The organism is Myxococcus sp. MISCRS1 (assembly GCF_026626605.1).
GTDB lineage: Bacteria > Myxococcota > Myxococcia > Myxococcales > Myxococcaceae > Myxococcus > Myxococcus fulvus.
Genome location: NZ_JAPNKB010000001.1, coordinates 3,969,507 through 4,889,628 on the forward strand (window position 1 = coordinate 3,969,507; position 920,122 = coordinate 4,889,628).

At 70.7% G+C, this 920,122-nt stretch carries 754 protein-coding genes, 11 tRNA genes, 4 pseudogenes and 1 riboswitch (2 of these 770 only partly in view); of the genes and pseudogenes, 360 read left to right on the top strand and 409 right to left on the bottom strand.

Annotation, left to right across the window (positions count from 1 at the left end; all coding sequences use genetic code 11):
- From hutF to OWM54_RS15400, 5 genes are all read right to left on the bottom strand, one after another.
- Positions 1-453, bottom strand: partial view of a formimidoylglutamate deiminase gene (hutF, locus tag OWM54_RS15380; protein WP_267697970.1) — the 5' portion only. Its footprint begins 930 nt before the window's first position; only the first 453 of its 1,383 coding nucleotides appear in the window; the start codon lies at positions 451-453; its stop codon lies off the left edge, out of view.
- A gap of 66 nt (positions 454-519) precedes the next feature.
- Positions 520-2,028: a hypothetical protein gene (locus OWM54_RS15385; protein ID WP_267697971.1), complete on the bottom strand. Its 1,509-nt coding sequence runs from the start codon at positions 2,026-2,028 to the stop codon at positions 520-522.
- Positions 2,029-2,094: 66 nt separating this feature from the next.
- Positions 2,095-3,564: a hypothetical protein gene (locus tag OWM54_RS15390; RefSeq protein WP_223746471.1), complete on the bottom strand. Its 1,470-nt coding sequence runs from the start codon at positions 3,562-3,564 to the stop codon at positions 2,095-2,097.
- Between the two features lie 98 nt (positions 3,565-3,662).
- Positions 3,663-4,148, bottom strand: coding sequence for a ferritin-like domain-containing protein (locus OWM54_RS15395; protein WP_141323361.1), 486 nt, complete (start codon positions 4,146-4,148; stop codon positions 3,663-3,665).
- A 122-nt stretch (positions 4,149-4,270) separates the two neighbouring features.
- Positions 4,271-4,588: a PQ-loop domain-containing transporter gene (locus OWM54_RS15400; protein ID WP_141323359.1), complete on the bottom strand. Its 318-nt coding sequence runs from the start codon at positions 4,586-4,588 to the stop codon at positions 4,271-4,273.
- A gap of 202 nt (positions 4,589-4,790) precedes the next feature.
- Here OWM54_RS15400 and ligD point away from each other — a divergent pair, with 202 nt between their 5' ends.
- Both ligD and OWM54_RS15410 read left to right on the top strand, forming a co-directional pair.
- Positions 4,791-7,454 (top strand): DNA ligase D, encoded by a 2,664-nt coding sequence (gene ligD / locus OWM54_RS15405; protein WP_267697972.1) that lies wholly within the window; start codon positions 4,791-4,793, stop codon positions 7,452-7,454.
- 78 nt (positions 7,455-7,532) lie between these two features.
- Positions 7,533-8,477, top strand: a complete 945-nt coding sequence (locus OWM54_RS15410) for a DMT family transporter (RefSeq protein ID WP_267697973.1) — start codon at positions 7,533-7,535, stop codon at positions 8,475-8,477.
- A 10-nt stretch (positions 8,478-8,487) separates the two neighbouring features.
- Here OWM54_RS15410 and OWM54_RS15415 read toward each other — a convergent pair whose 3' ends face one another.
- The 6 genes from OWM54_RS15415 to OWM54_RS15440 form a co-directional block, all read right to left on the bottom strand.
- Positions 8,488-8,901 (bottom strand): hypothetical protein, encoded by a 414-nt coding sequence (locus OWM54_RS15415; RefSeq protein WP_046711169.1) that lies wholly within the window; start codon positions 8,899-8,901, stop codon positions 8,488-8,490.
- Positions 8,902-8,967: 66 nt separating this feature from the next.
- Positions 8,968-12,687, bottom strand: coding sequence for a VCBS repeat-containing protein (locus tag OWM54_RS15420; RefSeq protein WP_267697974.1), 3,720 nt, complete (start codon positions 12,685-12,687; stop codon positions 8,968-8,970).
- 30 nt (positions 12,688-12,717) lie between these two features.
- Positions 12,718-14,283, bottom strand: a complete 1,566-nt coding sequence (locus OWM54_RS15425) for a hypothetical protein (protein WP_267697975.1) — start codon at positions 14,281-14,283, stop codon at positions 12,718-12,720.
- Positions 14,284-14,290: 7 nt separating this feature from the next.
- On the bottom strand, positions 14,291-15,688 hold the full coding sequence (locus OWM54_RS15430; protein WP_223746095.1) for a DUF1501 domain-containing protein: 1,398 nt from the start codon (positions 15,686-15,688) through the stop codon (positions 14,291-14,293).
- A 17-nt stretch (positions 15,689-15,705) separates the two neighbouring features.
- Complete coding sequence (locus OWM54_RS15435) at positions 15,706-16,383, bottom strand: hypothetical protein (protein WP_141323349.1); 678 nt, start codon at positions 16,381-16,383, stop codon at positions 15,706-15,708.
- On the bottom strand, positions 16,383-18,422 hold the full coding sequence (locus OWM54_RS15440; protein ID WP_267697976.1) for a DUF1585 domain-containing protein: 2,040 nt from the start codon (positions 18,420-18,422) through the stop codon (positions 16,383-16,385). Before OWM54_RS15440 ends, OWM54_RS15435 begins: the two co-directional genes overlap by 1 nt.
- 171 nt (positions 18,423-18,593) lie before the next feature.
- Between OWM54_RS15440 and OWM54_RS15445 the strand changes: the two genes are divergently transcribed.
- Positions 18,594-19,157 carry a DUF420 domain-containing protein gene (locus OWM54_RS15445; RefSeq protein ID WP_074949357.1) on the top strand — a complete coding sequence of 188 codons (564 nt, stop codon included), beginning with the start codon at positions 18,594-18,596 and terminating at the stop codon, positions 19,155-19,157.
- Positions 19,158-19,164: 7 nt separating this feature from the next.
- On the opposite strand, the gene OWM54_RS15450 is transcribed toward OWM54_RS15445, so the two are convergent.
- Positions 19,165-19,842 (bottom strand): biliverdin-producing heme oxygenase, encoded by a 678-nt coding sequence (locus OWM54_RS15450; RefSeq protein ID WP_267697977.1) that lies wholly within the window; start codon positions 19,840-19,842, stop codon positions 19,165-19,167.
- Between the two features lie 13 nt (positions 19,843-19,855).
- Between OWM54_RS15450 and OWM54_RS15455 the strand changes: the two genes are divergently transcribed.
- Entirely contained in the window at positions 19,856-20,701 is an 846-nt protein-coding gene (locus tag OWM54_RS15455; protein ID WP_267697978.1) for a metallophosphoesterase family protein, read from the top strand.
- A 27-nt stretch (positions 20,702-20,728) separates the two neighbouring features.
- Here the strand turns inward: OWM54_RS15455 and OWM54_RS15460 are convergent, their stop codons facing one another.
- Both OWM54_RS15460 and OWM54_RS15465 read right to left on the bottom strand, forming a co-directional pair.
- The gene (locus OWM54_RS15460; protein WP_267697979.1) at positions 20,729-23,311 is read right to left on the bottom strand and encodes a S8 family peptidase; all 2,583 of its coding nucleotides are present in this window, start codon (positions 23,309-23,311) and stop codon (positions 20,729-20,731) included.
- Between the two features lie 69 nt (positions 23,312-23,380).
- A complete protein-coding gene (locus OWM54_RS15465) occupies positions 23,381-27,724 on the bottom strand; it encodes a DEAD/DEAH box helicase (protein WP_267697980.1) in 4,344 nt (1,447 codons plus the stop codon).
- A 349-nt stretch (positions 27,725-28,073) separates the two neighbouring features.
- Here OWM54_RS15465 and OWM54_RS15470 point away from each other — a divergent pair, with 349 nt between their 5' ends.
- On the top strand, positions 28,074-29,960 hold the full coding sequence (locus tag OWM54_RS15470; protein WP_267697981.1) for a trypsin-like serine peptidase: 1,887 nt from the start codon (positions 28,074-28,076) through the stop codon (positions 29,958-29,960).
- A gap of 3 nt (positions 29,961-29,963) precedes the next feature.
- Here OWM54_RS15470 and OWM54_RS15475 read toward each other — a convergent pair whose 3' ends face one another.
- The 3 genes from OWM54_RS15475 to OWM54_RS15485 all read right to left on the bottom strand — a co-directional run bounded on the left by OWM54_RS15475 (position 29,964) and on the right by OWM54_RS15485 (position 33,921).
- A complete protein-coding gene (locus OWM54_RS15475; protein ID WP_267697982.1) occupies positions 29,964-31,199 on the bottom strand; it encodes a hypothetical protein in 1,236 nt (411 codons plus the stop codon).
- A 592-nt stretch (positions 31,200-31,791) separates the two neighbouring features.
- Positions 31,792-32,388, bottom strand: coding sequence for a DUF2378 family protein (locus tag OWM54_RS15480; protein WP_267697983.1), 597 nt, complete (start codon positions 32,386-32,388; stop codon positions 31,792-31,794).
- 66 nt (positions 32,389-32,454) lie between these two features.
- Positions 32,455-33,921: a sensor histidine kinase gene (locus OWM54_RS15485; RefSeq protein WP_267697984.1), complete on the bottom strand. Its 1,467-nt coding sequence runs from the start codon at positions 33,919-33,921 to the stop codon at positions 32,455-32,457.
- Between the two features lie 169 nt (positions 33,922-34,090).
- Here OWM54_RS15485 and OWM54_RS15490 point away from each other — a divergent pair, with 169 nt between their 5' ends.
- The 9 genes from OWM54_RS15490 (at position 34,091) to OWM54_RS15530 (ending at position 45,860) form a co-directional block, all read left to right on the top strand.
- Complete coding sequence (locus OWM54_RS15490; RefSeq protein ID WP_223746085.1) at positions 34,091-35,056, top strand: PLP-dependent cysteine synthase family protein; 966 nt, start codon at positions 34,091-34,093, stop codon at positions 35,054-35,056.
- A gap of 318 nt (positions 35,057-35,374) precedes the next feature.
- Entirely contained in the window at positions 35,375-35,695 is a 321-nt protein-coding gene (locus tag OWM54_RS15495; RefSeq protein ID WP_223746084.1) for a hypothetical protein, read from the top strand.
- 113 nt (positions 35,696-35,808) lie between these two features.
- Positions 35,809-37,035: a TolC family protein gene (locus OWM54_RS15500; protein WP_267697985.1), complete on the top strand. Its 1,227-nt coding sequence runs from the start codon at positions 35,809-35,811 to the stop codon at positions 37,033-37,035.
- Positions 37,032-38,219, top strand: coding sequence for an efflux RND transporter periplasmic adaptor subunit (locus OWM54_RS15505; RefSeq protein ID WP_267697986.1), 1,188 nt, complete (start codon positions 37,032-37,034; stop codon positions 38,217-38,219). Before OWM54_RS15500 ends, OWM54_RS15505 begins: the two co-directional genes overlap by 4 nt.
- Positions 38,209-41,340: an efflux RND transporter permease subunit gene (locus tag OWM54_RS15510; protein ID WP_267697987.1), complete on the top strand. Its 3,132-nt coding sequence runs from the start codon at positions 38,209-38,211 to the stop codon at positions 41,338-41,340. Before OWM54_RS15505 ends, OWM54_RS15510 begins: the two co-directional genes overlap by 11 nt.
- Before the next feature lie 96 nt (positions 41,341-41,436).
- Positions 41,437-42,261 carry an N-acetylmuramoyl-L-alanine amidase gene (locus OWM54_RS15515; RefSeq protein WP_267697988.1) on the top strand — a complete coding sequence of 275 codons (825 nt, stop codon included), beginning with the start codon at positions 41,437-41,439 and terminating at the stop codon, positions 42,259-42,261.
- Positions 42,262-42,550: 289 nt separating this feature from the next.
- Positions 42,551-42,895: a heavy metal-binding domain-containing protein gene (locus OWM54_RS15520; protein ID WP_267697989.1), complete on the top strand. Its 345-nt coding sequence runs from the start codon at positions 42,551-42,553 to the stop codon at positions 42,893-42,895.
- Positions 42,892-44,355 (top strand): TolC family protein, encoded by a 1,464-nt coding sequence (locus OWM54_RS15525; RefSeq protein ID WP_267697990.1) that lies wholly within the window; start codon positions 42,892-42,894, stop codon positions 44,353-44,355. Before OWM54_RS15520 ends, OWM54_RS15525 begins: the two co-directional genes overlap by 4 nt.
- Positions 44,356-44,510: 155 nt before the next feature.
- On the top strand, positions 44,511-45,860 hold the full coding sequence (locus OWM54_RS15530) for a multicopper oxidase family protein (RefSeq protein ID WP_223783616.1): 1,350 nt from the start codon (positions 44,511-44,513) through the stop codon (positions 45,858-45,860).
- Between the two features lie 13 nt (positions 45,861-45,873).
- Here the strand turns inward: OWM54_RS15530 and OWM54_RS15535 are convergent, their stop codons facing one another.
- The 4 genes from OWM54_RS15535 to OWM54_RS15550 form a co-directional block, all read right to left on the bottom strand.
- Positions 45,874-46,227 carry a hypothetical protein gene (locus OWM54_RS15535; protein WP_223746078.1) on the bottom strand — a complete coding sequence of 118 codons (354 nt, stop codon included), beginning with the start codon at positions 46,225-46,227 and terminating at the stop codon, positions 45,874-45,876.
- A 33-nt stretch (positions 46,228-46,260) separates the two neighbouring features.
- Positions 46,261-50,316 carry an RHS repeat-associated core domain-containing protein gene (locus tag OWM54_RS15540; protein ID WP_267697991.1) on the bottom strand — a complete coding sequence of 1,352 codons (4,056 nt, stop codon included), beginning with the start codon at positions 50,314-50,316 and terminating at the stop codon, positions 46,261-46,263.
- A complete protein-coding gene (locus OWM54_RS15545; protein ID WP_267697992.1) occupies positions 50,313-51,635 on the bottom strand; it encodes a hypothetical protein in 1,323 nt (440 codons plus the stop codon). Before OWM54_RS15545 ends, OWM54_RS15540 begins: the two co-directional genes overlap by 4 nt.
- Before the next feature lie 260 nt (positions 51,636-51,895).
- Positions 51,896-52,381: a helix-turn-helix domain-containing protein gene (locus OWM54_RS15550; RefSeq protein ID WP_267697993.1), complete on the bottom strand. Its 486-nt coding sequence runs from the start codon at positions 52,379-52,381 to the stop codon at positions 51,896-51,898.
- Positions 52,382-52,456: 75 nt separating this feature from the next.
- On the opposite strand from OWM54_RS15550, the gene OWM54_RS15555 reads away from it, so the two are divergent.
- From OWM54_RS15555 to OWM54_RS15565, 3 genes are all read left to right on the top strand, one after another.
- A complete protein-coding gene (locus tag OWM54_RS15555) occupies positions 52,457-53,314 on the top strand; it encodes a class I SAM-dependent methyltransferase (protein ID WP_267697994.1) in 858 nt (285 codons plus the stop codon).
- An 84-nt stretch (positions 53,315-53,398) separates the two neighbouring features.
- Positions 53,399-53,809, top strand: coding sequence for a DUF1761 domain-containing protein (locus tag OWM54_RS15560; RefSeq protein WP_223746073.1), 411 nt, complete (start codon positions 53,399-53,401; stop codon positions 53,807-53,809).
- A gap of 12 nt (positions 53,810-53,821) precedes the next feature.
- The gene (locus OWM54_RS15565; protein WP_267697995.1) at positions 53,822-54,511 is read left to right on the top strand and encodes a helix-turn-helix transcriptional regulator; all 690 of its coding nucleotides are present in this window, start codon (positions 53,822-53,824) and stop codon (positions 54,509-54,511) included.
- Between the two features lie 149 nt (positions 54,512-54,660).
- Here the strand turns inward: OWM54_RS15565 and OWM54_RS15570 are convergent, their stop codons facing one another.
- From OWM54_RS15570 to OWM54_RS15615, 10 genes are all read right to left on the bottom strand, one after another.
- Entirely contained in the window at positions 54,661-55,725 is a 1,065-nt protein-coding gene (locus OWM54_RS15570; RefSeq protein WP_141328262.1) for an aromatic ring-hydroxylating oxygenase subunit alpha, read from the bottom strand.
- A gap of 104 nt (positions 55,726-55,829) precedes the next feature.
- On the bottom strand, positions 55,830-58,322 hold the full coding sequence (locus OWM54_RS15575) for a heavy metal translocating P-type ATPase (RefSeq protein ID WP_267697996.1): 2,493 nt from the start codon (positions 58,320-58,322) through the stop codon (positions 55,830-55,832).
- A gap of 153 nt (positions 58,323-58,475) precedes the next feature.
- Complete coding sequence (locus tag OWM54_RS15580; protein WP_267697997.1) at positions 58,476-59,912, bottom strand: hypothetical protein; 1,437 nt, start codon at positions 59,910-59,912, stop codon at positions 58,476-58,478.
- 378 nt (positions 59,913-60,290) lie between these two features.
- Entirely contained in the window at positions 60,291-61,265 is a 975-nt protein-coding gene (locus tag OWM54_RS15585) for a GIY-YIG nuclease family protein (RefSeq protein ID WP_267697998.1), read from the bottom strand.
- 203 nt (positions 61,266-61,468) lie between these two features.
- Positions 61,469-62,017, bottom strand: a complete 549-nt coding sequence (locus OWM54_RS15590; RefSeq protein WP_420715379.1) for an RNA polymerase sigma factor — start codon at positions 62,015-62,017, stop codon at positions 61,469-61,471.
- Between the two features lie 23 nt (positions 62,018-62,040).
- Entirely contained in the window at positions 62,041-63,351 is a 1,311-nt protein-coding gene (locus OWM54_RS15595) for a cupredoxin domain-containing protein (RefSeq protein ID WP_267698000.1), read from the bottom strand.
- A 36-nt stretch (positions 63,352-63,387) separates the two neighbouring features.
- Positions 63,388-66,561: an efflux RND transporter permease subunit gene (locus OWM54_RS15600; RefSeq protein ID WP_267698001.1), complete on the bottom strand. Its 3,174-nt coding sequence runs from the start codon at positions 66,559-66,561 to the stop codon at positions 63,388-63,390.
- Positions 66,561-67,727 (bottom strand): efflux RND transporter periplasmic adaptor subunit, encoded by a 1,167-nt coding sequence (locus OWM54_RS15605; protein WP_267698002.1) that lies wholly within the window; start codon positions 67,725-67,727, stop codon positions 66,561-66,563. Before OWM54_RS15605 ends, OWM54_RS15600 begins: the two co-directional genes overlap by 1 nt.
- Positions 67,724-68,278 carry a hypothetical protein gene (locus OWM54_RS15610; protein WP_267698003.1) on the bottom strand — a complete coding sequence of 185 codons (555 nt, stop codon included), beginning with the start codon at positions 68,276-68,278 and terminating at the stop codon, positions 67,724-67,726. The genes OWM54_RS15605 and OWM54_RS15610 overlap by 4 nt, the downstream gene beginning before the upstream one ends.
- Positions 68,275-69,519, bottom strand: coding sequence for a TolC family protein (locus OWM54_RS15615; protein ID WP_267698004.1), 1,245 nt, complete (start codon positions 69,517-69,519; stop codon positions 68,275-68,277). Before OWM54_RS15615 ends, OWM54_RS15610 begins: the two co-directional genes overlap by 4 nt.
- Before the next feature lie 304 nt (positions 69,520-69,823).
- Between OWM54_RS15615 and OWM54_RS15620 the strand changes: the two genes are divergently transcribed.
- Positions 69,824-70,630, top strand: coding sequence for a hypothetical protein (locus OWM54_RS15620; protein WP_267698005.1), 807 nt, complete (start codon positions 69,824-69,826; stop codon positions 70,628-70,630).
- 49 nt (positions 70,631-70,679) lie between these two features.
- Here OWM54_RS15620 and OWM54_RS15625 read toward each other — a convergent pair whose 3' ends face one another.
- Both OWM54_RS15625 and OWM54_RS15630 read right to left on the bottom strand, forming a co-directional pair.
- Entirely contained in the window at positions 70,680-71,267 is a 588-nt protein-coding gene (locus OWM54_RS15625; RefSeq protein ID WP_267698006.1) for an imm11 family protein, read from the bottom strand.
- An 8-nt stretch (positions 71,268-71,275) separates the two neighbouring features.
- Positions 71,276-72,568, bottom strand: a complete 1,293-nt coding sequence (locus tag OWM54_RS15630) for an AHH domain-containing protein (protein ID WP_267698007.1) — start codon at positions 72,566-72,568, stop codon at positions 71,276-71,278.
- A gap of 209 nt (positions 72,569-72,777) precedes the next feature.
- A riboswitch (SAM-I-IV-variant riboswitch) is annotated at positions 72,778-72,898 on the top strand.
- Between the two features lie 307 nt (positions 72,899-73,205).
- Here OWM54_RS15630 and thrA point away from each other — a divergent pair.
- The 7 genes from thrA to OWM54_RS15665 all read left to right on the top strand — a co-directional run bounded on the left by thrA (position 73,206) and on the right by OWM54_RS15665 (position 81,749).
- A complete protein-coding gene (thrA, locus tag OWM54_RS15635; protein ID WP_267698008.1) occupies positions 73,206-75,707 on the top strand; it encodes a bifunctional aspartate kinase/homoserine dehydrogenase I in 2,502 nt (833 codons plus the stop codon).
- Positions 75,708-75,738: 31 nt separating this feature from the next.
- Positions 75,739-76,866: a trans-sulfuration enzyme family protein gene (locus tag OWM54_RS15640; protein ID WP_267698009.1), complete on the top strand. Its 1,128-nt coding sequence runs from the start codon at positions 75,739-75,741 to the stop codon at positions 76,864-76,866.
- Positions 76,778-77,935: a trans-sulfuration enzyme family protein gene (locus OWM54_RS15645; RefSeq protein ID WP_267698010.1), complete on the top strand. Its 1,158-nt coding sequence runs from the start codon at positions 76,778-76,780 to the stop codon at positions 77,933-77,935. Before OWM54_RS15640 ends, OWM54_RS15645 begins: the two co-directional genes overlap by 89 nt.
- Before the next feature lie 258 nt (positions 77,936-78,193).
- Positions 78,194-79,162, top strand: coding sequence for a cysteine synthase A (gene cysK, locus OWM54_RS15650; RefSeq protein WP_267698011.1), 969 nt, complete (start codon positions 78,194-78,196; stop codon positions 79,160-79,162).
- Positions 79,159-80,160 (top strand): methionine ABC transporter ATP-binding protein, encoded by a 1,002-nt coding sequence (locus OWM54_RS15655; RefSeq protein WP_267698012.1) that lies wholly within the window; start codon positions 79,159-79,161, stop codon positions 80,158-80,160. Before cysK ends, OWM54_RS15655 begins: the two co-directional genes overlap by 4 nt.
- Positions 80,150-80,833 (top strand): methionine ABC transporter permease, encoded by a 684-nt coding sequence (locus OWM54_RS15660; protein ID WP_267698013.1) that lies wholly within the window; start codon positions 80,150-80,152, stop codon positions 80,831-80,833. Before OWM54_RS15655 ends, OWM54_RS15660 begins: the two co-directional genes overlap by 11 nt.
- A gap of 67 nt (positions 80,834-80,900) precedes the next feature.
- Positions 80,901-81,749 (top strand): MetQ/NlpA family ABC transporter substrate-binding protein, encoded by an 849-nt coding sequence (locus tag OWM54_RS15665; protein ID WP_267698014.1) that lies wholly within the window; start codon positions 80,901-80,903, stop codon positions 81,747-81,749.
- A gap of 13 nt (positions 81,750-81,762) precedes the next feature.
- On the opposite strand, the gene OWM54_RS15670 is transcribed toward OWM54_RS15665, so the two are convergent.
- Both OWM54_RS15670 and OWM54_RS15675 read right to left on the bottom strand, forming a co-directional pair.
- The gene (locus OWM54_RS15670) at positions 81,763-83,181 is read right to left on the bottom strand and encodes a sigma-54-dependent transcriptional regulator (RefSeq protein ID WP_267698015.1); all 1,419 of its coding nucleotides are present in this window, start codon (positions 83,179-83,181) and stop codon (positions 81,763-81,765) included.
- Complete coding sequence (locus tag OWM54_RS15675; RefSeq protein WP_267698016.1) at positions 83,178-84,638, bottom strand: sensor histidine kinase; 1,461 nt, start codon at positions 84,636-84,638, stop codon at positions 83,178-83,180. Before OWM54_RS15675 ends, OWM54_RS15670 begins: the two co-directional genes overlap by 4 nt.
- Before the next feature lie 199 nt (positions 84,639-84,837).
- Here OWM54_RS15675 and OWM54_RS15680 point away from each other — a divergent pair, with 199 nt between their 5' ends.
- The 3 genes from OWM54_RS15680 (at position 84,838) to OWM54_RS15690 (ending at position 87,060) form a co-directional block, all read left to right on the top strand.
- The gene (locus OWM54_RS15680; RefSeq protein WP_223746054.1) at positions 84,838-85,053 is read left to right on the top strand and encodes a hypothetical protein; all 216 of its coding nucleotides are present in this window, start codon (positions 84,838-84,840) and stop codon (positions 85,051-85,053) included.
- Between the two features lie 1,063 nt (positions 85,054-86,116).
- Positions 86,117-86,962 carry a hypothetical protein gene (locus OWM54_RS15685; RefSeq protein ID WP_267698017.1) on the top strand — a complete coding sequence of 282 codons (846 nt, stop codon included), beginning with the start codon at positions 86,117-86,119 and terminating at the stop codon, positions 86,960-86,962.
- Positions 86,926-87,060 carry a hypothetical protein gene (locus OWM54_RS15690; RefSeq protein WP_267698018.1) on the top strand — a complete coding sequence of 45 codons (135 nt, stop codon included), beginning with the start codon at positions 86,926-86,928 and terminating at the stop codon, positions 87,058-87,060. The genes OWM54_RS15685 and OWM54_RS15690 overlap by 37 nt, the downstream gene beginning before the upstream one ends.
- 12 nt (positions 87,061-87,072) lie before the next feature.
- On the opposite strand, the gene OWM54_RS15695 is transcribed toward OWM54_RS15690, so the two are convergent.
- On the bottom strand, positions 87,073-88,023 hold the full coding sequence (locus tag OWM54_RS15695) for an alpha/beta fold hydrolase (RefSeq protein WP_267698019.1): 951 nt from the start codon (positions 88,021-88,023) through the stop codon (positions 87,073-87,075).
- Between the two features lie 193 nt (positions 88,024-88,216).
- Here OWM54_RS15695 and OWM54_RS15700 point away from each other — a divergent pair, with 193 nt between their 5' ends.
- Both OWM54_RS15700 and OWM54_RS15705 read left to right on the top strand, forming a co-directional pair.
- Positions 88,217-89,152, top strand: a complete 936-nt coding sequence (locus OWM54_RS15700) for an MBL fold metallo-hydrolase (RefSeq protein ID WP_267698020.1) — start codon at positions 88,217-88,219, stop codon at positions 89,150-89,152.
- 31 nt (positions 89,153-89,183) lie between these two features.
- On the top strand, positions 89,184-90,938 hold the full coding sequence (locus OWM54_RS15705; RefSeq protein ID WP_267698021.1) for a M14 family zinc carboxypeptidase: 1,755 nt from the start codon (positions 89,184-89,186) through the stop codon (positions 90,936-90,938).
- A 140-nt stretch (positions 90,939-91,078) separates the two neighbouring features.
- On the opposite strand, the gene cglD is transcribed toward OWM54_RS15705, so the two are convergent.
- Positions 91,079-94,459 carry an adventurous gliding motility lipoprotein CglD gene (cglD, locus tag OWM54_RS15710; RefSeq protein WP_267698022.1) on the bottom strand — a complete coding sequence of 1,127 codons (3,381 nt, stop codon included), beginning with the start codon at positions 94,457-94,459 and terminating at the stop codon, positions 91,079-91,081.
- A gap of 219 nt (positions 94,460-94,678) precedes the next feature.
- Here cglD and OWM54_RS15715 point away from each other — a divergent pair, with 219 nt between their 5' ends.
- Positions 94,679-95,476 (top strand): TIGR02266 family protein, encoded by a 798-nt coding sequence (locus OWM54_RS15715; RefSeq protein WP_223783529.1) that lies wholly within the window; start codon positions 94,679-94,681, stop codon positions 95,474-95,476.
- A 3-nt stretch (positions 95,477-95,479) separates the two neighbouring features.
- Positions 95,480-96,412 carry a serine/threonine-protein kinase gene (locus OWM54_RS15720; RefSeq protein WP_267698024.1) on the top strand — a complete coding sequence of 311 codons (933 nt, stop codon included), beginning with the start codon at positions 95,480-95,482 and terminating at the stop codon, positions 96,410-96,412.
- A 9-nt stretch (positions 96,413-96,421) separates the two neighbouring features.
- Here the strand turns inward: OWM54_RS15720 and OWM54_RS15725 are convergent, their stop codons facing one another.
- Entirely contained in the window at positions 96,422-100,252 is a 3,831-nt protein-coding gene (locus tag OWM54_RS15725) for an AAA family ATPase (protein ID WP_267698025.1), read from the bottom strand.
- Positions 100,249-101,493 carry an exonuclease SbcCD subunit D C-terminal domain-containing protein gene (locus tag OWM54_RS15730; RefSeq protein WP_223783532.1) on the bottom strand — a complete coding sequence of 415 codons (1,245 nt, stop codon included), beginning with the start codon at positions 101,491-101,493 and terminating at the stop codon, positions 100,249-100,251. Before OWM54_RS15730 ends, OWM54_RS15725 begins: the two co-directional genes overlap by 4 nt.
- Positions 101,494-101,729: 236 nt before the next feature.
- Between OWM54_RS15730 and OWM54_RS15735 the strand changes: the two genes are divergently transcribed.
- A complete protein-coding gene (locus tag OWM54_RS15735) occupies positions 101,730-102,368 on the top strand; it encodes a hypothetical protein (protein ID WP_267698026.1) in 639 nt (212 codons plus the stop codon).
- Here the strand turns inward: OWM54_RS15735 and OWM54_RS15740 are convergent.
- The 3 genes from OWM54_RS15740 to OWM54_RS15750 form a co-directional block, all read right to left on the bottom strand.
- On the bottom strand, positions 102,359-105,109 hold the full coding sequence (locus OWM54_RS15740) for a PQQ-dependent sugar dehydrogenase (RefSeq protein ID WP_267698027.1): 2,751 nt from the start codon (positions 105,107-105,109) through the stop codon (positions 102,359-102,361). The two genes, OWM54_RS15735 and OWM54_RS15740, sit on opposite strands and share 10 nt — an antisense overlap.
- Positions 105,110-105,238: 129 nt before the next feature.
- Positions 105,239-107,122, bottom strand: coding sequence for a hypothetical protein (locus OWM54_RS15745; RefSeq protein ID WP_267698028.1), 1,884 nt, complete (start codon positions 107,120-107,122; stop codon positions 105,239-105,241).
- A gap of 7 nt (positions 107,123-107,129) precedes the next feature.
- Complete coding sequence (locus OWM54_RS15750) at positions 107,130-107,855, bottom strand: lysophospholipid acyltransferase family protein (RefSeq protein ID WP_223746041.1); 726 nt, start codon at positions 107,853-107,855, stop codon at positions 107,130-107,132.
- 498 nt (positions 107,856-108,353) lie between these two features.
- Between OWM54_RS15750 and zwf the strand changes: the two genes are divergently transcribed.
- Genes zwf through gndA form a run of 3 tightly spaced genes read left to right on the top strand, consistent with a single transcriptional unit; the run spans position 108,354 to position 112,021 of the window.
- Positions 108,354-109,895, top strand: coding sequence for a glucose-6-phosphate dehydrogenase (zwf, locus tag OWM54_RS15755; RefSeq protein WP_267698029.1), 1,542 nt, complete (start codon positions 108,354-108,356; stop codon positions 109,893-109,895).
- Positions 109,892-110,563, top strand: a complete 672-nt coding sequence (gene pgl, locus OWM54_RS15760; protein ID WP_267698030.1) for a 6-phosphogluconolactonase — start codon at positions 109,892-109,894, stop codon at positions 110,561-110,563. Before zwf ends, pgl begins: the two co-directional genes overlap by 4 nt.
- A 21-nt stretch (positions 110,564-110,584) precedes the next feature.
- Positions 110,585-112,021: an NADP-dependent phosphogluconate dehydrogenase gene (gene gndA, locus OWM54_RS15765; protein ID WP_267698031.1), complete on the top strand. Its 1,437-nt coding sequence runs from the start codon at positions 110,585-110,587 to the stop codon at positions 112,019-112,021.
- Here the strand turns inward: gndA and OWM54_RS15770 are convergent.
- Genes OWM54_RS15770 through OWM54_RS15780 form a run of 3 tightly spaced genes read right to left on the bottom strand, consistent with a single transcriptional unit; the run spans position 112,018 to position 115,810 of the window.
- A complete protein-coding gene (locus OWM54_RS15770) occupies positions 112,018-112,626 on the bottom strand; it encodes an HMA2 domain-containing protein (RefSeq protein ID WP_267698032.1) in 609 nt (202 codons plus the stop codon). The two genes, gndA and OWM54_RS15770, sit on opposite strands and share 4 nt — an antisense overlap.
- Positions 112,627-112,637: 11 nt before the next feature.
- Positions 112,638-112,877: a hypothetical protein gene (locus tag OWM54_RS15775; protein WP_141327577.1), complete on the bottom strand. Its 240-nt coding sequence runs from the start codon at positions 112,875-112,877 to the stop codon at positions 112,638-112,640.
- Positions 112,874-115,810 (bottom strand): cation-translocating P-type ATPase, encoded by a 2,937-nt coding sequence (locus OWM54_RS15780; protein WP_267698033.1) that lies wholly within the window; start codon positions 115,808-115,810, stop codon positions 112,874-112,876. The genes OWM54_RS15775 and OWM54_RS15780 overlap by 4 nt, the downstream gene beginning before the upstream one ends.
- Positions 115,811-116,111: 301 nt before the next feature.
- On the opposite strand from OWM54_RS15780, the gene OWM54_RS15785 reads away from it, so the two are divergent.
- Positions 116,112-117,200, top strand: coding sequence for a YcjF family protein (locus OWM54_RS15785; protein ID WP_141327579.1), 1,089 nt, complete (start codon positions 116,112-116,114; stop codon positions 117,198-117,200).
- A gap of 1 nt (position 117,201) precedes the next feature.
- Here the strand turns inward: OWM54_RS15785 and OWM54_RS15790 are convergent, their stop codons facing one another.
- The 4 genes from OWM54_RS15790 to OWM54_RS15805 form a co-directional block, all read right to left on the bottom strand.
- Complete coding sequence (locus tag OWM54_RS15790) at positions 117,202-118,848, bottom strand: acyl-CoA synthetase (RefSeq protein WP_267698034.1); 1,647 nt, start codon at positions 118,846-118,848, stop codon at positions 117,202-117,204.
- Positions 118,849-118,999: 151 nt separating this feature from the next.
- Positions 119,000-120,436, bottom strand: a complete 1,437-nt coding sequence (locus OWM54_RS15795; protein ID WP_267698035.1) for a zf-HC2 domain-containing protein — start codon at positions 120,434-120,436, stop codon at positions 119,000-119,002.
- Positions 120,433-120,990 (bottom strand): RNA polymerase sigma factor, encoded by a 558-nt coding sequence (locus tag OWM54_RS15800; protein ID WP_046711104.1) that lies wholly within the window; start codon positions 120,988-120,990, stop codon positions 120,433-120,435. The genes OWM54_RS15795 and OWM54_RS15800 overlap by 4 nt, the downstream gene beginning before the upstream one ends.
- Positions 120,991-121,156: 166 nt before the next feature.
- Positions 121,157-121,315, bottom strand: coding sequence for a hypothetical protein (locus OWM54_RS15805; protein WP_170300394.1), 159 nt, complete (start codon positions 121,313-121,315; stop codon positions 121,157-121,159).
- Positions 121,316-121,462: 147 nt separating this feature from the next.
- Between OWM54_RS15805 and OWM54_RS15810 the strand changes: the two genes are divergently transcribed.
- Positions 121,463-122,473 (top strand): cupin-like domain-containing protein, encoded by a 1,011-nt coding sequence (locus tag OWM54_RS15810; protein WP_267698036.1) that lies wholly within the window; start codon positions 121,463-121,465, stop codon positions 122,471-122,473.
- Between the two features lie 5 nt (positions 122,474-122,478).
- Here OWM54_RS15810 and OWM54_RS15815 read toward each other — a convergent pair whose 3' ends face one another.
- Positions 122,479-125,226, bottom strand: a complete 2,748-nt coding sequence (locus OWM54_RS15815; RefSeq protein ID WP_267698037.1) for a CHAT domain-containing protein — start codon at positions 125,224-125,226, stop codon at positions 122,479-122,481.
- Positions 125,227-125,686: 460 nt separating this feature from the next.
- On the opposite strand from OWM54_RS15815, the gene OWM54_RS15820 reads away from it, so the two are divergent.
- Complete coding sequence (locus tag OWM54_RS15820) at positions 125,687-126,709, top strand: heparin lyase I family protein (protein ID WP_223746031.1); 1,023 nt, start codon at positions 125,687-125,689, stop codon at positions 126,707-126,709.
- Positions 126,710-126,854: 145 nt separating this feature from the next.
- Here OWM54_RS15820 and OWM54_RS15825 read toward each other — a convergent pair whose 3' ends face one another.
- The 3 genes from OWM54_RS15825 to OWM54_RS15835 all read right to left on the bottom strand — a co-directional run bounded on the left by OWM54_RS15825 (position 126,855) and on the right by OWM54_RS15835 (position 130,280).
- Positions 126,855-128,396, bottom strand: coding sequence for a DHA2 family efflux MFS transporter permease subunit (locus OWM54_RS15825; protein WP_223783540.1), 1,542 nt, complete (start codon positions 128,394-128,396; stop codon positions 126,855-126,857).
- A gap of 2 nt (positions 128,397-128,398) precedes the next feature.
- A complete protein-coding gene (locus OWM54_RS15830; RefSeq protein ID WP_267698038.1) occupies positions 128,399-129,649 on the bottom strand; it encodes an HlyD family secretion protein in 1,251 nt (416 codons plus the stop codon).
- A 109-nt stretch (positions 129,650-129,758) separates the two neighbouring features.
- Entirely contained in the window at positions 129,759-130,280 is a 522-nt protein-coding gene (locus OWM54_RS15835) for a MarR family winged helix-turn-helix transcriptional regulator (protein WP_223783541.1), read from the bottom strand.
- Between the two features lie 113 nt (positions 130,281-130,393).
- Between OWM54_RS15835 and OWM54_RS15840 the strand changes: the two genes are divergently transcribed.
- The 6 genes from OWM54_RS15840 (at position 130,394) to OWM54_RS15865 (ending at position 135,208) form a co-directional block, all read left to right on the top strand.
- Complete coding sequence (locus OWM54_RS15840; RefSeq protein WP_141326798.1) at positions 130,394-130,627, top strand: hypothetical protein; 234 nt, start codon at positions 130,394-130,396, stop codon at positions 130,625-130,627.
- A gap of 34 nt (positions 130,628-130,661) precedes the next feature.
- Positions 130,662-131,207 (top strand): metal-dependent hydrolase, encoded by a 546-nt coding sequence (locus OWM54_RS15845; protein WP_267698039.1) that lies wholly within the window; start codon positions 130,662-130,664, stop codon positions 131,205-131,207.
- A 141-nt stretch (positions 131,208-131,348) separates the two neighbouring features.
- Positions 131,349-132,410, top strand: coding sequence for a nicotinate-nucleotide--dimethylbenzimidazole phosphoribosyltransferase (gene cobT, locus OWM54_RS15850; RefSeq protein WP_141326802.1), 1,062 nt, complete (start codon positions 131,349-131,351; stop codon positions 132,408-132,410).
- Positions 132,411-132,464: 54 nt separating this feature from the next.
- A complete protein-coding gene (gene cobS, locus OWM54_RS15855) occupies positions 132,465-133,205 on the top strand; it encodes an adenosylcobinamide-GDP ribazoletransferase (protein ID WP_267698040.1) in 741 nt (246 codons plus the stop codon).
- Positions 133,206-133,233: 28 nt separating this feature from the next.
- Positions 133,234-133,854: a histidine phosphatase family protein gene (locus OWM54_RS15860; protein WP_223783544.1), complete on the top strand. Its 621-nt coding sequence runs from the start codon at positions 133,234-133,236 to the stop codon at positions 133,852-133,854.
- Positions 133,855-133,954: 100 nt separating this feature from the next.
- Positions 133,955-135,208, top strand: coding sequence for a cytochrome P450 (locus OWM54_RS15865; protein WP_267698041.1), 1,254 nt, complete (start codon positions 133,955-133,957; stop codon positions 135,206-135,208).
- Between the two features lie 253 nt (positions 135,209-135,461).
- Here the strand turns inward: OWM54_RS15865 and OWM54_RS15870 are convergent, their stop codons facing one another.
- Genes OWM54_RS15870 through OWM54_RS15880 form a run of 3 tightly spaced genes read right to left on the bottom strand, consistent with a single transcriptional unit; the run spans position 135,462 to position 138,060 of the window.
- Positions 135,462-136,403 carry a FecCD family ABC transporter permease gene (locus OWM54_RS15870; RefSeq protein WP_141326809.1) on the bottom strand — a complete coding sequence of 314 codons (942 nt, stop codon included), beginning with the start codon at positions 136,401-136,403 and terminating at the stop codon, positions 135,462-135,464.
- Positions 136,400-137,194, bottom strand: a complete 795-nt coding sequence (locus OWM54_RS15875; protein ID WP_267698043.1) for an ABC transporter ATP-binding protein — start codon at positions 137,192-137,194, stop codon at positions 136,400-136,402. The genes OWM54_RS15870 and OWM54_RS15875 overlap by 4 nt, the downstream gene beginning before the upstream one ends.
- On the bottom strand, positions 137,191-138,060 hold the full coding sequence (locus OWM54_RS15880; protein WP_267698044.1) for an ABC transporter substrate-binding protein: 870 nt from the start codon (positions 138,058-138,060) through the stop codon (positions 137,191-137,193). Before OWM54_RS15880 ends, OWM54_RS15875 begins: the two co-directional genes overlap by 4 nt.
- Before the next feature lie 70 nt (positions 138,061-138,130).
- On the opposite strand from OWM54_RS15880, the gene OWM54_RS15885 reads away from it, so the two are divergent.
- From OWM54_RS15885 to OWM54_RS15915, 7 genes are all read left to right on the top strand, one after another.
- Positions 138,131-139,603 carry a cobyric acid synthase gene (locus tag OWM54_RS15885; RefSeq protein WP_267698045.1) on the top strand — a complete coding sequence of 491 codons (1,473 nt, stop codon included), beginning with the start codon at positions 138,131-138,133 and terminating at the stop codon, positions 139,601-139,603.
- A gap of 69 nt (positions 139,604-139,672) precedes the next feature.
- Positions 139,673-140,905, top strand: a complete 1,233-nt coding sequence (locus OWM54_RS15890; protein ID WP_267698046.1) for a hypothetical protein — start codon at positions 139,673-139,675, stop codon at positions 140,903-140,905.
- An 8-nt stretch (positions 140,906-140,913) separates the two neighbouring features.
- The gene (locus OWM54_RS15895; protein ID WP_267698047.1) at positions 140,914-143,007 is read left to right on the top strand and encodes a carbamoyltransferase; all 2,094 of its coding nucleotides are present in this window, start codon (positions 140,914-140,916) and stop codon (positions 143,005-143,007) included.
- On the top strand, positions 143,004-144,983 hold the full coding sequence (locus tag OWM54_RS15900; RefSeq protein WP_267698048.1) for a TonB-dependent receptor plug domain-containing protein: 1,980 nt from the start codon (positions 143,004-143,006) through the stop codon (positions 144,981-144,983). The genes OWM54_RS15895 and OWM54_RS15900 overlap by 4 nt, the downstream gene beginning before the upstream one ends.
- The gene (locus OWM54_RS15905) at positions 144,980-146,563 is read left to right on the top strand and encodes an MXAN_6577-like cysteine-rich protein (RefSeq protein ID WP_267698049.1); all 1,584 of its coding nucleotides are present in this window, start codon (positions 144,980-144,982) and stop codon (positions 146,561-146,563) included. The genes OWM54_RS15900 and OWM54_RS15905 overlap by 4 nt, the downstream gene beginning before the upstream one ends.
- Positions 146,564-146,933: 370 nt before the next feature.
- Positions 146,934-148,415 (top strand): sensor histidine kinase, encoded by a 1,482-nt coding sequence (locus tag OWM54_RS15910; protein WP_223746014.1) that lies wholly within the window; start codon positions 146,934-146,936, stop codon positions 148,413-148,415.
- Complete coding sequence (locus OWM54_RS15915) at positions 148,397-149,767, top strand: sigma-54-dependent transcriptional regulator (protein WP_267698050.1); 1,371 nt, start codon at positions 148,397-148,399, stop codon at positions 149,765-149,767. Before OWM54_RS15910 ends, OWM54_RS15915 begins: the two co-directional genes overlap by 19 nt.
- Here OWM54_RS15915 and OWM54_RS15920 read toward each other — a convergent pair.
- The 6 genes and pseudogenes from OWM54_RS15920 to OWM54_RS15945 form a co-directional block, all read right to left on the bottom strand.
- Positions 149,764-150,540 (bottom strand): glutaminyl-peptide cyclotransferase, encoded by a 777-nt coding sequence (locus OWM54_RS15920; protein ID WP_267698051.1) that lies wholly within the window; start codon positions 150,538-150,540, stop codon positions 149,764-149,766. The genes OWM54_RS15915 and OWM54_RS15920 overlap by 4 nt on opposite strands.
- A gap of 120 nt (positions 150,541-150,660) precedes the next feature.
- Positions 150,661-151,161, bottom strand: a complete 501-nt coding sequence (locus tag OWM54_RS15925) for a peptidylprolyl isomerase (RefSeq protein WP_141326829.1) — start codon at positions 151,159-151,161, stop codon at positions 150,661-150,663.
- A 153-nt stretch (positions 151,162-151,314) separates the two neighbouring features.
- On the bottom strand, positions 151,315-151,800 hold the full coding sequence (locus OWM54_RS15930; RefSeq protein ID WP_420715332.1) for an imm11 family protein: 486 nt from the start codon (positions 151,798-151,800) through the stop codon (positions 151,315-151,317).
- Between the two features lie 100 nt (positions 151,801-151,900).
- Positions 151,901-153,198, bottom strand: a pseudogene (locus OWM54_RS15935) (AHH domain-containing protein).
- Between the two features lie 149 nt (positions 153,199-153,347).
- A complete protein-coding gene (locus OWM54_RS15940) occupies positions 153,348-154,298 on the bottom strand; it encodes a lysylphosphatidylglycerol synthase domain-containing protein (protein WP_267698053.1) in 951 nt (316 codons plus the stop codon).
- A gap of 72 nt (positions 154,299-154,370) precedes the next feature.
- Positions 154,371-154,826, bottom strand: a complete 456-nt coding sequence (locus OWM54_RS15945; protein WP_267698054.1) for a response regulator transcription factor — start codon at positions 154,824-154,826, stop codon at positions 154,371-154,373.
- 440 nt (positions 154,827-155,266) lie between these two features.
- On the opposite strand from OWM54_RS15945, the gene OWM54_RS15950 reads away from it, so the two are divergent.
- Complete coding sequence (locus tag OWM54_RS15950; RefSeq protein ID WP_267698055.1) at positions 155,267-156,760, top strand: Do family serine endopeptidase; 1,494 nt, start codon at positions 155,267-155,269, stop codon at positions 156,758-156,760.
- A gap of 76 nt (positions 156,761-156,836) precedes the next feature.
- Here the strand turns inward: OWM54_RS15950 and OWM54_RS15955 are convergent, their stop codons facing one another.
- Together OWM54_RS15955 and OWM54_RS15960 are read right to left on the bottom strand one after the other, a co-directional pair.
- A complete protein-coding gene (locus OWM54_RS15955) occupies positions 156,837-157,190 on the bottom strand; it encodes a DUF1428 domain-containing protein (protein WP_223746007.1) in 354 nt (117 codons plus the stop codon).
- Positions 157,191-157,240: 50 nt separating this feature from the next.
- On the bottom strand, positions 157,241-157,375 hold the full coding sequence (locus OWM54_RS15960; protein ID WP_255652667.1) for a hypothetical protein: 135 nt from the start codon (positions 157,373-157,375) through the stop codon (positions 157,241-157,243).
- A 132-nt stretch (positions 157,376-157,507) separates the two neighbouring features.
- Between OWM54_RS15960 and OWM54_RS15965 the strand changes: the two genes are divergently transcribed.
- On the top strand, positions 157,508-161,536 hold the full coding sequence (locus OWM54_RS15965) for a protein kinase domain-containing protein (protein ID WP_267698056.1): 4,029 nt from the start codon (positions 157,508-157,510) through the stop codon (positions 161,534-161,536).
- A gap of 105 nt (positions 161,537-161,641) precedes the next feature.
- Here the strand turns inward: OWM54_RS15965 and OWM54_RS15970 are convergent, their stop codons facing one another.
- Together OWM54_RS15970 and OWM54_RS15975 are read right to left on the bottom strand one after the other, a co-directional pair.
- Positions 161,642-163,417 (bottom strand): OPT/YSL family transporter, encoded by a 1,776-nt coding sequence (locus OWM54_RS15970; protein WP_267698057.1) that lies wholly within the window; start codon positions 163,415-163,417, stop codon positions 161,642-161,644.
- Positions 163,418-163,437: 20 nt separating this feature from the next.
- Positions 163,438-165,699 (bottom strand): PAS domain S-box protein, encoded by a 2,262-nt coding sequence (locus tag OWM54_RS15975; RefSeq protein WP_194869594.1) that lies wholly within the window; start codon positions 165,697-165,699, stop codon positions 163,438-163,440.
- A 282-nt stretch (positions 165,700-165,981) separates the two neighbouring features.
- On the opposite strand from OWM54_RS15975, the gene OWM54_RS15980 reads away from it, so the two are divergent.
- The 4 genes from OWM54_RS15980 (at position 165,982) to OWM54_RS15995 (ending at position 171,135) form a co-directional block, all read left to right on the top strand.
- Positions 165,982-167,385 carry a serine/threonine-protein kinase gene (locus OWM54_RS15980; protein ID WP_223746004.1) on the top strand — a complete coding sequence of 468 codons (1,404 nt, stop codon included), beginning with the start codon at positions 165,982-165,984 and terminating at the stop codon, positions 167,383-167,385.
- 244 nt (positions 167,386-167,629) lie between these two features.
- Complete coding sequence (locus tag OWM54_RS15985) at positions 167,630-168,619, top strand: hypothetical protein (protein WP_223783560.1); 990 nt, start codon at positions 167,630-167,632, stop codon at positions 168,617-168,619.
- A gap of 134 nt (positions 168,620-168,753) precedes the next feature.
- Positions 168,754-169,935, top strand: coding sequence for a serine/threonine-protein kinase (locus tag OWM54_RS15990; protein ID WP_267698058.1), 1,182 nt, complete (start codon positions 168,754-168,756; stop codon positions 169,933-169,935).
- A 207-nt stretch (positions 169,936-170,142) separates the two neighbouring features.
- Positions 170,143-171,135 carry a sensor histidine kinase gene (locus OWM54_RS15995; protein WP_046711070.1) on the top strand — a complete coding sequence of 331 codons (993 nt, stop codon included), beginning with the start codon at positions 170,143-170,145 and terminating at the stop codon, positions 171,133-171,135.
- Here OWM54_RS15995 and OWM54_RS16000 read toward each other — a convergent pair.
- The gene (locus OWM54_RS16000) at positions 171,074-171,646 is read right to left on the bottom strand and encodes a cysteine dioxygenase (RefSeq protein WP_267698059.1); all 573 of its coding nucleotides are present in this window, start codon (positions 171,644-171,646) and stop codon (positions 171,074-171,076) included. The genes OWM54_RS15995 and OWM54_RS16000 overlap by 62 nt on opposite strands.
- Positions 171,647-171,797: 151 nt before the next feature.
- Here OWM54_RS16000 and OWM54_RS16005 point away from each other — a divergent pair, with 151 nt between their 5' ends.
- From OWM54_RS16005 to OWM54_RS16015, 3 genes are all read left to right on the top strand, one after another.
- Positions 171,798-173,252 (top strand): FAD/NAD(P)-binding protein, encoded by a 1,455-nt coding sequence (locus OWM54_RS16005; RefSeq protein ID WP_267701135.1) that lies wholly within the window; start codon positions 171,798-171,800, stop codon positions 173,250-173,252.
- A 118-nt stretch (positions 173,253-173,370) separates the two neighbouring features.
- Positions 173,371-174,660: a hypothetical protein gene (locus tag OWM54_RS16010; RefSeq protein ID WP_267698060.1), complete on the top strand. Its 1,290-nt coding sequence runs from the start codon at positions 173,371-173,373 to the stop codon at positions 174,658-174,660.
- 341 nt (positions 174,661-175,001) lie between these two features.
- Positions 175,002-176,456, top strand: coding sequence for a hypothetical protein (locus tag OWM54_RS16015; protein WP_267698061.1), 1,455 nt, complete (start codon positions 175,002-175,004; stop codon positions 176,454-176,456).
- Positions 176,457-176,463: 7 nt separating this feature from the next.
- On the opposite strand, the gene OWM54_RS16020 is transcribed toward OWM54_RS16015, so the two are convergent.
- Complete coding sequence (locus OWM54_RS16020) at positions 176,464-177,249, bottom strand: 2-keto-4-pentenoate hydratase (protein ID WP_223745997.1); 786 nt, start codon at positions 177,247-177,249, stop codon at positions 176,464-176,466.
- A 233-nt stretch (positions 177,250-177,482) separates the two neighbouring features.
- Between OWM54_RS16020 and OWM54_RS16025 the strand changes: the two genes are divergently transcribed.
- Positions 177,483-178,091, top strand: coding sequence for a hypothetical protein (locus tag OWM54_RS16025; RefSeq protein WP_141324897.1), 609 nt, complete (start codon positions 177,483-177,485; stop codon positions 178,089-178,091).
- Between the two features lie 71 nt (positions 178,092-178,162).
- On the opposite strand, the gene OWM54_RS16030 is transcribed toward OWM54_RS16025, so the two are convergent.
- The gene (locus tag OWM54_RS16030; protein WP_267698062.1) at positions 178,163-178,945 is read right to left on the bottom strand and encodes an SDR family NAD(P)-dependent oxidoreductase; all 783 of its coding nucleotides are present in this window, start codon (positions 178,943-178,945) and stop codon (positions 178,163-178,165) included.
- Between the two features lie 48 nt (positions 178,946-178,993).
- On the bottom strand, positions 178,994-180,730 hold the full coding sequence (locus tag OWM54_RS16035; protein ID WP_223745994.1) for a sensor histidine kinase: 1,737 nt from the start codon (positions 180,728-180,730) through the stop codon (positions 178,994-178,996).
- 282 nt (positions 180,731-181,012) lie between these two features.
- On the opposite strand from OWM54_RS16035, the gene OWM54_RS16040 reads away from it, so the two are divergent.
- Genes OWM54_RS16040 through OWM54_RS16070 form a run of 7 tightly spaced genes read left to right on the top strand, consistent with a single transcriptional unit; the run spans position 181,013 to position 187,816 of the window.
- Positions 181,013-182,455, top strand: a complete 1,443-nt coding sequence (locus tag OWM54_RS16040) for an aldehyde dehydrogenase (RefSeq protein ID WP_223745993.1) — start codon at positions 181,013-181,015, stop codon at positions 182,453-182,455.
- 21 nt (positions 182,456-182,476) lie between these two features.
- A complete protein-coding gene (locus tag OWM54_RS16045) occupies positions 182,477-182,905 on the top strand; it encodes a RidA family protein (protein ID WP_141324887.1) in 429 nt (142 codons plus the stop codon).
- Positions 182,906-183,430, top strand: coding sequence for a 3-hydroxyanthranilate 3,4-dioxygenase (gene nbaC, locus OWM54_RS16050; protein ID WP_223745992.1), 525 nt, complete (start codon positions 182,906-182,908; stop codon positions 183,428-183,430).
- On the top strand, positions 183,427-184,443 hold the full coding sequence (locus OWM54_RS16055) for an amidohydrolase family protein (RefSeq protein ID WP_223745991.1): 1,017 nt from the start codon (positions 183,427-183,429) through the stop codon (positions 184,441-184,443). The genes nbaC and OWM54_RS16055 overlap by 4 nt, the downstream gene beginning before the upstream one ends.
- The gene (gene kynU / locus OWM54_RS16060) at positions 184,440-185,717 is read left to right on the top strand and encodes a kynureninase (protein WP_267698063.1); all 1,278 of its coding nucleotides are present in this window, start codon (positions 184,440-184,442) and stop codon (positions 185,715-185,717) included. The genes OWM54_RS16055 and kynU overlap by 4 nt, the downstream gene beginning before the upstream one ends.
- Positions 185,704-187,101: an FAD-dependent oxidoreductase gene (locus tag OWM54_RS16065; protein ID WP_420715333.1), complete on the top strand. Its 1,398-nt coding sequence runs from the start codon at positions 185,704-185,706 to the stop codon at positions 187,099-187,101. Before kynU ends, OWM54_RS16065 begins: the two co-directional genes overlap by 14 nt.
- On the top strand, positions 187,079-187,816 hold the full coding sequence (locus OWM54_RS16070; protein WP_267698065.1) for an SDR family oxidoreductase: 738 nt from the start codon (positions 187,079-187,081) through the stop codon (positions 187,814-187,816). The genes OWM54_RS16065 and OWM54_RS16070 overlap by 23 nt, the downstream gene beginning before the upstream one ends.
- A gap of 55 nt (positions 187,817-187,871) precedes the next feature.
- Here the strand turns inward: OWM54_RS16070 and OWM54_RS16075 are convergent, their stop codons facing one another.
- Together OWM54_RS16075 and OWM54_RS16080 are read right to left on the bottom strand one after the other, a co-directional pair.
- Complete coding sequence (locus OWM54_RS16075; RefSeq protein WP_267698066.1) at positions 187,872-188,351, bottom strand: SRPBCC family protein; 480 nt, start codon at positions 188,349-188,351, stop codon at positions 187,872-187,874.
- Positions 188,348-188,686 carry an ArsR/SmtB family transcription factor gene (locus OWM54_RS16080; RefSeq protein ID WP_267698068.1) on the bottom strand — a complete coding sequence of 113 codons (339 nt, stop codon included), beginning with the start codon at positions 188,684-188,686 and terminating at the stop codon, positions 188,348-188,350. The genes OWM54_RS16075 and OWM54_RS16080 overlap by 4 nt, the downstream gene beginning before the upstream one ends.
- 227 nt (positions 188,687-188,913) lie before the next feature.
- Here OWM54_RS16080 and OWM54_RS16085 point away from each other — a divergent pair, with 227 nt between their 5' ends.
- Complete coding sequence (locus OWM54_RS16085; protein ID WP_267698069.1) at positions 188,914-190,968, top strand: thaumatin family protein; 2,055 nt, start codon at positions 188,914-188,916, stop codon at positions 190,966-190,968.
- A 10-nt stretch (positions 190,969-190,978) separates the two neighbouring features.
- On the opposite strand, the gene OWM54_RS16090 is transcribed toward OWM54_RS16085, so the two are convergent.
- From OWM54_RS16090 to OWM54_RS16100, 3 genes are read right to left on the bottom strand one after another with little or no spacing between them, the layout of a single operon-like run.
- Positions 190,979-191,785 carry an alpha/beta hydrolase family protein gene (locus tag OWM54_RS16090; protein ID WP_267698070.1) on the bottom strand — a complete coding sequence of 269 codons (807 nt, stop codon included), beginning with the start codon at positions 191,783-191,785 and terminating at the stop codon, positions 190,979-190,981.
- A gap of 42 nt (positions 191,786-191,827) precedes the next feature.
- A complete protein-coding gene (locus OWM54_RS16095; RefSeq protein ID WP_267698071.1) occupies positions 191,828-192,952 on the bottom strand; it encodes a hypothetical protein in 1,125 nt (374 codons plus the stop codon).
- The gene (locus tag OWM54_RS16100) at positions 192,949-193,467 is read right to left on the bottom strand and encodes a DUF4365 domain-containing protein (protein ID WP_267698072.1); all 519 of its coding nucleotides are present in this window, start codon (positions 193,465-193,467) and stop codon (positions 192,949-192,951) included. The genes OWM54_RS16095 and OWM54_RS16100 overlap by 4 nt, the downstream gene beginning before the upstream one ends.
- Before the next feature lie 300 nt (positions 193,468-193,767).
- Here OWM54_RS16100 and OWM54_RS16105 point away from each other — a divergent pair, with 300 nt between their 5' ends.
- On the top strand, positions 193,768-195,207 hold the full coding sequence (locus OWM54_RS16105; protein ID WP_223745983.1) for a glutamine synthetase family protein: 1,440 nt from the start codon (positions 193,768-193,770) through the stop codon (positions 195,205-195,207).
- On the opposite strand, the gene OWM54_RS16110 is transcribed toward OWM54_RS16105, so the two are convergent.
- Positions 195,204-196,448, bottom strand: a complete 1,245-nt coding sequence (locus OWM54_RS16110) for an APC family permease (RefSeq protein ID WP_267698073.1) — start codon at positions 196,446-196,448, stop codon at positions 195,204-195,206. The two genes, OWM54_RS16105 and OWM54_RS16110, sit on opposite strands and share 4 nt — an antisense overlap.
- A 349-nt stretch (positions 196,449-196,797) precedes the next feature.
- On the opposite strand from OWM54_RS16110, the gene OWM54_RS16115 reads away from it, so the two are divergent.
- From OWM54_RS16115 to OWM54_RS16145, 7 genes are all read left to right on the top strand, one after another.
- On the top strand, positions 196,798-198,330 hold the full coding sequence (locus OWM54_RS16115) for a hypothetical protein (RefSeq protein WP_223745981.1): 1,533 nt from the start codon (positions 196,798-196,800) through the stop codon (positions 198,328-198,330).
- A gap of 262 nt (positions 198,331-198,592) precedes the next feature.
- A complete protein-coding gene (locus OWM54_RS16120; RefSeq protein WP_267698074.1) occupies positions 198,593-199,084 on the top strand; it encodes a hypothetical protein in 492 nt (163 codons plus the stop codon).
- Positions 199,085-199,089: 5 nt separating this feature from the next.
- Positions 199,090-199,770, top strand: coding sequence for a hypothetical protein (locus OWM54_RS16125; RefSeq protein ID WP_267698076.1), 681 nt, complete (start codon positions 199,090-199,092; stop codon positions 199,768-199,770).
- A gap of 80 nt (positions 199,771-199,850) precedes the next feature.
- Positions 199,851-201,683, top strand: coding sequence for a sigma 54-interacting transcriptional regulator (locus OWM54_RS16130; RefSeq protein ID WP_267698077.1), 1,833 nt, complete (start codon positions 199,851-199,853; stop codon positions 201,681-201,683).
- Entirely contained in the window at positions 201,680-206,116 is a 4,437-nt protein-coding gene (locus OWM54_RS16135; RefSeq protein ID WP_267698078.1) for a protein kinase domain-containing protein, read from the top strand. The genes OWM54_RS16130 and OWM54_RS16135 overlap by 4 nt, the downstream gene beginning before the upstream one ends.
- A 160-nt stretch (positions 206,117-206,276) precedes the next feature.
- Entirely contained in the window at positions 206,277-207,767 is a 1,491-nt protein-coding gene (locus OWM54_RS16140) for an ADYC domain-containing protein (RefSeq protein WP_267698079.1), read from the top strand.
- Positions 207,768-207,802: 35 nt separating this feature from the next.
- Positions 207,803-208,879, top strand: a complete 1,077-nt coding sequence (locus OWM54_RS16145) for a WD40/YVTN/BNR-like repeat-containing protein (protein WP_267698080.1) — start codon at positions 207,803-207,805, stop codon at positions 208,877-208,879.
- On the opposite strand, the gene OWM54_RS16150 is transcribed toward OWM54_RS16145, so the two are convergent.
- From OWM54_RS16150 to OWM54_RS16200, 11 genes are all read right to left on the bottom strand, one after another.
- Positions 208,842-209,741: a MerR family transcriptional regulator gene (locus OWM54_RS16150; protein ID WP_267698081.1), complete on the bottom strand. Its 900-nt coding sequence runs from the start codon at positions 209,739-209,741 to the stop codon at positions 208,842-208,844. The genes OWM54_RS16145 and OWM54_RS16150 overlap by 38 nt on opposite strands.
- Positions 209,742-209,754: 13 nt before the next feature.
- Positions 209,755-210,621, bottom strand: coding sequence for a MerR family transcriptional regulator (locus OWM54_RS16155; protein WP_267698082.1), 867 nt, complete (start codon positions 210,619-210,621; stop codon positions 209,755-209,757).
- Entirely contained in the window at positions 210,618-211,295 is a 678-nt protein-coding gene (locus tag OWM54_RS16160; protein WP_141330941.1) for a lysophospholipid acyltransferase family protein, read from the bottom strand. The genes OWM54_RS16155 and OWM54_RS16160 overlap by 4 nt, the downstream gene beginning before the upstream one ends.
- Positions 211,292-211,648, bottom strand: coding sequence for a lycopene cyclase domain-containing protein (locus tag OWM54_RS16165; protein WP_046711043.1), 357 nt, complete (start codon positions 211,646-211,648; stop codon positions 211,292-211,294). The genes OWM54_RS16160 and OWM54_RS16165 overlap by 4 nt, the downstream gene beginning before the upstream one ends.
- A complete protein-coding gene (locus tag OWM54_RS16170; RefSeq protein WP_267698083.1) occupies positions 211,645-212,025 on the bottom strand; it encodes a lycopene cyclase domain-containing protein in 381 nt (126 codons plus the stop codon). Before OWM54_RS16170 ends, OWM54_RS16165 begins: the two co-directional genes overlap by 4 nt.
- Positions 212,022-213,149, bottom strand: coding sequence for a glycosyltransferase family 2 protein (locus OWM54_RS16175; RefSeq protein ID WP_267698084.1), 1,128 nt, complete (start codon positions 213,147-213,149; stop codon positions 212,022-212,024). The genes OWM54_RS16170 and OWM54_RS16175 overlap by 4 nt, the downstream gene beginning before the upstream one ends.
- An 82-nt stretch (positions 213,150-213,231) precedes the next feature.
- Entirely contained in the window at positions 213,232-214,155 is a 924-nt protein-coding gene (locus OWM54_RS16180; protein WP_141330961.1) for a carotenoid 1,2-hydratase, read from the bottom strand.
- Complete coding sequence (locus OWM54_RS16185) at positions 214,155-215,612, bottom strand: phytoene desaturase family protein (protein WP_223745970.1); 1,458 nt, start codon at positions 215,610-215,612, stop codon at positions 214,155-214,157. Before OWM54_RS16185 ends, OWM54_RS16180 begins: the two co-directional genes overlap by 1 nt.
- A 180-nt stretch (positions 215,613-215,792) precedes the next feature.
- On the bottom strand, positions 215,793-216,809 hold the full coding sequence (locus OWM54_RS16190; protein ID WP_141330951.1) for a phytoene/squalene synthase family protein: 1,017 nt from the start codon (positions 216,807-216,809) through the stop codon (positions 215,793-215,795).
- Positions 216,806-218,362: a phytoene desaturase family protein gene (locus tag OWM54_RS16195; protein ID WP_223745969.1), complete on the bottom strand. Its 1,557-nt coding sequence runs from the start codon at positions 218,360-218,362 to the stop codon at positions 216,806-216,808. The genes OWM54_RS16190 and OWM54_RS16195 overlap by 4 nt, the downstream gene beginning before the upstream one ends.
- A gap of 7 nt (positions 218,363-218,369) precedes the next feature.
- A complete protein-coding gene (locus OWM54_RS16200; RefSeq protein ID WP_141330955.1) occupies positions 218,370-219,455 on the bottom strand; it encodes a polyprenyl synthetase family protein in 1,086 nt (361 codons plus the stop codon).
- A 112-nt stretch (positions 219,456-219,567) separates the two neighbouring features.
- Here OWM54_RS16200 and OWM54_RS16205 point away from each other — a divergent pair, with 112 nt between their 5' ends.
- From OWM54_RS16205 to OWM54_RS16220, 4 genes are all read left to right on the top strand, one after another.
- Positions 219,568-220,143: a peroxiredoxin family protein gene (locus OWM54_RS16205; RefSeq protein ID WP_141330957.1), complete on the top strand. Its 576-nt coding sequence runs from the start codon at positions 219,568-219,570 to the stop codon at positions 220,141-220,143.
- Positions 220,140-221,048 (top strand): TIGR01777 family oxidoreductase, encoded by a 909-nt coding sequence (locus OWM54_RS16210; protein ID WP_267698087.1) that lies wholly within the window; start codon positions 220,140-220,142, stop codon positions 221,046-221,048. The genes OWM54_RS16205 and OWM54_RS16210 overlap by 4 nt, the downstream gene beginning before the upstream one ends.
- Positions 221,049-221,123: 75 nt before the next feature.
- Entirely contained in the window at positions 221,124-222,188 is a 1,065-nt protein-coding gene (locus OWM54_RS16215) for an alpha/beta hydrolase-fold protein (protein WP_267698088.1), read from the top strand.
- A gap of 167 nt (positions 222,189-222,355) precedes the next feature.
- A complete protein-coding gene (locus OWM54_RS16220) occupies positions 222,356-222,976 on the top strand; it encodes a hypothetical protein (protein ID WP_223745966.1) in 621 nt (206 codons plus the stop codon).
- A gap of 138 nt (positions 222,977-223,114) precedes the next feature.
- On the opposite strand, the gene OWM54_RS16225 is transcribed toward OWM54_RS16220, so the two are convergent.
- The gene (locus OWM54_RS16225) at positions 223,115-223,747 is read right to left on the bottom strand and encodes a hypothetical protein (RefSeq protein ID WP_223783586.1); all 633 of its coding nucleotides are present in this window, start codon (positions 223,745-223,747) and stop codon (positions 223,115-223,117) included.
- A gap of 37 nt (positions 223,748-223,784) precedes the next feature.
- On the opposite strand from OWM54_RS16225, the gene OWM54_RS16230 reads away from it, so the two are divergent.
- The 3 genes from OWM54_RS16230 (at position 223,785) to OWM54_RS16240 (ending at position 229,726) form a co-directional block, all read left to right on the top strand.
- On the top strand, positions 223,785-227,132 hold the full coding sequence (locus OWM54_RS16230; RefSeq protein WP_267698089.1) for a HEAT repeat domain-containing protein: 3,348 nt from the start codon (positions 223,785-223,787) through the stop codon (positions 227,130-227,132).
- 210 nt (positions 227,133-227,342) lie between these two features.
- A complete protein-coding gene (locus OWM54_RS16235) occupies positions 227,343-228,755 on the top strand; it encodes a reverse transcriptase family protein (protein ID WP_267698090.1) in 1,413 nt (470 codons plus the stop codon).
- Positions 228,752-229,726 (top strand): TIGR02996 domain-containing protein, encoded by a 975-nt coding sequence (locus tag OWM54_RS16240; RefSeq protein ID WP_267698091.1) that lies wholly within the window; start codon positions 228,752-228,754, stop codon positions 229,724-229,726. Before OWM54_RS16235 ends, OWM54_RS16240 begins: the two co-directional genes overlap by 4 nt.
- Before the next feature lie 61 nt (positions 229,727-229,787).
- On the opposite strand, the gene OWM54_RS16245 is transcribed toward OWM54_RS16240, so the two are convergent.
- Complete coding sequence (locus OWM54_RS16245; protein WP_267698092.1) at positions 229,788-234,137, bottom strand: RCC1-like domain-containing protein; 4,350 nt, start codon at positions 234,135-234,137, stop codon at positions 229,788-229,790.
- A 240-nt stretch (positions 234,138-234,377) separates the two neighbouring features.
- Here OWM54_RS16245 and OWM54_RS16250 point away from each other — a divergent pair, with 240 nt between their 5' ends.
- The 4 genes from OWM54_RS16250 (at position 234,378) to OWM54_RS16265 (ending at position 237,780) form a co-directional block, all read left to right on the top strand.
- Entirely contained in the window at positions 234,378-235,634 is a 1,257-nt protein-coding gene (locus OWM54_RS16250) for a metallophosphoesterase (protein WP_223783590.1), read from the top strand.
- 38 nt (positions 235,635-235,672) lie between these two features.
- Positions 235,673-236,344 carry a TIGR02269 family lipoprotein gene (locus OWM54_RS16255; RefSeq protein ID WP_267698093.1) on the top strand — a complete coding sequence of 224 codons (672 nt, stop codon included), beginning with the start codon at positions 235,673-235,675 and terminating at the stop codon, positions 236,342-236,344.
- 13 nt (positions 236,345-236,357) lie between these two features.
- Positions 236,358-237,071, top strand: coding sequence for a double-CXXCG motif protein (locus tag OWM54_RS16260; RefSeq protein WP_267698094.1), 714 nt, complete (start codon positions 236,358-236,360; stop codon positions 237,069-237,071).
- Between the two features lie 67 nt (positions 237,072-237,138).
- A complete protein-coding gene (locus OWM54_RS16265; RefSeq protein ID WP_141328979.1) occupies positions 237,139-237,780 on the top strand; it encodes a TetR/AcrR family transcriptional regulator in 642 nt (213 codons plus the stop codon).
- A 65-nt stretch (positions 237,781-237,845) separates the two neighbouring features.
- On the opposite strand, the gene OWM54_RS16270 is transcribed toward OWM54_RS16265, so the two are convergent.
- Positions 237,846-242,360 (bottom strand): amidohydrolase family protein, encoded by a 4,515-nt coding sequence (locus tag OWM54_RS16270; RefSeq protein WP_267698095.1) that lies wholly within the window; start codon positions 242,358-242,360, stop codon positions 237,846-237,848.
- A 185-nt stretch (positions 242,361-242,545) separates the two neighbouring features.
- On the opposite strand from OWM54_RS16270, the gene OWM54_RS16275 reads away from it, so the two are divergent.
- Both OWM54_RS16275 and OWM54_RS16280 read left to right on the top strand, forming a co-directional pair.
- The gene (locus OWM54_RS16275) at positions 242,546-244,156 is read left to right on the top strand and encodes a serine/threonine-protein kinase (RefSeq protein ID WP_141328976.1); all 1,611 of its coding nucleotides are present in this window, start codon (positions 242,546-242,548) and stop codon (positions 244,154-244,156) included.
- A 250-nt stretch (positions 244,157-244,406) separates the two neighbouring features.
- Positions 244,407-245,255, top strand: a complete 849-nt coding sequence (locus OWM54_RS16280) for an ATP-grasp domain-containing protein (protein ID WP_267698096.1) — start codon at positions 244,407-244,409, stop codon at positions 245,253-245,255.
- 24 nt (positions 245,256-245,279) lie between these two features.
- On the opposite strand, the gene OWM54_RS16285 is transcribed toward OWM54_RS16280, so the two are convergent.
- Both OWM54_RS16285 and OWM54_RS16290 read right to left on the bottom strand, forming a co-directional pair.
- On the bottom strand, positions 245,280-246,704 hold the full coding sequence (locus OWM54_RS16285; RefSeq protein WP_267698097.1) for an alpha/beta hydrolase-fold protein: 1,425 nt from the start codon (positions 246,702-246,704) through the stop codon (positions 245,280-245,282).
- Positions 246,705-246,743: 39 nt separating this feature from the next.
- Complete coding sequence (locus tag OWM54_RS16290; protein ID WP_223745954.1) at positions 246,744-247,289, bottom strand: hypothetical protein; 546 nt, start codon at positions 247,287-247,289, stop codon at positions 246,744-246,746.
- 149 nt (positions 247,290-247,438) lie between these two features.
- Between OWM54_RS16290 and OWM54_RS16295 the strand changes: the two genes are divergently transcribed.
- On the top strand, positions 247,439-247,975 hold the full coding sequence (locus OWM54_RS16295; protein ID WP_141328968.1) for an FHA domain-containing protein: 537 nt from the start codon (positions 247,439-247,441) through the stop codon (positions 247,973-247,975).
- Positions 247,976-248,026: 51 nt separating this feature from the next.
- On the opposite strand, the gene OWM54_RS16300 is transcribed toward OWM54_RS16295, so the two are convergent.
- The 3 genes from OWM54_RS16300 to OWM54_RS16310 form a co-directional block, all read right to left on the bottom strand.
- A complete protein-coding gene (locus OWM54_RS16300) occupies positions 248,027-249,571 on the bottom strand; it encodes a serine/threonine-protein kinase (RefSeq protein WP_267698098.1) in 1,545 nt (514 codons plus the stop codon).
- A gap of 229 nt (positions 249,572-249,800) precedes the next feature.
- Positions 249,801-251,105 carry a MopE-related protein gene (locus OWM54_RS16305; protein WP_267698099.1) on the bottom strand — a complete coding sequence of 435 codons (1,305 nt, stop codon included), beginning with the start codon at positions 251,103-251,105 and terminating at the stop codon, positions 249,801-249,803.
- Positions 251,106-251,110: 5 nt separating this feature from the next.
- Positions 251,111-252,337: a hypothetical protein gene (locus tag OWM54_RS16310; protein WP_267698100.1), complete on the bottom strand. Its 1,227-nt coding sequence runs from the start codon at positions 252,335-252,337 to the stop codon at positions 251,111-251,113.
- A gap of 192 nt (positions 252,338-252,529) precedes the next feature.
- Here OWM54_RS16310 and OWM54_RS16315 point away from each other — a divergent pair, with 192 nt between their 5' ends.
- Both OWM54_RS16315 and OWM54_RS16320 read left to right on the top strand, forming a co-directional pair.
- A complete protein-coding gene (locus OWM54_RS16315; protein ID WP_046711014.1) occupies positions 252,530-252,970 on the top strand; it encodes a host attachment protein in 441 nt (146 codons plus the stop codon).
- A 56-nt stretch (positions 252,971-253,026) separates the two neighbouring features.
- Complete coding sequence (locus tag OWM54_RS16320; protein WP_141328960.1) at positions 253,027-253,626, top strand: HAD family hydrolase; 600 nt, start codon at positions 253,027-253,029, stop codon at positions 253,624-253,626.
- Between the two features lie 10 nt (positions 253,627-253,636).
- On the opposite strand, the gene OWM54_RS16325 is transcribed toward OWM54_RS16320, so the two are convergent.
- The 4 genes from OWM54_RS16325 to OWM54_RS16340 all read right to left on the bottom strand — a co-directional run bounded on the left by OWM54_RS16325 (position 253,637) and on the right by OWM54_RS16340 (position 259,937).
- Positions 253,637-254,287: a glutathione S-transferase family protein gene (locus OWM54_RS16325; RefSeq protein WP_267698101.1), complete on the bottom strand. Its 651-nt coding sequence runs from the start codon at positions 254,285-254,287 to the stop codon at positions 253,637-253,639.
- Between the two features lie 41 nt (positions 254,288-254,328).
- Positions 254,329-254,928 carry an adenylate/guanylate cyclase domain-containing protein gene (locus OWM54_RS16330; RefSeq protein WP_223745949.1) on the bottom strand — a complete coding sequence of 200 codons (600 nt, stop codon included), beginning with the start codon at positions 254,926-254,928 and terminating at the stop codon, positions 254,329-254,331.
- 296 nt (positions 254,929-255,224) lie between these two features.
- On the bottom strand, positions 255,225-257,570 hold the full coding sequence (locus OWM54_RS16335) for a serine/threonine-protein kinase (protein ID WP_267698102.1): 2,346 nt from the start codon (positions 257,568-257,570) through the stop codon (positions 255,225-255,227).
- Positions 257,571-257,858: 288 nt separating this feature from the next.
- The gene (locus tag OWM54_RS16340; RefSeq protein WP_223745947.1) at positions 257,859-259,937 is read right to left on the bottom strand and encodes a S46 family peptidase; all 2,079 of its coding nucleotides are present in this window, start codon (positions 259,935-259,937) and stop codon (positions 257,859-257,861) included.
- Between the two features lie 107 nt (positions 259,938-260,044).
- On the opposite strand from OWM54_RS16340, the gene OWM54_RS16345 reads away from it, so the two are divergent.
- Positions 260,045-261,187 carry an esterase/lipase family protein gene (locus OWM54_RS16345; protein WP_194869405.1) on the top strand — a complete coding sequence of 381 codons (1,143 nt, stop codon included), beginning with the start codon at positions 260,045-260,047 and terminating at the stop codon, positions 261,185-261,187.
- Here OWM54_RS16345 and OWM54_RS16350 read toward each other — a convergent pair.
- Positions 261,162-262,682, bottom strand: coding sequence for a PLP-dependent aminotransferase family protein (locus OWM54_RS16350; protein ID WP_267698103.1), 1,521 nt, complete (start codon positions 262,680-262,682; stop codon positions 261,162-261,164). The genes OWM54_RS16345 and OWM54_RS16350 overlap by 26 nt on opposite strands.
- Positions 262,683-262,805: 123 nt before the next feature.
- On the opposite strand from OWM54_RS16350, the gene OWM54_RS16355 reads away from it, so the two are divergent.
- Positions 262,806-263,243 carry a rhodanese-like domain-containing protein gene (locus OWM54_RS16355; protein WP_267698104.1) on the top strand — a complete coding sequence of 146 codons (438 nt, stop codon included), beginning with the start codon at positions 262,806-262,808 and terminating at the stop codon, positions 263,241-263,243.
- 7 nt (positions 263,244-263,250) lie between these two features.
- Here OWM54_RS16355 and OWM54_RS16360 read toward each other — a convergent pair whose 3' ends face one another.
- Entirely contained in the window at positions 263,251-264,348 is a 1,098-nt protein-coding gene (locus tag OWM54_RS16360; RefSeq protein WP_267698105.1) for a ferrichrome ABC transporter substrate-binding protein, read from the bottom strand.
- A 256-nt stretch (positions 264,349-264,604) separates the two neighbouring features.
- Between OWM54_RS16360 and dps the strand changes: the two genes are divergently transcribed.
- From dps to OWM54_RS16390, 6 genes are all read left to right on the top strand, one after another.
- Complete coding sequence (gene dps / locus OWM54_RS16365; RefSeq protein WP_255510368.1) at positions 264,605-265,213, top strand: DNA starvation/stationary phase protection protein Dps; 609 nt, start codon at positions 264,605-264,607, stop codon at positions 265,211-265,213.
- A 104-nt stretch (positions 265,214-265,317) separates the two neighbouring features.
- Positions 265,318-266,181 carry an SDR family oxidoreductase gene (locus OWM54_RS16370; protein WP_248542505.1) on the top strand — a complete coding sequence of 288 codons (864 nt, stop codon included), beginning with the start codon at positions 265,318-265,320 and terminating at the stop codon, positions 266,179-266,181.
- Positions 266,178-266,795: a glutathione S-transferase family protein gene (locus OWM54_RS16375; protein WP_267698106.1), complete on the top strand. Its 618-nt coding sequence runs from the start codon at positions 266,178-266,180 to the stop codon at positions 266,793-266,795. Before OWM54_RS16370 ends, OWM54_RS16375 begins: the two co-directional genes overlap by 4 nt.
- A gap of 58 nt (positions 266,796-266,853) precedes the next feature.
- Positions 266,854-268,296 (top strand): protein adenylyltransferase SelO, encoded by a 1,443-nt coding sequence (locus tag OWM54_RS16380; protein WP_267698107.1) that lies wholly within the window; start codon positions 266,854-266,856, stop codon positions 268,294-268,296.
- Positions 268,297-268,342: 46 nt separating this feature from the next.
- Positions 268,343-268,891 carry a hypothetical protein gene (locus tag OWM54_RS16385; RefSeq protein WP_267698108.1) on the top strand — a complete coding sequence of 183 codons (549 nt, stop codon included), beginning with the start codon at positions 268,343-268,345 and terminating at the stop codon, positions 268,889-268,891.
- On the top strand, positions 268,888-269,313 hold the full coding sequence (locus tag OWM54_RS16390) for a B-box zinc finger protein (RefSeq protein WP_267698109.1): 426 nt from the start codon (positions 268,888-268,890) through the stop codon (positions 269,311-269,313). Before OWM54_RS16385 ends, OWM54_RS16390 begins: the two co-directional genes overlap by 4 nt.
- Positions 269,314-269,333: 20 nt before the next feature.
- On the opposite strand, the gene OWM54_RS16395 is transcribed toward OWM54_RS16390, so the two are convergent.
- Positions 269,334-269,903, bottom strand: coding sequence for an imm11 family protein (locus OWM54_RS16395; protein WP_267698110.1), 570 nt, complete (start codon positions 269,901-269,903; stop codon positions 269,334-269,336).
- Positions 269,904-269,906: 3 nt separating this feature from the next.
- Positions 269,907-271,220 carry an AHH domain-containing protein gene (locus OWM54_RS16400; protein ID WP_267698111.1) on the bottom strand — a complete coding sequence of 438 codons (1,314 nt, stop codon included), beginning with the start codon at positions 271,218-271,220 and terminating at the stop codon, positions 269,907-269,909.
- A 182-nt stretch (positions 271,221-271,402) separates the two neighbouring features.
- Here OWM54_RS16400 and OWM54_RS16405 point away from each other — a divergent pair, with 182 nt between their 5' ends.
- The 3 genes from OWM54_RS16405 (at position 271,403) to OWM54_RS16415 (ending at position 273,589) form a co-directional block, all read left to right on the top strand.
- Complete coding sequence (locus OWM54_RS16405) at positions 271,403-272,056, top strand: hypothetical protein (RefSeq protein WP_141327604.1); 654 nt, start codon at positions 271,403-271,405, stop codon at positions 272,054-272,056.
- A gap of 89 nt (positions 272,057-272,145) precedes the next feature.
- Complete coding sequence (locus tag OWM54_RS16410) at positions 272,146-272,685, top strand: inorganic diphosphatase (protein WP_223782487.1); 540 nt, start codon at positions 272,146-272,148, stop codon at positions 272,683-272,685.
- Between the two features lie 4 nt (positions 272,686-272,689).
- Positions 272,690-273,589 carry a CHAD domain-containing protein gene (locus OWM54_RS16415; protein WP_223782486.1) on the top strand — a complete coding sequence of 300 codons (900 nt, stop codon included), beginning with the start codon at positions 272,690-272,692 and terminating at the stop codon, positions 273,587-273,589.
- A 12-nt stretch (positions 273,590-273,601) separates the two neighbouring features.
- Here the strand turns inward: OWM54_RS16415 and OWM54_RS16420 are convergent, their stop codons facing one another.
- The 3 genes from OWM54_RS16420 to OWM54_RS16430 form a co-directional block, all read right to left on the bottom strand.
- Positions 273,602-274,183 carry a DUF4142 domain-containing protein gene (locus OWM54_RS16420; RefSeq protein ID WP_267698112.1) on the bottom strand — a complete coding sequence of 194 codons (582 nt, stop codon included), beginning with the start codon at positions 274,181-274,183 and terminating at the stop codon, positions 273,602-273,604.
- Between the two features lie 118 nt (positions 274,184-274,301).
- Positions 274,302-274,661 carry a hypothetical protein gene (locus OWM54_RS16425; protein ID WP_267698113.1) on the bottom strand — a complete coding sequence of 120 codons (360 nt, stop codon included), beginning with the start codon at positions 274,659-274,661 and terminating at the stop codon, positions 274,302-274,304.
- A gap of 78 nt (positions 274,662-274,739) precedes the next feature.
- Positions 274,740-276,314 (bottom strand): hypothetical protein, encoded by a 1,575-nt coding sequence (locus OWM54_RS16430; protein ID WP_267698114.1) that lies wholly within the window; start codon positions 276,312-276,314, stop codon positions 274,740-274,742.
- A 165-nt stretch (positions 276,315-276,479) separates the two neighbouring features.
- On the opposite strand from OWM54_RS16430, the gene OWM54_RS16435 reads away from it, so the two are divergent.
- The gene (locus OWM54_RS16435; protein ID WP_267698115.1) at positions 276,480-277,733 is read left to right on the top strand and encodes an Hsp70 family protein; all 1,254 of its coding nucleotides are present in this window, start codon (positions 276,480-276,482) and stop codon (positions 277,731-277,733) included.
- Positions 277,734-277,739: 6 nt separating this feature from the next.
- Here the strand turns inward: OWM54_RS16435 and OWM54_RS16440 are convergent, their stop codons facing one another.
- The 9 genes from OWM54_RS16440 to OWM54_RS16480 all read right to left on the bottom strand — a co-directional run bounded on the left by OWM54_RS16440 (position 277,740) and on the right by OWM54_RS16480 (position 289,301).
- Complete coding sequence (locus tag OWM54_RS16440; RefSeq protein ID WP_267698117.1) at positions 277,740-278,696, bottom strand: hypothetical protein; 957 nt, start codon at positions 278,694-278,696, stop codon at positions 277,740-277,742.
- Positions 278,697-278,809: 113 nt separating this feature from the next.
- The gene (locus OWM54_RS16445) at positions 278,810-279,238 is read right to left on the bottom strand and encodes a hypothetical protein (protein WP_223782480.1); all 429 of its coding nucleotides are present in this window, start codon (positions 279,236-279,238) and stop codon (positions 278,810-278,812) included.
- A 168-nt stretch (positions 279,239-279,406) separates the two neighbouring features.
- Entirely contained in the window at positions 279,407-281,674 is a 2,268-nt protein-coding gene (locus OWM54_RS16450) for a pyridoxal phosphate-dependent decarboxylase family protein (protein ID WP_267698118.1), read from the bottom strand.
- Between the two features lie 235 nt (positions 281,675-281,909).
- On the bottom strand, positions 281,910-282,779 hold the full coding sequence (locus OWM54_RS16455; protein WP_267698119.1) for a hypothetical protein: 870 nt from the start codon (positions 282,777-282,779) through the stop codon (positions 281,910-281,912).
- 2 nt (positions 282,780-282,781) lie between these two features.
- Positions 282,782-285,400, bottom strand: coding sequence for a TonB-dependent receptor (locus OWM54_RS16460; RefSeq protein ID WP_267698120.1), 2,619 nt, complete (start codon positions 285,398-285,400; stop codon positions 282,782-282,784).
- 40 nt (positions 285,401-285,440) lie between these two features.
- A complete protein-coding gene (locus OWM54_RS16465; protein ID WP_267698121.1) occupies positions 285,441-286,247 on the bottom strand; it encodes an OmpA/MotB family protein in 807 nt (268 codons plus the stop codon).
- Positions 286,248-286,375: 128 nt separating this feature from the next.
- Positions 286,376-286,927: a chalcone isomerase family protein gene (locus tag OWM54_RS16470; RefSeq protein WP_223745922.1), complete on the bottom strand. Its 552-nt coding sequence runs from the start codon at positions 286,925-286,927 to the stop codon at positions 286,376-286,378.
- A 313-nt stretch (positions 286,928-287,240) separates the two neighbouring features.
- Positions 287,241-288,248: a 3-oxoacyl-ACP synthase III family protein gene (locus OWM54_RS16475; RefSeq protein WP_267698123.1), complete on the bottom strand. Its 1,008-nt coding sequence runs from the start codon at positions 288,246-288,248 to the stop codon at positions 287,241-287,243.
- Positions 288,249-288,389: 141 nt separating this feature from the next.
- Positions 288,390-289,301 carry a hypothetical protein gene (locus OWM54_RS16480; protein ID WP_141327590.1) on the bottom strand — a complete coding sequence of 304 codons (912 nt, stop codon included), beginning with the start codon at positions 289,299-289,301 and terminating at the stop codon, positions 288,390-288,392.
- Between the two features lie 76 nt (positions 289,302-289,377).
- On the opposite strand from OWM54_RS16480, the gene OWM54_RS16485 reads away from it, so the two are divergent.
- Positions 289,378-291,594 carry a molybdopterin oxidoreductase family protein gene (locus tag OWM54_RS16485; protein ID WP_267698125.1) on the top strand — a complete coding sequence of 739 codons (2,217 nt, stop codon included), beginning with the start codon at positions 289,378-289,380 and terminating at the stop codon, positions 291,592-291,594.
- Here OWM54_RS16485 and OWM54_RS16490 read toward each other — a convergent pair.
- On the bottom strand, positions 291,527-292,624 hold the full coding sequence (locus OWM54_RS16490; protein WP_267698127.1) for a lysylphosphatidylglycerol synthase domain-containing protein: 1,098 nt from the start codon (positions 292,622-292,624) through the stop codon (positions 291,527-291,529). The genes OWM54_RS16485 and OWM54_RS16490 overlap by 68 nt on opposite strands.
- Positions 292,625-292,820: 196 nt before the next feature.
- On the opposite strand from OWM54_RS16490, the gene OWM54_RS16495 reads away from it, so the two are divergent.
- Both OWM54_RS16495 and OWM54_RS16500 read left to right on the top strand, forming a co-directional pair.
- Entirely contained in the window at positions 292,821-293,807 is a 987-nt protein-coding gene (locus tag OWM54_RS16495) for a zinc-dependent alcohol dehydrogenase family protein (RefSeq protein ID WP_267698128.1), read from the top strand.
- Between the two features lie 29 nt (positions 293,808-293,836).
- Entirely contained in the window at positions 293,837-294,610 is a 774-nt protein-coding gene (locus OWM54_RS16500) for a glucose 1-dehydrogenase (RefSeq protein WP_267698129.1), read from the top strand.
- A gap of 4 nt (positions 294,611-294,614) precedes the next feature.
- On the opposite strand, the gene OWM54_RS16505 is transcribed toward OWM54_RS16500, so the two are convergent.
- Positions 294,615-297,368: a hypothetical protein gene (locus OWM54_RS16505; protein WP_267698130.1), complete on the bottom strand. Its 2,754-nt coding sequence runs from the start codon at positions 297,366-297,368 to the stop codon at positions 294,615-294,617.
- Positions 297,369-297,412: 44 nt separating this feature from the next.
- Complete coding sequence (locus OWM54_RS16510) at positions 297,413-298,840, bottom strand: ELWxxDGT repeat protein (RefSeq protein WP_267698131.1); 1,428 nt, start codon at positions 298,838-298,840, stop codon at positions 297,413-297,415.
- Between the two features lie 199 nt (positions 298,841-299,039).
- Here OWM54_RS16510 and OWM54_RS16515 point away from each other — a divergent pair, with 199 nt between their 5' ends.
- The 3 genes from OWM54_RS16515 to OWM54_RS16525 all read left to right on the top strand — a co-directional run bounded on the left by OWM54_RS16515 (position 299,040) and on the right by OWM54_RS16525 (position 301,652).
- The gene (locus tag OWM54_RS16515; protein WP_267698132.1) at positions 299,040-300,461 is read left to right on the top strand and encodes a galactose oxidase-like domain-containing protein; all 1,422 of its coding nucleotides are present in this window, start codon (positions 299,040-299,042) and stop codon (positions 300,459-300,461) included.
- A 57-nt stretch (positions 300,462-300,518) separates the two neighbouring features.
- Positions 300,519-301,211, top strand: coding sequence for a zf-TFIIB domain-containing protein (locus tag OWM54_RS16520; RefSeq protein ID WP_267698133.1), 693 nt, complete (start codon positions 300,519-300,521; stop codon positions 301,209-301,211).
- Between the two features lie 84 nt (positions 301,212-301,295).
- Positions 301,296-301,652: a PilZ domain-containing protein gene (locus OWM54_RS16525; protein WP_223745912.1), complete on the top strand. Its 357-nt coding sequence runs from the start codon at positions 301,296-301,298 to the stop codon at positions 301,650-301,652.
- A 10-nt stretch (positions 301,653-301,662) separates the two neighbouring features.
- Here OWM54_RS16525 and OWM54_RS16530 read toward each other — a convergent pair whose 3' ends face one another.
- From OWM54_RS16530 to OWM54_RS16540, 3 genes are all read right to left on the bottom strand, one after another.
- The gene (locus OWM54_RS16530; RefSeq protein WP_223782469.1) at positions 301,663-302,322 is read right to left on the bottom strand and encodes a TetR/AcrR family transcriptional regulator; all 660 of its coding nucleotides are present in this window, start codon (positions 302,320-302,322) and stop codon (positions 301,663-301,665) included.
- Positions 302,319-303,431, bottom strand: coding sequence for a saccharopine dehydrogenase (locus OWM54_RS16535; RefSeq protein ID WP_267698134.1), 1,113 nt, complete (start codon positions 303,429-303,431; stop codon positions 302,319-302,321). Before OWM54_RS16535 ends, OWM54_RS16530 begins: the two co-directional genes overlap by 4 nt.
- Positions 303,432-303,712: 281 nt before the next feature.
- Positions 303,713-304,903, bottom strand: coding sequence for a GTP-binding protein (locus OWM54_RS16540; protein ID WP_267698135.1), 1,191 nt, complete (start codon positions 304,901-304,903; stop codon positions 303,713-303,715).
- Between the two features lie 387 nt (positions 304,904-305,290).
- On the opposite strand from OWM54_RS16540, the gene OWM54_RS16545 reads away from it, so the two are divergent.
- The 6 genes from OWM54_RS16545 to OWM54_RS16570 all read left to right on the top strand — a co-directional run bounded on the left by OWM54_RS16545 (position 305,291) and on the right by OWM54_RS16570 (position 310,920).
- Positions 305,291-306,127 carry an urease accessory protein UreD gene (locus OWM54_RS16545; RefSeq protein WP_324289123.1) on the top strand — a complete coding sequence of 279 codons (837 nt, stop codon included), beginning with the start codon at positions 305,291-305,293 and terminating at the stop codon, positions 306,125-306,127.
- A gap of 84 nt (positions 306,128-306,211) precedes the next feature.
- Positions 306,212-306,982 (top strand): urease subunit gamma, encoded by a 771-nt coding sequence (gene ureA, locus OWM54_RS16550; protein WP_223745908.1) that lies wholly within the window; start codon positions 306,212-306,214, stop codon positions 306,980-306,982.
- Positions 306,979-308,694 carry an urease subunit alpha gene (ureC, locus tag OWM54_RS16555; protein WP_267698136.1) on the top strand — a complete coding sequence of 572 codons (1,716 nt, stop codon included), beginning with the start codon at positions 306,979-306,981 and terminating at the stop codon, positions 308,692-308,694. Before ureA ends, ureC begins: the two co-directional genes overlap by 4 nt.
- A 20-nt stretch (positions 308,695-308,714) precedes the next feature.
- A complete protein-coding gene (locus tag OWM54_RS16560) occupies positions 308,715-309,377 on the top strand; it encodes an urease accessory protein UreF (RefSeq protein ID WP_223782466.1) in 663 nt (220 codons plus the stop codon).
- A 12-nt stretch (positions 309,378-309,389) separates the two neighbouring features.
- A complete protein-coding gene (gene ureG, locus OWM54_RS16565; protein ID WP_267698137.1) occupies positions 309,390-310,124 on the top strand; it encodes an urease accessory protein UreG in 735 nt (244 codons plus the stop codon).
- A gap of 28 nt (positions 310,125-310,152) precedes the next feature.
- A complete protein-coding gene (locus tag OWM54_RS16570) occupies positions 310,153-310,920 on the top strand; it encodes a ceramidase domain-containing protein (RefSeq protein ID WP_267698139.1) in 768 nt (255 codons plus the stop codon).
- Positions 310,921-310,947: 27 nt separating this feature from the next.
- Here OWM54_RS16570 and OWM54_RS16575 read toward each other — a convergent pair whose 3' ends face one another.
- Positions 310,948-312,024, bottom strand: a complete 1,077-nt coding sequence (locus OWM54_RS16575; RefSeq protein ID WP_267698141.1) for a leucine-rich repeat domain-containing protein — start codon at positions 312,022-312,024, stop codon at positions 310,948-310,950.
- 219 nt (positions 312,025-312,243) lie between these two features.
- Here OWM54_RS16575 and OWM54_RS16580 point away from each other — a divergent pair, with 219 nt between their 5' ends.
- Positions 312,244-312,747, top strand: coding sequence for a hypothetical protein (locus OWM54_RS16580; RefSeq protein ID WP_267698142.1), 504 nt, complete (start codon positions 312,244-312,246; stop codon positions 312,745-312,747).
- Positions 312,748-312,968: 221 nt separating this feature from the next.
- The gene (locus OWM54_RS16585) at positions 312,969-315,059 is read left to right on the top strand and encodes a Kelch repeat-containing protein (RefSeq protein ID WP_267698144.1); all 2,091 of its coding nucleotides are present in this window, start codon (positions 312,969-312,971) and stop codon (positions 315,057-315,059) included.
- A gap of 121 nt (positions 315,060-315,180) precedes the next feature.
- Here OWM54_RS16585 and OWM54_RS16590 read toward each other — a convergent pair whose 3' ends face one another.
- Together OWM54_RS16590 and OWM54_RS16595 are read right to left on the bottom strand one after the other, a co-directional pair.
- Complete coding sequence (locus OWM54_RS16590) at positions 315,181-315,600, bottom strand: type II secretion system protein GspG (RefSeq protein WP_267698145.1); 420 nt, start codon at positions 315,598-315,600, stop codon at positions 315,181-315,183.
- 241 nt (positions 315,601-315,841) lie between these two features.
- Entirely contained in the window at positions 315,842-316,342 is a 501-nt protein-coding gene (locus tag OWM54_RS16595; protein ID WP_267698146.1) for a nuclear transport factor 2 family protein, read from the bottom strand.
- A 97-nt stretch (positions 316,343-316,439) separates the two neighbouring features.
- Here OWM54_RS16595 and OWM54_RS16600 point away from each other — a divergent pair, with 97 nt between their 5' ends.
- From OWM54_RS16600 to OWM54_RS16610, 3 genes are all read left to right on the top strand, one after another.
- Positions 316,440-317,219, top strand: coding sequence for an alpha/beta fold hydrolase (locus OWM54_RS16600; protein ID WP_267698147.1), 780 nt, complete (start codon positions 316,440-316,442; stop codon positions 317,217-317,219).
- A 105-nt stretch (positions 317,220-317,324) separates the two neighbouring features.
- Positions 317,325-318,656 (top strand): AHH domain-containing protein, encoded by a 1,332-nt coding sequence (locus tag OWM54_RS16605; RefSeq protein WP_267698148.1) that lies wholly within the window; start codon positions 317,325-317,327, stop codon positions 318,654-318,656.
- 23 nt (positions 318,657-318,679) lie between these two features.
- Positions 318,680-319,255, top strand: coding sequence for an imm11 family protein (locus OWM54_RS16610; RefSeq protein ID WP_267701136.1), 576 nt, complete (start codon positions 318,680-318,682; stop codon positions 319,253-319,255).
- Between the two features lie 6 nt (positions 319,256-319,261).
- Here the strand turns inward: OWM54_RS16610 and OWM54_RS16615 are convergent, their stop codons facing one another.
- The 6 genes from OWM54_RS16615 to OWM54_RS16640 all read right to left on the bottom strand — a co-directional run bounded on the left by OWM54_RS16615 (position 319,262) and on the right by OWM54_RS16640 (position 327,253).
- On the bottom strand, positions 319,262-321,436 hold the full coding sequence (locus OWM54_RS16615; RefSeq protein ID WP_267698149.1) for a caspase family protein: 2,175 nt from the start codon (positions 321,434-321,436) through the stop codon (positions 319,262-319,264).
- A 95-nt stretch (positions 321,437-321,531) separates the two neighbouring features.
- Positions 321,532-322,458: a hypothetical protein gene (locus OWM54_RS16620; protein ID WP_267698150.1), complete on the bottom strand. Its 927-nt coding sequence runs from the start codon at positions 322,456-322,458 to the stop codon at positions 321,532-321,534.
- 2 nt (positions 322,459-322,460) lie between these two features.
- On the bottom strand, positions 322,461-325,181 hold the full coding sequence (locus OWM54_RS16625; protein WP_267698151.1) for a TonB-dependent receptor: 2,721 nt from the start codon (positions 325,179-325,181) through the stop codon (positions 322,461-322,463).
- A 167-nt stretch (positions 325,182-325,348) separates the two neighbouring features.
- A complete protein-coding gene (locus OWM54_RS16630; RefSeq protein WP_223745887.1) occupies positions 325,349-326,140 on the bottom strand; it encodes an energy transducer TonB in 792 nt (263 codons plus the stop codon).
- Positions 326,141-326,150: 10 nt separating this feature from the next.
- Positions 326,151-326,576 carry an ExbD/TolR family protein gene (locus OWM54_RS16635; protein WP_141333083.1) on the bottom strand — a complete coding sequence of 142 codons (426 nt, stop codon included), beginning with the start codon at positions 326,574-326,576 and terminating at the stop codon, positions 326,151-326,153.
- 2 nt (positions 326,577-326,578) lie between these two features.
- Entirely contained in the window at positions 326,579-327,253 is a 675-nt protein-coding gene (locus tag OWM54_RS16640; protein ID WP_046710965.1) for a MotA/TolQ/ExbB proton channel family protein, read from the bottom strand.
- 156 nt (positions 327,254-327,409) lie between these two features.
- On the opposite strand from OWM54_RS16640, the gene OWM54_RS16645 reads away from it, so the two are divergent.
- Positions 327,410-328,222 (top strand): SDR family oxidoreductase, encoded by an 813-nt coding sequence (locus tag OWM54_RS16645; protein WP_223745886.1) that lies wholly within the window; start codon positions 327,410-327,412, stop codon positions 328,220-328,222.
- A 54-nt stretch (positions 328,223-328,276) separates the two neighbouring features.
- Here the strand turns inward: OWM54_RS16645 and OWM54_RS16650 are convergent, their stop codons facing one another.
- Positions 328,277-328,585 (bottom strand): hypothetical protein, encoded by a 309-nt coding sequence (locus OWM54_RS16650; protein ID WP_267698152.1) that lies wholly within the window; start codon positions 328,583-328,585, stop codon positions 328,277-328,279.
- Positions 328,586-328,746: 161 nt separating this feature from the next.
- Between OWM54_RS16650 and OWM54_RS16655 the strand changes: the two genes are divergently transcribed.
- Positions 328,747-329,973: a hypothetical protein gene (locus OWM54_RS16655; protein WP_267698153.1), complete on the top strand. Its 1,227-nt coding sequence runs from the start codon at positions 328,747-328,749 to the stop codon at positions 329,971-329,973.
- 16 nt (positions 329,974-329,989) lie between these two features.
- Here the strand turns inward: OWM54_RS16655 and OWM54_RS16660 are convergent, their stop codons facing one another.
- The 6 genes from OWM54_RS16660 to OWM54_RS16685 form a co-directional block, all read right to left on the bottom strand.
- Positions 329,990-331,588: a DUF4041 domain-containing protein gene (locus OWM54_RS16660; protein ID WP_267698154.1), complete on the bottom strand. Its 1,599-nt coding sequence runs from the start codon at positions 331,586-331,588 to the stop codon at positions 329,990-329,992.
- A 411-nt stretch (positions 331,589-331,999) separates the two neighbouring features.
- Positions 332,000-332,194: a hypothetical protein gene (locus OWM54_RS16665; protein WP_267698155.1), complete on the bottom strand. Its 195-nt coding sequence runs from the start codon at positions 332,192-332,194 to the stop codon at positions 332,000-332,002.
- 305 nt (positions 332,195-332,499) lie between these two features.
- Positions 332,500-335,073: a hypothetical protein gene (locus OWM54_RS16670; protein WP_267698156.1), complete on the bottom strand. Its 2,574-nt coding sequence runs from the start codon at positions 335,071-335,073 to the stop codon at positions 332,500-332,502.
- 48 nt (positions 335,074-335,121) lie between these two features.
- Positions 335,122-336,156 (bottom strand): trypsin-like peptidase domain-containing protein, encoded by a 1,035-nt coding sequence (locus OWM54_RS16675; protein ID WP_223745882.1) that lies wholly within the window; start codon positions 336,154-336,156, stop codon positions 335,122-335,124.
- Positions 336,157-336,366: 210 nt separating this feature from the next.
- Complete coding sequence (locus OWM54_RS16680; RefSeq protein ID WP_267698157.1) at positions 336,367-338,787, bottom strand: alpha-2-macroglobulin family protein; 2,421 nt, start codon at positions 338,785-338,787, stop codon at positions 336,367-336,369.
- Positions 338,784-341,882, bottom strand: a complete 3,099-nt coding sequence (locus tag OWM54_RS16685) for an MG2 domain-containing protein (protein ID WP_267698158.1) — start codon at positions 341,880-341,882, stop codon at positions 338,784-338,786. Before OWM54_RS16685 ends, OWM54_RS16680 begins: the two co-directional genes overlap by 4 nt.
- A gap of 107 nt (positions 341,883-341,989) precedes the next feature.
- Here OWM54_RS16685 and OWM54_RS16690 point away from each other — a divergent pair, with 107 nt between their 5' ends.
- Positions 341,990-343,183, top strand: coding sequence for a hypothetical protein (locus OWM54_RS16690; protein WP_420715380.1), 1,194 nt, complete (start codon positions 341,990-341,992; stop codon positions 343,181-343,183).
- Here OWM54_RS16690 and OWM54_RS16695 read toward each other — a convergent pair whose 3' ends face one another.
- Together OWM54_RS16695 and OWM54_RS16700 are read right to left on the bottom strand one after the other, a co-directional pair.
- Entirely contained in the window at positions 343,184-343,465 is a 282-nt protein-coding gene (locus OWM54_RS16695) for a hypothetical protein (protein ID WP_141332980.1), read from the bottom strand.
- A gap of 83 nt (positions 343,466-343,548) precedes the next feature.
- Positions 343,549-343,743, bottom strand: a complete 195-nt coding sequence (locus OWM54_RS16700; protein ID WP_046710946.1) for a hypothetical protein — start codon at positions 343,741-343,743, stop codon at positions 343,549-343,551.
- Between the two features lie 230 nt (positions 343,744-343,973).
- Here OWM54_RS16700 and OWM54_RS16705 point away from each other — a divergent pair, with 230 nt between their 5' ends.
- A complete protein-coding gene (locus tag OWM54_RS16705; protein WP_141332979.1) occupies positions 343,974-344,183 on the top strand; it encodes a hypothetical protein in 210 nt (69 codons plus the stop codon).
- Positions 344,184-344,240: 57 nt separating this feature from the next.
- Here OWM54_RS16705 and OWM54_RS16710 read toward each other — a convergent pair whose 3' ends face one another.
- From OWM54_RS16710 to OWM54_RS16725, 4 genes are all read right to left on the bottom strand, one after another.
- The gene (locus OWM54_RS16710) at positions 344,241-344,630 is read right to left on the bottom strand and encodes a hypothetical protein (RefSeq protein WP_267698159.1); all 390 of its coding nucleotides are present in this window, start codon (positions 344,628-344,630) and stop codon (positions 344,241-344,243) included.
- Positions 344,631-344,823: 193 nt separating this feature from the next.
- Positions 344,824-345,498 carry a hypothetical protein gene (locus OWM54_RS16715; RefSeq protein ID WP_223745877.1) on the bottom strand — a complete coding sequence of 225 codons (675 nt, stop codon included), beginning with the start codon at positions 345,496-345,498 and terminating at the stop codon, positions 344,824-344,826.
- A gap of 124 nt (positions 345,499-345,622) precedes the next feature.
- Positions 345,623-346,423, bottom strand: coding sequence for a nucleotidyltransferase family protein (locus OWM54_RS16720; RefSeq protein WP_223745876.1), 801 nt, complete (start codon positions 346,421-346,423; stop codon positions 345,623-345,625).
- A gap of 161 nt (positions 346,424-346,584) precedes the next feature.
- Entirely contained in the window at positions 346,585-347,490 is a 906-nt protein-coding gene (locus OWM54_RS16725) for an AEC family transporter (protein ID WP_267698160.1), read from the bottom strand.
- Between the two features lie 764 nt (positions 347,491-348,254).
- On the opposite strand from OWM54_RS16725, the gene OWM54_RS16730 reads away from it, so the two are divergent.
- Positions 348,255-349,526 (top strand): MDR family MFS transporter, encoded by a 1,272-nt coding sequence (locus tag OWM54_RS16730; protein ID WP_267698161.1) that lies wholly within the window; start codon positions 348,255-348,257, stop codon positions 349,524-349,526.
- A 71-nt stretch (positions 349,527-349,597) separates the two neighbouring features.
- On the opposite strand, the gene OWM54_RS16735 is transcribed toward OWM54_RS16730, so the two are convergent.
- A complete protein-coding gene (locus tag OWM54_RS16735) occupies positions 349,598-351,064 on the bottom strand; it encodes a M57 family metalloprotease (protein ID WP_267698162.1) in 1,467 nt (488 codons plus the stop codon).
- A 312-nt stretch (positions 351,065-351,376) separates the two neighbouring features.
- Complete coding sequence (traC, locus tag OWM54_RS16740) at positions 351,377-353,188, bottom strand: outer membrane exchange accessory lipoprotein TraC (protein ID WP_267698163.1); 1,812 nt, start codon at positions 353,186-353,188, stop codon at positions 351,377-351,379.
- 261 nt (positions 353,189-353,449) lie between these two features.
- Between traC and OWM54_RS16745 the strand changes: the two genes are divergently transcribed.
- The 3 genes from OWM54_RS16745 to OWM54_RS16755 all read left to right on the top strand — a co-directional run bounded on the left by OWM54_RS16745 (position 353,450) and on the right by OWM54_RS16755 (position 355,129).
- The gene (locus tag OWM54_RS16745; RefSeq protein ID WP_046710939.1) at positions 353,450-353,686 is read left to right on the top strand and encodes a hypothetical protein; all 237 of its coding nucleotides are present in this window, start codon (positions 353,450-353,452) and stop codon (positions 353,684-353,686) included.
- Between the two features lie 156 nt (positions 353,687-353,842).
- Positions 353,843-354,262 (top strand): response regulator, encoded by a 420-nt coding sequence (locus OWM54_RS16750; protein WP_223749338.1) that lies wholly within the window; start codon positions 353,843-353,845, stop codon positions 354,260-354,262.
- A 78-nt stretch (positions 354,263-354,340) separates the two neighbouring features.
- Complete coding sequence (locus tag OWM54_RS16755) at positions 354,341-355,129, top strand: FRG domain-containing protein (protein ID WP_267698164.1); 789 nt, start codon at positions 354,341-354,343, stop codon at positions 355,127-355,129.
- A 9-nt stretch (positions 355,130-355,138) separates the two neighbouring features.
- Here the strand turns inward: OWM54_RS16755 and OWM54_RS16760 are convergent, their stop codons facing one another.
- The 3 genes from OWM54_RS16760 to OWM54_RS16770 all read right to left on the bottom strand — a co-directional run bounded on the left by OWM54_RS16760 (position 355,139) and on the right by OWM54_RS16770 (position 359,786).
- Positions 355,139-355,354 (bottom strand): hypothetical protein, encoded by a 216-nt coding sequence (locus tag OWM54_RS16760; protein ID WP_223749336.1) that lies wholly within the window; start codon positions 355,352-355,354, stop codon positions 355,139-355,141.
- A gap of 167 nt (positions 355,355-355,521) precedes the next feature.
- Positions 355,522-356,658 carry a sensor histidine kinase gene (locus OWM54_RS16765; RefSeq protein WP_223749335.1) on the bottom strand — a complete coding sequence of 379 codons (1,137 nt, stop codon included), beginning with the start codon at positions 356,656-356,658 and terminating at the stop codon, positions 355,522-355,524.
- Positions 356,655-359,786, bottom strand: coding sequence for a GAF domain-containing protein (locus OWM54_RS16770; protein ID WP_267698165.1), 3,132 nt, complete (start codon positions 359,784-359,786; stop codon positions 356,655-356,657). The genes OWM54_RS16765 and OWM54_RS16770 overlap by 4 nt, the downstream gene beginning before the upstream one ends.
- A gap of 312 nt (positions 359,787-360,098) precedes the next feature.
- Here OWM54_RS16770 and OWM54_RS16775 point away from each other — a divergent pair, with 312 nt between their 5' ends.
- Positions 360,099-360,356, top strand: a complete 258-nt coding sequence (locus OWM54_RS16775) for a hypothetical protein (RefSeq protein ID WP_267698166.1) — start codon at positions 360,099-360,101, stop codon at positions 360,354-360,356.
- Positions 360,357-360,405: 49 nt separating this feature from the next.
- Here the strand turns inward: OWM54_RS16775 and OWM54_RS16780 are convergent, their stop codons facing one another.
- Together OWM54_RS16780 and OWM54_RS16785 are read right to left on the bottom strand one after the other, a co-directional pair.
- Positions 360,406-360,639 (bottom strand): hypothetical protein, encoded by a 234-nt coding sequence (locus OWM54_RS16780; protein ID WP_267698167.1) that lies wholly within the window; start codon positions 360,637-360,639, stop codon positions 360,406-360,408.
- 55 nt (positions 360,640-360,694) lie between these two features.
- Positions 360,695-361,495: an AraC family transcriptional regulator gene (locus OWM54_RS16785; RefSeq protein WP_223782439.1), complete on the bottom strand. Its 801-nt coding sequence runs from the start codon at positions 361,493-361,495 to the stop codon at positions 360,695-360,697.
- A 135-nt stretch (positions 361,496-361,630) separates the two neighbouring features.
- Between OWM54_RS16785 and OWM54_RS16790 the strand changes: the two genes are divergently transcribed.
- Complete coding sequence (locus tag OWM54_RS16790) at positions 361,631-363,868, top strand: M9 family metallopeptidase (RefSeq protein WP_223782438.1); 2,238 nt, start codon at positions 361,631-361,633, stop codon at positions 363,866-363,868.
- A gap of 47 nt (positions 363,869-363,915) precedes the next feature.
- Here OWM54_RS16790 and OWM54_RS16795 read toward each other — a convergent pair whose 3' ends face one another.
- The 7 genes from OWM54_RS16795 to OWM54_RS16825 form a co-directional block, all read right to left on the bottom strand.
- Positions 363,916-365,490, bottom strand: coding sequence for an aldehyde dehydrogenase (NADP(+)) (locus tag OWM54_RS16795; protein WP_267698168.1), 1,575 nt, complete (start codon positions 365,488-365,490; stop codon positions 363,916-363,918).
- 80 nt (positions 365,491-365,570) lie between these two features.
- Entirely contained in the window at positions 365,571-366,461 is an 891-nt protein-coding gene (locus OWM54_RS16800; RefSeq protein WP_267698169.1) for a dihydrodipicolinate synthase family protein, read from the bottom strand.
- Positions 366,458-367,738: an NAD(P)/FAD-dependent oxidoreductase gene (locus tag OWM54_RS16805; RefSeq protein ID WP_267698170.1), complete on the bottom strand. Its 1,281-nt coding sequence runs from the start codon at positions 367,736-367,738 to the stop codon at positions 366,458-366,460. Before OWM54_RS16805 ends, OWM54_RS16800 begins: the two co-directional genes overlap by 4 nt.
- A 110-nt stretch (positions 367,739-367,848) precedes the next feature.
- Entirely contained in the window at positions 367,849-368,118 is a 270-nt protein-coding gene (locus tag OWM54_RS16810; protein ID WP_223749326.1) for a (2Fe-2S)-binding protein, read from the bottom strand.
- Positions 368,111-368,260: a hypothetical protein gene (locus tag OWM54_RS16815; protein WP_223749325.1), complete on the bottom strand. Its 150-nt coding sequence runs from the start codon at positions 368,258-368,260 to the stop codon at positions 368,111-368,113. The genes OWM54_RS16810 and OWM54_RS16815 overlap by 8 nt, the downstream gene beginning before the upstream one ends.
- Positions 368,253-369,389, bottom strand: a complete 1,137-nt coding sequence (locus OWM54_RS16820) for an NAD(P)/FAD-dependent oxidoreductase (protein ID WP_267698171.1) — start codon at positions 369,387-369,389, stop codon at positions 368,253-368,255. Before OWM54_RS16820 ends, OWM54_RS16815 begins: the two co-directional genes overlap by 8 nt.
- Positions 369,386-370,321, bottom strand: a complete 936-nt coding sequence (locus tag OWM54_RS16825) for a 4-hydroxyproline epimerase (protein ID WP_267698172.1) — start codon at positions 370,319-370,321, stop codon at positions 369,386-369,388. The genes OWM54_RS16820 and OWM54_RS16825 overlap by 4 nt, the downstream gene beginning before the upstream one ends.
- Before the next feature lie 255 nt (positions 370,322-370,576).
- Here OWM54_RS16825 and OWM54_RS16830 point away from each other — a divergent pair, with 255 nt between their 5' ends.
- Positions 370,577-370,876: a hypothetical protein gene (locus tag OWM54_RS16830; RefSeq protein WP_267698173.1), complete on the top strand. Its 300-nt coding sequence runs from the start codon at positions 370,577-370,579 to the stop codon at positions 370,874-370,876.
- Between the two features lie 57 nt (positions 370,877-370,933).
- Positions 370,934-371,233 (top strand): hypothetical protein, encoded by a 300-nt coding sequence (locus OWM54_RS16835; protein WP_223749321.1) that lies wholly within the window; start codon positions 370,934-370,936, stop codon positions 371,231-371,233.
- A gap of 55 nt (positions 371,234-371,288) precedes the next feature.
- On the opposite strand, the gene OWM54_RS16840 is transcribed toward OWM54_RS16835, so the two are convergent.
- A complete protein-coding gene (locus OWM54_RS16840) occupies positions 371,289-373,370 on the bottom strand; it encodes a methyl-accepting chemotaxis protein (protein WP_324289127.1) in 2,082 nt (693 codons plus the stop codon).
- A gap of 492 nt (positions 373,371-373,862) precedes the next feature.
- Between OWM54_RS16840 and OWM54_RS16845 the strand changes: the two genes are divergently transcribed.
- A complete protein-coding gene (locus OWM54_RS16845; protein ID WP_223749320.1) occupies positions 373,863-374,411 on the top strand; it encodes an ECF-type sigma factor in 549 nt (182 codons plus the stop codon).
- A 3-nt stretch (positions 374,412-374,414) separates the two neighbouring features.
- Here OWM54_RS16845 and OWM54_RS16850 read toward each other — a convergent pair whose 3' ends face one another.
- Both OWM54_RS16850 and OWM54_RS16855 read right to left on the bottom strand, forming a co-directional pair.
- Entirely contained in the window at positions 374,415-374,678 is a 264-nt protein-coding gene (locus OWM54_RS16850) for a hypothetical protein (protein WP_223782431.1), read from the bottom strand.
- Positions 374,675-375,817, bottom strand: coding sequence for a hypothetical protein (locus tag OWM54_RS16855; RefSeq protein WP_267698174.1), 1,143 nt, complete (start codon positions 375,815-375,817; stop codon positions 374,675-374,677). The genes OWM54_RS16850 and OWM54_RS16855 overlap by 4 nt, the downstream gene beginning before the upstream one ends.
- 319 nt (positions 375,818-376,136) lie before the next feature.
- On the opposite strand from OWM54_RS16855, the gene OWM54_RS16860 reads away from it, so the two are divergent.
- The 5 genes from OWM54_RS16860 to OWM54_RS16880 all read left to right on the top strand — a co-directional run bounded on the left by OWM54_RS16860 (position 376,137) and on the right by OWM54_RS16880 (position 381,929).
- Positions 376,137-376,319: a hypothetical protein gene (locus tag OWM54_RS16860; protein WP_223749317.1), complete on the top strand. Its 183-nt coding sequence runs from the start codon at positions 376,137-376,139 to the stop codon at positions 376,317-376,319.
- 22 nt (positions 376,320-376,341) lie between these two features.
- Positions 376,342-378,147, top strand: coding sequence for an acyl-CoA dehydrogenase (locus OWM54_RS16865; protein ID WP_267698175.1), 1,806 nt, complete (start codon positions 376,342-376,344; stop codon positions 378,145-378,147).
- A 119-nt stretch (positions 378,148-378,266) separates the two neighbouring features.
- Positions 378,267-379,082, top strand: a complete 816-nt coding sequence (locus OWM54_RS16870; protein WP_223749315.1) for a hypothetical protein — start codon at positions 378,267-378,269, stop codon at positions 379,080-379,082.
- A gap of 617 nt (positions 379,083-379,699) precedes the next feature.
- Complete coding sequence (locus tag OWM54_RS16875) at positions 379,700-380,254, top strand: hypothetical protein (RefSeq protein WP_267698176.1); 555 nt, start codon at positions 379,700-379,702, stop codon at positions 380,252-380,254.
- A 424-nt stretch (positions 380,255-380,678) separates the two neighbouring features.
- Positions 380,679-381,929: a DUF1615 family protein gene (locus tag OWM54_RS16880; protein WP_267698177.1), complete on the top strand. Its 1,251-nt coding sequence runs from the start codon at positions 380,679-380,681 to the stop codon at positions 381,927-381,929.
- 57 nt (positions 381,930-381,986) lie between these two features.
- Here OWM54_RS16880 and OWM54_RS16885 read toward each other — a convergent pair whose 3' ends face one another.
- The 4 genes from OWM54_RS16885 to OWM54_RS16900 form a co-directional block, all read right to left on the bottom strand.
- Positions 381,987-383,651, bottom strand: a complete 1,665-nt coding sequence (locus OWM54_RS16885) for a hypothetical protein (RefSeq protein ID WP_267698178.1) — start codon at positions 383,649-383,651, stop codon at positions 381,987-381,989.
- 240 nt (positions 383,652-383,891) lie between these two features.
- Entirely contained in the window at positions 383,892-385,364 is a 1,473-nt protein-coding gene (locus tag OWM54_RS16890) for a M16 family metallopeptidase (RefSeq protein WP_267698179.1), read from the bottom strand.
- A complete protein-coding gene (locus OWM54_RS16895) occupies positions 385,361-386,767 on the bottom strand; it encodes a M16 family metallopeptidase (protein ID WP_267698180.1) in 1,407 nt (468 codons plus the stop codon). Before OWM54_RS16895 ends, OWM54_RS16890 begins: the two co-directional genes overlap by 4 nt.
- Before the next feature lie 99 nt (positions 386,768-386,866).
- The gene (locus OWM54_RS16900; RefSeq protein WP_223749309.1) at positions 386,867-387,412 is read right to left on the bottom strand and encodes a hypothetical protein; all 546 of its coding nucleotides are present in this window, start codon (positions 387,410-387,412) and stop codon (positions 386,867-386,869) included.
- 138 nt (positions 387,413-387,550) lie between these two features.
- Here OWM54_RS16900 and OWM54_RS16905 point away from each other — a divergent pair, with 138 nt between their 5' ends.
- The gene (locus OWM54_RS16905) at positions 387,551-388,072 is read left to right on the top strand and encodes a hypothetical protein (RefSeq protein ID WP_267698181.1); all 522 of its coding nucleotides are present in this window, start codon (positions 387,551-387,553) and stop codon (positions 388,070-388,072) included.
- A gap of 36 nt (positions 388,073-388,108) precedes the next feature.
- On the opposite strand, the gene OWM54_RS16910 is transcribed toward OWM54_RS16905, so the two are convergent.
- Both OWM54_RS16910 and OWM54_RS16915 read right to left on the bottom strand, forming a co-directional pair.
- A tRNA-Phe gene (locus OWM54_RS16910) sits at positions 388,109-388,181 on the bottom strand.
- Positions 388,182-388,268: 87 nt separating this feature from the next.
- On the bottom strand, positions 388,269-389,063 hold the full coding sequence (locus OWM54_RS16915; RefSeq protein ID WP_267698182.1) for a sigma-70 family RNA polymerase sigma factor: 795 nt from the start codon (positions 389,061-389,063) through the stop codon (positions 388,269-388,271).
- Positions 389,064-389,183: 120 nt separating this feature from the next.
- Between OWM54_RS16915 and nhaR the strand changes: the two genes are divergently transcribed.
- On the top strand, positions 389,184-390,083 hold the full coding sequence (nhaR, locus tag OWM54_RS16920; RefSeq protein ID WP_046710904.1) for a transcriptional activator NhaR: 900 nt from the start codon (positions 389,184-389,186) through the stop codon (positions 390,081-390,083).
- 6 nt (positions 390,084-390,089) lie between these two features.
- Here the strand turns inward: nhaR and OWM54_RS16925 are convergent, their stop codons facing one another.
- Positions 390,090-391,679: an amidohydrolase gene (locus OWM54_RS16925; protein WP_267698183.1), complete on the bottom strand. Its 1,590-nt coding sequence runs from the start codon at positions 391,677-391,679 to the stop codon at positions 390,090-390,092.
- A gap of 167 nt (positions 391,680-391,846) precedes the next feature.
- The gene (locus OWM54_RS16930; protein ID WP_267698184.1) at positions 391,847-392,059 is read right to left on the bottom strand and encodes a hypothetical protein; all 213 of its coding nucleotides are present in this window, start codon (positions 392,057-392,059) and stop codon (positions 391,847-391,849) included.
- Positions 392,060-392,735: 676 nt separating this feature from the next.
- Here OWM54_RS16930 and OWM54_RS16935 point away from each other — a divergent pair.
- Both OWM54_RS16935 and OWM54_RS16940 read left to right on the top strand, forming a co-directional pair.
- The gene (locus OWM54_RS16935) at positions 392,736-394,094 is read left to right on the top strand and encodes an NfeD family protein (RefSeq protein ID WP_267698185.1); all 1,359 of its coding nucleotides are present in this window, start codon (positions 392,736-392,738) and stop codon (positions 394,092-394,094) included.
- The gene (locus tag OWM54_RS16940) at positions 394,091-394,930 is read left to right on the top strand and encodes a slipin family protein (protein ID WP_223749303.1); all 840 of its coding nucleotides are present in this window, start codon (positions 394,091-394,093) and stop codon (positions 394,928-394,930) included. Before OWM54_RS16935 ends, OWM54_RS16940 begins: the two co-directional genes overlap by 4 nt.
- On the opposite strand, the gene OWM54_RS16945 is transcribed toward OWM54_RS16940, so the two are convergent.
- The gene (locus tag OWM54_RS16945) at positions 394,927-395,409 is read right to left on the bottom strand and encodes a DUF2721 domain-containing protein (RefSeq protein WP_223749302.1); all 483 of its coding nucleotides are present in this window, start codon (positions 395,407-395,409) and stop codon (positions 394,927-394,929) included. The two genes, OWM54_RS16940 and OWM54_RS16945, sit on opposite strands and share 4 nt — an antisense overlap.
- 165 nt (positions 395,410-395,574) lie before the next feature.
- Here OWM54_RS16945 and OWM54_RS16950 point away from each other — a divergent pair, with 165 nt between their 5' ends.
- The 3 genes from OWM54_RS16950 to OWM54_RS16960 all read left to right on the top strand — a co-directional run bounded on the left by OWM54_RS16950 (position 395,575) and on the right by OWM54_RS16960 (position 399,845).
- Positions 395,575-396,072: a MerR family transcriptional regulator gene (locus OWM54_RS16950; RefSeq protein WP_223782419.1), complete on the top strand. Its 498-nt coding sequence runs from the start codon at positions 395,575-395,577 to the stop codon at positions 396,070-396,072.
- Positions 396,069-398,639, top strand: coding sequence for a VIT domain-containing protein (locus OWM54_RS16955; protein WP_267698186.1), 2,571 nt, complete (start codon positions 396,069-396,071; stop codon positions 398,637-398,639). The genes OWM54_RS16950 and OWM54_RS16955 overlap by 4 nt, the downstream gene beginning before the upstream one ends.
- Before the next feature lie 96 nt (positions 398,640-398,735).
- A complete protein-coding gene (locus tag OWM54_RS16960; RefSeq protein WP_223749299.1) occupies positions 398,736-399,845 on the top strand; it encodes a hypothetical protein in 1,110 nt (369 codons plus the stop codon).
- Between the two features lie 16 nt (positions 399,846-399,861).
- On the opposite strand, the gene OWM54_RS16965 is transcribed toward OWM54_RS16960, so the two are convergent.
- From OWM54_RS16965 to OWM54_RS16990, 6 genes are all read right to left on the bottom strand, one after another.
- Positions 399,862-400,692 carry an SDR family oxidoreductase gene (locus tag OWM54_RS16965; protein WP_267698187.1) on the bottom strand — a complete coding sequence of 277 codons (831 nt, stop codon included), beginning with the start codon at positions 400,690-400,692 and terminating at the stop codon, positions 399,862-399,864.
- 113 nt (positions 400,693-400,805) lie between these two features.
- Positions 400,806-401,111, bottom strand: a complete 306-nt coding sequence (locus tag OWM54_RS16970; RefSeq protein WP_223749297.1) for a YkvA family protein — start codon at positions 401,109-401,111, stop codon at positions 400,806-400,808.
- A gap of 88 nt (positions 401,112-401,199) precedes the next feature.
- Positions 401,200-402,255, bottom strand: a complete 1,056-nt coding sequence (locus OWM54_RS16975) for an ABC transporter ATP-binding protein (RefSeq protein ID WP_267698188.1) — start codon at positions 402,253-402,255, stop codon at positions 401,200-401,202.
- A gap of 35 nt (positions 402,256-402,290) precedes the next feature.
- On the bottom strand, positions 402,291-403,043 hold the full coding sequence (locus tag OWM54_RS16980) for a hypothetical protein (protein WP_267698189.1): 753 nt from the start codon (positions 403,041-403,043) through the stop codon (positions 402,291-402,293).
- Positions 403,044-403,127: 84 nt separating this feature from the next.
- On the bottom strand, positions 403,128-404,693 hold the full coding sequence (locus OWM54_RS16985) for an ABC transporter permease (protein WP_267698190.1): 1,566 nt from the start codon (positions 404,691-404,693) through the stop codon (positions 403,128-403,130).
- Positions 404,694-404,707: 14 nt separating this feature from the next.
- On the bottom strand, positions 404,708-405,691 hold the full coding sequence (locus OWM54_RS16990) for an iron ABC transporter substrate-binding protein (protein WP_223749293.1): 984 nt from the start codon (positions 405,689-405,691) through the stop codon (positions 404,708-404,710).
- A gap of 176 nt (positions 405,692-405,867) precedes the next feature.
- On the opposite strand from OWM54_RS16990, the gene OWM54_RS16995 reads away from it, so the two are divergent.
- The 5 genes from OWM54_RS16995 to OWM54_RS17015 all read left to right on the top strand — a co-directional run bounded on the left by OWM54_RS16995 (position 405,868) and on the right by OWM54_RS17015 (position 409,434).
- A complete protein-coding gene (locus tag OWM54_RS16995) occupies positions 405,868-406,491 on the top strand; it encodes a nuclear transport factor 2 family protein (RefSeq protein ID WP_267698191.1) in 624 nt (207 codons plus the stop codon).
- A gap of 6 nt (positions 406,492-406,497) precedes the next feature.
- The gene (locus tag OWM54_RS17000) at positions 406,498-407,334 is read left to right on the top strand and encodes a PfkB family carbohydrate kinase (RefSeq protein WP_267698192.1); all 837 of its coding nucleotides are present in this window, start codon (positions 406,498-406,500) and stop codon (positions 407,332-407,334) included.
- Positions 407,335-407,455: 121 nt separating this feature from the next.
- Positions 407,456-408,040: a hypothetical protein gene (locus OWM54_RS17005; RefSeq protein ID WP_223749290.1), complete on the top strand. Its 585-nt coding sequence runs from the start codon at positions 407,456-407,458 to the stop codon at positions 408,038-408,040.
- Positions 408,041-408,256: 216 nt separating this feature from the next.
- Positions 408,257-408,832, top strand: a complete 576-nt coding sequence (locus OWM54_RS17010) for a hypothetical protein (protein ID WP_267698193.1) — start codon at positions 408,257-408,259, stop codon at positions 408,830-408,832.
- Positions 408,829-409,434, top strand: coding sequence for a hypothetical protein (locus OWM54_RS17015; RefSeq protein WP_141326768.1), 606 nt, complete (start codon positions 408,829-408,831; stop codon positions 409,432-409,434). Before OWM54_RS17010 ends, OWM54_RS17015 begins: the two co-directional genes overlap by 4 nt.
- Before the next feature lie 78 nt (positions 409,435-409,512).
- Here the strand turns inward: OWM54_RS17015 and gyrA are convergent, their stop codons facing one another.
- A complete protein-coding gene (gene gyrA / locus OWM54_RS17020) occupies positions 409,513-412,302 on the bottom strand; it encodes a DNA gyrase subunit A (RefSeq protein ID WP_267698194.1) in 2,790 nt (929 codons plus the stop codon).
- A gap of 244 nt (positions 412,303-412,546) precedes the next feature.
- Positions 412,547-413,290 carry a tetratricopeptide repeat protein gene (locus OWM54_RS17025; RefSeq protein ID WP_267698195.1) on the bottom strand — a complete coding sequence of 248 codons (744 nt, stop codon included), beginning with the start codon at positions 413,288-413,290 and terminating at the stop codon, positions 412,547-412,549.
- 170 nt (positions 413,291-413,460) lie between these two features.
- Here OWM54_RS17025 and OWM54_RS17030 point away from each other — a divergent pair, with 170 nt between their 5' ends.
- Positions 413,461-414,822: a M24 family metallopeptidase gene (locus OWM54_RS17030; protein WP_267698196.1), complete on the top strand. Its 1,362-nt coding sequence runs from the start codon at positions 413,461-413,463 to the stop codon at positions 414,820-414,822.
- Positions 414,823-414,898: 76 nt separating this feature from the next.
- Entirely contained in the window at positions 414,899-415,267 is a 369-nt protein-coding gene (locus OWM54_RS17035) for a response regulator (protein WP_141326776.1), read from the top strand.
- A gap of 58 nt (positions 415,268-415,325) precedes the next feature.
- On the opposite strand, the gene OWM54_RS17040 is transcribed toward OWM54_RS17035, so the two are convergent.
- The 5 genes from OWM54_RS17040 to ung all read right to left on the bottom strand — a co-directional run bounded on the left by OWM54_RS17040 (position 415,326) and on the right by ung (position 419,627).
- Positions 415,326-416,510 carry a tetratricopeptide repeat protein gene (locus tag OWM54_RS17040; RefSeq protein ID WP_267698197.1) on the bottom strand — a complete coding sequence of 395 codons (1,185 nt, stop codon included), beginning with the start codon at positions 416,508-416,510 and terminating at the stop codon, positions 415,326-415,328.
- Positions 416,510-417,454 carry a hypothetical protein gene (locus OWM54_RS17045; protein ID WP_223749283.1) on the bottom strand — a complete coding sequence of 315 codons (945 nt, stop codon included), beginning with the start codon at positions 417,452-417,454 and terminating at the stop codon, positions 416,510-416,512. The genes OWM54_RS17040 and OWM54_RS17045 overlap by 1 nt, the downstream gene beginning before the upstream one ends.
- Positions 417,455-417,544: 90 nt before the next feature.
- Complete coding sequence (locus OWM54_RS17050) at positions 417,545-418,039, bottom strand: DUF3592 domain-containing protein (protein ID WP_267698198.1); 495 nt, start codon at positions 418,037-418,039, stop codon at positions 417,545-417,547.
- A 28-nt stretch (positions 418,040-418,067) separates the two neighbouring features.
- Positions 418,068-418,886, bottom strand: coding sequence for an acyl-CoA thioesterase (locus tag OWM54_RS17055; RefSeq protein WP_267698199.1), 819 nt, complete (start codon positions 418,884-418,886; stop codon positions 418,068-418,070).
- A 63-nt stretch (positions 418,887-418,949) separates the two neighbouring features.
- Positions 418,950-419,627 (bottom strand): uracil-DNA glycosylase, encoded by a 678-nt coding sequence (gene ung, locus OWM54_RS17060; RefSeq protein WP_267698200.1) that lies wholly within the window; start codon positions 419,625-419,627, stop codon positions 418,950-418,952.
- A gap of 171 nt (positions 419,628-419,798) precedes the next feature.
- Between ung and OWM54_RS17065 the strand changes: the two genes are divergently transcribed.
- The 4 genes from OWM54_RS17065 (at position 419,799) to OWM54_RS43400 (ending at position 426,625) form a co-directional block, all read left to right on the top strand.
- Entirely contained in the window at positions 419,799-421,559 is a 1,761-nt protein-coding gene (locus OWM54_RS17065; protein ID WP_267698201.1) for a CpaF family protein, read from the top strand.
- A gap of 147 nt (positions 421,560-421,706) precedes the next feature.
- Complete coding sequence (locus tag OWM54_RS17070; RefSeq protein ID WP_267698202.1) at positions 421,707-422,651, top strand: hypothetical protein; 945 nt, start codon at positions 421,707-421,709, stop codon at positions 422,649-422,651.
- Positions 422,652-422,665: 14 nt separating this feature from the next.
- Positions 422,666-424,342 (top strand): hypothetical protein, encoded by a 1,677-nt coding sequence (locus OWM54_RS17075; protein WP_267698203.1) that lies wholly within the window; start codon positions 422,666-422,668, stop codon positions 424,340-424,342.
- Between the two features lie 294 nt (positions 424,343-424,636).
- Positions 424,637-426,625: a serine/threonine-protein kinase gene (locus OWM54_RS43400; RefSeq protein WP_267698204.1), complete on the top strand. Its 1,989-nt coding sequence runs from the start codon at positions 424,637-424,639 to the stop codon at positions 426,623-426,625.
- 36 nt (positions 426,626-426,661) lie between these two features.
- On the opposite strand, the gene OWM54_RS17085 is transcribed toward OWM54_RS43400, so the two are convergent.
- Positions 426,662-427,402, bottom strand: coding sequence for a transglycosylase domain-containing protein (locus tag OWM54_RS17085; RefSeq protein ID WP_223749276.1), 741 nt, complete (start codon positions 427,400-427,402; stop codon positions 426,662-426,664).
- Positions 427,403-427,490: 88 nt separating this feature from the next.
- Here OWM54_RS17085 and OWM54_RS17090 point away from each other — a divergent pair, with 88 nt between their 5' ends.
- Entirely contained in the window at positions 427,491-428,183 is a 693-nt protein-coding gene (locus OWM54_RS17090; RefSeq protein ID WP_223749275.1) for an NAD-binding oxidoreductase, read from the top strand.
- Here the strand turns inward: OWM54_RS17090 and OWM54_RS17095 are convergent.
- The 4 genes from OWM54_RS17095 to OWM54_RS17110 all read right to left on the bottom strand — a co-directional run bounded on the left by OWM54_RS17095 (position 428,177) and on the right by OWM54_RS17110 (position 433,962).
- Complete coding sequence (locus OWM54_RS17095) at positions 428,177-429,802, bottom strand: WD40 repeat domain-containing protein (RefSeq protein ID WP_267698205.1); 1,626 nt, start codon at positions 429,800-429,802, stop codon at positions 428,177-428,179. The two genes, OWM54_RS17090 and OWM54_RS17095, sit on opposite strands and share 7 nt — an antisense overlap.
- The gene (locus tag OWM54_RS17100; RefSeq protein ID WP_267698206.1) at positions 429,799-431,967 is read right to left on the bottom strand and encodes an ABC transporter substrate-binding protein; all 2,169 of its coding nucleotides are present in this window, start codon (positions 431,965-431,967) and stop codon (positions 429,799-429,801) included. Before OWM54_RS17100 ends, OWM54_RS17095 begins: the two co-directional genes overlap by 4 nt.
- Before the next feature lie 249 nt (positions 431,968-432,216).
- Complete coding sequence (gene dnaJ / locus OWM54_RS17105; protein WP_223749272.1) at positions 432,217-433,347, bottom strand: molecular chaperone DnaJ; 1,131 nt, start codon at positions 433,345-433,347, stop codon at positions 432,217-432,219.
- 174 nt (positions 433,348-433,521) lie between these two features.
- Positions 433,522-433,962, bottom strand: a complete 441-nt coding sequence (locus OWM54_RS17110; RefSeq protein WP_046710872.1) for a hypothetical protein — start codon at positions 433,960-433,962, stop codon at positions 433,522-433,524.
- Positions 433,963-434,120: 158 nt separating this feature from the next.
- Between OWM54_RS17110 and OWM54_RS17115 the strand changes: the two genes are divergently transcribed.
- From OWM54_RS17115 to OWM54_RS17125, 3 genes are all read left to right on the top strand, one after another.
- On the top strand, positions 434,121-435,884 hold the full coding sequence (locus tag OWM54_RS17115) for an ABC transporter ATP-binding protein (RefSeq protein WP_267698207.1): 1,764 nt from the start codon (positions 434,121-434,123) through the stop codon (positions 435,882-435,884).
- A gap of 73 nt (positions 435,885-435,957) precedes the next feature.
- Positions 435,958-436,335 (top strand): hypothetical protein, encoded by a 378-nt coding sequence (locus OWM54_RS17120; RefSeq protein ID WP_141333117.1) that lies wholly within the window; start codon positions 435,958-435,960, stop codon positions 436,333-436,335.
- Between the two features lie 92 nt (positions 436,336-436,427).
- Complete coding sequence (locus OWM54_RS17125; RefSeq protein ID WP_223749269.1) at positions 436,428-437,423, top strand: hypothetical protein; 996 nt, start codon at positions 436,428-436,430, stop codon at positions 437,421-437,423.
- Here OWM54_RS17125 and OWM54_RS17130 read toward each other — a convergent pair.
- Entirely contained in the window at positions 437,315-437,974 is a 660-nt protein-coding gene (locus tag OWM54_RS17130) for a hypothetical protein (RefSeq protein ID WP_141333115.1), read from the bottom strand. The two genes, OWM54_RS17125 and OWM54_RS17130, sit on opposite strands and share 109 nt — an antisense overlap.
- A gap of 171 nt (positions 437,975-438,145) precedes the next feature.
- On the opposite strand from OWM54_RS17130, the gene OWM54_RS17135 reads away from it, so the two are divergent.
- Genes OWM54_RS17135 through OWM54_RS17145 form a run of 3 tightly spaced genes read left to right on the top strand, consistent with a single transcriptional unit; the run spans position 438,146 to position 439,735 of the window.
- Entirely contained in the window at positions 438,146-438,370 is a 225-nt protein-coding gene (locus OWM54_RS17135; RefSeq protein WP_267698208.1) for a hypothetical protein, read from the top strand.
- A 45-nt stretch (positions 438,371-438,415) separates the two neighbouring features.
- Positions 438,416-439,177, top strand: coding sequence for a hypothetical protein (locus OWM54_RS17140; RefSeq protein WP_267698209.1), 762 nt, complete (start codon positions 438,416-438,418; stop codon positions 439,175-439,177).
- A 3-nt stretch (positions 439,178-439,180) separates the two neighbouring features.
- Positions 439,181-439,735, top strand: coding sequence for a hypothetical protein (locus OWM54_RS17145; protein ID WP_223749267.1), 555 nt, complete (start codon positions 439,181-439,183; stop codon positions 439,733-439,735).
- A 46-nt stretch (positions 439,736-439,781) separates the two neighbouring features.
- Here OWM54_RS17145 and OWM54_RS17150 read toward each other — a convergent pair whose 3' ends face one another.
- The 5 genes from OWM54_RS17150 to OWM54_RS17170 all read right to left on the bottom strand — a co-directional run bounded on the left by OWM54_RS17150 (position 439,782) and on the right by OWM54_RS17170 (position 447,550).
- Positions 439,782-440,366, bottom strand: a complete 585-nt coding sequence (locus OWM54_RS17150) for a hypothetical protein (RefSeq protein WP_223782403.1) — start codon at positions 440,364-440,366, stop codon at positions 439,782-439,784.
- A 698-nt stretch (positions 440,367-441,064) separates the two neighbouring features.
- Complete coding sequence (locus OWM54_RS17155; protein WP_223749265.1) at positions 441,065-442,021, bottom strand: hypothetical protein; 957 nt, start codon at positions 442,019-442,021, stop codon at positions 441,065-441,067.
- A 1-nt stretch (position 442,022) separates the two neighbouring features.
- On the bottom strand, positions 442,023-443,558 hold the full coding sequence (locus OWM54_RS17160; protein ID WP_223749264.1) for a pilus assembly protein: 1,536 nt from the start codon (positions 443,556-443,558) through the stop codon (positions 442,023-442,025).
- Positions 443,537-444,331 carry a TadE family protein gene (locus tag OWM54_RS17165; protein ID WP_223749263.1) on the bottom strand — a complete coding sequence of 265 codons (795 nt, stop codon included), beginning with the start codon at positions 444,329-444,331 and terminating at the stop codon, positions 443,537-443,539. Before OWM54_RS17165 ends, OWM54_RS17160 begins: the two co-directional genes overlap by 22 nt.
- A gap of 162 nt (positions 444,332-444,493) precedes the next feature.
- Positions 444,494-447,550 (bottom strand): helicase-related protein, encoded by a 3,057-nt coding sequence (locus OWM54_RS17170; protein WP_267698210.1) that lies wholly within the window; start codon positions 447,548-447,550, stop codon positions 444,494-444,496.
- A 240-nt stretch (positions 447,551-447,790) separates the two neighbouring features.
- Here OWM54_RS17170 and OWM54_RS17175 point away from each other — a divergent pair, with 240 nt between their 5' ends.
- From OWM54_RS17175 to OWM54_RS17205, 7 genes are all read left to right on the top strand, one after another.
- Positions 447,791-449,641 (top strand): sensor histidine kinase, encoded by a 1,851-nt coding sequence (locus OWM54_RS17175; RefSeq protein WP_267698211.1) that lies wholly within the window; start codon positions 447,791-447,793, stop codon positions 449,639-449,641.
- A 263-nt stretch (positions 449,642-449,904) separates the two neighbouring features.
- On the top strand, positions 449,905-451,758 hold the full coding sequence (locus OWM54_RS17180) for a cytochrome C (protein ID WP_267698212.1): 1,854 nt from the start codon (positions 449,905-449,907) through the stop codon (positions 451,756-451,758).
- Positions 451,759-451,786: 28 nt separating this feature from the next.
- Entirely contained in the window at positions 451,787-452,950 is a 1,164-nt protein-coding gene (locus OWM54_RS17185; RefSeq protein ID WP_223749259.1) for an FIST signal transduction protein, read from the top strand.
- A gap of 3 nt (positions 452,951-452,953) precedes the next feature.
- The gene (locus tag OWM54_RS17190; protein WP_223749258.1) at positions 452,954-455,905 is read left to right on the top strand and encodes a response regulator; all 2,952 of its coding nucleotides are present in this window, start codon (positions 452,954-452,956) and stop codon (positions 455,903-455,905) included.
- Positions 455,898-456,290, top strand: a complete 393-nt coding sequence (locus OWM54_RS17195) for a response regulator (RefSeq protein ID WP_046710855.1) — start codon at positions 455,898-455,900, stop codon at positions 456,288-456,290. The genes OWM54_RS17190 and OWM54_RS17195 overlap by 8 nt, the downstream gene beginning before the upstream one ends.
- Positions 456,291-456,448: 158 nt before the next feature.
- Positions 456,449-457,348 (top strand): tryptophan 2,3-dioxygenase family protein, encoded by a 900-nt coding sequence (locus OWM54_RS17200; RefSeq protein WP_223749257.1) that lies wholly within the window; start codon positions 456,449-456,451, stop codon positions 457,346-457,348.
- 17 nt (positions 457,349-457,365) lie between these two features.
- Entirely contained in the window at positions 457,366-458,388 is a 1,023-nt protein-coding gene (locus OWM54_RS17205; protein ID WP_267698213.1) for a methyltransferase, read from the top strand.
- 188 nt (positions 458,389-458,576) lie between these two features.
- Here the strand turns inward: OWM54_RS17205 and OWM54_RS17210 are convergent, their stop codons facing one another.
- Complete coding sequence (locus OWM54_RS17210; protein WP_267698214.1) at positions 458,577-459,278, bottom strand: LuxR C-terminal-related transcriptional regulator; 702 nt, start codon at positions 459,276-459,278, stop codon at positions 458,577-458,579.
- A gap of 360 nt (positions 459,279-459,638) precedes the next feature.
- Between OWM54_RS17210 and OWM54_RS17215 the strand changes: the two genes are divergently transcribed.
- Together OWM54_RS17215 and OWM54_RS17220 are read left to right on the top strand one after the other, a co-directional pair.
- Complete coding sequence (locus tag OWM54_RS17215) at positions 459,639-460,820, top strand: sensor histidine kinase (protein ID WP_223749255.1); 1,182 nt, start codon at positions 459,639-459,641, stop codon at positions 460,818-460,820.
- Positions 460,821-461,023: 203 nt separating this feature from the next.
- The gene (locus OWM54_RS17220; RefSeq protein WP_267698215.1) at positions 461,024-461,428 is read left to right on the top strand and encodes a response regulator transcription factor; all 405 of its coding nucleotides are present in this window, start codon (positions 461,024-461,026) and stop codon (positions 461,426-461,428) included.
- Between the two features lie 18 nt (positions 461,429-461,446).
- On the opposite strand, the gene OWM54_RS17225 is transcribed toward OWM54_RS17220, so the two are convergent.
- The 3 genes from OWM54_RS17225 to OWM54_RS17235 all read right to left on the bottom strand — a co-directional run bounded on the left by OWM54_RS17225 (position 461,447) and on the right by OWM54_RS17235 (position 465,750).
- Positions 461,447-462,751, bottom strand: coding sequence for an ABC1 kinase family protein (locus OWM54_RS17225; RefSeq protein ID WP_223749254.1), 1,305 nt, complete (start codon positions 462,749-462,751; stop codon positions 461,447-461,449).
- A gap of 78 nt (positions 462,752-462,829) precedes the next feature.
- Positions 462,830-464,635: a serine/threonine-protein kinase gene (locus OWM54_RS17230; protein ID WP_223749253.1), complete on the bottom strand. Its 1,806-nt coding sequence runs from the start codon at positions 464,633-464,635 to the stop codon at positions 462,830-462,832.
- 599 nt (positions 464,636-465,234) lie between these two features.
- A complete protein-coding gene (locus tag OWM54_RS17235) occupies positions 465,235-465,750 on the bottom strand; it encodes a hypothetical protein (RefSeq protein WP_223782396.1) in 516 nt (171 codons plus the stop codon).
- A 314-nt stretch (positions 465,751-466,064) separates the two neighbouring features.
- Between OWM54_RS17235 and OWM54_RS17240 the strand changes: the two genes are divergently transcribed.
- Complete coding sequence (locus OWM54_RS17240) at positions 466,065-468,350, top strand: S41 family peptidase (protein WP_267698216.1); 2,286 nt, start codon at positions 466,065-466,067, stop codon at positions 468,348-468,350.
- Here the strand turns inward: OWM54_RS17240 and OWM54_RS17245 are convergent.
- The 11 genes from OWM54_RS17245 to OWM54_RS17295 all read right to left on the bottom strand — a co-directional run bounded on the left by OWM54_RS17245 (position 468,319) and on the right by OWM54_RS17295 (position 483,564).
- Positions 468,319-470,709: a GAF domain-containing protein gene (locus tag OWM54_RS17245; RefSeq protein WP_223749250.1), complete on the bottom strand. Its 2,391-nt coding sequence runs from the start codon at positions 470,707-470,709 to the stop codon at positions 468,319-468,321. The genes OWM54_RS17240 and OWM54_RS17245 overlap by 32 nt on opposite strands.
- A 177-nt stretch (positions 470,710-470,886) precedes the next feature.
- The gene (locus OWM54_RS17250) at positions 470,887-471,822 is read right to left on the bottom strand and encodes an aldo/keto reductase (RefSeq protein WP_223749249.1); all 936 of its coding nucleotides are present in this window, start codon (positions 471,820-471,822) and stop codon (positions 470,887-470,889) included.
- 51 nt (positions 471,823-471,873) lie between these two features.
- Entirely contained in the window at positions 471,874-473,043 is a 1,170-nt protein-coding gene (locus OWM54_RS17255; protein WP_267698217.1) for an alkaline phosphatase PhoX, read from the bottom strand.
- 85 nt (positions 473,044-473,128) lie between these two features.
- Positions 473,129-473,395: a DUF5985 family protein gene (locus OWM54_RS17260; protein WP_223749247.1), complete on the bottom strand. Its 267-nt coding sequence runs from the start codon at positions 473,393-473,395 to the stop codon at positions 473,129-473,131.
- Between the two features lie 15 nt (positions 473,396-473,410).
- Complete coding sequence (locus OWM54_RS17265) at positions 473,411-473,671, bottom strand: DUF5985 family protein (protein WP_223749246.1); 261 nt, start codon at positions 473,669-473,671, stop codon at positions 473,411-473,413.
- Entirely contained in the window at positions 473,664-474,068 is a 405-nt protein-coding gene (locus OWM54_RS17270; protein WP_223782394.1) for a hypothetical protein, read from the bottom strand. Before OWM54_RS17270 ends, OWM54_RS17265 begins: the two co-directional genes overlap by 8 nt.
- Positions 474,069-474,098: 30 nt before the next feature.
- Positions 474,099-475,154 carry a response regulator gene (locus tag OWM54_RS43240; RefSeq protein ID WP_324289128.1) on the bottom strand — a complete coding sequence of 352 codons (1,056 nt, stop codon included), beginning with the start codon at positions 475,152-475,154 and terminating at the stop codon, positions 474,099-474,101.
- Positions 475,151-475,699, bottom strand: a complete 549-nt coding sequence (locus OWM54_RS17280; RefSeq protein WP_223749244.1) for a chemotaxis protein CheB — start codon at positions 475,697-475,699, stop codon at positions 475,151-475,153. Before OWM54_RS17280 ends, OWM54_RS43240 begins: the two co-directional genes overlap by 4 nt.
- Positions 475,696-476,529 (bottom strand): CheR family methyltransferase, encoded by an 834-nt coding sequence (locus OWM54_RS17285; RefSeq protein WP_267698218.1) that lies wholly within the window; start codon positions 476,527-476,529, stop codon positions 475,696-475,698. The genes OWM54_RS17280 and OWM54_RS17285 overlap by 4 nt, the downstream gene beginning before the upstream one ends.
- Positions 476,526-482,429 carry a HAMP domain-containing protein gene (locus tag OWM54_RS17290; protein WP_223782392.1) on the bottom strand — a complete coding sequence of 1,968 codons (5,904 nt, stop codon included), beginning with the start codon at positions 482,427-482,429 and terminating at the stop codon, positions 476,526-476,528. The genes OWM54_RS17285 and OWM54_RS17290 overlap by 4 nt, the downstream gene beginning before the upstream one ends.
- 331 nt (positions 482,430-482,760) lie before the next feature.
- A complete protein-coding gene (locus OWM54_RS17295) occupies positions 482,761-483,564 on the bottom strand; it encodes a hypothetical protein (RefSeq protein WP_267698220.1) in 804 nt (267 codons plus the stop codon).
- Positions 483,565-483,768: 204 nt separating this feature from the next.
- Between OWM54_RS17295 and OWM54_RS17300 the strand changes: the two genes are divergently transcribed.
- Positions 483,769-487,230 (top strand): serine/threonine-protein kinase, encoded by a 3,462-nt coding sequence (locus OWM54_RS17300; RefSeq protein WP_267698221.1) that lies wholly within the window; start codon positions 483,769-483,771, stop codon positions 487,228-487,230.
- 182 nt (positions 487,231-487,412) lie between these two features.
- Here the strand turns inward: OWM54_RS17300 and OWM54_RS17305 are convergent, their stop codons facing one another.
- Entirely contained in the window at positions 487,413-488,540 is a 1,128-nt protein-coding gene (locus OWM54_RS17305; RefSeq protein ID WP_267698222.1) for an ADYC domain-containing protein, read from the bottom strand.
- 181 nt (positions 488,541-488,721) lie between these two features.
- On the opposite strand from OWM54_RS17305, the gene OWM54_RS17310 reads away from it, so the two are divergent.
- On the top strand, positions 488,722-490,080 hold the full coding sequence (locus tag OWM54_RS17310) for a sigma 54-interacting transcriptional regulator (protein WP_267698223.1): 1,359 nt from the start codon (positions 488,722-488,724) through the stop codon (positions 490,078-490,080).
- Positions 490,081-490,086: 6 nt separating this feature from the next.
- Here the strand turns inward: OWM54_RS17310 and OWM54_RS17315 are convergent, their stop codons facing one another.
- The 3 genes from OWM54_RS17315 to OWM54_RS17325 form a co-directional block, all read right to left on the bottom strand.
- A complete protein-coding gene (locus tag OWM54_RS17315) occupies positions 490,087-490,908 on the bottom strand; it encodes a hypothetical protein (RefSeq protein WP_223749237.1) in 822 nt (273 codons plus the stop codon).
- A 10-nt stretch (positions 490,909-490,918) separates the two neighbouring features.
- Entirely contained in the window at positions 490,919-491,206 is a 288-nt protein-coding gene (locus tag OWM54_RS17320) for a response regulator (RefSeq protein ID WP_267698224.1), read from the bottom strand.
- 105 nt (positions 491,207-491,311) lie between these two features.
- Positions 491,312-492,787, bottom strand: coding sequence for an ATPase domain-containing protein (locus OWM54_RS17325; protein WP_223749236.1), 1,476 nt, complete (start codon positions 492,785-492,787; stop codon positions 491,312-491,314).
- 118 nt (positions 492,788-492,905) lie between these two features.
- Here OWM54_RS17325 and OWM54_RS17330 point away from each other — a divergent pair, with 118 nt between their 5' ends.
- From OWM54_RS17330 to OWM54_RS17340, 3 genes are all read left to right on the top strand, one after another.
- On the top strand, positions 492,906-494,249 hold the full coding sequence (locus OWM54_RS17330) for a short-chain fatty acid transporter (protein WP_267698225.1): 1,344 nt from the start codon (positions 492,906-492,908) through the stop codon (positions 494,247-494,249).
- An 86-nt stretch (positions 494,250-494,335) separates the two neighbouring features.
- Positions 494,336-494,845: a hypothetical protein gene (locus OWM54_RS17335; protein ID WP_223749234.1), complete on the top strand. Its 510-nt coding sequence runs from the start codon at positions 494,336-494,338 to the stop codon at positions 494,843-494,845.
- Between the two features lie 299 nt (positions 494,846-495,144).
- The gene (locus OWM54_RS17340) at positions 495,145-495,360 is read left to right on the top strand and encodes a hypothetical protein (protein WP_267698226.1); all 216 of its coding nucleotides are present in this window, start codon (positions 495,145-495,147) and stop codon (positions 495,358-495,360) included.
- 57 nt (positions 495,361-495,417) lie between these two features.
- Here OWM54_RS17340 and bla (OWM54_RS17345) read toward each other — a convergent pair whose 3' ends face one another.
- Both bla (OWM54_RS17345) and OWM54_RS17350 read right to left on the bottom strand, forming a co-directional pair.
- Positions 495,418-496,311: a subclass B3 metallo-beta-lactamase gene (gene bla / locus OWM54_RS17345; protein ID WP_420715335.1), complete on the bottom strand. Its 894-nt coding sequence runs from the start codon at positions 496,309-496,311 to the stop codon at positions 495,418-495,420.
- 106 nt (positions 496,312-496,417) lie between these two features.
- A complete protein-coding gene (locus OWM54_RS17350; RefSeq protein ID WP_223782384.1) occupies positions 496,418-496,798 on the bottom strand; it encodes a DUSAM domain-containing protein in 381 nt (126 codons plus the stop codon).
- A 381-nt stretch (positions 496,799-497,179) separates the two neighbouring features.
- On the opposite strand from OWM54_RS17350, the gene OWM54_RS17355 reads away from it, so the two are divergent.
- The 3 genes from OWM54_RS17355 (at position 497,180) to OWM54_RS17365 (ending at position 499,074) form a co-directional block, all read left to right on the top strand.
- Positions 497,180-497,887 (top strand): TIGR02269 family lipoprotein, encoded by a 708-nt coding sequence (locus OWM54_RS17355; protein ID WP_223749230.1) that lies wholly within the window; start codon positions 497,180-497,182, stop codon positions 497,885-497,887.
- Positions 497,887-498,648: a double-CXXCG motif protein gene (locus tag OWM54_RS17360; RefSeq protein WP_267701138.1), complete on the top strand. Its 762-nt coding sequence runs from the start codon at positions 497,887-497,889 to the stop codon at positions 498,646-498,648. Before OWM54_RS17355 ends, OWM54_RS17360 begins: the two co-directional genes overlap by 1 nt.
- Before the next feature lie 222 nt (positions 498,649-498,870).
- Positions 498,871-499,074: a hypothetical protein gene (locus OWM54_RS17365; protein WP_141331950.1), complete on the top strand. Its 204-nt coding sequence runs from the start codon at positions 498,871-498,873 to the stop codon at positions 499,072-499,074.
- A gap of 84 nt (positions 499,075-499,158) precedes the next feature.
- On the opposite strand, the gene OWM54_RS17370 is transcribed toward OWM54_RS17365, so the two are convergent.
- The 4 genes from OWM54_RS17370 to OWM54_RS17385 form a co-directional block, all read right to left on the bottom strand.
- Complete coding sequence (locus OWM54_RS17370; RefSeq protein ID WP_267698228.1) at positions 499,159-500,928, bottom strand: DUF4397 domain-containing protein; 1,770 nt, start codon at positions 500,926-500,928, stop codon at positions 499,159-499,161.
- A 41-nt stretch (positions 500,929-500,969) separates the two neighbouring features.
- The gene (locus OWM54_RS17375) at positions 500,970-503,741 is read right to left on the bottom strand and encodes a c-type cytochrome (protein WP_267698229.1); all 2,772 of its coding nucleotides are present in this window, start codon (positions 503,739-503,741) and stop codon (positions 500,970-500,972) included.
- Between the two features lie 256 nt (positions 503,742-503,997).
- Entirely contained in the window at positions 503,998-505,038 is a 1,041-nt protein-coding gene (locus OWM54_RS17380; protein WP_267698230.1) for a Virginiamycin B lyase, read from the bottom strand.
- A gap of 92 nt (positions 505,039-505,130) precedes the next feature.
- Positions 505,131-506,249: a substrate-binding domain-containing protein gene (locus tag OWM54_RS17385; protein WP_267698231.1), complete on the bottom strand. Its 1,119-nt coding sequence runs from the start codon at positions 506,247-506,249 to the stop codon at positions 505,131-505,133.
- A gap of 863 nt (positions 506,250-507,112) precedes the next feature.
- Between OWM54_RS17385 and OWM54_RS17390 the strand changes: the two genes are divergently transcribed.
- The gene (locus OWM54_RS17390) at positions 507,113-508,192 is read left to right on the top strand and encodes a hypothetical protein (protein WP_267698232.1); all 1,080 of its coding nucleotides are present in this window, start codon (positions 507,113-507,115) and stop codon (positions 508,190-508,192) included.
- A gap of 287 nt (positions 508,193-508,479) precedes the next feature.
- A complete protein-coding gene (locus tag OWM54_RS17395) occupies positions 508,480-510,999 on the top strand; it encodes a sodium-translocating pyrophosphatase (protein ID WP_267698233.1) in 2,520 nt (839 codons plus the stop codon).
- Between the two features lie 68 nt (positions 511,000-511,067).
- Here the strand turns inward: OWM54_RS17395 and OWM54_RS17400 are convergent, their stop codons facing one another.
- A complete protein-coding gene (locus tag OWM54_RS17400; RefSeq protein ID WP_267698234.1) occupies positions 511,068-511,607 on the bottom strand; it encodes a hypothetical protein in 540 nt (179 codons plus the stop codon).
- A 252-nt stretch (positions 511,608-511,859) separates the two neighbouring features.
- Here OWM54_RS17400 and OWM54_RS17405 point away from each other — a divergent pair, with 252 nt between their 5' ends.
- The 3 genes from OWM54_RS17405 (at position 511,860) to OWM54_RS17415 (ending at position 513,363) form a co-directional block, all read left to right on the top strand.
- A complete protein-coding gene (locus tag OWM54_RS17405; RefSeq protein WP_046710823.1) occupies positions 511,860-512,063 on the top strand; it encodes a cold-shock protein in 204 nt (67 codons plus the stop codon).
- Between the two features lie 104 nt (positions 512,064-512,167).
- Positions 512,168-512,734 (top strand): DUF99 family protein, encoded by a 567-nt coding sequence (locus OWM54_RS17410; protein ID WP_267698235.1) that lies wholly within the window; start codon positions 512,168-512,170, stop codon positions 512,732-512,734.
- A gap of 206 nt (positions 512,735-512,940) precedes the next feature.
- Positions 512,941-513,363: a hypothetical protein gene (locus OWM54_RS17415; protein ID WP_141331705.1), complete on the top strand. Its 423-nt coding sequence runs from the start codon at positions 512,941-512,943 to the stop codon at positions 513,361-513,363.
- 209 nt (positions 513,364-513,572) lie between these two features.
- Here the strand turns inward: OWM54_RS17415 and OWM54_RS17420 are convergent, their stop codons facing one another.
- The 3 genes from OWM54_RS17420 to OWM54_RS17430 are packed head-to-tail and all read right to left on the bottom strand — an operon-like array spanning position 513,573 to position 515,138.
- Positions 513,573-514,046 (bottom strand): NUDIX hydrolase, encoded by a 474-nt coding sequence (locus OWM54_RS17420; RefSeq protein ID WP_267698236.1) that lies wholly within the window; start codon positions 514,044-514,046, stop codon positions 513,573-513,575.
- 59 nt (positions 514,047-514,105) lie between these two features.
- Positions 514,106-514,597, bottom strand: coding sequence for a hypothetical protein (locus OWM54_RS17425; RefSeq protein ID WP_223749219.1), 492 nt, complete (start codon positions 514,595-514,597; stop codon positions 514,106-514,108).
- Complete coding sequence (locus OWM54_RS17430) at positions 514,584-515,138, bottom strand: DUF2378 family protein (RefSeq protein WP_223749218.1); 555 nt, start codon at positions 515,136-515,138, stop codon at positions 514,584-514,586. Before OWM54_RS17430 ends, OWM54_RS17425 begins: the two co-directional genes overlap by 14 nt.
- Before the next feature lie 54 nt (positions 515,139-515,192).
- Between OWM54_RS17430 and OWM54_RS17435 the strand changes: the two genes are divergently transcribed.
- The 3 genes from OWM54_RS17435 (at position 515,193) to OWM54_RS17445 (ending at position 516,985) form a co-directional block, all read left to right on the top strand.
- Positions 515,193-515,945: a hypothetical protein gene (locus OWM54_RS17435; protein ID WP_267698237.1), complete on the top strand. Its 753-nt coding sequence runs from the start codon at positions 515,193-515,195 to the stop codon at positions 515,943-515,945.
- 255 nt (positions 515,946-516,200) lie between these two features.
- Positions 516,201-516,479, top strand: coding sequence for a hypothetical protein (locus OWM54_RS17440; RefSeq protein ID WP_267698238.1), 279 nt, complete (start codon positions 516,201-516,203; stop codon positions 516,477-516,479).
- A gap of 5 nt (positions 516,480-516,484) precedes the next feature.
- Positions 516,485-516,985 carry a hypothetical protein gene (locus tag OWM54_RS17445; RefSeq protein ID WP_267698239.1) on the top strand — a complete coding sequence of 167 codons (501 nt, stop codon included), beginning with the start codon at positions 516,485-516,487 and terminating at the stop codon, positions 516,983-516,985.
- 49 nt (positions 516,986-517,034) lie between these two features.
- Here OWM54_RS17445 and OWM54_RS17450 read toward each other — a convergent pair whose 3' ends face one another.
- The 4 genes from OWM54_RS17450 to OWM54_RS17465 form a co-directional block, all read right to left on the bottom strand.
- Complete coding sequence (locus OWM54_RS17450) at positions 517,035-520,151, bottom strand: efflux RND transporter permease subunit (RefSeq protein ID WP_267698240.1); 3,117 nt, start codon at positions 520,149-520,151, stop codon at positions 517,035-517,037.
- Positions 520,152-520,163: 12 nt separating this feature from the next.
- Positions 520,164-521,231, bottom strand: a complete 1,068-nt coding sequence (locus OWM54_RS17455; protein ID WP_267701139.1) for an efflux RND transporter periplasmic adaptor subunit — start codon at positions 521,229-521,231, stop codon at positions 520,164-520,166.
- Between the two features lie 38 nt (positions 521,232-521,269).
- A complete protein-coding gene (locus OWM54_RS17460) occupies positions 521,270-521,992 on the bottom strand; it encodes a TetR/AcrR family transcriptional regulator (RefSeq protein WP_267698241.1) in 723 nt (240 codons plus the stop codon).
- 134 nt (positions 521,993-522,126) lie between these two features.
- Positions 522,127-522,825, bottom strand: a complete 699-nt coding sequence (locus tag OWM54_RS17465) for a DUF2293 domain-containing protein (RefSeq protein ID WP_267698242.1) — start codon at positions 522,823-522,825, stop codon at positions 522,127-522,129.
- A gap of 115 nt (positions 522,826-522,940) precedes the next feature.
- Here OWM54_RS17465 and rnz point away from each other — a divergent pair, with 115 nt between their 5' ends.
- Complete coding sequence (rnz, locus tag OWM54_RS17470) at positions 522,941-523,864, top strand: ribonuclease Z (protein WP_267698243.1); 924 nt, start codon at positions 522,941-522,943, stop codon at positions 523,862-523,864.
- Between the two features lie 33 nt (positions 523,865-523,897).
- On the opposite strand, the gene OWM54_RS17475 is transcribed toward rnz, so the two are convergent.
- Positions 523,898-524,425 (bottom strand): hypothetical protein, encoded by a 528-nt coding sequence (locus OWM54_RS17475; RefSeq protein ID WP_267698244.1) that lies wholly within the window; start codon positions 524,423-524,425, stop codon positions 523,898-523,900.
- 108 nt (positions 524,426-524,533) lie between these two features.
- Positions 524,534-525,454 (bottom strand): alpha/beta fold hydrolase, encoded by a 921-nt coding sequence (locus tag OWM54_RS17480; protein ID WP_324289129.1) that lies wholly within the window; start codon positions 525,452-525,454, stop codon positions 524,534-524,536.
- Between the two features lie 263 nt (positions 525,455-525,717).
- On the opposite strand from OWM54_RS17480, the gene OWM54_RS17485 reads away from it, so the two are divergent.
- The 3 genes from OWM54_RS17485 (at position 525,718) to OWM54_RS17495 (ending at position 528,502) form a co-directional block, all read left to right on the top strand.
- Positions 525,718-526,233 carry a hypothetical protein gene (locus OWM54_RS17485; protein ID WP_267698245.1) on the top strand — a complete coding sequence of 172 codons (516 nt, stop codon included), beginning with the start codon at positions 525,718-525,720 and terminating at the stop codon, positions 526,231-526,233.
- Between the two features lie 3 nt (positions 526,234-526,236).
- Positions 526,237-526,698, top strand: a complete 462-nt coding sequence (locus OWM54_RS17490) for an SMI1/KNR4 family protein (protein WP_223749210.1) — start codon at positions 526,237-526,239, stop codon at positions 526,696-526,698.
- Positions 526,699-526,819: 121 nt separating this feature from the next.
- Entirely contained in the window at positions 526,820-528,502 is a 1,683-nt protein-coding gene (locus OWM54_RS17495; RefSeq protein WP_267698246.1) for an amidohydrolase, read from the top strand.
- Between the two features lie 7 nt (positions 528,503-528,509).
- Here OWM54_RS17495 and OWM54_RS17500 read toward each other — a convergent pair whose 3' ends face one another.
- Positions 528,510-530,525: a hypothetical protein gene (locus OWM54_RS17500; protein ID WP_267698247.1), complete on the bottom strand. Its 2,016-nt coding sequence runs from the start codon at positions 530,523-530,525 to the stop codon at positions 528,510-528,512.
- 108 nt (positions 530,526-530,633) lie between these two features.
- Here OWM54_RS17500 and OWM54_RS17505 point away from each other — a divergent pair, with 108 nt between their 5' ends.
- A complete protein-coding gene (locus OWM54_RS17505) occupies positions 530,634-531,878 on the top strand; it encodes a DUF6068 family protein (protein WP_267698248.1) in 1,245 nt (414 codons plus the stop codon).
- Positions 531,866-532,192 (top strand): DUF4286 family protein, encoded by a 327-nt coding sequence (locus OWM54_RS17510; protein WP_267698249.1) that lies wholly within the window; start codon positions 531,866-531,868, stop codon positions 532,190-532,192. The genes OWM54_RS17505 and OWM54_RS17510 overlap by 13 nt, the downstream gene beginning before the upstream one ends.
- A 49-nt stretch (positions 532,193-532,241) precedes the next feature.
- Here the strand turns inward: OWM54_RS17510 and OWM54_RS17515 are convergent, their stop codons facing one another.
- The 5 genes from OWM54_RS17515 to OWM54_RS17535 form a co-directional block, all read right to left on the bottom strand.
- On the bottom strand, positions 532,242-533,270 hold the full coding sequence (locus tag OWM54_RS17515; protein WP_267698250.1) for a pyridoxamine 5'-phosphate oxidase family protein: 1,029 nt from the start codon (positions 533,268-533,270) through the stop codon (positions 532,242-532,244).
- A gap of 173 nt (positions 533,271-533,443) precedes the next feature.
- Positions 533,444-533,989, bottom strand: a complete 546-nt coding sequence (locus OWM54_RS17520) for a GNAT family N-acetyltransferase (RefSeq protein ID WP_267698251.1) — start codon at positions 533,987-533,989, stop codon at positions 533,444-533,446.
- 208 nt (positions 533,990-534,197) lie between these two features.
- On the bottom strand, positions 534,198-536,036 hold the full coding sequence (locus tag OWM54_RS17525; RefSeq protein WP_267698252.1) for a hypothetical protein: 1,839 nt from the start codon (positions 536,034-536,036) through the stop codon (positions 534,198-534,200).
- Positions 536,037-536,080: 44 nt separating this feature from the next.
- Complete coding sequence (locus tag OWM54_RS17530) at positions 536,081-536,521, bottom strand: organic hydroperoxide resistance protein (RefSeq protein WP_223749202.1); 441 nt, start codon at positions 536,519-536,521, stop codon at positions 536,081-536,083.
- A gap of 188 nt (positions 536,522-536,709) precedes the next feature.
- Positions 536,710-538,320, bottom strand: a complete 1,611-nt coding sequence (locus OWM54_RS17535) for a S8 family serine peptidase (protein WP_223749201.1) — start codon at positions 538,318-538,320, stop codon at positions 536,710-536,712.
- A 217-nt stretch (positions 538,321-538,537) separates the two neighbouring features.
- Here OWM54_RS17535 and OWM54_RS17540 point away from each other — a divergent pair, with 217 nt between their 5' ends.
- Together OWM54_RS17540 and OWM54_RS17545 are read left to right on the top strand one after the other, a co-directional pair.
- Positions 538,538-539,323, top strand: coding sequence for a HipA family kinase (locus OWM54_RS17540; protein ID WP_223782367.1), 786 nt, complete (start codon positions 538,538-538,540; stop codon positions 539,321-539,323).
- Positions 539,301-539,699 carry a DUF3037 domain-containing protein gene (locus OWM54_RS17545; RefSeq protein WP_223749199.1) on the top strand — a complete coding sequence of 133 codons (399 nt, stop codon included), beginning with the start codon at positions 539,301-539,303 and terminating at the stop codon, positions 539,697-539,699. Before OWM54_RS17540 ends, OWM54_RS17545 begins: the two co-directional genes overlap by 23 nt.
- A 30-nt stretch (positions 539,700-539,729) precedes the next feature.
- Here OWM54_RS17545 and OWM54_RS17550 read toward each other — a convergent pair whose 3' ends face one another.
- Positions 539,730-540,293, bottom strand: coding sequence for a hypothetical protein (locus OWM54_RS17550; RefSeq protein WP_267698253.1), 564 nt, complete (start codon positions 540,291-540,293; stop codon positions 539,730-539,732).
- Between the two features lie 246 nt (positions 540,294-540,539).
- On the opposite strand from OWM54_RS17550, the gene OWM54_RS17555 reads away from it, so the two are divergent.
- Positions 540,540-541,532, top strand: coding sequence for an endonuclease/exonuclease/phosphatase family protein (locus OWM54_RS17555; protein ID WP_223749198.1), 993 nt, complete (start codon positions 540,540-540,542; stop codon positions 541,530-541,532).
- 44 nt (positions 541,533-541,576) lie between these two features.
- On the opposite strand, the gene OWM54_RS17560 is transcribed toward OWM54_RS17555, so the two are convergent.
- Positions 541,577-542,536, bottom strand: a complete 960-nt coding sequence (locus tag OWM54_RS17560) for a J domain-containing protein (protein ID WP_267701141.1) — start codon at positions 542,534-542,536, stop codon at positions 541,577-541,579.
- A gap of 136 nt (positions 542,537-542,672) precedes the next feature.
- On the opposite strand from OWM54_RS17560, the gene OWM54_RS17565 reads away from it, so the two are divergent.
- The 3 genes from OWM54_RS17565 to OWM54_RS17575 all read left to right on the top strand — a co-directional run bounded on the left by OWM54_RS17565 (position 542,673) and on the right by OWM54_RS17575 (position 547,703).
- Entirely contained in the window at positions 542,673-545,291 is a 2,619-nt protein-coding gene (locus tag OWM54_RS17565; RefSeq protein WP_267698254.1) for a M1 family aminopeptidase, read from the top strand.
- A 155-nt stretch (positions 545,292-545,446) separates the two neighbouring features.
- On the top strand, positions 545,447-547,378 hold the full coding sequence (locus tag OWM54_RS17570; protein ID WP_267698255.1) for a PAS domain S-box protein: 1,932 nt from the start codon (positions 545,447-545,449) through the stop codon (positions 547,376-547,378).
- 157 nt (positions 547,379-547,535) lie between these two features.
- Positions 547,536-547,703 (top strand): hypothetical protein, encoded by a 168-nt coding sequence (locus OWM54_RS17575; protein WP_170300435.1) that lies wholly within the window; start codon positions 547,536-547,538, stop codon positions 547,701-547,703.
- Here the strand turns inward: OWM54_RS17575 and OWM54_RS17580 are convergent.
- From OWM54_RS17580 to OWM54_RS17595, 4 genes are all read right to left on the bottom strand, one after another.
- A complete protein-coding gene (locus tag OWM54_RS17580; RefSeq protein WP_267698257.1) occupies positions 547,697-548,305 on the bottom strand; it encodes a hypothetical protein in 609 nt (202 codons plus the stop codon). The genes OWM54_RS17575 and OWM54_RS17580 overlap by 7 nt on opposite strands.
- 86 nt (positions 548,306-548,391) lie before the next feature.
- Positions 548,392-551,379 (bottom strand): CHAT domain-containing protein, encoded by a 2,988-nt coding sequence (locus OWM54_RS17585; RefSeq protein ID WP_267698258.1) that lies wholly within the window; start codon positions 551,377-551,379, stop codon positions 548,392-548,394.
- Positions 551,376-551,933: an RNA polymerase sigma factor gene (locus OWM54_RS17590; RefSeq protein ID WP_223749193.1), complete on the bottom strand. Its 558-nt coding sequence runs from the start codon at positions 551,931-551,933 to the stop codon at positions 551,376-551,378. Before OWM54_RS17590 ends, OWM54_RS17585 begins: the two co-directional genes overlap by 4 nt.
- A 189-nt stretch (positions 551,934-552,122) precedes the next feature.
- Complete coding sequence (locus OWM54_RS17595) at positions 552,123-552,680, bottom strand: TspO/MBR family protein (RefSeq protein ID WP_141329300.1); 558 nt, start codon at positions 552,678-552,680, stop codon at positions 552,123-552,125.
- 128 nt (positions 552,681-552,808) lie between these two features.
- Here OWM54_RS17595 and OWM54_RS17600 point away from each other — a divergent pair, with 128 nt between their 5' ends.
- Positions 552,809-553,399: a DUF924 family protein gene (locus OWM54_RS17600; RefSeq protein WP_267698259.1), complete on the top strand. Its 591-nt coding sequence runs from the start codon at positions 552,809-552,811 to the stop codon at positions 553,397-553,399.
- 7 nt (positions 553,400-553,406) lie between these two features.
- Here the strand turns inward: OWM54_RS17600 and OWM54_RS17605 are convergent, their stop codons facing one another.
- Positions 553,407-554,168, bottom strand: a complete 762-nt coding sequence (locus tag OWM54_RS17605) for a ferritin-like domain-containing protein (RefSeq protein WP_223749190.1) — start codon at positions 554,166-554,168, stop codon at positions 553,407-553,409.
- Position 554,169: 1 nt separating this feature from the next.
- Positions 554,170-555,375 (bottom strand): hypothetical protein, encoded by a 1,206-nt coding sequence (locus OWM54_RS17610; RefSeq protein ID WP_223749189.1) that lies wholly within the window; start codon positions 555,373-555,375, stop codon positions 554,170-554,172.
- Between the two features lie 411 nt (positions 555,376-555,786).
- Here OWM54_RS17610 and OWM54_RS17615 point away from each other — a divergent pair, with 411 nt between their 5' ends.
- The 3 genes from OWM54_RS17615 to OWM54_RS17625 are packed head-to-tail and all read left to right on the top strand — an operon-like array spanning position 555,787 to position 559,790.
- Entirely contained in the window at positions 555,787-558,192 is a 2,406-nt protein-coding gene (locus OWM54_RS17615) for a CHASE2 domain-containing protein (protein ID WP_267698260.1), read from the top strand.
- 21 nt (positions 558,193-558,213) lie between these two features.
- The gene (locus tag OWM54_RS17620; RefSeq protein WP_324289130.1) at positions 558,214-558,789 is read left to right on the top strand and encodes an SH3 domain-containing protein; all 576 of its coding nucleotides are present in this window, start codon (positions 558,214-558,216) and stop codon (positions 558,787-558,789) included.
- Entirely contained in the window at positions 558,789-559,790 is a 1,002-nt protein-coding gene (locus OWM54_RS17625) for a M48 family metalloprotease (RefSeq protein ID WP_223749187.1), read from the top strand. The genes OWM54_RS17620 and OWM54_RS17625 overlap by 1 nt, the downstream gene beginning before the upstream one ends.
- A gap of 49 nt (positions 559,791-559,839) precedes the next feature.
- Here the strand turns inward: OWM54_RS17625 and OWM54_RS17630 are convergent, their stop codons facing one another.
- Genes OWM54_RS17630 through OWM54_RS17640 form a run of 3 tightly spaced genes read right to left on the bottom strand, consistent with a single transcriptional unit; the run spans position 559,840 to position 564,294 of the window.
- Positions 559,840-561,054, bottom strand: a complete 1,215-nt coding sequence (locus OWM54_RS17630) for an extensin-like protein (RefSeq protein ID WP_223749186.1) — start codon at positions 561,052-561,054, stop codon at positions 559,840-559,842.
- Positions 561,055-561,062: 8 nt separating this feature from the next.
- Positions 561,063-562,022 carry a ParA family protein gene (locus OWM54_RS17635; RefSeq protein ID WP_141329317.1) on the bottom strand — a complete coding sequence of 320 codons (960 nt, stop codon included), beginning with the start codon at positions 562,020-562,022 and terminating at the stop codon, positions 561,063-561,065.
- A 40-nt stretch (positions 562,023-562,062) separates the two neighbouring features.
- A complete protein-coding gene (locus tag OWM54_RS17640) occupies positions 562,063-564,294 on the bottom strand; it encodes a HEAT repeat domain-containing protein (RefSeq protein ID WP_267698261.1) in 2,232 nt (743 codons plus the stop codon).
- Between the two features lie 694 nt (positions 564,295-564,988).
- On the opposite strand from OWM54_RS17640, the gene OWM54_RS17645 reads away from it, so the two are divergent.
- The 3 genes from OWM54_RS17645 to OWM54_RS17655 all read left to right on the top strand — a co-directional run bounded on the left by OWM54_RS17645 (position 564,989) and on the right by OWM54_RS17655 (position 567,273).
- The gene (locus tag OWM54_RS17645) at positions 564,989-565,351 is read left to right on the top strand and encodes a helix-turn-helix transcriptional regulator (RefSeq protein ID WP_046710788.1); all 363 of its coding nucleotides are present in this window, start codon (positions 564,989-564,991) and stop codon (positions 565,349-565,351) included.
- Between the two features lie 195 nt (positions 565,352-565,546).
- Positions 565,547-566,443, top strand: coding sequence for a fatty acid desaturase family protein (locus OWM54_RS17650; RefSeq protein WP_267698262.1), 897 nt, complete (start codon positions 565,547-565,549; stop codon positions 566,441-566,443).
- Between the two features lie 80 nt (positions 566,444-566,523).
- The gene (locus OWM54_RS17655; protein WP_223749182.1) at positions 566,524-567,273 is read left to right on the top strand and encodes a helix-turn-helix transcriptional regulator; all 750 of its coding nucleotides are present in this window, start codon (positions 566,524-566,526) and stop codon (positions 567,271-567,273) included.
- Between the two features lie 12 nt (positions 567,274-567,285).
- Here OWM54_RS17655 and OWM54_RS17660 read toward each other — a convergent pair whose 3' ends face one another.
- From OWM54_RS17660 to OWM54_RS17670, 3 genes are read right to left on the bottom strand one after another with little or no spacing between them, the layout of a single operon-like run.
- Positions 567,286-568,623 carry a sensor histidine kinase gene (locus OWM54_RS17660; RefSeq protein ID WP_267698263.1) on the bottom strand — a complete coding sequence of 446 codons (1,338 nt, stop codon included), beginning with the start codon at positions 568,621-568,623 and terminating at the stop codon, positions 567,286-567,288.
- Positions 568,624-568,631: 8 nt separating this feature from the next.
- Complete coding sequence (locus OWM54_RS17665) at positions 568,632-569,237, bottom strand: glutathione S-transferase family protein (protein WP_141328883.1); 606 nt, start codon at positions 569,235-569,237, stop codon at positions 568,632-568,634.
- A complete protein-coding gene (locus OWM54_RS17670; RefSeq protein ID WP_223749180.1) occupies positions 569,234-569,866 on the bottom strand; it encodes a phospholipase D-like domain-containing protein in 633 nt (210 codons plus the stop codon). The genes OWM54_RS17665 and OWM54_RS17670 overlap by 4 nt, the downstream gene beginning before the upstream one ends.
- A 104-nt stretch (positions 569,867-569,970) precedes the next feature.
- On the opposite strand from OWM54_RS17670, the gene OWM54_RS17675 reads away from it, so the two are divergent.
- From OWM54_RS17675 to OWM54_RS17685, 3 genes and pseudogenes are all read left to right on the top strand, one after another.
- Positions 569,971-570,651: a TetR family transcriptional regulator gene (locus tag OWM54_RS17675; RefSeq protein ID WP_267698264.1), complete on the top strand. Its 681-nt coding sequence runs from the start codon at positions 569,971-569,973 to the stop codon at positions 570,649-570,651.
- A gap of 32 nt (positions 570,652-570,683) precedes the next feature.
- Positions 570,684-572,137: pseudogene (locus OWM54_RS17680) on the top strand (aldehyde dehydrogenase family protein).
- Positions 572,138-572,161: 24 nt separating this feature from the next.
- The gene (locus tag OWM54_RS17685; protein ID WP_267698265.1) at positions 572,162-573,601 is read left to right on the top strand and encodes an aldehyde dehydrogenase family protein; all 1,440 of its coding nucleotides are present in this window, start codon (positions 572,162-572,164) and stop codon (positions 573,599-573,601) included.
- A 24-nt stretch (positions 573,602-573,625) separates the two neighbouring features.
- Here the strand turns inward: OWM54_RS17685 and OWM54_RS17690 are convergent, their stop codons facing one another.
- On the bottom strand, positions 573,626-575,248 hold the full coding sequence (locus tag OWM54_RS17690; RefSeq protein ID WP_223749176.1) for an ABC-F family ATP-binding cassette domain-containing protein: 1,623 nt from the start codon (positions 575,246-575,248) through the stop codon (positions 573,626-573,628).
- A gap of 262 nt (positions 575,249-575,510) precedes the next feature.
- Between OWM54_RS17690 and OWM54_RS17695 the strand changes: the two genes are divergently transcribed.
- Positions 575,511-576,290, top strand: coding sequence for a hypothetical protein (locus OWM54_RS17695; protein WP_267698266.1), 780 nt, complete (start codon positions 575,511-575,513; stop codon positions 576,288-576,290).
- A 57-nt stretch (positions 576,291-576,347) separates the two neighbouring features.
- Here the strand turns inward: OWM54_RS17695 and OWM54_RS17700 are convergent, their stop codons facing one another.
- On the bottom strand, positions 576,348-577,403 hold the full coding sequence (locus OWM54_RS17700; protein ID WP_267698267.1) for a zinc-binding dehydrogenase: 1,056 nt from the start codon (positions 577,401-577,403) through the stop codon (positions 576,348-576,350).
- 209 nt (positions 577,404-577,612) lie between these two features.
- Between OWM54_RS17700 and OWM54_RS17705 the strand changes: the two genes are divergently transcribed.
- Positions 577,613-578,152, top strand: a complete 540-nt coding sequence (locus OWM54_RS17705) for a hypothetical protein (protein WP_267698268.1) — start codon at positions 577,613-577,615, stop codon at positions 578,150-578,152.
- Between the two features lie 56 nt (positions 578,153-578,208).
- Here the strand turns inward: OWM54_RS17705 and OWM54_RS17710 are convergent, their stop codons facing one another.
- Positions 578,209-578,685, bottom strand: a complete 477-nt coding sequence (locus tag OWM54_RS17710) for a hypothetical protein (RefSeq protein WP_141328899.1) — start codon at positions 578,683-578,685, stop codon at positions 578,209-578,211.
- A 165-nt stretch (positions 578,686-578,850) separates the two neighbouring features.
- On the opposite strand from OWM54_RS17710, the gene OWM54_RS17715 reads away from it, so the two are divergent.
- The 3 genes from OWM54_RS17715 (at position 578,851) to OWM54_RS17725 (ending at position 581,622) form a co-directional block, all read left to right on the top strand.
- On the top strand, positions 578,851-579,810 hold the full coding sequence (locus OWM54_RS17715) for a helix-turn-helix domain-containing protein (RefSeq protein WP_223749172.1): 960 nt from the start codon (positions 578,851-578,853) through the stop codon (positions 579,808-579,810).
- Between the two features lie 82 nt (positions 579,811-579,892).
- The gene (locus OWM54_RS17720) at positions 579,893-580,519 is read left to right on the top strand and encodes a phenylalanine--tRNA ligase beta subunit-related protein (RefSeq protein ID WP_267698269.1); all 627 of its coding nucleotides are present in this window, start codon (positions 579,893-579,895) and stop codon (positions 580,517-580,519) included.
- A 68-nt stretch (positions 580,520-580,587) separates the two neighbouring features.
- Positions 580,588-581,622: a phosphotransferase gene (locus OWM54_RS17725; RefSeq protein ID WP_267698270.1), complete on the top strand. Its 1,035-nt coding sequence runs from the start codon at positions 580,588-580,590 to the stop codon at positions 581,620-581,622.
- A 19-nt stretch (positions 581,623-581,641) separates the two neighbouring features.
- Here OWM54_RS17725 and OWM54_RS17730 read toward each other — a convergent pair whose 3' ends face one another.
- Together OWM54_RS17730 and OWM54_RS17735 are read right to left on the bottom strand one after the other, a co-directional pair.
- Positions 581,642-582,469, bottom strand: coding sequence for a glycosyltransferase (locus tag OWM54_RS17730; RefSeq protein ID WP_267698271.1), 828 nt, complete (start codon positions 582,467-582,469; stop codon positions 581,642-581,644).
- Between the two features lie 161 nt (positions 582,470-582,630).
- Entirely contained in the window at positions 582,631-583,647 is a 1,017-nt protein-coding gene (locus OWM54_RS17735; protein WP_267698272.1) for a zinc-dependent alcohol dehydrogenase family protein, read from the bottom strand.
- A 122-nt stretch (positions 583,648-583,769) separates the two neighbouring features.
- Between OWM54_RS17735 and OWM54_RS17740 the strand changes: the two genes are divergently transcribed.
- Positions 583,770-584,750 carry a LysR family transcriptional regulator gene (locus OWM54_RS17740; RefSeq protein WP_267698273.1) on the top strand — a complete coding sequence of 327 codons (981 nt, stop codon included), beginning with the start codon at positions 583,770-583,772 and terminating at the stop codon, positions 584,748-584,750.
- Here the strand turns inward: OWM54_RS17740 and OWM54_RS17745 are convergent.
- The 5 genes and pseudogenes from OWM54_RS17745 to OWM54_RS17765 form a co-directional block, all read right to left on the bottom strand.
- Entirely contained in the window at positions 584,724-584,948 is a 225-nt protein-coding gene (locus tag OWM54_RS17745; protein ID WP_267698274.1) for an SMI1/KNR4 family protein, read from the bottom strand. The genes OWM54_RS17740 and OWM54_RS17745 overlap by 27 nt on opposite strands.
- Before the next feature lie 154 nt (positions 584,949-585,102).
- Positions 585,103-585,198: pseudogene (locus OWM54_RS17750) on the bottom strand (hypothetical protein); the annotation flags it as partial.
- Between the two features lie 36 nt (positions 585,199-585,234).
- Positions 585,235-585,537, bottom strand: coding sequence for a hypothetical protein (locus tag OWM54_RS17755; protein WP_223749165.1), 303 nt, complete (start codon positions 585,535-585,537; stop codon positions 585,235-585,237).
- A 75-nt stretch (positions 585,538-585,612) separates the two neighbouring features.
- Complete coding sequence (locus OWM54_RS17760; RefSeq protein ID WP_223749164.1) at positions 585,613-586,206, bottom strand: hypothetical protein; 594 nt, start codon at positions 586,204-586,206, stop codon at positions 585,613-585,615.
- A gap of 382 nt (positions 586,207-586,588) precedes the next feature.
- Positions 586,589-587,566, bottom strand: a complete 978-nt coding sequence (locus OWM54_RS17765; RefSeq protein ID WP_267698275.1) for a GlxA family transcriptional regulator — start codon at positions 587,564-587,566, stop codon at positions 586,589-586,591.
- Between the two features lie 92 nt (positions 587,567-587,658).
- On the opposite strand from OWM54_RS17765, the gene OWM54_RS17770 reads away from it, so the two are divergent.
- Positions 587,659-588,231 carry a cysteine hydrolase family protein gene (locus tag OWM54_RS17770; protein WP_267698276.1) on the top strand — a complete coding sequence of 191 codons (573 nt, stop codon included), beginning with the start codon at positions 587,659-587,661 and terminating at the stop codon, positions 588,229-588,231.
- A 2-nt stretch (positions 588,232-588,233) separates the two neighbouring features.
- Here OWM54_RS17770 and OWM54_RS17775 read toward each other — a convergent pair whose 3' ends face one another.
- Positions 588,234-588,719 carry a gluconokinase gene (locus tag OWM54_RS17775; RefSeq protein ID WP_267698277.1) on the bottom strand — a complete coding sequence of 162 codons (486 nt, stop codon included), beginning with the start codon at positions 588,717-588,719 and terminating at the stop codon, positions 588,234-588,236.
- A gap of 356 nt (positions 588,720-589,075) precedes the next feature.
- On the opposite strand from OWM54_RS17775, the gene OWM54_RS17780 reads away from it, so the two are divergent.
- Both OWM54_RS17780 and OWM54_RS17785 read left to right on the top strand, forming a co-directional pair.
- The gene (locus OWM54_RS17780; protein WP_267698278.1) at positions 589,076-589,621 is read left to right on the top strand and encodes a hypothetical protein; all 546 of its coding nucleotides are present in this window, start codon (positions 589,076-589,078) and stop codon (positions 589,619-589,621) included.
- A gap of 189 nt (positions 589,622-589,810) precedes the next feature.
- Positions 589,811-590,872: a DNA ligase gene (locus tag OWM54_RS17785; RefSeq protein ID WP_223749160.1), complete on the top strand. Its 1,062-nt coding sequence runs from the start codon at positions 589,811-589,813 to the stop codon at positions 590,870-590,872.
- A gap of 119 nt (positions 590,873-590,991) precedes the next feature.
- On the opposite strand, the gene OWM54_RS17790 is transcribed toward OWM54_RS17785, so the two are convergent.
- Positions 590,992-591,765 (bottom strand): SDR family oxidoreductase, encoded by a 774-nt coding sequence (locus OWM54_RS17790; protein WP_223749158.1) that lies wholly within the window; start codon positions 591,763-591,765, stop codon positions 590,992-590,994.
- Positions 591,766-592,195: 430 nt separating this feature from the next.
- Here OWM54_RS17790 and OWM54_RS17795 point away from each other — a divergent pair, with 430 nt between their 5' ends.
- Positions 592,196-592,495 (top strand): PilZ domain-containing protein, encoded by a 300-nt coding sequence (locus OWM54_RS17795; RefSeq protein ID WP_223749157.1) that lies wholly within the window; start codon positions 592,196-592,198, stop codon positions 592,493-592,495.
- Here the strand turns inward: OWM54_RS17795 and OWM54_RS17800 are convergent.
- On the bottom strand, positions 592,482-594,506 hold the full coding sequence (locus tag OWM54_RS17800; protein WP_267698279.1) for a neutral/alkaline ceramidase: 2,025 nt from the start codon (positions 594,504-594,506) through the stop codon (positions 592,482-592,484). The two genes, OWM54_RS17795 and OWM54_RS17800, sit on opposite strands and share 14 nt — an antisense overlap.
- A 491-nt stretch (positions 594,507-594,997) precedes the next feature.
- Between OWM54_RS17800 and OWM54_RS17805 the strand changes: the two genes are divergently transcribed.
- From OWM54_RS17805 to OWM54_RS17825, 5 genes are all read left to right on the top strand, one after another.
- Positions 594,998-595,834: a Hint domain-containing protein gene (locus OWM54_RS17805; RefSeq protein ID WP_223749155.1), complete on the top strand. Its 837-nt coding sequence runs from the start codon at positions 594,998-595,000 to the stop codon at positions 595,832-595,834.
- 102 nt (positions 595,835-595,936) lie between these two features.
- Positions 595,937-597,676 carry a M1 family aminopeptidase gene (locus OWM54_RS17810; RefSeq protein WP_267698280.1) on the top strand — a complete coding sequence of 580 codons (1,740 nt, stop codon included), beginning with the start codon at positions 595,937-595,939 and terminating at the stop codon, positions 597,674-597,676.
- Positions 597,677-597,696: 20 nt separating this feature from the next.
- Entirely contained in the window at positions 597,697-598,500 is an 804-nt protein-coding gene (locus OWM54_RS17815) for a hypothetical protein (RefSeq protein WP_223782347.1), read from the top strand.
- A 252-nt stretch (positions 598,501-598,752) separates the two neighbouring features.
- Positions 598,753-600,234 carry a M4 family metallopeptidase gene (locus OWM54_RS17820; protein ID WP_267698281.1) on the top strand — a complete coding sequence of 494 codons (1,482 nt, stop codon included), beginning with the start codon at positions 598,753-598,755 and terminating at the stop codon, positions 600,232-600,234.
- A gap of 48 nt (positions 600,235-600,282) precedes the next feature.
- Entirely contained in the window at positions 600,283-601,119 is an 837-nt protein-coding gene (locus tag OWM54_RS17825; RefSeq protein ID WP_223749151.1) for a hypothetical protein, read from the top strand.
- Between the two features lie 65 nt (positions 601,120-601,184).
- Here the strand turns inward: OWM54_RS17825 and OWM54_RS17830 are convergent, their stop codons facing one another.
- The 4 genes from OWM54_RS17830 to OWM54_RS17845 are packed head-to-tail and all read right to left on the bottom strand — an operon-like array spanning position 601,185 to position 603,915.
- The gene (locus tag OWM54_RS17830; protein WP_267698282.1) at positions 601,185-601,874 is read right to left on the bottom strand and encodes a hypothetical protein; all 690 of its coding nucleotides are present in this window, start codon (positions 601,872-601,874) and stop codon (positions 601,185-601,187) included.
- Positions 601,871-602,320, bottom strand: coding sequence for a hypothetical protein (locus OWM54_RS17835; RefSeq protein WP_223749149.1), 450 nt, complete (start codon positions 602,318-602,320; stop codon positions 601,871-601,873). The genes OWM54_RS17830 and OWM54_RS17835 overlap by 4 nt, the downstream gene beginning before the upstream one ends.
- Positions 602,321-602,353: 33 nt before the next feature.
- A complete protein-coding gene (locus tag OWM54_RS17840) occupies positions 602,354-603,517 on the bottom strand; it encodes an FG-GAP repeat domain-containing protein (RefSeq protein ID WP_267698283.1) in 1,164 nt (387 codons plus the stop codon).
- Positions 603,518-603,525: 8 nt separating this feature from the next.
- The gene (locus OWM54_RS17845) at positions 603,526-603,915 is read right to left on the bottom strand and encodes a hypothetical protein (protein WP_223749147.1); all 390 of its coding nucleotides are present in this window, start codon (positions 603,913-603,915) and stop codon (positions 603,526-603,528) included.
- A 216-nt stretch (positions 603,916-604,131) separates the two neighbouring features.
- Here OWM54_RS17845 and OWM54_RS17850 point away from each other — a divergent pair, with 216 nt between their 5' ends.
- The 3 genes from OWM54_RS17850 to OWM54_RS17860 all read left to right on the top strand — a co-directional run bounded on the left by OWM54_RS17850 (position 604,132) and on the right by OWM54_RS17860 (position 609,110).
- Complete coding sequence (locus OWM54_RS17850) at positions 604,132-606,093, top strand: HEAT repeat domain-containing protein (RefSeq protein WP_267698284.1); 1,962 nt, start codon at positions 604,132-604,134, stop codon at positions 606,091-606,093.
- A gap of 139 nt (positions 606,094-606,232) precedes the next feature.
- Positions 606,233-607,741, top strand: a complete 1,509-nt coding sequence (locus tag OWM54_RS17855) for a hypothetical protein (protein WP_267698285.1) — start codon at positions 606,233-606,235, stop codon at positions 607,739-607,741.
- A gap of 214 nt (positions 607,742-607,955) precedes the next feature.
- Complete coding sequence (locus tag OWM54_RS17860) at positions 607,956-609,110, top strand: hypothetical protein (RefSeq protein WP_267698286.1); 1,155 nt, start codon at positions 607,956-607,958, stop codon at positions 609,108-609,110.
- On the opposite strand, the gene OWM54_RS17865 is transcribed toward OWM54_RS17860, so the two are convergent.
- The 5 genes from OWM54_RS17865 to OWM54_RS17885 all read right to left on the bottom strand — a co-directional run bounded on the left by OWM54_RS17865 (position 609,107) and on the right by OWM54_RS17885 (position 617,111).
- Positions 609,107-610,681: an LVIVD repeat-containing protein gene (locus OWM54_RS17865; protein WP_324289131.1), complete on the bottom strand. Its 1,575-nt coding sequence runs from the start codon at positions 610,679-610,681 to the stop codon at positions 609,107-609,109. The genes OWM54_RS17860 and OWM54_RS17865 overlap by 4 nt on opposite strands.
- A gap of 796 nt (positions 610,682-611,477) precedes the next feature.
- Positions 611,478-613,514, bottom strand: coding sequence for an ATP-binding protein (locus tag OWM54_RS17870; RefSeq protein WP_370641898.1), 2,037 nt, complete (start codon positions 613,512-613,514; stop codon positions 611,478-611,480).
- Positions 613,515-613,754: 240 nt separating this feature from the next.
- The gene (locus OWM54_RS17875; RefSeq protein ID WP_046710754.1) at positions 613,755-614,414 is read right to left on the bottom strand and encodes an acyltransferase; all 660 of its coding nucleotides are present in this window, start codon (positions 614,412-614,414) and stop codon (positions 613,755-613,757) included.
- A gap of 38 nt (positions 614,415-614,452) precedes the next feature.
- Positions 614,453-616,201, bottom strand: coding sequence for a histone deacetylase (locus OWM54_RS17880; protein WP_267698288.1), 1,749 nt, complete (start codon positions 616,199-616,201; stop codon positions 614,453-614,455).
- Between the two features lie 205 nt (positions 616,202-616,406).
- Positions 616,407-617,111 (bottom strand): phosphatase PAP2 family protein, encoded by a 705-nt coding sequence (locus OWM54_RS17885; RefSeq protein ID WP_223749879.1) that lies wholly within the window; start codon positions 617,109-617,111, stop codon positions 616,407-616,409.
- Between the two features lie 134 nt (positions 617,112-617,245).
- Here OWM54_RS17885 and OWM54_RS17890 point away from each other — a divergent pair, with 134 nt between their 5' ends.
- Positions 617,246-617,812 (top strand): pyridoxamine 5'-phosphate oxidase family protein, encoded by a 567-nt coding sequence (locus OWM54_RS17890; protein WP_267698289.1) that lies wholly within the window; start codon positions 617,246-617,248, stop codon positions 617,810-617,812.
- A gap of 21 nt (positions 617,813-617,833) precedes the next feature.
- On the opposite strand, the gene OWM54_RS17895 is transcribed toward OWM54_RS17890, so the two are convergent.
- A complete protein-coding gene (locus OWM54_RS17895; RefSeq protein WP_267698290.1) occupies positions 617,834-618,409 on the bottom strand; it encodes an imm11 family protein in 576 nt (191 codons plus the stop codon).
- Between the two features lie 3 nt (positions 618,410-618,412).
- A pseudogene (locus OWM54_RS17900) lies at positions 618,413-619,735 on the bottom strand (AHH domain-containing protein).
- A gap of 191 nt (positions 619,736-619,926) precedes the next feature.
- Here OWM54_RS17900 and OWM54_RS17905 point away from each other — a divergent pair.
- On the top strand, positions 619,927-620,235 hold the full coding sequence (locus OWM54_RS17905) for a hypothetical protein (protein WP_141327902.1): 309 nt from the start codon (positions 619,927-619,929) through the stop codon (positions 620,233-620,235).
- A 17-nt stretch (positions 620,236-620,252) separates the two neighbouring features.
- Here OWM54_RS17905 and OWM54_RS17910 read toward each other — a convergent pair whose 3' ends face one another.
- From OWM54_RS17910 to OWM54_RS17940, 7 genes are all read right to left on the bottom strand, one after another.
- Positions 620,253-620,687, bottom strand: coding sequence for a biopolymer transporter ExbD (locus OWM54_RS17910; protein WP_267698291.1), 435 nt, complete (start codon positions 620,685-620,687; stop codon positions 620,253-620,255).
- Between the two features lie 106 nt (positions 620,688-620,793).
- A complete protein-coding gene (locus OWM54_RS17915; RefSeq protein ID WP_046710746.1) occupies positions 620,794-621,036 on the bottom strand; it encodes a hypothetical protein in 243 nt (80 codons plus the stop codon).
- A gap of 66 nt (positions 621,037-621,102) precedes the next feature.
- On the bottom strand, positions 621,103-621,834 hold the full coding sequence (locus OWM54_RS17920) for a hypothetical protein (protein WP_223749873.1): 732 nt from the start codon (positions 621,832-621,834) through the stop codon (positions 621,103-621,105).
- The gene (locus OWM54_RS17925; RefSeq protein ID WP_267698292.1) at positions 621,834-624,122 is read right to left on the bottom strand and encodes a serine/threonine-protein kinase; all 2,289 of its coding nucleotides are present in this window, start codon (positions 624,120-624,122) and stop codon (positions 621,834-621,836) included. Before OWM54_RS17925 ends, OWM54_RS17920 begins: the two co-directional genes overlap by 1 nt.
- A 46-nt stretch (positions 624,123-624,168) precedes the next feature.
- A complete protein-coding gene (locus OWM54_RS17930) occupies positions 624,169-625,221 on the bottom strand; it encodes a hypothetical protein (protein WP_223749871.1) in 1,053 nt (350 codons plus the stop codon).
- 107 nt (positions 625,222-625,328) lie between these two features.
- Positions 625,329-626,066 (bottom strand): Dickkopf N-terminal cysteine-rich domain-containing protein, encoded by a 738-nt coding sequence (locus tag OWM54_RS17935; RefSeq protein ID WP_267698293.1) that lies wholly within the window; start codon positions 626,064-626,066, stop codon positions 625,329-625,331.
- Positions 626,067-626,283: 217 nt separating this feature from the next.
- Positions 626,284-628,017 (bottom strand): sigma 54-interacting transcriptional regulator, encoded by a 1,734-nt coding sequence (locus tag OWM54_RS17940; RefSeq protein ID WP_267698294.1) that lies wholly within the window; start codon positions 628,015-628,017, stop codon positions 626,284-626,286.
- Between the two features lie 135 nt (positions 628,018-628,152).
- Here OWM54_RS17940 and OWM54_RS17945 point away from each other — a divergent pair, with 135 nt between their 5' ends.
- The gene (locus OWM54_RS17945; protein ID WP_267698295.1) at positions 628,153-629,562 is read left to right on the top strand and encodes an NAD-dependent succinate-semialdehyde dehydrogenase; all 1,410 of its coding nucleotides are present in this window, start codon (positions 628,153-628,155) and stop codon (positions 629,560-629,562) included.
- Positions 629,563-629,566: 4 nt separating this feature from the next.
- Here OWM54_RS17945 and OWM54_RS17950 read toward each other — a convergent pair whose 3' ends face one another.
- Positions 629,567-630,496 carry a hypothetical protein gene (locus OWM54_RS17950; RefSeq protein WP_248543243.1) on the bottom strand — a complete coding sequence of 310 codons (930 nt, stop codon included), beginning with the start codon at positions 630,494-630,496 and terminating at the stop codon, positions 629,567-629,569.
- Between the two features lie 273 nt (positions 630,497-630,769).
- On the opposite strand from OWM54_RS17950, the gene OWM54_RS17955 reads away from it, so the two are divergent.
- Both OWM54_RS17955 and OWM54_RS17960 read left to right on the top strand, forming a co-directional pair.
- The gene (locus OWM54_RS17955; RefSeq protein WP_267698296.1) at positions 630,770-633,715 is read left to right on the top strand and encodes a sigma-54-dependent transcriptional regulator; all 2,946 of its coding nucleotides are present in this window, start codon (positions 630,770-630,772) and stop codon (positions 633,713-633,715) included.
- 526 nt (positions 633,716-634,241) lie between these two features.
- The gene (locus OWM54_RS17960) at positions 634,242-635,216 is read left to right on the top strand and encodes a COX15/CtaA family protein (protein ID WP_267698297.1); all 975 of its coding nucleotides are present in this window, start codon (positions 634,242-634,244) and stop codon (positions 635,214-635,216) included.
- A gap of 4 nt (positions 635,217-635,220) precedes the next feature.
- Here the strand turns inward: OWM54_RS17960 and OWM54_RS17965 are convergent, their stop codons facing one another.
- From OWM54_RS17965 to OWM54_RS17980, 4 genes are all read right to left on the bottom strand, one after another.
- Positions 635,221-636,747: a glycine betaine ABC transporter substrate-binding protein gene (locus OWM54_RS17965; protein WP_267698298.1), complete on the bottom strand. Its 1,527-nt coding sequence runs from the start codon at positions 636,745-636,747 to the stop codon at positions 635,221-635,223.
- Complete coding sequence (locus OWM54_RS17970) at positions 636,744-637,496, bottom strand: ATP-binding cassette domain-containing protein (protein WP_267698299.1); 753 nt, start codon at positions 637,494-637,496, stop codon at positions 636,744-636,746. The genes OWM54_RS17965 and OWM54_RS17970 overlap by 4 nt, the downstream gene beginning before the upstream one ends.
- Positions 637,497-637,520: 24 nt before the next feature.
- The gene (locus OWM54_RS17975) at positions 637,521-638,501 is read right to left on the bottom strand and encodes a hypothetical protein (protein ID WP_267698300.1); all 981 of its coding nucleotides are present in this window, start codon (positions 638,499-638,501) and stop codon (positions 637,521-637,523) included.
- 155 nt (positions 638,502-638,656) lie between these two features.
- Positions 638,657-639,322 (bottom strand): DUF4142 domain-containing protein, encoded by a 666-nt coding sequence (locus OWM54_RS17980; protein WP_223749862.1) that lies wholly within the window; start codon positions 639,320-639,322, stop codon positions 638,657-638,659.
- Positions 639,323-639,637: 315 nt separating this feature from the next.
- On the opposite strand from OWM54_RS17980, the gene OWM54_RS17985 reads away from it, so the two are divergent.
- Both OWM54_RS17985 and OWM54_RS17990 read left to right on the top strand, forming a co-directional pair.
- Positions 639,638-640,525, top strand: coding sequence for a zinc metalloprotease (locus OWM54_RS17985; protein WP_267698301.1), 888 nt, complete (start codon positions 639,638-639,640; stop codon positions 640,523-640,525).
- Between the two features lie 156 nt (positions 640,526-640,681).
- Positions 640,682-641,911: an alpha/beta hydrolase family protein gene (locus OWM54_RS17990; protein ID WP_267698302.1), complete on the top strand. Its 1,230-nt coding sequence runs from the start codon at positions 640,682-640,684 to the stop codon at positions 641,909-641,911.
- Between the two features lie 13 nt (positions 641,912-641,924).
- Here OWM54_RS17990 and OWM54_RS17995 read toward each other — a convergent pair whose 3' ends face one another.
- Complete coding sequence (locus OWM54_RS17995; protein WP_267698303.1) at positions 641,925-642,707, bottom strand: hypothetical protein; 783 nt, start codon at positions 642,705-642,707, stop codon at positions 641,925-641,927.
- A 424-nt stretch (positions 642,708-643,131) separates the two neighbouring features.
- On the opposite strand from OWM54_RS17995, the gene OWM54_RS18000 reads away from it, so the two are divergent.
- The 3 genes from OWM54_RS18000 to OWM54_RS18010 are packed head-to-tail and all read left to right on the top strand — an operon-like array spanning position 643,132 to position 645,563.
- Positions 643,132-643,458, top strand: coding sequence for a hypothetical protein (locus OWM54_RS18000; protein ID WP_267698304.1), 327 nt, complete (start codon positions 643,132-643,134; stop codon positions 643,456-643,458).
- 9 nt (positions 643,459-643,467) lie between these two features.
- Complete coding sequence (locus tag OWM54_RS18005; protein WP_267698305.1) at positions 643,468-644,184, top strand: response regulator transcription factor; 717 nt, start codon at positions 643,468-643,470, stop codon at positions 644,182-644,184.
- The gene (locus OWM54_RS18010; protein WP_267698306.1) at positions 644,181-645,563 is read left to right on the top strand and encodes a sensor histidine kinase; all 1,383 of its coding nucleotides are present in this window, start codon (positions 644,181-644,183) and stop codon (positions 645,561-645,563) included. Before OWM54_RS18005 ends, OWM54_RS18010 begins: the two co-directional genes overlap by 4 nt.
- Before the next feature lie 2 nt (positions 645,564-645,565).
- Here OWM54_RS18010 and OWM54_RS18015 read toward each other — a convergent pair whose 3' ends face one another.
- From OWM54_RS18015 to OWM54_RS18040, 6 genes are read right to left on the bottom strand one after another with little or no spacing between them, the layout of a single operon-like run.
- A complete protein-coding gene (locus tag OWM54_RS18015) occupies positions 645,566-646,270 on the bottom strand; it encodes a hypothetical protein (protein WP_267698307.1) in 705 nt (234 codons plus the stop codon).
- Between the two features lie 2 nt (positions 646,271-646,272).
- A complete protein-coding gene (locus OWM54_RS18020; protein ID WP_267698308.1) occupies positions 646,273-648,510 on the bottom strand; it encodes a hypothetical protein in 2,238 nt (745 codons plus the stop codon).
- Between the two features lie 3 nt (positions 648,511-648,513).
- Complete coding sequence (locus tag OWM54_RS18025) at positions 648,514-653,232, bottom strand: MG2 domain-containing protein (RefSeq protein ID WP_267698309.1); 4,719 nt, start codon at positions 653,230-653,232, stop codon at positions 648,514-648,516.
- A complete protein-coding gene (locus tag OWM54_RS18030; RefSeq protein WP_267698310.1) occupies positions 653,229-654,851 on the bottom strand; it encodes a hypothetical protein in 1,623 nt (540 codons plus the stop codon). The genes OWM54_RS18025 and OWM54_RS18030 overlap by 4 nt, the downstream gene beginning before the upstream one ends.
- Positions 654,848-655,657, bottom strand: a complete 810-nt coding sequence (locus tag OWM54_RS18035) for a DUF1175 family protein (RefSeq protein WP_267698311.1) — start codon at positions 655,655-655,657, stop codon at positions 654,848-654,850. The genes OWM54_RS18030 and OWM54_RS18035 overlap by 4 nt, the downstream gene beginning before the upstream one ends.
- 32 nt (positions 655,658-655,689) lie before the next feature.
- Positions 655,690-656,592 (bottom strand): DUF2135 domain-containing protein, encoded by a 903-nt coding sequence (locus OWM54_RS18040; protein ID WP_248543256.1) that lies wholly within the window; start codon positions 656,590-656,592, stop codon positions 655,690-655,692.
- A 211-nt stretch (positions 656,593-656,803) separates the two neighbouring features.
- Here OWM54_RS18040 and OWM54_RS18045 point away from each other — a divergent pair, with 211 nt between their 5' ends.
- Positions 656,804-657,556: a hypothetical protein gene (locus tag OWM54_RS18045; protein ID WP_267698312.1), complete on the top strand. Its 753-nt coding sequence runs from the start codon at positions 656,804-656,806 to the stop codon at positions 657,554-657,556.
- Between the two features lie 39 nt (positions 657,557-657,595).
- Positions 657,596-657,958 (top strand): cupin domain-containing protein, encoded by a 363-nt coding sequence (locus OWM54_RS18050; RefSeq protein ID WP_046710723.1) that lies wholly within the window; start codon positions 657,596-657,598, stop codon positions 657,956-657,958.
- Positions 657,959-657,963: 5 nt separating this feature from the next.
- Here OWM54_RS18050 and OWM54_RS18055 read toward each other — a convergent pair whose 3' ends face one another.
- Entirely contained in the window at positions 657,964-659,574 is a 1,611-nt protein-coding gene (locus OWM54_RS18055; RefSeq protein WP_267698313.1) for a hypothetical protein, read from the bottom strand.
- Positions 659,575-659,727: 153 nt separating this feature from the next.
- Positions 659,728-660,273, bottom strand: coding sequence for a DUF1579 domain-containing protein (locus OWM54_RS18060; protein WP_223749848.1), 546 nt, complete (start codon positions 660,271-660,273; stop codon positions 659,728-659,730).
- Between the two features lie 74 nt (positions 660,274-660,347).
- On the opposite strand from OWM54_RS18060, the gene OWM54_RS18065 reads away from it, so the two are divergent.
- Both OWM54_RS18065 and OWM54_RS18070 read left to right on the top strand, forming a co-directional pair.
- A complete protein-coding gene (locus OWM54_RS18065; RefSeq protein WP_267698314.1) occupies positions 660,348-661,412 on the top strand; it encodes an ATPase, T2SS/T4P/T4SS family in 1,065 nt (354 codons plus the stop codon).
- A gap of 201 nt (positions 661,413-661,613) precedes the next feature.
- Positions 661,614-662,453, top strand: coding sequence for a TonB family protein (locus tag OWM54_RS18070; RefSeq protein ID WP_255653505.1), 840 nt, complete (start codon positions 661,614-661,616; stop codon positions 662,451-662,453).
- Here the strand turns inward: OWM54_RS18070 and OWM54_RS18075 are convergent.
- Complete coding sequence (locus OWM54_RS18075; RefSeq protein WP_267698315.1) at positions 662,434-663,930, bottom strand: DUF4153 domain-containing protein; 1,497 nt, start codon at positions 663,928-663,930, stop codon at positions 662,434-662,436. The genes OWM54_RS18070 and OWM54_RS18075 overlap by 20 nt on opposite strands.
- Positions 663,931-664,090: 160 nt before the next feature.
- Positions 664,091-664,510, bottom strand: a complete 420-nt coding sequence (locus tag OWM54_RS18080; RefSeq protein ID WP_223749845.1) for an arsenate reductase ArsC — start codon at positions 664,508-664,510, stop codon at positions 664,091-664,093.
- A 275-nt stretch (positions 664,511-664,785) separates the two neighbouring features.
- On the opposite strand from OWM54_RS18080, the gene OWM54_RS18085 reads away from it, so the two are divergent.
- Complete coding sequence (locus tag OWM54_RS18085; protein ID WP_267698316.1) at positions 664,786-665,715, top strand: TerC/Alx family metal homeostasis membrane protein; 930 nt, start codon at positions 664,786-664,788, stop codon at positions 665,713-665,715.
- 33 nt (positions 665,716-665,748) lie between these two features.
- On the opposite strand, the gene OWM54_RS18090 is transcribed toward OWM54_RS18085, so the two are convergent.
- The 6 genes from OWM54_RS18090 to OWM54_RS18115 form a co-directional block, all read right to left on the bottom strand.
- Positions 665,749-666,588, bottom strand: coding sequence for a hypothetical protein (locus OWM54_RS18090; protein ID WP_223749843.1), 840 nt, complete (start codon positions 666,586-666,588; stop codon positions 665,749-665,751).
- Positions 666,589-666,713: 125 nt separating this feature from the next.
- Positions 666,714-668,981 carry a PAS domain-containing sensor histidine kinase gene (locus tag OWM54_RS18095; protein WP_267698317.1) on the bottom strand — a complete coding sequence of 756 codons (2,268 nt, stop codon included), beginning with the start codon at positions 668,979-668,981 and terminating at the stop codon, positions 666,714-666,716.
- A 270-nt stretch (positions 668,982-669,251) separates the two neighbouring features.
- Complete coding sequence (locus tag OWM54_RS18100; protein ID WP_267698318.1) at positions 669,252-669,764, bottom strand: thermonuclease family protein; 513 nt, start codon at positions 669,762-669,764, stop codon at positions 669,252-669,254.
- Entirely contained in the window at positions 669,752-671,653 is a 1,902-nt protein-coding gene (locus OWM54_RS18105; RefSeq protein WP_267698319.1) for a lamin tail domain-containing protein, read from the bottom strand. The genes OWM54_RS18100 and OWM54_RS18105 overlap by 13 nt, the downstream gene beginning before the upstream one ends.
- A gap of 112 nt (positions 671,654-671,765) precedes the next feature.
- On the bottom strand, positions 671,766-673,802 hold the full coding sequence (locus OWM54_RS18110) for a hypothetical protein (RefSeq protein ID WP_267698320.1): 2,037 nt from the start codon (positions 673,800-673,802) through the stop codon (positions 671,766-671,768).
- 155 nt (positions 673,803-673,957) lie between these two features.
- Complete coding sequence (locus OWM54_RS18115; RefSeq protein ID WP_223782308.1) at positions 673,958-674,155, bottom strand: hypothetical protein; 198 nt, start codon at positions 674,153-674,155, stop codon at positions 673,958-673,960.
- Positions 674,156-674,356: 201 nt separating this feature from the next.
- Here OWM54_RS18115 and OWM54_RS18120 point away from each other — a divergent pair, with 201 nt between their 5' ends.
- Positions 674,357-675,130 carry an alpha/beta hydrolase gene (locus tag OWM54_RS18120; RefSeq protein WP_267701142.1) on the top strand — a complete coding sequence of 258 codons (774 nt, stop codon included), beginning with the start codon at positions 674,357-674,359 and terminating at the stop codon, positions 675,128-675,130.
- The gene (locus OWM54_RS18125; RefSeq protein WP_223749838.1) at positions 675,127-675,699 is read left to right on the top strand and encodes a TIGR02265 family protein; all 573 of its coding nucleotides are present in this window, start codon (positions 675,127-675,129) and stop codon (positions 675,697-675,699) included. The genes OWM54_RS18120 and OWM54_RS18125 overlap by 4 nt, the downstream gene beginning before the upstream one ends.
- Positions 675,700-675,706: 7 nt before the next feature.
- Here OWM54_RS18125 and OWM54_RS18130 read toward each other — a convergent pair whose 3' ends face one another.
- The 3 genes from OWM54_RS18130 to OWM54_RS18140 all read right to left on the bottom strand — a co-directional run bounded on the left by OWM54_RS18130 (position 675,707) and on the right by OWM54_RS18140 (position 678,778).
- Positions 675,707-676,873, bottom strand: coding sequence for an ATP-grasp domain-containing protein (locus tag OWM54_RS18130; RefSeq protein ID WP_267698321.1), 1,167 nt, complete (start codon positions 676,871-676,873; stop codon positions 675,707-675,709).
- 155 nt (positions 676,874-677,028) lie between these two features.
- A complete protein-coding gene (locus OWM54_RS18135) occupies positions 677,029-678,078 on the bottom strand; it encodes a GNAT family N-acetyltransferase (protein WP_267698322.1) in 1,050 nt (349 codons plus the stop codon).
- A complete protein-coding gene (locus tag OWM54_RS18140; protein ID WP_267698323.1) occupies positions 678,071-678,778 on the bottom strand; it encodes a hypothetical protein in 708 nt (235 codons plus the stop codon). The genes OWM54_RS18135 and OWM54_RS18140 overlap by 8 nt, the downstream gene beginning before the upstream one ends.
- 393 nt (positions 678,779-679,171) lie before the next feature.
- Between OWM54_RS18140 and OWM54_RS18145 the strand changes: the two genes are divergently transcribed.
- Together OWM54_RS18145 and OWM54_RS18150 are read left to right on the top strand one after the other, a co-directional pair.
- The gene (locus OWM54_RS18145; RefSeq protein WP_223749834.1) at positions 679,172-679,777 is read left to right on the top strand and encodes a PH domain-containing protein; all 606 of its coding nucleotides are present in this window, start codon (positions 679,172-679,174) and stop codon (positions 679,775-679,777) included.
- Positions 679,770-680,525: a PH domain-containing protein gene (locus OWM54_RS18150; RefSeq protein ID WP_267698324.1), complete on the top strand. Its 756-nt coding sequence runs from the start codon at positions 679,770-679,772 to the stop codon at positions 680,523-680,525. The genes OWM54_RS18145 and OWM54_RS18150 overlap by 8 nt, the downstream gene beginning before the upstream one ends.
- 329 nt (positions 680,526-680,854) lie before the next feature.
- Here OWM54_RS18150 and OWM54_RS18155 read toward each other — a convergent pair whose 3' ends face one another.
- The 3 genes from OWM54_RS18155 to ettA form a co-directional block, all read right to left on the bottom strand.
- A complete protein-coding gene (locus OWM54_RS18155) occupies positions 680,855-682,483 on the bottom strand; it encodes a LysM peptidoglycan-binding domain-containing protein (RefSeq protein ID WP_223749832.1) in 1,629 nt (542 codons plus the stop codon).
- A 536-nt stretch (positions 682,484-683,019) separates the two neighbouring features.
- Entirely contained in the window at positions 683,020-683,472 is a 453-nt protein-coding gene (locus OWM54_RS18160; RefSeq protein WP_223782304.1) for a hypothetical protein, read from the bottom strand.
- Between the two features lie 152 nt (positions 683,473-683,624).
- On the bottom strand, positions 683,625-685,304 hold the full coding sequence (gene ettA, locus OWM54_RS18165) for an energy-dependent translational throttle protein EttA (protein ID WP_223782303.1): 1,680 nt from the start codon (positions 685,302-685,304) through the stop codon (positions 683,625-683,627).
- 192 nt (positions 685,305-685,496) lie between these two features.
- Between ettA and OWM54_RS18170 the strand changes: the two genes are divergently transcribed.
- From OWM54_RS18170 to OWM54_RS18185, 4 genes are all read left to right on the top strand, one after another.
- Entirely contained in the window at positions 685,497-685,880 is a 384-nt protein-coding gene (locus tag OWM54_RS18170; RefSeq protein WP_223749829.1) for a hypothetical protein, read from the top strand.
- Between the two features lie 158 nt (positions 685,881-686,038).
- Complete coding sequence (locus OWM54_RS18175; RefSeq protein ID WP_267698325.1) at positions 686,039-686,980, top strand: ABC transporter ATP-binding protein; 942 nt, start codon at positions 686,039-686,041, stop codon at positions 686,978-686,980.
- An 81-nt stretch (positions 686,981-687,061) separates the two neighbouring features.
- Positions 687,062-687,823 carry an ABC transporter permease gene (locus OWM54_RS18180; RefSeq protein ID WP_223749827.1) on the top strand — a complete coding sequence of 254 codons (762 nt, stop codon included), beginning with the start codon at positions 687,062-687,064 and terminating at the stop codon, positions 687,821-687,823.
- Positions 687,824-687,922: 99 nt separating this feature from the next.
- Positions 687,923-689,563 carry a serine/threonine protein kinase gene (locus tag OWM54_RS18185; protein ID WP_267698326.1) on the top strand — a complete coding sequence of 547 codons (1,641 nt, stop codon included), beginning with the start codon at positions 687,923-687,925 and terminating at the stop codon, positions 689,561-689,563.
- Positions 689,564-689,589: 26 nt separating this feature from the next.
- Here OWM54_RS18185 and OWM54_RS18190 read toward each other — a convergent pair whose 3' ends face one another.
- The 4 genes from OWM54_RS18190 to OWM54_RS18205 all read right to left on the bottom strand — a co-directional run bounded on the left by OWM54_RS18190 (position 689,590) and on the right by OWM54_RS18205 (position 695,656).
- Positions 689,590-691,179 (bottom strand): carboxylesterase/lipase family protein, encoded by a 1,590-nt coding sequence (locus tag OWM54_RS18190; RefSeq protein ID WP_267698327.1) that lies wholly within the window; start codon positions 691,177-691,179, stop codon positions 689,590-689,592.
- Between the two features lie 367 nt (positions 691,180-691,546).
- Positions 691,547-692,986 (bottom strand): M20 family metallopeptidase, encoded by a 1,440-nt coding sequence (locus OWM54_RS18195; RefSeq protein ID WP_223749824.1) that lies wholly within the window; start codon positions 692,984-692,986, stop codon positions 691,547-691,549.
- A gap of 175 nt (positions 692,987-693,161) precedes the next feature.
- The gene (gene treZ, locus OWM54_RS18200) at positions 693,162-695,030 is read right to left on the bottom strand and encodes a malto-oligosyltrehalose trehalohydrolase (RefSeq protein ID WP_370640401.1); all 1,869 of its coding nucleotides are present in this window, start codon (positions 695,028-695,030) and stop codon (positions 693,162-693,164) included.
- A gap of 128 nt (positions 695,031-695,158) precedes the next feature.
- The gene (locus OWM54_RS18205) at positions 695,159-695,656 is read right to left on the bottom strand and encodes a hypothetical protein (protein WP_223749822.1); all 498 of its coding nucleotides are present in this window, start codon (positions 695,654-695,656) and stop codon (positions 695,159-695,161) included.
- 198 nt (positions 695,657-695,854) lie between these two features.
- Here OWM54_RS18205 and OWM54_RS18210 point away from each other — a divergent pair, with 198 nt between their 5' ends.
- Both OWM54_RS18210 and OWM54_RS18215 read left to right on the top strand, forming a co-directional pair.
- A complete protein-coding gene (locus OWM54_RS18210) occupies positions 695,855-697,000 on the top strand; it encodes an AAA family ATPase (RefSeq protein ID WP_223749821.1) in 1,146 nt (381 codons plus the stop codon).
- A 108-nt stretch (positions 697,001-697,108) separates the two neighbouring features.
- On the top strand, positions 697,109-697,492 hold the full coding sequence (locus OWM54_RS18215; RefSeq protein ID WP_046710694.1) for a DUF5335 family protein: 384 nt from the start codon (positions 697,109-697,111) through the stop codon (positions 697,490-697,492).
- A gap of 145 nt (positions 697,493-697,637) precedes the next feature.
- Here the strand turns inward: OWM54_RS18215 and OWM54_RS18220 are convergent, their stop codons facing one another.
- Positions 697,638-698,456 carry a M57 family metalloprotease gene (locus tag OWM54_RS18220; RefSeq protein WP_223749820.1) on the bottom strand — a complete coding sequence of 273 codons (819 nt, stop codon included), beginning with the start codon at positions 698,454-698,456 and terminating at the stop codon, positions 697,638-697,640.
- Between the two features lie 478 nt (positions 698,457-698,934).
- Here OWM54_RS18220 and cls point away from each other — a divergent pair, with 478 nt between their 5' ends.
- Positions 698,935-700,389, top strand: coding sequence for a cardiolipin synthase (cls, locus tag OWM54_RS18225; RefSeq protein ID WP_223749887.1), 1,455 nt, complete (start codon positions 698,935-698,937; stop codon positions 700,387-700,389).
- Positions 700,390-700,971: 582 nt separating this feature from the next.
- Here the strand turns inward: cls and OWM54_RS18230 are convergent.
- Positions 700,972-701,799, bottom strand: coding sequence for an MBL fold metallo-hydrolase (locus tag OWM54_RS18230; RefSeq protein ID WP_267698328.1), 828 nt, complete (start codon positions 701,797-701,799; stop codon positions 700,972-700,974).
- 456 nt (positions 701,800-702,255) lie between these two features.
- A complete protein-coding gene (locus OWM54_RS18235; RefSeq protein WP_267698329.1) occupies positions 702,256-707,031 on the bottom strand; it encodes a DNA topoisomerase 3 in 4,776 nt (1,591 codons plus the stop codon).
- A 547-nt stretch (positions 707,032-707,578) separates the two neighbouring features.
- On the opposite strand from OWM54_RS18235, the gene OWM54_RS18240 reads away from it, so the two are divergent.
- The gene (locus OWM54_RS18240; RefSeq protein ID WP_223782297.1) at positions 707,579-707,776 is read left to right on the top strand and encodes a hypothetical protein; all 198 of its coding nucleotides are present in this window, start codon (positions 707,579-707,581) and stop codon (positions 707,774-707,776) included.
- 291 nt (positions 707,777-708,067) lie between these two features.
- Here the strand turns inward: OWM54_RS18240 and OWM54_RS18245 are convergent, their stop codons facing one another.
- Complete coding sequence (locus OWM54_RS18245; protein WP_223782296.1) at positions 708,068-709,570, bottom strand: hypothetical protein; 1,503 nt, start codon at positions 709,568-709,570, stop codon at positions 708,068-708,070.
- 170 nt (positions 709,571-709,740) lie between these two features.
- Here OWM54_RS18245 and OWM54_RS18250 point away from each other — a divergent pair, with 170 nt between their 5' ends.
- Positions 709,741-710,277 (top strand): SHOCT domain-containing protein, encoded by a 537-nt coding sequence (locus OWM54_RS18250; RefSeq protein WP_223749816.1) that lies wholly within the window; start codon positions 709,741-709,743, stop codon positions 710,275-710,277.
- A 79-nt stretch (positions 710,278-710,356) separates the two neighbouring features.
- Positions 710,357-711,907, top strand: a complete 1,551-nt coding sequence (locus OWM54_RS18255; RefSeq protein WP_267698330.1) for an ATP-binding protein — start codon at positions 710,357-710,359, stop codon at positions 711,905-711,907.
- Here the strand turns inward: OWM54_RS18255 and OWM54_RS18260 are convergent.
- The 3 genes from OWM54_RS18260 to OWM54_RS18270 all read right to left on the bottom strand — a co-directional run bounded on the left by OWM54_RS18260 (position 711,904) and on the right by OWM54_RS18270 (position 715,889).
- Positions 711,904-713,097: an NAD-dependent epimerase/dehydratase family protein gene (locus tag OWM54_RS18260; protein ID WP_267698331.1), complete on the bottom strand. Its 1,194-nt coding sequence runs from the start codon at positions 713,095-713,097 to the stop codon at positions 711,904-711,906. The genes OWM54_RS18255 and OWM54_RS18260 overlap by 4 nt on opposite strands.
- Positions 713,098-713,142: 45 nt before the next feature.
- Positions 713,143-714,438 carry an NTP/NDP exchange transporter gene (locus OWM54_RS18265; protein WP_267698332.1) on the bottom strand — a complete coding sequence of 432 codons (1,296 nt, stop codon included), beginning with the start codon at positions 714,436-714,438 and terminating at the stop codon, positions 713,143-713,145.
- A gap of 152 nt (positions 714,439-714,590) precedes the next feature.
- A complete protein-coding gene (locus OWM54_RS18270; protein ID WP_223749812.1) occupies positions 714,591-715,889 on the bottom strand; it encodes a pyridoxal phosphate-dependent aminotransferase in 1,299 nt (432 codons plus the stop codon).
- A gap of 378 nt (positions 715,890-716,267) precedes the next feature.
- Between OWM54_RS18270 and OWM54_RS18275 the strand changes: the two genes are divergently transcribed.
- The gene (locus OWM54_RS18275) at positions 716,268-717,278 is read left to right on the top strand and encodes a DUF1028 domain-containing protein (RefSeq protein ID WP_267698333.1); all 1,011 of its coding nucleotides are present in this window, start codon (positions 716,268-716,270) and stop codon (positions 717,276-717,278) included.
- A 108-nt stretch (positions 717,279-717,386) separates the two neighbouring features.
- Positions 717,387-718,196: an AMIN-like domain-containing (lipo)protein gene (locus tag OWM54_RS18280; RefSeq protein ID WP_267698334.1), complete on the top strand. Its 810-nt coding sequence runs from the start codon at positions 717,387-717,389 to the stop codon at positions 718,194-718,196.
- Positions 718,197-718,362: 166 nt separating this feature from the next.
- Here OWM54_RS18280 and OWM54_RS18285 read toward each other — a convergent pair whose 3' ends face one another.
- From OWM54_RS18285 to OWM54_RS18310, 6 genes are all read right to left on the bottom strand, one after another.
- Positions 718,363-720,327 carry a 4-alpha-glucanotransferase gene (locus OWM54_RS18285; RefSeq protein ID WP_267698335.1) on the bottom strand — a complete coding sequence of 655 codons (1,965 nt, stop codon included), beginning with the start codon at positions 720,325-720,327 and terminating at the stop codon, positions 718,363-718,365.
- Between the two features lie 194 nt (positions 720,328-720,521).
- Positions 720,522-720,794 carry a hypothetical protein gene (locus tag OWM54_RS18290; RefSeq protein WP_141329524.1) on the bottom strand — a complete coding sequence of 91 codons (273 nt, stop codon included), beginning with the start codon at positions 720,792-720,794 and terminating at the stop codon, positions 720,522-720,524.
- 75 nt (positions 720,795-720,869) lie between these two features.
- A complete protein-coding gene (locus OWM54_RS18295; RefSeq protein WP_267698336.1) occupies positions 720,870-724,070 on the bottom strand; it encodes an efflux RND transporter permease subunit in 3,201 nt (1,066 codons plus the stop codon).
- A 39-nt stretch (positions 724,071-724,109) separates the two neighbouring features.
- Positions 724,110-725,381, bottom strand: a complete 1,272-nt coding sequence (locus OWM54_RS18300; protein WP_267698337.1) for an efflux RND transporter periplasmic adaptor subunit — start codon at positions 725,379-725,381, stop codon at positions 724,110-724,112.
- A gap of 208 nt (positions 725,382-725,589) precedes the next feature.
- Positions 725,590-726,564 (bottom strand): ADYC domain-containing protein, encoded by a 975-nt coding sequence (locus tag OWM54_RS18305; protein WP_223782289.1) that lies wholly within the window; start codon positions 726,562-726,564, stop codon positions 725,590-725,592.
- 189 nt (positions 726,565-726,753) lie between these two features.
- On the bottom strand, positions 726,754-730,560 hold the full coding sequence (locus OWM54_RS18310; protein ID WP_267701143.1) for a bifunctional serine/threonine-protein kinase/formylglycine-generating enzyme family protein: 3,807 nt from the start codon (positions 730,558-730,560) through the stop codon (positions 726,754-726,756).
- A gap of 289 nt (positions 730,561-730,849) precedes the next feature.
- Here OWM54_RS18310 and OWM54_RS18315 point away from each other — a divergent pair, with 289 nt between their 5' ends.
- Positions 730,850-732,676 carry an Ig-like domain-containing protein gene (locus OWM54_RS18315; RefSeq protein ID WP_267698338.1) on the top strand — a complete coding sequence of 609 codons (1,827 nt, stop codon included), beginning with the start codon at positions 730,850-730,852 and terminating at the stop codon, positions 732,674-732,676.
- A gap of 39 nt (positions 732,677-732,715) precedes the next feature.
- Here the strand turns inward: OWM54_RS18315 and OWM54_RS18320 are convergent, their stop codons facing one another.
- Both OWM54_RS18320 and OWM54_RS18325 read right to left on the bottom strand, forming a co-directional pair.
- The gene (locus OWM54_RS18320) at positions 732,716-733,180 is read right to left on the bottom strand and encodes a response regulator (protein WP_267698339.1); all 465 of its coding nucleotides are present in this window, start codon (positions 733,178-733,180) and stop codon (positions 732,716-732,718) included.
- 208 nt (positions 733,181-733,388) lie between these two features.
- Positions 733,389-735,044 carry a carboxypeptidase-like regulatory domain-containing protein gene (locus OWM54_RS18325; protein ID WP_267698340.1) on the bottom strand — a complete coding sequence of 552 codons (1,656 nt, stop codon included), beginning with the start codon at positions 735,042-735,044 and terminating at the stop codon, positions 733,389-733,391.
- Between the two features lie 245 nt (positions 735,045-735,289).
- Between OWM54_RS18325 and OWM54_RS18330 the strand changes: the two genes are divergently transcribed.
- Together OWM54_RS18330 and OWM54_RS18335 are read left to right on the top strand one after the other, a co-directional pair.
- Positions 735,290-735,733, top strand: a complete 444-nt coding sequence (locus OWM54_RS18330; RefSeq protein WP_267698341.1) for an HIT family protein — start codon at positions 735,290-735,292, stop codon at positions 735,731-735,733.
- 61 nt (positions 735,734-735,794) lie between these two features.
- Positions 735,795-740,513 carry an AAA domain-containing protein gene (locus tag OWM54_RS18335; RefSeq protein WP_267698342.1) on the top strand — a complete coding sequence of 1,573 codons (4,719 nt, stop codon included), beginning with the start codon at positions 735,795-735,797 and terminating at the stop codon, positions 740,511-740,513.
- A 9-nt stretch (positions 740,514-740,522) separates the two neighbouring features.
- Here OWM54_RS18335 and OWM54_RS18340 read toward each other — a convergent pair whose 3' ends face one another.
- Positions 740,523-741,107 (bottom strand): Uma2 family endonuclease, encoded by a 585-nt coding sequence (locus OWM54_RS18340; RefSeq protein ID WP_141333526.1) that lies wholly within the window; start codon positions 741,105-741,107, stop codon positions 740,523-740,525.
- A gap of 181 nt (positions 741,108-741,288) precedes the next feature.
- Between OWM54_RS18340 and OWM54_RS18345 the strand changes: the two genes are divergently transcribed.
- From OWM54_RS18345 to OWM54_RS18385, 9 genes are all read left to right on the top strand, one after another.
- Positions 741,289-744,132 carry a TonB-dependent receptor domain-containing protein gene (locus OWM54_RS18345; protein ID WP_267698343.1) on the top strand — a complete coding sequence of 948 codons (2,844 nt, stop codon included), beginning with the start codon at positions 741,289-741,291 and terminating at the stop codon, positions 744,130-744,132.
- A complete protein-coding gene (locus tag OWM54_RS18350; protein ID WP_267698344.1) occupies positions 744,132-744,596 on the top strand; it encodes a GNAT family N-acetyltransferase in 465 nt (154 codons plus the stop codon). The genes OWM54_RS18345 and OWM54_RS18350 overlap by 1 nt, the downstream gene beginning before the upstream one ends.
- Before the next feature lie 150 nt (positions 744,597-744,746).
- The gene (locus OWM54_RS18355; protein ID WP_223749798.1) at positions 744,747-745,967 is read left to right on the top strand and encodes an NAD(P)H-dependent flavin oxidoreductase; all 1,221 of its coding nucleotides are present in this window, start codon (positions 744,747-744,749) and stop codon (positions 745,965-745,967) included.
- A gap of 102 nt (positions 745,968-746,069) precedes the next feature.
- Entirely contained in the window at positions 746,070-746,480 is a 411-nt protein-coding gene (locus OWM54_RS18360) for a hypothetical protein (RefSeq protein WP_223749797.1), read from the top strand.
- Positions 746,481-747,036: 556 nt separating this feature from the next.
- Positions 747,037-749,352: a hypothetical protein gene (locus tag OWM54_RS18365; protein WP_267698345.1), complete on the top strand. Its 2,316-nt coding sequence runs from the start codon at positions 747,037-747,039 to the stop codon at positions 749,350-749,352.
- A 58-nt stretch (positions 749,353-749,410) separates the two neighbouring features.
- Positions 749,411-749,797, top strand: a complete 387-nt coding sequence (gloA, locus tag OWM54_RS18370; protein ID WP_223749795.1) for a lactoylglutathione lyase — start codon at positions 749,411-749,413, stop codon at positions 749,795-749,797.
- 130 nt (positions 749,798-749,927) lie between these two features.
- The gene (nudC, locus tag OWM54_RS18375; protein ID WP_223749794.1) at positions 749,928-750,767 is read left to right on the top strand and encodes an NAD(+) diphosphatase; all 840 of its coding nucleotides are present in this window, start codon (positions 749,928-749,930) and stop codon (positions 750,765-750,767) included.
- A gap of 74 nt (positions 750,768-750,841) precedes the next feature.
- A complete protein-coding gene (locus OWM54_RS18380) occupies positions 750,842-751,783 on the top strand; it encodes an oxygenase MpaB family protein (RefSeq protein ID WP_267698346.1) in 942 nt (313 codons plus the stop codon).
- Between the two features lie 196 nt (positions 751,784-751,979).
- Positions 751,980-752,672, top strand: a complete 693-nt coding sequence (locus OWM54_RS18385; protein WP_267698347.1) for a radical SAM protein — start codon at positions 751,980-751,982, stop codon at positions 752,670-752,672.
- A 9-nt stretch (positions 752,673-752,681) separates the two neighbouring features.
- Here the strand turns inward: OWM54_RS18385 and OWM54_RS18390 are convergent, their stop codons facing one another.
- Together OWM54_RS18390 and OWM54_RS18395 are read right to left on the bottom strand one after the other, a co-directional pair.
- Positions 752,682-753,095, bottom strand: coding sequence for a B-box zinc finger protein (locus OWM54_RS18390; RefSeq protein ID WP_267698348.1), 414 nt, complete (start codon positions 753,093-753,095; stop codon positions 752,682-752,684).
- A 9-nt stretch (positions 753,096-753,104) separates the two neighbouring features.
- Positions 753,105-753,386 carry a hypothetical protein gene (locus OWM54_RS18395; RefSeq protein WP_046710668.1) on the bottom strand — a complete coding sequence of 94 codons (282 nt, stop codon included), beginning with the start codon at positions 753,384-753,386 and terminating at the stop codon, positions 753,105-753,107.
- 87 nt (positions 753,387-753,473) lie between these two features.
- Here OWM54_RS18395 and OWM54_RS18400 point away from each other — a divergent pair, with 87 nt between their 5' ends.
- Positions 753,474-753,782 carry a hypothetical protein gene (locus OWM54_RS18400; RefSeq protein ID WP_223749791.1) on the top strand — a complete coding sequence of 103 codons (309 nt, stop codon included), beginning with the start codon at positions 753,474-753,476 and terminating at the stop codon, positions 753,780-753,782.
- Between the two features lie 4 nt (positions 753,783-753,786).
- On the opposite strand, the gene OWM54_RS18405 is transcribed toward OWM54_RS18400, so the two are convergent.
- From OWM54_RS18405 to OWM54_RS18415, 3 genes are all read right to left on the bottom strand, one after another.
- Positions 753,787-754,161: a hypothetical protein gene (locus OWM54_RS18405; RefSeq protein ID WP_141333091.1), complete on the bottom strand. Its 375-nt coding sequence runs from the start codon at positions 754,159-754,161 to the stop codon at positions 753,787-753,789.
- Positions 754,162-754,332: 171 nt separating this feature from the next.
- The gene (locus OWM54_RS18410) at positions 754,333-754,587 is read right to left on the bottom strand and encodes a GIY-YIG nuclease family protein (protein WP_141333092.1); all 255 of its coding nucleotides are present in this window, start codon (positions 754,585-754,587) and stop codon (positions 754,333-754,335) included.
- Between the two features lie 81 nt (positions 754,588-754,668).
- Positions 754,669-754,896 (bottom strand): hypothetical protein, encoded by a 228-nt coding sequence (locus OWM54_RS18415; protein WP_370640400.1) that lies wholly within the window; start codon positions 754,894-754,896, stop codon positions 754,669-754,671.
- A 236-nt stretch (positions 754,897-755,132) separates the two neighbouring features.
- Here OWM54_RS18415 and OWM54_RS18420 point away from each other — a divergent pair, with 236 nt between their 5' ends.
- The 4 genes from OWM54_RS18420 (at position 755,133) to pdxA (ending at position 759,513) form a co-directional block, all read left to right on the top strand.
- A complete protein-coding gene (locus OWM54_RS18420) occupies positions 755,133-756,152 on the top strand; it encodes an alpha/beta fold hydrolase (protein ID WP_267701144.1) in 1,020 nt (339 codons plus the stop codon).
- 281 nt (positions 756,153-756,433) lie between these two features.
- Positions 756,434-757,423 (top strand): peptidylprolyl isomerase, encoded by a 990-nt coding sequence (locus OWM54_RS18425; RefSeq protein ID WP_223782277.1) that lies wholly within the window; start codon positions 756,434-756,436, stop codon positions 757,421-757,423.
- A 64-nt stretch (positions 757,424-757,487) separates the two neighbouring features.
- Positions 757,488-758,456 carry a peptidylprolyl isomerase gene (locus OWM54_RS18430; RefSeq protein WP_223749789.1) on the top strand — a complete coding sequence of 323 codons (969 nt, stop codon included), beginning with the start codon at positions 757,488-757,490 and terminating at the stop codon, positions 758,454-758,456.
- A gap of 34 nt (positions 758,457-758,490) precedes the next feature.
- Positions 758,491-759,513, top strand: coding sequence for a 4-hydroxythreonine-4-phosphate dehydrogenase PdxA (gene pdxA / locus OWM54_RS18435; protein WP_267698349.1), 1,023 nt, complete (start codon positions 758,491-758,493; stop codon positions 759,511-759,513).
- Here the strand turns inward: pdxA and OWM54_RS18440 are convergent.
- Positions 759,437-759,772 (bottom strand): (2Fe-2S) ferredoxin domain-containing protein, encoded by a 336-nt coding sequence (locus tag OWM54_RS18440; RefSeq protein WP_223749787.1) that lies wholly within the window; start codon positions 759,770-759,772, stop codon positions 759,437-759,439. The two genes, pdxA and OWM54_RS18440, sit on opposite strands and share 77 nt — an antisense overlap.
- A 276-nt stretch (positions 759,773-760,048) precedes the next feature.
- Here OWM54_RS18440 and OWM54_RS18445 point away from each other — a divergent pair, with 276 nt between their 5' ends.
- Positions 760,049-761,473 (top strand): MATE family efflux transporter, encoded by a 1,425-nt coding sequence (locus OWM54_RS18445; RefSeq protein WP_267698350.1) that lies wholly within the window; start codon positions 760,049-760,051, stop codon positions 761,471-761,473.
- A 29-nt stretch (positions 761,474-761,502) separates the two neighbouring features.
- On the opposite strand, the gene OWM54_RS18450 is transcribed toward OWM54_RS18445, so the two are convergent.
- The 7 genes from OWM54_RS18450 to OWM54_RS18480 all read right to left on the bottom strand — a co-directional run bounded on the left by OWM54_RS18450 (position 761,503) and on the right by OWM54_RS18480 (position 769,015).
- A complete protein-coding gene (locus OWM54_RS18450; RefSeq protein WP_267698351.1) occupies positions 761,503-763,503 on the bottom strand; it encodes an AgmX/PglI C-terminal domain-containing protein in 2,001 nt (666 codons plus the stop codon).
- Between the two features lie 270 nt (positions 763,504-763,773).
- On the bottom strand, positions 763,774-764,181 hold the full coding sequence (locus OWM54_RS18455; protein WP_046710657.1) for a response regulator: 408 nt from the start codon (positions 764,179-764,181) through the stop codon (positions 763,774-763,776).
- The gene (locus OWM54_RS18460; RefSeq protein ID WP_267698352.1) at positions 764,181-764,927 is read right to left on the bottom strand and encodes a sensor histidine kinase; all 747 of its coding nucleotides are present in this window, start codon (positions 764,925-764,927) and stop codon (positions 764,181-764,183) included. Before OWM54_RS18460 ends, OWM54_RS18455 begins: the two co-directional genes overlap by 1 nt.
- Before the next feature lie 3 nt (positions 764,928-764,930).
- Complete coding sequence (locus OWM54_RS18465) at positions 764,931-765,707, bottom strand: response regulator (RefSeq protein WP_267701146.1); 777 nt, start codon at positions 765,705-765,707, stop codon at positions 764,931-764,933.
- On the bottom strand, positions 765,707-767,128 hold the full coding sequence (locus tag OWM54_RS18470) for a sensor histidine kinase (RefSeq protein WP_141331303.1): 1,422 nt from the start codon (positions 767,126-767,128) through the stop codon (positions 765,707-765,709). The genes OWM54_RS18465 and OWM54_RS18470 overlap by 1 nt, the downstream gene beginning before the upstream one ends.
- A 300-nt stretch (positions 767,129-767,428) precedes the next feature.
- Positions 767,429-767,866, bottom strand: coding sequence for a response regulator (locus OWM54_RS18475; protein ID WP_141331305.1), 438 nt, complete (start codon positions 767,864-767,866; stop codon positions 767,429-767,431).
- Positions 767,867-768,304: 438 nt separating this feature from the next.
- Positions 768,305-769,015 (bottom strand): TetR/AcrR family transcriptional regulator, encoded by a 711-nt coding sequence (locus tag OWM54_RS18480; RefSeq protein WP_223749783.1) that lies wholly within the window; start codon positions 769,013-769,015, stop codon positions 768,305-768,307.
- A 107-nt stretch (positions 769,016-769,122) separates the two neighbouring features.
- Here OWM54_RS18480 and trhA point away from each other — a divergent pair, with 107 nt between their 5' ends.
- On the top strand, positions 769,123-769,779 hold the full coding sequence (gene trhA, locus OWM54_RS18485; protein WP_223749782.1) for a PAQR family membrane homeostasis protein TrhA: 657 nt from the start codon (positions 769,123-769,125) through the stop codon (positions 769,777-769,779).
- A gap of 49 nt (positions 769,780-769,828) precedes the next feature.
- On the opposite strand, the gene OWM54_RS18490 is transcribed toward trhA, so the two are convergent.
- The 3 genes from OWM54_RS18490 to OWM54_RS18500 all read right to left on the bottom strand — a co-directional run bounded on the left by OWM54_RS18490 (position 769,829) and on the right by OWM54_RS18500 (position 772,926).
- A complete protein-coding gene (locus OWM54_RS18490; protein ID WP_046710649.1) occupies positions 769,829-770,170 on the bottom strand; it encodes an HPF/RaiA family ribosome-associated protein in 342 nt (113 codons plus the stop codon).
- Positions 770,171-770,343: 173 nt separating this feature from the next.
- Positions 770,344-771,345 carry a zinc-dependent alcohol dehydrogenase family protein gene (locus OWM54_RS18495; RefSeq protein WP_267698353.1) on the bottom strand — a complete coding sequence of 334 codons (1,002 nt, stop codon included), beginning with the start codon at positions 771,343-771,345 and terminating at the stop codon, positions 770,344-770,346.
- 93 nt (positions 771,346-771,438) lie between these two features.
- The gene (locus OWM54_RS18500) at positions 771,439-772,926 is read right to left on the bottom strand and encodes an LA_2272 family surface repeat-containing protein (protein ID WP_223749780.1); all 1,488 of its coding nucleotides are present in this window, start codon (positions 772,924-772,926) and stop codon (positions 771,439-771,441) included.
- A 151-nt stretch (positions 772,927-773,077) separates the two neighbouring features.
- Here OWM54_RS18500 and OWM54_RS18505 point away from each other — a divergent pair, with 151 nt between their 5' ends.
- Complete coding sequence (locus tag OWM54_RS18505) at positions 773,078-774,010, top strand: aldo/keto reductase (RefSeq protein WP_267698354.1); 933 nt, start codon at positions 773,078-773,080, stop codon at positions 774,008-774,010.
- A gap of 1 nt (position 774,011) precedes the next feature.
- Here OWM54_RS18505 and OWM54_RS18510 read toward each other — a convergent pair whose 3' ends face one another.
- Positions 774,012-774,506, bottom strand: a complete 495-nt coding sequence (locus tag OWM54_RS18510) for a hypothetical protein (protein WP_267698355.1) — start codon at positions 774,504-774,506, stop codon at positions 774,012-774,014.
- Between the two features lie 161 nt (positions 774,507-774,667).
- On the opposite strand from OWM54_RS18510, the gene OWM54_RS18515 reads away from it, so the two are divergent.
- The 9 genes from OWM54_RS18515 (at position 774,668) to OWM54_RS18555 (ending at position 783,584) form a co-directional block, all read left to right on the top strand.
- A complete protein-coding gene (locus OWM54_RS18515) occupies positions 774,668-775,192 on the top strand; it encodes a pyridoxamine 5'-phosphate oxidase family protein (protein ID WP_223749778.1) in 525 nt (174 codons plus the stop codon).
- A gap of 443 nt (positions 775,193-775,635) precedes the next feature.
- Positions 775,636-776,970, top strand: a complete 1,335-nt coding sequence (locus OWM54_RS18520) for an inositol-3-phosphate synthase (protein WP_141333149.1) — start codon at positions 775,636-775,638, stop codon at positions 776,968-776,970.
- Complete coding sequence (locus OWM54_RS18525) at positions 776,948-777,874, top strand: phosphatase PAP2 family protein (RefSeq protein WP_223749777.1); 927 nt, start codon at positions 776,948-776,950, stop codon at positions 777,872-777,874. Before OWM54_RS18520 ends, OWM54_RS18525 begins: the two co-directional genes overlap by 23 nt.
- Positions 777,867-779,111, top strand: a complete 1,245-nt coding sequence (locus tag OWM54_RS18530) for a GtrA family protein (RefSeq protein ID WP_223749776.1) — start codon at positions 777,867-777,869, stop codon at positions 779,109-779,111. The genes OWM54_RS18525 and OWM54_RS18530 overlap by 8 nt, the downstream gene beginning before the upstream one ends.
- Positions 779,101-780,093, top strand: coding sequence for a hypothetical protein (locus OWM54_RS18535; protein ID WP_223782268.1), 993 nt, complete (start codon positions 779,101-779,103; stop codon positions 780,091-780,093). The genes OWM54_RS18530 and OWM54_RS18535 overlap by 11 nt, the downstream gene beginning before the upstream one ends.
- On the top strand, positions 780,090-780,671 hold the full coding sequence (locus OWM54_RS18540; RefSeq protein WP_267698356.1) for a protein-tyrosine phosphatase family protein: 582 nt from the start codon (positions 780,090-780,092) through the stop codon (positions 780,669-780,671). The genes OWM54_RS18535 and OWM54_RS18540 overlap by 4 nt, the downstream gene beginning before the upstream one ends.
- A gap of 186 nt (positions 780,672-780,857) precedes the next feature.
- The gene (locus tag OWM54_RS18545; RefSeq protein ID WP_267698357.1) at positions 780,858-782,039 is read left to right on the top strand and encodes a cytochrome P450; all 1,182 of its coding nucleotides are present in this window, start codon (positions 780,858-780,860) and stop codon (positions 782,037-782,039) included.
- A 285-nt stretch (positions 782,040-782,324) separates the two neighbouring features.
- On the top strand, positions 782,325-782,735 hold the full coding sequence (locus OWM54_RS18550) for a hypothetical protein (RefSeq protein ID WP_267698358.1): 411 nt from the start codon (positions 782,325-782,327) through the stop codon (positions 782,733-782,735).
- A 75-nt stretch (positions 782,736-782,810) separates the two neighbouring features.
- The gene (locus OWM54_RS18555) at positions 782,811-783,584 is read left to right on the top strand and encodes a hypothetical protein (protein ID WP_223749771.1); all 774 of its coding nucleotides are present in this window, start codon (positions 782,811-782,813) and stop codon (positions 783,582-783,584) included.
- Positions 783,585-783,587: 3 nt separating this feature from the next.
- Here the strand turns inward: OWM54_RS18555 and OWM54_RS18560 are convergent, their stop codons facing one another.
- Entirely contained in the window at positions 783,588-783,851 is a 264-nt protein-coding gene (locus tag OWM54_RS18560; RefSeq protein ID WP_223749770.1) for a hypothetical protein, read from the bottom strand.
- A gap of 17 nt (positions 783,852-783,868) precedes the next feature.
- Complete coding sequence (locus OWM54_RS18565) at positions 783,869-786,337, bottom strand: efflux RND transporter permease subunit (RefSeq protein WP_267698359.1); 2,469 nt, start codon at positions 786,335-786,337, stop codon at positions 783,869-783,871.
- A gap of 449 nt (positions 786,338-786,786) precedes the next feature.
- Between OWM54_RS18565 and OWM54_RS18570 the strand changes: the two genes are divergently transcribed.
- The 4 genes from OWM54_RS18570 to OWM54_RS18585 all read left to right on the top strand — a co-directional run bounded on the left by OWM54_RS18570 (position 786,787) and on the right by OWM54_RS18585 (position 791,470).
- Positions 786,787-789,270: an efflux RND transporter permease subunit gene (locus tag OWM54_RS18570; RefSeq protein ID WP_267698360.1), complete on the top strand. Its 2,484-nt coding sequence runs from the start codon at positions 786,787-786,789 to the stop codon at positions 789,268-789,270.
- Between the two features lie 74 nt (positions 789,271-789,344).
- On the top strand, positions 789,345-789,764 hold the full coding sequence (locus OWM54_RS18575; RefSeq protein ID WP_223749767.1) for an Erp protein: 420 nt from the start codon (positions 789,345-789,347) through the stop codon (positions 789,762-789,764).
- A gap of 135 nt (positions 789,765-789,899) precedes the next feature.
- Positions 789,900-790,613, top strand: coding sequence for an MOSC domain-containing protein (locus OWM54_RS18580; RefSeq protein ID WP_223749766.1), 714 nt, complete (start codon positions 789,900-789,902; stop codon positions 790,611-790,613).
- 332 nt (positions 790,614-790,945) lie between these two features.
- Complete coding sequence (locus OWM54_RS18585; RefSeq protein WP_223749765.1) at positions 790,946-791,470, top strand: hypothetical protein; 525 nt, start codon at positions 790,946-790,948, stop codon at positions 791,468-791,470.
- 197 nt (positions 791,471-791,667) lie between these two features.
- On the opposite strand, the gene OWM54_RS18590 is transcribed toward OWM54_RS18585, so the two are convergent.
- On the bottom strand, positions 791,668-791,880 hold the full coding sequence (locus OWM54_RS18590; protein ID WP_141324659.1) for a hypothetical protein: 213 nt from the start codon (positions 791,878-791,880) through the stop codon (positions 791,668-791,670).
- A gap of 125 nt (positions 791,881-792,005) precedes the next feature.
- Between OWM54_RS18590 and OWM54_RS18595 the strand changes: the two genes are divergently transcribed.
- The 7 genes from OWM54_RS18595 (at position 792,006) to OWM54_RS18625 (ending at position 799,632) form a co-directional block, all read left to right on the top strand.
- The gene (locus tag OWM54_RS18595) at positions 792,006-792,458 is read left to right on the top strand and encodes a hypothetical protein (protein ID WP_267698361.1); all 453 of its coding nucleotides are present in this window, start codon (positions 792,006-792,008) and stop codon (positions 792,456-792,458) included.
- 276 nt (positions 792,459-792,734) lie between these two features.
- Positions 792,735-794,009, top strand: coding sequence for a hypothetical protein (locus tag OWM54_RS18600; protein ID WP_223749763.1), 1,275 nt, complete (start codon positions 792,735-792,737; stop codon positions 794,007-794,009).
- Between the two features lie 69 nt (positions 794,010-794,078).
- A complete protein-coding gene (glgX, locus tag OWM54_RS18605; protein WP_267698362.1) occupies positions 794,079-796,208 on the top strand; it encodes a glycogen debranching protein GlgX in 2,130 nt (709 codons plus the stop codon).
- Positions 796,209-796,412: 204 nt separating this feature from the next.
- Positions 796,413-797,066, top strand: coding sequence for a class I SAM-dependent DNA methyltransferase (locus OWM54_RS18610; protein ID WP_223749761.1), 654 nt, complete (start codon positions 796,413-796,415; stop codon positions 797,064-797,066).
- A gap of 55 nt (positions 797,067-797,121) precedes the next feature.
- Positions 797,122-797,502, top strand: a complete 381-nt coding sequence (locus tag OWM54_RS18615) for a nuclear transport factor 2 family protein (protein ID WP_267698363.1) — start codon at positions 797,122-797,124, stop codon at positions 797,500-797,502.
- 150 nt (positions 797,503-797,652) lie between these two features.
- A complete protein-coding gene (gene bla, locus OWM54_RS18620; protein ID WP_267698364.1) occupies positions 797,653-798,414 on the top strand; it encodes a subclass B1 metallo-beta-lactamase in 762 nt (253 codons plus the stop codon).
- Between the two features lie 258 nt (positions 798,415-798,672).
- A complete protein-coding gene (locus OWM54_RS18625; protein ID WP_267698365.1) occupies positions 798,673-799,632 on the top strand; it encodes a hypothetical protein in 960 nt (319 codons plus the stop codon).
- Here the strand turns inward: OWM54_RS18625 and OWM54_RS18630 are convergent.
- On the bottom strand, positions 799,626-800,711 hold the full coding sequence (locus OWM54_RS18630) for an aldo/keto reductase (RefSeq protein WP_223782262.1): 1,086 nt from the start codon (positions 800,709-800,711) through the stop codon (positions 799,626-799,628). The two genes, OWM54_RS18625 and OWM54_RS18630, sit on opposite strands and share 7 nt — an antisense overlap.
- A 92-nt stretch (positions 800,712-800,803) precedes the next feature.
- On the opposite strand from OWM54_RS18630, the gene OWM54_RS18635 reads away from it, so the two are divergent.
- Positions 800,804-801,211 (top strand): MarR family winged helix-turn-helix transcriptional regulator, encoded by a 408-nt coding sequence (locus tag OWM54_RS18635; protein ID WP_223782261.1) that lies wholly within the window; start codon positions 800,804-800,806, stop codon positions 801,209-801,211.
- 18 nt (positions 801,212-801,229) lie between these two features.
- On the opposite strand, the gene OWM54_RS18640 is transcribed toward OWM54_RS18635, so the two are convergent.
- Both OWM54_RS18640 and OWM54_RS18645 read right to left on the bottom strand, forming a co-directional pair.
- Positions 801,230-802,072 (bottom strand): hypothetical protein, encoded by an 843-nt coding sequence (locus tag OWM54_RS18640; protein ID WP_267698366.1) that lies wholly within the window; start codon positions 802,070-802,072, stop codon positions 801,230-801,232.
- 2 nt (positions 802,073-802,074) lie between these two features.
- The gene (locus OWM54_RS18645; protein WP_267698367.1) at positions 802,075-802,728 is read right to left on the bottom strand and encodes a hypothetical protein; all 654 of its coding nucleotides are present in this window, start codon (positions 802,726-802,728) and stop codon (positions 802,075-802,077) included.
- Between the two features lie 109 nt (positions 802,729-802,837).
- Between OWM54_RS18645 and OWM54_RS18650 the strand changes: the two genes are divergently transcribed.
- The 5 genes from OWM54_RS18650 to OWM54_RS18670 all read left to right on the top strand — a co-directional run bounded on the left by OWM54_RS18650 (position 802,838) and on the right by OWM54_RS18670 (position 808,244).
- Entirely contained in the window at positions 802,838-803,155 is a 318-nt protein-coding gene (locus OWM54_RS18650) for a hypothetical protein (RefSeq protein ID WP_141324668.1), read from the top strand.
- Between the two features lie 240 nt (positions 803,156-803,395).
- Positions 803,396-803,467 (top strand) — tRNA-Gln (locus tag OWM54_RS18655).
- 330 nt (positions 803,468-803,797) lie between these two features.
- Positions 803,798-804,922: a slipin family protein gene (locus OWM54_RS18660; RefSeq protein WP_223749754.1), complete on the top strand. Its 1,125-nt coding sequence runs from the start codon at positions 803,798-803,800 to the stop codon at positions 804,920-804,922.
- A 179-nt stretch (positions 804,923-805,101) separates the two neighbouring features.
- Positions 805,102-806,919 (top strand): acyl-CoA dehydrogenase, encoded by a 1,818-nt coding sequence (locus OWM54_RS18665; protein WP_223749753.1) that lies wholly within the window; start codon positions 805,102-805,104, stop codon positions 806,917-806,919.
- 131 nt (positions 806,920-807,050) lie between these two features.
- A complete protein-coding gene (locus OWM54_RS18670; RefSeq protein ID WP_267698368.1) occupies positions 807,051-808,244 on the top strand; it encodes a Dickkopf N-terminal cysteine-rich domain-containing protein in 1,194 nt (397 codons plus the stop codon).
- A 48-nt stretch (positions 808,245-808,292) separates the two neighbouring features.
- On the opposite strand, the gene OWM54_RS18675 is transcribed toward OWM54_RS18670, so the two are convergent.
- Positions 808,293-809,396 carry a hypothetical protein gene (locus OWM54_RS18675; RefSeq protein ID WP_141324672.1) on the bottom strand — a complete coding sequence of 368 codons (1,104 nt, stop codon included), beginning with the start codon at positions 809,394-809,396 and terminating at the stop codon, positions 808,293-808,295.
- A 230-nt stretch (positions 809,397-809,626) separates the two neighbouring features.
- On the opposite strand from OWM54_RS18675, the gene OWM54_RS18680 reads away from it, so the two are divergent.
- Positions 809,627-810,313 carry a LysM peptidoglycan-binding domain-containing protein gene (locus tag OWM54_RS18680; protein WP_267698369.1) on the top strand — a complete coding sequence of 229 codons (687 nt, stop codon included), beginning with the start codon at positions 809,627-809,629 and terminating at the stop codon, positions 810,311-810,313.
- Between the two features lie 84 nt (positions 810,314-810,397).
- Here OWM54_RS18680 and OWM54_RS18685 read toward each other — a convergent pair whose 3' ends face one another.
- Positions 810,398-811,273, bottom strand: a complete 876-nt coding sequence (locus OWM54_RS18685; protein WP_223782256.1) for a LysR family transcriptional regulator — start codon at positions 811,271-811,273, stop codon at positions 810,398-810,400.
- A 106-nt stretch (positions 811,274-811,379) separates the two neighbouring features.
- Here OWM54_RS18685 and OWM54_RS18690 point away from each other — a divergent pair, with 106 nt between their 5' ends.
- A complete protein-coding gene (locus OWM54_RS18690; protein ID WP_074948559.1) occupies positions 811,380-811,679 on the top strand; it encodes a YiaA/YiaB family inner membrane protein in 300 nt (99 codons plus the stop codon).
- Positions 811,680-811,689: 10 nt separating this feature from the next.
- On the opposite strand, the gene OWM54_RS18695 is transcribed toward OWM54_RS18690, so the two are convergent.
- The 5 genes from OWM54_RS18695 to OWM54_RS18715 form a co-directional block, all read right to left on the bottom strand.
- Complete coding sequence (locus OWM54_RS18695) at positions 811,690-812,466, bottom strand: eCIS core domain-containing protein (RefSeq protein ID WP_267698370.1); 777 nt, start codon at positions 812,464-812,466, stop codon at positions 811,690-811,692.
- Between the two features lie 10 nt (positions 812,467-812,476).
- Positions 812,477-812,941, bottom strand: coding sequence for a hypothetical protein (locus OWM54_RS18700; protein WP_223749746.1), 465 nt, complete (start codon positions 812,939-812,941; stop codon positions 812,477-812,479).
- A 220-nt stretch (positions 812,942-813,161) separates the two neighbouring features.
- On the bottom strand, positions 813,162-814,772 hold the full coding sequence (locus OWM54_RS18705) for a DUF4419 domain-containing protein (RefSeq protein ID WP_267698372.1): 1,611 nt from the start codon (positions 814,770-814,772) through the stop codon (positions 813,162-813,164).
- A 161-nt stretch (positions 814,773-814,933) separates the two neighbouring features.
- Positions 814,934-815,746: an SIR2 family NAD-dependent protein deacylase gene (locus OWM54_RS18710; protein ID WP_267698373.1), complete on the bottom strand. Its 813-nt coding sequence runs from the start codon at positions 815,744-815,746 to the stop codon at positions 814,934-814,936.
- 61 nt (positions 815,747-815,807) lie between these two features.
- Complete coding sequence (locus OWM54_RS18715; protein ID WP_408891791.1) at positions 815,808-816,947, bottom strand: metallophosphoesterase; 1,140 nt, start codon at positions 816,945-816,947, stop codon at positions 815,808-815,810.
- Positions 816,948-817,127: 180 nt separating this feature from the next.
- Here OWM54_RS18715 and OWM54_RS18720 point away from each other — a divergent pair, with 180 nt between their 5' ends.
- The 3 genes from OWM54_RS18720 to OWM54_RS18730 all read left to right on the top strand — a co-directional run bounded on the left by OWM54_RS18720 (position 817,128) and on the right by OWM54_RS18730 (position 819,003).
- Positions 817,128-817,574, top strand: a complete 447-nt coding sequence (locus OWM54_RS18720; RefSeq protein WP_141324679.1) for a cytochrome c oxidase assembly factor Coa1 family protein — start codon at positions 817,128-817,130, stop codon at positions 817,572-817,574.
- 36 nt (positions 817,575-817,610) lie between these two features.
- Complete coding sequence (locus OWM54_RS18725; RefSeq protein ID WP_223749742.1) at positions 817,611-818,144, top strand: hypothetical protein; 534 nt, start codon at positions 817,611-817,613, stop codon at positions 818,142-818,144.
- Between the two features lie 64 nt (positions 818,145-818,208).
- Complete coding sequence (locus OWM54_RS18730; protein WP_046710615.1) at positions 818,209-819,003, top strand: TIGR00266 family protein; 795 nt, start codon at positions 818,209-818,211, stop codon at positions 819,001-819,003.
- Between the two features lie 65 nt (positions 819,004-819,068).
- Here the strand turns inward: OWM54_RS18730 and agmC are convergent, their stop codons facing one another.
- The 4 genes from agmC to OWM54_RS18750 all read right to left on the bottom strand — a co-directional run bounded on the left by agmC (position 819,069) and on the right by OWM54_RS18750 (position 823,427).
- Positions 819,069-821,456 carry an adventurous gliding motility protein AgmC gene (gene agmC, locus OWM54_RS18735; RefSeq protein ID WP_267698375.1) on the bottom strand — a complete coding sequence of 796 codons (2,388 nt, stop codon included), beginning with the start codon at positions 821,454-821,456 and terminating at the stop codon, positions 819,069-819,071.
- Between the two features lie 62 nt (positions 821,457-821,518).
- Positions 821,519-822,016: a hypothetical protein gene (locus OWM54_RS18740; RefSeq protein WP_223749740.1), complete on the bottom strand. Its 498-nt coding sequence runs from the start codon at positions 822,014-822,016 to the stop codon at positions 821,519-821,521.
- Between the two features lie 13 nt (positions 822,017-822,029).
- The gene (locus OWM54_RS18745) at positions 822,030-822,533 is read right to left on the bottom strand and encodes a cupin domain-containing protein (protein WP_267698376.1); all 504 of its coding nucleotides are present in this window, start codon (positions 822,531-822,533) and stop codon (positions 822,030-822,032) included.
- Positions 822,534-822,644: 111 nt separating this feature from the next.
- Positions 822,645-823,427, bottom strand: coding sequence for a class I SAM-dependent methyltransferase (locus OWM54_RS18750; protein WP_267698377.1), 783 nt, complete (start codon positions 823,425-823,427; stop codon positions 822,645-822,647).
- A 109-nt stretch (positions 823,428-823,536) separates the two neighbouring features.
- Here OWM54_RS18750 and OWM54_RS18755 point away from each other — a divergent pair, with 109 nt between their 5' ends.
- The 3 genes from OWM54_RS18755 (at position 823,537) to OWM54_RS18765 (ending at position 827,878) form a co-directional block, all read left to right on the top strand.
- Complete coding sequence (locus tag OWM54_RS18755; RefSeq protein WP_267698378.1) at positions 823,537-824,832, top strand: citrate/2-methylcitrate synthase; 1,296 nt, start codon at positions 823,537-823,539, stop codon at positions 824,830-824,832.
- Positions 824,833-826,083: 1,251 nt separating this feature from the next.
- Entirely contained in the window at positions 826,084-826,980 is an 897-nt protein-coding gene (locus OWM54_RS18760; protein WP_267698379.1) for a hypothetical protein, read from the top strand.
- A 601-nt stretch (positions 826,981-827,581) separates the two neighbouring features.
- A complete protein-coding gene (locus OWM54_RS18765; protein WP_046710605.1) occupies positions 827,582-827,878 on the top strand; it encodes a hypothetical protein in 297 nt (98 codons plus the stop codon).
- A gap of 100 nt (positions 827,879-827,978) precedes the next feature.
- On the opposite strand, the gene ychF is transcribed toward OWM54_RS18765, so the two are convergent.
- The 6 genes from ychF to OWM54_RS18795 all read right to left on the bottom strand — a co-directional run bounded on the left by ychF (position 827,979) and on the right by OWM54_RS18795 (position 831,889).
- Positions 827,979-829,088, bottom strand: a complete 1,110-nt coding sequence (ychF, locus tag OWM54_RS18770) for a redox-regulated ATPase YchF (protein ID WP_267698380.1) — start codon at positions 829,086-829,088, stop codon at positions 827,979-827,981.
- Between the two features lie 45 nt (positions 829,089-829,133).
- Positions 829,134-829,685: a F0F1 ATP synthase subunit B gene (atpF, locus tag OWM54_RS18775; protein WP_046710604.1), complete on the bottom strand. Its 552-nt coding sequence runs from the start codon at positions 829,683-829,685 to the stop codon at positions 829,134-829,136.
- A 125-nt stretch (positions 829,686-829,810) separates the two neighbouring features.
- Entirely contained in the window at positions 829,811-830,041 is a 231-nt protein-coding gene (locus OWM54_RS18780) for an ATP synthase F0 subunit C (protein ID WP_141324688.1), read from the bottom strand.
- Positions 830,042-830,178: 137 nt separating this feature from the next.
- The gene (gene atpB, locus OWM54_RS18785) at positions 830,179-831,225 is read right to left on the bottom strand and encodes a F0F1 ATP synthase subunit A (protein ID WP_141324689.1); all 1,047 of its coding nucleotides are present in this window, start codon (positions 831,223-831,225) and stop codon (positions 830,179-830,181) included.
- The gene (locus tag OWM54_RS18790) at positions 831,225-831,632 is read right to left on the bottom strand and encodes a hypothetical protein (protein WP_046710601.1); all 408 of its coding nucleotides are present in this window, start codon (positions 831,630-831,632) and stop codon (positions 831,225-831,227) included. Before OWM54_RS18790 ends, atpB begins: the two co-directional genes overlap by 1 nt.
- Positions 831,629-831,889: an AtpZ/AtpI family protein gene (locus OWM54_RS18795; RefSeq protein ID WP_223749732.1), complete on the bottom strand. Its 261-nt coding sequence runs from the start codon at positions 831,887-831,889 to the stop codon at positions 831,629-831,631. The genes OWM54_RS18790 and OWM54_RS18795 overlap by 4 nt, the downstream gene beginning before the upstream one ends.
- Before the next feature lie 326 nt (positions 831,890-832,215).
- On the opposite strand from OWM54_RS18795, the gene OWM54_RS18800 reads away from it, so the two are divergent.
- From OWM54_RS18800 to OWM54_RS18810, 3 genes are all read left to right on the top strand, one after another.
- Complete coding sequence (locus tag OWM54_RS18800; protein WP_223749731.1) at positions 832,216-832,734, top strand: YbhB/YbcL family Raf kinase inhibitor-like protein; 519 nt, start codon at positions 832,216-832,218, stop codon at positions 832,732-832,734.
- Positions 832,735-832,995: 261 nt separating this feature from the next.
- Positions 832,996-835,632, top strand: a complete 2,637-nt coding sequence (locus OWM54_RS18805) for an ATP-binding protein (protein WP_324289132.1) — start codon at positions 832,996-832,998, stop codon at positions 835,630-835,632.
- A 20-nt stretch (positions 835,633-835,652) separates the two neighbouring features.
- Positions 835,653-836,489 carry a hypothetical protein gene (locus OWM54_RS18810; RefSeq protein WP_223749730.1) on the top strand — a complete coding sequence of 279 codons (837 nt, stop codon included), beginning with the start codon at positions 835,653-835,655 and terminating at the stop codon, positions 836,487-836,489.
- Between the two features lie 7 nt (positions 836,490-836,496).
- Here the strand turns inward: OWM54_RS18810 and OWM54_RS18815 are convergent, their stop codons facing one another.
- Together OWM54_RS18815 and hemL are read right to left on the bottom strand one after the other, a co-directional pair.
- Entirely contained in the window at positions 836,497-839,238 is a 2,742-nt protein-coding gene (locus OWM54_RS18815; RefSeq protein ID WP_267698381.1) for a serine/threonine-protein kinase, read from the bottom strand.
- On the bottom strand, positions 839,222-840,517 hold the full coding sequence (gene hemL, locus OWM54_RS18820) for a glutamate-1-semialdehyde 2,1-aminomutase (protein WP_267698382.1): 1,296 nt from the start codon (positions 840,515-840,517) through the stop codon (positions 839,222-839,224). The genes OWM54_RS18815 and hemL overlap by 17 nt, the downstream gene beginning before the upstream one ends.
- Before the next feature lie 238 nt (positions 840,518-840,755).
- On the opposite strand from hemL, the gene rraA reads away from it, so the two are divergent.
- The 9 genes from rraA to OWM54_RS18865 all read left to right on the top strand — a co-directional run bounded on the left by rraA (position 840,756) and on the right by OWM54_RS18865 (position 849,687).
- Positions 840,756-841,256, top strand: a complete 501-nt coding sequence (gene rraA / locus OWM54_RS18825) for a ribonuclease E activity regulator RraA (protein WP_223749727.1) — start codon at positions 840,756-840,758, stop codon at positions 841,254-841,256.
- A 370-nt stretch (positions 841,257-841,626) separates the two neighbouring features.
- The gene (locus tag OWM54_RS18830) at positions 841,627-842,874 is read left to right on the top strand and encodes an ABC transporter substrate-binding protein (RefSeq protein WP_267698383.1); all 1,248 of its coding nucleotides are present in this window, start codon (positions 841,627-841,629) and stop codon (positions 842,872-842,874) included.
- Complete coding sequence (locus OWM54_RS18835) at positions 842,861-843,667, top strand: ABC transporter ATP-binding protein (protein WP_267698384.1); 807 nt, start codon at positions 842,861-842,863, stop codon at positions 843,665-843,667. The genes OWM54_RS18830 and OWM54_RS18835 overlap by 14 nt, the downstream gene beginning before the upstream one ends.
- A 17-nt stretch (positions 843,668-843,684) precedes the next feature.
- Positions 843,685-844,455: an ABC transporter ATP-binding protein gene (locus tag OWM54_RS18840; RefSeq protein ID WP_223749725.1), complete on the top strand. Its 771-nt coding sequence runs from the start codon at positions 843,685-843,687 to the stop codon at positions 844,453-844,455.
- Positions 844,452-846,272 carry an AMP-dependent synthetase/ligase gene (locus tag OWM54_RS18845; RefSeq protein WP_267698385.1) on the top strand — a complete coding sequence of 607 codons (1,821 nt, stop codon included), beginning with the start codon at positions 844,452-844,454 and terminating at the stop codon, positions 846,270-846,272. The genes OWM54_RS18840 and OWM54_RS18845 overlap by 4 nt, the downstream gene beginning before the upstream one ends.
- Positions 846,269-847,162, top strand: coding sequence for a branched-chain amino acid ABC transporter permease (locus OWM54_RS18850; RefSeq protein ID WP_267698386.1), 894 nt, complete (start codon positions 846,269-846,271; stop codon positions 847,160-847,162). The genes OWM54_RS18845 and OWM54_RS18850 overlap by 4 nt, the downstream gene beginning before the upstream one ends.
- A gap of 21 nt (positions 847,163-847,183) precedes the next feature.
- Positions 847,184-848,272, top strand: coding sequence for a branched-chain amino acid ABC transporter permease (locus OWM54_RS18855; protein WP_267698387.1), 1,089 nt, complete (start codon positions 847,184-847,186; stop codon positions 848,270-848,272).
- Between the two features lie 42 nt (positions 848,273-848,314).
- Positions 848,315-849,232: a transporter gene (locus OWM54_RS18860; protein WP_267698388.1), complete on the top strand. Its 918-nt coding sequence runs from the start codon at positions 848,315-848,317 to the stop codon at positions 849,230-849,232.
- Between the two features lie 92 nt (positions 849,233-849,324).
- Positions 849,325-849,687 (top strand): hypothetical protein, encoded by a 363-nt coding sequence (locus OWM54_RS18865; protein WP_223782238.1) that lies wholly within the window; start codon positions 849,325-849,327, stop codon positions 849,685-849,687.
- 8 nt (positions 849,688-849,695) lie between these two features.
- On the opposite strand, the gene OWM54_RS18870 is transcribed toward OWM54_RS18865, so the two are convergent.
- The 5 genes from OWM54_RS18870 to OWM54_RS18890 are packed head-to-tail and all read right to left on the bottom strand — an operon-like array spanning position 849,696 to position 855,771.
- Positions 849,696-850,790 (bottom strand): Zn-dependent alcohol dehydrogenase, encoded by a 1,095-nt coding sequence (locus OWM54_RS18870; RefSeq protein ID WP_223749722.1) that lies wholly within the window; start codon positions 850,788-850,790, stop codon positions 849,696-849,698.
- 32 nt (positions 850,791-850,822) lie between these two features.
- Positions 850,823-852,241 carry an aldehyde dehydrogenase family protein gene (locus OWM54_RS18875; protein WP_267698389.1) on the bottom strand — a complete coding sequence of 473 codons (1,419 nt, stop codon included), beginning with the start codon at positions 852,239-852,241 and terminating at the stop codon, positions 850,823-850,825.
- 32 nt (positions 852,242-852,273) lie between these two features.
- A complete protein-coding gene (locus OWM54_RS18880; protein WP_267698390.1) occupies positions 852,274-853,470 on the bottom strand; it encodes a 3-oxoadipyl-CoA thiolase in 1,197 nt (398 codons plus the stop codon).
- A 5-nt stretch (positions 853,471-853,475) separates the two neighbouring features.
- On the bottom strand, positions 853,476-854,999 hold the full coding sequence (locus tag OWM54_RS18885) for a 3-hydroxyacyl-CoA dehydrogenase (RefSeq protein WP_267698391.1): 1,524 nt from the start codon (positions 854,997-854,999) through the stop codon (positions 853,476-853,478).
- Between the two features lies 1 nt (position 855,000).
- Entirely contained in the window at positions 855,001-855,771 is a 771-nt protein-coding gene (locus OWM54_RS18890; protein WP_267698392.1) for an enoyl-CoA hydratase, read from the bottom strand.
- Positions 855,772-855,877: 106 nt separating this feature from the next.
- On the opposite strand from OWM54_RS18890, the gene OWM54_RS18895 reads away from it, so the two are divergent.
- From OWM54_RS18895 to OWM54_RS18905, 3 genes are read left to right on the top strand one after another with little or no spacing between them, the layout of a single operon-like run.
- A complete protein-coding gene (locus tag OWM54_RS18895; RefSeq protein ID WP_141331840.1) occupies positions 855,878-856,729 on the top strand; it encodes an IclR family transcriptional regulator in 852 nt (283 codons plus the stop codon).
- Between the two features lie 11 nt (positions 856,730-856,740).
- Positions 856,741-857,898, top strand: a complete 1,158-nt coding sequence (locus OWM54_RS18900) for an acyl-CoA dehydrogenase family protein (RefSeq protein ID WP_267698393.1) — start codon at positions 856,741-856,743, stop codon at positions 857,896-857,898.
- Between the two features lie 36 nt (positions 857,899-857,934).
- Positions 857,935-858,894, top strand: a complete 960-nt coding sequence (locus OWM54_RS18905) for an alpha/beta fold hydrolase (protein ID WP_223749716.1) — start codon at positions 857,935-857,937, stop codon at positions 858,892-858,894.
- A gap of 102 nt (positions 858,895-858,996) precedes the next feature.
- On the opposite strand, the gene OWM54_RS18910 is transcribed toward OWM54_RS18905, so the two are convergent.
- The 3 genes from OWM54_RS18910 to OWM54_RS18920 all read right to left on the bottom strand — a co-directional run bounded on the left by OWM54_RS18910 (position 858,997) and on the right by OWM54_RS18920 (position 859,415).
- Positions 858,997-859,071: transfer RNA gene (locus OWM54_RS18910), tRNA-Arg, on the bottom strand.
- Between the two features lie 18 nt (positions 859,072-859,089).
- A tRNA-Glu gene (locus tag OWM54_RS18915) sits at positions 859,090-859,162 on the bottom strand.
- 109 nt (positions 859,163-859,271) lie between these two features.
- Positions 859,272-859,415, bottom strand: coding sequence for a hypothetical protein (locus OWM54_RS18920; protein WP_223751408.1), 144 nt, complete (start codon positions 859,413-859,415; stop codon positions 859,272-859,274).
- Positions 859,416-859,621: 206 nt separating this feature from the next.
- Between OWM54_RS18920 and OWM54_RS18925 the strand changes: the two genes are divergently transcribed.
- Both OWM54_RS18925 and OWM54_RS18930 read left to right on the top strand, forming a co-directional pair.
- Positions 859,622-860,389 carry a helix-turn-helix domain-containing protein gene (locus OWM54_RS18925; protein WP_267698394.1) on the top strand — a complete coding sequence of 256 codons (768 nt, stop codon included), beginning with the start codon at positions 859,622-859,624 and terminating at the stop codon, positions 860,387-860,389.
- An 87-nt stretch (positions 860,390-860,476) separates the two neighbouring features.
- Positions 860,477-860,866, top strand: a complete 390-nt coding sequence (locus tag OWM54_RS18930; protein WP_267698395.1) for a VOC family protein — start codon at positions 860,477-860,479, stop codon at positions 860,864-860,866.
- Positions 860,867-860,872: 6 nt separating this feature from the next.
- Here the strand turns inward: OWM54_RS18930 and OWM54_RS18935 are convergent.
- The 8 genes from OWM54_RS18935 to OWM54_RS18970 form a co-directional block, all read right to left on the bottom strand.
- Positions 860,873-860,943: transfer RNA gene (locus OWM54_RS18935), tRNA-Ala, on the bottom strand.
- A 103-nt stretch (positions 860,944-861,046) separates the two neighbouring features.
- A tRNA-Pro gene (locus tag OWM54_RS18940) sits at positions 861,047-861,121 on the bottom strand.
- Positions 861,122-861,145: 24 nt separating this feature from the next.
- Positions 861,146-861,221 (bottom strand) — tRNA-Pro (locus tag OWM54_RS18945).
- Between the two features lie 10 nt (positions 861,222-861,231).
- Positions 861,232-861,305, bottom strand: a tRNA-Leu gene (locus OWM54_RS18950).
- A gap of 32 nt (positions 861,306-861,337) precedes the next feature.
- Positions 861,338-861,409, bottom strand: a tRNA-Ala gene (locus OWM54_RS18955).
- A 14-nt stretch (positions 861,410-861,423) separates the two neighbouring features.
- A tRNA-Gly gene (locus OWM54_RS18960) sits at positions 861,424-861,495 on the bottom strand.
- Positions 861,496-861,521: 26 nt separating this feature from the next.
- A tRNA-Gly gene (locus OWM54_RS18965) sits at positions 861,522-861,593 on the bottom strand.
- 108 nt (positions 861,594-861,701) lie between these two features.
- Entirely contained in the window at positions 861,702-861,854 is a 153-nt protein-coding gene (locus OWM54_RS18970; protein ID WP_170300441.1) for a hypothetical protein, read from the bottom strand.
- A gap of 226 nt (positions 861,855-862,080) precedes the next feature.
- On the opposite strand from OWM54_RS18970, the gene OWM54_RS18975 reads away from it, so the two are divergent.
- From OWM54_RS18975 to OWM54_RS18985, 3 genes are all read left to right on the top strand, one after another.
- Complete coding sequence (locus OWM54_RS18975) at positions 862,081-863,448, top strand: hypothetical protein (protein WP_267698396.1); 1,368 nt, start codon at positions 862,081-862,083, stop codon at positions 863,446-863,448.
- A 183-nt stretch (positions 863,449-863,631) separates the two neighbouring features.
- Positions 863,632-864,963, top strand: a complete 1,332-nt coding sequence (mgtE, locus tag OWM54_RS18980; RefSeq protein WP_223751412.1) for a magnesium transporter — start codon at positions 863,632-863,634, stop codon at positions 864,961-864,963.
- 28 nt (positions 864,964-864,991) lie between these two features.
- Positions 864,992-865,915 (top strand): DUF6929 family protein, encoded by a 924-nt coding sequence (locus OWM54_RS18985; protein ID WP_223751413.1) that lies wholly within the window; start codon positions 864,992-864,994, stop codon positions 865,913-865,915.
- Between the two features lie 9 nt (positions 865,916-865,924).
- Here the strand turns inward: OWM54_RS18985 and OWM54_RS18990 are convergent, their stop codons facing one another.
- Both OWM54_RS18990 and OWM54_RS18995 read right to left on the bottom strand, forming a co-directional pair.
- Positions 865,925-866,830, bottom strand: a complete 906-nt coding sequence (locus OWM54_RS18990) for a tetratricopeptide repeat protein (protein ID WP_223751414.1) — start codon at positions 866,828-866,830, stop codon at positions 865,925-865,927.
- Positions 866,830-867,081 carry a hypothetical protein gene (locus OWM54_RS18995; RefSeq protein WP_267698397.1) on the bottom strand — a complete coding sequence of 84 codons (252 nt, stop codon included), beginning with the start codon at positions 867,079-867,081 and terminating at the stop codon, positions 866,830-866,832. Before OWM54_RS18995 ends, OWM54_RS18990 begins: the two co-directional genes overlap by 1 nt.
- 180 nt (positions 867,082-867,261) lie before the next feature.
- Here OWM54_RS18995 and OWM54_RS19000 point away from each other — a divergent pair, with 180 nt between their 5' ends.
- The 6 genes from OWM54_RS19000 to OWM54_RS19025 all read left to right on the top strand — a co-directional run bounded on the left by OWM54_RS19000 (position 867,262) and on the right by OWM54_RS19025 (position 871,278).
- Positions 867,262-867,693: a protein phosphatase 2C domain-containing protein gene (locus tag OWM54_RS19000; RefSeq protein WP_324289133.1), complete on the top strand. Its 432-nt coding sequence runs from the start codon at positions 867,262-867,264 to the stop codon at positions 867,691-867,693.
- On the top strand, positions 867,690-867,905 hold the full coding sequence (locus OWM54_RS19005; protein ID WP_267698399.1) for a hypothetical protein: 216 nt from the start codon (positions 867,690-867,692) through the stop codon (positions 867,903-867,905). The genes OWM54_RS19000 and OWM54_RS19005 overlap by 4 nt, the downstream gene beginning before the upstream one ends.
- 24 nt (positions 867,906-867,929) lie before the next feature.
- Positions 867,930-868,373 carry an NADAR family protein gene (locus tag OWM54_RS19010; RefSeq protein WP_267698400.1) on the top strand — a complete coding sequence of 148 codons (444 nt, stop codon included), beginning with the start codon at positions 867,930-867,932 and terminating at the stop codon, positions 868,371-868,373.
- Positions 868,374-868,509: 136 nt separating this feature from the next.
- Positions 868,510-869,424 (top strand): alpha/beta fold hydrolase, encoded by a 915-nt coding sequence (locus OWM54_RS19015; protein WP_267698401.1) that lies wholly within the window; start codon positions 868,510-868,512, stop codon positions 869,422-869,424.
- Positions 869,425-869,488: 64 nt separating this feature from the next.
- Complete coding sequence (locus tag OWM54_RS19020) at positions 869,489-870,559, top strand: sensor histidine kinase (protein ID WP_267698402.1); 1,071 nt, start codon at positions 869,489-869,491, stop codon at positions 870,557-870,559.
- A complete protein-coding gene (locus OWM54_RS19025) occupies positions 870,556-871,278 on the top strand; it encodes a LytR/AlgR family response regulator transcription factor (RefSeq protein WP_223751418.1) in 723 nt (240 codons plus the stop codon). Before OWM54_RS19020 ends, OWM54_RS19025 begins: the two co-directional genes overlap by 4 nt.
- Before the next feature lie 7 nt (positions 871,279-871,285).
- On the opposite strand, the gene OWM54_RS19030 is transcribed toward OWM54_RS19025, so the two are convergent.
- The 6 genes from OWM54_RS19030 to lspA (OWM54_RS19055) form a co-directional block, all read right to left on the bottom strand.
- A complete protein-coding gene (locus OWM54_RS19030) occupies positions 871,286-871,666 on the bottom strand; it encodes a lipoprotein (protein ID WP_046710570.1) in 381 nt (126 codons plus the stop codon).
- A gap of 178 nt (positions 871,667-871,844) precedes the next feature.
- The gene (locus tag OWM54_RS19035; RefSeq protein ID WP_141324151.1) at positions 871,845-872,348 is read right to left on the bottom strand and encodes a KdsC family phosphatase; all 504 of its coding nucleotides are present in this window, start codon (positions 872,346-872,348) and stop codon (positions 871,845-871,847) included.
- Positions 872,349-872,359: 11 nt separating this feature from the next.
- Positions 872,360-873,475: an MXAN_5187 C-terminal domain-containing protein gene (locus tag OWM54_RS19040; protein WP_267698403.1), complete on the bottom strand. Its 1,116-nt coding sequence runs from the start codon at positions 873,473-873,475 to the stop codon at positions 872,360-872,362.
- Between the two features lie 41 nt (positions 873,476-873,516).
- A complete protein-coding gene (locus tag OWM54_RS19045) occupies positions 873,517-874,824 on the bottom strand; it encodes a prolipoprotein diacylglyceryl transferase (protein ID WP_267698404.1) in 1,308 nt (435 codons plus the stop codon).
- Between the two features lie 120 nt (positions 874,825-874,944).
- The gene (gene lspA, locus OWM54_RS19050) at positions 874,945-875,556 is read right to left on the bottom strand and encodes a signal peptidase II (protein ID WP_074948473.1); all 612 of its coding nucleotides are present in this window, start codon (positions 875,554-875,556) and stop codon (positions 874,945-874,947) included.
- Between the two features lie 33 nt (positions 875,557-875,589).
- Entirely contained in the window at positions 875,590-876,216 is a 627-nt protein-coding gene (gene lspA, locus OWM54_RS19055) for a signal peptidase II (RefSeq protein ID WP_267698405.1), read from the bottom strand.
- Positions 876,217-876,356: 140 nt separating this feature from the next.
- Between lspA (OWM54_RS19055) and OWM54_RS19060 the strand changes: the two genes are divergently transcribed.
- Complete coding sequence (locus OWM54_RS19060) at positions 876,357-876,713, top strand: hypothetical protein (protein WP_267698406.1); 357 nt, start codon at positions 876,357-876,359, stop codon at positions 876,711-876,713.
- Positions 876,714-876,765: 52 nt separating this feature from the next.
- On the opposite strand, the gene OWM54_RS19065 is transcribed toward OWM54_RS19060, so the two are convergent.
- Complete coding sequence (locus OWM54_RS19065) at positions 876,766-878,388, bottom strand: endonuclease/exonuclease/phosphatase family protein (RefSeq protein WP_267698407.1); 1,623 nt, start codon at positions 878,386-878,388, stop codon at positions 876,766-876,768.
- 211 nt (positions 878,389-878,599) lie between these two features.
- On the opposite strand from OWM54_RS19065, the gene OWM54_RS19070 reads away from it, so the two are divergent.
- The 7 genes from OWM54_RS19070 (at position 878,600) to OWM54_RS19100 (ending at position 887,382) form a co-directional block, all read left to right on the top strand.
- Positions 878,600-879,310, top strand: coding sequence for a Mut7-C RNAse domain-containing protein (locus tag OWM54_RS19070; RefSeq protein ID WP_267698408.1), 711 nt, complete (start codon positions 878,600-878,602; stop codon positions 879,308-879,310).
- A 190-nt stretch (positions 879,311-879,500) separates the two neighbouring features.
- Positions 879,501-880,232 carry a hypothetical protein gene (locus OWM54_RS19075; RefSeq protein ID WP_141324157.1) on the top strand — a complete coding sequence of 244 codons (732 nt, stop codon included), beginning with the start codon at positions 879,501-879,503 and terminating at the stop codon, positions 880,230-880,232.
- Positions 880,233-880,261: 29 nt separating this feature from the next.
- Entirely contained in the window at positions 880,262-880,738 is a 477-nt protein-coding gene (locus tag OWM54_RS19080) for a c-type cytochrome (protein WP_267698409.1), read from the top strand.
- Positions 880,735-884,985 carry a DUF4114 domain-containing protein gene (locus OWM54_RS19085; protein WP_267698410.1) on the top strand — a complete coding sequence of 1,417 codons (4,251 nt, stop codon included), beginning with the start codon at positions 880,735-880,737 and terminating at the stop codon, positions 884,983-884,985. The genes OWM54_RS19080 and OWM54_RS19085 overlap by 4 nt, the downstream gene beginning before the upstream one ends.
- Positions 884,982-885,509, top strand: a complete 528-nt coding sequence (locus OWM54_RS19090; protein ID WP_223782218.1) for a type IV pilus modification PilV family protein — start codon at positions 884,982-884,984, stop codon at positions 885,507-885,509. Before OWM54_RS19085 ends, OWM54_RS19090 begins: the two co-directional genes overlap by 4 nt.
- The gene (locus OWM54_RS19095) at positions 885,506-886,717 is read left to right on the top strand and encodes a prepilin-type N-terminal cleavage/methylation domain-containing protein (protein WP_267698411.1); all 1,212 of its coding nucleotides are present in this window, start codon (positions 885,506-885,508) and stop codon (positions 886,715-886,717) included. The genes OWM54_RS19090 and OWM54_RS19095 overlap by 4 nt, the downstream gene beginning before the upstream one ends.
- Positions 886,718-886,719: 2 nt before the next feature.
- Entirely contained in the window at positions 886,720-887,382 is a 663-nt protein-coding gene (locus OWM54_RS19100) for a pilus assembly FimT family protein (RefSeq protein ID WP_267698412.1), read from the top strand.
- 132 nt (positions 887,383-887,514) lie between these two features.
- Here OWM54_RS19100 and ileS read toward each other — a convergent pair whose 3' ends face one another.
- The 7 genes from ileS to OWM54_RS19135 all read right to left on the bottom strand — a co-directional run bounded on the left by ileS (position 887,515) and on the right by OWM54_RS19135 (position 896,522).
- Positions 887,515-890,415, bottom strand: coding sequence for an isoleucine--tRNA ligase (gene ileS, locus OWM54_RS19105; RefSeq protein ID WP_267698413.1), 2,901 nt, complete (start codon positions 890,413-890,415; stop codon positions 887,515-887,517).
- Positions 890,416-890,451: 36 nt separating this feature from the next.
- Positions 890,452-891,147, bottom strand: coding sequence for a hypothetical protein (locus tag OWM54_RS19110; RefSeq protein WP_223782214.1), 696 nt, complete (start codon positions 891,145-891,147; stop codon positions 890,452-890,454).
- A 12-nt stretch (positions 891,148-891,159) separates the two neighbouring features.
- Positions 891,160-891,471: a hypothetical protein gene (locus OWM54_RS19115; protein ID WP_267698414.1), complete on the bottom strand. Its 312-nt coding sequence runs from the start codon at positions 891,469-891,471 to the stop codon at positions 891,160-891,162.
- Position 891,472: 1 nt separating this feature from the next.
- Entirely contained in the window at positions 891,473-892,504 is a 1,032-nt protein-coding gene (locus OWM54_RS19120; RefSeq protein WP_267698415.1) for a pilus assembly protein, read from the bottom strand.
- Positions 892,501-894,156, bottom strand: coding sequence for a TadE/TadG family type IV pilus assembly protein (locus OWM54_RS19125; protein ID WP_267698416.1), 1,656 nt, complete (start codon positions 894,154-894,156; stop codon positions 892,501-892,503). Before OWM54_RS19125 ends, OWM54_RS19120 begins: the two co-directional genes overlap by 4 nt.
- Complete coding sequence (locus OWM54_RS19130; protein ID WP_141324167.1) at positions 894,153-894,935, bottom strand: TadE/TadG family type IV pilus assembly protein; 783 nt, start codon at positions 894,933-894,935, stop codon at positions 894,153-894,155. Before OWM54_RS19130 ends, OWM54_RS19125 begins: the two co-directional genes overlap by 4 nt.
- A gap of 153 nt (positions 894,936-895,088) precedes the next feature.
- On the bottom strand, positions 895,089-896,522 hold the full coding sequence (locus OWM54_RS19135; protein ID WP_194869094.1) for a sigma 54-interacting transcriptional regulator: 1,434 nt from the start codon (positions 896,520-896,522) through the stop codon (positions 895,089-895,091).
- A 79-nt stretch (positions 896,523-896,601) separates the two neighbouring features.
- Here OWM54_RS19135 and OWM54_RS19140 point away from each other — a divergent pair, with 79 nt between their 5' ends.
- The gene (locus tag OWM54_RS19140; RefSeq protein ID WP_267698417.1) at positions 896,602-897,603 is read left to right on the top strand and encodes an ATP-grasp domain-containing protein; all 1,002 of its coding nucleotides are present in this window, start codon (positions 896,602-896,604) and stop codon (positions 897,601-897,603) included.
- Between the two features lie 161 nt (positions 897,604-897,764).
- Entirely contained in the window at positions 897,765-898,436 is a 672-nt protein-coding gene (locus tag OWM54_RS19145; RefSeq protein ID WP_046710549.1) for a DsbA family oxidoreductase, read from the top strand.
- 66 nt (positions 898,437-898,502) lie between these two features.
- On the opposite strand, the gene OWM54_RS19150 is transcribed toward OWM54_RS19145, so the two are convergent.
- On the bottom strand, positions 898,503-899,495 hold the full coding sequence (locus OWM54_RS19150; RefSeq protein WP_223782211.1) for a hypothetical protein: 993 nt from the start codon (positions 899,493-899,495) through the stop codon (positions 898,503-898,505).
- Between the two features lie 241 nt (positions 899,496-899,736).
- On the opposite strand from OWM54_RS19150, the gene OWM54_RS19155 reads away from it, so the two are divergent.
- From OWM54_RS19155 to OWM54_RS19165, 3 genes are all read left to right on the top strand, one after another.
- Complete coding sequence (locus OWM54_RS19155; RefSeq protein ID WP_267698418.1) at positions 899,737-900,987, top strand: hypothetical protein; 1,251 nt, start codon at positions 899,737-899,739, stop codon at positions 900,985-900,987.
- A 709-nt stretch (positions 900,988-901,696) separates the two neighbouring features.
- Positions 901,697-902,452: a carboxypeptidase regulatory-like domain-containing protein gene (locus OWM54_RS19160; RefSeq protein WP_223782209.1), complete on the top strand. Its 756-nt coding sequence runs from the start codon at positions 901,697-901,699 to the stop codon at positions 902,450-902,452.
- 194 nt (positions 902,453-902,646) lie between these two features.
- Positions 902,647-905,043: a sensor histidine kinase gene (locus OWM54_RS19165; protein ID WP_267698419.1), complete on the top strand. Its 2,397-nt coding sequence runs from the start codon at positions 902,647-902,649 to the stop codon at positions 905,041-905,043.
- 3 nt (positions 905,044-905,046) lie between these two features.
- Here the strand turns inward: OWM54_RS19165 and OWM54_RS19170 are convergent, their stop codons facing one another.
- On the bottom strand, positions 905,047-906,129 hold the full coding sequence (locus OWM54_RS19170; RefSeq protein WP_267698420.1) for a TolB family protein: 1,083 nt from the start codon (positions 906,127-906,129) through the stop codon (positions 905,047-905,049).
- A gap of 25 nt (positions 906,130-906,154) precedes the next feature.
- The gene (locus OWM54_RS19175; protein WP_267698421.1) at positions 906,155-907,783 is read right to left on the bottom strand and encodes an N-acetylmuramoyl-L-alanine amidase; all 1,629 of its coding nucleotides are present in this window, start codon (positions 907,781-907,783) and stop codon (positions 906,155-906,157) included.
- 441 nt (positions 907,784-908,224) lie between these two features.
- Here OWM54_RS19175 and OWM54_RS19180 point away from each other — a divergent pair, with 441 nt between their 5' ends.
- Together OWM54_RS19180 and OWM54_RS19185 are read left to right on the top strand one after the other, a co-directional pair.
- On the top strand, positions 908,225-908,962 hold the full coding sequence (locus tag OWM54_RS19180) for a metallophosphoesterase (protein WP_141324175.1): 738 nt from the start codon (positions 908,225-908,227) through the stop codon (positions 908,960-908,962).
- Positions 908,963-909,025: 63 nt separating this feature from the next.
- A complete protein-coding gene (locus OWM54_RS19185; RefSeq protein WP_223782206.1) occupies positions 909,026-909,607 on the top strand; it encodes a TIGR02265 family protein in 582 nt (193 codons plus the stop codon).
- Here the strand turns inward: OWM54_RS19185 and OWM54_RS19190 are convergent, their stop codons facing one another.
- Together OWM54_RS19190 and OWM54_RS19195 are read right to left on the bottom strand one after the other, a co-directional pair.
- Positions 909,608-910,630, bottom strand: coding sequence for a hypothetical protein (locus tag OWM54_RS19190; RefSeq protein WP_223751439.1), 1,023 nt, complete (start codon positions 910,628-910,630; stop codon positions 909,608-909,610).
- A 599-nt stretch (positions 910,631-911,229) separates the two neighbouring features.
- Complete coding sequence (locus OWM54_RS19195; protein WP_420715336.1) at positions 911,230-913,176, bottom strand: potassium transporter Kup; 1,947 nt, start codon at positions 913,174-913,176, stop codon at positions 911,230-911,232.
- Positions 913,177-913,411: 235 nt separating this feature from the next.
- On the opposite strand from OWM54_RS19195, the gene OWM54_RS19200 reads away from it, so the two are divergent.
- Complete coding sequence (locus OWM54_RS19200; RefSeq protein ID WP_267698423.1) at positions 913,412-916,126, top strand: GAF domain-containing protein; 2,715 nt, start codon at positions 913,412-913,414, stop codon at positions 916,124-916,126.
- A gap of 9 nt (positions 916,127-916,135) precedes the next feature.
- Here OWM54_RS19200 and OWM54_RS19205 read toward each other — a convergent pair whose 3' ends face one another.
- The 3 genes from OWM54_RS19205 to OWM54_RS19215 form a co-directional block, all read right to left on the bottom strand.
- Positions 916,136-916,681: a hypothetical protein gene (locus tag OWM54_RS19205; RefSeq protein WP_141324180.1), complete on the bottom strand. Its 546-nt coding sequence runs from the start codon at positions 916,679-916,681 to the stop codon at positions 916,136-916,138.
- A 169-nt stretch (positions 916,682-916,850) separates the two neighbouring features.
- Positions 916,851-917,399, bottom strand: a complete 549-nt coding sequence (locus OWM54_RS19210; RefSeq protein WP_267698424.1) for a hypothetical protein — start codon at positions 917,397-917,399, stop codon at positions 916,851-916,853.
- 105 nt (positions 917,400-917,504) lie between these two features.
- On the bottom strand, positions 917,505-919,526 hold the full coding sequence (locus tag OWM54_RS19215; RefSeq protein WP_267698425.1) for a S9 family peptidase: 2,022 nt from the start codon (positions 919,524-919,526) through the stop codon (positions 917,505-917,507).
- Positions 919,527-919,661: 135 nt separating this feature from the next.
- Between OWM54_RS19215 and OWM54_RS19220 the strand changes: the two genes are divergently transcribed.
- Positions 919,662-920,122: the 5' end (the start) of a DUF4397 domain-containing protein gene (locus tag OWM54_RS19220; RefSeq protein WP_267698426.1), read on the top strand. 1,006 nt of this gene lie beyond the right edge of the window; 461 of the gene's 1,467 nt are visible here — the first part of the coding sequence; it begins with the start codon at positions 919,662-919,664; its stop codon lies beyond the right edge, outside the window.

A 920,122-nucleotide genomic window follows, 5' to 3' on the forward strand; every position in this document is an offset into this window, starting at 1 on the left:
CGCGGCGCGGATGACGGCCTTGGCCAGCACGTTCCGGTCCGCGTACGGGGTGCCGTCCTGCTGGTGGTGGATGTAGTGGAACTCGCCCACGGTGGTGATGCCGGCGAGCGCCATCTCCACGAAGACCTGTCGGGAGGCCACGTAGACGTCGTCGGGCCCCAGGGACTCGGCGGCGCGATACATGGCCTCGCGCCAGCTCCAGAAGTCATCCGCCTCGTGCCCGGCGACCACGTACTCGGTGCGCCCGCGGATGAGCCGCTGGAACGCGTGGGAGTGGCCATTGACGAGCCCCGGCAACAACGCGCGGCCTCGCAGCCGCACGACGCTCGCCCCGGCGGGCACGGCGGTCGAATCGAGGATACGGCCATCGGCGCCCACGGCCAGGGCGCCCCCTTCGATGAGCCGGCCTCCCACGTACAGGAAGTCCGGCTGGTAGACAGTGATGTCGCTCACCCCGCCGAGCGTACGTCAGCGGACCGGGCCACGCAGCAGCCGTGACGCGGTCCGCCCGCGTCGCTGTCAGCGCCCGAACTCCGCCAGCTTCCAGCCTTCGTCGGGAGCCGGATGATTCGAGTTGTCATCCGCGCCCGGACGCCCCAGCCCCCGGTGCACGGCGGGCGCGGAGGCGTTCACCGAGCCCACGTAGAACACGCCGTGGTAGCCCTCCGAGTTCACCGAGTCCCACGTATGCACGAAGTAGCGGTCACCGTTGTTCTTGCCCTTCGTCTCACGCACGCCGCAGTCCAGCCGGTCCCGCTTGCCCTGGCTGTCCACCGAGCAGATCCACGCCGTGCCGCTGTCGTACGCCATGTCCAGCGCCACCACGTCGTCCAGCTTCTCCTTCAAGAGATAGCCCATGGGCCGGTGGTCCTTGTTCCACGGCAGGCCCTTCTTCGTGCGCGAGTGGATGTTGCCCGACAGCACCACATAGAAGCGCTTCGGCGCCGACTCCACCTGGTGGATGAGAGTGGCCGCCATCGCGTCCTCGCGCTGCTGCCCGTTCGCCTTCGGGTGGTCGAACACGACGACGTCCACGTCCAGCCCCTGCGAGCGAAGCTGACGCAGTTGCTCCAGCATGTTCGCCATCGCCTCACTGCCGCGCCCGTCCGGATACGGGCTGCGCCAGAACGGCGCCTCCATCAGCTTGAGCCAGTCACCCTCCTCGCCCGGGCTGTCGAGGAACGCATCCACGCGCCCCTGGTTCTCCAGCGGCAACTCCAATCCCACCGTCACCGGCGTTCCCGCCACCGTCACCTGGCAGGACGTCTGGGCCACGAAGCGCGGCACCTCCTGCGTGCCGTGCAGCTCACCCAGCATCATCACCGTGCCGGGCCTGGCCTGCTTGCCCAGGCCGATGATGGGCAGGCCGCACTCGATGGCCACCTGCGACGGCGCTTCCTTCGCCTTGGGCGCCTTGGCCACCTGCACCGGCTTGGGCGCGTTCTCTTCCTTCGCCAGCTTCAGCGCCACCTCGCGGAACACCCGCCACTCCATCAGGAGGTCACGCTGCGCCTGCCCCGACTCGGCGAAGAAGGCGTTCTCACCACGCGGCTCCGCGATGACCTCCTCCCAGTCCTCGGTGCTGGTCAGCACCGAGCTCTCTCCGTCCGTGGCCCCCATGTCACCGTCCCCGCCCTTGAGCCCCACGCCACGCCCGACGCCCCAGTCGAGCTGCACCGCCGGGTTCTGCAGCGCCTTGTTCCGGCTCTTGGTGATGCGGAAGATTTGAAGCTTGCTCGTCGTGGGCGTCTCGCGCCGGCCGACGACCATGTAGCGGTGGAAGAAGCCCGCGACCTTCGAGCCTCCGAATTCCTGCCGCCACTCCGTCTCCAGCACCCGGCTGCCCTTGTCCTCGCGGAAGGGCAGCTCGTTGCGGGTGAAGAACTCCCGGACCTCCGGCCACATCTCGTCCAGTGGACGGTCGTAGATGGCCTCCCGGTCCGGAATCTCCAGGTCACTGCGGTGGGCCGCGCACCCCAGCCCCACCCACGTCGACAACAACAACACCGCGTAAAGAACCGAGCGCATCCACCCTCCCGACATCACGTTCCAGAGCGGGAAACGCGAGCGGGAGGGCGGACATATCGCCCGGCACTACCTCGACGACGCGACCTTCCCCGCCTCGGGCGTGAAGGGGTTCTTGCTGCCCTCCTTGCCAGGGCCGCTGTCACCCACGCGGATGGCCGGCGCGGAGGCATTCACCGCGCCCACGTAGAACACGCCGTGGTAACCCTCCGCGTTCGCCGAGTCCCACGTGTGCACGAAGTAGCGCTCGCCGTTGTTCTTGCCCTTCGCGTCGCGCACGCCGCAGTCCAGGCGGTCTCGCACGCCCTTGCTGTCCACCGAGCAGATCCACGCCGTGCCGCTGTCGTACGCCATGTCCAGCGCCACCACGTCGTCCAGCTTCTCCTTCAAGAGATAGCCCATGGGCCGGTGGTCCTTGTTCCACGGCAGGCCCTTCTTCGTGCGCGAGTGGATGTTGCCCGACAGCACCACGTGGAAGCGCTTGGGTCCCGCCTCCACCTGGAGCGCCACCGTGGCCGCCATCGCGTCCTCACGCTGCTGCCCGTTCGCCTTCGGGTGGTCGAACACGAAGACATCCACGTCCAGGCCCTGCGAGCGCAGCTGGCGCAGGTGCTCGAGCATGTTCGCCACGGCCGCGCTGCCGCGCCCATCCGGGTACGGGCTGCGCCAGAACGGCGCCTCCATCAGCTTGAGCCAGTCGTCCTCGCCGCCCGGGCTATCCAGGAACGTGTCCACGCGGCCCTGGTTCTCCAGCGGCAGCTCCAGTCCCACCGTCACCGGCAGCCCCGCGACCACCGCCTGACACGCCATCTGCGCCACGAAGCGCGGCACCTCCTGCGTGCCGTGCATCTCGCCCAGCAGCATCACCGTGCCGGGCTTCGCCTTCTTGCCCAGGCCGATGATGGGCAGGCCGCACTCCACCGCCATCTGCGACGGCGCCTCCTTCGCGTTGGGGGCCTTGGCCACCTGCACCTGCTTGGGCGCGTTCTCTTCCTTCGACAGGAGCGGCGCCACCTCGCGGAACACCCGCCACTCCATCACCATGTCGCGCTGGCCCTGCGCGGACTCGGCGAAGAAGGCGTTCTCCCCACGAGGCTCCGCCAGCCGGTCCTCGAAGTCCTCCGAGCTCAGGCCGGGCGTCTCCGAGTCGGCCCCGCCGTTCAGGTTGCGGCTGACCCCCCAGTCGATCTGCACGGCCGGGTTCTGCAGCGTCTTGTTCCGGCTCTTGGTGATGCGGAAGATTTGAAGCTTGCTCGTCGTGGGCGTCTCGCGCCGGCCCACCACCAGGTAGCGGTGGAAGAAGCCGGAGATCTTCGAGCCGCCGAACTCCTGGCGCCACTCCGTCTCCAGCACCCGGCTGCCCTTGTCCTCGCGGAAGGGCAGTTGGTTGCGGGTGAAGAAGCCCTGGACCTCCGGCCACATCTCCTCGAGCGGCCGGTCGTAGATGGCCTCCCGGTCCGGATAGTCCAAATCACTGCGATGGGCCGCGCAGCCCATGACGAACAGACCTGCCAACACCGCGACGACTGCGGAGCGCACCATGCCGCCTCCTGGGAGTCCTTGTCCGGGAGCCTAGAACGGCGGCACACGTCTGGCATATCGCCCGGGGGAAGTCCGCCCCAGGTGCGGGCCCCGGGTCAGGCCTGGACCTCGGAGCCCTCGTGCAGCGGGGCGCGCTCCTTCTCCCAGGGGCGGGTCCGGACGGCCTCGCGGATCCACAGGATGTGACGGCGCTCGTCCTCGCGGTGTCGCTCGATGAGCAGGCGCACATCGGGGCTCCAGTCGAAGCGCAGGGCCACGTCGTAGGAGCGGTTCGAGTACTCCTCGTTGCCGAGCATCGCCACCAGCGCGGCCTCGGTACCCATCAGGCTGGACATGGCCGTCAGGCCCTTCATCGCCGCGCCCTTCAAGTCGGGCCTCAGGTCCAGCGGCGCGCCCCCGAAGTGGTGGATGAAGCCGTTGAGCTCCCGGACATGGCGCACGTGGTCGGCACGGAACTCGGCGAGCCGCTCACGCACCAGCGGCTCCGGGATGCGCGCGAGCGCCGCGTCATAGGCGCCCACCGCGTCCGCGTCGAGCTGCGCAAGGCTGCGCAGGCGTGCCACCTCGGACTTCTCGGCCATGTCGACATCCTCCAAGCCTAGGGACCGCGAGCAATGTGAGAAGCCTCTTCCCACGAGCCAACCCGTCCCCCGGTGCCTCGGCCCGGCCGCTCTGACACCGGGCAGGCGGCCTGGAGGTGGGTTCAGGAGCGGGGATGCGCGGGACGCAGCGGCAGCGAGCCCTCGCCGCGGGCGCCCCGACGCTCGGCGCGGCGGTGCTTGAGCACGATGAGCTCGCCGACCAGGGCGCTCAGCAGAATCAGCGCGTTGGTCACCACGAAGACCCAGTTGCCCACCAGCACGCTGTAGGTGGTGAAGCCCACGGAGGCGGTGATCTGCCCCAGGAAGAGCCACTGCGAGACGCCCTCACTGGAGCCGGTCTTCCACTGCTTGTGGATCTGCGTCCCCAACGTCAGCAACAAGATGAAGGAACTGAACCACCCCACCGCCTCGATGCCCATGCAGCGCCTCCCGCGTACAGATGCGCATGTGCGGGCACGGCGACAGCTGCGCATTCCTCGGACGCTCACGGAGACCCCGCTGTCCAGGCGACATGGCCGGGGCTTGTCGGGTCGTCCGCTCGGACGCAGGTGACGCGGGCGCTCGACGCGGGACGGCGCGGTCGACATTGCGATGGGCTTCCTGGATGCCGACCGTTGAGTCGTGAACCGCGCACGCACACGACTCCAGACCTACCGCCGCAAGCGGGACTTCCGCCGCACCCCCGAGCCCGCTCCGGAGGCGCCGGCCTCCTCGGACGGCGCGCCTGTCTTCGTGGTGCACAAGCACGATGCCACCAGCCTCCACTACGACTTGCGCCTGCAGGTCGATGGCGCGCTGGCGAGCTGGGCCGTGCCCAAGGGGCCCAGCCATGACCCGGGTGACAAGCGGCTCGCGGTGGAGACCGAGGACCATCCCCTCGCGTACGCCGACTTCGAGGGACACATCCCCGACGATGCCTACGGCGGTGGGGACTCCCTGCTCTGGGACCGGGGCACGTTCGACACGGTCCCTCCGGGACAGGCCCACGCGCAGCGCGAGCACGGGCGGCTCCACGTCGAGCTGCGGGGCGAGAAGCTGCGGGGGCGCTGGCACCTCATCCGCACCCGGCTCCGGGGGAGCGCGAAGAAGCCGCAGTGGCTGCTCTTCAAGGCGAACGACGAGACGGCGGACCCCTCGCTCGACATCACCACGGAGCGGCCCGAGTCGGTGAAGAGCGGACAGGTCCAGACGCGGGGCCCGGTGAAGCGGGGCGCGAGGAAGCGGCCCGCGTCGCGCGCGCGGGAGGTCGCGACCACGTCCACGAAGCAGCGCAAGCCTCGTGCGCTGGCGACACCTCGCACGCCGGCGAAGCTGCTGGAGCTATTGGGCGCGCCCATGCTGGCGCGACTGTCGGTGCCGGAGGAGGTCACCGACGCGACGCACGTCTACGAGGTGAAGTACGACGGCTTCCGCGCGCTGGCGGCGCTCGTGGGCGGCAAGCTCGCGCTGCGGAGCCGGCGGGGCAATGACCTGTCGAAGCGCTTCCCCGCGCTCGCCGAGGCCCTGCGCGGGCTGCGCGTGAAGGACGTGGTGCTGGACGGCGAAATCGTCGCGCTGGATGCGAAGGGCCGCTCGCGCTTCCAACTGCTCCAGCAGGGCTTGGAGGGCGTGGAGCAGCGCTTCGTGGTGTTCGACATCCCGTGGCTCGACGGTGAGGACCTGCGCGGCCTGCCGCTGGAGGAGCGACGGGCGCGGTTGGAGCGGGTGATGAAGCACGCGCAGCTCCCGCTTCAGCTCTCGGAGCGCATCGAGCTTCCGATGAAGCGCGCGCTGGACCAGGCGCGCAGGAAGGGCTGGGAGGGGCTCATCGCGAAGCGGCGAGGCTCCACGTACGTGGACACGCGCTCGGGCGACTGGCTCAAGCTCAAGGTGGTGGCGGGACAGGAGGTGGTCATCCTCGGGTACCTGCCCATCCAGAACGAGCGCTCCAGGACGGAGCTCGGCGCGCTGCTCGTCGGGGTGCATCGCGAGGACGGCTTCCACGACGTGGGCAAGGTCGGCACGGGCTTCACGTCGAAGGACCGGCGCGAGCTGCGGCGGCTGCTCGACGAGGACGTGGTGCGCAAGCCCGCGGCCGTGGACGCGAAGCCGCGCAAGGGCGCGGTGTGGGTGAAGCCCCGGCACGTGGCGCAGGTGAACTTCAGCGAGTGGACCGAGGACGGACGGCTGCGCCAACCCGTGTACCAGGGGCTGCGCATCGACAAGGCTCCGACGGAGGTGGTCCGTGAGCGTCCCGCGCCTGCCTCGCGAGGGGCACGGAAGACCTCGGATGAGACCTCCACGGCGGCTGGCACCAGACAGCGCCGCGCCGCCGCGCCCGTGCGTGGCGCTTCGCGGCGCACGGCCTCCGCCGGCGGCTCACGACAACGTCACTCGACGGGCTCGCTCAGCGCACCGCGCGCCCAGGCCGCGCGCACCTCCCCGCCCACATCGCGCGACGGGCACGCCACGCTGACGCACGGGGACCGCGTGCTCTTCCCGGAGGCCGGCCTGACGAAGGCGGATGTCTTCGAGTACTACCGGGCGGTCGCGCCCCTGATGGTCCCCGTCCTCGAGGACCGCCCCATCTCCGTGCAGCAGTGGCCCGCGGGAATCCAGGCGCCGGGCTTCTTCCGACACGAGCTGTCAGGCATCCCCGCGTGGGTGCCCACCCAGCGCGTGCGCCACCTGGACAAGACGCTGCGCCACGTGAACGTGAACGGCGAGGAGCCCCTGCTGTGGCTCGCCAACCAATCCGCGCTCACGCTCCACATGTGGCTGAGCCGCGCGCCCAGGCTCTCGCAGCCCGACTTCCTGGCCATGGACCTGGACCCGGGCAAGGGCGGCTGGTCCGACGTGGTGACGGTGGCGCTCGCGCTGCGCGGACTGCTCGAGGAGCAGGGCCTCGACAGCTACCCCAAGACCTCCGGCAAGCGCGGCCTGCACGTCATGATTCCCCTGGCCCCCGGACACACGTACGCGAAGGTCCAGGCGCACGCGGACGCGCTGGCCCATGCACTGGAAGCGCGACTGGGTGAGCTGGCCACCACGGTGCGCGGCATCCGCGCGCGCAAGGGCCGGCTCTACCTGGACGCGGGACAGAACGCGCGCGGCAAGACGGTCGTCGCGCCCTACTCCCTCCGGGCCAAGGAGGGCGCGCCCTTCTCCGCGCCCCTGAAGTGGAGCGAGGTCACCCGGCGCCTCGACCCCGCGCGCTTCAACCTCCGCACGCTCGAGAAGCGCCTGGACCAGGTGGGAGACCTGTTCGCTCCCGCGTTGAAGCATCCGCAGCGGCTGCCGGACTGACACGCCTGGCTGCTCGCCGCTTCCCCTCGCGACACACCGTGCATGACGTCGGGGCGGGTGTTATGGGGCGACGCCACCATGGACTCCGCTGTCGCCTCCGGCCCCGTGAAGCCCGCGAGCCGTCTGAAGGTCGCCCTCGCCTACTGCACCTGCTTCCTGCTCTGGGGCTCCACCTGGTCCGTGGTGAAGGTGGGCCTGGAGGACCTGCCCCCCTTGCGCTTCCTCGGCACGCGCATGCTGGTGGCGGGGCTCGTCCTGCTGCCCTTCGCCCGCGCCGCGGGACAGGTGGACCCGCGCACCGGAGGACGCATCGCCGCGCTGGGCATGCTCCAGCTCGCGGCGCCCTTCACCCTGCTCTTCTTCGCGCAGCAGTGGATTCCGTCCAGCTGGGCCGCACTCCTGTTCTCCACCTTCCCCGTGTGGCTGCTGTTCGTCGGCCGCATCCTCCTGCCGGACCAACCCCTCACCCCCGGCAAGCTCCTGGCCGCGGGCCTGGGCGTGGCGGGCGTGGTGCTGCTCCAGTCCTCCGACATCCAGGGGATGGCGCTGTCCGGCAAGATGCTGCTGGGCGTGGGGATGACGCTCTTGTCCGTGGTCCTCATCGCCGTGGCCAACGTGCTCGTCCGTCGCCACATGGCGCACGTGCCTCCGCGCGTGCTCGTCTTCGGACAGGCGCTCAGCAGCGCCGCGCCCCTGCTCGCGCTCTCGTTCCTGCTGGAGTCGAACGCCGCCGTGACGTGGACACCGCGCGCCGTGGTTGCGGTGCTCTACCTGGCCATCTTCGGCACCGCGTTCACCTACCTGTGCCTCTACTGGCTCCTGCCGCGCATCTCCCTCACCGCGCTGGGTATCATGGCGCTGCTCGACACGCTGGTGGCGGTGGTGCTGGGCGTCGCGTTCCTCGGCGAGCCGCTCACGCTGTCGCTCGTCGTGGGCGGCTCGCTCATCCTCGGGAGCGCGGCCCTGGCCAACGCGCTGCCCCAGCAGTCCCCGCCCCGGCCCGACGAACAGGCCCGGGGCTGAGGGCACTCGCTCACCGCGACGCGTTCAGCGCACGGTGCTCCTGAATCCACGCGCGCGCCTCGTCGAGCGTGTCCACGTAGCGCACGTCCAGCGGACGCCCACCGGTGAGCATGGAGCCCACCATCAGGCTCTTGGTGGTGGCCTTCTGCTCCAGCGCCGCGCCCACGTAGACAATGCCCAGGAACCAGTCCGCCTTCGCGTGCTCCACCAGGTAGCGGCGCGACTCCGGGCTCAGCTGCGAGTCGGCGATGTCCGCCGCCAGGTAGAAGCGCCCCTCGGCGGACAGCGACTGGTACAGGCCACAGGACCAGCGCGACGTGTCCTCGGTGATGGCGCCCCGGAAGCGCGCCCACAGGATGTCCGGCGCTTCCAACCACGCACGCTGCGCGCCGTGGCTCCACTCCTGCTCCCAATCCCTTGCCATGCGACTCCCGCGAAGAGGCCGGGCCCAGGATAGGACCGACGGCCTCCGCTTCCCACTGGCCCGCCGCTAGAAGCGCAGCGGCAGCGAGAACGCCGTCCCGTTCTGCGTGCCCGTCCGGAAGCTGCGCGGCGCGCCGATGACCAGCGTGGGCGGCGTAGTCTGGTTACCCGGCGTCAGCGCGACATCCTGACCAATCTGGCTTCGCTCGGAGCCATCCCCGGCGACGAGGAGGAAGGGCGACAGCGCGCCCTGCATGCCGGGGCCGCCCGCGTAGATGAACACGGCGCCGCCGCCATCCGAGGCCTCGGAGGCGCCCGGCGCGCCCACGACGAGGTCCGGCACCTTGTCGCCCGACAGGTCCACGTTGCCCGCCAGCGACGTGCCGAAGCCCACCGCGCGCGACTTGTGCACCAGGACGATGGGGCTGAGCCCGTCACCGAAGAGGCCCACCACGCCCGAGGCCACGTGCTCGGGCTTGGCCATCTCCGCCCGGAGCGTGGCGATGTCGACGAGCAGCACCACCGGCTGGGTGGTGCCGTTGAAGGGCACGGACGTGGCGCTGATGGCCAGGAAGTCGCGCGCGTCTCCACCACCGCCCGCGTTGCCCAGGACCTTGCCCGCGCGAGCGATGGCGAGCCCCAGGCCCTGGTTGTTGAGCTGCACCTCGCTGTCCGCGGCGATGCGCCACACCGTGGCCGTGGTGCGCGAGCACTTCGCGCCGTAGCCCAGGAGGATGGCCACGCCCGAGCGGGTGCCCTCCGCGTAGCGCCACGCCAGGTCGTCACACGTGTCGCCGTCGATGTCGCCCAGCGACGTGAGCGCGCTGGTCTGCAGCGCCATGGAGGGCCAGGTGTAGACGGGGTCGCAGACCATGGTGAGCTTGCTCAGCCCGGCGTCGTCCGGCGCGCGGCCCAGGAACACCTCCATGCCGCGGTCGCGCAGCACGCCCACGTCCTGGAACCCGTCGTTGTTGAAGTCGAAGCCGCCCACCAGCCCACGCCCCAGCGCCGAGCGCTTGCACTTCGCGTCCGTCTCCGGCGTGCAGCCGGCAATCTGCAGCGGCGCCCACATGCGGTACGCGGGCTTGTAGCTGCCGTCCGCCTGCCCGAGCGACACCAGCACGCCGCCCACGGACTGGCTGCCCGTGGTGAGGCACTCGGCGCGCGTCGTGTGGTACTGCGCCGCGTGCTCCGCGCTGGTGCTCGCCGGGACGATGAGGCCCGTGGCGCCCACCACCAGGTCCGGGCGGCCATCCTTGTTGAAGTCGGTGAAGGCCACGTCCGCGCCCACCGAGCGGCCCGCCGTATGCGGGGACGGCGCGCCCTCCGCGGCCACCGTCGCATCCCCCGTACGCGCCACCGGACGCACGTACGCGCGGCCGATGGAGAGCGCGTCACCATCTCCATTGGCGCCCGCGCCGGACCACCCCGGCGCGCCCAGGAGCGCCAGCGCGCCCGAGGCGCCCGTCGTCACCGCCACCTGCTCACCCACGCGCTCCACGCTGGGCCGCGCGGGGACATAGGAATGCGTGCGCGCCCACTCCGTCAGCGACGCGCCACCCCGGCGGAACAGCTCCACGCGGCCGGTGTACGCGCCCGCCTCCGACGACGCGCGTCCTGCGAAGGCCGCCAGCGAGTCCCCCTCCGGCAACTTCCACACCGCCAGGCCCGCGCCCAGCGTGTCGGACCGGGCCGTGCCGTTGAGCGACAGCAGCGGCTTGTTGATGACCGCGCCCTTCGTCAGCGTGGCCAGCGGGTACGCCAGCACCTTGCCGCCGAAGCGCAGCGCGGTGGCGCCCGTGCCGGGCTGTGCGTAGGGGGCGCCCAGGAGCAGCTCCGGCCCCGGCACGCCGTCCACGTCGAGCACCGCGAAGCTGCGTCCCGCGACGATGCCGCCCGACTCGCCGTAGATGCGCGCGAAGGCCTCCTCGCGCTTCACCTGCGGCGGCGTGGCCGCGGGGTCTCCGGTGGGCGCGTGGGTGCTCAGGTCGAACAGCAGCGCGCCACCCGCGTCGCTGGCCGCGCGGTTGCCGCCGCTGGCGCTCAGGTCCGGCGAGTCCGCGCGGTCCGCCACCGCCATCAGCAACGGCGGGCGCGTGTCATCACCGGGGATGGCGCCCAGCCGCCACGTGCCCTCGTTCGAGTCCGCGAGGTTGGCGGGCAGCACGTACACGTCCGGGGTCGCCCGGAAGCGGATGCCCTCCGAGCGCGCGAAGAAGACGGAGATGGCCACCTGCGTGCCGGAGACCGCGCCCTCCGCGTTGTAGCGAGACACCTTGCTCAGCGCGGCGAGGTCCAGCCGCCCGTCCTTGTTGAAGTCCGCCGTCACCAGCGCGCGGCCCATGTCCGAGCCCGTGCGCGCCATGGGCGCTCCGTCCTTCGTCAGGTCCGAGCCCCCCAGGCGAATCGAGGGCAGGTCCGGCACCGGGGCGCTCGCCGAGGAGAGGTAGATGTCCACGGTGCCACGCGCGCGGATGGCGTTGGTGGGCGCCAGGTCTCCGACGGGCGAGCCCACCACCAGGTCCACCTTGCCGTCCCCATCCATGTCCGCCACGGCCATGCCCGCGCCGAAGGCCGCGTCGCGCAGCAGCCCCGCCAGTTGCAGGCGCAGCGGCGCCGGGGCTCCGCCCTTGAAGGTGTAGAGGTACACCGCGCCCGCGTTGCTCACCGCCACGTCCGCGCCCGGCGAGGACACCACCAGCTCCGCGCGCCCGTCGCCGTCCAAATCACCCGCGGCCAGCGCGTCACCAAACTGCGCCGTGTCCGTGTCGCCCGTCAGCACCCACAAGGGCTGCGGGTCCAACCCGCCGTTGCCGCCCTTGTAGATGAAGACGGCGCCGCCGGTGGGCCGGCCCAGGTCACTCTCACGCTGGCCCACGGCGAGGTCCAGCACGCCGTCGCCGTCGAAGTCCGCCGTCACCATCGTGGCCGCGTCGGTGAGCCGTCCGTGCGCCAGGCCCGGCCGCGTCAGCTCGTCCAGCACCACCACCGTGACGGACGCCTTGTCACCGGTGAACGGGTCGGAGGCCTCCAGCAGCGCCGCGCCCGTGTCGCCCGAGAGGAAGCCGATGCGCCCGGCCGCGAGCGTCCCCGGCCCGGACACCTTGCTCCACACCACCCTGTCACTGCCGCCCCGCGTGAACAGCGGCACGGACGAGCCCGAGGGCACCGCCAGGTACGCGGGCGCGCCGGCCAGCCGCGCCGTCCTGCTCACGGTGTACTGCAGCTCCACCTCGTCGCCCGTCTGCGAGTCGCGCACGGAGACCAGGTCCAGGCCCTCGTTCGCGCCCGCGGTGTAGCGGCCCTCCGGCGTCAGCGTGGCGCCAGAGCGGTTCTGCTTCAGGCTGTAGGTGGCCGTGCCCAGCAGGCCCTGCGTCGCCACCTGGAAGGACACGCCCGGGCGCACGTCCGCGCGCCCGGGCGCGATGTCGAACGCGGCGATGACGTCCACCGTGGCGCGCGCGTCACCGGGACAGCGCGCGTCCTCCACCACCAGCGTGTCGCTGCCCGGCGTGTGCCCCGCGATGAAGCGGTTGCCGCGCAGCTCACCCGACGAGCCTCCGTCCTGCAGCGTGTAGCGGTACTGGCCGCTGCCGCCGGTGGCCACCAGCGCCACGGGGGCCCCCACGCGCACCCGCGAGGGCTCGGCGCGGAGGCTCACGGGCGACAGCCCCGTGCACCGGTCCACCTCCGGAGGCGGCTCGTTCTCACGCGCGGGGTCCAGGTCGTCGGAGCAGGCCGTCACGAGGAGCGCGAGCAGCGGGGCCGCGCGAGGGAATCGAATCATGGGGGTGCCTCGGGGGGTAAGGCGGGACGACTAGGGCTTCGCGCCGGACGCGGCCCAGCGCTGGATGAGGGAGATGAGCTGCGGGTCCAGCGGCCCGTCGGCGGGCATGCGCTGGTCTCTCACCGCGGCGGTGATCAGCGCCGCGTTCTCCTTCCACAGCTCGTACGTGTTGAGCGCCCGGCCGGGGCCGGTGATGTGGCACTTCTCGCAGCGCGACACGTGGATGGGCTGGATGTCCGTCGCCCAGCTCAGCACCGCGGTGCTCACCGGCTGGTAGTCGAAGGGCACCAGCCGCTTCGCCTCGGTGCCATCCAGGAAGCGCGCCACCACGCCCAGGGCCAGACGGCCGGCGGGCAGGCCCGCGAACGAGTACGCCTTGGGCGTGCCGTCGTCCTCGGTGCCCCCCAGGCTGTACACGGGGCCCTCGCCCTGCGCGCGGAACTCCGCGCCGCCGAGCTGGAAGACGACCTCCTCCGGGTCCACGCCCGCGGGCATCACCGCGCGCACCACCAGGCCGTCCTCCACCACCTGCATGCCCTGGTGCAGCCCCGTCACGCGCGGCGCGGGGGACCTGCTCACCGCCACCGTCTCGCCGCCCAGCTGCACCCACGCGCAGCCGCTCTCGTCCGCGGACAGGAAGCGGAACTCGCGCGTGTCGATGCCCTGCGCCAGGCCCCACTCGTTCGCGTCCGCGTCGTACAGCAGCAGCGCGTCGCTCGACTTCACCCACAAGAAGCGCCCCGACGCGAGCAGCTGCGCGGGCCGCTGCGGCAGCGTCACCCGACGCCAGCCCTCCTTCGGGCGGCGCAGGAGGCCCTGGCTGGTGAGCAGCCACAGCTCACCCGCCGTGCCCAGCCCCGGCCCCAGGCCGGCGAGCGACTGCACCTCTTCACCCTCCGCCAGCGGCGCCCCCTCCTCGCGCACGTCGAAGTGCACCAGGCTGGTGGCCACGGCGACGTACAGCTTGCCGCCGCGCAGGAACCACACGCCCGCCGAGCCCTCCGCCGTCGGCGCCGCCGCCAGCGCGGTGATGCCGGTGAGCGCCTCGCCCTTCACCTTCAGGGCGGACAGCGTGCCGTCGCGCAGCTGGAACAGACCCGCCGGATGCGCCAGCCACACCGCGCCGTCGGCGGCCTGCGTCGTCGCGCTGATGCCCAGCCCCAGCGCGTCACGCCACGGCGGGGAGATGAGCCAGCCGGACTCGGCGAGGAACAGGCCGTTCTGCGCCTCGACGAGCGCGCTGTGCGGCCCCATCCGGAACACGGCGTTCACCGTGCCCGGCTGGGCGCTGTTGCCCGGGTGGGGCTCCAGCGCGCCGAGCGAGCCGTCCAGCCGCAGGCGCACCACCTTGCCGCTGGTGTTGGCGAAGATGCCGCCACCGGACTGGTCCGCGAAGCCCGGGGCGGACGCCAACGCCGTCTTCGCCCGGACCTCGGTGGGCCGGAACGAGACGGGCCGGGGCCTGTCCAGCGGGAGTGAGTCCTCGCCGCACGCGGCGACGAGGACGGCGGCGCAGAGAGGGAGGAGGCGAAGGAGGCCGGGGGCGGAGGACCGCCCCTGGGCCAGGTCCCGGGGGGCTCGGGGATGGGTGCGCATGCGGCTTTCAGGCGAGGATGGGACGGAGGGGCTCCACACGGGTGATGCTGTAGTCCAGGCCCGCCGAGGCCAGCACCGTGGCGATGACGTGCTCGGGCAGGATGTTCTCGCCGTTGGGGTTGGCGGCGCCGGTGCGCAAGTCGAACGTGCCCGGGGCCATGCCGATGTCGCCGCTCTTGCCGAAGACGTAGTTGTGCTTCACGCCGGCGCCCATGACCATGCACGAGTTCGAGATGTGGTGGTCGCGGCCGCCGGAGCTGTTGATGAGCGGCGTGCGGGAGAACTCGGAGAACACCATGATGGTGGTGTGGTCCATGAACGTCCCGCCCGAGGGGTGCTGGGACGCGCGCAGGTCATCCACCAGGCTGGCCAGCGCGTCGAAGCCGCGGCGCTGGTTGCTCGCGTGGGTGAGCTGGGTGCCGAAGTGCGTGTCCAGGCCGCCGGTGAGGTTGATGGTGACGCACTGGGCGATGCCCTTCTTGAGCGCGGTGCCCACCATGGCGGCGCGGCCCGCCTCGTTGTCGTAGCGGCCGCTCTGGTCCAGGCCGTAGCGCTGGCGCACCGCGGCCATGTCGTCGTTGTTCAGCTCGAAGCGGAACGACGACTCCAGCTGCTGCGTCATCACCTGCTGCATCTGGTCGCGGCTGTTCTGGTACGTGGTGCCCACGCCGCGCGCGCCGTAGGCGGCCTGCTCGCAGTTGATGGGCTGGCCCCGGAAGTCCACCAGCTGCTTCTCGATTTCGCTGTCCAGCAGCTGCGAGCTGGGCTTGAGCGTGAGTAGCAGGTCGTCCTTGCGGCTGACGCGCAGCGCGTTGGCGTAGCCGGGGTAGCGGTCGTTGTACGACTCCACGTTGAACGCGATGTTGGAGATGGGCACGCGGGGCTTCATCTGCCCCACGATTTCCGTCGCGGTGGAGGAGCCGCGCGCCGCGCTGCCGATGGGCATCTTCCCGGTGAGGAAGTAGCGGTAGCCCACCTCGTGGCCCAGCGTGTTCATGTTGATGCCGCGCACCACCGTCATCAAATCGTAGTGGTCCGCCAGCCGCCCCACCGCCGGCCCGAAGTCGATGTTCGAGCGGCCCTTGCCGGCGATGTCCGGCCGCAGGGGGATGGAGGAGAAGCGCGAGTCGTTGATGAGGTTGTAGCCGGGGAGGATGCGCGTCTCCGCGGCGCGGTCCGCGGTGAACTCCTCCGGGTCCTTCGGGTCGAAGGCGAGCAGCTGGTCCCAGCCGCCGTTGAAGTACACGAAGACGAAGCAGCGGTCCGCCGGGGCCAGCGCGGCGGCCTGGGCGAAGGAGCGGAAGGGCAGTCCGCCCAGCAGGGTGGAGCCCATGAAGCCGGCGGCGGCCTTGAGGAAGGTGCGGCGCTCGGGACGGTGGTTCTCGTCGAGGCGATTCTTCTTCATCGAAGTCACTCCGCGCTTCAGTAGGTGATGAACCGCGTGTCGGTCAGCATGGCGATGCACATCACCGCCAGCACGTCCGAGCGCCGCTTGGCCGTCTCCGCCCGGGCCGCGGCCTGGGTGAAGAACGTGGCCCACTTGTCCAGCTCCTCGCCCTCCAGGGGCGCGCCCCAGAAGCGCAGGGAGTTGTAGACGAGGAACTCACGCACCTGGGCGTCCGTCAGCTTGCGCAAGTCCCCCCAGACGTCGGGCAGCGTGCGCGACAGCGTGCGCTTGGAGGCGTCCGCCAGCTTCAGCTCGTCGTTCGCCTGGCCGATGCACACGAAGCGCGCGCCGTCCTCCAGGAACTTGGCGAACACCAGGTTGGGCTCGGTGTTCTCGCTGTTGACGAGCGCGTAGTCGGCGCGGCCCAGCGACGAGGCGCGCGCGTCGATGCCGTCTCCGCCGTTCACCCAGCGGCGGCCCACGGCCTCCAGGATGGCGGCGTCCAGCTGGGCGACGGTGAGCCGGCGCGGGGCGCGGCCCACGCTGCCGCCCTGGGCCTCCGGGTCCGGCAGCGGGTCGAAGTCCCCGGGCTGGTGGGGGTTGGCGATGGGCTCGAGCGTCCCGTCCTCGGTGGGACCGGACTTCTCGTCGGGGGACTTGGTGCAGCCCGCGCTCAGCGCGAGCAGCGCGGCGGTCAGGAGCCAGCGGCGCATCAGTCGATCCTCCGGTAGGCGTCGGTCGTCACCACGCGCTCGATGAGCGCCTTGAAGCGGTGGCCATTCTTCGCGAACTCGCTGGCCAGCGGCGCCAGGTACATCCGCTGCTCCTCCGCCGACATCGGCCGGCCCAGGAACTCGTTCCACACGCGCTTCACCGTGCAGCGCTCCAGCTCACCCGACTGGAACATCCGCTCCACCAGCAGGCGCGGGCCCGCCTCGATGTTCTGCTCCTCGTCCGCGGTGCGGTACAGGTACGTCTTGAGCATGCCCAGGCTGCTGGCGCCGTCGCCGTCGTAGGCCTGCATCACGTACTGCGAGCACTCGCCGCCGCAGTTGGTGTCGCCGGCGATGGCGCAGTCGCGGCACTTCGGGTCCAGCCGCGGGAACTGGTCCGGGGAGAGGAACTGCGCGGTGCGCTCGCCGTAGCGGCCCCAGTGGGCGCCGGTGGGCTCGATGGTGGCGTGGCAGTAGTTGCAGCCGCAGCGCTTGGCCAGGTTGTTCTCGCGGTTGCACGCGTCCTCGGGCGCCGGCAGGTTGCCGTCCGAGGCGGGCACGAAGGTCTTGCAGAGGAAGGCCTCGTAGAACTCCGACACGCGGGCGCGGTGCGTGGGGAAGCGGTACAGGAACGCGGGCGTCGTCAGGATGCCGGAGTGCGACTCATCGCGCGTGTAGGGCTGCCACGTGGCCGAGTCCGTGTAGGCGACGGCGGGGATGGCCTCCAGCGGCGCGGGCGCGGTGACGTTGAACACGCCCACGCCCTGGCGCTGGCGGTACAGCTCCGACATGGGGCCGTTCACGAACGAGCGGCGGGTGGTGAGGATGTTGTAGTAGGGCTCGTCGTTGCGGATGACCGAGTCGGCGATGCGCAGCGGCTCCTCGTTGAAGGCGGCCACGCGCGAGTCGTAGACGTTGCGCACGTACAGGGGGTCCGTCGTGGCGCCGATGGCCGGCACCTCGCAGCGGCGCATGCCCACGCCGCACCCGCAGCTGCGGTCATTGGCGAAGCGGGCCGCCTCGCAGGACTCGCGCGTCCAGGGGTTCTCCACGCGCTCCTGCGCCTCGATGGCGCACACCTTCACCGTCGCGGGCGCGCCCTCCGGGGCCCAGTAGCCGGCGGGCCGGTTCACGAAGCCCTCGCGCTGGATGCAGCCACGCACCGGGGCGTACGCGCCCTTGATGTTGTTGTTGAGGTTCAGGTCCAGCGTGCAGCGCTTGAGCGTCGTCAGGCTGGGCTTGGAGTCGGGGTTCGGGTGGTCGAAGGAGATGACGTAGCCGTTGGCGTCCTTCGTCTCCACCGTCAGCGCGGAGGTGGTGTTCTTGGCCGGGTCCGGCAGGCAGAGGAACGGCTTGATGCCCGTGCCGGAGCCTCGGTTGTCACAGAAGTAGCGGTACTTCGCCCAGGTGTTGCTGGAGGGCGCGGCCGTCAGCTGCGAGCAGTCCGTCACCGCGTTGGCGGTCGCCGCCGCCAGGTCCGTGCAGCGGTAGAAGTTGGTGTCGTAGTCGAAGCTGACCGGCATGGGCACGCCCATGGCGTCATTGCAGGAGGTGCGCGTCGCGGCCGTCAGCGGGGCGGCGTGCGGGTCCTGCGTCTGGGTCAGACACGCGCTCTGCTCGATGTCGGAGTTGCACGACTGCCCGTTCACACCGCGCAGCGCCGTGGACGGGTTGTTCGCGAAGCCGAAGGCGGTGGTGGTGCCGTTGCCGCCCAGGCGCGAGTTGCCGTTGTTGTTGACGCTGCCGCTGATGTTCGAGCGGATCAACGCGCGGTGGAAGTTGCGGATGCGAGTGTAGAAGCCCTCGCTGTCCATCATCTTCCGGATGTCCTCCTGCGTGACGGCGCCCTTCTCCTGCACGGCCTTGTACTCGTCCCAGGTGGGAGGCCGGCCGAGCAGGTCGAGCGTCAGTTGCCGCAGGTGTCTTTCGGGGCGGACCTTCGCGACGGGCGCGCAGACGGCGGCCTCGTCGGCGGAGGCTGGCAGGGCCAGGAACAAGGCGGCGCCGGCCAGGATGGCAAGGCAACGCTCGCGGAGCACGGGGAACCTCCGTGGAGGGGGAGTCGGGGGCGACTGTCTCCTAGTATGCAAGAATTACAGATAAGAGATCCAGTCGACCTAGCAGATTCCTTCATCCCACAAGGTGGCACAAACCTGTGACAGACGCGGGTGCCGGTTGAATCTCTCGACGGGGCGCGAGACATAGGGCGCATGTCGAACGTCAGCTCCGCTCCGCTTCCGCCCCGGGTGAGTGACCGGGCCTTCTATGTCTTCACCGGTGTCGTGTCCGTGGCGGCCCTGGCGTTCATCGGCTGGATTCTGATGGGCCGACGCGGGGCCACGGTGGAGGGCGTGGATCTGCGCTTCCTGCCAGCGGTCAACGCGAGCCTCAACGCGACGGCGGCGGCGCTGCTCATCGCCGGGTGGGTGGCCATCAAGCAGGGCGCGCGGCGGGTGCACCAGTACCTCATGGTGTCGGCCTTCGCGGCGTCCGCGCTGTTCCTGGTGTGCTACCTCGCGTACCACTACGTGCACGGCGACACGCGCTACGTGGGCGACTTCCGCGGGCTGTACCTGTGCATCCTGGCCAGCCACGTGCTCCTGTCCATGGGCGTGGTGCCGATGGCGCTCGCGGCCTTCTACTTCGTGTGGCGCAAGGACTTCACGCGGCACCGCAAGGTGACGCGGTGGCTGGCGCCCATCTGGGTGTACGTGTCGGTGACGGGCGTGGTGGTGTTCTTCATGCTGCGCGGCAGCGTGCCGTCCATGCCCTGAGGCACGGTCAGCCCAGGGCACGCCGGAGCCAGCGCTCGAAGGCGTCGAAGGTGTCCTGGGCGCCCCTCACCACGCGGTCCCCGAAGTCCAGCTCCGACGTGTTGTCGGCCGCGCGCGCGAGCACCTCCGTGAAGCCGCGCCACTTCGGGCCCACGTCGTCGCCGTAGGCTCGGAAGAAGACGAAGTCGCCCGCCTGGGTCCCCTCGAAGTGGCGGCGCAGGTGACGCAGGATGAGCTGGCCGCCGAGCGTGGCCCCCTCCAGCACGTAGCAGCCCCCGAGCGCCTCGGGCAGCGAGCGGAGCGGCGGCGGCTCGGGACAGCGGGGCAGCCGCGCGAGCGACGCCGCGTCATGGCCGAGCGCGCGCAGGTCCGCCTCCAGCCACGGCAGCTTCAGGCGCTCGCGCAGGTGCAGCGCGGGCAGCTCTTCCGCGAGCACCTCGTGAAGGCGCGCCTCCACCGGCTGGTGGAAGCCGTACAGCGCCTCCAGGTGACGGCGGTAGCCATCGAGCGTCAGCCCCGGCTCCAGGAGGCGCACCGCGGACTCGGCGCGCTCGTGATGGGGGCGGGTCTCCGTCTTCAGTCGCTGCGGCAGGGACACTGCGGGGAAGATGCCGTCACGGACGCGCCGAAGGAACGACGAAATCCACGGCGTGGGCCCGCCCGCCCGGGCAGCGGCCGGGGGCACCTGTCAGGAACACGTGGAGACGGGCGACCTGGGCGCCATGCGAATCCAGACGCTTCAGCCGACGCCGTGTCAAAGCTGGCCTTATCAATCCGCCGCGCCCCGGGGAGGCTCCGAGACGGTGTTCTTCCCGCTGCTGCGGGGCACCGTGGACGTGCTGCCCGAGGACGTCTCGGCGCTGCTCGTGCTCTCCGACCTCCAGGGCGTCGCGTCCCATGCGCTGCACGACGGCGCGGTGGCGCTGCTCGGCGAGGTGCTCGCCGACGAGCTGGCGCTCCTGGGGGAGCTGGGCGAGCTGCCGCCTCCGAGCACCATCGGCGTGGTGCTGGCCGGTGACCTCTTCTCCGAGCCGGGCGCGAACGTGCGCGGAGCCTCCGGCGACGTGCGCTCGGTGTGGCTCGCCTTCGCGTCCCACTTCCGCTGGGTGGTGGGCGTGGCCGGCAACCACGACACCTTCGGCGGCGCGCGGGAGCAGACGCGCTTCCAGCAGCGCCCCGGCGTCAGCCTGCTCGACGGGGAGGTGGTGGAGCTCGACGGGCTGAAGGTGGGCGGCGTGGGCGGCATCATCGGACACCCGGGCAAGCCGGGCCGCCGCGAGGAGTCCCAGTTCCTGGGCCATCTCGTCGACGTGCTGCGCACCGGGCCGGACGTCCTGGTGCTGCATCAGGGGCCGGACGTCGAGGGCACGCGCCTGCGCGGCAGCCCCGTCATCCGCGAGGCCGTGGAGAGGGCCCCGGGCTCGCTGGTCATCTGTGGCCACGCCCACTGGGACGAGCCGCTCGCCACGCTGCCGAGCGGCACGCAGGTCCTCAACGTGGACAGCCGCGCGGTGCTGCTGGAGCGCGCGGCGACGAAGAGCTGAGGCCCCTTCCGCCGCCGTCTCATGCCCTCAGCGGCAGAAGCCGTCGGAGCGACAGGTCGCCGGAGCCGCGCAGCTGAGCCCCGTCCCGAGGCAGCTCGGCTGACACGCGCCGATGCCGGTGCCGTCGCTGTAGCAGCGGTACTGCGAGCGGCAGTCACCCTGCCCCGTGCCAATCTCCCGAGAGCAGCTGTCCAGGCAGCTCTTCAGGCCCGTCACCGAGTTCACGACGTAGCACTTCGAGCCCGCGGGGCACGCCGTCGAGTTGCACTGGAGCGTGCAGTAGCCGCCGGGGAAGTTCGTGTTGCAGAGGCCCTCGCCGCACTCCGAGTCGAGCGAGCACGGCGCGCCCACCTGGAGCGACGGGTCATCGTCGATGGGCGCCAGCGGGAGCAGCGCGAAGTCGATGTTGCGCGTCGTCGAGCGGGCCGTCACGTCGATGGCCTCCAACGAGTCGACGTTGCGCCAGAAGCCGGTGAGCTCCCCGTCCTCGAAGAGGTTGCCGTCGTCGTCCTCGTCGATGGTCGCCAGCGTGTAGTACGTCCGAGGCACCAGCGAGATGGAGTACGCGTAGCCGCGTGCCGCGGACACGGTGATGAGCGAGTCGCGGTCCGTCTCCCACTCGCCGGTCAGGTCGTCCTGCCAGAGGAACGCGATGATGGCGTCGCGGCCCGCGGCGGCACCCACCGCGATTTTCAGCGCTACCGTGGCCGAGCCCGCTCCGCCCGAGCCCACCAGGTTCAGCGTGGCCAGGTAGTCCCCATCCGCCAGTCCCGCCGTGTTCACCGCCACGTCGAACGACGTCGAGCCGAACGCCGGCACCGTCTTCGTGGTGCCTCCGGGGAACGACACCGTCGTGCGGGCCGCGCCGTCCACGGAGGCCGTCACCACCAGCTCGCCGCCCTGACGCCCGCCGATGTTGCTCAAGGTGAGGTGCTGCGTCTCCGTCCCCTGGAAGAACAGCGTGGAGGTGGACACGCTCAGCTTCGGAGGCACGGTGCCCGGGTCCGTGTTGGCGACCTGTCGGAGCGCCGCCTGCGCGTTGACCAGGCCCGCGCCGCAACCTCCCGGACACTGCGAGCCGGCGACGGGCGTGGCGGTGCTCTTCAGGATGCTCTCCGCCTGTCCGGGCGAGAGCGTCCCGCCCGAGTGCGCGTGCATCAGCGCCACGATGCCCGCCACGTGCGGCGACGCCATGCTGGTGCCCTGCGAGAAGGAGTACGCGGGCTGACGGTTGTCATCCAGCACGGTGGAGAGCACCCCGTCCGCGTAGCCGTCGCCATTGAGGTCCTCGACCATCTCTCCGCCCGCGGCCACCACGTCCACCCCCGAGCCGTAGTTGGAGTAGCTGCTGCGACGGCCGGACAGGCCCGTGGCGCCCACGCAGATGACCTGCTGCTGGTTGCAGGGTGTGCTGTCGGCGGCGGCCATGTTCTCGTTGCCCGCGGCCACGACGATGGTGGCGCCCCGCGCGACGGCGGCGTCGATGGCGTCCTGGTAGAGCCGCTGCGGCGGCGCGGTGCCACCCAGGCTCAGGTTCACCACCTTCGCGGCCACCGCGGGCGACTGGGAGACGCCCGGCACCGAGCCGCCCGTGGCCCAGGTGATGGCCGCCGCGATGTCGAAGCTGCTGCCGCCCTGCCGGCCCAGCACGCGCACCGGGAGGATGCGCGCGTTCCAGGCCACACCCGCCACGCCGAAGCCGTTGTTCGTCATCGCGGCCACCGTGCCCGCCACATGCGAGCCGTGCCACGACGAGCCCCCGGACGGCATGTCGCCGCCCTCGTCCTGGGGGTTGGCGTCACGCCCGTTGCCATCCCCCGCGTTGGCCGGGTCCGAAATCATGTCGTAGCCGGGCACCACGTGGCCGTCGAGGTCGGGGTGCGCGACGATGCCGGTGTCGATGACCGCCACCACCACGCCCGTGGCGTCCGACTCCACGTCCCACGCCGCCGGCAGGTTGAGCGCGGCGTAGTGCCACTGGAGGCTGTAGCCCTTGTCGTTCGGCACCGCGAGCTTGTGCATCCGCAGGTTGCGGTCCGTGAAGCGCACCCCGGGCAGCGCGGCGAGCCGCGACACCAGCTCCCGCGTCTCGTCCGCCGTCACCCCGTGGCCATCCTCGGCCTCGAAGCCCACCAGGTGCAGGTGCTCGCTGGCGTGCCCCTTGTGCACGGCGCGATAGCCGGGGACCTTCGCGGCGGCGAGCACGCGCTCGGGGGAGACGGAGGACTCCTCGAAGCGCACGACGACGTCACCGGGGATGGTCGGGTCCTCGTCCGGAACGCGCGAGAGCGGCGGCGGCCCCAGCGGCGCGGGGATGATGGGCAGCTCCGGGTCCGTCTGCTCCAGCGCCGCGCGGCGCGAGGACTGGGCCCGGGCGCTCTGAATCTGCTCCGCCAGCCGGTTCGCCACCGACCTGCCGAAGGGCAGCTTCAGCTCGCGCGAGACGCCGCCCTCCGTGGACTGCTCGTTGCTGCGAAAGGGCGTCAACGTCCCCGTGACGGTGCCCTTGTTGGGGTCCGTGCCACCGTCGGCACCTCCGCCCCCCTTGCTCTCGTCACACCCACTGACGGACAGCAGCAGCCACAACCCCACGAGCCATGCACGACGCATTCAGGATGCCCCCTCACCGCGGACAGAAGGGGGCACCCTAACATCGCGCCTTCGCGCGGACGTGCATTCTCAGCTCGCCTGCGCCACCTCGTCGTCGTCCGTGTCCTCCCGAACGTTCGCATCGGCCTCATCCGCCAGGGCGTTCACATCTCCGGGGACACCGTCGATGTACGTCACGACGTTCCCCGGCAGCGCGGGCACGCGAGGCCCCGGCGTCACCACACCCGTCAGGTTCAGGGGGTCCACTCCCGAAATCTGGATTCGCACGCCGGACGGAGGCTGACGGCGCACCGCGCGCGCCGTGTCCACCGCCTCCGGCAGCGCGAACTGTTCACCGACGAAGCCCGCCACGAAGCGGCCGCCCCGCACCTCGCCCCGCGCCTCCATGCGCCGGTACACGAAGAGCAGCTCGCGCCACGTGGGCGCCAGCGCCTCGCGCATCACCAAATCCCTCCAGACGATGCCGTAGCGCTGGAGGAACAGGCGCGCCAGCGAGTCCATCACCTCGTCCGACGTCTTCGGCTCCGCGGGCGCCAGGAGGCTCCAGCGTCCCGGGCCTCCGCGCTGGAGCAGCTTCTGGCGCTTGCGGTGCGCGGGGCTCTGGAGCACGCGCAGGTTCTGCACCGCGTCCGCCGTCACCAGGCCGCGCGCCACCAGCTCCCACAGCGCGTCCTCGATTTCCGCCGGCAACCTGCGCGCGCGCGACACCAGGTCCTGGAAGAAGCACGCGCCCCGGCGCTCCAGCACCGACACCACGTCCTTCGCGGCGACGCTGAGGTCCGGCGGCGTCCACACATCCCCGTCCGCGAGCACCGCGTGGGGCCGGGCCGCGACGAGCATCCACTCCAGGTCCTCGCGCAGGGCGAAGGTGAGCGGCGCGTTGCGCGTGGGCGAGGCCCTGGAGCGCGTGGGGGCGGGCTCCGGGTCCGGCGTCACGGGCGCGCCGCGACGAGGCCCCGCCACGGGCTTGGGCTCCTTCATCGTCAGCCGGCCCCAGGCTACCTCGCCGCCGTAGCACGCGCGCTCCAGCAGGTCGGGCGTGTAGCCGCGCATGCGCGCGGGCAACAGGAAGCGCTCCCACGCGGAGGCCGGCGCCTCGTAGCCCTGGAGCAGGCGCACCGCCTTGAGCAGGCCCGTGGAGCCGCGCAGCGAGTCCACATCCTCCAGGTGGTGCCACCGGAAGAGGAAGCGCATGAAGTCGCGCGCGCTCAGCGGCTCGATTTCGCGGCGCAGCCGGCCCACCGTCATCCGGTGGATGCGCTGGAGCAGGCGCCGGTCGCACCACTCCAGCGGCGGCGCCTCGCCCGGCGCCAGCGGCTGCTCCAGCGGACGGAAGCGGCCTCGCAGCACGGTGCCCTGCATCTCCAGCTGATGCATGGCCGCGTTGACCTCGTCCTCGCTCAGCTCGCACAGGCGCGACAGCTCCGCCACCGTGACGGGGCCCACGTTCTCCATGCGCCCGCGCACCACCTGGAGCACCGCGGCCTCGCGCTCCACCGGACGGTCGTGCTCCAGCACCGGGAGCGGCGGCTGGGTCATGGCGTCCGGGAACAGCGCGCGCACCGCGCTGCCCCGCTCGGCCGCGACCAGGAAGCGCCCGCCGGGGAGCGTCAGCCACGACACGCGCCCCTGCTGGAAGAGCGGCTCGGCGAGCCCCCGGGGCACCTCCCTGTCCCGCACCAGCACCCACTGGAGGAGCAGGTCGTGCAGCTCATCCTCGTCGCGCATCGGCGGCGCGGCGTCCTCCACCACCGTGGCGATGGCGGTGGCGTCCAGCGCGCCGAAGGCGGCCGCGTCCTCGGCTGGCATGGCGCGGCGCAGGGCCACGTTGCGCACGCGGCGCTCCTCCGCCGGGGCGTCGTCCAGGAACGTGTAGGGCTGGCTGTGAATCATCGCGTGCGCGAAGACGCTCGGCTCGGGCACGTCGCGGGCCTCCAGGCGGATGCGGCCGTCGCGCATGCGCCGGAGCACCTCACGCAGCCCCTCCACGTCCATGGCCTCGTGCAGACAGTCGTCCATCGTCTGCTTCACCAGCGGGTGGTTCGGCAGCTCGACGTCCGCGCCGCCGTGGTTGTCCTGGCAGCCCACCTGCGCGGGGAACACGGCGGCGAGCAGGTCCTCGCTGCGCGCGCGCTGGAGGTTGGGCGCCACGCGCTTGCCGCCCATCATCCGGTGGAGCGCGAGCGCCCGCGTGGCCACCCAGCGGAAGCGCGTGCCGAACAGCGGCGACTGGAGCACCGCCTGCACCAGCACCTCCTCCACGTGCTCGGGGTGGAGGAAGTCGAAGATGTCCGACAGCGGGAACGAGTGCTGCTCGCCCAGCGACAGGAGGATGCCGTCCTCCGTCGCCGCCGCCTGGAGCTCGAAGTCGAACGAGCGGCAGAAGCGCTTGCGCAGCGCCAGGCCCCAGGCCCGGTTGATGCGGCTGCCGAAGGGCGCGTGGATGATGAGCTGCATGCCGCCCGCCTCGTCGAAGAAGCGCTCGGCCACGATGAGGTTGTGGCTGGGCAGCGCGTCCAGCATCTTGCGCCCCAGCCGCAGGTAGCCGAGCAGCGCGTCCACCGCGGGCGGGGACATGCGCAGCTCCTTCTCCAGGAAGGCCTGCGCGTCCTCGCGCGCGAGCAGGTCCTCGCGCAGCCGCCCCACCTGGAGCGACAGCTCGTCGGTGCGCCCCGGCGCCTCGCCGCGCCAGAAGGGCACGTTGGGCGCGGCGCCTCGCGCGTCCTCCACCATCACCGTGCTGCCCATCACGCGCTGGATGCGCCACGCGGTGCTGCCCAGCAGGAACACGTCCCCGGGCGAGGACTCCACCGCGAAGTCCTCGTCCAGCGTGCCCACCACCTTGCCCTCGGGCTGGGCGGTGACGCTGAAGGTGAAGGTGTCCGGGATGGCGCCGCCGTTGGTGAGCGCGGTGATGCGCACGCCCCGGCGCCCCTTGAGGCGCTGGTTCACCCGGTCGCGGTGCAGGTGGATGCCCGCGCGGCCACGGCGGTCGCTGATGCCCTCCGACAGCACCTCGAGCACGCCCTGATACTCCTCCCAGGTGAGGTCGCGGTACGGGTACGCGCGCTGGAAGAGGCTGAAGAGGGCGCGCTCGTCCCACTCCTCGCACGCGCACGCGGCCACCACCTGCTGGGCCAGCACGTCGAGCGGCTTCTCCGGCATGATGACCCGGTCCAGGTCGCCCTCGCGCACGGCGTTGAGCAGCGCGGCGCACTCCACCAGCTCGTCGCGCGTCATCGCGAACAGGATGCCCTTGGAGATGGCGGCCTTGTGGTGGCCCGCGCGGCCCACGCGCTGGAGCAGCACGGAGATGGCCTTCGTGGTGCCCAGTTGCACGACCAGGTCCACGTTGCCCACGTCGATACCGAGCTCCAGCGACGCGGTGGCCACCATCACCCGCAGGCGGCCGTCCTTGAGCTTCTCCTCGGCGGCCAGCCGGATTTCGCGCGACATGCTGCCGTGGTGGGCCGCGACGAGCCCTTCACCCAGCCGCTCGCCCAAATCATGCGCCACGCGCTCGGCCATCTTGCGCGTGTTGACGAAGATGAGCGTCGTGCGGTGCGAGGCCGTCAGCGCGATGAGCCGGTCATAGACCTGGCCCCACATCTCGTGGGTGGCCAGCGAGGACAGCTCGGCGTCCGGAATCTCGAGCGTCAAATCCCACGGGCGCAGGTGGCCCACCTCGACCTTGCGGCACGGGCGGTGGCTCGCGCCGGTGAGGAAGCCGGCGATGGCGTCCAGCGGCTTCTGGGTGGCGGACAGGCCGATGAGCTGCGGGCGCACCTCGGTGAGGGCCTTGAGCCGCTCCATGGACAGCGTGAAGTGGCTGCCTCGCTTGTCGCGCGCGAGCGCATGGATTTCGTCGACGATGACGGTGCGCACGCCCTTGAGCGTGGCGCGGGCGCGCTCGGCGGTGAGGTAGAGGTAGAGCGACTCCGGCGTGGTGATGAGGATGTGCGGAGGGCGGCGCACCATCTGCGCGCGCTCGGACGCGGGCGTGTCACCGCTGCGCACCTGCACGCGCAGCTCGCGCGGGGTGTAGCCCTCGCCGCGGGCGCGCGAGAGCAGCTCCTCCAGGGGTTGGAGGAGGTTCTTCTGCACGTCGTTGCCCAGGGCCTTGAGCGGCGACACGTAGAGCACCTGGGTGCGGTCCTCCAGGCCCCCCTCCAGCGCCAGCCGGAACAGCGAGTCGAGCGCGGCGAGGAACGCGGTGAGCGTCTTGCCGGAGCCGGTGGGCGCGGCGATGAGCACGTCGTGCCCGGCCTGGATGAGGGGCCAGCCCTCGATTTGAGGACGCGTGGGCTCGCCCAGTCGCTCGGCGAACCAGCGGCGCACCACGGGGTGGAAGCTCGCCAGGGCCGGATGGGCCGCGCACTCGGCGGCGAAGTCGAGGCTGATTTGCGGGGCCATGCACACCTCTCCAGGAGGCAGCCTGAACACAGGTACAGGCGGGCGTCAACGCGCGCACCGCGTGGGAGGACCCACGCCCACACCCTCCGCTCGGGTAGTCGCCAGGAGGGCGGACAGGCTGCCCGCGCCGACGTGTCAGGCCTCATGCGCGGGACGACCCGACACGTCCTGTGGTCTCCATCCAACCCAATGACTCTCATCCGGGCCGAGCCCCGAGGAAAGACAGACACTGAGGCCCTGTTCCCTCGGAGCGCTGCCTTGTCAGCGATTCCTCGCCTTCGCTAGCATTTCAGGCTCCTCGGGATGGGTTTTGAGCCGCCAGGCCGCGCGGTCGACAGAGGTTCCAGGCATGGCGTTCTCGGATTTCGTGGCGAAGGTCCTCTACACCTCGGTTTTGGCGGTGGTGTGTCTGGGCCTCGGTGCCGTTTTCTTCTCCGAGATTCAGCGCGTCTGGTTCGACAAGCGCCTGTACATCGGCCGGTTCGACTTCTTCGAGACGGGTGAGGCCAAGGCCACGGAGGCCAAGGCCTTCGCGCGGCAGATCGCCTACCACCACCGGGCGTTCAAGACCCTGCTCGACCAGGAGCGCCAGCGGCGAGAGCGCGCGAACGAATCCGAGAACCCCGCCACCTTCGGCGCCAGCACACCCCTGCCCGACTCCACGTTCGGGAATGGCAATCTCGACGCCCTGCTCTCCTCGGCCAACGACCTCACCTCCGTCGAGCTCACCGTCCAGGGCATCAACATCAAGGAACTGCTCACCTGGCTCCGCGAAAGGGTGAGCACCCCCAACGAGCTCACGGGCGTCGTGGAGAAGCACCCCACCGGAGTCCGCGCCCTGGCGAGCTGGACGCGGGGCCCGCTGCGCTCCGAGGGGCACCGGGTCGACGGACAGGTCCTGGACATCGCCGGACAGCCCGACGTGGAGCGGGCCTCGTTCCACGTCGCCTGTGGACTCATCTGGGCGCAGCTCGCCGCCGACGACGAGGTGCTGTCCAAGGTGTCTCGCGCCGAGTTCTGCGCCTGGGCCGAGGTCTGGAGCCAGTACATCGACCTGCGCGAGCGGAGCGCCACCCTGACGGGCTTGAGCCCCGACAGCCTCGAGAGCGTGAAGAAGCTGCGCGCGTTCCTCGACCGGCAGGTCGCCGGCTCGACGCAACTCGCGGAGGTCTACCTCCTGCGCGCGGACCTCCTGGACCTGCTCCCCGCGGAGCAGAAGACCCAGGAGGACCTCATCCAGGCCCAGAACGACCGCTTGCAGTACGCCATGATGGGGCGCAAGCCCACCGAGCCCGAGAAGCAAGGCGTCGCCCTCGCCGCGCGCGCCGCGCCGCCCGACAAGTACGAGGTCATGGCCCAGGTGCGGCCCGCGCTGCGCATGCAGGGTGACCGCGTCTCGGACGTGCTCCCGGAGAGCTGGCAACAGCTCTTGAAGTCAGGCCAGGACGCTGGCTTCCCCGTCAGCCGCGCGACCGGCTCGCTCTACATCACCAAGCCCGACGGGAAGACCACCTACCTGACGGCGTTCGCCGTGGCGCCACGGGTCATCATGACCGTCGGAGACCACGTCCCCCCCTTGATGCTCGACCACCCCGAGCCCCAGCCGCTCACCGGAGAGACCTGGCGGTTCACCTTCGACGACGATGGCAACAGCCCGAAGCAGACCCACCGGGTCACCCACGTCATCTTCGCCCACCACGACACGTCATCCACCGCGCCGCGCACCATCGCCCTGCTCGAACTGGCCGAGCACGACACGCAGCGCCACCCGCCCGTCACCCTCGAGTGGAACCCCGAGTCGGTGAAGTCCCACGTGGACCAGTACGTCTACGTCATCGGCTATCCCTCCGAGGGCAGCAACCTGCCCAAGAACTTCCTGCGCCCGTTGCTGGGCGACCTCTACGACATCCGCCGGTTGATGCCCGGCCGCGTGGTGTCGCTCACCCCGAGCCAGGAGCCCCGGCCCTCGGTCGTCCGCGCCCTGCGCAGCGATGTCAGCACCACCGTCGGCGTCGCCGGCGCGCCGCTCGTCGACCTGCGCGACGACAAGGTCGTCGTGGGCCTGCACTTCGCCGGTGAGTGGAAGGAGAACCAGGGCAAGTTCGCCCTCGCCCTCTCCATGGCCGACCTGCTCGCCACCCTGCCGGAGTTCGCCATCCAGCGCATCAAGCCCGGCACCATCCAGGACGCGCCCCCCATGGTGACGCCGCTCGGAGACAGCAGCCAGTCGCAGTAGTCCTCAGAACGGAGGAGGCTCGTCGCCGCGCCGCGGCCGCGTCGTGCTCGCGCCGCTCAGGAAGTCCGGCATGCAGCCCCACGACTGCAGGTCCTCCGTCACCGTGGAGCAGATCCACCGCTCCGGGCACGAATCCACCTTGTCCGGATCGCACTGCGTGTAGCACGTGCTGCCCGTGGGCCCACCCACGCCGCACACGCTCTGCCTCCCACAGCTCTCCGGCCGCCAGGACTCACAGGCCGCGGAGCAGAACCGACCCGCGCGCCCGCCACGCCCGCCCCTCACCACGCAGTTCTTCCCGCCCCCACACGGCTGCTCGTCCGAGCACTCATCCACCACCAACTCCAGACACTGGAACGAGCCCCCATTGAGCGCCGCGCACGCCCGCCCCTCCATGCACCCGGACTTGCGACAGTCCGGCAGACACGCGGCTCCCATCGAGCTCTGCTCACACGTCTCCCCTTCCGGACAGGTCCCCGGCTGCCCCGGCTCACACGGAGGTCCGCAATGGTGGTTGATGCAGAGCAGCCCCTCCACGCAGGCCTCGTCCGCGGTCGTCGGCAACCGGCTGCAGGTCTCCCCCGCCTGACGCACGCCCGCCTTCAGACACCGACGGACCACCGGCCCCGGTAACTCCCCCGCCGCCACCCGACAGACATCCCCGGGGAAGCAATGCGAGTCGTCCTCGCACTCGCTGTCGGCACACTCGAACCGACGCTTGTCATAGTTGATGACACAGCCCTGCCCCTGAGGGCAGTCCCCATCCGTCGCGCACTCGCCGCAGCGGAAGCTCCCCTTGTCGAAGGAGCAGTCGAGCTGCATCGCCGGACGCACGCGCAGCTCCTCGCGCGCCGGCTCCGGCTCATGCGGAGGGGACGGAGCCTGCGCGCGCCCCACCCGCCGGGTCTCCCGGACCGTGCCCGTCATCAGACTCAGCCCCGGACGGGCCAGCCGCTGCCCCTGGAAGACGTGCGCGAGCCCCCCCGAGCCCCCCATGCCCTCGATGCGCTCAGGCGCCACGCCCCGCGAGACCTGGAACGCCTCGGTGCTCGCCGCCAGCAGCGAGGCCTCCACCACCGGCACCTCCTCCACCACGGGCGCGACACACGCATTGGCGGAGGTCCGCGAGGTCAACACGGACGACGTGGCGAACCAGGACACCCACGCCACCGCCGCGAACACCCCCAGGACCAGGGAGCCTCGCCCCAGGCGCATCGCCATCCGCATCGCATTGGACATGTCCGGACTCACGTGGAATGCATGTCCTTAGCAGGGCGCACAGCACTTGCCGGTGCTTCCATCCGGATTGCACGAACAGGGAACACAGCAAGCGCCCTCCCGGATGATTTGCGCGTACGCCGTCCCCGCCCCCAGCGTGACCGCGGCTCCCAGAATCATCACCCACCGCCGCAGTCGAGCATTCAACTTCACCATGTGCTTCCCCCCGTGCGCGTCATCCGGCACGACCCTGTCTCACTTGACGCAAGCCGATTCAGGGCAAATCTTGTTTTGCATGATGCTACCCATCAGATAGGCATCGGCCCCGGGCGGAGGCATCACCCCCCGAGTAGCATCCAGATGGCCACGGCAGCACAAGTGCCCTGAATGACGCTGACCTATCGTTTCATCACGCATCCTGGCCCCCCACTGATGGAGCCAAGGATTGCGCGTGAACCCAGGGAAGTCACTCCCTCCCGGGTGGTAGGCGCGCGCGATTCCGGCCCGCAGAGCCAGCGCGCTCGCGGGCAGCAGAGAGGCCAGGCCATTCAAGGACACCCAGGCCCGCGACACCGTCGCCAGGATGCACGGCGTCGAGCGGGAGGCGCTTCGACTAGACGCCCGGAGCGGGAACCAGCTCGCCCACGGGCGCGGCGGCCGCGCGGCCCCAGGTGATGCGGTAGGTGGCGGCGGTGCCGTCGAAGGCGATGGGCTCCACCACGACGTTGCCCGCGCCCGCGACCCGCAGCGACTCGGCGAGGAAGCCCGCGGAGAAGTACGGGTTGTCCGCCACCACGTCCTTCATCCACAGCGTGGCCGCGCCCTCGGTGGACTCCTCGACGCGGACCTCGTTGAAGTTGTTGCCCGCCTTCACGTTGAAGGGGACGCGCTCCAGCGTGCGCATCGGCCCCAGCCGGGTGACGAGCGACAGGCTGGCGCGCCCCACCGACGTCTGGCGGAAGCCCTGCAGGTAGCGCGCGCCCAGCATCAGCCACGCCTCGTTGGGAGGCAGCATCGGGAAGACGTCCTGGACCGCCACGCGCAGGAACGCGTGCCACTGCTCCAGTGAGTAGTGCGGCCGCAGCGACTCCGACAAATCCAGGCCCACGTCCTTCAGGCGCTGGCGCCCCTGCTTCGACAGGTAGGGCCCCAGGGCCCGCACGAAGAGGGCTTCCACGGACTGCGCGAAGATGAGCTTCCCGGGCGACATGACGGAAAGGTGGCAATGGCCCCCCGCAACGGCGAGCCATTCCGCATTCCAACCGTCAACTGGTCATCATCCGCGCGGCAGCCTCACCGTGAAGGTCGTCCCGTTTCCGGAACTGGACTCCACCGTCACCTCGCCCCCGTGGGCGAGCAGGATCTGCCGGGTGATGTAGAGCCCCAGGCCCAGGCCCGACGCGGCCTTCGACTCGTGCTGCACCGCCCGGGAGCCTCGACGCCACGCGGCGAAGACATGGGGCAGCTCGTCCGGGGGGATGGGCGGCCCGCCGTTGTGCACCCGCAAGACCACGCCCTGCCCGTCCGCCTCGCCCCACATCCGCACGGGGCTGTCCCCGGGGCTGTACTTGAGCGCGTTCGCCAGCAGGTTGCTGAAGGCCTGCTCCAGCCGGTCCAGATCCCACGAGCCCCGCCCGTCCCCCACCACCTCCAGGACGAGCAGCCGGCCCGGGTGGCTGGCGCGCATCTCCTCGAGCGTGCGCCGCGCCACGTCGAACACGTCACAGTCGGACGCCACCACCGGCACCCCACCGCCCAGCCGGGAGCGCGCGAAGTCCAGCAGCTGACGAATCATCCGGTCCATGCGCTCGGCGCTGGTGAGGATGCGCTCGGTGAGGGCGGACTGGCGCTCGTCCAGGTTGCCCTTGCGCTTGAGCTGCTGCGCGGACATGGACAGCGCGTTGAGGGGGTTGCGCAAATCGTGGCCGAGCATGCCGATGAACTGCTCGCGGAACTCCTCCGCGCTGCGCTCCTCGGTGACGTCGCGCGCGGTGGCCATCACCGCCGCCACCCGGCCGTCCGCGCCCAGGGCGGGCGACAGCGTGAAGTCGTAGTGGCGGGGGCCGCGCAGCGCCGCCAGCGTCACGGAGCCCCGCTGCACCTGCCCCGTGGCGAGCGCGGTCTGCATGGTCCGGATGAAGGGCGCCAGGGAGGCGTCCCTCGCCCCGTACTCCTCCAGGGAGACGCCGGGCGACAACATGGAGGCCGTGCCCCTCACCTCGTAGGCGGCCTGGTTGGCGAAGAGCAGCCGGCCGGTGGCGTCATAGAGGGCCATCGGGTCCGCCGCGGAGGCCATGGCCATGGCGAGCAGCCTGCGCTGGTGCTCGACCTCCTCGGACAGCGCATGCACCTTGCGCTCGGCGCGGCGCAGCCGGAGCAGCGCGTGCACCTGGGCCACCAGCTCCTCCGGGTCCACGGGGGCCACCAGGTAGCCATCCGCGCCGTGCTCCAGGCCCTGCGCCCGGTCCCCGGGCCCCACGGCCTGCGCGGAGAGGTGCAGCACCAGGGCGTCGCGCGTGCGGGCAGACGACTTCAACCGGCGGCAGACCTCCAGCCCGCTGATGTCGGGCAGGCGGACGTCCAGGATGACCAGGTCGGTGCGCTCGTCCGCCAGGGTCAGGGCCTGGCTGCCCGAGCCGGCCTCCACCACCTGGTAGCCAGCGAGCCCCAGCACGCGGCTCGTCACATAGCGGCTGGCGACATCATCATTGACGTTCAGAATGACCGGAGAAGGAGGACTCATGATGTACGGAGCTGGAGTCCTTCGTAGCCGTCAGTCCGGGGGCGCGCCACATCCATCTCCGACCCCGGGTGCTTCCTTACAGGACGGGCGGACGGACGGAGGGCCTCGGAGTGCACCCGGACACGCCAGGACCCTGACGGAGCGGACAATTTCGCGATAGGGATGGCCCATGCGTCCTCCTTGTCGCCCGCTGCCCGCGGATGGCCGCTTCCTCCAGGCCATCGCTCCGACCCCCCTCGTCCCCGTCCGACTGGACGCGGAGGGACCCACCATCTGGTGCAAGCTGGAGTTCCTCAACCCCAGCGGGTCCACGAAGGACCGCATCGCGCGCTACATGCTGGAGAAGGCCTGGCGCATGGGCGAGCTGAGCCCGGGCGGCGAAGTGGTCGAGGCGTCCAGCGGCTCGACGAGCATCGCCCTGGCGCTGGCCAGCGCGCAGATGGGCGTGCGCTTCACGGCGGTGATGCCCGAGGGTGTCACCGACGAGCGCGTGCTCACCATCCGCGCCTACGGCGGTGACGTGGTGCTGGTGCCCCGCGAGAGCGGCGTGCGTGGCGCCATCCAGAAGGCGGAGGAGCTGGCCCGCGAGCGCAAGGCCTTCGCGCCGCGCCAGTTCGAGAACCCGGACAACGCGGAGGCGCACCGGGTGTGGACGGGCCAGGAGGTGCTCTCGCAGATTCCGGGCGGGCTGGTGCACGGCGTGGTGAGCGGCGTGGGCACGGGCGGCACGGTGGTCGGCCTGTATCAGGCGTTCGCGGAGGCGGGCTGTCCGGTGACGGCGTTCATCGCGAGGCCCATCGCGGGCCTGGGCTGCGACATCGAGTGTTGCAGCTTCAGCCCGCGCGTGCCCGGCGTGGTGGACGGCATGTCCAAGCTGTACCGCGACGCGGACATGCCGGGGCGGGTGGAGCTGGACGTGTCGGACGAGCAGGCCATGTGCACCGCGCGCGCGCTCATCCGCCGGGGCTTCCCGGTGGGGCCGTCGTCGGGGCTCAACTACGTGGCCGCGGTGGAGGCGGCGCGGCGGCTGGGGCCGGGCGCGCAGGTCGTCACCGTGTTCCCCGACCGCATGGAGCGCTACTTCTCCACGGAGCTGATTCAGCAGCGCCCCGTCGCCGCGCGCGGCGTGGCGTGAGCTGACGCGGCGGGTGCGCCGCTCGGAGCGAACACCCGAGCGGCGCCAGGAGCGTCGCGCGGGCGCTTCGGCGCATCCGCGATGCCTCGAGGCGCCGCGCGCGCGGCCCGCGCCGGGCTTCAACCGCGTGACGGCTCGGGCCTCCCGCGCCTCGCCTCCCGGGGCACGTCGAGCGTCCGCACGGGGACAGACGCGCCATGTCCCACCGCGTCACCCCGCCCCGCCCCCGGGCGGGCGCGCCTGCCCTTCCGACAGGTACTTCACGCGCGGGGGGCATCTGCGTGCGCGTTGTCGGGGTGCGTGCTAGAAGCCGACTTCGTGCTGCCGCGCATCTGGCTGTGCCTCAGCCTGTTGCTGTTCGCCCCGACGGAGGGAGGCCTGTGGATGGCCTTCTCCGACGCGACGGACACCGTGTGCACGCAGCGCTGCCCGGACGATGACTCCAGCGGACAGTGCGCGCCGGACTGCGCGGACTGCACCTGCTGCGGCCACGTGCGCTCGGTGAGCGCCGCGCCCGTCGCGTCGCCCGCCCTGCTGTGGATTGCACCTCGACCGCGCCCGGTGCGGGTGGACGAGGACGCCCCCGCCTCCGCCGACCTCGACGACATCCTGCACGTCCCCAGAGCCGACCTCGCCTGACGTGGTGGTGGTCCGTCTTCCGCGCGCGAACCGTGCCGAGGTGACGTGTGTCCATGGCGTGGCCGTGGCACCGTCGGCCTGACGCGCGCCTCCCTTTCGCGAGGTCTCTTCCCGTGTTCAAACCTTCCGCGCCGGCGGCCCTCGGGCTCGTCGCCGCCCTCGTCTGGCCCTTCGCCAGCGCCGCTTCACCTTCCGAGCTGTCCTTTCAAGAAGTCCTCTCCCTCGCCCGTCAGCGCGCGCCCGCGTTGCTGGACGCCGCGGGGCGCGTGGCCGAGGCCCAGGGCCCCGTCGCCGGCGCGTCGCCGTGGCTGCGTGACAACCCCACCGTCAGCTTCGAGCTGGGGCCCCGCACGCACGACGACCTCCGGGGGACGCAGCTGTCCCTCGGCATCTCCCAACCCATCGAGCTCGGCGGCAAGCAGGGCGCACGCCGGGTCGCCGCGCGCGCGGGGCTCCAGCGACAGGACGCCGAGCAGCAGGACGCCGAGCGGCGCGTGCTCGGTGAGGTGGGCGCGGCCTTCCTGAGGGCGCTGTATGCCCGGGAGCTGTCGCGGCTGATGCACCAGACGGAGGAGGCCGCGAGGAGCCTGTCCGACTCCACCGGCAAGCGCTTCGACGCGGGGGACGTGCCCGTCGTCGACGTCAACGTGGCGAAGGTGGCGCTGGCCCGCGCCCGCGCCGCGGTGGTGACGGCGCGAGGCGAAGAGCAGGCCCTGCTCGACGAGCTGCGCGCCCTGTTGGGCCTGCCGCCGCGGGAAGCGCTCGCGGTGCGCGGCGTGCTGCGGGAGCTGGCCTCGCTGCCCGTGGCGGCGGCCTCCGGGACGAAGGAGCGTCCGGACCTGGTGGCCATCGAGTCGGAGCTCGCGCAGGCGGAGGCCGACCTGAAGCTCGGCCGCGCCGAGGGCTGGCCCGATGTCAGCGTGGGCGTGCGCTATGAGAAGGAGGTCGACGAGACGGCGCTCGTCGGGACGCTCAGCGTGCCCCTTCCCGTGTTCTCCCGAGGGCAGGAGGCGAAGGTGACAGGGGATGCGCGCGTGCGCAGGCTCCGCACCGCGCTGGAGTCCGCTCGCCGCGCGCGGGACGCGCAGGTGGAGGCCGCGCGCGTGCGCGATGCCTCGCGGCAGCAGGCCCTGGCCGTGCTGGAGACCGAGGCGCTGCCGCTGCTCGATGAGAACGAGTCCCTGGCGAAGAGGTCCTACGAGGCCGGGGAGATGGACCTCGCGGGGTTGCTGCTCGTGCGCCGTGAAACGCTCGAGACGCGCGTGGCGCTGCTCGACAGCCACCTGCAGGCGGCGCTCGCCCGGGTGCAGCTCGCCGTCGAGATGGGAGTCCTGCCATGAAGCGCCTCGCGTTCATCATCGCCTCCCTGGTCCTCGCGCTCGCGGCCTGCAAGCAGTCCAAGCCCGAGCACGCGGACGAGCACGACCACGACGAGGGCACCCAGCCCTCCGGTGGCAACGACGAGGGCCATGACGAGTCCCACGTCCACATCGCCCCGGAGATGCTTCGAGACCTGCGCGTCACCACCGCCCCCGCGGCGGCGCGGCCCGGCGGCGACAGCGTCAACGCGCTGGGCGAGCTGACGTTCAGCGAGGACGCCTACGCGGAGGTGGCCTCGCCCATCTCCGCGCGCGTGGGGACGGTGTTCGTCACCACGGGCCAGCACGTGAAGGAGGGCGAGAAGCTGGCGGAGCTGCGCAGCCCCGAGCTTGGCAAGGCGCGCGCCGCGCTCCAGTCCGCGAAGGCCCGGGCCACCGCAGCCCGACAGGCCGCCGAGCGCAAGCGCGCGCTCGCCGCCGAGCGCATCGTCGCGCAGAAGGACGTGCAGGCCGCGGAGGTGGACGCGGCCGGCGCCGAGGCGGAGCTCGCCGCGGCCCGCGCGGAGCTGACGGCGTTGGGCGCCAGCGAGGACACCGCGGGCGTGGCCGGCTTCATCCTGCGCTCGCCCATCCAGGGCACCGTCATCGAGCGCGACGCGCGCATGGGCCAGATGGCGGACGCCGAGCACACGCTCTTCCGCGTCGGTGACCTGGGCTCGCTGTGGCTCATCGTCCATGCCTTCGAGCGCGACGCCGTGCGCATGCGGCCGGACACCGAGGCGCGCATCACCTTCGCCGCCTTCCCCGGCAAGGAGGTCCTGGCCCGCGTGGGCCACGTGGGCCAGCGCGTGGACGCGGCCAGCCGCACCATCCCCGTGCGGCTGGTGCTGGACAACACCGAGGGCCTCCTCAAGCCCGGCATGTCCGCCACCGCGTCGATTCCGCTGGGCGGACCCGACGGCACCATCACCACCGTGCCCGCGGCCGCGCTCCAGCGGCTGGAGAACGGCTGGGTGGTGTTCCTGCCCACCGGCGAGCGCGGCTCCTTCGAGCGGCGGCAGGTGGGCCGGGGCCGCACGCTGGGCGACCACGTGGAGGTGCTCTCCGGCCTGAAGGTCGGCGAGCAGGTGGTGGTGGACGGCGCGTTCCTGCTCAAGGCCGAGGTGGAGAAGTCGGCGGGAGGAGCGGACCACCATGGCCACTGACGCCTCATCCTGGGTGGCCCGCGTGCTGCGCGCGTCGTTCGCGCGGCCCGGGCTCACCGTGCTGCTCGCCCTGGCCCTGTCCGCGTTCGGCGCGGTGTCGCTGAACGGCCTGCGGCGCGACGTGTTCCCCGACCTGTCCGCGCCCATCTTCAACGTCATCGTCCAGAACGCCGCCATGGGCGCGGAGGAGCTGGAGACGGCGGTGGCCATCCCGATGGAGGTGGCGCTCGCGGGCCTGCCCGACGTGCGGCGCATCCGCTCCACCTCGCAGCTGGGCGTCACCCAGGTGACGGTGGAGTTCGAGCCGGACGCGGACTACTTCCGCAGCCGCCAGTACGTCGCCGAGCGCGTGGCGCAGGCCCAGGGCGAGCTGCCCGCCGGCACCGACGCGCCGCTGGTCTCCAGCCTCACGGGCCGCCTCAACGAGGTGTTCGAGTTCACGCTCGAGGCCGAGCCCGGCTCCGCGGACCTGATGGCGCTCCGGGATTTGGCCGAGTTCGAGGTGAAGAACCGGCTGCTCGCCGTGCCCGGGGTCGCCGGCGTGGAGCGGCTGGGCGGCTACCTGCGCCAGTTCCAGGTGCTGCTGGACCCGGACCAGATGGTGGCCCGAGGCGTCAGCCTGAACGAGGTGGAGCACGCGCTGGAGGGCGCCAACCTCAACGCCTCCGGAGGCTTCGTGGTGCAGGGGCCCATGGAGTGGACGGTGCGCGCGGTGGGGCGCGCCCAGACGGTGGAGGACCTGAACACCACGGTGGTGGCGCTGCGTGACGGCACGCCCGTGCTGCTCGCGGACGTGGCCGACGTGCGCGAGGGGCCCGCGGTGCGCCGCGGCATCGCCCACCGGCTCAAGGGCGAGGTGGTCAGCTGCCGCGTCATCAAGCAGTTCGGCGCGGACACGCAGGCGGTGGCCAAGGGCGTGCGCGCGGCGCTCGAGGAGCTCAAGCAGTCCATGCCTCCGGGCGTGCAGCTGCGCGTCGTCTACGACCAGTCGGAGCTGGTGGACTCGGCGCTGGGGGGGGTCAGCCGGGCCATCCTGCTGGGCGCGCTGCTGGTGGTGCTCGTCCTCTTCGTGCTGCTGGGGGACTGGCGCGCGGCCCTCATCGTCACGCTCACCCTGCCCTTGTCGCTGGCGCTCGCGGGCATCCTGTTGAAGGTCGCGGGCATCGGCATCAACACCATGACGCTGGGCGGGCTGGCCATCGCCGTGGGCCTGCTGGTGGACGCGGCCATCATCGTCACCGAGAACATCATCCACGACCTGCGCGAGGGGCAGGGCCGCAGGTCCGTGCGCGAGGAGGCGCTGTCCGCGTCGATGGAGGTGGGGCGCCCCATCGCCTTCGCCACGCTCATCGTCGTGGCCGTCTTCATCCCGCTGTTCGCGATGACGGGCATCGAGGGGCGCATGTACCAGCCGCTCGCCGCCGCCGTGGTGGCGTGCCTGGCCGCGTCGCTGGCGCTGGCGCTCACGCTGGTGCCGGTGGCCTCCTCGCTCCTGCTCAAGCGTCCGCGCGAGGGCACGCCCGAGGACGTGTGGCTCATCCGCAGAATCAAGGCGGTGTACTCGCCGCTGCTGGACGCGTGCATGCGGCGGGCGGGGCGGGTGCGGCTGGTGGCGCTGGCCATCACCGTGCCCGCGCTGGGGCTCGCGTTCGCGGTGGGCAGCGACTTCATGCCCCGCCTGGACGAGGGCGCGTTCCTGCTCCAGACGGTGCTGCCTCCGGAGGCGTCACTGGAGGAGGTGGACCGGCTCAACCACCTGGTGGAGGACGTGCTGCTCGGCTTTCCGGAGGTGGAGGACGTGGTGCGCCGCACCGGCCGCGCCGAGCGCACCGAGGACCCGATGCCGCACACGGTGTCGGACGTGCTCGTCGTGCTCAAGCCGGAGCGCGGCAGGAGCCTGGAGAAGCTGGAGGAGGACCTGCGCGTCGCCGTGGGGCGGGTGCCCGGCGTCACCACGCTGTTCACCACGCCCCTGGGCATGCGCATCGACGAGGGCCTGGGTGGCAGCCCCGCGGACCTGTCCGTGCGCGTCTTCGGGCCGGAGCTGGAGACGCTCGCGACCTTGGGGGAGCGCACGCGCGCCATCCTCGCCAAGGTGGACGGCGTGGAGGACCTGCGCGTGGAGAAGCTCAGCGGCCTGCCCCAGTTGCGCATCACCGTGAACCGCGCCGCCGTGGCGCGCGTGGGCCTGACGCCCGGAGACGTCATCCGCGCGGTGCGCGTGGGCATGGTGGGCGAGGAGGCCTCGCAGGTCTGGAAGGGCCATCGGCGGCACGAGCTGGTGCTGAGACTGGCGGACCACCGACGCGGCGACCTGCAGGCGCTGCGCAACCTCCTGGTGGACGGGCACGACGGGACGCGCATCCCCTTGAGCCAGCTGGCCACCATCGAGGAGACCTTCGGCGCGGGCAGCGTGCGCCGCGAGGCGGGCAGCCGCAGGCTCGCGGTGGAGGCGAGCGTGTCGGGGCGGGACCTGGGCAGCACCGCGGCCGAGGTGCGCGAGCGACTGGCGGCGGAGCTGAAGCTGCCGACCGGTTACTTCGTCGACGTGGGCGGCCGCGTGGAGAGCCAGCAGCGCGCCGCGCAGTCGCTGGCCATGGCCATCGCCGTGGCCATCCTCGCGGTGTTCGTGCTGCTGTACCTCGCGCTCGACTCGGTGGCGGAGGCGCTGGTCATCCTCGCCACGCTGCCCGACGCCTTCGTCGGCGGCATCCTCGCGCTGCTCATCGCGGGAGAGACGTGGAACGTCTCCAGCCTCGTGGGCCTCATCGGCCTGTTCGGCATCGCCGTGCAGAACGGCCTGGTGCTCGTCTCTCAAACCAAGGAGCTGCTCTCACGCGGCAGGTCCTTCGATGACGCGGTGCGAGAAGCGAGCCTGGGTCGCGTACGTCCCAAGTTGATGACCGCGGCCACGGCCATCCTCGGTCTGCTGCCACTGTTGGTTTTGCCTCTCCATGGAACGGAGATTGAGCGCCCCCTGGCCGTCGTCATGGTGGGCGGGCTCGTCACCTCCACGCTGTTCACCCTGTTGGTGTTGCCGACTTTTTACGTCTGGGTGCACGGCGTCAGGGAGAAGGTGCGTCGACGGGGTGTGGCCGCTCGCGGCCCCACTGTGTCCTGAAGAACACGAGAGGTGCTCCGGGTCTTGGGTCCGCAACTTTCGACCCGGAGCACCGACAATCCCGTGATTTTCACACTTCCAAACCTGGGGCCCTTCATGAGCTTGCGACTTCCCCCCTCCACGTCGACCCGCACCACCACCCGGGCGGCGGCCGCCACCAACACCGTCACGGCGCCTCCGGCGGGCCTGAGCAAGGGCGACACGGGCCCCAAGGTGAAGCAGCTTCAGGACGCGCTGGTGAAGCTCGGCTACCTGACGGCGAAGCAGGTGGCCACGGGCCCCGGCACCTTCGGCGCGCAGACCGAGACCGCGGTGAAGAAGTTCCAGGCCGACAAGAAACTTCCCACAACGGGGTACTACGGCGAGCAGACGCAGGCGGCGCTGAAGAAGGCGCTGTCGGGCACGCCGACGACGCCGACGACGCCCACCACGCCGGGCACGAAGCCCGCGGTCATCAGCGCGCCCTCGCCCAACTCCGACAGCCGCAACGGGGCGGACATCGACACCATCGTGATGCACCACACGGCGTCGAACGACGGCAAGGCCGACCTGTCGTGGATGCGCAACCCGAAGAGCGGCGTGTCCGCGCACTACATGGTGGACCGCGACGGGAAGATCTATCAGCTCGTCGGTGACGACAAGCGCGCGTGGCACGCGGGCAAGAGCGAGCTGCACGGCGTCCCCACGGACGTCAACGCGCGCTCCATCGGCATCGAAATCGTCAACGACGGCAGCGGCAAGACGCCCTTCACGGAGGCGCAGTACAAGGCGCTGACCGAGCTGACGAGCCACCTGAAGGAGAAGTACGACGTGCCGATGAAGAACATCGTCGGTCACGCGGACGTCGCAGTGCCCAAGGGCCGCAAGAACGACCCGGCGCCCAACTTCGACTGGGCGCGGCTGCGCAAGGGCATCTCCTGAGCGTCGCCGTGAAGTGAAGCAGGTGAAGCGCGGGTCGAGTGCCTGACAGGGTGCTCCCCGCGCTTCGTGTTTCGGGCATACGCGAAGTGCGCGGCTGAACAGCCGGCCTCACGGCGCTCATCACACTGTGATGACCCCGGTTACACCGGGGCCCGCGCGGCATCGCGTCCCTGCACCTCGAGAGCATCGTCCCTTCGCACGGTTGGCGCTCGCGCCGGCATGGCCTGGGGCTTGCTCAACCGCGCGGCGTCTTCGGCCCGCTTCACCGCGCGCCTCATCGAGGTCATCCATGCGTACCTTCCTCAGCGTCCTCGCGAGCCTCACCACGCTCGCCGCCTGTGCCTCCGAGCCGAGGCGGCTCGCGCCGTCCCTGGACCCATCGAACCCCGAGGCGCCCGAGTCCCCGGCCGCCCCACTCTCCAGCGCGCTCGCGGCCGCGCTTCCCGACGCGAAGCCGCCGCGCGTGCCGGAGGCCGAGAAACCGGCGCCGCCCGATGCGGGCACCCCGCTCTACACGTGCCCGATGCACCCCGAGGTCCAGTCGGACAAGCCCGGCGTGTGCCCCAAGTGCAACATGAAGCTGACGCCGGCGAAGCCCACGTCGGGCCATGAGGGACACGGAGAGCACCGGTGAGACGCGCGCTCGTCGCCGCCGCCCTGGTGTTCACGGGCGGCTGTGCCTCCATCCAGAAGGAGAAGGGCCACGCGGAGGTCGCCACGCTCGTCGAGGAGCGCATCGGCCGCAAGACGCGCTGGAATCAGGGGACGCCGGAGGACGCGGAGGTCTCGAGGCATCTGGACACGTTGCTCGCGGGAGCGCTGACCTCGGACCACGCGGTGGAGGTGGCGCTGCTCAACAACCCCGCGCTCCAGGCGACATACGAGGACCTGGGGGTGTCCCAGGCGGACATGGTGCAGGCGGGGCTGTTGAGCAACCCGACGTTCGACGGGAGCATCGGCTTTCCGCTCACGAGTGACGGCGTGAGCGAGACGGAGTTCTCGCTGGTGCAGGGCTTCGTGGAGCTGTTCACCCTGCCCTTGCGCAAGCGCGTGGCGCAGGAGCAGTTCATCGCGGACACGCTGCGCGTCGCGCACGAGGCGCTCGCCACGGCCGCGGAGGCGCGCAAGGTGTTCCGCGAGGTGCAGGCGCGGCAGCAGCTGGTGGAGCTGCGTCGGATGGTGCTCGAGGCCTCGGAGGCCGCCGCCGAGCTGGCGACGCTCCAGCACGCCGCGGGCAACCTCACGGACCTGGACCTGGCGACGGAGAAGGCCGCGGCGGAGGAGGCCCGGCTGGAGCTGGCGCGCGAGGAGCTGACGCTGGTGGAGGACCGCGAGCGGCTCAATCGCTTGTTGGGCCTGTGGGGTGGGAGGACCCAGTGGGCCATCGCGGAGAAGCTGCCCGCGCCGCCCGAGGAGGAGGCGACGCTGGAGCGGCTGGAGTCGCTCGCCATCCGGCAGCGGCTGGACATCGATGCGGCGCGCAAGCAGACGGAGCTGATGTGGAACGCGCTGGAGCTGGCGCGCAGCACGCGCTTCTTCGGCCGGGTGGACGTGGGCGTGCACACGCACCGGGACGCGAACGGTCCGCGACTGCTCGGGCCCACGCTCTCGCTGGAGCTGCCCATCTTCGACCAGCGCCAGGCGCTCATCGCGAAGCTGGAGGCGCAGCATCGACAGAGCGAACGGAGGCAGACGGAGCTGTCGGTCAACGCGCGCTCGGAGGTCCGCGCGGCGCGGGCCCGGCTGCTGACGCTCCGAGGCGTGGCCGAGCGGTATCAGCGCGTGGTGCTGCCGCTGCGCGAGCAGGTCGTCGAGCAGTCCCAGCTCCAATACAACGCGATGCAGATTGGCCTGTACGCGCTGCTCGACGCGAAGCAGTCCCAGGTCGAGGCGTACCGCGCGTACATCGAGACGGTCCGCGATTACTGGATGGCGCACGCGGAGCTGGAGCAGCTCGTCGGAGGTCGGCTCCCGGGTGGGCGCCGCGCGACGCCCGCCGCCGCGCCGGAGCATCCCCGCCCAACGCCCACTGAAACCGAAACGCCTTCCGGCCACGGCCACGCGCCCGAGCATGGCCACGGAGTCACACCATGAAGTCCCTCCTCTCCCCCTTCGCTTCGAGCACGACGGACACGGAGGACCCGACGGCGCGCAAGAGGACCTCCACGGACGAGCGGGCGCCCAGCGCCACGTCCGACGCCGCGTCGACCCACGACACGGAGGTCTCCGGCAAGCTCAGCCGACGGAGCATGCTGGCGACGGCAGGGGCCACGCTCGCGGGCGGGGCGCTGCTGCTCCAGGGCGGCGCCGCGCAGGCGCAGACGGCGGCGCCTCGCGCGAGCCCACCGGCGCGGCGCGACTGGCAGTCCCCCGGGATGCCGAACCGGGACTACCGGCCGGTCATCGTGCCCAACGGGACGAAGCTGCCGTGGAAGCTGGTCAACGGGGTGAAGGTCTTCCACATGGTGGCCGAGGAGGTGGAGCACGAGCTCGCCCCGGGCCTGAAGGTCCACTGCTGGGGCTACAACGGCCAGGTGCACGGGCCCACCATCGAGGTGGTGGAGGGGGACCGCGTCCGCTTCTACGTCACCAACCGGCTGCCCGCGCCCACGACGGTGCACTGGCACGGGCTGCTGTTGCCCAACGGCATGGACGGCGTCGGGGGGCTCAACCAGAAGTCCATCGCACCGGGAGAGACGTTCCGTTACGAGTTCACCATCCGCCAGTCGGGCACGGGCATGTACCACTCGCACCACGACGAGATGACGCAGATGGCGCTCGGCATGGTGGGGCTGTTCATCATGCACCCGCGTCGTCCGGTGGGTCCGCGCGTGGACAAGGACTTCGCGCTGATGCTGCACGAGTGGCGCGTGGACCCGGGCACGCGGCGACCGGACCCGAACGAGATGACGGACTTCAACCTGCTCACGTTCAACGCGAAGGCGTTCCCCGGGACGGAGCCGCTGGTGGTGCGCCAGGGCGAGCGCGTGCGAATCCGCCTGGGCAACCTGAGCGCGATGGACCACCACCCCATCCACCTGCACGGCTACCACTTCCGAATCACGGAGACGGACGCGGGCCGCATCCCCGAGTCCGCGCAGTGGCCGGAGACCACGGTGCTCGTGCCGGTGGGCAGCACGCGCAGCATCGAGTTCGTCGCGGACGCGCCCGGTGACTGGGCGATGCACTGCCACATGACGCACCATCTGATGAACCAGATGGGGCATGACATCCCGAACCTCATCGGCGTGAATCCGGGAGGGCTCGACGCGAAGGTGCGCAAGCTCCTGCCGGGTTACATGACGATGGGGCAGACGGGCATGGGCGACATGGTGGAGATGGGCATGCCCGTGCCGACCAACTCCATCCCCATGAGCGGAGCGCGCGGCAAGCACGACGTCATCACCATGGGCGGCATGTTCACGGTGCTCAAGGTGCGCGAGCGGCTGACGGGTAACGCGGACCCGGGCTGGTACGAGAACCCGCCCGGCACGCTGGCGATGGCGGCCAGCACGTCCGAGCTGAGCCAGGACGGCATCGACGTGGACGCGCCGCCGAAGGCGGAGCCCGCGTCTCCGGGTGGGCTGGCGCACGGCTGAGCCGGGTGCTCGCTCAGCCCACGGCCTCTTCGTCGGAGTCGTCGTATTCGTACTCGCCGACCTGTCCCCAGCTCCCGTCCTTCTTCTGGCGATAGGTGTACGAAATCGACTGGAGGCCCGTCTTGAAGCGCTGGTGCAGGAGGAAGAGCTTCTGCACGGCGACCTCGACCTCCTCGTCCGGGGTGACGCTCCCCTGTCCCTTCCCCGTGGGGGTGATCTGGATGCGGTAGCGCTCCACATCCTCCTCACCGGGGACCCGCTCGACCCGGAGGAGCGCACCCGTCCACTCATCGGGCAGGAGGGAGAGGACCGCCGCGCCCAGCTCGCGGTCGACGGGCAACTGTTCTTCTGAAAGCTCCGTGGCCATGCAGCACCCTTACCATTCAGGAAAGAGGACGACCTAGGTCTTGGGATTGGGAATGACTTGTGAGTGACCCGTGATGGGTTTACCCGAGCCATCGAGCAGCGAGTGAGCGACCTCGGTGGGCCGGCCCGATGAACCTGAGTACTTCGGCTCGCTGACGAACAGGGTGTTCGGCGTGGTCTTCGCGGTGGCGATGGATTTGTTCTCCAGCCGCTTCTTGACGCTGAGGTTCGACTTGGTGCCGTGCTCCGCGATGACGTTCTCGGGCACGTTCACCAGGTCCTGGTTCGCCACGCCGCGCTCCGGCCCCAGATGCCCCCGGTGGTCGATTCCGGATTGGTACCCATCCGGCTTGATGTGGCTGACACCCTCCTTCTTGTACTTCTTGGGTGGATCCAACGGGACCTCGCTGAGCACCGTCCGCCCCTTGCCGTCCAGGAAGTACGTCGACTTCCGGCCCTGGGGGTCGGTGTAGACAATCTTCTTCTGCGCCTGGAGCTTCTTCTTCTTGTGGATGCGGCTCTTGATGGGGAGGGTCAGCAGCGTCTCGACCCGCGTGACGCCCTTGGCGGACTTGCCCCCCTTGGCGCTGGCCTTCCCCTTCTTCGAGTGGACCAGCCCCAGGACATCGACCTGGTCGAGCGGATGGGGCGCATAGGCATACAGGTTGCTGCCGCCCCCCGTGCCCAGCGGGTCGCTCTGGAGATACCGCCCCAGGCGAGGCTCGTAGTAGCGGAAGCGGTTGTAGAAGAGCCCCGTCTCCGCGTCGTGATAGTGCCCCACCATCCGCAGCGGGCAGTCCACCGTGGACGCGGCGTCGACCTCCACGTGCCCATACGGCTCGATGCGCGTGGCGCGCCAGACCGGCTGACCTCGCGCGTCCTCGATGCGGGTCGGCGTGCCGTTGGGGCTCGTGAAGAGCGTGTAGACGCGCCCCGTCGAAGGGTGCGCCTCCGGGTGCTCGTAGTCCACGAACAGCAGCGGCACCAGGGCGTCGTGGGCCCCATACACGTGGATGCGCAGCCTGCCGTCGGAAGCGTGCTCCGCCGCCAGTCGCTCGCCATCCCAGTAGAACCAGGTCTGCCGCGCCCCGCGTCCGCACCGGATGCGCCGACCGATGGCGTCGTAGTCCGCCGTCCACGGCTCCGCGTGGCCATCCTCGACGCGGATGAGCATGTCCGCGCTGTCGTAGGTGTAGCGGACCCGGGAGCCGTCCTCGCGGTGTCGCTCCGCGATGTGATTGCGGTCGTCGTAGACGAAGCGCTCCCCGTTGGCCTCGACCAACCGGTTGCCCTCCTGGAGCACCACGCCTCGCAGCCCCGGCTTCGCCAGCAGGTTGCCCGCGGCGTCCAGGTGGTACAGGTGTCGCCCGCCGGGGCCGTCCTCCTCCACCAGCCGGTGCGCGGCATCCACCGTGTACAGCGTCTCGCCGTCCACGCTGTCGTGGACGCCGATGCAGTCGCCCTCCGGGGTGCGCTCGTAGCGGACCCCGTGGTGCTGGAGCTGCCCGTCGTCGGTCCAGCGCCACCGCAGTGTCGAAAGCGGCCAGCCCCGGTCGTCATGCTGGCGAAGCTCGCGGGTGCCCTGGGCGTGCTCCCGCAGCACCCACCCCGCCGAGTGCTTCCAGATGGCGTGCGCTCCGCCGGTCGGGTCGACCACCTGGACGAGCGACCCCTGCTCGTCCACCACGGTGGAGGTGAAGCCCAGCACCTCGGTGCGCCGCTCACGGCCCCTCACGGTGTGCACGACGCCCAGGCCATCGCGCAGGTCGCTTCGCATGCGTCCTCGCGCGTCGCGCTCGAGCGCCACCGTGTGCGCGTCCGTGGAGGCGCGGATGACCTGGTCCTCCAGGTCGAAGGCCAGCAAGTGCGTTGCCCCCGAGGCGAGGGCGCACGTCACCAGGTGCCCCTCCTGTTCGTAGTCCAGCCTCAGCAGCCACCTGCCGTGTCCGTCCCGCTTCTCCACCAGGCGGTCGCCCACGTCCCAGACGTATTCGTCCCGCGCCACCCCGTGGCGCGTCACCCGGACGAGCCGGTCCTTCTCATCCCGCGCGTACTCGCTGACGGCGCCTCCCGCGTCCTCGACACGGACCACCTCCTCCGTGGAGGAGTGGGCGACGTGCAGGGTGTGTCCGAGCGCGTCCGTCTCGGACACGACGAGGTTCCACCGGCCTATCCCCCACCGGGTGATGGAGCCGTCCGCGTCCTGGTGCCACACCCGGTTGCCGCCGGTGTCGTAGCTCCACGCCTGGACCCGGCCCGCTGCGTCCACCTCCTTGATGCAGCGGCCCAGTCGGTCGTACTCGCGAACCGGGGCGGTCGCCTCCTCCGCCGGGGGGTGGGCCCTCACCAGCGTGGCCAGGACGGTGGACAGCTCCGCGGGGACACGCTCGAGCAGCGTCGGGAGGTCCCGCGTCGCCACGGACGCAAGCTCCTCCATGCGGAGGCCCAGCAGGTGGCCCAGGGGCGTGACGGGATGACTGAAGAGGTCGGGGCCCGGAGGGTCGGCCTGCGTCTCCGCCGGAGGCAGGCGCTGCCCGAAGGGGTCCAGCAGCCCCGTGTGGGCGCCCTGTGCATCGTAGAGCCAGCGGGTGACCCGGCCCCCTGAGTCCACCTCACGCACGATGCCGCCGTCCGCATCCACCTCCCGCCGGAGCACCCCGCCGTAGGGGTCCACCCGCTCCAGCAACGTGTCGTTCGCGTCGTACTTGAAGACGGAGACTCCGCCCTGGCGCTCCGTGACGCGCGTCTCGCGACGCTCGGCGTCGTATTCGAAGCGGGCCCACCAGAGCCCGTCCTCTCCGGACGTCTCCACGCAGCGCCCCTGGTCGTCGTACTTCCACCAGAAGCGGTAGCCGCCGGGCGTGGTCATCTCCGTCCAGCGGTGCGCTTCGTCATGGACCAGCGCATGACGGCCGCCCTCCGCGTCACACGACGTCACCAGCCGTCCCCGCTTGTCGTAGCCGTACGAGGCCAGGCATTCAGGAGGACCGCCATCGCGCAGCCGCAGGAGCGACGTCATCCGGCCCCGTGCGTCGTAGGCGCAGGCGTAGCGCTGACGTCCGTGCCGCGTCCGCTCGATGAGCAGGACGAGCCGCGCGCCCCGATAGCGCAGCTCCAGCTCCGCGTCCGGGCTCCGGACGAAGCGCAGGCGCGCCAGCGGCTCCGCGCCCGCCAGCTCCAGCTCGAAGCGCGGCGCATCCGCCTCGCACACCTCGAAGCGCCGGGCGTCCAACCTCCGGAGCACCACGCCCTGCTGGAGCGTCTCCACCTCCCCGGGCCCCATCGGCGTGAAGTCGATGACGCGTCCCTGGCCGTTCTCGTAGCGCCAGGCCTGTCGCATCAAGCGCAGGGTGTGCTGGTACTCGTGTCGGAAGCCCCACCCCAGCGGGCCCTGCTCGGTCACGCGCGCCGTGGTGTAGTGCCGCCGCCAGCGAAAGAGGCCGGGCGGCGGAGACACCGCGTCCGTGAACTCGTCGAAGTTGGCCCCGGTGATGATGTCCACCGGATGTCCACCCGTGCAGTGGACCCCGTTCTGCGCCTTGCGCGTCTTGCGCAGCGCCTTCACCTTGCGCAGCAACGCCCCCAGCAGCGCGAAGCCCGCGCGCATGGCCAGGGCCATCAAGGAGACGGTCGGCGCGCCGCCCACCAGGACCGGCAGCGGGATGGACAACACCACCGTCGTGGGGAGCACCAGCGACTTCGTGGTCTTCTTCTTCTTGAGCCGGGGGATGGGCGGGATGCCGATGTCCTGACAGCTCAGGACCGGGAGGCCCAGGTAGCTGAAGGCGTCTCCATCCACGGACACCGTGCTGCTGCCCATGAAGAGCTCCGACTCGTTGGCCGGAGGCTTCACGAACACGCCGCCCAGGGGGATGTGCGGTGGCAGCGCGATGCCGGACGAGCCCGCCTGCGCGCGCGGCAGTCCGCCCACCAGCACCGTGGCCCCCAGGACGGGCACGTAGTCGACGGGGTCGAACACCAGCCCCAGGTGCGGATGAGGGATGGGGACCGGGGGGACGGGGCCCGGCGGCTGGACGAGGTGGATGTCGATGCCCAGCAGCAGGTCGAAGTGCTTCGCGGCCGGCATCATGACGACGGCCTCCGCGAGTCTGGGGGGCGCCACGCCGGGCCCAGCAGCCGCGACATCTGCTCCTCGACGACGCCTCGGTGCGCGCGGTACTTCCACGTCCGCGTCAGGCGCATCAGCCCGTCGCCCAGGTAGCCCAGCGTGGACGTGCGGCGCGTCTCCTCGTCCATCCGGTGCGCCACGGGGAAGGCGCGCACCCCGCAGGCCCAGGAGGCGTCATGGTCCCGGGCCAGCTCATAGCCGTAGGCCGCCATGCGCCAGCACTCCAGCAGCATGCGGTCGTCCTTCAGTTGCTCGGCCAGCGGCGCCGTGTCGCGATACAGGTCTCCGCTTCGCGAATAGGTGCGCGCGCAGATGAGCGCGCCCCCCAGGGCCATGCGCACCTTGAGTTGCAAGGGGAGGCCCTGCGCTTCACCTCGCTGATGCGCGGCCAGGGCCTCGGCCTCCGCGGAGCGGTAGCAGGCGACGGCCGCCGGGAAGTCCTCCTTCGTCATGTACCCCGTGGCCAGCGCCACGTGCGTCGCGACGACGAGGTGGCTCCACTCCTGGGCCTTCGCCACCGCCACCGCTTCGGTCGCCAGGCCCCGCGCCGCCTCCAGGTCCCGCGCCTCCAGGGCGCGGCCCAGCTTCACGTACAGGTGCCGGAAGTGGCCTTGCGGCGTGTCCAGGTGCCCGGCCGCCGAGGACACCTCCTCCATCGCCGCGCCCATGTCGAGTCCCGCCACGAAGGTGCGGACCCGGCGGGCCTGGGCCCGCGCCACCTCCGCCAACGTGGGCGAGGAGGGGTCATCGAAGCACACCAGCCGCACCTGGGCCGCGTGCGCCTGAAGCACCGTTCGCTCGACCCACGCCGTCCAGTCCGCGCTCGAGGAGACCGCCTCCGGGAGGAGCACGAGCACGAGGTGGCGGAACAAGGGCTGGTGGTGCTCGTGAAAGGACTCCGCCACGCGCAGGAAGACGCGCGCGTCGTCCTGGCCCGGCTCCCGACGAGGCGGCACCCAGGACGCATCCACGCCCGCCTGCTCCAGGTCATGCCGGAGCGCGTGGTACTGCGAGGCCATCGCCTCCACCAGCTCCAGGCCATGGTGGGAGGGCGTGGCGAAGGGCACCTCCAACCGCAGGAACAGGTCCGGTGACACGCCGCCGTCGTGCTCCTCGACGACGAAGAAGGTGTCCATGAGCTTCCGCTCGTTCGGCGCGAGGACCCAGCGAAGCAGGCGCGCATCGTCGTCCTCGGCGAAGGCAGCCCACTGCGCCTGGAGTCGTTCGACGCGGCGAACGATGGGCGCGCGGAGACTGTCCAGGCTCGTGTTCGGTCCCATGGCCCACCCCGCGCATGGTCCCTGGACACGCCTCAGGGAACCGGCGCGGAGAGACGTTGGCGGACCTCATCGACTCCTGACAAAGCCGGGTGGGCTCGCAGGGTCTGAAAGCCCTCACATCCGCGAGCGATTGTCAGGCGCCAGACTGCACATGCCCGGTCCACGGCGGACAGGGACAGGGAGGTTCGGAGAGACCTCGACCCCGCACGGGTGCTCGATGCGCTCCCGCACATCGATGGAGGGCGGTGGCCTGGAGTGCTTCACAGCCTCGGACGACGCCCGGGAGGCATCCGTCTTCCAGGCGCCGGTTTCCTCGGCGCTCGTTCCCGGTCCTTCGTCGCAGCGCTCTCGCGGCGGGAGGACACGGCGGCCGACAGCAGCCGGCGGAAGCGGGGACACTCCAGATGGCTCGGTGCGGGACAGCTCGCGGCGTGCCTCAAGCCGTCGCGCATGGCGCTCAATCGTCGGATGGTGCTGTCGAGCTCCTCCGCCTTCTCGACCAGCAACTTCCGATCGATGGCCAGGCGCCCATCCGGCGCGAACATCCGGGCAATCTCCTCCAGCGAGAAGCCCGCCTCCCGCCCCAGCGCGATGAGCGCGAGCCGCTCCAGCACGTCCGGACCGAACAGGCGGCGCAGGCCCCGTCTGCCCGTCGAGGAGAGCAGCCCCTTCTCCTCATAGAAGCGCAGCGTCGAGGCGGGTACGCCCGAGCGCCGCGCCACCTCGGTGATGTCCAGGTCTCTCATCCGCTTGACCTCAAGTCGACTTGAACTGGCACTCTAGCGTCCACAGCACATCTCATTCGGTAAAGGAGACACGCGATGACCGCCGGAACCCCATCCCCCCTGGAGCAGGAGGCCCTCTGGAAGGGCCCCGCGGGACACGCCTGGGTGGATACCCGGGAGGTGCTCGAGCAGCTGTTCAAGCCCTTCGAGTCCCTGTTCATCGAGGTCGTGCGGACCCTGGGCGCCCACCGGGTGCTCGACGTGGGCTGCGGAACGGGGAGCACGACGCTCGCCGTCGCCCGGCATCTCGGCTCGACGGGACAGTGTGTCGGACTCGACGTCTCCACGCCGATGCTCGCCGTGGCGCGGGAACAAGCCGAGGCACAGCACGTGGCCGCCCGCTTCATCGAAGCGAACGCGGAGACGCATGCCTTCGAGCCCGCGTCGTTCGACCTGGTGATGTCCCGCTTCGGCGTCATGTTCTTCGACGACCCGGTCCGGGCCTTCACGAACCTCCGACGCGCGGCCACCGGTGACGCCCGGCTGTGTTGCATCGCCTGGAGGAGCCCGGAGGAGAACCCGTTCATGACGACCGCGGAGAAGGCCGCGGCGCCCTACCTGACGAACATCCCTCCCCGCATCCCGGACGCGCCGGGACAGTTCGCCTTCGCGGACCCGAACCGCGTCCAGCGCATCCTGGAGCAGAGCGGCTGGACGGACATCACCCTGCGCGCCATCGACGTCCCTTGCACCATGCCTGCGCGAAGCCTGGCTCGGTACGTCACCCGGCTCGGACCCGTGGGCCGGGTGATTCAGGAGCTCGACGAACAGGCACGGGCGAAGCTCGTCGACACCCTGCTCGCCGCCTTCAGCCCCTTCGTCCACGGCGACGAGGTGCGGCTCACCGCCGCCTGCTGGCGCATCGAGGCCCGCGCTCCGACCGTCGCCACCTAGGACGGCGTCCCATTCCCTGCTGCCACCACGGTGGCAGCAGGGTGGCGGTACTCCGTGCGCCTCACCTCCACCGGGGCGCACACGATGTTCACGCTTTCAATCAACTGGCTCGCCGTTCTCCTCTCGACCGTGGCGCTGCAGGTGCTCGGCGCCGCGTGGTACATGGGGGTCATCCCGAAGCCATATGCGCTGGCGCTCGCGCGCACCGACCTGGCGGGCCGCAAGCCGGAGCCCCTCTTCATCGTGGGTCCCCTGCTCTGCGGACTCGTGGTGACGCTGACGAACGCGGTCCTGCTGCGCTCGTTCCACCTCGACACGATGCCGAACGCGCTCGCGTTCGGCGTCATCAGCGGGCTCGGCTATCTCGTCGCCACGGTGTTCAACGTGGCCATCAATCCCAACATGCCCAGGCCGCTGCTCTACGGGGTCATCAACGCGCCCTACTTCCTGGTCAGCAACCTCGTGAGCTGCGCTATCCTCACCGCCATGGCGTAGCGCGGAGGACGCATGCGACGCGCGGACCGGCTGTTCGAGATTCTTCAGGTGCTGCGGCGGGCCAAGGGTCCGATGACGGCCAGCGCCATCGCCGAGAAGCTCGAGACCAGTCAGCGCACCGTGTACCGGGACCTCGCGGCGCTGATGGCCCGCCGCGTGCCGATTCGAGGAGAAGCAGGGGTCGGCTACGTGCTGGAGCGCGGCTTCGACCTGCCGCCGTTGATGCTGACACCCAGCGAAATCGAGGCGGTGGTGCTCGGCGCGCAGTGGGTGGCGGCCAACGCGGACAAGACGTTGTCGGCGGCTGCGGAAGGCGTGTTGGCCAAGGTCGCCGCCATCGTCCCGGAGCACCTGCGCGAGCTGGTCGACGACCCGGTGGTGGGCACTCCACCGGCGAGGCACAAGCACCCCGACGGGACGGTCGACCTGGGGCGGCTGCGGGAGTGGTCACGGAAGCAACTGAAGCTCCACCTCCACTACACCGACGCGGAGGGCCTCACGAGCCAGCGCACGGTGTGGCCCATCCTCGTGGGCTACGTGACGGGCGTCCGCGTATTGATTGCATGGTGTGAGCTGAGGCGCGACTTCCGCTACTTCAGGACCGAGCGCCTGCTCAGCGTGGACTTCCTCGACACACCGTACCCCGAGCGCCGCGCGGCCTTGCGGCGACGCTGGGAGGCACACTTGAAGCTCGCGAAGTAGAACGGCCCATCCGCCCGCCACCCCGGGGGCTCGCGAGGAGCACACCGCCTTCACCCGGTGAGCGGCACCGCGCCGGGCCGCTCGCGGTGTCCACGCTTCGCGCGGGCTTTCATCTTCAGGCGCGCCTCATCCACGGCGACGTGCCGCGCTCAGGTCTTCATCTTCAGCCGCGTCTCGTGCACGGCGTCGCCCACCGCACCGGGCTTGCCCTGCTCGGCGGCGCGCAGCAAGCGGAGGATGCCGGGGCCCAGGACATCAATCTCCGTGGACGCATACGTCTCCGTGCCGAAGCGCCGGATGGTCTCCGTCTGCGTCTTCAGGATGCGCACGTCCTGGTTGAAGATGTGGAGCGCCACCGGCATGGCCACGGGCAGCACGGCGCGCAGGAGCCAGCGCGGCAGCGGCAGCCGGAACGTCACCACCGCGTACACCATCGTGTCCCACTCCGACACGGGCGTCATCGCCGAGGTCACGATGATGTGGCTCCCCTCGCCGATGCGGTACTCCACCTGCGCGATCGACGGCATCAGGAACCGGTCGAAGTGCTGCACCACGCCGCCGCCCGGCGCCAACAGCCTCCCCACGACACCACTGGGACGCGGCTCGCCGATGTACTCCGCCTCCACCCGGTCCGCGCTGCGCCGCACCACCACGTCAATCTCGTTGCGCTTCTCCTCCGTGCGGAACAAGCCCCCGTGCAGGTACGCCGTGTGCGGCACGTCGAGCGTGTTCTCCAGCGTCGCGTGCAGCGAGCCCGGCGCGCGCAGGATGCGGCGCACCGTGGTGTAGTCCCCCGCCTCCAGCAACGGGAAGCGGAACGGCTCCGTCGTGGGCACCGCGCCCGGCGTCGAGTACACCCAGATGAACCCATCCTGCTCCCGCGTCGCATACGACGTCGCGCAGCGCGAGCGGGCCTCCGGCTCGCCCATGAACCCCGGGATGGCGCGGCACTGCCCGCCCGTGTCGAACTTCCAGCCGTGGTAGCCGCACTGGAGCTGTCCGCCCTTCACGCGCCCCAGCGACAGCGGGACGTTGCGGTGCGGGCAGCGGTCCACCAGCGCGCCAGGCGTGCCGCCCTCGCCCCGGAAGAGCACCAGCGGCGTGCCCTGGAGCGTGCGCGCCAGCGGCTTGTCCTTCAGCTCACGCGAGGAACAGAGGATGAACCACGCATTCGGCAGGTTGACGACGGAGACGTGACCGGCGGGCGGGCTCATACGACGCAGTCTAATGGCCCGCACGGCCGGTGCACGTCTTCCCTCGCAGGCCCGCGCCGCCCGTCGGGGGGCGAGCAGTCACCCTCCCCCGGCGCTCCCCGGACCTACAGCTTCAGCCGCCGCAGCCTCAGCGCGTTGGCGATGACCGACACCGAGGACAGGCTCATCGCCGCGCTGGCGAAGATGGGGCTCAGGAGCAGGCCGAAGAAGGGGTACAGCACCCCCGCCGCCAGTGGGACGCCCAGGAGGTTGTAGATGAAGGCGAAGAAGAGGTTCTGCCGGATGTTGCGCAAGGCCCCCTGACTCAGCCGGCGCGCCCGGACCATACCCCTCAGGTCCCCCTTCACCAGGGTGACACCCGCGCTCTCCATCGCGATGTCCGTCCCCGTCCCCATCGCGATGCCCACATCCGCCTGCGCCAGCGCCGGCGCGTCGTTGACCCCATCTCCCGCCATCGCCACCACGCGGCCCTCTTGCTGCAGCCGCTTCACCACGTCCCCCTTCCCCTCCGGCAACACCCCCGCGATGACCTCGGAGATACCCAGCCTGCGCGCCACCGCCTCCGCCGTCGTCTGACTGTCCCCCGTCAGCATCACCACGCGCAGCCCCTCCTGGCGCAGCAGCGACAAGGCCTCCGGCGTCGACTCCTTCACCGGGTCCTCGACGCCCAGGAGCCCCGCCGCGCGGCCCGACACCGCCACCAGCACCACCGTCTGCCCCTCCTGACGCAGCGACTCGGCCCGCGCCGTCAGCGCCGTGGCCTCCACGCCGCGCGCCGACATCAGCGCCGCGTTGCCCAGCGCCACCTCCACGCCGTCCACCCGCCCCACCACGCCCTTGCCCGTCTCCGAGCGGAAGTCCTCCACCGCCGTCAGCACCGCCCCGCGCTCCTTCGCGCCGGAGACAATCGCCTCCGCCAACGGGTGCTCGCTGCCCCGCTCCAGGCTCGCGGCCAGCCGCAGCAGCGTCGCCTCGTCGATGCCCTCGGAGGCCACCACCGACACCAGCCTCGGCTTGCCCTCGGTGAGCGTGCCCGTCTTGTCCACCACCAGCGTGTCCACCGCCTCCAGCCGCTCCAGCGCCGCCGCGTCGCGGATGAGGACGCCCGCCTGCGCGCCCCGCCCCGTCCCCACCATGATGGACATGGGCGTGGCCAGGCCCAGCGCGCACGGGCACGCGATGATGAGCACCGCCACCGCGTTCACCAGCGCGTGCGCCAGCCGAGGCTCCGGCCCCCACACACCCCACACCACCGCCGTCACCACCGCCACCGCGATGACCACCGGCACGAAGACCGCCGCCACCTTGTCCGCCAGCCGCTGGATGGGCGCGCGCGTGCGCTGCGCCTCGCTCACCCGCTGGACGATGCGCGACAGCAGCGTGTCCTTGCCCACGCGCTCGGCCTTCATCACCAGCGAGCCCGTCCCATTCACCGTGCCGCCCGTCACCTTCTCCCCACGTGACTTCTCCACCGGCAAGGACTCGCCCGTCACCATCGACTCGTCCACGGCGCTGGCGCCCTCCAGCACCTCGCCGTCCACCGGCACCTTCTCACCGGGGCGCACCCGCAGGCGGTCACCGGGGTGCACGTGCGCGAGCGGCACGTCCTCCTCGTGCCCGTCCTCGCGAATCCGCCGCGCTACCGGGGGCGCCAGGCTCAACAGCGAGCGCAGCGCCCCGGACGTCGCGTGCCGCGCCCGCAGCTCCAGCACCTGCCCCAGCGCCACCAGGGTGACGATGACGGCGGCGGCCTCGAAGTACAGCGGCGCGGTGCCTCCGTGTCCGGTGCGCAGCCCGTGGGGCAGCAGGTCCGGGAAGAGCGTGGCGAAGACGCTGAAGACATACGCCGCGCCCGTGCCCAGGGCGATGAGCGTGAACATGTTGAGGTGCCGGTTCTTCACCGACGCCCAGCCGCGCTGGAAGAAGGGCCAGCCGCCCCACAGCACCACGGGCGTCGCCAGCAGCAGCTGCGCCCAGGCCAGCACCGACGCGGGCACCGCGTGCTGCACGGGCTGCCCCGGAATCATGTCCGACATCGCCAGCACCAAAAGCGGCACCGTGAGCCCCATGCCCACCAGGAAGCGCCGCCACATGGACGTCAGCTCGGGGTCCGGCCTGTCCTCGGGCAGCACCGTGCGCGGCTCCAGCGCCATGCCGCAGAGGGGGCAGCTCCCCGGCCCCTCGCGCACCACCTCCGGATGCATGGGGCACACGTACTCGACGCGCGTCTCGGGGACCGAGAGCGTCTCCGGCTCCAGCGCCATGCCGCACTTCGGGCAGGCCCCCGGATGGTCCTGACGCACCTCCGGGTCCATGGGGCACACGTACATCGTCCCCGGCGCGGCGGGAGGCGGCGGCTCGGGCGACTCCGGGGGCGGCGCGAGGTAGCGCGCCGGGTCCGCGGCGAAGCGCTCACGGCACTTCGGGTTGCAGAAGTGGAAGGTGCGCCCCTCGTGCTCCAGGCTGCCGCCCTTGGGGGCGCTCGGGTCCACCTTCATCCCGCAGACCGGGTCGATGGCGTGCGCCCCCTCGCTCGGAGGAGGGGGAGCCGAGGGGTGCGGGTGGGAGTGGGAGCCCGGGTGGGAGTGGCGATGCATGGTGCGTCTCCTTTCCCCCGGGCCAACGAAACACCCGGCGGACTCTTACAGGTCATTTCCTTGAACATCGCGGTCCAAGGAAATGACGGCGGCCGGGCGAGCAGGCGCAATGGGCGCACCTGCTCCCCGAGCCCTACCGCGCGAGGCGCGGGTTCACGGAGAGCAGTGGTTCGAGAGGCTGTAGCGCTGGGCCAGGACGGAGCGCGCGCTGCTGTTCCAGAAGTTGCGGAGCGTCTGCTCCGCGTGTGGCATCCGGTGGTCCGCCGAGCAGGGCACGGTGTGGATGTAGTTCGGCGCCAGGTCGGCGGGGCTGTCGAAGTCGTAGGAGGTCGACGTGGCCGTCATGTGGCACCCCCGGCAGTGCGGTCGGATGACGCCCTCGTAGACGATGCGGTCCTCCTTGCTCGTGTTCCACGCGGGAGGGACGAAGTCGCTCACGGAGACGGCCGTGGGGTCCGACGGGTCCTTCCCGCCATAGAGGCCCTTGATGTACCTGCTGGTCTCCGGCGACAGCGGCGTGAGCGCGACGAGCGCGTTCAGCTTGCGGAAGTTCTCCCGCTGGAGGTCGAAGTCATTCTGGCTCCGGTAGGTGAAGGAGTACGGGTCGAAGGGCAGGAACCGGGCGGCCGTGCTGACGGCGATGACCGAGGTTCCCCCCAGCCCGGCGGAGGAGTTGAGGCCGTGACAGGCCAGGCAGTTGTGGGGCACCGACTTGTGCGCCCCCGTGGAGTCGAGCGGCGCGATGTTGGAGCGTGTCCCGTCCGGGCCGTACACGACGAACTTGATGGCATTCGGCAGGAGGTTCGGCGGCGTGTACACCATCGCCACCGTGGCGAACTGACCGACTCCGCCATGGGCCAGCGAGAGGGCGCTCGAAGGCACCGCCGGGAAAGCCGCCTGTCCCACGGAGTTGCCGTAGTTGTTGACGTAGCACGCCACGCCCTTGTCCAGGAGCCCCGTGCCCAGGAGCACGTCGAAGGACTTGCAGTGCATCTCACGCCCGAAGCCGAGGTCGGCCGAGTTGTAGTAGACGGCCGTCACCTCGTTGGTCGGGAACCCATACGTCTGCTTGAAGTTGGCCAGCGTGGTCGGGAGCCCCGCGGTGGCGTAGTAGAGGGCGGTCGCGGTCTCGGTCGCGTCGCCCTTCTTCCCCAGGTAGTTGTAGACGTTGACGCCGGTGGAGGCATCGGCTGGGTTGAGCGCGGTGGAGAGGACCGAGATGGTCGGGAAGGGCGACCCACACTCCGCCATATAGGTCTGCCAGGACTTGTGGGCGTGCTGGTAATAGCAAGACAGGTAGTTGGCATCCTCGAAGTGGACCAACCGGGGCGCCGCGTCGGCCTGGAACTTCTGGACGACGCGGAGCTTCACCATCTTGCCCAGCGGCCAGCGCTGGACCTCGGCGGCCGTGGGGACGGGCGTGACGTTCCGGGAGAGCAGGTAGACCGGGTCGGGCGAGGCCGCGTTCCAGGTGCCGGGAATCGTGCTCGAGTACGCGGTCTCCAGGAGGTCCCAGTTCGAGTCGAGCGATGGGTCGAGGTCGGGCTTCCTGAGGACCTGGATCTCCACCTTGGCGTTGGGGGCGCTCATGATCATCCCGACGAGAATCTGGACGCCCACCGTGGTGCTGCCGCCACGCGTCTCACCCGACCGTGGATTCGTGACGAAACCCGGGGGTAACGCCGTGGCAGTCAATGCTGTCAGCAATGCGAGTGTGACCATGGACTCCCTCCTTGGGAGAGCTGGGAACGCTGGTTTGGAGTGAGGGGGGAATCACGGAGTGTGATTGTCCATCCGCGCGCACTCCATCCGACGCCAGGGAGGGGTCGCCCGCCTCACCCATTCCTTTCACGGGCCACGACAACGCGATGAGCAGCCTGACCCAATCGCATTCACTGACAGCCTCTTCATCCACTTGGACGGTACTCATCCACCCCGCAGGCACGCGCCGCGCCCGCACTCCCGTGCCTACTTGGGCGGCGCGTTGTAGCCCGCATCGCCATAGGGTTTGAGGCGGTCCAGCCACAGGTTCTCCAGCACGCGGAGTTCCTCATTGAGGTCCACGCCGGGCTCCTTGGGCGGCTCGAGCACGTCGAGCACCTCGAAGGTGAACTGCTCCGCGCCGTAGCGCTTCCAGTCCTCGAGCAGCGCGGGGATGCGCGGCATGTTCATGGTCAGCTCGAAGCGGATGCGGTTGAGCATGCCCGGGACGTTGAGCGCCGAGCCCACCAGCACCTTGCCGTTGGCGTGGTTGCGCACGGCGAACACGCCCATCTCGGGAGGGTTCTCCTTGTACTCGCGCTTGAGGTCCGAGCGGCGGGCCCGGCTTGCGTTGGCATCAGGGGACGACATGGGCGACTTCCTCGTGGGGTGGGTGGGGATTTCGCGGCAGCGCTGGAGCAGGCGTTGTTCGAGCCGCGCGTGGGCCTGGGCATCGCGAGGCGCGAGCCAATCCGGACCGGCCTTCGCCCAGTCCGGGTCCGCCGGGTCCAGCCCGAGCAGGCCCAAGAGCCCGGGCTCGCAGATGAAGAACTGCTCGCGGAAGGGGAAGAGGTAGCCCCCGAACTCGCGCAGCGACGCGGCGGCCTCCTCGTAGGAGGTGAACCAGCGGTTGAGGTACGTGCCGCCGGTGCGGGAGAGCAGCCGCTCGAAGTCGACCCGGGGCGCATCGCGCGCCTCCAGCGCCTGCTTCAAGTCGCTCCAGGTGGCGTGGCCCTGCTCCCTCGCGATGACGGCGAGCGCGTGCTTGCGCTGGATGGAGTCACGGCGCGCGAGCACCTCGCCCAGCGAGAGGCTGGCGAAGCCGGGCAGCACGCGCAGCCGCTCCGCCGCGCGCGAGGCCTTCGCGGAGTCGTCCGCGGCGAGCGCCTTGAGCAGGAGCGACGCGCGGACCTTGCACTCTTGGAGGGAGAGGGGCTCGGAGGTGTCTGCAACGGTTCCCATGAGAAGTCCCTGAACGGCGGCCCCACCCGTGTCATGGGCCGTGGAAGGAACTCATCGGAAACTGTCGGACCTGCCGGATGAAGCGAGGGTGACGTCGTCTTTTCGGGCAGGCGCCCCTCGGCACCCGCGAAAGAGTTAACGGCGCGCCCGGGACTTCGGCAAGCGCTTTCTCGCCGGACCCGAGCGCCCTGCCCGCCGCCTGCTCAGGAGCGCGCCTTGCACGAACAGTCCAGGCAGCCGTGGGACGCACAGGTGCCGCAGCTGCGCTCCAGCTGCTTCTTGAGGGCCTGCCGCGCGCGGTGCAGGCGCACGCCCGCGTTGTTGGGGGTGATTCCCGCCTCCCACGCCACGTCCAGCACGGAGCGCTCCTCCAGGTCCACCTCGCGGACCATCTGGGCGTACTCGGGCTTGAGGGTGGGCAGCAGCTCGCCCACGCACGCGCAGACGGCCTGCCTGAGCTCGGGGTCCTCGGAGGGCTCCTCGGCTCCGAGCGCCTCGCGCGCCAGCGCACGCCCCTCCACCTGCTGATGGCGGTAGTGGTCCACCAGCGCGTTGCGCAGCAACCGGTAGAACCACGTCACCGCGCCCTCCTCGTCGTCGAGGACACGCTGGCTCTCCAGCGACTTCACGAAGGCGGACTGGAGGATCTCCTCCGCCGTCGCGCGGTTGCCCACGCGCCGCTCCACGAAGGCGAGGAACTGGCGATGGTTCTCCACCAGCGCCCGCGTCACCGCGTCGCCCTCCTCGCGCATCGCCTCGGTGTTCTCGGACGCGCTCACTTCACCACCAACAGGCCCTTCATCATCTGCATGCCGCAGGTGAACTCGAACGTGCCGACCTTGTCCGGCACGAAGGACACCACGGTCTCCGTCAGGCCGGGCAGCGGGCGCTGGATGCCGAAGTCGGGGATGAGCAGCTCGTCGCCGCAGCCCCCCGAGTCCTTGCGCACGAAGCGCAGCCGCGCGGGCACGCCCTGCTTCAGCGTCACCTCGCTCGGCTGATAGCCGCCCTGCACTGTAATCGTCACCTCCTGCACCGCGTCGCCGCCCGTCGCCTCGGGCTTCGCGGCGGACTTCGGCGCGTCCGTGGGCGTCAGCAGGAAGCCGATGAAGTACTCCGCGTCCTCGGGCATCGGCAGGCGCACCGTCACCTCCCGCTCCACGTCCGAGGCAGGCAACGTGCCGCTCAGGTACGCGCCGCCCGCCTCGGGCACCAGCGGCGCGGAGGCGCCCGTCACCTCCACCACGCCCTTGCGTCCCGCGAGCGGCAGCGGCTGCCGGAAGGCATCCGTCACCCAGACCCGCACCTCGCCGGAGCGTAGGGACAGCACCTCCAGATGCGTGTCGCCGCTCATCGCCACGACGCCGCCGTGGAAGGGCGTGTGGTCGTGCTCCAGCGCCACCGCCTCGGCCACCACGCGCCCCTCGGCCTCCGTGCCCTTCACGTGCACGCGCTGCCCCACGCGGGTGCTCAGCAGGCCCTTCGCGTCCTGTCCTGGCGCCGCGAGCACCAGCGCGGTTGCGCCACCGTCCCGGACCAGCGAGTACACGCCGCCCTGCTTCGCGCAGTCCGCGGCGCTCAGGCCCTCGGGAGGCGTCGCGGGACAGGGCGCCACGCGCAGCGTCCCCACGAGCCCGTTGCCGTGTCCGTTCGCCTCCAGGTGCGCGGCGAAGCGAGCGACCTCCGGCTTCCCGTCCTTCACCACCGTCACCACCATGGCCAGGTGGTCATCGCCGTGCTCGGGCCCCTGTCCCGCCAGGTGGTCTCCCGCGGGTGTCAGCGTGACGTCCGGATAGCCGCCCTTGGCCACCTTCACCGAGCCCGTGGCCCCGTCCACCGGACGCGGCGCGAGCGACGCATCGAGCAGGTACACGCGATAACCGCCGGCCCGCGTCGTCACCAACTCCAGATGCCCCCGAGGCGTCGACTCCACCAGCCCACCGTGGGGCGCGGCGTGCGCATGCGGCGCTTCCTCGACGTGCGAGCGCGCGGCAGCGGCGACGGGCGCGGGCGCCGGTGACTCCTTCTTGCTGCATGCGGCCACCATCCCCGCCACCACCACCACCGCGATGAATCCGTGTCTCATCTCTCTCCTCAATCCCAATGCGGGCCCGCGAGGGCCTCAATACGAGCCCGCGAGTCGCTCTCCCTCGGGCCGGGGCCCCGGGAGCGTCAGGTCATCCTCGGTCCGCGCCGCCGCCTTGCGCGCCAGGTAGCTCTCCAGCGCGGGACGCCCGAAGCGGTGGAACACGGCCGGCGTGACGAGCAGGTCCAGCAGCGTGGAGCTGATGAGCCCGCCCAGAATCACGGTGGCCACCGGGTGCAGGATCTCCTTGCCGGGAGCACCCGAGGCGAGCGCCAGCGGCACCAGCGCCAGCCCCGCCGTGAGCGCCGTCATCAGCACGGGCACCAGTCGCTCCAGCGAGCCGCGCACCACCATCTCCTGGCCGAACACCGCGCCCTCGTGCTCCACCAGGTGGAGGTAGTGCGAGATGAGCATGATGGTGTTCCGGCTGGCGATGCCGCACAGCGTGACGAAGCCCACGAGCGTCGCCACCGACAACGGCTGCCCGGTGAGCACCACCGCCGTCACGCTGCCCACCAGCGCGAGCGGGATGTTGAGCATCACCTGCGCCACGAGGCGCGCCGAGCGGAAGTGCGCGTACAGCACCAGGAACATGCCCACGAGCGACACCAGCGACAGCAGCGCGATGAGCCGCGTCGCGGCCTCTTGGCTCTCGAACTGCCCCTCGTACGAGAGGAACGTCCCCGTCGGCAGCACCACGCTCGCGGCCACGCGCTCGCGGACCTCCTCCACCGCGCTGCCCAAATCCCTGCCCGCCACGTTGGCCATCACCACCACGCGCCGCTGGAGGTGGTCGTGGTGGATGACGTTGGGGCCGCGCGACTCCACCACCTCGGCCACCGCGGCCACGGGCACCCGCGCGCCCGACGGCGTGTCCACCAGCGCCCGACGGAAGGCCTCCGCGTCCACCCGCGCGCGCTCCTCGTAGCGCACCAGCACGTCGAAGGTCCGCTGGCCCTCCAGCACCTGCCCCACCACCACGCCGTTGAAGGCCTTCTCGAGCTGCTCCGCCATGGCGCCCGGCTGGACGCCCAGCCGCGCCGCCTCCTCGCGCTTCAGGCGCACCTGGAGCTGGGGAATCAGCGTCTGCTGCTCCACCTGGAGGTCCACCACGCCGGGCACCTGCGCCATGACGGAGCGCACCTCCTCCGCCTTGCCGCGCAGCGCCTCCAGGTCCTGCCCGAAGAGCTTCACCGCCACCTGCGCGCGGATGCCGGACAGCAGGTGGTCCAGTCGGTGCGAGATGGGCTGTCCCACGGACACGGACAGGCCGGGCAGCACGGACAGCCGCTCGCGCAGGTCCGCGAGCACCACGTCCCGAGGACGCCCGCCCTCCTTGAAGTCCACGTCCAGCTCCGAGTAGTGCACGCCCTCCGCGTGCTCGTCCTGCTCGGCGCGGCCGGTGCGGCGCCCCACGGTCTTCACCTCGGGGACGGAGGCGATGAGCCGCTCGGCCAGCAGCCCGAAGCGATTGGACTCCTCCAGCGACGTGCCCGGAGGTGCCAGCACGTTGACGGTGGCGGTGCCCTCGTTGAACGGCGGCAGGAAGGAGCGCCCGAGGAACGGCACCACCGCCACCGCGCCGAGCACCAGCACCGTCGCCCCCACCATCACCGCGCTCGAATGGGCCAGCGAGAAGTCGAGCACATGGCGCGCCCGCGCCTTCAACCACCGCACCACGGCGCCATCGCCGTGCTCCAGCAAGCGCCCCTTGGGGAGCAGGAACGCGCACAGCGCGGGCGTCACGGTGAGGGACACGAGCAGGGAGGCGAGGATGGACACCACGTAGGCCACGCCGAGCGGCGCGAACAGGCGGCCCTCGATTCCACCGAGCGCGAACAGGGGCAGGAACACCAGCACCACGATGAGCGTGGCGAAGACGATGGACCCACGCACCTCCGAGGAGGCGAGGTAGATGACGCGGAGCACGGGCTCCGGCTGCTCCTTCGCCCGATTCTCCCTCAGGCGCCGGTAGACGTTCTCCACGTCGACGATGGCGTCGTCCACCAGCTCGCCCACGGCCACCGCGAGGCCCCCGAGCGTAAGGGTGTTGATGGACAGGCCGAACGCCTTCATCACCAGCGCGGTGATGACGAAGGAGAGCGGAATCGCGGTGAGGGTGATGGCGGTGGTGCGCAGGTTGACGAGGAAGAGGAACAACACCACCACGACGAGCAGCGCGCCGTCCCGCAGCGCCTCCACCACGTTGCCGATGGCGGCCTGGATGAAGTCCGCCTGACGGAAGAGCGTCTCCACGCGCACGTCCCCGGGCAGCGTGGAGCGCAGCTCCTTGACCGCGACGTCCACCTGCTCCGTCAGCGCGAGGGTGCTCGCGCCGGGCTGCTTCTGCACCGCGAGGATGACCGCGGGGCGACCATTCATGCCGCCATCACCGCGCTTCACCGCCGGGCCCACGTCCACCTCGGCGACCTGGGAGAGGCGCACCGGGACACCGTCCCGCATCGCGACCACCGTGGCGCGAAGGTCCTCCACGGAGGCGCTGCGCGCGAGGTTGCGGACCAGGTACTCGCGCCCGCCCTTGTCCACGAAGCCGCCCGTGGTGTTGCCCTGGGACAGCCCCGCCGCGCGCTCCACGTCCTCGAAGGTGAGCCCGAAGGCCAGGAGCTTCTCGGGCGCCACGCGGACCTGGAACTGCTTCACGCCGCCGCCGAGCACCGTCACCTGGGCGATGCCGGGAATCGTGAGCAGGCGCTGGCGCAGCACCCAGTCCGCCAGCGAGCGCAGCTCCAGCGGCGACGTGCGCCCCTCCTCGCTCTGCACGCCGAGCAGGAGGATTTCGCCCATGATGGAGGACACGGGCGTCAGATGGGGCGCCACGTCGCGCGGCAGGCGCTCACGCGCCACCTGGAGCCGCTCGGAGACGAGCTGCCGGTCCAGGTAGATGTCCGTGCCCCAGTCGAACTCCACGTGGACGATGGACAGGCCCACGCCCGAGGACGAGCGCACCCGCTGCACGCCGGGCGCGCCGTTCATCGACGTCTCGATGGGCGTGGTGACGAGCGTCTCCACCTCCTCGGGGGACAGGCCGCCCGCCTCGGTCATCACCGTGACGGTGGGACGGTTGAGGTCGGGGAACACGTCCACGGGGAGCCGCGTGACGACCCAGCCGCCATAGAGCAGCACCGCCACCGCCGCGAGCACGACGAACAGGCGATGGCGCAGCGAGAAGAGGATGACGTGGTCCAGCACTACCGTCCCCCTCGCGCCAGCCGCAGCGCCGCCACGCCGGAGACCACCACCCGCTCTCCTGTCTTCAAGCCCTGGCGCACCGCCCTCCACGCGCCATCCGCGCCGCCGAGCACCACGGGGCGCAGCTCGAAGGTCTCCGGCCCGGTGTGGATGAAGACGAAGGCGCGGCCCTCGTCCTCCACGACTGCATCCGTCGGCACGGCGAGCTCGTCCTTGCGTCCACCTTCTCCGAGCGCCACGTCCACGAACATGCCGGGGCGCAGTCGGCCCTCGCGATTGTCGACCTCGAAGAGCACGCGCACGCTGCGCGTTGCCTCGTCCACCATCTGGCCCACGTGATAGGGCTTCGCGGGGAAGTGCTGGCCGGGATAGGCCGCGGTCGAGATGAGCGCGCCCGTGGTGCCCTCGGCTCGCGCGACCTCGACCTCGTAGACGTGCGCCTCCACCCAGAGGATGGAGGCGTCCAGGACGGTGAAGAGCGGACGCGAGGGGTCCACCTGCTCACCCACGGAAGCTCGGGCCTCCACGAGCACGCCGTCGATGGGCGCGACCAGGGAGACTCGCGCGGTGCCATGTCCCTGGCGCGCGCCCGCGAGGACCTCGCGCGCGGACTTCGCCCGGCTCCACTCCTGCTCGGCGGTGCTCACCGCGAGCCGTGCCTGTTGGACCTCCTTCTCCGCCACCACACCCTGGAGGGACTCGAGGCGCGTGAGGTCCCGTCGGGCCTGCTCCAGCGCGGCCTGGGCTCGGGAGACCTCGGCCTCCGCCTGGAAGTGGCTCGTCGACAGGCCGGTGGACTCGGAGGTGGAGAGGCTCTGCTGCACCAGCGCCAGCACCTCGCCGCGCTTCACGCGCTGGCCGACGAGCGGCACGGCGCCATTCGCCGCGAGCACCCGTCCCGCGACGGGCGCGGACACCTGGGCGATGCGGTCGGTGCGAGGCACCACCTTCCCGGGCGTCACCAGTCGGGACTCCACCGAGCGCACCGCCGCGCGTCGCGTGCGGACCTCCAGGAGGAACTGCGTCTCCTTCGGGACGGAGAAGGACGGGCCGGTGACGACGGGCTGGGCGGCGGCGTGGGACTCGCCCGTGTGCGCCAGGGCGACGGAGCCGCTCAGGGAGAGACAGAGGAACAGCGAGAACGTGGACCGCATCACCGACCTCATGTCCGCACCTTCTTGCGGCGGGACGTCCACCACGCCCCGACGACCGCCAGCAGCGATGCGCCGCCCACCGCGCCCCAACGCCAGCCTTCCATGGCTCCGGTGGCGCCCGACGTGTCGTGGTCGTCCTCGAGATGCACCGTGCCGAGCGCCAGCACGTCGACGTCGTTGCCGCGCGTCACCGTGACCACGGCGGCCCACTCCGTCTCGGGTTCGAGCAGGGCCTCTGTCTCGTAGGCGCCCGCCGACAGCATTCGCGCGGGCAGCTTCTGCACGGTGCTGCCCGTGAGCGTGAGCTCCACCTGCGCGCCGCTCACCGGGGCGTTCGTCTCCGTCTCGGCGACCCAGATGCGGACCTGGGTCTTCGGCGTCTCGGAGTGCTCGGGGTGCTTGAGCACGACCTCGAACACGTCCCCCGTCGCCGCGAGCACGTGCTGCGCATCACGGACCCCGGAGGACACGGCCGGTCCACCATGCGACTCGCCCTCGTGCGCCAGGGCGGGGAGCGCCAGGAGCGCGCACATCCACACCGCATGCTTCGACGACGTGCTCATTCCGGCACCTGTCCCGTCGGGAGCCGCCCCACCGAGCGCAGCAGGGCCACACGGGCCCGGACGAGCGCGGCCGCCGCGTCCACACCTTCCGCCGCCGCCGCGAACGCCCTGTCTCGCGCGAGGAACAAGGCATCGAGCCCCAGCTCTCCGGCCTCGTACGCGCGACGCACCAGCTCCAGGTTGCGGTCCACCGAGGGGCGCACCGACATCAGTGACTCATGCGCCGAGCGCGCCGCATCGAACGTCGCTCGCGCCACGGCTTGTTCCGCGGACACATCTCGCTCACTCGCCACCTGCTCCGATTCACGCACCTTGCGTCGGGCCCGCGCCTGCGCGAGCTCGGGCTGGTTCCGGTCCCACAGCGGCAGCGGCACCGAGAGCCGCGCGATGAGCAGGTGCTCGGTGTGCACATCCGAGAAGGCGCCGTGGGACTCCGGCCGTCGCTCACGCTCGTAGCCGAGGGACACCGTCGGACTGGGGATGCGCTCCCGGCGCAGCAGGTCCACCTCCGAGCCCGCCGCGGCCACCTCGGCGCGCGCCGCGACCAGGCTCGGGGGCTCACCCTCCAGCGACGAGGGCAGCGGCTGGGTCGCGGTGTCCACGAGCGAGACACGCAAGGCCGCGTCCATCGAGCGACCCAGGCGACGATTCAGCTCGGCCCGAGCCGCCACCACCTCCGCCACCGCCTGCGCCGCGCGGGCCTCCGCACGCGCGCGCTCCAAGGCAGCGGCGTTGCGGTCCAGCTCCGACACATCGCCCGCGGCGAAGCGACGCACCGTGGCCGCCTCCATCTGACGCGTCAGCTCGAGCGACTCACGCGCCAGCGTCGCGCGCGCCTCACGACGCTCCAGCTCCACGGCCGACTCCACGGCGCCCGCCGAGGCACTCAGCATCACCGCGTGACGCCGTGCACGGGCAGCGGCCAGGGCCGCGCTCGCGCGCTCCACGCGCAGCCCCGACTGCCCTGCGACCTCCAGGGACTGGCTCAACACCAACTCCGTGCGCTGCTCACCCGAGTTCCCCGTGAGCGCATCCGTGACCAGGGCCAGCTCGATGGAGGGGTTCGCGCGGGGCCAGCGTCCATCCGTCGCGCGCACGCCCTCGGCGCCCTGCTCCTCGGCTTGCGCGGCCGCGACCTCCGGACTGCGCGCCAGCGCCTCCGACACCACGCGCTCCAGCGACCACGCCTCCGAGGGCGAGGCGGCCAGCACGAGCGACAAGGCGACGGACACGAGCGACATGCTCCGCTCCATCGCAAGCCCCGTACCCACGCCGACCCACAGCGATTCCAACAGGTTGCGAGCCAGCACCAAGGCCACAGGTGTGACCGAAACCATCACACTGTGATGGGCCCGAGCGGAGCACGGCCTTGTGGCCCCCGGGCGCACATCACCGCCTGTCGGGCCCAGGGGCCGCGCCGGAAATCGCCGGGTGAGCAGCCAGCCCGCGCGCCACGGCCCGTACTGCATTCAAGGGAACGATGGCCGCATCCGGCCGACGCCCTCATCCCTCCAAGGAAACAATGTGACGCCAATCATTCGCACCATGACCCTTCTGTCCCTGATGGGCGCCACGGCGTGTGGCGGCTCCAGCGGTGAGAGCCTCGGTGGAGCCGCGGGCACTGCGGACGTGCTGGGCACGAGCGAGGCGGAGCTCACCGGCACGGAGGTGACGCTCCCCGTCTGCGACGCCGCTCAGCGCCCGTCCAACTGGCTCTGCTGGCTCGACGGGGACAAGCAGACGGCGTGTTCCTCGGGACAGACGCCGTGGAGCCACTGGCTGCATCCCTACAGTGCCGCGACGTACGTCCGTGCGGACCCGCTGCGCGGAGCACGCGAGGTCAAGGCGGCGTCGCTGTATTGGGGGACCTTCGACAACGCCCTGCACCGCGTGGAGAAGGTGAAGTGCGACCTGGCGAACTCCACGTACGAGGCGGCGAGTTGGTCCCGCTACACGGGCTCGCCTGTCCTCCAGGCGAAGCTGACTTCCTATGTCGACCACATCCGTCCCGCCGTGGTGCGTGGCACGGCGTTCGTGTCGCTCGACGAGTACTACTGCGCCGCCGCGGGCGGATGCAGCACCGCCACCACCTTGAGGCTCGTCATCAAGCAGCGGGGTGGAGCGTTCCCGGACTGGACCCAGGTCGCCTCGCGCGACCTGCCCATCGTGCAGCATGCGCCCGTCGGTGCGTTCGAGGTGGAGACGCTCGTGGAGCCCGGGATGCAGGTCGTCTTCGAGCTCTACGTCGTCAACTCGTACAACTCGATTTCGGAGCTCATCTTCCACGATCTGCGCTTGTTCACGGAGACCTGCATCCCCGACCTCAGCAACCCGGGGCAGTGCCTGCCGTGAACCTCCGCGCCCTGCATCGGCCACTCGAGGCGGGGCGCGACCACTGTCATCATCGAGGCGCGTGCGGCCCGGTCACACGCTCGAACGACACTCCAAGGTTCCCCACTCCTTCGAGCGCAGTCTTGATGTCCTCCGAAACAACGAACGCGACCTTGAACCGCTTCAGCCGGAAGACCTGGGCGCCTTCGGTCTTCGCGGGGTCGATTCGCAGGCCGTAGATCCAGCTGTACTCCCCTTCATAGCCAGGGGCAGGTGCATCCCCGTCCTCATGGTGCACCTCCCGGCATCGCGCCTCGTCGATGGCATCAACCACCTTGGTTGCATTGACGACGAAGTACCGTTCCGGCGCCCCCTCCACCGTCACCGGAAACAGCTGGACGTCATCGGGAGCCAGCTTTCGGAAGACGTTCGCGAGCGCCTCACTGACGATCGGCGTGCGCTCAACTCCTCCAAACACGAAAGCGCGCTTCGTCCCTGGGTGTGACACCTGGGACCTGATGGAGCCAGGGTCCTCAAGCACACGCCCATCCGTGAACAGCCAAGGCTCTTCGAACGCCTCGCCGGATGTCCGCGTGGGCGTCTCCACGAGCCATCGAGGCACGTCCGCCAACCCCACCCAATAAAAGTTCTGCTCCATCCGGCCTCCTATCTCACGATGAAGCTGCGCAACTCCGAGCCGGGAGTCAGCAACTCGTCCGCAATCCTCGCGAGTTCCTTCTGCAGACTGGCCCTGCAGCTCTCCGTCGTTCTACACCGCGCGACGGAGCGCTCGAGGCGGGTCAGCACTTGATTGTGATAGAGCTCAGGGTGAGGCCCTTCGTGCCCGTTGAGCCGGACCTTGTTCGCCGCATCCTCGAGCGTCATCCCGGCTCTCTTGAAGATCCTCTCGCACTCTGGCGTCCAAGGGCCGCCCGCCGCACTGGAGCTGGGGTTCTTGTTCGTGCAGATGTGGTGAACCGGCCCGGTCTCGTCTCCAGGGAACCGCCCTTCTCCATACATCACCAGGGCAGCGGCTGCTCCAGGTGCAAGCGTGACGTTCAGCACTCCAGCAGCGGGCATCGCAATGGAAGTCACGCCCCCCTGCATGGCGGACCCGAGCTGGAATCCCGACTCGGCCTGGGCCTTGAGCGCGGCCTGGGAGAAGCCCGGGAGCCTTGGCCCTTGAGCCGCCATCGCGCTCTTCCCACCCAGCGCCGCCATGACGACGAGCACCAGGACGCGCGTGCCGTTCGCCCCCAGCACGTTCCCGAACCGATGCCCGATGTCCTGTAGCTCGATGACGCTCATCGCCTTGCCCGCATCATCCCACAAGCGGACGAATCCGCGCCCGATCTCCCAGACCGGTACGACCCCGAGGTAGGCCACCATCGCCGCCGTCAATGCCACCGCGATGACCTTGGTGACAGGTTCGGGAAGCGCCACCGTGAGAAGCAGCGTCAACGCCGCTGACGTCACCATGGCCTTGAGTACGACCGGATTCAGCACCTTGCCGACCTCGGACTCGACACTCTCCCAGACGGTGTCGAGCGCGAAGGACAGTGCCATCAGCGTTCGATCCTTTCGGGAGAGCGTCAGCCCCGTTCCGCCCACCAGGGTCAAGCAATCGTCCGCATCAGGACAGATGCGCGAGTACAGCGTCTCCAGCGAACTGCCCGAGCCTGAATCGACGAGCCCATGAGAAGAGGCCAGCAGCGATTTGGACCGAGACCATCCACGCTCATCCACCTCTTCAGACTCTCGGAACGCGACGGCCATCCGCGTGTCCAGAATGAGGCGCGCGAGGGCGGAGCGGAACTCGTCGTCACTCACCTCGACCGGGTCGACCTCCACCGACTCGTGGACGATTCGCTGCCCACTCCCGATGTCGATATGGACAATACGAGTGCTCGTACATCCCATCGACAGAAGCAGTAAGGATACTACCGCAATCAATCTCATGGAACCTCCGAAGCGGCCTCCCCGGAGGAAGGAGGCAGGGCATCGTGACTCCAGGGGCTGACAATCCCACGGGGTCATGAGGGCCATGCCCGGCGGCGCCTTCCAGGAAGTCCCGCAAGTACAGCCAGCGGCGTCGCTTCCGGCTCTCACACGACCAACCATGCGGGCTTGCGAGGGATTGACAAGGCCCCGCATCCCGTTTATCTCGCATGCAGCATCAAGAGCGGTACCGCTTCGGCGGTGGCCCGACAACCTGGAGACGGACCTCCAAGGTGTCCAAACGATGCGGTCCGGAGAGCAGGTGCTCCCCGGGCAAACCAAGTGTCCGAGGCGAGGCAGTCCCTCCGCTTCGGTGAGAGAGGACCTCGTGGTTCCCACCGCTCGCATCGCCCCCCTGTACCCCGCGAAGGTCCGTCGCGCGTTCCGCTCGCCCGAGAGCGTCCGAATGCGCCACGCCCTGCCACGCACGCTCGCGCGAATGCGCGGGCCGGTGCACGCCGGCTAGGGCTTCCACCTCTCCTTCCTTTCATTTCTTCCGTCGGCGCTCCAGCGCCGCGCTCGCTCGACGTGTGCGTCGGCGTCGCGGACGTGCGCCTCCATGTCTTCAGGGCCGCAGGCCCTCGTTCGAGGTTCGCAGATGAGCAGCAATTCCTATCGGGTGATGAAGTTCGGAGGCTCCTCCGTGGGCTCCCCGCGCCGACTGCGTCAGGTCATCGAGTTGATTGGACAACACGCTCGCACGGGCCCGCTCGCCGTCGTCGTGTCCGCCATGGGCGACACCACCGACTGGCTGCTCGAGGCCGCGGACCTCGCCACCCGGGGCGAGCTGGAGGGCGCGCTCACCGTGGTGGGCCGCATCGCCCACCTCGCCAAGACGAACGCCGCCGCGCTCCACCCCGCGCAGTCCGCCACCCTCGCCGCGCGCGTCGACCAACTCCTCGCGCCCCTGCAACGGCTCCTCCATGGACTCTCGCTCACCCGCGAGTGTTCCCTCGCGTCCAAGGACAAGGTGCTCTCCTTCGGTGAGCTGGTCTCCGCCACGCTCCTCGCCGAGCTGCTCGAGGCCTCCGGCACCCAGGCCCGCTTCCGCGACGCACGTCACCTGCTCGTCACCGACGACGCCTTCGGCACCGCGCGCGTGGACGTGCCTCGCACTCGCGAGCGGCTCCAGTCGAGCAGCGCCGAGTGGGGCACCACCGTGCCCGTCATCCCCGGCTTCATCGCGTCGACGCCCGACGGCCGCACCACCACGCTCGGCCGCAACGGCTCCGACTACACCGCCGCCCTCGTCGCCCAGGGCCTGGGCGCCACAGAGGTCACCGTGTGGACCGACGTGCTCGGACTGCACACCGCGGACCCGGACCTGGTGAGCGACGCCTACCCCGTCCCGCACCTCTCCCACGGCGAGGGCCTGGAGCTGGCCGCCGTCGGCGTGCGCATGCTGCACCCGCGCACGATGATTCCGCTCATCGAGTCCGGCATCTCCCTGCGCATCCGCAACACCATGCACCCGGAGCACCCGGGCACGCTCATCGACGCCGTCGGCTCGAGCGACGTCCAGCGCCCCACCTGCATCGCCACCCGCGAGGACCTGGCCCTGCTCGGCATCGAGGTGCGCAAGCTCTCCGACCAGTTCCAGCTGGGCGAGCGCGTCCTCGCCGCACTGCGCTCGGCCCGCGTCACCGTGTGGATGACCGCCCAGTCCGCCAACGGCCAGTCCATCGCCGTGGTCATCCCCCGCCCCGACACCGAGCGCGCCAGGACCGCGCTGGAGAGGGAGCTGGCCCAGGAGCTCGCCCGCCGCGAGGTCGAGCCGCTCGGCTTCCGTCAGCCGGTGACGCTCGTCACGCTCGTCGCCGAGGCGATGGGCCACGGCGTCAACGTGGCCGGCCGCTTCTTCAGCGCGCTGGGCGCGGTGGGCGTCGGCGTGCGCGCCAGCGCCCAGGGCGCCAGCTCCCGCTCCATCTCCTGCGTGGTCGACGCGGCGGACACCGCCATCGCCGTGCGCACCACGCACGCGGCCTTCAACCTCGCCCACCAGCAGGTCAGCCTCTTCCTGCTCGGCAAGGGCACCGTGGGTGGACAGCTCCTCACCCAGCTGCGCAGCCAGGAAGCGCTGCTGCGCGAGCGACATGGAATCGCCCTGCGCGTGGTGGGCATCGCCGACAGCCGGCGCAGCCTGTTCAACCCGGCCGGCCTGCCGTTGGAGGGACTCGAGGAGCAGCTCGCGCGCGTCGTCCGCGGTGAGTCCGGCACGCGCGCCCTGCCGCCGCTGCTCGACGAGCTGCGCCGGCTGCCCGTGCCCATCCTCGTCGACTGCACCGCCAACGGTGACGTCGCCTCGCTCTACACCGAGGCGTTCCGTCGGGGCATCCACGTGGTCGCCGCGAACAAGAAGCCGCTCGCCCTGCCGTGGAACGAGCGCGAGGCGCTGCTCGCCGAGGCCCGCCGTCACCACGTGGCCTACCACTATGAGACGACGGTGGCCTCCAGCCTCCCCGTCATCGACACGCTCGCCAACCTGGTGCGCACCGGCGACACCGTGCGCCTCATCACCGCGTCCCTCTCCGGCACGCTGGGCTTCATCTGCAACGAGCTGATGGCGGGCGTGCCGCTGTCCACCGCCGTGCGCACGGCCAAGGAGCGCGGCTTCACCGAGCCCGACCCGCGCGAGGACCTCTCCGGCGCCGACGTCGCGCGCAAGGCGCTCATCCTCGCCCGCGAGCTGGGCCTGCCCCTGTCCCTCTCCGACGTCGCGCTGGAGCCCTTCGTCCCCGAGCCCGCCGACGCGGGCGACACCGCCGAGTCCTACCTGCGAAGCCTCCGCGCGCTCGACGCCGAGTACACCCGAAAGGTGGAGCACGCCCGCCAGGGCGGCACCGTGCTGCGCTACCTGGCCCGCATCGACCCGACGCGGCTGGGCACCGACACCCCCGTCATCCGCGTGGGGCTCGCGCCCGTGGAGGCGGGACAGCCCGCCGCGGACCTGCGCGGCTCCGAGTCCTTCGTGTCCTTCACCACCACACGGCACAGCGAGTTCCCGCTCACCGTGCGCGGCGCGGGCGCGGGGGGCGCCGTGACGGCCTCCGGGGTCCTGGCCGACATCCTCCGCGTCTCCCAGACGCTGCGCGGTCGATGAAGCACCCTCGGCTCCGAAAGGAATCACGACCATGAAGCTCGCCACCGCCCTCGTCCACGCCGGCACCCGCCGCGACCCGGCCACCGGCGCCATCGCCGTCCCCGTCTATCACTCCGCCACCTACCAGCACCCCGCGCTCGGCCAGTCCACCGGCTACGACTACTCGCGCACGAAGAACCCCACCCGCGCCGCGCTGGAGGACGCGCTCGCGCAGCTCGAAGGTGGCGCCCGAGGACTCGCCTTCGCGTCCGGCATGGCCGCGCTGCACGCCGCGCTCAGCCTCTTCGGCCCCGAGGACCACGTGGTCCTCACCGAGGACCTCTACGGCGGCACGTTCCGCCTCGTGGACCGGCTGCTCCACCTGCCCCACACCTTCGTGGACACGACGAAGCCAGAGGCCGTGCGCGCGGCGCTGCGCCCCAACACCCGGGCCGTGGTGGTGGAGACGCCCACCAACCCGCTGATGAAGTCCGCGGACCTGCCCGCGCTGGTGGCGCTCACGCGCGAGGCGGGCGTGCTGCTCATCGTCGACAACACCTTCCTCACCCCGTACCTCCAGCGTCCGCTGGAGCTGGGCGCGGACCTCGTCGTGCACTCGGCCACCAAGTACCTGGCGGGACACAACGACGTCGTGGCCGGAGCGCTCGTCGTCCGCGACGCGGCGCTGGGCGAGAAGCTCGCGTACCTCCAGAACGGCATCGGCGCCATCCTGGGGCCGCAGGACTCGTACCTGGTCATCCGCGGCCTCAAGACACTCGCGCTGCGCATGGAGCGCCACCAGTCCAACGCGCGCGAGGTGGCCGCGTTCCTGTCCGGCCACCCCAAGGTGGAGCGCGTCCACTACGCGGGCCAGGGCGGCATGCTGTCCTTCAGCGTGAAGGACGCGGCCCTCGTTCCCCAGGTGCTCGCCGGCGTACGCCTGTGCCTCTTCGCCGAGTCGCTCGGCGGCGTCGAGACGCTCATCACCTTCCCCGCCACGCAGACCCACGCGGACATCCCCGTCGCGCGCCGGGAACAGCTTGGCATCACTGACCGACTGCTTCGCCTCTCCGTGGGTATCGAGGACTGCCATGACATCATCTCCGACCTGGCCCAGGCGCTCGACGGGCACTCCCGCTCCGAAGACGTTCGCCACGCGCCTGCTGCACACCGGCCATGAAGTGGACCCGGTGACGGGCGCCGCGGCGGTGCCCATCTACCAGGTGTCCATGTTCGACCAGCCGGGCCTGGAGACGCCCGGCGAGTTCGACTACGCGCGCTCCGGCAACCCGACGCGCAAGGCGCTGGAGGGCGTGCTCGCCACGCTCGACGAGGGCGCGGGGGCGTTCGCCTTCGGCTCCGGCATGGCCGCGCTGTCCACCGTGCTGATGCTCTTCAGCGCGGGCGACCACCTGGTCGTCACCGATGACTGTTACGGCGGCACCTATCGGGTGCTCACCCGGGTGTTCAGTCGCTTCGGGCTGAAGGCCACGTTCGTGGACACGAGCGACCCGGAGGCCGTGCGCGCCGCGTTCCGGCCCGAGACGAAGGGCCTGCTGGTGGAGACGGTGAGCAACCCGTTCCTCAGGCGCACCGACGTCAAGGCCATGTCCGCGCTCGCGCGCACGTACGGCGCGCTGCTCATCGTGGACAACACGTTCCTGTCACCCTACCTCTCGCGGCCGCTCACCGAGGGCGCGGACATCGTCGTGCACTCGGCCACCAAGTTCCTGGGTGGGCACAGCGACGTCATCGCGGGCACGGTGGCGGTGCGCACGCCGGAGCTGGCGAAGGAGGTCTACTTCCTCCAGAACGCGGTGGGCGCGGTGCTCGGCCCCCAGGACTGCTTCCTGCTCCAGCGCGGCATCAAGACGCTCCAGGTCCGCATGGAGCGACAGGTGCGGACGGCCGCGGCGCTGGCTCGCTGGCTCGCCGGCCGTCATGAAATCGAGAAGGTCTACTACCCGGGCATCGGCGCGGTGGTGTCGTTCCGGCTGGCGAGCGACGCGATGACGTCGAGCTTCGTGGAGGCGCTCAAGCTGCCGCTGCTCGGCGTGTCTCTGGGCGCGGTGGAGAGCATCCTCACGGTGCCGGCGAGGCACTCGCATGCCTCCGTGCCCGCCGCCGAGCGCGAGCGTCGGGGAATCACCGACGCGCTCATCCGCTTCTCCGTGGGTCTGGAGGACGTGGAAGACCTCCAGGCGGACCTGGCGAACGCGCTGGGTCGAGCCTTCCGGGAGGCCGCTTGAGGAGGCGGTCGGATTGACAGTGCGGGACGGATTGATTACGTCTGGAGCTCGATGCTCGTCTTCGTCGCCACGTCCGGAACCTGTTGTCGCGGCATGTGTTGTCGCGTCACGACGGGTCCGTCCGTTCGAGCGTACTGAGCGTCCTTCGCGCACAGGCGTGTCCGGCCCGTCCCCAGCACCTGGAGACGGGCCGTTCTCTTTTTCCCCACACGCCGGGGCGCTGCATCGAGGTCCCGGCCCTTCCCACCGAGAGACCGGATGCCCCACAACATCTACCCCGACGTGACGCAGCTCATCGGCCGCACGCCCATCGTCCGCCTGTCGCGCATCGGCACGCCGGAGGAGGCCACGCTGCTGGCCAAGGTCGAGTTCTTCAACCCGGGCGGCAGCGTGAAGGACCGCATCGGCCTGGCCATGCTCGAGGACGCGGAGAACCACGGCCGGCTGCGTCCGGGCATGACGATTGTCGAGCCCACCAGCGGCAACACCGGCGTGGCGCTCGCGATGGTCGCCGCGGTGAAGGGCTACCGCATCATCCTCACCATGCCGGAGAGCATGAGCGTGGAGCGCCGGCGCATCCTGGAGGCGTATGGCGCGGAGCTGGTGCTCACCCCCGCGGCCAAGGGCATGAACGGCGCCGTCGAGGCGGCCGACGAGCTGCTCAAGCAGTTGGGCGACAAGGGCTTCATGCCGCAGCAGTTCCGCAACCCGTCCAACCCGGAGATCCACCGCCGCACCACGGCGAAGGAAATCCTGGGCGATCTGGACGTGACGAAGCTGGACGCCTTCGTGGCGGGCATCGGCACGGGCGGCACCATCACCGGCGCGGGCGGTGTGTTGAAGAAGGCCAACCCGCGGCTCCAGGTCATCGCGGTGGAGCCGCTGCGCTCGCCGCTGCTCACCGAGGGCAAGGCGGGGCCACACCGCATCCAGGGCATCGGCGCCAACTTCGTCCCGGAGGTGCTGGACCGCGCCGTGTACGACGAGGTCATCGACGTGGCGGACGTGGATGCGTACGTGGCCGCGAAGGACCTGGCGCGCAAGGAGGGACTGCTCGTCGGTATCTCCAGTGGCGCGGCGCTGCACGCGGCCCGTCAGGTGGCGCGGCGTCTGGGGCCCGGCAAGACGGTGCTCACGGTGCTGCCGGATACCGGGGAGCGTTACTGGAGCTTGTTCGCGGCCTTCGCCGAGGAGCTGGCGAAGACACCGCAGGGAGTCGCTGGATGATTGAGTTGCGCGGTATCAGCAAGGTCTACAGACAGGGCGGGCGCGAGGTGTCTGCGCTCCAGGACGTGACGCTGCGGGTGGACCCGGGCGAGGTGTTCGGCGTGCTCGGGCAGAGCGGCGCCGGCAAGTCCACGCTCATCCGCTGCGTCAACCTGCTGGAGCGCCCCACCCAGGGGCGCGTGCGGGTGAACGGGAAGGAGATGCTGTCGTTGAGTCCCGATGAGCTGCGCCAGGCGCGGCAGGGCATCGGGATGATCTTCCAGCACTTCAACCTGCTCTCCTCGCAGACGGTGGCGCAGAACGTCGCCTACCCGCTGGAGGTGGCGGGCCTGCCGCGCGAGCAGATTCGCGAGCGGGTCGCGGAGCTGCTCTCGCTGGTGGGGCTGTCGGACAAGGCGGACGTGTATCCCTCGCGGCTGTCGGGCGGACAGAAGCAGCGGGTGGGAATCGCGCGGGCGCTGGCGCCGCGTCCGCGCATCCTGCTGTCGGACGAGGCGACGTCGTCGCTGGACCCGGAGACGACGCGCTCGGTGCTGTCGCTGCTGAAGGACCTCAATCGCCAGCTGGGGCTCACCATCCTGCTCATCACGCACCAGATGGAGGTGGTGAAGGCCATCTGCGACTCGGTGGCGGTGCTGGAGCAGGGCCGGCTGGTGGAGCAGGGCAAGGTGGTGGAGCTCCTGTCGCGGCCGGGCACGCATCTGCATGAGCTGTGCTATCCGCCGTTCGCCACGGGCGAGGCCTCGGTGCTGCGAGGGGGACAGCGGGTGTCGCTGTCCTTGTCGGGTGAGCACTCGACGCGGCCCATCCTGTCCACGCTGGCGCGGCGGTTCGACGTGGACGCGCACCTGTTGGAGGGCTCGCTGGAGCGCGTGGGTGAAGCGCGCGTGGGCCGGCTGTTGTTCGAGCTCACCGGCGCGCCGGACGCGGTGAGCCAGGCGCTGGCGTTCCTGCGTGAGCAGGGCCTGACGTCCGAGGAGGCGGCCCATGCCTGGTGAGCAGCTGGCGCGGGCGCTGTGGGTGGCGACCCTCGAGACGCTCTACATGACATCGGTGGCCACCGTGCTGGTGGTGGTGCTGGGGCTGCCGCTGGGAGTGCTGTTGGTGCTCACGGACCGGGGCGGACTGTGGGAACGGCCGGCGCTGAACCGCGTGCTGGGCACGTTGGTCAACGTGGGGCGCTCGGTGCCGTTCATCATCTTGATGGTGGCCATCGTCCCGCTGACGCGGTTGCTCGTGGGGACGACCATCGGCACCACGGCGGCCATCGTCCCGCTGGTGGTCGCGGCGATTCCGTTCATGGGTCGGGTGGTGGAGCAGGGGCTGCGCGAGGTGGACGGGGGGCTGGTGGAGGCCGCCATCGCGATGGGCTCCACGCACCGGCGGGTCATCTTCCGGGTGCTGTTGCCGGAGGCCCTGCCGTCTCTCGTGCGCGGCGTCGCGCTCGTGGTTATCAGCCTGCTCGGCTACAGCGCCATGGCGGGCGCCGTGGGCGGAGGTGGGCTGGGAGACCTGGCGGTGAAGTACGGCTACATGCGCTTCCGCACCGACGTCATGTTGGGCTGCCTCGCCGTGTTGCTGGCGCTGGTGCAGCTCGTCCAGTGGCTCGGTGACGGCCTGGCGTCCCGCTTCGACCACACCACGCAGCGTCCCAGCCGCGCACACGAGTGAAATTTCCGCGCGGGTCTGCTGTTGGCCCGCGCCCCTCTCCCCTTCGGACATGCGGAACCCCCACCCCATGAAGCCACCCGCGTCATTCCTGCTCATCCCCCTGGCCTTCGCGGCCGTCTCCGCCGCGTTGCTGGTGGGGACGGGCTGCAAGAAGTCGGAAGCCCCCGCCACCGGCGAGGCCCCTGGCATTCCCACGCTGAAGGTCGGCGTCAACCCGGTGCCCCACGGGGAGATTCTCCGCGCGGCGGTGCCCGTGGCCCTGCGCGACGGCGTGCGCGTGGAGGTGGTGGAGTTCACCGACTACGTGCAGCCCAACATCGCGCTGGCGGACCAGCAGCTCGACGCGAACTACTTCCAGCACGTGCCCTACCTGGAGCGCTTCGCCGAGGACCGGAAGCTGTCCTTGCGCAGCGCGGGCTCGGTGCACCTGGAGCCGCTGGCGCTGTACTCGACGAAGTTCCGTCAGCTCGCGGAGCTGCCCGAGGGCGCGCAGGTGACGATTCCCGCCGACCCGAGCAACGCGTCCCGCGCGCTGCACCTGCTGGCGGACCAGGGACTGTTGCGGCTGCGCGAGGGCGTGGGCGCCGGCGCCACGTTGCAGGACGTGGTGGGCAATCCTCGCAAGCTGGAGTTGAGGGAGATCGACGCGGAGCAGCAGCCGCGCACGCTGCAGGACGTGGCCGCCGCCGTCATCAACGGCAACTACTTCCTGGAGGCGCAGAAGCACCTGAACCTGGACGCGAAGGTGCTGGCCCGTGAGTCCGCCACGCGCAACCCGTACGCCAACGTGCTCGTCGTGCGGAAGGGTGACGAGGGTCGCCCCGAGGTCCGCACGCTGCTCAAGGCCTTGCAGTCCCAGGAGGTGCGGCGGTTCATCGAGTCGAACTACGGCGGCGCGGTGGTGCCGGCGTTCTGATGGGACGAGCGAGCTACTCCGTGCGCTTGAAGTCGTCGGAGCGTACGCCGTAGCGCTTGAGCAACCGGTGGAGACTTTCGCGCTCCATGCCGGCGCGTTCGGCGGCGTGGGTGACGTTGCCTCCGAACTCCTGCATCAACGCGGTGAGGTACTCGCGCGACACGGTGTCGCGCGCGCCGTCCACGGCTTCGCGGTAGGGCAGCTTCGCGAGGGACTCGGTCGTGGCGCGGACACCCGGGGCGGTGCTGGCCGCGCGGGGCGTTGTCAGCACTTCCGGTGGAAGCTCCTCGGGAGTGATTCGCGTGCCCTGCGCCACGGCCACCGCGCGCGCCACGGCGTTCTCGAGCTGACGCACGTTCCCGGGCCACTCGTAGGTGGAGAGCGCGCGCAGCGCCTCGGGCGTGAAGCTGTCCACCTCGGGCCTCCCGGCGCGGGAGAGGAAGTGCATCGCGAGCAGCGGGATGTCCTCGCGTCGCTCTCGCAGCGAGGGCAGTCGCACCGTCACCACGTTGAGGCGGTAGTAGAGGTCCTCGCGGAAGCGGCCCGCGGACACCTCGGCGGACAGGTCGCGATGCGTGGCGGCGACGACGCGCACGTCCACCTTCACCGGCGTGGTGGTGCCCACGCGGCGGACCTCCCGCTCCTGGAGCGCGCGGTTGAGCTTCACCTGCACCGGCAGCGGCAGGTCTCCAATCTCGTCGAGGAAGAGCGTGCCGCCGTGGGCCTCCTCGAAGAGGCCGGGCTTGGCCACCGTGGCGCCGGTGAACGCGCCCTTGGCGTGGCCGAAGAGCTCGCTCTCCACGAGCTCCGCGGGCAACGCGCCACAGTTCACCGCGACGAAGGGCTTGGAGGCACGGGGGCTCTCGCGATGCACCGCGCGCGCGGCGAGCTCCTTGCCCGTGCCGGTCTCTCCCGTGAGGAGCACGGTGAGGTCCCTGGCGGCCACCTGGGACAAGAGGCCGTGCAGCGCGCGCATCGCGGGGCTCTCGCCGAGCATGCCGTGGAGGCCGGGGGCCACCGCGAGGCGTGCCTTCAGGGACGAGACCTCGCGGCCCTGGCGGCGCTTCTCCAGCGCGCGGGCCACGACGAGCGCGACCTCGTCCGGGTCGAAGGGCTTGGAGAGGTAGTCGTAGGCGCCCTCCTTGATGGCCTCGACGGCCTTCGGGATGCTCGCGAAGGCGGTGACGAGGAGGACCTCTGTCTCGGGGGCGCGGCGCTTCACCTCGCGCAGCACGGCGAAGCCATCCGCGCCCGGCATCTGGATGTCGGTGACCACCACGTCGAAGTCGCGCGAGGCGAGGCAGGCGAGGGCCTGCTCTCCATCCGCGGCCTCCGTCACGGCGTAGGCGTCTCCGAGCATGCGCGAGAACAGCTTGCGCATGTTCTCCTTGTCGTCGACGACGAGGACGGTGGGCTTGTTGGAGGAGCTCATGACATGGCCTCCCGCTCCGCGGACACGGGGGGCAGGCGGAGGGTGAAACGTGCGCCGCCGAGAGGGCCGGTGTCGGCCTCGATGCGGCCACCGTGGGCCTCGGCGATGGCCTGGCTCACGGCGAGGCCCAGTCCGGTGCCCGTGGACTTGGTGGTGAAGAAGGGTTCGAAGAGGCGACGTCGGTCCTCGGGCTTGACGCCCGGGCCGGAGTCGGAGACGGCCACGGTGGCGCCGCCATCCTGGGAGGGCGCGATGTGGACCTCGACGGTGCCGCCGTTTCCTGCGGCCTCGGCGGCGTTCTTCACGAGGTTGAGGAGCACCTGGCGCAGGCGCGAGGGCTGCGCCCAGACATTCGCCGCGCCATCCACGCGCACCTGGACCTGGCCGAGTCGCTCGGCCTCACGCAGCCGGGCCACCACGTCCTCGCACGTCTCCCGCAGGGGGAGCTGCTCCACGGGGCCCTGGCCCGGCCGGGACAGGTCGAGCAGTCCCTCGACAATCTGCTGACAGCGCACCGCCTCCTCCTCCACCACTTTCAGGTCCTCCGCGAGGGCGCCCTCCGCCTTGCGCTGGAGGATGCGCACATAGCCGAGGATGACGCCGAGCGGGTTGTTGATTTCGTGGGCGACGCCCGCGGCGAGTCGGCCCACGCTGGCGAGCTTCTCGTGTTGGACGAGCTGGGCCTGATGGGTGCGGAGGGCCTCGGTCATGCGGTTGAACTGCGCGGCGAGTCGGCCGAGCTCTCCGGGGTCGTCCTCGGGGATGCGGGTGTCGAGGTTGCCTTCGGCGAGCCGAGCGGCGCCCTCGGAGAGACGTGCGACGGGGCGGGCGACGGAGTTGCCGATGTAGATGCCCACGCCGACGGCGAAGAGGGTGGCGCCGCCGAGCAGGAGCAGGGCCCAGCGGAAGCTGGTGTGCTCGACGGCGGCGACGTGCTCCTCGAACGAGCCGATGGAGGTGTCGAAGCGACGGGCGAGGGCCTCGGCGCGGGCCTGGATGAGGGAGACGCGCTCGAGTGCTCGACCGTGGGCGGAGGTGACGGTGGCGTGGTCCTTGGCGAGGACGGCGGGGAGGAGGGTCTCCCGGTAGAGGCGGTCCAGCGCGTCACCGTTCTCCTGGATGTCCGCCACCCAGGCGCGCTCCTCGGCGTCCTGAGCCTGCTCGCGGAGCCGGCGGGTGAGCTCCTCGACGCGGGAGCGCGACTCCTCGTGGAAGTGAACGTGGCTGGCGTTGCCGAGGATGATGGTGTGGGCCAGGTGGGCGTACTGGTCGCGTACGGCGGTGGCGAGCTCGAGGGCTTCGCGGACACGGCCGCCGGCCTCGCGCAGCTCGTGGGAGCCATCGTGGATGTCCGCCAGCCGGGCGAGCGCGAAGCCCGAGGCCGCGGTGAACAGCGCCACCAACGCACCGAAGGCGAGCAGCAGCTTGCGAGTCGTGGAGCCGGAGGTCGGAAGCATCGGGCTCTATATAAGGGAGAGCGGGGCCGTGTGGGCGGGATGCAGGTAGAGGGGCGTCGAGCATGCGGGCGCTCTCGCGGAGAGATTCTCCCTGTCGGCGCGTGCACAGTCTGAAGCATCCCACCCTTGAGGTCAGCTCCCGGACGGACCACCTGGGATAGAATCCACGTGGTCGTTTCCTGCGCCGGGGGGCACCGCGATGACGTGGCCGACCATCCGGGTCTGTGCGCTGTCCTGCGCCCTGCTGGGCTGTCCCGAGGTGCATCGGCGTGACGGGCTCGTGGACCGGGCTGCACACAGGGACTCGCTGGAGAACATCCCCACGCGGTGCACCAGCAAGGAACGTGAGCTGTATTGCGGCGGCAAGGCACCGGACGACCCCGAGTGCATCCAGCACTGTGGTGAGCCCGAATGAACTGGCGCTCTTTCGCAGGCTTGATAGCCGCGCTGCTGCTTCCCCTGCCGCTCGTCCTTCTCTTCGCGAGCGCACTGCGCACCGAACGCACGGAATCGATTCACGGTCGTCAGGTCAGCCCAATCCTCTCCGAGGAGGTTCGCGGTCAGCTCAGGACCTACCACCGCAACTGCCGGGACAGTTCCGGCTGCGTGCCCCCCCTCGGCTGCCTCATGGATGCGCGCGCGCATGCCCAGTACTGCGCCGACAGCCAGTGCCTCGCGGATTCGCAATGTCCAGACGGACAGATCTGCCAGCTCCTCGCGACGGAGGGCGATGGGCCCTTCGTCCGGCACTGTCTCCCCATCGGCCTCCGCGGCGAAGGCGAACCCTGCGTCAAGGTCCCAGCCACGCTCGAAGAGGCCTGTGCCCGTGGCCTGACCTGCGGCGGCCGAACCGGCTTCTGCGGACGTCCCTGCGCGCCCACCTCTCCCAACGACTGCGGCTCAGGCTTCTTCTGCGCGGACACGCTCCCTGTCCCCGTCTGTCTCCCTTCATGCGAGCAGCGCACCTGCCCGGAAGGTCAACACTGCGTCAAACACGAAGAAGGCGCCTCCGCCTGCGCTCGCGTCCTGGGACCTCAGTGCCAGGCCACCCCATGCCCTCAGGGACAAAACTGTCGAGTCATCCACGCGCCACAACAGCCTGACCGCATCTGGTCCGAGTGTGAGCAGCGCTGCGGTGACCGATTCCCGCCCTGCCCCGACTCCCAGGTCTGCGACGGCTGGTCCTGCAAACAACCCTGCGACCCCAAAGGTCCCAACACCTGTGACGAGGGCTACCGCTGCTTCCAGCGTCGTCCCTCCAGCCCCTGGGTCTGTCACCCCGACTGGTGACCCGAGTCATCAGGTGATGCCCGTCGTCATCGCACCGTGAGCGCGCGTCGCCGTGCATGAGCATCCCAAACCACTGATTTCCCACGGGAGGTAACACCCCGCCCCCCGCGTCCCTCAGTGGCACAGCTCCTGCTCAATCCCCCCGCAGGTCGCGCAACACAGCGCCCGCCCCACTCCCCGAGGCTGACATGTCCATCGCCATCCAGAACCGCTCGCCCCTCCCGCGCACGTCCTGCCTCGAGCCCACCTCCTCCCTCCCCCAATCCACTCCGACACCGCGCGCCGGCAACGACCTCCAGCGCAAGCTCCAGACCGACTCCTTCGAGCAGGGCGACCTCGCGAAGCTCCAGGCCCAACTGTCCCAGCTCCTCGGCGGACTCACGCAACAGCTCCAGTCGCTCGGTGTCCAGGCCCCCGCGTCCCTCGGCGGTGAAGCACCTCCCGCACCCGCGAGCATCTCCGCCCAGAAGCCCTCCGCGCCCAGCCTCGCCGCCAAGACCGCCGAAGCCCCGCGCACCCACCCCACCAGCGACGCGGGCCCCGGTTTCGGCGCGCCCTCCGCCGGCTCCACCGTGCCCGCGCCCGTCGACCAGCCGTGGCTCGCCAAGAACAACGTCGGCTCGCCCTACAACAGCAACATCCAGCTCATCGACCCGGGCCAGAAGGACCAGTTCAAGTACACCAACACCTTCACCAACAGCACGAACCAGCCCCAGACCATCACCCTCTGGAACAAGACCGGCGAGCACGGCGGCCCCAACGACGGCCAGCACTTCGACAAGAGCACGCCCAAGACCTTCACCCTGCAGCCCGGCCATCCCAGCTCGTCGCCTTCGACACCAACACCAGCGTCGCCTGGTGCGTCTCCAAGGACGGCACCGCCAACCCCAGCGCCAACTACGGACAGACCTGGGGCGAGGCCTCCTTCGGCCACGCCGCCACCGGCTGGAGCGGCTACGACACCAGCCAAATCAGCCCCGCCGGCCACCAGGGAAAGATGTCCATCTCCAACCAGGCCACCGGCGCCAAGGTGACAGAGGCCAACGCCTGGCAGACCCCCTCCGACAGCCCCGTCGGCCGCGACGTCGGCGTCCCCGCCGGCCCCCTCCACCTGTCCACCGTCTTCAGCTGAGCCGCGCCCTCGTCACGCAGGCAGCTTCGACAGGAACGACAGCAGCGCCGCGTTCACCTCCGCGGGTCGCTCCTGCGGCGCCCAGTGCCCCGCCTCCGGGATGACCCGCACCTCCGTCAACCCCGGCACCAGCGCCTTCATCGGCTCGAGCGGCGCCAACAGGCGCCCCGGGTCCTTCTCCCCCGTGATGAACAAGGCGGGCTGCTCGATTCGCGCCGTCGCCAGCTCGGGCAGCTCCTCCCAGTCCCGGTCCATGTTCCGATAGCGATTCAAGCCGCCTCGGAAACCACTCCGCTCGAACTCCCCCGCGAAGTACGCGACGTCCTCCTCCGAGAGCCACGCCGGCAACGACGCGGGCGGCGGCGTGAGGAAGCCATCTCCAGGCTTCTTCGCACGCACCGCCCCCGCGCCCAGGTCGAAGCCCGGCTCCCCCGCCAGGATCGTGCGCATCGTCCGGGGCACGTCTGCCTCCAGCTCCGCCTCCGCGACGCCCGGCTCCTGGAAGTACAGGATGTAGAACCACTTCCCCGCGAACGCCCCCTGGAAGAGCTGCGTCGGAGGCATCGGCGTGCGCCCCAGGTGCGGCACGCTCATCCCGACCACCGCGCGGAAGCGCTCCGGATGCAGCGCCGCGCACGTCCACGCCATCGCGGAGCCCCAGTCGTTCCCCACCACCACCGCGCGCTCCTCGCCCAGCGCATCGAGCAGCCCCACCGCGTCGGCGACCAACTGCTTCATGCTGTACGCCTCGACCGCCGCGGGCTTGTCGCTGCGCCCATAGCCTCGGATGTCGGGCGCCACGGCGTGATACCCCGCCGCCGCGAGCGCGATGAGCTGGTGCCGCCACGAGTACCAGGACTCCGGCCACCCATGCAGCAGCAACACCAGCGGCCCCGTCCCCGCCTCCGCGACGTGAAGCCGGATGCCGTTCGTCTCCACCGTGCGATGCGTGATGTCGCTCATGTCGACTCCTCCTTCGGTTCGCTTCCGCCTCGGCGCCGAGGCCTTGGATGACTCGCGCGGACACGGCCGCCCTGCCCCGCCCACTCTTGCCGAGCAACACCCCCATGTCATTCCCCTTGCGCCCCCACCGGCCCGCGAGCATGAGAGCCAACAGGGGCGCCACCCGCGCCCGCTCCCGAGGAGTTCCTTCCGAATGACGACGCGCTTCAAGAACCTGGATGGCAGCGGCCCCCAGCCGTTCGGCACCGTCTTCAAGTGGGCAGTCGCCGACAAGCTCGCCGGCCGTCGCCGCAAGTCGCCCGACCATGCCCCCGTGCCTCGCGTGGAGCCGGACCTCGCCCTGCTCCACACGCCCCCGGCGCCAGGTGAAGGCGCGCGGCTGACCTGGCTGGGCCACGCCAGCTGGCTCGTCCAGCTGGACGGCCTGTCGCTCCTCATCGACCCCGTGCTGCGCGACGCCATCAACGTGGTCATCCGCCGCAACGTCCCGCCCGGCGTCCCCATCGACCAGCTGCCGCCCATCGCCACAAGCCTCGTCTCCCACAACCACTACGACCACCTGGACCTGCCCACCCTCGTCGACGTGGGCGCGCCCATCGTCACCGGCCTGGGCCATGCGCCCGTCTTCAAGGGCACGCGCCTGGGTGTCACCGAGCTGAACTGGTGGCAGTCCACGAAGGTGGGCCCCGTCACCGTGCACTTCGTCCCCTCCCAGCACTGGAGCCGCCGCGGCCTCAACGACGCCAACCAGATGCTCTGGGGCGGCTTCGTCGTGGAGGGCTCCACGGCCCGCGTCTACCACTCGGGCGACACCGCCTGGTTCGACGGCTTCGCCGACATCGGGAAGCGCTTCCCCGGGCTCGACGCCGCGCTCTTGCCCATCGGCGCGTACGACCCGGAGTGGTTCATGAGCCGCCAGCACATGAACCCCGAGGACGCGGCGCGCGCGTACGAAGCACTCGGCGCCAGGCGCTTCCTCGCGATGCACTGGGGCACCTTCAAGCTCACCGATGAGCCGCTCGACGAGCCGCCCCGCCGCCTGGACACCGAGTGGAACCGCCGGGGCTGGCCGCGCGAGGACCTGCACGTGTTGCCGGTGGGAGGAACGCTCACGGTGCGCGCCGGTTGAATCACACCGGAGCCTGTGCTGTGGAAAGCCCATGCTCCTCGCCACCGCCCTGTCCCTGGCGCTCACCCAGGCGCCGCCACCCCTCACCACCGTGTCCGAGCAGAGCGGCTGGGTCCGCACCGGCCGCTACTCCGAGGTGGAGGCGCTCTGCCGCGCCTTCCCCAAGGCCTACCCCGGCAAGGTGCGCTGCGACACCTTCGGCACCACGCCCGAGGGCAGGCCCATGCTCGCGCTCGTCGCCAGCGCCGACGGCACCCTCACCCCCGCCGCGAACAAGAAGAAGAACCGCCCCGTCGTCTTCTTCCAGGGCGGCATCCACGCGGGTGAAATCGACGGCAAGGACGCGGGCTTCGCGCTGCTGCGCGACATCCTGTCCGGCAAGACGCTGCCCGGCGTGCTCAAGGGCGTCACCGCTGTCTTCGTCCCCGTCTTCAACGTGGACGGCCACGAGCGCTTCGCCCCCAACCACCGCCCCAACCAGGTGGGCCCCGAGGAGATGGGCTGGCGCGCCACCGCGTCCAACCTCAACCTCAACCGCGACTACGTCAAGGCCGAGGCCCCGGAGATGGTGGCCCTGCTGCGCTACCTCCACACGTGGGACGCGCTCGTGTACGCGGACCTGCACGTCACCGACGGCGCCAAGTTCCAGCCCGACGTCTCCGTCGGCATCGAGCCGCAGCAGTCGGGGCCCCAGGCCCTGCGCACCCTGGGTGTGAAGCTGCGCGAGGAGCTCTTCCAGGAGCTGGAGAAGGAGGGCCACCAGCCGCTCGAGTTCTACCCGTCCTTCCTCGAGGACGACGACCCGGCCTCCGGCTTCGCCTACGGCGTCCCCACGCCGCGCTTCAGCCACGCCTACGCCGCCGCGCACCACCGCTTCGGCGTGCTGGTGGAGACCCACTCGTGGAAGCCCTACGCCGTGCGCGTGAAGGCCACGCGAGACGTCGTCGCGGGGCTGTTGCGCCTGGTCTCCCGGGACGGCGCCACGCTGCTCGCGGCCGTGAAGGCCGCCGACGCCGAGGCCCAGGCCGGCAAGGTGCGCGACGTGGTGCTCGCGTGGAAGAGCACGAAGAAGAGCCGCGTCCTCCCCTTCAAGGGCTACGCCTACGAGCGCGGGCCGTCCGAGGTCTCCGGCCAGACGTGGATTCGCTACGACGACACGAAGCCGCAGGTGTGGAACGTGCCCTACTTCGACACCGTGGAGCCCGCGCTCACCGTGAGCATGCCCGCGGGCGGGTACGTGGTGCCGCCCGCCCACGCGGCCTGGGTCGCCGAGAAGCTCACCACCCACGGCCTCACCTTCCAGCGCCTCACGCGCGCCTCACCCGCCACCGACGTGGAGGTCTTCCGCGCCACCGAGCTGAAGTGGGGCACACAGTCCAACGAGGGACGCCAGACGCTGTCGGTCAAGGGCGCGTGGGAGAAGCAGTCGCGCGAGCTCCCCGCGGGCTCGCTGTACGTGCCCAGTGCCCAGCCCGGCGTGGAGCTGGTGGCGCACCTGTTCGAGCCCTCGGGCTCCGACTCACTGCTCGCGTGGGGCTTCTTCAACCCCCACTTCGAGCAGAAGGAATACATCGAGGACTACGTGCTGGAGCCCTTCGCCCGCGAGCTGCTGGCCAGGGACGCCGCCGTGAAGGCCGAGTGGGACGCGAAGCTCAAGGACCCGGCCTTCGCCAAGGACCCGCGCGCCCGGCTGCGCTTCTTCTACGAGCGCCACCCCGCCCGCGACACGCGGCTGCGCGTCTACCCCGTGGTGCGCACCGCCGCCGCGCCAACGGCCTCGCGCTGAGACACGACGGCCCCGGAGGCAGGTGAGCCTCCGGGGCCGGGGTACTTGCTTCGACCCGCTCCCGAGTCACCCCGGGAGCGGGCCACCTCCCACGCCGGCCCCCGCCTCACGACGAGGGGCCGACGCGCGGAGGGGCTGCATCAGCCGATGACGCCCTCGCAGGCGCAGAGGCTCGGGTTGCACACCGTGTTCGACGGGCAGCCGCCGCAGTCCGGCTTGCAGGCGCACGAGCAGGACGCCGCGTCCGGCTGCGCGGTGGGGCCGCAGTTCAGCGTCGTCGTGTCACACGCGCAGGCGCACACGTTCGGGTCGAACTTGTAGCCCGCCGCGCACGTGGCCGTCTGGACGCACGAGCAGCTGCACGTCGCCGTGTTGCACGACTCGTAGGTGCCGCACGTGCCACCGCAGTCCGGCGCGCACGTGAAGGAGCACACCGCCGGGTCCGTGTTGCAGACCTGGCCCGAGGCGCCGCCACCGCCGCAGTCCGACGGGCACTCGCACTTGTCCGTGGTGCGGTTGCACGACAGCTTGCCGTCGCAGTAGTCGGCCTCGGTCGCGTCGTAGTACGGGTCATTGCGGCACGGGGGCGGCACGCCGTTGGGGTTCGTCGTGCGGTCGCTCCAGTAGCGGTAGGACACCGCGGCCTGGGTGTTGTCCGCCTGCGGGCGGCAGCCACCGAAGAACGACAGCGTGCGGTTGATGCCGTCCACGTCGAAGCCGTGGGTGCGGCTGCGCGGCAGGTCCGCCGGCGTGGGGCACGTGGTGGGGTTGGCCACCGCGCCCACGGACACCTTCACCGAGGCGCCGATGGGCGGCTGCTGCGTGCGGTGACCCACCGACGCGATGACGCTGTCCACGATGCCGTTGATGGTCGTGGTGATGGAGCCCGCGTTGCGGATGGAGCCCACCACGCCGCCCGTCGCCTGGATGATGTCCAGGTGCTTCGGGTTGCGCGGGTCCTCCTGCACGTGACACCAGGTGGCGGTGTCGCTGGTGGCCAGCTCCGGCGGGCAGATGATGCCGTGGACCTGGATGGTCTGACCCAGCGGGTTCTTCGTGGCCGGCGTGGTGCCCGTGCCCTTGAAGTACTGCTCGAACGTGGCGATGGAGTCGGTCGAGTAGTCGTGCGTGTCCGTCAGGATGACGACCACCACCTTGGCGCCCGCGCGGATGCGCGCCGGCTCGGAGCTGGTGGACGACGGCGCCATGGGCCCGTTGATGGCGGCGCGCGCCGCGTCCATCGCCTTCTCGTCACCGTTGCCGCTGGTGCGCACCCAGCAGTCCAGGTTGCTCGAGCAGGTCGTGGCCTCGGTGACGACGGTGCACGCGCCACCGGAGCACGCGCTGTTCTCCGTCAGCCACGCGCGGAACTGGTTGACGTTGGTGGTGAAGCCGCGCACCACGTTGCGGTTGGCGTGGTTGGTGTTCGTGGAGGTGTAGCTGGTGGTCACCATCGCCAGACGCCAGTCCAGCGTGGAGTTGCCCAGCTTGTTCGCCACGGCCGTGGCCGCGTTCGCCAGCGACTGCTGGCTGCTGGCCATGGAGCCGGAGTCGTCCACCACGAAGATGAAGTCCACCACCGCCGCGCGCGTGGTGAACAGCTCGCACTGCACCGCGTCCGCGTCACCGAACTGCGCCAGCGACGAGCCGCCCGCCGTGTCCGTCAGCGTGAACAGGCTGCCGGCCTCGTTGTAGCGGGACGTGGGGGTGATGGCGAGCACCACCAGCACGCTGTCGTTGGAGCGGTGGACGTACTGGCCCTGCAGGGTGAACGGACCGGTGATGCCCGCCGTGCCCGCGAGCGAGCCGGTGCTGTTGGGCACCATCGAGCGCACCAGCGTGTTGGTGAGGGCCTTCAGGTCCTGCGTGCCCGCCAGGGTGTAGCGCGCCGACAGCGCGGCGTAGCCATCCCAGGTGGTGAACGTCTGCGACACCTCGCGCGCCGCGGTGTTGAACGACGCGCCGCGGATGGCGGCCTCGTCGCCCGTGGGCGTGGTGGAGCCGCCCGCCTGGCCGCGCTTGTACGCAATCACCGTCACCTGCCGGGTGTCGTCCCAGCCGATGACGCCCACCGTGGAGCCCGCCACGGTGATGTTGGTGAGGTTGGCGTCCTTGAAGGTGGCCGGCAGCGCGAGCCGGATGTCCGCGCCGTTCTCCTCCTTGAAGGTCACCGGGCGCAGGTTCGACGCGCGGCACGCCTGGCCCGCGGGGGTGTTGGGCGCGCCGTCCGCCGGGTTGTTCGGGTCCAACTCGCCCGGGTCCACCTGGCCGTTCTGGTTCGCGTCCTCGGCGCCGTCGGCGATGCCGTCACCGTCCGAGTCGGGGTTGTTCGGGTTCGTCGTGCTGGAGGGCTGCGCGTCGCCGGAGTAGCCGCAGTCCTTGCGGGGCGCGTTGGCCGTCGTCACGCCGCGCTCCAGGCCGTCGCGCAGACCGTCGCCGTCCGTGTCCGGGTTGGTGGGGTCGGTCTCGTTGCCGTCCACCTTGCCGTTGCCGTTGGCGTCCTCGCCGAGGAAGCCGTCGCGGCCCGGGCCGTCCTGCAGACCGTCGCAGTCCGTGTCCGTCAGGCGCGGGTCGGTCTCGTTCGCGTCCACCTTGCCGTTCTTGTTCTCGTCCTCGACGCCGTCCGGCAGGCCGTCACCGTCCGTGTCCGCCTTGTTCGGGTCCGTGCCGGTGGCCGTCTCCACCGAGTCCGGGATGCCGTCGAAGTCCGCGTCGGGGATGGAGGCGGCGCAGTCGCGCACCTTCGGGTCCGTCTCACCGGGGTCCACCACGCCGTTGCGGTTGCGGTCCTCGTCGCCGTCCGCGCACGAGTCGCCGTCCGTGTCGGGCTTGAGCGGGTCGGTGCCCATCTGGATTTCCAACCCGTCCTGCAGGCCGTCGCCGTCGGTGTCGCGCTTGCGCGGGTCCGTCTCGCCGGGGCTCACCGTGCCGCTCTTGTTCGCGTCCTCCACGCCGTCGGGGATGCCGTCGCCGTCCGAGTCGATGGCGTTGGGGTCCGTCTCACCCGGGTCGCGGCGACCATTGCGGTTGGTGTCCTCCAGGCCGTCCGGGATTCCGTCGCCGTCCGTGTCCGCCTTCACGGGGGAGGTGCGCGAGTCCGGGTCCAGGTCCGCGCGGAAGGAGCAGTTGGGATCAACGCTGCTGGTGCGGCCGACCTCGACGCCGTCACGGATTCCGTCGCCGTCGGTGTCACGCAGGCCCGGGTCCGTCTTCAACCCACCGGGATAGACGTTGGCGAACTCCTCCGCGTCCGTCAGGCCGTCGCAGTCGGAGTCCTTGGTCGGGTTCTTCGTGTCGTTCACATCCGTGGGAACACGACCCGGGTCCGGGTCCGGGTCCGGCTCGACGCCCGCGTCCTCCGGCGGCGGCGGGCCCGCATCCGTGCCACTGTCCGGGTTGTTCGTCCCGCCATCGTCTGTGTTGTCGGGAGGGTTGGGGTCGGGGTCAGATCCACCGCAGCCGGCCAGCAACGAAGCTGACACGAGCACGCAGGCGATGAGCCGGGTGAGGGGCTTGCGCATCATTCGACTCCAGGGCCCTGACTCCGGGGGGGTATTGGATGAGCCAGGGGGAATCCGAAGTCTATGAAGAGTCGGGCCCCCGGGTCAGCGTCTATTCCCCTGCGTACGAGTTTACCGTCGCTCTTCGTATGCTCTCTGTTCACCGTCATGGACGGATTGCCGCGTGACTGTTTGCGAACAGTGTTCGCGCCCTGGGAGGCGTCGGTTATCGTCTCTTTCGTGCCTGTCTTCGGTCTCGCGGCGTTGTGGAATGGAAGGGCCTCGCCCGAGCTCGCGGCGGCGGTGGTGGAGGGCTTGGGCAAGCTGTTGCCTACCGCGCAATCGATGCAGCTCGTGGTGGCGATGCAGGCCGAACAGGCCGGCGTGGAGCTGAAGGTGGAGGCGCCGGGCTATCCGCGCGCGTCCGTCGAGCAGCTCGCGGATGAGGTGAAGAAGAGCGGCGGGACGTTCGTGGAGTTGTGGCGTCTGCCCAAGGCGGAGCGGGATGCGTTCCGCAACACCACCTTCGCGAAGGGTCGCACGTTCGGAGGCGACGAGCGCGCCCTGGCGGCGCGCACGCTGGCGCAGCACGTGAGCGCGCTGGCGACGCGGCCGGAGCCCGCCGCGGAGCCCGCGACGCCCCCCGCGCCCGCGCCCGTCGCGACGCCGGAGTCGGAGGAGGACCCGCGCAAGGTGCCCGCGGCGCCGCCGGGCAGCCCGCAGCGGCGGGGACGGCGCTTCGCGGTGCGGCTGGAGCTGGCGTTCCGCACGGAGCTGGACTTCGTGCGCGAGCACGCGCTGAACATCTCCAACGGCGGGCTGTTCGTGCGCACCGCGCACCGACCGCCTCCCGACAGCGTCGTCACGGTGGACGTGACGTTGCCCAACGGCGAGCACCTGCAGGGCGAGGCGGTGGTGGTGCACGTGGTGGATGACCCGTACAACGGCGGCGTGGGACTGGCGTTCCTGAGTGACGACGCCACCTTCTCGCGGACGCTCGACGGCTATCTGGCGAGCCTGGTGGGCGGAGCGGGATAGGGCATGGACGTGGGGGGAGAAGAGCACTGGCCGCGCGACTGTGGTCGCTTCGAGCTGCTGTCGCGCCTGGGGCGCGGCGGGATGGCGGAGGTGTTCCTGGCGCGGGTGAAGGAGGGTCCGCGCGTGGGGGAGCAGGTGGCCCTCAAGCGCGTGCGTCCCGAGCGCGCGCATGACGACGAGGCGCACGAGCAGCTGCTCCACGAGGCGGAGCTGGCCAGGTGCCTGCGCCATCCGCACATCGTGGGCTTCGTCGAGTACGGGGAGCTTCGCGACGGCGGCTATCTGGCGCTGGAGCTGGTGGAGGGGCCGGACCTGGGGCGGGTGCTGGCGCAGTGCCGCAAGCGGCGCATCGAGCTGCCCATCGACATCTCGGTGCTCATCGTCCGGCAGGTGTTGGAGGCGCTGGCGCATGCGCACCAGGCGACGAGCACCACGGGGCGTCCGCTGGGCGTGGTGCACTGTGACGTGTCGCCGCACAACGTGCTGCTGTCGCGGACCGGTGAGGTGAAGCTGGCGGACTTCGGCGTGGCGCGCTCGCGGGCGGGGATGACGCTGGACGCCCGGCGACTGGGCAAGCAGCACTACCGCTCGCCGGAGCTGCTCGCGGGCGAGGTGTCCGTGGCGGTGGACCTGTGGGCGACGGCGGTGTTGCTGTACGAGCTCTTGTCGTTGGAGTCGCCCTTCCCCTCCGGGCCGGGAGAGGAAGTGGAGTCCGCCATCCGGGGCGCGCGGGTGAAGCCCGTGCGGCTGCATGTGCCGGAGGTGTCGGACGCGCTCGCGTTGGTGTTGGACCGGGCGCTGGCGCCCCACCCCGCGCAGCGCTTCGGCTCCGCGGAGCAGTTCGCGCGGGCGCTGTCCTCGCTGACGGATGACCGCGTGGCCACGCCCCTGGCCGTGGCCGCCGTGGTGCGCGGCCTCATGGGCCCGGGGGCTTGAGGGCGCGCCTCACGCGAGTCGGCGCACCTCGGCGAACGGAATCCCCAGGTCGCCCTCCACCACCAGTCGGCTGCGGCCGCCGCCCTGCTTCACCACGCGCACCTGGACGCCGATGCGCTCGGCCAGCCCCGAGACGTGGGAGATGATGCCCACCTGTCGGCCCGTCGCCTGGAGCGCGTCCAACGTCGCCAGCGCCACCTCCAGCGTCTCCGGGTCCAACGTCCCGAAGCCCTCGTCGATGAAGAGCGTCTCCACCTGCGTCGTCTCCGACGACAGGGAGGCCAGCCCCAACGCGAGCGCCAGTGACACGAGGAAGCTCTCGCCTCCAGACAGGCTCGCCACGCCGCGCACCTCGTCGCCCATGTCCCCGTCCACCACCTGCAGGTCCAGGTCGTGCCCCGGTACCCGCATCAGGCGATACCGTCGCGCCAGCTCCTGAAGATGCGCGTTGGCGTGGAGCAACAACGCGTCCAGCGTCAGGCTCTGCGCGAAGACCTTGAAGCGCTTGCCGTCATGCGAGCCGATGAGGTCTCCCAACACCTTCCACACCTCACCCGCCCGCCGCAGCTCCGCCAGCGCCTGCGCCTCGCTGCCGTGACGCGCCCGCGCCGCGTCGTCCGCCTCCAGCTTCGCGCGCAACATCGCCTCCGCCCGACGACGGACCTCCACGTCGTCGCGCAGCTGCGCCCGCGCCGCGGAGGCCTCCTCCTCCGACAGGCTCGGCGGTCCACCCTGCTCGTGGGCCGTGTGACGCTCCCGCCGCTCGTCGCGCACCGCGCGGGCCTGGGCCTGCGCCTCGCGAAGCACCGACAGCGTCCGGGCCTCCGCCTCACACCAGGCCGCGTCGTGCGCGAGCAGCGCCTTCACCACGTCCAGCGAGAGGCCCTGCGCCGACAGCCTCCGCTCGAGTTCCATCCGCGCGGCCTCGCGCGCTTCCAGTGCGCTCGCGAGGCCGCGCACGGCGTCGTCCAGGCGCGCCAGGGTGACGCTCTCCGCCTGTCGTGAGGACTCGGCCGCCACCCGCGCCTGCTCGTAGGCCGCCATCGCGGTGTCCAGCTTCGCTCGCAGCTCCGCGCGGACCTCCTGCGTCGGACGGCCGCCGAGCAGCGCCGCGCGGGCCCGGGTCGCGTCCGCGCGCGCCTGTTCCTTGAGCGCCGCCTGGGCCGCGTCGTCCTCGGCGCGCCGGGTGCTCGCCTCCAACTGTCCCTGCGCGCGCGCTCGCTGCTCCTGCTCCTGCTTCTCGAGGGCCTTCGCATCCTCGACGAGCTTCTCCCGCTCCTTCCACATGGAGACGCGCTTGCCGCACTTCTGGCGGAAGTCCGCGGGCGCCGCCTCCAGCTTCGCTTCCCACCCGGTGTCCGCCGCGAAGATGGGCCCCACGTCCGCGAGCACCTGACGCACCACCACGTCGGCGGCCTCGACTCGCGCCAATCCCTCACGCAGCGCGCTCTCCGCTCGCGTGAAGGCCTCTTCCGCGCGGCGAAGCGCATCGACAGCGACCTCGCGGCGGGAGCGCTGCGTCTCGAGCGCCGCGCGGGCCTCGCGCGCCGCGCGCTCCAGGCCTTCCGCGGCCTCCTCCTCCGACTTCAATGCAGCGAGCCGCGCCTGGACTCGCGCGACCGTGGACTCCAGCCAGGTCCCGGCCTCGACCGAGGCGCCTGCCTCCGGAGGCATCGCCGCGCCGGACGGCTCGGTGGACGACGAGCCTTCAACCGGAGACCCGTCGCGCAATGGCTCAACTCGCCGCCACTGCTCACGACCGCGCCCCCAGGCCGCGCCGTGCTCCGCGCACTGGGCCTTCGCGCTGTCACGCCGCGACTCGGACTGGGACATCCGCGCTCGCGCCTCGGCCTGCTTCGCGCTCGCCGCCACCTCCGCTCGCGAGCACTCGGCCTGCTCGGCCTCCAGCGTCTCCACGCGCGCGGCTGACTGCGCCACCAACCCGTCGAGCGCCGGCAGCTCGTGCCGATACGGATGCTCCGTCGCACCACACAGCGGACACGCCTCGCCCTCGCGCAAGAGCGCCCGCTGCGCCGCATGGCCCTGCGTGGCCTGCGCCACCGACAGCGCCCGCCGCGCCTCCTTCAGCGCCGCGTCACCCTCCAGCCGACGCTCCGCCGCCCGACGCACCTCCACCGCCGCGACCTCCACCTCCCCACGCGCCGCCACCGCCTCCTGCTCCGCCCGTCGAGCCTCCGACTCCGCCGAGCACAAACCCTGTCGCGCCGACTCCAGCGCCCGCAGCGCCTCCCGCCTCGCCAGCAGCGACTCGCGCAGCACGCGCCGCTCCACCGCCGTGCCCTCTCCCAACGCGGCCTCGGCATGCGTCGCCGCCGCCTGCGCCCGCGCCTCGGCCTCCGCTGCCGCGTCCCGCTCCCGCGTCCTCAGTCGCGTGGAATCCCGCAGTCGCTCCACCTCCGCGCGCTGCGTCTCCACCTGCGTCCGCGCCGCGCTCCCCTCCCCCAGCGCCACCTCGTACCGCTCCAGCTCCCGCTGCCAGCGAGGCCACTCCTTCGCCAACGCCTCCCAGTGGGCCTTCTCCACCAACCACGCCCGCGCCGCTTCCCCCTTCGCCCGCGCCTCCTCCTCCCTCGCCGCGACCTGCTCCAACGTCCCCCGCGACTTCGCCTCCTCCTCCCGCGACGCCTTCGCCCGCACCCGCGCCTCGTCCGCGTCGCGCGCCGCCGCCTCGCACCGCGCATCCAGCGCCGCCGCCTCCTCCAGCGCCGGAGTCGCCTCCTCCTGCGCCGTCCGAGCCGCCGCCCGCGCCTCCTCCGCCCCCTTCAACACCCCCACCGCCTGGAAGGCCCGAGCCCTCGCCGCTTCCACCTCCTCCGCGCGCGTTCGCCGAGCCGCCTCCGCGTCCTCCCATCGCCGCCCCGCGACCTCCGCCGCCGTCACCACCTCCCGGAACGACTCCGCCGCGCGCACCTCCTCCAACTTCCTCGCCCGTGGCGCCGCCTCCTCCAGCGCCTGCGCCGCCCGGACCTCCTTCTCCTCCGCCTCTCGAAACGCCCGCACCAACGCCGAGCGCTCCGCATGCCACGCCGCCGCGCCTTCCGCCTGCTGGAGCCGCGTCTCCACCTCCGCCCGCGCGCGCGCCTCGTCGACGAGCCGCTCCTCCGCCGCCCCGCGCTCCTGTGCCTCCATCAGCACAATCGCCGCCAGCCCCTGCTCCCGCTTCGCCAGCGCCTCCTGCTCCGCCTTGTTCTTCTCGTGCGCGCGGATGGACAGCCGGCTGTACACCTCCGTGCCCGTCATCCGCTCCAGCAGCTCCGCGCGCTCGCTCGCGTCCGCCTTCAAGAAGGCCGCGAACTCTCCCTGCGCGAGCAACGCCGAGCGGCGGAACTGGTCGAACGACAGCCCCAGCCGCTCCTGGATGGCCACCAGCACCTCGCTTTTGGTGCGGCCGAACTGCTGCCCCGAGGCCACCTCCGTCAGGCTCATCTCCTGCGGCCGGAACCGGCCCTCCGCCCGCCCGCGCGCCCGCCACACGTTCCACCGCGCCCGGTAGCGCTTGCCGTCCTTCCCCTGGAAGTCCACCTCCGCGAAGCCCTCGGCCGCGCCCCGCCGCAACATGCCGCGCACGTCGTACGCCGACAGCCGCGCCTCCTCCTCCTCGTCCGCGCGCCCCACCGGCACGCCGCCCCGTCCCCCCAACCTCGGCGTCCGGTCGAACAACGCCAGACACAGCGCATCCAGGAGCGTGCTCTTGCCAGCCCCCGTCGCACCTGTAATCGCGAACAGCCCCAGCCGGTCGAGCGGAGGCCGGTCCAGCTCCAGCTCGAAGTTCCCCGCGAAGCTCGTCAGGTTGCTGCCCCGGATGCCGAGGACCTTCATGACGCGTCCTCCTGCACCTGCGTCAGCAGCGTGTGGAACGCCTCCAACAACCCCTCCGTGGGAGGCTCCTCGTAGTCACGCGCATACCGCGCCCGGAACACGTCCTCCGGCGTGCGCTCCCGGAGCGACAGCCCCGGCCGCGCCTCCGCCAGCGCGCCCCCTGTCCCCGTGTACGCGGGCGTCAGCTTCACCAGCCGCGCCGCGCGTCCCTCGAGCGCCTTCTCCACCTTCAGGCGCAGCGCCGGCTCGGGCCGGGGCAACGAGACGCACACCTCCAGGTAGGGACGCCGCCAGTCCGGCACGCCCTCCTCCATCGCCGGCAGCGCCTCCAGCAACCCCACCACCTCCTCGAGCGTCGCCGCGTCCCGCGCGGGCACCCGCACCATCTCCGCCCGACGCGGCACCGGCACCGACTCCACGCCCTCCAGCACCCCGTCCTTCAACTCCACCACCAACACCTGATGGCGATAGTTCGCCTCCGACAGCGACAAGGGCAACGGAGAGCCGCTGTAGCGAACGCCCTCGCGTCCCCCCACGCGCTGCGCCTTGTGCAGGTGCCCCAGCGCCGCGTACGCGACGTCCTCGGGGAACAGCTCCACGGGCAGCGCGTGCTGATTGCCGCCGAGAATCTTCCGCTCGCTGAGCTCCGACAGCTCCGAGCCCGTCATGTAGCAGTGCCCCATGGCCACCAGCGCCTGCCCCGGCCGACGCCGGAGCCGCGCCGCCTCCAGCACCTCCTCGTACACCGCCCTCACCCCCGCCACGAGCCGGTCCCCGACCTCCTCACGCACCGGCGGCAGGTCCGAGGGCCGCAGGTACGGCACCGCCGCCACCCACGCGCCCACGTGCCCCTTCGCGTCGTGCACCGGCACCAGCAGCCGCTCCAAATCCAAGACCCCACCCGCGCGCGGCAGCCCACCCACCACCTTCACGCCCAACGCCGCGAACAGCGGGTCCGGCGCATCCAGGCGCGCGGCCGAGTCGTGGTTGCCACCGATGACCACCACGTCCAGCCGGGGCAGCCGCCGGCGCGCCTTCGCGATGAACTGGTACCACGCGGCCTGGGCCTCGGCGCTGGGGTTGGCGGTGTCGAAGATGTCGCCGGCCACCAGCAGCGCGTCCACCGCCTGGGCCTCCAGCGTGTCCAGCAGCCACTCCAGGAACGCGCCGTGCTCCGCCTCGCGCGAGACGTCGTACAGCGTGTGTCCCAGATGCCAGTCCGACGTGTGCAGCAAGCGCATCCCGCGTTCACCCTCCCTCACCCCACGGCACTCGGGCTGGCCGGCAGCCTCCTTCAGGGAAGCCATCCGCTCCAAGCGCCGGGCGCCTGCTCCCTTACACGCTCCCTCTGACATGTGCCCAGGCCGCTGCAATTCCAGGGGGTTGCCGAGCCACCCGGCCCCGCGAGTCTGGAAGACACGGAAGAACCCGCTGGGGAGACTGGCCCGACAGGTCCCGGACGGAGATGCTTCGCGCCATGTCCTCCGAGCACGCCCCGTACCTCATGCTCGCGCTGATGGTGCTCATCGCCCTCGGCATCATCGTCCTGGGAGCCCGGGAGAAGCGCCAGCAGCGGCAGGCCTGGCGCATCTTCGCCACCCGTCAGGGCTGGACCTTCAGCCAGGCCAGTGACGTCCTCGAGGTGCAGGGGCTCTACCGCGAGCAGCAGCTCTCCCTGCTCACCGAGAAGCACGGCACCGGCAAGGGCGCCCGCTTCGTCACGGTGCTGCGCCTGGAGCTGACCGACGCCCTGCCCCAGGAGCTCCAGCTCGAGACGGAGACCGTCGGCGACAAGTTCCTCAAGCTCTTCGGCAAGGTGGACGAGGAGGTGGGCGACGCGGCGCTGGACGCGGCCCTGAACCTGCGCGACCTCTCCCCCAGGGCCCGGGAGCTGCTCCTGACACCGTCCCTGCGCGAGCCCCTGCTGCGCGCCCACCGGCACTACCACCGCCTCTGCATCATCGCGGGGATGCTGGAGGTGGCGAAGGAGGGCGTGCCCACCTCTCCTGAGTACCTCGAGGCCCTCGTCGCGCCCGCGCTCGCCCTGGCGGACGCCCTGCATCTGTCCACCGGGCAAGCGCTCCCACCGCACTCGCGACGACGCGCTCAGTCCTGACGACGCTTGCGGCGCATCAGCGCCAGCGCCGTCAGCGCGGCCCACGCCAGCGAGCCCACCGGCGCGCTGCCGCACGAGCAGCCACTGTCCTCATCCGAGTCCGGCGGGCTCATCCCGCCATCGGAGCCCGTGCCTCCGTCCAGCCCCGTCCCCGCATCCGGCTGTGAGCCCGCGTCGGGCTCCTGCTGCGGGACCAGCGTGCAGTCGCCCTCGCCCACGCACACCTTCACCTCGACCTGGTGCCGCTGTCCCGAGGTGTCCACCACGGCGAAGCGCACTAGGTGTCCCCCGGGCGAAAGGTCCGTCGTGTCCCAGCGGTTGTGCTCGCCGCCGAAGTGGAAGTGGTTGTCCGTGCGCTCGTCGACGTAGCGCTGCACACCGTCCACGAAGAACTCCGCGCGCGTGCAGCCCACATCATCCTGGCAGTCACCGTAGAACTCGGCGCCCGCGCCGGACACACGCTCGTCCGCGGTGGGACGCGTGAGGACGGCGACGGGCGCGTCGTCCTGCTTCACGGTGACGGTGAAGGACTGCGTCGCCTCGGGCGCCACGTTGTTGGCCACGCGCACCGTGACGGCCTCGCCCGTGGTCGACACCGCGGTGGGCGTCCAGGTGATGAGGCCGGTGGCCGCGTCGATGGACATGCCCGTCGGCGCGGTGGTGAGCGAGTACGTCGCCGCGGGCCGGGCCCTCGCCTCCACGTCATAGCGATACACATTGCCCACCACGGCCTGTGTCGGCGCGGTGGAGGTGATGATGGGGGCCAGGTCCTCGTCGTCCACCTCCGTCGCCGTCACGGTGCGCGCGTCCAACCCCGAGCCCACCACCGAGAAGAGCGCGACGCCGTCCTGGTTGTCCGCGTCGGCGGCGGCCCGCAGCGTCACCGTCTGGGGCGCGTTCCAGTTGCTCGCGTTGAAGATGAGCGAGCCCCCCGACTCCACGGTGAGGTCCGCATCGCCCGAGGCGCGGCTGACGGTGACGGTGACGGTGCGCGAGGGCTGGCGCGTCAGCGACACGTCGAACGTGGCCGTGCCGGCCTCGGGGACCGCGACGTTGCTCGAGGAGAGCACCAGCTGCGCGGAGTTGTCCTCGATGGTGGTCGCCAGCACGGACTCGGACGTCAGGCCGCTCGACGCCACGGTGAAGGTGGCGGTGTCCACCTCGTTGTCCGCGTCCTCCAGGGCGTCAATCGTCACCACGCGAGGCGTGCTCCAGTCCCGCGGCGTGAAGGTGAACGTCGCCACGCCGGACACGCGCAGGTCCGAGCTGCCACCCGGCGCGCGGAACACGTCGACCACCACGGACGTCGTGGGAGCCTCCGCCAGGCCCACCGTGAACGTCGCCTTCCCACCCTCCATCACGCGCGGGTACAGGTTCGTCACCACCAGGCGCTGACCCGTGGTGGTGGGGACGATGCGGCGCAGACGCCCACCCGAGACACCGATGGTGTACAGCGCGCCGTCCGGCCCCACCGAGGCATCCACGTACGACGTGAAGCTGGTCCCCCAGATGTCCACCGTCGCCACGGTGTTGTCCTGGGCCAGCGTGGCGCGCATGAAGGTGGATTCGTTGTAGTCGCCGAAGAAGTAGTTGCCGCGGTACTCCGGCGCAAAGAGCGTGGCGTCGTAGAACACGCCGCCGTTCATGCAGCCACCCAGCCGCTGGGTCTTCGCGGTGCCGCCGCCACTCGTGGCATCCGGCAGGCCCGGCTGCGCGACAGTCACAGTGGTCACGCTGGGGACGCTCGCGACGTAGAAGTCCCCGTTGAACGAGGCATCGCCCACCCCTTCGAGCGTGAGCTTCTCGCCCTTGCGGAAGCCGTGATTGCCCGTGGTGGTGAAGGTGGTGACGCCGCCCGCGCGCGCGGCCCCGGTGGCCGTGAGGGTGCGGGTGTCGAAGCCGTTGGTGCGGTACTTGATGACCGGGGTGATGTAGTCGTTGCCGGCCGGCTGGTTGTTCTCGTAGTCGTTGTAGCCGGCGTGCCCGCGCCGGGGCACCACGAAGGTCTGCTCGTAGCCGGTGCCCACCACGTTGACCCACAGCTGGCCGGTGCTCGGCTGGAACGTCAGCGTGAACGGATTGCGGAAGCCGCGCGCCCAGATGTACTCGTTGTTCGGACCGACGCCATCGTTGAACGGGTTGTCGTTGACCGGCGTGCCGTCACGGTTCGCCCGGCCCACCTTCGCCGCCAGCGACGTCAGGTCCGCGTCCACGCCCGTGCCGTTGCCCAGGTCACCAATCGCGAAGTACAGCTTGCCGTCCGGACCGAAGCCGATGCCGCCGCCATCGTGGTTCTCTCCACGGGTCGGCAGCCGCGAGACAAGCACCGTGCGCGCCGTGCCCACGCCGTTGACGTCCGTGTAGCGGACGATCTGCTGCTCCGTCGGGGACACGGTGACGAAGACATAGACGTAGCGGTTGGCCACGTAGTTCGGGTCGAACGCGATGCCGATGACACCGCACTCGCTGTTGGTGTGGACCGCGGGCTCCGTCGCGAACAGGCGCGTCACCAGCGTGGTGTTCCCCGGCTGCGTCTCCGGGAGGCCGTCCTTCAACGAGACGACCCGGATGGGACCGTTCTTGAGGGTGATGAACAGGCGGCCCGAGCCATCCGGCGCCCACGCCATCCCCGTCGCCTGACTCAAATCATTGGAGGTGTAGACAGTCTCGACGAAACCCGAGGGGACCGCGGCCCAGACGGGCGCCGCCAGGAGCAGGAGCAGGGGGACGAGTTGGCGCATGGCGCGGGAAGATACCGCACACGACGTGCAGACCTGCTCGGTCATCCAGACGCAGGACACCCGAGCACTCCGCCCCACCGAATCCTTTCAGCGAGGCTGTGCCATCCAACCCCGGGCGGTGCCATCCACCTACCAGTCGGTCCCGGTGACGCGATACATGACGGCCGAGCTCAACGGACAGTCGAACAGTCTCTCGAAAGCGCGGGCGCGCGAGAGCAGCAGGCGCTCGGCGGGGCTGTGCTTGCGCACACTCACCCAGCGCGGCGACAGCGCGCGCAGTCGGTCGAGATACACCCCGTCGTTCCCCTCGTGATTCACGTACTCGACGCGGTTGCGCAAATCCCACGTCCAGTACTCACCGAGGAACGACGTGGCGCTGTCGTACGCCACCACGTCACCGGGCCGCAGCTCCCGCTCACGCAGGCGCGCCGCCTCTGGCGTCCACAGCCAGCCCATGCGCATGCGCACCCGGTCCTCGTCGCGCAGGGACGGGTCCGCGCGGCGCCCCATCGTGGGCAGCACCTGATACCCCACCGAGGCCTTCGCATAGGACGCCACGCAGAGGAACGCCGCGAGCGCGGACAAGAGGACCTGGAGGTAGCGCGTCCCCACCTGACGGTGCAGCACCGCGAAGGCGACGAGCCCCGCCGCGGGCAGCCCCAGCGTGAAGCGCCCCCACCACGCCGCGGGCACCAGCACGGACAGGCCCGCGAGCAACGGCAGCGCGAGCCGCGACAGTCGCTCCCGACTGAACACCGCCGTGGCGCTCACCCACAGGAGCGCGGGCAGCAGGAGGTACGGGAAGAGCCAGCCGAAGGCGCGCTCGCGCACGTCCGGCCAGTACATGCCCTCCGGCGCGGTCCAGCTGCGCACCATGCGCTCGAAGGCGCCGGGCGCGCCGAAGAAGGCGGGAGGGCCCGCGATCTCCTCCGCGCCGATGGGCCCCTCGAGCTCATGCCCGAGCACCTTCATGCGCGCGGGCCAGAAGGGGTTGCCCGTGCGGACCGAGTTCTCCACGTACGTGGGCGCCCCCATCCACAAGAGCAGGAGCAGCGCGAGCCCCGTCTGCCCCAGCACCCGCCCTCGCGCCCCCTTCGCCGCGCGCAGCACGAGCGCGCCCCTGACGAGCAGCAGCGGCGACACGAGCGCGAGGTGGAAGAGCCCCGTCACCTTGGTGCCCGCGTACAGGCCGAGCGCCAGCAGCGTCAGCGTGCGCGCGGTGGGGCTCCAGTCGCGCTCGGTGAGGAAGTAGAAGGCCGTGATGAACAGCGCGCCCGCGACAACGTCCGCGTGCGTGGTGTGGAGCTGGAGGGCCACCGCGGGCAGGGCCAGCCACATCGCGCCCAGCGACGCGGACAGCGCGGGGCTGGCGCTCGCGCGACGACAGAACGCGGCCACGGTGAGCGCGCCCAGCAGGCCGAAGGGGAGCTGCGCCAGGTCCTCCAGCCGTGAGTGATGAGGCAGCAGCACGTGCCAGACGGAGAGCAGCTCGGTCAGCTCGGGGTAGCCGTTGACGTACCAGACCGACGTGTCCACCCAGGTGATGCGGCCCGTCTGCACCGCGTAGCTCGTCTTCGGCGTGTGGTACCAGACGACGTCCCAGGCCCAGTTGGGGAAGTGCCACGCGATGGAGCCGGAGACGATGAGCGCGCACGCCGCCGGCAACAGCGCCCACGCGGCCAGCTCCTGACGCGCGAGGATGTCACGCCACAGTCGCACCGGCGCCGTCACATCCGACACGAGCCGAGAGCGCAGCTCCGCGAGCCCCACCCTCCGCACGCTCCAGCCGAGCATCCCGCCGTGGAGCGCGAAGCCCACCAGGGCCAGCTGGAGTCGACCGAGCTGCCCCACGAGCCCCAGCGCCTGCACGCAGGTGAGGACGCTCGCCGTGCCGAAGAGGAGCGCGGCCATCCAGCGCTCCAGCGTGGAGCGCTCACGCAGGAGCGCCGCGGACAGGGCCCACGCGGCGGCCACCGCCCATGACGTCTCCAGCGCCCAGAGCACCCAGCCCATGCGCGGCTCAGCCGTTGGCGGACAGCGTGCGCTCGTACAGCCCGCGCACCCGCTCCGCCAGCTCCACCGGGTCCTGTCCCAGCGACTCGGGCGGCAGCGGCGGCAGGACGCGCACGCGCATGGAGGCGCGGGCATTCAGCCACGGGCCGTCGCCCTCGAGCAGCTCCGTGGTGCCCTCCACCACGACGGGCACCACGGGCACGTGCTCCTCCACCGCGAGCTGGAATGCGCCGCGCTTGAAGGGCAGACGCTGGCCACCCTTCGCGTACGTGCCCTCGGGGAAGATGAGCACGGGCATGCCTCGGCGCAGCCAGCGCCGGCACGGGTCCAGGAGCTGATGCATCGCCTGCGACGAGCCCCGGACGATGGGCACGTACGCGAGCAGCGTCATCATCCAGCCCACCAGCGGCAGCGAGAACAGCGACGCCTTCGCCACGAACTTGTACGGGTGGTACAGCCCCATGACCGCCAGGATGTCCATGGCGGACTGGTGATTGACCACGATGACGCAGGGCCCGGAGGGCAACAGCTCCTTGCCCTCGAAGCGCGTGCGCCAGAACGGCGACACGTGCAGCCACAGCCCATGGCACCAGTGACACACGAGCCAGTGCAGCATCCGGCGGTCCTTGTCGACCGGATAGGTGACCAGGAGCAGCAGCGCCCCCAGCGTGAAGAGGATGGGCGCGGTGGTCAGGAAGACGAGCCAGAACCAGACGGTGATGACGTACTTCATCGCGGAGGGCTCATGGGTGCGTGTTCGGGACGGGGGCGCATCGGCTCACCGACATAGCGCGACCCGGCTGGCACATACAGCAGGGACCTCCAGCGCACGAGGATGACCCTCCGACAGGCGGGCAGCCAGCCGGCGAGGGACGACGATATCCCGAGTGAGCCCCGCGCAGCACCCGGGACTCGGACAGGACTCCTCGCGGAGGACCGGGTCCGCCGTCGGCTGGAGGTGGCGTCATCCGTCCCGGGCCGCAAGCGTGCACGCGCATCACTCCGCCCAAGCCCGACAACTCCTGCCTGGGCCGAAGCACAGGCGATGGCGGCGCGAGGATAACAGGCATGGCGAGGGGACCCTCCGACTGTTAGAGCAGGCCCCCTGGGGAGCGCTTTCGAACGCTCCAGACGTCACGCGCACGTCACTGCGCGCACTCTGGCTTGCCGCGAGGCGACGAGGGGGGCGTAAGGTGGCCGCCCACGGCAGTCACATCGAGGAGGCAGCGGAATGGACGCGCAGGGCCTGCACATCGAGACGCATCCCCGAGAGGGAGACCCGCTGCTCAGGGCAACGAGACCGGACCCCTGCACGGTGGTGCTGTTCGGCGCGACAGGGGACCTGGCGCAGCGCAAGCTGTTCCCCGCCCTCTTCGAGCTGGCGCGCGCCAACCTCCTGCCAGACCACTTCTCCGTCGTCGCCTTCAGCCGCTCCACCCTGGACAACGACGCCTTCCGTCAGCACGTGAAGGAGGGCCTCCAGAAGTTCGCGCGCACCCAGCCGCTCGACGAGGCCACGTGGCAGAAGTTCGCCCCGCGCCTGGAGGGTGTCTCCGGCGCCTATGACGACCCGGCCGCCTTCGCCCGCCTGCGCGAGAAGCTGGAGCAGGTGTCCCAGCAGCAGGGCACCCAGGGCAACCAGCTCTACTACCTGGCCACGCCCGCCTCCACCTTCCCCCAGATCCTCCACGGGCTCGCCGAGGCGGGGCTGCTCAAGCGCGAGGAGCGCCCCCACCAGACGCCCTGGCACAGGCTCATCATCGAGAAGCCCTTCGGACGGGACTTGGAGACCGCTCGCGAGCTCAACCGCGAGCTGGCCGCGGTGCTCGACGAGAAGCAGATCTTCCGCATCGACCACTACCTGGGCAAGGAGACCGTCCAGAACATCCTGGTCTTCCGCTTCGCCAACGCCATCTTCGAGCCGCTGTGGAACCGCAACCACATCGACCACGTCGAAATCACGGCGGCCGAGCAGATTGGCGTGGAGGGCCGCGGCGGCTTCTACGACGAGACGGGCGTCATCCGGGACATGGTGCAGAACCACCTGCTCCAGGTGCTCGCGCTGTGCGCCATGGAGCCGCCGGTGTCCTTCGGCGCGGAGGACATCCGCGACGAGAAGAACAAGGTGTTCCGCGCGCTGCGTCCGGTGGAGGGCAAGGAGGTGTCGCGCTCCGTGGTCGCCGGTCAGTACGAGGGCTACCTGAGTGAGAAGGGCGTGAAGCCCGACTCGCGCACGCCCACGTACGTGGCCATGAAGCTGAGCGTCGACTCGTGGCGGTGGGAGGGCGTGCCCTTCTACCTGCGCGCCGGCAAGGGGCTGAAGAAGCGGCTGACAGAGGTGTCCATCCACTTCCGCTCGGTGCCCATCGGCCTGTTCTCCGGCGAGGGCGCCACCTGCCAGCGCCTGCAGCCCAACGTGCTCACGCTGCGCATCCAGCCCCAGGAGGGCATCGCCCTCTCCTTCGAATCCAAGGTGCCCGGTGAGGACGTGAACATCGCGGGCGTCACCATGGACTTCAACTACGCGGAGAGCTTCAACAAGCCGGTGCCGGAGGCGTACGAGCGGCTGCTGCTCGACTGCATGCGCGGCAACGCCACGCTCTTCGCCAGGCAGGACAGCGTCGAGCAGGCGTGGGCGTACGTGACGCCCATCCTCCAGGCGCTCGAGTCCGGCGAGGGCGGGACGCTGCACCCCTACGCGACCGGGAGCATCGGGCCGCAGGCCGCCTCCGCGCTGCTGGCCCGCGACGGCCGCCGGTGGACGCTGCTATGAGCGCGCTGCCTCCGCGCGTCGTTCCCCCGGAGTTGCTGGCCCGCGAGGCCGCGGAGTGGATGGGCCGCGCGCTGCAGACCTCGCTGGCGATGAAGCGGCGGGCGAGCCTGGCCCTGTCCGGTGGCAGCACCCCGGCGCCGGCGTACCGCGAGCTGTCGCGGCTGACGCTGCCGTGGGAGCGGGTGGACCTGTACTTCGTGGACGAGCGCTTCGTGCCGCCGGACCACCCGGACAGCAACTACCACCTGGTGGAGGAGGCGCTGGTGGGGCCGCTGCGGCTGTCGCCCTCGCAGGTGTTCCGCATGGAGGGCGAGCGCGAGGACCGCGAGGACGCGGCGAAGGACTACGAGGCGCGCCTGCCCGATGTGCTGGACGTGGTGCTGCTCGGCATGGGGGAGGACGGGCATACGGCCAGCCTCTTTCCCGGCCACCCGGCGCTGGAGGAGAAGAGCCGGCGCGTGTTGTCCGTCGTGGGCCCCAAGCCGCCGCCCTGGCGGATGACGCTCACGATGCCGACGCTGTTGGCGGCGAACGCGGTGCTGATGCTGGTGGCGGGCGCGGGGAAGAGGCAGACGGTGCAGCGGGCGCTCGGGCGGGATTCCGCGCTGCCGGCGGCCCGGGTGACGAATGCGCAGTGGATGATGGACACCGCCGCCGCGGGACGGTGAGCGGGCCTTGTCGGAGGAATCATGAGTGCGGCAGCGAGCGCCCAGACGGGCGCGCAGTTCGGCGTGGCGGGCATGGGAGTCATGGGCGCGGCCCTGGCCCTCAACATCGCGGACCATGGCTTCCGGGTGGCGGTGTGGGACCGGCATGCGGAGCGCATCGACGAGATGCACCAGCAGCACGGGCATCCGTCGCTGAAGGGCTTCGCGTCGCTGGAGGACTTCGTGAAGGGGCTGGAGCGCCCCCGGCGAATCCTGCTGATGGTGACGGCGGGCACGGCGGTGGACCAGATGATGGAGCGGCTGTTCCCGCTGCTGTCGCCCGGCGACGTCATCCTGGACGCGGGCAACTCCTGGTTCCAGGACACGCGGCGGCGCGAGGAGCTGTGCAAGTCCAAGGGCCTGCACTTCCTGGGCGTGGGCGTGTCCGGCGGCGAGGAGGGCGCGCGCCACGGCCCGTCCATCATGCCCGGCGGCCCCCCGGAGGCGTACGCGCTGGTGAAGCCGGTGCTGGAGGCCATCGCCGCGCGCACGGACGAGGGCCTGTGTGTCACGCACGTGGGGCCGGATGGCGCGGGCCACTTCGTGAAGATGGTGCACAACGGCATCGAGTACGCGGACATGCAGCTGCTCGCGGAGACGTACGACGTGCTGCGCCGGGGCCTGGGACTGTCGGCGGAGGGCGTGGCGGAGCTGTTCACGAAGTGGAACCAGGGCATCGCCGAGTCCTTCCTCCTGGAGACCAGCATCAAGGTGCTGCGCAAGAAGGACGCCGAGACGGGCAAGCCGCTGGTGGACCTGGTGCTGGACAAGGCCGGGCAGAAGGGCACGGGCAAGTGGACGGTGCAGGTGGCGCTGGACCTGGGCGTGCCGGTGCCCTCCATCGCCTCCGCGCTGGACGCGCGAAACCTGTCCTCGATGAAGGACCAGCGCGTGGCGGCGAGCCACAAGCTGCCGGGGCCTGGGGCCTCGCTGTCCGCGGAGGAGAAGGCGGACCTGGCGGCGTGGGCGCATGACGCGCTGTACGCGGCGCGGGTGGTGACGTACGCGCAGGGCCTGCGGCTCATCCAGGCCGCGTCCGACGAGTACCAGTGGAACATCTCCCTGGCGGAGATGGCGCGCATCTGGCGGGGCGGCTGCATCATCCGCGCGAAGCTGCTCACCCCGCTGCGCGAGGCCTTCACGAAGCAACCGGACCTGCCCAACCTCCTGGTGTCGGACGCGTTCGCGCCGGTGCTCGAGAAGATGGCGCCCGCGTGGCGCAAGCTGGTGGGCACGGCGACGAAGGTGGGCATCCCCGTCCCCGTGTTCAGCGCGTCGCTGGCGTACCTGGACAGCTACCGCAGCCCGGAGCTGCCGCAGAACCTCACCCAGGCCCAGCGCGACGCCTTCGGCGCGCACACGTACCAGCGCCGGGACAAGCCCGACGCCGGCTTCGTGCACAGCGACTGGAACAGCTAGGAGGGCTCGCCCGCCGGGACGTCATCGTCCAGGGACGGTGACTCCCGGGGTCCGGTGCGCACCGGCGAGGCCGTGTTGCCGATGGCGGTGCGCTCCACGCCCGAGAAGGTGGCGAAGGCCCACCACGCCAGGTTGAACCAGTCCGGCGTGGGCAGCTTCTTCGTCGCAATCACCTTGGCCGCGCCCGCCACCGCGAAGCCCAGCGACGCGAGCGAGCCCAGGTCCACCTTGCCTCCCGTGGCGCGGAGCACCTCCACGTCCAGCCCCTTCACGAAGCGGCTGGTCGCGAGCGCCACGTCGCTGCCCATCGCCAGCGCCTCCAGCAGCACCTCCTCCTCGGGCGCCTCCTCGCCCTGGCGCACGACGAGGTCCACGCCCGTGAGCCTCCGCACCATCGCGAGCACGTCCTCCAAATCAAGAGCGTCCGCGTCGTGGAGGACCAGGACGCTGCCGGTGAAGGGGCGCACCTCCACCTCGTCCACGCCGCGGATGCGCAAGAGCCCCTCGGCGAGCTCGTTGGCCACCGAGCCATGCTCGCGCAGCCACGGGAGCCTCAGCCGTACGCGGCCGGGCAGGACATGGACCACATAGATGAAGCGTGACACGGGCAGCCTCCTCAGGCCTCGGCCTGGCCCTGCGGGTGACCGTTCGCGGCCCGCCGGGCCCGGGCCTTCGCCTCGGCCAGCAGGTCCTCCAGGTCCTCCTGCCTGATGGCGGTCCTCGACATCACCATGTCGCCGAAGCGGTAGGCGGCGGTGGCCAGCTCCACCAGCAACGGGCGCAGGTGCTTGCTCAACATCACCGAGCCGGCGCCAGCGGTGTAGCCCAACAGGAACGACGGGAGATGGAACGTCATGGGGAAGCCTCCGCGAAAGCGGGGATGAGGAAGGGACGACGATGCGCCGCGCCCCGGGGGACGCGGCGGGAGAGACCGTGAAGCGCCCCGGGCAGCGCCCACCCCACCGCCACCCCACCGAGGGTGAGCCACGATGGCGTGGGCAACCCCAGCACGGCGCGCAGCGGGGGCACGGTGAGCGCCAGGGCCTGCATGGCCACCGCGCCGCCCACCCATAGCGTGAAGCGCCCGGAGTCCAGCGAGCGCCCCCGAGCCCCGGTGCGAGGCGCCCGACACACCGAGGCGTACCCCAGCTGCGCGGCGGTGAGCATCCCGAAGGCCAGCGGCGGTCCGCCCAGCACCAGGCCCGCGGCGCCCACGCCCGCCAGCAGCAGCGCGTCGCGCACCACCCGCCGCGACATGTCGCGCGTCAGCAGCGGCGCGTCGGGAGGCGCGGGCGGCCGGTCCAGGATGTCCGCGTCCCCCGGCTCCAGCGCCAGCGCGAGCCCCGGAAAGGTGTCCGTCAGCAGGTTGAGCCAGAGCAGCTGCATCGGAGCGAGAGGCTCGCGGCTGCCCACCAGCGAGGCGCCCACCACCAGCGCCATCTCCGACAGGTTGGTGGCGAAGAGGAAGCGCAGGGCGCGGCGCAGGTTGTCCTGGACGATGCGCCCCTCGCCCACCGCGTGGAGGATGCCGCGCAGGTCCTCGCCCGCCATGACGATGTCCGCCATCTGCCGGGCCATGTCGCTGGAGCGCGCGCCCACCGCCACGCCCACGTCCGCGGCCTTCAGCGCGGGCGCGTCGTTGACGCCATCGCCCGCCATGGCCACCACCTCGCCACGCGCGCGCAGGGCTCGCACCAGCGCCATCTTGTCCTCGGGCGCCACCCGCGCGAGCACCGCCACCCGGTCCAGCCAGTCCCCGCGCTCGGCCCCGGCCAGTCGCTGGGTCAGCTCCTTGCCCGTGAGCGTCTCGCCTCGCAGGCCCACCTCACGCGCGACGGCCTCGGCCGTGTGCCGCTGGTCCCCCGTGAGGAGGATGGTGCGGATGCCCGCGACGCGGGACTGACGCAGTGTCTCCTCGGCCCCCTCACGCAGCGGGTCCCTGAGGCCCATGAAGCCCACGAAGGTGTAATCGCCCTCCGGCGCTCCCACGTGCCTCGCATCCACGCGTCGCCAACCCAGCGCGAGCACCCGCAGGCCCTCCCGGGCCAGCGCGCGGTTGCGCTCGAGCAGGCGCTCGTGTCCCTTCGGGCCCAACGGGCCTTTCGAGTCACGGGAGCACAGCCGCACCACCTGCTCCGGCGCGCCCTTGATGAACGCCACGCCGCCGCCCGGCGCGTCGTGCAGGCTCACCACGTAGTGGATGCCATTCGTGCGCTCCAACAGGCGACGCCGCGGGAAGGCCTTGCGCAGCGCCGCACCGTCCAACCCCGCGGCGTGCGCGGCGGTCACCAGCGCGCGCTCGGTGGAGCTGCCCGCGATGATGACCTCGTGCCCGTTGCGGTGCACGTCCACGTCGCTGTTGAGCAGCGCCGCGGCGAGCGCCAGCGTCGGCGCATCCTCCAGCACCGCCTTCGGCTTCGCGCGCAAGGAGGCGAGGTCCACCGGGCCCGCGCCCACGTCCAGGACCTCCAGACACATGTCGTTGCGCGTGAGCGTCCCCGTCTTGTCCGTGCAAATCACCGTGACGCCGCCCAGCGCCTCGGCCGAGGACACGCGGCGCACCACCATGCCGCGCGCATGCAGGCGTTGCATCGAGCGCACCAGCGCCGCGGTGGCGACGATGGGCAGCCCCTCCGGGAGCGCCGCCACGCCCAGCGCCACCGCGCCCCGCAGCACCTGTCCCATCGGACGTCCGCGCGCGAGCCCCACCACGCCGGACATCGCCGCCGCGCCCACGGAGAACAGCGCCACGCGCTTGTCGAGCCGCTCCAGCTTGCGCGACAGCGGCGTGGGCGGCGAGGCCGTCTCCTCCACGAGCTTGCGCACCCGCGCGAGCGCCATGTTCCCGCCCGTGGCCACGACGACAGCGCGCCCATGTCCCGACGCCACCACCGTGCCCGCGTGGAGCATCGAGTGACGCTCGGCCAAGGGCGCGTCCTCGGCCACCGGCTCCGCGCCCTTGGCCTGTGGCTCGCTCTCGCCGGTGAGAGGCGCCTCGTCCACGCTGAGCCGGTGCGCCTCCAGCACGCGCGCATCCGCGGGGAGCACATCTCCCGCGCGCACGAGCAGCACGTCCCCCACCACCAGGTCCGCCGTGGGCACGGCCTGGAGGACACCGTCGCGCAGCACCTGCGCCTGCCCCGCCTCCAGCCTCTGCCAGGACGCGAGGAGCGACTCGTTGCGCCGCTCGATGCGATAGCCGATGCCCGCGTTGAGCCCCACCACCGCGAGGATGGCCGTCGACTCCAGCACGTCTCCCACGAGCGCGGACGCCGCCGCCGAGCCCATCAACAACCCCATGGGCACGGTGGCCACCTGCGCGCGCAGGAGCGACCACCGCGAGCGCGGCGGCACGCCCGCCACCAGGTTCGCCCCCTGACGTCGCAGCCGCGTCGCCGCCTCCCTTCCGGACAGGCCGTGCGCGTCCGTCCCGCTCCGATGCAGCGCCTCGTCCACGCTCAGCGCGTGCCACGCCACCTCGTCACGAGACGCGGAGACCGGCGCGGGACGCCGCTCGCGCGCGACAGCGGGCCCGGTGTCCTCGGGAGTCTCCTTCAAGCGCGTGAGCAGCGGAGCGTCGGGGCCGTAGCGCACCAGCACCCGGCCGCTGCGATGCTCCGCCTTCACCTCCTCGATGCCGGGCCAGGTGTGGAACGTGCGCTCCAATCGACGTCCCAGGTGGCGGTCACCCAACAACCCCGGCACCACCAGCCGGAGCCGGCGCGAGGCCACGGCGTGCCGAGCCACGCTCGCGGGCGCCGCCCTGCCATCGATGAGGAACACCACCATCCGCCACACCCCCGGAGGGCCCAAGGTGAGGGCCCACGCCCCGCGCGGCCATCCGACGGGGCGTGCGTATCCATGCACGGCACCGGACAGTCGCGAGGGGAGCCCCCCGGTCCGCCAACAGCCCGCAGCCCCCAGGGGCCCGCACGCGTCACATGACAGCGGGTGCGATGGTGCGTCCGGAGGCCCGCTCGCCCGCCTGGACGCACCCTCGTGTGCATCGTGTCGGACGGCCCAGGTCCGCTAGGCTTGTCCCCAGAAGCCCGTTCCGCGCGGCCGGGACGAAGGACCCACGAGGCGTGTCATGGAGCTCCAGCTCACCGAAGAGATTCGCAAGCAGGTGGATGAGGCCTTCCGCAGACGCGGGCGGGTCAACATCGTCATCGCCGGACGCAGCGGCGTGGGGAAGAGCACGCTCATCAACGCCGTCTTCCACGGGCGCATCGCGGACACCGGCCAGGGCCGCCCCGTCACGCAGGAGACGCGCGAGTACACGAAGAGCGACGTCCCCGTGAGCATCCTCGACACCCGGGGCCTGGAGCTGGGCGCCTACAAGCAGACGCTGACGCTGCTCGAGGACCTGGTGGCCACGCGGGGCCGGGACGCGGACGCGACGCGGCACCTGCACTGCGCGTGGCTCTGCATCGGAGAGGACTCGCGACGCGTGGAGGATGGAGACCTGGAGGTCGCGCGCATGCTCTCGCGGCACATGCCCGTGGTGGCGGTCGTCACCAAGGCGCGCAACGACCAGGGCTTCCGCGCCGAGGTGGAGCGGCTCCTGCCCATGGCCCGAAACGTCATGCGCGTGCGCGCGCTCCAGGAGACGGACGACGAGGGGAACACGCTCCAGGCCAAGGGGCTCGTGGAGCTGGTGGAGCTCACCATGGAGCTGGTGCCGGAGGGGCAGCGCAACGCCTTCGCCGCCGCGCAGCGGGTGAGCATCGAACAGAAGCGCAAGCGGGCCCACGGCATCGTCGCCAGCGCGGCCGCGGCCGCCGCGGCCATCGGAGCCACCCCCATCCCTTTCGCCGACGCCGCCCTGCTCGTCCCCACGCAGGTCGGAATGCTGGCGGGGATTAGCAGTGTCTTCGGCCTGCCTCTCACCGAGGCCTTCCTCTCCACGCTGGTGAGCTCCGTGGCCACGGGGCTGGGCGCCACCTTCTCCGGACAGGCCATCGTGTCCGGACTGCTCAAGGTCATCCCCGGCGCGGGCACGCTGGTCGGCGCGCTCATCGCCGCCTCCACCGCCACCGCGCTCACCACCCTGTTCGGCGAGGCCTATATCGCCGTGCTCTCCCGGCTGATGGAGCGGCGCGCCGGGGAGATTCCCCTCGTGGAGGACGTCATCAGCGCCTTCAGGGAAGAGCTGTCCCTGCGCCGCGCCTCGGCCTGAGTCACCCGGGCTTCGGCGGCGTGGCGCGCAGCTCCGCGCGGCGAATCTTGCCGCTCACCGTCTTGGGCAGCTCGAGCACGAACTCCACCTCGCGCGGATACTTGTACGGCGCGGTGGTGCGCTTGACGTGCTCCTGGAGCTCCTTCGCCAGCTCGTGCGACGCGATGAAGCCCGGCGCCAGCACCACGTACGCCTTCACCCGCTGGCCCAGCTTGTCGTCCGGCACGCCAATCACCGCGGACTCCGCCACCGCCGCGTGCTCCAGCAGCGCGGACTCCACCTCGAACGGCCCCACGCGGTAGCCGGACGTCTTGATGACGTCGTCCGCGCGGCCCACGAAATAGAAGTAGCCGTCCGCGTCCCGCACGGCCCTGTCCCCGGTGACGTACCAGTCGCCTCGACGGCAGGCCGCGTTGGCCGCCGCGTCGCCCAGGTACTCCTGGAACAGCCCCACCGGCCGCTCCGGCGCCACGCGCACCGCGATGTCCCCCTCCTGCCCGTCCGCCACCTCCTGGCCCGCGTCGTCGATGACGCCCACCGTGAAGCCCGGGGACGGCTTGCCCATGGAGCCCACGCGCGGCTCCACCGACGGGAACATGCCCACCACCACCACCGTCTCCGTCTGCCCGTAGCCCTCGCGGATGTGCAGCCCCGTGGCCGCCTTCCACGTGTCGATGACCTCCGGATTGAGCGGCTCGCCCGCGCTCACCGTGTGGCGCAGGCTCGACAGGTCGTGGGCCTTCAGGTCCTCGAGCACCATCGCCCGCCACGCCGTGGGCGGCGCGCAGAAGGTCGTCACCTGCTGGGACGCCAGCACCTTCAGGAGCCTCCGCGGCTCGAACCGCCCCCGGAAGTCGTAGACGACGTTGCACGCGCCCTGGCTCCACGGCCCGAAGAGCTTGCCCCACGCGCACTTGGCCCAGCCCGTGTCACTCAACGTCAGGTGCCGGTCCTCGGGCGTCAAATCCAACCAGTAGCGCCCAGTAATCACGTGGCCCAGCCCGTAGCTGGCGTGCGTGTGCAGCACCATCTTCGGCATGCCCGTGGTGCCGGACGTGAAGTAGATGAGCAGCGGGTCCTCCGCGCGCGTGGGCGCGAAGTCCTGTCCGTGCGCGCCCGTGCCCACGGTGCCCGACTCGTAGCGGACCCACGGCGCCGGCGCGCCCTCCCCCACCGCCACCCACGTCTCCACGCGGCCGGTGCCCGCGAGCCCCTCGAAGCGCTCCAGACAGCTTGTGTCCGCGATGACCGCGTTCGCGTCCGCCGCCACCAGCCGGTAGCGGATGTCCTTGACGGTGAGCATGGGCGTGCCCGGCATGAAGACGATGCCCGCGCGGATGCAGCCCAGCACCAGGAACCACCACTCCGGCACCCGGGGCATCATGATGAAGAGGCGGTCCCCCTTCTTCAGCCCCAATCCGGTGAGGAACTGCGCCGCGTGCAGCGAGCGCTGCTTCACGCCCTGCCAGGTGAAGCGCTGCTCGCGGCCCGTCTCGTCCGACCAGAGCAGCGCCAGCGACTCCCCCCGCTCGGCGGCGTGCCGGTCCACCACGTCCGTGGCGAAGTTGAAGTGCTCGGGCCGCTCCCACCGGAAGTCCCGGTGGGTCGCCGCGTAGTCGCGCATGTTGCGAGGGGTGGACTGGGCCATGCGGGCGAGCCTGCCACGCCCCTCCTCACGACGTCCGTCCACACGCCCCCGCTTCGCACGGTGGACAACACGCCCGCCGCGAAAAAGCAGAGGGGCCGGCCCTTCAGAGAGGACCGACCCCGGTGTGTGACGAGGAGAACCTACGGTGGACTCAGTTGAGCTCCATGCACGGGACGATGTTGCCCATCCCGTTGCACGTGAGCATCGCGTCCATCAACTGCTTCTCGGCCTGCGCGGTGCGGCCCGCGGCCAGCTCCCGGCGGATGCCCTCGCGCTCGGCCAGCAGGTGCAGCCACGGGTCCGGCGTCCCCTCGGCGAAGCCGCGCAGCGCGCTCATCGCCGTGGCGTCCGACACCGCGGAGCCCGTGTGCATCAGCGCGCCGAAGTAGATGTCCCGCTCCCCCGAGCGGCGCAGCGAGTCCAGCAGCACCGTCGCGTCCTTCTTCGTGTCGCTGTCACGCAACAGCCCCGCGTACCCCTGGGCCAAGGGCGCGCGCGCGGTGAAGTCCCGCGCGGCAATCTGCCGCACGTAGTCCTGCAGCACCGAGCCCCCACCCAGCGCGTCCAGCTCGCGGGCCAGCGGCAGCAGCGCCTCCACGCGCTCCTTCGACGTCACCGTGCGCACCGCGTCGTAGAGCGCCGCGCGGGCCACCGCGGGCCGCTGCGCGAGCTGCTTCGCGTCCCAGGGCGCCTCGCCCGTGAGCGTCGTCCACACGTCCATCACCTGACGGCGCGAGCGCACCCGCTCCTCCGCCAGCTGCGTGCGCAGCTCCGCCGCCATGCGCCGCGCCTCGCCGCTCCACCCCGCCTCGCTCAGCGACGCCACGGTGTCGAACGACGCCGCCGCGCGGTCCAGCAGGTCGCGCTCGCGCAGCACCAGCGCGCGGTTCCACAGCGCCTGGGCGTGGTTCGGATTGAGCTTCAGCGCGCTCGTGAGCAGCCCCAGCGCCTCCTCGTAGCGCTGACGGCTGAGCGCGACGACGGCCAGGTCGTTCGCCTTGTCCGCGGACTCGGGCTCCTGACCCAGGAACGCCTCGGCCTGCTGCCAGTCGCCACGCAGGGCGTACGCCGCCGCGATGCCCCGGTAGTCGTGCCGCTCCGCCAGCTCCGCCAGCGGCCTGAGCGGCAGCATCTGCGCCGAGTGGCTGGTGCCGCGCATGGGGCTGTAGGGCAGGAAGCGGTCCGCCTTCGGATGGGAGAGCCGCGCCTCGAAGGCGCGCGTGTCCGCGCCCGACAGCCACACCTCGCCCGGAATCTCCGGCTCCGCCTGGCCGCGCACCACCACCACCGCCGCCAGCCCCGCCGCGAGCGCCAGCGGCATCGCCACCCTCAGGCCCTTCTGGAGCCGCGCCTTCAGGGACACCACGTTGCCGCCCACCACCGGCTCGGCCACGTCGGCGCCCTGCGTCACCGGCGCGCTTCCCCCCAGGGCCCGGGCCGCCAGCAGCTCCAGCTGCAACAAATCCCTCAGTCCCGACTCACACTCCGCGCACCGCGTCAGGTGCTGGCGGAAGGCATCCGCCTCCGTGGCGGACAGCTCCCCGTCCACGAAGAGATGCAGTCGGTTGTTGGTGCATGGCGTCGTCATGAGCTCGTTGCCCCCTGCTCCCGGGCCACCGCTACCTGTGGCAGCAGCAAGTCCTTCAGGTCCCTGCGTGCCAGGGTGAGCCAGCTGCCCACCGTGCCCACGGGAACGTTGAAATGCTCGGCGATGGCGTTGTAGCGCTTGCCCTCCGCGTGCAGCCGGTAGGCATCACGCAGGTGCGGCTTGAGCCGCTCCACCGCCTTCTGGAACTCCTCGGTGCTCACCAGCTCCCAGTTCTCCTGGGCCTCCGCCTGCGCCACCCCCTCCTGCACCAGCGCGAGGTGGGGCATTCCCCGGGACTCCGTCCGCTGCCTGCGGCAGTAGTCCAGGAAGCGGTTGGTCATCGTCGTGCACAGCCACGCCGCCGCCGCCGCGTCCGTCCGGTCCTTCAACGACTCGAATTCCTGCATCGCGCGCTCGAAGGTCTCCTGCACCAGGTCCTCGGCCTCCAGGCTGGAGCGGGCGGACAGACGACGCGCCAGTCCCAGCAGGCTGGGCCGGTGCTGTCGGATGAACGCCTCGAAGCGCCTCCGCTCCCGGTTGAAGAGGTTGGCCATGATGTCCTACATGCCTCGCGCGGCAGGTTTCCCAGTCAAAGACGCGGTGCCGTCCGTTCCTTGAGAAAAAAGTGCAAGGGCACCAACAAGGCAATGCCCGGAAGGGATGGAATCCCAGTCCGGGCATGGATCTCCAGCGGATGTAGGTCTGGAGGGGAGACGGCGCCTAGGGCTGCTGCGGGGCAGAGGCCAGGGCGGGGCTGGACGGCATGGGCAGGGGCTTGCGGGCGCGCTGCACCCCCACCGTGGTGGCGCAGTCCACGTAGTTGTTCTTCACGTGGGCGTCCGCGGCACTCGACTCGACGGGCTTGGAACCGGACGTCATTCGCTCGCTCCTCGTGCTGGGATACAGCAGCACGGACAAGTTGCTGGTGGATGAAACTTTGAATCTGTCGCCGTCCTTACCATGCTCCGGTCCGATTCCGTGAGAGGCGGCGGGGTGGATTGCGTCTCGGATTTCGAGGTTTTCCAAATGAGCGTGGATACATCCCGGTTGGCGTTGGAGTGGCAGGTCTGGCTGGTGGAGAACCTGGCGATGGGGGTGACGCGCGAGGAGGCGTGTCTGGCGTTGGCGAGCGCGGGCGTGTCCGAGGAGGTGGCGCGAGAGGAGGTGGCGCGGGTGGAGGCGCATCCGTTCTTCCAGGCCTGCCAGCGGGTGGGACGACGCTACGGGTGGCTCGAGTCGGTGATGGACACGTACAGCACGTTGCATCGGCAATCCGGTGGACACCTGGCGCTGGAGCGACGCCACGAGCTGTCCGCGGAGGAGTTCTTCACGCGCTACTACTTCGGACACCGGCCGGTGGTGTTGACGGGGCGGATGAAGGACTGGCCGGCGCTCGGACGTTGGTCGCTTTCCTACCTGGCCGAGCGGGTGGGGGACGTGGAGGTGGAGGTGATGACGCGGCGTGAATCCAACCCTGACCACGCGCCCGAGCCGGACAAGCACCGCGAGACGATGCGCTTTCGCGACTACGTGCACCGGGTGGCGACGGGGGGCGAGACGAACGACTACTACATGGTGCCGCGCAACGAGAACTGGCAGCGCGAGGGCTTCGAGCCGCTGCGCGAGGACGTGCGCGCGCCCCAGGGCATCATCGACGACAGCCTGCGCCCGGACATGATGACGCTGCTTTTGGGCCCCGCGGGCACGGTGACGCCGCTGCACCACGACAACATGAACGTGCTGCTGGCGCAGGTGCTGGGGCGCAAGCACGTGAAGCTCATCCCCTCCTTCCAGCGGCACCTGATGTATCCCCGCTACGGGACGTTCAGCCACGTGGACGCGGAGCGCCCGGACGTGGAGCGCCACCCGCTCTACGCGGAGGCGCACGTGGTGGAGGCGGTGCTGGAGCCGGGGGAGCTGGTGTTCATCCCGGTGGGCTGGTGGCACTGGGTGCGCGCGCTCGACGTGAGCGCGTCGGTGACGTTCCACCACTTCCAGGTGCCGCAGGGGAACACGTACCTGCCCACGCCGCTGTAGGGGTATCAGTCGGACGTCTCCACCAGCAGCACGTGGTGCGTCCAGCCGTTGCGGGCGTCGCGGGCGAGCCACTTCTGGCGCTCGTCGCGCAGGGCCACCGCGGGGGCGGTGCCGCCGCGGATGCGCTGGCGCACGCCGTCGAAGAAGCGCCCGGCGGCGTCGGGGATGTCCACCGTGGAGGCGAGCACCGCGCGCGCGCCGGCCTCGATGAAGGCGGCGGGCAGGCTGAAGGGCTCGTGCGTGGTGGTGGAGGCGAGCCGCCCCGCGCTGCATGCGGCCAGGAACACCATGGGCGCGCCGGCGAGCTTCTGCTTGCGCACGATGTCCGCCGTCAGCGCGTAGCGGCCGTTGCCCTCGGGCGAGAGCACCACCAGCGAGGCGTCCGACAGCACGGGGTCGCTGATGCCGTGCGCGTGAATCTCGATTTCCGTCGCGTCCGACATGCTGGACAGCACGCGCGAGGGCGTGGCGTCCGAGCCGGACAACAGCTCCAGCGCCGTGGGCTCCGGCTCGGGCGGCGGCGTCCACGTGGGCAGCCGGGGCAGTTGCAGCAGCGCGGGCGCCTCCACGCTGGAGACGACCAGGCGCCGCGACGGCGCGGACACGCCCGGGACGATGCGGCCCATGCGGAAGCTCCACGGCTGGTCCACGGGCAACAGGTCCGTGCGGCCGAAGACGGGCGCCCACGCGAGCACCTCCACCTGGGCGCAGCCCTTGAGCGCCTGGCGCACGTGCTCGGGGACGAGCTTGACGCTGGGGCTCTCCGCGAAGGGCACCTCGCGCGTGCCCTGGTAGTCACCGACGAGCTCACCCCCGGGCCCCCGGGCGACGGCCACGGAGCGCTCGTTGTGGACGGCGGCGCCGAGCGCGCACGTCGCGGGCACCTGGGTCCCCAACTGCTCGGCGAGCAGCTCCAGGGCGCGCGCGTACTCGCCCCGGCGCCCCGCGTCGGTGACGAGCGAGGAGTAGGCCAGGGTCCACGCCTCGCGCGCCAAAGGCTCGGTGGACGGCAGCTTGCGCGCGTCCTCGAGGGTGCGCGTGAGCAGCGCCACGCCGCGCTCGTGCTCGTGGTCCAGCACGAAGCGGCCCTCCAGGTAGCGCGCGTAGATGGCGTCGCCGGGCGTGGGGTTGCTGGCGCGCGCGACGTCGAGCGCCTGGCTCAGCCGCTCGGCGTCCTTCGGGTCCGGACGGGCGCGGGCCATCTCCGCGAAGGTGGCGCCGAACATCAGGTCCAGCTTCGCGTTGGGACACGCGGCGGCGGCCTCCAGCGAGGCGCGCGCGGCCTCCGGACGCAGGGCCAGGTAGTGCGTGTGGGCCTGGTTGATGTGGGGCCAGTAGCAGGTGTCGATGACGCGGCCGCCGCGCGCGGTCCACTCCTCCACGTAGGCGAGCGCGCTGGAGAAGTCCCCGCGGTCCCGGGAGATGTGCACGAGCAGCTCCAGCGTGGTGAGCTCCAGCTCCCACTCCTGGAGCTGGCGGGCCCAGGACCAGGCGGTGCGCGCGTGCTGCTCGGCCTCTGTCAGCCGGCGCAGCTCCGCGTAGAGGATGCCCAGGCGGATCTCCAGGTCCACGCAGCGCGCGGAGAAGGCGCCCTCGCGGCAGCGCTGGAGCGCGTTGAACAGGCGCTGCTCGGCCTTCCACCACTCGCCGTCCGCCGTCTCCTTGCGGGCCTGCTCGCGCTCCAGGAACAGGCCGAGCCAGGTGTCCTTCTCTCGCTGGACGTGGGAGACCAGGTCCGGCAGGTAGCGCAGCGCGGCGGCCTTGTTGTGCAGGGCCATGCCCACGAACAGGTCCTCCTCACCCGAGGCGCGCACCGTCTCCACCAGTGACTCCGGCGCGCCCGCGCGCTTCCTGACCCACTCGGAGTACCCCTGGGCCAGGGCGCCCCGGCGCGTGAAGTCGCGGCCGGACACCCGCGTCACGTAGTCGCCGAGCGACGTGCCGCCCTGCAGCCGGTCCAGCTCCCGCGCCAGCGGCATCAGCGCCAGCACGCGCTCCTTGGAGGGCGCGGCGCGGACCACGTCGTAGAAGTGCTGCCGCACCACGCCGGGAGTCTGACGCGCCTCCTGGAGGGGCAGCGGCGCCTTGGGGTCCTCCAGCAGGGCCAGCGTGGCGTCGCGCGCGCCGTGCCACTTGCGCGAGCGCGCTTGCGTCTCCTCGCGCAGCGTCAGCGCCTGCGCCTTGGCCTCCCTGCTCCAGCCCTGCTCGCCGAGCGCGGCCACCCTCTCGAAGGTCTCCGCGGCCTTCATCGTCAGGCCCATGTCGCGCAGCGCCAGGGCGCGGTTCCACAGCGCCTGGGGATGCGCGGGGGACTTGGCCAGCACGCGGTCCAGCAGCCGCAGGGCCTGCTCGTGTGCGCCCCGGGAGAGCTGCACGGCGGCCAGGTCACTGTCGCGGTCGACGGAGGACGACATGCGCTCGAGGAAGGAGCCCGCCTGGTTCCACTCACCCTGCAGGCCGTAGGCGGCGGCGATGCCCGCCCAGTTGCCCTCCTCCTCCAGCCGGGCCAGCTCCTTGAGGGGGATGGGCTCGGCGGGGACCAGACAGCCGCCGGCCGAGACGCGCGGTCGGTAGCGGTCGGCCTCCGGATAGGTGAGGCGGGCCTCGATGCGCGCGGACGCCCGACGCTCGGCCCAGAAGCGCGCCTCCACGCCGCTTCCCCCGGACGGCGTGCGCACGAGCAGCGCGGTGACGACAAGCACGGGCGCGGCCAACGCCAGGACCAGGGCCTTGTCGGACTTCGACTTCCACATGCTGCCCCCTCGGGTGCTGTCTCCCCCAGACAGGCGCCCACCGGTCGGGTTCTACACCAACCCTCCGGCTGGCGACGACTCCAGGCCCACACCGGACCTGTCGCCTCTGTACGAACGCACATCCCACCGGGTCCTTGGGCGCCGGCATTTCTTGGGCGAATTTCCCGCGTGGGCGCAGGCACGGAAGAAGACGCCGCGTCCCCGGGCCGCACAGCGGGCGAGCGGCGCGGGAGCCCAAGGTGCCGCGCGCTCCCACTTCCGGCGCGTCGGTTCATCCTCCGGGAATCATTGCGGTGGACGGCAAGCGACGAGCGGGGCCGAGGGCGCCCCGACTCCTCGTGCCCCACCGAGCAGCGGACCGGGGGCAGGGACCCCAGGGGCTTGGCGGGCGAGCGGGAGCGGGAAGTAGCACGGCCGGCCGGATGTCCCAATGCGCCAACCCGGAATGAAAGGACCTCGTTTGACCGCATTCCTTCGACTCGCCGCCCTGGTGTTGCTGGTTCCCCCCCTCGCGTCCGCGGAGGTGGTGTGGAAGGGCGACTTCGAGACCGGAAACATTTCGCAGTGGACGCGCTCGCAGAGCGTCGCGAACAGCCGCCTGCAGGTGGTGTCGGACGTGGTCCGTGAGGGCCGCTATGCGTTGAAGGCCACGGTGCGTCAGGGCGATGACCCCATCGGCGCCAGCGGCAACCGCAACGAGCTGCTCTACATCAGCGAGGAGAAGGCGGGCTCCACGTACTTCTACAAGTGGAGCACGATGTTCCCGTCGAACTACCCCATCTCGGATGGGTGGCAGGTCTTCGCGCAGTGGCACCAGGAGGGCTGCTGTGGCTCGCCGCCGCTGGAGTTCTTCGTGAAGGGGGACCAGATGCACCTGCGCGTGGGTGGCGCGGACGGTGACATCCCCTGGAAGGGGCCCCTCAACAAGGGCCAGTGGCACGACTTCATCCTGCAGGTGAAATGGTCGTCCAACGCGAAGGTCGGCTTCGTGCAGCTGTGGCACAACGGGAAGCTGGTGCTGCCGAAGACGATGGGGGCGACGCAGTTCGGCAAGGAGATGAACTACCTGAAGCTCGGGCTGTACCGCGAGGACAGCATCCGTCCCGAGGCGAGCGTGTACCACGATGGCTTCACCATGAGCACCGCGCTGGAGGACGTCCTGCCGCCTCCGCCCGCACCGGAGCCCACCCCGGAGCCGACGCCCGAGCCCACGCCCACCCCGGAGCCGACGCCCGAGCCCACGCCGACGCCCACCACGCCGCCCATCGTCAACGTGCCCACGCTGCCGGGCACGGGCACGCCGCGCGTGGGTGTCATCGACACGGATGACGGCACGGACAATCCGCAGGCGGCGCAGGGCTGCGGTGCGACGGCGACGGGCGGGGCTCCGTTCATCGCCGCCACGGGCCTGCTCGCGTTCGCGGCGCTGCTGAGCCGTCGGCGCAAGCCGGCGACGGTGCGTGCTCGCGGCGCGCGTCGCTGAGCCACCGCGACACCGTGAAGGTCCACAGCGGGTCCGTCCTCCAGCAGGGCGGGCCCGCTTCGTCTTTTCAGGAAGGCGCCCACGAAAAAGTGGGTCCACCCCAGGAGGGAGGACCCGCTTCATCGACCCAGCCAGCGCCCAGCCCTCAGTGCGCGCCCTCGACCTTTACGTTGGGGTCGGCGCGGCGCAGCATGAACACCAGCACCAGTGAGCACGCGAAGATGGCCGTGAGCACGGTGAAGTTGGCGTTGAAGGCCCGCACCAGCGCCTGCAGGTTGATGCGCTGGCTGAACAGCCCATAGGCCGCGGCCAGCGGGTCCGTCACCCGCGAGGCCACCGTGGCCTGCATCGCGGCGAGCTGCTCCTGCGTCACTTGGCTGTACGCATCCACATGCGACGCCAGCGCCGTGTTGTTCACCTGCGTCAGCCGGTTGAGCGCGCTGCTCATCCACGCCGTGCCAATGGACCCGCCCAATTCACGCGTCAGGTTGAACAGCCCCGCCGCGTTGCCTCGCTGGTCCGGACGAAGGTTGCTCAGCGCCATCACCGACAGCGGCACGAAGATGAACCCCATCGAGCACGCCCGGATGAACACCGGCGCAATCAGCGCCGCCTCGTCCGCCGTGCTGCTCAAGTGCCCGTTCGTCCACAAGGACAGGCACATCCCGATGATGCCCACCCCCACCAGCATCCGCCCGTCCACCTTGCCACCGAACTTCCCGATGAGCGGCATCAACAACACCTGGATGAAGCTGCCCTTCAAGAACACCAGCCCGATGTCGAGCGCCGAGTAGCGCATCACCGTTCCGCAGAAGAGGCTGAACAGGAACGACCCGCCGAACAGCGCCGTGCCGATGAGGAAGTTCACCCCCGTCGCCGCCGCGTACGAGCGGTTCGCGAACACCCTCAGGTCCACCACCGGCTGCGGGGTCTCCAGTTCGTGCACGATGAACGTGATGAGCGCCACGCCCGCCACCACCGCGAGCACGGTGATCTTCATGCTGTCGAACCAGTCCTCGCGCGTGCCCTCCTCCAGCACGAACTGCAGCGCGGCCATGCCCACCGCCAACAGGCCGATGCCCCAGCGGTCCACCCGCTCGTGGGACACCTCGAAGTCCTTCTGCTCGATGTGACGCCACGCCATGTACGCGGCGAACAGGCCCACCGGCAGGTTGATGAGGAATATCCAGTGCCAGCTCGCCACCTCGATGAGCATCCCGCCCACCGTCGGGCCCAGGAGCGGCCCCGTCACCGCGCCCAGCCCGAAGAGCGCGCCGGCCATGCCGTGCTCCTTCTGCGGATAGCGCGCGAAGAGGATGGCCTGCGACGTGGGGATGATGGCGCCGCCCCCCACGCCCTGGAGGATTCGGAAGACCACGAGCGACGGCAGGTTCCACGCGAGCCCACACAACAGGCTGGCCGCCGTGAAGATGAGGATGGACGCGGTGAAGTAGCGCCGGAACCCGAACCGACGCTGCAGCCAGCCCGTCATCGGGATGACCACCACGTTCGCCATCATGTAGCCGGTGGAGACCCACGCAATCTGGTCCATCGGCGTGCCGAAGCTCGCGCGGATGTCGCTGAGCGCGACATTCACAATCGAGATGTCCAGCACGGACATCAACGCCGCCGCCATCGCGGCGATGGTGATACCGGCCTTCGAGCCGGTGATGACGTCGCCCTTCACGACTACTCGCCCCTCGTGTTCACCGTGACGACGGCGCTCATGCCCGGCTTGAGGGCCACGTCCTTCGCGTCACCGTCGAAGCGGATGAGCACGGGGATGCGCTGCACCACCTTCACGAAGTTGCCGGACGCGTTGTCCGGAGGCAGCAGCGCGAAGCGCGCCCCGCTGGCCCCCGCCAGGCTGTCAACATGGCCCTTGAAGTGATGACCGCTGAAGGCATCCACCTCCACGTCCACCGCCTGCCCCGCCTTCATCTCGCCGACCTGGTCCTCCTTGAAGTTCGCCACCACCCACACGTCATCCTGCGGCACCACCGCCATCAGCGGACGCTCCGGGCCCACCATGTGGCCCACCTCCACCGTGCGGCGGCTCACCACGCCATTCGTCGGCGCGCGGACCTTCGTGTACGACACCGCCAGCTCCGCCAGGTGCAACGCGGCCTGGGCCTGCTTGAGCTTCGCGTCCGCCAGCTTCACCGCCGCCTGCGCGGCCTGCACCTGCACCGGCCCCGTCTCCGCGGCGGCCAGCTTGCCCTGCGCCGTCTCCAGGCCACCGGAGGAGCCCTGCACGCCCGCCTCCGTGGACGTCAGCCGCGCCTTGGCCACGTCCAGCGCCGCCTTCGCCTGGTCATGCGTGGACTGCCGCGCATCCAGGTCCGCCTGCGTCACCGCGCCCTCCGCCTTCAGCGTCTTCACCCGCGTCAGGTCCGTGTCCGCCAGCTTGAAGCGCGCCTCCGCCGCCACCACGTCCGCGCGCGCCTGGTCCAGCGCCGCCTTGGACGAGCTGATGCCGCTATTCGCCTGCACCACGCCGCCGCGCGCCTGACGCAGGTTGGCCCCCGCGTTGACCTCGGTGAGCGCCAGCTGCGCCTGCGCGTTCGCCGACTGCGCCTCCGCGCTCGACACGTCCGCGCGCGCCACCTCCAGCTTCGCCTCCAGGTCCGTGGCGTCCAGCTCCACCAGCACGTCGCCGGCCTTCACCTGCTGGTTGTCCGTCACCAGCACCCGGGCCACCTGCCCCGCGATTCGCGGCGACACGTTGGCGATGCGCCCCTCCACCTGCGCGTCATCGGTGGACTCCTCGCCCCGGGTCAGCACCCAGCGCGCGGCGCCGCCCAACAGCGCAATCCCCAACAGCGCGGGCAACACCCGCTTCGCCCTGGAGCGCGGCGCCGCCGGCTCCTTCACGAGCGCGGGGCTCTTCTTCGGTACGTCGGTGTCCGGGGCATCCAGGGAGGGTGATGCAGTGCTCATGGGTATTCTCGAAGGTTCAACGGGTCGATGATAAGGGGCCTAACCATGTGGCCGTGACAAGACGTCCGTCGGGCCGCGCCCGAGGGGAATCGAGGGTTCGAGGGGAAGCTCAGGGCTCTCGGAAGGCAGGCAGTCCGGAGGAGACCTTGGTCAACAGCTCGCGCAGGGTGGCGCGCTCCGGCTCGCTCAGCGTGGACATCAGCGCGGCGACGCGGCGGAAGTGCACGGGCAGCAACTCCTCCAGGAGCGCTCTCGCCTTCGGCGTGAGGTGCACGGTGTACATGCGCCGGTCATCGGGATGGTCGGCGCGGGAGATGAGGCCGTCCTTCTCCAGCGTGTCGAGCAGCCCCGTCATCGTGGCCCGGCTCACACAGGAGCTCTCCGCCAGCTCGGCCGGGGTGAGGCCCTGGCCCTCCTCGCTCTCGCTGTAGGAGAGCAGGCGGGCCAGCACGGTGAAGCGGCCCGTGGACAGGCCGTGGCGCGCGAGGTTGGCCTCGTAGGCGCTCGACAGCTCGTTGGACATGCGCAGCAAGAGGACGCAGGTCTCGATGGCGCTCGCGTCCAGTTGAGGGAAGCGCTGCGATAGTCGCTGCAGCCGCTCGAAGCGGGTGATGGGAGGCGTGACGCTCATGGTGAGGCGCGGCGAAGACCCCGCCGCCCTTGAGTCGTAAGGCTCCTAACTACCGCGCGCAACGAAATAGTGGAGGCGCTGGGAGGAAACGGACGCGCTGTTATGACGGGGAGGTGCTGGATGTGAAAGACCCCACCGTGCAGGCGGCGCTGCGGCAGGCGAGCGACGAGGCCGGTCTGCCGGATTATCTGCGCAGCTGCGTGTACCCCCTGCTGCGCGAGCCGGAGGGCGAGTGGCCGAGCTGCTGCGGAGGCGGCTGCCAGCCCTGCTCGGCCACGCTGGTGGACGTGGCGGCGCGGACGCTGGCGCTCCTGGGAACGCCGCGCGTGGCGCCCCTGCCCTTGTGAGCGCGGGCCCTCAGCGCCGTAAGCTCGTGGGGACATGAACCCCATCGTCCATGCGGAGCTGGCGTGGCTCACGGCCCAGGGGCTGCGTGAGCGGAGGGACCGCATCCTCGTCACGTGCGCGGGGCTGGCGCCGGACCTGGATGGGCTGACGCTGCTGGGCGGCGAGGAGTGGTACGCGCGCTACCACCACGTGCTCTTCCACGGCTACGTGGGCGCGCTCGTCACCACTGCGGTGTGCGTGGCGCTGGCGAGACAGCGGGCCCGGGTGGCAGTGCTCGCGATGGTGGCGTTCCACCTGCACCTCGTCTGTGACCTGGCGGGGAGCGGGCCCGGCTGGCCCATCCACTACTACTGGCCCACGAGCATGCGGGAGTGGTTCTGGCAGGGGCAGTGGGACCTGTCGTCGTGGCAGAACTCGGTCATCGGGCTCTTCACCACGCTGGCCGTCCTCGCGTGCGCGCTGGGGCCCGGGCGTCGAACGTTCGTCGAGGTGTTCTCCGCGCGCTGGGACGCGGTCGTCACGCAGACGCTGCGCAAGCGCTTCAAGGGCGAGGAGCCCGCCGCGAAGCCCAACGGCTGAAGGCCCTCACCTGTCCCACGAGACAACCGCGCTGTAGGGGCCGTGACATATCTCGAGCACGGGGACCCGCGGGCGCGGTGCGGGGTTGTGTCCCCGGACGCGCAGCGCCTAGCTTGAAGCCCTTCCCGCGAAGGGGGCCCGATGCCCGCATACCGTGACGTGCTCGGCAGGATTCCCGAACCTGACGTCGAGGCCGGCAGGCAGTGCCAGGGCCTGTTGGACATGAAGACCAAACCCCAGGGCAGCCTCGGCCGCCTGGAGGAGCTGGCGTGTCAGTGGGCCGCGCTGCGGGGAGAGCCCGCTCCGGCGATGCCTCGCAAGGGCATGGTGGTGATGGCCGCGGACCATGGCGTGACGGAGGAGGGCGTGAGCGCCTATCCCGCCGAGGTCACCGCGCAGATGGTCGCCAACTTCTCCCGGGGCGGCGCGGCCATCAACGTGCTGTCACGGCAGCACGACGTGCGCGTGGAGGTCGTCGACATGGGCGTGCGGGTGCCCGTGGAGGGGCTCACGGGCGTGCGCCACCACCGCATGGGCCCCGGCACGGGGAACCTGGCGAAGGGGCCGGCGATGTCGCGCAAGACGGCCGAGGAGGCGCTGAGCGTGGGCGCGCTGCTGGCCATCGAGCTGGCGGAGTCGGGCGTGACGCTGCTCGGCCTGGGTGACATGGGCATCGGCAACACCACCGCGTCGTCGGCGCTGACGTGTGTGCTCGCGGGTGTGTCGCCGGACATGGCCACCGGGCGCGGCACGGGCGTGGATGACGCGGGCCTGACGCGCAAGGTGGACGTGGTGCGGCGGGCGTTGGTGGTGAACCAGCCGGACGCGGCGGACCCGCTGGACGTGCTCGCCAAGGTGGGCGGGTTCGAAATCGCGGGGCTCGCGGGCGCGGCGCTCGGCGCGGCGTCCAAGCGCGTTCCGGTGATGCTGGATGGCTTCATCTCCTCGGTCGCCGGGCTGGTGGCGGCGCGCCTGTGTCCCCGGGTGATGCCCTTCCTCATGGCCAGCCACATGTCGCGCGAGGCGGGCCACCGTCGGGTGCTGGAGGCGCTGCGGCTGCGGCCCCTGTTGGATTTGGGGCTGAGGCTGGGCGAGGGCACCGGCGCGGTGCTCGCGATGGGGCTGGTGGACAGCAGCCTGCACGTGCTGCACGAGATGGCGACCTTCGCCTCGGCCGGCGTCGCGGAGAAGACGCAGCGCTGAAGCGCGTGTCCCCGGCTGGAAACCCGGCGGGAGTCGCGCCATACCTGGGCTCCCATGAAGCGACTCTTCGCCGGCATCGCGTTCCTCAGTCGCATCCCCGTCCCCGGGGCGGCCACGTTCGACGCTGGCGACGTGGGCCGCGCCACGCTGTGCTTCCCGCTCGTCGGCGCGCTGCTCGCGGCCATCCTGGTGGGCGTGAGCCACGCGCTCTTCCCCCTGCTGCCCGCCACGGTGACGGCGTTCATCCTGCTCATCGTCTACGCGCTGCTCACCGGCGCGCTGCACCTGGACGGGCTGGCGGACATGGCGGACGGCTTCGGCGGCGGGCGCACGAAGGAGGACGTGCTGCGCATCATGCGCGACCACGTCATCGGCGCGTATGGCGGCACGGCCCTGCTGTTGAACGTGGGGCTGAAGTCGAGCGCGCTGGCGGCCCTGCTCGAGCGGGGACAGGCGGACGTGGCACTGGTGGTGGCACTGAGCCTGGGCCGGTGGGGCTCGGTGCCCCAGGGGTGGCTGTTCCCCTATGCGCGCCGCTCCGGCGGCATCGGCATGGCCATCACGGATTATGTCGGGCGCGTCGAGGTGGCGGGGGCCACGGTGCTCGGGCTCGGCATCGCCGTGGGGCTCATGGGCTGGAAGGGGGGTGTCATCATGGGGGCCGTGGCCTTGGTGTCGATGCTCCAGGCCCTGTGGTGCCGGAAGAAGATTGACGGAATCACGGGCGATACGATGGGCGCCAACACCGAGGTGTGCGAGGCGGTGGTGCTCGTGCTCGCGCTGGCGCTCGGCTGACGCGCTCTCGACGAAAGGAAACGGACGCGTGGACTGGCGACTGCCGAGCGGCGTGACGCGCATGGTTCTGGTGAGGCACGGCAAGCCCTCCGAGGAGATGAAGGGCCGCTGCTACGGGAGGCTCGACGTGGGCCTCGCGCCCGAGGGACACGTCCAGGCCGAGCGCGCGGCGCGGCTGCTCGCGCGGGTGGAGCTGCACGGCCTGTATTCGAGTCCCCGGCTCCGCGCGCTCGACACGGCGAAGCGGCTCACGGAGGGCCGGGGGCTGGAGCTTCGAGTGGAGGAGGCCTTCCGGGAGATCGACTTCGGGCTCTTCGAGGGGCTCACCTACGAGGAGGCCGAGCGCCGCTTCCCCGCGGTGTACGCGGAGTGGATGACACACCCCGCACAGGTGCGCTTCCCCGAGGGAGAGACGTTCTCCGAGATGCGCGAGCGCGTGCGCGCAGGAGGTCGGGCGCTGCGGGCACGTCATCCCGGCCAGTGCTTCGCGCTGGTGTCCCACGGCGGCGTCAATCGCACCCTGCTCTGCGAGGCGCTCGGGATGTCGGATGAGCACCTGTTCCGACTGGACCAGGTGCACGCGGCGGTGAATGTCATCGACTTCTATGGCGATGAGCCCGTGGTGAAGTTGATGAACGCGGAGCCGTGACGCACCACGCCTCGGCTTGACGGTGTTTCCGCGCGAGGCGTAGCCTTTGGTGGCTTGTCTGGGATTGAAGTTCCGTCGTGCACAAGGGGGCGTCACGCGCATGGAGACCCAACCGCCAGGCGAGGCCAGCGGACGTCCCGTCATCCGCGCCCTCGGCAAGACGCCCGACCCCTTCTCCGCGCAGGCGCTCGACAACCCCTACGCCGTCTACGCGCGGCTCCTCGAGCAGCCCGCGTGCTGGAGCGCCGAGTCCCAGCTGTGGCTGTTCTCGCGGCACGCGGACTGCCTGGAGGTGCTCGCCAATCCCCGCTTCAGTCGGAACATCGCCAGCGCGAGGAAGCGCCGTCCCCAGGACTACCCGCCTCCACCGGAGGCGCTCGCGGCGCTGTCTGCCATGCACAACCAGTGGTTCCTGCTGATGGACCCGCCGGACCACACGCGCCTGCGCGCGGTGACGAAGCGGGCCCTGGGCCCTCGCATGAAGGAGCTGGCCATCCACATCCAGGCCCTGGCGGAGTCCCTGGTCTTCCAGGCGCGTCAGCGTGGGGGAATGGATGTCATCTCCGAGTTCGCCATGCCCCTGGCCCGCAGCACGCTGCGCCAGCTGGTGGGCGCGGATGATCTGGATGAGGGGCTCTATCAGCACTGGGCGCTGTGCCTCGCCCGGTGCGCGGATGCCTCCGCTCCGCTGGGGGTTCGCGAGGCCGCGAGCGCCGCGACGCGAGAGGTGCACCAGGCGCTCCAGGCCGCCGTCACCCGGCGCCGACAGTCGCGACGCACGGATGTCCTCGGGCTGCTGGTGGCCGCGCAGGAAGACGAACAGGCCTTGAGCGAGGAGGAGCTGCTGCCCACGTGCATGCTGCTGCTCTTCGGCGGCTACGACACCTCCGTCAACCTCATCGGCAACGGGATGCTCGCGCTGATGGAGCACCGCGCGCAGTGGGAGGCCTTGTGCGCCGAGCCCTCGCGAACCAAGGGCGCGGTGGAGGAGGTGCTGCGCTTCGACACGCCCCTGCAGCTCGTCTCGCGCATGGCACAGGAGGACGTGGACGTGGGAGGGACTCACGTCCGCGCGGGTGAGTGGGCGTGGGTGCTGCTCGGCGCGGCGAATCGGGACCCCAGGCGCTTCGAGAACCCCGATGCGCTGGACATCCAGCGCACGGACCTCCAGCACCTCGCCTTCGGCCACGGCATCCACCAATGCGTCGGCGCGGCGCTCGGGCGCATCGAGGCACAGAGCGCGTTCGGGACGCTGGCGCGCGAACTACCGCAGCTTCGGCTCGTGCCCGGCGCGTGGAAGCGGCGCGACACCGCCGTGTTCCGTGGCCTCACCACCCTGCCCTGCCAGCTCTGACACCGGGTCCGGCGCGACTTGCGCGCCACCAGGGCACAAGCAGCGATGCGCCTGACGCCACCGTCACCCTGACAGCTCTGACTCCGCACTCGACGCGGCTTGCGAGCTACCAGGGACACGCGCAGCGGCGTGCCTGGCGCTGCCGTCCCCAACTTTGACTCCGCGCTCGGCGCGGCTTACGCGCCACCAGGGACATGAGCAGCGATGTGCTTGGCGCCGCCGTCACCCTGCCTTGCCAGCTCTGACTCTGGGCTCAGCGCGACTTTCGCGCCACCAGGTACACGAGCAGCGGTGTGCCCAGCGCCGCCGTCACCAGCCCCACGGGCGGCTCTCGCCCCGGCAGGATGACTCGCGAGGCGGCGTCACAGAGCGCCAGGAAGCTCGCGCCCACGATGACCGAGCACGGCAGCAGTACCCGCCGACTCACCCCCAGCACGCGCCGGACGATGTGCGGGACGATGAGCTCCACGAACGCGATGGGGCCACACCACGCGACACAGCCCGCCACGCCGAGCGCCCCCAGGCCAATCGAGGCCATGCGCACCACACGCACGTTGACGCCCTGCGACTCGGCATGCTCCTCGCCGGAGATGAACACCTCCAGCGCCCGCGTCAGCGACAACAGCCCCACCACCGACACGGCCGCGATGGGCACGAGCGCGACGATTCCCTGGTAGCCCACCTGCGGCAGGTGCCCCATCGTCCACCGCGTGGCCGCCAGCAGCTCCGCCGAGTCCGCCGAGAACTGCACGCCCGTGGAGATGGCGCCCGCCGCCATCGAGAAGGCGATGCCCGCGAGCACCAAATCGTTCATCCGCACGCCCCGCCCCGCGGCGATGGCGGCCACCAACAGGCTGACACCCAGCGCCCCGGCGAAGGCCGACGCGGTGATGAGCGGCAAGCCCCACAGCGCCGAGCGGGCCCCCAGCACGATGGCCACCAGCGCGCCCAGCGTGGCTCCAGCCGTGGTGCCCACCGTGCTCGGCGCGGCGAGCGGATTGGCGAAGAGCGACTGATACACCGCCCCCACCAGCGACAGCGTGCCGCCCACCAGCAGCGCCATCAGCGTCCGGGGGATGCGCAGCTGCCAGAGGATGAAGTCCCGCGCGTCCGGCGGCATCGGAGGCCCGATGAACGGCGCGGCGACGACCACCAGCCCGCACAACAGCAACATCACCACCAGCCGGGCCTTCATTCGCCACCCTCCAGCGGCAGGCCCACGAAGACTCTCCGGCCCTCGACCTCCACGCCACGCATCCGCACGGAGAACACCTGCCCCAGGTGCTCGCCCAGCTCCGGCGCGTCGTAGTGCGACTCGAAGGCCACCTGGCCACGCGACAACCCCAGCACCCGAATCCGTCCCTCGCCCCCGTGCCTCACCGCGTGGGCGAGCACGTTGATGTCATGCGTGATGCACAGCACCCCCAGCCCCGAGCGCCACAGCCGCCCCACGAGCGCGTACAGCTCCAACTGCTGCGCGGGGTCCAGGAAGTTCGCCGGCTCGTCCAGCATCACCAGCGGCGACTCCTGCGCCAGCAGCGCTGCCACCGCGACCCGCTGCTGCTCTCCTCCAGACAGCTCCGTGATTCGCCGCGAGGCGAGCCCCTCCGCCTGCACCCGCTCCAGCGCCGCCCGCGCCTGCTCCTCCGAGCGGCGATGCGACTCCCGGAAGCGATAGCGCGCCGCGGCCACGTGCTCCAGCGCGGTGATGGGCTCGGAGACCTGCACACGCTGGGGCAGCCACGCGACATGGGCCGCGCGCTCCCGGGGCGACAGCGCCGCCACGTCGCGCCCGTCCACCGTGACGCGCCCCGCGTCCGGACGCTCCAGCCCGAGCGCCACGCGCATCAACGTCGTCTTGCCCGCCCCATTGGGGCCCACCACCGCCACGAAGTCTCCAGCCCCGAGCCGCAGGGACACGTCCGCCAGCAGCGTCCGCTCCCCCTTGCGCACCGTCGCCCCGGAGACCTCCAGCGTGGACGTCATGGCGTCTTCGCGTCGAAGCGCAGCGCGACCTTCAGTCGCTCCACCAGGTCCAGGATGCGCGGACCGGTGGACTGCACGCCCGGCCCCGCCACCAGCTTCACGCGCCCCTCCTTCACCGCGCGCAGCACCGACAGCTGCTTCCACGCGGCCAGCTGCCGCGCCTCCTCCTCGGGCGTCGGCACGGGGCCCTCCAGCAGCACGAGGATGATGTCCGGGTCCAACGTCATCAACTGCTCGACGGAGATGTTCGGCGGCCCACCGGGGTCCTCCGCGACGGCGTTGCGCGCGCCCGCGGCCTCCAGCGCCGCGCCGTGCAGCGAGCCCTTGCGGATGTACCAGATGCTGGAGAGCCCGGCCTCCGCGTCGCCAATCACCAGCAGCACCCGGGGCGCGTCCTTCGGGGGTGCCCGCTTCAGCGTGCTCTCCACCTTCGCGGCCAGCTCATTCGCCTGCGCCTCGCGGCCCGTCTGCCGCCCCAGCTCGCGGACCCCGTTCGCCACGTCGTCCACGGTGAGCCAGGGCAGCACCTTCACCGGCGCGACGGCGGCCAGCGAGCCCGCGGGAGCCTGCTTCACCTGCTCATCCAGGATGAGCGTGGGCTTGAGTCGGGCGATGGCCTCGTAGTTGGGCGCCAGCGTGGAGCCGACCTTGGGCACGCCCTCTGCCTCGGGGGGCCAGGACGAATAGTCCGAGCGCCCCACCACCTGCGGCCCCGCCCCCAGCGCGTAGAGCGTCTCCGTGATTCCGGGGGACAGCGAGACGAGCCGCCGCGCGCCCGGCTGCTGGGCCGGGGGCGAGGAGCGCTGGCAGCCCGCGAGGAGCAGGAGCGCGAGACCGAGGAGCCTAAAGGAGCGCGAAGGGGACATGGGAGGACAATCACGCACCGAGGAGTGCGTGACGAGCGCCTTATAGTGCACCCGCCAGAGGAGGCCCGCCATGTCGAAGCACCCCCACCTCATGATTCAGGGCACGGGCTCCCACGTGGGGAAGACCACGCTGGTGGCCGGGCTGTGCCGCCTGTACGCCAACCGGGGCCTGCGCGTGGCTCCGTTCAAGTCGCAGAACATGTCCCTCAACTCCTTCGTCACCGAGGAGAACGAGGAGATTGCCCGCGCCACCGCGGTGCAGTCCTTCGCGGCGAGGCAGCGGCCCGTCGTCCACATGAACCCGCTGCTGCTCAAGCCCAAGTCGGACAGCGTCAGCCAGCTCATCATCCACGGCAGGCCCCACCGGGACGTCGACGCGCGCGAGTACTTCCTGGCCGACACGCACCGTGCGCTCAAGCTCGCCGCCATCCAGGAGTCCATCGACCACCTGAACCGCCACTACGACCTGGTCATCGCCGAGGGCGCGGGGAGCTGCGCGGAGCCCAACCTGCGCCCGTTCGACGTGGTGAACATGGAGGTGGCCCACCGCCTGGACGCCCGCGTCTTCGTGGCCGCGGACATCGACAAGGGCGGCGTGGTGGCGGAGCTGCTCGGCACGCTGCGCGTCCTGGAGCTCGTCGCCCCCGAGGACGTCGCGCGCATCTCCGGCTTCATCATCAACAAGTTCCGGGGAGACCGGCAGGTCCTCCAGCCCGCCGTGGACTTCATCGAGCAGCACGCGAAGAAGCCCGTCGTCGGGGTGCTGCCCTACCTGTCCCTCGCGCTGGAAGAAGAGGACCGCGTCCAGCCCCGCATGCACGGCACACCCGAGGTCGACATCGCCGTCCTCTACCTGCCCCACATCTCCAACAGCACCGACTTCGACTACCTCCAGGAGGAGCCCCACGTGCGCGTGCGCTTCGTGCGCTCCGTGGACCAGCTGGGTGCGCCCGACGCCATCATCCTGCCCGGCACCAAGAACACGGTGGGGGACCTGGTCCACCTGCGGCGCATCGGCTTCGAGCGCGTGCTCCAGGAGCTGAGCGCCACCACGCCCATCGTCGGCATCTGCGGCGGCTTCCAGATGCTGGGGCGCCACCTGCTCGACGAGCACCGCCGCGAGTCCGAGCACGGCAGCACCACCGGCCTGGGCCTGCTGGACATCGACGTGGAGTTCCTGCCGGGCAAGACGGTCTTCAACCGCCACTACACCCCGACGAAGGACAATCCCTTGCGGGATGCGGGCGAGGTGTCCGGGTATGAGATTCATTCCGGGCTCATCCGGTACGACAGCGCGCGGCCGATGTATGCCCACCCCGGCGGCTTCGATGGCGCGGTGCACGAGCGACTGCCCATCTTCGGCACCTTCATCCATGACCTGTTCAAGAACCCTCGTCTGAGCCGCGCCTTCGTCGACACGCTGCGCCAGCGCAAGGGATTGCCAGTCCTGACAGCGCCCCTGTGCAACCACGACACCCGTCGGGAGGACAGCTATAATCGGCTCGCTGCCGCCCTGGCCGAGCACATGACATCCATCGACTGATTCTTCATCCCGCCAAAGGGGGCGCTCGGGGATTCCCGACGACAGGCGAATGTAAGGAGGAGGCTCAACGTGAAGCTCGATGGATTCGCTCGTGTCCTTCCGCGCGTGGTGCTGCTCTTGGCCATGGCTTGCCAGCACAGCGCGCTCGCACAGGACCAGCTCGACACCACCCCGAAGACACTCACCCAGCAGGTCCTCACGCCCGTTGGCACGACGTACCCCTACACCCAGCAATTGCAGTGGTTGGACGCGGGGCGGTTCATCGTGGGACGGCTGGATGGCTCGATGACGCTCTTCCGCCCGCCTGGACCCACCGAGTGGGGTCCCATGCTCACGGACGTGCTGCGCACGCCCGCCAACCGGGGCGTGGAGATGATGGCCGTGCGGGATGAGCGGACGTTCGTGACATCCAACGACAGCACCACCATCACCTTGTGGCGCGAGCGGGACCTCTCCGTCGCGGAGGACGCCGAGCCCGCGCTGCTGGACCGGCTGCCGCGCGCGTTCCGCTACCAGAACTTCGCCTACGACACGGACGTGGGCACGGCCAACAGCGCCGTCTTCGTCACCCATGGGAACCGGGAGTACCTCGTCACCGGCCACGAGAATGGCTTCGTCCTCATCTGGAGCGTCACGCGCAACGGCCGGCAGCTGGCGGTGCTGAAGAAAATCGACGTGCGCTCGCCCGACCCCATCCCCAGCCCGTTCCAGCTGTGGAACGTGCGGGACATCGTCTCGTGGCGCGACGGCGTGGTCATCACCGGCTCCGAGGACGGAGACCTGGTGATGCTCCAGCTCCCCCAGGGCAACGTGCTGGCGCGCAAGCGCTACAACCCGGCGGCCCAGCGCGGCATCAACGGCCTCGCCATCCTGGATGACCACCTGGTGGCCGTGGCCTGCTCGGTGGGCCCGTCGGACAAGAACACGTGGCTGTTCCGCGTGCGCCCCGCGGAGCTCCAGTCGCAGGGCTCGGTGGACCTGAAGCAGAACCTGTCCCTGCCGCAGTCCTTCGCGTTCCGCGCCGCGATGGCCAGCGTGGGCGGGCAGCCCCACGTCTTCGCCACCACGCAGGAGGGCCTGCTGTGGACGGTGCTCGTCACGCCGGACGGACAGCTCCAGGTCCAGGCCGTCAGCTCGGTGGATTTCCCCATCGGTGAGGCCATCGACTACAACCCGGCCACCTCGCAGCTCGCCGCCGTGGGCGTGCTCGTCAACCTCTTCAACGTCGCGCCGCCCACGCCCGCGCAACGCCAGCAGGCGCCCAAGGCCGCGCCGCCTCAAGCGCCGTCGCTGGTCCACTGAGCACGGCGATGTCCCGGGACAGCGCTCCGTGGGTGCTGGGCATCGGCGCGTCGAATCACAACGGCGCCGCGTGCCTCCTGCGTGGTGACGAGCTGGTCGTCGCCGTGCAGGAGGAGCGACTCATCCGCCGCAAGCGGGCGTGGCTCCCTGGCGGGGCCGTGTCCTTCGCGGTGCGCTACTGCCTGGAGACGGCGGGCCTCCGCGCGGACGAGCTCAGCCTCGTCTCGTGCTGCTCGCTGATGGGGCCGCGCGGGCCGCTGTACGACGTGCGCGCCAACCCGGACCTCGCTCCGGGTGTCCCGGTGCGCTACCTCTCGCACCACCTGGGCCACGCGGCGGGCGCGTTCGCGACGTCGGGCTTCGACGAGGCGCTGGTGCTCGTCGTGGACGGGTTCGGCTCCAACGTCCAGGACCTGTCCCCCGAGGAGCTGGCGGCGGTCGTCACCGAGCGAGTCGGTGAAGAGACGCTGTCCGTCTACCACGCGTCGCGCGAGGGCTTCGTGCCGGTGGAGAAGCACCTGGGCACGTTCCTGGAGGTGACGTCCTCCGTGGACCTGGAGCGCTTCCGGGGCATGCCGCGCTTCGGCAGCCTGGGCGGGCTGTACTCGGCCATCGGGCGACAGCTCTTCTCGGATGTCCTGGAGGGGCCGGGCAAGGTCATGGGCCTGGCCCCTCACGGCGTGGCGGACACGCCTGTGTCGGACTTCTTCGACGTCGTCGACGGGCGCTTCGTGTTCCACGACACCGTGCCTCGTCGCTTCGCGCATGACGAGCGCTGGCCCGCGCGGCAGGAGGAGTATCGCAACCTCGCGGCCTCGGCGCAGGCGGCGCTGGAGGACGGGCTCTTGCGGCTGGTGCGTCGACTGCGCGCGAGCACGTCCTGCGACGCGCTCTGCTACGCCGGGGGCGTCGCGCTCAACAGCGTGGCGAACGAGCGGCTCTTCACCGAGAGCGGCTTCAAGGACCTCTACGTGATGCCCGCCGCGGAGGACAGCGGCACCGCCATCGGCGCGGCGTACCACGGGCTGTGGCAGCTCACGGGGCGGCGCTCCACGCGGCGACTGGGTCATGACAGCACGGGCAGGACGTACTCCGCCGAGGACTGCGACACCGCGCTGCGCACCGTGCCCATGGTGGTGTCGCGGAGATTGCCGCGACTCGTCCCCGAGGTGGCCGACCTGCTCGCCGAGGGGAAGATGCTCGGCTGGTTCCAGGGCGGCTCCGAGCTGGGTCCACGCTCCCTGGGCCAGCGGAGCATCCTCTGCGACCCGCGGCCTCGCGACATGAAGGACACCCTCAACGCGCGGGTGAAGTTCCGCGAGGGCTTCCGTCCCTTCGCCCCCGTCATCCTCGCGGAGAAGGTGCGCGAGTGGTTCGACGTCGACACGGCCTCCACGGACAGCCCCTTCATGCTCCGCGTGTGGCGCTTCCGTGAGGAGCAGCGCGAGCGCGTCCCCGCCGTCGCCCACGTCAACGGCACCGGCCGGGTGCAGACGGTGACGAGGGAGCACACGCCCCTGCTGCACGCGCTGCTCACCGCGTTCGATGAACGCACCGGCGTCCCCATCCTGCTCAACACCTCGTTCAACATCGCCGGGGAGCCCATCGTCGAGACGCCCGAGGACGCGCTGTGGGGCCTGCTGTCCACGGGGCTGGAGGGCTGCGTGCTGCTGGACCGCTTCGTGTCCAAGCACGAGGCGCTGCATTCACTGCTGGACCTGGAGGTGCTCGTCCTCGGAGAGCGAATCGCGCCCCTGTCCTCGGAAAGCGCGGAGGACACGCTGGACCTGCGTCCCCTCTTGAAGGAGCCGCTGGGCTTTGGCCTGGACGCCTCGGGACGCAACCTGGAGGATGCGCGCCGGATGCTGGGCAGCGGGCAACAAGGTGGCGCGTTCAAGGTGCGGACGCCGTGGGGCGCGGCCGTGCAGCTCGTGTCGAGCGAGCTGTCGAGGCTCGTGGACCAGGTGGAGCGCGGGATGACCGGCTGGAAGCTCCTGGAGCGGGTGTCTCGCGAGGACTCGAGCATTGATGAGCAGAAGCTGACGCGGATGCTCGGCACGCTGCGGCGCGCCCGCGTCCTCCAGTTCGGTCCGGGAGTGTGAGGACGACGCTCGCCAGGGGACTGCTGGGCCTGGTGCTGCTGGCGTGCGCCCCCGTGCGGGCCCAGTCCACCGAGGACGCCGGCACTCCGCCCATGTCCGAGGTCATCGACGTGGTGGGCGAGGTGCCCGACCCGGAGCCGATGGACCGCGCCGCTCGTCGCGACCCGAGCAGCGTCGTCACCGTCATCTCCGTGGAGGAGCGCGGCGGCACCGCGCGCGACACCGCGGAGGTGCTGTCCACCGCGCCCGGCGTCTCCATCCAGGACTCGGGCGGGTACGGCCAGGGCAAGAGCCTGGTGGTGCGCGGCGCCTCGTCGAACGGGACGCTGGTGCTGCTCGACGGCATCCCCCTCAACAGCGCGGGCGGGAGCATGGACCTGTCGCGCGTTCCGCTCGCGCTCGCCCGTGAGCTGGAGGTGATGCGCGGGAGCGCCGGCTCCAGCCACGGCAGCGGCGCGCTCGGCGGCGTGGTGAACATCATCACCCGCGCCCCCGGTGACACGTTGAGCCTCGCCGGCGAGCTGAGCCACGGGAGCTGGAACACCACCACCGGGTGGCTGTCGCTCACCGGGCCCGTGCTGGACAGCGAGCTGCTCCTGCTGCTCCACGGCGGCACGTCGTCCGGGCGCTTCGCCTATCCGTTCGATGCCACGCCCACGCTGCCGGGTGACGCGCCCGAGCTGCGACGTCGCGAGAACAACGACGCGCGGGGCGCCGGGGCGCTCGTGCGGCTGCGCCGCCGCCTCTCCCAGGGCGTGGTGCTGGACGCGATGGGCGAAGGGACCCTGGAAGGACGAGGGCTCGCTGGCACGGCGCAGAACCCGCTCGCGGACGCGCGTCAGTCCAACCGTCGCGGCATCCTGAGCCTGCGCGTGCTGGGCGACCTGGGCCACCACGTCCACGTGTCCGCTCGCGCGCACTATCGCCAGGAGCGGCTGGAGCTGTCGGGCGGTCCGCTGCCACAGCAGGGCGTGCAGACCCTGCGCACGGGCGGCGTGGAGGCCGAGGGCAGCCTGCCGCTGGGAAGCTGGAACGTCGCCTCCGCGCTGGCGAGCCTCGGCGGGGAAGGCGTGGCCACCGATGGCGCGCCCGTGACTTCGGACGGACGCACGTCCTGGCTGCGCGCCAGCGTCCGCGTCATGGACGACCTGGCGCTGCTCGACGGCCGGCTCCACGTGACGCCCTCGCTGCGCGTGGAGCGCGTGGGCGCGTTCACGCTGCTGTCCCCCAAGCTGGGCGCACGCGTGACGCTGCCCGCGCGCCTGGAGCTGCGCGCCAACGTGGGACAGGCGCACCGGGCCCCCTCGCTGGTGGAGCTGTACGTGCGCCAGGGCACGCTGCTGCCCAACCCGGACCTGCGCCCCGAGCGCGCCGTGTCCGCGGACGTGGCGCTGGCGCACCGCACGGAGCGCTCGCTCGTGTCGGTGGGAGGTTTCTTCGCGAGCTACGAGGACCTCATCACCTACGAGGCGTATCCGCCGTTCGCCGCGAAGCCGAGCAACTTCGCCTCCGCGCGCGTCGCCGGCCTGGAGGTGGACGCGGAGGCGCGCCCCTTCTCCTTCCTGTCCGGCTCGCTGGCGTACACGTTCCTCGTCTCCCGCAACCTCCGGGACGACCCGCGCTACTACCTGAAGGACATCCCGCTCCGGCCGCGCCACACCCTCGCCGCGCGAGTGACGGCGGGCCCATCGTGGCTCACGGGCCGCGTGGAAGTGCGCGCCCAGTCCTCACAGCTTCGCAACCGCACCGGCGAGCTGGTGCTCCCGGGCCGCACGCTCCTGCACGCGGGCCTGTCCACCACGGTGGGCCAGCGCCCCGCCTTCACCTTCTCCGTCGACCTCAAGAACGTGCTCGACGTCCACGTCGACGACTTCGACGGCTATCCCCTGCCGGGCCGCGCGGTGCTCGCCTCCGTGGCCCTGGCGCTCGACGTCCCACCCTCCCCCTCCACTGCCAAAAAGGCGGACACCCCATGAAGCCCTCGCCTCCTCCAGGACGCCACCTGGCGCTCCTCTGCTCCCTGCTCTCCTGCCTGCTGCTCACCGGCTGTCCCGACGAGGGCGTCGTCTGCAGCGAGGGCCTCTCCCGCTGCGGCGACACCTGCGCGGACCTCACCAGCGAGTCCGCGAACTGTGGCGCCTGCGGCAACGCCTGTGGCGAAGGCCAGCTGTGCGCCGAGGGCGCGTGTCGCTGTCTGACGGGGACCACGGCCTGTGACGGCGCCTGCGTCGACACCCGGTCCTCGCCCCAGCACTGCGGCGCCTGCGGCACGACGTGCGACAGCAGCGAGGTGTGCGAGCAGGGCACGTGTCAACTGAACTGCACCGCGGGCCTGCTCCGCTGCGGCAACGCGTGCGTGGACGGGGACTCGAGCAACCTGAACTGCGGCGCCTGCGGCAACGTCTGCGGCGACGCGCGGACGTGCCGGGGCGGCGTGTGCACGTACGACATCGTGGCCACGTGCTTCAACACCGGCCAGGTGGTGGGCATCCAGTCCGGCGTGGACCTCAAGGGCCCCGGCACGCTCGTGGCGTCGTCGCCGCAGAGCGCCGCGCGGATGAGCGACGTGCTGCTGGTGCTCGACTCCACGCGCAAGCTCATCCAGGCGCGGCTGGACGACTACGGCGTGCTGCCTCCGCGCCACGACACGGGCCGCGCGCCCAACCAGGTCCTCGTCGAGGGGCCGTTCATCTACATCCTCAACTCCACCGACAACACGCTCCAGGTGCTGCGGAGCACCGAGCCGCTCCCGCCCGGCAAGCGCCACCCCGAGGGCATCTCGCTCCAGAACGTGGCCAGCGTGAGCTTCGGCGCCAACACCAACCCCTTCGGCATGGCGCGCGTGGGCAACGAGCTGTGGGTCACCCTCTACGGCAACCTCGTGGGCGACCCGAGCGCCGGAGGCCGCGTGGCGCGCGTCTCGCTGGCGTCCCCGTCCGAGCCGCGCGTGACGAGCACCATCGACCTGCCCACGGGCGCCGCGCTGCGTCCCTTCCCGGACAACACCACGCTGTCGACGCCCGCGGGCATCACCGAGCACCGCGGCAAGGTGTACGTGGCCCTCAACAACCTCAACCCCGCCACCTACGCCCCCGGCGGCCCGGGCCTGCTCGCGCGCATCGAGCCGGCGACGGGCGCGGTGAGCCTCGTCGGCCTGGGCGACGACTGCCTCAACCCCAACGCGGTGGCCTCCGTGGGCGAGCACCTGGTGGTGAGCTGCGGCGGCAAGTCCACCTATGACGCCGAGTTCAAGCTGGTGTCCGTGGAGCGCACGGGCCTGGTGATGCTGGACGCGCAGGACACCGTGGTGGCCTCGGAGCCCATCGCCTGCTCGCCGGGCATCGGCTCCTGCCCCATCCCCGCCGCCGGCCGGTTCGCCGTGGTGGGCCCGCGCATCTACACCGGCGACACCAACGGCGGCCGCGTCTTCGTCCACGAAATCGTGGGCAACACCCTGGTCGAGCGTCGGGGCCTGAAGGACACCTCCGAGCCCGCCATCGCCGCCTGCCCCGCCAGCGGCTTCTCGCTGGTCAGCGACGTGGTGGCCCTGCCCTGATTCCGGGGCACCTCGGGGGCACTTCGCCCCGATGGGGCAATGTGCCCCGGCCCCGGCGGGACATTCCACCCCGTCCGGGGCCCTCCTCCGAGGGAGCCGCCCCGAGCCAGGCGCTGGCACAAAGGATGCTCTAGAGCTTCCGCGTGCCCCGGCCACATCGCGGGGCGGAAACCGGAGGAGGCGTCACGCAGCGCACGTCGGTCCTCGTGCACCCACGCCGAGCTTCGGGCGATTGCTCGCCCGCCGAGGAGCCCGACGCGACGTCCTGACGCCTTCTCACGGCAGTCGCGGTAGTTTCTGAGTACTTCCTTCCGGTCCATGCATTCTCGACCCCTCCCACGTGCATGGACCGGAATAGCCTCGACCCACCGTGAGACTCGCACGCAAGTTCACCCTCGCCCTCGTCCTGCTCGCCGTGGCCGTCATCGCCGCGCTGCAGGTCATCCAGGTCCGCCGCGAGCTGGAGCGCTCGGCGCTGGACATGCAGCATGACCATCGGCTGCTCGGCCACACGCTCGCGGGCACCATCGGCAAGGCGTGGCAGCTTGCGGGTGAGCGCGAGGCGCTCAATCTCCTCAACCAGTCCAACAACTACCAGGAGCAGGTCCACCTGCGCTGGGTCTGGCTGGATGGCGGTCCCGGGACGCCGTCCCTCGCGGGCTTCCCGCCCCGGCTGATGGCCACGCTGCGCCAGGGCAGGGACGGCTCCATGGTGGACCCGGACCCGGCGCCGGGCCTCTTGCACTCGTACACGCCGGTGAAGATTGGCCCGCGCTTCGGCGCCATCGAAATCACCGAGTCGCTGGGCGAGGAGCGCCAGCACGTCTTCGTCACGGTGGTGGGCACCATCGTCGCCACGGGCACCATCACCTTCGCGTTCCTCATCGTCGCCATGGCCATGGGCCGCAGGCTCGTCGGTGAGCCGGTGGACCAGTTGGTCCAGCTGGCGGAGCGCTTCGGCCATGGGGATTTGTCCGCGCGCGTGCGGCTGCCACCGCAGCGGCGGGGGGACGAGCTGACGACGCTGGCCAACGCGATGAACCGCATGGGCGAGCAGTTGGAGGAGACGCGCTCGCGGCTGTCCGCGGAGACGGCCGCGCGCCTGTCCGCGGTGGAGCACCTGCGGCACGCGGACCGGCTCACCACGGTGGGCAAGCTGGCGTCGGGCGTGGCGCACGAGCTGGGCACGCCGCTCAACGTGGTGATGGGCCGCGCGAAGATGATTTCGTCGGGCGAGGCGGAGGGCGAGGAGGTGGGCGAGAGCGCCCGCATCATCAGCCAGCAGGCGCAGCACATGACGCGCATCATCCGGCAACTGCTCGACTTCGCGCGGCGCCGCGCGCCCCACCGGGCCCCGGAGGACGTGCGGGAGCTCGTCTCGCGCTCGCTGTCCCTGCTCAAGCCCATGGCCGCCAAGAAGAGCATCACCCTGGTGGAGGACATCCCCCCCGGCGTCACGGTGGAGGCGGATGGAGGCCAGGTGCAGCAGGTGTTGACCAACCTGGTGATGAACGCGTTGCAGGCCATGAACCAGCCGGGGACGGTGCGCGTGCACGCGGCCCACTCCCGGACCACGCCGCCCCAGGACGTGGGCGGCCCCGAGGGGAGCTACGTGCGCGTGGACGTGGAGGACGAGGGCTCTGGGATTGCCCCGGACGTGCTGGCGCACGTGTTCGAGCCGTTCTTCACCACGAAGGATGTGGGCGAGGGCACGGGGCTGGGGCTGTCCGTGTCCTATGGTCTGGTGAGGGACCATGGCGGCTGGATTGCCGTGCGAAGCGAGCTGGGACGCGGTAGCTGCTTCTCCATCTATCTGCCGAGCGGAGGGGACACATGCCAGGCCGCGTCCTGATGGTCGAGGACGAGCGCGAGATGCGCGCCATGTTGGAGAAGGGGTTGACCCGCCGGGGCTACACGCCCGTGGCCATGGGGGCCGCCGACGAGGCGCTGGCGAAGCTCGCCGGCGAGGACTTCGACGTGGTCCTCACGGACCTGCGCATGCCGGGCATGGACGGGCTGGCCCTGTGCGAGCGAATCGTCCTCAACCGGCCGGACATCCCCGTCGTGGTGATGACGGCGTTCGGCAGCATGGAGACGGCGGTGGCCGCCATCCGCGCGGGGGCGTACGACTTCGTCACCAAGCCCATCGACATCGACGCGCTGGTGCTGGTGCTGGAGCGCGCGGTGCAGCACCGCGCCCTGCGAGACGAGGTGCGCCGGCTGCGGCAGGAGCTGGGGCGACGGCAGCAGGACAGCGGCGCGGTGGTGGGCGAGAGCCCCGCCATGCAGCAGGCCTACGCGCTCATCGACCGGGTGGCGGACCTGGACTCGACGGTGCTCATTACCGGCGAGAGCGGCACGGGCAAGGAGGTGGCCGCGCGGGCGGTGCACACCCGTGGACGCAGGGCCCAGGGGGCCTTCGTGGCCATCAACTGCGCGGCCATGCCGGAGGCGCTGCTGGAGAGCGAGCTGTTCGGCCACGCCAAGGGCGCCTTCACGGACGCGAAGGCGGCGCGCGCGGGGCTCTTCATCCAGGCGCACGGCGGCACCCTGTTCCTGGATGAGGTGGGCGAGTTGCCGCTCACGCTCCAGCCGAAGCTGCTGCGCGCGCTGCAGGAGCGGGTGGTGCGGCCGGTGGGCGGGGACACGGAGGTGCCGTTCGACGCGCGCATCGTCGCGGCGACGAACCGGGATTTGGACCTGGCGGTGGAGGAGGGCCGCTTCCGCGAGGACCTGTATTACCGGCTCAACGTCATCGGCGTGGAGCTGCCGCCCCTGCGGGCGCGGGGCAACGACGTGCTGCTGCTGTCGCAGCGGTTCATCGAGCAGTTCGCCGCGCGCAACAACAAGCGGGTGGTGGGGCTGTCACCGGCGGCGGCGCAGCGGCTGCTGGCCTATGGGTGGCCGGGCAACGTGCGCGAGCTGCAGAACAGCATGGAGCGCGCGGTGGCGCTGACGTCGTTCGAGCAGATCACCGTGGATGACCTGCCCGAGCGCATCCGGAACTACAGCCAGCCGAAGGTGGTGCCGGAGAACACGGACCCCTCGGAGCTGGTGACGCTGGAGGAGCTGGAGCGGCGCTACATCCACCGCGTGCTGGAGACGGTGGGCGGCAGCCGCACGCTGGCGGCGCGCATCCTGGGCGTGGACCGCAAGACGCTGTACCGGAAGCTGGAGCGCGACGACGAGGCGAAGAAGCCCTAGTCGAGCGTCTCCAGCTTCACCTCGAAGAGCTTGGGCCAGAGCTTGCCCGTCATGAGCATGCGGCCGGTGCCGGGCTCCACGGCGATGCCGTTGAGGACGGCGTCGGTGATGCCTCGGACCTGGGAGGCCACGGAGCGCGCGAGGGCGGAGGCGTCGATGACGGCGGTGACCCGGCCGGTGGACGGGTCGATTTCGAGCACGTCCGTGGAGTGCCAGACGTTGGCGTAGATGACGCCGTTGGCGCACTCCAGCTCGTTGAGCTGCTCCTGGGGCTGGCCCTGGAGGGTGACCTCGACGGAGTCCAGGGGCTCGAACGTCTCGGGGTCGTGGAAGGTCAGCGTGGAGCTGCCGTCGCTGCGGACCAGCCGGCCCTGCCAGTAGCACAGGCCCCAGCCGTCGCCTTCGTACGGCGTGGTGCGCTCACGGGTGGGGGGCAGGCCGCTCCAGGTGAAGAGCAGGCCCTCGGTCCAGGTGAGCTGGTAGAGGCGCTCGCCGTCGCTGGCGAGGCCCTCGGTGAAGACGTCGCCCAGGCGCTCAATCCAGAGGGGCGTGGCGGACTCGAGCGAGATTTCGCGCAGCGAGCCCTTCTGGCCGGTGCTCTCGAACAGGCGCCCCTGGTGGAAGACGAGGCCCTGGGTGAAGGCCTCGGTGGAGTGCGGATACTCCTGGACGATGCGGGCCACCTTCCGTGTGGGGCCGCCCTCCGTCGGTCGACGATGGACAGGTCCACAGCTACAGCCCACGCCCAGCCCCAGCACACAGATGGCCGACATCCACGCTCGCTGATTCAAGTGCATCGAGTCGCGCACGGAAGCAGGAAACGCGGACCGGCACAACACACTCCCGGCCCGGGAGGACCGGGACGTGTCACGGCGTGGACGACGCCTTCCGCCTCAGACGACCTTGGCGCTCTGGATGACCACGTCCTCGAGGGGCACATCGCTGTGACCGCTCTTGTTGCCGGTGCGCACCTTCTTGATCTTGTCCACGACCTCCTGCCCCTTCACCACCTTGCCGAACACGGCGTAGCCCCAGCCCTGCACCGTGGGCGCGGTGTGGTTCAGGAACGAGTTGTTGACCGTGTTGATGAAGAACTGCGCGGAGGCGGAGTGCGGATCGTTGGTGCGGGCCATCGCGACGGTGTACTGCTCGTTCTTCAGGCCGTTGTTGGCCTCGTTCTGGATCTGCGCGGTCGGGACCGGCTTCTGCCTCATTCCCGGCTCGAACCCGCCGCCCTGAATCATGAAGTTCTCGATGACACGGTGGAAGACGGTGCCGTCGTAGTGGCCCTTCCCGACGAGCTCGAGGAAGTTGCTGACGGACTTGGGCGCCTTGGCCTCGTCCAGCTCGATGGTGATGTTGCCGAAGTTCGTCGTCAGTTCGACCGTGGGCATGGAAGGTTCCCTGGAGGTAGAGGGTGGAAGGCGCACACCACTACCTCTTCGGTGCCGCTGTCCGCAATGAACACGTGAGGCGCTGCGTCCCGGGAGCCGGCGGAGGATTGCACTGGCGAACGATTCCGCCGTCCGCCGAGGGGCGACTTCCCATCAAGCGCCCGGGTTCCCCGTGACGCGCTTGAACATGACGCCCAGGTTGCCGATTCGCTCGAGCGCCTCCTTGACCTCCTCCGCGACGATGATGGGGTGCTTGAAGCGCTTCAGCATGAAGGCACGCGCACCCTCCGTCTTCTCGGGGAGGATTCGCAGACCCGAGATCCACCGGAACTCTCCCGCACGCTCGGGGAATGGGTCGTCCTCGGCGTAGTGCTGGACTCCCGTTGAACCCGCTTCGTCGATGCAGTCGACGACCCTGACCACATTCAAGATGAAGAAGCGCTCGTCCACATCCTCGACGGACACCGGGAACAGCTGCACATCGCCGGGCGCGAGGGTCTTCAAGGCCTGGCCCACCTCCTCGCTGACGACAGGAACTCGCTGCACGCCGGCGAACACGAACGCACGTGGGCTGCCCCGATGACGCACTCGCGCCAGGATGGGTCCAGGGTCGGAGAGCAGACGCCCGTCGGTGAACATCCCTGGGTCCTCGAACCTCCCCCCCGAGGCCGGCGCGGGAGTCGTGAGGTACCACTGTGGGACATCGGCGATTTCGACCCAATAGAAGTGACGGTCCACCTCAATCCCCTGCCTTCACGATGTAGCCGCGCAGCTCCGAGCCCGGCGTGAGCAACTCGTTCGCAATCCTCGCCAGCTCGTTCACCAGTCGCACGCGGCAATCCTCGGTTCCCCTACAGTCCTTGACGGCTCGCTGCAATCGGGGCACCACCTGGGAATGGTACAGCTCGGGATGTGGCCCCTCGTGCCCTTTGAGGCGCACTTTATTGGCCGCGTCCTCCAAGCTCATCCCCGCCATCTCGAACACCTCCTCGCACAGCGGCGTCCACGGCCCACCGCGCAATGTCGAGACGGTGTTCTTGTTCGCGCAGATGTGATGGACCGGGCCCTCGGCGTCCCCGGGAATGCGCCCGGTGGAGTACGACGCAATCACCGCCACGGCGCCGGGAGCCAGGGCCACGTTGAGCACTCCCGCCGCGGGCAGCGCGATGGACCCCACTCCCGCGCCGAGCGCCGCCTCGAGCTTGAACCCTCCCTCGACCTGAGCGCGCAGCGCCGCCTGGGAGAACCCTGGCAACCTCGGCCCCTGTGCCGCCATCGCGGCGCGGCCCCCGAGTGCCGACGTGAGCAGCAGCACCAACACGCGGGTCCCATTCGTCCCGAGCACCTTGCCGAAGCGATGACCGATGTCTTGCAGCTCGACGATGCTCGTCGCCCGCTCGGAGGCCTCCCACAGTCGGAGGAACCCCTGCCCATCTCCCACACCGGGACGACCCCGAGATAAGCAATGAGGGAGGCCGTCAGGGCGACCGCGATGGTCTTGGTGACGGGCTCGGGCAAGGTCATCGTCAGGAGCAACGCCAGCGCGGCCGAGCTGATCATCGCCTTGAGTACGACGGGGTTGAGCATGTGCCCCACTTCGTCCTCGACGCTCTCCCAGACCGTATCCAAGGCGAAGGACAGGGCCATCAACGTGCGGTCCTTGCGTGAGAAGGACAGGCCCGTCCCACCTATCAGCGTCAGGCAGGAATCCCGCACAGGGCAGATGCGCGAGTAGAGTGACTCGGGGGAATTCTCCACGCGGGAGTCGACAATGCCCTTCGAGGATGCAAGCAGCGCTCCTGACCGGACCCAACCATGCTGGTCCGCCGCGTCCGCCTCGCGAAAGGCGACCTCCAGCTTCAAGGTGAGGATGAGCTCGGAGAGTGCCCGCTGGAAGTCGTCCTCCTCCACTTCGACGGGCGCGACCTCCATCGGCGTGTAGGTGATTCTCTTGCCGTGCCCCGCGTCGAGGTTGACGACGCGAGGGGTGGCACAGCCCGTGAGCAGACACAGCAAGACGATTCCGGACCCGCGCAAGACATCCCCCAGGAAGGCGCCATGAAGACGCGCGCATCCTGGGTGAGGGGCTCAATCCCTCTCAACCTCACGACCTACCACCGCAGGGGTAGACCCGCGGCGAACACATGCCTTGACAAAGGCAGTCACGAGGAAGCGACACCACATCCCTAGGCCGACTGCCGCCGCCGGCCCCACCACCGGTGCTCCACCAGCTCATGCCCCAGCAGCATCAGCGCGGCCACCGCGAACGGCAGCAGGTAGTAGACGATGCGGTACACCACCAGCGTGCCAATCACGACCGACGTCGGCACCGCGGGCGTCAGCGCCGCCAGGATGACCGAGTCGAACACCCCCAACCCTCCCGGCACCTGACTGGCAATCCCCAACAGCTGCGCCACCGCGAACAACGCCACCATCGTCAGCGGCGAAATCCCCGCGCCCGACGGCAGCAACACCCACAGCACCATCGCCCCCAGCGTCCAGTCCATGCACGACACCGCGAGCTGCTCCAGCGCCTGCCGCCCCGTCGGCAGCGACACCTCCAGATGCAGCCTGGGCACCCTCAACACCCGCCGCATCCACGCGCACGCCGCGAAGTAGACGCCCAACACCCCCAACAATCCCCACCCCAGTCCCCGCGCCACCCACGGCGACAGCGACAGCGCGGACATCGCCCCCTGCCCCGCGTCCACCACCAGCGCCACGCCCGCCACCGCCAACAGCCCCACCCAGAACGTCAGCGCGTTGAACGTCCCCACCTGCGCCACGTCCAGCGCCGTCAGCCCACGCGCCGAATACAGCCGATAGCGCACGCCGCCGCCCGTGAGGAACGACATGCCGATGTTGTGGCCGAACGCGTAGCCCACGAAGGACGTGAAGCCCACCTGCCGGTAGGGCAGCCGCTTCCCCAGGTGACGCAGCGACAACACGTCATACAGCGTCAACGCCAGGTAGTTGCACGCCGCGCACACCACCGCCAACGCGATGCGCTCGCGCGGGATGGACGCGAGCCCCCGGGCCACGTCCTCGCCGTGCAGCTGGCGCAGCTCGTGACGCAGCACCACGAACGCCAACGCCAGCAGCGCCAGGGGAAGCAAGGCGAGGAGCGCCCGCTTCATCATGTCCCTCGAGAACACCCCCGCACGGTGCTCACCCGTCCGCGCCAGGGCACTCGAAGGGCACCCAGGCCCTCAACGCAACGGCGGCACGAGCGCCTCCGCGGTGGCGCACAAGTCCTCCATGGCGAAGGGCTTGTCCAACACACACGCCGCCCCCAGCTGCGCCGCGTCCCGGTGCAGCTGCGCATCTCCAAACGCGGTGATGAGGATGACCGGCGTCGTCCACCCCTCCCGCCGCAGCCGCGCCACCACCTCCAGCCCCGAGTACCCCGGCATGCGCACGTCCGTGATGATGAGGTCCGGCACCAGCGTCTGGTCCGCCAGCAACCCATCGATGATGGCCTTCACCAACCCAGGCCCGTCCGCCGCCTCCACCACCTCATAGCCCCGGCGCTTGAGCGCCCGATGCAGCAGCGCGCGCATCTCCGGTTGATCCTCCGCCACCAACACCCGAGGCGCCTGCTCGCGCCCCGTGCTCGGGAGCGGCCACGGCTGGACTCCGACTCCCTGCTCCTCGTCTGGCCCCATCAAGACGTCCTCCTCCTGGCGTGGTGGGATGCCCGCCCGCGTGCCCCCCGACGAGGGCGCCCACAGGGCGAGGCGTGCCCGGGCCAGAGCATTCGACGTGCCACGCCCTTCCCCGGGAGGGCGAGGCAAACCGCCCCGGGGAGATTTGCCCCGACCGGGGCACTTTGCCCCGCGCCCCCTGCCCCCACGCCCCCACCCTCCGAGGGAATCCCTCACACGAAGCGCTGGCCCGGCATCTGCAATGGAGCCAGACGTCGGTTCGGAAGTGGGGACTCGCGGAACGAGCCCCGAGCCAGGAAGCCGTCGGGAGTCGGGGGACGACCAGCGGCAGACCTTTCCACCTCCAGGAGGAGCTTCTCCACGGGCTCCCCATTTCCGGACCGACTCCTGACACCCCTTTCCCAGCCGGACTCACCTCCGGCCTCTTCGGAGAACGAACGATGGCCTGCTCGCTCCCCTCTCGCCGTTTCCTCGGTGCCCTGGCCCTCCTTCCCGCCGCGACGCTGGGCTTCGCGTGCGGACAGGCCCAGGCACTCGGCTCGCCCAACACCTCCAACGCGGCGTCCACCGTGCCCGCGGCCGTCGCCGCCGCCGCGACGCCCTCCGGCGCGCCCGTGCAGCCCGCGCGCTTCAACCCCGCGACGGCCGGCACCGTCACCTCGCTGGCCCCGCTCGTCGAGTCCGTGAAGGGCGCCGTCGTCTACGTCGAGGTGCAGGCCCGCCCGCGCCGCATGTCCGGCATGCAGGGCCTTCCTCCCGGCTTCGCGGAGCGCTTCGGCCTGCCGCCCGGGATGCAGGGCAACGCGCCGCCGCGGCAGGGATTGGGCTCGGGCTTCATCATCGATGCCTCCGGCACCGTGCTCACCAACAACCACGTGGTGGACGGCGCGGACCTGGTGCGCGTGAAGCTGGAGGGCGGCCGCTCGTACGAGGCGGAGGTGCTCGGGAGAGACCCGCTCACCGACGTGGCGCTGCTCAAGCTCAAGGGCGTGGCGGGCAACCTGCCGTTCGTGCCGCTGGGTGACTCGGACGCGCTGCGCGTGGGCGACCCGGTGATGGCCATCGGCAACCCGTTCGGCCTGGACTCGAGCGTCAGCGCGGGCATCCTCTCCGCCCGGGCGCGGGACATCCACTCGGGCCCCTACGACGACTTCCTCCAGACGGACGCGGCCATCAACCCCGGCAACTCCGGCGGCCCGCTGTTCAACATGCAGGGTGAAGTGGTGGGCATGAACACCGCCATCATCGGCGGCGCCAGCGGCATCGGCTTCGCGGTGCCCAGCAACCTCATCCGCGCGCTCTTGCCCCAGCTGCAGGAGACGGGCGTGGTGCGCCGCGGCTTCCTCGGCCTGTCCATCCAGGACCTCACGCCGGAGCTGGCGCGGGCCCTCAAGGTGGACGCGAACAAGGGCGCGGTGGTGGCGGGCGTCAGCCGGGGCGGCCCCGGTGACCGCGCGGGCCTCAAGGAGGAGGACATCATCACCTCCGTCGGCGGCCGCGCGGTGGACTCCGCCGGAGCCCTCACCCGCGCCGTCGCGCTGCTCAAGCCCGACAGCAGCGTGAAGGTGGACGTGGTGCGCGGCGGCAAGCCGATGACGGTGAACGTGACGCTCGGCACCCGCCCGGCCCAGCGCGGCGAGGAGGAGCTCACGCCGCGCAACAGCACCGCGCCCTCCACGCGCAAGCTGGGCATCGGCCTGCGTGACGCGCCCGACGGCGGCGCGCAAATCACCGAGGTGGAGCCCGGCGGCCCCGCCGAGCGCGCGGGCCTGCAGCCCGGGATGATCCTGGTGCAGGTCGGTGACGACAAGGTGTCCAGCGCCTCCGACGCCGTGCGCAGCCTGACGGGCGCGAAGTCCGGCGCCGCCCTGCTCCTGCGCGTGCGCGCCCCGGAGTCCGAGAACACCGTGCTGCGCGCGCTCGAAGTTCCCTGAGTCGCTCACGACGTCCGGCGGGACGTCTTCCCCTCCCACCCGCCGGACGTCGTCGAGTCCTCATCCGTGAGGGCGGCTACAGCGAGACAATCGACTTGAAGCCGCCCCAGATCATCCGCTTGCTGTCGAAGGGCACGTCCTCGGGCGAGCCCAGCCGCGGGTCGGCCATCACCTTCTTGTTGACCCGGTTCCGGTCCGCCTTCGACTTGTAGACGATGAAGGCGAACACCACGGCCTCGTCCGGCTTGAGCTTCACGCCCCGGGCGAACGAGACGCGGGTGAGGCTCTCCGGGATGTCATCCTCGATGGACTCGATGTACTGGAGCGCGCCGTGCTCGCGCCAGAGCTTGCCCGCCTTGCGCGACATCTTGCGATAGGCGGCCACGTTCTTCTTCGGCAGCGGCAGCAGGAAACCATCGACGTAGGGCATTGCCGTCCTCCCTCCACGAGAAGGGCGGCACCCTACCCCGTTTCCATGCGTCACTTCGCCGGACGGAAGCGCAGCGCGCTCCACACGTCGTCCACGGAGACCTGACGCACGCTGTCGATGCCCTCCTTCGCCAGCCGCTTCCAGAGGATGTCCCGGTTGAGGAGGGAGGGCCGGCATGACAGCACCGACGCTTGACTGGGGCAACCAACGCGCCCTTGCCGGGCAGGCGGCCCCCGGGTCCAGGTGATGCGAAAGCGACCCCAGGGGTTTCCCACGGGTGTCCTGAATCCCCAGGGCGTTTGGCGTAGAGTGTCGCCGTGCCGCGCTGCCAGACATGTGGGCGGCGCTGGGAAGGCTCCCATGCGCCGTGCCCGCCGAGTCCATCCCCAGACGGGGCGGGACGAGCGACGTCCGTGGAGTCGACGCCGCCGCGCATCCCCGGCTACCAGGTGGAGGGCGTGCTGGCGCAGGGCGGCTTCGGCGTGCTGCTCGGCGCTCGGCGGGAGACGGACCACCAGCGCGTGGCCATCAAGCTGGCCCGCACGGGCAATGCCCTGGCGCGCGCCCAGCTCATCCGCGAGTCGGAGGCGCTGCGCCAGTTGGGCCCGCCCACCGTGCCCGCGCTGTACGAGGAGGGCGTGCTCGCCGGCGGCGTGCGCTTCCTCGTCATGGAGCACGTGCCGCTGCCCACGCTGGCGGAGCGGCTGGCGCGCGCCTCCGGGCCCGTGCCCGCGCAGGAGCTGCCCCAGCTGGCGTTGTCCGTGGCGGACACGGTGGCCCGCGTGCACGCGCTCGGGCTGGCGCACTGCGACCTGAAGCCCGAGCACCTGTTCCTCAACGAGGACGGCGGCGGACAGGTGCGCGTGTTCGACTTCGGCCTGGTGCGAGGCACCACACCCCAGGAGGGCACCGCGCTGCCCGGCGAGGGCGCGACGACGAGCGACACCTCGGGCTTCGCCGGCACCGCCGAGTACATGGCCCCCGAGCAGTGCGCGGGCAACGCCAACGTGGACGCGCGCACGGACGTGTACGCGCTGGGCGTGCTGCTCTACGAGATGCTCACCGGCCGGCCGCCCTTCTTCGGCTCGACGCCCGACGTGCTCCAGGCCCACCTGGCGCTGCGGCCGCCGCCGCCGTCGGACTTCGCGCCGGTGCCGCCCGCGCTGGAGGAGGTGGTGCTGCGGTGTCTGGCCAAGGAGCGCTCGCGCCGGCCCGAGGACGCCGCCGCGCTGGCCACCGCGCTGCGCGAGGCCTTCTCGCACGCGCACCGCCCCCTCGAGCCCGTCACGCCCCGCCCCACCGCGCCCGGCGAGCCCCGGCCCGCGCAGGTGCGCCGCTCCGTCGCCGTGCTCTTCCTCACCTCGCGCTCCAACCCGGTCAGCGTGCAGAAGGGGCTGGGCTCCTACGGCGGGCACCTGGCGCATACGGACGGGCCTCGCATCGCGGCGGTGTTCGACCCGGACGTCGGAGAGAACCCCGTGCGCCGCGCCATGCGCGCCGCGGAGGGGATGGCCGAGCGGGGCCTGGCCGCGAGCGCGCTCGTGGACGTGTCCGCCGTCACCGTGCAGCGCCGTCCCACCGGAGCGCCGCGCTACCTGGGCGCCATCTTCGCCCGCGCGGACCGCTACCCCACGGGCCCGGACGCGCACGGGCTCCTGTTGTCCCCCGCCGCCGCGGAGGCCGTGCCGGAGGTGCCGTGCACGGAGGTGCCCAACCATCCGGGCCTGCTGCGTCCGGCGTCACCGGGGGCCGCGCCCCGGCCGGACATCACCGTGCTGCAATTGGGCAGCGAGGTGCTGGTGGGCCGCGACGCGGAGCTGGCCTCGCTGGTGGACAGCGCGCGCGCGGCGGTGGGTGAGGCGGCGCCCACGCTCGTCACGGTGCTGGGCGAGCGAGGGCTGGGCAAGAGCCACCTGTCCGCGGCCCTGGTGCGGGAGCTCCAGTTGCAGCTGCCGCTGGCGCGGATGTACAGCACGCGCTCGCGCGAGCCGGTGCAGGGCGACCCGGACGGTACGCTGCGCACGCTGCTGCGCTGCGCGCTCAACGCCTTCGAGAGCGACGACACGGACACCGAGGAGCAGGGCCGCGCATCCATCATGCAGCGGCTGGGGCCCACGCTGGGCTCGGAGCTGTGGCCGGGCGTGGCCGCGACGCTGGGCTGGTACGCGCCGGGCGGGCCGGAGCTGCAGAGCTGGGCGGCGGCGCCGGGCGCCCTGCGCTCCCTGGCCATGCGCGCCACCGGTGAGCTGCTCGCGTCCACCGCCCGTGAGCGGCCGCTGTGCCTCATCATCGACGACGCGCACTTCGCGGAGGAGACGGCGCTGGACGCGCTGGAGTACGCGTGCCTCGCCGAGGCGAGCGTGCCCATCTGGGTGTGCGTGCTCGCGCGGCCGGGGTTCGAGAAGAGCCGGCCGTTGTGGGGCGCTCGCGCCGCGCGGCAGGTCACCGTGTCGCTGCGGGCGCTCGCGGCGGAGCCGTCGCAGGAGCTGTGCCGCATGCTCCTCAAGCCGGTGGAGAACGTGCCCGCGCAGGCGGTGGAGCGCATCGTCGAGCGCGCCCAGCACGTGCCCTTGTACCTGGTGGAGCTGGTGCGCGGCCTCAAGCGCCAGGGGCTGGTGCGTCAGCGCGCGCCGGGTGGAAGCTGGTACCTGGTCACCGACGGCGTGGAGAAGGTCCCCGAGCTGCGGCTGGTGGAGTGGCTGGCGGACCGGGAGCTGGGCGCGCTGCCTTCGACGCTCGCCGCGCACGCGCGGCTGTGTGCCTTGTTGGGCACGGACTTCACCGCCGCGACGGCGGAGGGCGTGGTGAGGGAGCTGGAGCGGGATGGCGCGGCGGGTGGGTTCCCGTTGGATGCGGGCCACGCGACGCGGCGGCTGTTGGACTCCGGGTTGCTCGTGTCGCATCGGCAGGAGGGGTTGAGCTTCCGTAACGAGCTGCTCCGTGACGCGGTGGCCGCCACGCTGCCGGCCGCCGAGCGACAGCGCATCCACCGCGCGGCGTACCGGTATTACCTGGGGCCCGCGGGCGCCAGCGAGCGACAGCGCTTGCCTCGACTGGCCTTGCACGCGGCCGCGGCGGACCTGCGCGAGGAGGCCGCCGCGCTCTCCATCGACCTGGCGGAGTCCGCGCGGGGACGTCATGCGTTCCTCGACGCGGAGGCCATGTACACGCGCGCGCTGGAGCTGCTGGACCCGGAGGATGAGCTGCGCTGCCTCACCGCGCTGCGGGGACGGGGGCTGATGCGCATCCGCATCGGTCGGTATGACGATTCGCTGGCGGACTTCGCGGCGGCGCGGGAGCGGGCTCGCAGGCTGGGGGATGTGCGCTCCGAGGTGGAGCTGCTGCTGGACGAGGCGATGGCGCTGGACTGGGTGAACGACTACGCGGCCAGCGAGGAGCGCGCGCTGGAAGCCCAGGCGATGGCGATGCAGGTGCGGTCGGCGTACGTGCAGAGCCGGCTGCTGCTGGCCCTGGGCCGCGCGCTGTTCCGCAAGGGTGAGTGGCAGGAGGCCCGCGAGCCGTTGGAGGCCGCGGCGGTCTTCGCCAAGCGACTGGGGGACGCGGGCTACGAGACGCAGGTGGTGTCGCAGCTGCTGCTGGCCGTCATCCTCCCCAACCTGGGCGACATCGACGAGACGGACCGGGTGCTGGCGGAGGTGGTCGCCGCGTGCACGGAGCGCGGAGACCTGTTCCACCTGGGCAGCGCCATCAACAACCGCCGCAACCTGTGGGTGGCGCGCAGGGATTTGGCGAGCGCGCTGAAGGACCAGCAGCGCTTCATGCACCTGGGTCGCGAGCTGGGCATGGTGGGCTGGGAGTACTTCGCGGAGCACAACCTGGGCGAGCTGCACTACCAGGCGGGCGACGTGGACGCCGCCGCGCCGCACATCGCGCGGGCGATTGCGTTGGAGCGCCGGCACCCGGAGGTGGCGCCGCGCCCGTGGGCGCTGCTGCTCCAGGCTCGCACCATGGCGTGGACGGGGAGACAGGCGCGGGCACGAGAGCTGCTCGCGCAGGTGAAGCAGGTGCTCTCCGAGAACCGCAATGGCGTGGAGCTGAGTCCCCCCGAGGAGGTGCTGTTCTCCATGGTGGAGCTGTCCACGCGGGACGCCTCGGCGAAGGAGTGGGCGGCGCTGCGTGAGCGCTCCAGCCAGGTGTCCGTGGAGCAGGAGCCGCTGGAGGTGCTGGAGATGATGGGCCTGGCGGCGCTGCGGCGGGACGAGACGCACGAGGCGGTGCGCATCCTCACGGAGGCGCTCCAGCTCGCTTCTCGGATGCCCAACCTCATGGAGGTTCGCATCCGCCGTTCACTCGAACGCGCACGGGATGGCCAATTGCCCGTGTAGTCAGCGTCGCCCGCCGAGCACGCTCCCGAGGTTCACGCGACGAGGCGGCGAGAGTACGAGGGCACCGCGACGGTCGTCGTTTCTTCGTTGCCCCTGCGCGTCTCGCTACGCCATGAAGCCCAAGAGCTTGAGCGCGCCGAGCGCTACGCCCACGAGAGACTCCGCGGCAATCGCCCCGGCAGCCAGCGCGGGCACGTTGCGTCCCGTCGAGGCCGGCCAGCGCCAGCGCGCCACCGCCGCCAGCACGCCACCCAGGCACAGCGTCACCGCGAAGTAGGCCGGCAGGATGAAGCCGATTCCCATCGCCACCGGCGAGGGCACCCACCGCGCCGCGCGCCCTCGCGCCAGCAACGTCAGGAGCGCGCCCACGCCCGCGGCCACGCTCCCCGCGAACAGCGCGTTCGGCGGCAAGCCATCCAGCCCTCTCGACGCCAGCTCCGCCACCGCGCGGAACTGCTGCGCGAACGGCGCGGGCAGCGCCTCCGAACCCAAGCCATACGCCCGCGTCAGCAACAGGTACGCCGGCACGCTCACCAACGAACCCGCGAGCACGCCCAACAGCTGCGCCCCCAGCATCCGCCCCGGCGACGCACCCAACAGGTGCCCCGCCTTCAATGCCCACAGGCTCACGCCCGTCTGCGCCGCCGCCCCGGACACCACGCCTCCCACCGCCACGTTGGGCCCCACGCCTCCAGGCAGCAGCACGCCCGCCGCCACCTGCGACAGCTGGCCCACCTGCGACACCGGCGACACGTCGAGCTGCCCCGCCCCTCGCGCGCACACCGCGCACAGTGGCAACACCAACACCAACGCCAGCACCCCCTGCGCCGCGCTCATCCCATACACGCCCACGCCCAGGCCCAACGCCAACACACAGGCCACGCCCCCGCTCAGCCACGCCCACCGGGGCAACCCCCCGCCGCTCCGCAGCGAGCCCAGGTCCTTCGCCACCCGCCAGAAGTCCCGCGCCTGCGCCGTGAGCGACACCGCCGCCGAGCCCACCAGCAGCCCCACGCCCGGCCACGTGAGCCAGGTCTGGAGCGCATCGAAGCCCGCCTCCTTCACCGCCCCCGTCGACACCAGCCACGGCGACAGCACACCCCACCCCACGAGCGCGCCCAGCAGCATGCTCATCCCCAGGTGCAGCCCCGCCATCATCCCCACCGCCACCAGCATGGGGCTCCACGCCAACCCCCACGTCAGCGACGCGGCCGACGCGCCGCCCACCGTGCCCGGCGCCGCCACCATCCCCGGCACCTTCTGGAACGCATCCCGCAACACCGTGAAGCCCGTGGACAGCGCCGCCGCCGCCGCGAGCCACCAGCCCCGCCCCCGGTTCTCCTCGGGCGCCGACGCGTGCATCGCCGTGATGAGCTCCGCCGTGGCGATGCCCGTCGGGAACGCGAGCTTCTCCTCCTCCATCAACCGCCGCCGCAGCAGGTGCGCCGCCAGCACGCCCAACACCCCGAGCGCCACGCTCCAGGCCGCCACCGCCACGCCCGGCACCTCCAGCCCCAGCAACATCAGCGCCGGCAGCGGCCCCAACAGCCCCGCCGCCGCGGGCATCGCGCCCACCGCCACCGCCGACACCTGCGTGAGGTTGTTCTCCAGCGTCGTGTACGGAGCCCCGCGTCGGCGAGACACCGCCGAAAGCCCGCCGAACCCCAGCACCGCCGCCATCACCGAGCCGCTCTCCCACCAGCCCAGCTTCAACCCCATGGACACGTTGGTGACCGCCAACAGCGAGCCCACCAGCAACCCCATGCCCACCGCGCGCGGTGTCCACTCGCGCGCCTCGGGCGAAGGGGCCGCGGGGGCCGGGGCCACCGCGCTCAAGCGCACGTCGTCGGCGGAGTCAGGTGCGGTCGTCGAGGCAGACACAGCGCGCTCCGCCGAGCCCGTCATCGGCTCGCCTCCGCCGAGCGCCCCACCAGCTCGCGGAGCTGGGTGAGGTCCAGCGGCTTGGAAATCTTCAGGTTGGGGACCTCGCGCAGGAACGACACCGTGCGCGGCGTGAAGGCGCCACCCGTCATGAACACCATGCGGCCCGCCTGCTCCGGCGCGCTGCGGCCCAGCTCGTTGTACAGGTCCATGCCCGTCATCCCCGGCATCATCACGTCACAGAGGATGAGGTCGAAGCGGCTGCCCTCGTTGAGCAGCCGCAGCGCCGCCTGCGCGCTGTTCGCCGTCGCCACCTCGTGGTCCGCCGCCAGCGAGCGCTGCAGCGCCAGCGTCACGTTCGGCTCGTCGTCCACCACCAGGATGCGCGCCCGCGCGTTCGTCGGCACCACCGTCTGGAGCCTGGGCAACAGCTCCAGCTCCCGCGTGGCCGCGCGCAGCACGACGCGGAACGTGCTGCCCTTGCCCGGCTCGCTCTCCGCGTGGATGGAGCCGCCCATGGACTCGATGATGCCGTGGCAGATGGACAACCCCAGCCCAGTGCCCACGCCCACGGGCTTCGTGGTGAAGAACGGGTCGAAGATGCGGTCCATCACCTCCGCCGTCATCCCCATGCCCGTGTCGCGCACCTCCACCAGCACCCGGCCCCGGTCCCCGGCGCGGATGACCACCCGGATTTCGTGCTCGTGCTCGGGCGAGCGGTCCTCCGGAATCGCCTGCGCCGCGTTGAGCAGCAGGTTCAGGAACACCTGGCACAGCCGCGACTCGCTGGCCTCCACCGGCGCCACCGGCTCGAACTCCGTCACCAGCCGCGCGCGGTGACGGATGACGTTGTCCGCCATCTTGCACGCCAGCTCCACCGCGCGCCGCACGTCCACCGGCATCAGCCGCACCTCCTGCTCGCCGCGCGCGAAGACCTTCAAGTCGCGCACGATGGTGGCGATGCGCTCGGCGCCCTCCGTCGTCTCCCGCACCAGTTGCTGCAGCGAGGCGATGGCCGCCGCGGGCACCTGGCTCTCCATCCGCTCCAGGCCCTCGCGCACCAGGTGCAGGTTGACCAGCATGTACGCCAGCGGGTTGTTGATTTCGTGCGCCACGCCCGCGCCCAGCGTACCCACCGACGCCAGCCGGTCCGCCACGACGAGGTGCGCCTGGAGCTGCTTTCGCTCCGACGTGTCGCGGTGGACCATGATGTTGGCGATGGTGCGCCCCTCGCTGTCGCGCAGCGGGACGACGACGGACTCACACCAGCAGGTGGTGCCATCGCGGCGCTTGAACTCCAGCTCCCCCGACCACCGGCCCTGCTTCTCCAGCCCCGCGAGCACCATGCCCGTCATCCGGTCCGGCTCGTCCGGGTGCAGCACGCGGAAGAGCGTCTGCCCCAGCGCCTCCGTCTTGTTGCGCCCGAACATCCGCTCCGCGCTGGCGTTCCAGTCGATGATGCCGCCGCCCAAATCGGTAATCACCACGCCGTCGTAGATGCTCTCGAAGATGAGCGCCTGGCGCGCCAGCTCCTGCTCGGCCTGCTTGCGGGCGGTGATGTCCATCACCGTGCCCGTCACGCGCGCGGGCATCCCCGCCGCGTCGCACAGCACGTCGCCCTTGCACGAAATCCAGCGCCACCCGCTGCCCTGCGGCTCGATGCGGTACTCCACGTCCACCTGCGTCTTCTTCTCCAACGCGATGGACAGGGACTCCCGCACGCGCGGGAGGTCCGCGGGGTGCACCACCTCCTCGAGCTCCATGGCGCGGCCGGACAGCTTGCCCACGGGCAGCCCCAACAGCCGGTCCACCTGCTCGCTCCACGTCACCCGGCCGCTCTGCGCGTTCCAATCCCAGATGCCCACGCGCGCGGCGGACAGCGCCTGGCGCAGGGCCTCCTCGCGCTGCTCGAGCAGCTCCCGCTTGGAGAAGCGGAACACCGTGACGGTGCCAATCTGGAGCCTGTCGCCCTCCTGGAGCTCCGCCGTGGCGATGGGCGTGCCGTTGAGCAGGGTGCCGTTGGTGGACTCCAGGTCCGTGACGTGGCAGCCCCCGTCCGGCAGGCGGACGATGCGGGCATGCTTGCGCGACACGCCATGGTCGTCGATGCGCACCGTGGCCTCGGAGCCCCGGCCGATGATGTGCTCGCCGGGCTCCAGCCGGTACGCCTTGCCGATGGCCGCGGGCGTCGTGGTGCTGATGAGGATGAGGCAGGCTCCCGTCGAGGACGGCGGAGCCAGCGCCAGACCGGCGCAGGTCGTGAGGTCATCCAATGTCGTCATCAAGCAGCCCCCCGGCACCCCGCGCCGCGTCCGTCCACTCCACCTGCCCCAGCTTGCACGCGTGGTGTCACGTCCCGAGAATCCAGCAGTCCCCGGGCCCAGCGTCCAACCACCCGGGGTGATGGGGCCCTGGAGCATACGCCAGGCAACATCTGCCCCTGCCTCCGCCACCCGCTGTGATGGGTGGTGAACGCCCAGGTAGGATTGCCGCGTCGCGGCGGACGCTTCGGGCCCAGGCCATGCAGCAGGCGTCCCGGGCGCGGTGCTAGGGTACGACGCCACATGGCGGCCGACTCCGAGAGCACGTTCCGCATCCAGGCACGCGCGGATCTCCATGGCACCGAGCGGACAAGAGGCGATGCGGGCCGAGGCCCGGGAACACTTGCGGGCGAGTACGTCCTCAAGGCCCTGCTGGCCTCCGGCGGACATGGCAGCGTCTATGAAGCCGAGCACCGCATCCTGGGCCGACGGGCCGCGGTGAAGGTGCTCCACCCCCACCTGGCGGATCAGGGCGAGATGCTCAAGCGCTTCGTGCGCGAGGCCCGGGTGGTGAACCAGATACGCCACCCCAACATCGTGGACGTCTACGACTTCGGGCTGATGCCGGACGGCAGCCCCTACTACGTCATGGAGCTGCTCGCCGGGCGCACCCTGGGCCAGGTGGTGCAGGAGCGCGGGCGGCTGTCGGCGTCCCGCGCGCGCGCCTACCTGGAGCCGGTGTGCGGCGCGCTGGAGGCGGCGCACCGCGCGGGCGTCGTCCACCGCGACCTGAAGGCCAGCAACATCCTCGTCGTGGAGGAGGGCGAGAAGCCGCGGGTGAAGCTGCTCGACTTCGGCATCGCCAAGCTGTTGTCCGCCGAGGCCACCCAGGAGGGGCTCACCATCGCCGGCCAGCGGCTGGGCACCGCCCACGCCATGGCGCCCGAGCAGTTCCGCGGGGGCGCCATCGGCCCGCACACGGACATCTACGCGCTGGGCGTGCTCCTGCACCAGCTGCTCACCGGCCGCTACCCCTTCCTCTGCGAGGACCGGATGGAGCTGGAGCGGCTGCACCTGGAGGCCCCCGCGCCCAGGCCCAGCGCCATCGCCCCGGTGTCCCCGGCCGTGGACCAGGTGGTGCTGCGCTGTCTGGAGAAGGACGCCAGCCGCCGCTTCGGCAGCGTGGGCGCGTTCCTGGCCGCGCTCGCCGACGCCGCCGAGGAGCCCGTGCAGCCCACCCACCGCACCCGGCTGGCGCTCGCCGTCCACGCGGAGGTGGTGCTGTCGACGGCGGCCGCCCAGGACGACGACGCGATGTACGCGGTGCTCGCGGACGTGCTGGACGGGCTGGAGCAGGGCCTGCGCGGCGGGGGCTTCCTGCTGGCGCTGCAGTCCGGCACCACGCTGCTCGCCGTGCGCCCCCTGGAGAACGGCGCGCCCACCCCCGAGCGCACCACCTACCTGCGCGAGGCGGAGCGCTCGCTGCGCATCCTCCAGCAGGCCGCGCAGAAGCTCGCCGACCCCGTGGATGCCAAGGTCCACCTGTGCCTGCACCTGGGCCAGGCCGAGACGCGCGGGGACACCGGCGAATCCGAAATCGTCGGCGGACCCGTCACCGACGTGAGCGCCTGGAGGCTGCGCGGACCGGAAGGCTTCGCCCTGACCCCCGCTGCCGCGCTGAGCCTGGAGTTTCCAGAGCCTCTCTAGTTTTTCCTGAAATACAAACTCTCCGTTGAATCCAATCCATCCAGACATGACTGGGTCTAGGACTTTACAACCCTGCTGTTATTGATTCGACGGGAAAAGAAAATTCCTCCATAGCAGCATGCGCGCAGGGAAATCCCCTACGAATCTTGTCGAGCCCATCAGTTTTCAGCGCGATTGGGAGCGCTGAAGCGGGTGGACGACAAGGTGGTCAGCCCTCGCTGACCACCACACACGGGGGAAACGCATGCACCGCATTCCAGCTTCGCAGTCGCTTCGCCACACCCGCTCCATCCGCCGTTGGGCTCGCGGAGGCGTGGTGGGGCTCCTGGGTTGGGGACTCGGGATGGGGGCGGCGGGTTGCGGGGTGGAGTTGGAGCCGGTGGGGGAGGAGCTGGGGCAGCTGCGCGTGCATGCGCTGTCCGTCAACGGGCTCTCCACCAACGGGCTCTCCACCAACGGCCTGTCCACCAACGGGCTCTCCACCAATGGCCTGTCCACCAACGGCCTGTCGACCAATGGCTTCAAGGACTGGTTCAACCAGGACCCGAGCACGGCGGACGCGGTGATGTCCTACGTGGTGACGTGCGCGGTGGCGGCGGGGCAGACGCGCACCTTCACCAACCCGGTGACGGGGGTGCAGTACACGTGGCTGGGCTCGTTGGGGCTGGCGACGAGCTGGGCGAACGGGGCGGCGGCGACGGAGGCGGAGCAGCAGGTGGTGTCCGCGTGCCTGGCGGCGCACGCGAACAAGTACGGCCTGCACGTGCCCATCTCCGTGCTGGGCCGCGTCGCGGCGACCAGCGACTCCACGCCTCCAGCCATCCCCTACACCCAGGCGGAGCTGGACCTCTACAGCGAGAAGGAGGCCTGCTACTTCGGCAACCTCTTCGACGGCACGGGCGTGTTCGCGGCCAATGACCAGCCGTACCTCACCGCGGAGCGGAGCACGCCTCGCACGTGTGGGCTGGCCTCGGGCACCACGCAGCAGTGCCCGCCCATCACCCACCTGGGCATGTGCGCCTCGCTGTGCACGGTGGCCAGGGACGCCGGCAACAACCCCCTGCCCTACTACGCGTCGTGCACGCACAACGCGAAGACCTACCAGCCCATCACCGCGCGCATCCGCCCCGCGGAAATCTATCGGTGCGGGGATGGCGTCTGCCAGTTCACCGAGCGCTGCGGCACGGGCACCACCGCGACGAGCTGCAACGCCGACTGCGGCGCCTGCCCCTGAGGGCAGCGCGCCATCCGCTGCCGCACACTCGCGGCCGGGGCGTGTGGGCCCCTCCCCGCTGTCGGGGGGGACATCCTCGGAGGTGGTGCTAGCTTCACCCCATTCCCGAGGTCGTGTCCGACTGGGGAGGTGGCATGGACAAGCATCACGTCCTGGACGCGCCCGAGGGCGCGGACATCGCGGGCTACCGGGTGGAGGCGTTGCTGGGCGCGGGAGGGTGCGGCGTGGTGTACCGCGCCTCTCGCGACGGGGCCCCCGTGGCGCTCAAGCTGCAGTCGCTGGAGCAGTTGGGGGGCTGGGCCCTGCGCGAGGTGGCCATCCTCACGCGGCTGGCGCATCGCAACGTGGTGGGCTTCCGCGCGGGCGGGCTCTTTCCTTCCGAGTCCCCCGCGTGGCTCTACCTGGCGATGGAGTACGTGAGGGGGCGTCCGCTGGCGCAGTGGGTGGAGGAGGAGAACCCGTCCGCGAGAGGGGCCGCGACGCTGGCGCTGGGCATGGCGCGGGGGCTGGAGGCGGCGCACACGGCGGACGTGCTCCACCGCGACATCAAGGAGGACAACGTCGTCGTGCGCGAGGAGGACGGCACGCCGGTGTTGATGGACTTCGGCGTGGGGGACTACTCGGGGGCGCCCCGGCTGCCGCGCGGGGTGCTGCCGCCGGGCACGCCGCGCTACCGCAGCCCGGAGGCGCTGGCGTTCCGACGCGCGCATCCCGACGGGGTGTATCCGCCCACGTCCGCGGATGACCTGTACGCGCTGGGCGTGGTGCTCTACTGGATGCTCACCGCGCGCCATCCGTTCGTGGACGTGGAGACGCCCGAGGGCGAGCTGGCCGTCATCCACCACCCTCCGGTGTCGCCGCACGTGCTCAACCCGCGGGTGCCGTGGGCGTTGAGCGAGCTGTGCTCGCGGCTGTTGTCCAAGCAGCCCTGGCGGCGCGGCACCGCGAGCACGTGGTGCTCGGCGCTGGAGGCGGAGCTCGCGTCGGCGGACGGTGCGTGGGACGCGCCGCTGTTCCCCGATGTGGCGGACGTGCCCGCCTCCACCGAGGGGACTCGGCCACCGTCGAGAGGGCGGCGCGGCGCGGCCAGCTCGGGTGGACTGCCCGCGTACCGGCCGGCGTCCGAGCCCGAGGTGCCCCGGCTCGTGGTCCGGGCACGGCCCGCGACGGGGACGGCGCGGCTCAAGGGCGTGTCGAGCCTCCTGCTCGCGGTGGTCATGGGTGCGTGTCTGGTGGGTGGCGCGTGCTGGGCCCGGCGCGCGCAGCCCTCGGTGGCGTCGGACCGCCACGCCTCCGAGACTCCGCGCGCGCGGTGACACACCCCGCGCCCAAGCTTCCACCGCCCAACGCTGGCTCCGACAGGGGGGCGCGCCGCCGTCGACTACCCACCTGGAAGTGCTTTCGCCGCCTCGCCAGACGACATCGGCTCCTTGCCCGGGCCGTCCTGGCGGTGTTGACTGGCACTGTCCACCCGTCCCCGCGCGTTCCACGGGATGGACACCTGACGCTGGGATTGCGACGTGATGACGCTACGAGCCAGGGTGCTGTTGATGTCGGCGGTGGCGCAGCGGCGAGGCACGCTGCGACGCGCCTTCCTGGCACGTCAGGGGATACCGTCCGGCCCGGAAGCTTCCAGCACGACCAGCGCGCGCGAGGCCTCGGAGGCGCTGGAGGAGACGGTGCGCGAGCGCACCGCGGAGCTCGAGGCCGCCAACGCCAAGCTGTCGCGCAGCCTGGAGCAGCTCCACGCCACCCAGGCCCAGCTGCTCTTCGCCGACCGGCTCATCGCCCTGGGCCGCATCGCCGCGGGCGTGGGCCACGAAATCAACAACCCCCTCGCCTTCATCCTCAGCAACCTGGAGTACATCCACCAGGAGCTCCAGCAGAAGGAGCAGCTGCCCGAGCGCGAGCGCCAGGAGGTGCTGGAGGCGCTCGCCGAGACGCGCGACGGCGCCGAGCGCATCCGCCTCATCGTGCGGGACTTGCAGACACTCTCGCGCTCCGAGGACGTGGGCAGCGGCCCGTCGGACGTGGGCGCGGTGGTGCGCACCGCGGCGAAGATGGCCATGCACGAGCTGCGGCACCGCGCGCGCCTGGTGGTCGAGTGCGACGGCGTGCCCCCGGTGCAGGGCAACGGCGCCCGGCTGGGTCAGGTGTTCCTGAACCTGCTGCTCAACGCGGCGCAGGCCATCGTCCCCGGTCAGGTGGAGCTCAACGAGGTGCGCGTCGTCGCGAGCGAGGCGATGCCCGGGCGCGTCGTCGCGGTGGAGGTGCGCGACACCGGCTGCGGCATCTCCCCCGAGCACCGCGAGCGCATCTTCGACCCGTTCTTCACCACCAAGCCCCTGGGCGTGGGCACCGGCCTGGGGCTCGCCGTCTGCCACGGCATCGTCACGTCGCTGGGCGGCACCCTCACGCTGGAGAGCGCGCCCGGCCGGGGCAGCATCTTCCGCGTCACCCTGCCTGTGGCCGGCGCCTTCGCCCAGCCCCCACGGCAACTGGACGCGGCGCTCTGACCACCTGGCTGTCGTAGGGCGTCATGCCCTCCATCGGCGGCGCGTACAGGTGCAGCGACACCGCGCCCCGACGCGACGAGTTGTGCACGCGGTGGATGGTGTCCGACGCCTCGATCAACAAGTCGCCCTCCCGCGCGCGCTCGACGACGGCCGGCAGCAGCCTGTCTCCCGCCCAGTCGTAACGCGTCTCGTCCAGGCTCCCCTGCACGAGCAGCGACACGCCGGCGGAGCCGCCATGGTCATGCACGAGCGAGCCCTGCCCCGGCATCCAGCACACGAGCAGGAGCTCACACGCGTCCGTCTTCGCCAGCGTCGTGCGCACGTAGCGCGCGTCGTCGAACCGGACGAGCGAGCCCAGCAGCCCCCAGTCGGGGCGGCTGTGACGAAGCCGCTCCACCAGCCACGTCAGCGATGGGACGGCGTCCCGACCCTCTGGCAGAGACCAGCCGAGCAGGCTCTTCGTGTCCGGGACCTCACGGTCCCACTCTCCTGTGGTGGAGCGCTCTCGCATGGGTCCTCCCGGGATGTGCGTGGGAGTGTGGACACGCCCTCGGACCCTGACCAGGGGTTGCCATCCGATTGTCCACACCGCCAGCGTGGATGCCGTCACGCGCAGGCGGACATAGGATTGCGGCGTGCAAGGACACAGCAGCCCATGGGATGTGGCCATCGTCGGGGGCGGGGCCAGCGGAACATTGTTGGCCATCCACCTCCTGAAGCAGGCACGCGCGCCCCTGCGGGTGCTGCTGCTGGAGCGAGGCCGGAGCGTGGGCCAGGGGCTCGCCTACTCGACCCGCAGCCAGCGTCACCTGCTCAACGTCCCCGCCGGGCGCATGGGCGCCTTCATGGAGGACCCGGAGCACTTCCTGCGCGCCGTGCGGCGACAGGCGCCCGACACGGCGCCCGGAGACTTCGTCCCCCGGCAGCGCTATGGCCAATACCTGGCGGAGGTGCTGGAGGAGACCCGCGCGCGCGCGGCCCCGGGGGTGCGGCTGGAGACGCGGTCCGCGCAGGTGGTCTCGATGCGCGAGCACGGCGGCCTGGTGACGCTGACGACCGGGGACGGCGCGGAGCACGTCGCGCGCCGCGCGGTGCTGGCGCTGGGCAACGCGGACCCCGCGGACCTCCGGGTGGAGGACGGCGGGCTGTACGCGAGCCCCCACTACCACCGCTCGCCGTGGGTCCCTGACGCGCTCGCCGGCATCGGCGCGAAGGACGCGGTGCTGCTCATCGGCACGGGGCTCACCATGGTGGACGCCGTGCTGTCGCTGGAGGAGCAGGGCCACACGGGCCCCTTGTACGCGCTGTCGCGGCACGGGCTGCTGCCCCACCGGCACGTGCGGGCCGCCGCGGGCACGTACGACTCGCCCGGCATCCGCGACGTGCTGCGCGCGCTGCGACGCGAGGGCTTGCGGCCCCAGGACGACACCACCCTGCACCCCATCCCCGTGCGCGTGCGCGCGCTGCTCCGGGTGCTGCGGCGCGAGGTGCGCCGGGCCACGGACGCGGGGGCCAGCTGGCGCGCGGTGGTGGATGCGTTGAGGCCGGTGACGGTGCCCCTGTGGCAGCGGCTGTCGGACGTGGAGCGACGGCGCTTCCTGCGCCACCTGCGCTCCTACTGGGACGTCCACCGCCACCGGATGGCGCCCGGCGTCGCCGATGGGCTCGAGCAGCTGATGGAAACAGGACGGCTGACGGTGCGCGCGGCCCGGGTGCGCGGCTTCCGGCTGGACGACACCGGCACGGTCCACGCGCGAATCCTCCCGCGAGGCGAGGGCCGCGAGGAGCATCTCCAGGTCCGCCACGTGGTGAACTGCACCGGCCCCGAGGGCACCGTCACCCGGCACGGCCACCCGCTGCTCAAGCGCCTGGCGGACGAGGGGCGGCTGCGGCCGGACACGCTCGGCATGGGCCTGGACACCGACAGCCACGGCGCCCTGCTGGACGCGAGCGGGCGGACAGGAGGGCTCCTCTACACCCTGGGACCCCTGCGCCGGGGGGAGCTGTGGGAGACCACGGCCGTGCCGGAGATTCGCGCCCAGGCCCGCGCGCTCGCGGACCACCTGCTGGCCCGGCTGAACCATGGCCTCCTGCCTCCCCGCCGCAGTGCCGGCTGACCCTCGGGCCGGACGCTGGCCCCCGGTCCCAGACGGCGAGTGAAGTCACGGAAGGATGACGCGGCGAGTCCCCGGAGCGGGGGTTTCATGCGAGGCTCCGCCCGCCGGACTCCCCCTCATGGCCCTCCACCGTCCCCTCTACACCCTCGCTGGCGGCGCACTCGCCGTCCTCCTCGCCTGCGGGGGCGGGTGGGCGTACGTGAAGCTGCGCACGGGGCCCCTGGAGGAGCGGCTGGTGCGGGAGGTGGGGGAGCTGTCGCGCACGAGCTACGCGCGGCCCTCGCACGTGAATCCCTCGGTCCCGGGCAGCTTCGCGCGCCACCTGGAGCCGCTGCTCGAGCCCGTGCTGCAGCTGTATCAGGAGCAACAGAAGCCACAGGGGAACTCGGCGCAGGGGCAGCCCTGTCGGGACGTGGCGGACGGGAAGCTGCCCACGTCGGCGCTGACGCAGGGTTGTGAGCAGGCGCTGGAGCGGGCCCGGCCGTTGCTCGCGCGGGTGCTGCTGGCGACACACGCGGAGGTGGGGGGGCTGCCCGAGCGATTGGGGGCGCTGGCGCCCCTCACGCCCGCCCGCGCCAATGGCCGGTTCGCGCTGATGTACGTGGTGCACCTGGCGGCGTTGGAGACGCGGGTGCGGCTGTCCCACGGGCAGGCCTCGGCGGCGCTGGATGTGTGTCTGGACGCGCTGGCGCTCAGCCGGGAGCTGGAGCTGGGGGGAGGCATGGAGGGGCAGCTGCTCTCCGCCACGGGCCACGGCGTGCTCTATCACCCCTGCGCGGACGCGCTGGACGCCGCGCCGCTGGAGCGCAAGCGCCTGGCGATTTCGCAGCTGGCGCGCCTGGCGGATGGGTACGCGCCCTTCTCCGTCACGCTGCGGCAGGAGTCGGTGCTGCTGCAGCTGGTCCACTTCCGGCCGCTGCTCTCCGAAGAGACGCTGGCGCGGCTGCCGGCGGGGAGCCAGGACATCGTCCCGCCGGAGCTGCTGGGACTCGCGCCTCCGGACGACAACGCGCTGACGGCGCGGCGCGCGTGGTGGCAGCTGGTGGAGGGCTTCGACGCGCTGACGGCCGCCGCGGACCTGCCCACGGGGGCGCGCCGGCGCGCGTTCGCGCTGCTGGAGCTGGGCACGCTCAGCCTCCACGGTCCGGACGTCGTCACGTATGGCGAGTACGCGGAGCGGCTGGACTTGCGCCGGCTGCAGCACGACGCGCTCATCACGCTGGCGGAGGTGGACCTGGCGCGCGCCGAGCGGGGGCACTGGCCGGACTCGCCGCCCCGCCACAAGGACTCCTCCTTCGTGCTGGAGCCGATGGGGCCCACCGAGGCCCGGCTGCGTCCCTGCTCGCGCGCGTACGCGGCCCAGGGGCTGCGCGTGACGGCGGACCTGGCGCGACAGCCGGGGCCCTGACGCACGGCGTCCACCCGCGCCTCCCGGGACTGCAGGCGAGCAGGCCCCGGTCAGCGGCCTGCCCGGCGGGTGCGCCAGGGCTACCTTGCCTGAGGACGCCGAGCCAGAGCCCTGGAGGGGGAGATGAATCCACCACACGCACGTCGTGCGGCGTCGGACGCGCACGGGGCTCGTCGCGAGGAGTCGGCACGCGAGGCACGGTGCTCGCCCGATGCCCGTCGGCGCGTGCCGGACGCGAACGGGCCTCGGCGCGTGGACCCGGAGCAAGCGGCGCGGAGTTCGCCTGGCGCACGTCATCTCGCACCGAACCCGCCCGAGGCTCGTCGCGCGGAGCTGGCGCGATGAGGGCGGGCCGCTTCGTCGCGGACCTCGACTCTTCGGCCGCGCTGCTGCGGGCGCTCGCGGCCTTCCTGCACGGCCGGGACGCTCCAGCGCTGGGAGCCCACCGCCACACGCATCCGCTGTTCGAGGCGCTGGCGCCCGCCGTCAACCGCCTGTCGGTGCCGCTGCGCGAGGTCGCGTGGGTGCGCGGCGCGCTGGCGGAGGCGCTGACGCCGAGGGCCCTCGCGCGCTTCGACGCGGAGGCCCTCGCACGCTGGGTCGTGGGCCGCTACCCGAGGCGCCGCTACCCGGCGGCCGTGGTGGGCGCCACCAACGGCGCGCTCGTCCACCTGTGCGCCGCGCTGGGAATCCCGTGGCTGCCGCAGACGCATCTGCTGTCCGTGCGCCATGACGGCCAGGTGCCCGTGGACGAGCCGATGAAGACCCTCGGCTTCGCGCGCGAGCCCGCACGTCGTCTGTTGGAATCCCATCCGGACCTGCAGCTCCACCACACCCACGACGCCAACCACGACCGGCTCCTCCTCCAGGGGCTGACGCACTTCCGGGTGAAGCGGCGCGGACTGAGCCCCGCGTACATCCGCTTCCTGGAGGAAGCGCTGGAGCCCGGCGCCACCCTCTTCGTGTCCGAGTGCGAGCTGCGCTGGCCTACGCTCCAGCAAGGCGAGCGGCATGTCTTCCAACAAGGCTCGCTCGGCGGCGCGAGCCCGGACGAGTACTACCTGGGCGGCCCTCGCGTGGAGGCCTACCTGCGCAAGCAGGGCTCGTCCCTGACGCGCTGGCCGTCACCACCGCCGGACAGCGACAGCCCGGAGGCGGAGTGGGGCTTCGAGCCCGCCCTGCGCGAGGACCTGCTGCGGCTCGCACGCAAGCGGCGCTGGAGACTCAAGCGCATCGTCTACCCGGAGCCGGAGGCGCTCAGCCCGCTGGTGGCGGACCTGTACCGGCACTGGTACCGCGAGCGGAAGATGCCCTCCGGCAAGCTGCTGGCGGAGTGCTCCATCCTCCTGGAGCCCTGGTGGACGCTGCGCACCGGCGCGGTGCCGTTCTGGATGGTGCTCAACACGCGGGCCTCGGCGCGCGCGCTCGAGCGCTACCTGGACCGCTCCACGCCGTGGGACACGATGTACCTGACGCTCTGCTCACGCGGGGTGGAGTCCATCGGACTCGCCACGATGGAGCACTGGCGCGAGCTGCTGTCGCGAGGCCGCACCCGGGGCCAGCTGCTCGGCGTGGACGCGCGGGAGTACCCGCGCGACTTCGCGTCCTTCGTGCGCTACCACCCGGCGATGCGGCGCGCGCTGTCCGCGCATCACTCCACCCGCGAGCGATTGCGGCCGGAGCGCCTGGACGCGTTCCTGAAGCAGCACGGCGAGCGGTACGCGGTGCAATGGCTGGAGACGGACGTGCGCCCGCGCCACCAGAGCGCGGGCGTGGCCTCCTCCTGGTTCCAGTGACGACGCCTCAGGCGGCCGACACCGCCACCGAGCCGAGTCCCTCGACGACGAGCTTCACCCGGTCTCCCGGCTGGAACATGTGCGCGATGGTCGCCGCGCCCGCCAGCACGATGCTCCCCGCGGGCAGCACCTGTCCGCGCTTGGCGAGCAGCTCACACAGCTGCACCAACGACAACACGGGGTCCCCGGAGATGGCGTCCGAGCGGGCCGAGTGCGCCAGCGCGTCGTTCACGAACATCTTCATCTCCAGCCGCGTCAAATCCATGGCGCGCGGCGGGTGCTCCTGGGTCCCCAGGACGAACAGGGACGAGGACGCGTTGTCCGCCACCACGTCCGGCAGGGAGAAGTACTTGAAGTCGCGGTAGCGCGAGTCGAGGATCTCCATCGCCGCGAACACGGACTCACACGCATCCAGCGCCTCGTCGCGCGTCACGGTGCCCTTGAGCTCGCGCGCGGTGCGGAAGGCAATCTCGGGCTCGATTTTCGGGTGGATGCCCTGGGCGAGCGACACCACGCCGTCCGCCTGCACGCGCATCTTGTCCGTGAGGACGCCATACACGGGCGAGTCCAGGTTCATCTGCCGGCGCTTGGCCTCGGACGTCAGGCCCATCTTCAATCCCACCAGGCGCTCACCGGCCGCGAGCCGCAGCTTCAGCCCCTCCTCCTGGATGGCGTACGCGTCCGGCACGGACAGCGCGGGCAGCTCGTTGGTGAGGGGCGGCACCTCCCGCCGCTCCCGCCTCGCGTCGTCCAGTCGTCGGGCCAGCTCCGCGGGGTTCACAGTCCCAGTCATCGCATCCCTCTTCTGAGTCCGCGGCGCGGAAAGCCGGCGCCGGGGGGCGCGCAGCAGAGCAGCTTTCGCGGTGTCGGGCGAGGGTTGCTCGCATCGGCCGTCACCGGGGTATAAGCCCGAGGACCCGGGATTGGGGGTGTCTCCCGGGCTGGCATCGAGCGGTCGCCATGCGGCATCACCCCGACGAGACCTCCCGGCCGGGGCGGGCTCCACCGAAGCAAGGACTCGACTTCATGCGCTACTCTTGGCTCTTCGCGGCAGTGCTGCTTCCCTCCTCCATCGCGCTGGCGGATGACCGCGGCCGACACACCCACGATGGCTTCTACCTGCGCGGTCAGCTCGGCCTGGGCTACACGCACTCGGCCGCCGTGGGACAAGGCGTGGACCTGGCCCTCAAGGGCGGCGCGGGCACGCTCAACCTGGAGCTGGGCTTCGCGCCCATCAACAACTTCATCCTCTACGGAAAGCTGTTCGGCACCTCCACACCCAACCCGGACATCGAGGTGGAGGGCGTCACCATCGAGGGGGACGAGGACGACGACGTGGCCAGCAACTACGCCGCCATCGGCGTGGGCCTCGCGTACTACTTCATGCCCGTCAACTTCTACCTCTCCGGCGCGGTGGTGGCCAACCAGCTCAGCGCCTCGTACGAGGGCGAGACGGAGGCGGAGACCGACACCGGCGTGGGCCTGCACCTGGGCCTGGGCAAGGAGTGGTGGGTGAGCGACAACTGGGGCGTGGGCATCGGCGCGGAGCTGGCGCTGGGCCGCATCCGCGGCGAGGGCAACGACGACTGGAACGTCACCCACTTCTCGCTGCTGTTCACCGCGACCTTCAACTGAAGTGAGGTCGCGCGCCGGGCCGTGACGCCGCCTCGAGCCGAGGAGCTCACGGCCCGGTCCGCATCAGGCGCTCAGCCCTGCTGGTTGAGCCCGGCGACCATGGCGCGCACGGCGGCGCGCGGGCTCAGGCGCACCATGAAGGCCCCCACCGCGTTGGCCACGCCGTGGATGGCCAGCACGCGCCCACGCATCATCTTCGCGTACGCGTGCTCCACCACGTCCGGGGCCTTGGCCACGCCGGTGCGCTGGAACAGGCGGGTCTTGTCGTTGCCCGCGCGCTGGGCGAACTCGGTGTGCGTCGCGCCGGGGCAGTGGCACGTCACCGTCACGCCCGTGCCCTTCAGCTCGTAGGAGAGCGCCTCCGACAGCGACACGACGAAGGCCTTGGTCGCGTAGTACGTGGCCATGTAGGGCCCCGGCTGGAAGCCGGCGGTGGAGGCGACGTTGAGGATGCGGCCGTGGCCGCGCTCGCGCATGGGCCGGGCGAACAGGTGCGTGAGCTTCAACAGCGCGGTGCAGTTGACCTCCACCATCTCCCCCTCGCGCTTCACGTCCTGGTCCAGGAAGGGGCCCGCGGAGCCGAAGCCCGCGTTGTTGACGAGGAACTCCACCACGAGGCCGCGCTCGGCCACCTGCGCGAAGAGCTGCTCGGGCGCCTCCGGCCGCGTCAAATCCGCGGGCAGCACGTGGGCCGTCACCCCGTGCTCCTTCTGGAGCGTCGCGGCGAGCGCCTCCAGGCGCTCGGCACTGCGGGCGACGAGGATGACGTCGTGTCCGTCCCGAGCGAAGCGCCGCGCGAACTGCTCGCCCAACCCCGCCGATGCTCCGGTGATGAGGGCCACCTTGCGTGACATGTTGTTTCCTCCCGGGGCGTTTATAGCCGAGCGGGAGCGGGACGCACGTCAGGTGCTCTCGCGTCGGGGCAGGGTCACCTCGAAGTGGCTGCCCTTCTCCGGCTCGCTCGCCACCTGGATGGTGCCGCCGTGGGCCTCGACGATCTGCCGGGTGACGTAGAGCCCCAGGCCCAGGCCGCCGTAGTGCCGCTCGCTGACGGCGCGGCCGAAGCGCTCGAAGATGTGGGACTGGTACTCGCGCGCGATGCCGATGCCCGCGTCCTCCACGCGCACCACCACGTCGTCCCCCGCGTCCTCCAGCTCCAGGCGCACCGGCTGGCCCGCGCCGTACTTCAGCGCGTTGGCGAGCAGGTGCGTCAACACCTGCTCCAGCCGGCAGCGGTCCCAGTGCCCCTTCACGTCCCCGTGCGTGGTGAGCGACACCTCGCTGCCAGCCTGGCTCGCCGCGAGCGCCAGGCGCGTCTTCACCTCGCGCGCCAGCACCTCCAGGTCCACGTCCTCACGGTGCAAGGACAGCCGTCCGCTGGACATGCGCGAGACATCGAGCAGGCCGTGCACCAGCCCCGACAGCTTGTCCACCTGGCGCTGCACCACGTCCAGCTGCGAGAGCACCAGCGACGTGGGCAGGTAGGGCCTGTCCTTGGGCGTCTGCTGCCGCAGCCACTGCAGGCGCAGCTGCAACGGCGTGAGCGGCGTCTTGAGCTCGTGGCTGGCCACGGCGAGGAACTCGTCGCGCAAGAGCACCGAGCGGCGCGCCTCGCGGTAGAGCCGGGCGTTGTCCAGGAACAGCGCCGCGCGGCGGGCCAGGTCCTGCGCCGTCTCCAGGTCCGCCTGGCTGTAGTGGCGCGAGGGGCGCACCGCCAGGAACGTGAGCGCGCCCAGCGAGCGGCCCCGCGCGACGAGCGGCACGGACATGATGCCGTGGAAGCCCACCTCGCGCATCGTCTGGTAGTGCGCCTCGCTCACCGACACCCGATGCAGCCACGCGTCGTCGACGTCATCGACGAGCAGGGACTCGGCGTGGCGGGCCACGCGCGTGGTGGGGTGGATGCTGCCCTCGGGCCCGGGAGGGAACTCGCGCACGCGCAGGGCGAGCGGCGCATCGCGCGCGTCGGCGTGCGCCACGGACGTGCGCTGCACGGCGCCCCCCTCGTCGATGATGTCGACGAAGCACCAGTCCGCCATGACGGGCACGCTGAGGCGGGCCAGCGTGTCGAGCGTCACCTTGGGGTCGAGCGACGACGAGGCCAGCAGGCGGCTGGCGTCGGAGAGGAAGGCCGCGCGGTGCTCGGCGTCCTCGGCCTCCGTGCGCGCCTGTTGCTCCTCTCGCAGCAGGCGGGCGGACTCCAGCGCCAGGCCCGCGAGGCGGGCGAGCCGGGAGAGGGCCACCTCATCCTCGTGGCTGAAGTCCCCCACCTCCCGGTCGAAGAGGTAGAGCACCCCCGCGTTCGAGGGCAGCGCCACCGCCAGCCGACCCCGGGGCTCCGCGCCCCGCGTGGCGGCGCGGCGCTCCCGCCGGGCTCGACCGCCTGCCGAGGGCACGGCGTAGCCGCCCCAGACCTCGTAGGCGCGCGAGAGCGAGGTGACGCTCGCCCCCCGCGTCCTGCCGGGAGCAGGCGTCAGCACCACGGTCGCCTGGTGCGCGCGCGTCAGCCGGCGGGCGACCTCCACGAGCACCGTGAGCGCCTCCTCGACGGTGGCCGCCGAGAGGAGCTGCCGTGAATCCGCATCCGCCGCCGCGCGCGCCTCTTCCTCGGACATCGGCGCGACAGGTTCCATGGGCATGTCTGACTCCCTTTACACACAACCCGGTCCGGCCCCTCGCGCCTCCAGTGCTCTGTATTCCCCCGCCGCTCGCCCACCCTCCGGGCAGCCGGAGTCGTCACCCGTTTGACGCGAGAGGACGACGCTCCGAGGCGCGCTTTCCGTGATGCTGGTGACGGCTGGCTCGGTTGCGTACATTGCGCCCCGTTCGACCCGGGCCCCCGCGCTCCCCCTGTCTCCCGGCACCCGAGGGACCAGGCGCTCGCGAGCCATCCCGGGGACGGGCGCACGGAGGGCTCGGACATGCAGAAGGTGCTCAACTACATCGGCGGAGAGCTCATCCCCGCGCGCGGCGGCCAGTGGCTGGACAAGCCCGAGCCCGCGACGGGCAAGGGCTACGCGCAGGTGCCGGACTCGGACGCCACCGACCTCCAGCACGCGGTGGAGGCCGCCCAGCGCGCCTTCCCGGCCTGGGCCGCCACGCCCGCCGCCGAGCGCTCGCGCCTCCTGCGCAAGGTGGCGGACACGATTCGCGAGCGTCTGGACGCGTTCGCCCGCGCGGAGTCCATCGACTCCGGCAAGCCGCTGTCGGTGGCGTCCAGCGTGGACATCCCGCGCAGCATCCTCAACTTCGAGTTCTTCGCGGACGCGGTGACGCAGTTCTCCAGCGAGGCGCACGCCACGGACGGCGTCGCGCTCAACTACACGCTGCGCTCGCCGCTGGGCGTGGTGGGCTGCATCTCGCCGTGGAACCTGCCCTTGTACCTGCTGACGTGGAAGCTCGCGCCCGCGCTGGCCATCGGCAACTGCGTGGTGGCCAAGCCCTCCGAAGTCACCCCGATGACGGCGTTCCTCCTGTCGCAGGTGTGCCGCGACGTGGGCCTGCCGCCCGGCGTGCTCAACATCGTCCACGGCCTGGGCCCCAAGGTGGGCGCGGCCATGAGCGAGCACCCGGACATCCCGGCCATCTCCTTCACCGGCAGCACCCGCGTGGGCGCGGAGATTGCCCGCGTGGCCGCGCCGAGCTTCAAGAAGCTGTCGCTGGAGATGGGCGGGAAGAACCCCAACGTCATCTTCGAGGACTGCGACTTCGAGGAGGCGCTGGCGACGACGGTACGCTCGTCGTTCTCCAACCAGGGGCAGATCTGCCTCTGCGGCCCGCGCATCTTCGTGCAGCGCCCCATCTATGAGCGCTTCCGCGACGCGCTGGTGGCGCGCACGCAGGCGCTCAAGGTCGGTGACCCGCTGGAGGCCGGCACCGAGCAGGGCGCGCTGGTGTCCCAGCAGCACTTCGACAAGGTGATGGGCTACATCGACCTGGCGAAGCAGGAGGGCGGGCGCGTGCTCGCGGGTGGCAAGCGCGCGAGCCTGACGGGCCGCTGCCGCGAGGGCTGGTTCGTGGAGCCCACCCTCATCGAGGGCCTGGACGCAAGCTGCCGCACCAACCAGGAGGAGATCTTCGGCCCGGTGGCCACGCTCATCCCGTTCGACACCGAGGACGAGGTGCTCGCGTGGGCGAACTCGACGAAGTACGGCCTGGCGGCGAGCGTGTGGACGCGGGACGTGAAGCGGGCGCACCGCTTCGCCTCGCGGCTGCACAGCGGAATCGTCTGGGTGAACTGCTGGATGCTGCGTGACTTGCGCACGCCGTTCGGCGGGGTGAAGGACTCGGGGGTGGGGCGCGAGGGCGGCTGGGAGGCGCTGCGCTTCTTCACCGAGCCGAAGAACGTGTGCATCAAGCTGTGACGCGCTGGACGGAGACGCGACGTGAGCACCAGTGAGCGAGTCGATTCCCAGAAGGCCCCGGAGCCGGTGGGCCTGTATCCCCACGCACGGCGTGTGGGCAACTTGTTGTTCCTGTCGGGCGTGGGCCCGCGCGAGCGCGGGACGAAGAAGATTCCCGGCGTGGAGCTGGACGCCGAGGGCAACATCACCTCGTACGACATCGAGGCGCAGTGCCACTCGGTGTTCCGCAACGTCCGCTACATCCTGGAGGACGCGGGCTCCTCCTGGGACAAGCTGGTGGACGTCACGGTGTACCTGACGGACATGAAGAAGGACTTCCCCACGTACAACCGCCTGTGGGCGGAGTACTTCAAGGACAACCCGCCGTGCAGGACGACGCTCGAGATCAACCGGCTGCCCACGCCAATCGCCATCGAGCTCAAGTGCATCGCCACCATCGGAGATGAATGAATGGGCCGGCTGACCCCCATCAACTTCAAGAAGTGGATCGACGAGCACCGCCACCTGCTCAAGCCGCCCGTCGGCAACCAGCAGGTGTGGGCGGACCGTGAGTTCATGGTCACCGTCGTCGGCGGCCCCAACGCGCGCACGGACTTCCACATCAACGAGGGCGAGGAGTTCTTCTACCAGTTGGAGGGCACGATGAACCTGCGCGTGCTCGACGACGGCAAGCCCGTGGACATCCCCATCTCCGAGGGGGAGATCTTCCTGCTGCCGCCCAAGGTGCCGCACTCGCCCCAGCGCCCCGCGGGCACGGTGGGGCTGGTGCTGGAGCGCCGCCGCCTGCCGCATGAGCTGGACGGCTTCATGTGGATGTGCCCCTCCTGCGGCGAGAAGCTCTACGAGGAGTTCGTGCACGTCACGAACCTCGTGACGCAGCTGCCGCCCATCTTCGAGCACTTCTACGGCAACGACGCGAACTGCACCTGCAAGAAGTGCGGGACGAAGGTGACCAAGGGAGGGCCTTCGCGTTGAAGGTCGACATCCACACGCACCTGCTGCCCGAGAAGCTGCCGCGCTTCGCCGAGCGCTACGGGTACGGCGGCTTCATCACGCTGGACCACCACGCGCCGTGCCGCGCGCGGATGCTGCGCGACGACGGGAAGTTCTTCCGCGAGGTCGAGAGCAACTGCTGGGACCCGGTGAAGCGCATCGAGGAATGCGACGACGTGGGCGTCCACGTGCAGGTCATCTCGACTGTGCCGGTGATGTTCAGCTACTGGACGCAGCCGGAGCACGGGCTGGACCTGTCGCGCTTCCTGAACGACCACGTGGCCTCGGTGGTGCGCGAGCACCCCAAGCGCTTCGTGGGGCTGGGCACGGTGCCGCTGCAGTCGCCGGAGCTGGCGGTGCGGGAGCTGGAGCGGTGCGTGAAGGAGCTGGGGCTGGCGGGCGTGCAGATTGGCAGCCACGTCAACGACTGGAACCTCTCCGACGAGAAGCTCTTCCCGTTCTTCCAGGCGGCGAGCGAGCTGGGCGCGTCCATCTTCGTCCACCCGTGGGACATGATGGGCGAGGCGAAGATGCAGAAGTACTGGCTGCCGTGGCTGGTGGGCATGCCCGCGGAGATGTCGCTGGCCATGTGCTCGCTCATCTTCGGCGGCGTGCTGGAGCGGCTGCCCAGGCTGCGCTTCGCCTTCGCGCACGGCGGCGGCGCGTTCCCCGGGACGCTGGGGAGAATCGAGCACGGCTTCGAGGCGCGGCCGGACCTGGTGGCGGTGGACAACAAGGTACCGCCGCGCGAGTACCTGGGCCGCTTCTGGGTGGACTCGCTGGTGCATGACGCGGACACGCTGCGCTTCATCGTGAAGCTGTTCGGCCAGGACAAGGTGGCGCTGGGCAGTGACTATCCGTTCCCGCTGGGCGAGCTGCGCCCGGGCACCCTCATCGAATCACTGACGGAGCTTTCATCCGACGCGCGCGAGCAGCTCCTGTGGAAGAACGCCCTGGCGTGGCTGGGGCGCTCGCGCGAGGACTTCGCCCCATGACGACGTACACCTTCGAGGACTCCCAGGACTTCGCGCGCAAGGCCGACGCCGAGGATGCGCTGCGCTCCTTCCGCGAGCAGTTCCACTTCCCGCCCGGCCCGGATGGCAAGCCGGTGGTGTACCTGGCGGGCAACTCGCTGGGGCTCCAGCCGAAGAACGCCGCGCGCTACGTGCAGGAGGAGCTGGAGGACTGGGCCCGCTTCGGCGTGGAAGGGCACCACCACGGGCGCCACCCGTGGCTGCACTACCACGAGCTCGTCACGGAGCAGGCCGCGCGGCTGGTGGGCGCGAAGCCGCAGGAAGTCGTGGTGATGAACACCCTGACGGTGAACCTGCACCTGATGATGGTGTCGTTCTACCGACCCACGAAGGAGCGCTTCAAGATTCTGGTGGAGGGTGGCGCGTTCCCGTCGGACCAGTACGCGGTGGCCTCGCAGGCGCGCTTCCACGGGTTCGACCCTCGCGAGGCGGTGCTGGAGCTCAAGCCGCGCCAAGGTGAGGAGACGCTGCGCACCGAGGACATCCTGGCGACGCTGGAGCAGCACGGCCATGAGGTGGCGCTGGTGTTGCTCGGCAGCGTGAACTACCTCACGGGCCAGGCGTTCGACATTCCGGCGATTACGCGCGCGGCGCACGCGAAGGGCTGCTTCGTCGGGTTCGACCTGGCGCACGGCGCGGGCAACTTGAAGCTGTCGCTGCACGACGACGGGCCGGACTTCGCCGTGTGGTGCTCGTACAAGTACCTCAACGGCGGGCCGGGCAGCCTGGGCGGTGTGTTCGTGCACGAGCGGCACGCGCGCTCGAAGGACATCCCCCGGTTCGAGGGCTGGTGGGGGCACGACAAGGCCACGCGCTTCCAGATGGGGCCGCACTTCGACGCGCTGCCGGGCGCGGAGGGGTGGCAGCTGTCGAATCCGCCCATCCTCCAGTTGGCGGCGCTGCGCGCGTCGTTCGAGCTGTTCGACCAGGCGGGCATGGCGGCGCTGCGCGCCAAGAGCGAGCGGCTCACGGGGTATCTGGAGTTCCTGTTGGACAAGCTGCCGTCGGGCTACGTGCGCATCACCACGCCGCGCGACGTGAAGCAGCGCGGGGCGCAACTGTCCCTGCGGTTCCAGGGCGACGCGCCGAGCATGCTCAAGCGGCTGGCGGACGCGGGCATCATCTGTGACTTCCGCAAGCCGGACATCATCCGCGCGGCGCCCGCGCCGCTGTATTGCTCGTTCACGGATGTGTACCGCTTCGTGAAGACGCTGGAGGGACATGCCCGTGGGTGAGCGGAACGAGGCTGTCACGGTGGTGGGCGCGGGCCTGGTGGGCTCGCTGCTGTCCGTGTTCCTGGCGCGGCGTGGGCACACCGTGGAGGTGCTGGAGCGTCGGCCGGACATGCGGCGCGAGGTCATCGACGCGGGGCGCTCCATCAACCTGGCCATCTCCACGCGAGGGCTGTACGCGCTGAGGCAGGTGGGGCTGGAGGAGGAGGCGCTGCGCCACGCGATTCCGATGCGGGGGCGGATGATTCATCCCCCGAAGGGCGCGCTGATGTACCAGCCCTATGGGAAGGATGACTCGCAGCACATCAACTCGCTGTCGCGCGCGTGGCTGAACAAGTTCCTGATGAGCGCGGCGGAGGCCACGGGCAAGGTGCGCATCCGCTTCAGGCAGCGGGTGTCGGGCGTGGACCTGGACCAGGGCGTGCTCACGGTGGTGGACGAGGCCACGGGTGAGGAGCGCCGCGAGGAGGGCCGCGTGGTGTTCGGCACGGACGGCTCCGGCTCGGCGGTGCGGCAAGCGCTGGAGAAGGTGCCGGGGTTCGAGTCGACGTCGGAGACGCTGGGGCACGGGTACAAGGAGCTGACGATTCCTCCGGGCCCGGGCGGCGCGTTCCAGATGGAGAAGCACGCACTGCACATCTGGCCGCGCGGGACGTACATGTTGATTGCGCTGCCGAACGAGGATGGCAGCTTCACGTGCACGTTGTTCCTCCCGTGGAAGGGGCCGGTGAGCTTCGAGTCGCTGGACTCCCCTGCCCGGCTGGAGGCGTTCTTCGAGGAGCAGTTCCCGGACGCGAAGGCGCTCATCCCGGATTTGACGCAGGCGTTCTTCGCGCGGCCCACGGGCAGCATGGTGACGGTGAAGTGCGCGCCGTGGAACGTGGGGGGCAAGGCGGTGGTGATGGGGGACGCGGCGCACGCCATCGTCCCGTTCTTCGGCCAAGGGATGAACTGCGGCTTCGAGGACTGCACGGTGCTCGAGGGGCTGCTCGGCAAGGGCGGGGACTGGGAGACGCTGTTCGGGGAGCTGGCGCGGCTGCGCAAGACAAACGCGGATGCCATCGCGGACATGGCGGTGGAGAACTTCGTGGAGATGCGCGACAGCACGGGCAACCCGCGCTTCCTGTTGGAGAAGGCGGTGGAGAAGGTGTTGCTCAACACCTTCCCGGGCGAGTTCGTCAGTCGGTATTCGATGGTGAGCTTCAGCCGGGTGCCGTACCGGCTGGCGTACGAGGTGGGGGCGATTGCCGGTGGCATCGTCTCGGAGCTGTCCGAGGGGCTGACGCGCGCCGAGGACGTGGACCTGGAGCGGGCGAAGCGGCTCATCCACGAGCGGCTGGTGCCATTCATGAAGGAGCACGCGGATGGATTTCGGACTGAAGGGTAGGCGCGCGCTCGTGATGGGCGCGTCGGCGGGGCTGGGCTACGCGACGGCCGAGGCGCTGGTGAAGGAAGGCGCCACGGTGGCCATCTGCTCTCGCGGTGGGGAGAAGCTGGAGAAGGCTGCGAAGTCGCTGGGCGCGGCGCTCGCGGTGCCGGCGGATTTGAACCAGCCGGGCGCGGCGAAGCGGCTGGTGGACGAGGTGGTGGCGAAGCTGGGCGGCGTGGACGTGCTCGTGGTGAACACGGGCGGGCCTCCGGCGGGCGGCTTCGAGTCGTTGACCGCGGAGCAGTGGCAGTTGGGGTTCCAGAGCCTGTGGATGGCGGCGGTGGATGGAATCCAGGCCGCGCTGCCGGGGATGAAGGAGCGCAAGTGGGGGCGCATCGTCCTGGTGACGTCGCTGGCGGCGCGTGAGGCGATGCCGAACCTCACCATCTCCAACGGCCTGCGCGCGGGGTTGCTCGGGTTGGTGAAGACGGTGAGCAATGAGGTGGCGCAGCACGGTGTCACGCTCAACGCGGTGCTGCCGGGCTTCCACGCCACGGAGCGGATGACGCAGCTGGGCCTCACGGACGAGAAGGTGGCCCCACAGATTCCCGCACGGCGACTGGGCCGGCCGGACGAGCTGGCCTCGCTGGTAGCGTTCCTGTCCTCCGAGCAGGCCTCGTACATCACCGGCCAGTCGATCGCCGTCGACGGTGGCGCGGCGCGCGGGTTCTGACGTACCTCCGTGACGCCGAGCCCATTCGACCCGGCGCCACGGGATGCTTCCGCGACTACGGCTCGCGGGCCAGCAGCGCGTCGAGCGCGCGGTAGCTCTGGTTGAGGCCGTCCGCCATGCCGGAGGCCGCCATGCCGTCGCGCTCCTCCGTCGTGAAGAAGAACGACACCGCCACCACCTTCGTGCGCCCGTCGCCCAGGTCCTCCAGCGTCGTCGTGTTGAGGATGACGTGGCCGGGCATGCCGTCCCATTCGAAGGTCTGCACCAGCCGCTCGACGGGCGTCACCTCGCGGAAGCGCCCCTCGAAGCCGTGCTCCTGTCCATCCGCATGCTCGACGAAGCGCCAGTGGCCGCCACGCTCCACCTCCAGGCGCTCCACCACGAGCTTGTTGCCCCGCCCCCACCACTGCGCCACCTGCTTCGGGTCCGTCATCGCCTTCCAGACCCGCTCGCGCTTCGCATCGAAGATGCGCTCGACGCGAATCTCGCGGTCCGTCGGCTGCGTGACGAGTGCTTCCCTGAGTGCCGTGTTCATCCCTCTTCCCCTTTCGTTCGCGCGAGGAACTCGCCGAGCCGGTCGAGCCGCGCTTCCACCAGACGCCGATAGCCATTCATCCACGCCACCTCGTCCTCGAGGCGACATGGCCCTAGCCGGCAGGTCCTCACCCGCCCCTGCTTCTGCGTGATGACCAACCCTGCTTCCTCGAGCACGTGCACGTGCTTCTTCATGCCCGTCAGGGTCATGTCGAAGCGCTCCGCCAGCTCCGTGATGGACGCCTCGCCCTGGCCCAACCGCTCCAGGACTCCCCTGCGCGTCACATCCGCCAGTGCTCCAAACGTCGCATCGAGTCGGGCTTGATACTGAACCATATAGTTCAGCTTAGCAATGGCTCTTTCTCGCGCAAGCCCTGGGGCGCGAAATCCCACGACGGGCAGTGCGTCGGGCCGGACTCGGCCATGAGGGTGGGGCCCATGCCCCCGGGAATCACGGGCCTTGGGTCCGTTCGCGCACGTGCGAGCAGCCGACGCCCCGAATCCTTGGGCTGGAGGCGGCCGCTCACTACCGTCGCTCGGCAGACCTGATTGAGAGGCCCGTCATGGCATCACGTCGTCTGCTCATCCCCGCGGTGTCACTCGGACTGGCTGTCGCGCTCGTGGTGTTCGGCACGCTCCAGGGCCGCGCGCCCACGGACACACCGGCTCCGGGCGACGCGGGCTCGTCGACCTGCCCGCCCGGCTTCCGTCCCTTCACGCTGACGAACCAGGCGAGCCAGACGGTCTGGATTGGCCAGACCGCGGGCGCGGCGCCTCCGCCCTTCACGTGCACCACGGACAGCGACTGTGGTCCGAACCAGGCCTGTCTGAACCCCGGTTGCACCAGCAGCGCGGATTGCAACGCGGGCAATATGTGCGACACGAACACGGGACAGTGCATGGTGGCCCCGGGCACGACGTGCAACGGCGGTGCTCCCATCGTCACCGTCAATCTCCCCACCGCGCTTTGCACGGGTGCGACGCAGGTGCCCGCGTGCGCCAACTGCGGCTCCGAGGGTTGTGACTCCACCACGGGCCTGTGCAAGTGCGCCGACGGAGGGCAGGCCGCGTGCCCCGGCAGCACGACCTGCTCCACCACGGCGCAGGAGTGCAGCCTCGCCAATGGCGGGACGTGCTACTTCCAGTCCGTCGTCCCCGGTGAGAACCAGGCGTGCAGCTCCGGGAGTTCACCGTGTCCGAGCGGACAGACCTGCACGGTGGCGCTGGGGCTCTGCCAGTACCCGAGAACGGATGGCGGGGTTCCGCTCGACGCACTGAAGTTGACGTCCCAGGAGTCGACGACGCTGTGCATGCCCTCGTCGCTGCCGCCCGCGTTCGCGAACCTCCAGCCCGGGATGACGGCGTGCACGCAGAACACCCAGTGCCAGAGTGGCCGCTGCCTGCTCGCGGATGGAGTCAACCTCGCGAATCCGCCGACGCAGTGTCCGGAAGATGGCGGCGTCCCGTGCCTGTGCCGCTCTCCCATCGGCTGGAGCGGCGGTCTGTTCGGACGGCTCGGCTGTCAGTCCGACGGGACGGGCTGCCTGAGTGCGGACTGCGGCAATGCGGCCGGCATGCCCTGCCCGCTCGGCAAGGGCGGAACCAATCCCTTCACGGCCGCGGAGTTCACGCTCCAGCCGGACACGGTCGACTTCTACGACGTCACCGTCATCAACGGCGCGAACGTGAGCCTCCAGATGGGCCCCAGCGGTGACGGGGGCTTCGCGGCGGCGAACCCTCCCTCGCCGTACTCATGCGGCACGGCGGGCTCCACGAGCGCCCAGGGGAACAGCACCATGGGCATGCTGGAGGCGTGCTCTTGGAGCTTCACGCCCGACACGAGCGCGGGCCTCCCCGCCGACTACACCACCCTGCTCCGGGCCGTCGTGCTGCCCGCCTGCGGACAGGACAGCGACTGCGGCACGGGCACGACGTGCACCGGCGGCGTGTGTCAGCCGACGTGGACGAAGTGCGGCCCCACGTGTGCGAACGGCGCGGTATGCGGCAACCCCAACAACCCGGACGCGGGCTACTGCGGCACGTGCACGTCGGACAGCGACTGCGCGGGGGGCGCCGTGTGCGGAACGGCGTTCCTGCCAGGAGTCGGCGGTACGTCTCCGCTCGTCCAGACGTGTGGCCAGTCCATCGGCTGGTGGTCCTATGAAGACCTGTGCTCGGCGAGCACCAGCTTCGGCTACGGGCCCCTGGACTGCAGCCAGATGATGACCGTGCAGGTTCAGGGCGGCACCGTGCAGGACACGCTGAGCAACCTCTTCCAGTGCGCCGGCAACTTCGGTGCGTCCTGCTACAACAGCAATGGCAACACGCCGGCCTGCTGCGGCTGCGCGACGTATCCGGGCAACGACGCGGGGAGCTTCTGGCCCACGCTGCTGGAGCCCGGCAACAACCCGAGCCAGCAGGCCCAGGGGCAGTGCTACGCGAACAACCCGGCGTGGGCGCAGAGCGTCCAGCCGTGGCTCGCGTTCCTGAAGAAGGCGTGTCCCACGGCGTACACGTACGCCTACGACGACGTCACCAGCACCTTCACGTGCATGAGCGGGGGCACGGGCGGCACGAACACGGTGGGCTACGACATCGTCTTCGGTGACGTGAACTGAAGCGCTCGCGTCACAGCAGCGAGCGCACGGCGTCGACGACCTGGGCCCACTCGCGCGAGCGTGGGTCCACGACCTCGAAGTGGCCCGCGCCGGGGAGCACGACACAGCGAACCTCATCCCCGTGCGCGCGGCCCCGCGAGCAGAAGTCCGCGCTCATCGACACGGGGACGGTGTCGTCCTCGGAGCCATGCAGGAGGACCTGGGGGACGCCGAGCGGCTGGAGCGCGGCGGGAGACGCGCGCTGGTAGCGCAAGGGCACCTCCAGGGGCGAGCCCCCGAGGAACTCTCCCGCCGCGTTGTCACTGAGGCCCAGCTCATAGGCGCGCGTCACATCGGCCACGCCCGCGAGCGAGACGACGCCGACCGGACGCAGCGGCGTCTGGCTGTAGAGAGGACTGCCCGAGGGCAGCCGGGGCCGCGCGGCGAGCCACAGCGCGAGGTGACCTCCCGCCGAGTGTCCGAGGAACACGACCCGCGACAGGTCCAGGGGATGCGACTCCGCGAGGGTGCGCAGGAAATCCGCGCCAAGGGCGACGTCCTCCAGGGTGCCGGGGTAGCCGCCGCCCTCATGGCCGACACGTCGGAACTCCAGACTCCACGTGGCGAAGCCGCTCGCGGTGAGCGCCGCGCACGCGTGGCCCAGGTGGGCCAGGTCGTACTTCGCGCGCCAGAAACCGCCGTGGATGGCGACGACGACAGGATGCGGCCCCGGCCCCGAGGGAAGCCGCAGCTCTCCGAAGTGATGCGTCCCCGGTCCATAGGGGATGCGCGCATCCGGCGCCGGAGGTGCCTCGTCCAGAATCCACATCGAGCTCATCCCGCTCTCCTCCAAGGAACCAAGACCCCACCCGACAACCACTCAGAGCCGCGTCACCGCCGCGCCTACGATGCCAAAACCGGACGCATCTTCAATCCAGTGCGTCCTCGGCCCCCGGCGAAGCACGCCGCGAACCGTCACATAGCGCTGCTCCAGATGCGCGCTGGCCGCCTGCCGGTAGTCCGTGGCGCCGAGGACGACTCGCGCCCGCAGCAGCTCATCCTCGACCTGCACCTGGAGCACCACGGGCCCCTCGACAGCCCCTTGCTCTCCCGGCGCCCCCATCAACTCCGTGACGCGGCCCACGAACTGGTCGGGCTGCGTCTCGCGCATGGGGCGGAGCTGATGCGCGAGGCGCTCGAGGCGCTCATACATGTTCCGGTCCACATGGACCTCCGCGGGCACCTCCCCAACAACAGGCAGCAGCGGCGACCAGGAGCCCCGCAGTCGCAGGTCCGCGGACTCGTCCGAGGGCATCATCTCGACCAGCGCCTCACACAGGTTCGCGCTCACCCTCGGCGCATCCTCCACGGCATCGAGGACCCGCTGTGGCTCCCCCATCCGAACGGACCTCGCCAGGTGCGCCACGGACCGCAAGAGGAGCAACGCCGTCCGCCGCCCGAAGGGCTCTCCACCCTGTGTACCGAGGTCGAGCGGTGTCTCGACGGTGAGCACGAAGCTGCCCACCTCCGTCTGTCCCAGTCGACACTGGCGCACGAAGCTCTCCGCCTCCGCCAGGCCCAGGCGCGGATGAAAGGCGCGAGGTCGCTTCACGCTGCAGGCGCTCGCCAGCAACGCCTTGCGCACGCCGTTCGCCAGCCCCAGCCCGTCCGCCAGACTCACGCCCCCATCGCGAGTGACCTCGCCCTCCAACCCGAAGCGCAGCACGTCCCTCCGGGGTTGCAGCAAGTCATGCAGCACGGACTCGGCCGAGCGCCCCTCCCACTCGGAGACCCGCCGCGCGACGACCCCCATCGCCTCCGCGTAGTCCGCGAGGTCACGGTCCAACGGGACCTGCACCTCCGCCACGGGCTCGCGCGGGCTCCGATAGATGGCGGCATAGGCCCGACGAGAGGGCACCCGCGTCCATCCCCGCGCCTCCAGGTACGCCCGCACCTCCAGGTAGTCGACCCGACTGCCCAACCCATGAAGCGGCGTGCTCGTCATGACTCCAGCTCCTCCTCGCGAGCCACCTTCTCCAGCAAGCGCCGCAGCGTGTCGTGCGTGAAGCACCGCTCCCGGGAGAGCCGCACCGTCTGCCCGGTGTCATTGAGCGTGCGCGGCTGGCCCCGCAGCGACGTCCAATAAGCGCAGTGCCGCAGGACGAGCGACTCCGGCGTCTGCGTCAGCCACGACTCCTCGGCCTCCGGCATCACGAACACCACCAGGATGCGCGGCACCAACGACGGCGCCACCAGGTCGTTGTAGTTCTTGCGCGACAGGGCGAACGGGAAGCCGCCCTCCTGGCCCAGATGCGCCACCCTCGCCGTGGCCTTGAGCTGGATGCCCAGCTCCGGCGACGTCAGCGCCGCGTTCTCCGCCAGCAGCCCACGGGCACAGACCTTCAGGTCGATACTGTCCCGATCCATCCCCACTCGCTCGACCGAGCAGCCCGCCCTGGCCGCGACCGCGTGCACGTACGCGACGCTGAGCTGCTCCTTGCTGTCATTCGGTCCCAACATCCCCGCCTCCCTTCACCTACACCGTGAACGGCGGCCACTCTACTCCGCACCTCCCCCGCTCCCCGTGGACCAGGCAGGCAGGCTCCCGAGGCGCCCAAGTGTCCACCGGGCGTCATCCCAGGCCCTCCAGCCCCCCTCCAGAGTGTTGCCCACCGTGCTCTAAAGCTTTTTGGACCAATCTTTTAAGCTTCGTGGCGCGGAATTTAGGCTTGATTTCCCGTCCCCAAATGTAAATACCTGCGCCCACGGATTCGAAATCACCGCGCTGACGGTGACGACCGGCCTGGAGGCACGGCAAGCATGGACACGAAGGGGCTGCGGACGTTCCTGGAGATTCCCTACGACGAGCTGGAAGAGCGCAACCTCAAGGTGAAGGAGCAGCGCCTCCAGCACGTGTCGGCCGACAAGGTCCGCGAGGAGCGCATCAAGTACCTCACCGACGAGCGCAGCCTGAAGGCCGTCACCGTGTGCTTCACCGACCTCGAGGGTCGGCTGCACATGCTGGACTACGACAAGAAGTTCCTCCTCAAGAGCGCCGACAACCTCACCTTCGACGGCTCCTCCATCCGCGGCTTCTCCCAGCAGGCGGAGAGCGACCTGCGCCTCAACATCGACTGGGGCTCGTTCTACTGGCTGCCCTCGGACATCTTCGGGCCCGGCAAGGTGCTGGTGTTCAGCGAGGTCCTCGAGCGCGACGGCTCGCCCTACCACGCCGACATGCGCGGCCAGCTCAAGCGCGTCACCGAGGCCCTGTACCAGAAGGACGGCACCGTCTTCCACGCCGCGCCCGAGGTCGAGGGCTTCCTCTTCAAGGGCCGCGACGCCGAGCGCCACTACCACGAGACGGGCAAGTTCGACTTCATCTCCACCGGCGGCTACTACCACTCGCTGCCCGGTGACCCGCTGCGCGCCTTCATCGACAAGGCCGCCGAGGCCCAGCGCGCCATGGGCTTCCAGAACGAGAAGGACCACCCCGAGGTGGCCCCCAGCCAGTTCGAGATGAACTTCACGTACAGCGAGGCCCTCATCTCCGCGGACCAGATCCAGCTCTACAAGCTGCTGTGCCGCCAGGTCGCCGCGCAGATGGACACCACCGCCAGCTTCCTGCCGAAGCCGGTGACGGGCGTCAACGGCAACGGCATGCACATGAACATGTCGCTGTCGAAGAACAACAAGAACCTGTTCTACGACAAGGCCGGCCAGGACAACCTGAGCCAGATGGGCTGGGACTTCATCGACCGGCTGCTCACCAACGCCAACGACATCTGCCTGGTCCTCAACTCCAGCGTCAACGCGTACCGCCGCCTGGACCCGCACTTCGAGGCGCCGAACCAGATCAAGGCCAGCGCCAACAACCGCGGCGCCATGGTGCGCATCCCCTATGGCAACGAGCGCTCGGCCCGCGTCGAGTGCCGCTCGGTGGGCCCGGACGCCAACCCGTACCTGGTGCTCTACACCCTGCTGCGCACCGGCCTGGAGGGCCCGCAGCCGCAGGAGGACGCCGAGTCCAAGCGCAGCCGCACCCGCTTCCTGCCCGACAACATCTTCGACGCCATCCGCCTCTTCAAGGGCAGCTCGTTCGTCGCCAACATCCTGGGCGAGAACGTGCAGAGCAAGTTCGCGGAGCTGAAGACGGCCTCCGCCGAGCGTTGCCCCAAGCAGCTGGGCACGCGCGTGAAGACGTCCGAAATCCAGTTCCACCACGAAATCACCAACCAGTACCTCTGGAGCCAGTTCTAGGCCCTCGGCCGGGACAGGCCCCAGAGCACCAGGCCCGCCACCACCGCCACACCGGTGGTGGCGGCCTCCCGCACGCTCGCGCCGAACGCCACCAGCGTCAGGCCGAGCGCGAGCGTGGGCACCGCCAGCACCGCATGCCACGGCGTCAGCGCGCGCTCCCGCTTGAAGGAGAGCCACGCCAGCGCCGCCGCCGTGACGCCGTACTGCATCAGCACGGCGATGCTGGAGAGCGCGAAGAGCTCCGACAGGTTCCCCAGGTTCACGAACACCAGCACCACCGCCCACGTGACGCCCAGCGCCCGCACGGGCACGCCCCTGGGTGACATGCGCTCCAGCCCCAACAGCGTCCTGTCCCCCGACGCGAGCGCGGACAGGTAGCGCGGCGTCGTCACCATCATCCCCACGCAGATGCCCAGCGCGGACACGCTGGTGCCCATCGCCACCACGCGCGACAGCCCCGCTCCTCCCCACACCCCCGCCGCCGAGGCCAAAGGCGCGCGGGAGGACGCCAGCTCCGGCAGCGCCGTCACGCACGCCCAGACCAGCCCCACGTACAGCAGCACCGCGCCCAGGAGCGAGCCCACCGTGGCCCACGGCACGCTCCGCTCCGACGAGCGCACCTGCCCGGCAATCACCGGCACGATTTCGAAGCCCTGGTACGCGAACATCACCGTCAGCCCCGCGGGCAGCCACGCCCCCGCCGTCCACGCCACGGGGCTCGCCGCGACAGGCAGCGGCCCCGACAGCGCCACCGCCGCGAAGGCCACGAGCAGCGCCCCGAGCGGCAGCAGCTTGAGCACCGTGAGCGCCGTCCACGCCCTCGCCGACACGCGGATGCCCGAGGCGACAATCGCCCCCAGCACCGTCACGAGCGCCGAGGCCAGCACCCGCTGCCCCCACGCGCCCTCCAGCCCCAGCGACGGCGCCACCGCCTGCGACAGCCCCGCCACCACCGCGGACGTGCTCAGGAACGCGCTGACGTAGGCCACCCAGCCCACCAGGAAGGCCACCCGCTCGCCGAAGGCCGCGCGCGCGAAGACCACGGGCCCCCCATCCGCGTCGAAGCGCCGGCCCAGCACCGCGAACGCCAGCGCCACCGGCACCAGCGCCACGCCCGTCACCGCGAACGCGAGCACCGCGCCCAGGCCCGGCGTGCGCGCGGCCACCTCCGCGGGCGCGAAGAAGATGCCCACGCCGACGATGCCGTTGACGCCCAATGCAAGCAGCTGGAGCGGACCCACGGTCCGTTCCTGCGCCACGGAGGAGACAGCGGGAGAGGCAGGCACGGCCGAGAAGTTCACTACAGCCGGGGGCCCGACACCAACCCACCGCGTCAAAGAGGGCCCGCCGAACGCTCGCTCTGCGTGCGTGAGAGCGATGGACACCGGACGGGCGCCGGTTCGTCCCCGTCGACGGGTGCACAGGCCTGGCGCCCTCCGAGCGGCCGCGTGTCCCCCACCGCACGGCCCATCCCCACCGGCTGGGGAGGTGACGCTCCCCGCGATATACTCCCCGTGTCCCCGCCGTTCCCGCCGCGGTTCCAGCTCGAGACACCGCGGCCCGGATGCGCTGGGCTGCACGGAGGAAGTGATGCGTCGAATCGGCTTGCTGATGGGCGTCCTGGGGTGTGCGGGGTGTGCCACCCTCACCCGGGGGCTCGACACCCAGTTGAACCCCGAGACGGGGGAGTACGAGACGCCCACGCACGAGACCGTGTACCTGGCGCCCCCCGAGGACGCGATGATGATGGCGCGGCGCGTGCTCGAGGAGCAGCGCTACGACGTGATGGAGAAGGAGGGCGGCCTGGAGCTGTTCTCCTCCGCGCACGAGCCCGGCAAGAACCGCAACGGCCTGCGCAACCACGAGCGCTACTACGTGAAGGGCGAGCGGCTGGGGCCCCGCCAGACGCTCATCCGGGTGTTCCGCCTCAGCTATTCCGAGATGGAGAACCTCATCGAGGAGACGCCCAAGCAGATTGGCGACATGACGAGCCGCGACAGCCAGCTGTCGCTCGAGGAGACCGAGCACGCGTTCGACGCACGGTCCGAGGCCCACCTGAGCGCGCCCCCCGCGCGGCACAACGCCCTGCGCACCATCGCCATGCGCAACCCCTTCCCCAACGCGCCCGGCCTGGAGCGCTTCCGCTACGTGCGCGGCTACCGGGATCTGGACGTCGAGCAGACGCTGCTGGCCCGGATGGAGATGGTGCCCGCGCTGGAGCTGGTGGGTGGCAACGCGCCGGTGTCCATGCGCTCGGTGATGATGGAGGGCTGGGGCGAGGCCGGTGACGCGTCCGCCGCCACCCCCGACTGCGGCGAGCCGGTGGAGGGCGCCACGTCGCTCTTGTCGGCCGGCGGGGTGGTGCTGATGGCGGACCCGCTGGGCACGCAGGAGCTGCCCTCCGCGGCGCTGCGCATGCTGTGCGAGGCCACCGCCCAGGGGCTGCCGGTGACGCTGGCCCTGTCGGTGCCCGCCTCCGAGCAGCCGCTGCTGACGCGCTACCTCGCCAGCGCGGGCACGTCGCAGGACGCGCAGGAGCTGCTCCGGGAGAGCGCCTTCTGGCGCCGCGCGCACCAGGACGGGCGCAGCAGCCGCGCCATGCTGTGGCTCGTGGAGCAGGCCCGCCGCCTGCGCGCCTCCGGCAAGGACGTGGCGCTGGCCGCCATCGACGCGGACAAGGCGCAGGGCAACGAGCGCGAGGCGCAGCTGGCCGCCAACCTCCTCTCCTTCCAGGCCCAGCGCGCCCAGGCGTGGACGCTGGTGCTCACCGGCAGCGTGCACGCGCGCACCACCAAGGTGGACTGGGACGGCGACCTGGAGCCCATGGGCGCCCGCGTGGCGAAGGCGCTGCCCTCCGTGCGCGCGCTGGACGTGGGCTTCCAGCGCGGCACCCAGTTCGCCTGCCGCTACAGCGTCTGGGACGACGTGGAGTGCAACGTCTTCGGCATCAGCCCCACGCTCCAGGCGCGGCAGTCCTCGAAGCAGCGCCCCGGCGTGGCGCTCGCCAGCGAGGCGCGCGCGGATGGCTTCCACGGGCGGCTGTACCTGGGCACGCTGAACGCCTCGCCCCCGGCGCTCCAGTCGCAGAGCCACGTCGCGCACAGCGCGCCCGCGCGCAAGTAGTCCCCCAGCGTCGTGAGTCCCGAAGCCCCGGCGCCAGCACCTGGCCGGGGCTTCGTCGTTCCCACCGGCAAGGTTCGCCGGCCGAAGGCAAGGCTTGCCGTCCGACGCGCGCGGGAGTCCGGCAAGACTTGCCGTGCTCGCGGGCCGCTCCGGGCCAAGACTGTCTGGCACTCGCGTTGCTCTTCCTCCCGGTCAGCACGTCACCCCAGGTTGCGCATGACGCGACAGCTCGAGGGGGACGCGCTCGACGAGGAAGACCTCCATGACGAAGAACCTGTTCAAGCAGTCCGTGGCCGCGCTCGCGGTGCTCGGTGCGATGCCGACGTTCGCGGGTCCGGCGACCTACGCGGGCTCGCTGTGCACCTCCGTGTCGGGCTTCAGCGCGCCCAGCATGTTCCGCAGCGGCCGGCTCATCAACCAGACGGGCAGCGCGCTCGAGGTGGTGTGCCCGGTGCAGCGCAACGTCTCCATCCCCAGCTTCAACGAGGCGGTGTCCTTCCTCGTCACCGCCAGGGACCCCCACCTCACCGAGAACGTGTGCTGCACCGCCACGGTGACGGAGCCCGACGGCAGCGCCATCGCCTCCGACTCGGGTTGCACGTCGGGCGCCGACACCGCGAACCCGAAGACCATCAGCCTGAGCGTGCCGACGACGTTCGCGTCCTCGAACGGCTTCATCGCCCTGCGCTGTGAGCTGCCGGCGCCCTACTCCGGCTACAACTCCGCGCTCTCCAGCTTCTACATCTCGGAGTAGCCGCCATGTCCAAGGTCCGCTGGGGAGTGATGGGCTGGGCGGGAGCCGTCGTGCTCACCGCGGGAGTCTGGAGCTGGAAGGGGGAGGCGCCTGGGGGAGGCGCCGCGCCCGTGGAGGCCGCCGGGGCTTCCGCCAACACCCCAGCGGACCTGGAGCGGGAGGTGCGCGCGCTGCGCGCGGAGCTGGAGTCCTTGCGTCAACGACAGGGGCGTCTGGAGCAGCCGCCGTCCGCGGGCGCGTTGGAGCAGGGGGCTCCCCAGACGCGCGAGGACGCGCCAGCAGCGGAGGACTCCGCGCCCTCGCGGGAGGCGGCGATGGTGGTGCACGAGCAGCGGCGCCAGGAGCGGGTGCTGGAGCTGGAGGCGGAGCTGGAGGTGGCGATGAACACCGAGCCTCGGGACACGGCGTGGGCGGGGAGCACCGAGTCGCTCGTCACGGAGTCCTTCCGGGGGAAGGACTTCGCCGGCTCGCGGCTCACCCGCGTGGAGTGCCGCACCCATCTGTGCACGCTGGAGGTGGAGCACGAGGGGAACGATGCCCAGGCGGAGCTGCTCATCTCGCTCTCCCGCGTGCCGGGCCTGCGCGGACAGACGGTGGTCCGCCCGCACAACGAAGGGGGCCGCGTGACGTCGCGCGTCTACCTGTCGCGCACCGGTGAGCGCCTGCCCATGACGCTGCGCCGGTGAGCAGGCTCCGGTTGGGTTTCATGTGGCTCCAGATTTCCAGGACGCACACGAGTTGCCCGAATCGACACGGGCGTGCCAGCATGGACGCCCGCTCGATGTCGTCCGCTCCGCCTCCCAGCGCCCGAGACACCCGTCCCCTCGGCTCCGGCCTGGAGTCCGCCGAGACGAGCGCCGCGTACCTGCTGGTGCTGGAGGGCGAGTCGTCGTGGCGCTTCCCCCTGCCCGCGGAGGGCGTGGTGCTGGTGGGGCGCGACGACAAGGCGGACCTGCGGCTGAAGGACGAGAGCGTCTCGCGCCGACATGCGCGCATCCTCGTCACGGACGAGGGGCCGAGGGTGGTGGACCTGGGCAGCCAGAACGGGACGAGCCTCAACGGCCGGCCCATCGACGATGCCCGGCCGCTGTTGTCCGGGGACGTGGTCGCCTTCGGGGCGGTGGTGGCGGTGGTGCGCGCGCGGCATCGGCCCATGCCGGCGCGGCGCGCGCTGGACTCGGAGCGGTTGATGGGGCGGCTGCGCGAGGAGGTGGAGCGCGCGCTGCGGTATGGCCGGCCGCTGACGGTGCTGGCGCTCGCGCTCGGCGAGCCGGGGGGGCGCGAGCTGGTGGAGGCGGTGCTGACGTCGGAGGCGGGCCCGGCGGAGGCGGCGGGCTGGCTCGACGCGGGGCACCTGCTGTGGCTGTTGCCCGAGGTGGCCGGAGAGCCGGGTGAGGAGGGGTTGGGGGAGCGCGTGGAGGCGCTGCTGTCCGCGAGCCCTCGCGCTCGGCTGGGCGCGGCGACGTGTCCGTCGGATGGGTGTGACGCGGAGACGCTGGTGGCCGCGGCGCGCACGGCCGCGCAGACGGCGGCGCCGGGAGGCTTCGCGTCGGCGGCGGAGGGCGTCACGCGGCTGGCGCTGGCGGAGCGCGTGGTGCTGGTGGCGGACCCGGCGATGGCACAGCTGTATGCGCTGCTGCGGAGGCTGGCAGCGAGCGAGCTGCCGGTGCTCATCCGCGGTGAGACGGGCGTGGGCAAGGAGAACGCCGCGTTCGCCGTGCACCATTGGTCCCGGCGTGCGGGTGGGCCCTTCGTTCCGGTCAACTGCGCGGCGCTGCCGGAGGGGCTGGTGGAGAGCGAGCTGTTCGGCCACGAGCGCGGCGCGTTCACCGGGGCGACCCATGCGCGCGTGGGGTTGTTGGAGAGCGCGCAGGGCGGCACGGTGTTCCTGGACGAGGTGGGCGAGCTGCCCGCGTCCGCGCAGGCCAAGCTGCTGCGCGCGCTGGAGGTGCGTCGCATCACCCGCGTGGGAGAGACGCGGGAGCGGCCCATCGACATCCGCGTGGTGGCGGCGACGCATCGGGATTTGGAGGCGGAGGTGGCGCAGGGGCGTTTCCGACAGGATTTGTACTTCCGGCTGGGCGCGGCCACGGTGCTGCTGCCGTCGCTGCGGGAGCGGCCTCGCGAGGTGCCGATGCTCGCGCGGGACTTCCTGGAGCGGGCGTGCGCGGCGCTCGGGCGCCCCGGGTTGGAGCTGGCGTCGGGGACGATGCATGCGCTGTCGCGGCATGGGTGGCCGGGCAACGTGCGCGAGCTGCGCAACCTGATGGACTACGTGGCCGCGGCGGTGACGGGGAACGTCGTGGAGCCGCACCATCTTCCGGCGCGCATGCTCGGCGGCGGACGGGGGGCGCCGGTGGGTGAGCCCGTGGCTCCCGAGGCGGCGCCCGTGGAGCTGTCCCGACGCGCGCGGTTGCCGCTGGCGCAGGAGATTCGCGAGCTGGAGCGTCGGCGGATGCAGGAGGCGCTGGAGGAGGCGGAGGGTGTACAGACGCGCGCGGCGGCGCTGATTGGGATGCCCATCCGGACGTTCTCGTTCAAGTTGAAGCAGCTCGGACTCCAACCGCGGGCCCCGCGCCGGGGCCCACCGACGGGATGAGCACTCCGCCCGGGCTGCTGGAGCCGCCCCGCGAGTTCGAGGAGTACCAGGTGCTCCGGCCGCTCGGACGCGGGGCGATGGGACAGGTGTTCCTGGCGCGCGACACCCTGCTGGACCGGCTGGTGGCGGTGAAGTTCATCGCGACGCCGGCGGGGCGGTTGCCGGACGCGGGGGCCCGGGCGCGCTTCTTCCAGGAGGCCCGGGCGATTGCGCGCCTGCAGCACCCCAACGTGGTGGCCATCCACCGCGTGGGCGAGGTGCGCGGACAGCCCTATCTCGTGTCCGAGCTCATCCGGGGCGAGACGCTGGACACGCTGAGTCTGCCGGTCGAGGGGAGACGGCTGCTGGCGCTCGCCATCGGACTGGCGCGCGGGCTCGCGGCCGCGCATCGCCGAGGCGTCCTGCATCGGGACCTCAAGCCCGCCAATGCCATCCTCTCCGAGGACGGTGAGGTGAAGCTGCTCGACTTCGGGCTGGCGGAGGCGTGGTCGGGGGACAGGCGTTCGTACAGCGTGGCGCAGGAGGGGCCGCGCGCGACGCCGGATACGGACCGGGGAACAGGCTCCGAGCAGGGCACGCGCGTCGAGTCGACACGGGACGAGCGCCGTCACCTCGACTCGGACCGCGCTGTGCGCAAGCCGGAGGTGGAGACACGACCGATGGCTCCGGCGGAGCCTCACGAGGGAGTACCGGCGTCGGTGACGGAGACGCGGGCTCCGGGCCTCGACTCGCCTGGGCAGCCCGCGATGAGTCCTGGCTTCGTCGAGCCGGAGCATCCTGGGAAGACGCGGGACCTCGGCACGCCAGCACATCCGTCGATGACGGTGGGGCTCGATGCGCCGGCAGTATCTGCTCGCCCCTCGGACCGCGAGACAGCTCCGGGGCGCGGAGGGTTCGAGCATCCGCCAGCGGCGCTCGGCGTTGCGCCAGGCTTCGGCGAGCGAGTCGCTGAGTCACCGCGTCGCGTGATGAGCCCGGGCCTCGGCGCGCCAATGCAGCCCGCGAGCCCTGGCGACGACTCGGCGCCTGGAGGAGCCAGGGACGGGGTCGCTCCCGCGCATCGCGCGCCGCAGCTCACCGTGCCCGGCACGCCGCTCTATCTCGCACCCGAGCTTTGGCGCGGCGAGCCCGCCAGTCGCGCCACCGACATCTACGCGATGGGCGTCATGCTGCACGAGCTGTGTACGGGCAGCGCACCCCATCAACACGTGCCCCTCGCGGAGCTGGGTCGCGCCGTGACAGCCGATCGCCCTCCACTGCTCGAGGGACAACGGCTCGACCTGCCGGCGGGGTTTGCCTCCGTCGTGGACCGATGTCTCGCGCTGGAAGCAGACCAGCGCTTCGACTCCGGCGATGCGCTCCGGGAGGCCCTCGAAGCCCTGTCCCTTCCCGTGCAGGCGACGCCCCTGCCCTCCGGCAATCCCTATCGCGGACTGCGCGCCTTCGAGGCCGAGCACCGCGCGGTCTTCTTCGGCCGCGAAGCGGAGCTGCGTGAGGTGATGGACCGCCTGCGCGGCGAGCGCTTCGTATTGCTCGCGGGTGACTCCGGCGTCGGCAAGTCCTCACTGTGTCGCGCGGGCGTCCTCCCCGCGCTCACCGGCCCCGGGAGTGACACGTCGTGGGACATCGTCTCGTGGACACCTGGACGCCGCCCCTTGGAGTCATTGGCGGTCGCGCTCGCGCCGATACTCGATGAGAGCCCGGATGCGCTGCTGTCACAGGTGGCCGACGAGGAGCCGGGCGCCCTGGCTCGCGCGCTGCGCAGACGCCGCAGGAGCGCCCATCCGGTGCTCCTGTTCATCGACCAGCTCGAGGAGCTCGTCACCTTCTCCGAGCTGACGCAGGCCACCCGACTCGCCGAGGAGCTGGCGCTCGCGCTGCACCGGGTGCCTCGCATCCGGGTGCTGGCCACCGCGCGGAGCGACTGTCTCACCCGACTGGTGGCCCTGCCGGGACTGGGCGACGAGCTGCCTCGCGCGCTCTACCTCGTTCGCGCACTGACGGAGCGCGGACTGCGCGACGCTGTCGAAGGGCCCGCGCGTGCGCTCGGCGTGGCCTTCGAGTCCACCGAGCTGGTCGATGCGCTCGTCACCTCCGCCACGCGCGCCGAGGGTGGGCTGCCTTCATTGCAGTTCGTCCTGGAGGCCCTGTGGGAGGCACGCGACGTCTCGCGCGGCGTCATCCCGATGGCGGCGCTGACCGCGCTCGGCGGCGTGGAGGGGGCGCTGGCCCGGCACGCGGACGCGGTGGTGGACCGGCTGAGGCCCGAGCAGCGACCTCGGGCACGGGAGCTGCTCCTCGAGCTGGTCACCTCCGAGGGGACCCGGCTGCGTCGCACCCGTGACGAGCTGCTCCGCGGGCCCGACGATGACACCGGTCGCGCGGTGCTGGACGGGCTCGTGCGCGGTCGACTGCTCACGGCGAGCGAGGCGGAGAGTGGCGAGGGCGTGTACACGCTCGCGCACGAGAGCCTGCTGACCCACTGGGACACGCTGCGCGGATGGCTGGGACAGGACGAACAGCATCGCGCCGTCCGCCACCGGCTCGCGCGCGCGGCGGCGGAGTGGGAGCGACTGGGGCGTCCCTCGGAGTTGCTCTACGCGGAGCGACAGCTCTCCGAGGCCGCTGCCGCGAACATCCTTCCCGGAGCCGCCCTCCAGCAGGACTTCCTCGCGCGCTCCAGGCAGGTGGTGCGCCACCGCCGCGTCGCCCGCTGGGCGGTGGCCATCGTCGCGCCGCTCGCCCTGCTGGCGGTGGTGGCCGTCACCCGGGTCCAGTCACGCGCGCAGCTTGACGCACGCATCGCCCAACACCTGAACGAAGCACGGCGACATCACGGCGAAGCGCGCGCGAAGGATGCGCGAGCCCAGCAGATGAGACAGGACGCCTTCACCCTGTTCGACACGCCGGGCCCCCAGAATCGCGAGGCCGCCGAGGCGCTGTGGACACAGGTCCAGGAGGAAGAGCAGGCAGTGGAGACGCTCAGCCTCCGAGCGCAGGCCGCGCTCGAGACGGCGTGGGGACTGGACCCGGGAAGCACCCGGTTGAACGAGCTGCTCGCGGACCTGCTCGCGGAGCGCGTGGAGCGTGCGGACCGTCAGCGCCAGCCCGAGGTGCGTGCGCAGCTCCTCGCACGGCTCGCCGCCTATGACACCGGAGGACAGCGACAGCGGCGGCTCGACGCGCCCGCGCGAATCTCCCTCATCACGTCGCCTCCAGGCGCACGGGTGACCTTGCTGGATGCACGCGCGGGCTCCACATCGACACCGAGTGCGGAGCCCGCGAGCGATACGAACATCGCTCCGGTCGGCACGCAGCCAACGGCAGACAACGCGGACCTCGCGCCTCCTGCTTCGACGCCAGGCACGGAGAGCCAGGCGCAGGACTCCGCGAGCGAGTCGAACATCACCGCGCGGTCTGGCCCCGCGGGCGCACCGCCGAATCAGCCCGCCACCACACTCCTCGGCCAGACACCGCTGAGAGACCTCTCACTCCCCGCGGGCTCGCACCTGCTCCTCATCGAAGCGCCCGGCCGCGTCCCCGTGCGAGTCCCCGTCCTCCTGCGCCCAGGTGAATCCTTCTCCCAGGAGCTCACCCTGCCGGAGCCCCCCCAGGTCCCCGAGGGCTTCGTCTACATCCCGCCCGGCCGCTTCCTGCAAGGCGCGTCCGAGAGCGAGTACCTGCGCCGCGCCTTCTTCTTCGCCCCACCCCTCCACGAAGTCGAGACCGGCGCGTACCTCATCGCCCGTCACGAGGTGACCTTCGGCGACTACATCGCCTTCCTCGAGACCCTCTCCCCCGAGGAGCGCGCCGCGCGCATGCCGGGCTCCCGGCGCCGGCTCACCGTGGTGGACCTGGCCCGCGAACCCGATGGCCGCTGGCGCCTCAACCTGCGCCCCGCCTCCGCCAGCTACAGCGTCCTCGACGGCGAGCCCCTCCGCTATGGCAAGCGCACCCGCCGCGCCGAGCAGGACTGGCTGCGCTTCCCCGTGTCCGCCATCTCCTTCGAGGACGCCCTCGCCTACGTCGCCTGGCTGGACCACACCGGCCGCGTCCCCGGCGCCCGCGTCTGCACCGAGCACGAATGGGAGCGCGCCGCCCGAGGCGCCGACGGCCGCCGCTACCCCTCCGGCGACTGGCTCTCCCCCGACGACGCCAACCACGACGTCACCTACGGCCGCGAGCCCTGGGGCTTCGGCCCCGACGAAGTGGGGAGCCACCCCGGTTCTCGCAGTCCCTTCGGCGTGGATGACCTCGCCGGCAACGTCTGGGAATGGACCCGCTCCAGCGTGGACCCCACCAAGCCCTCCGCCCAGGGCGGCAGCTGGTACCAGAGCGACCTCACCGCCCACTCCGCCAACCGGGACCGCGTCGAGCCCACCCAACGCGAGGCCCTCACTGGCCTGCGCGTGTGCGCCACCCCTCGGCCCTGAGGCCCGGACGGCAAGCCTCGCCCGACCCCGGCAAGTCTTGCCGGCAGCCCTTGCCACCCCGACCCCGTGACGCACCGTGTGTCCCCTGCCCCGTCCATGGCATGCCGGATGCTCCACCGCGCCGCGTCTGGATGGATTGAACGAACCCGAGGTCCCTCGCATGAGCGCCGTCTCGCGATTGCTGTCATCCGCGCTGTGTCTGTGTCTGCTCGCCGCCTGCGAGCCCCTGTCCCCCCAGGAAGCCTCCCCCCAGCTCGCCGTCCAGGACTTCCGCGCCGACGGCGACGACTCCCACTCCCAGGGGACCCAGCTCCACGGCACGAGCATCGGCTCGTTCTTCTACGACCCCGCCACCGTCCTCTTCGAGAACGTCCGCCGCCCCGCGCTGCTGCGAGTCTTCCGCGGAGAGCTCGCGGCGAAGATGCCGCTCGCCGTCTCGGGCACCACCGCCAGCCTCAGCCCCTGCTTCCTGCGCGCCGAGTCGGGAGCGGCGCGCACCTGCGGCTTCACCGTGAAGGGCCAGGGCGTGTGCACTCCGGACACCGTCGTCACGCTCGACAGCGGCGAGTGCGCGGGCACCACCGGGAGCTGCACCGGTCGCCCCGTCCTGCGCGTCTGCGCGGGGGAGAAGCCCTGTGAGCACGCGCGCCAGGGCTACCTCGGCTCGTCCGAGGGCATCGTGAAGCCCGACCCCAGCTGTCCCCTCGAATGTCCCTCGGTGCGCTTCACCTGTCCCAAGAGCGGCATCTTCACCGTGCTCGCGGGGCCCTACCTCCCGGGGCAGCCCTGGAGCGCCTCGCCGAGGGCCAGCGGCGGCCGCTTCCCCGCGGAGCACAAGGAGCTGCGCGGCAAGCAGCTCATCGGCACGCAGCTGCGCAGCCTCTCGACGGCGCACTACAACTCCACGATTGAAGTCGTGGACGCCGTCAACGCCAACCAGGTCACCATCCCCGAGTCCCCCGGCATCTGGGACGCCACCGGCGCCACCTTCCTCTACCGCGTGCAGGTGACGCCCCCGTCCGGAACCACCGTCGACCTGTGCACGACGGGCGCGAATCCCGCCGTGGGCTGGGCCTGGGCCGTGCCCCTGGAGGGCTACTTCAACGCGAGCGGCGCGCGCCAGGAGACCCCCAACAGCTTCACCCTCGGCTGCGACCCGGGCGTGCTCGCAAAGTGCTACCGCTGGGGCTACAAGCCCTGGCTCGACGGCGCCTCGCCGGGCGCGGTGACGAAGGCCCACTGGGCCTGCACCCGCATGGCCCGCGCGGACTACTGCGGCAACGGCACGCCCTTCACCCAGGACGGCACCCCCATCCAGCCATGGGACGCCCTGACGCCCAACATCATCACCGCGCCAGAGGCGGGCGGCAGCTCCGACATGAGGTTCGAGGCGGGGTGGGACACGAACGGCCCCGCGTGCCTGAGCCACTGGCGCTGGAAGCACCTGCAGGCCGGGTGCGTGGAGCTGCAGCCCCCCATCGAGGACTCCGAGGGCAACGTCATCAACGACTGCCGCGACCCCAACAACGTCTCGACCGCGTCCAAGTGCTCGCCCATCTGCGACAACGCGCAGGAGGCGGCCCAGCGCTACCAGAGCGTCGTCTTCAACAACTCCCAATCCAACGAATCGCTGGCCCCGCCCCAGCCGTGAGCTAGCCTCCCGTCCTCACGAGGAGGACTTCAGGGATGATGACGGGAGCCATCTTTCTGGCCGCGATGCTGTCGGTGGGGAGCGCGGGCATGCGGTGGGAGACCCAGCCGAGCCTCACCTCCGTGAGGCTGCGCGGCGTCAGCGCCGTCGACGCCCGCGTGGCCTGGGCCAGCGGAGACCAGGGCACCTTCGTGCGCACCACGGATGGAGGCCAGACGTGGAGGCCGGGCAAGGTGCCGGGCGCGGAGGCGCTGGACTTCCGGGACGTGGACGCCTTCAGCGCCACCACCGCGTACCTGCTCTCCATCGGCGAGGGCGACAAGTCCCGCATCTACAAGACGGAGGACGGCGGCGAGACGTGGCGGCTGCAGTTCACCAACACCACGCCCGGCGCCTTCTTCGACGGCATGGCCTTCTGGGACGAGCGCCACGGCGTGGCCTTCAGCGACCCGGTGCAGGGCCGCTTCCTCGTCATCACCACCTCCGATGGCGGCGCCACCTGGACCCCCTTCCCCGCGGAGGCCCTCCCGCCCGCGCTGCCGGGCGAGGCGGGCTTCGCGGCCAGCGGCACCAGCATCACCGTGCGAGCCCCCCGGCAGGCGTGGTTCGGCCTGGGCGGCAAGGCGGCCCGCGTGGTGCGCACCGCCGACGGCGGCAAGACCTGGAGCGTGGCGACCACGCCCCTGGCCACGGGCGACGGCGGCGGCATCTTCTCGCTGCTCTTCTGGAGCGAGCACGAGGGCATCGCCGTGGGCGGCAACCACCAGCGTCCCACGGACGCCACCGGCAACCTGGCCCTCACGAAGGACGGGGGCAGGACGTGGACGGTGCCCCCGGGAACACGGCCCGCAGGCTATCGCTCGTGCGTCGCGCAGGTGCACGGCGCGCCGGGCCCCACGCTCGTCACCGTGGGCCCGTCCGGCTCGGAGCTGTCCGTGGACGGCGCGCGCACGTGGATGCCCCTGGGCTCCACCGGCTTCCACGCCGTCTCCACCTCGCGCTCGGGCAACCGCGTCTGGGCCGTGGGGGAGGCGGGCCTCATCGCCACGCTCCAACGCGCGCGGCCGTCCCGGGCTAACCCACCAGCCGCGCCCAGTCGCCCTCGGCGCTGAACAGCCGGGCGCCCAGCCGGTCCACCAGGTCCGCGTGGGCCACCGCCGCGGCGCCGCCCACCCAGACGGGGATGCCCGGGGGCAGCTCGCGCAGGACCTGGGTGAGCGTGGCCTCGAACACGGCCTCGCCGGGGTTGTTCACCGCCGACAGCCCCACCACGTCCGGACGCAGCCGCGTCACCGCGCGGCCCAGGTCCACGGCGGGCACGCGCTGGCCCAGCAGCGTCACCCGGTGGCCCGCGTGGCGCAGGCGCAGGGCCACGGCGAGCAGGCCCAGTTCGTGCTCCTCCTCCGGGAGGCACGCGAGCAGCGCGTGCTTGCGCCCCCCCTGCGGCGCCGCGTGCAGCAGGCTCACCAGCCGCGCGCGCACCACCTGCGTCACCAGGTGCTCCTGCGCCACCGTCAGCGTGCCCCGGTGCCAGCGCTCGCCCACCTCGCGCTGGAGGGGGGCCAGCACGCCCTCGAAGGCCTTGAGGGGGGGCAGCGCGGACAGCACCTCGTCCACCACCGCGGACACGCCGCCCTGGTCATACGCCTCGGCCGCCAGCAGGGCCGCGTCGCGCCAGAAGTCCAGCCCCGAGCCCGAGGTCAGCGGGTCCTCCCCGGAGGCCACGCCCGCCGCGTCCAGCTCGGCGAGCAGTTGCGGCAGCATCTTCGCCGCCTCGCTGATGGCCACGCCCTCGTCGGTGAGCTTCTTCAGGCGCTTGAGCAGCGCCACGTCCCGCTCCGTGTAGACGCGGTAGCCGGCGGGCGTGCGCAGCGGCTGGAGCACGCCGTAGCGCCGCTCCCAGGCGCGGATGAGCTCCACCCGAACCCCGGACAGCTCGGCCGCGACGTGGATTCGGTAGGTGCGCTCGGCCATGGGGGCGGACGGTTCAGGGGCGATTCTGCGCGGTCCGCACCTGGTTCCAGAGGGCTATCAACTCCTGCGACGACTCGGCGAACTGCGCCCCGAGCGTGAAGACGGTCTTCAGGTGCTCGCGCGCGCCGGGCCCTCCTACCACGACCGGCGAGAGGGCGCAGGCCTGCAGCGCCTCGGACAGCACCGTGAGGAACTCCTCCGGCGACCGCCCGTGGACGAAGGACAGCGCCACCAGGTCCGGCCGCACCTGCTCGCACGCCACGCGCAGGGCCTCGGCGGGGGTGTCCGCGCCCAGGAACGTGGTGCGCCAGCCCTTGCGCTTGAGCTGCACGGCCAGGCCCAACAGCCCCCCCTCGTGCGAGTCCCCCCGGGGACACGCCAGCAGCACCCGGGGCCCGCCGGCCGTGGTCTCCAGGCTGGAGAGCACCTGGCGCAGCCGCTGGCGGAGGTAGCCCGAGGCCAGGTGCTCGCGCGCCACGTCCACCCGCGTGGCCATCTCTCGCAACAGCGGCATGAGGAAGCCGTCGCAGTACGTGTCCACGTCCATGGAGCGCTGGGCCTCGTCCAGCACGCGCGACAGCTCGTCCTCGTCCAGCAGCATCGCGGCGCTCCAGAAGCGCTCCTGCAGCCGCTCCGCGCCGGGCATCGTCTTGAGCGGCGAGGACACCACCTGGGCGATGGCCTCGCTCACCGCCAGACCGTCCAGCTGGATGAGGCGGACGACGCGGCGGACGGCCTCCACCTCCTCGCGCGAGTACACGCGGTAGTTGTTGCCCTCGCTGCGAAGCGGCCGGGGGAAGCCGTAGCGGCGCTCCCACGCGCGCAGCGTCGCCTCGCGGACGCCCGTCAGGCGGGAGATGGTGCGGATGCGCAACATCATGCTTGGACTCCCCGGGCCGCGTCCCACCGCTCGGCCACGCCCCGCGCGCCGGACACCTTGCGCGTGAAGCCCTCCAGGCTCGTCGTCGTCATGAGCCGCTTCACCACCGTCTCCAGGCCTGTCTGGAAGACGGACAGCGGTCCGGGTGGATGCGGCGTGCCCACCTCCAACAACACGTCCGGCAGCTCGTGCTCGAAGAAGGCGTAGCGCACGCCGATGGGCACGCACTCCACCTTCGCCACCCGGGCCAGCATCTCCACGCCGCGCTCCAGCCGCAGGGGCAGCTCGCCGAAGGGACGGTGCTCGCCTTCGGGAAAGACATACAGCGCCGCGCGCGGGCGGCGCAGCAGCTCCTTGGCGTAGCGCAGCGACTCGATGGAGGACATCGCGTCCTTGCGGCGGATGCTGAAGGCGCCGATGCGCGCGAGGAAGCGGTAGCGCCGCAGGTTCTCCTCGTCCATGAGGCAGTACGCGTCCCACCCCGCCACGCGCGACAGCTGGTGCAGCATGAAGCCGTCCCACCAGTTGGTGTGGTTCAGGTACACCAGCCGCCCCGGCCCGGACGCCGGCAGCTCGCCGCGCACCCACAGCCCCCGGAACGCCGAGCGGAACTTCCACCCGATGTACCGGTCGAGCGCCCACCCGAAGGGGCCTCCCTTGGCCGCGGGAATCACGGCGAGCGCGCCTCCTTCTTCCAGACGAGCTCCGCCAGCCCCGTGAACAGGGCCAGCCCCAGCGACACCAGGACGCTGGTGATGACGAAGAAGAGCACCTCTTCCAGCGGGACGAGGCCCAGGTAGATGCCCAGGTGCTTGCCCTCGCCGAAGTTCCAGATGCCGGTGGAGATGGCCAGGTGGTCGGCCACCGCCAGGTACAGGCCCAGGATGAAGGCCGGCGGCAGCACCGCGCGCAGCACCGCGCCCGAGCGCTCCTTGTAGTGGCGCACGAGCACCACCAGCTGGAACGCGATGAGGGGCAGCGTCCACGCGAGCAGGTGGATGAGGTAGGCCCAGCGCGACTCCATCATGGCGACACCTCGCTCGGGGACAGCGCGCGCTCGGACGGCGCCGCGGCGGAGGCCTTCGTCTCGGCGGACGGAGCCTCCAGCGCGCGGGCCAGGCGGGCGCGGGCCCACAGGCCCACCAGCAGCGTCTGGAGGCCGAAGAAGAGGTACTCCTCCAGCGGCAGGTAGCCCAGCTTGATGCCCCAGATGCGCTCGGCGTCGAAGCCCCACAGGCCCCACTTCACGGCCAGGTTGTCCCACGGGGACGTGGCCGCGTAGACGACGATGAGGAGCATCCCCATGGGCGCCAGCGACCTGGCGGAGAAGGTCCGCCGGTAGCGCCAGAGTTGGATGAGGATGGGCAGTACGACGAACAGCCCGAGGAAACGTGCGTAGGTCATCCGGGTCCTCCCGTCAGCTCTGGCGACACGCGGACCATGCGGCCACCGCGCAAGAGGGTGTACGTCCGTCCGCGCCACGTCACCGTCCCCTGCCGGCCCAGTGAAACGGCGAAGGCCGCCAGGAGCAAGACTTCTCCCAGCAGCCAGTCCGTCCAGGCGCGGCCGCGTCCTGGGACGGGCCCCTGGGGCGCTCCGAGCACCCCGAGCCGGTGTGCCAGCGCCGCGCGCACGGCGACCAGCAGCGCCACGGCGGCGGACAACGCGGGCGAGCCCAGCAGCGCCGCGCACAGCACCAGCGGCACGGTGGGCGTGAAGAGCAGCGGCACGGTGGGGTACAGGCCGGGCCGGTGGCTCGCGAGCACTCGCATCCATCGCGTGAAGCGGGACAGGGGGATGTCCCACGAGCCCACCTCGCCCAGCGGCACCACGGCGGGAGCGGCGCTCAGCGCCACGTCGAGCCCGCGCGCGTGCAGGCGCTTGGACAACTCCAGGTCCTCGCCGATGTGGTCGGCCAGGGACTCGAGCGAGGCCCGGGCCTCGGCGGACAGGCCCAGGGCCTTGCCGCACACGGCCGGGGCGCCGGCGCTCATCGCGTGCAGCGCGAGGAAGCTGTGGTGCGTGTAGCGCAGCAGGCCCGCCATCGCGCGGCCCGCGCCGTCGCGCGCATCCACGGGGGTGGGCGCGGCGGTGCTCAGCGCGGCGCCGGCGAGCAGCGGAGCCACCAGCCCCTCCACCAGCGCGCCCGTCACCGCGACATCCGCGTCCACGGCGAGCACCACGCGCCCCTCGATGGGGAGGACCGAGAGCGCGTAGAGGAGGTGGCCCACCTTGCGGTTCGGGGTGAGCGGGTCGCTCGGCAACCAGCGCACGTCCGGGCCGAGGCGCGGACGGTAGGGCGAGACGACCACCTGCTCCAGCTCACCCGCGAAGTCGATGGGGAGCGCGAGATTCTCCAGCTCGCGCGGAGTCGGCGCGTCGACGGGACGAAGCAGGAGCACGCGGGCCGTCGAGGGGGCTCGCGCCGCGCGACGTGTCCGCATGCGCAGGAGCCGCACGAGCGTCACCGCGCTGAAGCCCGTGGCGAGCACCGCCCACCCCAGGACCAGGAGCACCGGCACACTCATGCCGCCCTCCCGGAGCACGCGTGGCGCGTGGGCGTCATCGCGCTGAAGGCCGAGGCGAGCCTCATCCACCCCATCGGCACACTCATGCCGCCCTCCCCAGGCGCGTGCGGAAGTGGGCCATCCACCGGATGAAGGGCGAGTGGAACCGGCGGAAGTCCGCCACCTCGCCCATGCAGTCCAGCGCGCCCTTGCGAGCCTCCAGTCGCGCATAGAAGGGCGAGGACTCCAACAGCCGCGCCTGCCCCACCACCGTGTTGCCCGACTCCAGGCGCGAGGGCACGCGAAGGCCCCAGCCGGTGATGACCGTGGGCCGGGCTTGAGGCTCCTCGCCACGCTCGCAGCGCACACCGCTGGAACAGGCCGTCATCCGCAGCGGGGCCACGCCATCCGGCAGGTGGTAGTCCACCACCGTCGTGTCTTCGCGGTGCGTGCGCGCCCAGTGCCAGCCGGCGAGCCGCGCGCCCAGCAACTCCTCACCGTGATTCGTGTCGTGGTACCCCAGCCCCTCCGCCGTCACGCCGAGCGAGGACACCTCCAGCTTCGCCTTGGCGCGCGGCGCCAGGGCCTGCCAGTAGTGCGGCAGCTCGGGCATCAACCGCACCACCTCGCCCATGGGCGTCAGCGGCTCCAACGTGAGGCGCGCGCTGACGGGCCGTCCCCACGGCGCCGTCCAGTCGTCCACCTCCATCCGCACCGCGCCGTCCTCGCCGTACGTCAGCGTCGAGCGGCCGATGCGCAGCCGCCCCGGCGACTCCATCTGCGCGTGCGGATACTCGCTGAGCACCCACAGACGACGCACGCCCTCGTGGTACAGCGCGAAGTTCACCGCGCTGTACTCCATGGGTCGTCCGCCTCGACGCGCCGCCACCGAGTACCGGGGCGAGAAGAGCGAGCCCAGCATGAAGATGCACACCGCGCTGAACGGACCCGCCGTCACGTCCGCGTAGAACCAGCGATAGGCCCCCGCCTCGCCGGGCAGCGCCGGAATGTCTCGCAAGGTGTTCATCATCCGCCCCTCCGCAGATGCGCGGAGGCCATCTCCGCGGCGAAGCGGCCGGACAGCATCACCAGGGGCACCCCACCGCCCGGGTGTGTGCCGCCGCCCGCGAAGAACAGGCCCGGCGTGTTGCCCCGGATGCGAGGACGCCGGAAGGGCCCCAGCTTGCCGTGGGGCAGGAAGCCGTAGATGGAGCCCCCTGGAGCGCCCTGCGCCGCCAGGTCCACCGGCGAGCGCTGGCCGATGACACGCACCCGCCCCCGGAGCTCCGGGTGGTGCGCGAACAGCTTCTCGAACATCTGCGCCTTCACCCGCTCGCCGTGCTGCTCCCACTCGCGCGCGCTGGTCTCCAGCGCCCCAGGGCCGCCTGACAACGGCGGCGCGTTCACCATGACGAACAGGCCCGTGCGGCCCACGGGGGCCATCGTGGGGTCCGTCGCGGACGGGTTGCAGAAGTACACCGTCGGGTCCGACGCGAGCTGCCCGCTGAACAACTCCCTGAACTCGCGCGGGTAGTCGCTGCCGAAGAGCACCGCGTGGTGCGGCAGCGGGAGTCGTCCCTCCACGTCCAGCAGCAGCACGAAGCCGGAGAGCGCCAGCGCCTCGCCCTCGCGCCGCAGCGACTCCAGCGGGTCCGCGTTCACCACCACGCCGTCGAACAGCGCGCCGTCCTCCTCCGGGCCCACGCGGTAGCCCTCGTGCGTGCGCTCGAAGCGGGCCCGCGTCCGCAGGTGCACCGTGACGCCCAGCCTGCGCACCGCGCGTCCCAGCGCGTCCACGAGCGCGCCCACGCCACCGCGCGCATGGTGGACACCGTAGGCGTGCTCGATGTGAGGAATCAGCGCGAAGGCCGCGCTCGCCTCGTACGGCGACGCGCCCGCGTAGGTGGCGAAGCGCCCCACGTACTGTTGCAGGTGCTCGGTGCGCAGGTGCTTCACCGCCAGGGCGTGCAGCGACGACAGCTGCATGCCCGCGAGCACCGCGCCGATGCCCCGCTTCGCCACGCGGCCCATGAAGCCGGCCATGCCCTCGAAGGGCGCCTCCAGGTAGGGCTCACCCGCGGCGGCCCAGATGGCGGCGGCCTCCGCGTAGAAGCCGCGGATGCCTCGACGCTCCGAGGGCTTCACGTCCCCCGCGCTGTCCGCGGTGCGCTCCACGTCCTTGTACGCGGTGAACGAGCACCCATCCGAGAAGCGATAGGAGCACTGCGGCTCCAGCTCCGTGAGCGGAGGCAGGAGGTCCATCGCGCCCAGCTGCTCGAAGGTGCCACGCACCAGGTCCGGCAGCGTCAACAGCGTGGGCCCGGTGTCCAGCGTCACGCCGTCCACGGTGACCGCCTGCGCCTTGCCGCCCAGTGACGCGCTGCCCTCGAACAGCGTCACCGCGTGGCCCTCCTTCGCCAGGAGCCCCGCGGCGGTGAGCCCGCCGATGCCTCCACCGATGACGGCGACCCGGGAGGCCCTCATGACCGCGCCTCCGGGCACTCGCGAACGCACGGGGTCTCCGCGGCGTCACCACCCTGCATCGCGCGGAGGCCATGCCCCCCTCGCCGCGGCTCCAAACGCCCGCGAGCACGTACGTCCCCCATGGCGTCATCGCCCCGCTTCGCGTGGAAGCCGGGCCCCCTCCGCCTCCGAACACACGCATCAGCCATGGTGTCGGCCCCCTGCCTCGCTCGGCAGCAACGGCACGCGCGCCTCGCCGAGGGGCGCGGGCAGCACACTCATGGGGCGCAGGAACGTCGCGGCGGCCAGTGACAGCTTGCGGCCCGTCGGCACGAAGGCGCGCGAGCTGAACACGTCGTAGTCGCGCACCTCAATCTCCCGGAGGATGTCGCCATAGATGGCGCCCATCAGCCGCACCATGCGCTGACTGCCGAACCCGGTGAGCGAGGGCACCCCCTGCGCCGCGCGCGCGTAGTACACGCGGGCCCGCGCCACCTGGAAGCGCATGAAGTCCCGCCACCGCGCGTCCACCTTCCCGCGGTGCAGGTCCTCCTCGGACAGCCCGAAGTGCGCCAACTCCCGTGCGGGCAGGTACACGCGGCCGCGCTCCAGGTCCTCGCGCACGTCGCGCAGGATGTTGGTGAGCTGCATGCCCCGGCCCAGGTCCGCCGCCGGCTGCAGCGCCGACACGTCCGAGCACCCGAGCACCGGCGTCAACATCAACCCCACCACGCCCGCCACGCGGTAGCAGTAGAGGTCCAGCTCCTCCCACGTCTCGTAGCGGTTCTTCGTCAGGTCCATCTCCATGCCGGAGATGAGGTCCTGGAACGGCTGCTCCGGAATCCGGTAGAGCCGCACCGTGTGCGCCAGCGCCGCGAACTCCCCCGCGTCCCACGGCGAGCGCGCCGCCACACCCGCCACCCGGTCATTCGGGGGCCCCAGCTCGCGCGAGGCCAGCTCCGGCATGGGCACGTACAGCTCCGCCACCATGCGTCGGGCCCGGTCCAACCGCACCGCGAGCTCCTCGCCGTCGGGCCCCGCCTCATCCACCAGGTCATCCAGCCGCCGGCAGAACGCATACAGCGCGAACGCCGCCTTCCGGCGCTGACCGAACAACAGATACGAGGCGAAGAAGAAGCTCTTGGCGTGATGCCGCGTCACCCGCCGGGCCAGCCAGTATCCCCGACGCACCAGCGCCTTCTCGTCGGTCGTGCTCATGCCGCCACCTCCGCCGCCACCGACTTCGCCGGGTCCGCGCGCGGGGACAACTTCACCCCGCGGTCACGAGCCCACGACATCAGCCGCTCGGTGACGAGCCGCGCGGAGATGAGCACCGTGGGCAGCCCCGTGCCCGGCTGCGTGGACGCACCGACGAAGAAGAGGTTCTTCACCCGCGCGTCCTGGTTGGACGGCCGGAACGGACCAATCTGCAGGAAGTTCTGCGCCAGTCCGAACGCGCTGCCCTTGGCCAGGTTGAACGTGCCCGCCCAGTCGTCGGGCGTGAAGACACGCTCCACCTCGATGTCCGACTCCAGGTCCGGATGGCCCAGCTCGGCCAGGCGCGCGAACACCTTGGCGCGCACCTTGGGGCCCTCCACCTTCCAGTCGAGCGACGGGTGCTGGTGCGGCACGGGCACCAGGACATAGAGCGAGTCCTTGCCCTCGGGCGCGAGCGACGAATCCGTGCGCGTGGGCGCGTTGACGTAGAAGCTCGGGTCGTCCGGCACGCGGAAGCGCTGGAAGATGTCGTCGAACGAGCCCTTGTAGTCGTGGCCGAAGACCACGTTGTGGTGCCCCAGCTCCGGGTACTTCCGGCGCATCCCCAGGTAGAGCATGTAGCCACTGGACGTGTAGCGCAGCGACTCGCGGCGCTTGAGCGTGGTGGCCTCCGGGTCCAGCAGCTTCTCGTACGCGTAGGGCAGGTCCGCGTTGCACAGCACCGCGTCCGCCTCCAGCACCTCGCCACCCTCCAGCCTCACGCCGGTGGTGCGGCCGCCCTCCGTGAGGATGCGCTCCACGGGGGTGCCGTAGTGGAAGCGCACGCCCTCCTCGAGCGCCAGCTTCTCCAGCGCCTGCGGAATCGCATACAGGCCCCCCTTGGGGAACCAGATGCCCACGCCCAGCTCGGTGAAGGGCAGCAGTCCATACACCGCGGGCGACTCGAAGGGAGACACGCCCAGGTACATGGTCTGGAAGGTCATCGCCGCGCGCAGCCGGTCGTCCTTGAAGTAGCGGCTGACGTCCGGGTACATGCGCCGATGCGCGCGCACCTGGAGGATGCGGGCGAGCACGCGCGGGGACAGGTAGTCGGTGATGCCCTCGTAGTTGCGGCCCACCAGGTGGTCCAGGCTCGTGCGGTACTGGACACGCCCCTGGGCGAGGAAGGCGAGGTAGCGCGCGTAGCTGCCCGGCTCCACCCGCTCCAGCTCGCGCCCCATGGCGCACAGCTCGGAGGTGAAGGTGACGTCCGAGCCGTCGCGGAAGTGCACCCGGTAGTTGGGCTCGCACTTGAGCAGCGTCAGGTAGTCCTCGATTCGGCGGCCGAGCGCGCGGAAGGTCTCCTCGAACACCTCCGGCATCAGCACGATGGTGGGACCGATGTCCCAGGTGAACCCCTCCACCCGCAGCCGGTTGCAGCGACCTCCCGGCCCCACCGTCTTCTCGACGACGCGCACGTCGAAGCCCTGGTGCGCCAGCCGCGCCGCCGCGGCCAGACCTCCGACTCCGGCGCCCACCACCACCACGCGTCTGCCCTGGATTCGCGAGCTCATGAGGTCCTCAGGCGATGCGATGGGCCAGCCGCGCGATGAGCGCGTCCAACAGGTCCCGGGCCCCGTTGGGGTTGGGCAGCGAGTGCAAGGCGCGCCGGGCCGCGTGGGAGCCGCGCGTCACCAACCGCTCGCACGCCTCACGGCCGCCGTACTCCTCCACCAGCGTCCGGGCACGCGCCAGGGCGCGCGCGTCCTTGAGCGACTCGGGCAGCGACCAGAGCAGCTCCAACTCCTCGCGGGCCCTCGGCGGGGCGCGCACGTAGGCCGCCAGCACCGGGAAGGTGCGCTTGCCCTGCATGAAGTCGCCGTCCGCCGCCTTGCCCGCGACGCTCGAGTCACCGAAGAGCCCGATGAGGTCGTCCTTCAGCTGGTAGGCCAGGCCCACCTGACGGCCCACGCGCTCGAGCCCCGCCACCAGCTCGGGGCTGGCGCCGCCCAGCATGGCGCCGCAGACGAGCGGCGCGCAGAAGCCGTAGCGCGCCGTCTTGAGGTAGGCCACGCGCAGCGTCTGGAACAGCGACACCTGCGACAGCGGCGCGCCGCCCAGCGCCAGGTCCAGGTACTGGCCCGCCGCCGTGTGACGGCACACCGACAGGTAGTAGCGCACCACCCTCGCCACGCCCGGCAGGCCCGACTCCAGCATGGCCTCCAGCGAGCGCGCGAAGAGGTGGTCGCCCACCACCACCGCCAGGTCCTCGCCGCCGCGCCCCGGCGCCAGGAGGTGGTGCAGCGCCGCGCCGCCCCGCCGCAGGTGCGCCCGGTCCGCCACGTCATCATGGATGAGCAGGAAGGTGTGCAGCAGCTCCAGCCCCGCCGCGAAGCGCCACAGCTCGCCCGGCACCACCGGCGTGCCCTTCGCCAGACAGTGCCCCGCCATCACCAGCGCCGGCCGCACCCGCTTGGCCGGCCTGAGGGCGTACGTGCGCGCCTGCGCCATGGCCCACGTCCAGCGCGCGTCCAGGCGGGCCTCGTCCGGCAGGTCGAACAGCTCGCCCAACGACGTCTCCACCTGTGCCTGCACGAGCTTCAGCCAGGCCTGCTCCAGGGGAAGCTCGCCCGACATCGGCTGTACAGCGGGACGGGGAAGGGCCATCGGTTGATCCTCCGGATTCAGGCGGCTGCTGCTGAGAGGTAACGTTTGCGTCCAGGCCTTGTCAAGGCTATGTCCATGGTTTGTATCAACCTTGTCCACCAGGGGTCACCTCATGAAGACGTGGATCACCGGCACACTGGCGGCCGCCCTGCTTTCCCAGGGAGCCCTCGCGTCCAACCTTCCGGACGGTCCGCAGGACGCGACGTTACGAACCTCGAGCGGAGAAGAGGTGCGTCTCTCTCGCTGGCGTGGAAAACCGGTAATTCTCTTCTATGAGGACAAGGACTCCACGAAGCTCAACGCCGGGCTGAAGGAGGAGCTCTTCGCGCGGGGCAAGGAGCGCAACCTGTTGGGGGCGGCCACGGTGGTGGCGGTGGCCAACCTCATGAAGTTCGACTTCTTTCCCGCTCGGCAGATTGCCCTCTCCTACGTCCGGGACGAGGAGAAGAAGGTGGGCGTGCCCATCCTGGTGGACCTGAAAGGAGCCATGGGCGAGGCGCCGTGGACGCTGCCGCTGAAGACCTCCAACGTGCTGCTGCTGGATGCACAGGGAGTGTTGGTCTACCGACACTCGGGGAAGATGAAGCCGGAGGAGCAGACGGCCTTCTTCGAGTCGCTCAGCAAGCTGGTGGGGGTGGACCTGACGACGCCGGTGGCCGCGCCGGCCGCCCCGGGAGCCACCCCATGAAGGTGGCGGTGACGGGGGCCACGGGGTTCCTGGGCCCGGGACTTGTCCAGGGTTTGTTGAGTCATGGCCATCAGGTCCAGGTGCTCACGCGGGACGTGGCCCGGGCGCTGGAGCGGCTGCCCGCGGGGGTGACGGGGGCGGTGTTCGACGGGCGGACGGCGATGGCGCCCGAGGCGCTCGCGGGCGTGGACGCGGTGGTGCACCTGGCGGGCGAGCCGGTGGCGCAGCGATGGACGAAGGACGCGAAGCAGCGCATCCACGACAGCCGGGTGCAGGGCACGCGGGTGCTGGTGGACGCGATGAAGGCCGCGGGCACGGTGAAGCGCTTCGTGTCCACGTCGGCCATCGGCTACTACGGCGGCGCTCGCGAGGCGCAGGCCCTGACGGAGGACAGCGCCCCCGGCGACGACTTCCTCGCGCGGGTGTGCGTGGCGTGGGAGGCCCAGGCGCTCCGGGCGCGCGAGGAGGCGGGGATTCCCACGGCGGTGGTGCGCATGGGCATGGTGCTGCATCCGGACGGCGGCGCGCTGCACAAGATGCTGCCGCCGTTCCGCTTGGGCGCCGGAGGGCCGGTGGGCAGCGGCAAGCAGTACGTGAGCTGGATTCACCTGGACGACGCGCGGGCGCTCCTCCAGTTCGCGCTGGCGCACCCGGAGCTGGAGGGGCCGGTGAATGCCACCGCGCCGGAGCCGGTGACGAACGCGGCCTTCGCTCACGCGCTGGGCCACGCGCTGGGGCGCCCCAGCGTGATGCATGTCCCGGCCTTCATGGTGAAGGCGGCGCTGGGGGAGATGTCCAAGGTGGTGCTCGAGGGCCAGCGGGTGTTGCCCGCGCGAGCCCGGGCGGCGGGCTTCGCGTTCGGCTTCCCGGAGCTGGAAGGCGCACTGAAGCAGCTGCTCGGCTGAGCGACGAAGCCCGGGCGCGCGCGTGGGTGACTCGGGCTAGAAACAGCGGCGGGAACTGCCCAGGAGCGACGCGGGATGGATGCCAGGGAGCTGGAAGCGCGAGCGCGAGCGGAAGGGACACCCGTCATCATCGGCGACACCGCCACCTTCGTGTGGCGCGGGCGCGGGCCCGTCTTCGTCCAGGGGGACTTCCAGGACTGGAAGGGCGAGCCGCTGCCGCTGGAGCGCGCGGGCCCTGGCCTCTGGACGCGCTCGCTGGCGCTGCCCCGGGACGCCTATGTGGAGTACGCGCTGTTCGACGCGAAGGGCCGTCGGGTGCGGGACGACTTCAACGCGCGCGTCTGTGACAACGGCTTCGGTGAGAGCAACCACGTCTTCTACATGCCCGACGGCGGGCCCGCCCTCCCCTCGCGCAGGCCCCGAGGTCTTCCCCGAGGCCGCGTCACCCGGCACCGCGTGGACATGTCCGACACGGGCCTGACGGGCCAGCGCACCGTGCACCTGTATGCCCCGCCGACGAAGGGGCCCGTGCCGCTGGTGGTGGTGCTCGACGGCGAGGAGTACCTGCGCCGCGTGCGGCTGCCGGAGCTGGTGGACACGCTCATCGCCGATGGCCGCATGAGCCCCGTCGCCCTCGCGCTCGTCTCCCATGGCGGCCCCATGCGCGACGTGGAGTACGCGTGCAGCGAGTACACGGTGGGCCTGTTGGTGTGGAAGGTGCTGCCCCTGGCCCGCGAGCACCTGTCCCTGGTGGACGAGCGCCACCACCCGGGCACCCATGGGGTGCTGGGCTCGTCCCTGGGCGGACTGATGTCGCTCTTCATCGGCCTGCGCGCGCCGGAGACCTTCGGGCGGGTGCTGTCCCAGTCGGGCGCCTTCGTGGTGGAAAACCACGAGTTCGTCGTCTTCGACCTGGCGCGGCAGGTGCCCCGCCGCCCGCTGGAGGTGTGGATGAGCTGCGGCCGGTTCGAGGGGCTGCTGGAGGGAAACCAGCGCATCGCCCCCCTGCTGAGGGCCAGCGGCCACCGGGTGGAGGACCGGGAGTACAGCGGAGGTCACAACTACACGGCCTGGCGGGATGACGTGGTGCGTGGGCTGGAGTGCCTGTTCCCTCCCACCCCCGCCGCCAAACGCCGGTAGTTGCTGAACGAATTGGATTGTCTACCGGTGGTCATTCGACTCGCGCACAGTCGACGGAGGAGCCACCTTCAGGCTGGACGCAACTGGCGCCGGGGGCGTCCGATAACTTCCTTGAGACTTCCCGGAGCCATGTCAGCACCGGCTCGCAGTCTTCCTGGAGCGCACGCATGTCGCGCATTGATGGTGGAAACCGTTCGTCGTCGCCGAAGAGCTCCGTGCCGGAGCGCTCCAGCACGGAGCGGGCGGATTCCGCCGCCAACAAGGGCGCGCAGCAGAACCCCGGAAAGAAGGACGCCCAGGCAACTCGCGCGGTGAGTCCGTTCCAGGGGCGCAGCGACTTCGAGCCGGACCGCCGTCCGACGCCTCGCGCCACGCCGGCGGTGGCGCTGGGGGGTGGCCCGCTGACGCCCGCCTCCTCCGAGGCCTCGGCCATCGCCGGTGCGGACGCGGAGCTGGAGCTGCTCTCGGAGTTCTCCGACGCGGACGCGCAGGGCGGCATGGCCTCCGCGATGCTGCACGCGCACGCGGACGAGCCCGCCTCGCAGGCCCGCATCGTCGAGCGGCTGAAGCAGGATGGCCGGCTGGAGTCGCTCTTCGGCGAGGTGTTCCGCGAGGGCAACCCGTACGTCGAGCAGCCGCACCGGGCCGCCGTCGTCCGCGCGCTCGACACCGCGATGGCGCGGGGCACGGTGACGAGCGACGACCTGCGCTCGTTCACCCGCGGCGCCTACGCGCAGGAGTGGCGGCAGATCGGCTCCGAGCTGTCCGCTCCGGACGCGAAGCCGTAGTCCCACGGGCGAGGGGCCATCGCCCCTCCGAGCCGCGACGGTGGCGATGAGCGCACGCCGAGCGGCGGGGCATGCCCGGCGGGCCTCGGCGCTCCTCGACAATCAGCGCTGGGCGCGGACGAAGCGCCCCGCCCCGACTCAGGCCCCGAGCCGTCCGACGAGCGCGCCGCGAACCGCGTTGGACACCGCGCGCGCCTGCTTCGTGAGCTCCTCGGGCAGCCAGTAATAGAGCAGCCTGCCGCCCGTCTCGACCTGGGCGCGGACGAAGCGCATGCCCTGGGCCTGCGCGTGCTCCTGGCTCGCGGGCAGGCACTGCTTGCACAGGCACGGCAGGGCCGAGCCCTCCTGGTGCGCGGTGAGATTGAGGGGGCCTGCGCCCGCGCTGGAGAGGAGCAGCTCCACGTCTCCGGCGGTGAGCGTGCGCGGCGTCTGGAGCGACATGCCCAGCGCGCCCTTCGCGGCCTGGATTCCCTTGCCGGACTCGAAGCGCAGCTTGGGGATGGCGGTGGTGACGTCGGTGATGGGCACGCGGTTCTTGCGGCCCACCCAGCCGTCGTCATCCAGGGACAGCCCTTCGAGCACGGCGACGAGCCACAGGGCCTCGTCCGGGGGACGCACGGTGACGAGGAAGAGGCGACCGCCATTCTCGAGCGGCGCCAGGTGCTTGCTCTGACTGCGATAGCGGTCCGTGGGGAGCACCTTGCCGGGAGACAGACCGACGGCCTCCTTCTCGAAAATCGCCTTGCTGATGATGGCCAGCATGTCGGGCATGTCCGCAGTGTACCAGGGCGCATAGAGTCCGCGGGCGATGCTCGACTGGGACCTGGCCACCGTGCGGTTGCTCGACGAGGACGTCACGGTGCGGCGCGAGGCGGCGGGCACCGTCGACGGCTCGCGGCTCGACGGGCGCTACGCGCTGAGGCAGGCGCTGCTCACGGACGAGGACGCGCAGGTGCGCGCCATCGCCGCGCGGCGACTGGGGGACGCGCGGGACGGACGCTTCGCGCCCGCGCTCCTGGAGTCACTCGGAGACGCCATGCCGATGGTGCGGGACAGGGCGTGGCGCGCGCTCGCGCGGCTGGGGGCGAAGGACCTGCTCGCGCCCGCGACACGGGCCGTGCGGCAGGAGCCCGTGTGGTGGGTGCGGCGGGCCGCGGTGCGCGCCTCGGCCTCCGTCGCTGGGGCGGACGCCGTGGAGGTGTTGCTGTCGGCGCTGGAGGACCCGTTCTGGCGCGTGCGCCACGCGTCGGTGCAGGCCCTGGCGTGGCTGGGCGCGGAGGACGAAGCCCTGCGGCAAGAGGTCCGGCAGGCCGCGACGAGACACACCCAAGGCCCCGTGCGCGCGGCGGTGGCGTGGCTGGAGTCCGAATGGAACACCGGTGCTCGGGACGACGTCCCGCTCCCCGCGCCGCTCGCGGCTCTCGCGGTGGCGCCCGGAGCCGAGCCTCTCTCCAGCGAGGACCCGGCGGTGACCACCGCGCGGCTGGAGGCACGCTCCGCCGAGTCCGTCTCCGCGCGTGAGCTGGTGGAGTGGCTGGGAGATCCACACGAGCCGCTGCGTGCGCTCGCGCGTCGGCGACTGCGGGAGCGCAAGGACGTCGAGGCCATCCGTCTCGCGATGCGCTGGCTGGACGAACCGCGTGTCCCGCATGCGCGCGATGAGGCGCAGGCGCTGCTCGACCGGCCACCCGTGGATGAGGTCGCGCTCGCGAAGCGGGTCCTCGAGTCCCTTCCGAAGCCCAGGCCCGGCGCGTTGGCGTGGGCCGGGCGCATCGCGGTGAAGCACGGTCTCCAGGACCCCGTGTCCCAGCTCCGTGCCTGGATGGCGCATCCGGACGCCGCGTACCGCCGCGCGGCGCTCGGTGCGCTCGTGCATGCTCCGACGCATCGTCGCGACGTGTTGAATGCACTCGGCGACGGGGACGAGACGGTGCGCGAGGAGGTCATCGCGGCGTGGGAGCAACGGCCCAAGGCCCGCGCCGCGTTCGACGACTTCGTCGAGGCGCTGATGGCCTTCGCGCCCAAGGCACGGACGGCGAGAGAGCGCAGGGCTGTCACCTCCGCCGCGGCACATCAGCAGGACGTCGACGTGCTGCGCCAGTTCGCATGGGACGAGGACCCCGCGACGAGCGCGACGGCCCTGGCCGCATTGTCCGCGCTGGGTGGACTCAGCGACGCGGAGCGACAGCAGGCCCGTGCCCACGAAGACCCGTGGCTGCGAGCCGCCGTGCTGGACGTGGACGACGCCGCACACGTCTGTCTCCACGACGCGGACGCCACGGTGCGACGCCAGGCGCTGGAGTGGGTGCTCACACACGCACGCGAGTTCGCTGACGAAGGCCCCGCAACCGAGATGCTCGCACGCGGCGACTCACCCGGCGCTGGGATGCGCACCCGCGCCACGGGCCATCCCTCGTCCGAGGACAACGACGCCCCAGCGCCCCAGTCCACCGAAGAGTTCGCACGCAACGGTTCGCGTGCGCCAGGGAAGAGAGCCCACTCCAGGGAGCCGCTCTCCACCGAGAGCGATGAGGCCCTTGCGCCAGAGGCGCTCACACGCAGCGGTCCGCCTGCTCCAGCGATGCGGACTCACCCCGCTGCGAGAAATGAGACTTCAGCGCCCGAGGCGCTCACACGCAGCGGTCCGCCTGCTCCAGCGATGCGCACTCACCCCGCTGAGAGCGATGAGACCTCAGCGCCCGAGGCGCTCACACGCAGTGGCCCGCCTGGCGCGTGGATGCAATCCCGCCACGCCGAGCGGCTCTCGCCCGAGAGCGCTGAAGCCCCCGCTCTCGATACCGTCGTGGCCCTCGCCTGCTGCGGCTCACCGGACCCGTGGATACGTGCCCGCGCCGCGGAGCACCTCTCGCCCGAGGGCGGAGACACGGAGCTGCGCGCGCTCCTGCGCCTGTCACGCGACACCGAACTCATGGTCCGCACGGCGGCGGCCTCGCCCCTGGAGTCCTGTGAGACGCTCGACGCCCGCCTCGACGCGCTCCTTCGCCAGCCCGCCACCGACGACACCGTGGACCTGCGCATCGCCGCATGGACGTGGCGTCTGCGCCGCGCGGATGACGACGCCTTCGCCCGACTCCGTGAGTCCCTCGGCGGCACCACCGAGTCTCCCCGCGTCGTCCCTCATCTGCGAGCCCTCGCGCTCACCTTCCCCGAGCCTCTCTTCGCCGACGAACCCGAGCTGGCACGTCAGCGTCCCACCACCTCCTCGCGACCCCGAGAGCGCCCCGCGCCACGCCCTTTCATCCCACGCGCCAGCGCACGTCCTCTCGGCCGCACGGGCCTGACGGTCTCTCCCCTCGTCCTCTCCGGCGCGCACCTCACCACGCGCGAGCCCTTCTTCGAGGCCCGCGACGCCGGCATCGACACGTTCTTCTGGGAGCCCCGCTACGCCGCGCTGACGCAGTTCCTCCGCGGAGGCCGGAGCACCCGCGAGCAGTCCGTCATCATCGCGGGCACCTACCACTCGGGCGCCGCCGCCATCCGTCGTGACGTGGAGTCCGCGCTGCGCCGTCTGCGCACCACCTGGCTCGATGTCTTCCTGCTCTTCTGGGTCCGCGCACCCGAGCGCCTCTCCGACGAGAACCACGCCGTGCTGGAGCAGCTCCGCGCGGAGGGCAAGCTGCGCGCCTTCGGCTTCTCCACGCACCTGAGAGACCTCGCGCGAGACGCCCTCGACCGACACGACTGGCCCGTGGTGATGACCCGCCACAGCGCCGCGCATCCGGGCGCAGAGGCCGCCTTCCTCCCCGAGGCCCGACGTCGTGGCACCGGCGTCCTCACCTTCACCACCACCTGCTACGGCCGGCTGCTCAAGCCCGTCCCCGGCGGGCCCCAGGACACGCCCCTCCCGACCGCGGTGGACTGCTACCGCTACTCCCTCTCGCAGCCAGGCGTCAGCGCGAGCCTCACCGCGCCGCGCAACCGACGCGAGCTGCTCCACAACCTCGACGTGCTGTCCCGCCCGTCCATGGAACCCGACGCGCTGGAGGCCATGCGCGCCCACGGTGAGCGCGTGCGCGCCCAGGGGCGGCTCCTCGATTCCCTGGTGCGCCGGGCTCCCGGAGGCCCGCGCGAAGCGCTGCTCGCCCTGATGGACGAAGAGGGCCCGGCCGAGCTGGACGACCTTCCTTCATCGTGAAGGATGTGGTCAGCTTCGCCCTGCTCCTGGGGTCGCGTGCAGCCAGCCTTCCGTCCGCGATGTCACGTCGCGGCTGCCCATGACACCCATTGAAGGACGACGCGGTACGAGGTCCGCCTGGCGGGCTTCCCCGACCTCGTCCGCCTCTGCCGTGCAGGTGGCGGCGTCCCCAGGAGCTCGCAGTCTCATCGGTGGTCCCGGAGCACGTGAATGGACCTGGTCTCACTCCTCCTCGAGCTCAAGCCGCTGATGGAGGACCCCGAGGCGAACTTCAGCCGCATCACCGGCCTGCTCGAGCGCCACCAGGGCCTCGCCGAGTACGAGGTCGCCCGCTTCTACGTCAGCCGCCACTGGAGCCAGGCCGTCTCCCGTCGCCTCAACAGCCAGGACCCGCGCGAGCGCCTGGAGGCCGTGCGCCTCATCCCCCTGCTCTTCCCGCGCCTCATCGCCGCCGGGCACCTGCGTCGCCGCGTGAAGGACGCAGACACCCGCGTGGGCACCGCCGCGCGCGCCGCCGTGCGCAAGCTGGGCCTCGCGGACGTGTCCCTGCCCGACACGCGCATCGCGCCGCCGCGACGTCCCCGCCCCATGGCCCTGGGCGGCTGGAATCCCTCCGGCTGGTTCTACGGCCTGTATCCCCACTCGCGCGGCAAGGTGAAGCGCAAGCCCGACCTCCCCACCCTGCCGAAGCTCGAGAGCCGACAGGACGTGGCGCGCCTCGTGGGCGTGGAGGAGTCGGAGCTGGAAGCGCTGATGCGCCCCGGCTCCGGCCCTGGCTCCGGCTACGTGGAGTTCGAGGCCCCCAAGCGCTCCGGTGGCGTGCGCCGCATCTGCGCGCCCCGCGAGAAGCTCAAGTCCGCGCAGCGTGCCCTGCTCGAGGGGCTGCTCGCGCACCTGCCCACGCATGACGCCGTGCACGGCTTCGTGCCGGGCCGCTCCACGGTGACGAACGCGAACGCCCACGTGGGCGCGAACGTGGTGGTGCGCGTGGACCTGGAGGACTTCTTCCCCACCGTGCACTACCGGCGCGTGAAGGGCCTCTTCGAGGCGTACGGTTACAACGACGAGGTGGCCTCCACGCTCGCGGGGCTCACCACCTGGCGCCCCCGGCTGTCGGACGGCACCGTGGTGTGGCCGGGCGTGCTGCCGCAGGGCGCGCCGACCTCGCCCGCCATCGCCAACCTCGTCTGTCGCCGCATGGACGCGCGCCTGCACGCGCTGGCGACGAAGGCCGGCGCCGCGTACACGCGCTACGCGGACGACCTGTCCTTCTCCTTCGCGAAGCCGCCGGAGAAGCTGGGCCGCTTCTTCTGGTGGGTGAACGCCATCCTCCAGCAGGAGGGCTTCACGGAGAACGCCCCCAAGCGCCGCGTCATGCGACAGGCGGGACGCCAGCGGGTGACGGGGCTCACCGTCAACCAGCGCGTGGCCATTCCCCGCGAGGAGCGCCGCCGCTTCAAGGCCATCCTCGCCAACTGCCGCAAGCACGGCGTGGAGTCGCAGGCGCGCGGCCGTCCGGACTTCCCGGCGTATCTGGAGGGCTATGCCGCCTACGTGCGCATGGTGCACCCGGAGCTGGGCGCATGCTGGCAGGCCGAGGTAAAGGAGCTGCTGGGGCGATGAGCGACTTCGACACGCTGCTCTCGAAGGTGGTGCGGGCGCCCGACGACGACGCGGCGAGGCTCGCCTGCGCGGACGCGCTTCAAGCGCTGGACCCCGCGCGCGCCGAGTTCATCCGCGTGCAGCTCGCGCTGCCCGGACGCATGGACCCGGCCCGACGCAGGTCGCTCCAGCTGCGTCAGCGCGCGCTGCTCGACGAGCATGGCGCGGCCTGGCTCAAGCCCCTGCGCGACGCGCGCGTGCACGAGCCCACCTACCACCGGGGATTCATCGAGGAGCTGGACCTCGCCGAGGACAAGCTGGCCCTGCACGGGCACGAGCTGTTCGCGCGGGAGCCGGTGTCGCGACTGTGCGTGGCGGTCCGGGACGGTGTGGGTCTGGGGCTCGCCGCCGAGCAGCCCTGGTTCTCCCAGGTGCGCTGGCTGCGGCTGAAGGGCTCGGGGGTCGACGCCGCGGTCCGGGCCCTGGTGTCCGCGCCTCGCACGGAGCGACTGTCGGGACTGGTGCTCGCGGGCGCCACGGACGCGTCCCTGCGCGCGCTCACGGAGAAGCCGGTGCTGCCCGCGCTGCGCTCGGTGAGCTTCTCCAGCAGCGCGCTGTCGGACGAGGGCGCGGCGGTGCTCGCGAAGGCGACCGTCCCCTGGGAAAGGCTGTACCTCTCCGGGAGCGGCCTGTCCGACGACGGCGTGGCGACGCTCGCCCGCGCCAAGGGCCTGGAGGCGCTCCAGTGGCTGGCGCTCAACCGCAATGACTTGAGCGATGAAGCGGCGGTGGCGCTCTCGAAGAGCAAGGGACTGCCCCGCCTGGAGCGACTGGAGCTGTCGCGCAACGAGGTCACCGAGGAGGGCGCGCTGGCGTTCCGCTCGCCCAAGTCCCTGCCGTCGCTGCGCCGCCTGGAGCTGCTCGACATCGGCCTGGACCCGGACGAACTGGCTCCGCTCATCAAGCGGCTGGGCCCCGGGCTGCGGTTCTGAGCTTCGGGCACGGCGCCCGGAGCGGTGGGTCCACACCCGCTCCGGACGACGAGGGCTCGACTCAGGGCAGGGACACGACGCCCGGCACGGCCCGCTGACCGGGGAGCCCCACGCCCAGCGTGCCGTGGAAGTTCGTGCCCCAGCTGCGCGCCTGTCCCTCCATGTCGAGGGCCACGGAGAACTCGCCGCCGCCCGACACCATCCTCGCGCCGGCGAGCCCCTTCACCGGCGTCGCCTCCAGCCGGTTGTCGCAGTCGTCCGTGCCCAGCTGCCCGTGCGAGTTGCGTCCCCACGTCCACACCTCGTCGCCCACGGCGAAGGAGTGGTAGGTGCCCGCGCCCAGGCGCTTCACCGCCGAGAGGCCCGGAACGGGCTCCGGGTAGATGCGCGTCGACAGGCTCCCATCGCCCAGCTGACCGTGGCTGTTGTCGCCCCAGGACCACACCGTCCCGTCGGAGCGCAGCGCCAGCGAGTGGTAGCCCCCCGCCTGCACGGCGCTCACGCCCTCCAGGTCCATCACCTTCATGGGGGTCATCCGGTTGGTGGACGTCCCCTCGCCGAGCTGCCCGTAGGCATTGTGGCCGCAGGCCCAGAGCGTCCCGTCGCCGCGCAGCACCAGCGAGTGATGGTCTCCGCCCGACACGGCCACCGCGCCGTCGATGTCCACCATGCGCGTGGGCAACGCGCGCGCCTCGGCCGTGCCGTCGCCGAGCTGTCCGAAGACGTTGTAGCCCCAGCTCCACACGGCGCCGTCCGCGTCCACCGCGAGCGAGTGGTAGCTGCCCGCGGCGATGGCCACGACATTCAGGAGGCCGAGCACCTGCACCGGCCGCGTGCGGTTCGTCGTGGTGCCGTCGCCGAGCTGTCCGAAGACGTTGTTGCCCCACGCCCACACCGTGCCGTCCTCGGCCAGCGCCAGCGTGTGCCACGCGCCCGGAGCGACGTCGCGCATCTTCGTCAGGCCCTCCACCGTCGTGGGCATGGACCGGCTCTCCGTGGTGCCATCTCCGAGCTGCCCGTGGGAGTTGATGCCCCACGTCTGCACGGAGCCGTCGGCCAGCACCGCCGCGGCATGCTGATGCCAGGCGCGCACGGCGACCACGGGCGCGAAGTCCTTCGACGTCGGCAGCTTCACATCCACGGGCATCGTCCGCGGGCCGGACTCCACGTCACCCAGCTGGCCATACTCGTGGCTGCCCCAGGAGCGCACGCCCTCGTCGCCCAGCAGCGCCAGCGTGTGCTGCTCACCGGCGACGACCTCCGCCACGTTGGACAGCTCCACCACCGGCACCGGCTTGAAGCGCAGGAAGTGCGTGCCGTCCCCCAACTGCCCGTAGCCGTTGTCGCCCCACCCCCACACCGAGCCGTCCTGGCTCAGCGCCATCACGTGATGCGCGCCCGCGGCCACCGCCTTGATGCCCGCGAGCAGCGGTACGGGCTTCGGTGTGCCGCGCGACTCGTTGGTGCCGTCGCCGAGCTGACCGCTGGTGTTCGCGCCCCACGCCCACACCGTGCCGTCACTCAGCACCGCCAGCGAGTAGGACAGCCCCGCGCTCACACCCGTCGCCGCCTCCAGGCCCTTCACCCGCATCGGCGTGGCACTGGACACCGTGCTCCCATCGCCGAGCTGCCCGCTGTCATTCGTCCCCCACGCCCACACCGCGCCGTCCGTGCCCACCGCGAGCGCATGCCCGACGCCCATCACCATCGAGGCGATGTTCGACGGACTCTTCAACGGCGCGGGTGTGGTGCGGTCCAGATGGGTGCCATCGCCCAGCTGTCCGCGCTCGTTGGCACCCCACGTCCACAGCGAGCCATCCGCGCGCAACGCCATCGACGCGTCACCGCCCGCGGCCACGGCCACCACACCCTGCAGGCCACTGACGGGGACCGGCGTGACCCGCGGCTCGAGCGAGCCATCACCGAGCTGTCCGCGCGCGTTCGCGCCCCACGCCCACACGGAGCCATCACACGCGAGCGCCAGCGAGTGCCGCGCCCCCGTCGCCACCGAGCGCGTGCACGGCAAGCCCTGCACGGCAATGGGCGCCGCGCGGTGCGTGGTGGTGCCATCACCCAGCTGTCCGGACGTGTTCTGTCCCCACGCCAGCACCCCACCATCGGAGCGCACCAGCATCGAGTGCGAGCTGCCCGCCGACAGCCGCCGTCCCTGTCCCAGCCCCAGCACCAGGACGGGCTGCGCGCTCCACCCCACCGCACCGAGACCGAGCTGGCCGAAGCGGTTGTAGCCCCACGCCAGGAGCCGCCCATCGCGGCGCACCGCGAGCACGTGCATGTAGTTGGCGCCGAGCACCTTCACCTGCGACATGCCGGGCACTCCACCGGGCACCACGCGCGACGCGATGCTTCCATCGCCGAGCTGGCCGTACGTGTTCGCGCCCCAGGAGCGAAGCGTCCCGTCCTTCATCACCGCCATCGAGTGATACTGGCCGCCGGACACCGACTCGACGCCCGTGAGCCCCGCCGTCTGCACCGGGCGGAAGCGGTCCGTCCACGAGCCGTCACCGAGCTGTCCGTCCGCGTTGTCGCCCCAGGCCCACACGGTGCCGTCGTCGCGGACCGCCAGCCCATGCGCCCCACCCGCCGCGAGCTTCACCACGCGCGTCAGCCCCACCACCTGCACCGGCGCGACGCGCTGGGCTCCGGTCCCATCCCCCAGCTGCCCCTCGAAGCCGTCGCCCCACGCCCACACGGTGCCGTCCGCGCGCAGCGCCAGCGAGAAGTACGTGCCCGCGGCCACGGCCACCATGCCGGACAGGCCGGGCACCTGTATCGGAGTGAGGCGGTCCTTCGTCGTGCCATCGCCGAGCTGCCCCACGCCGTTGTAGCCCCACGCCCAGACGGTGCCGTCCGCGCGCAGCGCCAGCACATGCCCGCCCCCCGCGGCCAGCGACGTCACCCCCTGGAGCCCCGCCACGGGCGCGGGGATGGCGCGGTCCCTCGTGGAGCCGTCGCCGAGCTGCCCGTTGGCGTTGCGCCCCCAGCTCCACACCGTGCCGTCCGAGCGCAGCGCGAGCGAGTGATGCCCGGACGCGGCGACGGAGACCATGGCGGTGAGGTTCGTCACCCGGACCGGCGCGATGCGCTCTGTGGTGGTGCCGTCGCCGAGCTGCCCGTTGGCGTTGCGGCCCCAGCTCCACACCGAGCCATCCGACAGCGTGGCCAGGGAGTGGAAGCTGCCGGACGCGGCGGCGGTGACACCGGACAGGCGCGTGACGACCTCGGGTGACAGCAGGCGCTCCGCGCCACCATGGCCGAGCTGACCGGAGGCGCCGCCGCCCCACGTCCACAGCGTGCCGTCGGCGCGCAGCACCAGCGCGTGCTGGGTTCCCGCGGACAGCTCCGTCACCGAGCCCAGCCCCTTCGTCTTCACCGGGAAGTTGCTGTCGTTCGTGGTGCCGTCGCCGAGCTGTCCCTGCGTGTTGCGGCCCCACGCGGCCACGGTGCCGTCCTGGAGCAGCACCAGCGAGCCGGCCTCCTGCGCGCTCACGGACCGGACGTGCTTCACGTCGAGCACCTGCATCGGCGTGGAGCGGTCCGCCCACGACCCGTCGCCGAGCTGCCCGGAGCCATTGCTGCCCCAGCTCCACACCGTGCCGTCCTTGCGCAGCGCGAGCGCGTGATAGAGGCCCGCGGCCACGGAGGTGACGCCGTCGAGCGAGAGCACCTGCTTGGGCAACAGGCGCTGGGTGGTGGTGCCATCGCCGAGCTGACCGGAGGCGTTCGCGCCCCACGCCCACACGGTGCCGTCCGAGCGCACGGCCAGGGAGAAGTCGAAGCCCGCCGCGAGCGCCACCACGTCCGTCAGGCCCACCACCTGCGCGGGCGAGGGGCCCTGCTGCGTGTGGCCCCGGCCGAGCTGTCCGTAGAAGTTGCTGCCCCACGCCCACACGGTGCCGTCCGAGCGCAGCGCGAGCGAGTGGAACTCGCCGGTGGCCACCGACACCACCTCGGAGAGGCCGGGCACCGGACGGGGCGTGGCGCGGTCGACGAGGGTGCCATCGCCGAGCTGCCCGGAGGTGTTGCCGCCCCAGGACCACACGGTGCGGTCCGAGCGCAGCGCGAGCGAGTGGAGGTTGCCGGCCGAGACGGCGAGGACGTCCTTCAGTCCCGGCACCTGTCGGGCGAGGACGCGCTGGAAGGACATGCTGCCGGAGCCGAGCTGTCCGGACGCGTTGCCACCCCAGGCCCACACGGTGCCGAGCGGGGTGACGTAGAGCGAGTGCTGGCCACCGGCGGCGACCCGGGACGACGCGGCCTCCAGGGAGCGGGAGGTCCGCGCTTCGGGGAGGGCCTCGGGAGAGGGTGTACCGTCACATCCCGTTGCGAGCAGCAGGCCCAGCACCAGGAACAGTGGGAGACCCGCGCCCACCCTCAGGTTGTCCATCCGCATCACTCAGCCTCCAGCGAGAAGCGGCCGTCCATACATCGTGTCCTTGGGGAATGAGAAGCACGGAGCGTGAGCTTGCTCGCCCGGGCGTGCACGTGACGTCGCGTCATCGGCCCGCGTCAGGAGGGACCCTGGTGCCTCCCGGGCGGGCAGGCGGGCCATGGGCGCACACGCGGGGTGATTCACGTTTCTTCACGGAGGAGCGCCTTGCGGCGCGTGGGGCTCGGGGGAGTATTGGGGGACATGGATTCACCGGCGCGCTTCATCGTCTTCGCGGTGCTCACGGGGCTCATCACCGTGGCCGTCCACATCTACCTGTATCGGCGCCTGTTCGCGGACACGCTGGAGGACGCGCGATGGCGGCGGGTGGGGATGGGGGTGCTGACGGCGCTGGGCACGTTGTTGGTGTTGTCCTGGTCCGTGACGCGCTTCCTGCCGATGGACGCGTTGTTCGCGGTGGCCACGGGCGTGTGGATGTGGATGGGCGCGGCGCTGTACCTGCTGCTCGCGCTGTGGGGCATCGGCGGTGCACGGGCGCTGGGTCGACGGCTGACGCGTGCGCGCGTGCCGGAGGCGGACACGGGGAGCGTGGTGGCGGGCGGGTTGATGGCCGTGGTGGAGGGCACGGGGAGCGGGCTGGAGGTGGAGGTGGCGCCCGCAGAGGTGAACGTGGAGCGGCGGCGGTTCCTGGCGCGGGCCACGGCGGGCGGGGCGTTGCTCGCGTCGGGAGGGCTGACGGGCTACGGGGCGTGGCGGGCGTTCCATCCGCCGGTGGTGAACGAGGTGGCGGTGAAGCTGCCGGGGCTGCCGAAGGCGTTGGATGGGTTCACCATCGTCCACCTGAGTGACATCCACGTGGGTCCGGTCATCCAGCGGCGGTTCATGGATGAGCTGGTGGCCCGGTGCAATGACTTGCGTCCGGACCTGGTGGCCATCACGGGTGATTTGGTGGACGGGAAGGTGGCGTCATTGGGGCCCGCGGTGGCGGCGCTGCGAGAGCTCCGGGCGGGGCACGGGACGTACTTCGTGACGGGGAACCACGAGTACTACTGGGACCAGGACGCGTGGGCGCAGGCGCTGGAGGGAATGGACATCCAGGTGCTGCGCAATCGGCATGTGAGGATTGGCGATGCGGGGGCGTCGTTCGACCTGGTGGGCGTGGATGACTGGTCCGGCGGGCATACGGGCGTGCGCGGGTATGACTTGGAGGCGGCGGTGAAGGGGCGCGAGCCGGAGCGGGCGGCGGTGTTGCTGGCGCATCAGCCCTCGAACTGGCGGGTGGCGGCGCAGGCGGGGATGGGATTGCAGTTGTCGGGGCACACGCATGGAGGACAGTTCTTCCCCTTCACGCTCGCGGTGTCGGCCATCTGGGAGCACGACGCGGGACACTTCCAGGAGGACGGCAAGCACCTGTATGTCAGCCGTGGAACGGGCTTCTGGGGGCCACCGCTGCGCGTCGGCGCGCCGCCCGAAATCGTGAAGGTGACGCTGCTGGCCTGACAAGTCATGACAGACCTGGATGCTAGGTCTGTCTGACCATGCGAACCCGACCCGCCGTCTGCCTTTGGCTGTTCGCCGTCTCCTGGCTGGGCTGCGCCAGCGTCGCGCCCTCCGTGGCGCAGCAGGCCTGGGAGGAGGCGGAGACCGAGTGCGACGCCTCGAGCGAGGACCAGTGCGTCGCCCTGCTGTGTCTGGGAGACACCTGTGGGTTCTATCCCTGCGAGAGCACGCCCGGCGCCATCGAGCTGACGCGGTTTCCTCCCTCGCGACCACCTGCCGCCGCCGCGGCTCCGGGCAGTGGACCGAGGAGGAACTGGGGAGGCGCACAGCAGCTCCCCAAGGGTTGGGTGATGACGTTCCCCAACTGGAACGGCGCTCCCTCGCAGGTCATCCCGCCGTCACATCAGCTCCCGAAGGGACGTTGGGAGAAGCACCACATCTTTCCCCAGTCATCGGACCTCGCCAGGTGGTTCGACCGACAGGGGGTGAAGATCCACGACTACACCATGCCCATTCCACTCCATGTCCATCGACGCATCCATGATGGAGGCGCACGAGGAGGGGCGTGGAATGATGCCTGGCGCGAATTCATGGCAAACAACCCAGGCGCTCCTCCAACGGAGATCTTCCGGTTCGCGGGTGAGTTGATCCACCGATTTGAGCTGGTGGGCGGGCCCATTCGACCCTACTACCAGCGTCCCGGGACATGAGAGCCTCTCACTCATGAACCGGTACTTTCGGCTGCGCGAGAACAAGGCAACCGTCACGGCGAGCTTCGACGCGAGTCACAAGTGGGGCCTTCCTGGCGTCCATTGCCCCGCTTGCAAAACCACCTGGGCTACTTCTGGGCTCCTGTACCCGGCCGTAGACCTGACCCACCTGCCGGAGCGTCGCGAGTTCGAGCGAGCCCGTCCCGAACCCTTCGCCGAATTCGCACGGCTCCGAGAGCTGGTGCGACCTCTCGCGCCACCCAACGCCCTGCTCCTTCCCGGCACACTCTTCGGCCCCCTCGTGGGCAAGGCGTCCGGAGATTTCGGCGCGTTCACATCCCTGGGCCATCTGCCTTGGGTGGTTCGCAAGGATGCCTTCGAGCGCCTCCAGGCCGAAGGAATCCGCGGCCTCCTCGGCGGCCCCACCGAGCTGCGCTTCCGCAAGAAGAACCCACCGGAGCTGCTGGAGCTCCAGCTCGAGCCTCATGGCCAGCTGCACCCGGACTGCATCCCTCCGGATGTGCCCCCTCCGTGCGAACTGTGTGGCCACCGGTACTTCCGCCTCCCGGATGAGCCCATCCTGGACGCAGCCTCACTGCCTCCGGACCTGGACCTGTTCCGCGTGGGCAACTTCGCGACCGTGAGCGTCGTCACCGAGCGCTTCATGCACGCCGTGCAGCGCCTGGAGCTGTCCGGCCTCACCTTCCGCGAGCTGCCCACCCGTTAGCGTTCCGCCCGAAATCCACACGGTGACGCTGGTGACCCGAGACCCTCGGGGTATGGTTTTCGCCGCCATGGGCAAGGAACCAGCGAAACGAGAGCTCAAGCAGGAACGCTCCGCGCGAACCCGCGTGGACATCCTCGAAGCCGCCATCACCCTGTTCGCCAAGCGTGGCTTCCTCGCCACCACCATGGCCGACCTCGCCCGCGCCATCCACATGACGCCCGGCGCCCTGTACTGGCACTTCCCCGCGAAGGAAGACCTGCTCCTCGCCGCCATCGACGAGCTCCACCAACGCTACGTCATCGCCTTCGAGCCCCTCTTCGCCCACTACCGCTCCCTCTCCGCCCGCGAGCAGCTCCTCGCCTTCACCCGCCGCACCCACGAGTTCCTCGGGGAGCATCGCGAGTGCGGCATCTTCTTCGGCATGCTCGCCGCCGAGGCCGCCGACTCCAACGAGCGCGTCGCCGAGGCCATCCGCGAGAAGCTCGGCCTGTACTCCCACATCCTCGGCGGCATCCTCCGCCACGGCCAGAAGACCGGTGAGTTCCGCCAGGACTTCGACCCCCACGTCGCCGCCCAGGGCATCTTCGGCGGCTACATGGGCGCGCTCATGTACCAGAACCTCTTCCGCGCCACCCTCGACTACGACCCGATGGCCGCCGCCCTCGACGGCCTGCTGGCCAACGGCGCCCTCGCGCGCAAGGACGGCTGACTCCAGCAACGACTCGGGCGGCCCCCGGACACCGGGAGCCGCCCGAAGCTCAACCCCGACTCATGTCAGGGCGCGACGAGCACGTTCGGCGCCCCCGGCGTCAGCTGCGTGGTGAACCGGAAGTCCTCCACGTTGTCGTCCGTGTCCGAGCCGTTCGGAATCCGCGACAGCGAGCCCTCCACCGTGTCGATGTCCACCAGACCCACGGTGCTCCGCGGCCCCTCCTGCAGGTCGAACCGCTTCTGCGAACCGCTGATGGTGGCCTGCATCACCGGGCCCTCGTACGACAGCGAGTCCACAATCGCGTCCTGGAGGCTGTCGTAGAGGGCCACCGCGTCCGCCGAGGGGCTGCTCGCCGTGCCACCATTCTGGATGGCCGTCGTCGAGAGCAGCACCTTCACGCCCGGCTGGTCACGAAGCACGCCAATCACCGCCTCCGGTCCCACGACCAGGTACTCCCCAGGCCCCAGCGTGCCCACGCTCTTCAGGTCGATCTTCGCGTAGCTCGCCGGCTGCGCCACGCCGCCGTTCACGTAGACCAGGAACAACCCATCCAGCGAGACGGCGGCCGGCGTCGGGTTGAAGAGCTCCACGAACTCCCGCGTGTCCGTGCTGCGCTGGTCGTAGTCGACCTCGTTGACCAACAGGTGATTCAGCTCGGGGCGCTCCGCCGTGGAGACCTGCGCCGTCAGCGTCACCCCCGCGTACGTCGCGCTCAAGGTCCCCGTCGCCGCCTCGGTGCCCGCGGTGAAGAGGGCCTGCGCGGTCCGCTGCCCCTCCGCCACCGTCACCGTGGCGGACTCCAGCGTCCCCAGGCCCGTCTCCGGCGTCAGCGCCACCGCGACGACGGCGCCACCCGCCTGCGCCGCGCGGTCCAACGTCACCGTGAAGCCCTGCTTCGCCCCGAAGAACACCGTCGCCGTCGAGGGCGTCAGCGAGGCGAGCTTCGCCGGAGGCGGCGTCACCGTGACGGTCGCCGCGCGGCTCACGCCGAGCAGCGACGCCGTCACCGTGCCCGTCCCCTCACCCTCCGCGTCCGCGGTGAACAGGAACGTGGCCTCCGTGCTCCCCGCCGGCACCGTCACCGTGGCGGGCACCGAGCCGTAGCGCGTCACCCCCGTCCCCGGCGCCGCCCCCAACGTCACCGCCAGGTCCTGCGCGGGCGCCGAGGACAACGTCACCCGGAACTCCTGCGTCTCGCCGTACCGCACGGACACCGGCCCCGCCGGCGACAGCGACACGAGCCTGGGCGACGACAGGTCCACCGTCACCGTGGAGCTGGCCTGGCTGGTCCCCACCACCGCCGTCACCGTGCCCGAGGGCCCCGCCGCCGCCTCGTCGAGCGTGAAGGTGAACGTGGTCTGCAGCGCGTTCTTCGCCACCGGCACGGAGACCGCCGGCGTGAAGGTGCCGAACCCCGTCTCCGGCGCCGCGAACAGCGCCACGGACGCGTTGTCCGCCGCGGGCCGGTCCAACGACACCGTGTACGTCACCGAGCCGCCCGGCACCATCGTCACCTCCGCGGGCGACAATCGCGCCACCAGCGCCTGCTCGTCCTGGCCCAGCACGCGCACCGTGGCCTGCCGCGACACCCCGCGCAGCGTGGCCGTCAGCACCACGCTCTCCGCGGGCGCCAGGGCCTCCACCTTCACCTCCACCGAGCTCTGGTTGCGCGGCACGCGCACCACGTCGTTGACCACGCGCAGCGCGGCGCTGTTGCTGGAGGTGACGGCCACGTCGATGGCCTCCGTGTACGTGCCCGACAGCGTCAGCGTGAGGACCTGCGGGAAGGTGCTCACCGCGCCCGTCCCGCCCAGGCGGACGTACGCCCCCGGCCCGAAGCTCGCCAGCGTCGGCATGGGCGGCATCAGGTCCGCCGAGCTGCGCGGCAACACCTTCGAGTCGCTGAACATGTACGTCAGCACCCCGCGCAGCGCGCCGTACTTCGTCCCCACCGCCGGGTCCCGGTAGCTGTAGGCGAAGTCATCCACCATCAACCCCGCCTGCCCCGGGTCCCCGCTCTCGTTGACGAGGAACTGCGAGAAGGAGTCGACGCCGCTGGAGACCGTCACGTCGAACACGTCCACCAGCACGCCCTCCAGCGCCTTCGCCCGAGGCCCACCGGTCCGCACGTCCGCGGTGGTGACGGCCACCGGCGTCGGCAGCGCGCTGCCCGCGCCACGCTTGCGGTACTTCACGTCCACCAGCTCCGGCAGCCCCTGGTAGATGGTCAGCGTCGCCGTGACGATGTCCAGCCGGTCCCCCACCACCAGGTCGTCCTTGGGCGCGTACACGTAGATGCCCGAGTTCTCCACGCCCAGGCCCGGCGGCAGCGGATGCACCTGGACCCAGAAGCCCATCTCCGTCAGCGCGCCGCGCACCAGCGCCGTGACGACGACGTCGTTGAACGACACCGTCTTGCCCACCCACGGATAGCGCCCATCCCCGTCCTGCGTCTTCAGCTCGTGGACCGAGGCGGCCGAGCAGCCCAGGTGGCCCGGGTTCGGGTCGGAGGCACACGCGTCGCACGCATCGCCCTTGCCGTCGCCGTCCTGGTCCGCCTGGTCCGGGTTGGCCACGTAGGGGCAGTTGTCCTGCCACGTGGGGTGACCGTCATGGTCGTCGTCGCCCGCGGTGTACGTCGTGCACGTGGTCGTGTTCGCGTTCAGCGGGCACACGTCGCACGCGTCGCCCACGCCGTCGCCGTCCGAGTCCGCCTGCTTGCCGCCGTCCATCGGACGGATGGGGTTGAAGACGAACGGGCAGTTGTCGGCGTTGCCCTTCAGGCCGTCGCCGTCCGGGTCATCCGAGCGGCTCTCGCCGGAGTACACGTTCGAGCGCTTCACCGACGCGGGGAAGCTGGGGTTGTTGGAGATGCGGCGGGGCACGCACACCGGCTCGCCCTCGGGCACGCCGCAGGCGAACAGCTTGTAGGCCTCCGGGTTCGCCGCCTCCAGCGTGGCCAGCGTCTTCTTCAGCTCCGACTGCACGCACACCGTCTTGCCGCTGCCGCACACGTCCAGCGCGTCACACGGCTCCGCGCCGGACACGAGCGCGCCCACCAGCGCCTGGTCTCCGTAGAGCGCCTTGCCGCCGCGCATCGTCAGCACCACGTCCGCGGCCTCCGCGCTGATGACCGCGCGGTGCGGAGAGGCGGCGTGCGTGCGCAGCGAGTAGATGGCCAGGTCGCCCAGCTTGCCCGGGGCGATGCGGCCCACCCCGGCCTGCATCTCCACCGCCTCCGCGGCCTGGCTGGTCACCATCCGCCACAGGTCCACGTCGCTGAAGGCCCGGTCGAACTGCACGGTGTTGAGCGTGTCCGCGCACTTCAGCTCGCGCAGCAGGTTCATGGAGCCCGACTGCACCCAGTCGGTGCCCAGCGCGATGTTCACCCCCAGCCGCTTATACGCCGTCACCATCGCCGTGTCGCCGTACAGCGCGACGTTGGAGCGCGGCGACCAGATGAGGCCCGTTCCCCGCTCCGCCATCAGCGCGATCTCCTTCGCCGTCACGCCCACCGCGCTGATGAGGGACGTGCGCGGCTGGATGACGTCGTTGATGCCCGTCGACAGGCAGCGGAACTCGTTGAGCGCCTCCTCGCCGATGCCCTCGGCCAGGTGCGGCAGGTACGTGCCGTGGTTCGGCAGGCCCGAGGTGCGCGGCATGCTGACGTAGTCACACGTGTTGGTCTTGATGTCCGTCTCGCGGCTGCCCAGCGGGAAGTCCACGGACGCGGTGCTCCACTGGTCCAGGCCCTCCAGACGGCTGATCGGCTGGTCCACGTTGCGCAAGAGGCCCGCGGCGCCGCCCAGGCCCGCGATGGACGTGGTGCCCGCCAGCAGGTGGCGCAGCTCGATGTAGCTCACCGCGTCCACCGCCGAGCGCGTGCTGTTGGCGATGCGCGTGTGGTTGCCCAGGCCGACGACCCAGTCCAGCCGGTGCTCATAGCGCTCGTCCGTCATGGCGAACGGACCGTTCTGCTTGGTGACGTGCTCGTGCGTGTTGATGAGGCCCGGGGAGATGACGCCCGTGGGGCACGCCACGTGCGTGGCCTCGGCGGCGCCCGCCTCCGCGGAGCAGTCACACGACGCGCAGGTGATGACGCCGCTGGCGTCCACCAGCACCTGGCCGCCCACCAGCGTCTCGTCGTCCTTGAGCACCAGGCCCGTGAACAGGCGCGCGCCGTTGCCGGGCTTGGAGACCTCGCACGTGGCGCCGCTCGCCAGGGGCGGAGCGTCCGCCGCCGCGCAGCGCGTGAGCGTCAGCGAGCAGTCCGCCTCACAGCCATCCTGGCCCGTCAGGTTGCCGTCGTCGCAGACCTCCGTGCCCTCCAGCCGGCCGTTGCCACAGGCCGCCTGCGGCCGGGTGGGCGTGGAGGTACAGTCCGCCTCACAGCCGTCGCCGCCCACCTTGTTGCCGTCGTCGCACGCCTCCCCCTCCTCCTGGACCCCGTTGCCACAGACAGCGGCCTGGGTGCAGCCCGTCCCCTCACAGGGCTTCGGGTCCTCCCGCGAGCACCCGACCTGGAACAGCAACACCGCGCTGAGCGCGGCCAACAACGAGCGAGGCGACATTCGCATCTCGGGGGTCTCCTGATGGCACCCGCCTGGGTGCGCGGACAACACGTACTTGAAACGCCGCGCAGAGTAGCCTGTGAAACATTTCAGCGACAGACGTCCCCGGGGCAATCCACCCTGGCGAAATGCAAGGGGCTCGGGGGCACCCCCCGCAGCCGCTTCCCACCTTTCTGTAGACTGAGAAGCCGATGACCGCCCACACCCTGACGAGCCCCGTCTCCCGCTTCCTCGACGGACACCTACGACGCGATGCGCAGGGCCGTGAGCTGTCCGTGGCGCGCTTCATGGCGGGCCTGTCGGGCGCGTCGGTGGTGGTGGCGGCGGCGCTGGGTCCCTCGCTGGGCTGGGGGCTCACGCAGGCCCTGATGGGGCTGTCGGCGGTGCTGGCGCTCTACTACACGGCGCTGTGGCGCGTGCTGCGCTCGGGCGCGTTCCATCCGGCCATCCCCTGGCTCAACGTGGCCATCGAGGTCAGCATCCCCGCGGTGGTGCTCGCGTTCGACTTGCGCTTCCAGGGGCCCATCTACGCGCTCACCGCGCCCACGCTGGTCATCTGGCCCACGCTGATTACGCTCGCGACGTTGCGCAGCAACCCCCGGCTGGCGCTGGCCGCGGGCCTGCTGGTGGCCGCCGAGTACCTGGGCATCTACTTCCTCTTCGTCCAGCCGCTGCTGCCGGAGTCGGCGCTCATCACGCTGACGCCGCGCTTCATCGCCACGCGGGCCTTCTTCTTCGTGGCCGCGGGCGTCTTCACCGCCACGCTGGCGCGGCACTTCCTTCAGCTGACGCGGGGGGCGCTGTCCGCGCTGCGCGAGCAGGAGGTCATGGGCAAGTACGTGCTGCACGAGCGCGTGGGCGCGGGCGGCATGGCGGAGGTGTACCGGGCCACGTACTGCCCGGAGGGCGGCTTCCAGAAGCAGGTGGCCCTCAAGCGCATCCTCCCCTCGTTCGCGGACGACGACGACTTCGTCGCCATGTTCCGCCGCGAAGCGGAGCTGTGCTCGTCGCTCAACCACCCCAACATCGTGCAGGTCTTCGATTTGGGGCGGCACGGGGGCACGTACTTCCTCGCCATGGAGTTCGTGGATGGGATGCCGCTGAGCACGCTGATGCGGGGGCTTGCGCGCAGGCCGCTGCCGGTGGCGGCGGTGACGTTCCTGGGGGCGGAGCTGGCGTCGGCGCTCGACTACCTGCACCGCCGCACGGGCACGGATGGACAGCCGCTGCGGCTGGTGCACCGTGACCTGAACCCGCCCAACGTGCTGGTGTCGCGCTTCGGCGACGTGAAGCTGTCGGACTTCGGCATCGCGCGGGACTCGGCGCGCTCGCAGCTCACCGCCGCGGGCAGCGTGCGCGGCAAGCTGGGCTACATGGCGCCCGAGCAGGCCGCGGGCAGGCCCTTCGATGGGCGCGCGGACCTCTTCGCGCTGGGCCTGACGCTGCACGAGGCGCTCACGGGGCGGCGCGCGCTGCAGGGCTCCACGCAGGAGGCGCTCTTGCGCGCCACGCTGGACCAGGAGGTGCTCCCGCCCTCGCGCTTCAACCCGGAGGTGCCGCCCGCGCTGGACGCGGCGGTGATGGGGCTGCTCGAGAAGCGGCCCGAGCAGCGCACGGCCAGCGGGGCCATCCTGCGGCAGCAGCTGCTCGCGCTGGAGGGAGAAGCCGCGCCGTATCCGCGGGGACAGGCGCTGCTCGCGGGCGTCCTGCGTGAGGCGTCGGAGCGGCAGCAGCAGGAGAAGGCGGCCCAGGCCTCGCCCGAGGCTCCCGCGCGTGTGCCCGTATCGGCGCGCTCGGCGTGAGGCGCTGACGACACACCGAGGGAGCACGCGCCCCAGGGCCGCGCTCCGCGCGCGCCCGCGGTGAAGCCGGAGCACACCTCCCCACGCCGCTGACCATCACAGTGCGAGCCCCCGCGAAACTCCTGCTGCCCGGACGACCTCGCGCTACGTATCGTGTCGATGCGCGCCGACCGGTCCGCCTCGACTGTCCGAGGCGTCCGTGCCCGGCCACCGCCCACACCCCTCGGCGCCCCACCTGGAGCCCTTCACCATGGATGTCGCTGTCCTCACCTATTCAGACATGCCCGAGCTCGCCGAGTTCGAGCGTCCCCTGCTCCCCGCGCTCCGCGCGCTGGGCCTGGATGCGCGGCCCGTCGTCTGGGACGACCCGACGGTGGACTTCAAGAGCGTGCGCCTCGCCGTGGTGCGCAGCACCTGGGACAGCCACCTGCGCCGCGACACCTTCGTCGCCTGGGCCCAGAAGGTCGGCCGCCTCACCAGGCTCCACAACCCCGCCGACGTGCTGCGCTGGAACACGCACAAGTTCTACCTGCGCGAGCTGGAGGAGAAGGGCATCCCCGTGACGCCCACCGCGTGGGTGGAGCGCGAGGGCACCCTGGACCTCGAAATCGTCGCCCGCGCCCGGGGCTGGGACACGCTGGTCCTCAAGCCCGCCGTGTCCGCCGGCGCCGTGGAGACGCACATCATCCCGCGCGCCGAGGCCGCGGCCGGCAACGCGCTCGTCACCCGACTCTCCGCCACCAGCGAGCTCATGGTGCAGCCCTACCTCCGGGCCTTCGAGTCGGAGGGAGAGCGCAGCTATATCTTCTTCGACGGCGCCTTCAGCCACGCGGTGCGCCGCCCGCCCACGCTGAAGTCCGCGCCGCGCGGCTTCTCGGAGCCCACCCTCTTCACGCCCGACGCCAAGGAGCTGAAGCTGTCCGAGCGCGTGCTCGAGGCCATGGGCGCCCCGCTGCTCTACGCCCGCGTGGACGTGGCCACCGACAACGAAGGCGTCACCCGGCTGCAGGAGGTGGAGGTCACCGAGCCCGCCCTCTTCCTCAACCTGGACGCCGAGGCCCCGCACCGGCTGGCGCGGGCCATCGCCGCGAAGCTGTAGCGGCGTCGCCGAGGGAGTGCGCGCCTAGAGGCCGCACTCCTTCGCGTCCGAGTTGCGGAACGCGCACAGCAGCCCCGGCTGGCGCTTCTTCCAGAAGGCCCAGTCGTGCGCGCCGCTCACCTCGTTCACGTGCACCACGCCGTAGCCCTTGTTGCGCAGCGCGGAGACGAACTGGAGGTTGGACTGACAGTCGTCCGCGCCCTGCTCGCCGTCGCGCGTGCAGCCCGCAGAGGGTGAGCCGTGGTCCACGTAGAAGCGCACCGGCACCACCGGGTCCGCGCTCGCGCGCACCACCATGGCGTTGCCGTCGTTGCGGTCCACCTCGCCGTCGTGCGGCCAGAACAGCGTGCCGGACTGCGTGCCCACGAAGCCGAACTTCTCCGGCGCGCGGAAGCCCGCGTACACGGAGATGAGCCCGCCCAGCGACGCGCCGGAGATGCCCGTCTCCTGGGGCCCCGTCTTCACGCGCAGGCCCGACTCCACGCGCGGCATCAAGTCATTGACGATGAAGGCCAGGTAGTCGTCACCCCGAGGCGTGGGCCAGCCCGGCGCGAGCGCGGGCGGGAAGGTGTACTGCCCCAGCCGCACGTCCTGGCTCGGCAGCGCGATGAACACGAGCACCGCCGAGTCCTGGGGCCGCGCCTTGTAGTGGGCGTCCGCCGCGTCCACGAAGGACTCGCGGGTGATGCTCTCGTTGCCGTCGTGCACGTACATCACCGGCAGCGACGGGCACTCCGGGCCGTCGTACGACGCGGGCGTGTAGACGAAGACATCGCGCGCGTCGTTCAGCGCCGTGGCGCGCACGTCGTACCACGCGGTGAGCCGGCCCTTCGCCGGGTCCTGCGCGTCCGGATAGACGAGCGAGTTGAACTGGCCCACGTCGTTTCGGTTGAGGCGGTCCCACACGACGTTGCGCGCGCGCGGGTCCTCGAAGAAGCTGCCGCCCTTCACCAGCTTGTACGGCTGCGGCCCCGTGCGCGGAACCTCCACCTCCGCGAGGTACAGGTCCGTGTCGCGCACCTGCCCGAGCGGCGTCGCCGTGGGCGACCACTCGTTGAACTCACCGGCCACGAAGGTGTCGCGCGCGGACTCGCCCCGGGCGAAGAAGGCCACGCGCTGGCGGCCCGCGCTCGCGTCGCTCACCAGCGGCGTGCCTCCCTGGGCCTCCACCTGCTCCACGAAGCGGTCGATGGCCTGGGTGCGCTCGTTCGACGTCGTGGCCCGCCCCATGGCGAGCTGCAGGTCCGCCAGGAGCGACATGGGCGCGCCCTTCACCACCGCCTGCCGCTGACAGGCCCACGTCGCCGGACCGCCCCCCCCGTCGGGCGTCGGCCCCGCGTCCGGATAGGACTGGGTGAAGGGCGGCGGCGGGACGACGGGCGCGCCCTCCGAATCATCACAGGCGGACGAGAGGCTCGCGCACAGCAGGACCAGGGACAGACGGCGCATCGCGACTCCAGGCGGCGACAGGCGAGAAGCAGGGACGGACTACGGCTGCGGCTTGGCGGCGGTGGCCGCGGCGGGCACGGTGAGCTCGCGCCCCCACACCCGGACCTTCGTGGCCTTCTCCGCCTCGCCATCGAAGTAGATGCTCGCCTTCACCTTCACGGAGGGCGGCACCTTGATGGAGTCGGCCGACTGTCCGGGGGAGCGGGCCTGCAGCGGCGTGGCGAAGCCGTCCTTGTCCAGCAGCTGCGCGCCGCCGCCCTCGTGCAGGCCCAAGAGGTGCAGCGGCTGGTCCGTCTTGTTCGTCACCGCGAGCACCACCTCCACGCCGCCGCCGTGGGAGGGCTTCGCCTCCAGGACGGACAGCTCGGTGTTGGCGGCCACCTCCTCGGCGGTGGACAGCGTGCGCGAGCCGTCCGCGCTGGCGGCGCCCTTGCGGCCCTCGTTGAAGCCCTCGACGACGCCGCTGCCGGCGCCCTTGGCCACCTCCACCGTCTTGCCCACCACCGTGGCAGTGACGTCCTTGGCCGTCTCACCCTTGCAGGCGGGGACGAGGAGCAGGAGCGGGGCGAGCAGGAGACGACGCATGGGACCTCCAGAAGGATGTGGGCGCGGGTGTACTACAGGGCCCACTCCGCGCGCGAGTGGGGGGCCACCCGCCGGGTTTCAGACGATTCGTGGACACCGGAATGCACCTTCTCGCGCGCTGCGGGGGCCGAAGGGGTTATGAGTCATCCATGGCTCGCGCACTGCTGCTCTCGCTGCTGGTGAGGCAGCACCTGGCACTCAAAGAGAAGTTTCGCGCCAAGTACCCGCACCCCTGGCTGGTGTGGGAGGCAGGCGCGTGGAACGTCCCGGAGACCGTGGACGGAAACGTGGGCGCCACCCGGCTGCCGCTCACGGACCTGAAGGACTGCCTGCCCGCCGGGGACGCCATGTGCTTCGAGCTGGTGGCCCTGGCCGAGCGAGGCCCCATCCGCCTGGGCCGCGCCTCGCAGAACAACGCGCTGGTGGTCAACGACGCCACGGTGTCGCGCGAGCAGCTCATCCTCACGCCCCAGTCCGAGGCCACCTGGCACGTGGCCCGCGTGGCCGACGCCAGGCCCGTGAAGCTGGACGGCCGGGAGCTGCCCGACGCGGGCGTGGTGCTGACGCCCGGCGCGAAGCTCGAGGTGGGCGACGTGCGCCTCACCTTCCACGACGCGGCGGGCTTCGACGAGCGCATCTCCCGCATCGCCGCGCAGGTGCTCGCCCAGACGGCCACCTCGCGCTGAAGGTCCAGGCCGAGACGGCGGCGAGGGCCTCCCGCCGCCACGAAGCCAGGCCTAACGCCCCGAGGACTCGGCGCTCGCCGAGCGCGCCTTGGTCTTGCGCGAGGCGGCGGCGTCCTGCGACGGCTTCTTCGCGCTCGGCTTCTTGCTCGCGTTCGCCCTCGGCGCGGTGAGCGACTTGGCCAGCGGCACCTCCAGCTCCGTGTGCGAATCCAGCCGCACCGAGCGCTCCGAGGACACGTACCCCGCCAGCTCCACGCGCAGGTGCAGCGGCACCTCGCGGCGCGGCAGCTCGCGCACCAGCGGCGTGACGCCCAGCACCTCACCGGTGTCCGAGCGCACCACCTGCGCGCCCTCCGGGAAGGAGTGCACGGTGAGCCGCACCGCGGGCACCACCACCTGCTCGGGCGCCGCCGCCAGCACCAGGGGCTCCGGCGCGCGCTCCGGGGAGACGACGGACTCCGACGCGCTCGGGACGATGACCGGCGCGCTCGATGTCCCGGTGCCGCGCCACACCAGCGCACCGGCCGCGAGCAGCGCCACGACGCCCGCCCCCGCGGCCCACAGGGCGCGGCGACGATGGGGGCCCATCACCACGGGCATCCGCCGCGTGGGCCGCTCCGACGGCTCCAGCGCCGCCACGGCCTCCGGCGACGAGGGCACCTGCACGGGCAACAGCAACAGCCCCGTCGTCACCTCCGCGAGCGTCTGCGGCCGGGCCTCCGGCTCCTTCGCCAGACACCGCATCACCAGCTCCGCGAGCTGGGACGGCAGCGGCTCCCCGGTCGCCAGCTGCGTGGGCAGCGGCGGCGGCGGCTGGGTGATGATCTGCACCACCAGCTGCCCGAAGGCCTCCGCCTGGAAGGGCGGGTGGCCGGTGAGCATCTCGTACAGGATGTTGCCCACCGCGTAGATGTCCGAGCGCGCGTCCACCGTCAGGCCCGCGGCCTGCTCCGGGGACATGTACGCCGGCGTGCCGATGATGGTCCCGTCCAGCGTGCCCGTGGGCGTCGCGCCCTCGGTGGCCAGGTGCTTGGCGACGCCGAAGTCGAGCACCTTCACGAAGTCCGGCTGTCCGGCGCGCTGGGTGAGGAAGAGGTTGTCCGGCTTGATGTCCCGGTGCACCACGCCCACCTGGTGCGCCGCGCCCAGGGCCGCGCACACCTGCACCGCGATGCGCTGGATGCGCGCGAGCGACAGGGGCTCCTGCTTCAGGAGCGCGCCCAGGCCCTGCCCGCGCAACAGCTCCATGACGCAATAGACGTGGCCGCCCTCGCCCTCGTCCACGAAGTCGAAGATCTCCACGATGTGCTCGTGGTTGATCTGATTCACCGTGCGGGCTTCCTGGAAGAAGCGCTGCACGAAGCCGCCGTCGCGCGCGTGCTCGGGCTTGAGCACCTTCAAGGCCACCTGGCGCCCCAGCCGCGCGTGACGCGCCTGGAACACCCGGCCCATGGAGCCCTCGCCCAGGAGCGCCTCCAGCTGGTAGCTGCCCAGCTGCGAGCCCTCCCGCAGCTCCACGCCGACACGTTGCTCGCCGCTCACGGGCCCTCCGCGAGAGGACAACAAGGTCTGCGCGAAGAGGTCATCGTTGCCCATGGTGTGAAGAACTCTCCATGCTCAGGCCCAACGGCAACCCACCGCGGCCCCTCTGTCTTCCACGTAACGCCCACGTCCCACGTCCCCAGCGGTGCTCGCGAGACGGAGGTCGACGAAGACCCTGTCCGAACCCCGAAGCCCTCCGCCCCGCACGGCCCCGACGACACTCCCGCCACTGTCCACTCGTGGACAGGCGCGAGGGCCGGGCATCCAGGCGGGGCGGCGTGGATCACGTGCAGACCCCCGAGCGGCAGACGCCGGCCACGCGGTTGCCATCCACCAGGCGCGAGCAGCGGGAGTTGTTCGGGCAGTCCTGGGTGTCCGCGCAGTCGGTCAGGCCATCCTTGTCGTTGTCGACGAGGTCGTTGCAGCTCACCTCGGCGCAGCGCTTCGACGTGACGCCGCACACGGCGTTCGGCTCACCGGCCACGCACAGCTGGCCGCCGCAGTCGGAGTCCTGGCAGTCGACGCTGGGAGTGTCCGTCGTGCCATCCCCGTCATTGTCGATGCCATCGGTGCAGCTCGCCTCGGCCTTGGCGCTGTTGCGGCACGCGCAGCCCACGCCGCACGACTGGCCGCTGCAGTCCGAGTCAGCGCAGTCCGTCTGGCCGTCCCCGTCGTCGTCCTCGCCGTTGTCGCAGGCGCCCTCGACACAGCTGCCAACGTTGTTACACGAAAGCCCCGGCCCGCACTCCTTGCGCTCGCAGTCGGGGTCCGCGCAGTTGAGCCGGCCGTCGCCGTCCTCGTCGCCGCTGTCCGGCGTGCACAGCGACTCCGTCTTGCGGCCGTCCGTGCACACGCAGCCGGCGCCGCAGGACTTGCCTTCGCAGTCGTCGCGGTCCGCGCAGTCGATGCTCCGGTCCTCGTCGTCGTCCTCGCCGTTGCCGCAGTCCGACTCCGTCTGCCGGCCGTTCTCGCAGAGGCAGCCCACGCCGCAGGCCTGCCCATCGCAGTCGTCGCGGTCCGCGCAGTCGGTGGCCCCGTCGCGGTTGTCGTCGATGCCGTTGCCGCAGTCGAGCTCGCCGCGCTTCTGGCAGACGCCCTCCACGCAGGTCTGCAGCGCGGTGCACACCGTGCCGCACGTGCCGCAGTTGAACGGGTCCGTGAGCCGATTGAAGTCCTCGTCCACCTCGCCGTCGCAGTCGTCATCCACGCCGTTGCAGCGCTCGACGGTGGGCAGCACGTCGCCCACGCACGCCACCGTGCCCTGACGGGTGCAGACGGACTGGCCGTCGCGGCACGCGCCCTTGCCGCGGTTGTCGTCCTTGCCCGAGAAGCACGTCGCCTCCAGCTCGTCGATGGCGCCGTCGCAGTCGTCGTCCAGGCCGTTGCAGCGCTCCGCGCCCTCCGGCCGGCAACAGTACCGGGGCCCGTCATCGGGCAGCGACGTACAGACGAAGCCCTCGCCGCCGCAGTCCCCGTCCTTCTCACAGGTGTAGGCGGCGTTGTCGGGGAACGTCACCTTGCAGCCCGCCACGCCGGAGAGCAGCAGCACCGCGGTGAGGGCTCGCAGCCAGGATTCGAAGGTCTTCATAAGGCTCAGAAGCTCCCACCGACGACGACGTGCACCGCCGTGGACGCGCCACCCGCGCTCACCGTGCCCACGGGCGCGGCCGGCTCGCTGCGCGACGGAATCACCAGGAGCCACGTCACGCTGCCGGCCGCCACGGCTCCACCGCCGATGAGCAGCCCCGCGGCCAGGTTGGCCTGTGACTTCGCGTCCAGCATCTCCTTGCGCGTCACGTCGATGATGCCGTCCCCGTTGGTGTCCGTGGCCCGCTTCTCCACGTCCTTGGCGCTCATGCTCATCACCGCGCCCGCGCCCGCCACCGCCAGCCCCACCAGCGCCGTGTAGAACGCAGGCCGCTTGTAGATGGGCGTGCTGGCGCCGCCGCGCCGCTTCGACGACACCCGCGCCACGCCGTCCTCGGGGCCCTCCGGCGCCGGGCCGGAGATCTCCATGCGGACCTGGACCTCCTCACGCGCGCCGGGCTTGAGCACCACCGCCTTCGTGAAGGACGCGTACTCGTCCGCGGACACCTCCAGCTGCACCGTGCCCGGCGCCAGCCGCGCCTCCACGCTGCCCACGCCGAGGATGCGCTCGCCCACCTTCACCACCGCCGTGGGCACGTTGACGCTCACCTTCAAGAGCGCGCGCGGACGCGCCAGCGCCATCATCCGGTTGCCCAGCTTCGTGGCCGCCTCCTTCTGGAAGGCCTCGTCCTTGGGGTTGCGCCCCGACACCACGTCCTCGTGCACCACGCCGCGGTCGCGGTCATACGTCCACGCGCGCAGCGTCCACCCCGCGTCCTCCAGCGACAGCCGCGCCGTCGTCAGCAGGTCCGCGTCCAGCTGCTCCGCCGGCTCCGTCATGCACGACGCCTGGGCGCAGCTCAGCGCCGCCTCGTAGCCCGCCTCCAGTCGCTCCCGCGCCTGCTTGGGCGTCGCGGCGAACTCCACCATGCCGGACGACATCGCGCCCTTCGCCAGCTCCCGCAGCCACGCCGACGCCTGCTGCGAGCCCGCGCGCTCCGGCGTCTCCAACCCCAACAGGATGAAGCGCGGCGTCAGCGACACGGCGCTCTCCTCGCCCTCGCGCAAGTCCAGGCCCATGCCCGGCGCCGGCTGATCCTGGGGCGCGGACTCCGACGACGACGTCTCGGAGCTGAGGTCCAACCCCAGGCCACCCTGCTCCTGGCTCCTCGCGGGCGGAGCCCAGAGCGCGAGCGCCAGCACGGCGACAGGCAACAACGCGGGAATGCGCATGCCGCCGTTCTACTCCTTTGCCATTCCCAACGGAATGATCGGTCCGGTTCCGAACACCGGAACTCCGGATGTGGGTGTCAAACCCGCGTGACACGCCCGCCTGCCCTGCGCGCGACGGGGGAGCGGCTCGGGACAGGAAGGTTGCCGGGCGCCGCGTGGGTCCTCATCTCCCACCCTAAGGAGGCGTGACACATGGCGGACGCAAAGCTCTGGATTCTCGTGGGGAACGCGAGCCGGGCCCGGCTCTTCGAGACGGACGCGAAGGGGCGCGAGGAGTGGAGTCTGGTCGAGGAGTTCTTCCACGAGGAGAGCCGCGTCAAGAGCGAGCAGCTGCGCGAGCAGCCGGACAACCCCAACGCGGGCACCCTGCACGGTCCTCCCGGGGAGAACGAGCCGCAGGGTCGTCGGGAGCTGGAGCACGACCGCTTCGCGCGCGAGCTGTCCGGCGTGCTCGACAAGGGGCATGACCGCCACGCGTTCGACAAGCTCATCATCGCGGCGCCGCCGGAGTTCCTCGGCAGGTTGCGCAAGGCGCTGAGCACGCGGGTGCGTCAGCGGGTCCTCCTGGACGTGGGCTCGGACTACTCGACGGTGCCCGCGCGGGATTTGCCTGAGCGCGTCCCGCTCCTCTAGCCTCGCCTGCCCTTCTGATGACCGGGCCGCCAGGCGACCCGGTGCGAGGAGCAGGCATGGCGGAGGTGAAGGCGGTCCTCCTGGACCTGGGCAATGTGCTCGTCTTCCACGACAACGCGTTGCTCTTCGCGCGGCTGGGCGCGTGCGCGCGGATGTCCGCCGCGGAGGTCGCCCAGCGGCTGATGGGCGCCGGGTGGACCGAGGCCAACCGGGGCACGCTGGACGCCGAGGGCATCCGCAAGAGCGTGTGCGGGGCGCTGGGCGTCGAGCTGCCCATGGCGGAGTTCGCGCCCCTGTGGAGCAGCCACTTCACCACCCACGAGGCCGTGCTGCCCCGGGTGGAGTCGCTCATCGGCCGGGTGAAGCTGGTGCTGGTGTCCAACACCAACGCGCTGCACGCGGCGTACTTGCGGCCCCGGCTGCCGCTGCTGCAGCGCTTCGACGCGCTGGTGATGAGCTGCGAGGTGGGCTTCGTGAAGCCCGAGCCGGACATCTACCGCATCGCCCTGGAGCGCGCCGGCGTCGAGCCGCGCGAGGCCGCCTTCTTCGACGACCTGCCGGAGTTCGTGGAGGCCGCCGACGCGCTGGGGCTGCGTGGGCAGCTGTTCACCACCGCCGACGCGTTCGACGCGCAGCTCGCCCGGCTGGGGCTGTGAGCCAGCGCGCTCAGTCCTCGTACTTCGCCACGGGCGGCTCGTGCAGTCCGGCCTGGGCCCACTTCTGGAAGGCGGGCTGGGACAGGAGCGTGTCGCGGTACGCGGCGCTCACCGGGTCCAGCGTCACGTCGTAGGTGACGAAGCGCGTGGCCACCGGCGTGTAGAACGCATCCGCGATGCTGAAGCGGCCGAACAGGAACGGCCCGCCCTGACCGAAGCGCGAGCGGCAGTCGTTCCACAGCGCCTGGATGCGGGCGATGTCCTCGGCGACGCCCGGCGCCCGCCCCTGTCCCGGCTTGCGCGCGCGCAGGTTCATCCCCATGTGCTCGCGCAGCCGCGAGAAGCTCGAGTGCATCTCCGCCGTCACCGAGCGCGCCACCGCGCGGGCCTCGCGCGACTCGGGCCACAGCCGGGCCTCCGGGAAGGTCTCCGCCAGGTACTCGCAGATGGCCAGCGAGTCCCAGATGACCAGGTCTCCGTGTCGGAGCGCCGGCACCCGTCCGCTGGGCGAGTGCTCGAGGATGCGGTCCTGGGTCCCTGGCGTGTCCAGGGGGATGACGACCTCCTGGAAGGGCTGCCCGGTATGGCAGAGCGCCAGGTACGGCCGAAGCGACCACGAGGAGTAATTCTTCGAGGCGACGACGAGGGTGAGCTGGGGCATGGCGCGCACCGTAGCGCCAGCGTCCGGTGAATACCCGCGCTTCAGTTCGCCGTGGGCGTGCGACTCAACAGCGAGCGCATCCGGGACAGCCACGGCCGACGGCCGCGATGCTCCCGGGGGTCGATGCGATAGACGGCCACCGGCAGGCGGATGTTCTTCATCTCGCCTCGGCCCAGGCGCACCGGCGGCGACGCCAGCCGGCCTTCCACCTGCCGGGCCACCGACTCGCTGACGTAGAGCGTGCCGGGCCTCGCGAGCGCCTCGATGCGCGCGGCCAGGTTGACGCCCTCGCCGAACACGTCGCCGTCGCGGTGCACCACCATGCCCACGTGCACACCCACGCGCAGCACCACGCGGCGCTCGGCGGCCACGGTGCCGTTGTGGGTCTCCAGCTCCCGCTGGAGCGCCAGGCCGAAGTCCACGGCGGACATCCCGCCCTCGAACTCCAACAGGAACCCATCCTCCAGACGCTTCACCTCGCGCCCTCCATGGCGCGGCAGCAGCTCTCGGACCAACGACGCGTGTTCCTCGCGCACCACCTGCTGGAGCGCTTCATCACGCCAGGACTGACGGCTCACGGCCTCGATGCCCGTGAACAGGATGGCCGACAGTTTCCCCGGCTCGGGTGCCTCCACCACCATCGCTCATCTCCCCTCCCCCCGATGCCAACTGTTCGAAAGCCTACTCCAGGACGCGGTTCCCAGTCCCCGCCGGGCCCCCCGTCACGGCGGAGACCGGACCTCGGACGGCCGCTTGCCCTGGTAGGGCGCTGCCTCGCGAAGCTGAACCATCCTATTCGACACCATCAGGAGAATTCATCTTTAACGCAGCGCAACACCCGTCCGCAGGAGGGCGTGGTGGGTCGTGTCTGGCCAACGACGTGGCGGGTCGGGCGGGGGTCTGACGGATGACAGAGGCGAGCGGGGCTCGCCGGTGCTCACAGGGTGATGCCGTGCTGCTGGCAGTACCTGCGCACCTCGGCCTGCTCGGAGGCGGGGACGCGGAGCCAGACGAAGCGCGCGCTGGAGAGGTCCTTCTGGTGGCAGTGGGCGCGCGCGAGGAGCGCGAAGGAGGCGCCGGTGGCCTGGTCGCGCTGACTGCGGCGGGCCAGCTGGATGGCTTCGCCGGGGTCACCACGGGCCAGGGCCTTCTCGGCCAGCTCCAGGTCCGTGGGCTTCGTGCCTTGGCCCTCGGGCTTCGCCTTGGCCTCGGGAGATGGAACCACGGAAGACTCCATCTGACCGATGCCCGTCGGGGGTGGCAAGGGGGCCAGCGTGTTCTTCTCCGCGGGAGGCGTGCCCTGGACGAGCCGTGTCTGTGATTCCGGCGCTGGCGCGGCGGGCGCGACCTCGGGCGGCGGCGCGTTCTGGGTGGGAGTCGTCGCCAGGGGGACGGGGGTGGTGGAGCGGTTCTTGTGCGTCGCCACGAGGCCCGCGCCCACGAGGGCGACCACGCCGGCCGCGAGCAGCCATCGCGCGTAGCGGCGACGACCCACCACCGGGACACCTCCCGAGGGCGAGCGGATCGTCACCGGCTCGGAATCCGAGTCGGGCTCCACGGCAGGCGCGTTCGCGGCGGGAGGTCTCCACACCTCCAGCGGGACGGCGGGGGTGTCCGGGACGGGAGGCCGGGGGAGTTCGGGTGGAGGGGAAGGCTCCGCGACGGGAGGGCGCGCGACGACTCCGGGCTTCGGAGGGGAGACGCGCACCGACTTGCCGACGAGCCCCGACGCGGGTGCACGCGAGGGATCGACGGAAGGGTTGTCCACGTCCTGCCCCGCGCTGCCCCGCTCGGCATCGGACGACGCCCTCGCGGCTTGCGCCGCCACGCCGCGCGCGGGACGCGTGGAGCCATCACCGCCATGCACCACGGCACCGAGTGGCGCGCGCGCCGGAGCCTCGGCTCCGTTCGCGTCTCGTCCCGTGCCATGCGCCTCGGCTCCGTTCGCGGCACGTCCCACGAGTCCCGCGCCCTGTGCCGAGCGCGCCGACGCATCCGCCCCGTTCGCGTCTCGTCCCGTGCCATGCGCCTCGGCTCCGTTCGCGGCACGTCCCACGAGTCCCGCGCCCTGTGCCGAGCGCGCCGACGCATCCGCCCCGTTCGCGTCTCGTCCCGTGCCATGCGCCGAGCGCGCCGATGCATCCGCGCCGTTCTCGTCTCGTCCCGCGCCCTGTGCCGAGCGCGCCGATGCATCCGCGCCGTTCGCCCCGCGTCCCGTTCCATGCGCGGAGGCCGCCACGCCATTCGGGGCGTGTCCGGTGCCCTCCAGCACGGCTCGAGACGAGACCTCCTCGCGAGGAGCCTCCGCCGGCTTCGCGCGCGACGCCGCGTCCGCCTGCGGCCTCGAGGCCCGCCAGGGTGAGACCACCTGCGTCGCGGGCTTCGACGGCGGCGACGCGATGGGCCGGGGCTGCACGGTCGCCGTCGGCACCTGCGCCGCGGGCCGCACCACCACGGGCGCCGGCGCATCCGGTGACGGCGTCGCCGTGCGCAAGGGCGTCCCCGTCAGCGCGGCGATGAACGCGCTCACGTCCGGGAAGCGGTCCTCCGGGCGCTTCGCCAGCGCCTGCTCGATGGCTCGCACCACGTGCACCGGCGTCTGCGGCGCCACCTCCAGCAGCGGCTCCGGTGGATCATAGACGATGCGGTAGATGAGCTCCGGCAGGATGCCCCCGTCCTTGAAGGGCAGCTTGCGCGCGAGCATCTCGTACACCATGCACCCGAACGAGAAGATGTCCGTCCTCGGGTCCACCTCCCGGTTCTTCCCGGTGGCCTGCTCGGGCGCCATGTACTGCGGCGTGCCCAGCAGGATGGCGTCCTGCGTCTGCACCGTCTTCGAGTCGATGATCTTCGAGATGCCGAAGTCGAGCAGCTTCACGTGCTCCACCGACATGCCCCCGAGCTCCGTGGGCACCAGGAACACGTTGCCGGGCTTCAAGTCCCGGTGCACCACGCCCGCCCCGTGCGCCGCCTGCAGCGCCGAGCCCATCTGCCGCGCGATGGAGAACACCTCCGGCAGCGTCAGCTGCGCGCCCTTGCGGATGCGCCGGGACAGCGGCATCCCCTTCAGGTGCTCCATCACCAAAAACGGCGAGCCGTCCGCCAGCGTGTCGAAGTCGATGACCTCCACGATGTTCGGATGCCCCAGCCGCGAGGCAATCTCCGCCTCCCGCCGGAAGCGCAGGTAGACCTCCTCCCCCAGGCTCGCGTCGTGCCGCAGCACCTTGACCGCCACGTGCCTGCCCGGCAGCCGCAGATGCCGCGCCAGGAAGACGGTCCCCATCCCTCCTCGGCCCAGCACGCCGGAGATCTCATACGTGTCCCGCAGGACCGTACCGAGCGGGATGTCATTCGTTGGCGAGGAGCCCATGGATGAAGCCGGCCTTCACACCGGAAACCTCATTCTATCCTGGAACCCCTGACATGCCTCGGCCAGTCATCAGCCATCCACGCACGTCCCCGCCGAATTTCCGCAGGCACACTGCATCCCGAGGTGCCCTCAGCGAGGACACCTCGGGGTATCGACTTCTCACAGCTTGAGGAAGCCGAGAGGAAGCGTCCTGAATCCAACCTACCTCGCGGGTGGGGCCTCGACGTCGCTGGCTGCCTTCAGCTCGCGCACCACGCGGGCCGCGCCGTAGACGTGCTCCAGCGCGGCGAGGATGCCATCCCCGTGCACCGCCACGGCGCGGTTCGTCTCCGGGACATAGGCGTAGCGCCCGCCGAGCGAGTGCAGGTTGCCGTCGAAGATGAGCCCCACCACGCGCCCGTCCCGGTCCACCACGGGCGAGCCGGAGTTGCCGCCGATGATGTCGTTGGTGGTGGCCATGTCCAGGGGCGTGGCGTCGGGCACCTTGCCCTTCGCCTTCATCCACGTGTCGGGCAGCTTGAAGGGCTCCTTGCCGGTGTGGCGCGCGTAGGCCCCGCCGAACGTCGTCAGCGACGCCACCGGACGGCCATTCTCCTCCCAGCCCTTCACCTGACCGGGGTTGAGGCGCAGCGTGAAGGTCGCGTCGGGGTAGCCCGAGGTGCCGTACACGGCGAGGTGCGCCTTGGCCAGCCGCTCGCCGTTGCGCTTGAGCACCGCCTCCACCGTGTCCTCGTAGCGCTTGCGCACCTCGCGCGCCGGGCCGTCCACCTTGCGCGCGAACAGCAGCATCGGGTCCTTGGACGCGTCCACCGCGGCCTTGCCACCCTCGAGCAGCGCCTTGCGCGTCTTCACGTCGCCCAGCTTCGTGCCGCGCACCAGCGCGCGGGCCAGCCCCTCGGGGGACTCCGTGCCGAGCACCTCGCGCACGAACGGATCATCCGCGCCCAGGGTCTCCCGCAGCCGGCCCAGGCCGAAGGCGAGCATCGACTCGTCCAGCTCCAGCGCGATGGGCGCGCTCCTGAGCAGCTGCTGACGCAGCGAGGGCAGCTGCGCGTCCGTGTACTCGCGCAGGCGCTCCGCGTTCGGCTTGCCCTGCTCCTCCGACAGACGCACCAGCTGCCGGGCGATGCCGAACAGCTCCGAGCCGTACGCGTCCCCCGCCTCCTTCATGCGGTACTCGGGCAGCATGCGGCGGTACGTGTCGAGCGCCTTCGCCGTCTCCTCCCACGCCCCCGCCGTGGCGGCCTTCACCTGGGGGTTGGCCTCCACGCGCCGGCGCAGCTCCGCCTCGTCCTCTCGCTTCTTCGCGAGCAGCGCCGGGTCCGCGAGCGCCTGGAGCCGGCCGCGCAGGGCCTTCAGCCCGTTCTCCACGCCGCGCAGCCTGGAGCGCGTGGTGCGGAAGCGCTCCGGCGACGTGCTCGCGTACTCCTTCAGCTTGCCGCGCACCTCCGCGAGCATCAGCAGCGTGTAGGGCAGGTTCACGTCGCGCTGGAACTCCAGCTCCGCGACGCTCGCCTTGCGCTCGGTGCCGCCGGGGTGGCCGGAGACGAAGACCAGGTCCCCGTCCTTCGCGCCCGTCTTCGCCCACGGCAGGTAGTCGGGGCTCTTCGCCGGCTGCTCGTCCTTCCACACGCGCAGGAAGGCCACGTCGTAGCCGAAGCGCGGGAAGTTGAAGTTGTCCGGGTCCCCGCCGAACGCCGCCATGGAGAACTCGGGCGCGAACACCAGGCGCACGTCCTGGAAGCGGCGGTACTCGTAGAGGTGATACTTGCCGCCGTTGAACAGCGTCACCACGTCACAGCGCACGTCCGTGGACGTGGCGCACGCGGACTCCACCGCGGACATCTCCTTCTTGAGCGCGGTGTTGAAGGCCGCGCCGGACAGGCCCTTGGTCGCCGTGTTCATCCGCTCGGTGACGTCCGTCATCTTCACCAGCTGGTTGGCCTCCACCTTGGGGCAGCGCCGCTCCTCGGCGGGCGTGCGGGCCTGGAAGCCCTTGGCCAGCAGGTCCTCCTTGGGCGAGGCCAAGTCCTCGATACATCCTCGGATGCAGTGGTGGTTGGTCATCACCAGCCCCTCCGGGGACACGAAGCTGGCGGAGCAGCCGCCCGCCAGACGCACCGAGCCGAGCCGGACCTTGTCCAGCCACGCCTGGGTCGGCGTGAAACCATGGGCCTTCTTCACCGCCTCCACGGGGAAGGCGTCGTAGGTCCACATGCCCTCGTCCGCCACGGCGGGCAGCGACAGGAGCAGGCCAAGTGCGAGCAGTGCACGGTCCACGGGTGTTCATCCTTCTGGAAGTCGAGAGAGAAAGGCGCCGCACAACGCCCGCTCGGCGGCAGCATTCCCGAGGGGAATCACGCGGCGCGTCAGGTATGGTGGAGGCAATGGCCGCGAAGCACCACATCTATCTCGTCCCCGGTTTCTTCGGGTTCATCAACCTGGGCGAGCTCGTCTACTTCGGACACGCGCTCGACTACTTGAAGGCGGAGCTGGCCCGGCGGGGCATGACGGACTCGGAGGTCACCATCGTCCTGTCCCATCCGACGGCGTCCATCCGCACGCGCACCGCGGACCTGCTCAAGGTGGTGCAGGAGACGGCGGGTGGGGACGACGGGCCCATCCACCTGGTGGGGCACTCGACGGGTGGGCTGGACGCGCGGCTGTTCGCGAGCCCCGGCGCGCAGCTGGCGGAGGGGTTGGAGCTGGAGCCGTTCGCACGCAGGGTGCGCTCGGTGGTGACGGTGTCCACGCCGCACGCGGGCACGCCGCTGGCGTCGTTCTTCCTGGGGCTGTTCGGTCAGCGGCTGTTGAAGTTGTTGTCGCTGTTCACGGTGTACGTGCTGCGCTTTGGCCGGCTGCCGCTGCGGGTGGTGTTCCGCTTCGGGCACCTGATGGCGCGCGCGGATGACCAGCTCGGCTGGAAGCAGACGCTGTTGGACCAGCTCTATGACCAGCTCCTGGGGGACTTCTCCTCCGAGCGGCGCGACGCGGTGTCGAAGTTCCTGAGCGACGTGGGCAACGACACGTCGCTGATTCCGCAGCTCACGCCGGAGGGCATCGACCTGTTCAACGCGAGCACCGTGGACCGGCCGGGCGTGCGCTACGGCTCGGTGGTGACGCAGGCCAGGCCGCCGTCCTTGCGCACGCGGGTGTCCGCGGGCCTGGACCCGTACGCGCAGCTCACGCACACCATCTACGCGTTCGTATATGGACAGACGCAGCGCATGCCGCTGACGGCGCTGCCGCTGCACTCGCCCGCGCAGACGGCGGCGCTGGTGCAGGCGTATGGCGCGATGCCGGGGCCCACGGCGTGTGACGGCATCGTCCCCACGCGCTCGCAGGTTTACGGACGCGTGCTCGCGGCGGTGCGCGCGGACCACCTGGATGCCATCGGCCACTTCGACCAGCCCGCGCACCAGCCGCCACACGTGGACTGGCTCATCTCCGGCTCCGGCTTCCGTCGGCCCCAGTTCGAGGCCACCTGGAAGAGCATCACCGACTTCATCTTCGAGGACGAGGCGCGCTGAGGTGAGGTGACGCCTCGCTCTCCGCGAGCAGTGGGACCAGCTCCCGGACGGCGGCGCGGAGGCCGGCGGGACTCGCCCCCGAGAACCCCAGCACCAATCCCTGCTCCCGCTTGCGTCCCAGGTAGAGCGGCGACAGCCGGCGTGCGCCCAGGCGCCTCGCATCCGTCCGCTCGACCAGCGCCAGGTCCTCACACCCGGACGCCAGGAATGCCGTGACATGCATTCCCGCCTCCGCCGCGCCGGGTCGAAGGCTGGGATTGCCTTCACGTCGCAATGCATCCAACAGCGCATCGCGTCGCTCCGAGTAGACCTGCCGCATGTGTCTCAAATGGGTGACGTAGTGGCCCGAGTCCATGAAGTCGGCCATCGCGGCCTGCGGCAGCGTGGGCGTGTGCCCCTCCGTCGAGGCGCGCGCGGCGGTGAAGGGCTCCACCAGCCCCTGGGGCACCACCAGGAAGGCCAGTCGCAGCGAGGGGAACATCACCTTGTTGAACGTCCCCGCGTAGAGCACCCGCCCCACCGCGTCCATGCCCTGCATGGCCGCCACCGGTCGCGTCGCGTAGCGGAACTCGCTGTCGTAGTCGTCCTCGAGCACCCACATCCCGGAGGCCCGCGCATGCTCCAGCAAGGCCAGTCGCCTCGGCAGGCTCATCGTCACGCCCAGCGGGTATTGGTGCGAGGGTGTGACGTACGCCAGCCGCGCCCTCGGCGCCCGCGTCCTGCCCGTGTCCACCTGGAGCCCCTGCGCGTCCACCGGCACCGGATGCAGCCGCGCGCCCGCGGACTCGAACACCACGCGCGCGCCCAGATAGCCCGGCTCCTCCAGCCACACGCCGTCGCCTTCATCCAGGAGCAGCCGCGCCGTCAAATCCAGCGCATGCTGTGTGCTGGAGAAGACCAGCACCTGACGCCAGTCACAGCGCACGCCGCGCGCGGGCCCCAGGTGCGCCGCGATGGCCTCGCGCAGGGGACGAAAGCCCTCGGGCTCACCGTGGAGCATCCGCTCCGGCCCCCACGCCCTCGCCTGCCTCGCGACGGCGCGCGCCCAGGCCTTCGCCGGAAACAGCTCCAGCGCGGGGAGGCAGGGCGTGAAGGGACGCACGTCCCGAGGCTCAGGTGGAAGCACGTCACCCGCCATCCGCCGTCCCCGACGGGAGAGCCCATCGCCCCGGGCCCGTGGCGAGCCACCTCGCACTGGGGTGCTTCGGGGCGCGCGTGAATGCTCCGGCAGCGCGACGGTGCTCCCCGAGCCCACGCGCCGCTCCAGGAAGCCCTCGGCGTCGAGCTGCGCGAAGGCCTCCTCCGCCGTGCCTCGCGAGAGCCCCAGCTCCCGGGCGAGCGTGCGCGTGGAGGGCAGCCGGCTCCGAGGTGCCAGCGTCCCCGAGAGGATGGCCTCGCGCAGCCGCTCGTAGAGCCGCCGATGCAGCGGGCCTGTCCCCCGACTCGAGTCCAGCATCAGGAAGGACAGGGGCACGCCCTGGGAGCGCTTCGGCATGGCCCCTCACGTAACCGGGCCTCGTGAAATGGTCCACCCCTGTGCACCGAAGTGGTGCTTTCCCATGGGCCACTTGGAGCGCACTGTTCCGAGCGTCACGGCCCACCCACCAGGAGCCCTCCCATGACCACGCCCTTCTCCTTCGTCCTCGAAGTCCCCGCCGCGTCACCCGAGGAGGCCCGCCGCCACTTCCTCGCGAAGCTCTCCGTGGAGACGGACGCCGCCGACGTGCACCTGGACCTGGAGCGCGGCAAGAAGGGCTTCGTCGTCGTGGACACCCGCTCGCCGGACGCCTATGCGGAGCGCCACATCCCGGGCGCGCGGAGCCTCCCCACGCGGAGCATCTCCGAGACCACCACCGCCGGCCTGAGCAAGGACGACGTCATCGTCACCTACTGCTGGGGCCCGGGCTGCAACGGCTCCACTCGCGCGGCGGCGAAGCTGGCCGCGCTCGGCTTCCGCGTGAAGGAGATGCTGGGAGGAATCGAGTACTGGGTGAAGGAGGGCTACGCCACCGAGGGCACGGCGCCCCAGGGCCAGCCCGTGTACACGGAGCGCTGAGCCGTTCTCAGTACACGCCGATGAGGATGACCTTCACGCGCGGGTTGCCCACGTACTCCTCCAGGCGCCAGCGGCTGCGCAGCCCGTCCGAGCGGAGCCCATGGCCCGACTCCGGGGGCGCGTCCGCGCTGGCCAGCGCCTCCTTCAGGTGCGCGACGGCCCACTGGTCGAACTTCGGGTCACCCGAGCCCTCCAGCACGCGCAGGTCCACCAGCTCACCTTCACGCGTCTGCCGCACCTCCACCACCGCGGCGAGCGCCAGGATGGGCTCGGTGACATCCACCATGAACATGTTCGCCGCGCGCCCCGCCTCCACGGCCGCCTGCATGCGGTTGCGCTCCTCGAGACGGCGGTCGCGCTTCGTCGCCACGTAGGGCGAGCCCGTCTCACCGAAGCGCTTCACCGCGTCCACCTGCTCGCGCTTCATCCGCGAGGCCAGCACCTTCAGGTCCGGCGACGGCGGGTTCACCAGCTTCTTGGCGAACCGGTCCTGGAGGTTCGTGAAGTAAGGATTCACCGCGCCACTCTCGGCGCGCGCCGAGGCCGCCGCGTCCGCCGCCCAGCCATCCACGCGCGCCTGGGCCTCCTCCGCCTGCTCGCGCGCAATCACGCTCGGGTCCGTCCCCGCGTCGCCGTTGTTGCGCAGCGTCCGCCCGGACTGCGACGGGCCCACCGGCATGCCGCCCACCCAGCCCTTGGGCATCAGTGAAATCGCCGGCCCGCTCGCGCGCGGAGCATCCGCGGGCAGCTCTTCGGAACCGGGCGCGTCCTCCCTCTTCCCGCCACCGGGCGCCTGCGCGACCCGCGAGGGCTCCGTCGACGGCGAGGACGGCGGCGTGGCGGGCGCTTTCGCGATGTCCGCCGGCGGACGCTCCGCCTTGCGCGGGGGCTTCGGCGGTTGCGGCGCGGAGGGGCTCGTCGCCGGAGCGGGCGTGGCCACCTGCCGCGGTGCCTTCATGGGCACGTAGACGATGTCCAGCTCCGTCACCGTCGCCGTCCGCCGCGCGGGCACGGGTCCGCTCATCCGCGACAGCGCCACGAAGAGCGCCGCGTGCAGGAGCAGCGACAGGACGACCGCGATGGACCACGAGGAGCGCCGGGACACACCTGAAGTCTGCCTCCAGTGCCTCCCGAGAAGAAGCACTTCGCCGCTCGAAATGTCCGGCCCCGAGCCCCTACCCGGTCCCTCCCACGACGAAGGGGGCCTGGAGCCGCGTCATCGCGACCCCGTGAGCAGGCCCGTCTTCCAGGGAACCCGGGCGCGCCTCGCGATGCTCACGACGGGGCTGGCCGCCACGTGTCGTCGGGGAGACCGCCCGGTCGGCCGGCCGCTCTGCGGGCGTGATGGGGCGCCATGGCGCATGTGGGAGGTCATCCCCACTCTTCGGAAAGCTTTCTGGAGGGAGCGCCAAACCATGAACTTTCCCAGCCATGTGAATGTCCCCAGTGAGAAGCGTGAGGAGATCATCGACCTGCTCAACACGCTGCTGGCCGACTCCATCGACCTGCACTGGCAGATCAAACAAGCGCACTGGAACATCCGGGGCACGCACTTCTACAGCCGCCACCTGCTGTTCGACGACCTGGCCAAGCACGCGCGCAAGCAGGCCGACGAGTTCGCCGAGCGCGCCGGCACCCTGGGCGGCTACGCCGAGGGCACCATCCGCCTGGCCGCCAAGAACAGCGAGCTGCCCGAGTACGACCTCAAGGCGGTGGAGAGCGAGGACCACCTGAAGGCCCTGGTGGACCGCTTCGCCCGCTACGCGGCCTCCATCCGCGGCGGCATCCAGCGCTGCGACGAGCTGGAGGAGCCCATCACCGTGGACCTGCTCACCCAGGTGCTCGGGGACGTGGAGCTGGACATGTGGTTCCTGGAGAGCCACCTCAACGGCGGCGCGCGCCCGGGCATGCGCCCCGGCAAGGGTGGCCGGGACGCCGGCGCCGAGCCCTCGCGCCCCACCAACGCCTGAGGCCGCGACAAGGGTCCTCCCTTCCACACGGGCCCGGCGCTTCCACGAGCGTCCGGGCCCGCGTCGGCATATAGAAGGCGTCCTCGAAATCCTGGGGACGTCATATGAGCGCCGAGACACGGATGGACGGGAAGGTGTGCCTCATCACCGGGGCCACCGGCGGTATCGGCCTGGAGACCTCGAAGGCCCTGGCCCGGTTGGGCGCCACCGTGGTGCTCGTGGGCCGTGACGCCACCCGCACCCAGGCCGCCGTGGACGCCGTCAAGGCGGAGGCGCCGGACGCCCGGGTCGACTTCATCCTCGCGGACCTGAGCTCGCTGTCCGCCGTGCGCGCGCTGGCGAAGGTGTTCCTCTCGCGCTACTCGCGGCTGGATGTGCTGGTGAACAACGCGGGGCTCATCATCGACCGGCGACAGGTGACGGTGGATGGGCTGGAGGCGACGTTCGCCACGAATCATCTGGCGCCCTTCCTGCTCACGAACCTCCTGCTGGACACGCTCAAGGCCAGCGGCGCCGCGCGGGTCATCAACCTGTCGTCGGACGTGCACTACATCGGCAAGCTGGACTTCGACGACCTGCAGAGCGAGCGCCGCTATGACGGCTTCCGCGTCTACGCCACGTCGAAGCTGGCCAACGTCCTGTTCACGCACGCCTTGGCGAAGCGGCTGGAGGGCACGGCCGTGACGACGAACGCGGTGCACCCGGGCGTGGTGCGCTCGGGCTTCGGGCACAACACGCTGGGCTTCTTCAAGTGGATCGTGAAGCTGGGCGGGCCGTTCTTCCTGTCGCCGGCCGGCGGCGCCAGGACGTCCATCTACCTGGCCACCTCGCCCGACGTGGAGAAGGTCTCCGGGAAGTACTTCGTCCGACGCAAGAAGAGGAAGCCGTCCGCGGCCGCGCGGGACGACGCCCTCGCAGAGCAACTCTGGCGCGAAAGCGCGCGGCTCACGGGAGTCAGCACACCATGATTGACCTGTACACGTTCGCCACGCCCAACGGGCGCAAGGTCTCCATCGCCCTGGAGGAGCTGGGGCTGCCCTACACCGCGAAGTCGGTGGACATCTCCAAGGGCGAGCAGTTCAAGCCCGAGTTCCTGGCCGTCAATCCCAACAACAAGATTCCGGCCATCGTCGACGCGCAAGGCCCGGGTGGACAGCCCATCACCGTGTTCGAGTCGGGCGCCATCCTGCTGTACCTGGCGGAGAAGACGGGGAAGCTGATGCCCTCGGACCTGCGCGGCAAGGCGCAGGTGACGCAGTGGCTGATGTTCCAGATGGGCGGCGTGGGCCCCATGTTCGGGCAGCTCAACCACTTCGCGCGCTTCCACTCCTCGAAGATTCCCTACGCCATCGACCGGTACACGCAGGAGTCGAAGCGACTGCTCAAGGTGCTCGACGGGCAGCTCGGCAAGGGTGACTACGTCGCGGGGGCGTACTCCATCGCGGACATCTCGCTGTACCCGTGGGTGGCGGGCATGCAGAGCTACTTCCCGGAGCTGTTCGCGGGCCTGACGCGCGTGCCGCAGTGGCTCGCGCGCGTGGGCAGCCGCCCTGCCGTGCAGCGGGGCATGAAGGTTCCCTGAGTCGTCCTCCCGGGATGCGGCCGGACGACGGCCGCGTCCCCGCTTGTTGTCCTCCGTCATGCCCACGCTCGAACAACTCGTCTTCGACAACACCTACGCCCGCCTGCCGTCTGGATTTGGAGCGAGGGTGGCGCCCCGCGCCTTCCCGAACGCCCGGCTGTTGAGCGTGAACCCCTCGGCGATGCGGCTCTTGGGGTTGGAGCCGGAGGAGGCCCGGCGGCCGGAGTTCGTCGAGGCCTTCGGCGGGGGCAGGCCGCTGCCGGGCATGGAGCCCTTCGCCATGGTGTACGCCGGGCATCAGTTCGGCGTGTATGTGCCTCGACTGGGAGACGGGCGCGCGCTGCTGCTGGGCGAGGTGCGCACGACGGACGGGGCGAAGTGGGATTTGCACCTGAAGGGAGGCGGGCCCACGCCGTTCTCGCGGGGTGGGGATGGGCGCGCGGTGCTGCGCTCGTCCATCCGTGAGTACCTGTGCGGTGAGGCGATGCACGGGCTGGGCATCCCGACCACGCGGACGTTGTGTCTGATTGGTGGGGATGAGCCGGTGTACCGCGAGGAGGTGGAGACCGGCGCGATGATTGTGCGGATGGCGCCCTCGCACGTGCGCTTCGGGACGTTCGAGTACTTCCACTACACGGAGCAGCCCGAGCAGGTGGCGCGGCTGGCGGACCACGTCATCGACGGGCACTTCCCGCACCTGTCCGGGGTGGAGGGGCGGTATGCGCGGTTCTACGCGGAGGTGGTGGAGCGCACGGCGCGGCTGGTGGCGCGATGGCAGGCGGTGGGCTTCGCGCACGGGGTGATGAACACGGACAACATGTCCATCCTGGGGCTCACGCTGGACTATGGGCCGTTTGGGTTCCTGGATGACTTCGAGCCGGGGTTCATCTGCAACCACTCGGACCACCGGGGCCGGTATGCGTTCGACCAGCAGCCGCGCATCGCGATGTGGAACCTGGCGTGTCTGGGTGAGGCGCTGCTGACGCTGATGACCGAGGACGAGGCCCGCGCGGCGCTGGCCACGTTCGAGCCGACGTTCAGCGCGCAGTTCCTGTCCTCGATGCGCGAGAAGCTGGGGCTCCAGGAGGCGCGCGAGGAGGACCGGGCGCTCGTCGGGGATTTGTTCTCGGTCATGGCCGAGGCGGCGGTGGACTACACGCGCTTCTTCCGGGCGCTCGGGCGGGTGGAGGAGGCGGGGGCGATGTTCGCGGACCGCGTGCCGTTCGACGCGTGGGCGGAGCGCTACCGGGCGCGGCTGGCGGCGGAGGGGAGCGTGGACGAGGAGCGCCGGGGGCGGATGGAGCGGGTGAATCCCAGGTATGTGCTGCGCAATTGGATGGCGCAGGCGGCCATCGAGCGGGCGCGGCAGGGGGACTATTCGGAGGTCGTGCGGTTGCTGTCCGCACTGGCGGATCCGTTCACCCAGCGCCCCGAGTACGAGGAGTACACGGTGGCGCCGCCGGCCTGGGGTCGGCACCTGGTGGTGAGCTGCAGCTCTTGAGGGGCTGGCTGGTGTTCGAGGGAAGCGGTGGATTAGAAGGACGGCCATGCGTCAGGTCGTCATTCCCAAGAACGAGCTCAGTGAGTTCGATTTGCCCCGGGTGTGCGTCATCACGGGGCAGACGGAAGGCATCACGTTCCAGCCGGTGAAGTTCTCGTGGTATCCGCGCTGGCTGCTCATCTTCGTGCCGTTCGCGGCGCTCATCGTGCTGCTGGTGGCGATGCTGCTGACGAAGCGGGCGCAGGGGACGCTGCCGTTCAGCGAGGAGGGCTGGGCGCAGTGGAAGCGCGCGAAGCTCGTCTTCGGGCTGTCGTTCCTGGGGACCATCGCCGTGTTGTGCGGCGCCATCTTCGCGTTCGCCGGGAACACGCAGACCGGGAGCTACCTGATGGTGGGGGTCCTGGTGGCGGTGCTCATCCCGGTGGTGGCGTACTCCGCGGTGGTGCAGGGGAAGGTGCCGCAGGTGGTGCGCATCGACAATCGGGAGGTCACGTTGCGGCTTCCCAGCGACGAGGCGGCGTCCGCCATCCTGAGGCATCTCCAGGCGGGACAGGCCTCGCGGGCGATGCCGGCGCGTGAGGTGCGCTCGGCATGAGCGTGGAGGCACCGCCGGAGGGAGCGAGCTGCGCGGCGCATCCGGAGTCCGCGGCGAGCTGGGTGTGTCTGCGCTGTGGCACGTTCATCTGCCCGGCGTGTGAGCGTCGGGTGCGGCCGGAGGCCCGGCCCATGTGTCCGACGTGCTGGGATTTGCGCTCGCGCGTCGTGCCGGCGGCGGAGGGCACCAGCAAGTCGACGGTCATCACGGGCTTCGTTCTGGGCGTGCTGTCACTGCTCCCCTTCTGCTTCATCCTGCAGGCGGGCGCGGTGATCATGAACCTCGTGATGATGAGCCGCGTGGAGAAGACGCCCGAGCTCGCGAGACTGCGCTGGATGCCCATCGCGGGCCTCGCCTGCTCGGGACTTGGCTTCGCCATCACGCTGCTGGTCTGGCTGCTGGGGGGCGACCTGCGGGACTGACGAGACTTCGAGGCGTTTGCTCAGACCTCGTCGAATCTGCCGCCGAAGATACCATTGGCCTCCAGCGCGTCCTTGAGGTCCTCATCGACGATGATGGGAGCGTGCCATCCCCAGGTCCGGAACACGCGAGCGTCGCCAACCTTCGCTTTGTCGATTCGCAACCTGGACACTGAACGATACTCCCCGACCCGCTCCGTGTACTCGTCCGCGGTACGAATCTGGACCGCCGCGCATGCGGCGTCATCGATGCACCGAATCTCGCGAGCCACGTTGAGCAGGAAGAAAGGCCCAGCTTCTCCCTCGACGTCCACAGGAAAGAGCTGAACATCCTCGGGAGCCATCTGGCGGAACAGGGACGCGACCCGGTCACTGACAATCGGCGCCTGCCCTGCCCCCGCGGTCGTGAAGTCCAGTGAAGCCCCCGCTTGGTAGAGCGGGATGCGCAATCGCTCGGCCAGCTCGACCGGCTTCCCCTGGATGAACTGCCAGATGTCCTCGATTTCGTCTCCGGCGGGATTCTGAGGGTCCGACAGGTACCAACGGCCGGGCACGTATACGTCGATCTTCAAATCAAAGAAGCGGCGCCCCATGTGTCATCCCTCGAAGTCCTTCAACACCAGCTTCCGAAGCCAACTGCCAGGGGTTGTCAGGTCCCGAGCAATCTTCGCCAGCTCGTCGACGAGAGCAACACGGCACTTCGCTGGACCTCGACAGCCCTGCATGGCGTCCGTGAGCCGGCGGAGCACCTCCTGGTGATACTCAGCAGGATGCGGGCCCTTGTGCCCCTGGATTCGTACGAGATTCGCGGTGTCATTCAGGCTCATGTTCGCTCGTTCGAAGAACGCCTGGAAGATCGGCGTCCAGGGGCCACCGGATACCTCGGAGATCTCGTTCTTGTCGGTGCAGATATGGTGGACGTTGCCCTCCGGGTCTCCCTGGATGACGCCCCCAGCCTGCGCGGAGGCGCCCGGCCCCATCGCCACGGCGGCGACCGCCGTCGGCGCGAGCGTCACGTTCAACACTCCGGCGGAGGCCACTGAAATCGCCTGGACCTCGCCGACCAGGGCTCCCGTGAGGAGGAACCCACCCTCCATCTGGGCCCGTGAAGCCGCGTGAGCGAAGCCCGGCAGCCTGGGCCCCTGCGCGGCCATCGCCCCCCTTCCGCCCAGCGCCGACAACGCGACCACCACCAGGACTCGCGCGCCGTTGTCTCCGAGGAGCTTGCCGAAGCGGTGCCCCGCCCGCTCCAGGTCCGCGAAGTTCGCCGCCTCCTTCGACTCGTCCATGAGCCGCAGGAACCCCTGCCCGAGATTCCACACCGGCCCGGTCCCCAGGTACGCAATCAACGACGCCGTCAGCGCCACCGCGACGAGCTTCGTGATGGGCTCCGGCGCGACCAACATCACCAGCGCCGTTCCAATCAGGGATGTCACCATCGCTCGCAAGGCAGCCGCGTTCACCACGTCATCGAGCGCCTCCTCCACTCCCTCCCAGACCGTGTCGAGCGCGAAGTAGAGCGCCATCATCCTGCGCTCCATCGGCCCCAGCACGAGCCCTCCCGCCAGCATCCCCAGGCAGTTTCCAGGGTCATCCTGCCGCTGGCAGATGCGCTCGTACTCCGGAGAGACCGCGCGCCCTCGCGCCCCGTCCACGAACCCACCCGAGGACGCGAGCAACGAGCGCCGGAGGTCTTCCTCCTCACTCTCCCTGAACGACACATCCAGCTTCATGTCGAGCACGAGCCGGGAGACCACCTCTTTGAAAGCGTCTTCTTCGATCTCGACCGGCGCTGACTCCACCGGCGTGTAGGCGATGGACGTCCCATGCCCGGTCCTCAGGTTCACGACCCGGGACGCTGAACACCCGACACCGAGCAACAGCAGTGCGATGAACCCCTGGAGCTTCATGTCTCTTCCCCCCAGCCCTGACGCCAATGCCTCGGGCGGTGCGGTGCGACATAACAGTCCAAACAGACAACCTCAAGGGTCACCAGTTCGACGAGTGACTCCATGCATCTTTCCACTTCCACTCCAGCGGCAGCGCCACCCGGCACTTGAGTTCCCGCCCCGCGCTCGCCCAGGATGTCCGCATGCGCGCCCTGCTGCTCCTCGCCGTGCTCCTGGCCTCCTTCGCCCAGGCCCAGACGGCCCGTCCCTCGTCCCTGATTCCGAACTTCGACGACGCCCGCGACAAGGCCCCCGAACGCTCGTGCGACAAGGACTGGAGCGGCCGCGTCACCTGGGGACTCTGCACCCTCTCCCGGCAACCCGACGCGCTCTGGTTCCTCGAGAAGAACGACGCCCTCATCCGCGGCAGCTCCAAGGCGTGCGGCCAGAACCAGGCCATCAAGAGCCTCACCCTGTCGAGCTGCGGCAAGCCCGACGCCACCATCGTCGACGCCACGCCCTGCGCCGCGCGGATCACCACCTGCCTGCATGAGCTCGGCACGGGCCTCATCGCCGTGGAGCACTACGACGTCGGCAACTCCACCACCTACGTGCGCGTCTACGACGTCCCCAACCGCAAGCGCCTCACCTCCGAGCAATGGACCAACGGCTGCACCTCCAGCGCCTGCTCCGTGGGCTCCCTCCAGGATGTCGATGGCGATGGCCTCCCGGAAATCGTCTTCCGCCAGTCCCGCGAACCCACCGCCCGCCCCGAGCGCATCCTCAAGTGGAGGGGCGCCTCCTTCCAGGACGTCGGCCGCTTCCTCTGGAAGGGCCAGCCCACCCAGGCCCGGTAGACTTCCCGACACTCGGAAGGTTGGCGACCCGTAACGTCGCCCACAGGGCTCTTGCCGGGCCGCACCTCCGGCATGACCTTTCACCTTCCATGACGACGGACCTCTCCCGCCTGCCCACACGCGGGCCCCAGGGCGCCTTCCACGTCGTCGTCGAGTCGCCTCGCGGCTCGACGGTGAAGCTCAAGTACGACACCGCGCTCTCGGCCTTCTCACTCTCGCGCCCCCTCACCCGGGGACTGCGCTATCCCTTCGACTGGGGCTTCATCCCCTCCACCCTCGGCCCGGACGGCGACCCGCTCGATGCCATGGTCCTGTGGGACGACTCCACCTGGCCCGGCGTCGTGCTGCCCTGCCGCGCCCTCGGCGTCCTCCAGGTCGACCAGAAGAAGAAGGACGGCCAGCCCGGTGAGCGCGAGCGCAATGACCGCATCCTCGCCATCCCCACCCAGGCGCCCCGCGCCGAACAGCTGCGCACCTACCAGGACATCTCCAATCGCGAGCGCGACGAGCTCGCGCACTTCTTCCTCACCGTCGTGCACTTCGCCGACAAGGACGCCCGCGTCCTCGGCTGGGAAGGCCCCGAGGCCGCCGAGCAGATGATTCGCACCTACGCCGCGAAGGGAGGCTGACCCCATGGCTCAACCCACGCCCATCCGAGGCCTCGGCCCCGACAGCGAGCTGGGACAGGCCGCGCGCCGCATCCTCGCCGGACGACTCGCCGATGTCCGCAAGCCGGAGTCCAAGCTCAACGGCACCATCGACGACGACGCCGTCCACGACATGCGCGTCGCCACCCGCAGGCTCCGCGCCGCCCTCCAGGTGTTCCGCCCGCTGGGTGGACTCACCAAGCTGGAGCACGAGGTGAAGCGCCTCCAGGACGCGCTGGGCGACGTGAGGGACCTGCACGTCCAGGCCTCCTGGCTGGAGGACGTCGCGAAGAAGGCGCGCCGGGAGAAGCCCGAGACGCGCAAGGGCATCGCCGCGCTGGGCAAGGCCCGGCTGTCCGGCCTGGAGTCGCGAGAGAAGCGACTGCGCTCGGAGCTCAAGCGCTGGTCGTCCCGCACCCTGCCTCGCATGCTGCGCAAGGTGGATGGGCTGGAGGATGACCACCGATTCGGCGGGCGCCGCGTGAAGGAGCCCCTGCACTGGCGCGTGCGCCGCGTGCACAAGCGGATGAAGGTCTACATGGACGCGCCCGACGCGACCTCCGCCCATGTGCTGCGCAAGGAACTGAAGAAGCTGCGCTACGAGCTCGAAATCTTCCAGCCCGCCTTCCGACGCACGCTCGGCGCGCTGACCGAGATGCTCGTCCCGCTCCAGGAAGGACTCGGCGAGCTGCACGACGCGGATGTCCGCCTGGAGGTCTTCGAGCGACTCGCCGCGGGCGGCAAGCCCCAGGAGCGCAAGGCGGCGCGCGCCCTGCTCCCCCTCATCCGCGAGGGCCGCGCCAAGCGCTCCGCCGAGATTGCTCGCGAGCTCCAGCGCTGGCACGCCGAGGACATCCCCCGGCGGCTGCTCCAGGTCCTCTCGTAACGCGGGGCGGGCTCAGGGGGCCGGGGCGTCGAAGAGGGCCTTCTGGATGGGCAGGGCCTCCTCCAGGTGTGCCTGCACCGCCTTGCGCTGCGCCGTCAGCGTCTGCCGCAGCGCCTCGTTGCCCGACTGGGACAGCAGCAGTGAGTCCAGCAGCATGGCCGTGCGCGCATGGAGCGCGAGCTGCACGTCCATCAGCGCCAGGTCGAAGCGCGTTCCCTCCAGCGAGTCCATCTCCGCCATCATGTGCTGGGCATCCGCCATCAGCATCGAGGACAGCTCACTGTCCGCGGGCCGCAGCTCCTGGTCCACGGCCAACAGGCCCAGTTCCTCGCGCGCCACGGTGTGCTCGCTGACCATCTTCACGCTGAAGTCCCGCACCGACGCGGTGCTCGCTCGCGACTGCCCGAGCGCCCCGAAGGCAATCTCGCTCTCGTTCGCGACCTGCATCACCCGGAGGATCTGCGCGTCCGTGAGTTCCACCGTCCGCGTGCTGAGCCCCGGCACCGGGCTCTGGCTCGACTCGTTCATGCAGCCCATCGCCAACACCACCACGCCCGCCAGCAGCGCGCCCATCCACCCTCTCACCCCGTGCATGTCCCCTCCCCGTCTCCCACCCAGGCTGGCGGAGGTTGGGGAGGGGCAGGTGCGAGCGGTATGGGCGCGGGAACCGTTGCCACTGTCCGGCGGACGATAGGTACCCGCGGCCCGACGCTCAGCCGTCGCAGTCCAAGGGACAGCTCTGGTGCGTCTCCGCACCGGTGCAATAGCCGTCACCGCACCCGTCAACCGGAGCGTCGCAGTCCAAAGGGCAGCTCTGGTGCGTCTCCGCACCGAGGCAGGCGCCGTCCCCGCACGTGTCCGTTGGAGGCTCGCAGTCCGCCGGACACGTCACCCAGTCCTCGCCGGAGCCGCACTCCCCATTCTCCTTGCAGAGCGCGGGCTCCTGCGGGTCGTCCCACAGGGACGCGGCCGCGCTGGCGGCCGGCTCGGGGGCTTGCTCGACGGCTCCACCACAGCCCATCACCACGCCCAACCCCAGTGCTCCCAGGATGACGACGAGACGCTGCTTCATGATGAGACCTCCTCGGATGTGAGGAGGCCTTTCGTATCACGAGGCGCTTTGCGACACCCCGTCACCGGAGCGATGGGGTTACTGCTGCGGTGTGGGTTGCGACTCCTGGAGTGGGGCGCTGGAGCCAGTGGGCCCACCTGGAGAGGTGGCCTCGATGCGCGTCGCCGTCGCCTCGCCCGTCTCATCTATGGTGTACGCGGCGCGCACCTGGGCGCCCTCCGGGACGTCCTCGGCGACCGACTGCATGCCGTTCACCATCACCAGCGTCGAGGGACTCACCGTCAAGCGGAGCTGCGGCTCGCCGTTCTCGCTGAGCAGCACCTCGGTGTCGGAGGCTCGCACCACCTCGCCGATGAACTGTTGTTCGGCGCCGAGCTGGGCCCCGGAGGAGGCCGTGCTCCCCTGCCAGGTCCCCGTGGGCGGGACGGGGAGCATGACCATGGGCTGCTGGGTGACTGCCCCGGTCTGCGTCTGGGTGCCGGTGGTTCCGGTGGAGGTTCCGGACTGCGACTGTGTCTGGAGGTCGGTGGAGGGCGCGGTGGCCATGGGCTGCTGCTGCGTATCCGCGGTGGGCTGCTGTGGCTCCGCCGTGCCGAGAATCTGCTCCTGCTGCTGCCGTGCATCGAGTTGCTCGAGGGGCGAGAGCGGCTGGGGCGGCTCCTCGACCGGCTGCGAGGTTTGCGCCGAGCTGCTCGAATCGGTCGAGGGTGACGTCTGCGATTCACCCGCCGCGGAGGAACCTCCGATTCCGGGCTCCGTGGTGGACTGGGACGAGACCGAGGGGCTCGATGATGAGGTCTCCGAGCCCGAGCCACCAACCGCCGCCGCGCTGGACTGTCGCGCCTGTTGCTCCGCGCGCAGTTCGGCCTGCCGCTCCGCCGCGCGTTCCGCCTGCCTTTCCGACTCGATGTCGCTGGCGTCGTCCGTCAGCGTCCCCGTGGCGCCCGCGCCTTGCTGAGCCTGTGCCTGCTGCTGCGCCTCACTGGCCTGCTGTGCATCCGCGCCTGGCTGTCCCGCCTGTGCTTGCTGCTGAGCGTCCGCGCCTTGCGGTGCCGTCTGTGCTGTCTGTTGCGGTGTCTGGCCCGATTGAGCCGCCTGTGCGGACTGCTGTTGCGCAACGGCGCCTTGCTGTCCCGCCTGCGCCTGTTGCCGTGTCGGGTCCACCTCACCTGCATGTGAGGCCTGCTGCTGAGTCTGTCCCGCCTGTGCCGCGTGTTGCTGAGCTGCGGTGGCCTGCTGTCCCGCCTGCGTGGCCTGCTGTTGAGCCTCGGTGGCCTGTTGAGCCGCGATGGCTTGCTGTCCCGCCTGTGTGGCCTTCCGCTGCGCCTCGGTCGCCTGCTGTCCCGCCTGCGCGGCCTGCTGCCGTGCATCCGCCCCCGCCTGAACGCCCTGCTGCGGCCCCGCCTGCCCCTGGCCCGGCTGCTGACCAGCCTCGGCCGACTCCTGCCCGGATGCACCGGCCTGCTGTGCCTCCGCCGACTCCCGGTCAGCCCGACCCTTCGCTTCGTCCAGCTCGCGCTGCTCTCGCTGGACGTCCTCGCGCGCCTGGGCGGCCTGCTGTTGCTGCTCATCCGCCTGCGACGACTTCGACCGACATCCCGTGACGAGCAACGCGGCGCCCGCGGCCACCGCCCACTTCGCGCGGAGCTTCATGAGTCCTCCTGTCGTGACTGCCCGAACAAGAAACATGGGAAGTCATCGAACTCCGCCAACCCACGCCCTCTCCGGGCGGCCGTCCACTCGGCCGTCCTGCATCGGGCAGCCCACCTCACGACGCCCTACCCTTTCCGGGACTTTGGGGATAAGGGGCGCACCCCCATGCACGCCTGCGGACTCGACTTCGGAACCAGCAACACCGCGGCGGCCCTGCCCGACGGCACGGTGCTGTCCCTGCAACCCCACACCTCGGAGCCCCGCCTCTATCGCTCGGTCATGTTCTTCCCGGACGACGAGCGCGAAATCTACACGGGCGCCGACGCCATCAACCGCTACCTCGAGGACAACACCGGACGCTTCATCCAGTCCGTGAAGTCCTTCCTCCACTCCAGCTCCTTCCGCGCCACCCAGGTCAAGGGCCGCACCTTCACCATCGAGGACCTGGTCGCCATCCTCCTGCGCCGCGTGCGCGACGCCGCCGGCGCCCACATGGGCACGCCCCCGGAGGCCGTCATCCTCGGCCGCCCCGCCGTCTTCACGCCGGACCCGGACGCGGACGCCCTCGCCCAGAAGCGCCTGCACCGCGCCGCCGAGCTCGCCGGCTTCCAGCACATCGAGTTCCTCATCGAGCCCATCGCCGCCGCGCTCGCCTACGAGGCCCAGCTCACCCGCGACGAGCTGGTCCTCGTGGCCGACTTCGGCGCCGGCACCACCGACCTCACCCTGATGCGCCTGGGCCCCTCACGCCGGGGCGCCAAGGACCGCCGCCCGGACGTCGTCGGCTCCACTGGCGTGCGCATCGGCGGAGACCGCTTCGACGCCGAAATCATGCGCCACAAGCTCTTGCCCCGCTTCGGCGCCGGCTCCACGTACCGGGTGCGCGGCCTGAGCGACAAGCGCCTGCCGATTCCACAGCACATCATGGCCAAGCTGCTGTCCTGGCACGAGATGTCCTTCATCCGTGAGAAGTCCACCCAGGAGCTGCTCAATACGATGATGGAGACCAGCGACAAGCCGGCTGAAATCGAGGCCCTCCACGACCTGGTCGTGGACAACCTGGGCTACCGCCTCTTCCGAGCCATCGAAGCCGCCAAGGTGCGCCTGTCCCGCGACGACGTCGCCACCATCGACTTCGAGGAGGCCCGCATCAACCTCCACGAGCCCATCACCCGCGCCGAGTTCGACGCCTTCAGCAAGCCGCTGCTCGACGAATTGGAGCAGTGCACCCAAGGCCTGCTCGAGCGCCACCCGGAGGCCGCGCACATCGACGCGGTGTTCCTCACCGGCGGCTCGTCGCAGATTCCCGCCGTGCGCCAGCTCTACGTGCGCCGCTTCGGCGAGGAGCGCGTGCGCACCGCGGACGCCTTCACCTCCGTCGCCGAGGGCCTCGGCCGGGCCTCCGCCACCCTGGGCTGAGCCCGCTCACTCGAGGATGAGGAGCTCCGGCCCCGACACCCGGAGCAAGACCTCTCCCGCGTGGTCGCCCTCCTTCAGGCGGCGGCCCCACCACGCGATGGCCGCGTCGACCTGTCCATACCCGTGGACGTCGACCCAGGCCGCGTAGGGCGCATGGCAGCCGGGCCGGGACACCGTGGTGAACCCACGCTCCGTCCCGGCCGCGCCAATCACCACACCGGCGTTGCCGCGCTGCTCGATGGCCTCGGGCTCGCCGTCGACCAGCGGCGCGAAGACCCGCGCCCCCTGCCCCGTGAGCACGAGGAGACGGTGGTCCGCGGACTCCTCCAGCTTGCACCACGCGACGGTGTAGCCATCCTGCGCGCCCATGCGCGTCTTCACCTGGTCGACCGTGCCCAGGTGCGCCCACACCTCGATGAGGATGGAGCCCCGGCGATGGCCCTCCGTCATCCAGTGCCCCAGATATGCGACGAGCGCATCCACCGCCTGGAAGCTGGAGGTCACCAGCGCCGTGCCGCCGAGCTCGCAGAGCGGCTGGAAGTCGGGCTGGCAGCCCTCGAACAGCCACCCCTGCTTGCGCAGGTACTCGTAGTCGAGCCCCTCGACGCGCCACCGCACGCGCTCGTCCCGCGCCGCGGAGGGCTCCTGGGGCGCCATCATCACGGGGTGCTCGATGCGCAGGCCGGGTGCGAGCCGCCGCTCCAGCGCGTCATCGCCCTGCCGCCGTAACGTCATCACCAGGGGCACATCCCCCAGGCCCGTCACCACGACCTCCCCCACGTGTCCCTGATGGCGAGCCACCTGCTTGAAGTCCACCTTCACGGAGTAGCCGTCGTACGTCCCCGGCCGCGTCCGCACGTCGGACTCGCTCCCCAGGGGAGGCACCGGACGCACCCCGCGCGGGGCACACGCGCCCAGCACGAGCCCTGCAATCACACCCACGACCAGGAGCCTGCGTTCCATGGGCTCGGAGCATTCCGCGTGGAAGGCCCCTTACGCCAATCATGGAATCGGCATGGATTTCCCGACAGCACCGCGCCGCCCGGAGACACCCGCTCCGGACGGCGCGAGGGACATCACTCCACCCAGGCGACGTGGCCCAGGCCCGCGGCGACCATGTCGCACACGTAGAAGATGTCGTCGTAGGGGTAGTCGTCGTAGACGCCGCGCGCGGGGATGCAGCGCGCCGTGTTGGGCGACGGGGCGTTCAGGGACGCGGCCAGGTCACGGCAGCTCTGGTGGTCGCCCTCGCCACACTCCTCCGTGCAGGAGCTCGCGCGAATCCAGTACGGGTTGTAGAGCGGGTAGGAGTCCGCCTCCTGCCAGCACAGGCCCGAACCACACTCGGAGTCATACTGACAGCCGCTGCCCGTGGGATAGAGGCTCTGGGTCTGCTCGGTGGTCTCCGGCGTCGGCTCGGCCGGGGTCTGCTCCGCCGGCGCGTTGCTGCAGCCGAACAGCGAGAGCGAGAGGATGGAAGCCGTCACTGCGAGGAAGTTCCGCATTCGATGCGCACCTTTCCAGGTGAGGGGGAGCGCACAAACAAGCATTCCCCGCGAAGGGAGCCAAGAGGCCTTCTCGCAAATTCTTATTTACAGTGACAAAACAAGGTTTCCGTTGACTCGGGTTACATCGGCCACCTCGGAGCCCTCCGAGGTGGCCGGAGCCCCGGGCTAGCGGGTGCGGCGGGTGGCGGTGCCCTTGAGCTCGTGGAGGGTGTCCTCCACCGCGGCGCGCAGCTCCTGGATGATGGTGTCGAGGAAGGGGCGGCCCTCCAGGTCCTCGGTAATCCAGGGGTCCATGATGACGGAGCGCAGCACGGTGATGCGCCCCTCCTCGGCATCCTCGGGCGTGGCGGTGCCGAGCAGCCGCTCCTCGTAGTCGGCGAAGAACTTCTTGCCGTAGTCCGCCTCGATGAAGTCCGTGGTGCTCACGAGCAGCCGGTAGCCGTAGATGTCGCGGCCATCCGCCTTCACGCCGAGCCTGTCATAGATGCCCCGGTTGAAGTCATTGGCCTTGGCGAGGCTGGGATTGAGCCCGTCCGCCGTCTGGAAGTTGAAGGCATACGTCAGGATGTTGAGGTCCGCGCCCATCTCGCGCAGCAGCTCCAGCTCCTCGGGCTGGGCACTGGCGAGCAGCTCCTCGTGGCGCCTGTTGGAGAGCTGGTGTCGCAGCGTCTCCAGCGCCTTCTGCGTGCCGCCGTACTTCTTGCGCAGGTTCTCCGGCAGCTCGAAGCGCGGGCCGGGCACCACCCGGTAGTCGTCCGCCACCGCGTTCATCATCAGGAGGCGCGCGTGGAACAGCTTGCAGTTGTAGAGCGCCCTGCCGAGGATCTTGCCGTAGCCACGCTGGTCCGGCGGCACGACGGCGTGGCTCAGGTACACGCCCGCCGCGGCGGCACCGGGCTTGGAGCCCTCGATGCCGTACTTGCCCACCGTGAGGTCCTCCTGGCTGCCCGCGGTGTTGATGTACGGCGCCTCGAAGGCGACGAGGCTGCGCATGGCCTGGTTGCGATAGCACAGCGCGCCGGCGGGGTACGGCAGGTAGCCCGTCTTGTGCGGGTCCACGGTGATGGTGTCCGCCTCCGGCAGCGCCTCGAACTGCTTCATCGCGTAGGTGCTCAATTGCAGCACCGGCGCCGGCGGGCCCGAGCGCGCGCCCTTGGGCCCGGGCGCCGGGCGCAAGAGCGACGCGAAGTAGCCGCCCCACGCCGCGTCCGCGTGCACGCAGAAGGACATGTCCAGCGGGTGGTACTTCTGCTTGCGCAAGGCCACCACCGACGCGAGCGGGTCCACCAGCCCCTCCTCCGTGGTGCCCATCACCGCCGTCACCGCGATGACCGGCCGCTTGTCCGCGCGGCACTGGTCCAGCCGCGACTCCAGGCTCTCCAGGTCCATGCGCCCGGCTTCATCCAGCGGGACGCTGTACATGTGGTCCGCGCCCATGCCGAGAATCGCGGCGGCCTTGGGCAGCGAGTAGTGCTTGGAGCCCGGCACCAGGAACACCGGCGCCTTCACGTCCCCCAGGTGGCGCCGGGTGAACTCCACCAGGCCCAGGTCCTGGAGCGTGTAGTCGGACAGCCGCGCCGTCAGCGTCTCCACCGGGATGCCGAACTGGTCCTGGATGCGCGTGGGCAACCCAAGCACCTCGTCCACCTCCAGGTTGAGCGCCTGCCACGGGCTCAGGTCCAACAGGCGCGCCTTCGTGTCGGACGGCAGGGTGACCTCCAGCCCCTTCGCGGCGGCGAGCGCGGGCTCCTTGCCCAGGGCCTCGCGCAGGGACAGCGGGTAGAACTTGAGGTTCCGCGCGGCCCACATCGCCTCGATGTTGGCGGTGGTGCCGCCACACGTCAGGTGGCTCCAGGGCCGCACCTGGCCCTGCTCGGCGTAGCCCACCATGCGACACAGGTCCTCGCCGACGCGGACCTCCAGCACCGTCGTCTGCGGCGAGGCCTCCAGCGCGACGTTGTTCTGGTTGTAGAGCATGGCCGCGAAGTAGCCCGCCATGCCCGGCAACGTCTGGTCCCACGTCATGTGGCCCTGGTAGCGCATGCTGAAGAACGGGGCGGACTTCTTCAGCTCGGCCAGCAGGGTGTCGAACTCCGTGTGCAGCGTGTCCAGCGCGCGCAGGTAGCCCGGGTCTCTCTTGATGCTCTGCGTGATTGCAGGCGGGTCCGTGGGGTGGAAGTTGCGGCGCCAGAAGGAGTGGTCTCGCAGGGCCTCCAACACCAGCTGCTCGAACAGCTCCGCGTTCTCCGCGCGCGGGCCCAGGAACCACGCCTCCACGTCGCGTCCGCCCGCGAGCGGCGACTCCTCCGCGCGCGCGGAGTCCCAGGGGACTTCTCGGTGCACCAGCTGATTGCGGTCCAATCGCTCGCGCAACGCCTGCTTCAAGCTGTCGAGGGCACGACCGGCGTAGTCCGGTTGGGACTTGTTAGCCATGAGGGACGCTCCTTGCCGACGGGGAAGGACCGTGGCGCGACGTGGGGGCGCGCGCTGGGGTGGCCACGGTCCGCGCCAGACATACAGGACCCGTGTCCCGCGCCCATCACGCTCGCGACGTGGCGACAATTCCAGACAGTCCCACCGCCCTCCGGGGCCGGGAGCCGTCGACCCCTCCCTCAAAGGCAGACGGCCCGCTCGAAGGCGGGCCGCTTCCCCATCGACAGGTGCTCGACTACGGGCCCGCGTCCACCTCGCGGCTGAGCCAGCCCACGCCGCCACGACCGTCGCGCGCCACCACGTACACGGTGAGGCGCTGGGGCGTCTTGGGCGTCTCGTACTTCGACGTGGGGTCGCCCGGCTTGCCGTCCACCGGCTCCAGCGAGCGGAACTCCTTCACCTCGCCGTCACCCGTGACGAACCAGCTGTAGAAGACCTGCTCCGTCTCCGCGCCTTCCTCGCCGGTGAACACCTCCAGGCTGCCCTCGGTGAGCGTGGGACGGAACACCACCTCCTGGTCCAGGGGCAGCGGCCCCACCAGCGGCGCGTCGTTCCACAGGATGTCCGCCACGCCCGGGTTGTGGTTCGGCTCGCGCGTCATGCGCACCAGCACCTGGCGCACGCCGCGCTCGGTGCCCTCGGGCGTGCCTGAGCCGTCCGTCGCCTCGTAGCCCACGAACAGGGGGATGCCCTTCTCCAGCGCCGCGCGCGTGCGCGGGTCGTCCGGGTTGGGCGTGGCGCCGCCGTTGGGGTTCGCGGCCTGGATGGCCTGCAGCAGCACCACCTGCACGTCGGGGTTCTGCAAGGACAGGGTGCCATCCGCCAGCGGCACGCCGTTCTCACCGGGGCAGCGGCCGTCGTACGGGTTGCCGTTGAGCCGGCACAGCGCGTAGGTGACGGTGACGGGCCGCGCGTCCGGCGCCACCGCCAGCGCGGTGAAGGACGTGGGCCCAGGCAAGGCGCCCGTGTCCGGGTCCAGCACCAGCTCCGGCGGCTCCGCGCGGATGCCGAGCACCCGCACCCGCCGGATTTCACTCTGCAGCTCGAAGTCGGGGCCACACGCCAGCAGCGCCGCGGCCAGGGAGAGGAAGACGCACGCGCGCATGGTCAGAAGCTCCCCTTGGCGCCGATGACGGGGAGGATGGGCAGTCCCTCGAAGTAGGCGCTCTGGGTGTAGTTGTAGTTGTAGGCGATGCCCTCCACCGCCGCGTTGTTGTAGACGTTCGTCAAGTCCAGGTAGAGGTCCAGCGTCCACTTGTCGAAGACGAAGATCTTGTCGACGCGGACATCCAACTGGTTGAAGGACGGCAGCCGCCGCGAGTTCACCGCCGCGAACAGCGGCAGGAACACGTCGGTGCCGTCGTCACGCACCGAGCCCACCACCGGCGTCGTCGGGTTGCCGGACGCGAAGCGGAACCTGGCGCCCACCTCCCAGCCCCTCGGCAGCTTGTAGGACGCAATCGCCGTCAGCACGTGCGTCTGGTCGTTGTCGAACAGGCGCCAGTTCGCCCCGGGCGCGTCCCGGCGCTCGCTCTTGCTGAGCGTGTACGCAATCCAGCCGAACAGGCGCTCGGTCAGCGCGCGGCGGACCAGCAGCTCGAACCCGTAGACCCGGCCGATGCCGCCGTTCTTCAGCCGCTCCGGCACCAGCTCCCCGTCGCGCTCCACCAGCGCGTCCGAGCGGCTGATGAGGTTGTCCAAATCGTTGTAGAAGACCTCGCCGCTGACGAACCACTCCTGCACGGGCTGCCACTCCGCGCCCACGCCGTACTGGAGCGAGCGCTTCGCGGAGAGGTCCGGGTTGCCGAACGCGAGGCTGGGCTCATCCTGCACCGGAGGCCCGTGGTACACGCCCGCGCCGCCCTTCAAGGTCAGCGTGTCCGTCAGCGCGTAGCGCACCGCCAGGCGCGGGTTCAGCGTGCGCTTGGCCTTCTTCTGGTCCGTGAAGACATACCCCTCGTACCGCACGCCCGGCACCACCAAGAGCCCCTTGAACGGACGCCAGCGCCCCTCGAGCCACAGCGAGGGGAAGTACTGGAGGAAGTCTCCATCGGTGTCGAGCAGGTCCTCGGTGACGAGCGGGCTGGGCGGCTCACCCTCACGCGGCGGGCGCTGGATGCGCGCCTTGACGTTCGCGAAGCTGCTCGTCACGTCCACGCCACCCGCCAGGGTGAACGGCTCCACCAGCGCGTACTCCGCCGTGGCGCGCAGGTTCAGGTCCGTGGAGGCGATGCGCAGGTTGCGCTCGCCAATCTCGAACTCCACCAGCGTGTTGCCCACCAGCGCGTGCGTGTCCAGCGTGAGCCGCTCCCCGCGGTACTGGTGACGCAGGCGCAGCTGGTTGAAGCCCGTCGTCACGTCCAGGTTGCCGTTGACGGACGGGTCGTCGTCCGACGGTCGGTCGAACACCAGCCCCAGCCTGTCCCGAGAGGTGATGCCCTGCAGTGTGAAGGTGTGGCGTGAAATCGGCTTCCACACCAGCTTGAGCTGCGCGTCGTAGTAGCGCGGCGCCACCTGGAGGCTCGGGCCGTCGTCGCCCTCCGGAATCACCCCCAGCACCAGGTCGATGTACGAGCGCCGGCCGCCGATGGCGAAGCCCAGCGTGTCGGTGATGGGCCCCTCGATGACCGCGTTGGACTCGATGAGGCTCACGCCCACGGTGCCGTGGATGCGGTCCATCTTCGGCTCGCGGCTGTTGACGTTGATGACGCCGCCGGTGATGTCGCCGTAGTACGAGGAGAAGTTGCCGGGCAGGTAGTCCAGCGACTCCAGGAGCTCGGAGTTGTAGACGCTCGTCAGGCCGCCGAAGTGGAACAGCAGGGGGATGCGCTGCCCGTCCAGGAAGACGCCGGACTCCTGGGGGCTGGTGCCGCGGATGACCAGGGCGCCGCCGTTGAAGGCCGGGCGCGCCACGCCGGGCAGGTTCTGCACCACCTTGAGCGTGTCGCCCTGGGTGCCGGGCACACGCTGCACCTCGGCCACCTGGAGCGTGGTGCTCGTCACCTCCTTGCGCTCACGGTCGCTGCGCACCACCGTCTCGAAGGGGCTGAAGATGCGCTTCTGCACGTAGTACGTGGCGCGCGTCTCGCGGCCCTCGGACACCGTCTCCCGCGTCTTGAAGCGGTCATAGCCGCCCTGCACCACCAGCACCTCGTGGGTGCCCAGCGGCACGCCCCGGAAGGAGAAGCGCCCCTCCGAGTCCGCCACGGTGGAGCGGTCCAGCTCCGGGAGCACCACCTCCGCGCCGTTGAGCGGCTTGCGCGTGCCGCGCTCCAGCGCCTGGCCGCTGAAGTTCACCGGGGCCTCGGGCTCCACGGTGCCACCGTCCGCGTCGGTGGGCGGGGCCACCGGCCGGAAGACGAACTGGTAGGCGTACTGGATGCGCACCGGGGAGGGGACGTTGTCGACCTCCGCCGGGGAGAACTCGAACTGCTTCACGGCCTCCACGGCGGCTTCGTCGAAGCCGTGGCCGGCGGGCTGGGTGATTTCGACATTCGTGACGGCGCCCGTCTCCGAGATGTCGATGAACATCACCACCGTGCCCTCGAGCTGCTGGGCGGCGGCTTCGGGTGGATAGGGCGCCTCGACCTGACGCAGCAGCTCGGGCGGTTTCGTCAACACGCCCGTGGGGACGCCCGCGTCGGGGTCGGCGACACCGCCGTCCGGAGCCTGTGCCCAGGCTCCGGCGGCGAGGCAGAAACACAAAACGGCCAGGAACGTTCTCATGGGGGGAAGGGCGCGAAGGCGCCCGACCTCCCTAACGCTTTCACAACTTGGGTGCGAGAACGATTTCGATACGACGATTCAGACTGCGATTCTCGGGCGAGTCATTGACCGCGATGGGCTGGTATTGCCCGTAGCCCGCCGCTGACAGCGTCGTCGGGTCCACGCCCGCGTCCTGCAGCGCCCGCACCACCGCCATGGCGCGCGCCAGGCTCAGCTCCCAGTTGGTGGGGAACTGGCCGCCGCCGGTCGGGACGTCATCCGTGTGTCCTTCGACGCGGATGATCTTCCCCTGCACGCTCTTGAGCGCGTCGGCGATCTTCTTCAGCGCCTCGCCGCCCTCCTTGCCCACGCGCGCGGAGCCGGACGCGAAGAGGATCTTGTCCTTGAGCTGCACCGTCATGCGGCCCTTCAGCTCGGACAACTCAATCTTGCCCTCGGAGATCTCCGACTTGAGGCTCTGCGCCAGGCTCTCGTACTCGGAGCTCTTCTTCTCCAGCTCCTCCTTGGCCTGGGCCAGCTTCTTGGAGTTGCGCGCCAGCTCCTCGTTGAGCGCGGCGAGCTGCGCGTTCTGGTCCTGCAACGCGCGGCGCTCGGCGGCGCCCGCCGTGAGGCGCGACTCGGAGGTGGTCAGCCGGGTCTCCAGCGCCTTCTTCTCCTCCTCCAGCGCGGCGAGCTTCTCCGTCAGCTCCTTGACCTTGGCCTCGGCGGCCTCGCGCGCGCCCTTCTCGTCGTTGAGGCCCTTGGTGAGGTTCTCCGCCTCCAGGGCCTTCGCGTCGAACTTGCCCTGCGAGACGCATCCCGTGGTGGAGAGCGCGACGAGCGCAGCCAGAATCAGCCGTGTCCGCATGTGTATGTATTCTCCTGACAGCGATGGTTGGAGCTCCAGCCTACTGCCTGGAAGTTCCAAGGTCAGGAAGAACCCACACGGGCATTTCGCCAGCCTGGACCCCCGCCAGAGGGCCCGGGTGTAAAGCTTCAACGAGGGAAGATGGGGTGCACATCCAGCCAGACGGCGAAGAGCGCGTCGGCGAACGTCTTGCCGGGGATGAACACGCCGCCGCTGGCCGCGCCGCCGACCTCCAGGCCGCCATCCGGGGTGTAGGTGATGATGAGGTCCCCGCCCTTCTCCACGTCACGCAGCGACGCGAGCATGACGCCCAGCTGCTGGGACAGAGGCCCCTCGCGCAGCTCCGGGTTGCGGTACAGGCCGTTGCGCAGGCTGTCCACCAGCTGCGAGCGGGTGATGTCTCGCAGGAAGCGGAAGTGCAGCCGCTTCACGGAGTTGGAGGCGATGGCCTCCGAGGCGCTCCTCGGCCGCGACTCCAGATAGAGACTCCACACGTACACCTTGAACAAGAAGCGCTTGTGCAGCTCCATGTGGGCCAGCTCCACCGTGCGCCCCTGGAGCTGCAGGGAGTCCGGCATGTGGACTCCACCCACCTGCTTCTGTCCCGCCTGCGCCGCGCCCGTTGCCAGCACCCACCCCAGCACGAGCCACCGCGCGCTCTTCCACGCCTGCTCTCTCATGCGTCCGACCCCCGCCCTGTCCGAGTACGGTGCCCGGATAGGTGCGCATGCCTGGACGCGACCGCCAGCAGATCGTTCCAGTTCCCTGTGGAGCAGTGGACGGAGCGGACCCGGGGTGAGGCCCCGCCCACGCCCGGCGTCGAGGCGCACGGGCCCGGGGCCGTCAGCCACGGGGAGCTCGGGAGGGGGATGTCGCGGGGTGTCGGGGCCATGACGCTCGTTGGAGAACATACCAGCGCTCTCCGACGTGCGGGGAAGGAGGCTGCATGACGGGCGCCCGGTCGGACACTTCGGACCGGGGTGCCGGGGTGCGTCAGGGGGCGGCGCGAGTGCGCTCGAGCAGGGCGCCGGCCCAGGTGAGCCCGCTGCCCACCACGCTCAGGACCAGGGCGTCGCCCAGGCCGGGGTCGTCCCAGTGCTCGCTCAGGACACCCGGGGCGCCCGCCGCGCCGGTGTTGCCCCGGACGTGGACGTTGAAGAAGTGGCGGGACTCGGGGACCTCGCAGCGGCGCTGGACGGCCTCCAGCATGCGCAGGTTGGCCTGGTGGCCGATGAAGGTGACGTCGCCGGGCCCCCGGTCCGGGTGTCGGGCCAGGTAGTCGGCGCGCAGGTCCAGGAAGGTCTCTCCCGCGCGGCGGATGGCGAACTTCTGCACCTCCGCGCCGTGCTGGGTGAAGTGGCCGATGCGCGGCACGCGCACCTTGTCCGCGCCCGAGGGGTCTCCGGCGAGGCGGGTCTCGGTGATTCGCCAGCGGCCCGGCACGCGGGGGGACAGCACCGCCGCCGAGGAGCCGTCGCCCCACAGCACCGCGCTGGAGCGGTCCGCGTAGTCCACCACGCGCGTGGAGTTGTCCATGTTCACCACGAGCACGTACTCCGGCAGCCGCTCCGGGCGCATGCCCGTCAGGAAGTGCAGCTGCGTGCAGAAGGACGAGCAGGCGCTCTGCAGGTCCACGGCCGGCGCGTCGATGCCCAGCTCCTGCGCCACGCGGTTGGACTCGGCCGGGATGCACTCGTCCGGGCTGCACCCGCCCGCGACGACGAGGCCGATGTCGGAGGGCTTCAGCCCCGCGCGCGTGAGCGCCAGGCGCGCGGCGTGGGCACCCGTCTGCGCGTTGCTGTAGAGCGCGGCCTCCTGCGCGGCCCGCACGTCCCGGTTGCGCGTCTGCCGCAGGTAGTCGAGCGGCAGCACCGTGTGGCGGGAGCGGATGCCCACCCGCTCCAATATCCACGCGTCCGAGGTCTCGAGGCCCAGCTCCTCCAGGAAGGCATTGGTGAGGAGGTTGGGCGGATGGAAGTGACCGAGCGCGTGCAGGAACATGGGAACCCTCTAACGCCCAACCCTGCCCATTCTCTGTCAGCGTGCTGTCACGCCCGCGCTGCTCCGCGGAGCAGCCGGCCATGCGGGCGTCGCGCCGGGCCATTCCAGTCCCGACGCGACGGGGACTGACGCGACGTGTCGTCAGGGCTTCTTCACGGGCTGGACGGAGAAGAAGAGGACCGAGTCGCCCTTGCCCTTCACCTGCATGCCCTTGGCCTTCATCGCGGGGATGGGGGTGTAGACGACGGGCCCCTGCAGGTTGAAGGCGGTCAGCTCGGTGCCCTCGCCCAGCACGTGCATCGTCCCCTGGTAGGCGATGGTGGTGGTCATGGGGTTCTGCTCGTCCGGGGCCAGCTCCATCGTGGTGGAGACGAGGAACAGGCCGACGAGGCCGCGCGGGTCCTCGTGGATCTCCTGGAGCTGGACGCGCGTCTTGCGGAACTTCACGCTCGCGGGGTTGCCCTTCTGCAGGAGCTTCTCGAAGGCGCGCGCCACGCCGTCCAGCTTCGCGCCCACCTTCACCGGGCCCCGGGGGAAGGCGGCGGCGAGGGGGTCCTCGGCGCCCAGCCCGTCCAGGTCCTTGCGCACCAGCTCGGCTTCCTCCGGCGGCACCGGCTGGCCGTTCGCGTCCGTCACCTCGACACGGCCCGCCCTGGCCTCACCCACGTAGGTCTTCTGGTGGACGACGGTGACCTGCCGCTTCTGCCGTCCCTGCGGGTCCTTCATCACGTCCACCACATCGCCATAGGCGAGCTTCGCCTTGGTGACGAGGGGCCCCTTCACCTCCAGCGGGGTGAAGACCTGCGCCTGGAACATCTCGGTGGAGACGTCGATGGGCTCCGGCTCCATGAAGGGCGCGGTGATGTAGAAATCCTGCTGCATCGTCATCCCCATCCGCACCTCCTCGGCCCGCCCCACCACCGCGTCCTGGCGGGTGAAGCTCAGCGCCCGGGCCTTGGACACGACGATTCGGGGCGGCTCGGTGGCCCCCACGTCCAGCGGCGACAATGCCAACAACCCCACGGCGATGACCCACGGCTCCATCCGGCGCATGTGTTCTCCTCGTGACACAATCCTTTCATGGCACCGCCATCCGCGTCAGGCATTGGCGTTGTGTAGAGTGCGCGGCATGAGCGCCAAGGCCACGTCCCGGGTCCACTTCCGTACGTGCAACCTGTGCGAGGCCATGTGCGGCCTGCGCATCGAACTGCAGGAGGAGCGAATCACCTCCATCCGGGGAGACGACGAGGACCCGTTCAGCCGGGGCCACGTGTGTCCCAAGGCGCTGGCGCTCAAGGACCTGCACGAGGACCCGGACCGGCTGCGCCACCCGATGCGGCGGACCCAGACGGGCTGGGAGCGCGTGTCGTGGGACGAGGCGCTGGACCAGGCGGCGAAGGGCCTGCACGCGGTGCAAGAGGCGCACGGGCGCGACGCGGTGGCGTCGTACCTGGGCAACCCCAACGTGCACAACCTGGGCAACATGGTGTTCGGCTCGGAGCTGGTGCGCGCGCTGCGCTCGAAGAACCGCTTCTCCGCCACGTCGGTGGACCAGCTCCCCCACCAGTTGGTGTCGTACTTCATGTTCGGCCACCAACTGCTGGTGCCCATCCCGGACCTGGACCGCACGCGCTATCTGCTGGTGATGGGGGCCAACCCGCTCGCGTCCAATGGCAGCCTGATGACGGCCCCGGACGTGCGCACCCGGCTGCGCGCCATCCAGCAGCGCGGCGGCAAGCTGGTGGTGGTGGACCCGCGCCGCACGGAGACGGCGGCCATCGCGGACACCCACGTCTTCATCCGCCCCGGCACGGACGCGCTGCTACTGCTCTCGCTGCTGCACGTCGTGTTCCACGAGCACCCGCCGAGGACGGGGCACCTGGACGCGCTCACGGACGGGCTCGACACCGTGCGAGCGCTCGCGCGCGACTTCCCGCCCGAGCGCGTGGCGCCGCACACCGGAGTCCCCGCCGAGACGGTGCGCACGCTCGCGCGCGACTTCCTCGCCGCCGACGCGGCCGTCTGCTACGGGCGCATGGGCCTGTCCACGCAGCCCTTCGGCTCGCTGTGCCAGTGGCTCATCAACGTGCTCAACGCGGTGACGGGCCAGCTGGACAAGGAGGGCGGCGCCATGTTCACCCAGCCCGCCTTCGACATCATCTGCGGCCCCAAGGCGATGGCGCTCGGCCGGGGCAGCCATGGCCGGTGGAAGAGCCGGGTGCGTGGGCTGCCGGAGACGGGCGGCGAATTGCCCTCGGCCGTGCTCGCCGAGGAGATGCTCACCCCGGGCGACGGCCGCGTGCGCGCGCTCGTCACCATGGCGGGCAACCCCGTGCTGTCCACGCCCAACGGCGCGCAGCTGGAGCGCGCGCTCCAGGGGCTGGACTTCATGGTGAGCGTGGACCCGTACCTCAACGAGACGACGCGCCACGCGCACCTCATCCTGCCGCCCGTGTCCCCGCTGGAGCGCGGCCACTACGACGTGGCCTTCCACGCGCTGGCCGTGCGCAACACCGCCAAGTACTCGCCGCCGCTGTTCGAGCCCGGGCCGGAGGGGCGTCACGACTGGCAGATCGTCCTCGCGCTGCAGCACCGCCTGGAGACCCTGCGCAAGGGCCGTCCGTCCGTGCGCCAGACGCTGCGCTACCAGACCCTCACGCGGCTGGGGCCGGAGCGGATGCTGGACATCGGTTTGCGCCTGGGCCCGCATGGCAGCCGGTTCCATCCGCTGCGCCAGGGCCTGTCGCTGTCGAAGCTGCGCGCCTCACCGCACGGCGTGGACCTGGGCCCGCTCGAGCCGTGCCTGGCCGAGCGGCTTCAGACGAAGGACAGGCGCCTGCACCTGGCCCCTCCGCTGCTCGTCGCGGACGTGCAGCGGCTCGCCCAGACGTTCCCGGAGGGCGGGGCGCCCGACGCGCGCGCGGGCGAACTGCTGCTCATCGGCCGCAGACACCTGCGCGACAACAACTCCTGGATGCACAACGTGCCGGGCCTGCTCAAGGGCAAGCCGCGCTGCACGCTGATGGTGCACCCGGAGGACGCGTCGCGGCTGGGGCTGGCGGACGGCGTGGACGCCACCGTCACCTCCCGCGTGGGCGAGGTGACGGTGCCGGTGGCGGTGACGGACGAGGTGATGCCGGGCGTGGTGAGCCTGCCGCACGGCTATGGCCATCGCCGTCAGGGCACGAAGCTGCGCGTGGCCAGCGAGCACGCGGGCATCAGCCAGAACGACCTGACGGACGACCACGCGGTGGACGCCGTCAGCGGCAACGCGGCCTTCAACGGCACGCCGGTGAGGGTGAGGCCGGCCGCGCCACCCCAGGCATCCGCCACACCAGCGGCGTGAGCGCGCCGGCGAGCACGAAGACCAGCTGCACCAGGTGGCCCAGCAGCGCCACCGACATGGCGCGCGCGGCGGTGGTGTCCAGCACGCCCGCCGCCAGCGCGAAGGCGCCGTCGCTCACGCCCACCTGGCCGGGCACCAGCGAGCCCACCGCCAGCGCGCACAGGTAGAGGCCCTGCGAGAAGAGCGCCTGCACCACCGACGTGTCGATGCCCACCGCGTGCGTCAGCACCGCGTACTGCGCCACCTGCAGCGTGCGGCTGCCCAGGAAGGCCAGCACGGGGCTCTTCGGGAGCAGCGGGCCGTGGCACGCCGTCTGGCGGAACTGCTCCGTGAGCTGCGCCCACCTGCGCGAGCGCTTCGCCAGCCACGCGCACGGTCCCTGGGCGCGCATGCACGCACGCACGCCCGTGGAGGCCAGCACCAGCACCACGCCGTGGCCGAGCATCGCCAGCGTGAAGACGGACCAGCCCGTGAGCAGGAACGAGGCCGCCGCGCAGGGAAAGGAGATGAGGCCGCCGGCCGCCAGCGAGGCCGCCTGGGACGTGGCCGCCGCGGCCGCCGCGGTGCCGCCACCCATGTGGGGTGACAGGAGCGCGGCCTTGGTGGCCTCCGCCGCCGCGCGGCCCGCGGGCGCCATGCTGGACACCGCGGTGCCGATGAGCTGCGCGCGCGCCAGCACCCTCAGGGGCACCCGCTCCGCGCTCGCGCCATAGGAGGCGCGCGTGGCGAGCGCGTCCATGCCCTGACGTCCCACCTCCAGGAGCACCACCCACGGCAGCCACGGCGCGGCGCCCAGCAGCACGCTCCCGAGCTCATGCGGGCCCACCTTGCGCACCAGCAGCGCCAGCATGCCCACCCCGGCCACCGCGAAGAGGGGCCGCAGGAGCCCCGTCACCCTTCGCCTCCAGGGAACGGCCAGCGGAGCCGCCACCGTCGCGGCCTCCATCGGTCGGCCCAGGGTCATCCCCGCGCGCACGTTGCTGCCCACTGTCGCCTCCTCGCCACCCAGCCGCCCCGAGTCACCACGCAAGGTGAGCAGCGCGACGCGGGAATGCGAGGCCCTCGTGCTCCCCTGCCCCTCCCCTCGCGTCCGCCGGTGGACACCGTGCCCGGCGCCCCCACCCTGGCGAACGGGTTGCCGCGACGACTTGGAGTGCGTGCTCGGCTCCGGGCCCGAAGGTCGCTAGGGTGCGGACCCGAATTCCCGCGCGCACTCGGAGCAACCCATGAAAGCGGTCCGATTCTCGAAGTTCGGGCACCCGTTGAAGGTGGTGGAGCTGGTGGAGGAGCCCGACGCGGCGCTCGAGTCGGGGCAGGTCCGCATCGAGGTCCTGGCCACGCCCATCAACCCGTCGGACGTGCTCACCCTGTCGGGTCAGTACGGCTCGCTGCCCAAGCTGCCGGCGGTGCCGGGCAACGAGGGCGTGGGCCGCGTGGTGGAGGTGAAGGACACCTCGGCCGTGAAGGTGGGAGACCTGGTGTTCCTGCCGCTGGGCGCGGGCACGTGGCGCACGCACCTGGTGGCGCCCGCCGAGGGGCTGGTGACGGTCCCCCCCGACACGGACCTGAAGCAGGCGTCCATGTTGTTCGTCAACCCGCCCACCGCGGACATCCTGCTGCGCGAGTTCGGCGCGCTCAAAGCCGGGGACTGGGTGCTGCAGAACGCCGCCAACTCCGCGGTGGGCCGCTACCTCATCACCCTGGCGAAGCAGGCCGGCTACAAGACGCTCAACGTGGTGCGCCGCGAGGAGCTGGCGAAGGAGCTCACCGAGCTGGGCGCGGACGTGGTGCTGACGGACACGGATGATTTGCCCGAGCGCGTGAAGGCGGCGACGGGCGGCGCCAAGGTGCGGCTGGCCATCGACGCGGTGGGCGGCGACTCCACGCGGCGGCTGGGGGATTCGCTCGCCACCGGCGGCACGGTGGTGAACTACGGCGTCATGTCCGGCAAGGGTCCCAAGCTGTCGGCCGCGGCCACCATCTTCAAGGACATCACCCTGCGCGGCTTCTGGCTGGTGCTGTGGCTCAAGCGCGCCCCGCGCGAGCAGCAGCAGGAGATGTTCGGCCGGCTGGCGAAGCTGGTGGCCGACGGCACGCTGAAGACGGCGGTGGAGGGCACCTTCACGCTGGACGCCATCCAGGAGGCGCTGGCGCGCTCGATGGAGGGTGGACGCGGCGGCAAGGTGCTGCTCACGCCCAATGGGCCTGTCTGAAGACACGCTGTTCGACGGGAGGCACGACGATGAAGCGCGTGGAAGGCAAGGTGGCACTGATTACGGGCGCGGCGGGCGGGCTGGGCAGCGCGGCGGCGCGGATGCTCGCGCGCGAGGGCGCCAGGGTGGTGGTGACGGACCGGCCCCAGCAGGAGGAGGCCGGCGTCGAGGTGGCCAGGTCCCTGGGTGAGGGCATGGGCCTGTTCGTCCCGCTGGACGTCACGCGCGAGGAGGACTGGGTGCGCGCGATGGAGGTGACGCTGGAGAAGTTCGGCCGGCTGGACGTGCTCGTCAACAACGCGGGCCTGGGCGTCCCCAAGGACGTGGAGAACATCACCCTGGCCGAGTGGCGGCTGGTGCACGCGGTCAACCTGGACGGCACGTTCCTGGGCTGCAAGCACGGCATCCAGGCCATGCGCAAGTCGGGCGCCAGGGGCTCCATCATCAACATCTCCTCCGTGGCGGGGCTCATCGGCGTGCCCACGCTGGTGGCGTACGGCAGCGCGAAGGCCGCCGTGCACATGTTCACCAAGTCGGTGGCGCTGCACTGCGCGCACCACGGCTACGGCATTCGGTGCAACTCCATCCACCCCACGTTCATCGAGACGAACATGGTGAAGGCGCTGATTGCGTCCTCGGGCTCTCCGGAGCGGGCGCGCGAGGGGCTGCGGCGCACGATTCCCCAGGGCGCGCTGGGGGAGCCGGATGACGTGGCCAACGCCGTGGTCTACCTCGCCTCGGACGAGTCGAAGCTGATGACGGGCGCGGAGATGATTCTCGACGGCGGCTCCACCGCGCAGTAGCGGTTCAGCTCCAGGGCGCGTGGAAGAGCTGGGAGAAGCGCAGGCCCAGCTCCGGACGCCGAATCATCGCCTCGCCCCAGGCGCGGCCCTCCGTGCCCCACGACGTCACGGACAGGCCATTGGCGGCGAACACTTCCAGTGCGTCGTCGCCCATGCTGAGGGCCTTGAGGATGCGCGAGTAGTCCAGCACCGAGGCCATCGTCGCGCCGGGGAAGATGACCTCCACGTCGATGGGGAGGAGCTCCACCTGGGGGCTCGCGTCGAACCGTCGCAGCTGCGCGGGACGCGGCCCCAACCGCGCCAGCGCGTCCGCCAGCCGGGCCTGGTGCGCCTCCTGCTCCGCGCGGGCCCGTGCGGCCTCGTGCGCGGCGGCTTCGACCTCGAGACGGGCGAGCTCGAGCTGACGCTCCTGGTCGCGGCGCCGCGACTCCTCCACCCGCCTGCGCAGCTCGGCCTGGCGCAGGGCCTCCGCCTCCTCGGCTCGACGCTCGAGGGCCTCGCGCATCAGCCGCACCTCGACGTGCAGGTCCTCGAGCAGGTCCCGCTGGTAGCTCGACTCGGTCTCGGGTGAGGCCGCCGAGAGCACCCGGGCCTCGAAGCCGGGGAACCACGCGAGGAAGCGCTCCGCGTCGGGGACGAGGGCGTCGTGTCCCGAGCGCAGGGCCCCGGCCAGCGGCGCCGCGGCGAGGAAGACGGCGTGTGACGTGGAGCGAGGCCACGTGTCCACGCGCGCCTCGGCCGCCGCCCAGACGAAGGGGAGCCTCGCGGGCAGCGCTTCCACGGGCGCGTTCTCCACGAGGAAGGACACCAGGTCGGGCAGCCTCTTCTGTGAGTCCACGCGCCACCAGGTCTCGAAGATGGCGATGGCGTCCGGCTGCGCCGCGCGCTGACGCTCCCAGAGTTCCTGTCGCCAGGGCTCGAACGCGGCCAGCAGCTCCGCGCGCTCGACGGGGTGACGCTGGAAGCGCAGCCACACCGCGTCGATGAGCTCCTCGCGTCCGGAGATGCCGCTCCAGGAGCGCACCGCCTTGTTCAAGGGCGCCAGGATCGTCGAGCGCGCGGGGCGCTCCCACGCGGCCATCAGCAGCCGCGCGCACCGCCCCGGAACCGGGCGCTCGCGACGCAGGCGTCCGGGCAGCGACACGAGCAACTCCAGGAGCGGCGCCGCGCACGCCGCGTCCCGCGCCCAGGTGTGCACCAGGGCCAGTTCCTCCACGTCTCCGTGGACGAGGAAGTCCACGAGTGCGCGCGAGTCGAGCAACTCCGCGCGCTCGGACGAAGACGCGCGGGACAGGGCCTGGCCCGCGGCGCGTTGGAAAGCTGTCGCGGACGCATCGTCCGGGGCCTCGTCGCCTTCGCGCACCCACTCCAGCAATCGCAGCACACGCGCCGCGGGCAACGTCCCCAGGCGGGCATCGGCCCACTGCCGCCAGCGCTCGCGCACCTCGGGCGGCAGGCTCGCGTAGGGCGTCTGGCGCGCCCACTGGGACAGCGGCTCGATGAGCCCGTCATCGAATCCAGCCGAGACTGTCAGCAGCGCGTCCACCGCTTCCCACGAGGCGGGCGCGGGCCAGCGCCGCATCACCTCGCGCGCGAGCACCGCGCTCCGCGTCTCCCGCAGGACCGTGAGTAATGCGGGAGCGCCCATCGATGCCAGCGTCCTCGCCGCCAGCGCGGCCCGGTCCTCGGCATCCGAGTCCTGCGCGGCATTGCCCTCACCGTCCGAGTTCAGCGCGCCCCTCGCCTTGTCGTCCGAGCCACGCGCGGCTCTGGCCTTTTCGTCCGCGCCCTGGACGACTCTGGCCTCATCAGCCGAGCCTTGCGCTGCGCTGGTCTCATCGTCCGCGCCCTGGACGGCTCTGGCCTCAACGGCCGAACCTTGCGCTGCGCTGGCCTTGTCGTCTGAGCCCTGCGCGGCCCTGGCCTCGGCGTCCGAGCGCAGCGCGGCGAGCAGCCCTCTCTCGTCCCCCAACACGAGCGCGCACTCGAAGGCGATGTCCTCGTCCTGGGCGCGCAGGCCCTCGCGCAACGCGAGCAGCAGGTCCACCTCCGGCGCCTTGCCGGTGGCGCGCACCCACGCCACGGCGGCGCGGGCGGCATGCTCCGGATGATTCGCGAACACGTCGCGCGCATGGCGCGCGATGAGCTCCCGCTGCGGCCGGCCCGCCGGCGCGACGAACCAGACCCGCCAGCGCGTCAACGCAAGCGCGGCCTCCAGGCGGGCGAGCCCATCCGCATACAGCGCCCCCTGCGCCGCGGAGTACAGCTCTCGCGACGGCCGCCCCCGGTTCACCGCCGCGAGCGCCGCGAGCTGTCGCACGCCCGGGTCCTCGCTCCGCTGGTAGAGCGCATCCAGCGAGTCATCCGCCTCCGCCGCCGCGTCACGAGAGACCGGCGGCTGGCTCCAAGGAACCACGTCCGCCCAGCGGTCCTCCGCCTCCTCGACGAAGCCCCCGAGCGTCAGGAAGGGCTCGCAGCGCCGCGCGTCCTCGACGATGCGCAACACCCCCGCCCACTGCCCGGAGTACTGGGCCTCCAGCTGTCGGGCCAGCCCAGGCTCCAGCGCCTCCAGTCGCCCCGTCAGCGCGAAGCGGTCCACCCCCGCGTGCAACAGCATGCGCGCCGCGCCGTAGTGCTCGGGCGCCACCGGACCACAGGCGCAGCTCGGACACCGGACACCGGGAGGATTGAAGCGGGTGCAGCCCGGACACCGCACCCGCGCGCCGCGAACGGCGCCATTGTCCCAGAAGGGAGCCATGCCCCCTGTCTACAACGTCCCGGGACCTGTTTTCCTCCAGGTGCTCACGGCCCCGGCACAAGGCACCTGCCGTCCGGCCGGAACGGCAGCGTGAAGAGCCGCCGCACCCCCGTCGCATCCTCCGCCGAGAAGAAGACGCTCCACCCCGAGCGCCGGAAGCTCCTCGGCGACGAGCCCCGAGGCCCCGGCGCCAGCTCCGTCAGCGGCACCGTGCCCACGCGAAAGCCGTTGCCCACCCACGGCTCCTGGCCCCGCCCCCGGATGTCCGCGCTGAAGAACAGGTGGTCCTCGACCACCGTCAGCGCCTGCGGAAACGAGCCGCCCGGCCCCAGCTCCAGGTCCCCGAAGATGCGCGTGCGCGCGGCCGTGCCGTCGCTGTCCCAGAGCTCCACGCCGTGGGTGCCGTCGTCCGCGGCGAAGAAGAGCGTGTCCGCGAGCACCGCGAAGTTCTGCGGATTGGAGCCGACGTTGCCCGCGCGCACGTCCTCCACCAGCACCGTGCCCGCCGCCGTGCCGTCGCTGCGCCACAACTCCAGGTTCTCGTCCTCCATGTGCGCCGCGGCGCTGAACACCAGCCGCTCCCCCACCGCCGCCAGCTCCCCCACGCGCGCGAAGGTGCCCAGCATCACCGGCGCCCTTCCCGCCTCCGACACCATCAACCCCACCGCGCCGTGGTGCTGCTGGCTCCTGACGAAGAACAGCTTGCGGCCCACGGGCACCAACGGGAACTGGAAGCCCAGGTCACTGGGCACACGCACCACCTCGGCGGCGTTCGGCCCCACCCCCAGCCGCATCAGCCGCGTGAACAACCCCCGGGACGAGATGACGAAGTACAGCGCGCCGTCCCCACCCCGGGTGAGCTGGTCCGGCGAGGAGTCCTCCACCCCCGGCTCCAGGTCCTCCACCAGCACCGTGCCCGCCGCCGTGCCGTCGCTGCGCCACAGCTCCCGCCCATGCGCCGGGTCTCCCGCCGTGAAGTACAACAGCCCCTGGTACTCGAAGAGCGCGTTCGGGAACGAGCCCACCTCGCCGGGCCAGATGTCCTTCACCCGGACGGTGCCCTCCGGCGTCCCATCCGAGACGAACAGCTCCCGCCCCGCCGCCGGGTCGTTCGCGGCGAAGAACACCTTCGCGCCCACCCGCGTGAACCAGGTCGGCTCCGAGCCGCCCACCCCCGGGAACACGTCCTTCAACAGCCGTGTCCCCGCGCCCGGCGCGCCCGAGCTCACCCAGGGCTCGCGGCCGCGCTCCGCGTCCTCCGCGCTGAACACCATGCCGCCCGTGCTCGGCGCCATCGGCGGGGTGTAGGGCCTGTCCTCCACCAGCGTGACCCCCAGCGACACCGCCGTGCGCGAGCAGTACTCCCAGGACTCCAACAAGGGCGAAGCCGCCGCCTCCACCGGCTCCGGCGATCCCGAGGCCGGGGCACACCCCACGAGCAGACCCACCCACAGCAGCCAACGGCACCTCATCGGGACATCTCCTTCGTCGACACGAATCGAGCCAGACAGAGGACCAAGCCACCTCGCGCCCTCCGCGGACAACGGTCCTCCGGTGGCACGGCTCGTCACCCAGCCGTCAGTGACTTGCGACGGGCGGACAGCTCGCGCCCGCGCGCGACGTCCCTAGGTTCTGGCCCCTCGTCCGCCCGACCCCGCCTGGAGCCCGCCAATGCGCCACCCTCCCCTGCCTCGTCGGTGCGCGGTCCTCGCCGTCCACCTGCTGGGCCTCGTGGTGCTGGGCGCCACCTCGGCCAGGGCCCAGGTGCCGTCGCTGACGGGGCGCTGGTCCAGCGTGCTGACCTGGCCCATCTCCGCCACGCACCTGTCGCTGATGCCGGACGGCAAGGTGCTCTTCTTCGGCGAGTTCGACGAGGGCGCGCTGCCACCCCGCCGCTGGGACCCGTCCACCGGGGCGCTCACCACGTATCCGTACGCGGGCTACAACATCTTCTGCAGCGGCCACAACTTCCTGTCCAACGGCAAGCTGCTGGTGACGGGTGGCCACATCGCCAGCCACGTGGGCCTGCCCGACACCAGCGCGTTCGACTTCAACACCAACACCTGGACCCGGCTGCCGGACATGAACGCCGGGCGCTGGTACCCCACCAACACCACGCTCTCCAACGGCGACGTGGTGGTCATCTCCGGAGAAATCGCCGGAGCGGGCGACATCAACGAGATTCCCCAGCGCTTCATCGCGGGCACCAACACGTGGCGCACGCTGACGGGCGCCCGGCGCAACCTGCCCTTCTATCCGAAGATGTTCCTGGCGCCCAACGGCCAGCTCTTCTACGCGGGCTCGCTGCGCGGCTCGCTCTGGCTGAACCCCAATGGCAACGGCGCCTGGACCACCGGCCCCCTGAGCAACTTCGGCGGACGCAGCTATGGGCCCGCGGTGTTCATCGACGGCAAGGTGACGCTCTTCGGCGGAGGCGAGCCGCCCACCGCCACCGTGGAGCAGATAGACCTCACCGTGGCGGCGCCGAGCTGGCGGTACGTGGCGCCCATGAGCATCCGCCGGCGCCAGCACAACGCGGTGCTGCTACCGGACGGCACCGTGCTCATCGTCGGCGGCAGCAGCGGCAGCGGCTTCGACGACGCGGCCTCGCCCGTCCGCCACGCGGAGCTCTACAACCCCGCCACCAACACCTGGACCTCGCTGGCCAGCCAGGTGCGCTACCGCGGCTATCACTCCACCGCGGCGCTCCTGCCGGACGGGCGCGTGCTGTCGGCCGGCGGCGCGAACGAGCGCACCGCGGAGGTCTTCTCCCCGCCCTACCTCTTCAAGGGCGCGCGCCCCGTCATCACCGCCGCGCCCACCACGTCCCAGCCCGGCGCCACCTTCTCGATTACGACACCCGACGCGGCCCGCATCACCCGCGTGTCGCTCATCGCGCTCAACTCCACCACGCACACCTTCGACATGAACCAGCGGCTGCTCACCCTGGCCTTCACCCGGACCTCCGGCGCCCTCACCGTCACCGCGCCCCCCAACCGCAACCTCGCGCCGCCGGGCTACTACCAGCTCTTCATCGTGAACGACGCGGGCGTGCCCTCGTACGGCCGCAGGCTGCGCATCCCGCCCCCGTGAGCCCCGCGTCGACACCCCCTGCGGGCCCCGGCGGATTCATGGAAGGATGCCCGGGTCATGGAACGCTCCTGCCCCGTCTGCCCGCCCCCCGCGCCCCCGCTGCGCGTCATCGACCTGCGCGGTGTCCCCGTGGACACCTGCGCGCGCTGCCAGGGACACTGGCTGGACGCGGGCGAGCTGGAGCGGCTGGCGCCGGGCTGGAGGACGGAGGCGCTCCAGGCCGCGCTGCCCTCCGCGACCCGGCGCTGCCGCCACGCGCGGCACCATGTTCCGGCCACGCGCGAAGAATGTGGCCTGTGTGGCTCACCCGCCGCGCGCTGTCCGTCCTGCGACGAGACGCTGTCCCAGGTGCGCACGGAGGTCTGCGCGGTGGATGTGTGCTCGCGCTGCCACGGGCTGTGGCTGGACGCGAACGAGCTGAAGCAGCTGATGGACTGGCACCGCCGCTGGAAGCGGCCGCTGGTGGTGGGGCTGACGGCGGCGGGCACCACGGCGGCCGCGGCCGTCGCGCTCTCCCAGGTGGCGGGCGACACCCCGACCCGCACCCGGGTGACGGAAGTCCTTCAGTCCACGATGGAGCAGGCGGCCGAAGCGGTGGACGTGGTGGAGCTGGCGGTGGGGGCGGTGGACCTGGCGGGCAGCGCCGCCGAGGGGGTGGGCACGGCCGTCGAAGCCGCGGTGGAGGGGGGCGAGGTCGTCTCCGCGGCCGTGGGCGGGCTGCTCGCGGTGGTGGCGGGGTTGTTCCAGTGACCCACCTGCACGGCGCGTCTGAATCCCCTATGCTCGTGACAGGCCCGTGAGACCCGCCGGATCCTGACGGGGGGAGCGCCGATGATGAACCCAGCAAGTCAGAAGAGCAGCCTGGCGGATGACCGCCGTTCGTTCCCTCGCCTCCAGGCGCCGCTCTATGCGCGCCCGGCGCGACTGAAGTTCGGGGACAAGCAGCGGGTGCTGGATGCGAGCCTCGGCGGCGTGCGCATCTACTCCGACGACGCGTACACCGAGGGCAGCAACCTGGAGGTGGACCTGTTCCTGGGAGACGGCACGACGCTGGAGTGTCGCGCGCGCGTCGCGTGGCTGCGCAAGCTGCCCAAGGACGCGGCGGCCGTCTACGAGGTGGGGCTCGCGTTCATGGACGTCCCCCCGGAGGCGCTCGAGCGCCTCAAGTCGGTGCTCGTCGCCGAGGACTGAAGGCGCGCCGTCATTCGGGCGGGGTCGTCCAGTCGGCCCAGAGGGCGCGCAGCTCCTGCTCCAGTCCCGGCACCGCCACGGAGCGCAGGCTGCCGCCGCCGCGGAAGAGGGACAGTCCCTCGAAGAAGGCCATCAACAGGGCGGCTCGCCGCTCACGGCGCGCGGGCGTGAGCCCGGGGGTCAGCGGCGTGAGCAGCTCGACGAGCCCCTCGCGATAGCCCGCGTAGAAGACCCCGAGCGCCTCGGCCACCATGGTGTCCCTCGCGGCCAGGGCCCACAGCTCGGCGAAGAGCTGGAAGTGCCGGGGGGACTCCTGGTCCTCCAGGATGGCGTCCAGCGCGTGTCGCAGCCGCTGGTCGGGGTGCGTGCCCGCGCCGTCCATGCGCTCGCGGACGTGGCGGATGGCGGCCTCCAGGTAGCGCGACAGGAGCGCGCGCACCACGTCCTGCCTGGTGGGGAAGTAGTACTGGAGGTTGCCCAGGCTCAGCCCCGCGCGCTGGGCCACGCCGCGCAGGGCGAGGCCCGCGGAGCCCTCCTCCACGAGGACGTCCATGGCCGCGTCGAGGATGCGCTCCACGCGCTCGTGGCCCTTCGCGTGGACGGCGGTGCCCGCGCGGGGCCTCGCGGAGGGGAGCGTGCCGGGCGGCTTGCTCGCGCGGCGGGGGCTCACGCGGCCACCTTCGACGGGACGGGGGCGGCGCCGACGAGCGACTCGTCGAGGCGCACCTGGACGCCGCACGCGCGCAGCGCCGCGAGGGCATGCTCGGCGCGGGGCTCGTGCTCGGGGAACCACACGCCGGGGGCGTGCGGCGGCGCGCCGTCGACGCCGAGCAGCCGCTCCACGCCGAGCAGCGCGCCCACGGCCGTCAGGTGCGCCTGGCCCTTGGGGTCGACCACCTCGACCCGGACGCGGCCGTGTTCGCCCACCACGTCCGCGACCCAGGCCGCGTCACCACCCTTGTTGCTGGTGGCGAGCAGCGCGCGGCGCAGGCGCGTCAGGCGGGGATGCTGAAGCAGCTTGAGCACGCCGAGCCGCTGGAGGACCACCAGGGCCCAGGTGGCGGAGTCCGCGTCGAAGCCCATCCGCGTCGCCACGCCGCGCGCGCCCAGCACCGCGGGCAGCGTGGCCTGCTCGGGCGTGTCCAGGCGGAACACCCGCGTGCTCTTCCCGTCGGAGAAGGTCACCTTCCGTCCATCCGTCAGCGGCAGCACGTGGCGCTCCTGGCCGTCCTCCTTCACCTCGAAGGACAGGGCCAGCCGGTCCATGTACTCGAGGGAGTCCGGTCCCGCCACGTCGGCGAGCGCGAAGCGGATGCCCACGTCCACCTGGGCCAGCGCCCCCACGCGCGCGGCGGCCACGGCGACCAGGCGAGGCACCAGCCCCGCCATCCACGAGGAGCCCAGCAGCACGGGCGCGCGAGGGGGCGTGCCCGACAGGCGCAACATCGCGGAGCGCATGCGCGAGGTCCATCGGGTGATGTCCAACAGCGGCACCCCGGCGCGCGCGGCCCAGACGAGGAGGTGGTCCTCGGGGTCGTTCACCAGGGTGACGACGGCGGCGGGCCTGCCCTTCAGCACGGCCAGCGGGTCCCTGGCGCGGATGTCCATCGCCACGCCCTGGGCCAGCCCGAGCTGGGAGGCGAGCGCGGCGGCCTGCTCCTGCCGGCGTCCGGCGATGACCAGCGGCAGCTTCGGGTGCCGCTCCCTCAAGAGCCGGGCGAGCCGGACTCCCACCACGCCATAGCCACCCACCAGGACGACGCTTCCCTCGGACTCCATGAAGACTCCCGTGCACGGACACGGACCGTCCGTGCCTCACGGGAGGACAATATAGGTCGTTCGACCTAATTTTCACGACAATCGCCCGGGAGCCGGAGGTGGACGGGGCGAAGGTGTTCCGGACAGGGGGATGGCCCATCGCCATCATCGTCTCGGAGGAGAGCAAAGCAGCCTTGGAGCGCATCGGGGCGACCGGAACGAAGGACACGACGCACCTCTCCCCCCGGCCTCGACAAGGAAGCCAGCAACCCGGTACCTGGAGATGACCGCGAGGGGGCGGCTCAGCAGACCTTCGTCACGATGCCGACGCCCACGGTGCGGCCGCCGTCGCGCACCTCGAAGCGCAGCGTCTCCTCCAGCGCGACGGGGTCGGTGAGCTCCACCAGCAGCAGGAGGCTGTCGCCCGGCTTCCCCAACCGCTCCCCCTCCAAGAGCTTCACCGCCCCCATCATGTCCGTCCCATGGAGGCAGAACCGCAGGCGGTCATCGTCGAGCAGCACGCCGTGTCGCCCCCCATCGGCCCGGGGCAGCAGGTAGACCCGCGCGATGAACCGGTGGTGCGCGCGGATGCTGCCGGGCCTGGCCAGCACCTGCCCACGCTTCAGGCTCCAGCTCTCCAGGCCGCGGACCCGCACGTCGACCTTGTCGCCCACCCGGCCTTCACGCAGTGGCTCGTGGAACCGCCCGATGCTCGTCACCACCGTCTTCAGCGTCGGCCCCAGGCCCACCACCTCCACCTCTTCGTGGAGCTGGAGCGTGCCGCGCTCCACCCGCCCTCCCACCACCGCGCCGCGACCGATGATGAAGCGCACCCCCTGCACCGGCATCAGGAACGGCTCGCGCGTCGCGCACCTGGGCGGGGTGATGGAGCGGTCTACCACCTCCAGCAGTCGCTGGATGGCCGGCTCCCCCCACGCCCCCGTGTCGCCCGCCAGCGCCCTCTGCGCCGAGCCGATGACGATGGGCGTCTCATCGCCCGGGAAGTCATACGACTTCAGCAGCGTCCGGACATCCTGCTCCACCAGCTCGCGGATCTCCGGGTCGTCCATCAGGCGCCACTTGTTCAGGAAGACCACGATGGACTTGATGCCGACCTCGCGCGCCAGGCGGATGTACTCGCGCGTCTGGGGCATGGGGCCCTCGTCCGCCGACACGACCAGGATGGCCCCATCCATCGGCGTCGCCCCCGTCAGCAGCCCCTTCACGCAGTCCACATGCGACGGAGGGTCCACGTGCGAGTAGCGCCGATTCGACGTCTGACATTCCATGTGCATCATCGAGAGGGAGATTCCCCGGGCCCGCGTCTGTCTGGCCGTGCCCCACCCCGTCGGCGACCAGACCGGGGCATCACCCGACTTCGCCAGCAGCTTCGTGATGGCCGCCGCCAGGGTCGTCTTGCCGTGGCCCTGGTGGCCCAGCACGCCGATGTTCACTCGGGGCTTGAGAGATTCGAGCTCCGCCTGCACACGCATGACATTCCTCACCGTGACCGGTCCGCCGATGCGCCGGCCCGCGATAAATCCCAGGGAAATCACTGGGAGACACAGGTTGTCTGTCAATTCAGGAGAACTGCATCAACCGGAACGAACGAGGCGTCCGCCATCCCGCAGACTGGACCGACCCTGGGCTTCCCTGCCTGCCGTTTCGCTGCAACACCAGACATCGTGTCTGGGTATCACCCGCATGAGCTCCCCGAGCCCCGGCCCCCGTGTCGCCACGGGAGCCCCGCAGAGAGGTGATGCGGCGGGGGGCTCGAGAGAATGCCTGTCCAAGGGGAGCAACGTCGCGCGACGCCCCTGGAGGTCTGACGCGAGGTGGCCCCTTTCCCTCCGGCGCCAACTGGTCCAGGCTCCAGCCACGTGAGCCAGGTCCCCTCCTCCGAGACACCCCGACGCGCGGGCTTCGCCCGGCTCGCCTTCGAGCGCGCGGGGGGGCGCACCGTGGTGAGCACCGCGCTGGCGCACAGCCCGCTGCGACTGCTCACCCCGCGCAACCACGGCCACGCCGCGTGGGCGTACACCAGCTCGTTCGGCGGCGGGCTGGTGGACGGAGACTCGCTCCGCCTCGACCTCGACGTGGCCCCCGGCGCCACCGCGTGGCTGTCCTCCCAGGGCGCCAACCGCGTCTACCGCTCCCCCTCCGGCTGCACGAGCGACGTGTCCGCCCGCGTGGGCGACGACGCCCTGCTCGCGTGGGTGCCGGACCCCACCGCGTGCTTCTCCGGCGCGCGCTACGCCCAGACACTCGCCTTCCGGCTCGCGCCCACCGCGTCGCTCGTCCTCGCCGACATCGTCACCTCCGGCCGCAGCGCCAGCGGCGAGCGCTGGGCCTTCTCCCACTACGCCTCCACCCTGCGCGTCCACGTGGGCGAGCGCGCCCTCGTCGACGAGCGCTGGCTCTTGGACCCCACCCACGGCCCCCTGCGCGAGCGGCTCGGCCGCTTCGAGGCCATGGCCTCCCTCCTCCTCGTCGGCCCCGCCCTGGCCACCGCCCGCGAGGCCCTGCTCGCCCGCGTCACCGCGCTGCCCGTCACCCCACGCGCCGACCTCGTCCCCTCCGCCAGCCCCCTGGGCCCCCACGGCCTGCTCCTGCGCGCCGCCGCCGTCTCCGTCGAGTCCCTGGTGCGCACCACCCACGACTGGCTGTCCTTCCTCCCCGCCCTCCTCGGGGACGACCCCTGGGCCCGCCGCGTGTGAGCCCCCTCCTGGCGGCGCACCCCGGCCCTGCACTAGTGTTGACGCATCAAGTCATGGCGCCGTCGAACCCCGGGAGTCGCGCGCGTGCACCTGTCCCCTCGAGACGTCGACAAGCTGTTGCTGCATCAGGCGGGCTTCCTGGCCCAGAAGCGGCTCGCCCGAGGCGTCCGGCTGAGCTACCCGGAGGCCGTCGCGCTCATCGCCACGCAGTTGCTGGAGTTCATCCGTGACGGCAGGAGCGTGGCGGAGCTGATGGACCTGGGGCGCAAGCTGCTGGGGCGCGCGCAGGTGATGCGGGGGGTGCCGGAGATGCTCGCGGAGGTGCAGGTGGAGGGCACCTTCCCGGACGGCTCCAAGCTGGTGACGGTGCACCACCCCATCGTCGCCGAGCACGGCGACCTGGAGCTCGCGCTGTACGGCAGCTTCCTGCCGGTGCCCCCACGGGAGCGCTTCACGGCCTCCACCGCGGCGGACGACGGCATCCCCGGCGAGGTGCGCGTGCTGCCCGGCGAGGTGGAGCTCAACGCGGGCCGCGACAGCGTCTTTCTCCGCGTCACGCACCGGGGAGACCGTCCCATCCAGGTGGGCAGCCACTACCCCTTCTTCGAGACGAACCGCGCGCTCGTGTTCGACCGGGAGAAGGCCTACGGCCACCGCCTGGACATCCCCGCGGGGACGGCGGTGCGGTTCGAGCCGGGGGAGACGAAGACGGTGAGCCTGGTCGCCATCGCGGGCGAGCAGGTGGTGCGGGGCGGCAACGCGCTGGGCAGCGGCAAGGTGTCCGCCGAGAACCGCGAGCGCGCGATGGCGCAGGTCCGCGAGCAGGGCTTCGGCCACGAGGAGGAGCGCGAATGAGCCGGAAGATGGACCGTCGCCACTACGCGGACATGTTCGGCCCCACCACCGGGGACAAGGTGCGGCTGGGCGACACGGGCCTGTGGGCCCAGGTGGAGCGCGACGCCACCGTCTACGGGGACGAGTGCAAGTTCGGCGGCGGCAAGGTGCTGCGCGAGGGCATGGGCCAGCGCGCGGGCGTGGGCGACGCGGACGCGCTGGACCTGGTCATCACCAACGCGCTCATCCTCGACTGGACGGGCATCTACAAGGCGGACATCGGCGTCAAGGCGGGCCGCATCGTCGGCATCGGCAAGGCGGGCAACCCGGACATCATGGCCGGCGTGACGCCCGGCATGGTGGTGGGCGTGACGACGGAGGCCCTCTCCGCGGAGGGCCACGTCGTCACCGCGGGGGGCCTGGACACGCACATCCACTTCATCTGCCCGCAGCAGGCGGACGAGGCGCTCGCCAGCGGCATCACCACCTGGGTGGGCGGCGGCACCGGCCCCGCCACCGGCACCAAGGCCACCACGTGCACGCCGGGCGCGTGGAACCTGCAGCGGATGCTCCAGGCCACCGACACGCTACCGCTCAACATCGGCCTGACCGGCAAGGGCAACACGTCCCTGCCCCACGGCCTGGTGGACCAGATTCGCGCGGGCGCCATCGGCCTGAAGCTGCACGAGGACTGGGGCACCACGCCCGCCGCCATCGACACCTGCCTCACCGTGGCCGAGGACGAGGACGTGCAGGTCACCATCCACACCGACACGCTCAACGAGTCGGGCTACGTGGATGACTCGCTCGCGGCCATCAAGGGCCGCACCATCCACACGTACCACTCGGAGGGCGCGGGCGGCGGCCACGCGCCGGACATCATCCGCGTGTGCGGCGTGGACCACGTGCTGCCCTCGTCCACCAACCCCACGCGCCCGTACACGGTGAACACGCTGGACGAGCACCTGGACATGCTCATGGTCTGCCACCACCTGGACCCGGGCATCCCCGAGGACGTCGCCTTCGCGGAGAGCCGCATCCGGGGCGAGACCATCGCCGCGGAGGACATCCTCCACGACCTGGGCGCCATCAGCATCATGTCCTCGGACAGCCAGGCCATGGGGCGGGTGGGCGAGGTCATCTGTCGCACGTGGCAGACGGCGCACAAGATGCGCGAGCAGCGCGGGCGGCTGTCCGGCGAGCAGGGTGACAACGACAACCTGCGCATCCGCCGCTACGTGGCCAAGTACACCATCAACCCGGCCATCGCCCACGGGCTGTCGCACGAGGTGGGCTCGGTGGAGGTGGGGAAGCTGGCGGACCTGGTGCTGTGGCGCCCGGCCTTCTTCGGCATCCGTCCGGAGCTGGTGCTCAAGGGCGGCTTCATCGCCTGGGGACAGATGGGGGACGCCAACGCGTCCATCCCCACGCCGCAGCCGTTCATGATGCGGCCCATGTTCGGCGCCAGGGGCCGGGCGCTCGGGGCCACCAGCCTCGTGTTCGTCTCACCGCGCGCGCTGGCCGAGGGCACCACGCGCGAGCTGGGTCTGGGCAAGCGCGCCGTCGCGGTGAAGCGGTGCCGGGGACTGGGCAAGCGCGACATGCGGCTCAACGACGCCCTGCCTGTCATCACCGTGGACCCGGAGACCTACGAGGTGCGCGCGGACGGGGAGCTGCTCCGCTGCGAGGCCGCCGTCCGACTGCCGCTGGCGCAGCGCCACTCGCTGTTCTGAAAGGACGGGGACTTCCGCGCATGGGCTCGTCCTGGAAGGTGCTCCAGCTGGCGGACTCGGGCTTTCCCACGGGGGGCTTCGCCCACTCGGGAGGGCTGGAGGCGGCGGTGCAGGCCGGCGAGGTGCGCGGCGCGCCGGAGCTTCGCCGCTTCACGCGGGAGCTGTTGTGGCAGGCGGGGCATGGCGCCCTGCCGCTGTTGAGCGCGGCGCACCGCGAGCCCTCGCGGCTGCCGGAGCTGGACGCGCGGGCGGACGCGTTCCTCACCAGCCATGTCGCGCACCGGGCCAGCCGCACGCAGGGCCGGGCCTTCCTGGACACGTGCGCGCGCATCTTCCCGGGTCCGGTGGGGCCGCTGCGCGAGTCGGCGCGGGCCGCGGGGATTGGCTTCCACCACGCGCCGGTGTTCGGGGCGGTGGTCCGCGCGCTGGAGGTGGAGCTGTCGGAGGCGCAGCGGCTGCACCTGTCGCTCACGCTGCGCGGCGCGCTGTCGGCGGCGGTGCGGCTGGGCATCGTCGGCACGCACGAGTCGCACCAGCTCCAGCACCAGGCGACGCCGCTGTTGGACGCGGTGCTGGAGCGCTGCGCGGGGCTGGGGTTGGAGGCGCTCGCGCAGCCCTCGCCATTGTTGGACTTGTTGGGTTCCACGCACGACCGCCTCTATTCGAGGCTCTTCCTGTCCTGAGGTGAAGCGCACATGCACGACGACCACAGGGGCCACGGCCACGACGATGAGCACGACCACACGCATGAGGAGTGGGAGCATCCGGGCCACTTCCACGAGCGCGAGGAGCCGAAGCGGCGTGATTACCAGGCGCGCGCCTTCACCATCGGCATCGGCGGGCCGGTGGGCAGCGGGAAGACGGCGCTGGTGCTGGCGCTGTGCCGCGCGCTGCGTGAGCGCCACCGGCTGGGCGTGGTGACCAACGACATCTTCACCCAGGAGGACGCGGAGTTCCTGGTGCGAAACCACGCGCTCTCACCCGAGCGCATCAAGGCGGTGGAGACGGGAGGCTGCCCGCACGCGGCCATCCGCGAGGACATCAGCCACAACCTGCTGGCGCTCGAGCAGCTCATGGAGGAGCTGACGCCGGAGCTGCTCATCGTGGAGAGCGGCGGCGACAACCTGGCGGCGCAGTACAGCCGGGAGCTGGCGGACTACACCGTGTACGTCATCGACGTGGCGGGCGGGGACAAGGTGCCGCGAAAGGGAGGCCCGGGCATCACCCAGTCCGACTTGCTCATCATCAACAAGACGGACCTGGCGCCCCACGTGGGCGCGGACCTGGGCGTCATGGAGCGCGACGCGAAGAAGATGCGCGGCGACGGCCCCTTCGTCTTCACCCAGGTCACCCAGGGCGTGGGCCTGGACGCCGTCGTCGAGCACCTGCTCACCGCGTGGAAGCAGCGCACCGGAGCCCGGACGGGCTGAGGCCGCGAGGTGCTACGCTCCGCTCCACATGTCCGCGATTCCCACGGGCTACTGGGGCCCGAGCACCTCGACCGTGGATTGGTGCGAGACGAACTACCAGCACTTCTTCCACATCGGCGAGCTGTTCAACTCGGCCTCCAGTCTGGTGCTGGTCCTCGTCGGCGTGCTGGGCGTCGTGCTCCACTGGCGCGTGCTGGAGCGACGGTTCCTGCTCGCCTTCGGGCTGCTCGCGCTGGTGGGCGTGGGCAGCACCGCGTTCCACACCACGCTGCGCCGCGAGCACCAGATGCTGGACGAGCTGCCCATGCTCTATCTGGCCATCGTCATCGTCTACATCCTGCTCGAGGACCGACCCCAGCGGCGCTTCGGGCGCTGGTTCCCGTGGCTGTTGTTCTGTCACGCGGTGTTGGTGACGTACCTGACGGCCTTCACGCGCGGCGCGCTCCAGTTCTTCCTCTTCCAGGTGAGCTTCGCGTCGCTGGAGTTCTTCGCGCTCGGCCGCACCTACGTCCTCCAGCGGCGCAGCCCGGATGCGAGCACGAAGCGGCTGTTCCAGCTCGGCATCGCGTCCTATGCGCTCGCCATCGTGCTGTGGGTCAGCGACATCCAGTTCTGCCCCACGCTCAACGAGACGCTCCCCGCGCACGCATCCCCAACCCCCAGTTCCATGCCTGGTGGCACGTGCTGGTGGCCTTCGGGTTCAACGCGCTCCTCCTGGTCATCGCGAAGGAGCGACTGCGGACGCTGGGGAAGGACTCACGTCTCGGCAGGCTGCTGGGCGTGGTCCCGTGCGTGAAACTGACGCCGCCCGGAACGTGAGGCGTCAGCTCAGGCCCAGCTTGCACTCGGGGAGCGCGAGCCGGAGCTGCTCGAGCTCCTGGGGCGGCAGCGTCGTCGAGTAGAGGTCCAGCGTCCTGAGCCACGGCATCCGGAAGAGGACCGGCGGCACCGTCGTCAGGGGCGTGGACTGGAGGTCGAGGAAGGTCAGGCGACGCAGCCGCTCCAGCGAGTCGGGCAAGGTCGTCACGCCGGTCTGCCGCAGGTTGAGCGACTCGAGTGACTCGAGGTTCCCCAGCTCCGGCGGCAGCTGCGCCAACGCGGGGTTGAAGGACAGGTCCAGCTTCTTGAGCTTCGTGAGTCGCCCCAGCTCCGGTGGGACCTGCTGGATGCCCGTGGTGCGCACCCAGAGGGACTCCAGCTCGGTGAACTCGCCGATGACCGGCGGCAGCTCCCCCAGCTTGCGGCCGTTGAACAGCAGCTCCTTGGAGTCGCGCGGGAACCTGTCGAACAGGACGAAGGCGCCCTTGGCCTTGGACGCGGCCGCCCTCGGGAGGGAGGCCTGCGCGAGGTCCGGCGGCTCCTGGGAGGTGGCGCCCTCCTCCGCGCCCTGGAGTGACTCGGCCATCGAGCCCAGCTCCTCCGCGAGCCAGGCGGAGAACGGCCCCAGTTCGTCCACGGGGAGGCTCTCCTCCACGCTCCACACGACCAGTCCGTCGCCCTGGGTGCCCTGGCCGAAGGCGAAGCCGTTGACGTCCTCCAGGTCGCGCGCGGCGAACATCACGAACGCGTACGTGTGCGTCCCCGCTTCGCGCTCGGCGCGGACTTCGCTCCAGTGCCGGTCGGGGACACCGGTCTGCTGGGACAGGCTCACCCGCCAGCGCGGCGGGAGGAAGCCCAGCGTGGACTCGGAGGTCGACAGCCACCGATAGCCGAGCGCCTCGATGAACTCGACGTACTCGGCGGGCAGCAGCGACGCGATGTCGGGCACGGCCGAGAACGGCACGACGCGCGGCTCCAGGTCCTCCGCGTAGCGCCCCACGGCGCCCCTCCCCAGCACCTGGGTGGCCTGCTTCTCCACCTTCTTCCACTGCGTCGTCGGCGACACGGACTTCTTCGGCATGTCCTGTTCCCTACCCGCATCCGAATCCGTGGGGGAAGCGCGAATGCATCCTGGAGCCCGGCGCGTGACGCCGGCGCGCCCGACCTCCCTGTATTCCAGGCCAGTCCACGCCTCCTCGAAAACATCTGCTCCCACTTCAATCCCACCTCGTTTGCCGCGCCAACGGCAACCATGTTAGGAATTGAGCCCATCCCCGCAATGGCATTCCAGGAGGTTCTCGTGACCCGGAACGTGAAGCGATTGCGGGCTTTCGCCCTGCCGCTGTCCCTTGCCCCGACCAGCGGCCTCGCCGAGCCATCCTGGACAGAGACCTTCGTGCTGCCTGCGCGCCCCTCGACTCCGGGTGCCATGCCCCTGCTGTGCATGGCGTGGCAGGAGTACTACGTCCTGAACCTCACCGGCGTCACGGTCTCGTCATCCGGGACCCTGACCCCTCCCTTCCCGAACTTCGTCGCCGCCGGCGGTTTCGCTTCGGCGGGAGTGTTCACCAACCTTCCGGGAACCCACCAGTACCTCTTCACGACCAACCCCTCGGATCCGTTGGGCGCCGCGAAGACGTGCATCTGGCAATTCTCTGTCACCCGCGACAGCAACGGAGTCTTTTCCGGCGTCATCAACCAGGCCTCCGCCGGCAATCAGGGGGTCCTCTGCACCATCGACCCGACGCAATCCTATTTCGACCCCTCCACCTGCCGGAGCCAGGTCGTCACCTACATCCAATGAGCTGCAACTCCTGACACACCACGCTCAAAAATTTCCTTCGAGCGCCGAGGTGGCGACCGACCCGGTCAGGGTCCGTTTGAACTGACTGGGATAAGGGTCCAGGATTCGCCGCGCCCGAGCGGAGAGCGATTCCCGCGCCGTCGGGCGCTCCCATGAAACGAATTGCGCTCCTTCCTGCCCTGCTCACGCTCATTGCCTGCGCGGCTTGTGGTCCCGCGACCGTGGAGTCACCCCCTCCCGCCACGGACTCTCAGACCGCGGCCCTCGCGACGCCACAATGGCTCCCGACCACCTCGGCGCTCTATGCGCGGGGCAACGCCACCGCCACGCGGCTGGCTACCGGGCAGGTGCTCGTCGTCGGAGGCAGCATCTCCGGCGCCGTGACGGCCACCGCGGAGCTGTACAACCCGGCCAACGCCTCGTGGACGTCCACGGGCTCGATGACGGGCGCTCGCAGCGAGCACACCGCCACCCTGCTGGACAACGGCCGCGTGCTGGTGGCGAACGGCTACGGCGGCGGGGGCGCGGGCGTCGTGCTCAACACCGCGGAGATCTACTGGCCGACGACGGGGACCTGGACCGCCGCGGCCGCTTCTCCCTCGACTCGCACGGTGGGGCAGGCCGCGAAGCTCACCACGGGCAAGGTGCTCATCACCGGCGGCTACTCGGGCGCCATCGGCATCCTCTCCAGCGCGGACCTCTATGACCCGTTCACCAACAGCTGGACGGCCACGAGCATGAACGGAGGTCGCTACCGGCACACGCTGACCGCGCTGCCCGGCGGCAAGGCGCTCGTCGCGGGTGGCAGCGGCCGGCTGAGCACGCTGAGCACCGCGGAGCTGTTCGACTCCGCGACGAACAGCTTCACCCATGCCGCCCCGATGAGCCGGGCGCGCCACAGCCACACCGCCACGATGCTGCCCTCCGGCAAGGTGCTCATCGCCGGTGGCAGCGGCACCAACACGGCGGAGCTGTACGACCCGGCCACCAACACCTGGACGCCCACCGGCTCCATGTCCCGCGCCCGCTCCAGCCACCACGCCGCGCTGCTGCCGTCCGGCAAGGTGCTCGTCTTCGACAGCAGCGGCACCAGCGAGCTGTATAACCCCGCCACGGGCACCTGGAGCATCACCGCGCCCCTGCTCTCCAGCCGCACCGGCGGCGTGTCCGCGCTGCTGCGCTCCGGGCAGGTGCTGCTCTCCAGCGGCGCCATCGGCGCCACGCCCACGGCGTCCTCGGAGCTGTATGAGCCGGGACAGCAGTCGTGGAGCGCCACCGGCTCGCTGTGGGTGGGACGCTGCCAGCACACCGCCACGGAGCTGCCCTCGGGGGCGGTGCTCGTGGCGGGCGGCTCGAGCTCCGGCACCCCGCTCGCGAGCGTGGAGTCGTATGACCCGGCCACCAGGACCTGGTCGTCGCTGGGCTCGATGACGCAGGCGCGCAGCGGACACGTGGCCGTGCGGCTGCCGTGGGGACAGGTGCTGGTCATCGGCGGCAATGCGTCCACCACGCAGACCACGACGGAGCTGTACGACCCGGACACGAATACGTGGACGGCGCGTGGCAGCCTGAACAACGCGCGCGAGGGCTTCACCGCGACGGTGCTGCCCACCGGGAAGGTGGTCGTGGCCGGTGGACGAATCAACACCATCAACTACCTGACCAGCGCGGAGGTCTACGACCCGGCCACGGGCACCTGGTCGGTCACGGGCAGCCTCAACTTCGGCCGCGCGGACCACAGCGCGGTGCTGCTCCCGGATGGCAAGGTGATGGTGGCGAGCGGAACGTACTTCACCAACTCCATGACGACGCAGACGCCGACGGTGGAGCTCTATGACCCGACCACGGGGGCGTGGACGTACACCACCAACATCGCCTGGGCGGGGAGGAGCGACTTCACGCTGGACGTGCTGGGCTCCGGGCTGGCGCTCGCCGCGGGTGGACGCACGGGCAACTCCCTCAACTTCGGCGCGCTCTCCGTGAAGGTGGCGGATGTGTACTCGCACACCACGGGCACGTGGACTCCGGTGGGGAGCCTCGCCACCACGCGCCACGAGCACTCGAGCGCCTTGCTCGCGTCGGGCGCGCTCATGGCGGCGGGAGGCCTGTCGCGCGTGGGCGGCGGTCAGCCCGTCACCACCACGCTGGCCAGCGCGGAGCTGTTCGACCCGGCGACGAACACCTGGAAGGAGACAGCGGGCATGCGCGTCGCCCGCGCGGGCTTCACGCTGACGCCGCTGTACACCCAGGAGGTGCTCGCGGTGGGCTGCGGGCCCGCCGGTGAGCCCTCGGCGGAGCTGTACACGCCGTAGCGGCGTGTCACGGGGCGACGGTGCTTCGGGCCCGTCGCCCCTCGTCATTCGAGCCTCACGTGCCGCTCGAGGTCGTTCAGATGAGGCGAGTGCTCGCCTCTCCGAATCCGTCAGGCCCGACTCAGCTCTTGTGGGCTGGTGCGGAGGCAGACGAGATGTCGGCGTTCTCGTCCTCACCGCCCGCGGCGCCGTCCGCGCCGTAGGAGAGGACGACGGGGCGGCCGCCCTCGTTGAGGTACACGTAGTCGTTCTGCCACGGGTCCTTGGGGAGCTGCTCGAGGACCCGGCTCTCCACGAGCGCGCCGAGCCCCGCGCTCGTGTCCGGGAAGTGTCCTGTCTTCGTGTAGTGGAGCTTGAGGGCGGTCTCGATGTTCTTGATGTCCAACGAGGCCCTGTCTTCCTTCGCTTCTCCCAGCATGGGCATGACGGCGACGCCGACCGCCGCGGCGATGAGCCCGAGGATGGTGATGACCACCATGATTTCGATGAGCGTCATGCCGCGACGGTGACGGCGGTGCTGCCTGGACTTGTTCCGGTTCATGACTGTTCTTCACCTCATGTGACGTTCTGGCAGGGTCGCTTTCGTCGCGTGCGTCGCCATGTCGTTGCAGCGTCTGGCTTCACACGTGGCGCTGACCCGCGGCCCTTCCTCCGACCACCGGAGAGAAGCGCCACGAGGTGGCCAGTGCAGACCTCGTGCCGGCATGAGGTTCGTCCTGTTCGGGGCCGTTGTCGGCGAGGCCCCCAGGCCGAGATTTCCCACTCAGGGGCTCTGCGACAACTCAGTTCTTCGGCGCGGGCGCCGCAGCGGGCTTCGACGCCTCCGCGATGCGCTTCACCACGTCATCGACGATGTCGTTCGGGATGGGGATGGACAGGTTGTACTGGGCGATCTTCCAGGTGGCGCCGTCCTTCACCAGTACACCGCTGCCACGGCTGGGCCCCAGGTTCGGCGTGTCGAGCACCTCGTCGAACCAGGCCACCTTGCCGTCCTTGGACACGGTGATGTGGCGCGAGGTGGCCTTGAAGGTCCACGCCTTGCCTTTCGAGAAGTAGGGCTTCGCCCACGCGCGGAACTCGTCGCGCGTCCAGCGCTCGGTGGCGTCGGTGCCCAGGTAGACGGCGTCGGGGGTGAAGTACTTGAAGTAGCGCGCCTCGTCCGCCTGGGCGGCGGCCAGGTGCCAGTCATCCAGCACCGTGGTGATGGCGGCCTTCGGGTCAGCGGCCTTGCCCGTCACGGGGGTGGCGGCGAGCACGAACAACAACAGGGAGACAGTGGACACGCGAAGCGACCTCGTCGATGAGAAGTTCGGGGTATGAAGCGGCACGGCCCACCCCCGGGTCAAGCGCACCCGGGCTGGCCAGAAAGGTGTGAGTCGCGTGGTCCTCGAGAGCTTCCAGGTCGGTGAGGGGGATGTGCCCACGGTGCTGCTGCACGGCTTCCTGGGCACGGGGCGCAACCTGCGCTCGCTGGCGACGGCGTGGAGCGCGGCGGACCCTCGGCGCCGCTTCCTCCTCCCGGACCTCACCGGCCATGGCGCCTCCCCTGTCCCGCCGCCCAGCTCGGACCTCTTCAGCGTGGCGCGCGACGTGGTGGACACCGCGCGGGCCCAGGGCTTCAGCGGCGCGCTCCACTGGGTGGGCCACTCGCTCGGAGGCCGCGTGTCGCTCGCCGCCAGCCTCCACGTCCCGGAGGCGGTCGCCCACGTCTCGCTGCTAGACATCGCGCCGGGCCCCGTGCCGTACGACCTGTCCGACAGCGGCATGGTGCTGGGCATCCTCCTCCAGGCGCCGCCGCGCGCGCCCAACCGCAAGGACATGCGCGCCGAGCTCACCTCGCGTGGACTGTCCGACCATCTGGCCGACTGGCTGGTGATGAATCTGATGCCAGAGGGGGACGGCGTGCGCTGGCGCTTCGACCGGCAGGCGCTCGCGGAGCTGCACTCGCGCGTCAACGGCACGGACCTGTGGGCCGCGGTGGAGCGTCCGGACCGTCCGCCCATGCGCGCTGTTCGAGGAGGCCGCTCGCGCTACGTCTCCGACGCCGAGGCCGCGCGCCTGGAGGCCGCTGGTTGCCCGGTGACGACGTTCCCCAACGCCGGCCACTTCGTCCACGTGGACTCGGCCAAGGAACTGCTGGAGTGGCTCCTGCGCGAGTGAGGCCCTGCTCGAAGCCAGGGCCTTGAGGAGGCGACATGTGGAGCACACACCCGGCACTCAACGATGATGCCCGCGCATTGCTGGCGACTCGCCGGGGGATTCTCCATGTGGCTCCGCAGAGCACTACCGCTGCTCGTGATGATGTGTATCCCTGGCTGTGCGACGAGCCGGGTCGTGCGGCTGGAGACGGAGCACGGCTCCGTGACGCTCACCCCGTACGAAGACGTCGGCGGTGAGGTCGAAGAAGCCAGAATCGACGACGCTGAGTTCGAGGAGTCACTGGCGGCGCTGGCCCGGGACGTTCCGCCCTTCCGCCATCCCATGAAGGAGGCACGGGAGCTCTTCGGCGTGCCCACACGCAGCGGTGTGTACCGGTACGAGCGCGGTCCATCACGGCTCATTCCCCAGTCCCAGGAGGATGGGGCGGGCCCCCACCTGCTCGAGTCCTATACGGACGACGAGCTGACGCGCGCCTATGGCCAGTGGTGCGAACGACGTGACCAGCCCGGAGACTGCTTACGTCTGCTCGATGAAGGCCCTCTATTGGCCAGCGATGGCAAGTACACGCTGGCGCTGGCCATCGCCCTCGGCTCCGTATGGGAAGCGTCGCTGGAGGCCCTCGATGACATGACGGACCCGAGCGCGGTCATGGCCACCCTCACCTCCGCGGTGACCATGTACCTGCTGCTCTGGGCGCTCCCCGAGCCCGTGTCCAAGGGCGTCGCGGCCACGTTGACGGCCCTTGCCATCGCCTACCTCGGCGTGGACACGGTGTGGAGCCTGCTGGATGGATGGCTGACGCTGGTCCGCGCGGTCGACCAGGCCAGGACCTTCGAGCAACTCCACTCGGCCGGCGAGTCCTACGGCGAAGTCCTCGGGGAGAACTCAGCACGCGTCTTCTTGATGTTGGCCACGGCCGCCATCGGCAACACGGCCGGACTCGCGGCGAAGGCCCCTCGACTCCCAGGTTCGGCGCAGGCAGCCCTCGCCGTGGAGACCCAGGCCGGCTTCCAATATGCGGCGGTGGGAAGCGTCCGGTCCATCGCGCTCACTTCGGAGGGATTCACCGTCGCACTCGCGCCGAATGCGCTGGCCATGGCGAACCAGGGCATGGGCAAGCCCCAGAAGCATCACATCGCCACGAACAAGAACGATGTCTCCACGGCGCGAGGAGGACCTTGGACACCACGATTCCGAAGACTCTTCACTCGGGCTGGAATGGAACTGAAAGATCCCGAGAACATCGTCAAGGTCGCAGGTCACAAAGGGCCGCACCCTGAGCGGTATCACGACTATGTCTTCGTGCGACTCACGGAAGCACTTGGAGACTGCAGTCAGATCACAACCTGTCGAAATCTCCTGACGAACGAACTGCGCAAACTCGCCAAGGAAGTACAGACCCCTGGAGCAAAGCTCAACCGGCTCCTCACTCAGTGAGCACCGGGTTCTTGAGGCACCTCATGCTGAAACACGTCCGATACTTCAGGCTCAAGGAAGACATGCGGAGCGGTAACTGGTCCCTGGGAGACCCTCTGGACAGCTTGGGGCACGAGCCGGAGAGCTTCCGGGAGTTCACGTCAGGCCGTCCAGCTCGGGCCCAGGGGCGACTGACGCTCCCCATCGATGAGCCCGGAAGACGACTGGAGTACTGCACGGCTGGGGCGAGCCTGACGCCCGTTGTCCACGTCCGGGTGGCCACACTCTTCGCGGAACTGGCTCCCGACGACGTGCAACTCCTCCCCGTGGACATCGAAGGGTGCCCTGACGAGTACCTCGTTCTCGTGGCCACGAAGCTCATCCGCTGCATCGACGACCAGGCTTCGGAAGAGGTCATGTACTGGAAGCCGGAAGACGACCGCCCGGACAAGCTCGGCCAGTACCGCAGCGTCTTCGGCATGAAGATCGACCCCACGAAGGTCGGCACCACCAAGGTTTTCCGGACCTGGGGATGGTCGTCCATCCTCATCGTCTCCGAGGACCTCAAGGTGGCCCTGGAGCGAGCCAAGGTCACCGGGGCCGCGTTCGAGGAGGTCTGACTCGCGTCAGATGCGCACGCCCAGGAACAGGCCGGGCCACATGCGCGTGCCGGAGGCCCCTCGGCCCGTCTGCCACTGCGGCATCCACGTCACGTCCTCGTCCGGGTCCTCTTCGGGCGGCTTGTAGGCGTTCAGCGACAACCCGCCGAACACCGCGAAGCGCCGCTTGAGCTCCCAGCCGAAGCTCGCGCGCAGCCGATACAGGTTGTTCGGCATCCCCTCCTCGAACAACTGCGGCGTCCACCCGCCCAGCGAGAGGTCCAGGTCCACGTAGTAGCGGTCCGCCGCCCCCACCGGCAGGTGCACCCCCACGCCCAACGACTTGAAGGTCCGCCACGAATCCTTCCACGGCGACACCCCCGCGCTCGCAATCACATGCACCGTGCGACTGCCGTACTTCACTCCCACCGACAACGGAGAGACCTCGTCCGCCCAGATTTCGAACGCGATGCGCCCCTTGCGCACCAGGCTCAACAAGCCGATGGGCACCGACACGTCATCCGCGATGTTGATGAGCCCCAGTTGCACCCCCTTCACGTTCCCCGCCACGTTGATGAAGCCCACCTGCGCGCCCGACACACTGCCCGCCAGGTTGAAGAGCCCCACCTGCGCTCCCGTCAGCCGCTCCACCATGTTGACGCCCACCGCGAGCTGCGAGCCCTGCATCTGCTCGTCCGCGCGGTTGCCCACCACTGAGAGCTGCAGCCCACTGAACGCCCGCTCCGAGTAGTTCACCACCGCCGCCATCTGCGCCCCCGTCGCCCCACCGAAGGCCAGGTTGCCACCCACCGCCAGCTGGAGCCCCAACACCTCGCCCCCCGTCACGTTGGCGATGCCCGCCACCTGCGCCCCCTCCATCGTCCCATCCACCCACCCCAACCCTCCCGCCACCCCCACCCCACGCAACTGGAACGAGCGCACCGCCAGCCCCCCCAACGCCAGGTGGTTGAGCCCACCCCCACCCCACAGCGACGTCGTCGACAGCGGAGGCACCAGCGACAGGTTCACCGGCACCGACGGCAAATCCTCCCGCGCACCCGAGGACTCCTGCGCGAGCGGCACATCCGTCACCACGCCCCCACGCGACACCGTGCGCGTCAGCGTCACCGGGACGAAGTCCCCCACCCGCAGCTCCGCGCCCCCCTTCACCCCCACCACCAGCTCCGCCTCGAAGCGCTGCGACGGACGCTCCAACGTGACGTGGTAGCGCCCCGGCTCCAACCCCAACGACAGCCTGCGCCCCAACGGCTTCCGCAGCTCGGCCACCAACTGGTTGCCCCAGTCGCGCACGAACAGCCGCCCGTGCACCTCCTCGGCAATCCCCAGACGCGCGCTCGAGCCGCGCAGGTCCGTCATCACCAACTCGCCACTGCCCGCCAGCTGGATGTCATAGGCGGCGTGCTGCGGCCCACCCTGCGAGCGCTCCGTGCGCGCCAGCGTCTCGTGGAACGCGAACTGATACGCCTCGTGCAACGTGACGCGCCCGTCCCCGGACGTGTCCGCCGCCCCGCGCAGCCCCGTCACCAGGAAGTGCGTGAAGAACGACGCGCCGATGGTGTCCGACTCCTGCGCCACCTCGTCCGCGGAGCTGGAGGCCAGGTACGCATGCCCCCGCACCTGCGCGGACGCGTCCGTGAGGAACGAGGGCCGCCTGAGCCCACCCTTGTAGCGCGTGAGCGCGCCCGAGCCGCACGAGTCCAGGATGGCGATGCGCACGTCCACCGGCACGCGGGACATCCGCTTGCGCAAATCGTCGTAGGAGACGCGCTCGCCGCGCGGCAACAGCCCGTCCGCGTCCGAGTGGCCCGAGTAGTACACCACCAGCTCGCGCCGGAGCCCCGGCACGGCGGCGGCCTCCACCAGCGTCACGAGCCGCTCGAGCGCGGCCAGCAACGCGCCCCGGTCCGCCTCCAGCAACAGCACCTGGTCGGCCGAGGCCACGCCGCCCAGCTCCTGCAGTACCCGCGACATCGCCAGGGCATCCGAGCCCGCGTAGCGCAAGCGCTCGCGCCCCGGGCCGCCCTCACTGGAGCCCGCGATGAGCGCGAAGCGGCGCAACGTGGCGTCGGGCGCCTCGTCACGACGGGCCGCGTGGGCCTCACGCATCCACACGCCCAGCACCCACATGGCCAACACGCAGGCCACGCGTCCCCACCGGCGCGCTGTGCTCCCACTCATCATCCGCGTCCCACTTCCGCTCCAGCTCCGGCCCGGCCTCGCGCGAGCACCGGGCATACCCCGGATGGCTGCCCCCTTGCGAGCCATCCGCTACCACGTCACGGCGTCCAGCGCGCCCGACGGACGAGCCAGGAGCTGCCTCCCCGCCCGTCTCGCACCACCGCCCAGAAGGTGACCTCCTGTGCCACCCCGTCCTTCTCCGGCGGCTCCCACTCCGTGCGGTGGCGGCCCGGCTGCCCGTTGAACTCCACGCTCTCCGTCTCCTCCACGGAGAACTTCCCCAACGTCGCGTGCCAGGTGATGGCCCAGGACTCCTTGAGCTGCACCGCCTCCTTGCGGAACCCCGGCACCACGTACGACTCCTCGAGCGCGGAGATGTCATTGGCGCGCACCACGAAAGGCCCCTGCCCCTGGAGCTCGGGCAGCGCCTCCGCGTCCCACGCCGCGTCGTCCAGCGTGAGCCCCTGCAGCCGAGGCTGCTGGTTGGGCGCCATGCCCGGCACCAGCGGACACGTGAAGACCATCAGCTTCTGCGCGTAGACGCCCTCCTCGCCCGCGGTGACGTGCAGCACCAGCGGCATGCGCAGGCCCCCGAAGCCCTGGTACGGGTCCGCCTCGCGCACCGCGTCCAGCAAGAGCGTCCCGTCCGCGAGCTGCGAGGCGCCCGGCCGGATGGGCAGCACCAGCTCGCCCGCCGTCGTGGTGCCCCGCGCCAGCTCCACGCGCTTCGAGGCGTCCTCGCAGAGCGAGTCCTCCGGGTCCGCGCAGGCCGTCAGCGTGTAGGCGATGGAGCGCCCCTGTCCCGCAGGGTCCACCAGCAGCGCCCGATAGGACACCTGCTCGGTGAGCACCTCCAGCGCCTCCGCGGTGGGCTCGCACGTCGGAGCCATCAGCTCCGGGCGCTCCACGGCGATACCCAGCACGCGCAGGTCGCGCACGTGGGATGAGTGGTCATCCGGGTCGACGCAGGCCACCGCGCCCAGCGCCATCAACAACAGTCCGCCACACTTGAACCAGGTCCCCATGGTCAGAAGCTCCCTTTCACGCCCAGCACGGGGAGGATGGGGATGCCGGGAATCTCCATCTCCTTGCGGTAGCGGTAGTCGTTGAAGACGAACTCGACGTTCTCCGCGTTGTAGAGGTTCTGGACGTCCAGGTAGAGCGCGAGCGTCCAGTTGTCGAAGCGCCAGCCCTTCTCCACGCGCACGTCGAGCTGATGGAAGCTCGAGGCCCGCCCGGAGAGATAGCGCCCGTACGACGGCGAGTAGTTGTTCGAGTCCGAGTTGTAGATGTCATGCGGATGCACCAGCGGCGTCACCGGACGGCCGGTGGTGAGGCGGAAGCGCCCGCCCAGCTCCCAGCCGTTGCCGAGCACGTAGTTGGCCACCAGCGTGAGGATGTGGGTCTGGTCCCAGGGGCTAGGGCCGTAGGTCTCCTCGCCCACGCCCGGCAGGCCGTCATCCCCGAGCGGGTTCTCGGCGCGGGGCTTGAGGCCCGCGCGGCCATCCTCGGCGTGGCTGAGGGTGTAAGACAGCCAGCCGTACCACTTGTCGGTGGCGGAGGCGCGCTCCTTCTTCACCATCAACTCCACGCCGTACGCCTTGCCGATGCCCATGTTGACGAAGCGGTCCTGGACGAAGCTGCCGTTGTCCGAGGGGCGCACGTCACCCGGAGACACCACGTTCTCGAAGCGGCGGTTGAAGAAGCCCGTGACGTCCACGTTCCACACGTCGCTGAGGCGCTGCTCCACGCCGAGGCTGGACTGGAAGGCGCGCTGGTAGCCGAGCAGCGGGTTGCCGTACGGGGCGAAGACGAACTGGAAGGTGTCCGCCGGCTGGCTGTAGAGGCCGAGCGAGCCCTTGAAGGCGGTGCGCTCGCTGAACCCGTAGCGGACCCACAGGCGCGGGTCCAACAGGAAGTTGCGCGTGCCGCCCACCTTCTGGAAGTTGCCGCGCACGCCCGGCGTGATGGTGACGGGGCCGAGCTTCAGGTCCGCCTCCGCGAAGAGCGCGCCGTCGAAGCCGTTGATGGTGCGCTTCTCGTAGATGAGCTCCGAGACGGGCTCCGAGCCCGGGAAGGGCACGTACTCGGCCCCGCCCACGGAGGGGGCCTGCACGTCGATCTTCACGTGGTCGAAGTAGACGTCCAGACCCGTGCGCACGGTGAGCAGCGAGGAGACGTCCAGGGCCATCACCTCGCGCGCGCCCAGCGAGTAGATGGTGTCGTCCTCGATGTAGTTGCCGAAGGAGATGTCGAAGTAGTCCACGCCCACGTACGGCGTGAAGACGGAGCTGAAGTTGCCCTTGCGGTACGTCCAGTCGCCCTTCACGCGGTGGAAGCGCGTGTGCGTGTTCAGCTCGATGTCCGCGGAGGACTCCTCGCCGCCGGTGACCAGGCGCAGCTTGTCGTCACTGCCGAAGGCCATGACGTAGCCGGTGCTGCGCGCCGCGCCGGGCTCCGGGGTGGAGCCGCGCGGGGCGCCGAAGTCCAGCCGGAGCTGGTAGTCCCAGTACACCGGGACGATGGAGAGCGTGGTGCCCTCGTCCTTGGGCAGCACCGCGGGGAGGATGGTGTCGATGTACGAGCGCCTGGCGGACGCCGCCACGCTGATGCCGTCGGTGATGGGCGCCTCGAGGAAGAAGCCCGCGTCGAGCAGGTCCACCTTCACCGAGCCGTGCACCGTGTCCGCCGCGCCCTTGCGCGTCGTCACGTCCACCACGCCGCCCACCGCGCGGCCGTACTGGCTGCCGTAGCCGCCCGGGAAGAAGTCGAGCGAGTCGATGAACTCGGCGTTCACCACCGACGGGCCGCCGAGCAGGTGGAAGAGGTTGGGGATGCGCACCCCGTCCATCAGCGTCGCCGTCTGGCCCGGGTTGGAGCCGCGCACCAGCAGGTCCCCCGAGATGAACGGCGCGCGCGCGACACCGGGCAGCGTCTGGAGGACGCGGATGGGGTCACCGAAGGTGCCCGGCGTCTTCTGCGCCTCCTCGCGCGTCACCGTGCGGCGGACCACCTCCTTCTTCGGGCGGTCCGAGCGCACCACCGTCTCGAAGGCGCTCCCGGCCGGGGCCAGGTAGAAGTTCACCTCCGTGGTCTCGTTCGCCTTCAGCGTCTCCTTCGTCTGGTAGAGCTGGTAGCCGGAGGCGACGACGCGCACCGCGCACTCCCCCGGGGGCACCTCGAGGGTAAAGCGGCCGTCCGCGTCCGACACGGCCTCCGCCGCGTCCGCGTCGTCGCCACAGCGCACGGTGGCGCCGGCCACGCGCGAGCGGCTGCCGCGCGAGATGAGCTGACCGGTGAGGACGGCCTTGGGCTGCTCGGGCTCCTCGGTGGCGGCGCCCTCGGCGGGGGCCTTCGGGGTGAGGGTGAAGTGGTAGACGTACTCGACCTGCACGGGCGCGGGCACGCCGTCGACCTCGGCGGGCGAGAAGCGGAACTGGCGCACGGCGGCGAGCGCGGCCTCGTCAAAGCCATGGCCCGCGGGCTCGGTGGGCTGCACGTCGGAGACGCTGCCGTCCTCGGCGATGGTGATGATGAGGCGCACCGAGGCGGTGAGGCCCTGCGCGAGCGCCTCCGGCGGATACACGGCCTCCACGGGCTGCACCAGCGCGGGCGGCCTGGTGATTTGAGGCTGGGCCGCGGCTTGCGCGCCCGGGGCCGGAGGCGTGGGCGCCTGGGCGAGCACCGGAGTCGCCACCCACAGGGAGGCGGCGGCGAGCGCGGCGCGGGCATTCACATTCGAGGACATAGGTCTTTCAGGAGCGGGGACGTGGAGACGGGGTGTGGGCTCCCGCCGGCAAAGGGACGGAGTGAGGGTGTGCTGGAGGAGTCGGCGGGCAGTTCCGGGCCGTGGATGTGGATGAGGCCCACCGATGCATCTCCTCGCTCCGGCCCTCTCCCAGCGGGAGCGGGGGTTCAGTCGAGCAGGAAGGTATAGGCGTACTTCATCTCCGTGGACACGGCCTCGCCGCCCTTGAAGGCGGGACGGAAGCGGAAGCGGAGGATGGCGTTGCGCGCGGCCTCCTCCAGTCCGTGCCCCGGCCCGTTGAGCACGCGCGCATTCACCACGCGGCCCTCCGGGTCGATGGTGATGGACAGCGTCACCGTTCCCTCGACGCCCAGCCGGCGCGCCTCCTCGGGATAGGGGACCTTCACCTCGCTGGCGAGCTGCGGCTCACGGTCCACCTGGTAGATGGGCGTGTACTTCGGCGCGCTGTAGGCCTTCACCTCTTGCGGCGCCTTGGCCTTGTCGGCGGTGCGGCCGTAGAGCGTGTTGCCCACCGGGGCCGCGAAGCCTCCGGCGCTGGTGGTGGAGGACAGGGACATGCCCACCACCAGGGGCGCGGGCTTCGCGCTCGGCGGCGGCGTCTCGTTGGGCGGCGGCGGGGCCTCCGTGGGCGGAGGCGGCAGGGGCCTGGGGGCCTGGGCCACCTTCACCGGCGGGGGCTTCACGCGCACCTTGGGCGGCGGGGGCGGCTCGGGCTTGGGCTCCTCCTTCACCTCGGGCGGCGGAGGCGGCGGCTTCGTCACCTCCACCATCACCAACTCCACGGGCCGCTGCGGCGCGGCGCGCTCGGGAGGACGGGTGTGCAGCACCACCAACCCCAACCCGTGCAGCGCGAGCGAGCCCGCGACGAACCCCACGAACAACCCGTTGCCGCCCCGGCGGGGCAACACGAACTCACTGTCGAGCGCGCTCGTACTCATGGCCTTCACGTCAGCCCCGCGGCGCGGGCGCGGCGTCCTTCTCGATGTTGAGGGCGAACTTGGCGATGCCCTGGCCCTTCACCGTGTCGATGAGGCGCATCACCTGGCCGTACGCGATGGTCTGGTCGGCGCTGATGATGGCGCGCGTGTCCTTGTCCTTGGCCACCGCCTCCGCGACCTTGGCGGACAGCTCCGGCTCGGTGACGAGCGCGCCGTCGAAGTAGAGCTTGCCCTCCTTGTCGAGCACCACGTTGACCAGGCCCTGCACCGTCTCGCCGCCGTTGGCCGCGCGGGGCAGGTCCACCTCCACCGTCTCGCGGACGATGAAGTTCGCCGTCACCATGAAGATGATGAGCAGCACCAGCACCACGTCCACCAGCGGCGTGACGTTGATGCCCGTGATTTCCTCTTCGTTCTCCTGCGCGCCTCCGGCCATGGCTAGCGGGCCTCCGCGCGCAGGCTGCCGACCAGGGCGTGGCCCAGGGCGTTGGCGCGACTGGTGAGCGTCTTGAGCTGACGGTTGAAGATGTTGAAGGCGACGACAGCGGGAATCGCGACGGCCAGGCCCACGGCCGTGGCGACGAGCGCCTCGGAGATGCCGCCCATCACCGTCTGCTGGATGGCCGCGCCCTTCACGTTGCTGGCGCCCAAGTCGTTGAACGCCTTGATGATGCCGAGCACCGTGCCGAACAGGCCGATGAACGGCGCGTTGTTGCCCAGGGTGCCCAGGAAGGAGAGGAAGCGCTCATACTGGGGACGCTCGCGGGCCATGGTGGAGGCGATGACCTGCTCCACGGTGTCGGCGCCTTGCTCGCTGGAGGCCAGGCCCTCGCGGATGATGGCCGCCTCCATGCCGCGCTTGCCCTGGATGGCCACGCGCACCGCCTCGTGCTCGCCGCGCGCCAGCCGCACCGCCAGCGCCTCCGAGTCCGCCAGCCGGTACCGGGCGAAGTACACCGCGCGCTCCAGCATGATGCCGATGGACAGCACCGACAGGCACACCAGGATCCAGAGCACCCACTCGGCGGAGGTGAGCGTGAAGCCGAGCAGCTTGCTGCTGAGCCACCCGAGGTTCTCCGCGTGAGCCTGGGCGATGACCGCGATGGACGACATGGTGTTCCTTCCCCTCGTGAAATGCGTTGGCGCGACTGGAACACCGGGGGCGCCAGGAAGTGTCACCCGGTCGATTCACGGTGGATCTGAACCCCTGTGCGTGGGTGTAGGCCCCAGGGCAGGCGCCCCTCGACGGGCCGTTCCTGCGAGGTGAGAATGCGGGCCATGCAAGGCAAGTGCGTGGTCGTGACGGGTGCCTCCATGGGCATCGGCGAGGAGCTGTCGGTGGCGCTGGCGGCGCGGGGCGCGAACCTGGTGCTGGCGGCCAGGAGCGAGGAGGCGCTCCAGCGGGTGAAGCAGCGGTGCGAGGCGGCAGGGGGCAAGGCCGTGGCGGTGGCCACGGACGTGGGGGACCCGGAGGCGTGCCGGCGGATGGTGGAGAAGGCGGTGGAGGCCTTCGGCGGCGTGGACGTGCTCGTCAACAACGCGGGCATCTCCATGGACGCGAAGTTCGAGGACGTCACGGACCTGGGCATCTTCGAGCGGCTGATGCGCATCAACTACCTGGGCGCGGTGTACTGCACGCACGCGGCGCTGCCCTATCTGAAGGCGCGGCGTGGGTTGTTGGTGGCGATTTCGTCCCTGACGGGGAAGACGGGCGTGCCCACGCGCACGGGCTACGCGGCGAGTAAGCACGCGATGCACGGGTTCTTCGACTCGCTGCGCGTGGAGCTGATGGGCACGGGGGTGGATGTCACGGTGGTGTGTCCCGGCTTCGTGTCCACCAACGTGCGCGCCAACGCGCTGGGCAAGGACGGCAAGCCGCTCCAGGTGAGCGCCCATGACGAGAGCGAGGGCAACAACATGGACGTGGCCACCTGCGTGGCCATCATCCTGCGCGCCATGGACCAGCGCGAGCGCGAGGTGGTGATGACCACCAAGGGCAAGGTGGGTCAGTACCTCAAGCTGTTCACCCCGGGCCTCTTGGACCGCATCGTGTTCAAGACCATCCAGGACCGGCGGCGGTAGGGCGCGCGGGCCCCGGTCCACCGTGACGGCGGTGGACCGGGAGGCCGTCCGTGGCTAGCAGCCGCAGATGCGCTTGCGCGTGGTGGTACAGGCGCCGTTCGCGTCACAACAGGTCGTGGTGAGGATCGCGAACCGGTCGAGCGCTCCCAGCTCGCACCGTCCCACGTTGCACGTGCCCCAGGTCTCCGTGCACGTCACCGCGGCCTGGGACACCTGGCCCTCGGAGAGGTCCTCGGGGAGCGCCTCCTCCTCCGGGACAGGGCCACCACAGCCAACGACAGACAGCGCCACCGCGCACATCAGCCATCGCAGGTTCTTCATCGTGTCTCCCGTGCCGTCCGCATCCGTGCGGACGTCAGACATTACGAACCCATACTCGGGGTATTGCAAGGCGTCCGCGGCCTGGGGCATCACAGTCCGGCTGAAGACCTCTGTCCCGTGCGAAATCGCAGGCCGGCTGACGTACTGACTTCCTCTTCAGGCCCGCGATAGAGCGTTCACGTTCACGAGATGAGGCCTGGACCATGAATGCATCACGTCGGGGCCTGTGCGCCCTGTTGCTCTGCTCCCTCGGACTGGCCTGTGGCGAGGCCAACATCATGAAGGACCCGCCCGATGTCGTGGATTCGGGCACACAGCCACCGGACGGGGGCGGGCCTGATGCCGGTCCGGGTGATGCTGGTGCTCCAGACTCGGGGACTCCGGATGCGGGGGTTCCGGACGCGGGCGGGCCCGACTCCGCGCCCATCACGAGCGCCCGGGTCTTCTTCTCCGGACACAGCCTGCTCGACAACCCCATGCCCGACCACTTCGCGGACATCGCCGCGAGCAAGGGCAAGGACTCCAAGTGGAACCAGCAGAATGTGATTGGTTCACCCATCCGGGTGCGGACCTGGGGCAACGGGGGCTGGGAGGGGTATCGCAGCGGGAAGAACCGCGAGGGCTCCGGCATGGACGTGGTGCAGGAGCTCTTGTCCCCCCGGACGCTGGGCACGGGCGAGAAGTACGACACCCTGCTCATCACCGAGCGGCACGACCTGCTGGGCACCATCGAGTGGGAGAACACCATCGGCTATCTGCGGCACTTCCATGACCGGTTGATTGCCGGCAACCCGCGGGCCGTCACGTATTTCTATCACACGTGGTTGGACATCGATAAAGCCAACCCCTCGCGGTGGATTGCCTATGAGAAGAACGCGCGGGTCGCGTGGGAGTGTGTGTCTTCGAAGGTGAACCTCACGCTGCAGGCCGAGGGGCGGGCGGACCGCGTGCGTGCGCTTCCGGGTGGCGCGGCGCTGGTGGACCTGGTGGAGCGGGTCATCGCGGGCGAGGTGCCGGGCATCACGGGGACGACGTCGCAGCGGCTCAACGTGCTCTTCAGCGACAACGTCCACCTGACGAACCTGGGCGCGTACTTCATGGCCGCGGTCCACCATGCCTCCGTGTTCCGGTCCTCGCCCGAGGGGGCCGCGGGGCCCGCGGGTGCGAACGCGGCCACGGTGCAGGCGCTCCAGCGCATCGCGTGGAACTTCGTGAGCGCGTACTACGCGCAGCCGAGCGCGGGCGAGCGGACGATGGCGGACTGCCGCACGCGCATCCCGGCGGAGGTATGTCCGGGCTTCTGGGAGTCTCGGGGGGAGCCGGGGAACACCGCGGGCTGCCAGCGGTACTTCGGCAACGCGAATCCGGGCCAGGGGGGCAATCCGTTCGTCTGGCCGGACCCGAACTGGCAGCCGCTGCCGGCGCCGTAGGCGGGGCGCGGGAGCGTCATCCCGCGAGCTCGGCGCCACGGGTGGCTTCGAGGCGCATCGCGTCCTGCGCCTCGAGCTGCTTCTTGAGCCAGGTGCTCTCCTCGAAGGACTGGCTCTGCATGGAGCGCTCGACGGCCTGCGTCTCCCGGTACTCCCGGGCCTCGGAGGTCATCGTCCACTGGGTCTGCAGGCCCATCTCGTCGACGACCTGTCGGATGTCACGGAGCGCGACCCGGAAGAACTCCTTGCGGGGATTGACCTTGTTGACCTGGGCCCGGACGAAGCGCTTGTGCAGCTCGCGCTCGAGGGAGGGGGCGTCCTCGCTGTGGATGAGGGCGTGCACGTCGAACTCGAAGGGCACGCTCGCATCCCCCAGCTCCCGGATGCGGTCCAGCGGCTCCAGCCGGCGGGTGAGCCCGACCTTGAAGACGTCCTCGCCGAAGGAGCCGATGTTGGAGATGACGTAGACATGGCCTGTCTTCGTCTGCTGGGCCATGGAGAGGGCTCGCTTGTTCTTCTCCTCCGCCTCCTGGAGCTTCAGGGCGAGCTCGGCGAGCTTCTCCTCGTATCTGGCCTTCTGCGCGTCCCCCGCCTTCTCGAACTCGCTCCGGGCCTTCTCCATCGCCTTGCGAAGGACGTCTTCTTCCTTCTCGGCCTCCCGCTGGGCGCGCTCGAATTCCCGCTGGGCCTTCTCCTCCTCGCGGATGCGCTCCTTGATGAGCCGCTGCTCCTCGCGCTCCTTCAGCTTCAGCTCGTTGACCACCACGGCCCACTTGAGCTCATCGAGGCGTACGTTCAGGTAGTCCAGCTGGATTCGTGCCTCCCGGAAGGCCTGCCCGTTGTGGTTCACGACGCTGAAGGCGTCGCGCACCTTCTGTGAGAGCGTGCCGTGGTTGTCGTGGCGGACGTCCGCGAGGATGGAGTCCACCTTGCCATTGAAGGCGTCGAGGACGAACTCGATGGCGGTGGCGCGGCGGTGGGCCTCCGCGTAGTTGCAGGTGGCCGCCTTGCCCGTGCGAATCATCGAGCGCATCTTCTCGCGGGAGGCCTTGAGCCTGGCACCGGCGTCGGTGAAGCCGAACTGCTCTGCCAGTTCGTCGAGCACGCCCTGGGTGGGTTCGAGGTAGCGGTCTCCGTATCCCTCGATGATGTTGCGCATCGCCGTGGCGGTCTGTTCCAGCTGCTTCGATTTCTGGATGGCCGTGAAGGCCTCGCCAGCGATCTCCTGTGCGCGCTTGTTCGCGGACTCGATGAGCCGGCTGGCCTCGCGGCTCGCATCCGCGAGGGAGCCTTCGGCACGCTTGCGAATCTCCGCCGCGTCCACATCGGCACGGCTTCGCAGGGAAGCGGCTTCCGTTGAAGCGCTGGCCAGGACCTCGGCGGCGCTCTTCTCGGCTTCGTCTCGCAGCGTCGCCACGTGGGCTTCCACGTCGATGATGGCCTGGTACTTCTCGAGCACGCGATTGCGCTCACGCAGGGCGGAGAGCTGCCGCTCACCCTCATCCTTCACCGAACGAAGTGTCGCCTCCGCATCCTTCTTCAGCCCGACGAGGACGGAGAGCGCGATGAACTCCGCGAACGCCACCGCCAGGAGCAGCAGACACCACCCGGTCATACAGGGGCCCCCTTCCAGCAATGAGTCACGCCAGCATCGAGCGGAGCCTCATCACCAGCCATACCACCCGAGGGGTAGAGACAGAGAGCGGGTGGCAGGTCCTTCGGGGACCTGCTGGAATGAGGACGCCAGGAAGACCTCCTCCATGCCGACTCCCCATCGATACTTCAGGCTCAACGAAGCCGTGCAGGCAGGGAACTGGTACCTGGGGACCCCGTTGGATGAGCGCGGGCACGAGTTGGAAGACCTCCGGGAGTTCACGTCGGGGCGCGCCGCCCATCCGAGGGGCCGACTGACGATTCCTGTGTTGCCCTCATTGTCTCCGAGGACATCAAAACGGCCCTGGAGCGAGCGAACGTCACGGGCGCCGAGTTCGAAGAGGTCTGACCTCGCTCCAGGACCGCCGTCGACTCACGGCCCGTCGAGCACCGCCAGCATCCGTGGCAGCACGTCGTAGAACGCGTAGTTCCAGCAACTGAAGTTGTGGCCCCCGTCACAACCGAACGGCTTCTGTCCCGGCAACGGCCGGCCATACATCTCGCAGTGATGCGGCACCCCCGCCGCGTTCAGCGCAGGGTGGAAGCGGTCCGTCGCCGCCCCCGACACGCGCCGCCGTCCCTATGGTTCACAATACCCAGTCAAATACCAAACCCTGCCCTGAACTTCGCAATCGCCTCGACAAGACTGGCGCACGGCTCCGACCGCTCCTCGGGCGCGCTCTCACTCATGAGCTCGAGAAACTGCCGCTCATGACCGTCCCCTCCTCGCATCCTGTCCGCGCTCTGCACCACGAACCCGCCACCCGGAATCAACTCCAGGCAGCGGTAGACAATCACATCCCCGTCACCCATGCGCTCATACACGTCATGACGCAGATACAGAGACGCCCGCATACTCACCATTGCAGCATCTCAGGAGTCCCCACCCGCGCTCGCGCCGCCCCGTCGGTCCACGCGGGTCAACAGGCCCGCCAGTCCCTCGAAGCTGGCGTTGCCCACCTGATGCAAGCCAAAGCCCCACAGGAACGCCGTCATCCCCGCGCCAAAGCCTCCCCACGTCGGTGAGAAGACGTTGAGCAACTGAAGCCCCAGCACCACCGCCACGCCCGTCAGCAACACCAACATCGCCAGCTCCACCAGCCACAGATGGCGCGCCGCCGGCAACGGCATTCCCTCCAGCTCCCCCAGCGCCCCACCCGCGTCCTCCGCCCCCACGGGCGCCTCCGGCAACGCGGGCAGGCTGCCTCCCGTGGGCGCGCTCGCCGAGGGCACCTCCGGCACCGACGCCGTCGAGCCCCGCTCCACGAACGACAGCGGAGTCCCCGGTCGCCCCATCCCGACCCCCTGGGAGCTCGGATACCTCTCCAACGCCAGCTGCGCCTTGTCCGCCTTGTACTCCGCGTCCTGCAACGTCTCGGGCGTCAGCGCCAGCTCCGCCTCGTTCAGCAACGCGTTGATGTGCCCCAGCTCATGCAACTGCCCCTCGCCCTCCGCCTCCCCCCGCTTGCGCGACACCTCCGCGCGCAACCCGGCAATCCGCACACGCACCTGCCCCGTCTGCGCGCGGTGGAGCGCATCCCGCGCCTCGCGATACCTCGCCGAGGCCTCGTGCGGCGACTCCGCCGCCAGCGCCAACATCGCCTCGCGCAGCTTCGCCTCCGCCGCGTCCAGGTCCGTCTTCTGCGCCTCCGTGGCCGCGCTCCGCGCCTCCTCCACCGCGCCGCGAAGCTCCAACAACAACCGCCGCACGTAGTGCGCGTACGCCCCCTGGTACAGCCGGAAGCCCTCGTCCACGTTCACGTCCGCGCGCGCTCGCGCCTGCTTCAGCCGCTCCTTCACGTCCGACGTCAGCTCCCGCCACTCCTCCAACGAGAAGCCCCGGGGATTGCGCGGCGACGCCACTGCCTGGGACAGCTCCGCGCACAGCACATCGAAGTACGAGCGACGCGCCATCTCGAACTGCTGCCGCGCCGTCGCCACGTCCCCCTGCCCCAGACGCGCCCTCACGTCCTGCAGCAACGGCAACAGCTCATACGTCAGCCGGAACCCCAGGCTGTCCTCCCCCAGCTTCTGCGCCAGCGCTCGCGCCTGCGCCTCCAACTCCTCCAGCTTCGCCTTCAGCCCCGCCCGCGCCAGCTCCTGCACGTTCTGCCCGCGCAGCACCTTGAGCTGCTCCTCCAGCCGCTCCGCCGGCACCGTGCCCAGCCGCAGCGACGTCTCCGCCTCCTCCAGCGCCGCGCTCGCCGACTCGGGGCGCATCTCCGGCGGAAGCGCCCGCAGCTCGCGCGAACAGCCGCGCCACGCCTCGTACAGCCGCAGCTCGGACTCCACTCGCGCAAGCTCCCCGTCCGCCACCCGACCACCCCTCACCGGCGAGCGGATGCGCGAGATGAGCGCGTCGATGCGCCCGCGCACCTCCAGCCCCACCTTGCGCGCGTCCTCCTCCTGGCCCTCCAACAACACACTCATCCTCCGCCGCAGCACGCGCGCCCGCTGGAGCTGCTGCGCCCTCGGCCGGATGCTCTGCGTGTACAGCCGCACGCCATACGACGACACCGCGCCCGCCGCGATGAGCAGCGCGCCCCACAGCCACGGCGTCCTCACCCACACCGTGAACGGCTGCTCCACCGCCACGCCCTGCGGCACCGCCATGCGCACCGTGCCCGTGTACTCGCCCGGCCCGTCCAGCCCCCTCAACCGCATCAGCAGCGTGCCGCTGCCATTCGCCGCCACCGTGACGCCCTCCACCGTGGCCAGGTCCAAGTCCGCCCCGTCCTTGCCTCCACCCTCCAACCAGAAGTCCGCGCCACCGAAGCGCGGCTGCACCAGCGTGGCCCCCAGGTCCGGCGCCTTGTGCGAGAGCTGGAGCAGCCTCGGCACCGACACCTTCCCCGTCACCCCCGCCGTCTCCTTGAACGGCAGGCGCACCGTCGCGTCCACCGCGCCGAAGCCCCACCCCGGCGCCGCCACCGCGGGCGACGTCGCCACGAACTGCACCGCCGGCACCGCCTGCACCCGCGTGACGATGAGCGACGTCGTCTCGCGCCCACCCTCGTGCACCAACACCACCTGCCCCGTGTAGTCCCCCGCCGCCGGCAGCTTCCCGGACACCTCCACGTGCAGCGGCGAGCGCGGGGACAACGGCGCCACGCCCGCGTCAGCCGAGGCCGGCTCGCGCACCACCGCCGTCAGCGCCACCTGCGAGCCGTCGCTCGCCTGCAGCGGGTCCACCAGCACCGTCACGCCGCCGGGCAGCCCGTCCTGCACGCCCGCGTCCGTGGAGGGCGGCGACAGCAGGTCCACGCGCAGCACCGCGCGGAAGTCCTCCGACGTCGTGCGCAGCTTCACCTCGTTGCTGGCCGTGGCGCCGGCCACGCGCAGCCGCGACTGGGCGCTCGCGCCACGCCACGGCGCGACGAGCAACACGAGCAGGGCCAGGACGCAGAAGCCCCGACCACGGAGGAAGCGGGCATCGAGGACGAACATCCACCGACGATAGCAGGCGCGCCCCCCGCCTCCAGTTCACACCCGCCCTCACGTCCAGCCGAGCAGCGCCTTCACCTCCGGCGACAGCCCGCGGCGGATGGTGTCCGTGGGGATGCCCTCGTTGTGACCAGTAGCGGACGGCATGCGCGGCCCGCCGCTGTGATGCAGCGCGACGAGCCGCAGCTCCTGCGTGAAGCAAGGCGCCCCCGAGGAGCCCGGGCTCGTGGACGTCCGATAGGACACCCGCGTGCGCGAGGCGTTGACGCCCAGGAACTCGTCCAGCGCCACGCTCATCGGCTGCCCCTCCGGGTGCTGGACGATGAGCGCCAGCTGGCCAGGGATGATGGGCGTCGGCTCCTCGGGCAACTCCAACCAGCCCCGCGGCGCGTCCTCCACCTGCTCGTCACCGGGCGAGCCCTCCACCTGGAGGAAGGCGTAGTCGAGCTCGCTCACCATCGCCTCCCTCGGGCGCGGGTGCATCAGGTCCGCGGGGCTGTACGGACTGCGCGCGATGCAGCGCTTCACCACGTACTGCCTGCCCGGCTGCAGGAGCGTCCGGTCCGGCAGCACCTTGTGGTCGAAGCGCACGCGCAAGGACTCCAACAGCCGGTTCTCGATGACATGGAAGTTGGTGAGCACCACGTCGCGCGACACCAGGAAGCCCGTGCCCAGCGAGGCCCCCACCACGGGCTCCACCCGACACACGCGCCGCTCGATGGCGGACAGGCGCTTGCGCCACCCGTCCGCGGCGCCCTGCTCCCACGTCGGGCCGACGATGCGCTCCAGGCTGCGACGCGGGACGCTGCGCTGCACCGACGCGAGGTAGCCCTGCATGAAGCGATTCAGGCGGGGATGGCGCGGCTGGGCGCCGTGCATGCCCGTCACCAGCTCGCGCGTCCACCCCTCCGACTCCGCGCGGAGGATGAGCCCCGACGCCCGCTCCCTCGGGCCTCCCCTGGGCACGAGCAACTCCAAGTCCCGGTGACAGACATTGGCCACCACCCGACGCAGCTCCTCCACCGAGGGGAAGGCCCCCAGCAGCGCCAGCAGCAACTCGTCTCTCTCCGCGCCGTCGAGCTCCATGGTGCCACCCGTGAAGAACCGCTGACGAGGCCTGCCCCGGCCCGCCGCCGCCGCCGTGACGCTTCCGTATTCTCCGCACGGCGCGACGGGATTCCCAGTGGAAGCAGCCCGCATGCCCTGACGTGCAGGGCCCCACCGGCTGGCAGGACACCCCACCCCCCAGCCCCAGCCCCTGGGGCCCGGGGCCGGGAGTCCACGCGGACACCGGTCTCAGCGCACCGCCCAGGTGGCGGGAGGTACGTAGGAGACCAGGTCCGGCCGAGCCTCCACGCGCAGCGACGACGCGCCCGTCTGGAGCGTGCCCCCCAGCGTGGGGATGACACGGAAGCGCGCCTGGAAGGGTGCCCCCGGACCGCGCGGCGGCAGCTTCAACGTCACCGCGCCGTCCTCGGACGTCCACGAGGACACGCTGCCAGAGGCCACCAGGGCATCCAGGCTCGCCGCGTCCACCTGTGCCCCCGCCGGCAGGCCGTGCCGCAGCTCCAGCGCGAGCCCCGAGGGCGTGGTCGCCTGCACCGTCACCTCCACCGGCTGGCCCACCTTCGCCTCCTGGGACGAGACCACCGCCAGCTCCAGCCCTCGCGCGTCCTCCTTCGCCCACGGCACCGCGGCGGACAGCGCCAGCGCGAAGCCCAGCCCCGGCACCGCCGGCTCCGCGCGCACCGTCCACGCGTGCGCTCCGGCCGAGCCCGTCGCCGGGGCCTCCATCACCAGCACCTCGCGCAGCGCCTTCGCGTCGTAGGTGCCCTCCGTCACCGCCTGGCCGTCGCGCTCCAGCACCACCCTCACCCGCGCGGGCAGCGGCTCCTTGAAGAGCGCCACCACGGCCCGCAGCGCCAGCCGGTTCGCGCGGCCGCTGCCCCAGCCCGTCGACGGCGCGTAGCCGGACAGCAGCGACGCGCCCAGGTCCGCCAGGGGCGCCTGGGGGTCTCCTTCCAGGCCCAGCACCGCGAGCGCCGTGGCCTCCGCCTCGGTGGGGGACTGGCCGTTGGCCGCCACCACGCCGGACTCCACCGGCAGGTACACGGCGCCGTCCTCGCGCTTCTTCAGCGCGTCGCGCACCTGCGCCCGCAGGGCCTCCCGCAGCGAGCCCTTCACGACGCCGCTCGACAGCAGCGCCGCCGCCGTGTAGCCGTCCTTCACGTGCGCCCGGTTGCGCTCCAGCGCGCCCTCCGCCAGCGCCGTGAAGCGCGAGGCGCGCCGCTGTCCCGCGGGGCTCCCCGACGCCGCCACCACCGCGCGAGCGCAGTCCGCCGTGGCCACCAGCAGCCGCTGCAGCGTCCAGCCATCACCGCCCTGGCACGTGCCGTCCGGCCGCTGCGCCTGCGCCACCCAGCCCGCGAGCCGCTCGCCCAGCCGCGCCAGCACCGGGTTGTCCGGATGCGCGAGCGCGCCCTCCACCAGCAGCGTCCCCGTCGCCACGTCCGGCGTGCGCGACATCCTGAGCGCGCGCTGCGTGGCCCGCGCCACCAGGACACGAATCGACTCCGCGTCCACCAGCCCTCCCGAGGACTCCGGAGGCATCGCCACCCGGCCCTGGCTCGGCGAGAGCGCGGAGCGCACCACCTTCGCCGCGTCGGGCTCGCCCAGCGCCGTGAGCAGCTCGGGCGCCTTGCCCGCGAGCAGCAGCGCGTGCGCCACGTCCTCCACGCTCTCGCGCGCGCCCGCCGACGACAGCTCCGAGCGCAGCACGCCGAGGCCGCCCGGGTACACCTGCAGCCGCACGCGCTCACTGCCCTCCTGCGCGTCCGAGGGGCCGGTGAGCGACAGGGTGCGCGGCGTGGCCAGCGTGCCGCTGCGCGTCTGCACCACCGGCCGCCCCGTGGGCCAGACATCCAGGGGCCGCTCGACGCTGTCCGCGTCCCCCAGCGACGCGCGCACCGCGACGGGCCCGGGGCCCGAGACGCGCACCGTCACGTACTCCACCACGCTGCCCCGGGCCGGCACGCGCACGGTGCGAAGGCCGCCCTCCACCACCGCGCCCGTCGCGGCCACCTTCAGCGGCGCCTCCACGGCGGACTCCGTGGTGTTCACCACCTGCACCGGCACCCGCGCGCTGTCCCCCGCGCGCAGGAAGGCCGGCACCACCGGGTCCACGTACGTGGGCAGCGTGCCCGCGAAGCTCGTCACCGCGCCGGCCTGCGCGCCCGAGCGAGAGTGCGCCAGCGCCAGCACCCGCCAGCGGGTGAGCCGGTCCGGCACGCGCACCGGCAGCGTCGCGGCGCCGGAGTCGTCCGTCACCACCAGCGGCTCGAAGAGGAACGTCTCGGGGAACCACGCGCGGCTCGGCGCGCCCTCGGCCTGGGGCGAGGCCTCGTCCTTCATCGGGCCCCCTCGCGAGGCGCCCTTCTTCTTCGCGCCGAAGGCATCGTCCAGGCCGCCGACGGCCACGGCGCCCGGGGCACCGCCCTCCACCTCCTCCATCACCGGCTCGGCCAACGCCTCCATGGGCGCCGGGGCGGCCTGGGCCTTCATCGGCGACTGAAGCCTCACCATCATCTCCGGCTCGGCCGAGCCGCTCAGCGCGTCCGCCGACATGCCCATCAGCGGCCGCGCGGCGAAGAGCGCCCCGAACACCGCCACCACGCCCGCGATGAAGCACACCACTCCGACGATGACCGTGCGCTTCATGGCGCCTCCCGGGCAACCCACGCGTTCCAGTTCTCCACGTCCTCCGGCAGCCGCGTCCCGCGCGACACCACCGCGCGCGGGTCCGTCAGCTCCAGCAGCGCCTGGGGCAGCCGCGACAACCGCAGCCGCTGGCCATACGCATCCGTCACCTTCTCCCCGCGCGCCTCGCACGCCGACAGCGCCTGGGCCCACAGCTTCGCCAGGCCCTCGGGCGCCAGCGTCTCGCCCTCGGGCGCCTTCTCCTCCCACTCACGCACCCGCGCGTGCAGCTCCCCGAGCACCGTGTAGAAGGGCTCGGTCAGCTCCACGTCCGGGTCGAACTCGATCACCTTGAGGCCCCGCACCCGCGACTCCGTGTCCACCAGCGTGGGCACCGAGCTGACCCGCAGCAGCGCCGCGGCGGCCGCGTTGGAGCCGCGGATGCGGCCCTGCGCCAGCGCGATACCATCCAGCACCCCGAAGGCGGGCGAGGACACCGCCGGCGCGGGACGCAGGCTCGCCAGCGCGTCGCCCCCCGGCAGCGGGACCAGCTGCCCCAGCGTCTCGTCCACGCCGACCAGGCCCACCGCCGCCGGGCCGTCCTTGCCATCCACCCGCGTGCGCACGAGCAGCCGCGCCAGGTCCCCGGGCGCGTACGCCGGCTTCTCCGGCGACACCTCCACGGACAGCCGCGCGCGCGGCGCCACGTACACCCGCGCCCGCGTCCCCGCCCACTCGGCCTCCGCCCAGCCCTCGAAGTCGTCCGGCAGCCGGAAGCGCGCCGAGGTGGCGCCCTTCTCCAGCTTCGTCACCAGCGTCTGCTTGCCGGCCTGGAGCCGCAGCTCCTCGGGCAGCTTCCCCTGGAAGGACGGACCGCGCATCAGGTCGATGCGCACCTCGTCGCCACCGCGCGCCAGCACCGGCGTCGCGCGCAGGCGGAAGGGCGGCAGGCGCGCGGGGCGCAGCAGCCACTTCGTGTCACCCACCGGCTTGCCCTCCACCGTCGCGACCACCTTCAGCTCGTAGCCCAGGAAGGTGGTGGCCTGTCCCTCGCCGTCGTCCTCCCCCTCACCTCCGGCGGGGTGGACGGTGAGCTCGGCGATGCCCATCGCCTCCAGCCCCGCGTCCTCACCGGAGCCGAAGGCGGACGCGGAGGCCTTCAGCCGCGAGAAGCGCTCCTGGATGCACGCCACCGTGGACGCCCCCAGCTCGCTCTTCACCCACGGCCGCGAGGACCAGGACGTCGTCAGCGCGCCCTTCGCGCCCAACCTCCAGGTGAGCGACATCGGGAAGGGGCTGCTCGTGGACTGCGTCGGGGACACACAGGCGCGCGCATCCCGGGCCGCCGTGCCCAGCGAGTCCATCAACGCCGTCGCGGTGCCGAAGGCCGGATGCACCGCCAGCTCCACCCACGGCAGCCCCGGGTCCTGCACCTCGAGGCTCAGGGCCAGCATCCGCTCACGCCCCGCCGGCAGCGCACGCGTGCGCACCGCCTGGGCCAGACACCGGGACAGCGCGTCGTTCGCGCCCACCACGTCCACCACCGCGCCGCCCATGCCCACGCGCACGGCCAGCGGCACCTCGCGCACCGGGTCCTCCGGCAGCACGAAGCGCGCGCACGGGAGGAGCGCGGGCAGCCAGGCCTCCACCGCGACGCGGTCCTGGAGCGACTCCTCGCCGTCCTCCTCCAGGAGGCTGCGCACCTCCGTCAGCGTCACCGACGGCGCCGGCGGCGGGCGGCGCACCGGCATCGGCGGCACCACCACGTTGACGGGCGGGCCCGGGTCCAGCTGGAACGCGGCCACGCCGTCCTCGTCCGTCACGCCCCGGACGCCCTCGTCCTGGGGGTCCCACGCGCGCGTCACCGTCAGCTCCGCGCCCGGCAGCACCCGCCCGTCCGGCGTGGTGGCGCGCAGGTACACGCGGTTGCTGAAGCCCTCCACCAGCCCGTCCTCCAGCTCCGTCACCGACGACACCGCGAGCGCGTCCTCGGACAGCAGCAACGACACGCCGCTCGCGACGCGGTCCCCCGCCGCGTCCTTGGCCACCACGCTCGCGGACAGCCGCGCCTGGCCCCGCAGGTCCTCCGGCACGCGCGGCAGCGTCACCTGGAAGCGGCCCGCCTTGTCCGTACGCGCCTGGCCTGGCAGCCCGCCCGTGCCCCACTCGGGGGGCGGCGGCCACGCGCCCGAGACGTCCCACGACAGCTCCACCTCCGCGTCCGCCACCGGCGCGCCGGACGCGTACACCACCTGTCCCTCCACCTGGGGCACGTCGCCCGCGCGCCAGTAGGGGCGGGGGCTCTGCGCCTCCACGCGGAAGCGCGGCAGGGTGAACGGCTTCACCGTGAACTGCGCGCGGGCCACCGTCTCGCCGCTCGCCCACTCCACCGTCCACGCTCCCGTGGGCGCGCCCCGGTCCAGCGGGAAGTCTCCCGCGACGACGCCCCACGGCCCCGCGGGGGCACGCTCCTCGAGCACCACCTCACCCGAGGGGTCCTTCAAGAACCACGTCCCGGGCCGCCCATCCAGCGGCGCCAGGTCCTTCGCGCGCAGCGCCACCGCGCGGAAGCGCACCTCGTTGCCGGGCTCGTACAGCGGCCGGTCCGTCAGCACGTGCGCCACCGCGGGCGCATAGAGCGGCAGCGGTATCTCCACCGTGTCCTCGCCCAATGGCGTGGAGAGCCGGGCGCTCAGCCGGTAGTCACCATCCGGCACGTCGGGCAGCTTCACCGTGGCCCGCGACACCTCGCCGCCGTCGCGCTTCCAGGGGCCGTCCTTCTCGGGCGTCAGCGGCGTCTCTTTGCCCTCGGCATCCACCAGGAACAGCGACACCGAGCCGCGCCGCACCCGCGCCGTCATCCGCTCGCCCCGCGAGTCGATGCCGTGCGCGTCCGCCCACGCGAAGACCTCGCCAGGGAGGTTCCGACCGAGTCCCTGCGCACCCAGGCTCACCGTCTGACGCAGCGTCCCCACCGGACAGCGCGCGAGCTTCACGCCTCGCAGCATCCACGTGGACACGCACACGTCCCACGCCGTGAAGGCCCACAGGCCCACCAGCAGGAACGCCACCAGGCCCCCCGTCAGCCATGGACGGCGTCGCAACCGCTCTGTCATGCATCCTCCCCGAGTCCCTACTGTACGCCGGGAAACCCCCAAACCGTTCCCAGCGTCCGTTTTCGCGTACACGGCACCCATGCGGTAGCGTCGAGCGCTCCATGCCTGTGTCGCCCCCCAAGCCCCGCGCGCCCCGTGTTCCCCAGGATGCCCTGCCCTCCCGCCTGGAGGCGCTGCTGCATTCGCTCACGGACCGACACCTGGCGGACCGGCTGGAGCGCGTGCACCGCGCGGCGGCGGTGGCCATCGACCGGCTGGGACACCTGAGCATCGCGAAGTACGAGCCCACCACGGTGGAGCCCGAGGGCGGCGCGGACCTGGCCCTGTGGGAGACGATGGCGCCCGCCATCGGCGACACGCTGGTGGGCGTCAACCAGCTCGTCACCGCCATCCACCACGAGTTCCCCCCGCCGCCCACGCGAGGCGCCTCGGACGGCGGCTGGGCACCTCCCCCGGCCAGCTCCGACGAGCGGCTGGCGCAGGAGGTGGAGACGGTGCTGCACGCCATCGCGGAGCGGCTGTCCAAGCGCGTGTCGGAGCTGGGCCAGCAGATGCGACGGCCCGAGGTGGTCAGCGACCAGTGGACGCTGATGGCGAAGCTGCAGGCCTTCCGCGCGGACTTCCGCGTGCGCATCGGCGACCTCGTCTACCTGACGGCCGCGGCCTTCGAGGACGTGCGGCGCGAGGACGTGGTGCCCGGCTACGTGCACCAGGTGGGCGCCCGCGCGGCCCTGCGCGCGGCGGCGGCGGACCTGCGCCGCTCGCTGCAGGGGAGACTGGAGCGCGCGGCCAAGGCGGAGGCGCCGTCACGGCCCACCTTGGCGAGGCAGGCGGCCGAGAGCCTGTCCGCCTTCATCACCCTGCCCGCCTCGGTGGCGCTGCGCACGCCGCAGAAGCAGCACGTGCTGACGCTGCGCGCGCGCATCCAGGAGGCCGCGGGCAGGAGCGAGCTTTCCGCGGAGGCGCTGCCGGAGCTGGTCGAACCGTTCCTCGGCTTCCTCGACGAGGCGATGGACGAGGTAACGCGCACGTGGCTCACCGTGCATGACCGCGAGCTGTGGGCGTCGTGCGGGGCGAAGCTGGAGCAGGCGGAGATGCACCTGACGCTCGGCTCGCAGGGCGCGGCGCGCGTGCTGGCGGACGCGGTGGACACGGCGGCGGCGCTCTACGGCCGCTCGACGCCCTTCGACGGCTTCCTGCGCAAGGCGCGTCAGGAGGCCGCCGAGGGGCTGGACGAGGCGGGCTCATGGGGCCTGCTCGAGCGCTTCCGCGAGCGCCTGGCGGCCCTGCCCTTCAGCTGACTACTTCGGCTGCGTGTCGGCGGGCAGCGCGGGCGCCTCGGGCTTCGGCGGCAGCACGCGCAGCTCGTTGAAGCGCTCCGCCAGCGTCTGCGGCGTCAGCTCCTCCTGCCACTGCTTGGGGCTGGTGTTCCAGCCGAAGTCCGCCGGCACCTTGCCGCCACCCTGGCTGCGGTAGCCAATCATGTCCGGAAACTGCGTGCTCCAGCGGCCCGCGGGGTCCGGCTCCTGGGTGATGTGCTCCCGGTTCGGGCGGTGGAGGAAGTTCTTGCTCGCGTCGCTCATGGCACAAGCCTCTCCGAAACCCGGCCCCAAGGGTAGTGGGAAGCCACGGTGCCCGGCTCCCCACGCCCGGGCACGAGGGTTCCTCAGGCGGCCTTCCGGGCCTTCCCCCGTCGCACGGGCGGCCACACCCGGGGGCCGAGCTCGAAGATGGCCGCGAAGTAGCGCGCCTGCGCCTCGCTCGCGTACCGGTAGCGCCTCACCTCGCCGTCCGAGGTGACGACCTCGACGCCCCACCCCTTCTTCTCCTCGCGCACATCCACACGCTCCACACCACCCATGCCCTCCCCCTCTCGTGTTCCCGGCTCGGGGCAGATCAATCCACGTGCCAGTCGCGCCACGTCGGAGCCGGGGGTTGCGATGTCGTCAGGACGTCACTCGCGTCCGAGCCCGTAAGGAATGCAGGTGCGCTCGCCTGTCCGCCTGCTCCTTGCGGGGGGAGGGCCAGGAGGATGCGGGTGGCCTGGTGCGGTCTGCTTGTGCCGCGCGATTCCTGCGTTACTTGTGGGACATGACCGAAATCGAGAGCAACCTCGGCGAGCGATTCGCCGAATTCGTCCTTCCCGACGGCTGCGTGCTCTGCGGCGGAGCGGTGAGCGTGCGCGCCACTCCCTCCGGCGCGAACAGCTACTGCGCGCACTGCCACTGGTTGTCCAAGCCGCGCATGCGCGTGAAGGACAACGGCGTGGAGCTGTCCTTCGGCGCGACCGCCACCGCCTGAAGTCTTTCTTTCGCGTCGAGCCCGAGAGCGGGCTCGACGCATCCACCTGCCGACGACTCAGGACGCGCTACACGCCCACTGGCCCGTTGGCATGCAGTAGCAGTTGCCCGCGCGGCGGTTGATGCAGCACGAGCGCGTGCCGCCCACCGGTGAGCAGGTGCGTCCCGCCAGGTACGAGCAGGCGCTGTTGGGCGACAGGCAGACGCTGGGAATCGTGGGGAGGCAGATGTTGTGCAGCCCGTCGCACTCCACGGACTCCCCCGGATAGGTGTTGCACGTCGTTCCCTCGCACGTCACCGTCGAGCCGTTCGGACACGTCGTCGAACAGACGACCGCGCTCGAAATCTGCCCCAGCGAATCCTCCTCCGGCTCCACGGCTCCGGTGCCACCGCAGGCCAAGAGGCCGGACACGACGAGGGCCGACAACACACCCAGGCACAGCTTCATGGTGGGACTCCTTCTTCCGCCAGGGATGGGCCCGCATGCCCATCCACGCGCCGACGTGCGCGAGCGGAAGTCAGGGATTGAAGCACGGGCCGCGCGGAGACTCCCGCGAGTGCCACGTGACTCACCATGACGGATGCATCTGGATTGCACGATTCCGCGCGGAGCGGCTCGACCGGCCCGCACCGGGCCCACCTCAACGCCGAGGTGTCTCGTTCAGGCCAGGCCCCTCCAGCGTGCGCCCGGTGTTCGCGGGCGCCTCGCGCGGCGGGGCGGGTGGCAGGCCCTTCGCGGAGAGCAGCAGCGACAGGAGCGCGGCCTGCTCCGCGGTGTCGAGCGCGAGCACCGTCTCCGGCAGGCTCAGCGTGACGGCGGTCGGCTCGCCCTCCAGGTCCGGCTGACAGGTGCGCCACCCGGTGTAGCGGCCCCCCGCCACCGTCAGCGAGTAGCTGCACCCGCCCACGTCCCCGGAGATGCCCACGGGCGAGAAGACCAGCGAGGTGGGCCAGTTGGACAGCTCACCGTCCACGCGCATGCCCTGCTCGGAGGAGAAGCGCGACAGCTCCAGGCGCGTGTCCTCCACGCCCACGCGCCCCACGATGGGGCCCCGTCGCCAGCCCAGCTCCACGTCGCCGCCGCGAAGCTGGCCACGGAAGGACGCACCCGTGCGGCGCAGGTCGAAGCCGCCACCGCTCAGGCGCTCCTTGCCCAGGGAGATGGCGAGGGACTGGTCGCCCACCTGCAGGCGGATGGGCCCCGAGCGCTGGGAGGTGGCGAGCTGCGCGCTCGCGGGCGCGACGACGCCGAGGGACAGCAGCACCGCGCCGAAGCGGCCGAGCGCGCGTCGGGGTCCTGACGGGGAACGGGCCACGGGACACCTGCCTTGTTCGCGAAGGGACACTGGAAGCAAGGTAGGGCCGTGAGCCCGGAAGGCACATGGGCCCACGACTCGGGGGCTCGCACGGTGGGACGTGGAGCCCCCCGAGTGAGGGCGCTCAGTGGGGCCCGTGCAGGCCCGGCGCCTCGCCGCTCGCGACGGAGTCCGCCTCGCGCTGGCGCTCCTCCCTGTCCCAGCTGTGCCCGTCCTGGAAGCCCCACTCGTCCACGTCCACCTGGTAGCTGACCTTGGACAGGATGCGCCCCCGGCAGATGCGCTCCTGCCAGTTGCCGGCGTCCACGGAGCCGTTCGCGCGCGAGAGCAGTTCGCGCATCAACCACTCCGGCACGGTGGCGCGGTCGGACGGGTAGGCGAAGCGGAAGAAGAGCAGGTGCGAGAGCAGCACTTCCCAGTACCGGTCGAAGCGGCGCAGCAGGCGCTGCCAGTCGAACGTGGGCCCCGCCTTGAGCAGCAGGTGGGTGAGCTCATGGCCGTCGAAGCGCTCGCGCTCGAGGACGAAGGCCTTGCTCCAGAAGATCTCCTCCGCGGGCGGGACACGGCACGGACAGCCCAGCACCTGGGCCGGCACCGCGTGCTCGAACCACGCATCATCCACGGCGGTGAAGCCGTTGCCGGAGCCGTAGATGAGGTCGACGAGGAAGTCCTCCCAGAAGGCCTTGTGCAGCCAGCCGTGGACCTCGCTCTCGGTGCGCCACTCGTGGCGCGCGAGCATCTCCACGGCGCGGTCCCCGTCCTTGCGATGCAGGAAGAGGTCCAGGTCCTTCGTGTCGCGGTAGAGGCCCGTGTAGTGGGCGAAGGCGTAGGCCCCACCCACGAGGAACGGAATGCCTGCGTCGGTGAGAAGTTGGATGGCGTAGGTGCGCGCGCCCAGCTCCGCCACGGAGCGCCGCACTTCCATCCGCCTCGGGTCTCCTCCGGGTGCCCCGGAAGCCTTCGGTGGTTGCTCGGCCATGACGGAAGATAGGGGAGCTGCGGCTACACGTCAGTGAGCCGTCCGCGCACCCGCCCGCAGAGCAGGCGGGCAGACCAGACGCCCGCTCACCTCCCCCCGAGGATGACTCAGCGCACCAACCACAGCATCACCGGCGCTGTGACGAAGGACAGGGGGATGCCCACGCCCACCATCAGCACCGCCAGCTCCGGGTCCAGGCGGTGCTCGGCGGCCAGAATCGCCGCGCTCACCATGGGCGCCATCGCCGCCTGGAGCACCGTGGCCTGCACCACCATGGGCGACAGGCCGGGCAGGGCCCACAGGCCCAGCATCACCCCGCCCGGCACCAGCACCAGCTTGTAGAGCAGGCCCAGGGACAGCGCCGGCAGCCGCGCCTTCACCCCGGACAGTCGAAGCTGCAGGCCCACGGAGAACAGCGCCAGCGGCGTCAGGAGCGCGCCCAGCCGCTCCAGCACGGAGTCCACCCAGACGGGGTAGCCCACGGGGCGCAGGAGCAGCGCCAGCACCAGCGCAACGAACGGCGGGAAGGTCGCCACCTTCTTCGCGAGCGCGCCCAGGGGCAGCGCCACCTCCGCGCTCGCCCTCGCCGCCGCCAGCGTCGCGAGCGTGGACAGCACCAGGAACGAGCCGAGCTGATCCACCACCACCGCCACGGCGAGCCCCTCCGCGCCCAGCAGGGCCTCCGCCATCGGCAGGCCCACGAAGGCCGTGTTGCCCAGGCCGCCCGTCAGCACCAGCGCGGCCACGGACTCCTTGGACAGCCCCAGCTTCGGCCCCAGCCACCGGAAGAACGGCCCCGCCGCGAGGTAGTACAGCCAGGGCACCACCGCGGCCACCAGCAGCGACGGCACGAACTCCAGCCGGTGCATCACGCGCAGCACCAGCGCGGGCAGCGCCACGTACAGCACGAAGGTGTTGAACGGCCCCGCGGAGCCCTCCGGGAACTTCCCGCTCCGGCGGGCCAGCACACCCAATACCAGACACGTGCCCAGCAACCCGATGACCTGACTCATGACGCCCACGCCCTCCGGCTTCGCCACCGTCCCACCCCTGCCTCGCGGGCGATGACGTCCCGCGCTGATAGCGCGCAGGGCGGGCCCACACCAGCTCCCTCGCGACCCAACGGCGCCAGCGCCCGCGTCGCGAGGCCCACGCCACCGCGCTCGCCCGGAGCTCCCGGCAAGCACTCCGCACCAGCGCCCTCGAGAGGTCCGCGCCACCGCGCTCGCCCGGAGCGCCCCGCAAGCCCACCGCGCCAGCGCCCTCGAGAGGCCCGCGCCACCGCGCTCGCCCGGAGCTCCCCGCAAGCCCGCCGCGCCAGCGCCCTCGTCGCGAGGCCCACGCCACCGCACTCGCCCGGAGCTCCCGGCAAGCACTCCGCGCCAGCGCCCTCGTCGCGAGGTCCGCGCCACCGCGCTCGTCCGGAGCTCCCGGCAAGCACTCCGCGCCAGCGCCCTCGAGAGGCCCGCGCCACCGCGCTCACTCAGCGCCCCTCGCGAGCAAACCGCGCCAGTGCCCTCACGAGGCCCGTGCCACCGAACTCACGCAGGGCCCTGCGCCGCCCGTCCTCCCTGGACGATGTCAGGCCCGGCGCGATGGCCCGTCCCGCTGCACCTGGCGCAGCGCGAAGCACGCACCCCACCGCCGTCGCTCCCATGCCCGACCTCCCCCATCCGCCCCACTTGAACTCCTCGGAGCACCAAGCAGCACCACGTTCCACGGGCTCCCGCGGCCGCTCGTGCAAGGGCGTTCGCGCTGACACATGCTGCGTGCGCACATGAGTTCGCGATGGACGACGAGCGCGCTGGGCAGGGCCGTGCATGAGATGGCCGGCGGCCTGCCGCGCACCTACTGGGTGCTGTGGGTGGGCACCCTGGTCAATCGACTGGGCAGCTTCGTGGTGCCCTTCCTCGCGCTGTACCTCACGCGCGAGCGGGGCTTCAGCGTGGAGCAGGCGGGCCTCACCGTGTCGCTCTACGGCGTGGGCGCGGTCATCGCGAGCCCCCTGGGCGGCATGCTCGCGGACCGCGTGGGCCGGCGCCTGACGCTGGCGGGCGGCCTGTGGCTCGGCTCGGTGGGCATGCTCCTGCTCGGCTTCGCGCGCGAGCCCTCCTCCATCGCGCTCGCCGCCTTCTGCCTGGGCATCCTCGGAGAGCTCTACCGTCCCGCCGTGTCCGCGGCGGTCGCGGACGTCGTCACCCCCGAGGACCGGCAGCGCGCCTTCGGTCTGCTCTACTGGGTCATCAACGTGGGCTTCGCCGTCGCGCTGCCGCTCGCGGGGCTGATGGTCCGCTTCGGCTACGTAGCGCTGTTCGTGGCCGACGCCATCACCACGTTCACCTACGGGTGCTGCATCTGGTTCCTCCTGCCGGAGACGCGCCCCGCCCGCACCGCGTCGGAGGACGCCCAGGCCCCCGGCGCCCTGCGCTCGCTGCTGACGCCCTTCCTGGACCCGAGCTTCGTCGCCTTCGCGCTGCCCATCCTCGGCGTGGCCATCATCTTCCATCAGAGCCAGGTGTCGCTCCCGCTCGACCTGAGCGCGCGCGGCCTGAGCGAGGCGCAGTTCGGCGCGGTGCTGTCCGTCAACGGCCTGCTCATCGTCGCGCTCCAGCCCTTGTCCCACCGGGCGCTCAAGCACCTGCGCCGCGCGCACTCGCTCGCGCTGGCGGCGGCCCTCACCGGCCTGGGCTTCGGCCTGCACGCGCTGACGGGCAACGTCGCGCTCGCGGCGCTCGCCGTGGCCATCTGGACGCTGGGGGAGATGGCCCAGGCCCCCGTCGCGCCCTCCGTCGTCGCGGACCTGGCGCCCACGCGGCTGCGCGGCAGCTACCAGGGCGCGTACCACATGCTCTGGGGCCTGGCCTCCAGCGCCGCGCCCGCGCTCGGAGGGCGGGTGCTGGGGCGCGCGGGCACGTCCGCGCTGTGGCTCGGGTGTCTGGTGCTGGGGCTCGTCTGCGCCGTGTGGCAGCTCGTCATCGCCCCCGCCCGCCGGCGCCGCCTGGATGCCCAGCGCGCGGTGGGCGCGCAGCTGAGCCCGCTCATCGACTGAAAAGACCACGGGCGGCCTCCCCGACTCGGGAAGACCGCCCGTGTTTCACTCCCGGGTGTCGGGAGTGTGGACTACGGCTTGGTGTAGCTGATGGCCAGGTTGTACGTGCCCGCCGTGTAGCCGCGGACCTGGACGTACGCGCTCGTCTGGCCGGCGGGCACCGTCAGCTCGCACGTCTCGGCGGCGCCCGTCTGGTACGGGCGGCAGTTGTACGCCGTGGTGGTGGGCGCGGAGCCGAAGCGGACGTAGAGGTCCGGGTCACCCGAGCCCGTCATCACGACCTTGAACGTGCTGCCAGCCACCACGCTGTACGCGGGGAAGTTGGTGACGCTGCCCGAGGCCACCGTGCCCGACTTCGTGTCCGTGGAGGGCGTGCCGCCCGCGTCCGGACGGGTGTAGTTGATGGTCAGCGTGAAGGTGGCGGCCGTGTAGCCGCGCACCATGACGTACGCCGTCGTCACGCCCGCGGGCACCGTCAGGCTGCAGGACTCGGACGGGCCGTTGAGGTACGGGCGGCAGTCGTACGTGGTCGTGGTGGGGGCCGCGCCGAAGCGCACGTACAGGTCCGGGTCACCCGTGCCCGTCATCGTCACGTTGAAGGCCGTGCCGGGGACCACGGTGATGGCCGGGAAGGCGTTGTTGGTGCTCGCCGCCACGGAGCCCGTGAGCGTCGTCGTCGTCGGGGTGCCCGTGCCAGGACCCGGCGGCTCCGGGTCCGTGCCGCCCGGCGCGCCGTAGAGCGCCACGGCGCCCTGCGCGTCCAGCGCGGTGATGACCAGGTCCCCGTTCTGGGTGCCGTTGCACTGCGGATAGTGCATGACGGACGCGGAGTCGTACGCCGTCAGCTGACGCCAGTTGTTGTCCTCGAAGCACGTGCCGGCCTGGGGACGGGTGTGCTCGTGGCGGAAGCCCAGCGTGTGGCCCAGCTCGTGGCGCAGGATGCCCTCGAGCGTCCACGGCGGGATGCTGCCGAAGGCCGACGTGTCGATGAGCACGTTGCGGTTGGCGCGCGTGTCGTTCGGGAAGAACGCGCGGGCCAGGTACTGGTTGCCCGAGTTCACGATGCGCACGTCGAAGACGACGTTGCTGTTGCTCGCGGTGCAGTTGCCGTCCTGCGCCACCACGTGCACGAAGTCCACGTTGGCCACGGCCTCCCAGGCCTCGGCCGCGCTCTTCATGGCCGCCACCGCGGTGTTGTACCGGGTGCCGAACGACGAGGAGCTCACGCAGTAGGTGATGTTCTTCTTCTGCGTCGCGTTCCAGGCCGCGTCCACGCCGCCCGCGGTGTGGACGATGAGCTGCCCGTTGCGCACGTTGTTCTCATAGAACTCGCGCAGGTGCTTCTCGCTGGCGAACGGCGTGTCACCATCCGCGATGAAGATGCCGGTGTCGGGCTCCTGGTACACGCCCGCGAGGAACTCCTCCCACGACATTCCCTGGCTGACCTCCTCGGAGGGGGGAGGGGTGGTGTTTTCGCCGCCGCAACCGGCCAGCAGCGCCAGGCCCGCGAGGGCACCGACAATCTTGGACTGGGACATGAACATCCTTCTTCGCAGAGGAATGAGGCTCCCGGACTCCCACAGCCCGGGGACCCCTGCCCTGAGCAGGTGTCATGCCATCCAGGTAACTAGCGGATTTCCCTTAGCTTCCCACTGAAACACCCGGTATCCACGGAGCGCCTGGACTCCACGCCTCGGGGACCGCGGCGTAAAGACTCATGACACTTTGAAGTCCGTGTCCTTTGATTCCAAATGGTTACAACCCCGTAACCAAAGTGTCCTGGGACAGGACACCTGAGTCGAAAGGTGTCGCGGGTCCGTACGGACTCTGGTTACAGGGGCAGCGGCGACTTACAGGCCCAGCAGCGTCTCGGGGCGGTTGAGGCCGCGCGCGCGGGCCAGGGGCTGGAGGACATCCGCGGGGGGCGCGTCCGCGGTGAGCAGCAGCGCGCGCACGGCGGTCTCCACCACGTCCTCGGCGCCCGGGCGCACCATGCCCCGGCGCGCGTCCTCCACGCGCTTGCCCCGGTACGCATCGAAGCGCTCCTTCACCCGGCGGGCCAGGTCCGACACGGCCTTGTCGCCCACCTCCACGCGCAGCTCCAGCTCGTTGCGCAGTTGCACCGGGTCCGCCAGCACGCCGTACCGGTCGTAGCCCTTGTGCGCCAGGTCCTCGTGCATCACGGAGAAGTCATCCGTGTGCGGCGCGGGCACCTGGGACTTGAGCAGGTCCCGCATCACCGCGGTGACGGAGGCCGTCACGGTGAGCCGGTGGAGCTGCACGTCGTAGACGAAGTCCGAGTACATCGGCTCCTCCACCGTGACGGGCTCGCGGAACGTGGTGTCGCGGTGGCGCTGCACCTCGATGCGCTGCGTCTCCGACTTCTCCAGCGCGGCCTCCAGGCTGGCCTCCTTGACCTTCACCGCCGCCAGCAGCAGCGCCAACGCCTGCTCCTCCTTCGCGCAGGAGCTGGAGGCGCAGCGGGCGGGGCTGCACTCCCCGGGCAGCGTGCCGGGCTTCTCCGCCTCGCGCGCGGCCTCGCCGCACTCCTTCAGCGCCTCCAGGCACTCGCGGCGCTCGCGCTCGCGGCAGCGCTCCGTCCCCGCTCGCAGCAGGTTGAGCTCCGTCTGCAGGCGCAGGTACTCGCGCAGGGCCTGGGCCTGCTTGCGGTCCACCTCCTCCTGGGTGCGCTCGGCCTGCAGCAGCTTCGTCTCGAAGCCGGCGCGGCGGGGGTTGGGCACGGACGTCTTGCCCGCGAGGTAGCGGTGCGAGCGCTGCGAGTCCTCCACCGCCTTGAGCGGCAGCACGCGCTCCAGGGACAGGTCCAGCTTCACGCCCTCGCGCCCCTCGGGGGCCTCGGTCACCACGCGCAAGGGCAGGTGCGTGGGCAGCATGGCCGCAAGCCGCCCCGCCGCCAGTCGCTGCGCTACGTCGGGCGCGCCCGCGCGGTCCTCCACCGGCGTCGCCACGACCAGGAAGGCCACCTCGTCGCGCAGCTTCTGGCGCACCGCCTCCGCCCGCTCGCGCGCCGCGGTGGCGCCCACGCGCTCCTGGTCCGCGCGCACATAGGCGACGAGCGCGTTGCCCAGCTTGCCCGCCTTCTCCAGCCCGTCCCCCGTGTTGAACCAGCGCTTGGCCCACGCCACCTGCACCGCGTCCAGGGCCTTCTTGGCGCCCGTGTGGTCCGGCGCCACCGCCAGCACCGCGTCCAGCTCCGCGCGGGCCTCCTGGAGCTTGTCCGCCTTGAGCGCGGTGAGCGCCACGGCCACCCGCTCGTCCAGCGTCACGTTGAGCAGCTCCCTGGCCGCCACGTTCTCCGCGTCCAGCTCCAGGGCGCGCACCAGCCGCTTCATGGCGCCGTCCAGGTCCCCCGCGTCATGGACGCTCCGGGCCTCCTCCAGCACCACCTGGCTCCAGGCGCGGCGCACCTCGCGCAGCTTCACCGTCACCTCGGAGGCCTCCGGGTCCGCGGCGAGCGCGCGCAGGTAGGCCGCCTCCGCCTCCGCCCACTTCTGCTGCTGGCTGGCGGTGTCGCCCTCCTTCACGGCGCGGGAGAAGGCCGAGCAGGCCGTCAGGGCCAGCAGCGCGGCCAGGGCGAAGGCGCCGAGCGCGCCGCGGGACGACGAGGGAGCCGGACGAGGGGGACGGAGGGGGGCGGACACGCCCGCATCTTCCGGGAAAGGCGCCACCGGGTGAAGTGTTCGGATGAAGCCAGCCCTCCCCGCCCGTGCCCGCCAGGCCCCTCCCACACGCCTGGCACCTCGCCCCTCGAACGGACGACCCCGCGGGTTGGCAACCCTTGCTGCTGGCCCTTATCAGGTGCACCTCGTGGTGCCCGCGCTCCGGACTCGCAGATGGGAATGACGCGTCGCACCAGCCGGTAAACGGTTCATCGCACCCACGAGGGGGGCAAGAGAGTCATCATGTCCTGTCCACAGCCACGTCCCACCGAGTTCCGCCTGCCCATGCGCGCGGAGTCCTTCTCCATCGAGGAGCACCGCAACGTGCACTGCCGCTTCTATGGCGGCTGCATCGACGTGGCGGTGCGCCAGGATTGGGACAGCTTCACCTGCTCCAGGTGCCCCCTGTTCCAGCAGGACACCGCGCCCGGCGCGGACCAGTACGCCTTCAACCAGCCCGCGGAGAACGGCAGGCCCTAGGCCGCCCGTCCGGACTCCGACGGACCGGTCCCTCCTCCAGGTGCGGGAGGAGGGCCGGGGGCCTCCGGGGTTCTTGTCCTTCGCAAGGCGGTGGGAGCGCCGGACCCACGCGCCGCTCGTTGGATGTCTCCTTCCGGCCGCTGTGAGCCCGAGCGCATGACCTACCGTCCCGTCGTCGTCCTGGCCGAGGATGATGGCCTCCTTCGAGAGGCGGTGGCCGAGGCCATGGAGCTGGAGGGCTACCGCGTCGTGCCGTGCGACAGCGGCTTCTCCGCCCTCAAGGCCTTCTTCGCCGAGCCCCGCGTGGACGTGCTGGTGCTCGACTGGCTCCTGCCCGACATCGAGGGCCGGGACCTCATCCGGCTCCTGCACGCGCAGCGTGAGCTGTCGGACCTGCCGGTGGTGCTCACCACGGGGCTGGAGCTGGAGCTGCCCAGCTTCGAGGGCGCGGTGTGCCTGTTGCGCAAGCCCTTCGATTCGACCGAGCTGTCGCGCATCCTCCACCGGCTCACCCACCCGACGCGTTCCACGACGCCGGCCCGGTCCTTCGCGCCCACCGACTCGCGCGTCGTCTGACGCGCGGCTTCCCAAGCAGCCCCTCGCGCCGCATCTTGAAGGCCGTGTGTCCCCTGTCGTGGGGACACGGGCCTTCGCATGCAAGAGCACCGGGTCAGCTCATGGCTGGAGCTCCAGGAGGCGCTGTTCGCGGACTCCTGGAACGAGGCGCTGGGCCGCCACCGCGCCAGCTACGTGTTCCGCGGCATGCCCCACGCCGAGCACGACCTGTCCACCGCGCTCAACCGCCGGGGCCTGTTCGTCCGCAAGGAGAAGGACCTGCTGCGCGCCTTCCGCAAGTACGCGCGCGGCACGCCCCGTGAGCCCCTGGACTCCGTCTGGGATTGGCTCGCCCTGGCGCAGCACCACGGCCTGCCCACGCGCATGCTGGACTGGACGTTCAGCCCCTACGTCGCGCTGCACTTCCTCACCGAGGACACGGACCTGGCGCACGAGGACGGCGTGGTGTGGTGCGTGGACTACCGGGAGACGAACCGGCTGCTGCCCCGCCCGCTCAAGACGCTGCTCAAGCGCGAGGGCGCGGACGTGTTCTCCGGGGAGATGCTGGCGGAGGTGGCGCCGTCCATCTCTGATTTGGACCGGCTGGCGCGCCACCCGTTCGTGCTCTTCTTCGAGCCGCCGTCGTTGGACGCGCGCATCGTCAACCAGTTCGCGCTCTTCTCGGTGATGAACGGGCCGGACGCGCGCCTGGACAGCTTCCTGGAGCGGCGCAAGCAGGGCGTGCGCCGGCTCATCATCCCCGCGGACCTCAAGTGGGAGGTGCGCGACAAGCTGGACCAGGCGAACCTCACCGAGCGGGTGCTCTTCCCCGGCCTGGACGGGCTGAGCCGCTGGCTGCGTCGCTACTACAGCCCGCGGCCCAGGTAGGCCGCCGCCTCAGGCGTGCGCGTGCACGTGGGGGCCGGGGTGGTGGTGCTCATCGTCCTGGTCGTTCATCGTCACGTCACCGACGATGCCGCGCGCCCGCTGGTTTTCAGTCACCTCGCGGATGTCCTTCTCCCACTTGTTGCCGGCCGCGCCGAAGAGGATGACGGCGAAGATGATGAGGCCGAAGAGGAGCGTTCCAATGAGCGCCGCGCCGAGAATGGTCATCGCTGGACCTCGAGGTTGGGGGCCGCCACCCGAAGAGCGCCGGCCAGGTTGAACGCACCCCTGAAGGGTGTGTCCTCCTTCTTCCCGCCGCGACCCGTGCCGCGCGCCCGCCCGGCCCGCCCCTCGAGTCAGCGGGCGGGCGGCCAGGGGGTTGCCGGGGTGTCCCTTCACTCCTCGGTGACGAACTGCCGCGGCAGGCTCAGCCAGAAGGCCGTCCCCTCCTGGGCGGAGGACGACACGCCCAAGAGGCCCCCGTGGGCCCGGACGATTTCGTGGGTGATGTAGAGCCCCAGGCCCAGGCCGTTGCGCTGCGCGCTGCGCTTGTCCTGCGCGCGGCCGAAGGGGTCGAAGATGGAGCCCAGGCGCTCGGCGGGGATGGGCAGGCCCCAGTTGTGGACCTCCACCCGCACGCCGCCCTCCGCGTCCGCCACCGTCACGCGCACCACGGTGTCCTCCGGGGAGTACTGCACGGCGTTGCCCACCAGGTTCGACGCCGCCTGCGCGATGCGGTCCCCGTCCCAGTCCCCCCAGCCGTTGCCCGTGAGCGACAGCTCGAACTGGCGGCGCGGGTGCGCCACCTCCAGCTCCTCCACCACCTGGCGCAGCACCTCGTGCAGGTTCATCCGCGCCCGCTCCAGCACGTACCCCGCGCCCAGCCGCGTGCGCGTGAAGTCGAGCAAGTCATTGATCATCCGCGCCATGCGGTCCGCGGAGATGGAGATGCGGTTGATGGCCTTGCGCTGCGGCTCGCTCAAGCCCCCATGACGCAGCAGCAGTGACGCGTTGCCGGCGATGGCCTGCAGGGGGTTTCGCAAGTCATGGCCGAGGATGCCCAGGAACTGCTCGCGGAACGTGGCCGTGCGCCGCGCGGCCTCCTCGCGCTTGAGCCCCTCCTCCACCCGCTTGCGCTCGATGGCGTACCTGAGCGCGCGCACCAGCAGCGGCCCCGACACCTGGCCCTTCACCAGGTAGTCCTGCGCGCCCTCGTGCACCGCGCGCACCGCCAGGCGCTCGTCGTCCGTGCCGGTGAGCACCACCAGCGGCACCGACGGCGCGGCCTGGAGCAGCGGTGGGATGTTGCCCAGCCCGTGCCCGTCCGGCAGCGACAGGTCCAGGAGCACCGCGTCCACCGGCGGCCCCTCGCTCACCACGCGCACCGCGTCCGCCAGGCGCTCGACGTGGAGCACCTCGAAGCGCGTGGCGGTGACCTCGCGCAGCTCCTCCTGGAGCAGGAGCGCGTCGCCCGGGTTGTCCTCCACCAGCAACAGCCGCAGCGGGCGCTCCTCGGTGCCGATGTCACTCATGACGACACCTCGGAAGACGCGGGCACCGACGGCGCCAGCGGCAGGGTGAACCAGAACGTGCTGCCCTCGCCCACCTTGGACTCCACGCCGATGCGACCTCCCAGACGCTCCACGATTTTCTTGCAGATGGCCAGCCCGATGCCCGTCCCGGCGAACGACTCCTTGCCGTGCAGGCGCTGGAAGATAACGAAGATGCGCTCGAAGTCCTGCGCGTCGATGCCGATGCCCCAGTCCCTCACCGTGAAGCGCGCCTCCGCGCCCTTCACCTCGGCGGCCACCTCCACCCTGGGCGGCGCGGCCCCGTGGAACTTGAGCGCGTTGCCGATGAGGTTCTGGAACAACTGCACCAGCTGCGTCTCGTCCGCGAGCACCATCGGCAGCGGGCCTGTCTCGAGCTGGGCGCCCGACTCCTGCAGCGCCACCTGGAGGTTGGCCCGCGCCCGCTCCACCGCGCGCCCCGCGTCCACCGCGCGCGGCTCGCGGCCCTGCGTGCCCACGCGCGAGTACGTCAGCAGGTCCTGGATGAGCCGCTGCATGCGCGTGACGCCGTCCACCGCGTAGTGGATGAAGGTGTCCGCCTCCGCGTCCAGCTTGCCCTGGTAGCGCCGCGCGAGCAGCTGCGTGTAGCCGGCCACCATGCGCAGCGGCTCCTGCAGGTCGTGCGAGGCCACGTAGGCGAACTGCTGGAGCTCCTCGTTGGAGCGGGCCAGCTCCTTGGCGCGCAGCCGCAGCGAGTCCTCCGCGCGCCTGCGCTCCAGCCCCTGCGCGAGCGCGTCCGCCACCGCCGCCAGCGCCGCCACCTTGTCCTCGCCCAGCACCGTCCTGCTGTAGAGCCCCATCACGCCCACCAGCTGCCCGCGCACCAGCAAGGGGATGCCCGCGAACGAGCGCAGCCCCGTCTCGCGAATCCACGTCGGGTCCAGCACCCGGGCGTCGTGCTCCATCTTGTCCACCCAGACCTGCTCGCGCGTGCGGGCCACCTCCGCCACCAGGCTGCCGCCGTGCACCGCCACGCGCGCCCACTTCTCGCGCGGCGGCGCGAACACGCCCGCGTTGCCCACCAGCTCCAACATGGCGGAGCTGCGCGAGTACAGCCACAGCCGGGCCACCTGCGCGTCCAGGTGGCGCACCAGCGCCTCCGCGCAGCCCTGGAGGATGTCGGAGACGGAGCCCTCCTTCGCCAGGGCGCCGCTCATCTCCGCGCGCAGCGCCTCCAGCCTGCGGGCCACCTGCTCGCGGTCCAACCGGCGCAGGCCCTCCTCCACGCGGCGCTGGGCCGTCATGTCCGTGTTGGTGCCAATCCACTCGCGCAGCTTGCCGTCCGAGTGCAGCACCGGCACCGCGCGCGCCAGCGTGGGCGAGTACGTCCCGTCCGGGCGGCGCAGCCGGTATTCGACCTCGTACGGCTTCACGTCCGTCACCGCCGCCGTCCAGGCGCGGCTGGCCGCCTCCCGGTCCTCGGGGTGGACGGCGTCCAGCCAGCCGGTGCCCTTCCATTCGTCGTACGACTGGCCGGTGTACTCGCGCCAGGAGGGGCTGTCCTCCTCGATGAACCCATCCGGCCGCGTCACCCACACGGCCTGCGCGGTGGCGGTGACCAGGGAGCGGAAGCGCTCCTCGGCCCGGCGCGCGTCGCGGAACAGGCGCGCGTTGTCCAGCGCCACCGCGGCCTGGGACGCCACGCCCTCCACCAGCCGCGCGTGCTCCTCGCCAAAGCGCCCCGGCTCCGCGTGCCCGAAGAACAGCCCGCCGAGAATCTCCCCGGAGCGGCTCTTCACGGACACCGCCAGGTAGCTCCTCACCGGCAGGTGCCCCTGGGGCATGCCGTGGTACGGGGCGCTCCCGCCGTAGTCGGGCTGGCGCGTCACATCGTCGTACAGCCGCGAGCCCTCGCCCCGGAAGGTGGGGCCGAAGATGGCGGTGTTGCGCGGCATGGGCAGGTGGGCGAAGGACTCCCGGGGCGCGCCCGACAGCGTGTAGAGCAGGTAGGACTCGCCGCGCTCGTCCACGCGGTTCTCGAAGAAGGCGCCGAAGCCCGCGCCGGTGAGGGCCACCGTCTCGTCGGTGATGCGCTGGACGAGCACGCCCGGGTCCAGCTCCGACGACAGCGTCTCGCCGATGCGCAGCAGCGTCTGGGCGGTGCGCCGCTCCTCCTGGCTGCGGCGCAGCGAGGCCTGGGCCTCGCGGTACAGGCGCGCGGTGTCCACCGACAGCGCGGCGCGCGAGGCGAGCTGCTCGCCCAAGGCCAGGTCCGCCCGTCCGAAGCGCCGGCTGGACTCGGCCGTCACCAGCGTGAGCGCGCCCAGGGTGCGGCCGCGCGCCTTCAGGGGGATGAGCATGGCCGAGCGCAGGCCCAGCGCCGTGAGGAAGCGCAGGTGCTCCCGGTCCCGCGCCGCCAGGGCCAGCACGTCGTCGGACACGGACTCCAGCAACACGGGCCTGCCCGTGCGGATGACGGCCAGCACGCCGTTCGGGTCGTCCTCGCGGGGCGGGTAGCGCACCCGCACCTCCTCGGCCAGCCGCACCCGGCTGGGGTCCACGTGCGCCACCGCCACCTGGCGCGTGCCGCCGTCCTCCTCCACCAGCTCCACCGCGCACCAGTCCGCCAGCTGCGGCACCGCCAGCTTCGCCAGCAGCGCCAGCGTGTCGTCCAGGTCGAGCGCGGACGAGGACAGGAGCGCCCCCGCCTCCGCCAGGAAGCGCATGGACTCCGAGGCGCGCTTGGGCTCCTCGATGTCCGTGGTGGTGCCGAACCACTGGAGGATGTCGCCCTTGGCGCCGCGCAGGGGGCTGGCGCGGCCGAGCATCCACCGCCAGGCGCCATCATGGCGCCGGCAGCGGAACTCCACCTCGTAGGGCTCCCCCGTCGCGAGCGAGTGGGCCCAGCGCCTGCCGGCCTCCTGCGCGTCCTCCGGGTGGAAGATGCGCCACCAGCCGTCGCCCAGCGCCTGCTCGGGCGTCAGGCCGGTGTACTCGTACCAGCGGCGGTTGAAGTAGACATGGTGCCCGTCGGGGCGGGTCATCCAGACGAGCTGGGGGAGGCTCTCCAGGACCTGGAGGGACAGCGCGCCCGGGGACAGGTCCACGGTGGGGACCGGCGCCTCCGGGGGGGAGTGGGGAGGGGACATGGAGCGCACGTGACCTTAACAGTCCGCACAGGGACCGCCCTTTCGGCACCCCTGGGTTTTCCACCATCCGACAATCGTCCCCAGGGACAAGGCCCCGGCGGCTCCCTCCCCGGGAGGGACGGCTGCGACCCGCTGGGAATCCCTCGCTCCATACCTGATACCAGACACGCGACCTGTCATTTCATTGCGCCCCAATGCCTGACATCTCCAGCACGGCACGCGCCTCCAGCGAGTCTGGGTTCAACCGGCCGGAGGGCCACGAACTCGAATGACAGACGCGGGATTGCCGGGAGGCAGTCCGGACAGGCCGCCGTGGAGACCGCCATCGTCGTGCCGATGAGGGTCTTCAGGGTGCTGGGCATCATCCAACTGGAGACGCTCGCCGGCAGGACACTGGAGGTGAGCGAGTACTCCTACTCCGGCGGCATCACCGCCGGGTGGTCCGCCTCCGTGCCCAGCCTCGGGCTGGTGCGGATGAGCGGAGAGAGTCCCTTCCAGCTCGTGGACTCCGGCGTGGGCGGAGACCCGTGGAAGAAGCGTGCGGCCCCCGCGCCCGCCGCCCGGAAGTGAGCGTCAGCGAGAGGACGGCCCCAGCACCAACCCCTGAACTGAAGATACGTCACCACCCGCGCGCGGGCGGACAGCAGCGTCGCGCGACCCAGAGCCCCCTCACGGTGCTCAAGGACAACAGCACCTGCGCGCCCGAGGCCACGGCCACCGCGAACCCCATCATCGCCCGACGTCCGCAGAGCAGCAGGGACTCCTGGACGAGCCACGCCGCGCAGGCCCCGAAGAACCCCAGGGCCACGACATGGAACAGGACGGTGGACACGGGCAGCGTGAAGGCTTTCATGACCAGCCCGGAGCGCATCACACCTGCCAGGCTTTGGGGAAGCCCCCCAGGCCCCTCAGCGCTTGCGCCGGGACACGGCGGTGCCAGGGACGGACTCGACGAGCTGCCGGTACTCGCGGGGACTCAGGCCCGTCACCTGCTTGAACTGGCGTGACAGGGCGCTCTGGTCGCAGAAGCCCACGGACAGCGCGATGGCGGCGATGGGCTCGCGCACGTCCTCCACCAGTCGCTCCGCCGCGGCGTCGATGCGCGTCTTCATGATGAACTGCCCCGCGGAGAGCTGGAAGATGCGCCGCATCCGCCGCTCGAACTGCGCCGCGGACATGCCCGCGCGCCGCGCCAGCGAGTCGATGCGCAGCCGCTCCCCGTAGTTCGCCTGGATGAAGTCGATGGTCGCCGCGAAGCGCTCGTCCACCAGCCCCGCGCGCCCCGGCTCGTGGATGTCCTTTGACAGACACGCCAGCCCCATCACGTCGCCCGTGGCGTCGAACAGCGGCACCTTGCTCGTCAGACACCAGCCCGGCTCGCGGTTGTTGAACAGCGTCAGGTCCAGGTTGTCCACCAGCGGGCGCCCCGTGCGGAACACCTTCTCGTCCTGCCGCACGTACCGGTCCGCCATGTGCTGGGGGAACAGCTCGTGCGCCGTGCGCCCCACCGCCGCCGCCTTGCTCTTCAGCCCGCAGCGCTCCGCGCACGCCTCGCTGATGCACACGTACCGGCCCTGGATGTCCTTCACCGAGAAGACGATGTCCGGCACCCGGTCGAACAGCGCCTCCGCGAACAGCGGGTTCGTCACCCGCCCCATGAACTCCACCCGCCAGTGCTCCAACGCCTCTCGCCCTTTGGTCGTTTCCATTCATCCCCGCGTGGGAAAGACACAAGAACAGCGCACCGGCCCAGGAATACCTTGAACACCGCGTGAAACCCACGTCGGCGTCGTCCAGTCCTGTCGACACCGTGCGGCAAAGCCCCCACCCCGAGGAGCACGAGCATGCGCAGTCCAATCACGGATTGGTGTCGCTGTCACATCGTCCTCGCCCTCTGTATCGGAGTCTTCGCCCCTGGAGCGGACGCCCGCCCCGGGGCTCCCCCGCCGACCGGGTCCGCCCAGCGCCTTCACGGGCTGGAGCATGCCCATCAGCGCATCCTGCCCGAAGAGCGCTCGCCCGACGTCGCGCCGGAGCAACTCCGTCAGGAGCTCGCCCCACCGCCTCCCGCCCGGGCGTTGCTGGCCGCCTGTGACACGGCGGCCTTCGGCTCGGCCAGCGGCGCGGCGCTCGTCACCCTGGTGAAGGGCTCCACGGAGGCGTGCGTCAACACGCTGTTCGGTGTCACCGGCACGCTGGCGCGGCAGGTGTTCATCGAGAGCAAGATGGTCACCATCGCCAACGCGCTCACCACCAGCGCACAGGGCTACGTGGGGGACAACAGCGGGCAGACGCTCCAGCTCATCCTGTTCCTCCGGGCCGGGTACTACGTGCAGTTCTACAGCCCGGACGTGGTGGGGGCGTACGGCACGGCGCTCGGCAACGCCATCCGTCCGGCGCTGGCGGCCTTCGTCGCCAACAGCCACTTCCGGGACGTCAACGACGCGCACGGCGCGGTGCTGCGGGAGTTCGTCACGCTCATCGACAGCGCGGGGGAGAGCGCGCGGCACCTGGCGACGTTCAAGGGGCTCCTGGACCGCTTCAACACCACCGCCGAGACGTTCTGGTACATGCGCGCCGCCACCAACAACGTCTTCGTCGGCCTGTTCCGGGGACACTACGACGCGGCCTTCATCGCGGCCGTGCAGCAGGACAGCGCCATCATCGACGCGCTGGAGTCCTTCGGCCTGCGCACCGAGCACCTGCTGGGCACGGACAACCAGTACCTCACGGTCAACGCCGCGCGCGAGCTGGCGCGCTTCCTCCAGTACCCGGGCGCGCTCCAGGACAAGTCGCGTCCCAAGGTGCGGGCGCTCATCGCGAACCACCAGATGACGGGGCCCACGGCGGGCGTCTGGGTGGGCGCCGCGGAGATGGCGGACTACTACGACGGCGCGAACTGCGCGTACTACGGCATCTGTGACTTCCGTCGCACGCTGGAGCAGGCGGTGTTGCGCGTGACGTACAACTGCGGCGCGACGTTGCGCATGCGCGCGCAGGACATGACTTCTTCGCAGTTCAGCCAGAGCTGCGCCAAGCTCGCCGCGCAGGAGACGTACTTCCACGACATGCTGAAGACGGGGCGCGTGCCGGTGGCCGGGGACAACAACACCGCGCTGGAGATGGTCATCTTCGACAGCAGCCTGGACTATCAGACGTACGCGGGGGCGCTGTTCGGCATCGACACGAACAACGGTGGAATGTACCTGGAGGGAGACCCTTCCGCGTCGGGCAACCAGGCGCGGTTCATCGCCTACGAGGCGGAGTGGGTGCGGCCCACGTTCCAGATATGGAACCTGGAGCACGAGTACGTGCACTACCTGGATGGCCGCTTCGACATGAAGGGCGACTTCGGCGCCAGCGTGAGCCAGCCCACCATCTGGTGGATTGAGGGCCTGGCCGAGTACATCTCGAAGAAGAGCGACAACGCGAGCGCGGTGGCGGTGGGGGCCGGCAAGGCGTTCCAGCTCAGCCAGATTCTGCGCAACGACTACAACAGCGGCACGGAGCGCGTGTACACGTGGGGCTACCTCGCGGTGCGCTTCATGTTCGAGCGGCACGCGGACCAGGTGGGCACGTTCCTGGGACAGTTCCGGGCGGGGAGCTACGCCGCGTATCGCCAGTCACTCGACGCGCTGGGCACGGCGAACGACCCGGAGTTCCACGAGTGGTTGACGTGCGTGGCCACCGCGAGCGACCCGAGCACCTGTGTGAATCCAGGTCCGGGGCCAGGGACGGGGACACCGTGCACGGGCTCCGACTCCAGGATGCTGGGCAATGGCTGCTACCGCGGGCCGCTGTCCGCGACGAGCGGGTTGCAGTACTTCTACCTGTGGGTGCCCAATGGCGCGCGCAACCTGCGCTTCCAGATGAGCGGCGGCACGGGCAACGCGGACCTGTACGTGCGCGCCTCGACGTGGCCCAGCCTCACGACATACGACCACCGGCCCTACCTGTCAGGCAATGACGAGACGGTGGACATCCCGTCACCGCCGACCGGCAGCTACATCTATCTGATGCTCAACGCCCGGACGCCCTACTCGGGCGTGAAGCTGGAGGCCCGCTTCGACACGGGGCCGTAAGACGCGGCACGACTCCCGGGTGGACGTGGCGCCACCTGGGAGTCGACTCACTCCCGCTTCAACACGCCATCCACCGTGCGCCACAGGCCGAGCGGGTTCGACTCGCGCAGTTCGGGCGGCAACAGCGCATCCGGCACGTCCTGGTAGCACACGGGCCGCACGAAGCGGCGGATGGCCCCGGTGCCCACCGCGGTGAAGCGCCCATCCGAGCTGGCCGGGAAGGGACCGCCGTGCACCATCGCCGGACAGACCTCCACGCCCGTGGGCACCCCGTTCACCAGCACGCGCCCCACGCGGTCCGTCAGCACGGGGAACAGCTCCGCCGCCACCGCCGTGTCCCCCGCGTCCATCAACACCGTCGCCGTGAGCTGTCCCTCCAGTCCGGACGCCACGCGCACCAGCTCCGCCGCGTCCTTCGCCGGCGTCAGCACCGCGCAGCTACCGAACACCTCCTCGGTCAGCGCGTGCTCCGCGAGCACCACCGTGGCCGGCGCCTCGAACAGCGCCGCGGCCCCGAGCGCCGCCCGAGACTCACCCCGCACACAGGTCCGGGTGTCCGTGCGCGCCGCGAGCCGGCCGACGCCCTCACGGAAGCGCTCGGCGATGTTCGGCGTCAGCATGGGCGCGGGCGACGCCGCACCGAGCTTCTCCGCCAGCCGCGCGCGGAAGGCCTCGTACCCCGGCCCCTCCACCGCCACGACCAGGCCGGGCGAGGTGCAGAACTGTCCCGCCCCCTGGAGAATCGACGCGGCCAGCGAGTCCGCCATCGCCTCGGGTCGCGCGGCCAGGGCCTCCGGCAACACGAAGATGGGATTGATGGAGCCCATCTCCGCGAAGACGGGAATGGGCAGGGGACGGGAGGCCGCCAGCGCCATCAACGCCTGTCCTCCCTGACGCGAGCCCGTGAAGCCCACCGAGCGGATGGCCGGGTGACGCACCAGCGCCGCGCCCACCTCCGTGCCCGCGTCGAACAGGAGCGAGAAGACGCCCTCGTGCAGACCGCACGCGACCACGGCGGCGCGGATGGCCACGGCCGCGCGCTCGGACGTCGCCGGGTGCGCAGGGTGGGCCTTGGCCACGACGGGACAGCCCGCGGCCAGCGCGGACGCGGTGTCACCTCCGGCCACGGAGAACGCGAGCGGGAAGTTGCTCGCGCCGAACACCGCCACCGGTCCCACCGGGCGCAGCATCGAGCGCAGGTCCGCGCGCGGCAGGGGCTTCCTGTCGGGCATCGCGTGGTCGATGCGCGCATCCACCCAGCTGCCCTCCTCCAACAGTCGCGCGAACTGGCGGAACTGTCCCGCCGCGCGGCCCAGCTCGCCCTGGATGCGCGCGGGAGGCAGGCCCGTCTCCTTCGGCGTCACCGCGAGGAAGTCCGCCTCCGCCGCGAGGAGCGCCTCGGCGATGTGCTCCAGGAACACCGCGCGCTGCCGCGAGGACAGGGCCGCGAGCGACGGCGCCGCCTCCGCCGCGAGCGAGCACGCCCGCTCCACCTCATGCGGCCGCGCGGCGTGGAAGCGCACCTCCAGCGCCACGCCCTCCGCCGGGTTCCATCCGGTGAACGTCGCGCCACCGGGCTCGCCGCGCCCGGCGCCAATCAACGACAATCCCATCCAGCTCATGCCACTACCTCACGTCGGGGAGGGACACGGCCGTGCCCCTCGAAGCTTCGACCTCGGCTACGTCACACCACGAATCGGCCCTACAGCGCGGGGCGGTTCGCCAACGCCTCGCGCAGCACGCGCAGGCACTCCTCACGCTCGGCGCCCACCAGCTCCATCCGGGGCCCGCGCACCCGCTCGTGGCCCCAGCCCATCTCCTGCTGCACCAGCTTGATGAGCTGGACGAACTTGGGGACGGTGTCCAGGCGCAACAGCGGCAGGAACCACCGGTACAGCGCGAACGCAGCGTCCTTCTTGCCGGCCAGGGACAGCTCGAGCAGGCGCACCGACTCGGCGGGGAAGGCATTCACCAGCCCGGCCACCCAGAAGCGCGCGCCCGCCTCCACGCCCTCGACGAGGCAGTCATCCACGCCCACGCCCAGGGTCAGCCGGTCGCCCAGCAGGGCGCGGATGCCGGTGACGCGGCGGGCATCGGTGGAGGACTCCTTCACGGCGACCGCATTGTCGTGCTCGGCGGCCAGCTCCGCCAGCTGCGCGGGCGTGAAGTCCGTCTTGTAGGCCACGGGGTTGTTGTAGAGCAGGCACGGCAGCTTCGTGGCGCGGAGGACCGTGGACATGTGCGCCTTCATCTCGCGCCAGTCGCTCGAATAGACATACGGCGGCAGCACCATGAGGCCGGCGCACCCGGCCTCCTCGGCGGCGCGGGCCAGCCGCACGGCCTCGGCGGTGGACAGCGCGGCGATGCCGGGGATGACGGGCGCCTTCACAGCGGACACGCACGTGCGCATCAGCGCGGCCTTCTCCTCGGAGGTCAGCGTCGCGCCCTCGCCCAGCGAGCCGCAGGGGATGATGCCCGTGCAGCCCTGGGAGATGAGCCACTGCACGTGCGAGCGCACCGCGCCGTGGTCGACGGACAGGTCCGCGTTGAAGGGGGTGGTGATGGCGGGGAGGACACCGGACCAGAGGCTCATGACTTGCTCGTGTGGGAAGGGGAAACGTCGGAGGGAGGAAGGCGCAGGCTGCCGATGCGCGCGGGGAGACAGGGCGGGCGCACGTCCTCGCCCGACCAACCAAAGAGCGTCTGCGCCGCGGGGCCGCAGGTGCGCCCCTGACACGCGCCCATGCCCAGCCGGGCGTACAGGCGCGCCTCGCGCAGATTCGTGCAGCCCTCCAGCGCGGACAGGGGCACGTCTTCACAGCGGCACAGCAGGGTGTCGGGCCGGGCCAGTCGGCGCAGCTCCTCGCGGGGTGCGTCGTGCCGCGCGAGGTGGACGGAGAAGTCGCGCACGCCTCGCCAGGCACGGGTGAGAGACTCGGGGACGGGACGGTCCGCGGCGACAAAGCCCGCGAGCTCGCCGGTGACGAGCGCCTGGTCCACACCGCCGATGCCGAGCAGCTCGCCCACGGCGTGCACGCGAGGGACGCGGGTCTCCAGTCGGTCGTCCACGAGGACCGCGCCGTGGGAGACCTCGCAGCCCAGCAGCCGGGGCAGCTCCAGGTTGGGCACAAGGCCATAGGACGCGCCCAGGTAGTCGCAGCGCAGGTGCTCCTCGTGGCCTCGCACGGACAGGCGCACGGACTCCAGGCGGTCCGTGCCCTCGGCGGCGAGCACCCACGCGTCCGTGGACGTGGGGACGCTGATGAGCTTCGCGGTCATCACCGCGCCCTGGAGCAGCTTCGAGGGATGGCGCCAGAGCTGGAGCGCGAAGCGCCAGTGGTCCGCGGCGGGAGCCTGCTCGGCGATGGAGAGGACCTCTCCGCCGTGGGACTGAATCGTCGCGGCGGCGGCGAGGAGCAGCGGCCCCGTGCCCGCGAGCACCACGCGCTTGCCGCGAATCGGCAGGCCGTCCTTCACGAGCACCTGGAGACCGCTGACACCGAGCACACCGGGGAGCGTCCAGCCGGGGAACGGGAGGAAGCGCTCACGTGCACCCGTGGCCAGGATGGCGCGGCCATGGTGCACGGTGAACGAGGAGGCACCCTCCTCCACCAGGAGCACACCGGGCTCGGGCGAGGCGATGACCCGCGCACCAGGACGGAAGCGGGCCCCAGAGGCGGCGAAGCGCGTGAGCCACTTGCGCGCGAGCGGGTTCTTCCCCGTCCGTGCCTCACCGCGCCAGATCTGCCCACCGGGATCGGGCTGCGCATCGAGGACCAGGACCTTCAATCCCGCCTCGGCCGCATGACAGGCGGCGGCGAGCCCACCGGGTCCCGCGCCGACGATGACGACGTCACACGTCTCACGCATCGGGGCGCTCCTGTTCGGACACACAGCGGGCCGTGACGCACAGGAGACGGCGAGCCTCGCACCCACTCGGCAACGAGGAGGAGACACGCGCAACTCCGGGCATGAATCCCTCACCCATCGGTCACCACCTCCAGGTCGTCACGACACGGCGTCAGGCACGTGAGGACCTCCGACACGCCGTCGACGGTGGCCCGACACTCGAAGCACACGCCCATGCCGCACAGCGGGCCCCTAGGACGTCCACCCAGGTCCGCGCGGCTGACGAACCGCTCCGTCATCGCGAGCGCCGCGGCCACGGAGGTGCCCGAGGGAACGGTGACGGCTTGCCCGTTGATACGCAGCGTGACGGAGGCAGGTGCCTTGCGCGACGGCTCACCCATGGGGCACCTCGCGACGACGCGGCCTCCAGGAGCCTTGCGACTCCTGCTCATGCATCAGCCCACCGGCGGCGTAGAGCGACGAAGCGCCCATCCATGGGCGGCGCACGTCCGTCGAGGCGCCCTGCGGCACCCACTCACGCATGCGCCACCTCGCGAGTCGCCCCACCCAGGAAGCGAGAGGGCGAGTACGCCGACACATCGATGGCGCTCTTACGCCCGAGCATCTGGTCCGCGACCAGCCGCGCGCTCCCCGTGGCGGTGGTGATGCCCAATCCCTCATGCCCACAAGCCAGCCACAGCCACGGCTTCTCCGGATGCGCTCCCAAGAGCGGCAGTCCATCCGGGCTCGCCGGACGCAGTCCCGTCCACACGCGCAGCGCCTGCAAGCCATCGAGTCCCGGGAGGAACATCGCCGCGCGCTTCAGCATGCGCTCCAGGATGACGGCTTCCACCTCACGGCTCGCCTCCCCGGGCTGCCGCGACGACCCGAGCAGCAACTGCCCGGTGACCCGGGGCTGCGCATTGAACGCGACCGACGCCCCATCCGTGCCATGCGCGCTCTTCAGGTACCCCAGCTCCACGAGCTGGTGATGCACCACGGGAGCACCGCGCCGCGTGATGAGCAGATGTCCCTTGCGCGGAGAGATGGGCAGCTCCGGACAGAGCGAGAGACTCGCCACGCCCGCCGCGAGCACCACCCGCCCGGCCTTCAGTACCTCCCCGTTCGTCAGGAAGACACCTTCGGGCCGCAGCTCCCGGACCTGACATCCCGTCATCACCTTCGCCCCACGCGCCTGCGCCCTCTGCGCGAAGGTCCGCGCGGCCACCGGCGGATACAGCACGGCGTCATCCGGCACCCGCAGCGCACCGACGAGCCCGGGGGCCAACGCAGGCTCCGCCTCGTACAACGCGGCCGCATCCAACACCTCGGCCCGAACACCCGCGGCGCGATAATTGGCGACCTTCGCGGAGACGGCGGCCATCTCCTCGTCATCCGCCGCCAGCCACAAGGTGCCGCACGCGTCGTACTCCACGGCGCGCGGCAGCCCCTGCGCGAGCTGCCGCCAGAGCGACACGGAGTACGCGGTCAACGCGAGCTCCGCCGCGTTGTCATCCATCGCGACCAGGTGCCCCATCCCGCACGCGGTGGTCGCGGTGCCGATGGAGCGCGCCTCGACGAGCGCCACGGACATCCCCTCGGTGGACAGCGCCTCCGCGAGCGCCGCGCCGACGATGCCACCGCCGACGATGACGCAGTCGAAGGCGCTCATCCGATGCCCCACGCGAACGGGTCCTTCGGGTCCACCAGCAGCGTGGCCTCCGCGTTGACAGAAGCCGTGCCCGTAATCGTGGGCAGGACACGCTCGCCATCACGCACGTAGCGCGCCTGGAAGCGGCTGCCGATGATGCTCTCCTGCACCCACGTGTCGCCCTCGGCGAGCGCGCCCTCCGCGGCCAGACACGCCACCTTCGCGCTCGTCCCCGTGCCACACGGAGAACGGTCATACGCGAGCCCCGGGCACAGCACGAAGTTGCGCGCATCCACGCCCGGCGTCGGCGACGGCGCATACAGCTCCACGTGGTCGATCTCCGCGCCGCCCTCCCCCGTGATGCCCTGGTCCGCGAGCGCCTGCTTGATGGCGGACGTGTACGCGAGCAGCGACGGCACCCGCGCCAGCTCCAGCGGAGGGTTCGTCGCGCGCGAGAGGAAGAACCAGTTGCCGCCCCACGCGATGTCGCCGTGCACCACGCCATGCCCGGGCACGTCCACCTTCACGTCGTGCGCCCAGCGGTAGCTGGGCACGTTGGCGATGCTGACGCTCCCGTCCGGGTGCAGGGTGGCCTTCACCACGCCCACGGGCGTCTCCAGCGCGTGCACGCCGGGGCCGATGCGGCCCAGGTGCTCCAGCGTCTTCACCACGCCGATGGTCCCATGGCCACACATGCCCAGGTAGCCCACGTTGTTGAAGAAGATGATGCCCGCGACGCTCGAGGGGCTGACGGGCGGGCACAACAGCGCGCCCACCATGACGTCCGAGCCCCGGGGCTCGCAGACGATGGCCTTGCGGAAGTCGTCGAAGCGCTCCCGGAACCGCTCGCGCAAGCTCGCCAGGTCGCCCGTGCCCAGCTCCGGGCCCCCCTCCGTCACCACCCGCGTGGGCTCTCCACCTGTATGACTGTCGATGACTCGAATGCGCCGCATGCGGACCACTCCCTCCACCCGGGCCTCCCGCATGCAACCCTAGGAGTCCTGGAGCGCGGTTTCTTGCGCGATTCGACCACACCCACGTGGCAAACACGCAAATGCGCCGGGAGCGAGCACCCCTCCATCCCCGCCCCGCGCCGCCACGGCCTCGGCACCGGGTGACGCACCCGGCCACGGCGCCCGCCTCACGGCCCTGGCCGCGTGTCAGCCCTTCGGGCGAGGCTGTGCCTCCTCACGCAAAGGGAGCACGCAATGAACCTTCGGAAGCGAAGTGGAGTTGTCGTGGTGGCCTTCTTCCTGACGGCCTGTGGTCCGGACTCCGATGCCAAGAGCCCCCAGGCCCGGGACACGTCCACGCAGCAGCGAATCTCGGACCCGTGGACGTGTGACCCCGCGGACTGGTGCCGGGTCGACTCACACACCCTCGACTGCCCTCCCGGCGCCCCCGAGACGGTCGCCTACGCCTGGCCCACCCAGGGGGGTGGATTCTGCACCCAGCGCTTCGCGTGTGGTCCCTTCCACCCGCTCTGCGCCGGCCCCATCGAGCCGTAAGCCGGATGGCATCCGTCATGGAATAGCATCTGTTCCTCACCCCTCAAGGAGCACGACATGCATCCACGCAACTTCCTGGGAGTCATGCTGACGGCCGCGGTCCTCACGGGCTGCGGAGTCGCTCACGACGGCGAGGAGCAGGTCCAGGACGGGACGTCCCGGAGCGCCAGCGACGTCTGCGACGGCACGACGGCCTGGGAGTACTACTACTACGCGGACCCCTCGATGAGCGGTGAGCCCACCGGCGTGGTCATCTGCAAGTGCCGCGGCGTCATCCAGACCTGGGGCGACACCACGCCCACGCCCTATTACTACTACTGGAGTGGCCTGTGCGGCGGCGGTGAAGCCGCCCACTGAGGCCGCTTCCTCCCTCTCGTCCACGCCGCGAGGAGCGTGGACGAGACGCACTCCCTCAGCTGCCCAGCGTGCCGGACTCGAGCGCCTTGCGCGCCGAGCCGGCCATGCTCTGCGCCAGCGTCTGCACCGAGCGCGTCACGTTGCGCGTCTCCTCGACGACCCGCAGCGTCTGCTGCATCTGCCCCGACATGTCCTGGATGGCCACGGCGATCTGCGACGTGCCCGCGTCCTGCTGTGACACGGCCGCCGAAATCTGCCGCACGCTGTTGCTCGTGTCGCCGATGATGCCCGCGAGCTTGCGCAGCTGCGTGCCGGAGACGCGCACCGCCTCCACGCTCACCCGGACGCGCTGCTCGCCCTGCTCGCTCATCTTCGCCGCCTCGCGCATGCTGCTGCTCACACCCTCCAGCACCTCGCGGATGCGCTGGGTGGCCAGGATGGACTGGTCCGCGAGGCTGCGCACCTCGCGAGACACCACGCTGAAGCCCCGGCCGTGCTCGCCGCTGCGCGCCGCCTCGATGGCCGCGTTCACCGCGAGCATGTTGGACTGGTCCGCCAGGCCCTTCACCGTGTCGACGATGCCCGCGATCTCCCGCGTCCGCTCATCGAGCGCGAGGATGCGCCGCGCCATCTCCGACACCTCCTCGCGGATGGCCTCCAGGTTCGTCAGCGTCTTGTCCAGCGCCGCGCCGCCGTCGCGCCCCGCCTCCTCCGCGGCGACGATGGACTCGGCCAGCACACGCGCCTTGTCCGCCGTCACCAGCGAGCCCTGGCGAATCTCCTGCACCGTCTGCTCCAGCTCCTTGAGCGCCGTCGCCTGACGACCGATGCCGTCCGTCTGCTCCTCGCTCGAGGTGCGCAGCTGCTGCGCCACCGTGGCCAGCTCCCCGGCGCCGGTGCCCATGCCCTCGGCCAGCTCGCGCACGTCCTTGCGCCGCGCCTCCAGCTGGCTCGCGTGCGACGACAGCGAGCGCACCACATGCGAGGAGCGCCGCGCCACGATTCCCACCAGCGACGCGGTGAAGGCGAGGAAGCCCCAGTGGATGAACATCCCCTCCATCTTCACCCAGCCCAACAGCGGCAGCATCGCCGCCACCAGGACCAGGGTGAGCACCCCCAGGCCCGCGCTGAAGATGCGCGCGTCGACGTTGCCCCGGAGCGCGGCCACCACCGCGACGATGACGTACGTCAGCAGGACCGGGATGGAGTACAGCATGAGCACCTGGAACAGCCGGCTCGCCGTCCCCAGGTCCACCATGGCCACCACGGCCTGCAGCGCGGCGAGCACCGTCACCGTCCACACCACCGCGCTGAACCAGCGCGTGCGCCCCTCCAGGATGCCCTCCTGGATGAACCAGCCCAGCCCCGGCAGCACGCAGTAGGCCGCGAGGAACGTGGCGCGCCACAGCGACAGCTCCACGCCCCACACCGCGCTCACCACCCCGCTCATGCCCACGAGCAGCACGCCCGCGCCGCCGGAGAACACGCCGAGCGCCAACAACATGCGCCGCTGCCGCCCCAGCAGCGACATGCCCAGCGCCACCTGCGCGATGACCAGCAGCAGGTTGCCGGTGACGAGACAGCCCAGCCCCGTGCGCACCACCCGCGCCAGCAGCTCGTGGCGAGGCCCCACCCGCGCGTGCTGGCTCACGCCCACGGCCGCCGTGCTGCTCTGGATGCGCAGCAGCACCCGCGAGCCCTGCGCGGAGGCGGGCAGCGGAATCAGCTGCGCCCAGATGGACTCGCGCACCTCGGTCCCCGACGGGTTCAGCTTCCCGTTCGCGTAGACACGCTGGCCGTCGACATAGACCTCGTACGCGTTGGTCACCGAGCCCAGCATCAGCGCGGGCTCACCCCATCCACCTCGAGGCACGGGGATGCTCACCCACAACATCGTGTGCGCTTCCCGACCCGGCGGGACCTTCAGCGCCTCCATCGACTTCCAGTCGACCTTGTCGGGCTCCTTCGCCCACGTGGGCACGCCGTCCGGCCCCAGCGGTGAGTCTCCCCAGTGATGGAGCCACCCGTCCTTCAACTCCATGACGCTCGCGGCGCGTGTCTGCGCCTGGGCCGCGGAGCTCCACGCCAGCACCAGCATCCAGCACAGCACCACCAGCCAACGCGTGGATTGCGACACGCGGTGACGCCCTCTGCAAACAGCAGGACCGCGACGCGAGACACGACACGACGACGACACGCGCTGCGAGACAGGAGACCAAGACATGTATGGCGATGCTCGTGTGTTCGAGACATCGCTGTAAACGGGTCCACCCCACCCCGCCCGTCTGCTCCTTCCCCGCGTGTGAGCAGGCTCGAGACGGACGTCGACACTTGGAACACTGCTCCACTGTCTTCATGGAACAAACTCGCGTCACGCGAGCCAATCACGAACAAACCGCGAGCTGTGTCATGCCTGTATCCATGTCGACACGCTGTATCGGGGCGCCGGCCCTGAAGAGGCCCTCCGCCGAGCGGGTCAACGGTCCGGGCCGCCTCCCCACCTGCCCGGGTGGGATTGTTGCCCGGTGAGGGTTACTTCCGGCCGCTCAAGGATTTCCGGCTAATCCGTCGTTAAGAAGGAGCACGGAGATGGTTCCGGGGGCGGTCCAGGTAGGACCGAGGGGGATACATGAGCACGGCGGAGCTGGCGGAGTTGCTGGAAGGGGCGCGGGAAGAGGACTCGGGCGCTCGGGATGCGCTGATGGCGGCGGCCTGTCGGGAGCTCCAGTGGAGGCTCTCGCCGGAGGTGTCCGAGCTCACGCCCCAGCACCCCGTGCGGCTGGTGGAGGAGGCCTGGGCGCGGCTGTTCGCGGCGGGCGTCCCCCTGGAGTCCCGTCCCCGCTTCCTGTGCGCCGCGTCGCGCGCCATGCGCAAGGTCCTGGTGGACCGGGCCCGGGCGCCGCTCCTCCTGCGTCGCGCGGCGAGGCGCGAGCGGGTGAGCCTGCGTCACCTGGGAGACGAAGCGCCGGCGGGCGCCGAGCTGGAGGTGCTCCAGCTGGAGGAGGCCCTGTCGGAGCTGGAGTCCTTCCAGCCCCGGCTCGCGCGGCTGGTGGAGCTGCGCTACTTCGCGGGCCTGAGCCTGCCCGACACGGCCGGGGTGCTCGAGGTGTCCCAGGCGACGGCGCGCCGGGACTGGTCCTACGTGCGCGTCTGGCTGACCGAGCGCTTGAGCCACTGAGGCTCAGCGCCGCTTCGCCGAAGGCGGCCGGGGCAGCGCCGCGTCCGCGAGGCCCGCCAGGAGCAGGATGGGCGCCAGCAGCACGGCGCCGAACCACGTGAGCGCGTACAGGAGCCCGAAGACGAGCTCGGGCGCGCCCCCCACGCGGGTGCCCGACAGCACGCCGACATACTGCCGGCCTCCCGCCAGGTGCAGCAGCAGGAAGACGGCGACCCACACCAGCGCCATGAGGACCCTGGGCGCGCGCGACATCCGGGTGAGCATCATCGGTGGGCCTCCAGCGTTCGCGGTGACAGCGCTCGCCGCCACAGCGGACCTTGCGTCAGGGAGTACAGCAACACGGCATCGGCCAGCGGATTGCCCGCCGCGAAGCGCAGGCCGCCGTCCTCCAGGATGGGGAACGCGGCGAAGCGCAGGCTGGTGGACAGCCCCATGAGCAGCGCCTCGTCGCCGAAGGCCGAGGCCGCCACCAGCGCCAATCCGCTCGAGCCCGCGTTCGCGTTCACCAGCGGAATCGTGGGACCGGAGTCGATGTCGTCCGCGCGCGCATCCGACGCGGGCCACTCCGCCGCCCAGGCGAAGCCCAGGCGCTCGCCGATGAGCAGCGCCCGGGCGCGCTCGAACTGCTCGCGCGCGAAGTCGGCATCGACCAGCTGGAGCATGTGCGCGGCGAGCCACAGCGATGAGCCCTCGGGTCCGTCCCGCGTCGCGCCCTCGTGGGTGAAGCTGGAGACGAGCAGCCCGGTGCGCGCGTCCAGCAGGTGCTCGCGCGCCGAGCGCACCCACCGCTCGCGCAGCGAGGCGTGGCTGCGGCCATCCACCGCGTCGGACAGGCGCAGCGCGGCGAGCGCCACGGTGTTGCAGAAGATCCAGCCCTCGTCGGGATAGCTCTCCGCCGAGAGCAGCGGGGCCCGCTCCAGCTGCGCGGCCATGCGGTCCACCCGCTCGCGCAGCGGCCACGCCCACGCCTCGCGCGGCTCCACCAGCTGCCGGGCCGCGAGCATCAACGCCACCTCGCCCTCGATGAAGAGGCTGCGCCCCGAGGCGTCCCGGAACGGCGCGGCGTGCACGTACGGCAGGAGGAACGTGTCCACCCCTCCCCGCTCGTCCTCCAGCGTGCGCGTGATGAGCGTGTCGACGACGGCCAGGTGCTCCGCCCTGCGCTCCGGCTCGTGGAGCGCCAGGTTCGCGAAGGCGAGCACGCAGAAGGTGCGCGCCATCAGGTCCCACTCCGGATTGGACCGACGCAGCACGTCGCGCTCGGGGCTTTCCGCCACCAGGGCCAGGGCCCGCTGCCGCGCGGCGAGCGCCGGCACCCAGTCCCGGGGATTGTCGGGACGAAACCCCAGTTGCAGGGAGGGAACCCACACCGCCATCGCCAGCAGCAGCAGGAGCATGCGTCGCATGCCCCGGGTTATCCGCCAGCGGACAGCGCCTCCGTGGATGACGCCGGTGAACGGTCAACGCGGACAGCTGAGCGGTCGTTCGAGGCCGGGGGCCGAGCGGACGGGCGCTCGGTCTCCGTGTCGGCCAGCCGGCGGCCGGCGAGGGGGCGAGCGCTCCCCACATGGCACGGACCGGAGGGCAGACCCAAGTTGAGGAGTCGTACGTGCAAGCAGCAGCGGGTGCCTCCCGGAGCAGGAGCGTGTCATGTGGAGCACAACATCTTCGAACTGGGATTCGGGCCCGGCGCGGCGACGCCTCCTGGGGCGCCTGCGTCGCCCCATGCGCCTGGAAGGCCTGGGTGAAGCGGCGATGACGTCCGGCCTGCTGGAGGTCCTGGGCGAGCGACACCAGACGCCTCGCGGTCCCGGCAAGCGGTGGCGACGTTCCGCACTGCGAACCCACGCGCCTCGCGACGACGACGAGGAGGCCGTGGACTTCGACGAGGCCATCGCCTCCTGGTAGCGCTCCTGCTAACAACGCGGGCATGAGCGCGCCCCGCCCCAATCCGCTGCTGTCGGACCGCGACGTGGACTTCCAGCTCGACGAGGTGATTCACGTCGAGCATCTCTGCACGCTTCCCGCCTTCGCCGAGCACTCGCGCGAGACCTTCGGCCTGCTGCTCGACAGCGCCCGCCGCTTCGCGCGCGAGGTGCTCTACCCCACGTACCGCACGCTGGATTTGGAGCCCCCGTCCTTCCAGGGCGGCCGCGTGAAGGTCCACCCGCTGATGCGCGAGCTGTACCCGCGGCTCGTCGAGCTGGGCATGCTCACCGCCACCCGGCCTCCGGACGTGGGCGGACAACAGCTTCCGATGACGGTGCACGCGCTGGCCAGCGCGTACCTCATGGCCGCCAACCTCAGCGCGTACGCGTACCTGGGGCTGACGCACGGCGCGGCCCACCTCTTGGAGGTCTTCGGCTCGCCGGAGGTGAAGCAGGCCTTCATGGAGCCGCTGTACCGGGGCGAGTGGACCGGCACCATGGCCCTCACCGAGCCGCAGGCGGGCAGCAGCCTCGCGGACGTGCGCACGCGCGCGACGCCCGCGGGGGACGGCACGTGGCGCATCCAGGGCTCGAAAATCTTCATCAGCGGCGGCGACCAGGACTTCACCGAGAACGTCGTGCACCTCACGCTCGCGCGCACCGAGGGCCCCGAGAGCGGCACGCGGGGCATCTCCCTGTTCGCGGTGCCGGCGCGGCGGCGCGAGGGCGACGCGCTGGTGGACAACGACGTCCGCGTGGCGGGCGTCATCCACAAGATTGGCTGGAAGGGCATCCCCAGCCTCGCGCTCAACTACGGCGAGGCGGGTGACTGTCGCGGCTGGATGGTGGGCCCGCCGGGCCGGGGGCTCGCGTGCATGTTCCAGATGATGAACGAGGCGCGCATCATGGTGGGCCTCAACGGCGTGGCCACCGCGTCGGCGGCGTACCACGAGGCGGTGGCGTACGCGCGCGAGCGGCCCCAGGGTCGGCCCGCCGGGGCGAAGGACGCCACCCGGCCGCAGTCGCCCATCATCGAGCACGCGGACGTGCGGCGCATGCTGCTGAGACAGAAGGCCATCGTGGAGGGCGGCCTGTCGCTGCTGGTGACGGCGGCGTACCAGGCGGACCTCGCGTCACACGCCGCGGACGAGGACACGCGCCGGAGCGCGGGGCTGCTGGTGGACCTGCTCACGCCGGTGGCGAAGAGCTTCCCGGCCGAGCGCGGCTTCGAGGCGAACGCGCTCGCGGTGCAGGTGCACGGCGGCTACGGCTACTCCAGCGAGTACCTGCCGGAGGCGTGGCTCCGGGACCAGAAGCTCAACAGCATCCACGAGGGCACCACGGGCATCCAGGGCCTCGACCTGCTCGGCCGCAAGGTGGTGGCGGGCGGCGGCGCGGCGCTGGCGACCTTCGCGCAGGAGGTGGGCCGCACGGTGGCGCGCGCGAAGACGGCGGGCGTGGACGCTGGGTGGGGTGACGCGCTCGAGCGGACGTGTGGCGAGGTGGCGGAGCTCGTCTCGGAGCTCGGCGCCAAGGGCATGGCGGGCGAGGTGGAGCTGATGCTGCGCCACAGCGCGGACTTCCTGGAGCTGTTCAGCATCCTCGCGGTGGCGTGGCGCTGGCTGGAGCAGGCCGCCGCGGCGAAGGAGGGCCTGGCGCGCGGCCAGGGCGACTCGGACTTCTACGAGGGGAAGCTCGCCGCCGCGCAGTACTGGTTCGCGGTGGAGCTGCCCCGCGTGCCCCTGCTCGTCGACTTGTGCCGCACCGGCGAGGACTCCTACGCCCGGATGCGCCCCGAGTGGTTTTGAACCCACCCCGCTCGGGCTTCACACTCCGACGCCCGGCCGCCTGCTCGGAGTGTGTGAAACGACTGCTCGCTCGCTACGTTTCGGCTGCATTAATCGTTGGTGCTCGTAAGATGTGAAGGGTGTCTGTCTCTTTCCACCTCTGCCAGCCCGGTGGGGGCGCCTCGTGTGGCGCCTGCTGTGGCCTCTACAACTTCAGGGACCACTCGCGCGGGGCGCTGATGGAGCAGCTCGCGATGCAGACCGAGCGGCTGCGTCGGGTGCCGTACGAGGCGTCTGCCTGGAGCGCGGCGGCGAAGGAGCTGGTGGACGCGCGCCGAGCGGCGCCGATGTTCCCGGCGGTCCGGGTATGTCCGCTGCTGGGGTTCCTGGACAAGGACCGCAAGCAGGTGGGGTGCCTGGGGCATCCGCTGACGACGGGTGGGACGGACCTGCGGGACTGCGGCGTGTATCGCGCGTCGGTGTGTGAGACGTTCACGTGTCCGTCGTTCGGGTGGCTGACGGATGGGCAGGCGCGCCTGGTCCAGGCGGCGTGCGCGGACTGGTATCTGTATGGGCTGGTCATCACGGATGTGGAGTACGTGCGTGGCTGCCTGCGGCTGTTGGAGTGGGAGCTGGGTGGACCGGCTCGGCCGGAGCAGATGGTGGAGCAGCCCGGGGTGCTCGCGGCGGTGCGGAAGTTGTTCGCGCTGAAGGAGACGGCGCCGCGCAGGGACCCGAAGGCGGGCGTCTTCGGTCGCTTCACGAAGGACACGGAGGGCGAGCCCGTGCCTCGAATGCTCGACTACATGAAGCTCGGTGTGCGCGCTTCGCCCGAGGACGACGTGGTGCTGTGTCTGGGCTACACGCCCGACAACGCCACGGACCTGATGGCGTCGCGCGAGCTGGTGCGAACCCACGTGAAGGCCGTGGCGCGCGCGATGGCGAGCCCTCGCTGAGCGACGTCGGGGCCGGACGCATCGAGGGCTGATGTGTCGCCGATTCGACGCGGGGCGCGCGCAGTGACGTCGCGTTGACGAGCCATCCCGCTCGCGCCGAGCCATGGCGTGTCGACGGGTGGGTAGGCACGCACGCCGTGATCTCGGGTTCAGCGCCGCGCTGCCGCGGGATGCCCTCTCGAGGAGCTCGGCCACGCAGCAGGCGGGCAGACGCCGTCAGGGACTGACGAGGGCACAGGCCCCCGGGCTGGTTGGCTGGAGCACGGCGTTTGCACGGACCTCCTCGCAGGTCACTCCGAATGAGAACGCGAGGTGCGCGGATGGGTAGTCGATGGGCGTGGGTGGGAATGTTGGGTCTCTGCGCGTGCGTCACGGGCTGTGCCGAGCGCCAGGGACACGAAGGTGGAAGGGCGGCTCGCGCCACGAGTGGACAGTCCGAGCAGGTCGAGTCTCCCGAGTTGGCGGGCCTCGTCGGGACTCCGACGGGTACTGAGCAGAACACCGGCACGAGCACGGTCGGCGACACGCGAGGCAACCCTGTAACGGGTACAGCCCCGGGCAACACCGCGGCGGGCTCGCGGACTCCTGGCACCGCGCAAGGCAACGCTGCCACGAGTGTGAGGAACACCGGCTCCGCGCAGGGCAACACCGCGAGCACGGGCAACGCCAGCACGGGCGCGCGGAACTCCGGCACCGCGCAGGGCAACACCGCGAGCACGGGCAACGCCAGCACGGGCGCGCGGGACACCAGCACCACGCAAGGCACGGGCGCGCAGGGCAACGCCACCGCGAGCACGGGGACCGGTGGCGCGGGTCGCATCATGATTGGCACCGAGGCGGTGCAGGCGAGCGAGGACGAGGACTGGTTCAAGGGAGCCGCGCGAGCGGCGCAGGCCGCGCTCCCCGAGGACACGTCGAACCGCTCCCTCGAGGACGTGGTCATCGCCTCCAGCGCCGTGAGCGGCCGGGTCAAGCGCGTGGGCCGCGACACCATCACCGTGCGAGACCGCGAGGGCAACGACTACGTGCTCACGCTCGACGAGCGCAGCCAGGGCATGCGCCAGGGCCGGCGCGTGTCGTTGCGCCAGCTCCAGGAGGGCACGCCGGTGCGAGCGGGTTTCGTCCTCATGGGAGGCCGCAGCGTCGCGCGCGACGTGCGCATCCGCCGCTAACAGGCAGTTGCTGACGGGAGCATACGTCCGCCTCTCGCCGAGCCGAGTCCACGACCACGCCACGAGGACACGCCCGAGCGCCATCGGGCTTCGTCTTCATGGAAGGTCGCGGTGCCCCGCGACGCACGCCTCCGCCACGGCCAAGCAGGTGCAGACAATCACGCCACGAGGACACGCCCGAGCCATCGGGCTTCGCCATCCTGGAGTCGTCACCACGTCGCACGCGAGGTGCGACCCACCCGCGCTCCCGTGCGAACACATTCCGCCTCCTCCTGAGCCAAGGTAGGATGACGCCCCGAGTCACGGACTGAATGCCTCCGCGGTCCCGCCGTCGACGAGCACGGCGGCGGGAGGAAGTCGCCGTACCGGCTGTTCCACCGTCCGACATCGGTGGAGCGGTGTGCCGCATCTCGGAGGCGCGCGGATGGATGACCCAGGCCCAGGTGGAACCGGAACGCGACGCCGCGGAGCTCAGCGCGTCGCCTGGGCCCTGCTGTGTCTCGTCACCGCCTGCGCCCCCCGAGGCGCGGGCACGCCCGAGCCCACCGTCCCGCCCCCTCCCAGGCTCTCCGTCCAGCAGGTCACCCGCCTCATCCCCACGCACGTGAAGGAGAAGGAGGGCTGGGCCCGTGACGTGCTCGCCGCGCTGGAGGCGGAGGACGTGCCGCCTTCTCCCGTCGCGGTGTGCTCCGTGCTCGCCATCATCGAGCAGGAGTCCGGCTACAAGGCGGACCCCGCCGTGCCGAACCTCTCGCGCATGGTGCGCGCGAAGCTGGAGGAGCACGCGGACACGCTGGGCCCGCTCGGTCACAAGGCCCTGGCCTCGGTGCTCTCGGGCAAGGCGCCTGGACAGAAGCGCACGTTCGACGAGCGGCTGCGCGCCGTGCAGACCGAGCGGGACCTCGACAAGCTCTTCCGCGACATGCTCGCGTTCTACGAGGCCGAGTACCCCACCACTTACGCCACGATGAACCTGGCCAGCGCCCTGTTCTCCTCGCGGCGACTGGAGGACTTGAACCCCGTCACCACCGCGGGCTCCATGCAGGTGAGCGTCCGCTACGCGGTGGAGAAGGCGGGCGAGGACGCGGACCCGGTGAAGGTGCGCGACGCGCTGTACACCCGCGCGGGCGGCGTGCGCTACGGCACCGCGAGACTGCTCGGCTTCGAGGCCGCCTACCCCCAGCCCCTCTTCCGCTTCGCGGACTACAACGCCGGGGTCTACGCCTCGCGCAACGCCGCGCTCCAGGCCCAGGTCAGCCAGCTCACCGGCGTGTCGCTGGTGCTCGACGGAGACCTCCAGCTCTACGACAAGAACGGCGAGCCCAAGAGCCAGGACAGCAAGTCGCTGACGGCGCTGCTCACCTTCCGTCGCACGCTCGCCCCGGACCTCAGCGAGCGTCAGGTCCGCCGCGACGTGAAGAAGGAGAAGGAGGAGTCCTTCGAGTCCACGGAGACCTTCCGCGCGGTGAAGCGCGTCTTCGCGAACCAGACGGGCCAGTCCCCCGTCTACGCGCAGCTGCCGCAGGTGACGCTCCAGAGCCCGAAGCTGAAGGGCGAGCGCACCACGGCCTGGTTCGCCCGCTCCGTCGACGCGCGCTTCCAGAAGTGCCAGGGCCGCTACCGCGACTCGACGAAGCCGCCACCTCGCGCCCGGGACATCCAGGGCGCGAAGTGACCCGTCCACCGGGAGCCCCATGCACGCAGGGCTCCCGGCGTGCTCACCCGCCGCGCGTCACGGCGTGGTGAAGTACGAACTCGTGGTGGCGAACGAGCGATACGGCAGTCGATCCAACGTCCGGAAGGGGTAGGTGTGGATGTTGGAGTTCGGGCTGTCGATGGCGCTCACCGTGGCGATGTAGCTGGTCGCGGGCTCCAGGGTATCCGGTGGCAGGCGCACCTGGGTGACGGAGCCGGGCATGTAGAGCACCCGCCAGGTGAACGCGAAGCCGAAGTCCGGATCGAACCGCTGGATGCTGACGCGATAGGCGCTGGGCGTGCCGACCAGCGGCGGCGTCCACGCGAGCACCGGGCTGACGGTCCCCACCCTGCGCGGAATCGTGGCGGACACACCATCGATGGTGAAGGCGAGCGGAGGCGACAGCTTGGGCACCAGGGGCCCGGCGATGAGATTGTCGACCGCGTCCCACTCCGTATAGCCCCCGGTGATGCTGCCCAGCCGGCCCGAGCCATCCGGCATGCGCTCCTGGTTGCGGAACGAATAGGACACCACGCCGATGACGCCCCAGTTCGACGGATAGGGATTGCCGAACCGCAGACGCGCCGTGAGGTCATACGCGGTGCCACGCGGCAGGCTCAGGCTGAGCAGCTCTCCGGTATAGCCAATCCACCCCTCCTGCAATCCGTGAGGACCGGGCACCAGGTCCAGCCGCGGTATCCCCGGCTGCGCATTGGGGTGGACCTGCGAGGCGAAGCGCGCGAAGTCAGGCAGCCGCCACTCGATGGGGAACTCCCGCATCCGCGCCGGCTGGAGCAGCCCGGTGACAGGCATGGGCGTGAAGCCATCCGGCAGGAAGTCGAAGGCCCCCACCTGCGCGGAGCGCTCCACGGCGGTGTAGGCCAGCGGCCGTCCATCCGGCAGGGAGCCCGCGCTGAACTCGCTGAGCTGGTTGACGTAGAGCCGGTCTCCCCTGTCCGCCTCGAAGACCGGAAGGTTGCCCAGGCCCGAGTCCATCACGGCGTTGGACGTGACGATGGACGTCGCGCCATCCGGGATGAAGTCGAAGACGCTCGCGGTGGAGTACAGGTCCACCTGCGACGAGGTGAGCTGGAGGCTGGAGCCGGGCTGCGTGCCGCTCTCCCAGTTCTGCCATGGCGCCAGGTTCAGCAGGTTGACCTGGAGCGGCGAGGACGACACGTCCACGTATTGCGCGTCGGAGCGGCCCAGGCGGTTGCGGCCGACGTCCACGTATCTCGAGTTCGTGACGAGGAAGGTGGACCCCGTGCGCACGTAGTACGGCCCCTGGCGGATGCCGGTGAACCTCCAGCCGCCCTCCGGGCCCGGCGAGCCCTGATGGAGCTCGAACGTCGAGCCGGTGGGCACGAGGATTTCGGGCGGATTGGCGGACAGGTCCTCCTGGCGCTCGGCGATGCCAACAGAGGTGTGGAAGCGGGTGGTGCTCATCACCTGGACCACGCCCCAGGGTGCGCCCGCGTCGACGGAGGGCACGCCGCCATCCGTGGGCACGCCGCCATCCGGCTCGCAGCCCTCGGCGATGGGCTCCCCCATCCACGTCCCATCCCCGGTCGAGTCCGTGTCCGTATCGACGGAAGCCAGCCCGGCGCCGAGTCCGCTCGACCCGGGCGCACCACTTCCACACCCCACCAGCCACGCGACGCACGTCGCGCCCAGCAGGAAAGACCATCGCGGCGATTTCATGAGAGCCCCCTTCGGAAGAAAGCCCCGGCACGCTAGCCGAGGCCCTCCAGCCGGCCCAGGGGGCGCTCGCGATGAATCACATCCAGCAAGCATCCGTGCGAGGTTTGCGCAATCCAGGCCCGTCAGGTGTTGCGGGCCATTTCCTCACAAGGATGTCTGTCCATGGACCGGACGCACCGCGCCCCCCGGCGCCGACGTGGTGTCGGCGGACCCGGAGGGCGCGATGGGACCACCAGGGTTTCAGCGCTTGGCGGGCGCGGCCGCCGGGGCGAAGCGCTTGTCGGAGATCTTCATCTCCGTGACGGGGCCGTACTTGCGAGCCATCTCCCGGATGGCGGAGGCCTTGCCAATGAAGACGAAGGTCAGGTTCTCCGGCGCGGGCAGCGTGCGCTGGAGGACGGCGCCCACGGACTCGCGGGTGGCGGCGGACACGGCGGTGGCGAAGCCATCCACGTCGCTCGCGTCCAGGTTGTAGAAGGCCAGCTCCGACAGCTTGTTGGCCACCTGGCCGCCCGTCTCCAGCCGGGGCGGGAACTGGCCCAGCACGTAGGACTTGGCGGACGCGAGCATGGCGTCATCCATGCCCGTCTTGCGGTAGCGGCTGTACACCTCCAGCGCCATGTCGATGGCCTTGTCCGTCTTCTCCGTCTGGGTGAAGGAGAAGATGGCGAAGGTGCCCGGGTGGGCGCTCGGAGCGAAGTAGGCGCGGGCGCCGTAGGTGAGGCCGGACTTCACGCGCAGCTCGGTGTTGAGCAGCGAGGTGAAGCGTCCGCCGAGCACCGTCTCCACCAGGTTGGCGGTGACGCGGTCCGCGTCGTTGCGCGCGATGCCCGTGTTGCCGATGGTGAAGTAGGTCTGCGTGGCGTCGGGCTTGTCGACGAGCAGGACGCGGCGGCCCTGGGAGACGGTGGTGGCGGGCACCTGGGGCGCGGGGCTCGCCGCCTTGGCCCAACCACCGAGCGCGGCCTCCAGCTTCGCCGCGAGCGCCTTGCTGTCGAAGTCACCGACGACGGAGAGGATGAGCCTGTCACCGCCGAGCTGGTTCTTGGCGTAGGCGAGCACGTCCTCGCGGCTGAGCGTGGGCAGCGAGGCCTCGGTGCCGCCCACGGGGGTGCCGTAGGGGTGGCCTGAGAACTGGTACGCCTCGAAGTAGGTGTTGATGAGGCCGCGCGGGTCACCGTCCTTGGCGGCGGTGATTTCGGAGGCCATGCGCTCGCGCGTCTTCTCCAGCTCGTCCTGGGCGAAGCGCGGGCGGGTGAGCAGGTCCGCGAGCAGCTCCACCATCAGCGCGCTGTCGCGGGACATGAACTGGCCGTTGACGACCAGGTTCTCCAGGTCGGCGCGGGTGTCGAGCATCGCGCCGACGCCGTCCACCGCCTCGGCGAACTGGCGGGCATCGCGGGCGCCGGCGCCCTTCTGGAGCAGCTCCGCGGTGAGGGCGGCCAGTCCCTCCTTGCCGGACGGGTCGGCGAGCGCGCCGCCGCGCAGCCACGCGCTGAAGGCGATGAGGGGCACCTCCTTGCGCTCGACGAGGAGCAGCTTCGCGCCGTTCTTGAGCGTGACGGTGGTGGGCTTGGGCAGCTTCACGCCCTGGGCGGCGGCGGGCGCGGCGGTCGGGGTGGGCTTGGACGGCGCGGCGCCCTGGGCGGCGGCGGTGCCCGAGGAGAGCAGGACGGCGGCGAGGACCGTCTTCCAGGTGAGGGGGGCGATCATCGCGTGGCGTCCTTGCGAGCGGCGGGGGTGGCGACTTCGGCGGCGTCAGTGGGGACGAGCCAGCCGACGGTGCGGCGCTGGGTGACGAAGATGCGGGCGGCGACCTTGCGGACGTCCTCGCGGGTGACGCGCTCGTAGCGGGTGGGGGCGTCGAAGACCTTGCGGTAGTCGCCGCGGAAGACCTCGGAGGCGCCGAGCGTGTATGCGCGGCCGCTGATGGTCTCCAGCGAGCGCCAGTGGTTGGCGAGGGTGATGTTGCGCGCCTTGCGCAGCTCGGCCTCGGTGACGCCGTCCTTGGCGACGCGGGTGACCTCCTCGGTGAGGAGGGCCTCGGCGCGGGCGAGGTCGCCGCCGGCGGGCAGGTCCGCGGTGAGCCAGACGAGGCCGGGGTCGAAGCCGGGGGAGTACATGGTGCCGGCGCGGATGGCGACGCGCTCCTCCTCCACGAGGCGGCGGTGGAGCCGGGACGAGTCACCATCTCCGAGGATGTTGAGCAGCAGGGTGAGGGCCTCGGCGTCCGCGTCGTTGCCGGCGATGCCGTGGTAGGCGAGCTGGAGCAGCGGCGACTGGGAGACCTTCTTCACGACGACGCGGCGCTCGCCTTGCTGTTCGGGCTCCTGGGTACGGACGGGCTCGGGGGCGGGCTGCGAGGGGATGGGCTCGAGGTACTTCTCGACGAGGGCGAAGATTTCGGCGGGGGTGACGGCGCCGGTGACGATGAGGGTGCCGTTGTTGGGGGCGTAGTAGGTTTTGAAGTAGCGCTGGAGGTCTTCGATGCGCCACGACTCGATGTCGGACGGCCAGCCGATGACGGGGAACTGGTAGGGGTGGGCGACGAAGGCGGTGGCCTGGACCTGTTCGGCGAGGGCGCCCATGTTGTTGTTGTCCACGCTGGAGCGGCGCTCCGAGTAGACGACGCCGCGCTCGGACTCGATGACCTTGGGGTCGAAGGACAGGTGTTGGAGCCGGTCGGCCTCGAGCTGGAAGATGATGTCGAGGGCGGAGCGGGGGAACCAGTCCTGGTAGACGGTGACGTCTTCGGAGGTGAAGGCGTTGTTGGAGCCGCCGTTGGCCTCCATGACGCGGTCGAACTCACCGGGGCCGAACTTCTTGGCGCCGTTGAACATCATGTGTTCGAAGAAGTGGGACAGGCCGGTGATGCCGGGGTACTCGTTGCGGCTGCCGACGCGGAACCAGTTGAAGAGGGCGACGTTGGGGATGTCATGGTCCGGCCAGACGATGACCTTGAGGCCGTTCTTGAAGGTGCGCGTCTCGACGTTGGCGCCGAGCTTCTGGGAGGACGCGGCGGCGGGCTTGGGGGCCTTGGCCTGTGTCTGGGCGCCGGCGACAGGAGCCGCCAGCAGCGCCAGGCACGACGTCCAGAGGAGGGACTGACGGAACATCCGTGCTCCTGAGGTGGAGGAAGACGCCCGGGAACGGGCGGCGGGGCACGATATTCCGTTTTCGGGCGGGGGGCCTACCGAGCGGGGAGGATGACGCGCTCAGGCGCCGAGCACACCGCGCAGCACGTCCTGGAAGTAGTTGATGCTTCCGACGTGCGTCTGGTGGTGCCTGGCGGACTGGTGCAGGCGGAGGACGACGGCCTCGAACTCGGCCTTGCTCACGTCGCGCAGGGACATGTAGAGGCGCGCGGCGCCCTGCAGGTACGAGAACAGGGGGTTGCGGTCCGTGCCATCCGGGCGGCGCGCGAGGTGGCGATAGAGCCGCTCGAACTCCTGGTCCGTCTCCGTGTTGCGCACGGCGCGGCAGTAGCCGGCGGCCGTGGCCTCGAGGAGCATGAAGAACGGGTGATACTCGGGAGGCGGAGTCTTGGTGAAGTCGGGGGGGACCTTGTCACCGGTCCACAGCTTGGAGATGGTCTGGAGCGTGACGTGCGCGAGCTTCTCGCCATCACGCACCAGGGCGCGGGGGCCCACGGGGACCACGTGCTTCTTGTCGGCGTCCCACTCCACGGCGACAAACAGCCGGTCCGGCGCATCCGCCTTCACGCCCGCCTTCTCCAGCTCCGCCACTGCGTTCGCGTCCATCTCGAGTCACTCCTCCGAGCCCTCTCTCTACCCTGCCCCAGGCGTCCTGTGCACCCGGCTTCGCACGAGGTCGTCTGCTCGCCGTCACCTCGCTCGACGATGGGCCCACCACGCCGCGCGGGATAGCCTGCACACATCATGACGAGCCCACGCTTCCAGGGACCCGACTGGACGGCCGCACTCCATCATCTCGAGCACGGGCCGCTGTTCGCGTTCTCCGGCTGGCCCCACCGCACCCTCCCGAGCATCGCCGCGGGCGTGTACTCCATCTGGAGAGACCAGCAGCTCGTCTACGTAGGAATGGCAGGCAGAGGTCCGCTCGTGGAAGAGCCCTCCTCCACCAAACCCAGGGGACTGGCGGACCGACTCAGGAGCCACGCCAGCGGACGGCGCAGCGGAGACAAGTTCTGTGTCTATGTTTGCGACCGGCTGGTGCTCCCCACCTTGTCACCCGAGGACATCCAGCAAGTCTCGAGCGGAGTCCTGTCACTGGATGAGCGGACCCAGGCGTTCATCCACGCGCACCTCGGCTACCGGTTCGTTCAGGTCCCGGACGGCGCCTCCGCCCTGAGCCTGGAGAACCAGGTGAAGGGTGGCGCCCTCTCCTGCGGCCCGCCCCTGCTCAATCCGCACACCCGCCGGAAAAACAAAGGGCCCTGAACCAGAGAGGTCCAGGGCCCTCAAGTCTTCAACGTGTGCCCAGGGGCGGAATCGAACCACCGACACGGGGATTTTCAGTCCCCTGCTCTACCGACTGAGCTACCTGGGCGTACGGGTCACCGCGAGAAGCCGCGCTCTCATATCGAGCCCGTCCCCAGGCCGTCAAGCACCCATTTGACGGCCCTTCACCTCCACGTCACGCCGCCCGCGGCATCGCCTCCGCGTCCCAGGTCGTCAGACTGGCCGTGAGCCTCTTCTTCAGCTTCGCCCTCAGCCCCTGCTCGATCTGCCGGATGCGCACCGCCGTCACCCCGAAGCGCTGGGCCAGGAACTCCGCGCTCACCCCCTCCTCCACCATCATCCGCTCCTCCACCAACGCCCGCTCCCGCGCGTCCAGCTCCGGCCAGGCCGCCTCCACGCTCGCCCGCAGCCTCGCCGCCCACTGCGCCCGGTCCACCGAGTCCTCCTGCGACTCGAAGTCCCCCTCCAACACCTCCAGCCGCGTCACGTCCCCGTCCTGCGTCACCGGCGCGTCCAGCGACACGTCGCGCGTCAGCGACTCCGCCGCCCGGGCCACGTCCTCCTCCTTCTTGCCCAGCGCGTCCGCCAGCCGCCGCACCACCTCCGGATGCCCCTCCCCCCACCGGGCCTCCAGCCGCGCCCGCTCCCGCCGCAGTTGGAACACCACCCAGGGCGCCCGCCCACCCGCCATGCTCCAGTTGCGCCCCACGTACGCCCGGATGCGCGCCCGGATCCACTGACTCGCGTACGCCCCGAACGGAACCCCCCGCTCCTCGAACCGCCCCGCCGCCTCCATCAACCCGACGTTGCCCTCCGCCACCAGCTCGTCCTGCGGAAGCCCCGTCCAGCGGTACTTCCATGCCAACCGCTCCACCAGATTCAGGTGCTCTCGTACCCGCGCCTCGACCACCGCGCCCGACACCTCAAGCTCAGGGGACTCGCAGAACTCGCTCACCTTGATGGCTTCCATGGACCTCCTCCGGGTCATTCGCGGCGAACCAATCGCCGCGAACGACCCAAGAGATAAGTCACCGCCATCCTTAAAAAAATTAGGTAGTTTGAACTGAATCCATAGGTTATTTCTAAGCCCATGAGCTGGCTCAACTACCACCATCTCCTGTATTTCTGGACGGTTGCGCGGGCGGGCAGCATCGCCAAGGCGGGCGAGGAATTGCACCTCGCCCAGCCGACCATCAGCAGCCAGCTCAAGCTGCTGGAGGAGTCGCTGGGCCACAAGCTCTTCGAGCGACAGGGCCGCAAGCTGGTCCTCACGGACGTGGGCCGCACCGTGATGCGGTACGCGGACGAAATCTTCCGCCTGGGCAACGAGCTGAAGAACGTGGTCGCGGGCCTCCCCCCGGGTCAGCAGCTGCGGCTCAACGTGGGCATCCTCGACGTCATCCCGAAGCTGGTGGCCGAGCAGCTCCTCAAGCCCGCGCTCGAGGCGGGACCCTCCTTGCGCATCATCTGCCGCGAGGGCCCGCTGCCCCAGCTGCTCGCCTCCCTGGCGCTGCATGAGCTGGACGTGGTGCTCGCCGATGCCCCCAGCTCCGAGCCGGTCAGCGTCCGCTCCTTCAATCACTTGCTGGGCAAGTGCGGCGTGTCCTTCTTCGCGGCCAACAACCTGCGCCACCTGAAGAAGGACTTCCCCCGCTCGCTCGACGGAGCGCCCGTGCTGCTCCCCTCGGACGAGTCCTCCGTGCGCCGCTCGCTGGACCTCTGGTTCGAGCGACAGAACCTGCGCCCGCTCATCGCCGGCGACTTCGACGACAGCGCGCTGCTCCAGGCCTTCGGGCAGAGCGGGCACGGCGTGTTCGCCATGCCCTCCGTCATCGAGTCGCAGATGGAGCGCGCCTTCAACTGCTCCGTCATCGGGCGCACCGACGAAATCGAGACCTGCTTCTACGCCATCACCGTCGAGCGACGCCTGCGCCACCCCGCCGTCGTCGCCATCGCCGAGGCGGCGCGCTCGCAGATCTTCAGCGTGTGAGCGGCGTCACGGCGACTCGCGGAACACCTCCACGCCCGCCACCACCGTCGCGAGGACTCGCGCGTCCACCAGGCCCCTCGCGGCGCCCTCCACCGGGTCCACGGACAGGGCCACGAAGTCCGCGTCCTGTCCGGGCGCCAGTCGTCCGCGCCGTGCCTCCTCGAACGACGCCCACGCGGGGCCCAGCGTGAAGCCCTCCAGGGCCTCATGTCCGGTCAGGGCTTCTTCCGACCTCCAGCCGCCCTCGGGTCTGCCCGTGGCGTCCTGCCGCGTGCGCGCCGCGTACAGGCCCGCCAGCACGTCCGGGTTCTCGATGGGGAAGTCGCTGCCCAGCGCGAGGTTCGCGCCAGCGTCCTTCAGGCTGCGCCACGCGTAGGCGCCACGCAGCCGCTCGTGGCCCAGCCGCGTCTCCGCCCAGGGCATGTCGCTGGTCGCATGCGTGGGTTGCACACTCGCCACGAGCTTCGCCGCGCCCAGGCGCGTGATGTCCTCGCGTCGGAGAATCTGCGCGTGCTCGACACGGTGTCGCAGCGCCTGCGTCCCCGTCGCCTCGGAGGCTCGCAGCAGCACGTCCACGACCAAGGTATTGGCACGGTCTCCAATGGCGTGGATGCAGACCTGGAAGCCCCTCGCCATGAACGCGCGCGTCCTCGCCTCCAGTTCCTCAGGGGACATCAACAACAGCCCGCGCTGGCCGGGCTCGTCGCTGTAGTCCTCGTGGAGCGCGGCGCCTCGGCTCCCCAACGCGCCATCCGCGAGGAACTTCACCGCGCGCATCGTCAGCATCCGCCCCTGCCAGGGACCCTGCTCCAGGTACGCGTGCCGCTCGTCGCCCTGCCCTGCCGCCATCGCGTAGACTCGCAGGGGCAGCGTGCCCTGTGCGTCCCATTGCTGGAGGACGCGGAAGGCCTCCAGGTCCATGCCCGCGTCGTGAATGCCTGTCAGGCCCACCTGGGCACAGCGCTCCAGCGCCGCGCGCAGTCGCGTCTCGAGCTGGTCCTTCGTGGGCGGAGGCATCGCCGCGGCCACCACGTCCATCGCGTTGTCCACGAGCACACCCGTGGGCTCTCCCCGCCCATCCCTCAGGATGCGGCCGCCTTCCGGGTCCTGCGTGTCTCGGGTGATGCCCGCGCGTCGGAGCGCCTCGCCGTTCACCCACGCCGCGTGGTGGTCCACTCGCGTGAGGAACACCGGCGTCGACGGGAAGCGTGCGTCGAGCGCTTCGCGCCCTGGGAAGGCTCCGCCGGGCCACTCGTTCTGGTCCCATCCACGTCCCAGCAACCAGTCCCCCTGGAAGCTGGAGGCAGGCGCCTGCGCCAGGCGACGCACCACCTCGTCCACCGAGGGCGCCTTCTCCAGGCGCACCGTGGTGAGGCTCCGGCCCAGCCCGTGGATGTGCGCGTGCGCATCCACCAGACCGGGGACCACCGTGGCGTCACCCAGGTCCACCTCTCGCGCGCCAGGAGCCGCGGCTCGCACGTCGTCCGGTGAGCCCACGGCCAGCACGCGGCCATCGCGCACGGCCAGGGCTCGGGCCCGTGGATGCTCGGCATCCAGTGTCCAGATTCGCTCCGCCAGATAGACCGTGGTCGCCACCGTGCGCCTCCGTGGGTGCTTGCCTGTGCCCGCGCACTGTGCGCGAGCCTCGGCGTGCTGTCACGGGCCGCATCCAGATGGCTCGGCACGGACGTCCCTCACGGAGGCATCCGTGCCGCTCGAATCATGATGGCTGCGTAAGACGAGGGTCGGCCATGCGCTGGTCGCTACGGCGTCTGCGTCGTGCCCGCGTCCGCCTCGGCGGGCATGGGCGTGGCGGGACCTGGCGGTTCGTTCGGCACCGTCTGCACGGGCTCTCTCACCTGATCGGGCCCCTGTATCGGCGCCTGCGTCTCAGTCCCGGGCGGCTGCGTGGTCTTACAGGCGAACGCTGCGGTGGCACCCAAGCCCAGGGCTGCGATGAGTACGACACGGCGCATGAATCCTCCTCGTCCAAGATGATGGGACTGCCTGTGGCGGCCCATGCCGCGCGAACCTCCTGAACCCAATCTGGGCATGACGCCGGGTCCCACCAGCCGTTGAGCGGCCTGGCAGGGGGGCGCCCGCTCACGATGCCGGATACCGGACATGCGGAGCGCCCTCGAGGAAGAGGCCGTCGGCCATGAGCACCGTTGTGTCGGGAGGGCCTCACCCCTGGGAGCTTCACGGCCATGCGGGATGTCGTCGATGCCGGCAAGCGAGCACCCGCCATTCATCGTGGCGTCGCGCTCGACGTGCTTCCGCGCCGCGCCGCGCTCCTGCGTGGAGGCCGCGCTGAGCCGCTGAGCGGAGTGCTTGGTGACAGCTACGTCGCGGCCATCCTGCGCGCCCTGGAGTCACGCGGCTCCGTCCATTGCCTCGAGACTGACTGGGAGGGTTTCCACGGTGATGGAGTGTCCGCTCTGCGCCTCGGCAACTTCCTCCTTCGGAGGTCGCGCGACATCGACCGGTGCGTCGAAGCCGCGTGGAGGCCGAGGTCGTGCGGCAACAGCACCGGCTCCGAGGCGGATTGGCGGCGGCGCAGCAACGTCTGTCCGCGACGGCTCGACGCCCCGCGGGGCGCCCTCCAGGGCTCGCTCCAGTTCCAGGAGGTGTGACGTGTGGCCCTCTCGTTCCATGGGAGCCTCGACACTCCAGCACACGCGGCGACTCGGAGCGATGGGGCTCCTGCTGTCACTGTCACTGGGGTTGCTCGCGGCGACACCGCCGACAGAGGTTCCTCACGACACGGTGGCTCGCTGTGAGCTGGATGGCGTGGTCGACTCCGGCTCGGGCGCATATCTGGTCGACTGCGTTCGGCGCGCGGAGCTGGGTGGGCACTCGGCGCTGCTGGTCCGATTGGATACGCCGGGTGGCTCGCTGGAGGCCACGCACGCCGTCGTGCGCGCCTTCCTGGGCTCGTCCGTGCCCGTGCTCGTCTGGGTGGGCCCTTCTGGTGCGCATGCGGGCAGCGCAGGTGTGTTCATCACCCTCGCCTCGAATGTGGCCTCCATGGCTCCGGGCACCCGAATCGGCGCCGCACATCCCGTGGTGGGACTCACCGGCGAGGACCCGGAGGCGGCGGGAGGCTCGCAGCTCGCGCGGAAGGTAGAGAACGACACCGTCGCCTTCGCGGAGAGCATCGCGAAGCAGCGCGGGCGCAATGCCTCCTGGGCCGCCTCCGCCGTGCGCGACAGCGTCGCCGTCAGCGCGGACCAGGCCCGTGAGCTGCGCGTGGTGGAGTACCTGTCCTCGAGTGAAGAGGGGTTCCTCGACCAGGTGCATGGACGCGCGGTCCAGGTGGCCAGCGGGGACACCGTGCACCTGGACACCCGCGATGCGCGGTTCGTGGAGCTGACGCCCGGTCTGTCACAGAGACTGGTCCATGCTCTCGCGCATCCCTCGCTCGTCTACCTGTTGTTCCTCATGGCCGCGCTCGGGCTCGTCGTCGAGCTGACCCATCCGGGCGGCATCGCTCCAGGGCTCCTCGGCGCGGTGGCGCTGGTGCTCGCGCTCATGGCGTCCTCCGCGCTGCCCGTTCGCACGGGGGCGCTGCTGCTGTTGCTGCTCGGCGTGGCGCTCATCGTCGCGGAGCTGTTCGTCACCAGTGGACTGCTCGGGGCCTCGGGCGTGGTGTTGTTGGGATTGGGTGGACTGTTCCTCGTGGACCGGTTCGACCCGGGCTGGTTCGTGGACCCGTCCTTCCGCGTGACGTGGGCCTGGTTGATTCCCACCACGCTGGTGCTCGCGGGGGCCACGGCCTACATCGCGTGGCGAGGCGCGCAGACGCGCAAGTTGCCGCAGCTCGGCGGTGACGCGGGGCTCGTCGGCGAGGAGGGCACCACGCTCTCGCCCACTTCGCCCGAGAACGGCGAGGTCTTCGTCCACGGTGAGCGCTGGCGCGCCACCTCTCCCAAGCCCCTCCGCCAGGGCACCCACGTGGTGGTCCGTCGTGTGGACGGGCTCACCCTCTTCGTCGACGAGGTGAAGCCATGACCGACGTATTCGGACTGCTCGGGTTCCTCATCCCCCTGGGCGCCGTCTTCCTGCTGTTCCTCTCCGGCGTGCGCATCGTCACCGAGTACCAGAACGGCGTGGTGTTCCGGCTGGGACGCTACGTGGGACTGAAGCGCGCGGGCTTCCGCTGGCTCATCCCCTTCGTGGAGCGCATGGTCATCATCGATCTGCGCACCGTGGCTCGGGACGTGCCGCCCCAGGACGTCATCACGCGGGACAACGTGAGCGTGAAGGTCAACGCCGTCGTCTACTTCCGCGTCATCCAGGCGGACAAGGCCGTGCTCCAGGTGGAGGACTATCTCTATGCCACCAGTCAGCTCGCGCAGACCACGCTGCGCGCGATCCTGGGGCAGGTGGAGCTGGACCAGTTGCTCACGGAGCGCGAGCGCATCAACCGCGAAATCCAGCAGGTGCTCGACTCGCACACGGACCCGTGGGGCATCAAGGTCTCCAACGTGGAGGTGAAGCACATCGACCTGCCGCTGGAGATGCAGCGCGCCATCGCGCGACAGGCCGAGGCGGAGCGCGAGCGCCGCGCGAAGATCATCGCCGCCGAGGGCGAGCATCAGGCCGCGGAGAAGCTCTCCATGGCGGCGGACGTGCTCAGCCGCAACCCGGCCACGCTCCAGCTTCGTTATCTCCAGACGCTGGTGGAGATCACGACGGGCGGAAACCACACCATCCTCCCCATCCCGCTCGACATCCTGCGCGCCGTCGGCGCCGCGGCGGCCCGGAGCGGCTTCGGCTCGCGTGACGACTCACGCCATGGACTCGATGACGATGAGGAGAGCCCTCCCGCGGGCGGACTCACCTAACTCGACCGCGGCCTGCGCTTGCTCCCGAAGAGCTCCTCGCGCTCCAGTTGGATGGCCAGCCGGCTCAGCCGCAGCGAGGCCAGCGCCAGCACCGCCACCGCGCCCAGGAGCAACACGCCCAACGCGAACGCCACCACCGGCAACGGCTCCGGGATGTCGAGCTGACGCTTCGTCAGATACAAGAGCGACGTCACCACGAACGACAACAGCGCCGTGTACGTGAGCGCGATGGCCCTCGCCAGGATCGCGTGCCGCCGGTCCAGGATGTCCACCTCCTGCCGCAACACCTCCCGCCGCGTGTGCCCCTCCGGCAACAGCCGCACCTCCCTCAACATCTCCCGCATCCGCGTCGTCATCCGCGCAATCTGATTGTCCAACCCCGTCGCCACGATGCCGCACGCCGACACCATCACCGCCGGCGTCACCGCCGTCCCAATCAACCGTATCGACGAGACGTCCAACCCTTCCGCACCGTTCATCCCCCCTCTGTTCCACCCCTCCCCACCCCACGCAACCCATCCGCCCATCTCGACACCAGTACTGTCCAATCCGACACCAACCCGCCCTACATCTCGACACTCCCCTCGCGACAATTCGACACTGTCGACTTGACAGTATCTATGTCGAGTCCTACTGTTCGTGTCGTGAACACGCGGAAGACACAGAGCGAGTGGAAGCTGGCGGAGCTGGCCGAGGAGGCGGGCGTCTCGCCCCGCACGGTGCGCTACTACGTCCAGCGGGGACTGCTCCCCGCGCCTCCCTTCAAGGGACCGGACACCGTGTATGGCGAGGAGCACCTCATCCGGCTCAAGGCCATCCGGGTCCTCCAGGCACGGTTCCTCCCCCTGGACGCCATCCAGGCGGAGCTGCTCCGGCTGACGCCCGACGAGCTGCGAAAGCTCGCCGAGTCGGACCCCACCCCCACGCCGCCCACGTACGGGCCGGCGACCTCGCCTGAGCCACAAAACGTGGCACCGGCGCCGCCCGTCCGGCGTCCCAACGGAGCGTCGAATTACCAGCGGTGGGAGCTGGCTCCCGGGCTGGAGCTGCACGTGTCGGATTCAGCGGAAGCCAAGACTCGCGCGCTCGCCGAGCGGGTGCGCGCCCTCATCGAAGAGTTCCAGGACAAGGAGAAGCCATGACGAAGGAGCAAGCTGGGCTGTTCACGCGCGAAGGCAAGCAGGTGCCGCTGCAGGGCGTCGAAGTCACCGGTGAGTTGCTCGGCGGTCATGCGCGCGTGCGCGTGCGCCAGCGCTACCTCAACGACGAGAAGCGCCCCGTCGAGGCCGTCTACACCTTCCCCCTTCCTTCCGATGGCACCCTGTCCGCCTTCTCCATGACGTGCGCGGGCCGCCGCATCGACGGCGTCGTCAAGGAGCGCGAGGAGGCCTTCCGCACCTACGACGACGCCGTCACCGCCGGCCACGGCGCGGCGCTGCTCGACGAGGAGCGCTCCAACGTCTTCACCGCGCAGGTGGGCAACCTGCTGCCCGGCGAGGAGACCGTCATCGAGGTGGAGTTCCTCCAGGCCGTCACCGCCGAGGAGGGCAGCGTGCGCTGGATGCTGCCCACGCTCGTCGCCCCGCGCTACATCCCCGGCGCACCCTCCGGCGACCGCACCGGCCACGGCGCCGCCGAGCCCACCGCCCGCGTCCCCGACGCGGACCGCATCAGCCCTCCCATCGGCCAGGTGAAGTACGGCCTGCGCCTGGACCTGCTCGTCGACCTGGGCCGCGAAGTGGTGGTCGAGAGCCCCTCGCACGCCATCACCTTCACCCGCGAGAGCAGCACCCGGGGCCGCGTGAGCTTCGCGCGCGGCGAGGTGGCCCTGGACCGCGACCTGGTCCTCACCCTGCGCAGCCCCGACACCAGCGCGGTCTTCGTGCCGCTCGTCACCCACCGCAAGGGTGACAACCCCGGCACCTTCGCGCTCACCGTGGTGCCCGACCTGCTCGCGATGGCGTCCACGCCGCCCAAGCAGGAGGTCATCTTCCTGGTGGACGTCTCCGGCTCCATGGACGGCGACAGCCTGCCCCAGGCCCAGGCCGCGCTCCGGCTGTGCCTGCGCCACCTGCGCGAGGGTGACCGCTTCAACGTCATCGCCTTCGAGAGCAGCTTCCGCTCCTTCCAGCCGCAGCCCGTGCCCTTCACCCAGCGCATGCTGGAGGACGCGGACCGGTGGGTTGCCGCGCTGCGCGCCGACGGTGGCACCGAGCTGCTCGGGCCCATGCAGGCCGCCGCGCGCACCGCGCCGGATGGCGTGCTCGTGCTGCTCACCGACGGCCAGGTGGGCAACGAGGACGAAATCCTCCGCGCCGTGCTCGCCGAGCGCAAGACGGCGCGCGTGTACTCGTTCGGCATCGGCACCAACGTGAGCGACGCGCTGCTGCGCGACCTGGCCCGCCAGACGGGTGGCGACGTGGAGTTCATCCACCCCGGCGAGCGCATCGACGACAAGGTCGTGGCCCAGTTCGCCCGCGCGCTCGCCCCCCGCGTCACCGAGCTGCAGGCGACGTTCGAGGGCGTGGAGGGCACGGAGCTGGCGCCCGCGGAGCTGCCGACGATGGTGGACGGCGTGCCCTGGACGCTGCTCGGCCGCTACACCACGCCGGGCTCGGGCAAGCTGACCTTGCGTGGACGCTCGGGCAAGGAGCCCTTCGCGCTCACCGTGAGCGTGAGCTTCCCCGCCGAGTCGGACCGTCCCGCGGTGGAGAAGCTGTGGGCCGCCGAGCGCATCAAGGGCTGGGAGTCCACGGGCCTCATCGGCCGGCGCGCCGAGTCGATGAAGAAGCGCATCATCGAGCTCGCCGTCGCCCATCAAATCGTCACGCGCTACACGTCCTTCGTCGTCGTCGAGGAGCGCACGGGCGACCGCCGCGCCTCGGGCCAGCCGGAGACTCGCGTCGTCCCGGTGAACGCGCCCGCGGGCTGGGCCATGTTCGGCAAGGACAAGCAGGAGGAGGACGCCGAGGGGGGTGGCAACGTCGTGCAGCGCCCCGGGGCGCGCAGCCGTGGAGGCTCGGCGCAGATTCCGCCTCCGCCCCCGCCCATGCGCATCCCCGCGCCCGCCGCCGCGGCGCCCATGGCGCCTCCGCCTGCGTCCCCCATGATGCCCAGAGGCAGCGCCGTCGGCGAGATGGCGAAGAGCGCGGGCGGACTGCTCGGCGGCATCTTCGGCGGAGGCGGGATGAAGAAGTCCCGCAAGCAGGCGAAGGAGATGGAGCGCGCGGAGATGGCGCCCATGGACTCGTACGACGACTCACTGGCGGAGGACGAGGTGATGCGCGAGTCGCGCGACCTGGCCCCCATGGCCGAGGAGCGCCAGGAGGGTGGCGTGGAGGCGCTGCTGGGCCGCCAGCTGGCCAACGGCCTCTGGGATGGCACCGGCACGGGTCCCGAGCCCGTGCGGCAGGCCCGCGGCACGGCGCTCGCCCTGCTGGAGCTCCTGCGCGAGGGCATCACCAGCGGCCACGCGCTGCACGGCGCCCAGGTGAAGAAGGCGGTGGATGCGCTGCTCAACCTCGCCAGCCAGCTCACCGGCGCGCCCGAGGTGGCCGAGCTGGCGCTGGGCGTGGCCTGGCTCGTGGCGGCGGGGCCCCGCACCCGCGGCCGCATCGAGCAGGCCGCGAAGCCCCTGTCCGGGCTCGCCGCCCGACTGGGCAATGACGTCGAGCTGCGTCAGCACGTGGACACGCTCGCCACGCGCTGACCCCGGGTCGTCTGGCTCGACGCTGCAAGTCATCGGCGACCTCGGCCCCTCCCCTCGTGGACGGGCCGGGGTCGTCGCGTAAAGTGGCGGGTGCACATGACGCTCGCCACCTTCCTGCTCGTCGCTCTCGGTGCCGCCCAGGTCTCACCCTCCCACGACGAAGCCCCTGTCCGCCCGTCGGACACGCTCACGGCGCCGCCGCTGATGGCCACGCCGGACGCGTGTCCTCCCGAGTCGGAGACGCTCTACAAGGAAGGCTTCGACGCGCTCAGCAAGGGCGACGACGAGCAGGCCGCGGAGCGCTTCCGCCAGGTCCTGGAGTTGTGTCCGCAGCACTCGCATGCGCCCGAGCTGGAGCGGCTGGCCCGCGCGCGGCTCAAGCCCGGCGCGAAGCTGGCGCAGGCCGCGGTGTTCGAGAACACGGAGCGCCCGACACGAGGCGCGGCGGCCTCGCTCACGGTGATTCAGACGATGCATGGCGCGGTCCAGGGGCTGCTGCTGTGTGCCATCGCGGAGTGCGCGGACCGGGCCTATCCGGCCTCCGCGCTGCTCGGCGCGGGCCTGGGCACGCTCAGCACGCTGCTGCTGGTCCAGGACGGAGTCACCCCGGGGCAGGCCTCGGTCATCAACTCCGGCACGATGTGGGGGCTCTATTTCGGTGTCGCCTCGCTCATCGCGCTCGACCTGGAGGAGGACGAGGCGTTCGGCTCGGTGGCGCTGGGCGGCGCGGCCTTCACCGGCATCGGCATCGTGCTCGCCACCACCCTGAAGCCCACCGCGGGGCAGGTGTCGATGGCGAACTCGGGTGGCCTGTGGGCCGGCGTGCTGACGACGCTGTTCCTGGGGACCGTCGACGGAGAGAGCACGGAGACGTTGTTCGGCGCGCAGATGGCGTCGGCGTCCGCGGGCATCATCGCCTTCTCGCTGCTGTCGCGGAACCTGCCGGTGAGCCGGGGCCGCATGCTCATCATCGACGCGGGCGGCATCATCGGCGGGTTGATGGGCGCGAGCTCCATGTTGCTGCTCACGGGCAACAACGACGAGGACCCCATCCTCATCGGCACGGGCATCGGCGTCATGGGCGGCCTGGCGCTGACGGCCTACCTGACGCGCAACTTCGATGCCCGCCGCCTGCCTCCGGTGGCGGTGACGCCCACGCTGATGGGTCGCAACGGCGCGGGCCTCGCCATGGGTGGTCAGTTCTGACGACGTCGCACCGTGCTCAGCGGCGCTTCAGGCCGAACATGGACATCAGGAGGCCCTCGAAGGTCCTCGCGGGCAGCAGCGTCTTCGCCACCACCGCGGCGCGCTGGGAGAGCTTCCCCACCGAGTACCTCACGTCGGGCTCCCTGGCCTCCATCACCTCGAGCACCTTGCGCGCCACCGCTTCCGCGGGCACGCCCTCGCGCTCCTCCTTCTGGATGATGGCCAGCACCTTCTCGAAGGGCTCGCGGTACGCGGACCCGTCACGCGAGCCCTCGGCGCGGACGCGGTTGTCCGTCAGCCGCGTGCGCACGTCACCGGGCTCCACCAGCGAGGCCTGGATGCCGAACGCCTCCACCTCCTGGCGCAGGCTCTCCGTCAGCCCCTCCAGCGCGAACTTGCTGGCGCTGTAGAGCCCCTGGAACGGCAGCCCCACCACGCCGCCCAGCGAGCCGATGTTGATGATGAGGCCCGAGCGCCGCTCACGCATGTGCGGCAGCACCGCCTTGCACACGCGCAGCACGCCCAGCACGTTGGTGTCGAGCTGGCGCCACGCCTCCTCCACGGAGGTGTCCTCCAGGGCTCCGGCCAACGCGTGGCCGGCGTTGTTCACCACCACGTCGATGCGGCCCTCGCGCTCGAGGAGCTCCGCCACCGCGCGGCGCACCGAGTCCTCCTGGGTGACGTCCAGCGCCAGCATCCGGTAGCCCACCGACTGCGTCTGCGGAGGACGACGGCTGGTGCCGTAGACGACGTGCTTGCGCACCGTCAGCAGCTCCGCGCACGCCTCGCCGATACCCGAGGAGGCTCCCGTGACGAGGACCACCTTGCTTCCCTGGGACGTGTCCATGCACACCCATGATTCCGCGTCCCTTCCGCGCGCACCACGGGAACTCGCGGACGCGCGGCGTCACATTCCTGGGACAGTGCTGGAGCCGGGGATTCCCGGCGGAACCTTCCCGCTCAGACGTGCTTGCGGACGGTGGGCGGCACGCGCTCGTGTCCCTCCTCGTCGCGAGGCACACCGTCCCAGGGCTGCTCGGGTCGGTAGCGCTGCACCTCGCGCATCATGAAGAGCGCCGCCGCGGACAGCACGCCCAGGTCGTCCATCCAGCCCAGCACGGGGATGACGTCCGGCACCGCATCCACGGGCGACACGAAGTAGACCACCGCCAGCACTCCGGCCAGCTTGCGCCAGAGCGACACGCGAGGGTCTCTCACGTACCGGAAGAAGCGGGTGCCCATGCCACGAAGACCTGCGATGTTCATACCCACCTCTACGCACGGAGAGCCCGGGTGATTGCACCCGGGGGACACCGACAGCGTATGCCGTCCGCACGCTCGGAGGACAGCCGAGCTAGTCGGGACTGTCCTCCAGCACGCCCGCTCGGCCCACCACTTCCAGGCGCGCCCGGTCACCGGCCCGCAGGGGCAGCTCCGGCGCGCCGCGCACCACCAGCTCCATGCCGCCACAGGCGATGGTGAACTCGGCGCTGGGGCCCTGGAACTCGCGCGACAACACCTCCGCGCGCAGGGCGCCTCCCACCGCCACGGTGTCCGTGTCCGGCGTAAGGCGCAGCGACTCGGGGCGCAGCGACAGGAGCACCTTGCCGCGCGCCTGCCCCACCACCGGCAGGTTGCCGAGCACCGTGCGCGCCGCGCCGCCGAAGCCCATCCCGGGCAGCAGGTTGGTGCCCCCCAGGAAGTACGCGACGAAGGCCGTGCGCGGCGTCGAGTAGACGGCCTCCGGCGTGCCCACCTGCTCCACCTGCCCCGAGCGCATGACCGCCATCCGGTCCGCGAAGGCCATGGCCTCCGCCTGGTCATGCGTGACGAGCAGCACCGTGACGCCCAGCGACTTGAGCACGCGCCGCAGCTCCACCCGCGTGGAGGCGCGCAGCGCGCTGTCCAGGCTGGAGAAGGGCTCGTCCAACAGCAGCACCCGAGGCCCCGGCGCCAAGGCCCGCGCGAGCGCCACGCGCTGCTGCTGTCCACCGGAGAGCGCGTGCGGCATCCGCGCGCCGAACTCACCCAGGCCCAGCAGCGTCAGCATCGCGCGGGCCTTCTTCTCGGCCTCCGCGCGCGGCATTCTCGACAGGCCGAACGTCACGTTCTCCAGCACGGACAGGTGCGGGAACAGGGCGTAGTCCTGGAACACCATGCCCACGCTGCGCTGCTCGGGCGCGACGAACGTCCCGGGGCCCGCGAGCACGCGGCCGTCCAGGGCGATGGTGCCCGCGCCGGGGCGCTCGAAGCCCGCCACCAGGCGCAGCGTCGTCGTCTTGCCACAGCCGGAGGGGCCCAGCAGGGCCACCACCTCACCGGGCTCCACCGACAGCGACAGGCCATCCACCGCGGCGGTGCCGCCGGTGGTGTAGCGAAGGGACAGGGCTTCGAGCGAGAGCAGGGGCATGGCGAAAGCGCCACGCACCCTACCGCGTTCCGCCGTTACTTCCAGGGCGGCCGAGCGGCCACCAGCTTCTCCCCGTCCACCTTCACCTCTCCGTCCTCGTCGAGGGAGGTGATGCCGTCCACCAGGACCTTGGGCAGCTCGGCCTTGTGGGCCCGGTCCCGGGCGTCGAAGGTGTCCGGCCCCCAGGCGCCCCCCTGGGACGGGCGCAGCTTCGCCGTCTTCGGCTTGCCGTAGATGAGGTGGTCGTCGCTCACGATGAGGCCCGCGGTGATGGGGCCGAGCACCTCCACCGAGTCATCGTTGTAGCGGCCATACAGCGCGTGCTCCACCGTCAGCCCGCCGAGGATGGTCACCCAGCCCGAGGTGTGCATCGCGCGGCAGCGGACCTGCCCCACCACCACCAGCTTCGTGTGCTCGCCATCGTGCAGCACGCCGTCCACCGTGAGGTCGCCCACGACGACGAGCGACTTCTCCAGCGTCAGGTCCCCCTGGACGTGCAAATCCCCCACATGCCCCGTGGGCTCGGTGACGATGAAGGGCCCCGCCAGCGTGGCGGCCGTGCGCGGCGCGTCCTTGTAGACGGAGGCCACGAACGCGAGCGTGGAGCTGCCCGCGGACCCCAGCGCCTTCACCGCGCCGTCGAACGTGGTGGGCTTCTTCTCCTCGAGCACGGACTGGACGTGCCGCGCGGAGTACGGCGGGCCACAGGGCAGCTCACCGAGAGCATTCTCCGTGGTGGCGAAAGCGTCGGCGGCGAGCGGAGGAAGGACGGACTCTGGCAGGGACATGAAGCCCGACGTGATACCGCCTGCGAAGGGGGAGGCCAAGCCACATGAAGCACCTCTCAGTGTCTCGGATTCCGAGGCCGTGTCTCAGCCCCGAGGTGCGTCACCCTCCTGCGCTACAAGCAACCCCACACCGAGCGCGGAGACAGCCATCAATACCAGCGCGGGCAGCGCGGCCTCGGCGAAGCGGCCCTCGGCGGTGGCGCCCCACACGCGCGTGGCCAGCGTCTCGTAGCCGATGGGCGCGAGCAGCAGCGTCGCCGGCAATTCCTTCATCGCCGTGAGGAAGACGAGCGCCGCTCCCGCCAGCAATCCCGGACGCAGCAGCGGCGCGGTGACGCGGCGGAACACCCCCGCCGGAGCCTCACCGAGGGACGCGGCGGCCTCCGCGAGGTGCGGGTTGAGCTGCAGCAGCGCCGAGCGCACCGTGCCCACCGCCTGCGGCAGGAAGCGCACCACGTACGCGAGCACCAGCATCACCAGCGTCCCGTAGAGGAACGGCAGCGCCTGCACGCCCAGGAAGACGAGCGACAACGCCAGCACGATGGGCGGCAGCGCGTAGCCCACGTAGGACACGCGCTCCATCGCCAGGGTGAGCCGGCTCGGGTAGCGCACCGCGAGGAACGCGAGCGGCAGCGCGCCCAGCACCGACGCCACCGCGCCCAGCACCGACGCGAGCAGCGAGCCCAGCGCGGGCTGCATCAGCGACGCCTCGTCCTGCGCCAGCCCTCGCGCGCCCCAGTACAGGAGCACGCCCACCGGCAGCACCACGCCCGCCAGCACCACCGCGCCACAGAACAGCAGCGCGGGCACCCGCCAGCGCCCCAGCGTCACCGGGGCCGAGGCCCGCGCGGCGCCCTTGGAGCTGCGGTGATAGCCGGCACGTCCGCGCAGCCGCACCTCCAGCACCAGCACCACCACCGTCACCGCCACCAGCGCCAGCCCGAGCAGCGCGGCGTAGGCGCGGTCATACGCGCCCTCGTACTGCACATAGATGGCGCGCGAGAAGGCGTCGTACTGGACCAGCGCCACCGCGCCGAAGTCCGACAACACATACAAGCCGACGAGCAGCGCGCCGGACACGAAGGCCGGACGCAACAGCGGCGCCGTCACCTTCCAGAAGGCCCGCGTCGGACTCATCCCCAGGCTGCGCGCGCCCTCCAGCCACGCGGGGTCCTGCGCGAGCAGTCCCGCCCGGAGCGCGAGGAAGAAGTACGGATACGTGGACACCGTCAGCGCCACGAGCGCGCCGGGAAAGCCATACACCGGCGGCACCGGCAGCCCCCAGCGCGTCAGCACCTCCTCCAGCACTCCGCCGATGCCGAAGGCGGCCAGCAGCACATAGCCGCTGACGAAGGTGGGCACCGCGAGCGGCACGCACAACAGCACCGTCCACAGGCGACGGCCCGGCAAATCACTGCGCGTGGTGAGCCACGCGAGCGGCAGGGACACCGCGGCGGCGAGCACCGTCACCGCCGCGGCGAGCCCCAAGGTCCGCCACAGCAGGCCCCACGTGCGCTCCCGGAAGAGCAGCCCCCAGGCGCTCGCGTCGGCCTCCGCCGCGCGAACCCCCAGGTACACGGCGGGCAGCACGGCGAGCGCCGCCACCAGCACGCCCGATATCAACAACCACCGCGGAGCCCGCCGTGTCACGAAGCCCGCTCCTTCTAGAGGACGCCGGTGTCCTGCAGCAGCTTCACCGTGCCGCGCAGGTCATCCAGCTTCGACAGGTCCAGGTCCGGCGAGCCGACCTTGGACAGCGCCGGCAGGTCCTGCGCCGTCTTCACGCCGGCCACCAGCGGGTACTCGTGCGTCTGCTGGGAGAAGTACGTCTGCGCGTCGTTCTCCAGGAGCCACGCGGAGAACTTGCGCGCCGCGTCCACCTTCTTCGAGCCCTTCAGGATGGCCACGCCCGCCACGTTCACCAGCGCGCCCGGGTCGCCCGGCGCGGAGAAGTCATTGGCCACCGGCAGCTGTGCGTTGTTCTTCTTCGCGGCGTACAGGTAGTAGTGGTTGACGAAGCCCGCGTCGATTTCACCGCGGCCCAGCGCCTCGATGATGGCGGCGTTGTTCTTGTAGACGCGCGCGCCGTTGGCCTGGATGCCCTGGAGCCACTGCTTCGCCGCGTCCTCGCCCTTGAGCAGCCGCAGCGCGGTGACGAAGGCCTGGAAGGACGCGTTGGTGGGCGCCCAGCCCAGCCGGCCCTTCCACTTCGCATCCGTGTAACCCAGGATGCTGTCGGGCAGGTCCGCCGCCTTCACCTTCTGGGTGTTGTACGCCACCACGCGCGCGCGGCCGCTGACGCCCACCCACTGGCCCGTCGGCGAGCGGAAGCGCGCGTCCACCTTGTCGAGCGTGGCCTTGGGCAGCGCCTGCAGGCGGCCCGCGTTGCTCAGCGCGCCGAGCGCCCCCGCGTCCTGCGCGAAGAACACGTCCGCGGGCGTCTTGTCGCCCTCCTCCAGCAGCGTGGCGGCCAGCTGCGGCGTCTCGCCGTAGCGCACCTTCACCTCGATGCCGGTCTTCTCCGTGAACTTCTTGAGGAGCGGCCCCACGAGCTTCTCGTTGCGGCCGGAGTAGACGGTGAGCGTCTCCGCCGCCATCGCGGTGGAGGACACGGACAACAACAGGGTCAGCAGGAGTCGTCGCATCATGGCGGGGCACCCTAACGGACGGGCCCTCACCGTGCCACCCGGAGCCAGGGCTTTTGCGCCGCGCGTCGAGTGTCGAAGCGCGAACACACGCGCCCGCCTCGAACCGCGTCAGACATTCCCCGGACGTCAGGGTAACGTGCCGCGCGGTGCTTCCTCGACGTCTGGAGGTCCATCCCATGCCCCGCTTCATCACCGCGGTCCCCGTCGTCGTCCTGCTGAGCTCCGCCTCCGCCCTCGCGCAGTCCGCGAAGCCGCCTCCCGTCGCGCCCAAGCCGCCCGCCGCGCCCAGCCCGATGAAGCTCGCTGCGGAGCGCACCCAGGCGGCGCTCCAGCAACATCCTCCCGGGCGTCCGGAGGACGTGAAGACGCAGGAGGCGCTGCTGGCCGCGCTCTATGACGTCATCAGCGGCCCCGCGGGCAAGGCGCGTGACTGGCAGCGCTTCCGCTCGCTGTTCTATCCGGGCGCGCAGATGGCGTCCGTCCATCGCGCGAAGCCCGGCGGGCTCCCGGGTGTGTCCCCCATCACCCCGGATGACTACGTGGCCTGGGGCGAGACGTTCTTCAAGACGCACGGCTTCTTCGAGAAGGAGACGCACCGTCAGGTGTATGGCTATGGCGACCTGGTCAACGTGCTGAGCGCGTACGAGGCCCGCGAGGCGCCGGAGGGCGCGGTGCTCACGAAGGGCGTCAACAACATCCAGCTCGTCTTCGACGGCCAGCGCTGGTGGGTGCTGCACATCTCCTGGACGGACGAGAAGGCCGCCGGCGCGCCCGTGCCCGCGACCTTCACGCGCAAGTAACCCTCCGTGTCGAGGCGCTCATCGTGCGACGTGCTGGTGGTGGGCAACTACTGCCATGACGTGCTGCCCTCGGTCGGAGGTGGGGAGGTGCACACGCTCGGCGGCTCGGCGGCGTACATCTCCTCGGTGTTTGACGCCACCGGGGTGGACCACGCGGTGGTGGCCGTGGCGGGCGAGGACTTCGCCTACGCGGACCGCGTCCGGTACCCACCGCGCATCGTCCCGGGAACTCGCACCACGCGGTTCCTCGCGGACTTCAGCCGGGAGGAGCGCGTGCTCCGTGTCGACGCGCGCTCGGCGAGCATTGCTCCCGAGGACATCCTCTTCGATGCGCGCGTGGCGCTCGCCTGCGGGGTGATGGGCGAGGTGCCGCCGGAGACGCTCGTCCGGATGTCGCAGCGGGCCCGGCATGTCCTCGCCGACGCGCAGGGCCTCTTGCGCGCGCTGGATGACGAAGGACGCGTGTGGAACCAGCGGCTGGAGGACACGCCCTACGCGGAGTTGCTGGGGCACCTGCACGTGCTCAAGGCGAGCGAGGAGGAGGCGCGCGCGATGGACCTCGACGCCGTGCGCACGAGGACGTGCGTGGTCATCACCCGGGGCAAGCGCGGGTGCACGCTGCTCACGGCGAAGGACTCGCTCGAGCTTCCTGCCAGCCCCGTCGAGGAGGTGGACCCGACGGGCGCGGGGGACTGCTTCCTGGCGGGCTTCACCCTGGGCCTGCTGCGGGGCTGGCCGATGACGAAGTGCGCGGAGCTGGCGAACTGGTTCGGCGCGCAGGCGGTGACACAGGTCGGTGTCCCGCGCGTGGAGTTCTCGAAGCTCCCGGACACCTTGCGCTGAGCCTGGACGCCTGTACTGGAGTCCAAGACGTTTGAGCCGTCTCGAACAGCGCTTCGCGCCGTGACTGGCACGCGCCAAACCGAGACAGATATAGCCAATGCCTCACATCCAGGAGGCCATCATGCGTCACCCATCATGGGGCACGGTCGTGGTGTTCATGCTGACAGGAAGTGTCCTCACCGCTTGCGGAGGGCTCGAGGAGAGTGCCGCGCCACAACCCATCGAGGAGCCCGCGACGGCGGAGCAGGGCCTGGTGACGCTCGTTTCCTGCCCCATCGGCTCGACGGTGCTCGACTACTCCCCGCCCTTGAAGAACACCTCCCAGGCAGTGACGACCACGGGCACGACGACCTACTCCAACTGCTACTCCTTGTTCGGCGGGGTGACCTCCGGCAACACCCCCCTCAACGTCTTCCGGCCCAGCTTCGCCTGCTCCGACTTGCTGGACATCGGCACGACAAACTCGGTCGTCACCTGGAACACCCTCGAGACTTCCACCCTGACCCTGACCCGGCTCGGCGCGCGGGTGGAGGGGCTCTCCGTCGTCTTCACGCATGTGGGCTCGGTGGTCTCGGGCAAGTTCGAGGGCGCCACGGCGATTCGGACCACCACCGTGCTCAACACCGACCTGGATGCCTGCTCCTCGCCAGAGGGCCTCGCCCGGCACAGCGGCACGGCGACCCTCTCGTTGCTCGGGCTGCTCTAGACACCGTGTGCGGGCGGTGATGCGGGGCGGCGTTTCCGCAGGGATGTCTCGAAGCGCTTGGACGTCCTGCCCTGGAGCTGACTGTTCCTCCTCCCGGAGTGGACGAAGGTCCAACCCCTGAGCCCACGCGCGAACGGTGCGTGTGGGTCCCACGTCGCCCACGTCGAAAGTCCTCCCTATCCCTGCGGCCTCTTTGCACTCCGTGGAGGTTCACTCATGCGTCGAGGGTCCAGGCTCGCCCTGCTGCTGTCAGGTTTGATGGGAAGCGTCTTGTCGGGCTGCGGTGGGGAGGCTCCCGCGCCCGTGCCCCCCGAGGACATCGCGCAGGGGCAGCAGTTGCCGACGGTGATGAGCTGTCCGGTGGGCTCGACGATGAATCGCTTTTCACCGCCCCTCTCGGTGGTTCCTCGAGACACGACCGTCACCGGGACGTCGACGTTCTCCAACTGCGTCTCGCTGTCCGGTGAGGTGACGTCCGGCGAGCTCTCTGTTCACGTCGAGCTGCCCGGCTTTGCCTGTCAGGACCTGCTGGAGGTGGGCTCGGCACGCGCGGACATCACCTGGAACACGGGCGAGTCCTCCACCCTGCTTCAGACGCGAGGCTCCGTCCAGGTCAGCAACGCCACCGTCGCCATCACCTACGTGGGCACGGTCGAGTCCGGGAAGTTCCAGGGAGCGACCGCCATCCGGACCCTGACGTACTTCGATGTGAACCTGTTCGACTGCTTCTCGTCTCGCGGCGTCCCGGGCATGTCCGGTGTGACGACGCTGACACTGCTGGGGCTGCCATGAGCACGCGCATGAAACACCTGCTGCGATGCATCACCGTCTCCCTGCTCGTCAGTGGAGCACTGATGTCCTGCGGATCTCCTCCCGAGCCCCGGGACAACGAAGGCACTCCAGCGGAGGCGCCCGCGCGAGCGGAGCAGGCGTTGCTGACACTCGCGAGCTGCCCGGTGGGCTCGGGAGACCTCCACTACGCACCGCCGCTTCGCAACGAGCGCCAGGACGTGGGCATCTCGGGCACGTCGGTCTTCAGCAACTGCCTGGCCCTGCTCGACCCCACCCTGACGTCCGCCACGTACACCGTGGGCAACCTGGGGGCCTCGCCCTTCTCCTGTCTCGACTTGCTGGAGGTCGGACGGGCTCGTGGGACGCTCGTCTGGAACACCGGCGAGACCTCCACGCTCGTGCAGACCCGCGTCGCCGCTCGCGTCGAGGGCCTCCTGCTCACGCTGACCCACGTCGGCTCGGTGGAGGCCGGCAAGTTCCAGGGCGCCACCGTGCTGCGCACCACCACGTTCCTCTCCACGGACCTGGACGCGTGCAGCGGCCCGGAGGGACTGCGGCGCTTGAGCGGCCCCTCCACCATCACCTTCCTCGGACTTCTCTAACCTCACGCCCACCAAGACGAAGCCCCTCTCCCCACGCACGGGGAAGAGGGGCCTCGGTGTTTCAAATCACGGTCCGACTCAGGCCTGCGGCTCCTCGGAGCCACCGCCCTCGGTCGGCGTCTCGGAGGCAGGAGCCTCCTCGGCGGCGGGAGCGGCCTCGGCCTCGGTGGCCACGGCCTCCGCGACCACACCCTCCGGAGCGCCCTCGGCGGGCGTCGCCGTCTCCGACTCCTCCTCGGACTCCTCGCCCTCGGGGAGCTTGGAGAGGGCCATCACCTTCTCCTGGTCGTTCTCCAGCGCAATCAGGCGCACGCCCTGCGTGTTGCGGCCGATGACGGAGATCTCCTTCACCTTCATGCGGATGAGCATCCCGCCGTTGGTGACGAGCATCACCTCGTCCGACTCCTTCACCTGCACCACGCTCACCACCTTGCCATTCCGCTCGGTGGTCTTGATGTCGATGATGCCCTTGCCGCCGCGGCCCTGCTGCCGGTACTCGGCCTCCTCGGTGCGCTTGCCGTAGCCGTTCTCCGTCACCGTGAGGATGGCGGACTCGTTCTCCACCACGACGGCGCCCACCACCTCGTCGCCCTCCTCCAGCGTGATTCCCTTCACGCCGAAGGCCTGACGACCCATGGAGCGGACCTCCGACTCCGGGAAGCGGATGCTCATGCCGCTGGCCGTCGACAGGAGGATGTCCTTCGAGCCGTCGGTGATCATCACCGCCACCAGCTCGTCGCCCTCGTCGATGCCCAGCGCGATGATGCCGCTGGAGCGGACGTTCTCGAACGCGCTCAGGTCGGTGCGCTTCACCACGCCCTTCTTCGTGACGAAGAAGACGTAGCGGCTCTCCGGGAAGTCCCGCGTCACCAGCACCTGGGCCAGCTTCTCGCCCTCGCCGAACTGCACCAGGTTCACCATCGCCTTGCCGCGCGACGTGCGGCTGGCGGCCGGAATCTGGTGCACCTTGAGCGAGTACAGCTTGCCCTTGGTCGTAATCGGCATCAGGTACGCGTGGGTGCTCGCCACGAAGAGCTTGCTGACGAAGTCATCTTCCTTCGTCGCCGCGCCCGTCTTGCCGCGCCCACCGCGCTTCTGCGCCCGGTACTCCGACAGCGGCGAGCGCTTGACGTAGCCGGTGTGCGACAGCGTGACCACCATCGTCTCCTCGGCGATGAGGTCCTCGCTGGTGATGTCGTCCACGGCGCCGATGATCTCGGTGCGGCGCTTGTCGCCGTAGCGCTCGCGAATCTCCATCAGCTCCGTCTTGATGACGTTGAGCAGGCTCTTCTCGTTGGCGAGGATGTCCTGCAGGCGCGCCACGTCGCGCACCAGGCCGATGAGCTCGCGGAACAGCTCCTCGCGCTGCAGGCCGGTGAGCCGCTGCAGGCGCATCTCGAGGATGTTCTGCGCCTGCTCCTGGCTGAAGCCCGCGCCCTCGTACTTGTGCGCCAGCCCCCGGTACTGCGGCTCCTCGTTGCGCGCGCGCGAGACGAGCAGCTCCATCTGCGCCTTCGCCTTGTCGTAGTCGATGCGCTGCAGGTTCGCGAAGCGCTCGTGCTCGTACAGCGTGGGCGACAGGATGTTCATCAGGCCCCAGCGCGCCTCGTCCGGGTCCCTGGACGCGCGGATGAGGCTGACCACCAGGTCGATGAGGTCCTGCGCGACGAGCAGACCTTCCACGATGTGCATGCGCGCCAGCGCCTTGCGCAGCTCGTAGCGCGTGCGGCGCGTCACCACGTCGCGGCGGTGGGCGATGAAGCGGTCCAGCAGCTCCTTGAGGTTCAGCGTGCGCGGCTGGCCACCGTCGATGGCCAGCATCACCGCGCCGAACGTCGTCTCCAGCGCCGTGGACTGGTACAGGTTGTTGAGCACCACCTGAGAAATCGCGTCGCGCTTGAGCTCGATGACGATGCGCATGCCCTGACGGTCGCTCTCGTCACGGATGTCGCTGATGCCTTCGAGCTTCTTCTCGCGCACCAGCTCGGCGATCTTCTCGATGAGCCGCGCCTTGTTCACCTGGTACGGAATCTCCGTGAAGATGATGGACTCGCGGTCCCCCTTCTTCGACGTCTCGATCTCCGACCGGGCGCGCACCGTGATTTGCCCGCGGCCCGTCTCGTAGGCGCGGTGGATGCCCTCGCGGCCGGTGATGAACGCGCCGGTGGGGAAGTCCGGGCCGGTGATGAACTCCATCAAGTCCCGCACGGTGCACGCGGGGTTCTCGATGAGGTGCAGCGTCCCGTTGATGACCTCCGTCATGTTGTGCGGCGGGATGTTGGTGGTCATGCCCACCGCGATGCCGCTGCTGCCGTTGACGAGCAGGTTGGGGAAGCGCGCCGGCAACACGAGCGGCTCCTCGAGGGAGTCGTCGTAGTTGGGGCCGAAGTCGACGGTCTCCTTGTCGATGTCCGCCAGCAGCTCCTCGGCCAGGCGGTCCATGCGCGCTTCGGTGTAGCGCATGGCGGCGGGCATATCGCCGTCCACCGAGCCGAAGTTGCCCTGACCGTCCACCAGCAGGTAGCGCAGGCTCCACGGCTGCGCGAGGCGCACCATGGCGTCGTACACGGAGGAGTCGCCGTGCGGGTGGTACTTACCGATGACGTCACCCACCACGCGCGCGCTCTTCTTGTAGGGGCGGTTGTGGTAGTTCGCCAGGTCGTTCATCGCGAACAGCACGCGGCGATGCACGGGCTTGAGGCCGTCGCGTACGTCGGGCAGCGCGCGACCGATGATGACGGACATCGAGTAGTCGAGATACGAGCGGCGCATCTCGTCTTCGATGTTCACGGGAATGAGCTCTCCAGCGCCGTCCGGAGGAGGAGGCGGGGAGGGCGGGGCCGGCTTGTCGGTGGTGTCGTCAGCCATGGGCTCTGGGAGGTTCGCGGAGGGACCCCGTGAAGGGCCGCCGTCCAGTGAGGGAGCGTTCGTAACCCCTGGATTTCCCTACGTCAACAAGGGAAACGAGGGGGTGGACACCCCACATGCGATGGGGTCCGGAATCAAGTCAACGGAGCGCTGGAAAACGCCCCCTACTGAACGCTCGAACACCCCGTTTTCAGCCCGCTTCCGACGAAGAAAAACGGGCCTCCCGAACCGCCCGGGACGGACGCTAGACGGGCGAGGGACGGAGGGGCGCGGCCAGGCGTTCGGCCTCGGTGCCAACAGGGCCCTCGGGGTCCTTCTCCTTGGCCTTCTCGAAGGCCGCGAGCGCCCCCTGCTTGTCGCCCTTGAGCTTGAGGGCCACGCCCACGTTGAGGTGTGCGGGCGCGGAGTCCCGGTCCATGGCGACAGCCTCGCGGAACAGGGCCAGGGCCTGGTCCACGTCGCCCGACAGCAGGGCCTCCTTGCCGGCCTGGACGCGCTTCTCCGCGTCGTTCACCAGCTCCACCTGGAACACGCTGCCGCCCACCACGTTGGCGATGAGCACGCGCAGGATGCCGCCCCAGTAGAACGTGAGCCCCTCCGCCGCGACGACGGCCGCGAGCGGCAGGTCCGGCAAGAGCTGCTTGCCCCGGAACTTGAAGCGCACGCGGGTGTAGCGGCCCTTGTTGGCCCAGTGCACCACCTCGCCCTGGAGCTTACGCAGGCCTTCTTCCATGCGCTTGGGGTCGATTTCGAAGGGGAGCACGCGGCCTGAGCCCTCCTCGCCCGCGGGCAGGGCCTTGGGGGTGTCCTCCAGCGTGGGCTCCTCGGGGAAGACGGGCTCGGCCTCGAGGACGATGGGCGGTGGCTCGGGGGGCCGGGCGGGCCGCTTCGCCTGGCTCTTCCGGGGAGCGGCGGCACGGGGGGCGGCGGGCTTCTTCACCTTCACCTTCGCCTTCGCGGCGGACTTGCGAGAGGAGCTCTTGGCCATGGTCATCACCTTAAACGAGCGACGGCGGTGGCGCTTGCGCTCGCGGTTTTCTCCGGTTTGCCCGGGCATTTCTTCATGACGACGCGACAGGGCTTCACACGGGGGCCGTGCCGGGAGCGGACGAGGTCGGGGATGATGGCGGCGCCTTCTCCCGAAAGGATTCCCGAAGCATGAAGCGCGTCCGGTCCGCTCTCGTCACCGCCCTGCTCCTCGCCGCCCCCCTGGCGAGCGCGGCGGGCAAGGACTCCATCGTCTCCGGCGACCCGTGGCCGCGCATCCGCAAGGAGCGCATCCAGAAGCTGCTGCCGCAGGCCATGGCGCGCGCGAACGTGGACGCCTGGGTGGTGCTCTGCCGGGAGAACGACAACGACCCGCTGGCGATCCACGTCGGCGGAGAGAACGCGGGCGGCACGGCGGCGTTCCTGTTCCTGCGACAGGGGGACACGGTGCGCTCGCTCGCGCTGTCGCCGGTGAGCGAGGCCACGGCGCTGCGCGAGGTGGCGCCGCTGGACGAGGTCATCTCGGTGGAGCGCGGGCAGGACCTCTATGCGCAGGTGGCCGCGAGGCTTGCGGCGGCGAAGCCCGCGCGCATCGCCATCAACGCGTCCACGTCCGTCACGGTGGCGGACGGGCTGTCGTCCTCGCAGCGCGCGGCGCTGGAGAAGGCGCTGTCGCCCGCGTTGCGCAAGAAGCTGGTGTCGTCCGAGGACGTCGTCTCCGAGTGGCTGTCCGTGAAGCTGCCCGAGGAGGTGGACATCCTGCGCAAGGCCGCGGCGCTCACGGCGCAGCTGCAAGTCGAGGCGTACGCCACGGTGGTGCCGGGCAAGACGCGGGACTCGGACGTGGCGAAGTTCCTCAAGAAGCGCATGGCGGAGCTGGGCGTGGGGGACGCGTGGGCGCCGGACCAGAACCCGGCGGTCAACAGCGGGCCCTTGCGTGGCCACTCGCACGCCACGGAGAAGGTGATTCAGCCCGGGGACTTCATCCAGACGGACTTCGGCATCCGCGTGGGCCACTTGTGGGTCACGGACATCCAGCGCTTCGCCTACGTGCTCGCGCCGGGGCAGAAAGAGGTGCCGAAGGACGCGCTGGAGAAGTGGGAGAAGGGCCGGCAGGGCAACCGCGTGGCGCTGGCGGCGCTCAAGCCGGGCGCCAGCGGCTGGGACGTGGACAAGGCGCAGCGCGTGTGGATGAAGGAGGCGGGCTCGGAGCCGATGAACATGTTCGGCACCGGCCACCCCGTGGGCTACTGGGCGCATGACGTGGGGCCCGCGCTCTCCGGCGGGGCGAAGGACAAGCCCAAGCAGGGCCAGTCCACGCGCATCATCCGGACGGGACAGGTGTTCGCCTTCGACGGGTTCTTCGCGTGGAAGGAGGGCCCGGACGCGATGCGGGTCCTCTCCGTGGAGGAGATGGCCGTCGTCACCGAGACGGGCGCCGAGTACCTGATTCCGCCGCAGGAGGACCTGGTGCTCATCCCGTCGCCGGGCACCCCGGGTCAGCAGAACCCCGTGGCTCCCGCACCGCGCTGACGGAATGCGTTGCTCGCCCTACTCTCCTGGCTGGCCCGGCTCGTAGGATGAGACGGGCTTGCCGGGAGAGCGCGCGATGCAGACCGTGCTGGTGATTGACGATGACCTGTTCGTGCTCTCGCTGGTGACGGACATCCTGCAGAGCGCCGGCTTCCAGGTGCGCACGGTGCAGTCACCCGAGAGCGCGTTCCAGGAGGAGTTGGGGAACATCTCCGCCATCCTGTGCGACTACAACATGCCGTCGATGAACGGCGCGGACGTGCTCATCGCCATGCGCGAGCTGAAGGAGTGCAACGCGCCCTTCATCTTCCTCACCGGCCACGAGCAGCTCGATGACCTCATCCCCGTCGCCATCCGCTACGGCGCGGAGCTGCTGCCCAAGCCCATCCACCCCGTGGAGCTGATTCGACTGCTCATGAAGCAGCTCGCCAACGTGGCGGCGTGAGACACGTGTTTCATGTCTCGGCGACGGGCGCCCGTGAGCGCCCGTCCGCCACCTCAGCTCAGGAGGCCAGGGCCTTGATGAGCCGCTCGGCCTGCTCGCGCCACTCGGGGTCCAGGCGCTCCAGCTTCAAGAGCGACTGAGCCAGCTGCGTCGCCCGCTGCTTGTCGCCCAGGCGCGCGCTCACGAGCGCCAGGTTGAGCTGCGGCTCGGGACGCTCCGGCGCACGGCGGTGCGCCTCCTCCAGCGCCTCGAGCGCCTGCTGGCCCGCGCCCGGGAGCTCATCCTCCGGGATGCGCATCAGCAGGTTGCCCAGGTTGTTGGCGGGGGCCCAGTCGTCCGGGTCCAGCTTCATGGCCTCGCGCCACGCCGTCAGCGCGGCGGGGATGTCCACCGGCTCGATGGCCTCCAGCGCCATGCCCTCGACCATGCGGCTCTGCGAGGTGGCCTGTCCGCGCGACGCCAGCTTCCTGCACAGCTCCAGCGCGTCGGTCAGCCGCCCCTGCGCCAGCCGCAGCCGCGCCAGGTTCGCCTGCGCCGCGGGAGCGTCCGGCTCCACGCGCGCCAGCGTCTCCGCCGTGGCCACCGCGCCGCTCAGGTTGCCGCGCGCCAGCTGCACGTTGCACAGCGCGTTGAGCAGGTACGGGTCGCCGTCGAGCGCCTTGATGCCCGTGGTGAGCAGCTCCTCGGCCGCGCCCAGCTCACCGCCCGCCTGGAGCGCCACCGCGAGCACCAGGTAGCTGGGCCCGTGCCTCGGGTTGAGGCGCAGCGACTCCTGGAGGTGGTGGAAGCCGTCCTTCAGGTTCTCCTGGGCGAAGAGCACACGCCCCAGGTGGAAGTGATGGATGGCCGTGCCCGGCGACAGCTTCACCGCCTGCTCGAGCGCGGTGCGGGCGCCGGCGTTGTCGCCCTGCTCCGCCAGGAGGTAGCCCTGGCCGAACCAGGCCTCGGCCTTCTGGGGGCGCGCCTTCGCCACCTTCCGGTAGAGCGCCAGGGCGCCCGCCGCGTCACCTCGCCGGGTGAGCAGGGCGGCCCGGACCAGCTGCACGTCCGGCTCCTCCGCGCTCACGCCCGCGAGCCATGACTCGGCCTGGGCCTCGTTGCCATCGAATGCCGCGAGCCGGGCGAGCGCGACCCGGGCCGCCAGGTCCGAGGCATCGCGCTTGAGCGCGGCCTCGGCCTCCCGACGTGCCTGGTCCAGCTCCCCGGCTGCGAGAAGTGCGTCGTACCTGGCGGTCTCCGCCATCAGCCAAACAGCCCCTTGAAGAAGTTCCCGACGGACTTCACCACATCCTTGACCACTTCGACCGGCTTCTCGACGACGCTCTTCACCGCGTCGGCGATCTTCCCGAAGTTGATGTCCACGTCGAAGCCGAGCTTGAAGCCCACGCCCAGGGCCGCGCCGAAGTCCACGCGGGCCTTGAAGCGGCCGTTGTCCCAGCTGGCCTCGGCACGGGCGGAGACACCCACACCGGCCCAGGCCTCCGCACGGCCCGTGACGCCGCCGTAGTCGCCCAGCTTCACCGTGCCCGTGGCACCGGCACGGGCGCCGATGAACGCGTCACCACCGACGCGGGCCGCGTACTTGCCGTTGATGGGGTCCACCGTCACTTCACCGTGGAGACCCGCCTTCGCGCCCACCCACGCCTTGCCCTGCAGCTCCGCCTGGATGGGGCCGACACCCGCGCGCAGCGTGCCCTCGGCGTCCACCAGCGTGGCCTTCGCGTCCAGGTCGCCGCGGGCGAACAGCTTGCCGCCCTCGATGCCCACCTCGCCGGAGCCCTTGAGCTCGGCCTCGAGCAGGCTCACCTTGCCGTAGCCCTGGGCCACGCTGTTGGCGTCGCCGAAGCCGCCCTCGAACTTCTTGACCGCCGCGCCCTTGGTGAACTGGCCGTCGATGCCGACCTTCGGGATGGCGCCCAGCAGGCTCGCCATGGCGCCCGTCACGCGGCCCGTGGACTCGTGCTGCGACTCGTGGCTGTAGCTGGTGTTCCAGTTCTGCGTGGTGCTCTTCTCACGCTCGAAGTGGCTCTGGAGCCGGCCGTTCTCGAAGGTGGTCTGGACACCCGTGTTGGTGTCCTTGACGACCTTGTCCGTGGTCGTGTTCTTCACCACCGCGGCGTTCTGCGGCGTCTGGGTGGTGCGAACCGGGTTCTGCTGACCGCGACGGATGGAGGAGCGATCGCTCATGGCGGACCTCGGCCGGGGACTGGCCGGGAAAGAATGTGAAGGGATTGTCGCGGGGGACGTGGATCAGTTGCGTCCAGGACGGAGATTTTCCTACAGGCGCGCCGCGAACCAGCGCGCCACGAGCGGGATGCAGGCCCCGAGCGCCACCAGCCCCAGCCCCACGCCCAGCCGCACGAAGCTGGGCGCGTGCGCGCCGGGCTCCAGCACCGCGTCGGTGGGGTCCGCCGGGTTGTAGGCGACCCGGACGGCCTGTCCCGGGGGATAGCGCCGGAGGACGGACTGGGCGTGCTCCGGGTTGGTGTACGCGGCGGGGTCCACGCGCAGGGTGGAGGTGCCGACCAGGACGCGGCCCACGGTGTACTCGTAGTGGATGACGGCTTCGTAGTGGATGCGGGGCTCGGCCGGGCCGGCGACGGGGAGGCGGCGCTCGAACTCCTCGGCGGAGCGGATGGTGCCGGGCGCGGTGGGCCAACTCAGGGTGCGCCGGGCGCGCTGGACGTCCTTGAGACCGGCGACCACGAAGAGGACACCCACCGCGGCGAGCAGCGCGGCGATGGCGGTGACGACGACCCAGAGCACTTGCACGCCGCCGACACTACCAGATGGCGGGACTTCAGCCGCCCATCACCACGAAGAGCTGGCGGCACTGGGCCAGCAGCACGCCGTCCTCGGTCCACAGCTGCTGGTAGTCGTCCGCGTAGCCCTCGCCCGCCTGACGCGAGCGCCCGGTGCGCAGGAAGTGGGCGTCCGGCTTCAGCCCGGGCATGGGCAGCGGGTGGAAGAAGTGCACGGTGAAGTCCACCGTGGCCGCCGGGCGGAAGCCCTCCACGCGGGAGAGGGCCGCCGGGGGGTAGGCGTCCATCAACCCCACCAACAGGGGCGCGTCCAGCACCGTGGGCTGACGGGGGCGGAGCCAGCCGCCCGTCTCCGCCACGTCCGCGCCCGAGTACGGCGCCGAGCCCAGGCAGAAGCGGAACTCGAAGTGGCGGCAGAAGTCCGGCATGGGCACGTCGTCGGGCGTCGCCGGCACGTCCAGCGGGGGCGGCACCTTGGGGGGCGTCAGGTCCAGGTACTCCAGGGCCCCGCCGCGCGAGGCGCCGAACGTCGCGCTGCCCACGGCCACCACGCCCGCGTCGTTCTCCACGCGCACCGTGGCGTGGGTGACGAGCTTCCCGGCGCGCTCGATGCGCGTCAGCACCCGCGCCTCGCCCTCCACCGCCGGGGAGCAGAAGTGCATGGTGAACGAGCGCACCGGCCGGGCCGCGTCCGCCAGCGTGTGCTCCAGCGCGCGCAGCGCCGTGCCCGCCACCACGCCGCCATAGGCCCCCCTCCCCTGGTACCAGTCCGCGTGGAAGCGGGTGCGGTAGACGTTGGGTTCCAGCAGCTCGGGCGTGGAGGCGGCGACGAAGGCGGCGGTCATGTCGCGACGCACCGTATCAAGCCTCGTCCCGGAGGCACGGCCTTCGTGCCCGGACGCGCGGTGCGGCCCGCCGCTTCACCGGGACAGGCGCCAGTCGACTGGGGGCCGGCCCTTGGACTCCAGGGCCTGGTTCACCTTGCTGAAGGGCTTGCTGCCGAAGAAGCCACTGCTGGCCGACAGGGGCGAGGGGTGGGTGCCCTCGATGACGACGTGGCGCTTCGCATCGATGAGCTTCTTCTTCTTCTGGGCGTACTTGCCCCAGAGGAGGAAGACGACGGCGTCCTGCTTGGCGCTCACCGCGCGGATGACGGCGTCAGTGAAGTCCTCCCAGCCGTGGCCCGCGTGGCTGTTGGGCTGGGCCTGGCGCACGGTGAGCACGGCGTTGAGCAGCAGCACGCCCTGCTCGGCCCAGGGGATGAGGGAGCCCGTCTTGGGACGCGGCTCGTTCACGTCCGCCTCCAGCTCCTTGAAGATGTTGACCAGCGAGGGCGGGGAGGGCACGCCGGGCTTCACGGAGAACGCCAGCCCGTGTGCCTGCCCGGGCCCGTGGTACGGGTCCTGGCCCAACAGCAGCACGCGCACGTCCGAGTAGGGCGTCAGCCGGAAGGCGGAGAAGAGGTCCTCCTCCGAGGGGAAGACGGTGGCCGCCTCGCGCTCCTGGGCGACGAAGCGCTCCAGTTCCTGGAACGAGGGTGAATCGAGCGCGGACTTCAGCTCCCGCTTCCAGTCCTCCGGCAACCCGTCCTTCAACATGGCGTGACTCCCCGTCCGACCTGCGAGGTCGGGCATTGAAACACCGCCCGCGCGGGGGGCCCATCGCTTTCGTCCCGGCGTCCAGGGGGTGACAGCCGCACTGGAAGCGACCGGGCGGGCGGGACGGGTTCTTGGGGGGAAGGCCCCGGGCGCGCTAGCCTGCGAGGCGCCATGACGATGTACACCGAGTCACTCCGCGCCTTCCTCAAGCCCGTCCTGCCCTATCTGGACGACGAGTCGGTGTCGGAGATCATGATCAACGGCCCCACCGACGTGTGGATCGAGAAGAAGGGCCGACTGACGAAGACGGACGCGGCCTTCACCGAGGAAGGCCTCATCGGCGCCGCGCGCAACATGGCCCAGTTCGTCGGCCGCATGCTCACCGAGGAGCGCCCGCGCCTGGACGCGCGCCTTCCGGACGGCAGCCGCATCCACGTGGTGATTCCGCCGATTGCCCGCCGCGGCACCACCATCTCCATCCGCAAGTTCTTCAAGGAGAAGCTGACCGTCCAGTCGCTCCTGAAGTTCGGCTCGCTGACGCCGCAGATGGCGCGGCTCATCGAGGCGGGCATCGCCACCAAGCTCAACATGCTGGTGGCCGGCGGCACGGGCTCCGGCAAGACGACGCTGCTCAACATCGTCTCCTCGCTCATCCCCGACGAGGAGCGCATCCTCACCATCGAGGACTCGGCCGAGCTCCAGCTCAACCAGACGCACGTGGTCGCCTTCGAGAGCCGTCCGCCCGACAAGTTCGGCAAGGGCGGCGTGGACATGGGAGACCTGCTGCACTCGGCGCTGCGTCTGCGTCCGGACCGAATCGTCGTCGGCGAGGTGCGCGGCGGCGAGGCGTTCCACCTGATGCAGGCGATGAACACGGGCCACGGCGGCTCGCTGGCCACCACGCACGCCAACACGCCCACGGACACGCTGCGCCGCATCGAGTCCCTGTGCCTCATGTCCGGCGTGGAGCTGCCCATGGTGGCCGTGCGCGCCCAGGTGGCCAGCGCCATCAACTTCGTCATCTGCTGCGAGCGTCTGCACGACGGCAGCCGCAAGACGATTGCCCTGTCGGAGGTGCTGCCGCTCAACGAGAAGGGCGACTACCGCACGCAGGACATCTTCGTCTTCACGCCGGTGGCCAAGGACGAGGACGACCACATCCTCGGCTACCACGCGCCCACGGGCATCATCCCCAACTTCGTCGCCAAGGCGAAGGCGTACGGCTTCAGCGACCTGGAGGACTCGTTCTTCGACCCGGCCACCTACGGCCTGCCGCCGCCGCCCACGTTCCACGCCGGTGAGTCGTACACCGTGCGGTGGGCGCCCTCGCTGAAGCACCGCGAGGAGGGACAGCCGGACCCCGCGCACTACAAGCAGGAGTGGTCCGCGTTCGAGGAGAAGCTCAAGCAGAGCGCGCGCGAGGCCAAGGCCGCCAAGGCTGGTGGAGCGCCCGCGCCCGCCGCCGCGCCCGTGCAGGTGCAGGTGCCCGCGAACCTGCCCACCGCGAAGCCCGCCACGCCGGCGCCGCCCAGGGTGGCCAGCGCCACGCCGCCCGCGGGACAGGCCGCCGCCCGGCCTCCCGCCGCCGCGCGCCCGCCGCCGCCTCCCGAGAGCGACGACGACAAGACGCCGCCGCCCACCCGCAGCCCCTTCGCCAGCGGCATGGACCACGCCGCCGAGGCCAAGGTGGAGGTGGACGAGGAGCTGCTCACCGACGCGGGCCGGCCTCCCCCGCCGCGTCGCCCGGGCACGCCGCCGCCCAGGCCTCCGCCTCCCGGGGCCCGCCCCGCGCTCGCCGCGCGCAGGCCCCCGCCGGCCATGCCCGCCCACGTGGACGACGAGGACGAGGACACGGGCGCGACGGCCGAGCCCCAGGGCGGCGCCGAGAAGACGCAGATCCGCCCCGCTCCGTCGGAGCGGCCTCGGCGCTGAGGCCACGGGTCACGACTCCACCGCCCTACCCGGGTGGTGGAGTCTCCCGTCACCACACGCACCGCCCGCGAGCGTGACGCCACCCGAGGTGGGTCGCCCCTGATTCCCCTTCTTGCGAGGAGGTCCTGTCGGGGGGAAAGTGCTCACGTGTTGATCTCCCTCGTCGCCGTCCTCACCGTGGTCGCCGCCCAGGCGCCCGCGCTCCCCGCCCCGCAGGGGCCCTTGAGCGTGTTGGTCGCGCCCCCGGACGCGACGGGAACTCCCTCACACGTGGTGGATTTCGCGCGCGAGCACATCACCGCGCAGCTCGAGTCGCGAGGCGTGCGCGTCATCCGGATGGACAACGTCACCCGCAGGCTGCCCGCCACGAAGCGGCGCGCGCTCCTGCGCTGCAAGCGCACCGAGGCGCCCTGCCTCCAATGGCTGGGCACCACCAGCCAGGCAGAGGTCGTGCTCGTCACGGAGCTGGTGCGAAAGCCCCAGGGCTACCGCGCGGGCATGAAGGCCCACGCGGCGAAGGACGGCGCGCTCATCGCCGAGCACTCCGTCTCCGACGTGCTCGACGACAGCCTGCTGGACGCGCTCACGCAGACGCTGGACGTGGTGCTGCCCGCGACGCTGCGCGCGCTGCGGCCTCCGCCTCCCACGCCGCGCATCGACGACGTGCCACCGCCCACGCGAGTGACCCGGCCCGGCACCTCCGACCCCGGCCCCCAGCCGACACCCGTGCCGTCGGAGCCCGCCCTCACCCAGACCTCCTCCTCCGCGCGGCGCTGGGCCTGGCTGCCCGCGGCGGGCGGCGTGGTGCTCGCGGGCGTGGGGACGGTGTTCTATCTGAAGGCCAAGGACCGCTACGACACGCTGGAGACGGGCGGCGCGGACATTCCCCTGCGTGACTCGGACGCGCTGGTGTCCCAGGGGAAGAACGCGCAGACGGTGAGCCGCGTGGCCTTCGGCCTGGGCGCCGCGGGGCTCGTCGCCGGCGCGGTGATGTTCCTGTGGCCGGAGGACGACCCTCCCGCGAAGGTCGTCCCCTCCGCCGCCGTGATGTCGGGGGGCGCCATGGTGGGCCTGTCCGGGACGTGGCCATGACCTCGAGAGAATCCATGCGGAAGACCTGGACGCTCGGCGCCCTGGGCGCGGCGCTCGGCGCGGTGCTCGCCGCCGGCGGTTGCTACGACTTCGACGCCGCGCGGAAGCGCTGCCTCGACGAAGGGCGGTGCGAGCAGGTGCCCGACGCCGGGCGCTGCATCCCCAACACCGCCATCGACGACACCCCGGACGACACCTTCGAGGACTCCGACTGCGACGGCGTGGACGGCCGCGCCAGCGAGGGCCTGTTCGTCGACCCCATGACGGGCGACGACGTCAACGGCACCGGCACGCGCGACGCGCCGCTGCGCACGCTCGGCCACGCGCTGTCGCTCGTGCGCCAGTGGGACGGCGGCGCGCCCACGCGGGTGTACCTGGCGGGCGGGGAGTACCAGGAGGGTGAGCTGACGCTGGACGTGCCCGTCTCGCTCCACGGGGGCTACGCGGGACGCGATGGCGGCTGGCGCCGCGCCGGCACCCAGGTGGCCCGGTTGGAGGCCGGCCCCACCGCGCTCACCGTGCGCGGCCTGTCGGACGCCGGCATCGTGCTGGAGTACCTGCGCGTGCGCTCCGCGGATGGACAGGCGCCGGGACAGCCCTCCATCGCCTTGCGCGTCATCGGCTCGGACGTGCGGCTGCGCCACACCGTGCTCACGGCGGGACACGGCGCCGCGGGACAGGATGGCGCGAACGGTGACGCCGGAGCACCGGGCCCCGACGGCGGCGAGGGCACCAAGACCCTCCAAGAAAGCCCGACCGTGCCGGGTGAGGGTGGCGCGGGCGGCATCAACCTGGCGTGCCCCGGCGAGGAGGGCTCGCGCTCAGGCGGAGACGGCGCCCCCGGAGTCCACAGGACCGCGGGCAACGACGGAGCCCCCGGGCAGCCCCAGGCGGGAGGTCCTCCGACGGGAGGAACGGGCGGCGCGGGTGGCGCGCTGGACACGAAGGACTGTCGGGCCTCTCCCTCCAGTTGCGGCTGTAACGCTGGCGACGGCTTCGCGGGAGACGCGGGCGTCGCGGGCATCCCCGGGGACGCGGGCGCGTTCGGCGCGGGAATGGGGACCTTGTCGGAGGTCGACGGGACGTGGACGGTGGGCGCGGGCCAGAACGGCGGCGCGGGTGAGCCGGGGACGTCCGGTACGGGTGGTGGCGGCGGCGGCAGCGGTGGCAGCTGCCTCATCCAGTCGAGCCCCCAGATCACCGAGCCCGCCAGCCCCGGAGGCAGCGGCGGCGGCGCGGGCGGCTGCGGCGGCCAGGGCGGCGCGGGTGGCGGTGGCGGCGGTGCGTCCATCGGCCTGCTGGTGTTCGACTCAAACGTGGCGTTGGAGACGGCCACGTCCATCGAGACGCTCGGCGGCGGCGCGGGTGGCCGGGGAGGCACGGGTGGACGCGGGGGGTCCGGCGGGGAGGGAGGCCTGACCGTGGGGCGCACCAACCTCGAGGACATGACCTACAAGAGTGGCGCCGGCGGCCCTGGCGGAAAGGGCGGCAACGGAGGCGCGGGCGGGCCTGGCGGCGGTGGTGGCGGCGGCCCCTCGGTGGGCATCTGGTGCACACGCTCGCAGGTGACGCAGGACGACGCGGGGACGACCATCACCCAGGGTCCGGGCGGCGATGGCGGACCGAGCGCGGGCACTGCGGGCGAACCCGGCGCGTCCGTCCAGACGATGGGCTGCCCGACCTCGCCGTAAGGGGCATCCGTCGGCTGACCGACGCTGGAGGGGCGTCGGGGACACTTGGGGTGTGCGTCGCCTGAACGCTCGCCCTGCACCCAGGTCCGAAGCCCATCGCGCCCCCCTCCCGGTCTTGCTACGCTGGCCTTTCTTCCCGAGATGGCTTCCGAGCTGAACTGCGAAACCTGTGGTCTCCCCGTCCCCGCCGACACCGGTGTGTGCCCGCGGGATGGCACCGTGGCACTCGCTGCGTTCCACGTCCCACCACCGCCGGCACCGGCATCGCCGGGGGCCGACGAGCCGAAGGTCATCGTGCAGAGCACCCTGGAGGCCTCGTTGGAGTCCCTGAGGGACCCGCTCATCGGCCTGAAGCTTGGTGAGTACGAGCTGCGCGCCCGGGTGGGCGTGGGCGGCATGGGGTTGGTGTACGAGGGCATCCAGCCGCTCATCGGCAAGCGCGTGGCGGTGAAGGTGCTGCGCCCGGAGCTGGCGCACTCCACCGAGCAGGTGGAGCGGCTGCTCGCCGAGGCGCGCGCGGTGAACGCCATCCGCCACCGCGGCATCATCGACATCTTCGGCTTCGGCCAGGTGCCCGACGGCCGGCAGTACATCGTCATGGAGTACCTGGAGGGCCAGCCGCTCGACGCGGTGCTCTCGGAGCGGACGCGGCTGCCCGTGCAGGAGGCGCTGCCCATCCTGGACGAGGTGCTGGCGGCGCTGGCCGCGGCGCACGGAGCGGGCGTGGTGCACCGCGACCTGAAGCCGAGCAACATCTTCATGGTCCACCAGCCGGACGGCTCGCGGTACGTGAAGGTGCTGGACTTCGGGCTCGCCAAGCGGGGCCAGGGCCCCACTGGCCGCACCGCGCAGACGCGCACGGACATGGTGGTGGGCACGCCGGAGTACATGGCTCCGGAGCAGGCGCGAGGCCAGGAGGTGGGTCCGATGACCGACCTCTACGCGCTGGGCGTCGTCACGTTCGAGATGGTGACGGGGCGGCTGCCCTTCATCGGCAGCTCGCCGGTGGACCTGCTGATGAAGCACGTGGAGGCGCGTCCGCCCCGGCCGTCGGAGTTCGTGCCCGACCTGCCGCCCGCGCTGGATGCGTTCATCCTGCAGATGCTGACCAAGGACCCGGAGGCGCGCCCCAACTCGGCGGACGCGCTCCGGCAGCAGCTCCACAAGCTGCGCCGCTCCCTGCGCTCCACCACGCACTCCAACGCGAACGCGCTCGCCCCGACCCAGCCGAAGCCGTCCGTCCCGGACGACGCCGCCTCGCGCAGGCCCACCGCGCCCGTGCCCGCGCCGTCGGAGCTGGGCGTGGAGCGGGGCCTGCGGCCGACGGCCGTGCTGGATGCGCCCGCGCGCAAGCACCTGCCCGTGGCCGTGGCGGTGGGGACGGCCGCGCTGCTGCTCGCCGGCGCCGCGGCGCTCATCCTGCGCGAGCCGGCCCGCGCCGTGCCGCTCACGCCGCAGCGCGAGGTGGATGCTCGCGCCGAGCGGCTCGCCGCGGAGGCGCGGGACGAAGCCGCCGCCGAGCGGCTCGCCGCGGAGGCGCGGGACGAAGCCGCCGCCGAGCGGCTCGCCGTGGCGACGGGGAACGAAGCTCCTGCCGAGCGGCTCGCAGCAGAGGCTCGGGACGAAGCCCACGCCGAGGCGGCGGGGAACGAAGCCGGGTCCGGCCAACTCGCCGGGGCGACTCGGAACGAAGCCGGCACCGCGCGGCTCGCCGCGCCTGCCCGGGATGAAACCCGCACCGGGCAGCAGGTCCCTGGGGTGGGCGGCGCCGTCGGAGCCTCGGCCGTCGGTGATGGCCAGAATCCCGCGGGCACCACCGCACAGCAGGCGCCCACCGTCGCGGGCGCGACCGGTCCGTCCGGTGCGCCGTTGGCCGCCGCGAGCGCGCCCGCCGTGGCCCCGTCCGAGTCCGAAGCGGGGTCCGTGGGCTCGACCACCGCCGCGAGGAGACCACTGGCCGCCGCGAAGGCCTCGCGAGAGACCGAGCCCGCCACCGAGACGCCGCAGACGTTGGCCCGCGCCGGACGCCCCTCGAGCACGACCAAGCCCACCACCACCCCCTTGGATCCACAGTCGCGCGCCAAGGTGCTCAAGCGCATCGCATCGCTGGAGGAAGCGCTCCCCGAGCTCGTCTCTCAGGCCCGGGTGACGAGCCCGGACGCCATGGGCAACTCGCTGGCCACACTCCGCACCGCGGCAAAGGACGCCTCTGATGCAGAGGCCCTGCGAAACGTCCAGGTGGGGCTCGACGACCTGGAGAGGGTCTTCATCAAGAAGAACTGAGGCCCGGGCGCGCCGACGCGCGCCCGAGCGTCCCGCTCACTCCATGCAGCCCAGCTTCTGGGACGTCGCGTTGCGCGCGCGGTCCTCGCTCACCAGCTTCCACCCGGCCAGGTCCCCCAGCAGCGTGTCGCGGTCCTGCCGCAGCACCGTGGGGTTCTTGCACTGGCGGATGTCCCAGTAGCGGTAGAACGGCGGCAGCGCGAGCTGGAGCTCGGCGAACTCCGCCAGCTGCAGCTCGTTGAGCTCCTTCTTGAAGAGCCGGAAGGCCGCGTCCTCCACGCCGACGATGCCTCGCTCGAAGTAGAGGATGGCCAGGTCGTACGCGATGAGCTGGTCCTTCTGCATGAAGGTGTGCAGCCGGTGCGCTGCGACCGTCAGCTCCAGCTTGCCGGAGATGCCCAGCGACTGGGCGATGCGCATGGCCAGCAGCCGCTCACAGGCGCCCTCACCCGGCGGGGACGAGCCCATCGTGGCGCCCACGAACAGGCGCCAGGCCCAGGCCGCGCCGTCCTCGCGCGGCGTCTGGAAGTAGCGCGGGCAGTCCATGTGGCGGATGTAGAGCGCCACCAGGTCCTTGGGCAGCCGGGAGAAGTCAGGCCGGTTGAAGGTGATGGGGCGCGGGTTGCGCTCGAACTGGCCCGCGCGCAGGCTCATCCGCTCGCCCTCGATGCTGTGCTTGAGCAGCTTCTCGACGTCGAACTCGCTCTCGAGCTGGGGCAGCTTGCTGGCCGTATAGAGATACGTCAGCGGAATGAGCACGCCGGCCAGGCCGAGCATGAACAGGATTATCCACAAGAGACTCTTCACCGCCCCAGGCTACCAGGGGCAGCACGCGCCCGACACACGGGTTAGAACCGCACTCACCATGCCCGACTGGCATCCGGCCACCGTCACCGCCCGCACCCCCGCAGCCGATGGGCTCACCGACCTCGTGCTCGACATCCAGGGCACACCCCTGGTGGGAACCCACGCGCACCCCGGCCAGTACGTCCGGATGTGCCTGCCCGGGCTGCAGCCGGGGATGTTCGCCATCGCCTCCCCGCCCGAGGCCCAGGGGCTTCGCTGGGAGTTCCTGCTCAAGGACGGCAGCCCGCTGCCCGACGCGCTCATCCGTCTGCCGCTCGGCGCGCCGGTGCAGGTGTCCGCGCCCGAGGGCAAGGGCTTCCCCGTGGAGCGGGCCCGCGGGCACGACGTGCTGCTGTTCGCCACCGGCTCCGGCATCTCCGCCATCCGGCCCGTCATCGCCACCGTGCGAAGGGACCGCTCGCACTTCGGCCGCGTGAAGCTCTACTTCGGCGCGCGCACGCCCGGGGCCTTCGCGTACCAGGGCGAGCTGCACACGTGGGAGGAAGGCGGCGTCCAGGTGGTGCGCACCGTCAGCCAGCCCGGCGCCAGCGGTTGGCAGGGGCTCACCGGCTACGTGCAGACGCACCTGGGCGAGGAGGCCGTCGCGGATGCCCGCGCCTTCGTCTGCGGACAGCCCGGCATGTCCCAGGGCGTCATCGAGGCACTGCGTGAGCGCGGCGTGCCCCGCGAGCACATCTTCTTCAACTATTGAGCGACGGGCGCCCCGGGAGGAACCACGGTGGCGCCGTCGACGTAGCCCACGTCGAGCAGCACCGCGGACGGGTCGCTCTCACCGGAGCTGCTGGCCACCTGCGGCGTCCACGCGGCCACGCCCACCATGCGCCCATCCGGGCTGAAGCGCACCCGGCGCACGGACCAGTCGAAGCCGTACGAGCCCCGCGCGGCCTCCTGTCCCTCGGTGAAGAGGTGCACCTGCTTGTCCCAGCCCCCGGACACGAGCGAGCGCCCATCCGGAGAAATCGCCGCCGTGGACACCACGCCCCGGTGCACCGGCCACTTGTGCAGCACCTTCCCCGTCGCCGCGTCCACCACCGCGCCCGCGTTGAAGTCGCCCCGAGGCTCCTCGACGCCCTTGCGCTCGCGCTCGTACACGGCGCGGTCCCTCTCCGGCTTCTGCTCCGACAACCCCACGCCCAGCCGGGCGCCCCGCGCGTCCACGGTGACGTCGCTGACGTACGCGGGGAACGTGAAGTCCGAGCGCCGCGCGAGCACCAGCGTGTCCACCACCGCCGCGCCCGCCTGGGCACCGCCCTTCAGCGCGAGCCGAGCCTCCAGCGTCTGCTCGTCGAAGGCCACGTCCACCTTGTCGGAGAACGGCGCGCCCAGCACGCCCTGGAAGCCCTGCGGCACGCACGCGTCGCACACCGCCACGTCCACGTCGCGCACCTCCAGCGACTTGAAGCGCAGCGACTGTCCCCGCGCCACCCGCGCCTGCGTCGTGCCCAGCGCGCCTGGCACGTCCACCGTGTCCTTCAGCTGCGACAGGTCGATGCCCGCCTGCGTCGCGGCCTCGCGGGTGATGACCACCTGGGGCACGCGCGCATCCAGCGTGAAGCCCACCGGCGTCTTGCCGTTGAGCGCGCCCACCACGATGGCCGAGCCCCCGCGCCGCTCGAAGCGCACGCGCGCCTCCCGCGGCGACAGCGACTGGACCTCGGTGGTCCACGCGCGCACGTGCTTGTCCCAGCCGCCCGAGTACAGCGTCCCATCCGGAGAGAAGGCCACGCCGCTCACCGGCCCCTCGTGCCCGCGCTCCTCGGACACATAGGCCAGGTCCGGCACCGCCAGCACCGTGAGCAGGCCCTTCACGCCGCCCGCCACCAGCCACTGGCCCTCGGGGTGGAAGGCCACGACGGACAGCGGCTCCTCAGTGGCGCGCACGCCCCTGGGCTCGCCCGTGGCCGCGTCGAACAGGCGCACCGCGCCGTCACGCCCCGCGGTGGCGACCAGGCTGCCGTCTGGCGAGAAGGCCACGCCCTCCACGTCGAACTCGTACGGGTTGATGGCCGGGTCGCCCAGCTTCCGGGGCGGCGTCTCCAGCGCCCACAGCGTCAGGAAGTAGGAGCGCGAGCCCAGCCGCGTGTACGCCACGCGCCGCTGCCGGGGCGAGAAGTCCAGGCCCCAGATGAAGTCCGTCCGGTTGAGGACCGCGCCCTTGCCCAGCCCCGCCGTCGCGCCCGTGACATAGGCGCCCGGCGTCTCGTCCAGCCGGGACACCACGTCCGGAGGCAGCGTCGCGACGCCGTGCGCGCACCCACCACCGCCCGCCGCCAGCAGCGCCGCCGCCAGCAGCCCCACCCCACCCCTCATGAACCCGAGCCTCCCGTCGCGGAGGCTGCCTTCTCGCGCTCCTTGTCCACGTTGATTTCGGTGACGCCCTTGTTGTCGATGGACAGGAGGAAGAGCTGCTTGACGGCCTCGCGCTTGTCGTTGAACGAGGTGCGGCCCGTGGCGCCGTCGAAGTCCTTCAGGTTGGCGAGCGACTCACGCATCTGCGCGCGCGTGCGCGGAGCGCCCTCCTTCTTCTCCACCAGCTGGCGGAGCATGCGGCCGGAGTCGTAGCCGATGGCCTCCAGCAGGCCCGGGTCCTTGCCCGTCTCCTGCTTGTACGACTCGCGGTACTTGCGCACGAAGTTGCGCGTGGCCGGCCGCTGCGAGTCCACGAAGAAGCCGTCCACGTACACCGAGCAGGTGACGAACTTGCCGCCGCGCTCGATGAGCTCCGGCAGGCCCGAGCGCCCCTTGGGGCTGCTCCACTGGTTGGCGCCGAAGAGCGTCACCGTCTTCAGCTCCTTCTTGCCCGTCGTCTTGCGGATGCGCTCCAGGTCGCGCGGGTCGCACGCGTTGGTGACGATGTCCTCCACCGCCAGCGCCGGGGCCACCAGGCTCACCCGCCGCCAGTCGTCCGGCATGAAGATGGCCTCGAAGTCGATGATGGGCTCGACGTTGCTCTTCACCTTCTCCAGCGCCTTGCGGCGGCGGAACGCGTCCAGGTTCTCGCCCTGCAAATCCCTCACGCCCTCCACGTAGTCGCCGCGGTCCTCCAGGTAGTAGCGGCCCACCAGCTTCTTGGCCTCCTGGGTGAACGTCGTCTGGTCGTGCGAGTAGCGCTCCGCGCCCCGCACCACGCCGCCCTGGTCCACCACCTGGTCCCAGAACTCGTTCGCCAGCTCCACGCCGTAGGGGATGTTCGGGTACAGCAGGGCGAACTTCTTGTAGCCCTTCACGTTGATGGCGTAGTCCGCGACGGCGTTGGCCTGCGCGGCGTTCGTCAGCATGTTGCGGAAGACGTACGCGCCCAGGTCCGTGACGCCATCCTGCCGCGTCATGGTCAGCAGCGGCACCTGGAGCTCCTCGGCCACCAGCGCCGCGCGCTTGGAGTCCTCCGCGAGCACCGGCCCCAAGACAGCGATGGCGCCGTCGTCGAACGCGAGCTGCTCCATCGCCTGGCCCGTCTTGTTCACGTCGCCCTGCGTGTCCTTCACCACCAGCTCGATGTCGCTGCCCTCCAGGCCCAGCTGGATGCCGCGCAGCACCGCCTCGCCGATGGGCTGGTAGCGGCCCGTCATGGGCAGCAGCACGCCCACCGTGCGGGGCTTGGCCTCCACGCGCCGCGTGGCGCGCGCGAGCAGCTCCCGGGCCTGGGGCGCGAACGGACTGCCAGGCGCCTCCGCGAGGAAGCGGTTGAGCGTCTCCTCCAGCCGGCTCCACTCGCGCAGGTGGTAGTAGACGCGCGCCAGCTTGAAGGTGAGCACGGGCCAGGCCGGGTTGGACGGCGACAGCCCGTCCGCCACGCGCGCGATGTCCACGAAGTCCGCGCGGCCCTCCACCAGCGCCTCCACCCGGGCCACCGCGGCGTCACGCTCCGCCTGCGTCTTCGCCTGCCCCGCCTCCTCCACCGCCATCGTCAGCGACTGGCCGTACAGGCCCGCGCCCTCGGCGGCGCGCGCCGCGTCACGCAGCAGCTGCTCCTTCTCGGCGCCCTCGGCGCGCTCGGCCAGGCTGGACAGCGTCTGGTACGCGTCCCGGTACGCGCCCACCTCCATGGCGGACAGCGCCAGCTTGCGCTTGGCGTCCTCGGCCTGGGTGTAGAGCGGGTTCTCGAAGAGCAGCTCGTTGAAGGACTTGCGCGCGTTGACGTAGTCCTTCGACTCGAAGAACAGGACACCCGCCTGATAGAGCGCGTCCTGGCCCGCCGTCGTCGCCGGGTACGCCTTGCGCACGGACAGGTAGGCCTCCGCGGACCGCTTCTTGTCCGGCGTGGCCTGGGCCGTCTGCCGCGCCTGGGCGAGCGCCGCGTCCGCGGACGCGTCCTTGCGCACCTCGATGGCGGGCTTCTTCGGGAACGGGTCCCCCGTGGGCACGTCCTCGCCCGTGGTGCCACCGGACGGGATGCGGGAGGAACGAGGACAGGCCGTCAGCAGCAGGGCCAGCGCGACGATGAGCGAGCGGCGCAAGGTAGGCAGGACTTCCATGGCAGTGGGGTGCATAGCAGCGGCGACGCGCCTCCGTCGACAACGGAGCGGGGAGAAGATTCCTCGCGGAACCCCTCCCCTGCTGCACCCTTCATGCCCATGCGGCCGCTTGCCCCAGGCCGCGTTGACTTCCTCACGTTGGCGCGGCACCCGGACCACGCCCGCGCGGCCCGGGGGCCACGCTCCATGGATTCCCGGGCCTCCACGTGGGGCGGCCGGCCGGACACGGCAGGTCCGGCCTCACACGCCTCAGCCGAACAGCTCCTTCACCTTGGCGAAGAAGCTCTTCGACTGGGGATGGGACTCCTCGCCCGACAGCTCCGCGAGCTTCTCGAGCAGGTCGCGCTGCTTGGAGGACAGCTCCGTGGGCGTCTCCACCACCACGCGCACGTGCTGGTCTCCGCGCTGCTGGCTGTGCAGATGGGGGATGCCCTTGCCCTTGAGCCTGAAGACTTTTCCGGACTGGGTGCCGGCGGGGATGGTCATCTTCACCTTCCCGTCGAGCGTGGGGACGTCGATCTTCGCGCCCAGCGCCGCGTGCGTGAAGGAGATGGGCACCTCGCAGAAGACCTCGTACTCCTCGCGCTGGAAGAGCGGGTGCTCCTTGACGATGACGGTGACGTAGAGGTCGCCGGCGGGGCCGCCCCGGTCGCCGGGCTCGCCCATGCCGGTCAGCCGCACGCGGGTGCCGTTGTCCACGCCCGCGGGGATGGCCACCTCGATGACCTCTTCGGACGGCGTCTTGCCCGAGCCCTTGCAGCGCGCGCACGGGTCCGGCACCACCGCGCCCGTGCCGCCGCAGTCACCGCACGGCCGCGACACCGCGAAGAAGCCCTGGGTGTAGCGCAGCTCGCCGTTGCCGCCGCAGGTGCCGCAGGGCCGCGGACCCGCGCCGCTCTTGCTGCCCGAGCCGCTGCACGTCTCGCACTTCTTCGGCCGGGGAATCGTCACCTTGGGCCTGCTGCCGAACGCGGCCTCCTCGAAGGTGATCTCCAGGTTGTAGCGCAGGTCCGCGCCACGCGAGCTGGTGCGGCGTCCGCCACCCCGGCCGCCGCCGAAGATGTCGCCGAAGATCTCGCCGAAGATGTCGTTGATGTTGACGCCCTGGAACCCGCCACCCGCGCCGCCGAAGCCCTCGAAGGGGTTGCCCGAGTGCCCGAAGCGGTCGTACTTCGCCCGCCGGTCGGGGTCGCTCAGCACCTCATAGGCTTCCGAGGCCTCCTTGAACTTCTCCTCGGCCTCGTTGTTCCCCGGGTTGCGATCCGGGTGGTACTGGAGCGCCACCTTGCGAAACGCGCTCTTGAGCTCCTGCGCGGAGACGGTCTTGGCCACACCCAAGACCTCGTAGTAGTCGCGTTTCTGTCCCGCCGCCGCTGGCATTCGCTTCAACCCCTGGAATTTGCTGGACTTTTTGACTCAGCGAAAAACTCTGAGTCACTATAACGCAGCCGAACGCGCCAGCAATCCAGGGGGCGGAAACGAGGGCCGCCCGGGGGCCGTGGGGCCCGCCGGGCGGTCGAAGAGGGCGTCGAGCCTCGGTTGGGGCGGGTGGGCCTAGACGGTCCACACGCGGTTGGCGGTCAGCTCCATGCGGGCGAGGCGACGCTTGAGCGTCGGGTCCACGGCGCCGGTGGAGGCCCACTTGGGCACCACGAAGTGCAGCTCCGCGTTGTAGAGCTTGGCGGCGCTGGCCAGGAGGCTCCAGCGGTTCTCCGCGGTCGGCTCCTCGACCATGCTCGGGGTGACGATCTCCAGGATGATGGGTGTGCGCGCCGAGTCGGACTGGCGGCAGGTGAAGTCGGGACGCGCATCCTCGATGGTGCCCGACAGGATGGGAGGCGGCATGAAGCCGGGCAGACGGGCCTTGATGTCCGTGTATCCGATGGTGCGGAAGTACTCGGCCATGAGCCACAGGAGCCGGCGGCGCTCCTCGTCTTCAACCACCGGCTCGCAGCCCGGATTGAAAAGGACCTCTTTTTCGTTATTGGTGTCCATGGCTCCCCTGAAGCTGTCCGCAGGGATGGAGGGGGGCAATGGAATGGGCCTGCCTGCCAGTGACGGTTGGTGGCAGGGCAGGCGACGGGGCACGACGCTCCGGTCGCCCCTGGACGTGGACCTGCTGACGACTCAGTGACAGAGTCCGCCGCCGAACAGTGGCTCCTCGTCCTTCCGCACACGTCTACCGCCGACTCCTCGGCTATCTGCGTCCCTACCGCCCGTTGCTCGCGGCGGGCGTGGGCGCGTCCCTGCTGGCCGCGATGGCCACGTCCGCGTACGCGTGGGTCGTCGGCCCCCTGTTGCGCGCGGTGCTGACGAGTCAGCCCGTCACGGTGGCGGGCGTGTCGCTGCCGGGTGATGCGTTGTTGCGACGGCTGCCGCTGGTGGTCATCGCGCTCGCGCTGGTGAAGGCCGCGGCCCAGTTCCTCCAGGGCGGGCTGATGCAGCGGCTGGGCCAGCGGGTGATGGCGGATTTGAGAGGCTTCCTCTACGGGCGCCTGCTCGGACAGCCGCCCGCGTTCTTCGAGCGGCGTCACTCGGGAGAGCTGCTCGCGCGCTTCACGTCGGACGTGCCGTTGGTGGAGTTCTCCATCACGCAGGCGCTGTCATCGTACGTGAAGGACGGGCTGCAGGCGTTGGCCCTGTTGACGACGTGCTTCCTCATCGACGCGAAGCTTTTCCTCTTCACGTTCATCGTGGTGCCGGTGACCGTGCTGCCCATCAATCGCTTCGCCCGCTCGCTGAAGAAGGTCGCCGCCCGCTCGCTGCAGAGCCTGGGCGTGCAGACGTCGCTGATGGCCGAGCAGCTCCAGAACCTGCCGGTGGTGCAGGCCTACGGCGGGCAGGCGCGCGCGCTCGAGGCCTTCGACGTGGAGGCGGACAAGTACCTGGGCGAGATGCGCCGCTCGCTGTTCCTGCGCGGCGCGGTGAGCCCCACGGTGGAGCTGCTGGGCATCGCGGGCGTGGCCATGGCGGTGGCGTGGGGCGCGCGCGCGGTGTCGGCGGACCCGGAGCTGGCCGGGCGGCTGCTGTCGTTCCTGGCCGCGGCGCTGCTGTTGTACCAGCCGGTGAAGTCGCTGAGCGGCACGCTGTCGCAGGTGCTCACGGGCCTGGCCGCGGCGGAGCGGCTGTTCGCCATCGCGGACGAGCCCTCGCCTCCGGACACGGGGGACGACGCCCGGCCGCTGTCGAAGGCGCTGGTGCTCAAGGACGTGAAGGCCACGTACCAGGACGGGCGCGAGGCGCTGCGCGGCGTGGACCTGGTGGTGCCCGCGGGCAAGCGCGTGGCGCTGGTGGGGCCATCGGGCGCGGGGAAGACGACGCTGTTCTCCGTGCTGCTGGGCTTCCTGCCGACGTCGGGCGGACAGGTGCTGTGGGATGACACGCCGCTGTCGTCGCTCAAGCCGTCGAGCGTGCGCGGACAGCTCGCGTGGGTGCCGCAGGAGCCGGTGCTGTTCTCGGGGACGGTGCGACACAACCTGCGGCTGGGACGGCCGGAGGCGACGGACGCGGAGCTGTGGGAGGCGCTGAAGCTGGCGCACGCGGAGGACTTCGTGCGCGCACTGCCGGGGGGACTGGACGAGTCCGTGGGCGAGCGCGGCGCGCGGCTGTCGGGTGGACAGCGGCAGCGGCTGGCGCTGGCCCGCGCGTTCCTGTGCAAGCCGTCGGTGTTGCTGCTGGACGAGCCGACGAGCGCGCTGGACGCGGCGAGCGAGGCCGCGGTGGGCGCGGGGCTGGAGACGCTGATGCGCGGGCGCACGGTGCTGGTGATTGCGCACCGGCTGTCCACCGTGCGCGACGCGGACGTCATCGCCGTGGTGGAAGAAGGCCGCATCGTCGAGGCGGGCACCCACGCGGAGCTGCTCGCGCTGCGCGGCCGGTACACGCGACTGCTGGGTGAGGGCGCGGTCGCAGCGTAAGGCCTCCTGCCCGACACCCGCGCGCGCGGTGCTTGCCTCCGGGCACCTGCTCTGCCAGCGTCCCGAGCGCGTCATGCGTCACCGGGAGCCCCTGTCCCTCAACGCGTTGCTCCTGGTGCCCTCCCTGGCACTCGCCGCCCTCGCGTGCGTGGCGGTGTCCGCGCGCCAGGGGGTGCTCGCCGCCGCCACCACCAGCACCCTCGTCCTGGTCCCCGTCGTCTTCCGATTGTGGACCCGCACCTGGTACCGCGGGCTCGTCGTGCGGGGCCTGGGCATCTTCTTCATCGGCATGCACGTGCCGCTCCTGCTCGCCGGCGCCCTCGCCTACGGCCGCATCGGCTGCGCCGAGGGCGGGTGCCCGCAGCTCTACCTGCTGGGTGTGCTCGCCTCCCCCATCGCCGGCGCGCTCTCCACCGTCGTGTACTGGCTCATCGGTCGTCCCCCAGTCTGAATTCCAAGAATTACCTGGAGAGACTAGTCTATCCGGGAATGCTTGTTACTCTGCGGCCCCGTCTCGCCCCTGCACTCTGCGTCGCCTCGGCCGTGCCGGTCACTGTCGTCGTGTGGTGCTTCACGCTCGCACCGCTGATGAACGGCCCGGAGGCGTTGGCGGAGGTGGTGGACGCAGCGGGTCCTTTCGCCGCGATGGTGGCCCTGTCGTTGCTGGTGGAGCTTCCGCTGTTGTCGCTGGCCCTGGCGAGCACGGGGCTGGGTCGTCGGGTACCGCTGGCGGTGATGCTGGGCATGGCCACGCTGCCGTGGATGGTGGGGCTGCTCGGCACCGAGGTGCTGGTGGGCCGCGCGATGTCCAGCCTGACTCGGCTGTCCACGCAGGACACCGCGCTGGATGTCGCCCTGAGCACCGGCCAGGCCATGGCCCCCCGACTGTTGGGCGCGTGGACGAGCACCGCGCTGTTGCTGGGACTCTCGCTGGGGCTGGCGCTGGCGCGCTTCGGCCCTGCGTGCGCGGACGAGGCCGGGGGCGCGCGGCGTGCCCGGGGGCTGCTGCTGGCCAGCGGGGTGACGGCGGCGCTGGCGTCCGTGGCGGCGGTGGGCGCGCTGGAGGCGCGTCACTTCCTGGAGATGCTCACCGGCCTGGGAGAGGTGCCCCATGCCGGGCGCGAGGAGTGGGTGTCCTTCGGCATGGAGTCCGCCGTGCGGCTGCGCGAGCTGCGGTGGATGTGCACGTCGGTGCTGGTCGTGCTGGGCATCATGCTGCTGGCGCGCGGCCTCAGCCGCCAGGACCCCTCCCACCGCAGGCCGCGCTGGGTCCCCAGGCTGGTGCCCGCGGCCGCCGTGACGGCGCTGCTGGTGATGGACCTGCACCCGGTGCGCTCGGTGGCGCGCACCACCCACGTCACCCTGCCCCGAGACACGGTGCCCACCACGCTGGACATGCTGCGACTGCTCGGCCTGGAAATCGCCCCCGCTCAGAGCAGCCAGATGAGCAACAGGAGGCCCACCACCACCCCCACGCCGAACACGGCGAGCATCACCATGCCCTCGGAGCCTCGCGACACCGGCGGCGCCACCTCGTGAGGATGCGGCGCGCCGAACACGTACTGGACCTGCTCCTCCTGCGACGACGGCTCGGGCGTGACGGGCGGGGACACGGGCGCGGACTCCAGTGAGGGCAACGTGGGCTCGGACGGGCGCTGGGACTCGCGGACGATGACGCCCGCGCCGGCCATCTCCAGGCCCTCGCGGGCGAGCGCCAGCACGCGCTGCATGTGGAGGATGTAGCGGTCCTGGCCGGTGTACGTGCCCATCGCCTGGGCGGCGCGCACGAGCCGGTGGGGGACCAGCTGAGGGTCCGCCTTCACCACGGGCACCGTGGGGCCGCCGTGGGCCTCCACGCGGCCGGTGCGCACGCCCTCGCCGCTGGCCCACATGTAGTGGTCCTCCAGCAGCGTCAGCTCCTGCCTGCGCACGCGCCCGTCGGAGTCCACCTGGGACATCAGCTCCGCGCCGTCGGTCCCCATGTGCCAGACGGTGCGCAGCCCGTTCTCTCCCGGCGGACCCTCCACCGCGTGGACGCGGGAGAGGGCCAGCACCGCGGTCTTCAACGTCTCCGGCGAGGACTCGGCCATTCGGGATGGGAGACTAGGTGCGCCGGCTCCGAAACGGAAGGCGGCCATGCCCCCGCCCGCCCGCCCCCAAAGGCTCCCGCGGCCGCGGCCGCCTGCCCACGTTGAAGGGGTGACGGGCGCGTGCGCCAGCCAACACCTGGCGCGCCCGACGCCTGCGCAGCGAGGTCCGCCATGCCCATCCTCATCCCCAGAGAGCCCCTGGAGACGCCCTTCACGCTGCCCGACGAGCGCGCGCCCATCACGGGGGAGCCCGACGAGCACTTCCTCACCGGACAGGTGAGCTGGGACGGCACGCGCCAGCACGGCGGCGGCCACGTCCCGGAGGACTTCGAGTGGACGTCCAACCCGAAGGAGCGCCAGGACGACCTGATGGGCGAGTGGCCCCAGGACTCCTGATGCCACGTGCGCTCGGCAGCCCGCCGGGGTAAGCGTCCCGCCGCCATGAGCCGCTCCAAGGACCGAGGCAGTGACTTCCAGCGCCAGTTCGAGGGCGCGTCGATGCTGGATGGATTGCTGGAGCTGTCCGGCAGCCCGTACGACACCGCGGAGGTGCTCGCCCGCATGCAGGCGGCGCACGCCAGGGGCCGCCCCCAGGGCGACGTCATCCCGGGGCTCTTCGAGGGCGAGCCGCGCTTCCCGTCGCCGGACATCGCGCGCAAGCTCTACCAGAACCTCTTGGGGCTCTGGGACCTGGTGGTGGAGGGGCGCGTGGTGCGCCTGGAGGACGGGGAGCGGCCGCCCCGGCCGAAGAAGAGCCGGCCCGTCCTTCCCGCGGACTTCCACCCGGGCGAGCCCTCGAGCGAATTCATCGAGACGGCCTGGCGTTATCTGGAGGATGACGAGAAGGCGCGAACGCGGCTGATGCACGCCTTCGAGAACCGACAGGATGCCCTGCTGGGCGCGCTTGACGCCGCGGGGCTCACGGACGAAGGATACGGGGTCGCCCGCCACCTGCTCTTCGAGCTGTACGCCATGCTGGAGCTGGGTTGGTCGCCGGGAGTCGCTTCGGTGCGCCCGGCGGCGCTGGTGGCGGACACGACGGCTCCACCGGTGCCCGAGTCGCTGCGGACGTACGCGGCCGAGGCGCTCTTCGAGGCGGAGCAGGACGAGGAGCAGCCCCTGACCGCACAGGAGCTGGAGGTGGTGCGCACCCTCGTCCAACGCGGACTCGCGGCGCTCTGGGGCGCACGCAAGGGGAGATGAAGGATGGCCAAGGACAACGACGACGGCGGCGGCTTCTCCGGGAAGCGCAACAAGACGTGGCGCGAAATCGACGCGGGCCGCGCCAAGGGCAGCAAGTACCACTCGCGCCAGGATGACCCCGCGCAGCAGAAGATTGAACGCAGCGCGAGCTACCAGAAGTACAAGGCCGCCGCGGACGCGCTCTTCACGGGCGGCGAGCTGCCCGAGGGACTGGCGAAGACGTTCGACCCGGAGGGCAAGCGCAAGGCCCAGAAGCAGGCCATGCAGAAGGTGACGGAGTCCGAGACGCGCGCCGACTGGGTGAAGGCGGTGGTGGACTACCTGGAGAAGTACCCGGAGCTGCCCGAGGACGCGTACTTCCTCGACAGCCTGTTGGACCACCCGCGCGAGCGCATCGTCGACAAGGCGCTGGCCCGGCTGGAGGTGCTGGTGGAGGAGGGCAAGCTGCAGAAGAAGCCGCAGAGCCTGGACCAGCGGCTGAAGTCGGTGGAGCTGACCAGCATGGACCCGGACATGCAGGGCCGCGCCAAGGCGCTGCGCGAGAAGCTGCGCGCCTGAGCCGCAAGGGTGGTGTCCGACGGGACGTGGCGCGACGACACGCGCCTCAGGGCCCGCGAAGTCGACCCCGGTGCACGAGCACCACGGAGCGCAGCCCCTTCTCGGCGGGCGCCTGGATGATGCGCAGCTCCTCACCGGGACGGGTGTAGACGGACGTCTCCCCGTCGGCAAGCCGCCAGCCGTCGCGCCCCAGCGCCTGGGCGTAGAAGGTGCGCACCTCGGCCTCGGACATGGGGACCTGGAAGGACAGCGTCCTGGAGCTCTCGTCGCTCACGCGCATCACGCCGTGCGCGCCGGGAGGGAGCGTGGCGACGTCACCGGCGATGCTCGGCTCGCGGGCCAGGGCGTGGTTGGCCTCGCCCAGGTACACGAGCGTGACGCCGCCCTCCTGAGGCTGGAGGATGACGGTGTAGGTGAGCCCCCGGTACATGTCGACGCCGGTGAGCATGGCCGCGCCGCTGGCGAGCTGGGGCTGCTCGGAGCCCGGTGGGACGTGGAGGCCGCCCGCGCGGAAGGCATCCGCGAAGCGCTGCACCAGGTCCTGCGCGGAGTCCTTCACCACCACGGCGCGGAGCACCACGGGTACGCCGTTGGCGTCGAGCACCTCGCTGGCGTCCACCTGTTCGAGCACGCGCAGCGACGGCCACGCGAAGCGTGGGCCGGTGTCCGCGGAGGGGCTCGCGCCGGACTTCGCGGCGTCGCCCGCGCTTGTGGCACGAGACGCGTTCGATGACGTGGGGCCCGACTTCGCTGCGGGCGTGCTCGCGCTGGCTGCGCGTGGTGCGATTGATGGCGCGGCACTCGACTTCTCGGTACCCGTGCCCGCGCTGGCTGCGCGTGGTGCGCTCGACGGTGCGGCACTCGACTTCTCGGCACCTGCACCCGCGCTGGCCGCACGTGGCGCGCTCGGCGGTGCGGCACTCGACTTCTCGGCACCTGCGCTCGCGCTGGCTACACGCGGCGCGCTCGATGGCGCGGCACTCGACTTCTCGGCACCTGCGCCCGCTTCGGGCATGCGTGGAGCGCTCGACGGCGCAGTGCTCGACTTCTCGGCGCCCATGCCCGCCCCGGGGACGCTCGGCTTCGCGGTGGCAGTGCTCGCGCCGACGACGCTCGGAGTGCTCGATGGCGCGGTGTTCGAACTCGCACCAGGGCGCGGCGGGTTTGAATCAGGCCGCGCCAGGTCGCTCGCCCGGGCCGCGCGCCGAGACTTCGGCTCCGAGATGCCCGTGCTCGGCGAGCCTCGCTTCACGGGCTCCTGCGCGCCCCCTGACGTGCTCGCGGCGACAGGCGCCGTGCCCAGCAGGCACAGGACGGCGAGCACGGACCTCACCGCACCCGCACTCCACCCAGCCACCGGTTCTCCCGGGGAACGTCGTACCGGCGCGCCAGGTTCGAGGCCCGGAACGGCGTCGTCTCCCAGACGGACTGGCCGCCCGCGTGCGTGGCGCCGATGTTCTCCTCGTAGCGGTCCTCCTCGCCCCGGAAGCTCATGAAGAACTGGTCCTCGTTGACCGACTCCGCGCCCACCAGGCCCGCCAGCGCCGAGCCCGCGTTCCCGCCACCACCGTTGCGCCGGTACACCCGCTCCGCCCAGAGGTAGTAGTCCGGGTTGCCACACACCCTGCCGCTGTTGATGCTCAGCGCGCAGGCCCGTCCCTCCGCCACCGTCGACAGACCCCAGTCGTCCAGGAACACCCCGAACCGCCCCCGGCACTCGCCCGCCGTCGCGCGCCCCGCCGCGCACACGCGGAACGTCGCCGCCGCCGCGCGCTGCGAGGTCTGGAAGAAGCTCGGCTCCATGAAGCGGCCGATGCGCTCGGCGCGAAGCCGCGTGGACGCCGTGCAGCGCATGCCCGGCGACGCCACCCGCATCGTCGCCAGCGGCCCTCCCGCATGCTGCGGCTCCAGCGTGGGGACTCCCGCCGGGAGCTCCGGCTCGCAGTCCACCTGGATGGGCTGCGCGCGAGCGACGGCGAGCTGCACCGGCACCCCACCCGCTCCGTCCATGCGGCTGCGCCCGTCGTAATCCACGTAGCGCCCGTTCGCCTCCGCCAGCGCGCCCGTCACCGCGGAGGGCCGCTGCCACTCCCCCGCCGCCGGGTCATGCATCACGCGCCCCGTGGCGTTCCAGAGCGCGAAGTTGGCGGCCTCCTGCACCTTCAGCGTCAGCGCACCCACCTCCGCGAAGTAGATGCCGAACAGGAGGATGGTGACGAACACCATCAACCCCAGCGCCGTCTCGATGAGCGACTGACCTCGTCGTGCCGCGCGTCGCGAGCGCATGTCAGTACCCCGCTCCCCGCCGGCTGCCGCCGCGGTAACCCGCCTCTTCCAGCTCCCGCAGCGTCCGGCCGTGCTCCGCGAACCCCGCCGTCTCCAGGCTCTGCGCCGGCCTGTCGTCCACCGCGCCCTCGGCGCTCACCAGCGTGGCGCGCCAGAAGGGGTTGAGGAAGTTGGGCGGCTCGCGCCAGCCTCCCCCCTGCGCCGCCGCGCGCGGCCGGTGGTAGTAGACGATGCCCGCCGACAGCGCGACCTGGTTGCGCTGCACGCTCTCACGCCCCGTCGGACGCGAGCGCCCCAGCGGAATCGAGAGGTCGAACTCCGTCGTGTTCTCCTCCGAGAACTTGAAGCGGAAGAACAGGTTCCACGGGTCCGGGTTCCTGCGGCGCGCGTCACTGCCGTAATCGCGATGCAGCACCGAGTACAGCTTCGGCTGCGCGTAGTGGTTGCTCGGCCCGCGCCACATCTCGTCCACGTTGTAGCTCATGGCGAACGGCCAGATGCCCGGGCACGTCACGCACGCGCCCAGCGTGTGCCGCTCGTAGAGGGGCTCCCCCGCCTCGGGCGCCTGCCCCGGCGGCAGGCGCAGGCCGTAGACGTGCTGGTCCTGCGGCGTCTGCTGCTCGTCGGACATCACCCACGCGTCCGTCACCGGCACCGGCGCGGGCGGCGCGTTGCTCGCGCACTGCGTGGGGACGATGGCCGTCCCGTGGTCATGGCCCGTGGCGTTGCGCCCCGACACCGTGTTGTAGGTCGAAGGGTCCATCTCCGCGGCGGAGCCGTAGCGACGGAAGGCCGTGGAGCGCGCCGCGCCGCCCGTGCCGAACCCCGCGCTGCCGGTGGGCCGGTTGTGCACCCACGTCCAGCCCAGGCTGCCCATGGTGGCGTTCAGGTGCGCGCGCGAGGCGCCGCCCACCGGGCACACCGCGCCGCCGCCACAGGCGCCGCCGCCTCGCCGCACGGCGTCCATCAGCGGCCCGTGGCGAGGCACGTCCTCAGAGCCGTTGAGCTCCAGGAAGCTCTTGGCCGCGCCGTCCGCCGTCGCCTCCAGCTCCGGGTTGGCGCCCCGGGCGATGCGCACCGCGAGCTTCTGTCCGGCGATGTGCTCGGTGAGCAGGTGCGCGTAGATTTCCAGCCCCGCGCGGTACAGGTTGCCCGCCTTGCCCTGGGCCAGCTTCGTCTGCGTGGCGGCGTCCTTGTCCCGCGCCTCCCACTCCGTCACGGTGTACTTGGGCGCGCAGACCATGTGGGCCGCGTACACCTGGCTGCTGCGGCTGATGAGCGCCTGGGTGCCGGCCATGGCCACCATGTGCGCCACCTGCGCGCGGTTCATCACGGAGATGGCGTTGAACGTGCGCGCCGCGGCCACCGCCTGGCTGTAGGCCGCCGCGTCCGCCGCCATCTGGATTTCGACGCGCTCCTTGGCGCGCATGCCGAAGCCCAGCGTCATCAGCACCATCAACGCGAGGAGCAGCAGCGTCAGCGCGAAGAGGACGAGCGCCTGACCGCGCGGAGCACTCAGAAGCCGGTGACGGGACATTCGGCGCCTCGCGGGAAGTTCTGGGCCATCACCGGCGTCATCATCCGCATCGCCGCGTGGACCTGGATGGGGAACACGAAGTGGCCCTGCCGGCTCCACGCCACCATGCGCTCGTCGAGCGCGCCACCGGGCCAGTCATCCGGCCCCAGGGGCGGCGCCTCGTCGTTCCACCAGTCCGACTGCTTCTGCGCCGGCATCAGCGGGTTGGTGGCGGTGTAGCGACGCAGACCGAAGTGGGCCAGGAACATCCGGCTCATCACCCAGTTCGCGAAGGGGATGCGCATGTAGTACCAGGCCACCATGCGGATCTCCAACGTGCGGTTGTCGAGCGCCGCGTCGCTGTCCGTGGACTGGTCGAACAGCAGGTCCTCGTTGAAGGCGAGCGACTGCACCCACGCGACGTCCGGCGAGTCGCGGACGATCTCCACCATGGGGCCCCGGAACAGGTTCCCGTAGGAGCTGGTCACCCGGTACTCGTTGTCCCGCCGCACCCGGAACGCGTCCGCCAGCGCGCGCGGGCTGTCCGTGCGCACCACCGACGGCAGCATCGTCACCATCGCCGCGTGCATCATCGGCAGGCAGTCCGCGTGGTTGAGGCTGCCAGCCCGCACCGCCCGGTACACCGCCACCTGCGCCAGGATTCGCGCCTGCAGCATCATGAACAGCTGCAGCGTCCCCAACACCAGGAACACCACCAGCGGGAGCGTCAGCGCCGCTTCCACCGCTGCCTGTCCGGACTGCCTGGATGTGGGTGAAATGGCGCGGGGAAGCATACACCTTCCAATTCCCTGAATCTTGTTGATTGAGGAATCGGTCAACTGGACCGTAGCCAAATTCGGTACCCAGCCCCACTGTCCACGACACAGTGGGACTGTCCGCGCGAGCCTCCGACACCTCGCGTCACGGGCGCAACACCCCGCCCTGCCCCGCACGTCTCAGCGGTTGAGAATGAAACCGCAAGCCGAGTCGAGTGTCACCTTCGCGTCACGCAGTGCGTGGAGCAGACGCTCGTAGTGCGCATGCTCGGCGCCCAGCTGGGTGGCGAGGGCGTCATCCGACAGGCCCTGGTGGTCCAGGGACAGGCGCAGGCGCTCCAGGCCGGCGTCGCGCTCGGCCTCGATGGCCTCGCGGGCGGCGGTGGTGAGCTTCTTCAGCGCGGCCTCGGCGGCCTTCTGGCCCACGGGCACCGCGGCGTCGAGGAAGGCGTCGAAGCCCGGGAAGGCGCGCGACACCTCGTCGCCCTTGAGCGTCTTGCCCTCGGCCTCCAGCGCGGGGAGCACCGCGTCGTCGGCCCTGGGGCCGGACGCGCCGCCATCCACCACGGCCACGTGGACCAGGGTGCGCTCCAGGAAGCGCGCCAGCTGACGGCTGGGCACGCGCGCGCCGGGCGAGGTGTCCTCCGGCTCCGGCAGCTGCAGGTGGTAGAGCAGCTCCACGCCGCGCGCCTTCTGGGGCCCGCGCTTCTCGATGAAGCGGAACGCGCTGCGACCATAGGGACCGTCGCGCAGGAAGCCGAACAGCGCCTCCACCAGCGGGTGGCCGGTGGCGAAGTACTCCAGCTCCTCGGCCTCCACCGCGGTGTCGCGCCAGAAGGTGCCCAGCTGCGTGCGGTCCTCCAGCACGTCCAGCCCCGGCAGGCCGTCCACCTTCAGCGCGTGGCCGAACTGGAACGCCACCTGGAAGGCCTCCACCTGCTCGTCGGTGTCCACGCCGATGCCCACCCGGCGCGCCAGCTCCGTGACGGTCTCCTCCAGCCGCTCGTCCAAATCCCGCGCGACGCCCCACAGGCCGTCCTCCAGCCCGGGCGCCTCGCCGTCGTCGCCGTCCTCGTCGGACTCGATGCCCATGCGCTCCTGGGCCTTCTTCACCAGGCGCTCCACCGCGGGGCGGTCGAAGCTGCGCACGTCCAGGAGCGGATCATACGCGCGCTTCACCTGCTCGCGCGCCGACTCCACCTTGGCCTTGAGCTCGCCCGCATAGGCCACGCGCGCCTCGCGCGGCAGCAGCGCCAGCTCCGCCAGCCGGTCCTCCACCTCCTCCAGCACCGCGTCCAGGCCGCCCACCGTCTCGCCGAACACGCCCACCGCGTCCGCCAGCAGCGTCAGCACGTCCGACGCCAGCGTGCCCGCCACGTCGAAGACGTGGATCTCCACCGGGTGCGTCTGGCCGATGCGGTCCAGCCGGCCGATGCGCTGCTCCACCGTCGCCGGGCTCCAGGGCAAATCGTAGTGCACCAGGTGGTGGGCGAACTGGAAGTTGCGGCCCTCGCCGCCCACCTCCGTGCAGAGCAGCACCTTGGGGCCCTCCGGGTCCCTGAAGCGCGCCACCTGCCTGTCCCGCTCCACCAGCGGCAAATCACCGTGGTAGCCCAGCGCCTCCACGTTCTCGCGCGACAGCTCCGACTGGAGCATCTCCAGCGTGTCGCGGCTCTCGGTGAAGACGAGCACCTTCGCGGAGGGCTCCGCCTTCCACACGCCGCGCAGCACCCCCACGAAGGCGCTGAACTTCGCGTCGCGCGACGGCAGCTTCAGCACGTCCGCCTTCGCCTTGAGCACCGGGTTGGACTTCACCGCGCCGGAGAACGCCGCGGAGCTGGACTCCAGCCGGCGCAGCACGTTGCCCAGGGGCGCGCCCCTCAGCGAGCCCTGCGCCAGCACCTCCAAGGCCGCGTCGCGGACCTTCAGCTCCTCGGCGGGCAGCGCCACCGCGTGCCGGTGCAGCCTGCGCGTGGAGAAACCACCCACCACCGCACGACGGTTACGCACCAGCGTGTCGCTGAGGCTGTACGTCTCCGCCAGGTGCTGCAGGAGCGCTTCGGGCTCCTTGAGCGTCTTGAGCCGCGCGTCCTCGGGGAAGCGCTGGGCCAGGGCCTTCACCGCCGCCGTGGCCTGGGCCTTGCCGCCCTCGCGCAGCGCGCGCACCGCGGTGGACAGCTCCTCCTGGCGCGCGAGCCGCTCCTCGAAGCCCTTCACGGACGGGGCCGTGGCCGCGTCGATGAGGGTGAGCAGCCCGTGGTACTCGGCCGGGTCCAGCTGCATGGGCGTCGCGGTGAGCAGCAAGAGGCCCCAGGAGTTCTTCGCCAGCACGGAGGCGGCCTCGAAGGCGCGCTCACCCTTCAGGTGGTGCGCCTCGTCGATGATGACCAGGTCCCAGAACGCGTCCTCGCCCGCGAGCTCCTGGCGGTGCTCCTCGCTGCGCGACAACAGCTCCAGGCTGGTCACCACCAGCGGGAAGCGCGCCCAGGGCGACACGCCCGGGGCCTCCTTGAGGGACTGCGCGTAGCGGTCCGAGTCCATCAGCGTGAAGAGCTGGTTGAACTTGTGGAACAGCTCCACCAGCCACTGCACGGTGAGGTGGCTGGGGGCCACCACCAGACAGCGCCGCACCAGGCCCGACAGCCGCAGCGCGCTGAACACCATGCCCGCTTCAATCGTCTTGCCCAGGCCCACCTCGTCGGCGAGCACGAAGCGCGGACGCCGGGCGGACAACACCCGCTGCACCACGCCCACCTGGTGGGGTTTCACCATGACGCGGCTGGCGAGCAGCGCGCCCAGCGCGTCACACCGCCGCTCGTCGTCCAGCACCAGCGCCTGCTTGCGCAGCGTGAAGGCGCGCGCGTCCCCCACCCGACCCTCGCGAAGTGTCGACAACAGGTCCGAGCGCGGCGGCAGCGCGCGCACCTCGGACTCCGGCAGCTCGTCCTCCTCGCCCGTGTCCGCGTACCTCAGCACGTAGCGCCGCAGGCCCCGCGCTCCCGGCTCCTCGGCCACCACCAGGGCCAGCCGCCCCTTGTACGTCACCACCGGCTCTCCCGGAGGCAGCGGGTAGGACACCAGGGCGCCGCCCTTGGTGGACACCAGCACCGGGGCGTCCTCCCGTGCGGGGAAGACGACGAGCGCCTTGGCTCCGTCCTCCTGGAGGGACAGCAGGTGACCCACACCCCATTCGGGCTGGGGGAGATAGCGGACCTTCAGACCTTCGACGAGAGACATAGGCGGTGTGGACAGACGCGAGACGAATGAGAGGGGGCACGCCTCATAACCCCGCGCCCTGGCGATGGCCATTCCAGATGGGGAGTCCTTCCACCCAGGGAGTGTCAGCAACCTCCCTGGGGTGACTCAGACTTTGTCCAACCGGGCAATTTTCCGCTGTCCTCGCATCGGGGATGCTGTCCATCACCTTCCTGATGCGGGCCGGTTGCGGGCTTTCGCCAGGAGCGGGGGGAGCCTCACATGATGCGACGTTGGACGTTCGCCCAGCGGGTGGGTGCGGGGGTGTCCGCCTGCATGCTCGCCGGCCTGTTGTTGTTCGCGACGCTCCTGTCCGTCGTGCACGGACTGTTCACCCATGAGGAGGTCTCGCGCCTGGCCTTGAGACAGGCACTGCTCGCGGGCTTCGTGGGGCTGGCCGGCGTGGGCGCGCTGGGGCTGGTGCTGAGCCACCTGCTGGCGCCGCTGCACGCGCGCCACGAGCACAGCGAGCAGCGCCTGGGCCTGCTCATGGAGGCGGTGACGGACTACGCCTTGTGCTTCCTGGATTCGCGCGGCCGGGTGACGGCCTGGAACGCCGGCGCGCAGCGGCTGACGGGCTGGGCCGCCGAGGACGTGGCGGGCTGTGCCTTGGAGCGGCTGCACCCCGAGGACGCCGTGGCCGCGGGCCTGCCTCGCGCCCAGCTGGAGCGCGCCCGACGCGAGGGGCGCCTGTTGTCCGAGGGCTGGCGCGTGCGGCGCGACGGCACGCGCTTCTGGGCGGAGACGCTGCTCACCGCGCTGTCGGACTCGCGCGGGCGGCTGTGCGGCTTCGCGGAGGTGACGCGCGACATCACCGAGCGGCGCCGCATGGAGCGGGCCCAGGCGCTCTTCGCCGAGGCGGGCCGCGTGCTGCAGCCCTTGTCCGGCGCGCGCGAGGTGGGCGAGGCCCTCACGCGCCTGTGCGTGCCCGAGGTCGCCGACGCGTGCATCCTCTTCCTCCCCTCCGCCGACGGCCGCGTGCGGCCCCAGGCCGTGGCGTGCGCGGACGACCAGGCCGCCAGCCGCCTGTGGGAGCCGCTCCTGCGCTGCCCCGACGCGGACGAGGTGGGCCCCCGCCACGTGGTGTGCACCGGCCGCGCGGAACTCCTCTCGGAGGTGGAAGCGGAGCACCTGCCCGTGGCGCTCGAGGGCAGCGCCCACGGCGAGCTCTTGCGCGTGCTGGGCGTCACCTCCTCGCTCACCGTGCCGCTGGCGGTGGGCTCGCGCGTGCTGGGCGCGCTGTGCCTGCTGTCCACCGGCGCGCGGCGCTACGGCGAGGTGGACCGCGCCTTCATGGAGGAGCTGGCCGCCCGGGCCGCGCTCGCGCTGGACAACGCGCGCCTGCTCACCGAGGCGCAGGGCGCGCTCGAACTCATCGGCGTGGCCGCGCATGACCTGGGCAACCCGCTGTCCTCGCTCCAGCTGCGCCTCAGGCGCCTTCGCCTGCTGGAGGTGAACGCGCACGAGCCCCGGCTGCGCGAGGGCCTGGTGGGCGTGGAGGGCGAGGCCCGGCGCATGGGCCGGCTGCTCCACAACCTGCTGGACCTGTCGAGCCTGTCCGCGGGCCCCATGACGCTGGACCGCGAGCAGATGGACCTGGCCGCGCTGACCAGGGAGGTGGCCGAGCGCCACGCGGAGCAGGCCACCGCCGCCGGCTGCGCGCTCACCGTGCGCGTGCAGGAGCAGGACACCACCGGCTCGTGGGACCGGCTGCGCCTGGACCGCGTCCTCACCAACCTGATCAACAACGCCCTCAAGTTCGGCCACGGCCACCCCGTGGAAATCAGTGTCCACGCCGACGCCTCCCACGCGCGCGTCACCGTGAAGGACGCGGGCCTGGGCATCGCCCCCGGCGACCAGCAGCGCCTGTTCCACCGCTTCGAGCGCGTCCACGGCGACGGCCGCCGCCACCCCGGCACCGGCCTGGGCCTCTACATCGTCCAACAGCTGGTCCAGGCCCACGGCGGCTCCATCCACGTCCGGAGCCGAATCGGGGAAGGCGCGGAATTCACTGTTGAACTTCCCCGTGCTCTGCAGGGCAGGGCTCACATCCCCCTGCAAGCGACCGCTTGAGTCGGTTCAGCCCGCAGCGTATTGAGGAAATCCGAACAGTTGGAGGCTTCCGGGATTTAAAGAGGGCGGATTATTTTCCCAGAAGTTGAAGGCGTCTGTTCAGTCCAGATATTCTTCGTACGGCTAAAAAGGCTCGAACCGGGGAAACCCGGAAACGGGAGAGATCCGGCCCCCCTCGCCCCATGCGGGCGAAGGGCTACAGGGTCCGCTGGCCGGGGCGCCAATGGTGGTGCCCTCAACCACATGTACGAGGAGAGTCACCCATGGGTGGACTTGGAGCACCCTGGTCCCAGCGCGAAGCGTGTACGCACCGCTCGCTCGGTTACCCCACGGCCCGCCAGACGTTGGCGTGGGCCCTGGTGACGGGGTTGCTGGTGGCCTGCGGCGGACCGGAAGACGCGTCACTGGACGAGGCGGCGCTGGCGCCGGAGGCCGGAGAGACCGCGTCGGAGTCCCAGGAGCTGTTCGGCTGGCCGTGGCCGCCTGCGCCCAAGCCGGTGGGGCTGGCGCTCGAGGTGGACAACGGCAAGGGGCAGCTCTTGCGCGTGCGCGCGGGCTCGAGCTTCTACATCAACCAGATCGACCTGCGCGCCTCGGTGCTGTCCAACCGCGACACGGGGCTCGCCGCGCTGAAGACGCAGAGCGACTTCGCGGGGCTGGGCTGGTCGGGCCTCAAGGCCGTGGACGAGGAGCCGGTGCTGCTGGGCAGCCCGGGGGCCTTCACCCGCCGGCGCTTCTACCGGGGCGCGGCGTGGATGGACGTGCCCAGCATCTTCACGGTGGAGCCCGTGGACTCGCGCGGCCGGCTCACGGGCCTGCCCGTGGTGCTCAACATCGGCTCGGAGGACTCGCGACGCGAGCGCACCGACGACTTCTTCATCCGCCGGCTGCGCGCCATCCAGTCCATCACCGACTGCCAGTCCCCCACCAACTGCACGGGCGCCCGGAAGTTCGAGGAGGAGGCGCTGGTGGAGGTGCGCAACGCGTACGAGCACGCCAAGGCGAAGGCCTTCACGCTCACCACCACCACCACCGCGCTGCGGCTGCGCTGGAGCCTGCGCCCCTTCACGCCCTACATCATCCCCGTGGAGCAGGTGCGCGACGCCGACTACGCCTATGGCTTCGGCATCGACGTGAAGGCGCTCACCCCGCCGCGCCGCGATGGCACGTATGCCCCAGGGTCCGAAATCACCTTCCAGGTCGCCCTGAAGGACGGGGCGGGCAACAGACTGCACCCCGAAGGCAGTCTGCCGTCCTACAATGAGGTCGCGCCGGACGGAAACGCGGCGGGCATCCAGTACTATCGGGCCTTCTTCGATGCGACGACGACGTACTACCGGCGCAAGCACCGGGAGCGGATGTTGATGTCCCAAATCATCGGGCCCGCGCAGAACATCCAGCCCATCCGCAGCGTCATCGCGCTGGAGGCCTTCCTGGACCCGGAGGTGGACGAGCAGGTGGTCGCCACCGAGGCGCGCGACGGCGTGTACTCGCAGTTCGCCATCCTCCCGTTCGCCAACATCGTCTTCCGCGGCGCCTTCTTCCCGGAGGAGGGCCTGTGGGACCGGCCCAACACGGACAAGTGGCAGTACAAGATTCCCGCCGACGCCACGCCCGGCACCTACCTGGTGACGGTGAAGGGCCGCCGCACGTACCTGGGCGAGGACCTGCCCGGCTCGCGGACGATTGAAATCCAGGTGGGCACCCCGCGCCGCACCGAGGCGAGGCTCACCACGGGCCCGTGCAACAGCTGCCACAGCGAGGGCGGAGAGCTGTCCCAGGTGCTCCACGGCAACGACAACCGCGCCGCGTGCTCGGGCTGCCACGCGCCCCTGGGCTTCGAGCTGGAGGGGCCCATCTTCGTGCGCACGCACTTCATCCACTCGCGCTCCAACCGCTTCGACAAGCCGCTGGAGCAGTGCTCCTCCTGCCACCTGACGAAGGAGAGCATCCAGCGCACGAGCAAGGCCGCGTGCCTGTCGTGCCACAAGAGCTACCCGAAGAGCCACGAGGCCCAGTTCGGGAAGATTGAAAGCATGTACGTCGGCGGAGGACCCGAGTCCTTCCAGCAGTGCACCGGCGCCTGTCATACCCAGCACCCGCGCAGCGGCCTGTAGCCGCCGCCAGACACCTCGGAGGTCCTCCATGGCCCAAGTGAAGATGCAGACGGCTCGAACCACGCTGACGGAGCCGGCCGCGGCCGCGGAGGACCTCTTGAGCCAGCTGGGCAACGTCAAGCCCGTGCTGGTGACGATGTTCGCCTCGCGCAACCGGGACCAGCATGCGTTGAACCGCGCGGTGCGCGAGCGGCTCCCCCCGGGCACGCGCCTCATCGGCGCGACGACGGCGGGCGAGCTGGACAACACCGGCATCCACGAGGGCAGCGTGGTGCTGTCCGCGCTCTCCGGCGACGTGGAGGTGGGCCTGGGGCTGGGCACGCAGCTGTCGGTGGACGCCATCACCGCCGGGCAGAACGCCATCAAGCGCGCGTGCGAGGATTTGGGCGTGCGCCAGCAGGACCTGGACCCCAGGCGGTACGTGGGCCTCGTCATCGACGACGGCTTTCGTTACAAGAAAGAAGAGCTGCTGCTGGGCATCCTGGAGCGCAGCCAGACGCTGGTGCTGGTGGGCGGCGGGGCCAGCGACGACAACCGCGACCCGGCCAAGCAGTCCGCGCTGGTGCACGTGGACGGCGAGGTGGCCACCGACGCGGTGCTGGTGGCGCTGTTCCGCACCAGCGCGCCCTGGGCGGCCCTGCGCTCGCACTGGTACGTGCCCACCGGGGAGAAGCTCACCATCACCAAGGTGGACGAGAGCCACACCCGCGCGCTGGAAATCGACGGGCACCCGGCCGCCCGGCGCTACGCTGAAATCCTGGGCGTCAAGGACGTGAAGGATTTGGAGTTCGGCACGCCCGAGGGCTTCGCGGTGCGCCCCACCGCGCTGCGCGTGGGCCGCGAGTACTTCATCCGCGCCGCGTGGCGGCCCCAGGAGGACGGCTCCATCCTCTTCGCCAACCTGCTGGAGGAGGGCACGGAGCTGGAGCTGATGAAGCTGGGGGACATGGCGGGCATGACGCGCGGCTTCTTCACCGACGAGATGCCCCGCCGGGTGCAGAACCCCCAGGCCGCTCTCCTGTTCCACTGCGGCGGGCGCATGTGGTACGCGCATGCGACCAACAGCGTGGCCCAGCTCGCGGAGACCCTGAAGGCCGCACCCACCGCCGCTGGGATGAACGTGCACTTCGAAATCTATTCAGGGTTCCACATCAACACCACGTTGACCGCGCTGGTGTTCGGGGCGAACTGAGTCATGGCCACCTCCCTCCCCCCTTCCGTCCCCGTGGCGGACGCCACGTCCCTGCTGCTCGTCGCCAGTGAGCGCGAGTGTCAGCGCGTGGAAGAGGCGCTCGGGCACGCGGGTGTCATCGCCCACGTCGAGCGCGCCACCAGCGCCCCCGCCCTGGAGGCCGCGCTCGCCCGCCCCTGGTCGCTCGTCGTGTGCGGCTCGGAGCTGCCCGGCCTGGGCTTCGCCGAGGCGCAAGCCCTGTGGCGCAAGCACTCGCGTGAGCTGCCGTTCGTCGTCCTGTCGCGCGAGTGGAGCGACGAGCTGTTGGAGGCGAGCACCCGCGCGGGCGCCCGCGACTACGTCAGCGAGGACCGCTTCAACCGGCTGGGGCACGTGCTGCGGCGCGAGCTGCCGCTGGCCGGTGACCGGCTGCGCCATGACGCCACCCAGGAGCAGCTGCATCACGCCAACTGGATATTGGGCAACATCATCGACGCCCTGCCCTTCGTCCTCTTCGTGAAGGACGCGGCGACGCGGCGGCTGGTGGTGGCGAACAAGACGTTCGCGGACGCGTTCGGCGTCACCAAGGAGTGGCTGCTCGGCAAGCTGGACCACGACTACTTCCCGAAGGAGCAGGCCGACTCGTTCATCGCCATCGACTCGGACATCCTCGCGTCCAAGAAGATGCGCTCGTTCGAGGAGGTGGCGCGCGCCGGCGGCGTGGACCGCATCTTCGCCACGCGCAAGCTGCCGCTGCTCGACGCCTCCGGCGAGGCCCGCTACGTGCTGGGCGTCACCGAGGACATCACCGAGCGCAAGCAGAACGAGGAGATGCTGCGCGCCTCCAAGGCGGAGCTGGAGGCGGCCAACAAGCAGCTGGCCGCGAGCCTGGAGGAGATCAAGCGCACGCGCGCGGTGTCCGCCCGCTCGCTGGCGTCCTATCAGCAGCGCGCGCTGCAGATGGAGATCATCCGCCAGCAGAACGAGGACCTGGACCGGCTGGCCCAGGAGCTGGCGGTGGCCAAGCGCAACGAGGAGGAGCGCGCCCGCGAGGCCGAGGCCGCCGCCCGCCTCAAGAGCGAGTTCCTGGCCAACTTCAGCCATGAGATCCGCACGCCGCTCAACGGCATCATCGGCTACTGCGACCTGCTCATGCGCGAGGAGGGCTCGCGGCTGACGGCCCACGGCCGGCGCGACCTCAACGTCGTCAAGACGAACGCCAAGACGCTGCTGGCGCTCATCAACGACATCCTGGACCTGTCCAAGATCGAGTCGGGCAAGGTGGACGTCGTCACCGAGCCCGTGGACGTGCGCGAGCTGGCCGAGGAGTGCATGGCCACCGTGAAGGAGTACCTCAAGGGCAAGGACGTGGCCCTCACGGTGCACGTGGACGCGGCGGTCGAGACCCTGCGCACCGACGCGCTGAAGCTGCGGCAGATCATGCTCAACCTGTTGAGCAACGCCGCCAAGTTCACCGAGACGGGCGAGGTGGCGCTGAGCCTGGTCCCCAACGGGGACGAGGTGGTGATGATTGTCGAGGACACCGGCGTGGGCATCCCCGCCGACCAGCTCCCCTTCATCTTCGAGAAGTTCCGCCAGGTGGACGGCTCCACCACGCGCAAGGTGGGCGGCACGGGCCTGGGGCTCGCCATCGTGCGCGAGCTGTCGCGCGTCTTGGGCGGCACCGTCTCCGTGACGTCCACGCTGGGCCGCGGCACCACCTTCACGGTGCGCCTGCCCAACACCCCGGACGCGGCGCCGACGGGCGCGCAGGCCTCACAGCACGCCGAGCGCGGCGTGCCCGTGGCGGAGGTGGCCAGCCACGTGGGCGCGCTCGCGCAGCCGGGCAGCACCGTGCTGGTGGTGGATGATGATCCGCTCATCCAGCAGCTGGTGACGGGCCAGCTGGAGCCCGTGGGCTTCAAGGTGGTGGTGGCCGAGGACGGCATCATCGCGCTCAAGCGGGCGCGGGAGCTCAAGCCCCAGGCCATCCTGCTGGACATCCACCTGCCCAAGCTGGACGGGTGGAGCGTGCTCAGCCAGCTCAAGAGCGAGCCGGCGCTCGCGGGCATCCCCGTCATCCTCATCTCCGTGGAGGAGCAGCGCTCGCGCGGCTTCTCGCTGGGCGCGTGCGAGTACCTGGTCAAACCCGTGGAGCCCGAGCGGCTGGTGGAGGTGGTGCAGCGCAGCCTGGCCCAGTCGCTGGGCTCGTCCGCCGGGGTGGGCGAAGTGCTGGTGGTGGACGACGACTCCGCCACGCGCGAGCTGGTCAGCCGCAACCTGCGCCGCGCGGGCTTCAGCACCGCCGAGGCCCGGAGCGGCGAGGACGCGCTGCTCAAGGCGCGCGTGTCCCCGCCGTCGCTCGTCGTGTTGGATTTGATGATGCCCAACCTGGACGGCTTCGAGGTGCTGCGGCGCCTGCGCGCCGAGAAGCTCCAGGTGCCCGTGGTGGTGCTCACCGGCAAGTCGCTCACCCACGAGGAGGAGGCGCTCTTGCGCGACGGCTTCGCCGGCTTCGTGAAGAAGGGCGGCCACGCGCTCGAGGACGTCATCGCCCAGGCCAAGGGCCTGCTGCTCTCCCAGCGCGCCGCGTCCGCGGGGCGGCTGCCGCGCATCCTGTACGTGGAGGACAGTGCCCAGAATCGGGACATCGTCCGGCGCTACCTGGGCGGACTGTTCGAAGTCATCGAAGCGGAGGACGGAGAGCACGGCCTGGAGCGCGCCACGCGCGACAATCCGGACCTCATCCTGATGGACCTGTCCCTACCGCGGTTGGATGGTTGGGAGGCAACACGTCGCTTGCGTGCGGTACCCTCCGTGGCCAACGTGCCCGTCATCGCGGTGACGGCTCACGCGGGGCGTGAATATCAGGACAAGGCGCACGCGGCCGGTTGCACCGCGTACCTCACCAAGCCCCTTGATCGTGACCAGTTGCTCGAGATGATCCGCAAGCATCTAGGGAGAAGCCATGGCTGAAGAAAAAGCACGCGTCCTGGTGGTGGACGATGACCCGGACCTGCTCGACCTCGTGCAGCGCTCGCTGAGCGCGTATGGCTTCGAGGTGCTCACGCACACCTCGGCGTTGGGTGTGTCCAACCTGGTGAGCCAGTCGGAGCCGGACTTCGTGCTCATCGACGTGAACTTCCCCGCCCTCAAGGGCGACAAGGTCGTCAACCTGGCGCGCCAGTACGCGTCCGCCAAGACGAAGTTCATCCTCTATTCGGCCTCCGACGAGTCGAAGCTGCGCTCGCTCGCGCTGGCGTCCGGCGCGGACGGCTACATCTCCAAGAGCGTCCAGGGGGAGGAGCTGGCCAACCGGCTGCGCACCTTCCGCCTCAAGCCGCGCCCGCCTTCACCCTGAAGCCCTCACCGCCGCGCCTCGTGCCCGAAAGGGCCTTGGCGCGGCTTCCACCTGCAGCAGCAGCACCGTCGTCGTCGCGAGCCTCTGGCCGTCACCGTCGGGCACGTCTGCTTCGCTCTCCGCCCCTGAATGCCCATTTCTCCCCTCCGGAGGGGTCCATGCACACGTTCAATGATTACAGTCCTGCGGAAAAGTTACGGCAAGAACTGGATGCACCGCTGTTCAACCCCCTGTTGAAGAAGTGGGTGGGGAAGGGGGAGCTGGACTACGAGGTCTATCTGAAGACGCAGCAGCTGTTGTCGCTGCAGGCGTCGGAGGAGGAGCGCGTCTCGCACGACGAGCTGATGTTCCAGGTGGTGCACCAGGCGCAGGAGCTGTGGCTGAAGCTGGGCTCGCGCGAGGCGGTGGAGGTGGTGGCGGAGCTGGACCGGGACGCCCTGTGGGCCGCGTCCGCCAGGCTGGAGCGGCTGGTGCGAATCCTCCGGAGCCTGGAGGCGGAGCTGGGGGTGATGGAGACGATGACGCCGGACACCTATCAGGTCATCCGCCGCAGCCTGGGCAACGGCAGCGGCCAGGAGTCCCCGGGCTACAACATGCTGCGCAAGGCGTCGGAGGGACTGGAGGCCGCGCTGGAGCGGCTGCTCGCGCGGCGCTCGCGCACGCTCCTGGAGGTGTACTCGGGCGGCGGGCCGGACGACTTGAAGCGGCTGTGCGAGCAGTTCGTGGACGTGGACGAGGCCTTCCAGGGCTGGCTGTACCGACACTTCCAGCTGGTGCGGCGCACCATCGGCGTGGACCGCTCGGTGAAGGCGCTGGACGGGCTGCCCACGCAGGTGCTCGCGGGGCGGATGACGCTGCCGCTGTTCCGTCAGCTCTGGGACGTGCGCGTGGAGCTGACGGCCGGCTGGCGCCGGGAGGGAGGCCATTCCCCGGGCGCGCGCCGTGACGGCTGCATGGAGGGCGCGATGAGCGCGGCGGCCTACGCGGCGCCCGCCAGGACGGGCGGCGGGTGCCCGGTGGCGCACGCGGGCTTCACGCCCACCCGGGGCGAGTCGTGACGTCGAGGGCGGGCGGAGTGGAGCGCTCGCCTCGCGCGCTGCTGCACCTGCTCTACAACGGCGCCAAGGCGGTGGACGTGCTGACGGCGTCGCTGGAGCTGGGGCTGCTCGAGTCGCTGGAGGGCCCCGAGCCCATCACCCTGGCCCAGCTGGCCGCGAGGCATGGCCTGGTGCCGGGCCGGCTCTACAAGCTGCTCGACTGTCTGGAGAGCCTGGGCCTGGTGACGCGCGAGCAGGACACGGACGCGCTCGCGTCCGCGCGCTACCACGCGGTGGAGGGCCTGCGCGACGCGGCCCTCGCGGTGCTGGGGCCCGACGGCCGGGAGACGGACCGCGAGAAGTTCGCCTGGCGCACCCTGCACGGCCGGCTGCCGGAGGTGCTGCGCGGGCACCACTCCATCGCCCCCGCGGACTTCGACTGGCCCCTGCGCACCCCCGAACAGCTGGAGGGCTTCGAGACGAGCATGGCGGCGGGGCTGCCGCCCATCCTCGAGGCGCTGCGCCTGCACGCGCCCGCGCTGTGGAGGGACGGCCAGCGCGTGCTCGACGTGGGCGGCGGCGACGGCAGCCTCGCGGCGCACCTGTCGCGAGAGCACCCGGGCTTGAAGGTGGATGTCTTCAACCTGCCGGCGACGCTCGCGCTGGTGGAGCGCACGCGCGAGCGCTTCGGCCTGTCCGCCTCGCGCCTGGGCTTCGTGGCCGGGGACTTCCTGAAGGAGCCGCTGCCCGAGGGCTACGACGTGATGAGCTTCGTGCGCGTGCTGCACGACTGGGCGCCGCAGACGGCGCAGGCGCTCTTGCAGGCGGCGTGGGCGGCGCTGCCCCCGGGCGGGCGCGTCATCATCTGCGAGGAGTTCCGCACCCCGGAGCGCCTGGCCGCGCAGTTCTTCTGGACCTACTTCCTCATCGGCGTGGACTCGTGCGTCAGCCGGCTGCGCGAGGTGGAGCTCTACGAGCGGATGCTCGCGCAGGCGGGCTTCCACCACGTGCGCGTGCTGCCCGGCGGCCCCTTCGAGTTGGTGACGGCCCAGAAGCCCTGACGCCGTGCGGCGTCGACAGTGAACGGGCCAGGGCAGCCGCTGCGTTCGGAGCTGCCCTGGCCCGCCGGGGACGGTGACGCGAAGACCCGCGCGCGGGGGTTTTCGGGAGTGGAGCGCCACGGGTCCACCCACCCTCTCATGCGCCCGCGCCCGCGCCCATTGCCTGCAAGTGCTGGCGCACCGCGGTCTCAGATGCCTGCCGGGCGCTGAACGCCCAGTTGCAGCGCGAGCACCGCCAGCTGCGTGCGGTTCTCCGAGCCAATCTTCTTGTAGATGCTGGTGATGTGCGCCTTCACCGTGCGCTCGGTGATGCTCAGGCACGCGGCAATCTTGAGGTTGTCCGCGCCCGCGGCCACGTACCCCAGCACCTCGCGCTCGCGCGGCGTGAGCAGCCCCAGCTCCGCGCCGCCCGTCGGCACCTCGTGCTGCAGCATGAAGCCCGGCAGCGACGGCACCCACGACAGCCCGGGCGGCATCAGCCGCTCCCCGCGCGCCACGCGCGTCACCGCCTCCACCACCTCCGCGCAGCCCACGTTGTGCTTCCACAGGTAGCCCGCGGCGCCCGCCTGCAGGCACTGCTCCACCACCTCCGGCTCGTGGTGGCTCGACAACACCAGCGACCTCACCGACGGATAGAAGTCATGCAGGCACTGCAGCGCCGTCATCCCCGTCGCCGTCCCATCCTGGTCCGGCGGCTCCAGCTTCAGGTCCAACACCGCCACGTGCGGCATCTGCTCACGCACCCGCGCCAGGAAGGGCGGCGTCTGGGAGCAGCGCGCCACCACGTCCATGCCCGCACTCTCGAGGACCAATACCAGACTCTCCCTGAAGACCTGCTGGTCCTCCAGGAGCGCCACCCGGATTCTCTCATTGGAAATGTCTGTCGTCATCATCACTCCAGATGCGATGAGAGCCCTCGGGATTCACTTCCGACGAGAGCCCTTCCGCGACCTTGTTCATCAGGCGATGTTCAAAAGTTGTTCAGGGACTGTTCAAGGTAAGCCATTCACTGGCGTGCGGAGCCTCCATCCAGGGATGCTGTCCATGTCGGGCACCCATCCGTATGTCAGTCTTTCGCAGTCGGCGCACGGGGGAATGGCAGTACAGTCCACATCAGACATACCCGTGCGGGCTGGGGCTCCGTGAGGGCGGGGGACCCTCCCTTGCCGCGTGCCGCGCCCTGGGTTACAGCTCAACGCATGTCACCCGCGTCGTCGACCGAGCATGAGCTGGCGGCCCTCCTCGAAAAGGTGAACAAGACACACGGGCCCGACTTCGAGGACGAGCCCCTGACGCCCTCCCGACACTCGCCGGCCCTGGAAGGCATTGCCGGCGCGGTGGCCCTGCTCCGAGGGGATGCGGCGCTGTATGTCAACCTGCGCTGGCAATCCCTCACACTGGCCCGGGGTCCGTGGCGGCGTTTGACAGAGCGCGGACAGGAGGAGGGGCCCGCCCTGCTGACGCTGCGCAGCGTCGTGGCCGCGGAGGTGCGGGCGCTGGACTCGACGCCGGAGGAGCCGGCCCGCATCTCGCGCTACACCTACGCGGGGGGGCATCAGCAATTGGAGGTGGGCGTCCGGCATGTCCGCGCGGACCTGGCGCCCAGGGTCGTCCTGGTGCTCGCCCGGGACATCACCGAGCAGGCGCGTCAGGAGGAGGCGCTGGAGAAGGAGCGCCGCGCCCTGGCGGAGCGCGAGCACCTGCGCATGCTCAGTGAGCAGGCCTCGGGAATCGCCCATGATTTGAGCAGCCTGCTGGTGGCCATGAAGCTGCGGCTGGAGCTGCTCCAGACCCGCCCTGGCAAGCAGGGTGAGCAGGAGACGCCGGCCCACGTGGACACGCTGTTGCGAATCGTGGCGGACGCGACGACGCGGCTGTCGCGGCTGCGCGACTTCGCGCGGCAGAAGCCCGAGTCTCCGGTGGAGCCGGTGCAGTTGGCCGACGTGGTGCGTGACGCGGTGGAGATCGCCCGGGGGGAGCTGGAGTCGCGGGCCGCGCGCGAGGGGCTGAGCCTGCACCTGGACGTGGACGTGCCCCGGATGCCGCTGGTGGAGAGCTCCGCGGCGGACCTGCGCTGCGTGTTCCTCAACCTGCTGCGCAACGGACGCGACGCCATGCCCCGGGGCGGCACCCTGCGCGTGCGCGGCCACCAGACCTCGGCGGGCCAGGTCGTCATCACCGTGGAGGACGAGGGCACGGGCATCCCCGAGCAGCACCTGCTCTCCATCTTCCAGCCCTTCTTCACCACGAAGGGCCAGCACGGCACGGGCCTGGGCCTCTCCATGGCGCACGAGGTGGTGGCGCGGGCACGCGGCACCCTGGTCGCGTCCAACCGCCCGGAGGGCGGCGCCGTCTTCACCCTCACCCTCCCCTCGCTCAGGCGGACGGCCACGGGCCGGGGCGGCCGGGCCTCCGAGTACCGCTCCGGCTGAGACACGGGGCCCCGGCCGGGGTGGACGGGGCGGGTGGAGGTACACCCGGTCCACCCACCACGTCCTGTCACGGCGGCGCGAAGGGCGACTTCGCGAGGGCGCAAGGGGGCGACAGGCGGCCCTCGGCTAGGTGATAATCCGTAGGCCACCCGGCCTGGTGGCGACATCCGGTGGGCGTCGGGCGCCCATGAGGGGGAGGAGTCATGTCGGAGATGAAAATCCGAGTGCTGGTGGTGGATGACGACCAGGAGCAGCTCACGCTCGCGGAGCGCTCGCTGTCGGCGTACGGGTTCGATGTGCGCACCCACCGCTCCTCGTTGGGCGTGTCCAACCTGGTGCGCACGACGATGCCGGACCTGGTGCTGCTGGACGTGAACATCCCGGCCCTCACCGGCGACAAGGTGCTGACGCTGGCGCGGGGGCAGGCCCCGGCGGGCACGCGCTTCGTGCTCTTCTCCGCGTCGGACGAGTCGCAGCTGCGCAAGCTGGCGCTGGAGTCGGGCGCGGACGGCTACATCACCAAGAGCACCCAGGGCGAGGAGCTGGCGCGGAGGCTCCACGCCATCCACGCCAAGGGCCGCGGCCAGGCGGCCTCGTCCGCGCCGTAGCACGCGCGCGGGCTCCTCTCAGCCGAGCAGCTCCGCCATCTCCAGGAAGACGCCGCGGAAGTCCCCGCGGGCGCCGATGAGCCGCAGGTTCTGCGCCAGCCCCCCCGTGGAGCGGAAGAACATCACCGCCTCCGGCGGCGGCTTGATTTTGAGGAAGCGGGCCGCGTTGCGCGTGAAGTGGTTGCGCATGTCGCGGGGGATTTCGCAGGACGTGTAGTCGTACGGGGTGGTGCGCATGGGCCTGCCGGCGATGTGCAGCACCTCGCGGATGAGGTCCGCGGCCTCGTCGCCGGGCAGCTCCACGGTGAAGCCCACCTCCAGGCTCAGCCGCAGCACGTCGAAGGGCTCCAGCTTCAGGGACTGCTGGAACATGCGCCGGTTGGCGTCCACGAAGCGCGGGCTGAAGCGCTTGATGGAGCCGAAGTCGAGCAGGCCCAGGCGCCCGTCCGGCATCACCATGAAGTTGCCCGGGTGCGGGTCCGCGTGGATTTCACCCGCGCCGAAGAAGGGCCCGTACGTGGCGCGGATGAGCTGGCGCGACACGCGGAAGCGCTCCTCGTTGGAGGACTCCTTCGTCACCCAGTCCTTGAGCGTCAGGCCCTCCAGCAGCTCCATGGTCAGCACGCGCCCGGCGCTGTGGCTGTCGACGACGCCGGGGACGTGGAGGTCCTCCAGCCGGGCCACGCTCCTGGCGAAGCCCCGGGCGAGCTCCGCCTCGCGCCGGTAGTCCAGCTCCAGCAGCAGCTCGTCGCGGAACTCCTGGAAGTACGCCGAGCCGTCCATCAGCCGCGAGGCCTTGGACATCGTCTTCACGACGAGGCCCAGGTTCTCCATGTCGTGCGTCAGCGACTCGGCGATGCCCGGGTACTGCACCTTCACCGCCACGGGGCGCCCGTCCGCGAGCACCGCGCGGTGCACCTGGCCCAGGGAGGCGGCGGCCAGGGGCTCGCGGCTGAACTCGCGGAATGCCTCCTCGGGAGGACAGCCCAGCTCCTCGCGCACCACGCGCGACACCATGTCGTAGGACATGGAAGGGGCCTGGTTCTGCAGGCGGGCGAGGACCTGGCGCACCTCGGGGGTGAGCAGGTCCGGGTCCATGGAGAGCGCCTGGCCCAGCTTCATGGCCGCGCCCTTGAGCTCCCCCAGGGTGGAGACGAGCTTCTCCGCGGCGTTCCTGCTGAGCAGTTCCGGCGTGCCGCCCGTCAGGCGCTTCGCGCTGCTCTTGAGCACGTCGGTGCCCACCTGCATGGAGAGGCCCGCCAGCTTGCGCAGCCGGGTGAAGCGCCCTTGGGGTGGAAGCGAGTCGTCGGAGTCGGAGGCCATGGGTCCAGGGTGGATTAACAAGGAGCCCACCCCGGGACGCAAGGAACGGCGGTCCACCCCTGGCGCCCGCCCGCCCGCCTACCGGGGCGTGGGCGTGTTGCGCAGCCGGGCCCGGAGCATGCGCCAGCGCTTGAGCCCTTCCAGATCCAGCGGGTCCATGCGCACCGCCTGCTCGTAGGCGGCGAGCGCCTCCTGCAGCCGGCCCACCGAGGACAGCGCGTCACCGGACAGCCGCTGCACCGCGGCGCGGCCGTCGCGGCCGGGGAACTCGGCGAGGAAGCGGCGGCGGCAGTTCTCCAGCGCCGTGGCGGTGAGGCCCGCGGCGAGGCAGCGCTCCACGCCCTCCACGTTGCCCAGGCGCGCGTCGTACTCCGCCCGGCGCTCCACGTGCCCCAGCACATGCAGCGCCGCGGCCACCCGCTCCCCCACCCGCTCGAGCTGGGCGCGCTGCCCCAGGGACAGGTTGCGCGCCTTGAGGGGCTCGAGCGCCGTGCGGGCGCGCTGGGCGCCCACGCGCAGGGTCTCCGGCGTGGCGTCCCGGGGGACCTCCAGCACGGCGTAGTGGTCCCCGGACATCCGGTTGCGGAAGCCCTGGAGCACGCGCTCCGCCTCGGCGTCCTCGCGCATGGGGGACGGCGGCGGCGTGGGCGGCTCCAGGCGCACGCCGGACTTCAGCCGGGCGAGCGCCTCCTGGAAGGCGGGGGACGTGTCGCGAAGCTGCACGCCGAAGCCCGGCGACATGCGCCAGGCCCTGGCCTGCTCCTCCGTCACGTGGCGCACCACCTGGCCGGTGCAGGCGAGTTCGCCGCCGGGCAGCCGCAGCAGGAGCCCCACGTCGGAGAGCAGCGGCGGCGGCGCGGCGGGCGTGTGCAGGAAGAGGCCGGCGCGGCCCACCCACTCGCACGACAGCTCGTGCGAGTGCGGCGCGCCCGCCATGCGCACCCGGGCGGTGAAGCCGGGCGCCGCGGGCTCCGGCTCGGGCACGAGCGCGGTGGCGAGCGCGGCGCGCAGGTCCGAGGCCTGGGCGAAGCGGTCCGCGGGGCGCTTGGCCAAGGCGCGCAGGAGCACGCGCGACAGCGTCCTGGGCACGTCCGGGCGCACCTCGTGCGGCGGCACCGGCGGCTTCTGGAGGTGGCCGATGAGCACCTCCGCCGCGGTGCGGCCCGCGAAGGGCACGCGTCCGGTGAGCAGGAAGTAGCCCAGCACGCCCACCGCGTAGAGGTCCGTGCGCGCGTCCACCACTTCGTCGCCGCACTGCTCGGGGGCCATGAACTCCGGCGTCCCCAGCAGCACGCCCACCTCCGTGGTGTGCACGCCCGCCGGGCGCGACAGCAGCTTGGCGATGCCGAAGTCCAGGAGCTTCACGCGCTGGCGGCCCTGCGGCCCCGGCACCAGGAAGACGTTGGCCGGCTTCAAGTCACGGTGGACGATGCCGTGCGCGTGCGCCGCGCCCAGCGCGTCACACACCTGGGAGAGCAGGTCCACCACCAGCGCGGGCGGCAGCGGCTCCTTGGCGAAGGCCGCCAGGCTCTGCCCCTCCAGGTACTCCATCACCAGGTAGGGACGGCCGTCGCGCGTGTCCAAGTCGTAGAGCGCGACGACGTTCTCGTGCTGCACCACCGTCAGCGTGCGCGCCTCCGACAGGAAGCGGGCCACCAGGTCCGGGTCCTGCGCCAGGTGCGAGTGCAGCACCTTGATGGCCACGCGCTTCTGGATGAGGGCGTGCTCGGCCAGCATCACCGTGCCCATGCCGCCGCGGCCCAGCTCCTTCAGCAGCTTGAAGTGCCCCAGCTGGTGCCCCACCAACGAGCCCGGCACGGGCGTGGGGACCGGCGTCAGCGTCTCCACCCGGACGGGCGGCGGCGGCGTCCCCGCGTACAACATCGTGTTCCCTTCCGCCGGCGTGTGCCGGTGAGGACGCACCCAGGTCGGACACTCACTGGGGTCGGAGTGCGGAGGCACGCAGGAGCAGATGACGTTCTGGACGAACACGGGGCGATTGGGGGACGCGGGGACAGGGTGATTCGGACGACGGGTTGCGAGTCGTGTGCCACCCTCGATTCAACCGCGCTGGCACCGGCGCTTCATGCGAATGGAGTCGTGGACTTCGGGTTCCGGACAGTGAGGAAGGAAAGCACCCCTCATTGCTGGAAGTCTCCCCTGCTCTCTCCGCAGAAACTACAGCCATTCGGTTGAAAACTTTACCGCTCGGCTCGCAATGCGCGGTTGGGTTTCTGGGATTCCTTTTCTCTCCGTCTCACTCCCATGTTTTGTGGAACACGTTTCACGGCTTCCCTGTCTCGCCGCCCCCCTGAAGGGAAGACGCAGGGGGTCGGGTTCCTTGAGTCAAAAGATGTGATGAGGATGAACCGAGGGGCGTGGCTCCCCGGAAACAGGAAGACCCCTCGGGCGGAGCCACAGGGGCGCCGCCGGAGGGGTCTGGGTGAGGCGTCGTCTTCGGGAGGGCCGGTGGGCCCTGTTCATCAGCCGATGATGGGCTCGCAGTAGCCGTCGGTCGAGCAGGCCAGGCCCGAGCAGCAGGCAGCGCCTTCGCCACAGGGCGCCTCGACGGGCTGGCAGGAGCCGGCATCGGGCTCGCCGCCGGTGCCCGCGTCGGGCTCACCGCCGGTGCCCGCGTCGGGCTCACCACCCGTGCCCGCGTCGGGCTCGCTGTCACAGGCGCCCAGCGTGTCGCCGTGCTTGACGTGGGCCTTCACGGCGGCCAGGCCCACTGTGATGGAGTGCGCGTTGTCGGGGTTGCCCGGCGGGATGTGGCAGAGGGTGACCTTGCCCGCGTTGAGCGGGTGGAACGGATCATCGGAGTCGGCTCCCGCGGCCTCGCCCTCGTCGGTGCCGGGCGCACCCTCCAGGCCGCCGGACTGGGGCGCGCCGGTGGACGGCTCCGCGTCGGGCCCGGGTGAGCCACCGCATCCGCTCGCGAGCAACGCGCACAGGGCCACCACGAGAGAGGGAGTCGCAATGAGGTTCAGACGTCGCATGAACGTTCTCCAGTTCCAGGTGTACGGGTGTCGAGCGCCGCGCGAGACCTCGGAGCCATGAGCATGGCCGGGCCACACGCCTGGAGCGAGGGAGCCAGCCCTTGTAGACGACTGCTCCCCGCGAGCACTTCCACCACGCGAAGAAGACCCGGCACCCACGCCCCCGGCCACGCGCTTCACCAGGCGTGGACGCGCTTGAACGCGGAGCCTCGATGAGGGCGCCGGCAGACGCCTCGGAGCGGTTCGCTCGGGAACTTTTCCGTGAGGGTGGTGTCGAGCGGGCGGGGCCGTCATCGGAGGTGGTTGTGGAGCACGTGAGAATCCGACGGGTGCCGAGCTGGACACTCGGTGTCGGGGTGTTGACGGTGCTGCTCGGCGCGGGGGTCGGAGCGGGCGCGGAGCCGGGTGGACCGGGTGCGAGCGTCGCGCCCGCGCTGGAGAACGCCGCGGCGCTGGGGCGCGTCTGGGGCGAGGTGAAGTACGCGCATCCGGCGCTCGCGACGGGCGCGGTCGATTGGGATGCGGCGCTCCTCGCCGCGCTGCCCGGTGCGCTCGCGGCGAGCACCCCCGAGGCGCTCGCCGCGACAGTGGGCGGCATGCTGCGCACGCTCGAGGACCCGCTCACCCGGGTCGTGCGGGATGGGCCGGTGGTGGCCACGAGCACGGCACCTGGGCCGCTGTCGCGCTGGGTGGGTGACGCGCTGGTGCTGGACCTGGACCGAACCTTCGCGAATGTCGACGCACTGTATCCCGCGATGAGCGCGCTGGAGCCGGAGCTCGCGCGAGCTCGCCGCGTGGTCATCGACCTGCGCATGAGTGGGGATGACGCGGCCGCGTGGGCGGAGATGGCGCTCGGCTTCCTGGAGCGCTCGCTGGTGGCGGAGGAGCTGACGGCGCCCGCGGAGCGCTTCCGTGTGTACTCGGGCCATCCCGTGCAGTGGGGGCCCAGCTCCGGGGGATACAGCGCGTCCGTCGAGACGCGGCTCGCGCGGAGATTCACGCCGGTGTCCGGGACGCCGAAGCGCTCGGTGGCGCTGCTCGTCAACGCGCGGACGCCGCTGACGCCGCTGGTGCTCGCGCTGATGTCCACGCCTCGCACGCGAGTCATCGCGCAGGGTGGGCTCGACGAGTCCTCCGCCGTGAGGACTCGCACGCTGCCGCTGCCCGGGGGATATCGCGCGGTGGTGCGCGCCTCGGAGCTCGTGTTCGCCTCCGGCGCCTCGGGACTGTCCGCGGACGTCACCGTGCCGGTGGAGGCGGACGAGGGTGACTCGGGGCCCGCGCTCCAGGACGCGCTCCAACGGGTGCGCTCGGGCACGTCGGGGACGCGGACTCGCGCGAGCGCAGCCCCATCGAGGTCCGCCTCCGCGCTCCCCATCATCAGCGCCGAGGCCATGTACGAGCACCCGGGGTATCCACCGGAACCGCATCGGCTGCTCGCCGTCATCCGGTTCTGGAACGTGATGCGCTTCTTTCATCCCGACCCGAAAGCCCTGCGGGACTGGGACGCCGTCCTGCCCACGTTCCTCGGTCAGGCTCGCGCGGCGGCGGACGCTCGCGCCTACACACAGGTCCTCTACACCCTGGCCGCGCGCGTCCACGACGGACACATCTTCGTCGCGGAGCAGGGCCAGCCGCTGCGCTCTCTCGCCGAGGCCACCGCGCCCGTCCTCCTGCGGCCCGTGCAGGGGCGCTTCATCGTGACGGAGCTGCCCGCGCCCGAGGTCACCCGCGCCGCCGGCATCCACGTGGGCGACGAGGTGGTCGCCGTGGACCAGGAGCCCGTCGCCCTGCACGCGCGGCGACTCACCTCCCTCCTCGGTGCCTCACACGACGCCGCGAGGGCCGAGCGCGTCGCCAGCCTGTTGCTCGCGGGCGCGGACGGCAAGCACGTCGAGGTCATGCTCCAGGGCTCCGACGGCCGCCTCAAGGAGTCACGCCTGCCGCGCTCACGCGACTTCCTCCCGTTCCTGCGTCCCCCACCCCGCGACGACGCCCCCTGGAAGATGCTGAGCGGCGGCATCGGCTACGTGGACCTGCGCAGGCTGCGCGCCGAGTCCGTGGACCCCATGCTCACCGCCATGAAGGACACGCGGGGCCTGGTGCTCGACCTGCGCGGCTATCCCCAGGGCAGCGCCTGGGCGCTCGCGCCGCGACTCAACACGCGCGGCGCCACGACGTCCGCGCTCATCTCCCGCCCCCGGCTCTCCGCCGGAGAGCGCCTGGAGGAGCGCTTCCCCACCCTGCTCCCACCCAACAACGGTCCCCTCTACCGAGGACACGTCATCCTCCTGGTCGACGCGCGGACGCTGAGCCAGGGCGAATACACCGCGATGATGCTGCGCGCCGCGTCCGGCGCACGCCTCGTGGGCAGCGCCACCGCGGGCGCCGTGGGTGACACCACCAACGTCTGCCTCCCCGGCGCTCTCTGCGTCCTCTTCACCGGTCAGCGCTTCGAGACCCCCGACGGCCAGCCGGTCCAGGGCGTGGGCCTGCGCCCCGACGTGGAGGTCCACCCCACCCTCGAGGGCCTGCGCGCCGGACGCGACGAGGTGCTCGAGCGCGCCCTCAGCCTGCTGAACGAGGCAACAGCACGGTGAAGACGGAGCCCACGCCCTCGCGGCTCTCCACCTCGATGCTCCCGCCCATGGCCTCCACGATCTGCCGGCTGATGTAGAGCCCCAGCCCCAGCCCACCGTAGTGGCGCTCCGACACCGCGCGCTCGAAGCGGCCGAACAGGCGCGGCAGGTCGGTCTCCGAGATGCCGATGCCCTCGTCGCGCACCGACAGGCGCACCCGCGCCTCGCCCTCGGCGGAGGCGGACACCTGCACCGGCCGCCCCGCGCCGTACTTCGCCGCGTTGGTGAGCAGGTTGACCAGCACCTGGTCCAACCGCAGCGCGTCCCACCGCCCCTGCAGCGGCTCTGGAATCTCCACCCGCACCGTGCACCCGGCCACCGCGAAGACCTCCTCCATCCGGTCCACCGCGTCGCGCACCGCCTGCCCCAGGTCCACCTCCGTGGGCTCCAATGCCAGCCGCCCCAGCGAGACACGGCTCACGTCCAACAGGTGGTCCACCAGCGACGCCAGCCGCTGCACCTGCCGCATCGCCGTGGACAACCTCGGCGCCACCTTCTCGCGCGAGTCCGGCCCCAGCGCCCGGTCGATGAGCCCGTGCTGGAGCTTCAGGCTCGTCAACGGCGTCTTCAGCTCGTGGCTCGCCACGGAGAGGAACTCGTCGCGCAGCCGCACCGCCGCCTGCGCGTCCCGATACAGCGACGCGTTCTCCAGCGCCACCGCCACGCGTCGCGCCAGCTCCTCCATCATCGACACGTCCGACATGGCCAGCGGACGCTGCGGCGGCGACGTCCCCAACGTGATGACGCCCAGCGTGCGTCCGCGCGTGCGCACCGGCACCACCAACAGCGACGCCGGCCTGAGCGCCTGCAACAGCGCCCGCTGCTCGGAGCTGTCCGACAATCGCTCGCACAGCGCCGCGTCCACGTCCGGCACGAAGCGCGGCTCTCCGGAATGGAAGCACTCGCGCGACAGCGACAGCGCGCCCTCTCCGCCGAGCGCCTGGAGCACCGACGCATCGCGCGAGGGCTCCTGGTGCGCGGACGCCACGCACCGCAGCGTGCCATCCGGCCCCACCAGCTCCACCAGACAGCTGGACGCCACGCTGCTGGCGGCCACGCGCGCCACGTGCTCCAGCGTCCACTCCACGTCGTCCAGGTGCTCGGCCAGCGCGCGGCTCGCCTCGAGCAGGAAGAACAGCCGCTCCTCGGCCTCCTTCCCCATCTGGAGCGCGTGGTGCAACCGCTCGCCCCGCTCGCGCAGCGTGCCGTACAGCACCGCGCGCTCCAGCGCCTGCGAGCACTGCTGGGCCAGCGCCTCCAGGAACGAGCGCTCCGACGCGGTGAAGTCGCGCTGCCCCTCCCAGGCCAGCCACACGAAGCCGCGCACGCCCCGCTCCGTGAGCAGCGGCAGCACCGCGCGCGCCCCGCCCCCCAGCACCGCCACCTCGCGCCGGACGATGCCCGTCAGGGGCAACAGGTCCTCCAGGCGCGAGAACCACTGCGCCTCCCGCCGCTCGGCCGCGCGCGCCAGCACCGGCACCACCAGCGGACGCTTCCCCTCCAGCGCGGCCCTGAACTCCCGCGAATAGCCGAACGCGCCGATGAAGTGGATGAAGCCCTCGTCCGTCAGGCTCATCACCGTGCCACGCGCCGCGCCCGAGGCCTCCAGCCCGTCATGCACCAGCACCCGGGCCACGTCCTCCGCGGTGGCCGCCCGGGACAGCGCCGCCGTCACCGTCTGCAGTCGCGCGGAGAGCGCCTGGGAGACCCGGGCCTCCTCGTACAACAGCGCGTTCTCCATGGAGAGGCTCGCGCGCCGCCCCAGCTCCCGCGCCACCTCCAGGTCCTGCTCCGTGAAGCCCGCCGCCGCGTCACCGCGCAGCAGCGACATCGCCCCCAACACCCGGCCGCGCGCCACCAGCGGCAACACCATCCCCACCCGCGCGCCCAGCGCCACCTCGCGCTCCCAGGCCCGCTCCGACACGGCCTCCATCCGCGACGCGACGCCGGTGCGCAGCGTCTGCGCGATGACGTCCGACATCGTCAGGTCCACCGGACGCAGGCGGAACAGCTCGTGCACCAGCGCCACCCGCCCCGGCTCCCGATGCGCCGCGGCCACGCGCTCCACGCGGCCGTCGTCCCCCAGCACGTCCACCGCGCACCAGTCCGCCAGCTCCGGCACCACCAGCTCCGCCAGCCGCCGCAACACCGTGCGCCACTCCAGCGAGGCCCCCAGCGCCTCACCCGCGCGATACAGGAAGGCCAGCCGCGCGGACTCGGAGGACGCGGGCTCGGCGCGAGGCCCTGTCGCCGCGGCGCCTCGCGGTGTCCCGGCGGTGTCGCCAGGAAGGTCGTCGAGTGGGTTCGGCTCGGCGGACATGAAGGCGACCCCGAGAGCGCGGTGAAGCCCGCAGCTAAGAGCGTCCCGACGCCCGCAACAATGCCGCCCACCTCCGCGGACGGGAGGACTGTCCAATCCCAGACCCGCCAGACGTTGAATGGCCACACCCCCCACGCCCGGGGTGTGTTTCAGGCGAAATGACTCGGGGTCTTCGACTCAAGCCGCGGTCGGGTTCCACCACACGGCGCCCTTGCCGTCGATGGCCCGGCGCGCGCGCACGCGCACGTCCTCCAGCGCCTCGGGCGTGAGCGGACGCCACGCGTGGGCCGCCGCGAGCGCCGCGTCCTGCTCGTTGGGGTGGCTCATCCCCATCAACATGACGTCCGGGTCCAACGTCAGCGTGTAGCGCACGCACTCCTCCACGCCCAGGTGCGGCAGCAGCGGTGCCTCCCGGTCCTCACGTCCACCCGAGCCCACCTTGCCCCGGGGCCGCGACTCCAGCGGCCGGCCATAGCCCTCCGTGTCGCCCAGGAGCTTGCCCGCGCCGAACGTCTTGAACGACACCACGCCCACGCCGCGCGAGCGCGCCAGTGGCAGCACGTCCTCCACGTAGCGCGCGTCCACGAAGGGCCCCAGGGGGAACATCACCACGTCACACAGCCCGGACAGCACCGCCCGGCGCAGCACCTCCGGATGATGGCTGGAGATGCCCCGGAAGCGCGCCTGTCCCGCGCGCACGCACTCGCCCAGCTGCGCCAGTCCCCCACCCGGCGCGGCGAGCGCCTCCCACGCGGACAGCTCCGACACGGCATGGAAGACGAACAGGTCCACGTGCGCGTGCCCCAGCCGCTTCAGGCTCGCCGCGACCTGGGGCCCCACCGGCGCGTCGAGCACGTCCACCTTGTCGATGAGGAACACGCCCTCGCGCCGGCCGCGCAGCGCCTCTCCCACCACCTCTTCGCTCAGGCCCTCCTCGTAGTTGGGCGCGGTGTCGATGACGTTCAGCCCCGCGTCCAGCGCGCGCGTGAGCGTGGCGACGAGCACCTCGCGGGGCGTCGAGCGGTCGGCGATGTCACCGATGCCCACCGCCGTGGCGACGAAGCCGGTGCGGCCCAGCGCGCGGCGGGGCGAGAAGGAAGGGAGCGTGGACATGGTCCCCGTATCTGCAAGAGCCCTCCCGCGTCGTCAAGCCGCGCGCCGGCCTCAGCGGAAGGGACCGGACACCTCGAACGTGACACCGGCGTTGATGGAGTTCGAGGTGCCGCGCTGCGAGCTGAAGTACAGCCGCCGCCCATCCGGGCTGAAGGCCGGCCCGGTGAGCTCCGAGCCCGAGTGTCCCCTCAGCCGGAGGAACGACGACACCACGCGCTGGGGTCCCGGGGTGATGAGACACAGGTCCATGGTGCCGCCGTCCTCGGCGACGAACAGGTCCCCCGAGCGCGACACCACCACGTTGTCCACGCCCGTCAGCGGCGCGAGCGGCAGGAGCGACGCCGCGTAGATGACCTCCAGCCTCCCCGTCGCCGGCGCGTGCGCCCACACGCGGTTGTCTCCCTTGGTGGTGAAGTAGACGGTGCCGCCGTCGTACCAGCAGCCCTCGCCGCCCTCGAACACCGTCGTGCGCGCCGCGACGTCCGGCTGACGCGACACGGACTTCTCCGGCGAGCACCGCACCCACGACAGCCGGGCCTCACCCGCCAGCGCGTCGCCCGACACCTTCGCGGCCTCCAGCGTGCCCTCCGACAATCGGGGCCACACGGACGGCGTGAAGCGGTACAGCCGCCCCTCGGGCTGGTCCTCCGTCAGGTACAGCCGCTGGCCCACCGGGTCCACCGCCACCGCCTCGTGCGGGAACGCGCCGAGCGCCGGCCGCTCCACGCCCTGCGACGGCCTCGCCGGGTTGCACTCCCACACCCAACCCCTCGGGTGCTCCTCGCACGACAGCCACGTGCCCCACGGCGTGGGCCCGCCCGCGCAGTTCAGCCGCGTGCCCGCGAGGATTCGATAGGCCGCCAGCACCCGGCCGCCCGCGTCGAAGCGCACCGCGCTCGCGCCGCCGGAGATGGCCTCGCTGTTGGACACATAGACGTAGCCACCCTCCGGCCGCGCGAAGCAGGCCCCCCCGTCCGGCGCCGGATGCCAGACGTAACCGGTGGGCCCCACCGGTTGTCCCGAGCGCGCCACGATGCGGGAGGTGAAGCCCGCCGGCAGCCTCAGGCCGTTGGCGTCGGGCGAGCCGGAGATGGCGCCGTAGGGACCGGGGCCCGCCTGGGCCGGGGCCGCGTAGGCGGCCTTCCAGAACCCGGGGCCGAAGGCGAGCGCGCTCCCCCCGAGCGCGGAGAGACGAAGGAAGTCGCGACGACCGAGCCGCATGCGTGGTTCTCCTGTACCGGGAAGGAGAACCACCCGCGCGCCGCCCCACCACTGAACGCGGAGGACGGGTGCGCGTCAGGACACATCAGCCGCGTCGACTCTCGCGATTCTTGTCCCAGATGGCGTAGAGGATGATGAGGAAGGCGACAAGCCGGGCCACGTAGATGTAGTAGCGCCGCTCGTCCTGCACGTCGATGAGCGCGGCCACCACCGAGTTCACCCCGAGCACCGCGAACGACAGCGCGAAGAAGGCGAACAGCCGGTCGTGCGACTGCTTCCAGAAGCGCAGGAAGAACAGCGCGCAGGCCAGCCACGCCATCGCCACCGCGCCATTGAGCATGGAGTGGAACATGGGGGGTTCCTCTCGCTACGAGCCGTCCCAGATGAGGCCGTACAGCAGGACGGAGACGCTGGCCAGGGTGGTGAGCTGGCGGGGCAGGTACAAATCAATCGTCGTCGGCAGGACCACCAGGTCCACGAACAACAGGACGTTGTTGACCGCCATGCCCACGAAGCACAGCCCGCTCCACAGCAGGAGCCGTGACTGGCTGCGCTTCCATGCGCGCAAGAGCAGCACCGCGCACGCCATGCTCGTCAAGGCACAGAGGATGTAGACCGCTTCAGCCATGGTCGCCGTCCTTGTCCTTCTTCAGCACGAAGGCCTCCGCGAAGCCCCGGACCTTGTCCAGGGGCCGGGAGAAGATGAAGGAGATGACACTCACCCGGCGCGCACCGTACACCGCCGCCAGCTCCGTGACGGCCTGCACGTCCTCCGAGCTCGCCGGACTGAAGCGATAGACGGGCACACGTCCGCCGTCGCTCACCAGCAGGCTCCTCGCGGTGAGGTCCGCCAGCCTCGCGGCGGCGGAAGGTTCTGTGATGCGCAGCTCCAGGCTCACCGATGACGCGGTCCACTCCCGCCCCGGCTGGGCTCGAAGCAGGAGGAGCACCTCCAGCTTCTCCAGGGAGTCGATGTGCGTCGTGATGAAGCGCTGGACCCGCGGCGGAAGTCCGGCGTCGCTCACAGGGCCACCATGCCCACGTTATTTTGTGCGTCAACCTTTTCTCGCAACAGGATGTTCAGGTTCCGGCGTGGACGTCTCCCTCGCCCGCTCGCCCTGCCTCACGGGAAGCGGGCCCTCCATGTCCTCCCGTCCCGGGTGGGCGGGCGCAAGCTGCCTGAGTCCTTCCACAAGCTGCACCGTGGCGCTCGGCGCCGCCACGTCCAGCAGGGCGAGCAGCACCGTCTCCGGACGGCCATGCATCCGGGGCAGCCAGGTGCTGAAGGCGCGCACCGAGCCTTGTTGGCCACCCCACTCCCAATCCACATGGAAGCCCTGGAGGGCCTCACCGCGGGCCGCGCGCATGAGGGGTTGCTCGTCGGTGGAGAGCACCTGGCCTTGCGGGCCCCGCACGACGAGGCCCTCGTGGAGGCCCTGGGCCTCGCGGTACGCGAGCCCTCCGCCAGCGAGCCCCTGGGCCGCGCGGTTGGCCAGCAGGGTGTGGCCCGTGCCGGGCTCCACCAGGGCGAGCGGCGTGGGGAGCGCCGCGAGCACGGCCTCCAGCCAGCGCTGCTGGTTGCGGTGCGTCTCCATCTCCCGGCGCAGCAGCTCCTCGCGGGCGCGGGCGCGCTCGGCGTCCACGCGGCGCTGGGCCTCGGCCAGCTCGTTCTCGTGCTCGCGCCGCTCGGTCTGCCGCAGCACCTCCGCCTGACGCTTCACCAGCTCCGTCTTGCGGTAGAGGTCCGCGAACACGCTCACCTTGGAGCGGAGGATCTCCGGCTCGTAGGGCTTGAGCAGGTAGTCCACCGCGCCCACGGCGTAGGCGCGCAGCTCCGGCAGCTGGCCGCGCGACAGGGCGGTGAGGAAGAGCAGCGGGGTGTGGCGGCTGCGCTCGCGCTCGCGGATGAGGCTCGCCGTCTCGAAGCCGTCCATGCCCGGCATCACGACGTCCAGGAGGATGGCGGCGAAGTCCTGGGAGAGCAGGTGGCGCAGCGCCTCGCGGCCGCTGCGCGCGGTGACGAGCTGGAGCCCCAGCGGCGCGAGCGTCGCCTCCAGCGCGAGCAGCCCCTCGGGCTGGTCGTCGACCAGGAGGACGGACACGGGGCTCATGGCTGCACCCTGCCGCGCGACACGTAGGCCAGTCGCGCGAGCCAACCTCCCACGTCCCCGAGTGACAAGCGCTCGACCTCCGCGTCGAACAGCTCCACGTCCTCGCCGCCCACCAGCGCCACGCGTCCGCCGCGCGCCTGGAGCAGGCCCAGCCCCGTGAGGCCGTCGTCATGGCCGCCGAAGAGCAACCCCGCCGCGGCGGCGCCGTGGCTGTCCGCCGCGGACTCGAAGAGCGCGTCGATGGCGGGACGACAGCCGTGCTCGGGAGGCTCCACCGACAGCGACACCGAGCCCCGGTCCACCAGCAGGTGGTAGCCCCACGGCGCCAGGTACACGCGGCCGGGCACCAGGTCGTCCTTGTCGTCCGGCTCCACCACCGGCAGCGCGCAGCGGCGGCCCAGGGGCTCCACCAGCCGGTCGTGCGGCCCCCGGTGCAGCGCCACGACGACGGGCGCCGGCAGGTGCGCCGGCAACACGGACAGCAGCGTCTCCAGGTCCGCCGCGGCGCCACGCGGCGCGCCCACCACCAGCAACCCCACGCTCATGACACCCTCCGGAAGATGCGGCCACTGCCCTCCAGCTCCTCGAAGGCCTGGGCGTGGGGCGTGCGCGACAGCGACTCCTTGCGCCCCAGGCACAAGAAGCCGAAGCGGGCCAGGCTCTCGTACAGCCGCGAGTGCACGCGGTTGTGCAGCGCGCGGTTGAAGGACAGCAGCGTGTCCCGGCACACGATGACATGGAACTCGTTGAACGAGCCGTCGATGGCCAGGTTGTGCTGGGTGAAGAAGATGCCGTCGCGCAGCTTCGGCTGGAGGAGCGCCCAGTTGCCGTCGCGCGTGTAGTGGTCCGACAGCGAGCCCTTGCCGCCCGACTCCGCGTGGCGGCGCGCGCAGTCCTCGGCGGGCAGGGGCACCACGCCCGTGCGCGCGTCCGCGAGCAGCCCCTCGCTCGCGTCGGACGCGTACAGCCGGCACCGCCCCCACAGCCCCTCTTCATGCAGGAGGATGGCCAGCGAGTAGGTGTCCTCGCCCGTGCCGCAGCCCGCGTGCCACACGCGCACCGACGGCCAGGTGCGCAGCACGGGGACGACGCGCGCGCGGAAGTCGCGGAAGAAGGCCGCGTCCGAGAAGAGCGTGGGCGGTGTGCACGACAGCGCGCGCAGGAGCCCCTCCAGCGCGTCGCTGTCGTGGAGCACGCGGGCCTGGAGCGCGGAGAAGGACTCCAGGCGCTCCTCGCGCAGGTGACGCCGCAGCCGCCGCAGCAACTGCGGACGCGAGTGGCTGCGCAGGTCGAAGCCCCAGTGGCGGGCCACGCCCTCCAGCAGGAGCTCCGCCTCCAGCGTCTCCAGCGCCGAGGACTGGGCCCCGGCGCTCACCCGGAGACCTCCGTGCGCGGGCCCTTGGCCTGAGCACCCCGGGGCGCGTGCAGCCACACGCGCAGGAGGCTGAGCAGCTTCTCGATGTCCACCGGCTTGGTGATGTAGTCGGACGCGCCCGCCTCCAGGCACTTCTCGCGGTCACCCTTCATCGCCTTCGCGGTGAGGGCCAGGATGGGCAGGTGCGAGACGCGCTCCATGCGGCGGATGGCGCGCATGGCCTGGTAGCCGTCCATCTCCGGCATCATCACGTCCATCAGCACCAGCTCGATGTCCTCGTCCGTCTCCAGCTGCGCCAGGCCCTCGCGCGCGCTCTCCGCGAAGGCCACCTTCATGCCGTAGCGCTCCAGCACGGTGTTGAGGGCGAAGATGTTGCGCACGTCGTCGTCCACCACCAGCACCTTGCGGTTGACGAGCAGCGGGTCCCGCTCGCGCGCCTTCTCCAGCATGCGGCGCTTGGTCTCCGACAGCGTGGCGGGTGAGCGGTGCAGGAACAGGCTCGTCTCCTCCAGCAGGCGCTCGGGGCTCTGCGCGTCCTTGACGACGATGGCCTCCGCCACCCGACGCAGCTCCGTCTCCTGCGCGCGCGACAGCTCGCGGCCGGTGTAGACGATGATGGGCGGCCCGCCGGCCCCATGCGCCTCGCGCACGCGGCGGATGAGCTCCGTGCCGGGCAGGTCCGGCAGGCCCAGGTCCAGCACCATGCAGTCGAAGCGGCGCTCCGCCAGCGCGGCCAGCGCGGCCGCCGCGGTGCCCACCGCCATCGTCTGCACGTCGTCGCTGCCCAGCAGCTCCTGGAGCGACTGGCGGTGCACGGCGTCGTCCTCGACGATGAGCAGCCCGCGGCCCTTGCGCTCCACGAAGTCGCGCAGGGAGGCCAGCGCCGCCACCGCCGCGGCCGGGTCCGCCGCCGCGCGCAGGTGGCCGATGGCGCCCAGGTTGAGCGAGCGCTCGCGGTGGTCGTCGTCCGACACGGTGTAGACCGGGAGCGCGCGCGTGCTGGCGTCGTGCTTGAGCCGGTCCAGCACCACCCAGCCCGCCATCTCCGGCAGGTCCAGGTCCACCGCCACGGCCACGGGCCGCGAGTCGCGCACCACGTCCAGCGCGCCCTCCACCTCCGTGGAGACGAGCACCTTGAAGCCCGCGCCCTGCGCCGCCGCGCGCAGCCGCGCCGCGTGGTCCGGCGCGTGCGTCACCGCCAGGAGCACCTTGTCCCCGGGCTGGATGGTGGCGCGGTCATCATCGATGGACAGCGTGACGAGCCCCGTGGGCGCCGCGGACGACTCCTCCAGGTGCAGGGGCGGCGGCAGCATGGCGACGGACTGGGCCAGCACGCTGGACACCAGGCGGTTGTCCACGCCGGGCCGCTCCGCCATGAAGTCCAGGGGCAGGTAGAGGGTGAAGATGCTGCCCTGGCCCGGCTCGCTCTCCAGCCGGATTTCGCCGCCGAGCAGGCGCGCGATTTCGCGGCTGATGGACAGGCCCAGGCCGGTGCCGCCGTACTTGCGCGCGGTGGAGCCGTCCGCCTGCTGGAAGGCCTCGAAGATGATGTGGTGCTTGTCCTTGGGGATGCCGATGCCCGTGTCGCGCACGGAGAAGGCCACCACCGAGGGCGCGCTGGAGAGCACCGGGTGGTCCGGCGTCCAGCCGTTCCTCGCCATGCCGATGCGCAGCGACACCGAGCCGGACTCGGTGAACTTGAAGGCGTTGGACAGCAGGTTCTTGAGCACCTGCTGCAGCCGCTTCGCGTCCGTCTCCACCTCGCCCGCCATGCCCGGCGACAGGTCGATGTCGAACTGGAGGCCCTTCTTGTCCGCCACCTGGCGGAAGGTGCGGTCCACGAACTCGCGCAGGTCGCTGAAGCGCAGCGGGCCCACGTCCACCGTCATGGTGCCGGACTCGATCTTGGACAGGTCGAGGATGTCGTTGATGAGCTCCAGGAGGTCCGCGCCCGAGGCGTGGATGGTCTTGGCGAACTCCACCTGACGTCCGGTGAGGTTGCCCTCCACGTTGTCGCTGAGCGTCTGGCTGAGGATGAGCAGCGAGTTGAGCGGCGTGCGCAGCTCGTGGCTCATGTTGGCGAGGAACTCGGACTTGTACTTGGAGGTGAGGCTCAGCTGCTCGGCCTTCTCCTCCAGCGCGCGCTTGGCCTGCTCGACCTCGCCGTTCTTGCGCTCGACCTCCGTCTTCTGCTCGGAGAGCAGCTTCGCCTTCTCCTGCAGCTCCTCGTTGGTGCGGCGCAGCTCCTCCTGCTGACGCTTGAGCAGCTCCTCGGACTGCTGGAGCGAGGTGGCCTGCTGCTCCAGGCGCTTGTTCGTCTCCGTCAGCTCCTCCTGCTGCTTGCGCAGCTCGTCCGTGAGCGCCTGGGACTGCTTGAGCAGCGCCTCGGTGCGCATGTTGGCGGCAATCGTGTTGAGCACGATGCCGATGGACTCGGTGAGCTGCGCGAGGAAGCCCAGGTGCACCTCGCTGAAGCGGTGGAACGAGGCCAGCTCGATGACGGCCTTGATTTCCCCCTCGAAGAGCACCGGCAGCACGACGATGTTGCGCGGCACCTCCTCACCGAGCCCGGAGGAGATGCGGATGTACGTGTCCGGCACGTCCGACAGGAGGATGGGCTCCTTCTCCAGCGCGCACTGGCCCACCAGGCCCTCGCCCAGCTTGAAGGTGTTGGAGAGGCCCTTGCGCTCCCGGTACGCGTAGGACGCGAGCAGCTTGAGGATCTGCTCCCCGGCCTCGGCGCGCTCGGAGATGTAGAAGACGCCGTGCTGCGCGTCCACCAGCGGCGCCAGCTCCGACAGGATGACCTTGGACACCGTGAGCAGGTCTCGCTGTCCCTGGAGGACGCGGGTGAACTTGGCCAGGTTGGTCTTGAGCCAGTCCTGTTCCGTGTTCTTGCGCGTGGTGTCCTTCAGGTTGCGGATCATCTCGTTGATGTTGTCCTTGAGGGCGGCCACTTCGCCCTGCGCGGACACCGTGATGAAGCGCGTGAGGTCACCCTTGGTCACCGCCGTGGCCACCTCGGCGATGGCGCGCACCTGCGTCGTCAGGTTCGCGGCGAGCTGGTTCACGTTGTCGGTGAGGTCGCGCCAGATGCCGGCCGTGCCGGGCACGCGCGCCTGTCCACCCAGCTTCCCTTCGATTCCCACCTCGCGGGCCACCGTGGTCACCTGGTCGGCGAACACCGCCAGCGTGTCGATCATCCCGTTGATGGTGTCCGCCAGCTCGGCGATTTCCCCCTTCGCGTCCACGACGAGCTTGCGCTTCAGGTCGCCGTTGGCCACCGCCGTCACCACCTTGGCGATGCCGCGCACCTGCGTCGTCAGGTTGGAGGCCATGGAGTTCACGTTGTCCGTGAGGTCCTTCCACGTGCCGGCCACCCCCTTCACCTCGGCCTGACCGCCCAGCTTTCCTTCCGTGCCGACTTCGCGGGCGACGCGCGTCACCTCGGACGCGAAGGACGACAGCTGGTCCACCATCGTGTTGATGGTGTTCTTGAGCTCCAGGATTTCGCCCTGCACGTCCACGGTGATCTTCTTCGACAAATCACCGCGCGCCACGGCCGTGGTGACTTCGGCGATGTTGCGCACCTGCGACGTCAGGTTCGACGCCATCGAGTTCACGTTGTCCGTGAGGTCCTTCCACGTGCCGGCGACGCCCTTCACCACGGCCTGTCCGCCCAGCTTTCCCTCGGTGCCGACCTCACGCGCGACGCGGGTCACCTCGGACGCGAACGAGTTGAGCTGGTCCACCATCGTGTTGATGGTGTTCTTCAGCTCCAGGATCTCGCCGCGCACGTCCACCGTGATTTTCTTGGACAGGTCACCGTTGGCGACGGCGGTCGTCACCTCGGCGATGTTGCGCACCTGCGCGGTGAGGTTGGAGGCCATGGAGTTCACGTTGTCCGTGAGGTCCTTCCACGTGCCGCCCACGCCCTTCACCACGGCCTGACCGCCGAGCTTTCCTTCCGTCCCCACTTCACGGGCGACGCGGGTCACCTCGGACGCGAACGAGTTGAGCTGGTCCACCATCGTGTTGATGGTGTTCTTGAGCTCCAGAATCTCGCCACGCACGTCCACGGTGATCTTCTTGGACAGGTCACCGCGCGCCACCGCCATCGTCACCTCGGCGATGTTTCGCACCTGGGACGTCAGGTTGGAGGCCATGGAGTTCACGTTGTCCGTGAGGTCCTTCCACGTGCCACCCACGCCGCGCACCACGGCCTGACCGCCGAGCTTTCCTTCCGTGCCGACCTCCTTCGCGACGCGCGTCACCTCGGAGGCGAAGGACGACAGCTGGTCCACCATCGTGTTGATGGTGTTCTTCAGCTCCAGCACCTCGCCGCGTGCATCGACGGTGATCTTCTTCGACAGGTCACCCTTGGCGACGGCCGTCGTCACGTCGGCGATGTTGCGCACCTGCGCGGTGAGGTTGGAGGCCATGGAGTTCACGTTGTCCGTGAGGTCCTTCCACGTGCCACCCACGCCGCGCACCACGGCCTGGCCGCCCAGCTTGCCCTCGGTGCCGACCTCGCGCGCCACGCGCGTCACCTCGGACGCGAACGAGTTGAGCTGGTCCACCATCGTGTTGATGGTGTTCTTCAGCTCCAGGATTTCGCCCTGCACGTCCACGGTGATCTTCTTCGACAGGTCTCCGTTGGCCACCGCCGTGGTCACCTCGGCGATGTTGCGCACCTGCGACGTCAGGTTCGACGCCATCGAGTTCACGTTGTCCGTGAGGTCCTTCCACGTGCCGGCGACGCCCTTCACCACGGCCTGACCGCCCAGCTTTCCCTCGGTGCCGACCTCACGCGCGACGCGGGTCACCTCGGAGGCGAACGAGTTGAGCTGGTCCACCATCGTGTTGATGGTGTTCTTCAGCTCCAGAATCTCGCCGCGCACGTCCACGGTGATCTTCTTCGACAGGTCTCCATTGGCGACGGCCGTCGTCACCTCGGCGATGTTGCGCACCTGGGACGTGAGGTTGGAGGCCATGGAGTTCACGTTGTCCGTGAGGTCCTTCCACGTGCCGCCCACGCCCTTCACGACGGCCTGACCGCCCAGCTTTCCCTCCGTACCCACCTCACGCGCCACGCGCGTCACTTCCGAGGCGAAGGACGACAGCTGGTCCACCATCGTGTTGATGGTGTTCTTCAGCTCGAGAATCTCACCGCGCACGTCCACGGTGATCTTCTTGGACAGGTCGCCCTTGGCGACGGCCGTCGTCACCTCGGCGATGTTGCGCACCTGCGACGTCAGGTTCGACGCCATCGAGTTCACGTTGTCCGTGAGGTCCTTCCACGTGCCGGCGACGCCCTTCACGCGGGCCTGGCCGCCCAGCTTTCCCTCGGTGCCCACCTCGCGCGCCACGCGCGTCACCTCGGAGGCGAAGGCGCCGAGCTGCTCCACCATGCCGTTCACCAGCCGGGCGGTGCGGAAGAACTCGCCCTTCAGCGGCCGGCCGTCCACCTCCAGCGCCACCGTCTGGGACAGGTCGCCCTTGGCCACCGCGCCGATGACGCGGCCCATCTCCGTCGTCGGCTGCGCCAGGTCCGCCACCAGTGTGTTCACCGACTCCACGCAGTCGGCCCAGGAGCCCACCGCGCTCACCACGTGCGCGCGCTGGGTGATGCGGCCCTCCTTGCCCACCACGTTGCCGATGCGCTCGAACTCGTGCGCCATGCGCTCGTTGAGCTCGATGATTTCGTTCAGCGAGTCCGCGACCTTGCCCGCGTTGCCCACCTTGTCCACGGGCATGCGCACGGAGAAGTCACCCTTGCGCACCGCCGTCAGCACGCGCAGCAGCTGCCGCGAGTCCAACGCATCCGAGTCGTCCTCCACGGAGCGCTGCGGTGGCACCACCGCACGAGCGCGACGCGAGACAACCTTCTTCACAGTCATGGAGAGCCCCTGCACGTCCCTGGGATGGGCGCGGCCTCTCCGTTGTCCCGCGACTCCCCGCCCCCGACAGCCCCCTCGGGAGGGCACAGTGCCCACCACCGGACACTCGCTCGCGACTTCGTGCGCCAGCCAACATTGACCCAGGGGAGGTCCGCCACGGCGCGTGAAGTCGGACACGCGGACCGAGCCTGCCCGCCCGCTCGGGAGGAAGGCGCGCCCGGCGGTTCCCGGACGCGCCCCGCGCCCTTCCCGGAGCGCCTGGACTCACGCCGGCACGGCCTCGGGCCCTGTCGCCCGAGGCCGCCCGAAGCGCCGGCGTGCGAGCCCCGCGTCAGAAGCAGCGCGCGCGAGCGGCGACACCGGTCTGGTTCGAGGAGCCGCTCAGGTACCAATAACCGGAGTCGTTGTAGATGCGCACGTACTCACCGCTCCCCTCGAACTTGCCGCGCACGAACGTGAGGCCGCAAGCGCGCGTCGAGGGCGTCGCCATGAGGTAGGACGCGGGCGAGCCCTGGTACCAGGCGACTTCATTCGTATACGCGGGGTCGGTGCCGGACGGCGAGACGTCGATGCACCGCGCGCGGGCGCGCACGCTGCTCTGGCTGGAGTTGCCGTTCAGGTACCAGCTCCCGCCGCTGACGTAGGCGTGCACCCACTCTCCGGTGCCGTTGAACTTGCCGGCGATGCCCACCAGGTAGCAGACGCGGTTGGTCGCGGTGCCCATGTAGACGGGGTACGCCATCGACTGCGTCCACTGGTACTCGGTGGTGTCACCCTCCGCCTCCACGCACCGGGCCGCGCCGTGGATGCCCGTCTGCTGCGAGGCGCCGCCCAGGTACCAGGAGCCGCCCGACTGGAAGATGTCCACGCGCTCGCCACCTCCCTGGAGGTCGCCGCCCACGCGCGTGAGGAAGCACGAGCGCCCGTCCGTGCCGCCCATCGGCTTGGCGAGGTTGCCCTGGGACCAGGTGAACTCGTTGCTCGCCACCAGCGCGGCGGACGTGCTGGCCAGCGACTCGGCGCCGGGCGAGGACGCGCCGTTCTGCCCAGGCGCCTCGGTCAGGTCCTCGGGGCCGCAGCCCCACAGCACGGCGGGAATCGTGAGCATGACCAGGGTATGACGCAGCTTCGACATGAGGGTGTCTTTCTCGGTGATGGGTTGGAGCGCGCGTTCGCGCCGCGGCCTGCTTGAGCAAGGCACATGCCGCCCGCGTGTCGTCGCGCGCCCCGAGCGGGCGACCGTCCTCGCCCCTCACGTGGCACCACGAATGGCACTCGGATGGCACATGCCTCCGGGTGTGCCACCTGGGTGCACGAGCGCGTGTGGTAGCGTCGGGCCATGCCGCCGCACGGCGCAGATGGACCGCCCCTGACGCCCACCCCGCCCGCGCTGGAGCACTCACCGGCGACCGCCGCCACGGCGGAGGGCTCGGTCTCCGGCGCCTCGCGCGACGAAGCCCCGCGCGCATCCGAGGCCACGTCCTGGGGACACTACGAGCTGCTCGGCCTCCTGGGCCGGGGCGGGATGGGTGAGGTCCACCGCGCGCGCGACACGCGGCTGGGGCGACAGGTGGCGCTCAAGTTCATCCGGGGCGCGGCCCCCGAGCGGGCCATGCGACTGGTGCAGGAGGCCCGCGCCCAGGCGCGCATCGACCACCCGCATGTCTGCAAGGTCTTCGAGGTCGGCGAGGTCGAGGGCCGGACGTTCATCGCCATGCAGCTCGTGGAGGGGGAGCTGCTGGAGCACGCCGCGGCGCGCATGACGCTGACGCGCAAGCTGCGCCTGATGAAGCACGTGGCCGAGGCCGTCCACGCCGCCCACGCGCTGGGCGTCATCCACCGCGACCTCAAGCCCTCCAACATCATGGTGCGCGGCGCGGACTCGGACCGCCCCACGCCCGTCATCCTGGACTTCGGCCTCGCCTACGAGCTGGCGCTGGGACACGGCCTCACCACCACGGGCGCCGTGCTCGGGACGCCCGCGTACATGGCGCCGGAGCAGGCCCGCGGCGAGGTGCGCGCCGTCGACCACCGCGCCGACATCTACGCCCTGGGCGCCACGCTGTACGAGCTGCTCACGGGGGCCCCGCCCTTCCAGGGCGCCACGCCCCTGGAGACGCTCGCGAAGGTGCTGGATGGGGAGCTCGCGCCGCCGCGCGCGCGCGTGCCCACGCTGGACGCCGCCCTGGACACGGTGTGCCTCAAGTGCCTCGCCCGGGAGCCGGACCAGCGCTACGGCTCGAGCCTCGCGCTCGCGGAGGACCTGGGGCGCATCCTCGACGGGCAGCCCATCCTCGGCCGCGGGCCCGGCCTGGTGGACCGCGTGCGGCGCCTGGCGCGAGCGCACCGCGTCGCCTTCTGGCTCTCGGCCGGCTCGCTGTCCGGCATGCTGCTGCTCGGCGCCGTGGGAGGACAGGCGTGGTTGTCCCGGAGGGAGATGGAGGCGCGCACCGCCTCGCGGGTGCTCCTGGCGGAGCAGCTGGGCCAGCAGGTGCGGGAGCTGGAGTCGTTCGTGCGCGCCTTCCAGGCCCTTCCCCTGCACGACACCCGCCCCGAGCTGCGACTGGCCCGCGAGCGGCTGGCGAAGCTGTCGGCCATGGAGCCCGGGCTCGGCCCCCAGGAGGAGGGGCTCGTGCGTCAGGCGCTCGGTCGGGGGCACCTGGCGCTGCGCGAGTTCGAGCAGGCCCACGAGGCCTTGGAGCGCGCGCACGCCCTGGGCGTGGACACGCCGGGGCTGCACTACGCGCTGGGCCGGGCGCTCGGCGAGCGCTATCGCCAGGGCCTGGAGGACGCCCGGCGCGAGGGCGGGGCGCGGTGGGTGGCCGAGCAGCGACGGCAGCTCGAGGCGCGCTTCCTCACCCCCGCCCTCGCCTCGCTGGAGCGGAGCCGGAGCCTGGAGCTGGAGTCGCCGCGCTACCTGGAGGGGCTCATCGCCCTGTACCGCGGCGAGCACGAGGCCGCCGAGCACGCCGCCCAAGAGGCCATGGCCCAGGCCTCCTGGATGCCCGAGGCCCGCGCGCTCGCGGGGGACGTGGCCCGTGCTCGCGCCATGATGTTGCTGGAGCAAGGGGATTACGTCCAGGCACGACGATGGCTGGAGGAGGCCGGCCAGCGCTACGAGAAGACGCTGGAGCTGGGCCGCAGCGACGCGTGGGGTCATGCGGCGCTCGCCGAGGTGTGGCTGCAGCGCTCCGAGCTGGACAAGCGCGAGGGGCGCTCTCGCAAGGCCGCGCTCGACGAGGCGGAGCGGGCCGTGGAGCGCTCGCTCACCGCCGACCCGGAGCGCGCGGCGGGCCACACCCAGCGGGCCCAGGTGCTGATGAATCAGTATCGCGCGGTGAACTTCCAGGGGGAGCCGGACTCGCGCGGCGCTGCGGCCCTCCTCGAGGAGTGGACGCGCGCGGCGGCGCGGGCCGTGGAGCTGGACCCGCGCGACGTGCTCGCGCTCGACTCGCTGGGCTACAGCCACTTCATGCGGGGCTTGCGTCAGGCGCGCGCGGGCGAGACACCGGAGGCCTCCTGGAGCGAGGCCTTGCGCTGGCTGTCGCGCGCGCTCGAGCTGCAGCCGCTGTATCCCTGGGCGCTCAACGACTTGGGGCTCGTGCACCGGTGGCGGGGCAACCACCTGCGGGAGCACGGTGGGGACCCGCTGCCCGCCTACGAACAGGCCGCGCGCGCCTTCCTCGACGCCACGCGCGTGGACCCGCAGTACCTGTTCGCCCACTCGAACCTGGCGGAGCTGTACGTGGCGATGGCGGGCCACCGGCTGGGGCTCGGCCAGGACCCGGAGGACGACGTCCGGCGGGCGCTGGAGGCGAGCGGGCGGGCGCGCGCCATCGACGCCCGGTTCCACTCCGCGCTCGAGCACACCGCGGCGGCGGAGCTGACGCGGGCGCGCCACCTGGAGCAGACGGAGCAGGACCCGGGTCCGGCCCTGGAGCGGGCGCTGAGCGCGGCGCTCGAGGCCCAGCGGCTCAACGCGCGCTCGGAGCGCGCCCTCCTCCACCAGGCCACGGTCCACGTGGAGCGCGCGCGGTGGATGCTGCGCGAGGGCAGTGATGCGACGGCCGCGCTACGCGACACGCGCTCGGAGCACGCCCCGCGCACACAGAAGACGCGGCGCGAGGCCGGTGACACGACGGCTGCATTGGAGACGCAGCGGCTCGACACGCGCTCGGAAAGCGCCTTCACCCTCCCGCGCACTGTCCAAGAGGAGCACGCACGGTGGACGCTGCGCGAGGGCGAAGCGACTGCCGCGCTGGAGGCAGGGCGACGCGCTCTGGAGGAAGCCTATCGGCTGAGTCCCTCCTGCGCGGACTGCCGGGTGATGGGGGCCTGGCTGGAGCTGACGGCGGCGGACCTGGAACAACTTCGAGGCGGCTCGGGCTTGCCCCGCCTGCGCCGCGCGCTCGACGAGGCGCGGCGCGCGGTGGCGCTGTACGCCTATGACGAGAGCCACCTGATGATGGCGCGCGCTTGCTGGCGATGGGCCCGCGCCGCGTCCCCTTCCGTCTCGCACGAGGTGGAGGAGGAGGGATTGTCCCACGTGGAGAAGGCGCTACGGCTGTCGCCAGGACTGGCGGAGGCCGAAGCCCTCCGGGCCGGACTGCTGTGGGCGCGGGCCCGGGGCCTGTCGGACACGGCCTCGCGCGAGGCCACCCTGGGCGAGGCTCGCACCGTGCTCGACCAGGCCCTCGAGCGCGCACCACGACTGAGCCGCGCGTACCCCCGGCTGGTCCAGGACCTCGCCGAGCCCGCTCACACCGGGGCCGCGCTCCGAGCCCGGCCCGCGGCCCCCTGAACCGCCCCTCCCCGCGCGAGTCCGACGCAACAGGGTGGCGGGAGCACCTGCGAAGTGTCTCAGCACTCCGCCGGCCTGCGCACGCTGGCTCCCCCTCGGCGCGCCTCCATGCTCCGCCACCTCGCACACGCTGGCCACCCGCGCCCCGCCCCAGCGCTCCGCCACCTCCCCCGCTGCGCGCCTCAGCGCTCCGCCGCCCTGGGCACGCCGGTCGCCAGCGGCGCGTCCGTGCGCCACTGAGGCGCAGGGCCGCACCTGGGCAGCGTCAGCCCCTTCGGCAGCGGCGGCGTCGACTGGCGACGGTTCTCCGGGTTGAGGCACACCGCCCCCCGAGGCCCCCAGAGCGCCTCCAGCGCCTCCAGGTCCTCCAGCCGCGCTCCCGAGCGCGGGTCGAACCCGTGCGCGTCACGCCGCAGGAACGGCGTGCCGCTCACCGTGAACGCGCGCAGGTCCCCCTGTCCCACGAAGTACGCGGCGCGCTTGGCCTGCAGACAGGACCGATAGACGAGCTCCCGCTCCGCGTCGTCCTGGTGCGTCTCCGGGTCCCACGGCTGATACCCCCACCTCAGGCACGCCGCGATGGCGCCCGTCTCGCAAGCCAGCGTCACCGCGCTGGCGCGCTCGCGCACCGCGGCGCTCAGGCCATCCACCTGGCGCCCCGGCAGCAAGACGGACCGCGCGTCGCCCTTCCCCCCCGTCGCCCGGCACTGGGGCTGCCAGTCCCCGGTCCCCACCACCCGGTAGCGCACCTGGAAGCGGCCCGCCTCCGGCGCGCCCAGCGACAGCTCGTGGAGCACCTGGAGGCGGTCTCCGCCCCCCACGTCCACCGGCAGGTGGAAGTAGAACGACAGCTTCGCCAGCGAGGCCCCGCGCACCTTGCGCGACTCGCCCCCTTGCGTGAGCGTCACGAAGAAGTCCGCGGGGCTGGCGTGCAGGCCCGTGAGCACCCCGATGGCCTCCGGCTCCGGCTCCGACGGACGGGTGAGCCGGACCGGCACGTCGAGCACCGTACGCCGCTCGGCCGTGGAGCGCACCCGCATCAGCACGCCCTCCGCGGTGTTCAGGAAGCCCTCCGGACACCACACGGGCCGCCCCTCGTGCTGGAAGCAGTAGTCGTCGCCCTCCGCGATGTAGATGCCCAGGCCGTTGGGGTCCGGGTCGCACTGCCCCGTGGGACAGCCCCCGCCCCCCGTCGGACCGTCGGACCGCCCCGCCTGGAGCGGCCCCGGGGGCGCCGTCAGCCGGCACCCTCCACCCACCGCCAACAACGCCAGAGTGCCCACGAGCCACGCCTGCTGAATCCTCGCCAAAGATGTCTCCTCAAAAGCCGCGCCAAGGGCGCGGGTCGTTCGCGGTGGCCACGTTAGCCAGCCCCGTGCCAACCCCCTCCCGCGCCCACGCCCGAGCGGCGCCCCCCCGCCAGCGGCGCACGTGGCACACCCAGGTGGCACAGTGCCTGGTGATACCGCCGGTTTACGTAAGATGGGCCCCATGGAACACGAGGGGTCGACCCTGGGGCAGAGCGACGCCGCCGCGCGGCGGGACTCGGACGAGCCACCCCGGCCCGGGCTGGTGCAGGTCCTCGGCGCGGGCGCTCCGGTGGCCGTGGCCGTGCCGCTCCACGGCGAGCAGGCGCTGGGGCGGGGCACGCCCGGCCTGAGCGAGCCGGCCGACCCCAGGATGTCACGCCACCACGCGCGGGTGAGCCACGACGGCCAGCGCTGCTGGGTCACCGACCTGGGCAGCCAGAACGGCACCTTCGTGGACGGAGAGCCGCTCCCCTCCGGCGAGCGGCGCCAGGTGCACCGCGTCCTGCGCCTGGGTGACTCCCTGTTCATCCCCAGCGCGGATGTGGGCCCGCTCGCGCGCCAGGGCGTCATCGACGACGGGGGCTTCGTGCGCGGGCCCGCGATGCGGCGGCTGCTGGAGCAGGTGTCACGCTCGGCCCAGCATGGCCTGACGCTGCACATCCACGGCGAGAGCGGCGCGGGCAAGGAGGGCGTGGCGCGGGCGTTCCATGAGTTGGGCCCCAGGCGCGCGGGGCCCTTCGTGGCCGTCAACTGCGCGGCCATCCCCCTGGGGCTCGCCGAGCGCCTGCTGTTCGGCGCGAAGCGGGGCGCCTACTCCGGCGCCGACGACGCGGAGGGCTACCTCCAGGCCGCGGACGGCGGGACGCTGTTCCTCGACGAGGTGACGGAGCTGGACCTCCAGGTGCAGGCCAAGCTGCTGCGGACGCTGGAGACCCACGAGGTCCTCCCCCTGGGCAGCGCGCGCGCCCGCAAGGTGGACGTGCGGGTGTGCTCGGCCAGCAACCGGGACCTGCGAGCGCAGGTGGCCACCGGACGGCTGCGCGAGGACCTGTACTTCCGGCTCGGTCGCCCGGAGGTCCGCCTGCCCGCCCTGCGACAACGCCCGGAGGAGCTCACGCTCCTGGTGGCGCGCTTCCTCCAGGAGGGCCCCGAGGGCCTCGGCGCGCACGTCTCGCTGTTCGAGGCCTGCCTGCTGCGCGCCTGGCCGGGCAACGTGCGCGAGCTGCGCGTGGAGGTGCGCGGCGCCAGCCAGGAGGCCCTCCTGCGCGGCGCCCGACGCATCGAGGCGGGGCACCTGGCACCGGGCGCGGGCCACGCGTTCAACACCGACCCACGGGAGCGGACTCCAGAAGAGGCGCCAGCGCCCAGGCCGCCCCGCCCCCGCCCGCCCCTGGAGGACTCGGAGCGCGCGCGCGTGGAGGAGGCCCTGCGCGCCCACGGAGGCAACGTGGCCGCCGCGGCCCGCGCGCTGGGGATGCACCGCACGCACCTGCGCCGCCTGCTGCAGCGCCACGGCCTGGGGGCGACCTCGCGCGAGTAGGCCGCCTCAGTGCCGCACGCGCGGCTTCGGGGCGCGCACGTGGACCTCCATGCGCGCGTCCCCCGCCACCACGCTGCTGAGCACCTCCTGCTGCTCGGGCCCCAGCCGCGCCACCGCGCGCAGCGTGGCCACCAGCAACAGCGCCTCCACCGTCGACGGCACGCCCACGCCGCCCGCGCCCGTCTTCAGCGGCATGGGCAGCCGGGGCACCCGCCCCGCCGAGGACAGCGCCTCCACCGCGTACGCCGGCGTCGTGTCCAGCGTCACCGCGATGGCCGGCAGCCCCTGCGCCGCCTCCGCCTGTCCCTGCGCCTGCATGTGCATCAGCTGTTGGAGCGCGCCCGGCTGGAAGTACAGCGCCAGCCCCGCCCGGCCATCGCCGGTGTGGAACACGCAGCCCTCGAAGGTGTGCGTCAGCGGACCGGACACCGCCACCTCGAAGGGCTGGCTGTCATCCCAATGCGTCCACGGCCGCGCCTCCCAGTACTCGGTGGCCGCCTGCACGAACAACAGCGCCTTGTCCGAGCCCAGCCCGGACAACCCCCGCTGTCCCCAGGCCAGGAACGTGGCGATGGCCGCCCGCGACGACAACGCCGCCTCCGTCGGCTCCTCCGCCCGCACGCCCAGCGCGGCGCCAGCCTGGGCCAACGCCGGCTCGCACCGCACCGACTCGCGCGCTTCCAGCCCCTCCAGGAGCACCGTCAGCCCCGCCACGTCGTCGCGCTCGAACACGGGCGCGGACGGCTCGCCCGCGTCGGTGATGCGCAGGTACACGTCCGTCGTGCCCTGGGAGAGCGGCACCGGGCCGAGCTTCAGCAGGTAGAACATGGGGGCCCTTCTAGAGCGCGCGCTTGCCGTCCAGGGCCTTGCGGACCTGCTTCATCAGCGCGGGGATGTCGAAGGGCTTCTGGAGGAAGGGGATGCCCGGGTACTCCGCGCGCAGCGCGGCCACGTCCACCGCGCTCATGCCCAAGAGCGACACGCCCTTCCACTCCGGCTCCGTGCGGATGTGCTTGATGAGCGCGGGGCCGTCCATCACCGGCATCATCCAGTCGGTGAGGACCAGGTCCGGGCGCAGCTCGCTCATGCGCGCCAGCGCCTCGCGACCATGCGAGGCCGTCAGCACCCGGTAGCCCTCCTCGCGCAAAAGGTCGCGAGGGCCTCCAGGATGCCCTGCTCGTCATCCACCACCAGGACCGTCTCCATACGGGCGGGCTGCGCTCCTCGCGAATCAGGGATGGCCACCGCTCCGGTGGCGGGCAAGCCCCGTCAACAGGGTGTCCAGGGCGACGTCGAAGGGAGGCTGAACCTCGATTCCTTGGCGGGAGATGACGAACTCCCGGATGGAGGGGTCGTAGTCGGTGTCCCGCAGCTTGAAGAGGGTCAACAGCCGGCGCAGACGCCCCTCCAGCTCCACGTGACGCAGGAAGAAGAGGTTCTCCGCCACGGCGGAGGGCCCCGGCTCCAGGGGGACGTCGAGCACCGGCCCGAACAGGCGCGGCGTCTCCAGACTGAAGATGGTGGTGGCGCAAGAGGAGCGCAGCTCCTGCGTGAGCGCCGCGAAGAACGACGGCATGCGCGCGGGGTCCGGCGCCGCCTGGCTCATGGCGGGCAGCCCGTCCACGAACACCCGCGACACGTCGTGCTTGCGCACCGCGCTCAACAGCTGGTCCGCGAGCACGTCCAGGATGCACTCGGCGGGGGGCTGCCAGAGCAGGTGCATCCGGCCCTCCTTCACCGCGCCGGACATGTCCATGCCGGCGGCCGCCACCTTGTGCAGCAGCCGCTCGGGCGACTCGTAGAAGCCCATGTACAGGCAGCTCTCGCCCTGCCTCAGTCCCTCGACGAGCAGGCTGCTGCCCATCAGCGTCTTGCCGCTGCCCGGCGGCCCCAGCAAGAGCGACGTGGAGCCCGCCGCCAGCCCGCCGGGGAAGAGGGCGTCCATGGACGGGATGCCGAAGTGGACCCGCTTCTCGCGCGGCTCGGGCGGCGGGCCGCGCCGCATCCGGGCCTCCAGCCGGGGGAAGACCTCCAGCCCCGCGTTGGAGATGCGGAAGGTGTGCACCCCCCCCATCGTCGCGCCGCCGCGGAACTTGCGGACCTGCAGCTCGCGCCAGGAGCGCACGCCCAGGGTCCGCTCGCGCAGCTCCAGGATGCCATCCACCATGGTGTACTCGGGGTGGACGGTGGGGCCGTTGGAGCTGGTGAGCATCAGCGCGGTGAAGCGGGACAGGCCCGCGGACACCTGCAGCTCGTGGATGAACTTCTTGAAGTCGCGGCTGCTGCCCGCCGCCTCCTGGGCCTGCACCAGGCCGTCCAGCACCAGGATGTTGGCGTTGTGGTTGCGCACCTCGCGGCGCAACAGCTCCAACAGCCCCGGCAGCCCCTGCTCCTCCAGCGTGCGGAAGCCGCTGACGTAGTACACGCCATCGGGCAGCAGCGCGGGGTCGAAGAAGGCCATGTCCCGCATGTTGGCGAGCATGCGCGCGTGCGACTCGGCCAGGAGCGTCACGTAGAGGCAGCGCACCCCGGCTCGGCCCTGGTGGTAGCAGAGCTGGTTGGCGAAGAGTGTCTTGCCCGCCCCGGGCTCGCCCACGACGATGTAGACACCCGAGGTGATGAGGCCACCGCCCAGCACGGCGTCCAGGCCGGGCACGCCGGTGGACACACGCGCGTCCTGCCGCGGCGCTTGCTCGGAAGGAGACATGGGAGCGCTCATACCGCAAAACGTACGTCCCGCGCGCCTGGATTGCTTACAGGGAGCACGACAAGCCCTCGGAATGCCGTAGAACGGACCTGGAACCCTCCAGGAGCCCCTGCCCCGCGTGGACACCCTCGTCCGCATCGCCGAAGCCCTTGGCCGTTTCTCCGCGCGCTTCGTGCCCAGCGCGTTCTCCATCGCCGTACTCCTGAGCCTGTTGACCATGGGCCTCGCCATGGGCTGGGTGGGCGCAAGTCCCCCCAAGGTGCTCGACGCGTGGGGCGGCGGCTTCTGGGAGCTGCTCACGTTCTCCATGCAGATGGCACTGGTGATGTTCACTGGCTACCTGCTCGCGCTCACCACGCCTGTCCGAGCGCTCCTGGAGAAGGCGTCCGGCCTGGCGCGCACGCCGCGCGGCGCGGTGGCGCTGATGGCCTTCGTGTCCATGGCGCTGGCGTACGTCAACTGGGGCCTGTCCCTGGTGGCCAGCGCCATGCTGGTGCGCTTCGTCGCGCGGCGCCGGCCGGACGTGGACTACCGGCTGCTCGTCGCGTGCGCGTACTTCGGCCTGGGCGCGACGTGGCACGCGGGCCTGTCCGCCTCCGCGCCGCTGCTGGTCGCCACGCCGGGCCACTTCCTCGAGAAGAGCATGGGCCTCATCCCCATCGACCGGACGCTCTTCTCGCCCTTCAACGTCTCGCTCACCGTGGGCGTCGTCGCCGGCCTCACGCTGCTGGCGTGGGCGCTGCATCCCAGGCCCGAGCACGTGGTGCGGGTGGACCCGGCGGTGCTGGAGAAGCTGGGGGACTTCGTTCCGCCCGAGCGCCCCGCCGACCAGAGCCTGGCCGTCTGGCTGGACCACGCGCGGCTGCTCAACGTCCTCTTCGGGGTGCTGGGGTTGCTGTGGCTGGGCCAGTACCTGTGGCTCAACGGCGGCTGGCGGGCGCTCAACCTCAATGTGGTGAACTTCACCTTCCTGGTGCTCGCGGTGCTGCTGCACGGCACGCCCGCGCGGCTCATCAAGGCGGCGGAGGAGGCCGGCACGGTGCTGCACGGCATCGTCCTGCAGTTCCCCCTGTACGCGGGCATCTACGGCATCTTCAAGGCCACGGGGCTGACGGACCGCATCGGCCAGCTCTTCGTGTCGCTGTCCACGCCGCAGACCTTCCCGGCCATCGTCTATCTCTACAGCGGCGTGGTGAACTACTTCGTCCCGTCGGGGGGTTCCAAGTGGGCCATCGAGGCGCCCTACCTGCTCGACGCGGCCAGTCGGCTGGGGGTGGCGCCGGAGAAGGTGGTGCTCGCGTACGCCTGGGGTGACATGGCCACCGACCTCATCCAGCCCTTCTGGGCGCTGCCGCTCCTGGCCGTGGCCCGCTTGGAGTTCAAGGACATCCTGGGGTTCTTGCTGGTGGCGTTCCTGGTGTACCTGCCGCTGGTGACGCTGGCGTTCTGGTGGCTCGGATGAGACGCGACGGGGTTCCGTGCTAGACCTCCGGGCAGGACCCGCCGGGGAAGGCGGGTCCCAACTCATCCAACGAGGGGACCCCGAGCATGAAGAAGCTGATGACGCGGACCATGGTGTGTGCGGTGTTGGGGATGTCGTCGCTGGCGTTGGCGCAGGACGCGACGGCGGAGGCTCCGGCCAAGGAGCCCGCGAAGGTTCCGAGCGCGGACGCGGTCCGTGACACCTGGAACTTCTTCTACAACGGCAAGGGCCAGGGACCCGTGCTGGTGGAGGCCAAGCTCTGTACGGAGGTGGCCAAGGACGGCCCCAACAAGTACGAGTGCATCGCCGAGGTCGCCGCCGAGGGCATCAAGGCGAACACCACCGTGATGCTGTGGCAGGCCTACCTGGTGCCCCAGGGCGACTCGGTCGAGGACGTCATGGTGCAGACCAAGCAGGGCAACGTGGTGCGCGAGACCAAGGACGTGAAGCTCAAGGGCGACGGCTGGCGCGCGCGGCAGTGGACGGGCGTGCGGCTCAACAAGCCGGGCAACTGGACGGTCTCCGTGATGCGCGGTGACCAGGTCCTCAAGGAGCTGCAGGTCAAGGTGAACTGAGTCACGCACCGCGCTTGAAGCACCGGACGCCCACCACGAGGCCCCTTGCGGCCTTGGGTGGGCGTCTTGGTGTTGAGTAGGGCCGCGAAAGACATGGCAGGCGACTCCTTCGTCTTGAAGCTGCCAAGGAGCTTTCCTCCCCCGAACCCCTCCGGAACCACTACACCCGATTCGGGACCTGACCCCGGCTGCTCGAGGAGCACGGCATCGAGTGCAGCATGTCGCGCAAGGGCAATTGCTGGGACAGCGCGGTAGCCGAGAGCTTTTCTCCACGCTGAAGGCGGGGATCCTTCAGGTCGGTGACGGTGGCCTACGACGTGGATGACCGGTCCGCCGCCGCGCAGCGGGCGCGTGTGTTCGCCGACGCCGCGGCGCGCGGAGACCTGATTGGGCTCTCGCACATGCCGTTTCCTGGACTGGGCCGACTGAGCGCGGAGGGGCGGAGCTACCGGTGGGTGCCCCTCAACTACAGCTCGGGCCAGCGGTGGCCGGAGGCCCGGCTCAGCGCGGAGTGAAGAAGGCACGGCCCGCCACGAGCCCCTGTTTCGAGGGCTCGGGTGGGCACGCGTGGTTCAACGAGGCTTGCGACGCTGCTCGCTCAGCCTGGCGTTGAAGTCGTGCTCGGCGGCGTCCGCGTAGGCCTTGCAGGTCAGCGCCTTGGCGCCGGCCTTGTCTCCGGCGGAGTATTCCCAGCCGCTGAAGCTCGGATGAGGTGACAGCAAGACATCACAAGGCAGCGCGCGCACGGTGGCGAGGCTGCGTCGATAGTCGTCGACGAGTCGGGGGTAGCGCGGGTTGCCCAGCAACTGATACCCGGGGGTGCTGAGACTGTCGACGTAGGCGATGCGCACGGGCTTGCCGTCTCGTGTATCCGTCCACGTCCAGGCGGTGCTGCCAGGGGTGTGCCCTGGCATGAAGTGCGCGGTGAACTCGACGCCGCCCTGCTTGACGACCTCGCCGTCCATCACCACGCGGTCCACCACGACGGGGGCGAAGACGAAGTCATCACCGAAGTGCAGATCATCGACGCCCCCGCGAGCCAGCAGGACCGCGGATTCGGCGCTGGCGACGACCCGCGCGCCGGTGCGGCGCTTCAACGCGGCGAAGGGACCGGCATGGTCGGCATGGGCGTGGCTGCTCAGCAGCAGGCGCAGGTCCTGGGGCTTGAAGCCACGACGCCGCAGGTTCTCCAGCAGATGGTCGGCCATCTGGGGCATGCCGCCGTCGAGCAGCACGACACCGTCCTGGGTCTCCACCAGCAGGGCGGTCAGCTCCTCGGTGCCAATCTGCCAGGTGTGGTCGGCGATGCGCAGCGGCAGGATGGGCTGCAACCAGGGCGCATCCACGGTGTAGGCCTGTAACTGTGGAAGCGGCGGGAGTTTCGGCTGAGCCGGCGGTGTGGCGACAGCGGTCGCGGCGCCCAGCAGGCAGGAGGAGAGAACCCAGGTGAATATCCGGAAGCGCATGGTGGGTGAAGAGGGCAGGAAGGTGCGGGGACGCTAGCACGGCACCACGCGGGGGCTTCGCGGATACGGGACCGCAAGACGTGGTGTCTCCGAGCCACGACTCACGTCATGGGTCGTCGGACATCTCGTCGAGCTGTCCTTGGGCCACTTCGCGATAGTGCGGCACCCGCTCGACGGCGAGCACGTCCCGCATCACCTGGCGAGCAGCATCGAAGTCGCCGGCTCGCTTGTGACGGCACCTCTGGTTCAGTGAAGACACCATGCGGCTGGAGCCCTCGCGAATGCGCCGCGCGCACTCTTCCAAGAGCGTCCGGGCGCCAGCGTCCGTTGCCAGCAAATCGGTGGCTTCGGAGATACCGATACCAACCTCACGGGCCGTGCGCTCGAGCAGGGTGCGGATGTCATCGGTGAGCACGAGGCCTTCACCGCCCTGCAACACACGACGGGCAAGGGTGCGGATGGGGTCCCAGTCCAGTTCATCGGACACGCACGACCTCGTCTTCGGATAGCACTTGTCGCCTGGCCATTCCTGCGGGCCCTACCACCTCTCGAGGGGTCGAGGCATGTCCTGAAAGTCCCTTCAAGGGCAATCCACGGAGGCGTCGATGTGCATGCGTAGGCCTGGGGCGTTGGAAGATTGGGGTGGACGCCCAGGAGAAGGTGGGGCGTGGCGTGCTTCCAGGTGACGGTCCGCTCCTGGCCGGTATTCCCACGTGCCGGTGCGCACGCTGTTCCTGGGAGCCATTCGGATGAAGTTGGAGATGCTGCTGGAGGAGGCACTTCGGGGGTGATGGGGCCGGACAGGTGAGGGAGGTTCGCGAACCCTGGCTTGGGTTGTGATTACTCTCGCCTGCAAAAGCGGGGATGCATGAACACCATCTGGAAGTGGTTGTGGGTGACGGCCGCATGGTTGCTCATCGGCTGCGCTACGACAGACGCTGGCGATAGGGCACGACTCGGCGACGGGGCTGGACAGTCGGCCTCGGAGTGCGCCGCGGAGTCAGAAGATGCCGGGTGCACGGTCGTCGCGTGTGAGGGCGAGACGTGTGGCCTCTACCGGTGCGAGGACGTGGCCACACCTCCGCTGGCGCTGCGTGGGAGTGCGCCCACGAGGGCCGCGCGAGCCCCACAGCGTAACTGGCTCCCCTCCATGCCCATGCCGGGCCGCGAGCCGGTCATGGTCTTCAAGTTCCACCGAGACGAGGAACTGCCCAGTCAGGCCCGCGTGCGCAAGGCTCATGCCGAATGGGCGTCCAGGCCCAAGGAGAAGCACCACATCTTCCCCAGGGCGCTGGAGGAGTACTTCACCAGGCGTGGCATCAACATCCACGAGTTCGCCCTCGCCATCGACGTGGCCCAGCACAAGCGAATCCATCGGGACGGGTACGGTGGACCGTGGAACAGCGATTGGCGAGAGTTCATCCAGCGGGTGGAGAAGGACGGGAAGCGCGCGGAGAGGTGGGAGTTGATGGAGCAGGCGGGCTACATGATTCAAAAGTACGGTCTGGTGGGCATGCCCATGTCGTACTGGCAGAAGCTCGGTGACTGGAGTCTCGCGGAAGAGGGAGGTGGGTGATGCGCTATTTTCGGCTGAAGACGTCCGCAACGGGCTCGAAGCACCGAGGCAGCTACATCGCGAAACGGCAATGGCGCCTGCCCGACTCGGTCTGCCCGACATGCGATACCGAGTACTCGGACCTCGGGTTGGAACTCCCCCCCGTGAACCTTTCGAACCACCCCGGAGAGAAGGAGTTCCGCAAGGCACGGCAGGTGCCCTGGGATGAGTACGTGCGGCTCCGTGATGGAGTGATGCCTTACCTGCCGGAGGGAGCCGTCGTTCAGCCAGGCGTGGGCCTGGGCCCTCTCGTTGGGAAGGCCAGCGGCAGTCTCCCGCCCTTCGTCCTGCAAGACCCATGGACGATGTTGGTCCACGGCGACGTGCTCGAGCAGATGACGGCGGCGGGCCTGACGGGCATCGCGCCCGTGGAGAGCCGCATCACGGGGAACAAGCGGGGGCCGCTCTACGAACTGGCCCTCACCCGACAAGGCGCGCTGGGCGCCGGGTGCCAGCGCGTGCACTACGGCGAGCCGTGTGTCACGTGTGGTCAGTCCAAGTACGCCACGTCCGACACGTGGTGGCTCGACGCGGGGAGCGTGCCGACGCTCGACGTGGTCCGGTTCGCTGCGATGCCGGTGTACATCCTCGTGAGCGAGCGCTTCGCGGAGTTCGCCGCACGTCTCGACGAGAGCGGTGTCGCCGTCGAGGATGTGATGGGCCCGCCTCCCGAGAAGAAGCTGCCGCGCAAGGGAGCGCCGCCGGAACCCGTGCTCGTGTGAGTCGGTGCAGTCCCTGCTGGACTCCTCACTCACCCAGTTCTTCCGTGCGGTGGCGCGACACCAGGCCTGAGCCGATATTTCCATCTCACGACAACCATTCCCGAGCCCAGGGAATGAGGCTGAAAAAGCAACAACTCCAGGTCGACGGTCTCCGGCTGGAAATGAGCACGGCGTCGCCCGGGTAGTCCTCCCGCGCGGAATCCTCCGCGCATGGGAGGACACATGTATCGAATCATGATGAGCACGGCGTTGATGGTGGGACTGGGCGGAGGCTTCACCCTGGGGGCCTTCCCGCTGGCGGCGGAGGCCGCGGGCCCCTCCATCCCGCCCATCTGCAGCAGGTCCCAGTGCCAATACCAGTGCAGCCTGTCGGGTGCGAATGGCGCCTGCATCAATGGGATGTGCCTCTGCTACATCGACGTCTGACACCCCGGGTCGCTGAAAACACCGCGCCCACCTCGAGCCCCTGTTGCAAGGGCCCGGGTGGGCGTCGGAACCGTCAGGCCCGACTCACGGCGCCGGCAGCGGACTGAAGCTGGCGTCGTTGGGGCCCGAGGCGCCCCAGTTGTTCTGCCGGACGTTGAGCGTCCGGTACGTGAGGGAGCCCTCCCACTCACCGATGAGGATGAGGAAGGATGGCGTGGCGAGCACCCTGCCCCGGATGAAGCGCTCCTGTGAGGACCCACCCGTCGTGCGCACGCCCAGCCACGTGTACGCCGGGGACGTGTTGGACACGGGCGGAGAGAAGACCACACCCGCCGCGGGCTCGGTGGCCGTCAGGAACGACGCCTCCGTGAGGAGCGGTGAGAAGTCCCCCCGACTGAAGCCATCCTCCAGCATCGAATAGGCCCCGAAGTCGAGCGGCGTCGGCGCGCTGGCCGAACAGTGGATGAAGCGCAGGAACGCCGACGGAGGCACCTCCGCCGCGAACCGCTCCCTCACCACGGTGAGCGTCGGCGAGGCACCCTGTCGTCCACACAGCACGCCCAGGTAGCGGCCACCGGCCTCCAGCGGCCCGCTGTTCGCGGACTCGAGCACCGCCTGCCCGGGCTGACCATTGACGGTGACGCGCACGGGAACGCCCGTCTCCGACACGGGCAGGTCCGCCACCTTCGGCGACGTGCCGTAGGTGATGCCCGTGGCGATGTTGAGCGACTGGTAGACGACCTGGAGCGAGGACGCCGTGCCCCCGGGTGTGGCGGGGAGCAGCCCGTTGAAGAAGTAGACCAGCGGCCCGCGCCGCAGCCGCACGACCTGGTCCTGCTTCGCGGTGATGATGAGCAGCGCGGAGGCCCCATCATCCGGCAGCGTGCGCCGGTCCTCACCGGTGTTGATGACATAGTACGCCCGCCCCTCCTCGAGCGTCCGCGGCGGCAGGTTGTAGTAAAGCCATCCACTCTGCGAGGGCGTGAAGGCCGGGCTCGCCCCCGTGACGCTCACCCTCACGTCCTCCCGTGGAACCAGCACCCCCTCCTCGTGCTCGTCCACCGAGTAGGCATTGACCGTGTTGCCCTCGTAGGGATTGCCCGCCTCGTCGGCCAGGCGCCGCGTCGCCGTCGCGGAGGTGACCCGGTCCGCCGACATGAAGCGCACCCGCACCAGGTCCGGCTCCGTCTCGACCCCCAACGCGTCATCCCTCAACACCACCAGCCGAGGACGGTCCGGTCGCTCCTGTCCCACCTGGAGCAACGAGCCCGCGCCCACCACCGTCACCCACTTCCCCGCCTCCAGCGTGAAGCCCACCTGCGCGAGCACCGGAGCCGACTCGCCTCCTTCCGTGTCGCGCGCCACGAACACCACCTCCTGAGTGTCGCCCGTGAGAATCACCTCCTGGAACGCGGTCACCGCCTCGCCCCCCGCCTCCACCGAGGTGAACAGCTTCGAGTCCCCCACGTGCAGGTCCACCGAGAAGGGCGCCCAGGGCTGGTCCGTCACATCCGTGGGATTGCCCTTCGAACCCAGGAAGGCATTCACGAAGCGCACCCGCGCCCGAGGCCGCGTGTCCGGCCCCGCATCCGGAATCCCCGCATCCGGAGTCCCCGCGTCCGGCACGACAGGGCCCGCATCCGGAGCCCCCGCATCCGGGACGACAGGGCCCCCATCCGGCCCACTGTCGACAGGTCCGGGGCCGGAGTCCCGTCCCGCGTCCGGCACGCCCGAGTCCGGCACGCCCGAGTCGGGCCTCGGGTCCTCGGAATCATCTCCACACCCGATGGGCCCCACCGACAACAGGCCCGCCAGCATCAACAACCACACACGCAGGAGTCTGCTCTGGGTCACGTTGTCACTCCGGAAGAAAGGACTCACACGGCCAGGGCCGCTCACGGCGTCACTCCACGCTCACACTCGGTCCGCAGGGGATGGATGGCGCTCGCGCCACGCGACAGCTCGTCACGCAGGTAGAAGTAGGCCATCACCCCCACGTTGAACTGCGCGCGCTGCAGCCACTCGGTGAGCGCGGGCTCCTGTCCGCCGCGCACCGCGTCCGTCAGCACATTGTCGAGCGTGCAGACCTCCTCCCACATGCGCACGCCGCCCACCGCGTTGCGATTGCCACTCGGAGGCTCCGCCGACGCGGTGCCGAAGTTCCCCGTGCGGATGAGGTCACACGCCCCGCGCCCCGCACCCAGCATGTTCGCGCCCCACTTGCTCCAGTCCGAGGCGCGCGGCGAGAAGTCGATGTCCACCTCGCCGTATTTGATCCACGCGCTCATGAACTCCGGCGTGAACTGCACCGTCGTCCCACCCGACGCCATGTACGCCAGGTAGCGAGCCGCCCCATGGGGGTTCAGGCTGTCGAACAACCCCAGGTTCGACACGCCATCCGTCGCGCCGAACATGCCGCTGACCAGGTTGGCCACGCGGCCGCCATTGAGCGCCACCAGCACCTTGGCCGCGCCCGTCTGTCCATCCCCCGCGCGTCCGTGACAGTTGGCGCAGATGCCCTGGTACGCCGTGGCCCCCGGCGTGGAGTAGTACAGCTCGCCCCAGGGCGCGCGAGGGTTGCCCAGCGCGTTCACCATCCACTTGTCTCGCGAGTCGTTCCACGGGTCATGCCCGTCGGGAGGACTGCTCCGCGTGGGGAACGAGCAGACGCGCTTGGGCTGCCACCAGTTGGTGGGGAAGCGCTTCTTCGCCAGCTGCTCGTGGCGCTCGGTAATCGCGTACCGCGTGAGGAACTCGAACGGCCCGTGGCCGATGGCCTGACGCCAGTCGTGTCCGCGCGGCTCGTACGGCACCTTGTCGGTGAAGTCCTCGGCAATCCAGGTGACGTCCGCCGGGTCCGAACACGAGCCCGCCACCGCGGTGTCCGCCTGCCGCAGCCGAGTCCGCACCGCCTCCAGCTTCGCCTCCGGGCTCAACGACTTCTCCGCGGGCCACTCGAGCGTCGCCAGGTAGCGCGCCACCAGGAGCGACGCGCGGCAGTCCTTGCCCGGCACGTTGGTGGGCATGTGGATGACGCGCGCGTCCGTGTCCCGCGCCACGCGCTGGTACAGCGTGCTGGACGGCGTGCGGAGGACCAGGTCCTGCTGGAAGCTGGGCACCTCGCAGTCCGCGTACACGCGCTGCCCGTTGCTCTCCTTCACGCCACACGGGTTCCAGCCGAACAGGATGCCCTCCGCCGTGAAGTCCAGCGAGGCAATCGCCGGGTTGCTCCGCACCGCGAACCCGTTGGGGCTGTGGCACTGGCCGCAGTTGCCGACGAAGTACCCCTGCAGCTCCAGCGCCGCCTTCCGGGCCTCCTCCGACCCGGGCAACGCGCGGGCCTCGGCGAAGCGCTCCAGCCGGGGCAGGTGCTCCTCCAGCGCCGCCAGCTCCCGGAAGACGGGCACGCCAGTGACGACGCCATAGCGCACCAGCCGGTCCATCTGGTTCAGCTCGTCCTCCTCCACCCGCGTCTTCGCGTCCACGCCCGCCTCGCCCGAGGCGCGGCGGTTGAGCTGGAGCGGCGTGAAGCCGAGGACGAAGTTCCGGGCCTCCGCGCCCGTGTGACACTGGACGCAGCGGTGGGCTCCGGGGACGGCGTAGTTGCGCGTGGCTCCGCCAATCTCGAACGCCTTGTAGACGAGGACCCGGTCCGAGAACGGCTCGTTGTCCCGGTAGCGCAGGTCATGCAGCTCCGCCACCGTCTCGTCCTCGTTCCAGAGGTAGGTGCCGAAGAGCGACTGATTCCACGGCTCGCGCACCACGATGAGCCGCGTCTCGATTCTGCGATAGCGCCGGTGCCCGTTGCCGTCCGACACCGCCTTGAAGAACGTCTTGTAGAAGCGCGTGTTCGGCGGGACGTGGAACCGCTTCGTCTCCGCGTCGTACCGGATGGACTGTCCCGCGGGGACATGAACCAGCCGCAGCTTCTTGGCGTTGTCGGAGAAGAGCGGGTACGTGGGCGCGAAGGCCACCGTGCCGTGCTCCACCAGCTTCGCCATGTCGAACGTCATGATGTCGGTGTCCGTCTCCGACAGCAGGCGCGGCAGCTTCGTGAGCCCCGCGAAGAAGGTGTCCTTCGGAGCATCGCTGCCCAGCGGATACTCCGGGGAGACGTAGGGCACGCAGTTGCCCAGGTCCGTCATCGCGTCGCCCACCTCGCGCGCCACCGCGACACCGCCCTCGGACGACGCCTCACATCGGACGGGGAACGCCCCCGCCGGAGCGCCCTGCGCCAGCCACGACTGGAGCGCGCAGGACACCTCCACCGCCTCCTTGAGCTGCGAGGGCGTCGCGCGCGGCGGCATCTCGCCCTGGGCCGCCTTCAAGGCCATGCGCGCGCCGTCCCGCTTCAACCCCTCCACATCGGAGGTGTACTGGAAGCCACCCTGGATGTTGGGCGCCACGTGGCAGGAGGCGCATTGCGCATCCACCCGCGTCTTCAGGTGGTCGAAGGTCTCCGTCATCGTGGGACGGGTGCCCGCCTGGCGCAGCGGAATCCGCTCCGCCGTGCGCGCGGGGAGACAGGCCCGCTCGTAGGCGGGCACCTCCACCGGCACCTCCTTCACGGGCTCCGGCTCGGACGAGCAGGCCAGCACGACCGGAACGAACGTCAGACACAACAGCAGCGCGCGGCCTGGGCCCGGCCCAATCCGTGTCATCCCCATGATGATGTCCCTCCCGCATCCTCCGGATGCACCGTGACCACCCCAGGCCTCCCCCACCGGGTCCAGCTGGATGAAGGAGACCTGCCAGGATGGGGCGCACCCTAGCCGCGCGCACCGGCAGTCAATGCCAAGTCCTTGCAACAAAACCAGACACGCCCCCGCCCGCACCCAGCCATGACACAAGACGTCTGCCTTTCGACGTCTCACGAACACGTCACGGCCGGATGTGAAGAAAGGCGCTCAGGTCCCGGCCATGTCACGGCACGGCGATGGCGCGAATCCGTCCCAGCTTGTGCGTGCCGCGCTCGGTGAACCACAGGTGCGCATCCAGGCACCAGGAGCCCGGCGGCGCGAGCACGATGCCGGAGGGCCGGCTGTTGGGTGACGCAAGGGCATACTCGGTGATGGTGCCCGCGTAGGAGATGCGGCCGATGCGGTTGCCGGCGAGCTGGGTGAACCAGAGCTGACCATCCGGCCCCAGCGCGATGGCATTGGGCTGGCTCCCCGGCGTGGGCAGGGCGAACTCCGTCACCACGCCCTCCGGCGTGATGCGGCCGATGCGGTCCCCGGCCTGCTCGGTGAACCAGACATTGCCATCCAGGCCCGCGACGATGGCGGACGGAGCGCTCCGGGCCACCGGCAGCTCGAACTCCCGGATGACGCCGTCGAAGGAGATGGAGCCAATCTTGTTGGCCGCCTGCTCCACGAACCAGAGGTTGCCGTCGAAGCCCTGGGTGATGGCGCGAGGCTGGGCGCCCGCCGTCGGCAGCGCGAACTCCGTCACCACGCCCTCGGGCGTGATTCGGCCGATGCGGTTGCCCACCACCTCGGTGAACCAGACATTGCCATCCAGGCCGGCGGCGATGCCGGCGGGGCTCGAGCCGCGGCTGGGCAGCGGGAACTCCGTCACCACCCCGTCACGGGAGATGCGTCCCACCTGGTTGGCGGCCAGCTCCGTGAACCACAGGTGCCCGTCGAAGCCCGCGGCAATCTGTTGCACGCCCGCGCCCGACGTGGGGAGCGGGAACTCGGTGAGCACCCCGCTCCGGGTGGCGCGCCCCACCTTGTTGGAGCCGGCCTGGGTGAACCAGAGCGCCAGGTCCGGGCCCACGGTGATGCTCAGGGGGCCCGAGCCCGCGGACAGGGAAATCTCCGAGACGTCCCCCACCGCGCCCCGCGAATCCCGGCAGACCCACGGCGCGGCCTGGAGGTCGGACGCCAGGGCGGGCGCGCCCACGAGCGAGGTGGAGACGAGGAGCAGCGACGAGCGAAGCACGACATGAAGGTTCGAGCGCATGGGAGCAGGACTTCGGTTGCGGGAAGACGTTGAAAGGAAAAGGGGAGCGAGGGAGCCCCCCCGCTCCCTCGCTCCAGCGGGTCAGCCGATGACTAGTTGCACAGGCCCTGGCCGCGGCCCTTGTCGCCGCCGCAGTCGAGCGCGCCCAGGTCGCTGCAGGCGATGAAGCCCTGCTCGGTCAGGATGGCCTCGAAGTCCTCGGAGTTCGTGTCGTAGATCCACTCGTGCAGCGTGGCCTCGTCGAACGAGCGGGCCGTGTTGCGGTTCTCGTTCAGGAACAGCCGGCGGGACAGCGGGTAGATGTCCGTGGCGCCCGCCTGGAGCAGCTTGCGGACGTTGGTGGCGTTGGACTCCACGTAGACGCTCGTCGTGGGCGAGATGGGCGCGACGGCCTTCAGCTTGAGCTTCGAGTTGCCCGGACGCGACGCGGAGTCACCGGCGTAGCCGATGGCGTTGGCGCCGGCCTCCGTCAGCCTGCCGATGCAGGCGGTGGCGCTGTCGGACGCGGTGCAGGGGCTGGGGTTGGCGGCGGACTCGTCCACGATGACCGTCACGCCGGGGCAGAACGCGCCGCCCTTGAGCAGCGACTTGAAGGTGTCCGTGGTGCCGGACAGGTCGTCGCGGCGGTACTTGACGATGGGCGCCGACGGCAGACCGAACGCGCTCCAGTCCGTGGGGCACGCGCCGGGGATGGCCACGTTCGCGTTGTCGGTGGCGAAGAAGATGCGGCGCAGCTCCTGCGTGGTGAGGCCGTTGCTCGCCAGCGCCGTGTACGTGCTCGTCTTCACGAACGCGTTCACCGCGTCCAGCGCGATGGTGTTGCTGCGCTCGCCGGGGCAGCAGCCCTTCGCGTCCGCGGCGGTGCCCCCCAGACAGGTGGCCCCCGACGCCGTCTTCGGCGCGGCGAAGTCACGCGACATGGGCGCCAGCGTCTGCTGGCCCGCGCCGCAGAAGCCGCTGGAGCCCACGCCGTTGCGCATGCACGCCTCGCCCACGCCAGAGCCCTTGCCCTCCACGCTCAGCCCGGAGCCCGCCTGCAGCGCCCCGGCGATGAACGTGTCCTTCAGCGTGTCGGAGCCGTAGAAGGCCTGCGCCAGCGCCTGCCCGCGGCTCGACTCCGCCTGCTGCACTCCCACCACCGACTGACCACCGCAACCGACGACCGACATCGCCACCACCGTGGCGGACATCACCCACTTCATGCTGTTCATGGACGACTCCTCAGGTATCGCGGGGGATTGACGGCAAGACGCGGCCCTCTCCCCGCGAAGACGCGGGAGCGGTGAGACCTCGTGCCTGGAGAGGACCGTCGAACCCGGAGGCCCGGGCTTCGACGAGGAGCAAGGTGCCTCAATGGCCAGACAGGCGCTGACTCAACTTGGTCAAGATTTGGCCAGCGCCGCGTCACACCCTCCGTGCGGCAGCCTTCACAGCCGCTTCGTGGCGCGTTCGTGGCGCGCGGCCGCAATGTCAGACACCTGACAGCTGCTGGCCCCACACCACGCCACCTCGCCTGCCCGTGGGTGCTACAGGCCTGTCTGCCTTCCTGCCGGCCGCGTCGTTTTTCCTCCCGCGTTGGCTGGTGGACAGGGATTTTTTCAGGAGACAGGACATCCACCCCGCCCTCCAGACCCATGTCCCCGGGCCCCTCCGAGGGAAAACCCTTGCGGGGACGCCGCTGGCAACCTGCTTGCAGAAGCATCCCCACGGTTGAAGGGCAGAGGGTCGTCGGGGGGTTGGGCGGCGGGAGAGGCTGGGGCGGGCGATGGTGGGTTGGCGGTGGTTGAGCGTGGTGTGTCTGCTGGCGCCTGCACTCGTGGCGTGCGGGGAGCAGGCGATTGCAGCACCACGTGCTCCAGGCCCGGTGGTGGTGGTGGGGACGGCTGAGCGGGGTGGCGAGGGCGAGGGGGTCATGGCGTGGTCGCGTCCGCTGGCGCACGGGGACAGCGAGGCGCCACACGCGGTGATTGCTCCCGACGGGGACGTCCTCGTCGCGGCGACATACCGGGAGCCTATGGACGTGGGGGGCGGCCCTCTGCCTTTCAACCGGAGTGCATCAAAGCCTCATCTGTTGGTGGCGCGCTTCTCCCCGGACGGGGCCCTGCGCTGGGCCCACGGGGTCGTGCCGGAGGAGGGCACCTCGCGCGTGCGCGTGGGCGGGCTCGTCATCGACACCCAGGGACGGCCGTGGCTGGGCGGCGCCATCTCCGGCGCCACGCTCTCGGGCACGCGCCTGCCGGATGGTCCCTTCATCGCGCGCCTGTCGCCCACGGGCTCCGTCGAGGCCGTGAAGGACTTCACGGGAGAGGGCGCGCTCACCATCCAGGCCGTCACCTCCGACGCGGGCGGCGTGGTGGTGGTGGGAGACTTCAGCGGCGAGCACGACTTCGGCGACGCCGTGCGCTCGCCTCCGGACGGTGAGCGCGGCGCCTTCGTCCTGCGCCTGGACGCAATGGGCCGCACGCGCTGGAGCCGCGTCTGGTCCGCGGGCGCGGAGGGCTTCGTCACCGCGCGCGCCGCGGGCGTGGATGCCTTCGGCGGCATCTACGTGGGCGGGGCCTACGCGGGCGCGGTGTGCTTCGGCGGCGGCCAGTTCCTCACGGTGCGCCAGCGCACGCCCTTCGTCCTCAAGCTGACGCCCGAGGGCGCCCACGCGTGGAGCCGCGACTTCCGAGGCTCCACCGGCGCGGTGAACGCGCTCGCCGTGGGCCCCGACCGCGTCTACGTGGCGGGCGCCTTCTCCAGCCGCTTCTACTTCCAGGGCCAGCCCCACGACGCGGGCAACCACCACGGCTTCGTCGCGGCCTTCAGCGCGGACGGCCAGGAGCGCTGGGCGCGCTCCTTCGCCGCCACCGCCACCGCGCTCGCCACGGATGACGCCGGACAGCTCACCATCTCCGGCACCCACGACGGCGCCCTGGAGCTGGCCCGCACCGCCGCGCCCGCGGGCCTCTACGTCGCCCGGCTCCAGCCCGAGAAGGGCGACGCGCTCTGGGTCCGCACGCTCGAAAGCCCCCAGCAGCCGTCAGCCCGCACCGTGGCCGTGGATGTCACAGGGCATACATTGGTGGCTGGCGCGCTGCGGCGAAAGCTTCCGCCAGGGACGCCCTATCCGCAGCCGCAGGATGGTTTTCTTTTCCGCCTGAAACCCTGACACGAAAAATGGCGGGAAATACTTAGACGCGGCATCCCAATCATTTGTCTTGCGGGCAATCGAAGCCTGTCTCGGATTCGACTTCCCACGGGCGGCCATGGTATTCGCCGTCTCGCCTTCGGACGCGTGCCGTTCGCGCGCCTTGAAGGGCGAGGCTGTGCTGAAGCGTCGGCGCGCGGCAACTTCGTTCGCAGACGGCCAACCCCTCGACACCACTCCCTGTCATCCCGGGGCGCGGCGTTGTGGGTCGCGCTTCCGGCCGAGTCTCTGTGAGGAGTTGCACCCCCATGACAAGCACCGTTTCACGCAAGGACGCTCCGTCCCGGAGCGTCACCGGCGTGGTCGCCAGGGCCCTGGGGCTCCTGTCGGTCCTCGCCGCCACGTCCGCTCACGCCAGTGAGGCGGACCTGGTCCTCCCCGACTTCGCCACCAAGACGTTCCTGGGCGGCGGACTCAATGGCCATCAACTGCTGCTGTCCGGCATCGCGGTGAGCGTGCTGGGGCTCGTCTTCGGCTTCCTCCAGTACGCCAGCCTCAAGAAGCTGCCCGTGCACCGGGCCATGCTCGAGATCTCCGAGCTCATCTACGAGACGTGCAAGACGTACCTGATGACGCAGCTGAAGTTCATCGGCGTGCTGTGGGCGCTCATCGCGGTGGTGATGGTGGGCTACTTCGGCTTCTTGCGTCACATGGACGCGGGCCGGGTGGGCATCATCCTCGTCGCGAGCCTCGTGGGCATCGCCGGCTCGTGCGGCGTCGCCTGGTTCGGCATCCGCGTCAACACGTTCGCCAACAGCCGCACCGCCTTCGCGAGCTTGCGCGGCAAGCCCTACCCCACCTACGCCATCCCCCTGCAGGCGGGCATGTCCATCGGCATGGTGCTCATCAGCACGGAGCTGTTGCTGATGCTGGCCATCCTGCTGTTCATCCCGGCGGACTTCGCGGGCCCGTGCTTCATCGGCTTCGCCATCGGCGAGTCGCTGGGCGCGTCCGCGCTGCGCATCGCGGGCGGCATCTTCACCAAGATTGCCGACATCGGCTCGGACCTGATGAAGATCGTCTTCCGCATCAAGGAGGACGACGCTCGCAACCCGGGCGTCATCGCGGACTGCACGGGTGACAACGCGGGTGACAGCGTGGGCCCGTCCGCGGACGGCTTCGAGACCTACGGCGTGACGGGCGTGGCGCTCATCACCTTCATCCTGCTGGCGGTGGGCGAGGGCTTCCGGGTGGAACTGCTCGTCTGGATCTTCATGATGCGCATCGTGATGGTGCTCGCGTCGCTGGCCGCCTACGCGCTCAACAACGTGTACCAGTCCGCCAAGTACAAGAACGCGGACCACATGAACTTCGAGCACCCGCTCACCGCGCTGGTGTGGGTGACGTCCATCATCTCCGTGGCGCTGACGTTCCTGGTCAGCTACCTGCTCATCCCCAACCTCAACGGCGACCCGTCGCTGTGGTGGAAGCTGTCCGCCATCATCACCTGCGGCACGCTGGCGGGCGCCATCATCCCGGAGGTCATCAAGGTCTTCACCTCCACGGAGAGCCGCCACGTGCGCGAGGTGGTGACGGCCAGCCGCGAGGGCGGCGCGTCGCTCAACGTCATCTCGGGCCTGGTCGCCGGCAACTTCTCCGCGTACTGGATGGGGCTCGTCATCGCCATGCTGATGGGCCTGGCGTTCTGGTTCAGCGGCTCGGGCGTCGCGGGCGAGGGCGTGGGCCAGCTCATGATTGCCGCGCCGGTGTTCGCCTTCGGCCTGGTGGCCTTCGGCTTTCTGGGCATGGGCCCGGTCACCATCGCCGTGGACTCGTACGGCCCGGTGACGGACAACGCGCAGAGCGTCTACGAGCTGTCGCTCATCGAGAACGTCCCCAACGTGAAGGACGAGGTGAAGCGCGACTTCGGCTTCACGCCCGACTTCGAGAAGGGCAAGGAGTACCTCGAGGAGAACGACGGCGCGGGCAACACCTTCAAGGCCACCGCGAAGCCGGTGCTCATCGGCACGGCCGTGGTGGGCGCCACCACGATGATCTTCTCCATCATCGTGCTGCTCGTCGGCATCAAGGACGGCGTGCTCGACCCGGCGAAGGCCCAGTACCTGTCCCTGCTGCACGCCCCGTTCCTGTTGGGCCTCATCACCGGCGGCGCCATCATCTACTGGTTCTCCGGCGCGTCCATGCAGGCGGTGTCCACGGGCGCCTACCGCGCGGTGGAGTTCATCAAGGCCAACATCAAGCTGGAGGGCGTGGAGAAGGCCAGCGTGTCGGACTCCAAGAAGGTCGTCGAAATCTGCACGCAGTACGCGCAGAAGGGGATGATCAACATCTTCCTGGCGGTCTTCTTCAGCACGCTCGCCTTCGCCTGCCTGGAGCCGTACTTCTTCGTGGGCTACCTCATCTCCATCGCCATCTTCGGCCTGTACCAGGCCGTCTTCATGGCCAACGCGGGTGGCGCCTGGGACAACGCCAAGAAGCTGGTGGAGGTGGAGCTCAAGGCCAAGGGCACGGAGCTGCACGCGGCCACCGTCGTCGGCGACACCGTGGGCGACCCGTTCAAGGACACGTCCTCCGTGGCGCTCAACCCGGTCATCAAGTTCACCACCCTCTTCGGCCTGCTCGCCGTGGAGCTGGCGGTGGAGCTGGAGGCCTCGGGCCAGGGCCAGCTCACCCGCATCCTCTCGGTGGTGTTCTTCGTGCTCTCGACGGTGTTCGTCTACCGCAGCTTCTACGGCATGCGCATCCAGAGCGTCGCCGGCGCCAGCGCGCCCGAGTCCAAGCCCCAGGCCGCGGTGAAGACGGCCTGAGCGCCGCCTCCCCTGCGTGATTCAACAGCGGCGGGGTGCCTGTCCCAGGGCCCCGCCGCTTCGCGTTCTCAGGCGCCAATGCCCTCGGGGTCCGTCAGGTGCTCGCCGCCCAGGTGCATGCCCGTCTGGCAGCGGTAGTCCGTCACCAGCGCCACCGCCAGCGACGACAGGCCCAGCAGCACGTGCGCCGCGGCGGTGAGGGGGTGCCTCTTCGCATAGCCCAGCGCGAAGGGCGCCAGCACCGCCGCCGCGCCGTGGACGTAGTCGAACAGCTCATGCACCTCGATGGGGATGAGCTTCGAGACGCTCAGCCGCGCGTCGGTGAGCAGCGTGATGCCAACGAGCGACGCGCCCAGGGCCCAGCCCGCTCGACGCGCTGTCCCATCCTCGGACAGGTGCCCCGCCACCACCGCGGCCACCCCGGCGCGGTAGTCCAGCAGCGTGTGGACCTCCGAGGGCACCCAGCGGCGCAGCGGGAAGCGCTCCAGGAGCGGCCGGGAGAGGATGCCCGCCCGGGCGCTGGTATCCACCAGGTGGCGCGCCACCCGGCGGGGGGCGCTCTCCGCCCGGGGGGCGGTGGGAGGGGGCGGCAGGACGGACAGGCTCATCACGGGGCTCCTTTCCGGGGCGGTGCCAAGGGCTCCCCCTGACGGTAGGCACGCCCGCCGCCAGCGCCCCTCCCCGCATGCCCGCGGAAGTAGGAATCCCGGCCACCACTCCTCACCCCTCCCGCACGGCAAGCGGCCGAGGGGGCTTCCACTCAACCGGCCGCCCCAGGCAGACTATGTCCGACTTACGGTCTCTACATTCTCAGAGGCCGATAACCGCGGCGCGCCGCACCACCCGAGAGAACGCGATTCATGGCAACTGGTACCGTGAAGTGGTTCAACGATGCGAAGGGCTTTGGTTTCATCGTGCAGGACGGTGGTGGTGAGGACGTGTTCGTCCACCACACGGCCATCAACATGGATGGCTTCCGGACGCTGCAGGAAGGCCAGAAGGTGGAGTTCGAGGTCGGCCGCGGCCCCAAGGGCCTCCAGGCGCAGAACGTTCGCGCGGGCTGAGCCTTCTTCCAGTCCTGGACGTGCCTGAAGCCCGTCTCCGCGTCGCGCGGGGTCGGGCTTCTTCCTTTCCGTCGGGGCGCGGGCTTTGCGAGGCTGGGCCGCCCATGCGCCTGCCCCGCTTCCCCCGAGTCATCGGCTTCGACGATGGGCCCTTCCCCCGCCGCGCGGGAGTCTCCGTGCCCCTGGCGGGCGTGGTCTGCGCGGGCACGCGCTTCGAGGGGCTCGTCTGGGGGCGCGTGCGCAGGGACGGCTGGAACGGCACGCACGAGGTGTGCCGGCTGCTGGAGGGCGGCAAGTTCCTGCCGCAGGTGCATCTGGTGTTGCTGGATGGCATCGCGTTCGGCGGCTTCAACGTGGTGGACCTGCCCGCGCTCGCGGCGCGCCTGGGCAAGCCGTGCGTGGCGGTGATGCGCAGGCCGCCGGACCTGGACGCGGTGGAGCGCGCGTTGAGGCGGCTGCCGCGCGCGGACGAGCGCTGGGCCACGCTCCGCCGTGCGGGGCCCATCCACCAGCTTGCGGGCTTCACCTTCCAGGTGCAGGGCGCCGGGCCCGACGACGTGGCGGAGGCGCTCCGGCGCGTGACGGACAGGGGCCACGTGCCGGAGGCGCTGCGGCTGGCGCACCTCATCGGCTCGGCGGTCGTCACCGGTGAGAGCAGTCAGCGCGCCTGAGTCGGATGTGACTCGACCTCACGTTGGGCGCGGAGGATTGCGCTGGCGTGAGATGGGGATGCGCGCTGGTGGCAATGTTCCATCGTCCCGGGTCTGTCGTGACACAATTCCTTTCGACTATTCCAGGGCGGACAGACTGTCCGGGGGTGGTTTCGGAGTGGCCCGGATGTTTGTTATTGTTTGTCCTCCCCAGGAGGGAGGGCTCCATGTTCGAGGTCTCCAACGATACGAACCGCCGCACCGTCACGGTGCGGTTGAAGGGCTTTGTCCGACCCAATGAGATGAAGGATTTCGCCGCGGCCTACCGGACCGCGACGGATACGTATGCGAAAGGCCGGCACCTGGTGCTGGCGGATATGCGGGGCTTGAAGGCGCTGGAGCCGGAGTCGGCGGCCATCTTCGGCGAGGTCGTCCAGTACGGACGCGAGCGGGGCTGCCTGGTGTGCGTGCATGTGTCGGACTCGGTCATCGCCCGGCTCCAGACGGCGCGCGTGGCCTCCGAGACGGTGACGGAGAACGGCGACATCACCGTGAATTGTGTGTCCATCGAGGAAGCCGACAAGCAGCTCGCCAAGGCCCGCACCCAGCACTTCCTGGTGAACGAGCCCGCGGTCGCCCACGCCCGCTGACGACAGTCTCATCTCCCCGCGCGGGCCCCCTCCCCGACGTCACTGTCGCGCCCGCACGGGATGTCTCACCCTGGCAATCACTGTCTCGAGGACGCCGGCTCACCCCGGCCTGGCGGTGCCATGTCTCGAGACACGGCCGCGGAGGTGACGCGGCGGGAGCGGGCATGGCCCCGTGGGCCCATCGTCTGCCCGCGTGGGATTGCCGGGGGTCAGCGGCGTGAGCGCGCGTGCTCCAGGTAGGCACGGACCAGGGGCGAGACGGGCAGGCGCAGGGCGGTGTCCAGGTCGATGAACGCCGCCCAGGTGACCTCGCGGTCATCGATGGTGAGCGTGGGCTCGTGGTCCACGTCGAGCTCGAGGAAGCGGACGTGGTCCTCCTTGTTCTCGGAGGTGCCCACGGTCTCGAAGACGGGGCGCAGGGAGGACACGTCCACGCGCAGGCCGACCTCCTCGTGCAGCTCGCGGGCGCCGGCCTGCTCGGGGGACTCGCCCCCGTCCATGCCCCCGCCGGGCATGCTGAGCGGGTGCTTGTAGGAGTTCTGGAGGAGCAGCACCCGGCCGGCGTGCCACACGCCGACGAAGACGCCCTGCGTCCTGGGGTGACGCACGAGCCAGTACAGCCGCGCCAGCGTGTACGCGCCCCGGTACCCCGTGCGCGCGAGCGCATCCACCCACCGCTTCACCGTGGCCTCCTTCCGGCGCAACCCGAGCCCCCGTCATAGCAGGGACGCGGCAAGGGCCCCTACCGGGCGCGGACCTCGGGCGGCACCTGCGCGAGCCAGCCCACCTCCAGCACGCCCCACAGGCCCAACAGGATGGCCTCCGCGGCGTCGTGGCGCAGCGAGGTCGGCTTCGGGGCGCCGGACCACGCGATGACCCTGCGCGCCAGTCCGTCCGCCGCGTCCTTCGCCTGTCCGCCACTGCGCTGCTCACGCGCGTACAGGAGCCGCTCGCGCCAGTCCTCGGCGGAGACGCGCAGCACGGGCAGCGCGCGCCGTGCGGACTCGCGCTCCCAGACGTCCGCCACGGGCCCGCCGCCCTCGAGGACGAGCCAGGCCAGCTCGCCCGAGCCCGCGAGGACCGAGGGCACCGCGCGCTTCAGCCGCGACTGGCTGCCGAAGTTCTGCGAGCGGTACGTCCGCAGCCGCCCATCCGGTCCGTACAGGGCGAGCCCCGAGCGCAGGCCCAGGTCCACGGCGAGCAGGCCCGGCAGGGAGGGCTCAGGAGACTCCATTGCGCCACGTGCAGCGGTAGGTGACGTCGGCGGAGGTGAAGCCCGCCACGGTGACGAGCGGCTGCACGGCGCCGGTGGCGCGCAGGCCCGCGCGCAGGGCGCCCTGGGTGAAGTAGCGGATGGGGCCGGCCTCGTTCATCCAGAGGTCCACCTCGTTGGAAGAGACATCCTCGATGCGGGCCTCGGTGTAGTTGTTGCCGGAGCGGAACATCTGCTGGGCGCGGCCCACGCCGCGTCGAGGGCCCAGAAGCTGGATGACGCTGAAGAGGGCGCGCCCCATCGCCGTCTCGCGGTAGCCATCCACCATGCGCTCACCCAGCAGGGCATAGCCCTCCTCGGGGGGCACGTCGGGGTGCAGCTCCTGGGCGGCGACGCGGACGGCGGAGCACCAGATGTCGAAGTCGTAGGCGGGCCGGAGCTTCTTCTTCAGGTCCAGGCCGACCTCGTGCAGGCGGTCTCGCAGGACGGGCGTGACGCGCCCCGCGAGTCCCCTCACGAAGAGCCCTTCGAAGGTGTGCTCGAAGACGAGCTTCTCCGGCATGTTCACCAGTGTACTCTGGACCCATCTGTCGTTGCAGCGGGGAACGAAAACACCATGGGTCTCCAACGAGAGCTGGCCGTGATGGCCATGAACGCGACGCCGCTTCCGGGCAAGACGAACTTCCTGGAGGAGCTGGGGTGGGTGACGCCGGTGCCGGCGGTCCGGGGCTCCATCGGGGCGGTGGCGCACGAGCCGTTCCTCGCGTTCGAGAACAAGCGGCTGTTCGACTTGCTGGTGGCCTTCACCATCGCGGACTTCCCGGACGACGTGGGGTGCTCGGACTACTTCAATCCGCACAGCCCCTGGTACAACGTGTTCTACGGCGCCTATGGCGTGCGCTCGTACAAGCGGGACGGCAACCCCTGGGGTTTCCGGAGCGATGGACGGGTGGACGTGGAGGAGATGCTGGAGATTCCGCGGCTGGACTACAACTTCCTGACGGCGGGGGAGCTGGGGTGCCCGGCGTCGCGGATGTGTTTCGAGCCGCTGGAGGTGACGACGGGGCGGCAGGGCGCGTGGCACAGCGCGGACGTGGCCTGTCTCATCCCCAGCGGGTTGCATCGCACCGAGGACGCGCAGGCGCCGGACCTGAGCTACTACGCGGTGTTCGGCGTGCCGGAGGAGGACTACCTCGCCGGTGGCCGGGAGAGCTACGAGCCGGTGAGGATGCGAGGGCGCATGTACTTCCGCCCCGTCGCCGAGCGCCTCACGCTGGTCTGGGGAGGACTGTGCCCGGACACGCCGGACGGCCAGGCGCTCATGCGCGCCATCCTCGACACGATGACGCCCGTGTACACGGGCGGGTAGGCCGCATATCGCCCAGGAGCCGACAGCGCGCCACCGATGCGTGGGTGCGCATCCTCGCGCGCCGGTAACCTTCACCAGATGGAACGAAGGACTGGCTCGGGAGTCGGGCGATACATCCTGGTCCTCTTCGTCTGCGGCCTTTTCGCCTGCGCCCATGTCGATGAGGGGAGTGGCGGTGGCTTCGGACGGAACAGCGCTGAAGCACGCATCACCCACCTGATTTCAGAGGGACGGTTCGCGGAAGCCGAAGCGCTGGTGTCCGAGTCAGCAGCCTCCGGACTCATCGAGTCCTCCGCCGCGACGGCCTTTCGCCGTCACATCGCGGACCTCTCGATGAAGCTCGGAGAGATTCCCGCCCGGCTCCAGCGCGTGCCGAACTTCCCCGCCAGGCTCAAGGACTTCACCCGGCACGATATCCAGAAGATGTACGACGCGGAGAACTTCACCCTCGCGACGAAGAAGGAGCTGCAGACGGCGCTCAAGCTCCTCAAAGATGTGGCGAAGGACAACTCGCGACTCCTTCAGAAGCAGTGAGCCCCATGCACCCGAGCCCGCACGACCTGCTGCGACTGCTGACCGAAGCCAAGCGCCTGGACTGGGGAAGTCCCGAGCAGCTCCGACTGCTCGAACGTCTGCGAACGAGCTGCCCTACCCACGTACCAGGGCTGCTCTTCTCCAGCCGGGCGCTCCTCTGGGGCAAGCCCGAGCCCACCGAGGACCCCGAGGCCTTCTTCGCCTCCGTCGAGCACATCCTGAACGAAGCCCTGGAGTCCTCCGACCGGAGTCCCGAGGCGCTCATCGGCATGGCCCGCTTCCAGAGCGTCGTCCGCGATTCGCCCCAGCAAGCAGAGGCCCTCTACCAGGAGGCCTCCACCAGGGCGTTGAGCACGCTCGAGGAGTCCTGGGCCGGCCTCATCGAATCCCTCGTGGAGCAGGGAAAGACCGAGGAGGCCGCGCGACTCGCCACCCGCGCGCGCGCCCTGTTCCCCGACTCCACCGCCATCGCCGAGGCCCACGGCTCCGGCGGACTCGACAAATGAACAGGGCCCGAGCCAACCGCCTCGGGCCCCGTGTTTCATGCAGACGGTGTCACGCGGCCTGACTGGGCCCGGACTCCACCGGCTTCACGGCGGGCCCGGCCGCGGGCGTCTTCTTGCGACCCCAGCGCCCCACCCGCTCCATCGCCGCGAACACCACCGGCACCACCAGCAGCGTCAGGAACGTGGATGTGATGACGCCGCCAATCACCGAGATGGCCATGGGCGCCCGGAACTCCGAGCCCGTCCCCGTGCCCACCGCCGTCGGCACCATGGCAATCGCCATCGCCGCGCTCGTCATCAGGATCGGACGCAACCGGCGAGGCCCCGCCTTCATCAGCGCCTCGTCCACCGAGTCACCCTCGCGCAGGTGCTGCAACGCTCCGTCGATGAGCAGAATCGCGTTCTTCGTCACCAATCCCATCAACAGGATGATGCCAATCATCGCGCCCATCGACAGGTGGTAGCCCGTCAGCACCAATCCCAACAACGCGCCCACCAGCGCCAGCGGCAAGGACGCCATGATGGTGAACGGGTGCTTGAAGGACTCGAACTGGCTCGCCAGCACCATGTAGATGAACACGAACGCCAGCATGAAGGCCGTGCCGAACGCCTCGTTCTGCTCATCCATGCTCTTCATCTGGCCGTCGTAGACAATCGTGTACCCCGGCGGCAGCGGCGCCAGCGCCACCTGCTCCTTCAGCTTCGCCGCGATGTTGCCCAGCGCCGCGCCCTTGCCCAGCTGTGAGAACACGGCAATCTGCCGCTCGCGGTTCTCGTGCTCGATGACGCTCGGCCCATCCCGCAGCTCCACGCTCGCCACGTCCGTCACCGGCCTCAGACCCCGGGGCGTGAACACCTCCAGCTGCCGCACCCGCTCCGGCGTGCTCCGGTCCTTCTCCGCCAGCCGCACCCGGATGTCCGTCTCCGTCGTGCCCTCGCGCAGCTTCGCCACCACGTCGCCGCCAATCGCCAGCCGCAGCTGCGTCGCCAGCCCCGCAGCGTTGATGTCCGCGTCGCTCGCCCGCGCCCGGTCGATGTGCACCTGGAGCTCCGGCTTGGGCGGATTCGCCTCCACCCGCACGTCCGCCGTCCCCTCCAGCTTGCGCAGGATGTCGGCGATTCGCTCCGCCTCCACCTGCACCCGCGCCAGGTCCGGCCCCGTCACCCGCACCATGATGGGATAGAAGTCCCCCCCCATGCCCTCGAGGATGGGCGGGTCGCTCAGGTTCACCCGCGTGGCCACCAGCCCCGTGAGCAGCTCGCGCGCCTCCTCCTTCAACTGCGGGATGCCCTTGGTGCGCTCGCCCTTGCCCACCGTCAGCACGCGCAGCCGAGCCTTGTTCACGTCGCCGTTGGTGCCCACCACCGAGTAGACCGCCGTCACCTCCGGCAGCTTGCGCAGCAACTCCTCCGCCTCCCCCGTGCGCGACTCCGTCTCCGCGATGCTCGCCGAGTCCGGCAGCTGCAAATCCACCATGAACTGCGAGCGGTCCTCCGCCGACAGGAACTCCAACCCCAGCCGGCTCGACGCGCCGAACGACACCACCAGCACCACCACGGTGATGCCCGTCGTCAGCCACTTGTGCGCGAGCACCCAGCGCAGGATGCGCTCGTACACGCGCTCCGTGCCGTCCAGGAAGGCGCGCAGCCACGCCGCCACCGCGTTGTCCTGGTGCACCTCGCCCGGCCTGCGCTGCTTGGCGAGCCGCGCCGACAGCATCGGGTCCAGCGTGAAGGAGATGAACAGCGAGATGAGCACGGCGACCGAAATCGTGATGCCGAACTGCTTGAAGAACTGACCGACGATGCCCGGCATGAACGCCACCGGCACGAACACCGCCACCAGCGACAGCGTCGTCGCCAGCACCGCGAGGCCGACGTCGCGCGTGCCGTTCGCCGCCGCGCTCATCGGGTCCTCGCCCTTCTCCAGCCGGTGGGTGATCGCCTCGCGCACCACCACCGCGTCGTCGATGAGCAGACCGATGGCCAGCGACAACCCCAGGAGCGTCATCTGGTTGAGCGTGTAGTCCAAGAGGTACATCGCGAAGAACGTCCCCAGCACCGACGTGGGCAGCGCCAGCGCGGAGATGAACGTGCCGCGACCATCCAGCAGGAACAGCAGGATGATGAGCACCGCCATCGCGCCGCCGAAGATGAGCGCCACCCACACCTCGTGCGCGTTCTCCTTGATGAGGTCCGACTGGTCGATGAGCAGCCGCGCCGTGAAGCCCTGCCCCACCTCCGGCCCCATGTCCTTGAGCACGCGCTTGACGTTGTCGCTCACCGCCATGGTGTTGGAGCCCGGCTGCTTCACCACGTCCAGGATGACGGCGTCCTGCCCGTTGAGCCGCGCCACCGTGCGCCGCTCCGCCACCCCGTCCGTCACCGTCGCAATCTCCTCCAGCCGCACCTGCGCGCCCGTGCGGCTGCGCGCCACCGGCAACCGGCGGATCTCCTCCACGTCCTTGAACTGCCCCAGCGAGCGCACCGTCAGCTCGCTCGAGCCCAGCTGCAGCCGGCCCGCCGGCAGGTCCAGGTTCTCCGCCCCCACCCGCTGCGCGATCTCCAGCGGGGACACGCCCGCCGAGCGCGCCTTGTCCAGGTCCAGGTCGATTTGAATCTCGCGCGTGTCGCCGCCCGTGATTCGCACCTCCGCCACGCCCTCCAGCTGCGCGAGCGCGGGCTTGATGCGGTCATCGATGAGCCGGCGCAAATCCTGGGAGCGCAGGTCCGCGGACACCGCGTACGTGAGGATGGGCGTGGCCGACAGGTCCACCCGGCCCACCACCGGCGCGTCCGCCGTCTGAGGCAGCTTGTTGGCGATGCCCGCCACCTTGTCGCGCACCTCCTGCACCGCGCGGTCGATGTTGGTGGACAGCTTGAACTGCACCACCACCGTGCTCAGGTTCTCGCGGCTCCAGGAGTGGATCTTGTCCACGCCGCTGATGCCCGCGACGGCATCCTCGATGGGCTTGACGACCTGGGTCTCGATTTCGCCCGGACCCGCGCCCTTGTAGACGGTGCTGACGACCACGACGGGGAAGGCCACGTCCGGATACAGGTCCGTGCCCAGCCGCCCCAGGCCCATCAGGCCGAGGACGACGAGGCACAGCGACAGCATCGTGGTGAAGACGGGCCGACGGATGGAGACGTCGCTCAGGAGCATGGCGGCGTCCCTCTACTTCACGGTGACGCGCGAGCCCTGCGACAGGCTCGGCGTGGGGTGGTCGATGACCGACTCGAACTCGGAGCGCGCCAGCACCACCACCTCGCGCTCGCGCCGCTCCAGCACCTGCACGTCCACCCGCTTCACCTCGCCGCCCGAGCCGACGATGAGCACGTGGTCCCCGTTCGCCGAGGACAGCGCCGAGCCCGGCACCACCCGCGCGTCCTGGTCATCCCCCAGTTGGAGCACCGCGCGCGCCAGCGTGTGCGCCACGAAGCGGCCGTCCGCGTTGGGCACCGCCAGCTCCACCGGCACCCGACGCGTGGCCGGGTCCGCGGAGGGCAGGATGGTGCGCACCACCGCGTCCTCGGTGAAGGCGCCGCCGGCGATGGACTCCACCCGCACCTTCTGGCCGGGCTTGAGCCGGGCGCGCAGCGACTCCGCCACCGTCGTCTTGAGCAGGAGCGTGTCCAGCCGCTCCAGGTTGAACAGCGGCGTGCCCGGCCCCACCGTGGCGCCCGTCTGCTCCGGCGCGTCGATGAGCGTCCCCTCGAAGGGCGCCTTCAAGTCGTGCCGCCGCCGGGCCGCCCGCGCCTGCGCCAGCTGCGCCTTGGCCGCGAGCAGCTGCGCCTGGGCCTGCGCCGCCTGCGCCGCGGTGGAGCGGTTCTGCAAATCACTCACCCCGCCCTCCTTCTGCAGCGTCTGGTTGCGCGCGGCCACGTCCGCGGCCATGTCCGCCCCGGCCTGCGCCGCCGCCACCGCGGCCTCCGCCTGCGCCACCTGCGCGTCGGCAATCTCCACGTCCAATTGCCCCAGCACGTCCCCCTTCTTCACCACCGTCCCCTTGCCCACCTTCACCGCGGCCAGCCGCCCGCCCACCTCGAAGCCCACCTGGAGCATCTGCGCGGGGAACAGCGTGCCCGTCACCTCCTCGCGCGGCGCGGCCTTCACCGTGCGCGCGGACACCAGCTTCACGGAGGGCGGCGCGGCCTCCGTCTTCGCTCCGGCGGCGGGCGTGGAGGACGCATCCGCGCGGGAGCAGGCGGACACGGACAGCGTCGCGGCGACGAGCCCCGCCATGGCGAGCGCCCTGGGGGCGCGGGGGTTGCTGGGGAGGTTCACGGACGTTTCCTCGGGGTGTGACGGGTCTTCGCGCGGGCGGGTGCCCGTCGCGTGGAAGTCTTGGGCCGCTGCGCGCGCGCCGGAGTCCGGGCGGGAGCGGGCGTCTCGAAGCGCGGCACCGTGCCGCCTTCACACAGGCGCTGGAGCGTGTGGGCCCAGGCCGTCAGGTCCGGCTTCTCCTGCAAGTGCACCATGCGCTGCGCGAGCAGCACGAACGCGCCGACGATGAACGAGGCGAACAGCCGCGCGTCCATCTCCTGGTCCACCGCGCCCGCCGCTTGAAGCCGCCGGAAGTCGCTCGCCACGCGCTCCACCTGCGCGTCCGTCATGCGCCACAAGAGCGACTCGAAGGGCGTGCCCTGGCTGCCGTTGACGAGCACCGCGACGATGTCCCGGTGCGCCCACATCAGCTCGAGCGACTCCAGGTCGAAGTCGATTTCGGTCTGGAAGAAGCACTGGTAGCGCTCGGTGCGCTCCAGCCTGTCCCGGGGGCCCGGCAGCCCGTGCTCGCGCAGGTGGCGCTCCATCGCCTCCATCCGCCGCGCGTTCATCGCGTTGAGCCGCGTCTCGAACGACGTCAGCACCTGGGCGAACAGCGCCTCCTTCGACTCGAAGTGCAGATAGAAGGCGCCCTTGGAGAGGCCACACGCGGCGGTGATGTCCTCGATGCGCGCCCCGCGCAGCCCCTTGCGGGCGAACTCCGCGCGGGCGGCGGTCATCAGGGCTTCCCTGGCATGGGGGTCCGCGGGTCTCGGCATGACGGACCCGTTACTAACCCGCCAGTCAGTAATGACGCAAGGTGAGTGAACGGCGGGTCAGAAACCCCACCGTCAGTCCACCTGCGAGGCCGGGCTCACGGCTGGGGAGTACCCGCTCCCACACGCGACAGGGCGGTGCACAGCGGACACGCGGCGGGGCCGTGGGGCACGTCGCGGCGGTGCAGGTCCAGCACGGCGCGGGAGATTTCCGCCAGCTCGCGGCGCACCTCGCGCCGGGCGCCCTTCACGCGGGCGATGCTCATGTCGTCGTACTGGGTCGTCTGGTGGCGCATCCAGGCGATGACGGCCGCCTCGGCGCGGCGCTCCACGGGGATGCGCTCCGTGCGGGCCACGGTGCCGCTGCCCACGGGGGTGGCGTGCGCGGAGACGAGCACGGCCAGCTTCTTGGCGTGGGCAAGCCACGCGGGGGAGAAGGCGAGGAAGCGCAGGACGCTGTTGGCGAAGTCGACCTCGTACTGCTCCTGCTCGCGGGCGCGGCGGTCGCGGCCGGCGGCCAGCTTCCTGGCGTAGGCGGGGGTGGCGCGCTCGGCGTCCAGCGCGGCCTTGGCCTGGAGGATGTGCGGCTCGGGGGCCCACACACCCCGGGAGAAGAGCTTGCGGCCCACCTTCTCCACCACCGTCCAGGTGGGGCCCGCGGCCTTCACGCGGCGGGTGAGCCCGGCGTCACCGGGAGGCAGCAGGACCCAGCCCTCCGGCACGGAGAGCACGCGGCCATCCGGGGCGCGCACGCGGCGGGGGTCCGAGGTGGGGGCGAACGTCAGGGATTCGGGCATGGCGGTGTCCGGGGGGCGGCTCACATAGCACGGGCGGGTCCAAAGCCTGCTAAATGGCGCCTCGCGCCCTGGCGGTCCGGGCGCGGGAGACACTCTTCGCGTGGGAAGTGCCGGCATGTCCCTCCTCAGGCTCACCTTCCTCGGCACCTCCGCCGCCCAGCCCACCCTGCACCGCAACCTGTCGGGCCTCGCGGTGAAGGCGGACACGGACCTGCTGCTGTTCGACTGCGGAGAGGGCAGCCAGCGGCAGATGGTGCGCTTCGGCACCGGCTTCACGGTGGACGCGGTCTTCTTCACGCACTTCCACGCCGACCACTACCTGGGAATCATCGGCTTCTTGCGCACGCTGGGGATGATGGGGCGCGAGCACGCCATCCACCTGTACGGCCCGCCACCGGCCCGGCGCCTGTTGCACCAGGCGGTGCACCTGGGCGTGGAGGCCATGTCCTTCCCCGTCGAAATCCACGAGGTGAAGGACGGCGACGTGGTGCGGCGCAACGGGTACGCGCTGCACGCCATCGGCGTGGACCACCGCATCAACGCGCTGGCGTACGCGCTGGTGGAGGACGAGCGGCCGGGGCGCTTCAACCTGGAGAAGGCGCGCGAGCTGGGCGTGCCGCCGGGGCCCAGCTTCGGCAAGCTGCAGAAGGGCGAGAGCGTCACGCTGGAGGACGGGCGCGTGGTGAAGCCCGAGGACGTGCTGGGCGCGCCTCGGCCGGGGCGCAAGCTGGTCATCTCCGGGGACACGCGGCCGTGCGCCGCGGTGGTGAAGGCGGCCCAGGACGCGGACCTGCTCATCCACGAGTCCACCTTCTCCGATGACGAGCAGGCGCGGGCGCTGGAGACGCATCACTCCACGGCGCGCGAGGCGGCGCGGGTGGCGAGGGAGGCGGGAGCGCGCCGGCTGGTGCTCACCCACCTGTCCAGCCGCCACGACACGGACCCCGCGAAGCTGCTCGCGCAGGCGCGCGAGGAGTACAAGGGGCCCTGTGAGGTGGCGTACGACGGCTTCACCCTGGAGCTGCCGCTGCGCGACTGACGCGCGGCGGCTCCTCGGGGACGCCGGGCTTCGTTACTGGATCTTCTCCGCCTCGGCGCGCAGGGCGGTGGCCGACTCGGCGTCCACCTTCTGCAGGAGCTCCCACTCCATCTCCGGGTCGCGGTTGAAGGTGGTGCCGTCCGCGCGGGGAGCCGGGTCGTTGAACTCCGACTGCTGACGGCCGCCGCTCTGGGCGCCGCGGGACTCGGTGGACAGCTGCTTGTAGTACTCGATGGCGCACTGGCCGGGGCCGCGCTCGACGGCCTTCACCAGGTAGCGCACCTGGGTGGTGCCCAGCGACGAGGGGGCGCCGTGCATGAGCCACTCGGTGGACGCCTCGAAGCCGTCCTTGCCCGCGCGCATCGAGTAGCCCTTCTCCTTGAGGAGGGCCAGCGCCTGCGGCCAGACCTCGGCGGCGGGCTTGCGGTAGACGTGGGCACGCGCCTTGTCGTTGAGGAAGGCCTCGCGGCGGCGGCCGGCGCAGCCGGTGGCGGACGTCAGACAGAGGGCGGCGACGACGAGCAACGACAACGCCCCGAGGCGGGACTGGGACGGGTTCATGCGCTTGACTCCAGGGAATGTGAGACGGCCGGAACATCCCTCACCGCTGCCCCGTCGCCAAGTCCCCGGGGGGAAGGTTGCCGGGGACAACCATCTCATCGCGGCGGTCTACGCTCGGCGTGTGGGCTGGGGCGGGTGTGTGCCCACGTGTTCGAGGATCTGCGCGGAAACCAGGGCGGGCGCCTCCAGGGGAGCGAAGTGGCCCACGCCTGGGAGGAAGCGCACCTGGGGAGGCAGCTCGAACCAGGGCTCCAGGTCGTGGGTGAGCTCGCGGCCCAGGGCGCGGTCCTCCTCGGCCCAGACCAGGCGGAAGGGGGCGCGGATGAGGGGGTAGTCCTGGAGGAGGCGGCGGGCGCCGTTGGGGGTGAGGAGGTCTCGGAAGGACTGGCGGTAGTAATCCACGGCGGCGCGGGCGGCGTCCGGGTGGGAGAGGTTCTGGGCGTAGGGGGCGAGGCGCGCGTCGCTGACCTGGGAGCTCCGGGCCATGCCCGCGCGGATGAGGCCCGGGACGCGGGCGCCGTTGTTCGCGGAGAGGGCGCGCTCGGGGAGCCAGGGGAGCTGGAAGAAGAACATGTACCAGGAGCGGCGCAGCTGGGCGGGGCGCCAGATGCGGCGCAGCAGGACGGAGGGGTGGGGGCAGTTGACGACGGTGAGGGTGGCGACGATGTCCGGTCGGGTGGCGGCCAGGTGGTAGGCGATGCCGCCGCCCCAGTCGTGGCCCACGAGGTGGATGGGGCGGTCGGGCTGGAGGTGGCGGGCGAGCTGGTAGATGTCCTCGGCGAGCGTGTCGAGGTCGTAGCCCTGTCGGGGACGGTCCGTGCCGCCATAGCCGCGCAGGTCCGGGGCCACGGCGTGATAGCCCGCCGCGCCGAGCACGGGCAGCACGTCACGCCAGCTCTCCGACAGCTCGGGGAAGCCGTGCAGCAGGAGGATGAGCGGACCGTCCGCGGGCCCTGCCTCCAAGGCCTGCATGCGCAGCGACGCCAGGGGAATGGACAACGAGGCGAGCGCGGGGGTGTCGGTGTCCATGAGGACGCAAGCTAGCAGTCCGAGAGATGGGGCGGACTCATGCGGAAGGCCTTGCGTCCATGACTCATCAACGGGCGAAGAGTCCTGGACTCACTCATCCTGAGTGCAAGAACAACCGGCTCGGCAAGAGCCCGTATAGCATCCGTTGCATGACCATCCGGCCGCTCCTGTTGGCCTTGGGTGTATGCCTGACGTCCGCGTGCGGCTCCGCGACAGTAGGAGCTGTCGGCCCTCCCGCGTCCGCAAAATGGGAGGGGCCTCCGGTGACGACTCCGGATGGCGGCACCGTGCGCTACGCCATCTATTACGGCCCCTGGCTGTGCAATGCGCGCTGGATGGCCCAGTGCGAGCGCCGATGCGCAGCCGAAGGTCGCATGCTCCTTGGCTGCATCTGGCTCGCGGACCTCAAGGGCGACTGGTCCGGCCGGTGGGCGTATCTCCCCGCTGAGGCTGGCAGTCGCTACGCGCTGACGCATTGCTGCTGCGATTACACGACCGTCAACCCGGAGAGCAGCCGCCAGCTCTGGGCCGCAGCGCGCGATGCGTATCGTGCCGCATGGGCCACTGAGTTCGGTGAGTGGCCCGTCACTTCATCCGGTCACAACTGGCCAGGGCATCACATCCGTGACCTGGCCCACGGAGGCCATCCCACAGACCCTCGCAACGTCATGCCCGTGCCGGACAACGTCCACAAGACCATCACCAGCGCCTATCCTCAGTGCTACTCCCGCGGCGGTCGATGGTCCGCCATCGGGCCCGACCTTCCCTACAGCGACTGAGCCATGCCCCCGAAGCTCGACCAACTCATCGACACCGTGGTGCGTGAGCACTACCCGCACCCGCCGGCCACGGAGCGCGACATCGCCGAGTTCGAGGCACGCGCCGGTTGGCGACTCGGCCCCGAGCTGCGTGCCTTCTATCTGCGCTGCAATGGCGCGGAGCTGTTCCGACCGCTCCCCAATGCCAACTACTCCATCCAGTCCCTCGCGGAGATTGCGCGCGCACGCGTGAGGATGCGCGACGTCGACGACGACAGCATGGGCCCCGCCAGTTGGTGGACGCTCGTGGACTGCCAGGACAGTGACTTCATCCTCGTGGATGTGTCCCAGTCCGCGCCGTACCCAATGCTCGACGCGTACCACGAGACCTATCCGCAGGTCCGACAGGTGGCCGCGTCGCTCCAGGAGTTCCTCTCCAGGGCGCTGGCCAGCGGCGACAAGCTCTACTGGCTCCAGAACAACTAGCGCCCATGCCGAACGCTCGGTCTTCGTGAGCAGACTGGCCCCCGACCACCGGGTGCGCCAGAGTGTCGCGCGCCCGCCCCAGGCTCGGGGCGGCCCTCCATCCAGACAGGTGCGCGAAACGATGCTGCGACGAATCGGCGGGCTCCTCGGTGCCGTACTGTTCCTCTCCCTCCTCGGCGGCTGCACGCGGAACACTCCGCGCCCGGACCCCGCGGGCACCTCCGTCTACGTAGCCGCGCGCGTGCGCACCCTCGACCCGGGCCGCCCCATCGTCGAGGCCCTCGCCGTCCGCGACGGCAAGGTGCTCGCCACCGGCACCCGTGACGAGGTCCTCGCCGCCGCCGGTCCCGGCGCCCGCGTCGTCGACCTGGGCTCCGCCACCATCGTCCCCGGCCTCACCGACTCGCACGGACACCTGTCCTCGCTCGGTCAATGGGAGGCCACCGTCACCCTGCTCGGCGCCACCACCAAGCAGGAGGCCCTCGCCCGCGTCGCCAACGCGCCAAGCACCTCCTACCAGGGCGAGTGGCTCGTCGGACAAGGCTGGGACCAGAACGACTGGCCCGAGAAGACCTTCCCCACCCGCCAGGACCTCGACGCCAAACACCCGCGCACGCCCGTGTACCTCACGCGCATCGACGGCCACGCCGCCTGGGTCAACAGCGAGGCGCTGCGCCGCGCGAACATCACCCGCGCCACCCAGGACCCCAACGGCGGCCGCATCCTCCGCGACGCCAACGGCGAGCCCACCGGCATCCTCGTCGACAACGCCATCGGCCTGATTCACGCCGTCCTGCCGCCCCTCACCGAGGCCGAGCGCACCGCGCAGCTCACCGCCGCCCTCAACCGCGCCGCCCGCGTGGGCCTCACCGGCGTGCACGACGCCGGCATGGACCTGGCCACCTTCCAGCTGCTCCAGCGCCTGGACAAGGAAGGCAAGCTGCCCCTGCGCGTCTACGCCATGGCCGACGGCCAGGCCCCCGAGCGCGCCGAGTTCCTGCGCATGGGCCCCTACCAGGGCGAGCGCCTCACCCTGCGCGCGGTGAAGCTCGTGCTGGACGGAGCGCTCGGCAGCCGTGGCGCCGCCCTGCACCAGGACTACAGCGACGAGCCCGGCCACCGCGGCCTCTTGCTCCTCACCCCCGAGGAGTACGAGAAGCGCGTCACCGACTTCATGCGCGCCGGCTTCCAGGTCTGCACCCACGCCATCGGCGACCGCGCCAACACCCTGGTCCTCGACACCCTCGCGCGCGCGATGCAGGCCACGTCCACCCAAGCGGGCCGCCACCGCGTGGAGCACGCGCAAATCATGGGCCTGGATGACATCACCCGCCTGGGCCGCATCGGCCTCATCGCCAGCGTGCAGCCCACGCACGCCACCAGCGACATGCCCTGGGCCGAGGCGCGAGTGGGCCCCGAGCGCATCCGCGGCGCCTACGCATGGCAGCGCCTGAAGTCCTCCGGCGCCGTGCTCGCCCTGGGCAGCGACTTCCCCGTGGAGCGCCCCGACGTGCTCGCCGGCCTGTACGCCGCGCGCACCCGTCAGGACGCGCGCGGCACGCCCGAGGGCGGCTGGTACGCCGACCAGCGTCTCAGCGGACAGGAGGCCCTGGAGGGCTTCACCGTGGGCGCCGCCTACGCCTCCTTCGCCGAGGCGCGCCGTGGCCGCCTGCAGCCCGGCATGGACGCGGACTTCGTCGCCCTGTCCGTGGACCCCGTGGACGCGCCCGTCTCCGAGCTGCCCGGCGCCCAGGTCCACCTCACCGTGGTGGGCGGTGATGAAGTCCACCGCTCCACCCCGTGAGCCGTGATTAGAGGTTCGACACCAGGCTGAGCGACTGGACGCGGCGGTGCAGCTCCTCCTGCGCCGCCTGTCGCTCCTTCACCAGCCGCTCCAGCTCGCGGGCGATGGCCTCCAGCCGGTCCTCCTGCTCGTTGAGCTTGGCCACGAAGCGCTCGGCCAGCTCCCGCTGCGACACGCCGCTCTTGAGCGACTCGATGTTGGAGCGGATGCGCTCCTGGTCCTTGAAGAGCTGCGCGCGCTCCTGGGTGAGCTGCTGCTCGTCGCGCGTGAGCGTGGCCACGCGCTCGCGGATGGCAATCACCTCCCGCAGCGCGTCCGACATCGCCTTGTCCACGTAGCGCTGCGACAGGAAGAAGGCCACGTCGTCCGGGCCCACCGAGGACAGCGCGTAGTGCCGATGGCCCGTGGTGCGCTCGGACACCACGAACGTCTCCTGCGCGCCCGCGGCCAGCGTCCGCTTGAAGCGCCAGAAGCCGTCCGTCGTCTCCTCGGGCGCGGGCATGTCCTTGGCCAGCTCCCAGCCGATGCGCGGGTGCTCGATGAACAGCACCTGCGGCCGGGGCGCCTTGTTGCGCACCACGTACGTCGTGCGCCGCACGTTGTGGTACTCCGCCATCAGGCTGCCGTGGCTCACCACCACGCGGAAGACGGGCCCGTCCTCGGCGCCCTCCTCCACCGTGACGACGCAGCCCAGCTCCACCGCGTACGGCACGAAGCGCGTGTCCTGCGGCTTCATCGTGTCGAGCATCGCCTCGCCCACGTAGCGCTCGTCCTCCGTCACCGTCACCGGGCCGCCCTCCAGCGTCAGGCCCGTGGTGTTCTTCAGCTCGATGCACGCCATCGGGTTCTTCTCGCGCGTGGCCCGGTTGTAGAGCAGCACCCGACGCCCCTCGAACGGCTTGTGCAGGATGGGCACCAGTGCGCTCTGGTTGCGGTGCACCGTCACCGGCCGGTCCACGCCGTACTCGAACAAGTCCCCCACGTCCTTCGTCAGCGTCGTCACCTTCGAGCCCTGCTGCTCGAGCACATCGCGCAGCCGAGGCCCACCAGGACCACCGGAGGTCGCTCCGCCCTTGCTTCGCATCAGCGAGCGGGAGCGGCCCGGCGCCATCGCCGGCGCGGGCGCCAGCTCGGCCATCATCGGCATGGCATCACTCTCTTCATCCATCACGGCCGGGGCGCTCGCGTAGCTCTCCTCCGGAATCACCGGCGCGGCGGCGGCCTCCGTCCTCACCTCCACCACGGGGCGCTTCATGTAGCGGGGGTTGTAGAGGTCGTGCACGAACGACACCGGCAGGCCCGCGACGAGCGCCAGCTCCACGTCCACCCAGTCCTCGTCCCCCGTGTTGTCCACCAGCGCCCAGCCCTGGAGCAGCGGCGACTCGCCCTCGTCCAGGAGGATGCGGTAGCTCGTCTTCCACACCGGCGCTTCCACCACGTAGCTGACGAACACCTCGCGCTCACCCTCGCCCGCGGTGAGGATGCTCATGCGCTTGCTGTCCTTCTTGTACGAGGACAGCACCGTGGACAGATAGAACTCCAAATCCTTGCGCACCGCCTCGTCGAGGAACTCCAGCTCGGTGATGTCGAGCACGTCGAACGTGCGCAGCGACGCACCCACCAGCAGCGACAGGAAGGGGCGCACCACGCTCGTCTCACCGGCGGCCACCGCGAGCGACTCCAGGCCGATGATGGCGCCCTCCACCTGACCGCCGCCCACGCGCGCCCGCACGCGCGCGCCCTTGATCTGCCCGAGCAGCGCCGTGAGGCTGCCGTCCTCCGGGATGCGGATGGTGGCCTCCGCGAGCAGCTGCTCCAGCGGCTTCGTCGAGTCGTAGCTCACCGCCGACACCGAGCCGCCCGACAGGTCCAACACCGTCAGCGACTTGAGCACGTCGTTCATGTCCCGCGCCTTGAAGTCCAGGTGCAGGGTGTCGCTGCCCGTCACGCTCCCCCGGCGCTCGAAGTACCCGACGCCATGCTTGTAGAGGACGACCCGGCGGATGGAGAGAGGTGTGGGCATGAGCGAGGAAACTCCAGGAAGTTGGGGATGACCTGTCCCCCGGTGTATCAAGCCCCGCCTGGGGTCGCGCAATGCCGCGCGAGGCCCTTCTCGTGAGGTGACGCCCGAATGCGAAAGCCCTCCGCTTCCTTCCTGTCCCGCTCCGCGCTCCTGTGCGCGACGCTGACGCTCGGCTCCGGCTGTGAGAGCACGAAGCCCCGCGCCGCGGGCCCCACTGATGGTGTGCCGGTGACGCAAGGCGGCACGTCCGGGAGCGCCACGGACACGCCCACGGGCACCGCCGCGCCCGAGGCTCCTGCCTCGACGAAGGGGACCTCTGCCTGGCACCGCGCCCGGGTGGGCGACCAGGTCGTCTATTCGTTCTCCGCGATTCGCACGCCGCCGCGCGACGCGCAGGGTGGCTCGGCCGCGGCGGGCCAGTTGACGCTGGAGGTCGCGGCGGTGGAGAGCTCGCGCGTGTGGCTGACGTTGACGCTCCAGAGCGACAAGGGCGGTGAGCTGACGCAGCCCCGGCTGTCGCGGCGGCTGGCGATTCCCATGCGCGTGGAGGCCTCCCGGCCGCTGGAGGTGGCGCGCGAGGGCACCGCGACGTCCGAGCAGCCCACGGCCGCGGGCCGCACCTGGGAGGCCAAGCGTTATCTTCGCGACAATCGTCCGGTGGATGGTCCACTGGAGAACCGGCTGTACGCGGTGGACGCGGGGCCGCTGTATCTGACGAACGGGCTGCTCGACGCGAGCACCACGCTGTCGGGCTTCGGCGGCGCGGGCAGCCATCAGCTCACGCTGGTGTCGATGCGCCAGGGCCAGGAGGGCGCGGGCATGGCGCCGGACCTGGAGTGGCCGCTGGGCCCTGGCACGTGGTTCGACCGGGAGATGGAGTCGGAGGGCACGAAGACGGTGCTGCGCACGTGCCAGTCGGCGGAGGCCGGTTACGTGCTGCGCACGGAGGCGCCGGTGAACCCCGCGACGGACGAGGCGCCGTGCCAGGACTTCTCGCAGGCGAGCGTGATGCCGCTGGAGGAGGTGCTGCTGTCGTTCATCTCGCTGGGGCTGGAGCCCAAGCAGTGGCCGCCCGCGGTCCCCAACTCTGCGCCGGCCGTGCGCGAGACGCTGGCGGTGGGCACCAAGCGGGTGCCGGTGCTCCAGGTGGACGCGAACGAGGGGCCGACGAACGCGAAGCAGGTGCGCACGCTGCTGTTCGCCGCGGACCCGTGGGAGAAGACGCTCGGCGGGCTGGCGCACGAGGCGCGGTTCGAGCCGCTGTCGGACTTCACCTATCGCGTCTCGTCCAAGGGCAAGCGTGAGTCCCAGGGTGGCGCGAAGCTGACGGGCTTCGGTGCGTGGCAGCCGTGACGGCGCTGTACACGGTGGTCATCGAGGTGGAGCCCGGCGCGGAGGCTGCGTGGAACCAGTGGCACGAGGGGACGCACGTCCCCGAGGTGCTGCGCGAGCCGGGGTTCCTGGGGTGCCGCAAGTGGAAGGACACGGAGCGGGCCCCGGATGGCTGGGCCCGGTACGTGTGTCACTTCGAGCTGGCCAGTGAGGCGGACTTCCAGCGCTACACCACGAGCGACGCGGCGAAGCACCTGCGCGCGGAGTCGCTCGCGCGCTTCGGGACGGTGACGCGGCACTCGCGGCAGGTGTTGACCGAGGTGAAGCGGTTCTGACGGTGCACGAGGGCTCCCTGCGTCGCGAGACACGGGAGCCCTCGCGGACTCAGTACAGGTTCTTCTTGTAGTCCTGCTCCAGCGCCCAGCTGAGCATCCTCCTGGACACGAGGGCGCGCACCGTCGCGGCGGCGGCGCCCTTCTGGGGGCTGCGCCGGACATGGTCGACGAACACATCCGCCATCTTGGGGAGCTGGCTCGCGGGCACGTGACGCGCGGTGTCCCACAGCCCCGCGTCGACGATGGCCTGACTGGCGTGGAGACGCGCCGCGTGGGACTCCAGCAGCAGCGCCATCTTCGGCACCTTGCCCTCGACGGTCATCGAGGCCAGCAGCGAGGGCTCGGTGGAGAGCGAGGCGACGCCGGAGACCTCCAGGAAGCGCGTCTCGCCAGGGATGAGCGCGAGCAGCGCCACGCGGGATTGTTCGAGGACGTTGTGGAACGTGTCCGTGCGACGGTTGCCGGGACGGTCGGGCACGGCGACGCGCGTGCCGTCGAGTCGGAGGAAGCCCGTGGGGTCGCCCTTGGGGCTCACGTCCGCGAAGCCCTGCGCGTCCCACGAAGCCAGCGCGACGAAGGGCGTGCGTGACAGCCAGTCGTGCACCTCGGGGTCACCACTCCAGGTGCCCGCGGCGCGAGTGTCCGAGGTCGCGGGCTTCGGTGACTTCCAAAGTCCCGAGCGGATGATGGCCTTCGCGCAGTGCACGAAGGCTTCTTCCACGGTGACGTGCAGGGTGTGTCCTTCGAGCGTCGCGTGCCCGTTCACCCGCAGCGTCTCGCCCAGGCCCGGGATGAAGAACAGCAGGCCACAGCCCACGGTGGGGTTGAGCGGGATGGGCGCGTCCAGCCGCAGCTCCAGGTGCGTCGCGTCCACGACGCGAGCGAACCCCAAGGGCCCACCCGCCGCCGTCGCGCGCCCCTGCCCGTCCACGTCGACATAGCCGAGCACCACGAACGATGAACACGCCAGCAGTTTGACGCAGTGGTCGTCCAGCGAGTCCAACGACTTGAGCATCACGCCCAACGGGCGGGAGCCCACCACCCCTTCGAGCGCCTCGACTGTCTGGACCCGTGCCATGGACCCAAGCATACAAATTTGAGATTGACTTGCAAAGTCACAAACTTCAACCAGGTCGCTTGGAGGTGGCCCCGCCGGCCCGGCAAGCCCGCCAGGGCGCTGCGCCGGCTCACGCGCCGCCACCCGCGACAGGAATGCGCGGGGCGGGAGTCCGTCTCCCGCCAGCGGCCGCGTCACGCGCAGAGATTGCGCGCGATGACACGTGGGAAGTACCCCACCGACCCGGAGGGCAAATCCAACCGGAGATAGACATACCCGCTCGGAGACACGTCGCCGGACAGCTGGCCTGAAACGTCCAGGCGCCGGAAGCCGAGCGACTCCAGGGTCGAAAGCGACGTCGAATGCCCCGCGCGGACGGAGGTCTCCAGGTGCCGCAGTCCATCCAGCCTGACGCCCTGGCGGATGAGCTCCGACAGGGTCCAGTGCTCCGCGCCATTCTGGCGATGCTGCGCCACGATGGAGCAGCACACGCGGGCGTAGTGCTCCTCCCGGCGGATGTGGGTCAGCGCCGCGAGGCCGATGACGCCGTTGCCCCGCTCGGCCACGGCATACAACCGGGTCCCCTCCGCCGCGCTCCACCGCCCTGGCGGACGTCCTCCCGCCTCGGGCCGCCACCACCCGAAGAACTCCTCGACGTCCGGCTCCTCCAACAACATCCGAGCCGCCACCAGGACCGCGGTCCCCGCCACATCCATCGGAATGAGCTGACGCTCATGCATACAGGCTTCCCCCCTTCACCCCTGGGAGACTTCAAGGGACATGCCAGGAGGCCCCCCAAGGCGCGTCCCGCGAGTCCTCCGAGGGAGGGCGTCGAGGAGTGACGCACCCGCGTGCCTCTCGCACGCACATGACACCGCGTCCTTAAGGGAAAACCCGTGCGTCCTTCATGGCACAGCGTGTCCCCCGCGACACGGAGCGTGCCGGGCTCTACCCCCCCGCGCGTGCTCGCTCGTCGAACAGTCCACGCAGCCCATCCACGAGCACGTTCGCCCCCGTGGTCTTGCCCACCGTGTCGAGGGAATCCCGGAGCGCGCCGAACAGCGCGCGCGAGTGCTCCGGGTTCCGCTCGGCCCGGTCGATGACGTGGCCCACACGTCCAACCTGGTCCTTCCACGTCGCCAGCACCCCCTCGTACGCCGCGGTGACAGGCAGGGCGCTGTCGACCAGCATGTGGACCAGCGCGATGACGTCCGCGAAGTCATACGTCCGCGTCTTCGCGTCATAGAAGTCCTCCAGGTGCACGGAGTCGTGCGCGAACCAGAAGCGCACGAAGTCCGCCGCCGTCTTCTTCGCGGCCTCCAGGTCGACCTCGACCAACGGATGCAACGCCTTGTCCACCTCCGTGATGAGCGAGTCCTTGATGCTCACCCGCTGCAAGCCCCGACTGTCGAAGGCCCGCGTCGGCAACGCGCGCAGGAAGGTCCCGTTGAACTCCACCACCTCCAGCTTCGGCAACCGCGTGAGCACCTCGGGGAAGTCCCGCAGCACCTTCACCTGCCGCCAGCTCCCGAACGAGGCGCGCACGTACGAATAGGGATTGTTGACGAGGTTGATGCTCCGCAGCTCCGTGCAGCGCGCCAGGGACTCCGGCAGCCGCCAGAGGCAGTTCGCCTCCAGGTCCAGGTGGACGAGCTTCCCCAACTCCCCCACCGACTCCGGCAGTTCCTGCAGCCCGTTGCCTCCCAGCCGGAGCTCTCGCAGCTCCGTCAGCAACCCCAGCTCCTCGGGCAGCCTGCGCAGCTTGTTCCCCGACAGGTCCAGCGTTTCCAACCGACGGAACTGGAACAGCTCCGCCGGCAGGGCGCGGAGGTTCTTGCGGCTCAGCACCAGGCTCTTGAGCTTCTCCGGCGCCTCCAGCTTCTTCGCCATCTGCTTGCGGAACTCGGCGCGGACACTCACCGGCGCCTCGAGCAGGTTCGGCTTCCCCTCCGCCAGCCGCTTGCGCGCGAGCGACAGGTCCACCTGCCCCTCCGGCTTCTTGAGCACCCCCGTCACGAAGACACCCGAGGCCTCATGCGGGTCACTCACCTCCTCCACACCGTCCACCACTCGGAACACACTCGCGCCCCACCCCAGGAAGCGCATCGCGTTCAGCGTCCCCGCCACGCTCACCGTGTGCTCGGTCGCCACGATGCGCGCGTCCAGGTCGCCGCCCACATCGACGAGCCCGTGGTTGTAGACGCCGATGAGCTCGCCCGTACGGACGCTCCCATCGACCCGGACCTGGGAGCCACCCACGCCGATACCCCGGGCGACCAGCGCGCCTCCCACCTGCAGGAAGGGCCCCGTGTCGTCCTCGAAGTTGAGCAGGCAGCCCTCGACGGTGAGCGCGCCGCGCACCCACAGCCCCACCAACGGGGCCTGCGCGTCCTGCTCCGGCGCCAGCAACCCGAACCCGTCGTCCAGGATGAGGTCGTGCGGAATGACGAGGTCACCGTCATGCACCAGCACCCGGCCCTCGGCGTCGCCCGCGACCTTCAGCTCGGCGCGCACCTGCTCGACAGGCACGGCGCGAAAGCCCAGCTCCGAGGCGAAGTACCCCTTCTCCACCTTCGCGCGCAGGCTCTTCTCGCAGAAGGCCATCGCCTCGGCCTCGGTCTCGAACGTCTTCTCGGCCTGCTTCGACTTCCCACCCAGCGGGCCCTCGCGGAACGTCACCGCCGCGCCAGCCCGCTCGAAGGACCAGGCGCGTACCGCCCCCTTCTCACGGGCGACGAGGGACAGGGATGCGCGAGGAGAGGGAGCGGACAGGGAGGAGTTCGACATTCCTCCCTATACCAACTCCCTCGCAGGCCTGAACGGCTGTTCGCTCACTGCTCCGCGACGGAGAGCTTCACGTCGATGTTGCCGCGCGTGGCGCGCGAGTACGGGCACACCTCGTGCGCCGCGTGCATCAGCTTCTCCGCCTCGTCACGGGGGATGCCCGGCAGGATGCCCTTCAGCTCCACCGCCAGCCCGAAGCCCCCGTCCGGCGTCTTCCCAATCGTCACCGACGCGGTGATGCCCACCTCGGGCCCCAGCTTCCTGCCCGCCTTGCCCGCCACCAGCCGCAGCGCGCTCTCGAAGCACGAGGAATACCCCGCCGCGAACAGCTGCTCCGGGTTCGTCGCCGCCCCACCCGCGCCGCCCAGCTCCTTCGGCATCGCCAGCGGCAAATCGATGACCTGGTCCGAGGACTGGACCTTGCCCGACCGGCCTCCGTGGGCGGTGGCGTGGGCGGTGTACAGCGGCGAAATCGTGACGGGAGCCATGGCTTGTTCTCCTGGAAGTTCGGGGTCGCTTCTTTCCGGCCCCATTTATCTAGGGCACAATTCAATCGCGCGCAATCAATTCGGACCGGAAAAAGGCCCCTGCCACCGCGAAACCCGCGGAAGACAGGGGCCGGATATCCACCACCCGACCGTTCAGGACCCGGAGGACGTCCGGGCCCCGGGGCGCTTCAGCGGCCCGCGACGGTGGCGGGGGGCGTGGTGACGAACTCCTCGGCGGCCTTCACGGCGGCGGCGATGTCCAGCTTGCCGCCCGTGCTGACCTTGCCCTTGAGGTCCGGGTCGAGCTCCACCGTCTGCACCAGCAGGTCGCGCACCTGGGCGGCCGTCAGGTCCGGGTTCGCGGCGAACATCAGGGCCGCGGCGCCCGCCACCGTGGGGGTGGCCATGGACGTGCCGCTCATCTTCTCCCAGTCGCCGCCGGGCACGGTGCTCAGGACGTTCTCGCCCACCGCGGCCAGCTCCACCACCTTGTCGCCGTGCGAGGAGAAGCGCGCCAGCTTGTCGTTGCGCTGGTCCATGGCCGCCACGGTGATGACGTTGGGCAGGTCGATGTTGGCCGGGAAGTCCTGCACGTTGTTCATGTTGCTGCCGTTGCCGTTGGCCGTGGCCGCGACCAGCAGGATGTCCGCGTCCGCCAGCTTCTGCACGGCGGCCTTCCAGCGCGCCTGCGAGGCCGCGTCGCGGTACTCGTCACCGAAGCTCGCGTTGAGCGCGCGCACGTTGACGCCGTGGTTCTCCTTCATGTTGACGATGTAGTCCACGCCGCGCTCGAAGTTGGTGAGCAGGTCCGCGCCGTCGTACAGGCCGCCGATGCTCATCACCTTCGCCTTGCCGGCGGCGATGCCCGTGTTGCCCTCGCCGTTGTCCTCGGCCGCGATGATGCCCGCCACGTGCGTGCCGTGGTCCGTGCCCTGGCCCTTCATCACGTCGCCGCTGTTGAAGCCGACGTTGTAGCCGTGGATGTCGTCCTTCACGCCGTTGCCGTCGTTGTCGATTCCGTCGCCGGCAATCTCGTTCGGGTTGGTCCACATCGCGCTGTCGAGGTCGCTGTGCTTGAAGTCCACGCCGCCGTCGAACACCGCGATGACCGGGTCACCCGTGGGGCGCGGGGGCTTGGGGTCCACCGGGTCCGTGCCCGGCGCCTTGCCCGTGGCCTCCAGGCCCCAGCTCTTCAGCGTGCCGGTGTCCGCGCGCGCCTTGTCCTCGACGGACAGCGTCCAGGTGCCCTTGGCCGACTCGCCCTTGAACGTGGTGCTCAGGTCGAACGAGCCCTTCACGTCGTCCGCGCTGCCACCCTGGCGGTTGGACACCGTCGCCGTCTTGCCGGACGGGCTGGTCACCTTCACCACCAGGTCGCCCCGGTACGAGTGCGCCAGGTCCAGGTTCAGCTTCAGCGAGTCGAGCGAGACGTCCTTGTCGAAGCTCACCGTGGACGTCACCGTCGCCAGGTCCTTCACCGCCGCGTTGGGCGTGGCGGACGCCGTCAGCGTCACCGGCGTGGAGGTGTCACGGCCGGCCAGCGTGGCCTTGCTCGGGCCGAAGGCGAACGCCGTGGCCGGCAGCACCGGGGCGTTCGGGTCCGGGCGGTGACCGGTGGGACGGTCCACGAAGTTCGAGGGCCGCGCCGACTTGGCCGACTCGAAGCCGTCCGTGCCGTTCTTGCCGGGCCGGGCCACCACGCGCTCCGCGGCGGGCGTCGCGGGCGCCTCCGGACGAGCAGCCTCCCCGGTACGGGTGGTGGGCGACGGCAGCGACAGGGGCTTGCGGGTGACGGTCATGTTGGCGGCTCCGGGGGGAAGCGGAATCAACGACTGTCCCTGATTGTCGCAGCTCGTCAGGATCAGTTTCCTGGAGGGCTGCTTTTTCCACCTGAAGTGAACCCCCTTGGCGGGTGGGCAGGCGCGTCAGGCGTGGTAGAGCGCGGCCGGGCCCCTCCTTCCGGGGGTTTGGCCCCAGGCCCTGGCCCGGACGCGGCGTGGGGCGAGGACGGGAAGGATGCCGAGGACCATCGTCGCCACGCGCTACGTGACGCCCCTGCGAGAGGGGGGCTCGCTGCCCGCCATCGTCGAGGCGGACGACGCGGGGCTGTATGTCGTGAAGTTCCGGGGGGCGGGCCAGGGGGCCAAGGCGCTCATCGCGGAGTACATCGCCGCGGAGCTGGCCCGGGCCGCGGGGCTGCGCGTGCCGGAGCTGGTGCTGGTGGAGCTGGACCCGGCGCTGGGCCGCAACGAGCCGGACAGCGAGATTCGCGAGCTGCTCAAGGCGAGCGCGGGGCTGAACCTGGCGCTGGACTACCTGCCCGGCTCGGTGACGTTCGACCCGGTGGCGGGGCCGGCGCCGAAGGTGGACGTGGCGTCGTCGCTGGTGGCGTTCGACGCGTTCATCACCAACGTGGACCGCACGCCGAAGAACCCCAACCTCCTGTGCTGGCACCGGGAGCTGTGGCTCATCGACCATGGCGCGTCGCTCTACTTCCACCACGCGTGGGAGGACTGGGAGGAGCGCAGCCAGAGCCGCTTCGCGCCCATCAAGGACCACGTGCTGCTGCCGTGGGCCAGCCAGCTCCCCCAGGCCCAGGCGCTGCTGTCCACGCACTTCACGCGGGAGCTGATGGAGACCACCGTGGCGGGGATTCCGGAGGGCTGGCTGAAGGCGGCCGAGTCCCCCTTCCCCACCGTGGAGGCGCACCGCGCCGCCTACGTGAGCTGGCTGTGCAAGCGCGTCCAGGCCCTGCCGGCCTTCATCGAGGAGGCGGCCCGTGCCCGCGCACAGCTCGTTTGACTACGCCATCATCCGCGTCGTCCCGCGCGTGGAGCGCGAGGAGTTCATCAACGTGGGCGTCGTCCTCTTCTGCACCACGCAGCGCTTCCTGGGCGCGCGCGTGGAGGTGGACGAGGCGCGCTTGAAGGCGCTCGCGCCCGACATCGACCTGGAGACGGTGCGCTGCCACCTGGACAGCTTCCAGCGCGTCTGCGTGGGCGGCAAGGGCGCGGGCCCCATCGGCCAGCTGCCGCAGAAGGAGCGCTGGCACTGGCTCGTGGCCCCGCGCAGCACCATGCTCCAGACGGGGCCGGTGCACTCGGGGCTGAGCCTGGAGCCCCAGGCCGCGCTGGAGCACCTGCTCGACACCGTGGTGCGCCTCAAGCGCGCGCCGTGAGGCCGGGCCCGGGGCCCTCGCGCCCCGGGCTCACTTCACCCGGCGGCCGGTGAGGCGGACCTTGTACGTGCACTCCTCGAGCTCCCTCGCGTCGATGCCCAGGCCCTCGAACGAGGTGCGTCGCACGTCGATGAAGCCCTCGATGTCGTCGTCCTCCAGCGAGTCGTTGGCGATGTAGAAGCGCAGCACGTAGACGATGTTCGACTCGCCGGCCACTGTCGAAGGGATGGAGCGGATGTCCACGTATTGGAACGGCCCCTCATCGGAGCGCGTGCCCTGGAGGATGTCCGGGGCGTCGTCCTCGTCGAGCGTCGCCACGTCGCCCCAGTGCAGCGTGAAGGAGACGTCGGGCACCTCGATGCTCGTGGCGCCGTACTCCTCGGCGCGCACCGTCCAGCGCTGCTGGAGCGCCAGGCCGGAGACGCCGCCGATGCCCGGCACCGCCACCGGCTCCTTCGCCGTCTTGTCGGTGCACGAGTAGGGCACGGCCGCCGCCTGGGCCGCGTCCAGCTCCACGTCATACGTCTCCTGCTCGAAGCCGCCACAGCCCGCCACCAGCAGCACCAGCGGCGCCGCCCATCCCATCGCGTTCATCGACCCTCCAGTTCCACGGGAGACCACCCTCGCCGGCCCTGGGCGTCCGCCGCCCCACCGGGCAGGCGGGCGCCTTCCTCCCGACCAGGAAAGCATGGCCCCCAGGGCGAGGGAACCCACGGGCTGGCGCGGGCTTCCCGACCGGGGACGACCGTCTGTCAACTGTCCGGCAGGTGAGGAATCGGGGGCGCGCGGGCGGGCGGATGAGTAGCTTTGCGGCGTGCCCGGGACGGGCACGGACCTCGTATGCCCGACTCTTCGCTTCGAATCGTCACGTACAACGTCCGCTACTTCGGCCACATGCTCCGGGGCCTGGCGAGCACCGTGGGCCCCAAGCGCCGGGTGGCCTTCGCGCTGGCCGGGCTGGACCCGCTGCCGGACGTGGTGTGCCTGCAGGAGGTGGAGACCACCTCGCTGCGCAGCACCATCGCCCACCGCCCCAAGCTGCCCGGCGAGACGCAGCTGATGGCCTTCATGGGGCGCATGGAGGAGACGTTCGCCGCGCAGGGGCGCGACATGCCCTACGAGGCGTTCTACTTCCGCGCGCACCACTACAAGCTGGGCGAGGTGTCGCTCTACACCACGGGGCTGGCGGTGCTCGTCAACAAGCGCACCCTCCAGGTGGACAAGCACAACGTGGACGCGCCCATGTCCATCACCCACCACCACGTGCAGCGGCTCAAGGACCGCAAGCAGAGCCGCATCTGCGCGCACATGCGCCTGCTGCGCCGCGAGGATGGGCGCCCCTTCCACGTCTTCAACACCCACCTGAGCCTGCCCACGCCCTTCGCCCGCGAGTTCTGGTCCACCAAGGACAAGATGGGCTGCGGCGTGAACCAGCTCCACGAGGCGCGCAAGCTGGCGGAGTTCGTGGGCAGCCTCCGCGCCGACGAGCCGTTCATCGTCTGCGGGGACTTCAACTCGCCGCCGTCGTCCCCGGTGTTCCGCTACCTCACCGGGGATGTCTCCTTCACGTGCGCCCAGGCCGCCGTGGGACAGATTGACCCGAGCGTGTCGCGGGGCTTCCCCACCGCGGGCTTCATGCACATGCGCATGCACCTGGACCACATGTTCTCCGGCGGGGGCGTGCGCTGGCTCGACACCGAGGAGACCCACCCGTTCGGGGACTTGAAGAGCCGCTTCCACGGGCTGTCGGACCACATGCCCATCGTCGCGCGCTTCGCGCTGGAGGCGCTCCCCGTCACGCTGCCCGTGCCCGGGGTGCCGAGCGTGGGCTGACCGTGCGGCCCGTGCCCGGGTGACGGGGTGGCCGCGGCGCGCCGCTACGACCCGAGCTCCTGCTCCACGGTCTCCCACGCCTCCAGGAGTTCGCGCGTGCGGCGCTCGGCCAGCTCGCGGAACTCCGGCGCCAGGTGCGCCACCTTGTCCGGGTGGTAGCCGGCGATGAGCGCGCGGAACGCCTTGCGCGCCTCGTCCCGCGACACGCCCCGCTCGAGCCCCAGCACCTCCCACGCGTCCTTGCGCGCGGGGGCCTCGCTGCGTACCCGGGTGCCCCGGGGCGGCGTGGCCTCCGGGTCGCGAGGACTCCGGGCCCCGCGTGCGCGATGCTCGCCTCCGACCTGCTCGTCGTCACCGCCCCAGGCGCCTCGCGAGCGACGACCCGGATGCTCGCCTCCGACCTGCTCGTCGTCACCGCTCCAGGCGCCTCGGGAGCGACGCCCCGGACTCTCGCCGCCCTCCCGCTCCTCGTCCCGCGCACGGCGCCCCCCCGCCTCCTCGGGCTCCCGGGCCGCGCCGGTGCTGGCGGGACGACGCGGTGCGCGAGGCGCGGGCTCCGGGCGCTTCTTCCCCGGTCGGCGCGCGGGGTCCGGCGCGGGGATGCGCGGCTCCAGCCGGCTCAGCGCGTCCTCCAGGAACCACAGGTCCTCGGCGGGCAGGCCGTGCTTGCGCACCACCTGGCGCGGCTGGCCATCCACCAGCAGCAGGTAGCCCGTGGTGACGGCGTACGCGTCATCCTTGCTGTCGGGGTGCAGCCTGTCGCCCAGGTCTCCCAGCGGGTCCCTCCACATGCCGTCCGGGGTGCCCTCGTCCGCCACCAGCACCTGCGTCAACACGCGGCCGTGGAGGAACTCCAGCGTGGCGAAGGGCTCGCGCAGCTCGGGCGAGCGCATGGCCGCCCCATGACGCACGCCCGTCACCAGCAACACCCCTCGCGTCCCGTCCACATGGGCGAAGAGCTGCTCGCGCACCCGCTTGTCCGAATAGAAGAGGACGAACTGCACGGTGGACAACGTAGTCCGTCCCGCGCCATCCAGACAGGCGTTATGTCCTGGCGCGGCAAGAGGGTGCAGGGCGGAACAGTGCGACGAAACACCGGCTCGACGGTTTCGCGCGCTTGCGGAAGAGTCATCCCCGCTTATGCGCTGCTGCCACCGTCACTCCTCCGAGCCCGCCCTCCCCCAGTCCCGCGCCTTCAGCCTCCCCGGCGCCACCGAGCACTACGCCGCGGAGCGCCCCCTGCGCGCCGAGCACGTGCGCATCCAACTGGAGCTCGACTTCGAGCAAGGCCGCGTCACCGGCGTCTGCACCACCCGCGTGTCCGCCGTGCGGCTGTCGTCCACCCTCACCTTCGACGCGGTGGACCTGGACGTCTCGCGCGTCCTCGTCGACGAGCGCCCCGTGCGCTTCACCAACTCCGGCTCGCACGTGCGCGTGGAGCTGCCCGCGCCGCTGCCGCCCGGCCAGGCCGCCCAGGTGGCCATCCACTACACCGCCCGCCCACGCCGGGGCCTCTACTTCTGGGGCCCGGAGGCCGCCTACCCGGACCGGCCCCGTCAGGCCTGGACCCAGAACCAGGACACCGACGCACGGCACTGGTTCCCCTGCCTGGACACGCCCGCGCAGAAGGCCACCTCGGAGCTCATCGCCACCTTCCCCGACGGCCTCACCGCGCTCTCCAACGGCGTGCTCGTCTCCGACACCGTGCAGGACCAGCGGCGCACCCAGCACTACCGCATGGAGCAGCCGCACGCGCCCTACCTCGTCACGCTCGCGGTGGGCGACTTCGAGGAGCTCACCGACACCGCGGGCACCGTCCCGCTGCGCTACCTCTTCCCGCGCGGGCGCCGCGAGGACGCGCTGCGGTGCGTGCGCCGCACCCCGGAGATGGTGCGCGTGTTCCAGGAGGCCACCGGCGAGCCCTACCCGTGGAGCGGCTACGCGCAGGTGTTCCTCACCGAGTTCATCTTCGGCGGCATGGAGAACACCACCGCCACCAGCCTCACCGACTCCGTCCTCCACGACGCGCGCGCGCACGCGGACTACAACGCGGAGCCGCTCATCTCCCACGAGCTGGCGCACCAGTGGTTCGGGGACCTGCTCACCTGCCGCGACTGGCCCCACGGCTGGCTCAACGAGGGCTTCGCCACCTGGTTCGAGGTGCTGTGGAAGGAGCGCGCGGACGGCCAGGACGAGGCCGACCACCACCGGCAGGCGGACCTGGAGGCCTACCTGGGCGAGGTGAAGGAGCGCTACGCGCGGCCCATCGTCTCGCGCCGCTTCCACGCTCCGCTGGATGTCTTCGACCGGCACCTTTATGAGAAGGGCGGCCTGGTCCTCCACGAGCTGCGCCGCCGCCTGGGCGACGAGCTGTTCTTCCGCGGCCTGCGCCACTACGTCTCGCGCCACCGGCACGGCTCGGTGGAGACGGTGGACCTGTCGCGCGCCTTCGAGCAGGCCACCGGCCACAACCTGGACGCCTTCTTCGACCAGTACGTCTTCGCCCCCGGCCACCCGGAGCTCAAGGTGGAGGTGCGCCACGAGGCCGAGGAGGGCCGGCTGCGCCTCAAGGTGCGCCAGACGCAGCGCACCGACGCGGGCACGCCCCTGTTCCGCCTGCCGCTGGACGTCGTCGTCACCGTCGAGGGCCGGGACACCCGCCACCGGCTGGACGTGACGGACGCGGAGCACTTCTTCCACCTGCCCTGCCCCACCGCGCCCTCGCAGGTGCGCGTGGACCCGCGCCGCGACGTGCTGGGCACGCTGGAGGTGGACAAGGCCGTGGGCCTCTGGCTGGAGGAGCTTCGCGCCGCGCCCGAGTCCCGCGCCCGCACCGAGGCCGCCCACGCGCTGGGGCGCGACGGAGGCCACCGCGCCGTGGAGACGCTGGGCACCGCGCTCGCGGACGCGCGCCTGTTCTGGGGCACCCGCGCCGCGTGCGCCAAGGCCCTGGGCCGCATCCGCACGCCGGAGGCCCGCGCCCGGCTGCTCGCGAGCCTGCGCGCCGAGCACCCACGCGTGCGCCGCGCCGTCGTCGCCGCGCTGGGCGAGTTCCGCCGCGACGCGGAGGTCATCGCGCTCTTGCGCTCGCTCCTGCAATCCGGAGACACCAGCTACTTCGTGGAGGCGGAGGCCGCGCGCAGCTACGGCAAGCTGCGCGCCGCCGACGCGCTGACGGTGCTGGAGACCACCTCCACGCGCCCGTCCTTCCAGGACGCCATCGCCGTGGGCGCCATGGACGGGCTCGCCGAGTCACAGGACCCCGCCGCCTTCCCGCTGGTGGAGGCGCGCACCGCATATGGCCAGCCCGCCTTCCTGCGCCGCGCGGCCACGCAGGCCGTGGCCCGGCTGGCGGAGGTGGCCGGCCGTCAGCGCGAGGCGGTAGATTTACTGACGGAGCTGCTGCGGGACCCGATGTTCCGCGTGCAGATGGGCGTCTTCGAGGCCGCGAGGACGCTGGGAGACCGGCGCATCATCCCCGCGCTGGAGGGCACCCCGCTCAGCGACGCCCGCGCCCGCCGCGCCGCGCGCGAGACGGTGCGAGCGCTGCGCGAGGGCGAGCCCCAGGCGCGTGAGCTGGCGTCGCTGCGCGAGGAGGTGGACGCGCTGAAGGAGGCCACGCGCGCGATGCGCGAGAAGCTGGAGGGGCTCTCCCTGACGAAGCCTCCTCCAACGCCCGCGCCGAAGCCCACGCGAGGCAAGCAGGCCGCCGCGCGCAAGAAGGCGGGCAAGCCTCCCGCGAGCAAGCGTCGGCGCTGAGCGTCCAGGCGCGCCGGCCCCCCCGCACCGGCGCGTCCAAGGTCCGTCGTGGCTACCTGTAAGACACCACGGGACGAGCCCCTTCGCGGGGCCACGCCCATGGCGCGCGTGGGCGGCTCGCGTCTTTCCGTCCGACGACGGGCGCAGGGGACGACATGGCCGCAGCCAACGAGGAGCTCAGTGCCTGGCTGGACGCCGCGGTCGACCCGTGGATCGCCTGCGACTCCCATGAGCACGTGTACCTCATCAATCGCGCCGCGGAGCGCCTGCTCGGCTGGACGCGCGAGCAGCTCCAGGGCCACCCGGTGGCCGAGCTCTTCCCCCAGCAATTCCATCACCAAGGCGACCAGAGCCTGGTGCGCTACCTGCTCTCACGCAGGCAGGCGCTGGGCGGGCGACCCACGAAGGTGCTCGCGCGACGACGGGACGGCGTGGAGGTGCTCGTGGAGCTCACGGTGGGCACCTCCGGCGAAGGGGAGGACGAGCGCATCGTCCTCAGCCTCCGGCGCCTGCACGAGGTCATCGACACCATCCGCGAGCCCATGGAGCCGCCTCGCGATGGTGGTGAGGCCAGGCGGACCAGCGGCGACGACCTCTATCGCCTCGTCGTGGAGAACGCCCCCCTGGGCATCTTCCACTACGACACCACGCCCATCATCACCGCCTGCAACGAGCGGCTGGCCACCATCGTCGGTACCCCCAAGCGCGTGGTGGTGGGGCTCAACCTCATGTCGCTGCGCGACGAGCAGCTCATGGCGTGCGTGCGCGAGACGCTCTCCGGCCACAGCGCGGACTACGTGGGGGACTATGCCGCGGTGACCAGCCACAAGGTGACGCCCGTCCATATCCGCTTCGCGCCCTGCTACAACGACGCGGGACAGGTGGAGGGCGGCGTGGGCCTGGTCGAGGACGTCTCCGAGCGCCGCCGCGCAGAGCGCCAGCGCGACGAGAACCTGGCCCTGCTCATCACCCTGTTCGAGACCGCGCCCGTGGCGCTGGGCTTCCTCGACACGAACCTGCGCTACGTGCGCGTCAACGGGCGGCTGGCGCGCATCAACGGCCTGCCCCCCGAGGCCCACCTGGGGCGCACGCCCTACGAGGTGCTGGGTGAGGGCGGCAGCGCCGCGGCGGCCATGCTGAAACAGGTATTGGACACCGGCGAGCCCGTGGTGGGCCAGGAGGTGGACACCCAGGCCGTGGGCCATCCCGGCCCCCGGCGGCTGCTCACGGGGAGCTGCTACCCGGTGCGCGCGCCGGACGGACACCTGTTGGGCGTGGGCGTGCTGGTGGAGGACATCACCCAGCGCAGGCTCGCCGAGGAGGAGCGCGAGCGGCTCTACCGCGAGGCGCGTGAGGCCATCCGCGTGCGCGACGACTTCCTGTCCATCGCCTCGCACGAGCTGAAGACGCCGCTGACGCCGCTGAGCCTCCGGCTGGCCACGCTGGAGCGCAGGCTCGAGCGCGGCGAGAGCGTGGACCCCACCACCCTGCGCCACGCGCGCCAGCACATCTTGCGCATGACCGGGCTCATCAACGACCTGCTGGACGCGTCCCGCATCGAGGCGGGCCGGCTGGCGCTGCATCCGCAGGCCACGCGCCTGGACAGCCTGGTGGAGCACGTGCTGCAGGCGATGGAGGCACAGCGCGGCGGACACGAGCTGCGCTACGAGCGGCCCGAGCACGACGTGCAGGTGTTCGCGGACCCATACCGGCTGGAGCAGGTGGTCACCAACCTGGTGGAGAACGCCCTCAAGTACAGCCCCGATGGCGGCGTCATCCACGTCAAGCTGGAGACGCGCGGAGAGCTGGCGCTCTTGTCGGTGAAGGACCCGGGCATCGGCATCCCCGAGGACCAGCAGAAGCTGCTCTTCGAGCGCTACTTCCGCGCGCGCAACGTGTCCACGCGCTCGTACGGCGGACTGGGCCTGGGCCTGTACATCAGCCGCGACATCGTCGAGCGCCACGGCGGCCGCATCTGGGTGGAGAGCCGGGTGGGAGAAGGCTCCACCTTCCATGTCGCCCTGCCCCTGCTGACGGGAGCCCCCTCTCACCCGCCCGCTTCCCAGCCGGAGCGCCACGTCCACTGAAGCTTTCGCCACCCCCGCTCCCGAAAGAACTACAGCCCCCCGTGTCCACCACCGTGCATCCGCTGCGCGCCAGCACCTGGATTCAGGTGTTTCAGACGCTGGCACGAGGGCTGCTTTTCATCCCGTCAGAGAAGTCGAACCCGAGAGGAGCAGGGACATGACGACGGAAACTCCGGCTTGGACTCGCGACAATGACGGTTGGCTGGTTCGGGTGAAGGTGGCGGGGCGCATCCAGGAGGTCCGCTGCACCACGGAAGGCCAGGCGCGCTACATGGCGGGTGTGCTGGCCCTCAATCCGCCTCCCCCCTCGAAGCTGCGTCACTGAACGGGGGCGGTGCCGGGCGCGGGCGGGCTGATGAGGTAGTTGTCGAGCTGCGCCCAGTTGTTGAACGCGACCTTCCACGCGCCCTCGGCCACACCCGGCCGGGGGATGAGCGGGCCGCCGACCTGGCCGCTGGAGCCCCAGGAGAAGCCCAGGTCGATGCCGCTGGACGTCTCCAGCACGGTGATGTCGGTGGCGAGCTGGCTGTTGAGGCGGCGCAGCTCCGTCTTCGCGCCGGACACCCAGAAGATGAGCCGCTGGGCGCGCACGTCGAAGCCGAAGGCGTAGAAGGCGTTGGCGTCGTTCGGGTCCGTGACGATGACGGTGTACGCGCTGAGCAGCGAGGCGCTGTTGGGATACATCGGCGTGCCGTTGGGGATGCTGGACAGCGCCGTGGGCGCGGTGGGGATGACCCACGGCGTGCCGGGGATGGTGGTGCCCGGGCAGTAGTTGGGAATCGGCGGAGGCAGCAGCACGGCCTGCTGCGACACGGAGCCCTGCGACTCCAGCGTCTCGGGCGAGGCCTGGTCGATGGAGTCGACGCCGCACGCGGCGAAGGTGGACAGCGTGACGAGGCACAGCAGCGCGGAGCGAAGCGTCTTCATGGGCGGGGTTTCCTTGGTGTGAAGAGACACGTGGAGCGTGCTCGGCTCGTGCGAGCCGAGGTGAGGGACTGACGGCGGTGACGGGGCTACTCGAAGACGACGACCGTCTTCACCCAGCTGTCGGGCTGCGTGGACAACACGCGCAGCCTTTCGTCTCGGAGCGCGAGGCTGGCGGAGGAACCGGCGCGGATGCGCTCCATGACCCGCGCGAAGAAGGGCCCGGCCTCGGCGTCCGGGATGTCGATGGGTGAGGCGATGACGGCGCGCGCGCCCGCCTCGGCGAAGGCCACGGGGAGGCTCCACGGCGCGTGGAGGTAGGGCGCAGTCCGGGCCGCCTGACACGCGCCGAGCAGCACCACCGGCGCGCCCTGCAGCTTCTGCTGTCGCACCTGGCCCGCGGTGAGCGCGTAGCGGCCGCCCGCCTCCGGCGCCATCACCAGCAGCGACGCGTCCGACACGCCCAGGTTCACCAGGCCGTGCGCGTGGATCTCCACCTCGGTGGCCTGCGCCAGCTCCGCCAGCAGGCGCGACGGCGTGGCGGCCGCGCCCGTCAGCTCCACGCGGCGCGGAGACGGCCCGCCGGACAGCTCCCAGCTGCGCAGCCGGGGCAGGTTCAGCGACGCGGGCGCGTCCACGTCGTAGACCACCAGCGGGCGCGGCGCGGAGACCTTCGGCGCCTGGGCCTTCGTGCCCGTGTGGTAGCTCCACGCGATGTCCGGCGGCAGCAGGCCCGCCTGTCCGTGCACGGGGTAGCGCGCGAACACGCTCACGTGCTCGCAGGGCTTGAGCGCGGCGATGACGGAGGCGGGCACCAGCGAGGCCACGTCGAAGTCGGGCGAGCGGCGGCTCGCGTCCTGGTGGCCCAGCAGCTCACCCGTGGGTCCGCGCGCGGCGGTCAGCGTGCGCTCGTCGTGCACCTCCACGCCCAGGGCGCAGCGCTCGGGGGCCGGCACGCGGGCCTCCTGCGCGAAGAGGGACAGCGCCCGCGCCCAGTCCCCGGTGGAGCCCGCGTCCAGGATGAGCGACGAGTAGCTGTACGCGCGCGCCTTGGCGGCGACGGGGTCCGCCGCGCCCAGCAGCTCACCGGCGACGATGGCCTGCCCCAGCAGCCGCTGGCCCTCCGCGCGGTCCGAGCCGATGACGGCGCGGCCCTGGATGTGCGTGGCCATGACCTTCTCACCGGGGCGCAGCCAGCCCGCGGCGTCCAGCTTCGCCAGGCCCTCGCGCACCTTCTCCACGTCGCCCGGCTTCGGGTCCAGCCGCGCCAGGTCCGCCAGCACGAACGCGCCGTTGAGGAAGAAGGGCACGTCGCACACCGGGGCCTTCTCCAGCTCCTCGCGCGCGGCCTGCGGGCGCAGCGCGAAGACGTGCAGCGACGCCAGGCTCTCGTGCACGTGCCGGTCGGCCGCGCAGCCCCGGTCTCGCAGGGCCTGCTCGCCCAGGTACGCGCGCGTCAGGGCGAAGGCGTTGCGGAAGCGCGCCATGTCGCCCAGCACCAGCAGCAGGTCCGCCTGCAGCGTCCACTCCTGCGTCTGCCGCGCCCAGCCCAGGCCCGCCAGCGCGTGCTCGCGCGCCTCCACCAGCCGGTGCTCGTCCTTGTAGATGTGCGCCAGCAGGTGCTCCAGTTGGCCGCAGCGGTAGTCCGCCTTCGCGACCTCGCACGCCGCCACCGCGCGCAACAGCCGCGCCTCCGCGCCGGCCAGGTCTCCCTTGCCGTACTCGGCCAGCGCGCGCTCGCGCTCCGCGTTGAGCGTCAGCCACGAGTCACCGAGCGCGCGCGCCACCTTCTCGTACACGTCGATGTGCGCCGGCAGCCCGCCCGCCAGCGGCAGCACACCCAGCAGGATGTCCTGGTGCTGCGAGCCGGACAGCTCCTTCACCAGCGGCTCGAGCGAGGCGGCATCGAAGGTGCCTTCCAGCACCTGGCGGAAGCGGGCCGCGAACGGCGCGCGGCGCGCGAAGTCCAGCCCCGCCACGCGCTCCACGGAGGCCACCACCGTGTCGCCGCCGTAGCGCGCGTCCAGCACCCGCGCCAGCGGCAGGAGCTCGCGCACCCGCTCGGCGGAGGGCGCGGTCCACAGCGCGATGTTGAGCCAGTTGCGCGCCGTGCCCGGCACCGCCCGCGCCACGTCCTCCGGGAACGCGGTGCCCTGCAGCGCGAGCGCACGGCCGGCCTGCTGCGCGGAGTCCCACGCCCCACGACGTCCCTCCAGCTGACGGCGCAGCACCGCGGCGCGCTCCCGCGCCTCCTCGGCCCAGCCGGGCTCGCCCAGCGAGGCGACGGTGTCGAACGCCTCGGCCGCGAGCGCGTCCAGGCCCAGCTCGCGCAGCACGAGCGCGCGGTTCCACAGGGCCTGCGGGTGACGCGGGTGCTTCTCCAGCACACCGTCCAGCAGGACGAGCGCGGACTCGAGCTCGCCCTTCGTCAGCGCCACCACCGCCTTGTCGCTGTCCACGTCCGGCGACGCGGGCGCGCGCTGGAGGTAGTCGGCCGCCTGCTCGCGCTCACCGCGCAAGAGGTGCCCCACCGCGAGGCCCTGCAAATCTCCCTGCTCCTCCAGCTTCGCCAGCGCCTGCAGCGGCACCAGCTCGCGCGGGCGCTCGTCGCCGGAGCGCAGCACGCCGTAGGGACGGTGCGCGCTGGCGCCGGACCAGCTCAGGCGCGCCTCCATGGAGCGCGTGGGCGCCAGGGCCAAGAGCTGCGAATCGTCACGCACGCTCGACGGCCCCGAGCGCACCGCCACCAGCACCAGGAGGGCGGCCAGCGAGCCGGACAGCGCGGCGGCGGCCACCCACTTGCGGCGGCTCCACGCGGGACGAAACGCGCGCGGGGGCGCGGACGCCACGGGCTGCTGCGGCACGGGGGTGGTGACGTCGCGCGGGGCCTCGCGAGCCTCCTCGGCCCCCAGCCGGGTGCCCAGCGCCTGGAGCTGGAGGATGTCGTCGAGCTCCTCCTGGCACGCCTCGCACGTGGCCAGGTGCTCGCGGAACTGCTCCGCCTCCTCCTGGGACAGCTCGCCATCCGCGAAGGCGTGCACCAGGTCGTGCGGGTCCATGGGCTCCGGGGCGCTCATGACGCCTCCGCCTTGCCGGTGGCGCCGGGCATCAACAGCTCCTTCAGCTTGCGGCGCGCGCGGATGAGGCGCGTGCCCACCGTCGCCTTGGGAATCCCCAGACGCTCGGCGATGTCCTGATAGGGCATCCCCTCCAGGGCGTGGAGCCGGTACACCGTCGCGAACTCCTCGGGAATCCGCGTCAGGGCCTCGCGCAGCTGCTCCGTGCTGATGGAAGCCCACGCGGGGGCGGCCTCCGGCTCCGGCGCGGCGATGCGCTCCTCCAGCTCCTCCGCCGACACGTCCGAGCGACGCTCGCGCGTCTTCGAGCGGCACTTGTCGATGAAGATGTGGTGGAGGATGGTGAGCAGCCACGCGCGTCCGTCGGTGCCGGGGCGGTAGCGGGACAGGTTGCGAAACCCGCGCTCGTAGGTGTCCTGCAGGAGGTCGTTGGCCTCCGCCGCGTTTCCGCACAGCCGGAGCGCCGTGGCGCGCAACGCCGCCTCGTGCGTCCGGACGAAGGCGGAGAACCAGCGATTGTCCAGGGTCGGCGTTGAGGGAGGCCCGCTATCCACGCGGGGTGCAGGCTGGACCGGCGCGTCATGGGCCGTCAAGCCCCGGGACCGGGGGCGACGGGCGCGTGCGGCAGGTGGTTGCAGGGCGAAAGCATCCATGGCGGGTCGCCCCTCTCAACGACGCCCCGCCGCCATCTTCCCGGCCGGATTTCCCGGCGAATTTTCCGCCGGGGCCATCGCCGCCGGGGCTCAGTGTCCGGAAGAGGGATTGCGCCGGACGATTTCGCCATTGAGGACGTTGGCGAAGCCCACCCAGGCCAGGTAGGGCGCGACCAGCCACGCGGCGGGCCGGTCCACCTCGCGCGTCGCGGCGATGTAGGCCCCGATGCTGCCCAGGAGCGCCAGGTTGTCGGCCAGGGCCTTCCTGGGCTGGTGCCTGCCGAAGAAGAGCCAGGACCAGGCGGCGTTGAGGCCCAGCTGCACGCCCCACCAGCCGAGCGCCCGGGAGCGAGAGGGCCCCGCCGGCGCCGTCCACACGCGCCACCCGGAGACGGCGATGAGCGCATAGAGCGCGGTCCACACCGGCCCGAAGGCGGCGGGCGGCGGCTGGAAGGGCGGCTTGCGCAGGTGGCGGTACCAGCGCGTGTCGGCGGTGCTGTGGCGGGCCCCCAGCGCGGCGGCGCCCAGCGTGAGCGCGCTGAACGCGCCCAGCGCGATGACGGACTCGGTGCGCAGCGTGGGGTTGAGGGCGGTGCGCTTGACCGGCCCCGGCACGGTGCGCGTCGAGGTCTCCCACGAGGTGTGCATGGTCTGTCTCCTTGCGCGCGGTGTGCGGGCGCAGTGTTCGCTGCAAGGTGGTAACGACCTGCCCCCGGGTCCACCCCCGTTGACTGTTGACGGGTGGGCGCTCTATCGAGCCTTTGGGGAGGAACGACATGGTGAGTGCGGAGGAAGTCCTCGACTTCTGGTTCGGTCAGCCGGCGGACCCGGTTCGCAATCCAGCGTGCATCCGACCTCGGGCCGTCTGGTTCCAGCGCGACGCGGCCTTCGACGCGGAGTGCAGGGAGCGCTTCCTGCGAGCCCACGAGCGCGCGGCCGCGGGCGAGCTGGACTCCTGGCGCAACGAAGCCCGCACGTGCCTGGCGCTGCTCCTGCTGCTCGACCAGGTGCCCCGCAACCTCTTCCGGGGCACGCCGCGCGCGTTCGCCACGGATGCGAAGGCCCGCTCGGTGGCCCGCCACGCGCTGGCCCGGGGCCTGGACGTGACGCTGCCCTCGGTGTGGCGCTGGTTCATGTACCTGCCGTTCGAGCACAGCGAGGAGCTGTACGACCAGCGGCTGTCGGTGGACCTCTTCGAGCTCTTGACGATGCACCACTCCGGCAGCCTGGAGACGCTCGACTACGCGCGCCGGCACCGGGACGTCATCGAGCGCTTCGGTCGCTTCCCGCACCGCAACGACGCGCTGGGACGGGCCTCGACTCCCGAGGAAGCGCGCTTCCTCCAGGAGCCGGGCTCGTCCTTCTGAGTCGACGTCAGGCCGGAGCGCCAGCCGGCTCGGCTTGCGAGGCGCGGGCCTCCAGGGTGATGCCCGAGGCGAGCCAGCCGCGCACCAGCGTCAGGTGCTCGGCCTCCGCGTCCAGCGCGAGCTGGAAGCGGTCCGCCAGCGTGTCATGGCCCAGGCCGCGCGCCAGCTCGATGAGCAGCTCCCAGCTCGCGTTGTCCGTCAGCTCCGCCACCAGCAGCGCCTCCAGGGACTGGCGCAGGTTGGTGCGCGGGTCGGACAGCACCGCGGGAAGCCCCATGGACGTGACGGCCACCAGGTCCGCGCACGGCGTCATCGCGGTGGGGTCCGCGCCCAGCTTCGTCAGCGTCTCGGAGACGAGGCCGAAGTGGGCCAGCTCGTCGTCGAGGATGCGCTCCAGGCCCTCGCGGGTGGGGCCGCCCTCCCACGTGCCGTACACGTCGAGCTTGGCGAGCGCGCCCTCGTAGAGCCGCGAGCCCGAGCGCTCGAAGGCGAGCCGCTCCCCCAGCTTGTCGAGGAACACGGTGGGCCTGGCGCCCTTGAGCAGCTCCACCGCCGTCTTGGCCACGCCCTTGAGGTTGGCCGGCGGCGGCACGCTGCCCAGGCCATCGGATTCGCGCGCGTACTGCTGGCGGACCTCCAGGATGAGCGAGCCATCCCCCGCGGAGCTGGGCAGCCGCTCCTGCGCCTGCTGGAAGATGTCCGCGCTGTCGATGGGGGACGTGGCGATGCCCGTGCGGTTGAGTCCCATGTCACTGGTCGTCTTCTTCATGTCAGTGAACCTTCCTTCCCTCGACCACCGAGCCCATGCGCTGTGCCCGCGCGGCGAGCTCCGTGCCAGGAGTCCATTGGTAGCCGGCCGCGGCGATCTCCGACGGCGAGCCTTCCGAGTTGAGCTGGTCGCGGTACACGCGCGAGCGGTGGTCCGCCGGCAGCTCCGCCATGCGCACGTAGTCCGGTCCGTTGGTGGCCAGGTCCTCTTCCTGGCTGAGCGTCTTGCGGACGAACTCGCGGTGCTGCTTGTACTCGATGGGCTCGGGCAAGGTCTTCGGTAGCACCTCGGCCGCGTCCCGGCGCTCGACGTTCTCGAACAGGTCCTTGACGAAGTGCAGCTGCCCCAGCTCGTAGTCCAGGAAGCGCTGCCACACCTCCTTCACGCGCGGGTTCGTCTCGTACTCGAGGCAGGAGTAGAAGTTGTAGACCTCCGCGGCCTCGTGCATCAGCCACTTCTCCAGCAGCGTCTCGCCCGGGTCGAGCAGTGACTCGTACTGGGTGACGTGCTGCTCCTCGATGGCGGCGATTTCGGCGTAGAGCTGACGCGCGACCGGGTCCGCGAAGAACGGGCCCACCGTCATGTAGTAGTCGTGCGTCTGGTTCTCCGCCGCGGTGATGCTGATGGCGTGAATCTTCGTCAGCGGGTGCGCGCGCGTCTTGTCGTACGGGCGGCGCAGGTCATCCACGGGGTGGCGGTGCTCCACCACGGTGGGGCGGCCGGGGATGATGTCCGTATAGGACTGGGTGATGTTGTTGGGGTCCTTGCCCTCGAGCCGGTCGTAGAGCGCCGAGTAGCGGTACAGGTGGTCGAAGTCCTCCAGGAGCCCGAAGCGGTAGGTCTGCGCCAGGTAGGGGTCGGGCTCGCGCAGGGCCACGCTGGCGGTCACCTCGATGGCCACCTGCTCGAAGCCGAGCGTCGTCTCCAGCGGGTTCTGGTCCGCGGGGTTGAGCCAGTTGATGAGCGTCTGCTCGAAGTGCTCCACGCGGCGGATGCGGGCGAGCGGCTCGCGCAAGGACGCGTTGATGCGCGCCATCATGTGCTTGGTGCGCAGGGCATCCGCCATGATGCCGTTCATGTAGATGACGCGCACCCGGGTGAAGGCGTCGTCGTCCAGCTTGCTGTAGGGCCTGCGCACCAGGTCCTTCCAGGTGAAGACCTGCTTGTCGAGGGGGACGCCCTTCTGTTGGAAGATGTCCAGGGCCACGTCGGACTCCTTTTGCGCGTGCGGAGAAGAGGAGGACGGAAGGCGTCGCGCCCGCCGTGTTGGGAGGTAAGGTCCGGTCGCACCGGGACTCCGGCAAACCCCGCCAGCAAGTCACCCCGCCACCGCATGGGACTGACGGAGGCTCGGCAGCCCTGTCGCTGCCCACACCGCCGCCCGCGGGGAGCGGGACACGCCGGGTGTGCGATTCGCGGCCCCTGCGTGGGCGGGCCCGTGAGACGCCCGAGAATAGGACGGGATGTCCTCCGTCTGGAGGGCGGACGGAGGAGCACGCTCGAGCCGGGTATCGAGGCTCACCTGGGATTTTTTGTTTTCACGCTCGTCTGCCGTGAGGACGCGAAGGCTTGGGCTAGTGTGACGCGCGATACACCCCACACATGGCAAGAGGGGGCCGTGGCAGGCGAGACCGGGAGAATCATCCGTCAGCGTTGGCGTGACCACTGGCGGTTGATGCTGGGCATCGCGGCGCTGTCCACGGTGCTGTCCGCCCTGGCGTGGTGGGGCGGCTGGCTGGACGACCTGGAGCGCGGCGCGTACGACCAGGCGCTGACGGCCTTCACGGATGGACGAGGCCTGTCACCCACCGTGTCGGTGGTGGTCATCGACCAGGGCACGCTGGACGGCATCCGCGCCAACGAGCGCTACACGCTCAACTTCGGCACGTGGCCCTACAGCCGCAACCTCTGGGCCCGCGTGGTGGAACAGCTGGAGGCGGAGGGCGCGCGCGCCATCGTCTTCGACGCGGTGATGGACGAGCGCTCCTCGGACGCGTCCACGGACCTGGCCTTCGCCCAGGTGCTGCGCGACACGCGCATCCCGTTCTTCCTCGGCGTCTCCACCAACGTCAACGCGCAGCCCTTGCCCCGCGCGGACTTCGACGCGGCGCCGCCGTCCCCGCTCGCCCCGCCTCCCGTCCCCGTGGCGACTCCGGAGGCCGCGCCCCCGGTGGGCGAGGAGACCTTCCCGGAGGAAGACGGCGAGGCCTTCACCGACACGCCGGATGACAGCGTGCTGCCCGCCGTCACGCCCGAGGAGATGGCACGGGCGCTCGCCTTCCCCGTGAAGGTCCAGGGCCACGCGCCGCCGCTGCTGGAGGGACGCGAGGCGGCGGGTGAGCACCACGTCCCTGGAGACACGGACGGGACGCGCGCCGTGCGCCATCCGGTGCCGCCGATTCCGGTGCTGGTGGGCGCGGTGGATGGCTTCGGACTGGTGGACACGGAGACGGACCCGGATGGGTTCATGCGCCGCACGCGCTTCGCGTACTCGGACGGCGTCAACACGTACCCGACGCTGCCGGTGCGCGTGGCCGCGGGACTCTTCAGCGCGGAGAAGGTGGAGCTCTCCGACGGGCTGCTGAGGGTGGGGGGACGCCAGTACCGCGTGGACGCGGATGGCGGCGCGGCGATGGATTACGGCGGGGGCCCGCTGCACGAGCGCTTCCGCACGGTGCCGCTGCTGGACGTGCTGGACGGCTGGGTGCGACGGGAGAACGGACAGCCCTCGGGGCTGCCGCGGGAGGTGTTCCGCGGCAAGGTGGTGGTCATCGGCGGCACGGCGCTGGGGCTGGGCGACATCAAGGCCACCTCGTTCCTCGCGGAGGTGCCCGGCGTGATGAAGCAGGCGTCGGTGCTGGACACGCTCCTGGGGGATGGCCGCTTCATCACGCGCACGCCGCTCGCGGTGGACCTGGGGCTCACGCTGGTGGTGGCGCTGGTGTCGGTGGTGCTGCTGATGACGACGCGCTGGACGCCGCTGGAGATTGCGTGGCCGGTGGTGCTGCCGGTGGGCATGTACCTGGTCGCGGGGCTGGTGTTGTCGAAGGGCTGGCATCTCTTGACGGCGCTGCCCTCGATGGCGGGGCTGCTCGCGGGCGTCGCGGCGGTGGCCTTCAACCACCTGGTGGCCAACCGCGAGACGGAGTTCGTGCGCGCGGCGTTCAGTCGCTTCATGGAGCCCAAGCTCGTGGAGCAGATGATTGCCGAGCGCAAGCTGCCGAAGCTCGACGGGGAGAACGTCGAAATCAGCGCGTTCTTCAGCGACATCCGCGGCTTCTCCACCTTCAGCGAGCGCTTCAAGGAGGACCCTCGCAGCCTGGTGCGCATCCTCAACACGTACCTGACGCGGGTGAGCGGCGTGCTGCTCAAGGAGGGCGCGTGCCTGGACAAGTACATCGGTGACGCGGTGGTGTGCCTGTTCGGCGCGCCCATGCGCCAGGACGACCACGCGGTGCGCGCGTGCCGGGGGGCGCTTGCGGCCAAGGCGGAGGTGGACGCGATGCGCGAGGAGTTCCGCGCCAAGGGGCTGCCGGACGTCTACACGCGCATCGGGGTGAACTCCGCGGTGAACTTCGTGGGCAACTTCGGCAGCGAGCAGCTCTTCAGCTACACGGCCATCGGCGACGGGATGAACCTGGCGGCGCGGCTGGAGGGCGCGAACAAGGCGTACGGCTCGGTCATCATGATTGGCCCGCGCACGTACGAGCTGGCGCGCGAGCACATCGAGGTGCGCGAGCTGGACCGGGTGCGGGTGGCGGGCAAGACGGAGGCCGTCACGGTGTACGAGCTGCTCGCGCTCAAGGGTGGGCTGGACGCGCGCAAGCGGGCGACGGTGGAGCGCTACCACGCGGCGCTGGCGCTCTACCGGGAGGGGCGCTTCGAGGAGGCCGCGTCGGCGCTGGAGCGGCTCGCGGCCGAGGACGTGGACGACGGGCCGACGAAAGCGCTGCTGGAGCGTTGTCGGAAGTATGCCGAGTCGCCGCCGCCGGGCTTCGATGGCGTGGCGAGCCTGGACAAGTGAAAGGAGTCTGAAGTCATGGGGATGAGAACGAGAGCGGCGTGGGTGGCCGCGTTGCTGATGATGGGGCTGCCGGGCCTGTCCTCGGCGGTGGCGGTGGGGGGCTCGCTGTACGTGAAGGCGAAGAACACGCGGGTGATGGAGAGCCCCTCGCCCACGGCGAACGCGGTGGTCATCCTCCAGCCGGGTGAGCAGGTGAAGTGGGAGGGCGCGGACGCGAAGAACAAGCAGTGGCACAAGGTGAAGACGTCCACGGGCAAGCGCGGCTTCGTGTTCCAGTCCAACCTGTCCACCACCGCGCCCAACCTGGAGCTGGTCGTCGGGGACCAGGGCAAGCGCAAGGTGAACCCGGAGGGCTTCGTGTCCAGCGGCGCGGCGGTGAAGGCGCTCAGCCCCGGCGCCGTCGCGTATGGCAACAAGAAGGGCGGCGGGCACAAGCAGGCGGTGGCGCAGCTGCAGAGCCTGGAGAAGGCGGCCAAGGACGTGTCCACCCAGGACATCGCCAAGCACGCCGCGGCGGCGGGGCTGCACCCGGTGGTGGGCGCGGAGACGACGGCCCGCTCGGGCGGGGCGAAGAGCAAGCCGAAGGGAGGCTCGTGATGAAGGCGCTCGGGAGGACGGCGGCGCTGCTGGGCCTGGGGCTGCTGACGGTGTCGTGCAAGGGCGTCACGCTCGCGCAGGTGGCGGACGTGGCCGGCAAGACGGTCAACAACTCGGTGGCCTCGCAGAAGCAGCGCGACGAGTGCGCGAAGCTGGATGTGGAGCCCACGGTGAAGGAGGAGTACGCCATCGGCAGCGCCATGGCGGTCCACTGGGTGGAGGGTGGCGGCGGGCTGATGGGCACCACCGGCGGCGCGAAGGACACCAGCGTCCACGCGGTGCACGAGTACCTCAACACGGTGGGCAAGAACCTGGGCGCGCAGTCGCCGAGGCCCACGCTGGACTGGACGTTCGGCGTGCTCAACGACGACCAGAACTTCAACGCGGTGTCCACGCCGGGGGCCTACGTCTTCGTCACCCGGAAGCTGTTGTCGGAGCTGGACAACGAGAGCCAGCTGGCGGGCGTGCTCGCGCATGAAATCGCGCACGTGGTGCTCAAGCACTCCATCCAGCAGTACAACGCCGCGAAGGTGAGCCTGTGCAAGGTGGCGGTGACGATGGAGGCCAACGTGCCGGGCTCCGGTCAGCTCATCGCCGCGGGGGGCAGCGGCGGCAACCTGGACCTGGACAGCGACACGGCGCTGCTCGGTGACCTGACGGAGAAGGTCATCGGCCTGGCGGAGAGCGGCAACGACAAGGAGCAGGAGTACGCGGCGGACCAGCTCGCCGCGCGGCTGATGATTTCGGCCGGCTACGACCCGAAGGAGTACATCGCGGTCCTCGGCAAGACGAAGGACGGCTCCCGCCTGGGCTCGCGGCACCCGAAGAAGGCGGACCGCGAGGAGCGGCTGAAGACCTTCCTCGCGAGCCTGAGGCCGCGCGAGGGTGAGTTCGCGGAGCTGTCGCTGGAGGGGTTGCGCAGCCCGCCGCTCCAGCCGGAGCTCGTCGCCGCGGTGAAGAAGGGCGCGGGGCGGAGCAACGTGGCGAAGGACGGGAAGTAGGCGCGGGCTCGGGCGCCCCCCGTTCGGGGCGCCCATGGCCACGACGCGTTCAGCGCGACGCGGCCTGGCTCAGCGCGCGGTGCACGGCCTCGAGCGCCTTGCGCGCCTCGAGCAGCTCGGCGCGCTCGGCGGTGAGCGAGGCCACCTGCTGGGCGAGCACGTCCCGCTCTCCCTGCAGCGCCTCCACCGCGCGGCGCAGCGACATCGACTCGTCCTTCGCGGACTCGAGCTCGGTGGCGAGCCGCTCCTCCTCGGCGAGGCTGTCCACCAGGGCCTGCTTGCCCCGGGAGACCTCCTCCTCGAGCTTCTCGTGCTCCTTCGCGGAGGCCTGGAGCGCCTGACGGTTCTCCTGGAGGGACAGCAGCGCCTCGTCGCGCTCACCCTCCAGCGCCGCGAGCTCCCGCTCCAGGTCCGCGAGCAGCTTCACGCGGCCCTCCATCTCCGCCGACAGCCGGCGCGCCTCGTCCATGCGCAGCCGAGCCTCCTCGGTGGCCTTCTCCGCCTGACGGCGCGCGACCTCCAGCTCCTGCGTGAGGGACAGGTTCGCCGCCTTCACCTTCACCAGCTCCGCCTGCAGGTGGGTGATGCGCTCGACCGCGCGCTGACCCGCCTCCGCGACGGTGGCCGGCAGGGGCTCCGGACGCGGATTCTCCCGCACCGCCTTGAGCCGGGCCTTGAGCCGCTCGCGGCGCGCGTCCGAGTCCATCGCCTCCTCGCGCGGCGGCGCGGGCGTCTGTACCTCCACCTCCTGCGGCGGCGCCTCGACGCGGGCCACGGGCTCCGCGACGGTGGCGGTGACGTGGGGGAGCGAAGCGTGGGGAGAGCCCTGCGTCATGGGGTGCGCCTCCGACGACGGCTCGGCCTCGAGGCCGTCCAGGTGGAACGCCATGGTGGGCGGAGCAGCGAAGGTGACGGGCGCCTCACCCACCCCGTCGTCGTAGACGGCGGCCTCCGGCTCCGGCGACGCATACGTCACCGGCTCGGCGACCTGCTGGGTGAACACCGGCTCCCGCGCGCGCGGCCCCTCGGGCTGCGACAGCGCCACCTCCATCGCCTCGGCGGCGGTGGGGCGAGGAGCGCGGGCGCGCTCGATGCGGGCGCGGACCTCCGCGGACAGGTCGGCGCTCGTCGGCTCGGGGGGAGCGACGTCGGCGGCCTGCTCGGGAGGCTCGGTGGGCTCGGTCTGCTCGACGGCGCCGGTGAACGCCCCCAGGCGGAGGCGCGGCTTGGCGCGAGACACGTTCTGTTCGAAGGCTTTCTTCATGGCGAATCTCAGCCAGCCTGCTGGGTGCCCTTCTTCGGGGCGGCGGCGGCCGCGGCGACGAGGCGCGGCAGGACGTTGTCAATCATGGCCTGGATGTCGTTGGCCCCCTTCGACGTGGGGTCCGCGACGAAGACGGGGCGCCCCTCGCTCGAGGCCTGGGCGAACTTGGTGCACTGCCGGATGATGGTCGGCAGCAGGAACTCCGGGTAGTGCGTCTGGAGCGCCTCCAGCGCCTCCTTCGCCAGCTTGAAGGTGGCGTTGAAGGAGTTCACCACGATGAACACGTGGTCCAGCACGTGGTTGAGGTCCTCCTCCAGGCTCTGCACGGTCTCGAACAGCAGCTTCAGGCCGTGGAACGACAGGAAGTCCGCCAGCACGGGGACGAACAGGTCGTTGGCGGCCATCAGCGCGTTGAGGTTGAGCAGGCCGAAGGACGGCGGCGCGTCGAAGACGATGACGTCGTACTGGGCCTCCACGTCCTTGAGGGCGTTGCGCAGCTTGAACTCGCGGCCGGCCATGGGCATCAGCGAGAGGTCCATGGTGGACATGCTGAGGTTGGACGGGACGAAGTCCAGGTTGGGCAGCGGGGACTTCTGGATGACCTTGGCCAGGGGCGTCTTGCGCACCAGCACGTCGAGCAGCGTCTTCTCGAACTCCTCGCCCTCGTAGCCCAGGCACTTGGTGGCGTGGCCCTGGCTGTCCAGGTCGATGAGGAGCACCGAGTAGCCCAGCTCCGCCACGCGCCACGCGTAGGACGTGGACAGGGACGTCTTGCCGGTGCCGCCCTTGAAGTTCAGGAAGAGCTGGCGGCGGTGGCCCACCTTGGCCGGGAAGCGGTCGAGCGTCGTGCGCAGGTCCCAGACGTCGTCCGGGGTGTACACGTCCTTCCTCGCGTCCTCCGGAATCGCTTTCGGAGACACGCCGAGCATCTCGGCCACCTGCTTCGAGCTGTATGTCGGCGCTTCCATGAACGACCCTTCGAAAGACGTACGGGGCGGCTACCTTGCCTCAAGCGGCGAAGTATTTGTGTCCCCTTCGGACCAGGGCCCCCCGGGCTGAGAGCAGGGTGATTGCTTCCTGAGCGAGCTCGACGGGCACCCCCAGGGCGGCCGTCAGCTCGGCGAGCGAGCGACCACGGACCGCCACGCGGACCTCGTGGAGCATGGGGGCACAGAGCGTCTCCACGGGCGAGGCGCTCGGGCGCGCGGCGACGGGCCGGGGCTCCTCGGAGCGCGTCGCGGGCTGCGGCGCCGGGGCGCCCATGGCCACGAGGGCCGCCTGGACGGGCGAGAGCCGGGGCGCCGGGGCGGCGGGACGGGAAGGCGGAGGCGCGGCGCGCGGCGGGGCCACCGCGGTCGGCGGGGCGGCCACGGGCTGCGCGGGCTGGGACGGAACCGGGGCGCGGGCCTGGGGCGCCTGAACTCCCTGCGTCGACGAAGGCACCGAGGCACGAGCCTGCGGGGCCTGCGCCACGTGCGTGGGCGGCGCGACGGGACGAGCCCCCATCGAGGGGGGCGCCATCGCACCCTGACGGGCTTGCGCCGAGGCCAGCGCGACAGGAACTCCACCCTGGACCGAACCCGCCACCTGCGCCGCGCCGGCGCCCTGCGCGGCGACCACGAACTGCATCCCCTGAGCGGCGCCAACCACGGCGCCCGCGCTACGATGAGCGCCCTGGGTCGCGACCGCGAACTGCGCTCCCTGCGGAGCGCCGACAGAGGCTGCCTGGGTCGCGACCGCGAACTGCGCTCCCTGCGGAGCACCAACAGGGGCGCGCTGAATCGCCAACTGCGCTCCCTGCGGAATACCGACGGAGGCGCTCTGAGTCGAGAACTGCGCTCCCACGGGGGCGCCCTGCGAAGCGACGGGGGTCGCCGCGACCGCCACCGCGGGCACCACTCGCGCCGGCTCCTCGAGCCGCGCGCGCACGGGCTTGACCGGCAACGTCGCCAGTCGACGAATCTCACGGCGCCGGTGCGTATCGTCCAGCGCGACGACGCCGGACACGTCCTGCCCCAGGATGCGCGACAGGCTCTGCGCCGCCGCCTTGCGCACGCGAGGCTCGCGGTCCCCGAGCGCCTCCAGCAACAAAGCCCGCGCGTTCTCGCCACTCCCCGCGCCCAGCGCCAGCGCCGCCAGCGAGCGGACCTCCGCGTCCGCGTCGTGGATGGCCTCTTCACCGAGCCGGCGCGCCGTCTCACCCTCCAGCCCCAGTGCCAGCAGCGACGCGCGCCGACGCACCGAGCGGTCCGGGTCCTTCATCGCCTGCGCCAGGTGCGGCGCCGCGTCCCGGGGCGCCAGCGTCAACAGCGCCTTGAGCGCCGCGATGCGCACCTCCGGCACCGGCGAGGACAACAGCGGCGACACCACCTGCGCGCCCTCCTCCCGGCACAGCGCCGCGAACGCCTGGAGCAGCGCCACCTGCGCCGCCGCGTCCGTCTCCGCGTGCAGCGCGCTCGCCAGCGCCGGAGCCGCCGCGGGCTGCGACAGCGCCTTGAGCCGCTCCGCCGCGCGGATGCGCGCCGCGGGGTCCTGCGCCGAGAGCTCCCGCACCGAGAACCCGAACAGCGTCTCGTCCGTCGGAGCCCCCAGCCCCCCCTGCCCGGACAGCTCCGCCAGCTGCGCCGCGCTCACGCCCAGCCGCCCCGCCTGCAGGAAGCGCTGCGCCTCGCGCGCCACCGGCGACAGTCCCTCCAGCAGCGGCTCCAGCAACGCGGGCGGCGCGCTCGAGGCCGCCGAGGGAGGCGGAGCCTTCGCCACCGGCTCGGCCAGCGGCACCGCGGGCGCTCGCACGGGCACCTTCATCGACATCACCGTCGCCGCCGCGCCCTTGCCCGTCTCATTCTTCAGCAGCGCCTCGCTGCGAAGCTGCGAGATGAACGACGCCAGGTCGAACCCCAGGTCATCGTCCTCGTCGTCGCGCTCCTGCGTGGAGGCGCGCAGCCGGCTCGCCGTCAGCAGCCGGTCCATCAGCTGGTCGCGCTCGCCGCGCAGCGCCTGCGTCAGCCGCACTGACTCCTCGCGCTCGGCCTGGGCGCGCCCGACGCGCACCTCCAGCTCCGCCACCTCGCGCCGCAGCTTCAGCTCCCGCTGATGCGTCTCCGCGAGCTCGCGCTTGAGGTGCTCCATCTCCTCACGCGTCGAGCCCAGCTCGCTGAGCAACTGCTCCGCACGGGCCTCGAAGTAGACAATTTTCTCGAGTGCGCTCTTGAGCAGCGCGTCCGGACGCTCGTCGCTCACGACCTCAACGGCCCTCCCCGCGAGGCACGCGGTGCACCCCCGACCCACCGGGGGGGCCCACCCTACGTCAGACGTCCCGCCTTCGTAAACCACGGAAACACCAGGGCTTTTCCGTGAAGTCCCCACCCGTCCATTGACAACGCCGCGCGGGCCGAATTTTCGGCCTCGGACGTGAGCCCCGGCTTTCCGCCGCACGCCGACGGCCCGGACGCCATCCCCGCGCCCCAGCACCGCGAGTGCGGCCGTCCGGCCGGTGACGTCCAGCACCGGACGAACGCGAAGCAAGACGCCCGCGGTGAGCTTCACCCACGCTCACGGCGACGTGCGCGAGGACGGTCCGCGTCCGCGCGACGCGAACGCCCCACGCGCCGCGTGCGAATCGCCCCCGCGCCGAGTTTTCGGGCCCCAGCGGTGTCGACCGCGCGACACCACCCACCTTCGCGAGGCACGCCCGGAGCGCGCCGGAAACCACGTCCGGAGCCTCGCCGGAGGGGCCTTCCGAGGGCCTCCCGCGGGGCGTGCCGGCGGCGCTTTTTTCAAGCGCTTTCGCACGCCATTCCGGAAGCACCTGAATGTCAGACCCCACCCGTAGTCTGTGTTCCACGAGGCACCGAACCCGCAGTCACTTCTCCCCGGAACCTCTCCGCCCGAGCGCGGGGGGCGAAGCCCTCTTTTCGACAGGTTTCCGCACGCCATGGAACAACGATTGGCCACCATCATTGGAAATGCAGTTCGCGCGGCGCGGCAGCGGCTGGAGCTCACCCAGGCCGATGTGGCCGAGCGCGTGGGCATCGCCACCGAGGTGTACGGGCGGCTGGAGCGCGGTCACATGCTCCCCAGCGTCCGCACGCTGAGGAAGCTGTGTCTGGTCCTCAACTGCTCCTCGGATGTGCTGCTGGGCATGACGGCCGGCGTCGAAGGCGCGCCCACGCTCGCCGAGGACCCGCCGGAGTACCGCGAGCGTCCCGAGGTCCGCCGGCTCTTGCGCACGGTGCGCAAGCTGGACGCGCCCCGGCTGCGCTTGCTGGGACAGGTCGCCAACGCGCTGGAGTCGTGAGCGCGGCGGCGCCGCTCGCGCTCGCCCATTCCCGTCACGTGGAAGACGGCGAGCGCGGGCGGAATCAGCACCGGGGCGGGGTGGACCCGGGTTGAAAGCGATGCCAGCGAAGGACGCTCGAGGTTGCGCGTTTTCGCAATCGCTTGGCGCATGGAATGAAGCGGCGAGACAGGGGCGGGCCTAGCTTCGTGCCCCATGACTCGCCCCCTCCCCGCCCCCGCTCTCGACCTGCCGCAGCTCGCGGTACACGCGCTGTGGTGGGCGTGGTTGCCTTCCTTCCTCTGGAGCTGGGACCACCTGGGCGCCTGGGGCCGCGTGGGCATGTGCGCCGTGGGCTGGGCGGTGATGTTCTGGAACTACGCCGTCCTGCACAACCACATGCACGTGAGCATCGCGAAGCCGCGCGTGCTGCACTGGCTGGTGTCCCGGACGCTGGGCATGGCGTGTGGGTTTCCCTATCGCGGCTACTACATCCACCACTTCAACCATCACCGGTACAACGACGGCCCGGGTGACTGGGGCCAGCGCAAGCCCGGCGAAGGCGTGGTGCGTTATTGCCTGCGCTCGGCGCTGACGCCCTGGTTCTGGCCCTTCGAGGCCGTGGCCAACGTCTGGCGCTGGGCCAGGAAGCGCAACCAGCGCCTGGAGCTGGCGCTGGACTTCCTCATCGTGGACGGGGCCCTGCTGGCGGTCATCCTCTGGCGGCCCGCCCTGGGCCTGGCGTGGTTCGGCGTGCTGCTGGTGGGCCAGTTCTGCATCCACTGGCTCAACCTGGCCGCCCACTTCGAGACGGACTCCACGCAGCGCGGTGCGTTGGGCACCACGTCCACGTCCCGTCTGTACAACCTGTTCTTTTTCAATGCGGGTTATCACCAGGCCCACCACGTGAAGCCCCAGGTGCCCTGGCGGGACCTGCCGGCCACCACCCGGGAGCTGGAGGGCGTGGCCCTGGTGAGGCCGGAGCTGGTGACGGGACTGTCGCCCATCAATCCCCGCTGGGTGCTCCAGGTGGCGAAGCGCTATTCTGCCGAGCCGTGCGATCGGCAGACGGCGTCGACGATTACTTCCGGGACCCCCACGGCCGTTACCTAGTCGGGGAAGGGTTCCTGCACTGGTACGCCTCGGCGGACCTGTGCGGCTTCATCCTGTGGGGACGCCCCGCGGAGGCGCACGTGCGCAGGCTGGTGCACGTGCTCGACGTGGAGCTGGCCCCCGCGGCGCCCCATGCCTCGCTGGTGGACGCGCGCCGGCTGGAGGCGGCGGACCCCGCGGCCTTCGCGGTGCTCGTGAAGTACATGCAGGCGCGCGAGAAGTCCTTCGGCACGTCGGTGCAGCGCCAGGCGCTGGTGCGTCCGGAGGGCGTGGCGGGCGCGGTGGTGGGCGGCTTCTACACGCTGTTGACGGGCGCGTACCCCAGCAAGGTCTTCACCGAGCCGGCCGCCGCGCTGGCGTGGCTGGGACAGCCCGAGGCGCGCGCCGCGCCGCTGCTCTCCAAGCTGAATGACCTGGTGGCCGAGGCCACCGGCCAGTCGCCGCTGCTACGCGAGCTGCACCAGGCGATGAAGGGCAAGCTGCCGGACATCAACCTGTCGGACGTCGCCCGGGAGATGGGCATGTCCGAGCGCACGCTGCAGCGCCGCCTCAAGGAGGCCGGCACGTCCTTCCAGGCGGAGCTCAACGCCGTGCAGGTGCGCATGGCCCAGGGGCTCCTCTTGGAAACGGACATGAAGCTCACCGCCGTCGCGGTGGAGGTGGGCTGCGCGTCGCTGCAGCACTTCAGCAGCCTGTTCCGCAAGCTCGTGGGTGAGTCCCCCAGCGCGTGGCGCGAGCGGCAGCTGGGCAAGTCCTCGTCGGAGTCTGAGCCGGACAAGGCCGCCGAGGAGCCCATCGCGCCCACCGGCACCGAGCCCGCGAAGTCGTAGCCGCCCGCGTCCTCAGGCCGGGGGCTCCTTCTCGGGGACGGCGGGCAGGTGCAGCGTGAAGCACGCGCCGCCATCGGGGCAGTTGGCCACGGTCAGCGTGCCGCCGACGCGGGCCAGGTACTCGCGACACAGCGCCAGGCCCAGGCCGGTGCCCTTGCCCGGGGCCTTGGTGGTGAAGAACGGCTCGAACAGGTGCGGAAGAACAGCCTCCGGAATGCCCGGCCCGTTGTCCTCCACCTCCAGACGCACGCCCCCCTCCACCCGCGAGGCCCTGAGCACGATGCGCGCGGCGCGCGAGGGCCGCACCCCGTCCAGCGCGTCCGCCGCGTTGAGCAGCAGGTTCAGCACCACCTGCACCAGCTGACGCTGGCCCAGCCGCACGCGCACCAGGTGCGGCTCCACCTCGCGCACCACCTGCCCCAGGCTGCGCAGCCGCACCGACGCGAGCCGCTCCGCCTCGTCGAGCGCCTCCGCCACGCTGCCCGCCTCCTCCGCGTCCGACGCGTCGCGCGAGAAGCGGCGCAGGTCCGTGACGATCTGCTCGATGCGCAGCACGCCCTGCCGCGTCTCCCACAGCACCCGGCGCAGGTCCTCCAGGTCCTGCACGCCCTCGCCCGACACCTCCTCCAGGTAGCCCAGGTTGGACTTCACGTACGCCAGCGGGTTGTTCACCTCGTGCGCCACGCCCGCGGCCAGGCGCCCCACCAGGGCCAGCCGCTCCATCTCCGCCTGGCTGCGCACCGCCTCTGCGCGCAGGTGCTCGCTGCGCGCCAGCTGCTCCAGCGCCGCCAGCCGCGCGTTCACGGCGTCGCGCTCGGTGTCGCGCATCCGGCGGAACTGCTTGCAGCTGAAGACGGCCACCCAGGCCAGGAAGAAGAAGAGCGTCACCTGCCCGACGAGCCGCTGCTCGGAGACGTCCGAGTGCCACGACGCCACCAGCATGCCCACCAGCGTCAGCACGACGGAGGCCCACACCGTCACCACGTCCCCCGGCGCGAAGACGGCGATGATGAGCGGCATCGCGAAGAGCAGCGGGTACAGCGTGCTCGACAGCCCTCCGGTGAAGTGGATGTCCAGCACCAGCGCCACCATGCTGGCCACGCCCGTGACGACGCTGGCGCGATGCACCGTCACCCACCGCGAGCCCATGGCCGCGGCCGTGCCCACGAGCACCGCCGCCCACGCGATGTGGACCACGATGACCGCCGGGATGAAGCCGCCGAAGAGCAGCGGGTGCGTGCCGAGCGACAGCAGCAGCACGCACGCCGAGACGATGAAGCCCCGGCGCTTCAACCCGACGTGGGCCGCGAGCTCCGAGGGCGAGGGACTGGGTACGACGGGTTGATGCACGGGGCCGCCTACTCCAGGGCTCGCCGCGCCGCGGGACGCGCCAGGTGCCGCTCCACATAGGCGCGCAAGCCGGGGAAGTCCTCCAGCAGCCCCATGCTCCCGCCCCACTCCAGGATGGACGTCATCACCACGTCCGCCGCGGTGAAGCGCTCGCCCACCAGGAACGTGCGCCCCTGCAGCCGCGACTCCAGCATGCGCGCGATGTCCGTGAAGCGACGACGCCCGCGCTCCGCCTCGCCCACCACCTGCTGCTCCTCCGGCAGGAAGCGGCTGTGCGCGGAGTACGCGGACAAGGGCGGCTCCATGGTGGACATGCAGAAGAACATCCACTGGTAGTACTCGGCGCGCTCGGGCGAGCCGAGCGGCGGGGCGAAGCCCTGCTCCAGGTACTTGTCCGCGACGTGCAGCAGGATGGCCGCCGACTCGAAGATGGGCTGCCCGTCATCCTCCAGCGCGGGCATGGAGCCCATGGGGTGGATGCGCAGGTACTCGGGGCTCTTGTGCTCGCGCTGGAGCACGTCCACCGGCACCAGCTCGTAGGGAACGCCCAGCTCCTCCAGCAACCACCGGGGTCGGGTGGCCCGGGTGTTCCGCGCGAAGTAGAGCTTCATCATCGTCGTGACGACTCCGAGGTGGCGCGCCTCAACCGACGGGACTTGCCGAGCCGAGGAGCGCCGCGGGAGCTTCTCATCTCCTCCCGCCCCCCGGGTGCGGGGATTATCGGGTCCGGGCACACGTGCCGCAGCTTGCATCCCCTGCACTCGGCCCCGCTCCACACCGCCTCGTAGAGCGCCGTCACCCGGTCGATGACGTCGAAGTCCTCCGTGACGAAGCCCAGCTCGAAGTTACGCACCGCGTCGCCCTTGGCCCCCAGGCCCGCCCCCGTCAGATTCGCGCTACCCAGATAGGTCCACGCCCCATCCACCACCACTGCCTTGAAGTGCACGCGGGGGCAGACCTTCAGATTCAAGCCACCCTTCACCAGCCGCGCCCGGGCATCGAACGCCGCGCGGAACGGGCGGCTCGGCAGCTCCGCGTGCAGCAGCCGCAGGGACACGCCCCGGGCCGCCAGCCCGTCCAGCACGTCCACCAGCGGCACGAACTTCCCCTTCGACTCCACGTACATCGCCTTCACGTTCGCCGTGGCCAGCCACACCGACTCGCGGGCGTGGAGCAGCTTCTCCAGCACCACCTCCCGGTACAGCTCGCTTCCGGACAGCAGCTCCGTCTGGATGGGACGCATGGCGGACATCATCTCACACCCACCCACCACACTCCAGGTGCCGGCCAGCGGAAATGACCTTTGGTCACTTGACGGATGACCTGAGGTCACCTACCACTGAGGGCATGGTCAGCGATTCCGGGGAGCAGGTGGGGCGGGTGGCACCCAAGCGCGCGCGCAAGGACGAGGACAAGGAGGCGCGCAGGCGGGTGCTGCTGGACGAGGCGCTCGCACTCTATCAGGCGACCTCGTACTCCGAGGTGAAGATGGCGGACGTGGCCGAGCGGGCCCATCTGGCCAAGGGGACGGTGTTCCTCTACTTCCCGACCAAGGAGGCGCTGTTCCTCGCGCTCCTGGAGGACCTGCTCTTCGCCTGGTTCGCCCGGCTGGAGGCGAGGCTGGGCACGGTGGAGGGGGCGTGGACGGGGCCGTGGCTGGCGCGCGCGGTGGCCGAGTCGCTGGAGCCGGAGCTGTCGCTGACGCGGCTGCTCGCGATGCTGCAGACGGTGCTGGAGCAGAACGTCTCCGTGGAGCAGGCGCGCCGGTTCAAGGAGCGGCTGTTGGAGGCGATGGCGCGCACGGGCGCGCTCCTCGAGTCGCGGCTGTCCTTCCTGCAGCCGGGTGAGGGCGCCCGCGTGCTCGTGCACCTGCACGCGCTGGTGACGGGCCTGCGGCAGATGGCGGACGTGGCGCCCGTGGCGCGCGAGGTGCTCGCCCTGCCGCACATGGCCCCCCTGCGCATCGACTTCACCGCCGAGCTGACGACGGCGCTCACCACCCTCTTGCGCGGGCTCGAGGCCCGCTGAAGCACCCACCGGATTTCATCGAGGAGCCAACCATGCTGGAGCTCGTCCCCGTTTCCACCGAGTCCAAACCCCAGGCCGACGTCGCGCGCCTGCAGGCCGCGTTCGACGCGCTGCGCGCCAACCGCTGGGCCCTGTCGCGCACCACCGCGGCCGAGCGCGTCGCGAAGCTCAAGCGGCTGCGCGAGGCCATCATCGCCCGCCGCGACGAGCTGGCCGAGGCCATCCACCAGGACTTCCGCAAGCCCGCGCTGGAGGTGGAGCTGACGGAGATCCACCCCACGCTGGAGGAGCTGAACCACACGGTGAAGCACCTGTCGTCGTGGATGAAGCCCACGCGCGTGGGCACGCCCATGCTGCTCGCGGGCTCGTCGGCGCACGTGCGCTACGAGGCGCGCGGCGTGGTGCTGGTGCTCTCGCCCTGGAACTATCCCTTCCAGCTCTTGATGGCGCCGCTCATCGCCGCCATCGCCGCGGGCAACGCCGTGCTGTGCAAGCCCAGCGAGAAGACGCCGCACACCGCGCGGTTCCTGGCGCGGCTGGTGCGCGACGTGTTCCCGGAGAACGAGGTGGCGCTGTTTGAGGGCGGCGCGGAGACGGCGGAGGCGCTCTTGCGGCTGCCGTTCGACCACTTCTTCTTCACGGGCAACCCGCGCATCGGCCGCAAGGTGATGGAGGCCGCGGCGCAGCACCTGGCCAGCGTGACGCTGGAGCTGGGCGGCAAGTCGCCCGCCATCATCGACGAGTCCGCGGACGTGCAGGCCGCGGCGGAGCGGCTGACGTGGGGCAAGTTCCTCAACAGCGGCCAGACGTGCGTGGCCCCCGACTACATCTTCGTGCACGAGTCGAAGCAGCAGCAGTTCGTGGACGCGGTGAAGGCGGTCATCACGCGCTTCTACGGTGAGACGGAGGAGGCCCGGCAGGCGAGCCCCGACTTCGCCCGGCTGGTGGAGCCGGCGGCGTGGCGGCGGGTGAAGGACCTGGTGGACCGCACCGTGGCGGCGGGCGCGAAGGTGGAGATGGGCGGGGTGGCGGACGGGCCCTCGCGCTACATCTCGCCCACCGTGCTGACGGGCGTGACGCCGGCATGCCCATCATGGAGGGCGAAATCTTCGGGCCGGTGATGCCGGTGATGACGTTCCGCTCGCGGGACGAGGTGTACGCGCACATCCAGCGGGGGGAGAAGCCGCTGGCGCTCTACGTCTTCAGCCAGGACAAGCGGGCCATCGAGGACGTGTTCCGCAACACGACGTCCGGCGGCGCGGTGGTGAACAACGTCCTCATCCACGTGGCGAACCCGAACCTGCCCTTCGGCGGGGTGGGCATGAGTGGCCTGGGGCACTACCACGGCGTCTACGGCTTCCGGACCTTCAGCCATGAGCGGGCCGTGTCGGTTCAATGGATGAAGTCGCTCGCGTCGGTGTTCTTCCCGCCGTACCGCGGAAAGGCCCAGGACTGGGCCTCCCGCGCGACGCGGTTGTTGGAATAGGGCAGCCAGCCTCGAGGAGCCGGGATGCGCGTGGTGAAACAGGAGGAGGAGCTGGTGCCCCAGGGCCTGCGGGAGGCGTTCGAGCGCCTGCGGGCCCGCCGCTGGGAGGTGGGCAGGCGCGGCCCCGGTGAGCGGCTCGCCCGCCTGGAGAAGCTCAAGGCCCTCATCCTGGAGCGGCGCGAGGCGCTGGCCCAGGCGCTCCACGCGGACTTCCGCAAGCCGGCCGCGGAGGTGGAGTCGACGGAGGTGCTGCCCGTGCTCATGGAATTGGAGCACGTACGTAAGCACCTCAAGGGGTGGATGAAGCCGCGCAAGGTGACGACGCCGCTGGTGCTCACCGGCACCTCCAGCCACGTGCGCTACGAGCCGCGCGGCGTGGTGCTGGTGATGGCGCCGTGGAACTACCCGTTCAACCTGCTGGTGGCGCCGCTGGTGGACGCGGTGGCGGCGGGCAACACCGTGCTCTGCAAGCCCAGCGAGAAGACTCCGAACACCTCGCGCTTCCTGGCGCAGCTCGTGCGCGACACGTTCCCCGAGGACGAGGTCCACGTGGTGGAGGGCGGCACGGAGGTGGGCGAGGCGCTCTTGCGGCTGCCGTTCGACCACTTCTTCTTCACCGGAGGGCCCCGGGTGGGGCGGCGGGTGATGGAGGCGGCGGCGCGGCACCTGGCGGGCGTGACGTTGGAGCTGGGCGGCAAGTCACCGGCCATCCTCGACACGTCCGCGGACCTGGAGGCGGCTGCGGAGCGGGTGGCGTGGGGCAAGTTCCTCAACGGCGGCCAGACGTGCATCGCGCCGGACCATGTCTGGGTGCATGCGTCCCAGGAGGAGGCGTTCCTGGCCGCGCTGAAGGCGGCGGTGGAGCGCTTCTACGGGCGCACCGAGGAGGCGCGCCGGGCGAGCGCGGACTTCTGCCGGATGGTGGATGACGGCGCCTTCGCGCGGGTGCGCGGGCTGCTGGACCGCACGGTGGCGCAGGGCGCGCGGGTGGTGGTGGGCGGGAGCGTGGACGCGCAGACGCGCTTCATCGCGCCGACGGTGGTGGCGGACGTGACGCCGGACGCGCCGCTGATGGAGGAGGAGATCTTCGGGCCGGTGTTGCCGGTGCTCCGGTACGAGTCGCTCGACGAGGTGGTGGCGCACGTGCGCGCGGGCGGCAAGCCGCTGGCGCTCTACGTGTTCAGCCAGGACGACGCGGCGGTGGAGCGGCTCATCCAGGAGACGAGCGCGGGCGGCACGTGCGTCAACACGGTGGTGTTGCACAACGTGAACCCGCACCTGCCCTTCGGGGGCGTGGGCCACAGCGGGCTGGGCGCGTACCACGGCGAGGCGGGCTTCAAGGCCTTCAGCCACGAGCGCGCGGTGCTGCGGCAGGGGCGCACGTCGCTGGCGCACCTGTTCTTCCCGCCGTACACGGGCAAGGCGCGCAAGCTGGCGCGACTGGCGAGCCGGCTGTTCGAGTAGCCGGCCCGCCGTCTCACGGGTGCCTCAGGTGCGCAGGCCGGGGGCCTCGTGGCCGGTGCGCGCGACGTACTCGGTGTAGCCGCCGCCGTACTGGTGGATGCCCTCGGGCGTCAGCTCCAGCACGCGGTTGGACAGCGCGCCGAGGAAGTGCCGGTCGTGCGAGACGAAGAGCATGGTGCCCTCGTAGCGGGAGAGCGCCGTGATCAGCATCTCCTTCGTCGCCATGTCCAGGTGGTTGGTGGGCTCGTCGAGCACCAGGAAGTTGGGCGGGTCGAAGAGCATCTTCGCCATGACCAGACGCGCCTTCTCGCCACCGGAGAGCACGCGGCACTTCTTCTCCACCTCGTCGCCGGAGAAGCCGAAGCAGCCGGCCAGCGCGCGCAGCGAGCCCTGACCGGCGCGGGGGAACGCGTCCTCCAGCGACTGGAACACGGTGCGCTCGCCGTCGAGCAGGTCCATGGCGTGCTGGGCGAAGTAGCCGAGCTTCACGCTGCCGCCCATGGCCACGGTGCCCTGGTCCGGCGTGGTGGAGCCGACCACGAGCTTGAGCAGCGTGGACTTGCCCGCGCCGTTGATGCCCATGACGCACCAGCGCTCGCCGCGGCGCACGAGGAAGTCCATGCCGTCGTAGATGCGCTTCTTGCCGTAGGCCTTGTGCACGGCCTTGAGGCTCACCACGTCGTCACCGGAGCGAGGGGCGGGCTGGAACTCGAAGAGCACCGTCTGGCGGCGCTTGGGGGGCTCCACCTTCTCAATCTTCTCCAGCTTCTTCACGCGGCTCTGCACCTGGGCGGCGTGGGAGGCGCGGGCCTTGAAGCGCTCGATGAACTTCAGCTCCTTGGCGAGCATGGCCTGCTGGCGCTCGTACTGGGCCTGCTGCTGCTTCTCGTTCTGGGCGCGCTGCTGCTCGTAGAAGTCGTAGTTGCCCGAGTAGGTGGTCAGCGTGCCGCCGTCGATCTCCACCATCTTGGTAACGATGCGGTTCATGAACTCGCGGTCGTGCGAGGTCATCAGGAGGCCGCCCTCGTAGCCCTTGAGGAAGCCCTCGAGCCAGATGAGGCTCTCCAGGTCCAGGTGGTTGCTCGGCTCGTCGAGGAGCATCGCGTCCGGGCGCATGAGGAGGATGCGGGCGAGCGCCACGCGCATCTTCCAACCGCCGGACAGGGCGCCGACGTCGCCGTCCATCATCTCCTCGCTGAAGCCCAGGCCCGCGAGAATCTCGCGCGCGCGGCCCTCGAGGGCGTAGCCGCCCAGTTCCTCGAAGCGTCCCTGGACCAGGCCGTAGCGCTCGACGAGCTTCTCCATCTCGTCGGCCTTGTCGGGGTCGGCGAGGTCGGCCTCGAGCTGCTTGAGCTCGGCAGACACGGTGCTCACGGGGCCGGCGCCATCCATGACCTCGGAGACGGCGCTGCGGCCCGACATCTCACCGACGTCCTGGCTGAAGTAGCCGATGGTGACGCCGCGGTCGACGGCCACCTGGCCCTCGTCGGGGTGCTCCTGGTCCGTAATCATCCGGAACAGCGTGGACTTGCCAGCGCCGTTGGGGCCGACGAGGCCGACCTTCTCCCCCTTGTGGAGAGCGGCCGAGGCCTCGATGAAGAGAATCTGCTGGCCGTGCTGCTTGCTGATGTTGTCGAGACGAATCATGTGCGTAGGGGGTGCCCGGAGAAAGCGGGCGCGGCGCCCTTATGCCATGGGGGACGCCAGAGGAGGACTGTTCCGAACCTCCGGCAATCGCTTCCCATGCCCGAGGGCGGCCAGCCAGGGTGGCGCACGCCCCCGGGCCGGGAGGGAGACCTACATGGGGCGGGGGGCCGCGTTCCGCCGTGAGCGGATTCGCAGGCTCGCATCCTGGGTTCGCGGCGGAGGGCCGGGTCCACTAACCTCGGGCCTGATTGGGAGGGAGTCGATGCGCGACACGCGACGTTGGCGGACACGCTCCGCGACCCCGGAGGATGTACTGGCGTTGCTGCGCGCGAAGCTCGCGCACGACGCCGCGCTGGATGCGAGCGTGGAGGAGGACCCGCCCCTCGACTTCGAGACGCCACTGTCCCATTGGGAAGCAGCCCTGGATGCTGGGTTCCGGGACTTCTGGCTCGGATGGAAGCCGCTCGCGGCCTGGCTCCAGTCGTGGCTGTACGTCGAGGTTCCACCGCATGCGCTCGACGCCGCCCTGCGCGCGCATCGCGCGCCGACGATGGGACATCTGTGTGAGTTCCTCGCGCCGCGGCTGCGGCTGCCCGTCCTCGAGCCCCTGCGCGTGGCGGGGACGTCCTGCCTGACGGCGGGTGCCTTCATCACCTTGCGGACCGCGCTGCTGGGCGCGGGGCTCCCCGTCGCAAGAGCGCGCCCGTCCACACCCCTGTCCTTCCAGAGCTGGCAACAGCTGGCGACGTTCCAGGACGTCGTGGGGCTGCTTTCACCCCGGGCGCTCCCTCGCGTCGAAATCCCGTCCACGCCCTTTCGCAGGGCGAGCCTCGGGCTCTTCGTCCTGGCGCTCGTGAGCACCGCCGCGGGCTACCGCCTGGGCTCCATGCCCCTGTTCGTCGGTGGGATGTCGGCGCTGTTGGGGGTCATCATCGCGGCGTGGCTGAGGCCGGGCCCCGCGCCCGGCACGGCGCGCTTCCCCGGAGTCACGACGCTCGGAGACGTGGCCCGCCTCCTCGCCGCGTCCGCCAGCACGCGGTGAGCACCGCGTGACACGCGATGGGACCCGAGCACTCGCGTGCCCGGTCCTCACATGACCTCACGGCGTGATGACGAGCCGGATGGGGTTGCCCTCCTTGCTCACCAGCCGCTCCACGCCCTTGGCCACGTCCTCGAGCGGCAGCGTCGCCGTCACCGAGCGCGACACGTCCAGGCGCTTGCCGCCCACCAGCGCCACCAGCTGGTCCAGGTGCTTCTTCTCGTAGCCCAGGTGGCCGAGCAGCGCCTGCGAGCGCACGCCGAAGTTCACCCCCGCGCCCAGCTGGATGGGCTCCGGCGACAGGCCCACCATCACCGCGCGCCCGTTCCGCCCGAGGCTCATCGACGCCTGCGCGAGCACCACGTTCGCGCCCACCAGGTCCACCGCCACATCCAGCCCCATGCCGTTCGTGTGCTGGAGAACCTGTTTGCGCACGTCCGGCGCGCGCGGGTCCAACGCCACGTCCGCGCCGAACTCCAGCGCCCGCTTCCGCGCCGCCTCGTTCGTGTCGAACGCGAGAATCGGCGTCGCCCCCATCATCCGCGCAATCTGCACCGCGTGGACTCCCAGCCCACCGATGCCCCACAGGCCCACCGACTGCGCGGGCCGCAGCTGCGCGGTCTCCACCAGCCCCGCGTACGGCGTCGCCACCGCGTCCGCGAGAATCGCCGCCTGCTCGAACGGCAGATGGTCCGGAATCGCAGACAGCACGAAGTAAGGCACCACCACGTACTCCGCCCACGCACCGTCGTAGTGGAAGCCCATGATGTGGAAGTCCAGGCACTCCGCCGGTTGCCCGTTGGAGCACCTCGCGCAACGTCCACACGGCTTGCCGCCCGCCATGGCCACGCGCTGCCCCGCCGTCCAGCGCGGCACCCCCACCCCCACCGCGTCGATGACTCCCGAGGACTCGTGCCCCGGCGTCACCACCGGCAGCGGCGACTGCAACGAGCCATCCAGCAGATGCGCGTCCGACAGACAGATGCCGCACGCCTTCACCTGGACCCGCACCTCGCCGGGCCCCGGCTGGGGAACGGGGACGTTCGTCACCGTCAGCGTCTTCGTCGCCGTATCGAAGCGCGCCGCCCGCATCGTCCGCTGGTTCGCGTCTGCCATCGATTGACTCCTCTGCGCCACGCCTCGGCCACACACACGCGCGCGCTCAAGCTCGGAAGGCGCCGAACCTAGCACGCGAGATTCATCCGCTTCGCCCTGTGCGGGCCAATGGAGTGTGAGCACACAATTCCACGCTCACGCCGCGCGAGGAGCAACTCACGCGAGACCCTCTCCCCTCGTCGTGCGTTCCGAAGTAGAGCGAGGCCGACATGAACCTGAGCGCGACGAAGCAGGTCATCGAACACCTGGTGCAACACGGCGGACGCGGCAAGGGCTGGTTCCACCAGCACCAGGACCCGCGTCCCCTCGATGCTCAGTCCATCAACGCGCTCACCCTCCCGGACGCGCGTCCACTCCCACCCAGCCTCCGCGAGTGGCTCGCCTTCGATGCGAGCTGGTTTCGCCTGGCGAAAGGCACCCCACCCGAGCTGGAGGTCCGACCGCTGCGGGACATCCTCACCGGTTGGTCCCGGGCCATGACCAAGAACGCACCGGCGGCGGAGTCCTTCACGGAGGAGCAGCTGGTCCAGGCCTGGGTGGACCTGCTGCCCGACCCCACCATGGCGAACGCGCTCGCCCTGGAGCTCTTGCCCTCGGGGAGCCAGGAGCACCTGCTGCTCTTCCACAAAGCGAACCGTCGCGGCGAGTACCCCGTCCTCGGCTGCCACAACCGCTTCGAGTTCTGGCTCAAGTACAAGAGCTTCGGCGACTACCTGTCCCACTACTTCGGACTGTCCGAACCCGACTGAGCGGCCCGACAGCCGCGCCCCTCCGGCACAGGACGGGCGCGGCTCGGGACGATGGGTCAGAAGCAGTCGTTGCCCGGATACGGCGGGCCGAAGCCGTCGATCACGCTCTCGACGATGTAGTAGCTCACCGGGCCGTAATAGCTCGCGTCGCCGTAGCAGGTCTTGATGTCCACGCGAGAGAAGGGACTGCCCGAGCGATACAGCACGCCGTCGAGGTAGACGGCGAGCCCGGGGCTGTACGTCCCGTACGTGCCCTCCACGGTCAAGTAGCCGTCGAAGATGTTGTTGCAGAAGGACTTGATGCCGGAGCCGTCGTGGCAATCGAAGTACTCCTTGACGAAGGCCGGCCCGAAGCCGGAGCGCTGGTACACGCGCTTGCCATTGACGTAGATCTGCGTCAGCGAGCTCTGGGTGTCCTGCGCCGACCAATAGCTCACCAGCGCGTCCGTGTCGGCGAACGGCCCATCATGCTGCGCCATGGCGGGGGTCGCGACGGCCAACGAAAGCACAAACGCTGCGAGGAACTGCTTCATGAAGACTCTCCTTGAGAGGAACCGAGCATCGGTGTCGGTCGGAGGCAGGTATAGGGAATGGGCGGCAGGGGGGCTCGGCCGAGGGTGCACGGGGATTCGGCCGTGGGCGCTGGGAGTGTCGGAGGTGGGTGGGAGGATGCGTGCCACGACATCTGGGGGCGGCACTTGCGCACAGTCTTCTCGACGGACGGGGTCTCCGAGCAGCAGCGGCATGAGTACTGGCAGGAATTGGCGAGCAAGGTGCTCCTGGGACTGAGGACGGAGCACAAGTCCTCCTCCAGTCCCTTCTTCGGGCGGCTCGACCATCACGACGCAGGACCGCTGGGCGTGACGTACCTGCACTCCTCGGCCCAGAGCGTCTATCGGGGGGAGCCGGAGATCGCCCGTGCCCCACGCGAGTGCTACTACCTCTGCATGCAGGTGGAGGGCGTCTGCCGACTGCGCCAGGGACGCGAGGAGCGGTACTCCCACCCCGGTGACGTGGAGCTCTTCGATGGGACCCGACCGGGAGAGCTCTCGTTCGACGCGGACTACCGCCGCATCGTCATCGTGGCGCCCTACTCCACGCTGCGGCCTCGGCTCTCACGTCCGGATGACCTGGTGGGCAGCGTGCTCCATACCCAAGAGGGCGTCGGGGCCCTGGTCTCCGCCTACCTGCGCGCCTTCGCGGTGAACCAGCTCGCCGAGCCCGTCGCGGGCTCCGTCTCGGACAACCTGCTCGAGCTGCTCGCCCTGGCCTTCAACACCCAGGGCCGGACCCTCCAGACCGACGCCGCGAGCGTGCGAGAGGCCCGGCGACATGCCCTCCGCCTCTATGTCGAGCGTCACCTCGCGGAGCCCTCGCTGAGCCCGGCGACGGCCGCCGCCCACTTCCGCATGTCCACGCGCTACCTGCATGGACTGTTCGCGGAAGGCGGCGAGAGCTTCATGCGCCAGGTCCTCTCGCGCCGCCTGGAGCGCTGCCGCCAGGCGCTCGAGGACCCCGACATGGACGCGCGCGGCATCGCGGACATCGCCTTCAGCTGGGGCTTCGTGGACCTGACGCACTTCGGCCGCGCGTTCAAGAAGGCCTACGGCATGACGCCCCGGGACTGGCGTCACGAACACGCCCGACCGCGGGCATGACGCTCGCCGAGGTCCTTGCCAACAAGCCCTGGCGCGCTCCCAGCCCAGCACGGGCGCGCCGGGTGGCGTAGAGTGGCCCGCCGTGCTGACCGTCGACCCGCATCCGTCCCTGGACACGCTGAGCTTCACCACCACCTTCCCCGCGTCGCTGGGCGCGTCGCCCTCGCCGCAGTGGCTGGTGGCGCTGCTGAGGTCGGACGCGGCCGCGCCGCTCTCCAGCGACGACACCGTGCGCGGCGCCGTGCGCGACATGCTCCGCCACGGCGGCTACAAGCCCACGGGCCGGGGCAAGCCCGCCTCCGAGTACCTGGTGCGCGCCGCGGGGGAGGGCTCGCTCGGCAGCATCAACACGGCGGTGGATGCGTGCAACGCGGTGTCGCTGCACAGCGGGCTGCCCATCAGCGTCGTGGACCTGGACCGCGCCACCCAGCCGTTCCGCGTCGGCATCGCGCCCGAGGGCGCGCAGTACGTCTTCAATGCCTCCGGCCAGAGCATCGACCTCGGGGGCCTCTTGTGCCTCTTCGACGCCGAGGGCCCGTGCGCCAACGCCGTGAAGGACGCGCAGCGCACCAAGACGAACGCGGACACCCGCCGCACGCTCACCGTGCTCTGGGGCGCCAAGGCCCTGGGAGACCGCACCGCGCGCGCCTTCGCGTGGTACCGCGAGCTGCTGGAGAGAGCCGGCGCCACCGTGGAGCGACTCCCCTGAGCGCCCTGGACCTGGCGCGGCTGCTCGCCGATGGCGCGCGCTCGCTCTCCGCGGCCTGGGGACGCCCCGTGCTGCTGACCGAGCCCCAGGTCCTGCGGACCCAGTCGCGCTGCCACGTCGTGCGCGCCCGCGTGCGCGGCGGAGACGTCACCAGCGTCGTGCTCAAGCACTTCCATCAGGACCTGGTGCTCGGGCTGGATGAGTGGGCGGGGCTGGAGCTGCTCGGCCGGCACAACCTCACCATCGCCCCGGGCCTCATCGCGGGCAGCGTCGACTCGCGGCTGCTCGTGCTCCAGGACCTGGGCCTCGGCCCCACGCTGGAGGACCTGCTCCAGGGGGACGACCCGGAGGCGGCCATCGGCGGGCTGCTCGCCGTGGCCCGCCTCACCGGGCAGCTCCACGCGCGGACCTGGGGCCTGCATGGGGACTTCGACATGCTCCGCCATGCGCTGAGCCCTCGCCCCGGGCGCGTGCGCATCGAGAACGCGCGCTATCTGCTGGAGCACGTGGACCGGCTGCGACGGTGGACGGACGCGGTCGACGCGGAGCTGGAGCCGGGGACGCAGGAGGACCTGGAGCACGTGGCGCGCGAGCTGGCCGAGCCCGGTCCGTTCCTCGCGCTCACGCATGGGGACATGGCCCCGGGCAACACGTTGTTCACCGCCAGCGGCCCGCGGCTGCTCGACTTCGAGTACTGCGGCATGCGCCACGCGCTGTACGACGCGCTGATGTGGCTGCTGGTGGTGCCGCTGCCCGATGAGCTCATCACGCGCGCGGACGTCACGTACCGCATCACCCTGGCGCCCTCGTGCGAGGCGGCGCGCATCGACGCGACGTGGCTGCGCGCCCGCGCGCTGCTCGCCACCGCGCGCACGGTGAACATGTTCCAGTGGATGTCGCCTCGCGCGCTGGAGCGGGACAGGGAGTGGGCGCCCGGGTTCTCCGAGCGCGCCGCCCTCTTGCGTCACCTCGCTCGCGCCCGGGCGCTGCGGGAGGACGTGGACCCGATTCCCGCCCTGTCACGCACCCTGGATGCGCTCGAGGAGCGCCTGCTGGAGCGCTGGGCCGGGACCGGCTCGTTCACCTGGCCCGCGTTCCGGTAGGCGCGCGCCACCTCGGGTGTCATGGGGCCAGCCGCAGGGCGTGCACCCGCTGGAACAGCTCGCCGAAGCGTCGCTCCTTGAAGGCCTGGACCAGCTCGGGATGGCGGCCCTGCTTCAGCTCGCACAGGTAGCGGTACTTCGCCACGTGGTATCCGGCCACCACCCAGGCGAGCTTCAGCGCCCTCCATCCGCCGCGCCACAGCGCTCCATGCAGCAGGCCATCTCGCAGGAGGTGCGCGGGGCGCTGGAGCGACGCGGGCTTGGACGTGCGCCCTTCCACGAACGCCATCACCGCCCAGAGCAGCGCGTAGCGGTGCTCCTTGGCGGAGCGCAGGGAGACGGACGTGGCGAACCGGTGCTCGATGAACGCCTGGAGCCGCTGTGCACGTCGGCGAGGCAGCGCTTCATGGACAATCATCTCCGGACGCCAGGCGGCCACCTCCCTGCGCAGGAGGCGCGAGCGCCAGTGCGTGCGGTACAGGAAGCGCTGACCGTCGACCTCGGCCCAGTCGCGCAAGGGCAGACGGTAGACGGCCTCGCGCGGGTGGCTCTCCCTCCAGCCGACGATGGCTCGCACGGCGTCGGCGTCCAGGTGCTCGTCCGAGTCCAGGAAGAAGACGTAATCGGAGGGCCTCAGCGAGGCGACGGCCGCGGCCCGGGCGGCGCCATATCCCTCCCAGGCCATCGACACGGACCTCACCCCCATGCGCCGGGAGATGTCCGAGGAACCGTCCGTGGACATGGAGTCCACGGCCACGACGTCGTCACAGACAGCCAGCAGGCTCTCCAGGCACCGGGGCAGCGTGTCCTGGTTGTTTCCATGAATGACGAATCCGGCGAGTCTCACGAACCCACCACCTCTCATGCGGCCAACCTCTCGCCCCCGGCCGGCAGAGTCCCCGAACCCTACCTGCGTCCAGCGCGTGAAGGGAAAGGGGTGAGGCCGACGAACTGCATCGTGAGCAACGATTCATCGGCATGAGGCCCTCCCGGGCCCTGGCCTCCGGCTCACTCGCGGACGCGGATGACCAGCTTGCCGAACGGCCCCCGGTCCAGGTGCGCCAGGGCCTGGGGGAAGTCGCGCAGCGGGTACGTCGCGTCGATGACGGGCGCCACGCGCAGCGTGTCCACCGCGCGGACCAGGTCCTCGAGTCCCCGGCGGTGTCCCACGAGCACGCCCTGGATGATGCCGTGGCTCCGGAGCAGCGGGAGCGCGGGGAAGCGCATGTCGAAGCCCTCCAGCACGCCGATGAGCGAGATGCGTCCGCCTGACGCGAGGGCGCTGGCGGAACGCCCCAGGTTGTCGCCGCCCACCAGCTCCAGCACCTGGTCCGCGCCACGTCCGCTCGTCAGCTCCAGCACCTCCTTCTCCCAGTCGGGGGTGCGGCGACGATGGATGCCATGGGCCGCGCCCAGCGTCTTCGCGCGAGCCAGCTTCTCGTCGTCTCCCGAGGTGACGATGACGCGCGCGCCGAGCGCGGAGGCGAGCTGCACGGCGAACAGCGACACGCCCCCGGTGCCTTGCGTCACCACCGTCTGTCCGGGCCTGAGCGCACCTTGCTCCACCAGGGCCGTCCACGCGGTGAGCCCCGCGCAGGGCAGCGTGCTGGCCTGGGCATCATCGAGCGTCCTGGGCGCGGCGACGAGCCAGCCCTCGGGCATCACGACGTACTCGGACAACACGCCGGGGACGCTCCCTCCCAGGGCTCGCGGTGCGCGAGGAGGTGGGCCGTCCACCCAGTCCGTGTTGAAGGCCGCGAGCACGCGCTCGCCCACCCGGACCCGCGAGACACCCGCGCCGGTGGCCACCACCTCCCCCGCCATGTCGGAGGTGGGCACGAAGGGCCACGGCACGTCGGAGTATCCGCCTGCGTCCAGGAAGAGCTTCTCGCGGTAGTTGAGGGACACCGCGGACACGCGCACCAGGGCCTCGCCCGCGCCGGGCTGGGGAATGGGCACGCTCGCCAGTTGCAGGTTCACGCGGCCCGGCTTGCGCAGCTCCCACCGCTTCATCACGCCATCCATCGTTGCTGTCTCCAGGGTCATGCCATTCGAGGGCCTGGGGGATATATGGGGGAGGGCAGGTCCCCAGTGGAGAGCTTTGGAGGCTTCACTGGAGACAGGAATTCGCCAATGGGAGGCGTGTCGTGACGGACCGGCTGAGTGGAGTGCTGACCTTCGTGCAGGCCGCGGAAGCGGGGAGCTTCGCGCTCGCGGCGAAGCGACTGGGGTTGTCGCGGTCGGCGGTGGGCAAGAGCATCGCGCGGCTGGAGGAGCGGTTGGGGGCGCGGCTGTTCCTGCGCACCACGCGCAAGCAGGGGCTCACCGAGGACGGACAGGTCTTCTACGAGCGGTGCGTGCGGGCGCTGGCGGAGCTGGAGGCGGCGGAGGCGGAGCTGGACTCGGGGCATCGCGCGCCCACGGGGCGGCTGCGGGTGACGGCCTCGGTGCTGTTCGGTCGTCACTGCGTGGCGCCGCTGCTGGGGGAGCTGGCGCGACAGCATCCGGGGCTCGAGGTGGAGCTGTCCGTGAGCGACCGGGTGGTGGACCTCATCGAGGAGGGGTTCGACCTGGCGATTCGAGTCGCGCCCTTGTCGGACCATGCGGGACTGACGGCGCGGCGACTGGGCGTGCAGAACATGGTGGTCTGCGCGTCACCCGCGTATCTGGCGCGACGTGGTCGACCCAAGTCCCTCGATGATTTGGGGAAGCATGAGGCCGTGCTCTACGGACGGCAGGGGACAACCAAGCCCTGGCGGTTCCCGGACCCACGGGGAGGTGAGCGGCTGGTGTCGATGCGAGGGCGACTGCGCTTCGATGACCTGGAAGCCATCGCCGACGAGGCGGTGAGGGGCGCGGGCCTCGCGTGGCTGCCCTGCTGGCTGGTCGCGCCGCGATTGAGCAAGGGAGAGCTGACGCTGTTGCTTCAGGAAGAGGGGCGACACGGGAATGAAGTCTTCGCCGTGTGGCCGCAGAACAAGCACCTGCCCTCGAAGGTCCGCGCGGCCATCGACCTGCTCGCCGCGCGCATCCCCGAGATTCTGTCCGCCGGAGAGGCCCGTGGGAAACTGCGCTCGCGCTCTCCGCGGGCGGCGCCCCCGTCACGAGATGGCAATCGTGGGAGATAGGTCGTCCGCCTGAAGGGACGCGACAAAGGCACCGAAGTCTTCGGCGATGAAGAAGAGCTGCTTCCCATCGGCCTGCGCGGAAGCATCCCAGAAGAAGACGCCGCCCGGAGCATCGCCTCCGGCGGCTAGACAGATCTTGTCGGCACCCTCTGTCGTCCCGATGGGAAGGAGCTTCGTCGGAATGCGCTCCTCGAACACGCGAAGGTTCCAGTCCAGATTGCACGACTCGATGGAGTCGTTGAGACCGAAGAACAGGTGGACACGAACCAACGCCCCCCAGGAAGACCTTCGACACTGAAGAGGTCCCGCACTGGGCGCCCCCATTCGTGGCGAGCAGGAAGTCTCGGTACTCGCCTGGGAGTTGGAAGCCGTGCGACGCCTCGAAGGCGCGGACCGTGTCCTCATCCAATGGGGGCCCTCTTTCGAGCGTCTGTACGAACTGCGACATGGCTGCGCACGGTAGTCCCAGTCCCACGCTGTTCGACTACTTCAATCCGACTCCAGTCTTCGTCGATTCACTCCACTCAGGGAATGCCTTGTCCCGGAGCTGAGGCTCAGGAGTGTCTTTGTACCGCTCGAAGACCTGCGCGGATTGTCGCGCGATATTCCCCAGACGACCTGCGCCCGCGTACGCCTTGAAGTTGCTGATCCGCATCTTCATGCTTCCCAGCTTGATTCCTCGTTGCTCCGCGATGGCAGCCATGTCACACGGAAGCAGGGCTGTACCGAATCGATAGAGATAGAAGGCGACGATATCGTCAGCCTCGCTCCACTCATGATTGCTCATTCCAGTGCTCCAGTGGGTGGACGACAACGAAGGGTGAACTGGCAGGCTCCAGCAAAGAAACCGACTGCTTCTCGGTCAGAAGTCCGCTGCCCTGCGGGCCTGCTCCACCCGCCTCTGTGCCGCCGCTTCCTTCCAGAGAATGGAACTGCGGTACCTCACGAGCACATCAGCCCCTACGCCGCGCTCTTGCGTCAATGCGAGCGTCACCACCGTTTCGCCAGTAGCCCACGCAGCCCTGGCTTCGAACGGCGACTTCAGCAGTCGGTCCCTCTCCATCGCGACACGCATGGATGTCCCTTCACTGTGGATGGCAGCAGCAGTGCTGTCCTGAGCGGAGCGGACTCCCGAAGCCAGTCGTGCGGACTGATTGAGCGAGTCGCCGATTTGCCGCAGGACATGAAGGGTCTCAAGGTCATCGATGACGGTATCCGTCGTCCTCTCCCGAGCTGGCCTTCCATACTTGCTCGAGAGGAGCCCCTTGATGTCGGCATACGAGCTTCGTGCCGAAGCGAGTGATGGGAGCCACAAAGAGACATCTGAGAGGCGTCCGCCCGCGAACGAGCAGTACACCTTGGCCTCATAACCAGCCACCACGATATCGGCGACCACCTTGCCGTCTTCGACAGCTGCTCTCGGCCCCAGCACAGCGACAACCTCTGAGCGCGTCATCCCCCATCTTGTCGCCTGGAACCCTTCAGCACTCCGCCATGCGGCACCCTGAGTATTCAGGGCGCGAATCGCCGCAAGTCGCTGCGCCCGTCTTTCCCTCTCAGGAGATGCACACCCCATAGCGAGTGGAAGGCAGATGCAGACGGCGATTGCTAGGCGCATGGCTCGATTTCATGTGCCCTCGCGAACTCGGTCAAGCGCCCCCCTGCACCAAGCCAGCCGCGTGCGCTGAAGACGAGGTTCAATGACGAGCCGGGTCGCACCAGACCACCATTGGCCACCGCCAGACTGACGTGGCCTTGCATCAGTGTTGGGAGCCCGCATCTCGGGCCGGACCTGGACAGCCCCGACCAGATGGGGTCTACCTTACCCCAGACGCGGCTCACCGCAGCGCGAACCGTCTTCTGTACGCATCCGGGGTCAGCCCCGTGCGCGCCTTGAACCGTCGCCGGAACGACGTGGTGTCCGCGTAGCCCACGGCCTGCGAGATGTCCTCCACGGTGCGCGGACTGGTCTCCAGCATCCGCCGGGCCGCTTCGACGCGCAGGCGTTGGACGTAGTCCAGCGGCGTGTCCCCCGTCGCCTTCTGGAAGCGCCTCAGCAGCGTCCTCGCGCCCAGGCTCGCGGCCTCCGCCGCCTCCGCCAGCGTCACCGGGCCCTGGTAGTGCGCCTCCAGCCACTCCTGCGCGCGCAGCACCGCCGCGTCCCCGTGGTCCCTCGGCGCCGAGTGCACCGCGTACGGCCCCTGCAACCTGCGCCCCGGCTCCACCAACAACATCTTCGCGCACAACGCCGCCAGCTCCGGTGACGCCTGCTTCGCCACCAGATGCAGACACAGGTCCAGATACGCGGTGATTCCTCCCGCCGTCAGCACGTCGTCCTGGTCCACCAACAACAGCTCCGGCTTGAGCCTCACCCCCGGATAGCTCGCCGCGAAGCGCTGCGCCAACCCCCAGTGCGTCGTCGCCTCGCGCCCCTCCAACAACCCCGTCTCCGCCAACACGAACGCCCCCGCGCACACCGCCGCCAGCTTCGCCCCTCTCGCATGCTGCGCCTTCAACCACCGCGTCAGCACCCGCTCCCCCAACACCTCCTCCAGTCCACCCACCATCGCCGGAACCAACACCACGTCGAAGCGCTCCGCCGGCTCCGGCACCCGCGCCGCCATCAACTCCAGCCCGTGGAAGCTCCTCGCCGGCCGCCCACCCGGCGACACCAGCTCCGCCACGAACGGCTCGGACAGCCCCACGTCCCGGCTCAACAGGTTCGCCATCGCGAACACGTCCAGCGGCCCCATCACGCTGGAGGCCACACACCCCTCCAGCGACAACACCGCGATTCGAGTGGGAGACGACGCCATGGCCGCTTGTCGTTTTCCGCCCGGATTTTGTCAATCCAGGCACTCGTCGCGTGCATCCCGTCTGGTTATTGCCTCCCATGAAGCCCCACCCCATGGAGGCCCCCTTGGACCCCACCACCGCCCTGCTGCTCATCGACATCCAGAACGACTACTTCCCCGGCGGCCGCGCCGAGCTGGACCACGCCGACGCCGCCGCCGCCCAGGCCCGCGCGGCCCTCGACCACTTCCGCCAGCACCGCCTGCCCGTCATCCACGTCCGCCACATCTCCGTGCAGCCCGGCGCCACCTTCTTCCTCCCCAACACCCCAGGCTCGGAGACCCACCCCCTCATCGCGCCCCGCCCCGACGAGCGCGTCATCCTCAAGCACTACCCCAACAGCTTCCGCGAGACGGACCTCCAGAAGCAGCTGGGCGCGCTCGGCATCAAGCACCTCGTCGTGACGGGCATGATGACCCTCATGTGCGTGGACGCCACCGTGCGCGCCGCCGCGGACCTCGGCTACTCCGTCACCGTGCTCCACGACGCCTGCGCCGCCCGCGCCCTCGAGCTCAACGGCGTGAGCGTTCCCGCGCCCCAGGTCCACGCCGCGTTCCTCGCCGCGCTCGGCATGGCCTACGCGAAGCTGGAGGGCACGTCCGACTTCCTCGCCCGCGCGGGGCGCTGACGTCAGAGCTTCAGGCCCTCACGGATGCGCGCGACGACTTCCTCCGGCGGCACCGAGACGTCCACTGGCAGCGCCTGCTCGGGCACCTCCAGCGTCGCCAGCTGGCTGGCCAACAGCTCCGGCGGCATGAAGTGCCCGTGCCGCTGCGCGAGCCTGTGCGCCAGCACCTCGCGCGGCGCGTGCAGGAACACCCACCGCGTCCGCGCCGGGTCCACCTCCAGCCGCTCGCGGTAGGAGCGCTTGAGCGCGGACGAGGCCAGCACCACGTCCTCACCGCGCGCCAGCGAGCGCTCCAGCTCACCACGCACGTCCGCCAACCAGGGCCAGCGGTCCTCGTCCGTCAGCGGGATGCCCGCCGCCATCTTCGCCACGTTGGCGGCCGAGTGCAGGTCGTCCGTGTCGAGGAAGCGCCAGCCCAGGCTCCGCGCCAACGCGCGCCCCACCGTCGACTTGCCGGCGCCCGAGACGCCCATGACGATGACCACCATCCCGTGACGCCTCCTCGATGAAACGTGGACCTCCGGACATGGTGCGACGCCCGCCGCCCGTCCGCCACTGCCTCGCGCGTCGAATGCCCGCTGCTCCACGTCCTCTCTCCCCGGGACTCCGAGCGTCGCACGCCGTGCCCCCCACCTTCCCGAGCAGCCGAGCGCCGGACACACGCACGCGCCGCTGACAAGAGCGCGCACGCCCGCACCCGTTCCGCCAGGTCACTCGCATTGTACCGATGTCACATGGCCATCACCGACGCACAGCCCAAGGATTCCCCGCGACGTCGACCACCCCGGTCGACCCGGCGGGTCCACCCCACGGACGACCCGCCATTCCCCCGCGGAGCACCCTCATGTCGCGCTCGAACACTCCACTGGCCCTCTCACTCCTGCTCACCCTGGCCCTCCTGTCCCCGGGCGCGGCGAAGGCGCAGGAGGTCGAGGCCGGCCACTGCGTCCTCACGCTCGGTCGCATCGACTACAACCCCGCACTCACCTTGCTGCCCAAGAACACCACCATGACCGTGCGCGGCGTGGGCACCGGCTGCGTGGGCGTCAACGTCGCCAGCGGCGAAGAAGTCCTCGAGACCTCGTGGGTCGAGATCGTCGGCTCCCTCACCGGCAACGCCGGGACCCTGCTGTCCAGCTACTACGGAACCATCACCACCACGTACCACTTCGCGGATGGCACCTCCCAGAGCAGCGTCATCGAGGGCTCCTGCGTGCTCGGCGTCTCCGGCATCTGTCCCATCCTCGGGGTCGTCACCAGCGGCGTCGACCAGGGGACGCTCGCCGAGTTCACCTTCATCGCGCCCAGCATCGACATCCTCGGCCCCATCCACACCCTCAAATTCCTCGATGTGGCCACCACCCGGGCCCAGCTCTCCCGGATTCGCTGAAGCCCCCGGCGTCACCCAGACCCCTTCCAAATCCATCCAAGGCCTGGAATCCCGTCCAACGTCGGAGGTCCAGCGCGGGGCCGTCCTCGTACGGCTCCGCGCCTCCTCCGTGCTTGGGAAACGTCAGACCCCAGGGGTACGATTCTCCTCACGGTCGCCGCGATGACACGCGGCACGGAGGGGATATCAGTGGCGGACCTCGCGGACGGTGAGCAGGCGGAGATGAAGGGCTCGGGCGCCAAGCCCTACATCCTCAAGAACACCGGAGGCGTCTACTCGTGTTCCTGTCCCGCGTGGCGCAACCAGTCCATCGGCATCGAGCGGCGCACCTGCAAGCACCTGCGCAAGCTGCGCGGTGAGGACGCCGAAGCCGCCCGCGTCGGCGGCGCCGAGGCCCTCCCCAAGGCCACCCGCGTCAAGACGGCGAAGGAGTCCGAGTCCGGCGAGGACGCCACCGAGAAGGCCCCGCCGCTGCTGCTCGCCCATCCGTGGGAGAACGACGTGGACCTCACGGACTGGTGGATGAGCGAGAAGCTCGACGGCGTGCGCGCGTACTGGGACGGCAAGCGCTTCTGGTCGCGCCTGGGCAACGAGTTCTTCGCGCCGGACTGGTTCACCGCGGGCCTGCCGGACTTCCCGCTGGACGGAGAGCTGTTCGGTGGCCGCAAGCGCTTCCAGCGCACGGTGAGCGTGGTGCGCCGGCAGGACAAGAGCCAGGACTGGAAGGAATTGCTCTTCGTGGTGTTCGACGCCCCGAGCGTGGACGCGGCCTTCGAGCAGCGGCTGGAGCACTGTCGCAAGTGGGTGGATGACACGAAGCCCGGGTACGCGCGGTGGCATCCGCACGAGCGCTGCCAGGGCACGGCGCACCTGCGCGCGGAGCTGGAGCGCGTGGAGGGTCTGGGCGGCGAGGGACTGATGCTGCGTCAGCCGGGCTCGCGCTACGAGGTGGGCCGCTCGCACACGCTGTTGAAGGTGAAGAGCTTCAAGGATGACGAGGCCGTGGTGATTGGCCATGTCGCGGGCGCGGGCCGGCACAAGGGGCGGCTGGGCGCGCTCGAGGTGGAGCTGCGCAACGGCAAGCGCTTCAGCGTGGGCACGGGCTTCTCCGACGCGGAGCGCGCCTCGCCGCCGGCCCTCGGCACGCTCATCACGTTCCGCTACCAGGAGCTGTCCAACGACGGCGTGCCGCGCTTCCCCTCGTACATCGGCGTGCGCATCGACGCGGCGCCCTTCAAGGCGAAGGGCTGAGCCCCGCCCGCACCGACGGGAGGCTTTCCACACGAATCCTCGTGCCCTTCTCGGAGCCCATCGGGCCCGAGTCGCTCGCCTCCATCGAAGGTGAGCGACTCGCATCCCACTCCCGGCGACTACTTCGTGGTGTATCCGCCGTTGACGAGAATCGTCTGGCCCGTCATCCACCAGCCCTCGGTGACGAGGAACCGGATGAACGGAACGATGTCCTCGATGTCGGTGAGGCCCGTCTTGGAGAACCTCGACAGCGCCGCCGCCGTCTTGTGGTAGGTGACCGCGTCCTCTCCCTCCGCCGGGTAGAAGAAGGGCGTGTCCATGGGGCCCGGGCCGACCGCCGTCACGGAGATGCCCCGCTCGCCGAACTCCTTCGAGGCCGCCCGGGTGAAGTGCTCGACGGGGGCCTTCATGCCCGCATAGGTCGCGTAGAAGGGCGTGTATGCCCCCAACAGGGACGTGACGAGCGTGCAGACCTTGCCGTTGTCGTTCAGGTGCCGCCCCGCCTCCTTGAGGAAGAAGAAGGCCGTCTTGGCATTCACCGCGCTCATCTCGTCGAACTCCGCCTCCGTGGTCTCGACGATGGGCTTCTTGAGCACCTTTCCCACGGTATTGATGGCGATGTCCGGCCTGCCCACCGCGGCCCTCGCCTCCGCGAAGAGCTGCTCCATCCCCCGGGCGCTCGTCAGCTCTCCCTGGAGAGCCACCCCCTTGGCCCCCGCGGCCTCGATGGCACGCAGCGTCTGCTCGGCGGCGCTCCTCGCGCTCGCGTCGTGGTAGTGAATCACCACCGCCTTGGCCCCATGTCGCGCCAGGTCGCGAGCCATCAACCCGCCCAGGTTCTTGGCGCCCCCCGCGATGAGGACATTCTTCCCTTCGAGACCATGGATGCTCATGGATGGGCCTTTCTCCAACAAGCGCACTGCCCGTCGGGTGGCAGTGGATGACGGGGCACGTCCCATCACCGCCGCGAGCCTCCGCGCTTCACCCCGCTGCCTCAATGCGCTGGGCGAGCGAGACAGACGTCCCGCAACCGACACGCCCCCGCCCATGCGGGCCAGGCCCCGAGAGCCCCTCTGTGCGCTAGCCGTCATCCCACTCGTGCTGCCCCGGGAGCCACGTCACACCGGCTCCCGCACCCGGTATACAGACAGCTGTCGCCCCTCCCGCCCCCGCGGGAGCCCTCCGAGCGAGGTGACCATGCACTGCGAGCGCTGCCTGTCGGAACACTCCGATGCACTGCCGTGCCCACCCGCCGCGCGTCGTCACGCCACCTCGCGCACAAGCCCCCATCGCCCCATCACGCGGACTCCCGCCCCCTGTGACGTGCGCATCCAGCATCCCCAGGGCCTCGAGGCCCACCGCGTCGAGGTCTGCAAGGGCGGCCTGTTCCTCGGCTGCGAGGAGCCCTTCCCTCCCCTCTTCACGCGGCTGTCATTGACGCTGCGCCTGGACGGCGAGGACTTCACCTGCGAGGGCGAGGTGGTGCGTCACGTCGACACCGCGCACGCCCGCACCTGGGGCTCCACGGCGGGCATCGGCGTGCAGCTCCAACCCACGCCTCCCCGGCTGCGCGAGCTGCTCTCCCGGCCCCACGCCCCAGAGGACGCCGTCACTTCACCGTGAACACCCGCGAGGCGCCGTAGTACGGGCGCACGCGCGCATCCCAGCCGGACTTCCACTCGCCCTCGTGGAGGATGCGGTACGTGCCCGGCGCGGCGTCGCGCGGGATGTGCCACTCCACCGTGACGTGCGAGCACCCCAGCGTGGGCACACAGCTCTCGCGCTCCCAGCGGTAGCGCGTCTCCCAGTCACCATCATCCGCCACGTCCACCCACGCGCCGATGGAGCCCTTGCGCTGCACGCGCAGATACGTCCCCTCCAGGCGCAAGTCGTTCTTCGGATGCGCGCCCCAGAACGTGACCTTCACCGAGTCCCCGCGCGCGTACGACGCCTTCGCGTCCGTGATGACGTCGCCGAACGACACCCAGAGCAGCTTGTCGTCGTACACCACGCCGGGCTGGAGGCTCGCCTGGATGAAGCGCAGGTCCGTGGGCAGGGGCCCCGGAGGAACCGGATGCCCCTCACGCATCCCCACCGCGAGCGAATCGAACCCCTGCTGCAGCGCCGCGAGCGTCCACGGCCCGAAGTGCGTCGACGCCCCCTCGTAGGACTGGCGCGCGTACTCCTCGCGCGTGGCGACATAGCCCGCGTAGTCGTTGGCCAGCCCCACGATGACCACCTCCGTGATGCCCCGGGGCGAGAGCCGCTCCAGCACCGTCCGACGCAGCCGCCGCCCCGCCATCGTCGTCACCTCGAACGGCACCGCCACCAGCGCGAGCGGCCCCACCGTCACCAGCTGCAGCGGCAACACGTCCGGGCTCCACGGGTGCGGCAGCATGGCGCCCATCTCCAGCACGATGGGCTTCTCGCCCTGACACGGCGTGGTGGTGAGCGCGCAGGTGAACTGGCTCCACAGGTCATGGATGACGGCGCACGACGCGCCCTCCACGCCATAGCCGGGCCCGTCCTCCGCGCCCGCCAGCATCGACAGCCCAATCGCCGCGGGACACGTGCGGCGCGGCCTCCCATCCGCGTACTCGGGCGCCACGTCCACCGCGTCCATCTTCACGAAGGTGTGCCGGAAGTCCACGCCCCCCACGAGCGGCGTCGTGGCCCGGGCCCACAGCCGCGCGGCGAAGTCGTGCTGCTTGCGCGCGGACAGCTCCGTGTCCTCGAAGTCGTCGGCCCCACCGCCATTCGTGCCGCCCAGGATGTTGGGCGTGACGTCCCCCGCGTTCGCCTGCGCGAAGGCCGCGACGAACGTGTCCCCCTTGTCATGCGCCTTCTCGAACCAGTACGAGGCCAGTCCCTTGTTGTCCCCGCTGATGAGGTGGTTGTCGTTGCCCATGGACGTCGCGTGCACGGCGAACCAGTTGATGAGCCCCACGTCGCCGCCTTGCGCGCGCGTCAGCCGCAGCAGCGTCATCCGCGTGTCCACGTCGTGGGCGTACCGGGCGCGCTCGGCGGGCGGGTTGAGCCGGTAGGCTTCCGGTGAGCGGTTGCGGCTGGCTCCCACGAGCTCCCCCGCTTCCAGCCGCAGCGTCCCCTCGCCCAGCCGCGAGTGGGCCCGGGCAATCGACGTGACGATGCCGGAGACGATGGCCTCGAAGTTCTGCGGCACGAAGCCGAACGTCGTCAGGTTGTACAAGGTGTGGTGCGAGAAGCCGCCCGGCCCCGAGTGCGTGTGCGTGGCGCCGAGCAGCACGTTGTCATTCGAATACACGGCGCCGAAGCGGGCGCGCAGCCGCTCCACCACCTGCGTCTTCACCGCCTGGAACATCATCCCCAGGTCCGCGCTGACGATGGCCACCCGGCGCCCGTTGCACGGCGAGACGATGACGAAGGCCCGCGAGCGCAGCCGCTGGTGCAGCCCCGCGGTCTGCTGCGAGAGCTGCCCGTAGCCCATCATCCCCACCTCCGCGGCGGGGCCGGTGATGTCCCCCAGGCCCGCGCCCACCAGGAAGCGCGTGTTGCCCTCGCAGTCCCCGGGCCCCGTGCCCGGAGCGGCGCCCCAGGCCACCGTCCCCCAGACCAGGACCCATGCCAGCACCAGCCGGACCGGGTGTACGCGCATGCCTTCCTCCAAGGCGCCCGAGGTCGCCTTCGCCAGGGTGGAGTTTCGTCATAAGGACTCGCGCGTCCGTCCGCCCCCGTCCAGCCACTTCGCGTCGGGGGACGACACTCCGCCCCACCGCCACACGCAATCCGTACTGCCAGTGCAACCCAATGACAGTCACGGAGCCCCCCCCCCGGGCCCCAAGCCGCACCTGACCCGCGCAAGGCATACCTGCGGCAATCCCTGAGACGCCCGCACGTCCGCAGGCCCCGCCCTTATCCGACCAGGAGTCCACACAAGCCCCCGTGGATTCAGGGCTTTCAGCCGCGAACACTCCACCCCGCACTGCGGCGCGCGGATGGAATTATCAGCAGACACTGCAAATCAATAACAGCCAACATTCGTCGCCGGGAATCCCATATTCGGCGGGAATCCACTTTACTGCGAGTGAACCCTCGATATATCCCGGGGCAGCGAAACCCAGCAGCCCCAGCCTCCAGGAGCGAGCCATGAAGCGACTGTCGTATCTGGTTGTCCTCGCGTGCGCGGTGCTTTCCACGACGGCGTCGGCGCAGCTGTCCACGCGCTGCTTCACCGACGACCAGCTCACCACGTACACGCTGTCGCAGGGTCGCAACAACTGGTCCTTCCGGTGCGGCTACATCACCCAGGCCAAGCGGGACTTCCTGAACGCGGAGGGCGAGTACCAGGTGTACGCGAGCGGCTGTTACTCCTTCGCCGCCACGGGCCCGACGGCCACGTGCTCCTTCTTCATCCCCGCGGACGAGAACGCGCCGTGCATCGCCGGGCTGGTGAAGCTGGGCACGTGCGTGACGGGCTGCTACACGGCCAGGGAGAAGGTGTCCTTCGGTGGTGAGTACTGGCCCATCGCGGATGCGTATGCGTCCGGCGTGCGCACGGTGACGGCGCTCACGAAGGACGCTTCGCTGGTGGCGCCCACCACGGGCGAGCAGGCCATCCGCGCCTTCGTCGCCGGCGAGACGGTGGAGGACGTGTTCGCGCTGCAGACGGTGGACGGCCGCCGCGTCGAGGTGACGTCCGAGCACCCCATGGTGCTCGCCACCGGTGAGATGGTGAAGGCCAAGACGCTCCAGGCGGGCGACGTGCTGCTCGGCGTGCGCGGCGAGAAGGTGGAGCTCCAGGACGTCTCCGTCTTCCGCTACGAGGGGACCACCTGGAACGTGCAGCCGCTCAGCAAGGAGAAGATCGAGAACGTGCTGGACGTGGAGGGCCTGCTGACGGGCTCGGTGCGCTTCCAGAACGAGTGGGCGGACGACCACTACCGGCTGTCGGTGCGTGACGAGGCCAGCGTCGACGGCCTGTAGTCCCGCGCACACCCTGTCTGGACCTGCGCGAGGGCCCCCCAGGGGGGCTCGGGTCGGGGCTCTCGCGCTTCATCGTGCTCGTCACCTCACGACAAGGACGCCATGCGAAGCATCCCAGGATGGTCCGCGCAGCCGCTGGCAGGTGTTCTCACACGGGTGGTCTGGGGGCTGTGGGCGCTCGGAGCGCTCGGCTGTGGCCCCACGGTGGAGCCGGAGGGCGCCCTCGACGCGCTCGACGCGCAGTCACACCCGTTCGTGCCCCTGTGGCCCGAGGGTGACTTCTCCGCGCGGGTGACCCGCTACGAGTACGACTTCGCCACGCAGACGGGCGAGGCGAAGTCCACACTGTACCTGGACGTCGCGCCGCCAGGCGGTGACTGCTTCGTGGTGAACGCGCCCCAGGGGCTCACGGGACTGCGCTGGAACGACGCCGAGCCGACCCGCTCGGAGTCCACCGAGCAGGGCATCCGCGTCTGCGGCCGCGGCCAGTTCGCGGGCCAGGTGAAGCTGGAGGCGCGCTACACGGTGCCCCTGGAGACGTACGACTTCACCCAGGTGGGCTTCTCGCGCCGCACGGACAGGGCCGGCAACACCTTCTCGTATCTCTTGAGCTGGGTGGAGTCGTGCGACCGCTTCGGCCCATGCGACGACCGCACGGACCAGCTCACGCAGTACGTCTTCACCGTGAAGCACGCGACGGGCGAGCGGGTGCTGTGCCCGGGACAGCTGACGCGCCCCGACAGCACCACCACGAAGTGCACGCTGACCGGGCTCACCCAGGCTCCCACGTACTCGTCCTTCGCGGTGGCCTCCAATCCCGCGTGGCGCTCGAGCACGTTCACCGAGCAGTCCAGCAAGTTCAAGGTCGTCTTCCACGAGGTGGCCGGCGGCAAGCTCGCCTCGTCGCTGGTGGCCGCGGACGTCAAGGCGTACCTCAACTGGGTCATCGGCGAGCTGGGCCCGCTGCCGTACGGCACCGAGCTGCGCGTGGCGGGCGCGCCCACCGAGTGGCTGGGCGTGGAGCACCCCGCCAACCTCATCCTGCGCGAGGACCTGCCGGACCTCCGGCGCGACTACGCGGACATGACGATGCACACGCTGATGCACGAGGTGGTGCACCAGTGGGCGGGCAACCGCACCACGCTGTCGAGCCCGTTCGACTTCGTGTGGAAGGAGGCCATCGCCGAGTACCTCACGTACCGCTACGAGCGCCTGGGCCGCCCCGCGGGCGAGGCCGAGCAGACGCGCGCGTACTGGGACCGGCTGGCGCGCACCGCCGCGTACTACCCGCAGCCCGAGGACGACCCGGCCCCCGTCTTCCTCTCCTTCGCGTCGGACGTCTACGGCACCGGGCCCATGCTCCTGTTCCTCCAGCTGGAGCCGCTGCTGGGCGAGAACATCGTCCTGCAGGCCATCAAGAACTTCCTGTCCGTCCCCGGGGACCGGAGCGTCGCGGACCTGCGCGTCGCGCTGGAGCAGGCGTCCGGCGAGGACCTGGGGCCGTACTTCGACGCGTGGGTGTACGGCGGCGGAGACCCGGACTGGCCCTTCTTCGAGGTGAGCCATGCGCTGGAGGACGGCGAGCTGACCCTCACCGCCGTCCAGCGCTCCGTGTCCGGCACGCGCTACCCCGTCTCCGTGGACGTCCTCGTCGAGGGCGCCACCGAGCGCAGGCGGGTGACGCTGAACTACGGGCTGTCGCCGCAGTCGGACACGCTGAGCGTGACGGTGCCCTTCCCGGAGCCGGTGGTGCAGGTGACGGTGGACCCCGAGAACCGCGTGGTGAACCGCCGCTTCCTCGGACTCGACGCCGAGCCGGCCCCCCCGCGCTGGCTGTTCTGATTCCTTCAAGGAGTGGAGCCATGAACGGACTTCCCGCCGACAATCCCCGGCCCCCAGCTCCCCGACGCTGGCGATGGATGGGACCGGGCCTCGCGCTCGTCGTGCTCGGGGGCACGGGCCTGTATGCGCTCGTCCATCCGCGCTCGCCCTCCGCGCACGAGCCCGCGCCGACCGAGCCCCGCGCTCCCGCGTCGCATACCGCGCCCCAGGCCACGCGCACGCTGTCGCCGCGCCCCACCGCGCCCACGGCCCGGGCCACGAGCCCGGAGGCGGCTGCGCCCACGGACGACGCTGAGCAGAAGACACGGCGCGAGGCCGCGCGCCAGTCCGCGCGTCAGTACCGGGCCGGGCGCTTCAACGCGTTCTTCCGCAAGGAGGTCTTCGTGGAGGAGCTCGCGCGCGACGGGGCCTCCCGCATCGACGGCCTGCGCAGCGAGCTGGCGGACCCCACCGCCCTGCAGCAGCTCCCCGCCGACGCGCGGTTCATGGAGGACAAGCCGGAGCCCGTGCTCGAGCGCATGGCGATGATCGACCTGCTCTTCGAGCTGGCGCCGGACGAGCCCGCCGCCCGCGACGCGATGACGTCGCTGGCGCTGTCGCCCATCGACAGCGGCCTGTCAGATTCGGTGAAGAAGGGGCTGGTGGGTGAGAAGTACGATTTGCTCTTCCGCCTGGCGCAGGTGGACCGGCAGCTCGCCGTGGACACGTACACACGGCTCGACAATCCCCGGCTCAAGAGCCTCCTGAGGGAGGCGCTCATGGCCGGGCTCGCGGAGTCGGGGGCCAGCCCCGCCGAGGTCCAGCGGATGACCGCGCACCTCTAGTCCGCCATCGGACTGGACCCATCCCCATGGGTCCCGCAGTGCCAGCGCCGTCGGCCTCCGACGACGACACGACACGTCCGTCCCTTTCCGCCCCTGCCGCGCGAGCGCAGGCGTGGGAGGCCCGCACGCGCTGGAGCCATGCAGAGCAGCACCTACCCGCAAGACAAGGAGCGCGTCGTGACTCGGACTTGGAAACTGGGATTGATTGGGGCGTGCTGTGCCATGTGGGGCGCCGCTTGCGGCGAGGCCCCCGTGGACCCGACCCGGGACAACACCCCGGAGACTCGACAGGCCGCGCTGGCGGCGCTGGGCCGCGTGGAGGTCGTCGACGCGGGCCGGGACGGCACCCCGAGCTTCATCCGCGGCACGCTCGGCACCGTGGACCGCTCGCTCGTCTCGCTGAAGGCGGCGGACGCGCTCGCGCCCGTGCTGCGCACCCTGGCCCCGGTGTTCGGCCTGCGCGCCGAGGAGCTCACGGTGCGCAACAGCCGCACGGACGAGCTGGGCTACACCCACGTGCGCTACGACCAGATCCGCCACGGCGTCCCCGTGAAGGGCGGCGAGCTGGTGGTGCACGTGGACGACAAGGGCGTCGTGTACGCGGCCAACGGCTCGGCGCGGGGCGCGGGGGAGCCGTCGACGCTCGCGCGGCTGCCGCTGCACGCCGTCACCGACGCGGCGCTGGAGGGCCTGGACACGCTGAAGGTCGAGGGCGAGCCGCGCTTCGTCTACTTCCTGGGCGCCGAGGGTCCGCTGTCGGCCGCCTATGAAGTGCTGCGCGTGGGCACCCGCGAGGACGCGCCCGCGAAGGACCGCGTCTACGTGGACGCGTCGTCGGGCCGGGTGCTGGACGTGCACCCGCTCATCCACGGGGGACTCAACCGGCGCGTGCACTCGGCCAACAACCAGTGGACCACGCCCGGCACCCTGCGGCGCCAGGAGGGTGGCGGGGCCACGGGCGACGCCCACATCGACCGGAACTACGACCACATCGGCACCACGTACGCCTGCTACGAGACCATCTTCGGTCGCGACTCGTTCGACGACCGGGGCGCCACCATCACCAGCACCGTCCACTACGGCTCCGCGTACGTGAACGCGTACTGGGACGGCATCCAGATTGTGTTCGGGGATGGCGACAACGTGAACTCGGGCCAGCTCGGGTTGGACCTGGACGTGGTGTCGCACGAAATCACCCACGCGGTGACGCAGTACGAGTCGGGGCTCGTGTACCGCAACGAGTCCGGCGCGCTGAACGAGAGCCTGTCGGACATCGCGGCGGCCATCTGCGAGAGCTGGGCGCGCGGCGGGGCGCTGGACGCGGACGTCTGGAAGATTGGCGAGGACATCTGGACGCCGAACATCTCCGGGGACGCGCTGCGCTACATGGACAACCCCACGCGCGACAACTCGTCGCGTGACTTCTACCCCGAGCGCTACACGGGCACCGCCGACAACGGTGGCGTGCACTGGAACTCGGGCATCCCCAACCTGGTCTTCAAGCTGCTCGTCACGGGCGGCACGCACCCGCGCGGCAAGTCGCCCATCAACGTGGGTGGCATCGGCATGAACCGCGCGGCGCAGACCTTCTACTTCGCCGCGACGACCTACTTCACGTCGACGACGACCATGTCCCAGGCCAAAGCCTACACCGTGCAGGCCGCGACGGACCGGTACGACGCCTCGGTCGTGAACTCGGTGCGCGACGCCTGGAGCGCCGCGGGCGTTCCCTGACACGCGGCGCCGAGCGGAAGTCCCACCCCACCACCTCAAGGAGAACCCATGAAGAACGTCTTCATCGCAGCCGCAGTCTTCTCAATCTGTCTGTCGAGCACCGCCCTGGCGCAGCTGTCCACGCGCTGCTTCCAGGACGACCAGCTCGTCACCATCGACCTCGCCCGGGGCCGCAACGCCTGGGCGCGCAAGTGTGGCCTCATCACCGCCTCGCGCGAGGCGTACCTGAACACGGAGAACGAGTACCAGGTCTTCACCAACGGCTGCTTCGCGTACCCGGCGGTGCCCGCGGGCTCCACGTGCACCTTCCACGTGCCCGCGGACGAAGCCTCCGCGTGCATCACCGGCCTGAACAAGCTGGGCACCTGCGTGGCGGGCTGCACCACGCCCACGCAGAAGGTGGCCTTCGACGGCCGCATGCTGCCGATTCCGGAGGCGTACGCGTCCGGCGTCACCACCGTCACGGCGCTGAGCCCCACCTCCGAGCCGGGGCTCCTGCGCTACGGCGAGCAGACCATCCGCAGCTACGTGGCGGGTGACACGCAGGAGGACATCTTCGCCCTGGAGACCCAGGAAGGCCGCCGGCTGGAGGTCACCGCGGAGCACCCGATGGTGCTCGGCGACGGGACGATGGTGAAGGCGCGCACGCTTCAGGCCGGCGACACGCTGATGGGCGCCGACGGCAAGCCGCTGCACCTGACGCGCGTCACCGTCTTCAGCTTCAAGGGCCAGGTGTGGAACGTCCGGCCGGAGAGCCAGGTGAAGCTGGAGAACGTGATGAACGCGGAGGGCTTCCTCACCGGCTCCGTGCGCTTCCAGAACGAGTGGGCGCAGGATGACTACCGGCTGTCCTTGAGGGACGAGGTCGACGTCGGCGGGCTGTAGTCCCCACACCGTCCGTCGTCACGGGGCTCCGGTCAGCACGGCCGGAGCCCCGCCTCCCTGACACGTCAGGGGATGTTGCAGGGGTACTCGGGCAGCAGGCAGGAGCCGGCGAAGCCACAGTCCTGGCTGCACGTGTAGGGCGACTCCCTGGAAGAGCAGAGTCCGTCGCCGCAGAAGCCGCAGTCATCCAGGCACGAGCCCCAGCTCTCCGTGCTGGCGCAGTAGCTGTCGCCGCAGTAGCCGCAGTCGTCCAGGCAGGTGTACACGCTCTCCGTGCCGTTGCACGTGCCGTCACCACACGCCGTGCCGCAGTCCGCGGGACACGTGGCGGTGGACTCTCCCGCGCCGCAGACACCGTCACCGCAGGGGTTGGGACAGCCGCAGTCGACGGGACAGGTGTACACCGTCTCGCCCTTGCACTGGCCGTCGCCGCAGTAGCAGTCCGACGGGCAGTTGCCCTCGGACTCACCGCCGTTGCAGGCGCCGTCTCCGCACACGCTCGCGGGGCCGCAGTCGTAGGGGCAGCTCCACGGGCTCTCGGAGGCCGCGCAGTAGCCGTCCCCGCAGACCTCGCAATAGAGCAGGTTGCACTGGGGCAACATCGGGTCGACGTCCGAGGTCACCTGGAGCGGCACCATCGGACAGGGGCAGTAGGGCAGCGCCTGGGACGCCTCGCCCAGCTCCGACTCCACCGGCGCGACGGGGCCACAGGCCGCGAGCCACAGCGCCACCACCGCGAACCTCGCCGCGCTCATGTCGGGCCCGCCGCGTCCCGCGAGGCGTCGCGAGCGGCGGCGAACCGGAGCCACGCGGGCGGCCATGGCGCCTCGAGCGTCTCCAGATAGGCGAGCAGCCCCTCGCGCGGAGCCTGAGGCTCACGGTGGGCCACGCACGAGCCGAGGTTGATGAGCCCGGACACGCACGGCGCGCTCGCCGACACGGGCACGAAGTACTGACAGTTGTTCGTGGAGCAGGGGTACTGGAAACAGCCGTTGGCGAAGACCTGATACTCGTTGTCCGCGTTGAGAATCGCCTCCTTCGCCGCGGAGATGTAGTTGCACTTGCGCGCCCAGGCGTTGCGTCCGGCGACCTGCTGCGGCGTGAGGTTGTCGTCCCCGCCGCATCGGCCGCTGAGCTGCGCCCAGGCGGGGCTGGCGAAGCCCGCGGTGACGAGACAGATGACGACCCAGAGCTGCTTCATGCCAACCTCCTCGAGGGATTCACTGCGCGAGCCTCAACGGCGCGGGACACGGACGGTGGAGCCCAGGAGCACCTCCACCGAGTCGCGCGTCGTCCAGGCCAGGTCCGGGAAGCCGTCCTGGTCCAGGTCCTCCGCCACCAGGGAGGAAGGCGTCGTGCCCGCGGCCACGCGCGTGGGCGCCCCCAGCCCCCCGGCCTCCTCGCCGAGCAGCAGGTAGACGCCCCCCTCCAATCCCGCGAAGGCGACGTCCTCCCGGCCGTCCTGGTTGAAGTCCGCGACCACCAGCTCGCCCGGTGCGTCGGCGGGGAGGGAGGACACCTCGGTGAAGCCGCCCCTTCCGTCCCCCAGGTGCACGGAGAGGTAGCCGGAGTCCGAGACGCTGTGCGAGATGACCAGGTCCAGCAGGCCGTCCCCGTTCACGTCCAGGGACACGAGGCGGAAGGGCTCATCGTCCGCGGAGCCGGCGAAGCGCACGGGCGCCGCCGCGGACAGCTCGCCGCGCTCCGTCGCGAGCAGCACGTCCACCGTGAAGCTGTTGGTGTTGAGCACCAGCACGTCGGGCCGACCATCCGCGTTCACGTCCGCGAGCACCAGGTCTCTCGGCAGCCCCGTGACGGAGTGGGGCACCGCCGCGCCGAACGTGCCGTCTCCCTTCCCCTTCAGGAAGGTGATGTTGAAGTACCCCCCCGAGCCCGCGTTCTTCGTCATCGCGTCCACCAGCCCGTCACCGTCCAGGTCCGCCACGCGCACCTGCTGCGAGTGATTGCCCAGCGAGTGGGGCACGCCCTCGCGGAAGGTGCCGTCCGACGCGCCCAGCCGCACCGTCAACGCATTGGCGAAGTGGCCGACGATGAGCAGGTCCGGGCGACGGTCCGCGTTCACGTCGCTGACCGCCACGTCCATGGGCGTGGTGCCCGCCGACAGACAGCGGGGCGCGGCGAAGGCGCCCTTCCCCGCTCCGTCGAGGATGCAGACCTGCTCGGTCTGCGAGGCGACCAGGACCAGGTCCTTCACGCCGTCCCCGTCGACGTCGGCGGTGTGCAGCCCCCGCGCCTGGGTACCTCCCGCGGCGTGGGTCACCCGCGCCTCGGTGAAGCCCAGCCACTGGACGTCCGGGAAGCCCCGGGGCGAGATGGTCGAGGACGAGCACGCCAGCAGCGCGCAGCAGGCCCATCCGAGAGAGAAGTACCGGAACATGTCGGCTCCTAGGGCCGGAGGTCGGGAATCGCGAACGGGTCACCCGGCAGCAGACGTCCGGGGACCGCTTCACGCGGGCAGGCGTGCCGGGCCGAGACGAGCGTCGCCGTATGACATGCCCCCGCGCAGGAGCCGGGGCAGCCACAGTCCACGGGGCAGCTGTTCACATCCTCCGCGGTACAGACACCGTCTCCGCAGAAACAGTCGACGGGACAGGTGGCCTCGGTCTCGTCCTGGCAGACCCCGTCACCGCAGCCCAGGTGACAGCCCGCCATGCAGGAGTCCTGGACCGACGCCGAGCGGGCCGCGGGACAGCCCCGCATCGCCTGGACGCTCGCGCCCAGCACCAGGGGCGGCGGCGCCTGCTCCCGGGAACCACAGGCCATCAATCCCAACACGGCGACGACTCCCCACCACCCGCTCCACCTCGACCTCGAGGGCGCTTCAAGCTCGCACACGGGGAGTGCGAGCTGACGATAGCGATGTGGCTTCATCGGGTCAGCCCCCCACCGACGGGTTTCGCTATATCCTCGGGACCTGGCCGTTCCCGACCCAGCAATCACAAGCGTGGTTTGGGTGCCGTACCCAAGTCAAGGAATCGTCCCGGGGGACTCATGCGCCGCAAGCGGCTGAACGTCGTCGCGTTGGCAGCCGTCCTGCTCCTGGCGGGACTGGGTGGCGTGTGGTGGAAGAATGCCACCGACACGACGTCTTCCGACCCCACCGTCGCCCACGTCCGCGCGAAGACGCACACCCTCCCGAGCCCCGGCGCGGCGCCCTCCGAGCCGCTCGCGCCACGAGGCTCCCGGGCCTGGGTGCCGGGCACGCTGCACCGTCACGCGCTGACGCTGGGGCTGACGATGTCCTTCACCGGACAGCCCGCGTCCCAGGGCGGCGCGCCGCCCGGCATGCGCATCACCCTGAAGGGCGAGTGGGACGAGGGCCTGGTCTCGGCGGAGGGCGCGGAGGTCATCGTGCGCTTCCAGCTGCGGCCCACCGCCTTCACGCTCGACGTGGAGGGACAGGGGGCGCTGTCGCCCGAGACGCGGCAGGCGATGGAGGCGGCGCTGTCGCAGCCCTTCTTCGTGACGCGGGACGCGCGCGGCGCGGTGACGCTCACCCACTTCGAGCAGGGCGTGGACGAGCTGGCGATGGGGCTGCTCCGCTCGGTGGTGGCCACGTCCCAGTTCGTGCGGGAGGGCGCGCCCACGCCGACGTGGCGGACCGAGGAGCAGGACACCTCCGGCCAGTACTCGGCGGAGTACCAGCGCCAGGGTGAGCGCCGCTTCGACAAGCGCAAGCGCGAGTACACCGCCGTGGCCACGCCCCAGGGGCTGCAGCCGCTCGGGACGTCGCCGCGCATGAGCGTCAGCGGGGGGGCCACCTTCGAGCTGGGCGAGGACGGGGGGCTCCAGTCGCTCCAGTCGCGCGAGCAGCTCACGGTGGAGTCCGGCCAGGGGATGCCCACGGTGACGAACGCGATGGAGCTGACGCTGCGGCTGCTGGAGCGCCGCGAGGAGCCGACGCTCGTGGGCGCCTTCGCCGCGCGCTCCGGACGCCTGCGCGCCGCCGCGCTGGCGAGCTTCCAGGGCCAGGCGGCGGACCCGCTCGCGCACCACCGGCAGGTGCTGGGCAAGCGCCGCCTGGAGGACATCCTCGCGGACCTGCTCTCGCTGCCGTCCGACGAGAAGGCCCGCGACGACGCGCGCACGCGCGCCCTGGAGCAGCTGCGCGCGCTCCTGCTGCTGCGCCCCGAGGAGGCCGCGCGAATCCCCGCGCTGCTGCGCACCCAGGGCCTGTCGCCGCTGGCCGCCAGCTCCATGCTGGGCGCGCTCTCCGCGGCGAGCACGCCGGAGTCCTTGCGCGCGCTCGTCCAGGCCACGGGGGACACCGCGCTCACGTCGGACGTGCGCATGGATGCGGTCTCCGCGCTGGGCATGGCGGACAACCCCATCCGCGAGGGCGTGGACACGCTGCGGCAGCTGTCGCGCACCGATGACCCCAAGCTGCGCGGCACCGCCACGCTGGCCCTGGGCAACGCGGCGCTCCAGATGAGCGACACCGCGGGCCGCGACGCGGAGGCGCTCGTGCAGGAGCTGAAGAACGACTACCGCGCCGCGCGCGACGCCGAGCAGCGCGCCCTGCTCCTGCGCTCGCTGGGGAACACCCGCTCGCCGGGCGCGCTCGACACGCTCACCGAGGCCCTGCGCTCCGACGCCTCCCGGGTGCGCGAGGCCGCGCTCGTCGCGCTGCGCAACATCCCTGGCCCGGAGGCGGACCGGCTGCTCGTGGAGCGGCTGGTGAACGACACCGCCTCCGAGGTGCGCCGCGCCGCCGTCTTCGCCTGCGGCTTCCGCCCGCTCGAGCCGCTGCTGCTCCCCGTGCTGGGGCAGGCCCTGCGCGAGGACCCCTCCGATGGCGTGCGCTCCGACATCCTCCAGCTGCTCGGCCAGCACCGCCACGCCACCCCGGGCGCCCTGGCCCTGCTGCGCTGGGCGAGCCAGCACGAGAAGAACCCTGATTTGCGACGCATGGCCAACACCTACGTGGAAACCCCGACGACGCCCCAGCCCTGACACCTTGGGGTGAGCGTTCACCCGCTCGGTGGAGGCAGCGAACACATCTGCCGAGAAGACGACGCTGCCCCCGAGGGCAAGAGGACACCCTGCCTCGCCGCGGTATCCAGACCCGGCAACGGCGCGAGGAGCTCGGGGCATGCGAATCACGGCTGGAGCTGTCGCGGCCATGGCGGCATTCGGACTGGCGAGCTGTCAGGACGGCGCCGAGCGGAGCCGACCCGAGGCACGGCCGGACGGAGGCACACCGTCTCGTGGACACCACGTCGTCGTGGTGGACGAGTCACCCGCGGCGAAGGAGCTTCAAGCCATCAGCGAAGTGGAGCGACTCGGAGGCAGCATCACCATTCCCAATCGCGACGGGACGACGAATCGCATCGTCTCCCGGGTGGAGGATGGGGGTGCGCGATTCGTCGAATACTACAACGGTGAAAGCACCCGTCCGGTACTCACCATACGACGCGAGGGAGACCTCACCACTCACTGGGGCGACTACGACGAGGACTCTCGAACCGACTCCTTGTATGACCTCTCGTTCGACGGCGGCGTGATGGTGCAACTGTGGCTCGAGGACACGAATGGAGACGGAGAGTTCGACCAGCGCCGGACCCAGCTAGGCTCCCGTCAAGACATCAGAATCATCCGAGAACGACTGGTGTCGCTGGATGGAGGCGGGCGCGGCTGGCGGGTGGAGTCCGACAGAGAGGCTCCAGCCATTCAGCCGCACCCCGAAGAGGAGCGGGAAACCCACTGGAGCGCTGGCACGCGTTGCGACAGCATGGCCGGTTTCCCGGCGGACATGACGTCGACGACGTCGGTGGCCTCGATGCCCGCCGTCAACATCGTCACCGGGACTTCGCCCGGGGCCTGCACCAGCGAGCAGACGGCGAAGCTCATCGAGGCACTCAAGCAGATACCGGATTCAACCAAATGCCTGGGGGCGACCAACAGCACTCTCGGGACAATGATGCAGTCCGCACTGGCCTCCGACATCAAGACTTTCATCGGGTGTGGAGGACAGTGCCCTGGCATTCGCGCCGCAACCGGCCCTGGACCGCCCTCGAGACTGGATGAGCTGCGCTCTGGCCCCTATCGGATGAACCTCGCGCCCTACGTCGTCGCCGGACAGGGGCTCGAACGGACGCTCATCCATGAGTTGCTGCACTGGAGCACGGGCCTGCACCACGAAGAAGGAGACAACGGGACGGACCAGGTGTGGTCGTGCGCCCGTTTCTGCAGCCGGTGCACCACCGCTGGGTTTGGGGGAGGAGACCCGGCTGCTGACTGCGCCCGATGCGCGGCACGAGACCAGAAGCTGTCGTGCGGATGGAAGATGGTTGAGGCGAGCATGGGAGGGTGCGAGGACTTTCTTGCGTGGATCGGCCGAGGCGTGATTGACCCAGTCTTGACCCAATGCCGCCTGACAGACACCGTCTACGCGCGCTGCAACACATGCAACGTCGCGCACTGGTCCTACTGCGACGGGACACAGATTCCGGTGCCTGCGGGATACAACGGGTACAGCACCGCCTACAGGTGCTGCACGGGATGCTACGTCGGCACGCCGGTGCGGGACTGCGCCAACGTCCCGTCGTTGCCCATCGACACTACGACGTGCCAACTCCCCATGGCATGCGCTACGCCGTAGCCGAGCAGCCCCGTCCGTGCATCGCCCGCCCACCGAGGGCGAGCGAGTCCGAACGTTCCACGGTGAATGGGTACCCCCTCATCACACCTCAACCCTGACGAGCGTGAGAAGGCAGACACAACGCCTCACTCCGGGGTGAGACCGCCGCTTTCAATCACATCCCCGACTTCACCCGGAGTAAACAGACCTCCCCATCCACCCCTCGGGAGGTCCCATGAACAAGGCGGTATCGCGCGCGCTCGCGCTGATGCTGGTCGTCGTTCCAGGGCTCGTCGCGGCGCAGAGCTACGTCGACTCCACGCCGTACGTCGTCCAGCCCTCGAAGTACCCCTTCGTCACGTATGCGCCGGGCTACACGTTGAATGACAAGGTGCCCTGGGAGTCGCAGGTGGCGCCCTTCTCGCCGGCCGCGAGCTACAGCGTCACGCAGGAGTACGCCATCCTCCAGGACGAGGCGAACCGCACGGGAGGCCAGCTCCAGTACGACGCCACGGACTTCACGCACAACATCGACATCCAGCAGGCCACGATTCCGGAGGCCTTCACGCCGATGGTGCCACCGCCCACGGAGATCATGCCGTGGACCAATCCGTCTCAGACGTTCAACAAGTCCTACGTGCGCACGGAGCGCTTCGGCAACAGCCTGTTCGGCGCGGGCTATCACCTCAACGCCGTGCTGACGGCGGAGACGGCGACGGTCAACGCGGACAAGAAGGTCGTGGCCGTGGCCGAGGGCAAGCTGTTCGCCCAGGTGTTCTCCTCGGAGCACGACCTGGTGCGCGGCCGCGCGCAGGTGGTGGGGCAGAACGGGGGCGACAACAGCGGCACCGCCGCGCTGTACGTGGTGGGTCAGGAGGTCTGGTCCACGCCGCTGTACGCCACGTACGCGCCGCCGCCCATCAACTGGAGCCGCACGTTCTTCTCCGCGTCGAAGACGTTCATGATTGGGCCGGTGCCCGTCACGGTGAAGGGCTCGCTGTCCGGCGGCGTGAAGCTGACGGTGCACGGGCTGGTGGGCCCCACGGTGGCCAGGCTGTCGGCGACGCCGGGGGGCTGGTCCAACGTCACCGCGTCCGCGTCGGTGGACGTCATCGTCGTGGCCATCGGCGTGGAGGGGAGCCTGGCGCTCATCAACGCCACGCTCCCCGCCTCCGGCGAGGTGTTCTGGCCCGTGTGCTCGCTCGACTGGAAGCTGCGCACGGACCTGGACCTCAACGCGCTGTCCGGCACCCTCAAGGCCTACGCGAAGGTGCGCGTGCTCTTCTTCAAGAAGACCTGGTGGATCACCATCGCGCAGTGGGCGGGCATCACCCACAAGATACCGCTGCTCGGCGTGGAGGGCTCACAACCCCTGGGCGTCTGTAGTTAGGGGCCCGCCAGCTCGTTCATGATGAGCAGGCCGCGTGACGTGTCCACGACGTACACGTAGCCGTCCCCCGGAATGCGGATGCCGATGGCGCCCTCGAAGACGTCATCGGTCCGCTCCGGGTCCGTCTCGCGGTGCGTGTTGTAGTAGGCGATCTGCCGGGGCTTGGTGGGGTTGGACACGTCCAGCACCCGCACGCCCTCCTGGTACCACGCGACGTACAGGCGAGAGCCCACCAGGAGCATGTTGTGGATGGACGTGGTGGGGCGCAGCCGGAACTCGCCAATCTTCACGATGTTCGCCGGGTCGGTCGCGTCCAGCACGCGCAGGTGCGCGCCGTGGTTCTCTCCGCCCTCGAAGACGAGGGTGCGGCCGGCGAAGGTGCCCACCGCGTTGTGGTGCGCGGTGGTGTTCGGGTACGTGTACGTCCCGAGCAGCGGCATGGCGTCCGGGTTCGCGACGTCGACCACCTTGAGGCCGCCCTCGAAGTGGCTGATGTAGAGCCGGCCCTGATAGGCGAAGGCGTCATGGGCGCCGTCGTAGGCCCCGGCCAGGGGGAACGCGAGCCGCTGGAGCAGCACGGGCTCGAGTGGCGACGACACGTCGAACACCAGCGTGTTGCTGGAGGGCCACAGGCCCATGCCGTAGAGGCGGTCTCCGTCCACCAGCACGGTGTGCACGGCGTAGGGCGCGCTGGAGGGCACGCGGCGCACGAGCTTCGGGTCCGCGGGGTCGGAGATGTCGAAGACCACGATGCCGGTGTCCTGGCTCGCGACGTACAGCGCGTCCCCCTTCACCCACACGCTGTTCCAGAGCTGGTCGTCCGGCAGGCTGATGACCTTCTTCAGGACCGGGTGGCTCCGGTCCGTCACGTCGAAGACGGTGATGCCGCCGGGCTTGCCGGGGCGCAGATACGCGTTGGCGGAGACGACATAGGCGTGGTTCTTCGCGACGTAGATGTCCAGCGGGGTGCCCTGCGCGACGTACGTCTCCGACACGAGCGAGAGGCCACCGGAGGACTCCTCCTCGCCCTCACGCCACAGCATGCGGTCGGCGTGCGCGGTGGCCCGCTGGGTCACCCGGCCGTTGGTGCACCGGGCGAAGCAGCCCGTGAAGGAGCGGTGGTCCGGCGCCTCGCAGCCGGCCAGCACGGTGGTGGTGCTGCCTCCGTCGCGGCCCACGGTGTGGATGCCGAGGAGCAGACGGTTCGCCTCGCGCACTTCATGGGTGACGGGCGCGTAGTAGAACTTGCTGGGGCCGCCGTCGCCGACCAGGTCCATCGTCACGGTGTAGTACGAGCCCACCAGGCCGCCGTCCGGCTGCGCGGTCTCCCGTCGCAGTCGCGTGTGGAAGATGCCGTCCGCCGGGACATTCGCGAGCGTCGAGGTGTCGCAGGCGGACAGGTCGAAGACGGACGGGTCCAGGCATCCCCCCGCGGGACTCTCACCCACCTGGGGGACGACGTCGCAGGGCGCGAGCGCCCCCGGGTCTCCCGTGCCGTCGCCGAGCTCCTCGAGCACGGTGTACGTGCCATCCCAGGGTGGCGACCCGGCGTCGGGGGTGCCCGAATCCACGGGCGAGCCGGCATCGGGTGGGGGGTCTGACTTGTCGCGGCAGCCTGGGGATGCGCAGAGAAGCAGACCCCATGTGACGGAGAGCACCCAGGACGAGCGGAGGAACAAAGGCATCGGGAGACCTCGAGGGGATACGCCACGCAAGAGTGCGGGCAACGAATCAAAGGGGCGGACCCGTCGGATTCGCGTCGCGCGCGGAAACAGTTGCGCCGTGGAGGGGAACCGCATGCGCGTGCCGAAAACGAGCACGTCGACAGCCCTGGTGGTGTCACGGTTGCATGTCGAGCCACCCGCGACCGCGAGTCATGACGCGAGCGCGCCCGTGTCATGGAGCGCGCTGTCCCACCGAACATCGGGTGAGGCGACGCCCCCCCCCAGAAGGATGACTCGACTCCTGCGCCACGCGAGCTGTGTCTCACCGCGCAGGATTGCGCAGGCTCCGTCCAACGACAGCGCGCGAGGTGACGAATCACCGGGCAGGCTTGCACAGGTCTCGACGACTCGCCGCGCGAGGTGGCGTGTCACCGGACGGGCTTGCTCAAGCCATGTCGGCACGCCGCGCGAGGTGACGAATCACCGGGCAGGCTTGCTCAGGTCTCGACGACTCGCCGCGCGAGGTGGCGTGTCACCGGACGGGCTTGCTCAAGCCGTGTCGGCACGCCGCGCGAGGTGAAGAATCACCGGACAGGCTTGCTCAGGTCTCGACGACTCGCCGCGCGAGGTGACGACTCACCGGACAGGCTTGCTCAGGTCTCGACGACACGCCACACCCGGTGGCGTGTCACCGGACAGCGCGTCACAGCCCCCGGTGGGCGTCGGAGATGCCCGGGGGCGCGGCGTGCAGGGCCACGCGGAAGGTGGTGCCCACGCCCACGGACGACTCGACGGAGATGTGGCCGCCGAGCGCGGTGACGATGGTGTCGCAGATGGACAGGCCCAGGCCGGTGCCGATGCCCGCGGACTTCGTCGTGAAGAACGGGTCGAAGATGCGGCGCAGGTGCTCCGGGGGGATGCCGCCGCCGGTGTCCCTCACCTCCACCAGCACGCGCGCGCCGTCGTCCGGCCGCGTGGTGATGCGAATCTCGTTCGTCTCCGACTGGCCCTCTTCAATCGCGTGCGCGGCGTTGATGACCAGGTTGAGGAACACCTGGAACAGCTTGCCCTCGTTGCCGCGCACCGGCGGCACCTCGCCGTAGCTCTTCACCAGTCGAGCGCGGGGCCGCACCTCGCTGGCCGCCATCTGCGCCACCGAGTCGAGCACCCGGTGCACGTCCACCGGCTCCTCGCGCGTGTCGTCCACCCGCGAGAACACCCGCAGCTGGCGGACAATCTGCCGCATCCGCTCGGCGCCCTCGCGCGCGTCGTCCAGCACCTGGCGACACTCCACCAGGTCGTCCGGCGTCAGCGGCCGCGCGCGCGGGCCCACCGTGGCGTGCAGGAAGTCCAGGTTGGACAACACATACGCGAGCGGATTGTTCAGCTCGTGCGCGATGCCCGCCGCGAGCAACCCCATGGACGCCATGCGGTCGGCGAGCATGAGCTGCGCCTGCGAGCGCTTCCGCTCGGTGAAGTCCCGCGCGATGGTCACCCACGCGGGCGTCCCGTCGAACACCACGGCCAGCGTCACCAGGTCCGCCACCACCGTCTCGCCGTCGCGGCGCACCAGCGGCACCTCCACCGCGCGCGCCGCGCCCTTCCCCTCCAGCGCCTGCCCCAGGTAGAGCTGCGCCGCGCTCCGGTCCTCCTCGCGCACCAGCTCCAGCACGTGCCGCCCGAGCAGCTCCGACGCGTCCCGATAGCCCAGGTACTGCACCAGCGCGGGGTTGACGGACAGCAACACCCCGTCCCCCACGTGCACCATCACCGGGTCCGGGAAGGACTCGAGCAGCAGGTGCACGCCCGCCTCGGTGCGCCGCAGCGTCGTCTCCGTGCGCACGCGCAGGGCCTTGTCGTTGCGCTGCTCCAGCGCGAGCGACAGCGTGCCCGCCGCGCCCGACAGGAGATTGACCTCGATGGGCCCCCAGGGCCGCGCCTCCCGGCAGTTGTCGAAGCCGATGACGCCGAAGAGCTGTCCGTGCACGTGCAGCGGCAACAGCAGCACCGAGCGCACGCCCTGCGCCTCCAGCATGGGCGTGAGCACCTCGGTGAAGTCCTGGGGCAAGCCCTGCACCGGCTCGCCGCGCATCAGGTCCGCGGCCTGCTCGGGCCACAGCGCCTCCAGGAGCGGCAGCCCGTGCATGTTCGGGTCCTCCAGGTTGGGAGGAATGCCCGGCTCGCACCACTCGGCGCGCTGCGAGGCGAGCAGCGCCCCGTTCTGCGCGCGGTGCATCTCGAAGACGTAGACGCGGGAGGCGGCGGACACGCGCCCCAGGGGCTCGACGACGGACGTGTACAAGTCCCGAGGGTCCTGGTGCGGCATCATCCGCCGCTGCACCTCCACCATCGTCTCCAGGTAGCGCTCGCGCGTGGCGACGGCCTCCTCGGCGCGCCGACGCGAGTCGATGTCCAGCAGCGTGCCCACCACCTCACCGGGCTGCCCCGGCACGCCGCGCGCCGTGAGGACCACCCAGCGCGACTCGCCGCCGACGAACAGGCGCAGCTCCTGCCGGGCGTCCGACACCTGCTGCGTGGCCACCGACTCCAGCAGGTGACGCGCGCTCTCGCGGTCCAGCCCATGCACCACGTCCGTCAGCGGATGTCCCTGCGACACCACGCCCAGCGTCCCGGTGAGCTTCTCCCACCCGGGCCCCAGCCACGTGACACGCCCCTGGGCGTCGAGCTGGAAGACCACCTCGCTGAGCAGCCCATCCAGGGACTGGAGCCGCCGCGCCACCGCGGCCCCTCCATCCGTGGACGCGGGCCGCGCGGTCAGGCCGCTCGTGCTCGCCTCGGGAACCTGTGCCAGGGCCTCGACGCGCCCCACGTCCCGCCGCTCGTCTGCCACTTCGGCCTCCTGCGCCCGCGTCGGGGGGTCGGGTGAAAACCGCTCCAGACCCTGTGCCCCTCCCGGTGGCGACCTCCCCTCCAGCATAGGGGCGGCGAATGTCGGGAAGTCAATGAAGGCGGAGAAGGTTCACCCCTGGTCGCCTGGCTCCCACCCGCCCGGCATCCCCGAGCGGGGGCGCTCGCGGCGGTCGCCGAGCACACGGGCGGGCACCCCTCCGACGATGGCCCAGGGCGGCACGTCGCGAGTGACGACGGCCCCCATGCCCACCACCGCGTGGTCGCCAATCGTGACGCCATCCGTCACGCCCGCGTTGGCACCTATCCATACATCCGCGCCCACGTTGATACCCCGGGACGTGACGGGCTGGTCACGCACGGGACGGTCCGGGGCGAGGCCGTGGTCGAAGGCGTAGAGGGTGGCGCCGCTGGCGATGCGGGTGCCCTCGCCCACGCGGATGCCGGCCGCGCCACCATCCAGGCTCACGCGGGCGTTGAGGCTCACGCGCGGACCGAGGGTGACGGGCCCGTGGACGAAGGCCTCCGCGGCGATGCTGCAGCCGGGGCCCAGGGCGACGGTGCGACCGGGCTCGGCGAAGATGCGGGCCTCGGGGGCGACGAAGCAGCCCTCCGCGATGGTGACCGTCTCCAGCTCCATCAGGAGCGCCTGGACCTCCTGCTGCCAGGCCTCCGCCCAGCCCCGGTGGCGGGGCTTGAGGACGAAGTAGAGCCACGGCATCCAGGAGAGGCGGCGTTTGTGCTGCTCACGGCGGAGCGCGTCCAGGTCCACGCCCACTGCCTACCATGTCCGCGCGGGGGCGCGGGGGCTCAGCCGGACCGGGGCGCCACGGTGAAGTGGTGGCGCTCGCGCTCGGCGGTGATGGCGTCGGTGTCGACGGGGATGGGCTCGAGCGGCAGCACCATGTCGTCGGCCTCCCAGCGGTAGGGCTCGCCGTCGAGCATCACGCGGCCCTCGGCCATCGCGCGCGTGGCCTCCAGGAGCGGCATGGACGCGAGGTCGCGCATCATCGCCTCGAAGCGCCCCTGGCGCGCGGGGTCGGCGAAGCGGAAGCGCGCGCGGGCCACGACGGCCAGGTGGTACCACATGGGGCGGAAGGCCACGCCCGCGAGCCCCAGGCGCCTGGCCATGAGCACGAACATCTCCGTGGCCTCGCGCGCGAGCCCCAGGCCGGGCACGTCCTGGCCGGGGAGCTGGGGGCGCCGCTCGCTGAAGCGCGCGCGGGGGTGGCGCAGGCTGAGCCAGTTGACGAAGAAGTACGGCGCGCCGGTGATGGAGCGCTTCTCCACGACGACGTCCACCAGCAGGTGCTCCTCGCCGCCCGCGCGGCCCAGGACCTTGATGCGGTCTCCGGCGCCGGTGGAGCTGACCTCCACGCGGGGGCGGCTGTAGCCCAGGCGCTCCACCTGCCACAGCAGGCCGTAGCGGAACAGCGCGTACTCGAGCGACTGCGCCGTGTAGAAGCCGAGCACGCGCGGCTGCACGGCGCCGCCCAGGCCCAGCGAGCCCTCCAGGTCCTCGAGCGTCAGCGGCTCATCGAGCGGCGCGCCTTCCTGGGACAGCATCCGCGAGATGCGCCGGTAGCGGGCGCTCATCGGGTCATAGCGCGCCTTGATGCGACGGCCCGCCATGCCGGACAGCACGAGCACCGTGCCGGCGAAGACCTTCCACGACTCGGCGTGGTAGCCGCCGCCGGGGAGCCACACGCTGGGCACGCCGCGCAGCGCCCGGGCGAGCAGTTCGTCCCTGCGCCGCGCGCCCTTCACGGTGAGGCCCACGCGGCCGAAGCGGTCTCCGGCGAGCACGTCGCAGCCCGCGATGACGAAGGCGAGGCGAGGCCTGGGCATGCGCTCGAGCATCGCCTCCAGGAGGGCGAGGTACTGCTCGTCGGTGACGCCCTCGGGCACGCGCGTCTCGTCGACGCCTTCGGGCAGCGCACCCCAGTCGCTGCCGGACAGGGAGCCGATCCACACCTTGGGGTGACCGGCCAGACACTCGGCGGTGCCGTCGGGTGGGTGGGCGTCCAGGTCGAGGACGACCGTCTGTCCTTCGTAGCCATCGGCCTGGAGGGCGGCGAGCGCCACGGCGATGTCGTTGACGGCGCAGAAGCCGCCACCGCGTCCCGGGGCGGCGTGGTGGAAGCCGCCGGCCATGTTGACCACGGGGCCTCTGCGGCCGAACGCGAGCCGGGCGGCGCCCAGGGTCCCGCCGCAGACGAGGCGCACGTTGGAGAGGAGCGTGTCGACGGGGACCTCGGACGGGTCCACCGCGTAGATGCGAGCGAGTGTCTCCGGCTGGCCGAGGGACTCCAGGTAGGCGGCGTCGTGGACGCGGGACAGCTCCGCGTAGCTGACCTGCCTGGGGTGGTAGACGTCCTCGGGGCGGACGACGTGCTTCTCGAGGAGATACCACGTGGTGAAGTCCACGCCGCGAGGCTCGACGCCGACGGTGGTCTCGATGCCGGTGAGCGGGAGGCGGTAGTCCTCGTCGTAGAAGATGGGGACGTGCTCGCCGCGAGCGAAGGGAAGCCACCGGCCCAGCCAGCGCCACACGCTCATGCCGCGCACCTCGCGCGAGGTGGGAGCGGACGACTCGGAGGGCAGCGGGAGGGACGGCGCACGGGAGCGCGACTTTCGCCCAGCGGGCGGCCGGTGGGGGCTTTTTCGTGGGCGCGCAGACGGGGGTCGTTTGCTCTCAGCCGCTGAGAGGGTCCGGAAGTCGGCGACCGGGCGACCAAGCGGCCCTGGTGGACGAGGGCGGCGTTCACTCCACCTGACGCCGGGCCTCTTCACGCAGGGCCGGGCTGCGACGGCGCAGGCCCCGCGCGGAGAGCGCGGTGAGCAGCGCCCACGCGAGCCCCGCCACCCAGCCGCCCAACACGTCCGTGGGGTAGTGCACGCCCAGGTACACGCGCGTCAGGCCCACGAGCACCGGGAGCAGGAGCGACACGGTGAGGATGTACGCCTTGAGGCGTCGGCGCTCGGTGAGCTGCGCCAGGAGCGCGCCGAGGGTGAGGTAGACGATGGCGGACAGCATCGCGTGGCCGCTCGGGAAGCTGGTCGTCATCACCTCCTTGAGGTGCGGGACCACGGAGGGACGGGGGCGAGAGAAGAACTGCTTGAGCAGGCCGTTGAGCAGCGTGCCGCCCACGGTGGCCACGAGCACCAGCAGCAACGTCCGGTAGCGACGCACCAGGAGCAGGAAGCCGCACACCGCGAGCGTCACCAGGAAGAGCACCGGCGCGCCGCCGAGCGACGTCACGTCCTCCGCGGTGAGCCGCAGCCACCAGGGGCCTCGGGGAAGGGACGGGTCCTGGGGGCTGCGCAGCAGGCGCAGCACGCGCTCGTCGAAGTCCTGCGTCTCGCCCTCCGTCACCTCGTCCGAGAGCGCGATGAAGCCCAGGCAGCACACCGCCAGGAGCAGCAGCATCCCGAAGAGCCGCGTCACCGCCACGTTCCGGTCCGACATCCGCGCCCACTGAGCCCACAAGCCACGCCACATGTTCGTGACACTATGCATGGATGTGCGCCCCGAGACTCCTGGGAAGCGCTGAGTGTCCGCTGTCCTCCACGCCTTCGACGCGCCTGCCCTCGGGACTCCTCATGGCCACCCAGTATCCGCACCTCGAGCCCCTCCACCGCGACTTCATCCTGCGCCAGCGGATGTTCTTCACGGCCTCCGCCGCCAGCACGGGACGGGTGAACCTGTCCCCCAAGGGGCTCGACTCGCTGCGCGTGCTCGGGCCCAACGAGGTCGTCTACCTGGACCTCACCGGCAGCGGGAACGAGACGGCCGCGCACCTGCGCGCCGACGGGCGACTCACGCTCATGTTCTGCGCCTTCGAGGGGCCGCCGATGATTCTGCGCCTCTATGGGCGGGGACAGGTGCTGCGTCGGGGCAGCGCCGAGTACACGCGGCTCTTGGCCCACGAGTTCGGCGGCGTGGAGCCGCTGGGGGCGCGGCAGATGGTGAAGCTCGACATCGACCTCGTGCAGAAGTCCTGTGGCTACAGCGTGCCCCTGTACGAGTTCACCGCGGACAGGCCCACGCTCACGCGCTGGGCGGAGAGCAAGGGAGAGGAAGGGCTGACGGAGTACCGGCGCAAGAAGAACGCACACAGCATCGACGGCCTGCCGACCGGCCTGTTCGACGAGGAGGAGTCCGACTGACGGAGGGATGCCTGGGGGCCTTCAGACCTCTTCGAACTTCCCACCAAAGATGCCGTTCGCTTCCAGGGCCTCCTTGACCTCTTCGTCGACGATGAGCGGCAAGGGCCAGCCCCACAGCCGGAACACCCGCGCGCCGCCGACCTTCGACTTGTCGATGCGCAAGCCGCCCACATAGCGATACTGACCTGCCCGCTCCGCGAACATCTCTTCGTCCGCGGTGAAGTGCTGCACTTCACGACAGGCAGCCTCGTCAATGCAGCGGAGCGTCCGAACAGCATTGAGGATGAAGTAGGGCTCCGCTCTTCCATCGACGCGTACAGGGAAGAACTGCACGTCGTCGGAGGCCTGCTCACGGAAGACGGCGGCCACCCGCTCACTGACAACCGGCGCCTTGCCAGCACCCGCGAACTCGATATCGAGCGGCTCTCCGGGGCGCTGAATCGGTATTCGCAATGGCTCTTGAGTTTCCAAGGGGCGTCCTTCGGTGAACTGCCAGATGTCGTCGATCTCCGCTCCCTCTGAATCGACGGGGTCCGACAGGTACCAACGACCCTTCACGTACATGTCTGCACTCAGTGCAAAGAAGCGTCGTTCCACGACCTACTCCTCGAGCCCCTTCGTGATGAATCTCCGCAAATCCGTCCCCTCCCTTACGAGGTCCCGCGCAATCTTGGCAAGCTCAGCAGTGAGTGCGCCCCTGCACTAAGCGATACCTCTGCACTTCCGCATCGCGGTGTTGAGACGAATCGAGACAGCCTCATGGTACTCGCGAGGGTGAGGCCCTTGATGGCCCCTGATGCGCACGAGGTTCTCCGGGTCACTCAGCTTCATTCCGGCCCTGTTGAAGATTCGCTCGAACTCCGGTGTCCAGGGGCCTCCGTTCGCATCGGAGACGTAGTTCTTGTCCGTGCAGATGTGATGAACATTGCCCTCGGGGTCTCCCTGAATGCCCGCGCCAACGCCTGTAGCCGCCCCAGGAGCCTCCCCTGCCCCCATCGCGGTCGCGGCAACCGCCGTTGGCGCGAGCGGCACATTCAGCACCCCAGCTGACACGATGGAGATCGCCTGGACCTCGCCAGCCATGGCACTCGCGAGTTGAAAGCCTCCCTCCAACTGCGCTCGGCTCGCGGCCTGGGCAAAGCCCGGCAGCTTCGGCCCCTGGGCGGCCAGCGCACTCTTCCCACCGAGGGCAGCCAGCGCCACGACCACCAGGACACGTGCGCCGTTATCCCCCAGCACCTTTCCAAAGCGATGCCCCGCGCGCTCCAGTTCGTCGAAGCGTACTGCGTCGCGGGACTCGTCCATGAGCCGCAAGAATCCCTGCCCGAGATTCCAGACAGGCCCTGTCCCGAGATAGGCAATCAGGGATGCTGTGAGTGCGACCGCCAGCAACTTCGTGACGGGTTCGGGGGCTACCAGCATCACGAGCGCCGTCCCAATCATCGTCGTCACCATCGCGCGCAACGCCGCGGCATTCACCATGCCGCGAATCGCTTCCTCGACGCCTTCCCACACCGTGTCGAGGGCGAAGTAGAGCGCCATCATCCGCCGCTCCATGGGTCCGAGCGTCAGGCCGCCGGCTATCATGCTCAGGCAGGCCAGGGGCTCCTCCTGCCGCTGACAGATTCGCTCATATGCCGAGGGACCAGGGCGAGCCTGGACACCCTCAACGAGCCCTCCCGAGAAAGCAAGCAATGAGCGTCGGTCGTCCTGCTCGACTTCGCGGAAGGCCACGTCCAGCTGCATGCCGAGCACGAGCTGCGTGACCGCGCGCTTGAACGAGTCTTCATTCACCTCGACCGGGCCAGACTCAACGGGCGTATACGCGATGGATTCGCCCTGCCCCATGTCGAGATGGACGACGCGGGTCGATGCACATCCGCCCGCCAACAGAAACAGCACGGCAATGCATGCAGGCCTCATGTCACCCTACTTTCGGCTGCCAGAGCATCGGTGAGCGCAGAGGCCATAGCAGACCGCTCTGACAACCAGGCGCCGTGGACCCGGAGGACGAATCTGACTGACAGCGGGATGTCCTCCATTTTCGTCCCGGCCCTCGGCCCCTTAGAGGGGAGCGAAGTGCCGCCAGTCCTGGCGGAGGGGGAGGACTTGGAATGACAGTGATTCGCGGTGTCGGCGCCATCTCGCTCGGCAAGTGTCTGGGTGCTTTCTATGCGTTGATTGGCGTCACCGTGGGAACACTGACGAGCATGGCGGTGCTGCTGCTCGGCTCACCCCGCACCTACGCCATCCTCGGCAAGGGCTTGCACCTGGGCGAGCTGGGACTGGGCGGCGGGCTCCTCCTGATGGTGGGAGCCGTCATCCTCTACGGCCTCGCGGGCTTCGTTCTCGGCCTCATCACCGGCGCCCTGGTCAACCTCGCGCTGCGCCTCGGAGGCGGTGTCGAGCTGGAGCTGGAGTAGCCGCTCGACACACGGGCCTACGGTGAAGCGCCCTCTCCGTGCTTCACCACCGCGAGCGCCACCTGCTTCGCCCCGGCGCCCTGGGCCAGTCGCATCACCTTCAGCACATCACCGTGGGTGAGCGACTGGTCCGCCTTGAGCAACAGCCCCCGGCCTGGCTCCGCTCGAATCGCGGCCTGGAGCCTCGCCTGGAAGGCCTTCTCGTCCGCGTACGACTCCGCCTCCACGAACAGACGGCGGTCCGACGTCATCGAGAGGATGAGCGGATCCCTCGGTGTCGCCTTCTCTTCGTCCGGCTGTCGCGACGGAGGAAGGGCCACCTGCTGGCCCCGCTGCATCATCGGCGTCACCACCATGAAGATGATGAGGAGGACCAGCACCACGTCGACCAGGGGCGTGACGTTGATCTCACTCTTCACGCCACCCCGGCCACCACCGACGGACATACCCATGCGGCTGCTCCTTGCTGGAAGGGACAGTCACCTGGGTACACGGACGCGAGACGCGGCTGGCGGGCGGACGTCCCGCGAGCGGTCATCGTTCCGTCACGGCGCGCCGCTACCGCGACAGCCGGAACCGGTCCTGCCCCGCACTGCCGAACGCGGCGCCCAGCACGCAGAAGAAGTGCAGCACGATGCCCGGGAACACGAAGAACCAGTACCCCGCGCCCACGAAGCAGAACCACAGGATGGCCCGGAAGAGCTGCCCCTTGTAGAGCTGCCCCAACCCCGGGAAGAAGAACGACAACACACCAGCGATGATGGGGTTGAAGCGGCGCTCGCGGATGATGTCGGTCGTCATGGCGGTCTCCAGTCCTCCTGCCTTCCCTAAAAGGGCGCGGCGCGGCACGAAAATCCCGCCCGTCCCTCAGGGCACCGGGCGAGCGGGCGGCTCGGGCGTCAGCACCAGCCCGTCGAACACACCATACGCATACGCCGCCGCGAAGGCATAGGCGCCCACCAGGTACGTCACGTTCAGCGTGCGCGCCGTCCCCTCGTCCTTCGCGCTGTAGCGCCCATCCGGGCCCCGCAGCGACAGCGACGTCCCCAGCGACACACCCGCCATCGCGAGCCCCAGGCCCTGGCTCACCGCCAGCGCCGTGCCCATCCCCGAGCGTCCCTGCTTGAAGTGCCCCACGCCCATCGGCGCCAGGTACCAGGCCCGGGACATCGTCGGATGCGCCTCTCGTGTCGCGACCTCGCGCACCGGCGTGGCGATGGGCGTCGGCGGAGGCATCAGGCGCGGACGTCGCTCGGCCCGCAGCTCCGCGATGCGCGAGGCATGCTGGGTCCTCGCGCGCTCCACGAAGGCGAGGAAGTCCGGCGGATACAACAGCGGGTCCAACGCCGCGCCCTCGTGGGCGGCCAGCCCGCGCACGACCTCGTCCTCGGCGCGCGCCAGCTCCTCCTGCGCATGCCACGTCGCCCCGAGCAGCAGGTGCGCATGCGCCTCCAGCTCGTCGCCATCGAGCCGCAATGGATAGAGCAATGACTCCAGCTCCGCGCGCGCCCGGGACAGCTCACCGGACTGATAGGCCTCCCGCGCGCCATCCAACGGCGACGCGGCGAGCACCCCGAGCACCAGGGCCAACCCCATCATCACGGCGGCCCCTCCATCGAGACCTCGAGCTGCCGTCCCGCCACCGCGTCCACCTCACGCTGCAACACGGGCGCACCCGCGCGCCGCGCCGTCACGGTGTGGCGGCCATGCTCCACCTTCACCGCGCTCGCCAGCGGCGCCACGCCCACCTCCCGGCCGTCCACGAAGAGCCGCGAGCCCACGGGCGCGAGGATGAGCACCTCCGCCTTGCGCAACGGCAACACCACGTCCCGCGTCACCGTCTCCCCAGGCGCGAGCGACACCTGCATCTCCACCTCGTCGCACAACGAGTTGGCGAAGCGCAGATGGTGCGTCCCCGCGGGCAACGAGACCTCGCGCACCCGAGGCGTGTACCCCCGGCTCTCTCCGTTCACGAAGACCTCCGCCCACGGGCGCGCCGTCAGCTTCAGCACCCCGGGGCTCGCGGGCGCGGCGGCACTCGCGTCCGAACTCGCCGTCGGCGCGGGGTCACCCGTCACGGGAACGCCAGGGGAGCCCTCCATCGACTCCGGCTTCACTGAATCTCCCACGGGGGCATGCGCTACCGACGTCACGTCTCCCCGTGTATTCGATTCGCCAGCGTCCGCGACGTCCGTGTCCGGGGTCGGCTCCGGCTGCGTCGAAGCCCCCACGGTCGTCTCGCCCACGGTGCTCGGACGCGGAGCCGTAGGCACGGAGGCGCTCCCAGCGCGCCCCGAAGGGCCTCCGGTGGACCGAGCACCCATCGACTTCTTCGCCTGCGTCCGCGACAGCTCGGCGAGAGCCTCGCGCGCCGCGCTGACACTCTCGCCGCCCAGCCCATCATCCAGGAGGGGCTCGGCTCCGCGCCCCGCGTCCTCGCTCCCTCGCGCGAGCGCCTTCAGACATTCCGAAGAGGAGCCTCCCTCCGCGCACGACGCCTTCCCCGCGCCTGCCTCTCCAACGTCCGAGGCTCGTGCGCCCGCCCTTTCCCCTCGGGACGGCGTCGAGCCCTCGCCCTCTGCGCCTGCCTGTCCATCCCGGGACGAGGTCGCGTCCTCGGCCCGCGCACCCGAAAGACCTTCACGGAGCGACGTCGCGTCGTCGGCGCGTGCACCCGACGGACCTTCACGGAGCTGTGTCGCGTCATCCGGGGACAGCGTCGAGTCCCCGGCCCCTGGCACCAAAAGCACATCCTCGGCTCGCGACGCCTCGCGATGGCGAGACAACGTCCATCCACCCAACCCCGTCGCCGCGCAGAGCACGAACCCCGCGGCCCACCACGCCCGCGAGTTCCTGGGCCGCTGCCGCTCCCGCAGCAAGGCCACCACCTCGGACGACGTAGGCTCCAACGCCAACGCGGCGTTGAGCACCTTCGCGGCGCGAGCACCCTCGCCCTTCGCCAGCAGCGTACGCCCCTCCGCGAGCAATCGCTGGAAGCGAGACTTCCGCCACTGGATGGCACCCGCCATGGGGTTGCTCAAGAACTCGCGAGCCACCTCGGCGGGCGGCCCCACCTCCTGCCGCAGCAGCGCCTCCAGCTCCGCCGCCAGCACGCCGCCGTCCGTCGGCCTGTTCCGGGCATCCCTCGCCAGACACCTCGACACCAGGGCCGACAGGGACTCGGGCGTCCCCGGCACCACCTCCGTCAACGACGGCGCATCCCGCGTCATCACCGAGGCCGCCAGGTGCGCGGCGCCCTTGCCCGCGTGCGGCGTCCCGCCCGAGACCAGCTCGAACAGGATGACCCCCACGGCATACACATCCGAGGCCGGGGTGAACGCGCCCGTGTCGATGCGCTCGGGCGCCATGTACGCCAGCGAGCCCGTCACGGCGCCCGTGCTCGTCAGCCGCTCCTGGTCCTCCAGCGCGGCCAGCCCGAAGTCCGCCAGCTTCAGCGGCCCGCCCTCCGCCACCAACACGTTGTCCGGCTTCACGTCGCGGTGCACGACGCCGCTCGCGTGCGCCGCGGACAGGGCCCGCGCCAGCTCCCAGCCCAGCACCAGCGCCGCCTCGGGCGGCACCGGCCCGAGCCTCGCCGCGAGGCTGCGCAGGTCCTCGCCCCGCACCCACTCACAGACGAGGAACGGCCCTTCCGCGTCCTCACCAAAGTCGTGCACCTCCAGGATGTTGGGGTGGTGCAGGGAGGCCGCCAGCTCGGCCTCGCGTCGGAAGCGCTCCACGCGCCCGGGGTCCTTGCCAGGGTGCATCCGCTTCAACGCCACGGGCCGGGACAGGCGCAGGTCCACGGCCAGGAAGACCGTGGCCATCCCCCCACGCCCCAGCTCCCGCTCGAGTCGGTAGCGGCCCGAAACCACCTCACCCTTCATCACGGGCGCATTCTCGGGGAGCCGCCTCCCGCGAGCAACCCAAGTGCTACAGCCGGCAGGCCTTCGTCTCGCCCACCTGCTCGCACGCTCCCACGGCCCCCCCGGGGCAGTCCCTGTCCAGCCGACAGGTGCGCCGACACCGCGACTCCGCCCCCGAGCTCAGGCACACCGCGCACGTCGCGCAGTCCCACGAGTTCTCACAGACTTCCCCCGTCGATTCAGGGATTCCCGTGCACTCCCGCACACACAGCCCATCCAACGCGCACTGGTAGCCCGCGGGACAGATGCCGCCTCCCGCGTTCGGGTTGCAGGACTCCTCGCACCGGGGCCGCTCCGGACGGCACCTCGCGGTGTCCGCGCAGTCGAACGGGTCCTTGCAGGCCTCACCCAACCGGGGCCCCACCTCGCATTCGTCGTTGTTGCAACGTCGCCCATCCCGGCACGTGAAGTCGGACGTGCACGTCTCCGCGCACCGCCCTTCCACGCAGGCCGCGGCTGCCTCCAGGCACTCACAGGCGCGAGTACACGCGCCCCCCATCCCCACCGTGGCCGCGCAGCCCCCATCCGACGAACCACACGTCGGACCCGAGCAGCCCGCGTCCGGCGCCTCGCAAACCGCGGTCGTGCACCCGGCATCCAGGCCGCCACCCCCATCCGCGCCACCGCCGCCGTCCGAGCCACCCCCATCCGCCTGCGTCGCGACGGGCACGCAGGCGTTCAGCAGTCCCGAGGAGTCGGGCACCGGGCCACAGCCGTAGCCCGGGCGGTAGCAGTCCTCGCCGCACCCGAGCAGGCAGACCCCCAGGTCCTTCGCGCACACGGTGCCCGAGGGACATGGCGCGTCGGCGGAGCACTCGAGCAGGCAGTACCCCCCCGGAAAGCCCAGGCCGCAGGTGAGCCCGGGGCCGCATTCCGAGTCCCCGTCACAGTCCTCCCCCACCCGCTCCACGGCCCGAGGCTCACAGCCTCCCCGCACGCAGACCTCGTTCGAGGCGCAGGCGTGTGACTCGTCACAGCGGACACGGATGTCGAGAGGACAGCCCGGCGCGAACAGCAGCACGAGCACGACCAGCCCACAGCAGGAAAGGAAGCGACGCATCAACAAGGCCTCGCCACTCTACGCGCAAATCCCCGCGGGAGCGCGAGCCCCCGCGAGGCACGGCCCTCGTGCTCCCTGGAAGCACGAGGACCGACTTCAGCGCCCTGCTACATGCAGGTGCCCATGAAGCCCGGCGCGCCGAAGCACTGGCCGCTCTTGCACTGCGAGTTCTCCTGGCACGGGAAGCCGAAGGCGCCCGGGCTGCAGAAGCCGATGACCGAGCCCGTGAAGGGCTTCACGCAGTTCCACTCCGAGGGGCAGTTGGAGTTGTCGCGGCAGAGGCCCTGCATGCAGAAGCGGCCCTTGTTCGACAGGTAGCCGTCGTTGCACACCGCGCCGCCCAGGCCCACCGGGCAGGCCCCGTCCTCGGCGCACGGCGCGAAGCTGGCGCAGTACGGCTGGCGCGCCCCGTCGTCATCCGGGTCCATGCACACCGAGTAGGTGTCGCAGCCATCCTTGAAGTCGGACGTGTTCGGGTCGCACGTGGGCGGGTTCGCGGGCGGACGCAGGCTGCACAGGCCCTCGATGCAGGTCTGGTTGCTCAGGCACTGGGTGTCGGAGGTGCACGTCGGCACCTTCTTGTTCTTGCAGTACGAGGCCAGCGCGCCCGTGTCCTCGGTGTCGCAGTACTGGTCCGCCGCGCAGTTCGCGTTCGACTGGCAGCCCAGCGCACACAAGCCGTTGAAGCAGAACTGCCCGGAGGGACAGGCCTTGCTCGCGCTGCAGAGCATCTTCTCCTGGTCGTTCGGGTCGGGGTTGTTCGGGTTCTTGTCGTCGTCCTCGCTCGTGCTGCCACAGCCCGTCACCACCACCGCCAGGAACAGCGCCATCAGCCATCGCTTCATGTTCGTCTCCGTGAAGGTCGTTCTCGCCGCGCGCCGGCCCTTTCCGTCAGCGGCGTATGGTCAGGCCCCATCGCAACCGCCGTGCCGCGGGCTCATGCGAGTGCGAAGCCCCGCGATTCCGAGGGGTTGCGCGAAGAACGGCGCTCACAGCCGCGCAGCGACGGGGGAAACGTGCCAGGACTGGCACGCGGACAGGGCCTCCCGAGGAGGCGGCGTGTCAGTCCCCCTCGCCCAGGTAGCGGAACAGTGAGCGCAGGCCGATGCCCAGCGCCGCCGCCGCGTCCTTCTTGCTGCCGCCACAGCGGGCAATCGCCTCACGCACGTAGCGCTGGACGAAGGCCTCGCGCGCCTCCTCCAGCGGAACCATGGGCCCGTCCTCCGCGCCCAGCTCCAGGTCCTCGGGGCGCAGCAGCTCGTCCGTGGCCAGCACCGCCGCGCGCCGCACGCGCGACACCAGCTCGCGCACGTTGCCGGGGAACGGATGGCCTCGCAGCGCCTCCATGGCCTTCTGGGTGAGGCCCCGCGCCTTGCGCGACTCCTGCGTCAGCACGTGGTGCGTGAGCAGGAGCACGTCGTCACCGCGCTCGCGCAGGGGCGGCACGTCCACGCGCACCTCCTCCAGCCGGTAGCGCAGGTCCGCGCGGAAGGTGCCCTTGCGCACCGCCTCCTCCAGCGGCACGTGCGTCGCGGAGACGACCCGCACGTCCACCTTGCGCGGCGTGTGCTCCCCCAGCCGCGTCACCTCGCGCTCCTGCACCACGCGCAACAGGCGCGTCTGGAGCGACAGCGGCATGTCGCCAATCTCATCCAGGAACAGCGTGCCTCCGTCGGCCGCCTCCACCAGCCCCGCCCGCTCCGCGCCCGCGCCGGTGAAGGCGCCGCGCGCGTGGCCGAACAGCTCGCGCTCGATGAGGCTCTCCGGCAGCGCCGCGCAGTTGATGGCCACCAGCCGCCCCGGACGTCCACCGCGGCGATGGAGCGCGCGGGCCACCAGCTCCTTGCCCGTGCCCGTCTCTCCCTGGATGAGCACGTTGAGCGGCGTGGGCCCCAGCCGCTCCACCTGGCGATACAGCGCGCGCATCGCCGGGGACTCGCCGATGAGCCCCTCGAACGTCGCCGCCTCGATGCGCCGCGTGAGCCCCTCCACGCGCGAGCGCAGCTCCGTCAGCTCGCGCCGCGTCGACAGCAGCAGCGCCGTCATCGCGCAGAGCGCCAGCGCCTCCTCCAGGTCCGCCGAGGTGAAAGCGGGCGCGCCGAGCTTGCGCCCCAGGTACACCACCGACAACGGCACCACCTCCACGCGCAGCGGCACCACCAGCGCGGAGCCCAAGCGCAGCGCCTCCAGGCTCGGAGCCCTCGCCAAGGCCGCGTCCGCCGCCACGTCCGCCACGAGCACGGGCGCGCCCGACGTCAGCACCCGGTCCACCAGGCTGTCCACCACCCCAGCGTCGGCCTTCGCGCCGGTGGCGAACAACACGCGCCGGGGCCCCTGGCTCGAGTCCGCCGCGACGAGGAAGCCCACGTCCGCGCCCACCACGTCGGCGAGGCCCCGCATCGCCACGTCGAGCAACTCCAACGGTGGCCGCTGCGCGAGCAGCCGCGAGGACAGCTCCGCCATCACCGCCACCAGGCGCCGGGGCTCGGGCGTCCGCGAGCCCTCCGCGCGCCCCTCCCCCATCTCGACCAGCTCCACCTCCACCGTGCCCAGGCGGATGCGGTCACCGGGCTCCAGCGGCGCCAGGTCCACGCGCCGGCCCTTCACGCGCACGTCACAGCCGCGCCCCGCCGGGGACACGCTCCAGCCGCGCGCGTCGCGAAACAGCAGCGCGTGGCTCGGCTTCACGCCCGTGCCCGTGAGCACCACGTCGCACGTGGCGTCGGAGCCCAGGGAGAGGACGGGCTTGTCCAGGGGGAGGCGGTGGCCGTCGGGCAGGACGAGGAATTGGGGCATGGCGGACGCGGGCGACATGTGTCGCATATCAGGAACACGGGGGCCCCGGCGCGTGCGGGCCCTGACGCTGGCCTTCACCGGGCATTGTGCGCGCGCGCCCGGCTGCTATCACCGCGCTCCCGCAAGGAGCCTCCCATGGCCATCGCCACCATCGACCCGACGTCCGGCAAGACGCTGCGCACGTTCGACGCCCTCACTCCGGAGCAGCTGGAGTCGAGGCTCCAGCTCGCCTCGGACACGTTCCGCGCGTACCGCCAGACGCCCTTCGCCGAGCGCGCCCGCTGGATGCGCCGCGCCGCGGAGCTGCTGGAAGCGGGGGCGGACCACTACGGCCGCATCATGACCGAGGAGATGGGCAAGCCGCTGGAGGCCGCCAAGGCCGAGGCGAGGAAGTGCGCGACGGCGTGCCGCTACTACGTGGCCAAGGCGGAGGGGCTGCTCAAGGACCGGCCCATCGACGTGGGCGGAGACACCGCCTTCGTGCGCTACCAACCCTTGGGGCCCGTGCTGGCCATCATGCCGTGGAACTTCCCCTTCTGGCAGGTGGTGCGCTTCGCCGCGCCCGCGCTGATGGCGGGCAACGTGGGCCTGCTCAAGCACGCGCACAACGTGCCCCAGTGCGCGCTCGCGCTGGAGACGCTGTTCCTGGACGCGGGCTTCCCGAAGGGCGCGTTCCAGACGCTCCTCATCGAGACCGCCGACGTCAACCGCGTCATCGAGGACGCCCGCGTGCGCGCGGTGACGCTCACCGGCAGCGAGGGCGCGGGCCGCGCGGTGGGCCAGTCCGCGGGCAAGTCGCTCAAGAAGGTGGTGCTGGAGCTGGGCGGGAGCGACCCGTTCATCGTCATGCCCAGCGCGGACCTGGACAAGGCGGTGGAGACGGCCGCGTCCGCGCGCCTCATCAACAACGGCCAGTCCTGCATCGCCGCCAAGCGCTTCATCGTCGCCGAGCCCATCGCCGCCGAGTTCGAGCGCCGCTTCGTCGAGCGTTTGAAGAAGGTCACCGTGGGCGACCCCATGGACCCGAAGACGGACCTGGGCCCGCTGGCCACGCAGGGCATCCTCCAGGGCCTGCACGCGCAGGTGGAGGCGAGCGTGAAGGCCGGCGCGAGGCTGCTCCTCGGCGGCAAGCCGCTGGAGCGGCCCGGCAACTTCTATCCGCCCACCGTGCTCGCGGACCCGCCGCCCTCCGCGCCCGCGTTCCATGACGAGCTGTTCGGCCCGGTGGCCACGCTCTTGCGTGCGCGCGACGTGGAGCACGCGGTGGAGCTGGCCAACGCCACGCCCTTCGGCCTGGGCGCCAGCGTGTGGACGCGCGATGCGGGCGAGGAGCGCCGCTTCATCGACGGCATCGAGTCCGGCATGGTGTTCGTCAACCAGATGGTGGTGTCCGACGCGCGGCTGCCCTTCGGCGGGGTGAAGAACTCCGGCCACGGGCGCGAGCTCGCGGACCTGGGCATCCACGAGTTCCTCAACGCGAAGACGGTGCGCGTCGCGACCGGTGGGGACGCGCCTGCGGCTCGCGGCGGCGCGCTCAGCGAGTAGCGCTTCAGCGCGTGCGCACGCGGCCGTCGGGTGGGCGGTGGACCTCCTCCAGCGCCTCCGTCACGGCCTCCACCTCGGCGCCGAGCTGCTCCACGCTCTGGCGCAGTCCCAGTCCGGCGACGTCCTCGCCGGACGCGTCCGCCGTGCGCACCCGCAGCACCTGCGCGTAGAGGCCCTCCAGCGTGTAGAACAGCCGCGTGTACTCGGCCTCCAGCCGGTCCGCCGCCGTGGACAGCTCCGCGCGCTGCTGACGCTGCGACTCGAGCGCGGACAGCGCGCCCTGGAGCCGCTCACGCACCACCGCGTCCTGCTCCGTCGCCACCCTCGCGGACAGCGCGCGGTGCTCCTCCTCCAGCCGGCTCGCCTCCTCGGGTGTGGCCAGCGCGCGCAGCGTCCGCTCCCGGCTCGCCAGCGCGTGACAGCCCTGGCGCAGCGCCTCCACCGTGCGCTCGGGGGCGTGCACCACCTCGCGCAGCACCGCGGGCCCCTGGGCCAGCTCCGCCAGCAGCTTCGCGCACACCGCGTCCACGCGCGCCACCTTGGGGTCCACGGGCTCGGCGGACGTGGCGGGCTTCACCCCGAGCCCTGTGGCCTGCGCCTCCTCTTCTTCCGTGGGGCGCCTCAGGTACTTCGCCGACGCCAGGAAGAGTCCCAGCGCCACGAAGACGAGCCACCACAGCCGACGGGGCTGTCCCATGGCGATGAGCAGGCACACGATCGCCGGCGCGATGAAGGCCGCCGCCTTGACCGGGTCCCTGGAGGCGTTCGAGGAGCGCCGCCGTGAGCGGGGCCGCGTCGCCTTGCGCGCGTCCCGCCGGGCCTCCTTGCGCCACTGCTTCTCCCACTGCCGGCGGACCTTCCGGGGAGGCAGGCGCCCCGTCTTGCGCACCCACGCCTCCACCGCCGCGTCCTCGCGGGCCTGGCCCTCCGACAAGGCGTCCTCCAGACGGCGCAGGCGCTCGTCCTGCTGGCGGGGAGGCTCGCTCGGAGGGGGTGGCTCGGAGGCTCGGGGCACGCGATACGATAACGACCTCCCCCGCCATCGGGGAGGTGAATCCCACATCATGTTGGGCGCTTCCTCGTACCCCGCACCGAGTCGAGACGGGTGATACTCGTGGGTAATCCGGGGAAATGCTCAATCGTTTGCATTCCCCCTGGAAAAGGCCCATGAGATTGTGTTCGCGGGGGGCACAAGGGGTTCGGTGTCGTGGAGAGCATCGAGGAAAAGGGGGAAGGCGGGGAGCTGAGCCCCGAGGCCATCCGCGCGCTGCGTGGGGGCCAGAGTCGTGCTGCCTTCGCTCGGATGCTGGGAGTCACCCCCCTGACGGTGTATCGCTGGGAGCTGCCGGAAGACGCGCCCCAGGCGCGGCGTCCCCGAGGTCGGGTGGCGCAGGCGCTCAAGCAGCTGCAGGGCGGCGGGCTCACGGGCGCTCAGCTGCCCTCCCTGTCCCGCCAGGAGCTGCGCCCCGAGGAGAGCCAGCGGCTGCAGCCTGCCCTGGACCGACTGAAGCGGGCCGAGTGGCGCGCGGCGGAGGAGGAGCTGCTCACGCTGCTGGCCTCGGGCGTGCTGCGGACCCCGGGCGCGAGGGCGCTCGCCGCGGTGGGGCTGTCCCACCTGCAGCGCTGGGGACGCGAGGACAGCCGGGGCGCGCTCGCCACGCTGCTGCCGCACCTGGGCGAGGCGGAGATGGGCCTGTTGCCGCGGGGCGTGGAGCTGCAGGTGCACGCGCTCGCGGCGAACCTCTACGCGTCGCCGGATGGGAAGCTGTTCGACGCCGTGAAGAGTGACGCGCACGTGGCCCGCGCGGAGGCGCTGCTGGTCGAGGAACCGGACTCGGACGCGCGCTGCCTCTTGCGCATGGCGCAGACGGCGGGCGCCTTCTACCTGGGCGAGACGGAGCGGGTGGCGCGCTACTCGGGGCGCGTGGCGGAGGCGCTCGCCCACGTGACGGACCCGGCGCTGCGGCTGCTCGCCGAGGACGTGTGCGCGCACGAGGAGGCCATCCGCGGAGAGACGACGCAGGCCACGCGCCGCTTCCGTGAAGTGGCCCAGGGCGCGGCGCGGCTGGGATACGCGTTCCTGGAGGCGCGCAACCTCGCCTTCCTCGCGCAGCGTCGGCTGGACGAGGCGTGCGAGCCGGAGGAGGCGCTGCTGCTGGTGCGCCGCGCGCGCGAGGCCGCGTACGGCGGACGCATGGCGCGCGGCTTCTCGTTCATCTTCGCGGCGCGCGCGGAGGCGGAGGCGCTGATTCGCCTGGCGCGCTTCGCCGAGGCGGAGGCCGCGCTGGACGAGGCCGACGCGGTGGTGGAGGAGCTGAGCTGGACGCCGCTGCAGCTCGCGGTGACGCGCGCGAAGCTGTGGCTGACGGTGAACCGGCCCGCGGAGCTGCGCAAGCTGGCCTCCCGCCTGTCCTCGTACGACGGCAACATCCAGCGCTCGCTCACCGGCGCGTACGCCCTCTTCGTGGAGGCCATGGCGGACCTGAGCGAGGGCACCGCCCAGCGCGCCGCCGCGGGCTTCGCGGCCGCCGGAGCGCGCGGCATGGAGCTGGGCGGCTGGCCCTACCTGCGCCGTGAGTGCCTGCTGTACGAGACGGCCGCGCGCGCCTACGCCGGGCAGCGGGAGGAAGGCCGGGTGGTGCTGCGCCGCACGCGCGCCTTCCTGGAGCGGATGCCGTCGGCGTGGCACTCCGCGCTGCTCCACCGCTTCGAGGGCATGCTCCTGGTCGTCGAGGGCCGCACGCGCGAGGCGAGGGATTTGCTCGAGGCCTCGCTGGGCACCTTCCGCCTCTCCGGCGACGTGTGCATGGCGGCCTTCACGCGCAGCCTGCTGGCGTGGCTGGCCAAGCACGAGGGAGACCCGGCCGCCGACGAGCTGCTGGCCGCCAGCGACGCGGAGCTGCGCCGCATCGGCATGGCGCCGCAGCCCAACTTCATCCCCGCCACGGCGCGCCCGGCCGGCTCGGGCAGCCCCCCATCCGAGCCCGGGGCCACGACGCGCCTGGGCTCCGAGGCGCTGGTGGTGCCCTTCGAGCGGCTGTCCGTGCGCGGCATGGGCGCGCCGCTCATCCAGCGCGAGCTGCTCGGCGTGCTGGAGGGCCTGTTCCCCGGCTGCGCGCCCCGGCTGGAAGAGGTGGACTCGCAGGGCCGCGTCACGGTGCTCGCGGGCCTGGACGCGCGGCCGGCCACGGACGAGGTGGAGTTCGGCGACGGGTGTGGACGCAGGCTGCGGCTGGGCGTCGTGGGGCCGCTGCCGGTGGATGGCCGCGCGCTGCTCACGCTCCTGTCCCGGCTGGGAGGCTTCGCGCTGGAGGTGGCGACGCTGCGCGGCTTCACGGCGGTGGAAGCGGGCGTGTCGGGCACGAGCGAGCCCGCGTCCGAGGAGCCCGGGCGAGAGACGGAGCTGCCGGGCTTCATCGCCGCCTCACCCTCGATGAAGCGGCTGCGCGCGGAGCTCTCGCGCCTGTCCGCCAGCCGCTCCACCGTCATCGTCACGGGCGAGTCCGGCGCGGGCAAGGAGGTCGTCGCGCGGGCGCTGCACCTGCTCTCCACGCGCTCGCAGCGGCCCTACGTGGCGTTCAACTGCGCGGCCGTCCCCAAGGAGCTCTTCGAGGGACAGCTCTTCGGCTACCGCAGGGGCGCCTTCACCGGCGCGGCCACGGACCACCCCGGCGTGCTGCGCGCGGCCCACGGCGGCACCCTGTTCCTGGATGAGATTGGCGAGCTGCCGCTGGACGTGCAGCCCAAGCTCCTGCGCGTGCTGGAGAACGGCGAGGTCTTCCCCCTGGGCGAGACACGCCCGGTGGAGGTCGACGTGCGCGTGGTGGCCGCCACGCACCGGGACTTGGGCCAGCTGGTGCGCGAGGGCCGCTTCCGCGAGGACCTCTACTACCGCCTCCAGGTGGTGCCGGTGCGCGTGCCGCCCCTGCGCGAGCGGCGCGAGGACGTGGTGGCCCTGGCACGTCACTTCGTGCGGCAGCTCACGCCCGAGGGACAGCCGCCACCGCAGCTGGGTTCAGACGCGCTGGAGGCGCTGATGGCCCACCCGTGGCCCGGCAACGTGCGCGAGCTGCGCAACGTCATCGAGCGCTCCATGGCGTACGGGCCCTTGCCGGCGGTGCTGGGGGCAAAGCAGATGCGCATCGCGGGCTGAAGTCGAGGAACCACCCCAACCCGCGATGCGCCCCGCCCTGTTTCCCCACACCCCTGTGGGAACCTCATGAGGCGCGCGTCGGAAGAGGTCCGCTCCGGGCCGGGGAGGGGGGGAACCCCGGCCCGAAGCGCGGTACTGCTTCCGACTGTTGCCTCTCAAAGAACACACCCATGGGCCCAAGAGGGGGGAAGCTTCGACCCTGGGTGCCGGGACCGCCCGAGGGCGGTCACCTGTTCAAACCGTGTGTCGCCAGCCTCCGGAGAGGTCCGTCGCGCACTGAGCGATCGCTAAGCACTCTACGTGCCAGCCCTTAGGGGCATGGAAGTGTCCAATGGACATCATCCAATGAGGTAGTCAAAGGGAGCAGGCATATCCAATGGGCCGGGTGGGACATCCGGAGGGCCCTATCCGGATATGCCCCGGCGCCGAGCGAGGGAGGAGCCGAGCAGGCGGGCTGATGGGCGGGGTGACGCTGGATGGGGTGCGTGGGCGGCGGGTGGAGCCCGGTTGCGATAAGGGGGACGCGATGACTCATCCCGCCTCGACCCGCTCGTTCCAGCGCTTCAGCCTCGGCGTGCTCGTCTTCACGTTGGGGGTGATTCTGTGGGGGGCCTTCGTGCGCGCCACGGGCTCCGGGGCGGGCTGTGGTGACCACTGGCCGGTGTGCAACGGGCAGGTGGTGCCCCGCGAGCCGACGGTCCAGACGCTCATCGAGTACACCCACCGGCTGACCAGCGGCGTGGTGATGCTGCTCGCGGTGGCCCTGAGCGTGTGGGCCATGCGGGCGCACGCCAAGGGCCACCCGGTGCGCAAGGCGGCGAACTGGGCGCTGTTCTTCATGATGACGGAGGCGCTGGTGGGCGCCGGCATCGTGCTGCTCCAGTACGTGGCGGACAACGCGTCCGTCGGCCGCGCGGTGTGGATGGGCGTGCACCTGGTGAACACGTTCCTGTTGGTGGGCGCGCAGACGCTGGTGGTGTGGTTCTCGAAGGGCCGGGCGAGCCTGTCCTTCCGGGGCCAGGGCTGGGTGGGCGTGCTGGTGGGCGTGTGCGTGGCCGGGATGATGCTGCTGGGCGTGAGCGGCGCGGTGGCGGCGCTGGGGGACACGCTGTTCCCCTCGGAGACGCTGGCGGAGGGGCTGGCGCAGCACGCGAACGACCAGGCCCACCTCTTCGTGCGCCGGCGCATCTATCACCCCATCATCGCGGTGCTGATGGGCGCGGCGCTGGTGTACGTGGGGCGGTGGATGTCGCGGCTGCGGCCGTCGCCGGAGGTGAAGCAGTCCGCGATGCTGCTCACCGGCCTCTACGTCCTGCAGTTGGGGGCGGGGCTCGTCAACGTGGTGCTGCTCGCGCCGGTGTGGCTGCAGTTGGTGCATCTGCTGCTGGCGGACTTCGTGTGGATGACGGTGGTGCGGCTGTGCGCGGCGGGCCTGTCGAAGGACGCGCCCCGCGCGGAGCGGGTGTCGGAGCCGGTGCCGACGCACGCCTCGGCCGCCTGAGGCGTCAGCGTGACTCCGACTCGGCGCGCAGGCGCAGCCCCTTGGGGATGAGCGCGCGGCCCAGGGCCTCGAACAGGCCGCTGACGAGCAGGGCCAGCACGGCGGCGGGGACGGCGCCCTCCAGGATGAGGCGGGTGTCGTCCAAGCGGATGCCGGTGAGGATGGGCTGGCCGTAGCCTCCCGCGCCGACGAGCGCGCCCAGCGTGGCGGTGCCCACGTTGATGACGGCGGCCGTCTGGATGCCCGCGAGGATGGAGGGCGAGGCCATGGGCAGGTCGATGCGCCAGAGCCTGGCGCGCGGAGGCAGGCCGAGCGCGTCCGCGGACTCGCGAACCTCCAGCGGGATTCCCGTGAGGCCCGCGGTGGTGTTCCGGACGATGGGCAGCAGGCTGTAGAGGAACAGCGCGGCGATGGCCGGTCGCGAGCCGATGCCCAGCAGCGGAATCATCACCACCAGCAGCGCCAGCGAGGGAATCGTCTGGATGATGCCGGCGAGCCCCAGCACGCCCTGCCCCAGCCGAGGGCTGCGCGCGGCGAGCACACCCAGCGGGATGGCGAGCGCGAGCGCGGCCAGGAGCGACACGCCGACGAGGAACAGGTGCTCGCGGGTGCGGCGCAGCACGCGCGACACGAGCCCCTCGCCGTGGACCTCGGTGGAGACGCCCAGCTTCGCGGCGAGGAAGTCGGAGGCCACCCGCGGCTCGGGCACGCGCTCCAGTCGGGCGCGGGCGTTGAGCTTCACCATCGCGTCTTCCGAGAGGCTGCCCTGCAGGCGCAGCACGGCCGCGAGGGCGTCGGGGGCGCGCGACTCCAGGTCCTCGCGATAGAGCAGCACGGCGTCGTAGGCGGGGAAGTGGCGCGCGTCGTCCTCGAGGACCCGCAGGCCGTAGGCCGCGATTTCGGCGTCCGTGGAGTACAGGTCCGTCACCTGCACGGAGCTGGCCTCCAGCCCCCGGTACGCGAGGTCGTGGTCCAGGCCGCGCACGTCGCGCTGCGGGAGCTTGTACGTGTCTCTCAGCGCGGGCCAGCCATCGGCGCGCTCCATGAACTCGTTGCTGAAGCCGAAGCGCAGCTCCGGGTGCTCGCGCAAATCCGAGACGCGGCGGATGCCCAGCCGCTCGGCCTCCGCCTCCTTCATGCCCAGGGCATAGGTGTTGTTGAAGCCCAGGGGCTTGCTCATGCGCAGGCCCACCTCGGCGAGCGCGGCGCGCAGGGCCGCGTCATCGGGCAGCGCGCGGCCGGAGAGCAGCTCCTGGCGCAGCGTGCCGGTGTACTCGGGATACACATCCAGCTCGCCCCGCTTGAGCGCCTCCCAGAGCACCGCGGTGCCGCCGAGCTCGCGTCGATGTCTCACGCTCGCGCCCGTGCTCCGCGCGAGCTGCGTCACCAGCTCCCCGAGGATGACGGACTCGGTGAACTTCTTGGAGCCCACGCGCACGGACGCCGTGCCCTCCGGCGTGCTCGACGCGCGGGAGCAGGCCCCCATCGACAGCACGAGCACCAGCAAGGTCCACCTCGCGCGAGCGCTCATCCGGTGACGCCTCCCCCGGGAGGCAGCCGCTGGGCCTGGATGAAGCGCGTGACGAACGTGTCCTGGGGCTGGGTCTCCAGCTGCGTCAGCGAGCCCTGTTGCACCACGCGCCCGTCCCGCATCAGCACGATGTCATCTCCGAGGAACCCCGCCTCCGCCAGGTCATGCGTCACCAGCACCACCGTCTTGCCGAGCCGCGCGAAGATGGCGCGCAGGTCCGCCTGGAGCTCATGCCGCACCAGCGGGTCCAACGCGCCCAGTGGCTCGTCCAGCAGCAGCACCTCCGGGTCCAGCATCAACGCGCGCATCAACGCCACGCGCTGCCGCTGTCCTCCCGACAGCTGCGCCGGGTAGCGCGCGAGCGCCTCGGGTGGGAACCGCGTCAGCTCCACCAGCACCTCCTGGCGCTCCCGGATGCGCGCCTCCGGCCAGCGCAGGTGCCGGGCCATCAGCACGACGTTCTCCTCACCCGTGAGATGAGGAAAGAGTCCCCCGCCCTGGAGCGCGTAGCCCACGCGGTGGCGCAGCGCGAGCAAGGCCTTCTCGTCCGTGGGCAGCGGCTGTCCCGCGTACAGCACCTGCCCCGTGTCCGGACGCAGCAGACCGTTGAGCAGGCGCACCAGCGTGGACTTCCCGCAGCCGCTCGGCCCGAGCAGCGCCGTGGTCCGCCCGGGCTGAAGCGTGAGCGTCACCGCGTCCAGCGCGAGGGTGTCACCGAAGCGCTTGGAGACCTGCTGCAACGCGTACACGGGCGGGCTCCTTCCTCGCTGCGTTCAGGGGACGGAGAAGGCGCCATTGCAGACGGCGGGGAACGCGGGCTCCTCGGACTCGAGGAAGCTGCACGCCGCGAACACCGCGCGGTCATCCCAATGTGTCGCCCCCGCCCAGACGACCAGGGGCCCGCGTGACGTGGGCGCGGTGAAGCGCAGACAGCGCGCGGGCTGCTGCTCCAGCAGGCAGGCCACCTCCTTCACGGGCCCGGCGCCGGGCAGGGCGGCGCGCAGCTCCGACACGCTCTGGTCCCTCCAGCGGACCGTGACCTCGGTGCGCGCGGGCCGATACACGCTCCACACGAAGGACGCGTCGTCGCAGCGGATGCGTCCCGCGCGGCTGGTGGACTCGGAGGGCTGACACTTCTCGGGCACCGCCAGCGAGCGCCAGGGCAGGCGCGGCGGCAGCAACATCGCCTGCTCGTCGAGCAGCTCCCCCTCGGGATTGCCCTTCGCCGCGAGGTACTCGAACAGCTCCAGGCAGCGCGCCACCGCGGGCTGGGCGTTGTTCTTCGCCACGCAGCCCAGCTCCCGCTGCCGGCCGAGCGGCCCCGCCACGGACACCAGGTAGCCGCCCGCGCGGCAGGGCGTCGAGGCCTCCTTGCCTCCCCCTTCCGCGTCACACACCGCGAAGCGGGCCGCGGGCCACGAGCGGTCCGCCAACGGCAGCGCGCCCTCCGCCACCACCACGCGCTCGCCCAGCCGCTCCACCAGCCGGGCCCGGGCCAGCGCCAGCACACGCTCGGACGTCACGGCCTTGCGCTCGACGAGCCACACCGTGGAGTCGCCACACTGATAGACACGCGACGTGGGGCCGTCGGGCACCGGCGTGCACCCCGCGAAGAGCGCGCGCGCCGCCGGCAGGAACGGCCCCACGGGCGTGGCGCCCTCCGGCGGGACAGGCGGGACCTGGGGCGCGGACGTCGCGCACGAGCACAGGACGACACACCACCAGGCAGCTACCCACTTCCAGGCATTCGCCATGCGTCGGGATAAACACCCGCCGCCCACCGCGTCAACCCGGGAGCGCGAAAGGCGCCCAGCGGCGCACACAGCGCCTCCCCGAGACGACACCGCGCGGTGACGCCGGAAGCACCGGGTCACCGCGCGGGTGCTGTCATGCGTCGAGCGCGCGAGTCCTAGCGGCGGAGGGCCTTCTCCATCTCCTTGGCCTGCCGCTCGTTGCTCGCGATGCCCTGGCGCGTGCGGCGCAAGAGCTCGCTGAAGGCGGCGTCGGTCTCGTACTTCTTCATGCCATCGGCCACCATGTCCTGGCCCTTCTTGCCGTCATCGGCGACGCGCGACAGGAAGTCCTTGTCGAAGTCCTTCCCGCTCTTCTCGCGCAGCTTGTCCAGGTCCTTCTCGGCCTCGGTGATGGCCTTGTTCAGGCGCTCGTCGACGCCTTCCATCTTCTTGTCGTAGCCCTCCTGCATCGCGCCGGAGCCGCCCGTGCCGGACGCGGGCTGGTTCAGGTCGATGGTGGCCACCTCGATCTGCTTGCTGTCCGCCCACGCCTTCAGGCCCGACAGGTGCTGCTTGTGGTCATCCACCAGCTTCTGGGCGAACGTGCGCACCTGCTCGTCCTGGGTCTTCTCCAACGCCAGATTGCCCAGGGCAATCTGCTTGGCATCGAAGAGCGCCAGCTTGCCGACATACAGCTCCTTCTCGGCCACGGCCTCACCGATGCGCTTCTGCTCCTTGCGGTCCTTCTTCGCGTCGTCCGCGAGCGCGGAGCCCGTCATCGAGCCGAACACCAGGGCCGCCGCCAGGGCCGCCACCCCACCACCACGAATCCTTCGAGCCATGCCGTCCTCCTGGACAGGGATTGCCGCAAAGTGGTCCGGCCCCCGCGCCCCGGCAAACGTCGCCCGCCCGTCAGCCCCTCCCCCGGGCCCCGCGCCCGCGTGCGCCGCCCGACGCTCCCGCTCCGGGCGCCGTCGATTTCCCGTGGCCGCTCTCCGGGTATTTTCGCGTCAATTAAAGACATTTTACATACAGATTTTCCATTGGTGCATCCATGTCTCACATACCGGCCCGAATGAGCTTCCGTCTGGGCAGGGATTGACTCTGGTTGAATCATTCGAGTATCCAATGAATCACCAACTTCCCTGGAGTTGACAATGATTGGCAGCGTCGCGAAGAGGAATGGTCGTCTGGCCGTGGTCGCGGGTGCACTGTTGAGCCTGGCCGCGTGTCGCGGAGACGAGGCTCCGGAGGCGGAGGCCCCGGCGGACACCACGGAGCAGGTCGCGGCGCACCGCGGCTGCGCGGCGGAGGAGCCGTCGACGGAGGAGCGCCAGGCCATCGACGCGTTCCTGGCCTCGCGCAAGAGCCAGCTGCGCGCGGTGGGCTCGGTGACGGTGCCGACGTACTTCCACGTCGTCAACAAGGGCACGGGCATCGCGAACGGTGACATCCCCGAGTCGCAGATCAACGCGCAGATGGCGGTGCTGAACGCGGCCTACCAGAACACGCCGTTCCGCTTCGTGCTGCAGGGCATCACCCGCACCACGAACTCCAAGTGGTACGCGCTCAAGAGCGGCAGCGCCAACGAGCGCGCCATGAAGAAGGCCCTGCGCCAGGGTGGCAAGGAGAGCCTCAACATCTACTCGGCGAACCTGAGCGGCGGGCTGCTCGGCTGGGCGACGTTCCCCTCCAGCTACGCGTCCAACCCGCAGCAGGACGGCGTGGTCATCCTCTACAGCAGCGTCCCCGGCGGCACGGCGGCGCCCTACAACGAGGGTGACACGGGCACGCACGAGGTCGGCCACTGGCTGGGCCTGTACCACACGTTCCAGGGCGGCTGCACCGCCACGGGCGACAGCGTGAGCGACACCCCGGCCGAGGCCTCGCCGGCGTACGGCTGCCCCACCGGCCGCGACACCTGCTCGGGTGGCGGTCTGGACCCCATCACCAACTTCATGGACTACACCGACGACAGCTGCATGAACACCTTCAGCGCCGGTCAGGTCACGCGCGCCGACGACCTGGCGGCGGCCTACCGCTAGTCGCGACGACGTTCGACGGACAGCCTGTCGGACCCGACGCCGGGGTCTCCCATGGGGAGGCTCCGGCGTCGTCGTGTCGGGTTGCGTGCGATTCCTCCGGGTCGCATGTAACCAATCGGGTGCACGCGGGTTGATGGGGACATCCGGAGCCTCGACATGTCCCGCCTTCGCCTGCTTGCCCTCCTCGGTGTGTCCCTCGTCTCGGCGTGTTCCTCGTCAGCGGATGGCTCGGAGGGCCCTCCTTCCGACGAGGTCGTCCTCACGGGCCCGGATGCCGGCCTCCCGGAGGATGGAGGCCTCCCCGCGGACGGCGGCACGTCCGTGGGCCCCACCGCTGACGCCGGAACGGAGGGCGAGGACATCACCGCGGGCGTCTGCTCCACCCTTCCCTTCCCCACGCCCTGTGTCGAGCCGCAGCCCGGGACACTCGTCACCGCGGTGAGCGACTGGGGCGTCCCTGGCCCCCACGCCGTCACCGTGGAGCGCGTGGCCAATCCGCACCCGGTGGCACGCGGACAGGTCATCACCTATCGCCCGACGGGGCTCACCACCGTTCCCGTGCTCTTCTTCTCGCACGCGTTCGGCGCCACGGACGCGGACCTGTACGCCGAGCTGTTCCAGATGCTCGCGAGCCAGGGCTACGCCGTGGTCTTCGTCCCCTACCCGCTCACCCCGGACGTCGAGCGTCCGAACGAAGCCCGCTACGACTGTCTGTGGCAGGGCTTCCTCGCCGCCGTCGCCCAGCAGCAGGGCCGCTTCGACCTGACGCGCGTGGGGTTCTTCGGTCACAGCTACGGCGGCGCCGCGACACCGGACATGGCGCGCCGGGGCTTCGTCGACCGTGGCTGGGGAAGCAACGGGCGGTTCCTCTTCTCGATGGCCCCCTGGTACTCGTGGGGCCGCGACTACGCGACGCTGCCGCCCGACGTGCGCGCCGTCATCCAGGTGTACGCGGACGACGAGGTCAACGACCACGCGACGGCCGTCCAGGACCTCTGGAACAAGTTGCCCACGGGGCTGGAGCGCGCGTGGCACACGGTGGTGAGCGACGCGTGTGGCTGCGGGCTCAACGCCACGCACACCGTGCCGATGTCCCGCGCGAGCCTCACCCAGAACCCGGAGAACGTCCTCAACAGCCAGGACCGCCAGGCCGTCTGGCGACCCCTGCATGCGCTCGCCGTCTACGCCTTCACCGGTGACACCGCCGCCCGGGACGTGGCCTTCGGGACGGACCGGAGCCAGGGCTCCTGGCTCGCGTGTCGGGGCCGGCAGGTGCGCCCGCTCCTCGCGAGCCGCGCCGTGCCGCTGCCCACCGCCTGCCACGCCTACACGTACCCGTACGCGGACCGCTGCCAGTACGCGGACCCCGGCACGCCCTGCCCCTGAGCCCGGCCCTCCGTCACGGACTGCGCGGGCAGGCGGGCGGCTCCGAGGGGCAGCGGCCGCCCGCGTCCTTCGGCGCCGTCTGCGTGCACTCCGCGATGCGCGCGAACGTGGTGCTCGCCGCGAGGTCGACGTCCGCGCCATCCCACCCGCGCAGGATGCCATGCCCCGCGCTGTCCTCGATGCGCGCGTTCGCGAGGAACGGCGCCACGGACTCCTTGAACACCAGGAGGGCCGAGCTGACGTCGAACGAGTCCGGCAGGTCGTTGCACCCGAACCCCGAGCACTGACACGGCCCGCCCGCGTACCGCACCACCACGGACTCCAGCCGGTCCTCCGGGTTCAGCTCGTCAAAGGCGATGCCCGCCCAGGCACCCGCGGTCGGGTGCTCCCTCGCCGACGTGAAGACGATGGGCTTCACCGCCGTGCCCGCCGCGACGAGCGTGCTGCTCGCGTCGACCACGCGCAGCAGCGTCTCCGGCTCGAAGCGCAGCTCCACGCCCGCCTCGATGGTGAGCTTCGCGGGCGCATCCGGCCCACCCACCTGGAGCCCCTCCAGCCGATACGGCACCCGCAAATCCCTCAACGTCGCGTCCGCCCCCAGGTAGTACACCGACGACGACGCGATGGACGGCCCCACGTAGACGGTGTCCTCCACGTTGCCCGTATAAGTCCCCGCGGGCAGCGTCCCCAGGGCGTTGGGGTTGACCATCATCGGATGGGGCCGCGCCTCGTTCCCCGCGCCCCAGATGCTCAGGTCCGAGGAGCCCTCCGCGAACCCCGCCGTGCCGTTGAGCACGATGCCGGGTCCCTGCGAACTCTCGATGGTGACGTGCTGGACGAACAGCGGCGGGGACCGGGCAGCTCCGCGCCCGCGTTCACCCGCACCGTGGCCTGCGCCGCCTCGGGTGCCCCTCCCCCCGAGAACACCCCCCATGCCAGCCGCGCCGAACCTCCCGCGCCGAGGAGCAACCCGCCCCACGGCCTGCCCGACTCGCGAGACTCGAAGCGGATGGGCTGGCATGTCGCCTTCCCCAAGACGGATGGACTGCCCCTCTGCGCGCGACCAGGGCCCATCCGCTCCGACGCGCCAATCCCCATCCGGAGACAGGGTGTGCCCGTCCCGTCGTTACAATCGTTTACATTCGCCACATACCCACGCGACATCGGGCGGCTTGAGTCCGCACCATCCCGAGCGGTCCGAAGTGTCCTGGGGGTGGTCGATGTCCCTGTGTCAGACCTGCCGTACCGATGTGTCCCGCGCCGTGTTCCTGGCCCTCGCCGGCTGCCTGCTGGTGGCGGCGTCGACGTATGCCGCCCTGCGGGAGCGTCCCCGCGCCGAGGCCTGGGCCGAAGCGGTGGCCCGCGCCCCGCTGACGGACCTGTCCGTGCATCACCACGCCCTGGTCGACCTGTGGCGCCGCCCCTCGAGCCCGGCGCAGTGGGGGCAGTGGCTGGTGGACGGGAGCGTGTGGCAGCTGCGCAGGCTGCATCCCCGGGCGTGGGTGGAGCAGCTGCTGACCTCGGGCGCTCGCGCCGAGCGGAACTAGACTGGACCCATGGCCTCGTCACCCGCCTCCGCCATCGAAGTGCTCCTCATCGAGGACGACGCGCACCTGGCGCGGCTCACCGCCGAGTACCTGGAGCGCCAGGGCGTGAAGACCTGCCTCGCGCGGGACGGGGAGCAGGGGCTGGTGGAGGCCTCGCGCCGCGCGTTCGACGCCATCCTCATCGACATCATGCTGCCCCGGAAGGACGGGCTCACCGTGTGCCGGGAGCTGCGGGAGCGCTCGGCGGTCCCCATCCTCATGCTCACCGCGCGCGGCGAGGAGGCGGACCGGGTGATGGGGCTGGAGCTGGGCGCGGATGACTATCTGCCCAAGCCCTTCTCCTCGCGGGAGCTGCTCGCGCGCATCCAGGCCCTGGTGCGCCGCAGCCGGGGGCACCTGGGCCCCACGCGCGACGTGGTCCGCGTGGGTGGCCTCTCGCTGAGCCGGAGCGCCATGCGGGCCTCGCTGCACGGACAGCCGCTGGCGCTCACGCGGCACGAGTTCACGCTGCTCCTGGGGCTCGCCGAGCGGGCGGGCCGGGTGCTGTCCCGGGAGCAGCTGCTGGAGCTGGCGAAGGGCGGCGACCCGGACGGCCCCGTGGACCGGGCCATCGACGTGCATGTGTCCCGGCTGCGCCAGAAGCTAGGGGACGACGCACGCAACCCGCGCATGCTCAAGACGGTGCGCGGCGTGGGGTACGTGCTGGAGCAGGGTGAGGAGTCATGAAGCTCTCCGAGCAGCTGCGCCCGCGCCGGATGTTCTGGCGCATCTACCTGTATGGCCTGCTGATGCTGGGGGGCTCCGTCATCGCCCTGGGCATCGTCGCCGAGGCCATCGAGGCCCAGGGCGGAGGACGCATCAAGGAGCTGGACCACAAGCTGGAGCAGGTGGTGAAGCTCGCGCCGACGGATGCTCCCGAGCTCCAGCCGCTGATGCAGTCCATCGTCGCGGAGCATGGGCACCACATCACCCTGTTCGACGTCCAGGGGCGGTTGCGGCGGAGCACGGCGAATCCTCCCCCGCGCATGCTCGATGAAACCGAGTGGCAGACCATCCGGCTGGGCTACAGCTGGATTACACGCGAGGGGACCCTGTTCTGGGTGACGCTCACGTGGCGAGGCTCCACGTTGGATGGCTACATGCTCCGCGAGGCCTCCGCGACCCGGCGCAGCTACATGTTCCTCGGGCTCGTGGTGACCGTCGTCCTGCTGGTGCTCGCGCTGCTGTCGATTCCGCTCGCGCGCGCCATCGCGTCTCCGCTGGAGCGGCTGACGAAGGTGGTGGGCGAGTTCGGCCAGGGTCGACTGTCCGCGCGCGCGAACCTGAAGGGACGCAACGAGGTGGCGATGCTGGGCCACGCCTTCGATGAGATGGCGGCGCGCAAGGAGGCCCTCATCCGGGGACAGAAGGAGCTGATGGCCAACGTCTCCCACGAGCTGCGCACGCCCCTGGCGCGCCTGGGCGTGACGCTGGACCTGGTCGAGGACGGTCAGCCCGAGGAGCTGGCGACCCGACTCCCGGAGCTGCGTCGGGACATCGGCGAGCTCCAGCAGCTGGTCGACGGGGTGATGCAGATGGCGCGGCTGGACCTGGAGACGAACCAGGCGGGACAGCCAGGGCCGCGCGTACAGCGGGTGAGCGTGTCCCTGCCGGACTTCCTGCGGGACACCGCCGAGCGCTTCCAGCGCACCGCGCCCGAGTGCCCGCTCGCGCTGGAGCTGCCCGAAGCGTTGCCCACGCTGGAGGTGGACCCGGTGCTGGTGCGCCGCGCGCTCCACAACCTGCTCGACAACGCGCGCAAGTACTCGGAGCCGGGGAGCGCCGTGACGCTGCGGGCCGCCGAGGACGGGGACACGGTGCGGCTGGAGGTCGAGGACCGGGGCATCGGCGTGAGCGCCACGGACCTGCCTCAGCTCACCACGCCCTTCTTCCGCACGGACCGCAGCCGCGCGCGGGAGACAGGCGGCGTCGGGCTGGGGCTCACGCTGGTGCGCCGCATCGTCGAGGCGCACGGCGGCACGCTGTCGTTTCAGCACGCCGCCGAGAAGGGAACCCGCGCGACGCTCGTGTTCCCCAAGTCGCCGGGCCTCCAGTCCGCGGCCTGAGGTCAGAGCCCCTTCTTCTGCCTCAGCGCCTGTTCGACCTCGGGAAGGAACGGGCCGCCGCCCGTCCGCACATGAGACCAGGTCTTGTACGCATCCAGGACCCCGCCCCGGATGACCTCAGGGACGAAGGTCTGCTTGTGATGTTCCGGGTCGCCGACGTCGACGTCCGGAGTGAAGGACTGCCAGCCCTTGCCGCCCACGATGAGCGTGCGGTAGGCCTCGGGCACCGAGCGAGGCTTGCCGGCCTTGGCCCAGATGGCCGTGTTCGAGTCGAGCACCACGGCCCTCGCGGTGAGCGTGCTGCTCGTGCCCAGGCTCGCTTCGGAATCGCCACCCGTGCCGACGATGACTCCGGACGCCACGACGTCGCCGTCCACCGACACGCGCGCGCTGCTCTCGAAGCGGATGTTGCGGGCCTGGAGCTGGCCCGTGATGAACAACGTGCTGACCGCGTAGTCGTCCGTCGTGCAGACGAGGTCACCGGTCGTCACCAGGTCGCCGTCGATGACCAGCACCCAGGGCCCATCCCCCGTCGTCAGGTCGTGGTCCGCGTGGAGGCCGCCCTCGAGGAGCCGAGGCCTGGGCTCCTCGCTCACCAGCGTGCGGTTCTCCAGCAGCCAGTCCCGCATGTCGTGGCCCTTGAAGCGCTCCGCGAGCTCCTCGAAGGACACTTCCCGACCCATCCCGTCCAACGTCTTCGCATCCATTCCTACTCCCCATCCACGTCGCGAGGCGCCGGGCGCTTCTTCCCATAGGCCGCCTCGAGAATCGCATCGCTGCGCAGGCCGCTCGCCTTCGCCGCCTCCACGTCCAGCCCCTCGCCATGTCCCCGTCCGCGTCCCTCGAACACCAGCACGCTCCCGTTGAACGAGGCCGTGCGTGGACATGACGGCAGCTTCAACCCCGAGCGCAACAGCTCACACGGCAGCGAGCGCCCCTCCTCGTACGTCGCCGTCCCATCGCGCTCGGTGAGCAGGTAGTTCACCCGACCCGCCTCGAAGCGCAGCGACACCAGCCCGCGCCCGAGCAGCCGCTCCACCTCGCCACGCGGACGCTCCTGCTTCCACGGCTCCTCGCCGCCCTGCGAGAAGAGCAGCCACTCCTTCCACTTCAGCGCGGGCATCCCCAGCGCCTTTGCGTCATCGCGCTGCACGCGCACCGTGCCCCGGAAGGCCTGACAGTGCGTCGTGTCGCAGACGGCGCGGCCCGGGTGTCGACTGTGCCGCTCGTTGTGCGCCACCACCCGCGCCAGCGCCACGCGCGGCTCGCCCTTCAGCGTCACGTCCTCCGCCGCCACCACGCCCGCCGTGTACTGCAGCCGCGTGGTGCGGAACACGAAGTCCGAGCCCCGCCGCGCCTTCATCGCGCTCGGTGACGTGGGCACCCCCTCGGGCGGCCGGTACGCCGGCGGTGGGGACCAGGAGAACACGCCCGCATAGTCGCGCCCCTCCTCCGGCCCCTTCGGGAAGCGCACGCGCCACGGCGCGCCCAGGCACACCGCCGCGCCCTTCGTCGTCAACGCCTCCAGCCGCGCCCACTCCCCCGGCGAGGGCCTGGGCACGCCACCGTCCACCGAGAACGCCACGCCCGGACACCGCGCCTCCACCTCCCGCGAGGGCACCAACCCCAGCACCTGCACCCGCGCCGCCTCCACTCCCGCCTGCTTGCGCGCGCGCGCCAGCGCCGCCGGAATCTCCTCCGCGAAATGCCGAGGCATCTTCCCCGGCCGCACCGCCACCACCACCAGGTCCTCGTCCACCGCCGCAATCCAGCCGTACTGCGGACGGCTCGCCGCGTCCCGCACCGTCCCCGTCTTCGTCGCCACGCCCGACAGCGCCTTCGACGCGGGCAGCTCCGCCAGCGTCCCCCGGTCCGCGTTGTCCGCGAGCAACGCCAGCACGTCCGGCCGCGCCTCCGCCAGCAGCCGATACGCCTGTGCCAGGCCCCACGGCGACAGCGACAGCGTCGAGCGCAGCCCCACCATGTCCGCCATGTCCGCGGGCGTCCCCGTCAGCCCCAGCGCGGACAGCACCGGGCCCCAGGCACCAAAGGCCCTGGGCGCCGAGCCCGCCGCCTCCCAGTCCAGGAAGTACCCGTTGCACGAGCGCAGGAGCGCCGTGCGCGCGTCCACCTTCGCCGGCAGACCGGGCCCGCAGCTCCACTCCTGCACGTCCACGCGCGGCGCCAGCACCGGGTGCCCCACGCCCGCCGCGTACACGAAGGGCTTGAGCACCGAGCCATACGGCAGCGCGCGCCGCGCCTCGCCCTCCGACAACAGCACCTCACCCGAGTGCCGGCTCACCACCACCGTGGCCGGCCCCGCGGCGCGCACCTCCACCTCCGCCAGCTCGTCGATGGACAGCGGCACCACCCACCGCGCGCCGTCGTGACACTGACGCAGCCGGCGCGACAGCGCCTTGGGGAACCCCACCGACTCACTGAGCAGCCGCGCCAGCGCCCGCCGTGCCCGCGTCGAGTCCACCGCCGGCGACGACGCCAGCTCCGACGCCGCGCGGGACAGGGACTGATAGCCGCCCTCGCGCCACGCCGGCAGCTCACCGCTCACGGCCACCGCGAAGGCCTCGTGGAACAGCCGGTCCTCGCTCGACTGCGGACACGCCCACCACAGCAGCTGGTGCGCCAGCTCGTGCCGCAGCGCCACGCGCAGCCGCTCATCCAACACGCCGGGCGTGTTCTGCCGCAGCTCGACGAGCCCCGGCCGACCCTGCGCGTTGCGCTCGGGGGACAGGGCCGCGCCTCGCTGGAGGAGGATGGAGACCGGGGCCTTCGTCGGCGCCCCACCCGCCTCCGCGGAATACACCGCCTCCAGCGACGCCCAGCCGGCCTCCGCCTCGCGGCGAAGCTCCGACTCGGGCGTCACGTCACCTCGCGTGACGAAGGTGGGGGTGGCCGCCAGCAACACGGCCACCATGGAAGCCCACCCCATCGACTACAGGTCTCCCGTGCCCTTCTTCGACGGGACCACCTTGAGCGAGTCCGCGGCCGTGCGGCCCCGGATGCTCGCGGCGTACATGTCCTCGATGCGCGCGGGCGGCGCCGAGAACGTGCCGGGGAACTGCGCGCGCAGCACGTAGCCCACCGTGCGCGGGCTGTCGCTCCACCACGCCGGCTCCTCGAAGAAGAACGTCGCGCGCTCCGGGCTCAGCACCCGGCGCTTGAGCGCCTCCGGCACCAGGGGCAGCGAGTGAGGAGGACCGCGGAACGCCTTGTCCTCCTGCAGCGCCACGAAGCCCGCGGGCACCGCGTCCTCCACCACGTAGTACGCCGAGCGCACCTTGTTGCCGCCGCGAGCGTCCATCGTCAGCTCCACGTAGACCTCCTCGCCCTGCGCCACCGTGTCGCCCGCGCCCAGCTTCACCTTCCCTCCCTCGCGCAGCGCGTAGTAGGCGCGCTGCAGCGACATGCCCTCGGACTGCTCGCGCACCGCGGAGAGCGGCGTGAGCGTCGTGGCCTGCAGCGTCGCCACGCCGTCGAAGCCGCCCACGTCCACCGTCCGCGTCCCCGCGGGCAGCGTCGCGACCAGGCCCATGCCGCGCGGCGAGAACTTCACCGCGCCCTTCAGGCCCTTCACCTCCGGCGGCGTCATGCCCTTGAACGCCTTCGCGTCACGCTCCAACAGCCACAGCGAGTGCAACAGCGCCGTGCTCCGGTCGAACGTGGACAGGTCCGGCTCCGACAGCATCTCCAGGATGCGACGGCGCGCGCGGGTGATGTCCAGCGTGCCGAACGACGCCGCATGCGCGGCGATGGCCGTCAGGCCCACCCGGCGCAACGGGAAGCGGAAGAACGCCTCCGACTGCTCCAGCTGCTGGCCCGGCTTGTACGCGGCCAGCGTGGTGAAGCCCTCGGAGCTGCGCTTCACCAGCGCGTTGATGCGCGCCTGCAGCGCCGGTTCCTTGATGACGCCCGCCTTCTCCGCCGCGAGCACCGCCAGCGCCAGCGGGTAGAGCTCCCCAGACTCGGAGGACTCCACCAGCGCGCGCACCCGCGCCGCCTGCTTCGGACCGTCCAGCCGCGCCAGCACGTACGCGCGCGTCGCGTCGTACTCGGGCGACAGGTCCTGCTGCGCCTCCAGCCAGCGCGCGCTCTCCACCAGCCGCGGGTCCGTGCGCTCCACCAGCCCCGCCTCCGCCGCGTACGCCAGGCCGTCCAGCGCGATGAGCGTGAGCGGCAGGCTCGGCGTCTCGTAGCCGCCGAACCACGTGAAGCCGCCGCCCTTCACGGACAGGTTGAGGATGCGCGCGGTGCCCTGCACCGAGCGGCTGCGCGCCTCCGCCAAGAGCGCCTGCGTGTCGGTGTCCAGCTTCGCCACCGCGCCCGCCTGCTGCAGCACCTGGTACACCGCCACGTTCGGCACCGTCGTGGACACCAGCTGCTCCAGGCACCCGTACGGGTACGTGAGCAGCTCACGCACGTTGGACAGCGCCGCGTCGACGATGGACGGCTGGAGCACCAGCTCCACGCTCGCGAGCGTCGCCTCCTTCGCCGCCGGCACCTCCAGCGCGCCGCCACCCCAGGCGCTCACCTTCGCCACGTCCTGAACCGCCGCCGGCTCCACCTGGAACAGCTTGCGGTCCTTGAGCGGGTCCTTCGCGCCCGCCACGTCCACCAGCAGCTGCGCGTCGCCCGTCGCCGAGGCGCGCAGCGTCAGCGGCAGCACCTTCTCACCGCCCTTGGCCAGCTCCACCTTGTGCTGGGACTGGTCCGCCTTCAGCGCGCCCGCCGACGCGAGCTTCACGTCGAGCAGCTGGCTGGCCGGCGACTTCTCCCCCGCGGACAGGCGGATGGAGGCGAGCGCCTCGTCCCCCTCGCGCAGGAACTGCGGCAGCGCCGCGTACAGGTTCAGCCCGCCGCGCGTGGCGAACTCGGAGGTGCTCTCACCGAAGCGACCGGACGTGTCCGCCGCCACCGCCGTCACCACCCACAGCGTCTGGTTGGACGGCAGCGTGAAGCGCACCGTGGCGCGGCCATCGCGGTCCGTCACCACCGACGGGTCCCAGTGCGCCGTGTCCTTCTCCAGGTCCTTCGCCTGACGGTTCGGAGGCTTGATGGACGCGAAGGCATGGTCGGGCAGGCCCGCCATCTTGCGCGCCAGCGCCTCGCCGTAGCCGTAGCCCTGGAACTCCGCCGAGTAGAAGTTGGACACGTTGTTGCGCGCCGGCGGGTAGAAGAAGTCCAGCACGCGCGGACGGAACTCGGACTGGATGGCGTAGACGGCCTTGTCCACCACGCCCACGGAGAGCTGGGCCACCACGCCCTTGCCCTCGTAATCCGTGACGCGCAGGTCGATGGTCTGCTCCGTCAGCGGCGTGGCCTCGGCCCGGCGCGGCTGCAGCTCCACGGTGAGCGTGCGCTCGCGCGGAATCACCCGGAACGCCACCGTGCGCTCCTCCCAGCGGCCCGTCGACGTGGGGTACGCCACGGACGCGTACACCGCGCCGCCGAAGCGCTTCTCCACGTTGAAGCTGTGCACCAACGTGCGGCCCTTGAGCGCCACCACCTGCGTGTCGAAGAGCGTGGCCCCCGCGAGCGTCACCCACACCGGGCCCTCGTCGCGCCCACCCGCGCCCCAGCCATCCGGCATCAGCGCCACCAGCCGCGCCGTGTCGCCCGGCTCCAGCGTGCCCGACAGCGAGGCCAGCGTGAGGTTGGGCACCTGCGCCACCGCCTCGTCCGCCGAGCCGATGACCAAGAGCGACTCCTCGCCCTGCCACACCTCGCCGCGCTTGTCCTTCACCGTCACGCGAGAGAGCACCGCGCCGACGTCGGAGGTCGGCACCTTCTCGCGGTGCGTGCCGTCCGCCGCCGTGGTGAACGAGCGCTTGCCCAGGCTCTTCTCCGAGCCGTCGGCGCGGCGCAGCACGAACTCCACCTCGCCCTGGGTGACGCCGTACGCCTTGCCCGACAGCGTGGTGGCGCGCACCGCCAGCGTCGCCTCGCCGCCCTTGGACACCACCGCGTCCGAGTAGCGCGCGGTGCCCAGCACCTCCACCTTCGACAGGAAGAACGACGTCGTCGAGTTGGCGAACGTCTCCTGGTCATCCCGCGCGCGCACCGTCAGCGAGTACCGGTACGGCAGCCGCTCCTCACCGGGCTTGAGCTCCGGGACCGCCACTTCAATCTGCGCCTCGCCCTCCGCGCTGAACGCGGTGGCGCTCGCCCACGGGTCCTCGCTCGCGCCGCGCTCCGCCACGGAGGAGTACAGCCGCTCGGGCACGCTCAGCTTGCCCTCGGTGCTGGACGCCGAGCCGTACGTCACGTCGCTGCCCTGCCCGCCCTTGCCGGCGTCATCCACCCACGCGGGCGCGTCCAGCAGGCTGCGGTAGAGGAACACCTCGTACTTCGCGCCATCGGGCACGCCGCCCGCGTACCGACGCGCGCGCACCTTCACGCGCAGCGCCTGGCCGGGCACCACCGTCTCCGACTCCGGCTCCGCCTCCAGGTAGAACGTCGGCTTCACGTAGTCCTGCACGCGCGCCTCGCCCTGGTGCGGCTGCCCGTCCAGCTCCGCCGACACGCGCAGCACGCCCGTGCCCAGGTCGTCCGGAACCTTGAGCGTGCCGTTGAACGCGCCGAACTCGTCCACCGACGCGCGCGTGGTGAGGGCCCGGCCCTCCTGCGAGATGAGCTTCACCGTCACCTCGCGCTTCTTCGGCGTGAACAGCCGCGCCAGGAACGTGTCCGGCTGGCGCACCACGCCGCGGAACTTCACCTCGTGGCCCGGCTTGTAGATGGGACGGTCGCTGTAGATGAACACGTCCGGCGTCACCGCCAGCGTCGAGTAGAAGTCCGTGTCGACAATCGCCGTGTCCCCGCCCGCCGACGCCGTGGCGATGATGCGCGGCTCGGTCACCTCCAGCCGCACCTCGCCCTTCGCGTCCGTCTTGCCCGTGGGGCCCTTGCCCTTGGACAGGAACACCTGCACCTGCGCGCCCACCGCGGGCTTCTGGTCCTTGCCCGCCACGCGCACCAGCACCTCGTTGTCCGTCTGCTTCAGCTGCACCGTCAGGTCCGTGACGACCAGCACCACCTGGCCCTCGATGAGGCCCTGCACCAGCTGGAGCACGTAGGTGCCCGCGGGCAGCGGCGCCAGCAACACGCGGCGCTCCTGGAAGCCGTAGCCCCCGCCCGAGCTGAAGCCCGGCACGTTGAAGTCGCGCTCGGCGCCGCCCAGGTCCAGGTTGAGCCACTGGCTGCGCGTCACGGTGAAGCCCGGCGGCACACCCACCAGCTTCTTGGGACCCTCGGACACCTTGGCCAGCGGCTCGCTGGAGCCCGGCACGTCCGCGGCCTCGGGCAGCGCGTCGTTCACCGTGTCGCGGAAGCCCACGTTGAGCGAGTTGAGCAGCCAGTGCCCCGGCAGCGTCACCGCGTTGACGCCGCGGCTGAGCGCGCGGCCCGGGTTGTTCATCGTCGGCGGCGTCTGGTACGCGCGCCGCAAATCCCCCTGGGCGCGGATGAACGCGTCCAGGTTGTCCGGCTTGAGCACACGCAGCTCCACGGGCCCCTTGTCCTCGAAGGCCACGTCCACCGCCACCGGCTCTCCGCTGCCATAGGCGCGCGGCACGGTGATGTAGAGCGGCTTGGCCATCGCCACGCCGGACAGCGCCACCGCCGCCAGTACCGCGAGTCGAGCTACCATCCTCATGACCCGAAACCTCCAGGAACCAACGAATCGCCGCGCACGGTGCCGCGCAGGCCCAGGTACGGCAGCGACTCCAGGTCGCGCCGCGCCGCTTCGATTTCAGGGGGCGTCGCCTTCTGCATCGGCGCGCCACGCCCCACGCGGGACTCGGACAGGTACCCGTCCATGGTGAGCCCGCCGAACAGCCGTCCCAGGTTCACCCCGAAGGACAGCGAGGTGGGCTCACGCAGCCCCGCAACCACCGGCCCCGCCGCCGCGAGCATGCTGGGCTTGTTGCCCGAGCACGACATGCGCAGCGTGTTCATCTCCGACTCGCTCGACGCGAGCACCACGTGATTGCACAGGGTGGCCCGCTGCACGGTGTGGCTGCCGCCGGTGAAGATGGCCTCCAGCGCCGGCGCGTCCTCCGCGCGGCCCCACAGCACCGCCACCTCCTGCGGCAGCGACGCGTCGCCCCGCGGCGTCCACGTCACCGCCACCTGGCGCGTGCGCGTGGGCCCCTCGCCTCCGGACGCCCAGAACGCCTTGAGCGACTCGGCCGTCAGCGTCTCGGGCAGCTTCAGCTGCATGGCCAGCAGCACCGGCGTCTCCTCGGGCACCAGCTTCAGCAGCTCGTCGGACAGGGGCGCCGTGTCCAGGCGCGCGGTGCCCTCCATCAGCGCTCCCGCGATGCCACGGCCCACCAGCCGGTCGCCCTCCACGCCGAACTGCAGGCGCGTGTCCTCGGACAGCCCCAGCACGTGGGTGAAGAGGTGCGCGTCACGGCCGAAGGTCTGCGGCTGGAAGCCCAGCTCCACGTCCACGCCGTCGCTGGCCTCGAGCTTCGGAAGGTCCGCGCACAGGCCCTGGAGCACCGCCACCGGGTGGCGCGCGAAGACGACCCGGTCGGCGACCTTGGCCGCCCACAGCGTCTGCTCCGCCACCAGCCAGCGCTTGAGCTCCACGCCGTCCGCCTTCGGCGCGGGCGTGCCGCCCGGGCACGTCTTCGCCGTCAGCGTGCCGCGGCTCGCCACCGAGTCCAGCACGTCGTAGGCGGAGACCATGGAGGTCCGCGAGCCGGGGACGATGAAGGCGGGCGTGCTCGCGCGCGCGTCACCGGCGAACCACGTCACGCGGAAGGGCGTGTCGCCGAGCTTGCCGAGCATCAGGTCCAGCACCGCGCCCTTGAAGTCGGCCTTGAGGTCCTCGCCGGTGGAGCCGAAGAACGCGGCCCAGCCTCCGACGAAGCCCTGGCCCAGGGGCTGGGAGAGCTGCGAGCGCAGCCACGCGTTGCGCGCCAGCGCGTCACGCACCTTGGCCGGGTGGTGCACGTCCAGCCACACGGCCGGGGGCGCGCCCGAGCCAGGCACCTCCATGTCCGCCGTGGTGGGCTCCGGCAGGCCGTCCACCTCGGGAGGCGGCACGGAGCCGTTGGCGCTCGCGCCGGTGATGAGGGGCGTGTGGGGCGTGCCGTCGCCGCCGGTGGAACCGGTGCGACGGCCCATCAGGAACGCGCCGGCGACCAGCGCGCCGACGACGACCACACCCGCGCCGATGAGCACTCCCTTGGGAGGGCCCGAGCGGGGCGGAGGGCTCGCCGGGGGCGGCGGCGTGCCCGGAGGCGGGCTCGACACAGACGTCATGGCATCCACTCCTTGAGACGGAAATAGCCGACGAAGGCGTTGTTGGAGGGCACGGGGCGCCACTCGCGCGGCGCCTCGTCGGCGAGATTGTGGAGGAGCCCGGTGCGCACCTGGGCGCCCTTCTCCCCCGGGTGGTAGACGACACGCGCTGGCGCGTGGGCCCGGTCCTCGGGGCGCACCACCAGCATGAGATGGAAGACGGGGCCTGAGTCATGCTCGTGGAGGAACGCGAGCACGTCGCCGGTGCGCAGCGACTCGCGCGTGGCGTCGTCGCGGCCCAGCAGCACCAGGTTGCGGCGCACCAGCGTCTCCGCGTCCGCGAAGTCGGTGGGCGCGCCGCGCGCGTCGGTCCACAGCGGCGTCTCCAGCCGCGCGGGGGCGATGCGCTTGTACGCGGTGCGCACGGCGAAGCGGATGAGGCCCGCGCAGTCACGCTGGTCCGGATGCCACGCGGGGTCCTGCTTGCGCACCTGCGCGAGCGCCACCTGCGCCACCTGCCGGCGCAGGAGCACGTCGCGCGACTCGGGCGCTGGGACCAGCACGGCCTGCGTCCCCGAGGTGGCCGCGGGCGTGGAGCCCGCCTGCGGCGCGGCATACGCCACGAGCGGCGCAGAGGCATCCCTCAACGTCGCATGCGACGCAAAGCCCTCTCGCGGTGCCGCGTGCGCCACGAGCGCGGCCGCTTCCCACGGTGCCGCGTGCGACGCGGAGCCCGCCTGCGGCGCGAGCGCGGACACATCCCTCGGCGCCCCGAGGGACACGGGCGCGGAGGAACTCACGAGCAGGATGAGAGGCAGGGCGAGCATGACGGAGGACCGGAGCGCGTCACACGGACGCGTCAGTAGTCGCCCTCGCCGCCGCCGCTGTCGCCGTTCGACTGGAGCTCCTTGAGCGCCTCGGCCAGGTTCTTCGGCCAGCCGGCGCGCGTGGGCTTGGGGTCCGACGACGGCACGTAGACCTCCGCCTGTCCGTCCCCGAGCACGTTCACCCACGCGAGCACGCGCGTGGTGCCCGGCGTCGCCAGCGGGATTCGCACCATGCGGCGAACCTCCTGCGGCGTGCCCTCGAACAGCGACAGGTTCAGCGTGGCCACGGTGTGCGCCTTGTCGCCGCTGGGCCAGTAGTTCGTCGCCACCAGGTACACGCCCTTGGGCGGCGCGCGGTGGATGTAGAGGTACGGGCCGTACGCGGGCTGGTCGAAGTCACCGCCCTGCGAGTTCAGGTAGAACGTCCCTCCCGACGGGCTCGCCGTGTCCGCCCAGTACACGTGCGCCATGGACGAGATGGTGAGCGAGCCATCCTTCACGCTCGAGTCCGTGGGCTCGTAGACGTGCAGGTCCGTGTACACGCCATCCGTGTCACTGGTCAGGATGACCTTGAAGGGCACGGGCGGGACCTGCGCGTAGCTGGTCGCCTGCGCGCGCGCGGTGCCCGCCTGGTTCGTGGCCATCACCGTGACGACGTTCTTCCCGCTCGCCGCGGGGAAGCTGCGGCTGAAGCGCCCGTTGAACGTGCGCATCAGGTAGCGGTCGCCGTTGATGGACACGACGACGGGGTCGATGGTGGCGTCGCTCACCGTGCCCTCGATGAGCATCATGCGGTCCACCGTCCAGCCGCCGGAGGGCGCGCTCAGGCGCACCGTCGGCAGCGTCTTGCCCTTGCCGATGGGCACACCTTGCTGGCGCGGGTTGGCGGCGGGCGGCGTCTGCGACAAGAGCAGGGCGAGGATGACGGGAAGCATCACGCGTCCTTGATAGGAAATGGGCCCGACAGAGGTGTCGGTGACGGGCAGACTGCGCCCCCTCCACCTTCCATTTCAAGTCGCCTGCCAATCGTCAATAGGGGCGGAACCTCGCGGATTTCCGTCGATGCGCGTCATGGGCGCGGGCAGGCAACCACGCGCGCCAGCGCCGACGAGGGCCTTCTGCCGCACCCGGAGTCCAGGCAGACTCATGCCCCTCGACAGGGGGAGCGACGCGATGATTCGAGGGCTTGATCACATCCAGCTCGCCATGCCCCCGGGCGGTGAGCCCCGCGCCCGCGCCTTCTACGGCGAGCTGTTGGGACTGAGAGAGATTCCCAAACCGCCAGAACTCGCGAAACGCGGCGGCCTCTGGTTCGAGCTCCCGGACGGGCGCGGGTTGCACCTGGGCGTGGAGGAGCCCTTCGTCCCCGCGAAGAAGGCGCACCCGGCCTTCCGCGTGCTCACCCTGGACCTGCTGGCCGAGCGCCTGTCCCAGGCGAAGGCGCCGGTGAAGTGGAGCCACGAGGTGCCCGACGTGCGGCGCTTCCACGGCGAGGACCCGTTCGGCAACCGGCTGGAGTTCCAGGAGCACCCGAGCGAGCACAAGCTCACCGAGGACGAGGTGCTCGCCGTGCTGTACGCGCTGGAGAAGGAGGAGGTCACCATCCCGACCGCGCAGCGCCTGCGCGCGGAGGAGGCGCCCAGCGGGGGCGTGCCCTTCGTGTGCTCGAACGGATGGTGCTTCGTCATCTTCAGCGACGCCTTCGAATGGGACTACATCCTGCGCGTCACCGCGCCGGACGGGCGCTGGCTGGAGTTCGCGGACATGATGGGCGAGCCCGGACAGCCCAGTCCCATGCCCCGGCTCGCGGACTACCGGCCGCCGGCCCAGATTGGACTCGACGTGTGGGGGCTGTTGGGCGAGAGCGAAGAGGTGGGTGAGGCGCGCCGCGTGCGGTAGTGTGCGGCCTTCGCCGAGAACCCCGACCCGGAGCGCTCGATGCCAACCCTGATTCCCGCCCCGTTGCGCGTGACAGCCGTGGGCAACAAGCCGAAGCTCATCCACGAGTTCGTGGGCAAGGCCACCACGCGCACGGGTGACGTCAGCGTGGCTCACATGAACAGCCCCGGTGGGTGGGAGGAGCCGGGGCAGCGGCCCGAGTTCAAGGAAATCACCCTGGTGCTCGCGGGCGTGCTGCGCGTGGAGCACAAGGGCGGCGTGCTCGACGTGCGCGGCGGACAGGCCGTCATCTGCGAGCCCGGCGAGTGGGTGCGCTACAGCACCCCGGAGGCCGAGGGCGCCGAGTACGTCGCCATCTGCCTGCCCGCCTTCTCCCCCAAGACGGTCCACCGCGACGACTGAGCGCTTCAGCGCGCGTTCACCATCGTCACGAAGAACTCGCGCAGCGCGCGGAACAGCCGCTGCGTGACGCGCTCGTACCAGGCCTGGTCCTCGTCGGACTCGAAGAACTCGTCGTTCCACGAGCCCATGCCGCCGAACACGTCCGCCAGCGAGCACGCGAAGAGTCCCCGCAGGCGCTCCTCCGACGAGGGGAACACCTGGAACAGCGTCACCAGGGAGAAGCGGCGCTCGAACACGTCCCACGCGCGCTCGCCCAGGCCCTCGGCCCGGAGCGCCTCGCGCACGGCGGCCAGCCGCTCGGGCGTGGCGTCGCGCAGTTGGAAGCCGGTGTTCTCCAGGACGAAGCGCGCCAGCCGGAACGCCTCCGCGAAGGGGGAGCCCTTGCGCGCGGCGAACTCCTCGGTGTCCCTCAGGCTCGACAGCAGCTCCGCGCGGGTGTCCGTCGTCGCGCGCGGCGACAGCAGCGGCGAGCGCGCCACCTTCAGCGCGTTGAAGAGATACATCTGGTAGCGGGCGTCATTGGGTGCCAGCCGCAGCCGCTCGCGCTCCGGAATCATCCCCGGGTCCCGGGCGCGCTCCTCCTTCGTGGGGCCCATGGACTTGACGCGCTCGCGCAAGCCGTCCGGGATGAGGAGCTCCGCGCCGCGCGCCTTGCACGTCATCTGGAGCTCCTCCATGAGGTTGCCCATGGGGATGCCCTGCGTCTTCTCCTCGGGGCCCTCGCGCAGGAGCACGCGCAGGGTCTCGCCGGTGTGAGGGGACTCGCCCTCCGGCAGGAAGCGGTTGAGGTTCTCCGCCGCGCGCGCCCAGACCTGCTCCGCGAAGGGCTGCGCGTCCGTCAGCGTGGCGAAGTCCTTCGCGGCGTCGGGGCTGGTCAGGTACAGGCGCTCGTCGGAGGGCACGAACTCCGACAGGCGCTCCGGGGGCAGCAGGCTCCGCTCGAAGTCGTCCGGGTCCAGCGTGCGGAAGAACGGCTGGAACGCCTCGGTGAGCGCCACTTGCGCGCCGCCGCGGAGCACGGCGGACTGCAGCTCCTTGAGCAGGTCTCCGCCGAGCAGGTCGAACAGCGCGGAGCCCTCGCGCGAGGCCAGGTAGTCGGCCACCTGGGACGGAGCGACGGCGGGGCGCTGGTTCAATAGATTGGAGTCCGTGATGACGCGTGAGAGCGCCTCCAGGACCTTCTCGGGGTGGGGCTGGGCGCGCGCGAAGTCCACGAACTGGCGCGGGGTGATGAGCGACGCGCTGCTGAAGACCACCTCCAGCTGGTACAGGTTGTTGCCGCGCTGGGTGCGCACGTCGAGCACCAGCGCCTCCGAGTTGACGAAGGCCGCGGCCACGTGGTCCGGCATCTCGCCGGGGCCCATGCCGCCCAGGTCCATGGCGCGCACGCTCACCAGCTCCTCGCCGTCGAGCACCTCGCGCCACGCCTCCAGCGGCAGCTCGCGTCCCTCCCTGGTGCGGGCGCCCACCGAGTACGTGCCTGGGACCTCCAACAGCCGCAGCGTCCACCCCGAGCCCAGCTCCGTCTCCAGGCGGGTCAGGACGTCCAGCCACCGCTCCTTCTCCACGCGGAGCAGCGACACGGTCAACGCCAGCACCAGGTCATCCAGCTTCATGCACGTCCTCTCCCGGAACCCGCGGGCCTTCCGGCCCACGCGCCCCTCCCATCACGGGCACCCGTCCCCCTTCGTTATCCCATGCCCTCGCGCCCGCGTGGGCACGTCTGTTCCCCCGAGTGTCGGGCGTCGACGCTCCCGGGGCTGGGGGCGCTAGGCTTGACGGCGGCGCGTCAGGCGGGTCTCCACCGCGCGGTCCTCGCGGCCCTCGGGCCAGATGTTGAAGGACTGGAGGACGAGGGTGTCCGCGTCGGGCTGGTGAATCACGGTGCGCCAGCCCCACTGCTGCTTCTGGGTGACGCCCTGCTCGTCGCACATGCTCGCGGTGTAGCCGCCGAGCACGGACACGTGGCCGTCCTCCCGGGGCGCGCCGGTGGAGAGCATCATGTTCGCGCTCATGTGGAAGCTGTCCACCCAGGCCGCGGTGAAGTGCTCCTCGGTCTTGTCGAAGCCGAGGATGAGCTGGCCCGCGTGCGGCTTGCCCATGGCGGTGGAGTGGTAGTCGACGCGGACGAAGCGGCCGCCGAGCAGCGGTTCGATGCGCGCGTGCGTGCGGGACTCCTCGGGCGTGGCGGTGGGGTCGAACCAGGTACGCGTGGGGCCTTCCCAGTCGCCCGTCATCCGGTGCAGCAGTTGGTGCTGCGGCCCTGCGTCGAACTGCGTCGTGGGGGCGTTGGTGGCGTTCCAGTCCTGGCTCATGTCCCTTCGTAACCCGGGGCCGTCCCCTCGTCACCCTCGCCCGTGTCATCATCGCTGCCCACCCAGGAGCGTCCTTGAGCAACCCCGCCACCTCCTTCGTCGAGCTGCTCTCCGGTCTGCACGCGGGCTTCACCGCCGAGGGCCTCGCCGTCCCCGAGCCCGCGGCCTGGCCCGAGTCCCCCGCCGAGGCCGCGTCGGCGCTGTTCTCCCTGGCTGCGCGCACGGGGACGTTGGTGTTCTCGGTGTGGGCGGACGCGGAGACGGATGAGGCCGGCGCGTCGTTCTTCCTCCCGGTCGCGGACGCGCCTGGGCATGAGGGGTTGCTCGGGCAGCAGCGCAAGCCCGTGCGTCAGCCGTTCGCGCGGCAGCTGCATGCGCCGCTGGCGCGGGCCATCGCGGAGCTGTCGAAGCGGGGGCGGGACACGGCGCGTCCCGGGCGCGGCACGGTGACATCTCCGTTCGACGTGGAGACGGACCCGGAGGTCCTGTTCTGGGTGACGTTCGCGGACAGCGAGGTGGCGCCGAGCATCGTCGCCCATGCGCGAAGCCGGCAGCTGCGCGCGGACCAGCCGGCGTTCTCCACGCTGAGCATGGGACGCGAGGAGGCGGTGTATCTCTCGGAGCGGTTCCTGCGGCTGGACTCGCTGTTCCAGGGGACGCCCGTGGTGTTCTCGGGAGAGAAGGGCACGGGGCGCAGCACGTCACTGCACGCGGTGATGGAGGTGCTGCCGGACTTCACGAATGTGCTCGCCGCGCTGGAGCAGCCGAGGTCGGCGGATGCGCGGCTGGGGACGGCGCGCGTGGGGGAGTCGATGCCGCTCGCGCAGGTGCTGCGCGCGTTCCTGCGGCAGGACCCGGATGTGGTGCTGGCGGACGAGGCGCGGACGGTGAAGGACCTGGAGCTGCTGCTCAACTGCGCGCTCACCGGACACGCCACCGCGTTCGTGCTCGAGGCGGCGAGCCCGGAGGGGGTGCTCGAGAAGCTGCGCGAGGCGATTCCAGGGCTCCCCGTGGCGCCGCTCATCGTCCACCACTCGCGCGAGGCGTCGGGCGCGCTCCGGCGTGAGGTCTACACCGTGCGATACGGCGACGATGGGAAGGGGCTCGTCGAAGCGTGGCGCGCGTCCGCTGGAAGCTGAGGCAACGCGAGCTCCGCGCTCGCCCGCAGCGACTCGTCGGGCACAGGCCCCGGGGGCCGCCAGCGCGTGCGGAGGATATCGTCCCCTCGCCTCGGAGGGCAGCTTCCCTTCACGAACGAGGGGCCCGCCACTAACACGTGTCGGATGGATGGGGCCCTTCGCTAGACTCCGGTCTACCGCGTGAGGGAAGGGGGAATGGTCATGCCGGACGCAAGTCCGAAGGACGGCGCCGCCGACACGAGGCTCTTCGCCTCCGTCGTCGACGCTCGCTCGCGAAGCACCGCCGACACCACACGCACCTTCTGGGTGGCCCCTCTCGTGGTGGCCCTCCACGCCCTCCTCCTCGTCGGCCTCGACAGCATCTGGCACGGCGCCACCCGCGCCTCCACGCTCACGACGAAGGACGAGGACACCCTCGTCCTGCGCCTCCTCGCCGCGCCACCTCCGCCCCCGCCGGCCCCCGCCACCCCCTCCGCTCCGCGCCTCGCCAGCGCCCGGCGCGCCCGCCCCTTCCCCAAGCCCACCCTCTCTCGACCCCAGCACTCACGGCCCGAGACACCGCCCGTCATCGACCCGGCCGTGGCCCAATCCCAGGTCGCCGCGCCCGACACCGTCGCCACCGCCACGCCGGGCGGCGTCTCCGGTGGCGTCGCCGGAGGCATCATCGGCGGCATGGTGAACAGCGTGCTCGTCGCGAGCAGCGCGGGCCTGCTGCCCGTCACCCCTCCCCCGCCCACCGCCGAGCAGCGCGCCGCCTGGGAGGAGGACTACTTCGAGGTGATGTTCCGCGACCGCTTCGAGAACGTGCGCTACCCGCACCAGGCCGCCATGGCCGGCATCGAGGGCCGCTTCGCGCTGCGCATCACCGTCGGCGCCCGAGGCCAGCTCCTCGCCCTCTCCATCGTCGGCCGCTGCCCCCACTACGTCCTCTGCGACGCCGCGATGGCCGCCGTGCGCGAGGCGGCCCCCTTCCCGCCTCCTCCGTCCGCGCTCGGCCCCCGCGTCACCGTGGAGCTGCCCTTCAACTACCACCTGCGCTGACCGGCGCCGGCGCCCACACGCGCAGCGCCCGACACGCACGCCACCGCGCCAGGCTCCACTCCGGCCAGGACACGTCCTCGCACGCCCGGGCCCGGAACTCGTCGCTCAGCAGCCTCGTCGACGACAGCCCCCGCACCAGCTCCGGAACCGCGTCCAGCGAGAGCTCGTGCAGATACCCCACGTCCACGCTCGCCTCGCCCGCCCCTTGCGCCAGCTCCCGCGCCAGGTTGTGCCGGACGATGAGCGCGTCCGGGTTGATGACATTCACCGTCACCACCGCCCCCAGCGCCGCGGCGAAGGCCCCCACCGCGAAGCGCTCCGGCCGCCACCACAGCGTCACGCCGCGCCACGCGAGCACCCCGCCCAGGAACACCATGAACACGTGCGTGAACACCCGCAGCCGCGTGTACCCGAAGGCATCCTCGTACATCCCCAGCCGCTTCATCGCCGAGGCGAGGATGGCCACCGTCAGCACCGTCATCACGCTCGCCGCCACCTGGAAGGCCACCTTCGCCTTCGCCGTCCCGCGCACCGTCCACCGCGCCAGCCCCATGATGAGGCACAAGGTCAGCATCGACACGAGCAGCAGCTCGAAGAAGCCCCGGCGCGCGTACTCCGCATACGAGTACCCCGGCGCCGGCGCCACCGCGTCCCCCACGAAGAGGTACGCCACCTGGAAGCGCACGAACACCAGGAACAACACATCCACCGCGATGAGCAGCGTCAGTGCCTCGGTGAGCCCCAGCCACGCCCGCCCCTCGCCCACCTCCTCCTCGCCTGGCTCCCTCCTCGTCCGGCGCCGCAGCGCGTGCCCCACCAGCGCCGCCGTGACGCTCGCCGAGAACAGCACGCCCGACACCCGCCCCACCCCCTCCTCCAGCACTGTCCCCACCTCCAGCGCCATCACCCGCTCCAGCGCGGAGGCGAACGCCGCGTCCGCCGACCCGAGCAGCAGCAGGAACACCCCCACCACCGGCAGCGTCAGCACCAACCCGCGCAGCAGCGGGAAGACCCCGGGCGCCCTCGCCATCGCTCCGCGCAGGTCCACCGCCTCGCGCACCATCGCGGGCGGCTGCACCAGGCTGCGGAACACCGTGGACACCACCACGCCGGGGTAGTCCCCCAACGCCAGCCGCTCCACGCGGCCTGCGGCCCAGAAGTGCGCCACCAGCGCCAACAGCGCCCCCACCGTCAGCAGGTTCAACAGCTGGAGCCACGGACTGTCGCGCACCGCCATGAAGCCCGCGACCACCAGCAGCGGCGTCAGGAGCCACGTGTTCGGCGCGGCGCGCTGCCAGCCCTCGCGGCCCCCCACCCCGAGCAGCGCGCCCACCAGCGCCAGCACCACCAACGGGAACGACACACCCCAGTGCTCCCGCCCCAGGAGCACCTCCGCGAGCACGCCCACTGCCAGGGCCACGCCGAGCGTGCGCCGGGGCGCGAAGGGCTTCACCCGGGGCCGGACGACGGGCTCCACGGGAGCGGCGCTCCTGGCGGTCGTGGGAACAGCAGGCAAGGACGATGACATGACGGCGCACCCCGGACGGACGTCGGCTGAAGACGTCCGCAGGATGCGTCCTGCCCGTGCACGCCGGGCTTCGGAGCGGGCGAGCGGTCGCCCGCGCCACCTGGCCGGCCTACGTCCCCGGCTGACCGGCCTTCAGCCACCCCTCGCGCTCCAGCAGCCCCACCACGCGGGCGGCCACCTCGTCGCGGATGCGGTGCACCAGCACCTCCGACTTGCCCTGGGGGTCATCCAGCGGCCAGTCCTCGCGCTTGAGCCCCGGCACGCTCGGGCAGGCCTCGCCACAGCCCAGCGTGATGAGCCAATGCGCGTCCTTCGCCAGCTCGTCCGTGAGCCGCTGGGGTCGGGCGCCCGTCAGGTCCAGGCCCGCGTCGCGCATGGCCTCGAGCACCTCCGGGTGCACCTGCTCGCCAGGCTGCGTCCCCGCGGAGATGGCCCGCGCCTTGTCCGGGTCCGCCAGCACGTTGAAGAACGCCGCCGCCATCTGCGAGCGACCCGCGTTCCGCACACAGGCGAAGATGACCTTGTTCATCGCTACGACTCCTCCTGGTCCCTGGCCGCGCCGCGCCCCTCCCCCGCGCGACGCTCGTCATGAGGGCATCCCCTCATGGGCTGCCCCGCGCGGAAACTGACACATCCCGTGAAGGGATGCTCGCAAAGAGAGCGGAAAGGCCCTTGTCTGTCTGTATGGGTTGGTAAGGCCACAGCGGACAGCCCGGGGGTGTCTGCCCTGCCCCATTGGTCAACGCTCGTCTGCGGGACACCGGGCCCCCCGCAGGAGAGGATGCATAGGTTCAGGCGACGACCATGCACCCGATTCCCACATGGCTCTGGGGCGTCTTCTGGGCTGCGGTGTTGACGCTGCTCGTGGTGGACCTGCTCGGACACCGGGGCCACCACGGCGAGTCCCGCCGGGCGGCCTGGATGTGGACGGGCGTGTGGGTGACCGCGGGCCTGGCTTTCGGCGGGCTGGTGTGGGCGGTGCTCGGCCCTCACGCGGGCCAGGAGTACCTGGCGGCGTGGCTCATCGAGAAGAGCCTCAGCCTGGACAATGCCTTCGTCTTCCTCGTCATCTTCCAGAGCCTGTCGGTCCCCGTGCGCGCGCAGCACCAGGTGCTGTTCCTGGGCATCTTCGGCGCGCTCATCTTCCGCGCGCTCTTCATCTTCGTGGGGGCGGCCGCGCTGGAGCGCTGGTCCTGGGTGTCCTACGTCTTCGGCGCCATCCTGCTGGTCACCGCCTGGCGCGTGCTGCGCGAGGACCCGGCGAAGCAGCGGGACAACCGGGCCGTGAGCTGGCTGTCGCGTCACCTGCCGGTGACGCAGCACCTGCATGACAAGAAGTTCATCGTCCGTCGCGAGGACGGCCGCCGCGTGGCCACGCCGCTCCTGTTGGCGCTCTTGGGCCTGGAGCTGACGGACATCCTCTTCGCGGTGGACTCGGTGCCGGCGGCCTTCTCCGTGACGAAGGACACCTTCATCCTCTACAGCTCCAACGCCTTCGCGATTCTGGGCTTGAGGGCGCTGTACCTGGTGCTGGCGGGCACGCTGGGCAAGCTGCGCTACCTGCACTACGGGCTTGCGGGCGTGCTTGCGTTCGCGGGGCTGAAGATGGTGGTGACGCCCTGGTTCCACGTGCCGCCGCTGCCGTCGGTGCTCGTCATCGTCGCGCTGGTGGGCACCGCCGTCGTGGCCAGCGTCATCGCCCGCCGCCGGGAGGCCCCGGCCACCCCCCAATAAGGAGGGGCCGGAGCCGGACGCGACAGCGCGGCGTCAGTCCTCGACGCCCGCGCCCGCGCCGGACAGGTCGTCCGTGGCGTCGCCGAGCACGAAGCCGTCGAAGGCCGCGTTGGCCATGACCTTCACGCGCTCCTCGTGCTTCTTGATGAGCGCCATGTTCGCCGCGGCGGCCTTCTTGGACGCCTCCGAGAGCGTCTCGCCGGTGCCGTTGGCGGTGTCCGACAGCGCCTCGATCTGCTCCTCCAGGCCCGTGCGCGCCTCCTCGAGCTGCGCGCGCGCATCGGCGGACAGCGAGCCGTCCTCGAGCTTCTTGTCCAGCTCCGCGACCTGCTTCTCCATGGCCTCCACGGCCTTGGCGCTCATCTGCTGCACCGCCGCCGAGCTCTCCGCCACCATGGACGCGTAGACGGTGGAGGTGATGGTCTGGAACTCGTTGGGCGACATGCCGTGCTTCTTCAGGCTCTCGATGTACGCGGCGCGCACGTCCGCCATCATGCTGCCCAGCAGGTTCATCGCCTCCATCGCGGAGTCGAAGGAGGGCTTCGCGTCCGCCCCCGAGCCGTGCTTGTCCCCGAAGGCCTTGGACTTCTCCTCGTAGGTCTTGAAGACGGGCAGCGACGACTCGCGCACCGAGAGGTACGTCGTCAGCCGGTCCTCCTTCAGCGCCAGCACCTCACCGTCGGCGGGCACCGTGAAGGGGTGGGCCTTGTTCAGCTCCACCAGCTCCTTCTGCTGCGTCTCGATCTTCTTGACGGCCGCCAGGCCGTCGCTCGCCTTGTTCGCGACCCACAGCCCGCCCACCACCATGAACCCGACGATGCCGAGAATGATGACGCCACAGCCGATTCCCACCCCGATGAGGACCTTCTTCATTCACCCCTCCGAGAAAAACGAGTCATGCCCCCCGTGCTATCCGGGTGCGTCCCCAGGAGCAAGTGCGCCATGCCTGCTCGGCAGGTCCGGAATACCCCGTGGAGTCGTCCAGGGCAGGCGAGGCGTCAGGGCCAGGCGGCCACATGCGCCGGGGCGGAGAGCACACGCGGCAGGCGGACCATGAAGAGGGTGCCGTCGCGCGCGTTGGAGCGCACGCGCAGCCGGCCGCCGTGGGCATCGACGATGTGCTTCACGATGAAGAGGCCCAGTCCCAGGCCGCCGCGGCCGTCCCGTGACTCGGGGCGCTCGGCGCGCTTCATGGGCTCGAACAGGCGCGACAGCAGCTCGGTGGGGATGGGGTCGCCCATGTTGTGCACGCAGAGCACCACGGAGTCGCGCGTGCCATGGGTGCGCACCAGCACCGGGCAGTGGCTGGGGCTGTAGCTGATGGCGTTGTTCACCAGGTTGGTGATGACCTGGGCCAGCCGGTCCGCGTCCCACAGGCCCGCGCCGCTGCCGCCGTACTCGAGCTCCAGCGTGCGCTCGGGGTGCGCGAGCCGCACCTCGTCCAGCACCTGCCGCGTCAGCTCGTGCAGGTCCAGGGGACGGGGCTGCATGGGGATGCCCCCGCCCAGCCGGGCCTGGGTGAAGTCCAGCACGTCGCGCAGCATGCGCGTGGCGCGATTGGCGCTGGAGAGGATGCGGTCGATGACCTTGCGCTGGCGCTCGTCCAGGTTCTCGCGCCGCAGGAGCGTGGTGGACGCCATGGTGATGGCGGACAGGGGGTTGCGCAAATCGTGGCCGACGATGCCGATGAGCAGCTGCTCGAACTCGGCGCGGCGCCGGGCCTCCTCCTCCGTGGCGCGCCGCTCGGTGACGTCCTGCATGGCGCCCACCATGCGCAGGGGCCGGCCGGCCGCGTCGCGCACCACCTGCCCCCGGTCCTCGACGACGGCCCAGGTGCCGTCACCCCGGCGGAAGCGGTACTCGTCGCGCCAGTGCTCCTGGCCCTGGTCCATGACGGCCTGCATGTCCCGGGCGACGCGCTCGCGGTCATCGGGGTGGATGCTGAGGGTCCACCAGTCGATGTCCATCGGCGCGTCGTGGGACGCCACGCGGAACTGGTGCAGGGCCAGCTCGCTCCACTCGATGCGCCCGGTGGCCAGGTCCCAGTCGTAGATGACGTCGCTGGTGGCGCGCGTGGCCAGCCGGTAGCGCATCTCCGACTGCCGCAGGACCTCCTCGGCGCGGCGGCGCTCGGTGATGTCCAGGGACACGCCCGACACGCCGCGCACCCGCCCGTCCGGGCCCAGGTCCGGGGAGACGTAGGCCATGAACCACCCGCCGCCGACCTCCATCTCCAGCGAGAACGTCTCGCCCGCCTGCGCGCGGCGCGCGGCGTCGAGCAGCTCCGGCCGGCCCGCGTACACCTCCGCGGTGTTGCGGCCCACCATGGTGCCGGGCTCCACGCCCATGGCCTTCAGGCCCTGTCCCTCGAAGAGGGTGATGTTGCCCACGGCGTCGGTGGCCCACAGCACGACGGGCAGCTCGGTGATGACCCGGCGCAGCCGCTCCCGGGCCTCGTCGCGCTCCTTCTGCGCCAGGCGCGCCTCGGTGACGTCCGTGGAGATGCCGCACACCGCATGCGCCTGTCCGCCCACGCCGGGCAGGGCGAACTTGAGCGAGTGATAGGTGTGCCAGCCGTCCGGGCGCCGCACGTGCTCGTCCGACTCCAGGGGCTGGCCGGTCGAGAGGACGCGGCGGTCATTGGCGGTGAACACGTCCGCCACCTCGCGGGAGAACAGCTCGTAATCGGAGTGCCCCACCGCTTCTTCCCTGCGCACGCTGCCGTGGACCTCGAAGGCCCGGTTGACGAAGAGGTAACGCCCCGAGGCGTCCTTCGCGTAGATGGCGGCGGGCGCGTGCTCCAGGATGTCGTGCAGCTTCGTCTCCGTCTCGCGCAGCGTCCGCTCCCGTTGGTGGGAGTGGCGCTGGACCGCGTCCGCGATGCACACGTCGATGACGCGGTTGAGCGCGCGCATGCCCTCGAAGTCCGGGGCCCACCCCGCGTCCTCCAGCACCTCCACGAGCACCTCCCGCAGCAGGCCGTACTCGCGCACCACCGCGGCGATGTCCGAGCCTTCCCGGGCATGCTCCGCGCCGCGCCCGCCCAGGGCCAGCGGACCGCTCCAATCAGGCGAGACGCTGAGCACGCGCAGCAGCTCCACCACCGAGTCCACCCAGGCCTGGGAGCCCGTCAGCTGCTCGAGGCGTCGGCGCGGGGCCTCGTCTGCCGCCGCGCCCGCGCGGGCCACCCAGCGCCGGGCGATGTCCTCCCGTCGCGAGGACAGGAGGTCCAGCAGGAGGCTGGTGGGCATGGGGCAGGGGTTCATGGGCACGCCCTCCTCCCCCGTCTCGAGCGAGGCCAGGACCGACACGTCCCAGCCACGCAGCGCGCGTCCTCCCGGGGGCGCGCTCGTGCTGGCCCGCCCTTGGCCGGTCGCTCGTGGGAGCGGACCGTGCTGGATGATTCGCGCGGAGGCATGGCCGTCAGCAATGGGATATTGCGCCCGAGGCTTGCGGGCTCCTCGCCCTCTCGTGCCGACTGGACGCAGCCCCGCTCGGGAGGCGGGCATCAGGGCGCTGCGTGTGCTCTGCGTGATTCATGCGCAGGGCACCGGCGAGCAGGCGCCCCACAAGCCACGTCGGGCACGCCGGGCCTGGGCCTCCAGGGCTTCGAGTTCCCGACGGCGTGAGTCACCCGCGGGCGGGACATGGAGCACGCAGGCGAGGCCCCGCTCCACGAGCAGCGCGCTCACGTCGCGGCCATCGACGAAGACGTAGGCGAGCCGGCGACCGAAGCGGTCCTCACACGCCTCCGCGTCGACGAGCGTCACCTGGCGGCCCTCGACAAGGCTCCGGTTGAACGCGTGCGCCTCGCGGCCGAAGCACTCGTGTCTGCCCGCCGTGAGCTCCGGGGTGTCCGCGAGCAGATAGCGGACACGCACGCCGCCCTCCAGGACGAGGGTGTCACCGTCGAGGACCTCCGTCACCAGCCCCGTCGAGGGACCACACCTGCCACCCGGGTCCGCACCGCACCCGAGGGCGCTCGTGACGAGCCATGCCGTCAGGAGGACGAGCCACCGGGTCGCGGGGATGGGGCTCAGCGCGGGCATGCGCGGTTCTCCAGTCCTGGCGTGCCCCGGTCTCCCAGGCCATAGCGCGCGCTCGAAGGCGCGGCGCAGAAGCTGCCTGGCAGGTCATTGCGCTGGGCATCACTGCTCGCGGGGTCCACCTGCCAGGACACGCCCGGCGTCGCGGCGTTCGACCACCTGATGGCGTCCAGCACCCTGCCGTCCCTCATCAACCGGAGCGAGCGGGCTCCCGCGGTGTTGGCGAGGTTGAAGGAGAAGGTGGCCAGCACCGCCGGCAGGCCCCCGTTGAGCGCCGGGTCCAGGCTGCGCGCGAGCACCGCGCGGGTGCCAGTCCTCAGCGACAAACAGAGCGCGGCGTCGAGCGGCGTGCTCGCTCCGCTCTCGTTCATCAACGTGACGCCGTTGAGGTCCACCTCGCGTGTCGCGAGGATTTCGACCCACTCGCCCACGCCGTCGGCGACCACGGTCGGGTCCGCCATGAGCTCCGTGAGGACGAGAGAGCCGACCTCCGGTACGCGGACCGCGCGAGCGCGTCCCGTGACCCGGTCGATGCAGGTGGAGCCTGGGGGACCGGCATCTGGCGGTCCAGCATCCGGCGGACCGGCGTCGCGAGGCCCCGCGTCCGAGGTCGAACCTGCATCGCGCCCGCCATCCGTGGAGCCTCCACCTGAAGAGCCCGCGTCGCGCCCTGCATCCGATGCACCGGCGTCCCCTCCGCCGCCATCCGCGGTCCCGGCGTCTGTGTCCCCTTCGGTGCATCGGGTGTTCCCGCGTCCCGGAGTCCCCAGGTTGCCACGCTCGCCATAGCGCTCCCGTGCGGGACACCATGACGACAGTGAATCGTTGTCGGACGCATTCGCTCGCTCCACCGACACCTGGGTCGCCACGCCCTCGCGTGCGGGGCCGTACTCGACCGCGTCCACGACCACGTCCCCTGCTCGTACGAGCACGACGCCGCCCGCGTTGCGGAGGTCCACACCGAACGTGGCCAGCGGCGTGGGCAGCCCTCCGTTCAGGACCGCATCCGCGCGACGGGCGAGCAGCGCGTACCCTCCCGCGGGGAGCGACAGACATTGCGTCCCCTGCAGCCGTGTCCCCGAGGTGTCCGAGCCCACCGTCAATCCATTCAGGTCCACCGGAGCCAGGGCCAGGACCTCCACCCACTCGGCCGAGGTGTCATCGCCGATGGGGTTCACCATCAGCTCGGTGATGACCAGCTCACCCACGCGGGGCCACCGCACCGGACGCGCTGCCAGGCCCTCCAGCGGGGAACAGCGCTCCACGCCCGCCTCGCCTCCGGAGGCTCCTTCCGTCGGAGCACAGGGCGCGTTCGCCGAGCCCGGACTCCCCTGGAACCCACCACCCACGGTGGAGCCCTCGGAGTCGCACCAGCGCGTCGGGTCGTCATTGCTGGCGGAGTCCGGCACCAGTCGCCCGTCATACACACGCGCGACACCACTCTTCGCGGGCGCCGTGAGCGGGACTTCATCCACCACCCGGGAACCACACCGCAGCCCCAGTCGTCCCGACGCATTCCCCAGCGCGCCCAGCGAATCGCCGTAGGACAGGTCCACGTGCGCGGGCACGGCGCCCTCGCGAACGTCGCCCAGCACCAGGTAGTCACCGGGTGCCAACGACAGCGGCGCGTCGAACAGGAAGGTCTTCTCCTGCGAGCCATCCGAGCGCGAGGCATGGAGCGTCAGTCCCTCCAGGCTCACCGGCGCCGAGAGCGGATTGTGCAGCTCCACGTACTCGCGCCCCGTGTCCGTTCCGTCGGGGTCGTTCAAGTACTCGGTGATGACGACATCCCCCGGCAACAGGTCCGCGCAGACGTCCTCCGCCCACTCCTCCGCCGGCGCCCCACAGCCGCTCAACCCCACCACGCACAACCACCATCCCCAGCGCCTCACGTCACCCCTCCTCATCACCGACTCCCCTCCCCACCACTCCACGCTTCAGAAACCGCGTCTCCACCACCAGCCCCTCCTCGTCCTCCCGCGAAGGTGCTCAGCGCATGCCACGTCAGAACCGCGTCTCCACATCCAGTTGGAACAGGTGGCGCGGTTCATCCGGCGGCGTGCGCGCGGTCCGCGCGTCCTTCAGGTCCACGACCCACGCGTAGCGCCCTCGCATCGTCGTCCTCTCCAGGACGCTCCAGCGCAGGTCCACCGTCGTGCGCACCTCCTGTCGGAGCCGCGTCCTCTCAGACAGGTCCTCGTCCTTCCACTGGACCCGACCTCCCACTCGCCAGGACTCCGCCGGCCGAAGCTTCAGCTCGACGAGCGCCCGCCCATCCCATCGCGCCGTCGTCGCCCCCGTCTCCACCACGCGCGCATGGCCGTACTCCCAGGCCACCTCGACCTGCTCCGACAACACCGAGCGCACCCGCGCCGTGGCGCCCTGCCGCCCTCCGTTCGAGCACGCCGCCATCTCCTCCGGCTCCGCGTCCCCGTCCCGCTCCACCTCCGCGCACAGCGTGGACAACCCCGCGCCGGACAAGCGCGCATCGAGCCGGAGCGACGGCTGCAACCACGTCCAGGCCAGCACATCCACCCGGGCCGAGGCCCTCAGACGCGTCAGCCCCGCGGTCCCCTCCACCACGCCATCCGAGGGCAGCGTCCAGCCATCCACCTGTCCGCGAAGCCGCCACGCGCCCTCGTCGCGGTGCAGGTAGCGCAGCCGCACGCCCAGCTCGTTGCGAACCCGCTGCCCCTCCAACACGTCCGCCCCCGAGGTCGCGCCACTGTAGGGATTCACGAAGCCCCGTCCGTAGTAGCGCAGCGACACCTCCAGCTCTCGCCCCACTCCCGAGACCACCGTGCGCTGAAGCGCCGCCCAACCCCCACCCGCCCCCGGCACGGAGTCGAAGCTGCGCGAGAGCTCCAGGAAGACATCCACCGGCCCCGCCCCCCACGCCGCATCCACGCCCACCGCGCCGAAGCCCCCGCCCGACGGGTAGCGAGCGCCCGGCTGGAAGTCGAGCACCGCGCCCTCCACCGCGAACCCAGGCCGCGCCCCCCACCCCGTCACCCCGAGCCGCGCTCGCGGCGAGACCGCCAGCGTCGCGTTGCCCCCTCCCGCCCACTCACGAAACACCCCTGGCAACGAACCAGCCCGGAGCTTCTCCCTGCGCGCCCCCGCCACCAGCACCTCCGGCGCCGCGCACGCCCCCGAGGAACACCCGCCCCTGTCCAACACCTCCGAGCGCCGCACCGAGCGCCCCTGATACGAACCGAAGCCCGTGAGCGTCAGCTCCACTCCGCTCACCAGCGCCCCACGCACGCTCGCAGCGACCCCGCGAAAGGCCTCGTCCCAACGGAAGTCCGGGGTGATGTCCGCGTCGCGCGCGTCCTCGTCACACGCCGAGGACGTCAGCAGGCACTCCCGCTCGAGCGCGCCTGGAGGACGCACGCCATCATCCGGAAGGACACCCTCCGGCGAGGGCAGCGCCGTGGTGTCCAGCGTGAGCCGCTGACCGAACCCCAGCCGATACGTCCCCACCAGCACCGAGGCCCGCGTCCCCGTCCACCGCGCATGGAACTTGGGCAGCAACACCGCCGAGCCCGGCGCCTCCACCACGAGCGCCCGACTCCGCGCATCCCGCCGAGGCATCCCCACCTTGCGACGCGCCCACACCGCGAGCACTCCGACGCGCAGCCCCCGAAGTCCTCCGGCCCGCATCTGCAGCGCCACAGGAGGCCCTCGCGAGTCCGACAGCGCGAACGCCGTCAGCAACCTCGCGTCCCCCGTCACGCGCCCCGACTCCTCCCCCACCAGGAACGGCGCGAGCCGCCGCGCCTCCGCCTCCGGCAGGAGCGCTGACGCGTCACCGGCGTCACGCGCACGCAACCACGCATCCACCTGCGCGTATGTGAGGCCCGGAAGCGAATGGAGCATGTCCCGGGTCGCCCGCTCCGGCTCGACCCCCGCCCGGCGCAACGCCACCAGCGCCGCCCAGCTCTCGGCGGAGAGCGTCCCCTCTTCCAACAGCCCGAACAGCTCCAGCTCACCGTCGACGTCGGGCTCCACCTCGTACGGGGCCGCCCAGGCCGACGACATCCCCCACAGCCACAACCACCCCCACCACCCCAGGAACCGATGCACGCGGCGCCGGCACTGCACGCCACAGACCACGCTTCCCTACAGTGGCGCCCCACGCTTCCCGCATCCGGACCTGGGATTGAGCGTCCAGCCTCCGGACACCCCGCGAGGCCTCAGGCGAGGACCTGATGCCGCGAGTCCACCAGCAGCAGCTCCTCCATGACGGACCGGGCCGCCACCGCCCGGGCCAGCGCCGCCGCATAGCGCAGCCGCGCCTCGTCACTGCCATCCAGCGCCGACCGCGCCTGCTCCAGGTCGGCCTCGGTCAACATCAACAACGCGGACAGGTGCAGTCGGTTCAGTTCCAACAAGGGAGACTCCGGAGGGGGGCGGCCGCTGCCTTCCCAGTATGACAGGAAGCACCGACGACCCCAGGTCCCCGTGGCGGGCTGCACTCCCGAGGCCAGCCGTCCTGTCAGGCGGATGACCCCTCGGGTGTGCGCCCCAGAACCCCTGGCCGCGCCGGAGCGGGCGCCGGGGGCCCATCCATGTATGCTGTCGGCCGCATCCACATGGGCCACGTCCACATCGTCCGAGACCTTCCCTCCCCCCAGGAGGGCTTCTCCCGCACCGTGCGCATCTACACGCCGGACGCGTACGACTCGATGCCCTGGCATCGCTTCCCCGTGCTGTACATGCACGACGGGCAGAACGTCTTCGCCCATCCGGAGTCCGCGCTCTTCGACACCTGGTGCGCCAACCTCGCGCTCGAACAGGCGGTGGACTCGGGCCACCTGGAGCCGTGGATCATCGTCGCGGTGGACTCGGGCCAGGGGCGGCTCCAGGAGTACTCCCCCTGGGACGACACCACGGGCCGGGTGAAGGCGCGCGGCGAGTCCTACGCGCGCTTCCTCGTCGAACACTTGAAGCCCCTGGTCGACCAGCACTACCGCACCCGCGAGGGCGCCGAGTGGACGGGCGCCATGGGCTCGTCGCTCGGCGGGCTGATATCGCTGTACCTGGGCTCGCGCTACCCGAACATCTTCGGCCGCATCGGCGCGCTGTCGCCCACCGTCATGTGGAGCAACAGCCGGCTGTTCTCCGAGTGGGGCACCCACCCGCGCCGCTGGACGCGCATCTACCTGGACGCGGGCGAGCAGGAGTTCATCCACGCCGACGGCGTCCCGCTCGACTACGGGCGCGGCACGCGCGCGTTCTACGAGCACCTCAAGACGCTGGGCTACGCGGACCACGAGGTGTCGCTGGTGCTGGAGCCGGGCGGTGAACACCACGAGCGGGACTGGCAGCGTCGGCTGCCCCTGGCGATGCGCTGGCTGCTGGCGTGAAGTCCGGCACCTCCGTCCCCCTCGAGCAGCGCATCGTCTACTCCCAGGTCGTGGAGGGCCTGTTGCAGCACGGGCTCTCCGGCCGCATCTCCCCCCGGCTCCAGAAGCGGCTCGAGCAGGCCGGCATCAACGTGAAGGGGCCGCTGAACCCCACCTATCCGGTGGTGATGTGGAGCCGCTGCCTGCGCGTCATCGTGGAGGAGACCTGGCCCGGTCTCACGCTGGAGGAGGGCTTCCGCCAGCTCGCCGCCGCGCACGTGGAGGGCTACGGACGCACGTTCATCGGCCGCGCGGTGTTCGGCGTCATGAGGCTGCTCGGTCCCCGGCGGCTGGTGCTGCGGCTGCCCCAGACGCTGCGCGCCACGGACAACTACACCGAGGTGCAGCTGGTGGAGAAAAGCCCCACCGAGTTCGAGATGCGGATGAACTCCGTGCTCGACACCCCGGGCTACGCGGAGTCCCTCTTCGAGAACATGCTGCGCGTGGGCGGCGCGGAGTCCCCCAAGGTGACGACGCTGTCCGTGGAGGAGGGCCACACCACGTACCTGCTCACGTGGAAGGAGCGCTGAGGCCTGGTCACTTCTTCGTGGCCTGGATGAAGCGCACCGCCTCCCGCATCGCGTCCAGGTCGGTGTGCCGGGACAGGTACATCTCCTCGCCCAGGAGGCTGTGGTAGATGGGCGGCAGCTCGCGGTGCAGCAGGAACGCGGGCCCCAGCTTCTTCACCACCTCGTCGTGCGAGTGCAGGTAGCGCCGGCCGTGGCGCCTGGCGCTGTGACACACGTGGTAGCGCGGCGTGTAGCGGAAGTCCGCCACCGGGTCCCCCGTCATCACCCGCGCCCAGAGCCGGTACACGTCGATGTCGCACGTGTAGTTCATCATGTCCGGGATGAAGCCGCCGGGCGGCCGCAGGTTGGCCTCCAGCACCACGAAGCGGCCGTCGGGCAGCCGGAAGAACTCCAGGTGGAACCAGCGCTCGCGCAGGCCGAAGGCCTCCACCACCTGACGGCCGAGCACGTCCAGCGCGGGGGGAATCTCCAGGTGGCTCCAGAAGGAGATGTCGCGCCGCTCGACCACCGTCTCCATGCCGCCGTCGCTGTACTCGTGGCTGAGCGTGAAGACGATGACGCCGTGGCGGTCCACGATGCCGTCGTAGGTGACGATGGTGCCGCGCACGAAGGGCTGCGCGACGTAGGTCGTGGGCAGCGGGTGGGCCAGGGCCGTGTCCACGTCCGCGTCGCTCGCGACCTTGAAGGTGTTGGCGGCGCCCACGCCCACGTCGGGCTTGAGCACCAGCGGGTAGCCCACGCGCGCGGCGAACTGCTTCACCTGCGCCGCGTCGCGCACGCGGATGAGGTCCGGATGGGGCACGCCCGCCTGCTGGAACACCTGCGCCATGCCCGACTTGGAGCGCATGCGGTGGATGTCCGCGGGGTGGAGGCCGGGGACGTGGAAGTCCTCGCGAAGGCGCGCCTCGACTTCCAGCCAGGATTCGTTGAGCGAGTCGATGCGCTCCAGCCGCCCGTGCCGCCAGGTGAGGTATCCCGCCGCCCGGGTGAGCGCGTCCTCGTCGTGCAGGCTGGGGACGAAGTAGTACTCGCGCAGCGAGTCGCGCAGCTCCTGGCGCAGGGACTCGTAGGGCGCGTCACCGATGCCCAGCACCGTCACGCCCCGCTCGCGCAGCGCGGTGACGAAGTGGAAGAAGTGGGACGGGAAGTGCGGAGAAATGAAGACGAAGTTCATGGCTCCTCGGGGCGACAGTCCCGGCTCTGCCTGAACCATAGCGCGCCGGGCGCCTTCTCCCAGTTCCTTGTCGAGCCCCCGAGACCCCCGGCGACGGTAGATTCTACCGTCGTCGAGCGGGCCACCCGCGCGAGGGGACGCACCCGCGGGGAATGTCAGCGCAGATGCGTGAAGACGCGGGGCGAGGCGGGCCAGAGGACGTCCGGAGAGGCCAGCGTGCAGACGATGCGCATGCCTCCTGGCCATGGGACCCACCCGGACGCGAGCATCAGCCGGGTGGAGACACAGGGGCCGCGGAGCATCGCGGCGCACTGGGCGCCTTGCGACACCATGTCCCGCATGGCCACGCGCAACAGCCGCTTGCGCTCGGGGCGCGGCACCGACGCGTGGAACGCCACCAGGTCCACCATGGCGATGGTCAGCGGCCCCCGGGCATTCATGGGGAGCGTGAAGTAGTTGACGAGGCCTCGCACCATGCCGTGCCGCTCCAGCACCAGGGTGCGCGGCACATCGCGGTACTGGAGCTGGTGCGCCAACCGGTCCGGCGTATAGGCGTACCCCAGGCTCACCGGCTCCATCGACCGGTCCACCAGCGCCATGCACGCAGGCAGGTCCGTCGGGCGATAGGGGCGGACGTCATGGGCGTCCACGTCCACGGGACGTGCGCGGGGCCAGCGGCTCGCCAGGGTGAAGAGGGCCCGCTCGGGGCCCGAGGACGCCCAGCGGGCCACGGCCGCCAGGTCGAAGACGTGCAGCCACAACCCCAGGGAGCTGAAGGTCCGGGTGCCCTCCATCTTCTTCCAGAAGCGCTCCCCGGCCGAGCCATCCGCCAGACACCCCAGCAGGAGCGCCGCGCCCCGTTCGCGCAGCCGCTCGGTCATGGCGACCGCCAGCTGCTGGCCCACGCGCTCACCCCGGAAGGAAGGGTCCGCGCTGAACCAGCTCCCGTACGCCCCCTCTACATCCCGCTCCCCGAGCCGCAGTCGGATGGGCTCCGCGAAGAAGACCCCGGCCAGCTTCCCGCGCACGTATGCGCCCAGCCGGTACTCGGGCGTGGCGAGCGGGTTGCCGAAGAGCACCCAGTCGAGCAGGCGCGGCTGGAAGTCCGTCAGCGGCCCCTGGGCCGCGTAGTACTGGCCCCAGACGCGGTTGACGAAGACGGACGCATCCTGGGCGTTGCCCTCGAACCTCCGCACCTCAACCATGGCGCTGCTCCCGGACCTCGGGAGCGACAGCGGTCTGCGCGGGGTGGGGGCCGAACAGGTGCGTGAAGAGCGCCCGCGTCGGGGGCGTGAGCATCTCCCACGCGGGCACGTGGACGCGCTCCTGCGCCACGAGCACCTTCGCGTAGAGCGCCTCGTAGACGCGCTTCACCGTGCCCGGGGCGATGGCGTCCACGTCGAAGGCGGGCACCAGCCCCACCAGCGTGTAGCCGCGGTCCTCGGCGTTGCGCTGCCCCAGCGGCGTCTTCAGCGTGGAGTAGTACAGCACCACCTCCGCGCCGATGTTGCGCCCCACCACCTCCAGCGCCGAGGTGCCCAGCGAGCCGATGCCCACCCCCCGGCGCGACGGCTCCACGACGCCCAGCGCCGCGGAGAGCTGGAGCCCTCGCACGTTCCGCTCCAGCGTCAGCAGGCCGATGATGTCCCCGCTGCGCTGCTCGCGACACACGATGGCGTACAGCGGCCGCTCGGGTGACTCGCCGCGCAGGTAGACCTCACGCTCGTAGAAGGAGGGGTCCAGGTGACGGCTCTCCGTGCCCACGCGGATGTCCGGGTACCAGGTGGACAGCAGCGTGGTGAGCCGGGGGATGTCGTCTCGAGAGAGCTGCTCGGCCGTGCAACCCACCGGCGTATCCAGACCCGACAACATCTCCTCGAGACCCAACCAGCGCATCACGTTCATGCGGCGCCACGGTAGGGTCGCGCGGCGCTGAACCAAGCGCCCGATACGTGGAAAGCCGCGGGGTTGTCTCTGAGACGTCAGCACGCTCCAGCAAGCGTGACGTGCTCCACAGCCCGCGCGTCACCGAGTGGTCAGCCTCCCCCTCCCCGCGGAAGCACCCGCGGCGCGGTGTCGATGGCGCGACGCGCGGCTGCCTTCCGGGGCGTTCGCACGGCGGTCCCGACCTCTGGCGGAAAGGAGCATTTCCCCTGTCTTCCCGGGCATCCATCTGCCCGCGCGTGCGCGGGGGCGGGGGCATGACGACGGGGGGGGTGGACCGGTGTATGAAATGGGTGTCGGGTTCCCGCGTTGGGAACAGACAGTGACCGTCCGAGACACCCTGGTGAGCCATCCATGATTCCTGGCGGACCCGCCACCTCCTCGCGCCCGCCCCAGCACGCGATGACGCCCGCGAAAGCGGCCTCACCGTGGAAGCTGCCGGTGGTGCTCCAGCCCCACCAGAACCTCCTGGCCAACTACCTGCTGGGCTCGCTGCTGGCGGGGCCGGGCTTCCCCATCCTCGCGCTCATCCGGTACTTCAAGTACCGCACGCTGCGCTACGAACTGGACGAGGAGGGCATCACCATGCGGTGGGGCATCCTCTTCCGCCGCGAGGTGTCGCTCACGTACGCGCGCATCCAGGACATCCACCTGTCCAGCCACGTGGTGGAGCGATGGCTGGGGCTCGCGCGCATCCTCATCCAGACGGCCAGCGGCAGCGCCCAGGCGGAGATCACCATCGAGGGCGTGCAGGACTTCGAGGCGATGAGAGACCTGCTCTACTCGAAGATGCGCGGGGCCCGGGACACGAAGGCGGACGCGCAGGTGAAGCCCGCAGCGCTGGTGTCCGGTGAGTCGGAGGCGCTGGCCGCCGCGCTGCGCGAGGTCGCCGCCGAGGTGCGCGCGCTGAGACAGGAGCTGGGCACGCCCGCCGTCACCCCGGAGAAGACGAATGGCTGACGTGCCCCATGCATGGCTGCTGCGCTGGTTGAAGGTGCCCTCCGAGCGCCAGCTCCCCGAGGGCACGGTGCGGGTGTTCAACGCGGCGCCCGCGTACCTGAACTACCGGCGGGTGCTGCTCGCGCTCAAGCAGGTGGGCGTGCTCGCGGGCACGGTGGTGGGCTGGTTGTTCATCAGCCGCTGGGTGCCGATGATCCTCGACTTCCCGTACACCCGGCCGGTCATGTACGCGCTCGAGGCGTTCGTGTGGGTGGGCTACCTGGTGATGTTCCCGGTGAGCTTCTTCGTCATCCGGCTGGACTACGAGCTGCGCTGGTACGCGCTCACGGACCGCAGCCTGCGCGTGCACGAGGGCGTCATGTCGCTGCGCGAGAAGACGATGACGTTCGCCAACATCCAGCAGATCTCCATCCAGCAGAACCCGCTCCAGCGGCTGCTGGGCATCGCGGACGTGAAGGTGGAGACGGCGGGTGGCGGCAGCGGCGCGCGCGGCAACGATGCGGACCTGGACCCGGCCGAGCACCTGCACGAGGCGCGATTTCGAGGCGTGAGCGACCCCGAGGCGATTCGGGACGCCATCCTGGAGCGCGTGCGGATGCACCGCGACACGGGCCTGGGCGAGTCCTCGGAGCTCATCACGCGGCCCGAGGAGCCCGTCGCCACGACGTCCCCCGTGGCGGCCGCGAAGGAGCTGCTCGCGGAGGTGCGGGAGCTGAGGGGCGCGCTCGCCTCGCGCCGCTCGCCGTGAGCGTGGAGTCCGGGGAGCAGGTCGCGCCCTCTCCGGAACGGCGACCCTCCCCGAGGTGACGGAGGCGCGCCGCACGGCGCGCGCGTCGGGCCCCGACGTTCGGCCTCCTCGCGGCGAGGTGCTCGCCCTGAGCAGGGTCAAGCTTCTCGCGGCGAGGTGCTCCCGCGGAGCCGGGCCGAGCTCGTGCCGCGCCGCTTGCCCCCACACCGGGCGCGAGGCGGGGGCCAGACCTCGTCACGGCGAGGCTCGTCCCTCGGCCCTGGACATGGAACAGCCCGGTCGACCCACCAGGGGCCGCCGGGCTGTCTTCGTCCATGCGATGCGGGTGATTACGCGTTCGGGCGGACCATCGTCACGTCGAACTGGCGGCCGACCACGTAGCCGTCGCGAGGACCGGGGCGGGTGAGGTTGCCCGTGTTGGGGTCCACGTAGAAGCGGTTGTTCGCGTTGGTGTCCGCGCCGCGGCTCTGGTTGCGGGTCGCCGGGTCGTTGAACGTGTAGTAGGTGCGGCCCTGCGCGTCCGTGCCGCGGCCGGTGATGACCACGAAGTGGTCCGTGATGCCGTCCGCGTTGCCGACGTTGCGGCCCGTCTTGTGGTTGACGCCCACGACCACCGGCTTGCCCGCGGCCAGCTGCTGGTCGATGTAGTTGCGCCCGCGCTCCGCCGCCGCGCGGTCCACCGTGATTCCGTTGGGGCCCTCGCTGGTGGCGACCTGGATGCGCTGGTCGACGCTCGTCACGTTGGCGCCGGCCTGGCGGGCCATCGCGGTGGCGGCGCGGAAGCACGCCTTGTCACCCGCGCGCTCCACCTGCGAGGCGTCGTACTGGCTGATCCACGGGGTGCGCGTCTGCACCGCGGCCCGGTCCGTGGCCGCCGCGACCTGCGCGGTGTCGCTCATGTCCGTGGGCGTCGCGCCCCCGGTCGTGGTGACGGGGCGCTCCGAGGACGGGCGCGGGCGGGGAATCGGCACGTTGTCCGGCAGCACCGTGTCCGACGTGGGGCGCTCGGAGACCGGGCGCGGCTGGGGAATGGGGACGTTGCTCGGCTGGGCCTGGTCGGTGTTGCCGGTGCGGTAGCCGCGCGCGTCGAGCGCCGACACGAGCGCCGTCTCGCGGCGCGTCTGGTCCGCGCGCAGGCGGCTCTCGCTGTGGTCGAAGCCCGCGGCGCGCAGGACACCCTGGTCGTTGCGGTACGCGTTCACGCGCGCGTCGATGAGCGAGTCGCGGGTGACGCCGCGCGGGTCCTGGGCCAGCCTGGGCATCTCGCGGTTGATGAAGTTCTGCGCGGCGCGAGGCGACTGGGTGTGCAGGTCGAAGAACGTGGACGCGAGCAGCGCGTTGTTCGGGTCCAGGCCCGCGGCGCGAGCGGCGCGCTCGTAGGCGGGGGTGGCGTTGGTCAGCTCGCGGTTCCAGATCTGGTCCGCGTGCTCGGGCGAGCGCGCACCGCCGCCCTGGTAGGAGAACGAGCCGCGGTTGTGCTTCGCGTTGCCCGGGTCCGTGTGACCACCGTAGCTGGAGGTGGTGGAGCCGTCGGGGCGGCGGTTGCCCTCGGAGGTGCCGACGATGATGGCCGCCTCGGAGTTGGAGCCGCCGCGCGTGAAGGCGCCCAGGTCCTGGATGTTGCGGTAGCCGTTCTGCGTGCCGGACACGTTGTTGGACGTGATGCCCGCCGCCGCCGTGGTGCCCGCGTCGAAGGTGTCGCCCGGGGTCTGTGTCTGCTGGCGGCGCAGGCCCTGGTTGTTCTGCGTGGACGCCGCCGCCTCGAAGCCGTCCTGCTGGCCGGGCAGCCGCAGGGTGGCCCCCGCGCGAATCTTGTTCGGGTCCGCCAGGTTGTTGAGACGGGCCAACTCGTCGACCGTGGTGCCCTCGCGCTTGGCGATCTTCGTGAGCGTGTCCCGCTCCTGGATCTTGTAGCTGCGGGTGTCGCGCTCGCGGTTGCTGACGTTCCTGACAGACATGTGGATGGCTCCCTATGAGGTCCGACGCGCCCCTCCCCAATGGCTGTCAGCCGGGAAAGCGCATCAACAGACGCCAAACGGATTTTCCAGATCACCCACCCAAAGTTGCGAACCCACCCAAATTCACCTTCCCCTACAGAGGGAAACCACGCGCTCCCGCACCCCCTGTCCGCCTGTTAATGCGGTGCATTATCTGGGGAATTCCGGACAGCCCGTGACCTGATTGCCACACTCAATTTTCAGCCTCACGACTATTTTTTGACCCAATCACCTGCAATCACTTGCGGGTCGGGTGTCTGCTCTGGCCGACAGTGAGTCTGTCTGGACGCCGACACTTCCCGGGCGGACGAGGCACGTGACGCAGTAGCAGCCGAAAGGTTCTGTCTGACTGAAATCAGCGTCGAGCACTCACGGGCGCTTCAAGACGCCACAGCCAGCGACAGGTCCCGGCGACTCAATCCCACGACATTCAAAGTTTCCGACCTCAATGAATGTCACGAATGAGTCAAACCGGGACCGTCGCGGTGCCACGGGGGTTACTGGCAGTTCGCCGGCTCCTTGCACGAGTAGGTCCGGGTCACGCTGGCGCGGAAGCCATCCGTCCGGTTGGGGCCCAGCGGGATGCACTGGCCCAGGGTGTCGGAGATGTTGCAGCCGCCCGCCGGGCAGTTCGCCGCCACCGTGGAGGTCAGCAGCGTGCGCGCCTGGCTCATCGCCGCGCCGCAGGTGGCGCCCTCACCCGAGCGCGTCGCCGTGTAGCGCGTGCTCCCGCACGTACACGCGGGCGGGCAATAGGTGCGAATGCCATCACACTCCACCCAGCCGCCGTTGTCCGGGCTGGAGGTGCACGTGCTGCCCGCCGACGAGCACGTCACCGGAATCCCGCTCGGACAGGACTGCTCCACGCTGCACAGCGCCGCCTCGGAGGACTCGAGCGCGCCCTGCTCCTCGCTCACGTCCCCGGCGTTGCACGCCGTCAGTCCAAACATCACGACAGCCACCACACTCAACAGCCCACGGGGTCGAAGGTTCATGCGCCGGGACGCTAGAACCCCCCGTGAAGCCACATCAAGAACGGAAAGGTCTCCACACCCTCTCTACCAGGAGAGAGTGGGAGACCTTCCCACGCGCGGCCCGGCGCTCAGGACTTGGAGACGGGGCGGTAGCGGATGCGGTGCGGATTGAGGGCGTCGGGGCCCAGGCGCTTCTTCTTGTCCGCCTCGTAGTCCTCGAAGTTGCCCTCGAAGAAGAAGGCCTTGCTGTCCCCCTCGAACGCGAGGATGTGCGTGGCGATGCGGTCCAGGAACCAGCGGTCGTGGCTGATGACCACCGCGCAGCCCGCGAAGCTCAAGAGCGCGTCCTCCAGGCTGCGCAGCGTCTCCACGTCCAGGTCGTTCGTGGGCTCGTCGAGCAGCAACAGGTTGCCGCCGCTCTTGAGCATCTTCGCCAGGTGCACGCGGTTGCGCTCGCCGCCGGACAGGTCCTTCACGCGCTTCTGCTGGTCCTGGCCCTTGAAGGCGAAGCCCGCCAGGTACGCGCGGCTGGGCACCTGGCCCGCGCGGCCCAGGTCCAGGTGGTCCAGCCCGCCGCTGACCTCGTCGAACACGCTGTTGTCGCCGTTGAGCGCGTCGCGGCTCTGGTCCACGTAGGCCATCACCACCGTCTCGCCAATCTTCAGCTCGCCCGCGTCGGGCTTCTCCGTGCCCGTCATCATCCGGAACAACGTCGTCTTGCCCGCGCCGTTGGGGCCGATGACGCCCACGATGCCGCCCGGCGGCAGCTTGAAGCTCAGGTCGTCGATGAGCAGCCGGTCGCCGTACGCCTTGCGCAGGCCCTTGGCCTCCACCACCAGCCCGCCCAGGCGGGGCGCGGGCGGGATGATGACCTCGCCCGTGGCGTCGCGCTTCTCCTGGCCCTGGTTGAGCAGCTCCTCGTACGCCGCGATGCGCGCCTTGCTCTTGGCCTGGCGGGCCTTGGGCGACTGGCGCACCCACTCCAGCTCGCGCTTGAGCGTCTTCTGGCGGTGGCTCTCCGACTTCTCCTCCAGCTCCAGCCGCTTCTGCTTCTGGTCCAGCCAGCTGGAGTAGTTGCCCTTCCAGGGCACCCCCTCGCCGCGGTCCAGCTCCAGGATCCACTCGGCCGCGTTGTCCAGGAAGTACCGGTCGTGGGTGATGCAGACGATGGTGCCCTTGTACTCCTTGAGCGCCTGCTCCAGCCACGCGACGCTCTCCGCGTCCAGGTGGTTGGTGGGCTCGTCGAGCAGGAGCAGGTCCGGCTTCTCCAGCAGGATGCGGCACAGCGCCACGCGGCGCTTCTCACCGCCGGACAGCTTCGTCACGTCCGCGTCGCCCGGCGGCAGCCGCAGCGCGTCCATGGCCATCTCGATGGTGCGGTCCAGCTCCCAGCCGTTCACCGCGTCGATGGCGTCCTGCAGCCGGCCCTGCTCGGCCAGGAGCTTCTCCATCTCCGCGTCGCTCATGGGCTCGGCGAACTTCGCGCTGACCTCGTTGAAGCGGTCCAGCGAGGCGCGAATCTCCCTCAGGCCCAGCTCCACGTTGCCCTTCACGTCCAGCGACGGGTCCAGCTGCGGCTCCTGTGCCAGGTAGCCGACCTTCGCGCCCGGGTCCGGCTTGGCCACGCCGAAGAACTCCGTGTCCACGCCCGCCATGATGCGCAGGAGCGTCGACTTGCCGGAGCCGTTCGGACCGATGACGCCAATCTTCGCGCCGGGGAAGAACGACAGGTAGATGCCCTTGAGGATCTCCTTGCCGTTCTTGACCTTGCGCAGGTCCTGCATCGTGAAGATGAAATTCTGGGCCATCTGGGGCTTCCTGCTCTGAGCGGGTGGGGGCTCGCGGATACCAGGGTGGAACAACGCACTCAAGGCGAGAGCGTCCCGCCCCTCGGCGGAAGTCCACTGCCCGCCTCACCTTCCCCTCTCCACCCCGCCGTGCTTGGCTCCCAGGCTCATCGCGTCCGGCACCACGACCCACTTCGCACCCCCGAGGTCGCCATGCGCCGCCTTCCCCTGTTCGCCGTCCCCCTGCTCCTGTGTGCCTGCCAAGGCCCCGAGGTCGCCCAGGACACGCCCGCCCCCACCCAGGGCGAGCAGCCTTTGACGACGCTCACCGGCACCATCCATTCCTGCAACATGCAGGGCTTCGGACGCCCCACCTTCACGTGCGAGGGCATCATCAGCGGCGGCACCCCGCCCTACGGCTTCAACTGGGTCGGCGTCAGCAACGCCACCATCCTCACCATGCTGCCCATGGGCGACGTGCTGTCGCGCGCCAACGGCCGCTGCACCGCCGGCCTCCAGGCCCACGTCCAGTACATCGTCTGGGACTCCGCGGGCGCCTCCGTCACCACGGACGTCTTCTTCCCCTGCACGGTGTGACAGGGCGCCCGGACGCGCCGTCCCTCTCCCGAGGGCGCAAGGCACGCCGCCTCCTCGCGGGGTGAGGGTCGACACGACACACCTCGTCATCCCCGGGCGCATGCGGGCTCTCACAAGCCAAGCGCCCCGCCATCGAAGGTGTTACACGAGGCGGCGCCATGTCGACCCCCACCCCCGCCCTGGAGCTCCAGGGACTCACCAAGCGCTACGGCGACTTCACCGCCTTGCAGCAGATGGACCTCACCATCCGGGCAGGGGAGATCTTCGCGCTGCTCGGCCCCAACGGCGCCGGCAAGACGACGATGATCGGCAGCGTGTGCGGCCTGGTCCGCAAGACGGCCGGCACCATCCGCGTCTTCGGCCAGGACCTGGACCAGGACAGCGTGGGCCCGCGCTACCAGGTGGGCCTGGTGCCGCAGGAGATCAACTTCGACCCGTTCTTCACCGTGGCGGAGTCCCTGCGCATCCAGCAGGGCTTCTACGGCCAGAAGCAGGACGAGGCCCGCGTGGACGAGGTGCTCACCGCGCTCAACCTCCAAGGCAAGAAGGACTCGCTCACGCGCGCCTTGTCCGGCGGCATGAAGCGCCGCCTGCTCATCGCCAAGGCCCTGGTGCACAAGCCCAGGCTGGTGTTCCTCGACGAGCCCACCGCGGGCGTGGACGTGGAGCTGCGCCGCGACCTCTGGACGTACGTGCGCAAGCTGGCCTCCGAGGGCACCACCATCGTCCTCACCACCCACTACCTGGAGGAGGCGGAGGAGCTGGCCGACCGCGTGGGCATCATCAACGAGGGCCGCCTGCTCATGGTGGAGGACAAGGCCACGCTCTTGCGCCGCTTCGGCGAGAAGCGCGTCGTCGTCAGCTTCACCGAGCCGCAGTCCAGCCTGTCGGAGGCCGCGCGCCGCTTCACCTCGCGCCTGTCCGAGGACGGCCGTTCGCTCACCTACGTCGAGCGCGAGGGCGTGGCCCCCGCGGGGGACTTGCTGCGCGTGCTGTACGCGGAGGGGCTCCCCATCGCCGACGTGGAGACGCGCCGCTCGCGCCTCGAGGATGTCCTCCTGGAAGTCCTCCGCGGTCGTCCCTCGCCCCAGGCCGCCTGACCCCACCCCTTTCTCGCGCCCGCCCACGAGGACGCGCCTTCCCAAGGCGACGCCTCGGGGCCGCGCCGCCATGACACCACCATGAACGTCCTCGGGATGCAGACGCTGTTCGTGAAGGAGGTCCGGCGCTTCATGCGCGTGCCGGGGCAGACGGTCCTCTCTCCGCTCATCAGCACCACGCTGTATTTCATCGTCTTCGGCTACTCCATCTCCGGCCGCGTCGCCGAGGTGGAGGGCTCGCCGTACCTGCACTTCATCGTGCCGGGCCTGGTCTTCCTCGGCATCGCCAACAACGCCTTCCTCAACAGCTCCTCGTCGCTGTTCATCACGAAGATCCAGGGCACCGTGGTGGACCTGCTCGTGGCCCCGCTGGGCCCCGGCGAGCTGATGGCGGGCTTCATCGGCGGCGCCATGGTGCGCGGCCTCGTCGTCGGTGGCCTCACCTGGGCCGTGGCCGGCCTGTTCACCGGCTTCAGCCTGGAGCACGCGTGGGTGGCCGCCTACTTCCTGCTCATCGCCTCCTACGTCTTCAGCGTGCTGGGCCTGCTCGCTGCCGTGTGGGCGGAGAAGTTCGAGCAGATCAACTTCTTCCCCACCTTCGTGATGTTGCCCCTCACGTTCCTGGGCGGCGTCTTCTATTCGGTGCGCGAATTGCCCGCGCCCTGGAGCACCATCAGCCTCTTCAACCCCATGGTCTACATGGTGGAGGGGCTGCGCTACGGCATGCTCGGCAAGAGCATGTTCTCCCCCGCGCTGGGCGCCGGAATCCTCGCGGGCGTCGCGCTGGTGGCCACCGCCGCCGTTTACTTCGTGCTCCGTTCGGGCTACCGGATGAAGGCATGAGACCCACCCGGACCTTCACCCCATTCCGTCAATGTGGGGTGACAGACGACTGGCCATTTCCCGCACGGTGAGAAAGGGAGATATCCTCCCGGACACATCATGGCGGTGCCATTCGGTAAGTACGAGTTGCTGCGGAAGATTGCGTCGGGCGGAATGGGCCAGGTGTTCCTGGCCCGTGAGCACGGCACGGGATTCGAGCGGCTGGTGGTCCTCAAGCTCATCCTCCCGCACCTGGCGGAGGACGATGAGTTCTTGTCCATGTTCCTGGACGAGGCCGGGCTGGTGGCCCGTCTCACCCACCCCAACCTCATCACCATCCTCGACCTGACGCAGATTGAAGGGCGTCACTGTCTCGCCATGGAGTACGTCCAGGGCGACGACGTGCGGCGGCTGGAGAAGTTCTCCCGGACCCAGGGCAAGCCCCTGTCGGTGGGCCTCATCCTGCGCATCATCGCGGACGCGGCCGCGGGGCTGCACTACGCGCACCAGGCAAGAGACCCACAAGGCCGGCCCATGCGGCTGGTGCACCGCGACGTGTCCCCGCAGAACATCCTGGTCGGCTTCGACGGCGGGGTGAAGGTCATCGACTTCGGTGTGGCCAAGGCGGCCACCAGCAGCGCCAACACCGCCACGGGTGTGCTGAAGGGGAAGTACCCCTACATGTCCCCGGAGCAGGCGAGCGGCCTGGCCATCGACGCGCGCAGCGACTTGTTCGCCCTGGGCGTGGTGATGTGGGAGCTGCTCACCGGCAAGCGGCTGTTCAAGGGCGACTCCGACCTGATGACGCTGCGGCTGGTGAAGGACTGCCAGGTGCCCAGGCCCTCGCAGCTGAACCCCAAGCTGCCACCGGGGCTGGATGAGGTGGTGCTCAAGGCCCTGGCGCCCACGCCCGAGGAGCGCTACCCGGACTGCGGCGCGTTCCGGCTGGCGCTGGAGGACTACGCGCTCAACCTGCGGCTGCCCACGAGCAGCGCGCACCTGTCCGCGTACCTGCGCGAGCTCTACAACGAGCGCATCTCCACGGAGACGGACCCGGCGAAGCTGGACCAGCTGGCCGAGGACGCGGACCTGGACTCGCGCTCCAACTCGTCGTTGAGCGGCGTGGGCCCCTCCGCGCAGGGCGCGCGCACGTCGGCCTCGCGCCAGCAGCGCAACGTCACGCCGGGCACGCGCTCGCGTCAGGCCGTGGCCGCCGCGGTGGGCGGGCCCGTGGTGCAGGACCGCACGCGGGGCACCTCGCCCATGGAGCGCGTGGTGGAGCCCAGGCGCTTGCCGTGGGTGCCCGTCATCGTCGTGAGCGCGGCCCTGCTGGTGGCCGGCGCCGCCATCGTCTTCCTGCGCGGCCCCGCGAGCGTCACCCCGCCGGCGGAGAAGCCGCCCGTGCAGGCCGTGGTGGTGGAGCCGGAGAAGCCGCCCGCGCAGCCCACGAAGCCGCCGCCCGTGGAGCCGGTGAAGACGGTGGAGCTGCCCGTCATCACCGAGCCGCCCGGCGCCACGGTGAGCATCGCCGGCGAGGAGCGCGGCGTGACGCCCATGAAGCTGGCGCTGGAGAAGGGCGCGCCCATCGTGTCGGTGACGCTCGCGCTCGCGGGCTACGAGCCGGTGACGCGCGAGGTCTCCGCCGCGGACGACGAGCTGCGCCTGGAGCTGCGGCGCCAGGGCGGCAAGTCCCCTGGCACCACGAAGCGGCCGCCCGGGGGCACCCCGAGCGGCAACCTGGGCATCAAGACGGGCCGCTGACGGCCCGCCTCATCCCCGCGTGAAACTCAAGGGGTGGCCTGGGGCCGCCCCTTGCTCTTCGCGGCGGTGGAGGTGGCGCCCTTCGAGCCGCCCGCGGCCCCCCGAGGCATCGCCGGGGGCTTGGGCTTGGCGAAGGCATCGATGAGGGGGATGCACAGCGTGGCCACGTCGAGGATGGCCTTGTCGAAGTCCGTCTCCACCGTCACCGTGGGCGCGAGCCGCAGCAGCCGGTCCGCCTCCTGGGTGTGCTCGTGCCAGTCGACGCCGCCCACGCTCCCCGGCTTCTCGTCGCGCGCGAAGCGGACGATGGCGTCGAGCATGTGGCCGGCCCAGGCCCTGTCCTTGTCATTCATGAACCCCTGGTTCGGCGGGCCCAGCTCCGTCGTCCCGAGGAAGAACGGAATCTCCTGGCCGTGGGGCACACCGTTCGGGCTGCGGGGGCGCAGCATCTCCGCGGTGTAGTCGAAGGCGTAGCGCCACACCGGGTTGCCGCGGGACGCGTGGAGCGTGGCCAGGTAGCGCGGCAGCACGGCGAACACGAAGTCGCGACACATCCTCCGGCCAATCTCCCGGTCCCCCAGCTGCTTTCCGTACAGCGCGCGAACCGTGTCCGCGAGCCCGCCGAGCTTCTCCAGGATGGTGCCCGGGTCGATGCCGAAGGAGGCCACCACGCTGGAATCATCGCTGGTGTTGCCGATGACGAGCGGCAGGTCCAACTGCTCCCCGGCCAGGAAGGTCTCCCGGATGCCCAGGGGCAGCACGGAGTCCCCCGCGATGGGGCAGGGGGCGTTGTTCACGTCCGACGGCAGCGGCCAGAAGCGCTCCGCGGGGAGGGCCCGCAGCTTCTCCATGGAGACCTCGTGCCAGTCCAGGCCCAGCCGCTGGGCGGTGGCCTCGCCGCAGTATCTCGCGTCCGCCAGGGGCTTCTCCGCGAGCACATACGAGCTCATGGCCACGCCCCGGTGGAACAGGTCCCGGCCGCGCATGAGCGGTGAGCAGTAGAGGGCCAGCACGCTCTTGGCGCCCGCGGACTCGCCCATGAGGGTGACATTGCCGGCGTCCCCGCCGAACAAGGCGATGTTGTCCTTCACCCACTCCAGCGCGAGCATCTGGTCCAGGAGCCCGAAGTTGGCGGGGCCGTTCGGCTGCTCTTCCTGCAGCTTCGGGTGCGCGAAGAAGCCCAGGTGGCCCAGGCGGTAGTTGAGGGTGACGACCACCACGTTCTTCATCGCCAGCGGCGAGCCGTCGTAGGCCTCGAAGCGCGAGGCGCCGAGCACGAAGGCGCCGCCGTGGAGCCACACCACCACGGGCAGCTTCGCGTCCGCGTCCAGCTTCGGCGTCCAGACGTTGAGGTGCAGGCAGTTCTCGTCCGGCTCCCCGGGGTCCCCGCCGCCGGACTCGATGCAAGCCTGCCTCGACTGCATGGAGGCCGGGCCGTACTCGGATGCATCCAGGATGTGACGCCACGGCTGGGCCCGCTGCGGCGCCCTCCAGCGCAGGTTGCCCACCGGCGGCTGCGCGTAGGGAATCCCCTTGAAGACGAAGACCGGGCCCTCCACCAGACCCTGCACCTGCCCTTCCTTCGTGCTGACCACGGGCGACCTGCTGGCGTTCATTCGCTTGGCTCCGTTGCTTGGATGACTGTCCATTCGGGTGAAAAGACACACGCCACCAGACTCCGACGAGACCGCTGCTCGTCGGGAAGCACGGACCCGAACGCCGTGAATCCATCTGGATGCGCGGGCCGGGTGATAGGACTTCGGGACAATCCCTCGCAACCACGCATCCACGCGTGTCTCGTGGAACGGGCGCTGGAAGACAGACACACCTCGACGCCCCTCCCCCGGGTCGGAGGCGGATGTCTCGGTGGATGTATCGATGCGCCCTGGAGTCGGCGTGGGACGGGGCTTCGAAAGGCGGGCCCCGCACCGCCGCTCCCAGGTGCGGGGAGCGGCGGGGGCCACGCGCCGGCGGAGGCGGGGCCTAGCGCTGGAAGTGGTCCGCGATGACGCTGGCCACGCAGCAGGTGAGCTTCTTGCCGGTGGGGATGTGCAGGAACTCGTTGGGGCCGTGCGCGTTGCTGCCCGGGCCCAGCAGGCCGGTGATGAGGAACTGCGCCTCCGGGAAGCGCTCGCCCAGCATGCCCATGAAGGGGATGGTGCCGCCCTCGCCCATGGCCATGGCGGGCCGGCCGAAGTACGTGCCGGACGCGGACTCCACCGCGCGCGACAGCCAGCTGGCCAGCGGCGGCGCGTCCCAGCCGATGCTGGCCTTGTCACCCTCGAAGGACACCTTGGCCTGGTACGGCGGGTCCTGCTCCAGCGCGTCCTTGAGCGCCTTCTGCGCCGCCTTCGGCTCCAGGCGCGGGGGGATGCGCATGGACAGCTTCACCGTGGTGAAGGGCCGCAGCACATTGCCCGCGCTCTGCAGGGGCGGCAGGCCGTCCACGCCCGTCACCGACAGCGCCGGACGCCAGGTGCGGTTGAGCACCAGCTCCGCGCCGTCCTCGGACATGGGCTTCATGCCGGACACCCAGGGGAACTTGCCGAAGACCTCCTCGCCCAGCACCTTCGCCGCGGCGCTCGCCTGCTCGCGGCGCTCCTTCGGAATCTCCACGTGCAGGCCGTCCACCTTCACGCGGCCCGTGGACTCGTCCTCCACGCGCGAGAGCACCTGGCGCAGCACGCGGAAGCTCGACGCCACGATTCCGCTGGCGTCACCGGAGTGCACGCCTTCCGTGAGCACGTCCACGCGCAGGTTGCCGGCCACCATGCCGCGCAGCGACGTGGTCATCCAGAGCTGGTCGTAGTTGGCGCAGCCCGAGTCCAGGCACACCACCAGCGACGGCTTGCCGATGCGCGGCGCCAGCGCCTCGATGTACGCCGGCAAGTCGTAGCTGCCGCTCTCCTCGCACGCCTCGATGAGGATGACCGTGCGCGCGTGGCCCACGCCCTGCTCGCGCAACAGGCGCAGCGCCGCCAGGGACGCGAACGCCGAGTAGCCGTCATCCGCGCCGCCTCGGCCGTAGAGCTTGTCGCCCTCGCGCACGGGGGTCCACGGCGTCAGGCCCTCGCGCCAGCCCGTCATCTCCGGCTGCTTGTCCAGGTGGCCGTACATGAGGACGGTGTCGTCCCCCTTGGTGCCCGGCACCTCCATGTAGATGACCGGCGTGCGCTCCGCGCCCTGCTCGTTCTTGAGGCGGATGACCTCCAGCGTGAGGCCGGGCAGGTGCGGGGCCTGCGCGCGGCACCACTCCACGATGAGCTGCACCGCGGCTTCCATGTGTCCGGCCTTCACCCAGTCCGGGTCGAAGGCGGGCGACTTGTTCGGGATGCGGATGTAGCGCTCGAGCGCCGGGAGGATCTCCTTCTCCCAGATGCGGTCGGAGGACTCGGTGGCGGTCTGGACGTTCAGGACGTTCATGGCCGCGATGCTGAGCACGGGAGGGCCCCCCTGTCGACACCGGCAAGGCCCCTCGTAAGGCCATGACGCGCCGCCCTGATGGGGCCCATCGGCGCGCCTGTCACCTGCTTCCCTGGCGCCCACACGAGGAAGCACCGCGTCAGCGCGCGGTGCCCCCGTGGGACTTCACGGGCGGTCAGCCCCGCTTCGCATCCGCGTATCGCACGACGACGGCGCCGGGGCCGCGCAGCCGGAGCGTGCCGCCGGTGAGCGGCGAGGCCGACACGTCCCCGCCGAAGCGCGGCGCGTCGCTCCACAGCACCACCTGGGCGTCGGCGGGCACCGCGTGCTCCACCTCGCCGCGCAGGGCCACCAGCACCTGGAGCACCTGGCCTCCGCCGCGCCGCTCCAGCACCAGCGCGTCCGGGCCCACCGCGCGAGCGTCATAGGTGCCCCGGCGCGCGTCCGTGAGCGTGGGGTCCGAGGCACGCAGCGCGAGCAGCTCGCGGTACAGGGCCAGCACGCCCGCGTGCTCGGGCCGCTGGGCCTCGCTCCAGTCGAGCCGGGAGCGCGTGAAGGTGTCCTGGGCCTGCGGGTCGGGGACCTCCTCGCCCGCGAAGCGCGAGAAGCCGGCGAACTCGCGACGGCGTCCCTCCGTGACGAGCCGCCCCAGCTCCGCGTGGTGGTCCGTGAAGTAGAGGAACGGCGTGCTCGCGTTCCACTCCTGGCCCATGAACAGCAGCGGCGTGTACGGCGACGCGAGCAGCAGCGTGCTCATGGCGCGGAAGGCCGCCGGGGACACGTCGTGGCCCAGCCGCTCGCCCAGGGGGCGGTTGCCCACCTGGTCATGGTTCTGGATGCAGTACACGAAGCGCCACGGCTCCAGGCCCTCCGCCTTCGTGCCGCGCGCGTGGCCCAGGTTCTTCGACGGCTGGCCCTCGTAGAACCAGCCCCGCACCAGCGTGCGCGCCAGGTCCTCCGCGCTGCCCGTGTAGTCCTGGTAGTAGCTCTCCGAGTCCCCCGCGAAGGCGCGGCGCATCTGGTGATGGAAGTCATCCGCCCAGACGCCGTCCAGGCCGTGGCCGCCCTCGGATGCGGGCAGCATCAGCTTGCGCTCGTTGCGCTCGTCCTCGGCGATGAGCACCACGCGGCGGCCCGGAGCGCTGGCGCGGGCGCGCTCGGAGATTTCGGTGAGCAGGTGGGGCGTGCCGTCGTCGACGATGGCGTGCGCCGCGTCCAGCCGCAGGCCGTCCAGGTGGTAGTCGCGAATCCACATCTCCACGTTGGCGAGCACCATCTCCCGCACCAAACGGCTGTGCTCGCCGTCGTAGTTCACCGCGTCGCCCCACGGCGTGTGGTGGCGGCCGGTGAAGTAGTGCGGCGAGAAGGCCCGCAGGTAGTTCCCGTCCGGGCCGAAGTGGTTGTAGACGGCGTCCAGCATCACCGCGAGCCCCGCTGCGTGCGCGGCGTCCACCAGGCGGCGCAGCCCCTGGGGTCCCCCGTACACCTGGGCCGGCGCGAAGAGGTCCACGCCGTCGTAGCCCCAGTTGTGACGGCCGGGGAAGCTCGCCACCGGCATCAGCTCCAGCGCGGTGATGCCCAGCTGCTTGAGTTCGGGCAGCCGGGGGATGAGCGCCTCGAAGGTGCCCTCGGGCGTGGCGGTGCCCACGTGCACCTCGTACAGGACGAGCGAGCGGGGCTCCACGCCCTCCCAGCCCGCGTCCGTCCACGCGAAGTCCGCCGTCACCACCTCGGACGGGCCATGCACGCCCTCCGGCTGCGAGCGCGACCACGGGTCCGGGAAGGGGCCCTCCCCGTCCACGCGCAGCTTGTAGCGCACGCCCGCGCCCTGCCCCTCCAGCACCGCGCCGAAGCAGCCATCCGCCTCCGGCGTCATGGGCAGCGCGCGACCCGGCGCGCCCTTCGCGTCGAACAGGACCACCTCGACCCGCGAGTGACTGGGAGCCCAGACCCGCCAGCGCACCCGGGGGCCCGCCTCCACCCATGCACCCAACGAAGAGGTTTGAGACGGCTTCACGTTCCGCTTCTCCGACAGAGCACCCATGAGGGGCATCCCTGTAATGCGCTCGGGCCTGCCTGGGGAGCACTTGCGCGCGAGGAGGTCCGAGCCGTCCCCCGCGGATGTTCACGGGTGGGCGTTCCCGCCCGACACGGGGCCACCGCTCGTCCGCCTCAGTGCAGCGTGGGCTCGCGGTGCAGGAGGAAGGGGATGATGACGTGGCGGAGCAGCGGCAGCTCCAGGTGCGTCATCGCCAGCAGCGTGTGCCCCTCCAGCCAGCGCACCTCGTCCACGAAGGGACGCCACTGCCAGCCGGCCCCACGCGGGTACTCCACCTGGAGCGAGGCGCGTCCGTCCACGCGAGAGACGCCGTCGCGCAGCACCAGCGGCACCGAGCGCGAAAGCCCCCCCTCGCGCCGCACCAGGTTCACCCCGTCGCGCCCTCCCGCCGCGAAGTCCTTGCCCCACCAGCCGCGCAAGCCCAGCAGCCCCAGCCCCTGTCGCACCAGGCCCTGGAACCAGGCGGGCCCCAGCAGCTCTCCCCGGTAGCGCCCCGGCAGCGTGTCGCGCGCGGGGGTGGGGAGGGTGCGGAACAGCGCTCGCCACTCCCCGTACCGGCGCGGCTGGGTCACGGGCACGAGCGAGGGCAGGGACAGGGATGGGAGGCTCATTCCCCCACGCTATGCAGCCGGACGCCCCGCGCCCGCGCGCACCTGCCCGTCCGCCCTCCCGGGGGCTGGGCGCCGGGCCCTGCCGCTCGGGAGGGGGCTCGAGCTCGCCGGGCTGCTTGTGGACACCCCGGAGCGCCGGGATGATGCGGCCTCTCGGGTCCGGGGTCCTCCGGCCCGACGCCCCCGGAGCCATCCTCGATGACTGTCGTCCGCCATGGCCTGGAGCCCCGGCCCTCTCCCCGCGGCGAGGATGTCGTCGAGCGGGTCGCCGCCATCGAGGTCCTGTCCCCGCGCGAAATCGACGCGCGCCTCACGGACCTGGGCTACCGCGGCCAGCCCGAGGCGCGCCGCGCCGCGTCCGTGCTCGCCTACCGCCACCTGCGCCGCATCCGCCGCCTCCACCTGGAGGGGCTCGCCCCCGAGCCGGGCCTGCGGGAGAACTGCCTGTTCCTGGGGCCCACCGGCTCCGGCAAGACGTTCCTCGTGGAGCTGCTCTTCCGCGAAATCCTCGCGGTGCCCACGGTGCTCGCGGACGCCACCCAGTTCTCCGAGACGGGCTACGTGGGTGACGACGTCAACACCCTGCTGTCGCGCCTGTACGAGGCCGCCGACCGCGACACCGAGTGGGCCGCGTGCGGCGTCATCTGCATGGACGAGTTCGACAAGCTCGCCACCAGCCGCTCCGACAGCCGCTTCGCCGGACAACAGACGACGAAGGACGTCAGCGGCTTCGGCGTGCAGCGCAGCCTCTTGCATCTGTTGTCCGCGGCGCACGCGGACTTCCCGCCGGACTTCGGCTTCACCAGCCGGATGCCGCCGGACTCCATGGAGATGGCGTGTGTCACCTTCATCGCCTGCGGCGCGTTCAGCGGCCTGCGCGCGACGGCGGAGGGCATGGCGCGCACCGAGCGGCTCGGCTTCGGCCGCGAGCCCCGCCGCGAGCCCGAGGAGTCCATCGCCACCGCCGTCACCCAGGAGCAGCTGGAGCAGACCACCGCCTTCGCCCGCTACGGCTTCATCCCGGAGCTCATCGGCCGCTTCAACCGCCTGGTCTCCTTCACCCCGCTGGACGCGGCCACGCTGGGCGACATCCTCCAGCAGAACGTGCTGCGCGCGTACGAGCGCGAGTTCGAGCAGGAGGGCCTGCGCCTGCACGTGGAGCCGGCCGTGCGCGAGCACGTGGTGGCTGGCGCCCTCAAGCGCGAGACGGGCGCGCGCGGCCTGCGCACCACGCTGGCGCCGCTCTTGGAGCAGGCGGCCTACGAGCACTTCGGCCGCCCGGACGCGGCCTCCACCGTGCGGCTGGTGCTGGAGGGTGACCGGGTGCGCTCCTGCACGGAATAGCGCCCGACGCTCCCTCCCCCACCGAGCGGGGAACCGGGTCCGGCCTCCATCCCGCCCGCACGCACCTTACGGTTTGAGCGGGAACACGAACACCGGAGGGTCGCACACATGGCGCACACGGACCACACGCGAGAGATTCCCCGGGAGGGCTGGGCGGACTATCTGGCCCTGCTCAGCAACATGGAGAAGGAGCAGCCCGTCCGCATCGAGGTGGAGGGGATGGAGCTGGGAGACCAGCCGCTCGCCTCGGGGCTGCCGTTGGTGGAGATCAGCCTGGAGGAGAAGGGCAGCGACCGGGGCGTGGTGGAAATCATCGTCGGCGGCCCCGGCGGCGAAATCACCCACCGCATCCAGAAGCCGGACCACATCTACGCGGACGAGAGCGAGAGCGGCGAGCTGGAGTGCCTCGACATCGAGAGCAGCGAGGACAACACCAAGACGCTCATCTACTTCGGCCAGGCCACCACGGCCGGCGCGCGCAAGATGGACTGAGCCTGGGAGGGCGCCCCCCCGCGCCCATATCAGAAAGGCCGGAAGGCACCCCCCTCCGCGGGAGAAGGAACCTTCCGGCCTGTGGCCTTCACCCGTCCCCGCCGTCGCGACGGGGATGGGGGTCGGCCGGTGCTTCAAGCGCGAATCACGGGTACAGCGCGCGGGCGCCCTGCTTGTCCAGGGTGGTGAGGATGAGGTCGCCCGTCTGGGTGCCGTTGCACTGCGGGTAGTGCATGACCGAGGAGCGGTCGTAGGACGTCAGCGCGCGCCAGTTCGCGTCCTCGTAGCAGGAGCCGTTGACGCGCGTGTGCTCGTGGCGGAAGCCCAGCACGTGGCCCAGCTCGTGGCGCAGGATGCCCGCCAGCGTCCAGGGCGCGATGCTGCCGAAGGCCGTGTTGTCCACGAGCACGTTGCGGCCCGAGCGGCCCGAGTTCGGGAAGAACGCGCGCGCCAGGTACTGGCCACCGGAGTTCACCGGGCGCACGTCGAAGAGCACGCCCGTCTGGGACGCGGTGCAGCTGGCGTCGTAGCTGGTGCTGTGCGTGAAGTTCACGCTGGCGGTGGCCTCCCAGGCCGCCGTCGCGCTGTTCATCGCCGTCACCATCTTCGCCTTGTTGGTGGTGCCGAAGGTGTTGCTGATGCAGTACGTCAGGTTGCCCTTCTGCGCGGAGCTCCACTTGATGTCGCCCGCCGCGGTGCCGCCGCTGTTGTACACGGCCAGCCCGTTCTGGGTCTTGCCATGGTCCGCGACCACGTTGTTGTCGTAGTAGGCGCGCAGCTCCTCCTCGCTGTCCACGGCCTGGTCCATGTCGAAGATCCACTTGCCTTCCGGATCCTGCACGGCGCCCGCCTTGAACTCCTCCCACGTCATCTTCGGCGCCAGCGTCTCGGCGCTCTCGGGACCACACGCGGAACCCAGGAGCGTCACACCAGCCAGCAGCGCCATGGAGCGGAACTTGAGCATCGGTCTTTCCTCGGAAACACACGACTGCGGGGGATGCGCCGCCCCACCTGGTCCCTCCACCAGCCGCGGCAACGGCGCGCCCCGGCCTTGAGCAACTGTCGGGCCAACGACGCCCACATAGCTGGATAGACTGTTTTTCGAGCACAAACTGGATAGCCAGCACTCCAGGTCAAAACAGACCGACTGTAAATGGGCCTGACAAAGTCCGGTGGAAGTCGGCGTGGCGGTGAGGGTTTTCGTTTCGCGCCGGGACTGTTCGGGAATCAGACGGTTCTGTCTGCGAATCAGTCAGTCGCCCAGGGGCTGTCGGAAACCGGGTCAGGGTTTCCCCGCACACGCTTGGGGGCGCAATCAGCCACGCACCATGCAATCACCGTCGGAGCGCGTCAAGCAGCTGCGGCGCGGCGGACAGCTCGCGGCGCGCCGCGCCGTGGCGTCGTGTATAGCCGAAGGCGTCGTGGGCCCTCTTCCGTTCGACATGGCGTGGTGGCTGTCCTGGCTGGAGGCGGTGTGGCCGCACCTGGCGGCGGGGCTGACGGTGCTGGTGAGCGTGCTGGCCAGCGCGCACGTGGTGCTGCACAAGCGGGACGTCCGCGCGGCGGTGGGCTGGGTGGGGCTGGTGTGGCTGGTGCCGGTGCTGGGCGCGGCGCTGTACCTGGTGCTGGGCATCAACCGGATTCGACGGCGCGCGCGCTCGCTGACGCCCCGGCGCGGGCACGGGATGTTCCCGCCCATCCGCGGCGTGGAGGCGGTGGTGGCCGAGGGCGTGTCCCGGGTGAAGCCGGAGGCCGCGCACCTGGCGCCCCTGGCGCGGCTGGGGGACGCGGTGCTGCACCGGCCGCTGTTGCCGGGCAACCAGGTGACGGTGCTGGAGTCCCGCACGGACGCGTACCCCGCCATGCTGGAGGCGATTGCCCGGGCGAGGACCTCCATCTCGCTGTGCAGCTACATCTTCGACAACGACGTGGCGGGCCGGCACTTCGCGGGGGCGCTGGGTGAGGCGGTGCGGCGTGGGGTGCAGGTGCGGGTGCTGGTGGACGCGGTGGGCGCGCGCTACACGTGGCCGACGATTCTCGGGCGGCTGTCGCGTGAGGGTGTGACGGCCGCGCGCTTCCTGCCCTCGCTGATGCCGTACCGGCTGCCGTTCATGAACCTGCGCAACCACCGCAAGATATTGGTGGTGGACGGACAGGTGGGCTTCACCGGGGGCATGAACATCCGCGAGCACTTCTGGCCGGGGGAGCAGGCCGCGAGGGACTTGCACTTCAAGCTGGAGGGCCCGGTGGTGGCGCAGCTGCAGGAGACCTTCGCCGAGGACTGGGTGTTCACCACGCGCGAGCGGCTGAGCGGGGACGCGTGGTTCCCGGAGCAGCAGTCGGCGGGGGCGGTGCTCGCGCGGGTGGTGCCGGACGGGCCGGACGAGAACTTCGAGACGCTGCGCACGGTGCTGCTCGGGGCGCTGTCCACCGCGCGGGCGTCGGTGCGAATCGTCACACCGTACTTCCTGCCGGACGCGTCGCTCATCACCGCGCTCAACGTGGCGGCGCTGCGCGGGGTGAGGGTGGACGTGGTGCTGCCCAGGAAGGGCAACCTGCCGGTGGTGCAGTGGGCGAGCACCGCGCAGCTCTGGCAGGTGCTGGCGGACGGGTGCCGGGTGTTCCTCACCGAGCCCCCCTTCGACCACACCAAGCTGATGGTGGTGGATGGCGAGTGGGGCCTCATCGGCTCGGCGAACTGGGACCCGCGCTCCTTGCGGCTCAACTTCGAGCTGAACGTGGAGTGCTACGACGCCGGGCTGGCCCGGCGCCTGGATGCGGTGGTGGACGAGCGGCTGTCGCGCGCGCGTCCCCTCACCCGGGAGCAGGTGGACGCGCGGCCCCTGCCCATCCGGTTGAGGGATGGGCTGGCGCGGCTGTTGTCCCCGTACCTCTGAAGCGACGCGCGCCGCGCTACAGCAGCACGCGGCGCACCTTCCAGAAGGCCTCCTTGGCGGTGCGGAAGGCCTGCGAGTCCGGCGGCAGGAACGAGCGCAACAGCTCCGCCGACTGCGTCTGGAGCGGCCGCACGCAGTGCGCCTCCACCTGGCCGCGCAGGAAGCCCACCGGGTCCCTGCGGCGGTACTCGGAGAAGTACGTGCGCAGCTCGTTGCGCGTGCGCGCCTTGCCGTTGTCCGCGTACTTGGCCACGTAGGGGCTGAAGTCGGGGTAGAGCCGGCCCTCGCCGAAGTCGCCGTGCAGCGTCGTCTTCATGAAGTTGCCGATGAGCAGGTCATCGAAGACGCGGTAGCGCACCGCGGTCATCAGCGAGTGGCGCGGGGCCTCGAAGGTGATGCCCCGGCGGAAGCGGCGGCGGTGGAACTCGATGACGTGGTCCTGGCCGCCCACGCGGAAGCGCAGGAAGTCCAGCACCGAGCCCAGGTGCTCGATGGCGCCGAAGTACTCGCGCAGCATGCGGGACTCGTCGGCCTCGAGCATCTCGCCCCAGTCGTCCCCGAACTCCGTCGGGTCCACGGGCGTCAGCGCGCGCTCGGTGGGGCGGATGAGCCGCACGTCGTCCTGGGCGAAGTCCACCTGGACGAAGGCGGGCAGGAGCGAGCACGTCGGGGACTCGAAGCCGCGCGAGTAGTCCTCCAGCGTGGTGGTGTACTCGGAGGCCCAGATGCTGTCGGCGCGCTGGTACTTGTGCATGGAGCTGAAGGGCACGAAGTAGCGCGCGCCGTAGAACTCCGCCTGCCGGGCGATGTGCGCCCCACGGGCGTCTTCGCCGCGGCGTAGGGCGCGATTCGCTGCCCGTCCTCGGTGAAGTAGTTGATCATGTCCGCGTCGCCGTAACCGGACAGGGCCAGGAGGTAGGACTGGTCATACCGGCGCACCAGGCCGCGCACGAAGCGGCCCCAGCCCCGGTCTCCCGCGTCGTTGAGGTTGACGAGCAGCCGTCCGCCCACGTCGACGAGCAGCACCGCGTCCTGGTTCATGTCGGGGATGCACATGACGCGGATGCGCGGCGACAGTTGGGTCCACACGCGGTCCACCAGCACGTGCACGTTGAAGCCCTGCTCGCGCAGGTCATCGCGGATGCGGCCGCCGAAGTGGTTGGGGACCAGGATGGTCAATTCGCGCAGCTTCTCCAGGGACTCGGGGCTCAGGTGGTCCGGGTGTCCGTGGGACAGCCACGCGTACTGGCAGCGCTGGATGGTGTCGCGCTGCTCTTCGGGAATGTCGTGGGACAGGGTCCAGCTGCCGAAGTACGCGGCACCGTGAGTCCACGGGTCGGTCACCAGCACCGGTCCGTTGTCGTGGCAGATGAGTGTGGCGTTTCCGATTGTCTCGAATCCGAGTTCCATCTTCCGCTCCCCCCTCAGGCCCGCGCGGTTGCTCGCCATCGCGGTCACAGGCCGGAAGGTGACGCGCAACGGGGGAGAGACCCACTGCCCCCGCGTGCAGCGAAAAGGACTGCACGCCCGGCAGGCTGCCCGAGGCCCGGTGGAAGGGAAGATGTTTTCCCCGGGCACGGCGTCGGGCACGCCCTCCCGCGGAGCCGGAACGGCACGGACACGGCGCGATGGAGCCTCGCGAGGGGTCGCCGCGCGCGAGGGACACACCGTCACGGGTGACAAGTGCACGGCGCGGGCGGACGGGTCGACCGCCCTCGCGTGAGAGGAGGCAGCCACCCGCGTCCACGTCGACGATGTTCGCGAGTGGAGACACCAGGGCCTCCCGGTTCGAGACATGGCTCGGGAGGGGCGCGGCGCTTGGAGCAGGCACCCAGGCGCGAGCCCCGCTCCGAGCGTGGGCGTCCCTCAGCGCTTGCGAGCCACGAGCGAGAGAATCTGGGAGCCGTAGCGCTCGGTGAGCGCGGGCCCCACGCCGTGGACGGCCATCAGCGCGGCGCCGTTCTCCGGCCGCGCGGCGGCGATGGCGCCCAGCACCCGGTCCGTGAGGATGCGGAACGCGGGCACCTTGCGCTTGCGCGCCTCGGCGAGCCGCCACGCCTTCAGCGCATCCACGAGCCCCGCGGGGGCCTCCTCCTGCGTCACCCCACGGCTCCGCGAGGAGCGAGCCCCCCGCGACACGGGCTCCTCGGGGGTGCCTCGCCCCACGGGGATGCGAGACTCGGGAGACAGCGCGGTCCTGGACGCATTCCATGAGGAGCGCTGCTCGAAGTCGTCCGAGGGAGAGGAGGCCCGCCACTGTCGGCCGCCGGCCTCGCTCCGACTGGAGCCCGCGCGTTTCTTCGTCGCGCGTCTGGTCGTCTTCCCGCGCTTCTTCTTGGACGCCTTCTCCAGCGCCAGCGGCAGGAAGACCTGCTGCGGGTCCACCACGCGCGTGCGGCGGCCCTCGTCCGTCAGCGACAGGCGCTGGAAGGAGATGACCTGGCCGTCCTTGTCGAACGAGTCGACCTCCAGCCGCGTCAGCCCCGCACGCACCAGCCCTCCCACCAGTCGCTCGAAGTCACGCCGGGGCAGCGCATCCCCGAACAGCTCGCGGTGGAGTCGCCCGGTGGCCTGTCCATCCCGCTCCTGGAGGGACTCCAGGATGCGCTCGAGCCAGTGGCGCTCGGACGCCGACGGCTCGGCGAAGCGCAGCGTGGCGCACGACTCGGGCGAGCACACGTCACACAGGCCGCACGCCTCACCGGAGTCCTGGGTGTCACCGAAGTGAGAGACCAGCTGCTTCATCCGGCAGCCATGGGCCTCCGCGTAGCGCCCCATCTGCTCCAGGTGCAGGAGCTTGCGCTCACGCTGGGCGTTGTACGCCGCGGACCAGTTGGGACGTCCGCGCCGCACCGTCTCGTCGGGTGTCATCACCACGCCGCCGTGAATCCAGAGCTGTTCGAGCGCCTTGTCGAACACCTCCGGGTCCGTGCGCACGCGGCCCTGGAGCGACGGCTTCGGCTCGGGCTCCAGCGCCGTGGACTGGAACAGGCGCTCCAGGACGTACGCCTCGGGGTAGTCGCGCTTGTGGAAGAACTCGTGCGTGCGCCGGTCGATGTACGAGTGCAGCAGCACGGCGCGAGACGGCTTCCCGTCACGGCCCGCGCGCCCCAGCTCCTGGTAGTACCCCTCCAGGCTGGCCGGCAGCGCGGCGTGGATGACGGTGCGGACATCCGGCTTGTCGATGCCCATGCCGAAGGCCGTGGTGGCGACGATGACCTCCAGCGAGCCCCCGAGGAACTCCGCCTGGACCTTGTCGCGGTCTCCCGGCGGCAGGCCCGCGTGGTACGCGGCCGAAGGGAAGTCGCCCGCGAGCAACTCCGCGAGCTGCTCGGCGTGCTTGCGCGTGGCCGCGTAGACGATGGCGGGCCGGTTCTCCTCGTCCTGGAGCAGCCCGTGGATGGCGTCTCCGCGAGCGCCGGGGTTCAGCTCGCGCACCTCGATGGCGATGTTGGTGCGGCGGAAGCCGTGGATGAAGGTGCGCGCCTTGCCTCCCGCGCCCAGCAGGCCGAGCTGCTGCACGATGTCCCGCTGCACGTCCGGCGTGGCGGTGGCGGTCAGGGCCACCACGGGCGCGGGACGCAGCAGGGGCAGCCGCGCGCCGAGCAGGCGGTAGTCGGGACGGAAGTCGTGGCCCCACTGCGAGATGCAGTGCGCCTCGTCGATGGCGATGAGCGTGGGAGGGCGCCGCGCGAGGAACTCCACGAAGCCCGGCACGCCGAGTCGCTCCGGCGCGATGAACAGGAAGTCGAGCTTCCCCTCCAGGTAGTCGAAGCACACCTGTCGCGAGGTGGCGCGGTCCCGGCCGGAGTGGATGCGGTCCGCCGCGAAGCCGAGCGACTGGAGCCGCAGCACCTGGTCCTCCATCAACGCGATGAGCGGACTGACGACGATGGTCGTCCCCGCCCGCGCCAGACCCGGGAGCTGATAGCAGAGCGACTTGCCCGCGCCCGTGGGCATGACGAGCAGCAGGTCCTCGCCCGCCGTGGCCGCGCGGCACACGGCCTCCTGGTACGGACGGAAGTCGGAGAAGCCGAAGGCCTCCTTCAGGAGCGGTCGGAGCCGGTCCGGAGGCGTGGGAGCGCGAGGGACACGCTCCGGGCGCCCCCCCGTCGACACGGAGACACCGCCCCGTGAGGAGCCCGGCCCACGAGACACGCCCGTGTTGAACGCGCCCTGAGCGCTCGTCCGACGAGGCGCCGACACCACGGCTGCTTCCGAGAACCCTGCACTTTGTGAGGAGCGCGAGCCGGCTGAGGCCTCCGCGCGCCAGGCCCCTCCACCGTCGGCGGCACCACCGGGCGAAGTGCCTCGCGCCGTGCGAGGAGCAGGCTCCAGCTCCGAGGAGCCACCGCCGAACGAGGCGGGAGTTCCAAGCGAAGCGTTGCGCGGAGAGCCACGGCCTGCCGTCGCGAAGTCGCCTCCACGTGAGGCCTCATCCCTCGATGCGCCAGTGAACGAGTCCGTCGAGGTACGTCGTGCGCCACCGGGCGCGTCCGAGGTGCCCTGTGAGAACGAGGTCTCCGCACGATGCTCCGTCCCCATCGCGCCGCCCCACCCTCCAACCCCACCCTCGTGAGCCACCGGCCCACCGCGCCCACCCGGGACACCGGCGCGCACCGGCCCCGAGGGCCCCTGCCCCACCACCTCGATGACGTACTTCTCGATGCCCCGGATGAACTCGTCGAGCTGCCCTTCGCCCCGCTCGATGCGCTGGAGCCACGCTTCCCACTGGCCCGTCATCGCCGGCGTCTTCACGTCCGGGTGCACCACGTGGATGAGGTTCAGCCCCTTCTCCGTCGCCTCCAGCACCTTGCCCTTGCGGACCAGGTACTCGCGGTCCAGCAGCACCTCGATGATGGCCGCGCGCGTGGCGGGCGTCCCCAGCCCCGTCTCGCGCATCGCCTCCGCCAGCTCCTTCTCGTCCAGCAGCCGACCCGCCGTCTCCATCGCCGTCAGCAACGTCGCGTCCGTGAAGCGCGGCGGCGGACGCGTGCGCTTCTTCACCGCCTCCACGTCCTCCACCGTCTGCGGCTGCCCCCGCGCCAGCCCCGAGGGCAACGACTGCGAGTCATCCTCCGGCTCCGCCTCCTCGTCCCCCTTGCGCGCGTCCGACTTCGGCTTCGGCGCCTTCTTGCCCCCGCCGATGTCCAGCACCTTCCAGCCGATGCGCTCCACCTGCGTGCCCGTGCTCTGGAAGCGGTCCACCACCGGCACCGCGCTCTTCGGCCCGGGCGACGTCACCGCCGTCACCACCGTGGTGACGCGCCACACATGGTCCTCGTGCCACGCCTGCAACAGGCGCCGGCACACCAGGTCGTAGATGCGCTGCTCGTCCGAGGACAGGCGCAGCCCGTGCGGCGACGTGGGCGTGGGGATGATGGCGTGGTGGTCCGTCACCTTCCCATCATCCACGTAGCGCCGACCCAGCGGACGCACGCCCGTGCCCGGCGCCAGGTCCTCCTCGTAGGGCCCGCGCACCGTGCCCACCACCTCCGGCAGCGTGTCCGCCACCGTCTGCGACAGGTGCCGGCTCGACGTGCGCGGATAGCTCAAGAGCTTGTGCTTCTCGTAGAGCGCCTGCGCCACCTCCAACGTGCGCTGCGCGCTGAAGCCATACAGCCGGTTCGCGTGGCGCTGCAGCTCCGTCAAGTCGTAGAGCAGCGGAGGCGCCATCTTCTTCTCCTCCGCCTCCAGCGATTCGATGGTCGCCTGCCCCCGCTTCACGCGGTCGATGATGGCCTGGGCCTCCACCCCGTCCGCGTCCAGCCGGCGCGCCTCGCGCACGCCCTCCATCCCCGGAGGAATCACCGGCTTGCCATCCGGCCCCGAGCGGAACCACGTCCCGTCGTACCGCGCGCCCGGCGCCACGTCCTTGCTCCGGGGCGCGAAGGTGGCCACCACCTCCAGGTAGTCGCGGGGCACGAAGTTGCGGATGGCCCACTCCCGCTCCACCACCATGGCCAGCGTGGGCGTCTGCACCCGCCCCACGCTCAACATCTCCCCCTGCCCGCCATGCGCCAGCGTGTACAGGCGCGACAGGTTCATCCCCACCAACCAGTCCGCCCGGCTGCGCCCCATCGCCGCCGCCGCGAGCGGCTCGTACTCCCGCCCGTCCTTCAGCTTCTGGAAGCCGTCCCGGATGGCCCGCTCCGTGAGCGACGACACCCACAGCCGCCGCACCGGCTTGCGACACCCCGCCGCCTCGTAGATGTAGCGGAAGATGAGCTCGCCCTCGCGGCCCGCGTCCGTGGCGCACACCACCGCGCCCACCTCCGGCGAGGTCAGCACCCGGCGCACCACGTCGAACTGCGAGCGCGTCTGCTCGGAGACCACCAGGGGCCAGCCCTCCGGCAGCATCGGCAGGAGCGCGCGGCTCCACTTCTTCCAGTCCGGCCTTATCTCGTGCGGCTGCGCCAGGCCCACCAGGTGGCCGATGGCCCACGTCACCACGTAGCCGTTGCCACGCAGGAAGCCGTCACCCCGCTCCTGCGCGCCCAACACCCGCGCGATGTCCCGCGCCACGGCTGGCTTCTCCGCCAACACCGCCAGCAACGACGAGCGCCCCGCGCCCCGCGCCGCCGCGCCCTCCCCACCTCGCCTGTCCTCGCCGGGCACCTGGCCCATCGCTTCCCACCTCATGAAACCTGTCCCCTCCCGCCGCCCAATACCCGGGACATCCGCCCCAGGCACACGTCGCAACCGTCTTCCCTACCGCGTCAGGCTGACATGGCCAGCCCCTCACTGTCCCTACCCACGACGCCCGCTCGCCCCTCCGCCAGTCGAGGCGGACCCTCTCACTCCACCACCCACCTCCCAGGTCTCCCTCCACTCCGGGTGGAACCCGCCACGTTCGTCCCGCCGCCAGCCCTGCCGACAAGCTGGCGCGTTCGCGCAAGCATTTGGCGCTAGCGCGGAAAACTCGTTCCACGGACTGAGCCAGTATGCCCTGGTCGACACACGCCACGGCGCGTGTGGCCGGGGGGACGGCGGTCATCAGTGGGTGCGAAGGGAGAGGCGAATGTCGCACGTCGCGCATGAGTCGGGCCAGCGGGTTCCGGGGGGAAACAGCGGGCCAGGCGGTGTGAAGCGTACGGACAGGGGACGGGGGGCCGCGGCACACAGGGCCCGGGGTCGCATCCAGGGGGGACACCCCAGCGCTCTCGAAGCACGAGAGGGGGACATCGCGGTGCCGGAGCTGGCTGTCTTCGCGGGGGCGAAGCGCAGGGAGCTCGTGGCGCTGACGAAGTCGAAGGCGCTGGGGGTGTTGAGGCAGGAGATGGAGCACGTGACGCGGGTGGCTTCCATGCGCCCGCAGACGTCCGGTTGGGCCCAGACGCTGGCGCGGATGCGAGCCATCTCGCAGCCGGCGCGGTCCTGGCCCTGAAGCCGGTAGCTGAGACACCGGGTGCTTGGGGCACCCGAGGGTCCGGCCGTCGGCGAGCGCACCGGGGGGAGCGCTCGAGTCGCAGTCGAGGTCTTCGCTGGAGGGGTCCAAGGCCCTCCGGACACTCAGGGCGGGTAGGAGGGTGGCGTCGCGGGGGCGGCGTCATCCGTGGCAGGGGACCCGGAGGAGTGACGCTCGCCAGAGGGGGAGAGCGGACTCCGAGTCAGGGTCATTCATCCGGGGGGTGCTCCGCGTACACCGGAGCATCCCCCGTTGCTTTTCCAGGGTACGTCACTCCAGGCGCAGCGTCGCGGTGCCGGTGAGGGTGCGGTGGAGGGTGAGCCACAGCGCGTCGCCCGCGTCGTCGACGGAGGCGAAGTAGTCCGCGTCCGCGGTGAGCACCCGCTCGTCCAGGAGCACGCGCGAAGGGGGCGTCGTAGCGGTGTAGCCGCGCAGCACCAGCACGGGGTGCTCGAGCGGTTGGGTGCCGGTGTCGAAGCGCAGCTCGGCGCGGTTGTCCGCGGCGCGGGCCTCCCACGTCGCGTAGACGGGGTTGTAGCCGGGCACGTCGAAGGGCACGGAGTCGGTGCGGCCCACGCCGCCGGGCCCTTGCGTCACCACGGTGCCCCGGGTGGCGGTGAGGCGCACGCGCTGCCAGGACTCGACCTCCGAGACGCGGCGGAGCACGGAGTCTTCCGTGTGCGTGCCCAGCACCATGAAGACCGAGTAGCTCTGGTAGGGGTGGCCGGAGAGCATGCCGTCGTCGCCGTAGCGCGCGTACTGGCGCCGGCCGAGCGCGCCGTAGTTGCTGCCCCATGCCATGCGGTGGGAGCGCGTGGTGGAGGGGAGCTGGTACTGGTTGAGCTGGAAGGTCCAGTTCCAGTCGTCCGGCAGCGGGCCGCGCTCGTTGCGCTGGCCCCAGCTCGAGTAGAGCCAGTAGCCGCCCGCGGGCTTCTGCTGCCAGGTCTGCGTCTGCACCACGCCCATCTCCGCGTCCGGGGTGGTGGTCCACATGCGGGTGAAGGGGACGACGTTGGGCTCGCGGTAGTCCCAGCCGCTGGCCATCGTCACCGGCGAGGCGAGCGTGCGGAAGCGGTAGCGGTCTCCCCAGCCCAGCCCGGCGATTTCGGCGTTCGCGTTGCCGTCGAAGAGCAGGTCGCCATAGGGCGAGCGCACGTCCGCCTCCAGCGCGTCGGGCGCGACGCGCGAGACATCGTGGGTGATGGCGTAGAGCGGGTGGTCGCGTCCGGTGGCGAAGAGGTAGTGGACGGTGACGTCGACGATGTGGCCATCGAGCGGCAGTGGCCAGCGGAACTCGTGCAGTGCGTGGTGGCGTCCCTCGAAGAGGGTGCGGCCCGTGCCCGTCACCTTCTCGGTCCAGTTGCCCCAGTCGGCGCCGGCGCGCACGTGGCAGGTCACCATGCCCCAGCCGGGGACCTCGTTGGTGGCGCCGTCGCAGGTACGCGCGGCGCCGTGGGCCTCGTAGACGTAGCGGCGGAGGTAGCCGCCGTGCCAGCCCGCGGGGTCCTGGGCGTCGTTGCGCACGAGGAAGGCCGAGCGGGGCGCGCAGTCGCCGTCGCGCCACGTGTAGCGGTCCGTGTGGAAGCCCTCCAGGTCCACGTCGCGCTCCAGGCTCACCGGGACGCAGGGATGTGCCTGACCGGGGCCCGCGTCCGGAGTCCCCGCGTTGCCCTCCGGACGGACCTCCTTGCCACCACAGGCCACGAGCGACAGGGCGAGCAGCGCGACGGCACCCTGCCGCCGGGGCGAGCACCAGGACAGGCGAGACATCATCGTGAGTCCTCTTCGGTTGTCGGAGCCGCTGCGTCCGGGAATCGGCCCCGCATTCCGCGACATCATGTCATGTCGTGCGGACATGACGGGTTTCGAGCCGGAGGCCGTGCGTCTAGAGTCGCTGGACGCGGCCGCGGTCGGGGCCGTGCCGTCACCGTCGAGAGAGCAAGATGAACGCCGAAACGCCCTTGTCCGCAGCCCGGTTCCTGGTTCCCCTGCTCATCCTGATAGGCACCGGCGTCGGCGTTTGGCTCACCGTCCGCATCCTCGGGACGTGGCTCAAGCACCGGAAGGTGCGTGAGCAGGGGCTGCCGGCCCGGGCCATCCTGCTGCGCAGCGAGCGCACGGCGATGAGCAACCAGAAGCGCGCCCGCTACAACCATCTGCTCGAAGTCACCTTGCCGGACCGCCCGAGCTACGAGGTCTGGGTGCTGGACCGCTACCACGACTGGAACGTGCGAGTGTTCACGCCGGGCCTGGAGCTCAACGTCAAGGTCGACCCCGATGACCCCCAGCGGGTCGCCGTCGTCGGGCCCGTCGTCGAGCAGGACCTGAGCCAGCTCGCCGCGCTCCTGGCGGGCAAACCTGTCAGCGCTCCGAAGGACCCGGTGAAGTCCCTCGCGGACCTGCAGCGGATGCTGGGCGAGGGGCTCATCACGATGGACGACTTCGAGCGCAAGAAGGCGGAGATCCTCGGGCGACTCTGAGCATCCGGGCCGAACAGGTCCGGACACCCTCGGGTCCATGGGCCTTTGCCCAGGAAGGAGACGCAAGTACCTTCCAGGCATGCCCCGTTGGTTCAACACCGCCGGTCCGTGCAATCCGGACCACCACTACATGCTGCCGGCCATGCGCCGGCTGCCCGAGGTCCGGCGGCTCGTCGAGCAGCAGGGCTACTTCGTCGTCCACGCACCTCGGCAGGTGGGCAAGACGACGGCACTGCTGTCCTTCGCTCGCGAGCTCTCGCAGGAGGGACGCTACGTGGCGGCCCTCGTCAGCATGGAGGTGGGCGCGGGGTTTCCCGACGACACCGGCGCCGCCGCGGATGCCATCCTCTCGAGCTGGCGGTCCGCAGCGCGAGCACAACTGCCCGCCACGCATCAGCCCCCGGAGTTCCCGGACGCGCCTCCTGGATACCGCATCGCCTCCGCGCTCTCGGCCTGGTCCGAGGCCACGGGCAAGCCGCTCGTCGTCTTCCTGGACGAGGTCGATGCACTGAAGAACGAAGTCCTCGTCTCCGTGCTGCGCCAGCTCCGGGACGGCTATCGCAACCGCCCCCTGCACTTCCCCTCGTCGATGGCGCTCATCGGCTTGAGGGACGTCCGCGACTACAACGTGGCCTCGGGGGACTCGAGCCGGTTGGGAACCTCCAGCCCCTTCAACATCAAGGTGCGCTCGCTGACGGTGCGCGACTTCACGGAGGAGGAGGTCGCAGAGCTCTACGCCCAGCACACCGCCGACACGGGACAAGGCTTCGAGTCCGAGGCCATCTCACTCGCCTTCGAACTCACCCAGGGACAGCCCTGGCTCGTCAACGCGCTGGCCAAGGTGGCCGTGGAGGAGCTGGTCACTGACGTGAGCCAGCCCGTGCGCCGTCAGGACATCGAGCGCGCCAAGGCGACTCTCATCTATCGCCAGGAGACCCACCTGGACAGCCTCGCGGCCCGTCTTCGCGAGCCTCGCATCCAAGCCATCCTCGAGCCGATGCTCTCCGGCGACATTCCGCCTCCGTTGCCTCCGGATGACGTTCGCTTCGCGGTCGACCTGGGCCTCGTCCGGTTCAAACCAGAAGGAGGCCTGGAGGTCGTCAACCCCATCTATCGGGAGATCATCGTCCGGGAGCTGGCCTTCCCGTCACGAGCGGCGCTTCCCTCCATCCACCCATCGTGGCTGCGTGCCGACGGGCGAATGGACCTCGAACAGTTGCGAGAGGCGTTCCTCTCCTTCTGGCGTCAGCACGGCGAGCCGCTGCTCGCCACGGCGCCGTACCACGAGGTGGCGCCGCATCTGGTGCTCATGGCCTTCCTCCACCGCGTGGTCAACGGAGGCGGCACCATCGAGCGCGAGTACGCCGTCGGCCGGGGCCGCATGGACCTGTGCGTGCGCCATGGACCGGACACGCTCGCCATCGAAATCAAGGTCTGGCGCGACAGGGAGTCGGACCCGCTGAACGACGGCCTGGAGCAGCTCGACGGCTATCTCCAGGGCCTGGGTCTGGACAGCGGCTGGCTGATGCTCTTCGACCGTCGCTCGAACCAGCCGCCCATCGCCGAGCGCACCCGGGCCGAACAGGCCTGGACGCCCTCGGGACGTCAGGTCACCGTCATCCGCGCCTAGCGCGTGGGAGTCGCGGTGCCCTGGTCGTGCTCCTGGTGCCACGCCGCGAGCACCTCCTTCTCGCGCGCCGGAGCGATGCCCGCCTTCAGCTTCGCCTGACGCTCGGGCGGCTCCGACTTGAACCACGCCACCGTGTCGCGCACCGTCTCCTCCAGCGGCCGGAACGTGAGCCCCGCCGCCAGCGCCTTGTCGATGTTCACCCGGAGCAGGCCCGCCTCCTCGCCCGTCGGCGTCACCCACACCGGCATGTCCCCGAAGGCCTCCACCTTGTGCTTCGCCAGGAAGGACGGATGCGCCCAGATGAACGTCGCGTCACTGCGCAGCGCCTTCTTGCTGCGCTCCAGGAAGTCCCGCATCAACAGCGGCTTCTCCGGCCCCGTCGCCGTGTAGGGCCCCGCCAGGTTCTTCTCCACGCCCAGGATGATGAACGCGGCCAAATCCCTCACGTCGATGAACTGCGTGGGGTCATGCCCCGTGCCCGGCGCGAGCACCTCGCCGCCCTGGGCCACGCGCACCGGCCAGTACGTGAAGCGGTCCGTCGGGTCGTCCGGCCCCACGATGAGCCCCGGGCGCACGTTGAACACGCGGCCCGGCATCGCCGTCTCCGCCGCCTTCTCGCACAGCGCCTTCAGGCCGCCGTAGTACTTGTTCACGTCCTCCGAGTTCGGCTCGTCCACCGTGGCCACCGCCGCCGTCTCCGTGAGGCCCGGCTTCGACGCGTCCTTGTAGACGGAGATGCTGGACACGAAGGTGTAGTGCCCCACGTTGGGCGCGAGCAGCTCCGCGGACGCCTTCACGATGCGCGGCACATAGCCCGACGTGTCCACCACCGCGTCCCACTTGCGGCCCTGGAGCGCCTTGAGCCCCTCGCCCTTGTTCGGGTCGCGGTCTCCCTGCAGCTTCTCCACGTTGGGGAAGAGGCCCGGGTTCGTCTTGCCGCGGTTGAACAGCGTGACGGTGTGCCCCCGGGCCTGCGCGGACTCCACCAGCGCCGGGCCCAGGAACTTCGTGCCGCCCAGGATGAGGATGCTCAGGGACCTGCCCGCCTTCGTCCCTTCACTCCCCTGACCCTGCGTCCCAGGCTCCGCCGTGCCACCACCCGACGCGCCCTTCGAGGACGCACAGCCCATGGCGAACAACGAGCCCGCGACCACGGCACCCTGAATCACATCCCTGCGAGACAGCTTCATAGCGTGTCGTCTCCTGCCACGAGGAAGCACTGCGAGGAAGATTGCTCAACGGGCGGCGGCATTGTCCGGCGCCGCGGGCGCCAGCTCATCCCCACCCTCGCGAGACAGCCGCCGCTGCTCCCGCGACAGGTACAACGACACCCCCCACCACAGCCCCGCCAACGGCACCGCCGCCAACGACAGCCCCGTCATCCCCAACCCCAGCGCGGTGAGCCCACCCTGCAACCACGCGCTCACCGTGTCGCTGCCCCGGTACACCACCGTGTCGATGAAGCTCTTGGACTTGTAGCGCGCTTCGCGGTCCACCGTGGTGAAGAGGATTTCGCGCGACGGCCGCTCCAGCGCGTAGTGGCTCGCCCCGCGCAGCGCCTTGAACGCCACCAGCACCCCCAGCACCGGCACCGCCGCCAGCCCCAGGAAGCCCAGCCCCGTCACCACCGGCGCCACCGCCAGCGCCGCCCCCAACCCCAGGCGCGAGATGATGCGCCCGGTGACGAGCGTCTGCAGCGCCAACGTCAACAACTGCACATAGAAGTCGATGTCCCCGAAGAGGGCCGTCCGCGACGCCGCGTCCTTGCCCACCTGCGCCACCAGCTGCACCTCCTGGAAGTACAGGAACGTGGACGTGGCCGCGTACAGCAGCACCTGGAGCCCCAGCGCCAACAACATCGGCGACGCCACCAGCAGATTCAGCCCCGCGAGCACCCCGCCTCCCACGGGCCCCTCGGCCGAGGGCGGCTGATGCTGCACGTCACGCGCCCAGCGACTCAGCCACCGCACGCACTGCGCGCTCACCTCCAGCAGCACCGCGGAGATGAGGATGAGGTTCACCGGCCCCACCGGCTCCGCCAGCCGCCCCACCAGGAAGGGCCCCACCAGCATGCCCGTGGTGCCACCCGCGGCGATGAAGCCGAACAGCCGCTTGCCCTGCTCGCTGGCGAAGACGTCCGCCATGAAGCTCCAGAAGATGGAGACCACGAACAGGTTGTAGACGCTCAGCCAGATGTAGAAGACGCGCGCCACCGGCTCCTTCGCCACCTCCAGCTTCAGGAGCGCGAAGAAGACCAGCAGCGACACCAGGAAGAAGCGGTAGATGCGCGGCAGCACCACGCGCCGGGGCCAGCGCGCCACCAGCGCGGAGAACGCGGGCACCGCCAGCAGCATCACCAGGAACGTCGCCGTGAACAGCCACGGCAACCCCTTCACGCTGCCCGCCGTCCCCATCTCGTTGCGGATGGGGCGCAGGATGGCGTAGCCGCACATCAGCGTGAAGAAATAGACGAAGGACCCGAGGACGGCGCCGACCTCCTCGTCACGGACATCCACGAATCGCTTGAGCATGGGCACGAAGGCGCGCGCGTCTCGGGTGGGGACCGGCGACAACGGATGCGTCAGCCGGGCGCGTCCCTGGCTGAACTCCGGTCCTTTCCGTGTATTCCCGGGCCCACATCCGCGTCCAGGGGGACGTGGGCCCGGGCTTCGAGCCGGCTCGACTACTTCGCGCCGAGCGCCTCGCGCAGGGTGGCCTCCACGCGGGGCAGCACGTCCTCGATTTCCGCCACGGACGTGGCGCCCACGGACAGGCGGAACCAGCCGGTGTCCTCCTTCAGGCCGAACGCCTGGAAGGGCACCACCGCGAGGCCCGCCTTCTCCAGGAGGAGCTTGCGGATGTCGTCATTCGTCTTCAGGCCGCTCTTGCCCACCAGGTCGAACTGGACGGACAGGTAGATGGCGCCCTGGGGCGCGATGTGGCGCACCGGCAGCCCCGCCTCGCGCATGCGCGACAGGCCCTTGTGCAGCGCCTCCAGGCGCGCGTCCACGCGCTGGTGCATCTCCTTCAGGAAGGACTCGGTGGCGGGCACGTCGTCCAGGTAGCGCGCCACGGCGACCTGCTCGGCCTTGGGCGCCCACGCACCCACGTGGCCCAGCACGTCGCGCATGCGCGCGATGATGCTCGGCGGGCCCACGCCCCAGCCCACGCGCACGCCCGTGGCGGCGAACGCCTTGGAGATGCCGTCCACGAACACGGTGTAGGGCGCCACCTCCGGCACCAGCTCCACCGGCGTCACGTGCTTCTCCGAGCCGAAGCTCAGCACCCAGTAGATCTGGTCGTACATCAGGATGAGGGGCTTCTTGCCCGTCTTCTCGCGCTCGCGATTCTCCGCGACCACGCGCTCGCAGATGGCGCCGAGCACGTCCTTCGAAATCATGGTGCCCGTGGGGTTGAGCGGGCTGCACAGGCACAACAGGCGCGCGGTGCCCAGGTGCGGCGTGAGCTGCTCCAGCGTGGGCATGAAGCCATGCGAGGGGTCCGTCGTCACCACGACGCCCTTCGCGTTCATCATGTGGATGTAGTGGTTGTTGTTCCACGACGGCACCGGGTAGACGACCGTCTCCCCGTCATCGAGCACGCTGCGGAAGGTGCCGTAGATGATGGGCCGGGCGCCGCCCGCGATGACGATGCCCTCCAGCGGGTACTTCAGGCCCAGGGCACGCTCGTAGAAGCGCTGCACCGCCTGGCGTAGGTCCAGCACGCCGTCCGAGGGCGGATAGTTCGTCTCGCCCGCCTGGAGCGCGGTGGTGATGTGCGTGCGCAGGCCCTCGGGGATGGGGAACTCGCGCGGGCTGAAGTCGCCCACGGTGAGGTTGCACACCTTGCGACCTTTGGCGACGAGCTCCCGGACCTCCGCGGCGATGCGGAGGATTTCGCTGCCGACGAGGCCCCGCGCCATGGTGCCGACGGTGGCGTCGTCCCTCGAGGGACGGGGGAGGGAGGTGAGGTCGAGAGCCATGGGGGATGTGTCTCCGGTTCGTGCGCGTAAGGGGGACGCGGGCTGCGGCCGGGCGCGCACCATACCCGCCACCCGGCAACTTGTGGGGTGCGTCCTGCAATCCCGGGGTGGGAGTGCCACGGCTTCACGCGTACCGGAAGCGGAACACGCGGGGCACCCGGCCCGGCGGGCCCTCCCCGGCCCGGCCCACGGGTGTTTGCCGGGCGCAAGGGTTGGCGAGCCTTCCCGATATGTCCCGGAAGGGCCTTCCGTTCAGGGCTCCAGCAGTTTCGGGGCGTGGGCGGGTTCCGCGCACCGACATCAATCCCTGACAGGAAGGGCTCCTCCACGCGGGACGTCGCGGTCCGCCACGGGAGCGCCTTGCCCAGAGGTGTCCGTATGAAGTTGTTCGAGCGGGGCTCGTGGCTCATGGCGTTCCTGTTGCTCGCTTCCACCCAGGCGTCGGCGGAAGGCAGCCGGCCCCTCAACCGGAGCCTGTTCGGCACGCGCGCCATCGTCGCGTGTGACGCGGCGGAGCAGTCGTGCGGGATGGCCGTCATCTCCTTCCCGAGCGGGGTCAGCGGGCTGGTGCCGTATGGGCGCTCGGACATCGCGGTAGCCACCATGGCGCTGCCCTCGGTGGATGATGCCCAGGGTGTCATCGCGCGCATCGACGCGGGCGAGGCGCCCCAGGCCGCCATCGACGCGGTGCTGGCGCTGGACCCGTACGCGCCCATCCGTCAGCTCGCCGCGGTGAAGCTGCACCCGGATGGGAGCGTGACGACGGGGCAGCGCTCGGGCGCGCAGACGAGCGCGCACACCTGTGCCATCCAGGGCGCGACGTTCGTGGTGCAGGCGAACAACATGTCCACGCCGGACATGTGCACGGCCATGGCCGCGGGATTCCAGCGCGCGAAGGGCAGCCTGCCGCAGCGGCTGTATGCGTCGCTCGTGCACGGCGCGCGCGTGGGCGGGGACAAGAACGGCGAGCGCTCGGGTGTCATCCGCGTCTGGAACACCACGAGCGAGACGGCGTTCTACACGCACGTGCTCGCGGAGTCGGTGGTGCACGGCAGCACGAAGGCGCTCCAGGAGCTGGGCGTGCAGCTCAACCGCTACCAGGGCACGCTCGCGGACGTGTACGCCCAGGACCGCGTGACGCTGACGGCGGACATCGCGCGGGACGTGAAGCAGGTGCTGCGCAAGCTCGGGTACTACCGCGGGCCCATGGATGGGAGCTGGTCCGACGCGGCGGAGCAGGCGCTGTACGACTTCAACTGGAACAATCTTTTCTTCCTGAAGCCGACGGTGGTGGAGAACGGCACGCGGAAGATGGACGGGGTGCTGGTGAAGTTCCTGCGGGACGCGGACCTGGGGGCGCTGACGCGGGCGACGGCCTCGGCAGAGTGACACTGTCGGCTTCTCGTCACGGGCCGGTGGTGCTGGCACGTGGCCCCCCTGTCGTGAGAGAGGGTGTCCTCCGTGGCCCCTCTTTCGCGGGCCCCCTGGGGAGGAACGATGAAGCGTGCGGGACGCTGGCTGTCATCGCTGTGGCTGGCCGGATGCCTCGTGGGCACCGGGTGCTCGAAGAAGGAAGAGGCCCCGCCGCATCCGGCGGCCGAGCTGCCAGCGCCCGATGACACTCCCGCGCGGCCCTCGGGTGCGCCCGAGGGCGCCGTGGCGCGGGGAGGTGAAGCCGCCGCGAAGCCTCCCGTGGCCGTGGGAGAGCTGCCTCCCGAGGAGCCTGGTGCGGAGCCAGAGACGCCTTCGGGAGCGGGCTCGCCGTCGGCGGGCGCGGGCGCTCCGTCAGGCACGGGCGGCACGGCACCGGGTGGCGCGGGGACACCGTCGGGTGGTGGGTCGGGAGGAGTCACTCCCGAGAACCCGAAGAACCGCGAGTGGACCACGGATGCGGTGAGTCTGGACCGCAGGGACGTGCCGCAGGCCACGCTGCGCTCGGTGCGCGCGGGAGCGCATCCGGATTACGACCGCGTGGTGTTCGAGTTCGAGGGGACGCAGCTGCCGGGCTATCGCGTGGAGTACGCGAAGGAGCCCGTGGTGCAGTGTGGCTCGGGCAACCCCGTGACGCTGGCGGGCAAGGGCCAGCTCCAGGTGAGCTTCACGCCGGCGAAGGCGCATACGGATGCAGGTGAGCCCACGGTGGCCACGCGCGAGCTGAAGCCCACGTTGCCGGTGTTGCTCGAGCTGGAGCGCACGTGTGACTTCGAGGGCGAGGTGACATGGGTGCTGGGCAACAAGAGCCACGCGCCGTTCCGCATCCTGGAGCTGCGCGAGCCGACGCGACTCGTGGTGGACGTGAAGCACTGAGGTGCTCGTTCTGGGGCGAGCGCTTGCACTGCGCTCCCTCGGTCATGCGCGGGAACGAGTCTGATGCGGTAGCACCTCACCGCATCTCTCGCCCACCCTGAGTCCTGCTCGCCTCGATGCGTTCGCGGGTCGGCCCCATTGTCATCGAGCAACGGGCAGGGGCCCCTCACGTCCCGCCACGCAGCTCCGCCGCCAATCGGTCCAGTCCCGCGAGCAGCTCGCGGTGTTTCTGTCTCGCGGGAGCGCCCCCCGCGCGCAGGGCCATCGCGAGCACGCCAGGAAGGTTCATGGCCGCATCACCGCGAAGCCGCTCGCGATACTCACGCATCCAGTCCGCGGGCACTCGGAGCGACCAGTTTCGCTCGTCGATGGTGCCCGGCTCGTTGTACGTCTCCGGCATCCCGAGCAGGTCCGTGAAGAACACCATGACATTGCGCGCGCGGCTGGCGAACAGGTCCGCCAGCTTCGCCTGCGCGAGTCGCCCCGGGTCCGTCGCCAGCTCACGCGCGAAGGCCTCACGGTGCTCGACCTCCGGGCACAGCCGCGTCGCCAGATAGTCCGCCTGCGCCCGCAGCGTCCCACGCCACTGCCAGTCGCCGACGAGGCGCCATAGCGACTTCGTGTCGTGGTTGCCGACCATCATCCAGTCCTCGGCCGCCGCGTTCTCGCTGCGATACACATCCGCCGGGTTGCGCAGGTCCGCCTTCTGCGTGACGCGGAAGCGGCCCATCCCGTACCGCGCGAGCACGCGTCCCAGCGGATACGGCATCGTGCTCAGCACCTCGCCCAGCAAGTCCCCCAGCTCGCGACCATTGCGCCGGGCCGCGGCGACCACCGTGTCGAAGAGGACGCTGAAGCGCTCCACCTGCTCGGGCGTCAGCGACTTCACCTCTCCGTCCACATAGCGAGGCACCGAGCGGTCCACCTGCTCCGGTGACACGAGCGCATAGCGCGCCAGCTCGGGGTGCTCGGGCAGGTCGGGTGACGAGAACAACCGCGCGCCCTGTTGAACGGCGGCCACGGGGTCCCACTGGTTCGACCGATACACCCAGGGGCACACGAGCCCATGCGGATGGTCCAGCCGCAGCCCGTCGTACTCGGCGAGCATCTTGTCCATCCGAGCATCCATGAAGCGCAGCACCGCGCCCGGGCGGAAGCCCTGGGACGGGCCCTCTCCGCCCTCCATGAAGAACTGCTCCGGGTCCAGCACCGGGTAGTTCCACGGCTGGCCGTCGGGGTTCGTGCGACTGGGCGGCGCGCCCATCAGGTACGTGCGCAGGAACAGTCCCTGCCACGCCCACGCGTCGCGCGGCGAGAAGCCGATCTGCAGGTCGCCATAGAGCTTCAGGCGCCACGTGGCCGTCCGCTCCCGGAGCACTTCGTGTTGCGTGTGCACAAGGAACTGGAGGAACGCATAGCGCTCCAACGTGTCGCCATATCGCGACTTTAGCGCGAGCACCCGGGCCGCCGCGGCGGACTCTTCACCCGGTGCCGGATTCCACAGGCGTCCATCCAGCGAGTCCGCCCAGGGCCGCCAGTCCGGAACGCCCTTCTCCTCGCACAGCACGTCGAACAGCGCGTCGCGCACGAGCCACGCGCGGTGACGCTGCCGGAAGGAGGTGAAGCGCCGGGACAAGTCCTGGATGGCGACGGAAGGATTCGGCTCCGCTCGCTGGCGACGGAAGGACGCCCACGCCTCATCGAGCACCGCGAGCTGCGCGCGGAACGCCCAGCGATAGCGCTCGCCCGGATGGGCCTCACGAGGCCGAGACTGTGAGAGCGCCGCCACGCGGCCAGGAGGAAGCAGCGCCCCCCAAGGCTCATGCTCCAAAGGCGCGAGCGCGACGTTCAGGACATTGCGCGAGAACAGGGTGCCGTCATACGGCGACGCGTTCGCCTCCGAGGTCTGTCCCTGTGGCCCCAGTTGGATGCCGGTGAAGCCCAGGGCGCGCGCGGACTCCAGGAAGAGGGCGGCGCCCTCGGAGTAGGGCGAGCCCCGTCCCGAGTCCTCGGATGGCAGACTGGGGAAGCTGGGGTCGTGGATGCTCAGCACCAGGTTGCGGACATCGAGCGCGGCCAGGGCTTGGGTGACGAGTCGATGGTGGTCTTCAGGCAGCGAGGCTCGGGACATGGCGGATGACGACCGACCCTAGGTGCCCGAGCCGGACACGCCAACCCTTCATCTGAGCCCACGTTCAACATCCGTCCGAGGACGACACTCCGAGCGGCCTCGCGAACACCCGGAGCGGACCCAACTGTCACTCCCGCGGCGACCTGGACACGAGGCGCGGCTCACCACACGGATGGAATACCGCCGCCGTCACGCTACTCCGTGGCCGTGGTCGACCACCTCTCTGGATACACCTCGACGGGCCCCAACTCGCCGGTCTTGCTGTTCGCCGTCACCCGGGTCAGGACCAGCGCATCCTCTGGACGTTCTCCCGCGACGTACAGCTCGAACACCCGAGCTTCGTCCTCGAACCGAATCCCGAGCGTCAGGTTCTCACGAAGAGGCTCTGGAATCGCGGGGCACTGTCTCAGCGCCTCTCGCGTGGCGACGCGAGCCTTCTCCCTGAGCACTTCGAGCTTGATCGCCATGGCCATGACACCCGGGAGGCAGTTGTGAAGGCCCTACTCCACCTCGACCCCTCGGTCCACCGCCCCTCCGCGGTGTCACTTCTGCGGCGACTGGGGCACGGGACGCGGCTCCCCACCGCCACTCTGCGGCGGGCCCTGATGTCCCGGGCCCTGGGGCGCGCGGAAGTGGAATACCTTGCGCAGCTTGCGCCCCATCCACGTCCGGCCATCCACCAGGATTTCGTACACCGTCGGAATCACCAGCAGCGTCAGCAGCGTGGACGTAATCGTGCCGCCAATCACCGCGCGGCCCAGCGGCGCCCGGAAGTCACCGCCCTCGCCCGCGCCAATCGCCACCGGAATCATGCCCGCCACCAGGGCGAAGGTCGTCATGATGATGGGTCGCAGACGGATGCGCCCCGCCTCGATGAGCGCCTCGCGCAACGGCATGCCCTTCTCGTGGGACCACTTCGCGAAGTCGATGAGGAGGATGGCGTTCTTCGCCACGATGCCCATCAGCAGGATGACGCCGATGAGACTCATGATGTTCAGCGTGTCCCCGGTAATCAGCAGCGCGCCCACCACGCCAATCAACGACAGCGGCAGCGAGATGAGGATGGCCAGCGGGTCCAGGAACGAGCCGAACTGGATGACGAGGATGAGGTACATCAGCATCACCGCCACACCCAGCGCGATGAACACCCGCGAGAACACCTCCTCCTGGTCCGCGGACTCACCGCCCGTGGTCAGCTCGTAGCCCGCGGGCATCTGCACCTTGTCCACCCGCGCCTGGATGTCCCGCATCACCTCCGTCAACGAGCGTCCCTGCACGTTCGCCTGGACGTTGATGACCCGCTCGCGGTTGAGGTGCGTGATTTGCGCGGGGCCGAGCGCCTGCTGGATGTCCGCCACCTGTCCCAATGGGACGAACTGCGGCGTCCCTCCCGGCACCGCGCCCACGAGGATGGGCAGCCGAGCCAGGTCATCCGGATTGTCCCGCGCCTCGGGCGCGAGGCGCACCATCACATCCCGAGTCTCACCAATCGGGTCCACCCAGTCGCCCACATCCAGCCCCGCGAAGGCCGGCCGCAGCACCTGCGCCACCTGCCCCACCGTCACCCCGAGCTGACCCGCGAGCCCTCGATTCAGGTCGACCACCAGCTCCGGCTTCTGCCCTCGCGTGGACAGGCCCACGTCCACCGCGCCGGGCACCTGCTCCACCTCACGCTGCACCTGCTGCGCGAGCTGCGTGAGCGTCTTCTGGTCCGGCCCGCGCAGCTCCAGCTGGATCTGCTTCATCGCCCCGCCGAAGCCCGAGGTGAAGACAGACACCTTCGCGCCCCCCACCGCCGCGAGTTCCTGACGCAGCTTGCTGCCGAGCGCGTCCTGGCTCAAATCACGGTCCGCCTTGGGCGTGAGCCTCACGTACACCAACGCCTGGTCCACGCCCGGAGCGCTCAGCGGCAGCGGCACGCCGATGGTGCTGTACGTATAGGCGACCTCGGGGTGCGCGCGGACGATGCGCGTCACCTCCTCCACCTTGCGCCGCGTGTACTCGAGGCTGGAGCTGGACGGCGTCTCCACCAGCAGCTCCACCTCCGAGCGGTCACTCACCGGCACGAAGCCCGCGCCACCCACGGTGCCCTGGAGCACCAGCGCGCCCACGAGCGAGCCCACCGCGACCAGCACCATGATGAGCCGGTGGTCCAGCGCCCAGGCGATGACGCGCTTGTAGCGGTCCGCCTGCCGGTCGAACCAGTCGTTGAAGCGCGTGAGGATGCGCGAGATGAAGCCCTTGCGAGCCCCCTTCTCCACCTGCGGGTCCGCCCAGTACGCGCTGAGCATCGGGTCCAGCGAGAAGGAGACGAACAGCGACACCAGCACCGCGCAGGCGATGGTGAGCGCGAACGGCTTGAACCACTGGCCGGCCACGCCGTACATGAAGGCCACCGGCACGAAGACGGCGACGATGGAGAACGTGGTCGCCGACACCGCGAGGCCAATCTCCGATGTGCCCTCGCGTGACGCCGTGTAGTGGTCCTTCCCCATCTCGATGTGGCGGACGATGTTCTCGCGCACCACGATGGCGTCATCGATGAGGATGCCGATGGCCAGCGTCAGGCCGAGCAGCGACATCGTGTTGAGCGTGAAGCCGAAGGCCCACACGCTGATGAACGCCGCCAGCACGCTCACCGGCAGCGCCAGCCCCGTGATGACGGTGGAGCGCCACGAGTTGAGGAAGATGAACACCACCAACACCGTGAGCAGCGCGCCCTCCACCAGCGCGGACTGCACGTTCTCCACCGCGCTCTCCACACGCACGCCCGCGTCGCGCACGATGGCCAGCTTCACGTCCGGAGGCAGCTTCTTCTGGAGCGCCTCCACGCGCGCTCGCACCGCGTCCGCGACCTCCGTGGTGCTGTAGCCCTTCGACTTCAGCACGTCGATGCCCACCGCCTGCGCGCCGTCGTAGAGCGCCAGCGTGCGGGGCTCCTCGGAGCCCACGAAGACATCCGCCAGCTGCCTCAGCCGGATGACCTGCCCGTCGCGCGTGGCCACGACCATGTCGCGGAACTCGTCCACGTTCTCCAGGCGCCCCTTGAGGCGGATGGACTCCTCCCCGAGCGGCGAGTTGATGCGGCCGACGGGCGCGGCCAGGTTCTGCGATTGCAGCGCCTGCACCACCTCCGCCAGCGAGACGCGCGCGGCCTGGAGCGCCTCGGGCCTGAGCTGCACCGTCATCTCCCGCTCGACGTCGCCGACGACGTCCGCCTGCGCCACGCCCGGCACCGAGCGCAGCTCACCCACCACCAGCGGGTCCGCCACGCGCGACAGCGCCGCGACATCGAGCCGCTCCGAGGTGAGCGTCAGCGAGACGATGGGTGCATCCGCGGGGTCGAAGCGCGTGAGGACCGGCTCCTCCATCTCGCGAGGCAGGTCCGCGCGCTTGCTGGAGATGGCGTCGCGGATGTCCTGCGAGGCCTCCTGGATGTCCTTCTCGAACTCGAAGAACACGGTGAAGGTGGCCAGGCCGTCGGTGGCGGTGGCGGTCGTCTCCTTCGGGTCGACGCCGCTGATGGCGAAGATGGCGTCCTCGATGGGCTCGACGATTTCGCGCTCCACCGTGTCGGGCGAGGCGCCCGGGTAGACGATGGTGACGGCGATGACGGGCGCCTGCACGTCGGGGAACTCGTCCGTCTCGAGCTGCCACAAGGCGACGAGGCCGAAGACGACCAGCGTCACCATGGCGGTGATGGTGACGATGGGCCGCTTGATGGCGAAATCGGAGATGAACACGGGGTGACTCCCGACAGGAGGCGAAGGAACGACGTGGGCTCAGGGCGTGGGCTGCGTCGCGCCCTCGGTGGAGCCTCGCGGTGACTGCGTGGGACCTGCACCGTCGTCGCGCCCGGCCGGTGGTGACCTGGGCGCGGCGCCTTCGCCCTGCTGCGCGCCACCACCGCCGACGCCCGGGCCCTCGTCCCCGCGCGGCGAGTCCCCCTCACGCGGCGGCGCGACCTTCACCTGCATGCCCTCGCTCACCTCATCGCGCGCCGAGCCGAGCAACACCACGTCTCCTTGCTGGAGTCCCTGGCGCACCTCCACCCGCTTCTCGACGTCGTCGCGCAGTCCCAGCGTGACGCTCACGCGCTCCACCTTCTCGTCGCGCACGCGCAGCACGGAGGGCTTGCCCTCCGCGTCGTCGATGGCGTCCAGCGGCACCGCCAGCGCTCGCACCGACTCCGAGGCCACGCGTCCCTCCGCGAACAGACCCGCGAGCAATTGCAGGTTCGTGTTCGGAATCGCGACGTAGATGCGCACCTGCCCCGTGTTCGGGTCCACCACCGGGTTGATGCGCTCCACCTGCCCGGTGAACGCGCGGTTCCCATAGCCGGTGACCCGGAACTCCACGGGCGTCCGGGCCTTCACCTGGTCCAGGTTCGCCGCCGGCACGGAGGCCTCCAGGCGCAACGTGCGCGGGTCCACCACCGTGAACAACGGCGCACCGGGTTGCACCACGTCACCGGCGCTCGCCTGCCGCTCACTGACGACCCCCGCGAAGGGCGCGACGACGCGCGTGCGTCCCAACTGCTCCTGCGCCAACGCGTAGCGCGAGCGCGCCTCCGCGAGCTGCCCCCTCGCCTGCGCCACGGAGAGCTGGGCCCGCTCGAAGTCCCGCTGGGTGATGACCCCCGCCTGGGCCAGCTTCGCGCTGCGCTCCTGCTCGGCCTCGGCCACCTGCAAGGCATTGCGCGCCGTCGCCACCGCGGTGCGCGCGGCGATGACCTGGTCCCTCAGCGTCGCGTCGTCGATGCGCGCCAGCTCCTGGCCCTGCTTCACCACCTGGCCTTGCTGCGCCTTGAGGTCGAGGATGGTGCCGCCCACCTGCGCGCGGACCGCCGCCGCGGTGCGGGCTTGGAGCGTGCCGGAGATGCCGGGGCCGGAGCGCAGCTCGCTCGCCTGGACGCGCGCCACGTTCTCCTGTCCCAAGGTCAGCACGGGCGGGGCCGGAGGGGCCGCCTCCTCCGAGCCCTTCTTGCATCCGGCCACCGCGCAGGCCGCCGCCAGCAGCACCCCCTTGATTCCGCCAGCGACCGTCCCTCTCATCCGTCGGGCTCGTCTCACCGCGCGTCTCCGTCCTCCGCCAGTCCCTCCCCTGCCCCTGGCGGGCCGGCTAAACGTGGTGTCGGCCCCTCGCCTCCGGAAGTCGGCCTCTCGTGTCGCCCACCCCAGGAGACAAAGGCAGGCCGCCTGCTCCCGGGCACAGCGGGCAGCCAGCCTCACCGAGCGGATGCCGCGCCCTTCGTGTCCGTGGTTACGGCGCCACCGGGACTTCACTCATCAGCAGCGTGCCGCCCGTCTCGAAGCTGGAGGACGGGCCACAGGTGGGGACCACCGTGCCCGACGCGCACGCCACCGCCTGCGTCCCCGCGCGCGTCGTCTGCGAGCGGCAGCGCGCTCCCGCCGCGTCCCACTCCGCCTCCAGGCTCCAGCTCTCGGTGTCCTGCTGCACGCCCGCGGCGTCGTACAGGTTCACCCAGTTCCCATCCGTCGTATACGACGTGCCGTCGCCACAGAAGTCCGCGCGCACCATGCGCGTGCAGGCCTGGTGCAGCTCGCCCAGGCTCTGACCATTCACGCTGCCCGCCCACGGGCGGTAGCCGAAGCGCACGCACTTGGCCAGGGCCGCGCCCTCGCACGCGAAGGTGAAGGCCTGCGCGTCCTCGATCTTCGCGCCGCCGCCCGCCACGCCCTGCCGGTAGTCCCAGCGCCCCGTCAGCGCAATCGCCCCGAGCGCCGAGCCATCCGCCGCCTGGCACGCGGGCTTCCACGCCCCTTCGTCGGCCGCGTAGTAGGAGACGCGATACACCCAGACATCCGCGCTCGCGCCCGTGGCCGGCTGGATGTCATCGATGCGCAGGGGAACCGTGTCCCCGCTCCCGAGCTCCCCCACGAAGCGCGCCCCGAGGAAGTCCATCCCGGACACCACGCCCTGCGACGTCGCGCCGTGGAGGACGCTGCCGTCCAGCCACGTGTCCGACAGCGCGGGAGCGCCCGCGTCCGCGCGCTCGGCGCCCGCGAAGCGCACCGACACCAGCATCTGCCCCAGCTCCGTGCTGTTGAGATTGCGCCCGTTGAGGTTGCGGCCATTCAGGTTGCGCCCGTTGGGCGACGACAACCCGGCCACCTGGGTCCCCAGCGTCCGGGACTCCTCGACCTCCACCGCGCTTCCACAACCCCAAAGCCCGCAGGCGATGACCATCGCCCCCACCATCCGCCTCGCCACCATGCCCCGACCCTCCCCGGCCCTGCGCTACTGGACACAAGGTTCGCAGGAGCCTGCCCGCTCGCAAGGAGGAGTGATGACCCCACGACAATCGTCCCACCCTCGAGGGGGTGGCGAGCAGGCACGACAGGGTGAACGGGCGCTTCCAACGTCCTGTGCCGGGCCACTCCCCGGCCCCACATCCGGGCAGGCTCACGGCCTGGGTGCGGACAGGTCCGCGCACACGCGCAGGCCCATCGTCACGTCGCGCAACGACGGCTCGGGCAATTCGCGGTTCGTCGAGCGCGCGGAGGTGGCCGCGAACGCGAAGCTCCCACCTCGCGCCACCGCGCGCCCCGGCTCCAGCCACGAGCGGGTCCACTCCCAGACATTGCCCGCCATGTCATCCACGCCGAACGGACTGCGGGACGCGGGGTGGCTGCCCACCTCGTCCGGGCCGAAGCCTCCGGGCTGCTTGCCGTACGTGGTGTCGATGTTCGCGTCGTCCGGGCCCAGCCTGTCGCCGTGCGGGAACTCGCGTCCGTCCACGCCGCGCGCCGCGCGCTCCCACTCGAGCTCCGAGCACAGCCGCGCCCCCGGCACCCTTCCGCTGAAGGACAGCCAGGACACGTACGTCTCCGCGTCGGAGAAGGAGATGCCGCTCACCGGGAAGCGCAGCCAGTCCTGCGTCCCGCGGCGGGTGCGGTTCGCGTAGCGGATGGGCTCGTCCGCGCGGGCCTCGTAGGGCACGTTGCCGGGCTGGAAGCGCAGCCGCCAGACACCGTCCACCTGGTCCAGCGCGAGGTGCCCCGCATAGCCCCCCGTGCCCACGCGGGGGCTGTGCGCGGCGCGTGACTCGGGGGACAGGGTCTCCAGGAAGACGAGCCAGTCCGCGTACGTCACCTCGTGCCGCGCGATGAGGAAGCCCGGCACCTGCACCGCGTGCTGCGGCACCGCGTTGAAGAACTCGCGCACGCTGGCGTCCGCGGCGCTGCCGAAGCGGACCTCGCCCGGGGGAACGAAGACGAAGCCCGAGGGAATCGAGCCCTCGCGCGGCAGGCGCAACTCCAGTCGCCGTGCCTCTCCGCGACGCAGGAGCAGCGGCTGCGTCACGGCCTCGTGGTGCGGCGCGCGCAACGTGAGCCGATAGGCGCCCGGTGGCACGGAGACGTCCATCCAGGGCTCGGACTCCAGCGGCAGCGGCTCACCGGGCTGCTCGTTGCCGAGCGTGTCGCGCGTCAGCGGACGCAGCTCCACCTGCACGTCGTGCGCGGCGACGCCCAGGGTGAGTCGGGCGGGCGCGGTCCATCGCCGCCAGCGCTCACCGTGCGCGTCGTAGAGGCGCAGGCGCTGGAGCAGCGTGGGCACCATGGCCACTTCTCCGTCCTGCTCGGCCCACAGGGCGCGCTCGAAGAGGAAGTCGGCGAGCGCGTCGCGGACCTCGGGCCGCTCGGGCGCGAGCGCGAGGGCCCGCTCGAGTCGTCCTGCGACTCCATCGAAGCGATGGCGCACCTGCGCGGCGCGCGCGACGCTCTTGCCCCACAGCCGCTCCGCCTCGGGCTTCTGGCCGCTGCCGTAGAGACGGAAGGCCTCCGAGCGCTCGGAGTGGAGCAGGTCCTTGGTCTCCAGCGCGGACTCGAGCGACTTGCGCGCCTCTTCGAGCTCCGCGCGCACCTGACGCTCCAGGCTCCAGCGCTCGCGCAGCTTGAGGCCCCCGTAGACGAGGCCGAGCGAGAGGACGAAGCCCACCACGAGCGCGTGGCGCAGACCGCGACTGCGGATGAGCGTGCGGCGGGAGGCGCGCAGGAAGTCGCGCTCGCGGCGGTTGAGCTCGGCCACGTCCAGCACCGCCGCCTCGGAGAGCTGACGTGAGCCCCAGAGCAGCTCGCGCGAGTGGTGGTGCTTCTCCCAGTGGGCCGCGGCCGTCTCCAGCAGCGCCTGGACCTCGCGCCGCTCGGCGGCCTCGGTCAGCCAGTGCGCGAGCGAGTCCCAGCCCGACAGGAGCGCCTCGTGGGCCAGCTCGTAGGACGTGCCCTCCGGGGCCTCGCGCGCCACGAGCAGGCGCGCGCGGACCAGGGCCTCGAGCGCGGCCTGGTAGCGCGGGTCGTCTCCGGCGAGCTCGCGGTCCGTCTTGCGCGCGCGGGTCCTGTCGGCGGTGACGAGTCGGAGCAGGACGCCTCGCGCCGCGACGCGCTGGTCTGGCAAGAGGCGCTCCACCGCCGCGTCCGCGTGTCGGGCCAGGGCTCCGGCCACGCCACCCATCGAATCGAGCGCGGCCTGGGTGATCATCTGCGTCTTCGTGTCGCGGGCCTCCCAGAGCTCGGCGAGCGCGAACTGGAGCAGCGGCAGGCCCCCCTCGGCCGCGGCGGTGACGAGCGCGTCGACGAGGGACTCCGACTCGAAGCGGACGCCCTTGACGCGTGAGGGGCCGGTGACGGCCTCGCGGGTCTCCTCGGCGGTGAGGGCGCGCAGGAGGTACAGCGCGCGGGGGACCTCGGCGCCCAGGCCGGGCACGGCGGTGAGCCGGGTGAGGAAGTCGCTGCGGCTGGAGGCGAGCAGCCGCACCCCGCTGGCCCCCTCCGCGAGGCTGCCGAGGGCCTGTCCCGCGAGCGCCGCCTCGTTGGGCTCGGCGAGCGTCGCCAGCTCCTCGAGCTGATCCACGTAGACGAGCAGGCCCTCACGGGCGCCCAGACGGGCGCGCAGGCGACGGGCGAGGCACGCGGGCTCGGCGCGCAGCGCCTCGGCGAGGAGCTCCTCCTCGGTGGCGAGGAGCGCGGCGAGCGCGGCGGAGAGCGCGACCAGGGGCTTGCGTCCCGGGACCAGGCGGACGGTGTGCCAGCGACGGCCGTCCTCGAGCCCGCCATCGACGACGGCGGGGAGGATGCCGGCGAGGCACAGGGAGGACTTGCCGACGCCGGAGTCGCCGGTGATGAGCAGGAAGGACTCGCCGCGCAGGCGCTCCAGCACGGCGCGGCACTCGCGGCGGCGGCCGAAGAAGAGGGCGCGGTGCTCGGCCTCGAAGGCGCGCAGGCCGCGATAGGGATTGCCCTCGGGGACGTGGGTGGGCGTGTCCTCGCGGCACAGGGCCTCCAGGGCCTCGAGGAGCTGGGCGGCGGAGGCGAAGCGCTCGGAGGGCTCGCGGCGCAGGCAGCGGTCGATGATGGCGGCGAAGGTCGGGTCCACCTGCGGAGAGACTTCGCCCAGGGGCAGGGCGTCCTGGGTGCGCACGACGTGAGGCAGCTCGCGCCAGACGACGTCGCGGTAGGGGCCCCGGCCCACGCAGAGTTCGTAGAGGACGATGCCCAGCGAGTACACGTCGCTGCGGGCCGACAGGTCCTCGCCGGCCCAGGCCTCGGGGGACATGTAGTACGGCGTGCCGACGAGGGCGCCCTGGGGCAGCGAGGGCAGGAAGACGCCGTCGAGCGAGCGGGCGGAGAAGTGCGGGTTGAGCTCCGGGTCCAGGTCCATGGGGAGCTCGGGTGGGGTGGTGGTGCGAGGAGAGGGCACCTCGTCGCCCACCGCGCCGTCGAGCAGCTTGGCGAGGCCGAAGTCGAGCAGCTTCACGGCGCCGCTCTCGGTGAGCACGGCGTTGCCGGGCTTGATGTCGCGGTGGAGGACACCCCGGCGGTGGGCGGCGCTGAGGCCCCGGGCGAGGTCCCGACCGATGGCGAGCACGCGCTCCCAGCGCAGGGGTTTGACGAGCCGGTCCAGGCTGACGCCGCGGATGAACTCGGAGATGAGGTAGGGCTGTTCGTCGAGTTGTCCCACCCGGTAGAGGGTGACGACGTTGGGGTGCTGGATACGGGCGGCGGCGCGGGCCTCGACGAGGAAGCGCGCCAGGGCATTGGGGCCGAGGGCGGGGATGAACTTCACCGCCACGGGGCGTTCGAGCAGGGTGTCCTGGGCCAGGTACACCCGCCCCGTGCGTCCCCGGCCGATGGGCCGAACGATTCGGTACTCGTCGAACTCCTCCGGAGGAGTCCACGAGTCTGGCGGCCGGAAGGTGGCGGGGGTGCCCACTCCCACGGGCTAGGCATCCGGACGTCCAGCGGCAACCCCTTCCCCCGTCCGAAAGGACGGGACAACGCGCGAAGGGGCGGGACAGTGTCGGGTGGTTGGCAGTGAGCGCAGGCCAGCTGGGGGCGCCCGTTCCTGGATGGTGGATCTCACGGGCCAGACCGGGTGTTCGAGGAACCCCTCAAGCCCGTGGACACAGGTCTGAGCCAACGCTCCAGACATGCATCACAGCACGGCGGGAATACCGACATGTTCGTGCGAGGATGGAACACGTTCTGCAACTCAAGGCACCATGAGACTCTCTCTCACCCTCGCCCTGTTTCTTGCCCTCGCGTCAGCCTGCATCTCCATCCCGGACATCGAGCTCGTCGAGCCAGACCCAGCGTCTCCTGACTCGGGTACGCCGGACTCAGGGCAGACTCAGGGGGCCGACGCAGGCACGGATGGGGGCGCACCGACGTCGTTGGGTGTACGTGTCCTCTCGCCCGAGCGGCTCTCGTACACGCGTGGAGTGGTCCAGGTCGCTCTTGAAGTTCAGGGAGAGCCGAACAGCGTCGAGTTGCTGGTAGATCAGGCGACCTACGCAACCCTGCAGGCTCCCTACCTGCTGGACTGGGACACGACTCTGAGTCCCGAAGGGCCTCATACACTCCAGGTTCGCGTGACTCGTGGCACGGAGGTCATGGAGTCGGAGGTTCATACTGTCGTCGTCGACAGGACCCCACCCACCGTCGTCGCACGCACGCCATCGCCGGGAGCCGAAAACGTCGCGGTCGCTCAAGCCATCTCCGTCACATTCTCTGAGCCCATCCTGGAAGCGACACTCCTGGCGGAGCACGTGCGATTCCTCGTGAACGAGCAGCCACACGAAGCGTCCAGGCAGCTCTCCGTCGATGGTTTGACGCTGACTCTCACTCCGGTTGAACGCGTACCGGTGCCCAGTACGGTGACCACGGAACTGACAGAAGGCATCACGGATTACGCGGGGAACGCTCTCGTCGTTCCTTCCGAGGCGTGGTCCTGGACCGCACCGGCGCTGCTGCTGGAATCCACCTTCACCTTGTCGACAGGCAACCCCACGCCCCTCGTCAACATGACTCTGGACGCATCAGGGCACCCTATCCTCAGTCATACAAGCAATTTCCAGCTGTTTGTACACCAGTGGACCGGGGCGGATTGGGTTCCTCTCTCAAAGGCCCCCGTCATCACGGGTAATTTCGGTTTCGGCCATCCGCTGATTCAGCACCGCGATGGAACTACTTTCATGGGAGTCAGCACCCCCAACAACCAACGGTTCGACATTTATCGCAAAGTCGAAGATCAGTGGGTGGGACTCGGAGCCCCTCTCTCCGTCAATCAATCACCCGCACCGGCCTCACTTCATCTCGGCCCGGCCATGCAACTCGGAGTTGCCGTCTCCACGTTCGATCCCACCCGCCTTGAGGTTCATCTCCAGAACAACACCGAATGGGAGCTTGTCGGCGCCCCGATCCAGCCAAGTAGTGGGTCGTTCACTCCAGTAGGGCCATCCCTTCAACTGGAAATCAATGGACGGCATGTTGTCGCATGGGTCGAAGCAGGGAACGGGGACTTTGGCGACGTCTATGTCAATCGTTGGAATGGCACTACCTGGGCTGTGCTGGGAGGAAAACTTAATGTCCTCTCCCACCCCACCAACCAAGGAAGGAATCCTTCCCTCCAGCTTGGAGCGGAAGGGCTGCCCTGGGTGGCTTGGTCTGGAGCGGGACCTCAGAATACGCAGCACATCTACGTTCATCGATGGAACGGATTTACGTGGACCCAACTGGGAATCCCCTTCCGGTTCAAGATCCCAACGAACTCCGCCGGTGACACCCTGAGGCCCATTCTTCGTCTCGACCCAAGCGGGAACGCCTTCATTGCATGGGCTGAGGAGCACAACGGTAGAACATCGGTCCATCTAACCCGCTGGAACGGGCAGAGTTGGGAGCTCATCGGGAGCCGCATGGAGGCCTCTCAAGCCCGATGGACAAACTCCAGCATGGAGCTAGACCCGGCCGGAAGACCGGTCATCACGAGCTTCAGCGTGGATGTTGCAAGTCAGGCAAACCGAATCTCGCTGCTGCGCTTCAACCAATAGTCATCGAGAGCCAACCAGGAATCGTCCACAGCATCCTCGTTACTTCTTGAGCGGATTCTTGCTCGGCTTGAGCATGTTGCGGATCTTGTTCTCGAGGTCTTGGGGAAGACACGGCTTCGCGACGAACTCGTCAGCACCCGCGTCTCGCGCGTTCTCCGCATTGCCTGCCAGGACATGGCCCGTCAGTGCCATGACTGGAATATCGCGCGTTCGAGAATCCTGCTTGATACGACGCGTCGCCTCCCAGCCATCCATCACTGGAAGTGACAGGTCCATCAGGATGATGTCGGGCTCGCTCTCCTGAGCCTTGGCGACGGCTTCGAGACCATCCCGGGCGGTCTCCACCTCGAACCCCACGTACTCCAGATACTCCGCGTACATCTCCCGGGCGTCGTCGAAATCATCCACGACCAGGACCCGCTTCCGCTCCCCATGGGACCTGGCACCCGGGGAGCCCTCTTCCACTGGGTGACCCTCCAGACCTGGGATGGATGCTGGCTTCATGGACTGGACGCCTCACGTGTAGGGAAACGAAGGCGCCCAATCTATGCACGCCCTGTCGGTCACGACCACCCGGGCCGCCCCACGTCCAGATGTGTGCTCAACGTCCTTCGTCGGCTAGCGAACGGTCACCTATCAACAACAATGCCCCCGCCCAGACTCGGACGGAGGCATTGTTCGATACATCACGATGCGTGCGCTGGGTGCGACATCACGGAGGAGGAGGAACCGGGGCGGACTGGATCGCGATCCCGTTGACCGTAAGGTCGTTCACCACCGGCTGCCCCCAGATGCTCTGGTAGCTGTCAACGCTCGCGTTGCGCGAAAGCTGCGAGAACTCGACCACCATCGTTACCGCACTGGGCGACAACCCATCCACGATGCTCGTTGAGAAGACGAACGAGTAACGCGTGCTGTATCCCGAGTAGATGGTGGGGAAGACAGGCACAGGAGGCTTGTTCGTCTGCGTTTGATACGGAGCGAACGGCTCGGCACGCTGCAGCAGGAAGCCCTGGGCGTTGCCCTTCTCGCCCACGGAGTTGCCTTGAATGGTGTCACCATCGAGGCTGTTCTCGAAGAACACCTCAACAACACCATCGTCCGAGGGGTAAACAGGCGAGCTAAAGTTGATGTACACCGTCTCGCCGCTGTTCAGGCGCTGGGCCGAAGTGGGCTGGAGGGTCTCCTGATAGCGCGCCTCGGCGATGGTTACAGCCGCCGGAGAACCCGGCTCGCCGCCAAAGAAAGAGGCCTGATTCTGATAGACCTCGCCCGTCTCGACGGAAGCGGCGCGCACGTCGATATTGTACTCCTTGCCCGCCTGAATCGCGTTGCCAGCCGGAGTGATGGTCGCGCTGTAACCACCGTTGCCCACGGCCACCGTGACGGGCAGCGACTCCTTGAAGTACTCGTCCGTCAGGCGCGCCAGCACCGAGCCCTGCTGCACGGGCTGGTTGAAGTACAGGTAGATGGGCTCGCCCGGGCGCACCATGTTGTTCAGCGGGTGAATCGTCGCGGCAGCGCGCAGGGCCGCCACGTTGCTGCCCTCGACGGACAGCGGATTCCCTGTGGGACGCGACGCCGGCAGGTTCAGGATGCGCGTGGTGCCGACCTGCACCACGGACGCGGCCGTGTACGTCTCCACGTAGCCGTTGATCTCCGGGACGCCATCGCCATTCGAGTCCGTCGGCGCCACCCACAGACGGTACTGCCCCGTCTGGTTCGTGAAGCGCGCCAGCTCCTGCGCGGTCGGGATGTTCTGGAACAGCAGCACGCCCTGCTCGTCGGACGTCGCCTCCACCACCACCGTGCTCAGCACGCCCGTCGTGTTGTCACCGTTCGACAGGACCACCGTGCCCGCGGGAGACGCCTCGAGCGTCGCGCGCACGTTCGCCGCGGGGCGCCCCTGCGGGGTCACCAGCAGGAAGCGAAGCGAGCCATCCAGCCGCGTCAGCGTCACCGGACCGAAGCTCACGTTCGCGTTGTTGAGGGGCACGTTGCCCGCGGACGACGGAATCTCAGAGGTGGCGCGCAGCGTCGCGTAGCCCGTCTTCGTGAACGTCAGCAGCACGTGCGAGCCCGCCGGGACACCCTTGAACTCGAAGTTGCCCTTCGCGTCCGTCGTCCCCGCCAGCGGCTCATCCGAGCTGCCAATCGTGATCTCCACCGACGCATCCGCCAGCGGCTTGAGGTCCGTCCCCAACACCTGGCCCGACACCGTCCCCTTCGGCGTCGCCGGCGTCACCACCGTGACGTTGTCCGGCTCACGCACGCCGTCCGCGATTCCGTCCCCGTTCTCGTCCTTGAAATCGTCTCCACACCCGAGCGCCAGGAACGGCACCACGGCCATGACCAGATGCTTCTTCATCTTCCCCACCTTGTATTGGATTGGCTCTGACGCCCCAAAACCCCGAAAGAGCGCGCATCGGACACTCTCCGACCCGGGCCCTCCCCGTCAAGAAGGCGACAGTCGCGGGTGCATCACCACTCGGCGGCATGCCCCGGCGATCACATACCTCCTGGGTCCGACACCGGGGTCCATCCAGACCCTGATGGGTTGAATCTCATCCATTGAGACGCGTTACCTGAGCGGATGACTGATACCTTGCCCGCATGGTGGATGTGAATGAACCGTGTCTCGGCTGCGCCATCACTCGCGGTGAGCACCGCCCCGTCGGAGGCATCCTGGCTCGCGCTCCCGGGCTCGTGCTGCATGGCGTCGCCGGTCCCAGCCCCGTGCCGGGATGGGTGGTCATCTCCAGCGAGCAGCACGCCCGCGCCTGGTACGAGCTGGATGATGCGACCTCCCGAGAACTGGGTGCCTTCGCCGCCCGCGTCATGAGGGCCCAACGGGAGGTCCTCGGCGCCGAGCACGCCTACGCCTTCGCCATCGGCGATGTGCTCCGGCACTGCCACCTCCACCTGGTGCCGCGCTTCGCCGGCACACCCCAGCGCCTGTGGGGCCGCGCCGTGTTCGACGCTCCTGCCGCCGACCACCTGCCCGCCGAGGCGCTGGAGGCCGCCGCTCGCACCCTGGCCGCCGCACTGTCCGGCTGAGGTCCCCACTCGGGGGGACGTGGTAGACCCACCCTCTCCCTCCTCCCGAGAGGTACCGCCCGTGTCGTCCGAGCCCCGCAACCGCGTCCTCGAGAAGATGCTCGAGCGCCTCTACGCCGCGCTCGCCTCCGGCCCCAGCCTCAACTGCCGCCCCCACCACAGCCGCCAGCGCCTGGACCTGGCCACGCTGACCCGACTCGACGGCACCTCACCTCACGCCGTGCTGGCCGCGCTCCTCGGCGACAAGGCCACCGTCCGGCTCGCCGTGAAGCCTCCCCTGGCCAAGGGGCGTCTGACCGCACCCGGCGGCGCCAGAACCAGCTCCGCTCGCCTGGCCGCCGACGCCCGCGACGAGAACTCCGCCCCGCCTCGTGCGGCGAGCATCTCGACACGCCACGAGGACAAGACCCGCGACGAGAACTCCGCCCCGCCTCGTGCGGCGAGCATCTCGACGCGCCACGAGGACAACACCCGCGACGAGAACCCCGCCGCTCCTCGTGCGGCGAGCACCTCGACGCGCCACGAGGACAACACCCGCGACGAGCCCACCACCCCCGTGGCGGATGATGCGATTGCGCTCGCCGCATCCTCCCGGCCCGAAGGCGAGGTGAGCATCGAGCGCGACGCCCCAGCGCTCATCCGCGACGAGCGTGCCTTCGAGGACGAAGCCAGCGACGACCGCCCGTCCCCCACCCGCGCCGAGGAGGAGCAACAGGCCCTCCTTCGCAAGCTCGCCGCCATCGTCGAGGACGCGCGCATCTTCGAGCAGGACACCGGCGCGCACGTCCTCCACGTCGGCTTCCCGCTGCTGCAGCTCCCCCCGGGTCCCAAGGACAAGCGCGGCTTCGGCACCCGGCGCATCCTCGCCCCCATCGCCTTCGTCCCCGTGCGCATCACCCTCAAGAAGGGGCGCACCCCGTCCGTGGAGCTCGAGGGCGCCGAGGAAGGGGTCGACCGCGTCGCCCCCAACACCGCCCTGCTCGCCTGGCTGGAACAGCAGACCGGCCAGCGCTTCGGCGAGCTCTTCGCCGACGAGACCGGCGAGGACCCGTGGCGCGAGGTCAACGAGCTGGTCGCCCTCGTCTCCAAGTCGCTGGAGCTGCCCGCCCCCGAGCCCTTCACGGCCCAGACGGCCCTGTCCGCCGTGCCCCGTCCGGACGAGGACGCCGCCACGCAGGCCGCCATCCTCCCCAGCGCCGTGCTCGGCCTGTACCCGCTGTCCAACCAGAGCCTCGTGGACGACATGCGCGCCCTCGTGGACGGCGAGCCCTTCTCCGGCCCCATCGAGAGCTTCCTGCGCGTGGACGTGTCACTCGACCAGCCCGCCCACCCAGGCGGCGGAGAGCGCAACCTGGAGGGACTCAAGCGCGCCGAGGACGAGCGGCTCGTCACCATCGCGGACCCCTGCCAGGCCCGCGCCGTGCGCCTGGCGCGCAGTCGCCGAGGGCTCGTCATCCACGGCCCTCCGGGCACCGGAAAATCCCAGACCATCGCCAACGCCATCGGAGACCATCTCGCCCGGGGTGAGCGGGTGCTGTTCGTCTGCGACAAGCGCACCGCGCTCGACGTGGTGAAGCACCGCCTGGACCACCTGGGCCTCGGCAGCCTGTGCGCCGTCGTGCACGACGCCCAGCGAGACCAGCGCGACCTCTACATGGGCATCCGCGAGCAGCTCGACACGCTGGCGGAGACCCGCACCGACGCCGCTGTTCCTCGCGAGCTGTCCCGCGTGGACACGGAACTCCAGACGCTCCACGACGAGCTCACCACCGCCGAGCACGCCCTCTCAGCGCGCCCCGAAGATGGCTCCGCCCCGTCCTTCCACGAGCTGGTGGGCCAGTGGCTCGCCCTCGAGTCCCCCGAGGCGCTCACGCCCGCCACCGCGTCACTCACCTCCGCGCGCCTCGCCGACGTCACCGCTCGCGAGCGCGAGGCACGCGAGGTGTTCGAGCGCGCCCTCAAGGAGGGCTACCCGGACAACCCCTGGCGCGAAGCCCTGGGCGTCGACCTGGCCACCTACCTCGCCACGACCCTCACCACCTGGCGCGAGCGACTCGGCGCCACCGTCGAGGCGGCCCGTGACGCGGACGCGCTCACCTCGCCGGACATCCCAGCCTTCGGCGCGGAGCCGGAAGCCGAGGGGCTCGCGCGCGCCCACTTCGCCGAACAGCTCGCCCTCGTGTTGGAGACCACGAACCCGGAGTCCCTCGCCCGCTGGGCCGCGGCCTCACCGGACACGGTGCGGACCGCGAAGGCCCAGCTCGAAAGCCTCTCCCCTCAAGTCCAGGTGCTCTCCGAGGGCCCGCTCGACACCGAGCTCGCGCTGATTCACCGCGAGCAGCCCCAGGCCCTGGGGGCGCTGTCCACCGCGCTCGCCACGCTGGGCGCGTACCTGGGCATCGCCCGCAAGTGGTACGCGTTCTTCTGCTTCGCCCGGAAGGCCGGCGCGCGAAAGGTGCTCCAGCAGTTCGGCCTCACCCTGGGCGCGACCACCGCCGAGCGCGTCCGTCACTTCCTCACTGGCGCCCGCGCTCGCGCGCTCCTGGGCGAGTTCCACCGCGCCACCCTCGTCCCCACCTCCGCGAGCCTGCCCGATGAGACGCTCGCCCGGGACTTGCGCGCCCACGCCGCACTCTTCGAGGTCCTCGGTGCGCTGGACTCGACGCCACGACTCGCCTCGTGCCGCGACGCCGTGCGACGGGCCCTGACGACGGACGCCGCGACACGCGCCGCGCTGCTGACGGGACTGCGACGCTCCGCCGCCCGGGGCGCGGCCGTGTCGAAGCTGGAGAAGCGGCTCGCCGAGACAGGGCTGTGCTCCTCCGAGTGGCTCACCCTCCGCGTGCACGAACTGCGCGCCGGCGCCCTGCTCACTCCCGTCGCCACCGCGCTCCAGTCACGTCTGTCCACGGTGGAGGGGATGCTGCGCCTGCGCTCGCTCCTGTCGGGCATGCCCCCGGCGTTGGCGGCCTCGGTCGAGTCGCTCGCCCGCCTGGGCACGGACGCGCGGACGGGCTGGACGGCCGTGCTCAAGGCCACGCTCGCCGCCGAGGCGACCTCGCGCCTTCGCGAGGACTCCACCCTCCAGCACGTCGACGCCGAGCGCACCCATGCCACCCAGGCGCGCTACCGCGTGCTCGAGGAGAAGAAGCGCGGCCTCGTGCGCGACGCCATCCTCCACCGGTGGACGCAGCGCCAGCGTGAGCGGCTGCTCGCGGCCAACGGCGGTCGACTCAACAGCCAGGGCGCGGAGCTGCGCCGACGCCTCATGTTGCGCGGAGAGCGCGCCATGCGCGTGCGACAGGTCATCGCCACCGGCCTGGACATCGACGGCGGAGACCCGCTCTTCGACGCCCGACCCGTGTGGATGGCCAGTCCCCAGACGGTGGCGCAAATCTTCCCGCGCCGCCCCATCTTCGACGTCGTCATCTTCGACGAGTCCTCGCAGTGCCGACTGGAGGAGGCCCTGCCCGTGCTCACGCGCGCCAGGCGCGTCGTCATCGCCGGAGACCCGAAGCAGCTCCCTCCCACGCGCTTCTTCGAGTCCGCCGTGGTCCAGAGCCAGCAGGACGCCGAGGCCGAGACCGAACAGGGCCTCTTCGAGGAGCAGCAGTCCGAGGTGGAGGACCTGCTCTCCGCCGCCCTCAACCTGGACATCGACCAGTGCTACCTCGACGTGCACTACCGCTCGCGCGACGCGGACCTCATCGCCTTCAGCAACGAGCACTTCTACGACAAGCGCCTCCAGGCCATCCCCGCCCACCCCTCGCACCGCGCGCCGCACGCGGCCCTGCGCCTGCTCCCCGTGGGCGGCACCTATGAGAAGCGCGTCAACCAGGTCGAGGCCCGTGCCGTGGGCCAGCTCGTGAAGGAGCTGCTCGCCCGGCCCGAGCCCCCATCCATCGGCATCGCCTGCTTCAACCTCTCCCAGCGCGACGCCATCACCGATGTGCTCGACGAACTCGCCGCGGAGGACGCCACCTTCTCCGCACGACTCGCCACCGCGCGCACCCGCCGGGGTGCCGGCTCCTTCGAGGGCCTCTTCGTGAAGAACCTGGAGAACGTCCAGGGCGACGAGCGCGACCACCTCATCATCAGCACCACCTACGGCCCGGACCGACAGGGCCGCTTCTACCGCCGCTTCGGACCGCTCGGCAGCGCGGGCGGTGGCCGGCGCCTCAACGTGCTCGTCACCCGCGCACGCCAGCAGGTGCACCTGGTCACCTCCATCCCTCGCGACGCGTACACCGCCCTGCCCCCCGTGGAGCCCGGCCGGCAGCCCAACGGCGGCTGGCTGCTCTTCGCCTACCTCCAGTTCGCCGAGTCCCTCTCCCAGCCACAGCGTCCCACCACGCCCGAGGCCGCCCCCCGGGAGCTCGTCGTCCACGAGCGCGAGACCGACGCGGGCTCCACCTTCGCCCGCGCGCTGGCCCACCACCTGGCCCGCCGCCACCAGGTCTCCTCCGACGTGCACTGGGGCAACGACGGCTTCTGTGTGGACGTGGCCCTGCACCACCCCACCTCGCCCGGCGACGTCACCGTGGGCCTCTTGTGCGACGGCACCCGCTACCCCAAGGCCGCGGACCGCGTAGAGTGGGACCTGTTCCGCACCGGCGTGCTCGAGGGCCAGGGCTGGAAGCTCGTGCGGCTCTGGACGCCCCACTTCTTCCGTGACCCGGAGGGCGCCACCACCCAGGTGCTCCAGCGCGTGGGCGAGGTGCTCATGCGCCAGCCCGCCCCGCTCACCGTGGACACACCCGACAAGCGCGCCCTGCACTGAGCACCCGGCTCAGGGCGACCCGGGCTTCACCTCCGCAGTCAGCCACAGGTCGCCCAGCGCCAGCTCCAGCGCCTCGAAGGGCTCGGCCCGCACCCGCTCGTCTCCCGAGTAGGTGCCGAGCTCGACCCACCGCGCCCCGTCCCGTCGGAACACCTCCAGCGTGCGTGCCTTCGGGTCCACCAGCCACACGTGGCCCACACCCTCGCGCGCGTAGATGCGCTTCTTCTTCACCCGGTCCAACGGCGCCGTGGAGGGAGAGAGCACCTCACAGACCCAGTCCGGCGCGAGCGTGAAATACGGCACGTCCGGGATTTCCGGCATCCGCTCCCTTCGCCAGGCCGCCAGGTCGGGCACCAGCACGTCCTTGCGGAAGTGCAGCTCCGGCTCCACGAGGAACCACCACCCACCGGGCCCGCCTCGTCCCCGCTCGAAGGGACCATAGAGCTCGCCATACAAACCCGAGTTGGCCTTCGCATGCGGACTCGCCGGCCGGGGCATCACGATGAGCTCCCCGTCGACTATCTGCCCGACCACATGCTCCGGCAGTGCGAGCAGGTCCTCGTACGTCGCCGGTCGCTTCGGTCCTTCTCCCATCGCCTTGCTCCTCTCACCGCCCGCACCCCACCCCTCCAACATCCGCGCCGCCTCCCCGAAGTGGAACCCCACCCCATACCGCGTGTCCACTCATTCCTACTTCATGGGTCTGACATCTGAACCCCCACCCAAAAGCCCCCATGGACCTCCCATTCCATAGAGGGAAGAATGTCGCCGCCCCATGGTTCCCTCACGCTCTGGCCTGCTCGTCCTGTCGCTCCTGCTCCTGTCCTCCCCTTCGTGGGCGGACAACAACGCCGACGAGGCGGATATCGCCTTCGAGCTGGGCAATGACGCCTACGCCAAGGGGCAGTACACCGAGGCGCTGCGCTCGTACTTCACCAGCTACCGGCTGGTGCCCAACCGCAACGTGCTCTTCAACATCGCCCGCTGCTTCGAGGCGCTGGGCAAGTTCAACGAGGCGTACCGCTACTACAACGACCTGCTCACCGAGGACCTGCCCACCGAGGACGCCTCGGAGGTCTCCCGCTCGCTGGACCGGCTGCGCCCCAAGGTCGCGCTGGTGAAGGTCACCACCGTGCCCAAGGGCGCGGACGTCTACGTGGACCGCATGGACCTGGGCAGCCGGGGCCGCTCGCCGCAGACGCTCGCGCTGTCGCCGGGCCGGCACAAAATCATGGTGAAGAAGGACGGCTACCGTCCCACCGAGGCCACCGTCACCGTGGCGCGCGGCAAGGAGACGGAGCAGACCTTCGACCTGTTCCTCATCACCGGCGGCGTGGAGCTGACCGGCACCCCCGAGGGCGCCGAGGTGCGTGACGCCCCCAACGGCCCCGTCATCACCAAGCTGCCCGGCCGCGCCCGCCTGCCGCCCGGCCAGCGCATCCTCTACGTGCGCGCGCCCGGCTACGCCCCCGGCCAGTACGTGGTGGACGTGCCCGCCGACGGCAGCGTGCCGCTCTCCGTGTCGCTGCGCGTGCAGGACCGCCCCTCGGGCCGGCTCGTCGTCACCGCCAACCGCGACGGCGCCACCGTGCGCGTGGACGGCCAGCCCGCGGGCTTCACGCCCACCGTCGTCACCCTCCCCGAGGGCGAGCACCAGCTGGAGGTCGAGAGCCGCGAGGTGCGCCCCCTGCGCCAGAAGGTGACGGTCATCGCCGACCAGGAGGTGAAGGTCCACGCGGAGCTCAGGTACGCGCCCCCGCCCGTGCGCGCCGCGTCCAAGAGCCTGGTCGCCGTCGACGACGCGCCCGCCTCCACCACGGTGCTCACCCAGGAGGAGCTGCGCGCGTTCGGCTGGCGCACGCTCGCCGAGGCGCTGTCGGGCGTGCGCGGCTTCTTCCTCACCGACGACCGCACGTACACCTACCTGGGCGTGCGCGGCTTCTCGCCCCCGGGCGACCTCAACACGCGCATCAGCATCCTCTGGGACGGCCACCCCATGAACGACGTGTGGGCCGGCCAGGGCTTCGCCGCGCACGACTTCAACGTGGACCTGCTCGAAATCGAGCGCATCGAGGTGGTGCGCGGCCCGGGCAGCTCGCTCTACGGCACCGGCGCCTTCTTCGGCGTCATCAACGTGGTGCCCCGCGAGTCGCTCGGCCAGGACAAGCACCTGGAGGTGACGGGCGCCGTGGGCGCGCTGGGCACGACGCGTGGACACGCCACCGCGGCGTGGGCGAGCGGCAACCGCTCCATCCTGGTGAGCGCCGCGGCCCTGACGGCCTCGGGCGCGGACACCACGCGGCTGCTCGCCGACCGGGAGTACCTGGTCACCGGCCTCGACGCGGAGCGCGCCGCCACCGGCTCCATGCGCGCGCGCGTGGGCGACTTCGCCTTCCAGGCCATGCTCAACGTGCGCTCCAAGGAGCTGCCCACCGCGCCCTACGGCACCGTCCCCGGTACGGAGGGCAACCGCGTGAAGGACCTGCGCTTCTTCGCGGAGGGCCGCTACGAGCACGAGTTCTCCGAGAACTTCAGCCTGTCCGCGCGCGGCTCGTTCGACCTGAGCCGCTACGACGGCATCTACGTGTACCAGGAGTCGGCCGGCGGCCCGCGCGAGGAGACCGGCGACGCGGACTGGGTCAACGCGGAGCTGCGCGCGCAGGTGGGGCTGTTCGAGGGCAACCGGCTCACCCTCGGCGTGGAGGCCCAGGGCCAATTGGGCGTGCGGCAGTCGACGAACCCCGGCCCCATCCTCGAGACCAAGACGCGCACCATCCTGTCCGCGTACCTGCTCGACGAGTGGAAGCTGCACCCCCGGCTGAGCCTGTCGGCGGGCCTGCGCCTGGACAAGTACACGGACGTGGACGAGACCCCCATCACGCCGCGCGTGGCGCTCATCGCCCGCCCCTACGACGCGGGCCTCACCAAGCTGGTGGCCGGTAACGCCTTCCGCGCGCCCACCATCTACGAGCTGCACTACGCGGACGGCATCACCCAGGCCGCGCCGGAAGCGCTGGACCCGGAGACCATCACCACCTTCGAGCTGGAGCACGGCCACGACTTGACGGACGAGCTGCGGCTCACCGTGGCCGGCTACCACAACCGCATCTCCAACCTGGTCCGGCTGCAGGAGGAGGCCAACCCCTCCGGCCAGTGCGGCACCTCCACCGAGTGCCTCGTGTTCGGCAACGACAGCGGCACCACGCTGGCGTGGGGCGCGGAGGCAGGCGTGCACTGGCAGCCGGGTCGCTACCTGCTGGTGGACATGAGCTACTCGTACGTGCGGCTGCGCAACGCCTCGGACGAGGTGGCCGCCGCGGCCCCCGCGCACCTGGTCTCCGGTCGCCTGCTGATGCCCATCGGCGGCGGCGACATGCGGCTGGCCACCCAGGCCACCTACCAGAGCGCGCGCCCCACCGGAGAGGGCGGCGCCGACAGCGGCGAGGCGCTGCTCATCAGCTTCGGCCTCTCCGGTGACTACGGCCCGCTGCGCTACTTCGCCGGCGTCCACAACCTGCTCGACACCAGCTATCGGATTCCGGTGTCGGACGAGAATTCCATCGCGCCGGTGCCCCAGTACGGTCGCACCTTCACCCTGCAGCTGACCGGGACGTTCTGATGAGCGCGTCCGGCGCCGCGCCGTCCGGGCTCGCGCTCGACTTCATCCAACCCGGCCACGCGCTGTATGCCGGGGAGCTGGAGCTGCGCTTCCGGGTGCTGCGCGAGCCGCTCGGCTACACGCGCGAGCAGGTGACGTTCCCCTTCGAGGACACAAGCCTCCATCTGGTGGCGCACGTGGGCGGACAGGTGCTCGGCTGTGTCCTCTTCCATCCCGAGGACCCGCGGGGTGGCCGGCTGTTCCAGATGGCCGTGACGCCAGAACTCCAGGGCCGCCAACTGGGCGCCCGACTGGTCCGGACGTTGGAGGCGGAGCTCGTGCGGCGAGGCCTCACCCAGGTCCACCTGCATGCCCGACAGGCGGTCGTCCCCTTCTACGAACGGCTGGGTTATTCCACGTACGCGGAAGCGTTCCTGGAAGTCGGCATTCCACATCGGCACATGCGGAAGTCACTCGGGACGTAGGCGCGTGAGCGGTGCTCACCAGCGGACACCGGCGCATGTCGTCGAGCATCCGGGCGGACCATCGCCGTGTCGCCCCCTGACCTCAACAACCGGGGGATGCTGGTAACCTTTCCAGCGCGGTCAGCGAGCCAGCGACATCGAGGAGAGACGATGAACGGAACGAACGACGGACGCGGCGCGCCCCCTTCCCATCGGGCCGGCCCCTCGGGAGCTCCCAGAGACAGCGAGCTGGAGGACGAGGGCCTCGCCTCCGACGCGGAGGCCGAGCGCGCGCCTCGCCGCCCCATCCAGGTGATGGAGGACAACACGCTGCACACGCGGCTGACGAAGGACCTGGGGGTGCACTACCCCTTCGTCAGCGCGGGCATGGCCTTCGTGGCGCTGCCGCCGCTGGTCATCGCGGTGTCGGAAGCAGGTGGCATCGGCATGCTGGGCTCTGCGCCCGAGCCCGCGCCGTTCCTGCGCGCTCGCATCCAGGCCATCCGCGCCGGCACGCAGCGGCCCTTCGGCGTGGACTTCATCCTGGACCATGCGCGGGCCGGGGACCTCACCACGCGCGAGCACATCGACACGTGCATCAGCGAGCGTGTCCCCGTGGTCGCGTTCCACTGGGCCCTGCCTCCGGCCGCGTGGGTGAAGGACTTGAGGGCCGCGGGCATCCGCGTCTGGGTGCAGGCGGGCTCGGTGGAGTTCGCGAAGGACGCGCTGGCGCTCGGCGTGGACGGGCTCATCGCGCAGGGGCGACAGGCGGCGGGCTACAACCGGGGGACCACGCCCACGTTGAAGCTGGTGCGGGAGCTGCGCGCGTTGACGAGCGAGCTGCCCCTGTTGGCCGCGGGAGGCATCGCGGACGCGCTGAGCGCGGCGCGCGCGATGTATCACGGCGCGGACGGCGTCTGGGTAGGCACGCGCATGGTGGCCTCCGTGGAGGCGTACGCGCACCCGGGCTACAAGCAGCGCCTGGTCGACGGGGACGCGCGCGACTCGGACTTCACCACGCTCTTCGGTCCGGAGTGGAGCGGCCCGAGGCAGCGGGTGCTGCGCAACCGCGTGGTGCGCGAGTGGGCGGGCCGGGAGGCGAAGGCGCCGACGCAGACGCAGGACACCATCGGCACGACGCGGCTGTTCCCGGGGCTCGCGGGTGGTGACGCGCTGTACACGATGCCGCGCTTCAGCGCCTTCGTGCCCACGCCCGACACGCAGGGGGATTTGGAGGAGATGGTGCTGCCCGCCAGCGGCTCCAGCATGGCGCGCATCGAGAGCGTGCAGCCCGCCGGGCAGATCGTGGTGGAGATGATGGAGGGGGCGCACCGGCTGCTCGCGAACCCGTACGAGCTGGAGGCGGACACCGACGAGAACGACCGCTCCTGAGGCCGGACGGACGGCGCTCCGCCCGCCTGGTCTCGGGCGGAGGATTCGGGTGATGCGGCCGTGGGAGTTGGAGTAGGAACCCATCGACGACGGGTGGGCTCCATGACGATGACGAAGACGCAGGCGCACTGGCGACGCGTGGCACTCTCGGGATGGCTCGGGCTCGCGCTGTGCGGCGGCGTGGTGGTGGCGCGGGCGGTGACTTCGGAGGTGAGGGCCCCCTCGCGGCGCCTGTCCCCGGAGGAGCGCGAGCTGCTGGGCAGGATGGCCGCGGAGGCCGAGCCCCACTGGCGGCGGCGCTCGATGCACTCGTTCCCCGGCGACCACTGGTCCCAGGATGACGACTTCGGCGCCTCCGAGCGCGGCTGGGTGATGAGCGAGGCGCGACGGCGCGATGTGCCCGTCACGGACGTGTTCGACGCCATCGACACGGAGCTGCGCGCCTCGTCGCCCGTGACGGCGCCTCGCAAGGCCACCGCGAGCCCGTGCAAGCCACGGCCGTTCTACGACTGATGCGCGGCGAGACCTCTCACCTCGCGTGGTCCGCGCGTGCCTCGCGCGACGGCGGCGCTCGCGAGCGGGCGGATGAGGAGTGCGCTCCGACGCAAGGGGGCTTCCGGCGCGTGACGTCGCCCGGGGCAACCGGAGCGCTTGGCCTCGCCGGTTGCTCACTGCAACCACGGTGGGAAGCGACAGTCGCTGACCTCCCGATGCCACGGGCGAGCCTCCCACACGAGGCGTCGCCCGGGACGGACGGAGCGCATCGCCCCGCCGATTCCTCATTGGCTCCTCGGTGGGAGCCGCTGGCCGATGCGCTCTCGCCGATGCGCGGGAGCACCTCACACGTGACGTCGTACGGAGCCGATGAAGCGCTCTGCCCCACCGCTTCCTCACTGCATTCTGGATGGGCGGCGACAGCCGATGTTCACTCGCCGATGCGCGGAAGTACCTCGCGCGTGACGCCGCCCGGAGCCGATGAAGCGCTCCGCCCCACCGCTTCCTCACTCCATCCTCGACGGATGCGAGCCACCTCTCCCGCTCTCGCGCTCCACGGCGCGCCCCTTCGCGCATGACGACCTCGTCCCACGGATTGCTCCGCGCCGTGCACCGCGCCGCCTCGCTCACCAGCGTGCGCCTGGCCCTCTTCGGCGTCATCGCGCTCATCGCGTGCTGGCGGCCCCTGTCCGTCGCCGGCGGGCTGAACGACTTCCGCGACTCGCACCTGCTCGACTCGTACGAGGACGCGGGCACCCGCAGCGTGACTCACTACGGACAGCTCCCGCTGTGGAACCCCTGGTCCTGCGGTGGCCAGTACGCGCTCGGCAGTCCGCAGACGCGCGTCTTCGCGCCCACCGTTCTGGTGTCCTCGCTCATCGGTCCGCGCCGCGCGGAGCCCGTGCTGCTGTGGATGTTCCTCGTGCTCGGCATGGAGGGCTTCTTCCGCTACGCCCGACGACGCGTGGGCTCCGCGGCAGGCGCGCTCGGCGCCGCGCCCCTCTTCGGGTTGATGGGCTTCACCGCGCTGTCCTGGTCCATCGGCTGGCTCAACTTCGCGGGCTTCCTCCTGCTGCCGTGGCTGCTCGTCGGCACCCGCCGCGCCGTCGAGGGCAGACTGTCCGGCGCCGCGCTCGTGGCCGCCGTCTTCTCCCTGCTGCTCGCCTTCGGCGGCACCTACCCCGTGCCCATGGGCGCCCTCTTCGTCGTCCTCGAGACGGGCCGCTCGCTCTACACCCTTCGCGGCACGCCCCGCCGCCTCCAGGCCCTGTGGTCCCTGGGCGCCACCGCGTGCTTCACGCTGGCCGCCTGTGCCTTCCGCCTGTGGCCCATCCTCGAGACGATGCGCTCCTCGCCGCGCGTCATGGCCGGCACGCCGGGCAACGACCTCACGCCCCTCGTGAAGATGCTGCTCGAGCTGCCGGCACGCTCCGGCTACAGCGATACCGGCAACTTCTACTTCGCCCCCGCCGCGCTCGCGCTCGCGCTGCCGGCCCTCGCCTTCGCGTGGCGGCGCGCGCTGTACCCCGCCATCGTCGCCGGCCTCTGCGCGTGGATGGCCGCGGGCTACGCGGCGTCACCGTCCCTGTTCGCGGGCCTGCGCACGCTGCCCATCTTCGAGACGTTCCGCTACCCCGAGCGCTTCCTCGTCCCCACCTGCTTCTTCCTCGCCGAGTTGGCCGCGCTGGGCCTCGCCGTCCTGCTGGCGCGCACGTGGCGCTCGCCCGCGCGGTGGACCTGGGCCGCGGCGGCCGCGTGCGCGGTGGCCCTGGCGAGCTGGGGGCTCCAGCTTCGCGCCTTCGACAACCTCTCTCACTGGGCGCAGATGATTCCGCAGCCCGTCGAGAAGGAGCAGCCCTTCGCGCAGGCGCGCGGCAACCGCTGGTCCCAAGGCCACCTGCTCGCGCTCAACCGAGGCTCCATCGCCTGCGGTGAAGCGTGGCCCGTGCCCATGTCCTCCAAGCTGCGCGGCGACCTGAACCAGGAGGAGTACCTGGAGGAGCCCGGCTCCGGCACCGCGCGCCGCGTGGAGTGGACGCCCAACCGCGTCACCGTGGACGTGGAGGCCACGCGGCCCACCGTGCTGCTGGTCAACCAGAACTGGCACCCCGGCTGGAAGTCCTCACAGGGCGAGGTCGTCTCGCGCGACGGGCTGCTCGGCGTGCGCGTGCCCGAGGGTCGCCATCAGGTGGTGCTGAGCTTCCTGCCCCGCTCGGGGCTCGGCGGCACCCTGGTGTCCGTGCTCGCGTGGGTGGGGCTCGGCTTCCTGTTGTGGCGCGAGCGTCGGGGACAGCGGCTGTCCTGGCCCGCGACGGTGGGCGTGGCCCTGGTGCCCCTCGTCGCGTGGGGCGCCGTGGCCACCGCCTGGAGCGAGCCCGTGGCGAAGCCGGACCCGCGCAACCAGGATGGCTCTCCGCTGACGGTGGCGCAGCTGCCCGCGAAGGCCACGCCCATCAACGCACGCTTCGGTGTGCCCGTGGAGCTGGTGGCCGCGGAGATTCCCGAGGAGCCCGACGCGGAGGGCATCGCGTCCATGGTGCTGAACTGGCGCGTGACGGGGCCGGTGCCGCGCTCGGTGGGCATCTTCGTGCACATCGTCGCGGCGGACGGTCGTCGGCTCGGCGCGGACCACGACGTGGTGGGCGGCACCTGGTTCTTCACCGACGCACCCAGGGACACGCTGCTGCGCGACGCGTTCTCCGTGTCCACGCGCGGCTGGCCCCAGGGCGAGTGGACGGTCATGGTGGGGCTGTGGCACGCGGGCGGCGACCAGTCGCGCGTGCCCCTGCTCGAGGCGCCGGGACGGCCGATGTCCGATGGCCGGGTGGCCGTGGGGACGTTCACCGTTCCACGGAAGGTCCGGGCGAACGAGTCCTCCGTGAACCCATAGTCCGAGTGCCGACAGCCCGCGCGAGACGCGCGGCGCCCGGGGCGTTATGAAGCGCGGCATGCGAATCCTGCACACCATGTTGCGCGTGGGGAATCTGGAGAAGTCGCTCGACTTCTACACCCGGATCATCGGCATGACGCTCTTGCGCCGCCGCGACTACCCCGATGGGAAGTTCACCCTGGCCTTCGTCGGCTTCGGCCCCGAGGACACGCATCCCGCGCTGGAGCTCACCCACAACTGGGGCGTGGAGAAGTACGAGCTGGGCACGGCCTACGGCCACGTGGCCCTGGGCGTGAAGGACATCCGCAAGACGTGCGACGCCATCCGCGAGGCCGGCGGCAAGGTCGTCCGCGAGCCGGGGCCGATGAAGCACGGCACCACCGTCATCGCCTTCGTCGAGGACCCGGACGGCTACCGCGTCGAGCTCATCGAGCAGGGCACCTGAAAGCCCCCGTCCCCACGCGAGGGAGGGCTGACGTGACGTCCCAGCCCCCCGCGCCACGCCCCCGTGAAGCCACCCGGGGCCCCCGGAACGAGTCCTGCGTGCGTGGGCCCGGCCCATTAAGCTGCCCCCCGTGAGCCCCACCCCCATCTTCCTCCCCAGCCACGAGCCGCCCGCGCGTCCTCGCGACAACGCGCTGCTCTTCCTCGCGCGCGGCATGGAGCTGCTCATCTCCGAGCGCGATGGCGCCATCGTCCTGCCCACCGGCGCGGCGTTCCCCGACGTCGTCCCGGCGGCGCACTACCTGGGCACGCTGGACGGCGTGGACTGCTACACCGCGCCGCTTCCCCGGGACTTCACGCCGCCCGAGGGCACCACGCTGGTGCCCGCCCGCGCGCTCTACAAGCGGCTGGACGAGGTGCGCTTCGCCATCGCGGGGCGCGCGCTCGCCATCTCCGAGTGGGACGTGCAGCACCGCTTCTGCGGACGCTGCGGCCAGCCCACGCAGCTCGTCTCCGGAGAGCGCGCCCGCAGGTGCCCGGTGGACAACACTCCGTTCTATCCGCGCATCTCCCCCGCGATGATTGTCCTCGTCACCCGGGGCGACACGATGCTGCTCGCGCGCAACTCCACCCTGCCGGAGCCCATGTTCAGCACGCTCGCGGGCTTCGTGGACGCCGGTGAGTCGCTGGAGGAGTGCGTCGCGCGCGAGGTGAAGGAGGAGGTCGGCATCGAGGTGAAGAACATCCGCTACTTCGGCTCGCAGCCCTGGCCCTTCGGGCGCTCGCTGATGGTGGGCTTCACCGCCGAGTACGCGGGCGGCGACATCCAGGTCGACGGCAAGGAGATCGCCGAGGCCCACTGGTTCCACCCGGACAACCTGCCCCGCGTCCCGCCGCGCCTGAGCATCGCCCGACACCTCATCGACGCCTTCGTCGAGCGCGTGAAGGCCCGCCCTCCCACCGGGCGGTGAGCCCGCGAGTGCCAACAAGCGGGCGCCACGGGCATTCGGTACAGTGCCCGCCAGCTCTCGCAGGAGGGACCCGGATGAAGCGCTTCGCGCTGCGCGACCGAACCGACCGCCTGGACGCGGTGACGCAGTACGAGGACATCGTCCGCATCCTCGCCACCCAGGAGTTCCCCTGGGACATCACCCAGGCGCTCAGCTTCGCCCTGTTCCGCACCTACGCGGTGCCGAGCATCGGCGTGCTGCTGCACGACACCGGCGAGTTCACCGCGCGCCCCCAGAAGCGCTACGACGACACCGTGCTCATCCTCGACGCCATCCTCGAGCACGGCATGGCCAGCACCGCGGGGCGCGCGGCCCTGCGCCGGATGAACCAGATGCACGGCGCCTATGACATCTCCAACGACGACATGCGCTACGTGCTGTCCACCTTCGTCGTCACGCCCGTGCGCTGGCTCGCGGAGTTCGGCTGGAGGGCGCTGACGCCCCACGAGGTGACGGCGTGGACGCACTACTACCGCGCCATGGGTCGCCACATGGGCATCCAGGACATCCCCGGGACGTACGAGGACTTCGTCAGCTTCATGGACGGCTACGAGGCGAAGCACTTCGCCTTCGACACGCGCAGCCGCGCCGTCGCCGACGCCACGCTGGAGCTGCTCACCACCTTCCCTCCGTCGAACCTCGCGCCCAAGCCGCTCGTCACGCTGTTCGCGCGCACGCTCATGGAGGATGCGCTGCTGGACGCCTTCCACTACCCGCGCCCGTCCTCGCTCAGCCGGAAGGTGTTCCGCTCCGCGCTGTGGCTGCGCGGCCGGTTCGTGCGCTACGCGCTGTCGCCTCGCGAGACGCCGCTGTTCGGGCGCGAGGGCTCCAACCTGCGCACCTACCCCCAGGGCTTCGACGTCGAGAAGCTGGGCACCTTCCCCAAGGGCTGCCCCGTGCATCACCACCGCACGGCCGCCGCCCCCACCGCGGAGCCCGAGGCCGCTCCGCCCCGTCAGGGCACCGCCGGCACCTGAAGGCCTGGGCGCACCCGGGCGTCCGGACAGCCGCAAGTCCTCCAGATTGCTCGGGGTTCCCGCCCCCTGGCGCCCTGGGGCCGGGCGGGGAATCCGGTGGCGCGGCCGGGGCGTTGGCTCGGGATTGGGGGAGCGGCTTGACCTCGTGGGCTGACTGGGGTTGAAGCGCCGCTCCCTCCCGTCTCACGAAGAAGCCATGCCCGCCGCGCGTCCGCACATCGAGCCCCGTCTGGTCCCCACCGCCGACTCCGTGGTGGTGAAGGAGATCTACCTCTCCCTCCAGGGCGAGTCCTCGCACGCGGGCCTGCTGTGCGCCTTCGTCCGCCTCACCGGCTGCCACCTGCGCTGCACGTACTGCGACAGCGAGTTCGCCTTCCACGGCGGCACGCGCATGAAGAACGCGGACGTGGTGGAGCAGGTGAAGGCCCTGCGCACGCCGCGCGTGGAGGTGACGGGCGGCGAGCCGCTCTTGCAGCCCGGCGTGTATCCGCTGATGCAGTCGATGCTCGACGCGGGGCTCATCGTGCTGCTGGAGACCAGCGGCGCCATCGACGTGCGCCTGGTCCCTCCGGCGGTGCACAAGATCGTCGACATGAAGACGCCGTCCTCGGGCGAGTGCGCGCGCAACGACTTGCGCAACTTCTCGTCGATGAACGCCAACGACGAGGTGAAGTTCGTCATCGGCTCGCGCGAGGACTACGAGTGGTCCAAGGCGCTCATCGCCGAGCACCGCCTCACCGAGAAGCCCTTCTCGCTGCTGTTCTCCACCGTGTTCGGCAAGCTGCACCCGCGCGAGCTGGCGGAGTGGACCATCGAGGACCGGCTCTCCGTCCGCTTCCAGCTCCAGATGCACAAGTACATGTGGGACCCGAACGAGCGCGGCGTCTGACGACGGGCCTCACCTGTCGATGGCGAGGAACAGGAACATCGCCACCCAGACGAGCACCAGCAGGAGCGTCAGCCCTCCCAGCACCCAGCCGACGCGCGCGGGCCACTTCCCCCGGACGGGGCTTTCGGCCCTGCGGATGCGCCCGGTCTCACGCAGCCCCAGCACCAGGGCGCCCGCGCCCGCCACCAGCGGCGGCAGGGGAATCCCCAGCGAGCACGGCAGGAGCACAAGCCCCGCCACGCCCAACCCCAGCGCACCCCAGGCCACGCGCGAAGCGGGCCCGTCCATGCGCAGCCGCGCCCGGCACGGCTCGCACACGGAGCCCTCCGGGACCAGCTCCACGCACTCGGCACACAGGAAGGTGCCGCAGCGCGCGCAGGTGGCGACCGCGGGCTCTTCCGGATGAAGGCCGCAGCGCGCCACGGCGGAGCGTCAGAAGCCCGGCGGCGGGAAGCGGATGGGCGGCGGCGCGAGCGCATGCGCGCCCAGCCCCAGGAACACCGCCGCCAGCGCCGCACACGACACGAAACCGGCGACGATGAAGCCCTTGTGGCGGTGCTCGAACTGGCTGAACGCGTAGAAGAACACGTAGCAGGGGATGAGCAGCACCATCACCCCCGTGCCCACGCTGCGACGGAAGGCGTGGACGAGGAGGAAGGCGGCGCACACCAGCGCGACGAGACTGAACAGGAGGGCGAGCGGGAGCAGCGGCACGCCCCTCCCTTAACACGTTCCCCCCTGGCCCGCGCGCCGTGCACATACTAAGCACGGCCCGCCGTCCTCCTTCCGAGGTGCTTGCCCATGAACGCCGCCAAGACGCTGCTCAACTTCGTCCTGCTGGGAACGCTGCTGGGCGTCCTCGTGGCGTCCTGGGTGGGCCCCAACTACCTGGGCTGGTACAACGAGACGCCGCTGGCCAGCCAGACGATGTGCAACCTGCCCGAGGTGATTCGCAACGTCACCACGGACCTCATCCACTACCAGACCATCGGCGCCGGCGTGGGCGCCTTCATCTTCCTGGTGCTGGGCGTGCTCTTCGTCATGCGCGCCAACCGCAAGGCCCGGGACACGGGCGCTCCGCCCCCGGCCGCCCCCCAGACGGCCCCCTGAAGCACTACGGCACCCGCACCAGCACCGACGGCGCCGTGCCGAGCAAGCCGCCGCCCTCGTTGTCCACCACGTTGACCTGCAGCAGGAAGTGCTTGGGCCCATCCACGTCCGGCGCCGTCCACGTGGGGGCGCGCGCGTGAGGGTCACTGAACCGGCCCGCGGGCTCCGCGGGCGACTGCGTCCAGTAGTACTCCATGCCGTCCCCGTCCGGGTCCTTCACCTCGAACAGCATCTGCACCACCTCGCCCGGCGCCACCGTCTTCGGGCTGGGGATGGGCCCGGCGGTGACCTCGGGGGAGTGGTTCACCACCATCCCGCAACCGGTACCCAGGGCGGAGATGACCAACGCGAGGAAGACTCCCGAACGAGACCGAAGCATGACCGACCCCTGCTGTGAGGAATGACTGCACGGTAACGCGTGGGCCGGGTTTCGTGTATCGGCATCCGGAACGGAAAAGACCCGGATTCCGGGATGAAAACACATGCGCGGAGAAAGGCTCACCGAGCAACAGACATCCCCGCTCCGAGGTATGACGTCGAGCCGCCGCCTTCAGCGCGGGCGACGCCTGGCGGGTGGACGGGCCGCCTCCACCATCAGCAGCTTGTCGCCCCGGGACAGGCGCTTGATGGCGGCCTCCCGCCGCAGGGCCGCGCTCCGGTCCTCGGCCGCCTCGCTCCAGACGAGCGTCACCGGCAGCCGCGCCCGCGTGTAGGCCGCGCCCCGCCCCCGACCATGGGTGGCCACCCGGCGCTCCAGGTTGTTGGTGGCGCCGGTGTAGAGCGAGCCATCACGGCAGCGCAGCATGTAGACAGTCCAGCGGGGGGCGTCGTCCGGCACGGGGGGCGCCACTGTAGCGCCACGCCGCGCCCGGCGCGCCCCCGGACGTCAGGTGGGCAGGCGCCCCTTGCCCCCACGCCGCAGGGTCAGCTTCGGCAACCTCAGCCGGAAGCGCTGCCGCTCCGGAGGAGGCTCGCCCACCCTCGCCATGACCGCCGACACCGGGGCCAGCGGATCTCCCCGCCACGCCGCCAGGATGTGCTGCTCGCTCACCAACCCCATCAGCCCGCCCCCCTCCCCCACCACGCCCAACAGCTGTACCTGGTGCCGCTCCATCACCCTCAGGGCACGCAGGAGGGTGTCTGTGGGAAAAACGGTGGCGATGAAGGATGACAATGCTTCCTTGATTGCCCGGTTTTGCCGCATCCAGTTTCCTCCGAACGGATATGCCTACATCTCCTTGCAACCCCCCTGCCGACAGGGGTGACTGCCCAGGATTGGACACGGCAACGAGCCCTGGACCGGCGTAGAGTAGGGGTGTGACACGTAGACAGGCGGCGCGGCTGGGGCGGATGGCGGACCTCTTCTCGCGGACGATGACGCGCGGAAAAGAGGGGCTGCTGACGCTGACGTTCCGCCCGGACGAGCTTTATCGGGTGCCCACGGACGACGGCGCGGCCATCTCGTTGGGGCGCTACCACGCCCGAGGGGAGCGCCGGCACGCCGAGCCCGTCATCCTCTGCCATGGGCTGGGCGCCAACCGCTTCCACCTGGACTTCGACGAGCAGTACAGCCTGGCCCGCTACCTGGCCCGCTCGGGCTTCGAGACGTGGGTGATGGAGCTGCGCGGCCGGGGGCTGGCGGGCGACTGCTCGGACTTCACGTTCGATGATCAGGCCGAGCACGACGTGCGCACCGCGCTGCGCACCGTGGTCTCCACCGGTTCCAAGGAAGTACTCTGGGTGGGGCATTCCAAGGGCGGGCTGATGCTCTACGCCCACCTGGCGCGAAATCCGCAAGCGCCGGTGCGCGCGGCGGCCATCCTGGGCAGCCCCTTCACCTTCGCGGTGCAGCCGGGGCTGCGCACCTTCATCCAGAAGGTGGAGCCGCTCCTGCGGCTGAAGGTCATCCCCACCGGCCGCGTCACCAGCATCGCGCTGCTCGGCGCGCCGCCGGGCCCGCTGAGCCGGTACATGATGCTGGCGGAGAACATGGAGCCGGACGTGGTGCGGCGCGCGCTGGCCAACGTGCCCGCCAACATCGCCGGCGGCGTGGGGCGCCAGTTCGCCCGGTGGATTTCGACCAACCGCTTCACCACCTACGACGGCGGCTTCGACTACCGCGAGGCTTTGTCGAACGTTCGCATCCCCTTCCTGCTGCTTGCGGGGAGCAAGGACCTGCTCGCCCCGCCCATGTCGGTGGCGCGGGCGAAGGAGGCCCTGGGCGGCCCGGTGAAGTTCCTCGTCGCCGGGCGGGGGCACGGCTTCGGCGCGGACTACGGGCATGCGGACCTGGTGCTGGGCCGGCGCGCCCCGGATGAAATCTTCCCCCTGGTGGAGGCGTTCCTCTCCGCGCACGCCACCCGGCCGTGAGCCGGCCGACGTGAGGGGCCTGGGCCCGGGTTGTCCCCTCCTCGGCCGCGTGCTACCCCGCTGAGCCTCTCCCCCATGAGTCTGTCCCCCCGCCTCCCACGCCCCGCCCCGCTGGCCGCCGCCCCTGGTGGACACGTGCCGGCCGAGCGCGCCCGGGACGGCGGGCGGCGCGACGACGGGGCGTCCGACAGGGCGCACAGCCCATGAGGGCTCGCTTGCCAGCTCGGGGGGCCATCCCCACCTTTGGGAGTCGCCCCCACCCTTCCCCCAGGACCTCGCGCATGCGCTTTTCTCCCACCCGCGCCCCCCTTCTGTCCCTGGTGCTCGCCCTGGCGCTGGGCCCGGCCTGCAACACCCCGGTCAAGTCCGCGCCGGAAGACACGGTGGTCGCCACCGTGAATGGCGAGGTGCTGTCGCGCACGGACTTCGAGCAGGAGCTGGCCCGGGAGCTGGCGTCCACGGACGTGTCCCAGCGCACGCCGGAGGAGATCGAGCCCTTCAAGCGCACGCTGCTGGACACGTACATCCACCGGATGCTGCTCTTGCAGGCGGCCCGGAAGAACAACCTCACCGTCACGCCCGAAGAGGTGGACCGGGGCGTGCTGCGGCTGTCGGGCGACTACCCGGCCGGCAACTTCAACGAGGTGCTGGCCCAGGGCCAGCTGTCCATGGCGGAGCTGCGCGCCCGCGAGGCGAGCCGGCTCACGATTGAGAAGCTCTTCGCCAGCCACGTGTACTCGCGCGTCGCGGTGACGGAGGAGGAGCTGCGCGCCTACTACTCCGCGCACGAGGCGGAGCTGAACGAGAGCGAGCAGGTGCACGCGGCGCAAATCGTGGTGAAGGGCCTGGACGAGGCCCGCCGGGTGCAGGCGCAGCTGAAGTCGGGCAAGAAGTTCGCGGACCTGGCGCGCAGGTACTCGCTGAGCGCGGACGCCAAGGTGGGAGGCGACCTGGGCTTCTTCCCCCGAGGACAGATGCCGCCGGCCTTCGACGAGGTGGTATTCAAGCTGGGAGTCGGTCAGGTTTCGGACGTGGTGTCCACCGAGTACGGCTACCACCTGTTCAAGGTGCTGGAGCGAAAGCCCGCCCGCAAGCGGGACTTCGCCGAGGCCCGGCAGTGGGTGGAGGCCAAGCTGCTGGAGCACAAGCGCACCGAGGCCCAGGAAGCCTTCGAGAAGGACCTGCGGGACAAGGCGCAGGTCCAGGTGAACGAGGCCACGCTGCAGGCCATCCGCGGAGTGCCCGCGGTGGTCCCGCAGGCGGCGAAGTGACGGGAAATGCAGGGGGTCGTCGGAAGGTTGGACGGCGCCTGGGTGGTGCGGAAGGATGCACGGAATGAAGAAGCTGGTGGCATTCGTCGCTGCGGCGGCGCTCCTGGGGGGCGCCACGTCGGCGCGCGCGGAGCTGGTGGACAAGGTGGCCGCGGTGGTGAACCGCGACGTCATCGCGCTGTCGGAAGTGCAGCAGCGCGCGGCGCCGGAGGTGTCGCGCCTGAACGACCCGGATCCACGCAAGCGCGCGGAGATGCGCGCGCAGCTGATGAAGACGGCGCTCGACACGCTCATCGGCGAGAAGCTGATGGAGTCCGAAATCACGGAGATGGGCATCTCCGCGACCGAGGGCGAGGTGGACGAGCTGGTCAACGACGTGCGCCGGCAGAACAACATCACGGACCCCGCGCAGTTCGAGCAGGTGCTCGCCGCCGAGGGGCTGACGATGAAGGCCTACCGGGAGATGCTGCGCAAGCGCATCCTGCGGGACAGGCTCCTGCGCATGAAGGTGGGCCCCAAGGTGAAGGTCACCGAGGAGGACCTGAAGGCGGCCTACAACCAGTACGCCCGCGTGGAGAGCGAGGACTCGGAGGTCCACGCGCGCCACATCCTGGTGCAGGTGGACCCGAAGGCCACCGAGGAGCAGGTGGCCGCCGCGCGCAAGAAGGCCGAGGGCATCGCCCAGGAGGCCCGCCGCGAGGGCATGGACTTCGCCTCCCTGGCGCGCGCGCGCAGCGAGGGCCCCAGCGCGCAGGACGGCGGAGACTTGGGCTGGTTCAAGCGCGGCGTGATGGTGGCCGCGTTCGAGAAGGTCGCCTTCAACCTGAAGGAGGGCGAGGTCAGCGAGCCGGTGCGCACCAACTTCGGCTGGCACATCCTGAAGGTGGAGGAGCGCCGCTCGGTGGCCGCCACCTCGTACGACGAGATGCGTCCGAAGCTGGAGAACAAGCTGCTCCAGGAGAAGACGGACAAGTTCCTCGACCAGTACGTGCAGGAGCTGCGGCAGAAGGCGAACGTCGAAGTGAAGATGTAGCCGGACGGAGGTCCGGCGGGGGATGCTCGGGTGCGTGAGCCTCCCCCTCGTCGGAATCTCCCTGGGTGATGTGTCGGGCATCGGGCCGGAGGTGACGGCTGGTGCCCTGGCCCGCCCCGCCGTGCGTCGCGCGCTCATCCCCGTCGTCTTCGGGGACGGGCCCACGCTGGAGCGCTTCCCCCTCTTCCGCCGCTATGCCCGCGTGGAGCTCGCCGCGCTGGGCCGCGTCGAGTCCCCCACCGTGGTGGAGGTGACGCGGCTGAACGAGCCGGAGCGCGTGCCGGGCAAGCCCTCGCGCGTCGGCGGCCGCGCGCAGTTCGCGTTCATCACCCGCGCCATCGAGGCGATGCGCGAGGGACACGTGGACGCGCTGTGCACCGCGCCGGTGTCCAAGGAGCAGATTTCGCGCGCGGGCATTCCCTTCATGGGCCACACGGAGGTGCTCGCGGAGGCGTTCGGCGCGGACGTGCTCATGATGATGGACGGGCCGCGCGTGCGCATCGCGCTGGCCACCAACCACGTGCCGCTGTCCTCGCTGTCCTCGCTGCTCACGGTGGAGAAGCTCGTCGCGCAGCTCAAGCTCCTGTCACGCAGCCTGGAGCCGGTGGTGGGCCGCAAGCCTCGCATCGCCGTGCTGGGGCTCAATCCACACGCGGGCGAGGGTGGCCTGCTGGGACGCGAGGAGGTGGAGGTCATCGGCCCCGCCATCCGCAGGGCGCGCGCGGCGAAGGTGGACGCGCACGGGCCCCTCCCCGCCGACGGCCTGTTCGCCAGGCCGGATGACATCGCCGGCAGGTACGACGCGGTGCTGGCCATGTACCACGACCAGGGTCTCATCCCGGCCAAGGCGCTGGACTTCGAGCGCACCGTCAACGTGACGCTGGGGCTGCCGGTGCCGCGCACGTCGCCGGACCACGGCACCGCCTACGCGATTGCGGGCAAGGGCGAGGCGAGCTGCGTGCCCATGGTGGAGGCGCTGCTCAAGGCCGCCCAGCTGGCGGCGGTGGGTTCGCGAGGCGCTCGGCCAGGTCCTCGCCGTCCTTCGCCGCGTCGATGAGCTGGAGGCTCGAGCCCGTGCCGTTGGGAGGCAGCACCAGCACGGTGACGAGGCCGAGCGGGCACTCGCCCAGACATCCCGAGGAGAACACGCGCGTCGTCGGTCCCAGGCCTCGCGCGGCCACGGCCTCGCGGATGCGGCGCGGCAGATCCACGCCGCCCAGGCTCGAGTCCAGGCGCACCATGCAGTTGTGACAGACGTGCAGCTCCGTCGCGGGAGCGCCAGGCGGGGCCTCGGGTGGGGGTGGCTTGCGCGACATTTCGAAACATTAAGGCCAACACGCGCCGCGCGCCGCACACATGCTCGCCTGACAGGCTCCCTGGCGCGCCCACGAAAGACCTTGCGACGACAGGGGGGCTCCGTAAGCTGCCTCATGGGTGTCGAGGGACGCCCGGACCCGGAAAGACGACGTCACCCTCCGCTGGAATCGCGTGGCCCGCTCAGGCTCCTGGCGAGTTCCTTTCATGGCCCATGCTCGGGTGAGGGCCGCTCCTGAGGGACTTTCGATGGACCCCCTGAACGAGAGCTTCGGCTCATGAAACCGTCATTCGGTCGCGACCTGACCACCGGCAGCATCCCCCGTCACATCGTCGCCTTCTCCATCCCCATGCTGGTGGGGAGCTTCCTGCAGACGGCCTACAGCTTCGTCAACGCCATCTGGGTGGGACGTTTCCTGGGCACCGAGGCGCTGGCGGCGGTGACGGTGAGCTTCCCCGTCGTCTTCGTCCTGTTCTCCATCGGCATGGGCCTCACCATGGCGACGAGCATCCTGGTGTCGCAGAGCTACGGCGCCAAGAGGATGGACGAGCTGCGCCGCGTGGTGGACAGCTCCACGCTGCTCATCTATGCGCTGGGCCTGGTGCTCACGCTGCTGGGCGAGTGGCTGGCGCCGACCATCCTCACGTTGATGGCCACGCCGCCGGAGATCCACGCGGAGTCGGTCAGCTACCTGCGCATCTTCCTGCTCTCCATGCCGCTGGGCTTCGGCCTGTTCCTGACGCGCAGCCTGCTGCAGGGCGTGGGGGACTCGAAGACGCCGCTGTACTTCCAGGCGGCCTCGCTGCTGCTGACCACGGTGCTGGACCCCATTCTGATTTTCGGTTGGATGGGATTGCCCAAGCTGGGGCTGAACGGCACGGCGTGGGCCACGGTCGTCTCGCAGCTGCTCGCGCTCACCGCGCTCATCATCTACCTGCGCAAGAAGGACGTGCCCGTCGCGCCGCGCATGCCCCGGCTGGGCCACCTGGGCCCCACCACGTTGAAGACGCTGCGCATCGGCGTGCCGGCGGCGGTGCAGCAGTCGCTGGTCTCCATCGGCATGGTGTTCGTGACGGGCATCGTCAACAGCTTCGGCGAGGTGGCCACGGCGGCCTTCGGCGCGGCGTCGCGCATCGACCAGATTGCGTTCATGCCGGCGATGACGTTCGGCATGGCCGTGTCCACGCTGGCGGGACAGAACCTGGGCGCGGGGCGGTATGACCGCGTGCAGGAGATCTTCAAGTGGGGCTGCCTGTTCAGCGGCGGCATCACCCTGCTCATCTCGCTGGTGGCGGTGTCGTTCCCGGAAGCGCTCTTGCGCATCTTCATCTCGGACCCGGCGGTCATCGCGCCGGGCGTCTCCTACCTGCACATCGTCGGGACGACCTACGTGCTGTTCGCGCTCATCTTCGTGAGCAACGGCATCATCAACGGCGCGGGGCGCACGTTCGTGACGACGGTGTTCTCGCTGGTGAGCCTCTGGGTGGTGCGCGTGCCGGTGGCGTACTGGCTGTCGCACCGGATGAACAGCGTGACGGGCGTGTGGCTGGCGATGGCGCTGAGCTTCGCGGTGTCGCTGGCCGTGAGCATGGCCTACTACTTCTCCGGCCGGTGGCGCACGCCGCTGGTCAAGAAGGCGCCGGAGGGCCCCACCGCGCCGAACCCCGGCGAGGTCTTCGGACACGAGACGGGCGAGGCCTGAAGCACGGCCCCGCCCCTCGTCGACGCGGACTAGAAGACGAACGGGAAGCGGATGGGCTCCTGCATGCGCACCGCGTGCACGGGGAACTTCCAGGTGCGCACCACGCCCTCGATGCAGCCGGCGAGCGGCGTGGCGCGCAGGGCCTGCGTGTCCATGGCGACGTTCGTCGTCTCGCCGCCGGGCTGCACGGACCAGCGCATCACGAAGCGGCCGCTCTTCTCGGCCGAGGTGTCCGCCGCGTGCTGGCGCAGACACGCGGTGATGGCGGGCTGATTCGCCAGCACCACCTGCTTCACGTCCTCCGGCGTCAGGTGCTGCTTCGCCTCGAGCGCCGGAGGCACGTACACCGTGCGGGTCGGCGCGGTGGCCTCCTCGGCCTGGGCGTCGGCCTCCTCCGTGAAGCCCAGCTCGCGCGCGAACTCCTCGTCCAGCTCGGACTCCGGCTCGTTGGCGGCGTCCGAGTCGTCCCCGGTGTCGGCGGGCGCGCTAGCGGCGTCGTTGCCGGTGTCGGGCTCGTCGAAGGTCATCTCCTGCACGGCGGCGGTCGCCACGGCGGCGACCGCAGGGGCCGCGGGCTTCGCGGTGGGCACGGGCGCGGGGGGCTCCACGCGGGAGCGACGCTCGCCGTTCTTCACCGCCTGCGTGTCACGGTGGGCCATGAGGTCCGCGTTGCTGGGGCCCGTGCTCGACGTGGGACGTGCGTTCGTGCCCACGCTCGCGCCCGGCGTGCCGACGCTCGCGAGACCCGGCAGGGCAGCACCGGCGGAGACGCCCGGGACACCGCCGAGGGACCACGCCTCCGAGGGCACGGGACGCAGGACACCGATGGGGCCCGTCGAGCCGATGCCCGTCCAGGTGGACACACCGGGGATCACCTCCCCCACCTGCGAACCCGCCGCGTTCGGTGACACACCCGCAGCGCTCCCGACATACGAACCCGAAGCGAGCATCGATGCGCCCGCGAGGACTCCCACCTGCGCACCCGCCACGCTCGGTGACGTACCCGCAGGGCCTCCGACGTACGAGCCCGAGGCCTGCGTCGAGACACTTGGGAGGCTCCCCACCTGCGAACCCGCCGCGTTCGGTGACACACCCGCAGCGCCGCCGACGTACGAGCCCGAGGCCTGCGTCGAGACACCCGTGAGGCTCCCCACCTGCGAGCCCTCCACGTTCACGGACGTACCCGAGGCGCCCCCGGCGTATGCACCCGACGCGTGCATCGGTGAACCCGCCGTGTTCACGGACGCGCCAGCGACGCTCCCCATCGCGCCCGCGCGCTCGTACGGAACCGACGCGCTCGAGCCCTGCTCCCAGATGCGAACGCTCGCGACCACGAGCATCCCCGCCGCGACGACGCCCACGCCCGCGACACCGAGCAGGACGCCCGAGACCACATCACGGCTCCGACGCGACGCCTGCGCGCCACGCCCGTGCGCCACGGCACCACTCGTCGCGCTCCACGGGTTCGACATCCCCGGCGCGATGGCGCCATCCCAGTCAGTGCGCGCGCCCTCGGCGCCACTCCCCTCCAGCGCGGAGGGCGGCACCAGGGGAATCCCCCATGGTCGCTCCTGCAGATTGAGCGGAGCCTCCGAAGTCCCCGTCGCGCGCACGGCTCGCGGCGCCTCCTTCGAGTACGACCACGCCATCCGCACCGGGTCCGCGACGGGCACCTGGGGGTTCGCGCGCATCCACTCGGGGAGCACCACGGGCACCGACTCCGGCGTGGCCACCCCGTCCGACGCCTCATCGGCGCACGAGGGCGCGGGCAGGCCCGCCAGCCACCGCGTCTCCTCCTCGGCCAGCTCCAGCAGCGCGCGCATGCCCTCCGTCACCTCGCGCGACGACGGCGCATCCGCCAGCTCACCCACCGTGAGCTCACGGTCCAGGTACGCGTCGAGGTCTCCCTCCAGCGCCTCCATCACGTTCAGCGCGTCGTTCGCATCCCCGGGCCCCAGGCCCTCCGTCTCCGGAGCACCCAGGTCCCGCGCGCGGAACCGTTCCTCGCTTCCAGTCAGAAGCTCGCCCACACACCCCTCCCCTCGACCGCGCGACCCGTCTCGCGCCAGGGCTCGCAACGTAGGGATGGGTCCGGCGCACGCCAGCGCGTCTGTCCGACGCATGACGCTTCACCGCCCGGGCACGCGCTCGCTGTCCGCTGTATCACCGCTCGCGCACGAACACGGCGACGTGCCACGCCTGCACACCGACATCACACCCCAGCGGGGCGCTCACACCCTGTCACACGGCGGAGCACCCTGACGCCGAGGCAGCCCGCCCGGAGGCCGGCGACTCCCGCGTCACGGACGACGCGGGCCCGAGGACGACGACATCCCCAGCGGCCGCTGCGGCAACAGCTTGAAGAGGAAGGCCAGCAGGTTGTCGAAGTGGTCGCCCTTGCGGAACACCGCGTCCACCGGCATGTCGATGGGACTGTCCGCTCCGGTGACGAACACCACCTTCGCGCCCGGCATGTGGTGACGCACCAGCGGAATCAGCCCCGTCCCGAAGCCGTCCCCCAGGCTCTGGTCCAGCAGCACCGCGTCGATGGGCCGCGGCTGGTTGAGCCACCGCTCCGCTTCCGAATAGGAGCCCGCCGTGACGACCGCGAACCCCGCCTCCTCCAGCAGCGCCGCGAGCGTCATCCGGTTGGACGGGTCATCTTCCACCAGCAGCAGGCATCGCCCGAAGGTCCAACTCGTCTCCATCACTTGCTCCCCCGTATCTCTTCCTGCCCCAGCCGCGTCCGGCCGCGCGCCTCCGGGCGATGGGGAAAGATGACCTCGACGTGGGTCCCCCCGGAGGGCCCCCCATCCAGCGTCACCTTCCCACCCTGGCGCAGCACCAACCGCTGCACGATGTTCAACCCCAGCCCCGCGTGTCCCGGGCGCGTGGAATAGAAAGGTTCGAAGGCACGCGAATACGCCTCCGCCGTCAGCCCCTCTCCCGAGTCCTCCACGCGAATCCCCACGCCGCCCTCACCCTCCTCAACGTCCCAGGTCCGCAGCGTGAGCATTCCGCCGCGCGGCATCGCCTCCACGGCGTTGTCCACCAGACAGCGCACCAGCAGCGCCAGGTCCTCCACGTCCAGCGGCACCGTGTCGCGCGCCTTGAGCTCGCGCACCACCCGCACGTGCTCGGGCACCCGCGCCTCCGCGAGCCCGCGCTCGGCGGCCTCGCTGGCGTGACACAGCGGCCGGTCACTGCTCGACACCGGCGCGCGGCGCGTGAGCACCTCCTCCGCGGCCGCCAGCTCCTTGTCGATGAGCTGGAAGAAGGCCTCCACCCGGGCATCCGCGCCCCAGGCGTCCGTCTTCTGCATCTTCCGCATCAGGTAGAACGAGGCATTGCGGACGCTGGCCAGCTTGTTGCGCAGGTCATGCCGCAACGTGGAGGCCACGACGTCCGCCACCGCGGCCCGCTCCCGAGCCTGGAGGTCTGCGCGCGCGCCCATCCGTCAATTCCTCGCGCCCTGGGTCCCCGCGGGCCCCTGCGCCCTCGGCTGACCCCTCACCCGGGCAATCGCTTGCACCAGCTCCCGCAGCGGCACGGGCTTGGTCATGCACACCACCGCCCCCTGTGCCGCCACCTTCCGGAGCAGCTCCGGCACCACGTGGCCCGACATGGCGATGACCGCCACCGACAGGTCCGCCGCCTTCACCTTGGCCACCAGCTCCGGCCCGCTCATCTCCGGCATCACCAGATCCAGCACGCACACGTCGAAGTCGCCCGAGCGCAGCCACGTCAGCGCTTCCTCGCCGCTGTACACGGCCCGCGCGCGCAGCCCCACGGTGCTCAGCGCACGCACCATGGCGCGCGCCACCGGCTCCGTGTCGTCCACCACCAACACCTGCGGCGCCCGCGCCGCACGCAGGATGGTGTCCAGCGCGTGCGCCACGTCGAAGGGCTTGGGCAACACGGTGAACGCGCCCTCCGCGAGCGCGTCCTCCACCAGCTCCTCCGCCGTGAAGGCCGTCATCAACACCACGGGCATGTCCGGTCGCGCCTGTTTGATGCGGCGGAGCAGGTCCACCCCGTGCAAGCCCGGCATGCGCATGTCGCTGAGCACCACGTCCACCGGGTGTTCACCCAGCAGGCGCAGCGCTTCCTCGCCGTTGGAGGCCTCCAGAACGGTGTGGCCCTCCAACTCCAGGTTCGCCGCGAGCGTGATGCGCAGCCCCTCCTCGTCGTCGACCAAAAGGATGCGAGCGGGGCCCAAAGCCACGTCCTCCATCATGCGGCCTGCGCCGCCGCGGTTGCCGGGAGATGAATATGGAATTCACTACCCCGGCCGGCTTCGCTTCGCACAGAGATTGTGCCTCCGTGACGTTGCACCATGTTGGCCACAATGGCCAGCCCCAAGCCGGTGCCGCGCGTCTTGGTTGTGAACAGCGGTTCGAAAATCTTGGGCAGCACATCCGGTGGGATGCCCGTCCCGTCATCTACCACGCGAATGGCCCAGGGCCCCGCGTCTCCACCTTCCGCCAGCACTGAAACCTGTCCCGTCCTTCCCTGAGGCATGGCCTCCACCGCGTTCTGCACCAGATTCACCAGCACCTGACGGAATTGTTCCTTGTCCAGGCTGGGCACGGGCAATGACTCCGGGACATCGTTCACGATGCGAACACCCTCCCGGGAGGGAACCACGCCGATGGCCTCGTCCACCAGAGGTCGTAAAGGACACGGCTGCAGCGCGGGGGGACGCTCGCGCGCGAAGTCGAGCAGGTCGGAGATGATCTTCGCGCACGCCCCCAGCTCGCGCTCCATGACGCCCAGGAACTGGGGCACGCGTGGGTCATCCGCGGCCCCAATCGCATCCCGGCTCAACCGTCGGGAGAGGTAGGCGTGCGCGTTGCGCACGGCGGCCAGGGGATTGCGGAGCTCGTGACCCACGCTGGCGGCGAGTTGACCCACGGCGGCCAGCTTCTCCACGCGGATGAGGTGCTCCTGGAAGCCGCTGAGCTCGCGCAGCGCGCGGTCCAGCTCGGCGGACTTCTCCTCCTCGCGCTCGCGCGCCAGCTCCAGCTCCGCGCGCCGCACCGCCACCTCGCGCATCTCCCGCCGCATCACCCTCCCCGCGTGCAGCAGCACCAGGTCCAGGCAGCCCACCCACAGCGCGTGCTCCAGGAAGCGCCACCACTCCGGATTCGGCAGGCCGTACACCGACTCCGGCCAGAGCAGGCCCCGGATGACGTGGTCCGCCACGGTGGCGCACGTCGCCGTGAGCAGCACCCACGGGTCGCGGTACAGCGAGAGGAAGGCGAGCGAGACGAAGATGTGGAAGTGTGTCTCGATGCGCCCCCCCGTCAGGTGGATGAGCAGCGAGGACCACAGCACCTGCGCCAGCGCCACGCCGTGCCGGGTGGAGGTGGCCCCGGGCCGCCAGTGCGCCAGCGCGATGGGGAACACGGTGAGCGCCGCGCCCAGGAAGAGCACCGCGTACACGTGCGCATGCAGCGCGCGGTCCTCGCCGGACCAGCCATAGGGCGACACGAAGAGGGCCACCAGGACCCCCACGGCCCACTGCGCGAGCATCAACCCCGCGAACAGCCGGTCCGTGCGACGGCGCACGGCACCCAGGTGCTCGTGGAACAGCAGGACGGCGCGTTCCTTCAGAGCCACCGTGGGGCCGCTGACATCCTCCGTGGGCTTCATGGGGTGTTCGTGGCCCGGGCCGCGGGCGGTTCCTCCGGTACGGGGCCGTAGACCGTTCGCATCATAGGCCAAGGAATGTCCGGAAGTGATGACTGCAAACCCGCGTGCCTGCTCGCTCCCCTGGAAGCAGCGGCCCTGGGAACACACGGCGCCGTGCGTCGTGCGCCAGGGTGGTGGCGGACTCGTGGGGAACGGCCCGGGGTGAGGGGATGTCGGCACGAGGGCGCGAGGTCCGGCTGCGAGCGCCGTGTGTCGAGGGGGCCTCGTCGTGAGCTTCCCCCGGCGGACCGGAGGGAGGGCTCATCGAGGCCCCCACTTGTGTTCGGCCAGGCCGAGCGAGAGCTGGCTCATCTCCCGCTTGAGGCGAGCGGACTCGGCGGCGCGGCGGATCATCCCGATGAGGTCCGAGGGCTGATAGGGCTTGAGCACCAGATAGAAGAGGCCCTGCGTGTCCAGCCTGTCTCGCCAGTCGAGGTACTCGCGCGAGCCCGTCACGAGCACCCCGGCGAGGAAGGGGTCCCGGATGACCGACTGGCGCAACAACTGGATGCCGCTGGGCCCGGGCATGTGGAGGTCCGTGCAGAGGACGTCGAACGGATGACGCGCGAGCAGCCGGCGCGCGGCGAACGCGTCGCGCGCGGTCTGGACGTCGAAGTCCTCGGAGAGCACGGCGGCGGTGGTGGCGAGGACGGGCGCCTCGTCATCCACCACCAGGACCTGGAGCCGCGGAGCATTCATGGCGGGCAGACGCCGAGGATAACGAGCGGTCCACGCGCGCGTCCGCGGATGCGCAGGACTGTTCGCCACCCACTGGCCCCCTGCACACGAGCGCTAGATGGCGAGCACCCACACCCGCGCGGGGGAGGCGACAGGCGTCATCCGGCGGACGTCCCGCACACGGCGGCAAGCGCCTCGGCGCTCCGCGGGAACGCACCCTGCGGGCCAGCGCCGCGGCGTCGAACGCGCGTCGGGCAGGCGACCTCGCGCGCTCCGTCCCAAGCGATGGAAGGGTCGAGCTCGCGCTGCCCGCGCCACATCGTCGAACGCGCGCGTCGGGCAGGCGACCTCGCGCGCTCCATCCCAAGCGATGGAGGAGGCGATCTCGCGTTGCCAGCCATCTCCCTGGCGACTCGCGGGCGAGGCGTCGCGCCGTCTCGCCCCGGAGGCGCCCGCTCCTCAACGCCCCGGGGACTTCGCGCGCGGAGCACTTCGCGCGGCCTTCGCCTTCGCGGGCTTGCCGTCCACCCCCTCCTCGCGCGCGGGCAGCGACGGGGCCTTGGGCAGGTGCCGCAGCCCCATCCAGCCGAGCGCCGCCACGTGACGGGCCACGCTCTCGGTGGAGAACGACTTCCCCTCGGCGGCCCACCAGTGCCCCACCTGCGTCACCATCCCGACGAGCGCGTTGGCGTAGATGGGCGCGACCTTCGATGGATACCCGGCGCGCTCGAACTCGCTGCGGAACACATCCCCCACGCGGTGGGCCAGGTCGTCGATGACGCGCGTCAGGCCGCGCCGCGCCGTCGCCAGGGGGGAATCCCGCGTCAACACCGCGAAGCCCGCGGGCTCGTCCTTCACGTAGGCCATGAACGCGAGCACCGCGCCCTCGAAGCGCCGGCGCGGCGAGCCGTCCGTGATGCTCGACGACACGCGCGCCACCAGGTCGTCCATCTCCCGCTCCATGATGGCCGCGTAGAGCCCCTCCTTCGCGCCGAAGTGCTCGTAGACGATGGGCTTGGACACGCCCGCCCGCTGCGCGACCTCCTCGATGGAGGTGGGCTCATAGCCCTTCGCCGCGAAGACCTCCCGGCCAATCTCCATCAGCTGGACCCGGCGCTCGGCGCCCGTGAGCCGCTGCTTCTTCTTCACGTTGACCTCGAACCTACTCACCAGTAACTTACCCGACCGGAACCTACCCGACGGTAGGGACGCACCAAGAGGATCGCCATCATGAATGCTTCCGTCTGGATGGGTAGCGCTTCCGGCGGGGTGGCGCCATGACCGCGGCGGTGCTCGCCGGGGAGAAGCCGAAGCTGCGCGGCGTGCTGCACCAGTGGGCGGCGGCGTTCGCGGTGGGCGCGGGAATCGTCCTGGTGGCCATGGCGCCCACGTGGCGCACGGCCGTGGCCTCCGGCGCGTACGCGGTGAGCCTGGTCTCCCTGTTCACCATCAGCGCGACGTACCACCGGGTGAACTGGTCGCCGCGCGGGCGCACCTGGATGCGCCGGGCGGACCACGCCGCCATCTTCCTGCTCATCGCGGGCACGTACACGCCGGTGATGCTGCTGGGCCTGCCGCCCGAGGTGGGCAACCGCCTGATGCCGTGGCTCTACACGGGCGCGTTCCTGGGCATCCTCCAGTCGATGTTCTGGGTGAACGCGCCCAAGTGGGTGACGGCGGCGCTGGCCGTCGGCGTCGGGTGGACGATGATGCCGTACTTCGGCGACGTCTTCCGCGCGGTGGGGCTCGGCGCCACGCTGCTCATCCTCGCCGGCGGCCTAGCGTACACGCTGGGCGCGCTCGCGTATGCCCTCAAGCGCCCCAACCCCCTGCCTGGCGTCTTCGGCTACCACGAGGTGTTCCACGCGCTGACGCTCGTCGCCGCGGCCCTGCACTTCGTGGTGGTGCTGGGCATGGTGCGCGCGGCGGCATGAGCCCCCGGAGAGGGCCCCTCACGCGGACCCTCTCCGACCCACACCGCGCTCAACCGTGGCGGTGATGCGCGTGCAGCGCTCCGGTGTAGTGCTGGAGCTGTCGGCGCACGGCCTCGAACGCGTCCGTCACGGCCTGGTACGGGTCCTCGTGCGCGGCATGCTCGTCGGGGTCCCTGGCGGCGACCAGGTCCTTGCCGGGCACATGCAGGTCCACACGCACCCGGAAGTGGTTTCCCTGGTGCTTGTGTCGATGCGGCTCATCCACCACCACATGGCATCCGACGATGCCGTCGAAGAACTGCTCCAGCTTCTCCGCGTGGTCGCGGATGTGCTCGTTCAGTGCCTCGCTCGTCGCCATGCCCCGGTAGGTGATCTGCAACGCTCGCTTCATCGTCGACCTCGGGTGCTGTCCCCGCTCGTGCGGGGCTCGGGTTGCACCCCTTCTCATTGCATCCCCCCTGCCAGCACCAACCCCGCGGAATGTCAGGGGTTCGCGCGGCACGGGCCGCAGGCTTTGCGGAGGAATGGGACAGCGCGCAGAGCCTGCGGGGCGGATGGCCCCACCTACCCGCGAACCTCCAGCACGGCCGCGCCGTGGACCCGTCCCTCGCGCAGCGCGAGGAGCGCCTCGTTCGCCGCCGCCAGGGGGAACACCTGCACCCGCGTGTGCACCGGCACGCGGGGGGCCAGCGACAGGAACTCCACCGCGTCCGCCCGCGTCAGGTTGGCCACCGAGCGCACCACGCGCTCCTCCCAGAGCCACGCATAGGGGAACGTGGGGATGTCGCTCATGTGGATGCCGCCGCACACCACCACGCCGCCCTTGTCCACGGCGCGCAGCGCGGCCGGCACCAGGCTCCCCGAGGGCGCGAAGAGGATGGCCGCGTCCAGCGGCTCGGGGGGAATGACCTCCGAGCCTCCCGCCCACTCGGCCCCCAGCTCCCGGGCGAAGGCCTGCCCCGCCTCGTCACCCGGACGCGTGAAGGCGAACACCCGCCGCCCCTGGTGACGCGCCACCTGGATGAGCAGGTGCGCCGCGGCGCCAAAGCCATACATCCCCAGCCGCGCGCCCGCGCCCGCCATCCGCAGGCTCCGATAGCCGATGAGCCCCGCGCACATCAGCGGCGCCGCGTGCACGTCATCGAGCCCTGGCGGCAGCGGGAAGCAGAACGCGTGATGCGCCAGCGTGTACTCCGCGTAGCCGCCATCCATCTGGTAGCCGGTGAAGCGGGCGAAGTCGCAGAGGTTCTCGCGCCCGGAGACGCAGAAGCGGCACTGGCCACACGTCCAGCCGAGCCAGGGGACCCCCACGCGCGTGCCCGGCTCCAGCCCCAGCACCTCGGAGCCCACCTCCACCACGCTCGCCACGATTTCGTGGCCGGGAACCACCGGCAGCTTGGGGCGGGGCAGCTCACCGTCCACCAGGTGCAGGTCCGTGCGACACACCGCGCAGGCCCTCACGCGCAACAGCACCTCCTGCGGCCCCGGCTGGGGGATGGGCCAGCGCTCCTCGCGCAGCGGCTGTCCCGGCGCGTGCAGCGCCATCACGCGCATGGTGCCTTCCATGGGCCCGCCCCCCGGACTGCCCACCCCAGGTGAGCGCGTCCGAGGGGAACATGGGGCGGGCCCTCCACGTCGGGAAGCACCCGCCCCTCCCGCTCAAATCTGCACGCCCGCGAGGATGCCCGGCCAGGTGCGCACGATGGTGCGCCCGCTGTCGGAGACCTCCCGCCACTCCGGACCGATGCCCAGGTCCTTCCACGGGTCGCTCCCGTTCCAGGTGACGAGCGTGTTGGCGCTGACGCCGCCGAACACCGCGAAGCGCTTGGACAGCTGCCAGCCCGCCATCACCCGCAGCTGCCCGAGCACGTGGTTCGTGTCGTCGTCGAAGTCGAACAGCCGGTTCGCGTGCACGCTGGAGCCGAGCAGGTCCACGTCGAAGAAGAACCGCCCCGCGGGGATGTGCCCGCCCACGCCCGCGCCCAGCGTGTAGCGCCGCCGCTCTCCGCCCATCGGCGGGTTCAGGCCCACGGTGAACAGCGTGTACAGGTGACGTCCGCCCAGCTTCACGCCCACGTTGGTCAGCGCCACGTCGCTGGCCCACACCTGCACGTGCGCCTGGCCGTTGCCGACGAAGCTCAACAGGCCCACCGACTCGCCCTCCGTCTCACCCGCGAAGTTGAGCAGCCCCACCTGCGCGCCGTCCATGTGGCGCGCCACGTTCACCAGGCCCACCTGCGCGCCGTCCACGTCGCCGCCCACGTTGATGATGGACACCTGCGCGCCGGCCAGCCTGCTCGCGTAGCTGACGCCCGACGACATCTGCAGGCCCGTCAGCTCCGAGGCCACGTTGACGCCCGCCGCCATCTGCACGCCGCGAGACACGCCGCGCGCCACGTTCGCGCCCACCGCCATCTGCAAGCCATTGAGCGTGCCCCCCGCCAGGTTGCCGCCCACCGAGAGCTGCGCGCCCACCACGTTGGCGCCCGCCACGTTGGCGCCCACGCCCAGCTGCGCGCCGTCCAGCGCCTGCGTCGCCACGTTGGCGCCCACCGTGAGCTGCGTGCCCTTCATCGTGCCGCGCACGATGTTCGCGCCCACGCCGGCGAGCAGCCCCTCCGTGTCCGCCCCCACCACGTTGCCCCCCACCGTCAGCAGCGTGCCGCTGACCGGTCCGCCCGACACGTTGACGCCCACCGAGGCGAGCACGCCGCTCGCGCCATGCGTCACCCAGTTGCCGCCCAAGGCCAGCCCCATCACCCGCACCCGCTTGGCGTGCGTGGCGAGCAGGCCGATGGACACGTCGTGCACCTGGTTCTTCTGGCTGAAGCCCGACGTGCTCAGCCCCGGGACGACGGTGAAGCTGAAGGGCACGTGGACCTCCGCCTCCTGCGAAGCCTCCGAGGCGGCCTTGGCCTCCACCTCCGTGGGCGCGTCAGCAACCGGCGCCGAGCTCCCCGCCACCGTCGTCGCCTCCACCAGCGGAGGCGGGGCCATCACCCGCTCCGCGCCAGGCCCCTCCACCAACCCCTCCCCTCCCGCCGAGGCCACGGGCGCCTGGTCGCCCGCCTTCGCCTCCTCGGCCCCCGCGGCCATCGCCACCATTGCCGCCATGACGCCCGCACACACCGAGACCTTGCGCTTCATCGCTGGACCTTCCTGAGTTGTTTCCCAGAGGGGCTCGGCCCACCTTCACGCGGGCACACGAGCCACGGTTGCTTCGCGGGAGGCTGTGACGCCCCCCTCGCGCAACGGAACACCGGTCCCACGAAATACTGTCACCCGTTAGAGTCCCGCCATGTCCCAGCCCCCCTCCCCACCCTCGCGTCGGGACGTGCTCGTCGCGGGACTCAGCGCCGCGCTGCTGTCCCCGCTCACCCACGCCGCCCAGCCTGTCCCCAAGCCCACCATGCTCACCCGCCCCATCCCCAAGTCCGGCGAGGCGCTGCCCGTCATCGGCCTCGGCACCTGGCAGACCTTCGACGTGGGCGCCTCCCCCGCCGAGCGCGCCCCCTTGAAGGACGTGCTGCAACGCTTCCTCGACTCGGGCGCGCGCCTCATCGACTCGTCCCCCATGTACGGCCGCGCCGAGCGCGTGGTGGGCGACGTGCTCGCCCAGCTGCCGGACGCACCCAAGCCCTTCCTCGCGACCAAGGTGTGGACCACCGGCAAGGAGGCGGGGCTCGAGCAGCTGGAGACGTCCGTGCGCGACATGGGGCGCGGACGCATGGACCTGCTCCAGGTCCACAACCTCGTCGACTGGCGCACCCACCTGCCCGTGCTGCGCGAGTGGAAGGCGAAGGGGCGCGTGCGCTACGTGGGCATCACCCACTACCAGAAGAGCGCCTTCCCGGAGCTGGAGCGCCTGTTGAAGGAGGAGACGCTGGACTTCATCCAGCTGCCCTACTCGCTCACGGACCGCGAGGCGGAGAAGCGGCTCTTGCCCGCCGCCGCCGCGAATGGCGTGGCGGTGCTCGTCATGCAGCCCTTCGCCACCGGCGACCTGTTCAGCCGCGTGAAGGGCCGCGCGCTGCCGGAGTGGGCCCAGGAGTTCGACTGCGACAGCTGGGCGCAGTTCTTCCTGAAGTTCATCCTCGGCCACCCCGCGGTGAACTGCCCGCTGCCCGCCACGAGCAATCCCAGACACGTGGCCGACAACGTGCGCGCGGGCTTCGGACGCATGCCCGACGCGAAGACACGCGAGCGCATGACCCGCGTGCTGGACACTTGAGCTACAGCTCCGGGTCCGGCGTGTACTGCACCTCACCGGTGGCGGCGAGCACCACGCCGGTGCCCGGCTCGCCCGCGTCGTCATCGCGGCCGACCTCCAGCACCTCGTCCTTCGAGTCCCACTGCCCCAGGTAGTACGAGCCGCCGGCCACCATGCACGCGCGGCCGTCCGACACCACCGTCTCCACCACCTCCTGCTTGTCGCTGGTCGCGCGCAGGAGCGTCCACGGCTTGCCGTCCTCGCGGAACTCGCGGACCATCTCCTCCAGCTCCGCGTCGCTCGGCGTGCCCTTGTCCAGGGTCTGCTTCTCCCACCGACGCCCGTCCTTCGCCGGCTGCCGCTCCTTCCACGCCCGCCCCAGCTCCAGGAGCTTCTCCTCCGCCGCGTCCTGCAGCCCGTGCATCTCCTCGGGCAGCTCGATCTCCTCCAGCGCCAGCAGCGCCGTCTCAATCTGCAGCGCCTTGAGGCACCACTCGTTCCACGCGGTCTTCAGCATCGTCGCACTCGCTTTCCATCCCCGGACACGGCAACCACCCCGCCACCGTGAGGGCTCTCCACGCCCACTACCACACCGCCCGCCTGCCCTGGCGCCATCCAGCCGGCCCCACCCGCCCCGGCCTCCGGACACTGCCTAGTTTTCAAGGTCAGGAGGCAGCCATGAGCAAGAAGCAGGAGCAGGGCACGCGAGGCGCCGTCGAACACCTGGGGCAGCTCATCCACGGCATCAAGGTCGCCATGATGACCACGGTGGATGCCGACGGGAGCCTGCACAGCCGTCCCATGTGGACCCAGGACCATGACTTCGACGGAGAGCTCTGGTTCTTCACCCGCGAGCACTCGCACAAGGTGGACGAGGTGGAGCAGGACCACCACGTCAACGTCTCCTTCTCCGACCCCGCGCGCGAGCGCTACGTCTCCGTCAGCGGCCGCTGCCGGCTGGTGAAGGACCCACGCAAAGTTCGCGAGCTGTGGAGCCCCGCGCTCAAGGCCTGGTTCCCCGACGGCATGGATGATCCCGAGCTCGCGCTCCTGTGCGTGCGCGTCGAGCGCGCCGAGTACTGGGACACCCCCTCCAGCCGCATGGTGCAGCTGGTCGGCATGGTGAAGGCCGCGCTCACGGGCAAGAGCTACGCCCCGGGCGACCACCAGTCCCTGGTGCTGGGCGACCCGCGCTCCCATTGACACTTGGGGTTGCGCCACGGCGACATGGGCGCCATGACAGGCCCGCAGCCGACTGTTGGCTCGCGGGCCGTCCCACACCCCTCGAAGGCTTCCCCCACCCCTCGACACTCACCCTGTCAGTTCACCCCGGGTCCTAGCGACCCCGGACCTACCCTCCACGCCCATGGAAGGTCAGGTAGGTGTCATTTTTCTCACGACGTGGTGTTTCTCTGACAGGCGCGTTCGCGGCGGCTTGTACCTGGGCCTGCGCTGATCCATCAGTCCGCGCCACACCGTGGTAACCAGCCTGCCCCACATCACGTTGAAGTCACGAACGCTTTAGCGTATCAACCATCCGCATCCGAGATTTTCCGCAAACCCCACGGCATCCAGTCGGTGCGCAGCGGCAAGTCCGAGAAGACTCACCACAGGGCGGCCCCCCGCCCCCCTTAAGGAACCCCACGATGGAGAACAAGAAGTCGGTCACGAAGCCCGAGGGCAGGCTGGCGGTGCTGGTGCCCGGGCTGGGCGCGGTGTCCACGACGCTGATGGCGGGCGTGGAGCTGGCGCGGCAGGGCAAGGGCGCGCCCATCGGCTCGTTGACGCAGATGGGCACGGCGCGACTGGGCAAGCGCACGGACGGACGGACCGTGAAGCTGGGCGAGCTGGTGCCGCTGGCGGGCCTGGGTGACGTGGTCTTCGGCGCGTGGGACATCATCAGCGAGGACGCGTACCAGGTGGCGGTGCGCTCCGGCGTGCTGCACGACAAGCACCTGGAGCAGGTCAAGCCGTTCCTGCAGGGCATCAAGCCGAAGAAGGGCGTGCACGACCCCGAGTTCGTCCGCCGCATCGAGGCCAACCACACCAAGTCCACCAAGACGCATCGCGAGAGCGTCGAGGCGCTGCGCCAGGACATCCGGGACTTCATCAAGGAGCTCGGCGCCACCCGCGCGGTGATGGTGGTGTGCAGCAGCGTGGAGACCTTCCGTCCGCTGCCCGAGGCGTTCAAGACGCTGGCCGCCTTCGAGAAGGCGCTCGACGAGAACAGCCCGGACATCAACCCCACCGCGCTCTACACCTACGCGGCCATCAAGGAGGGCGTGCCCTTCGCCAACGCCACGCCCAACGCCAGCGTGGACACGCCGGCGCTGCAGGAGCTGGCGAAGCAGGCGGGCGTCCCCATCGCGGGCCGCGACCTCAAGAGCGGCCAGACGATGATGAAGACGGTCATCGCCCCCGCGCTCAAGGCCCGCATGCTCGGCCTCGAGGGCTGGTTCTCCACCAACATCCTCGGCAACCGCGACGGCGAGGTGCTCGACGACCCCGCGGCCTTCAAGGCCAAGGAAGTGACGAAGTCGAGCGTGCTGGACACCATCCTGCAGCCGGAGCTCTACCCCGAGCTGTACAGCAAGTACTCGCACAAGGTGTCCATCCACTACTACCCGCCCCGCGGCGACGCGAAGGAGGGTTGGGACAACATCGACATCATCGGGTGGCTCGGCTATCCGATGCAGATCAAGGTCAACTTCCTCTGCCGCGACTCCATCCTGGCGGCGCCGCTCGTGCTGGACATCGCGCTGTTCCTGGACCTGGCCAAGCGGCTGGAGTGGCGGGGCATCCAGGAGTGGATGTCCTTCTACTTCAAGAGCCCCATGGCGCAGCCGGGCCTGCCCGTCGAGCACGACCTGTTCATCCAGCTCACCAAGCTGAAGAACACGCTGCGCGTCGTGGCCGGTGAGGAGCCCATCACCCACCTCGGACTCGACTACTACGGGGATGACCTCCCGCTCGCTCGCTAAGACTCCGGCGTTCATCTGGCTCGTCACCCTGTTGGCGATGGGCCATTTGATGCTGGTGACGGCCACCGGTCGGCTCCGGTGGGACCACGTCGCGGCGGACGCGGCGCTGTTGGGGGTGGCCTGGGCGGGCCCCCGCACGCGCCGCTTCCTCTTCGGTGGGTTCCCGCTGTGGCTGACCGGCATGCTGCTGGACAGCCAGGGGCTCTGGCTGTTCCTGCGCGGCCCCATCCATACAGGTGACTTGTGGGTGTGGGAGACGCAGTGGTTCCCCGCCCCCGGCGGTGTCAACTGGCCCCAGTGGTGGAGCACGCGCTCGAACGTCGTGCTGGACCTGCTGTGCGGCTTCGCCTACGCGGCCTACCTTTACGAAGTCTTCCTGATGGCCATCTTCTTCTTCGTGAAGAAGGACGCGCGCTTCGAGAAGCTGTGCTGGGCCTTCCTGGTGGTGAACGCCCTGGGCGTGGTCACCTACCTGCTCTATCCGGCCGCGCCGCCCTGGTACATCCTGGATTACGGCCCGGGTCCCGCCAACCTGGCCGCCCTGCCCAGCCCCGCGGGCACGGCGCGCTTCGATGCCCTGTTGGGCATCAACTACTTCGCCGGCTTCTACGCGCGCAATCCCAACGTGTTCGGAGCCATGCCCTCGCTGCACGCAGCCTACCCCTTCATGGTGATGCTGTTCGTGTGGAGGGATGGGTGGAAGTGGCGGGTGGGCACCGGGGCGTTCGCCCTGCTCGTCGCATTCTCCGCCATCTATCTGACGCACCACTATGTCCTGGACGTGCTCGCGGGCCTCGCCTTCGCGCTCGCGGCCTTCCTGGCGGTGGAGCTCGCGTTCTCTCGCAAGAGCGCGCCCATGACTGTTTCGATGCCGCTGACACCTGGAGGGGACACCCGTGCTTGAGAACCTGGTTGCCTGGTTGACCGGAAACCTGTCTCCGTCGGCCCGCATCTGGACCGCGCTGGGCCCCGCCATCCTCGCCTGTGTGTACTTCCTGGGCGGCCTGCTCATCTTCTGCATCCGCGTCGCCTTCAAGGGCGTGCCGCGCGACGAGGAGACGCTCAAGCGGGGCAATGCGGGCTTCGTGGGCTATTTCCTGCGCCACTACTTCTTCTGGGTCATCCAGCCGCTGTGGGCCGTCATCCTGCGCTCGGGGCTGCCGGCCAACGCGCTGTCGATGCTGTCGGGCCTGCTGGGCATCTCCTCGGGCGTGGCGGTGGCGGCGGGGCGCTTCGCGCTCGGTGGCTGGCTGTTCCTGGCGGCGGGCATCCTGGACGTGATGGACGGGAGAATCGCCCGCACGCGCAAGGAGGCCAACCCCGCGGGCGCGGCGCTGGACTCGGTGCTGGACCGGTACGTGGACTCGGCGATGTTGATGGGCCTGGCCTGGTACTACCGGGACACGTGGGTGCTCCTGCCCGCGCTGGGCGCGCTGCTCGGCTCGTCGCTGGTGCCGTACGTGCGCGCCAAGGGCGAGGGCCTGGGCGTCAACGTGCGCGACGGCGCGATGCAGCGGCTGGAGCGCGTGCTGTTCCTGGGCGCGGGCACGGCGCTGTCGCCCATCCTTGAGGCGGTGTTCTGGCCCGAGGAGAAGCACCCCATGCACTGGATGGCGGTGGTGGGCCTGGTCTTCGTCGCCATCATGAGCAACCTGACGGCCATCTCCCGGTTCAGGAACCTCGTGAAGGCGCTGGCGCCGAAGCGCCAGGAGGCGCGCTCGGAGAAGGCGATTGTGAGCCTGAACGCGGCGGCGGGCGCCATCGCGACGGTGGCGGACTTCGCGGTGGTGCTGGCGCTGGTGGAGTGGATGGGCCTGCTGCCCGCGTGGGCGACGGTGCTGGGCGCGCTGCTGGGCGCGGTGGTGAACTACTCCATCAACCGGGTGCTCACCTTCCGCAGCACGGCCGCGGTGGGCCGGCAGATGATGCGCTACGCGGTGGTGAGCGGGACGAGCGCGCTGCTCAACGCGGGCGGCGTGGCGCTGCTCACGTTGCATCCGCAGCTGGCGTACACGCTGGGCTGGTGGCTGGTGCGCGGCGTGGTGTACTTCGCGTGGAACCTGCCGCTGCAGCGCGACTACGTCTTCAACGACACGAACTCGTCGGACGCGCTCATGGAGCAGCGCCCCCATGCGGCGTGAGGGACGGTCCCAGGTCCTGGGACTCCTGCTGACGCTGCTGCTGCCCACCGTGGCGGCGGCGGGCGCGGCGCTGGAGCCCACGCTCTCCCCGAGCGACAACTACGGGGAGAGCTTCACCTTCATCGGGGACCTGGAGGACGGCACCTTCGTGCTGGTGCAGTTGCAGGTGACGAACATCGGCCCGGGCTCGCGCACGGGCATCTGCCGGGCGACGGTGCTCAAGCCGGGGCAGCGCGCGTGGACGCCGCAGAAGAAGGTGGGCGCGAAGGAGTGGAGCTATGACGCGGCCACCAGCACCTTTCGCGTGGGAGCGTGCTCGGCGCGCTCCGCGGACGGGGTGACGAAGGTGGAGGCGGGGCTGGAGGGCGGGCGGGTGGTGCTGGAGTACGCGGCGCAGGTGGAGCCGCGCTCGCCGGAGGGCTCCGAGGTGGAGGTGGGCAGCGCGCGCTACCGTCACGAGGTGACGCTGGCGTTCAGCCCGCTGAAGGCGACGGTGCAGCAGCCCAAGGGCGCGGCGGTGACGCTGTCGGGTGGCGGGTACGCGGACCACACGCGCTCGACGATTCCCCCGGGGAAGCTGGCGCGGCGGTGGGTGCGCTTCCGGGCGCTGCGCGACGGTGGCGAGCGGATGGTGCTGCTGGCGCGCGAGGGACAGGACGGTGAGTTCGGTCCGGTGTACTCGTGGACGGAGGGTGGCGCGCCGAACGCGATGGAGTCGTTCACGCTCAGCCGCGAGGGCGCGAAGGAGCGCAGCGTTTGGACGGTGGACGTGTTCGGCGGCGATGGCGCGAAGGCCATGGTGCTGAAGTCCACGTCGCTCCTGCAGCGCAGCGCGCCCGTGGAGGAGCTGGGCATGCTGGGTGGGCTCATCAAGCCGGTGGTGGGCTCGCCGGTGACGTACCTGCACCGGGCGGTGCTGGAGCGCTCGGGGAAGACGCCGGTGGCGGGGCTGATGGAAGTGACGCTCGAGGGTGATTTGTGAGCGTGTCGTTGTTGCGGGACGTGCATCACGTGCCGGGGGTTCGAGGCTGGGTGCGCAAGCAGGTGCTGCGCTCGGTGGCGCGCTGCGTGGAGTGGACCACGAAGCTGCCGGGCCAGGGCCTCAACGTGTCGCAGGTGAACGAGTGGCTGCACGTGGGCGGCTCGGTGTCGCCGTCTCGGTACGCGGAGCTCAAGGCGCGCGGAATCACGGCGGTGATTGATTTGCGCGCGGAGCGGGTGGACGACGCGAAGGCGCTGGCGGCGCTGGGCATCGAGCTGCTCAACCTGCCGGTGACGGACCGGTATCCGCCGACGGTGGAGCAGTTGGTGCAGGGCGTGGAGTGGGCGCTGCCCCGGCTGGAGAAGGGCGGGCACCTGTATGCGCACTGCGAGCACGGTGTCGGGCGTGGGCCGCTGATGGGATTGGCGGTGATGGTGGCGAAGGGCTGGGAGGCGCCGGATGCGTACCGCGCGCTGAGGAAGGCCCGGTGGCAGTGCACGTTGAATGACCGGCAGCTCGGCGGCCTCGCGGACTTCGTCACCGCGTGGGTGGCCCGTCGGTCCGGGCGCGCGGCGTAGCGGCGGCTCGTTGTCTGACGGATGGCGTGGGGTGTCTCGGACACTCGATGCCTGACGACGGTCGTGCCTTCCACGAGAGGACACTCGAGGGCGAGGGGTCTGCGCTTCGCGGAGGGGGGATTCCTACGCTGGAGGCATGGCGCGGCGGGGCGCTCGACGTGTCCCTCCGATGGGAGACCGCTCGACATGTTGGACCTGTTCACCGATGACACGCGTCGGAGTCCCTTCGCGCTGTACGCACGGTTGCGTGAGCGCTCGCCGCTGTTGCATGAGCCGCGAGCGGACCTGTGGTTCCTGTTCGACTACGACAGCGTGAAGCGGGCGCTGCAGGACCATGCGGTGTTCAGCTCCGTCGTCACCAGGCCGGGAGGGAGGACGCCGGACTGGCTGTTGTTCAAGGACCCGCCCCAGCACACAAAGCTGCGCGGCATCATCATGCAGGCCTTCACGCCGCGCTCCATCGCGAACCTGGAGCCGCATGTGCGGGAGCTGTCGCGTGGGTTGCTGGCGCCGCTGGTGGGGCGGGGGGAGATGGACGTGGTGGCGGAGTATTCGAGTCAGCTGCCGACGATGGTCATCGCGGAGATGATTGGGATTCCCGTGGAGGGCCGGGCCCGGCTCCTCGGGTGGCGGGACATCATGCTGAACCTCAGCCACACCATCTCCGAGGGAGAGGAGGCGGAGCGGGCGCGAGCGCGGTACGTGGCGATGCGCGACGAGATGCGGGCGTATCTCCCGGTCATCCTGGAGGAGCGGCGGAGGGCGCCGAAGGATGACCTGCTGACGCGGCTGGTGGAGGCGGAGGTGGATGGAGAGCGGCTGGACGAGCGGGAGTTCATCGCCTTCTTCGAGCTCTTGCTGGTGGCGGGGACGGAGTCGACGATGGACCTCATCGACAACGCGCTCCTGTGCTTGCTGGAGCATCCGGACCAGTTGGCGCGGCTGCGGGAGCGGCCGGAGCTGTTGGGCTCGGCCATCGAGGAGGTGCTGCGATTCCGTTCGCCGGTGCAGTCGATGTATCGGTCGACGAAGCGGGCGGTGGAGTTGAACGGACGGGTGATTCCGGCGGGGAAGTTCGTGTTGCCGATGATTGGCTCGGCGAACCGGGACCCGGGCCACTTCGAGGAGCCGGAGCGGTTCGACATCGGGAGGGAGCCGAATGCGCACCTTGCCTTCGGGCACGGCATCCACTTCTGCCTGGGCGCGGCGCTCTCGCGGATGGAGGCGAGGGTGGCGCTCACGGACCTGCTGGAGATGCTGGGCGACTTCAGGCTCGCGAGCGACGCGCCGTGGGAGCCCCGCGAGGCGTTCCACGTCCACGGCCCCAAGCGCCTGCCACTGCGCTTCGAGCCGGGTGCGCGGCGCTGAACAGGGCAGCCCGAGACGATCCGGAAGCGCTATGAAGGGCGAATGAGTGCTCGACCTGCCTGGCACCTGAGCCTGTGGTGTTACGTCCTGGTCTTGCTTCAGGCGGGCTGCGGAGCCACCACCGTCAATCTTCGTGACTGGGGGAGCATCCACGTCACGACGGACGAAGACACTGCGGGGGCATTCCTGCCCGACGAAGCAGCCGATGGCACAGGCCGGGCCGAATTCGAGCAGCCGGAAGCGTACTGCGCCTCACGAACCGATACTGCGTGCGAGAGCGCGGGTATGAGACCGCCGCTTCGGCGAGGGCCCGGAGCACGCCCGTGGCGACGCCCTCCTCTGCTCACCCCGACGCTGACACCGCAACAGAGTCAGCTCCAGGCGCATCGGCTGGCGAACCTTCAAGTCGTCCAGCAGGCACGACAGCTCTATGCCCAGCGGCTCAAGGAAGCCCAGGCCCGCTATCCGAATAGCGCCGGATTCCAGGAGCACCATCTGGTCCCGCTGTATCTGGGCGGCGCCAAATCAGGTGCGACCTACCGACTGCCGACCGCGTACCACAAAGCCATCACCCAGGCCTTTCGCGAGCGCTGGGCCTATGGTCAGGAGCGACCTGCTCCGGACAAGCTCCAGCTCCTCCTGGTCCAGGTCTACTCCCAGCATCCCATTCCCCAGCTCATCGGACTGCAGCCCTAGCTCATGCGCGAAACCATCGAGCTCCGTGTCGAGGAAGCCGAAGCATCGCGACTCTTCCGCGGTGATGAGGGTGTCGTGCTGCCGAGTGGCACGGTGCGCAAGCTGACACTCCCCACGGATGATGAGCGCATTCCACGCATCCGTGAACTCGACCGCGCCCTGCGACAGCAGGGCAAGTTGTTCTTCTCGGGCTGGCGCCTCCTGCGCCACTACACGCCCAAGGAGCTGAAGTCCGCCGAGTTGCTCGAGCTGCGCCTGGATGCGGTCTTCGAGCCCTCCGGTGAGGAGTGCGGCACTCACTACGACGAGTCCACCGCCTGCGCGCTCTGCGGAGCAGGCGCCAGACAGGTCACGGACCTGCACCTCGACCCGCGCCGGATTCCCCAGCGCGCGGACCTCGCGCGAACCCTCGCCCACGAGTGGGTCATCTCCGCTCGGCTCGCGGACCTCTGGCGAGCGCATGGAATCACAGGCGCGGACTTCCGCCCCATCCGGCGCGCAGGCCCGAAAGCCGAACCCGTGAAGGAGTGGCACCAGCTCGTCGTGACAGCCCATCCCCTGGACCTCCTGCCTGCGACTCGCACGGGCAATGACCCATTCGACCTCGACGAGGACAACGCGCAACGTTGCCCCAGGGGACACATCGTCGGCCTGAACATCCTCTCCGAGCTGTCCCTCCGACGCGGAGACCACGACGGCAGCGACCTGACCTGCACCCGTCAGCACGTGGGCATGCGTAGCGGAGTCCTGCGTCCTCACCCGCTCCTGCTCATGTCCCCGAAGCTGCACGCGCTCCTGGAGGAGCAGAAGGTGAAGCGCCTGGACATCCAGGTCGCCCACCTCGCGTAGCCACTACCAGCGCCGCTCCGGCTCCATCGCCGTGGGCCTGCGCTTGTCCGTGGGCGTCAGCGCATCCGCGGGCGAGCAGCGGCACACCTCACAGCCCCGGTCGCGGTCCATGGAACACTCCGTGCCCGTGATGCACGAGAGATTCCGCGACTCCTCACAGCGCGTGTCGCCCTTCTTCTCCTCACGCTGGCCCCCGTGGGAACACCCCACCAGGGCCACCGCCATCGACACCGCCGCGAACCACCCGAGCGCCTCGCCTCGCATCATCACGCTGCCCTCCTGAGCTACGCCCCCGGCGCCGGCTCCTCCGCCGTCGCGCCGTGCTTGCGCCGCCAGCGCTCCACCAGCAGCAACAGCGACGGGAACCCCAACAGCACAATCACCAGGTTCAACCCGAACCCCAGATTCGCCAGGTCACCAATCGAGTTCAACCCCGGGTGCTTCGCCAACACCAGCGCCACGAAGCCAATCGCGCTCGTCAGCAGGCCGCCGGTAATCGCCCGCCCCGTCTCCGCGTACACGGAGATGAAGTCCGCCCCCGGCTCACCCAACCGCTGCACCAGGTGCACGCCCGCGTCCACCGTGGTCCCCACCAGCACCGGCAGCACCATGATGTTCAGGTAGTTGAACTGCAAATCCAAGAGCGCCATCAGCCCCACCAGCCCCGCCACCGACAAGAGCGTGGGCACCATGCAGATGAGCGCCGTGCGCAGCTTCCCCAGCGTCAGCCACATCGCCGCCAGCACGCTCAACACCGCCGCCGCCAGGATGCGCGGCCCCTCGCGCGACACCATGTCCAGGATGTCCGCCAGGATGAGCGCCTCACCCGCCGCCGACACCTGACTGCCGTCCGGCATCTGCAGCCCGCGCACCTCCTTGGAGAAGCGCCGCGTCCCCTCACCGTCCGACAGGCTCACCCCGCCGCCCGCGTACACCAGCACCACGCCGCCCGTGCTCCCATCCAGGCTCTCGAACTGGTGACGCACGCTCGCCGGCAGCTCCGCCTGCGTGAAGGGCTTCGCCTTCGACATGTTCAACGCCCGCGCCAGCGCCACCCGCGTGTCCTCCGGCAGCCGCTCCGGGTCCAGCTTCTCCAGCCGCGTCCGGATGGCCTCCAGCACCGCCTGCTTCTCCGGCTGCTGCCGGGGCACCAGGTCCTCCAGCGCCCCCACGAAGTCGATGGTGGACTCCTTGCCCCGGGCCGCCTTGCGCGCCTCGAGCTGCCGCACCACCTCGCGCTCCATGTCCTGCGAGTCCGTCAGCACCACCACCGGCGTCTGCGAGTAGCCCAGGATGTTGTTCACCTTCTGGTCCAGCACCGCCGACGCCTGCTTGTAGTCCTCCAACGTGCGCGAGTCGTAGTTGAACGAGATGCGGTACGCCTGCGAGATGAGCACCACCACGCCCACCCCAATCACCACCGCCACCCCACGGTAGGAGCGCGGCAGCCAGCGCCCCAGGAGCGCCATGGGCCCCGCCCCCTCCTCCTGCGTGCGCGGCGCCCACCCGAAGCGCGACGCCATCCCCAGCAGCGCCGGCAGGATGAGCACGTACGCGAAGATGCTCACCAGCATGCCCACCGCCGCGATGATGCCGAACTCGCGAAACGCCCTGAACTCCGACATCGCCAGGCTCAGGAACGTCAGCGCCGCCACCAGCGCCGCGATGAGCGCGGAGAAGCCTGTGTGCCGGAAGGACTCCTGCACCGCCGCCTCGGAGGTCATCCCCTCCGAGCGCAACGTCCCGTATCTCCCCAGCAGATGGATGCCGTGCTCCACGCCCAGGCCGCCGAGCACCGCCGCCAGAAAGCCCGTCAGCAGATTCACCTGCCCGTACGCCAGGCCCACGAAGCCGTACGTCCACCCCAGGCCCGCCATCACCGGCACCATGGTGAGCACCACCGACAGCGCGCTGCGGAAGTGGAACACCAGGTAGACCACCAGCAACACCATGGCCAGCGTGGACGCCCGGGCCAGGTCGCTCACGATGACGCGCTGCTGGTCGATCTTCTTCTTGAAGGTCCCCGTCACCGCCGTCTTGAAGCCCGGCCCGTACTTCGACAGGTCCTGCGTCGCCAGGAACTCCTCCACCTGCGTGACGACCTTCTTCGAGTAGTTCAGGTCCGCGGCGCTGCCCTTGGGCTTCGCCATCAGCACCACCATCCGCTCCGTCGTGTCCAGGTAGTACAGGTCCCCCTGGCCCGACAGGCGCTGGTTGGCGCGGCCCGTGTACTTCTGCTCGATGTCGGAGAAGTCCACCGACGGCGCGGGCTCCTCGTCCAGCCGGACGAAGAGCGGGTTGGCCTGCTCCTTCTCCCACGCGATGCGCGCGTCGATGCGGCCCTGAATCGTCTTCAGGTCCTCCAGGTCGACGTAATACAGCGCGTGCTCGTTGAAGAACTCGCTGGGCCGCTGCGAGTTGACGTAGCGGATCTCCGACAGCTGCGCGAGCTTCGGCGACAGGTCATCCACGAAGCGCTTGAGCGCCTCGGGCTCCGCCCCCATCCCCACCACCACCACGTTGCCCTGGCCACCGAAGCGCTTGCGCATCTTCTCGATGTCCTGGACGCTCGGGAACGACTTGGGCAGCAGGCCCACGAAGTCCGCGCTGAGGGTCAGGTTCCTGGCGAAGTACGCGCCCAGGAGCGTCAGCACCACCGCCACCACCACCGCATGCATCGGACGCCGATGGCTTCGCGCGGCGAGTTGGCCCATCGCCCCCTCGAACCGCTCCGACCAACGCTTCTCACCCATGTTGCGACACCTGCTGTGTTGTTTTCGGGCCGACCCGCGGCCCACCTTGGGCATGCGCCAACCGGGGAGTCAACGCGTTTATGCCGTAAGCCGGAATGTAAGGCCCCGAATGACTTTCCCTCTGTAACAGGCCCCCACGTCCCCCGCTCGACTGTCCGCACGGCCGCCTGCGGGCTCGTGACGCCCACGGCCCTGCGTCGCGCATCTGGACCGCGCGCACCGGGCCCGAAGGCCTCCTGGAGGGCAGACGGCCGAGCGGCGCGGACTGCACACCCCGCGCCGCGTCCCCAGGTTCCCGCCCACATGGGGCCGCTCTCGCGGACACCCGAGGGAGGGGAAGCCGTGCCACCTTCCACGCCGTCGGACTTCTCCGGGGGTGGGAGGCTGGGACGCCCGCGCGACGGATGGACTCGGAGCCGACCACATCGACGCAGGGAGAGCGCCGTTGGATGCAGCGCGTGGAGCGGGGGCTCGGCGCCCTGGCCGCGCGCAGCCACCGGCGGCCGGTGCTCGCGCTGGGCCTGGCGGTGCTGCTCGCGGCGGTGGGAGGAGTGCTGTCGCTCAAGCTCCGCCTCAACGCCAACCTGGTGGACCTGCTTCCCCGCTCCTTCGAGAGCGTCCAAGATTTGGGGGAGCTGGAGTCGCGCTTCGGCGCGCTCGGCTGGGTGGCGGTGGTGGGCGAGGGAGGCGACGCCGAGTCGCTGCGCCGCTTCGCCGATGACCTGGCGCCCCAGTTGGAGAAGCTGCCGGGCATCCGCTTCGTGGAGAAGGAGCGCACGGGGGCCTTCTTCCGCGACAGGGCGCTCTACTTCCTGTCGGAGGAGGACCTGAAGGAGGTCCACCGTCGGCTCGAGGCGCGGCTGGCGTGGGAGCGGCAGCGGGCCAATCCGCTCTACGTGCCGCTGGTGGACGAGCCGGAGCCGTCGCTCGACTTCTCCGACCTGGAGGCGAAGTACGGCGGCGCGGCCGGACAGAAGCTGTCGGGCGCCAAGGACGACTACTACCTGGACGCCAAGGCCGGGCGCGTCGTCGTGCTGGCCAAGCCGGAGACCACGTCCGCGGACCTGGCCTACTCGCGGCGAATCGTCGACGAGGTGCGCGGGCTCATCGACGCGCAGGACCTGTCGAAGTACGGCCCCGGCTTCCGGGTGGACATCACCGGCACCTTCCAGAAGAAGCTGGACCAGCAGCAGCAGATTGTCCGCGACATCGCCGTGTCGTCCGCCGTGGCCACGGCGCTGATGCTGCTCTACCTGCTCTTCCACTTCCGGAGCCCCGTGGCGGTGGGGCTGGTGCTGACGCCGGTGGGCGCGGGGCTCGCGTGGACGTACGGGCTGGTCGCGCTCCTGTACGGCCAGGTGAATCTGTTGACGGGCTTCCTCGGCGCCATCCTCGGGGGCCTGGGCGTCGAGCACGGCATCCACCTGCTGGGCCGCTATCTCCAGCTGCGCACGCAGGGAGAGGACTCCGAGCGGGCCACGCGCGAGTCCTTCACGCACACGGGCGGCGCGGCGCTGGTGTCCGCGCTGGTGGCGGCGCTCACCTTCTTCGTGCTGGGCACGTCCCGCTTCCGGGCGTTCCGCGAGTTCGGCGTCATCGCCGGCATCGGCATGCTGGTGCTCGTCGCGGCGTACGTGCTGGTGCTGCCGGCGCTGCTGGGGCTGACGGCGCGCCTGGGCTGGCGGCCGCGACACGCGCGCGTCGCGCCGCGCGAGTCCTCGATGGGCCGGGTGCTGGTGCGCCACCGCGGGGCCATCACCGCCATCTCCGCGGTGGTGCTGGTGGGGCTCTTCTCCCAGGTGCCTCGGGTGCGCTTCGACTACGACTTCGGGACGCTCGAGGACCAGGACCTGCCGTCGTTCGTCCTGGACCGACAGGTCAACGACATCATCGGCTACTCACAGACGCCCGTGGTGGTGCTCACGCGGGACGAGCAGGAGGAGCACGCGATGGCGTCCGCGCTCGCCCGGCGTCAGCGGGAGCGGGGCAAGGACTCCACCATCGACTTCGTCGCCTCGCTGTCCTCGCTGGTGCCCCGGGACCAGCCGAGAAAGCAGGTGGTGCTGCGCGACATCCACGCGCTGCTCGAGAACGTCCCGGAGGAGCGGCTGTCCGCGGAGCAGCGCGTGCAGGTGGCGCAGCTGCGTCGGCAGACCCAGGCGCCGCCCTTCACGCTCGCGGACCTGCCGGCGAGCGTGCGGCAGCAGTTCACCGGACGCGAGGGGACGACGGGCGGCTTCGTGCTGGTGTACCCGGCGGTGAACCAGTCGGACGGCCAGGCCGTGCGAGCGCTGGCGCGCGAGGTTCGCGGCGTCACGCCCCCGGGAGGCGGACGCGTGGCCGCGGCGGGCGAGTCCATGGTGATGGCGGACATCCTGGACATGGTGACGCACGAGGCGCCGCTCATCCTCGGGGGCGCGACGCTGGCGGTGCTGCTCGCCATGTGGATGACCCTGGGAGGGCTGCGCATGGCGGTGCTGTGCCTGCTGCCCACGGTGGTCTCCTTGCTGGCCTTGATTGGCCTGATGCCGGTGGTGGGGTTGGAGTTCAACTATCTGAACATCCTCATCATCCCCGTGCTCATCGGGACCACGGTGGACGCGGGCGTGCATCTGCTGACACGGCTGGCGTCGCCGGGCAGCGACTTCGTGGCGGTGTACTCGGAGACGGGGCGTGCCATCGCGGGCGGCCTGCTGACGAGCGCCATGGGGTTCGGCGCGCTCTTCCTGGCCAGGCATCCAGGCCTGAACTCGGTGGGGGCACTGGCCAGTCTGGGATTCGCCACCAATCTACTGGTCATGCTGGTGGCGTTCCCCGCGCTGCTGTTGGTCCTGACGGCGCGGGGGCACCGCAAGCGGCGAGCGCGGTTGGACTCGGAGGTGAAGGAGAGGGCGGCGGCGGGGGGCACGGGGCCCGAGCACGCGACGCCTTGAGCTGAAGCAACACATACCCACGAACGGAGGCGGCAATGGTGAAGCACATGAGGCGGTGGATGTGGGCGGGTGCCATGGCGGGGACCCTGGCGCTGGGCACGGCTTGCAGCGCGACGGAAGCGCCGGTGATGGTGGCCCAGGCGGACCCCAGCACCACGACGAGTGAGCCCGCGACGGGCGGCTCGGGCACGACGACGACGACGCCCAGCCCCACCACGACGGACCCGATGACGCAGGACCCGACGCAGTCGACGCCGGGCACGGTGCCGAGCACGCCGGACACGAACCCGGGCAGCACCACGACGATGCCGGGTGACACCACGACGGCTCCGGGCAGCACGACCACGGCGCCCGGCAGCCTGCCCACGTTCGACGGCGACGCGGGCATGGGCGGCTCGGGCCCCACCACGGTGCCGGGCCCCGCGGACGACAACGCCTCCGGCACCTTCACGCCGCCCGCGGGTGGCTCGGTGCTGGACGGCGGCACGTACTGACGTCCGCTCGCGCCTGAGCGCGACCTGAGGGAGCGGAGGGCGACTCGCTGGAGACGTCCTCCGCTCCCGTCGCGTGGCCGAGGCACAGGCTCGACGCTGGACAGCCCCCCGCGCGCCTGCTTTGTCGCGAAGCCGATGCAGACCCAGACGCCCCGCATCCTCTCGCTCCACATCGGCATGCCCCGCGAGCTCGGCACGCCCGGCGCCGCCGACCCGATGGAGCGGCCGTGGACCAGCGGCATCCACAAGCAGCCCGTGACGGGGCCCGTGTGGCTCACCCGCACGGGGCTCACCGGTGACGGCCAGGCGGACCTGCGCGTGCACGGAGGCCCCGAGAAGGCCGTGCTCGCCTACGCCGCGTCACACCATGCCTTCTGGCGCGAGCAGCTCGGCCGCGAGGACCTGGGCCCGGGCGCCTTCGGCGAGAACTGGGTCGTCTCCGGCGGCGCGGAGGAGAGCGTCTGCATCGGCGACGTGCTGAAGGTCGGCACCGCCGTGGTGCAGGTGTCCCAGCCAAGACAGCCCTGCTGGAAGCCCGCGCGGCGCTGGCGCCACAAGGAGCTGGCGCTGCTGATCCAACGCACCGGCCGCACCGGCTGGTACTTCCGCGTCCTCCAGGAGGGCGAGGTCCGCGCGGGAGACGTGTTGGAGCTCGTGGAGCGTCCCCACCCCCGCTTCACCGTCACCTTCGCCAACCAGGCCATGCACGAGCAGCGGCCCGAGGACGCCGCGGCCCTGGCCGACTGTCTCCTGCTCACCCCCAGGTGGCGCGAGTCCCTGCACCGCCGCGCCCAGGGGAATCGGGGAGACGACGCCCCCCGGCTCACCGGCCCCAACAGCGACGGCTGAGCCGCGCGAAGCGGCGCTCGAAGGACCTCCGGAAACGCCCTGTCTCGACACCACCACGAGACGCGCGACGCCTGGGACAGGCGTCAATCACAAACACTCCACCCCGCACCTCGGGACGGTATCGAGACGGCGGCCGCCTCCCCGTGCGGGTGACAAATGACAGTCCCGCCCCGACAAGTCGTCCCCACGTCGGGCCCCCGCCGTCGTCAGGAGAGCAGGCAGCCGGAGGAGCGTTCCCTGCACACCGCGTTCCGGCTGCTCACGTTCCCGGCCAGCAGCAGCCAGCCACAACCACCGCAGCACTCCAGAACTTTCCAATGAGGGGAACCACCATGAAGAAGTTCATGAAGACGAAGGTCGTGTTGGGTTCGCTCGCCGCCGGCGCGCTCATGTTCAGCACCGCGTGCAAGTCCGACTCGAGCGCCAAGCGCGACGACACCACGGCGCCCACGACGACGGACACGGGCACCACGACGGGCACGGACACGACGACGACGCCTCCGACCGGCACCACCCAGGACCCGGGCACGGGCGGCACGGGCATGGATGACCCGACGATGAGCCCGCCGCCCGCCACGGACCCCACGTTGGACCCGGGCACCGGTGGCACCGGCGTGGACGACCCGTCCATGAGCCCGCCGCCCTCCACCGGTGACACGCCGGTGAGCCCGCCCACGGGCATGGACCCGTCGACGGACCCGGGCACCGGCGGCTCCGGCACGCTGGACCCCGCCGATGACACCGCCGTGGACCCCGGCACCACGGGCGACGGCGACCTGACGGCGCCCGACTCCAGCAACCGCGAGGACCCGTACGCTCCGGACGCCCTGCCCCGTGAGCCCGAGTCCGGCCGCTAGGCAAAGCCCCCTGCCCAGGCGCTGACCGTGGCGCCAAGGCGAGTGGAGCTCCGGAGGCCCGCGCCCCGACCGGCGCGGGCCTCTGTGTTTCCGGCCGACCCGGGGACGCGCCCACCCCGTCACGACCGCGCAACGACAGCAGGCCCACGCCCCGCCTCGGGCATGGGCCTGCTCGCCGCGCGTCACGCTGTCGACGCTCAGCTCACGCTGACGCCGGGATAGCGCCCGGGCGTCGTCTGCGGCTCGATGATGCGCGGGGTGTCATCCACGCCCGGCGTCCCACCCGGCCCCGTGTTCGGGTCCAGCGTCTTGGGGGCACGACGCCTGGGCTCGTCCTCGGCGCCAGCGTCATGCTTGGGGATGGTGGGGAGGTTCTCGGTCGGAATCTTCAACACGTCCTTCTTGCTCATGACGGCCTCCTTTCCCGCAAGGTGATGTCCCCAGTGCCTGCGGGCAGCATGCGCCTGCTTGAATGGTGGCCCCGGCCTTGGCAGCGTCCTCTCCGGATAACCTCGCAACCCGGAGTATTCACGCCATGCGCCGTCTCCTCGCGGTCCTCGCCCTCCTCCAGCTCACCGCCTGCGCCACCACGCACACCAACGACCCGCAGAACCCGACGCCGCCGGTGCCGCGTCCCGTCCCGCCCGACGCCAGCGAGGCGCGCCGCCTGGGCACCGAGGCCGACAAGCTGCTCGAGGACGGCCGCTACGAGGACGCGCTCTTCCTCTACCGCCGCGCGTGGAACGACGGCTTCCGCCACCCCGACGGGCTCTATTACGCGGGCGTCATCGCCGCGCGCGCCGGCAGCCTCGACGAGTGCATCGTCTGGCTGGAGCGCGCCGCCGACGAGGGCTTCTCCGCCACCCAGTCCCTCACCACCGAGCCCTCGCTCGAGGCCGTGCGCACCCACGCCGCCTGGAGCCGCATCGCCGAGAAGGTCGCCGCCAACGCCCGCAAGGACGCCCCGGCCGCCACCAGCCAGAACTGACGCTTCACCCTTCTTGAAAAACTGAATCACCATTCACCTTCCGCGCCCGCACTCACCGGGGCGCGGAAGACCCGGCACCTCGCCTTGGCCCGTCCACACGGCAGCCGAGCGAGCCAGCGCTCCGTCGCGCACTCGGGCCTTCGCGCGACGTGGAGCACGGGCCGGCCGGCACACCGGGTCGGTGGCACGTTCAGCGTGAAACGCGCTTTCCTGACAAGGCGCGGAGACATGCCCGGTCCCCGATGCGCGGGGGGCCCCAAACCCAAGAGAGGCGTGATGAGTTTGAAGTTGCTGCTGGCCGGCTGGCGTGGGGGGGACGCACCGCACTCGCCGACATCCGAGAACGCGCGCACGTGGCTGGGTCAGGTCGAGCGTTGGTTCCAGATGAATGTGTCGGAGTGGCTGGAGAGCAGTCGCTTCGGCACCGGTCCCCGAGGCGCGCCGCAGCTGCGGCTGCGGCTGCATCCGGCCGCGGGCGAGGTCTCGTTCCTCGCGGCCAGCGGCTCGCGCGTGGTCATCTCCGCGGAGACCTCCGCGGTGGGCCCCGGCTACCACGTGTTCCTGTGCGACACGCTCAAGGCCCTGGGCCAGGCGCTCGACATCCAGTGGGTGCAGGCCGACGACACGTTGGACGTCGGAGACCCCACGGGCTACTTCCACACGGGCGACGCGGGGCCGGTGGAGGTCTACATGCTGGCGTGGCTGCAGGAGACGGTGGCCCAGGTGCTGCGCATGCGCAGCCTGGGTGAGTCCGGCTTCTCCATGTCCCTGCGCTTCGGCCACATGTTCGAGCACCCCGGCGCGCTGCTCACGCCGCTGGGGCCTCGCGACGAGCGCTGGATGCGGCGTGTGTACGAGGACCCGCGCGTGGGCATGGACGTGTTCCCCTGGTGGCGACAGGGCGTCGGCGCGCACGCGCGGCTGGGGCGCGCCTTGTGTCGGCTGTGGACGGAGGTGGTGTGGCGCCCGCCGCTGCTCGAGGAGGAGCGGCGGCTGTTGCGCGACGTGGCCCGCTCGCTGGAGCTGGCGTGGCGCGAGGACCCGGAGCTGGCCTACCCCTGGCGCGAGTGGCGCGAGGTGCTCGGCTACCTGGGCGTGGGCGGCACGCTGGCGGAGACGGTCCATCACCACGCGGACCACCACGGGGCGCGCGGCCCGTCCATCGGCTACCGGCGCGGGGCGGTGCAGGTGGCGCTGCCGGCGGGCTGGGAGATCCGCATCCCCGGCTCGCTGGCGGAGGCGCACCTGGAGGACGGGACGTGGGTGGCCCGGGACCATCGGCGAAGTGTCCGATTCGTGCCACTCGAGGACGACGCGGAGGAGCACTTCGCCACCACCACGGCCGAGCGCCGCGCGCTGGAGCTGGAGTACCAGGGCGAGCGGGTGAGCGGCCGCGCGTCGCTGCACATGGAGCCGGGCGAGTGCCGGCTGACGGCCCTGTGCAGCTCCGGGCGCCACCGGGCGCTGTGCGTGGTGAGCTTCGCGGACCCGGAGGAGGAGGACTGGGCCCTGGGGACATGGCGCTCGCTGGACCACGCCGCCGCGGCCTGACGCTTGCCGGTCCGCCAGGGCCATCCCACATTCAGCGGGCATTTTCCTTGAGAGGAATCGAGAGCCTGTATGAGCAGGGAGGTCTGGCCGGGCAAGCCCTGGCCGCGCGGCGCCACGTTCGATGGCACCGGAGTCAACTTCGCCGTCTTCTCCCAGGCGGCGACCCGCATCGAGGTCTGCCTCTACGATTCGGCGAACCCGACGCGCGAAATCGAACGTTTCACGCTGCCGGAGGCGACGGACTTCGTCCACCACGGCTACGTCCCCGGCCTGGAGCCCGGGACGCTCTACGGCCTGCGGGTGCACGGCCCCTACGAGCCCACCAAGGGCCACCGCTGCAATCCGCACAAGCTGCTGGTGGACCCGTACGCCAAGGCCCTGTACGGCGAGGTGGACTGGAAGCAGCCGGTCTTCGGCTATCCGCTGGGCCACGCGCAGCAGGACCTGGCGCGCGACGAGCGCGACAGCGCGGCGGGCGTGCCCAAGAGCGTGGTGGTGAGCGACTCCTTCGACTGGGGCGATGACCGCCGGCCGGAGATTCCCTGGCGCAAGACGGTCATCTACGAGGCCCACGTGCGCGGCCTCACCATGCGCCACCCGGAGGTGCCCGAGCACCTGCGCGGCACGTACGCGGGCCTGGCCTCACCGCCCATCATCGAGCATTTGAAGAAGCTGGGCGTCACGTCGGTGGAGCTGCTCCCCATCCACGCCTTCGCGGACGACTCGTTCCTGGACGACAAGAAGCTGTCCAACTTCTGGGGCTACAACACGCTCGGCTTCTTCGCGCCGGAGCAGTACTACGCGAGCCGCAAGACGCCGGGCAGCGCGGTGGCCGAGTTCAAGGCCATGGTGCGCGCGCTGCACGCCGCGGGGCTCGAGGTCATCCTCGACGTGGTCTACAACCACACGTGCGAGGGCAACCACCTGGGGCCCACGCTGTCGCTCAAGGGCATCGACAACGCCAGCTACTACTGGCTGATGCCGGACGCGCGCTACTACCTGGACTTCACCGGGTGCGGCAACAGCGTCAACGCGTCCAACCCGAACGGCGCCCGGCTCATCGTCGACAGCCTGCGCTACTGGGTGGACGAGATGCACGTGGACGGCTTCCGCTTCGACCTGGCCACGGTGCTGGGACGCACGGGCGAGGGCGGCTTCGACCCGAGGGCGGCGCTGTTCCAGATTCTCCAGCAGGACCCGGTGCTCAGCCGGGTGAAGCTCATCGCGGAGCCGTGGGACGTGGGGCTCGGCGGCTACCAGGTGGGCGGCTTCCCCGCGCCGTGGCGCGAGTGGAACGGCAAGTACCGCGACGCGCTGAGGCGCTACTGGAAGGGCGACGAGAACCTCGCCGGCGAGGTGGGCTACCGGCTCACGGGCAACTCGGACCTGTACGCGGAGGCGCGGCGCAAGCCGCAGGCGAGCATCAACTTCGTCACCGCGCACGACGGCTTCACGCTGCACGACCTGGTGACGTACAGCCACAAGCACAACGAGGCCAACGGCGAGCACAACCGCGACGGCGCGGACGACAACCAGTCCTGGAACTGCGGCGTGGAGGGTGAGACGGACGACCCGGGCGTCGTCTCGCTGCGCGAGCGCCAGAAGCGAAACCTCCTGGCCTCGCTGTTCATGTCCACCGGCGTGCCGATGATTGTCGCGGGCGACGAGATGGGGCGCACGCAGCAGGGCAACAACAACGCCTACTGCCAGGACAACGAGCTGTCGTGGGTGGACTGGTCGCTGGACGAGCGGCGCAAGAAGCTGCTCGCCTTCACGCAGAAGCTCATCCACTTCCGTCACCGGCAGCCGGTGTTGCAGCGCCGCCGCTACTTCAAGGGCGCGCACCTGTGGGACTCCGAGCACAAGGACCTGGCGTGGTTCCGTCCGGACGGCTCGGAGATGAGCGAGGAGGACTGGCAGAAGCCCTTCGTGCGCTCGCTGGCGTTCCTGCTCGGCGGCGACGCCATCCCCACGCCCGACGAGCGCGGCCAGCGCATCATCGGCGACGCGCTGCTGGTGCTGCTCAACGCCCACCACGAGCCGGTGGCCTACACGCTGCCCGCCCTCACGGACGGACAGAAGTGGGAGCTGGAGCTGTACACGGCGGACGATGCGCGGGGCGCGGAGAAGGTGCCCTCCCAAGGCAGGTTCCAGCTGGAGGGGCGCTCGATGGCGGTGTTCCGGCAGGTGGAGCGCTGAAGGAGCGCGGCACCCCGGGCGATGCGTGGCTCGGGGTGCTCGCTTGTCGGCGGACGCGTGCGCGCACGCCTGGAGCGCGATGCGTGCGCGAGTGAAGACACTTTGCGTCCGAGTGGTCCTTCGACAGTGGACACACGTGAAGGTTCAGCGCGCCCTGGGACTCGGGGCACGGTAGAACGGCCGTCCCCATGCGAGCGAAGCGCCATGTCCCGCGGTAGTCCCCAGGAAGAGGCCGTCCGGGCCATCTACGGGGAGATTGCGTCCGCCTACGAGGCCCTCTTCCCCGTGCTGGGCCGGTACGAGGACCGCGTCGAGCGGTTCCTCACGGACGCGGTGTCCCCGGGCTGCAGGGTGCTCGACGTGGGCTGTGGGCCGGGGCTGCACACCAAGGGCCTGGAGCCCTCCGTGCACGTGGTGGGCACGGACCTGTCGCCGCAGATGCTGGAGCTGGCCCGACAGGCCCGTCCCTCCGGCGAGTGGTACGCGCATGATTACTACCAGCCGTTCCCCGCGGAGTGGGGGCGCTTCCAGGTGGCGCTGGCGTTGGGCTGTCTGGACTTCTGCGACGACCTGCGGCGCGTGCTGCGGCACATCGCGGACATGCTGGCGCCGGGCGGGCGGTTGTTGTTCACCGCGCTGGAGCGCAGGCCCGGCCACGAGGGACACGAGGCCCCCACGCGCGAGGTGCGGACCGCGGGGCCCGCCGTGACGCTGCACTTGTATTCCTTCGAGGAGGCCTCGCGCGCCGTCACGGACGCGGGGCTGGAGCCGCGTGCCTATGTGCATGCCCCCGGGTGGGTACAGCTCGCCGAGGAGCGGACTTTGTGGTTCGGTTGGTGGGAGGTCGAGCGTCGGTAGTCCCGCGACGTGTCGGGCGACACTGCCCGGTCGGTCAGCCAGGAGCGCACTGCGGATGATGACGGAAGAAGACATCCTGGCGGCGGAGGAGACGCTGCGCCAGGCCATGCTCGCCAGCGACGTGGACATGCTCGACCAGCTCCTCTCCGAGGACCTCGTCTTCGTCAACCACCTGGGACAGGTCTTCAACAAGGATGCGGACCTGGAGGGCCATGGCTCGGGCGCGCTGCGACTCACCCGGCTGGAGCTGGGTCCCCCCGTCATCCGGTTCCTCTCCGCGGGCGCGGTGGTCGTCGTGCAGGCCTCCGTCGCGGGCCAGTCCGCGGGCACCGGGTTCGCCGCGCAGCTGCGCTACACGCGCGTCTGGCAGTGGGTGGACGAGCGCCCCCAGGTGGTCGCGGGCCAGTGCACCGTCATCGTCGACGCGTCGAACTGACGTCCCCGGGCGCGAGCGCGGTCCCGTGGACACGCCGCCGTGGCTGCTCGGACGCAGCCGTGGTTCTCGAGCGCGCGCGGCCTCGGGCGACGGGCTGGCCCGAAGGTTGCCAAGGCGTGCACCGCTCCTCTCTCTCGCGAGACTGAACCCATGACCTCACGCCCGCTTCGCGTCCTCGTTCCCCTTCTCGTGCTGACGCAGTCCTGCACCTCGGCGCCCGTGCGTCCGAACGCCACGGAGGCGGCGCGGGCGACAGGGGCAGGTGAGTACACGCTCGCGAAGGACATCACGGTGCGGCGCATCGCTCCGGGGGTCTGGATGCACACGACGCTCTCGGACGAGGACTTCGGCTTCGTTCCCGCCAACGGGCTCATCGTCGAGGACGGGGACGGCTCGCTGCTCGTGGACACGGGCTGGAACCAGCAGCAGGCCGAGCAGCTCGTCGACTGGGCCGCGAGCTCGCTGGGCAAGCCCGTCCGCGCGGCCGTGGCGACGCACTTCCACGACGACCGGACCGCGGGCATCCCCGTGCTCGTTGCCAGGGGCATCCCGGTGCACGGCCTGGAGGACACCGTGAGAATCGCGAAGGAGCGCGGCAAGCCGGTGCCCTCGCGCGCCTTCACGGAGGTCGCGACGCTCGGTCCGCTGGAGTTGTTCTTCCCTGGTGCGGGCCACGCGCCCGACAACATCGTGGTGGTGCACCGCGACAGCCAGGTGTTGTTCGGTGGGTGCTTCGTGAAGGACGCGGCGGCGAAGGACCTGGGCAACCTGGGGGACGCGGTGGTCTCCGAGTGGCCCGCGAGCCTCGAGCGTGTGCAGGCGCGCTATCCCGACACGCGCATCATCGTCCCGGGCCATGGCGCTCCGGGTGGCCCTGAGCTGCTGAACCACACCCGCGCCCTGCTCCGCTGAGCCTCCGCATCTCGCGCGCACGAGCAAGGCGCAGGGCTCTCGTCCGGCTGCTCACCCTCGGATTCAGGTGAGAGCGTTGGGCAGCACACGGGGATGGGTCATCGCGAGCTCGGCTGTCTGCCGTCAGGCGTCCGATGCACGACATGCGTCTGGTGCGCGAAGGCTGCGCCGCATGGGCAGGTGTTGGTGACGTTCCTACCGTGCATCCGGGGCGAATCGCGGAGCCTGGGCCGGCGAGTGGGACGGAGGAGGGGCGTCATGAGGCGAGTGGCGACGTGGGTGCTCGTGCTGGCGGCGAGCGGGTGCGCATCGGTGAAGGTGGAGCAGCGCGACGGTTGCTGGGTGAAGCAGACCCGCACGTTCCCCTCCACGTTCAGGGAGGAGGTGGGCCCATGCTCGCGGCCGAAGCCCGAGTGGTCCGCGGATCGGCTCACGCGGCTGGTGCAGGAGTGCGTGATGCACGCGGACTACCGCTGGCAGAGCAGCGCCATGGTGGCGTGGAACCGGGGTGAGCCCCTGCCCGTGCGCGAGCCGGACGAGAAGGTGCTTGAGGCGTGCATGGTGACCACGGAGCGGATGCTCTCCGCGGAGAAGGGCGCGCTGGAGGCGCAGCTCAGCGACGTCTCCAAGGAGCGCGACAGCCTGCGCGCCCACCAGGAGCAGGAGCGGGAGCAGTACCGCGCGAAGCTGGATGCCCAGCGCGAGGCCGCCCAGGCGGAGCTGCTGAAGGAGCGCGAGCGGCTCCAGGACAGCATGGACCAGCAGCGCGCGCACTCGCAGGCGAGCCTGGACCGCGCGCGAGACCAGATGCACGAGAGCAATGGGCGCCTGGCGACGGCGCTCGGCGAGGCGGCGAAGCGCCCGACCCCGTCCGCGGTGGCGACCGCCACCTCCTCGTCGACGAGTGAAGGCCGGGCGGACACGCGCAGCGACTCGCAGTCACGAGGCGACTCGCGCTCGCGCGGTGACGCGACGCCGCCTCGCGTGGCACGGCCCACGGTGGCGACGCCCGCGTCCATGTGCTCGCTGCCCGCGAAGCGCGGCGCCCCGAGGGCCACGACGTCGAGCGAGGCGGAGGCGTCCCCCCAGCCGGCGAGCTGTCAGCCGATGACGCCCGCCGAGCCGCCCGAGGCCGAGCCCACGCTCGTGCCTCCGGCGCAATCCCAGACGACGGCCTCGGTGCCCCTGCCGCTGTTGCCCAGGCTCCAGCCTCAGTAGGGCTTCTCGCCCTTCACCACGCCGAACGGGGACGGCTCCATGAAGACGCCGTTCACCGTCGTGCCGCCGTTGTGGATGGCGGGGAAGATGGGCTGCATGCTCTGGGGGAAGCCGAAGGTCGGCTTGCTGAGCGCGTCGAGCCGGCCGAGCTGCTCGGCGCTCAGCTTCACCTCGAGGGCGCCCACGTTGTCCTCGAGCTGGGACAGGCGCCGGGCGCCGATGATGGTCGAGCTCACGCCCGGCTGTGCCTGCACCCAGGCCAGCGCCACGCGCGCGATGCTGGTCCCCTGCTCCTTGGCGATGACGCCGAGCGCGTCGACGAGCGCGTAGGTCTTCTCGTTCAGGTACGACTCCACGAAGGCGCCGCGGTCACCCTTCTGCTGGCCGGCGTTCGCGCGGGTGTACTTGCCGCTGAGCGCGCCGCTCTTGAGCGGCGACCAGGGGGTGATGCCCAGGCCGAGCTCCAGCGCCATGGGCACCAGCTCCTGCTCCACGCTGCGCTCGAGCAGGGAGTATTCGATTTGCAGCCCGATGAACGAGGACCAGCCGCGGAAGTGGGCCATCACGTTGGCCTGGGCAATCTTCCACGCGGGCGTGTCGGAGACGCCGAGGTAGCGGACCTTGCCGGCGCGCACCAGGTCCTCGAGCGCGGCCATCGTCTCTTCAATCGGCGTGTGGATGTCCCAGTTGTGCAGCCAGTAGAGGTCGATGTAGTCGGTCTGCAGGCGGCGCAGCGAGTTCTCGGCGGCCGCGATGATGGACTTGCGGCCCGAGCCCCCGCCGTTCGGGTCCCCGGGGTACAGATTCCCGCTGAACTTCGTCGCGAGGACCAGCCTGTCCCGCCGGGCCGGGTGGCGACCGACGTGGTCGCCGAGAATCTTCTCGGAGTGGCTCTTCGTGTAGAAGTTCGCCGTGTCGATGAAGTTGCCGCCGAGCTCGATGTAGCGGTCGATGATTTGCTGGGACTCCTCCACGCTGGACCCCCAGCCGAGGTCTTCACCGAACGTCATGGCACCAAGGCACAGCGGGCTCACGCGCAGGCCCGAGCGGCCCAGCGTCACGTAGTGGTTGAGAGGCATGTGGGCTCCAGGGGAGTGCTACATTGTGAGGACGACGATTTAGTTCAATCCGGAACTGGATTAATTTTGAACCAATTTCCGCGCAAGGGCCCATGTCGAAAATCGACCCGGCGAGAATCTGGTCGTTGAACCACCGGCTGTTGATGTCGGTGATAGCCAGTGTCGCCTCGGACATCGCGGCGTTGGGCGTGGAGACGAAGGAGCTGTTCGTGCTGGCGGAGGTGGACGACCACCCCTACCCGGCCGAGCTGGCGGCGTCCCTGTGCATCCCCAAGCCCTCGGTGACGCTCTATGTGAAGCGGCTCGAGGCCGCTGGGTTCCTGCGCCGTGAAATTGATACCGCGGACCTGCGGCGTCACCGGCTGCAGCTCACCTCGGCCGGCCGCAAGGTCATGCAGCAGGGGACGACGCTGCTCTCGGAGGCGTTCGGCACGAAGCTCGGCCGGCTGACCGCCGCCCAGCAGGCGGAGCTGCGGGCCCTGCTGGAGAAGATGAGCTGAAGCAAGCGTGCCGCGACCTCAGGCCAGGTGAGCGACCTCCAGCACGTGCCCCTTCGCCTTCAGGGTGGTCATCAGGTCCCGGAGCCGAGCAGAGATGAGCCAGCGAGGCTCTGGGCGAAGCTCGCCGCGCCTGTCGCCCCAGCGTGTGTCCGTGATGAACAGGTCCGAGCCATCGAGCGAGGCCCGGTCGACATGGAGCGCTGAGAGCAGGTTGAGGCCCGCGACATGCCCCTTCGGGCACCGGTGGTCACCACGCTCGTCGAGGTCGAAGGGGTTGTTGCCCGAGACCGTCTTCGCATCCAGCTTCAGCGGCTTCGAGGTCGTGACGGGCTGATACCACTCCGGCTGGCGCGAAGGCTTGCCGCCCAGGTGCAGCACGGGGCGGAACTCCGCGCCTCGCAGTCCAGCCTCCTGGAAGGCGTCGACGAACCTGGAAGAGACCACGACCTCTCCCGCGAGCGTCTTCGCGAAGTCACGGCCTTTGGCAATCCGGCGCGTGTCGAGGATGAGGTCCGTCGTCTGCCGTGCTCCAACGCCACAATGCGGGCAGGCCTCCGACGCATCATAGCCCGTGCCGCACATGGCTCCGGTGGGCGCGACGGCCCCTCGGATGACGAGGTTCAACAACTCCGCCGACTCGAGTTCCCGAGCCGAGTAGCGGCGCTCGACGTTCCAGTAGGTGAAGAAGAGGTCACCCTCGGCGCGGAGCTTGCGCTCGATGGCGCCAATCTCCCGCACGCGGGGATCATCCCCGGGCAACACCACCTTGCGCAGCCCCTCGTTCACGCGCATGCCGAGCCCAGGCGCCAGGAACTTCCGGGCCCGCTCCTCCGCAATCCTGAACTCGAACGTCTCGCGCATCGTCAGGGAGGGATTCCGATGAGTTGAGGGATGGGGTACCGGGAATAGACCCGCACCAGGATGTCCGTCAGTGCTCGTGCATCCGGTCGCTGTCCCTGACCATAACGCCACTCCTCACGGAAAGCCCGGGTGATGGCCTTGTGATACGCCGTGGGCAAACGGTACGTCTGCCCATCCTTCGCCCCTCCCAGGTACAACGGAACGAGGTGATGGTTCTCGTATCCCGCGCTGTTCGGGTACGTGGTCTGAGCCTCCTGAAGGCGTTGCTGGTAGAGCTTCCTTGCTTGGAGCACCACAGCAGCATCCACTGTGCGTCGCGCCTGGACTTGAGCCTGGAGTGGCGCGGGTCGTGGAGTCAGGAGAGGAGGTCTGCGCAGCGGACCTGCTCCTGGCGTGCGTCGCACGGGGCGGGTGGCGATGGCGCCCTTGAGTGGATCCACATCATCGCCGAGCGCCTGTCGCGCCCACCCCATGGGGAGGAATGAGCCTGCACGAGTCTCCAGGTCCGCGTCGGACGTGAGCTCGACATAGGTGTACTCCTCGGCCAACCCATCACGGGTGCTCCATGCCGAGGAGCCTCGCGGCTCTACCTCCGGGCTCCCCGCACACCCCAGGCACACCACCCACAGGCTCCAGAACACGAAGGGCTTCGTCATGAACATTGGCTCCAGGCATCCCCTGGCCCTGCTCGCCCCCCGATTGACCCTCCCATCCGGCGGGTTCAGGATGCACAGCGAATTTACTCGTTTTACAGGAGATGCGGCTATGCGCTCGAAGCTCGTCCTCACCACCGTGGCGCTCATGGGAGCCGCCCTCACCACGGGCGTGGCGCAGGCCTCGTCCGATGAGGGGCAGACCGGGCTCACGTTCTACGCCAGGACTTTCACCCAGCCGGTCCTGAACGTGGCGCAGCCAGACGGCACGTGCACGGCTTTCCCCGCCGATGCGGACTCGCTCGTGGGCTGGAGCAACGTCCAGCAAGTCCTCGCATACCGCACCGCGGACTGCACCGGCCAGGCCGTGGGCCTGGGCACCCTGCGCACCTTCGCCGCAGGCGAGTTCGCTAGTTTCGTCGCCTACTGAGTCGAACTCCTCGCATCTCCCGCTGTCAGCCCCGGCGCGGCACCCGCGTCCCTCGCCCCCGACGCATTCCAGAGGTGTCACGGGGCTGTCCCCGGGCTCCCGAATCCAGACATGGGTGCTCTGCGCTCGTGTCCCGGACAGGGTGTCCCCCGGGTCCATCGTCCGCGGTGACTCCCTCACATCGGGGCGTCCGGCCGGCCGCCGCGAAAGCCAAAGCGAGCAACCCCTTCCAGGGACTGCTCAGAACTAGCTCACCCGGTAGAGCACAAGATATTGGATCTTGAGGAGAAGGTTCGAATCCTTCGTTCTGACCCGATCTGAAAAATCGGTTCCGCCAGAAGGCTCCATCCCGAGCCGGTAGAAGCGCTGGCCCACTCCACCCAACCTTCCCCCACCGCGAAGCCATGCCGTCCGCCAGGACGACAGTCCCCTTCCGCGCCGTCAGCGGAATGTCTGTCGTCGTCCGCGCCCGGTCCGGCCCGCGAGCGCGGGATGCGTCGATGGACCCCGGGCACGCAGTCGGCGCTCTCCACCCGCGAAGGCTGGGGCCTTCACTTTTCTCGCAGTCCCCGGGACGCGCGCCTCTCGCGCCACCTCGCGCCCCGGTCTCAACACTCCCCCCTGGGGGAAAGGAGGTGCGCGATGAGCTTCTTCATGCGTGTGGATGTCGTGCAGCACGAGCGGGCGTTCGTCCTCGTCGACGAGGTGCCGACGCGCTACCTCGTGCCGGGCCGCTACCGGCTCACCTACCCCTTCCGCAACGTGCGCATCGTCCGCGTCGCCACGGGCCTGCCCCTGGCCAACCTGGACGCGGAGCTGCTCGCGCTCGTGCCGCCCTCGGACCTGCAGGTCGTCGACCTGGGCGCCGACGAGCGCGCCATCCTCTACCACCGGGGCCGCCCCCTGAAGTGGCTCGGCCGCGGCCAGCACCAGGTGTGGACCGTGGAGCACGTCCCCGCGCGCGCCCTGACGCCGCCCACGCCCGCCGTGCGCGTGGAGCGCGTGGACACCACCGGCGTCTCCACCCCGCCCCTGCGCGACGACGTGCGCGCCATCGTCCCCGCGAGCGACTACACGGAGGCCACGGCCACGGAGGGCTCGGTGACGCTGCGCTACGTGGACGGCACGCTCGACGCCGTGCTGCCCGCGGGCCGCCACGCCGCGTGGACCGTCGCCCACAAGGTGCAGCTGGCCGTCATCGACCTGCGCGAGCGGCTGCTCCACGTCACCGGCCAGGAGGTCATGACGCAGGACCGCGTCACGCTGCGCCTCAACCTGTCCACCGCCTTCCGCGTCGCGGACGCGCGCCGGCTCGCCGTCGTCGCCCGCGCGCCGGATGACATCCTCTACCTCGCCATGCAGCTGGCCGCCCGCGAGGCCGTCGCCACCCGCACGCTCGACGAGCTGCTCGCCTCCCGCGAGGCCCTGGCCGACGGCCTCTTCGCCCAGGTGAAGGAGCGCGCCGAGTCGGTGGGCCTGGAGCTGTTGCGCTTCGGCATCAAGGACGTCGTGCTGCCCGGTGAGATGAAGGAGCTGCTCAACCGCGTCATCCAGGCCCAGAAGGAGGCCGAGGCCAACGTCATCACCCGCCGCGAGGAGACCGCCGCCACGCGCTCGCTCGCCCAGACGGCCAAGGTGCTCGCCGAGAACCCGCTGCTCGTGCGCCTCAAGGAGCTCGAGGCCTACAAGGACCTCGCCGCCAAGGTGGGCCAGGTCCACCTGGTCCTCGGCGAGGGCGCCGTGCCGTCGCTCCAGCTCAAGGGCTGAGCACACACGCACGTGGAATTGTCGTGACGAAGGGCCTCTGGGGCCGGTTCCCCGGGGGCCCTTCGTGCATCACGGCTCCATGCGTCATGCACCATGGGTGCGGTGCGGGCGCCTTCGGCTGACTCGAAAATCAATCTCGGCTACCCTCGTGGGCCTTTCGTCCTCGTGAGGAGCTTGAGATGTCGTCGTCCGCCAACCACTACGTCCCCAACCTGCGCGATATCGAGTTCAACCTCTTCGAGTTCCTCGACATCGGCCGAACGTCGCTGGGGCGCGCGCCCTTCGGCGACCTGGACGAGACGTCCGCCCGGCAGATGCTCCAGACGTTCTCCGTGCTGTGCGCGAACGAGCTGGCGCCGTCGTTCGACGAGGCGGAGCACAATCCGCCCAAGCTGGAGAACGGCGTGGTGACGCTGCCCCCCGGGCTGAAGAAGTCCATGGCGGCGTTCTTCGACGCGGGCATGCACCTCTTGGAGCAGCCGCCGCACCTGGGCGGCCTGGGTGCGCCGCCGTCCTTGGGCTGGGCCGCGTTCGAGCTGATGGTGGGCGCCAACGCCTCGCTCGCCTTCTACACGCTGGGCAACCTGCTCGCGCGAATCATCGACCGGCTGGGCACGGACGCGCAGAAGCAGCGCTTCCTGCCGCACATGCTGGACAAGCGCTGGAGCGGCACCATGGTGCTCACCGAGCCCGACGCCGGCAGCGACGTGGGCGCCGCGCGCACCAAGGCGCGCCCGGTGGGCGGCGACGTCTGGGAGATTGAAGGCGTCAAGCGCTTCATCACCAACGGCGACTCGGACATGTCCGAGAACGTCATCCACATGGTGCTGGCGCGTCCGGAAGGCGGTCCCCCGGGCACCAAGGGCCTGTCGCTGTTCGTCGTCCCCAAGTACTGGGTGAACGAGGACGGCAGCCTGGGTGAGCACAACGGTGTCGTGTGCACCAAGCTCGAGAAGAAGATGGGCCTGAAGGGCTCCGTCACGTGCGAGCTGACGTTCGGCGACGGCAAGCCCTCGCGCGGCCTGCTGCTGGGCGAGGTCCACGACGGCATGCGCCAGATGTTCTACATCATCGAGCAGGCGCGCATGGCGGTGGGTGTGAAGTCCATGGCCACGCTGTCGGCGGGCTACCAGCGCGCGCTGGCGTTCTCCAAGGACCGGCTCCAGGGCGCGGACCTCTTGCAGGCGCGCGACAAGACGGCGCCGCGCGTGCCCATCTTCCGCCACCCGGACGTGCGGCGCATGCTGATGACCCAGAAGGCGTTCGCGGAAGGCATGCGCGCTTTGTGCCTCTACACCGCCTCCGTGCAGGACGGCGTGGAGCTCAAGGGCGGCCACCGCGCCACCGAGGCCGGGGAGATGGACGCGCTCAACGACATGCTGCTGCCGCTGGTGAAGGGCTACTGCTCGGAGAAGGCGTACGAGCTGCTCGCGCTGAGCCTCCAGGTGCACGGCGGCTCCGGCTACCTGACGGACTACCCGGTGGAGCAGTACATCCGGGACCAGAAGATCGACACGCTCTACGAGGGCACCACGCACATCCAGGCGCTGGACCTGCTCATGCGCAAGGTGGCGCGTGACGGCGGCGCGACGCTGCAGGCGCTGCTCGGCCAGGTGCGCGAGACGGCCGAGGGTGAGCTGGGCGGCAAGGAGCTCCAGGCGGAGCGCGCCGCGCTGGGCAAGGCGCTGGGCGACTTGGAGCTGATGCTCGGCACGCTGATGGGCAAGCTGGGCGAGTCCGTCTACCACGTGGGCCTGCAGGGCAACCGCGTGCTGGCGGGCGTGGCGGAGGTGGTCATCGGCTGGCTGCTGGTGCGCCACGCGGGCGTCGCGCTGGAGCGGATGAAGGCCAACCCCGGCGACCGCGCCTTCTACGTGGGCAAGCTCGCCAGCGCGCGCTGGTACTGCGCGGAGGTGCTCCCGGGCCTCGCCCACGCCGCGCGCATGGTGGAGTCCGGCACGCTGGACCTCATGGAGGTCCCCGAGGAGTCGTACTGAGTCGCGAGCCGTCGCCCACCCGCACCTCGTCGAGGGGTGCGGCGCCGGCCTGGCCTGAAGTATGGATTCGGTCCGTATGTCGTAGGCGGGGCCTGCTGGGCCGGGCCCCATCACGGATGGGCAGGCGAGCGATGCGCGACTGGCGAGCGGTACTCGGGGTGATGCTGCTGGGGCTGTGGGCATGTGGCGGCGACGAGGACGTGTCGATGGAGGACTTCGGCACCCAGGTCGTCCAGGCGCTCTGCGCGCGGGCCCAGCGGTGCGGCGAATACGTCCGGGCGAGCGCGTGCGAGGACGACATGCGCCAGTGGAACCGGCCCCAGTCCCTGGGGCTGGGGACGCGGTACGAGGACTCGCTGGAGTCCGGTCGGCTGCGCTTCGATGGGGCCGCGGCCCAGCGCTGTCTGGACGCGCTCCGAGGCAGGAGCTGTTCCGAGCCCGCCCTGTCCGACGCCGCGTGGCAGTACGGCATCGAGTACGAGCCGGCCTGTCAGCTGTTCGTCCAGCAGGGCCCCGCGAGCGGGTGCGGGATGAACCTGGACTGCGGCGCGGAGGCCTACTGCGGCCACACCTCCCAGAACGCCTGTGAGGGCACGTGCACGCCGCGAGGAGCGGAGGGACAGGCCGTCACCCATCCCTGGAAGTGCGCGCCCGGGCTCGTGTTCGAGGGCTCGACCCGGACCTGCATGAAGCCCGTGGAGGAGAACGTCTCGTGCGTGCGCCAGCACCCCAACGGCACGAGCTTCTCGCTGCCCTGCGCGCAGGGGCTCTGGTGCGACTGGAATGGCTACCGGACCTGTCGGCCCGTGGGCGCGGAGGGGGACGTCTGCGAGGACGTGGGCTACTACCCCTGTGGACCTTCGCTGGTGTGCAATGGCAACCGCTGCGCGCCGCACGTGAAGGAGGGCCACCTGTGCAACGCGCCCCCCCATGACGTGAGCCTCGGGTTCCTGGTGAGCGTGTGCCAGCGCGAGCTCTTCTGCGACGCGGACCCGTCCAACCCCGGGCTGTGCCGTCCCCGCCGCGCCGAGCGGCAGGAGTGCCGTCTGGACACCGAGTGCCAGGAGGGGCTGTGGTGCAAGGACGCCCGTCCCGAGGCGGGGGTCTGGGGCGTCTGCGCGAAGGCCACGGGTCCCGACGACGCGTGCGACAACGTGAGCCGCTTCTGCCCCAGGGGCTACGCCTGCCTCGAAGGCAGCACGTCGCGCTGCCTGCCCATCGTCCACCAGGGAGAGCGTTGCGGCCCCACGCTGGGCCTGTGCGACATCGACAACAGCTGCGTGAGCGGCCGCTGCGTCGGCGCCGAGGCCTCGTCCTGTCAGTGAGGCACCGGCGCGGGGGACCCGGCGCTCGGGCCCGGGTCCCCGTGCGACTCAGGCTTTCCGGGCGGACAGCTCGCGCTCCACATACAGCCGCAGGATGTGCATGAAGTCCTGGGCGTTGGTCACCACGCCGAAAGCCTGGTGCGTGCCCCGATCCTTCAGCTTGCTGACGACGAACTCGGACGAGTCCACGCAGATGGTGGCCAGCTCGCGCAGCGAGCCGTCCTTCTCCGTGACGAACGCGGGCAGCATGTTGCCGGTGGCGATGGCGTGCAGCGCGGTGGCCACCAGCACCGCCATGGTGGCCTTCTTCGCGTGCTGGCGCATGGCGTCCTGACCGCCCACGTTGTCCGTCACCACGTCCGGCAGCGGGCCGTCATCGCGGATGGAGCCGGTGAGGACGAAGGGCACCTTGTGCACCACGCACGCGTGCATGATGCCGTTGGTGATGACGCCCGCCTCCACCGCCTTGGCGATGGAGCCCGCCGCGCGCACCTTGTTGATGGCGCGCATGTGCAGGCCGTGGCCTCCGCTGGTGGCCTCGCCCGTGCCGCTCATGCCCAGCGTGGTGCCGAAGATGGACGCCTCGATGTCGTGCACCGCCACCGCGTTGCCCGCGAGCAGCGCGCCCACGAAGCCGTTGGCGATGAACCACGTCATGTCCGCCCGCGCCCGCGAGTGCACCAGCGCCGGTCCCGTCACCCAGATGGGGTATCCGCCGCGCTCGCGCTCCTCCACCAGCACTCGCGCCATCTGCGCGTAGTCGATGGGCTTCTCGCGAGACACCTCGCTCGTCATGAACTTGAACTCGCCCTCCCCGCCTCCGCCGAGGTAGGCCATGTTCACGTACACGCCCTCGGAGCCGTCCTCCGCGTGTCCCACCACCACGCGCTCGCCCGCCTTCACGCGGCGCCCCTCGCGAATCCACAACTCGCCCTGTGCATCCAGCACGAGCGCGCCGTCCATGCGCGGCTCGCGCGGCATGCGCCACGCGCCGTCGACCCGCACGTAGGTGGGCAGGTTGGTGGTGGTGAAGAAACCCTCCGGCAGCACGCCGTCCGCGGGCGCGGGTTCGAAGCGGGCGTCCGGGCAGCGGGTGAACCGCTCGGCCGCGAAATCGGGATGGGGGATGGGGGTGCTCACGCCAGCCACCATGCGCGGACCGCCCCACCTGTTCAAGGACCTTTGGTGGATGACACAGGGGGCCGAGGTCACACCCTCCGTGAGCCGCGCTCATGCAAGTGCGCGACATGTGTCGGGGTGATCGACAGATCAGCGGAATTGGGCCCGCACCCACGCAACTCGGGCTCTTGGCTTCCGAGAATAGGGGCAAGTCGTACGCGAACTCCCTCGCGCGTCACCGCCCCCCTTCGGAGCCCTTGCACATGAGCTACCGCGTCCAGTCCGGCGACAACCTGTCCACGCTCGCCCTTCGCTACGGCACCACCGTGGACGCCCTGCAGAAGGCGAATCCCCAAATCAAGGACGTGGACCTCATCTACACGGGGGACACGCTCAACATCCCCGGCGCCAAGGACGGCTTCGACTCGGCGCCGTCGCGCTCGGGCCCGAACCTCACGGGCGGCACGACGAACTACCCGGCCAACATGACGACGGGCGAGGGCACCAAGGGCCCCGGTGGCAGCCCGTTCGACATCGCGCGCTCGCACCTGAACAAGAACGCGGGCTCGCTGAAGCTCGAGGGCAGCGGAGTTGGCGCGGACATGGAGGACTGGGTCCCCAACAACGTCAACTGCGCCAACTTCGTCTCCGCGTGTCTGGAGCAGGCGGGGCAGATCTCCGACGCGCAGCACGACAACAGCGTGATGGGCCTTCAGGCCAAGCTGGACCGGGACCCGGACTTCAAGCGCGTGTCGCTCCAGGACGCCAAGCCCGGCGACGTGGTCTCCATGAAGGTGGGCAGCGGCCAGCACGTGGTGATGTTCGCCGGCTGGGAGAACGGCAAGCCGATGTTCATCGGCTCCAACAACGTCAACCCCGACGGCTCGCAGCGCATCACCATCAGCAGCATGAACTACCCCATCATGTCGGTGCACCAGTACCAGGGCTGAGCCCACACCGAGCCTTCGCAGTGCCCACGGGGCTTCGCCTCCGCCACGCGCGGACGCGAGGCCCCGTCGTACGTCAGGGGCGTCTCAAGGCTTCGGCGCGAGCGTGAGCGCGGCCTGGATGAGCGGGCTGCGCGCGGAGGACCGCCGCCACGCGGCCTGAATCGCGCCCGATGGTGCGCCCGGCAGCGGCCTCGCCACCACGCCCGCTTCGCGAGGACCTCCCGGCAGCAGCGAGGCGAGCAGCGAATAGCCCAGCCCCGCTGAGACGAAGCCGAGGATGGTCTCTGACGAGTCCGCCGCGTGCAACCGCCGGGGCCGCACTCCCGCGCGCGCCAGTTCCGCCAGTTGGAGTTCACGCAGGTACTTGTCCGTGCTGTAAGCGATGAAGGCGTCGTCCCGGAGCAGGTCCAGCCGCACGCGTCGGCTCTTCGCCTGGGGATGATTCGAGGGCAGCACCAGGAAGGGCGCGGTGTGACCCACGACGCGGGCCTCCACGTCCTCGGGTACCTCCGGGAGGTGGTCCACCACCAGGTCCGTGTCACCCGCGGAGAGGATGTCCACGGCGGGAACCTTGGACTCGTGCAGGACGACCTCGATGTCCGGGCGGCGGGCCTGCAGTCGCCGCAGCCACGCGGGCAGCAGGTGGCGCAGGACGTGGCCGGAGGCGTGGATGCGCAATGTGCCGCCCACCTCGCCCTTGCGCAGCGACTGCACCACGGCGTCGAGCCCCTCCAGGAACGGCGCGACGTGTGAGTACAGCGCGCGGCCCTCGGGGGTGAGCACCACGCGGTCCTTGCCCACGCGCTCGAAGAGCGCCACGCCCACCTCGGACTCCAGTCGCTTGACCTGCTGGTGGATGCCGGGCTGGGTGATGGGGTACGGGAATGAGCGGACGGCTCGCGCGTAGCCTTCGGCGCGGGCCACGCGGTAGAAGCCCTCGAGGCGCTGGAGCTGAATCATACACTCCAGGTTATCAATCACGCATCGATTAGTTCCATGCGCTTTGCGATGGGACGCGGCATGTTTTCCCCATCAGCGAGCCAAGGCTCGCTCCCGAGGAGAAACCATGTCCCGTTCCACGCCCAAGGTCGTCGTCGCGCACAGCTCCGCCTGGGTCATCCAGACCTGGCTTTCCTTCGCCCTCTCCGTGGGAGTCACCGCCATCGGCATCTGGCACCTGCCGGTGGACACGTGGGTGAAGTCCTTCATGGCCATGGGGCTGCTGTTCAGCGTGGGCTCCGCGTTCAGCTTGTCGAAGACGGTGCGCGACCAGCACGAGATGGAGCAGCTCGGCGCCCGTCTGGACGAGGCGCGCGTGGCGAAGATGCTCTCCGAGCACGACCCCATCGCGCCTCCGAAGCTGTAGCCTGAGCGACCTACGGCGCGCCACGCCCTGCGCGCAGGCTCGCGAGGGCCTCATCGAGCACCGGCAGCGCGGCCTCGGTCCATCCCTTCAATCGAACCCGCTGGGACAGCGCCGCCTGGCCCGGGTGGACCAGGCCCCACACGGTGGCATCCTCGATGAGCTGCGCCTGCTGCTCGGGATTGAGCTCCTCCCAGCGCAGTCCCGCTTGCACGCCCTTGCGCCAGTCGTACCCGTCTCCCCAGAACTGCGCGGCGAGCGCGGCGCTCAAGTACGCCGTGCCACCGTGCTGGTGTTGCCACACATGCGTCAGCTCGTGCGCCAGCAACGCCGCGTCCGTGGGCCCGCTCCTGGGCGGGATGAACACGGTGTCCCCATGCACGAAGGCGCGCCCGGGAATGCCCAGCACGCCCACCGGTCCCTCCTTCACCCGCACCGCCGCGTAGTCCAGGCTCGTGCCGAACACGGGCCGCAGCAGCGCCACCTCGAAGCCCGTGAGCCGACGCCCCACCGGCTCCAGGCCCAGCAGCACCTGCACCGCGCTGACCAGCCGCCCGGCCAGCATCAGCACCGCGTCCACCGGCAGCTGCGCCACGCGCACCAGTCCCCGCCGCAGCTGGAACCACCCCTCGCGGCGACGCCCCAGGACGAGCGCGACGAGCCCTCGCGCCACACCCGAGAGCACCACCACCAGCCCCAGCACCAGGCCGCGCACGGCGCTCAACGCACCGGTGAGCAGACCCCACCCCGCGTCCGCCAGACGGGCGGGAACCCCAGACACCCGACTCACGACGAAACCCTCAGCGCCCCGCGGCGGCGCGAAGCGGTGCGCGCTGTCCCAGCACCGACTCCACCAGCGAGCGCAGCATCCCCGGACGCCACGGCCGCGCGAGCGCGAAGTGCGTCAGGCACGAGCCGCTGAACGCCTCCGCCAGCTCCGGACAGAAGCGCGACGACACCAGCACCCGCGGCCCCTGGAAGTCCTTCTCCACCAGCCGCGCCAGGAACGCGTGCGACACGGCGCGAGGCTCCGAGTCCAGGTCCACCACCACCGCCGCCGGCACCGTCCCCATCTCCAACCTGCGCCCCGCCGACGCCACGCCCTGCGCGTGGATCAACCCGAAGGACGGCGCCAGCTCCCGCCCCATCAGCAGCCGCGAGAACGGCGACTCGGAGACCACCATCACCGTCGGCCCACCCGAGCCCTTCAGGGAACGTCGCGCCCCGGACACGCCCAGGACGCCCACCTCCCTCAAGCGAGGCACGGAAACGGACTCGAGCAGCCGGGGCTGGGCAATCGTGGAGGGGGGCACGCATCGGACTGTAGCCAGCAATAGCGGAAATATCAAATTTCACTTCAATTATCCGACTAGTCCGCTCTTGCTCCAGGCAGCCATGCCACATCCCACGAGCCCCGTCACAGGCCCGTGGGATATGCCATCCGTTCAGTGGGTCTCTTTCAACCCAACCCCTCGCAACACAGTGTCAGGGAGACGACGGTCGCCGTCGGGCCCCGGGGTTCTCCCAGGCCTCCAGCTGATCAGCGAGCGAGCCCGAGGCGGGCAGCTCGGTGGCGCCGCCCTGGTCCAGCGCCTGGAGGAGCAGCGCTGTCAGCGAGGTCCCCACGACGGGGATGTCGGTGGCCCGCTGGCGGGAGCGCAGGGGGGTGCGCAGCGTCTCGCAGTCCAACATCACCGTCTCCGCGGCCGTCACGCCGGGTGCCAGCACCATCGGCTCGAGCGCATCCGCGCGCAGCCGGACGAAGCAGGAGGGGCGCCGGCCACTGCAGGAGCGCAGCGCGAGCACCGTCCCGTCCGGCAGGTCCACCACGCAGCGCACCGGCGTGAAGTCGTCGCCGTCGAGAGGGATGTGGACCTCGACGTGCTCGGAGGTGGGCCGTACGCGCCAGGGCCGTGTCCCCGGGAAGAGCGTGGCGCTGGCCAGGTGGTCATAGAACGCGTTGAGCTCCGCGAGGCCCCAGTACGTGCTCGGCTGGGTGGAACGGACGACGGAGTGCTCCGCGACGAGCCGCTCGATGAGCTCGTCCACCGAGGCGCCCCCCGCGCGGACCATGACGCCCGCGCGCGGCACGAGGGCCCCATCGGCCTCCACCGTCACCGCGAGCACGCCCGCCTCCAGGGACCACGTCTCCCGCCAGGTCATCGGCTCGTCCTGGACACGCAATGGCACACACGACAATGCCGCGGGGACCCAGTGCAGCGCGACGCCCGGAACATCGAAGTCGTCCAGGGCCGCGTCCCGCGACTTCAAGAACTCCGCGTGGGACTGCGCGAGCAGGGGGTTTCGCTGGTCGAAGCGTCCGGACTGGCCGATGTAGGGGAACAGCCGCATCACCCAGCCCGCCATGCGGTCCCAGCCATACGCGGCCGCGGGCTTGTAGAGCTCCGTCCAGAGCTGACGGTCCGGCTGTCCCTCCGAGGCGCGCACCAGCTCGTCCGCGATGGGGATGAGCGAGGACGTCCACCAGGACAGGTCCAGCTCGGCGATGACGTCGATGCGGCGACGGATGGCCCGCCAGTCCTCGGGCGTGCCCAGCAGGGTGACCCGGGGGATGCCGCACCGGATGCCCAACTCGAAGTCGAAGTACGGCGACATCGCGTCCATCAGGACCACGTCGCCGGCCATGCGCTCGATGTCGGTGCTGGTGGAGAAGTCACACGACATCAGGCGGGGGATGCCCGGTCCCAGCGCCTCGCGGAGCACCCCTCGGAAGGCCTCGAGGATGACGCGGAAGTCGTTGTCCGTGTGAGGCACCGCGTCCACCACGACCTTGAGGGTCCGGCGCCCCTCGTGACGGACGAAGCGCTCCCGGAGCCGCTCGGCGTTCAGCCGGATGTGCTGGGCCACGCCCTGCGCCAGCGTGAGCCACACCACGTCCGGAGAGAGCACCAGGGGCCGGTGCTCGGCGAAGGCCTGATGCACCGCGGCGAGCAGCGGGTGGATGCCCTGGGGGTCCATCACCGGGGTGTCCGCACCCGGCGCCATCCAGTGCGTCTTCCCCACCAGCGTCCCGAGCGGGACGGTGTCCACCGGAGTCCTTGCTTCCTCGACAGCGTCCACTGCGAAGGTCGTCACGGTTACGCTCCCTCGTCATGTCGTGTGAACTCAAGCCGCCCGACGGCGGACGCCACCCGACGAGGGGTTTCTCAGCGACCTGACAGGTGCGGCGGCGTGCCTCGGTTCGACCTACAGCAGCACCTCCGAGCAGCAAGGGTGCCCGGAGGTGCTGGGAGGACTCAGGACTGGAGCGCGCGAACCAGCTCGGGCAGGGCCTCCTCCGCGCGGGCTGTCACCGGCTCGATGCCCCGGTCCAGCGACACGTTCGAGGGGTCGATGCTGAACATCCGCGCGTCCAGCTTCCGGCCCCGCCGATAGACAAGCTCCGTCACTCCCACGGAGAAGGACGTCCCGACGAAGACAATCACGCGGCTCTGTCGCGCCAGGATGAGCGTCCGCTCGATTTCGTAGGTGTCGTGCTCCGTGTAGTTCTCATCGAACCAGAGCACGTGGGGCCGCAGGCGGCTGTCGCAGCGAGGGCAGCGAGGCACCGTCTCCGGGCTCGGGCTCGCCTGGAACGCCGAGAAGTCCACCGACGCCATCGGCACCGTGCCGCGAGGCGCGCCCAGCTCACAGCCCTGCGCGGAGCAGCGCGCCAATCGCAGGCTCCCGTGCACCTTCACGAGCTGCCGGCTCCCGGCGTCCTCGTGCAGCGAGTCCACGTTCTGGGTGACGACGGCGAAGCCGCGCCCCTGCGCCTCCTGCCACGCCTCCCACGCCACGAGCGCCCGGTGCGCCGCGTTCGGCTTCGCGGCCCGCGCCAGCTCGAAGCGCTGGAGGTACATCTTCCAGGACTCGTGCGGCGCGCGCTGGAAGAACGCGTGCGTCCCCTTCTCCATCACCTCGTTGGACCAGACCGCGCCCGGGTCCGTGCCCCGGAACGTCGGAATGCCACTGGCCAGGCTGATGCCCGCGCCGGTGAGGACCAGGACATTCACCGAGGCCGGTCCGCGCACGGCCTCGAGGAGCGCCTCGAATCCCGAAGACGTCATGTGAACACCTCCCCACGGCTCGACGATGGCACGTCGCCGAGCATGACACGCCCGGCCCCGTTCACGCCGTGGCCGGCACCAGCGTCAGCTCGGCGATTTCGGGCGACGGCCCCAAGCGCAAGGGCGGGCCCCAGTACCCCGTGCCCCGATGCGTGTACACGCGCACGCCGGCGATGGTCGCGAGCCCCCGCACCACGGGCTGCTGCAGCTTGATGAAGAACATGAACGGGAACACCTGCCCGCCATGCGTGTGTCCGGACAGCTGCAGGTCCACGCGCACGCCGTCGCGCGCCACGTGCAGCGCCGAGCGGGGCTGATGCGCCAGCAGCACCACCGGCACGCCCTCGGGAGCATTCGCGAGCGCCGCGGAGGGACGGCTCGCATGAGCCGGGATGATGTGTCCCGCGTCGTGGTCCGTCACGCCCGCGACGACCAGCCGAGCGCCGTCGCGATCCACCACGCGGTGCGAGTTGCGAAGCACGGTGAGCCCCAGCCGCGCCACCTCCGCCTCCCAGGCGGGACCTCCGTGGTAGTACTCGTGATTGCCCGTCACGTAGAACACGCCGAGCGACGCGCGCAGCTCCGCCAGGGGGCTCACCTCCTCGCGCAGCGCCTCCACGTGTCCATCGACCAGGTCCCCCGTCACCGCGATGATGTCCGGCTTCAGCGCGTTCACCTGCTCCACCACGCGCCGCAGCCATTTGCCATCCAGCGTGGGCCCCACGTGGACATCTGAAATCTGAACCACCCGCAGGCCATCGAGCCCCGGCCCGAGCCCCGTCATCGGCACCGTCACCCGCTCCACCGTCGCGCGCCCCCGCGCCGTCACGAACGCGTAGAGCACCGCGGGCACCGTCACCGCGCCCACCACCAGCGCCTTGCCTCGCGCGAGCACCAGCGCGTCCGGCACCACGCCCGTCCACCCCAGCACCGCGCCCACGAGGTCCGCCACCACCACGGCGCTGAGCAGGATGCCGAAGCTCCCCAGCCACAGGAACGACGTCCACTGCAACACGCGCTGGGCCGCAGAGGGCTCACCCCGCCCCGCGAACAGGCCGGCCGGAATCGACACGAAGAGCAGCACCATCAGCACCACGCCCAGCACACCCCAGGGCGGGGGCCACGCAGGGCTCACGAACAGGCGCACCGCCAGGTACGCGTGCAGCCCGCCCATCAGCGCGAGGATGCCGCCCAGGGACATCAGCCAGCGCAGCACCCGCCCAGGGCCCGCGCGGCGCTGTCGTGACTCCTGCTCCACCGCTCGAGACTGCTCCGCCACGTCCAGCACCTCCGCTGCGAAGGCGGAGCATAATGGCCGCCCGTGTCGCCTGCCCGGCAACCCGCGCGCCCGCCCGTTAGTGTGGGGCTCCCGGAGACCCGAATGCCTTCGCGCCGCGTAGACAGCCCCTGGCAGAGCTGGATGGTGGCGGCCGCGCTCGTCCTCGGGGGGCTCGGCTGCTTCGCCGCGGGGGTGGCCTGGGTGTCGCGCTCGCTCTTCCAGGACATCGAACAGGCGCTGCGCCGGGACGACGTGCACCGGCTCGCGCTGCGCACCGCGGAGGCCAGCCCGCTCGCCACCGAGCGGCTGGGCGCGCCCCTGACGAGCAGCTTCATCACGCTGCGCTCCCATGACGCCACCGACCGCCGGGGAGGACAGGTGGACTTCGACCTCACCGTGCAGGGCCCCAAGGGGCGCGGCGTGCTGGAGGCCCAGGTGGTCTACACCTCGGAGACATGGACGCTGCGCAGGCTGGTGCTGCGTCCGGAGGGAGAAGATTCCGTGGAGCTTCCCGCCGGAGGCAGCACGCCCGCCCTGCCAGCGGACTGAGCACACCCACGCCACGGGCTGCGTAGGTTCAAGGACATGAAACCCTCGCGCTTCCTCGCCCTCGGCCTGCTCGCCAGCGCTCCCGTGCTGGCGGCGAACTCCCCGGACCAGTACCTCGACCTGCGGACGCGGGAGCGCGCCGTGAGCCTCCGCGTCACGGAGGACAACCTCTCGGGGCCTCAGCTCCAGCTCTACTTCGGCGATGACGTCGTGCGCGGCCGGGCCTTCGGCCGACCGGTGAACCTCCAGGTGGAGGGCGACACCGTGAAGGGCATCTATGGCCAGGGGCCGGTGGACCTGAAGGTGACGGAGGACGGGGACATGCTCGAGGCCGTGGGGACGTTCGGCGGCCAGCTCTCCAACTTCCGGGTGAGCCCCGACCAGATCGCCGGGAACGTCGGCCGATGCAGCTATGAGCTCGTCACCAAGAGCAAGAGCAAGGACCTCTACACCGGCTGGCGCACCTGCGGCGGCAGGTTGGACAACGCCGTGACGCTGTCCATTCCTCCCGCGCTGGCCGAGGACGACGCCGGGCTGGTCACCGCGCTCTCCATCGTGCTCGCGCAGTAGACATCGGTTGAGCCTCGCGAGGGGGCGGCTATGGTGCGCCGACCCTTTTCGGCGGAGCAATCCCATGGCGCAGATGCACGAGGTCGACTTCCACATCTACGGCGATGACCTGCAGTTCGTCGAGGTGGAGCTGGACCCGCAGGAAGCGGCGGTGGCCGAGGCCGGCACCCTCATGTACATGGAGGACGGCATCGAGATGGAGACCATCTTCGGTGACGGCTCGGAGAAGAAGAGCGGCTTTCTGGGCTCGCTGCTCGGCGCGGGCAAGCGGCTGCTGACGGGCGAGTCGCTCTTCACCACCGTCTTCCTCAACCGGGGCGGCGGCAAGCGCAAGGTGGCCTTCGCGGCGCCCTACCCCGGGAAGATCATCCCGGTGAACTTGGGTGAACTCGGCGGCGAGCTGATTGCGCAGAAGGACAGCTTCCTCGCGGCGGCGAAGGGCGTGTCGCTGGGCATCGCGTTCCAGAAGAAGCTGGGCACGGGCCTGTTCGGCGGCGAGGGCTTCATCATGCAGCGGCTGCAGGGTGACGGGCTCGCGTTCATCCACGCGGGTGGCACGCTGCGCGAGCGCACGCTGGGCCCGGGCGAGGTGCTGCGCGTGGACACCGGCTGTATCGTCGCGTTCCAGCCGACGGTGGACTACGACATCCAGATGGTGAGCGGCATCAAGACGGCCTTCTTCGGCGGCGAGGGCCTGTTCTTCGCCACGCTGCGGGGCCCGGGCAAGGTGTGGCTCCAGTCGCTGCCCTTCAGCCGGCTCGCGGGCCGCATCCTCTCCGCCGCGCGCCCGGGTGGCGCGCGGGACGAGGGCAGCGTGCTCGGCAACGTCGGCCTGGGCTCGCTGCTCGGCGACGACTGAGGGACGGAAGTCTCCAGCGGCGGCGGAGGTTCGTGAGGCCTCCGCCCTACGCCCCCCTTCGAGTGCTAGCTGCGCCGACGACGCAGGAGCGCCAACCCGCCCACGAGCAGCACCCACGCCCCCGCTCCCACGGGGGATGCGCCGCAACCGCCGCAGCCCACGTCCAGTGCGATGGGCCCACGCACCTGGAACCCCGTGTCCGCGGACCGGGGGCCCGGCGTCCCGGACTCGCCATTGAGCATGTACGCAGACACGGCATGCTCCCCCGAAGCCAACGCGCTGTCGGTGGGCACCGAGTGCCGGAACGCGCCCGTCGAGTCAGCGGTGACGGTGGCCACGCGAGTCCCGTCCACCTCGAGCGACACGGAGATACCGGGCCGAGCCACTCCCGCGAACAAGGGCGTCGGGTCGACGACCTCGCCTTCCGCGGGCACCACGAGCACGGGCGTGTCACCCGAGAACACGGAGCCTCCGTCCCCTGTACCCGGCGTACCAGCGTCCGGAGAACCCGCGTCCGGCGTTCCCGAATCAGGCGGCGTCGTCCCGCCGTCGACATCCTCCACCACCTCGAAGACGGTGTTGGGCGAGTCCGGTCCATAGTCCTGGTTGTTCGCGGCATGCCCATGCGCGTTGACACGGTGGGGGCCGGGCCCGAGCGGCGCGTCGTCGGGGATCTGGTAGCGGAAGCGACCGAACGCGTCCGCGGAGACGATGACCTCCTCGCGGTCATCCACGTACAGGCCCACCGTGCTCGCGTTGGGCGCCACGCCCGCGATGTAAGGGGTGGGCCCCACCACTTCGCCCTCCTCGGGCACGACGATGATGGGCTGGGGAATGGCGCCCGCATCCGGCCCCGAGACATTGAAGGCCACCAGGTCCGCGGGCTTGCTGTACGCGCCCAGCGAGTCGGCGATGGCCGTGACGGAGTGGCCTCCCGAGGACAGGGGCGGATGCCCATCGCCCACCGCGGCGGAGAAGTCACCACTGGCGCCCGAGGTCACCTGGGCCACCTCCACGCCATCCACGTAGATGACGATGCGCATGCCCGGGTCCGCGAGGCCCGTGATGCGGGGACGCTCGGAGACGTTGGTCTGATTCTGGGTGGGCGCGGTGATGACCGGCCTGGTCGGCGTGGCGTACGCATACGAGTACAGCTTCGCGTCACCTCCGCCACCGACGCCCGCCCCGTGCGTGGGGCCATGCGCCCCCACCGTGGACGTCACCCCCGCGGCGCCTCCCGAGCTCCCCATGTCACACGAGACCGACGAGCCATGGAGCAGCAAGGAGCCGCCCGCGCCGCCACCGCCCGGTCCGAACTGGGAGGTCGTGCCGCGCACATCGCCCCCGCGCCCGCCGAGCACCGCGACCTTGCACGCCAGCGTGCCCGAGGTCCTCACGATGACCGAGCCACCCGCACCGCCGCCACCCGCACCGTCCTCCCCCGTCACCGAGAGCGCGGCCTGACCGTTGGCGGTGATGCTCCCGCTTCCAGAGAGGGAGGCGCTCCGGAAGAACACCGCGCCGCCGCCCGCGCCACCTCCGGTCGCCACGGTGTTGTCACCCTCGCCCGCGCCGCCACCGCCGCCGAAGAGGAAGGCGTCGACGATGGAGTACTCCATCAACGTGCCGCCCAGGCCACCCACGTCACGCGAGTTGTCGAGCGTGGAGGAGGAGCGTCCGCCCGTTCCACCGAAGCCCCGGTGTCCGCCACCGCCGCCACCGGAGTTGTGGCAGATACCGCCGCCGCCAGCGTTCACCAGGTTGCCGCGTCCGGAGGCCGTGCCGTAGCGCTGCACCACCACGCCCTCGCCCTTGAAGGTGCCGCCCTGGGACGGAGCGAGGTCGTTTCCCGCGCAGCCGGACCTCGAGATGTTGTTGATGGCGGCGCCTCCACGGAAGCCCGCGCCGTCGGCGGAGATGTTGCCCTCGAGGCTCACCGCGCCCGTGGAGAGGAAGGCCACGATGCCCCCGGAGCTCCCATCCCAGGGCCGCGCGACGAGCGAGCCCGAGGAGGACACGGTGACGCGGGAGTACTCGGGCACCGTGACGACCTGCGCGCCGGGCGCGGTGTAGGGATTCACGAGCGGCGCGGAGAGTTCGAGCACGGTAGGACTGCCAATCGTCACCCGGGACACGCGCGCGAACTCCCAGCGACCCACGCCACCGGGACTCGTCTGGCCGGTGCCGCCCGAGGGGGTGCTCGCCGGGAAGCCCATCGTCTGGTGCACCATCACCAGGCCGCCCACGGGAGGCGCCGCGGAGGACGTCACCGCGAGCGATCTGTCCCCGCGCGCCGAGCCGAGCGCCAGGGGCATCGCGGTGTTGATGACGGTGTTGGCGGTGGTGACGCTGAGCGCGCCGTTGAGCGCGTCGCCCAGACCGAACGAGTCAGGCTCGGCCAGGGCGGCCGAGGACCACAGCAACAGCAGCGGGAGGCAGGACACGAGACGCATGTCCCCCCATGCTGCCTCAGAACCCGGGATTATCGCGAGAGCGTGACAGGTCCTCCCGCACCTCACTCCCCCGTGCGGGAGCGCAAGTCTCGGGCGTTCCGAGGGGCGAAGAAGGGCTGCCGCGCGAAGCGTTGCAGGGTGCGCTTGTCGACACACCAGAGCTGGAGCGCGTCCTCCCACTCGCCCAGCTCGGCGATGGCGCGGGCGTCGGGGGCGTCCCGGTAGAGGTCGTTGAGGTTGTGGACGAGGACGGAGAGGTCCTCGACCTCCCACTTCTCGGTGACGTCGCCGACCTGGACGTGCAGCTCGAGGACGGGGCGCTCGCGGACGTCGACGACCTTGAGGTTTCGAGCGGGGCCACCCATGGCGGTGGTGAGGGGGCCCATGAGCTCATCGGGGCGGACGCCGTAGGCGACGGAGAGGCCACCCTGGAGGAGGCCCGCGTCGCACAGGCGCAGCAGGGAGACGTGGGGCGGCTCGCCGTGGCGCACGAGCTCGGCGGCGGCGGCGCGGTCCTTGAGGAGGCGCTCCTTGGCGAGGGTGTCGAGCAGGGAGGACATGGGGGCGCGGAGCCTATCGCTCCTCGCCGCTCCAGTAGTCCACTTCGGCGGAGAGGGACAGGACGGTGAACAGCGTTCGAGAGGCCTTGTCGCCTCCGGGGGCGGAGCCCGCGGTGACGCAGAGCTTCTTCGAGTCCGGGTACACCATGACGTCCGGCTCCACCATGGTGGAGAACGCGAGGTAGCGGAGCGTCTCGGTGCCGTCGTTGAGGAGCTGGTGCGCGGACTGTGCGCCTGGGGGCAGGGCCACGTAGTCACCGGCCTTCACGGGGAGCGTCGAGTCACCGAGGCGAAGCAGGCCGGTGCCGGAGAGGAGGAGGTAGGCCTCCTCGTTGGCCAGGTGGAAGTGGAGTGGGAACGCGTGCTTGCCCGGAGCGAGCTCCATGAGGCTGCAGCCGAGCTTCTGTCCCTTCGCGGCGGCACCGAGTTGCTTGCGACGATAGGCCACACGAGGGCCTTGAGTGACTTCGGTCCACGGGAGGTCCGGCTCGTGGATGACGTGGGGATGTGAGGACATGGGGTGTGCTCCGTGGGTTCGGGAGGGTGCGGCGCCCGAGGCGCAAGGCAACGTGGGGATGAGACAGGGACGCACGGCGAGGAAGACGGAGGGATTGTGACGGGCCCTCTCTCAAGGACGCGTGGCGAGGAGCGCGAAGACGCGGTGAGGGATATCGAGCGTGTCCTGCGGGAAGCGCTCGGTGAGGAGACGAGCGTGGGCGGCGTCGAAGCGCTCCACGTCGTCGGGGGGCAGGGTCGCGGCGACCAGGGCGCTGGCGCGGCAGCGACCACGCCAGGACTCGTGGGTGTAGGGCAAGAGCACATCGAAGGAGAAGGTCTCCAGGGGCATGAAGCCGGCGTCGGTGACGTCGCGGAGCCACTGGGGATAGAGCCCCACGCCACAGCCGAAGCGTGCGTGGTCGGGAGGGTCGGGATTGAAGGCGCTCATGAGCGCCTCGGTGGCCTCGACGACATTGCCAGGCAGTGGCAGCCAGTCGAGGTGGGCGATGATGAGCCGACCACCCGGGACGAGCAGGCGCAGTGCCTCGCGAGCCGCGGCGGGGCGGTCGAACCAGTGCCAGCACTGTCCAGCGGTCACGAGGTCGAAGGCACTGGTGGGGAGCCCCGTGGATTCGGCGGAGGCCTCACGGAAGTCCATCGAGAGCGCCGCGTCCGAGGCGAGCTGACGGGCCGCCGCGAGCATGTTCGCCGAGATATCGGTCGCGGTGACAGCGCAGCCATGGCGGGCGAGTCCCCGGGCAACTGTGCCGGTTCCCGAGCCGACGTCGACGGCGCGCAAGCCAGGGCGCAGCACGCCTTCCCGAGCGAGCCGGGTGAAGAAGGCGTCCGGGAAGCCCTGGCGGTGTTTCGAGTAGTCGGAGGACGTGCGTCCGAAGTCGACGACAGAAGGCATGACGGTGCTCCTCTCGGCGCAATCACGAGTGGGACGCGAGCGGAAAGGCTCACATCGACAAGTGAATCGAGTCGAGTCGAGAATGGAGAGACGGGGAGGTTGCGAGAGAATGAGTAGACGCAAGGGTGGACGCTCTCAATCTCGATTCGTCCATCGACCTGAGGACGAACTGGTGACGGCGGTGGAGGCCGCGGCGCTCCTGGGAGTGAAGCGGGCGACGCTCTACACCTACGTGAGCCGGGGGCTCGTGCGCTGCGTGCCGGAGCCGGGCTCGAAGGAGAACCGCTATGTGCGCTCGGACCTGGAGCGGCTGAAGGTCAGACACGACGCGCGGGCGGGGCACGCGGCGGTGGCCTCGGGTGCACTGAGGTGGGGAGAGCCGGTCATCGACTCCTCCGTGTCCCAGGTGGGAGCGGAGGGACTCGCGTACCGGGGGCACTCCGCGGTGGAGCTGGCGACGAGTGGGAGGAGCCTCGAGTCCGTGGCGGAGCTGCTGTGGTCGGGGACCCTGCCCAAGGAAGACCCACGCTGGGCGAGCGAGGAGCCCGCGCTGCCGCCCTCCGAGCTGGCGAGACTGTTGCCGCGAGGAACGACGCCGGTGGCGGCGTTGTCGGCGCTGGTGCCGTTGCTGGCGGCAAGGGACGCGGGGCGTTTCGCGGCGCCGCCAGAGCAGGAGAAGACACGGGCGAGGCGGCTGTTGAGACAGCTGGCGGGCTGGGTAAGCGTGGCGCAAGCACCCGGGCGAGTCGTCCGAGCCTTGCGAGCGCCGACCGTGGCCGAGTCGCTCGCCATCGCGTGGGACACCCAGGTGAAGCGAGCGCCGGAGTTGCTCAATCGAGCCCTGGTGTTGTGCGCGGACCACGAGCTGAACGTGTCGACCTTTACGGCCCGAGTGACGGCGTCCTCGGGAGCGGACCTGTACGCATGCGTGAGCGCGGCACTGGCGGCGTTGTCAGGGCCGAGGCACGGCGGGGCCTGCGACAGGGTGGAGGCGCTGTTGTCGGAAGTGGGGAAGCCGGAGCGAGCGACGGCGGTGGTACACGAGCGCCTGCGTCGAGGTGACGCGGTGCCAGGTTTCGGGCACCAGCTGTATCCCGACGGCGACCCGAGGTCTCCGCCCATCATGGACGCGGCGCGAGAGGTGAAGCCCGAAGCGCAAAGTGTGCGCGTGGCGAGGGCGGTCCTCGATGCGATGCGCAAGGCCGGGCATCCGGAGCCGACGATAGACCTGGGGTTGGTCATGCTCGCGGAAGCACTGGGCCTCCCGCCCGGCGCCGCAGCCACCTTGTTCGCCGTGGGGCGCATGACAGGATGGGTCGCGCACATCCTGGAGCAACGTGAGCAGGGGCACCTGCTGCGTCCCAGGGCGCGCTACGTGGCATCGACGGAGTCGTCGCGAAAGTAGGGATGGCATATGAAATCCTCCGCCCTCATCTCATTCCTGGTTTCTGGAGCGCTGACGATAGCGGCCTGCTCCAAACAAGAGCCGATTCCCACCCAACATGGAGCCGGATGCATGGTCTCCGTCGGAGACAAGCTCGAGCATGTCATCACCCGGTGCGGGAAGCCCTGTGCCTCGGGCGGAATCCCCAAGGGTCCCTGCCGCCTCGATCCACCACTCTTCAAGGTGGAACTTTGCTCAAACGAATGCGTCATCTACCAAGATGTCGCGCTCTGCCTGGTTGGGGATCAGGTGGCCTCGATCTTCCAGATGACGGATGGCAGCTATTGGACGCTCCAGTCATGTGAATGGCCGAACTACTCGAGCCCCACACAGACACGCTGACAGCCCAGGTTGACTGACCTTGGCATCTCCATGCGGAGCGGGAGGAAGGCAGCGTCCTGCCCCATCTTGGATGTCCATCGCCAAGAAGCTCCTGTGGTATCCTCTCTCCGCCCGAGCGCCCGCCGCGGTACGCAAAAGGACTGGGCAAGGAGGAGGTCGTTGAACAGACTCGAAGACGGGCTTCACCCCATGGAGTTCCGTGAATGGGCTGAGTCTTCTCTGGTCATGGTCGTGCTCATCATCGGGCAAGCCGTCGTGGCCGGCGGCTCCAACTACCGACACATCGGTGCATTCTGGTTCCCATGGGCAGCCTCCGTCATGGCAACCGTCATGCTCATTGGTAGGGGAGCATGCCTTCTTCGAGTCAGGCGAGCATCGACCCACTCTCGGGTCGACACGGGCCTTCTCGCGCTCCAGCGTGTCCTGTGGGTGGCTGCATTCCTGTGTTTATACTTCCAGCCCTGATCCAAACCTTGGCCACCATCGGCAACATGAACTCGCGGGGGATGTAACAATGACCAAGGCTTCATTCGCAGCCGTTAGCGAATGGTTCAAGTCCACGTTCACGATGATGGGGATTGTCATCGTTTCTGCGCTTGTGGCTCGCGGCCCGACGTTTCGCCATGCCACGGAGTTCTGGATTCCCTGGACGGTGTTCGCGGCAGCGACACTCGCATACGTACTCAGGAGAGCGTATCTCCTCCGCACCGAGCACCCTGCGGTGCACACACGCGTCGACACGGTCCTCATGTCCCTCTACGGACTGTTCGGCGTCGCATCGTTTCTGGTCCTGTATGCCCAAGGATTCAGGGGTCACTGAGCAATCGGGCCCGTGCAGACCAGGGAATAAAGTAGAGGGAGTGGACCGCGATGGACAAGAACCTGGATGAGGGTCCCGCAGACCCGATGCTTCATGACGAAAACTGGCGAGCCTTCAGGGTCGCCATGGAAGAGAACGGCGCGCTCGCGAAGCTGCATTGGAGTCACTACCGTCAGGGACTTCGTCGCATGGAAAGACGTCATTGGGGACTTGTGCCAGAGGTACCGCTGCGACGGGCACTGGCTGAGGAGGCCTTCTTCTGCGCGACCCACTGGAAGAAGAACCGCCGCATCGTCCGCGAGACTCTCCGCGCCTTCCTGGAGCATCCCTTGGGAGTGAGCCGCTTCACGTTCGCGGCAGCGGAATACTGGAAGTGGGCATCCTCATGCTCGCCCATGGATGTCTCCGAGGCAGAGCACATGCTCGTTCGAGCGCGAAGCGCACTAGAGACAGCTAACGCCCTCACCCGCCAAAACCTGAAGGCAATGCTCACCGTCGAGGTAGACCGCCGACGGGAAGCCCGACCATCACCCATCTCCCGTATGGACAACTCATCCATGCCACCCCAGAAGAAGGTTTCCACTGCACGCACTCGAAGCGCCAAGCGCGCTCCCAGTCGAACATCCAGGGTCGTGGTTGGCAGTGAAGTGGTTCGTACCCTCGATCTGGAACCCATGGTGGTCGGAGGAAAGGAACTCAGGCTCAGGATTGAAATCTGTCGAGCGCTGCCGAGCGCACGCAAATACTTCAGCCGCCTTTGGCGAATCGAGCACTATCGAATCCAGTCAACCTTCCCGCAGCAAGAGGGGAGACCCGCACACGACCCCTCTGACCAAGAAATCCTGATGCTCGAGAGGGATTTGCCGTTGGGCACGTTCACAGGAAGGACGGCGAATACAGTCCTCCAGCGCCTTCTTGCGGAACTGCGGCTGCTTCTTGACCATTGACCTGCGCCGTCCGGAAGCGCTTCCTTGGTGGCATCTGCCATATGGGCTGGCGAAGCCCATTCCCCTGTAGTGATTGATTGGAGCAACAGTCATGGCATCGATTTGTGCCGGACTCGCAATCCTGGGTCTTTGTCTGCCAATACCAGGGCACTCCGTCGAAAGTGTGGAAGCCGTAGGCTGGCTGCACTACTCCCATTCCGAGGAGGAGAGTACGTGGTCGTCTGCACGCATATTCACATCAAATTCGTATCGACTCGGAGCCATCGTCGAAGGCGACATGAAGCGCATCACGAGTGTGTGGCTACGGGAGATGGACTCATCATCCCTCCAATCGTCTGACTCTCACCTGCGTCGCGCCATCGGGAAGGCTTGCGGTGGCGCCAAGGAAGGGAAGCCGTGTCACTTCCAAGGGCACTCATTCATGCGTCTGGATTGCGCTGGAGGGTTCCTTCTGTATTCGGCGGACTTGAAACCCGATAGAAAGCAACTTCAGGAGGGCTGCGACCGGTTCAGCCACCTCTACGAATAAGGGCTGTCACCTTCCGACCACCCCACACACTCCCGGGTTGGCCGGAAGGCCTCCACGGTAGACACTGTCCCCGTGGACCCTCGACGCACCTACCCGCGCTTCGCCGTCGCCGCCCTCTTGGGCAACATCGCCTTCCTCGCCTCCTGGGGCGTGCTCCTGTCCCGCCCCTCGGGCTGGCCCGTGGTCGGCGGCATCCTCATCACCCTCTTCTTCGTCCTCCGCGTGGGCGGCATGTGGCTCTACGCCTCCCGCCAGACGGACACCGCCCCACAGGCCCGGCGCGCCGCCATCTTCACCACCCTCATCGCCCTCGTCGGCCTGGGCCTCTGGGTCTTCACCGCCGTGCGCGGCCCCCGCATCACCCTCTGACCCCACAAACGCCTCGCGGGCGCTCCCAGACGGCCCCAAGGCCCTCCAGAACGCGCCCGCGCGGTACTCCAAGGCTCGCGGCCCCCAAGGGCCGCCACCGTCACACGTTGAAGCGGAAGTGCATGCAGTCGCCGTCCTGCACCAGGTACTCCTTGCCTTCCATCCGCAAGAGCCCCTTCTCCTTCACCGCGGACTCACTGCCCAGCTTCACCAGGTCCTCCCAGCGCATCACCTCGGCCTTGATGAAGCCGCGCTCGAAGTCCGAGTGGATGACGCCCGCCGCCTGCGGCGCCTTGAAGCCCTGGTGGATGGTCCACGCGCGGCACTCCTGCTCGCCCACCGTGAAGTACGTCCACAGGCCGAGCAGCTTGTAGCCCGCCCGCACCACCTTGTGCAGACCCGGCTCCTTCAGCCCCGCGCTCTCCAGGAAGCCCGGACGCTCGGCCTCGGGCAGCTGCTGAATCTCCGACTCCAGCGCCGCCGCCAACACCACCACCTCGAAGCCCTCCTTCGCGGCCATCTCCTTCACCGCCGCGACGTGCTTGTTGGCGTCCTCCTTCCCAATCTCCCCTTCCCCGATGTTCGCCACGTACAGCACCGGCTTGTCCGTCAGGAGGAACAGGTCGTGGATGACCGCCTTCTCCTCCTCCGTCAGCTTCTGCGCGCGAACCGTGACGCCGTTGTCCAGGCCCGCCTTCACGCGGTCCAGGAGCGCCATCTCTGCCTTGGCCTCCTCGCCCGCCTTGCCACCCATCTTCGTGTTCTTCTGGGTGCGCTCGCGGCGCTTGTCCACCGTCTCCAGGTCCTTCAGGCACAGCTCCGTGTCGACCACGTCCCGGTCCCTCACCGGATTCACCCCGCCCTCGACGTGGGTGACGTTGTCGTCCTCGAAGCAGCGCAGCACGTGCAGCACCGCGTCCACCTGCCGGATATTGCCCAGGAACTGGTTGCCCAGGCCCTCGCCCTTGGAGGCGCCGCGCACCAGGCCCGCGATGTCCACGAACTCCAGCGACGTGGGGATCTTCTTCAGCGGCTTGATGAGTTCGGAAAGCTTGTCCAGGCGCTCATCCGGCACCGGCACCACGCCCACGTTGGGCTCGATGGTGCAGAACGGGTAGTTGGCCGCCTGCGCGCCCGCGGCCGACAACGCGTTGAACAGGGTGGACTTGCCCACGTTGGGCAGCCCGACGATGCCGATGGATAGCGCCATGGTGTTTCCCTGGAACAAGCGCGCCTGTGGGCGCGCTTCCCCGAACTAGGCCGACCGGCGAACGCCGGCGTTGCCGGTGCCGCTCAGGGGGAGGCCCTGCACGAACTGCTCGGCCAGCGCGCGGTGCTTGCTGTCGTCCATGCGCTCGTTGATGAGCTTGCCGGCCACTTCCATCGCCAGGTCCACGGCCATGGAGCGCACCTCGGCGATGGCCTTGGTCTTCTGCTCGTCGATCTCCCGACGCGCGGACAGCTTCAGCTCCTCCGCCTCCTTGCGGCTCTTGGCCATCAGCTCCTCGCGGAACTTCTCCATCTCCTGCTGGTTGCGGCGCGTCTCCTCGGCGGCCTGACGGCGAGCCTCGGCGATGGCCGTCTTCTGGTCGGCCAAGAGCTTCTCCGCCTCGGCGCGCTCACGCTTGGCGCTCTCCACGGCGGCGGAGATCTGCTTCTCACGCTCCTCGACCAGCTGGAGGATGGGGCCCCACGCCTTCGACTTCAGGACGAAGAAGACGATGACGAAGGTGACGAGGGTCCAGAAGATGAGGCCCGGCTGGACGCTCACGAGGTTGCTGGCGGCGAGGACGGAGGGCAGGAACATGGCGGCGTGTCCGGCGTGAGGGAGTCAGTCAGACGGCGAAAGTCTCGAGGGTTCTACCACCGGGAAGCACCGGCCCCCGCGAAGTCGCGAGCGCCGGCGCGTTCCAGGCTTGCTGCGAAGCGGCCTTAAGCCTTGGTGGCCAGAAGCACGCAAACGACCAGCGCGAACAGCGTGGCGCCTTCGATGAGGGCCGCGGCGATGATCATCGTGGTGCGGATGTCGCCACCGGCGGCGGGCTGACGGCCCGTCGCGTCCATGGCGGCGGCGGCGAGCTTACCGATGCCGAGGGCGGCGCCGATGATGGAGAGACCGGCACCGAGGCCGGCGGCGAGGAAGGCAAGAGCGAGGTTGGTCATGGCGGTGCTTCTCTTTTCGTAGCGAAGGACCCGCTTGTGGGGGGGTCGTGATGCCCTTCAGGACTACCTCTGGCGACCTTTCGAATCGCCAGGTCTCCGACCGGAGCGCCCGACTGCCGGCGCCCCGCTAACGTGTCTCAGGCGTGCGCCTTGCCGTGGTCGTGGCTGGGGCCCAGCTCCGAGTGCCCGTGGCCGTGGTCGTCCGCGTGGCCGTGCTCGTCGTGGTGGTGGCCCGTCGCCACCGCCATGCCGATGAACAGCGCCGACAGCAGCGTGAACACGTAGGCCTGCACGAAGGCCACGAACAGCTCCAGCAGGTAGATGGCGAAGGCGAACGGCACGCTCACCACCGCGACCGCGGGGTGGCCCAGGATGAAGATGAGGCCGATGAGGAAGAAGAGGACGATGTGGCCCGCCAGCATGTTGGCGAACAGACGCATCGTGAGGGCGAAGGGCTTGGTGAACAGGCCCAGGATTTCCACCGGAATCATGATGGGCCAGAGCAGCCAGTGCACGCCGCCCGTCAGGTGCTTCAGGTAGCCGCCCAGGCCCGCCGCGCGGATGCCCGCCGCCTGCGTCACCAGGAACGTGCAGATGGCCAGGCCCGCCGTGACGGCCAGGTTGCCCGTCGCCGTCGCCATCCAGGGCACCAGGCCCAGCAGGTTCATGAAGAGGATGAAGAAGAACGCGGTCAGGAGATACGGCACGTAGCGCGGGCCGTCCTCCTTGCCGATGTTCTTGATGGCCATCTCGTCCCGGACGAAGAGGACCAGCATCTCGATGAGGTTGGCGCCCGCGCCGCGCGGCACCAGCTTGGTCTTGTCGCGGTTGCTCCACACCAGCATGGAGCCCAGCAGCAGCAGCGCCGCCAGCCACATCATCACCGTGTGCTTGGTGATGGACAGGTCCAGGCAGCCCTTGAAGAGCCCGTCCCAACCGGAGGGGGCCACCAGCCCGTGGTCCGTCATCACCGGCTCGCAGCTGCCGATGCGGATGGGCGGAATCGCGCCCAGGTGGATGGGCTTGCTGAGCGGGACCTCGAGCTCGAAGTCGTTCGTGTCCGAGACGTGGTGGAGGATGTACTCCGGCACACTCGGCTCGTGCCCCTCGCCGTGGCCTTCCGACCCGGCGGCCCACGCGGTGGCCACGAACAGACTGGCGAACAGCACCATTGCCTTGCGCATCACTCGTCTCCGCCCGCCGCGCTTTTCGACGCGGCCATCACGTAGCTGACTTCAATCCATTGCAGCGCGAAGTAGACCCCGAAGAAGCCGGCGATGAACGGCACCGGCTGCATTCCTCGCGACACCATCCCCAGGAGCCCCGCCACCACCGCCACCATCCTCAGGCCGAACACCACCCCGACCACCTTCAACGCCGCCTTGAGGTCCTGCTTCATCGCCCGCCGCTTGAGCAGCAGCGCCACCACGCCCGTCACCGACGCCAGCCCCACGCCCCACAACGCCGACACCCGGTCCTCCACCACCGTCGGAAGCAGCCCACCCACCGCCACGCCCACCACCATCACCCCGGCCGCCAGCCCCGCGTGGGACTTGAACGGGTCCTTCTCCTCGCCGTCCTGCCCCGTCACTTGCGCTTCCCCAGTCGGGCCATCTCCCGGAGGAATCCGTAGAAGCCCACGCAGATACCCAGGAAGCTCAACCCCACCAGCAACCACGGCCCCGACCCCAGCTTCCGGTCCAGCCAGTAGCCTCCCAGCACCCCCACCACCGCCCCGCCCACCAGCTTCCACACCGCGTTGATGTAGGGCTGCGCCGCCCTCATCTGGCGAGCCGTGGTCCCCAGCTCGCTCCCATCCGACTGCTCCCGGGGTTCCTTCGCCGCCATTCGGACGCCTCCCCAAACCCTGGGAAACCCTCGGATTTCCATGCCACCCGATCCAACCCCTTCACACGCGGGCGCCGCTTAACACCGAATGCGCGACAGGTGCAACCGGTACAAGCTCACTGGAGGGGCCACCCCCAGCGGGGGTTGAGGGAGCCGCAAGCGCAGCTATCACCTCCAGCGCGGGCAGGCAGGACTCCCCGGGGTACACCGAGGGCCCGGCCGCTTCGTCCCCCTGGTGCCCGGCGCTCCAGCGGCTGGGGTGTCGCCCCTCCGCGCCGGGGTGGGCGCATCGCCAGCTTGCTCCTGGCCCACTTCAGGAGGACTCCATGCCCAAGCCCCTCGTGCTGTCGTCCCCCCGCTTCAACGACGGGGACCTCATCCCCATCGCCTTCACCGGCGAGGGAGAGGACATCGCCCCACCCCTGCGCTGGGAGAACCCGCCCGCGGGGACCAAGAGCCTGGCGCTCATCGTCGAGGACCCGGACGCGCCGGACCCCCAACGGCCCCAGCGCGTCTTCTGCCACCAGGTGCTCTACAACATCCCCCCTGGCGCCCGGGAGCTGCCCGAGGGCGCCCAGTTGGACACGATGCCGCCGGGGATTCGCGTGGGCCTGAACGACTTCGGCCACCAGGCCTACGGCGGTCCCATGCCGCCCGTGGGCCGGCACCGCTACTACTTCAAGCTGTACGCGCTGGACCTGGTGCTGCCGAACCTGGGGCGGCCCACCCGCCGGGACCTGCTCAAGGCCATGGAGGGGCACATCCTGGGGCAGGCGGAGCTCATCGGCCTGTACGAGAAGGTCCACCACCGCGCCGCCGAGGCGGTGCCGGGGGCGTCGGCCTGAGCCCCTGACGCCGCGAGCGCCTGCCCGCTGGGAATACGGGCGGGTCTCGCGTCAATGACTTGCGGGCGTGGCTGCGGGAGGACGGCCCGCCCGCATTCCCTTGCATCCATCCAAGGACGGTCCAGGCGGCTGGATATGTCCTGACAGACGTTGGATGTAAGGGGAAACCGCGAGTCGTTGGCCGCGTCTGTGGTCTGGTCATCGAAGCGCGGGCGGGTGCACTTCTCGACGCTTGCACGCGGTGGAAGAGTCGTGGGTGCCGTGAATCCATCCCTCCGGGGCGGGGCCCCCTATGGCTCCTTCGACGAGATGTCCGTGGGCGTTTGCGTCATCCGCGAGCGCTGCTTCGTGTATGTGAATGACGCGCTGGGCATGTTGGTGGGGCACCCGCGCGAGACGCTGGTGGGCCGCCCGGCGACGCTCCTCCTGACGGAGTCGAGCGTGATGGAGGTCACCGAGCGCCAGTCCCGCAGGCTCCGCGGCGAATCGGTCCCCAGCACCTATGAGGCCGCGCTGCGCACGGCCACCGGAGAACGACAGGTGGAGATGACCCTCATCCCGAGCGGCCCGGACTGGGTGGCGCTGGTCCGCGACGTCACGTCCCGCAGTCAGCGCAGGGGCGTGCTGCAACGACTGGCGGAGCTGGGCGCGGGGCTCCCCTCGCTGCGCACCGAGGGCGAGGTGCTGCGGCGGATGTTCTCCGGGCTGGAGGAGCTGGGGTTCGCCTTCGCGTGGCTGTCTCCCGAGGGCGAGGGCGTCCGGCTGGGACAGACCTATGTCCCCATCCCGTTGGTTCCGCCGGACGCGCGGCAGCTGAGCGGCAGGTGGGTGCGGGACGTGGTGGGGCGCTGGCCGACGATGCTGGCCCGGGCATGGAAGGAGGGCTCGGCGTACTCCGAGGACTTGTCGGTGGAGGTCGGCCACTTCCTGGAGGGCGCGCTGGCGGAGGAGGCTCGCGGCGTCCTGTCGCGGGCGAGCACGTCCCACACCGTCGCGGTGCGCATCGACGTGGAGGGACGTCCCCGGGCGATGCTGGCCCTGGCGGGGGACTGGCTGCGCGAGGAGGAGCTCGCGCCGGTGCGGCTGTTCGGCGCGCAGGTGTCCGCGGCGCTCGACGCGGCGCTCACCATCTCCCGACTGTCCGCGCAGAACAACGCGCTGGCGGCGCTCAACCGACTGGCGTCGGAGGCGGCGTCGGCGCCCCACCCTCGCGCGTTCTTCGGCCCGGGCACGGAGGAGATTGTCGGGCTGGTCGCCTGTGACGCGGTGACCATCCTGCTGCCGCAGGACCACGGGATGGAGGTGACGTACGCGCGCGGGATGGACCTGGAGGAGGCGGACACGGAGCGCTTCGCGCGGCTGTGGCTCGCGGGCGGGCTGTGCACGCAGGCGCAGCAGGAGGGCGCGCCCCGGGTGCTGGAGACACGCGAGTGCCCGGACGGGCTGCGTGAGGATTTGCAGCAGCGCGGCTTCCACACCGTGGTCATCATCGCGCTGCGCGTGCGCTCGCGCGGCGTGGGCACGCTGAGCGTCCTGTTCCGGGAGCCGAGGACGCTCACGCCGCTGGAGCTGGAGACGCTCCAGGCCATGGGCACGCACTTCGCCGCGGCCATCGAGACGCATCGCCTGTTGCAGGAGCTGCGCGGGCGCGCGGAGGACATGGCGCTGCTGCACGAGGTGGCGCGCGCGCTGGCCACCACGCTGGAGCTCGACAAGCTGCTCGCCACGGGCGTCACCAGCCTGGCGCGCATCATCGACACACCGGATGCATACGTGCTGATGCCGGACCCCTCGGGTGAGTGGCTGGAGGTACGCGCGGTGAGCGGCAGCCACCCGGAGCTGCTCGGGCGGTGTCTGCCCGCGCGCGCGCCGGACAGCTCCGCGACGGGGCTGGCCTATCTGACGCGCGAGCTGCTCATGGTGGAGGAGGCCATCACCGACGTCCGGGTGGACCAGGACTTGCGCGAGAGCGCCTCCGCGCAATCCTTCCTGATACTGCCGCTGGTGGTGCGCGAGCGGCCCGTGGGGGTGATGGTCGCGTCGGAGACCCGGCGCACCCGGCGCTTCACGCCCGCGGAGGTGGAGCGCGCGAGCGCCATCGCCAACCAGCTCGCGCTGGCGCTCGAGGGCGCCCGGCTGGTGGAGGACCTGAAGGACAGCTACGTGGAGCTGGCCCGGACGCAGGAGCAGCTCGTGCGCCGTGAGCGATTGGCAGCCCTGGGCGAGCTGTCCGCGGTGGTGGCCCACGAGGTGCGCAACCCGCTGGGCGCCATCTTCAACTCGGTGGCCTCCATCCGGCGCATCCTCGGGCCGGACAGCCCCGCCGAGCCGCTGGTGGACATCGTCGCGGAGGAGGCCGACCGGCTCAACCGCATCGTCGCGGACCTGCTCACCTTCGCGCGGCCGCCCGCGCCCCATCCACATCCGGTGCCCCTGGCGCCGCTGGTGGAGGACGCGGTGCGCGGGGCGCTCGCGGAGTCTCCTGGCGCCGTGCGGGTGGAGCTGGATTTGGAGGAGGACGTGCCGCCGGTGACGGTGGACGAGCGGATGATGCGACAGGCCTTCCTCAACCTGGCCATCAACGCCATGCAGGCCATGCCCCAGGGTGGACGCCTGCGAGCAGCGGTGCGCAGGGCGGCCGGCTCGCCCGAGGTGATGGTGGAGTTCAGCGACACCGGCCCGGGAATCACCGCCGAGGTGCGCGCGCGCATCTTCGAGCCCTTCTTCACCACCAAGGCCAAGGGCACGGGGCTGGGGCTCGCCGTGGTGAAGCGCATCATCGAGTCGCACCAGGGTCACCTCACCCTGGACTCGCAGCCGGGAACCGGCACGTGCTTCCGGCTCTACCTGCCGCTGGAGGCACCCGCGTCCTCGCGTCCACTGCTCGCCGTCCCGTGATTCCTCGAGAAGGAAGGTCCATGCTCCGTCCTGTCGGCGTCCTGGTCGTGTTGCTGTGTCTCGGGAGCATCCCCGCGCGTGCGGAGCCGCGCACGTCCTTGCGGTTCGTGGGAGAGCTGGGCTTCCTCGACGTGCTCTCGCACAGCCTGCGCCAGGGGCGGGATGGGACGCTGTTCCGCTACACGGAGGATGGCGGACAGGACAACCTCTACACCTTCGTGCGCCTGTCGGCGGAGCTGACGCTCGGCAAACGACACACGGTGGGGTTCCTGGTGCAGCCGCTGTTGTTCGACACGGACGTGGTGCTGCGCCGCGACGTGCGCATCGACGCGCTCACCTTCCCCGAGGGGACTCCGCTGAACGTGCGCTACAGCTTCCCCTTCTATCGGGCCAGCTACCTGTTCGACCTGCTCGGGGTCTCCGAGGACGAGCTGGCCGTGGGTGTCTCATTGCAGCTGCGCAACGCGAACTTCGTCTTCACGTCGGCGGATGGGACGCTGCGGCGGGCGACTCGCGACGTGGGGCCGGTGCCGCTGCTCAAGGTGCGCGGGAAGTGGGCGCTGAGCGAGCGGTGGTGGCTGGGATTGGAGGCGGATGGGAGCTATGCGCCCACGGCCCTCATCAACGGGGATGACAACTCCGACACCACGGGCGCGCTGCTGGATGCGTCGGTGCGCGGTGGGATTCGGGTGACGCCGCAGCTGGAGGCCTTCCTCAACCTGCGCTACCTGGGCGGCGGCGCGCGCGGCGTGTCCGATGACAATGACGACGAGTTCGGAGACGGGTTCACCAGCAATTGGATCTCCACGGCCACGGTGAGCCTGGGCTTCAGCTACCGGATGGCGGTGACGGACTGAGACGGGCCTACCGCCACACCGTCAGCCAGACCACGAACAGGCCCACCAGGGCCGCGCCCACGAACAGCGCCAGGGCGAGCCCGAGTCGAGGCGCCTGGAGCCAGCGTCCGGATGGGCGCTCGGGTTCGACGACGGGCGCCTCGTCCTCCCCGGTGATGGCGCGGACCAGCTCCAGCCGACGGGCCTCGATGGCCTGGGTGGCCACCGTCTGGGAGATGTCGATGCCGAAGCCCACCTGTGTCTCCCGGGGCGCACGCCTGGGGTGGGGGCTCGGCATGGCGGGAGTCACGGTGTCCTCGGACCTGGGGGCGCTGGCCCGCGCGGCGTGGGCCTGCTTCTCGATGGCCACCAGGACCTTCGCGGCCTCGAGCGCCTCGGTGGCTTCGATGTTGGGTTGAGGCGCGGCTCGCGGCGTTCCGGTGTCGACGCCGTATTGCGCGGTCCGCGACTCGATGGCCTCGATATCGAGCGGGAGCGTGATGGAGGGGTCGGCCGCCACCACACGCGGAGGCACGGCGACAGCGGTGGGCTCGTCCTCGTCGGCGAGTCGCCAGCCCTCTTCGTGCGCCAACTCCGGACGGCTCGACGTGGGGATGACCGGGCCTCGCATCGCGCCCTGCGGCCCCATACCGCGAGCGGCCTCGGTGTCCAGCCCCGGGTGACCCAAGCGGCGTCCGTCGACCTCCGTGCGCGTCGGCTCATCGTCGCCAGGACCTCGAGCACCCTGCGTGGGAGTCGGCTCGTCGACTCCTCGACCGGGTCTGCCGACCGCATGCGTCGGCTCATCATCGCCCGGCCCCGCGCTCCCTCCACGAAGCGTCGGGACTTCGTCTCCGAGCCGTGGGCTCCCGCGCGCATGCATCAGCTCCGCATCACTTGGGGTCGCGCTCCCACCACGAAGCGTGGGGAGGTCATCTCCGAGCCCGGGCTTTCTCGCCGCGTGCGTCGGCTCATCGTCAGTCGAGGCAGCGCCCCCACCACGAAGCGTGGAGACGTCATCTCCGAGCCCGGGCTTTCTCGCCGCGTGCGTCGGCGCATCTCTCTCTGAGCCAGCGCTCCCACCGCGAAGCGTGGGGACTTCATGGCCGAGCCCCGGCCTGCCGCTCGCGCGTGTCGGCTCATCATCACCAGGCGCCGCAGCGCCTCCACGTAGCGTGGGGACTTCATCTCCGCGTCCCGGCCTGCCGCTCGCGCGCGTCGGCTCATCATCGCCAGACGCCGCACTGCCACCACGAGGCAGACGGACGTCATCTTGGAGCCCAGGCCGACCACTCGCGTGCGTCGCCTCATCATCGCCGAGGCCCACGGCTGAACCGCCGACACGCGACGGCCCGATATCACCCGCGCCCGTTCGTCCGCCCCGAAGCGTGGGCAGCTCATCCGCGCGCCCGGGCCTGCCCATCGCATGCGTCGGCTCGTCATCGCCGGGGCCCGCGGCTGAACCGCTGACCTGCCCCGTGCGCCCGCTCCGAAGCGTCGGGGCTTCGTCTCCGCGCCCGGGCCTGCCCATCGCGTGCGTCGGCTCGTCCTCGCCGAGACCCGTGCGCTCACCCCGCTCACGAATCGTCTCGTCGCCGCCGGGCCTCGCGCCCCCACCCCGCTCACGAATCGTCTCGTCCTCGGCCGTCGGCGCGGGGCCCACCTGGACGCGCTCGGACGGGACGAAGTCATCCGGCGTGTAGATGGCGTTGTGCTCGAACGCGAGCGCCGTCGGCGGCGCCAGCGTGGCCACGAGCTGCGGCTCGGTGTTCGTGCGCTTCGCCTCCTCGCGCAGCAGCTCCTCGAGCAGCGTCTCCTCCGCCTTCTTCTCCCGCGGGAAGACCAGCGCCAACAACTTCCCCAGCTCCGCGTCCCCCACCCCGGGCGCAAGCTTCGCCTTCAAGCGCGCCAGCTCCGCGCCCATCGCCGCCGCGTCCGGGAAGCGCTGCGCCGGCTCCGACGTCAGCGCCTTCGCCAGGAACGCCTCGATGCTCGACGGCAGCCCCTCCCGATGCTTCCCCGCCGGCTCCCACTGCGGATACGCCGCGCGCCGCCACCGCTCCACCGGGTCTCCCCGCTGCGACAGCGGCTTCCACGCGAACAGCTCCCACAGCAACACGCCCACCGCGTACACGTCCGCGCGCCGGTCCACGAAGCGCTTGCGCGCCTGCTCCGGCGACATGTACGTCAGGTTCCCAATCACCACCCGGGGCGCCGTCTGCTGCTCCTTCAGCGTGGACTGCGCCGCGCCGAAGTCGATGATCTTCACCTCGCCCGCGTAGCTGATGCACACGTTCGCCGGAGACAAGTCCCGGTGCACCAGGTGCAACGGATGCCCTTCCTCGTCCGTCGCGTCGTGCGCGTACGCCAATCCCTCACACAGCCGCTCGCCCAGGTGCAGCACGATGCCCAAGGGCATCATCCGCGCGAGCTGCCGCAGCCGATACGACAGGCGGCTGAGCGTCTTGCCGCGCACGTACTCCATCGACAGGTAGAGCTGCCCCTCCACCTCGCCCATCGCGTACACCCGGGCGATGTTCGGGTGCGTCAGCCGCACCACCACCCGGGCCTCGTCGCGGAAGCGCCCCACGAACTGGGGGCTCTCCATCAACTGCGGCAGGACCTTCTTCACCACACAGGCGCGCCGAGGGCCCTCCTCGCGCGCGAGGAAGACCTCCCCCATCCCCCCGGCGCCGATGCGGCGCACCAGGGTGTAGGGACCGAAACGAACAGGCCCCTCCAGGGGCGGAGGCTCAACCGGTCTGGCCAAGCGCGCGGAAGGCCTTTCTCGCCGCTCCCAGCACGTGCGCCACCTCCGCCTCGCCCATCGCCAGCGAGACGAAGGCCGCTTCGAACTGGCTCGGCGGCAGGTACACGCCCGCATCCAACATGGCGTGGAAGAAGCGACCGAAGCGCCCCGTGTCGGACGTCTTCGCGCTCGTGTAGTCGAACACCGGCTGCTCGGTGAAGAACACCGTCAGCATGCTGCCCACGCGGTTGACGGTGACGGGCACCCCCGCCTCCTTCGCCTCCGCGATGAAGCCCTCCTCCAACATCCGGCTCACCTGCTCCAGCCGCGCGTACGTCCCCGGCGCCGCCAGCGCCTTGAGGCACGCGAGCCCCGCCGCCACCGCCACCGGGTTCCCCGACAACGTGCCGGACTGGTACACCGGCCCGGCCGGCGCCACCTTGCGCATGACGTCCGCGCGGCCACCATAGGCGCCCAGCGGCATTCCGCCGCCAATCACCTTCGCCATCGTCGTCAGGTCCGGCATCAGCCCGTACAGCTCCTGCGCCCCACCGCGCGCCAGCCGGAAGCCCGTCATCACCTCGTCGAGCACCAGCAGCACGCCGTGCTTCTGACACAGCGCCTGCAGGCCCTGCAGATAGCCCTGCTTGGGCACCAGCACGCCCATGTTGCCCACCACCGGCTCGATGATGGCGCAGGCGATGTCCTGGCCCTTCTCCTCGAAGATGCGCTCCACCGCGGCCAGGTCGTTGAAGGGCGCGGTGAGCGTGAGCTTCGCCAGCGCCGACGGCACGCCCGGCGAGTCCGGCAGGCCCAGCGTCTCCACGCCGCTGCCCGCCTTCACCAGGAACGGGTCTCCGGCGCCGTGGAAGCAGCCCTCGAACTTGAGGATGTGCTCGCGGCCGGTGAAGCCGCGCGCCACGCGGATGGCGGCCACGGTGGCCTCGGTGCCGCTGGACACCAGCCGCACCATCTCCACCGCCGGCATCGTCGCGCAGATGAGCTCCGCGAACTCCACCTCGCCCGCGTGCGGCGCGCCGAACGACGAGCCGCGACGGGCCGACTCGATGATGGCCTCGACGATGGGCGGGTAGGCGTGGCCGAGGATGAGCGGCCCCCAGCTCCCCACCAGGTCGACGTAGCGGTTGCCGTCCACGTCGGTGAGCCAAGCGCCCGAGCCCTCGCGGAAGAAGACGGGGTCTCCTCCGACGCCACGGAAGGCGCGCACCGGGGAGTTCACTCCGCCCGGGATGCGCGCCTGCGCGCGGGCGAACAAGGACTGGCTGTGAGCGTGATTCATGTGGGTTCCATAGCACGCGCCGCGAGGCGAGCCTCCCTCCGAGTAGCCTGCCCCCATGCCCGCCCCTTCTGCGGCCCATCGACCGCCGCCCGCGTTGACCCTTCGTCAACGTATCCCCGGGGAATCACACCAGAACGCACATCGGCGTGATGCCGATGTCCCGGGGGCTGGACACGGGGGTGATACAGCGCTGTGACGACGACGGCCCCGAGGCCACCCTTCCCAGGAGAGCAGCCCCATGGACTTCAAGACGGCGGACCTGTGTGACACGCACGCGGGCACGGCCCACTTCCAGGTCGCCGAGCCCGGCTTCATCGACTTCGGCGGACGCACCACGTTCACCGGCCCCATCAGCACCGTGCGCGCCCCCGAGGACAACTCGCTCGTGCGCAAGGCCCTGGAGGAGAAGGGCAACGGCCGGGTGCTCGTGGTGGATGGCGGTGGCAGCCGCCGCTGCGCGCTGGTGGGGGACCAGTTGGCGCTGCTCGCGCAGCAGAACGGCTGGGCGGGCGTGGTGGTGAACGGCTGCATCCGTGACTCGGAAGAGGTGGGCCGCATGGCGCTCGGCGTGAAGGCGCTGGGCACGCACCCGCTCAAGAGCTTCAAGCGCAACGAGGGCCAGCGCGACGTGGAGGTGCGCTTCGCGGGCGTCACCTTCCGCCCCGGACACCACCTCTACGCGGACGCGGATGGCATCGTCACGTCGGAGACCGCGCTGCCGGAGTCGTCGCTGGACTGAAGCGCCCCGCGCGCGGGACACGTGGCTTTCCACCAGGTGGGAAACCACACGCCCGGGTGGGCCACGTGTTCGCGGGACTGGGAGGACCGCCGCCACCGGCGTGTCCCCGTCCGCTCCTCCTGACAAAGCACATCCAGGCTGCGCGCCGCGCGCCTTGCGCGATGCATCATCCGCGCGAGACATTTCGCCGTGCGAAACACAGTCAAAACACGCCGCCGAGAAGTTCCGCCCTGCGAAATACAGCCATCGAATTACCGGTGACTGTCTTTTCTCTTCCGAGCGAGTGTGGTTACTGTGCCGCCACGAATCTGACGGGGAGGTTGCGATGCAACGGCTCGTGGTCGGACTCCTGGCGACAGCTCTCTGCTTGATGGCTTGCAAGAAGGAAGAAGCTCCGGCTCCGGAGGGCACGCAGACGCGTCCCGCCGCCCTGTCGGACATCAAGACAGACAAGGGTGTCGACCTGGAGAAGAAGGTCGTCTACATCGGCGCGCTCAACGACGAGAGCGGCCCTGGCGCCGCCATCGGCAAGCCCTTCGCCGCGGGCAAGCGGCTGCTCGCGAGGCAGGTGAACGCGGGGGACTCGGGGCTGTTGCCTCCGGGCTGGCGCGTGGAGCTGGTGGAGCGCGACCACGCCTACAACCCGCAGAACGCGGTGCAGGCGTACAGCGACCTCCATGAGCAGGTGCTGTTCCTGGGCACCAGCTTCGGCACGCCCAACACCCTGCCCCTGCGCGACAAGCTCACGGCGGACAACGTGGTCGCCTTCCCCGCGTCACAGTCGTCGGAGATGGCGCGGCACCAGTACACACCGCCCATCGGCGCGTCCTACAAGCTGGAGGCGATGCGCGCCCTCGACTGGGCGGTGGAGCACGCGGGCGGCGCGGACAAGGTGAAGGCCGCCATCGTCGCGCAGGGCGACGACTACGGGAAGGACGGGCTGGAGGGCTGGACGGAGGCAGCGAAGCACCACGGCGTCACCGTCGTCTCGCAGCAGAGCGTGGCGCCAGGGCAGAAGGACTTCGCCGCCGTCGTCACCGCGCTCCAGCAGTCCGGCGCCAACTACGTGCTGCTCACGGTGCTGCCCGGGGCCTCGGGGCCCATCCTCGGCACGGCCGCGCAGCTCAAGTATCAGCCGACCTGGATTGGACAGACGCCCGCGTGGGTGGACCGGTTCTTCGACCCGAAGGTCATCCCCGCGCCCGTCTTCGCCAACTTCTACTGGGCCACCGGGCTCACCTTCTGGGGCGACGACGTGCCGGGCATGAAGGACTTCATCGCGCTGCACGCGAAGTACCCCGACACGCCGAAGGACTTCTACACGCTGGCGTCCTACGTCCAGGGCCGCGTGCAGTTGGAGGCGCTGAAGGCCGCCATCGAGGCCAAGGACGTCACGCGCGCGGGCTTCCTCAAGGCGCTCAAGAACATCCAGCGCACCACCGCGGGCGGCCTGACGGCGGAGCCGGTGGACCTGTCCCGCTTCCCCTACGCGACGGCCCTGGAGGTGCGGGTGCTCAAGCCCGTGCTGGACCAGGGGAGCTGGAGTGTCGTCGCGGGCTACGCGCCGCCCAAGGCGCTGGGCACGCCCGCCGCGAAGGCCGCCGATGACAGCAAGTAGTCCTCCGCTGCTGCGCGTGCAGAACCTCCAGGTCGTCTACCACTCGGCGGTGCGTGCCTTGCGAGGCATCACCCTGGAGGTCCCCCACCAGGGCGTGGTGGCCCTCCTCGGACCCAACGGCGCGGGCAAGTCCACCGCGCTGCGCGCCATCAGCGGCCTGCTCGACCTGCACGACGGCGCCATCACCCAGGGCCGTGTCGAATTGTCCGGGCGGGATTTGCTGGCCCTGTCCACCGACGGCCGCGTGCACGCGGGCGTGGTGCAGGTGCTGGAGGGTCGGCGAATCCTGGGCGAGCTGTCCGTGGAGGAGAACCTGCTCGCGGGCGGCTTCGGCATGGGCGCGCAGGCGCGCAAGGAGCTGGTCGAGTCGGCGTACTCGCGCTTCCCCGTGCTGCGCGAGCGGCGCAGGCAGAAGGCGGGCTACCTCTCCGGCGGTGAGCAGCAGCTGCTCGCCATCTGTCGGGGGCTGATGCGCAGGCCCCAGGTGCTGTTGTTGGACGAGCCGTTCCTGGGCCTGTCGCCGAAGGCGGTGGGCGAGGTGTCGGAGCTGATTCAGCGCATCGCCGCCGAGGGCGTGTCGGTGCTGCTCGTCGAGCAGAACGCGCGCGTGGCGCTGGGCATGGCCAGCCACGGGTACGTGCTGGAGACGGGCAAGGTGGTGCTGGACGGGCCGGCGGAGAAGCTGCGCGAGGACCCGGACGTGCAGGAGTTCTACCTGGGCTTCGGCCGCGAGGGGCAGCGCGGCTACCACGAGCTGAAGCGCTACCGCCGCAAGCGTCGCTGGTTGTCCTGAAACGTGAAGGGTGAAGCATGGCCTTGCTGGAGCTCGACAACGTGGGCCTGTCCTTCTCCGGGGTGCGAGCCCTGGATGGAGTCTCGTTCTCCATCGAGGCCGGCGCGCTGCATGCCGTGATTGGTCCCAACGGCGCGGGCAAGAGCAGCCTCTTCAACTGCGTCAGCGGCATCCACCGGCACATGGAGGGACGCGTGCGATTGGAAGGACAGGCGCTCACGGGCCTGGAGCCGCCGGAGATTGCCCGGCGCGGTGTGTCGCGGATGTTCCAGAACCTGGCGCTCTTCGAGCACCTCACGGTGCTGGAGAACCTGCTGCTCGGCCGTCACCCGAAGTACCGCACGGGGCTCTTGCGTCACCTCTTCTGGACGCGTGGCGCGAGGCAGGAGGAGGTTCGTCACCGCGAGAAGGCCGAGGAGGTCATCGACTTCCTCTCCCTGGAGCACTACCGGTGGATGCCCGTGTCGGTGCTGCCCTACGGCATCCGCAAGCGCGTGGAGCTGGGCCGCGCACTGTGCATGGAGCCGAAGCTGCTGCTCCTGGACGAGCCCACCGCCGGGCTCAACCAGGAGGAGACCGAGGACATGGCCAACCACCTGCTCGACATCCGCCACGAGCTGGGGGTGACGCAGGTGCTCATCGGTCACGAGCTGCGCTTCGTGATGGACCTGGCCACGCAGGTGACGGTGCTGGACCGGGGGCGTGTCATCGCGAACGGGCCGCCCTCGGCGCTGCGTGAGGACTCGCGCGTGCTCAGCGCGTACGTCGGCGGGGCGGTGGCGGCATGAGTACGGCACTACCGCTGAGCCTGCCGGGCCAGCTCTACCTGCGCGCGGAGCGACATCCGCATGCGGTGGCCATTCGCGAGAAGCGCCTGGGCATCTGGCGGGAGCTGTCCTTCCAGGGCTACCTGGAGCGCGTCGGGTGGACGGCGAGGATGTTGTGGGAGCTGGGCGTGCGCGCCGGTGACTCGGTGGCCATCCTCAGCGACAACCGGCCCGAGTGGCTGTTCACGGACCTGGGCGCGCAGGTGCTCGGCGCGCGCGGCGTGGGCATCTACCAGACGAACCCCGCTGCGGACGTGGCGTACATCCTCAACGACGCGCGCTGTCGCGTCGTGCTCTGCGAGGACCAGGAGCAGTACGACAAGGTGGCCGCCGTCGCCGACGAGACGCCCTCCGTCGAGCACGTGCTCGTCGTCGAGCCGAGGGGCCTGCGCGGCGTGGAGGATTCACGCCTGCGTCTCTGGGAGCGCTTCCTGGAGGAAGGCCGCGCGCTGCTGGAGCGGGAGCCCGGGTGGCTGAAGGCGCAGCTCGCGGCGCGCAGTCCGGATGAGCCGGCGATGGTCATCTACACCTCGGGCACCACGGGTTCGCCGAAGGGCGCGCTGGTGTCGAGCCGCAACATGCTGGAGGGCTCGGCGACGTTCACCTCGCAGCTCGGGCTGGGGCAGCAGGACAGCGTCGTCTCGTACCTGCCGCTGTGTCACGTCGCGGAGAAGCTGTTCAGCCTGCTGTTGCCCCTGGTCGTCGGCGGCCAGGTCCACTTCGGCGAGGCGCTGGAGACGGTGCAGCAGGACGTGGCCGAGGTGTCCCCCACGGTGTTCCTGGGCGTGCCGCGCATCTGGGAGAAGATGCACGCGGTGGTGATGGTGAAGATGCGCGACGCCTCGTGGCTCAAGCGCACCTTGTTCGAGACCTTCACCCGCCTGGGCGCCGGGATTCGCGAGCGCGAGCGGACAGGACAGCGTCGCTGGTGGGACGCGCTCTTGTGGCGCGTGGGCGACCTGCTCGTCTACCGCCCGCTCCAGGAGCGACTGGGGTTGAGGCGCTGCCGCTTCCCCATCTCCGGCGCGGCGCCCATCTCTCCGGAGCTGCTCGCCTGGTACGACAGCGTGGGCGTTCGCATCTACGAGGGCTACGGGCAGACGGAGAGCGCGGGCACCAGCCACCTCAACATCCCTGGCGCGACGCGCCTGGGCACCGTGGGACGCCCGGTGCCCGGCGTGGAGTGCCGGCTGGACGAGGACGGCGAGGTGCTGGTGCGCGGCAGCAACGTGTTCCTCGGCTACCTCAACAAGCCGGAGGCCACCGCCGAGGTGCGTGACGCGCAGGGCTGGCTGCGCACGGGGGACCTGGGCGAAATCGACGCGGACGGGTATCTGCGCATCACCGGCCGCAAGCGCGAAATCCTCATCACGTCGGGTGGGAAGAACCTGTCGCCCGAGCGCATCCAGAACGCGCTGAAGAACAGTCCGTACATCAAGGAGGCAGTGGCCATCGGCGACCGGCGGCCCTTCGTCACCGCGCTGGTGCAGGTGGACCCGGAGACGGTGGCGGACTGGGCGCTGCGCCGCAAGCTGGCCTTCACCTCGTACACGGACCTCACGCAGCGGCCCGAGGTGCGCAAGCTCATCGAGGAGGAAGTCACCCGCGCGAACGAGACGCTGGCGCGCGTGGAGCAGGTGCGGGCGTTCCGACTGCTCGAGCGCGAGATGACGCAGGACGCGGGCGAGGTGACGGCGTCCCTCAAGGTGCGCCGCAAGGCGGTGCTCGAGCTGCACTCCCAGCTGGTGGAAGAGATGTACGCGAGGACACGCGAATGACGCAGCTTCTCCAGCTCGGCATCTCCGGCCTGGCGCTCGGGGCGAGCTACGCGCTCATCGCCCTGGGCTTCTCCGTGGTGTATCGGGCCTCCCGGCTCTTCAACTTCGCGCACGGCGAGCTGCTCGCGCTGGGCGCGTTCCTGATGACGGCGCTGGTGGAGGTGCTGCCCTGGTGGCTGGCGCTCGCCGCGTCCGCGTGTCTCACCGGCGGCCTGGCCGCGCTCCTGGAGCGCACGGTGCTGCGCCGCATGGTGGGGCGCCCTGTCTTCACCACCATCATCCTGACGCTGTTCCTGGGGCTGCTGCTGCGCGCGGGCATCGTCATTGCATTCGGCACGGACACGCGTGGAATGCCCACGCCGTGGGATGCGATGGCGGAGGTGCAGGTGGGCAACGCCACCGTGCTGCTGTCCTCGCTGGTGTCGCTGGGCGCGACGACGGTGGTGCTGGTGGGGATGCACGCGCTGGTGCAGCGCACGCCGCTGGGCGTGGCGATGCGCGCGGCAAGCGAGAACCAGGAGGTGGCGCTGGTGCTGGGGATTCCGGTGGGCCGGGTGCTCGGCTTCACATGGTTCCTGGCGGGAGCGACGGCGGCGGTGGCGGGCGTGTTCCTGGGGATGTTCCCGCGCTCGGTGGATTCGAACCTGGGCTACGTGGCGTTGAGGGCATTCCCCGCCATCATCGTCGGAGGACTGGAGTCGGTGGTGGGCGCGGTGGTGGCCGCGTTCGTGCTGGGGCTCTTGGAGGTGCTGTCCCAGGCGTATGTGAATCCACACCTGGGCGCCTTCGGGCACAACTTCCACGCCGTCTTCCCCTACGCCGCGATGATTCTGTTCCTGGTCCTGCGCCCGCGCGGACTGTGGGGCGAGCACGAGGTGCGCCGCGTCTGACGACGCGCGCGAGACGACATCATGCCAACGCGCCCCCTGGTGATTCGGTACGAGGACGACCTGAAGCTCTTTCCCGGCCTGTGGCAGCGGGTGGGGCTGCTGCTGACGCTGGCCGTGGGGTTGAGCTACCCGTGGCTGGTGAGCACGCGGTGGCTCACCGTGGGCAACCTGGGGCTGGTGGCCATCGTGGGCGCCGCGTCGCTGATGGTGCTCACGGGCTTCGCGGGACAGGTGAGCCTGGGGCACGCGGCGTTCCTGGCGCTGGGCGCGTACACGGCGGCGGTGCTCGGCACGAAGCTGGGCTGGCCGTTCTGGTTGGCGTTGCCACTGGCGGGCGGTGTGTCCGCGCTGGTGGGCGTGGTGATTGGCGCGTTCGCGCTGCGGCTCAAGGGGCTGTACCTGGCCATCGTCACGTTGGGATTGGTGTTCCTGACGCAGCACGTGTTGCTCGCGTATCCGGAGGTGACGAGCGGGCTGAGCGGCACGGCGGTGCCGATGTACTGGTGGTTCCGCGACGAGACGGGCGCGGCGGCGTCAATGAGCACCGCGTGGAGCGTGGGCGGCGTGCGCTTCGGCTTCGAGCGGAAGCTGTACTTCCTCTTCGCGGGGCTCGCCGCGTTCACGGTGTGGCTGACGAAGAACCTCCAGCGCTCGGACAGTGGCAGGGCGATGATGGCGGTGAGGGACCAGGACCTGGCGGCGGAGGTGCTGGGGGTGGGGACGACGCAGGCGAAGCTGCAGGCGTTCGGCGTGTCGTCGTTCCTGGCGGGCATCGCGGGGGCGATGTTCGCGTTCCAGCAGCAATACATCACGGTGGAGCCGCCGTTCGATTTGAACCTCTCCATCCAGTACATCGCGATGATTGTGCTGGGAGGGGTGGGCACGGTGTTCGGCGCCGTCAGCGGCGCGCTCGCGTTCACGTTCCTGAGCCCGTTGGCGGAGACGGTGGGCGGCGCGATTCCCTTCGTGAATCAGCTCACGTCCGCGCAGCAGTCGACGGTGCTGCTGTCGCTGGTGGTGGTGCTGGTGCTGGTGCTCGAGCCCCTGGGGCTCTTCGGCGTGTGGCTGCGGGTCCGCCGGTACTTCCAGGCGTGGCCGTTCCGTTACTGACGCAAACCGTATCGACGACGTTCCTCGAGGGAGGGAATCACCATGAAGCGCATGCTGCTCAGTGTCCTGTTCGCAGTGCTGTTCTCGGCCACCGGGGTCCAGGCCCAGCAGGCGGACCTGCGAGACTACGAGGCGGGATTTTTCGTCCCGCACCGGGGCATCATCACCAACATGTATCTGCGTCACGTCTCCGCGTCCGGTGAGCGTGACTTCTCACAACTCCAAGCGGCCTTCCGCGCCACGTACGTGCTGAAGTTCGGCGACCTGGTGGTGGTGCCGCTGGACTTGAGCCTGCCGGTGGTGGACGTGACGGTATTCCAGGCGAACCCGGCGTCGCCCTCGGGCCCGAAGACGGCGCTGCGCGCCTCGGGCGTGGGCGATGTGACGTACATCCCGACGATTGGATATGGGTTGGTGCAGAACGCCGAGGACAACACGCACACGTGGTTCGCGCTCACGCCGTACGTCACGGTGCCGGTGGGCAGCTATGACAGCAACCGGCTGGTGAACATCGGGGCGAACCGGTGGGTGGTGCGTCCGCAGCTGGTCGCGGGTCAGCGCTTCAAGAAGATCTTCACGGCGGAGCTGATGGGCAGCGTGGCGTTCCAGGGGGACAACGACGAGTTCCTGATTCCGAGCGCGGAGGGTGGCTCGAAGGTGGTGATGAGCCAGGCGCCGTCGTTCGGCGGCATCTTCCATCTGGGCATGGACCTGTCGTCCACGTTCTTCACGGGCGCGGGCTACATCGTCGAGGCGTCGGGCAAGCGCACCATCGACACGCCGGCGGGTGAGCTGGAGATCGCCAAGAGCACCACGGTGCAGTCGCTGCGGCTGACGATGGGCATCCGGCTGGAGAAGGCCTCCACGCTGATGCTCCAGTTCCAGCCGGACGTCGCCGCATCCGAGGGCGTGACGAAGAGCCAGTTCATCGGCGCTCGGTTCACGCACGTGTTCTTCTAGAGCTGGCATGAGTCAGTGCGGCACCAGTGGGCTCGATGCCTTGCCCCTGGTGCCCATGCCGTCGGACGTCATAGCGTCGGTCGTGGGACCCCATGACGACCCAGTACCAGGAACTCCTCGATGAGCTCGGGCGACGTCTCGAAGCCAGGGGCTTCCGCATTCTGAGACGAACCTATTTCGTTCCCTCAGGCATTCTCGTCACCACGCAGCCCAAACGTGCGGCATTCGAGACGGCATCGAGTGATAGCGAGTCCAATCCAGCCGACTTCTGGTACTTCGACAGGGCAGTCTACCTGCACCACCACAAAGGCCAGTGGGAGGCGCGGGCTGGAAAACATGGTGGTCCCGATTGGGTGCGTCGCACGGAAATCCTTGAGGCATTGGAATCATTCGCGCTCGAGGCCCTGGGGACCGCCAAAGTCCCCCCAGGGCCAGAATGGCACGTAGCCGACTGAGCGCCCCGTCAGAACAAGACCACTCCCCGGGCATTCACTCCGTTCTTCATGTCCGTGAAGGCCTGGTCGAGCTGGTCCAGTTTGTAGGTCGTCGTCACCAACTCATCCAGCTTGAGCTTCTTCTGTTTGTAGAGGTCCAAGAGCCGGGGCATGTCGCGGTGCACATCCGCCGTGCCGAACCAGGAGCCGAGCAGCCGCTTCTCGAACAACGGCAGCACGAAGACGTTGAGGGAGATCTGCTCCTTCACGCTCCCCACGCCGACGACGACGCACGTGCCCGCCTTGCGCGTGCACTGGTAGGCCTGCTCGATGGTCTCCTTGCGGCCCACCGCTTCGTACGCATAGTCCGCGCCCCGCCCTCGCGTCAGCTCGCGGATGCCCACCACCGGGTCCACGCTCGTCGCGTCGATGACGTCCGTCGCGCCGAACACCTTCGCGAACTCCAGCTTCTTCGGGTGCACGTCCACCGCGATGATTCGCTCGGCGCCGGCAATCACCGCGCCCTGGATGATGTTCAATCCCACGCCGCCCGTGCCGAACACCGCCACCGTCGCCCCTGGCGGCATCTGCGCCGTGTTGAACACCGCCCCCACGCCCGTCGTCACCGCGCAGCCCACCAGCGCCGCCTTGTCGAGCGGCGCGTCCTCGGGGAGCTTCACCGCCGCCCGCGCCGGCACCACCGCGTACTCCGACAGCGCCCCCAGCGCGGAGAACACGTTCAGCTCGCGCGAGTCCTTGCGCAGTCGCGTGCTCCCGTCCGGCATCCGGTTGCCCGCGTTGATGCGCTCGCCGAGCTCGCACAGGTTCGGCCGTTGGATGCGACAGAAGTAGCACTCGCCACACTGCGCCACCCACGAGAGGACGACCTTGTCCCCCTTCCGCAGATGGGAGACCTCCTCCCCGACTTCCTCGACGATGCCCGCGCCCTCGTGCCCCAGCACACAGGGCAGCTTCATCTTCACCGTGCCGTTCACCACCGACAGGTCCGTGTGACAGACACCACAGGCCACCATGCGAACGAGCACCTCGCGCGCCTTCGGCGGCTCGAAGCTCACGTCGGTGACGGTCAGCACGTCCTTCTCGAAACACACCGCGGCCTTCATGGGGACTCCTGACTCGGATGAGGGGGACTGCGTCAGAGCTGCATCGCCTTGAGTTCCTGGAACTCCTCCAGCCCGTAGCGGCCGAGCTCTCGACCGTTGCCGGACTGTCGATACCCACCGAACGGAGCCAGCGGGTTGAAGCGTCCGCCGTTGATGTCCACCTGTCCGGTGCGCATCCGGCGCGCGACTCGCTTCGCGTGCTCCACGTCCTCCGACCAGACACCGCCGGCCAGGCCGTAGATGGTGCTGTTCGCGATGCGGACCGCGTCGTCCTCATCGTCGTACGGCAGGATGGCGAGCACGGGACCGAAGATCTCCTCCCTCGCGATGGTCATCTCCGGCGTCACGCCCGCGAAGACCGTGGGCTTCACGTAGTAGCCCTTCGGCAGGCCCTCGGGCTGCTCGGGCCCACCGGCGACGAGCTTCGCGCCCTCGCGAATGCCTTGCTGGATGTACTCACGAACGCGCGCACGCTGCGCCTCGGAGATGACGGGACCGAGCTTCGCCTCTCCCTGGAACGGGTCGCCCACGGTGAAGCTCGTGGCCACCTCCACGGCGAGGCGCGCCGCCTCATCGTGCAAGGCCCGCGGCACCAGCATGCGCGTGTGCGCCGTGCACGTCTGACCCGAGTTGAGGAAGCAGTTGCCCACCGTCCGCTTCACCGCGTTCTTGAGGTTCGCGTCCGCGAGGACGATGGACGCGGACTTGCCACCCAGCTCCAGCGACACGCGCTTCACCGTCGCCGCCGCCAGCTCCGACACCCGGCGTCCCGCTCGCGTCGAGCCCGTGAAGGACACCATGTCCACCTCGGGATGACGCACGAGCGCCTCGCCCACCACCGCTCCCGTTCCGGACACGAGGTTGAAGACCCCAGGTGGCAGCCCCGCCTCGTGGAGGATCTCCGCGAGCATGAACGCGTTGAGCGGAGCGACCTCGCTGGGCTTGAGGACCACGGTGCAGCCCGCCGCCAGTGCCGGCGCCACCTTCGCGACAATCTGATGCAGCGGATAGTTCCACGGTGTGATGCAGGCGACGACGCCCACCGGCTCGCGCACCACCAGCGAGTTGCCCACCTGCTCCTCGAAGGCGTGCTCCTGGAGGAGCTGCACGTAGGTCCCCGTCACGGTGATGGGCGTGCCCACCTGGATGGCCTTCGACAGCGCCAGGGGCATGCCCACCTCGCCCGTCATCGTCCTCGCGAGCGCATCCTGTCGCTCCGTCAGCCCCGCCTGGAGCCTCCGCAAGAACGCCGCCCGCTCCGGGACGGTCAAAGAGGCCCAGGTCTCGAAGGCACCACGCGCCGCGCGCACCGCGCGGTCCACGTCCTCCGCCGTGCCCTCGGGAACGCGTCCCATCACCTCTTCTGTGGATGCGCTGAGCACGTCGATGTGCCCACCGCCTCGCGACGCCACCCACTCACCCTGGATGTAGAGCTTGTCGTAGACCTGCATTCGGTTCTCCCAACGTCAGAAGAGGAAGCCACTCACACGCGCTCGAGGACGGCGGCGATGCCCTGCCCCACCCCGATGCACATGCTGACGAGCGCGTAGTGCCCACCGGAGACCTGGAGCTGTCGCGCCGCTGTCAGGGCCAGTCGCGCACCCGAGGCTCCCAGTGGATGTCCCACGGCGATGGCTCCACCGTTCGGGTTCACCCGGCTGTCGTCCTCGCCCAGCTCCAGCAGCTTGAGGCAGCCGAGCACCTGCACAGCGAAGGCCTCGTTGATTTCGATGATGTCCATGTCCGACAGCGCCAACTGCGCCCGCTCCAGCGCCTTGCGCGCGGCCGGCACGGGCCCCAGTCCCATGGTGCGTGGCGGGACTCCCGCGATGGCGGCCGAGACGATGCGTGCCAGCGGCTTGCATCCCACGGACTCGCCGACACAAATCGAGCCGACGAGCAGCGCCGCCGCGCCGTCATTGATGCCCGAGGCGTTGCCCGCCGTGACGACCCCCTCCGCGGCCAGCGGCTTGAGTGTGGATAACTTGTCGAGCGTCGTGTCCGGGCGGGGATGCTCGTCGACCGTCACCGTGGTGACCGCCCCCTTGCGTCCCGGCAGCTCCACGGGGACCAGCTCTCCCGCGAAGAACCCCCGGGCCTGCGCCGTCGCGAACTTCTGCTGCGAAGCCAGCGCGAACCGGTCCGAGGCCGCGCGGCCGATGCCCAGGTCGCGCGCGATGTTGTCCGCCGTCTCCGGCATCGTGTCACCACCGAAGCGAGCCACCACGCGGGGGTTCGGGAACCTGGCACCCATCGTCGTGTCGAACACCTGGGTGTCGCGACTGAACGCCGACTCGGCCTTGGGCAGCACGAAGGGCGCACGGCTCATGCTCTCCACGCCCCCGGCGACGAAGAGCTCCCCCTGCCCCGTCATGACCGCGCGCGCCGCGTCCAGCACCGCCGCGAGACCGCTGCCGCACAGCCGGTTCACCGTCACACCCCCCACCTCGATGGGCAGCCCCGCGAGCAGCGCGGCGTGCCGTGCCACGTTGCGGCTGTCCTCCCCCGCCTGGTTGGTGCACCCGATGACGACATCCTCGATGTCCCCCAGCTCGAACGGGCCGCGCGTGAGCAGCGCGCGGATGACTCCGGAGAGCAGGTCATCGGGGCGAACAGGCGCCAGCGCTCCCGCGTGACGACCGAACGGCGTGCGCAACCCATCGTAGATATAGGCGCTCATGCGAATCACCTCTCCGGCGTGAGGAGGGAGACACCGAGCCGGGCTCGGCGGGACAACCATGGGCTCGCGCGATAGCGCGGGTCTCCGGAGGCGGCGTGGATGGCGTCCAGCACCTTCAACACGCGTCGCGGACCGAGCGCGTCACCCCAGGCCAGCGGTCCGAGCGGATACCCCAGCCCGAGCGTCACCGCGGCATCGATGTCCTCCGGGCTCGCGATGCGCTGCTGCGCGATGTCGCACGCGATGTTCACCACGGTGGCGAGCACCCGCTGCGCGACGAAGCCCGTGCTGTCGTGGATGCGCGCCACCGGCGTTCCATCCGCCCCGAGCAGCGCGAGCGCCGAGTCCAGGAACGCGGGCCGCGTCACCGGCGTCGTCATCACCGTGCGCCGACGCTCCGGACCGAACAACAGGTCCACCGCCACCGTGCGCTCGGGGTCCAGCTCCAGCGCCAGTGCCGTGGTCGTGGCGTCCCGACCCAACGGCGCGAGCAGGCACAGCGACTCCGGTGCGGGATGCTCTCCGTCGTCCGGGAACCAACCCGCCGCGCGAACCAGGGACAGCAGTGCCTCCCTCCAGCCGGGCTCATCGGCGGCCACCCACACCGGCCGCTGCTCTCCCTTCGGAAGCACGGGCTCCGGCACGGCGTGAGGCCGTCCCCCTTCGTGGGAGTAGAAGCCCTGCCCGCTCTTGCGCCCGAGCAGTCCCGCCGTGAGCCGCTGACGCAGCACGTACGACGGACGGAAGCGCGGCTCCTGGTAGAACTGCTCGTACACGGACTCCATCACCGGGTGCGAGACATCCAGCCCCGTGAGGTCCAGCAGCTCGAACGGCCCCATCCGGAAGCCCGCCGCGTCCCGCAGCACGCGGTCAATCACCTCGAAGGAGGCCACGCCCTCCTGGAGGATGCGCAGCGCCTCCGTGCCGAAGCCGCGCCCCGCGTGGTTCACGATGAAGCCCGGGGTGTCCGCCGCGCGCACCGGCCGGTGGCCCAGCCGCCTCGCGAGCAGCACGAGCGTTTCCCCCACCCGGGGCTCCGTGCGCGCCCCCTCGATGACCTCCACCACCTTCATCAACGGCACCGGGTTGAAGAAGTGGAAGCCACCGACGCGGCCCGGGCGCTCGCACGCCGAGGCGATGGCCGTCACCGAGAGCGACGAGGTGTTCGTGGCCAGCAGGCACTCCGGCCCGACGATGCCCTCCAGGCGGGTGAACAGCGCCTGCTTCACACCGAGGTCCTCGACGATGGCCTCCACCACCACGTCACAGCCCGCGAGCGACGCTTCGTAGGGAACAGGCTCGAGCCGAGCCGTCGCCGCGCGCGCCTCCTCGGGCGACAGGCGACCCTTCGTCACCAGCATCTCGAGCGTCGACGCGACAGACGCGCGGGCCTCCTCCGCGGCCTGGGGACGCGCATCGAACAAGCGGACGGTGATTCCCGCCTGCGCGGCGAGCTGGGCGATGCCTCGACCCATCATGCCCGTTCCGACCAGTCCCAACGTGAGCGAGGGTGCTTGGACGTCGACCATGTCAGCGTCCCTCGAAGGCGGGCTTGCGCTTGTCCAGGAAGGCCCGCATGCCCTCCTTCTGGTCGCGCGTGGCGAAGAGGAGCTGGAAGGCCTTGCGCTCCAGGAGCAGCGCCTCCGCGAGGGACACGTCCTGTCCCGCGAGGACCACCTCCTTGATTTGTCGCACGGCCAGGGGCGGCATGTTCGCCACCTTCCGCGCGAGCGTGAGCGCCCGCTCCAACACCTCCGCGTCGGGGACCACCTCGGTGACCAGGCCCATGGCCTCCGCCTCCCGCGCCGTCATCGGCTCGCCGGTGAGCAGCAGCTTCATCGCCTTGAACTTCCCCACCGCGCGCGTCAGCCGTTGCGTGCCTCCCGCCCCCGGCATGATGCCCACCCGAATCTCCGGCTGACCGAAGCTGGCGCTCTCTCCCGCGACAATCATGTCCGCGTGCATCGCCAGCTCGCAGCCACCTCCGAGCGCGAAGCCATTCACCGCGGCGATGACCGGCGCGGGGCACTCCGCCAGGGACTGCCAGAGCCACTGGGTGTCCCGCAGCAGCAGGTCCACCGGCGTCGCGTCCACCAGGGCCCGCAGGTCCGCACCCGCCGCGAAGAACTCCGGTCCGCCCGTCAGCACGATGCAACGCACCGCCGCGTCCGCGCCCAGCTCCCGGAAGGCCACGGACAATTCCTGGCGCAGCTCCAATCCCAATGCATTGCGGACCTCGGGACGATGCAGTCGCACCAAGGCGATGCCTTCCTCGGGCCTCTCGACGAGCACGTGGGACATGGTTGGATATTCCTTGTTTCGCTATGCGAAACTGAATTTCGCAGACCTTGACCCATTTGTACTGTCTGTTTATCGTGATGGCAATCCCGCTCTTGTCAGGACTGTCATGAGACGCTTCGCAGCCCCCTCATCTCCGCCCAGCGACGCCGGTGCCCCCTTCGTGGAGTCGCTGGAGCAGGTGAGCGAAGAGGAAGTGAAGGACCGTCAATTCGTGACGGCGCTCGCGCGTGGGTTGGAGATTCTGAGGGCCTTCACCCCGCAGCGCCCCATGCTCGGCAACCAGGAACTCGCGGCGAGCACGGGGCTGCCCAAGCCCACCATCTCGCGGCTGACGCATACGCTGACGCGGCTGGGCTACCTCACGTACTCGGAGCGGCTGGGCAAGTATCAGCTCGGCACGCGGGTGCTCGCGCTCGGCTTCGCGGCGCTCTCCAACATGGGCGTGCGCGACGTGGCCCGACCGCTGATGCAGGACCTGGCGGACTACGCGAACGTCCCGGTGTCGCTGGGCAGTCGGGACCGGCTCAACGTGGTGTACGTGGAGCACTGTCGCTCCACCGCGGCGGTGACGCTGCGGCTGGACATCGGCTCCAGGCTGCCGCTCGCCACCACGGCGATGGGACGGGCGCTGCTCGCCGCGCTCCCCGAGGGCGAGCGTCGCTACCTGATGGGACACATGGCCAAGCGCGAGCCGGAGAAGTGGCCGCGCCTCCAGGCGAGCATCGAGCAGGCGCTGGAGGAGTACCGCACGCACGGCTTCACGCTCTCCGTCGGAGACTGGGACCGGGACGTCAACGCGGTGGGCGTGCCGTTCATCGCGCCGGATGGCAGCGGGCTGTTGGCCTTCAACTGTGGCGGGCCGTCGTTCCTGTTGCCGCGTCAGCGACTGCTGTTGGACATCGGTCCCCGGCTGGTGAACCTGGTGCGCAACGTCGAGGCGGCACTGCAGCACCGCTGACAAGGACCACCATGCTCACCGCCCGCGAGGACGAGACCCTGGAGCAGCTGCTCTCCATGCTGGAGCGCTTCGTGAAGGAGCGCCTGATTCCCAACGAGCACCGCGTGGCGGACGAGGACGCCATCCCCCGGGACATCATCGAGGAGATGCGCGGCCTCGGACTGTTCGGCCTGTCCACGCCGGTGGAGTTCGGCGGCGTCGGGCTGAACATGAGCCAGGAGGTGCAGGTGGCCTTCGTGCTCGGACAGACGTCGCCCGCCTTCCGCTCGCTCATCGGCACCAACAACGGCATCGGCTCGCAGGGAATCATCCTGGATGGCACGGAGGAACAGCGGCGCAAGTACCTTCCTCGACTGGCCTCGGGAGAGATTGTCGGTGCGTTCGCGCTGACGGAGCCCAACGCGGGTTCGGATGCTTCCTCGTTGAGGACCACGGCCCGGCGCGAGGGCGACGTGTACGTGCTCAACGGCACCAAGCGCTTCATCACCAATGCGCCCGAGGCGGGTCTGTTCACGGTGATGGCGCGCACCAACCCGGACGAGAAGGGGGCCGCGGGCATCTCCGCGTTCCTCGTCGAGGCGGGCACCCCGGGGCTCATCATCGGTCCGTCGGACCGGAAGATGGGACAGAAGGGGACGCACACCGCGGACGTGCTCTTCGAGGACTGTCGTGTCCCCGCGACGCAGCTGTTGGGCGGCGTGGAGGGACAGGGCTTCAAGACGGCGATGAAGGTGCTGGACCGGGGCCGGCTCCACATCGCGGCGGTGTGCGTGGGTGTGGCCGAGCGGCTCATCCGGGAGAGCCTGCGCTACGCCATGGAGCGCGAGCAGTTCGGCAAGCCCATCGCGGAGTTCCAGCTCATCCAGGCCATGCTGGCGGACAGCCGCATGGAGGCCTACGCGGCGCGCTGCATGGTGCTGGACGCGGCCCGGCGCAGGGACGCGGGCCAGAACATCAGCACCGAGGCGTCCTGCTGCAAGCTGTTCGCGAGCGAGATGGTGGGGCGCGTCGCGGACCGCGCGGTGCAGATTTTCGGAGGGGCGGGGTACATCGCGGACTACGGCATCGAGCGCTTCTACCGCGACGTGCGCCTTTTCCGCCTGTATGAGGGCACCAGCCAGATTCAGCAGCTGGTCATCGCGCGAAATATGATGCGCGAGGCGACCTGAGCCGTCCGTTCGAGGCCTGGCCCCCTGGGAGTCTGCATGTCCGTGGCCATCGCAGTCCTCGTCGGCATCGTCGTTCTCGTGCTCGCCCTGCGGCAGTGGCTGCTCGTCCGCGAGTGCACGCCCTGTCCGAGCGAGGCCTTCGACGGGCACATCCACCGGGTGGGCAAGGCGGTCATCGCGGAGCGGCGCTGTGAGAACCCGCGTGCCACGGTGCTGTGCATGCACGGCTTCGTGGCGGACATGCGCTACTTCACGCGCCACTACGAGGACCCGGGGCTCCAGCTCATCCTGGTGACGAGCTGCGACTACCACCTGCCGATTACAGGTCCTCGCGAGGTGCCAGCGCCCTGGGCGAAGGTGCCGAGCGCTCCGGAGGGCACGATTGCCCACGACGCCGCCGTGCTGGTGCAGGCGCTGGAGCATCTGCCGAGGACGGACCAGGTGCGCGTCCATGGGCATTCGCGCGGAGGCGCGGTGGTGCTGGAGGCGGCGAAGCTGCGGCCGGACCTGTTCGAGAAGGTGGAGGTGGTGCTGGAGGCGCCCGTGCTCCCGCGCGCTCGTGCGTACACGCGCCTGACGCGGGCGCAGCTGTGGCTGCTGCCGTTCTTCATTCCGCTGTGGCGCCTGGCGCCCATCTCCCGGCACAACCGGGGGGCGTGGGGGCCGCTGGAGGATGCGCGCAAGCGCGAGCTCATCATGGCGTTCCCGTTCAATCCGAAGCGGGTGTCGACCATGCTGACCAACCTGGTGGACCTGGCTCGCTGGTTCGAGGAGCGCGACGAGTCGCTGTTCCGCAACGTGCGGCGCGGCACCGTGCTCGTCCCGGGGAAGGACCGGGTGCTGGAGTCCAGGTCGATGCTGGAGAGCGCGCAGAAGGGCCGTCCGGAGCTCGAGGTGGTGACGCTCGACGGGTGCAGCCACTTCGTGTTGTGGGACCGGCCCGATGCGCTGCCCGCGCTGGAGCGGCTGCCGGAGCGACCGTCCGCGACCGCGTGAGGTTTCGGGAGTGCACGCCCCGGGAGTCGAACCCGGCCAAGTCGGTATGTCGAACCGATGCCGTCGCCCGCTGGCTCGGCGTGCATGAAACAGATGAAACAGTGGTCCTGGCAGGAATCGAACCTGCGGCCTCTCGGTTCGCACCCGAGCGCTCTGAATCCGCTGAGCTACAGGACCTGAAGATGTCGCGAAGAGTGCCCCGTACGGGAGTCGAACCCGTCTTCCCGCATCGAGAGTGCGGTGTCCTGCGCCGATAGACGAACGGGGCGGCAGGTACTGCGAGAGAGGGAACCCGGAAACGAGAAGAGGCCGGGTCCCCTCTGGGAGCCCGGCCTCTGAAACCGCCCGGCCACGTCATCGAGACGTGGCCAGGAAGCTCAACGGCCGGGTGGAGCGCTACGGAAGGAAGCGATTCCCTCCCACAGCTCGTCCTCGGAGACGGTGTCCTGCTCGGTGTTCGCGAACAGCACGGCGATGCCGCGGACAGTGTCGTTCTTGCGCTTGAGATTCATCGGGCTCATCGGATTCACCATCGGCAGATTCACCGCTCCTTTCGCCAACGACAGACGCGCTCGACTTCTCGCCCTGACAAAGACATGTGTCTTCAATGCGAGCACACCGTGCACAGCGGCCCGCGAGCCCTCTGGCGCCATCCCCCTCGCCCGGCTCGAGGCCCGCGCGGAATGAGCCGCCCGGTACTATCCTCTCCCCAGGAGGAGACCGAGGGATGCTCGAGGGTGGATACACGGAGCTGGCGCCGCCGGCCTTCATGGCCGACCGGGTGGACGCGCTCTGGCGCTACGTCACGCCCTCCACCGCCACGCCAGGCCTCCACCGCATCCTCCCCGACGGCTGCACGGACCTCATCGTGCGCTTCTCGGACATGCGCTCCCTGGGACGTGGCGACGAACCCCGCGTGACGGTGGTCGGCCCCATGGAGTCCTTCGCGCTCGTGAAGGAGGCCCCCGGCTCGGTGAGCCTCGGAATCCGGCTCAAGCCCGGCTGGGCGCTCGCGCTGCTCGGCGTGAGCCCTCGCGAGCTGTGCAACCTCAACGTCCCCGTGAAGGACTGCGCGCCAGCCCTCGTTGCCCTCCAGCAACGCCTGTCCGCCTGCCGCTCCCTCGAGCACGCCCAGGCCCTGCTCCAACAAGAGTTCCTGCGCCGCAATGCCTCGCCGCGACACCTGCCGAAGGCCCGGACCGCCCACGCGCTCCAGTGTCTCCAGTCCTCCTCGGGACAGGTGCGCATGTCCGCGCTGGCGCGCGAGCTGGGCATCAGCGAGCGGACCCTGCACCGCGACATCCTCGAGGAAGCAGGCACCGCGCCCAAGCTGCTCGCCCGGGTGCTGCGCTTCCAGCGAGCACTGGGGCAGCTTCGCGGGGGGAACTCCGCGCTGAGCACCGTGGCGCTCGACTGCGGCTACTCGGACCAGGCCCACTTCACCCGGGAGGTCCGAGAGCTGGCGGGAGTGTCTCCCACCGGCCTGCTGGAATGAGCCGCGTCCGATTTCTTCAAGACACCCCAGCGGGCCCATGAGAGACCGCCTCCATCGGCGTCCTCACTCCCACCTCGGAGCCCTCTCATGAAGCTCGGCTATGTCATCCTCTACGTCCCGGACGTCCCCGCCACCCTCGCGTTCTACGAGAAGGCCTTCGGCCTGAAGCGGCGCTTCCTCCACGAGAGCAACACGTACGGAGAGCTGGACACGGGCACCACCGCCCTGGCCTTCGCATCGGAGGACATGGCCGGACACAACGGGCTCACCGTGCGCTTCCACCGGCCGAAGGAGACTCCCGCCGCGGTGGAGGTGGCGCTCGTCACGCCCGATGTCGCGGGCGCCTACGAGCACTCGGTGAAGGCAGGCGCAAGCCCCGTCCAACCACCCAAGCAGAAGCCCTGGGGACAGTCGGTGGCCTACGTGCAGGACCTCAACGGCGTGCTGGTGGAGATCTGCTCCCCCATCTCCGCCTGAGGTGAATGGAACCGCCGGGAATCGAACCCGGACCGCTCGGATGCCGTCCGAGCATTCTCCCGTTGAACCACGGTCCCTGAAGGGGTGCTTCCAGCGCTCCGACAGGGAATCGAACCCTGTTCACACGGTAGACGGCCGTGCTGCGATCCAATCGCATCCCGGAGCATGAAACACTTCACATCTGGATGACAGGATTTGAACCTGCGACCTCACGGATCCGAACCGTGCGCTCTGGCCAGACTGAGCTACATCCAGGAAACCACCACTGCCTGCAACGAGTCGGGACGACTGGATTCGAACCAGCGACCTCGCGCACCCCAAGCGCGCGCTCTTGTCCAAGCTGAGCTACGTCCCGTGAAGCACCATGCCGCGGGCGGGAGTCGAACCCGCAACCTCTGCGTTCTGAGCGCAGCACCTCTACCAATTGGGCTACCGCGGCGTTTGAAACAGACGACAACGACTGTGATTGAATGGAGCCGCCGGGGATTGAACCCGGGACCTCTCGGATGCGAACCGAGCGCTCTCCCGCTGAGCTACGACCCCAATGTGTTTCGTGAAGCAGCCTGCGGGAGTCGAACCCGCGCGGTCCTGAGTGGCTCTCAGGTGCCTTTCCCCTCGGCCAAGGCTGCGATGCGTCCCTGCGGTGTGCTCGTGAAGCAGCCTGCGGGAGTCGAACCCGCGTGGTCCTGAGTGGCGCTCAGGTGCCTCGCCTCTCGGCCAAGGCTGCGTGTGCTGGGGGGCGGGAGGCCCGGAACATGAGAAGGGCCGGGTTCCCTCGAGGGGAGCCCGGCCCTGGTACCTTCGGCCGCGTCCTCGAGGGGACGGGCCTGGGGTCTCAGGTTCCGGGCGGTCGACCGCCGGCGGCATCGCCCAGCAGGGCGGGAAGAGGAGCGGGACGTAGCGCGGCGGGCGCGAGCGCATCAATGCCGCTGACAGTGTCGTTCAGGATCTCGGGGTTCATCGGGCTCGTCAGGTTCGCCGTCGTCATGGTCACCGCTCCTTTCAGCGAAAAGAGACGCGCGGATATTTCATCCCTGACATGCGAGTGATTCCCATCCCGTCACGCGCCAGAGCCCCGGGCATCCACGAGGTGACACCCACCCCGGAAGCAGGGCTGACCGCGTCCCCCGTTCGCGCTATGAGGTTCGTGGAAGCCCGCGTCGCAGCGCTCCCTGGCCGGGGGAGGCTCGGACGTCGGGTGAGATGGCCGCTGGATGAAGACCTCCCTCCCCCTCACCCTGGCCGCGGTGCTCGCCAGCGTCGGTTGCTCGGCGGACGACCAGGCGCCCCTGTGCACCGTGAGCCCCGCGACGGGGCTGTTCACCCGCGACCCGGTGGTGGTCCCCCTGGGCACCGCCGCCTCGCTGCGGATGGACGTCGCCACCCTGATGCTGGCCTGCGACAACGGCAGTCCCGCCCAGGCCCCCGACACCGCCACCGCCGAGGTGCTGGACCCGGAGAACCACCGGGTCCCCGCGGAGGTCTCCCTGGGCGACATGGGCGGCGAGGCCACGGTGAGCTTCACTCCCACCTCCGTGGGACGACACCACGTCCTGCTCTCCTTCGCGCCCGTGGGCGGCGTGCGCCAGCTCGGCGTCCATGTGGCCGGCGCGTGGCGTGGAAGCCCCACGCCCGTCACCCTGCCGCTGCCCAGGTGCGGTCAGCTGGACCGCACCGCGCGAGGCCTGTGGCTGTGTGATGGCGTGGCCGTGCGCGGCGCAGAGGACCGCCCGCTGCGCCTGGGCACCGCCACCACCCCCGCCGACGTCTCCGTCTCCGGCAACGTCGTCTGGGTGGTGGGAGACGGGCGCGTGCGCCGCTACGTGGACACCGGCACCGAGCTGGAGCTCACCGACTCGCTGCTCACGGACGCGCTGGGCACCCGGCCCCTCCAGGCACGACTGGCTTCGGAGAACGAGCTGGTGGTGCTCGACAGCGAACGGCTCCACCGCTTCGTGCTCACCGACGCCGGGGTGCTCACCGCGCCACCGTCCACGCCCTGGTGGGGGACGGCGACTCCGGGGCGCTTCGGGAGGGACCAGTCGACGGGGCTGCTCGTGCGCGCGTCGGCGCGGCGCGTCCTCGTCCTGTCGATGCTCCGTGGCGCACAGGACAGCCAGGCCTGCCCCTTCGAGCCCTCCGTCGAGGGCAGCCTCCTGCCGGTGACGGACGAGCCCTGCGCGCCGCTGCGAGGCCGCCCCGTGGGCCTGGAGGACGGCGCCCTGTGGACCCTGCTCGGCTCCGCCCAGCCCCTGTTCCCCGAGCGGACGCTCTACCGATGGACACTCGAGGGAGGCCGACTGGAGCAGGACGGCGCGCTCGGCCTGGAGCTGTCGCTGGGGGTCACCGAGGCGTTCCTCCACCTGGGCCCCACCGTGCCCACCCTCTACTCCACCACCGGTGAAGCCCGGCTGTCCCAACCCCGGCGCCTGAGCGGACGACCCGTGCTCGGACTGGAGCTGTTGCCCACCCACTTCCCCCTCTCCGAGGGCTCGCGCGACACCTCCCCTCGCTTCCACTGGAGTGGCGATTCGCGTCCCCTCGGAGGCTTCACCACCGTCTACGAGCAGGCCCGGCCCTGAGAGGCCTCGCCCGAGGCCCTCCCTTGGAGCCCACACGGGCGAGCTTTCCGCTCGGGGCCGGTGACGTCCGTGGAAAAAGCGCGCGGGGATGGTTGCCTGCCTCTCGCCGCGCTCGCCGTGCGGGTGTAGAGAGGCCGGCGCGTCGCGACTGGCCGCGCGCGTACACCAGCCGAGGCGAGCCCCATGATGGACAGCCCTCAGAGCGCTTCCCTCTCCGTGGAGGAGCTCCATGAGGTGTGGCCGGTGCTCTCCATCGACGAGCGCCTGGAGGGCTTCCGGCTCCTGCCGACGTCGGTGGCGGACGACTTCTTCCTCGACCTGTCCGCGCGCGAACAGGCGGAGCTCATCACCCACCTGCCCGCCAGCGAGCGGCGCACCTGGGTGCGTCTGTTGCCGCCGGACGACCTGGCGGACCTGGTGCAGGCGGTGGCGGTGGAGCCGGGGCAGGCGGACGCCATCCTCGCGCAGCTGGACGACGCCAGCCGTCGGGAGGTCAACGTCCTGCTCGCCTACGCGGAGGACGACGCCGGTGGTCTGATGAACCCGCGCTTCGCGCGCGTGCGGCCGGAGATGACCATCGACGAGGCCATCGGCTACCTGCGCAAGCAGGCGCGCGAGAAGGTGGAGACCGTCTACTACGCGTACGCGCTGGACGCCGAGCAGCGCCTGCAGGGCGTGCTGTCGCTGCGCCAGCTCTTCCAGGCCGCCAGCGACAAGAAGGTCGCGGACGTCATGCAGCACGACGTCGTCACGGTGTCGGAGAACACGGACCAGGAAGTGGTGAGCCAGCTGTTCACCGAGCACGGCTTCATGGCGCTGCCCGTGCTCGACGAGCAGAACCGGATGAAGGGCATCGTCACGGTGGACGACATCGTCGACGTCGTCCAGGAAGAGGCCACCGAGGACATCCAGAAGGTCGGCGGCATGGAGGCCCTCGAGGCCCCCTACTTCGAGGTCGGCTTCTTCGGGATGCTCAAGAAGCGCATCGGCTGGCTGCTGGTGCTCTTCCTCGGGCAGATGCTCACCGCCACCGCCATGAGCAGCTTCGAGGGTGCGATTGAGCGCGCGGTGGTGCTCAGCCTCTTCGTGCCGCTCATCATCTCCTCCGGCGGCAACTCCGGCAGCCAGGCCTCCACGCTCATCATCCGCGCGCTCGCCCTGGGCGAGATGCGGCTGAAGGACTGGTGGCGCGTGGCGCGGCGCGAGGTGCTGTCCGGCCTGGTGCTGGGCTTCGTGCTGGGCGCGGTGGGCCTGGCGCGCATCGTCGTGTGGCAGGAGGTGTCCGGCGCGTATGGCGAGCACGCGTTCCTGCTGGGCTGCGCGGTGGCGCTGTCCGTGCTGGGCGTGGTGACGTTCGGAACGCTCGCGGGCTCCATGCTGCCCCTGGTGCTGCGCCGCTTCGGCTTCGACCCCGCGAGCGCCTCGGCGCCCTTCGTCGCCACGCTGGTGGACGTCAGCGGCGTCGTCATCTACTTCACCGTCGCCAGCCTCCTGCTGCGCGGTACGCTGCTCTGAACGCGCCTGCCGCGACGGGAGCCCGGCCATGATTCGCACCACCCCACGGCGCACCCTCACCCTGGAGGCCCCCGAGTCCCCGGGCCTCCCCGCGCATGTCAGCGCCGCCAGCGGCCTGGTGCGCGTCGGAGACTGGCTGCACGTCGTCGCGGATGACTCGCTGCACCTGGCGACGTTCCCCGCGCGCGGGGATGCACCGGGGCGGCTGTCGCGACTGTTCGAAGGTGAGCTGCCCGAGGAGCCCGCCGCGCGCAAGGCGGCCAAGCCGGACCTGGAGGCGCTCTGTCTGCTGGGTCCCCTGGCGGGTGCGCCTCATGGGGCCCTGCTGGCGCTGCCCTCGGGCTCCACCTTGGCGCGCATGCGCGGGGCGCTGGTGACGCTGGGCGCGGATGGCTCGCTCACGGGCGAGGTCCGGACGGTGGACTGCGCGACGATGTACCAGCAGCTCTCGCGTGAGCTGGGCTCGCTCAACATCGAGGGCGCGGCGGTGGTGGGTGGACGGCTGCGGCTGCTCCAGCGGGGCAACGGCGACGCGGGCGTGGATGCGCTGGTGGACCTGGACCGGGAGCGCGCGATGCGCGCCATCGAGGTGGGCGCGCTGGGGCCGGAGGTGGTGCGCACCACGCTGCGCTGGGAGCTGGGCCGCACGGGCGGCGTGCGGCTGTCCTTCACGGACGCCTCGCCCCTGCCCGATGGACGGATGATCTTCACCGCGACGGCGGAGGCCTCGCCGGATACCTATTCGGACGGCGCGGTGGCGGGCTCCGCGGTGGGCCTGCTGGCGCCGGATGGGACGCCGCTGTTCCTGGACGTCGTCGACGCGAAGGTGAAGCTGGAGGGCGTGGACGCGCGCGTGGAGGGTGGACGCGTGCACCTGCTGCTGGTGGCGGACGCGGATGACCCGTCCGTGGCGGCGCCCCTCTTGGAAGCGGTGCTGGACGTCCCGGCGTAGCGGCGCCGGTCAGTCGTGCTCGTGCGCGGCTTCTTCGGGCCTGCCGCCCACGGCCTCGAGCGAGGAACGCGCGGGACGGGCGCGGTCGAACGCCACCTCGCGCTGGCCCACACCCTCGGCGGTGGTGTTGGCGATGCGCTTGCGGGCGCGGGCGATGTAGTCCTGCACCAGCGTGGGGTCGGGATGCGTCTTCAGCGTCTCCACCCACGTCTCGATGGCCTTCTCGTGCTCGCCGGCGTCCGAGCGCAGCTTGCCCATCTCGAAGAGCGCGTGCGGGGACAGCTCCGAGTCCGGGAAGCGCGTGCGCAGGTCCGCGAAGGCGCGCGAGGCCTCCTGCCGACGGCCCTCCATCATCGCGATGGCCTGGGCCTGGAGGAACAGCGTGTCGTCCACGAAGACGCTGGTGGCGAAGCGCTCGACGAGGCGGCGCGTCTCCAGCTCGCACTGCTGATAGTCACCCAGCTCGAAGTAGAGCTTGGCCACCTGGTAGTGCAGCTCCGCGCCCTGCGGCGGGTTGCGCTGCAGCGCCGCGGTGAGCTGGTCGATGGCGCCGCGCAGGTCGCGGTAGTGCACGCGCAACAGCTCCGCCAGGATGATGCGGGCCTCGAGCGCCTCGGGGGACTCGGGGCACTGCTGGATGAGCTCGCGGTAGACGCCCACGGCCTCCTTCACCTTGCGCTGCTCCAGCCAGTAGACGTCCGCGGCGCCCTTGAGCGAGCGGGCGCGCAGCACGAGCGCCTCCGGCGTGCTGTCGTGGCGCAACATGTCGAAGGCCTTGCGGTACTCGACGAGCGCCTCGTCCGGTCGCTTCTCGAAGGTGGCGTCGCGAGCGCGCTGCAGGTGGTCCACCGGCTTGTCGCGACACCCGGCACCCGCCAGGGCCAGCACCACGAGCGACAGTCGCAGCGTCCGCACTAGCACTTCTCCGGGATGATGGTGACGCAGCGCGACTCCACGCAGCTCACGCACTCGGCGATGGGCGAGACGTCGGTGACGCACACATCGACACGGGAGGTCCGCGGACAGTCCTCGGAGGTGACACACCGATAGACGCTCCCGTCATCACGGGTGACGTCCTGGGACGTCGAGCCACAGACCTCCAGGTCGTTGCATCCCAACAACCCCGCTCCAAGGGTGGCGAGGACCGTGTGCGCGGTGCGTGTCACGGCGGCGGTTCTACCTGGATTCGACCACGTCGTCACGGACCGGTGTGCCCGCTCGCCTGCCCAGCGGAATCCCTTGCGACCCGGCTCCACAGGGGGTGAAGTCTGGAAAGCGAGCGTGTCATGAAGTACCCGCCATGACGCGGGGCATGACGCCTGTTGGCACTCCCGAAAGCGCGACACATGGGCGGATTCGAGACGGCCTTGCATGTGGAACCGGCGAGCAAAGGCAAACCGGGTGCGGACCGAGTGATGGCGCTGACGCACGGTGACGCGACGGTGCTGGTGGTGGCGGATGGCGCGGGGAATTCGCGTCGCGGCGCGGAGGCCGCGGAAGTGGTGCTGCGTGGCGTCCGGGATGCCGTGGCGTCCGGGGCCGGACTGGACCACGCGGAGACCTGGCGCGCCGTGCTGGAGCGGTGCGACGCGGAGCTGGTGTCCTCGGGACAGGGAGGTGAGACCACCGCCGTGGTCGCCTGTGTCACCTCTCGATGCGTGGTGGGCGCCAGCGTGGGGACTCGGAGCTGTGGTTGTTCCAGGGCGAGGAGGCGCACGCGCTCACGGAGCCCCAACACCGTAAGCCCCTGCTCGGCAGCGGCGGCGCCCGACCCGTGACCTTCGAGCACGCGTGGCGAGGCGGCGCGCTCCTCGGCGCGTCAGATGGGTTGTTCAAGTACGTCGACCTGCGTCGCATCCAGGAGCAGGTGGGGCTCGCCGACGTGCAGGCCGCGGCGCTCGCGCTGGCCACGCTGCCTCGACTCGCGAGCGGCGCGCTCCCGGATGACGTGGGCCTCGTCCTGTGCCGTCCGAGTGTCTCGCGGTCCTGAAGTCCTGGCACTGGTGGGACACCCATGAGCGAGGTCATCCGTTTCTACAGCGTCACCGACGCACATGGCTGGTGCTCGAACTTCGCGCCCTACCCCATCAAGCTCGGCGGCAGGACGTGGCCCACCAGCGAGCACTACTTCCAGGCTCGCAAGTTCGAGGCTCCCGAGGACCAGGAGGCCATCCGACAGGCTCGCACGCCCATGCTCGCCGCGCGAATGGGCCGAGACCGCAAGCGCAAGCTCCGTCGGGACTGGGAGTCCATCAAGGTCTCCGTCATGCGCGAGGCCGTGCGCGCCAAGTTCACCCAGCACGAGGACCTGGCCCGGTTGCTCCTGGACACGGGTGACGCACGGCTCGTCGAGCACACGGACCAGGATGACTACTGGGGCGACGGCGGAAACGGCAGCGGGAGGAACATGCTCGGCCGCATCCTCATGGAGATTCGCGAGGAGCTCCGCGCGCGGTAGCACGTCCCCGCTGCCCACCGCTCATCCCCGGGACGGACCGCTCATGGAGTATCCGGAGCGAGCACGATTCCGGGGCGTACCTTTCTCCTCGTCCGACACCGCGCCTCCCGCGGCGTCCGTCACCCGAGGAAGGTCCATGCGTCCCACGCCACTTTTGACCGCGCTCTGCACCCTCTGTCTGCTCGTCGGCTGCGCCACCACCTCCAGCCCCTCCACCACCGCCGCGGCCATCAGCGCCCCCGCCGCCCCGGCCGCCTTCCACGTGAAGCGCTCCGGCAAGGGACGCCCCGTCCTGTTCATCCCCGGCCTCGCCTCGTCCGGCGCGGTGTGGGACGAGACGGTGGCCCACCTGAAGGGCGGCTACGACAGCCACGTCTTCACGCTCGCCGGCTTCGCGGGTCAGCCCGCCATCCCCGCGCCCTTCTTCGCCACCATGCGCACGGCGCTCATCGCGTACATCCGTGAGCACAAGCTCGACAAGCCCATCATCGTCGGACACAGCCTGGGCGGCGTGCTGGCACTCTCGCTGGCCGCCGAGGCGCCCGACCTGGTGGGCGGCCTCTTCATCGTGGACAGCGTGCCCTTCCTGCCCGCCCTGATGTACCCGGGCGCCACCGTCGAGACCGCTCGACCGTTCGCCGAGCAGGGCCTCGCCCTCATGCGCCAGCAGACGCTGGAGCAGCGCACCCAGGCCTCACGACAGGCGATGCGCATCTACGCCACCGATGAGGCCCGGCAAGAGGTCGGCGTCCGCTGGGGCGTCGACTCCGACGTGGAGACCGTCGCGCAGGCCGTGTACGAGATGTCCACCACCGACCTGCGCCCGGAGCTGCCTCGCATCACCGCGCCCACCTTCGTGTTCGGCACCTGGGCCGCGCTCAAGGACCGCGTCCCTCGCGAGAACATCGAGGCGCTCTATCGCGGCCAGTACCAGGGCCTGTCCACCGCGCGTCTCGTCATGCACGACACCGCTCGGCACTTCATCATGTGGGATGACCCCGAGGGCTTCTTCACCACGCTCGACGGCTTCCTGAACGAGCACGCCCGCTGACGTGCGTGGAGTCCCACCGCTGAAGCGTGATGGACTCGAGGTCCTCATGACGGCAGGAGCACGCATGTCATCCCGACGCGCCCGGGTCTACGCCGCCTGCCAGGCGGGCGGCTGGGGACTGTACGCCCTCATCAATGGCCTGCTGTCCGTGCTGTCCATCGTGATGATGCAGCGGCCCGACGAGCAGTTCGCGCGCAGGATGCTCTGGCTCGTCGCGATGAGCCTCTCGGGCGTGCTCATCACCCACGTCGCCCGGGTCCGGCTCGGCTTCCGGGAGTGGGCCCGGCTGTCCCTGTCCCGCCTCGCGCCGCGCGTGCTGCTCGTCTGTCTGGCGATGGGGGCCACCCAGTCCGTGGTGGCCCACGTCCTGTCCCGCTTCGTGTTCCGCATCCAGGGGTTCGAGGACTTCTCGCTCACCAACATCATCTTCGGCGGCGCCTTCTGGTCCGTGGTCATGATGATGTGGCTCCTGACGTACTTCGCGGTCCACTTCATCGAGCGCGCGCGTACCGCCGAGCACGAGCGCCTGCAGCAACAAATCGCCTCGCAGACCTCGGAGCTGCGCTTCCTCAAGGCCCAGCTCCAGCCGCACTTCCTCTTCAACTGTCTCAACAGCGTCCGGGCCCTCATCGTCGAGGACCCCGCCCGCGCCCAGCAGGCGGTGACCCACCTGTCCTCGCTGCTGCGCTACGCGCTCGCCTCGAAGGACGCGGAGACGGTGCCGCTCGGGCGGGAGCTCCAGGTGGTGCGTGACTACCTGAGCCTGGAGGCCATCCGCCTGGAGGAGCGGCTCCACGTGCGCGAGGACGTGTCACCCGAGGCGCTCGCCGTACCCGTGCCCGCGATGCTGGTGCAGACGCTGGTGGAGAACGCCATCAAGCACGGCATCGCCCCTTCGCCCGAGGGCGGCGCGGTGACGGTGCAGGCCCACGTGCGCGAGGGCTCACTCATCCTCGAGGTCGCCAACACCCCCGCGCCCGTCGGCACACCTCCCGCGCCCCACTCCGGCGGCGTGGGACTCCACAACGCGAGCGAGCGGCTGCGGCTGCTGTGCGGCACCACCGCGTCACTCCAGCTCGACCATAGCGGGGCCGCCCTCACCACCGCGCGTGTCCGCATCCCCCTGCCCTCATGAGAGTCCTCATCGTCGACGATGAACGCCTGGCCCGCGCGGAGCTGCGCCGACTGCTCGCCGCATTCCCCGACGTCGAAGTCGTGGGCGAGGCCACCCACGTGGACGACGCCTGTCGTCAGGTGGAGTCGCTGGAGCCAGACCTGCTCCTGCTCGACATCCAGATGCCGGGAGGTAGCGGCTTCGACGTACTCGCCCGGCTCGACGAACCTCCCGACGTCATCTTCACCACCGCGTTCGATGCGCACGCCGTGCGCGCCTTCTCCGTCAACGCGCTCGACTACCTGCTCAAGCCCATCGAAGCGGAGCGACTCACCGAGGCGCTGGAGCGGGTCCGGCAGCGCAGCCGACAGACGGAGCGCGCGTCCGAGCCGACGCGGGCCCCGGGAGCGCCGCTGGAGCGAGTGTTCGTGAAGGAGGGCGAGCGCTGCTGGCTCGTGCAGCTCTCGCAGGTCCCGCTCATCACGTCCGAGGGCAACTACTCACGGCTGCACCTGGCGGGACATCAGCCACTGCTCCTGCGCTCGTTGAGCTACCTGGAGGAGAAGCTGGACCCCGCGCGCTTCTTCCGCGCGAGTCGACAGCACCTCATCAACCTGGACTTCGTCGACACCCTGGAGCCGGGCCCCGGCGGCACGCTGGTGGCGCGCCTTCGCGGAGGCCCGGAGATAGAGATGTCACGCCGTCAGTCCCAACGCTTCCGCGAGCGCATGAGCCTGTGAGCGCGCGTCAGTTGGCGCCGTGCTGCGACTTGGACGACTTGCCGGAGGTGAGCACCGGGTCCACCGCCGCCACGCTGTTGCGGCGGCGCGTCTGGCGTCCGCGCTCCTCCATCTTCTCGTAGTGCTTCATGCGCGCCAGGATGTGCGGCTCCGACGTCTGGCAGTGCAGCTGCGTCACCTCCTGGTGACGACGCCCCAGCTCCTGCCACGTCTGGAGCATGGCCTGGTTGCCGAGCAGTCGCTCCTCGACATTGTCCAGCACCGCGTCCAGCTCCTCGGCCTCCGCCTCCAGCACCGCGAGCCGCTCCCGAGATTCTTCAGACGGCGTCGAGCACCCCGTCGTCATCACGAGGCCCACCACCACCGACAGCCCGAGCCACCTCTGCATCCCCACATCGCCTCCCACGTGTCTCGCGCCGGCCAGCGGCCTCATGTGCGAAGCCCAAGGTAGGGAGGGCCCCATGACGCGACAACCCGTGCGGGCAAGCGACCCCGTCGACTTTTCAGGAGCCGACGATTCGCCGCACCCAGGCGTGGATTGGAGGAATTCGAGGGACGGACAGGTGCTACGAGCGGTGCCGCAGGATGAACTCGCACACCTCGCGCGCGGCGCCGAAGCCCGCGGGCTTCTGTGCGACGTAGTGCACCTGGGCGCGGACCTCGTCAGGGGCCTCGGGCGGCGCGGAGGAGAAGCCCACCGCCTTGAGCAGCGGCAGGTCCACCACCTCGTCCCCCATGTAGCCACACCGGTCCGCGGAGACGTTCAGCAGCGCGAGCAGCTTCTCGAAGTGCGCGACCTTGTCCTGGCTGCCGAAGTGCACGTGCTTGAGGCCCAGCGACTGCATCCGCATCTGCGCGGACAGGCTGTCGCCCCCGGAGATGGCGGCCACCTCGATGCCCACCTCCTGCAGGCGCTTGATGCCCATGCCGTCGCGCACGCTGTACATCTGCGTCCAGCCGGAGTTGGGCACCCAGAAGATGCGTCCGTCCGTGAGCGTCCCGTCGATGTCGAAAATCATCACCGACAGACGCGACACGCGCGCCTTGAGCGATTCCAGGTCCTGGTTCATCGGAAGGCGCCCTACTTCGGCACGGCCTTGAGCGAGGCCTTGCCGTCCTTGATGACGACCTTGAACTCCACCGCCTTGGCGTTGTGCTGCTTGAGCAGCTCCGGCACCTGCTTGCGCAGCGTGGCGGCCACCGACTCGTAGGACATCTTCGAGGTGTCCTCCTGGCAGCGCCGCTTCGCGGTGACGTACGCGTCGTACACGGCGCGCAGCTTGTCGTCCGACATGCCGCCGCCCCCCGCCGACGGAGGCTTGGGCGCCGCCGAGGCCACGGGCGCCGCGGGCCTGGGCGCCGCGACCGGCGCCGCCGTGGGACGCGCCACGGGCGCGGGGGTCCCCGCGGGCCTGGCGGCCATGCCCGGAGGAACCGCGGCCGAGCCTCGCGCCGGCGTGCCTCCGAGCGGCGACGTCACCGTGGGCAGTCCGCGCGCGGGCGTCCCCGTCACCGGCGCCACGGCGGGCGTCAGCGGGGCGATTCCCGGGATGCCTCCGCGCGACCCGGCGGGGGCGGCCACCGGCGCCACGCTCGGCGCCGCCGAGGCGCTGGCCACCGCGGGCGTGCCACGGAAGGGCGTGCCCCCGGCGGAAGGCGTGGAGGCGGCGGCCGCCGCGGCGGCGATGGCCGCGGCCAGGGGTGGCTCGTTGACGGGGCGGGGGCGGAGCACCTCCTCCACCTCCTCGAAGTCCATGTCGGAGATGTCCTCCGGCAGCTCGACGACGCCCTTCTTCGCGTCCTTGTTCGCCGAGCCTCCGCGCACCTCCGCGCGACGCCGGGCCTTGAACAGGTCGCGCTTGTACGTGCCCGCTTCGATTTCCTGCAGCGTGCGCACCCACAGCCGCTCGTACGTGAGGAACTTGCTGTGGATGCTGCCCACGCGGAACTTGGCCGCGGTGCTGCGGATGAACGACGTCTTCAGCTTGTTCACCCGCTTCTTGAAGTCCTCGTGGGCGCGCGTGGGCGGGTTGCGCTCGTTGCCCAGGAAGTACTGCTCGAAGAGGTTGCGCAGCGCGGCCAGCTCCGCCTCCAGCGCCTCGCACTCATGAAGGACGGCCTCGCTGGAGCTGGTGTCCGCCGGGGCCTTCGTGGCGGGGGACTTCGCGGCGGACTGTCGGGCGTCGGGGGGCGGCATGACGTCTCAGAGTGTCCCCAACCGGCGTCCGGGGATCAACCTCACGCCGCCGACGGTGTCGGTCCGGCCTCGCCCGCCGCCTCGCCCGCCCCTCGTCGCCCCTTCTGGTAGAGCAGCGTCGCCCCGAGGGCGAACATGCACAGGGAGATGGACTGGCTGGTGGAAATGTTGAACCAGGCCTCCAACGGCACCGCGTCCGCCAGCCCCTGGGCCCCCAGGGACTCGAGCAGGCCGTGCAGCGTCCCGCGCTCCACGTCTCCGCGGAACAGCTCCACGGTGGTGCGCAGCACCGCGTAGGCCATCAGCCACAGCGCGAAGATGTGCCCGTGGAAGCGGCGCAAGCGCCGGGCGTACAGCAGCGCCACGAAGAGGACGAGCTGCCCCAGGGACTCGAAGAGCTGGGTGGGGTAGACGCCCAGGGTGTGTCCGTGCTGGGCCACCCAGTCGGAGATGCGCACCGCGTCCGGCGCGGCCTGGTGCAGAATCTGGCCTGTCGCCTCCACGACGAAGCGCGTGTCGTCGAGCTGGGAGGTGTACGCGAGGCTGGAGGCATTGCCCACCTGGCCGAACAGGTCCTGCGCCAGCCCCGAGCCCGGGAAGTGCACCGCCGTCGCGGAGTGGGCCGGCGCCACGTCGCCCCAGCAGCAGCCCGCGCTGAAGCAGCCCAGCCGCCCCAGGCACTGTCCCAGCGACACGGTGGGGATGCACACGTCCGCCAGCCGTAGGAAGTCCATGCCGTGGGCGCGCGCGAAGAACCACGCCGCCACCGCCGCGCCGATGAGCCCCCCGTAGAAGACGAGCCCGCCGCCCAGCGACAGCGCCTGCGTCCAGTCGCGTGAGTAGTCCTTCCAGTTGACCAGCACGAAGAGCAGCCGGCTGCCACCAATGCCGCCGATGAGCACCCAGAAGGCCAGGTCCATCACCTGCTCGCGCTTTTTGGGCCCCTCCACGTCCACCCACTGGCCATCAACGAGCTCGACCCTGCGCCACTCGTCCCGCGCCAGCCGCCCGGCCACCGTCACCGCCGTCATGAAGCCCGTGGCGAGCAGCACGCCGTAGGTGTGCAGGGGGATGCCCTCGCCCTTTCCACCGGGGAAGGCGCTCTCGGGCAGCGCGTACTTGAGGCCGAACCACGCCAGCCCCGCACCCGCGAGCCCGAAGCCCGCCGCGCGCAGGAGCCGGTCCGCGAGCACCACCGCCTTGCGCGTGCCCGTCTTCGGGTCCACCTCCCCCACCGCGCCGCGCCACCCGTTGAAGGCGATGTAGCCCACCGTGCCCACGGCGAGGGCGTACACGAGCAGCTGCGCCCACAGGCTGGTGAAGGTGAGGCGGAAGAGGACGGGGAGCATGGAGACCTGCCGGCGGACGAGAGGGGCGGCGTGAGCGCTCGGGAGGCTACCCGCGCCACGCGTCGGAGCAAGGCGGGGAGCACGCCGGTCCGCTCGGGCGGCCCTCCGGCGAGGTGACGCTCAGGCGGCCTTGGTGGGCGCCGGCGCGGGCTTCTCCTTGCGCACGAACGCGTCCACCAGCAGCAGGCCCACGCCCACGCAGATGGCCGCGTCCGCGACGTTGAAGGACGGCCACGCCGCCTTGTCGAACCAGTGGGCCTCCAGGAAGTCGATGACGAAGCCCCGGGCCAGCCGGTCGATGTAGTTGCCCAGCGCGCCCCCCAACACGAGCGGCAGGCCCCACAGCGCCCACTTCTCCTCCGGGTCCGAGCCGGACAGCTTGCGGAAGTAGAAGACGATGAGGACCACCGCGCCCAGGCTCACCACGTGGAAGAGCGGGCCGCGCTGCTCGGGCGGGAGGTTCCTGAACAGACCCCACGCCGCGCCCGGGTTCTCCGCGTAGCGCAGGCGGAAGAAGGACTCCGACACCTCGATGCTGCGGCGGGAGCGGTAGTGCAGCCCGTCGAAGCCGCGCTCGGGCGGCGCGCTGAACATGGCGCCCAGCCGGCCGCCCAGCGTCTCCTGCCCCTGCATCTGGGAGGTCAGCTCACGGACGACGAGATACTTCGTCCACTGGTCCAGGGCGATGACGCCCAGGGTGACGGCGAGGAGGATGACGTATTTGCGAGGCACGGGCCTGGGCTTACACCACCCGGCCCCCACCCGTCACGGATTGGGGCTCTGGGTGAGCGGCGCCGGAACGGCCTCCGGGCGGCGCACCTTCAGCGAGTCCAGCAGCATGAAGGCCACGCCCACGCAGATGGCCGCGTCCGCGACGTTGAAGGTGGGCCAGCGCATGCCCGGCTGGTTGCGCCAATGCCAGTCGACGAAGTCGATGACGTAGCCGCGAATCAGCCGGTCCAGGAAGTTGCCCAGCGCGCCGCCGGTGATGAGCGCCAGCGCCAGGCGCGCCAGCTGCTGGTCCAGCGGGGTGCGGCGGTACATCAGGAAGATGAAGGCCAGCGCCGCCACGCTCACCACGTGGAAGAACGTGCGCCGCACGCTGTCGGGCAGGTCGGCGAACATGCCCCACGCCGCGCCCGGGTTCTCCACGTAGCGGAAGTGCCAGTAGTCCTCCACGAAGCGGTGGGGCCGCAGCACGTTGCGCTCGCCGTCCTCGCGAGGCGGGTCGTTGTCGAGGTTGTGGAGGGTGAAGTAGCCCGTCACCCGGGCCATCCCTTCACGCCCGTCCAGGGCATCCGTCAACCGGGACACAGCCAGATACTTGGTCACCTGGTCCGCGACGAGGACCGTGGTGGCCACGAGAATGAGGAGGCGGAGGGAGGCTTTCATGACGCGTCCCAATCCCTTAACCCGCCCCCCAAGCCCTGACAACCCGGAGGGCCGACCGGCCCCCGGCGGGCAGCATGCTCTGTTTCCCGGACATCGCTCGTTTGGGGCATGGTGTGGACATGCCGCCTGTTGAGCCCGACGTGAATCCTTCAGTCTCCGACACGCCCCCACCCACGACGACTCCCGAGGCGAAGGCCGGGAAGCCGTCGTTGATGGCCCGCTTCAAGACGCTGATGCTGGAGTACGGCCCGCTGGCGTTGGTGACGAACTACGTCATCTTCGGCCTGGTGCTGGTGGGCTTCTACGCGGCCATCCGGCTGGGCTTCCAGCCGTCCGGTGCGGGCGAGCAGGCGGGCACGTGGGCGGCGGCCTACGCGGCGTCGCAGGTGGTGAAGCCCCTGCGGCTGGCGGCGGTGTTCGTGCTCACGCCGCTCATCGCGCGAATCCCGCCGGTGGCGCGCTTCATCGAGCGCAACAAGCACAAGTGGAACTTCTGAGCGGAGCACGCGGCGGCCTGTCTCGGAGCCGCCGCGCGCCCACCGCGTCCGGCTAGAAGGCGGGGACGCGGAAGTCCTTGATGACGCCCATGTGCTGCATGCTGGGAGCGCCGCTGTCGTTGGACTGCACCGGGGCAATCTCCGACAGCGGGGTGTAGACGCGGCTGTCGAGCACGAGGCCGTTGGGGAACGAGTTGGAGCCGATGACCGTGGGCGTGCGGTACTGGTTCAGGTCCGCGTCAACCAGGACGTGGTCATAGGGCTTCTCGCGGCTGGCGTTGGTGCCCGTCTTGCCGTTCTTGTCCGCGGGGTACGGGGCGCTGGTGACGACCACGTTCTTGAAGGTGGTGAAGCAGCTCTCGTTGAAGCTGTCCGTGTTGAGGTCACCCCCGATGACCAGGTAGTCGCTCTCCGGGACCTTCCCCCTGACCTTGCTGACGATTTCGGTGGCCTCGGCGTTGCGTGCCCCCGAACTGCGGGTCAGAAGGTGCACGCTGACGACCCACAAGTCCTTGGGCCCGGGGATGTCGATGCGAGCCCAGGCGAAGTCGCGGTTGTCGACCTCGGGGTCCTTCCACTCGCCGGACTCGATGATGGGCCAGCGACTGATGACCCCGTTGGGGATCTGCGCGCCGCCCTCGCGGTAGTAGTAGAAGCCCGGGCCCACCTGGTTCACCAGCGAGGTGATATCCGCCACGGAGTCACTCTTGTAGTTGAACTCCTGGATGAGCACGACGTCGGGGTCCACGCCCTGCATCAGGCGGATGCCGTGGCCCGGGTCGTAGTCCTGGCCGTTCCCGCTCGACAGGTTCGACGCCATGATGCGGATGTTCGTGTAGCTGCCCGGCCCGGGCCCACCGTCCGTCGGCGTCCCGGCGTCCGTCGACGAGCCCGCGTCCGGCGTGCCCGCGTCCACGGGGGAGCCCGCGTCCGTGCCCGCATCGATGGGCGTGCCGGCGTCCGTGCCCGCGTCGGCGGGGGAACCCGCGTCAATCGTCGTCCCCGCGTCGTCCGGCGTGCCGGGACCCGCGTCGACCGGAGAGCCCGCGTCGTCCGTCGTGCCGGGACCCGCGTCAATCGTCGTCCCCGCGTCGTCCACGATGACGGGGCCACCGGCGTCCGTCGGCGTGCCCGCATCGGTCGTCGTGCCCGCGTCGTCCACGATGACCGGCCCACCCGCGTCCGTCGTCGTGCCCGCGTCGTCCACGATGACGGGGCCGCCCGCGTCCGTCGTGCCCGCGTCGGTCTCGGTGCCCGGTCCCGCGTCCTCGAGCGTCCCGCCGTCGTCCGTCAGCGAGCCGCCATCCGCGTCCGCGCCCGCATCGCCCGCACCCGCGTCCGGAGTGGCCTCGCACACCTCGGTCGGCAGACAGAAGGTGGCGTCGCCTCCGTCACGCGCCTCGCCGGTGGGACAGCACGCCGCCTCGGCCTGACCACAGGCACCCTGCTCATCACACGGCCGGACACAGATGGACCGGTCGTAGAACGGGACGAAGCGGCACTCCTCACCCGCACCACAGCCGCCGCCATCCTGCTGGGGATTGCACTCGGCCCACATCACGCCGCCATCCGGCAACGGAAGCGGTGTCTTCGGATCCGAAGAATCCCCACACGCCAGAGCGAAAACCGTGAGCGAGACCACCGCGCACGCCAGATAGGAAAGGGTCTTCTTCATTCGCTCTGCCTGCTTCCGTGGAGACGATTCGAGAGATGGTCCGGGCCGACGACGACGGCCCGACGGGGCGCGGAGTATAGAAGTGCGCCAAGCCCGCAGTCCCGCTACGTACCGCCAAATCGTACATTTACAGCGGTGAAAATCGCGAGCGGGGGCGTCCCACGGGCCAGGGTCCGAGTCCTCCTCGTCACGCAACCGGGAGCAACCCACCGTGGTGACCGTCCGACTTCATGGAAGGCTGAACGACTTCGTCGCGCCGGAGAAGCGGGGCACGCAGCTGCAGGTGGCGCCCCAGGGCTCGCCGTCGCTCAAAGACCTCATCGAGTCACTCGGCCCGCCGCATCCCGAGCTGGACAAGGTGCTCGTCGACGGCGCCCCGGTGGCGCTCGCGCATCGGGTGACGCCCGGAGCCCACATCGAGGCCTTCCCGGCGCTCGGGCACGTCGAGGGCATGCCGCGCTTCGTGCTCGACGTGGGACTGGGGCGGCTGTCGGGTTTCCTGCGGATGCTCGGCTTCGACACCCTGTGGCGCAACGACTTCGACGACCCCGAGCTGGCCCGAATCTCGAGCACCGAAGAGCGCGTCCTGCTGACCCGGGACCTCGGCGTGCTCAAGCGGGGCGAGGTCGTCCTCGGCTACTTCCCTCGCGCCACGGACCCCGCCGAGCAGCTGGTCGAGGTGGTGCGGCGCTATGGGCTCAGCTCCCGGATGAAGCCGTTTTCCCGGTGCATCGCCTGCAACGCGCTCCTGAGTCCCGCCCAACCCCACGAGGTGACCCATCGCGTCCCCCCGGACGTGGCGCGCAGGTACACCCACTTCCAGCAGTGCAACGACTGTCGCCGCGTGTTCTGGCCCGGCACACACCAGGAGCGCATGCAGGCGTTGATCGACCGGCTGCGCGCTCTGGAGCTCGAGAGCTGAAGCCCGCACCTCGCAAAGAGTCGCACCTCGCACTTTTTGCGAGGTCACCAATGACCCGCGACGCCAGGGTGAAAGCCCGCACCGAAACGATTTCAGTGGGTTGCGGGTATGCCCTTGCGGGCACGTGAGTTGCTGAGTTCGCGACACTTCCAGCCTTCCCGCACGGGGGGAGCGCAGAGGAGCCGCGACGATGACGCACCGAGACCTGGCCCGAACCCGAGCGAATGGAGGCTTCACGCTGCTCGTCGCGCTGGGCGTCGTGCTCGTGGTGACGATGGCGGTGATGCTGAGCTACCGGGTGGTGGGCCGCGAGGCGGACACCCAGGCGGACGCGCGCCGGCAGAAGGAGGCGTTCTTCGCCGCGGAGGCGGGGCTGGCCGAGGGTCGCGAGGCCATCCGGCTGCGCACGGCGCTCGACGCCACCACCTACGAGAACACGCTGACGACGATCATCAACTCGGGCGCCGAGGTGACGGAGCTGGGGCTCGCGGGCGCCAATCCCCCCTGGTACGAGCTGCTGCCCGCCAGCCCCGGCGACCCGTGGAACTACCTGCGGCTGACGCCGAACGACATGCCCGCCCATGAGAAGCAGGGGGCGGACAACGTCGCCTACGCGGACTACCCGGAGCAGAACAACGTGCGCTACCGCGTGTTCGTTCGCGACGACATCGACTCGAACCCCACGTCCGACGGCAACGGCCTCATCTGGGTGGCCGCGGTGGGCGAGGTGCTGAGCCGCGACGGCCGCCCCACGCGCTCCGTCGTCCAGGCCCTCATCGCCAACCAGAGCGGCGCGGTGGCCTACGGCCCCGGCTGCAACATGGCCGGCTGCGGCTCTGACAACAACTACAACAATTCGCGGGAGCAGAACGCGCCCGACACCACGCAGATCGAAACGCTCCCCAACAACACGCCTCCCTGACGAACTCCTCGCCGTCCCGCGAGTCATCCATGAAACGCCCTTTGCTTCTCGCGTTGTTGCTCCTGCCAGGATTCGCCACGGCGACTCCTGAAGGAGAGCGCATCTTCCAGAAGGCCTGTGTCGGCTGCCACACCCTCACGCCACAGCCCTCGGCCGCGACCCTCAAGAAGTCGGGGGGCGCGCACCTGAAGCAGCAGCAACGTCCCGCGGGTGAGAAGCGGGTGGAGCTCACCAGCAAGGTGCGCCAGACGCCCAGCGCGGAGCTGCGCACCTGGATTGCCAACCCCCATCGCGTCAAGGACGACACCCGCTGCGACACGCGGGGGATGTCCCCGACGGAGATGGACGCGCTGCTGGCCTACCTCAAGACCAGCTCCCGCCCGCCGTCGCCGCCTCAGGACGTACGGCTGCGTGAGCAGCTCCAGAAAGACCTCGAGACCCGCCGCGCGCAGCAGCGGACCGACGGCATCCAGACCTACAAGCCGGCCCAGGGGAAGTCCCGATGAAAGCCCTCCACCGAGCACTCTCGACGCTCCTCCTGCTGGCCACGCCCGCCGCGCTCGCCGATGACGGTCTGGCCCAGCTCTGCAAGGACAACCTGGCGCAGGACAAGCAGCCCGGCTTCGGCAACGCCGAGAACGACCTGGGCCAGATGACCTTCCCCAAGGAGCTGAAGCTCGTCCCCACCGGACGCAGCGGCGACGCCGACATCCAGTTGCTGCCGCCCGAGAAGCTCAACCCCGAGAAGATCGTCTTCCCGTACGACCAGCGCGTCACCATCAGCTACGTGTTCGAGTCCGCAGGCGCCTCGCACGCGCTGGGCTACATGTACCTGGACCAGGCCGCGAAGTACCTGAACGCGGACGGAGACCTGATCGACTCGAACGGCAACGGAGTCCTCGACCTGCACGAGGACCTCTTCAACATCGCGCCCCAGTCGGGCCCCAAGAAGCGGGACTTCATCGGAGACCCGGCCGACCGCCGCTGCGCGAGCTCTGTCTTCACCTCCGACGGGGAGTCGTACTCTCAGCCTGCCATCGCGATGAAGGCGAGCTGCGCGAACACCTGGCGCCGCGTCACCGGCGGCGCTGGCCTCGCGGATGCCCGCCCAGGCGGCGGCTCCACGCACATCGACACGGACATCGTCGGCACGTCCCAGAGCAGTGGCACGGCCGCCACCGATGACTATTCCGACAAGGGTCTTTTCCCGCGCATCCCCAACCTGCTCGAGCCCGCGGACGACAAGAACGGCGGCAAGGGCATCGGGCAGATGGTGTTCCTGCTCGCGGACGACGACAGCGACAAGACGACCTTCCTCAGCATGACCCCCGTCAAGGACATGTCGGACGACTACGACGCGGTCCCCGACTACAACGTCAGCACGTATGACAACCGGGGCGTTCCGCTGCCCGCGCCGGACCCCGCGGACAAGATCGACCTCGGCGACCGCACGGTGGACCTGGGCACCATCCAGGGCAACCGGGAGATCGTGTTCTTCCTCATCGTCTACTACAGCTCCAACCACGGCCCGAACGAGGGCACCGTCTATCCGTGCTTGAAGCAGGACAGCGCGGGCAAGTGCCTGCTGCACCTGCAGACCCCCATCAACGTGTTCTTCTCCAAGTCCGCCTGGAACCTGGACCAGAACTCGAGCTCCGCCGCGCTCGTGGCTGAGCGCAACATCGGCTGCCCGTACCAGGACAACTGCAGCGCCGACAATCCCCAGGGGACGGCCTCCAACCAGTGCGTGGTGGCCGGCACCAGCAACACGAAGCTGTGCGGCTGGCTCGACGACGACACGCTCTTCCGGCTGAAGAACGAGGCGACGTACGGCAACCTGGTCATGCCCAAGGAGGCCGCGACGATCAACCGGCCCGGCGGCGTGCGCAATGCCATGCCCCACGTCATCGTGGGCGCGCCGTCCACGGACCCCTTCCGCTGGATTCTCGGCTTCGAGGACCTCCCGGGTGGCGGTGACCGCGACTTCAACGACGTGGTGTTCGTCATCAACAAGGTGAACGGCGGCACCTTCCGCTCCGCCAGCCTGTCCAACGACATCGACCTGAGCGACGCGGAGGACTTCGTCATCACCAAGGTGCGCTTCACACGCTACGACGACGTCGCGCCCGCCGCCGCCCACATGTGCTCGTCCCCGCCCTGCTGGACCGAGGAGACGCCGGGGGCCTGCTCGGTTCCGGGTCGCGCGCCGCCGACCATCACCTACTCGGTGGCGGTGGACTGCCACACCTTCGAGTTCCAGGGTGGCGTTTACGTGAAGAAGCCCAACCCCAACCGCACCTGGATTCCGGTGCAGTTCGACACGGGCAACCCGAACGTGAAGGAGCTGGACCTGCTGGAGATGGGCTTCACCGGCTCGCAGCTGTGCTGGAAGGTGGACATCACCAGCCCGGACGACCGCTGCGTCCCCGTGGTCGACAACGTCAACGTGGGCTACCAGGCCGTGCGCTCGGGCAGCTACTCCCGCTCGTCGCCCTCCACGGTGGGCAACGCCATCCTCTGGGGTGTGAACGAGACGCCCGGCAGCGCCTGGGGCAAGAACTGGCCCGGCGTGGGCATGCCCGAGGCCTCCACCCGGCTGTACGACGGGCGCAAGGACTACTCGCTGCGAGGCCGGCTGTACTTCCGCTCGCTCTATGACCCCGAGAACACGAACCTGACCAATGTCGTCGAGCGCTGGGACGGTGGCCGGGTGATGGCCATGACCCTGCGCAACGAGGATCCGCTCAACCGCACCATCTACACGATGAAGCCGGACCAGAGCCGCATCACGCTCAAAGATGACATGGACAACGCGAACAGCGTCGCGTTCCCCGACTCGCTGTGCAACCAGCTCGATGCCGGCAAGAAGATCTTCGACATGAACAGCGACGGCAAGTGCGGCACGCCCACCATGGCCCCCGCCGCGCGAATCACCGAGGGCTTCAACGACCGGAACGTCTTCCGCGAGTGGCTCTACGGCTGGGAGGACCATCAGCTGCCCGGGGCGACGAACGTGAAGCGCCCGTGGGCCATGGGCGGCATCAACCTGTCCACCGTGGCCGTGGCCGTGCCTCCCTACCTCGACAACTGGGCGATGAACGCCCTGCCGGCCGAGCGCGACGTCTACCGCCGCAACTTCATGTCCAAGCTCTCCGAGCGTCCGACGGTGGCCTACGTGGGCACGATGACGGGCGTGCTGCACGCCTTCGACTCGGGCGCCTTCCGGCTCAACGGGAAGGACGAGTGCTCCGACGACATCATGCTGCGCGGCTACTTCCTGCACTCGGGCTCCACCTGCGCCAAGCCCATCGCGCCGCGGCAGTACGGCACGGGCAAGGAGCTGTTCGCGTACATGCCCGGCGGGCTGCTGAAGGACTACGTCTACCACTACGTGAAGTACGCGGGCTCGGGGACCAAGCCCAAGCCGACGATGGATGCCTCGCCCACGCTGGCCAATGTGGACTTCGGCGGGCTCGGCGAGGCGTGGACGCCCGCCACGGCCACCACCGCCCTGCAGCGGCCGCTGAAGGGCGCCCGCACGACGCTCGTGTCGGCCACGGGCAAGGGCAGCCCCATCATCTTCGCGCTCGACGTCACCCACCCCAGCACGGACCCGGCCGCGACGCGCGCCGACTACCCGATGCCGCTGTGGGAGTACAACCTGAAGAACGACGCCCTGCTGGACGCGTTCACGGACGAGGCCGACGACGACGATGACGTGCTGCTGCCGGACCAGACCGGCTCACGTCACCCGGCGTCCGTCACGCGCATCCAGTGGGGCTCCGGCGACACGACCGGCACCTGGGCGGCCATCATCGGCACGGACTTCAAGCCCACGGCCGGGCGCGCCGGCACGCTCTACCTGCTGGACATGAAGACGGGCAAGCCGCTGCAGCGGGGCACCGGCAAGGGCGCCCACGCGGGCGTCATCACGCTCGACGAGGGCTCCGGCATCGCGGGTGCGACCGCCATGCTGGACCTCAACCGCGATGGTCACTACGACGTCATGTACGTGCCCACCACGGCCGGCAGCGTCTACCGCATCAACCTGGACTCGGTGGACTCCACCCGGACGTATGGCCGGCAGGTGCGGACCTGCCGCGTGGCGAGCGCGCCGGTCGCGGCCTCGACCCACACGGACGCGGCCTCGAACCCGGCGGGGACGGCCCACTTCCAGCAGATCCACTCCAACCTCGCGGTGAAGGTGCTGCGCGACACGGCCAAGCCCGTGGTGCGCATCTATTTCGGCACGGGTGACAACCCGGACGAGATTGGCGATGGCCCCCCGAACAAGGAGGACTACCGCTACCACCTGATGGCCTTCGAGGACCCGAACCCGGACGGCTCCAAGCCCTGCGCGCTGCTCGACCCCTTGTGGGTGCAGCCGCTCGACCCGGGCCAGGCGGTGTGGGGCGGCGTGTCGCTCAGCGGGGACAAGGTGTTCACCACCACCGCGGTGGGCGCGGCCGCGGACGTCTGCAACCTGAGCGAGACCACGAGCGGCCGGTTCTACACGGCGAACCAGGCGCCGGATGGGGCGGGCAAGACGACGATGACGAGCTCCATCCTGGTGGGCCACGGCACCAGCGCGCCGGTGGTGCACGACGAGCACGTCTTCATCCTGCCCGCCACGGGACAGCCCCTGCTGGTGGGTGAGAAGAACAAGTGGAACAATGGGGCGGCGAACTCGGGAGAGACCCGCTCGCGAGTGCTCATCTACGACCCGATTCCGGACGGGAGACTGCCTCGATGAAGTCGTCGCGGTTGCAGGCCTCCAGGGGCGTCACGCTCCTGGAGGTGTTGGCCACCATGGCCGTGATGCTCGTGGGCATCGCGGCGGTGATGATGCTGGTGACGCAGATCAGCGCGTCCAACCGGCGCACCCTCACCGCCACGCAGGCCCAGCTCATCGCCGAGCGCACGCTCGAGACCATCATGTCCGAGGGCTGCGCGGCCACCCCGCCCTGCGCCAACCTGGCACCGTGGGACAATCGGCGCACCACGGTGTGGCAGACGGCGGCAGGAGAGCTGCGGACCGTCGCGCCCGCCGCGGGCGTGGTCGCGCGTGAGTACGAGGTGGCGGTGGACATCGACAGTCCCAGTGTGGGCCTTCCGGGCTCCATCGAGAACGGCGCGGCGGGGCTGCCGGCCGTCACCCGGCAGTTGGGCGGGGGACTTGCCGGGAACGTGGCCAACGTCCGCGTCTCGGTGAGCTGGTTGGAGCGGGGCCGGCAGGGCCGCCAGGTGGTGGTGATGCAGACCCGGATGGCGCCATGAGGAAGACCCTTCGTCGCGTGGGCGGCTTCACGCTGCTGGAGGTGATGATCGCCAGCGCGCTGGGCGTCATCGTGCTCGGCATCGGGTTGGTCGCGGGCATGCAGGTGCAGCGGCGTGCCCTCACCGAGGAACAGACGATGGTGGCGCAGGTGACGGGGCGGGCGGTGAAGGACCTGCTCACCCTGGACGTGCAGCGCGCGGGAATCGGCATGGGCAACTCCCCCATCCAGTTCTCGGAAGGCGACCAGCGCTATGCCATCCAGAGCTGGACCGCACTGGACATGGCGACGGCCACCCCGCCGTTCGCCGCGGACGCGACCTTCGCGCTGCCTCCCGCGGGCACGCCCTACGCCGACATGACGTCCGATGTGTTGCAGCTCTACTGGGGTGACCCGCGGACGATGGTGACGATGGAGCGATGTGACGCATTCGCGGCCCCCGGCAGACCCAACATTACATCCGTCAAGTCGGGGAACATCCTGTGCACCGCCCCGGCCCCCCACACGCGCCTGCAGCCCACCTCGGGCCAGCCGACCCCCGCGCTCGTCGCGAACCCGACGGCTGGTGCGCTCGCATGCCACTTCCGGGTGACCAACGTCCGCACCGGTGACTCCGTCATCGAGGCCTCTCCAGGCCATGGCGCCGCCGCGACCACCAGTGGGCCCTGCACGAGTGATGTGGGCATGTTCACCGATTCCGGGTGGAACGTCATGCGCACCGTCAGCGCGGCGTATCGCGTGAACTGGAGGGGCGGCCACCCGGCGCTGGAGTACCTGGCTCCGGGCGCGGCCAACTGGGCCGTGGTGAGCCGGGACGTGGAGCGGATGCAGGTTCGATTCGCGGTCATCGACCTGACCCAGCCGGCCCTCGCCTACCGGTGGTACCCCGAGGAAGGGGTTCGCCCGCCCATCGACCAGTGCACGACTGGCAATGCGGAATGCGCGGTGAACGTGGTGGCGCCCATCGAGGCTGCGCCCACCAACGAAGCCGACCTTCGCAACCTGCTTCGCCGACGGATTCGCGAGGTGGAGATCGACCTGGTCATCCGGACGCCGCGCTCGGACCGCACGGTGGTGGACCCGGCGAAGATCAACATCCCGGATGAGGACGGCTTCCCCCAGGACGGCTTCAGGCGCCGGACCTATACCCTCCGGGTGTCTCCCCGGAACTTCGTGTCGGCGGGCCTGCAGCCCGCTCCGGGGCCTTGAGGATGATGCGCACGCGAGGAATGACGCTGTTGGAGTTGATGATCGCCATCGCCGTCGTCGGGATGATGGTGACCCTGGCGGTGGTGGGCATCAGCAAGCCGCTGGATGGCCAGCGAGAGGCGACGGCGACCCGCGAGCTGTGGTCGTCGGCGCTGCGCGCGCGTCAGCGGGCCATCGCCACCAACCAGCCGGTCCGCATCGTGGTGGAGAACAACGTGCTGCTGCCCGATGGAACCCGCAAGCGGGTGGCCCGTTGGGAGCGGCTGACGTGTGACAACGACTTCGACAACAACACCTGCCCCAAGGATGCCTGCACCGGCACCACGTGCCGCGCCAGCCCGGAGTGCTGTTCCGAGACGGGCCCGGACGTCGTCATCCCGGACTCCATGAACGCCACGCCAGTCCATGGGCTCTGCTACCTGCCGGGCTCGGGCCGGGCCGTCAGCAACCTGACCTGTATGCGCGGTCAGCTCGACAACACCGCGGCGCTCACCGCGGCGGCGCCGGGCAACCTCCAGCTCAACTTCTCGGCGAAGTCGGGCCGCCCGCGCAGCCTGCTGATGGTGGAGCCGCTCACGGGCCTCGCCTCCCTGCTGGACTGTGACTCGGTCCGGGCGACCCAGGCCCCTGTCGCCGAGTGCACGACCACGCCTCCGCCTCCGTAGGCGTTCGACACACCACCTGAAACATCCGGGCCCGCGTCTCCTCACGGAAGCGCGGGCCCGTTTCATCTCAGCGCGCCCCAGAGCCCGCGCCGTCCGCTTGGGACTGGCGCGAGCCCACCGGGCATCCGGCGCTCACGCCGCCAGCGCCTCGCGGCACTTGAGGCACACGTCGCCGCCCTGCCCCACCGCCTCCGAGTACGTCCAGCAGCGCGGGCACTTGTGGCCCGCGGCGGGCTTCACCTCGGCCAGGAGCTTCGCGCCGTCGCCGAACACCCGCGTCACGTCCAGCACCGCCGCATCGATGCCCTCCGCGTCCACCACCTCCACCTGGCTGGTGATGAAGAGCCCGGGCAGCTCGTCCAGGTGCTGCATCAGGAAGTCACGCACGGACGCGGACGCCATCAGCAACACGCGCGCCTCCAGCGACGCGCCGATGCGCTTCTCGCGCCGTGCCGCCTCCAGCACGCCCTGCACCGCCTCGCGCACCGCGAACAGCTTCGCGTAGCGCTCCGCCAGCTCCGGCGACAGCTTCGTCCCCGGCTCCGGGAAGCCCGCCAGGAACACGCTCTCCGTCGACTTGCCCGGCAGGAAACCCCAGGCCTCCTCGGCCGTGAAGCTCATCACCGGCGCGAGCAGCCGCAGCAGCACGGACGCCACCTCATGCAACACCGTCTGCGCGCCCCGCCGGGGCGTCCCGTCCTTGCGCCACGTGTAGAGCCGGTCCTTCAGGATGTCGAAGTACACCGCCGACAAGTCACCGGCGCAGAAGTCCACCACCGTCGCGTAGACGAGGTGGAACTCGTAGTCCTCGTACGCCTGCTTCACCCGGGCCACGACCTCGGCCAGCCGCCCCAGTGCCCACTGGTCCAGGGGCGACAGCTGCGCGTACGGCACCGCGTCCTTCGCCGGGTCGAAGTCGTACAGGTTGCTCAGCGCGTAGCGGACCGTGTTGCGAATCTTCCGGTAGCCCTCCGACAGGCCCTTGAGAATCTGGTCCGACAGGCGCACGTCGTTGCGGTAGTCGCTCGCCGCCACCCACAGGCGCAGCACCTCCGCGCCGTACTGGTTGATGATCTTCTCCGGGGCCACCACGTTGCCCAGGCTCTTCGACATCTTCTCGCCCTTGCCGTCCACCACGAAGCCGTGCGTGAGGCAGGCCTTGTAGGGCGAGCGGTCTCTCGTCCCCACCGACACCAGCATGGACGAGTGGAACCAGCCACGGTGCTGGTCACTCCCCTCGAGGAACAGGTCCGCGGGCAGCCGTTGCCTGCGCTCCAGCACCGCGGAGAACATGCACGCCGAGTCGAACCACACGTCGAGGATGTCCGTCTCGCGACGGAACTCACCCTTGCCGCAGCGCGGACACGCGAAGCCCTCCGGCAGGAAGTCCTTCACCGGCGTGCGGTACCACACGCCCGCGCCCTCCTTCTCCACCGCCTGGGCCACCTTCTCCATCAGCTCCGGCGACACGAGCGCCTCGTCACAGCCCTCGCAGTACGCGATGCAGATGGGCACGCCCCACGTGCGCTGACGGCTGATGGTCCAGTCCGGCCGCGTCTCCAGCATGCCCCGGATGCGGCTGTGCCCCCACGAGGGCACCCACCTCACCTTGTCCACCTCCGCCAGCACCTCCTGGCGGAACGTCTTCTCCCCGTGGAAGGGCGCGTCCATCGGGATGAACCACTGATACGTGGCGCTCAGGATGATGGGGTTGTGGCAGCGCCAGCAGTGCGGATAGCTGTGCGCCACCGTGTCCTTCGCGTCGTTGAGCAGCGCGCCCTTCTCCACCAGCACCGCGATGACCAGCGGGTTCGCCTCGAACACGCGCTTGCCCGCGAGCGCCGGGCCCACCGTGTCGTCGTAGCGGCCGTCCGGACGCACCGGGTTGTAGATGTCCAGGCCGTAGCGCAGGCCGACCTCGTAGTCCTCCTGGCCGTGCCCCGGCGCCGTGTGCACCAGGCCCGTACCCGCGTCCAACGTGACGTGCTCACCCAGCAGGATGCGCCCGCGCCGCTCGTAGAACGGGTGCTGGTACGTCAGGTGCTCCAGCTCCTCGCCGCGCGCGTACGCGAGGATGCGCGCGGGGTCCACCAGCGCCGCCGCGGAGACCTCACCGCCCGGCAGCTCCACGTGCTTCACCGCCAGCTCGTCCGACTTCACCTCCGCCAGCACCTTGGGCAGCAGGTCCTTGGCCACGCAGATGACGCGCGCGCCCAGCTGGTAGAACACGTACTCCAGCTCCGGGTTGACGGCGATGGCCAGGTTGGCCGGCAGCGTCCACGGCGTCGTCGTCCAGATGGCGAAGTCGACCGCCTTGCCCTTCAGCGAGGGCACCCGCTCCGCCAGCTCGGGGCCGGCGGGGAAGGCCACGTAGACGGACGGGGACTCGTGCTCCTCGTACTCCACCTCCGCCTCGGCCAGCGCCGTCTGGTCCTGGAGGCACCAGTACACCGGCTTCTTGCGGCGGTAGAGCATGCCCCGGCGCGCGAAGCCGGCCAGCTCCCTGATTTCCTGCGCCTCGTAGGAGAAGTCGAGCGTCTTGTACGGCGCCTCCCACGAGCCGAACACCCCCAGCCGCTGGAACTCCGTCTTCTGGATGTCGATGAACTCCAGTGCGTACGCGCGGCACAGCTCCAGGAAGGCGTCGCGCGACAGGGTGCGCTTGTCCACCTTCTTGTCCTTCAGCCGCTTCTCCACCGCCTGCTCAATCGGCAGACCGTGCGTGTCCCAACCCGGGATGAAGTCGCAGTGGCGACCCACCAGGTTGCGGTACTTCACGACAATGTCCTTGAGGACCTTGTTGAGCGCGTGGCCCGCGTGCAGGTGGCCGTTGGCGTACGGCGGACCGTCAGGAAGCACGAAGGGCTCACCGGCCGCGTTCTTCTCCAGGAGCTTCCCCCAGATGCCCCGCTCCGCCCACCAGCCGAGCATCCTCGGCTCGAGCTGCGCCAGGTTCCCCTTCATCGGGAAGTCCGTGCGCGGCAGGTTGACGGTGTCCTTGAAGTCCTTGTCCTGGGAGGGCGCGTCGCTCATGTCGACAGCGCCCGTAACACGCTCGGTGCGGCGCTTTCAATCACCGGCCGGCTTCGGCGCCTCCTCGGGCGCGACGCCCCGTCGCACGACGACGACGGACACCTTGCCCTCCTTGGCCGGCGTCACCCGGACATGAAGCTCGTCCTGCGAGGAGCGGAAGAGCATCGGCTCCACCTCCTCGAAGCCCGCCTGCGAAAGCTCGTTGCGGTAGTAGACCTCCACGTCCAACGCCCTGGCGCTCGCCGAGTACACGAGCGTGCGCGCTCCCTCCATCTCCGACTGCAACAGCCCCGAGCCGCCCGGGTACACCGGGGCCACGCTGGACTGGACGCGCGGCGCCTTGGACAGGTCCGCCTGTCCCAGGAACACCGTCGTCGTGCCGTCCGGGTTGGGCTGGACGATGGCCGTGTACGAGATGAACTCGCGCGTATCGAGCGCGGTGATCATCGGCTCACGCAGCAGTTGCGGCTGGCGCGAGGCCGCGGGCACGTGCAGCCCCCAGACGAGGAAGCGGTCCACGAGCGAGCGCAGGATGACCTCCGGCCGCTCCTTGCTGCGCACCGCCGTCATCTTCACCGGGATGCCGCTGGCGATGACCGGCGCGGAGACGTCCACCACGCCCACCACGCCGGGCACCTCCCACTTGAACGGCGTGCGCTGCGCGGCCGCGACACCGGACGCAAGCATCACTCCCATCACCGCGCATCGCAGCCAGCTCTTCGCGTGGGTCATCACTCGCTCCGATTAGCGCACGCGCCCGCTCTTGCCCTTGCGCGGTGTCTCGATTCCCTCCGGGTCCACGCAGCGCTCCGAGCACTCCGCGAACTTCTTCTCCTGCTTTTCCTGGCAGCGCGACATGCAGGACTGGAAGGGCCCGGGCCGGGTCGGGTCGTCCGGGGGCGGGGGACACTTGTCGATGCACGAGCGCATCATCGCGTCCGACTTGGTGACGCAATCGGCGCTGCACTGACTGCCATCCGCCCGCGCCAGGCCGGCCGTCAGCACGGCGACGAGGAGGAAGGTACCCCGGGTCCAGGAGAGGAGTCCTCGCGTCATCTCAATCACAATCCCTTCCGAGGAAGCAGGCGCCGTTGCCGAAGCGCTGCGCGTGCGCCAGGCTGTACGGGAACGTGGTGAGCCCGATGTAGGAGCCGGGCGTGGTGGGCCAGAAGCGGGAGATGGGGTCCATGGGCGGGGGCGTCTGGACGAAGTTGACGACGTCCTCACCCGCGGCGCTCATCCAGAAGGTGTGCTCCTTCATGCCCAGGCCCACCATGGCGAGCGCCGTCGGCGGCAGCGGGTTCCAGAACAGCGTGGCCTCCGCCAGGTTGCTCGCGGACGCCTGGATGGGCAGCGTCGTGGGCGCGTACGTGGACCACGCCGCCGCGTGGAAGGGCACGTTGGTGCAGGGGATGAGCTGGTCCTGCATGAGGATGTTGCACGTGGCGGACTCCAGCGCGCCCGCGAGCCCCCAGTCGTCCACGAGCATGGAGAAGCGGCCCTGGCACGCACCGCCCACCGCGCGCCCCACCGCGCAGACCTGCAGGTTGGCGAGCGAGTCGTCCAGGTTCTGCTTCTGGTACAGCGCGCCGTCATCGGGCCCGTCCAGGAACGAGCGGGGGAAGCGCCACGCGCTCAACGTGGCCGAGGCACCACACGCGGTGCCGCCGTTGTCCCGGTAGACCAGACGCGTGGCGATGGCGCCCGCCCAGCCCACGCCCGCGTCCATGCCGCAGCTCACCTGCATGCCGGTGCCGCGGGTGAAGGCCATGGTGACGCGGCCCCCGCCAGGCGTGGAGGACAGGCCCTTGAAGTCCGCGTAGCGCTCCTGCGCGCTCGCGGCCGCGTCCCGCATGGAGCTGCCCGCCTGCGTGTACGTGACGGGGATGTGGTGCATCTGCCCGTGCGTGCCGTCCCACAGCGCGGAGACCGCGGCCTCCTGCACCTTCAGCGACAGGAAGCCCACCTCCGCGAAGTGGATGCCGAAGGCGACGATGGTGACGAAGAGCGTGACGCCGATGGCGGCCTCCAGCAGGGCCTGCCCCCGGGCCGCGCGGGACTTCGAGCGACGTGCGTGACGAGCGTTCATCTCTGGAGCCCCTTGAAGCCCGCGTTGCGCAGCTCGCGGAAGGTCTGTGCCGCGACGGGCGCGCTCAGCCCCAGCGTGTCGATGGCGTCCCCCACCCCGTCCTCATCCACGTCCGCGCCCACGAGCGTGGCGCGCCAGTAGGGGTTGAGCAGGTTGGGCGGCTCGCTCCAGTGGTGGAAGCCCAGGCTCTGCCCGCGGTGGTAGTAGGCGATGCCCGTGGACAGCGCCGTCTGCGTGTTGTTGGGCGTGCCGTCCGCCAGGTTGAAGCTGCGGGCGTCATACACGTTGCCCCCACCGCCCGACTCGAAGCGGTAGCGGAAGGACAGGTCCCACGGGTCCAGCCTGCGTGCCATCAGGTCGCGCTGCACGACGGCGAAGTTCTTCGGCTGCCCGTAGTTGTTGTCGTCGTTGTTGACGCGCACGACGTTGTAGTCGAGGAACGGCGGCCAGATGCCGGGGCACGACGAGGGCCCGCCCAGACACGGCACCAGCATGTGGTTGAACGGGCCGCCCGGGTCCCTGCCTCCCGTCCAGGTGTGCTCGGGGCGCGGCATGATGCCGCCGGACGTCACCAGCGAGGCCTTGGTGGACTGCACCCCCGCGACGCTCGCGGGACAGGCCACCGGGTTGCCGCCGTGCAGCAGGTGGTCGTACATCCAGCCGATGCGGCCCGTGTCGTCGCCCGTGAGCGCCGGCGCGTACGGAGGGAGCAGCGGCATCTTCCGGCCCGGCTTGCCGAAGTAGGTGGTGCCGTTGGTGTCCGGCAGCACCACCACCTCGTCGGGGAACCAGATGACGAAGTCCAGGTTGGCCTGGTGCGCGGTGTAGTCGCCCAGCCGCCACTGCCGGTGGGTGACGAAGTGGAAGCCGCGGCTGCCCATGGCCGCGTTGACGGCGTGCGCGACGGTGAGCGGCAAATCACAGACGGCGCCATCGCCCGTGCAGGCGACGCCGCCGGAGAGCTCGTTCTCGTTGACGTTGCCCACGTCCGGCACGCGCCAGGCGGCGTCCTGGGGGTTGCGCCCACGGCCCACCACGTTGCCGAGGATGCGGTTGGCGAAGGCCTGGTCGTCCACCGCGTCGCGCAGCTCCTGGTAGTTCTGCTGCTGGGCCGCGTAGAAGACGCCCTGGGCAATCTGGTGCGACAGCATCTGCAGGTTGACCATGGGCTCCATGGACTGGAACACGGCCTCCACGCGGGCCTGCTCGATGCGCAGCTGCATCTGGAGCATGCTCAGGTCCGACACGCCCTTCCTGCCGCAGCGGCACTTCTGCCGGCACCAGGAGCTCTTGGGCGCGCAGGGACAGCCGGTGGCCTGGGCCAGCTGGTAGGGCTTCTTGCCGATGCCGAAGCCCGTGTTCGCGGCGTTGAGCTGCGCGCGGTAGAGGCTGGCCCAGCTCACCAGGCTGGTGGCGCCCGCCTGCGCCACCGCGTGGCCAATCTGCGCGCGGTTGATGACCGCGATGTTGTTGAAGGTGCGCGCGGTGGCCACGGCGTTGGAGTACGCGGCCGCGTCCGTCACCGTCTGCAATTCGATGCGCTCGCGCACCTTCATGGAGAAGGAGAGCGTCAGGCTCACCATCAGCACCATGAGCAGCGTGCCCAGCACGAACAGCACCATCGTCTGACCACGGGAATGGGCGCGTGTCATCGGGGGCAATCCATGGTGGCGAAGTGGCGCCGCTTGGCGGGCGTCAGCATCCGCATGGTGAAGCTGGTCTCGATGGGGAACACGTACTGCTGGCGGGCCACGCGCGCGGCGAGCTCCGAGCGGACGTCCGAGGCCAGCTGGATGGGCGAGGTGAACTCCCCCTGGTTCCAGTTCGCGTTCGCCTCCGCGGGCATCAGCGGGTTGGCCGCCGTGTAGTCCTCGATGCCCGCCTGCGCCATGAACATGCGCGACATCACCCAGTTCGCGAACGGGATGCGCATCGGGTACCAGTAGACCAGCTGGACCTCCAGGCGCCTCAAGTGGCCTGGATCATCGAACGCGCGGTCCTGCGGCCCGTCGATGCCGCCGCCCACCAGCGCGCGGTTGATCCACACGATGCTGCCCGTGTGCACGCCGTCCAGGCCGCCGCGGTAGCGGTTGTCCCGCCGCGCCGCGAACGCCGCCGCGAGCTTCGCCGGCGCGCCGCCTCCTCCGCCATGCCGCACCTCGTCCGTCGCGCTCGACAGACCCAGGAACGAATGGAACGAAGGTATCAACGCGAGGATGGCCGCATGCGTCATCCGCTCGCATTCGCCATGCGCGATGCTGCCCGCACGGGTGGCCTGGAACGCCGCGTAATGCGCCAACACGCGCGCCTGCAGCATCAGGAACAACTGCAGCGTGCCCAGCAACAAGAACACGACCAATGGAAGCGTGAGGGCCGCCTCCACCATCGCCTGTCCTGACTGGCCACCATTCCCTCGGGGGTAGGAATTCATGGCAGCACGCAGTTTCCCGGGAGTTCTCCCCGGGAGGACATACGTCAACTTGCCCGTGGGGGCGGGATGTCTGTCAGTGGGCGCTACAGACCGAGCGCGTCATGTCTCATGTCTGTCACATGCGCCGGGGGCGGGGTGGAAACACCCCCAGGGTCAGCGCGGCTTCATGCCCTTGGTGTCGAGCTGATACTTCTTCACCAGCCGCTCGATGGACTTCCGGTGCAGGCCGCTCTCGCGCGCGGCCCGGGAGAGGTTCCCCTCGCAGCGGGTGAGCACGCTGGTGACGTACTCGCGCTCGAAGTTCTCCAGCAGCTGCTCCTTGGCGTCCTTGAAGGAGAGGTGCTCGTTGAACGGCAGCGGGCCCTCCCGCGCCTGACCCCGCACGCGCGGAGGAAGGCTCGAGGGCTGTATTTCTTCACCCTCGCTGAACGTCAAGACATGCGACAGGACGTTCATGAGCTCGCGGACGTTGCCGGGCCAGGGGTAGGCCATGAGCAGGCCCATGGCCTCGGCGGAGAAGCGCTTCTTGCCGTGCTTCTGGACGACGTCGGGGGCGGCGAGGGCCCCCTTGAGGATGAGGGGGATGTCGTCGCGGCGCTGGCGCAGCGGGGGCAGCTGGATGGTGATGACGGAGAGGCGGAAGTACAGGTCCTCGCGGAAGTTGCCGGCCTGTATCTCCTTCATGAGGTCGCGGTTGGTGGCGGCGATGACGCGGCAGCTGACCTCGATGACGTCGTTGCCGCCCACGCGGCGCACCTCGTGGTTCTCCAGCACGCGCAACAGCTTGGGCTGAAGGTCCAGGCGCAATTCGCCCAGCTCGTCCAGGAAGATGGTGCCGCCGTGCGCACGCTCGAAGGCGCCGGGCCGTCCGCTCACCGCGCCGGTGAAGGCGCCCTTCTCGTGACCGAACAGCTCGCTCTCGATGAGGTTGGGCGGAATGGCGCCGCAGTCGAGCACCTCCATGGGGGACTTGTTGCGGCCCGACAGCTCGTGGATGGCGCGGGCGACGAGCTCCTTGCCGGTGCCCGTCTCGCCCTGGATGATGACGGACACGTCGAGCGGGGCGATCTTCTTGATGAGCCCGAATATCTGGCGCATCTTCATGCTCTGGCCGACCATGCCGCACAGCTCGCCGTCGCGGTCCGGCTCGACGGTGACCTCCTCGTCGAGCGGCGCGAAGGTGAGCACCGACGAGCCCGCGCGAATCTGCGAGCCCGGTGACAGGTAGGCGCGCTCAATCCTGCGCCCGTCCAGGAACGTGCCGTTGGTGGAGCCCAGGTCCACGAGCAGGTAGCCGCGCTCGGTGAACTGGATTTCGAAGTGGTGACGGCTGGCGGTGCGGTCCTCCACCAGAATCAGGTCGTTGCCCGGGTGCGCGCCGCAGCGCAGGCGCTCCTTGTCGCTCACCACGGAGCGGCCCGTGTCCGGCCCGGACGTCACGGCCAGCCGGCACTTGTGGAGCTTCACCGTGGTGCGCGGGTCCACCACGAGCGTCTCTCCCAACAACGGGGAGTGGGCGAGGTCTAACCCGGCGGCATCTCCGGGGCTGGTGTGGATGTCGTCGGGATGCGGATCTGTCGCGCTCATCTGTCACGGGAGGATAGCAAACGCGCCCCCCGCAGCCGCCTGTGTCCGCGGGTACGTGCTACGCTCGATTGCTCCGCCCATGTCTCCCCGAAAAATCCAGCAGAAGAAGGCCCCGGCCATGCCTGGGTCCAAGGCACCCGAGCATCCCGCGCCGCGTCGTGGCCGCGTGAAGAAGACGGTGGCCATCCTGTCCCGGAAGCGCTCGCTGTACTCCACCCGACGCCTGGTGGCGGCCATCCGGGAGCGGGGACACCGCCCGCTGGTGCTGGACACGCTGCGTTGCTGCCTGCTGCTCGCGCAGGGCACGCCGCGCATGACTTACCGCGGTGTGGAGATGCGCGGCGTGGACGTGGTGGTGCCGCGCATCGGCGCGTCCATCACCGCGTACGGGCTGGCGGTGGTGAACCACTTCGAGATGATGGGGGTGCCGGTGCTCAACCCGCAGACCTCCATCGCGCGCAGCCGGGACAAGCTGCGCGCGCTGCAGTTCCTGTCGCGTTCCGGACTGGACATCCCGCGCACGGTGATGGCGCACGACCGCAGCAACGTGAAGAAGCTGGTGGAGGAGGTGGGCGGGCTGCCCGTCATCATCAAGCTCATCAAGGGCACCCAGGGCGTGGGCGTGATGATTGCGCACACGCTGCCGGAGGTGCAGACCATCCTGGATACGTTCTGGGACCTGGGTCAGGAAATCGTGCTCCAGGAGTTCGTCGCGGAGAGCGAGGGCCGGGACGTGCGGGCGCTGGTGGTGGGCCAGCGCGTGGTGGGGGCGATGCGGCGGCGCGCGAAGAAGGGCGAGTTCCGCTCCAACATCCACCGCGGCGGAGAGGGGCAGGCAATCGAGCTTCCGGCGGCATACACGGAGGCGGCGGTGCGGGCCGCGGGCATCATCGGCCTGGAGGTGGCGGGCGTGGACATGCTGGAGGGCCACGCGGGTCCCCGGCTGATGGAGATCAACTCCAGCCCCGGTTTCGAGGGGTTGGAGAGGGCGACGGGGCGCGACATCGCGGGAGAAATCGTCGAGCACGCGCTGGCTTACGCGGCGGCGAAGGCCAGCGCTCCGCGGATGACCGGCGAGTAGTGGACGACGTGTTCGAGACTGCTCGCATGCCCTGAAGCAGGCGAGCAGCCGGGGCCGCAGGCACCTTGCATGCTCCACAGGAACACAGGAATGCCTTCAGGGGCCGGTTGTCATGGGGAGTTGGCAGCGGCGCGGCGTGGCCTCTAATCTGGCGGCCCCCCATGAAAACGCTGCACAAGCCGCTGCAGGTTACCGTCTACCAGGACGTGCTCTGTGCCTGGTGCTATCTCGCCGACCTGCGCCTGGACGTACTGCGCCAGGAGTTCGGCGACGCCGTCCGCTGGAGCGTGAGGCCCTACCCTCTGCGCGTTCACGACGTGCTTCCCACGGAGCGCGAGAAGCGCGGGCTCGTGGAAGAAGTGCAGCGTGCGCAGCGCGAGTCGGACCTCACCGCGCCACTGCTCTCCACGGACCTGTGGCTGGGCGGAGATCCGCCGCGCAGCAGCGTGCCGGCGCTGGCGGCGCTGGAGGCCGCGCGGCTGCAGGGTCCGAATGCGCGGATGTTCCTCGCGCGGGCGATGCAGCGCGCGGCGCTGGAGCAGGGCGTCAACGTGTCGCGGCCGGACGTGGTGTTCGAGCTGGCGTCGCGCGTGGGCCTGGCGATGAACGAGTTCTCCGCCGCCTTCCGCTCCGAGGAGACGCGCCGGCTCATCCTGGATGAGCACCGCGACGCGGCCGGGCGCGGCGTGCGCGGCGTGCCCACGCTGGTCATCGGTGGGCGCTGGATGTTGTGCGGCCTGCGCGAGCTGTCCGAGTACCGCGAGCACATCCTGGCCTGCATGGGCCGGGTGGCCGTGCCGCGCTCGGGTTCTTCAGAGCGGCTGGTGCACTGAAGCACCGAAGCCGTCACCGGGGCCCGCCCTGCCGCGCGGGCCCCGTGGGCTGCAGGTCCTCCGGCTTCAGCCGAAGCGCTCCTGGCGTCCGCCGCGGCTGATGGCCAGGTAGAGGCCCGCGAGCAGCAGCTGGAAGAGGCCCATGGCGGGCAGCGCGGGCAGGCAGCACAGGATGAAGCCCAACGCCACGATGAAGCCGCCCAGCGCCAGGACGCCGAGGATGGAGAGCCGGAAGCCCTTGGCGTGGGTGTAGGCCAGGCGCAGGGTCTCCAGCGCGGTGGGGTTCTCCTGGTCCGCCAGCGCGGGCTGCACGAGGACCAGCGGGAGCATCAGCCACATGCCCGGGCCCAGGTAGAGCACCGCGGACACGAGCACCATCAAGCCGATGAGACCGGGCGACACGCCCCGCATCGCGCCGTCGAACTCGGAGAGGGAGTTCAGCTCGGCCAGGGAGATTCCCGCGCCGGCGACGAAGATGGCCACCAGGATGCCCAGGCCGACGAACACGAGCGGCAGCACCAGCGCGAACGTCAGCAGCATCGTGAGCAGGTAGGTGCCCAGCTTGGAGAACTGGGAGAACACGCGCGCCAGGTCCGCGCGCTGGCCCTGGAGCACGTCCATGGCCATGCGCAGGAAGCCCAGCGTCACCGCGCCCTGAATCACCCACGTGAGCGCGATGCCCACCAGCGTCGTCATCACCATGGCGACCACGCTGTCGGTGGCGGCGCCGATGAACGAGAACATCTGGGACAGGAGGTTTCCGCCGATGGACGCGGCGAAGACGAGCAGCGCGCCGACGCTGAGCATCACCCACTCGCGCTTGAACGCGTCCAGGCACACGTCGAACAGGCGGCTGAAGGACCAGTTGTCCCGGTCCAACGGGAAGTCCCGGCCCAGGCCCTCGCGGGCGCGACAGGGGGGACAGTGCGACTGCGTGCCGCGCTCGCTGCACGTGTCACACATGAAGTTGCCGCAGCGCGTACAGGTCCGCTGCGCGAGGTCATCCGGGTGCAGCGGGCACGTCGCGCCCCTCGCCCTTCCGTCATCCGAATACGACATGATTGCCCTGCTCCTCGCGCGACGGGTCCGGAACACCCCGGCTGCCTCGACTCGCGCCGTCCTTGCGTGAAGGACCTACACCAGCCAGCCCTGTGTTCACCAGGGCACAGGGGCGCTTAAGCAGGTGGCGGGCGGGCGGGAAGCGTGGGGGCGTGAATTTTCTCGGGGCCTGCGCGTCTGGAATTCCGTGGTCGCGAAGGGGGACTGGCTGCAGAGGCCCTTCGCGCGGGAGACTCGTCACATGCGCCGATTGCTCGCACTCGCCATCCCCCTGGCCCTGATGATGGGAACGGGTTGCTACGCCCACTATCACGGCCCCGCCGCTCGCCGCGCCGTGGTGGTCGAGTACAGCTACTCGGGCTACCACCCCATTCCGGATGACGACGGCGGTGGCTGGTGCCCGTATGACCACGTGCACTCGCACGGCTACCAGCCGTCGACGACGTATTACACGTACACCGACGACGTGTACTACTACCGGGGTCCGGCGGTGGTCTGGTACTGGGACTTCCACCTGGATCCGCTGGGCGTCGCGTGCCACCACCACGGGCGGCACTCGCACGACTACTACCCCTCCTCGGGTCGGGCGTACCGCTGGGAGCGCAACCGCGGCTACGTGTACGACCGGACCCACGCGGCCTCCGCGGTCTACAGCTACACGCGGCCCGGCTCGCGGCCGACGACGACGCGCAACTACACGCCTCGCGACAATGACCGTCCGCCTCCGGGTGGCACGGGCTGGGGCACGCAGCCTCCTCGCGGCGGCTCGCGCTACAACGACAACGGTGGTGGCTGGGGCAGCAGCGGGGGCAACAACAACGGCGGTGGCTACGGGCGGGACAACAACGGTGGCTCGCGTCCGGGACGCGGCCACGGTCGGGACCGCGACGATGACGACCGCGGCAACAACGGCGGCGGCTGGGGCAACAGCGGCGGCGGCTACGGCAACAACGGCGGCGGCACGCCTCCGAGCGGTGGTGGCAACTCCGGCGGTGGTTATGGGAACAACGGTGGCGGCACGCCTCCGAGCGGCGGTGGTAGCTCCGGCGGTGGGTACGGGAACAGCGGTGGCGGCACGCCTCCGAGCGGCGGCGGCAACTCCGGCGGTGGTTACGGCCGCGGAAACCGCGACAACGACCGGGACGATGACCGCGATAACGACCGTGGCAATGACCGCGGGAACAGCGGCGGACGTGGGAGCAGCGGCGGCGGCTGGAACACTGGTGGCGGACGCGGCAGCAGCGGCTCGAGCAGCGGCAGCAGCGGCTCGAGCAGCGGCAGCAGCGGTGGTGGCTGGAGCAACGGTGGCGGGCGCGGCAGCAGCGGCAGCAGCAGCGGCGGGAGCAGTGGCGGCGGCTGGAGCAACGGTGGCGGGCGTGGCAGCAGCGGCTCGAGCAGCGGTGGCGGTCGGAGCTCTGGCGGTGGTTCCTCGGCGCCGAGTGGCCGCTCCGGTTCCTCCGGCTCCAAGAGCAGCGGCGGCGGCTGGCGCTGATTCATCGGGCACAAGCACCTCGGAGTCGATGGACCTGGCGGCGGGTGTTGACTCACCAGCCGCGAGCACCTCGGAGTCGATGGACCTGGCGGCGGGTGTTGACTCACCAGCCGCGAGCACCTCGGAGTCGATGGGCCTGGCGGCGGGTGCTGACTCACCGGCCGCGAGCACCTCGGAGTCGAGGGACCTGGCGGCGGGTGCTGACTCACCAGCCGCGAGCGTCTCGGAGTCGATGGGCCTGGCGGCGGGTGCTGACTCACCGGCCGCGAGCACCTCGGAGTCGAGGGACCTGGCGACGGGACACACCGGCCGCGAGCGTCTCGGAGTCGAGGGACCTGGCGGCGGGTGCTGACTCACCAGGCGCACCTCGGAGGTTGTTGGATTCGCTTCCGAGGCGGGGCTGGCCCTGAAACACATGGCGCGAGCGCGCCTCGGAGTTGATGGATTCAAGACACCGGGTCACGTCCCACGTCCCTCTCGGACGGGTGGGCGGCCCGGTGTCTGCTTTCCAGGGTGGGGGCGAGTCGTCGAACAGGGGACGGAGAGCCCGGCGGTGGATTGCCGTGCGAAGAGGGCATGGAAATGTTGGCGAGCGATGAAGCGCCCTTTTCTTCTGACTTCTTGTGTACTGCTCGGGCTCGCGTCGTCCGCTTGTGGCTCCGGGGGCCCTGCCCCCGACCCTGGCTTCCAGACCGAGGATGCCGAGTCGGTGGACCTGGACAACCTCCGCATCCGCGTCAGCGGACGCGCGCGCGTGCTCCCCGAGGCCGAGCGATGGCTCGCCGCCCAGGGACAACCCACGCCCACGTTGGACGGAGTCCCCATCGCCATCCAGGAGCCGCTCCGGGTGGCGGTGAATGACGACAACCCCACGTTCGGCACCGGCACCGTGGAAGCCGATGGCGCCTTCGCCGTGGAGGACGTCCCCGTCCGCGAGGTCCACCAGGGGCTGGCGACGAGCCTGGAAGGCGCGGGCCTGGTGCGCACGCTCACGCCCGTCTACGACAGCGTCTTCACCGGAGCACGCCCCCGCACGGACGTCATCGAGGCGAGCGTGTGGGCCCTGCCCGAACAGTTCCATGACGCGCTGAGCACGACCTTCGGTGAGCCCCTCCTTCGCGGGCTGACGAGTGACCGCGCCCGCACGTTGCGCGACGCGGGCTTCGTGCTGGGACGCGTCGTCGATGCGAGCGGACAGCCTCGCGCGGGCGTGCGCGTGGTGCCGGACCGGAGCGAGCTGGCCGAGCGCATCTTCTACCCGTCCGCGGACTTCAACGGCGTCGACCAGGTCGGCACGTCCTCGGATGGATTGTTCATCTACGTCCACACCGGCCTGGACGCGGAGACGTTCCGACTCGGCGTCGAGGGTGACGACACGTACGTGGCTCGCAACGCCTCCGTCGCGCCCGGGTGGGGCTTCGTGCTCACCGTCTACCCCGGCATCTACGCGCCCGCCGCGCCCTGACTGGGCGCACGAGCCCCGCGCGCGGCGGCCTGGGCAGCCGAGCGTCCACCCTGCCCCGCCGTGCGACGCGGGGCTCGGACGCGATGTGCATCCATCTCCCGGACAGGTGCGTGAGGAGCGAGTCGGAGGACCGACGCGGGTGACGACATCGTCCGCGCGCGACCGCCACCTCCGCGCGGCCCAGGGGGGCGCCGATGCAGCCGAATGGCGGGGGCCAGACCCGCAACCAGAGCGTGGCCCGCGCACTCGCCTGGGTCGCGGCGCTGGTCGTCCTCCTGCTGGGACTGGCCACCCTCACCGGCTGGCTGCTCTCGGCGCGCCCCCTCTTTCCCGAGGGCGATAGCAGACCCGTCACCGCGCCTCGCACCAGCCTGGCCCTCGTGCTCGGCGGCCTGGCCCTGGCCCTGAGGTCGACTCCCCGCCCCTCCCTCGCGCGCCGGAGACTGTCCGCCCTCTGCGCCGCCGGCATGTGGCTCATCGGCTGCGTCAGCGCCGCGCAGGACGTCATGCCTCCCATGGGCCCCCTGGACGTGCTCTTCACCCAGGCGTCCGGCGTGCTCGACCTGCGCATCCGCCCCTCGCCGCTCACCGCCCTGTGCCTGCTCCTGCTCGGCACCGCGATGCTCCTCCCCGAGCGCAAGGGGCCTCGACTGTCGTGGAACGACGCGCTCGTGATGGCGGCCGTGCTGGTGGCGCTCCTGGGCTTCAATGGCCTGCTGCTCGGCCCGCTCGTCGGCGCGGCGGGAGAGACCTTCCCGGCCCAGCGCAGCATGGGCCTCTACACCGCCATCGCCGTGCTGCTGCTGGGCGTGGGCGTGCCCTGCTCGCGGCCCGAGCGAGGGCTGGCGGAGCGCCTCACCCGGGACTCGCTGGGCGGCTTCCTCGCGCGGCGGATGGTGCCCCTCGCCCTGCTGGGCCCCACCGTGCTGGGCGCGAGCCTGGCCCTGCTCCATCTGGCGGGACTGCTCGGACGCGAGGCGAAGCTGCCTCTCTTCGCCACGCTCCTCAGCGCGGGCGGCGCGGTGCTCGTGCTGCTGGTGGCGCGCGCGCTGGAGCTGCTCGAAGCAGGACAACGCCGCGCCACCGCCGCGCTCGCCGCCTCCGAGGCCCGCTACCGCGGCCTGCTGGAGACCACCCCCGAGCCCCTGCTCATGGTCGACGCGAGCGGACGGATGCGCTTCGTCAACGCGGAGGCGGAGCGCGTGTTCGGCCACCCCCGAGAAGCCCTGCTCGGACACGGAGTCGAGGTGCTCGTCCCCGAGGGACTCTTCGGCGGCCAGCGTCTGGACGGAGACTCCACCGCGCGCGCCCTGCGCGGACGACGCGCGGACGGCACCCCGGTTGCGCTGGAAGCCCGGTTGCGGAACGTCCATGGCCCCGAGGGCCCCAGCCTGCTCGTCGTCCTGCGCGACGTCACCGAGCGCGAGCAGGCCACCGCCCGGCTCCAGGCGGCGCACGAAGAGGCCGAGGTGCAACGCGGGCTCGTGCAGGCCGTGATCAACCACGCCCCCGTGGGCGTGCTCTTCACGGACCCGAGGCGGGACTCGCTGCTGCTGGCCAATCCCTTCGCGCAGGCGATGCTCGGCCCGATGCCGGAGCACCCCAGGCGTGGCGCCTATCTGGACCGGCTGAGACATCTCGACGGACGTCCGTTGACGATGGCGGACCTGCCTTCCACCCGAGCGGTGCGGACCGGCGAGGTCGTGGGCCCCGAGGAGCTGCTCATCACGCGGCCCGATGGCGGGACGACGCCCGTGCTCATCACCGCCGCGCCGGTGTTCGGCCCCCAGGGAGAGCCGCGCGGCGTGGTCGTCACCGGCCAGGACCTGACGACCCGCCACGAATTGGAGCGCCTGCGCGAGGAGTACGTGAGCCTCATCTCGCATGACCTGCGCAATCCCCTGCAGGGCATCACCCTGCGCGCCAGCCTGCTCACCCACGCGCTGAAGGAGCGCGGCATGGCGCGCGAGGAGGCCCTCACCGAGGCCATCCTCCGCAACGTCGAGTGGATGAAGTCCATGATTGAAGAGCTGCTCGAGGGCTCGCGCCTGGAGTCCCGCCGCGTGGAGCTGCGCCGCGAGCCGACGGACGTGGTGCGCTTCCTGGAAGGCGTGCTCGAACGCGACGTCCCGCCGGACCTGCGCGAGCGCTTCCTGCTGGAGGTCGCCCCACCCGTGCCCCTCGCGTGGGTGGACACCGCGCGACTGGAGCGGGTGCTCACCAACCTGCTGGGCAACGCGGCCAAGTACAGCCCCGCCGGGCGCCCCATCCACGTGCGCGTGTCCGCCTCGACGGAGGACCACGTCGTGGTGGCGGTGCGCGACGAGGGCCCGGGCCTGGCGCGCGAGGACGCGGAGCACGTCTTCGACAAGTACTTCCGCACCCGTCAGGGCAGCGCGTCCGACACGCAGGGCCTGGGGCTGGGCCTCTACATCAGCCGGCTCATCATCGAGGCCCACGGCGGACGCATCTGGGTGGAGAGCGAGCCGGGTCAGGGCTCCACCTTCTGTTTCAGCCTGCCCGCCACGCCCCAGGGCCCCGAGCCCCACCCTCCCGAGGAAGAGATGGGACCCAAGGGCCTGGAGGAGTGAGCCCTACCGTCGCGCCACCCAGCGCGGCAGCCAGTCCGGCGCCTGGGCGGTGGTGAGGCGCGTCTGGCCGCTGCCATCAGCGCGCATCAGGTACACGTCCGTGTTCCCCTCGCGCTCCGACACGAAGGCCAGGTACTTCCCATCCGGGCTCCACGCCGGCATGTCGTCGCGCCGCTGGCCGTCCGTCAGCGCCACCGGCACGCCGCCCGCCACGGGCACGCGCCACATGCGGCTTCTGCCATCCGACGCCCGGCTCACGTACACCAGCGTCTGGCCGTCCGGGCTGAACGCCGGCTCGCGCTCGTCACCGGAGAAGTGCTCGCCCGACACCGCGCGCAGCTCCGAGCCATCCGGCCGCACCAGGTACAGCCGCTCCCGGTTCTCCCGGTCGCTGATGAAGACGAGCCACTTCCCGTCCGGACTCCAACCCGGGGAGCGGTCCTCGCGATGGAACGCGGTGAGGCGCCGCTCGGCCGTCCCGTCCGCCTTCGTCACGTAGATTTCCGGGTCGCCCTCGCGGCTGCACACGAAGGCCACCTCCTGACCGTCCGGGGAGATGGCGGGCTCGAAGCAGCCTTCCTTCACCTGCGTCAGCCGCACCTCTTGCACACCCTCGCGCGGCTCCAGTCGCACCAGGTCGCTGAAGCCCTGCGCGTCCGACTCGGCCACCAGCCACGTGCCGTCCGGCGCCCAGCTCGCGTTGCGCGAGCGCGCCCGGGGCGCATGCAGCGGCAGCGCGTCTCCACCGGCGAGCGGCTGGACGCGCAGCTGCTGGAACTGCATCCCGCCCTGCTCCCGCACCGCCACCACGAGCAGGGACTTCCCATCCGGCGCCACGGGACCTGGGTACTCGTCCTCGGGGCCCTTGGTGATTTGCGTCTCCGTCCCGTCAGGGCTCACCTGCCACACGTCCTTCTGACCCGCCCGCTCCGACAGGAAGACCACCGCGCCGGGGATGGCGCGCGCCTCCTCCTTCGACAGCGGCCCGGCGCCCGACGTCCCGCCACACCGGCCGGAACATCCGACGCCGAGCACGGCGAGCGCGGTGAGACTCCACCGCGCCCACCACGGCCAGGAACGCGGCATCCGTTCGAGGCCTCGCACCCTCACGTCACCGCACCCGGATGGCGTCCGCCATGACGACGTAGCCCTCGGTGGCCCAGCGGCTCAGCTGCACCGTGTTCCAGCCCGCGTTGAACGAGTACGTGCCCAGCGTGTTCCACGCGCTGCCGCCGGTCTGCTGGTTCTTCGTCACCGTCGCATTGCCGCCCGCGTGGTTGATGATGAAGGGCGCCGCGGGGGAGCGGTTGGTGCCCGCCACCCACCACGCGTCGATGGTCTTCGTGCCGGCCGAGGCCAGGTAGAAGTTGAACACCACCGGCTCCGAGATGGGCTGCGTGGAGGCGTAGTAGTAGCCGCTGCCGTAGTAGCCCGCGCTGGTGCCGGCCGCCCACGAGGCAGGCACGTCCGCGCGCGCCTTGCTCGTGTCGTTGTTGGCGTTGTGGCTGTCCACGACGATGGTGCCCGTGGGCGTGCCGCCGTCACCGCAGTAGCTCTTGATCTTGCTGATGTAGCTGCTCCACGGCCAGTTCGGACCCGGGTCCGTGCGGGACGCGGGCTGGAGCCGGCCGTGCGCGACGATGTGGTAGCTGTCGCGGACGATGCCCTGCCCCTTGGTGATGTCGCAGGACAGCTTCGCGGACGCGTCGATCTGCCCGGCCGGGAAGGACGACTGGCTGGCGAAGCCGCCGTGCTCGATGCCCACCGAGAAGTGGTTCACCGACGTGCCCTGGAGGCCGCAGTCCACCTTGCCGTTGAGGTTGCAGTCGTAGGACGCGCCCACGTGCCACGCGCGGTTGGACTCACGCACCAGCTGCGAAATCTCGCTGCCGCTCTCGTTGACCACGTAGTGCGCGGACACGCCCGCCGCGGAGTTCGTCAGCCAGCCCCAGCACCCGGAGTAGCCGCCCTCACAGGTGTGGATGATGATCATCGACACGTTGGTGCCGGACGGACGCGCGTTGTAGTTGGGCGACGCGCGCCAGATGGAGGCCGCGTAGTCCGGGCCCGCCGCCAGCGCCTGCATCCTCGGCAGCGCGAACTTCGCCTCCACCGCCGCGCCCTCGAGCGACACGGCCACCTTGCCCTCGGGCGTGAAGGCGCCCGCGCCGTCGCGCAGCGTGGCGTAGACCTCGTTGTGGACGTAGTACGCCTGCACGTCCGGGTCGGAGATGTCCGTCAGCGCCACCGCCACCGGAGCCCACGCGCCCAAATCCTTCCGGTCGATGCCGGCCTCGGCCGCGTGCCTGGACAACAGCGCCGCGCCCGCGCGCAGGTTGGCCAGCGGCTCACCGCGCACCTGGTCCTCCGTCACACCGGCCAGCGCCGCGCCCTGGGTGATCTTCTCACCGCGCAGGGCCAACAGACCGAACGCCGCGGGACGGCCCTCGAACTCCTCCTCGCCCTTCACGTGCTCCCAGCGCGTCTCCGTGTAGGAGATGGCCTTGAGCAGGCTCACCGGGACGTCGAACTCCTTCGCCGCCTGGGCGAACAGCGCGTCCAGCTCGCTGGGGGTGCGGCGCGCCTGGTCCGCGATGGCGCGGGCCGCGTCGTCCGCCGCGCCCGAGGGCACCTCCGTGGAAGGCGGGGCCTCCGGCGGCGGCGCCTCCTGCTGCGGACCACACGCAGACAGGGCCAGGGCCGCGGCGGTGGCCGCGAACGTCTTACTCAACACGTGCATGGGAGCTCCTTGAGAGGGGATCAGCAGCTCTGCGCTCCGCACCCGTCCTCGGGAGCGGCGGTGCGGCGTGCCCTGAGCACCATGCGTGCCAACCCCGACTTCCCCGCTTTTAGCCTCCCAACCCTCGAGAACTGGAGCGTCGATGCTCCAGCCCCTACCTCCTCCCACTCGGGCACCGGAGCCCAAGTCAACATTTCAAGCCCATGAATTCACGAGGTCGCCCACAGAGGGCTACCCACCCGGCGCGTCCGGAATGGCCGCCGGTGTCGCAGTGGCGTGTTTCGGGACAGGGGTCATGTAAACACGTTTTACTCATTTTCTGATGTCCCTCGTCTTTTCCCACGGGGCCGGATGGGGCCTCGTCCGGCCAGGTGGGAGGCGGCCTCGGTGGCGGGCCGGGTTCCAGGCGCGGGAGGTCGAATCATCCGCTATGAGGGGGCCATGCGGCTTTTCGGTATCGGCGACACGCACCTGCCCTCCACGCGGAACAAGGACATGGAGCGCTTCGGGTGGATGGAGCACCCGCGGCCCCTGCAGCGCGCGTGGGACGAGAAGGTGCGGCCGGAGGACATCGTCATCGTCGCGGGGGACATCTCCTGGGCGACGCGGCCTCACGAGGTGATGGACGACCTGAAGTGGCTGGACGAGCGGCCGGGGCGCAAGCTCCTGGTGCGCGGCAACCACGACTACTGGTGGGGCGACTCGGCGTCGAAGCTGCGCAAGCTGCTCGAGCCGTTCAAGACGCTGGAGGCGTTCCTCCACAACAGCGCGGCGGTGATGGGGCCGTGGGTGATTGCCGGCACGCGGCTGTGGACGGCGCCCGAGGCCCCGCCGATGCCGGGCGGAGAGATGGGCGACGAGCCCATCGACCAGGGCTACGTGGAGCGCGAGACGCGCAGGCTCGCGACGTCCATCGAGGACGCGAAGAAGAAGGAGGCGGCCAGTCCCACGCCGCTGGTGCGCGTGGCCGCCGTGCACTTCCCGCCGCTGTACGCCAACGAGAAGGCCACCGCGTTCAGCGACCCCATCGAGGCGTTCAAGCCGAAGGTGTGCGTGTACGGCCACCTGCACTCGACGGGCATCCCCGCGGGCTTCACCGGCGAGCGGGCCGGCGTGCGCTACGTGCTGGCGTCATGTGATGCGGCGGGCTTCTCGCCCGTGCTGCTCGACGAGGCGTGAGGATAAGCTCCACCGCTCATCGTCCATACACCCAGGGCCGGTCACCGAGGCAGGAGTGGAGAGATGCCGTCCAACAAGTCGGAGCTCGCCGCGCGACTGGCGGCCACGCAGCCCGGCGACGCGGTGCGAGGGCTGTTCTTCAAGGCGGTGTTCAGCCTGGTCCAACAGCGTGCCGGACTGGCCGCGATGGAGCAGGTGCGCGTGGGGGCGCTGGCCAAGGACTACTCGGACCTGCGCACCTACCCCGTGCAGGAGTTCCTGAACCTGCTGTACCTGGCGGCGGACGCGCTCGAGGAGCCGCTGGGCTCCGAGGAGGCCGTGTACCACGCGTGTGGTGAGTCCAACGTCACGCGCTACTCCACGGGGCCGGGGATGCTCATCTTCGGCATCATCTCCCGAGGAGACCCGCAGAAGCTCTTCTCCGGGGCGCAGATGGGCTACAGCGCGGCCGTCACGTACGGCACCCGCGAGTACGTCACCACGGGGCCCAAGTCCGGCACCCTGCGCGTGCGTCGGGACATGCTGCCCCCCGCGTACCACGAGGGCATCCTCACCGGCGCATTGAAGGTGTTGGGATTGAAGGGCACGGCGAAGGCCCATCCGCAGGGCATCGACCGCGTCGACTACGACATCACCTGGGAGTGACTACTCCACGCGCTCGTAGGTGACGTCCAGCTCCGCCACCACGCGCTCACCCACCGAGGCCTGGCAGGAGAAGACGTGGTTGGCGCCATCGCGCGAGCGGCGGTGCGCACCGAACACCACCGTCTGGCCCGCGTACGCCAGGCTGTCCGCCTTCAGGCGCACGTCCTTGGCCAGCACCCGCGCCCACGGCGCGCCCTCGAGCTTGCGCAGGAGCGTCGTCGCCACGCGGGTCATGCCGCTCGCCACAATCGCCACGGGCATCACCGGGTGCAGGGCGAAGTGGCCCTTGCACATCTCCGGGGTGACGGGGCCCAGGGACGCGGTGAGGCTCTCATCGTCCGGGCGCCAGTCGCGCAGGGCCAGCGCCTTGCCGTACGGGTTGGAGCGCAGGCGGGCCCACTCCTCGGGGGTGCGCTGGATGCCGTCGTCGCGGCGCGGCTCGCGGCGCATGTCCTGGCGCGCCTCGCCGAACAGGCGGGTGAAGGCGGCGGCGGACAGCACGTTGTAGTCCACCTCCAGGCGGAACACCGGGGTGCCGTCCGGCGCGGACAGCAGCGTGCGCGCGGTGGCGGTGCGCTTGCCAGTGAGGCTGGCCTGCGCCAGGCCCCAGAGCAGGTCCGTGGAGCGCGCCATCGGCTCGCGGCGCAGCCACTCGCCGCGCGCGCCGCACGCCAGGTAGAAGTGCTGCCCGTCCTTGGGCGCCACCAGCGCGGACGCGCACGAGCCCAGGATGGCCAGGTGACGGCCCGCCTCCGCGATGCCGATGAGCCCCGCCTCCGCGTCCGGGTCCTGCTGCACCGGGATGCGCGCCACCACCTCGCCCTTGCCCATCACCGTCACGTCCTTCAGCGCGAAGTACGGATCACGCACGCAGATGCGCGGGTACAGCTCCTGCGCGCTCAGCACCGTGTGCGGGGCCAGGTTCGACCAGTCGCGCTGCGGGACGTCGTTCCACGGCGTCGCGGAGGGGGCGCCGGAGGAGAGAGCGGAGGAGAGGAGCGAGGCGGGGGCGACGTCGAGCATGGGGGATGACCTCAGTTCGGACACGGGGTTCTGCGCGACACCTGAAAGCACTGTAAACGAGCTGCCTTCCGTCAGTACAGGATTATTTCTGCCTGATGAAAATATTCTCGCCACAGCGTGCCGAATGTTGCTGGTGAGCGGTAATTTTCTACCGTGGAAGGAAGAAATCACCGTTTCACTGCACCAGGAGTGCGCCGAAGAGCCCCCCACACCCACACCCAACGCGTAGCGTCAACGCGCTGACTGGGGTGAGCAGCACCCCATTATCGGAGCGAGCCGGCCCGTGTTTCCGGAGAGTTACACCGTCACTGGGTGCCCAGACGCAGCGCGTCTTTTCTGACCCCCAAGCGGAAGTGATGCCAACGGCGGAGGATTACAGCCCTGGCGGTGATTCCGGGAACGTAAACGCGGATTCCAGGGACGCCGCCACGCGGGTTTCACGTGGCCGGACGCAACCGGACAGGAGACTCCCGCATCGGGGCGGAATTTCGGGGGGATTTCATCGGGGGTTTTCCACCGGGCGGGAGGGACCACACCGGGGCGCGCGGGTGGAGGGCGCGCCCCGGGGCCAGCCTCGGGCCGGGGTTACCGCATGACGGCTACAGCTCGACCTGGCTTCCCAGCTCCACCACGCGGTTGGGCGGAATCCGGAAGTAGGCGGTGGCGCTGCGGGCGTTGCGGCTCATCCAGGAGAAGAGCGCCTCGCGCCACATGGCCATGCCGGGCTTCTTGGAGGGAATCAGCGTCTCGCGGCCCAGGAAGAAGCTGGTGCCCATGAGCTGGAACTGGAGCCCCTTCTCCCGGCAGCGCTTGAGCACGTCGGGGATGCTGGGGTTCTCGGTGAAGCCGTAGGTGGCCACCACGCGGACGAAGCCCTGCTCCAGGGGCTCCACCTCCACGCGCTCCTCGGCGGGGACGTGGGGCACGTCCTGGGTCTGCATCGTCAGGAGCACCACCTGCTCGTGCAGCACCTTGTTGTGCTTGAGGTTGTGCAGCAGCGCGGGGGGCGTGCCCTCGGCGTTGCCCGTCATGAAGATGGCGGTGCCCGGCACGCGCACGGGCGGGTGGTCGCCGAAGCTGCCGAGCAGCTCCTTCAGGGGGATGCTCGCGGCGCGCAGCTTGGCGGCGAGGATGTCGCGGCCGCGCTTCCACGTGGTCATCAGGGTGAAGATGACGACGGCCAGCAGCAGCGGGAACCAGCCGCCGTCCGCCACCTTCATCGCGTTGGCGCTGAAGAAGGCCAGCTCCACCGTGAGGAACACGCCCGCCACGGGCAGGGCCAGCGCGCGGCTGACGCCCCAGCGCTCGCGGGCGACGACGTAGGCCATGACGGAGGTGATGAGCATCGTCGTGGACACGGCGATGCCGTACGCGGACGCCAGCGCGCTCGAGGAGCGGAACGTCAGCACCAGCGTGAAGACGCCCACCATCAGCGCCCAGTTGATGCCCGGCAGATAAATCTGGCCCATCTCCTCGGCGGAGGTGTGCACCACCTCCATGCGCGGGCTGTAGCCCAGTTGCATCGCCTGGCGCGTCAGCGAGAAGGCGCCGGAGATGAGCGCCTGGGAGGCGATGACACCCGCCACCGCCGACAGGAGCACCAGCGGATAGAGCATCCACGAGGGGGCCAGCAGGTAGAACGGATTGCGCGCCGCGCTCGCGTCGCGCAAGAGCAGCGCGCCCTGGCCCAGGTAGTTGAGCATCAGGGCCGGCAGCACCGCGCCGAACCACGCCCAGCGGATGGGCTTCCAGCCGAAGTGGCCCATGTCCGCGTAGAGCGCCTCGCAGCCCGTCACGACGAGGAACACGCCGCCCATGACCAGGAAGCCGTGCCAGCCGTTGTGGACTAAGAGCATCACCCCGTGCACGGGGGACAGCGCGCCCAGCACCGCGGGGTTGTGCACCAGCTCCTTCACGCCCAGCGCCGCGAGCGTGAAGAACCACACGCACATCACCGGGCCGAACACCGCGCCGATGCCCGCCGTGCCGTGGCGCTGGACCATGAAGACGACGAAGAGGATGGCCAGGGTGATGGGCACGACGAAGGGCTCGAACACGGGGGTGGCCACGCTCAGGCCCTCCACCGCGCTGAGCACCGTGATGGCCGGGGTGATGAGGCCGTCGCCGTAGAGGAGCGCCGCGCCGAAGATGCCCAGGGTGATGAGCACCGGGCGGTTCAGGTGGGTCTGTCCCTTCTGCCGCTGCATCACCAGCGCCATCAGCGCCAGGATGCCGCCCTCGCCCCGGTTGTCCGCCCGCATCACGAAGATGAGGTACTTCACCGAGACGATGATGAGCAGGGACCAGAAGATGAGCGACAGCACCCCGAGGACGTTCTCCGGCGTGGGGTGGATGCCGTGCGGGCCGGTGAAGCACTCGCGCAGCGCGTAGAGCGGGCTCGTCCCGATGTCGCCATAGACGATGCCCAGGGCCCCGAGGGCCAGGAGCGCCGTGCGCTTGAAGGTATCGGGGCCTTCCCGAATCTCCTCGCCGCCCGGTACTCCGGTGGTGGTGGCTTTCACGCGCCCCCCTTTAGCCGAACCCACATGAGTAGCAACCCACCCGGAGACGGGCCCCGTGGATTCCAACGTCCAGGTGCGCCCATGTGCGAGCAGGTAGCCCCAGGCCGGCTCCTTCCGTCGGTTCGCGACGGAGCAGGCGTCCGGAACGAACAGTCAGAGGGGGGCGTATGTTGATTGGCCATGAAGGAAGGCCGGGGGGCCACGGGGGACATGCCCCTGCCTGCTTTCACGTGCTCCCATGCCACCTCGCGGGGGCGCGATGACGATGGCGGTATCCCGGTACGCGGACGCACGACAGTTCGGGGCGCATGCCCCGGAGGTGGAGGAGCGCCTGGCGCTGCTGGCGGAGGCGTCGCGGGTGCTGGCCGACGCCAGCCTGGAGCCGCCCGCCGTGATGGAGCGGCTGTGCGCCCTGGTGGTGCCCTTCCTGGGCGCCGCGTGCACGCTGCGCCTGCTGTCCGAGGATGGCCTGTGGCTGCGCACCATGGCCTCGGCCGCCGCCTCGCCCGAGGCCCGGCTCCTGTTCCAGACGCTCAGCCCTCCGGCGCTGCGCGCGGACGAGGGCCCCTCGCGCGAGGTGCTGCGCACGGGCGAGGCGCAGTGGGCGCCGGACGCGAGCCCGGAGGAGCTGCGTCAGCTGGTGCCGCCGCAGCAGCACGGGCTGCTGGAGGACTTCCCCTTCACGCGGTGGATGGTGCTGCCGCTGCGCGCCCGGGGGAAGGCGCTGGGCACGCTCACCGTGTGGAAGGCCCCCACGCCCGAGCGCACCGTCGAGGCCGCGGAGCAACTGCTCTTGCAGGAGCTGGCGGACCGGGCCGCGATGGCGCTGGACGTGGCGCGCGCGTACGCGGCGGAGAAGCAGGCGCGGCAGGCGGCGGAGGTGGCGGCGGGGCGGCTTGCGCGGCTGCAGCGGGTGACGGCGGAGCTGTCCCAGGTGCTGTCGGCGTCGCGCGTGGCGGAGGTCATCGTCGAGCAGGGCGTGGAGGCGGTGGGCGCGACGCGCGGCGGGCTGTGGGTGGAGGAGGACGGGCACGCCAGGCTCTTGAGGTGCTCGGGCTATGACGACGCCGACTCGGTGCAGGAGGCGTTCGGCCTGCTCCCGCTGGAGAGCCGGGGGCCGGTGACGGAGGCGCTGCGCGAGGGGCGGCCCGTGTGGCTGGAGTCCCCCGAGGCGCTGACGGCGCGCTACCCGGAGGTGGACCAGAAGCGCCACCACGCCATCCGCGCGCCCTCCCCCGCGTCGGCGTGTCTGCCATTGACGGTGGAGGGTCGGGCGCTGGGCACGCTCCTGTTCGCCTTCTCCGCGCCGCGCGTGTTCGACGCGGACGAGCGCGCGTTCCTGGAGCTGCTCGCCCACCACGCGGGACAGGCGCTGGCGCGGGCGCGGCTCTTGGAGCAGGAGGAGCGGGCGCGCGCGCAGCTGGCCGAGGTCAACGAGCGGCTGGCGGCCATCATCCAGGCCTCGCCGGCCTCCATCATCCTGGTGGACGCGGACGGCACGGTGCGGATGTGGAACCCGGCCGCGGAGCGCATCTTCGGGTGGACGGCCCAGGAGGCGATGGGGCAGGTGCTGCCGGTGGTGCCGCCCGGCAAGCAGGAGGAGTTCCGCCGCAACCTGGCCCGCGCGGGCCGGGGTGAGTCGCTGGGCGGCGCGGTGATGCAGCGCATGCGCAAGGACGGCACGCCCCTGCAGGTGGCGCTGTGGACGGCGGTGGTGCAGCCGGCGAGCGGCGGCTCCGAGCAGGTGCTGAGCATGGCGGTGGACGTCACCGAGCGGCAGCGCAGCGAGAGCGCGCAGCGCTTCCTGGCGGAGGCGGGCGGCGTGCTGGCCACCAGCCTGGAGCAGGAGGAGACGCTGGAGCGCGTGGCGCACCTGGCGGTGCCGTCGTACGCGGACTGCTGCGGCGTCTTCCTGGCGGACGAGGACGGGCAGGTGCGGTGCGTGGCCTCGGCGCACGCGGACGCGGGCTTCCGCGCGTCGGACGGGCAGCCCTCGCCGGGGCTCGCCGTCGTCGCGCGGGTGGTGGCCTCCGGTGAGGCGGAGCTGCGCACCGGGCTGAGCGCGGACGCTCCCGAGTGCGTGCGCCCGCCCGGTGGGGAGGGCTGCTGGGCGTGGCTGTGCGTGCCGCTCCAGGTGCGCGGGCAGACGCTGGGGGCGCTGTCCTTCGTCACCTCGCGGCGCGACTACGACGCGCAGGACCTGGCGCTGGCGCAGGAGCTGGCGCGGCGCTCGGCGTTGGCCATCGACAACGCGCGGCTGTACCGCGAGGCCCGGCACGCCATCCGCCTGCGCGAGGAGTTCCTCTCCATCGCCAGCCACGAGCTGAAGACGCCCATCAGCGCGCTGCAGCTCCAGGTGCAGAGCCTGCTGGCGGGGCTCAAGCGCGGGCCGTCAGCCCTCACACCGGAGCGGCTGGGGCGGGCGCTGGAGGTGGTGGACCGGCAGGTGAAGCGCCAGACGCAGCTCATCCACGACCTGCTGGACGTGTCGCGCATCAGCGCGGGGCGGCTGGAGCTCAGCCCGGAGCCGTTGGATTTGTCGGCGCTGGTGCGCGAGGTGGTGGAGCGCTTCGAGCCGGAGCTGGAGCGCACGGGCACGCGGCTGGAGCTGACGCTCGCGCCAGAGTCGTTCGGGCTCTGGGACAAGCTGAGAATCGACCAGGTGCTGACGAACCTGGTGAGCAACGCGGTGAAGTACGGGCGCGGCAACCCGGTGCACGTGGTGATGACGGTGGGCCCGGCGTCGGTGCGCGTGGAGGTGCAGGACGGCGGCATCGGCATCAGCGAGGAGAACCTGGCGCGGCTGTTCCACCGCTTCCAGCGCGCCGTGTCCGAGCGGAACTACGGCGGCTTCGGCCTGGGGCTGTGGATTTCGCGCCAGATTGTGGAGGCCATGGGGGGCCTCATCACCGTGAAGAGCGAGCTGGGCGTGGGCTCCACCTTCAGCGTGGAGCTGCCACGCACCCGCCCCTGAGCCAGCGGCTCACAGCGCCAGCAGCAGCAGGGCGGCCTTCTCCTCGGGGCTGGCGGCGAGGAACTCATCCGGCAGCCAGACCTCCGACTCCGGCACCGTGACGGAGTCGCAGCTGCGGCGGCCCGCGTAGGAGCGCCCCGGCTCGCGCGCCTTCAGCCGGTACGTGCAGTCCCGGATGTAGATCTTCAGCTCGTCCTTGGTGAACTTCACGGTGGCGGGCCGGCCGCCGAAGCCGCCCTCGGCCTCCACCGTGTCGCCGTCGCGCTTCACCTTCAGGTTCACCGCGGCGGGGCCCAGCGAGCCCTTCACCTCGCCGTCCTTGAACTTCACGTCCACCACGCCCAGGTACGTCCGGCCCCGGAGCCCATCCTTGGTGCGGGTCACCTGGAAGTCCTGGCCGGTGACTTCATCGGACGTCATCACCAGGTTGTACTGCTGCCGGGCGATTCGCAGGTTGATGGCGTCCTGCTTCGGCGCGGATACCGCCACCCCCGCCCCCAGGACCACCGCCAGAGCCAATACCCCCCGCCGCAGCGGGCTCAGAAAGCGCTTCATCGGAATGCTCCTCGTCGTGGAATACCTTCCTTGAAACGTCCTTCTTCCCATCGCATACCGCGACAGCCCCACTCCCCCGGATTTGCATCCGGGGCCTGACACTCTCCGGGGGCGGCCGCCCGCTCGCCCCACCCCTGGGGCGGTCCGTGATGCCCGGGGGCGGACACCGTCAAACCGCCAGCAGCAGCAGCGTCACCTGCTCCTCGGGGCTGGCCTCGAGGAACGCGTCCGGCAGCCAGAGCCTCGCCTCCCCTCCGGAGTCGCCCACGCTGCAGTTGCTCTGACCCGAGTAGGAGCGCCCCGCCTCGCGCGCGCTCAGCCGGTGCGTGCAGTCCCGGATGTAGATTTCCAACGAGTCCTTGGTGAACTTCACGGTGGCGGGCCGGCCGCCGAAGCCGCCCTCGGCCTCCACCGTGTCGCCGTCGCGCTTCACCTTCAGGTTCACCAGCGCGGGGCCCAGTGAGCCCTTCACCGCGCCGTCCTCGAACTTCACGTCCACCAGCCCCACGGCGGTCCTCCCCCGCAGGCCCTTGTCCTTCCGGCTCATCTGGAAGTGCTGACCCGTCACGTCCTCGGCCCGCATGGTGAGGTTGACCTGCCGCAGACCGAACCGGAGGTTGATGGCGTCCTGCTTGGGCGCGGACACCGCCACCCCCGCGCCCAGGACCACCGCCAGCGCCAGAACACCCCGCCGGAGCGGGCTCGGAGAACGCATCATCGGGAAGCTCCTCGTCAGGAAACGCCGTGGAACAACCTTCAGGGAACGCGCGGCCGCCCGGGACATACCGGGATGTCCCGGGGGCGCACGCTGTGTCCGGGGCGCCTACTTCTGCGCGGGCACCTGGGGCGCGCCCAGGTGCTTCTCGAAGAACATCATCGTCGTCATCTGCGCGTAGTCGCGGGTGGGCTTCTTCTGGAAGCCGTGGCCCTCGTCGGTGGCCAGCATGTACCAGACGTCCGGCGCGCGCTGACGCACGGCCTGGACGATCTGCTCCGCCTCCGACTGCGGCACGCGCGGGTCATTGGCCCCCTGCTGCACGAAGAGCGCCGCGCGAATCTTGTCCACCGAGCCCAGCGGGGAGATGCGCTCCTGCACGCGGCGCACCTCGGGGATGCGCTCGTCGCCGTACTCCGCGCGCCGCAGGTCCCTGCGGTACGCCTGCGTGTTCTCCAGGAAGCTGGGCAGCGAGGAGATGCCCACCACGTCCACCGCGGCCTTGAAGCGGTCGGGATAGAAGGCCACCGACGCCAGCGTCATGTAGCCGCCGTACGAACCGCCCGAGACACCCACGCGCGTGGCGTCCAGCTCCGGCCGAGAGGCGATGAAGTCCAGCGTCGCGCCGATGTCCTTCAGGCTCTGCTCGCGCTTCACGCCGTCATCCATCGCGCGGTACGCCTTGCCGTACCCGTCCGAGCCGCGCACGTTGGGCACCAGCACCGCCATGCCCAGCTCGCTGGCGATGAACTGGGTGAAGTTGCTGAACATCGGCCGGCTCTGTCCCTCCGGTCCGCCGTGGAAGCTGACGACGACGGGCACCTTCTTGCCGCCCGTGTTCCTGGGCACGTAGAGGAGCGCGGGCACCTGCACGCCGTCGGTGGACGGGTAGCGCACGAGCGTGGGCTCCACGAACGCTTCCGTGTCCAGACCGCCCACCTCCGAGCGCGTCCAGCGCGTCGGCTTGCGCGACTTCAAGTCCACCGTCCACACGTCCATGGGGCTGCGCGCGCTGCCCAGCGAGAGCGCCAGCACGTCCGAGCGCTTGCGCGGGAACTTCAGCCCGCCGCCCACGCCCTTGGGCAGGACCGTCAGCGCGGACAGGGCGCGCGTGCGCGTGTCGAGCAGCGACACCGTGGTGTAGCCGTCCTCGTTGAAGGCCACCGCCAGCTTGCGCCCGTCCGGGGACAGCGCCAGGTCCGTCACGCTCCACTTCACCGACTTCGTCAGCGAGGGCGGCGGCGCGGCCGTGGGCGCGGTGCGCGTGTCGAGCAGGTACAGCTCGGAGAAGTCGCTGTAGCGGTCCGTCACCAGATACACACCCTGGCCGTCCTTGGTGAAGGTGGCGCCGTCGACGCTGCCCTTGCCCTCGGAGGGCGTGAGCTGACGGCGCTCCCCGGACGCCACGTCCACCAGGAACAGGTCCGAGTCATCCGCGGCCCGGAAGCGCTGCACCAGCAGCTTCGAGCCATCCGCCGAGAACTCCTGCGGGGAGTACGTGCCCTCCAGCTCCGTGAGACGGCGCGCCTTCGTGGGCTCCGACGTGGGGGCCACGTACACGTCCGTGTCCTTGCCGTTGCGGCCCGTGCCCGCGTACGCCAGCCAGCGGCCATCCGAGGAGACGCGCAGCGCCTCGTGGCGGCTCTTGCCATCCGTCAGGAGCTCCGAGCGGCCCGTGCGCCGGTCCAGCTTGAACACCTGGAAGAACTCACCGCCGCCCTTGTCCTGCAGGTAGTAGACGACGTTCGCGTCACCCGGCTGGAAGACGGCCCGGTTGATGGGCTCCTTCGCGAAGGTGATTTGCGTGCGCGCGCCCATGGGCATCTCCACCACGTGGAGCTGGTTGGTGTCCGCGAAGCGCGTGGTGATGAGCAGCTGCTTGCCGTCATCACTGGCGTCCGAGAGCGCCGCGGTGCGGGACTCCAGGTACTGCTCCATCCGGCGACGCAGCGCGTCCGGCACCGGGGGCACGTTGCTCACCCACACGTTCGGCTGACCGGGCAGCGGCGCGATTCCAGGCACCTGCGACGGTTTCGCGGCGGCGCCCTGGGCGGCGGCGGGGGGCGCGGCGGGCGCGGGCGCCTGGGTCCAGAGCAAGGACACGACGAGGGGAATCAGGCCTGGGTTCATGGGGCGGGCACGGTAGCAGCGCTCGCGCGGACACGTCCCATCAACCAGGTCCACCGCCTCATTTCGTAAGGGCCCTCCAACAACGAACAGGCCCTGGCTCCCCCGAGCCCGAAGGCCGCTTCAATGGAGGCGCACATGAAGAGGAACGCCTGGAATCGCCGTGGCATCACCCTGGCGCTGGCCGCCACGCTGTCCGCGCTCGTCGGCTGCGGAGACGACGACGAGACGCCGCCCGACCCGACGCCGTCCACCCAGGCGAAGCTGCGCGTCGTGCACGCGTCGCCGGACGCGCCCGCCGTGGATATCTACGCGGAGGGCAACTCCACGCCACTGTTCACCAACGTGCGTTACGGCGACACCACGTCCTACGCCACGGTGCCGACGGGGACGTACAACGTGCAAGTGCGCGCGGCGGGCTCGGCGGCCACGTCCGCGCCCGTCTATTCCACCGGTCCCCTGACGCTGACGAAGGACCAGAGCGTGAGCGCGGTGGCTGCGGGCCTGCTCACCGCCACCGACAGCGCGAGCGGCTTCCGCGTGCTGCCCCTCACCGAGGGCTTCGGCGCGCCCGCGGAGGGCCGTGCGCGCGTGCGAAT

Bases quoted from the DNA above. Each gene is read 5' to 3' on its own strand.
- OWM54_RS15385 (WP_267697971.1), bottom strand. From the start codon at position 2,028: ATGCGCTCGGTTCTTTACGCGGTGTTGTTGTTGTCGACGTGGGTGGGG.
- OWM54_RS15395 (WP_141323361.1), bottom strand. From the start codon at position 4,148: ATGGCCGAGAAGTCCGAGGTGGCACGCCTGCGCAGCCTTGCGCAGCTC.
- OWM54_RS15400 (WP_141323359.1), bottom strand. From the start codon at position 4,588: ATGGGCATCGAGGCGGTGGGGTGGTTCAGTTCCTTCATCTTGTTGCTG.
- OWM54_RS15410 (WP_267697973.1), top strand. From the start codon at position 7,533: ATGGACTCCGCTGTCGCCTCCGGCCCCGTGAAGCCCGCGAGCCGTCTG.
- OWM54_RS15415 (WP_046711169.1), bottom strand. From the start codon at position 8,901: ATGGCAAGGGATTGGGAGCAGGAGTGGAGCCACGGCGCGCAGCGTGCG.
- OWM54_RS15420 (WP_267697974.1), bottom strand. From the start codon at position 12,687: ATGATTCGATTCCCTCGCGCGGCCCCGCTGCTCGCGCTCCTCGTGACG.
- OWM54_RS15425 (WP_267697975.1), bottom strand. From the start codon at position 14,283: ATGCGCACCCATCCCCGAGCCCCCCGGGACCTGGCCCAGGGGCGGTCC.
- OWM54_RS15430 (WP_223746095.1), bottom strand. From the start codon at position 15,688: ATGAAGAAGAATCGCCTCGACGAGAACCACCGTCCCGAGCGCCGCACC.
- OWM54_RS15435 (WP_141323349.1), bottom strand. From the start codon at position 16,383: ATGCGCCGCTGGCTCCTGACCGCCGCGCTGCTCGCGCTGAGCGCGGGC.
- OWM54_RS15445 (WP_074949357.1), top strand. From the start codon at position 18,594: ATGTCGAACGTCAGCTCCGCTCCGCTTCCGCCCCGGGTGAGTGACCGG.
- OWM54_RS15460 (WP_267697979.1), bottom strand. From the start codon at position 23,311: ATGCGTCGTGCATGGCTCGTGGGGTTGTGGCTGCTGCTGTCCGTCAGT.
- OWM54_RS15465 (WP_267697980.1), bottom strand. From the start codon at position 27,724: ATGGCCCCGCAAATCAGCCTCGACTTCGCCGCCGAGTGCGCGGCCCAT.
- OWM54_RS15470 (WP_267697981.1), top strand. From the start codon at position 28,074: ATGGCGTTCTCGGATTTCGTGGCGAAGGTCCTCTACACCTCGGTTTTG.
- OWM54_RS15475 (WP_267697982.1), bottom strand. From the start codon at position 31,199: ATGTCCAATGCGATGCGGATGGCGATGCGCCTGGGGCGAGGCTCCCTG.
- OWM54_RS15480 (WP_267697983.1), bottom strand. From the start codon at position 32,388: ATGTCGCCCGGGAAGCTCATCTTCGCGCAGTCCGTGGAAGCCCTCTTC.
- OWM54_RS15485 (WP_267697984.1), bottom strand. From the start codon at position 33,921: ATGAGTCCTCCTTCTCCGGTCATTCTGAACGTCAATGATGATGTCGCC.
- OWM54_RS15490 (WP_223746085.1), top strand. From the start codon at position 34,091: ATGCGTCCTCCTTGTCGCCCGCTGCCCGCGGATGGCCGCTTCCTCCAG.
- OWM54_RS15505 (WP_267697986.1), top strand. From the start codon at position 37,032: ATGAAGCGCCTCGCGTTCATCATCGCCTCCCTGGTCCTCGCGCTCGCG.
- OWM54_RS15510 (WP_267697987.1), top strand. From the start codon at position 38,209: ATGGCCACTGACGCCTCATCCTGGGTGGCCCGCGTGCTGCGCGCGTCG.
- OWM54_RS15515 (WP_267697988.1), top strand. From the start codon at position 41,437: ATGAGCTTGCGACTTCCCCCCTCCACGTCGACCCGCACCACCACCCGG.
- OWM54_RS15520 (WP_267697989.1), top strand. From the start codon at position 42,551: ATGCGTACCTTCCTCAGCGTCCTCGCGAGCCTCACCACGCTCGCCGCC.
- OWM54_RS15530 (WP_223783616.1), top strand. From the start codon at position 44,511: ATGCTGGCGACGGCAGGGGCCACGCTCGCGGGCGGGGCGCTGCTGCTC.
- OWM54_RS15535 (WP_223746078.1), bottom strand. From the start codon at position 46,227: ATGGCCACGGAGCTTTCAGAAGAACAGTTGCCCGTCGACCGCGAGCTG.
- OWM54_RS15540 (WP_267697991.1), bottom strand. From the start codon at position 50,316: ATGATGCCGGCCGCGAAGCACTTCGACCTGCTGCTGGGCATCGACATC.
- OWM54_RS15545 (WP_267697992.1), bottom strand. From the start codon at position 51,635: ATGGGACCGAACACGAGCCTGGACAGTCTCCGCGCGCCCATCGTTCGC.
- OWM54_RS15550 (WP_267697993.1), bottom strand. From the start codon at position 52,381: ATGAGAGACCTGGACATCACCGAGGTGGCGCGGCGCTCGGGCGTACCC.
- OWM54_RS15555 (WP_267697994.1), top strand. From the start codon at position 52,457: ATGACCGCCGGAACCCCATCCCCCCTGGAGCAGGAGGCCCTCTGGAAG.
- OWM54_RS15560 (WP_223746073.1), top strand. From the start codon at position 53,399: ATGTTCACGCTTTCAATCAACTGGCTCGCCGTTCTCCTCTCGACCGTG.
- OWM54_RS15565 (WP_267697995.1), top strand. From the start codon at position 53,822: ATGCGACGCGCGGACCGGCTGTTCGAGATTCTTCAGGTGCTGCGGCGG.
- OWM54_RS15570 (WP_141328262.1), bottom strand. From the start codon at position 55,725: ATGAGCCCGCCCGCCGGTCACGTCTCCGTCGTCAACCTGCCGAATGCG.
- OWM54_RS15575 (WP_267697996.1), bottom strand. From the start codon at position 58,322: ATGCATCGCCACTCCCACCCGGGCTCCCACTCCCACCCGCACCCCTCG.
- OWM54_RS15580 (WP_267697997.1), bottom strand. From the start codon at position 59,912: ATGAGCGCCCCCAACGCCAAGGTGGAGATCCAGGTCCTCAGGAAGCCC.
- OWM54_RS15585 (WP_267697998.1), bottom strand. From the start codon at position 61,265: ATGGGAACCGTTGCAGACACCTCCGAGCCCCTCTCCCTCCAAGAGTGC.
- OWM54_RS15590 (WP_420715379.1), bottom strand. From the start codon at position 62,017: ATGCGCGAGGAGGGCGACGCGGTGACGCGGGCGCTGGTGGAGAACCAT.
- OWM54_RS15595 (WP_267698000.1), bottom strand. From the start codon at position 63,351: ATGAGACACGGATTCATCGCGGTGGTGGTGGTGGCGGGGATGGTGGCC.
- OWM54_RS15605 (WP_267698002.1), bottom strand. From the start codon at position 67,727: ATGAGGTCGGTGATGCGGTCCACGTTCTCGCTGTTCCTCTGTCTCTCC.
- OWM54_RS15610 (WP_267698003.1), bottom strand. From the start codon at position 68,278: ATGAGCACGTCGTCGAAGCATGCGGTGTGGATGTGCGCGCTCCTGGCG.
- OWM54_RS15615 (WP_267698004.1), bottom strand. From the start codon at position 69,519: ATGTCGCTCGTGTCCGTCGCCTTGTCGCTCGTGCTGGCCGCCTCGCCC.
- OWM54_RS15620 (WP_267698005.1), top strand. From the start codon at position 69,824: ATGACCCTTCTGTCCCTGATGGGCGCCACGGCGTGTGGCGGCTCCAGC.
- OWM54_RS15625 (WP_267698006.1), bottom strand. From the start codon at position 71,267: ATGGAGCAGAACTTTTATTGGGTGGGGTTGGCGGACGTGCCTCGATGG.
- OWM54_RS15630 (WP_267698007.1), bottom strand. From the start codon at position 72,568: ATGAGATTGATTGCGGTAGTATCCTTACTGCTTCTGTCGATGGGATGT.
- thrA (WP_267698008.1), top strand. From the start codon at position 73,206: ATGAGCAGCAATTCCTATCGGGTGATGAAGTTCGGAGGCTCCTCCGTG.
- OWM54_RS15640 (WP_267698009.1), top strand. From the start codon at position 75,739: ATGAAGCTCGCCACCGCCCTCGTCCACGCCGGCACCCGCCGCGACCCG.
- OWM54_RS15645 (WP_267698010.1), top strand. From the start codon at position 76,778: ATGACATCATCTCCGACCTGGCCCAGGCGCTCGACGGGCACTCCCGCT.
- cysK (WP_267698011.1), top strand. From the start codon at position 78,194: ATGCCCCACAACATCTACCCCGACGTGACGCAGCTCATCGGCCGCACG.
- OWM54_RS15655 (WP_267698012.1), top strand. From the start codon at position 79,159: ATGATTGAGTTGCGCGGTATCAGCAAGGTCTACAGACAGGGCGGGCGC.
- OWM54_RS15660 (WP_267698013.1), top strand. From the start codon at position 80,150: ATGCCTGGTGAGCAGCTGGCGCGGGCGCTGTGGGTGGCGACCCTCGAG.
- OWM54_RS15665 (WP_267698014.1), top strand. From the start codon at position 80,901: ATGAAGCCACCCGCGTCATTCCTGCTCATCCCCCTGGCCTTCGCGGCC.
- OWM54_RS15670 (WP_267698015.1), bottom strand. From the start codon at position 83,181: ATGAGCTCCTCCAACAAGCCCACCGTCCTCGTCGTCGACGACAAGGAG.
- OWM54_RS15675 (WP_267698016.1), bottom strand. From the start codon at position 84,638: ATGCTTCCGACCTCCGGCTCCACGACTCGCAAGCTGCTGCTCGCCTTC.
- OWM54_RS15680 (WP_223746054.1), top strand. From the start codon at position 84,838: ATGACGTGGCCGACCATCCGGGTCTGTGCGCTGTCCTGCGCCCTGCTG.
- OWM54_RS15685 (WP_267698017.1), top strand. From the start codon at position 86,117: ATGTCCATCGCCATCCAGAACCGCTCGCCCCTCCCGCGCACGTCCTGC.
- OWM54_RS15690 (WP_267698018.1), top strand. From the start codon at position 86,926: ATGTCCATCTCCAACCAGGCCACCGGCGCCAAGGTGACAGAGGCCAAC.
- OWM54_RS15695 (WP_267698019.1), bottom strand. From the start codon at position 88,023: ATGAGCGACATCACGCATCGCACGGTGGAGACGAACGGCATCCGGCTT.
- OWM54_RS15700 (WP_267698020.1), top strand. From the start codon at position 88,217: ATGACGACGCGCTTCAAGAACCTGGATGGCAGCGGCCCCCAGCCGTTC.
- OWM54_RS15705 (WP_267698021.1), top strand. From the start codon at position 89,184: ATGCTCCTCGCCACCGCCCTGTCCCTGGCGCTCACCCAGGCGCCGCCA.
- cglD (WP_267698022.1), bottom strand. From the start codon at position 94,459: ATGCGCAAGCCCCTCACCCGGCTCATCGCCTGCGTGCTCGTGTCAGCT.
- OWM54_RS15720 (WP_267698024.1), top strand. From the start codon at position 95,480: ATGGACGTGGGGGGAGAAGAGCACTGGCCGCGCGACTGTGGTCGCTTC.
- OWM54_RS15725 (WP_267698025.1), bottom strand. From the start codon at position 100,252: ATGAAGGTCCTCGGCATCCGGGGCAGCAACCTGACGAGCTTCGCGGGG.
- OWM54_RS15730 (WP_223783532.1), bottom strand. From the start codon at position 101,493: ATGCGCTTGCTGCACACGTCGGACTGGCATCTGGGACACACGCTGTAC.
- OWM54_RS15735 (WP_267698026.1), top strand. From the start codon at position 101,730: ATGTCCTCCGAGCACGCCCCGTACCTCATGCTCGCGCTGATGGTGCTC.
- OWM54_RS15740 (WP_267698027.1), bottom strand. From the start codon at position 105,109: ATGCGCCAACTCGTCCCCCTGCTCCTGCTCCTGGCGGCGCCCGTCTGG.
- OWM54_RS15745 (WP_267698028.1), bottom strand. From the start codon at position 107,122: ATGGGCTGGGTGCTCTGGGCGCTGGAGACGTCATGGGCGGTGGCCGCC.
- OWM54_RS15750 (WP_223746041.1), bottom strand. From the start codon at position 107,855: ATGAAGTACGTCATCACCGTCTGGTTCTGGCTCGTCTTCCTGACCACC.
- zwf (WP_267698029.1), top strand. From the start codon at position 108,354: ATGGACGCGCAGGGCCTGCACATCGAGACGCATCCCCGAGAGGGAGAC.
- pgl (WP_267698030.1), top strand. From the start codon at position 109,892: ATGAGCGCGCTGCCTCCGCGCGTCGTTCCCCCGGAGTTGCTGGCCCGC.
- gndA (WP_267698031.1), top strand. From the start codon at position 110,585: ATGAGTGCGGCAGCGAGCGCCCAGACGGGCGCGCAGTTCGGCGTGGCG.
- OWM54_RS15775 (WP_141327577.1), bottom strand. From the start codon at position 112,877: ATGACGTTCCATCTCCCGTCGTTCCTGTTGGGCTACACCGCTGGCGCC.
- OWM54_RS15780 (WP_267698033.1), bottom strand. From the start codon at position 115,810: ATGGTGGTGTTCCTCATCGATGGCAGGGCGGCGCCCGCGAGCGTGGCT.
- OWM54_RS15785 (WP_141327579.1), top strand. From the start codon at position 116,112: ATGGAGCTCCAGCTCACCGAAGAGATTCGCAAGCAGGTGGATGAGGCC.
- OWM54_RS15790 (WP_267698034.1), bottom strand. From the start codon at position 118,848: ATGGCCCAGTCCACCCCTCGCAACATGCGCGACTACGCGGCGACCCAC.
- OWM54_RS15795 (WP_267698035.1), bottom strand. From the start codon at position 120,436: ATGACGACGCCATGCACCAACAACCGACTGCATCTCTTCGTGGACGGG.
- OWM54_RS15800 (WP_046711104.1), bottom strand. From the start codon at position 120,990: ATGGCCAACCTCTTCAACCGGGAGCGGAGGCGCTTCGAGGCGTTCATC.
- OWM54_RS15805 (WP_170300394.1), bottom strand. From the start codon at position 121,315: ATGACGTCCGGTTCCAAGCCCGTCGAGTCGAGTGCCGCGGACGCCCAC.
- OWM54_RS15810 (WP_267698036.1), top strand. From the start codon at position 121,463: ATGAGCGTGGATACATCCCGGTTGGCGTTGGAGTGGCAGGTCTGGCTG.
- OWM54_RS15815 (WP_267698037.1), bottom strand. From the start codon at position 125,226: ATGTGGAAGTCGAAGTCCGACAAGGCCCTGGTCCTGGCGTTGGCCGCG.
- OWM54_RS15830 (WP_267698038.1), bottom strand. From the start codon at position 129,649: ATGAGCACTGCATCACCCTCCCTGGATGCCCCGGACACCGACGTACCG.
- OWM54_RS15835 (WP_223783541.1), bottom strand. From the start codon at position 130,280: ATGAGCGTCACGCCTCCCATCACCCGCTTCGAGCGGCTGCAGCGACTA.
- OWM54_RS15845 (WP_267698039.1), top strand. From the start codon at position 130,662: ATGAACCCCATCGTCCATGCGGAGCTGGCGTGGCTCACGGCCCAGGGG.
- cobT (WP_141326802.1), top strand. From the start codon at position 131,349: ATGCCCGCATACCGTGACGTGCTCGGCAGGATTCCCGAACCTGACGTC.
- cobS (WP_267698040.1), top strand. From the start codon at position 132,465: ATGAAGCGACTCTTCGCCGGCATCGCGTTCCTCAGTCGCATCCCCGTC.
- OWM54_RS15865 (WP_267698041.1), top strand. From the start codon at position 133,955: ATGGAGACCCAACCGCCAGGCGAGGCCAGCGGACGTCCCGTCATCCGC.
- OWM54_RS15870 (WP_141326809.1), bottom strand. From the start codon at position 136,403: ATGAAGGCCCGGCTGGTGGTGATGTTGCTGTTGTGCGGGCTGGTGGTC.
- OWM54_RS15875 (WP_267698043.1), bottom strand. From the start codon at position 137,194: ATGACGTCCACGCTGGAGGTCTCCGGGGCGACGGTGCGCAAGGGGGAG.
- OWM54_RS15880 (WP_267698044.1), bottom strand. From the start codon at position 138,060: ATGTCCCCTTCGCGCTCCTTTAGGCTCCTCGGTCTCGCGCTCCTGCTC.
- OWM54_RS15885 (WP_267698045.1), top strand. From the start codon at position 138,131: ATGTCGAAGCACCCCCACCTCATGATTCAGGGCACGGGCTCCCACGTG.
- OWM54_RS15895 (WP_267698047.1), top strand. From the start codon at position 140,914: ATGTCCCGGGACAGCGCTCCGTGGGTGCTGGGCATCGGCGCGTCGAAT.
- OWM54_RS15905 (WP_267698049.1), top strand. From the start codon at position 144,980: ATGAAGCCCTCGCCTCCTCCAGGACGCCACCTGGCGCTCCTCTGCTCC.
- OWM54_RS15915 (WP_267698050.1), top strand. From the start codon at position 148,397: ATGCCAGGCCGCGTCCTGATGGTCGAGGACGAGCGCGAGATGCGCGCC.
- OWM54_RS15920 (WP_267698051.1), bottom strand. From the start codon at position 150,540: ATGTCGGCCATCTGTGTGCTGGGGCTGGGCGTGGGCTGTAGCTGTGGA.
- OWM54_RS15925 (WP_141326829.1), bottom strand. From the start codon at position 151,161: ATGCCCACGGTCGAACTGACGACGAACTTCGGCAACATCACCATCGAG.
- OWM54_RS15930 (WP_420715332.1), bottom strand. From the start codon at position 151,800: ATGTTCACCGACGGGCGTCTGCTCTCCGACCCTGGACCCATCCTGGCG.
- OWM54_RS15940 (WP_267698053.1), bottom strand. From the start codon at position 154,298: ATGAAGCGGGCGCTCCTCGCCTTGCTTCCCCTGGCGCTGCTGGCGTTG.
- OWM54_RS15945 (WP_267698054.1), bottom strand. From the start codon at position 154,826: ATGGGGCCAGACGAGGAGCAGGGAGTCGGAGTCCAGCCGTGGCCGCTC.
- OWM54_RS15950 (WP_267698055.1), top strand. From the start codon at position 155,267: ATGGCCTGCTCGCTCCCCTCTCGCCGTTTCCTCGGTGCCCTGGCCCTC.
- OWM54_RS15955 (WP_223746007.1), bottom strand. From the start codon at position 157,190: ATGCCCTACGTCGATGGTTTCCTGCTGCCGCTGCCGAAGAAGAACGTG.
- OWM54_RS15975 (WP_194869594.1), bottom strand. From the start codon at position 165,699: ATGACGACATTGGATGACCTCACGACCTGCGCCGGTCTGGCGCTGGCT.
- OWM54_RS15980 (WP_223746004.1), top strand. From the start codon at position 165,982: ATGGCGGCCGACTCCGAGAGCACGTTCCGCATCCAGGCACGCGCGGAT.
- OWM54_RS15985 (WP_223783560.1), top strand. From the start codon at position 167,630: ATGCACCGCATTCCAGCTTCGCAGTCGCTTCGCCACACCCGCTCCATC.
- OWM54_RS15990 (WP_267698058.1), top strand. From the start codon at position 168,754: ATGGACAAGCATCACGTCCTGGACGCGCCCGAGGGCGCGGACATCGCG.
- OWM54_RS15995 (WP_046711070.1), top strand. From the start codon at position 170,143: ATGACGCTACGAGCCAGGGTGCTGTTGATGTCGGCGGTGGCGCAGCGG.
- OWM54_RS16000 (WP_267698059.1), bottom strand. From the start codon at position 171,646: ATGCGAGAGCGCTCCACCACAGGAGAGTGGGACCGTGAGGTCCCGGAC.
- OWM54_RS16010 (WP_267698060.1), top strand. From the start codon at position 173,371: ATGGCCCTCCACCGTCCCCTCTACACCCTCGCTGGCGGCGCACTCGCC.
- OWM54_RS16015 (WP_267698061.1), top strand. From the start codon at position 175,002: ATGAGGGCGGGCCGCTTCGTCGCGGACCTCGACTCTTCGGCCGCGCTG.
- OWM54_RS16020 (WP_223745997.1), bottom strand. From the start codon at position 177,249: ATGACTGGGACTGTGAACCCCGCGGAGCTGGCCCGACGACTGGACGAC.
- OWM54_RS16025 (WP_141324897.1), top strand. From the start codon at position 177,483: ATGCGCTACTCTTGGCTCTTCGCGGCAGTGCTGCTTCCCTCCTCCATC.
- OWM54_RS16030 (WP_267698062.1), bottom strand. From the start codon at position 178,945: ATGTCACGCAAGGTGGCCCTCATCACCGGAGCATCGGCGGGGTTGGGC.
- OWM54_RS16035 (WP_223745994.1), bottom strand. From the start codon at position 180,730: ATGCCCATGGAACCTGTCGCGCCGATGTCCGAGGAAGAGGCGCGCGCG.
- OWM54_RS16040 (WP_223745993.1), top strand. From the start codon at position 181,013: ATGCAGAAGGTGCTCAACTACATCGGCGGAGAGCTCATCCCCGCGCGC.
- nbaC (WP_223745992.1), top strand. From the start codon at position 182,906: ATGGGCCGGCTGACCCCCATCAACTTCAAGAAGTGGATCGACGAGCAC.
- kynU (WP_267698063.1), top strand. From the start codon at position 184,440: ATGACGACGTACACCTTCGAGGACTCCCAGGACTTCGCGCGCAAGGCC.
- OWM54_RS16065 (WP_420715333.1), top strand. From the start codon at position 185,704: ATGCCCGTGGGTGAGCGGAACGAGGCTGTCACGGTGGTGGGCGCGGGC.
- OWM54_RS16070 (WP_267698065.1), top strand. From the start codon at position 187,079: ATGGATTTCGGACTGAAGGGTAGGCGCGCGCTCGTGATGGGCGCGTCG.
- OWM54_RS16075 (WP_267698066.1), bottom strand. From the start codon at position 188,351: ATGAACACGGCACTCAGGGAAGCACTCGTCACGCAGCCGACGGACCGC.
- OWM54_RS16080 (WP_267698068.1), bottom strand. From the start codon at position 188,686: ATGGTTCAGTATCAAGCCCGACTCGATGCGACGTTTGGAGCACTGGCG.
- OWM54_RS16085 (WP_267698069.1), top strand. From the start codon at position 188,914: ATGGCATCACGTCGTCTGCTCATCCCCGCGGTGTCACTCGGACTGGCT.
- OWM54_RS16090 (WP_267698070.1), bottom strand. From the start codon at position 191,785: ATGAGCTCGATGTGGATTCTGGACGAGGCACCTCCGGCGCCGGATGCG.
- OWM54_RS16095 (WP_267698071.1), bottom strand. From the start codon at position 192,952: ATGACGAGCACGCCGCTTCATGGGTTGGGCAGTCGGGTCGACTACCTG.
- OWM54_RS16100 (WP_267698072.1), bottom strand. From the start codon at position 193,467: ATGTTGGGACCGAATGACAGCAAGGAGCAGCTCAGCGTCGCGTACGTG.
- OWM54_RS16105 (WP_223745983.1), top strand. From the start codon at position 193,768: ATGGACACGAAGGGGCTGCGGACGTTCCTGGAGATTCCCTACGACGAG.
- OWM54_RS16115 (WP_223745981.1), top strand. From the start codon at position 196,798: ATGCGTCGAATCGGCTTGCTGATGGGCGTCCTGGGGTGTGCGGGGTGT.
- OWM54_RS16120 (WP_267698074.1), top strand. From the start codon at position 198,593: ATGACGAAGAACCTGTTCAAGCAGTCCGTGGCCGCGCTCGCGGTGCTC.
- OWM54_RS16125 (WP_267698076.1), top strand. From the start codon at position 199,090: ATGTCCAAGGTCCGCTGGGGAGTGATGGGCTGGGCGGGAGCCGTCGTG.
- OWM54_RS16130 (WP_267698077.1), top strand. From the start codon at position 199,851: ATGGACGCCCGCTCGATGTCGTCCGCTCCGCCTCCCAGCGCCCGAGAC.
- OWM54_RS16135 (WP_267698078.1), top strand. From the start codon at position 201,680: ATGAGCACTCCGCCCGGGCTGCTGGAGCCGCCCCGCGAGTTCGAGGAG.
- OWM54_RS16140 (WP_267698079.1), top strand. From the start codon at position 206,277: ATGAGCGCCGTCTCGCGATTGCTGTCATCCGCGCTGTGTCTGTGTCTG.
- OWM54_RS16145 (WP_267698080.1), top strand. From the start codon at position 207,803: ATGATGACGGGAGCCATCTTTCTGGCCGCGATGCTGTCGGTGGGGAGC.
- OWM54_RS16150 (WP_267698081.1), bottom strand. From the start codon at position 209,741: ATGGCCGAGCGCACCTACCGAATCCACGTCGCGGCCGAGCTGTCCGGG.
- OWM54_RS16155 (WP_267698082.1), bottom strand. From the start codon at position 210,621: ATGATGTTGCGCATCCGCACCATCTCCCGCCTGACGGGCGTCCGCGAG.
- OWM54_RS16165 (WP_046711043.1), bottom strand. From the start codon at position 211,648: ATGATGGAGTCGCGCTGGGCCTACCTCATCCACCTGCTCGCGTGGACG.
- OWM54_RS16170 (WP_267698083.1), bottom strand. From the start codon at position 212,025: ATGACCTACGCACGTTTCCTCGGGCTGTTCGTCGTACTGCCCATCCTC.
- OWM54_RS16175 (WP_267698084.1), bottom strand. From the start codon at position 213,149: ATGAGTGTGCCGGTGCTCCTGGTCCTGGGGTGGGCGGTGCTCGCCACG.
- OWM54_RS16180 (WP_141330961.1), bottom strand. From the start codon at position 214,155: ATGAACACCTTGCGAGACATTCCGGCGCTGCCCGGCGAGGCGGGGGCC.
- OWM54_RS16185 (WP_223745970.1), bottom strand. From the start codon at position 215,612: ATGAGGGCCTCCCGGGTCGCCGTCATCGGTGGAGGCATCGGCGGGCTC.
- OWM54_RS16190 (WP_141330951.1), bottom strand. From the start codon at position 216,809: ATGAGCACGACCGACGAGAAGGCGCTGGTGCGTCGGGGATACTGGCTG.
- OWM54_RS16195 (WP_223745969.1), bottom strand. From the start codon at position 218,362: ATGAGCTCGCGAATCCAGGGCAGACGCGTGGTGGTGGTGGGCGCCGGA.
- OWM54_RS16200 (WP_141330955.1), bottom strand. From the start codon at position 219,455: ATGGCCCTTCCCCGTCCCGCTGTACAGCCGATGTCGGGCGAGCTTCCC.
- OWM54_RS16205 (WP_141330957.1), top strand. From the start codon at position 219,568: ATGAAGACGTGGATCACCGGCACACTGGCGGCCGCCCTGCTTTCCCAG.
- OWM54_RS16210 (WP_267698087.1), top strand. From the start codon at position 220,140: ATGAAGGTGGCGGTGACGGGGGCCACGGGGTTCCTGGGCCCGGGACTT.
- OWM54_RS16215 (WP_267698088.1), top strand. From the start codon at position 221,124: ATGGATGCCAGGGAGCTGGAAGCGCGAGCGCGAGCGGAAGGGACACCC.
- OWM54_RS16220 (WP_223745966.1), top strand. From the start codon at position 222,356: ATGTCGCGCATTGATGGTGGAAACCGTTCGTCGTCGCCGAAGAGCTCC.
- OWM54_RS16225 (WP_223783586.1), bottom strand. From the start codon at position 223,747: ATGCCCGACATGCTGGCCATCATCAGCAAGGCGATTTTCGAGAAGGAG.
- OWM54_RS16230 (WP_267698089.1), top strand. From the start codon at position 223,785: ATGCTCGACTGGGACCTGGCCACCGTGCGGTTGCTCGACGAGGACGTC.
- OWM54_RS16235 (WP_267698090.1), top strand. From the start codon at position 227,343: ATGGACCTGGTCTCACTCCTCCTCGAGCTCAAGCCGCTGATGGAGGAC.
- OWM54_RS16240 (WP_267698091.1), top strand. From the start codon at position 228,752: ATGAGCGACTTCGACACGCTGCTCTCGAAGGTGGTGCGGGCGCCCGAC.
- OWM54_RS16245 (WP_267698092.1), bottom strand. From the start codon at position 234,137: ATGCGGATGGACAACCTGAGGGTGGGCGCGGGTCTCCCACTGTTCCTG.
- OWM54_RS16250 (WP_223783590.1), top strand. From the start codon at position 234,378: ATGGATTCACCGGCGCGCTTCATCGTCTTCGCGGTGCTCACGGGGCTC.
- OWM54_RS16255 (WP_267698093.1), top strand. From the start codon at position 235,673: ATGCGAACCCGACCCGCCGTCTGCCTTTGGCTGTTCGCCGTCTCCTGG.
- OWM54_RS16260 (WP_267698094.1), top strand. From the start codon at position 236,358: ATGAACCGGTACTTTCGGCTGCGCGAGAACAAGGCAACCGTCACGGCG.
- OWM54_RS16265 (WP_141328979.1), top strand. From the start codon at position 237,139: ATGGGCAAGGAACCAGCGAAACGAGAGCTCAAGCAGGAACGCTCCGCG.
- OWM54_RS16270 (WP_267698095.1), bottom strand. From the start codon at position 242,360: ATGCGAATGTCGCCTCGCTCGTTGTTGGCCGCGCTCAGCGCGGTGTTG.
- OWM54_RS16275 (WP_141328976.1), top strand. From the start codon at position 242,546: ATGACCGCCCACACCCTGACGAGCCCCGTCTCCCGCTTCCTCGACGGA.
- OWM54_RS16280 (WP_267698096.1), top strand. From the start codon at position 244,407: ATGGATGTCGCTGTCCTCACCTATTCAGACATGCCCGAGCTCGCCGAG.
- OWM54_RS16285 (WP_267698097.1), bottom strand. From the start codon at position 246,704: ATGCGCCGTCTGTCCCTGGTCCTGCTGTGCGCGAGCCTCTCGTCCGCC.
- OWM54_RS16290 (WP_223745954.1), bottom strand. From the start codon at position 247,289: ATGCGTCGTCTCCTGCTCGCCCCGCTCCTGCTCCTCGTCCCCGCCTGC.
- OWM54_RS16295 (WP_141328968.1), top strand. From the start codon at position 247,439: ATGGCTCGCGCACTGCTGCTCTCGCTGCTGGTGAGGCAGCACCTGGCA.
- OWM54_RS16300 (WP_267698098.1), bottom strand. From the start codon at position 249,571: ATGGGCAACGATGACCTCTTCGCGCAGACCTTGTTGTCCTCTCGCGGA.
- OWM54_RS16305 (WP_267698099.1), bottom strand. From the start codon at position 251,105: ATGAAGACCTTCGAATCCTGGCTGCGAGCCCTCACCGCGGTGCTGCTG.
- OWM54_RS16310 (WP_267698100.1), bottom strand. From the start codon at position 252,337: ATGCGCATTCCCGCGTTGTTGCCTGTCGCCGTGCTGGCGCTCGCGCTC.
- OWM54_RS16315 (WP_046711014.1), top strand. From the start codon at position 252,530: ATGGCGGACGCAAAGCTCTGGATTCTCGTGGGGAACGCGAGCCGGGCC.
- OWM54_RS16320 (WP_141328960.1), top strand. From the start codon at position 253,027: ATGGCGGAGGTGAAGGCGGTCCTCCTGGACCTGGGCAATGTGCTCGTC.
- OWM54_RS16325 (WP_267698101.1), bottom strand. From the start codon at position 254,287: ATGCCCCAGCTCACCCTCGTCGTCGCCTCGAAGAATTACTCCTCGTGG.
- OWM54_RS16330 (WP_223745949.1), bottom strand. From the start codon at position 254,928: ATGGTGGTGGAGGCACCCGAGCCGGGGAAACTGTCGGCCATCCTGTTC.
- OWM54_RS16335 (WP_267698102.1), bottom strand. From the start codon at position 257,570: ATGGGGACCGTCTTCCTGGCGCGGCATCTGCGGCTGCCGGGCAGGCAC.
- OWM54_RS16345 (WP_194869405.1), top strand. From the start codon at position 260,045: ATGGCCGCGAAGCACCACATCTATCTCGTCCCCGGTTTCTTCGGGTTC.
- OWM54_RS16350 (WP_267698103.1), bottom strand. From the start codon at position 262,682: ATGCCGAAGCGCTCCCAGGGCGTGCCCCTGTCCTTCCTGATGCTGGAC.
- OWM54_RS16355 (WP_267698104.1), top strand. From the start codon at position 262,806: ATGACCACGCCCTTCTCCTTCGTCCTCGAAGTCCCCGCCGCGTCACCC.
- dps (WP_255510368.1), top strand. From the start codon at position 264,605: ATGTGGGAGGTCATCCCCACTCTTCGGAAAGCTTTCTGGAGGGAGCGC.
- OWM54_RS16370 (WP_248542505.1), top strand. From the start codon at position 265,318: ATGAGCGCCGAGACACGGATGGACGGGAAGGTGTGCCTCATCACCGGG.
- OWM54_RS16375 (WP_267698106.1), top strand. From the start codon at position 266,178: ATGATTGACCTGTACACGTTCGCCACGCCCAACGGGCGCAAGGTCTCC.
- OWM54_RS16380 (WP_267698107.1), top strand. From the start codon at position 266,854: ATGCCCACGCTCGAACAACTCGTCTTCGACAACACCTACGCCCGCCTG.
- OWM54_RS16385 (WP_267698108.1), top strand. From the start codon at position 268,343: ATGCGTCAGGTCGTCATTCCCAAGAACGAGCTCAGTGAGTTCGATTTG.
- OWM54_RS16390 (WP_267698109.1), top strand. From the start codon at position 268,888: ATGAGCGTGGAGGCACCGCCGGAGGGAGCGAGCTGCGCGGCGCATCCG.
- OWM54_RS16395 (WP_267698110.1), bottom strand. From the start codon at position 269,903: ATGGGGCGCCGCTTCTTTGATTTGAAGATCGACGTATACGTGCCCGGC.
- OWM54_RS16400 (WP_267698111.1), bottom strand. From the start codon at position 271,220: ATGAAGCTCCAGGGGTTCATCGCACTGCTGTTGCTCGGTGTCGGGTGT.
- OWM54_RS16405 (WP_141327604.1), top strand. From the start codon at position 271,403: ATGCGCGCCCTGCTGCTCCTCGCCGTGCTCCTGGCCTCCTTCGCCCAG.
- OWM54_RS16410 (WP_223782487.1), top strand. From the start codon at position 272,146: ATGACGACGGACCTCTCCCGCCTGCCCACACGCGGGCCCCAGGGCGCC.
- OWM54_RS16415 (WP_223782486.1), top strand. From the start codon at position 272,690: ATGGCTCAACCCACGCCCATCCGAGGCCTCGGCCCCGACAGCGAGCTG.
- OWM54_RS16420 (WP_267698112.1), bottom strand. From the start codon at position 274,183: ATGCACGGGGTGAGAGGGTGGATGGGCGCGCTGCTGGCGGGCGTGGTG.
- OWM54_RS16425 (WP_267698113.1), bottom strand. From the start codon at position 274,661: ATGAAGCAGCGTCTCGTCGTCATCCTGGGAGCACTGGGGTTGGGCGTG.
- OWM54_RS16430 (WP_267698114.1), bottom strand. From the start codon at position 276,314: ATGAAGCTCCGCGCGAAGTGGGCGGTGGCCGCGGGCGCCGCGTTGCTC.
- OWM54_RS16435 (WP_267698115.1), top strand. From the start codon at position 276,480: ATGCACGCCTGCGGACTCGACTTCGGAACCAGCAACACCGCGGCGGCC.
- OWM54_RS16440 (WP_267698117.1), bottom strand. From the start codon at position 278,696: ATGGAACGCAGGCTCCTGGTCGTGGGTGTGATTGCAGGGCTCGTGCTG.
- OWM54_RS16445 (WP_223782480.1), bottom strand. From the start codon at position 279,238: ATGCGGAACTTCCTCGCAGTGACGGCTTCCATCCTCTCGCTCTCGCTG.
- OWM54_RS16450 (WP_267698118.1), bottom strand. From the start codon at position 281,674: ATGGCTAACAAGTCCCAACCGGACTACGCCGGTCGTGCCCTCGACAGC.
- OWM54_RS16455 (WP_267698119.1), bottom strand. From the start codon at position 282,779: ATGCGCGCGTGCGTCTTCCTCTCCCTGGCCGCGGCGCTGCTGGCGTGT.
- OWM54_RS16460 (WP_267698120.1), bottom strand. From the start codon at position 285,400: ATGAGAACGTTCCTGGCCGTTTTGTGTTTCTGCCTCGCCGCCGGAGCC.
- OWM54_RS16465 (WP_267698121.1), bottom strand. From the start codon at position 286,247: ATGCGGACACGGCTGATTCTGGCTGCGCTCGTCGCGCTCTCCACCACG.
- OWM54_RS16470 (WP_223745922.1), bottom strand. From the start codon at position 286,927: ATGAGAGAGCAGGCGTGGAAGAGCGCGCGGTGGCTCGTGCTGGGGTGG.
- OWM54_RS16475 (WP_267698123.1), bottom strand. From the start codon at position 288,248: ATGTTCCTGCACGCGCTCGGTCACTTCCATCCGCCCAACCTCCTCACC.
- OWM54_RS16480 (WP_141327590.1), bottom strand. From the start codon at position 289,301: ATGCGCCGGATGGAGCCGTGGGTCATCGCCGTGGGGTTGTTGGCATTG.
- OWM54_RS16485 (WP_267698125.1), top strand. From the start codon at position 289,378: ATGAGCGCCAAGGCCACGTCCCGGGTCCACTTCCGTACGTGCAACCTG.
- OWM54_RS16495 (WP_267698128.1), top strand. From the start codon at position 292,821: ATGAAAGCGGTCCGATTCTCGAAGTTCGGGCACCCGTTGAAGGTGGTG.
- OWM54_RS16500 (WP_267698129.1), top strand. From the start codon at position 293,837: ATGAAGCGCGTGGAAGGCAAGGTGGCACTGATTACGGGCGCGGCGGGC.
- OWM54_RS16505 (WP_267698130.1), bottom strand. From the start codon at position 297,368: ATGGCTCCCTTCTGGGACAATGGCGCCGTTCGCGGCGCGCGGGTGCGG.
- OWM54_RS16510 (WP_267698131.1), bottom strand. From the start codon at position 298,840: ATGAGGTGCCGTTGGCTGCTGTGGGTGGGTCTGCTCGTGGGGTGTGCC.
- OWM54_RS16515 (WP_267698132.1), top strand. From the start codon at position 299,040: ATGCGCCACCCTCCCCTGCCTCGTCGGTGCGCGGTCCTCGCCGTCCAC.
- OWM54_RS16520 (WP_267698133.1), top strand. From the start codon at position 300,519: ATGGAACGCTCCTGCCCCGTCTGCCCGCCCCCCGCGCCCCCGCTGCGC.
- OWM54_RS16525 (WP_223745912.1), top strand. From the start codon at position 301,296: ATGAACCCAGCAAGTCAGAAGAGCAGCCTGGCGGATGACCGCCGTTCG.
- OWM54_RS16535 (WP_267698134.1), bottom strand. From the start codon at position 303,431: ATGGAGTCCGAGGGAAGCGTCGTCCTGGTGGGTGGCTATGGCGTGGTG.
- OWM54_RS16540 (WP_267698135.1), bottom strand. From the start codon at position 304,903: ATGCGTGTGCAGGCGGAGCTCGAATCTCTCAAGCCCCGAGTGAACATC.
- ureC (WP_267698136.1), top strand. From the start codon at position 306,979: ATGAGCCGGAAGATGGACCGTCGCCACTACGCGGACATGTTCGGCCCC.
- OWM54_RS16560 (WP_223782466.1), top strand. From the start codon at position 308,715: ATGGGCTCGTCCTGGAAGGTGCTCCAGCTGGCGGACTCGGGCTTTCCC.
- ureG (WP_267698137.1), top strand. From the start codon at position 309,390: ATGCACGACGACCACAGGGGCCACGGCCACGACGATGAGCACGACCAC.
- OWM54_RS16570 (WP_267698139.1), top strand. From the start codon at position 310,153: ATGTCCGCGATTCCCACGGGCTACTGGGGCCCGAGCACCTCGACCGTG.
- OWM54_RS16575 (WP_267698141.1), bottom strand. From the start codon at position 312,024: ATGCCGAAGAAGTCCGTGTCGCCGACGACGCAGTGGAAGAAGGTGGAG.
- OWM54_RS16590 (WP_267698145.1), bottom strand. From the start codon at position 315,600: ATGAACCGGAACAAGTCCAGGCAGCACCGCCGTCACCGTCGCGGCATG.
- OWM54_RS16605 (WP_267698148.1), top strand. From the start codon at position 317,325: ATGTGGCTCCGCAGAGCACTACCGCTGCTCGTGATGATGTGTATCCCT.
- OWM54_RS16610 (WP_267701136.1), top strand. From the start codon at position 318,680: ATGCTGAAACACGTCCGATACTTCAGGCTCAAGGAAGACATGCGGAGC.
- OWM54_RS16615 (WP_267698149.1), bottom strand. From the start codon at position 321,436: ATGATGAGTGGGAGCACAGCGCGCCGGTGGGGACGCGTGGCCTGCGTG.
- OWM54_RS16620 (WP_267698150.1), bottom strand. From the start codon at position 322,458: ATGGGGACCTGGTTCAAGTGTGGCGGACTGTTGTTGATGGCGCTGGGC.
- OWM54_RS16625 (WP_267698151.1), bottom strand. From the start codon at position 325,181: ATGTCCTCGAATGTGAATGCCCGCGCCGCGCTCGCCGCCGCCTCCCTG.
- OWM54_RS16630 (WP_223745887.1), bottom strand. From the start codon at position 326,140: ATGAGTACGAGCGCGCTCGACAGTGAGTTCGTGTTGCCCCGCCGGGGC.
- OWM54_RS16635 (WP_141333083.1), bottom strand. From the start codon at position 326,576: ATGGCCGGAGGCGCGCAGGAGAACGAAGAGGAAATCACGGGCATCAAC.
- OWM54_RS16640 (WP_046710965.1), bottom strand. From the start codon at position 327,253: ATGTCGTCCATCGCGGTCATCGCCCAGGCTCACGCGGAGAACCTCGGG.
- OWM54_RS16645 (WP_223745886.1), top strand. From the start codon at position 327,410: ATGCGGGCCATGCAAGGCAAGTGCGTGGTCGTGACGGGTGCCTCCATG.
- OWM54_RS16650 (WP_267698152.1), bottom strand. From the start codon at position 328,585: ATGTCTGACGTCCGCACGGATGCGGACGGCACGGGAGACACGATGAAG.
- OWM54_RS16655 (WP_267698153.1), top strand. From the start codon at position 328,747: ATGAATGCATCACGTCGGGGCCTGTGCGCCCTGTTGCTCTGCTCCCTC.
- OWM54_RS16660 (WP_267698154.1), bottom strand. From the start codon at position 331,588: ATGACCGGGTGGTGTCTGCTGCTCCTGGCGGTGGCGTTCGCGGAGTTC.
- OWM54_RS16670 (WP_267698156.1), bottom strand. From the start codon at position 335,073: ATGTTCGTCCTCGATGCCCGCTTCCTCCGTGGTCGGGGCTTCTGCGTC.
- OWM54_RS16675 (WP_223745882.1), bottom strand. From the start codon at position 336,156: ATGGAGCTCGACGGCGCGGAGAGAGACGAGTTGCTGCTGGCGCTGCTG.
- OWM54_RS16680 (WP_267698157.1), bottom strand. From the start codon at position 338,787: ATGAAGCGCACGGTCATCGTCGGAGTGGTGTGCTTCATCGCGGGCGTG.
- OWM54_RS16685 (WP_267698158.1), bottom strand. From the start codon at position 341,882: ATGACAGAGCGGTTGCGACGCCGTCCATGGCTGACGGGGGGCCTGGTG.
- OWM54_RS16695 (WP_141332980.1), bottom strand. From the start codon at position 343,465: ATGAGCGACGCGAGCAAGAACTTCCTCCACCGCCCGAACCGGGAGCAC.
- OWM54_RS16700 (WP_046710946.1), bottom strand. From the start codon at position 343,743: ATGGGTGGTGTGGAGCGTGTGGATGTGCGCGAGGAGAAGAAGGGGTGG.
- OWM54_RS16705 (WP_141332979.1), top strand. From the start codon at position 343,974: ATGACCGAAATCGAGAGCAACCTCGGCGAGCGATTCGCCGAATTCGTC.
- OWM54_RS16710 (WP_267698159.1), bottom strand. From the start codon at position 344,630: ATGAAGCTGTGCCTGGGTGTGTTGTCGGCCCTCGTCGTGTCCGGCCTC.
- OWM54_RS16720 (WP_223745876.1), bottom strand. From the start codon at position 346,423: ATGGAAGTGCGGCGCTCCGTGGCGGAGCTGGGCGCGCGCACCTACGCC.
- OWM54_RS16725 (WP_267698160.1), bottom strand. From the start codon at position 347,490: ATGAGTCAGGTCATCGGGTTGCTGGGCACGTGTCTGGTATTGGGTGTG.
- OWM54_RS16730 (WP_267698161.1), top strand. From the start codon at position 348,255: ATGAGTTCGCGATGGACGACGAGCGCGCTGGGCAGGGCCGTGCATGAG.
- OWM54_RS16735 (WP_267698162.1), bottom strand. From the start codon at position 351,064: ATGTCCCAGTCCAAGATTGTCGGTGCCCTCGCGGGCCTGGCGCTGCTG.
- OWM54_RS16745 (WP_046710939.1), top strand. From the start codon at position 353,450: ATGTCCTGTCCACAGCCACGTCCCACCGAGTTCCGCCTGCCCATGCGC.
- OWM54_RS16750 (WP_223749338.1), top strand. From the start codon at position 353,843: ATGACCTACCGTCCCGTCGTCGTCCTGGCCGAGGATGATGGCCTCCTT.
- OWM54_RS16755 (WP_267698164.1), top strand. From the start codon at position 354,341: ATGCAAGAGCACCGGGTCAGCTCATGGCTGGAGCTCCAGGAGGCGCTG.
- OWM54_RS16760 (WP_223749336.1), bottom strand. From the start codon at position 355,354: ATGACCATTCTCGGCGCGGCGCTCATTGGAACGCTCCTCTTCGGCCTC.
- OWM54_RS16765 (WP_223749335.1), bottom strand. From the start codon at position 356,658: ATGAGTGACATCGGCACCGAGGAGCGCCCGCTGCGGCTGTTGCTGGTG.
- OWM54_RS16770 (WP_267698165.1), bottom strand. From the start codon at position 359,786: ATGTCCCCTCCCCACTCCCCCCCGGAGGCGCCGGTCCCCACCGTGGAC.
- OWM54_RS16780 (WP_267698167.1), bottom strand. From the start codon at position 360,639: ATGAAAGCCTTCACGCTGCCCGTGTCCACCGTCCTGTTCCATGTCGTG.
- OWM54_RS16785 (WP_223782439.1), bottom strand. From the start codon at position 361,495: ATGGAAACGACCAAAGGGCGAGAGGCGTTGGAGCACTGGCGGGTGGAG.
- OWM54_RS16790 (WP_223782438.1), top strand. From the start codon at position 361,631: ATGCGCAGTCCAATCACGGATTGGTGTCGCTGTCACATCGTCCTCGCC.
- OWM54_RS16795 (WP_267698168.1), bottom strand. From the start codon at position 365,490: ATGAGCTGGATGGGATTGTCGTTGATTGGCGCCGGGCGCGGCGAGCCC.
- OWM54_RS16800 (WP_267698169.1), bottom strand. From the start codon at position 366,461: ATGAGCCTCTGGTCCGGTGTCCTCCCCGCCATCACCACCCCCTTCAAC.
- OWM54_RS16805 (WP_267698170.1), bottom strand. From the start codon at position 367,738: ATGCGTGAGACGTGTGACGTCGTCATCGTCGGCGCGGGACCCGGTGGG.
- OWM54_RS16810 (WP_223749326.1), bottom strand. From the start codon at position 368,118: ATGGGTGAGCCGTCGCGCAAGGCACCTGCCTCCGTCACGCTGCGTATC.
- OWM54_RS16815 (WP_223749325.1), bottom strand. From the start codon at position 368,260: ATGCGTGAGTGGGTGCCGCAGGGCGCCTCGACGGACGTGCGCCGCCCA.
- OWM54_RS16820 (WP_267698171.1), bottom strand. From the start codon at position 369,389: ATGAGCGCCTTCGACTGCGTCATCGTCGGCGGTGGCATCGTCGGCGCG.
- OWM54_RS16825 (WP_267698172.1), bottom strand. From the start codon at position 370,321: ATGCGGCGCATTCGAGTCATCGACAGTCATACAGGTGGAGAGCCCACG.
- OWM54_RS16830 (WP_267698173.1), top strand. From the start codon at position 370,577: ATGAACCTTCGGAAGCGAAGTGGAGTTGTCGTGGTGGCCTTCTTCCTG.
- OWM54_RS16835 (WP_223749321.1), top strand. From the start codon at position 370,934: ATGCATCCACGCAACTTCCTGGGAGTCATGCTGACGGCCGCGGTCCTC.
- OWM54_RS16845 (WP_223749320.1), top strand. From the start codon at position 373,863: ATGAGCACGGCGGAGCTGGCGGAGTTGCTGGAAGGGGCGCGGGAAGAG.
- OWM54_RS16850 (WP_223782431.1), bottom strand. From the start codon at position 374,678: ATGATGCTCACCCGGATGTCGCGCGCGCCCAGGGTCCTCATGGCGCTG.
- OWM54_RS16855 (WP_267698174.1), bottom strand. From the start codon at position 375,817: ATGCGACGCATGCTCCTGCTGCTGCTGGCGATGGCGGTGTGGGTTCCC.
- OWM54_RS16860 (WP_223749317.1), top strand. From the start codon at position 376,137: ATGCGCCTGGAAGGCCTGGGTGAAGCGGCGATGACGTCCGGCCTGCTG.
- OWM54_RS16865 (WP_267698175.1), top strand. From the start codon at position 376,342: ATGAGCGCGCCCCGCCCCAATCCGCTGCTGTCGGACCGCGACGTGGAC.
- OWM54_RS16880 (WP_267698177.1), top strand. From the start codon at position 380,679: ATGGATGACCCAGGCCCAGGTGGAACCGGAACGCGACGCCGCGGAGCT.
- OWM54_RS16885 (WP_267698178.1), bottom strand. From the start codon at position 383,651: ATGAAATCGCCGCGATGGTCTTTCCTGCTGGGCGCGACGTGCGTCGCG.
- OWM54_RS16890 (WP_267698179.1), bottom strand. From the start codon at position 385,364: ATGATCGCCCCCCTCACCTGGAAGACGGTCCTCGCCGCCGTCCTGCTC.
- OWM54_RS16895 (WP_267698180.1), bottom strand. From the start codon at position 386,767: ATGTTCCGTCAGTCCCTCCTCTGGACGTCGTGCCTGGCGCTGCTGGCG.
- OWM54_RS16900 (WP_223749309.1), bottom strand. From the start codon at position 387,412: ATGGACGCGAACGCAGTGGCGGAGCTGGAGAAGGCGGGCGTGAAGGCG.
- OWM54_RS16905 (WP_267698181.1), top strand. From the start codon at position 387,551: ATGACGAGCCCACGCTTCCAGGGACCCGACTGGACGGCCGCACTCCAT.
- OWM54_RS16915 (WP_267698182.1), bottom strand. From the start codon at position 389,063: ATGGAAGCCATCAAGGTGAGCGAGTTCTGCGAGTCCCCTGAGCTTGAG.
- nhaR (WP_046710904.1), top strand. From the start codon at position 389,184: ATGAGCTGGCTCAACTACCACCATCTCCTGTATTTCTGGACGGTTGCG.
- OWM54_RS16930 (WP_267698184.1), bottom strand. From the start codon at position 392,059: ATGCGCCGTGTCGTACTCATCGCAGCCCTGGGCTTGGGTGCCACCGCA.
- OWM54_RS16935 (WP_267698185.1), top strand. From the start codon at position 392,736: ATGGGAGCCTCGACACTCCAGCACACGCGGCGACTCGGAGCGATGGGG.
- OWM54_RS16940 (WP_223749303.1), top strand. From the start codon at position 394,091: ATGACCGACGTATTCGGACTGCTCGGGTTCCTCATCCCCCTGGGCGCC.
- OWM54_RS16945 (WP_223749302.1), bottom strand. From the start codon at position 395,409: ATGAACGGTGCGGAAGGGTTGGACGTCTCGTCGATACGGTTGATTGGG.
- OWM54_RS16955 (WP_267698186.1), top strand. From the start codon at position 396,069: ATGACGAAGGAGCAAGCTGGGCTGTTCACGCGCGAAGGCAAGCAGGTG.
- OWM54_RS16960 (WP_223749299.1), top strand. From the start codon at position 398,736: ATGACGCTCGCCACCTTCCTGCTCGTCGCTCTCGGTGCCGCCCAGGTC.
- OWM54_RS16965 (WP_267698187.1), bottom strand. From the start codon at position 400,692: ATGGACACGTCCCAGGGAAGCAAGGTGGTCCTCGTCACGGGAGCCTCC.
- OWM54_RS16970 (WP_223749297.1), bottom strand. From the start codon at position 401,111: ATGAACATCGCAGGTCTTCGTGGCATGGGCACCCGCTTCTTCCGGTAC.
- OWM54_RS16975 (WP_267698188.1), bottom strand. From the start codon at position 402,255: ATGCCCCTGCTCTCGCTCGAAGCCCTGTCCCTTCGCTACACCACCGGC.
- OWM54_RS16980 (WP_267698189.1), bottom strand. From the start codon at position 403,043: ATGTCCCTGCCAGAGTCCGTCCTTCCTCCGCTCGCCGCCGACGCTTTC.
- OWM54_RS16990 (WP_223749293.1), bottom strand. From the start codon at position 405,691: ATGATGCGACGACTCCTGCTGACCCTGTTGTTGTCCGTGTCCTCCACC.
- OWM54_RS16995 (WP_267698191.1), top strand. From the start codon at position 405,868: ATGCCCCGCTTCATCACCGCGGTCCCCGTCGTCGTCCTGCTGAGCTCC.
- OWM54_RS17005 (WP_223749290.1), top strand. From the start codon at position 407,456: ATGCGTCACCCATCATGGGGCACGGTCGTGGTGTTCATGCTGACAGGA.
- OWM54_RS17010 (WP_267698193.1), top strand. From the start codon at position 408,257: ATGCGTCGAGGGTCCAGGCTCGCCCTGCTGCTGTCAGGTTTGATGGGA.
- OWM54_RS17015 (WP_141326768.1), top strand. From the start codon at position 408,829: ATGAGCACGCGCATGAAACACCTGCTGCGATGCATCACCGTCTCCCTG.
- gyrA (WP_267698194.1), bottom strand. From the start codon at position 412,302: ATGGCTGACGACACCACCGACAAGCCGGCCCCGCCCTCCCCGCCTCCT.
- OWM54_RS17025 (WP_267698195.1), bottom strand. From the start codon at position 413,290: ATGGCCAAGAGCTCCTCTCGCAAGTCCGCCGCGAAGGCGAAGGTGAAG.
- OWM54_RS17030 (WP_267698196.1), top strand. From the start codon at position 413,461: ATGAAGCGCGTCCGGTCCGCTCTCGTCACCGCCCTGCTCCTCGCCGCC.
- OWM54_RS17035 (WP_141326776.1), top strand. From the start codon at position 414,899: ATGCAGACCGTGCTGGTGATTGACGATGACCTGTTCGTGCTCTCGCTG.
- OWM54_RS17040 (WP_267698197.1), bottom strand. From the start codon at position 416,510: ATGGCGGAGACCGCCAGGTACGACGCACTTCTCGCAGCCGGGGAGCTG.
- OWM54_RS17045 (WP_223749283.1), bottom strand. From the start codon at position 417,454: ATGAGCGATCGCTCCTCCATCCGTCGCGGTCAGCAGAACCCGGTTCGC.
- ung (WP_267698200.1), bottom strand. From the start codon at position 419,627: ATGTTGAAGGACGGGTTGCCGGAGGACTGGAAGCGGGAGCTGAAGTCC.
- OWM54_RS17065 (WP_267698201.1), top strand. From the start codon at position 419,799: ATGACGATGTACACCGAGTCACTCCGCGCCTTCCTCAAGCCCGTCCTG.
- OWM54_RS17075 (WP_267698203.1), top strand. From the start codon at position 422,666: ATGCGGAAGACCTGGACGCTCGGCGCCCTGGGCGCGGCGCTCGGCGCG.
- OWM54_RS17085 (WP_223749276.1), bottom strand. From the start codon at position 427,402: ATGCTCGGCCTGGCCGGCGTGCTCATTCCGCTGACGTATCTCTATACG.
- OWM54_RS17090 (WP_223749275.1), top strand. From the start codon at position 427,491: ATGCCCGACTGGCATCCGGCCACCGTCACCGCCCGCACCCCCGCAGCC.
- OWM54_RS17095 (WP_267698205.1), bottom strand. From the start codon at position 429,802: ATGAGGGGTGGGGTGGGGCTGCTGGCGGCGGCGCTGCTGGCGGCGGGC.
- OWM54_RS17100 (WP_267698206.1), bottom strand. From the start codon at position 431,967: ATGGAAGTCCTGCCTACCTTGCGCCGCTCGCTCATCGTCGCGCTGGCC.
- dnaJ (WP_223749272.1), bottom strand. From the start codon at position 433,347: ATGCCAGCGGCGGCGGGACAGAAACGCGACTACTACGAGGTCTTGGGT.
- OWM54_RS17110 (WP_046710872.1), bottom strand. From the start codon at position 433,962: ATGGACACCAATAACGAAAAAGAGGTCCTTTTCAATCCGGGCTGCGAG.
- OWM54_RS17120 (WP_141333117.1), top strand. From the start codon at position 435,958: ATGCGTCACCGGGAGCCCCTGTCCCTCAACGCGTTGCTCCTGGTGCCC.
- OWM54_RS17130 (WP_141333115.1), bottom strand. From the start codon at position 437,974: ATGGCCGAGTCCTCGCCGGAGACGTTGAAGACCGCGGTGCTGGCCCTC.
- OWM54_RS17135 (WP_267698208.1), top strand. From the start codon at position 438,146: ATGCCCATCCTCATCCCCAGAGAGCCCCTGGAGACGCCCTTCACGCTG.
- OWM54_RS17140 (WP_267698209.1), top strand. From the start codon at position 438,416: ATGAGCCGCTCCAAGGACCGAGGCAGTGACTTCCAGCGCCAGTTCGAG.
- OWM54_RS17145 (WP_223749267.1), top strand. From the start codon at position 439,181: ATGGCCAAGGACAACGACGACGGCGGCGGCTTCTCCGGGAAGCGCAAC.
- OWM54_RS17155 (WP_223749265.1), bottom strand. From the start codon at position 442,021: ATGCGCTCGCGACGCGCGGCACGACGAGGTCAGTCGCTCATCGAGACG.
- OWM54_RS17160 (WP_223749264.1), bottom strand. From the start codon at position 443,558: ATGTCCCGTCACCGGCTTCTGAGTGCTCCGCGCGGTCAGGCGCTCGTC.
- OWM54_RS17165 (WP_223749263.1), bottom strand. From the start codon at position 444,331: ATGCTTCCCCGCGCCATTTCACCCACATCCAGGCAGTCCGGACAGGCA.
- OWM54_RS17170 (WP_267698210.1), bottom strand. From the start codon at position 447,550: ATGTCTCTCGTCGAAGGTCTGAAGGTCCGCTATCTCCCCCAGCCCGAA.
- OWM54_RS17175 (WP_267698211.1), top strand. From the start codon at position 447,791: ATGATGCGACGTTGGACGTTCGCCCAGCGGGTGGGTGCGGGGGTGTCC.
- OWM54_RS17180 (WP_267698212.1), top strand. From the start codon at position 449,905: ATGGGTGGACTTGGAGCACCCTGGTCCCAGCGCGAAGCGTGTACGCAC.
- OWM54_RS17185 (WP_223749259.1), top strand. From the start codon at position 451,787: ATGGCCCAAGTGAAGATGCAGACGGCTCGAACCACGCTGACGGAGCCG.
- OWM54_RS17190 (WP_223749258.1), top strand. From the start codon at position 452,954: ATGGCCACCTCCCTCCCCCCTTCCGTCCCCGTGGCGGACGCCACGTCC.
- OWM54_RS17195 (WP_046710855.1), top strand. From the start codon at position 455,898: ATGGCTGAAGAAAAAGCACGCGTCCTGGTGGTGGACGATGACCCGGAC.
- OWM54_RS17200 (WP_223749257.1), top strand. From the start codon at position 456,449: ATGCACACGTTCAATGATTACAGTCCTGCGGAAAAGTTACGGCAAGAA.
- OWM54_RS17210 (WP_267698214.1), bottom strand. From the start codon at position 459,278: ATGACGACAGACATTTCCAATGAGAGAATCCGGGTGGCGCTCCTGGAG.
- OWM54_RS17220 (WP_267698215.1), top strand. From the start codon at position 461,024: ATGTCGGAGATGAAAATCCGAGTGCTGGTGGTGGATGACGACCAGGAG.
- OWM54_RS17225 (WP_223749254.1), bottom strand. From the start codon at position 462,751: ATGGCCTCCGACTCCGACGACTCGCTTCCACCCCAAGGGCGCTTCACC.
- OWM54_RS17230 (WP_223749253.1), bottom strand. From the start codon at position 464,635: ATGTTGTACGCGGGGACGCCGCCGCCGCCCGTCCGGGTGGAGACGCTG.
- OWM54_RS17235 (WP_223782396.1), bottom strand. From the start codon at position 465,750: ATGCGACGTCTGAACCTCATTGCGACTCCCTCTCTCGTGGTGGCCCTG.
- OWM54_RS17245 (WP_223749250.1), bottom strand. From the start codon at position 470,709: ATGTCCGCCGAGCCGAACCCACTCGACGACCTTCCTGGCGACACCGCC.
- OWM54_RS17250 (WP_223749249.1), bottom strand. From the start codon at position 471,822: ATGTCCACGCTCCCTTCCTTCTCGCCCCGCCGCGCGCTGGGCCGCACC.
- OWM54_RS17255 (WP_267698217.1), bottom strand. From the start codon at position 473,043: ATGCGGCTCGGTCGTCGCGACTTCCTTCGTCTCTCCGCGCTCGGGGGG.
- OWM54_RS17260 (WP_223749247.1), bottom strand. From the start codon at position 473,395: ATGTTCCACTCCATGCTCAATGGCGCGGTGGCGATGGCGTGGCTGGCC.
- OWM54_RS17265 (WP_223749246.1), bottom strand. From the start codon at position 473,671: ATGGCTGAAGCGGTCTACATCCTCTGTGCCTTGACGAGCATGGCGTGC.
- OWM54_RS43240 (WP_324289128.1), bottom strand. From the start codon at position 475,154: ATGAGCCCCGTGTCCGTCCTCCTGGTCGACGACCAGCCCGAGGGGCTG.
- OWM54_RS17280 (WP_223749244.1), bottom strand. From the start codon at position 475,699: ATGAGCGTGGGGTTGCTGGTGGTGGGCGCGCCGCGTGGCGCCGCGGCG.
- OWM54_RS17290 (WP_223782392.1), bottom strand. From the start codon at position 482,429: ATGACTGTGAAGAAGGTTGTCTCGCGTCGCGCTCGTGCGGTGGTGCCA.
- OWM54_RS17295 (WP_267698220.1), bottom strand. From the start codon at position 483,564: ATGTCGAAGCTGCGTCATACCCTGGTCATGCTCACGATTCCCGCCGTG.
- OWM54_RS17300 (WP_267698221.1), top strand. From the start codon at position 483,769: ATGCCGCCGCACGGCGCAGATGGACCGCCCCTGACGCCCACCCCGCCC.
- OWM54_RS17310 (WP_267698223.1), top strand. From the start codon at position 488,722: ATGGAACACGAGGGGTCGACCCTGGGGCAGAGCGACGCCGCCGCGCGG.
- OWM54_RS17315 (WP_223749237.1), bottom strand. From the start codon at position 490,908: ATGTTCTACCTGCTGAAGCTCGGCCCGGTGCCGCTCTCCCAGGGCACG.
- OWM54_RS17325 (WP_223749236.1), bottom strand. From the start codon at position 492,787: ATGTCTCCTTCCGAGCAAGCGCCGCGGCAGGACGCGCGTGTGTCCACC.
- OWM54_RS17335 (WP_223749234.1), top strand. From the start codon at position 494,336: ATGAAGAAGCTGATGACGCGGACCATGGTGTGTGCGGTGTTGGGGATG.
- bla (WP_420715335.1), bottom strand. From the start codon at position 496,311: ATGCGCTTCCGGATATTCACCTGGGTTCTCTCCTCCTGCCTGCTGGGC.
- OWM54_RS17355 (WP_223749230.1), top strand. From the start codon at position 497,180: ATGAACACCATCTGGAAGTGGTTGTGGGTGACGGCCGCATGGTTGCTC.
- OWM54_RS17360 (WP_267701138.1), top strand. From the start codon at position 497,887: ATGCGCTATTTTCGGCTGAAGACGTCCGCAACGGGCTCGAAGCACCGA.
- OWM54_RS17365 (WP_141331950.1), top strand. From the start codon at position 498,871: ATGTATCGAATCATGATGAGCACGGCGTTGATGGTGGGACTGGGCGGA.
- OWM54_RS17375 (WP_267698229.1), bottom strand. From the start codon at position 503,741: ATGGGGATGACACGGATTGGGCCGGGCCCAGGCCGCGCGCTGCTGTTG.
- OWM54_RS17380 (WP_267698230.1), bottom strand. From the start codon at position 505,038: ATGCGCTCGAACCTTCATGTCGTGCTTCGCTCGTCGCTGCTCCTCGTC.
- OWM54_RS17385 (WP_267698231.1), bottom strand. From the start codon at position 506,249: ATGAACAGCATGAAGTGGGTGATGTCCGCCACGGTGGTGGCGATGTCG.
- OWM54_RS17395 (WP_267698233.1), top strand. From the start codon at position 508,480: ATGACAAGCACCGTTTCACGCAAGGACGCTCCGTCCCGGAGCGTCACC.
- OWM54_RS17400 (WP_267698234.1), bottom strand. From the start codon at position 511,607: ATGAGCCTGTCCGTCCTGCCGCCCCCTCCCACCGCCCCCCGGGCGGAG.
- OWM54_RS17405 (WP_046710823.1), top strand. From the start codon at position 511,860: ATGGCAACTGGTACCGTGAAGTGGTTCAACGATGCGAAGGGCTTTGGT.
- OWM54_RS17410 (WP_267698235.1), top strand. From the start codon at position 512,168: ATGCGCCTGCCCCGCTTCCCCCGAGTCATCGGCTTCGACGATGGGCCC.
- OWM54_RS17415 (WP_141331705.1), top strand. From the start codon at position 512,941: ATGTTCGAGGTCTCCAACGATACGAACCGCCGCACCGTCACGGTGCGG.
- OWM54_RS17425 (WP_223749219.1), bottom strand. From the start codon at position 514,597: ATGGAGTCTCCTGAGCCCTCCCTGCCGGGCCTGCTCGCCGTGGACCTG.
- OWM54_RS17430 (WP_223749218.1), bottom strand. From the start codon at position 515,138: ATGCCGGAGAAGCTCGTCTTCGAGCACACCTTCGAAGGGCTCTTCGTG.
- OWM54_RS17435 (WP_267698237.1), top strand. From the start codon at position 515,193: ATGGGTCTCCAACGAGAGCTGGCCGTGATGGCCATGAACGCGACGCCG.
- OWM54_RS17445 (WP_267698239.1), top strand. From the start codon at position 516,485: ATGCACCCGAGCCCGCACGACCTGCTGCGACTGCTGACCGAAGCCAAG.
- OWM54_RS17450 (WP_267698240.1), bottom strand. From the start codon at position 520,151: ATGCTCCTGAGCGACGTCTCCATCCGTCGGCCCGTCTTCACCACGATG.
- OWM54_RS17455 (WP_267701139.1), bottom strand. From the start codon at position 521,231: ATGGCGGGGCTCGTCGCCGCGACGCTGTCCGTGTCCGCCTGCTCCCGC.
- OWM54_RS17460 (WP_267698241.1), bottom strand. From the start codon at position 521,992: ATGACCGCCGCCCGCGCGGAGTTCGCCCGCAAGGGGCTGCGCGGGGCG.
- OWM54_RS17465 (WP_267698242.1), bottom strand. From the start codon at position 522,825: ATGCCCGAATCCCTGACGTTCGCCCCCACCTCGGACCCCCGCCGCGTG.
- rnz (WP_267698243.1), top strand. From the start codon at position 522,941: ATGTCCCTCCTCAGGCTCACCTTCCTCGGCACCTCCGCCGCCCAGCCC.
- OWM54_RS17475 (WP_267698244.1), bottom strand. From the start codon at position 524,425: ATGAACCCGTCCCAGTCCCGCCTCGGGGCGTTGTCGTTGCTCGTCGTC.
- OWM54_RS17480 (WP_324289129.1), bottom strand. From the start codon at position 525,454: ATGGACACCGACACCCCCGCGCTCGCCTCGTTGTCCATTCCCCTGGCG.
- OWM54_RS17490 (WP_223749210.1), top strand. From the start codon at position 526,237: ATGCCCCCGAAGCTCGACCAACTCATCGACACCGTGGTGCGTGAGCAC.
- OWM54_RS17495 (WP_267698246.1), top strand. From the start codon at position 526,820: ATGCTGCGACGAATCGGCGGGCTCCTCGGTGCCGTACTGTTCCTCTCC.
- OWM54_RS17500 (WP_267698247.1), bottom strand. From the start codon at position 530,525: ATGCCCACACCTCTCTCCATCCGCCGGGTCGTCCTCTACAAGCATGGC.
- OWM54_RS17505 (WP_267698248.1), top strand. From the start codon at position 530,634: ATGCGAAAGCCCTCCGCTTCCTTCCTGTCCCGCTCCGCGCTCCTGTGC.
- OWM54_RS17515 (WP_267698250.1), bottom strand. From the start codon at position 533,270: ATGGCACGGGTCCAGACAGTCGAGGCGCTCGAAGGGGTGGTGGGCTCC.
- OWM54_RS17520 (WP_267698251.1), bottom strand. From the start codon at position 533,989: ATGCATGAGCGTCAGCTCATTCCGATGGATGTGGCGGGGACCGCGGTC.
- OWM54_RS17525 (WP_267698252.1), bottom strand. From the start codon at position 536,036: ATGTCGAACTCCTCCCTGTCCGCTCCCTCTCCTCGCGCATCCCTGTCC.
- OWM54_RS17530 (WP_223749202.1), bottom strand. From the start codon at position 536,521: ATGGCTCCCGTCACGATTTCGCCGCTGTACACCGCCCACGCCACCGCC.
- OWM54_RS17535 (WP_223749201.1), bottom strand. From the start codon at position 538,320: ATGACCGTCACCCGCAAGCCCCTGTCGCTGCCGTCGCCCACCACCCGT.
- OWM54_RS17540 (WP_223782367.1), top strand. From the start codon at position 538,538: ATGCCGAGGACCATCGTCGCCACGCGCTACGTGACGCCCCTGCGAGAG.
- OWM54_RS17550 (WP_267698253.1), bottom strand. From the start codon at position 540,293: ATGAACGCGATGGGATGGGCGGCGCCGCTGGTGCTGCTGGTGGCGGGC.
- OWM54_RS17555 (WP_223749198.1), top strand. From the start codon at position 540,540: ATGCCCGACTCTTCGCTTCGAATCGTCACGTACAACGTCCGCTACTTC.
- OWM54_RS17565 (WP_267698254.1), top strand. From the start codon at position 542,673: ATGCGCTGCTGCCACCGTCACTCCTCCGAGCCCGCCCTCCCCCAGTCC.
- OWM54_RS17570 (WP_267698255.1), top strand. From the start codon at position 545,447: ATGGCCGCAGCCAACGAGGAGCTCAGTGCCTGGCTGGACGCCGCGGTC.
- OWM54_RS17575 (WP_170300435.1), top strand. From the start codon at position 547,536: ATGACGACGGAAACTCCGGCTTGGACTCGCGACAATGACGGTTGGCTG.
- OWM54_RS17580 (WP_267698257.1), bottom strand. From the start codon at position 548,305: ATGAAGACGCTTCGCTCCGCGCTGCTGTGCCTCGTCACGCTGTCCACC.
- OWM54_RS17585 (WP_267698258.1), bottom strand. From the start codon at position 551,379: ATGAGCGCCCCGGAGCCCATGGACCCGCACGACCTGGTGCACGCCTTC.
- OWM54_RS17595 (WP_141329300.1), bottom strand. From the start codon at position 552,680: ATGCACACCTCGTGGGAGACCTCGACGCGCACCGTGCCGGGGCCGGTC.
- OWM54_RS17600 (WP_267698259.1), top strand. From the start codon at position 552,809: ATGGTGAGTGCGGAGGAAGTCCTCGACTTCTGGTTCGGTCAGCCGGCG.
- OWM54_RS17605 (WP_223749190.1), bottom strand. From the start codon at position 554,168: ATGAAGAAGACGACCAGTGACATGGGACTCAACCGCACGGGCATCGCC.
- OWM54_RS17620 (WP_324289130.1), top strand. From the start codon at position 558,214: ATGAGAACGAGAGCGGCGTGGGTGGCCGCGTTGCTGATGATGGGGCTG.
- OWM54_RS17625 (WP_223749187.1), top strand. From the start codon at position 558,789: ATGAAGGCGCTCGGGAGGACGGCGGCGCTGCTGGGCCTGGGGCTGCTG.
- OWM54_RS17630 (WP_223749186.1), bottom strand. From the start codon at position 561,054: ATGAAGAAAGCCTTCGAACAGAACGTGTCTCGCGCCAAGCCGCGCCTC.
- OWM54_RS17635 (WP_141329317.1), bottom strand. From the start codon at position 562,022: ATGGAAGCGCCGACATACAGCTCGAAGCAGGTGGCCGAGATGCTCGGC.
- OWM54_RS17645 (WP_046710788.1), top strand. From the start codon at position 564,989: ATGGAACAACGATTGGCCACCATCATTGGAAATGCAGTTCGCGCGGCG.
- OWM54_RS17650 (WP_267698262.1), top strand. From the start codon at position 565,547: ATGACTCGCCCCCTCCCCGCCCCCGCTCTCGACCTGCCGCAGCTCGCG.
- OWM54_RS17665 (WP_141328883.1), bottom strand. From the start codon at position 569,237: ATGATGAAGCTCTACTTCGCGCGGAACACCCGGGCCACCCGACCCCGG.
- OWM54_RS17670 (WP_223749180.1), bottom strand. From the start codon at position 569,866: ATGCGTCCCATCCAGACGGAGCTGCTGTCCGGAAGCGAGCTGTACCGG.
- OWM54_RS17675 (WP_267698264.1), top strand. From the start codon at position 569,971: ATGGTCAGCGATTCCGGGGAGCAGGTGGGGCGGGTGGCACCCAAGCGC.
- OWM54_RS17685 (WP_267698265.1), top strand. From the start codon at position 572,162: ATGCGCGTGGTGAAACAGGAGGAGGAGCTGGTGCCCCAGGGCCTGCGG.
- OWM54_RS17690 (WP_223749176.1), bottom strand. From the start codon at position 575,248: ATGATTCGTCTCGACAACATCAGCAAGCAGCACGGCCAGCAGATTCTC.
- OWM54_RS17695 (WP_267698266.1), top strand. From the start codon at position 575,511: ATGCGCGACACGCGACGTTGGCGGACACGCTCCGCGACCCCGGAGGAT.
- OWM54_RS17700 (WP_267698267.1), bottom strand. From the start codon at position 577,403: ATGGCAGACGCGAACCAGCGGACGATGCGGGCGGCGCGCTTCGATACG.
- OWM54_RS17705 (WP_267698268.1), top strand. From the start codon at position 577,613: ATGAACCTGAGCGCGACGAAGCAGGTCATCGAACACCTGGTGCAACAC.
- OWM54_RS17710 (WP_141328899.1), bottom strand. From the start codon at position 578,685: ATGAAGCAGTTCCTCGCAGCGTTTGTGCTTTCGTTGGCCGTCGCGACC.
- OWM54_RS17735 (WP_267698272.1), bottom strand. From the start codon at position 583,647: ATGGATGGCGTGATGAAGCGGTGGGAGCTGCGCAAGCCGGGCCGCGTG.
- OWM54_RS17755 (WP_223749165.1), bottom strand. From the start codon at position 585,537: ATGAGCAATCATGAGTGGAGCGAGGCTGACGATATCGTCGCCTTCTAT.
- OWM54_RS17760 (WP_223749164.1), bottom strand. From the start codon at position 586,206: ATGACGCGCTCAGAGGTTGTCGCTGTGCTGGGGCCGAGAGCAGCTGTC.
- OWM54_RS17765 (WP_267698275.1), bottom strand. From the start codon at position 587,566: ATGGCGTCGTCTCCCACTCGAATCGCGGTGTTGTCGCTGGAGGGGTGT.
- OWM54_RS17770 (WP_267698276.1), top strand. From the start codon at position 587,659: ATGGAGGCCCCCTTGGACCCCACCACCGCCCTGCTGCTCATCGACATC.
- OWM54_RS17775 (WP_267698277.1), bottom strand. From the start codon at position 588,719: ATGGTGGTCATCGTCATGGGCGTCTCGGGCGCCGGCAAGTCGACGGTG.
- OWM54_RS17780 (WP_267698278.1), top strand. From the start codon at position 589,076: ATGTCGCGCTCGAACACTCCACTGGCCCTCTCACTCCTGCTCACCCTG.
- OWM54_RS17790 (WP_223749158.1), bottom strand. From the start codon at position 591,765: ATGAGCATCCATGGTCTCGAAGGGAAGAATGTCCTCATCGCGGGGGGC.
- OWM54_RS17800 (WP_267698279.1), bottom strand. From the start codon at position 594,506: ATGCGCGTACACCCGGTCCGGCTGGTGCTGGCATGGGTCCTGGTCTGG.
- OWM54_RS17805 (WP_223749155.1), top strand. From the start codon at position 594,998: ATGAAGCGACTGTCGTATCTGGTTGTCCTCGCGTGCGCGGTGCTTTCC.
- OWM54_RS17810 (WP_267698280.1), top strand. From the start codon at position 595,937: ATGCGAAGCATCCCAGGATGGTCCGCGCAGCCGCTGGCAGGTGTTCTC.
- OWM54_RS17815 (WP_223782347.1), top strand. From the start codon at position 597,697: ATGAACGGACTTCCCGCCGACAATCCCCGGCCCCCAGCTCCCCGACGC.
- OWM54_RS17825 (WP_223749151.1), top strand. From the start codon at position 600,283: ATGAAGAACGTCTTCATCGCAGCCGCAGTCTTCTCAATCTGTCTGTCG.
- OWM54_RS17830 (WP_267698282.1), bottom strand. From the start codon at position 601,874: ATGAGCGCGGCGAGGTTCGCGGTGGTGGCGCTGTGGCTCGCGGCCTGT.
- OWM54_RS17835 (WP_223749149.1), bottom strand. From the start codon at position 602,320: ATGAAGCAGCTCTGGGTCGTCATCTGTCTCGTCACCGCGGGCTTCGCC.
- OWM54_RS17840 (WP_267698283.1), bottom strand. From the start codon at position 603,517: ATGTTCCGGTACTTCTCTCTCGGATGGGCCTGCTGCGCGCTGCTGGCG.
- OWM54_RS17850 (WP_267698284.1), top strand. From the start codon at position 604,132: ATGCGCCGCAAGCGGCTGAACGTCGTCGCGTTGGCAGCCGTCCTGCTC.
- OWM54_RS17855 (WP_267698285.1), top strand. From the start codon at position 606,233: ATGCGAATCACGGCTGGAGCTGTCGCGGCCATGGCGGCATTCGGACTG.
- OWM54_RS17860 (WP_267698286.1), top strand. From the start codon at position 607,956: ATGAACAAGGCGGTATCGCGCGCGCTCGCGCTGATGCTGGTCGTCGTT.
- OWM54_RS17880 (WP_267698288.1), bottom strand. From the start codon at position 616,201: ATGAGCGTGTGGCGCTGGCTGGGCCGGTGGCTTCCCTTCGCTCGCGGC.
- OWM54_RS17885 (WP_223749879.1), bottom strand. From the start codon at position 617,111: ATGTCGGACCGGAACGTGGCGGTGACGCGGCTCTTCGGGATGCTGCTG.
- OWM54_RS17890 (WP_267698289.1), top strand. From the start codon at position 617,246: ATGGCCACCCAGTATCCGCACCTCGAGCCCCTCCACCGCGACTTCATC.
- OWM54_RS17905 (WP_141327902.1), top strand. From the start codon at position 619,927: ATGACAGTGATTCGCGGTGTCGGCGCCATCTCGCTCGGCAAGTGTCTG.
- OWM54_RS17910 (WP_267698291.1), bottom strand. From the start codon at position 620,687: ATGGGTATGTCCGTCGGTGGTGGCCGGGGTGGCGTGAAGAGTGAGATC.
- OWM54_RS17915 (WP_046710746.1), bottom strand. From the start codon at position 621,036: ATGACGACCGACATCATCCGCGAGCGCCGCTTCAACCCCATCATCGCT.
- OWM54_RS17920 (WP_223749873.1), bottom strand. From the start codon at position 621,834: ATGATGGGGTTGGCCCTGGTGCTCGGGGTGCTCGCCGCGTCGCCGTTG.
- OWM54_RS17925 (WP_267698292.1), bottom strand. From the start codon at position 624,122: ATGAAGGGTGAGGTGGTTTCGGGCCGCTACCGACTCGAGCGGGAGCTG.
- OWM54_RS17930 (WP_223749871.1), bottom strand. From the start codon at position 625,221: ATGCGTCGCTTCCTTTCCTGCTGTGGGCTGGTCGTGCTCGTGCTGCTG.
- OWM54_RS17935 (WP_267698293.1), bottom strand. From the start codon at position 626,066: ATGAAGCGATGGCTGATGGCGCTGTTCCTGGCGGTGGTGGTGACGGGC.
- OWM54_RS17940 (WP_267698294.1), bottom strand. From the start codon at position 628,017: ATGCCCCAATTCCTCGTCCTGCCCGACGGCCACCGCCTCCCCCTGGAC.
- OWM54_RS17945 (WP_267698295.1), top strand. From the start codon at position 628,153: ATGGCCATCGCCACCATCGACCCGACGTCCGGCAAGACGCTGCGCACG.
- OWM54_RS17960 (WP_267698297.1), top strand. From the start codon at position 634,242: ATGACTCATCCCGCCTCGACCCGCTCGTTCCAGCGCTTCAGCCTCGGC.
- OWM54_RS17965 (WP_267698298.1), bottom strand. From the start codon at position 636,747: ATGAGCGCTCGCGCGAGGTGGACCTTGCTGGTGCTCGTGCTGTCGATG.
- OWM54_RS17975 (WP_267698300.1), bottom strand. From the start codon at position 638,501: ATGGCGAATGCCTGGAAGTGGGTAGCTGCCTGGTGGTGTGTCGTCCTG.
- OWM54_RS17980 (WP_223749862.1), bottom strand. From the start codon at position 639,322: ATGGCTCGAAGGATTCGTGGTGGTGGGGTGGCGGCCCTGGCGGCGGCC.
- OWM54_RS17985 (WP_267698301.1), top strand. From the start codon at position 639,638: ATGATTGGCAGCGTCGCGAAGAGGAATGGTCGTCTGGCCGTGGTCGCG.
- OWM54_RS17990 (WP_267698302.1), top strand. From the start codon at position 640,682: ATGTCCCGCCTTCGCCTGCTTGCCCTCCTCGGTGTGTCCCTCGTCTCG.
- OWM54_RS18000 (WP_267698304.1), top strand. From the start codon at position 643,132: ATGTCCCTGTGTCAGACCTGCCGTACCGATGTGTCCCGCGCCGTGTTC.
- OWM54_RS18005 (WP_267698305.1), top strand. From the start codon at position 643,468: ATGGCCTCGTCACCCGCCTCCGCCATCGAAGTGCTCCTCATCGAGGAC.
- OWM54_RS18010 (WP_267698306.1), top strand. From the start codon at position 644,181: ATGAAGCTCTCCGAGCAGCTGCGCCCGCGCCGGATGTTCTGGCGCATC.
- OWM54_RS18015 (WP_267698307.1), bottom strand. From the start codon at position 646,270: ATGGATGCGAAGACGTTGGACGGGATGGGTCGGGAAGTGTCCTTCGAG.
- OWM54_RS18020 (WP_267698308.1), bottom strand. From the start codon at position 648,510: ATGGGGTGGGCTTCCATGGTGGCCGTGTTGCTGGCGGCCACCCCCACC.
- OWM54_RS18025 (WP_267698309.1), bottom strand. From the start codon at position 653,232: ATGAGGATGGTAGCTCGACTCGCGGTACTGGCGGCGGTGGCGCTGTCC.
- OWM54_RS18030 (WP_267698310.1), bottom strand. From the start codon at position 654,851: ATGACGTCTGTGTCGAGCCCGCCTCCGGGCACGCCGCCGCCCCCGGCG.
- OWM54_RS18035 (WP_267698311.1), bottom strand. From the start codon at position 655,657: ATGCTCGCCCTGCCTCTCATCCTGCTCGTGAGTTCCTCCGCGCCCGTG.
- OWM54_RS18040 (WP_248543256.1), bottom strand. From the start codon at position 656,592: ATGCTTCCCGTCATCCTCGCCCTGCTCTTGTCGCAGACGCCGCCCGCC.
- OWM54_RS18045 (WP_267698312.1), top strand. From the start codon at position 656,804: ATGCCCCTCGACAGGGGGAGCGACGCGATGATTCGAGGGCTTGATCAC.
- OWM54_RS18050 (WP_046710723.1), top strand. From the start codon at position 657,596: ATGCCAACCCTGATTCCCGCCCCGTTGCGCGTGACAGCCGTGGGCAAC.
- OWM54_RS18055 (WP_267698313.1), bottom strand. From the start codon at position 659,574: ATGAAGCTGGATGACCTGGTGCTGGCGTTGACCGTGTCGCTGCTCCGC.
- OWM54_RS18060 (WP_223749848.1), bottom strand. From the start codon at position 660,273: ATGAGCCAGGACTGGAACGCCACCAACGCCCCCACGACGCAGTTCGAC.
- OWM54_RS18070 (WP_255653505.1), top strand. From the start codon at position 661,614: ATGCCGGACGCAAGTCCGAAGGACGGCGCCGCCGACACGAGGCTCTTC.
- OWM54_RS18080 (WP_223749845.1), bottom strand. From the start codon at position 664,510: ATGAACAAGGTCATCTTCGCCTGTGTGCGGAACGCGGGTCGCTCGCAG.
- OWM54_RS18085 (WP_267698316.1), top strand. From the start codon at position 664,786: ATGCACCCGATTCCCACATGGCTCTGGGGCGTCTTCTGGGCTGCGGTG.
- OWM54_RS18090 (WP_223749843.1), bottom strand. From the start codon at position 666,588: ATGAAGAAGGTCCTCATCGGGGTGGGAATCGGCTGTGGCGTCATCATT.
- OWM54_RS18095 (WP_267698317.1), bottom strand. From the start codon at position 668,981: ATGAACCCCTGCCCCATGCCCACCAGCCTCCTGCTGGACCTCCTGTCC.
- OWM54_RS18100 (WP_267698318.1), bottom strand. From the start codon at position 669,764: ATGCCCGCGCTGAGCCCCATCCCCGCGACCCGGTGGCTCGTCCTCCTG.
- OWM54_RS18110 (WP_267698320.1), bottom strand. From the start codon at position 673,802: ATGTCGTCGGCCTGGGCGGCCCCGTACGAGGTGGAGCCCGACGTCGAC.
- OWM54_RS18120 (WP_267701142.1), top strand. From the start codon at position 674,357: ATGGGCCACGTCCACATCGTCCGAGACCTTCCCTCCCCCCAGGAGGGC.
- OWM54_RS18130 (WP_267698321.1), bottom strand. From the start codon at position 676,873: ATGAACTTCGTCTTCATTTCTCCGCACTTCCCGTCCCACTTCTTCCAC.
- OWM54_RS18135 (WP_267698322.1), bottom strand. From the start codon at position 678,078: ATGGTTGAGGTGCGGAGGTTCGAGGGCAACGCCCAGGATGCGTCCGTC.
- OWM54_RS18140 (WP_267698323.1), bottom strand. From the start codon at position 678,778: ATGAACGTGATGCGCTGGTTGGGTCTCGAGGAGATGTTGTCGGGTCTG.
- OWM54_RS18145 (WP_223749834.1), top strand. From the start codon at position 679,172: ATGATTCCTGGCGGACCCGCCACCTCCTCGCGCCCGCCCCAGCACGCG.
- OWM54_RS18150 (WP_267698324.1), top strand. From the start codon at position 679,770: ATGGCTGACGTGCCCCATGCATGGCTGCTGCGCTGGTTGAAGGTGCCC.
- OWM54_RS18155 (WP_223749832.1), bottom strand. From the start codon at position 682,483: ATGTCTGTCAGGAACGTCAGCAACCGCGAGCGCGACACCCGCAGCTAC.
- OWM54_RS18160 (WP_223782304.1), bottom strand. From the start codon at position 683,472: ATGTTTGGACTGACGGCGTGCAACGCCGGGGACGTGAGCGAGGAGCAG.
- ettA (WP_223782303.1), bottom strand. From the start codon at position 685,304: ATGGCCCAGAATTTCATCTTCACGATGCAGGACCTGCGCAAGGTCAAG.
- OWM54_RS18170 (WP_223749829.1), top strand. From the start codon at position 685,497: ATGCGCCGCCTTCCCCTGTTCGCCGTCCCCCTGCTCCTGTGTGCCTGC.
- OWM54_RS18175 (WP_267698325.1), top strand. From the start codon at position 686,039: ATGTCGACCCCCACCCCCGCCCTGGAGCTCCAGGGACTCACCAAGCGC.
- OWM54_RS18180 (WP_223749827.1), top strand. From the start codon at position 687,062: ATGAACGTCCTCGGGATGCAGACGCTGTTCGTGAAGGAGGTCCGGCGC.
- OWM54_RS18185 (WP_267698326.1), top strand. From the start codon at position 687,923: ATGGCGGTGCCATTCGGTAAGTACGAGTTGCTGCGGAAGATTGCGTCG.
- OWM54_RS18190 (WP_267698327.1), bottom strand. From the start codon at position 691,179: ATGAACGCCAGCAGGTCGCCCGTGGTCAGCACGAAGGAAGGGCAGGTG.
- OWM54_RS18195 (WP_223749824.1), bottom strand. From the start codon at position 692,986: ATGAACGTCCTGAACGTCCAGACCGCCACCGAGTCCTCCGACCGCATC.
- treZ (WP_370640401.1), bottom strand. From the start codon at position 695,030: ATGGGTGCTCTGTCGGAGAAGCGGAACGTGAAGCCGTCTCAAACCTCT.
- OWM54_RS18205 (WP_223749822.1), bottom strand. From the start codon at position 695,656: ATGAGCCTCCCATCCCTGTCCCTGCCCTCGCTCGTGCCCGTGACCCAG.
- OWM54_RS18210 (WP_223749821.1), top strand. From the start codon at position 695,855: ATGACTGTCGTCCGCCATGGCCTGGAGCCCCGGCCCTCTCCCCGCGGC.
- OWM54_RS18215 (WP_046710694.1), top strand. From the start codon at position 697,109: ATGGCGCACACGGACCACACGCGAGAGATTCCCCGGGAGGGCTGGGCG.
- OWM54_RS18220 (WP_223749820.1), bottom strand. From the start codon at position 698,456: ATGCTCAAGTTCCGCTCCATGGCGCTGCTGGCTGGTGTGACGCTCCTG.
- cls (WP_223749887.1), top strand. From the start codon at position 698,935: ATGGCGTGGTGGCTGTCCTGGCTGGAGGCGGTGTGGCCGCACCTGGCG.
- OWM54_RS18230 (WP_267698328.1), bottom strand. From the start codon at position 701,799: ATGGAACTCGGATTCGAGACAATCGGAAACGCCACACTCATCTGCCAC.
- OWM54_RS18235 (WP_267698329.1), bottom strand. From the start codon at position 707,031: ATGAGGTGGGAAGCGATGGGCCAGGTGCCCGGCGAGGACAGGCGAGGT.
- OWM54_RS18245 (WP_223782296.1), bottom strand. From the start codon at position 709,570: ATGATGTCTCGCCTGTCCTGGTGCTCGCCCCGGCGGCAGGGTGCCGTC.
- OWM54_RS18250 (WP_223749816.1), top strand. From the start codon at position 709,741: ATGAACGCCGAAACGCCCTTGTCCGCAGCCCGGTTCCTGGTTCCCCTG.
- OWM54_RS18255 (WP_267698330.1), top strand. From the start codon at position 710,357: ATGCCCCGTTGGTTCAACACCGCCGGTCCGTGCAATCCGGACCACCAC.
- OWM54_RS18260 (WP_267698331.1), bottom strand. From the start codon at position 713,097: ATGAAGCTGTCTCGCAGGGATGTGATTCAGGGTGCCGTGGTCGCGGGC.
- OWM54_RS18265 (WP_267698332.1), bottom strand. From the start codon at position 714,438: ATGCTCAAGCGATTCGTGGATGTCCGTGACGAGGAGGTCGGCGCCGTC.
- OWM54_RS18270 (WP_223749812.1), bottom strand. From the start codon at position 715,889: ATGGCTCTCGACCTCACCTCCCTCCCCCGTCCCTCGAGGGACGACGCC.
- OWM54_RS18275 (WP_267698333.1), top strand. From the start codon at position 716,268: ATGAAGTTGTTCGAGCGGGGCTCGTGGCTCATGGCGTTCCTGTTGCTC.
- OWM54_RS18280 (WP_267698334.1), top strand. From the start codon at position 717,387: ATGAAGCGTGCGGGACGCTGGCTGTCATCGCTGTGGCTGGCCGGATGC.
- OWM54_RS18285 (WP_267698335.1), bottom strand. From the start codon at position 720,327: ATGTCCCGAGCCTCGCTGCCTGAAGACCACCATCGACTCGTCACCCAA.
- OWM54_RS18290 (WP_141329524.1), bottom strand. From the start codon at position 720,794: ATGGCGATCAAGCTCGAAGTGCTCAGGGAGAAGGCTCGCGTCGCCACG.
- OWM54_RS18300 (WP_267698337.1), bottom strand. From the start codon at position 725,381: ATGAGAGGGACGGTCGCTGGCGGAATCAAGGGGGTGCTGCTGGCGGCG.
- OWM54_RS18305 (WP_223782289.1), bottom strand. From the start codon at position 726,564: ATGGTGGCGAGGCGGATGGTGGGGGCGATGGTCATCGCCTGCGGGCTT.
- OWM54_RS18315 (WP_267698338.1), top strand. From the start codon at position 730,850: ATGAGACTCTCTCTCACCCTCGCCCTGTTTCTTGCCCTCGCGTCAGCC.
- OWM54_RS18320 (WP_267698339.1), bottom strand. From the start codon at position 733,180: ATGAAGCCAGCATCCATCCCAGGTCTGGAGGGTCACCCAGTGGAAGAG.
- OWM54_RS18325 (WP_267698340.1), bottom strand. From the start codon at position 735,044: ATGAAGAAGCATCTGGTCATGGCCGTGGTGCCGTTCCTGGCGCTCGGG.
- OWM54_RS18330 (WP_267698341.1), top strand. From the start codon at position 735,290: ATGGTGGATGTGAATGAACCGTGTCTCGGCTGCGCCATCACTCGCGGT.
- OWM54_RS18340 (WP_141333526.1), bottom strand. From the start codon at position 741,107: ATGGGAGAAGGACCGAAGCGACCGGCGACGTACGAGGACCTGCTCGCA.
- OWM54_RS18345 (WP_267698343.1), top strand. From the start codon at position 741,289: ATGGTTCCCTCACGCTCTGGCCTGCTCGTCCTGTCGCTCCTGCTCCTG.
- OWM54_RS18350 (WP_267698344.1), top strand. From the start codon at position 744,132: ATGAGCGCGTCCGGCGCCGCGCCGTCCGGGCTCGCGCTCGACTTCATC.
- OWM54_RS18355 (WP_223749798.1), top strand. From the start codon at position 744,747: ATGAACGGAACGAACGACGGACGCGGCGCGCCCCCTTCCCATCGGGCC.
- OWM54_RS18360 (WP_223749797.1), top strand. From the start codon at position 746,070: ATGACGATGACGAAGACGCAGGCGCACTGGCGACGCGTGGCACTCTCG.
- OWM54_RS18365 (WP_267698345.1), top strand. From the start codon at position 747,037: ATGACGACCTCGTCCCACGGATTGCTCCGCGCCGTGCACCGCGCCGCC.
- gloA (WP_223749795.1), top strand. From the start codon at position 749,411: ATGCGAATCCTGCACACCATGTTGCGCGTGGGGAATCTGGAGAAGTCG.
- OWM54_RS18380 (WP_267698346.1), top strand. From the start codon at position 750,842: ATGAAGCGCTTCGCGCTGCGCGACCGAACCGACCGCCTGGACGCGGTG.
- OWM54_RS18385 (WP_267698347.1), top strand. From the start codon at position 751,980: ATGCCCGCCGCGCGTCCGCACATCGAGCCCCGTCTGGTCCCCACCGCC.
- OWM54_RS18400 (WP_223749791.1), top strand. From the start codon at position 753,474: ATGAACGCCGCCAAGACGCTGCTCAACTTCGTCCTGCTGGGAACGCTG.
- OWM54_RS18405 (WP_141333091.1), bottom strand. From the start codon at position 754,161: ATGCTTCGGTCTCGTTCGGGAGTCTTCCTCGCGTTGGTCATCTCCGCC.
- OWM54_RS18410 (WP_141333092.1), bottom strand. From the start codon at position 754,587: ATGCTGCGCTGCCGTGATGGCTCGCTCTACACCGGCGCCACCAACAAC.
- OWM54_RS18415 (WP_370640400.1), bottom strand. From the start codon at position 754,896: ATGGAGCGGCACCAGGTACAGCTGTTGGGCGTGGTGGGGGAGGGGGGC.
- OWM54_RS18420 (WP_267701144.1), top strand. From the start codon at position 755,133: ATGGCGGACCTCTTCTCGCGGACGATGACGCGCGGAAAAGAGGGGCTG.
- OWM54_RS18425 (WP_223782277.1), top strand. From the start codon at position 756,434: ATGCGCTTTTCTCCCACCCGCGCCCCCCTTCTGTCCCTGGTGCTCGCC.
- OWM54_RS18430 (WP_223749789.1), top strand. From the start codon at position 757,488: ATGAAGAAGCTGGTGGCATTCGTCGCTGCGGCGGCGCTCCTGGGGGGC.
- OWM54_RS18440 (WP_223749787.1), bottom strand. From the start codon at position 759,772: ATGTCGCGCAAGCCACCCCCACCCGAGGCCCCGCCTGGCGCTCCCGCG.
- OWM54_RS18445 (WP_267698350.1), top strand. From the start codon at position 760,049: ATGAAACCGTCATTCGGTCGCGACCTGACCACCGGCAGCATCCCCCGT.
- OWM54_RS18455 (WP_046710657.1), bottom strand. From the start codon at position 764,181: ATGGAGACGAGTTGGACCTTCGGGCGATGCCTGCTGCTGGTGGAAGAT.
- OWM54_RS18460 (WP_267698352.1), bottom strand. From the start codon at position 764,927: ATGGGCGCGCGCGCAGACCTCCAGGCTCGGGAGCGGGCCGCGGTGGCG.
- OWM54_RS18465 (WP_267701146.1), bottom strand. From the start codon at position 765,707: ATGGAGGACGTGGCTTTGGGCCCCGCTCGCATCCTTTTGGTCGACGAC.
- OWM54_RS18470 (WP_141331303.1), bottom strand. From the start codon at position 767,128: ATGAAGCCCACGGAGGATGTCAGCGGCCCCACGGTGGCTCTGAAGGAA.
- OWM54_RS18475 (WP_141331305.1), bottom strand. From the start codon at position 767,866: ATGAATGCTCCGCGGCTCCAGGTCCTGGTGGTGGATGACGAGGCGCCC.
- trhA (WP_223749782.1), top strand. From the start codon at position 769,123: ATGACCGCGGCGGTGCTCGCCGGGGAGAAGCCGAAGCTGCGCGGCGTG.
- OWM54_RS18490 (WP_046710649.1), bottom strand. From the start codon at position 770,170: ATGAAGCGAGCGTTGCAGATCACCTACCGGGGCATGGCGACGAGCGAG.
- OWM54_RS18495 (WP_267698353.1), bottom strand. From the start codon at position 771,345: ATGGAAGGCACCATGCGCGTGATGGCGCTGCACGCGCCGGGACAGCCG.
- OWM54_RS18500 (WP_223749780.1), bottom strand. From the start codon at position 772,926: ATGAAGCGCAAGGTCTCGGTGTGTGCGGGCGTCATGGCGGCAATGGTG.
- OWM54_RS18505 (WP_267698354.1), top strand. From the start codon at position 773,078: ATGTCCCAGCCCCCCTCCCCACCCTCGCGTCGGGACGTGCTCGTCGCG.
- OWM54_RS18510 (WP_267698355.1), bottom strand. From the start codon at position 774,506: ATGCTGAAGACCGCGTGGAACGAGTGGTGCCTCAAGGCGCTGCAGATT.
- OWM54_RS18515 (WP_223749778.1), top strand. From the start codon at position 774,668: ATGAGCAAGAAGCAGGAGCAGGGCACGCGAGGCGCCGTCGAACACCTG.
- OWM54_RS18520 (WP_141333149.1), top strand. From the start codon at position 775,636: ATGGAGAACAAGAAGTCGGTCACGAAGCCCGAGGGCAGGCTGGCGGTG.
- OWM54_RS18525 (WP_223749777.1), top strand. From the start codon at position 776,948: ATGACCTCCCGCTCGCTCGCTAAGACTCCGGCGTTCATCTGGCTCGTC.
- OWM54_RS18535 (WP_223782268.1), top strand. From the start codon at position 779,101: ATGCGGCGTGAGGGACGGTCCCAGGTCCTGGGACTCCTGCTGACGCTG.
- OWM54_RS18545 (WP_267698357.1), top strand. From the start codon at position 780,858: ATGTTGGACCTGTTCACCGATGACACGCGTCGGAGTCCCTTCGCGCTG.
- OWM54_RS18550 (WP_267698358.1), top strand. From the start codon at position 782,325: ATGAGACCGCCGCTTCGGCGAGGGCCCGGAGCACGCCCGTGGCGACGC.
- OWM54_RS18560 (WP_223749770.1), bottom strand. From the start codon at position 783,851: ATGATGCGAGGCGAGGCGCTCGGGTGGTTCGCGGCGGTGTCGATGGCG.
- OWM54_RS18565 (WP_267698359.1), bottom strand. From the start codon at position 786,337: ATGGGTGAGAAGCGTTGGTCGGAGCGGTTCGAGGGGGCGATGGGCCAA.
- OWM54_RS18570 (WP_267698360.1), top strand. From the start codon at position 786,787: ATGCAGCGCGTGGAGCGGGGGCTCGGCGCCCTGGCCGCGCGCAGCCAC.
- OWM54_RS18575 (WP_223749767.1), top strand. From the start codon at position 789,345: ATGGCGGGGACCCTGGCGCTGGGCACGGCTTGCAGCGCGACGGAAGCG.
- OWM54_RS18580 (WP_223749766.1), top strand. From the start codon at position 789,900: ATGCAGACCCAGACGCCCCGCATCCTCTCGCTCCACATCGGCATGCCC.
- OWM54_RS18585 (WP_223749765.1), top strand. From the start codon at position 790,946: ATGAAGAAGTTCATGAAGACGAAGGTCGTGTTGGGTTCGCTCGCCGCC.
- OWM54_RS18590 (WP_141324659.1), bottom strand. From the start codon at position 791,880: ATGAGCAAGAAGGACGTGTTGAAGATTCCGACCGAGAACCTCCCCACC.
- OWM54_RS18595 (WP_267698361.1), top strand. From the start codon at position 792,006: ATGCGCCGTCTCCTCGCGGTCCTCGCCCTCCTCCAGCTCACCGCCTGC.
- OWM54_RS18600 (WP_223749763.1), top strand. From the start codon at position 792,735: ATGAGTTTGAAGTTGCTGCTGGCCGGCTGGCGTGGGGGGGACGCACCG.
- glgX (WP_267698362.1), top strand. From the start codon at position 794,079: ATGAGCAGGGAGGTCTGGCCGGGCAAGCCCTGGCCGCGCGGCGCCACG.
- OWM54_RS18610 (WP_223749761.1), top strand. From the start codon at position 796,413: ATGTCCCGCGGTAGTCCCCAGGAAGAGGCCGTCCGGGCCATCTACGGG.
- OWM54_RS18615 (WP_267698363.1), top strand. From the start codon at position 797,122: ATGATGACGGAAGAAGACATCCTGGCGGCGGAGGAGACGCTGCGCCAG.
- bla (WP_267698364.1), top strand. From the start codon at position 797,653: ATGACCTCACGCCCGCTTCGCGTCCTCGTTCCCCTTCTCGTGCTGACG.
- OWM54_RS18625 (WP_267698365.1), top strand. From the start codon at position 798,673: ATGAGGCGAGTGGCGACGTGGGTGCTCGTGCTGGCGGCGAGCGGGTGC.
- OWM54_RS18630 (WP_223782262.1), bottom strand. From the start codon at position 800,711: ATGCCTCTCAACCACTACGTGACGCTGGGCCGCTCGGGCCTGCGCGTG.
- OWM54_RS18635 (WP_223782261.1), top strand. From the start codon at position 800,804: ATGTCGAAAATCGACCCGGCGAGAATCTGGTCGTTGAACCACCGGCTG.
- OWM54_RS18640 (WP_267698366.1), bottom strand. From the start codon at position 802,072: ATGCGCGAGACGTTCGAGTTCAGGATTGCGGAGGAGCGGGCCCGGAAG.
- OWM54_RS18645 (WP_267698367.1), bottom strand. From the start codon at position 802,728: ATGACGAAGCCCTTCGTGTTCTGGAGCCTGTGGGTGGTGTGCCTGGGG.
- OWM54_RS18650 (WP_141324668.1), top strand. From the start codon at position 802,838: ATGCGCTCGAAGCTCGTCCTCACCACCGTGGCGCTCATGGGAGCCGCC.
- OWM54_RS18660 (WP_223749754.1), top strand. From the start codon at position 803,798: ATGAGCTTCTTCATGCGTGTGGATGTCGTGCAGCACGAGCGGGCGTTC.
- OWM54_RS18665 (WP_223749753.1), top strand. From the start codon at position 805,102: ATGTCGTCGTCCGCCAACCACTACGTCCCCAACCTGCGCGATATCGAG.
- OWM54_RS18670 (WP_267698368.1), top strand. From the start codon at position 807,051: ATGCGCGACTGGCGAGCGGTACTCGGGGTGATGCTGCTGGGGCTGTGG.
- OWM54_RS18675 (WP_141324672.1), bottom strand. From the start codon at position 809,396: ATGGTGGCTGGCGTGAGCACCCCCATCCCCCATCCCGATTTCGCGGCC.
- OWM54_RS18680 (WP_267698369.1), top strand. From the start codon at position 809,627: ATGAGCTACCGCGTCCAGTCCGGCGACAACCTGTCCACGCTCGCCCTT.
- OWM54_RS18685 (WP_223782256.1), bottom strand. From the start codon at position 811,273: ATGATTCAGCTCCAGCGCCTCGAGGGCTTCTACCGCGTGGCCCGCGCC.
- OWM54_RS18690 (WP_074948559.1), top strand. From the start codon at position 811,380: ATGTCCCGTTCCACGCCCAAGGTCGTCGTCGCGCACAGCTCCGCCTGG.
- OWM54_RS18710 (WP_267698373.1), bottom strand. From the start codon at position 815,746: ATGACGTCTTCGGGATTCGAGGCGCTCCTCGAGGCCGTGCGCGGACCG.
- OWM54_RS18715 (WP_408891791.1), bottom strand. From the start codon at position 816,947: ATGTCCCTGGGCGGCATCCTCGCGCTGATGGGCGGGCTGCACGCGTAC.
- OWM54_RS18720 (WP_141324679.1), top strand. From the start codon at position 817,128: ATGCCTTCGCGCCGCGTAGACAGCCCCTGGCAGAGCTGGATGGTGGCG.
- OWM54_RS18725 (WP_223749742.1), top strand. From the start codon at position 817,611: ATGAAACCCTCGCGCTTCCTCGCCCTCGGCCTGCTCGCCAGCGCTCCC.
- OWM54_RS18730 (WP_046710615.1), top strand. From the start codon at position 818,209: ATGGCGCAGATGCACGAGGTCGACTTCCACATCTACGGCGATGACCTG.
- agmC (WP_267698375.1), bottom strand. From the start codon at position 821,456: ATGCGTCTCGTGTCCTGCCTCCCGCTGCTGTTGCTGTGGTCCTCGGCC.
- OWM54_RS18740 (WP_223749740.1), bottom strand. From the start codon at position 822,016: ATGTCCTCCCTGCTCGACACCCTCGCCAAGGAGCGCCTCCTCAAGGAC.
- OWM54_RS18745 (WP_267698376.1), bottom strand. From the start codon at position 822,533: ATGTCCTCACATCCCCACGTCATCCACGAGCCGGACCTCCCGTGGACC.
- OWM54_RS18750 (WP_267698377.1), bottom strand. From the start codon at position 823,427: ATGCCTTCTGTCGTCGACTTCGGACGCACGTCCTCCGACTACTCGAAA.
- OWM54_RS18755 (WP_267698378.1), top strand. From the start codon at position 823,537: ATGAGTAGACGCAAGGGTGGACGCTCTCAATCTCGATTCGTCCATCGA.
- OWM54_RS18760 (WP_267698379.1), top strand. From the start codon at position 826,084: ATGGACAAGAACCTGGATGAGGGTCCCGCAGACCCGATGCTTCATGAC.
- ychF (WP_267698380.1), bottom strand. From the start codon at position 829,088: ATGGCGCTATCCATCGGCATCGTCGGGCTGCCCAACGTGGGCAAGTCC.
- atpF (WP_046710604.1), bottom strand. From the start codon at position 829,685: ATGTTCCTGCCCTCCGTCCTCGCCGCCAGCAACCTCGTGAGCGTCCAG.
- OWM54_RS18780 (WP_141324688.1), bottom strand. From the start codon at position 830,041: ATGACCAACCTCGCTCTTGCCTTCCTCGCCGCCGGCCTCGGTGCCGGT.
- atpB (WP_141324689.1), bottom strand. From the start codon at position 831,225: ATGCGCAAGGCAATGGTGCTGTTCGCCAGTCTGTTCGTGGCCACCGCG.
- OWM54_RS18795 (WP_223749732.1), bottom strand. From the start codon at position 831,889: ATGGCGGCGAAGGAACCCCGGGAGCAGTCGGATGGGAGCGAGCTGGGG.
- OWM54_RS18800 (WP_223749731.1), top strand. From the start codon at position 832,216: ATGCCCAAGCCCCTCGTGCTGTCGTCCCCCCGCTTCAACGACGGGGAC.
- OWM54_RS18810 (WP_223749730.1), top strand. From the start codon at position 835,653: ATGCTCCGTCCTGTCGGCGTCCTGGTCGTGTTGCTGTGTCTCGGGAGC.
- hemL (WP_267698382.1), bottom strand. From the start codon at position 840,517: ATGAATCACGCTCACAGCCAGTCCTTGTTCGCCCGCGCGCAGGCGCGC.
- rraA (WP_223749727.1), top strand. From the start codon at position 840,756: ATGGACTTCAAGACGGCGGACCTGTGTGACACGCACGCGGGCACGGCC.
- OWM54_RS18830 (WP_267698383.1), top strand. From the start codon at position 841,627: ATGGCTTGCAAGAAGGAAGAAGCTCCGGCTCCGGAGGGCACGCAGACG.
- OWM54_RS18835 (WP_267698384.1), top strand. From the start codon at position 842,861: ATGACAGCAAGTAGTCCTCCGCTGCTGCGCGTGCAGAACCTCCAGGTC.
- OWM54_RS18840 (WP_223749725.1), top strand. From the start codon at position 843,685: ATGGCCTTGCTGGAGCTCGACAACGTGGGCCTGTCCTTCTCCGGGGTG.
- OWM54_RS18845 (WP_267698385.1), top strand. From the start codon at position 844,452: ATGAGTACGGCACTACCGCTGAGCCTGCCGGGCCAGCTCTACCTGCGC.
- OWM54_RS18850 (WP_267698386.1), top strand. From the start codon at position 846,269: ATGACGCAGCTTCTCCAGCTCGGCATCTCCGGCCTGGCGCTCGGGGCG.
- OWM54_RS18855 (WP_267698387.1), top strand. From the start codon at position 847,184: ATGCCAACGCGCCCCCTGGTGATTCGGTACGAGGACGACCTGAAGCTC.
- OWM54_RS18860 (WP_267698388.1), top strand. From the start codon at position 848,315: ATGAAGCGCATGCTGCTCAGTGTCCTGTTCGCAGTGCTGTTCTCGGCC.
- OWM54_RS18865 (WP_223782238.1), top strand. From the start codon at position 849,325: ATGACGACCCAGTACCAGGAACTCCTCGATGAGCTCGGGCGACGTCTC.
- OWM54_RS18870 (WP_223749722.1), bottom strand. From the start codon at position 850,790: ATGAAGGCCGCGGTGTGTTTCGAGAAGGACGTGCTGACCGTCACCGAC.
- OWM54_RS18875 (WP_267698389.1), bottom strand. From the start codon at position 852,241: ATGCAGGTCTACGACAAGCTCTACATCCAGGGTGAGTGGGTGGCGTCG.
- OWM54_RS18880 (WP_267698390.1), bottom strand. From the start codon at position 853,470: ATGAGCGCCTATATCTACGATGGGTTGCGCACGCCGTTCGGTCGTCAC.
- OWM54_RS18885 (WP_267698391.1), bottom strand. From the start codon at position 854,999: ATGGTCGACGTCCAAGCACCCTCGCTCACGTTGGGACTGGTCGGAACG.
- OWM54_RS18890 (WP_267698392.1), bottom strand. From the start codon at position 855,771: ATGTCCCACGTGCTCGTCGAGAGGCCCGAGGAAGGCATCGCCTTGGTG.
- OWM54_RS18895 (WP_141331840.1), top strand. From the start codon at position 855,878: ATGAGACGCTTCGCAGCCCCCTCATCTCCGCCCAGCGACGCCGGTGCC.
- OWM54_RS18900 (WP_267698393.1), top strand. From the start codon at position 856,741: ATGCTCACCGCCCGCGAGGACGAGACCCTGGAGCAGCTGCTCTCCATG.
- OWM54_RS18905 (WP_223749716.1), top strand. From the start codon at position 857,935: ATGTCCGTGGCCATCGCAGTCCTCGTCGGCATCGTCGTTCTCGTGCTC.
- OWM54_RS18920 (WP_223751408.1), bottom strand. From the start codon at position 859,415: ATGAGCCCGATGAATCTCAAGCGCAAGAACGACACTGTCCGCGGCATC.
- OWM54_RS18925 (WP_267698394.1), top strand. From the start codon at position 859,622: ATGCTCGAGGGTGGATACACGGAGCTGGCGCCGCCGGCCTTCATGGCC.
- OWM54_RS18930 (WP_267698395.1), top strand. From the start codon at position 860,477: ATGAAGCTCGGCTATGTCATCCTCTACGTCCCGGACGTCCCCGCCACC.
- OWM54_RS18970 (WP_170300441.1), bottom strand. From the start codon at position 861,854: ATGACGACGGCGAACCTGACGAGCCCGATGAACCCCGAGATCCTGAAC.
- OWM54_RS18975 (WP_267698396.1), top strand. From the start codon at position 862,081: ATGAAGACCTCCCTCCCCCTCACCCTGGCCGCGGTGCTCGCCAGCGTC.
- mgtE (WP_223751412.1), top strand. From the start codon at position 863,632: ATGATGGACAGCCCTCAGAGCGCTTCCCTCTCCGTGGAGGAGCTCCAT.
- OWM54_RS18985 (WP_223751413.1), top strand. From the start codon at position 864,992: ATGATTCGCACCACCCCACGGCGCACCCTCACCCTGGAGGCCCCCGAG.
- OWM54_RS19000 (WP_324289133.1), top strand. From the start codon at position 867,262: ATGGGCGGATTCGAGACGGCCTTGCATGTGGAACCGGCGAGCAAAGGC.
- OWM54_RS19010 (WP_267698400.1), top strand. From the start codon at position 867,930: ATGAGCGAGGTCATCCGTTTCTACAGCGTCACCGACGCACATGGCTGG.
- OWM54_RS19015 (WP_267698401.1), top strand. From the start codon at position 868,510: ATGCGTCCCACGCCACTTTTGACCGCGCTCTGCACCCTCTGTCTGCTC.
- OWM54_RS19020 (WP_267698402.1), top strand. From the start codon at position 869,489: ATGTCATCCCGACGCGCCCGGGTCTACGCCGCCTGCCAGGCGGGCGGC.
- OWM54_RS19025 (WP_223751418.1), top strand. From the start codon at position 870,556: ATGAGAGTCCTCATCGTCGACGATGAACGCCTGGCCCGCGCGGAGCTG.
- OWM54_RS19030 (WP_046710570.1), bottom strand. From the start codon at position 871,666: ATGCAGAGGTGGCTCGGGCTGTCGGTGGTGGTGGGCCTCGTGATGACG.
- OWM54_RS19035 (WP_141324151.1), bottom strand. From the start codon at position 872,348: ATGAACCAGGACCTGGAATCGCTCAAGGCGCGCGTGTCGCGTCTGTCG.
- OWM54_RS19040 (WP_267698403.1), bottom strand. From the start codon at position 873,475: ATGCCGCCCCCCGACGCCCGACAGTCCGCCGCGAAGTCCCCCGCCACG.
- OWM54_RS19045 (WP_267698404.1), bottom strand. From the start codon at position 874,824: ATGCTCCCCGTCCTCTTCCGCCTCACCTTCACCAGCCTGTGGGCGCAG.
- lspA (WP_267698405.1), bottom strand. From the start codon at position 876,216: ATGAAAGCCTCCCTCCGCCTCCTCATTCTCGTGGCCACCACGGTCCTC.
- OWM54_RS19065 (WP_267698407.1), bottom strand. From the start codon at position 878,388: ATGAAGAAGACCCTTTCCTATCTGGCGTGCGCGGTGGTCTCGCTCACG.
- OWM54_RS19075 (WP_141324157.1), top strand. From the start codon at position 879,501: ATGACGCACCGAGACCTGGCCCGAACCCGAGCGAATGGAGGCTTCACG.
- OWM54_RS19080 (WP_267698409.1), top strand. From the start codon at position 880,262: ATGAAACGCCCTTTGCTTCTCGCGTTGTTGCTCCTGCCAGGATTCGCC.
- OWM54_RS19085 (WP_267698410.1), top strand. From the start codon at position 880,735: ATGAAAGCCCTCCACCGAGCACTCTCGACGCTCCTCCTGCTGGCCACG.
- OWM54_RS19090 (WP_223782218.1), top strand. From the start codon at position 884,982: ATGAAGTCGTCGCGGTTGCAGGCCTCCAGGGGCGTCACGCTCCTGGAG.
- OWM54_RS19095 (WP_267698411.1), top strand. From the start codon at position 885,506: ATGAGGAAGACCCTTCGTCGCGTGGGCGGCTTCACGCTGCTGGAGGTG.
- OWM54_RS19100 (WP_267698412.1), top strand. From the start codon at position 886,720: ATGATGCGCACGCGAGGAATGACGCTGTTGGAGTTGATGATCGCCATC.
- ileS (WP_267698413.1), bottom strand. From the start codon at position 890,415: ATGAGCGACGCGCCCTCCCAGGACAAGGACTTCAAGGACACCGTCAAC.
- OWM54_RS19110 (WP_223782214.1), bottom strand. From the start codon at position 891,147: ATGACCCACGCGAAGAGCTGGCTGCGATGCGCGGTGATGGGAGTGATG.
- OWM54_RS19115 (WP_267698414.1), bottom strand. From the start codon at position 891,471: ATGACGCGAGGACTCCTCTCCTGGACCCGGGGTACCTTCCTCCTCGTC.
- OWM54_RS19120 (WP_267698415.1), bottom strand. From the start codon at position 892,504: ATGAACGCTCGTCACGCACGTCGCTCGAAGTCCCGCGCGGCCCGGGGG.
- OWM54_RS19125 (WP_267698416.1), bottom strand. From the start codon at position 894,156: ATGACACGCGCCCATTCCCGTGGTCAGACGATGGTGCTGTTCGTGCTG.
- OWM54_RS19130 (WP_141324167.1), bottom strand. From the start codon at position 894,935: ATGAATTCCTACCCCCGAGGGAATGGTGGCCAGTCAGGACAGGCGATG.
- OWM54_RS19135 (WP_194869094.1), bottom strand. From the start codon at position 896,522: ATGAGCGCGACAGATCCGCATCCCGACGACATCCACACCAGCCCCGGA.
- OWM54_RS19140 (WP_267698417.1), top strand. From the start codon at position 896,602: ATGTCTCCCCGAAAAATCCAGCAGAAGAAGGCCCCGGCCATGCCTGGG.
- OWM54_RS19145 (WP_046710549.1), top strand. From the start codon at position 897,765: ATGAAAACGCTGCACAAGCCGCTGCAGGTTACCGTCTACCAGGACGTG.
- OWM54_RS19150 (WP_223782211.1), bottom strand. From the start codon at position 899,495: ATGTCGTATTCGGATGACGGAAGGGCGAGGGGCGCGACGTGCCCGCTG.
- OWM54_RS19155 (WP_267698418.1), top strand. From the start codon at position 899,737: ATGCGCCGATTGCTCGCACTCGCCATCCCCCTGGCCCTGATGATGGGA.
- OWM54_RS19165 (WP_267698419.1), top strand. From the start codon at position 902,647: ATGCAGCCGAATGGCGGGGGCCAGACCCGCAACCAGAGCGTGGCCCGC.
- OWM54_RS19170 (WP_267698420.1), bottom strand. From the start codon at position 906,129: ATGCCGCGTTCCTGGCCGTGGTGGGCGCGGTGGAGTCTCACCGCGCTC.
- OWM54_RS19175 (WP_267698421.1), bottom strand. From the start codon at position 907,783: ATGCACGTGTTGAGTAAGACGTTCGCGGCCACCGCCGCGGCCCTGGCC.
- OWM54_RS19180 (WP_141324175.1), top strand. From the start codon at position 908,225: ATGCGGCTTTTCGGTATCGGCGACACGCACCTGCCCTCCACGCGGAAC.
- OWM54_RS19185 (WP_223782206.1), top strand. From the start codon at position 909,026: ATGCCGTCCAACAAGTCGGAGCTCGCCGCGCGACTGGCGGCCACGCAG.
- OWM54_RS19190 (WP_223751439.1), bottom strand. From the start codon at position 910,630: ATGCTCGACGTCGCCCCCGCCTCGCTCCTCTCCTCCGCTCTCTCCTCC.
- OWM54_RS19200 (WP_267698423.1), top strand. From the start codon at position 913,412: ATGACGATGGCGGTATCCCGGTACGCGGACGCACGACAGTTCGGGGCG.
- OWM54_RS19205 (WP_141324180.1), bottom strand. From the start codon at position 916,681: ATGAAGCGCTTTCTGAGCCCGCTGCGGCGGGGGGTATTGGCTCTGGCG.
- OWM54_RS19210 (WP_267698424.1), bottom strand. From the start codon at position 917,399: ATGATGCGTTCTCCGAGCCCGCTCCGGCGGGGTGTTCTGGCGCTGGCG.
- OWM54_RS19215 (WP_267698425.1), bottom strand. From the start codon at position 919,526: ATGAACCCAGGCCTGATTCCCCTCGTCGTGTCCTTGCTCTGGACCCAG.